801 protein-coding genes, 9 tRNA genes, 1 other RNA gene, 14 pseudogenes and 4 riboswitches (2 of these 829 cut by a window edge) are annotated in these 922746 nt (G+C 70.7%); of the genes and pseudogenes, 395 read left to right on the forward strand and 430 right to left on the reverse strand.

Translation table 11 applies throughout. From position 1 onward, the window contains the following. Positions 1–164, reverse strand: partial view of a glutamate synthase large subunit gene (gene gltB / locus AB5J55_RS10600; protein WP_369276151.1) — the start only. It extends 4435 nt beyond the left edge of the window; the window shows 164 of its 4599 coding nt (coding positions 1–164); the start codon lies at positions 162–164; its stop codon lies beyond the left edge, outside the window. A 374-nt stretch (positions 165–538) separates the two neighbouring features. Continuing rightward, on the reverse strand, positions 539–1270 hold the full coding sequence (locus tag AB5J55_RS10605) for a VIT1/CCC1 transporter family protein (RefSeq protein WP_369270412.1): 732 nt from the start codon (positions 1268–1270) through the stop codon (positions 539–541). Positions 1271–1543: 273 nt separating this feature from the next. Between AB5J55_RS10605 and AB5J55_RS10610 the strand changes: the two genes are divergently transcribed. From AB5J55_RS10610 to AB5J55_RS10640, 7 genes are all read left to right on the forward strand, one after another. After that, positions 1544–2656, forward strand: a complete 1113-nt coding sequence (locus AB5J55_RS10610) for an ADP-ribosylglycohydrolase family protein (RefSeq protein ID WP_369270413.1) — start codon at positions 1544–1546, stop codon at positions 2654–2656. A 68-nt stretch (positions 2657–2724) separates the two neighbouring features. Beyond that, positions 2725–3963: an ADP-ribosylglycohydrolase family protein gene (locus tag AB5J55_RS10615; RefSeq protein ID WP_369270414.1), complete on the forward strand. Its 1239-nt coding sequence runs from the start codon at positions 2725–2727 to the stop codon at positions 3961–3963. 7 nt (positions 3964–3970) lie between these two features. Then, on the forward strand, positions 3971–5146 hold the full coding sequence (locus AB5J55_RS10620; RefSeq protein ID WP_369270415.1) for an ADP-ribosylglycohydrolase family protein: 1176 nt from the start codon (positions 3971–3973) through the stop codon (positions 5144–5146). Continuing rightward, positions 5134–6531: an ADP-ribosylglycohydrolase family protein gene (locus AB5J55_RS10625; protein ID WP_369270416.1), complete on the forward strand. Its 1398-nt coding sequence runs from the start codon at positions 5134–5136 to the stop codon at positions 6529–6531. Before AB5J55_RS10620 ends, AB5J55_RS10625 begins: the two co-directional genes overlap by 13 nt. Next, on the forward strand, positions 6528–7421 hold the full coding sequence (gene rbsK, locus AB5J55_RS10630) for a ribokinase (RefSeq protein ID WP_369270417.1): 894 nt from the start codon (positions 6528–6530) through the stop codon (positions 7419–7421). Before AB5J55_RS10625 ends, rbsK begins: the two co-directional genes overlap by 4 nt. Then, the gene (locus AB5J55_RS10635; RefSeq protein ID WP_369270418.1) at positions 7418–8644 is read left to right on the forward strand and encodes a CaiB/BaiF CoA transferase family protein; all 1227 of its coding nucleotides are present in this window, start codon (positions 7418–7420) and stop codon (positions 8642–8644) included. Before rbsK ends, AB5J55_RS10635 begins: the two co-directional genes overlap by 4 nt. Next, the gene (locus tag AB5J55_RS10640; protein ID WP_369270419.1) at positions 8641–9474 is read left to right on the forward strand and encodes a CoA ester lyase; all 834 of its coding nucleotides are present in this window, start codon (positions 8641–8643) and stop codon (positions 9472–9474) included. The genes AB5J55_RS10635 and AB5J55_RS10640 overlap by 4 nt, the downstream gene beginning before the upstream one ends. Positions 9475–9532: 58 nt before the next feature. On the opposite strand, the gene lgt is transcribed toward AB5J55_RS10640, so the two are convergent. From lgt to hisI, 11 genes are all read right to left on the reverse strand, one after another. Continuing rightward, on the reverse strand, positions 9533–10516 hold the full coding sequence (lgt, locus tag AB5J55_RS10645) for a prolipoprotein diacylglyceryl transferase (protein ID WP_369270420.1): 984 nt from the start codon (positions 10514–10516) through the stop codon (positions 9533–9535). A 99-nt stretch (positions 10517–10615) separates the two neighbouring features. Then, positions 10616–11392 (reverse strand): DsbA family protein, encoded by a 777-nt coding sequence (locus AB5J55_RS10650; RefSeq protein WP_369270421.1) that lies wholly within the window; start codon positions 11390–11392, stop codon positions 10616–10618. Positions 11393–11522: 130 nt separating this feature from the next. Beyond that, entirely contained in the window at positions 11523–12341 is an 819-nt protein-coding gene (gene trpA / locus AB5J55_RS10655; protein ID WP_369270422.1) for a tryptophan synthase subunit alpha, read from the reverse strand. Next, positions 12338–13624, reverse strand: coding sequence for a tryptophan synthase subunit beta (trpB, locus tag AB5J55_RS10660; RefSeq protein WP_369270423.1), 1287 nt, complete (start codon positions 13622–13624; stop codon positions 12338–12340). Before trpB ends, trpA begins: the two co-directional genes overlap by 4 nt. 109 nt (positions 13625–13733) lie before the next feature. Beyond that, positions 13734–13901, reverse strand: coding sequence for a tryptophan biosynthesis modulator TrpM (trpM, locus tag AB5J55_RS10665; RefSeq protein WP_369270424.1), 168 nt, complete (start codon positions 13899–13901; stop codon positions 13734–13736). A 21-nt stretch (positions 13902–13922) separates the two neighbouring features. After that, entirely contained in the window at positions 13923–14732 is an 810-nt protein-coding gene (gene trpC / locus AB5J55_RS10670; protein WP_369270425.1) for an indole-3-glycerol phosphate synthase TrpC, read from the reverse strand. Positions 14733–14867: 135 nt separating this feature from the next. Then, positions 14868–15314 carry a DUF2752 domain-containing protein gene (locus AB5J55_RS10675; protein WP_369270426.1) on the reverse strand — a complete coding sequence of 149 codons (447 nt, stop codon included), beginning with the start codon at positions 15312–15314 and terminating at the stop codon, positions 14868–14870. A gap of 79 nt (positions 15315–15393) precedes the next feature. Further along, positions 15394–15642 carry an HGxxPAAW family protein gene (locus AB5J55_RS10680; protein WP_328428399.1) on the reverse strand — a complete coding sequence of 83 codons (249 nt, stop codon included), beginning with the start codon at positions 15640–15642 and terminating at the stop codon, positions 15394–15396. 116 nt (positions 15643–15758) lie between these two features. After that, the gene (locus AB5J55_RS10685) at positions 15759–16403 is read right to left on the reverse strand and encodes a TIGR02234 family membrane protein (protein WP_369270427.1); all 645 of its coding nucleotides are present in this window, start codon (positions 16401–16403) and stop codon (positions 15759–15761) included. An 83-nt stretch (positions 16404–16486) separates the two neighbouring features. Next, complete coding sequence (locus AB5J55_RS10690; RefSeq protein ID WP_369270428.1) at positions 16487–17974, reverse strand: anthranilate synthase component I; 1488 nt, start codon at positions 17972–17974, stop codon at positions 16487–16489. An 11-nt stretch (positions 17975–17985) separates the two neighbouring features. Continuing rightward, positions 17986–18393 (reverse strand): phosphoribosyl-AMP cyclohydrolase, encoded by a 408-nt coding sequence (hisI, locus tag AB5J55_RS10695; protein ID WP_369270429.1) that lies wholly within the window; start codon positions 18391–18393, stop codon positions 17986–17988. An 83-nt stretch (positions 18394–18476) separates the two neighbouring features. Here hisI and AB5J55_RS10700 point away from each other — a divergent pair, with 83 nt between their 5' ends. Continuing rightward, on the forward strand, positions 18477–19112 hold the full coding sequence (locus AB5J55_RS10700; protein WP_369270430.1) for a TIGR03085 family metal-binding protein: 636 nt from the start codon (positions 18477–18479) through the stop codon (positions 19110–19112). Positions 19113–19320: 208 nt separating this feature from the next. Here the strand turns inward: AB5J55_RS10700 and AB5J55_RS10705 are convergent, their stop codons facing one another. The 10 genes from AB5J55_RS10705 to hisD all read right to left on the reverse strand — a co-directional run bounded on the left by AB5J55_RS10705 (position 19321) and on the right by hisD (position 27062). After that, positions 19321–20571, reverse strand: a complete 1251-nt coding sequence (locus AB5J55_RS10705) for an MFS transporter (protein ID WP_369270431.1) — start codon at positions 20569–20571, stop codon at positions 19321–19323. 10 nt (positions 20572–20581) lie between these two features. Then, positions 20582–21172, reverse strand: a complete 591-nt coding sequence (locus AB5J55_RS10710) for an ArsR/SmtB family transcription factor (protein WP_369270432.1) — start codon at positions 21170–21172, stop codon at positions 20582–20584. Between the two features lie 117 nt (positions 21173–21289). Next, positions 21290–22045 carry an imidazole glycerol phosphate synthase subunit HisF gene (gene hisF / locus AB5J55_RS10715; RefSeq protein ID WP_369270433.1) on the reverse strand — a complete coding sequence of 252 codons (756 nt, stop codon included), beginning with the start codon at positions 22043–22045 and terminating at the stop codon, positions 21290–21292. Further along, a complete protein-coding gene (locus AB5J55_RS10720) occupies positions 22042–22455 on the reverse strand; it encodes a RidA family protein (RefSeq protein ID WP_369270434.1) in 414 nt (137 codons plus the stop codon). Before AB5J55_RS10720 ends, hisF begins: the two co-directional genes overlap by 4 nt. Before the next feature lie 16 nt (positions 22456–22471). Then, on the reverse strand, positions 22472–23194 hold the full coding sequence (gene priA / locus AB5J55_RS10725) for a bifunctional 1-(5-phosphoribosyl)-5-((5-phosphoribosylamino)methylideneamino)imidazole-4-carboxamide isomerase/phosphoribosylanthranilate isomerase PriA (RefSeq protein WP_369270435.1): 723 nt from the start codon (positions 23192–23194) through the stop codon (positions 22472–22474). 4 nt (positions 23195–23198) lie between these two features. After that, positions 23199–23849, reverse strand: a complete 651-nt coding sequence (gene hisH / locus AB5J55_RS10730) for an imidazole glycerol phosphate synthase subunit HisH (protein ID WP_369270436.1) — start codon at positions 23847–23849, stop codon at positions 23199–23201. Then, entirely contained in the window at positions 23840–24004 is a 165-nt protein-coding gene (locus AB5J55_RS10735; protein ID WP_351193596.1) for a hypothetical protein, read from the reverse strand. Before AB5J55_RS10735 ends, hisH begins: the two co-directional genes overlap by 10 nt. A 3-nt stretch (positions 24005–24007) precedes the next feature. After that, positions 24008–24601 (reverse strand): imidazoleglycerol-phosphate dehydratase HisB, encoded by a 594-nt coding sequence (gene hisB / locus AB5J55_RS10740; protein WP_062719038.1) that lies wholly within the window; start codon positions 24599–24601, stop codon positions 24008–24010. Continuing rightward, on the reverse strand, positions 24598–25740 hold the full coding sequence (locus AB5J55_RS10745) for a histidinol-phosphate transaminase (protein ID WP_369270437.1): 1143 nt from the start codon (positions 25738–25740) through the stop codon (positions 24598–24600). Before AB5J55_RS10745 ends, hisB begins: the two co-directional genes overlap by 4 nt. Next, positions 25737–27062 carry a histidinol dehydrogenase gene (gene hisD / locus AB5J55_RS10750; RefSeq protein ID WP_369270438.1) on the reverse strand — a complete coding sequence of 442 codons (1326 nt, stop codon included), beginning with the start codon at positions 27060–27062 and terminating at the stop codon, positions 25737–25739. Before hisD ends, AB5J55_RS10745 begins: the two co-directional genes overlap by 4 nt. Before the next feature lie 191 nt (positions 27063–27253). On the opposite strand from hisD, the gene AB5J55_RS10755 reads away from it, so the two are divergent. The 4 genes from AB5J55_RS10755 to ybaK all read left to right on the forward strand — a co-directional run bounded on the left by AB5J55_RS10755 (position 27254) and on the right by ybaK (position 31332). Then, the gene (locus AB5J55_RS10755) at positions 27254–28846 is read left to right on the forward strand and encodes an oxidoreductase (RefSeq protein ID WP_369270439.1); all 1593 of its coding nucleotides are present in this window, start codon (positions 27254–27256) and stop codon (positions 28844–28846) included. 151 nt (positions 28847–28997) lie between these two features. After that, positions 28998–30047 carry a hypothetical protein gene (locus AB5J55_RS10760; RefSeq protein ID WP_369270440.1) on the forward strand — a complete coding sequence of 350 codons (1050 nt, stop codon included), beginning with the start codon at positions 28998–29000 and terminating at the stop codon, positions 30045–30047. 11 nt (positions 30048–30058) lie between these two features. Beyond that, a complete protein-coding gene (locus tag AB5J55_RS10765) occupies positions 30059–30796 on the forward strand; it encodes an LON peptidase substrate-binding domain-containing protein (protein WP_369270441.1) in 738 nt (245 codons plus the stop codon). Between the two features lie 32 nt (positions 30797–30828). Further along, positions 30829–31332, forward strand: coding sequence for a Cys-tRNA(Pro) deacylase (ybaK, locus tag AB5J55_RS10770; RefSeq protein ID WP_328428385.1), 504 nt, complete (start codon positions 30829–30831; stop codon positions 31330–31332). A 389-nt stretch (positions 31333–31721) separates the two neighbouring features. Here ybaK and AB5J55_RS10775 read toward each other — a convergent pair whose 3' ends face one another. The 4 genes from AB5J55_RS10775 to AB5J55_RS10790 all read right to left on the reverse strand — a co-directional run bounded on the left by AB5J55_RS10775 (position 31722) and on the right by AB5J55_RS10790 (position 35809). Continuing rightward, positions 31722–32519, reverse strand: a complete 798-nt coding sequence (locus tag AB5J55_RS10775) for an AAA family ATPase (protein ID WP_369270442.1) — start codon at positions 32517–32519, stop codon at positions 31722–31724. A 34-nt stretch (positions 32520–32553) separates the two neighbouring features. Beyond that, entirely contained in the window at positions 32554–33378 is an 825-nt protein-coding gene (locus AB5J55_RS10780; RefSeq protein ID WP_369270443.1) for an ABC transporter permease, read from the reverse strand. Positions 33379–33460: 82 nt separating this feature from the next. Beyond that, positions 33461–34435 (reverse strand): ABC transporter ATP-binding protein, encoded by a 975-nt coding sequence (locus AB5J55_RS10785; protein WP_369270444.1) that lies wholly within the window; start codon positions 34433–34435, stop codon positions 33461–33463. Positions 34436–34591: 156 nt separating this feature from the next. Continuing rightward, entirely contained in the window at positions 34592–35809 is a 1218-nt protein-coding gene (locus AB5J55_RS10790) for an NYN domain-containing protein (RefSeq protein ID WP_369270445.1), read from the reverse strand. A gap of 245 nt (positions 35810–36054) precedes the next feature. Between AB5J55_RS10790 and AB5J55_RS10795 the strand changes: the two genes are divergently transcribed. Beyond that, the gene (locus AB5J55_RS10795) at positions 36055–36219 is read left to right on the forward strand and encodes a hypothetical protein (RefSeq protein WP_369270446.1); all 165 of its coding nucleotides are present in this window, start codon (positions 36055–36057) and stop codon (positions 36217–36219) included. Between the two features lie 107 nt (positions 36220–36326). Here the strand turns inward: AB5J55_RS10795 and dnaE are convergent, their stop codons facing one another. Continuing rightward, positions 36327–39866, reverse strand: coding sequence for a DNA polymerase III subunit alpha (dnaE, locus tag AB5J55_RS10800; protein WP_369270447.1), 3540 nt, complete (start codon positions 39864–39866; stop codon positions 36327–36329). Between the two features lie 206 nt (positions 39867–40072). Between dnaE and AB5J55_RS10805 the strand changes: the two genes are divergently transcribed. The 4 genes from AB5J55_RS10805 to AB5J55_RS10820 all read left to right on the forward strand — a co-directional run bounded on the left by AB5J55_RS10805 (position 40073) and on the right by AB5J55_RS10820 (position 44859). Beyond that, complete coding sequence (locus AB5J55_RS10805) at positions 40073–41398, forward strand: DUF2252 domain-containing protein (protein ID WP_369270448.1); 1326 nt, start codon at positions 40073–40075, stop codon at positions 41396–41398. A gap of 89 nt (positions 41399–41487) precedes the next feature. Then, entirely contained in the window at positions 41488–42186 is a 699-nt protein-coding gene (locus tag AB5J55_RS10810; RefSeq protein ID WP_369270449.1) for a hypothetical protein, read from the forward strand. A 78-nt stretch (positions 42187–42264) separates the two neighbouring features. After that, complete coding sequence (locus AB5J55_RS10815) at positions 42265–43104, forward strand: thioredoxin domain-containing protein (RefSeq protein ID WP_369270450.1); 840 nt, start codon at positions 42265–42267, stop codon at positions 43102–43104. 93 nt (positions 43105–43197) lie between these two features. Continuing rightward, a complete protein-coding gene (locus AB5J55_RS10820) occupies positions 43198–44859 on the forward strand; it encodes an alkaline phosphatase (RefSeq protein WP_369270451.1) in 1662 nt (553 codons plus the stop codon). Between the two features lie 29 nt (positions 44860–44888). Here the strand turns inward: AB5J55_RS10820 and AB5J55_RS10825 are convergent, their stop codons facing one another. Further along, positions 44889–45458 (reverse strand): dienelactone hydrolase family protein, encoded by a 570-nt coding sequence (locus AB5J55_RS10825; RefSeq protein WP_369270452.1) that lies wholly within the window; start codon positions 45456–45458, stop codon positions 44889–44891. Positions 45459–45553: 95 nt separating this feature from the next. Here AB5J55_RS10825 and AB5J55_RS10830 point away from each other — a divergent pair, with 95 nt between their 5' ends. After that, positions 45554–46672, forward strand: coding sequence for a mechanosensitive ion channel family protein (locus tag AB5J55_RS10830; protein ID WP_369270453.1), 1119 nt, complete (start codon positions 45554–45556; stop codon positions 46670–46672). A 5-nt stretch (positions 46673–46677) separates the two neighbouring features. Here AB5J55_RS10830 and AB5J55_RS10835 read toward each other — a convergent pair whose 3' ends face one another. The 6 genes from AB5J55_RS10835 to AB5J55_RS10860 all read right to left on the reverse strand — a co-directional run bounded on the left by AB5J55_RS10835 (position 46678) and on the right by AB5J55_RS10860 (position 52964). After that, positions 46678–47418, reverse strand: coding sequence for an SDR family NAD(P)-dependent oxidoreductase (locus tag AB5J55_RS10835; protein ID WP_369270454.1), 741 nt, complete (start codon positions 47416–47418; stop codon positions 46678–46680). 38 nt (positions 47419–47456) lie between these two features. Then, on the reverse strand, positions 47457–49043 hold the full coding sequence (locus AB5J55_RS10840; RefSeq protein WP_369276152.1) for a Na+/H+ antiporter: 1587 nt from the start codon (positions 49041–49043) through the stop codon (positions 47457–47459). Between the two features lie 87 nt (positions 49044–49130). After that, entirely contained in the window at positions 49131–49613 is a 483-nt protein-coding gene (locus AB5J55_RS10845) for a GNAT family N-acetyltransferase (protein WP_369270455.1), read from the reverse strand. Beyond that, positions 49610–50554, reverse strand: a complete 945-nt coding sequence (locus AB5J55_RS10850; protein ID WP_369270456.1) for an RluA family pseudouridine synthase — start codon at positions 50552–50554, stop codon at positions 49610–49612. Before AB5J55_RS10850 ends, AB5J55_RS10845 begins: the two co-directional genes overlap by 4 nt. A gap of 90 nt (positions 50555–50644) precedes the next feature. Further along, a complete protein-coding gene (gene lspA, locus AB5J55_RS10855; protein WP_369270457.1) occupies positions 50645–51256 on the reverse strand; it encodes a signal peptidase II in 612 nt (203 codons plus the stop codon). 70 nt (positions 51257–51326) lie between these two features. Then, positions 51327–52964: a TraR/DksA C4-type zinc finger protein gene (locus tag AB5J55_RS10860; RefSeq protein ID WP_369270458.1), complete on the reverse strand. Its 1638-nt coding sequence runs from the start codon at positions 52962–52964 to the stop codon at positions 51327–51329. A gap of 1371 nt (positions 52965–54335) precedes the next feature. On the opposite strand from AB5J55_RS10860, the gene ileS reads away from it, so the two are divergent. Beyond that, entirely contained in the window at positions 54336–57473 is a 3138-nt protein-coding gene (ileS, locus tag AB5J55_RS10865; RefSeq protein WP_369270459.1) for an isoleucine--tRNA ligase, read from the forward strand. Positions 57474–57770: 297 nt separating this feature from the next. Here the strand turns inward: ileS and AB5J55_RS10870 are convergent, their stop codons facing one another. The 16 genes from AB5J55_RS10870 to rsmH form a co-directional block, all read right to left on the reverse strand. Further along, entirely contained in the window at positions 57771–58898 is a 1128-nt protein-coding gene (locus AB5J55_RS10870; protein ID WP_369270460.1) for a DivIVA domain-containing protein, read from the reverse strand. A gap of 55 nt (positions 58899–58953) precedes the next feature. Further along, positions 58954–59241 (reverse strand): YggT family protein, encoded by a 288-nt coding sequence (locus tag AB5J55_RS10875; protein WP_328428366.1) that lies wholly within the window; start codon positions 59239–59241, stop codon positions 58954–58956. Between the two features lie 59 nt (positions 59242–59300). After that, a complete protein-coding gene (locus AB5J55_RS10880; RefSeq protein WP_328428365.1) occupies positions 59301–59942 on the reverse strand; it encodes a cell division protein SepF in 642 nt (213 codons plus the stop codon). A gap of 129 nt (positions 59943–60071) precedes the next feature. Beyond that, entirely contained in the window at positions 60072–60791 is a 720-nt protein-coding gene (locus AB5J55_RS10885) for a YggS family pyridoxal phosphate-dependent enzyme (RefSeq protein WP_369270461.1), read from the reverse strand. A 6-nt stretch (positions 60792–60797) separates the two neighbouring features. Further along, complete coding sequence (gene pgeF / locus AB5J55_RS10890; protein ID WP_369270462.1) at positions 60798–61526, reverse strand: peptidoglycan editing factor PgeF; 729 nt, start codon at positions 61524–61526, stop codon at positions 60798–60800. A 10-nt stretch (positions 61527–61536) separates the two neighbouring features. Then, entirely contained in the window at positions 61537–62742 is a 1206-nt protein-coding gene (gene ftsZ / locus AB5J55_RS10895) for a cell division protein FtsZ (protein ID WP_369270463.1), read from the reverse strand. Between the two features lie 286 nt (positions 62743–63028). Then, positions 63029–63823 carry a cell division protein FtsQ/DivIB gene (locus AB5J55_RS10900; RefSeq protein WP_369270464.1) on the reverse strand — a complete coding sequence of 265 codons (795 nt, stop codon included), beginning with the start codon at positions 63821–63823 and terminating at the stop codon, positions 63029–63031. A 23-nt stretch (positions 63824–63846) separates the two neighbouring features. After that, a complete protein-coding gene (gene murG / locus AB5J55_RS10905; RefSeq protein WP_369270465.1) occupies positions 63847–64941 on the reverse strand; it encodes an undecaprenyldiphospho-muramoylpentapeptide beta-N-acetylglucosaminyltransferase in 1095 nt (364 codons plus the stop codon). A 6-nt stretch (positions 64942–64947) separates the two neighbouring features. Next, the gene (gene ftsW / locus AB5J55_RS10910) at positions 64948–66309 is read right to left on the reverse strand and encodes a putative lipid II flippase FtsW (RefSeq protein ID WP_328882240.1); all 1362 of its coding nucleotides are present in this window, start codon (positions 66307–66309) and stop codon (positions 64948–64950) included. 102 nt (positions 66310–66411) lie between these two features. Continuing rightward, complete coding sequence (gene murD, locus AB5J55_RS10915; protein WP_369270466.1) at positions 66412–67836, reverse strand: UDP-N-acetylmuramoyl-L-alanine--D-glutamate ligase; 1425 nt, start codon at positions 67834–67836, stop codon at positions 66412–66414. Continuing rightward, on the reverse strand, positions 67818–68891 hold the full coding sequence (mraY, locus tag AB5J55_RS10920; RefSeq protein ID WP_328882238.1) for a phospho-N-acetylmuramoyl-pentapeptide-transferase: 1074 nt from the start codon (positions 68889–68891) through the stop codon (positions 67818–67820). The genes murD and mraY overlap by 19 nt, the downstream gene beginning before the upstream one ends. Next, a complete protein-coding gene (gene murF / locus AB5J55_RS10925) occupies positions 68888–70303 on the reverse strand; it encodes a UDP-N-acetylmuramoyl-tripeptide--D-alanyl-D-alanine ligase (RefSeq protein WP_369270467.1) in 1416 nt (471 codons plus the stop codon). Before murF ends, mraY begins: the two co-directional genes overlap by 4 nt. Positions 70304–70307: 4 nt before the next feature. Further along, the gene (locus tag AB5J55_RS10930; RefSeq protein ID WP_369270468.1) at positions 70308–71834 is read right to left on the reverse strand and encodes a UDP-N-acetylmuramoyl-L-alanyl-D-glutamate--2,6-diaminopimelate ligase; all 1527 of its coding nucleotides are present in this window, start codon (positions 71832–71834) and stop codon (positions 70308–70310) included. Between the two features lie 184 nt (positions 71835–72018). Then, the gene (locus tag AB5J55_RS10935; protein ID WP_369270469.1) at positions 72019–73989 is read right to left on the reverse strand and encodes a peptidoglycan D,D-transpeptidase FtsI family protein; all 1971 of its coding nucleotides are present in this window, start codon (positions 73987–73989) and stop codon (positions 72019–72021) included. Beyond that, positions 73986–74579 carry a septum formation initiator family protein gene (locus AB5J55_RS10940; protein ID WP_369270470.1) on the reverse strand — a complete coding sequence of 198 codons (594 nt, stop codon included), beginning with the start codon at positions 74577–74579 and terminating at the stop codon, positions 73986–73988. The genes AB5J55_RS10935 and AB5J55_RS10940 overlap by 4 nt, the downstream gene beginning before the upstream one ends. Before the next feature lie 81 nt (positions 74580–74660). Further along, the gene (gene rsmH / locus AB5J55_RS10945; protein ID WP_369270471.1) at positions 74661–75617 is read right to left on the reverse strand and encodes a 16S rRNA (cytosine(1402)-N(4))-methyltransferase RsmH; all 957 of its coding nucleotides are present in this window, start codon (positions 75615–75617) and stop codon (positions 74661–74663) included. Positions 75618–76035: 418 nt separating this feature from the next. Between rsmH and AB5J55_RS10950 the strand changes: the two genes are divergently transcribed. The 4 genes from AB5J55_RS10950 to AB5J55_RS10965 all read left to right on the forward strand — a co-directional run bounded on the left by AB5J55_RS10950 (position 76036) and on the right by AB5J55_RS10965 (position 81611). Continuing rightward, a complete protein-coding gene (locus AB5J55_RS10950; protein WP_369270472.1) occupies positions 76036–76584 on the forward strand; it encodes a beta-class carbonic anhydrase in 549 nt (182 codons plus the stop codon). Positions 76585–76816: 232 nt separating this feature from the next. Further along, on the forward strand, positions 76817–77860 hold the full coding sequence (locus AB5J55_RS10955) for a MoxR family ATPase (protein ID WP_328882231.1): 1044 nt from the start codon (positions 76817–76819) through the stop codon (positions 77858–77860). Further along, the gene (locus AB5J55_RS10960) at positions 77857–79230 is read left to right on the forward strand and encodes a DUF58 domain-containing protein (protein ID WP_369270473.1); all 1374 of its coding nucleotides are present in this window, start codon (positions 77857–77859) and stop codon (positions 79228–79230) included. The genes AB5J55_RS10955 and AB5J55_RS10960 overlap by 4 nt, the downstream gene beginning before the upstream one ends. Then, the gene (locus tag AB5J55_RS10965) at positions 79227–81611 is read left to right on the forward strand and encodes a DUF3488 and DUF4129 domain-containing transglutaminase family protein (RefSeq protein ID WP_369270474.1); all 2385 of its coding nucleotides are present in this window, start codon (positions 79227–79229) and stop codon (positions 81609–81611) included. Before AB5J55_RS10960 ends, AB5J55_RS10965 begins: the two co-directional genes overlap by 4 nt. Positions 81612–81773: 162 nt before the next feature. Here AB5J55_RS10965 and AB5J55_RS10970 read toward each other — a convergent pair whose 3' ends face one another. The 3 genes from AB5J55_RS10970 to AB5J55_RS10980 all read right to left on the reverse strand — a co-directional run bounded on the left by AB5J55_RS10970 (position 81774) and on the right by AB5J55_RS10980 (position 84102). Next, positions 81774–82166, reverse strand: a complete 393-nt coding sequence (locus tag AB5J55_RS10970) for a DUF3040 domain-containing protein (RefSeq protein WP_048583452.1) — start codon at positions 82164–82166, stop codon at positions 81774–81776. A gap of 292 nt (positions 82167–82458) precedes the next feature. Then, positions 82459–83229 carry a methyltransferase gene (locus tag AB5J55_RS10975; RefSeq protein ID WP_369270475.1) on the reverse strand — a complete coding sequence of 257 codons (771 nt, stop codon included), beginning with the start codon at positions 83227–83229 and terminating at the stop codon, positions 82459–82461. Between the two features lie 291 nt (positions 83230–83520). Beyond that, positions 83521–84102 (reverse strand): SAV_6107 family HEPN domain-containing protein, encoded by a 582-nt coding sequence (locus AB5J55_RS10980; RefSeq protein ID WP_369270476.1) that lies wholly within the window; start codon positions 84100–84102, stop codon positions 83521–83523. A 169-nt stretch (positions 84103–84271) separates the two neighbouring features. Between AB5J55_RS10980 and AB5J55_RS10985 the strand changes: the two genes are divergently transcribed. From AB5J55_RS10985 to AB5J55_RS11005, 5 genes are all read left to right on the forward strand, one after another. Next, positions 84272–85045: an ATP-binding cassette domain-containing protein gene (locus tag AB5J55_RS10985; RefSeq protein ID WP_369270477.1), complete on the forward strand. Its 774-nt coding sequence runs from the start codon at positions 84272–84274 to the stop codon at positions 85043–85045. After that, positions 85017–87101, forward strand: a complete 2085-nt coding sequence (locus tag AB5J55_RS10990) for a YhgE/Pip family protein (RefSeq protein WP_369270478.1) — start codon at positions 85017–85019, stop codon at positions 87099–87101. Before AB5J55_RS10985 ends, AB5J55_RS10990 begins: the two co-directional genes overlap by 29 nt. Before the next feature lie 23 nt (positions 87102–87124). Further along, positions 87125–87754, forward strand: a complete 630-nt coding sequence (locus AB5J55_RS10995; protein ID WP_369270479.1) for a TetR/AcrR family transcriptional regulator — start codon at positions 87125–87127, stop codon at positions 87752–87754. 391 nt (positions 87755–88145) lie between these two features. Continuing rightward, entirely contained in the window at positions 88146–88760 is a 615-nt protein-coding gene (locus AB5J55_RS11000) for a DUF4126 domain-containing protein (RefSeq protein ID WP_369270480.1), read from the forward strand. Positions 88761–88934: 174 nt separating this feature from the next. Continuing rightward, on the forward strand, positions 88935–90449 hold the full coding sequence (locus tag AB5J55_RS11005) for a phytoene desaturase family protein (RefSeq protein WP_369270481.1): 1515 nt from the start codon (positions 88935–88937) through the stop codon (positions 90447–90449). Between the two features lie 30 nt (positions 90450–90479). On the opposite strand, the gene AB5J55_RS11010 is transcribed toward AB5J55_RS11005, so the two are convergent. The 6 genes from AB5J55_RS11010 to AB5J55_RS11035 all read right to left on the reverse strand — a co-directional run bounded on the left by AB5J55_RS11010 (position 90480) and on the right by AB5J55_RS11035 (position 95742). Beyond that, the gene (locus AB5J55_RS11010) at positions 90480–91442 is read right to left on the reverse strand and encodes a hypothetical protein (RefSeq protein ID WP_369270482.1); all 963 of its coding nucleotides are present in this window, start codon (positions 91440–91442) and stop codon (positions 90480–90482) included. Positions 91443–91499: 57 nt separating this feature from the next. Beyond that, positions 91500–92423 (reverse strand): methylenetetrahydrofolate reductase [NAD(P)H], encoded by a 924-nt coding sequence (gene metF, locus AB5J55_RS11015; RefSeq protein WP_369270483.1) that lies wholly within the window; start codon positions 92421–92423, stop codon positions 91500–91502. 136 nt (positions 92424–92559) lie between these two features. Beyond that, the gene (thiE, locus tag AB5J55_RS11020) at positions 92560–93222 is read right to left on the reverse strand and encodes a thiamine phosphate synthase (RefSeq protein WP_369270484.1); all 663 of its coding nucleotides are present in this window, start codon (positions 93220–93222) and stop codon (positions 92560–92562) included. 440 nt (positions 93223–93662) lie between these two features. Beyond that, entirely contained in the window at positions 93663–94028 is a 366-nt protein-coding gene (locus AB5J55_RS11025) for an Rv2175c family DNA-binding protein (RefSeq protein WP_369270485.1), read from the reverse strand. Positions 94029–94105: 77 nt separating this feature from the next. Beyond that, positions 94106–95335: an NAD(P)/FAD-dependent oxidoreductase gene (locus AB5J55_RS11030; RefSeq protein WP_369270486.1), complete on the reverse strand. Its 1230-nt coding sequence runs from the start codon at positions 95333–95335 to the stop codon at positions 94106–94108. A gap of 32 nt (positions 95336–95367) precedes the next feature. Next, positions 95368–95742, reverse strand: a complete 375-nt coding sequence (locus AB5J55_RS11035) for a hypothetical protein (RefSeq protein WP_369270487.1) — start codon at positions 95740–95742, stop codon at positions 95368–95370. 52 nt (positions 95743–95794) lie between these two features. Further along, positions 95795–95906: riboswitch (TPP riboswitch) on the forward strand. Here AB5J55_RS11035 and thiO point away from each other — a divergent pair. The 6 genes from thiO to AB5J55_RS11065 all read left to right on the forward strand — a co-directional run bounded on the left by thiO (position 95904) and on the right by AB5J55_RS11065 (position 101699). Next, positions 95904–97070, forward strand: coding sequence for a glycine oxidase ThiO (thiO, locus tag AB5J55_RS11040; protein ID WP_369270488.1), 1167 nt, complete (start codon positions 95904–95906; stop codon positions 97068–97070). (Overlaps the previous riboswitch by 3 nt.) Then, a complete protein-coding gene (gene thiS, locus AB5J55_RS11045; RefSeq protein ID WP_328882213.1) occupies positions 97067–97279 on the forward strand; it encodes a sulfur carrier protein ThiS in 213 nt (70 codons plus the stop codon). Before thiO ends, thiS begins: the two co-directional genes overlap by 4 nt. A 3-nt stretch (positions 97280–97282) precedes the next feature. Then, positions 97283–98077: a thiazole synthase gene (locus AB5J55_RS11050; RefSeq protein WP_369270489.1), complete on the forward strand. Its 795-nt coding sequence runs from the start codon at positions 97283–97285 to the stop codon at positions 98075–98077. Between the two features lie 119 nt (positions 98078–98196). After that, positions 98197–100140 (forward strand): Stk1 family PASTA domain-containing Ser/Thr kinase, encoded by a 1944-nt coding sequence (gene pknB, locus AB5J55_RS11055; RefSeq protein ID WP_369270490.1) that lies wholly within the window; start codon positions 98197–98199, stop codon positions 100138–100140. A gap of 74 nt (positions 100141–100214) precedes the next feature. Continuing rightward, positions 100215–101117 carry a deoxyribonuclease IV gene (locus AB5J55_RS11060; protein WP_369270491.1) on the forward strand — a complete coding sequence of 301 codons (903 nt, stop codon included), beginning with the start codon at positions 100215–100217 and terminating at the stop codon, positions 101115–101117. A 93-nt stretch (positions 101118–101210) separates the two neighbouring features. Further along, positions 101211–101699 (forward strand): DUF4396 domain-containing protein, encoded by a 489-nt coding sequence (locus AB5J55_RS11065; protein WP_369270492.1) that lies wholly within the window; start codon positions 101211–101213, stop codon positions 101697–101699. A gap of 24 nt (positions 101700–101723) precedes the next feature. On the opposite strand, the gene AB5J55_RS11070 is transcribed toward AB5J55_RS11065, so the two are convergent. Continuing rightward, positions 101724–102356 (reverse strand): sulfite oxidase-like oxidoreductase, encoded by a 633-nt coding sequence (locus AB5J55_RS11070; RefSeq protein WP_369270493.1) that lies wholly within the window; start codon positions 102354–102356, stop codon positions 101724–101726. 176 nt (positions 102357–102532) lie between these two features. Here AB5J55_RS11070 and bfr point away from each other — a divergent pair, with 176 nt between their 5' ends. Further along, positions 102533–103009: a bacterioferritin gene (gene bfr, locus AB5J55_RS11075; RefSeq protein WP_328428326.1), complete on the forward strand. Its 477-nt coding sequence runs from the start codon at positions 102533–102535 to the stop codon at positions 103007–103009. On the opposite strand, the gene AB5J55_RS11080 is transcribed toward bfr, so the two are convergent. Together AB5J55_RS11080 and AB5J55_RS11085 are read right to left on the reverse strand one after the other, a co-directional pair. Further along, positions 103006–103239, reverse strand: a complete 234-nt coding sequence (locus tag AB5J55_RS11080) for a bacterioferritin-associated ferredoxin (RefSeq protein WP_369270494.1) — start codon at positions 103237–103239, stop codon at positions 103006–103008. The genes bfr and AB5J55_RS11080 overlap by 4 nt on opposite strands. A gap of 144 nt (positions 103240–103383) precedes the next feature. Continuing rightward, positions 103384–104736, reverse strand: a complete 1353-nt coding sequence (locus AB5J55_RS11085) for a class II 3-deoxy-7-phosphoheptulonate synthase (protein WP_369270495.1) — start codon at positions 104734–104736, stop codon at positions 103384–103386. Positions 104737–104832: 96 nt separating this feature from the next. On the opposite strand from AB5J55_RS11085, the gene AB5J55_RS11090 reads away from it, so the two are divergent. Together AB5J55_RS11090 and AB5J55_RS11095 are read left to right on the forward strand one after the other, a co-directional pair. Next, a complete protein-coding gene (locus AB5J55_RS11090; RefSeq protein WP_071528813.1) occupies positions 104833–104889 on the forward strand; it encodes a trp operon leader peptide in 57 nt (18 codons plus the stop codon). A gap of 110 nt (positions 104890–104999) precedes the next feature. Further along, a complete protein-coding gene (locus tag AB5J55_RS11095; RefSeq protein ID WP_369270496.1) occupies positions 105000–106880 on the forward strand; it encodes an anthranilate synthase family protein in 1881 nt (626 codons plus the stop codon). Here the strand turns inward: AB5J55_RS11095 and AB5J55_RS11100 are convergent. The 5 genes from AB5J55_RS11100 to AB5J55_RS11120 all read right to left on the reverse strand — a co-directional run bounded on the left by AB5J55_RS11100 (position 106832) and on the right by AB5J55_RS11120 (position 111808). Beyond that, positions 106832–107827 carry a 2-hydroxyacid dehydrogenase gene (locus AB5J55_RS11100; RefSeq protein ID WP_369270497.1) on the reverse strand — a complete coding sequence of 332 codons (996 nt, stop codon included), beginning with the start codon at positions 107825–107827 and terminating at the stop codon, positions 106832–106834. The two genes, AB5J55_RS11095 and AB5J55_RS11100, sit on opposite strands and share 49 nt — an antisense overlap. Before the next feature lie 113 nt (positions 107828–107940). Continuing rightward, complete coding sequence (locus tag AB5J55_RS11105) at positions 107941–108969, reverse strand: 6-phosphofructokinase (RefSeq protein WP_369270498.1); 1029 nt, start codon at positions 108967–108969, stop codon at positions 107941–107943. A 148-nt stretch (positions 108970–109117) separates the two neighbouring features. After that, positions 109118–109819, reverse strand: a complete 702-nt coding sequence (locus tag AB5J55_RS11110) for a response regulator (protein ID WP_369270499.1) — start codon at positions 109817–109819, stop codon at positions 109118–109120. Further along, positions 109816–111054: a MacS family sensor histidine kinase gene (macS, locus tag AB5J55_RS11115; protein WP_369270500.1), complete on the reverse strand. Its 1239-nt coding sequence runs from the start codon at positions 111052–111054 to the stop codon at positions 109816–109818. The genes AB5J55_RS11110 and macS overlap by 4 nt, the downstream gene beginning before the upstream one ends. A 34-nt stretch (positions 111055–111088) precedes the next feature. Further along, positions 111089–111808 (reverse strand): lysophospholipid acyltransferase family protein, encoded by a 720-nt coding sequence (locus AB5J55_RS11120; RefSeq protein ID WP_369270501.1) that lies wholly within the window; start codon positions 111806–111808, stop codon positions 111089–111091. A gap of 207 nt (positions 111809–112015) precedes the next feature. Between AB5J55_RS11120 and AB5J55_RS11125 the strand changes: the two genes are divergently transcribed. Together AB5J55_RS11125 and AB5J55_RS11130 are read left to right on the forward strand one after the other, a co-directional pair. Beyond that, a complete protein-coding gene (locus AB5J55_RS11125; protein WP_369270502.1) occupies positions 112016–112795 on the forward strand; it encodes an alpha/beta hydrolase in 780 nt (259 codons plus the stop codon). Further along, positions 112788–113441 carry a hypothetical protein gene (locus AB5J55_RS11130; RefSeq protein ID WP_369270503.1) on the forward strand — a complete coding sequence of 218 codons (654 nt, stop codon included), beginning with the start codon at positions 112788–112790 and terminating at the stop codon, positions 113439–113441. The genes AB5J55_RS11125 and AB5J55_RS11130 overlap by 8 nt, the downstream gene beginning before the upstream one ends. Before the next feature lies 1 nt (position 113442). Here AB5J55_RS11130 and AB5J55_RS11135 read toward each other — a convergent pair whose 3' ends face one another. From AB5J55_RS11135 to AB5J55_RS11160, 6 genes are all read right to left on the reverse strand, one after another. Continuing rightward, positions 113443–114192 (reverse strand): endonuclease/exonuclease/phosphatase family protein, encoded by a 750-nt coding sequence (locus tag AB5J55_RS11135; RefSeq protein ID WP_369270504.1) that lies wholly within the window; start codon positions 114190–114192, stop codon positions 113443–113445. 137 nt (positions 114193–114329) lie between these two features. Next, complete coding sequence (locus tag AB5J55_RS11140) at positions 114330–115283, reverse strand: ROK family glucokinase (RefSeq protein WP_369270505.1); 954 nt, start codon at positions 115281–115283, stop codon at positions 114330–114332. Between the two features lie 140 nt (positions 115284–115423). Beyond that, positions 115424–115918, reverse strand: coding sequence for a DUF5304 domain-containing protein (locus AB5J55_RS11145; protein ID WP_369270506.1), 495 nt, complete (start codon positions 115916–115918; stop codon positions 115424–115426). Positions 115919–115975: 57 nt separating this feature from the next. Further along, a complete protein-coding gene (locus AB5J55_RS11150; RefSeq protein WP_369270507.1) occupies positions 115976–117151 on the reverse strand; it encodes an ArsA family ATPase in 1176 nt (391 codons plus the stop codon). 130 nt (positions 117152–117281) lie between these two features. Next, positions 117282–117722, reverse strand: a complete 441-nt coding sequence (locus AB5J55_RS11155) for an SRPBCC family protein (RefSeq protein ID WP_369270508.1) — start codon at positions 117720–117722, stop codon at positions 117282–117284. Between the two features lie 132 nt (positions 117723–117854). After that, complete coding sequence (locus AB5J55_RS11160) at positions 117855–118652, reverse strand: metallophosphoesterase (RefSeq protein WP_369270509.1); 798 nt, start codon at positions 118650–118652, stop codon at positions 117855–117857. Between the two features lie 296 nt (positions 118653–118948). Here AB5J55_RS11160 and AB5J55_RS11165 point away from each other — a divergent pair, with 296 nt between their 5' ends. Then, the gene (locus tag AB5J55_RS11165) at positions 118949–120745 is read left to right on the forward strand and encodes a long-chain fatty acid--CoA ligase (protein WP_369270510.1); all 1797 of its coding nucleotides are present in this window, start codon (positions 118949–118951) and stop codon (positions 120743–120745) included. A gap of 28 nt (positions 120746–120773) precedes the next feature. On the opposite strand, the pseudogene AB5J55_RS11170 reads toward AB5J55_RS11165, so the two are convergent. Together AB5J55_RS11170 and AB5J55_RS11175 are read right to left on the reverse strand one after the other, a co-directional pair. Next, positions 120774–122141: pseudogene (locus tag AB5J55_RS11170) on the reverse strand (GMC oxidoreductase). Between the two features lie 103 nt (positions 122142–122244). Continuing rightward, positions 122245–123387: a glycosyltransferase family 4 protein gene (locus tag AB5J55_RS11175; protein WP_369270511.1), complete on the reverse strand. Its 1143-nt coding sequence runs from the start codon at positions 123385–123387 to the stop codon at positions 122245–122247. Positions 123388–123506: 119 nt separating this feature from the next. On the opposite strand from AB5J55_RS11175, the gene AB5J55_RS11180 reads away from it, so the two are divergent. Then, positions 123507–124742 carry a glycosyltransferase 87 family protein gene (locus tag AB5J55_RS11180; protein ID WP_369270512.1) on the forward strand — a complete coding sequence of 412 codons (1236 nt, stop codon included), beginning with the start codon at positions 123507–123509 and terminating at the stop codon, positions 124740–124742. Positions 124743–124790: 48 nt separating this feature from the next. Here AB5J55_RS11180 and AB5J55_RS11185 read toward each other — a convergent pair whose 3' ends face one another. The 5 genes from AB5J55_RS11185 to AB5J55_RS11205 form a co-directional block, all read right to left on the reverse strand. After that, positions 124791–125993 (reverse strand): hypothetical protein, encoded by a 1203-nt coding sequence (locus AB5J55_RS11185; protein WP_369270513.1) that lies wholly within the window; start codon positions 125991–125993, stop codon positions 124791–124793. A gap of 64 nt (positions 125994–126057) precedes the next feature. Then, positions 126058–127071, reverse strand: coding sequence for an NlpC/P60 family protein (locus tag AB5J55_RS11190; protein WP_369270514.1), 1014 nt, complete (start codon positions 127069–127071; stop codon positions 126058–126060). 229 nt (positions 127072–127300) lie between these two features. Next, positions 127301–128335: an NlpC/P60 family protein gene (locus tag AB5J55_RS11195; protein WP_369276153.1), complete on the reverse strand. Its 1035-nt coding sequence runs from the start codon at positions 128333–128335 to the stop codon at positions 127301–127303. Positions 128336–128546: 211 nt separating this feature from the next. Then, positions 128547–129890: an NYN domain-containing protein gene (locus AB5J55_RS11200; protein WP_369270515.1), complete on the reverse strand. Its 1344-nt coding sequence runs from the start codon at positions 129888–129890 to the stop codon at positions 128547–128549. 37 nt (positions 129891–129927) lie between these two features. Then, a complete protein-coding gene (locus AB5J55_RS11205; RefSeq protein ID WP_328882184.1) occupies positions 129928–130167 on the reverse strand; it encodes a hypothetical protein in 240 nt (79 codons plus the stop codon). A 165-nt stretch (positions 130168–130332) separates the two neighbouring features. Between AB5J55_RS11205 and AB5J55_RS11210 the strand changes: the two genes are divergently transcribed. The 7 genes from AB5J55_RS11210 to AB5J55_RS11240 all read left to right on the forward strand — a co-directional run bounded on the left by AB5J55_RS11210 (position 130333) and on the right by AB5J55_RS11240 (position 136882). After that, positions 130333–131100 carry a rhomboid family intramembrane serine protease gene (locus tag AB5J55_RS11210; RefSeq protein ID WP_369270516.1) on the forward strand — a complete coding sequence of 256 codons (768 nt, stop codon included), beginning with the start codon at positions 130333–130335 and terminating at the stop codon, positions 131098–131100. Beyond that, the gene (locus tag AB5J55_RS11215; RefSeq protein ID WP_328428302.1) at positions 131097–131378 is read left to right on the forward strand and encodes an Lrp/AsnC ligand binding domain-containing protein; all 282 of its coding nucleotides are present in this window, start codon (positions 131097–131099) and stop codon (positions 131376–131378) included. Before AB5J55_RS11210 ends, AB5J55_RS11215 begins: the two co-directional genes overlap by 4 nt. An 81-nt stretch (positions 131379–131459) precedes the next feature. Continuing rightward, complete coding sequence (locus AB5J55_RS11220; RefSeq protein ID WP_369270517.1) at positions 131460–131756, forward strand: small secreted hydrophilic protein; 297 nt, start codon at positions 131460–131462, stop codon at positions 131754–131756. A 279-nt stretch (positions 131757–132035) separates the two neighbouring features. Continuing rightward, positions 132036–133400 (forward strand): ATP-binding protein, encoded by a 1365-nt coding sequence (locus AB5J55_RS11225; RefSeq protein WP_369276154.1) that lies wholly within the window; start codon positions 132036–132038, stop codon positions 133398–133400. After that, positions 133397–134059: a response regulator transcription factor gene (locus AB5J55_RS11230; protein WP_369270518.1), complete on the forward strand. Its 663-nt coding sequence runs from the start codon at positions 133397–133399 to the stop codon at positions 134057–134059. Before AB5J55_RS11225 ends, AB5J55_RS11230 begins: the two co-directional genes overlap by 4 nt. A gap of 57 nt (positions 134060–134116) precedes the next feature. Then, complete coding sequence (locus tag AB5J55_RS11235) at positions 134117–135532, forward strand: SLC13 family permease (protein WP_369270519.1); 1416 nt, start codon at positions 134117–134119, stop codon at positions 135530–135532. Between the two features lie 156 nt (positions 135533–135688). Further along, positions 135689–136882 (forward strand): glycerate kinase, encoded by a 1194-nt coding sequence (locus tag AB5J55_RS11240; RefSeq protein ID WP_369270520.1) that lies wholly within the window; start codon positions 135689–135691, stop codon positions 136880–136882. Here AB5J55_RS11240 and AB5J55_RS11245 read toward each other — a convergent pair. The 6 genes from AB5J55_RS11245 to AB5J55_RS11270 form a co-directional block, all read right to left on the reverse strand. Then, entirely contained in the window at positions 136837–138219 is a 1383-nt protein-coding gene (locus AB5J55_RS11245) for an aminotransferase class V-fold PLP-dependent enzyme (RefSeq protein WP_369270521.1), read from the reverse strand. The genes AB5J55_RS11240 and AB5J55_RS11245 overlap by 46 nt on opposite strands. A 144-nt stretch (positions 138220–138363) precedes the next feature. Beyond that, a riboswitch (SAM riboswitch) is annotated at positions 138364–138480 on the reverse strand. A gap of 85 nt (positions 138481–138565) precedes the next feature. Continuing rightward, positions 138566–139630: an anthranilate phosphoribosyltransferase gene (trpD, locus tag AB5J55_RS11250; protein ID WP_369270522.1), complete on the reverse strand. Its 1065-nt coding sequence runs from the start codon at positions 139628–139630 to the stop codon at positions 138566–138568. A gap of 185 nt (positions 139631–139815) precedes the next feature. Further along, positions 139816–141453 (reverse strand): cytochrome bc complex cytochrome b subunit, encoded by a 1638-nt coding sequence (locus AB5J55_RS11255; RefSeq protein WP_369270523.1) that lies wholly within the window; start codon positions 141451–141453, stop codon positions 139816–139818. Beyond that, positions 141450–142499 (reverse strand): Rieske 2Fe-2S domain-containing protein, encoded by a 1050-nt coding sequence (locus AB5J55_RS11260; protein WP_369270524.1) that lies wholly within the window; start codon positions 142497–142499, stop codon positions 141450–141452. The genes AB5J55_RS11255 and AB5J55_RS11260 overlap by 4 nt, the downstream gene beginning before the upstream one ends. Next, positions 142496–143308, reverse strand: a complete 813-nt coding sequence (locus tag AB5J55_RS11265) for a c-type cytochrome (protein WP_369270525.1) — start codon at positions 143306–143308, stop codon at positions 142496–142498. The genes AB5J55_RS11260 and AB5J55_RS11265 overlap by 4 nt, the downstream gene beginning before the upstream one ends. A gap of 80 nt (positions 143309–143388) precedes the next feature. Then, on the reverse strand, positions 143389–144009 hold the full coding sequence (locus AB5J55_RS11270) for a heme-copper oxidase subunit III (RefSeq protein WP_019756799.1): 621 nt from the start codon (positions 144007–144009) through the stop codon (positions 143389–143391). A gap of 145 nt (positions 144010–144154) precedes the next feature. Here AB5J55_RS11270 and AB5J55_RS11275 point away from each other — a divergent pair, with 145 nt between their 5' ends. Further along, positions 144155–144556: a hypothetical protein gene (locus AB5J55_RS11275; RefSeq protein WP_369270526.1), complete on the forward strand. Its 402-nt coding sequence runs from the start codon at positions 144155–144157 to the stop codon at positions 144554–144556. A 66-nt stretch (positions 144557–144622) separates the two neighbouring features. On the opposite strand, the gene AB5J55_RS11280 is transcribed toward AB5J55_RS11275, so the two are convergent. The 4 genes from AB5J55_RS11280 to coxB form a co-directional block, all read right to left on the reverse strand. Then, positions 144623–145885 carry an Ig-like domain-containing protein gene (locus AB5J55_RS11280; protein ID WP_369270527.1) on the reverse strand — a complete coding sequence of 421 codons (1263 nt, stop codon included), beginning with the start codon at positions 145883–145885 and terminating at the stop codon, positions 144623–144625. A 130-nt stretch (positions 145886–146015) separates the two neighbouring features. After that, complete coding sequence (locus tag AB5J55_RS11285; protein WP_369270528.1) at positions 146016–146414, reverse strand: cytochrome c oxidase subunit 4; 399 nt, start codon at positions 146412–146414, stop codon at positions 146016–146018. Then, entirely contained in the window at positions 146411–148147 is a 1737-nt protein-coding gene (ctaD, locus tag AB5J55_RS11290) for a cytochrome c oxidase subunit I (protein ID WP_369270529.1), read from the reverse strand. The genes AB5J55_RS11285 and ctaD overlap by 4 nt, the downstream gene beginning before the upstream one ends. After that, on the reverse strand, positions 148144–149109 hold the full coding sequence (gene coxB, locus AB5J55_RS11295) for a cytochrome c oxidase subunit II (RefSeq protein ID WP_369270530.1): 966 nt from the start codon (positions 149107–149109) through the stop codon (positions 148144–148146). Before coxB ends, ctaD begins: the two co-directional genes overlap by 4 nt. A 259-nt stretch (positions 149110–149368) precedes the next feature. Here coxB and AB5J55_RS11300 point away from each other — a divergent pair, with 259 nt between their 5' ends. Then, positions 149369–150745 carry a cysteine desulfurase/sulfurtransferase TusA family protein gene (locus AB5J55_RS11300; protein ID WP_369270531.1) on the forward strand — a complete coding sequence of 459 codons (1377 nt, stop codon included), beginning with the start codon at positions 149369–149371 and terminating at the stop codon, positions 150743–150745. Between the two features lie 27 nt (positions 150746–150772). Here AB5J55_RS11300 and AB5J55_RS11305 read toward each other — a convergent pair whose 3' ends face one another. Continuing rightward, entirely contained in the window at positions 150773–151747 is a 975-nt protein-coding gene (locus AB5J55_RS11305) for a carbohydrate kinase family protein (protein WP_369270532.1), read from the reverse strand. A 131-nt stretch (positions 151748–151878) separates the two neighbouring features. Between AB5J55_RS11305 and AB5J55_RS11310 the strand changes: the two genes are divergently transcribed. Together AB5J55_RS11310 and AB5J55_RS11315 are read left to right on the forward strand one after the other, a co-directional pair. Beyond that, complete coding sequence (locus AB5J55_RS11310) at positions 151879–152088, forward strand: hypothetical protein (protein WP_369270533.1); 210 nt, start codon at positions 151879–151881, stop codon at positions 152086–152088. 206 nt (positions 152089–152294) lie between these two features. Further along, entirely contained in the window at positions 152295–154202 is a 1908-nt protein-coding gene (locus tag AB5J55_RS11315) for a hypothetical protein (protein WP_369270534.1), read from the forward strand. An 88-nt stretch (positions 154203–154290) separates the two neighbouring features. Here the strand turns inward: AB5J55_RS11315 and AB5J55_RS11320 are convergent, their stop codons facing one another. Next, positions 154291–154647: an iron-sulfur cluster assembly accessory protein gene (locus AB5J55_RS11320; protein ID WP_030582488.1), complete on the reverse strand. Its 357-nt coding sequence runs from the start codon at positions 154645–154647 to the stop codon at positions 154291–154293. Positions 154648–154975: 328 nt separating this feature from the next. On the opposite strand from AB5J55_RS11320, the gene nadA reads away from it, so the two are divergent. After that, the gene (gene nadA / locus AB5J55_RS11325; RefSeq protein WP_369270535.1) at positions 154976–156160 is read left to right on the forward strand and encodes a quinolinate synthase NadA; all 1185 of its coding nucleotides are present in this window, start codon (positions 154976–154978) and stop codon (positions 156158–156160) included. A 27-nt stretch (positions 156161–156187) separates the two neighbouring features. Here nadA and AB5J55_RS11330 read toward each other — a convergent pair whose 3' ends face one another. Continuing rightward, positions 156188–158443, reverse strand: a complete 2256-nt coding sequence (locus AB5J55_RS11330) for a protein kinase (RefSeq protein WP_369270536.1) — start codon at positions 158441–158443, stop codon at positions 156188–156190. A 223-nt stretch (positions 158444–158666) separates the two neighbouring features. Between AB5J55_RS11330 and AB5J55_RS11335 the strand changes: the two genes are divergently transcribed. From AB5J55_RS11335 to AB5J55_RS11345, 3 genes are read left to right on the forward strand one after another with little or no spacing between them, the layout of a single operon-like run. After that, positions 158667–159074, forward strand: coding sequence for an SseB family protein (locus AB5J55_RS11335; RefSeq protein WP_369270537.1), 408 nt, complete (start codon positions 158667–158669; stop codon positions 159072–159074). After that, a complete protein-coding gene (locus tag AB5J55_RS11340; RefSeq protein WP_369270538.1) occupies positions 159071–159673 on the forward strand; it encodes a hypothetical protein in 603 nt (200 codons plus the stop codon). Before AB5J55_RS11335 ends, AB5J55_RS11340 begins: the two co-directional genes overlap by 4 nt. Continuing rightward, positions 159673–164415: a putative T7SS-secreted protein gene (locus AB5J55_RS11345; protein ID WP_369270539.1), complete on the forward strand. Its 4743-nt coding sequence runs from the start codon at positions 159673–159675 to the stop codon at positions 164413–164415. Before AB5J55_RS11340 ends, AB5J55_RS11345 begins: the two co-directional genes overlap by 1 nt. Before the next feature lie 176 nt (positions 164416–164591). On the opposite strand, the gene AB5J55_RS11350 is transcribed toward AB5J55_RS11345, so the two are convergent. The 6 genes from AB5J55_RS11350 to AB5J55_RS11375 form a co-directional block, all read right to left on the reverse strand. Next, a complete protein-coding gene (locus AB5J55_RS11350; protein WP_369270540.1) occupies positions 164592–165002 on the reverse strand; it encodes a hypothetical protein in 411 nt (136 codons plus the stop codon). 316 nt (positions 165003–165318) lie between these two features. Continuing rightward, on the reverse strand, positions 165319–168492 hold the full coding sequence (locus AB5J55_RS11355; protein WP_369270541.1) for an efflux RND transporter permease subunit: 3174 nt from the start codon (positions 168490–168492) through the stop codon (positions 165319–165321). Positions 168493–168737: 245 nt separating this feature from the next. Then, the gene (locus AB5J55_RS11360; protein WP_369270542.1) at positions 168738–169421 is read right to left on the reverse strand and encodes a response regulator; all 684 of its coding nucleotides are present in this window, start codon (positions 169419–169421) and stop codon (positions 168738–168740) included. Between the two features lie 122 nt (positions 169422–169543). Then, complete coding sequence (locus AB5J55_RS11365; RefSeq protein WP_369270543.1) at positions 169544–170776, reverse strand: sensor histidine kinase; 1233 nt, start codon at positions 170774–170776, stop codon at positions 169544–169546. 124 nt (positions 170777–170900) lie between these two features. After that, on the reverse strand, positions 170901–171179 hold the full coding sequence (locus tag AB5J55_RS11370) for a hypothetical protein (RefSeq protein WP_369270544.1): 279 nt from the start codon (positions 171177–171179) through the stop codon (positions 170901–170903). Positions 171180–171220: 41 nt separating this feature from the next. Further along, positions 171221–172021, reverse strand: coding sequence for a PspA/IM30 family protein (locus AB5J55_RS11375; protein WP_369270545.1), 801 nt, complete (start codon positions 172019–172021; stop codon positions 171221–171223). 277 nt (positions 172022–172298) lie between these two features. On the opposite strand from AB5J55_RS11375, the gene AB5J55_RS11380 reads away from it, so the two are divergent. The 3 genes from AB5J55_RS11380 (at position 172299) to AB5J55_RS11390 (ending at position 175288) form a co-directional block, all read left to right on the forward strand. Beyond that, positions 172299–172937 (forward strand): DUF3043 domain-containing protein, encoded by a 639-nt coding sequence (locus AB5J55_RS11380; RefSeq protein ID WP_369276155.1) that lies wholly within the window; start codon positions 172299–172301, stop codon positions 172935–172937. Between the two features lie 83 nt (positions 172938–173020). Next, positions 173021–173722 (forward strand): class I SAM-dependent methyltransferase, encoded by a 702-nt coding sequence (locus AB5J55_RS11385; RefSeq protein ID WP_369270546.1) that lies wholly within the window; start codon positions 173021–173023, stop codon positions 173720–173722. Between the two features lie 477 nt (positions 173723–174199). After that, on the forward strand, positions 174200–175288 hold the full coding sequence (locus AB5J55_RS11390) for a S1C family serine protease (RefSeq protein WP_369270547.1): 1089 nt from the start codon (positions 174200–174202) through the stop codon (positions 175286–175288). A 44-nt stretch (positions 175289–175332) separates the two neighbouring features. Here the strand turns inward: AB5J55_RS11390 and AB5J55_RS11395 are convergent, their stop codons facing one another. Beyond that, positions 175333–175542 (reverse strand): hypothetical protein, encoded by a 210-nt coding sequence (locus AB5J55_RS11395; RefSeq protein ID WP_369270548.1) that lies wholly within the window; start codon positions 175540–175542, stop codon positions 175333–175335. Between the two features lie 113 nt (positions 175543–175655). Here AB5J55_RS11395 and AB5J55_RS11400 point away from each other — a divergent pair, with 113 nt between their 5' ends. Next, on the forward strand, positions 175656–176858 hold the full coding sequence (locus AB5J55_RS11400; RefSeq protein WP_369270549.1) for a bifunctional adenosylcobinamide kinase/adenosylcobinamide-phosphate guanylyltransferase: 1203 nt from the start codon (positions 175656–175658) through the stop codon (positions 176856–176858). Here the strand turns inward: AB5J55_RS11400 and AB5J55_RS11405 are convergent. Then, positions 176847–177707 (reverse strand): class I SAM-dependent methyltransferase, encoded by an 861-nt coding sequence (locus tag AB5J55_RS11405; RefSeq protein WP_369270550.1) that lies wholly within the window; start codon positions 177705–177707, stop codon positions 176847–176849. The two genes, AB5J55_RS11400 and AB5J55_RS11405, sit on opposite strands and share 12 nt — an antisense overlap. A gap of 216 nt (positions 177708–177923) precedes the next feature. On the opposite strand from AB5J55_RS11405, the gene cobT reads away from it, so the two are divergent. Together cobT and AB5J55_RS11415 are read left to right on the forward strand one after the other, a co-directional pair. After that, a complete protein-coding gene (gene cobT, locus AB5J55_RS11410; protein ID WP_369270551.1) occupies positions 177924–179033 on the forward strand; it encodes a nicotinate-nucleotide--dimethylbenzimidazole phosphoribosyltransferase in 1110 nt (369 codons plus the stop codon). A 79-nt stretch (positions 179034–179112) separates the two neighbouring features. After that, positions 179113–179817: a hypothetical protein gene (locus tag AB5J55_RS11415; RefSeq protein ID WP_369270552.1), complete on the forward strand. Its 705-nt coding sequence runs from the start codon at positions 179113–179115 to the stop codon at positions 179815–179817. On the opposite strand, the gene AB5J55_RS11420 is transcribed toward AB5J55_RS11415, so the two are convergent. Then, positions 179757–180521, reverse strand: a complete 765-nt coding sequence (locus tag AB5J55_RS11420; RefSeq protein ID WP_369270553.1) for a hypothetical protein — start codon at positions 180519–180521, stop codon at positions 179757–179759. The two genes, AB5J55_RS11415 and AB5J55_RS11420, sit on opposite strands and share 61 nt — an antisense overlap. Before the next feature lie 73 nt (positions 180522–180594). On the opposite strand from AB5J55_RS11420, the gene AB5J55_RS11425 reads away from it, so the two are divergent. Beyond that, positions 180595–181374: an adenosylcobinamide-GDP ribazoletransferase gene (locus AB5J55_RS11425; protein ID WP_369276156.1), complete on the forward strand. Its 780-nt coding sequence runs from the start codon at positions 180595–180597 to the stop codon at positions 181372–181374. Between the two features lie 10 nt (positions 181375–181384). Here the strand turns inward: AB5J55_RS11425 and AB5J55_RS11430 are convergent, their stop codons facing one another. The 4 genes from AB5J55_RS11430 to AB5J55_RS11445 all read right to left on the reverse strand — a co-directional run bounded on the left by AB5J55_RS11430 (position 181385) and on the right by AB5J55_RS11445 (position 187203). After that, the gene (locus AB5J55_RS11430; protein ID WP_369270554.1) at positions 181385–182035 is read right to left on the reverse strand and encodes a spherulation-specific family 4 protein; all 651 of its coding nucleotides are present in this window, start codon (positions 182033–182035) and stop codon (positions 181385–181387) included. Then, the gene (locus AB5J55_RS11435) at positions 182032–183543 is read right to left on the reverse strand and encodes a hypothetical protein (protein ID WP_369270555.1); all 1512 of its coding nucleotides are present in this window, start codon (positions 183541–183543) and stop codon (positions 182032–182034) included. The genes AB5J55_RS11430 and AB5J55_RS11435 overlap by 4 nt, the downstream gene beginning before the upstream one ends. Continuing rightward, positions 183540–185060 (reverse strand): GT4 family glycosyltransferase PelF, encoded by a 1521-nt coding sequence (pelF, locus tag AB5J55_RS11440; protein ID WP_369270556.1) that lies wholly within the window; start codon positions 185058–185060, stop codon positions 183540–183542. Before pelF ends, AB5J55_RS11435 begins: the two co-directional genes overlap by 4 nt. 109 nt (positions 185061–185169) lie before the next feature. Next, positions 185170–187203: a hypothetical protein gene (locus AB5J55_RS11445; RefSeq protein ID WP_369270557.1), complete on the reverse strand. Its 2034-nt coding sequence runs from the start codon at positions 187201–187203 to the stop codon at positions 185170–185172. Positions 187204–187556: 353 nt separating this feature from the next. On the opposite strand from AB5J55_RS11445, the gene AB5J55_RS11450 reads away from it, so the two are divergent. From AB5J55_RS11450 to AB5J55_RS11490, 9 genes are all read left to right on the forward strand, one after another. After that, positions 187557–189098 (forward strand): leucyl aminopeptidase, encoded by a 1542-nt coding sequence (locus AB5J55_RS11450; RefSeq protein ID WP_369270558.1) that lies wholly within the window; start codon positions 187557–187559, stop codon positions 189096–189098. Between the two features lie 253 nt (positions 189099–189351). Next, entirely contained in the window at positions 189352–190740 is a 1389-nt protein-coding gene (gene lpdA, locus AB5J55_RS11455) for a dihydrolipoyl dehydrogenase (protein WP_328428260.1), read from the forward strand. A 59-nt stretch (positions 190741–190799) separates the two neighbouring features. After that, positions 190800–192596: a 2-oxoglutarate dehydrogenase, E2 component, dihydrolipoamide succinyltransferase gene (sucB, locus tag AB5J55_RS11460; RefSeq protein ID WP_369270559.1), complete on the forward strand. Its 1797-nt coding sequence runs from the start codon at positions 190800–190802 to the stop codon at positions 192594–192596. 210 nt (positions 192597–192806) lie between these two features. Beyond that, positions 192807–193439: a GntR family transcriptional regulator gene (locus tag AB5J55_RS11465; RefSeq protein ID WP_369270560.1), complete on the forward strand. Its 633-nt coding sequence runs from the start codon at positions 192807–192809 to the stop codon at positions 193437–193439. 867 nt (positions 193440–194306) lie between these two features. Next, positions 194307–194438, forward strand: a complete 132-nt coding sequence (locus AB5J55_RS11470) for a hypothetical protein (RefSeq protein ID WP_369270561.1) — start codon at positions 194307–194309, stop codon at positions 194436–194438. Positions 194439–194540: 102 nt separating this feature from the next. Next, positions 194541–195008: a hypothetical protein gene (locus tag AB5J55_RS11475; RefSeq protein ID WP_369270562.1), complete on the forward strand. Its 468-nt coding sequence runs from the start codon at positions 194541–194543 to the stop codon at positions 195006–195008. Between the two features lie 245 nt (positions 195009–195253). After that, entirely contained in the window at positions 195254–197956 is a 2703-nt protein-coding gene (gene aceE / locus AB5J55_RS11480; RefSeq protein WP_369270563.1) for a pyruvate dehydrogenase (acetyl-transferring), homodimeric type, read from the forward strand. A 118-nt stretch (positions 197957–198074) separates the two neighbouring features. After that, positions 198075–199049, forward strand: coding sequence for a helix-turn-helix transcriptional regulator (locus tag AB5J55_RS11485; RefSeq protein ID WP_369270564.1), 975 nt, complete (start codon positions 198075–198077; stop codon positions 199047–199049). Between the two features lie 127 nt (positions 199050–199176). Further along, positions 199177–199695, forward strand: a complete 519-nt coding sequence (locus AB5J55_RS11490) for a DUF4240 domain-containing protein (RefSeq protein ID WP_369276157.1) — start codon at positions 199177–199179, stop codon at positions 199693–199695. A gap of 6 nt (positions 199696–199701) precedes the next feature. On the opposite strand, the gene AB5J55_RS11495 is transcribed toward AB5J55_RS11490, so the two are convergent. After that, a complete protein-coding gene (locus tag AB5J55_RS11495) occupies positions 199702–199932 on the reverse strand; it encodes a hypothetical protein (RefSeq protein ID WP_369276158.1) in 231 nt (76 codons plus the stop codon). Positions 199933–200157: 225 nt separating this feature from the next. Between AB5J55_RS11495 and AB5J55_RS11500 the strand changes: the two genes are divergently transcribed. Further along, positions 200158–201285, forward strand: coding sequence for a lipid II:glycine glycyltransferase FemX (locus AB5J55_RS11500; RefSeq protein ID WP_369270565.1), 1128 nt, complete (start codon positions 200158–200160; stop codon positions 201283–201285). Between the two features lie 666 nt (positions 201286–201951). On the opposite strand, the gene AB5J55_RS11505 is transcribed toward AB5J55_RS11500, so the two are convergent. Next, a complete protein-coding gene (locus AB5J55_RS11505; protein ID WP_369276159.1) occupies positions 201952–202713 on the reverse strand; it encodes a peptidoglycan recognition protein in 762 nt (253 codons plus the stop codon). Between the two features lie 880 nt (positions 202714–203593). Between AB5J55_RS11505 and AB5J55_RS11510 the strand changes: the two genes are divergently transcribed. Then, positions 203594–204778, forward strand: a complete 1185-nt coding sequence (locus tag AB5J55_RS11510) for a MarP family serine protease (protein ID WP_369270566.1) — start codon at positions 203594–203596, stop codon at positions 204776–204778. Positions 204779–204796: 18 nt separating this feature from the next. On the opposite strand, the gene AB5J55_RS11515 is transcribed toward AB5J55_RS11510, so the two are convergent. Continuing rightward, positions 204797–205294 carry an N-acetyltransferase family protein gene (locus tag AB5J55_RS11515; protein WP_369270567.1) on the reverse strand — a complete coding sequence of 166 codons (498 nt, stop codon included), beginning with the start codon at positions 205292–205294 and terminating at the stop codon, positions 204797–204799. Between the two features lie 71 nt (positions 205295–205365). Here AB5J55_RS11515 and AB5J55_RS11520 point away from each other — a divergent pair, with 71 nt between their 5' ends. After that, positions 205366–206265 carry a TIGR01777 family oxidoreductase gene (locus tag AB5J55_RS11520; protein ID WP_369270568.1) on the forward strand — a complete coding sequence of 300 codons (900 nt, stop codon included), beginning with the start codon at positions 205366–205368 and terminating at the stop codon, positions 206263–206265. Between the two features lie 202 nt (positions 206266–206467). Next, positions 206468–207850 carry an NAD(P)/FAD-dependent oxidoreductase gene (locus AB5J55_RS11525; RefSeq protein WP_369270569.1) on the forward strand — a complete coding sequence of 461 codons (1383 nt, stop codon included), beginning with the start codon at positions 206468–206470 and terminating at the stop codon, positions 207848–207850. Between the two features lie 131 nt (positions 207851–207981). On the opposite strand, the gene AB5J55_RS11530 is transcribed toward AB5J55_RS11525, so the two are convergent. Further along, complete coding sequence (locus AB5J55_RS11530) at positions 207982–209421, reverse strand: regulator (protein ID WP_369270570.1); 1440 nt, start codon at positions 209419–209421, stop codon at positions 207982–207984. Between the two features lie 278 nt (positions 209422–209699). Between AB5J55_RS11530 and lipB the strand changes: the two genes are divergently transcribed. The 4 genes from lipB (at position 209700) to AB5J55_RS11550 (ending at position 212826) form a co-directional block, all read left to right on the forward strand. Then, a complete protein-coding gene (lipB, locus tag AB5J55_RS11535; protein WP_369270571.1) occupies positions 209700–210497 on the forward strand; it encodes a lipoyl(octanoyl) transferase LipB in 798 nt (265 codons plus the stop codon). Positions 210498–210602: 105 nt separating this feature from the next. After that, the gene (gene lipA, locus AB5J55_RS11540) at positions 210603–211592 is read left to right on the forward strand and encodes a lipoyl synthase (protein ID WP_369270572.1); all 990 of its coding nucleotides are present in this window, start codon (positions 210603–210605) and stop codon (positions 211590–211592) included. A gap of 256 nt (positions 211593–211848) precedes the next feature. Then, complete coding sequence (locus tag AB5J55_RS11545) at positions 211849–212049, forward strand: hypothetical protein (protein ID WP_328428243.1); 201 nt, start codon at positions 211849–211851, stop codon at positions 212047–212049. A gap of 75 nt (positions 212050–212124) precedes the next feature. Then, positions 212125–212826 carry a DUF4191 domain-containing protein gene (locus AB5J55_RS11550; RefSeq protein WP_369270573.1) on the forward strand — a complete coding sequence of 234 codons (702 nt, stop codon included), beginning with the start codon at positions 212125–212127 and terminating at the stop codon, positions 212824–212826. A 159-nt stretch (positions 212827–212985) separates the two neighbouring features. Here AB5J55_RS11550 and AB5J55_RS11555 read toward each other — a convergent pair whose 3' ends face one another. Further along, a complete protein-coding gene (locus AB5J55_RS11555) occupies positions 212986–213453 on the reverse strand; it encodes an RDD family protein (RefSeq protein WP_369270574.1) in 468 nt (155 codons plus the stop codon). 198 nt (positions 213454–213651) lie between these two features. Here AB5J55_RS11555 and glnA point away from each other — a divergent pair, with 198 nt between their 5' ends. Next, entirely contained in the window at positions 213652–215061 is a 1410-nt protein-coding gene (gene glnA / locus AB5J55_RS11560) for a type I glutamate--ammonia ligase (protein WP_369270575.1), read from the forward strand. 154 nt (positions 215062–215215) lie between these two features. On the opposite strand, the gene AB5J55_RS11565 is transcribed toward glnA, so the two are convergent. From AB5J55_RS11565 to AB5J55_RS11620, 12 genes are all read right to left on the reverse strand, one after another. After that, complete coding sequence (locus AB5J55_RS11565; RefSeq protein ID WP_369270576.1) at positions 215216–216475, reverse strand: tyrosine-type recombinase/integrase; 1260 nt, start codon at positions 216473–216475, stop codon at positions 215216–215218. A 75-nt stretch (positions 216476–216550) separates the two neighbouring features. Beyond that, positions 216551–216790 carry a helix-turn-helix transcriptional regulator gene (locus AB5J55_RS11570; protein WP_369270577.1) on the reverse strand — a complete coding sequence of 80 codons (240 nt, stop codon included), beginning with the start codon at positions 216788–216790 and terminating at the stop codon, positions 216551–216553. A 420-nt stretch (positions 216791–217210) separates the two neighbouring features. Next, a complete protein-coding gene (locus tag AB5J55_RS11575; RefSeq protein WP_369270578.1) occupies positions 217211–218692 on the reverse strand; it encodes an ATP-binding protein in 1482 nt (493 codons plus the stop codon). A gap of 2 nt (positions 218693–218694) precedes the next feature. Continuing rightward, the gene (locus AB5J55_RS11580; RefSeq protein ID WP_369270579.1) at positions 218695–219555 is read right to left on the reverse strand and encodes a bifunctional DNA primase/polymerase; all 861 of its coding nucleotides are present in this window, start codon (positions 219553–219555) and stop codon (positions 218695–218697) included. Positions 219556–219644: 89 nt separating this feature from the next. Continuing rightward, positions 219645–220184 (reverse strand): hypothetical protein, encoded by a 540-nt coding sequence (locus AB5J55_RS11585; protein WP_369270580.1) that lies wholly within the window; start codon positions 220182–220184, stop codon positions 219645–219647. 12 nt (positions 220185–220196) lie between these two features. After that, positions 220197–220661 carry a hypothetical protein gene (locus tag AB5J55_RS11590; RefSeq protein WP_369270581.1) on the reverse strand — a complete coding sequence of 155 codons (465 nt, stop codon included), beginning with the start codon at positions 220659–220661 and terminating at the stop codon, positions 220197–220199. Positions 220662–220865: 204 nt separating this feature from the next. Continuing rightward, positions 220866–222989, reverse strand: a complete 2124-nt coding sequence (locus AB5J55_RS11595) for an FtsK/SpoIIIE domain-containing protein (RefSeq protein ID WP_369270582.1) — start codon at positions 222987–222989, stop codon at positions 220866–220868. Positions 222990–223094: 105 nt separating this feature from the next. Then, a complete protein-coding gene (locus AB5J55_RS11600; protein ID WP_369270583.1) occupies positions 223095–223412 on the reverse strand; it encodes a hypothetical protein in 318 nt (105 codons plus the stop codon). Next, positions 223412–223804, reverse strand: coding sequence for an RRQRL motif-containing zinc-binding protein (locus tag AB5J55_RS11605; RefSeq protein WP_369270584.1), 393 nt, complete (start codon positions 223802–223804; stop codon positions 223412–223414). Before AB5J55_RS11605 ends, AB5J55_RS11600 begins: the two co-directional genes overlap by 1 nt. Then, entirely contained in the window at positions 223804–224913 is a 1110-nt protein-coding gene (locus AB5J55_RS11610; protein WP_369270585.1) for a conjugal transfer protein, read from the reverse strand. The genes AB5J55_RS11605 and AB5J55_RS11610 overlap by 1 nt, the downstream gene beginning before the upstream one ends. After that, a complete protein-coding gene (locus tag AB5J55_RS11615) occupies positions 224910–225101 on the reverse strand; it encodes a hypothetical protein (protein ID WP_369270586.1) in 192 nt (63 codons plus the stop codon). The genes AB5J55_RS11610 and AB5J55_RS11615 overlap by 4 nt, the downstream gene beginning before the upstream one ends. Further along, positions 225098–225364, reverse strand: coding sequence for a DUF6284 family protein (locus AB5J55_RS11620; RefSeq protein WP_369270587.1), 267 nt, complete (start codon positions 225362–225364; stop codon positions 225098–225100). Before AB5J55_RS11620 ends, AB5J55_RS11615 begins: the two co-directional genes overlap by 4 nt. A 558-nt stretch (positions 225365–225922) precedes the next feature. Here AB5J55_RS11620 and AB5J55_RS11625 point away from each other — a divergent pair. Further along, complete coding sequence (locus AB5J55_RS11625; RefSeq protein WP_369270588.1) at positions 225923–226318, forward strand: GntR family transcriptional regulator; 396 nt, start codon at positions 225923–225925, stop codon at positions 226316–226318. A 216-nt stretch (positions 226319–226534) separates the two neighbouring features. Here AB5J55_RS11625 and AB5J55_RS11630 read toward each other — a convergent pair whose 3' ends face one another. The 4 genes from AB5J55_RS11630 to AB5J55_RS11645 form a co-directional block, all read right to left on the reverse strand. Beyond that, a complete protein-coding gene (locus tag AB5J55_RS11630; RefSeq protein ID WP_369270589.1) occupies positions 226535–227113 on the reverse strand; it encodes a flavoprotein in 579 nt (192 codons plus the stop codon). Further along, positions 227095–228330, reverse strand: a complete 1236-nt coding sequence (locus AB5J55_RS11635; RefSeq protein WP_369270590.1) for a helix-turn-helix domain-containing protein — start codon at positions 228328–228330, stop codon at positions 227095–227097. Before AB5J55_RS11635 ends, AB5J55_RS11630 begins: the two co-directional genes overlap by 19 nt. A gap of 1001 nt (positions 228331–229331) precedes the next feature. Beyond that, positions 229332–229649, reverse strand: coding sequence for a hypothetical protein (locus tag AB5J55_RS11640; RefSeq protein WP_369270591.1), 318 nt, complete (start codon positions 229647–229649; stop codon positions 229332–229334). A gap of 226 nt (positions 229650–229875) precedes the next feature. After that, positions 229876–231069 carry a PIN domain-containing protein gene (locus tag AB5J55_RS11645; protein ID WP_369270592.1) on the reverse strand — a complete coding sequence of 398 codons (1194 nt, stop codon included), beginning with the start codon at positions 231067–231069 and terminating at the stop codon, positions 229876–229878. Positions 231070–231461: 392 nt separating this feature from the next. Between AB5J55_RS11645 and AB5J55_RS11650 the strand changes: the two genes are divergently transcribed. The 3 genes from AB5J55_RS11650 to AB5J55_RS11660 all read left to right on the forward strand — a co-directional run bounded on the left by AB5J55_RS11650 (position 231462) and on the right by AB5J55_RS11660 (position 233395). Next, entirely contained in the window at positions 231462–231734 is a 273-nt protein-coding gene (locus tag AB5J55_RS11650; RefSeq protein WP_369276160.1) for a hypothetical protein, read from the forward strand. Between the two features lie 129 nt (positions 231735–231863). Continuing rightward, positions 231864–232781 (forward strand): zinc metalloprotease HtpX, encoded by a 918-nt coding sequence (gene htpX, locus AB5J55_RS11655; RefSeq protein ID WP_363037489.1) that lies wholly within the window; start codon positions 231864–231866, stop codon positions 232779–232781. A gap of 2 nt (positions 232782–232783) precedes the next feature. Then, positions 232784–233395, forward strand: coding sequence for a hypothetical protein (locus AB5J55_RS11660; RefSeq protein WP_369270593.1), 612 nt, complete (start codon positions 232784–232786; stop codon positions 233393–233395). A gap of 56 nt (positions 233396–233451) precedes the next feature. Here AB5J55_RS11660 and AB5J55_RS11665 read toward each other — a convergent pair whose 3' ends face one another. Then, on the reverse strand, positions 233452–233748 hold the full coding sequence (locus AB5J55_RS11665) for a hypothetical protein (protein WP_369270594.1): 297 nt from the start codon (positions 233746–233748) through the stop codon (positions 233452–233454). A 258-nt stretch (positions 233749–234006) separates the two neighbouring features. Between AB5J55_RS11665 and AB5J55_RS11670 the strand changes: the two genes are divergently transcribed. Further along, positions 234007–235653, forward strand: a complete 1647-nt coding sequence (locus AB5J55_RS11670; RefSeq protein ID WP_369270595.1) for an alpha/beta fold hydrolase — start codon at positions 234007–234009, stop codon at positions 235651–235653. 31 nt (positions 235654–235684) lie between these two features. On the opposite strand, the gene AB5J55_RS11675 is transcribed toward AB5J55_RS11670, so the two are convergent. Then, entirely contained in the window at positions 235685–237034 is a 1350-nt protein-coding gene (locus AB5J55_RS11675) for a DUF2252 domain-containing protein (RefSeq protein WP_369276161.1), read from the reverse strand. Between the two features lie 339 nt (positions 237035–237373). On the opposite strand from AB5J55_RS11675, the gene AB5J55_RS11680 reads away from it, so the two are divergent. Beyond that, positions 237374–238564: a winged helix DNA-binding domain-containing protein gene (locus tag AB5J55_RS11680; protein WP_369270596.1), complete on the forward strand. Its 1191-nt coding sequence runs from the start codon at positions 237374–237376 to the stop codon at positions 238562–238564. A gap of 57 nt (positions 238565–238621) precedes the next feature. Here AB5J55_RS11680 and AB5J55_RS11685 read toward each other — a convergent pair whose 3' ends face one another. Then, positions 238622–238930, reverse strand: coding sequence for a hypothetical protein (locus AB5J55_RS11685; RefSeq protein WP_369270597.1), 309 nt, complete (start codon positions 238928–238930; stop codon positions 238622–238624). Positions 238931–239150: 220 nt separating this feature from the next. On the opposite strand from AB5J55_RS11685, the gene AB5J55_RS11690 reads away from it, so the two are divergent. The 8 genes from AB5J55_RS11690 (at position 239151) to AB5J55_RS11725 (ending at position 247408) form a co-directional block, all read left to right on the forward strand. Next, complete coding sequence (locus AB5J55_RS11690; protein ID WP_369270598.1) at positions 239151–239516, forward strand: arsenate reductase family protein; 366 nt, start codon at positions 239151–239153, stop codon at positions 239514–239516. Between the two features lie 131 nt (positions 239517–239647). Next, positions 239648–240361 carry a hypothetical protein gene (locus tag AB5J55_RS11695; protein ID WP_369270599.1) on the forward strand — a complete coding sequence of 238 codons (714 nt, stop codon included), beginning with the start codon at positions 239648–239650 and terminating at the stop codon, positions 240359–240361. A 325-nt stretch (positions 240362–240686) separates the two neighbouring features. Next, positions 240687–241715: a glutamine synthetase gene (glnII, locus tag AB5J55_RS11700; RefSeq protein ID WP_369270600.1), complete on the forward strand. Its 1029-nt coding sequence runs from the start codon at positions 240687–240689 to the stop codon at positions 241713–241715. Between the two features lie 313 nt (positions 241716–242028). Continuing rightward, the gene (locus tag AB5J55_RS11705) at positions 242029–242574 is read left to right on the forward strand and encodes a winged helix-turn-helix domain-containing protein (RefSeq protein ID WP_328882114.1); all 546 of its coding nucleotides are present in this window, start codon (positions 242029–242031) and stop codon (positions 242572–242574) included. An 83-nt stretch (positions 242575–242657) separates the two neighbouring features. Further along, positions 242658–243680, forward strand: a complete 1023-nt coding sequence (locus tag AB5J55_RS11710; RefSeq protein ID WP_369270601.1) for an NAD-dependent epimerase/dehydratase family protein — start codon at positions 242658–242660, stop codon at positions 243678–243680. Positions 243681–243731: 51 nt separating this feature from the next. Then, positions 243732–245006: a sensor histidine kinase gene (locus AB5J55_RS11715; protein WP_369270602.1), complete on the forward strand. Its 1275-nt coding sequence runs from the start codon at positions 243732–243734 to the stop codon at positions 245004–245006. After that, positions 244991–245644 carry a response regulator gene (locus AB5J55_RS11720; RefSeq protein WP_369270603.1) on the forward strand — a complete coding sequence of 218 codons (654 nt, stop codon included), beginning with the start codon at positions 244991–244993 and terminating at the stop codon, positions 245642–245644. Before AB5J55_RS11715 ends, AB5J55_RS11720 begins: the two co-directional genes overlap by 16 nt. 204 nt (positions 245645–245848) lie before the next feature. Continuing rightward, positions 245849–247408, forward strand: coding sequence for a DUF1996 domain-containing protein (locus AB5J55_RS11725; RefSeq protein ID WP_369270604.1), 1560 nt, complete (start codon positions 245849–245851; stop codon positions 247406–247408). A gap of 74 nt (positions 247409–247482) precedes the next feature. On the opposite strand, the gene AB5J55_RS11730 is transcribed toward AB5J55_RS11725, so the two are convergent. After that, positions 247483–247914, reverse strand: coding sequence for a hypothetical protein (locus AB5J55_RS11730; protein ID WP_369270605.1), 432 nt, complete (start codon positions 247912–247914; stop codon positions 247483–247485). 70 nt (positions 247915–247984) lie between these two features. On the opposite strand from AB5J55_RS11730, the gene AB5J55_RS11735 reads away from it, so the two are divergent. The 5 genes from AB5J55_RS11735 (at position 247985) to AB5J55_RS11755 (ending at position 253310) form a co-directional block, all read left to right on the forward strand. Further along, the gene (locus tag AB5J55_RS11735) at positions 247985–248536 is read left to right on the forward strand and encodes a tetratricopeptide repeat protein (RefSeq protein ID WP_369270606.1); all 552 of its coding nucleotides are present in this window, start codon (positions 247985–247987) and stop codon (positions 248534–248536) included. A gap of 71 nt (positions 248537–248607) precedes the next feature. After that, positions 248608–250533: a hypothetical protein gene (locus tag AB5J55_RS11740; RefSeq protein WP_369270607.1), complete on the forward strand. Its 1926-nt coding sequence runs from the start codon at positions 248608–248610 to the stop codon at positions 250531–250533. Between the two features lie 109 nt (positions 250534–250642). Then, positions 250643–251539, forward strand: a complete 897-nt coding sequence (locus AB5J55_RS11745) for a metal-dependent hydrolase (RefSeq protein WP_369270608.1) — start codon at positions 250643–250645, stop codon at positions 251537–251539. After that, the gene (locus AB5J55_RS11750; RefSeq protein WP_369270609.1) at positions 251539–252564 is read left to right on the forward strand and encodes a 2Fe-2S iron-sulfur cluster-binding protein; all 1026 of its coding nucleotides are present in this window, start codon (positions 251539–251541) and stop codon (positions 252562–252564) included. Before AB5J55_RS11745 ends, AB5J55_RS11750 begins: the two co-directional genes overlap by 1 nt. Before the next feature lie 56 nt (positions 252565–252620). Next, entirely contained in the window at positions 252621–253310 is a 690-nt protein-coding gene (locus AB5J55_RS11755) for a TetR/AcrR family transcriptional regulator (RefSeq protein ID WP_369270610.1), read from the forward strand. A gap of 30 nt (positions 253311–253340) precedes the next feature. Here AB5J55_RS11755 and AB5J55_RS11760 read toward each other — a convergent pair whose 3' ends face one another. From AB5J55_RS11760 to AB5J55_RS11795, 8 genes are all read right to left on the reverse strand, one after another. Beyond that, complete coding sequence (locus tag AB5J55_RS11760) at positions 253341–253697, reverse strand: 5-carboxymethyl-2-hydroxymuconate Delta-isomerase (protein WP_369270611.1); 357 nt, start codon at positions 253695–253697, stop codon at positions 253341–253343. 28 nt (positions 253698–253725) lie between these two features. Continuing rightward, the gene (locus AB5J55_RS11765) at positions 253726–255681 is read right to left on the reverse strand and encodes a SpoIIE family protein phosphatase (RefSeq protein WP_369270612.1); all 1956 of its coding nucleotides are present in this window, start codon (positions 255679–255681) and stop codon (positions 253726–253728) included. Positions 255682–255755: 74 nt separating this feature from the next. Next, on the reverse strand, positions 255756–261164 hold the full coding sequence (pulA, locus tag AB5J55_RS11770; protein WP_369270613.1) for a pullulanase-type alpha-1,6-glucosidase: 5409 nt from the start codon (positions 261162–261164) through the stop codon (positions 255756–255758). 406 nt (positions 261165–261570) lie between these two features. Further along, complete coding sequence (locus AB5J55_RS11775; RefSeq protein WP_369270614.1) at positions 261571–262956, reverse strand: alpha-amylase family protein; 1386 nt, start codon at positions 262954–262956, stop codon at positions 261571–261573. A 289-nt stretch (positions 262957–263245) separates the two neighbouring features. Continuing rightward, positions 263246–264925, reverse strand: coding sequence for a glycoside hydrolase family 13 protein (locus AB5J55_RS11780; RefSeq protein ID WP_369270615.1), 1680 nt, complete (start codon positions 264923–264925; stop codon positions 263246–263248). Between the two features lie 240 nt (positions 264926–265165). Then, on the reverse strand, positions 265166–266074 hold the full coding sequence (locus AB5J55_RS11785) for a sugar ABC transporter permease (RefSeq protein WP_369270616.1): 909 nt from the start codon (positions 266072–266074) through the stop codon (positions 265166–265168). Positions 266075–266087: 13 nt separating this feature from the next. Beyond that, on the reverse strand, positions 266088–267092 hold the full coding sequence (locus AB5J55_RS11790) for a carbohydrate ABC transporter permease (protein WP_369270617.1): 1005 nt from the start codon (positions 267090–267092) through the stop codon (positions 266088–266090). 147 nt (positions 267093–267239) lie between these two features. After that, positions 267240–268508: an extracellular solute-binding protein gene (locus tag AB5J55_RS11795; RefSeq protein ID WP_369270618.1), complete on the reverse strand. Its 1269-nt coding sequence runs from the start codon at positions 268506–268508 to the stop codon at positions 267240–267242. Between the two features lie 381 nt (positions 268509–268889). Between AB5J55_RS11795 and AB5J55_RS11800 the strand changes: the two genes are divergently transcribed. Next, positions 268890–269924: a LacI family DNA-binding transcriptional regulator gene (locus AB5J55_RS11800; protein ID WP_369270619.1), complete on the forward strand. Its 1035-nt coding sequence runs from the start codon at positions 268890–268892 to the stop codon at positions 269922–269924. 143 nt (positions 269925–270067) lie between these two features. Then, positions 270068–271051, forward strand: coding sequence for a phosphatase PAP2 family protein (locus tag AB5J55_RS11805; RefSeq protein WP_369270620.1), 984 nt, complete (start codon positions 270068–270070; stop codon positions 271049–271051). A gap of 77 nt (positions 271052–271128) precedes the next feature. Here the strand turns inward: AB5J55_RS11805 and AB5J55_RS11810 are convergent, their stop codons facing one another. Further along, the gene (locus AB5J55_RS11810; RefSeq protein WP_369270621.1) at positions 271129–274128 is read right to left on the reverse strand and encodes a bifunctional [glutamine synthetase] adenylyltransferase/[glutamine synthetase]-adenylyl-L-tyrosine phosphorylase; all 3000 of its coding nucleotides are present in this window, start codon (positions 274126–274128) and stop codon (positions 271129–271131) included. Between the two features lie 172 nt (positions 274129–274300). On the opposite strand from AB5J55_RS11810, the gene AB5J55_RS11815 reads away from it, so the two are divergent. Next, complete coding sequence (locus AB5J55_RS11815; protein WP_369270622.1) at positions 274301–274846, forward strand: pyridoxamine 5'-phosphate oxidase family protein; 546 nt, start codon at positions 274301–274303, stop codon at positions 274844–274846. Beyond that, positions 274825–275277 (forward strand): VOC family protein, encoded by a 453-nt coding sequence (locus tag AB5J55_RS11820; RefSeq protein WP_369270623.1) that lies wholly within the window; start codon positions 274825–274827, stop codon positions 275275–275277. The genes AB5J55_RS11815 and AB5J55_RS11820 overlap by 22 nt, the downstream gene beginning before the upstream one ends. Positions 275278–275329: 52 nt before the next feature. Here the strand turns inward: AB5J55_RS11820 and AB5J55_RS11825 are convergent, their stop codons facing one another. After that, a complete protein-coding gene (locus tag AB5J55_RS11825; protein WP_328428208.1) occupies positions 275330–276691 on the reverse strand; it encodes a glutamine synthetase family protein in 1362 nt (453 codons plus the stop codon). Between the two features lie 331 nt (positions 276692–277022). Between AB5J55_RS11825 and AB5J55_RS11830 the strand changes: the two genes are divergently transcribed. Beyond that, entirely contained in the window at positions 277023–278234 is a 1212-nt protein-coding gene (locus AB5J55_RS11830) for a globin domain-containing protein (protein WP_369270624.1), read from the forward strand. A gap of 13 nt (positions 278235–278247) precedes the next feature. Here the strand turns inward: AB5J55_RS11830 and AB5J55_RS11835 are convergent, their stop codons facing one another. Then, positions 278248–278682 carry an Rrf2 family transcriptional regulator gene (locus tag AB5J55_RS11835; protein WP_369270625.1) on the reverse strand — a complete coding sequence of 145 codons (435 nt, stop codon included), beginning with the start codon at positions 278680–278682 and terminating at the stop codon, positions 278248–278250. 178 nt (positions 278683–278860) lie between these two features. Between AB5J55_RS11835 and AB5J55_RS11840 the strand changes: the two genes are divergently transcribed. From AB5J55_RS11840 to AB5J55_RS11850, 3 genes are all read left to right on the forward strand, one after another. Next, the gene (locus AB5J55_RS11840) at positions 278861–279532 is read left to right on the forward strand and encodes a DUF3105 domain-containing protein (protein WP_369270626.1); all 672 of its coding nucleotides are present in this window, start codon (positions 278861–278863) and stop codon (positions 279530–279532) included. Further along, a complete protein-coding gene (locus tag AB5J55_RS11845; RefSeq protein WP_369270627.1) occupies positions 279529–280152 on the forward strand; it encodes a DUF305 domain-containing protein in 624 nt (207 codons plus the stop codon). Before AB5J55_RS11840 ends, AB5J55_RS11845 begins: the two co-directional genes overlap by 4 nt. Positions 280153–280330: 178 nt before the next feature. After that, on the forward strand, positions 280331–282271 hold the full coding sequence (locus tag AB5J55_RS11850; protein ID WP_369270628.1) for a protease pro-enzyme activation domain-containing protein: 1941 nt from the start codon (positions 280331–280333) through the stop codon (positions 282269–282271). A gap of 98 nt (positions 282272–282369) precedes the next feature. Here AB5J55_RS11850 and panB read toward each other — a convergent pair whose 3' ends face one another. After that, entirely contained in the window at positions 282370–283245 is an 876-nt protein-coding gene (gene panB / locus AB5J55_RS11855; protein WP_369270629.1) for a 3-methyl-2-oxobutanoate hydroxymethyltransferase, read from the reverse strand. A 205-nt stretch (positions 283246–283450) separates the two neighbouring features. On the opposite strand from panB, the gene AB5J55_RS11860 reads away from it, so the two are divergent. The 6 genes from AB5J55_RS11860 to AB5J55_RS11885 all read left to right on the forward strand — a co-directional run bounded on the left by AB5J55_RS11860 (position 283451) and on the right by AB5J55_RS11885 (position 290443). Further along, on the forward strand, positions 283451–285037 hold the full coding sequence (locus AB5J55_RS11860; protein WP_369270630.1) for an MFS transporter: 1587 nt from the start codon (positions 283451–283453) through the stop codon (positions 285035–285037). Positions 285038–285148: 111 nt separating this feature from the next. Next, the gene (locus AB5J55_RS11865; protein WP_369270631.1) at positions 285149–285778 is read left to right on the forward strand and encodes a TetR/AcrR family transcriptional regulator; all 630 of its coding nucleotides are present in this window, start codon (positions 285149–285151) and stop codon (positions 285776–285778) included. A gap of 189 nt (positions 285779–285967) precedes the next feature. Beyond that, positions 285968–287029, forward strand: a complete 1062-nt coding sequence (locus AB5J55_RS11870; protein ID WP_369270632.1) for an endonuclease/exonuclease/phosphatase family protein — start codon at positions 285968–285970, stop codon at positions 287027–287029. A gap of 156 nt (positions 287030–287185) precedes the next feature. Then, a complete protein-coding gene (locus tag AB5J55_RS11875; RefSeq protein ID WP_369270633.1) occupies positions 287186–288409 on the forward strand; it encodes an MFS transporter in 1224 nt (407 codons plus the stop codon). 187 nt (positions 288410–288596) lie between these two features. After that, complete coding sequence (locus tag AB5J55_RS11880) at positions 288597–289622, forward strand: ATP-binding cassette domain-containing protein (protein WP_369270634.1); 1026 nt, start codon at positions 288597–288599, stop codon at positions 289620–289622. Next, positions 289619–290443: an ABC transporter permease gene (locus AB5J55_RS11885; protein ID WP_369270635.1), complete on the forward strand. Its 825-nt coding sequence runs from the start codon at positions 289619–289621 to the stop codon at positions 290441–290443. Before AB5J55_RS11880 ends, AB5J55_RS11885 begins: the two co-directional genes overlap by 4 nt. 46 nt (positions 290444–290489) lie before the next feature. On the opposite strand, the gene AB5J55_RS11890 is transcribed toward AB5J55_RS11885, so the two are convergent. Further along, complete coding sequence (locus tag AB5J55_RS11890) at positions 290490–294332, reverse strand: BTAD domain-containing putative transcriptional regulator (RefSeq protein ID WP_369270636.1); 3843 nt, start codon at positions 294330–294332, stop codon at positions 290490–290492. 228 nt (positions 294333–294560) lie between these two features. Between AB5J55_RS11890 and AB5J55_RS11895 the strand changes: the two genes are divergently transcribed. After that, positions 294561–295361, forward strand: a complete 801-nt coding sequence (locus AB5J55_RS11895; RefSeq protein WP_369270637.1) for a site-2 protease family protein — start codon at positions 294561–294563, stop codon at positions 295359–295361. Positions 295362–295374: 13 nt separating this feature from the next. Here AB5J55_RS11895 and AB5J55_RS11900 read toward each other — a convergent pair whose 3' ends face one another. From AB5J55_RS11900 to AB5J55_RS11910, 3 genes are read right to left on the reverse strand one after another with little or no spacing between them, the layout of a single operon-like run. Beyond that, positions 295375–295560 (reverse strand): hypothetical protein, encoded by a 186-nt coding sequence (locus AB5J55_RS11900; RefSeq protein WP_369270638.1) that lies wholly within the window; start codon positions 295558–295560, stop codon positions 295375–295377. A 54-nt stretch (positions 295561–295614) separates the two neighbouring features. Then, positions 295615–296340, reverse strand: coding sequence for an NADPH-dependent F420 reductase (gene npdG, locus AB5J55_RS11905; RefSeq protein WP_369270639.1), 726 nt, complete (start codon positions 296338–296340; stop codon positions 295615–295617). A 37-nt stretch (positions 296341–296377) separates the two neighbouring features. Then, on the reverse strand, positions 296378–297451 hold the full coding sequence (locus tag AB5J55_RS11910; RefSeq protein WP_369270640.1) for an exo-alpha-sialidase: 1074 nt from the start codon (positions 297449–297451) through the stop codon (positions 296378–296380). Between the two features lie 161 nt (positions 297452–297612). Between AB5J55_RS11910 and AB5J55_RS11915 the strand changes: the two genes are divergently transcribed. Together AB5J55_RS11915 and AB5J55_RS11920 are read left to right on the forward strand one after the other, a co-directional pair. Then, entirely contained in the window at positions 297613–298215 is a 603-nt protein-coding gene (locus AB5J55_RS11915; protein WP_369270641.1) for a hypothetical protein, read from the forward strand. 107 nt (positions 298216–298322) lie between these two features. Continuing rightward, on the forward strand, positions 298323–299675 hold the full coding sequence (locus AB5J55_RS11920) for an MFS transporter (RefSeq protein WP_369270642.1): 1353 nt from the start codon (positions 298323–298325) through the stop codon (positions 299673–299675). Here AB5J55_RS11920 and AB5J55_RS11925 read toward each other — a convergent pair whose 3' ends face one another. Next, complete coding sequence (locus AB5J55_RS11925; protein ID WP_369270643.1) at positions 299676–299903, reverse strand: hypothetical protein; 228 nt, start codon at positions 299901–299903, stop codon at positions 299676–299678. A 58-nt stretch (positions 299904–299961) separates the two neighbouring features. Between AB5J55_RS11925 and map the strand changes: the two genes are divergently transcribed. Together map and AB5J55_RS11935 are read left to right on the forward strand one after the other, a co-directional pair. After that, entirely contained in the window at positions 299962–300819 is an 858-nt protein-coding gene (map, locus tag AB5J55_RS11930) for a type I methionyl aminopeptidase (RefSeq protein WP_369270644.1), read from the forward strand. A gap of 122 nt (positions 300820–300941) precedes the next feature. Beyond that, positions 300942–301589 (forward strand): heme oxygenase (biliverdin-producing), encoded by a 648-nt coding sequence (locus AB5J55_RS11935; RefSeq protein ID WP_369270645.1) that lies wholly within the window; start codon positions 300942–300944, stop codon positions 301587–301589. 19 nt (positions 301590–301608) lie between these two features. Here AB5J55_RS11935 and AB5J55_RS11940 read toward each other — a convergent pair whose 3' ends face one another. From AB5J55_RS11940 to AB5J55_RS11955, 4 genes are all read right to left on the reverse strand, one after another. Beyond that, positions 301609–302253, reverse strand: coding sequence for a PhzF family phenazine biosynthesis protein (locus AB5J55_RS11940; protein WP_369270646.1), 645 nt, complete (start codon positions 302251–302253; stop codon positions 301609–301611). Beyond that, positions 302246–303133, reverse strand: a complete 888-nt coding sequence (locus tag AB5J55_RS11945; RefSeq protein WP_369270647.1) for a hypothetical protein — start codon at positions 303131–303133, stop codon at positions 302246–302248. The genes AB5J55_RS11940 and AB5J55_RS11945 overlap by 8 nt, the downstream gene beginning before the upstream one ends. Positions 303134–303143: 10 nt before the next feature. Then, positions 303144–304664, reverse strand: a complete 1521-nt coding sequence (locus AB5J55_RS11950) for an HtaA domain-containing protein (protein WP_369270648.1) — start codon at positions 304662–304664, stop codon at positions 303144–303146. Between the two features lie 112 nt (positions 304665–304776). Further along, positions 304777–306213, reverse strand: a complete 1437-nt coding sequence (locus tag AB5J55_RS11955) for an HtaA domain-containing protein (protein WP_369270649.1) — start codon at positions 306211–306213, stop codon at positions 304777–304779. Positions 306214–306349: 136 nt separating this feature from the next. Here AB5J55_RS11955 and AB5J55_RS11960 point away from each other — a divergent pair, with 136 nt between their 5' ends. The 7 genes from AB5J55_RS11960 to AB5J55_RS11990 all read left to right on the forward strand — a co-directional run bounded on the left by AB5J55_RS11960 (position 306350) and on the right by AB5J55_RS11990 (position 313786). Then, a complete protein-coding gene (locus AB5J55_RS11960) occupies positions 306350–307351 on the forward strand; it encodes a hemin ABC transporter substrate-binding protein (RefSeq protein ID WP_369270650.1) in 1002 nt (333 codons plus the stop codon). A gap of 86 nt (positions 307352–307437) precedes the next feature. Further along, positions 307438–308433: a FecCD family ABC transporter permease gene (locus tag AB5J55_RS11965; protein WP_369276162.1), complete on the forward strand. Its 996-nt coding sequence runs from the start codon at positions 307438–307440 to the stop codon at positions 308431–308433. A gap of 137 nt (positions 308434–308570) precedes the next feature. Then, on the forward strand, positions 308571–309386 hold the full coding sequence (locus AB5J55_RS11970) for a heme ABC transporter ATP-binding protein (protein ID WP_369270651.1): 816 nt from the start codon (positions 308571–308573) through the stop codon (positions 309384–309386). A gap of 156 nt (positions 309387–309542) precedes the next feature. Next, positions 309543–310688, forward strand: coding sequence for an iron uptake system protein EfeO (efeO, locus tag AB5J55_RS11975; RefSeq protein WP_369270652.1), 1146 nt, complete (start codon positions 309543–309545; stop codon positions 310686–310688). 10 nt (positions 310689–310698) lie between these two features. Then, positions 310699–311958 (forward strand): iron uptake transporter deferrochelatase/peroxidase subunit, encoded by a 1260-nt coding sequence (efeB, locus tag AB5J55_RS11980; protein ID WP_369270653.1) that lies wholly within the window; start codon positions 310699–310701, stop codon positions 311956–311958. A 3-nt stretch (positions 311959–311961) separates the two neighbouring features. Continuing rightward, entirely contained in the window at positions 311962–312834 is an 873-nt protein-coding gene (gene efeU / locus AB5J55_RS11985) for an iron uptake transporter permease EfeU (protein WP_369270654.1), read from the forward strand. Then, complete coding sequence (locus AB5J55_RS11990) at positions 312794–313786, forward strand: hypothetical protein (protein ID WP_369270655.1); 993 nt, start codon at positions 312794–312796, stop codon at positions 313784–313786. Before efeU ends, AB5J55_RS11990 begins: the two co-directional genes overlap by 41 nt. A 17-nt stretch (positions 313787–313803) precedes the next feature. Here the strand turns inward: AB5J55_RS11990 and AB5J55_RS11995 are convergent, their stop codons facing one another. Both AB5J55_RS11995 and AB5J55_RS12000 read right to left on the reverse strand, forming a co-directional pair. Continuing rightward, positions 313804–314532, reverse strand: a complete 729-nt coding sequence (locus tag AB5J55_RS11995; RefSeq protein WP_369270656.1) for a bifunctional DNA primase/polymerase — start codon at positions 314530–314532, stop codon at positions 313804–313806. A gap of 156 nt (positions 314533–314688) precedes the next feature. Next, positions 314689–315324: a TetR/AcrR family transcriptional regulator gene (locus AB5J55_RS12000; protein ID WP_369270657.1), complete on the reverse strand. Its 636-nt coding sequence runs from the start codon at positions 315322–315324 to the stop codon at positions 314689–314691. Between the two features lie 122 nt (positions 315325–315446). Between AB5J55_RS12000 and AB5J55_RS12005 the strand changes: the two genes are divergently transcribed. Then, the gene (locus tag AB5J55_RS12005) at positions 315447–315659 is read left to right on the forward strand and encodes a DUF6243 family protein (RefSeq protein ID WP_369270658.1); all 213 of its coding nucleotides are present in this window, start codon (positions 315447–315449) and stop codon (positions 315657–315659) included. On the opposite strand, the gene AB5J55_RS12010 is transcribed toward AB5J55_RS12005, so the two are convergent. The 3 genes from AB5J55_RS12010 to AB5J55_RS12020 all read right to left on the reverse strand — a co-directional run bounded on the left by AB5J55_RS12010 (position 315656) and on the right by AB5J55_RS12020 (position 319195). After that, positions 315656–316645, reverse strand: coding sequence for a small ribosomal subunit Rsm22 family protein (locus AB5J55_RS12010; protein WP_369270659.1), 990 nt, complete (start codon positions 316643–316645; stop codon positions 315656–315658). The two genes, AB5J55_RS12005 and AB5J55_RS12010, sit on opposite strands and share 4 nt — an antisense overlap. A gap of 178 nt (positions 316646–316823) precedes the next feature. Then, on the reverse strand, positions 316824–317996 hold the full coding sequence (locus tag AB5J55_RS12015; RefSeq protein WP_369270660.1) for a serine hydrolase domain-containing protein: 1173 nt from the start codon (positions 317994–317996) through the stop codon (positions 316824–316826). Further along, positions 317948–319195, reverse strand: a complete 1248-nt coding sequence (locus AB5J55_RS12020; RefSeq protein WP_369276163.1) for a multidrug effflux MFS transporter — start codon at positions 319193–319195, stop codon at positions 317948–317950. The genes AB5J55_RS12015 and AB5J55_RS12020 overlap by 49 nt, the downstream gene beginning before the upstream one ends. Positions 319196–319352: 157 nt before the next feature. Here AB5J55_RS12020 and AB5J55_RS12025 point away from each other — a divergent pair, with 157 nt between their 5' ends. Beyond that, entirely contained in the window at positions 319353–320387 is a 1035-nt protein-coding gene (locus AB5J55_RS12025) for a Gfo/Idh/MocA family protein (RefSeq protein WP_369270661.1), read from the forward strand. Here AB5J55_RS12025 and AB5J55_RS12030 read toward each other — a convergent pair. Beyond that, positions 320374–322017 (reverse strand): alkaline phosphatase, encoded by a 1644-nt coding sequence (locus AB5J55_RS12030; RefSeq protein ID WP_369270662.1) that lies wholly within the window; start codon positions 322015–322017, stop codon positions 320374–320376. The genes AB5J55_RS12025 and AB5J55_RS12030 overlap by 14 nt on opposite strands. 134 nt (positions 322018–322151) lie before the next feature. Between AB5J55_RS12030 and AB5J55_RS12035 the strand changes: the two genes are divergently transcribed. Continuing rightward, complete coding sequence (locus tag AB5J55_RS12035; protein ID WP_369270663.1) at positions 322152–322916, forward strand: SDR family oxidoreductase; 765 nt, start codon at positions 322152–322154, stop codon at positions 322914–322916. Between the two features lie 280 nt (positions 322917–323196). Here AB5J55_RS12035 and AB5J55_RS12040 read toward each other — a convergent pair whose 3' ends face one another. Together AB5J55_RS12040 and AB5J55_RS12045 are read right to left on the reverse strand one after the other, a co-directional pair. Next, entirely contained in the window at positions 323197–324183 is a 987-nt protein-coding gene (locus AB5J55_RS12040) for an aldo/keto reductase (RefSeq protein ID WP_369270664.1), read from the reverse strand. A gap of 78 nt (positions 324184–324261) precedes the next feature. After that, the gene (locus tag AB5J55_RS12045) at positions 324262–324588 is read right to left on the reverse strand and encodes a nuclear transport factor 2 family protein (protein WP_369270665.1); all 327 of its coding nucleotides are present in this window, start codon (positions 324586–324588) and stop codon (positions 324262–324264) included. Between the two features lie 134 nt (positions 324589–324722). Here AB5J55_RS12045 and AB5J55_RS12050 point away from each other — a divergent pair, with 134 nt between their 5' ends. The 10 genes and pseudogenes from AB5J55_RS12050 (at position 324723) to AB5J55_RS12095 (ending at position 331222) form a co-directional block, all read left to right on the forward strand. Continuing rightward, entirely contained in the window at positions 324723–325292 is a 570-nt protein-coding gene (locus AB5J55_RS12050) for a DoxX family protein (protein WP_369270666.1), read from the forward strand. A gap of 32 nt (positions 325293–325324) precedes the next feature. Then, entirely contained in the window at positions 325325–325711 is a 387-nt protein-coding gene (locus AB5J55_RS12055) for a MazG-like family protein (protein ID WP_369270667.1), read from the forward strand. 231 nt (positions 325712–325942) lie between these two features. After that, the gene (locus AB5J55_RS12060) at positions 325943–326272 is read left to right on the forward strand and encodes a hypothetical protein (protein WP_369270668.1); all 330 of its coding nucleotides are present in this window, start codon (positions 325943–325945) and stop codon (positions 326270–326272) included. Then, entirely contained in the window at positions 326272–327537 is a 1266-nt protein-coding gene (locus AB5J55_RS12065; protein ID WP_369270669.1) for a hypothetical protein, read from the forward strand. Before AB5J55_RS12060 ends, AB5J55_RS12065 begins: the two co-directional genes overlap by 1 nt. Before the next feature lie 58 nt (positions 327538–327595). After that, a complete protein-coding gene (locus AB5J55_RS12070) occupies positions 327596–328300 on the forward strand; it encodes a hypothetical protein (protein WP_369270670.1) in 705 nt (234 codons plus the stop codon). A gap of 25 nt (positions 328301–328325) precedes the next feature. Next, positions 328326–328958 (forward strand): hypothetical protein, encoded by a 633-nt coding sequence (locus AB5J55_RS12075; protein ID WP_369270671.1) that lies wholly within the window; start codon positions 328326–328328, stop codon positions 328956–328958. 362 nt (positions 328959–329320) lie between these two features. Next, positions 329321–329611, forward strand: coding sequence for a DNA cytosine methyltransferase (locus AB5J55_RS12080; protein WP_369270672.1), 291 nt, complete (start codon positions 329321–329323; stop codon positions 329609–329611). After that, a pseudogene (locus tag AB5J55_RS12085) lies at positions 329604–329855 on the forward strand (DNA cytosine methyltransferase); the annotation flags it as partial. The gene AB5J55_RS12080 and the pseudogene AB5J55_RS12085, both read left to right, overlap by 8 nt. A 510-nt stretch (positions 329856–330365) precedes the next feature. After that, positions 330366–330527 carry a hypothetical protein gene (locus tag AB5J55_RS12090; RefSeq protein ID WP_369270673.1) on the forward strand — a complete coding sequence of 54 codons (162 nt, stop codon included), beginning with the start codon at positions 330366–330368 and terminating at the stop codon, positions 330525–330527. A gap of 95 nt (positions 330528–330622) precedes the next feature. Continuing rightward, positions 330623–331222, forward strand: coding sequence for a DUF4913 domain-containing protein (locus AB5J55_RS12095; RefSeq protein ID WP_369270674.1), 600 nt, complete (start codon positions 330623–330625; stop codon positions 331220–331222). A 160-nt stretch (positions 331223–331382) separates the two neighbouring features. On the opposite strand, the gene AB5J55_RS12100 is transcribed toward AB5J55_RS12095, so the two are convergent. Beyond that, a complete protein-coding gene (locus AB5J55_RS12100; protein ID WP_369270675.1) occupies positions 331383–331730 on the reverse strand; it encodes a hypothetical protein in 348 nt (115 codons plus the stop codon). A 295-nt stretch (positions 331731–332025) separates the two neighbouring features. Here AB5J55_RS12100 and AB5J55_RS12105 point away from each other — a divergent pair, with 295 nt between their 5' ends. The 3 genes from AB5J55_RS12105 to AB5J55_RS12115 all read left to right on the forward strand — a co-directional run bounded on the left by AB5J55_RS12105 (position 332026) and on the right by AB5J55_RS12115 (position 333767). After that, positions 332026–332454 (forward strand): type II toxin-antitoxin system RelE/ParE family toxin, encoded by a 429-nt coding sequence (locus AB5J55_RS12105; protein ID WP_369270676.1) that lies wholly within the window; start codon positions 332026–332028, stop codon positions 332452–332454. Further along, the gene (locus tag AB5J55_RS12110; RefSeq protein ID WP_369270677.1) at positions 332438–333274 is read left to right on the forward strand and encodes a winged helix-turn-helix transcriptional regulator; all 837 of its coding nucleotides are present in this window, start codon (positions 332438–332440) and stop codon (positions 333272–333274) included. Before AB5J55_RS12105 ends, AB5J55_RS12110 begins: the two co-directional genes overlap by 17 nt. 97 nt (positions 333275–333371) lie before the next feature. Further along, positions 333372–333767: a DUF317 domain-containing protein gene (locus AB5J55_RS12115; protein WP_369270678.1), complete on the forward strand. Its 396-nt coding sequence runs from the start codon at positions 333372–333374 to the stop codon at positions 333765–333767. A 51-nt stretch (positions 333768–333818) separates the two neighbouring features. Here the strand turns inward: AB5J55_RS12115 and AB5J55_RS12120 are convergent, their stop codons facing one another. Continuing rightward, on the reverse strand, positions 333819–334586 hold the full coding sequence (locus tag AB5J55_RS12120) for a transposase (protein WP_369270679.1): 768 nt from the start codon (positions 334584–334586) through the stop codon (positions 333819–333821). Between the two features lie 57 nt (positions 334587–334643). Between AB5J55_RS12120 and AB5J55_RS12125 the strand changes: the two genes are divergently transcribed. Both AB5J55_RS12125 and AB5J55_RS12130 read left to right on the forward strand, forming a co-directional pair. After that, positions 334644–334868 (forward strand): hypothetical protein, encoded by a 225-nt coding sequence (locus AB5J55_RS12125; RefSeq protein WP_369270680.1) that lies wholly within the window; start codon positions 334644–334646, stop codon positions 334866–334868. Between the two features lie 232 nt (positions 334869–335100). After that, complete coding sequence (locus AB5J55_RS12130; RefSeq protein WP_369270681.1) at positions 335101–335277, forward strand: hypothetical protein; 177 nt, start codon at positions 335101–335103, stop codon at positions 335275–335277. Positions 335278–335531: 254 nt separating this feature from the next. Here AB5J55_RS12130 and AB5J55_RS12135 read toward each other — a convergent pair whose 3' ends face one another. Together AB5J55_RS12135 and AB5J55_RS12140 are read right to left on the reverse strand one after the other, a co-directional pair. Next, entirely contained in the window at positions 335532–336800 is a 1269-nt protein-coding gene (locus AB5J55_RS12135; protein ID WP_369270682.1) for a hypothetical protein, read from the reverse strand. A gap of 368 nt (positions 336801–337168) precedes the next feature. Beyond that, entirely contained in the window at positions 337169–338107 is a 939-nt protein-coding gene (locus tag AB5J55_RS12140) for a serine protein kinase RIO (protein ID WP_369270683.1), read from the reverse strand. A 284-nt stretch (positions 338108–338391) separates the two neighbouring features. Here AB5J55_RS12140 and AB5J55_RS12145 point away from each other — a divergent pair, with 284 nt between their 5' ends. Then, positions 338392–338628: a hypothetical protein gene (locus AB5J55_RS12145; RefSeq protein WP_369276489.1), complete on the forward strand. Its 237-nt coding sequence runs from the start codon at positions 338392–338394 to the stop codon at positions 338626–338628. Positions 338629–338724: 96 nt separating this feature from the next. Here the strand turns inward: AB5J55_RS12145 and AB5J55_RS12150 are convergent. Continuing rightward, a pseudogene (locus AB5J55_RS12150) lies at positions 338725–338823 on the reverse strand (IS5/IS1182 family transposase); the annotation flags it as partial. A 34-nt stretch (positions 338824–338857) separates the two neighbouring features. Beyond that, positions 338858–344137, reverse strand: coding sequence for a sacsin N-terminal ATP-binding-like domain-containing protein (locus AB5J55_RS12155; protein ID WP_369270684.1), 5280 nt, complete (start codon positions 344135–344137; stop codon positions 338858–338860). 313 nt (positions 344138–344450) lie between these two features. Here AB5J55_RS12155 and AB5J55_RS12160 point away from each other — a divergent pair. Both AB5J55_RS12160 and AB5J55_RS12165 read left to right on the forward strand, forming a co-directional pair. Next, positions 344451–345003 (forward strand): annotated as a pseudogene (locus AB5J55_RS12160) (IS5 family transposase); the annotation flags it as partial. Positions 345004–345007: 4 nt separating this feature from the next. Next, positions 345008–345388, forward strand: coding sequence for a pyridoxamine 5'-phosphate oxidase family protein (locus AB5J55_RS12165; RefSeq protein ID WP_369270685.1), 381 nt, complete (start codon positions 345008–345010; stop codon positions 345386–345388). 177 nt (positions 345389–345565) lie between these two features. On the opposite strand, the gene AB5J55_RS12170 is transcribed toward AB5J55_RS12165, so the two are convergent. The 3 genes from AB5J55_RS12170 to AB5J55_RS12180 all read right to left on the reverse strand — a co-directional run bounded on the left by AB5J55_RS12170 (position 345566) and on the right by AB5J55_RS12180 (position 348917). Continuing rightward, complete coding sequence (locus AB5J55_RS12170) at positions 345566–345787, reverse strand: NUDIX domain-containing protein (protein ID WP_369270686.1); 222 nt, start codon at positions 345785–345787, stop codon at positions 345566–345568. Beyond that, positions 345787–348375, reverse strand: coding sequence for an FxSxx-COOH system tetratricopeptide repeat protein (gene fxsT / locus AB5J55_RS12175; protein WP_369270687.1), 2589 nt, complete (start codon positions 348373–348375; stop codon positions 345787–345789). Before fxsT (AB5J55_RS12175) ends, AB5J55_RS12170 begins: the two co-directional genes overlap by 1 nt. A 65-nt stretch (positions 348376–348440) precedes the next feature. Beyond that, complete coding sequence (locus AB5J55_RS12180; RefSeq protein WP_369270688.1) at positions 348441–348917, reverse strand: hypothetical protein; 477 nt, start codon at positions 348915–348917, stop codon at positions 348441–348443. A gap of 699 nt (positions 348918–349616) precedes the next feature. On the opposite strand from AB5J55_RS12180, the gene AB5J55_RS12185 reads away from it, so the two are divergent. The 3 genes and pseudogenes from AB5J55_RS12185 to AB5J55_RS12195 form a co-directional block, all read left to right on the forward strand. Further along, a complete protein-coding gene (locus tag AB5J55_RS12185) occupies positions 349617–350201 on the forward strand; it encodes a hypothetical protein (protein WP_369270689.1) in 585 nt (194 codons plus the stop codon). 15 nt (positions 350202–350216) lie between these two features. Further along, positions 350217–354053 carry a hypothetical protein gene (locus tag AB5J55_RS12190; RefSeq protein ID WP_369270690.1) on the forward strand — a complete coding sequence of 1279 codons (3837 nt, stop codon included), beginning with the start codon at positions 350217–350219 and terminating at the stop codon, positions 354051–354053. A 306-nt stretch (positions 354054–354359) separates the two neighbouring features. Next, positions 354360–355151: pseudogene (locus AB5J55_RS12195) on the forward strand (type VII secretion protein EccC); the annotation flags it as partial. A 592-nt stretch (positions 355152–355743) separates the two neighbouring features. Here AB5J55_RS12195 and rnpB read toward each other — a convergent pair. The 4 genes and pseudogenes from rnpB to AB5J55_RS12215 form a co-directional block, all read right to left on the reverse strand. Continuing rightward, positions 355744–356150: RNase P RNA component class A (rnpB, locus tag AB5J55_RS12200), an RNA gene on the reverse strand. A 67-nt stretch (positions 356151–356217) separates the two neighbouring features. Beyond that, a pseudogene (locus AB5J55_RS12205) lies at positions 356218–357045 on the reverse strand (DMT family transporter); the annotation flags it as partial. A 19-nt stretch (positions 357046–357064) separates the two neighbouring features. Then, a complete protein-coding gene (locus AB5J55_RS12210) occupies positions 357065–357889 on the reverse strand; it encodes an AraC family ligand binding domain-containing protein (protein ID WP_369270691.1) in 825 nt (274 codons plus the stop codon). A gap of 45 nt (positions 357890–357934) precedes the next feature. Further along, on the reverse strand, positions 357935–358513 hold the full coding sequence (locus AB5J55_RS12215) for a Uma2 family endonuclease (RefSeq protein ID WP_369270692.1): 579 nt from the start codon (positions 358511–358513) through the stop codon (positions 357935–357937). Between the two features lie 163 nt (positions 358514–358676). Between AB5J55_RS12215 and AB5J55_RS12220 the strand changes: the two genes are divergently transcribed. Both AB5J55_RS12220 and AB5J55_RS12225 read left to right on the forward strand, forming a co-directional pair. Next, positions 358677–359435 (forward strand): MerR family transcriptional regulator, encoded by a 759-nt coding sequence (locus AB5J55_RS12220; protein ID WP_369270693.1) that lies wholly within the window; start codon positions 358677–358679, stop codon positions 359433–359435. Next, complete coding sequence (locus tag AB5J55_RS12225) at positions 359435–360049, forward strand: hypothetical protein (RefSeq protein ID WP_369276164.1); 615 nt, start codon at positions 359435–359437, stop codon at positions 360047–360049. Before AB5J55_RS12220 ends, AB5J55_RS12225 begins: the two co-directional genes overlap by 1 nt. On the opposite strand, the gene AB5J55_RS12230 is transcribed toward AB5J55_RS12225, so the two are convergent. Next, positions 360000–361436, reverse strand: coding sequence for an RNB domain-containing ribonuclease (locus tag AB5J55_RS12230; protein ID WP_369270694.1), 1437 nt, complete (start codon positions 361434–361436; stop codon positions 360000–360002). The genes AB5J55_RS12225 and AB5J55_RS12230 overlap by 50 nt on opposite strands. A 73-nt stretch (positions 361437–361509) precedes the next feature. Here AB5J55_RS12230 and yaaA point away from each other — a divergent pair, with 73 nt between their 5' ends. Then, a complete protein-coding gene (yaaA, locus tag AB5J55_RS12235) occupies positions 361510–362292 on the forward strand; it encodes a peroxide stress protein YaaA (RefSeq protein WP_369270695.1) in 783 nt (260 codons plus the stop codon). 72 nt (positions 362293–362364) lie between these two features. Further along, a complete protein-coding gene (locus AB5J55_RS12240) occupies positions 362365–363015 on the forward strand; it encodes a bifunctional 4-hydroxy-2-oxoglutarate aldolase/2-dehydro-3-deoxy-phosphogluconate aldolase (RefSeq protein ID WP_369270696.1) in 651 nt (216 codons plus the stop codon). Here the strand turns inward: AB5J55_RS12240 and AB5J55_RS12245 are convergent. Genes AB5J55_RS12245 through AB5J55_RS12255 form a run of 3 tightly spaced genes read right to left on the reverse strand, consistent with a single transcriptional unit; the run spans position 362998 to position 365953 of the window. Further along, positions 362998–364329, reverse strand: coding sequence for a bifunctional RNase H/acid phosphatase (locus tag AB5J55_RS12245; protein WP_369270697.1), 1332 nt, complete (start codon positions 364327–364329; stop codon positions 362998–363000). The genes AB5J55_RS12240 and AB5J55_RS12245 overlap by 18 nt on opposite strands. A gap of 11 nt (positions 364330–364340) precedes the next feature. Next, positions 364341–365084 carry a zinc ribbon domain-containing protein gene (locus AB5J55_RS12250; protein WP_369276165.1) on the reverse strand — a complete coding sequence of 248 codons (744 nt, stop codon included), beginning with the start codon at positions 365082–365084 and terminating at the stop codon, positions 364341–364343. Then, the gene (locus tag AB5J55_RS12255; protein ID WP_369270698.1) at positions 365081–365953 is read right to left on the reverse strand and encodes a Nif3-like dinuclear metal center hexameric protein; all 873 of its coding nucleotides are present in this window, start codon (positions 365951–365953) and stop codon (positions 365081–365083) included. Before AB5J55_RS12255 ends, AB5J55_RS12250 begins: the two co-directional genes overlap by 4 nt. 256 nt (positions 365954–366209) lie before the next feature. On the opposite strand from AB5J55_RS12255, the gene AB5J55_RS12260 reads away from it, so the two are divergent. Together AB5J55_RS12260 and AB5J55_RS12265 are read left to right on the forward strand one after the other, a co-directional pair. After that, entirely contained in the window at positions 366210–367385 is a 1176-nt protein-coding gene (locus AB5J55_RS12260; protein ID WP_369270699.1) for a hypothetical protein, read from the forward strand. A 97-nt stretch (positions 367386–367482) separates the two neighbouring features. Then, positions 367483–367647 carry a hypothetical protein gene (locus AB5J55_RS12265; RefSeq protein WP_369270700.1) on the forward strand — a complete coding sequence of 55 codons (165 nt, stop codon included), beginning with the start codon at positions 367483–367485 and terminating at the stop codon, positions 367645–367647. Between the two features lie 97 nt (positions 367648–367744). On the opposite strand, the gene AB5J55_RS12270 is transcribed toward AB5J55_RS12265, so the two are convergent. The 3 genes from AB5J55_RS12270 to AB5J55_RS12280 all read right to left on the reverse strand — a co-directional run bounded on the left by AB5J55_RS12270 (position 367745) and on the right by AB5J55_RS12280 (position 370755). Next, positions 367745–368683, reverse strand: a complete 939-nt coding sequence (locus tag AB5J55_RS12270) for a 3-oxoacyl-ACP reductase (RefSeq protein ID WP_369270701.1) — start codon at positions 368681–368683, stop codon at positions 367745–367747. An 87-nt stretch (positions 368684–368770) separates the two neighbouring features. Next, positions 368771–369847, reverse strand: coding sequence for a Zn-dependent alcohol dehydrogenase (locus AB5J55_RS12275; RefSeq protein ID WP_369270702.1), 1077 nt, complete (start codon positions 369845–369847; stop codon positions 368771–368773). Positions 369848–369879: 32 nt separating this feature from the next. Continuing rightward, the gene (locus AB5J55_RS12280) at positions 369880–370755 is read right to left on the reverse strand and encodes a MaoC/PaaZ C-terminal domain-containing protein (protein ID WP_369270703.1); all 876 of its coding nucleotides are present in this window, start codon (positions 370753–370755) and stop codon (positions 369880–369882) included. 304 nt (positions 370756–371059) lie between these two features. On the opposite strand from AB5J55_RS12280, the gene AB5J55_RS12285 reads away from it, so the two are divergent. Together AB5J55_RS12285 and AB5J55_RS12290 are read left to right on the forward strand one after the other, a co-directional pair. Then, entirely contained in the window at positions 371060–372238 is a 1179-nt protein-coding gene (locus AB5J55_RS12285) for a sensor histidine kinase (RefSeq protein WP_369270704.1), read from the forward strand. Positions 372239–372709: 471 nt separating this feature from the next. Beyond that, positions 372710–373342 (forward strand): response regulator, encoded by a 633-nt coding sequence (locus AB5J55_RS12290; protein ID WP_369276166.1) that lies wholly within the window; start codon positions 372710–372712, stop codon positions 373340–373342. A 6-nt stretch (positions 373343–373348) separates the two neighbouring features. Here AB5J55_RS12290 and AB5J55_RS12295 read toward each other — a convergent pair whose 3' ends face one another. Continuing rightward, entirely contained in the window at positions 373349–374770 is a 1422-nt protein-coding gene (locus AB5J55_RS12295; protein WP_369270705.1) for an MFS transporter, read from the reverse strand. Between the two features lie 188 nt (positions 374771–374958). Here AB5J55_RS12295 and AB5J55_RS12300 point away from each other — a divergent pair, with 188 nt between their 5' ends. The 7 genes from AB5J55_RS12300 (at position 374959) to AB5J55_RS12330 (ending at position 382927) form a co-directional block, all read left to right on the forward strand. Beyond that, a complete protein-coding gene (locus AB5J55_RS12300) occupies positions 374959–376701 on the forward strand; it encodes an MFS transporter (protein WP_369270706.1) in 1743 nt (580 codons plus the stop codon). A gap of 294 nt (positions 376702–376995) precedes the next feature. Continuing rightward, complete coding sequence (locus AB5J55_RS12305; protein ID WP_369270707.1) at positions 376996–377922, forward strand: RICIN domain-containing protein; 927 nt, start codon at positions 376996–376998, stop codon at positions 377920–377922. Further along, positions 377880–379115, forward strand: coding sequence for an exo-alpha-sialidase (locus tag AB5J55_RS12310; protein WP_369270708.1), 1236 nt, complete (start codon positions 377880–377882; stop codon positions 379113–379115). The genes AB5J55_RS12305 and AB5J55_RS12310 overlap by 43 nt, the downstream gene beginning before the upstream one ends. Before the next feature lie 89 nt (positions 379116–379204). Next, on the forward strand, positions 379205–379855 hold the full coding sequence (locus AB5J55_RS12315) for a class I SAM-dependent methyltransferase (RefSeq protein ID WP_369270709.1): 651 nt from the start codon (positions 379205–379207) through the stop codon (positions 379853–379855). Positions 379856–379918: 63 nt separating this feature from the next. Then, complete coding sequence (locus AB5J55_RS12320) at positions 379919–380863, forward strand: N-acetylmuramoyl-L-alanine amidase (protein WP_369270710.1); 945 nt, start codon at positions 379919–379921, stop codon at positions 380861–380863. Positions 380864–381027: 164 nt separating this feature from the next. Beyond that, positions 381028–381813: a hypothetical protein gene (locus AB5J55_RS12325; RefSeq protein WP_369270711.1), complete on the forward strand. Its 786-nt coding sequence runs from the start codon at positions 381028–381030 to the stop codon at positions 381811–381813. 103 nt (positions 381814–381916) lie between these two features. Then, positions 381917–382927 (forward strand): LLM class F420-dependent oxidoreductase, encoded by a 1011-nt coding sequence (locus AB5J55_RS12330; RefSeq protein ID WP_369270712.1) that lies wholly within the window; start codon positions 381917–381919, stop codon positions 382925–382927. 18 nt (positions 382928–382945) lie between these two features. Here the strand turns inward: AB5J55_RS12330 and AB5J55_RS12335 are convergent, their stop codons facing one another. From AB5J55_RS12335 to AB5J55_RS12345, 3 genes are read right to left on the reverse strand one after another with little or no spacing between them, the layout of a single operon-like run. Further along, the gene (locus AB5J55_RS12335; RefSeq protein WP_369270713.1) at positions 382946–383689 is read right to left on the reverse strand and encodes a hypothetical protein; all 744 of its coding nucleotides are present in this window, start codon (positions 383687–383689) and stop codon (positions 382946–382948) included. Continuing rightward, positions 383676–385226, reverse strand: coding sequence for a VWA domain-containing protein (locus tag AB5J55_RS12340; RefSeq protein ID WP_369270714.1), 1551 nt, complete (start codon positions 385224–385226; stop codon positions 383676–383678). The genes AB5J55_RS12335 and AB5J55_RS12340 overlap by 14 nt, the downstream gene beginning before the upstream one ends. A gap of 38 nt (positions 385227–385264) precedes the next feature. Next, the gene (locus AB5J55_RS12345; protein ID WP_369270715.1) at positions 385265–386485 is read right to left on the reverse strand and encodes a hypothetical protein; all 1221 of its coding nucleotides are present in this window, start codon (positions 386483–386485) and stop codon (positions 385265–385267) included. A 172-nt stretch (positions 386486–386657) separates the two neighbouring features. Here AB5J55_RS12345 and AB5J55_RS12350 point away from each other — a divergent pair, with 172 nt between their 5' ends. Further along, positions 386658–386951: a hypothetical protein gene (locus AB5J55_RS12350; RefSeq protein WP_328428111.1), complete on the forward strand. Its 294-nt coding sequence runs from the start codon at positions 386658–386660 to the stop codon at positions 386949–386951. Between the two features lie 8 nt (positions 386952–386959). Here the strand turns inward: AB5J55_RS12350 and AB5J55_RS12355 are convergent, their stop codons facing one another. From AB5J55_RS12355 to AB5J55_RS12365, 3 genes are all read right to left on the reverse strand, one after another. Beyond that, positions 386960–388030: a prenyltransferase/squalene oxidase repeat-containing protein gene (locus tag AB5J55_RS12355; RefSeq protein ID WP_369270716.1), complete on the reverse strand. Its 1071-nt coding sequence runs from the start codon at positions 388028–388030 to the stop codon at positions 386960–386962. After that, a complete protein-coding gene (locus AB5J55_RS12360) occupies positions 388027–388761 on the reverse strand; it encodes a class I SAM-dependent methyltransferase (RefSeq protein WP_369270717.1) in 735 nt (244 codons plus the stop codon). Before AB5J55_RS12360 ends, AB5J55_RS12355 begins: the two co-directional genes overlap by 4 nt. 103 nt (positions 388762–388864) lie before the next feature. Next, positions 388865–390766 carry a glycosyltransferase gene (locus AB5J55_RS12365; RefSeq protein ID WP_369270718.1) on the reverse strand — a complete coding sequence of 634 codons (1902 nt, stop codon included), beginning with the start codon at positions 390764–390766 and terminating at the stop codon, positions 388865–388867. A gap of 210 nt (positions 390767–390976) precedes the next feature. Here AB5J55_RS12365 and AB5J55_RS12370 point away from each other — a divergent pair, with 210 nt between their 5' ends. Beyond that, complete coding sequence (locus AB5J55_RS12370; RefSeq protein WP_369270719.1) at positions 390977–391594, forward strand: TetR family transcriptional regulator; 618 nt, start codon at positions 390977–390979, stop codon at positions 391592–391594. Between the two features lies 1 nt (position 391595). Next, a riboswitch (TPP riboswitch) is annotated at positions 391596–391774 on the reverse strand. 65 nt (positions 391775–391839) lie between these two features. On the opposite strand, the gene AB5J55_RS12375 is transcribed toward AB5J55_RS12370, so the two are convergent. Further along, a complete protein-coding gene (locus AB5J55_RS12375; RefSeq protein ID WP_369270720.1) occupies positions 391840–392073 on the reverse strand; it encodes a ferredoxin in 234 nt (77 codons plus the stop codon). A gap of 2 nt (positions 392074–392075) precedes the next feature. Further along, on the reverse strand, positions 392076–393533 hold the full coding sequence (locus tag AB5J55_RS12380) for an aldehyde dehydrogenase (protein ID WP_369270721.1): 1458 nt from the start codon (positions 393531–393533) through the stop codon (positions 392076–392078). A gap of 190 nt (positions 393534–393723) precedes the next feature. On the opposite strand from AB5J55_RS12380, the gene AB5J55_RS12385 reads away from it, so the two are divergent. From AB5J55_RS12385 to fxsT (AB5J55_RS12410), 6 genes are all read left to right on the forward strand, one after another. Next, positions 393724–394752, forward strand: coding sequence for an MBL fold metallo-hydrolase (locus AB5J55_RS12385; protein ID WP_369270722.1), 1029 nt, complete (start codon positions 393724–393726; stop codon positions 394750–394752). A 435-nt stretch (positions 394753–395187) separates the two neighbouring features. After that, positions 395188–397377 (forward strand): FxsB family cyclophane-forming radical SAM/SPASM peptide maturase, encoded by a 2190-nt coding sequence (locus AB5J55_RS12390; RefSeq protein WP_369270723.1) that lies wholly within the window; start codon positions 395188–395190, stop codon positions 397375–397377. Then, the gene (locus AB5J55_RS12395) at positions 397374–398201 is read left to right on the forward strand and encodes an aminoglycoside N(3)-acetyltransferase (protein WP_369270724.1); all 828 of its coding nucleotides are present in this window, start codon (positions 397374–397376) and stop codon (positions 398199–398201) included. The genes AB5J55_RS12390 and AB5J55_RS12395 overlap by 4 nt, the downstream gene beginning before the upstream one ends. Before the next feature lie 13 nt (positions 398202–398214). Further along, positions 398215–398871 (forward strand): TIR-like protein FxsC, encoded by a 657-nt coding sequence (locus AB5J55_RS12400; RefSeq protein WP_369270725.1) that lies wholly within the window; start codon positions 398215–398217, stop codon positions 398869–398871. Beyond that, positions 398868–400124, forward strand: coding sequence for a TIR-like protein FxsC (locus AB5J55_RS12405; protein WP_369270726.1), 1257 nt, complete (start codon positions 398868–398870; stop codon positions 400122–400124). The genes AB5J55_RS12400 and AB5J55_RS12405 overlap by 4 nt, the downstream gene beginning before the upstream one ends. Beyond that, a complete protein-coding gene (gene fxsT / locus AB5J55_RS12410) occupies positions 400117–404184 on the forward strand; it encodes an FxSxx-COOH system tetratricopeptide repeat protein (RefSeq protein WP_369270727.1) in 4068 nt (1355 codons plus the stop codon). Before AB5J55_RS12405 ends, fxsT (AB5J55_RS12410) begins: the two co-directional genes overlap by 8 nt. 43 nt (positions 404185–404227) lie before the next feature. On the opposite strand, the gene AB5J55_RS12415 is transcribed toward fxsT (AB5J55_RS12410), so the two are convergent. After that, complete coding sequence (locus tag AB5J55_RS12415; RefSeq protein WP_369270728.1) at positions 404228–405151, reverse strand: alpha/beta fold hydrolase; 924 nt, start codon at positions 405149–405151, stop codon at positions 404228–404230. Positions 405152–405701: 550 nt separating this feature from the next. Beyond that, positions 405702–405833: riboswitch (cobalamin riboswitch) on the forward strand. A 117-nt stretch (positions 405834–405950) separates the two neighbouring features. On the opposite strand from AB5J55_RS12415, the gene AB5J55_RS12420 reads away from it, so the two are divergent. The 6 genes from AB5J55_RS12420 (at position 405951) to AB5J55_RS12445 (ending at position 412322) form a co-directional block, all read left to right on the forward strand. Next, positions 405951–407186, forward strand: coding sequence for a prenyltransferase/squalene oxidase repeat-containing protein (locus AB5J55_RS12420; protein ID WP_369270729.1), 1236 nt, complete (start codon positions 405951–405953; stop codon positions 407184–407186). Further along, the gene (locus AB5J55_RS12425) at positions 407183–407848 is read left to right on the forward strand and encodes an SCO2322 family protein (protein WP_369270730.1); all 666 of its coding nucleotides are present in this window, start codon (positions 407183–407185) and stop codon (positions 407846–407848) included. Before AB5J55_RS12420 ends, AB5J55_RS12425 begins: the two co-directional genes overlap by 4 nt. After that, the gene (locus AB5J55_RS12430; protein WP_369270731.1) at positions 407848–409023 is read left to right on the forward strand and encodes an energy-coupling factor transporter transmembrane component T; all 1176 of its coding nucleotides are present in this window, start codon (positions 407848–407850) and stop codon (positions 409021–409023) included. The genes AB5J55_RS12425 and AB5J55_RS12430 overlap by 1 nt, the downstream gene beginning before the upstream one ends. After that, positions 409020–410744 (forward strand): ABC transporter ATP-binding protein, encoded by a 1725-nt coding sequence (locus tag AB5J55_RS12435; RefSeq protein WP_369270732.1) that lies wholly within the window; start codon positions 409020–409022, stop codon positions 410742–410744. Before AB5J55_RS12430 ends, AB5J55_RS12435 begins: the two co-directional genes overlap by 4 nt. Next, on the forward strand, positions 410741–411571 hold the full coding sequence (locus tag AB5J55_RS12440; RefSeq protein WP_369270733.1) for an ECF transporter S component: 831 nt from the start codon (positions 410741–410743) through the stop codon (positions 411569–411571). Before AB5J55_RS12435 ends, AB5J55_RS12440 begins: the two co-directional genes overlap by 4 nt. Before the next feature lie 334 nt (positions 411572–411905). Then, positions 411906–412322, forward strand: coding sequence for a transglycosylase SLT domain-containing protein (locus AB5J55_RS12445; RefSeq protein ID WP_369270734.1), 417 nt, complete (start codon positions 411906–411908; stop codon positions 412320–412322). A gap of 210 nt (positions 412323–412532) precedes the next feature. Here the strand turns inward: AB5J55_RS12445 and AB5J55_RS12450 are convergent, their stop codons facing one another. Then, positions 412533–413768, reverse strand: a complete 1236-nt coding sequence (locus AB5J55_RS12450) for a cytochrome P450 (protein ID WP_369270735.1) — start codon at positions 413766–413768, stop codon at positions 412533–412535. Between the two features lie 291 nt (positions 413769–414059). On the opposite strand from AB5J55_RS12450, the gene AB5J55_RS12455 reads away from it, so the two are divergent. Next, complete coding sequence (locus tag AB5J55_RS12455) at positions 414060–415229, forward strand: steroid 3-ketoacyl-CoA thiolase (RefSeq protein WP_369270736.1); 1170 nt, start codon at positions 414060–414062, stop codon at positions 415227–415229. On the opposite strand, the gene AB5J55_RS12460 is transcribed toward AB5J55_RS12455, so the two are convergent. Beyond that, complete coding sequence (locus AB5J55_RS12460; RefSeq protein WP_369270737.1) at positions 415213–415416, reverse strand: DUF397 domain-containing protein; 204 nt, start codon at positions 415414–415416, stop codon at positions 415213–415215. The genes AB5J55_RS12455 and AB5J55_RS12460 overlap by 17 nt on opposite strands. Beyond that, positions 415376–416224, reverse strand: coding sequence for a helix-turn-helix domain-containing protein (locus tag AB5J55_RS12465; protein ID WP_369270738.1), 849 nt, complete (start codon positions 416222–416224; stop codon positions 415376–415378). The genes AB5J55_RS12460 and AB5J55_RS12465 overlap by 41 nt, the downstream gene beginning before the upstream one ends. Positions 416225–416321: 97 nt before the next feature. Between AB5J55_RS12465 and AB5J55_RS12470 the strand changes: the two genes are divergently transcribed. After that, positions 416322–416765, forward strand: a complete 444-nt coding sequence (locus tag AB5J55_RS12470) for an ATP-binding protein (protein WP_369270739.1) — start codon at positions 416322–416324, stop codon at positions 416763–416765. A 44-nt stretch (positions 416766–416809) separates the two neighbouring features. Here the strand turns inward: AB5J55_RS12470 and AB5J55_RS12475 are convergent, their stop codons facing one another. After that, positions 416810–417496 carry a type III effector protein gene (locus AB5J55_RS12475; protein ID WP_369270740.1) on the reverse strand — a complete coding sequence of 229 codons (687 nt, stop codon included), beginning with the start codon at positions 417494–417496 and terminating at the stop codon, positions 416810–416812. Positions 417497–417627: 131 nt separating this feature from the next. On the opposite strand from AB5J55_RS12475, the gene AB5J55_RS12480 reads away from it, so the two are divergent. From AB5J55_RS12480 to AB5J55_RS12495, 4 genes are all read left to right on the forward strand, one after another. Next, the gene (locus AB5J55_RS12480; RefSeq protein ID WP_369270741.1) at positions 417628–418062 is read left to right on the forward strand and encodes an Hsp20/alpha crystallin family protein; all 435 of its coding nucleotides are present in this window, start codon (positions 417628–417630) and stop codon (positions 418060–418062) included. A 93-nt stretch (positions 418063–418155) separates the two neighbouring features. Further along, positions 418156–418578: a DUF2267 domain-containing protein gene (locus AB5J55_RS12485; RefSeq protein WP_369270742.1), complete on the forward strand. Its 423-nt coding sequence runs from the start codon at positions 418156–418158 to the stop codon at positions 418576–418578. Between the two features lie 83 nt (positions 418579–418661). After that, positions 418662–419096: a DUF2267 domain-containing protein gene (locus tag AB5J55_RS12490; RefSeq protein ID WP_369270743.1), complete on the forward strand. Its 435-nt coding sequence runs from the start codon at positions 418662–418664 to the stop codon at positions 419094–419096. A 288-nt stretch (positions 419097–419384) separates the two neighbouring features. Next, a complete protein-coding gene (locus AB5J55_RS12495; protein WP_369276167.1) occupies positions 419385–420959 on the forward strand; it encodes a hypothetical protein in 1575 nt (524 codons plus the stop codon). Here AB5J55_RS12495 and AB5J55_RS12500 read toward each other — a convergent pair. Next, positions 420913–422967: a phosphatase PAP2 family protein gene (locus AB5J55_RS12500; protein ID WP_369270744.1), complete on the reverse strand. Its 2055-nt coding sequence runs from the start codon at positions 422965–422967 to the stop codon at positions 420913–420915. The genes AB5J55_RS12495 and AB5J55_RS12500 overlap by 47 nt on opposite strands. A 305-nt stretch (positions 422968–423272) precedes the next feature. Between AB5J55_RS12500 and AB5J55_RS12505 the strand changes: the two are divergent. Both AB5J55_RS12505 and AB5J55_RS12510 read left to right on the forward strand, forming a co-directional pair. After that, positions 423273–424404 (forward strand): annotated as a pseudogene (locus AB5J55_RS12505) (DUF2330 domain-containing protein). A gap of 75 nt (positions 424405–424479) precedes the next feature. Beyond that, a complete protein-coding gene (locus AB5J55_RS12510) occupies positions 424480–425151 on the forward strand; it encodes an O-methyltransferase (protein WP_369270745.1) in 672 nt (223 codons plus the stop codon). Positions 425152–425159: 8 nt separating this feature from the next. Here AB5J55_RS12510 and AB5J55_RS12515 read toward each other — a convergent pair whose 3' ends face one another. Further along, positions 425160–425552: a hypothetical protein gene (locus AB5J55_RS12515; RefSeq protein ID WP_369270746.1), complete on the reverse strand. Its 393-nt coding sequence runs from the start codon at positions 425550–425552 to the stop codon at positions 425160–425162. A gap of 98 nt (positions 425553–425650) precedes the next feature. Here AB5J55_RS12515 and AB5J55_RS12520 point away from each other — a divergent pair, with 98 nt between their 5' ends. Further along, positions 425651–426085: a DUF1992 domain-containing protein gene (locus AB5J55_RS12520; RefSeq protein ID WP_369270747.1), complete on the forward strand. Its 435-nt coding sequence runs from the start codon at positions 425651–425653 to the stop codon at positions 426083–426085. On the opposite strand, the gene AB5J55_RS12525 is transcribed toward AB5J55_RS12520, so the two are convergent. After that, positions 426074–426571, reverse strand: coding sequence for a hypothetical protein (locus AB5J55_RS12525; protein WP_369270748.1), 498 nt, complete (start codon positions 426569–426571; stop codon positions 426074–426076). The genes AB5J55_RS12520 and AB5J55_RS12525 overlap by 12 nt on opposite strands. Next, positions 426538–427212 (reverse strand): hypothetical protein, encoded by a 675-nt coding sequence (locus AB5J55_RS12530; RefSeq protein ID WP_369270749.1) that lies wholly within the window; start codon positions 427210–427212, stop codon positions 426538–426540. The genes AB5J55_RS12525 and AB5J55_RS12530 overlap by 34 nt, the downstream gene beginning before the upstream one ends. Positions 427213–427313: 101 nt before the next feature. Here AB5J55_RS12530 and AB5J55_RS12535 point away from each other — a divergent pair, with 101 nt between their 5' ends. After that, complete coding sequence (locus AB5J55_RS12535) at positions 427314–427805, forward strand: GNAT family N-acetyltransferase (RefSeq protein ID WP_369270750.1); 492 nt, start codon at positions 427314–427316, stop codon at positions 427803–427805. A gap of 108 nt (positions 427806–427913) precedes the next feature. On the opposite strand, the gene AB5J55_RS12540 is transcribed toward AB5J55_RS12535, so the two are convergent. Further along, the gene (locus AB5J55_RS12540) at positions 427914–429965 is read right to left on the reverse strand and encodes a DHA2 family efflux MFS transporter permease subunit (protein WP_369270751.1); all 2052 of its coding nucleotides are present in this window, start codon (positions 429963–429965) and stop codon (positions 427914–427916) included. A 170-nt stretch (positions 429966–430135) separates the two neighbouring features. On the opposite strand from AB5J55_RS12540, the gene AB5J55_RS12545 reads away from it, so the two are divergent. Further along, positions 430136–431140 carry a peptidoglycan-binding domain-containing protein gene (locus AB5J55_RS12545; protein ID WP_369270752.1) on the forward strand — a complete coding sequence of 335 codons (1005 nt, stop codon included), beginning with the start codon at positions 430136–430138 and terminating at the stop codon, positions 431138–431140. 121 nt (positions 431141–431261) lie between these two features. Here the strand turns inward: AB5J55_RS12545 and AB5J55_RS12550 are convergent, their stop codons facing one another. Further along, positions 431262–431939, reverse strand: a complete 678-nt coding sequence (locus AB5J55_RS12550; protein WP_369276168.1) for an HAD family hydrolase — start codon at positions 431937–431939, stop codon at positions 431262–431264. A gap of 167 nt (positions 431940–432106) precedes the next feature. Then, positions 432107–432688, reverse strand: a complete 582-nt coding sequence (locus tag AB5J55_RS12555; RefSeq protein WP_369270753.1) for a TMEM165/GDT1 family protein — start codon at positions 432686–432688, stop codon at positions 432107–432109. Between the two features lie 398 nt (positions 432689–433086). Here AB5J55_RS12555 and AB5J55_RS12560 point away from each other — a divergent pair, with 398 nt between their 5' ends. The 6 genes from AB5J55_RS12560 (at position 433087) to AB5J55_RS12585 (ending at position 439830) form a co-directional block, all read left to right on the forward strand. Then, complete coding sequence (locus AB5J55_RS12560; protein ID WP_369270754.1) at positions 433087–433731, forward strand: HNH endonuclease family protein; 645 nt, start codon at positions 433087–433089, stop codon at positions 433729–433731. A 109-nt stretch (positions 433732–433840) separates the two neighbouring features. Beyond that, entirely contained in the window at positions 433841–435517 is a 1677-nt protein-coding gene (locus AB5J55_RS12565) for an alkaline phosphatase D family protein (RefSeq protein ID WP_369270755.1), read from the forward strand. A gap of 153 nt (positions 435518–435670) precedes the next feature. Further along, positions 435671–437620: an FAD/NAD(P)-binding protein gene (locus AB5J55_RS12570; RefSeq protein ID WP_369270756.1), complete on the forward strand. Its 1950-nt coding sequence runs from the start codon at positions 435671–435673 to the stop codon at positions 437618–437620. Between the two features lie 91 nt (positions 437621–437711). After that, positions 437712–438164, forward strand: a complete 453-nt coding sequence (locus AB5J55_RS12575; protein ID WP_369270757.1) for a DoxX family protein — start codon at positions 437712–437714, stop codon at positions 438162–438164. A gap of 237 nt (positions 438165–438401) precedes the next feature. Beyond that, a complete protein-coding gene (locus AB5J55_RS12580; protein ID WP_369270758.1) occupies positions 438402–439022 on the forward strand; it encodes a DedA family protein in 621 nt (206 codons plus the stop codon). Positions 439023–439197: 175 nt separating this feature from the next. Beyond that, the gene (locus AB5J55_RS12585) at positions 439198–439830 is read left to right on the forward strand and encodes a hypothetical protein (protein ID WP_369270759.1); all 633 of its coding nucleotides are present in this window, start codon (positions 439198–439200) and stop codon (positions 439828–439830) included. A 57-nt stretch (positions 439831–439887) separates the two neighbouring features. Here the strand turns inward: AB5J55_RS12585 and AB5J55_RS12590 are convergent, their stop codons facing one another. Then, complete coding sequence (locus tag AB5J55_RS12590) at positions 439888–440118, reverse strand: DUF2277 domain-containing protein (RefSeq protein WP_328428060.1); 231 nt, start codon at positions 440116–440118, stop codon at positions 439888–439890. 90 nt (positions 440119–440208) lie between these two features. Here AB5J55_RS12590 and AB5J55_RS12595 point away from each other — a divergent pair, with 90 nt between their 5' ends. Further along, a complete protein-coding gene (locus tag AB5J55_RS12595; protein ID WP_369270760.1) occupies positions 440209–441129 on the forward strand; it encodes a ketopantoate reductase family protein in 921 nt (306 codons plus the stop codon). Between the two features lie 62 nt (positions 441130–441191). Here the strand turns inward: AB5J55_RS12595 and gap are convergent, their stop codons facing one another. Both gap and AB5J55_RS12605 read right to left on the reverse strand, forming a co-directional pair. Continuing rightward, the gene (gene gap, locus AB5J55_RS12600; RefSeq protein ID WP_369270761.1) at positions 441192–442190 is read right to left on the reverse strand and encodes a type I glyceraldehyde-3-phosphate dehydrogenase; all 999 of its coding nucleotides are present in this window, start codon (positions 442188–442190) and stop codon (positions 441192–441194) included. Positions 442191–442299: 109 nt separating this feature from the next. Then, entirely contained in the window at positions 442300–443256 is a 957-nt protein-coding gene (locus tag AB5J55_RS12605; RefSeq protein WP_369270762.1) for a GlxA family transcriptional regulator, read from the reverse strand. 155 nt (positions 443257–443411) lie between these two features. On the opposite strand from AB5J55_RS12605, the gene AB5J55_RS12610 reads away from it, so the two are divergent. Further along, complete coding sequence (locus AB5J55_RS12610; RefSeq protein ID WP_369270763.1) at positions 443412–443753, forward strand: hypothetical protein; 342 nt, start codon at positions 443412–443414, stop codon at positions 443751–443753. 45 nt (positions 443754–443798) lie between these two features. Here the strand turns inward: AB5J55_RS12610 and AB5J55_RS12615 are convergent. Further along, positions 443799–443870 (reverse strand) — tRNA-Val (locus AB5J55_RS12615). 234 nt (positions 443871–444104) lie between these two features. Here AB5J55_RS12615 and AB5J55_RS12620 point away from each other — a divergent pair. The 3 genes from AB5J55_RS12620 (at position 444105) to AB5J55_RS12630 (ending at position 446668) form a co-directional block, all read left to right on the forward strand. After that, a complete protein-coding gene (locus AB5J55_RS12620; RefSeq protein ID WP_369270764.1) occupies positions 444105–444878 on the forward strand; it encodes a DUF4097 family beta strand repeat-containing protein in 774 nt (257 codons plus the stop codon). 74 nt (positions 444879–444952) lie between these two features. Next, positions 444953–446428: a hypothetical protein gene (locus tag AB5J55_RS12625; RefSeq protein WP_369270765.1), complete on the forward strand. Its 1476-nt coding sequence runs from the start codon at positions 444953–444955 to the stop codon at positions 446426–446428. A gap of 18 nt (positions 446429–446446) precedes the next feature. Then, complete coding sequence (locus tag AB5J55_RS12630; RefSeq protein ID WP_369270766.1) at positions 446447–446668, forward strand: zinc ribbon domain-containing protein; 222 nt, start codon at positions 446447–446449, stop codon at positions 446666–446668. A 40-nt stretch (positions 446669–446708) separates the two neighbouring features. Here AB5J55_RS12630 and AB5J55_RS12635 read toward each other — a convergent pair whose 3' ends face one another. Genes AB5J55_RS12635 through AB5J55_RS12645 form a run of 3 tightly spaced genes read right to left on the reverse strand, consistent with a single transcriptional unit; the run spans position 446709 to position 451401 of the window. Then, the gene (locus AB5J55_RS12635; RefSeq protein WP_369270767.1) at positions 446709–447524 is read right to left on the reverse strand and encodes an HAD family hydrolase; all 816 of its coding nucleotides are present in this window, start codon (positions 447522–447524) and stop codon (positions 446709–446711) included. Further along, positions 447524–450178, reverse strand: coding sequence for a phosphoribosyltransferase (locus tag AB5J55_RS12640; protein ID WP_369270768.1), 2655 nt, complete (start codon positions 450176–450178; stop codon positions 447524–447526). The genes AB5J55_RS12635 and AB5J55_RS12640 overlap by 1 nt, the downstream gene beginning before the upstream one ends. A 53-nt stretch (positions 450179–450231) precedes the next feature. Then, positions 450232–451401: an HpcH/HpaI aldolase/citrate lyase family protein gene (locus AB5J55_RS12645; protein ID WP_369270769.1), complete on the reverse strand. Its 1170-nt coding sequence runs from the start codon at positions 451399–451401 to the stop codon at positions 450232–450234. A gap of 187 nt (positions 451402–451588) precedes the next feature. Between AB5J55_RS12645 and AB5J55_RS12650 the strand changes: the two genes are divergently transcribed. Next, positions 451589–452401: a TerD family protein gene (locus tag AB5J55_RS12650; protein ID WP_369270770.1), complete on the forward strand. Its 813-nt coding sequence runs from the start codon at positions 451589–451591 to the stop codon at positions 452399–452401. Between the two features lie 135 nt (positions 452402–452536). On the opposite strand, the gene AB5J55_RS12655 is transcribed toward AB5J55_RS12650, so the two are convergent. The 6 genes from AB5J55_RS12655 to AB5J55_RS12680 all read right to left on the reverse strand — a co-directional run bounded on the left by AB5J55_RS12655 (position 452537) and on the right by AB5J55_RS12680 (position 457123). After that, on the reverse strand, positions 452537–453274 hold the full coding sequence (locus AB5J55_RS12655; RefSeq protein WP_369270771.1) for a Tellurium resistance: 738 nt from the start codon (positions 453272–453274) through the stop codon (positions 452537–452539). A 103-nt stretch (positions 453275–453377) separates the two neighbouring features. Further along, positions 453378–454526 carry a DUF475 domain-containing protein gene (locus AB5J55_RS12660; protein ID WP_369270772.1) on the reverse strand — a complete coding sequence of 383 codons (1149 nt, stop codon included), beginning with the start codon at positions 454524–454526 and terminating at the stop codon, positions 453378–453380. Positions 454527–454649: 123 nt separating this feature from the next. Then, positions 454650–455225 (reverse strand): TerD family protein, encoded by a 576-nt coding sequence (locus tag AB5J55_RS12665; protein WP_362377828.1) that lies wholly within the window; start codon positions 455223–455225, stop codon positions 454650–454652. A gap of 121 nt (positions 455226–455346) precedes the next feature. Continuing rightward, complete coding sequence (locus AB5J55_RS12670; RefSeq protein WP_147996226.1) at positions 455347–455922, reverse strand: calcium homeostasis/redox stress adaptation protein; 576 nt, start codon at positions 455920–455922, stop codon at positions 455347–455349. Positions 455923–456070: 148 nt separating this feature from the next. Beyond that, positions 456071–456529 (reverse strand): peroxiredoxin, encoded by a 459-nt coding sequence (locus AB5J55_RS12675; RefSeq protein WP_328428044.1) that lies wholly within the window; start codon positions 456527–456529, stop codon positions 456071–456073. A gap of 156 nt (positions 456530–456685) precedes the next feature. Further along, entirely contained in the window at positions 456686–457123 is a 438-nt protein-coding gene (locus AB5J55_RS12680; protein ID WP_328428043.1) for a DUF3052 domain-containing protein, read from the reverse strand. Positions 457124–457477: 354 nt separating this feature from the next. On the opposite strand from AB5J55_RS12680, the gene aceE (AB5J55_RS12685) reads away from it, so the two are divergent. Next, on the forward strand, positions 457478–460225 hold the full coding sequence (aceE, locus tag AB5J55_RS12685) for a pyruvate dehydrogenase (acetyl-transferring), homodimeric type (RefSeq protein WP_369270773.1): 2748 nt from the start codon (positions 457478–457480) through the stop codon (positions 460223–460225). An 83-nt stretch (positions 460226–460308) separates the two neighbouring features. Further along, positions 460309–461070 (forward strand): potassium channel family protein, encoded by a 762-nt coding sequence (locus AB5J55_RS12690; RefSeq protein ID WP_369270774.1) that lies wholly within the window; start codon positions 460309–460311, stop codon positions 461068–461070. 656 nt (positions 461071–461726) lie between these two features. Here the strand turns inward: AB5J55_RS12690 and AB5J55_RS12695 are convergent. Together AB5J55_RS12695 and AB5J55_RS12700 are read right to left on the reverse strand one after the other, a co-directional pair. After that, positions 461727–462032 (reverse strand): small hydrophobic protein, encoded by a 306-nt coding sequence (locus AB5J55_RS12695; protein ID WP_369270775.1) that lies wholly within the window; start codon positions 462030–462032, stop codon positions 461727–461729. A 202-nt stretch (positions 462033–462234) separates the two neighbouring features. Next, a complete protein-coding gene (locus AB5J55_RS12700) occupies positions 462235–463854 on the reverse strand; it encodes an MFS transporter (protein ID WP_369270776.1) in 1620 nt (539 codons plus the stop codon). Between the two features lie 66 nt (positions 463855–463920). Here AB5J55_RS12700 and AB5J55_RS12705 point away from each other — a divergent pair, with 66 nt between their 5' ends. From AB5J55_RS12705 to AB5J55_RS12715, 3 genes are all read left to right on the forward strand, one after another. Further along, the gene (locus tag AB5J55_RS12705) at positions 463921–464547 is read left to right on the forward strand and encodes a TetR family transcriptional regulator (protein ID WP_369270777.1); all 627 of its coding nucleotides are present in this window, start codon (positions 463921–463923) and stop codon (positions 464545–464547) included. Positions 464548–464640: 93 nt separating this feature from the next. After that, on the forward strand, positions 464641–465864 hold the full coding sequence (locus tag AB5J55_RS12710; RefSeq protein WP_369270778.1) for an alpha/beta hydrolase: 1224 nt from the start codon (positions 464641–464643) through the stop codon (positions 465862–465864). 66 nt (positions 465865–465930) lie between these two features. Then, a complete protein-coding gene (locus AB5J55_RS12715; protein ID WP_369270779.1) occupies positions 465931–466788 on the forward strand; it encodes a DUF4429 domain-containing protein in 858 nt (285 codons plus the stop codon). Positions 466789–466904: 116 nt separating this feature from the next. Here the strand turns inward: AB5J55_RS12715 and AB5J55_RS12720 are convergent, their stop codons facing one another. Both AB5J55_RS12720 and AB5J55_RS12725 read right to left on the reverse strand, forming a co-directional pair. Then, on the reverse strand, positions 466905–467918 hold the full coding sequence (locus AB5J55_RS12720; RefSeq protein ID WP_369270780.1) for an aldo/keto reductase: 1014 nt from the start codon (positions 467916–467918) through the stop codon (positions 466905–466907). Further along, on the reverse strand, positions 467915–468403 hold the full coding sequence (locus AB5J55_RS12725; RefSeq protein ID WP_369270781.1) for a MerR family transcriptional regulator: 489 nt from the start codon (positions 468401–468403) through the stop codon (positions 467915–467917). The genes AB5J55_RS12720 and AB5J55_RS12725 overlap by 4 nt, the downstream gene beginning before the upstream one ends. A gap of 97 nt (positions 468404–468500) precedes the next feature. Between AB5J55_RS12725 and AB5J55_RS12730 the strand changes: the two genes are divergently transcribed. After that, positions 468501–468971, forward strand: a complete 471-nt coding sequence (locus tag AB5J55_RS12730) for a GNAT family N-acetyltransferase (protein WP_369270782.1) — start codon at positions 468501–468503, stop codon at positions 468969–468971. Between the two features lie 19 nt (positions 468972–468990). Next, entirely contained in the window at positions 468991–469812 is an 822-nt protein-coding gene (locus AB5J55_RS12735; protein ID WP_369270783.1) for a serine hydrolase domain-containing protein, read from the forward strand. 7 nt (positions 469813–469819) lie between these two features. Here the strand turns inward: AB5J55_RS12735 and AB5J55_RS12740 are convergent, their stop codons facing one another. Then, positions 469820–472072: an MMPL family transporter gene (locus AB5J55_RS12740; RefSeq protein WP_369270784.1), complete on the reverse strand. Its 2253-nt coding sequence runs from the start codon at positions 472070–472072 to the stop codon at positions 469820–469822. A 108-nt stretch (positions 472073–472180) separates the two neighbouring features. After that, entirely contained in the window at positions 472181–472843 is a 663-nt protein-coding gene (locus AB5J55_RS12745; protein ID WP_369276169.1) for a pirin family protein, read from the reverse strand. A gap of 163 nt (positions 472844–473006) precedes the next feature. On the opposite strand from AB5J55_RS12745, the gene AB5J55_RS12750 reads away from it, so the two are divergent. The 5 genes from AB5J55_RS12750 to fabF all read left to right on the forward strand — a co-directional run bounded on the left by AB5J55_RS12750 (position 473007) and on the right by fabF (position 477980). Next, a complete protein-coding gene (locus tag AB5J55_RS12750) occupies positions 473007–474212 on the forward strand; it encodes a PucR family transcriptional regulator (RefSeq protein WP_369270785.1) in 1206 nt (401 codons plus the stop codon). Positions 474213–474301: 89 nt separating this feature from the next. After that, the gene (locus tag AB5J55_RS12755) at positions 474302–475213 is read left to right on the forward strand and encodes an ACP S-malonyltransferase (RefSeq protein ID WP_369270786.1); all 912 of its coding nucleotides are present in this window, start codon (positions 474302–474304) and stop codon (positions 475211–475213) included. A 15-nt stretch (positions 475214–475228) separates the two neighbouring features. After that, positions 475229–476260 carry a ketoacyl-ACP synthase III gene (locus AB5J55_RS12760; RefSeq protein ID WP_362377806.1) on the forward strand — a complete coding sequence of 344 codons (1032 nt, stop codon included), beginning with the start codon at positions 475229–475231 and terminating at the stop codon, positions 476258–476260. A 114-nt stretch (positions 476261–476374) separates the two neighbouring features. Further along, positions 476375–476623: an acyl carrier protein gene (locus tag AB5J55_RS12765; protein ID WP_004001566.1), complete on the forward strand. Its 249-nt coding sequence runs from the start codon at positions 476375–476377 to the stop codon at positions 476621–476623. Between the two features lie 85 nt (positions 476624–476708). Then, complete coding sequence (fabF, locus tag AB5J55_RS12770; protein ID WP_369270787.1) at positions 476709–477980, forward strand: beta-ketoacyl-ACP synthase II; 1272 nt, start codon at positions 476709–476711, stop codon at positions 477978–477980. 66 nt (positions 477981–478046) lie between these two features. Here fabF and AB5J55_RS12775 read toward each other — a convergent pair whose 3' ends face one another. Further along, complete coding sequence (locus AB5J55_RS12775) at positions 478047–478541, reverse strand: DUF3145 domain-containing protein (RefSeq protein WP_328881941.1); 495 nt, start codon at positions 478539–478541, stop codon at positions 478047–478049. A gap of 256 nt (positions 478542–478797) precedes the next feature. Here AB5J55_RS12775 and AB5J55_RS12780 point away from each other — a divergent pair, with 256 nt between their 5' ends. Together AB5J55_RS12780 and AB5J55_RS12785 are read left to right on the forward strand one after the other, a co-directional pair. Beyond that, positions 478798–479682, forward strand: a complete 885-nt coding sequence (locus AB5J55_RS12780) for an SGNH/GDSL hydrolase family protein (protein ID WP_369270788.1) — start codon at positions 478798–478800, stop codon at positions 479680–479682. Positions 479683–479692: 10 nt separating this feature from the next. Continuing rightward, the gene (locus tag AB5J55_RS12785) at positions 479693–480670 is read left to right on the forward strand and encodes an aldose epimerase family protein (RefSeq protein ID WP_369270789.1); all 978 of its coding nucleotides are present in this window, start codon (positions 479693–479695) and stop codon (positions 480668–480670) included. A 96-nt stretch (positions 480671–480766) separates the two neighbouring features. Here the strand turns inward: AB5J55_RS12785 and AB5J55_RS12790 are convergent, their stop codons facing one another. After that, complete coding sequence (locus tag AB5J55_RS12790; RefSeq protein ID WP_369270790.1) at positions 480767–483205, reverse strand: glycoside hydrolase family 3 C-terminal domain-containing protein; 2439 nt, start codon at positions 483203–483205, stop codon at positions 480767–480769. A gap of 102 nt (positions 483206–483307) precedes the next feature. Here AB5J55_RS12790 and AB5J55_RS12795 point away from each other — a divergent pair, with 102 nt between their 5' ends. Further along, positions 483308–483889 (forward strand): TetR/AcrR family transcriptional regulator, encoded by a 582-nt coding sequence (locus AB5J55_RS12795; protein ID WP_369270791.1) that lies wholly within the window; start codon positions 483308–483310, stop codon positions 483887–483889. On the opposite strand, the gene AB5J55_RS12800 is transcribed toward AB5J55_RS12795, so the two are convergent. Then, positions 483861–484295: a RidA family protein gene (locus tag AB5J55_RS12800; protein WP_369270792.1), complete on the reverse strand. Its 435-nt coding sequence runs from the start codon at positions 484293–484295 to the stop codon at positions 483861–483863. The two genes, AB5J55_RS12795 and AB5J55_RS12800, sit on opposite strands and share 29 nt — an antisense overlap. On the opposite strand from AB5J55_RS12800, the gene AB5J55_RS12805 reads away from it, so the two are divergent. Both AB5J55_RS12805 and AB5J55_RS12810 read left to right on the forward strand, forming a co-directional pair. Further along, positions 484182–484517 carry a LysR family transcriptional regulator gene (locus tag AB5J55_RS12805; RefSeq protein WP_369270793.1) on the forward strand — a complete coding sequence of 112 codons (336 nt, stop codon included), beginning with the start codon at positions 484182–484184 and terminating at the stop codon, positions 484515–484517. The two genes, AB5J55_RS12800 and AB5J55_RS12805, sit on opposite strands and share 114 nt — an antisense overlap. Positions 484518–484522: 5 nt before the next feature. After that, entirely contained in the window at positions 484523–485788 is a 1266-nt protein-coding gene (locus AB5J55_RS12810) for a pyroglutamyl peptidase (RefSeq protein WP_369270794.1), read from the forward strand. 151 nt (positions 485789–485939) lie between these two features. Here the strand turns inward: AB5J55_RS12810 and AB5J55_RS12815 are convergent, their stop codons facing one another. Continuing rightward, positions 485940–486761 carry an EI24 domain-containing protein gene (locus AB5J55_RS12815; protein WP_369270795.1) on the reverse strand — a complete coding sequence of 274 codons (822 nt, stop codon included), beginning with the start codon at positions 486759–486761 and terminating at the stop codon, positions 485940–485942. Positions 486762–486841: 80 nt separating this feature from the next. Beyond that, positions 486842–487705, reverse strand: coding sequence for a hypothetical protein (locus AB5J55_RS12820; protein WP_369270796.1), 864 nt, complete (start codon positions 487703–487705; stop codon positions 486842–486844). Positions 487706–487873: 168 nt separating this feature from the next. Between AB5J55_RS12820 and AB5J55_RS12825 the strand changes: the two genes are divergently transcribed. Both AB5J55_RS12825 and AB5J55_RS12830 read left to right on the forward strand, forming a co-directional pair. Beyond that, positions 487874–490486, forward strand: a complete 2613-nt coding sequence (locus AB5J55_RS12825; RefSeq protein WP_369270797.1) for a M14 family zinc carboxypeptidase — start codon at positions 487874–487876, stop codon at positions 490484–490486. A 9-nt stretch (positions 490487–490495) separates the two neighbouring features. Further along, positions 490496–491647: a serine hydrolase domain-containing protein gene (locus tag AB5J55_RS12830; protein WP_369270798.1), complete on the forward strand. Its 1152-nt coding sequence runs from the start codon at positions 490496–490498 to the stop codon at positions 491645–491647. A gap of 70 nt (positions 491648–491717) precedes the next feature. On the opposite strand, the gene AB5J55_RS12835 is transcribed toward AB5J55_RS12830, so the two are convergent. Next, the gene (locus AB5J55_RS12835) at positions 491718–492137 is read right to left on the reverse strand and encodes an organic hydroperoxide resistance protein (protein WP_369270799.1); all 420 of its coding nucleotides are present in this window, start codon (positions 492135–492137) and stop codon (positions 491718–491720) included. Between the two features lie 106 nt (positions 492138–492243). Beyond that, a complete protein-coding gene (locus AB5J55_RS12840; protein WP_369270800.1) occupies positions 492244–493242 on the reverse strand; it encodes an NADP-dependent oxidoreductase in 999 nt (332 codons plus the stop codon). 102 nt (positions 493243–493344) lie between these two features. On the opposite strand from AB5J55_RS12840, the gene AB5J55_RS12845 reads away from it, so the two are divergent. From AB5J55_RS12845 to AB5J55_RS12855, 3 genes are all read left to right on the forward strand, one after another. Continuing rightward, positions 493345–493785 carry a MarR family winged helix-turn-helix transcriptional regulator gene (locus AB5J55_RS12845; RefSeq protein ID WP_369270801.1) on the forward strand — a complete coding sequence of 147 codons (441 nt, stop codon included), beginning with the start codon at positions 493345–493347 and terminating at the stop codon, positions 493783–493785. A 155-nt stretch (positions 493786–493940) separates the two neighbouring features. After that, complete coding sequence (locus AB5J55_RS12850; protein ID WP_369270802.1) at positions 493941–496583, forward strand: LuxR C-terminal-related transcriptional regulator; 2643 nt, start codon at positions 493941–493943, stop codon at positions 496581–496583. Positions 496584–496639: 56 nt separating this feature from the next. After that, complete coding sequence (locus tag AB5J55_RS12855) at positions 496640–496837, forward strand: hypothetical protein (RefSeq protein WP_328881926.1); 198 nt, start codon at positions 496640–496642, stop codon at positions 496835–496837. A 39-nt stretch (positions 496838–496876) separates the two neighbouring features. Here AB5J55_RS12855 and AB5J55_RS12860 read toward each other — a convergent pair whose 3' ends face one another. After that, positions 496877–497293 (reverse strand): SHOCT domain-containing protein, encoded by a 417-nt coding sequence (locus tag AB5J55_RS12860; protein ID WP_369276170.1) that lies wholly within the window; start codon positions 497291–497293, stop codon positions 496877–496879. Between the two features lie 320 nt (positions 497294–497613). Here AB5J55_RS12860 and AB5J55_RS12865 point away from each other — a divergent pair, with 320 nt between their 5' ends. Then, a complete protein-coding gene (locus AB5J55_RS12865; RefSeq protein ID WP_369270803.1) occupies positions 497614–499536 on the forward strand; it encodes a glycoside hydrolase family 15 protein in 1923 nt (640 codons plus the stop codon). A gap of 27 nt (positions 499537–499563) precedes the next feature. On the opposite strand, the gene AB5J55_RS12870 is transcribed toward AB5J55_RS12865, so the two are convergent. The 4 genes from AB5J55_RS12870 to AB5J55_RS12885 form a co-directional block, all read right to left on the reverse strand. Further along, a complete protein-coding gene (locus tag AB5J55_RS12870; protein WP_369270804.1) occupies positions 499564–499965 on the reverse strand; it encodes an SHOCT domain-containing protein in 402 nt (133 codons plus the stop codon). A 137-nt stretch (positions 499966–500102) separates the two neighbouring features. Beyond that, positions 500103–501365, reverse strand: a complete 1263-nt coding sequence (locus AB5J55_RS12875; RefSeq protein ID WP_369270805.1) for a hypothetical protein — start codon at positions 501363–501365, stop codon at positions 500103–500105. Between the two features lie 102 nt (positions 501366–501467). Further along, a complete protein-coding gene (locus AB5J55_RS12880; protein ID WP_369270806.1) occupies positions 501468–501884 on the reverse strand; it encodes a hypothetical protein in 417 nt (138 codons plus the stop codon). Positions 501885–501989: 105 nt separating this feature from the next. Then, entirely contained in the window at positions 501990–503426 is a 1437-nt protein-coding gene (locus AB5J55_RS12885) for a DUF2252 domain-containing protein (protein ID WP_369270807.1), read from the reverse strand. 152 nt (positions 503427–503578) lie between these two features. On the opposite strand from AB5J55_RS12885, the gene AB5J55_RS12890 reads away from it, so the two are divergent. Next, positions 503579–504961 (forward strand): diacylglycerol kinase family protein, encoded by a 1383-nt coding sequence (locus AB5J55_RS12890; RefSeq protein WP_369270808.1) that lies wholly within the window; start codon positions 503579–503581, stop codon positions 504959–504961. Positions 504962–504986: 25 nt separating this feature from the next. Here AB5J55_RS12890 and AB5J55_RS12895 read toward each other — a convergent pair whose 3' ends face one another. Next, on the reverse strand, positions 504987–506027 hold the full coding sequence (locus AB5J55_RS12895) for a hypothetical protein (protein ID WP_369270809.1): 1041 nt from the start codon (positions 506025–506027) through the stop codon (positions 504987–504989). A 313-nt stretch (positions 506028–506340) separates the two neighbouring features. On the opposite strand from AB5J55_RS12895, the gene AB5J55_RS12900 reads away from it, so the two are divergent. The 8 genes from AB5J55_RS12900 to AB5J55_RS12935 all read left to right on the forward strand — a co-directional run bounded on the left by AB5J55_RS12900 (position 506341) and on the right by AB5J55_RS12935 (position 516706). Continuing rightward, positions 506341–507504 (forward strand): mandelate racemase/muconate lactonizing enzyme family protein, encoded by a 1164-nt coding sequence (locus tag AB5J55_RS12900; RefSeq protein WP_369270810.1) that lies wholly within the window; start codon positions 506341–506343, stop codon positions 507502–507504. Then, entirely contained in the window at positions 507501–508505 is a 1005-nt protein-coding gene (locus tag AB5J55_RS12905) for a zinc-binding dehydrogenase (RefSeq protein ID WP_369270811.1), read from the forward strand. Before AB5J55_RS12900 ends, AB5J55_RS12905 begins: the two co-directional genes overlap by 4 nt. A gap of 121 nt (positions 508506–508626) precedes the next feature. Beyond that, a complete protein-coding gene (locus AB5J55_RS12910; RefSeq protein ID WP_369270812.1) occupies positions 508627–509589 on the forward strand; it encodes a hypothetical protein in 963 nt (320 codons plus the stop codon). Positions 509590–509728: 139 nt separating this feature from the next. After that, entirely contained in the window at positions 509729–510841 is a 1113-nt protein-coding gene (gene chvE, locus AB5J55_RS12915; RefSeq protein WP_369270813.1) for a multiple monosaccharide ABC transporter substrate-binding protein, read from the forward strand. Between the two features lie 32 nt (positions 510842–510873). Further along, complete coding sequence (gene mmsA, locus AB5J55_RS12920; RefSeq protein ID WP_369270814.1) at positions 510874–512424, forward strand: multiple monosaccharide ABC transporter ATP-binding protein; 1551 nt, start codon at positions 510874–510876, stop codon at positions 512422–512424. Further along, positions 512421–513665, forward strand: a complete 1245-nt coding sequence (gene mmsB, locus AB5J55_RS12925; protein ID WP_369270815.1) for a multiple monosaccharide ABC transporter permease — start codon at positions 512421–512423, stop codon at positions 513663–513665. Before mmsA ends, mmsB begins: the two co-directional genes overlap by 4 nt. Positions 513666–513724: 59 nt before the next feature. Next, positions 513725–514870: an aldose epimerase family protein gene (locus tag AB5J55_RS12930; RefSeq protein WP_369270816.1), complete on the forward strand. Its 1146-nt coding sequence runs from the start codon at positions 513725–513727 to the stop codon at positions 514868–514870. Positions 514871–515065: 195 nt separating this feature from the next. Beyond that, entirely contained in the window at positions 515066–516706 is a 1641-nt protein-coding gene (locus AB5J55_RS12935) for a histidinol-phosphate transaminase (RefSeq protein WP_369270817.1), read from the forward strand. Positions 516707–516824: 118 nt separating this feature from the next. Here the strand turns inward: AB5J55_RS12935 and AB5J55_RS12940 are convergent, their stop codons facing one another. After that, positions 516825–517802 (reverse strand): arabinan endo-1,5-alpha-L-arabinosidase, encoded by a 978-nt coding sequence (locus tag AB5J55_RS12940; RefSeq protein ID WP_369270818.1) that lies wholly within the window; start codon positions 517800–517802, stop codon positions 516825–516827. A 103-nt stretch (positions 517803–517905) separates the two neighbouring features. Beyond that, positions 517906–518397 (reverse strand): ATP-binding protein, encoded by a 492-nt coding sequence (locus AB5J55_RS12945; protein WP_369270819.1) that lies wholly within the window; start codon positions 518395–518397, stop codon positions 517906–517908. A 130-nt stretch (positions 518398–518527) separates the two neighbouring features. Here AB5J55_RS12945 and AB5J55_RS12950 point away from each other — a divergent pair, with 130 nt between their 5' ends. Next, positions 518528–519364, forward strand: a complete 837-nt coding sequence (locus AB5J55_RS12950) for a Scr1 family TA system antitoxin-like transcriptional regulator (protein ID WP_369270820.1) — start codon at positions 518528–518530, stop codon at positions 519362–519364. Then, complete coding sequence (locus tag AB5J55_RS12955) at positions 519361–519564, forward strand: DUF397 domain-containing protein (protein ID WP_369270821.1); 204 nt, start codon at positions 519361–519363, stop codon at positions 519562–519564. The genes AB5J55_RS12950 and AB5J55_RS12955 overlap by 4 nt, the downstream gene beginning before the upstream one ends. On the opposite strand, the gene AB5J55_RS12960 is transcribed toward AB5J55_RS12955, so the two are convergent. From AB5J55_RS12960 to AB5J55_RS12970, 3 genes are all read right to left on the reverse strand, one after another. Beyond that, positions 519521–520027, reverse strand: a complete 507-nt coding sequence (locus AB5J55_RS12960) for a winged helix-turn-helix domain-containing protein (RefSeq protein WP_369270822.1) — start codon at positions 520025–520027, stop codon at positions 519521–519523. The genes AB5J55_RS12955 and AB5J55_RS12960 overlap by 44 nt on opposite strands. Then, positions 519993–520499, reverse strand: coding sequence for a hypothetical protein (locus tag AB5J55_RS12965; protein ID WP_369270823.1), 507 nt, complete (start codon positions 520497–520499; stop codon positions 519993–519995). The genes AB5J55_RS12960 and AB5J55_RS12965 overlap by 35 nt, the downstream gene beginning before the upstream one ends. Before the next feature lie 144 nt (positions 520500–520643). Further along, positions 520644–521021: a peptidase inhibitor family I36 protein gene (locus tag AB5J55_RS12970; protein ID WP_369270824.1), complete on the reverse strand. Its 378-nt coding sequence runs from the start codon at positions 521019–521021 to the stop codon at positions 520644–520646. A gap of 192 nt (positions 521022–521213) precedes the next feature. Between AB5J55_RS12970 and AB5J55_RS12975 the strand changes: the two are divergent. Continuing rightward, positions 521214–521599 (forward strand): annotated as a pseudogene (locus AB5J55_RS12975) (protocatechuate dioxygenase); the annotation flags it as partial. Between the two features lie 107 nt (positions 521600–521706). Here AB5J55_RS12975 and AB5J55_RS12980 read toward each other — a convergent pair. The 6 genes from AB5J55_RS12980 to AB5J55_RS13005 all read right to left on the reverse strand — a co-directional run bounded on the left by AB5J55_RS12980 (position 521707) and on the right by AB5J55_RS13005 (position 527789). Continuing rightward, complete coding sequence (locus AB5J55_RS12980; protein WP_363035767.1) at positions 521707–522369, reverse strand: DUF4360 domain-containing protein; 663 nt, start codon at positions 522367–522369, stop codon at positions 521707–521709. 196 nt (positions 522370–522565) lie between these two features. After that, positions 522566–522865: a hypothetical protein gene (locus tag AB5J55_RS12985; protein ID WP_369270825.1), complete on the reverse strand. Its 300-nt coding sequence runs from the start codon at positions 522863–522865 to the stop codon at positions 522566–522568. A 135-nt stretch (positions 522866–523000) separates the two neighbouring features. Further along, positions 523001–524515, reverse strand: coding sequence for an alpha-N-arabinofuranosidase (locus tag AB5J55_RS12990; protein ID WP_369270826.1), 1515 nt, complete (start codon positions 524513–524515; stop codon positions 523001–523003). Between the two features lie 114 nt (positions 524516–524629). Next, a complete protein-coding gene (locus AB5J55_RS12995) occupies positions 524630–525490 on the reverse strand; it encodes a carbohydrate ABC transporter permease (protein ID WP_369270827.1) in 861 nt (286 codons plus the stop codon). Next, positions 525487–526434, reverse strand: a complete 948-nt coding sequence (locus AB5J55_RS13000; RefSeq protein WP_369270828.1) for a carbohydrate ABC transporter permease — start codon at positions 526432–526434, stop codon at positions 525487–525489. The genes AB5J55_RS12995 and AB5J55_RS13000 overlap by 4 nt, the downstream gene beginning before the upstream one ends. Further along, on the reverse strand, positions 526431–527789 hold the full coding sequence (locus AB5J55_RS13005; RefSeq protein WP_369270829.1) for an extracellular solute-binding protein: 1359 nt from the start codon (positions 527787–527789) through the stop codon (positions 526431–526433). The genes AB5J55_RS13000 and AB5J55_RS13005 overlap by 4 nt, the downstream gene beginning before the upstream one ends. Before the next feature lie 335 nt (positions 527790–528124). On the opposite strand from AB5J55_RS13005, the gene AB5J55_RS13010 reads away from it, so the two are divergent. The 4 genes from AB5J55_RS13010 to AB5J55_RS13025 all read left to right on the forward strand — a co-directional run bounded on the left by AB5J55_RS13010 (position 528125) and on the right by AB5J55_RS13025 (position 532277). Further along, positions 528125–528748, forward strand: a complete 624-nt coding sequence (locus AB5J55_RS13010; RefSeq protein ID WP_369270830.1) for a toxin-antitoxin system, toxin component family protein — start codon at positions 528125–528127, stop codon at positions 528746–528748. Then, on the forward strand, positions 528745–529974 hold the full coding sequence (locus AB5J55_RS13015; protein WP_369270831.1) for an MAB_1171c family putative transporter: 1230 nt from the start codon (positions 528745–528747) through the stop codon (positions 529972–529974). The genes AB5J55_RS13010 and AB5J55_RS13015 overlap by 4 nt, the downstream gene beginning before the upstream one ends. Beyond that, positions 529971–531377, forward strand: a complete 1407-nt coding sequence (locus AB5J55_RS13020; RefSeq protein ID WP_369270832.1) for an NAD(P)/FAD-dependent oxidoreductase — start codon at positions 529971–529973, stop codon at positions 531375–531377. Before AB5J55_RS13015 ends, AB5J55_RS13020 begins: the two co-directional genes overlap by 4 nt. Positions 531378–531530: 153 nt before the next feature. Further along, positions 531531–532277 carry a phosphotransferase family protein gene (locus AB5J55_RS13025; protein ID WP_369270833.1) on the forward strand — a complete coding sequence of 249 codons (747 nt, stop codon included), beginning with the start codon at positions 531531–531533 and terminating at the stop codon, positions 532275–532277. Between the two features lie 73 nt (positions 532278–532350). Here AB5J55_RS13025 and AB5J55_RS13030 read toward each other — a convergent pair whose 3' ends face one another. Beyond that, positions 532351–533199, reverse strand: coding sequence for an SMP-30/gluconolactonase/LRE family protein (locus AB5J55_RS13030; protein WP_369270834.1), 849 nt, complete (start codon positions 533197–533199; stop codon positions 532351–532353). Beyond that, positions 533196–533969: an IclR family transcriptional regulator gene (locus tag AB5J55_RS13035; RefSeq protein WP_369270835.1), complete on the reverse strand. Its 774-nt coding sequence runs from the start codon at positions 533967–533969 to the stop codon at positions 533196–533198. The genes AB5J55_RS13030 and AB5J55_RS13035 overlap by 4 nt, the downstream gene beginning before the upstream one ends. Positions 533970–534227: 258 nt before the next feature. Between AB5J55_RS13035 and AB5J55_RS13040 the strand changes: the two genes are divergently transcribed. Further along, positions 534228–536300, forward strand: coding sequence for a TerD family protein (locus AB5J55_RS13040; protein ID WP_369276171.1), 2073 nt, complete (start codon positions 534228–534230; stop codon positions 536298–536300). 48 nt (positions 536301–536348) lie between these two features. Here AB5J55_RS13040 and AB5J55_RS13045 read toward each other — a convergent pair whose 3' ends face one another. Beyond that, positions 536349–536825 carry a hypothetical protein gene (locus AB5J55_RS13045; RefSeq protein ID WP_369270836.1) on the reverse strand — a complete coding sequence of 159 codons (477 nt, stop codon included), beginning with the start codon at positions 536823–536825 and terminating at the stop codon, positions 536349–536351. A 200-nt stretch (positions 536826–537025) separates the two neighbouring features. On the opposite strand from AB5J55_RS13045, the gene AB5J55_RS13050 reads away from it, so the two are divergent. Further along, positions 537026–537607 carry a DUF2269 domain-containing protein gene (locus AB5J55_RS13050; RefSeq protein ID WP_369270837.1) on the forward strand — a complete coding sequence of 194 codons (582 nt, stop codon included), beginning with the start codon at positions 537026–537028 and terminating at the stop codon, positions 537605–537607. Positions 537608–537673: 66 nt separating this feature from the next. Here AB5J55_RS13050 and AB5J55_RS13055 read toward each other — a convergent pair whose 3' ends face one another. After that, a complete protein-coding gene (locus tag AB5J55_RS13055; RefSeq protein ID WP_369276172.1) occupies positions 537674–538828 on the reverse strand; it encodes a helix-turn-helix domain-containing protein in 1155 nt (384 codons plus the stop codon). 131 nt (positions 538829–538959) lie between these two features. Beyond that, entirely contained in the window at positions 538960–539112 is a 153-nt protein-coding gene (locus AB5J55_RS13060; RefSeq protein WP_167348315.1) for a hypothetical protein, read from the reverse strand. Between the two features lie 201 nt (positions 539113–539313). Between AB5J55_RS13060 and AB5J55_RS13065 the strand changes: the two genes are divergently transcribed. The 10 genes and pseudogenes from AB5J55_RS13065 to AB5J55_RS13110 all read left to right on the forward strand — a co-directional run bounded on the left by AB5J55_RS13065 (position 539314) and on the right by AB5J55_RS13110 (position 551700). Beyond that, positions 539314–540300 carry a DUF3068 domain-containing protein gene (locus AB5J55_RS13065; RefSeq protein WP_369270838.1) on the forward strand — a complete coding sequence of 329 codons (987 nt, stop codon included), beginning with the start codon at positions 539314–539316 and terminating at the stop codon, positions 540298–540300. A gap of 217 nt (positions 540301–540517) precedes the next feature. Further along, positions 540518–541669, forward strand: coding sequence for a glycosyltransferase family 4 protein (locus AB5J55_RS13070; protein ID WP_369270839.1), 1152 nt, complete (start codon positions 540518–540520; stop codon positions 541667–541669). Between the two features lie 103 nt (positions 541670–541772). Then, positions 541773–542513, forward strand: a complete 741-nt coding sequence (locus AB5J55_RS13075; protein ID WP_369270840.1) for a class I SAM-dependent methyltransferase — start codon at positions 541773–541775, stop codon at positions 542511–542513. Beyond that, on the forward strand, positions 542510–546985 hold the full coding sequence (locus AB5J55_RS13080; RefSeq protein WP_369270841.1) for an alpha-(1->3)-arabinofuranosyltransferase family protein: 4476 nt from the start codon (positions 542510–542512) through the stop codon (positions 546983–546985). The genes AB5J55_RS13075 and AB5J55_RS13080 overlap by 4 nt, the downstream gene beginning before the upstream one ends. Further along, a pseudogene (locus AB5J55_RS13085) lies at positions 546982–548399 on the forward strand (condensation protein). The gene AB5J55_RS13080 and the pseudogene AB5J55_RS13085 overlap by 4 nt, the downstream one beginning before the upstream one ends. Next, on the forward strand, positions 548396–549151 hold the full coding sequence (locus AB5J55_RS13090) for a class I SAM-dependent methyltransferase (protein ID WP_369270842.1): 756 nt from the start codon (positions 548396–548398) through the stop codon (positions 549149–549151). The pseudogene AB5J55_RS13085 and the gene AB5J55_RS13090 overlap by 4 nt, the downstream one beginning before the upstream one ends. A gap of 24 nt (positions 549152–549175) precedes the next feature. Continuing rightward, entirely contained in the window at positions 549176–550102 is a 927-nt protein-coding gene (locus tag AB5J55_RS13095; RefSeq protein WP_369276173.1) for a hypothetical protein, read from the forward strand. Beyond that, positions 550099–550335, forward strand: coding sequence for a Trm112 family protein (locus AB5J55_RS13100; protein WP_369270843.1), 237 nt, complete (start codon positions 550099–550101; stop codon positions 550333–550335). Before AB5J55_RS13095 ends, AB5J55_RS13100 begins: the two co-directional genes overlap by 4 nt. Continuing rightward, complete coding sequence (locus AB5J55_RS13105) at positions 550332–551135, forward strand: FkbM family methyltransferase (protein ID WP_369270844.1); 804 nt, start codon at positions 550332–550334, stop codon at positions 551133–551135. Before AB5J55_RS13100 ends, AB5J55_RS13105 begins: the two co-directional genes overlap by 4 nt. Further along, a complete protein-coding gene (locus tag AB5J55_RS13110) occupies positions 551101–551700 on the forward strand; it encodes a hypothetical protein (protein WP_369270845.1) in 600 nt (199 codons plus the stop codon). The genes AB5J55_RS13105 and AB5J55_RS13110 overlap by 35 nt, the downstream gene beginning before the upstream one ends. On the opposite strand, the gene AB5J55_RS13115 is transcribed toward AB5J55_RS13110, so the two are convergent. After that, complete coding sequence (locus AB5J55_RS13115; protein ID WP_369270846.1) at positions 551697–552578, reverse strand: RimK family alpha-L-glutamate ligase; 882 nt, start codon at positions 552576–552578, stop codon at positions 551697–551699. The genes AB5J55_RS13110 and AB5J55_RS13115 overlap by 4 nt on opposite strands. A gap of 169 nt (positions 552579–552747) precedes the next feature. On the opposite strand from AB5J55_RS13115, the gene AB5J55_RS13120 reads away from it, so the two are divergent. Then, the gene (locus AB5J55_RS13120; protein WP_369270847.1) at positions 552748–553809 is read left to right on the forward strand and encodes a MerR family transcriptional regulator; all 1062 of its coding nucleotides are present in this window, start codon (positions 552748–552750) and stop codon (positions 553807–553809) included. A 58-nt stretch (positions 553810–553867) separates the two neighbouring features. Here the strand turns inward: AB5J55_RS13120 and AB5J55_RS13125 are convergent, their stop codons facing one another. After that, on the reverse strand, positions 553868–554578 hold the full coding sequence (locus AB5J55_RS13125) for a FadR/GntR family transcriptional regulator (RefSeq protein WP_369270848.1): 711 nt from the start codon (positions 554576–554578) through the stop codon (positions 553868–553870). Between the two features lie 183 nt (positions 554579–554761). Here AB5J55_RS13125 and AB5J55_RS13130 point away from each other — a divergent pair, with 183 nt between their 5' ends. From AB5J55_RS13130 to AB5J55_RS13165, 8 genes are all read left to right on the forward strand, one after another. Beyond that, positions 554762–556138, forward strand: coding sequence for an SLC13 family permease (locus AB5J55_RS13130; protein WP_369270849.1), 1377 nt, complete (start codon positions 554762–554764; stop codon positions 556136–556138). Between the two features lie 73 nt (positions 556139–556211). Continuing rightward, positions 556212–557657, forward strand: coding sequence for an acyl-CoA synthetase (locus AB5J55_RS13135; RefSeq protein WP_369270850.1), 1446 nt, complete (start codon positions 556212–556214; stop codon positions 557655–557657). Next, entirely contained in the window at positions 557650–558990 is a 1341-nt protein-coding gene (locus AB5J55_RS13140; RefSeq protein WP_369270851.1) for a carboxyl transferase domain-containing protein, read from the forward strand. The genes AB5J55_RS13135 and AB5J55_RS13140 overlap by 8 nt, the downstream gene beginning before the upstream one ends. Before the next feature lie 66 nt (positions 558991–559056). Next, the gene (locus tag AB5J55_RS13145; protein ID WP_369270852.1) at positions 559057–561012 is read left to right on the forward strand and encodes a trypsin-like peptidase domain-containing protein; all 1956 of its coding nucleotides are present in this window, start codon (positions 559057–559059) and stop codon (positions 561010–561012) included. A gap of 38 nt (positions 561013–561050) precedes the next feature. Then, positions 561051–562067, forward strand: a complete 1017-nt coding sequence (locus tag AB5J55_RS13150; RefSeq protein ID WP_369270853.1) for an AAA family ATPase — start codon at positions 561051–561053, stop codon at positions 562065–562067. Between the two features lie 338 nt (positions 562068–562405). Then, a complete protein-coding gene (locus tag AB5J55_RS13155) occupies positions 562406–566923 on the forward strand; it encodes an SAV_2336 N-terminal domain-related protein (RefSeq protein WP_369270854.1) in 4518 nt (1505 codons plus the stop codon). A gap of 152 nt (positions 566924–567075) precedes the next feature. After that, positions 567076–568110, forward strand: a complete 1035-nt coding sequence (locus AB5J55_RS13160) for a rod shape-determining protein (RefSeq protein ID WP_369270855.1) — start codon at positions 567076–567078, stop codon at positions 568108–568110. Between the two features lie 349 nt (positions 568111–568459). Then, positions 568460–568756: a DUF1876 domain-containing protein gene (locus AB5J55_RS13165; protein WP_369270856.1), complete on the forward strand. Its 297-nt coding sequence runs from the start codon at positions 568460–568462 to the stop codon at positions 568754–568756. Here the strand turns inward: AB5J55_RS13165 and AB5J55_RS13170 are convergent. Then, on the reverse strand, positions 568753–569460 hold the full coding sequence (locus tag AB5J55_RS13170; protein WP_369270857.1) for a response regulator: 708 nt from the start codon (positions 569458–569460) through the stop codon (positions 568753–568755). The two genes, AB5J55_RS13165 and AB5J55_RS13170, sit on opposite strands and share 4 nt — an antisense overlap. Then, complete coding sequence (locus AB5J55_RS13175; RefSeq protein ID WP_369270858.1) at positions 569457–571148, reverse strand: ATP-binding protein; 1692 nt, start codon at positions 571146–571148, stop codon at positions 569457–569459. The genes AB5J55_RS13170 and AB5J55_RS13175 overlap by 4 nt, the downstream gene beginning before the upstream one ends. A 97-nt stretch (positions 571149–571245) precedes the next feature. On the opposite strand from AB5J55_RS13175, the gene AB5J55_RS13180 reads away from it, so the two are divergent. The 5 genes from AB5J55_RS13180 (at position 571246) to AB5J55_RS13200 (ending at position 577047) form a co-directional block, all read left to right on the forward strand. Next, a complete protein-coding gene (locus tag AB5J55_RS13180; protein WP_369270859.1) occupies positions 571246–572256 on the forward strand; it encodes a Bug family tripartite tricarboxylate transporter substrate binding protein in 1011 nt (336 codons plus the stop codon). Then, positions 572253–572792 carry a tripartite tricarboxylate transporter TctB family protein gene (locus AB5J55_RS13185; protein WP_369270860.1) on the forward strand — a complete coding sequence of 180 codons (540 nt, stop codon included), beginning with the start codon at positions 572253–572255 and terminating at the stop codon, positions 572790–572792. The genes AB5J55_RS13180 and AB5J55_RS13185 overlap by 4 nt, the downstream gene beginning before the upstream one ends. A gap of 7 nt (positions 572793–572799) precedes the next feature. Beyond that, positions 572800–574305, forward strand: a complete 1506-nt coding sequence (locus AB5J55_RS13190; RefSeq protein ID WP_369270861.1) for a tripartite tricarboxylate transporter permease — start codon at positions 572800–572802, stop codon at positions 574303–574305. A gap of 49 nt (positions 574306–574354) precedes the next feature. Continuing rightward, positions 574355–574750 (forward strand): universal stress protein, encoded by a 396-nt coding sequence (locus tag AB5J55_RS13195; RefSeq protein ID WP_369270862.1) that lies wholly within the window; start codon positions 574355–574357, stop codon positions 574748–574750. A 557-nt stretch (positions 574751–575307) separates the two neighbouring features. Beyond that, positions 575308–577047 (forward strand): VanW family protein, encoded by a 1740-nt coding sequence (locus tag AB5J55_RS13200; protein WP_369270863.1) that lies wholly within the window; start codon positions 575308–575310, stop codon positions 577045–577047. A 46-nt stretch (positions 577048–577093) separates the two neighbouring features. Here the strand turns inward: AB5J55_RS13200 and AB5J55_RS13205 are convergent. The 3 genes from AB5J55_RS13205 to AB5J55_RS13215 form a co-directional block, all read right to left on the reverse strand. After that, a tRNA-Ile gene (locus tag AB5J55_RS13205) sits at positions 577094–577170 on the reverse strand. Between the two features lie 178 nt (positions 577171–577348). Then, a tRNA-Asn gene (locus AB5J55_RS13210) sits at positions 577349–577421 on the reverse strand. A gap of 5 nt (positions 577422–577426) precedes the next feature. Then, positions 577427–577499: transfer RNA gene (locus AB5J55_RS13215), tRNA-Asn, on the reverse strand. A gap of 160 nt (positions 577500–577659) precedes the next feature. Here AB5J55_RS13215 and AB5J55_RS13220 point away from each other — a divergent pair. The 4 genes from AB5J55_RS13220 (at position 577660) to AB5J55_RS13235 (ending at position 583466) form a co-directional block, all read left to right on the forward strand. Next, complete coding sequence (locus AB5J55_RS13220) at positions 577660–577968, forward strand: YtxH domain-containing protein (RefSeq protein WP_362382565.1); 309 nt, start codon at positions 577660–577662, stop codon at positions 577966–577968. 201 nt (positions 577969–578169) lie between these two features. Next, positions 578170–579624 (forward strand): FGGY-family carbohydrate kinase, encoded by a 1455-nt coding sequence (locus tag AB5J55_RS13225; RefSeq protein WP_369270864.1) that lies wholly within the window; start codon positions 578170–578172, stop codon positions 579622–579624. 180 nt (positions 579625–579804) lie between these two features. Further along, positions 579805–581538 carry an ABC transporter ATP-binding protein gene (locus AB5J55_RS13230; RefSeq protein ID WP_369270865.1) on the forward strand — a complete coding sequence of 578 codons (1734 nt, stop codon included), beginning with the start codon at positions 579805–579807 and terminating at the stop codon, positions 581536–581538. After that, the gene (locus AB5J55_RS13235) at positions 581538–583466 is read left to right on the forward strand and encodes an ABC transporter ATP-binding protein (protein ID WP_369270867.1); all 1929 of its coding nucleotides are present in this window, start codon (positions 581538–581540) and stop codon (positions 583464–583466) included. The genes AB5J55_RS13230 and AB5J55_RS13235 overlap by 1 nt, the downstream gene beginning before the upstream one ends. Positions 583467–583622: 156 nt before the next feature. Here AB5J55_RS13235 and AB5J55_RS13240 read toward each other — a convergent pair whose 3' ends face one another. The 5 genes from AB5J55_RS13240 to AB5J55_RS13260 form a co-directional block, all read right to left on the reverse strand. Beyond that, entirely contained in the window at positions 583623–584933 is a 1311-nt protein-coding gene (locus AB5J55_RS13240; RefSeq protein WP_369270868.1) for an RNA polymerase sigma factor, read from the reverse strand. Positions 584934–585047: 114 nt separating this feature from the next. After that, positions 585048–586949, reverse strand: coding sequence for a DNA primase (gene dnaG, locus AB5J55_RS13245; protein WP_369270869.1), 1902 nt, complete (start codon positions 586947–586949; stop codon positions 585048–585050). 129 nt (positions 586950–587078) lie between these two features. Continuing rightward, positions 587079–588344, reverse strand: coding sequence for an NAD(P)/FAD-dependent oxidoreductase (locus tag AB5J55_RS13250; protein WP_369270870.1), 1266 nt, complete (start codon positions 588342–588344; stop codon positions 587079–587081). A gap of 169 nt (positions 588345–588513) precedes the next feature. Then, positions 588514–589767 (reverse strand): deoxyguanosinetriphosphate triphosphohydrolase, encoded by a 1254-nt coding sequence (locus AB5J55_RS13255; protein ID WP_369270871.1) that lies wholly within the window; start codon positions 589765–589767, stop codon positions 588514–588516. Positions 589768–589940: 173 nt separating this feature from the next. Next, positions 589941–590813 (reverse strand): sirohydrochlorin chelatase, encoded by an 873-nt coding sequence (locus AB5J55_RS13260; protein WP_369270872.1) that lies wholly within the window; start codon positions 590811–590813, stop codon positions 589941–589943. A gap of 224 nt (positions 590814–591037) precedes the next feature. Between AB5J55_RS13260 and AB5J55_RS13265 the strand changes: the two genes are divergently transcribed. The 3 genes from AB5J55_RS13265 to AB5J55_RS13275 all read left to right on the forward strand — a co-directional run bounded on the left by AB5J55_RS13265 (position 591038) and on the right by AB5J55_RS13275 (position 594590). Further along, on the forward strand, positions 591038–591724 hold the full coding sequence (locus AB5J55_RS13265) for a vancomycin high temperature exclusion protein (protein WP_369270873.1): 687 nt from the start codon (positions 591038–591040) through the stop codon (positions 591722–591724). A gap of 174 nt (positions 591725–591898) precedes the next feature. Further along, positions 591899–592195: a hypothetical protein gene (locus tag AB5J55_RS13270; protein WP_369270874.1), complete on the forward strand. Its 297-nt coding sequence runs from the start codon at positions 591899–591901 to the stop codon at positions 592193–592195. 202 nt (positions 592196–592397) lie between these two features. Then, on the forward strand, positions 592398–594590 hold the full coding sequence (locus tag AB5J55_RS13275) for a molybdopterin oxidoreductase family protein (protein WP_369270875.1): 2193 nt from the start codon (positions 592398–592400) through the stop codon (positions 594588–594590). A 411-nt stretch (positions 594591–595001) separates the two neighbouring features. Here AB5J55_RS13275 and AB5J55_RS13280 read toward each other — a convergent pair whose 3' ends face one another. Beyond that, positions 595002–595436 (reverse strand): gamma-glutamylcyclotransferase family protein, encoded by a 435-nt coding sequence (locus tag AB5J55_RS13280; protein WP_369270876.1) that lies wholly within the window; start codon positions 595434–595436, stop codon positions 595002–595004. A gap of 289 nt (positions 595437–595725) precedes the next feature. Between AB5J55_RS13280 and AB5J55_RS13285 the strand changes: the two genes are divergently transcribed. The 4 genes from AB5J55_RS13285 to AB5J55_RS13300 all read left to right on the forward strand — a co-directional run bounded on the left by AB5J55_RS13285 (position 595726) and on the right by AB5J55_RS13300 (position 600108). After that, the gene (locus tag AB5J55_RS13285) at positions 595726–597372 is read left to right on the forward strand and encodes a M4 family metallopeptidase (protein ID WP_369270877.1); all 1647 of its coding nucleotides are present in this window, start codon (positions 595726–595728) and stop codon (positions 597370–597372) included. 189 nt (positions 597373–597561) lie between these two features. Next, positions 597562–598494 carry an aminoglycoside phosphotransferase family protein gene (locus AB5J55_RS13290; RefSeq protein ID WP_369270878.1) on the forward strand — a complete coding sequence of 311 codons (933 nt, stop codon included), beginning with the start codon at positions 597562–597564 and terminating at the stop codon, positions 598492–598494. Positions 598495–598769: 275 nt separating this feature from the next. Continuing rightward, the gene (locus tag AB5J55_RS13295; protein ID WP_369270879.1) at positions 598770–599288 is read left to right on the forward strand and encodes a hypothetical protein; all 519 of its coding nucleotides are present in this window, start codon (positions 598770–598772) and stop codon (positions 599286–599288) included. 118 nt (positions 599289–599406) lie between these two features. Beyond that, positions 599407–600108 carry a class F sortase gene (locus AB5J55_RS13300; protein ID WP_369270880.1) on the forward strand — a complete coding sequence of 234 codons (702 nt, stop codon included), beginning with the start codon at positions 599407–599409 and terminating at the stop codon, positions 600106–600108. On the opposite strand, the gene AB5J55_RS13305 is transcribed toward AB5J55_RS13300, so the two are convergent. Beyond that, a complete protein-coding gene (locus AB5J55_RS13305; protein ID WP_369270881.1) occupies positions 600046–600492 on the reverse strand; it encodes a winged helix-turn-helix transcriptional regulator in 447 nt (148 codons plus the stop codon). The two genes, AB5J55_RS13300 and AB5J55_RS13305, sit on opposite strands and share 63 nt — an antisense overlap. A gap of 97 nt (positions 600493–600589) precedes the next feature. Here AB5J55_RS13305 and AB5J55_RS13310 point away from each other — a divergent pair, with 97 nt between their 5' ends. After that, positions 600590–601504, forward strand: coding sequence for an NAD(P)-dependent oxidoreductase (locus AB5J55_RS13310; RefSeq protein WP_369270882.1), 915 nt, complete (start codon positions 600590–600592; stop codon positions 601502–601504). A 7-nt stretch (positions 601505–601511) separates the two neighbouring features. Here AB5J55_RS13310 and AB5J55_RS13315 read toward each other — a convergent pair whose 3' ends face one another. Continuing rightward, a complete protein-coding gene (locus AB5J55_RS13315; RefSeq protein WP_369270883.1) occupies positions 601512–602294 on the reverse strand; it encodes a sulfite exporter TauE/SafE family protein in 783 nt (260 codons plus the stop codon). A 211-nt stretch (positions 602295–602505) separates the two neighbouring features. On the opposite strand from AB5J55_RS13315, the gene AB5J55_RS13320 reads away from it, so the two are divergent. From AB5J55_RS13320 to nirD, 3 genes are read left to right on the forward strand one after another with little or no spacing between them, the layout of a single operon-like run. Next, a complete protein-coding gene (locus AB5J55_RS13320) occupies positions 602506–603717 on the forward strand; it encodes an NAD(P)/FAD-dependent oxidoreductase (protein WP_369270884.1) in 1212 nt (403 codons plus the stop codon). Beyond that, positions 603717–606323: a nitrite reductase large subunit NirB gene (nirB, locus tag AB5J55_RS13325; RefSeq protein ID WP_369270885.1), complete on the forward strand. Its 2607-nt coding sequence runs from the start codon at positions 603717–603719 to the stop codon at positions 606321–606323. Before AB5J55_RS13320 ends, nirB begins: the two co-directional genes overlap by 1 nt. After that, on the forward strand, positions 606320–606673 hold the full coding sequence (gene nirD, locus AB5J55_RS13330) for a nitrite reductase small subunit NirD (RefSeq protein WP_369270886.1): 354 nt from the start codon (positions 606320–606322) through the stop codon (positions 606671–606673). Before nirB ends, nirD begins: the two co-directional genes overlap by 4 nt. 26 nt (positions 606674–606699) lie before the next feature. Here the strand turns inward: nirD and AB5J55_RS13335 are convergent, their stop codons facing one another. The 4 genes from AB5J55_RS13335 to AB5J55_RS13350 all read right to left on the reverse strand — a co-directional run bounded on the left by AB5J55_RS13335 (position 606700) and on the right by AB5J55_RS13350 (position 610666). Further along, positions 606700–607629, reverse strand: coding sequence for an oxidoreductase (locus AB5J55_RS13335; RefSeq protein WP_369270887.1), 930 nt, complete (start codon positions 607627–607629; stop codon positions 606700–606702). Between the two features lie 37 nt (positions 607630–607666). Next, complete coding sequence (locus tag AB5J55_RS13340) at positions 607667–608104, reverse strand: LAETG motif-containing sortase-dependent surface protein (RefSeq protein WP_369270888.1); 438 nt, start codon at positions 608102–608104, stop codon at positions 607667–607669. A gap of 157 nt (positions 608105–608261) precedes the next feature. Next, the gene (locus tag AB5J55_RS13345; protein WP_369270889.1) at positions 608262–610064 is read right to left on the reverse strand and encodes a SulP family inorganic anion transporter; all 1803 of its coding nucleotides are present in this window, start codon (positions 610062–610064) and stop codon (positions 608262–608264) included. Beyond that, on the reverse strand, positions 610061–610666 hold the full coding sequence (locus AB5J55_RS13350) for a carbonic anhydrase (protein WP_369270890.1): 606 nt from the start codon (positions 610664–610666) through the stop codon (positions 610061–610063). The genes AB5J55_RS13345 and AB5J55_RS13350 overlap by 4 nt, the downstream gene beginning before the upstream one ends. Before the next feature lie 192 nt (positions 610667–610858). Between AB5J55_RS13350 and AB5J55_RS13355 the strand changes: the two genes are divergently transcribed. The 3 genes from AB5J55_RS13355 to AB5J55_RS13365 all read left to right on the forward strand — a co-directional run bounded on the left by AB5J55_RS13355 (position 610859) and on the right by AB5J55_RS13365 (position 614574). Next, positions 610859–611779, forward strand: coding sequence for a winged helix-turn-helix domain-containing protein (locus AB5J55_RS13355; RefSeq protein ID WP_369270891.1), 921 nt, complete (start codon positions 610859–610861; stop codon positions 611777–611779). Next, positions 611776–613260 carry a sensor histidine kinase gene (locus AB5J55_RS13360; RefSeq protein ID WP_369270892.1) on the forward strand — a complete coding sequence of 495 codons (1485 nt, stop codon included), beginning with the start codon at positions 611776–611778 and terminating at the stop codon, positions 613258–613260. Before AB5J55_RS13355 ends, AB5J55_RS13360 begins: the two co-directional genes overlap by 4 nt. 153 nt (positions 613261–613413) lie before the next feature. Beyond that, entirely contained in the window at positions 613414–614574 is a 1161-nt protein-coding gene (locus tag AB5J55_RS13365; protein WP_369270893.1) for an alkaline phosphatase PhoX, read from the forward strand. An 898-nt stretch (positions 614575–615472) separates the two neighbouring features. Here the strand turns inward: AB5J55_RS13365 and AB5J55_RS13370 are convergent. The 4 genes and pseudogenes from AB5J55_RS13370 to AB5J55_RS13385 all read right to left on the reverse strand — a co-directional run. Further along, positions 615473–615568: pseudogene (locus AB5J55_RS13370) on the reverse strand (glyoxalase/bleomycin resistance/dioxygenase family protein); the annotation flags it as partial. Beyond that, positions 615556–615798: a hypothetical protein gene (locus AB5J55_RS13375; protein ID WP_369270894.1), complete on the reverse strand. Its 243-nt coding sequence runs from the start codon at positions 615796–615798 to the stop codon at positions 615556–615558. The gene AB5J55_RS13375 and the pseudogene AB5J55_RS13370, both read right to left, overlap by 13 nt. Positions 615799–616065: 267 nt before the next feature. Beyond that, entirely contained in the window at positions 616066–618786 is a 2721-nt protein-coding gene (gene ppdK, locus AB5J55_RS13380; protein ID WP_369270895.1) for a pyruvate, phosphate dikinase, read from the reverse strand. Positions 618787–619192: 406 nt separating this feature from the next. Beyond that, positions 619193–620395, reverse strand: a complete 1203-nt coding sequence (locus AB5J55_RS13385; RefSeq protein WP_369270896.1) for an ROK family protein — start codon at positions 620393–620395, stop codon at positions 619193–619195. Positions 620396–620473: 78 nt separating this feature from the next. Here AB5J55_RS13385 and AB5J55_RS13390 point away from each other — a divergent pair, with 78 nt between their 5' ends. From AB5J55_RS13390 to AB5J55_RS13400, 3 genes are all read left to right on the forward strand, one after another. Then, the gene (locus tag AB5J55_RS13390; protein ID WP_369270897.1) at positions 620474–621967 is read left to right on the forward strand and encodes a hypothetical protein; all 1494 of its coding nucleotides are present in this window, start codon (positions 620474–620476) and stop codon (positions 621965–621967) included. Then, a complete protein-coding gene (locus AB5J55_RS13395; RefSeq protein WP_369270898.1) occupies positions 621964–623901 on the forward strand; it encodes a glycogen debranching N-terminal domain-containing protein in 1938 nt (645 codons plus the stop codon). Before AB5J55_RS13390 ends, AB5J55_RS13395 begins: the two co-directional genes overlap by 4 nt. Positions 623902–624075: 174 nt before the next feature. After that, the gene (locus AB5J55_RS13400) at positions 624076–626175 is read left to right on the forward strand and encodes a CDP-alcohol phosphatidyltransferase (protein ID WP_369270899.1); all 2100 of its coding nucleotides are present in this window, start codon (positions 624076–624078) and stop codon (positions 626173–626175) included. 3 nt (positions 626176–626178) lie between these two features. Here the strand turns inward: AB5J55_RS13400 and dusB are convergent, their stop codons facing one another. Beyond that, positions 626179–627345: a tRNA dihydrouridine synthase DusB gene (gene dusB / locus AB5J55_RS13405; protein WP_369270900.1), complete on the reverse strand. Its 1167-nt coding sequence runs from the start codon at positions 627343–627345 to the stop codon at positions 626179–626181. 64 nt (positions 627346–627409) lie between these two features. Here dusB and AB5J55_RS13410 point away from each other — a divergent pair, with 64 nt between their 5' ends. Together AB5J55_RS13410 and AB5J55_RS13415 are read left to right on the forward strand one after the other, a co-directional pair. Next, positions 627410–628855 carry an MFS transporter gene (locus AB5J55_RS13410; RefSeq protein WP_369270901.1) on the forward strand — a complete coding sequence of 482 codons (1446 nt, stop codon included), beginning with the start codon at positions 627410–627412 and terminating at the stop codon, positions 628853–628855. Between the two features lie 110 nt (positions 628856–628965). Then, on the forward strand, positions 628966–629313 hold the full coding sequence (locus AB5J55_RS13415; protein WP_369270902.1) for an antibiotic biosynthesis monooxygenase: 348 nt from the start codon (positions 628966–628968) through the stop codon (positions 629311–629313). Between the two features lie 29 nt (positions 629314–629342). On the opposite strand, the gene AB5J55_RS13420 is transcribed toward AB5J55_RS13415, so the two are convergent. Further along, a complete protein-coding gene (locus tag AB5J55_RS13420; RefSeq protein WP_369270903.1) occupies positions 629343–630239 on the reverse strand; it encodes a helix-turn-helix transcriptional regulator in 897 nt (298 codons plus the stop codon). 101 nt (positions 630240–630340) lie between these two features. Here AB5J55_RS13420 and AB5J55_RS13425 point away from each other — a divergent pair, with 101 nt between their 5' ends. From AB5J55_RS13425 to AB5J55_RS13435, 3 genes are all read left to right on the forward strand, one after another. Then, on the forward strand, positions 630341–631768 hold the full coding sequence (locus AB5J55_RS13425; protein WP_369270904.1) for an MFS transporter: 1428 nt from the start codon (positions 630341–630343) through the stop codon (positions 631766–631768). 158 nt (positions 631769–631926) lie between these two features. Further along, positions 631927–632145, forward strand: a complete 219-nt coding sequence (locus AB5J55_RS13430) for a hypothetical protein (protein ID WP_369270905.1) — start codon at positions 631927–631929, stop codon at positions 632143–632145. A gap of 10 nt (positions 632146–632155) precedes the next feature. Then, the gene (locus tag AB5J55_RS13435) at positions 632156–632779 is read left to right on the forward strand and encodes a GNAT family N-acetyltransferase (protein ID WP_369270906.1); all 624 of its coding nucleotides are present in this window, start codon (positions 632156–632158) and stop codon (positions 632777–632779) included. Between the two features lie 4 nt (positions 632780–632783). Here the strand turns inward: AB5J55_RS13435 and AB5J55_RS13440 are convergent, their stop codons facing one another. Together AB5J55_RS13440 and AB5J55_RS13445 are read right to left on the reverse strand one after the other, a co-directional pair. Then, positions 632784–633383 (reverse strand): TetR family transcriptional regulator, encoded by a 600-nt coding sequence (locus AB5J55_RS13440; RefSeq protein WP_369270907.1) that lies wholly within the window; start codon positions 633381–633383, stop codon positions 632784–632786. A gap of 41 nt (positions 633384–633424) precedes the next feature. Then, positions 633425–634432: an aldo/keto reductase gene (locus tag AB5J55_RS13445; RefSeq protein WP_369270908.1), complete on the reverse strand. Its 1008-nt coding sequence runs from the start codon at positions 634430–634432 to the stop codon at positions 633425–633427. 160 nt (positions 634433–634592) lie between these two features. On the opposite strand from AB5J55_RS13445, the gene AB5J55_RS13450 reads away from it, so the two are divergent. Continuing rightward, entirely contained in the window at positions 634593–635639 is a 1047-nt protein-coding gene (locus AB5J55_RS13450) for a chitinase (RefSeq protein WP_369270909.1), read from the forward strand. A gap of 3 nt (positions 635640–635642) precedes the next feature. Here the strand turns inward: AB5J55_RS13450 and AB5J55_RS13455 are convergent, their stop codons facing one another. After that, entirely contained in the window at positions 635643–636254 is a 612-nt protein-coding gene (locus AB5J55_RS13455; protein WP_369270910.1) for a LysE family translocator, read from the reverse strand. Positions 636255–636460: 206 nt separating this feature from the next. Continuing rightward, positions 636461–637843 (reverse strand): glycine--tRNA ligase, encoded by a 1383-nt coding sequence (locus AB5J55_RS13460; RefSeq protein WP_369270911.1) that lies wholly within the window; start codon positions 637841–637843, stop codon positions 636461–636463. 162 nt (positions 637844–638005) lie between these two features. Here AB5J55_RS13460 and AB5J55_RS13465 point away from each other — a divergent pair, with 162 nt between their 5' ends. The 4 genes from AB5J55_RS13465 (at position 638006) to AB5J55_RS13480 (ending at position 641253) form a co-directional block, all read left to right on the forward strand. After that, positions 638006–638971: a metal ABC transporter solute-binding protein, Zn/Mn family gene (locus AB5J55_RS13465; protein WP_369270912.1), complete on the forward strand. Its 966-nt coding sequence runs from the start codon at positions 638006–638008 to the stop codon at positions 638969–638971. Between the two features lie 19 nt (positions 638972–638990). Continuing rightward, positions 638991–639758: a metal ABC transporter ATP-binding protein gene (locus AB5J55_RS13470; protein WP_369270913.1), complete on the forward strand. Its 768-nt coding sequence runs from the start codon at positions 638991–638993 to the stop codon at positions 639756–639758. Continuing rightward, entirely contained in the window at positions 639758–640660 is a 903-nt protein-coding gene (locus AB5J55_RS13475; protein ID WP_369270914.1) for a metal ABC transporter permease, read from the forward strand. The genes AB5J55_RS13470 and AB5J55_RS13475 overlap by 1 nt, the downstream gene beginning before the upstream one ends. A 182-nt stretch (positions 640661–640842) precedes the next feature. Continuing rightward, positions 640843–641253 (forward strand): Fur family transcriptional regulator, encoded by a 411-nt coding sequence (locus AB5J55_RS13480; protein WP_093909474.1) that lies wholly within the window; start codon positions 640843–640845, stop codon positions 641251–641253. Positions 641254–641392: 139 nt separating this feature from the next. Here AB5J55_RS13480 and AB5J55_RS13485 read toward each other — a convergent pair whose 3' ends face one another. From AB5J55_RS13485 to AB5J55_RS13510, 6 genes are read right to left on the reverse strand one after another with little or no spacing between them, the layout of a single operon-like run. Beyond that, positions 641393–642229 carry an isoprenyl transferase gene (locus tag AB5J55_RS13485; protein WP_369270915.1) on the reverse strand — a complete coding sequence of 279 codons (837 nt, stop codon included), beginning with the start codon at positions 642227–642229 and terminating at the stop codon, positions 641393–641395. Between the two features lie 16 nt (positions 642230–642245). After that, entirely contained in the window at positions 642246–642992 is a 747-nt protein-coding gene (gene recO / locus AB5J55_RS13490) for a DNA repair protein RecO (RefSeq protein WP_369270916.1), read from the reverse strand. Next, positions 642989–643120: a hypothetical protein gene (locus tag AB5J55_RS13495; protein WP_369270917.1), complete on the reverse strand. Its 132-nt coding sequence runs from the start codon at positions 643118–643120 to the stop codon at positions 642989–642991. Before AB5J55_RS13495 ends, recO begins: the two co-directional genes overlap by 4 nt. A 4-nt stretch (positions 643121–643124) precedes the next feature. After that, complete coding sequence (locus tag AB5J55_RS13500) at positions 643125–643808, reverse strand: DUF1266 domain-containing protein (protein ID WP_369270918.1); 684 nt, start codon at positions 643806–643808, stop codon at positions 643125–643127. Positions 643809–643838: 30 nt separating this feature from the next. Next, positions 643839–644054, reverse strand: a complete 216-nt coding sequence (locus tag AB5J55_RS13505) for a hypothetical protein (RefSeq protein ID WP_328427765.1) — start codon at positions 644052–644054, stop codon at positions 643839–643841. Then, entirely contained in the window at positions 644051–644257 is a 207-nt protein-coding gene (locus AB5J55_RS13510; protein ID WP_369276174.1) for a hypothetical protein, read from the reverse strand. The genes AB5J55_RS13505 and AB5J55_RS13510 overlap by 4 nt, the downstream gene beginning before the upstream one ends. A 114-nt stretch (positions 644258–644371) precedes the next feature. Here AB5J55_RS13510 and AB5J55_RS13515 point away from each other — a divergent pair, with 114 nt between their 5' ends. Together AB5J55_RS13515 and AB5J55_RS13520 are read left to right on the forward strand one after the other, a co-directional pair. Continuing rightward, positions 644372–645205 (forward strand): helix-turn-helix domain-containing protein, encoded by an 834-nt coding sequence (locus AB5J55_RS13515; protein WP_369270919.1) that lies wholly within the window; start codon positions 644372–644374, stop codon positions 645203–645205. Then, positions 645187–645393, forward strand: a complete 207-nt coding sequence (locus tag AB5J55_RS13520; protein ID WP_369270920.1) for a DUF397 domain-containing protein — start codon at positions 645187–645189, stop codon at positions 645391–645393. The genes AB5J55_RS13515 and AB5J55_RS13520 overlap by 19 nt, the downstream gene beginning before the upstream one ends. On the opposite strand, the gene AB5J55_RS13525 is transcribed toward AB5J55_RS13520, so the two are convergent. The 7 genes from AB5J55_RS13525 to AB5J55_RS13555 form a co-directional block, all read right to left on the reverse strand. After that, complete coding sequence (locus AB5J55_RS13525; protein WP_369270921.1) at positions 645379–646353, reverse strand: hypothetical protein; 975 nt, start codon at positions 646351–646353, stop codon at positions 645379–645381. The two genes, AB5J55_RS13520 and AB5J55_RS13525, sit on opposite strands and share 15 nt — an antisense overlap. 3 nt (positions 646354–646356) lie before the next feature. Continuing rightward, a complete protein-coding gene (locus AB5J55_RS13530) occupies positions 646357–647238 on the reverse strand; it encodes a DUF6879 family protein (protein ID WP_369270922.1) in 882 nt (293 codons plus the stop codon). A gap of 106 nt (positions 647239–647344) precedes the next feature. Then, positions 647345–648316 (reverse strand): SCO2521 family protein, encoded by a 972-nt coding sequence (locus tag AB5J55_RS13535; protein WP_369270923.1) that lies wholly within the window; start codon positions 648314–648316, stop codon positions 647345–647347. Position 648317: 1 nt separating this feature from the next. Continuing rightward, the gene (locus AB5J55_RS13540) at positions 648318–649298 is read right to left on the reverse strand and encodes an SCO2522 family protein (RefSeq protein WP_369270924.1); all 981 of its coding nucleotides are present in this window, start codon (positions 649296–649298) and stop codon (positions 648318–648320) included. Further along, positions 649295–650212 (reverse strand): SCO2523 family variant P-loop protein, encoded by a 918-nt coding sequence (locus AB5J55_RS13545; RefSeq protein WP_369270925.1) that lies wholly within the window; start codon positions 650210–650212, stop codon positions 649295–649297. The genes AB5J55_RS13540 and AB5J55_RS13545 overlap by 4 nt, the downstream gene beginning before the upstream one ends. A 4-nt stretch (positions 650213–650216) precedes the next feature. Then, entirely contained in the window at positions 650217–652067 is a 1851-nt protein-coding gene (locus tag AB5J55_RS13550; RefSeq protein ID WP_369270926.1) for an SCO2524 family protein, read from the reverse strand. A gap of 72 nt (positions 652068–652139) precedes the next feature. Continuing rightward, the gene (locus tag AB5J55_RS13555; protein WP_369270927.1) at positions 652140–652931 is read right to left on the reverse strand and encodes an SCO2525 family SAM-dependent methyltransferase; all 792 of its coding nucleotides are present in this window, start codon (positions 652929–652931) and stop codon (positions 652140–652142) included. A gap of 180 nt (positions 652932–653111) precedes the next feature. Between AB5J55_RS13555 and AB5J55_RS13560 the strand changes: the two genes are divergently transcribed. Next, positions 653112–653639 carry a GNAT family N-acetyltransferase gene (locus AB5J55_RS13560; RefSeq protein WP_369270928.1) on the forward strand — a complete coding sequence of 176 codons (528 nt, stop codon included), beginning with the start codon at positions 653112–653114 and terminating at the stop codon, positions 653637–653639. A gap of 108 nt (positions 653640–653747) precedes the next feature. Then, the gene (locus AB5J55_RS13565; protein ID WP_369270929.1) at positions 653748–655229 is read left to right on the forward strand and encodes an alpha/beta hydrolase; all 1482 of its coding nucleotides are present in this window, start codon (positions 653748–653750) and stop codon (positions 655227–655229) included. Position 655230: 1 nt separating this feature from the next. On the opposite strand, the gene AB5J55_RS13570 is transcribed toward AB5J55_RS13565, so the two are convergent. Both AB5J55_RS13570 and AB5J55_RS13575 read right to left on the reverse strand, forming a co-directional pair. After that, the gene (locus AB5J55_RS13570; protein WP_369270930.1) at positions 655231–655665 is read right to left on the reverse strand and encodes a VOC family protein; all 435 of its coding nucleotides are present in this window, start codon (positions 655663–655665) and stop codon (positions 655231–655233) included. A gap of 14 nt (positions 655666–655679) precedes the next feature. Next, positions 655680–656840: an abortive phage infection protein gene (locus AB5J55_RS13575; RefSeq protein WP_369270931.1), complete on the reverse strand. Its 1161-nt coding sequence runs from the start codon at positions 656838–656840 to the stop codon at positions 655680–655682. A 153-nt stretch (positions 656841–656993) separates the two neighbouring features. On the opposite strand from AB5J55_RS13575, the gene bla reads away from it, so the two are divergent. Continuing rightward, complete coding sequence (gene bla / locus AB5J55_RS13580) at positions 656994–657866, forward strand: class A beta-lactamase (protein ID WP_369270932.1); 873 nt, start codon at positions 656994–656996, stop codon at positions 657864–657866. A gap of 63 nt (positions 657867–657929) precedes the next feature. On the opposite strand, the gene AB5J55_RS13585 is transcribed toward bla, so the two are convergent. The 4 genes and pseudogenes from AB5J55_RS13585 to AB5J55_RS13600 form a co-directional block, all read right to left on the reverse strand. After that, positions 657930–658346 (reverse strand): helix-turn-helix transcriptional regulator, encoded by a 417-nt coding sequence (locus tag AB5J55_RS13585; protein ID WP_369276175.1) that lies wholly within the window; start codon positions 658344–658346, stop codon positions 657930–657932. Positions 658347–658469: 123 nt separating this feature from the next. Then, a complete protein-coding gene (locus tag AB5J55_RS13590; protein ID WP_369270933.1) occupies positions 658470–660833 on the reverse strand; it encodes an ATP-binding cassette domain-containing protein in 2364 nt (787 codons plus the stop codon). Positions 660834–660903: 70 nt separating this feature from the next. Then, entirely contained in the window at positions 660904–661314 is a 411-nt protein-coding gene (locus AB5J55_RS13595) for a VOC family protein (RefSeq protein WP_328427750.1), read from the reverse strand. A gap of 200 nt (positions 661315–661514) precedes the next feature. Continuing rightward, positions 661515–662231: pseudogene (locus AB5J55_RS13600) on the reverse strand (FadR/GntR family transcriptional regulator); the annotation flags it as partial. Positions 662232–662479: 248 nt separating this feature from the next. Between AB5J55_RS13600 and AB5J55_RS13605 the strand changes: the two are divergent. The 5 genes and pseudogenes from AB5J55_RS13605 to AB5J55_RS13625 form a co-directional block, all read left to right on the forward strand. Beyond that, positions 662480–664108, forward strand: coding sequence for an ABC transporter substrate-binding protein (locus tag AB5J55_RS13605; RefSeq protein WP_369270934.1), 1629 nt, complete (start codon positions 662480–662482; stop codon positions 664106–664108). Positions 664109–664118: 10 nt separating this feature from the next. Then, on the forward strand, positions 664119–665078 hold the full coding sequence (locus AB5J55_RS13610) for an ABC transporter permease (protein WP_369270935.1): 960 nt from the start codon (positions 664119–664121) through the stop codon (positions 665076–665078). Continuing rightward, a complete protein-coding gene (locus AB5J55_RS13615) occupies positions 665075–667063 on the forward strand; it encodes a dipeptide/oligopeptide/nickel ABC transporter permease/ATP-binding protein (protein WP_369270936.1) in 1989 nt (662 codons plus the stop codon). Before AB5J55_RS13610 ends, AB5J55_RS13615 begins: the two co-directional genes overlap by 4 nt. Next, on the forward strand, positions 667060–668079 hold the full coding sequence (locus tag AB5J55_RS13620; protein ID WP_369270937.1) for an oligopeptide/dipeptide ABC transporter ATP-binding protein: 1020 nt from the start codon (positions 667060–667062) through the stop codon (positions 668077–668079). Before AB5J55_RS13615 ends, AB5J55_RS13620 begins: the two co-directional genes overlap by 4 nt. After that, a pseudogene (locus AB5J55_RS13625) lies at positions 668079–669011 on the forward strand (dihydrodipicolinate synthase family protein); the annotation flags it as partial. The gene AB5J55_RS13620 and the pseudogene AB5J55_RS13625, both read left to right, overlap by 1 nt. Here AB5J55_RS13625 and AB5J55_RS13630 read toward each other — a convergent pair. The 4 genes from AB5J55_RS13630 to AB5J55_RS13645 are packed head-to-tail and all read right to left on the reverse strand — an operon-like array spanning position 669009 to position 674294. Continuing rightward, positions 669009–670214, reverse strand: coding sequence for an exo-alpha-sialidase (locus AB5J55_RS13630; RefSeq protein WP_369270938.1), 1206 nt, complete (start codon positions 670212–670214; stop codon positions 669009–669011). The pseudogene AB5J55_RS13625 and the gene AB5J55_RS13630 sit on opposite strands and share 3 nt — an antisense overlap. A 39-nt stretch (positions 670215–670253) precedes the next feature. Next, on the reverse strand, positions 670254–670913 hold the full coding sequence (locus AB5J55_RS13635) for a response regulator (RefSeq protein ID WP_369270939.1): 660 nt from the start codon (positions 670911–670913) through the stop codon (positions 670254–670256). After that, complete coding sequence (locus AB5J55_RS13640) at positions 670910–672151, reverse strand: sensor histidine kinase (RefSeq protein WP_369270940.1); 1242 nt, start codon at positions 672149–672151, stop codon at positions 670910–670912. The genes AB5J55_RS13635 and AB5J55_RS13640 overlap by 4 nt, the downstream gene beginning before the upstream one ends. Positions 672152–672197: 46 nt before the next feature. Further along, positions 672198–674294, reverse strand: coding sequence for an MMPL family transporter (locus tag AB5J55_RS13645; RefSeq protein WP_369270941.1), 2097 nt, complete (start codon positions 674292–674294; stop codon positions 672198–672200). Positions 674295–674501: 207 nt separating this feature from the next. Here AB5J55_RS13645 and AB5J55_RS13650 point away from each other — a divergent pair, with 207 nt between their 5' ends. Continuing rightward, positions 674502–674924, forward strand: coding sequence for a DUF6234 family protein (locus AB5J55_RS13650; protein ID WP_369270942.1), 423 nt, complete (start codon positions 674502–674504; stop codon positions 674922–674924). Between the two features lie 9 nt (positions 674925–674933). Here AB5J55_RS13650 and AB5J55_RS13655 read toward each other — a convergent pair whose 3' ends face one another. Further along, the gene (locus tag AB5J55_RS13655) at positions 674934–675632 is read right to left on the reverse strand and encodes a TerB family tellurite resistance protein (RefSeq protein WP_328881746.1); all 699 of its coding nucleotides are present in this window, start codon (positions 675630–675632) and stop codon (positions 674934–674936) included. 261 nt (positions 675633–675893) lie between these two features. Then, positions 675894–677633: a 2-isopropylmalate synthase gene (gene leuA / locus AB5J55_RS13660; RefSeq protein WP_369270943.1), complete on the reverse strand. Its 1740-nt coding sequence runs from the start codon at positions 677631–677633 to the stop codon at positions 675894–675896. Between the two features lie 320 nt (positions 677634–677953). Between leuA and AB5J55_RS13665 the strand changes: the two genes are divergently transcribed. From AB5J55_RS13665 to AB5J55_RS13680, 4 genes are all read left to right on the forward strand, one after another. Beyond that, positions 677954–679024 (forward strand): M4 family metallopeptidase, encoded by a 1071-nt coding sequence (locus AB5J55_RS13665; RefSeq protein WP_369270944.1) that lies wholly within the window; start codon positions 677954–677956, stop codon positions 679022–679024. A 21-nt stretch (positions 679025–679045) separates the two neighbouring features. Beyond that, the gene (locus tag AB5J55_RS13670) at positions 679046–679312 is read left to right on the forward strand and encodes a protealysin inhibitor emfourin (RefSeq protein ID WP_328427737.1); all 267 of its coding nucleotides are present in this window, start codon (positions 679046–679048) and stop codon (positions 679310–679312) included. A 69-nt stretch (positions 679313–679381) separates the two neighbouring features. Next, positions 679382–680716: a GH1 family beta-glucosidase gene (locus tag AB5J55_RS13675; RefSeq protein WP_369270945.1), complete on the forward strand. Its 1335-nt coding sequence runs from the start codon at positions 679382–679384 to the stop codon at positions 680714–680716. Then, complete coding sequence (locus AB5J55_RS13680; protein WP_369270946.1) at positions 680713–681966, forward strand: MFS transporter; 1254 nt, start codon at positions 680713–680715, stop codon at positions 681964–681966. Before AB5J55_RS13675 ends, AB5J55_RS13680 begins: the two co-directional genes overlap by 4 nt. Before the next feature lie 23 nt (positions 681967–681989). Here AB5J55_RS13680 and AB5J55_RS13685 read toward each other — a convergent pair whose 3' ends face one another. Then, positions 681990–682385 (reverse strand): peptidase inhibitor family I36 protein, encoded by a 396-nt coding sequence (locus tag AB5J55_RS13685; protein WP_369270947.1) that lies wholly within the window; start codon positions 682383–682385, stop codon positions 681990–681992. A 123-nt stretch (positions 682386–682508) separates the two neighbouring features. Further along, entirely contained in the window at positions 682509–683363 is an 855-nt protein-coding gene (locus AB5J55_RS13690; protein ID WP_369270948.1) for an NAD-dependent epimerase/dehydratase family protein, read from the reverse strand. Positions 683364–683482: 119 nt separating this feature from the next. Between AB5J55_RS13690 and AB5J55_RS13695 the strand changes: the two genes are divergently transcribed. Further along, a complete protein-coding gene (locus tag AB5J55_RS13695; protein WP_369270949.1) occupies positions 683483–684331 on the forward strand; it encodes a helix-turn-helix transcriptional regulator in 849 nt (282 codons plus the stop codon). A 198-nt stretch (positions 684332–684529) separates the two neighbouring features. Continuing rightward, positions 684530–685006, forward strand: coding sequence for a hypothetical protein (locus AB5J55_RS13700; protein ID WP_369270950.1), 477 nt, complete (start codon positions 684530–684532; stop codon positions 685004–685006). Between the two features lie 55 nt (positions 685007–685061). Here AB5J55_RS13700 and AB5J55_RS13705 read toward each other — a convergent pair whose 3' ends face one another. Further along, positions 685062–685400 (reverse strand): P-II family nitrogen regulator, encoded by a 339-nt coding sequence (locus AB5J55_RS13705; protein WP_369270951.1) that lies wholly within the window; start codon positions 685398–685400, stop codon positions 685062–685064. Next, positions 685397–686728, reverse strand: coding sequence for an ammonium transporter (locus AB5J55_RS13710; protein ID WP_369276176.1), 1332 nt, complete (start codon positions 686726–686728; stop codon positions 685397–685399). The genes AB5J55_RS13705 and AB5J55_RS13710 overlap by 4 nt, the downstream gene beginning before the upstream one ends. A 165-nt stretch (positions 686729–686893) precedes the next feature. Here AB5J55_RS13710 and era point away from each other — a divergent pair, with 165 nt between their 5' ends. The 5 genes from era (at position 686894) to AB5J55_RS13735 (ending at position 691372) form a co-directional block, all read left to right on the forward strand. After that, positions 686894–687853: a GTPase Era gene (gene era / locus AB5J55_RS13715; protein ID WP_369270952.1), complete on the forward strand. Its 960-nt coding sequence runs from the start codon at positions 686894–686896 to the stop codon at positions 687851–687853. 267 nt (positions 687854–688120) lie between these two features. Next, the gene (locus AB5J55_RS13720; RefSeq protein WP_369270953.1) at positions 688121–689191 is read left to right on the forward strand and encodes a PhoH family protein; all 1071 of its coding nucleotides are present in this window, start codon (positions 688121–688123) and stop codon (positions 689189–689191) included. A 15-nt stretch (positions 689192–689206) separates the two neighbouring features. Then, on the forward strand, positions 689207–689704 hold the full coding sequence (gene ybeY / locus AB5J55_RS13725) for an rRNA maturation RNase YbeY (RefSeq protein ID WP_369270954.1): 498 nt from the start codon (positions 689207–689209) through the stop codon (positions 689702–689704). Further along, entirely contained in the window at positions 689701–691008 is a 1308-nt protein-coding gene (locus AB5J55_RS13730) for a hemolysin family protein (protein WP_369270955.1), read from the forward strand. The genes ybeY and AB5J55_RS13730 overlap by 4 nt, the downstream gene beginning before the upstream one ends. A 4-nt stretch (positions 691009–691012) precedes the next feature. After that, complete coding sequence (locus tag AB5J55_RS13735) at positions 691013–691372, forward strand: MmcQ/YjbR family DNA-binding protein (RefSeq protein ID WP_369270956.1); 360 nt, start codon at positions 691013–691015, stop codon at positions 691370–691372. On the opposite strand, the gene AB5J55_RS13740 is transcribed toward AB5J55_RS13735, so the two are convergent. Continuing rightward, positions 691334–692812: an MFS transporter gene (locus AB5J55_RS13740; RefSeq protein WP_369270957.1), complete on the reverse strand. Its 1479-nt coding sequence runs from the start codon at positions 692810–692812 to the stop codon at positions 691334–691336. The two genes, AB5J55_RS13735 and AB5J55_RS13740, sit on opposite strands and share 39 nt — an antisense overlap. 157 nt (positions 692813–692969) lie before the next feature. On the opposite strand from AB5J55_RS13740, the gene AB5J55_RS13745 reads away from it, so the two are divergent. Then, positions 692970–693791, forward strand: a complete 822-nt coding sequence (locus AB5J55_RS13745) for a helix-turn-helix transcriptional regulator (protein WP_369276177.1) — start codon at positions 692970–692972, stop codon at positions 693789–693791. 28 nt (positions 693792–693819) lie between these two features. Beyond that, positions 693820–694173, forward strand: a complete 354-nt coding sequence (locus AB5J55_RS13750) for a hypothetical protein (RefSeq protein WP_004001377.1) — start codon at positions 693820–693822, stop codon at positions 694171–694173. 57 nt (positions 694174–694230) lie between these two features. Here AB5J55_RS13750 and AB5J55_RS13755 read toward each other — a convergent pair whose 3' ends face one another. Then, on the reverse strand, positions 694231–694620 hold the full coding sequence (locus AB5J55_RS13755) for a nuclear transport factor 2 family protein (protein ID WP_369270958.1): 390 nt from the start codon (positions 694618–694620) through the stop codon (positions 694231–694233). A gap of 112 nt (positions 694621–694732) precedes the next feature. Between AB5J55_RS13755 and AB5J55_RS13760 the strand changes: the two genes are divergently transcribed. After that, complete coding sequence (locus AB5J55_RS13760) at positions 694733–695533, forward strand: VOC family protein (protein ID WP_369270959.1); 801 nt, start codon at positions 694733–694735, stop codon at positions 695531–695533. 38 nt (positions 695534–695571) lie between these two features. Here the strand turns inward: AB5J55_RS13760 and AB5J55_RS13765 are convergent, their stop codons facing one another. From AB5J55_RS13765 to AB5J55_RS13775, 3 genes are all read right to left on the reverse strand, one after another. Continuing rightward, positions 695572–696729, reverse strand: a complete 1158-nt coding sequence (locus tag AB5J55_RS13765) for a carbohydrate kinase family protein (RefSeq protein ID WP_369270960.1) — start codon at positions 696727–696729, stop codon at positions 695572–695574. Between the two features lie 80 nt (positions 696730–696809). Beyond that, positions 696810–698099 carry a glucarate dehydratase family protein gene (locus AB5J55_RS13770; protein ID WP_369270961.1) on the reverse strand — a complete coding sequence of 430 codons (1290 nt, stop codon included), beginning with the start codon at positions 698097–698099 and terminating at the stop codon, positions 696810–696812. Further along, positions 698096–698992 carry a 5-dehydro-4-deoxyglucarate dehydratase gene (locus tag AB5J55_RS13775; RefSeq protein ID WP_369276178.1) on the reverse strand — a complete coding sequence of 299 codons (897 nt, stop codon included), beginning with the start codon at positions 698990–698992 and terminating at the stop codon, positions 698096–698098. Before AB5J55_RS13775 ends, AB5J55_RS13770 begins: the two co-directional genes overlap by 4 nt. A gap of 210 nt (positions 698993–699202) precedes the next feature. Here AB5J55_RS13775 and AB5J55_RS13780 point away from each other — a divergent pair, with 210 nt between their 5' ends. Next, positions 699203–699985, forward strand: a complete 783-nt coding sequence (locus AB5J55_RS13780) for an IclR family transcriptional regulator (RefSeq protein ID WP_369270962.1) — start codon at positions 699203–699205, stop codon at positions 699983–699985. 390 nt (positions 699986–700375) lie between these two features. Beyond that, on the forward strand, positions 700376–701611 hold the full coding sequence (locus AB5J55_RS13785) for an MFS transporter (protein ID WP_369270963.1): 1236 nt from the start codon (positions 700376–700378) through the stop codon (positions 701609–701611). A 9-nt stretch (positions 701612–701620) separates the two neighbouring features. Here the strand turns inward: AB5J55_RS13785 and AB5J55_RS13790 are convergent, their stop codons facing one another. From AB5J55_RS13790 to hrcA, 11 genes and pseudogenes are all read right to left on the reverse strand, one after another. Further along, complete coding sequence (locus AB5J55_RS13790) at positions 701621–702613, reverse strand: adenosine deaminase (RefSeq protein WP_369270964.1); 993 nt, start codon at positions 702611–702613, stop codon at positions 701621–701623. A 20-nt stretch (positions 702614–702633) separates the two neighbouring features. Beyond that, positions 702634–703539, reverse strand: coding sequence for a ribonuclease Z (locus AB5J55_RS13795; RefSeq protein WP_369270965.1), 906 nt, complete (start codon positions 703537–703539; stop codon positions 702634–702636). Positions 703540–703551: 12 nt separating this feature from the next. Beyond that, positions 703552–703905: a histidine triad nucleotide-binding protein gene (locus AB5J55_RS13800; protein ID WP_369270966.1), complete on the reverse strand. Its 354-nt coding sequence runs from the start codon at positions 703903–703905 to the stop codon at positions 703552–703554. A gap of 78 nt (positions 703906–703983) precedes the next feature. Then, a pseudogene (locus tag AB5J55_RS13805) lies at positions 703984–704154 on the reverse strand (MFS transporter); the annotation flags it as partial. Positions 704155–704189: 35 nt separating this feature from the next. Next, positions 704190–707420: a S41 family peptidase gene (locus AB5J55_RS13810; RefSeq protein WP_369270967.1), complete on the reverse strand. Its 3231-nt coding sequence runs from the start codon at positions 707418–707420 to the stop codon at positions 704190–704192. Between the two features lie 75 nt (positions 707421–707495). Continuing rightward, positions 707496–707993: a hypothetical protein gene (locus AB5J55_RS13815; protein WP_369270968.1), complete on the reverse strand. Its 498-nt coding sequence runs from the start codon at positions 707991–707993 to the stop codon at positions 707496–707498. Positions 707994–708144: 151 nt separating this feature from the next. Then, positions 708145–708537: a VOC family protein gene (locus AB5J55_RS13820; RefSeq protein ID WP_369270969.1), complete on the reverse strand. Its 393-nt coding sequence runs from the start codon at positions 708535–708537 to the stop codon at positions 708145–708147. Positions 708538–708555: 18 nt separating this feature from the next. Next, positions 708556–709311 (reverse strand): 16S rRNA (uracil(1498)-N(3))-methyltransferase, encoded by a 756-nt coding sequence (locus AB5J55_RS13825; protein WP_369270970.1) that lies wholly within the window; start codon positions 709309–709311, stop codon positions 708556–708558. Next, positions 709308–710393, reverse strand: a complete 1086-nt coding sequence (locus tag AB5J55_RS13830; RefSeq protein ID WP_369270971.1) for a nitronate monooxygenase — start codon at positions 710391–710393, stop codon at positions 709308–709310. The genes AB5J55_RS13825 and AB5J55_RS13830 overlap by 4 nt, the downstream gene beginning before the upstream one ends. A 283-nt stretch (positions 710394–710676) precedes the next feature. Further along, positions 710677–711813, reverse strand: coding sequence for a molecular chaperone DnaJ (gene dnaJ / locus AB5J55_RS13835; RefSeq protein ID WP_369270972.1), 1137 nt, complete (start codon positions 711811–711813; stop codon positions 710677–710679). Then, positions 711814–712830 (reverse strand): heat-inducible transcriptional repressor HrcA, encoded by a 1017-nt coding sequence (gene hrcA / locus AB5J55_RS13840; RefSeq protein ID WP_369270973.1) that lies wholly within the window; start codon positions 712828–712830, stop codon positions 711814–711816. Positions 712831–712991: 161 nt separating this feature from the next. On the opposite strand from hrcA, the gene AB5J55_RS13845 reads away from it, so the two are divergent. Both AB5J55_RS13845 and AB5J55_RS13850 read left to right on the forward strand, forming a co-directional pair. Further along, on the forward strand, positions 712992–713729 hold the full coding sequence (locus tag AB5J55_RS13845) for an MBL fold metallo-hydrolase (protein ID WP_369270974.1): 738 nt from the start codon (positions 712992–712994) through the stop codon (positions 713727–713729). Positions 713730–713771: 42 nt separating this feature from the next. Beyond that, positions 713772–714587: a DUF3097 domain-containing protein gene (locus AB5J55_RS13850; RefSeq protein WP_369270975.1), complete on the forward strand. Its 816-nt coding sequence runs from the start codon at positions 713772–713774 to the stop codon at positions 714585–714587. Here AB5J55_RS13850 and AB5J55_RS13855 read toward each other — a convergent pair. The 3 genes and pseudogenes from AB5J55_RS13855 to AB5J55_RS13865 all read right to left on the reverse strand — a co-directional run bounded on the left by AB5J55_RS13855 (position 714565) and on the right by AB5J55_RS13865 (position 718469). Then, positions 714565–715142, reverse strand: a pseudogene (locus AB5J55_RS13855) (Uma2 family endonuclease). The gene AB5J55_RS13850 and the pseudogene AB5J55_RS13855 sit on opposite strands and share 23 nt — an antisense overlap. Positions 715143–715241: 99 nt before the next feature. Next, positions 715242–716474, reverse strand: a complete 1233-nt coding sequence (gene hemW, locus AB5J55_RS13860) for a radical SAM family heme chaperone HemW (protein ID WP_369270976.1) — start codon at positions 716472–716474, stop codon at positions 715242–715244. A 51-nt stretch (positions 716475–716525) separates the two neighbouring features. Next, entirely contained in the window at positions 716526–718469 is a 1944-nt protein-coding gene (locus AB5J55_RS13865; protein ID WP_369270977.1) for a SpoIIE family protein phosphatase, read from the reverse strand. Between the two features lie 102 nt (positions 718470–718571). On the opposite strand from AB5J55_RS13865, the gene AB5J55_RS13870 reads away from it, so the two are divergent. Further along, positions 718572–722714, forward strand: a complete 4143-nt coding sequence (locus tag AB5J55_RS13870) for a HAMP domain-containing protein (protein WP_369270978.1) — start codon at positions 718572–718574, stop codon at positions 722712–722714. A gap of 12 nt (positions 722715–722726) precedes the next feature. Further along, complete coding sequence (locus tag AB5J55_RS13875) at positions 722727–723293, forward strand: two-component system response regulator (protein WP_369270979.1); 567 nt, start codon at positions 722727–722729, stop codon at positions 723291–723293. A gap of 92 nt (positions 723294–723385) precedes the next feature. On the opposite strand, the gene AB5J55_RS13880 is transcribed toward AB5J55_RS13875, so the two are convergent. Then, positions 723386–725257 (reverse strand): long-chain fatty acid--CoA ligase, encoded by a 1872-nt coding sequence (locus tag AB5J55_RS13880; protein ID WP_369270980.1) that lies wholly within the window; start codon positions 725255–725257, stop codon positions 723386–723388. Positions 725258–725487: 230 nt separating this feature from the next. Then, positions 725488–727356 carry a translation elongation factor 4 gene (gene lepA / locus AB5J55_RS13885; RefSeq protein WP_369270981.1) on the reverse strand — a complete coding sequence of 623 codons (1869 nt, stop codon included), beginning with the start codon at positions 727354–727356 and terminating at the stop codon, positions 725488–725490. A 220-nt stretch (positions 727357–727576) separates the two neighbouring features. On the opposite strand from lepA, the gene rpsT reads away from it, so the two are divergent. Then, a complete protein-coding gene (gene rpsT / locus AB5J55_RS13890; protein ID WP_217211225.1) occupies positions 727577–727843 on the forward strand; it encodes a 30S ribosomal protein S20 in 267 nt (88 codons plus the stop codon). A gap of 221 nt (positions 727844–728064) precedes the next feature. On the opposite strand, the gene AB5J55_RS13895 is transcribed toward rpsT, so the two are convergent. The 9 genes from AB5J55_RS13895 to leuS form a co-directional block, all read right to left on the reverse strand. After that, positions 728065–728460: a nuclear transport factor 2 family protein gene (locus tag AB5J55_RS13895; protein WP_369270982.1), complete on the reverse strand. Its 396-nt coding sequence runs from the start codon at positions 728458–728460 to the stop codon at positions 728065–728067. Between the two features lie 65 nt (positions 728461–728525). Continuing rightward, positions 728526–729515: a DNA polymerase III subunit delta gene (holA, locus tag AB5J55_RS13900; protein ID WP_369270983.1), complete on the reverse strand. Its 990-nt coding sequence runs from the start codon at positions 729513–729515 to the stop codon at positions 728526–728528. Positions 729516–729728: 213 nt separating this feature from the next. Beyond that, positions 729729–729974 (reverse strand): hypothetical protein, encoded by a 246-nt coding sequence (locus AB5J55_RS13905; protein ID WP_369270984.1) that lies wholly within the window; start codon positions 729972–729974, stop codon positions 729729–729731. Between the two features lie 74 nt (positions 729975–730048). Next, positions 730049–730888, reverse strand: coding sequence for an arylamine N-acetyltransferase (locus AB5J55_RS13910; protein WP_369270985.1), 840 nt, complete (start codon positions 730886–730888; stop codon positions 730049–730051). Further along, a complete protein-coding gene (locus AB5J55_RS13915; RefSeq protein ID WP_369270986.1) occupies positions 730875–733769 on the reverse strand; it encodes a ComEC/Rec2 family competence protein in 2895 nt (964 codons plus the stop codon). Before AB5J55_RS13915 ends, AB5J55_RS13910 begins: the two co-directional genes overlap by 14 nt. Then, entirely contained in the window at positions 733766–735100 is a 1335-nt protein-coding gene (locus AB5J55_RS13920; RefSeq protein ID WP_369270987.1) for a helix-hairpin-helix domain-containing protein, read from the reverse strand. The genes AB5J55_RS13915 and AB5J55_RS13920 overlap by 4 nt, the downstream gene beginning before the upstream one ends. Positions 735101–735219: 119 nt before the next feature. Beyond that, positions 735220–736065 carry a DegV family protein gene (locus AB5J55_RS13925; RefSeq protein ID WP_369270988.1) on the reverse strand — a complete coding sequence of 282 codons (846 nt, stop codon included), beginning with the start codon at positions 736063–736065 and terminating at the stop codon, positions 735220–735222. Between the two features lie 92 nt (positions 736066–736157). Next, positions 736158–736949, reverse strand: coding sequence for a hypothetical protein (locus tag AB5J55_RS13930; RefSeq protein ID WP_369270989.1), 792 nt, complete (start codon positions 736947–736949; stop codon positions 736158–736160). 225 nt (positions 736950–737174) lie between these two features. Further along, positions 737175–740057 (reverse strand): leucine--tRNA ligase, encoded by a 2883-nt coding sequence (gene leuS, locus AB5J55_RS13935; protein ID WP_369270990.1) that lies wholly within the window; start codon positions 740055–740057, stop codon positions 737175–737177. 586 nt (positions 740058–740643) lie between these two features. Here leuS and AB5J55_RS13940 point away from each other — a divergent pair. Continuing rightward, a complete protein-coding gene (locus AB5J55_RS13940; RefSeq protein ID WP_369270991.1) occupies positions 740644–741921 on the forward strand; it encodes a cytochrome b/b6 domain-containing protein in 1278 nt (425 codons plus the stop codon). Then, complete coding sequence (locus tag AB5J55_RS13945) at positions 741918–743528, forward strand: NADH-ubiquinone oxidoreductase-F iron-sulfur binding region domain-containing protein (RefSeq protein ID WP_369270992.1); 1611 nt, start codon at positions 741918–741920, stop codon at positions 743526–743528. Before AB5J55_RS13940 ends, AB5J55_RS13945 begins: the two co-directional genes overlap by 4 nt. A gap of 114 nt (positions 743529–743642) precedes the next feature. Here the strand turns inward: AB5J55_RS13945 and AB5J55_RS13950 are convergent. Beyond that, a tRNA-Ala gene (locus AB5J55_RS13950) sits at positions 743643–743715 on the reverse strand. 136 nt (positions 743716–743851) lie between these two features. On the opposite strand from AB5J55_RS13950, the gene AB5J55_RS13955 reads away from it, so the two are divergent. Next, entirely contained in the window at positions 743852–745090 is a 1239-nt protein-coding gene (locus AB5J55_RS13955) for a glycosyltransferase 87 family protein (protein WP_369270993.1), read from the forward strand. Here the strand turns inward: AB5J55_RS13955 and AB5J55_RS13960 are convergent. The 8 genes from AB5J55_RS13960 to AB5J55_RS13995 form a co-directional block, all read right to left on the reverse strand. Continuing rightward, positions 745069–745302, reverse strand: coding sequence for a hypothetical protein (locus AB5J55_RS13960; RefSeq protein WP_003976229.1), 234 nt, complete (start codon positions 745300–745302; stop codon positions 745069–745071). The genes AB5J55_RS13955 and AB5J55_RS13960 overlap by 22 nt on opposite strands. Before the next feature lie 439 nt (positions 745303–745741). Then, positions 745742–745814, reverse strand: a tRNA-Ala gene (locus AB5J55_RS13965). A 145-nt stretch (positions 745815–745959) separates the two neighbouring features. Next, positions 745960–746631: a histidine phosphatase family protein gene (locus tag AB5J55_RS13970; RefSeq protein WP_369270994.1), complete on the reverse strand. Its 672-nt coding sequence runs from the start codon at positions 746629–746631 to the stop codon at positions 745960–745962. After that, positions 746628–747074, reverse strand: a complete 447-nt coding sequence (rsfS, locus tag AB5J55_RS13975; protein ID WP_328881692.1) for a ribosome silencing factor — start codon at positions 747072–747074, stop codon at positions 746628–746630. The genes AB5J55_RS13970 and rsfS overlap by 4 nt, the downstream gene beginning before the upstream one ends. A 107-nt stretch (positions 747075–747181) precedes the next feature. Continuing rightward, positions 747182–748891, reverse strand: a complete 1710-nt coding sequence (locus AB5J55_RS13980) for a LytR C-terminal domain-containing protein (protein WP_369270995.1) — start codon at positions 748889–748891, stop codon at positions 747182–747184. A gap of 25 nt (positions 748892–748916) precedes the next feature. After that, the gene (nadD, locus tag AB5J55_RS13985) at positions 748917–749555 is read right to left on the reverse strand and encodes a nicotinate-nucleotide adenylyltransferase (protein WP_369270996.1); all 639 of its coding nucleotides are present in this window, start codon (positions 749553–749555) and stop codon (positions 748917–748919) included. A gap of 79 nt (positions 749556–749634) precedes the next feature. After that, the gene (locus AB5J55_RS13990; RefSeq protein WP_107119861.1) at positions 749635–749799 is read right to left on the reverse strand and encodes a hypothetical protein; all 165 of its coding nucleotides are present in this window, start codon (positions 749797–749799) and stop codon (positions 749635–749637) included. Between the two features lie 131 nt (positions 749800–749930). Beyond that, positions 749931–750092 (reverse strand): hypothetical protein, encoded by a 162-nt coding sequence (locus tag AB5J55_RS13995; RefSeq protein WP_328427687.1) that lies wholly within the window; start codon positions 750090–750092, stop codon positions 749931–749933. Positions 750093–750228: 136 nt separating this feature from the next. On the opposite strand from AB5J55_RS13995, the gene AB5J55_RS14000 reads away from it, so the two are divergent. Further along, positions 750229–751329, forward strand: coding sequence for a M48 family metallopeptidase (locus AB5J55_RS14000; protein WP_369270997.1), 1101 nt, complete (start codon positions 750229–750231; stop codon positions 751327–751329). Positions 751330–751387: 58 nt separating this feature from the next. On the opposite strand, the gene AB5J55_RS14005 is transcribed toward AB5J55_RS14000, so the two are convergent. From AB5J55_RS14005 to proB, 5 genes are all read right to left on the reverse strand, one after another. Beyond that, the gene (locus AB5J55_RS14005) at positions 751388–752476 is read right to left on the reverse strand and encodes a hypothetical protein (protein WP_369270998.1); all 1089 of its coding nucleotides are present in this window, start codon (positions 752474–752476) and stop codon (positions 751388–751390) included. A 134-nt stretch (positions 752477–752610) separates the two neighbouring features. Continuing rightward, positions 752611–753213 (reverse strand): hypothetical protein, encoded by a 603-nt coding sequence (locus tag AB5J55_RS14010; protein WP_369270999.1) that lies wholly within the window; start codon positions 753211–753213, stop codon positions 752611–752613. Between the two features lie 121 nt (positions 753214–753334). Then, positions 753335–754621, reverse strand: a complete 1287-nt coding sequence (locus AB5J55_RS14015) for a glutamate-5-semialdehyde dehydrogenase (protein ID WP_369271000.1) — start codon at positions 754619–754621, stop codon at positions 753335–753337. 109 nt (positions 754622–754730) lie between these two features. Beyond that, a complete protein-coding gene (locus AB5J55_RS14020) occupies positions 754731–755186 on the reverse strand; it encodes a hypothetical protein (protein WP_369276179.1) in 456 nt (151 codons plus the stop codon). 205 nt (positions 755187–755391) lie between these two features. Beyond that, positions 755392–756519, reverse strand: a complete 1128-nt coding sequence (proB, locus tag AB5J55_RS14025; protein WP_369271001.1) for a glutamate 5-kinase — start codon at positions 756517–756519, stop codon at positions 755392–755394. A 191-nt stretch (positions 756520–756710) separates the two neighbouring features. Between proB and AB5J55_RS14030 the strand changes: the two genes are divergently transcribed. Together AB5J55_RS14030 and AB5J55_RS14035 are read left to right on the forward strand one after the other, a co-directional pair. Next, entirely contained in the window at positions 756711–758120 is a 1410-nt protein-coding gene (locus AB5J55_RS14030; RefSeq protein WP_369271002.1) for a polysaccharide pyruvyl transferase family protein, read from the forward strand. Positions 758121–758292: 172 nt separating this feature from the next. Continuing rightward, positions 758293–760338 (forward strand): hypothetical protein, encoded by a 2046-nt coding sequence (locus AB5J55_RS14035; RefSeq protein ID WP_369271003.1) that lies wholly within the window; start codon positions 758293–758295, stop codon positions 760336–760338. Here AB5J55_RS14035 and AB5J55_RS14040 read toward each other — a convergent pair. The 14 genes from AB5J55_RS14040 to AB5J55_RS14105 form a co-directional block, all read right to left on the reverse strand. Next, complete coding sequence (locus tag AB5J55_RS14040; protein ID WP_369271004.1) at positions 760307–761527, reverse strand: glycosyltransferase family 2 protein; 1221 nt, start codon at positions 761525–761527, stop codon at positions 760307–760309. The two genes, AB5J55_RS14035 and AB5J55_RS14040, sit on opposite strands and share 32 nt — an antisense overlap. Before the next feature lie 225 nt (positions 761528–761752). After that, on the reverse strand, positions 761753–763870 hold the full coding sequence (locus AB5J55_RS14045; RefSeq protein ID WP_369276180.1) for a hypothetical protein: 2118 nt from the start codon (positions 763868–763870) through the stop codon (positions 761753–761755). A 147-nt stretch (positions 763871–764017) separates the two neighbouring features. Further along, on the reverse strand, positions 764018–765517 hold the full coding sequence (locus tag AB5J55_RS14050) for a D-ribitol-5-phosphate cytidylyltransferase (RefSeq protein ID WP_369271005.1): 1500 nt from the start codon (positions 765515–765517) through the stop codon (positions 764018–764020). A gap of 181 nt (positions 765518–765698) precedes the next feature. Then, a complete protein-coding gene (locus AB5J55_RS14055) occupies positions 765699–766907 on the reverse strand; it encodes a hypothetical protein (RefSeq protein ID WP_369271006.1) in 1209 nt (402 codons plus the stop codon). Between the two features lie 111 nt (positions 766908–767018). Further along, the gene (locus AB5J55_RS14060) at positions 767019–768578 is read right to left on the reverse strand and encodes an alkaline phosphatase (protein ID WP_369271007.1); all 1560 of its coding nucleotides are present in this window, start codon (positions 768576–768578) and stop codon (positions 767019–767021) included. A gap of 189 nt (positions 768579–768767) precedes the next feature. Further along, positions 768768–770249 carry an FG-GAP repeat protein gene (locus AB5J55_RS14065; RefSeq protein ID WP_369271008.1) on the reverse strand — a complete coding sequence of 494 codons (1482 nt, stop codon included), beginning with the start codon at positions 770247–770249 and terminating at the stop codon, positions 768768–768770. 56 nt (positions 770250–770305) lie between these two features. Next, positions 770306–771805, reverse strand: coding sequence for an FG-GAP repeat domain-containing protein (locus AB5J55_RS14070; protein WP_369271009.1), 1500 nt, complete (start codon positions 771803–771805; stop codon positions 770306–770308). A 53-nt stretch (positions 771806–771858) separates the two neighbouring features. After that, entirely contained in the window at positions 771859–773289 is a 1431-nt protein-coding gene (locus tag AB5J55_RS14075; protein WP_369271010.1) for a VCBS repeat-containing protein, read from the reverse strand. 339 nt (positions 773290–773628) lie between these two features. Then, the gene (obgE, locus tag AB5J55_RS14080) at positions 773629–775074 is read right to left on the reverse strand and encodes a GTPase ObgE (protein WP_369271011.1); all 1446 of its coding nucleotides are present in this window, start codon (positions 775072–775074) and stop codon (positions 773629–773631) included. A gap of 106 nt (positions 775075–775180) precedes the next feature. Next, the gene (gene rpmA / locus AB5J55_RS14085; RefSeq protein WP_003990207.1) at positions 775181–775435 is read right to left on the reverse strand and encodes a 50S ribosomal protein L27; all 255 of its coding nucleotides are present in this window, start codon (positions 775433–775435) and stop codon (positions 775181–775183) included. 14 nt (positions 775436–775449) lie between these two features. Then, a complete protein-coding gene (gene rplU / locus AB5J55_RS14090) occupies positions 775450–775770 on the reverse strand; it encodes a 50S ribosomal protein L21 (protein ID WP_004931419.1) in 321 nt (106 codons plus the stop codon). 258 nt (positions 775771–776028) lie between these two features. Beyond that, positions 776029–780150, reverse strand: coding sequence for an Rne/Rng family ribonuclease (locus AB5J55_RS14095; RefSeq protein ID WP_369271012.1), 4122 nt, complete (start codon positions 780148–780150; stop codon positions 776029–776031). 262 nt (positions 780151–780412) lie between these two features. Then, entirely contained in the window at positions 780413–781177 is a 765-nt protein-coding gene (locus tag AB5J55_RS14100) for a TIGR03936 family radical SAM-associated protein (protein WP_369271013.1), read from the reverse strand. A gap of 48 nt (positions 781178–781225) precedes the next feature. Then, positions 781226–782404 carry a hypothetical protein gene (locus AB5J55_RS14105; RefSeq protein ID WP_369271014.1) on the reverse strand — a complete coding sequence of 393 codons (1179 nt, stop codon included), beginning with the start codon at positions 782402–782404 and terminating at the stop codon, positions 781226–781228. A gap of 143 nt (positions 782405–782547) precedes the next feature. Between AB5J55_RS14105 and AB5J55_RS14110 the strand changes: the two genes are divergently transcribed. Both AB5J55_RS14110 and AB5J55_RS14115 read left to right on the forward strand, forming a co-directional pair. Continuing rightward, the gene (locus AB5J55_RS14110; protein WP_369271015.1) at positions 782548–782898 is read left to right on the forward strand and encodes a hypothetical protein; all 351 of its coding nucleotides are present in this window, start codon (positions 782548–782550) and stop codon (positions 782896–782898) included. A 76-nt stretch (positions 782899–782974) separates the two neighbouring features. After that, complete coding sequence (locus tag AB5J55_RS14115) at positions 782975–784063, forward strand: hypothetical protein (protein ID WP_369271016.1); 1089 nt, start codon at positions 782975–782977, stop codon at positions 784061–784063. Positions 784064–784078: 15 nt separating this feature from the next. On the opposite strand, the gene AB5J55_RS14120 is transcribed toward AB5J55_RS14115, so the two are convergent. Together AB5J55_RS14120 and AB5J55_RS14125 are read right to left on the reverse strand one after the other, a co-directional pair. After that, positions 784079–785533 (reverse strand): hypothetical protein, encoded by a 1455-nt coding sequence (locus AB5J55_RS14120; RefSeq protein WP_369271017.1) that lies wholly within the window; start codon positions 785531–785533, stop codon positions 784079–784081. 456 nt (positions 785534–785989) lie between these two features. Then, on the reverse strand, positions 785990–786454 hold the full coding sequence (locus AB5J55_RS14125; RefSeq protein ID WP_369271018.1) for an FAD-dependent monooxygenase: 465 nt from the start codon (positions 786452–786454) through the stop codon (positions 785990–785992). Positions 786455–786548: 94 nt separating this feature from the next. On the opposite strand from AB5J55_RS14125, the gene AB5J55_RS14130 reads away from it, so the two are divergent. The 4 genes from AB5J55_RS14130 to AB5J55_RS14145 all read left to right on the forward strand — a co-directional run bounded on the left by AB5J55_RS14130 (position 786549) and on the right by AB5J55_RS14145 (position 789521). After that, positions 786549–786974, forward strand: coding sequence for a type VII secretion target (locus AB5J55_RS14130; protein WP_369271019.1), 426 nt, complete (start codon positions 786549–786551; stop codon positions 786972–786974). 65 nt (positions 786975–787039) lie between these two features. Further along, the gene (locus AB5J55_RS14135) at positions 787040–788656 is read left to right on the forward strand and encodes a WXG100 family type VII secretion target (protein WP_369271020.1); all 1617 of its coding nucleotides are present in this window, start codon (positions 787040–787042) and stop codon (positions 788654–788656) included. Positions 788657–788673: 17 nt separating this feature from the next. Further along, positions 788674–789114, forward strand: a complete 441-nt coding sequence (locus AB5J55_RS14140; protein WP_369271021.1) for a protease inhibitor I42 family protein — start codon at positions 788674–788676, stop codon at positions 789112–789114. Positions 789115–789131: 17 nt separating this feature from the next. Then, entirely contained in the window at positions 789132–789521 is a 390-nt protein-coding gene (locus tag AB5J55_RS14145) for a hypothetical protein (RefSeq protein WP_369271022.1), read from the forward strand. Positions 789522–789954: 433 nt separating this feature from the next. Here the strand turns inward: AB5J55_RS14145 and AB5J55_RS14150 are convergent, their stop codons facing one another. From AB5J55_RS14150 to AB5J55_RS14200, 11 genes are all read right to left on the reverse strand, one after another. Next, positions 789955–791925, reverse strand: a complete 1971-nt coding sequence (locus AB5J55_RS14150; RefSeq protein ID WP_369271023.1) for a TIGR03960 family B12-binding radical SAM protein — start codon at positions 791923–791925, stop codon at positions 789955–789957. 88 nt (positions 791926–792013) lie between these two features. Then, on the reverse strand, positions 792014–793516 hold the full coding sequence (locus AB5J55_RS14155; RefSeq protein WP_369271024.1) for a CHAD domain-containing protein: 1503 nt from the start codon (positions 793514–793516) through the stop codon (positions 792014–792016). Between the two features lie 230 nt (positions 793517–793746). Next, positions 793747–794946, reverse strand: coding sequence for a rod shape-determining protein RodA (rodA, locus tag AB5J55_RS14160; RefSeq protein ID WP_369271025.1), 1200 nt, complete (start codon positions 794944–794946; stop codon positions 793747–793749). Continuing rightward, a complete protein-coding gene (gene mrdA, locus AB5J55_RS14165; RefSeq protein ID WP_369271026.1) occupies positions 794943–797204 on the reverse strand; it encodes a penicillin-binding protein 2 in 2262 nt (753 codons plus the stop codon). Before mrdA ends, rodA begins: the two co-directional genes overlap by 4 nt. A 176-nt stretch (positions 797205–797380) precedes the next feature. After that, a complete protein-coding gene (gene mreD, locus AB5J55_RS14170; RefSeq protein ID WP_328881656.1) occupies positions 797381–798085 on the reverse strand; it encodes a rod shape-determining protein MreD in 705 nt (234 codons plus the stop codon). Positions 798086–798098: 13 nt separating this feature from the next. Beyond that, positions 798099–799163: a rod shape-determining protein MreC gene (gene mreC / locus AB5J55_RS14175; RefSeq protein ID WP_369271027.1), complete on the reverse strand. Its 1065-nt coding sequence runs from the start codon at positions 799161–799163 to the stop codon at positions 798099–798101. A 252-nt stretch (positions 799164–799415) separates the two neighbouring features. Then, positions 799416–800435, reverse strand: a complete 1020-nt coding sequence (locus tag AB5J55_RS14180) for a rod shape-determining protein (protein WP_004931372.1) — start codon at positions 800433–800435, stop codon at positions 799416–799418. A gap of 267 nt (positions 800436–800702) precedes the next feature. Beyond that, positions 800703–801116, reverse strand: coding sequence for a nucleoside-diphosphate kinase (ndk, locus tag AB5J55_RS14185; protein ID WP_030943193.1), 414 nt, complete (start codon positions 801114–801116; stop codon positions 800703–800705). A gap of 145 nt (positions 801117–801261) precedes the next feature. Then, entirely contained in the window at positions 801262–801618 is a 357-nt protein-coding gene (locus AB5J55_RS14190) for a DUF4233 domain-containing protein (RefSeq protein WP_328881654.1), read from the reverse strand. Positions 801619–801626: 8 nt separating this feature from the next. Further along, positions 801627–803129, reverse strand: coding sequence for a folylpolyglutamate synthase/dihydrofolate synthase family protein (locus tag AB5J55_RS14195; protein ID WP_369271028.1), 1503 nt, complete (start codon positions 803127–803129; stop codon positions 801627–801629). A gap of 196 nt (positions 803130–803325) precedes the next feature. After that, the gene (locus AB5J55_RS14200) at positions 803326–805950 is read right to left on the reverse strand and encodes a valine--tRNA ligase (RefSeq protein ID WP_369271029.1); all 2625 of its coding nucleotides are present in this window, start codon (positions 805948–805950) and stop codon (positions 803326–803328) included. 136 nt (positions 805951–806086) lie between these two features. Here AB5J55_RS14200 and AB5J55_RS14205 point away from each other — a divergent pair, with 136 nt between their 5' ends. Beyond that, on the forward strand, positions 806087–807076 hold the full coding sequence (locus AB5J55_RS14205; protein WP_369271030.1) for a hypothetical protein: 990 nt from the start codon (positions 806087–806089) through the stop codon (positions 807074–807076). Positions 807077–807145: 69 nt separating this feature from the next. On the opposite strand, the gene clpX is transcribed toward AB5J55_RS14205, so the two are convergent. The 5 genes from clpX to AB5J55_RS14230 form a co-directional block, all read right to left on the reverse strand. Further along, positions 807146–808432, reverse strand: a complete 1287-nt coding sequence (gene clpX, locus AB5J55_RS14210; protein ID WP_369271031.1) for an ATP-dependent Clp protease ATP-binding subunit ClpX — start codon at positions 808430–808432, stop codon at positions 807146–807148. 180 nt (positions 808433–808612) lie between these two features. Next, positions 808613–809293 carry an ATP-dependent Clp protease proteolytic subunit gene (locus tag AB5J55_RS14215; RefSeq protein WP_369271032.1) on the reverse strand — a complete coding sequence of 227 codons (681 nt, stop codon included), beginning with the start codon at positions 809291–809293 and terminating at the stop codon, positions 808613–808615. A gap of 70 nt (positions 809294–809363) precedes the next feature. Beyond that, entirely contained in the window at positions 809364–809969 is a 606-nt protein-coding gene (locus AB5J55_RS14220; protein WP_328430572.1) for an ATP-dependent Clp protease proteolytic subunit, read from the reverse strand. Between the two features lie 271 nt (positions 809970–810240). Beyond that, positions 810241–811635, reverse strand: coding sequence for a trigger factor (gene tig / locus AB5J55_RS14225; protein ID WP_369271033.1), 1395 nt, complete (start codon positions 811633–811635; stop codon positions 810241–810243). A gap of 206 nt (positions 811636–811841) precedes the next feature. Then, positions 811842–811918 (reverse strand) — tRNA-Pro (locus AB5J55_RS14230). 131 nt (positions 811919–812049) lie between these two features. Here AB5J55_RS14230 and AB5J55_RS14235 point away from each other — a divergent pair. Beyond that, positions 812050–812120 (forward strand) — tRNA-Gly (locus tag AB5J55_RS14235). Between the two features lie 69 nt (positions 812121–812189). Here AB5J55_RS14235 and AB5J55_RS14240 read toward each other — a convergent pair. From AB5J55_RS14240 to AB5J55_RS14260, 5 genes are read right to left on the reverse strand one after another with little or no spacing between them, the layout of a single operon-like run. Then, positions 812190–813323, reverse strand: coding sequence for a tyrosine-type recombinase/integrase (locus tag AB5J55_RS14240; RefSeq protein WP_369271034.1), 1134 nt, complete (start codon positions 813321–813323; stop codon positions 812190–812192). Beyond that, a complete protein-coding gene (locus tag AB5J55_RS14245; protein WP_369271035.1) occupies positions 813323–813532 on the reverse strand; it encodes an excisionase family DNA-binding protein in 210 nt (69 codons plus the stop codon). The genes AB5J55_RS14240 and AB5J55_RS14245 overlap by 1 nt, the downstream gene beginning before the upstream one ends. A gap of 2 nt (positions 813533–813534) precedes the next feature. Then, a complete protein-coding gene (repSA, locus tag AB5J55_RS14250) occupies positions 813535–814956 on the reverse strand; it encodes a replication initiator protein RepSA (protein ID WP_369271036.1) in 1422 nt (473 codons plus the stop codon). Further along, positions 814953–815687 carry a helix-turn-helix domain-containing protein gene (locus AB5J55_RS14255; RefSeq protein ID WP_369271037.1) on the reverse strand — a complete coding sequence of 245 codons (735 nt, stop codon included), beginning with the start codon at positions 815685–815687 and terminating at the stop codon, positions 814953–814955. Before AB5J55_RS14255 ends, repSA (AB5J55_RS14250) begins: the two co-directional genes overlap by 4 nt. Continuing rightward, positions 815684–815926, reverse strand: coding sequence for a hypothetical protein (locus AB5J55_RS14260; RefSeq protein ID WP_369271038.1), 243 nt, complete (start codon positions 815924–815926; stop codon positions 815684–815686). Before AB5J55_RS14260 ends, AB5J55_RS14255 begins: the two co-directional genes overlap by 4 nt. 192 nt (positions 815927–816118) lie before the next feature. Between AB5J55_RS14260 and AB5J55_RS14265 the strand changes: the two genes are divergently transcribed. Both AB5J55_RS14265 and AB5J55_RS14270 read left to right on the forward strand, forming a co-directional pair. Further along, positions 816119–816877 carry a GntR family transcriptional regulator gene (locus AB5J55_RS14265; protein ID WP_369271039.1) on the forward strand — a complete coding sequence of 253 codons (759 nt, stop codon included), beginning with the start codon at positions 816119–816121 and terminating at the stop codon, positions 816875–816877. Positions 816878–816882: 5 nt separating this feature from the next. Beyond that, positions 816883–817431, forward strand: coding sequence for an AAA family ATPase (locus AB5J55_RS14270; RefSeq protein ID WP_369271040.1), 549 nt, complete (start codon positions 816883–816885; stop codon positions 817429–817431). 1267 nt (positions 817432–818698) lie between these two features. On the opposite strand, the gene AB5J55_RS14275 is transcribed toward AB5J55_RS14270, so the two are convergent. Further along, entirely contained in the window at positions 818699–820852 is a 2154-nt protein-coding gene (locus AB5J55_RS14275; protein WP_369271041.1) for a protein kinase, read from the reverse strand. Positions 820853–820952: 100 nt separating this feature from the next. After that, complete coding sequence (locus AB5J55_RS14280; protein WP_030044846.1) at positions 820953–821147, reverse strand: hypothetical protein; 195 nt, start codon at positions 821145–821147, stop codon at positions 820953–820955. Positions 821148–821759: 612 nt separating this feature from the next. Here AB5J55_RS14280 and AB5J55_RS14285 point away from each other — a divergent pair. Next, positions 821760–822890: an acyltransferase family protein gene (locus tag AB5J55_RS14285; RefSeq protein WP_369271042.1), complete on the forward strand. Its 1131-nt coding sequence runs from the start codon at positions 821760–821762 to the stop codon at positions 822888–822890. A gap of 42 nt (positions 822891–822932) precedes the next feature. Here the strand turns inward: AB5J55_RS14285 and AB5J55_RS14290 are convergent, their stop codons facing one another. Together AB5J55_RS14290 and AB5J55_RS14295 are read right to left on the reverse strand one after the other, a co-directional pair. Beyond that, complete coding sequence (locus tag AB5J55_RS14290; RefSeq protein ID WP_369271043.1) at positions 822933–823397, reverse strand: HD domain-containing protein; 465 nt, start codon at positions 823395–823397, stop codon at positions 822933–822935. Between the two features lie 329 nt (positions 823398–823726). Beyond that, entirely contained in the window at positions 823727–824908 is a 1182-nt protein-coding gene (locus AB5J55_RS14295) for a PP2C family protein-serine/threonine phosphatase (RefSeq protein WP_369271044.1), read from the reverse strand. 162 nt (positions 824909–825070) lie between these two features. On the opposite strand from AB5J55_RS14295, the gene AB5J55_RS14300 reads away from it, so the two are divergent. Then, positions 825071–826342 carry a GNAT family N-acetyltransferase gene (locus AB5J55_RS14300; RefSeq protein ID WP_369271045.1) on the forward strand — a complete coding sequence of 424 codons (1272 nt, stop codon included), beginning with the start codon at positions 825071–825073 and terminating at the stop codon, positions 826340–826342. A 28-nt stretch (positions 826343–826370) separates the two neighbouring features. Here the strand turns inward: AB5J55_RS14300 and AB5J55_RS14305 are convergent, their stop codons facing one another. Both AB5J55_RS14305 and AB5J55_RS14310 read right to left on the reverse strand, forming a co-directional pair. Further along, positions 826371–827180 (reverse strand): Fpg/Nei family DNA glycosylase, encoded by an 810-nt coding sequence (locus tag AB5J55_RS14305; protein WP_369271046.1) that lies wholly within the window; start codon positions 827178–827180, stop codon positions 826371–826373. A gap of 270 nt (positions 827181–827450) precedes the next feature. Continuing rightward, positions 827451–827936 carry a ribose-5-phosphate isomerase gene (locus AB5J55_RS14310; protein ID WP_369271047.1) on the reverse strand — a complete coding sequence of 162 codons (486 nt, stop codon included), beginning with the start codon at positions 827934–827936 and terminating at the stop codon, positions 827451–827453. Positions 827937–828153: 217 nt separating this feature from the next. On the opposite strand from AB5J55_RS14310, the gene AB5J55_RS14315 reads away from it, so the two are divergent. After that, the gene (locus AB5J55_RS14315) at positions 828154–829635 is read left to right on the forward strand and encodes an amino acid permease (RefSeq protein WP_369271048.1); all 1482 of its coding nucleotides are present in this window, start codon (positions 828154–828156) and stop codon (positions 829633–829635) included. A gap of 104 nt (positions 829636–829739) precedes the next feature. Here the strand turns inward: AB5J55_RS14315 and AB5J55_RS14320 are convergent, their stop codons facing one another. Further along, the gene (locus tag AB5J55_RS14320; protein ID WP_369271049.1) at positions 829740–832772 is read right to left on the reverse strand and encodes a protein kinase; all 3033 of its coding nucleotides are present in this window, start codon (positions 832770–832772) and stop codon (positions 829740–829742) included. Between the two features lie 250 nt (positions 832773–833022). Between AB5J55_RS14320 and AB5J55_RS14325 the strand changes: the two genes are divergently transcribed. After that, entirely contained in the window at positions 833023–833751 is a 729-nt protein-coding gene (locus AB5J55_RS14325; protein WP_369271050.1) for a hypothetical protein, read from the forward strand. A 121-nt stretch (positions 833752–833872) separates the two neighbouring features. On the opposite strand, the gene AB5J55_RS14330 is transcribed toward AB5J55_RS14325, so the two are convergent. Both AB5J55_RS14330 and AB5J55_RS14335 read right to left on the reverse strand, forming a co-directional pair. Beyond that, positions 833873–834454 (reverse strand): biotin transporter BioY, encoded by a 582-nt coding sequence (locus AB5J55_RS14330; RefSeq protein WP_369271051.1) that lies wholly within the window; start codon positions 834452–834454, stop codon positions 833873–833875. A 128-nt stretch (positions 834455–834582) separates the two neighbouring features. Continuing rightward, positions 834583–835068, reverse strand: coding sequence for a hypothetical protein (locus tag AB5J55_RS14335; protein ID WP_369276490.1), 486 nt, complete (start codon positions 835066–835068; stop codon positions 834583–834585). On the opposite strand from AB5J55_RS14335, the gene AB5J55_RS14340 reads away from it, so the two are divergent. The 7 genes from AB5J55_RS14340 (at position 835019) to AB5J55_RS14370 (ending at position 842944) form a co-directional block, all read left to right on the forward strand. Continuing rightward, complete coding sequence (locus AB5J55_RS14340; protein WP_369276181.1) at positions 835019–836185, forward strand: ROK family protein; 1167 nt, start codon at positions 835019–835021, stop codon at positions 836183–836185. The two genes, AB5J55_RS14335 and AB5J55_RS14340, sit on opposite strands and share 50 nt — an antisense overlap. Positions 836186–836394: 209 nt before the next feature. Further along, positions 836395–837462 carry an ABC transporter substrate-binding protein gene (locus AB5J55_RS14345; protein ID WP_369271052.1) on the forward strand — a complete coding sequence of 356 codons (1068 nt, stop codon included), beginning with the start codon at positions 836395–836397 and terminating at the stop codon, positions 837460–837462. A 5-nt stretch (positions 837463–837467) separates the two neighbouring features. After that, entirely contained in the window at positions 837468–838310 is an 843-nt protein-coding gene (locus AB5J55_RS14350; RefSeq protein WP_369271053.1) for an ABC transporter permease, read from the forward strand. Next, positions 838286–839020 carry an ABC transporter ATP-binding protein gene (locus AB5J55_RS14355; RefSeq protein ID WP_369271054.1) on the forward strand — a complete coding sequence of 245 codons (735 nt, stop codon included), beginning with the start codon at positions 838286–838288 and terminating at the stop codon, positions 839018–839020. The genes AB5J55_RS14350 and AB5J55_RS14355 overlap by 25 nt, the downstream gene beginning before the upstream one ends. Before the next feature lie 150 nt (positions 839021–839170). Then, complete coding sequence (locus AB5J55_RS14360) at positions 839171–840523, forward strand: LLM class flavin-dependent oxidoreductase (RefSeq protein ID WP_369271055.1); 1353 nt, start codon at positions 839171–839173, stop codon at positions 840521–840523. 11 nt (positions 840524–840534) lie between these two features. Continuing rightward, a complete protein-coding gene (locus tag AB5J55_RS14365; RefSeq protein WP_369271056.1) occupies positions 840535–841428 on the forward strand; it encodes a TauD/TfdA dioxygenase family protein in 894 nt (297 codons plus the stop codon). Positions 841429–841549: 121 nt separating this feature from the next. Further along, positions 841550–842944, forward strand: coding sequence for an amino acid permease (locus tag AB5J55_RS14370; RefSeq protein WP_369271057.1), 1395 nt, complete (start codon positions 841550–841552; stop codon positions 842942–842944). Positions 842945–843151: 207 nt separating this feature from the next. Here the strand turns inward: AB5J55_RS14370 and AB5J55_RS14375 are convergent, their stop codons facing one another. From AB5J55_RS14375 to AB5J55_RS14385, 3 genes are all read right to left on the reverse strand, one after another. Next, on the reverse strand, positions 843152–843931 hold the full coding sequence (locus tag AB5J55_RS14375; RefSeq protein WP_369271058.1) for an SAM-dependent methyltransferase: 780 nt from the start codon (positions 843929–843931) through the stop codon (positions 843152–843154). 12 nt (positions 843932–843943) lie between these two features. Then, the gene (locus AB5J55_RS14380; RefSeq protein ID WP_369271059.1) at positions 843944–844567 is read right to left on the reverse strand and encodes a histidine phosphatase family protein; all 624 of its coding nucleotides are present in this window, start codon (positions 844565–844567) and stop codon (positions 843944–843946) included. Positions 844568–844630: 63 nt separating this feature from the next. Continuing rightward, on the reverse strand, positions 844631–846115 hold the full coding sequence (locus AB5J55_RS14385) for an FGGY-family carbohydrate kinase (protein WP_369271060.1): 1485 nt from the start codon (positions 846113–846115) through the stop codon (positions 844631–844633). Positions 846116–846281: 166 nt separating this feature from the next. Between AB5J55_RS14385 and AB5J55_RS14390 the strand changes: the two genes are divergently transcribed. The 10 genes from AB5J55_RS14390 to AB5J55_RS14435 all read left to right on the forward strand — a co-directional run bounded on the left by AB5J55_RS14390 (position 846282) and on the right by AB5J55_RS14435 (position 856359). Then, positions 846282–847703: a sugar ABC transporter substrate-binding protein gene (locus AB5J55_RS14390; RefSeq protein ID WP_369271061.1), complete on the forward strand. Its 1422-nt coding sequence runs from the start codon at positions 846282–846284 to the stop codon at positions 847701–847703. Between the two features lie 3 nt (positions 847704–847706). After that, positions 847707–848588 (forward strand): carbohydrate ABC transporter permease, encoded by an 882-nt coding sequence (locus AB5J55_RS14395; protein ID WP_369271062.1) that lies wholly within the window; start codon positions 847707–847709, stop codon positions 848586–848588. Beyond that, positions 848585–849415 carry a carbohydrate ABC transporter permease gene (locus tag AB5J55_RS14400; RefSeq protein WP_369271063.1) on the forward strand — a complete coding sequence of 277 codons (831 nt, stop codon included), beginning with the start codon at positions 848585–848587 and terminating at the stop codon, positions 849413–849415. Before AB5J55_RS14395 ends, AB5J55_RS14400 begins: the two co-directional genes overlap by 4 nt. Then, positions 849412–850497, forward strand: a complete 1086-nt coding sequence (locus AB5J55_RS14405) for an ABC transporter ATP-binding protein (protein WP_369271064.1) — start codon at positions 849412–849414, stop codon at positions 850495–850497. Before AB5J55_RS14400 ends, AB5J55_RS14405 begins: the two co-directional genes overlap by 4 nt. Further along, the gene (locus AB5J55_RS14410; RefSeq protein ID WP_369271065.1) at positions 850494–851321 is read left to right on the forward strand and encodes a DeoR/GlpR family DNA-binding transcription regulator; all 828 of its coding nucleotides are present in this window, start codon (positions 850494–850496) and stop codon (positions 851319–851321) included. Before AB5J55_RS14405 ends, AB5J55_RS14410 begins: the two co-directional genes overlap by 4 nt. Continuing rightward, on the forward strand, positions 851299–852384 hold the full coding sequence (locus tag AB5J55_RS14415) for an ABC transporter ATP-binding protein (RefSeq protein WP_369271066.1): 1086 nt from the start codon (positions 851299–851301) through the stop codon (positions 852382–852384). Before AB5J55_RS14410 ends, AB5J55_RS14415 begins: the two co-directional genes overlap by 23 nt. Then, positions 852381–853409, forward strand: coding sequence for a 2-hydroxyacid dehydrogenase (locus AB5J55_RS14420; RefSeq protein ID WP_369271067.1), 1029 nt, complete (start codon positions 852381–852383; stop codon positions 853407–853409). Before AB5J55_RS14415 ends, AB5J55_RS14420 begins: the two co-directional genes overlap by 4 nt. A gap of 207 nt (positions 853410–853616) precedes the next feature. Beyond that, complete coding sequence (locus tag AB5J55_RS14425) at positions 853617–855044, forward strand: FGGY family carbohydrate kinase (protein ID WP_369271068.1); 1428 nt, start codon at positions 853617–853619, stop codon at positions 855042–855044. A 26-nt stretch (positions 855045–855070) separates the two neighbouring features. Then, a complete protein-coding gene (locus AB5J55_RS14430) occupies positions 855071–856126 on the forward strand; it encodes a glycerophosphodiester phosphodiesterase family protein (RefSeq protein ID WP_369271069.1) in 1056 nt (351 codons plus the stop codon). Beyond that, positions 856126–856359, forward strand: a complete 234-nt coding sequence (locus AB5J55_RS14435; RefSeq protein WP_369271070.1) for a hypothetical protein — start codon at positions 856126–856128, stop codon at positions 856357–856359. The genes AB5J55_RS14430 and AB5J55_RS14435 overlap by 1 nt, the downstream gene beginning before the upstream one ends. 3 nt (positions 856360–856362) lie before the next feature. Here AB5J55_RS14435 and AB5J55_RS14440 read toward each other — a convergent pair whose 3' ends face one another. Continuing rightward, positions 856363–857001 (reverse strand): DsbA family protein, encoded by a 639-nt coding sequence (locus AB5J55_RS14440; protein ID WP_369271071.1) that lies wholly within the window; start codon positions 856999–857001, stop codon positions 856363–856365. 148 nt (positions 857002–857149) lie between these two features. Here AB5J55_RS14440 and pepN (AB5J55_RS14445) point away from each other — a divergent pair, with 148 nt between their 5' ends. Both pepN (AB5J55_RS14445) and AB5J55_RS14450 read left to right on the forward strand, forming a co-directional pair. Next, positions 857150–859750, forward strand: coding sequence for an aminopeptidase N (gene pepN / locus AB5J55_RS14445; RefSeq protein WP_369271072.1), 2601 nt, complete (start codon positions 857150–857152; stop codon positions 859748–859750). A gap of 207 nt (positions 859751–859957) precedes the next feature. Beyond that, the gene (locus AB5J55_RS14450; RefSeq protein WP_369271073.1) at positions 859958–861019 is read left to right on the forward strand and encodes a hypothetical protein; all 1062 of its coding nucleotides are present in this window, start codon (positions 859958–859960) and stop codon (positions 861017–861019) included. Positions 861020–861099: 80 nt separating this feature from the next. Here the strand turns inward: AB5J55_RS14450 and AB5J55_RS14455 are convergent, their stop codons facing one another. From AB5J55_RS14455 to AB5J55_RS14465, 3 genes are all read right to left on the reverse strand, one after another. Beyond that, a complete protein-coding gene (locus AB5J55_RS14455) occupies positions 861100–862305 on the reverse strand; it encodes a serine hydrolase domain-containing protein (RefSeq protein ID WP_369271074.1) in 1206 nt (401 codons plus the stop codon). Between the two features lie 137 nt (positions 862306–862442). Then, a complete protein-coding gene (locus tag AB5J55_RS14460; protein ID WP_369271075.1) occupies positions 862443–864230 on the reverse strand; it encodes a TIGR03767 family metallophosphoesterase in 1788 nt (595 codons plus the stop codon). A gap of 232 nt (positions 864231–864462) precedes the next feature. Then, entirely contained in the window at positions 864463–864921 is a 459-nt protein-coding gene (locus AB5J55_RS14465) for an NUDIX hydrolase (RefSeq protein WP_369271076.1), read from the reverse strand. A gap of 225 nt (positions 864922–865146) precedes the next feature. Here AB5J55_RS14465 and AB5J55_RS14470 point away from each other — a divergent pair, with 225 nt between their 5' ends. Then, complete coding sequence (locus tag AB5J55_RS14470; RefSeq protein ID WP_369271077.1) at positions 865147–868428, forward strand: S8 family serine peptidase; 3282 nt, start codon at positions 865147–865149, stop codon at positions 868426–868428. Positions 868429–868498: 70 nt separating this feature from the next. Here the strand turns inward: AB5J55_RS14470 and AB5J55_RS14475 are convergent, their stop codons facing one another. Both AB5J55_RS14475 and AB5J55_RS14480 read right to left on the reverse strand, forming a co-directional pair. Continuing rightward, positions 868499–869275, reverse strand: a complete 777-nt coding sequence (locus AB5J55_RS14475; protein WP_369271078.1) for a hypothetical protein — start codon at positions 869273–869275, stop codon at positions 868499–868501. 1 nt (position 869276) lies between these two features. Next, positions 869277–869825 (reverse strand): RNA polymerase sigma factor, encoded by a 549-nt coding sequence (locus tag AB5J55_RS14480; RefSeq protein WP_369271079.1) that lies wholly within the window; start codon positions 869823–869825, stop codon positions 869277–869279. A gap of 341 nt (positions 869826–870166) precedes the next feature. Here AB5J55_RS14480 and AB5J55_RS14485 point away from each other — a divergent pair, with 341 nt between their 5' ends. Next, on the forward strand, positions 870167–871183 hold the full coding sequence (locus tag AB5J55_RS14485) for an aspartate-semialdehyde dehydrogenase (RefSeq protein ID WP_369271080.1): 1017 nt from the start codon (positions 870167–870169) through the stop codon (positions 871181–871183). Between the two features lie 74 nt (positions 871184–871257). On the opposite strand, the gene AB5J55_RS14490 is transcribed toward AB5J55_RS14485, so the two are convergent. Beyond that, complete coding sequence (locus tag AB5J55_RS14490; protein ID WP_369271081.1) at positions 871258–871731, reverse strand: DUF1203 domain-containing protein; 474 nt, start codon at positions 871729–871731, stop codon at positions 871258–871260. 112 nt (positions 871732–871843) lie between these two features. Here AB5J55_RS14490 and pepN (AB5J55_RS14495) point away from each other — a divergent pair, with 112 nt between their 5' ends. Further along, the gene (gene pepN, locus AB5J55_RS14495; RefSeq protein ID WP_369271082.1) at positions 871844–874417 is read left to right on the forward strand and encodes an aminopeptidase N; all 2574 of its coding nucleotides are present in this window, start codon (positions 871844–871846) and stop codon (positions 874415–874417) included. A 106-nt stretch (positions 874418–874523) separates the two neighbouring features. On the opposite strand, the gene AB5J55_RS14500 is transcribed toward pepN (AB5J55_RS14495), so the two are convergent. Further along, on the reverse strand, positions 874524–875993 hold the full coding sequence (locus AB5J55_RS14500; RefSeq protein WP_369271083.1) for an FAD-dependent monooxygenase: 1470 nt from the start codon (positions 875991–875993) through the stop codon (positions 874524–874526). A 128-nt stretch (positions 875994–876121) separates the two neighbouring features. On the opposite strand from AB5J55_RS14500, the gene AB5J55_RS14505 reads away from it, so the two are divergent. Beyond that, on the forward strand, positions 876122–876712 hold the full coding sequence (locus AB5J55_RS14505) for a TetR family transcriptional regulator (RefSeq protein ID WP_369271084.1): 591 nt from the start codon (positions 876122–876124) through the stop codon (positions 876710–876712). 140 nt (positions 876713–876852) lie between these two features. On the opposite strand, the gene AB5J55_RS14510 is transcribed toward AB5J55_RS14505, so the two are convergent. The 3 genes from AB5J55_RS14510 to AB5J55_RS14520 all read right to left on the reverse strand — a co-directional run bounded on the left by AB5J55_RS14510 (position 876853) and on the right by AB5J55_RS14520 (position 879578). Further along, positions 876853–877110 carry a hypothetical protein gene (locus tag AB5J55_RS14510; RefSeq protein ID WP_031476771.1) on the reverse strand — a complete coding sequence of 86 codons (258 nt, stop codon included), beginning with the start codon at positions 877108–877110 and terminating at the stop codon, positions 876853–876855. Positions 877111–877214: 104 nt separating this feature from the next. Next, on the reverse strand, positions 877215–879350 hold the full coding sequence (gene malQ, locus AB5J55_RS14515) for a 4-alpha-glucanotransferase (protein WP_369271085.1): 2136 nt from the start codon (positions 879348–879350) through the stop codon (positions 877215–877217). Beyond that, entirely contained in the window at positions 879351–879578 is a 228-nt protein-coding gene (locus AB5J55_RS14520; RefSeq protein ID WP_369276182.1) for a hypothetical protein, read from the reverse strand. Between the two features lie 248 nt (positions 879579–879826). Here AB5J55_RS14520 and AB5J55_RS14525 point away from each other — a divergent pair, with 248 nt between their 5' ends. From AB5J55_RS14525 to AB5J55_RS14535, 3 genes are read left to right on the forward strand one after another with little or no spacing between them, the layout of a single operon-like run. After that, on the forward strand, positions 879827–880360 hold the full coding sequence (locus tag AB5J55_RS14525; RefSeq protein WP_369271086.1) for a PadR family transcriptional regulator: 534 nt from the start codon (positions 879827–879829) through the stop codon (positions 880358–880360). After that, positions 880357–881055, forward strand: a complete 699-nt coding sequence (locus AB5J55_RS14530; protein WP_369271087.1) for an ABC transporter ATP-binding protein — start codon at positions 880357–880359, stop codon at positions 881053–881055. The genes AB5J55_RS14525 and AB5J55_RS14530 overlap by 4 nt, the downstream gene beginning before the upstream one ends. Further along, positions 881052–882410, forward strand: a complete 1359-nt coding sequence (locus tag AB5J55_RS14535; RefSeq protein WP_369271088.1) for an FtsX-like permease family protein — start codon at positions 881052–881054, stop codon at positions 882408–882410. The genes AB5J55_RS14530 and AB5J55_RS14535 overlap by 4 nt, the downstream gene beginning before the upstream one ends. Positions 882411–882503: 93 nt before the next feature. Here the strand turns inward: AB5J55_RS14535 and AB5J55_RS14540 are convergent, their stop codons facing one another. Further along, on the reverse strand, positions 882504–883040 hold the full coding sequence (locus tag AB5J55_RS14540; RefSeq protein ID WP_031476758.1) for an HNH endonuclease: 537 nt from the start codon (positions 883038–883040) through the stop codon (positions 882504–882506). A gap of 317 nt (positions 883041–883357) precedes the next feature. Here AB5J55_RS14540 and AB5J55_RS14545 point away from each other — a divergent pair, with 317 nt between their 5' ends. The 15 genes from AB5J55_RS14545 (at position 883358) to AB5J55_RS14615 (ending at position 904523) form a co-directional block, all read left to right on the forward strand. Then, on the forward strand, positions 883358–884452 hold the full coding sequence (locus tag AB5J55_RS14545) for a mechanosensitive ion channel family protein (protein WP_369271089.1): 1095 nt from the start codon (positions 883358–883360) through the stop codon (positions 884450–884452). 227 nt (positions 884453–884679) lie between these two features. Then, entirely contained in the window at positions 884680–885942 is a 1263-nt protein-coding gene (locus AB5J55_RS14550; protein WP_369271090.1) for an MFS transporter, read from the forward strand. 159 nt (positions 885943–886101) lie between these two features. Further along, positions 886102–887313, forward strand: coding sequence for an ROK family protein (locus AB5J55_RS14555; protein WP_369271091.1), 1212 nt, complete (start codon positions 886102–886104; stop codon positions 887311–887313). A 119-nt stretch (positions 887314–887432) separates the two neighbouring features. After that, on the forward strand, positions 887433–888770 hold the full coding sequence (locus AB5J55_RS14560) for an ABC transporter substrate-binding protein (protein WP_369276183.1): 1338 nt from the start codon (positions 887433–887435) through the stop codon (positions 888768–888770). 8 nt (positions 888771–888778) lie between these two features. Then, the gene (locus AB5J55_RS14565) at positions 888779–889720 is read left to right on the forward strand and encodes a sugar ABC transporter permease (protein ID WP_328881594.1); all 942 of its coding nucleotides are present in this window, start codon (positions 888779–888781) and stop codon (positions 889718–889720) included. Between the two features lie 2 nt (positions 889721–889722). Continuing rightward, entirely contained in the window at positions 889723–890613 is an 891-nt protein-coding gene (locus AB5J55_RS14570) for a carbohydrate ABC transporter permease (protein ID WP_369271092.1), read from the forward strand. Positions 890614–890703: 90 nt separating this feature from the next. Beyond that, complete coding sequence (locus AB5J55_RS14575) at positions 890704–891969, forward strand: 6-phospho-beta-glucosidase (RefSeq protein WP_369271093.1); 1266 nt, start codon at positions 890704–890706, stop codon at positions 891967–891969. Further along, positions 891960–892931 (forward strand): N-acetylglucosamine kinase, encoded by a 972-nt coding sequence (locus tag AB5J55_RS14580; protein WP_369271094.1) that lies wholly within the window; start codon positions 891960–891962, stop codon positions 892929–892931. Before AB5J55_RS14575 ends, AB5J55_RS14580 begins: the two co-directional genes overlap by 10 nt. A gap of 333 nt (positions 892932–893264) precedes the next feature. Next, positions 893265–894737 carry a hypothetical protein gene (locus tag AB5J55_RS14585; protein WP_369271095.1) on the forward strand — a complete coding sequence of 491 codons (1473 nt, stop codon included), beginning with the start codon at positions 893265–893267 and terminating at the stop codon, positions 894735–894737. Positions 894738–894871: 134 nt separating this feature from the next. Next, positions 894872–895846 (forward strand): glutamate ABC transporter substrate-binding protein, encoded by a 975-nt coding sequence (locus AB5J55_RS14590; protein WP_369276184.1) that lies wholly within the window; start codon positions 894872–894874, stop codon positions 895844–895846. Positions 895847–895947: 101 nt separating this feature from the next. Continuing rightward, on the forward strand, positions 895948–897279 hold the full coding sequence (locus AB5J55_RS14595) for a hypothetical protein (RefSeq protein ID WP_369271096.1): 1332 nt from the start codon (positions 895948–895950) through the stop codon (positions 897277–897279). Positions 897280–897301: 22 nt separating this feature from the next. Next, positions 897302–899848: a tetratricopeptide repeat protein gene (locus AB5J55_RS14600; RefSeq protein ID WP_369271097.1), complete on the forward strand. Its 2547-nt coding sequence runs from the start codon at positions 897302–897304 to the stop codon at positions 899846–899848. A gap of 3 nt (positions 899849–899851) precedes the next feature. Then, positions 899852–901477: a PP2C family serine/threonine-protein phosphatase gene (locus AB5J55_RS14605; protein ID WP_369271098.1), complete on the forward strand. Its 1626-nt coding sequence runs from the start codon at positions 899852–899854 to the stop codon at positions 901475–901477. A 96-nt stretch (positions 901478–901573) separates the two neighbouring features. Beyond that, positions 901574–902920: a VWA domain-containing protein gene (locus AB5J55_RS14610; RefSeq protein ID WP_369271099.1), complete on the forward strand. Its 1347-nt coding sequence runs from the start codon at positions 901574–901576 to the stop codon at positions 902918–902920. A 103-nt stretch (positions 902921–903023) separates the two neighbouring features. Beyond that, positions 903024–904523: an FHA domain-containing protein gene (locus AB5J55_RS14615; RefSeq protein WP_369271100.1), complete on the forward strand. Its 1500-nt coding sequence runs from the start codon at positions 903024–903026 to the stop codon at positions 904521–904523. A gap of 102 nt (positions 904524–904625) precedes the next feature. On the opposite strand, the gene AB5J55_RS14620 is transcribed toward AB5J55_RS14615, so the two are convergent. After that, positions 904626–905612 carry a methyltransferase domain-containing protein gene (locus AB5J55_RS14620; protein ID WP_369271101.1) on the reverse strand — a complete coding sequence of 329 codons (987 nt, stop codon included), beginning with the start codon at positions 905610–905612 and terminating at the stop codon, positions 904626–904628. A gap of 142 nt (positions 905613–905754) precedes the next feature. Between AB5J55_RS14620 and AB5J55_RS14625 the strand changes: the two genes are divergently transcribed. Continuing rightward, on the forward strand, positions 905755–906159 hold the full coding sequence (locus AB5J55_RS14625; protein WP_328427595.1) for a globin: 405 nt from the start codon (positions 905755–905757) through the stop codon (positions 906157–906159). An 8-nt stretch (positions 906160–906167) separates the two neighbouring features. On the opposite strand, the gene AB5J55_RS14630 is transcribed toward AB5J55_RS14625, so the two are convergent. From AB5J55_RS14630 to ettA, 3 genes are read right to left on the reverse strand one after another with little or no spacing between them, the layout of a single operon-like run. Beyond that, on the reverse strand, positions 906168–906836 hold the full coding sequence (locus tag AB5J55_RS14630) for a hypothetical protein (RefSeq protein ID WP_369271102.1): 669 nt from the start codon (positions 906834–906836) through the stop codon (positions 906168–906170). Beyond that, positions 906833–907261, reverse strand: a complete 429-nt coding sequence (locus AB5J55_RS14635) for a thioesterase family protein (protein WP_328881581.1) — start codon at positions 907259–907261, stop codon at positions 906833–906835. The genes AB5J55_RS14630 and AB5J55_RS14635 overlap by 4 nt, the downstream gene beginning before the upstream one ends. Before the next feature lie 6 nt (positions 907262–907267). Beyond that, a complete protein-coding gene (gene ettA, locus AB5J55_RS14640; RefSeq protein ID WP_369271103.1) occupies positions 907268–908932 on the reverse strand; it encodes an energy-dependent translational throttle protein EttA in 1665 nt (554 codons plus the stop codon). Between the two features lie 351 nt (positions 908933–909283). Between ettA and AB5J55_RS14645 the strand changes: the two genes are divergently transcribed. Both AB5J55_RS14645 and AB5J55_RS14650 read left to right on the forward strand, forming a co-directional pair. Continuing rightward, positions 909284–909568: a hypothetical protein gene (locus AB5J55_RS14645; protein ID WP_369271104.1), complete on the forward strand. Its 285-nt coding sequence runs from the start codon at positions 909284–909286 to the stop codon at positions 909566–909568. A 53-nt stretch (positions 909569–909621) separates the two neighbouring features. Further along, positions 909622–909744: a hypothetical protein gene (locus AB5J55_RS14650; RefSeq protein ID WP_369271105.1), complete on the forward strand. Its 123-nt coding sequence runs from the start codon at positions 909622–909624 to the stop codon at positions 909742–909744. A 70-nt stretch (positions 909745–909814) separates the two neighbouring features. Here the strand turns inward: AB5J55_RS14650 and AB5J55_RS14655 are convergent, their stop codons facing one another. The 4 genes from AB5J55_RS14655 to AB5J55_RS14670 form a co-directional block, all read right to left on the reverse strand. Next, on the reverse strand, positions 909815–911233 hold the full coding sequence (locus AB5J55_RS14655; protein WP_369271106.1) for a Cys-Gln thioester bond-forming surface protein: 1419 nt from the start codon (positions 911231–911233) through the stop codon (positions 909815–909817). 262 nt (positions 911234–911495) lie between these two features. Next, positions 911496–911981, reverse strand: coding sequence for a single-stranded DNA-binding protein (locus tag AB5J55_RS14660; RefSeq protein ID WP_369271107.1), 486 nt, complete (start codon positions 911979–911981; stop codon positions 911496–911498). Positions 911982–912249: 268 nt separating this feature from the next. Continuing rightward, a complete protein-coding gene (locus tag AB5J55_RS14665; RefSeq protein WP_369271108.1) occupies positions 912250–914715 on the reverse strand; it encodes a GTPase in 2466 nt (821 codons plus the stop codon). Positions 914716–914718: 3 nt separating this feature from the next. After that, the gene (locus AB5J55_RS14670) at positions 914719–916326 is read right to left on the reverse strand and encodes a dynamin family protein (RefSeq protein WP_369271109.1); all 1608 of its coding nucleotides are present in this window, start codon (positions 916324–916326) and stop codon (positions 914719–914721) included. Positions 916327–916649: 323 nt separating this feature from the next. Here AB5J55_RS14670 and AB5J55_RS14675 point away from each other — a divergent pair. Further along, a tRNA-Arg gene (locus AB5J55_RS14675) sits at positions 916650–916722 on the forward strand. A 178-nt stretch (positions 916723–916900) separates the two neighbouring features. Here the strand turns inward: AB5J55_RS14675 and AB5J55_RS14680 are convergent. From AB5J55_RS14680 to AB5J55_RS14720, 9 genes are all read right to left on the reverse strand, one after another. Continuing rightward, positions 916901–918295: a tyrosine-type recombinase/integrase gene (locus tag AB5J55_RS14680; RefSeq protein WP_369271110.1), complete on the reverse strand. Its 1395-nt coding sequence runs from the start codon at positions 918293–918295 to the stop codon at positions 916901–916903. Next, on the reverse strand, positions 918295–918492 hold the full coding sequence (locus AB5J55_RS14685) for a helix-turn-helix domain-containing protein (protein WP_359443110.1): 198 nt from the start codon (positions 918490–918492) through the stop codon (positions 918295–918297). Before AB5J55_RS14685 ends, AB5J55_RS14680 begins: the two co-directional genes overlap by 1 nt. Continuing rightward, positions 918489–919856 carry a replication initiator protein RepSA gene (gene repSA / locus AB5J55_RS14690; RefSeq protein ID WP_369276185.1) on the reverse strand — a complete coding sequence of 456 codons (1368 nt, stop codon included), beginning with the start codon at positions 919854–919856 and terminating at the stop codon, positions 918489–918491. The genes AB5J55_RS14685 and repSA (AB5J55_RS14690) overlap by 4 nt, the downstream gene beginning before the upstream one ends. A 128-nt stretch (positions 919857–919984) precedes the next feature. Then, positions 919985–920305, reverse strand: coding sequence for a SpdD-like protein (locus tag AB5J55_RS14695; RefSeq protein ID WP_369271112.1), 321 nt, complete (start codon positions 920303–920305; stop codon positions 919985–919987). A gap of 24 nt (positions 920306–920329) precedes the next feature. Next, a complete protein-coding gene (locus AB5J55_RS14700) occupies positions 920330–920485 on the reverse strand; it encodes a hypothetical protein (RefSeq protein WP_243380681.1) in 156 nt (51 codons plus the stop codon). Positions 920486–920497: 12 nt separating this feature from the next. Then, entirely contained in the window at positions 920498–920689 is a 192-nt protein-coding gene (locus tag AB5J55_RS14705) for a mobile element transfer protein (protein WP_053198142.1), read from the reverse strand. 60 nt (positions 920690–920749) lie between these two features. After that, the gene (locus tag AB5J55_RS14710) at positions 920750–921454 is read right to left on the reverse strand and encodes a DUF2637 domain-containing protein (RefSeq protein WP_369271113.1); all 705 of its coding nucleotides are present in this window, start codon (positions 921452–921454) and stop codon (positions 920750–920752) included. Then, positions 921454–921657 carry a hypothetical protein gene (locus AB5J55_RS14715; protein WP_369271114.1) on the reverse strand — a complete coding sequence of 68 codons (204 nt, stop codon included), beginning with the start codon at positions 921655–921657 and terminating at the stop codon, positions 921454–921456. The genes AB5J55_RS14710 and AB5J55_RS14715 overlap by 1 nt, the downstream gene beginning before the upstream one ends. 82 nt (positions 921658–921739) lie before the next feature. Beyond that, positions 921740–922746, reverse strand: partial view of an FtsK/SpoIIIE domain-containing protein gene (locus AB5J55_RS14720; RefSeq protein WP_369271115.1) — the 3' portion only. It continues 349 nt past the right edge of the window; the window shows 1007 of its 1356 coding nt (coding positions 350–1356); its start codon lies beyond the right edge, outside the window — the gene reads right to left on this strand; it ends in the stop codon at positions 921740–921742.

The raw sequence follows: 922746 nt of genomic DNA on the forward strand, positions 1-922746 counted from the left end.
AGCGTGTGGCTCGCCTCGCCGGTGAGGGTGGCCACGAAGCCGACGCCACAGGCGTCGTGCTCGTTGCGGGGGTCGTACATACCCTGCGCAGCAGGGCGAGCATCCATGAACGACCAGTTCTGGCCATTCGTGGAGTGCTGGGACGGCTGGCGCGGCGTACGCATCGGCTCTCCCGTCGTCGTCATCTGGCATATGCAAATTGCCGAGGGACGACGTTGGCCCTCTGCGTGAGTGCAAAATTTCGTGCAGGTTACATGATGGAGCGGTTCTCGGGAAGCGGGATAATCCGTTCCAACATGCGGACGCCACGGGCTGACGGCGGGGGTTCCGCGCACATGGCTCGAAGTATGTGGGGACCGAACGGGACAGGTCCATGTCCGTCGATCCAGGGGGGCGGAAGCGGGCGTCGTCGCCCACCCCGCGAGTGCGTCACAGGCCTCATTGCCCGCAGCGCTTACGGCTCATGCCCGGTGGTTAAGCATTCGAAACCAGCGAGTAACGGCTACTTATGCGGCCCAACGCATAAGTCCGAGCCGAGCTATCCTACGGCCGTTCCGAACAGGCTGCCCAGGGCGTACGTCACACCGGCCGCGGCACCGCCGAGCGCGAGCTGCCGCAATCCGCTGAACCACCAGCTCCGCGCGGTCACCTTGGCCACGACCGCACCGCACAGGAACAGCCCGGCCAACGCCAGCAGCACGGCCGGCCACAGCGCGGTCGCACCGAGCAGATACGGCAGTACGGGCAGCAGGGCGCCCAGCGCGAACGACCCGAACGACGACACGGCCGCGACCAGCGGCGACGGCAGATCACCGGGGTCGATGCCGAGCTCTTCACGGGCATGTATCTCCAGAGCCACCTCGGGATCGCGGGAGAGCTGCTCGGCGACGGCCCGCGCGAGCCCCGGCTCGACACCCCGCGATTCATAGAGAGCAGCGAGCTCGGCCTCTTCGTCCTCGGGGTGCTTTCTCAGCTCCCGCCGCTCGACGTCCAGCTCGGCCTCGACCAGCTCGCGCTGGGAGGCGACGGAGGTGTACTCGCCGGCGGCCATGGAGAAGGCGCCGGCGGAAAGACCGGCGAGCCCGCTCAGCACGATGGTCTGATGACTGACCGCCCCGCCCGCGACGCCGGTCATCAGGGCGAGGTTGGAGACCAGACCGTCCATCGCACCGAAGACGGCGGGGCGCAGCCAGCCGCCGTTCACATCCCGGTGCGTGTGGTTGTCACGGTGCGCCTCATGCAGGGCGGCTTCGGTCTCGATGATGGCCATGAGGGGTCCCCCAGAAAGCTCAGGCAAGGCTGTCTTTAGACACGTTCCATTCTTCGACAACCACAAATCTACGCTCCAGCATTCCCCGCCGCCAGCAAGGAAAGGCTGCGCTAACCTGCACTTTTCCCGTAGAACGCTCATTCGTGGCTGATCTCGCACAGATGTCGACCGGGTGACACTGAGGCTTCCGAGGCTCGGGTCAACCGCCGACGGTGGGACATATCCGCAAAGGGCTCCGCGCCCTGGGCGGAGCCCCCGGAGGAGAGGCCACGCATGCCATCGACCGCCTGCATTCCCTCGGTCCCGGCGCCCGGGGACGCCGCCGAACTCCGCGGACGGGCGCGCGGCGCGCTGCTGGGCCTGGCCGTCGGCGACGCGCTGGGCGCCCCCGCGGAGAACATGAAGCCCTCCGAGATCCGCGCCCGCTGGGGCCGTATCACCGGCTTCGTCACCGACAACCCCTCCGGCACGGACGACACGGAGTACGCGATCTTCTCGGGCCTCCTCCTCGCCCGCCACGGCTCGGCCCTCACCCCGGCCCATGTGGAATCGGCCTGGCACCAGTGGATCGCGGACCGTGCGGAGGGCCCCTTCCGGGGCGCGGGCTTCAGCGAGCGCGGCACGCTGGAGAACCTCCGCCGGGGCCTCGCGGCCCCCATCTCCGCCCAGCACCGGCACGCCTGGAGCGACGGTCTCGCCATGCGGGCGGCCCCCTTCGGCGTTTTCGCGGCGGGCCGCCCGGCCGAGGCGGCCCGGCTGGTGGCGATCGACGGCTCGGTGAGCCACGAGGGCGAGGGCATCTACGGCGGCCAGGCGGTGGCGGCGGGTGTCGCGGCGGCGATGGCGGGAGCACCGACGATCGCCGTGGTGGCCTCGGCCCTGGCGGTGGTCCCGGACGACTCCTGGACGGCTCGCTCGCTGCGCCGGGCCGTGGCGGTGGCCCACCGCGGCGAACGCGCGGTCCGCTCGGCCGTCGTCATCGGCGGCTACCCCTGGACCGACCTGGCCCCCGAGGCGGTCGCACTGGCCTTCGGGGCGTACGCGGCAGCGGACGGCGACTTCGTCCAGGCGGTCCTCACGGCCGTGAACATGGGCCGGGACGCGGACACGACGGCGGCGGTCGCGGGGGCCCTGGCGGGGGCGACGCAGGGCGAGTCCGCGATCCCGGCGGAGTGGGCGGCGGCGATCGGGCCGGCGCGGGGCAGCTGCCTGCCGTCGATGTCCGGGCACCACGTGCTGGATGTGGCGGAGCTGCTGGTGCCGGGGGAGGGCGGGAAGTGGGGGGCGAGGGGGTCCGAGGCAGGTGAGGTGCCGCTGGGAGGCGGGGCTTTCGCGCGCCACTCCCTCGCCTTGGTCAGTGACGACGAGGCGGAGGTCCGGCCGTGACGCCGCCCCGTCCCCTGGACGAGGGGTCCCCGACTTCGGCGCCCCCGAATGACGACACCACGGTCCTCGTGCCACCGAACGATCCCGCGGTCGCCGACGGCGAGAACGCCCCACCGGGGCCACCCGCACCCGACGACGAAAGTCGCACGTGCGGTGCGGGTGGGAGACAACCGGCCGACGGCGAAGCCGAGGCCGGACAACGCATCGCCGGCCTCCTGCTCGGCCTCGCCGCAGGCGACGCCGCCGGCTGGCCCGCCGCCCGCCACAGAGCCGCCCGCATGCCCGAATGGACCCGCCGCCTCACCCGAGAACTCGACACCTTCGCCGAACACAACGCCACCACCACCCTCCCCCTCCCCCTCGCCCTGAACCAACCCCCGGAGCCCCTGCGCCTCGGCCCCTCCGACGATGCGGAATGGGCGGCCTTCGCAGCCGAGGCGCTCCTGCGCGCCGGCGACGACACCGCCCTCGGCGACCTCAGCCGAGAGCGCCGCACCCGGGCCGCGATCGACCTGACCTGGAACGCCGTGGCCAGCGAAGTGGCCGCCGCAGCCGACCGCGCCCCCGAGGTCGAGTCGGCGATCCTCCCCCTGCGCGCCCGCATCTCCGTCCGCGCCGGCCTCGGCAACCTCGCCACCGGCCTGCGCCCACCCGCCACCGGCCACGACAACCCGCACTACTTCGACGACGCCGCCTGCGTCAGGGCCTGCGTCCTCGCCGTGGCCCACCCCGGCGACCCCCGCCGCGCAGCCGACCTCGCCGAGTTCGACGCCCGCTACACCCAGGACGGCGACGGGGTGCACGGCGCGAGGGCGATGGCGGCGGCCCTCGCCCTGGCTCTGACCGGCGCGACGACCGAGGCCTGCGTCACCGCCGCTCTCGCCGAACTCCCCGAGGAGACGGAGATCGGCCGCAACGCCCGCCACGCGCTGAAGCTGGCGCGGGCCGCCGACAGCGCCTTCGCCCTGATCCCCCTCCTCGAACACCAAATCGTCGACCACGTCTACAGCTACGGCGTCGCCGCGGCCGAAACGGTCCCGGTGGCCCTGGCCCTCACGGTCACGGCGGACGGCCGTATCGCCGAGGCGGTCCCCGCCGCCGCGTGTCTGTCCCGGGTCGCGGACTCGGCACCGGCCCTGGCCGGCGCGCTCACGGGCGCGCTGGGCGGCGGCGCGTCGATCCCGGCGAGCTGGCGCGACGCGTGCCGCACCCTCTCCGGCTGCGTACTCCCCCGACTCACCGGCACCGACCTGGTGGAACTCGCCGAACTCCTGGAAGCCACACAACCGGCCCGACCAGGAGGATGATTCGGGCATGACGCCCAAAGCAGAAGAAAGCAGTGGCCCGCGTCTCGACGAGCGGATCACCGGCGCCCTGGTCGGCGCGGCGGTCGGCGACGCCCTCGGCGGCCCGGTGGAGGGCTACTCCCCCGACCAGATCCTTCAGCGCCACGGCGGCCGTGTCCACGGCATCGTCGGCCCCTGGAACGGCGACGCCTGGCGCACGGCCCGCCCCATCGCGCCGTATCACAAGGGCGACGGGCACGTCACCGACGACACGTTGATGACGCATGCGCTGATCCGCGTCTACGGGACGGTCCGCGACCACCTCGACGCGTACGCGATCGCCGACCACCTGGTCCCGGACCTGATGACGAACCCGCGCTGGATCCCGGAACTGGAGTCGGAGGCCCTCCCTCTGCACCGCCTCTTCCTGGCGGAGAAGTGGCTGGTGACGCGCCTCCACTACGGCCACGTGGACCCGCGTGAGGCGGGCGTCGGCAACATCGTCAACTGCGGTGCCGCGATGTACGTGGCCCCCGTCGGCCTGGTCAACGCGGCCGATCCGAGGGCGGCGTACGCCGAGGCGCTGGACATCGCGGGCGCCCATCAGTCGTCGTACGGCCGTGAGGCGGCGGGCGTCTTCGCGGCGGCGGTGGCGGCGGCGTGCATGCCGGGGGCGACACCGGACTCGGTCGTCACGGCCTGTCTCTCCCTGGCCAAGGACGGCACGCGGACGGCGATCGAGAAGGTCTGCGAAGCGGCGAGCCGCCACAGCGACTTCGAGTCGGCCCTGGCCCCGCTCCGGGAGGCGGTCGCCCCGTACGACACGGTCGGCCCCGACTACCGACAGCCTTCCCTCGGCGCCCGTCGCCCCTCCCGACTGCACGCCATCGAGGAACTCCCCGTCGCCCTGGGCATGTTGCTGGTCGCGAACGGCGACTACCGCCAGGCGGTCCTGGGCGCCGTGAACTACGGCCGCGACTGCGACTCCATCGCGACGATGGCCGGCGCCGTGTGCGGCGCCCTGGGCTCACCGCCCCCTCAGGACTGGTCGAAGACGGTCGCGGAGGCCAGCCGCCTCGACCTCTGGGAGCCGGCTCACACGCTGACCGAGGTGACCAGAGAGATCCACGCCCGTGACGTCCGCCGACGCCGTGCCCACGAGGCGGCCTTCACCGCACTGGAGGGCCGAGCATGCTCCGACTGACCTGGGTCCAGCCGGAGGACCTGCTCGGCCACGAACTGCGCCAGGCGGCCCTGGACGGCAGGGAGCCGTCGAGGATCGCGGCGAGGTGGACGGCGGCGGGCGGCCGACCGGCCCCGCTGCGGGCGGGCTCGTCCGCGGAGCCGGCGTCGAGATATCTGCGGACTCTGGCAAAGGACCTGCTGGACGAACTGGCGGACCTGCCCAGCAGGTTGGAGGACGACGAGCCGACGGATCTGGACAGGATCAAGTCCCGGTGCCCCGACTGGCCGGGCGATCCCGGCACGTCCGCGGCACCGCCCGCTCCCACCCGCTACGAGGCCGCCTGGCTCGGCCGAGCCGTCGGCTGCCTCCTGGGCAAGCCCGTGGAGAAGCTCCCCCTCGAAGCCATCCGCCAACTGGCCGCGTCCACCGGCAACTGGCCCCTGAGCACCTACTTCACCGCTCGCGGCGTTCCCGAGGACCTCCTCACCGCCCACCCCTGGAACCGCCGCTCGGCGACCACCTCCCTCGCCGAGAACATCGACGGCATGCCCGAGGACGACGACCTCAACTACCCCCTGCTCAACCTCCTCCTGCTCCAACGCCACGGCAAGACCTTCACCACCACCGACGTGGCCCGCCTCTGGCTCGACGAACTCCCGCCCGGCCGCACCTTCACGGCCGAGCGCATCGCCCACCGCAACCTCCTCCTCGGCATCGAACCTCCGCAGACGGCCCGGCACCGCAACCCCTTCCGCGAATGGATCGGCGCCCTCATCCGCGCGGACGTCCACGGCTGGACCAACCCCGGGGACCCGGCCGCCGCGGCCGAACAGGCCCACCGCGACGCCACCCTCACCCACACCGCCAACGGCGTCTACGCGGCGATGTTCACGGCCGCGGTCATCGCACAGGCAGCGACGGCGACCGGCGCCCGGGACATCCACGCCTGCCTGCGCACCGGCCTCACGGTGATCCCCCCGAGCTCCCGCCTGGCCGAGGCGATCCACCGCGCCGTCCGGCTCGCCCGGACCCACGAGGGCTTCGACACGGTCGTCGACGAACTCCACGCCGCCCACGCGCACACCCACCACTGGGTCCACGCCATCCCCAACACCGCCCTGATCGCCGCCGCCCTCACCCACGCGGACGGCGACTTCACCGGCTCCATCTGCCGTGCCGTGTCGGGAGGTTGGGACACCGACTCCAACGGCGCGACCGCGGGCAGCATCGCCGCCCTCCTCGCCGGCACCCCCACCGCGCTCCCCGACCGCTGGACGGCCCCTCTCAAGAACCGCCTCGCCACCTCCGTCGCCGACTTCAACGGCACCGGCTTCGACACGCTCGCCCGGCTGACCCACGAGCTCACCCACCGGCTCACCCCCTTGGAGGCCGCTCACCCATGACCGACATCGTCGTGCTCGGCAGCACGAACATGGACCTCGTCACGTACGTCGAGAAGGCCCCCCAGCGCGGCGAGACCGTGACGGGCCGGGAGTTCCGTACGATCCCCGGCGGCAAGGGCGCCAACCAGGCGATCGCGGCGGCCCGCGCGGGCGGCAACGTCCTGATGATCGGCGCCGTCGGCAACGACGCCTACGGCACCCACCTGCGCTCCACCCTCGAACACTCCGGCGTGGACACCGACGACCTCCGCGCGGCCGAGGGCCCGTCCGGCACCGCGCACATCGTCGTGGACGACGAGGGCGGCAACGCGATCGTCGTGATCCCCGGCGCGAACGGCACGCTGGACCACCTCAGCCCCGGCGACGAGGGCGTCATCGCCTCCGCCGACACGCTGCTGCTGCAGTTGGAGATCCCGCTGGCCGCGGTCCTCGCCGGCGCACAGGCGGCCCGCCGGCACGGCGTCCGTACGATCCTCACCCCGGCGCCCGCCCAGCCCCTGCCCCGCGAACTCCTCGCCGCCATCGACCTGTTGGTCCCCAACGAGCACGAGGCCACCACCCTCACCGGCCGCACCGACCCCCGCGAGGCGGCCACCGCGCTGCTCGACCAGGTGCCCGAGGTGGTCGTCACCCTGGGCGCGTCCGGCAGCCTGTACGCCACCCGCGGCGCGGACCCCCTGACCGTCCCCGCCCCGAAAGTCACCGCCGTCGACTCCACCGGCGCCGGCGACACCTTCGTGGGCGCCCTCGCGGTGGCCGTCGGCGAAGGGCGTCCGATGCGGGACGCACTGAGATGGGCGGCCGAGGCAGCCGCGCTGTCGGTCCAGCGGGAGGGTGCCTCGGTGTCGATGCCGTACCGCCCCGAGATCGAGGAACGGTACGCGTCATGACCGAGACATCGCAGACAACCCGGGGGACGGAAGCAGCCGTGGCGCCTCTGTCCGGCCTCCGCGTCCTCGACCTGGCCACCCTCTTCGCCGGCCCCCTCGCCGCCACGATGCTCGGCGACTTCGGCGCGGAGGTCGTCAAGGTCGAGCACCCCGAGAAGCCGGACCCCTCCCGCGGCCACGGCCCGTCGAAGGACGGCGTCGGCCTGTGGTGGAAGGTCCTCGGCCGCAACAAGCGCACGATCACCCTCAACCTCTCCAAGCCCGGCGGTCGCGCCACCCTGCTGCGCCTGGTCGCCACCGCGGACGTCGTCATCGAGAACTTCCGCCCCGGCACCCTGGAGAAGTGGGACCTCGGCTGGCCGGAGCTCTCCGCCGCCAACCCCCGCCTGGTCCTCGCCCGCATCACCGGCTTCGGCCAGTTCGGCCCCTACGCCCACCGCCCCGGCTTCGGCACCCTCGCCGAGGCGATGAGCGGCTTCGCCGCGCTCACCGGCGAGCCTGACGCGCCCCCCACGCTCCCGCCGTTCGGCCTCGCCGACTCGATCGCGGGCCTCGCCACCGCGTACGCCGTGATGACGGCCCTGGCCGCGCGCGAGCGCACCGGCGAGGGCCAGGTCGTCGACATGGCCCTCATCGAACCGATGCTGCTGGCGCTCGGCCCCCAGGCGACCTGGTACGACCAGCTCGGCTACGTCCAGGAACGCACCGGCAACCGCTCCGCCAACAACGCCCCGCGCAACACGTACCGCACCGCGGACGGCACCTGGGTCGCCGTCTCCACCTCGGCCCAGTCGATCGCCGAGCGCGTGATGCACCTGGTGGGGCGCCCCGAACTGATCGACGAGCCGTGGTTCGCGACGGGCGCCGACCGGGCCCGCCACGCCGACGTCCTCGACAAGGCGGTCGGCGACTGGATCGCCCGCCACACCCGCGCCGACGTCCTCGCGGCCTTCGAGAAGGCTGAAGCGGCGGCCGCCCCGATCCAGGACGTACGGGACGTGATGACCGATCCCCAGTACGCGGCCCTCGACACGATCACCACCGTCGACGACCCCGAACTGGGCCCGCTGCGCATGCAGAACGTCCTCTTCCGCCTCTCCGCCACCCCCGGCACGATCCGCTGGACAGGCCGCCCGCACGGCGCGGACACGGACGAGATCCTCACCGACCTGGGCCTGACCTCCTCCGAACTGGCGGCCCTGCGCGAGGAGGGCGCCCTGTGACGCCCTACCCCCTGACCTGGCTGTACGCCCCCGGCGACCGCCCCCATGTGGTGGCCAAGGCCCTGACGTCCGGCGCCGACATCGTGATCGTCGACCTGGAGGACGCGGTCGCCCCGGACCGCAAGGACTACGCCCGGTCGGCCACCGCCGACCTGCTCTCCGAGCCGGAGCACCCCGTCCCCGTCCATGTCCGTGTGAACGCCCTGGACACCCCGGCGGCGGCCAAGGACCTGGAGGCACTGGCCACGCGCCCCGGCCTGTCCGGCATCCGCCTGCCCAAGGTGCGGTCCGCCGACCAGATCGTCCACCTCGCGGAGACCACACCGCCCAGCGCGGGCGGCGCCCCACCGCTGCACGCCCTGCTGGAGTCGGCCCTGGGCATCGAGCGCGCGTACGCGATCGCCTCCGCCCATCCGTCCCTGCGCGGGATCGCCCTCGGCGAGTCGGATCTGCGGGCCGACCTGGGCATCCGGGGCGACGCGGGTCTCGACTGGTCCCGCTCCCGCGTCATCGTCGCGGCCAGGGCCGCGGGCCTGGCCCCACCGCCCCAGTCGGTCCACCCCGACATCCGCGACCTGGAAGGCCTGGCGGCAACCTGCGCGCACGGCCGTGCCCTGGGCTTCCTGGGCCGTACGGCCATCCACCCGCGCCAGCTCCCGGTGATCGAACGCGCCTACCTCCCCACGGAGGAGGAGCTGGAACAGGCGGAGACGATCATCAAGGCGGCGGCGACGAACCGGGGCGCCCAGGCCCTCCCGGACGGCAGCTTCATCGACGCGGCGGTGGTCGCGACGGCGCAGCGCACGCTGTCCCTGGCCCGCCGCGCCTGAACACGCGAAGAGGGCGCCCGGACAGATCTGGGCGCCCTCTTCGACGTACTACCGACCGTCAGCTCTTCTTGGCCGACTCGGCCTCGTCGGCGGCTTCCTTCTTGCTCTCGGCATCCGACGGGTCGGAGTCGTCAGACGTCTCCGAGACCTCCTCAGAGCGCTCCGGGGCTTCCGCCTCGGCCTTCTCGCCGTCGGCCTCGTCACCGCCCTCGACCTCACCGTCGGCGGCACCCGGCTCCACGATCTCTTCCCGGCCGGGCCGCTTCTTCGCGGAGACCACGAAGTACGTCACCGCCAGCAGGAACACGATCAGCGCGGTCCAGACGTTCAGCCGCAGGCCCAGGATGTGGTGGGCGTCGTCGACCCGCATGTACTCGATCCACGCGCGCCCCGCGCAGTACGCGGCGACGTACAGCGCGAACGCCCGACCGTGGCCCAGCTTGAAACGGCGGTCGGCCCAGATCACCAGCAGCGCGACGCCGATGCACCACAGCGACTCGTACAGGAACGTCGGGTGGTAGCTGCCCGGCACCCGCCCGTCCGTCGAGGACGTGATCTCCAGCGCCCACGGGAGGTCGGTCGGCCGCCCGTACAGCTCCTGGTTGAACCAGTTGCCCCAGCGGCCGATCGCCTGCGCGAAGGCGATGCCGGGGGCGACGGCGTCGGCGTACGCGGGCAGCGGGATGCCACGGCGGCGGCAGCCGATCCACGCGCCCAGCGCACCGAAGGCGATGGCGCCCCAGATGCCGAGGCCGCCCTCCCAGATCTTGAAGGCGTCCACCCAGTCACGGCCCTCGCTGAAGTACAGCTGGTAGTCCGTGATCACGTGGTAGAGGCGCCCGCCGACCAGGCCGAACGGCACGGCCCAGACCGCGATGTCGGCCACCGTGCCGGATCGCCCGCCCCGGGCGATCCAGCGTTTGTTGCCGAGCCAGACGGCTACGAAGACACCGATGATGATGCAGAAGGCGTAGCCGCGCAGCGGGATGGGACCGAGGTGGATCACCCCGCGCGACGGGCTGGGAATGTAGGCAAGTTCCATGGCAAGGTCGACGCTACCCTGCCGGGCGGCAGCGATGTCAGGCAGCCCGGCTACGGGTCCATAACAGGCAGTGCGCGCAAGCGGCCTGCCCATCGGGGGTCACCCCTTGGCGGCCTCCTCCACCATCTGCTTCAGCTTGGCCGGGGTCATCGTCTGGTCCTGGTAGATGTTCTTGCCGTTCAGCAGCACCGTCGGCGTGCCGCTGAAGCCGCCCTTCTTGAACGCCTCGTTGGACTTGTCGACCCAGCTGTTGTGGGTGCCGTCCTCGACGCACTTGCGGAAGGCGGGCGTGTCCAGGCCCTTGACCTTGCCCGCGAGCTCCAGGAGCTTGCTGTTCTCGGCGAAGGCGTCGTCGGGCTCGGGGGGCTGGTTCTGGAACAGCACGTCGTGGTACGGCGTGAACTTCCCGGCGTCCTGGGCGCAGGCCGCGGCGTTGGCGGCGTTGCGCGAGCCGGTGCCGCCCATGCCGCCGTCGATGATCGTCGCCAGGTGGTAGTCGACTCTGAGCTTTCCGGAGTCCGTCAGCTCATGAATCGTCGATCGGTAGGCCTCTTCGAAGGACTTGCAGGCCGGGCAGCGGAAGTCCTCCCAGACCGTGAGCGTCGACTTGGCGCTCTCCTCGCCGACCGGGATCGCGAGGCCGTCCTTGCCCTGCGCACCCGAGGGCCCCACGACCGGGCCCGACGACTCGCTGCTGTCGTCCTTGCCGGCGTTCGCCGCGACGACTCCGATCACCGCCGCGAGTCCGAGGACGCAGACGACGCTCGCGCCCACGATCAGCGCGCGGCGCCGCTTGTCGGCGGCCTTCTGCTTCTCACGCTCGACCGCCAGCCGCTCCCGGGCGGTCCGCTTTCCGTCACGATTCTTTTCGCTCACACCCGCAGAACGAACCGGGGAGGCGCTGCGCGCCTCCCCGGCCTCAGGTCCACCCGTTCGAGCGACTCGTACGGAAGGCCCTTCGTCTGACGATGTATTTCGCTGCCGAGAACCCTGCTTGGAACGCTGCCTACGCCCGCCCGCGCACGCCCTTCGCCAACTCACCGGCGAGCGTCCGCACGGCCTCGACGCCGGCCGCGTCGTCCGGCGCGTCCAGCATCCGCTTGACGAAGGCCGAGCCGACGATCACGCCGTCGGCGAAGCCGGCGACCTCGGCGGCCTGCCTGGCGTCGGAGACGCCGAGCCCGACGCAGACGGGCAGGTCGGTGCCGGTGGCCCGGGTGCGCTCGACCAGGTCCTGGGCTTGCGCACCCACGGACTCGCGGGTGCCGGTGACGCCCATCAGCGAGGCGGCGTAGACGAAGCCGCTGCCCGCCGCGGTGATCTGCGCGAGCCGCCCGTCCTTGCTGCTGGGCGCCACGACGAAGACCGTCGCGAGCCCGTGCTTCTCGGCGTGCTCCCTCCACAGGGCGGACTCCTGCACGGGCAGGTCGGGCAGGATGCAGCCCGCCCCGCCCGCTTCGGCCAGTTCGGCGGTGAAGCGCTCGACGCCGTAGCGGTCGATGGGGTTCCAGTACGTCATGACGAGGATCGGCTTCCCGGTGGCCTCGTGCGCCTCGCGGACGGTACGCATGACATCCGCGATCTTGACCCCGCCCTTGAGGGCGATGTCGTCGGCGGTCTGGATGACGGGACCGTCGAGGACGGGGTCGCTGTGCGGCAGACCGACCTCGACGACGTCCGCACCCCCGTCGAGTGCGGCCTTGATCGCCTCGATGCCGCCGTCCACGGTGGGGAACCCTGCCGGGAGGTAGGCGATGAGCGCGGAGCGGCCCTCGGCCCTGGCGGCACGCAGGGTGTCCGTCAACAGCTGGATGTTTCCGCTCACTTGGCGTCCCCCTGGATCTCGGCGGCGCCACCGTTGGCGTCGGCGGCGACCTCGGCGTCGGTGTCGTAGAGGCCGAAGTAACGGGCGGCCGTGTCCATGTCCTTGTCACCGCGCCCGGACAGGTTGACGACGATCAGCCCGTCCTTGCCCAGCTCCCGGCCGACTTCGAGGGCCCCGGCGAGCGCGTGGGCGCTCTCGATGGCCGGGATGATGCCCTCGGTCTGCGACAGCAGGCGCAGCGCCTGCATGGCGGCGTCGTCGGTGACCGCGCGGTACTCGCCGCGGCCGCTGTCCTTGAGGTAGGAGTGCTCGGGGCCGATGCCCGGGTAGTCCAGGCCGGCCGAGATCGAGTACGGCTCGGTGATCTGGCCCTCGTCGTCCTGCAGGACGTAGGAGCGGGAGCCGTGCAGGATGCCGGGCTCGCCCGCGGTGAGGGTGGCCGCGTGCTCGCCGGTCTCCACGCCGTGGCCCGCAGGTTCACAGCCGATCAGGCGTACGTCCGGGTCGGGGATGAAGGCGTGGAACAGGCCGATGGCGTTGGAGCCGCCACCCACGCAGGCGACGGCGGCGTCGGGGAGACGGCCGGCGCGCTCCAGGAGCTGGCGGCGGGCCTCGACGCCGATGACGCGGTGGAAGTCGCGGACCATCGCCGGGAAGGGGTGCGGGCCGGCGACCGTGCCGAAGAGGTAGTGCGTGTGGTCGACGTTGGCGACCCAGTCGCGGAACGCCTCGTTGATGGCGTCCTTGAGGGTGCGGCTGCCGGACTTCACGGCGATGACCTCGGCGCCGAGCATGCGCATCCGGGCCACGTTGAGGGCCTGGCGCTGGGTGTCGATCTCGCCCATGTAGATGGTGCAGTCGAGGCCGAACAGTGCGCAGGCCGTCGCCGTCGCGACGCCGTGCTGGCCGGCGCCGGTCTCGGCGATCACGCGGGTCTTGCCCATGCGCTTGGTGAGCAGGGCCTGGCCGAGCACGTTGTTGATCTTGTGGGAGCCGGTGTGGTTGAGGTCTTCCCGCTTCAGGAAGATCCGTGCGCCACCGGCGTGTTCGGCGAACCTCGGCACCTCGGTGAGGGAGCTCGGGCGGCCGGTGTAGTTCACCAGCAGGTCGTCGAGCTCACGGGCGAACTCGGGGTCGTGCTTGGCCTTGTCGTACTCGACGGCCACCTCGTCCACGGCGGCGACGAGGGCCTCCGGGATGAACTTGCCGCCGAAGGCGCCGAAGTAGCCTTCGGCGCTGGGGACTTGACCCTCCGGGTCGGGGATGAAGAAGTCGCTGGGCATGAGTGAACCTCACGGTGAGTGGTGTGTGAACAGCACTGGTCGCCGTGGGGGCGGGGTTTGTTCGACGGCGAAGGGCCGTCTGTGGCTTGTCGCGCAGTTCCCCGCGCCCCTAAAGGGCGCGCTGCCATCGACGGCCGTTCACCTGCCCGGGTTCGTCCCCGATGACATATCGCACGCGGCGCCCGTGCACGCGGCGTGCCGGCGCGCGGCAGCCGCGAGGGCGGCAGCCGCGCGCGAGGCGGGCGTACCGGTCCACGGTGGTCACAGTGCGATTCATCGGGGTCAGCCTAGCGGGTGATCAGCCGCGCCCGTGGCGCAGTGCCGGGTGCTCGCCCGCTGCCACCAGGTCGGAGACCGCCGACTTCGGGTCCTTGCCCGTGACGAGGGACTCGCCGACCAGGACCGCGTCGGCGCCGGCGTTGGCGTAGGCGATGAGGTCGTGGGGGCCGCGGACGCCCGATTCGGCGATCTTGACGAGGTTGTCCGGGATCTCGGGTGCGACGCGCTCGAACGTCCCGCGGTCGACCTCCAGGGTCTTCAGGTTCCGCGCGTTGACGCCGATGATCTTCGCGCCCGCGTCCACGGCACGCTCGACCTCGTCCTCGTCGTGCACCTCGACCAGCGGGGTCAGGCCGATCGACACCGCGCGCTCGATCAGCGACTCCAGCGCCGACTGGTCGAGGGCCGCGACGATCAGCAGGGCGAGGTCGGCGCCGTAGGCCCGGGCCTCCCACAGCTGGTACGACGTGACGATGAAGTCCTTGCGCAGGACCGGGATGTCCACGCGCGCGCGAACGGCCTCCAGGTCGGCCAGCGAGCCGCCGAAGCGGCGCTGTTCCGTCAGCACGGAGATGACGGCCGCACCGCCCGCCTCGTAGTCCGCGGCGAGCCCGGCCGGGTCGGCGATCGCGGCCAGCGCGCCCTTGGAAGGGCTGGAGCGCTTGACCTCGCAGATGACCTTGACGCCGTCGCCCTTGAGCGCGGCGACCCCGTCCTTGGCCGCGGGCGCCTTCGCCGCGCGCTCCTTGAGCTCGTCGAGGCTGACGCGCGCCTGCCGCTCCGCGAGGTCGGCACGGACTCCGTCGATGATCTCGTCGAGCACACTCACGCGAGCGGCCCCCTTCCAGACGGTTGACTGTGAAAGCGGTACGAAACCTATGGTCACTGCGATGGTATCCGCAGGAGGGCGTAGGCCTCGCATCCGGTTGACGCCGGTCCCACTACCTGGACGTTCCTTAGTTGATCAAGGGTGTAGCCAGCCACCGAAAGGCAGGTTCCGGACAACGGTGAAGACCAGCAGCAACGCGCCCGCGGCCCACAGCTGCACCGGCCCTGGATCGATCCTGAACGGCCTCCCGCGCACCGCACGGACCACCCAGACGGTCCACACCACGGCGAAGAGCCCGTAGCCGGCGACGGCCAGCGCGTTGTCCTGGAGCGCCGCCAGGACGTCTCCGTGGGCGACGGCGTGCGCACTGCGCAGGCCGCCGCAGCCGGGGCAGTAGATGCCGGTGAGCTGCAAAAGCGGACAGGTGGGGTAGTGGCCGGGCTCGTTCGGGTCGACGGCACCGACGTACGCGAAAGCGCCGACGACGGCCGCGAGGATCCCCGCCGGGACGGCCAGCCGACCGAGCACACTCCCCGTGCCGGGCCGCGTCACCCTCTGGCTGTTGGCGTTCACACCGTGCATTGTGCCCGCACACGCGTGAGGGGCGCCCACCGCGCCCTGTTCGGCGCCGGGTCGCCCCTCAGTGAAGGTCGTACGCGTGTCAGCTCTCGACGCTCGCCGGCTCGCGCTGCTGCTCGATGAGCGCCTCGTGCGCGTCCTTGGGCTGGCCGAGGCCCATGCCGCGCATGATCCAGCCGACGACGCCGCCGAGGACCACGACACCCAGGCCGGCCCAGAAGCCCGCGGGCTGAGCCAACACCATGAAGGCGCCCGAGACGCAGAAACCGATGAACGCGATCGTGACACCGGTCCAGGCGGCCGGGGTGTGACCGTGGCTGCTGCCCGCCATTGCTTGCTCCTCGTTGCTGTGTACGTGTCGTACGTGGTTGAGCCGGTCGCTCGCAGTCATTGTCCCGCACGCGTGCGCGTGCGGTGATCGGGGGTCACGGCGCGCCCGGACGGGTCTCAGGCTCCGGTCGGGTCCTCGCCCCGGTCGAGGGCCTTCCACAGCTCCTCGGGCCGGTCGGGGTCGGCGGCCGGGGCCTTCCTGCCGCGCGGCCGGGGTGCACCGGAGCGCTCGTAGCGGCCGGACATGCCGGGCCACAGCCGGCCGTAGCGCAGGGCCAGCAGTCCGGCGAGCAGGATCAGGGCGCCGCCGACGGCCGCGACGTACGGCCAGGCGGTGTGGGTGAGCGCCTGGACGGTGGCCGAGGTGTCGCCGGATGCCTGCGCGGCCTTCTCGTCCAGCGCGGAGCTGTCGGAGGCGCCGAGCAGGGCCGCGGCGACGATGCCGGCGCCGGAGAGCGCGAGCAGTCCGGCGACCATGAAGCGGCCGGCCCGGCGGACGGCGAAGACGGCGACGAGCGCGGCGAGCCCCACTATGGCCAGGGCCGCGGGGACGCCCGTGACGTCGCTGCCCTTGGCGGTCAGGGGGAACGCGCCGCCGGGCACCATCGCGGTGCCCTCCGACCAGCGCTGCCGGGTGGAGAGCAGCGCCACGGCCGCGCCGAGCGCACCGCACAGCAGGGCGACGGCGAGGCTCATACGGCCGGCCCGGGCGGAAGCCGGGGCTTCGGAACGGGGAGGAGGAACAGCAGTCACGTACTCCACTATCACCCGAACCCCGAACGATCAGACACCCGGGGTTCAGGTGATGGCCGCCACCCGGGTCCACGAACGGCGGCTGCGAGGGGTCACTTGAGCCGGTTGGCGGTGTGCACGGCCCGCAGTACGGCAGCCGCCTTGTTGCGGCACTCGGTGTCCTCGGAGACGGGGTCGGAGTCGGCGACGATGCCCGCGCCCGCCTGGACGTACGCGGTGCCCTCCCGCAGCAGGGCCGTCCGGATCGCGATGGCGGTGTCGGAGTCGCCCGCGAAGTCGAGGTAGCCGACGCAGCCGCCGTACAGCCCCCTTCGGGACGGCTCGAGCTCGTCGATGATCTGCATCGCGCGGGGCTTGGGGGCACCGGAGAGGGTGCCGGCCGGGAAGCAGGCCGTCAGGACGTCGAAGGCGGTGCGGCCCGGCGCGACGCGGCCCGTCACCGTCGAGACGATGTGCATCACGTGTGAGTAGCGCTCGATGGACATGAAGTCGACGACCTCCACCGAACCCGGCTCGCAGACCCGCCCCAGGTCGTTGCGGCCCAGGTCGACGAGCATGAGGTGCTCGGCGCGCTCCTTGGGGTCGGCGAGCAGTTCGTCGGCGAGGGCCTGGTCCTCCTGCGGGGTCGCCCCGCGCCACCGGGTGCCGGCGATGGGGTGGACCATGGCCTGCCCGTCCTCGACCTTCACCAGGGCCTCGGGGGACGAGCCGACGACGTCGAAGCCGTCGAACCGGAAGAGGTACATGTACGGCGACGGGTTGGTCGCCCTGAGGACTCGGTAGACGTCCAACGCGCTTGCCGTGCACGGCGTTTCGAAGCGCTGGGAGGGGACCACCTGGAAGGCCTCGCCGGCCCGGATGCGCTCCTTGATGTCCTCGACGGCCTCTTGGAAGTCCTCGCCGCCCCACAGGGCGGTGTACTCGGGGAGCTCCGAGGGCGGCAGCACCGCCGGCGGCTGGGCGACCGCGCGCGAGAGGTCGGCCTGCATGGCGTCGAGGCGGCTGACCGCGTCCGTGTAGGCCTCGTCGACGCCCGTGTCGAGGTCGTTGTGGTTGATCGCGTTGGCGATCAGCAGGACGGAGCCCTCCCAGTGGTCCATGACGGCGAGGTCACTGGTGAGCAGCATGGTCAGCTCGGGCAGCTTGAGGTCGTCGCGCTCGCCGGGGCCGATCTTCTCCAGGCGGCGCACGATGTCGTAGCCGAGATAGCCGACCATGCCGCCGGTGAAGGGCGGCAGGTTCAGGTCGTGGGCGAGATCGCGCGGGGTGTGCAGGGCCTCGATGGTGGCGCGCAGGGCGGCGAGCGGGTCGCCCTCGACGGGGACGCCGACGGGTGCGGCGCCGAGCCAGTGGGCCTGTCCGTCGCGCGTGGTGAGCGTGGCCGCGGAGCGGACGCCCACGAACGAGTAGCGGGACCAGGAGCGGCCGTTCTCCGCGGACTCCAGCAGGAAGGTGCCGGGGCGCTCGGCGGCGAGCTTGCGGTAGAGCGCGACCGGGGTGTCGCCGTCGGCGAGGAGCTTGCGGGTGACCGGAATGACGCGGCGGTCGGTGGCCAGCTTGCGGAACGTCTCGAGGTCCATGGCGGCTGACCCTACTGATCCGTGGCCGGTGCGCCGGAATCGCCGGCGGCGCCGTCCTTGAGCAGCACGTCCTCGTCGAAGCAGGTGCGCGCGCCCGTGTGGCAGGCCGCGCCCACCTGGTCGACCTTGACGAGCACGGTGTCGGCGTCGCAGTCCAGGGCCACGGACTTCACCCACTGGAAGTGACCGGAGGTGTCGCCCTTGACCCAGTACTCCTGGCGGCTGCGCGACCAGTAGGTGCAGCGGCCGGTGGTGAGCGTGCGATGCAGCGCCTCGTCGTCCATCCAGCCGAGCATGAGCACCTCGCCGGTGTCGTACTGCTGGGCGATGGCGGGCAGGAGCCCGTCCGCGCTGCGCTTGATGCGGGCGGCGATCTCGGGGTCCAGCGGACTGGGCTGACGGGGCGTGCTGGTGGTCATGCATGCCATTGTGCCGCGCGCGACTGACAGTGACGGCCGGCTGTCCATTGGGCGGACCCGGTACGCGGTCGTAGGCTGACTCCATGTCGACTTTCGCCAAGCGTGAACGACTTCTCCTTGCCGACCTCTTGGAGGCCGAGGGCCCTGAGGCACCAACCCTCTGCGAGGGCTGGACGACCCGTGATCTGGCCGCGCACGTGGTGGTGCGCGAGCGCCGCCCCGACGCTGCCGCCGGCATTCTGATCAAGCAGCTCGCGCCGCGCCTGGACAGGGCGATGGAGGAGTTCGCGGCCAAGCCGTACGAGGAGCTGATCCAGCTCATCCGCACCGGCCCACCGCGCTTCTCACCGTTCCAGCTCAAGCAGATCGACGAGGCGTCCAACACGCTCGAGTTCTACGTCCACACGGAGGACGTACGCCGTGCCCGGCCGGACTGGACGCCGCGCGAGCTCGACCCGGTCTTCCAGGACGCCCTGTGGTCCCGCCTGGAGCGCTCCGCCCGCCTGATGGGCCGCACCGCCCCCACAGGCCTGGTGCTGCGCCGCCCCGACGGTCAGACGGCGGTCGCCCACCGCGGCACCCCGGTCGTCACGGTGACCGGCGAGCCCTCGGAGCTGCTGCTGTTCTCCTACGGCCGCCAGAGCGCCGCCAAGGTCGAGCTGGACGGCGACGAGGACGCGATCGCCAAGCTGCACGAGACGAAACAGCTCGGGATCTAGCCGGGGCTCCGGAAGCGGCTCGCGGTCGGCACTGGTCACGGGAAGGTGCACGGGCGGACGCCGAAGCTGGAGGCGTTCGCCACGGGTGTGACACGGCCGACGTACGCCCCGCCGGGGGCCTGCGGCGCCCCCCGGACTGGACGCCGTTCAGCCCAGAGGGCAGCCCCACACGGACAGGGCCACGGCGCCGGCGCGCCGGTCTGCGCCGTCAGCGAGGCAGTTCCGCCCGGCGCAGACCCCCCGCGCACAGGCCGACCGCGCCGCCGAGCCCGCAGACCAGGGCGCTGGCGACGAAGACCGGGCCGGTGCCCCACAAGCCGATCGCGGCGCCGGTCAGGGGGAAGGTGAGCGGGGCTACGCCGAGGCTGAAGAAGTTCGCCACGGACGTGACCCGGCCGACGTAGACCCCGCCGGACTCGGCCTGCAGCAGCGCCCCGCACAGGACGCCGTTCAGCCCCGAGATCAGGCCGATGGACAGGGCCACGGCGACGGCGGTCGCGGCGTTCGGCACGAAGGCCAGGAAGCCGATCGCCACCGCGCCGACCACGCCGGACACGGACAGGACGAGCCCCGCGCGCGGGACGCGGCCTCGGGTGGTGAGGAACAGCGAGGCCGCCCCCGCGCCCGTGCCGAACCCGGCGAGCACCCAGCCGACTCCCCCGGCTCCCCAGCCGCGTTCGTCGGCGAGCAGGGTCAGGCCGACGTTGAGCGGGCCGACGAAGCCGAGGTCGCTGAGTGCGATGACGACGATCAGCGGGCGCAGGACGCGGTGGCCGCGTATGTGGCGCAGGCCGCCGGTCAGGTCGCTCCATGCGCTGCCACGCGCGCGTGCGTCGTCCTCGGGCTGCTTTCCGACCCGTAGGGCGATCAGGAGCGGCAGGGAGGCCGCGAACAGCAACCCGGCCAGACCGAACGCCGCCGCGGTGCCCCCGAGGGCCACGCCGAGGCCGCCGAGCGGTGCCCCGACGACGTTGGCCAGCCGGACGGCGAGTCCTCGCATCCCGTGCACGCGAGCGAGCTGTCCGCGCCCGGTGATCCGGGTCGGCAGCGCGCCCAGGGCAGGCATCATGACGGCGTCGACGGCCCCGAAAAGCAGCGCCAGCGCGGCCAGCGGCCACAGGCCGGGGCTGCTCACGAGCAACAGTACGGCGACCGCGAGAACCGCCGCGCAGCGCACGGCGTCGCTGCTGATCAGCACCCTGCGCGGGCCGAACCGGTCGGCGATGACTCCCCCGCCCAGCATCAGCACGGCCCGCGGCACCGCACTCAGCGCGGTGACCAGGCCTGCCTGGGCGGGCGTACCGGCCTGTACGGCTGCCCAGGACAGGGCGAGGTAGTAGACGTTGTCGCCGATGGCCGACGAGGCGTACGCGCCGAGCCAGCGCAGCACGTTGGGGTCGCGGTGGGCGGCGCGTTCCGCGACCGGGACGGTCTCGGTGCCGGTCTGCGTCGAAGTCACGTCGGTCCTCTCAGGGCCGCGACGGGAAGGCGTACGTGTGCACCGCGACGTTCTCGCGGCCCTCGGTGTCGCCGGCGGCGTCGGCGGCCCGGCCCTGCTCGTCGTACCGGCGCAGGAGGGCCAGCAACTCCTTGTTCAGCTCGGCCAGTTCGTCCGCCGTGAGCCGCAGGCTGGATTCGGAGGACTCGGCCGCCCGGTTCCACTCGGGGCCCCAGTGGACGCGCTCGTCGAGCCAGCGCCGATACATGTCCGTGCGCTGCTCGGCGAAGAGGCGGCTCGCCGCGGTGTGCGCGGCCGCCTTCTCGGGGGCGTCACGGAAGTCCTCGTCGCGGATGCGCACACCGTCGGAGGCGGGCCGCCACCAGCGCTCGCGCCCGTCGGGGCTCTGCGGCTCGGCCTCCTCGATGAGCCCGTGCTCGGCGAGCTTGCGCAGGTGGTAACTGACCAGCGACACCGCCTCGTCGACCTGCTCGGCGAGCTGTGAGGCAGTGGCGACCTGGGCGGTCGTCAGCCCTCGGAGCAGCTTCATCCGCAGCGGATGGGCGAGCGCCTTGAGGGTGCCCAGGTCGGTGATGCGGCGGTCTCTCTCCCTGTCCGTCATGCCCTCACCGTAGATATGAAAGAAAAATTGCACAACAGATTTTGCGCAACTTTCCTTTCGCGTCTGCGCGCGAAAAAGCCCCGGCCGCTTCCAGCACGGCCGGGGCTCAGCCCGGTGTCAGCGGACGGGGTGTCCCGCCGCCCGCAGCGTCTCCTTCACCTCGCCGATCCGCAGATCCCCGAAGTGGAACACCGACGCCGCCAGCACCGCGTCCGCCCCCGCCTCGATGGCCGGGGGGAAGTCGGTGAGCTTGCCGGCGCCGCCGGAGGCGATCACCGGGATCGTCACGTGCTTGCGTACGGCCTGGATCATCTCCAGGTCGTAGCCGTCCTTCGTGCCGTCCGCGTCCATCGAGTTGAGCAGGATCTCGCCCGCGCCCAGCTCGGCCGCGCGGTGCGCCCACTCGACGGCATCCATGCCGGTGCCGCGACGACCGCCGTGGGTGGTCACCTCGAAGGTGCCCTCGGGCGTGCGCCGCGCGTCGACCGACAGCACCAGCACCTGCCGCCCGAACCGCTCGGCGATCTCACGGATCAGCTCGGGACGCGCGATGGCGGCGGTGTTGACGCCCACCTTGTCCGCACCCGCCCGCAGCAGCTTGTTCACGTCCTCGGCCGTGCGGACACCGCCGCCGACCGTCAGCGGGATGAACACCTGCTCGGCGGTGCGGCGCACCACGTCGTAGGTCGTCTCGCGGTTGCCGGACGACGCGGTGATGTCCAGGAACGTCAGCTCGTCGGCGCCCTCGGCGTCGTACACCTTGGCCATCTCGACGGGGTCGCCCGCGTCGCGCAGGTTCTGGAAGTTGACGCCCTTGACGACCCGGCCGTTGTCCACGTCCAGGCAGGGGATGACTCGGACCGCCAGGGTCATGAAACCGGCTCCTCCAACGTCCTTCTGAATGCTTCTATTTCCACTTCGACCAGGATGCGCGAGTCCACGAACCCCTCGACGACCAGCAGCGTCGATACGGGACGCACGGCGTCGAAGTACTCCTTGTGGGCCCGTCCCACGGCCTCCACGTCACGCGCGTGGGTCAGGTACATCCGCGTACGGACCACGGACCCGACGTCGAGCCCGAACTCACCGATCGCCTCGATCGCGTTGGCGAAGGCCGCCTTGGCCTGTTCGTACGGATCGCCCTCGCCGTACAGCACGTCGCCCTTGAAGGACGTCGTGCCCGCGACCAGGACGCGATCGCCCGCCGCCACGGCACGTGCGAAACCGAAGGACTCTTCCCAGGGACTTCCGCTCTGCACGCGCCGCACGGCATCCGGCGTCATGACACTGTGTCCGTTTTCACGACGTGGCCTCCAAGGCCTCTTCCAGGGTGAACGCCTTCGCGTACAGGGCCTTCCCGACGATGGAGCCCTCGACACCGAGGGGGACCAGCTCGGCGATGGCCCGCAGGTCGTCCAGCGACGAGACCCCGCCGGAGGCGACCACCGGGCGGTCGGTCGCCGCGCAGACGTTCTTCAGCAGCTCCAGGTTCGGGCCCTGGAGCGTGCCGTCCTTGGCGATGTCGGTGACGACGTAGCGGGCGCAGCCCTCGTTGTTGAGGCGCTCCAGCGTCTCGTAGAGGTCGCCGCCGTCACGGGTCCAGCCGCGGCCGCGGAGCGTGGTGCCCCGTACGTCCAGGCCCACCGCGATCTTGTCGCCGTGCTCGGCGATGACCTTGGCGACCCACTCGGGGGTCTCCAGCGCGGCCGTACCGAGGTTCACGCGTGTGCAGCCCGTGGCGAGCGCGGCGGCCAGGGAGGCGTCGTCGCGGATGCCGCCGGACAGCTCGACCTTGATGTCCATCGCCTTCGCGACCTCGGCGATCAGGTCGCGGTTGTCGCCGGTGCCGAAGGCGGCGTCCAGGTCGACCAGGTGCAGCCACTCGGCGCCCGAGCGCTGCCAGGCCAGGGCGGCCTCCAGGGGCGAGCCGTAGGAGGTCTCGGTGCCGGACTCGCCGTGCACGAGGCGGACGGCCTGGCCGTCGCGGACGTCTACGGCGGGGAGGAGTTCGAGCTTGGCCATGTCTCTACAGGGTTCCGATCCAGTTGGTGAGCAGCTGCGCTCCGGCGTCGCCGGACTTCTCGGGGTGGAACTGCGTGGCCCACAGGGCGCCGTTCTCCACGGCGGCCACGAAGGGCTTGCCGTGTGTCGACCAGGTGACCTGCGGCGCGGTCATCAGCGGGTTCTCGGTTTCCAGGGTCCAGTCGTGGACGGCGTAGGAGTGCACGAAGTAGAAGCGCGCCTCCGCGTCCAGCCCGGCGAACAGCTCGGAGCCTGCCGCCACGTCCACGGTGTTCCAGCCCATGTGGGGAACGATGTCGGCCTGCAGCGGCTCGACCGAGCCGGGCCACTCGCCGAGGCCCTCGGTCTCGACCCCGTGCTCGATGCCGCGCGCGAACAGGATCTGCATGCCGACGCAGATGCCCATCACCGGACGCCCGCCGGACAGCCGTCGCTCGACGATCCAGTCGCCGCGGGCCTCCTTCAGGCCCTGCATGCAGGCGGCGAACGCGCCGACGCCCGGTACCAGCAGGCCGTCGGCGTTCATCGCCTTGTCGTAGTCACGCGTGATCTCGACGTCGGCTCCCGCGCGCGCGAGGGCGCGTTCGGCGGACCTCACGTTGCCGAAGCCGTAGTCGAAGACGACGACCTTCTTCGAAGAAGCGCTCAACTCCACACCTCCAGCCTCAGGACACCCGCAAGGAGACACATCGCGGCGCCTATCGAGAGCAGCACGATGAGGCTCTTCGGCATCTGCTGTTTGGCGAACGAGATGATGCCGCCGACCAGGAAGAGGCCGACGACGATCAGGATGGTGGACAGCCCGTTCATCGGTTACAGCGCGCCCTTCGTCGAGGGAAGGATGCCCGCCGCGCGCGGGTCACGCTCGGAGGCGTACCGCAGGGCGCGGGCAAGCGCCTTGAACTGGCACTCGACGATGTGGTGGGCGTTGCGCCCGTACGGGACGTGCACGTGCAGCGCGATCTGGGCCTGGGCGACGAAGGACTCCAGGATGTGCCGGGTCATCGTGGTGTCGTACTCGCCGATCATCGGCGCCATGTTCTCGGGCTCGGTGTGCACGAGGTAGGGGCGGCCGGAGAGGTCGACGGTGACCTGGGCGAGCGACTCGTCCAGCGGAACCGTGCAGTTGCCGAAGCGGTAGATCCCGACCTTGTCGCCGAGCGCCTGCTTGAAGGCGGCGCCCAGCGCGAGGGCGGTGTCCTCGATGGTGTGGTGCGAGTCGATGTGCAGGTCGCCCTCGGTCTTCACGGTCAGGTCGAACAGACCGTGCCGGCCGAGCTGGTCGAGCATGTGGTCGTAGAAGCCGACGCCTGTCGACACGTCGACCTTGCCGGACCCGTCGAGATCGATCTCGACGAGGACCGAGGTCTCCTTCGTCACCCGCTCTATGCGGCCTACGCGGTTCATGCGCTCTGCTCCTCCGGGGGTGCGGGGGTGTCCCCCACGAAACTCGGTAGTTCACGTACGGCGTCGAGGAACGCGTCGTTCTCCTCGGGGGTTCCGGCGGTCACCCGCAGCCAGCCGGGCACGCCGTTGTCCCGGACCAGGACGCCCCGGTCGAGGATCTGCTGCCAGACGACATGGGCGTCGTCGAAACGCCCGAACTGCACGAAGTTGGCGTCCGACGCGGTGACCTCGTAGCCGATCGCCAGCAGCTCGGTGACCAGCCGGTCCCGCTCCGTCTTCAGCTGCTCGACGTACTTGAGCAGCGTGTCGGTGTGCTCCAGGGCGGCCAGCGCGGTCGCCTGGGTGACGGCCGACAGGTGGTACGGCAACCGTACGAGCTGGACGGCGTCCACGACCGCCGGGTGCGCGGCGAGATAGCCCAGGCGCAGGCCGGCGGCGCCGAAGGCCTTCGACATCGTCCGGGAGACGACGAGATTCGGCCGACCTTCGAGCAGCGGCAGCAGCGAGTCGCCGTGGCTGAACTCGACGTACGCCTCGTCGACGACGACGATCGACGGCTTGGCGGCCTGCGCGGCCTCGTACAGCGCGAGGACCGTCTCGCGCGGGACCGCGTTGCCCGTGGGGTTGTTGGGGGTGGTGATGAAGACGACGTCGGGCCGCTGCTCGGCGATCGCCTTCTCGGCGGCCACGGGGTCGATCGTGAAGTCGTCGTTGCGGGGGCCGGAGATCCAGCCGGTGCCGGTGCCGCGTGAGATGAGGCCGTGCATCGAGTACGAAGGCTCGAAGCCGATCGCCGTACGGCCCGGTCCGCCGAAGGTCTGCAGCAGCTGCTGGATGACCTCGTTGGATCCGTTGGCCGCCCACACGTTGGCCAGGCCCACCTCGTGACCGGACGTGTCCGTCAGGTACTTGGCGAGCTGCGTGCGCAGCTCCACGGCGTCCCGGTCCGGGTAGCGGTTGAGGTTCCGGGCCGCCTCACGCACCCGCTCGGCGATCCGGTCGACCAGCGGCTCGGGCAGGGGGTACGGGTTCTCGTTGGTGTTCAGCCGCACGGGGACGTCCAGCTGGGGCGCGCCGTAAGGGGACTTGCCGCGCAGCTCGTCCCGCACGGGGAGATCGTCGATGCGTACGTCGCTCACTTGCTCTCGGGTACCTTCCAGCCGAACCTGGCCTTGATCGCCGCGCCGTGCGCCGGCAGGTCCTCCGCCTCCGCAAGCGTCACCACGTGATGGGCGACCTCGGCCAGCGCGTCCTTCGTGTAGTCGACGATGTGGATGCCGCGCAGGAAGGACTGGACGGACAGGCCCGAGGAGTGGCAGGCGCAGCCGCCGGTGGGCAGCACGTGGTTGGAGCCGGCCGCGTAGTCACCGAGCGAGACCGGCGCCCAGGGGCCGATGAAGATCGCGCCGGCGTTGCGCACCCGGTCGGCCACGGCGGCCGCGTCGGCCGTCTGGATCTCCAGGTGCTCGGCGCCGTACGCGTCGACGACCTTGAGGCCCTCGTCGACACCGTCGACCAGGACGATCGCGGACTGCCTGCCCTTCAGGGCCGGGACGATCCGGTCGTCGATGTGCTTGGTGGCCGCGACCTGCGGCTCCAGCTCCTTGGCCACCGCGTCCGCGAGCTCCACGGAGTCGGTGACGAGCACCGCCGCGGCGAGCGGGTCGTGCTCGGCCTGGCTGATCAGGTCGGAGGCGACGTGCACCGGGTCGGCGGTGGCGTCGGCGAGGACCGCGATCTCGGTCGGGCCCGCCTCGGCGTCGATGCCGATCTTGCCGGTGAAGTAGCGCTTGGCGGCGGCGACCCAGATGTTGCCGGGGCCGGTGACCATGTTGGCGGGCGGGCAGGACTCGGTGCCGTACGCGAACATCGCGACGGCGGTCGCGCCACCGGCCGCGTACACCTCGTCCACGCCCAGCAGCGCGCACGCGGCGAGGATCGTCGGGTGCGGCAGACCACCGAACTCGGACTGGGCCGGAGAAGCCAGCGCGATCGACTCGACACCGGCCTCCTGAGCGGGCACCACGTTCATGATCACGGAGGACGGGTAGACGGACCGGCCGCCGGGCGCGTACAGCCCGACGCGGTCGACCGGCACCCACTTCTCGGTCACCGAACCGCCCGGCACGACCTGGGTCGTGTGTGTCGTACGGCGCTGCTCGCGGTGGACGAGACGGGCGCGGCGGATGGACTCCTCCAGGGCCGCGCGCACGGCCGGGTCGAGTTCCGCGAGGGCCTTTTCGAGCGCCTCGGCGGGCACCCGCACCTGGTCGAGCCTCACCCCGTCGAACTTCTCCGCGAAGTCGATCAGTGCCGCGTCGCCCCGATGATGCACGGCCTCGCAGATCGGACGCACCTTCTCCAGGGCGGCCGAGACGTCGAAGTCGGCTCGGGGCAGCAGGTCGCGCAGGGCGGGGCCCTCGGGAAGGGCATCGCCGCGCAGATCGATTCGGGAGATCACGGGCTCAATTCTCTCAGACCCGCGTCCGGCACTGTTCGCGCGTATCAATGGCTGATACAGAACCCTCCGGGAACCCGGAAGATCACCTTCACGTCTAGCGTTCGGGGCGTCACTCAGCGGGCATGAACGGTTGTACGAAACCCGTGAGTAGCCAACGCGGGACCAGCGGAACCAAGGGGGATGGACCAGACGTGACCGAAGGCGCCGGCCTCCGCGACGGAGACCTGCCGGACGACCTGCCGAACGACCTGACCGCCGCCGAACTCGGCATGTGGCAGGCCTTCCGCAACGGCAGTGTGTACGACCTGAGCAGCGGCGACACCGTCGTCGACGATCCGCACGGCGGGCATCCCTGGGGAGACGAGCGGACGGTACGCGCGCGTATCGTCTGCTGGCTGCTGCTGGACGGCCCGCCCGCCCTCGCCGGCCGGGTCTCCTCGCTGAAGCTGGTCGGCGTGCGGATCAGCGGCACGATGGACCTGGCGGGCGGCACGGTGGAGCCGTACGTCGAGATGCGGCGCTGCCGCTTCGACCGGGAGATCCTGCTGCCGGAGGCCCGCTTCACGACCCTGCGGCTGGTGGACTGCGCGGTGCCGCGCCTGGAGGCCGCCCGCGTGAACACCGAGGGCGACCTGCATCTGCCGCGCTGCCGCTTCCACAACGGTGTACGGCTCACCGACGCCCACATCGGCACGGATCTGCTGCTCAACCAGGCGATCGTCTACCGCGACCGCAGCGGCCGCTCGATCGCCGCGGACGGCATCAGCGTCGGCCAGGACCTCCAGGCCGAGATGCTGGAGTCGCACGGTGAGCTGAGCCTGCGCGGCGCCAGCATCGGCGTGTCGCTGAGCCTGCGGGGCGCGCGGCTGGTCAACCCGTACACGCGGCTCGCGCTGAACGCCCCTCAGCTGACCGTCGGGCGCACGCTGTACCTGACCCCGGCGGGCGTCGGCAGCAGCCCGCTGCTGAGCGGCCGTACTCCCGCGCGCGGGACGCGGATCCAGCGGTTCGAATGCCAGGGCGGGGTGCGGCTCGACGACGGACGGTTCGGGGACGCGGTCGACCTGGAGCGGGCCCGGTTCACCTTCACCGACGAGCAGGAGCTGTCGCTGCGCCGCATCCAGACGCCCGAACTGCGCTTCCTCGGCGAGCGGGCGGAGCGCGGCGGCGTGGTGCTGTCCGGGGCGCGGGTCGTCAACCTGATGGACCGCGCCGACGCCTGGCCGGGCCCCGGCCGGCTGCACATGGGCGGCTTCCAGTACGAGAACCTGGTGCCGCGCGGCCCGTTCCCGCTGGAGCGGCGGCTGGAGTGGGTGACCGCCGCGACCGCCGAGTACAACCCGGAGCCGTACGAGCGGCTGGCCACCGTGCTGCGGGCCGGCGGCGAGGACGAGGACGCGCGCGAGGTGCTCCTCGCCAAGCAGCGTCGGCGCCGAGAGACCCTGCCTCCCGCGGCCAAGATCGTGGGATACGCCCAGGACTGGATGGTCGCGTACGGCTACCGGCCCGGCCGGGCGGCGGTGTGGATGGCCGTGCTCTGGGCGGCGAGTTCGGTGGCCTTCACCTGCGCCGACCCACCGCCGCTCAAGGGCGGTGAGCATCCGGCCTGGAACCCGACCCTGTTCGCCCTCGACCTGCTGCTTCCGGTGATCGACCTCGGCCAGGTCGGGTTCTGGCAGCTGAGCGGCGCCTGGCAGTGGCTGGCCGCGGCGATGATCCTGCTGGGCTGGATCCTGGCGACGACGGTGGCAGCGGGGGCGACACGGATGCTGCGCCGGAGCTGAGGCCGATGAGGATGATGTGACTGCAGAGCCGAAGATATAGATGTCGGACAGTTGTTGAAGAGTGGACCTTTACCTGTTCTTGACCTGACGGCGTACAACTTTCCACGTCTTGCCCGTTCCCTCTGGCGCGGGCGTGACCAGCGGTCCTTCAATGGTCGACACCATGGCTCTGCTGCCCCCGTTCGGCCGGGCGTCCCGGACGACAAGGACCGTAGAACACCACGCCGTCGGTCTCCCCGTCGACGACGAGGTGCTTCTCGACGCGCCCGACGACCGCCTCGGCCCCGCGCTGGTCGCGGCCGGGCGGGGCGCGTACGACACCGCCGCCGAGCTGCTCGCCGCCACGCGGCACAAGGCGCAGTGGGACTACCGCGACGGATACGCGCTGCGCCTGGCCGCCTTCGCGCGCTCGCGCCCGGAGTGGCTGGAGGCCTGGTACGCCGCCGCCCCGCACGACCCGGACGTCCTGCTGGTCAGGGCCCAGGTCGCCGTGGACCACGCCTGGCAGTCACCGGCCCGCGCCGAGCTGCTGCGCGGGGTGAGCCCGCTGATCACCGCCGCCGCCCGCGCCGACGACCGCGACCCGGTGCCCTGGCGGATCGCGCTGGACCACGCGCGCGGCTCACGCGCCGGGCACACCTACTTCGGGGAGCTGTGGGAGGCGGCCCTGCGCCGCGCCCCGCTCCACTACGGCTGCCATGTGGCCGCCCTGCGCTATATGGCCTCCTCCTGGCACGGCTCCCACCGCGAGTGCCTCGACTTCGCCGACCGGGCCGCACAGGACGCCCCGGCCGACTCCCTGGTGCAGGCCCTGCCGACCCGGGCCGTCCTCGCGTACCTGAACGACGGCTGCGGTCCGGGGGTGCCGCCCGAGCGACTGGACACGGCGGCCGACCGGGCGATCGCGCTCTCCGCCCGGTTCCCGGCGGCCGACCTCTGGCCGGCCGCGATCCGCAACAAGCTGACGTGCGTCCTGGTACGGCTGGGCCGCTGGGAGGACGCCCTGGAGCAGCTGCGTCTGATCGGCCCGTACGCCACCTCCTTCCCCTGGAGCCGGTTCTCTGACGATCCGCTGGGCCGGTTCCTGGAAGTGCGCGACGAGGTGCGGCGCCGGGCGGCCGCCTCCGCGCGGGCTCGCGGCGCACGCGGCGGACATCCACCAGGTGGGCTCGCCGGACGCGTTCACTCGGGCGACCACTAGGCTTTGGCGCCGTGACCGTCCGCCTTCCGCTCTTCCCCCTGAACTCGGTGCTGTTCCCGGGTCTCGTGCTGCCGCTCAACGTCTTCGAGGAGCGCTATCGCGCCATGATGCGTGACCTTCTCAAGACGCCCGAGGAGGAAGCGCGCCGTTTCGCCGTCGTGGCGATCCGCGACGGCCACGAGGTCGCCCAGAGCGCCCCCGGCATGCCGGACCCCACGGCGCTGCCCGACCGCGGCCCGGCGGCGGGCTTCGGCCCGGACCCGGTCAAGGCGTTCCACGGGGTGGGGTGTGTGGCGGACGCGGCGACGATCCGGGAGCGGGCCGACGGCACCTTCGAGGTGCTGGCGACGGGCACGACACGGGTGCGGCTGCTGTCGGTGGACGCGTCGGGGCCCTTCCTGACCGCGGAACTGGAGGAACTGCCCGATGAGCCGGGCGAGGAGGCAGGGGCCCTGGCCGAAGGCGTCCTGCGCGCGTTCCGCCAGTACCAGAAGCGCCTGGCGGGCGCCCGCGAACGATCCCTCTCCACCACGGCCGACCTCCCGGACCAGCCCTCGGTCGTCTCCTACCTGGTGGCGGCGGCGATGATGCTGGACACGCCGACGAAGCAACGCCTGCTCCAGTCCGCCGACACCGCGTCCCGCCTGCGCGACGAGCTGAAACTCCTTCGCACCGAGACCTCGATCATCCGTACGCTGCCGTCCCTGCCGGCGTCGGACCTGACGCGCGGTCCGACGAGCCTCAACTGAGCAGGAACCGAGCAGGAACCGAGCGGAACGACATGGCGAAGAAGTCAAAGAAGCAGCAGCAGTCGGGCGGCACACCGGCGACCGTGGCCCTGACCGCGGCGGGCATCGACTACACGACCCACTCCTACGACCACGACCCCTCCCACCCGTCCTACGGCGACGAGGCGGCCGAGGCGATGGGCGTCTCCCCCGACAGGGTCTTCAAGACGCTGGTCGCGGACGTGGACGGCAACCTCACCGTGGCCGTGGTCCCGGTCGCCGGCCAACTGGACCTCAAGGCCCTGGCGGCAGCGGTCGGCGGCAAGCGCGCCGCGATGGCCGACCCGGCCCTGGCGGAACGCACCACGGGCTACGTACGGGGCGGCATCTCCCCCCTCGGCCAGCGCAAGAGACTCCCCACGGTCCTGGACGCCTCGGCCTCCGCCCACCCCACGATCTGCATCTCGGCGGGCCGCCGCGGCCTGGAGGTCGAACTCTCCCCCACCGACCTGACCACCCTCACGAACGCGACCCTGGCCCCCATCGGACGTGCGTGACCCCTCGACGAACCCGGTCTCCTCGGTTAAGTACGAGAGACATGTCGAAGAAAACCCGGAAACGCAAGTGGCGCATCAAGAAGGGCCGCTCCAACCATGGGCGGCGCCCGGCGTAGGGGGCGAGGTCTGTAAGGGGCCGGTTTCCCGGGCCGCTCGTCCGGCGTTCGAGGACGAGCCCGGCGCTTCTCGGTGCCGGTCCCGGCATTTCAGCCCGTCCGGCGTTTGAGGACGAGGCCGTTCAGGCCGAAGCGGGGGTCTGGGGGCGGCAGCCCCCAGGGGCCGGGGTCGAAGGGGCAGAGCCCCTGGCGGACGGGACGGGTAGGGGCGGCGGGGGCGAAATCCACCCGGCGTACCACCGACGCGCCGTCAACCCCGCCCCACGCGAAGCCCTACGCCGGCGGAACCCCGTACGGCCCCGCCTGCTGATGCCCCTCAGAGGGCCCCGGCCCCTGATACGGATCCGCGTCCCGAGGCCCGAACAACGCCGTCAGCCCAAGGTGCACCACCAACGCGGCAAGAGGCCACGCCAGCCACACCCCCTTCGCCCCCAACTTCAACGGCGCCGAAAACGTAACCCCCTTGCCCACATCCTTCGCGTGAGCGATCACATCCTCGGTGGGCCCGAGCCACACCCCGACCCGCCAGGCCAGCAACGACCCGAGAAACCCCCCGACCGCCAGCGCAACCACCAACGGCACACCCCCACGCCGCCGCCACAGAAACACGCCCACCGCACTGACCAGCCCGAACGCAAGCGCAAGCAGAGTGAACGTTCCGTCCACCCCGACAGCCTGCTCCCCCTCGGAGTCCTTGAAGTAGACGACCCAGCTCTTGTCGACGACATCCCCGACCAGCGGCACACTCGGCGCCAGCCACCACCACAGCACCCCGAGCAGCGCCCCGAAGAACGCCACGACCACCGCGACCACGGCGGCCTCTCGCACTTCGGTCTTCATGCCGGGACCGTCCTGTTCGTACGAGCCAGATATGCCGTACGGGCCGTGAGAGCCATGGGAGCCATGAGGACTCGGCGCCCCCGGCGGGGCACCGTACACAGCGTCGTGCGGAGCACCCTGCGGCGCCCCGTAGGAGGCGGCGGAACCCGCGCGCCCACCGGCGGGCGGCTGCCACGCATTGTTCGGGGACTGGTCACGCGGGGGCGGTGGTGGAGTCAGCGGAGCGGTCACCCTGCCATCGTGCCAGGCCGCCCTGTGCGACGCGTCACCGGACGGCCGCCCGGCGGTACGCCCAGGTGGCGACGGCCAGCGAGACGACGCCGACCACCCCGCACACGGCGAGGTCACCCAGCACGAAGGCCCAGTCGGGGTGCGGTCCGAAGGTCCGCGCGAAGGCCTCCACGCCGTACGTCGACGGCAGCAGATCCCGGGTGAACCGGATCGCCTCCGGCATCCGGTCGGCCGGCAGCACCCCCAGCAGCAGGGCCGCGGACATCCCCAGCTGCCCGAGGAGCGTGGCCAGTTCGGGCCGCGGCGCGAGCAGCCCGAGGGCTGCGCCCAGCCCGGCGAGCGCGGCTCCCGCCAGCGGGATCACGGCGACGAGCACCCACAGATGCGCGACCGGCAACCCGAACAGCGCGCACCCGAAGACGGCCGTCACCACGGTCCCCGGCACGGTGAAGGAGGCGTACGCCCCCGCCGCGCCCAGCACCACCGCGGCGGGCGGCACCGGCAGGGTGGCGTAGTGATCGAGTCCGCCGCTGGCCCGCAGCTGCCCGAAGTACTGCGCGAGCAGGTTCAGCGCGACGAAGGCGACCACGAGCACGGACGACCCGGCCACCACGGCCTGCGCCTCGGCCCCGCCGTCCACGACCCCGCGCATCAGGATCATGATCCCGATCGACTGGAAGGTCGCCACGAACAGCAGCGGGATGCGCGCGACCCGCGCCCGGGACAGCTGCGCCCGGTACACGGCGCACAGCGACGGCCACAGCCGCGCACGCGGTCCGAGCTCGGCCACGGCCGGCGCGGCCGTCTCGTCCACGGCCAGGGCGCTGCCCGGCAGAGCCTCGGCGGGTACGACACTCACGTGGCGCTGCTCCCTTTCACACGGGGGTTCACGGGGGAGGTGGCCCTGTTCCGTACGGATACGGATACGGCGGTCTGCGTGCTCAAGCCTTCACCAGCCCCTGCTGTGCGGCGCCGCCCAGCGCCAGGTAGACGTCCTCCAGGCTCGGCGTGGTGAGCGTGAAGTCGTCCAGCGCGGCGAAGGCGGCCCCGCCGGTGACCGTCGCGACGACCGCGCGGGCCTCCTCGGGGGCGAGCCGCAGCGTCCAGCGGCGACCGGACTCCACGACCCGGTCCTGCAGCGCCGCGACCTCGGGCACGTCCAGCGGCGCCCGGTCCCGCCACAGCAGATCGACCCGGACCTCGCCCGCGACGCGCTCCTTGAGTCCGGACGGCGTGTCACAGGCGATCACGCGGCCCCGGTCGAGCACCGCGACCCGGTCGAGCACGGTCTCGGCCTCGATGACGTTGTGGGTGACGAGCAGCACGGTCGTGCCGCGCTCGGCCCGGCGCCGGTCCACGGCCGACCACACGGCCCGCCGTGCCACCGGGTCCATCGCGGCGGTCGGCTCGTCCAGCACGAGCAGGGGCCGCTCCCCCACCAGCGCGGCGGCGAAGCAGGCCAGCCGCCGCTGCCCGCCGGACAGTTTCTTCAGCGGCCGCCCCGCGAGGGGTGTGAGCCCCAGTTCGTCGAGTACGGCGTCGCGCTCGGCCCGCGCCGCTCGCACGTCCAGGCCGCGCAGCCGCCCGGTCGTCTCGGCGGCGAGCGAGACGGTCAGCTCGTCGAGGGCGGTCGACTCCTGCCCGAGGTACGCCAGAATCCGCGCGGCCCGCTCCGGGTGCCGCACGATGTCGTGCCCGAGGATCTCCACGCTCCCGGCGTCGGGCCGCATCAAGCCGGTGAGCTGTCGCACGAGCGTGGTCTTGCCGGCGCCGTTGGGCCCGAGCAGTCCGAAGATCTCGCCGCGCCGGATGTCCAGCCGTACGTCGTCGGTGGCCCGCACCTCGGGCGTGCCCGGCGCCCCGCGCCGTCCTCGCACGGCCGGGTAGGTCTTGGTCAGCCCACGCAGGGAGCACACGACATCACCATCGTGCCGAAATGCCTGTGCCGCGCGCGTACTCACAAGGGACGAGACTACGGGGTCCGGCCCCCCGTTCCGTGCCCGGGGCGGCCACTGGGCACAAATCGGCTGCTTGCCGTAGGAAATCCGCCGGTAACCCGGAATTCGCCGGGGTCACTCCCCGGCAGGCGCGTGCTCCGCGGCCGTGCGTACGTCGATCTCCCGCCAGAACCCGGCGCGGATCGCGTACCGGTCGTGCTCGTCGATCTGGTCGTCCTTGTGCGCGAGCAGCCCGAACCGTGCCGCGTACCTCAGCAGCTCCCCGTCGATCCGGTGCGGGATCCGCGGATACATCCCCGACAGCTTCTGCAGATTGCTCTGCTCCCCGAGCCGCTCCATCCACCGCCGTGCGAAGACCTGCCCCACCTCGTAGGGATCGCCGCCGACGGTCGTGATGTCCTCCTCCCGGTCGGCCCACCGCTGCTCTGCCGTGGTCAACTGCGCGAGCGTCGGCATGGAGGCGGCGTCGGACGGTTCGGCCGCGACGCCGGGCCGGTCGACCCAGCCCTTGTCGGAGGACCACCGCAGGGTCGCGCTCGCCGGGGGCGGGGCGGGCGGCACGCCGGGCGCGCGCAGGGCGGCGAGGTCCTTCGGCGTGGGCACGCCCTTGGGCGCGGGCACCCGCTCCTGTGTCCCGTTCTCCGAGGCAGCGGCCTGCGCGTGCTCGGCCTCCTCGGCGGGCCGCTGGGTCGTCGCGCCGAGCGCCGAGTCGGGCAGCGGCGCGGACAGGATCGCGGCGATCTCGGGCCGGGGCACGGGAGGCGGCGCGCACACCCCGGTGAGCTCCTTGGCGCGTACGGCCTTGGTGATCCACGTACGGTCGAGCACGCGCCGCTCGTCCGCCTCGGCGACCAGGTCCTCGGACTGGTTGTAGTCACCATCGGCGGCCTGCACGGCCCACAGATGTACGGCGACCCCGTGCTCCTTGGCGGCCATCATGCCCGGCAGCAGATCCCCGTCACCGGTCACCAGCACGACGTCCGAGCAGGCGCGGTTGCGGGCCAGTTCGGTCAGTTCGGCGTGCATCGCGGCGTCCACGCCCTTCTGTGCCCAGCGTCCGTCGCTTCGGGTCAGGGCACCCAGCCGGACGGTGACCCGGGGCATCACGCGCAGCCTGCGGTGCTCGGGCTGGGGGACGCGGTCGGGGGCGCCGTCGAACCAGTAGATGCGCAGCAGGGGCTGCTGGGTGTCGGACTCGGCGCGTTCGCGCAGACCCTGGATGAGGGCGCCGTGATCGACGGCGATCCGGGACCGGGATGGTTCCCCGGCGAGCAGGCTGGCGGCGGCCCCCAGCAGATACCCGGCGTCCACCAGGACGATGCAGCGGTCCACGCGACTCACCCTCTTCCCGGGAGGTTTGCTTTGGGCTTCCTTCGAGTCTGCCCGACCACGCGGGGGTTAACGGGGCGAACTCGATCTTCGGCGTGGCGTTTCGGGGCATCGAATCCTCGGTGCGCCATGCCTCACGCCCCGACAACCGCTGTTACGCACGGTAATTATCCGAAATGCGTTCTTAGTCAGCCTATGTGAATCTGATCCCGGCCCTGGCCCCTAGATCCCCCACAGGAGGCATCACCATGGCCAAGAACAAGAAGCAGGACCGGAAGCAGCCGCAGTCCGAGCGTGGTCAGCAGCAGGCTCAGCAGTCCGCGATGGAGACGCAGACCGAGCAGCGCGCCACGCAGGTGACTCCCGGCGACATGGCCCGCAAAGGCCGGCAGAAGCGCTTCGGTCACAACTGACATCTGCATATCGGGTCGTTGAGACCCAGGCACATCAAGAGGGGCGCACCCCGTGCGAGGTGCGCCCCTCTCGCGCATTCAGCGCCGGCGCTTCGGCGTCCGGCCGTTCAGCCCGCCAGACAGGACGGGCCGAGCAGCACCTTCAGGTCACCGAAGAGCGCCGGGTCGGGCTTCACACGGTGCCGGTCCAGTCGCAGCACCGTCGTCTTGGTCGGGCCCTGGAGCTTGATACGGACCTCGCTGTCGCCCTTGTGATGGCTGAGGATCTCGCCGAGGCGGTTGACCATCGGCGGGGTGACCCTGGTGGCCGGGATGGTGAGGATCACGGGCGCGTTGGTGCCCGCGTTCGACAGGTCGGGGACCTGGAGCTCCATCGCGACCAGCCGCGGCACGTCCTCGCGCTTGTCGAGGCGGCCCTTGACGAACACGACGGCGTCCTCGACGAGTTGGGTCGACACCAGCTGGTACGTCGCCGGGAAGAACATGCACTCGATGGAACCGGCGAGGTCCTCGACGGTGGCGATCGCCCACGCGTTGCCCTGCTTGGTCATCTTGCGCTGGAGGCCCGAGATGATGCCGCCGATGGTCACTACGGCACCGTCCGCGTGCTCGCCGCCGGTCAGCTGGGCGATGCCCGCGTCGGCCTTGTCGGACAGCACGTGCTCCAGGCCGAACAGGGGGTGGTCGGAGACGTACAGACCGAGCATCTCCCGCTCCTGGGCGAGCAGATAGGTCTTCTCCCACTCCTCCTCGGTGAAGACGACGTCGAGTCCGAAGCCGGGCTCGTTGCTCTCCTCCTCGCCCATGCCGCCGAAGAGGTCGAACTGGCCCTCGGCCTCCTTGCGCTTGACCGCGACCACGTTGTCGATCATCGGCTCGAAGTGCGCGGTGAGGCCCTTGCGGGTGTGCCCCAGGCTGTCGAACGCGCCCGCCTTGATCAGCGATTCCGTGGTCCGCTTGTTGCAGGCGACCGCCTCGACCTTGTCGAGGTAGTCGGGGAAGGAGCCGTACTTGCCCTTGGCCTTGCGGCTCCTGATGATCGACTCCACCACGTTCGTGCCGACGTTGCGCACGGCTTCGAGGCCGAAGAGGATCACGTCGTCGCCCTGCGCGGCGAAGTTGTGCACCGACTCGTTGACGTTCGGCGGAAGCACCTTGATGCCCATGCGCCGGCACTCGTTGAGGTAGACGGCCGACTTGTCCTTGTCGTCCTTGACCGAGGTGAGCAGTCCGGCCATGTACTCGGCGGGGTGGTTGGCCTTCAGGTAGGCGGTCCAGTACGAGACCAGGCCGTACGCGGCGGAGTGCGCCTTGTTGAACGCGTAGCCGGCGAAGGGGACCAGCACGTCCCACAGCGCCTGGATGGCCTCGTCGCTGTAGCCCTTGTCGCGGGCGCCCTTCTGGAACAGGACGAAGTTCTTCGCCAGTTCGTCGGGCTTCTTCTTGCCCATCACGCGGCGGAGGATGTCGGCCTCGCCGAGCGAGTACCCGGCGATGATCTGGGCGGCCTTCTGCACCTGCTCCTGGTAGACGATCAGGCCGTACGTGACGTCCAGGACCTCTCTGAGGGGCTCCTCCAGCTCCTTGTGGATCGGGGTGATCTCCTGGAGCTTGTTCTTGCGCAGGGCGTAGTTGGTGTGCGAGTCCATGCCCATCGGGCCCGGGCGGTACAGCGCCGACACGGCGGAGATGTCTTCGAAGTTGTCGGGCTTCATCAGCCGCAGCAGCGAACGCATCGGACCGCCGTCGAACTGGAAGACGCCCAGGGTGTCGCCGCGTTGGAGGAGTTCGAAGGTCTTCGGATCGTCGAGCGGGAGGCTCAGCAGGTCGAGGTCGATGCCCTTGTTGGACTTCACCATCTTGACGGCGTCGTCCATGATCGTCAGGTTGCGCAGGCCGAGGAAGTCCATCTTCAGCAGGCCGAGCGACTCGCACTGCGGGTAGTCCCACTGCGTGATGGTCACGCCGTCGGTGTGCCGCACCCAGATCGGGGCGTGGTCGACGATGGGCTCGCTGGACATGATCACGCCGGCGGCGTGCACGCCCATCTGCCGCACCAGGCCCTCGACGCCCTTGGCGGTGTCGATGACCTTCTTGACGTCCGGCTCGTTCTCGTACATCCCGCGGATCTCGCCCGCCTCGCTGTAGCGCGGGTGCGAGGGGTTGGTGATGCCGTCGAGGTCGATGCCCTTGCCCAGGACGTCGGCGGGCATCGCCTTGGTGAGGCGGTCGCCCATCGCGTACGGGTAGCCCAGCACGCGCGCGGAGTCCTTGATGGCGTTCTTCGCCTTGATCTTGCCGTAGGTGCCGATCATGGCGACCTTGTCGGCGCCGTACTTCTCCGTCACGTACCTGATCACCTCGACGCGCCTGCGCTCGTCGAAGTCGATGTCGACGTCGGGCATGGAGACGCGCTCGGGGTTGAGGAACCGCTCGAAGATCAGGCCGTGCGGGATCGGGTCGAGGTCGGTGATGCCCATGGCGTAGGCGACGATCGAGCCTGCCGCGGAGCCTCGGCCGGGGCCGACCGCGATGCCGTTCTTCTTGGCCCACATGATGAAGTCGGCGACCACGAGGAAGTAGCCCGGGAACCCCATCTGGATGATGACGTCCATCTCGTACTCGGCCTGCTTCTGGCGGTCGTCCGGGACGCCGCCGGGGAAGCGGCGCTCCATACCGCGGCGGACCTCCTCCTGGAACCAGGTGACCTCGGTGTAGCCGTCGGGGATGTCGAACTTCGGCATGAGGTTCTTCGCCTCGAACATGCCGGCGGTGTCGACCATCTCGGCCACGAGGAGCGTGTTGGCGCACCCCTCCTGCCAGGCGTCCGAGGAGTCGACGGCGTACATCTCGTCCGTGGACTTCAGGTAGTAGCCGGTGCCGTCGAACTTGAAGCGGTCCGGGTCGGAGAGGTTCTTGCCGGTCTGGATGCACAGCAGGGCGTCATGGGCGGTCGCCTCGTGCGCGTACGTGTAGTGCGAGTCGTTGGTGACCAGCGGGGGGATGCCGAGCTTCTTGCCGATCTCCAGCAGGCCGTCGCGGACCCGGTGCTCGATCTCGATGCCGTGGTCCATCAGCTCCAGGAAGTAGCGGTCCTTGCCGAAGATGTCCTGGTAGTCGGCGGCGGCCTTCAGAGCCTCGTCGTACTGGCCGAGGCGCAGCCGGGTCTGGAGCTCGCCGGAGGGGCAGCCGGTGGAGGCGACGATTCCCTCGGACCACTGGGAGATCGTCTCCTTGTCCATCCGGGGCCACTTCTGGAGCCAGCCCTCGGCGTACGCGTCCGAGGACAGCCGGAAGAGGTTGTGCAGGCCCGTCTTGTTGACGGCCCACATCGTCTTGTGGGTGTAGCCACCGGAGCCGGAGACGTCGTCGCGCTTCTGGTGCGGCTGGCCCCACTGGATCTTGCGCTTGTTGCGCCGGGACTCGGGGGCGACATACGCCTCGATCCCGATGATCGGGGTGATTCCGGCCTTCTTCGCGCTGTGGAAGAAGTCGTACGCCCCGTGGAGGTTGCCGTGGTCGGACATGGCGATGTGCGTCATGCCCATCTCGTTGCACGCGTCGAACATGTCCTTCAGCCGCGCGGCACCGTCCAGCAGCGAGTACTGGGTGTGGACGTGCAGGTGCGTGAACGGCGGCTTTGACACGGCGTGGCCTCCAGGGAAAACGCTCGGCAACGGGCTGGCGGACAGTTCGGGGGACAGCGTCGAAGTCTATGCCTCGGCACTGACACTCGGAGGGCTGCCCCGCGTACCTTCACAGCGGGGGACGACGGGCACTTTCGTCCGCCCCCGACCGTTGAAGACGACAGAAACGCTGTCGTACACGTTCATGCACCAGGAGGCACCCAGCGATGTCGGTCCCCAAGCTCAACGGCGAGCAGCGCGGCGACGAGATCCTCGCCGTCTTCGACACCGCCTTCGGCGAGCTCCTGGCCGCCGACCCGGCCGCGTTCCGCGTGAAGTTCCGGAAGATGGCGGCCTCGGCATTCGCGTTCTACCGCGGCACTGCGTGCCTCTTCTACCACGACCTGGAGCCCGAGAAGCGCGGCGGACCGTACCTCGACGAGCGCACCTCGCGCGTGTGGATCCACGGCGATCTGCACGCGGAGAACTTCGGCACGTACATGGACGCCAACGGCCGCCTGATCTTCAACGTCAACGACTTCGACGAGGCCTACGTCGGCCCCTTCACCTGGGACCTGAAGCGCTTCGCCGCCTCCGTCGCCCTCATCGGGTACGCCAAGGCGCTCGGCGACGAGCAGATCACCGAGCTGGTGCGGATCTACGCGGGCGCCTACCGCGAGCGCGTGCACGCCCTGGCGACCGGCGCCAAGAGCGACGAGGTGCCGCCGTTCACGCTGGACACCGCGCAGGGCCCGCTCCTGGACGCGCTGCGGGACGCCCGCTCCCTGACCCGCTTCGGGCTGCTGGACTCCATGACCGAGATCCGCGACTTCGAGCGCCGCTTCGCGCCGGGCGGCGGCTCCATCGAGCTGGACGCGGCCACCCGTTACAAGGTGCTGGCCGCCTTCGACGGCTATCTGGAGACGCTGCCGGACGCGTCGCTGGCCCGCCCGGACTCGTACCGGGTGAAGGACGTGGTCGGCCGCCGCGGCATCGGCATCGGATCGGCCGGGCTGCCGTCGTACAACATCCTGCTGGAGGGCCACACCGACGCCCTCGAGAACGACGTGGTGATCTACATCAAGCAGGCCCAGACCCCGGCCGTCTCCCGGCACATCACGGACCAGGCGCTGCACGACTACTTCCAGCACGAGGGTCACCGCACGGTGATCTCCCAGCGCGCCCTGCAGGCGAACGCCGACCCGTGGCTGGGCTGGACCGAGCTGGACGGCGCGGGCCAGCTGGTCGCCGAGGTCTCGCCGTACGCCGTGGACCTGGACTGGGGCGACATCGACGAGCCGGAGGAGATCGCGGCGGTGGTCGCCGACCTCGGGCGGGCCACGGCCACGATGCACGCGGCGGCGGACGACACCTCCGGCGAGTCCCTGGTGCCGTTCTCCACCGAGCGCGCCATCGACGCGGCGATCGCGGCCGACGAGGACGGCTTCGCCGAACTCCTGGTCGAGTTCGCGCACTCCTACGGCGCACGCGCGCGTGCCGACCACCAGACCTTCGTGGACCTGTTCCGCAACGGCCGGATTCCGGGTCTGTGACGGAAAGGCCGCTCACCGGCCCTCACCGTCTCTTCACAGGCACCCTTTAGGGGTCTCTTACCGGCCCACGTGACACACTCTCCACCGCTATGGACATTTCCGGGACCCAGCTGCGAGCCGTACGCGCGGCGCTGTTCACGTCACTCGTCGTGACGCTCAGCACCGCGTCGCACGTGCTGCTCTCGCGGGCACCCCTGCCGTTGAACACGGTGGCCCTGCTCGCCGCCGCCGTGTTCGTCCTGGCGTACGCCCTGGCCGGCCGCGAGCGGACCTTCGGGCGGATCGCCGCCCTGCTGATCCCGCTGGAGCTGGCCGCCGACACGATCCTCACCACCGGCCAGCACGTCTGTTACGGCAAGGCGGGCGGACCGGTCGCCGGACCGCTGGCCTCGGTCGGCTGGGACGTCCTGTGCGGCGACGGCACCCGGGTCGGCACCCCGCTGGCCCAGGTCACCGGCACCGACCCGGACAAGCTCGGCGGTCTCCTAGCCCACGCCGACCCGGCCACCGCCTGGCTGCTGCTCGGCGCGCACGTCGGCGTCGGCCTCCTCGCCGCTGCCTGGCTGCGCCGCGGCGAGCGGGCACTGGCCCAGCTGGTGCGGGCGGTCACGGCGACGACGTTCCGCCCGCTGCTGCTGGCGGTGGCGGCCGTGGCCGTACGGCTGCCCCGGTCGGGCCGCCGCCCGCCGCGCCCCACCCGCCGGACGGCCGCCGCCCGCAACCGCCTCTTCGTGCACTCCCTGGGACGGCGTGGACCACCGTGCTCGCCCGCCTTCACCTGCGCGTGAACGGCACTTGAGCAGCACCTTCCACCCCATACGTATCTCGCACACACCTATGTGCGCGTCCCCATGGAGAACACCAACATGAGCAAGCGGAACAGCCAGGCGTCGAAGTCGGCGGCCCGGGAGCGGCTGCGCGCCGAGCGCGAGCGCGAGGCCAAGCGCGCGAAGGTCAGGCGGCAGCTCATCGTCGCCGCCTCGGTCGTCGGCGTCCTGGCGGCGGCCGGCGGCATCGGCTATGCGGTCGTCCAGGCCAACAAGCCCAGCCACTGGGAGGCCGTTAAGGACAAGAAGGTCGTCACCCCGGCCAACACCACCGGCACGAACGGCACGACCGTCGTCATCGGCAAGGACAGCGCCAAGAAGACGGTCAAGATCTACGAGGATCCGCGCTGCCCCGTCTGCGCATCGTTCGAGCAGGCCGTCGGCCCGACCGTCGACAAGGACATCGAGGACGGCAAGTACAAGGTCCAGTTCGTCGGCGGCACGTTCCTCGACGGCGACGGGCTGAAGGACGGCAAGATCGGTTCCAACGGCGAGGGCTCCAAGAACGCCATGAGCGCCATGGGCGCCGCGCTGAACGTGAGCCCGGAGGCGTTCCTCGAGTACAAGACCGCGCTCTACTCCACGAAGTTCCACCCGGCGGAGTCCGAGGACAAGTTGGCGGACGACAAGTACCTGATCGAGATCGGCGACTCGGTCCCGGCCCTGAAGAACAACGCCAAGTTCCAGAACGCCGTGAAGAAGGGCACCTACGACGCCTGGGCGCTGGCCATGTCCAAGAGCTTCGACACCAACAAGGACGGCGTGACGGGCACCCCGAGCTTCGTCGTGGACGGCAAGATCCTGGAGACCTCCAGCCCCAACCAGCCGTGGACGGCAGCCGAGTACACCAAGGCGGTGGACGCGGCCCTCAAGGGCTGACGCCGACCGGAATTCCGGCCTCCGCGTGAAGAGCGGGCGAACTTTCCCAGGTTCGCCCGCTCTTGTTCATACCGATCAGTAACCTGATCGGCTGTGACCAGTCGATACAGATCATCCGAGCAGCTCAATTCCCTTACCCCGCGCCGCCGTACGGTCGTCAAGGCCGCGGCGGCGACGGCTGTGCTGGCCGGCCCGCTCGCCGCCGCGCTGCCCGCCAAGGCCGCCGACGCGGCCCCCGCCTTCCTGCACGGCGTCGCCTCCGGTGACCCGCTGCCCGACGGCGTCCTGCTGTGGACCCGGGTGACGCCCGCCCCCGAGGCCACCCCCGGCTCGGGGCTCGGTCCGGACACCGAGGTCAGCTGGGTCGTGGCCCGGGACAAGGCGCTGATGAACATCGTCGCCAAAGGCTCGACCACCGCGAGGGCCGCCTCCGACCACACCGTCAAGGCGGACATACGCGGCCTGGAGCCGGCCACCGACTACTGGTTCCGTTTCTCGGCCGGCGGCACGGACTCCCCGGTGGCGCGTACCCGCACCGCGCCGGCGGCGAACGCGTCCGTCGCGGGCCTGCGCTTCGGCGTGGTCTCCTGCGCCAACTGGGAGGCCGGCTACTTCGCCTCGTACCGTCACCTCGCCGCCCGTGGCGACCTGGACGCCTGGCTGCACCTCGGCGACTACATCTACGAGTACGGCGCCGGCCAGTACGGCACGCGCGGCAAGTCCGTGCGGCAGAACGCGCCCACCCACGAGATCCTCACGCTCGCCGACTACCGCATCCGGCACGGCCAGTACAAGACCGACGCGGACCTCCAGGCCCTGCACGCGAAGGCGCCCGTCATCGCGATCTGGGACGACCACGAGATCGCCAACGACACCTGGTCGGGCGGCGCCGAGAACCACACCGAAGGCGCCGAGGGCACCTGGGCCGCGCGCCAGGCCGCCGCCAAGCAGGCCTACTTCGAGTGGATGCCGGTGCGCCCGGCGATCGCCGGCACCACCTACCGCAGCCTGCGCTTCGGCAAGCTCGCCGACCTCTCCCTGCTCGACCTGCGCTCCTTCCGCTCGCAGCAGGCCGCCGTCGGCAACGGCGACGTCGACGACCCGGACCGTACGCTCACCGGGCGGGCCCAACTGGACTGGCTGAAGGCGGGGCTGAAGTCCTCCGACACCACCTGGCGCCTCGTCGGCAACTCGGTGATGATCTCGCCGTTCGCGATCGGCTCCCTCACCGCGGACCTGCTCAAGCCGCTCGCCAAGCTGCTGGGCCTGCCGCAGGAGGGCCTCGCCCTCAACACCGACCAGTGGGACGGCTACACGGACGACCGCCGGGAACTCCTCGCCCACCTGCGCTCGAACGCGATCCGCAACACGGTGTTCCTGACCGGCGACATCCACATGGCATGGGCCAACGACGTGCCCGTGGACGCCGGTACCTACCCGCTGTCCGCCTCCGCCGCCACGGAGTTCGTCGTCACGTCGGTCACCTCCGACAACCTCGACGACATCGTGAAGGTCCCCGAGGGCACGGTCTCCGCGATCGCCTCCCCGGTCATCCGCGCCGCCAACCGCCACGTCCACTGGATCGACACCGACCGCCACGGCTACGGCGTCCTGGACATCACGGCCGAACGCGCACAGATGGACTACTACGTCCTGTCCGACAAGACGAAGCAGAGCGCGACCTCGTCCTGGGCCCGTTCCTACCGCACCCGCAGCGGCACGCAGAAGGTCGAGCGGACGTACGACCCCGTCTGACGCGGACGTACGGCCTCGCCGAAAGCCCCCTAGAGAGTCTCGAGGAAGCCGAGTGCCACCCGCCAGGTGGCCTCGGCGGCCTCCTCGTCGTAGTCCGGCAGGTCCGGATCGGTGTAGAGGTGGCCGGCCCCCGCGTATCTGTACACCTCGACGTCGGCGCCCGCTCGGCCCATCTGGAGATACCAGGCGCTCAGCCAGTCGTCCGTCTCGTACGGATCCGGCTCGGCGACGTGCAGCTGCACCGGCAGCTCGTCCACCGAGGCGTTCGCCGCGATGTCCGACGTGCCGTGCAGGAGCAGCAGGCCGCGGGCCTTGTCGTCGCCCAGCGCGAGGGTCTGCGCGACGGACGCGCCGAGCGAGAACCCGGCGTAGACCAGGCCGCGATCCGAGTAGGGCGCGGCGGCCAGCACGGCCCGCTTCAGCACCTCGTCCTTGCCGATCTGCTCGTTGAACTCCATGCCCTCCTCGACCGTCTCGAACGTGCGTCCCTCGAAGAGGTCCGGCGTCCACACCTCGTGTCCGGCAGCGCGCAGCCGGTCCGCTGCCTCGCGCACGGCGGGCCTGAGGCCATAGGTCGAGTGAAAGAGCACGATGTTCATGAGGCCATCGTGCCAGCCGGGTCCGACAACGCCGTGACCACCGCCTCACCGACGCACATGTTCATGACCCCCTTCGGCTGGTTACGTTCGAAGGCATGGAGAACATACTCCGCCCGCTGATCGTGATCGGCGGCTCGGTCCTGCTCACCCTGATCATCGGGTGGGCGACCGACCGCCTCATGCGCAAGGCAGACGAACGGCACAGTGAGACGCCCCTGTGGGGTCTGCTGCGCCGCGCCCGCGTCCCCTACCAGCTCGTGCTGTGCGCAGCCCTGCTCAGAGGGTCGTACCACGAGGCCGAGCTGCTCCAGGAGAACCGGGTTGCCGCCGGCCGCGTGCTGACGCTGGTGCTGATCGGAGCGGCCGCCTGGCTGGCGATCCGGATCGCGGCGGCGGTCGTCGAGACGACGTACAGCCGTTACGCCCGAGTCCACCGCGATCCGGCCCGGGTCCGGCGGGTGCGCACACAGGTGACGTTGATCATGCGTGTGGTGGCGGCGGTCGTCGGCGTGGTCGCCGTGGCGGCGATGCTGCTGACCTTCCCGGCGTTCCGCGCGGCCGGCGCCTCGCTGCTGGCCTCTGCCGGCATCCTCGGCATCGTCGCCGGTGTCGCGGCCCAGTCCACGCTGAGCAATATGTTCGCCGGGTTCCAGATCGCCTTCGGGGACATGGTTCGCCTCGGGGACACGGTCGTGGTGGACGGAGAGTGGGGCACGGTCGAGGAGATCACGCTGACGTTCCTGACCGTACGGACCTGGGACGAGCGCCGGATCACGATGCCTGTGTCGTACTTCACGTCGAAGGCCTTCGAGAACTGGTCGCGTGGCGGCGCCCAGATGACCGGCACCGTCTTCCTCCACGTCGACCACTCGGCGCCGATGGAGAAGATGCGCGAGAGGCTCCGCGACATCCTGCGCGAGTGCCCGGCATGGGACGGCCGCGACTACGGCCTGGTCGTCACCGACTCCACGCCCAGCACCATGGAGGTGCGGGCCCTGGTCACGGCGAAGGACGCCGACGACCTGTGGACGGTGCGGGTCACGGTGCGCGAGCAGCTGGTCGGCTGGCTGGCCGACGAGCACCCGTACGCACTGCCGCGCGTCAACGCGGCGGACGCGGCCCTGCCGCCCGGCTACCCCGTCCCCGGCCGCTTCCCTGCCCGCCGCACCCACCAGCACGACCACCAGTCGGCGGCACGCCCCGAGCGTCCCTGACGGCCTCAGTGGCCGCGCTCGGCCCCGCCGTTGACCTGGATGATCTGCGAGGTGATGTGCCCGGCGGCGTGTGACGCCAGCCAGTGCAGGGTGGCGGCGACGTCGCCGGGCGTGGCCGCACGCCCGGTCGAGGTCTCCGCGACCAGCCGGTCACGCCGCTCCTCGTCCATCGCGCCGCCGAAGAACTCGGTGTCCTCGACGTACCCGGGCGCGACCACGTTCACGGTGATCCCGCGCGGCCCCAACCGCCGGGCCAGATCATGGGCGTACGGATGCAGCGCCGCCTTGGACGCCGCGTACGCCACGTTGCCGGACCCCCGGAAAGCGGCGATGGAGCCGATGAACAGCACCCGCCCGCCGGGGTCGGCGAGCCGGTCCTTCAACGCCTCGGTGAGCAGTGCCGCGGTCAGGGTGTTGAGGCCGAAGTTGAGGGTCCAGTTGTGCAGGACCACGTCGAGGGGCTCATCGCTGTCCACCTTGGGCTCCAGATGGCCGGCACCTCCGGCGCTGTGGATCAGTACGTCCACGGTGCCGAGCTCCGCGGCCACGAAGCGTTCCACGCCCCGCGCACCGCGCGGCCTGCTCAGGTCCGCTGCGTAGGTGAGGGCCCCGGGCACGCCGGCCTGCTCCAGCACCTCGGCGCGCCGCCCCAGCAGCAGCACCTGATCCCCGTCCGCCGCGAACAGCTGCGCCGTCGCGAGCCCGATTCCCGTACCGCCACCACTGATCACCACGTTGCGAGCCATGATCAGAGCGTACGGAGGGACAGCCGTGGGAGCCGGGATCACCGCAGACTGCGCACGTCCAAATGCCGCAGCACCCGGTCCACCACCTCAGGATTGGCCCCCGGTTCACTGCGCGCCGCCAGCACCTCGTGCCGTGCCGCGCTCAGCAGCTCGCCCTGGATCCGCCGCACCCGCTTCAGCCGCCGCACCCGATGCTCATGCGCCTCCCTGCGCTCCTCCTCGCCCAAGTCCGGGCTGATCCGCACCCCGATCTCGAACGCCCGGCGCAGCATCTGCTCGGCGAGGTCCTCGGGCAGGTCCTCGACGGACTCGATCTCCCGCAGCCGCCGCTTCGCCGCCTTGGCCGCGCGCACCGCCAGCTGCTTCTCGAACTCCTTCTCCTGCTCGCTGTCGGCGCGCACCCCGAGCCTCCTCACCAGCCACGGCAGGGTCAGTCCTTGCAGTACCAGCGTCGCCATGATCACCCCGAACGCGATGAACACGATCTCGTCCCGGTCGGGAAAGGGCGCGCCCGAGTCCGTCTCCAGCGGAACGGCCAGCGCCAGGGCCACCGAGGCGACGCCGCGCATCCCCGACCACCACATCACGACGGTCTCGCGCCAGCTCGTCGGGATCTCCTCGTCGTAGTCCCGCCTCGCGTGCATGCGTTTGGTGAGCCAGGTCGCCGGCAGCAGCCACAGCAACCGCACCGCCACGACGACGCCGACCACCGTGGCCGCCCAGCCGAGCATCTCGCTCCATCGCCCGGACGCCGTCCGTACGGCGATGTGCAGTTCGAGCCCGATCAGCCCGAAGGCGACACCGGTGACCAGCGTGTCGACGATGTCCCAGAAGGTGTGCCCGGCGAGCCGCGTCATCACGTCGTCGGCGTCCGTGGCGTACTCGGCGAGGAACAGCGCGGTGACGAGCACGGCGAGCACACCCGAGCCGTGGAGTTCCTCGGCCAGCACATACGAGGCGTACGGCACGAGCAGCGTGAGCGAGATCTGCAGGGTCGCGTCGCCCAGCAGATCCATCAGCTTGTTGGCGCCCCATCCGAGGGCGAGCCCGACGGCCAGCGCCACCACGGCGGAGAGCACCAGATCGAGCCCGGCCTCCCACGGGGAGAAGGTTCCGCTCACGGCGGCCGCGATCGCCACGTGGTAGAGCACGATGGCCGTCACATCGTTGAAGAGCCCCTCGCCCTCCAGGATGGACACCAGACGCCTCGGCAGCCCGAGTTGCCCCGCGACAGCGGTCGCCGCGACCGGATCGGGGGGTGCGACGAGTGCACCCAGCGCCACGGCGGCGGCGAGCGGCAGCCCCGGCACGATCGCGTGGGCGACGGCGGCGACGCACAGCGTCGTGACGAACACCAGCGCCACGGCCAGCAGGAGGATGGGCCGCAGATTCGCCGCGAACTGCCGCCACGACGTGCGCCTTACGGCCGCGTAGAGCAGCGGCGGCAACAGCAGCGGCAGGATCAGGTCCGGCGGAATCTCGACGTTCGGCACGAATTCGAGCAGCGCGAGAACGATCCCGAGCAGCGTCATCAACACCGGCGCCGGCAACCCGAACCGGTCCCCCACCGGGACACTGATCACGGCCCCGAGCAACAGCACGAACAACAGGGCCAACTGATCCACGGTCAGCGCTCCGGTGAGATCGGGGTCCACACAGCAGACCTCAAGCCTGCCATGGCACCCTTCCCACCAGCGCCTTAGGGCCCTCGGCTAGAGAGCGCGCCGCATCGCCCGGTGCGGTATCCCCGCGTCCGGGAACTCCGGGCCGTAGGCCTCGTACCCCAGCCGCTCGTAGAACCCCAGCGCATGCGTCTGCGCGTGCAGATCGACGGCCGCGAGCCCGTGCGCGCGTGCCGCCTCCTCGATGGCCCGCACGAGGGCCGCCCCGACGCCGAGGCCGCGTGCCGCCTGCTGCACGGCGAGCCGGCCGAGCGAGCCCACCGACGGATCGCCGTCGACCTTCGCCGCGGCCGCCTCCCCGTGCAGCAGCCGCCCGGTCCCGAGCGGTGTCCCGTCCTCGCGCACCGCGAGCACATGCACGGCACCCGCGTCGTAGGCGTCGTACTCGATCTCCTGCGGGACGCCCTGCTCGACGACGAAGACCTCCTTGCGCACCGCGAAACAGGCCTCGCGGTCGGCGAGGTCCTCGGCGACCCGCACGGCGTACGAGGGGTCGTGCGACGGGGCGCTCATGCCCAAGTCTCCTCGCGGACCTGGTCCAAGGCCTTCTGCAGGTCGGCGGGGTAGTCACTCTCGAACTCGACCCACTGGCCGTCCCCGGGGTGCTCGAAGCCGAGCCTTACGGCGTGCAGCCACTGGCGGGTCAGCCGGAGCCGCTTGGCGAGCGTCGGGTCGGCGCCGTAGGTGAGGTCGCCGACGCAGGGGTGCCGGTGGGCGGCCATGTGGACGCGGATCTGGTGGGTGCGGCCGGTCTCCAGCTTCACGTCGAGCAGGGAGGCCGCGCGGAACGCCTCGATGAGGTCGTAGTGGGTGATCGAGGGCTTGCCGTCGGCCGTGACCGCCCACTTGTAGTCGTGGTTGGGGTGGCGGCCGATGGGCGCGTCGATGGTGCCGCTGGTCGGGTCGGGGTGGCCCTGGACGAGCGTGTGGTAGCGCTTGTCGACCGTGCGCTCCTTGAACTGGCGCTTGAGTGACGTGTACGCGTGCTCCGACTTGGCGACGGCCATCAGCCCGGAAGTGCCCACGTCGAGCCGGTGCACGATGCCCTGGCGCTCGGCGGCGCCGGACGTCGAGATGCGGTACCCGGCAGCGGCCAGTCCGCCGATCACCGTGGGGCCGCTCCAGCCCGGCGACGGATGCGCGGCGACGCCGACCGGCTTGACGATCACGACCACGTCATCGTCGTCGTGCACGATCTCCATGCCCTCGACCGGCTCGGCGACGACCTGCACCGGGGCGGGCGCCTGCGGCATCTCCACCTCGAGCCAGGCCCCGCCGTGCACCCGCTCGGACTTCCCGACCACCGAGCCGTCGACCGTGACCTTCCCCGCCGCGGCAAGCTCCGCGGCCTTGGTACGGGAGAAGCCGAACATGCGGGAGATGGCGGCGTCTACGCGCTCGCCCTCCAGGCCGTCGGGCACGGGCAGGGTGCGGATCTCGGGAATCGTGCTCACCCGTCGAGTATGCCGGACGGGCCGGACACCCCCGTACGGAGCCTGTGGATAACCCGGGCCGGACGGCCCGGGCGCCTACCCCGGGCGGACTCAGTCCTTGTGGACGGTCCCGTCCGGGTCCAGCCCCCTGAACGACAGCAGCACGATCAGGATGCCGCCGCACACGATGGCCGAGTCGGCCAGGTTGAACACCGCGAAGTGCTTGGGCGCGATGAAGTCCACGACCGCGCCCTTGAAGACGCCCGGCGAGCGGAAGATCCGGTCGGTGAGGTTGCCGAGCGCACCGCCGAGCAGCAGGCCGAGCGCGATCGCCCAGGGCAGGCTGTACAGCTTGCGGGCGAGCCGGGCGATCACCACGATCACGGCCGCCGCGATCACCGTGAAGATCACGGTGAAGGCCTCACCGAAGCCGAAGGCCGCGCCCGCGTTGCGGATCGCCTCGAACTTCAGCCAGTCCCCGATGATCTCGATCGGCGGCTGGTGCTCCAGCTTGGCCACCACGATCATCTTGCTGATCAGGTCGAGGGCGTACGCGAACGCGGCGACGCCGAACAGCACGGCGATCCGGCGCCGGCCGCGGGGCCGCTCGGCCATGTTCCCGGCGTCACCGGTATCCGTCGTGCTCCCGTCGGAATGCTCCGGCTCTGCTCCCGCCGCCTCTGGGGTGTCCGGCGTACCGATGATGCGCTCCGCCTCTGCCACGTGAGTCCCTCAACCTAGGTACCTGACTGAGGACGAGAGTACGGCACGTCCGGCGGCACCCGCCTACCGGTCAGTACCGGCGTTCCTGCTTCTGCTTGCACTCGACGCACAGGGTCGCGCGCGGGAAGGCCTGCATGCGTGCCTTGCCGATCGGGTTGCCGCAGTTCTCGCACAGGCCGTACGTGCCCGCGTCGAGCCGCTCCAGCGCCCGCTCGGTCTGCTCGAGCATTTCGCGCGCGTTGGCGGCGAGCGCCAGCTCGTGCTCCCGCGTGATGTTCTTGGCACCGGTGTCCGCCTGGTCGTCGCCGGCGCCGTCACCGGAGTCCCGCATCAGGCCGACGAGGGACTGCTCGGACGAGGTGAGCTCTTCGCGCAGCCGCGTCGCCTCGGCCATCAGCTCGGCGCGGGCCTCATCGACCTCCTCCGGGGTCCAGGGGTCCTCGCCGGGGCGCACCGCGAGCTCGCCGGGCTCCACCGCCGCGGCGACGCGTGCCTTGGGAACGGCGGTCTTGGCCGCCGTGGCCGTGCCAGGAGTCTTCTTCGCAACCACCGTCGTGGCTCCCGTCTGCTCCGCGGCCTGCGCCGCGCCCGCCTTCTTGGCCCTGCTCTTGGCGCCCGCACGCTTCCCGGCCGCACCCACGCTCCCCTTGGACGCGCCCTTCTCCACCACGCCGCCCTCCTCAACGCCCCCATCGGAGCGCCCCGCCCTACCGGCCGCCTTCTTGCCGGCCCCTACCTGATCGCCCGTCTTCTTACGGACGCCCTTCCCGGCCGCCTCCCGTCCCTGGGCGGCCTTCTTCCCGGCCGCCTTCGCACCGACCGCTCCCTGCCGGGCAGCTTCCTGACCGGCCTGCACTGAGCCGGCCGCCTCGTTGCCGGCCCCCACCGCCCCGGTCGCCTTCTTACGGGCGCCCTTCCCGGCCGCCTCCCGTCCCTGGGCGGCCTTCTTGCCGGCCGCCTTCGCACCGACCGCTCCCTGCCGGGCACCTCCCTCAGCGGTCGCCACTGAGGCCGGCGCCTCTTTGCGGGCTACCTGGCCGGTCACCTTCTTACCGGCCGTCGCCTTACTGGCCGTCGCCTTGCCGACCGATTCCTTCCCGGCCGCCGCGTTACCGGCCGCGACCTGGTCGGTCGCCCTCTTACCGGCCACCGCCTTGGCGGCCGATTCCTTCCCAGCCGCCTTCGTACCGACCGCTACCCGGTCGGTGGGCCCCTTACCGGCCGACGCCTTGCCGACCGTTGCCTCCGCGGCCGCTACCTGGCCCGTCGCCTTCCTACTAGCCACTGCCCTGCCAGGCTTCTGCTTCCCGGCCGCTCTCTTCCCCGCCCCTGCCTCGCCAGTCGCCCCCTTACCGGCCGACGCCGTCCCGGCAGGCACCTGCTGGGCCGCCTTCTTGCCGGGCGCGGCCTTCCCGCCCGCTACCTTCCCGCCCGCTACCTGGCTGATCGCCTTCTTCCCGGCCTTCGGCCGACCGGCCGTCTTCCCACCAGCCGCCGCCTTACCGGCCGCTGCGCGCCCAGCCGCCCTCTTGGGCGCCAGTTCACCGGCCGCTTCGTCCGTAACGGTCACTTTCACGGCCACCTTCCTGGCGGCACTTTCCTTGGCCACGGCCTTCTTGGACGTACTCGACCTGGCTGCGGCCTTCTCAGCCGCGCTCTTCCGGGCCGCTGCCTTCTTGGCTGCAGTGCCCTCGGCTGCCGCTTCCATGGCGACCGCCTTCTCTCCCGACGTCTCTTGTGCCGCCGATCCCTCGACTGCCTTGCCCCCGGACACGACCTTCCTGGGCCGCGCCTTCTTGGCCCCCGCAGCCTTACCCGCAGACTCCTCGACCACCGCTTTCCCGGCCACCGCCCCTCGAACGGACGCCCCCTTGCTCCCGGGCGCCTTCGCCCCAGCCTTCTTGGCCCCCGCCTCCTGAACCGCGGCCTGCGGGACCGCCCCTGTCCTGGCCCCCGCCTTCTCAGCCGCAGCCCCTGTGACCACCCCCGCCTTCGCGATCGCCTTCCCAGCAGCCGTCCCCTTGCCCCCCGCCGTCTTGGCCTCCTTCGAGCCTTTCCCCTTCCCACCCTTCCCCGCCGCCGGCTCACCGGCCCCCTTAGAAGCACCTCGCTTCGAAGTCCCCGCCTTGGCAGCAGAGCCCGACTCCCCGGCCCCACCCCCGGCAACCCTCCGAACCGTCTTCACCGGCTTCCCGTCCCGCGCCCCTGCGGCCCCTCCCCGCGCACTCTTCTTCCCACCCACACCCTTGGCCGCACCGTCGGCGGCCATCACCCTGCCCGAGGCACCCACGCCGCCGGAAGCCGGCACGCCACCGGGAGCACCGGCCGCACTAGAGCCACGTACACCACCGAAAGCCTTCGTCCCCGCCCCACCAGAAACGCCCACCCCACCAGAGCCACCCAAACCGCCGGAGGCACTCGCATTGGTGGACCTGCCCGACGCCGACTGCTGTACGGCGGTCTTCTTCGCCACCATGCCGCGGCCCCTTCACATATTGTGATCTTGCTCGCGAATCGTGCTGGGACGATAAATCGACTTGAGTCCCGCGGCAACGGGGCACACCGCCCGATTCGCCCGCCTCGCGCATGCAGCGCGCCAGACCTGCATCCGTTGTGCCCAGCTCCCCGCCGGGTATGCAGACGAGCCGGACGTCCCAGAATCCGAACAGACGTACCGCGCCATTCAGGTCACCCCGGCCCGGCCACGATCCCCGCTCCCAGGGCCGGAAAATCCGGTCGGCCGCTGTCCCCGCGGCGCCGTACACTGGGCGGAGCGAAAAGCGTGGATGGGGACGAGTAGCGGCGTACGCAGCCCAGAGCGACCCGGGGATGGTGGAAGCCCGGGGGCGAGCGCGACGTGAAGATCACCCCGGAGCCGTCGGAAGAAAGCCGCAGCCCAACAGCAGCGGCCGGTAGAACCGGCATCGCGACCCCAATGAGGGGGCTCACCGACGCACACCCCGCGCCGGAGGGCCAAGGAGGGTGGTACCGCGGGAGCGCGCCGAAACCGGCGTACGGAAAGACACGGCTCTCGTCCCTCCGGACGGAAGGCAGCAAGTCCGCCGGAGGAAGCTCGCTGATGACAACGCCGACGTACCGCCAGGTACCAGCCCAGGTCGACCTGCCCGCCCTCGAGCACGCCGTGCTCGACTTCTGGCGTGAGCAGAAGATCTTCGCCAAGAGCCTGGACCAGTCCGAGGGCCGCCCTGAGTGGGTGTTCTACGAGGGCCCGCCCACTGCCAACGGCATGCCCGGCGCCCACCACATCGAGGCCCGCGTCTTCAAGGACGTCTTCCCCCGCTTCCGCACCATGCGCGGCTACCACGTGGCCCGCAAGGCCGGCTGGGACTGCCACGGCCTGCCGGTGGAGCTGGCGGTCGAGAAGGAGCTCGGCTTCAGCGGCAAGAAGGACATCGAGGCGTTCGGCATCGCCGAGTTCAACGCCAAGTGCCGCGAGTCCGTGCTGCGCCACACCGACGCCTTCGCCGACCTGACGACCCGCATGGGCTACTGGGTCGACCTCGACGACGCCTACGTCACGATGGAGCCCGAGTACATCGAGTCCGTCTGGTGGTCCCTCAAGGAGATCTTCAACAAGGGGCTCCTCGTCCAGGACCACCGCGTCGCCCCCTGGTGCCCCCGTTGCGGCACCGGCCTGTCCGACCACGAGCTGGCGCAGGGCTACGAGACGGTCGTGGACCCGTCCGTGTACGTCCGCTTCCCGCTCACCTCGGGCCCGCTCGCCGGCGAGGCGGCGCTCCTGGTGTGGACGACCACGCCCTGGACCCTCGTCTCCAACACGGCGGTCGCCGCCCACCCCGAGGTCACCTACGTCGTCGCGACGAACGGCGAGGAGAAGCTCGTCGTCGCCGAGCCGCTGGTCGCCAAGGCCCTTGGCGAGGGCTGGGAGACCACCGGCCAGACCTTCACCGGCGCCGAGATGGAGCGCTGGAACTATCAGCGGCCGTTCGAACTCGTCGAGTTCCCCGCCGAGGCGCACTACGTCGTCAACGCCGAGTACGTGACGACCGAGGACGGTACGGGTCTGGTCCACCAGTCCCCCGCCTTCGGTGAGGACGACCTCAAGGTCTGCCGGTCGTACGGGCTGCCCGTCGTGAACCCGGTCCGCCCGGACGGCACCTTCGAGGAGGACGTCCCCCTGGTCGGCGGCGTCTTCTTCAAGAAGGCGGACGAAAAGCTCACCGAGGACCTCCAGCAGCGCGGTCTGCTCTTCAAGCACATCCCGTACGAGCACAGCTACCCGCACTGCTGGCGCTGCCACACCGCGCTGCTCTACTACGCGCAGCCGTCCTGGTACATCCGCACGACCGCCATCAAGGACCGGCTCCTTGAGGAGAACGAGAAGACCAACTGGTTCCCGGACACGGTCAAGCACGGCCGGTACGGCGACTGGCTGAACAACAACATCGACTGGGCGCTGTCCCGCAACCGCTACTGGGGCACCCCGCTGCCGATCTGGCGCTGCGAGGACGACCACCTCACGGTCGTCGGCTCCCGCGCGGAACTCACCGAGCTCACGGGCACCGACCAGTCCGCGCTGGACCCGCACCGCCCGTACATCGACGACGTGACCTTCGCCTGCCCGCAGTGCGCCAAGACGGCCACGCGCGTGCCGGAGGTCATCGACGCCTGGTACGACTCGGGTTCGATGCCGTTCGCGCAGTGGGGCTACCCGTACAAGAACAAGGAGCTGTTCGAGAGCCGGTATCCGGCGCAGTTCATCTCCGAGGCCATCGACCAGACCCGCGGCTGGTTCTACACGCTGATGGCGGTCGGCACCCTGGTCTTCGACAAGTCGTCGTACGAGAACGTGGTCTGCCTCGGCCACATCCTCGCCGAGGACGGCCGCAAGATGTCCAAGCACCTGGGCAACATCCTGCAGCCGATCCCGCTGATGGACCAGCACGGCGCGGACGCGGTGCGCTGGTTCATGGCGGCGGGCGGCTCCCCGTGGGCGGCACGCCGCGTGGGCCACGGCACGATCCAGGAGGTCGTCCGCAAGACGCTCCTGACGTACTGGAACACGGTCGCCTTCCAGGCCCTGTATGCCCGTACGTCGAACTGGGCGCCGTCCGCGGCCGACCCGGCCCCCGCCGACCGCCCGGTCCTGGACCGCTGGCTGCTGTCCGAACTGCACGCGCTGACCGACCAGGTGACCCAGTCCCTGGAGGCGTACGACACCCAGCGCGCCGGCAAGCTGCTCTCGGCGTTCGTCGACGACCTGTCGAACTGGTACGTCCGCCGCTCGCGTCGTCGCTTCTGGCAGGGCGACAAGGCGGCCCTGCGCACCCTGCACGAGGTCGTCGAGACGGTCACCAAGCTGATGGCCCCGCTGACCCCGTTCATCACCGAGCGGGTCTGGCAGGACCTGATCGTTCCGGTGACCCCGGACGCGCCGGAGTCGGTGCATCTGTCGTCCTGGCCCGAGGCGGACCTGTCGGCGATCGACCCGGAGCTGTCGAAGCAGATGGTCCTGGTCCGCCGGCTGGTGGAGCTGGGCCGTGCGACGCGCGCGGAGTCGGGCGTGAAGACCCGCCAGCCGCTGTCCCGTGCGCTCATCGCGGCCACCGGCTTCGACGCCCTCGACCGCGAGCTGCACGCGCAGATCACGGAAGAGCTGAACGTCACATCCCTGGCATCCCTCTCCGAGGTCGGCGGCTCCCTCGTCGACACGACCGCGAAGGCCAACTTCCGCGCCTTGGGCAAGCGGTTCGGCAAGCGCGTCCAGGACGTGGCGAAGGCCGTCGCGAACGCGGACGCGGCTGCGCTGTCCCTGGCCCTGCGCGAGGGCACGGCGTCGGTGGAGGTCGCCGGCGAGACGGTCACGCTCGCACCCGATGAGGTGATCATCACGGAGACCCCGCGCGAGGGCTGGTCGGTGGCGTCCGACTCGGGCGCGACGGTGGCCCTGGACCTGGAGATCACGGAGGAGTTGCGCCGCGCGGGCCTGGCCCGTGACGCGATCCGCCTGATCCAGGAGGCCCGTAAGAACAGCGGCCTGGACGTGGCCGACCGCATCGCCCTGCGCTGGACGGCGACGGACGCGGCGACGATCGCGGCGCTGAGCGACCACGCCGAGCTCATCGCCGACGAGGTCCTGGCGACGGACTTCGCCCAGGGCGAGGCGGACGACACGTATGGCTCCGCCTTTGCCGACGAGGGGCTGACCCTGACGTTCCGCCTGCGTAAGGCGTAGCGCCCACCGAGGAACGTCGCGTCTGCCGGCACCGGGCGCCCTGCGACTGCGGGTGGCTCGGGGCCGGTCGCGCGGTTCCCCGCGCCCTGGGGGGCTAGCGCCCCTCCCCAGGCCCGGGCCCGCCAAGAAAATCTTGGTCGGCCCGGGCCTTCGGCGTTGTGTACGTCGGACACCCCACCCAACCCCGAACAAACGCCGCAGAGGCCGTGAACACGCGTAGCAAAAGGGCGGGGCCCCGGATCGAAATCCGGGGCCCCGCCCTGAACGCTGCCAGCGTCTACGGCGTACTACCAACCGTCAGTTGTCGTCCTCGTCGATGAGGAACCCGCGCATCGGCGACGGGGCCTGACCCATGGGGCCCGGACCCTGCGGCCGGACCGGCGCCATCGGCTGGGTCATCGCCGGGGACATCTGCTGCTGACCGCCGTAGGACGGAGCAGCCGGGGACGGGGCGCCGCCCATCGTCTGGTTGCCGCCGTAGGACGGGGCACTCGCGCCGGCCGGTGCCATGGAGGGCGCCGGGGACGGCGGGAGAGACGCGGTGGCCGGACTACGCGGCGGGGCGAGCGAGTCGTCCGCCTGGGTCTCCAGCTGGCGCAGCTGGGACTCGAGGTAGGACTTCAGCCGCGTGCGGTACTCGCGCTCGAAGCCACGCAGGTCCTCGACCTTGCGCTCCAGCGTGGCGCGGGCGGACTCCAGGGAGCCCATCGCGACACGGTGCTTCTCCTGCGCGTCCCGCTCCAGGGCGTCCGCCTTGGCACGGGCATCCCGCTCGAGACCCTCGGCACGCGAACGTGCCTCACCGACGATCTTGTTGGCCTCGGAACGGGCCTCGGCGATCGCCTGGTCGGCGGTCTGCTGTGCAAGCGACAGAACGCGCGCGGCGCTGTCGCCACCGGGGCCGCCCTGACCGGGACCGCCCATCGGGCCACCCATAGGACCGCCCATGGGGCCGCCCATCTGCTGCATGGGGGGCTGGCCCATCGGCCCCGGACCCTGGCCCATCGGACCGGGACCCTGCGGGCCACCCTGACCGCCGGGACCGGCGGGCAGCTGCGGGGCACCGCTCGGCAGCTGGGGCGGGCCACCCATGGGGCCACCCATCTGCTGCTGCGGCGGGCCCGATATCCCAGCGGGGACGGGAGCCCCGGGACCGCGCATGCCCTGCTGAGGCATGCCGCCCTGCTGCTGGTCCTGCGGGCCGCCGGGACCCTCCGGGGGCTTGCGCATGTTCTGCTGGTTCTGGGCAGCAGCACGCGTGGCCGCGGCCAGCTTGGCGCGCAGGTCCTCGTTCTCGCGGAGCAGGCGGGTCAGTTCGGCTTCGACCTCATCGAGGAAGGCATCGACCTCGTCCTCGTCATAGCCTTCTCGGAGGCGGACGGTCGTGAACTGCTTGTTCCGCACGTCCTCGGGGGTCAACGGCATCTCTTCACCTCAACGTAGTCGTCGGCAGTCGGCAAGACCGTATCTCTCACATCGCTCACATCGCGCTCCGCACGAGCGTGATCAGGATGTAGACGATGATCATCAATACGAAGAAGGACAGGTCGAGCGCCACGCCCCCGAGACGCAGCGGCGGGATGACCCGCCGCAGAAGCTTGAGCGGTGGATCAGTGACAGTGTAGGTGGCCTCCAGAACGACCACCATCGCCTTGCCGGGTTGCCACGAGCGGGCGAACTGGAAGACGTAGTCCATGACCAACCGGAAGATAAGCACGATGAGGAGAACCATCAGCGCGATGTAGAGAACCTGCAGAACCACGCTCATGACTGGTGCTTCCCTCTCCCCTGTTCCCTGATCCGTGCGTTTGCTTCCGGTGGTGCGTCTCAGCTCTGGTTGAAGAACCCGCCCTCTGCGATACGGGCCTTGTCCTCCGCCGTGACATCGACGTTAGCAGGCGACAACAGGAACACCTTCTGCGTCACCCGCTCGATGCTGCCGTGAAGACCAAACACCAAACCTGCCGCAAAGTCGACAAGTCGCTTCGCGTCTGTGTCATCCATCTCAGTCAGATTCATGATCACCGGGGTGCCTTCACGGAAGTGTTCCCCGATGGTACGGGCCTCGTTGTAGGTCCGCGGGTGAAGTGTGGTGATCCGGTACGGCTCTCGCTCAGACACGACCTTGGGCATGATCACCGGTGCGTTCTTCTCCAGGCTTGCGCGTTCTTGTGTGATGGACGCCACGGGCGCAATGCGCGCCGGACGGCCGGATTCCGCGGGGAGCGAAGTCGATCGGGCCACGGGTTCACGCGGCGCGGGCGGCTGCACGATTCGCACCTCTTCGTCCCTTTGGGACGAATGTGCACTGTGGGACTGGTGGGACGGCTCATGCCGTCGGTGGTCCCGCTCGGGCTCCGGGTCCAGTTCGGGCTCGAAGTCGTCGTCGGGGTCGAACCCCCGGCCGTCGTACCCATCGTCCTCCACGAGGCCGAGGTAGACCGCCATCTTGCGCATCGCGCCGGCCATGCTCTGAGTCCTCCGCTCTGTGGTGGATCGGCTGACGACTGCCAAATGCCCGCGATCCACACGGTCGTTACGCCCGCCTTTCGGCGACATTGACCATATTTTCTGCTGTGGTCCGACTTCTTGGCGACGTTACCCGAGCCTGGGGCGGACTCCGAGTACCGCAGTGCCGACGCGCACATGTGTCGCTCCGGCCGCCACGGCGTCCTCGAGATCCGCACTCATCCCTGCCGACACCATGTTCGCAGTCGGATGGGCCCGGCGCAGGTCAGTCGACAAATCCATCAAGCGCTCGAACGCCGCCTGTTGGCGCCCCTCGTACTCCCCGCTGAGCGGCGCGACGGTCATGAGTCCGTCCAGCCGCAGCCCCGGAGCCTTCGCGACGAGGTCGGCCAACTCTGCGACCCCGCCGGGCGCCACACCACCCCTCTCACCCCGCGCGCTCTCTCCCGCATCCAGCGCCACCTGGATGAGGCAGCCCACCTCCCGCTCCTGCCGGACGGCTTCCTTGGACAGCGCCGTCACCAGCTTGGAACGATCGACGGACTGCACGAGATCCGCGTAACCGACCACGGATCGCACCTTGTTGGTCTGCAACTGACCGACGAAGTGCCAAGCGAGGGGCAGATCCGAGCAGGCGGCGGCCTTCGGGGCCGCGTCCTGATCGCGGTTCTCGGCGACATGACGCACGCCGAGCTCCGACAGCATCCGCACATCGCTCGCCGGGTAGGTCTTGGTGACCACGATCAGGGTCACCTCCTCGCGCCCGCGCCCGGCGGCCGCGCAGGCGGCGGCGATCCGCGCCTCCACCTTTGCGAGGTTCGCGGCCAGTTCGCCCTTACGGTCCGTCATGCTCTCTCAGTCCAACCAGACATATCCCGCGAGTCTCCCGGTGGTGCGGTCGCGGCGGTACGAGAAGTGATCCTCCGACTCCAGCGTGCAGACCGGCGACTGCTCCCGGTCGCGCACCCCGAGGCGCGCGAGCTGGGCGTGCACTCCGGCGGCCACGTCCACCGCGGGTGTGCCCCAACTCGTCTCGGCGTGCGCCGTCGGCTCCCTGGCCGCCACCTCGGCGCGCATCGCCTCCGGCACCTCGTAGCACCGTCCGCAGACGGCCGGGCCGGTGCGGGCGACGATCCGGGACGGCTCGGCGCCCAGGTCGGTCATCGCGCGTAGCGCGGCCGGGACGACCCCGGCGATCATGCCTGGCCGCCCCGCGTGCGCAGCGGCGACGATCCCGGCGACCGGGTCGGCCAGCAGGACCGGCACACAGTCGGCGGTGAGGACGGCGAGAGCGAGACCCCGTTGTGCCGTGACGACCGCGTCGACGTCGGGCACCGGACGATCACGCCATGGCCCGTCGGCCACCGCCACGTCCGTGCCGTGCACCTGGTTCATCCAGACCACCCGGCCCGGATCGAGCCCGAGCGACTTGGCGGCGAGATCCCGATTGGTCAGTACGGCGTCGGTGTCGTCCCCGACCGCCCCACCGAGGTTGAGCTCCGCATACGGAGCGGCGCTCACCCCGCCCCACCGGTCGGTGAAGGCGAAGTGCGCGCCGCTCACGGTGTCGCGCTGTGCTATCACGTCAGAAGGATCACTTAAGGAAGTCCGGAACGTCCAGCTCCTCCGCCGCGCTGTCGGCGTAGGTCCGCGACGGCGGGACCGGCGGGGCGACCGGGATGTCGGCCACCGGCTCCGGCTCGGGCTCGGCCTCTTCCTTCGGCGTGACGCTGCCGAGGGAGCCGAACGACGGTCGGCTCTCGGTCTGCCGTGCCGGAGCGGGCTCCTCGCGGCGGGCCGAGGCCGGAGAGGAAGAGGTCGAGCCGAGGACGTTGTCCCGGCGGGCCGGCGGCTGGCCCCCGTCGAAGCCGGCCGCGATCACAGTGACCCGGACCTCGTCGCCGAGGGCGTCGTCGATGACCGCGCCGAAGATGATGTTGGCCTCGGGGTGGGCGGCCTCGCTGACCAGCTGGGCGGCCTCGTTGATCTCGAACAGGCCGAGGTCGGAGCCGCCGGAGATGGAGAGCAGCACGCCCCTGGCGCCGTCGATGGACGCCTCCAGGAGCGGCGAGGAGATCGCCATCTCGGCCGCGGCCACCGCACGGTCGTCGCCGCGGGCCGAGCCGATGCCCATGAGGGCCGAACCGGCCTCGGACATGACCGACTTGACGTCGGCGAAGTCGAGGTTGATGAGGCCGGGGGTGGTGATGAGGTCGGTGATGCCCTGGACACCGGAGAGGAGGACCTGGTCGGCCGACTTGAAGGCGTCGAGCACCGAGACCTGGCGGTCCGAGATGGACAGCAGCCGGTCGTTCGGGATGACGATGAGGGTGTCGACCTCTTCGCGGAGCTCGGCGATGCCGTCCTCGGCCTGGTTGGCGCGGCGCCGTCCCTCGAAGGTGAACGGGCGCGTGACCACGCCGATGGTGAGGGCGCCCAGCGAGCGGGCGATGTTGGCCACGACGGGCGCGCCGCCGGTTCCGGTGCCGCCGCCTTCACCGGCCGTCACGAAGACCATGTCGGCCCCCTTGAGGACCTCCTCGATCTCCTCGCGGTGGTCCTCGGCGGCCTTGCGGCCGACGGCCGGGTTGGCTCCGGCGCCGAGTCCGCGGGTGAGTTCACGGCCGACGTCGAGCTTGACGTCGGCGTCGCTCATCAACAGAGCTTGCGCGTCGGTGTTGATAGCGATGAACTCGACGCCCTTGAGACCGACCTCGATCATCCGGTTGATGGCATTGACACCACCGCCGCCGACACCGATGACTTTGATGACTGCGAGGTAGTTCTGCGGTGCTGCCACGTCGAAGGCCTCTCGCCTCGAGTTACGGGTCGTCGGATCACGGGAAGCCTCTGCTTCGTGAACCGGCGACTGATGCCGAATGGGACGGTCCGTAGCGCCGACCCGAACCCTAACCCTGAAGTTTAGGGTTACCAGTGTGTCTGTTCCTTGAAGTCTTCTGAACAGGACACTAAGTCGACAAGTGGCGCACGTTCAACGAACACGCCGAACCTCCCGTTTTTCTTTTCACCCTATGTGATCAGCCATGTCGCTGCCCAACCAGGGTGCTGGCCTGCGCGAATGTGCGTCAACTCCCCGATGACGCAGGGGCGGTGGGAACGCTGACGTCGAAGTACCGCGCATCCGGCGAGGCTTTCATGAGAGCGGTGAGTGTGCGAGCCTTCGCCGCCCCCTTCTCGCCACTCCCCCATGCGACGGTCGTACCGCCGCTCAACACGAGTGAGATGTCGTCGTAGGAACGGACCTTGACGACCTGGGTACCGCGCGCGACGGCGTCCGGAAGGGCATCGGCGACGCGCACCGCCTCCCGCATCAGACGGGCCTCGCCGAAGCGGCGCAGACTCGCGGCGGCGGAGCTCGACCGAGACACCGTCAATTCCAGTGCGGGAACACCTTTCGGCTCCACAGAAACCGTGGCGAATCGGACGCCTTCCTTGTCCACTTCGACGAACTTTCCGTCCTTTTGGACAATCAGAACCGGAGTACGCTCCGCCACTTTGACGCCGATTCCATGGGGCCAGGAGCGGACCACGTCAACCACGTCAATTCGGGGCAATTTTCGGCGCAGCCGTGCCTCAATCTCGGCGGTGTCGACGGAAATCAGCGGCGCCCCGACAGGGACGTCGGCGGCCTCGAGGACCTGTGCGGGCGTCAGCACCCGGGTCCCGGAGACGGATACGCGCTCCACGCGCAGCCATTTGGAGCCATACAGCAGCCAGACGGAACCCGCGCCGAGGAGTACGAGCACAACGAGAAGAATGATCATCGTACGAAGTCTCCGCACCCTCAACCGCCGGGCGAGGGGCGGGTCGGACGACTCCTGCTGGCGTTCACCGCGCTCGGCGGTCGTCGGTCCGGCCACGCTCCCTGCCCTCCGTCATACGGTTACTGGCGGCGGTGCGAGGCGATCGCCTCGTACACCATGCCGACGAGCAGGTCGTCGGCGTCCCGGCGGCCGAACTCGCTTGCGGCGCGGGACATCTCGTACAGCCGGTGCGGGTCGGCGAGCACGGGCAGGACGTTCTGCTGCACCCACTCGGGCGTCAGTTCCGCGTCGTCGACCAGCAGTCCGCCGCCGGCCTTGACCACCGGCTGGGCGTTCAGCCGCTGTTCGCCGTTGCCGATGGGCAGCGGGACATAGGCGGCCGGGAGCCCGACGGCGGAGAGTTCGGCGACGGTCATCGCGCCCGCGCGGCAGAGCATCATGTCGGCCGCGGCGTACGCGAGGTCCATCCGGTCCAGGTAACTTACCGGGATGTAGGGCGGCATTCCCGGCATCTGGTGCACTTGCGGCAGTTCGTTCTTCGGGCCGACCGCGTGCAGGATCTGGATTCCGGCCTGCTGGAGCCAGGGCGCGACCTGCTGGACGACCTCGTTGAGACGGCGGGCGCCCTGCGAGCCGCCGGAGACCAGCAGGGTGGGCAGGTTCGGGTCGAGTCCGAACGCCGCACGGGCCTGCGGGCGCATCGCGGCACGGTCGAGCGTGGCGATGGTCCGGCGCAGCGGGATGCCGATGTAGCGAGAGTTGCGCAGTTTGCTGTCCGGAGTGGAGACGGCGACCTGGGCGGCGTAACGCGAGCCGATCTTGTTGGCGAGGCCCGGGCGGGCGTTGGCCTCGTGGATGATGATCGGCACCCCGAGGCGCTTGGCCGCGAGGTATCCGGGCAGGGCGACATAGCCGCCGAAGCCGACGACCGCGTCGGCCTTGGTGCGCTCCAGGATCTGCTCGGTCGCCTTGATCGTGCCGCGCAGCCGGCCCGGGACGGTGATCAGCTCGGGCGTGGGCTTGCGGGGCAGCGGCACGGCGGGGATCAGCGCAAGCTCGTAGCCGCGCTGTGGAACGAGTGTGGTCTCGAGCCCCCGCTCCGTGCCCAGGGCCGTGATCCCCACGGTCGGGTCCTGCCTGCGCAGGGCGTCCGCGAGGGCGAGCGCGGGCTCGATGTGGCCGGCGGTCCCCCCACCGGCGAGTACGACATGCACCGAAATTCACCGCTCTCCGGACGAGCGCGCCGCCGAGGCACGCCGTCGCATCGTGTTCCATCTCCGAGGCGCCCGGCCGGAGCCGGCGCCTCCCGCACGCTTTCTACCAAAGCGGGGTTGCCGCACGGAAAGCGCTGCCCGCGCAGCGGGCTCATCGCGCGCGAACGCGATCAGCAGCCCGATGGCGAACATGGTCGGCAACAGGGCGGACCCTCCGTACGAGAACAGCGGAAGGGGGACGCCGGCGATCGGCAGCAGGCCGAGCACCGCACCGATGTTGATCACGGCTTGCGCGGTGATCCAGGTCGTCACGCCTCCCGCGGCATACCTCACGAAGCGGTCCTCCGTGCGTCCGGCCACGCGGATACCCGCATAGCCTAGAGCCGCGAAGAGGGCGAGCACCGACAGCGTCCCCGCCAGGCCCAGTTCCTCACCGGTGACGGCGAAGATGAAGTCGGTGTGGGCTTCGGGGAGTTGGCCCCATTTCTCCACACTCGCGCCGAGTCCGGAGCCGAAGATTCCGCCGGAGGCGAGCGCATAGATGCCGTGCACGGCCTGCCAGCAGTCGACGGCTCCGCTGCGCGGTTCGGTGGCGCCCAGGCACTGCAGTCGGGCCATGCGGTTCGCGCTGGTCTTGATGAGGACCAGGCCGATCAGGCCGGCGACCGACAGGACCCCGACGAACAGCCGGGTCGGTGCCCCCGCCAGCCACAGCAGGCCGAACAGGATCGCCGACAGGATGATCGCCGTACCCATGTCGCCACCCAGCATGATCAGCCCGAGCAGCATGAAGGCGACCGGCACGAGCGGCACCAGCATGTGCTTCCACTGCGCCAGCAGCTTCCGGTCCTCCTTGCGGGCGATCAGGTCGGCGCCCCACAGCACCAGCGCGAGCTTGCCGAACTCACTGGGCTGGATCTGGAAGGAGCCGCCGAGGGCGATCCAGTTCTGGTTGCCGTTGACCGCGACTCCTATCCCGGGGACCTGCACCAGCGCCATCATGAAGACGGCGCCGGCGAGGATCGGGTAGGCCAGCGCCCGGTGCAGCTTCACGGGCATGCGCGAGGCGGCGAACAGCAGCCCCGTGCCGATCACCGCGGCCAGCAGTTGCTTGCGGAAGAAGTACGACCCGGGCAGCGACATCTGCAGCGCGGTGATCTGGGAGGCCGAGTAGACCATCACCAGACCGAGCACGGTGATCAGCAGGCTGCCGCCGAGGATCAGGTAGTACGCGGTCAGCGGCCGGTCCCACGCCCTGTTCAGGCGGACGTAGAGCCGTCGTACGCCGTTGTCGTGGGACGGCCGGGGAACGACGGGGCGCCGGACGGCCCGCTGGACGGGAGGCCGTCCCGTACGGCTACCGGGCATCGGCGATCACCGCCCCGCCGTGGGGGTCCGTACCGTCCGGCCACATCCGAGTCACGCGTCCCTCCAAGGGTCCCGAAGCACCCGCAGTGGCCGAGACCCGCGTCAGGCGCCCGCGCCGAGTTCGCGAACCGCCTCCGCGAACGCGTCACCGCGCTGGTTGTAGTTGGCGAACATGTCCATCGAGGCACAAGCAGGTGCCAAGAGCACCGTGTCTCCGGCAACAGCGAGTCGCCGGGCTTCCTGGACTGCCGCGAGCATCGCCCCAGTGTCGGTCCGGTCGAGGTCGACGACCGGTACTTCCGGCGCGTGTCGCGCGAGGGCTTCCCGGATCAGGCCGCGATCCGCGCCGATGAGCACGGCCGCGCGCAGTCGCTTTGCCGACTTGGCGACCAACTCCTCGAAGACGGCGCCCTTGGCGAGCCCGCCCGCGATCCACACGATGGACTCGTACGCCGCCAACGAGGCTTCCGCCGCGTGGGTGTTGGTGGCCTTGGAGTCGTCGACGTACGCGACGCCTTCCAGGTCCGCCACGTGCGCGATGCGGTGGGCATCCGGGGTGAAGGCCCTGAGGCCGTCCCGTACGGCCTTGGGGGGCACCCCGTAGGCCCGGGCGAGGGCCGCCGCCGCAAGGGCGTTGGCGATGTTGTGCGGGGCCGGCGGGTTGACGTCGGAGACCTCGGCGAGCTCCTGGGCGTTCTTGTGCCGGTCCTCGACGAAGGCACGGTCGACCAGGATGCCCTCCACGATGCCGAGTTGGGACGGGGCCGGGGTGCCCAGCGTGAAGCCGATGGCCCGGCAGCCCTCCTCGACGTCGGCCTCGCGGACCAGGTCCTCGGTGGCCTTGTCGGCGACGTTGTAGACGCAGGCGACGTGATTGCCCTCGTAAATACGGCCCTTGTCGGCGGCGTACGCCTCCATCGAGCCGTGCCAGTCGAGGTGGTCGGGGGCGAGGTTCAGGACGGCGGCGGAGTGGGCGCGCAGAGAAGGCGCCCAGTGCAGCTGGTAGCTGGACAACTCCACCGCCAGGACGTCGTACTGCTCCTCGCCGAGTACCGCGTCGAGGAGTGAGACGCCGATGTTGCCCACGGCGGCCGTGCGCAGGCCCGCCGCCTCAAGGATGGAGGCGAGCATCTGGACGGTCGTGGTCTTGCCGTTGGTGCCGGTGACGGCGAGCCAGGGCGCGGCGTCCGGGCGCCGCAGCCGCCAGGCGAGCTCCACGTCGCCCCAGACCGGGACGCCCGCTTCACGAGCCGCCGCGAACAGCGGCTTGTCCGGCTTCCAGCCGGGCGCGGTGACGATCAGCTCGGTGCCTTCGGGCAGGGTGGCTCCGTCACCGAGGCGCACGGCGATGCCGAGGGCCTCCAGGTCGGCGGCCTGAGCACGCGCGCGTGCGTCGTCGCCGTCGTTGACGACGGTGACCTTCGCGCCGAGGCCGTGCAGCACCTTGGCCGCCGGGATCCCGGAGACTCCGAGCCCGGCGACGGTGACGTTCTTCCCCTGCCAGTCGGTCACTTGTCCGCTGCCCATCCCGCGTAGAAGAGGCCCAGTCCGACAATCACACAGATGCCCTGGATGATCCAGAAGCGGACCACCACAAGGACTTCGGACCAGCCTTTGAGTTCGAAGTGGTGCTGGAGTGGCGCCATCCGGAAGACGCGCTTGCCGGTGAGGCGGAAGGAGCCGACCTGGATGACGACCGACATGGTGATCAGCACGAACAGGCCGCCGAGGATGGCGAGCAGGAACTCGGTGCGCGAGCAGATGGCCAGACCCGCAAGCGCGCCGCCGAGGGCCAGCGAACCGGTGTCCCCCATGAAGATCTTGGCCGGCGAGGTGTTCCACCACAGGAAGCCGAGGCAGGCGCCCATCAGCGCCGAGGAGACGACGGCGAGGTCGAGTGGATCTCGCACTTCGTAACAGGCACCCGGGTTGCTGAGGGTCTGCGCGTTGGCGCAGGACTCCTGGAACTGCCACACACCGATGAAGGTGTAGGCGCCGAAGACCAGCACGGAGGCGCCGGTGGCGAGGCCGTCCAGACCGTCCGTCAGGTTCACGCCGTTCGACATGGCGAGGATCATGAACAGCGCCCAGACGACGAACAGCACCGGTCCGATGGACCAGCCGAAGTCCTGCACGAAGGAGAGCTTCGTGGAGGCCGGGGTGTTGCCGCGGTTGTCCGCGAACTGGAGCGAGAGCACCGCGAAGGCGATACCGCCGAACAGCTGGCCGGCCATCTTGGCCTTGGCCCGCAGACCCAGCGAGCGACGCTTGACGATCTTGATGTAGTCGTCCAGGAAGCCGACCAGACCCATGCCGGCCATCAGACCGATCACCAGGATTCCGGAGAACGTCGGCGGCTTGCCGGTGATCAGCTTGGACAGGAAGTACGCGGCGATCGTCGCCAGGATGAAGGCGATACCACCCATGGTCGGCGTACCGCGCTTGGCGTGGTGCTCACGCGGGCCGTCGTCACGGATGTACTGGCCGTAGCCCTTACGGGCCAGCAGCTTGATCAGCAGCGGAGTGCCGATCAGGGTCAGGAAGAGGCCAATGACTCCTGAGAACAGGATCTGATTCATCATCGGGCGGCAACCTCACCCTCGGTACCGCCCGCGAGCAGCGCCTCGGCGACGCCCTCCAGACCGACCGAACGGGACGCCTTCACGAGCACGACGTCCCCCGGGCGCAACTCGCTGCGCAACAGGTCGACCGCCGCCTGTGCGTCGGACACGTGCACCGACTCCTCACCCCACGAACCCTCGTTATATGCGCCCAGTTGCAGCCAGGACGCTTCCCTGCCCCCGACCGCGACGAGCTTGCTGACGTTGAGCCGGACGGCGAGCCGTCCGACCGCGTCGTGCTCGGCGAGCGCCTCGTCCCCGAGCTCGGCCATCTTGCCGAGCACCGCCCAGGTCCGCCGCCCCTTGCCCATCGCCGCGAGCGCGCGCAGGGCGGCTCGCATGGACTCGGGGTTCGCGTTGTAGGCGTCGTTGACGACCGTCACGCCGTCCGGGCGCTCGGTGACCTCCATCCGCCAGCGGGAGAGGGAGCCCGCCTCGGAGAGTGCGGTGGCGATCTCTTCCGCGGACATGCCCAGCTCATGGGCGACGGCGGCCGCGGCGAGCGCGTTCGACACGTGGTGCTCACCGTACAGGCGCATGGTCACATCGCTGCACCCGGAGGGTGTGTGAAGCATGAAGGAGGGCTGTCCGCTGTCCGTGAGTCGCACGTTCTCGGCGCGTACGTCCGCTTCGCCGGACTCTCCGAAAAGGATCACCTTCGCCTTCGTACGGGATGCCATGGCCCGTACGAGGGGGTCGTCCGCGTTGAGGATCGCGGCGCCGCCTTCACTCGCGGTCGGGAGGTTCTCGACGATCTCGCCCTTGGCCTGCGCGATCTGCTCGCGGCCGCCGAACTCGCCGATGTGGGCGGTGCCGACGTTGAGCACGAGGCCGATCTTCGGGGGCGTCAGATCGGTGAGGTAGCGGATGTGGCCGATGCCGCGGGCGCCCATCTCCAGGACGAGGAACCTCGTCTCCTCGGTGGCGCTCAGCGCGGTCAGCGGCAGCCCGATCTCGTTGTTGAACGAGCCCGGCGTCCACACGGTCGGCGCCTTGCGCTGGAGCACCTGGGCGATCAGGTCCTTGGTGCTGGTCTTGCCGGCCGAGCCGGTCAGGGCCACGAGGGTCGCGCCGAGCCGTCGTACGACATGACGGGCGAGGGCGCCGAGGGCCTTCTGAACGTCGGCCACGACGATCGCGGGCACCCCCACGGGACGCGAGGCCAGGACGGCGACGGCACCCGCCGCCACGACCGCCGACGCGTAGTCGTGGCCGTCCACGCGCTCGCCGACGAAGGCGGCGAAGAGGCTGCCGGGCTCCACTTCACGGGAGTCCCGGACGACGGATCCGGTGACCTGGACCGACGGATCCGGTATGTCGTACGTCTGCCCGCCGACGACTTCTGCGATCTCGGCGAGAGAGAGGGCGATCACAAGTTCATCCCTGGGTCTTCTGGATAGCTTCGCGAAGCACCTGGCGGTCGTCGAAGGGACGGACCACTCCGGCGATGTCCTGGCCCTGCTCATGGCCCTTGCCCGCGACCAGCACGGTGTCGCCCGGCTCGGCGCGCGCCACGGCTGCGGCGATCGCGGCGGCCCGGTCCTCGAAGACCTGGACCTCGCCACGCTCGTGCACCGGCACGGACGCCGCGCCCTGGAGCATGGTTGCGAGGATCGCCAGGGGGTCCTCGGAACGGGGGTTGTCGGAGGTCAGTACGGCGGTGTCGGCGAGCCGGGCGGCGGCGGCGCCCATCGGCGCGCGCTTGGTCGTGTCGCGGTCCCCGCCGCAGCCGAGCACGACGTGCAGGCTGCCCTCGGTGACCTTGCGCAGCGCCTTGAGCACCGATTCGACGGCGTCGGTCTTGTGGGCGTAGTCCACGACCGCGAGATACGGCTGCCCGGCGTCCACCCGCTCCAGCCGGCCCGGCACGCCCGGCACGGCGGCGATGCCGTCGGCGGCGGCCTGTACGTCGAGGCCGGCTGCGGCCAGGGCGGTGATGGCGGCGAGGGTGTTCGCCACGTTGAAGGGGCCCGCGATCGGCGATCTGGCGGCGATCCGCTCGCCCTTGGGGCCGATCACGGTGAACGTCGAGTCCATGGGGCCGATCGCCACGTCGTCGGCGCGCCAGTCGGCGTCCGGGTGGCCCTCGGCGGAGAAGGTGACGACCGGAACGGTGGCTTCCTTGACGAGCCTGCGGCCGTACTCGTCATCGAGGTTGACGACGCCGAGTTTGCTGCGCTTCGGGGTGAACAGCTGCGCCTTGGCCCGGAAGTAGTCCTCCATGTCGGAGTGGAACTCCATGTGCTCCGGGCTGAGGTTGGTGAAGACGGCGATGTCGAAGACACAGGCGTCGACCCGGCCGAGGACCAGCGCGTGGCTGGAGACCTCCATGGCGACCGCCTCGACGCCGCGCTCGCGCATGACGGCGAACAGGGCCTGGAGGTCGGTGGCTTCCGGGGTGGTGCGCTCGGACTTGATGCGCTCGTCGCCGATGCGCATCTCGACCGTGCCGATGAGTCCGGTGGCACGGGCGGTCTTGAGGGCGCCCTCGACGAGATACGCGGTGGTGGTCTTGCCGGAGGTGCCGGTGATGCCGATCTGGAGGAGGTCGCGGCCGGGGTGGCCGTAGATCGTGGCCGCCAGTTCACCCATCTGCCCGCGCGGGTTATCGACCACCAGCACCGGCAGGCCGGTCGCGGCGGCGCGCTCGGCGCCGGTCGGATCGGTCAGCACGGCGACCGCGCCGAGGCTCGCGGCCTGCGTCACGAAGTCGGCGCCGTGCAGGCGGGCGCCCGGGAGGGCGGCGTACAGATCACCGGGGCGGACGGCGCGCGAGTCATGGGTGATGCCCGTGACATCGACGGCGTCCGCGCGGTCCGGCGCGGTGGCACCCAGCTGATCGGCAAGTTCCGCGAGGGGTGTGGCGGAGACCTGCGCCGGCCTGGGCGGTCCCGGATACGTCACGGGTTGCCCCTTCTGGGTGGTTTGGGACTGATCAGCGTGTGGCACGGCGGTGAGCGTACCGGGCGTACCCGCCCGGGGGCGAAGTGAGGGGCGGGGGGTGCCCTGGTTCCCGGAGTCGGGAGTGATCGTTGTCACGAGGTGGTTCCTGGCTGCTCGGTGCTGATCAGGGTGGTCGGAGTGGTGGTCAGGGCCGGTAGGCGACCGGGAGCTTCGCGGCCTTGGCCCCGGTCGGCGGGACCTGGAGGGTCTTCAGGGCGAACTCCATCACCTGCTTGTAGATCGGGCCGCAGATCTGGCCGCCGAAGTAGTTGCCCTGGGTGGCGTTCTGAATGGCGCAGTAGACCGTGATCCGGGGCTTGTCGGCGGGCGCGAAACCGGCGAACGACGACGTGTAGCCGCGGTACTTGCCGGTGGCCGGATCCACTCGGTTCGCCGTACCCGTCTTGCCCGCGACCCGGTAGCCGGGGATGCGCGCCTTGGTGCCGGTGCCCTCCTCGTCGTCCACGACCGACTCCAGCATCTGGGCGAGGGTCTTCGCCGTCTTCGCGCTGATGACCCTGGACTTCTTGGGCTCCTTGGCGGGCGTGAACTGCCCGTCGGGCCCCTTGGTGCCGCGCACGATGCTGGGTTCGACGCGTACGCCGCCGTTGGCGATGGTCGAGTACACGGAGGCCGCCTGCATCGCGTTGATGGACACGCCCTGGCCGAAAGGAATCGTGTACTGCTGCGAGGTCGACCACTTGTCCGGCGCGGCGAGGATGCCCGGGGTCTCGCCCGGGAAGCCGAGACCGGTGTAGCTGCCGAGGCCGAACTTGCGCAGGTAGTCGTAGAGGACCTTGTTGGACTGCGGCTGGGTCCTGCCGAGCTGGCCGGTGGCGAGGATGGTGCCGATGTTGCTGGATTTGGCGAGCACGCCGTTGAGCGTGAGGTACCAGGTGTCGTGGTCGATGTCGTCCTTGAAGAGCCGGTCGCCGCGGTGCAGCCGGTTGGGCACGATGACATGCGTACCGGGCGTGGCCACGCCCTCCTCCAGTACGGCGGCCATCGACATGACCTTCGCGGTGGAGCCGGGCTCGAAGGCGTCCTGGAGGGCCGCGTTGCCCATGTTCGCGCTACTGGCCTCGGAGAGGTCGTTCGGGTCGAAGCCGGGCGAGTTGGCCATGGCGAGGATCTCGCCGGTGCGGGTGTCCTGGACGATCACATAGCCGCGGTCCGCCTTGGACTCCTGCACCTGCTTGGTGATGGCGTTCTGCGCGGCCCACTGGATGTCGCGGTCGATGGTGAGCTCGACGTCGCTGCCGGGCACGGCGGGCGTCTCGGTGGAACCCACGGTGGGGACCTGACGGCCGCCGGACTGGGCGTAGCGGATCTCGCCGTCCTTGCCGGACAGCTGCTTGTTCAGCTGCTGCTCGACACCGCCGCCGCCCTTGCCATCGGAGTTGACCCAGCCGAGTATCCCGGCGGCGAGGTCGCCGTTCGGGTACACGCGCTTGCTGCTGGCGACCGACAGGACGCCCGCGAGGACGTTGACGGTGCTCTTGTCGCTCTCGGACTTGGTGGCCAGAGCGGTCTTCAGGTCCTTGATCTGCTTCCAGACCTGCGGGGTCTGACGGCTCGCCAGCAGGGTGTAGCGCAGGTTCTTGTTCGCGGGCCGCAGCTTGTGGACGATCTTCTCCGGCTCCTGGCCGAGGATCGGCGCGAGAAGGGCGGCCGCCTGCTCGGGGCCGTCGTCGACCTTCAGCTGGTCGGGGGCGAACAGCGTGGGGTCGGCCGTGATGTCGTACGCGTCCACGCTGGCCGCCAGGGCCACGCCGTTGCGGTCGGTGATGCCGCCGCGCTCGGCGGCCAGGGTGTAGCCGACGTACCGGTTCTTCTCCGCCTTGGCGGCGTAGGTGCTCGCGTCGACGCCCTGCACCTGGAGCAGCCGTACGACGAAGGCGATCAGGACGAGGGCCAGGGCCAGGCCGACCATCCGCAGCCGGGGGCGGGGGCTGCCGAGCCGGATGACTCCGGTGACCGGCGGACGGGGGCGTGCCGGGCGGCGGGCCGGGCGGGCGCCGGGGCCGGGGCGCCGCTGGGCGCCGGCGGAGCGGGCGGGCTTCGCGGGTCCGGGCACGCGGCGGCGCGGCGGTTCCCTGTCGGACACTTCCGTCACCTGCCGGGGGTCGAGTACGGGGCGGTGGACTGGGCGGACGGGAGGGGCTGCTGGACGGAGGGCGCGTTCTGCGGTTCGGCGTACGAGGCCGCGGGCCGAGGCACGGCGGGGGTGGCCCCGGGGGCCGACGTCGTGGGCGTCGCACCGGCTGCCGAGGGCACCCCGGGCTCACTGACCAGGGCCTCAGGGGGAAGGACGAGGGTGTTGTACGCGGCGGTCTGTCCGGCGGGCGCGGGGCTGGGCACGCCCTTGACGGTGCCGTCGGGGTTGAGGAAGGCGGGGTCGCCGCCGGGGACCATGCCGAGTTCGCGGGCGCGGCGCTGGAGGGCCTCGGGGGCGGAGTAGGCGTCGATGTCCCGCTGGAGCGACTGCTCCTCGTCGGTGAGGGACTTCGTCTCCTTCTGCAGGTCGTCGAGTCTGAACGCGCCTTCGCTGAGAGCGGAGTTCAGCACGAGGAGCCCGATGAGGCCGCCACCGAGAAGGAGGACGACGAGTAGGACGAAGGGGGCGCGGGCGGCCTGCCCCATCCCCGTGGGGAAGAGCCGTGCGAGCCGGGCGGCCCGACCCCTCAGTTCGGGTTTCCTACTCACTCACCCTCCCCCAAGCGATTTTCCGACTCATGGGTTTGATTTCTGGACCCGGACATCCGCCCCGCCCCCGCGTTGCACCCCTCATTCGATGGACTCCCTGATGCGTTCGGCGCCCCGCAGGCGCGCCGGTGCCGCGCGCCGGTTCTCGGCGACCTCTTCCTCGGTGGGAAGTTCGGCACCGCGCGTCAACAGCTTGAGCCGGGGCTGGTACTGCTCGGGGACAACCGGCAGCCCGGGCGGGGCGGTGTTGGCGGCGCCGGCCGCGAACACCTGCTTGACCAGCCGGTCCTCCAGCGAGTGGTACGACAGCACGGCGATCCGCCCGCCGACGTCGAGGGCCGCCACGGCGGCCGGGATCGCCCGCTCCAGGACGGAGAGCTCGCCGTTGACCTCGATGCGCAGCGCCTGGAAGGTGCGCTTGGCCGGGTTGCCGCCGGTGCGCTTGGCGGCCTGCGGCAGCGCGTCCCGGATGAGCTCCACCAGCCGGGCGCTGTTCGTGAACGGCTCCTTGTCCCGCTCGCGCACCACGGCGGCCACGATCCGCTTGGCCTGCTTCTCCTCGCCGTACGCGCGCAGGATCCGGACGAGTTCGCCGGCCGGATAGGTGTTGAGGACCTCTGCGGCGCTGATGCCGCTCGTCTGGTCCATGCGCATGTCGAGGGGGGCGTCCTGGGCGTAGGCGAAGCCGCGGTCCGCCTCGTCGAGTTGCATGGAGGAGACGCCGAGGTCGAACAGGACGCCCTGCACGCGCGCGATGCCGAGCCTGGCCAGGACGTCCGGCAGCTCGTCGTAGACGGCGTGCACGAGGTTGGCGCGCTCGCCGTACGCCGCGAGCCGCTCGCCGGACAGGCGCAGGGCCTCCTTGTCGCGGTCGAGGGCGACGAGGCGGGCCTCGGGGAACCGCTCGAGGAGAGCCTCGCTGTGGCCGCCGAGCCCGAGCGTGCAGTCGACGACCACGGCTCCCGGCCGCTGCAGCGCGGGGGCCAACAGGTCCAGGCACCGCTGGAGCATCACCGGGACATGTCGACTCTGGCTCAAGGGGCCCTCTCAGATCCGGCGGGCGTGCACGCACCGCCGGGTCCCCGCCCGCTCGTGAAGGGGAGGCCTGCCGGCGCCGGAAGCGACAGCCGACCGGGAGCGGGAGGAGGCCGAGCCGCACGTACGCGCCGCGCACGTGGGGAGATCTCCGGAAAGTCGCCGGGGTCTCCGGGGAATTCAGTCCAGCAGGGAGTCTCGCCTCCCGCTTCGCGTCACTTTAGTCCACCGTCCGTCGCGGTCAATCAACCGGCCTGCGCGTCGCCGCTTCGGGTTCCGCCGCCGCCGCGCTGCGCGGAAAATCGCTCGTATGGGCGCACTCACGGCACCCCTGTGGGTTAGCTCACAACAAGGCTCGATGGCGTTCTTTGTCCCCTCTCACAACGGGACCGTTCGGGACGTGACCAGTACCGTCATGGGTATGACGACTTCTGCATCGGTTCCCACTGACCCTCAGGGTGCGATAGCCGACCGCGGCACGGTCACCGACCGTCTCGTCGAGGCGAACGAGCGCTATGCCGCCGCCTTCACCGACCCGGGCATGGACGCCCGGCCCGTGCTCCACGTCGCCATCGTCGCCTGCATGGACGCCCGACTCGACCTGCACGCCGCGCTCGGCCTGGAGCTCGGCGACTGCCACACCATCCGCAACGCGGGGGGCGTCGTGACCGACGACGTGATCCGCTCGCTCACCATCAGCCAGCGCAAGCTCGGCACCCGCAGCGTCGTGCTGATCCACCACACCGGCTGCGGTCTGGAGTCCCTCACCGAGGACTTCCGCACCGAGCTGGAGCTGGAGGTCGGCCAGCGCCCCGCCTGGGCGGTGGAGTCCTTCCGCGACGTCGACCAGGACGTGCGGCAGTCGATGCAGCGCGTGCGCACCTCGCCGTTCCTGGTGCACACCGACGACGTACGCGGCTTCGTCTTCGACGTGAAGACGGGTCTGCTGCGCGAGATCGACCCCGCGTAACCCTCCGCCGCGCCTGTCGTTTCGCTGTCAATTCGGCCTCTGGAGCGCACAAAAGGCCCTAAGCACTGACATATCGCGGACAGTTGTCCACAGTCGAGTGACACGAATCGGTAACGGCAGCAAGAATGCGAGAGTGGCAGCACGCGGAACGTTTCCCGCGTGGTGTCCGTGTTCCAGGGGTGGGCCGGTCCGCATCGCGTCGGCCCGGAAAGAACGGGCCGAGGAGGGCCGGGTGACGACCTATGACGATCGAGCGAGCCTCACTGATCTGACCGCCACTGCGGAGCGTGTCCGCAGTTCGGTGGAGGGTGTGATCGAGGGCAAGCCCGAGGTCGTACGGCTTTCGCTGACCGTACTGCTCGCCGAGGGACATCTTCTGATCGAGGATGTCCCCGGCGTGGGCAAGACGATGCTGGCCAAAGCGCTGGCACGATCCATCGACTGTTCGGTCCGGCGTATCCAGTTCACGCCCGACCTGCTGCCGTCCGACATCACCGGTGTGTCCATCTGGGACCAGCAGCGCAAGGACTTCGAGTTCAAGCCCGGCGCGATCTTCGCCCAGATCGTGATCGGCGACGAGATCAACCGTGCCTCGCCGAAGACCCAGTCCGCGCTGCTGGAGTCCATGGAGGAGCGCCAGGTCACGATCGACGGGCAGACCTATGAGCTGCCGAGCCCCTTCATGGTGGTGGCGACGCAGAACCCGGTCGAGATGGAGGGCACCTATCCGCTGCCCGAGGCCCAGCGGGACCGCTTCATGGCCCGCGTCTCCGTCGGCTACCCCAGCGTGGAGGCCGAGCTGCAGATGCTGGACGTGCACGGCGGTGTCTCGCCGCTGGAGGACCTCCAGCCGGTGGCGCACGCGCACGACATCGTGAAGCTGATCGACGCCGTCCGCGGCGTCCACGTCGCCGAGCCGGTCCGGCGATACGCGGTGGAGCTGGTCGCCGCCACGCGCACGCACCCCGACCTCAGACTCGGCGCCTCGCCGCGCGCGACGCTGCATCTGCTGCGCGCGGCGAAGGCGTCCGCAGCCCTGAGCGGCCGGGAGTACGCACTGCCGGACGACGTGCAGGCCCTCGCCGTGGCCGTCCTGGCCCACCGCCTGCTGCCCACCGCCCAGGCCCAGCTGAACCGGCGTACGTCCGAACAGGTCGTCCAGGAGATCATGCAGCGCACCCCGGTGCCCGCCGCGCCCCAGCAGCAGACCGGCTTCGGGGGCCTCGGCCGGGGCACTCCGACGTACGGCCAGCAGCCGCCGCGGAGGCTCGGATGACCTCCGGTGGGACCGGCCAGGCGGAGGCGGACCGCGGTGAGAAGAGCGGGATCCGCACCGCACTGGCCGGTCTGACCACGCGTGGCCGCTCCTTCCTGGCCGCCGGTATCGCGGCCGCCATCTGCTCCTACGTCCTCGGGCAGAGCGACCTGCTGCGCGTCGGGCTGCTCCTCGCGGTGCTCCCGCTGGTCTGCGCGACGGTGCTGTACCGCACGCGCTACCGGGTCGCGGGCAGCCGCAGACTCTCCCCCGCGCGCGTGCCCGCCGGCAGCGAGGCCCGCGTCCATCTGCGGATGGACAACGTCTCCCGGCTGCCCACGGGCCTGCTCATGCTCCAGGACCGGGTGCCGTACGTCCTCGGACCGCGTCCCCGCTTCGTCCTGGACCGGGTGGAGGCGGGCGGCCGCCGCGAGGTGTCCTACCGCGTGCGCTCCGACCTGCGCGGCCGCTATCCGCTGGGCCCGCTGCAGCTGCGCCTGAGCGACCCGTTCGGCATGTGCGAGCTGACCCGCTCCTTCTCGGCGCACGACACCCTGACGGTCATCCCGCGCGTGGAGCCGCTGCCGCCGGTGCGCTTCAGCGGCGAGGCGAAGGGCTACGGCGACGGGCGGCAGCGCTCACTCGCGCTGGCCGGCGAGGACGACGTGATCCCGCGCGGCTACCGCTACGGCGACGATCTGCGCCGCGTGCACTGGCGCTCCACCGCCCGCTACGGCGAGCTGATGGTGCGCCGCGAGGAACAGCCGCAGCGCGCCCGGTGCACGGTGCTGCTGGACACCCGGGGCCCGGCCTTCCAGGGCGCGGGCCCCGACTCGGCCTTCGAGTGGGCCGTGTCGGGCACGGCCTCCGTTCTGGTCCACATGCTCGAACGGGGCTTCTCCGTCCGGCTCCTGACGGACACCGGCAGCTCGGTGCCCGCCGAGGGCGCCGACGGGTTCGCGGGCGCGAGCCAGGAGTCCGCGGACGCGGCCGGGCTGATGATGGACACCCTCGCGGTGATCGACCACTCGGACGGTACGGGTCTGTCGCGGGCGTACGACGTCATGCGCGGCGGCAACGAAGGGCTGCTGGTCGCCTTCTTCGGCGACCTCGACGAGGAGCAGGCGACGGTGGCCGCCAAGATGCGGCAGCGCAGCGGCGGCGCGGTGGCCTTCGTGCTGGACAGCGGGTCCTGGGTGCGGGAACCCACCGATGTGCCCGGCGCGTTGGACAGGGGCGAGGAGCGGCTGCGGATGCTGCGGGAGGCGGGCTGGACGGCCCTGAGCGTGCCGCGGGGGGCTTCGCTGGACGAGCTGTGGCGCCAGGCGGACCGTGCACGCACGGACGCGGCCGCGATCAGCGGCGCGTATGGCGAGGGGGGACGGGCATGAGCGGGCGGACACGGATGGCGCTGAGCGCCGCGGCGGCGACGCTGATGGCATCCTGCGCCCTGCTGCCCCTGGTCTCCCCGGTCACCTGGCTGCTGCAGGCGATCTTCCTGCTGGCGATCCAGACGGGCGTGGGCATGGCGACCCGGCGGGTGCCGCTGGCCCGGCCCCTGACGGTGGCGGCGCAGGCCCTCGTCGCCCTGATGCTGCTGACCCTGACCTTCGCCAACCAGCAGGCGATCATCGGGGTGATCCCCGGGCCCGAGGCGTTCGTCCACTTCGGCGAGCTGCTGCAGACGGGCGCGGACGACGTCAGCCGGTACTCGATCCCGGCGCCCCTGTCCGACGGCATCCGGCTGATGCTCATCGGCGGGGTGCTGATCATCGGCCTGGCGGTGGACACCCTGGCGGTGACGTTCCGTAGCGCCGCCCCGGCCGGGCTGCCGTTGCTGGCGCTGTACTCCGTCGCCGCGGGGCTGTCCGAGGGCGGCGCGGACTGGCTGTGGTTCCTGGTCGCCGCCGCGGGCTATCTGATGCTGCTCCTGGCCGAGGGGCGCGACCGGCTCTCGCAGTGGGGCCGGGTCTTCGGCGGGGCGCCACGGACGCCGGGCGGGGAGCCGACCGGCGCGGTGGCGCCGGTCCGTACCGGGCGGCGCATCGGTGTGGTCGCGCTGGGCATCGCCCTGGCGGTGCCGCTCGCCCTGCCCGCGATGGACGGCGGCCTGCTGGGCCCCGCGGGCACGGGAGTCGGCTCCGGCACCGGGAGCGGGGGCACGATCTCGGCGGTGAACCCGCTGGTGTCCCTGCGCGACAGTCTGAACGTGGACGAGGACCGCGAGGTCCTGTCCCTGAAGTCCGACACCGCCGATATGTCGAACATGTATTTGCGGATCGTCTCCTTGGACGACTTCGACGGCACCACCTGGCAGCCGGCCAAGCGCAGCATCCAGGCCGTGCCGACCGAGTTCCCCACGCCCTTCGGCCTCGGTCCGGACGTACAGCGCTCACAGGTCGAGACGACCATCTCGGCCGCGGACTGGTACGCGCAGAACTGGCTGCCGATGCCGTACCCGCCCAGCGGCGTCGACATCGCCGGCAACTGGCGGTACGAACCGCTGGGCATGACGGTCGTGGGCGACCGCCGCCAGACCACGCGCGGGGCGACGTACACCGTGCGCAGCCTCGACGTGCAGCCGACGGCGAAGCAGCTCGCGAACGCGCCGGCGCCGCCCGCGGCCCTGAAGCGCGAGTTCACCGAGCTGCCCGACACTCTGCCCACGGTGGTCGCCCGGACCGCGCGCGAGGTCACCGAGGGGGCGGACAACCCCTACGAGCAGGCCGTCAAGCTCCAGGAGTACTTCGCCGTCACGGGCGGCTTCCAGTACGACACCAACGTCAAGGTCGGCAGCGGCCGGCAGGCGATCGCACGCTTCCTGAAGGACAAGCAGGGCTTCTGCGTCCACTTCTCCTTCGCGATGGCGGCGATGGCCCGCTCGCTGGACATACCGGCACGGGTGGCGGTGGGCTTCGCGCCCGGGACCCCGCAGGGCGACAACTCCGTCTCGGTGGGGCTGAAGGACGCGCACGCCTGGCCGGAGCTGTACTTCGAGGGCGTGGGCTGGACCCGCTTCGAACCGACGCCGACCCGTGGTTCGGTGCCGTCGTACACCCAGTCGGACTCGACCGGCTCGACGCTGCCGGACGTGGCGCGGCCCTCGCAGTCGACGAGCACGGGGCCCTCGGCCTCGCCCTCGACCAGCGAGAGCTGCGCGGGGCAGAAGCCGGAGCTGTGCGCGAGCGAGTCCCCGGAAGCCGCGCTCGTCACGGACGACGACGGCCCGAAGTGGTACGTCATCCTGGCCTGGGCCCTTGGGGGGGCCGCGGCGCTGCTGATCCCGTTGGCGCCGATGCTGTGGCGGCTGCGGACCAGAGCGGTACGGCTCGGAGGGCACGGTCGCACGGAGGCGGACGTTTCGCTTCACACGCTGGCGGTGTGGCAGGAACTCACGGACACCGCCTGGGACTTCGGCATCTCCCCGGACGACTCCCAGACCCCCCGCAAGACCGCCGCCCGCATCGTCCGCCTGGGCCATCTCGACCCACCGGCCGCGGCCTCGGTGCACCGGGTGGCCGACGCGGTGGAGCAGGTCCTCTACGCCCCCAGCCCCCGACCGCCGGCCGGCCTCGCGGAGGACGTCCGCGGCGTCCTGTCCGACCTCGAGTCCAAGTCCACCTGGACGACGAACCTGCGCGCCCGTCTGGCCCCACGCTCCAGCGCGCGGGTCGCCTGGGCCCTGTCGGATTGGTGGACCAACGTCAAACGGCGTGCCGCAGCGGCCCGCCCGACGTTGCGCAGGCCCTCCACGCCGGGTCAGCGGGGGTGACCGGCCGGCCCCCGGCCGCCGAGCCCCGGCTCACCCAGCCGGACGTGGACACTCGGCAACCCAGCCGGACGTAGACACACGTCACAGGACGTAGACACACGTCAGGGGGTGACCACCCACCGGTGGTCACCCCCTGCGTCTGTTCAGGAGCTGCTCGTCGAGCTAATGGCCGCCCTGTTCGTCACGGCGACGCTGCCAGCGCTGTTCGATACGGTCCATCATGGAGCGCTTCTGACGTGGCTGCCGGCGCGCCTGCTGGCCACCCGCGGGCTGCTCGCCCGGCTTGGGGGCCTTGCGCCAACCGGTCACGGCGAGTACCGCACAGCCCAGCATGACGAGGAAGCCCACCACGCTCAGCCACACCTGCTTGGCGACCATTCCAGCCATGAGGAGCGCGATACCTACGAGGAAGCCCGCGACCGCCTGGTAGACCCGTCGCCGGGTGTACGTACGCAGCCCGCTTCCCTCAAGCGCTGTCGCGAACTTGGGATCTTCGGCGTACAGCGCTCGCTCCATCTGCTCGAGCATTCGCTGCTCGTGCTCCGAGAGCGGCACGGAGTCCTCCTCATCGTGCAGTCGCCGGGGCGACCCGGGGGGTCCCTTCAGGATAGGCAGGGAATCGCCCCCGTGAAACCCGCCCCTCTACGCCAATTGGCCAACCGGGCTCCGTCATGGACGTCCCGGCTCGCTGAGGTCTGCATTCCCCAGCGGCCGACCCGTCATGCCGGAACGGTCTCCCTCGATCATACGGCGCCGCGCGCCCGATCGGGGGGCCTGTGGCGTACTCCATGTGCAGCCAAGCCCCTGATCAACGGCGCACCCCTGGGGTCCGCTCACGGAAAGCGGCTCAGGCCCCGGCGGTCTCCGGCGTCTCGCCCAGCACGTGGAGCTGCGTGGCCACGGAGTGGAAGGCGGACAGCTCTGCCGCGGCCTCCTCCAGCTTCAGCAGCGCCTCCAGAGCGCCGGGCTCGGTGTCCACCAGCACGCCCGGGACCAGGTCGGCGAAGACCCGCACCCCGTGCACGGCCCCCACCCGCAGGCCGGCGCCCTCGACCAGCCCGGTGAGCTGCTCGGCGGTGAAACGGCGCGGCACGGGGTCACCCTGGCCCCAGCGGCCGTCCGGGTCCTCCAGGGCCTGCTTGGCCTCCTTGAAGTGACCGGCGAGGGCCCGCGCCAGCACGGCACCGCCCAGACCGGCGGCGAGCAGGCTGAGGACGCCCTCGGCGCGCAGGGCGGCGACGGCGTTGCGGACGCCCTCGGCGGGGTCGTCGACGTACTCCAGGACGCCGTGACACAGCACGACGTCGTACCCGCCGCGCTCGACCACGTCGAAGAGGCCGTGGGCGTCGCCCTGGACGCCCTGCACCCGGTCGGCGACCTCGGCCTCGGCGGCGCGCCGCTCCAGGGCGAAGAGCGCGTTCGGGCTGGGGTCGACGACGGTGACGCGGTGACCGAGGCGGGCGAGGGGCACGGCGAAGTTGCCGCTGCCGCCCCCGGTGTCCAGGACGTCCAGCGCCTGCCGCCCCGTGGCCTTGACCCGGCGGTCCAGGGCGTCCTGGAGGACCTCCCAGACCACGGCGGTACGGAGAGAGGCGCGGGGGCGCATCGGGTCCGACACGGCGTTTGACTCCTCGGCGCGGCACCGCCGTCTGCACGGCGGAGCGAACGGGGTGCCTCCCGGCCGCCCGGTCACGGGAGGGGAAGGCTTCAGGCGCCCTCCACCCTATTGCCTACGCCGGCCCACCCGGCCATCGCGGTGCCGCACGACGCCGACCGTCTCGCCCGACGGACGGTGATGCCCAGGGCGGGCCCGGACCGGGGGACTTCACAAGCGGATGCCGGGGACCGTTGTCCGAAGCCGGAGCCCCGGCAGCACCCCGGCACGGGCCCCAGGTGCCCCGATCCGATCTCAGCCCGCGTCCGGCATGCCGTCCCGCGCGTGACGCGAACTGTCGGCCCCCTCCCCGGCCGTCCCGTCCATGTCCGGTCGCGGCTGCGGCAGGACCGGCTGGAGCACCAGCATCCGCTCGACGAGGCGCAGGAACATCGCCACGTCGCGTATCAGGTCGTCGGCGTCCCGGCGGCTGGCCGCGCCCTGGATGCCCGCCTCGGCCCGGGCGCGGCGCCGGGCGCCGGAGGCGAACAGCGCGCTCCACTCGGCGAGTTCGGGCGCGATCTCGGGGAGCACTTCCCATGCGCTCCTGATGCGGGCCCGGCGCCTGGGGCTGGGCTCCGGTCGCCCCCGCGCGGCGAGCACGGCGGCGGCGATGCGCAGGGCGGCGAGGTGGGCTGTGGCGTAGCGCTCGTTCGACGTTTCCAGTACGGCGGTTTCGTCCAGTCCGGCACGGGCCTGGGCGAGCAGGTCGAGGGCGGCGGGCGGGGCCGTGGTCCGGCGGAGCACGGGGTGCACGTCGCTCGCCGGGCCGGTCAGTGAGGGGGCAGGGCCGGTGGCGCGGCGCCGGCGGGCGGCTGCTGCGTGATAGCTGGCCATGACGAACCTCCTGTCGTCTGTGTGACGGCACGCCCTGATACGGGATGCCGTATGTGCCCATCGTGAGGTATGGCACTGACAATCCGTTCTGACCTGGGATTTTGCTTCGATCGAGAGTTCGGGCTAACTTTTGCACTGACCAGTCAGTTCAAATGAAGAGGGGGCAGGGATGGGGGGAACCGTGGCCGCTGCCGGCGTCACGGCCCGGGATCTCGGCCTCGAAGGGCCCCGCGGATGGACGTTCCGCGGGGTCTCCTTCGAGGCGGAGGCCGGCTCGCTGATCACGATCGAAGGGCCGTCCGGCACGGGGCGTACGTGTCTGCTGCTCGCGCTCACCGGGCGGATGAAGCCCACCGAGGGGTCCGCCACCGTCGACGCGGCCGTGCTGCCCAAGCGCATGGCGGCGGTACGGCGCGTCAGCGCCCTGGCCCATGTCCCGGGTGTGACCGACCTGGACCCGGCCCTGACCGTCGCCGAGCACCTGCGCGAACGGGCGCTGCTGCAGCGGCGGTTCGGCGACTCGTTGCGCGGGCTGCTGCGGCCGCGCGGCGAGCGCAGGAGCGAGGAGCGGCAGCGGATCGACGCCGCTCTGACAACGGCGGGGCTCGACCTGGACTCCCTGCCCAAGGGCTCGCGTACGGCCGCACGGGATCTGGAGCGGATGGAGGGGCTGCGGCTGTCCGTCGCGCTGGCCCTCATCGCGCGCCCGCGTGTGCTCGGTGTCGACGACACCGACCTCAAGCTCTCGGACGCCGAACGGGCCGAGGTCTGGGCGCTGTTGAAGTCGATCGCCGACGCCGGGACGACGGTCGTGGCGGTGTGCAGCGAGGCCCCCGACGGGACCGTCAAGGTGTCGACCCAGGCCGTCGACGAGGTGCCCGCACTCGAGGAAACCGACGGAAAGGAGGCCGCCGATGCGCTCGCCGAGGCTGGCCGCGCTTGAGCTGAGGCGCTTCGGCCGGGGGAAGCTGCCGCGTGCCGCCCTGGTCGCGCTGCTGGTGCTGCCCCTGCTGTACGGCGCCCTGTATCTGTGGTCGTTCTGGGACCCGTACGGCCGCCTGGACCGCATCCCCGTGGCGCTCGTGAACGACGACAAGGGGGCGAGCGTCGAGGGCAAGAAGCTCGCCGCCGGCGACGACATCACCAAGGGGCTGCGCGAGAGCGACGTCTTCGACTGGCGGGAGGTGAGTGCCGCCGAGGCCCGGAAGGGCGTCGAGAACGGCACCTACTACCTGTCGCTGACCATGCCGGCCGACTTCAGTGAGCGGATCGCCTCCAGCTCGGGCGACTCCCCGGAAACGGGCGCACTTCAGGTGCGTACGAACGACGCCAACAACTACATCGTCGGGCAGATCTCGCGGACGGTCTTCAGTGAGGTGCGCGAGGCGGCGTCCACGAAGGCGTCGCGGTCGTTCCTGGACAAGATCTTCGTCTCGTTCTCCGACATCCACGGCAAGACGGTCAAGGCCGCGAACGGCGCCGACAAGCTCGAAGGCGGCATCGGGAAGGCGGAGAAGGGCTCCAAGGACCTCGCCGACGGACTGAAGGACGCCAAGAAGGGCAGCGGCAAGCTGGCCACGGGCCTGAGAAAGCTCAACACCGGGGCGGGCGACCTGGAGGACGGCTCCAGGCGGGTCGCGGAGGGGACGCAGACGCTGGCCGACAGGGTCAACGGGGTCGACAGCAAGATCGGGCCGTTCCTGAAGGACAACGAGAAGACCATCGGGGACACCGCCCAGTTGGTCGCCGACGCCTCGGGCGCGATCCGCAACAACCTCGACGACTGGGTCGAGCGCGCTCCGGGCGCCGCCGAGCACGCCCACAAGGCTTCCGACGCGCTGAACGTCATCCACAAGGCGCGCTGCGAGGACGCCGTCCTGCCCGACCCGGCCTGTTCGGACTTGAAGAAGGCGAAGCAGTCGGCCGCGGACGTGGCGACGATCGCCGACGATCTCAACACGCTGGTCACCGACCAGAAGGGCGATCTGAAGAAGCTCGACAAGCACCTCGCCACCCTCCAGAAGCAGTCCCAGGCGCTCGCCGACCGCGCACCGCGCCTCTCCGAGGACCTCGACGACGCCGTCAGCAGGATCAACAAGCTGAACCAGGGGGCCGGCAAGGTCGCCGCGGGAGCCAAGAAGCTGCACTCGGGCCTCGGCTCGGCCAAGACCGGCGCGGCGGACCTGGACACCGGTGTGGGCGAGCTCAAGTCCGGCGCGGTCGACCTCAACGGCGGCATCTACAAGCTCGTCGACGGCTCCGGGAAGCTCTCGGACGGGCTGCACGACGGTGCCGAGCAGATCCCCGACTACGACAAGAAGGCCCGCGAACAGCGCACCGAGGTCATGTCCGACCCGGTTCAGCTCGTCTCGCGGGACATGCACAAGGCGCCCAACTACGGCACCGGATTCGCCCCGTACTTCATCCCGCTGTCCCTGTGGGTGGGCGCGATGGTGGCGTACATGGTGATCACGCCGATGAACCGGCGCGCGCTCGCCGCGGGCGCATCGGCGTGGCGGATCGCGCTGGCCGGCTGGCTGCCCGTGGTGGCGATCGGGGTGCTGCAGACGGTGGCCCTGATGTCGGTGCTGCACTGGGCGGTCGGGCTGCAGATGGTGCGGGCGGCCGGAACGGTGGGTTTCCTGTTCCTGGTGACGGCGTGCTTCGCGGCGATCGTGCAGTGGCTGAACGCGCGCTTCGGGGCGGCGGGCCGGATTCTCGTCCTGGCGTTCCTGATGCTGCAGTTGACGTCCGCGGGCGGCACCTATCCCGTGCAGACCAGCCCGGGCTTCTTCAACGCGCTGCACCCCTTCCTGCCGATGAGCTACGTCGTGGAGGCGCTCAGGAGGCTCATCACGGGCGGCGGGCTGGAACCGGTGTGGCAGGCGTGCGTGGTGCTCGTCGCCTTCACCGCGGCCGCCCTCGCGCTGACCGCCCTGTCGGCCCGTCGCCGGCAGGTGTGGACACTCGACCGGCTGCACCCGGAGCTGACCCTGTGAGCGCACGCGGGACAATCAGGCCCATGGAAAGCAGCAACGCCGCGTCGGGCGGCAGCACGCGCCGTGAGGCCACCCGGCAGAAGCTCTACGAGGCGGCCGTCACGCTCATCGCCGAACAGGGCTTCTCCGCCACCACCGTTGACGAGATCGCCGAACGGGCCGGGGTGGCGAAGGGCACGGTCTACTACAACTTCGCCAGCAAGTCCGTCCTCTTCGAGGAGCTGCTGCGCCACGGAGTCGAACTCCTCACCGCGTCCCTGCGTGAGGCGGCCGAGAAGACCGCGCGGGACGGCGGCAGCAAGGTGGACGCCCTGGACGCGATGATCCGCGCGGGGCTGGTCTTCATCGACCGCTACCCGTCCTTCACCCAGCTCTACGTCGCCGAGCTGTGGCGGACGAACCGGGCCTGGCAGTCCACGCTGATGGTGGTCCGGCAGCAGGCCGTCGCGGTCGTCGAGGGCGTGCTGCGCGAGGGCGTGGCCAACGGCGAGTTCAGCGAGGAGATCGACGTCCAGCTGACCGCCGCCGCCCTGGTCGGCATGGTCCTGGTAGCCGCGCTGGACTGGAAGTCGTTCCAGCCGGAGCGCTCCCTGGACGACGTGCACTCGGCGCTGTCGCGGCTGTTGCAGGGCCGGGTGAGCGGGCGCCGCTGACGCGGCAGGCGTCGTACGCACACGAAAGCGCCGGTCCGACGGTGGCCGCGTCCCCCGCGGGCCACTGTCGAACCGGCTCCTTCTCGTGCTCCCCCGTTTCCCCCGTACTCCCCCGCTCCCCCTGGACCCCCGTCCGGTCGTTCCCCCGGGTCCCCCGTCTCGCTCCCGCCGACGCCGGGTCGGCGGAAGGAGCGGATCCGGGGCCGCTCCGATTCCGGCGCCCCGTGTCGCCGGTGCCGGAGCCGCTCCCCTTCTCCGTGCCCCCACTCTCTCGTTCAGGCACGTCGGGCCCCATCCGCGCGCGTACTCAACTCACCGACTAGGTACGCGTACTCAGAACTGGGCACTCATCCCCAAGCCCCGCCGTTGCCGACTGGTTACGATCGCGTCCGTGTCCATACTTCCCTTGATCTTCACCAGCGGCTGGGCCAGCGGAGTCAACTCCTACGCCGTGGTCCTCCTGCTCGGCGTGTTCGGCGCGACAGGGCTGAGCGACGAGGTGCCCGAGGCGCTGCAACGGCCCGACGTACTGATCGCGGCCGGCGTGCTGTTCCTCTGCGAGGCCGTCGCCGACAAGATCCCGTACGTGGACTCGGCGTGGGACTCGGTGCACACCGTGATCCGGCCGGTCGCGGGCGCGGTCGTGGCCGCGCTGCTCGCCGGGCAGAGCGGGTCGCTGCCCGAGCTGGCGGCGGGCGCGGTCGGCGGTTCCACGGCACTGGTGAGCCACCTGGTCAAGGCGGGCACCCGGATGGCGGTCAACACCTCGCCGGAGCCGTTCAGCAACGTCGTCGTGAGCATCGCCGAGGACCTCGGGGTCGGTGCCCTCATCACCCTCGCGATCTTCTACCCCGTCGCCGCGGCGGTCATCGCGGGCGCCCTGCTGCTCGGCGGGCTGCTGCTGCTCCTGTTCCTGGTCTCCCGGATCCGTCGCTTCCGGCGCCGCAGGGCGGAGCGCCGGGAGGAGAAGCGGGTCGCCCAGGCCGTGGGGCAACGGCCCGGCTGAGGCGGCCGCGCAGGGCCTCGGCTGCGCTTGCGCCCGAGGTCAGGGAGCCGGTTGTCAGTGGCGGCCGATGCTGCGTTCCCCCGGGGGACAACCCCCGGACCTCCAGCAGACAAACAGGTCAGCCGCAATGACCGGCGCGAACATCGGTGAGCAGGCCCAAGTAAAGTCCCACGCATGGCAAGGATTGCGGTGATCGGCGCCGGGATGGGCGCGATGGCGGCCGCTGCCCGGCTCGCCGTCGCGGGCCACCGGGTGGCGGTGTACGAGCGTACGGAGACGTACGGCGGAGCGGTGCGCCGCTTCGAGCGCGACGGCTTCGGGTTCGACACGGGCCCGGGGCTGCTCCCCCTCCCCGCCGTGTACCGCGATCTGTTCATCAAGACCGGCAAGGAGCCTTTGGAGGCGTGCGTCGAGCTGGTCCAGGTCGACCCGTCCGCGCGGCACGTCTTCGCGGACGGCACCGAGGTCCGAATTCCGAACGCCTCGCGCGCGGGCGTCGTGACAGCCCTCGACGAGGCGCTGGGCGCCGGCACGGGCGGCCGGTGGGGCGACTTCCTGGTCCGCGCCCGCGAGGCCTGGGACCGCACGCGCAGGCCGCTGCTGGAGGAGCCCCTGTGGCCGAACTGGCAGGTGCTGGCCGAGCGCGAGCCCTACCCTGCGGTCCCCCACAAGCGGTTCCTGCGCACCCGCCGGGCCGGCACCCTCGCCGAGGTCGGCGCCTGGGAGTTGCGCGACCCCCGGCTCGTCGCCCTGCTGGAGAGCCACGCGCTCGCGTACGGCCTGGATCCGCGCGAGACACCGGCGAGCGCGGCGGTACTGCCGTACCTGGAGCACGCGTTCGGGATCTGGTATGTGCGGGGCGGCGTACGGGAGTTGGCGCGGGCGGTGTACGAGCGGTGCGTGGCCCGGAAGGTCGAGTTCAGCTTCGGCGCGGAGGTCTCCGGGGTCCTGGAGAAGGACGGCCGGGCGGCGGGGCTCGAACTGGCCGACGGTTCGGTGGTGGAGGCCGACCTCGTGGTCTCCGGAGTCGCCCCCGGGGTGCTGGACCGCTTCGTCCGCGGCACGGCGCCCCGCGGCGAGGCCGAGGTCGCGTCCCAGCGCGGTGCTGCGAGCCGTCTGACGGTCCTGCTGGCGCTGCGCGGCGCCCGGCCGGAAGGTACGGCGCACCGCACGGTGGTGCACGCGGCGGACCGTGAGACCGAGTTGGAGGCCCTGTTCGGGGCGGCCGGGGGCATGGCCGCGCGAGCCACGGTCACCGTCCTGCGGCCCGACGACCCGGCACTGGTTCCGGACGCCGGGCACGAGGCGATCACGCTCACTTCGACGGTGCCGGCACAGCCCGACCGGAGTTGGGCGGAACCGGAGAACCTCAGCCGGCACGCCGAAGACCTGATCACGGTCGCGGAGCGTGCCGTGCCGGACCTGCGCGACCGGCTCCTCTGGCACGAGATGCGTACCCCGGCCGACATCGCGGCGGAGACCGGCACGGAGGGCGGTGCGGTTCCGGCACCCGCCCTGGCCGCGGCGGAGGGGCGTCTGCTGCACCCGTCCAACAGCACAGCCGTGTCCGGCCTGTTCACGGTCGGCGGCTGGTCCCACCCGGGCGGCGGGCTCCCCCACGCCGGCATGTCGGGCGCGCTGGTGGCGGGACTGATCGTGGAGGGGCCCGAGTTCCGGGGCTCTCAGTGACCCGGGCGTGAGCTGCGGCGCGCGGGGCCGTCAGAAGCGGTACTGCTCGTCGTACCCCTGGCCCTGCCCATGCTGCTGGCCGTCGCCCTGGTACGGGTACTGCTGCTCGGGCGGGAGTTCGCCGCCGTACGCCTCGTCGGTGCGCTGCTGCGGGACCCAGACGCCGCCGGACGGAGTCTCGCCGTAGGTGCCGGTGGCGTACTGGTCCTGGGTGTAGCCCTGCTGGCCGTACTGCTGCTGGCCGTAGGCGTCGTAGGAGGCGCCGCCGTAGGTCTGGGTGCCGATGTACGGGTCGGAGTACGCGGCGTACTGCTGCTGCTGACCGGTGGTGTCGTAGCCGTACTGCTGCTGGTCGTAACCGCTGTAGCCGTCATAGGCATAGCTCTGGTCGGCCGTCGCGTACTGATCCTGGGGCTGGCCCGTGGCCGCGTAGTTCTGGTCGGCGGCGGCGTAGGCGGGGTCGCCGCCGTATATGCCGTAGGAGCCCGTGTCGTCCGGCAGGGGCTGCGGCTCATACACGGAGGTCGTCTCGGCGGCGGTGGGCTGAGCAGCACGTGACGGGGTGAACACGTCGTCGCGGTCGTAGTCGTCGCCGTAACCGACGCTGTCCTGGCCGTACTTGGCCTCGTTGCCCGCGTAGCCGCCCTCGGCCGCCTCCAGGTCGGAGACCTCGAGGGTCGGCTCCTGGCGGTCGGGCTCACCGCGGCGGCGCTTGGCGGCGGCGAGCGGGCCCAGGGCCGGCGCGGAGACCGCCCAGCCGGCCGAGAAGCCGCGGCGGAACGACAGCGTGACGTAGGTCTGGCCGACCGCGAACGCCGCCGCGCCCAGACCGATGACGATGACGGAAGGAATCAGCACCCCGACCACGACGCCGAGGAACCCGACGAAGGCGAGCAGCCGCCAGCGCAGCCGCGCCTTGTACTGCAGCAGCACCTCGCCCAGCAGCCACAGCGCGACGACGCCGAATGCGATGTAGAGGACCGTCCAGCCCATGTACGCCCCTCTCCCAGTGGCCGCCTACGCAGTGTGACGTATATCAGGACGACCGGTCTAGGCCTGCGGTGGGTGGTGCAGGCCCAGGCTTTCGTAGATTTCCAAGGTAGCTGTGGAGTTGTTCAGCGTGATGAAGTGCAGTCCGGGCACTCCCTCGGCCAGCAGCCGCGCGCAGAACTCCGTCGCGAACTCGATGCCAATGGAGCGTACAGCCGCGGGATCGTCCTTGGCTGTGAGGATCCGCTCTTTCAGGGCGGCCGGGAAGGCGGCGTTGGTGAGGGAGGGGATGCGTTCCAGCGTCTTTACGCTGGCGATCGGCATGATCTCCGGGATGATCGGGGTGTCGCAGCCCGCGGCCGAAACCCGGTCGCGCAGGCGCAGGTAATCCTCCGGTTCGAAGAACATCTGCGTGATCGCGTAGTCCGCGCCGGCCCGGCACTTGTCGACGAAGTGCCGGACGTCCGCCTCCCAGTCGGCGGAGCGCGGGTGCATCGCGGGGAAGGCCGCCACGCCCACGCAGAAGTCGCCGGACGCCTTGATCAGTTCGACGAGTTCGGCGGCGTAGGCGAGGCCCCGGGGGTGCGGCACCCACTCGCCCAGGGGGTCGCCGGGCGGGTCGCCGCGCAGGGCGAGCATGTTGCGGATCCCGGCGTCGGCGTACTGCCCGATGATGTTGCGCAGGTCGGCCACCGAGTGGTCGACGGCGGTGAGGTGGGCGATCGGGGTGAGCGTGGTGTCCGAGGCGATCGCCTCGGTCGCCTTGACCGTGCCCGCGCGGGTGGAACCACCCGCGCCGTAGGTCACGGAGACGAAGTCGGGTCCTACGGCCTCGACCCGGCGCAGCGCGTTCCACAGGTTCCGCTCGCCCTTCGGGGTCTTGGGCGCGTAGAACTCGAAGGAATACGTCGTCTTTCCGGTCGCGAGCATCTCGCGCACGGTACGAGCGTGGTCCGATCTGATGGATGCGGTGCCGAGGGCCATACTCGCAGGTTAGCCAGGGGGCCCCGGTCCCCCAACCGGACGCCGGACATTTGCCCGATTTGCCAGGTTGTTGTCCACGCCTTGGACAAACGTCAGGAAATCCGGGGTCGGGGCGCCCACCGGGGCAGGCGGGGGACTACCCCTGCCGCAGCCGCTTGGCGAACTCCGCCGCCGCCGCGCCCGGGTCGTCCGCCTCAGTGATCGCCCGTACGACGACGGCACGGCGGGCGCCCGCCTCCAGCACCTGGTCGAGGTTGGCGAGGTCGATGCCGCCGATGGCGAACCAGGGGCGGTCGGTGCCGAGGGCAGCCGTGTGGCGGACCAGGTCGAGGCCCGGTGCGTGGCGGCCGGGCTTGGTGGGGGTCGGCCAGCAGGGGCCGGTGCAGAAGTAGTCGACGCCCTCCTGGACGGCGGCCGCGGAGGCCTCGGCCTCGGAGTGCGTGGAGCGGCCGATGAGGACGTCGCCGCCGAGGATCGCGCGGGCCGCGGGTACGGGGAGGTCGCCCTGGCCGAGGTGCAGGACGTCGGCGCCGGCGGCGTGGGCCACGTCGGCACGGTCGTTGACCGCGAGGAGCTTGCCGTGCCGGGCGCAGGCGTCGGCGAAGACCTGCAGATGCTCCAGCTCCTCGGCCGCCTCCATGCCCTTGTCCCGCAACTGCACGATGTCGACACCCCCCGCCAGCACGGCGTCCAGGAACTCCGCGAGGTCGCCCTGCTGCTTGCGGGCGCCGGTGCAGAGGTAGAGCCGGGCATCGGCGAGCTGGGCGCGGGCGGTGCCTGCGGTGACGGTGTCGGACATACGGTGCCCCCTGTGGTCGGGTTGCCGGACGGGTGACGTCGGGCGGGTGCCGGACGGTGGCACGGTAGCCGGAGCGGGGCGCGCCGTCGCGGAGCGGTGGGGTGTGGTGTGCTGGGGCGCGATGGCACCGGACCCGGCCTCCGGTGCGGGCCGGGCCCGCCCCCGGGCCCTGGGACGGCGCCCTCCGGCGGCGGCCTCGACTTCAGTGCGGCACCGGCCGACGCGGCAGGATCCGCCGACCATGGTCGGCCCGACTCATGTCGGCGAACGGGAGCGGCAGGATCTCCCCGCCGCTCCACGCCACTTCACGCCACGCCACTCCCCACCGCGCGCCGCGCGCGTCCCGCTCCCGGCCTCGGGCCGCAGCCAGCCGCGGCCGTAGCCCATTGGGGCGACCCCGGCCCGTGCGCCGGACGGTGTTCGGATCGGTGGGTTCGGACTCAGACGGCGAGCGCCTGGGCGCGGCGCTTCACCTCCGTGCCGCGATTCTCACTGAGGGCTTGCGCGGGGGTGCCGGGCAGGCTGTCGTCGGGGGTGAAGAGCCACTCCAGCATCTCTTCGTCCGTGAAGCCGTCGTCCCGCAGGAGCGTCAGGGTCCCGGACAGACCCTTGACGACCTTGTCCCCGTCGATGAAGGCGGCGGGGACGTGCAGCGCGCGGTTCTCACCACGGCGTACGGCGATGAGCTGGCCCTCCTTGACCAGCTGCCGGACGCGGGTCACCTCGACGCCGAGCATTTCGGCGATGTCGGGGAGGGTGAGCCAGGCGGGGACGAGAGCATCGGTTCTTGCGTCAATCTCGGTCACGGAAACAAGCCTGCCATCTGCCACTGACAGTCGGAAGTCAGGCCGGTCCACCTGGGAGGACCTGTTGGGGTGACGTGCTAGGCCACCGCCGCCTTCATCGGCCGCCCAGGGTCCCTCAGCAGCTCCGCATCGACCGGCGTGCCCGACTCGATCAGCCGTCGGCCCTGTGCCAGATCCCTCGGTCGGCCCACCGCCAGCAGGGCGACGAGTCGGTCGCCCCGCAGCCAGCAGACGGTCCAGGCGGGGCCCGACGGGTCGCCGCGCCACAGGAGCGTGTCGGCGGCGGCGTGATGGCCGGCGTACTGGACGAAGCGACCGAACTGCTCGGACCAGAAGTAAGGCACGGGGTCGTAGATCGCGGAGCTCTCGCCGAGGATGTTCGCGGCGACCGTGCGCGGGCCCTGGAGGGCGTTGTCCCAGTGGTGGACCAGGAGGCGGTCGCCGTACCGTCCCGACGGGAAGGAGGCACAGTCGCCGACCGCGTAGACGTCCGGCACGGACGTGCGCAGACGCTCGTCGGCCACGACGTCTCCCCGCGCTCCGAGCTCGATGCCCGAGTCGGCCAGCCAGGCCGTGGCGGGCCGCGCCCCGATGCCGACCACGACCGCACCGGCGGGCACCCGTGAGCCGTCGTCGAGGATCACCTCGCCGGGCTCGACGCGCTCCACGCGCGCGTGCGTGCGCAGCACCGTCCCGCTGTCCTCGTACCAGGCGGTCATCGGCGCGGCCACCTCCGCGGGCAGCGCACCCGCGAGCGGCCGGTCGGCGGCCTCCACGACCGTCACCGCGCAGCCCGCCTCCCGCGCGGCCGTGGCGAACTCCGCGCCGATCCAGCCCGCCCCGACCACCACGATGTCGTGCCGGCGGGCCAGCACCGGCCGCAGCCGCTCGGCGTCGTCCAGGGTGCGCAGCAGATGCACGCCGGGCACGCCCTCCGCGCCCGGCAGCCGGATCGGTTCGGCGCCGGTGGCGAGGACGAGGACGTCGTACGGGACGGGCCCGGCCTCGGTGTCCAGTTGGTGCTCGGCGGGGCGCACGCCCAGCACCTCGCGCCCCAGCCGGAGTTCGACGCCGAGCGCCTCGAAGTCGACGTCGAAGGCGGAGCCCTCGGCCTTGCCGAGCAGCACGGCCTTGGACAGGGGCGGCCTGTCGTACGGCTGGTGGGGCTCGGCGCCGATCAGTGTGACGGTGCCGGTGAAGCCCTGTTCCCGCAGGGCGACCGCCGTCTGCACGCCGGCCATGCCCGCGCCGGCGACGACCACGCGGCGTGCCGCTGACGTGCCCCGTTGCTGCGTCTGCTCGCTCACCTGATCACCATAGACAACTGACTATTTGTCAGTCAGGGGGCGTGCTCAGTGACCTGCTGCACAACCTCGATCGCGAGCTCCTCCACCACGCTGGTCCCGCTGCCCGCCTGCGACTCCCACTCCCAGCTCTCGGCCAACCGCACCCGCCCGTCGGGCAGCTCGACCACCGTCGACACGCAGTGCCCCGACGACGTCGTCCCGTCCCGCTTGAGCTGCACGTACCGGAAGTCCAGCCGGTCGCCTTCCCTGGTGCCCACGAGATGGCCCCGTACGACGTCTCCGCCCGTGTACTCGGCCCAGATCTCGCCGTCCTTCTCGTGGTACGTGAACCGGGTGCGCGTACCCACCTGACCTGGGGCCTGGTCCGCGACCGGGGCGAGGACGAGACCGTCGAGCGAGCGGGCCATGGGCGCGGGCTCCCTTACTGAGACTTACGGCGGCGGGCTAGGGTGGCCAACGTAGAGCACTCGCGGGAGCCCGGACGCACCGGGCTGAGAGGGAGGCTGGCGGCCTCCGACCGTACGAACCTGATCCGGGTCATGCCGGCGAAGGGAGGGGCTGGACGCCCATGTCGCGTACGCGAACGTCAGACGTCCTTGTCATCGGGGGCGGAATCATCGGCCTGGTCACGGCGTGGCGGGCCGCGCAACGCGGGTTCACGACGGGAGTCGTGGACCCCGAGCCGGGTGGCGGCGCCGCCCAGGTGGCGGCCGGAATGCTGGCCGCCGTCACGGAACTGCACTACGGCGAGCAGACCCTGCTCGGCCTGAACCTCGCCTCGGCCCGCCGTTACCCGGACTTCGCGGCCGAGCTGACCGACCTCACCGGCCACGACCTCGGCTACCGCCGGTGCGGCACGCTCGCCGTCGCGCTGGATGCCGACGACCGGGCCCATCTGCGCGACCTGCACGCCCTGCAACGCCAGTCCGGCCTGGACTCCGAGTGGCTGTCCGGGCGGGAGTGCCGGCGCCTGGAGCCGATGCTCGCGCCGGGCGTGCGCGGCGGGCTGCGGGTGGACGGCGACCACCAGATCGACCCGCGGCGGCTGTCCGGGGCGCTGGTGGCCGCGTGCGAGCGGGCCGGGGTGGTCTTCCACCGGACCTGGGCCGAGCGCTTCGACGTCGTACGGGACCGGGCAGCGGGGGTCACCACGGCGGACGGCACCGAGCTGCGCGCGAACCAGGTCGTCCTCGCGGCCGGCAGCCTCAGCGGGCGCCTGCCAGGAGTCCCGGACGACGTACTGCCGCCCGTGCGCCCCGTGAAGGGGCAGGTGCTGCGGCTGACCGTGCCGAAGCGGTACGCGCCGTTCCTGAGCCGGACCGTGCGCGCCGTGGTGCGGGGCAGCCAGGTGTATCTGGTGCCGCGCGAGAGCGGGGAGCTGGTCGTCGGGGCGACGAGCGAGGAACTGGGCTGGGACACCACGGTGACCGCGGGCGGCGTCTACGAGCTGCTGCGCGACGCGCACGAGCTGGTGCCGGGCATCACCGAACTGCCGCTCACCGAGACGCGGGCCGGCCTGCGCCCCGGCTCCCCCGACAACGCTCCGCTGCTCGGCCCGACCGAGTTGGAGGGGCTGTCGCTGGCCACCGGGCACTACCGCAACGGCGTGCTGCTCACGCCGGTCACCGGCGACGCCATGGCGCACGTCCTGACCACCGGTGAGCTCCCGGACGAGGCCCGCGCCTTCACCCCCAGGCGCTTCGGCGCCGCCGCACTCACGGAGCAGCCCGCATGAGCGTCCCGGTCACCATCTCGGTCAACGGCGAGCGTCGGCAGATCGAGCCGGGCACGGCTCTCGACACGCTCGTGAAGTCCCTCACCGCGGCGCCCTCCGGAGTGGCCGCCGCCCTCAACGAAACCGTCGTACCGCGCACCCAGTGGCCGTCGACGTCCCTCTCCGAGGGGGACCGCGTCGAGGTCCTGACCGCCGTCCAAGGAGGCTGAACCATGGCCGACGATCCCTTTGTCATCGGGGGTACGTCCTTCTCGTCCCGTCTGATCATGGGCACGGGCGGGGCGCCCAGCCTGGACGTGCTGGAGCGGGCACTGGTGGCGTCCGGGACCGAGCTGACGACGGTCGCGATGCGGCGCGTGAACGCGTCGGTGCACGGCTCGGTGCTGTCGGTGCTGGAGAAGCTCGGGATCCGGGTGCTGCCGAACACGGCGGGGTGCTTCACGGCGGGAGAGGCCGTGCTGACGGCCCGCCTCGCGCGCGAGGCACTCGGCACGGATCTGATCAAGCTGGAGGTCATCGCCGACGAGCGGACGCTGCTGCCGGACCCGATCGAGCTCCTCGACGCGGCCGAGACGCTGGTGGACGACGGGTTCACCGTGCTGCCGTACACCAATGACGACCCCGTGCTGGCGCGGAAGCTGGAGGACGTCGGCTGTGCGGCGATCATGCCGCTGGGGTCGCCGATCGGTTCGGGGCTCGGCATCCGCAATCCGCACAACTTCCAGCTGATCACGGAGCACGCGCGCGTGCCGGTGATCCTGGACGCGGGAGCCGGTACGGCGTCGGACGCGGCCCTGGCGATGGAGTTGGGGTGCGCGGGTGTGATGCTCGCCTCGGCGGTGACGCGGGCCCAGGAACCGGTGCTGATGGCCGACGCGATGCGGCACGCGGTGGAGGCCGGGAGGCTGGCGTTCCGGGCGGGGAGGATTCCGATGCGGCACTTCGCGGAGGCGTCGTCGCCGGTCGAGGGTCTGGCGAGGCTGGACCCGGAGCGTCCCGCGTTCTGAACGCACGTTCGATGGAAAGTCTTCGGCCAATGAGGCGTCCGTCACAGGTCAGCTTCAGTCCCGCCCCGATCCCTGCCGAACCGGGAGGCGTGTCGGTGTCGGCTCGTACACTCACCTGCGTGGATACGACCCTTCAAGACCCTCTGGTCGGGCAGGTGCTCGACGGCCGGTATCGCGTGGACGCGAGGATCGCGGTCGGCGGGATGGCCACGGTCTACCGGGCCGTGGACACCCGCCTCGACCGCGTGCTCGCGCTCAAGGTGATGCACCCCGCGCTGGCGGTCGACGGGGTGTTCGTCGACCGGTTCATCCGGGAGGCGAAGTCCGTCGCCCGGTTGGCGCACCCGAACGTGGTGCAGGTCTTCGACCAGGGCACCGACGGGTCGTACGTCTATCTCGCCATGGAGTACGTCGCGGGCTGCACCCTGCGCGACGTACTGCGCGAGCGCGGGGCGCTGCAGCCCCGGGCCGCCCTCGACATCCTGGAACCGGTGCTCGCCGCGCTCGGCGCCGCACACCGCGCCGGGTTCGTGCACCGGGACATGAAGCCGGAGAACGTGCTCATAGGGGACGACGGCCGGGTCAAGGTCGCCGACTTCGGGCTCGTGCGGTCCGTCGACACCGTGACCAGCACCACCGGTGCCGTGCTCGGCACCGTCTCCTATCTCGCGCCCGAGCAGATAGAGCAGCCCGGCGCCGCCGACGCCCGCGTCGACGTGTACGCGTGCGGTGTCGTGCTCTACGAGATGCTCACGGGCGACAAGCCGCACGACGGGGACTCCCCCGCCGTGGTGCTCTACAAGCACCTGCACGAGGACGTCCCGCCACCCTCGGCGATCGTCCCGGGCATGGCGTACGAGCTCGACGAGCTGGTCGCGTCGGCCACCGCGCGCACCCCGGACATCCGCCCGTACGACGCCGTGGCGCTGCTCGCGCAGGCCCGGGACACCCGCGCCGCACTGAGCGCGGACCAGCTGGACGCGGTGCCGCCGCAGGCCCTCAGGGCGGAGCACAGCAACGCCGACGACCGTACGAGCGTGATCCCGCGCGCGCTGAACATCCAGCGGCCGCTGCCCGTGAACGAGGACGAGCCGGAGCGCGAGGCCGTCTTCAACCGCACCAGCCGGCTGGAGTCGCCGCCACCCCCGCCGCCCCGGCGCCGGTCACGGACGTCGCGCGCTCCGCGCGGGCCGCTCGTCATCGTCGCCGCCGTACTGCTGGCCCTCGGCCTCGGTGTCGGGATCTGGTACATCAACTCCGGCCAGTTCACCAAGGTCCCGCCGCTGCTGTCCAAGACCGAGGCGCAGGCCCGGGACCGGCTGGCGGACTCCGGGCTCGAGGTCGGCAAGGTCGAGCGCGCGTTCAGCGACACCGTCAAGCGCGGCACCGTGATCAGCACGGACCCCGACACGGGCGCCCGCATCCGGCACAACGACTCCGTGAACCTGGTCATGTCGCTGGGACCTGAGACGGTGAAGGTGCCCGACCTCCAGGGCTACAAGCTGGACAAGGCCCGGACCGTGCTCAAGGACGGCGGCCTCGAACCGGGCAGGGTGATCCGGGAGTTCAACGAGGACGTCCCCAGGGGCTTCGTGGTCTCCTCGGAGCCCGGCGACGGCACCAAGGTCCGCTCCGGCTCCGCGGTCGCGCTCACCGTCAGCAAGGGCGCCCCTGTCGACATCCCGGACGTCACCGGCGGGAGCCTCGCCGACGCGAAGGCCGACCTGGCGGAAGCCGGCCTGAAGGTGAAGGTCGCCGCCGCGCGGGTCAACTCCGAGTTCGACGCGGGCCAGGTCGCCCAGCAGTCCCCGACGGAGGGCAGGCAGGCCGCCGAGGGCGACACGGTGACGCTGACGCTGTCCAAGGGCCCCGAGATGATCGAGGTCCCGGACGTGGTCGGCGACAGCGTCGACGACGCCACGACCGCGCTGGAGGCCGCCGGCTTCCAGGTCGACGAGGACCGCGGCCTGCTCGGCCTGTTCGGCGACACGGTCAAGAAGCAGTCCGTGGAGGGCGGGGAGACGGCACCGAAGGGGTCGACGATCACGATCACCATCCGGTGACGGGACGCTCCAGCGGGTGGTCAGCCGCAGGGTCCCCGCACGGGACCCCTGCGCGCGCATGACACCCTGAATGAGTGAAGAACCAGCAGTCCGCCACCCCGGAACCCGCCCCCGCCGCCGCGTCCCGCAACCCCATCGGCGGCCACGTCCCCGTGGCTGGGGGCCTCAGTTCCGTCGGGCTCACCTACGCCCACGACCTCAAGGCCGAGACGGTCCAGGTCTTCGTCGCCAACCCGCGCGGCTGGGCCACGCCGGCCGGGAATGCGCGGCAGGACGAGGAGTTCCGCGCGGTGTGCGAGGCCGAGTCGATCCCGGCGTATGTGCACGCGCCCTACCTGATCAACTTCGGCTCGCACACCGAGGCCACGGTCGAGAAGTCGGTGGAGTCCCTCCGGCACTCCCTGCGGCGCGGGCGGGAGATCGGGGCGCTGGGCGTGGTCGTGCACACGGGCAGCGCGACCGGCGGCCGGGAGCGGACCGTGGCGCTGAAGCAGGTACGCGAGCACATGCTGCCGCTTCTGGACGAGCTGACCCACGACGACGACCCGTTCCTGCTGCTGGAGTCCACCGCCGGGCAGGGCTCCTCACTCTGCTCGCGGACCTGGGACTTCGGGCCGTACTTCGAGGCGCTGGACGCCCATCCGAAGCTGGGCGTGTGCCTGGACACCTGCCACATCTTCGCCGCCGGCCATGACCTGACCGGCCCGTCCGGCATGCACCAGACGCTCGACCTGCTGGTGGACACCGTCGGCGAGGGCCGCCTGAGGCTGATCCACGCCAATGACTCCAAGGACGTCGTCGGCGCCCACAAGGACCGGCACGAGAACATCGGCGCAGGTCACATCGGCGAGGACCCGTTCCGGGCGCTGATGACGCACCCGGCCACCGAGGGCGTACCGCTGATCATCGAGACACCGGGCGGTAAGGAAGGGCACGCGGCGGACGTGGAGCGGCTGAAGAAGCTTCGAGACGCGTGACCCCGACAGATCACTCAGGGGGTTGGGAATACCCCTGGGGGGTATACGGTTCTTGCTCGGTGCAGGAACCGTAACCTGGCATTGGGGGCACTCATGCAACACGAAGCGCACGCGGCACACACGCACCACCCCGAGGTGGCCGCAAGCAGCAGCTGGGCGATGGCCGTCCGGGCCACCCTGCACTGCCTCACCGGCTGTGCCATCGGCGAGGTGCTGGGCATGGTGATCGGCACCGCGCTCGGCTGGGGCAACGTGCCGACCCTGGTCCTGGCGATCGCCCTGGCCTTCTTCTTCGGCTACGCGCTGACCCTGCGCGGGGTGCTGAAGGCGGGCGTCGACCTGCGTGCCGCGCTCAAGGTGGCGCTGGCCGCGGACACCCTGTCCATCGCCGTGATGGAGCTGGTCGACAACGGCGTGATCGTGCTGTGGCCGGGCGCCATGGACGCCGAGCTCGCCGACCCGCTGTTCTGGTGGGTGCTGGCGATCGCGCTGACCGTCGCCTTCGTCCTGACAACCCCGGTCAACAAGTGGATGATCGGCCGCGGCAAGGGGCATGCGGTGGTGCACCAGTACCACCACTGAGGACCCCGGCAAGGCCACCGAAGGTCACAGCTCAGGCCCGTCCCCAGGCTCCTCCTGATACGAGTACCGCTGTTCCTTCCACGGGTCCCCGAGGTTGTGGTAGCCGCGCTCCTCCCAGAACCCGCGCCGGTCGGCGGTCATGTACTCCACGCCCCGGACCCACTTGGGCCCCTTCCAGGCATACAGATGGGGGACGACCAGACGAAGGGGGAATCCGTGCTCCGCCGTGAGCAGTTCGCCGTCCTTGTGGGTCGCGAAGATCGCGAGATCGGAGGCGAAGTCGGCGAGGCGGAGGTTGGAGCTGAAGCCGTACTCGGCCCACACCATCACATGCGTGACGGCCGGCGCCGGCGGGGCGATCTCCAGGATCGTACGGGCCGGAATGCCGCCCCATTCCGCGCCGAGCATGCTGAACTTCGTGACACAGTGCAGATCGGCGACGACGGTCTTGTACGGCAGAGCCGTGAACTCGTCATGGGTCCAGCAGTGCTTCTCGCCGTCGGCGGTGGCCCCGAACACCCTGAACTCCCAGCGTTCGGGCCGGAACTTGGGGACCGGGCCGTAGTGCGTGACCGGCCAGCCGCGCTGCACTCGCTGTCCCGGCGGAAGCTCGGCGTGTGCTCCTGCTCCACCTTCGCGCTCTGCCGGCTGACCCATGACTCCATCCTGACAGACCGGGGGCAGTGCACCTGACCACACCCCTCCACAATCCACCTCAAACTGGACTAAGCATGCACTTACTTACTAAGTGAAGACTTACTGGACGATCTTCGCCAGCGGTGGAATCATGCGGCGCAACCCGCCAGTTACCACGCGTGGAAGGAGCCTCTGCGATGCAGGGCGACCCCGAGGTCCTCGAATTCCTCAACGAGCAGCTGACCGGCGAGCTCACGGCGATCAACCAGTACTGGCTGCACTACCGGATCCAGGACAACAAAGGCTGGACCAAGCTCGCCAAGTACACGCGTGAAGAGTCCATCGATGAGATGAAGCATGCGGACAAGCTCACCGAGCGCATCCTCATGCTGGACGGCCTGCCGAACTACCAGCGACTGTTCCACGTGCGGGTCGGCCAGACGGTCACCGAGATGTTCCAGGCCGACCGCCAGGTCGAGGTCGAGGCGATCGATCGCCTCAAGCGCGGCATCGAGGTGATGCGCACCAAGGGCGACATCACGTCCGCGAACATCTTCGAGTCGATCCTCGAGGACGAGGAGCACCACATCGACTACCTGGACACCCAGCTGGAGCTCATCGAGAAGCTCGGTGAGGCGCTCTACATCGCGCAGCAGATCGAGCAGCCGAGCTAGGCCGCGTCCTCAAGATCGGAGAGCAGGGGCTCACCCCGGTCGGCCAGCTCCCGGCGCGGGCAGGCACCCCTCCCCAGGAGCGCCTGGATACGGCGCACACATGACCCGCAGTCCGTGCCGGCCTTGCAGGCCGAAGCTATCTGGCGGGGGGTGCAGGCACCGCCCTCCGCGTGCTTCTTGACCTGCTGCTCGGTAATGCCGAAGCAGCTGCAGACGTACACGCGGTTCACCTCCCGGCGGGATCGATGCGCCTTCCCCTTGATCGGTGAGGCTAACCTAACCTTACCCGTCACACAGGAGCCGTAAAAGTGGGGTGGGGCGCGGATCGTATGTGATCCGCGCCCCACCCCCTTTGCATGTAACAACCGAACCGACTACTGGTCCCTGTACATCTCCGCGACGAGGAAGGCCAGGTCAAGCGACTGGCTGCGGTTGAGCCGCGGGTCGCAGGCCGTCTCGTAGCGCTGGTGCAGGTCGTCGACGAAGATCTCGTCGCCGCCGCCCACGCACTCGGTGACGTCGTCGCCGGTGAGCTCCACGTGGATGCCGCCCGGGTGGGTGCCGAGGGCCTTGTGGACCTCGAAGAAGCCCTTGACCTCGTCGAGCACGTCGTCGAAGCGGCGGGTCTTGTGACCGGAGGCCGCCTCGAAGGTGTTGCCGTGCATCGGGTCGGTCACCCAGGCCACGGTGGCGCCCGAGGCGGTGACCTTCTCGACCAGCTCGGGGAGCTTGTCGCGGACCTTGTCGGCGCCCATCCGGACGATGAAGGTCAGCCGGCCCGGCTCACGCTCGGGGTCCAGGCGCTCGATGTACTGCAGCGCCTCCTCGGCCGTCGTGGTCGGGCCGAGCTTGATGCCGATCGGGTTGCGGATCTTCGAGGCGAACTCGATGTGCGCGTGGTCCAGCTGCCGGGTGCGCTCACCGATCCACACCATGTGCGCGGAGACGTCGTACAGCTGCCCGGTGCGCGAGTCGACGCGGGTGAGGGCGGACTCGTAGTCGAGCAGCAGCGCCTCGTGCGAGGAGTAGAACTCGACCGTCTTGAACTCCTCCGGGTCGGCCCCGCAGGCATGCATGAAGTTCAGCGCCTGGTCGATCTCGCGGGCGAGCTGCTCGTAGCGCTGGCCGGACGGGGACGACTTCACGAAGTCCTGGTTCCAGGCGTGCACCTGGCGCAGGTCGGCGTAACCACCGGTGGTGAAGGCGCGCACCAGGTTGAGCGTGGAGGCGGACGCGTTGTACATCCGCTTCAGTCGCTCGGGGTCCGGGACGCGGGCGGCCTCGTTGAAGTCGAAGCCGTTGACCGAGTCGCCGCGGTACGTCGGCAGGGTCACGCCGTCGCGGGTCTCGGTGCCCTTGGAGCGCGGCTTGGAGTACTGGCCGGCGATGCGGCCGACCTTCACCACGGGGACGGACGCGGCGTACGTCAGCACGGCGCCCATCTGCAGCAGGGTCTTGAGCTTGTTGCGGATCTGGTCGGCGGACACCGCGTCGAAGGCCTCGGCGCAGTCGCCACCCTGGAGGAGGAACGCCTCTCCCTTGGCGACGGCCGCCATCCGGGCGCGCAGCTGATCGCACTCGCCCGCAAAGACGAGCGGCGGATACGACTCCAGCTCCGCAACGACTGCGCGCAGAGCCTCGGTGTCGGGGTACTCGGGCTGCTGCGCCGCGGGCAGGTTTCGCCAGGTGTTGCCAGCACTCGTGCTGGTCTTAGCGTTCACGGTCACGACCTCAACATTACGGGGTCGTGTCGGGCGTCCTGCCCCATGCCCAGCAATTGAGACACGAGGTACACGACTCGGACATGGGGTAGGGTGCCTGCCATGTTCGCGCACTCGACCCAGAACTGGTGGTGGACCGCTCATCCGGCGGCCCACTGACTGCGCGTACGACAGACTTCGCGAAGGCCGCCCGAGGGGCGGCCTTCGGCGTTTTCCGGGTCGTTCCTCTCCACCGAATCCACAGATCCACGGAGAAGGAGCACGGACCCATGAACCTGCTCGGCTTGCCGGACGACCCCCGCCCGTTCGCCCTGCTGCGCCGCCGCACCCCGGGCCACGATCACGAGACCGTCGAGGTCATGATCGGCCCGGTCAGCACCCACGACAGACTGGCCGACCTCCCCGCCGAGGGCCTGGCGCTGGTCCCCTTCCGGCAGATCCGCGAGCGCGGCTTCGACGTCCGTGACGACGGAACGCCGCTGTCGGTACTGATCCCCGAGGAGACGTACGAGATCCCGCTCGCCGACGCCCTGGCGCAGCTCCCCGGGCACGACGTGCGGGTCGAGGGCGGCGGCTTCGACGTGGGCGACGAGGAGTACGGCGAGATCGTCGGGCGGGTGCTGCACGAGGAGATCGGGCAGGGCGAGGGCGCGAACTTCGTGATCCGGCGGACGTACGAGGGGGAGATCCCGGGGTTCGGACGCGCCGACGCGCTCGCGCTGTTCCGGCGCCTGCTGGAGGGCGAGCGCGGCGCGTACTGGACGTTCGTCGTCCACACCGGGGAGCGGACGCTGGTCGGGGCGAGCCCCGAGGTGCACGTGCGGATGTCCGGCGGGACCGTGATCATGAACCCGATCAGCGGGACGTACCGCTATCCCGCCGAGGGGCCGACGCCCGGGCATCTGCTGGACTTCCTCGCCGACGGCAAGGAGATCGAGGAGCTGTCGATGGTCGTCGACGAGGAGCTCAAGATGATGTGCACCGTCGGCGACAAGGGCGGCGTGGTCGTCGGGCCCCGCCTGAAGGAGATGGCGCACCTCGCGCACACCGAGTACGAGCTGCGCGGGAAGTCCTCGCTGGATGTGCGGGAGGTCCTCAAGGAGACCATGTTCGCGGCCACCGTCACCGGCTCGCCCGTGCAGAACGCCTGCCGGGTCATCGAGCGGCACGAGGTCGGCGGGCGCGGGTACTACGCCGGTGCGCTGGCGCTGCTCGGCCAGGACTCCGGCGGCGCCCAGACCCTCGACTCCCCCATCCTGATCCGCACCGCCGACGTCGACGCGGCCGGACGGCTGCGGGTGCCGGTCGGCGCCACGCTCGTGCGGGGGTCGGACCCGGCGAGCGAGGTCGCGGAGACCCACGCGAAGGCGGCGGGCGTACTGGCGGCTCTGGGCGTACGGCCGGGAAGGCCGCGCGAGGAGTCCGTACGGCCCCGCCTCGCCGACGACCCGCGCGTGCGTGCCGCGCTCGACGGGCGCCGGGCGTCGCTCGCGCCCTTCTGGCTGCGGATGCAGGAGCCCTCCGCCGAGCTGAGCGGCCACGCCCTGGTCGTCGACGGGGAGGACACCTTCACGGCAATGCTCGCGCACGTGCTGCGCTCGAGCGGCCTGGAGGTGACCGTGCGGCGCTACGACGAGCCCGGTCTGCGGGAGGCGGTGGTCGCGCACGGGGGACCGGTCGTGCTCGGCCCCGGCCCGGGGGACCCCTCGGATCTCGCCGACCCCAAGATGCGGTTCCTGCGGGAGCTGACCGCCGAGGTCCTCCGCAAGCACCGGCACGGTGTGCTCGGCGTCTGCCTCGGACACGAGCTGATCGCGGCCGAGCTGGGGCTGGAGATCGTACGCAAGGAAGTGCCGTACCAGGGCGCGCAGACCACGATCGAGCTGTTCGGGCGGCCGGAGACGGTCGGTTTCTACAACAGCTTCGTGGCGCGCTGCGACGACGAGGCCCTCCAGGAGCTCGCCGCGCACGGCGTCGAGGTCGGCCGGGCCGGCAACGGGGAGGTGCACGCGGTGCGCGGGCCCGGCTTCGCCGGCGTGCAGTTCCACCCGGAGTCGGTGCTGACGCTGAACGGCGCCGCCGTCGTCCGGGAGCTGGTGGGTCAGCTGCGCGGGACCAGCACGTTCTCGGAGCGGCGGCCCGCCGTGTAGTCGAGGACGTTCTCCAGCGTGGTCTCGACGATCTGGCCGACGGCGTCCTGGGTGTAGTACGCCTGGTGGGAGGTGACCAGGACGTTCGGGAAGGTGACGAGGCGGGCCAGGGTGTCGTCCTCGATCGCCTGGAGGGACTTGTCGAGGAAGAACAGCCCGGCCTCCGCCTCGTACACATCGAGGCCGACGCCCGTGAAGCGGCCCTCGCGCAGTTCGGCGACGAGGGCCGCGGTGTCGATGAGGCCGCCGCGGCTGGAGTTGATGAGGATCGCGTCGTCCTTCATCGCCTTCAGGGCGTCCGCGTCGATCAGGTGCCGGGTCTCCGGCATCAGCGGGACGTGCAGGCTGACCAGGTCGGACTCGGCGAGGAGCTGGTCCTTGGAGACGTAGCGCATGCCGAGCCGCATACAGGTGGGGTTCTCGGCGACGTCCCAGCCGAGGAGCTTCATGCCGAGGCCGTGGGCGATCCGCGTGAACGCCTCGCCGATCTTTCCGGTGCCGAGGACGCCGGCGGTGCGGCCGTGCATGTCGCGGCCCATCAGGCCGTCGAGGCGGAAGTCGAAGTCACGCGTGCGCGTGGAGGCGCGGACGATACGGCGGTTGACCGCCATGGCGAGGGCCCAGGCGAACTCGGCCACGGCGTGCGGCGAGTAGTACGAGACCCGCGCGACCGTCATGCCGAGACGCTCGGCGACCTCGAGGTCGATGTTGTTGAAGCCGGTGGAGCGCTGGGCGACCATCCGGGTCCCCCCGGCCGCGAGGGTCCCCAGGACGCGGCCGCCGAGGTCGCAGTTGACGCTGGTGCAGACGACCTCGTGGCCGGTGGCGATGGGGGCGGTGTCCCGGTTGAGGAAGACGTCCAGGCAGCGGACCTCGTGGTGGCCCCGGAAGGCCCGCTCGATCAGGGGCTTCTCGTCGGCCTGCACACCGAAGGCCATGATCTCCAAGACGGCTCCCTTGCGTGGGGCTATGGGCCGAATATACGACCCACAACCCCACGACGCCGGGCGGAAAGCAGCCACCGGAACGCCGCCGCCGGAACGCGGGCGGCTTAGGCCGGTCAGCCGAAGAAGACGCCGACCTCTTCGTACAGCTTCGGATCCACCGTCTTCAGCTTGGCGGTGGCGTCCGCGATCGGGACGCGGACGATGTCGGTGCCGCGCAGGGCGACCATCTTGCCGAAGTCACCGTCGCGGACCGCCTCGATGGCGTGCAGCCCGAACCGGGTGGCGAGCCAGCGGTCGAAGGCGCTGGGGGTGCCGCCGCGCTGGATGTGCCCGAGGACCGTCGTACGGGCCTCCTTGCCCGTCCGCCGCTCGATCTCCTTGGCCAGCCACTCGCCGACGCCGGACAGCCGGACGTGCCCGAAGGAGTCCAGCGACTGGTCCTTCAGCACCATGTCGCCGTCCTTCGGCATGGCGCCCTCGGCGACGACCACGATCGGGGCGTACGACGCCTTGAAGCGCGAGGTGATCCAGGCGCAGACCTTGTCGACGTCGAAGCGCTGCTCGGGGATGAGGATGACGTTGGCCCCGCCGGCCAGCCCGGAGTGGATGGCGATCCAGCCGGCGTGACGGCCCATCACCTCGCAGACGAGGACGCGCATGTGGGACTCGGCGGTGGTGTGCAGCCGGTCGATCGCCTCCGTGGCGATGCCGACCGCGGTGTCGAAGCCGAAGGTGTAGTCGGTGGCGGACAGGTCGTTGTCGATCGTCTTCGGCACGCCGACGCAGGGCACGCCGTACTCGTCGGACAGCTGGGTGGCGACGCCCAGGGTGTCCTCGCCGCCGATGACGATGAGCGCCTCGACCTCCTGCTTGGCGAGGTTCTCCTTGATACGGCGGATGCCGTCCTCCTGCTTCAGGGGGTTGGTGCGCGAGGAGCCGAGGATGGTGCCGCCGCGGGGCAGGATGCCGCGCACGGCGGGGATGTCGAGACGGATGGTGTCGTTCTCGAGCGGACCTCGCCAGCCGTCCCGGAAGCCGACGAAGTCGTAGCCGTACTCCTGTACGCCCTTGCGGACGACGGCCCGGATGACGGCGTTGAGACCGGGGCAGTCGCCGCCTCCGGTCAGTACTCCGACCCGCATGGAAATGTCCCTTCGCCGCGGTTGCCTGATGAGGCCACGCTAATGGTGATACAGGTCACACAGGGATGGGCGTGAAGGGCAATTCCGGTGAAGTGTCAGGCGGTTGGTTTACGCACCGGTTCGTTCATCGGGTCAGCGGATCGCCGGATCACTCGTCGTCGAGGCCGCGCTCGATCGCGTATCGGACCAGCTCCACCCGGTTGTGCAGCTGGAGCTTGCCGAGGGTGTTCTGGACGTGGTTCTGGACCGTGCGGTGGGAGATGACCAGGCGTTCGGCGATCTGCTTGTAGCTCAGGCCCTTGGCCACGAGCCGCAGCACCTCGGTCTCGCGCTCGGTGAGCTGCGGGGCCCCCGGCTGGTCGGCGTCGGACGCGACCGGCGCCGGCTCCGAGGCGAGGCGCCGGTACTCGCCGAGGACCAGCCCGGCCAGGCCCGGCGTGAACACCGGGTCGCCGACGGCGGTTCGGCGCACCGCGTCCAGCAACTCCTCCGTGGACGCGGACTTCAGCAGATACCCGGTCGCGCCGGACTTCACGGCCTCCAGGACGTCGGCGTGCTCGCCGCTCGCGGACAGGACGAGGACGCGCAGCGCCGGGTTGTGGCCGACGAGTTCCTTGCAGACCTGGACGCCGGGCTTGGCGGGCAGGTTGAGGTCGAGCACCAGGACGTCGGGGGCGGCGGCCTTGGCGCGGCGCACGGCCTGGTCACCGTCGCCGGCGGTGGCGACCACGTCGAAGCCGGACTCGGCCAGGTCCCGGGCCACCGCGTCGCGCCACATGGGGTGGTCGTCGACCACCATGACCCTGATCGTGCCCTGCTGTGCGTCCGCTCCGCTCGCGGTGTCCGTCATCGCTGCTCCGCCTTCCCCCGTGAAGCGCTGCTGTCCTTCGGTACTTTCAGTTCCACTTCGGTGCCCTGACCCGGCACGGAGATCAACTCGGCGGTGCCGCCGAGGTCCCGCAGCCGGCCCCGGATCGACAGGGCTACGCCGAGCCGCCCCTCACCCTCGGCCTGGACCAGCCGGCCCTCGGGGATGCCGGGTCCGTCGTCCCGGACGGTGACGATCACCTCGTCGGGCTCGTCCTCGACGAGGATCCACGCACGCGCGTCCTCCCCCGCGTGCCGGCGGACATTGTCCAGGGCGGCCCCGACGGCCGCGGTCAACTCCCGTGCCGCGGCGGGGGTCAGGGACACGGGCGCGCCCGGCTCGGCGAGGCTGACCTTGGCGCCGGCGTACGGGGCGAGCAGCACACGGAGATCGACCGGGCCGGTGGGACCGGTGGAGTCGTCCGGCTCCTCGACGGCCCGTACGACCGCTCCCTCGGCGGCGTCCTCCGACACCCGCGAGACGGGCACCAGGCCGCCCGAGACCAGCGTGCGCAGCGCGACCTCCTGCTCACCCGCCATCCGGCCCAGCTCGGCCGCCTCGCCGCCGATGACGGCGCCGCGCCGCTGCACCATCGCCAGCACCTGAAGCACGCTGTCGTGGATGTCCCGGGCGAGCCGCTCCCGCTCCCGCGTCGCCGCCTCGATCTCCAGGGCCCGGGCGAGGGTGCGCTCGGAGGCCCGGGCGACCTCGACGACGTAGCCGATGGCGATGGACGCGATCCAGACGAGCAGCACCATGTGGACGGTGTCGCGGGTCGGCACGCCGGAGCGGTGGACCAGGTTGGCGGCGGCGACCAGCGTGGAGGCGAAGGCGGCCCAGCGCCAGCCGCCCTTGATGGCGAACGCCAGCACGGCGCCCGCCGTCCATATCGACGGCAGGGTCGGGGCCCCGGCGTCGATCCGCTCGGGTGACTCGGCGAGCCGGGTGAGCAGGATGCCGGCCAGGGCGATGGTGAGGTCCACCGCGAGGAAGCGCCTGGTGCAGCTCGCGGCATTCGCCACGCGAGGCAGAGTGGCCAGCGTCCAGACGGTCAGGACGGCGAAGTAGCCGAGGGCCACCCAGGGACGGGCGACCTCGTCGTACGCGCTGACGAAGAGACCGATCGCATACACCAGGGTCAGCACCCGGTATCCGGTGAGCGCACGCCACAGCGGCTGCTCGACCGACATCCTCATGACCCGCTCGCGCTTGGCCATGCCCCCCACCCCTCGGCTCAGTGTGCGGCCGACTCTATTCGGACAGTTCCTTCTTCTTCCGCGCCTGTTCCTTCTCGGCCTTCGCCGCCTCCGCGATCTGCCGCTTGGCGGCGGTCGCGTACATGTCGACGTACTCCTGGCCGGAGAGCTTCATGATCTCGTACATGACCTCGTCGGTCAGCGCGCGGAGTACGAAGCGGTCGTGCTCCATGCCCTGGTACCGGCCGAAGTCCAGCGGCCTGCCGATCCGGATGCCGGGCCGCATGAGCTTGGGCATGACCTTGCCGGGCGGCTGGATCTTCTCCGTGTCGATCATGGCGACCGGGATGACCGGCGCTCCGCTGGCGAGCGCCACGCGCGCGAGGCCGCCCGGCTTGCCCCGGTAGAGCCGGCCGTCGGGCGAGCGCGTGCCCTCGGGATAGATACCGAACAGCTCACCGCGCTCAAGGACGTCCATGCCGCTCTTGATGGCCGCCTCGCCCGCCCCGCGCCCCCCGGAGCGGTCCACGGGCAGCTGGCCGACGCCCTTGAAGAACGCGGCGGTCAGCCGGCCCTTGACGCCCGGGGTGGTGAAGTACTCGGCCTTGGCGATGAAGGTCACCTTGCGGTCGAGGACCGCGGGCAGGAAGAACGAGTCCGAGAAGGACAGGTGATTGCTCGCGAGGATCGCGGGGCCCTCGGCGGGAATGTTCTCCAGGCCTTCCACCCAGGGCCTGAAGGCGACCTTCAGCGGTCCCCCGATGGTCACCTTCATCGCGCCGTACAACAACCGAGTGCCTCCTGTGTCTGTCGCTCAGACCTTAACCTGGAGCACTCCCAATGACTCCGACGACCCTGGTCGGTGTCAGTGCGGTCGCGTACGGTGAAGCACACCTGGATGTCTCGACTTGCGGCTCCGCCGCGTGGGTCGTTGTGGTTCCTCTCGTCCATGTCGTCCTTCTCACGAACAGGAGACCGTAAGGTGCCGGTCCTTCCTGGAGCCGAGCCCTACCGCCGTGCGGGCGGGGAAGTCGGGGTTCTGCTCTGCCACGGCTTCACCGGTTCCCCCCAGTCGCTGCGCCCCTGGGCGGACCATCTCGCCGAGGGCGGGCTCACCGTCTCGCTGCCGCTGCTGCCGGGGCACGGCACCCGCTGGGAGGACATGCAGCTCACCGGCTGGCAGGACTGGTACGCCGAGGTGGACCGCGAGCTGCGCAGCCTGCGCGAGCACTGCACCCAGGTCTTCGTGGCCGGCCTGTCCATGGGCGGCGCCCTGGCCCTGCGGATCGCCGCGAAGCACGGGGAGGACGTCGCCGGCGTGCTGGTCGTCAACCCGGCGAACAAGGTGCACGGGCTGTTCGCGTACACCCTCCCGGTGTCCCGCCACTTCGTCCGTACGGCGCCCGGGATCACCAGTGACATCGCCAAGGAGGGCGGCGTCGAGATCGGGTACGACCGGGTGCCGCTGCACGCGGCCCACTCGCTGCGCACCTTCTTCCGCCTGGTCGACGGCGAGCTGCCGCAGGTCACCCAGCCGCTGCTGCTTCTGCGCAGCGCCCAGGACCACACCGTGCCGCCCGCGGACTCGGCCCGGATCCTGAGCAGGGTGTCGTCGACGGACGTAACGGAGGTCGTGCTGGAACAGAGTTATCACGTGGCGACGTTGGACCATGACGCGAACCGGATCTTCGAGGAGAGCCTCGGCTTCATCAGCCGGCTCGCAACCGGCGTCGGCAAGGGAAGGACGACCGCACGTGGCTGAGCACGACTCCGACCGCGAAAGGCGCGAGGACCGCGACGATCGCGAGCCGGAAGAGCAGCACGTCCCGTTCGACGAGGACGCCGCTTGGGCCGCGATCGTCGCCGGGTACGGCGACGAACCGCCGGACCCGCCCGGCTCGAAGCCCTTCAAGTCCGTGGAGGACCTGGCCCTGCTGGACTCCGAGACCAACGGCGGGACGGGCGGCAGGGGGGACGAGCAGCCGCAGGCCGGGCAGGGCGACAAGGGCGCGAAGGTCAAGCAGACCGACGAGCCCAAGGAGGACAAGCCGGCCAAGCCCGCCCAGCCCCTCGGCAGCTCGATCTCCTTCGCCCCCGGTGTCGGCCCCCGCGACTACAGCGTGCCCGAGCCGGCCGAGGAGGACTTCGACGCCGACGACGAGGGCCACTTCGTCCCACCGGAGCCGCCGCCCCTGCCCGCCGCCGACGCGACCGCGAAGTTCGCCTGGCTCGCGGTGATCGGCGGGCCGGTCCTGCTGCTGCTCGCCGTCCTGCTCAACTGGGACATGACGTGGTGGCTGGCCACCCTGGGCATCGGCGGGTTCCTGGGCGGGTTCGCCACGCTGGTGATGCGCATGAAGACGGACGACGAGGACGACGACGATCCGGGTCGGGGCGCGGTCGTCTGACCTACTGAGCTGCCGGGACTCTGAGGGCGGCCAGGACCGGAAGGTGGTCCGTGGCCGCCCTCAGGTCTGTCTGCGTGATCCCGGGATGGCCGAGGGGAACTCCGCATCCGACCACTTCGATGCCCTTGGTCGCGAAGATCGCGTCGATACGTTGGTGGGGGTCTACCGGGGTCGAGGTGTACTCGCTGCCCCAGGGGCTGGTGGCCCAGCAGTCCTGGAGGCCGTCGGCCAGGCGGTGGAAGGTGCGGCCGCCGGGGCGTTCGTTCAGGTCGCCGCCCGCGACGGCGTGCTCGACGCCCATGCCGGCGACGCGGTCGAGCAGCATGCCGCCCTGTTCGTAGCGCTCGTCCTTCTGCAGGGAGAGGTGGCAGCAGAGCACGCCGAGACGGGCGCCGCCGAAGCGGACCACTGCCGTGGCGAAGCCGCGTCTGTGGAGTCCGGGGGTGAGCGGGAGGAGTACGTCCTCGGTTCGTTCCACTGTGGCCCTCAGATCGCACAGGATCGCCGGGCCGGCGGCCGTGGCGCCGCCCGTGAGGATCACAAGGTTCGCGGCGCGGGCCAGGCGGGAGAGTTTCTTGCGCCAGCGGAAGAACCGGGGGGCTTCCTGGATGAGGACCAGGTCGGGGTCGCAGGCGGTGATGACACGGGCGAGGGCGTCCGTGTCGTCGCGCATCGAGCGGATGTTGTAGCTGAGTACGCGGATGAGAGCGGAACCGTCGGGCTCTGTGTGGGAGTTGGGCAGCAGCTCCATGTGGATCAATTTACGCCCAACGGCTAGGGGCGCGAGGCCGGTGCGCGACCGCCAGCCGTGTGTGGCCGGTCGCGCCCACGCGGCGGAGCCGCATGTTGATACCGCCCCGCGCCCCTGAAGAGTGGGCCCCCGGTCCGCTACATGATCGGGTCGGGCTCGCGAGCCAGGTCCGCCGCGCCCACCAGGCCCGCCTTGTTGCCGAGCTGAGCGGCGATGACGTCCGCCACCGGCCGCCAGTTGCCGCCCACGAGCCAGCGCTTGTAGGACTTGCGGATGGGGTCGAGGACCAGTTCGCCCTCGTCCGACAGGCCGCCGCCGACGATGAAGGCGGACGGGTCGAAGAGGGAGGCCAGGTCGGCGAGGCCGGCGCCGGCCCAGCGGGCGAGCTCGCGGTAGGAGTCGACGGCGACCGGGTCCCCCTGGCGGGCGGCCATGGAGATGTGCTTGCCCTCGATGCCCTCGGGGCTGCCGTCGCCCATGCCGAGCAGGATCTCGGCGCTCTCGGGGGTGGCGTTGGCGCGCTGCTTGGCGTATCGGACGAGGGCGCGGCCGGAGGCGTACTGCTCCCAGCAGCCCTGGCTGCCGCAGCCGCAGAGCAGGCCGTCCGGCACCATGCGGATGTGGCCGAACTCGGCGGCCACGCCGTAGTGGCCGCGGCGCAGCTTGTTGCCGATGATGATGCCGCCGCCGAGGCCGGTGCCCAGGGTGATGCAGATGACGTTGCGGTGGCCCTTGCCGGCGCCGAACTTGTACTCGCCCCACGCGGCCGCATTGGCGTCGTTCTCCACGACGACCGGGAGGCCGACGCGGGCCTCGACCTTCTCCTTGAGCGGCTCGTTGCGCCAGTCGATGTTGGGGGCGAAGTAGACCTCGGAGCGCTGACGATTGACGTAACCGGCCGCACCGATACCCACGCCGACGATCTCGTGCCCGGCGCGCGCGCCCTCCACCGCGGAGGCGATGGCGTCCACGATGCCCTCGGGCGTGCCCGGGGTCGGCACCTTGTGGGTCGAGAGGATGTTGCCTTCCTCGTCGACCACGCCGGCCGCGATCTTCGTGCCGCCGATGTCGACGCCGATGGTGAGTCCCATGAATCCCTCAGTTTCGGTCGAGCCCCGCTACGGCCAACCGTACCCGAGCCCCTGTCGTCGCAGTCCCCGTCGTCCGCCCGGCGGACGGGGCCGGCCGGGCCCCTGAACACGGGGGCTCGACTCGTCCGGCGACCGGGGAATCAGTCCAGGTCGATGCGCTCGCCGGGACCGGCCTCGTCGCCCCGGTCGGGGCGCTCGTCCAGGTCGTGCCCGCCCGTCTCCCGGGTGGTCCAGCGCTGTTCCTGGGCCTGGACCGCGGAGCGGTACGCGGCGAGGAGTTCGCTGCCGGCCGCAGCCAGGTGGTCGAAGACGTCGGGGTTGCGCTCGATGACGGGCTCGACGGCGGCCTTGGCCTGCTCCACGACCTGCTTGACCACCTGCTGGGCGGCGGGTCCGGCGACCGCGCCGAGCAGCGGGGACTGGAGGGTCGAGAGCTTGTCCGCGACGGCGTCGACGAGTTTGCGCAGTTCCTCGGCGGCCGAGCCCGGGGGCATGCCGTGCTGGGCGCGGCGGCGGGCCTTCTCCTCCGCGAGGTCCTCGGCGCACGCCGTGGCCCAGGCGTCGGCGTCGGTCGCCCGTACCTCGTCGATCGCCTCGTGCTCCTCGGCGTCGGACGGGGGGAGCTCTTCGCTCATGACGGACTCCTGACTACGGTTCGTCTCTACGACGTTACCCGAACGGGCGTACCTGCTTCACCGGGTCCTCGGCCACAGACCCGGATCCGGCGCGAACCGGATCCGCAGCTCGCCGTCGCGCAGCCCGGCCCCGTCCACACCGCACCGGCGCAGGGCGGACGGCAGGGGCACGATACGCCGGAACTGTCCCGCGGTGAGGACGAGTTCGTCGCCGCGGCGGACGAGGTCGAGTTCGTCGCGTACGGCGCCGGGCAGGGGGATGTGCCAGACGAGGACGCCGTCCTCGGCCAGCCGGTCGACGACGGGCCACTCCACGGTGGACGACGTCGTGTTGACGGCGGGCACGGCGAGCGCGGCGAGGTCGTCGGAGCCCCGGGGGTCCCGTCCGAGATGGCCGACGTCATGGACGTCATGGTCCTGCTGCCACTCCTCCAGGACCTTGCGCTGCTGGGTGACGGCGCCGTCGAGCCAGCTGCCCGCCGTGGCCTCCGCCTCCGGCAGGACGCGGTTGGCGATCAGCAGGTCGGGGCGCAGGCCGCGCAGGGCGAGGGCGAGGGTGGCTGCGCGCACGGCGTCGTCGCCGGCCGGGCCGGGTTCGGCGACGAGCCGTACGACGGTGTCGCGGTCGTCGACCACGGCCTCCACGGCGGCCAGCTCGACGTCCCACCGGGCGGCGGTCTCGTACAGCCATTCCGCGGGCATCGGAACTCCGGCCAGCCGCCCCAGGACGGGCCGCAGCGCGCGGGCCGCCTGCCGTTCGGAGGGGATCAGCCGGCGCAGGTAGCGGCGCAGCTCCTCGGGGAGCGAGAGCAGGGCGAGGGCCTGCGGGGTGGCGGGCAGGTCCACGACGAGCAGCTCGTGCCGCTCGGCGAGGGCGGCGTCCCGCAGCGCCCGCAGCAGCGCGAGCTCCTCGGCCCCGGGGAGCGGGGTGACCTCTTCCGGGTCCAGCCGGGAGGCGCCGAGGAGGTCGAGGGCGGCGGAGGCACGTTCCTGGAAGCCTGCGAGGTCCTCCCGGAAACTCAGCGCCGCGTCGGGGCGCCAGGCAGTGAGGGTCTCGCTGACCTGTGTCGGTGTCGCACCGGTCGGCACGCCGAGAGCGGCACCGAGGGTGTCGGTGCGGTCGCCGCCGAGAACGAGGGTGCGGGTGCCCTCACGGGCGGCGGCGAGCGCGGTGGCAGCGGCGACGGTGGTACGACCGCTGCCGCCGGGGCCCGTGATCAGGATGGTGCGCATGGGGGTGAACCGTAACGGACGTCGGGATGAAGGCCGCTGGAACGCAGCCCCGGCCTGGCCACACCGACTACCCATGTGAGGCCGGTCCAGGCACTCCGGCCCCGTCCGGCGTCCGAGACGGGGCCGCCGCCTACTTGCTCGACTCCACCCGCTTCTTCAGTCCCGCCAGCGCCCGGTCGATGATGACCTTCTCGGCCTTCCGCTTGATCATCCCCAGCATCGGGATCTTGACGTCCACCGTCAGCTGGTAAGTGACCTCGGTCGAACCCGCCCCGGCCGGCTTCAGGATGTAGGAGCCGTCCAGCGACCGCAGCATCTGGGACTTCACCAGCGTCCAGGACACCTCGTTCGCACCGGTCCAGGTGTATCCCAGGACCTGGTCGTCCTTGATCGCCCCGGCGTCCATGACGAGCCGGACCTGCTCGGCGCGGCCCTGGTCGTCGGTCTTGAGGACCTCCGCCTCCTTCACCTCACCGGTCCAGTCCGGGTAGCGGGCGAAGTCGGCGATCACCCCCATGACATCGGCCGGTGCCGCCTCGATCGTGATGCTCGAGCTGGTGTGTTCCGCCATCGCCGTGGCTCCTCCAGATGCGGGCCGGTAAGAAGTCGTGGTGCGCACGAGTGCGCAGCGTGAAGGCTACCGCGCGTCCGACCAGCCGACTTCACCCCCACCTGCGATCCTGACCGGATCCCGGCGGACCACTCACCATTCCAGTGCCCACGGCTTCCCGGACCCGGCGAAGTGCCCCACGTTCACGCACTCCGTCGCCCCGATCCGCATCCGCCGCACCAGCGGCTGATGGACGTGCCCGAAGAGGGAGTAACGGGGACGCGTACGGCGAATCGCCTCCAGCAGCGCCCTGCTCCCCCGCTCGAAGCGCCGCGCCACGGTGTCGTACACCAACTCGGGGACCTCCGGCGGAATGTGCGTGCACAGCACGTCCACCTCCCCCACGGCATCGACCTTCGCGGCGTACTCCTCGTCGCTGATCTCGTAGGGCGTCCGCATCGGCGTCCGCAGGCCACCGCCCACGAAGCCGAACGTCCAGCCCCCGATCTCCACCCGCTCCCCGTCCAGCACCGTCGTGCCCGGCCCGGCGTACTCCGGCCACAGGGGCGGCATGTCGACATTGCCGTACGTGGCGTACGTCGGCGTCGGGAACGCCGCGAACATCTCGGCGTACTGCTTGCGCACCGCCTTCTCGATCACGGCACCCCGGTCCGAGCCGATCCCGGCCCACAGCCGCGCCCCGAACGCGCGCGCCTCCTCGAAGCGCCGGGCGGTGCGCAGCTCCACGATGCGGTCGGCGTTCTGCGTGCCGAACAGGTCGGGGAAGATGCCGCGCGAGTGGTCGGCGTAGTCGAGGAACAACACCAGGTCGCCGAGGCAGATCAGGGCGTCCGCGCCCTCGCCGGCTTTGGCCAGGTCACGGACGTTGCCGTGCACGTCGCTGACCACGTGAACGCGGGTCCGGCGGTTTCCGGTCGGTGTCGGTGCCATGGCGATCAAGGGTAGGCGTGTGCGGCAAACGTGAACAGTGGCGGCGGGACCCACGGTTACTGGCCAGTCGTCAGACGGCTCGACTAATGTGCGCGCAGAAGCACCAATCCGTGTGACGCAGCGAACATCTCGTCGGGACCCCCTGTCGAAGAAGCCATACCGGCGGGTAACGTCCGGTCGGTCCAGTCGTGCTCAGGATTTCAACTTGTGAATCCCTGAGCACCTGCCCGAGCCTTGGACCGCACCGTCGCATCACACAACGTCGTGGCGCCGGCGCCCTATGAGGAGCAGCAGTCTTGCGCGAGTTCAGCCTTCCGGCTTTGTACGAGGTCCCTGCGGACGGCAATCTGACCGACATCGTCCGCAGAAACGCCGCGCAGCACCCGGACGTCGCCGTCATCGCCCGCAAGGTGGGCGGTGCCTGGCAGGACGTGTCGGCCACCGCGTTCCTCGCCGAAGTGCGCACGGCCGCGAAGGGGCTCATCGCCGCCGGGGTCCAGCCGGGCGACCGCGTGGGCCTGATGTCCCGTACCCGCTACGAGTGGACCCTGCTCGACTTCGCGATCTGGTCGGCGGGCGCGGTCACCGTGCCGGTGTACGAGACCAGCTCGCCGGAGCAGATCCAGTGGATCCTCTCCGACTCGGGCGCCACCGCCTGCGTCGTCGAGCTGGACAACCACACCGCCGCCGTCGAGTCGGTGCGCGATCACCTGCCCGCCCTCAAGCACGTCTGGCAGATCGAGGGCGGGGGCGTCGAGGAGCTGGGCAGGCTCGGGCAGGACATCAGCGACGCGACGGTCGAGGAGCGCAGCTCGCTGGCGAAGGCCGACGACCCGGCGACGATCGTGTACACGTCCGGCACGACGGGCCGCCCCAAGGGCTGTGTCCTCACCCACCGCAGCTTCTTCGCCGAGTGCGGCAACATCGTCGAGCGCCTGCGGCCCCTGTTCCGCACCGGCGAGTGCTCGGTCCTGCTCTTCCTCCCGCTCGCGCACGTCTTCGGCCGCCTGGTGCAGGTCGCGCCGATGATGGCGCCGATCAAGCTGGGCACCGTCCCGGACATCAAGAACCTCACCGACGAGCTGGCCTCGTTCCGGCCGACGCTGATCCTGGGCGTCCCGCGGGTCTTCGAGAAGGTCTACAACTCGGCGCGCGCCAAGGCCCAGGCCGACGGCAAGGGCAAGATCTTCGACAAGGCGGCCGAGGCGGCGATCGCCTACAGCAAGGCGCTGGACACCCCGTCCGGTCCGACCGTGGGCCTGAAGATCAAGCACAAGGTCTTCGACAAGCTGGTCTACAGCAAGCTGCGCGCGGTGCTCGGCGGCCGGGGCGAGTACGCCATCTCCGGCGGCGCCCCGCTGGGCGAGCGGCTCGGGCACTTCTTCCGCGGCATCGGCTTCACGGTCCTGGAGGGCTACGGCCTGACCGAGTCCTGCGCCGCCACCGCCTTCAACCCCTGGGACCGCCAGAAGATCGGCACGGTCGGCCAGCCGCTGCCGGGCTCGGTCGTGCGGATCGCGGACGACGGGGAGGTGCTGCTGCACGGCGAGCACCTGTTCAAGGAGTACTGGAACAACCCGGGCGCGACCGAGGACGCGCTGGCCGACGGCTGGTTCCACACCGGTGACATCGGCACCCTCGACGAGGACGGCTACCTCAGGATCACCGGCCGCAAGAAGGAGATCATCGTCACCGCGGGCGGCAAGAACGTCGCCCCGGCCGTGATCGAGGACCGGATCCGGGCGCATGCCCTGGTCGCGGAGTGCATGGTGGTCGGCGACGGACGGCCCTTCGTGGGCGCGCTGGTCACCATCGACGAGGAGTTCCTGGACCGCTGGTGCGCGGACCACGGCAAGCCGGTGGGTTCCACCACGGCGTCGCTGCACGAGGACCCCGACCTGCTGGCCGCGATCCAGTCGGCGATCGACGACGGCAACGCCGCGGTGTCGAAGGCGGAATCGGTGCGGAAGTTCCGCATTCTTCCCTCCCAGTTCACGGAGGACTCGGGCCATCTGACGCCGTCGCTCAAGCTCAAGCGCAACGTCGTGGCGAAGGACTACGCGGACGAGATCGAGGCGATCTACCAGAAGTAGCCGCCCCTTTCCCAGGCGGTACGACGGCTCATGGCGCGGTGTCCTCCACGAGGACCCGCGCCATCGTCCGTTCGGCCAGCGCGGTGATCGTCACGAACGGGTTCACCCCGGTCGACCCGGGCACGAGCGGGCCGTCGGTGACGTACAGCCGTGAATACCCCTTCACCCGGCCGTAGTTGTCGGTCGCCTTCCCCAGCACACAGCCGCCCCGCGGGTGGTACGTGAAGTCGTCGGCGAAGACCTTGCCGGCCGAGCCGAACAGGTCGTACCGGGAGATCGTGGCGTTCGCCCTGTTGATCAGGTCGAACAGCTTCTTCGCCATGCCCACCGACACGGCACTCTGCGCGGCACTCCACCCGAGCCGCACGGCGCCGCTCCCCGAGTCGTACGAGAACGACGCGCGCTCCGGGTTCTTGGTGATCGCCAGGTAGAGGCTGATCCAGTGCTCCAGCCCCATCGGCAGGGGCGCGATCTCGGCGAAGACGGGGTTGGCCGCGTTGGCCCAGTCGTCGATGTCCGTGACCGGCATGGTCGACTGTTTCGCCCCGACCGTGTCCCACAGGTGGTTGGCCCGCCCGAGCATCACGTTGCCATTGGTCCCCCACCCCGAGCCGACGCTCGCGTCCAGGGCGGGCAGCGTGCCCGACTCCCGGGCGCGGACGAGGAGTTCGGTGGTGCCGATGCTGCCGCCGCGTAGGAAGAGGTACGTGCAGCCGTACCCCTTGGTCTCGACGACCGTGCCGGTGTCGCCGATCCGGTCGGCGGTCAGGACGTACGTCCCGTCGGCTGCCCTGCCGATCGACGTGACCCTCTCCAGGGTGTGGATGGTGACGTTCCCGGTGCCGGGCGCGGCGGCCAGGTACATCTTGTCGAGGCTGCGCTTGCCGTGGTTGTTGCCGTGGATGACCTCACCGGCGAGCTCGGACCTGGTCGCCGTACCTGCCGCCTCGCGCTGCATGTGCCCGAAGTCGTAGACGTTCGGCACGAAGGTGGTCCGCAGGCCGGCGTTGGCCGCGTGTTTGCGGGAGATCCGGGTGAAGCGGTACCACACGATCGACTCGAACCACGCGGGTCGATGCTGTTGACGCCGAGCATGGAGCGGGCGGGAAGTAGGTGCCGATGTAGACGGACATGTGGTCGTAGTGCACGAGGTCCAGGGCTCCCGGGTACGGGCTGATGTCCCTGTTGACCACGGGGTGTTCCAGAGGCGGCCCGTTTCGAGGACGACGGTGCGGATGCCCGCCTGGCCGAGGCGCAGGGCGGCCACGGGACCGCCGTAGCCCGAGCCGATGACGATGGCGGGGGCGGACTCGACCGCGTCGGGCTCGGCCGCTCGGGCCGAGGCGAGGGAGATGCGGGTGAAGCCGAGGGCAGCCGCGGTCTGCAAGGCCGCCATACCGAGGATTTGACGTCCAGTCAGCTGACGCTGCATCAGTTTGCTGTCATGCGCGCAGCATGCGCGGATTTTTTTCGTTCCGCCCAGAGTCCGGGAACCCCGGTCACAGCAAAGCTTTGAGCTTCTCCGCCAGCAGGTCCCAGCGCCACTTCTCCTCGACCCACTGTCTGCCCCGCTCCCCCATCCTCCGGCGCAGCTCGGGGTCGCCGAGGAGCGCGACGACACGGTCGGCCGCCTCCTCCGGGGAGCCGCCCCTCACCACCCAACCCGTCTCGCCGTCCAGGACCGCGTCCGGCGCGCCGCCCGAGTCACCGGCGACCACCGGCAGGCCCGTCGCCGAGGCCTCCAGGTAGACGATGCCGAGGCCCTCGACGTCCAGGCCGCCCCGGCGGGTCCGGCAGGGCATGGCGAAGACGTCGCCGGCGCCGTAATGAGCGGGCAGCTCGGACCAGGGGACGGGGCCGGTGAAGTGGACCGAGTCGGCGACGCCCGTGTCGTGGGCCAGCTTGCGGAGGTCCTCGTCGTACGGGCCGCCCCCGACGATCAGCAGTACGGCGTCCGGCTCGGCGGCCAGGATGCGGGGCATGGCCAGGATCAGGGTGTCCTGCCCCTTGCGGCGCACCAGCCGGGACACGCACACGACCACCGGCCGGTCCGTCAGCCCCAGTCGCGCGCGTACCTCGTCGCCGCCCGACCCGGGATGGAAGGTCTTCTCGTCGACCCCCGGCGGCAGCTGCACCATCCGCGAGGCCGCGTCCGGCGTGAGCGCGGTGGCGATCCGCGAGCGCGTGTACTCGCCCAGGTACGTGATCGTGTCCGTCGACTCCCCGATCCGGCGCAGCAGCTGCCGGGCCGCGGGCAGCTGGGCCCAGCCCGCCTCGTGGCCGTGGGTCGTGGCCACCAGCCGTTCGGCGCCCGCCCTGCGCAGCGCCGGTGCCATCAGGCCGAGCGGGGCCGCCGCCCCGAACCACACCGACGTGCAGCCGTGCTCGCGCAGCAGCCCGACCGCGCGCCGGGTCGCCGCGGGCGTCGGCAGCAGCATCGTCGTGCGGTCCCGTACGACCGTGAAGGGCTGGTCGGCGTCGAAGGCGGCGGTGGCCTCGACGCCCTCGCGGCTGCGCTTCCAAGTGGAGGCGTAGACGACCAGCCGCTCCGGGTCGAGCCGCAGCGCCATGTTGTGCAGGAACGCCTGGATGCCGCCGGGGCGGGGCGGGAAGTCGTTGGTCACGATCAGGGTCTTGTGCACGCCGCCGACCTTACCGAAGCCGCTGTTCACAGCCGGTGCCCGGCCACGTGTGTGGCCTGCGCACAGGTGGACAGGACATCATGTTTCACTGAGGCGGGAAGCGAACGGCAGGGGATCCGGTGGAGACGACGGGCACGCGGCGGTCCTTGGCGTGGCTGCTGGGGATCTGGGGCCTGACCAGGGTGGTCCTGCTGCTCTTCGTGTTCAAGGTGTACGTCTTCCCCGGCCCGGACGTCACCAGCGACGTGTCGGTGATCTACCAGGGCTGGTACGAGGTGCTGCGCACCGGAACGTTCCCGCTGGACGACGTCACCTGGCAGTACCCGCCCGCCGCCGCGCTGCCGATCCTCTCTCCCGCCCTGGTGTTCTGGCTGGACTACACGTCGGCGTTCTTCGTCCTCGCCTTCACCGCCGACCTGGTCGTGCTGCTGCTTCTGCTGTACGCGGGCGTGCGCCCCGGCCGGACCCTGGGCGGCGCCTGGGTGTGGGTGGCGGGCGTACCGCTGCTCGGGCCGACCGTGTACGCCCGCTACGACGTGATGGTCACCGCCGTCGCCGTGGCCGCGCTACTGGCCGGCGCCCGGCATCCCCGGCTGATGGGCGCGCTGACGGCCTTCGGGGCGATGCTGAAGGTCTGGCCGGTGCTGTTGCTGGTCGCGGCCCGCAGGCGCGGCGCGTGGCTGTCCGCCGCGCTGACCGCAGGCGCCATAGCGGCCCTGTTCGCCGTCGCGATGCCCGGCGCGTTCGCCTTCCTGACCTTCCAGCGCGACCGCGGCACCGAGGTGGAGTCGCTGGGCGCGCTGGTCTTCCACGTGGCCCGGCAGTACGGCTGGGACGGCCAGGTGCTGCTGAACTACGGCTCGGTGGAGTTCCTCGGCCGGTACGTCGACGTCGTCAGCACGGCCGCCCTCGTCCTGAGCGGGCTCGCCTTCGGCTGGCTGCTGCTGTGGCGGCTGCGGGCGCGGCGGTTCGCGTCGCACACGCTCGCGGACGCGGCCTTCGTGGCGGTGCTGATGTTCGTGACGACCAGCCGGGTGATCAGTCCGCAGTACCTGGTGTGGCTGGTCGGCCTCGCGGCGGTGTGCCTGTGCTTCCGCGGCAGCCGGATGAGGCTGCCCGTCGGCCTGGTCCTCGCGGCGTGCTTCGTGACGGTCCTGGAGTTCCCGGTGTGGTTCGCGCACGTCGTCGCCAGCGACGGCCTCGGCGTAACCCTCCTGTTCCTCCGCAACGGCCTGCTGGTCCTCGCCACACTCCTCGCCGCCCGCGAACTCTGGCGCTCGACGGTCACCCGTCCCGCCCCGGCCGCCGTACCGGCTCAGGCCACCCGCGCCAAGGAAACGTCCCTGCCGTCCTGACACCGGGTGCGCCGCCGGAGCAGCATCCCGCCCGGCCGCCTCCATGCCTCAGCCGAGCTGAGCCCGCAGGTAGTCCCGCCACTCCCCCGTGAACTCCTCCAGCGACGTGCCGAGTACGTCCTCAAGGGCGTCCTCCACCGCCCCGGCCCGCTGCTCGTGGGCCCCGACGGCCCGGTAGAGCTCGGCGAGTCTGACCTCGCCCCAGCGGTCCGCGATCAGCCGGCAGGCCAGCCAGCCGCTCTCGTAGGCCCGCGCGAGCCGCCCCGCGTCGCCGGTGAAGCCGAAGTCCTCGTCCGTCGGCAGTGTCTGAGGCGCCCGCCCCTCGGTCACCGCCTGCCACAGTTCGGGCGCGGCCTGGGACGGGGAGCGGCCGCTGCCGAGGTAGCCGATCCAGTCGGCGTAGCCCTCCGAGAGCCACAGCGGAGTGGCCTCGGTGGTGTGGGCGCGGGTGGCGACGTGGGTGGTCTCGTGGGTGAGGACGACCTGCTTGCCGGTGCTCCCGAGGACGCCGTACGCGTCGGGATTGACGATGATCCGGTCCGCGGGCGCGTTCGCCGGGGCACCGGTCTCACCGGTGGTGACCGCGGCGATCCCGCGGTAGGAGGACTCGGGCGAGCCGAGCAGGCCCGCCATGTCGCCCAGCGACATCGGTACGAGGACCACCACGCGCCGGGGCCAGTCGCTGCCCCACGCCCGGGAGACGGCCGGCACGGCGTGGTCGGCCAGCTCGGCGTACGACCGCAGTGCCGCGTCGGACTGCCCGACGCCCAGGACGAGGCTGTCGTCACCGCGTACGGCGCTCACCTCGCCCTGGTCCCAGAGCTGTTCGGCGGAGCCCTTCGCGGGCCGCTCGGCCTCGACGTACCAGTGGCCCTCCACGTCCAGGCGCAGGCTCAGGGTGCGGCCGACGCTGACGGGAGCCCGGTCGTGGCCCTGGACGCGGTAGCGGAGCTCGGCGTCGGCGAGGGCGGTGTCGCCGGTGCGCCGCAGGGCGGTCAGACGGTACGACCAGTCGGCGAGGGGCACCGCGCCCAGGTTGCCGAACCAGTCCCGGGCGCCCGAGCGCAGGAACGCCGTCTCGTCGCGGTCGAGTATCGCGGCCGCGCGGCGGTCGAGAACCTGCTGCACGTCGGTGTTGGCGCTGTCGGTGGTGGGACGCCCGCCGCAGCCCACCAGTGAGACGAGCAGCAGACACAGCGCGACGACGACGCGCGTTCCCCGCGCCCCCGATGCCCGCCTTCGACCAGCCATTTCCCGATCGTACGGCGGCGACGGCACGAAGGTCAGACCCGCGTCGCAGCGGCCTCGCCCCGCGTCAGACCCGGGTGACCGTCGCCCCGGGCATCATGCCCACCGGGTCGTAGCGCACGGGGGCGCCGGGGTAGGGCGCGTGGATCACCTGGCCGTTGCCCACGTACATCCCGACGTGGCTGGCGTCGCCCCGGTAGGTGACCACGTCGCCGGGCTGGGCCTCGGAGAGCGGAACCTGTCGGCCGGCGTACCGCTGCCCCTGCGAGGTCCGCGGCAGGCCGACGCCGGCCTGGGCGTACGACCACTGGATCAGTCCCGAACAGTCGAAGCCGGAGGGACCGTTGGCGCCCCAGACGTACGGCCTGCCCAGCGCGGAGTGGGCGGCGGCGACGGCGGCCGCGGCGCGGCCCGAGGGGGCGACCGGACTCCCGAAGTCGGGCATGTCGGCGCGCCCGGAGCGGGAGGCGCGGTCGTAGGCGGCGCGGTCGGCCGCGGTGAGGGAGTTCAGCAGCCTGCGGGCCTGGGCGAGTTTGCGCTCGACGGTCCGCTTGTGGGCCGCGACGGCCTTGCGGCTCTTCTCCAGCTCGACGAGTTTCCCGGTCGCCTCGGAGCGTTCCTGGGCGAGTGCGCGCATGGCGTCCTGGAGCTCCTTGAGCTCACCGGCCTGGTGGGCGCTGAGCCGCGCGATGCGGGCGGCCTTGTCGAGGTAGTCGGCCGGGTCGTTGGAGAGCAGCAGCGCGAGGGACGGATCGAGGCCGCCGGACCGGTACTGGGCGCCGGCCAGCGAACCGAGCGCGTCCCGCTTGGAGTTGATGTCCTCCTGCTGCCGGGCGATCCGGTCCTGCGCGTCGGTCACCTGCTTGCGGAGCTTGTCGGCGCGCTCGTCGGCACTGTTGTAGGCCTCGGTGGCCTTCTCGGCCTCCTCGTAGAGGCGGTCCACCTTGGCGCGGGTGTCGTCTTGTGGCGCGGCCGAGGCCGGGACGACCCCGAGGGCCGTGGCGGCGGCTGACATGACGCAGAGCGCTGCTCCGGCGCCCCGGTCGAACCCGGTCGATGCAAGGCGGCGATGGGACCCCACGGGAAGCCGCTCTCCTTCCGCTGGCGGACAAGGACCTTCCCCGGCGAGCGGGGAAACGCGGCAGACAGTAGCTCCGTGCCGGGGTCACGACCAACGACCCGCGCGGGCACACAAAGTGACGCCCCGCCTCTGACGCAGGTCATGGGCGGGGCGTGGGGTCAGCGAATGTTGTCGTGATTCGCCCGTTCGGGCGGCACGTGGTGTTGATCTTGCGGGTGTTCGGCCGGGGTCAGATCCGGACGCCGAACTGGAACGGCATGTTGTTGATCGACTCGTAACGGACGACCGTGCCGCTGCGCGGGGCGTGCAGCACCTGGCCATTGCCCGCGTAGAAGCCGACGTGGTGCAGGTCGCCGTAGAAGATGACCAGGTCGCCGACCTTGAGCTGGCTCTGCGAGTAGATCCTGGTGCCGGCGTTGGCCTGGGCCTGCGAGGTGCGCGGGATGGAGACGCCGGCCTGGGCGTAGGCCCACGAGGTCAGACCCGAGCAGTCGTAGGAAGCGGTGCCGGTGGCGCCGTAGACGTACGGCTTGCCGATCTGGCTCTGGGCGGCCTGGAAGGCGGCCATGGCCCGGCCGGAGGCGGAACCTGTGTTGCCGAGGTCCACACGGTCGGCGGAGTCGCGGCTGGCGCGCTGCTCCTCGGCGGCAAGGGCGGCCTTCTCGGCGGCCGTCAGGGTGTTGAGCAGCTTCTGCGCCTCGGCGAGCTTGCCCTGGACCTGCTTCTTCTTCTTGCCCAGCTCGGTACGGGTGGAGGCGAGGTCCTTGAGCTTGTCCGACGCCTCGGCACGCTGCTGGGAGAGCTCGCGCTGCTTGTCCTGGATCTTCTTGAGCGAGTCGACCTGCTGGGCGCTCAGCTGGTCCATGGTCGACGCCTTGTCCAGGTAGTCGTCCGGGTCGGACGACAGGAACAGCTGGACGGAGGAGTCGATGCTGCCCGTGCGGTACTGGGCGGCGGCCGCGAGGCCCATGCTGTCGCGCAGCTCGTTGAGCTCTTCCTGGCCGCGGGCGACGTTGTCCTGGATCGTGGAGATCTCCTTCTGGAGCTTCTCCTGCTTCTCCTTGGCGCCGTTGTACTTCTCGGTGGCCTGCTCGGCCTCCTCGTAGAGCTTGTCGACCTTGGCCTTGACCTCGTCCTTGCTCGGCTTCTCGCTGGGGGCCGCATTGGCGGCCTGCGCACTGATGGCCACGGCAGCAGCGGCAGCGGTGGTCAGCACGGTCACACGTGCTCGACTGGGCTGCTTGGGTCGACGGTGGGACGCCACGGAGGTGAAACCCTTCTTGTGAGTGATCACCCGCTCGGAGGTTCGAGGCCAGACCCTAGTGACCCAGTTGTGATCAGATCAAATCCTCACACGAAAATTCTCGTCACACCGGTCATTCTTTACACACAACTCACATCAGGTGACGCAGGCTTGACGCTGAGTCGCGCGGGATTGACGCCAATTCGGGCATTGCGCCTGTACGTTGGCGTTATCAGGACAGCCGCTTGAGAAGCACCACAGAAGCCACCGGCCGTGCTCCGGCCCGGGCCACCCCGTCCGCCACCTCACGGTCGGTCGAGGCGACGATGACCGGACGGCCCGGCGGCTCGGCGCGCACCAGCTGGCGGATCAACTCGTCGGCGGTGACGCCGGGTTTGGAGAACAGCACCCGTACCCCGCGCGGCGGCGCGAGCAGCACCGGCGCGGCCAGCTCGGCGCCGTCGAAGACGCAGGTCACCTCGGCACCGGTCTGCGCGGCGAGCTGCGAGAGCTGGCCGAGCAGCCTGAGCCGCTGCTTCTCCAGGGGCATCTGGGGATAGCCGGTCTTGGTGACGTTGTAGCCGTCGACCACCAAGTGCGCCTGGGGCAGGGCGAGGAGCTGGTCGAGGATCGCGGGGTCGTTCTCGGACAGGGCCCGGGCGGCGATGTCCTTCGGGGTCATTCGTCCCGGTTCGACCGCGTCCACGGTCTCGGCGGGCCGTACGGAGACCGGCGGCAACGCCAGCTCCCGGCGCAGCCCTTGGGCGGAGTCCAGCAGGGTGTCCAGAAGCAGCCGTACGCGCATGTCCTCGACGCTGCGCCCCTCGCGTGCGGCCCTGCGCGTGGCCTCCAGGGCGGCCTCGGCCTCCCCGAGCCGCGCCTTGAGGCGCCTGGTCTCGCTCTCGGCCGCGGAGACCTGGGCGTGTCTCTCGGCGCGCACGGTCTCGATCTCGCCGTGCACCTTGCGCAGGGCGGCCTCGCCGCGCTTGACGTCACTGAGGGCCGAGCGCAGCTTTCGGTGAAGCGATTCGGCTTCCTTCTTCGCCGCGTCCAGCTCGGTGCGCAGCCGCTCGGTCTCGTGCCGGGTGTGCTCACGGGCGTGGGCGAGCTCCTCGCGCAGCCGCTCCAGCTCGGCGCGGTTCTCCTCGTCGGCGCGCTCGGCGTCGGCCCGCTGGGCCTCCTCGCCGGCCGCGGTGACCAGCTTGACCCAGCCGGTGGGCCGCAGAACATAGGCCGCGGCCGCCACGTCGAGTGGGTCCGCGGCCGGGGGCGCCGAGCCGGCGTCGAGGGCGCCGGCGAGTTCCGGCTGGGCCTCTCTGAACTTCTCCCCGATGCGCTGCCGGAACAGCGGATCGGTCTCCAGCGCCGCCGCCATGGCGTTGCCGGCGAACTTTGCCCGGCGGTTCGGCGCGAATCTGGCGTACTGCCTCAGCTGTGCGGGCAGTTCGCCGACGGTCAGTCCGCCGAACCCGTCGGACACGATCTGCACGACCTTGCGCCGTACACCGTCGGGCAGCGGACGGTCGAGCACCTCAGCGGCGCCGTCGTCCGGCCCCCCGCCTTGTGTCTCCACCATCCGTCACACCCCAATGCCTGTGCGGGGGCCGCTCCCGTCAGGAGTCGGCGCCCGGCCTGTCCACGAGTTCCACCTTGTCCACGGCGTTGCACCAGCGGCAGCGCACCGACTCGATGGTCTCACTGAGCACCTCGCGCTCCTCGACCTTGGGCTCACCGGCCAGATCGAGGTGGACGTACTCCACGACCTTGGACGAGCGCGTCACGTCGAAACGCGTGAGGTTGCCGCAGAGGGTGCAGCGCCACCGCGTCGTGGTGGTCGGCAGGGGAACCGTCATCGTGACTGTGCTCTTTCCTTCTAGACCTTCTATTGTCCGCGACGCGCCGGGCCCCCGGTGCGTGTGGCTCGTAACCCTACGGCCTGGCGGGTACCCACCGCCCGTCCGTCCCGGGCGGCGAGGCGGTCTGTGCGCGTGCGTCCTGTTACGTCATGCTCTGTGTCCATGATCGGCAACTGGAGCGTGGCGCATTTCGGGACTCGGTTCGGCAGGGCGGGCCGATCGGTCCGTGCCGCCTTGCGGTCCTCGGCGCCGGTGACGTACGGGCTGATCGTCCTGTGCTGCCTGATCTTCCTGATCGGCCCGGCGGCGGGACTCAATCCGGCGTACGGCTCCGGCGACGAGCTGCTCGCCGCTCAGCGGGCCTACTTCCACCGCTGGGGTGTCGTACCCGCGGAGCTGTTCGAGGGGGCGCCCCGGGCCGCCCTCACCCCCGCGACGGCGCTGTTCGTGCACGGCAGCTGGGTGCATCTGCTCGGCAACATGCTCTTCCTCTACGTCTTCGGCGTGATGACCGAGGAACGGATGGGCCGTGTCCAGTTCACGCTCTTCTATCTGGGCTGCGGCTACCTGGCCCTGCTGGGCTACGCGGCCGCCAACGACGACTCCACCCAGTCCCTGGTCGGCGCGTCCGGGGCGATCTCTGCGGTCCTCGGCGCGTTCCTGTTCCTCTTCCCCGGGGCGCGGGTGACAAGCCTGCTGCCGTTCCTGCTCTTCCTGCCGCTGCGCTTCCCGGCCCTGGTCGTGCTGCCCTTCTGGGTGGCGCTGCAGTGGGTCGCGGCGGGACGTGCGGACCAGGGGCCGGGGGTGGCGTATCTGGCGCACCTGGTCGGGTTCGGGCTGGGCTTCGGCTTCGCGTGGGCCCGATTCAGGCCTGCGACTAGAGTGAAGGCCGCCCCAGCTCCGGCCTCCGAGGGAGAGAACCAACCGTGATCACCGCGATCGTCCTCATCAAGACCAGCGTGGACCGGATTCCCGAGATCGCGGAGCGGATCGCTTCGCTGGAGAGCGTCACCGAGGTCTTCTCGGTCACCGGTACGTACGACCTGATCGCCATGGTGCGGGTGAAGGAGCACGAGGATCTCGCCGAGGTCATTCCGGGCCGGATCAGCAAGATCCCCGGGGTGGAGGGCACGGACACACACGTGGCGTTCCGTACGTACTCGCAGCACGACATCGAGGCCGCGTTCGCCATCGGGCTGGACAGCTGAGAGCGGCCACGGCCCGATCATGAAGAGTTCTTCATCCTGGGCTCATCCTCGGGGCCGGGACTAGGCCGCAGGATCGGCCGCATGGTCTTCTCGCACCGGATCGCGGCGCTGGCCGCCGTCGTGGCGATCCCCCTCGGCATCGCCGCGACCAGCTTCGCCCTCACCGACAACCCGGAGTCCCCCAAGGTCCCGGCCAAGGTGGAGCTGGACAGCGGCTCCCCCACACCGACCCCGTCCCGGCCCTCACCGACCCCGAGCGACGAGGTCGTCTCCCGGCCCCCGGTGACAGACGGCCCCACGGGCGACGACGACGCCGACGACGCCCCCGACCGGGAGACCGGGGACGACGACCGGGGCGAGCCCGGGGACGACGGCTAGGGGTGTCCCGCCGGGAGCTTTCAGGGAGTCGGCGAGTTCAGGGAGTCGGCGAGTGACGACAGTGCGGCTGGGGTTCTCCCCTCCGGGCGCGTGTGTGCCGGCGAGCGGGCACACGGCGTCCGGTCCACGCAAGGGGCGTGCGCGGTCCCGTCCGGGTCGGCGCGCCGCCTGCTCACCGCCGGGCCCCACGCCGTCGCCGTGACCCGGACGACGCCCCCCGACCCCGTGCGCCGCCGGATCTCCGCGCGGGTCCGCATTCTGCTCTGGCTGCTGCTCGTCATGGCCGTCGGGCTGGTGTCCGTGGCGGCGACCACGCGGTCGATCCTGCTGCGGGACGTCGATCACCGGGTGAACGGGCTGCTCACGCAGGAGGCGGGCGAGTTCGCGAACTTCGAGGAGCGGGGCGTCGACCCCCAGACCGGGCGGCCGTTCGCCGACCCGTCCCGGCTGCTGCGTGAGTTCCTGGTGCGCCAGTACGCCGATCCGGACGAGGAGCTGATCGGCCTGGTGGGCCGGGCGGGCCGGACCCCGGCACAGTTCATCCAGCCGCGCGAGATCCCCGTCGCCGTTCCCCTGCACGAGGACGCCGACGCCCGCCGACGCATCTTCGACTCGCCCGAGGCCACCGGCACCGTGCACCGGGCGTCCGGCGAGATCCGCTGGGCCAAGGTCGCGGTCGCCCGGGCCGGCGGCAAGGCGGAGGCGGCGTTCGTCGTCGCCTTCCACCCGGGGCGCGAACAGGCCGCCGTGAACGCGGAGTTCCGTATCCTGCTCGCCATCTCCGGGGTCGCCCTGCTCATGATGACCGGCATCGGCTGGGCGGTCTCCGGGCGGATCCTCAAGCCCGTGCGGCTGGTGCGCACCGCGGCGGCGCAGCTCACCGAGCAGGACCTCACCCGCCGTATCCCGGTGCACGGGCGCGACGACATCGCCGCGCTCGCGGAGACGTTCAACGCGATGCTCGACCGGCTGGAGCGCGCCTTCGCCGCCCAGCGCGAGTTCGTCGACGACGCGGGCCACGAGCTGCGCACGCCGATCACCATCGTGCGCGGCCATCTGGAGCTGATGGGCGACGACCCCGCCGAGCGCGAGGAGACGATACGCCTGGTCACCGACGAGCTGGACCGGATGAGCCGCATCGTCGAGGACTTGCTGCTGCTCGCCAAGGCCGAGCGCCCCGACTTCGTCACCCCCGAACCGGTCCAGCTCGCCGAACTCACCGCCGACGTCTACGTCAAGGCCCGCACCCTCGGCGAACGGGACTGGCAGCTCGCCGAGGTGGCCGACGTCGAGGCCGAGCTGGACCCGCAGCGGATCACCCAGGCGATGGTCCAGCTCGCCCAGAACGCCGTGCAGCACACCGCCCCCGGGCAGACCGTCCGGATCGGCTCGCGCGCGGACGGCCCCGGCGTCGAGCTGTACGTCGCCGACTCCGGGTGCGGTGTCCAGCCGCAGGACGGCGAGGTGATCTTCGAACGGTTCCGGCGCGGCACCTCCCGGCGCGGCGCCCGCGGCTCCGGAGCCGGGCTCGGACTGTCGATCGTCCGGGCGATCGCCGAGGCGCACGGCGGCCGGGTCCGGCTGCGCGACACCGACGGCGGCGGCGCCACCTTCGTACTGGCACTGGGAGAGGCACACACGTGAACCGCATTCTCATCGTCGAGGACGAGGAAAGGATCGCCTCCTTCGTCCAGAAGGGGCTGCGCTCCAACGGCTTCACCACGACGGTGGTCGGCGACGGTGACGCCGCCCACGAGTACGCGCTGACCGGCAGTTTCGATCTGGTGGTCCTGGACATCGGCCTGCCCGGCCGGGACGGCTTCACCGTGCTGCGCGAACTGCGCGAGGCCCGGGTGACGACCCCGGTGATCGTGCTGACCGCGCGGGACTCCGTACGGGACACGGTGGCCGGTCTGGAGGGCGGCGCCGACGACTGGATGACCAAGCCGTTCCGCTTCGAGGAGTTGCTCGCGCGGGTCCGCCTGCGGCTGCGTACGGCGGCCCGGGCGCCCGAGGTGACGGTGCTGCGGTCCGGCTCGCTGACCCTCGACCTGCGCACCCGGCGGGCGCGGGCCGGGGAGCGGACGGTGGACCTGACGGCCCGTGAGTTCGTGCTCCTGGAGCTGTTCCTGAGGCATCCGGGCCAGGTACTGTCCCGCGAGCAGATCCTGTCGCACGTATGGGGTTACGACTTCGACCCCGGCTCCAACATCGTGGACGTGTACGTGCGGGCCCTGCGCAAGAAGCTCGGGGCCGAACGCTTCGAGACGGTGCGCGGCGTGGGGTATCGCCTGTCTGCGTGAAGTCCCTTTCATGAAGGGCTCATCGACGGCTCACCGCCCAGGTGAACCCTGGATGACGTGACCCTGAACCTCCGACTGGGCGTCGGCCTCTGCGTAGCGCTCTCCCTGTGCGCGCTGCTCTCCGTGCCCGGCAACTTCGCGGGCCTCGGCGCCGACGCCCGCCTCACCCTCGCCGTCTTCGCCCTGGCGACCTGCGCCTGGATCGCCACCCCGGTCGATGACACCTACATCGCGCTGGGCGGCGGACTCGCGCTCACGGTGACCGGGGTGATCAGCAGCGACACGCTCTTCGGCACCCTCGGCGACTCGACGGTGTGGCTGCTGATCTGCGCCTTCGTGCTGGCGGCCGCGGTGACCCGGACGGGGCTCGCGGGGCGGGCGGCGGCGTTCCTGGTCGGCGGGGCGCGCACCGTACGCCAGCTCGTGCACCTGACCACGGCCGCCCTGGTCGTCACGGCGTTCGCGGTGCCGGCCACGTCCGGCCGGGCCGCCCTCGCACTGCCGGTCTTCCTGGCGCTCGCCAAGGCGCTGGCCGACCGGCGGCGGCTGGTCGTGATGCTGGCGCTGCTGTTCCCGACCGTGATCCTGCTGTCGGCGGTGGCGACCCTGATCGGCGCGGGCGCGCACCTGATCACCGTCTCGGTGCTGCGGCAGGCCACCGGCGAGCGGATCGGCTTCACCGAGTGGCTGCTGCTCGGCCTGCCGCTGGCCGTGGCGTCGTCCCACCTGGCCGCCGAGGCCGTACTCCTGACGACGACTCGGCGCGCGGACCGCAAGGCCTCCGTGCGCATCACTCCCGAGCAGATCCAGGAGCACAGCGACGAGCCGGTCACCGGCCCCTGGTCGCAGGCCGAGAAGCGGTGCGCGCTGCTGCTCGGCACGGTCGTGATGCTGTGGTGCAGCGAGCCGCTGCACCGGGTGCCGCCGGCGGTCGTCGCGCTGATCGGCGCGGTGGTGGCGGCCTCGCCGGCCCTCGGCACCGTGCACCTGAAGGACGCGCTGAAGACGGTCCCCTGGCCGCTGCTGCTGTTCATGGCGGCGACGATGGCGATGGGCGTCGCGCTCGCCGACTCCGGGGCGGCGAAATGGCTGGTGGCCGAGCTCCCCACGGGCGTCAGCCCGCTGCTGTTCCTGGCCGTGGTGATCGGGATCAGCACGGCGGCCCACCTGATCCTCCAGTCCCGCTCGGCCCGCTCCTCGGTCCTGGTCCCGCTGGTGGTCGCGGCCGCCGTGGGCGCCGGCGTCAACCCGGTCGCCGCCGCGCTCGCGTCCACCGCGGCGGCGGGCTTCTGCCACACCCTCCCGGCCTCCGCCAAGCCGGTCACGCTCTTCTCCGACCTTCCCGGGACCCCTACCTACACGCCGCGCGACCTGTTGCGTCTGTCCGCGGTCCTGGCGCCGCTGACGGCCGCGCTCGTCCTGTTGTTCGCCGCGGCGGTGTGGCCGCTGCTCGGGGTGCCGGTCGCTCGATGAGCGTGCTGCCGTCGGTCGTCCGCGGCGCCGTCGTGGCTGATCGCGCCCGCGCGGCGGAAGCCGCAAATCGATCCTGCCCCGCGCCCCTTTGGGCGTTGCCCTTCGGGGCGTTGCCGCAGCTCAGCGACTTCACCCAACCTGCCTAGGAGACCTCTGATGCTGACCCGAGTTGTCGTAGCCCCCAGCGGCTTCAAGGAGTCCCTGTCCGCCCAGGCCGCCGCCGACGCCATCGCGGACGGCGTCCGCCGGGTGCTGCCGGACGCCGTGATCGACCTGATCCCGCTCGTGGACGGCGGTGAGGGCACCGCCACCGCGCTGGCCGCCGCGACCGGCGGGCGGCTGGTCGCCCTGCCCGCCACGGGACCGGTCGGCGAACCGCTCGGCACGCACTTCGCACTGCTCGGCTCCAGGGACACCGCGGTCGTCGAGATGGCCGCGGTGGCCGGACTGTCCCTCGTCCCGCGGGCCCTGCGCGACCCGGGCGCCACGACGACCTACGGCGTCGGCGAGCTGATCCGCGCCGCGCTCGACACCGGCGTACGGCGCATCCTGGTCGGCTGCGGCGACTCGGGTACGTCCGACGGGGGCGCCGGCGCCCTCCAGGCCCTCGGCTCCCGACTGCTGGACGCCGACGGCTTCGAACTCCCCCGCGGAGGGCGGGAGTTGACGCGGCTCGCCCGGATCGACGCGTCCGGCCTGGACCCGCGCCTGCGGGACGTCGAACTGCTGGTCGCCTGCAACCCGTACAACGTGCTGTGCGGCGAGCGCGGCGTGGCCCGGGTCTTCGGCCCGCAGAAGGGGGCGACACCCGCACAGGTCGAGCATCTGTCGGCCGGCCTGGAGAACTGGGCGGACGTCCTCACCCGCGACCTGGGGGCCGTGGGCACCGACCTGCACCACGGCCCCGGCACCGGAGCGTCCGGCGGCCTCGGCGCGGGGCTCGCCGCCCTCGGCGCCCGGCTGCTCCCCCGCTTCGACGTGCTCCTCGACCACCTCGACCTCGACGCCCGCCTCGCCCGCGCCGACCTGGTCGTCACCGCGGAGGGCGCCCTGGACCACCAGACCCCGCGTGGCAAGGTCCCGGCCGAGGTGGCCCGCCGGGCCAAGCTGTACGGCCGCCCGGTGCTCGCGCTGGCGGGCACGCTCGGCGAGGGTGCGCACGAGGTGCCGGGCGTGGACGCCTTCAGCGGCATCCTGCCGGCCCCGATGGCCCTGGCGGAGGCCCTGGTGCGGGCCTCCGAGCTCCTTACGGACGCCACCGAACGCGCCCTGCGGATGATCCTGCTGGGCGCCCGGCTACCGGCTCACGCGGAGGTGTCCGGAACGCAACGGCCGTCCTCCGTGCGGTAGTTCCACCGGGCACCGTCCGTCACGAGCTCCCGCACTGCGTTCACGAACCGCTCGACGTGCTCGTCCGGCGTGCCGGCCCCGAAGCTCACCCGGATGGCGTTCAGGGACTTCTCGCCGGGCGCCGCCTCCGGGGCCCCGCACTCGCCCTGCGTCTGCGGGTCGCTGCCCAGCAGGGTGCGGACCAGGGGGTGGGCGCAGAACAACCCGTCCCGCACCCCGATGCCGTACTCGGCGGAGAGGGCGGCGGCGAAGTGGGAGCTGTTCCAGCCCTCGACGACGAAGGAGATGACGCCGACGCGCGGGGCGTCGTCTCCGAAGAGGGAGAGGATCCGGACCTCGGGGACCTCGGCGAGGCCCACGCGGACCTTCTCGATCAGGTACTGCTCCCGGGCCACGAGCGTGTCGAAGCCGGCCTCCGTCAGCGCCTTGCAGGCGGAGGCGATGGAGTAGGCGCCGATGACGTTCGGAGAGCCGGCCTCGTGGCGGGCGGCGCTGTCGTGCCACTCCACGTCGACGCCCCCGTCCGCACGCCGCGACACCTTCCGCGAGGCACCGCCGCCCGCGAGGTAGGGCTCCGCCGCGCGCAGCCAGTCGGAGCGGCCGGCGAGGACGCCGGAGCCGAAGGGGGCGTACAGCTTGTGGCCGGAGAAGGCGACCCAGTCGACGTCCAGGTCACGCACGCTCACCGGGTGGTGCGGGGCCAGCTGGGCGGCGTCGAGCACGATGCGGGCACCGTGCGCGTGGGCGGCCGCCGCGAGCTCCCGTACGGGCCACAGCTCACCCGTGACGTTCGAGGCGCCGGTGACGCAGACCAGGGCCGGGCCGTAGCCCCCTTCACTCGACACAGCGCGGTCGGCGAGGGCGCGCTCCAGGGTCTCGACGGCCTGGCGGGGGGTGCGGGGCGCGTTGAGGTAGGTGACACGGGCGTCACGCCACGGCAGCAGGGAGGCGTGGTGCTCGGTCTCGAAGACGAAGACCTGGCAGTCGGCCGGCAGGGCGGCGGCGAGGAGGTTCAGCGAGTCGGTGGTGGACCGGGTGAAGACCAGCTGGTCGTCGGGGCGGCAGTCGAGGAACTCGGTGACCGTCCTGCGGGCGTTCTCGAACAGGTCGGTGGAGAGCTGGGAGAGGTAGCCGGCTCCGCGGTGGACGCTGCCGTAGTACGGCGCGTAGGCGGCGACGTCGTCCCAGACGCGCTGGAGGGCGGGGGCGCTGGCGGCGTAGTCGAGCGCGGCGTAGGCGACCTCGCCACCGGTGACGAGCGGGACGGTGACATCACGGCCCAGAACGGGCAGGGAGGCACAAACGGACTGGTCGGCGGCAGCGGTGGAGACAGACATGGCGAACTCCCGTGAGGAGCATGCCGACTGAGAGGCATGCGAGAAAGAGAAAAGGGTCTGCGGAGGCGGGGCTCTGCGGCCCTATCGCATTCGCTTGCTCACGGAAGACTCCCTCGAACGACCAGGACCCCTGGTTTCGAGAGGGGCCCGCGCTTGCCGTAGACCTCGCTGCCTACGGCCTGGTCTTCACCCGGGGCACCCCGCCACGGACGGAGGGTTGCCGGACAGTCGGCCGGGGCCTCATGACTGTCACTCATGACCTGGTCCAATATCCTGCCACACGATCTTCAGCTCGCAAGGCGCAGTCCAGGATCCGGACTGCGCCCTGCGTCACATCATGCGGAACTCAGGTGTTGCTGGCCGCCACCCAGAGCTCCAGCGTCCGCTTGGCCGCCCCCGAGTCGATCGACTGGGCCGCCTTCGCCATGCCGAGCCGGATCTGCTCGGTGAGCGGAGCGTCCGTCTGCTCCAACGCCACGAGCGCCGCCGCGGAGTTGAGCAGTACGGCGTCCCGCACCGGCCCCGGCTCGCCGTCCAGCAGCCGCCGGGCGACCTCCGCGTTGTACGAGGCGTCCGCGCCCCGCAGCGCCTCCACGGGCACCAGCTCCAGGCCGACGTCACGGGGGTCGAAGGCCTCCTCGGTCACCTTCCCGTCGCGCACCACCCACACCCGCGAGGTGGCGGTCGTCGTCAGCTCGTCGAGGCCGTCGTCGCCCCTGAACACCAGCGCGGACGAGCCGCGCTCGGCCAGCACGCCGGCGATCAGCCCCGCCATCCGGGTGTCGAAGCAGCCCACGGCCGAGGCGGTGACCCGGGCGGGGTTGGTGAGCGGGCCGAGGAGGTTGAACGAGGTCGGAATCCCGAGGTCCCGTCGTACGCCGCCGACGAACCGCATCGAGGGGTGGAACTTGGCCGCGAAGCAGAAGGTGATCCCGGCCTCGTCCACCACCCGGGCCACGCCGTCGGGCGACAGGTCCAGGTTGATGCCGAGCTTCTCCAGCACGTCGGACGAGCCGCTCGCCGACGACGACGCCCGGTTGCCGTGCTTGACGACCTTTGCGCCGGCGCCGGCGATCACGATGGCGGACATCGTCGAGATGTTGACCGTCTTGGCCCGGTCCCCGCCCGTACCGACGATGTCGACGGCCGGTCCGGGGATGTCCAGCGGCTGCGCGTGGGCGTACATCGCCTCGACGAGACCGTTGATCTCCTCGACCGTCTCGCCCTTGGCTCTGAGGGCCACCATGAAGCCGGCGATCTGGGCGTCCGAGGCCTCGCCGCTCATGAACCGGTCCATCGCCCATGCCGTGTCGCCGGCGCTCAGGTCCTCTCCGCCGAGCAGGGCACTCAGTACCTCGGGCCAGGAACGGCCCGCCGCGGTGTCGCCTCCAGCGGGGGTCACAGCGCTCATAAGCCGCTCCTGGGTCGGTTGTGGTGTCCCGCACTGCGGGACGTGAGTCTCAACGGGTCCACCCTATCCAGCCCGCAGACCCGAAGAAGGGCCCCGTCCGAACCCCGGACGGGCCCCGTACACGGCCGAGGGCCCCGTCCGGACAACCGGACGGGGCCCTCAACCGTGGCGTAGCTGGCGCAGCGTCAGTGGTGGCCGTGGCCGCTGGTGATCTCCTTGTACTCCTCGACGGTCGGCTTGGGGATCTGGCCGTCCTCGCCGAAGTACGACTTGCTGAGCTTGGCGCGCAGCTTCTCGGAGCCCTTCACCTTGCGCTCGACGCCGTTCTCGTCGACCGTCGGGCCGATCTCGAGCGGCTTGTACTGCTCGTGCGCGGTGAGGGTGTGCAGCGCGTCCTGGCTGAGCGGCTCGTGCACCTCGATGAACTCACCGTGCGGCAGGCGCTTGATGATGCCCGACTCGCGGCCGTGCAGCACCTTGTCCTTGTCCCGGCGCTGCAGGCCGAGGCAGATCCGCTTGGTGATGATGAACGCCAGGACCGGTCCGACGAAGAAGCCGATCCGGACGAACCAGGTGACCGCGTTGATCGACAGGTGGAAGTGGGTGGCCCACAGGTCGTTGCCACCGCCGACCAGGCCGATCATGTACACCGTGACCCAGGCGACGCCGAACGCGGTACGCGTCGGGGCGTTGCGCGGACGGTCCAGGATGTGGTGCTCGCGCTTGTCGCCGGTCACCCAGGACTCGATGAACGGGTAGAGCGCGATCGCCATCAGCACCAGGCCGAAGAGCACCAGCGGGATGAACACACCCAGGACGAGCGTGTGACCCCAGAAGTTGACCTCCCAGCCCGGCATGTACCGGACCAGACCCTCGGCGAAGCCCATGTACCAGTCGGGCTGGGCGCCGGTGGACACCATGTCCGGACGGTAGGGACCCATGGCCCAGATCGGGTTGATCTGCGCGACCGCCGAGATGACCGCGATGACACCGAAGACCAGGAAGAAGAAGCCTCCGGCCTTGGCCATGTAGACCGGCAGCAGCGGCATGCCGACGACGTTCTTGTTGCTCTTTCCGGGGCCCGCGAACTGCGTGTGCTTGTGGTAGAAGACCAGGATCAGATGGCCGACCACCAGGCCGAGCATGATGCCCGGCAGCAGCAGGATGTGGATCGAGTAGAACCGGGCCACGAAGTCGACGCCCGGGAACTCGCCGCCGAAGAGGAAGAACGAGATGTACGTGCCGACGATCGGCATGGACAGGATCGCGCCCTCGGTGAAGCGCACACCGGTGCCGGAGAGCAGGTCGTCGGGGAGCGAGTAGCCGGTGAAACCGGTGAACATGCCCAGGACGAACAGCAGGAAGCCGAACAGCCAGTTGATCTCACGCGGCTTGCGGTACGCACCCGTGAAGAACACGCGCATCATGTGCACGAACATGCCGGCCAGGAAGATCAGCGCGGCCCAGTGGTGGATCTGCCGGATGAGCAGACCACCGCGCACGTCGAAGGAGATGTGCAGCGTCGAGCTGAACGCCTCCGACATGAGCTGTCCCTGCAGCGGGACGTAACTGCCGTGGTACTCCACCTCGTTCATCGACGGGTGGAAGAACAGCGTCAGATACACACCCGTGAGGATGATGATAATGAAGCTGTAGAGGCAGACCTCACCCAACATGAACGACCAGTGGTCGGGGAAGATCTTGCGCATGTTGGCCTTGGCGAGGGAGTAGATCCCCAGCCGGCCGTCGGCCCAGTCGGCGACGCGTTCGCCGGCCGGTGCCTTCCCGCGCGAGCGGGACTCCGTGGTCTCTGTCGTGCTCATCCGCGCTCCCAGAATGCAGGACCGACGGGCTCTTCGAAGTCGCCGAGCGCCTCGAGGTAGCCCTCGTCGTTCACGCCGATGCGCAGCTGCGGCAGGGCGTGCCCGGCCGGGCCGAAGATCACTCGGGCACCGTCGGCGAGGTCGAAGGTGGACTGGTGGCAGGGGCAGAGCACGTGGTGCGTCTGCTGCTCGTACAGGGAGATCGGGCAACCGACGTGGGTGCAGATCTTCGAGTACGCGACGATGCCCTCGTGCGACCACTCGAGCTCGCGCTTGTCCTTGATGTCGTCCGGCTGGATCCGGACGATCATCAGGGCGGCCTTGGCGATCTCGTTCTGGAAGTCGTGGTCGTGCTCCTCCAGGCCCTCCGGCTTGGCGAAGGTGAGGGAGCCGACCGCGACGTCCGAGGGACGCAGCGGCTCGTCGGTGTTCATGTTGACGAGCAGCTTGCCCTTGGACCACAGCGTGTGGCGCAGCTTGGTCCCGGGCAGCGGGCCGAGGTCACGCAGCAGCACGACGCCGGAGAGCGGGAACAGGGCCAGCGCTCCGAACATCGTGTTGCGGATCAGCTTGCGGCGACCCAGCGCGGACTCCTTGGCGCCCTGCTTGAAGTCGGCCATGACCTTGGCCTTGACCTCGGGCTCCGCAGCGATCGGGTGCCGCTCGTCGGCGACCTCCACGTCGGACATCAGGGTGCGGGCCCAGTGGACCGCGCCCGCGCCGATGCAGAACAGCGCCGCACCGAGGGTCAGACCCAGCGCGAAGTTCAGCGCGTTGAGGTGACCGATCGGGAAGACGAAGATCGACTTGTCGTGCGGGATCGCGACGTACGAGGCGATGAAGCCGACGGTGGCCAGCATCGACACCGTGAACAGCATGGCCACCGTGCGCTCGGACCGCCGGGCGGCCCGCTCGTCGATGTCCTGGATCCGGTGCTCGTGGGGCGGCAGGCCGGGGTCGGCGAAGGGGTTCTTCTCGTCCGCTACCGCGACGTGGGCGTCCTGCTCAGCAGGCAGGTTCTCTTCTGGAATGTCTTGGCTACTCATGACTTCTTGGCCTTTGCGGTCCGAGCGGCGACCCAGACGGCGACCGCGATCAGTGCACCGAGCCCGAAGATCCAGGCGAAGAGGCCCTCACTGACCGGCCCGAGGCCGCCCAGCTCCAGACCACCCGGGTTGACCGTCTCGTCGCTGTTGACCGCGTGCAGGTACGCGATGATGTCCTTCTTGTTCTGCTCCGACAGCGTGGTGTCGGGGAACGACGGCATGTTCTGCGGGCCGGTCTGCATGGCCTCGTAGATGTGCTTCGGGTCGACACCCTCGAGGCTCGGGGCGAACTTGCCCTTCGTCAGCGCGCCGCCCTTGCCGGTGAAATTGTGGCACTGGGCGCAGTTGTTGCGGAAGAGCTCGCCGCCCTTGCCGATGTCCGCGCCCTCGGGGCTGTACTGCTCCTCGGTCGGGACGTTCGGACCGGCGCCCAGCGAGGCGATGTACGCCGCGAGCTGGTCGATCTCGGCCTGCGAGTAGATGTTCTTCTTCGCCGGGATCTGGGCGCCCTGGGAGGTGGCGGCCGGCATACGGCCCGTCGAGACCTGGAAGTCGACGGCAGCGGCGCCGACACCCACCAGGCTCGGACCGTCGGAGGTGCCCTGACCGCCGGTTCCGTGGCAGCTGGCGCAGCCGACGGTGTAGAGCTTCTTGCCCTCCTCGATGGTGAGGGACTGGGCGGTTTCCTCGGCCTGTGCCTTGCCCGCGGGCGCGAACACGGCGTACACCCCTCCCGTGCACGCCAGCGCGAGGAGTAGGACGACGACCGCCGCCAGCGGATGGCGTCGTCGTGCGGAGAGCTTTTTCACGGATTACCCCGGTGTCAGGATCTTCTGCGTCGATGCTTCTGTCAGGTGCGTTTGTAAAACGCGCGCGGGATCGGGCCCGGCTACTTGATCATGTAGATCGTGGCGAAAAGGCCGATCCAGACGACATCGACGAAGTGCCAGTAGTAGGACACGACGATCGCGGCGGTCGCCTGCTCGTGCGTGAACCTCTTGGCCGCGTAGGTGCGGCCGAGGACCAGCAGGAAGGCGATCAGACCGCCCGTCACGTGCAGGCCGTGGAAGCCGGTGGTCAGGTAGAAGACCGAGCCGTACGGGTCGGACGAGAGCGAGAGGCCCTCGTGCTTGACCAGCTCGGTGTACTCGTACACCTGACCGCCGATGAAGATCGCACCCATGATGAAGGTGACGATGAACCAGCCCCGGAGCTTCTTCACGTCACCGCGCTCGGCGGCGAAGACGCCGAGCTGGCAGGTGAGGGAGGAAAGCACCAGGATCGTGGTGTTCGTCGCCGAGAACGGGAAGTTCAGGGCGTCGGCCTTCTCATGCCAGAAGTCCGGACCGGTCACCGATCGCAGGGTGAAGTACATCGCGAAGAGGGCCGCGAAGAACATCAGCTCGGAACTCAACCAGATGATGGTTCCGACGCTGGTGAGGTTCGGTCGGTTGACCGACGGGTGCGCGTGACCCTTGTCTACTGTCGTTGCTGTCGCCACGACCGACATTATGTCGGTCGCTTATCCCGCCCTCACTCCGGGGGGTGCCGTTCGGAGTGTCTTCCCCATCCGTACCGGTGTTGACGTGGTGTTCAAGGGAGTAGCATCCGGCCCAACGGGCCTGTCCTTACGACGCTGACGTCACGGAGGAACAATGCAGCCGACCGCCACGGTGCTGGTCTACAGCGACGACTCCAACACCCGCGAGCAGGTGAGGTTGGCCACCGGGCGCCGGCCCGCTCCGGACGTGCCTGTGGTGCAGTTCCTGGAGTGCGCGACGCCGGAGGCGGTGGTGCGTGAGCTGGACAAGGGGGGCATCGACGTCTGTGTGCTGGACGGTGAGGCCGTGCCCATGGGGGGCATGGGGGTCTGCCGCCAGATCAAGGACGAGGTGTTCAACTGCCCGCCGGTGCTGCTGCTGATCGGGCGGCCGCAGGATGCGTGGCTCGCCACGTGGAGTCGGGCCGAGGCGGCTGTGACGTTGCCTGTGGAGCCGGTGGAGTTCGCGGGGGCGCTGGCTTCCTTGTTGCGCACGCAGAGGCTTACGAGCGCCTGAGAAGCGGCGGAGCCGCAAAGGCCACACAGCCCCACTCCCCTGAGGGGCGCGGCCCAGGAGGGCGATTCAGACGCTCTGTGGCCTCAGCCTGGCCCTCTCGGCGAGGCTCGGGCCGTCCGGGGTGCCGCCGACCAGCGCGCTGCCGTTGCGCCAGTTCTTCCACTCCAGGTTCCAGTCGCCGAAGCCGTTGCCGAACGGTTCCATGGTGTTGCCGTACGAGTTGATGACCTTGACGATGTCGCCCTCGCGGACGTTGTCGAAGAACCACTCGGCGTTGGCGGTGCTCATGCCGGTGCAGCCGTGGCTGACGTTGGCGTAGCCCTGGGAGCCGACCGACCAGGGGGCGGCGTGGACGTATTCGCCGCTCCAGGTCACACGGGTGGCGTAGTAGACCGGTAGGTCGTAGGACTCGGAGGACCCTTCGGCTATGCCGATGCTCGTGCCGCGCATGCGTACGAAGTACTCCTTGCCCAGTACGACCTTGACGCCGTTGCGGGTCTCGAAGCCGGGCTTGCCGGTCGTGACCGGTATGGACCTGACCTCCTCGCCGTTGCGGTAGAGCGTCAGCTGGTGGGACGCGGCGTCCGTGACGGCTATGACCTGGTCGCCCGTGGTGATGCGCAGCGGCTTGACCTTGCCGCCCCAGAGGCGGTCGCTGACCTTGATGCCCTCCAGGTTGCTGCGGGCCTGGATGGTGGCGTTCGCGGGCCAGAACTCCTTGGGGCGGTAGTGGAGTTTCTTGTCGTCCACCCAGTGCCAGTTGCCCTCGACGGCGGGTGCGGAGTCGACCTTGAGGGCTCGCTCGACTATCGCCCGCTGGTCGCGGTCCTTGATGGGCTGGCTCAGTTCGGCCGTGACGGGCTGGCCGACGCCGTAGGTACCGGCCTTGGGGCCGAACGTCACTGTCAGGTGCTTCTTGCTGGTCGGCTTGCTGGTGTCGAAGGTGAGGACCTTGCGGCCGGGGGCGCCGTCCTCGTCCTCGGTGCTCACGCGGACCGTGTAACGGGCGTTGGCGGCGAGCGGAGACGTGCTGTGCCAGCGGGTGCCGTCGGCGGAGAGTTCGCCCGCGACGTAGCGTCCTGCGGCGTCCCTGGCGGTGACGTCCGTGATACGGCCGTCGGAGTCCTCGGCGGTGACTTCCAGGGGCTTGTCGGGGTCGGCCTTCTTGCCGTCGCCCGCGGGGCCGTTGAAGGCGATCTGGTCCGCCGCGTCGTACGGCTCGGCGGACAGCGGGTTGCCGTCGCTGCTGCAGCCGGCGGCGCTCGCGCCGAGCGCGATCAGCAGGAGCGTGCAACCTATGACGGAGCCCTTGCTCGGTTTTCTGCTCATGGCCTCACGCTAGGAAGCAGCGTCGGCCGCGGCGCGCCGGATAAGGCGTACGGGTGATCGTGGCTACGGCAAACGAAGGAACCCGGACACTCCTGACGGAATGTCCGGGCCCCTTGGAGCTCAGCTCGTGTTACTGGGTGCGGTTCTCACCGCGGTAGTACTCGAAGACCCAGCCCCAGATGCCGATCAGGATCAGCGGCGCCGAGAAGTACATCAGCCACCAGCCGATCGCGATCGACAGGAAGGCGAGGGCGCCTCCGATCGCGAGGGAGAGCGGCTGCCAGCTGTGCGGGCTGAAGAACCCGACCTCGCCGGCGTCGTCCGCCACATCCGCTTCCTTGTTGTCCTGCGCACCCGCGTCGACCCGCCGGGCGGTGAAGCCCAGGTAGAAGCCGATCATGATGCACAGACCGAAGGCCAGGAAGAGGGCCGTGGTACCGGCCGGCTCCTTCGACCAGACGCCGTAGACAACCGCCATGGCGAGCACGAAGAAGCTCAGCCACATGAACATCCTGCCCTGGATCTTCACTTGCCGGCCTCCTTGCCACCAGCCAGAGCCTTCTCACCGTGAGGAGCGTTCTCGAGCTGGTCGAGAGCGGCGATCTCAGGGTGATGCAGGTCGAACGCCGGGGATTCGGAACGGATCCGCGGCAGGGTGAGGAAGTTGTGCCGCGGCGGCGGGCAGGACGTCGCCCACTCCAGCGAGCGGCCGTAGCCCCACGGGTCGTCGACCTCGACCTTCTTGCCGTACTTGGCGGTCTTCCACACGTTGTAGAAGAACGGCAGCAGCGACGCGCCGAGGACGAACGAGCTGATCGTCGAGATCGTGTTCAGGGCGGTGAAGCCGTCGGCCGCGAGGTAGTCCGCGTAACGACGCGGCATGCCCTCGGCGCCCAGCCAGTGCTGCACCAGGAAGGTGCCGTGGAAGCCGACGAACAGCGTCCAGAAGGTCATCTTGCCCAGGCGCTCGTCGAGCATCTTGCCGGTCATCTTCGGCCACCAGAAGTGGAATCCGGAGAACATCGCGAAGACGACGGTGCCGAAGACGACGTAGTGGAAGTGCGCCACCACGAAGTACGAGTCGGACACGTGGAAGTCCATCGGCGGCGAGGCCAGGATGACACCGGTCAGACCACCGAAGGTGAAGGTGATCAGGAAGCCGACCGCCCAGAGCATCGGTGTCTCGAAGGACAACGAGCCCTTCCACATCGTTCCGATCCAGTTGAAGAACTTCACGCCTGTCGGTACGGCGATGAGGAACGTCATGAAGGAGAAGAACGGCAGCAGTACGCCGCCGGTGACGTACATGTGGTGCGCCCACACCGTCACGGACAGACCCGCGATCGCGATGGTCGCCGCGATCAGACCCATGTAGCCGAACATCGGCTTGCGGGAGAAGACCGGGATCACTTCGGAAATGATTCCGAAGAACGGCAGGGCGATGATGTACACCTCTGGATGGCCGAAGAACCAGAAGAGGTGTTGCCACAGCAAGGCCCCGCCGTTGGCGGAGTCGAAGATGTGCGCGCCGAACTTGCGGTCCGCCTCCAGCGCGAACAGCGCCGCCGCCAGGACGGGGAAGGCGAGCAGGACCAGGACGGCCGTCAGCAGCACGTTCCACACGAAGATCGGCATGCGGAACATGGTCATGCCGGGGGCACGCATGCAGATGATCGTGGTGATGAAGTTGACCGAGCCGAGGATGGTGCCGAAGCCGGAGAAGGCCAGACCCATGATCCACATGTCGGCGCCGATGCCCGGGCTGCGGACCGCGTCCGACAGCGGGCTGTAGGCGAACCAGCCGAAGTCGGCCGCGCCGTTCGGGGTGAGGAAGCCGCCGACCGCGATGAGCGAGCCGAACAGGTACAGCCAGTAGGCGAACATGTTCAGCCGCGGGAACGCCACGTCCGGCGCGCCGATCTGCAGCGGCATGATCCAGTTCGCGAAGCCGGCGAACAGCGGCGTCGCGAACATCAGCAGCATGATCGTGCCGTGCATCGTGAACGCCTGGTTGAACTGCTCGTTCGACATGATCTGCAGACCCGGCCGGGCGAGCTCGGCGCGCATGAACAGCGCCATCACGCCACCGATCACGAAGAACGCGAACGACGTGACGAGGTACAGCGTTCCGATCGTCTTGTGGTCGGTGGTGGTGAGCCACTTGACCACGACGTTGCCGGGTTGCCTGCGCCGGACCGGCAGCTCGTTCTCGTACGAGTCCTCAGCTGCCGCGGCACCCTGGGGTTCGTTGAGGATGCTCACAGGTTGTTCGTCTCCCGGTTCTTCTCGTGGCTCGTCTGCGCGATGCCGGCGGGAACGTAACCGGTCTGCCCCTTCTTGGCGAGGTCCTTGAGGTGCTGCTCGTAGCGCTCGGGGGAGACGACCTTCACGTTGAACAGCATCCGGGAGTGGTCGACGCCGCACAGCTCGGCGCACTTGCCCAGGAAGGTGCCCTCCTTGTTGGGGGTCACCTCGAAGGCGTTGGTGTGGCCCGGAATGACGTCCTGCTTCATCAGGAACGGCACCACCCAGAAGGAGTGGATGACGTCACGCGAGGTGAGGACGAAGCGGACCGTCTTGCCCTTGGGCAGCCACAGGGTGGGGCCGGGGTTGCCCGTCTGGGGGTTCCGGCTGCCGGGGGTACCGGCGTCGTAGACACCGCCCGCGTTCGCCGGGAAGTCCTCCTTGAACCGGTCCGGAATGGCGGCCAGGTCCTTGTCGGTCTTCGCATCGCCCGTGGAACCGTCGACGGGCTGGACGTAGTTGAAGGCCCAGCTCCACTGGTAGCCCACGACGTTGACGGTGAGGTCGGGCTTGTCCTTGAGGCTGAGCAGCTTCGTCTCGTCGCGCGCCGTGAAGTAGAAGAGCACCGAGACGATGATGAGCGGGACCACCGTGTACAGCGCCTCGATCGGCATGTTGTACCGGGTCTGCGGAGGAACCTCGACCTTGGTGCGGCTGCGCCGGTGGAAGATGGTGCTCCACAGGATCAGGCCCCAGACCAGCACGCCTGTGGCGAGCGCGGCCGCCCACGATCCCTGCCACAGGGAGAGGATCCGCGGAGCCTCTTCCGTGGTCGGGGTGGGCATACCAAGACGGGGGAAGTCCTCCCAGTTGTACGAGCAACCGGTGGCTGTCGCCAGGACCAGGCCCGCAGTCATTGCCTGCAGCAGCTTCCGCCGCATCGGGCGCCGCGGCGAGCGGTCGGAGCCGTTGGGACTCACGTAGCGCCTTCCCGAGAGTCTCGCCCGCGCGGATCGGCTGCGGCCTTCTCGCTGGTCGGTCGCCGCCCTGCGTCGGGCAGGGGTTTGGATGTTTATGCGGACCAAACCCTAGCCGACGCCCTCCGGGGGTTCGCGGGGAGGGGTGCCTAGTGGGTGGGGTGGTTCGCTTGTTTGGCGGCTGCGGGTTCGTTTGGGCTTGTCGCGCAGTTCCCCGCGCCCCTTTAGGGCGTTGCGGTGACTGTGCGTCTAGCGTTGCCGTGTGGCTTACTTCGACGCTGCTTCCAGTGCTCCTCTGCATCCCGTCGCCCGGCAGGCGCTTGTGGCCTCCCTCGATGAGGGGTGGGCCGATCCTGCCCGTCTCTACCGGGAAGGGCGGCGGGCGCGGATGCTGCTGGACGCGGCTCGGGAGGCCGCTGCGGAGGCTGTGGGGTGCCGAGCCGACGAGTTGGTGTTCACCTCATCGGGGACGAAAGCCGTCCACTCGGGTGTCGCCGGGGTGTTGGCGGGGCGGCGGCGCGTCGGACGCCACCTGATCGTGTCTGCGGTCGAACACTCCTCTGTGCTCCATGCGGCTGAGGCGCATGAGGCCGACGGGGGGACGGTCACTCGGGTGGCGGTGGATCGTGCGGGGGCGGTGGGCGTACGGGCGTACGCGGATGCGCTTCGGGCGGACACCGCGCTGGCGTGTCTGCAGTCGGCCAACCACGAGGTGGGGACCGAGCAGCCGGTGGCCGAGGTGGCCGCCCGGTGCCAGGAGGCCGGGGTGCCGCTGCTGGTGGACGCGGCGCAGTCGCTGGGGTGGGGGCGCGTCGAGGGCGCCTGGTCGGTGTTGACCGGGAGTGCCCACAAGTGGGGCGGTCCGTCGGGGGTCGGGCTGCTCGTCGTGCGCAAGGGCGTACGGTTCGCCGCGCAAGGGGCCGGGGACGAGCGGGAGTCGGGGCGGGCCCCCGGGTTCGAGAACATCCCGGCGATCGTCGCCGCGGCGGCCTCGCTGCGTGCCGTGCAGGCGGAGGCTGCCCAAGAGGCGGTACGGCTGCGGGAGCTGACGGAGCGGATCCGGGTACGGGTGCCGCAGCTGGTGCCGGATGTGGAGGTGGTCGGCGATCCGGGGCGGCGACTGCCCGGCATCGTCACCTTCTCCTGTCTCTATGTGGACGGGGAGACCCTGCTGCACGAGCTGGACCGCGCCGGGTTCTCGGTCTCCTCGGGTTCGTCCTGCACGAGCAGCACGCTGACACCCAGCCATGTGCTGAAGGCGATGGGCGTGCTGAGCGAGGGGAACGTGCGGGTGTCCCTGCCGTTCGGGACTGCGCAGGAGGACGTCGAGCGGTTCCTGGAGGTGCTGCCGGCGGCCGTGGCGGGGGTCCGGGAGAAGCTGGGGGCGCCGGTGCCCAGCACGGTCGTACGGGAGAACGTCCTGGTCGTGGACGCCCTCGGCAAGCTCTGCCCGCTCCCGGTCATCGAGCTGGCCAAGGTCATCGGCGAGGTACCGGTCGGCGGCATGGTCCGGGTCCTCGCCGACGACGAGGCCGCCCGTCTGGACATCCCGGCGTGGTGCGGGATGCGGGGGCAGGAGTACGTGGGCGAGGAGCCGGCGGAGCGAGGAACCGCGTACCTCGTCCGCCGGGTGGCCTGAACGCCCTGTCGGCGAACCGTCGCGGGATCAGCCCAGGTGGGTCCGGACCTCTTCGCCCGCGTCATGCCCGTACGCCTTGGTGAACCGGTCCATGAAGTGCGCCCGCCGCAGCTGGTACTCCTGCGTGCCGACCGTCTCGATGACCAGCGTCGCGACCATGCAGCCGACCTGCGCGGCCCGCTCCAGGGACACACCCCACGCCAGCCCCGACAGGAACCCGGCGCGGAAGGCGTCGCCGACACCCGTGGGGTCGGCCTTGCGCTCCTCCTCGGGGCAGCCGACCTCGATCGGGTCCTCGCCGTCCCGCTCGATGCGCACGCCCCGCGCGCCGAGGGTGGTGACGCGGTGGCCGACCTTGGAGAGGATCTCCGCGTCGCTCCAGCCGGTCTTGGACTCGATGAGGCCCTTCTCGTACTCGTTCGAGAAGAGGTACGTCGCACCGTCCAGCAGTATGCGGATCTCGTCGCCGTTCATACGGGCGATCTGCTGGGAGAAGTCGGCGGCGAAGGGGATCTCGCGGGAGCGGCACTCCTCCGTGTGGCGGAGCATGGCCTCGGGGTCGTCGGCGCCGATGAGGACCAGGTCCAGGCCGCCCACGCGGTCCGCGACGGTCTTCAGCTCGATCTGGCGGGCCTCGCTCATCGCACCGGTGTAGAAGGAGCCGATCTGGTTGTGGTCGGCGTCGGTGGTGCAGACGAAACGGGCGGTGTGCAGGGTCTCTGAGATGCGGACCGACCCGGTGTCGACGCCGTGCCGGTCCAGCCAGGCCCGGTACTCGTCGAAGTCGGAGCCCGCGGCGCCGACGAGGATCGGCTTCGTGCCCAGCTGACCCATGCCGAAGGCGATGTTCGCGCCTACGCCGCCCCGGCGTACGTCCAGGTTGTCGACCAGGAAGGACAGCGAGACCGTGTGCAACTGGTCCGCGACGAACTGGTCGGTGAAGCGGCCGGGGAAGGTCATGAGGTGGTCGGTGGCGATGGAGCCGGTGACTGCGATGCGCACGGCGTGGAGTCTCCTGCGAAGAGGATGGGTTGACAGTTCACGCTACCGTCCGTGACCTGGACTCTGAAGCAGTCAAAACTACCCGATAGTAGATCTTTCTTCGCGGGTGTCCACGTGCTTACGGTGCCGCTATGACGAAATTCGAGGTCCGCGCCACCGCTCAGGCCGACCCGGAGGCCGGCCTGGCATCGCTGCTCGGTGACTGCGCGCGGATGGCTCCCCACTGGGCCGCTCCCGACCGCGCCCTGTCCCGTCCGGTCTCCCCGTCCCTCATCCACGGGGTGAACGTGCCGCCGAGGTCGGCGCGGCTGGTGGACGCGATGTCGGACTACGGCGACTGATCGAAACGACGCCATCCGTCCGGATTACGCCGGCCGATCGAATGCCGGCGGCTCAATCGGCGCCCTTCAGGGAACCGTGCGCTCCCCCGCTGCGTCCCATCGCTGTCCCCCGTAAAGGGGATGCGGGATACGACCCGGCAGACCCTCCCTTTTGACAGGGTCGGGTCAGGGTCATGGGACATGCGCGCAGCCGAAGGAGCGATGCGGTGAACACCGAGCGACCCGAGAACGACGACACGGGCGCCGACGGCTCCGCCGAGGAGCAGGGCACCCGGGAGGAGAAGGGCGGCGCGGGTACCGAGGCTTCCGGTACCGGGGCTTCCGGCGCCGCGGCGGACGGCACCGCCGTTCCCGACGCCGGCGGCGAGCGCGATGCCGGGGGCCGCGAGTCCGAGAGCGAGGCGGAGGCCGGCCGGACCGGGCGCGACGCCGAGGCCGACCGGGCCGATGGTGAGCGCGACGGTGCGGAGAGCAACACCGGCGCCGCCGGCGGGAAGCAGGCCGGGGACGCCGCGCCCGCTGCCGCTGCTGAAGCGGAGTCGACCAGCTCTGCCGGCGCGGATCCCGCTGCTGCCACCGCCGCTGCCGATGCCGATGCCGACGAGGACGGAGGCGGCGGTTCGAGCCGTCGCCGCTCCCCCGCGATCATCGCCTCCGTCGCCGCCGCCGTACTCCTCGTCGGGGGCGGCGGGGCCTACCTCGCCGCGAGCGCGTCCGGAGGTTCGGACGGCGGTACGACGTCCGGGGCCGCCGGCGAGGACACTCCCCCGCCGCTCCACCTGGACGGCTACACCGAGGGCGGCGGCACGAGCGGCATCGCGCCCGGCGAGCCCAACCCGTATGGCGTCACCTACAAGGCCGACGGGGACCTGGCGGACGGCCCCGGCTCGGCGCCCGTGTACCGGGCCGGCGGCGAGGTCGGCGCCGACGACGTGGCCCGGCTGGCCGAGGCGCTCGGGGTGGACGGGAGGCCGGTCGCGCAGGGGCAGACCTGGCGGGTCGGGGCGAAGGACGGGGCGGGGCCCAGCCTGCAGGTGAACAAGCAGGCGCCGGGGACCTGGACCTTCTACCAGTACGCCCCCGGCACCGATGACTGCCGGTCGACCACCACTTGCTCGAAGGACTCGCCGGACCACGGCGGCGAACCGGTGAGCGAGGCCGCCGCGAAGAAGGCCGCCGCGCCGGTCCTCAAGGCCGTGGGTCAGGATGACGCGAAGCTCGACGCGAGCCAGCTCATGGGCAGCCGGCGGGTCGTCAACGCGAGCCCTGTGGTCGGCGGTCTGCCCACGTACGGCTGGACGACCGGGGTGACCGTGAACCCCCAGGGCGAAGTGGTCGGCGGCAGCGGCCAGTTGTCGGCGCCGGTGAAGGGGGACACGTACCCCGTGCTGGACGCCGAGAAGACGCTCGGGCTGATGAACGCGGCGCCGGGGTCCGACGGCCGCATGGGCATCGGCGGCTGCGCCAGCCCCGTACCGCTGAAGGACCGCCTTGAGGCGCCCTGCGGCTCCTCCGGTTCGGAGGCTTCGACGGGTACGGGTACTGATGCCGGCACAGGGGCGCCGGCCAAGGACACCCTCACGGTCGAGAAGGCCGTGTTCGGCCTCGCCTCGCACTACGTCGACACGCGGCAGGCGCTGGTGCCGTCCTGGCTGTTCGAGGTGCGGGCGCCGGGCGCGAAGGACAGCTTCACGGTGACGCATCCGGCGATCGACCCGAAGTACGTGGTGTCGACCACCCCGTCCCAGGAGCCGCCCGCTCAGCCGAGCCCGCGGCCGTCCGGACCCAAGGACGAGCCGACGTCGGCGCCCGTCACGCGGAACGTGGGTGTGGACGGCTACACCGTCGACGGCAGGGAGCTGACCGTGGCCTTCACCGGCGGTGTGTGCGCCGACTACAAGGTCACGGCGAGCGAGAGCGGCGACGAGGTGACGGTCCGGGTGACCGAGACGTCGCAGCCGGAGAAGGTCTGCATCCTGATCGCCAAGGTGTTCCACAAGACCGTGCACCTGGACGAGCCGCTCGGGGACCGCAAGGTCGTGGGCACGGACGGGCAGGACGTCCCGCTGGAGAAGCCGGGGACTCTCCGCCCGGAGACGTCCGGGGCGCGGTAGAGGCCCACGGACACGGGAAGGCGGCGGCCCCGTCGGAGGGGGTCGCCGCCTTCTCGCGTTTCGACTGGATCAGCCGGTTTCGGCCGGGTCAGCTGAAGGAGTCGCCGCAGGCGCAGGAGCCGGTCGCGTTCGGGTTGTCGATCGTGAAGCCCTGCTTCTCGATGGTGTCCACGAAGTCGATGGACGCGCCGCCCAGGTACGGGGCGCTCATGCGGTCGGTGACGACCTTCACGCCGCCGAAGTCCTTGACGACGTCGCCGTCCAGGGAGCGCTCGTCGAAGAAGAGCTGGTAGCGCAGGCCGGAGCAGCCACCGGGCTGAACGGCGACGCGCAGGGCCAGGTCGTCACGGCCTTCCTGGTCGAGCAGGGCCTTGACCTTCGCCGCGGCGGCGTCGGACAGGATGATGCCGTCGGTGACGGTGCTGGTCTCGTCCGATACGGACATCTACATCTCTCCCGGGTTGTACGGAGACTGCTTGCCGACGGTTGCAACCGACGGGGCCGCGGATTCATTCCGGGCCGGGCGTTTGTCTTTCGGTCCTTCTTCATGCTCGCACACGGCGCCCGGAGCGGAAAACGACCGATTCGGGAATACGCGGGCCCGTCACCGGGATTCACGTCACATCGACATGATGGCCATCGTCAAACTGACGTGAACCGGTTATGATAGATAACGTCAATTCGACGAGAAGTCGAAGAAGGTGTCCCGCTTGACCCGCCGGGCCCGGATTTTCCCGGTGCCGGCGAGCCGCAGAACAGAAAGGGTGCGTGTCGTGACCACCGCCCAGACCCAGGAGCTCGACGTACAGCCGACGCCCCTCGCCCTGCTGCTCCTCGGCCGTGAGGCCGACCCGAGGAGCGAGCGTGGCGTCGAGTGTCCCGGCGACCTTCCCTCGCCGTCCGATCCGGACCTGGTCGAGCGCGCCCGCGCGGCCAAGGAGAAGCTCGGGAGCAAGGTCTTCGTGCTCGGCCACCACTACCAGCGCGACGAGGTCATCCAGTTCGCCGACGTGACCGGTGACTCGTTCAAGCTGGCCAAGGACGCGGCCGCCCGCCCGGAGGCCGAGTACATCGTGTTCTGCGGCGTGCACTTCATGGCCGAGTCGGCGGACATCCTGACGTCCGACGACCAGAAGGTCGTCCTGCCCGACCTCGCCGCCGGCTGCTCGATGGCCGACATGGCGACGGCCGAGCAGGTCGCCGAGTGCTGGGACGTGCTGACCGAGGCCGGGATAGCCGAGCAGGTCGTGCCCGTCTCGTACATGAACTCGTCCGCGGACATCAAGGCGTTCACGGGCAAGCACGGCGGCACGATCTGCACCTCGTCCAACGCCAAGCGGGCCCTGGACTGGGCCTTCGAACAGGGCGAGAAGGTCCTGTTCCTGCCCGACCAGCACCTCGGCCGCAACACCGCCGTGCGGGACATGGGCATGTCCCTGGAGGACTGCGTCGTCTACAACCCGCACAAGCCGAACGGCGGGCTGACGGCGGACGAGCTGCGTGCCGCGAAGATGATCCTGTGGCGCGGCCACTGCTCGGTGCACGGCCGCTTCAGCCTCGACTCGGTGAACGACGTGCGCGAGCGCATCCCGGGTGTCAACGTCCTCGTCCACCCGGAGTGCAAGCACGAGGTCGTCGCCGCCGCGGACTACGTCGGCTCGACGGAGTACATCATCAAGGCCCTGGAGGCCGCCCCGGCCGGCTCGAAGTGGGCCATCGGCACGGAGCTGAACCTGGTCCGCCGGCTGGCGAACCGTTTCGCGCCGGAGGGCAAGGAGATCGTCTTCCTCGACAAGACGGTCTGCTTCTGCTCGACCATGAACCGCATCGACCTGCCCCACCTGGTCTGGACGCTGGAGTCACTGGCCGAGGGCAACCTGGTCAACCGGATCGAGGTCGACAAGGAGACCGAGGCGTTCGCGAAGCTGGCGCTGGAGCGGATGCTGGCGCTGCCGTAGGTCTGTCGACGGTAGCGCTTGAGGCGCTCACCCCGACACGGGCTTCCGGTCGGGGTGAGCGGGGTCGAGGGTGAAGAGGTCGCCGTCGGGGGTGGCGGCGATCAGGGAGCCCTCACGGACCATCACCTCGGGCAGCGACCGGCTGCCCGCGTTGGTCACCCGTTGGGCACGCGGCAGGGTCTCCCACAGCAGCGTGCCCCTCTTCGTGTCGAGGGCGGCGACGCGGCCGCTGGCGCTGGACAGGTAGACCGCTCGGGCGCGCGGGTCGTGGGTGACGCCGCTGGGCGTCTCCAGACTCGTCGCGGTCTGCCACAGCCGCTCGCCCGTCCGGACCGACACGGCGCTCACCTGACCGGAGGACGTGACGAACCACAGCGTGTCGTCCCCGAGCGTCACAACGCCCTCGAACTCCTCCGCCAGCTTCGTCGAACGGCCCTCACCGGTCTCCGGGTCCACCAGCCGGATCCGGGAGAACGGTCCCTCGTCGCCGGCCGTGATGTTCCCCTCCTCGTCCTCGGCCGGGTCGACGTAGAGCAGGCGGCCGTCGAACGTCCCAACGAGGGTTCCGCGATTGGGCACCTTCACTCGCCGAACCGAGCCGTCGGCCCGGTCCAGCTCCATGAGCAGGATGTTCTCGGAAGGCGTGAACTCGGCGACGCACTCCAGGCGGAGGGCCTCGCCCACATCCGCGGCGTCGCAGTACTGCCCCGCCGGCAACGGTGTCGTCCAGCGCTCGGCGCCGGTGCGTGCCGATCGGGCGGTCACCGCGCGGGCGCCGTCGGCCGCCATGACCACGAGGCTGCCGGAGACCGCCGGGGACATCCCGCTGTTCGCCACCTTCCGATGCCAGAGCCGCTCACCGGTCCCCGTGTCGAGAGCGGCGACCGTCGTGGTCGACGCCTCCCCGGCGACGGGGGTGAAGTCCTGCTGGACCAGCATCGCGTCGTCCACGAGACCGAGGACGGAGAAGGTGTACGTCCCCTGCTGCCGACCGGGGGGCAGGACGTTGGCCCGCCAGTCGATCCGTCCGGTCAGCCCGTCCAGGCGCATGGGCAGCACACCGTCACCCGCGCAGTAGACGGCACCCTCGTACAGCCGGCATTGCGGGCCGTCTCCCAACCCGGTCCCGCCGGCCGACCCCTTCTTCACTCCGTGCGCGGCGGTGGCGTCCACCGTGGTCTGCCAGGGCTTCCAGCCGGCCGGCATGGCCGCCCATCGGGCAGGCGCGGATGCGGCGGTGTCGGCCGCCGTACGGGCGTCCTCGTCCCCCACTCCGGCCCCGAGCAGCAGGTATCCCGTCAGGCCGAGCGCGAGGGCACCGACCGTGCCGACCGTGGCCCACAGCGGGCGTATACGACTGCGCCGCCCGCCCGGAACCGCGGCGCCGGAGTCGGCGACCGCGGCGGGCCGCGTCCGGACCATGGCCATCTCGTCCGAGCGCAGCGTCACGGTGGGCTGGTCGTCCGCACCCGCCTCCGGCAGCGCGGCCACGAACTCCCGTGCCAGTTCGTCCAGTTCGGGCCGGTCCGCGGGTTCCTTGGCGAGGCAGCGCTCCAGGATCGAGCGAAGGGCCTGCGGTACGCCGTCCAGGACGGGGGCGTCGTGGACGACCCGGTAGGCCGTGAGGTAGGGGCTGTCCGCGTCGAACGGGCCCCGGCCCGTGACCGAGAAGACGAGCAGCGCGCCGAGGGAGAAGACGTCGGAGGCCGGCTCCACCGAACGGGCGTCGGTCAGTTGCTCCGGAGACATGAACGGCGGGGTGCCGATCATCTGCCCGGTCTCGGTGAGGGTCTTGTGGTCCTCGGCCGCGCGCGAGATGCCGAAGTCGATGACACGCGGGCCGTCGTCGGCGATCAGGACGTTGGCGGGTTTGAGGTCCCGGTGGACCACCCCGGCCCGGTGGATGTCCCGCAGCGCCTCCACCAGACCGAGCGTCAGCCGCCGCAGCTCGGCGCCCTTGAGCGGGCCCTGGTCGCCGATCCGGGCGGCGAGGGAGAGCCCGGGCACATACTGGGTGGCCATCCAGGGCCGTACCGCCTCGGGGTCGGCGTCCACGACCGGGGCGGTGAAGACACCGCTCACCTTGCGGACCGCCTCGATCTCCTGCCGGAAGCGGGCACGGAAGACGGGGTCCTCGGCGTACTGGGAGTGCACCACCTTGACGGCGACCTCACGTCCCGAGCGCGACCTGCCCCGGTAGACGACTCCCATGCCCCCGGACCCGAGCCGATCGACCAACCTGTAGCCGCCGACCGATCTCGGATCGTCCTTGTGCAGCAGCACGCCCGGAACCCTCCCCCGTCATGCAGTTCGAGGGGCTCAGGATACGTAACGGGGGGACGGCGGAGGCCGAGCGAGGGCCCCTTGGAGCCCCAGGGGCGGCCGTGGCCGAAACGCCGGGGGGTGCGGCGTTTGGAGCAGCCCTCGTTCACCCGACTAGCATGATCGTTCGCATGTGCGATTAGCGGTGAAGTTTTCGGCGGGGGTTGTTGTGAGCGCTGAAGCCATGGGACTGCGGACGCGGTTGGCGGATCTGGCGGCGACCGGGCAGGGCGATCTGCGTGCGGCCGTGGGGGAGTTCCGGCGCAGCGAGGTGCTGGTGCCGGTGGTGGATGACTCGCTGCTGTCGGTGGCTGCCGGCGGCGTCCGCTGGCTGTTTGCGTTCACGGATGGCGCGGCGTTGGCGCGCTTTGCGCAGGCGCGTGGTGAGGCGGTGCCGGAACGGGTGCCGGTGTACGGGGCGCGTTTGCTGGACCAAGTGGTCCCGGAGGTGGCGAAGGTGGACGGCGGGCCGGTCGGGATCGCGGTGGACGCGGGCAGTGCGGCGGGCCTGGTGCTGCCTCCGGCGAAGGGAGTTGTTCCGGACGCGGCGGCTGTGGACACGGTTCTGGACTCTGAAGGGGTGGACGCGTGAGCGGCGGGGACGGCTACCGGGTCGATCCGGAGGCGCTGGAGCGGATCACCCGGGGCATCAACCTGGCGATCGACGAGCTGAAGGAGCTGGGTTTCGACATCGAGGCGGCCCAGGGCCGCGGCTTCGACGACCTGGAGCTGACCGGTCTTGAGGTGGGGGACGCGAATCTGCGCCAGGTGTTCGCCGACTTCTGCGAGCGGTGGAGCTGGGGGGTGCGCTCGATGATGCGGGACGCGAACGGGTTCGCGCAGCGGCTCAACCTGTCAGCGGGGCTGTACCACGAGCAGGAGCAGTACGTCTCGAACACCCTCAAGACGGTGTGGACGGCGGCAGCGGGCAACCCTTACCTGTCCGAGGAGGAGGTCGAGCAGCGTTCCTGGTCGCAGACGTTGAAGGACAACTCCGTATCCCACTTCATGAACGCGGACTACAGCGCGGAGTCCCTGCAGGCCGGCGACCAGGCGGCCCGGCAGGCCTGGGTCCAGGCGCAGGAGGACCTGGAGACGTCGACGGTGACCCCGGACGCGCCGTTCGATTCGCGGACGGACTGGCAGCCTGACGGCCCCGAGGCATCGGCGTTCGGGGAGGTTGAGCGCTGATGGGCCTGGGGGACATGGTCAACGACCTCGGGGACGGCCTGGAGAGCGCTGTCGACGGCGTGAGCGCGGGCGTCGGGGAGGCCGTCAACTGGGGTGCGGACAAGGCAGCGGACGGCCTGTCGGCGGTCGGCGCGGACGGCGCGGCCGAGGGAGTGCGCGACTTCGGGGAGGGGGTGAACAACCGGCTGGGCGGCGATGTCGCCGAGCGCCGGCTGGGAGAGAGCGAGGACCCCAAGGAACTGGTCCACGGCAGCCCGCAGGCCCTGGAGGCGCGGGCCCGGCATCTGCGCGACTTCTTCCGGGCGTTCGAGAGCGTCGGCCAGGGGATGAGCTCGTTGGACGGCGAAGGCTGGCAGGGCAAGGCGGCGGATGCCTTCCGCGAGAAGTTCGACATGCATCCCAAGCAGTGGCTGACGGCGGCCGACGCCTGCGAGGCGGCGGCCAAGGCGCTGGAGGCGTACGCGGACACGGTGCGCTGGGCGCAGCGGCAGGCGCAGACTGCGATCGACGCCTACCGCACCGCGCAGGAGGACAGCCGACGGGCGGTGGACGCGCACAACGCTCAAGTGACGGCGTACAACCAGGCCGCCGACCAGTACAACGCGGCGGCTTCGGCGGGACGCAACCCGGGTCGCAAACCGACCGAGCCGGGCGCCTTCGTCGACCCGGGAGCGGCCGGCCGACGGGAGGCCGAGGAAATCCTTGCCGAGGCACGCCGCCAGCGCACCGACGCCGCCCGCGACGCGCAGCGCCGGGTGGCCGCCGCACTGGAGACGGCTCCGCCGAAGCCGGAGTTCACCGACCGGTTGAAGGCCGACGCGGCGGACGCCGTCGTGAGCACGCAGCTGAACCAGGCCCATGTCCTGGGGGGCCTCCTCAAGGGCGGCGCGGACCTGGTGAAACTGGTCCGCACCGTCAACCCGATGGACTCCTACAACATCACCCACCCCGGCGAGTATGTGAAGAACTCCAACATGCTGCTGGCCGGCCTGGTGGGCACCGCCGCCCATCCCGAACGCCTGCCCAAGGCCGTCATCGGCAGCGGCTGGAGCAGCGACCCGGGTGACTCCTTGGGCTACCTCGCCTCGAACCTGATTGGTGGCAAAGGCGCCACAAGCATGGCCCGGGGGGCTGCGCGAGGGGCCGCGGAGGGTGCGGCGACGGGAGGAGCGCGCAGGAGCGTCGGCCAAGCGATCAAAGATTTCGCCAGAGAAAAGAAGTGCAAGTGGTTCGGCGACCCCATCGACATGGCCACCGGCCGCATGGCGCTGCCGCAGACCGACGTCACCCTGCCCGCCAAGCTGCCCCTGCTGTTCTCCCGGCAGTTCGAGTCGTCGTACGAGGCCGGACGCTGGTTCGGCCCGAAGTGGACCTCCACCGCTGACCAGCGCCTGGAGATCGACGCCGAGGGTGTCATCTTCATCCGCGAGAACGGCGCACTACTGGCCTACCCGCACCCCGCCCCCGGCGTGCCGACTCTGCCGCTTGAGGGCGGCCGATACCCCCTGAGCATCGACGCCTACGGCGACTACGCCATCACCGACCCCGCGGCCGACCGCACCTGGCACTTCGCGGCCCCGGGCGGCGACGGCAACGGTATCGCCCTGCTGGAGCAGATCACCGACCGCTCAAGCCAGTGGCTCACCTTCGAGTACGACAACGAAGGCGCCCCCACGGCGATCGTGCACTCGGCGGGCTACCACCTCACCATCGAGACCACCGAGGGCCGAATAACTGCCCTGAGCCTGGCCGACGGCACGGCGGACAACGGCGGCGACGTCGAGCTGGTCCGCTTCGGCTACGACGAGCAGGGTCACCTGGCGGCGGTAACGAATTCGTCCGGCATACCCACCCGTTTCACCAACGACGAACTCGGCCGCATCACCGCCTGGACCGACACGAACAACTCGTCCTACCACTACGTCTACGACGGCCAGGGCCGCTGCATCTCCCAGTCGGGCGACGCCGGTCACCTGCGCAACACCTTCGTCTACGGCGACATCGACCCGCGGACGGGCCACCGGACCATCACCGCAACCAACTCCCTGGGTCGCAGCACGCGTTACCTGGTCAACAGTGACCTGCAGGTGGTGGGCGAGACGGGCCCCGACGGAGCGACGACCCGCACCACATACGACCGCTACGAACGCCCACTGACGGTCACCGACGCCCTCGGCCGCACGCAGAGCTACGCCTACGACGAGGCAGGCCGCATGACGATGGCCGTCCGCCCCGACGGCCGCTACACCAGCATCGGCTACGACGACCAGGGCCTGCCCGTGGCCATGGCCGGCCCGGACGGTACCCACGTCAGCCAGCAGTTCGACGCCTTCGGCAACCGCACGGCCGTAACCGACGCGTCCGGGATCACGACCCGCTTCGGGTATGACGACCTCGGTCACCTGTCGGCGATCACGGACGCGACGGGCGCGACGAGCACGGTCCGCTGCAACACCGCGGGCCTGCCCCTGGAGGTCACGGACCCGCTCGGCGCGGTGACCCGCTACGAGCGGGACGCCTTCGGCCGCCCGACCACGATCACCGACCCGACGGGTGCGGTGACCCGCCTGGAGTGGACGGTGGAGGGCCGCCTGTGCCGCCGTATCACCGCGGACGGCGCCACGGAATCGTGGACGTACGACGGCGAGGGCAACTGCACCAGCCACACGGATGCCATGGGTGCCGTATCCCGTTACGAGTACACCCACTTCGACCTGATGTCGGCTCGCACCGGCCCGGATGGGGTGCGCTACGAGTTCGCTCACGACACCGAACTTCATCTGACAAAGGTCACGAACCCGCAGGGTCTGACCTGGTCGTACGAGTACGACGCAGCCGGACGGCTGATCGCGGAGACGGACTTCGACGACCGCAGGCTGACGTACGAACACGACAGTGCAGGCCAGTTGACCGCCAGCACCACGGCTTCCGGCCAGACCATCTACTTCCACAGGGACGTACTGGGCCGCGTGGTGAGGAAGGACGCGGCCGGAGCGGTCACGACGTACGCGTACGACGCAACGGGTGGCTTGGCCCGGGCAGTCAGCCCGGATGCGGTCCTGACGTTGCAGCGGGACGATTCCGGCCGCCTGATGTCCGAGACGGTCAACGCCCGCACGCTCACCTACACCTACGACGTCCTGGGCCGCCGCACGGGCCGCACCACCCCGACCGGCGCGACCAGCACCTGGGCCTATGACGCGGCGGGCAACCGCACGGAACTGACCACCGGAGGCCACACCCTCGCCTTCACCCACGACGCGGCCGGCCGCGAACTGACCCGCCACATCGGTGAAGCCTTCACCCTCACCAGCGCCTTCGACCCCCTGGGCCGCCTGACGAAGCAGGAACTCACCGGACCAGGCGACACGCGCCTCCAGCACCGCGCCTACACCTACCGCGCCGACGGCAACCTGACCGGCATCGACGACGACCTGAACGGCCCCCGCCGCTTCGACCTCGATGCCGCCGGCCGGGTCACCGCCGTCCACGCCGCGAACTGGACGGAGTCCTACGCCTACGATGCGGCAGGCAACCAGACCCGAGCCGCTTGGCCGGACTCCATGCCGGGCCAGGAGGCAACCGGAGATCGCACCTACCACGGCACCCGAATCACGCGCGCGGGCAGTGTCCGCTACGAGCACGACGAAGCCGGCCGGATCACCCTGCGCCAGAAAACCCGCCTGTCCCGCAAACCGGACACCTGGCGCTACACCTGGGACGCCGAGGACCGCCTCTCCTCGGTGGTCACCCCCGACGGCACCACCTGGCGATACCGCTATGACCCCCTGGGCCGCCGCATCGCCAAACAACGCCTCGCTTCCGACGCCGAAACCGTCCTGGAACAGGTCGACTTCACCTGGGACGGCACAACCCTGTGCGAACAGACCACGCACACCCCCGGCACCGACCAGTCGGCCATCACCCTCACCTGGGACCACCAAGGCATACGCCCTCTGACCCAGACCGAACGCAAACACCTCACAGACGCGCCGCAGGAGGAGATAGACCGGCGCTTCTATGCCATCGTCACCGACCTGGTGGGCACCCCCACCGAACTCGTCGACGAACGCGGCGCTATCGCTTGGCGCACACACCGCACGCTCTGGGGCACCACCGCCTGGAACCGTAGCGCCACCGCCCACACCCCTCTCCGCTTCCCCGGCCAGTACGACGACCCCGAAACCGGCCTGCACTACAACTTTCACCGGCACTACGACCCCGAGACCGCTCGCTACACCAGCCCCGACCCTCTGGGTTTGATCCCTGCTCCAAACCCCGCCACCTACGTGCGCAACCCCCACTCGCGCACCGATTCGCTCGGGCTTGCACCGGATTGCCCCAATGGCGAAAATGCTCGTGGGATCTACGACTTCAGGGAGCCGAATCCAAATTTCCCTCATGACGCAGCAGCGGTCGACGCCATGCGTTCGGCGCCGATCGGCGGAAATATCGACTGTTCTGAAATCGCCGAATATATTCTCCGAGAAACTGGAGGGCAAGGAAAAATCATAAACTTCACCATCAAGAACGACCCAAGCATCAACATTCCCGAAAATGCGGGTCAGGTAGTGACAGAATACCGCTATCACGACGTCTACACAGATGGTCGATATGTGTACGACCCGGCGATGCGGTCAGATCCGATTCCGTATGGCGACTATGAGCGAGCGATTCGACTATTGAACCCCGGCAAAAAGCTCGTTGTCCAAAATGGCGGGTACTCGGGCCCCCTCTGGTAACGGATGGAGGGATTTTCGTCTTGTCCACTCGAAGCGTAAAAGCGATGCGAGCACTAAGCAGATTCGGAGAACTCGCGTGGTTTTCCTTGACTGCAGAGACTCACCCTGTATACGGCTATTCGCAGGTACCGTACATGGGGTGGCGTTACGCGTCACCCCGGCAAGGGACCGCACAACTAGTAGAGGAAGCCGTGAGAGAGCTGCCGACTCAGGTCGAATGGACTCTCGACAGGAGCAGGAGAAATTGGATTCTCCTGCCATCCCGGATCTTGAGCGAGGCGCAGGGGCTCGAAGATCCCGCGTTCGCAGACACCGTACACTCGATCAATATCCATGATCAGGAATTCTGTTTTAGAGCGCTGGCAGATGTTGAGTTGATCATCCAACGCCTTCAGGAGACTTCGCCCCCAGAAGACTGGTCCTGTGAGGCCTAAAAGACCTGCACCCTCGAGCAGATCACGCAATTCGTAGAGGAGACTCACCGCTGTGCCTGAGCCGGCAACTCTGAGCATCCTGTCCGTCGAATCGGTGACGCCCAACAGCCCCGCTGCGGCGGACAGCGCAGTCGTGTGCGTTGTGCGCTGCATCGAAGGGACTGCACGGCTGAGCATGGAGTTGCACCGCCTCGCCCCGTGGACCGGGACAGCGAGCCCGCTCACCCTGGTCGCCATCGAGTGGTACGGCCGACAGGTCGACCAACTGACACCATGCACTCGGCGAAGGTCACCCTCATCGGTGCAGGAGCGGACAGCCTGGCCGTCTGGGAGGTCCTGGACTCCGCCCCGGAACGCGAGTGAATCGCCATGAGCGGGGCGACACCAAGAACCGCATAGCCCACGGACACCAGGAAAGCCCGACCCAGGAGATCTCCTGGGTCGGGCTTTCTTCCCGTTAGGCGGTAGCTCAGACCCCGGCGCGCTCCGGCTCGTCCGAGTCCGAGTCCGAGGACGCAGCCGGCGTCGGCTCCGCAGTCACCCCCGCCTTCCTATCCCGCCTCGCCTGCCGCTTCGTCGCCCGCCGTTCCTTCCGAAGCTCCACCATCGCGTACAGCGTCGGTACGAGGAGCAGGGTCAGGAGGGTCGACGTGATCAGGCCGCCGATCACGACCACGGCCAGGGGCTGGGCGATGAAGCCGCCCTCGCCGGTGACGCCCAGGGCCATGGGGAGGAGGGCGAAGATCGTTGCCAGGGCCGTCATGAGGATGGGGCGGAGGCGGTGGCGGCCGCCCTCGATCACGGCCTCGACGACGCCGTAACCCTGGCTCCGGTACTGGTTGATGAGGTCGATCAGCACGATCGCGTTCGTCACCACGATGCCGATCAGCATCAGCATGCCGATCATCGCGGGGACGCCCATCGGGGTGCCGGTCGCGATCAGGAGGCCGATCGCGCCCGTCGCCGCGAACGGGATGGAGACGAGCAGGATCAGGGGCTGGATCAGGGAGCGGAAGGTCGCGACCAGGAGCATGAAGACGATCGCGATCGCCGCCAGCATCGCCAGGCCCAGGTTGACGAACGCCTCGTCCTGGTCCTCCGAGACACCGCCGATCGAGGCCGTGGCGCCGGCCGGGAGGGTCAGCGAGTTGATCTTGGACTGGAGGTCCGCGCTCACCGCGCCCGTGTTGTCGCCGGTCGGCTTCGCGGAGATCGTGGCCGCGCGCTGGCCGTCGATGCGGGTCATCGAGACCGGGCCGTCCACCAGCTTCACGTCCGCGATGTCGCCGAGCTTCACCAGGCCCAGGCTGAGGTCCTGAAGCTGCTTCAGCGTCGTCGCCGGCTTGGCCGACCTGACGACGACGTTCCGCTCGGTGTCGTCGAGGGTCGCCTGGGCCGCCGTGTTGCCGCGGACCGCCTGGGCGACGGCCAGGCCGAGGGTCTGGTCGTTGAAGCCGGCCGCGGCCGCCTTGTCGTTGGCCTTCACCGAGATGCGCGGCACGCTCTGCGCCAGGTCGCTCGTCACGTCCGTGACGTTGTCCAGGCCGGCCACCGCCTCGCGGACCTGCTCGGACGCCTTGCGCAGCACCTCCGCGTCGGCCGCCTTCACGACGACGCTCAGGTCCTGGGCGCCGAAGCCGTCACCGGCCGCGATGGTGGTCGTACCGATGCCGTCCAGCTTCTTCAGGCCGGCCTCGACGCGGTCCTGTACGTCCTCGTACGACGCCGAGTCCTCCAGCATCACCTGGTAGGACGCCTGGTTGGTGTCGGTGCCGCCGCCGAAGGCCGCCATGAAGCCGGACGAGCCGATCGTGACCTGGTAGTCCTTCACGCCCTCGGTGCCGGCGAGCAGCTTCTCGACCTTCTTCGCCTGCTCGTCGGTCGCCGCCAGGCTGGTGCCCGGCTTCAACTCCTGCTTGACGGTGAGGACTTCCTGCTCGCCCTGGTCGAAGAAGTTCGTCTTCAGCAGCGGCGCCATGCCGAACGTGCCGATGAGGATGACGATCGCGAGCAGCACGCTGGTCATACGGCGGCGGGTCGCGAAGCGCAGGACGGGGACGTAGAAGCGCTGGAGCCTGCTCTTCGCCTCCTTCTCCTCCGCGATCCGGCGGGCTTCGGCCGCGTCCTCCGGGGTGCCCTTCGGGGCCCGCAGGAACCAGTACGACAGGACCGGTACGACCGTCAGCGAGACCAGCAGCGACGCCAGCAGCGCGGCCGTCACGGTCAGGCTGAACGAGCCGAACAGCTCGCCCACCATGCCGCCGACCAGGCCGATCGGAAGGAACACGGCGACCGTGGTGAGGGTGGAGGAGGTGACCGCGCCGGCGACCTCGCGGACCGCCTTGAGGATGGCCTCCTGGCGCTCCTCGCCGTAGCCCAGGTGCCGCTTGATGTTCTCCAGGACCACGATCGAGTCGTCGACGACCCGGCCGATGGCGATGGTGAGCGCGCCGAGCGTCAGCATGTTCAGCGACAGATCGCGCGTCCACAGGACGATCAGGGCCAGGACCACCGACAGCGGGATCGAGACCGCCGTCACCAGCGTCGAGCGGATCGACGCGAGGAAGACCAGGATGACGAGGACCGCGAAGAGCAGGCCGAGCGCGCCCTCGGTGGTCAGGCCGTCGATGGACTTCGAGACCGCCGGGCCCTGGTCGCTGACCACGGTCAGCGTGGCGTCGGAGCCGAGGTCCTCGCGCATCTCGGCGAGCTTGTCCTGGACCGCGTCGGAGATCGCGACCGCGCTGCCGTCGCGGTCCATGGTGACCGCGATCGCGAGGGACGGCTTGCCGTCCGTGCGCGTGAGGGAATCGGCCGGCGCCTGCTCCTGCTCGACGGTGGCGACGGAACCGAGGCGGACCGGCTTCTTACCGGAAGCGTCCGCACCGCCGCCCGCGCCGCCCGAGCCGGTGACCCTCAGGTCCTCGATCTGCTGCAGCGAGGTGAACCCGCCGCCCACCTGGACGGTGCGGTTGTCGCCGCCCTCGTCGAAGGAGCCCGCCGGGACGGTGGCGCCGCCCGCCCTCAGGGCCTCGGAGAGGTCCGCCGAGGTCAGGCCCGCCTTCGCCAGCTTCGCGTCGTTGGGGGTCACGGTGACCTGGAGGTCCCGTACGCCGTCGACGGTGACCTGGCCGACGCCGTCGATGTCCTTCAGGTCCGGCACGACGGTCCGGTCGAGCTGGTCGGCCAGCGCCTGCTGGTCCCGGCCGGAGGTGACGGCGAGGACGACGGTCGGGATGTCGTCCGTGGAACCGGCGATGACCTGCGGGTCCACGTCGTCCGGCAGCTGGGCTCGGGCCCGGTTGACGGCCTGCTGGACGTCGGCGACCAGCTGCTGGTTGTCGGGGCCGTAGTCGAAGGACGCCATGATCACGGCGTTGCCCTCACTGGCCGTGGAGGTGACGCCGGTGATGCCGTCGACGGCCTCGAGGCTGTCCTCGATCGGCTCGACGACCTGCTTCTCGACCACGTCCGGCGCGGCACCCTGGTACGGCGCCAGCACGGACACCATGGGCAGTTCGATGGAGGGCAGCAGCTGTTGCTTGAGCTGGGGTATCGCGATGGCGCCGAAGACGATCGCGATGATCGACATCAGGCCTATCAGGGCACGCTGGGCAAGGCTGAACTTCGACAGCCAGGACATGGTTCAGGGTCTCTCTTCTGTGAGCGGCAGAAGCGGCAAGGCGCAGGCTTGGATCAGGCAGGGGTCAGGCAGGAATCAGGCATGGATCAGACAGGGCGTCCACGGCACACGCGTGGGACACGCATGTGCGGCACGGATGAGCGCCCGCCCCTACACCCTGAGCCATCGAGGAGACCGGTTTCGTAGGCCGCAGGTCCCGTTCCTTATCCGGCGCATACTCCGGGCGCAGTACACCCGGGTCGAGCTCACTCCACCCTTGGACGTACCAGCCCGGACTCGTACGCGATCACCACGAGCTGCGCCCGGTCGCGGGCGCCGAGCTTGGACATGGCCCGGTTGACGTGGGTCTTCACCGTCAGCGGGCTGACCGCCAGCCGCTCGGCGATCTCGTCGTTGGAGTGCCCGCCCGCGACCTGGACCAGGACCTCGCGCTCCCGGCCGGTGAGCGCGTCGAGCCGCTCGGCGCGGGCCGGGTCGCGGTCGTCGTCCGCGCCGTCGCCCTGGGCGAGGAAGCGGGCGATCAGGCCCTTGGTGGCGGCAGGCGAGAGCAGGGCCTCACCGCCGGCCGCGACGCGGATGGCGGCGAGGAGTTCGTCGGGTTCGGAGCCCTTGCCGAGGAAGCCCGAGGCGCCGGCGCGCAGCGACTGCACGACGTAGTCGTCGACCTCGAAGGTGGTCAGTATGACGACGCGGACGTGGGCGAGGGCCGGGTCGGCACTGATCATGCGGGTGGCGGCGAGGCCGTCGGTGCCGGGCATCCGGATGTCCATCAGGACGACGTCCGCCCGCTCCTCCTTGGCCAGCCGCACCGCCTCCGCCCCGTCGGACGCCTCGGCGACGACCTCCATGTCGGGCTCGGAGTCGACCAGCACCCGGAAGGCGCTGCGCAACAGGGCCTGGTCGTCGGCGAGCAGGACGCGGATCGTCATGCGGGGTCCTCTCCGGGCCCTTGTGCGGGGCGGTGGGGGCGGTGGGGGCGTTCAGCTGTCATACGGCGGTGCGGCATACGGCGAGGAGGGGGACGGCGCGCCGTCATGCGGCGTCCGTCGCGTCATACGGCGTCCTCCGCGGCGCGCGTACGGCTCTTGACCGGCAGGATCGCATGGACGCGGAAGCCGCCTCCGTAGCGGGGGCCGGTGGTGAGGGTGCCGCGCAGGGCGGTGACGCGCTCGCGCATGCCGAGCAGGCCGTGGCCGCCGCCCTCGACGGTCTCGTCGTCGCCGGCTCCGTCGTCGAGGACGGTGATCTCGACGTTCGGGCCCACGCGGACGACGCTGACCTCGGCTTTCGCCTCCGGGCCCGCGTGCTTCTGCACATTGGTGAGGGCCTCCTGGATGACGCGGTAGGCGGCCAGGTCCACGGCGGCGGGGAGCGTCGTGCCCTGGTCGGCGCGGGCGACCTCCACCTGAAGGCCCGCGCTGCGGAAGGTGCCCGCGAGTTCGTCGAGGCGGTCGAGGCCGGGAGCGGGTTCGGTGGGGGCCTCGGGGTCGCCGGACTGCCGCAGCAGGCCTACGGTCGCCCGGAGTTCGTTGAGCGCGGAGCGGCTGGCCTCGCGTACGTGGGCCAGGGCCTCCTTGGCCTGGTCGGGCCGCTTGTCCATGACGTGGGAGGCGACGCCCGCCTGGACGTTGACGAGGGCGATGTGGTGGGCGACGACGTCGTGCAGGTCCCGGGCGATGCGCAGGCGCTCCTCGGCGACGCGGCGGCGGGCCTCCTCCTCACGGGTGCGCTCCGCTCGTTCGGCCCGCTCGCGGATGGCGGCGACGAAGGCGCGGCGGCTGCGGACGGCGTCGCCGGCGGTGGCGCCGATGCCGGTCCAGGCGAAGATGGCGAGGTTCTCCTGGGCGTACCAGGGCAGGGGGCCGGCGAGCATGGCGGAGCCGGTCAGCACGGTCATGGTGAGCAGGCCGACGCGCCAGGTGGTGGGGCGGTCGGTGGTCGAGGCGACGGTGTAGAGAGCGATGACCGCGGACATGGCGACGGGGGCGCGGGGGTCACCCGTGACGGACTCGACGACGGAGGCGGTGCCGGTGAGGGCGAGGACCGTCATGGGGGCGCGGCGGCGGAAGACCAGGGCCGCGGCGCCGAGGGTGATGAGCACCAGGCTGAGCGTGTCCGGGGTGCGCAGACCCCAGGTCACGCCGTTCTTGCCGTGCGGGTCCACGAACGAGCCGGACACCATGCAGACCAGTACGCCGACCGCCAACGCCGCGTCCAGCGCCAGGGGGTGCGCCTTGAGATGCCGCCGGGCGCGTTCCCCTGCGGAGCTTGGAACGGGGGCCAACTCGAGGTTCCTCATGTCATGTGCCCGGCGTTGCGGTGTGCGTCGCCCCGGGGGCTGCCGCCCCCGGACCCCCGCTTCGGCCCTGAATGGGCCTGGTCATCAACGCCGGACGTGCTGATACGGCTCAGCCCGGGATCAAGCCGTCGTCGCTCAGCAGCTCCCGGACCTCCTCCAGCGTCGCGTCCGGGGACGGAAGGATCAGTTCGGACGGTTCCAGGGAGTCGTCGGGCAGGGGCTCGCCCAGTTCGCGGACCTTCTGGAGAAGGGCGTGGAGGGTCGCGCGGAAACCTGGGCCGTCGCCGTTCTCCATCTCCTCCAGGAGCACGTCGTCCAGCTTGTTCAGCTCGGCGAGGTGGCTGTCGGCCAGACTCACCTGCCCCTCCCCCATGATCCGTACGATCATGTCGCCCTCCTCGGCGATGGGCCCGCCCCGTCTCCCGGGGACTACTGCTTGTCGAAGCGCGGGGTGTCCTGCGGCTGCTGCTGGGACTGCGACTGGGGCTGGCCGGTGCCGCCCTCGATCGCCTGCTTCGACGAGGAACCGCCCGCCAGCTCCGCCTTCATGCGCTGCAGTTCCAGCTCTACATCCGTACCACCGGAGAGCCGGTCCAGCTCGGCCTGGATGTCGTCCTTGTGCATGCCGGACTGGTCGTCGAGGGCACCGGAGGCGAGGAGTTCGTCGATGGCTCCGGCGCGGGCCTGGAGCTGGGCCGTCTTGTCCTCCGCGCGCTGGATCGCCAGGCCGACGTCGCCCATCTCCTCCGAGATGCCGGAGAAGGCCTCGCCGATGCGGGTCTGGGCCTGGGCGGCGGTGTAGGTGGCCTTGATCGTCTCCTTCTTGGTGCGGAAGGCGTCGACCTTCGCCTGCAGGCGCTGGGCCGCGAGGGTGAGCTTCTCCTCCTCGCCCTGCAGAGTCGCGTGCTGCGTCTCCAGGTCCGTCACCTGCTGCTGGAGGGCGGCGCGGCGCGAGAGCGCCTCGCGGGCCAGGTCCTCACGGCCCAGCGCGAGCGCCTTGCGGCCCTGGTCCTCCAGCTTCGACGACTGCTGCTGGAGTTGGTTGAGCTGGAGTTCCAGGCGCTTGCGCGAGGTGGCCACGTCGGCTACGCCGCGGCGGACCTTCTGGAGCAGCTCCAGCTGCTTCTGGTACGAGTAATCGAGGGTCTCGCGCGGGTCCTCGGCCCGGTCAAGGGCCTTGTTCGCCTTCGCGCGGAAGATCATCCCCATACGCTTCATGACACCGCTCATGGGCTTCGCGCGCCCCCTTCTGACGGACTCCACTCCAGCACCTGCGACAGAACCCACAGTACGGGCCCTGCATCCATTACCGCACTGTTCGGGGACGGATGCGCTCATCCCCAAGGACGACTGCTGACGCTCCTGCTCCGGCGTAAGGAGTAGGTGACTCCCGGGTGCCGACCCGGTGCCGCCCACGTGCCTCCCTGATGGCCGTCGGAGGAACCGTCTGCAACGCCCCCTCTGTCCCCCTACGACGACTGGTGTTGCCGGATCGTTCCCCACGGGGCTGGGGTCCAACCCCTGGCACCCCGTACCCTTGGGTTTTGTGTTCCGTAGCCGTGCCAAGGAAGAGAAGGCCCAGTCCGCCGACAAGGCGCTGGTGACCGACTCCAATGAGACCCGTCACCCCGAGGCCCCGAAGGGCCGCCCCACGCCCAAGCGCAGTGCGGCCCAGTCGCAGCGTCGCAGCGTGGCCAACACGTCGTTGACGCGCAAGGACGCCGCCAAGCGGCAGCGCGAGGAGCGCCGTGCCGCCCTGGCGAAGCAGCGTCAGGCGCTGGCCGGGGGCGACGAGCGGTATCTGCCGGCCCGTGACAAGGGTCCGGTCCGCAAGTTCGCGCGCGACTTCATCGACTCGCGCTTCAACATCGCGGAGTTCTTCCTGCCGATGGCCGTGGTCATCCTCGTGCTGAGCATGGTCCAGGTGCCGGCGCTGCAGAACATCGCGCTGCTGCTGTGGCTGATCGTGATCGTGCTGATCGTGCTCGACTCGGTCGTCACCGGCTTCCGCCTGAAGAAGCGGCTCGCCGAGCGCTTCCCCGACGACAACAAGCGCGGTGCCGTCGCCTACGCGCTGATGCGCTCGCTGCAGATGCGCCGGCTCCGGCTGCCGAAGCCTCAGGTCAAGCGCGGAGAGCGGCCCTGAGCGCAACCGCATTTTCCGGGGGTGCGGCGGATGCGTGGCTCGACAAGTCGGGCGGGCTGCGTGATGTCGTACGACAGGAGCTGGTGGGCCGCCAGCTCGACGAGCAGATAGCCGGGCGGTTCCCCGTCGGGCAGCGGCTTCGGGTGCTCGACGTGGGGATGGGCCAGGGCACGCAGGCGCTGCGCCTGGCCAGGGCCGGGCACCAGGTGACCGGCGTGGAGCAGGACCCGAAGATGATCGCCACGGCCCGCGAGGAGCTCGCCGGCGAGCCGGAGGGGATCCGGGAGCGGGTGCGCATCGTCCAGGGCGACGGGCGGGACACCGGCGTCCATTTTCTGCCGGGCAGCTTCGACGTCGTGCTCTGCCACGGCGTACTGATGTACATCGACGAGCCGGATCCGCTGCTGGCCGGGCTGGCCCGCATGCTCGCCCCGGGCGGGCTGCTGTCGCTGCTCGTCCGCAACGGCGACGCGCTCGCCATGCGGCCCGGCCTGGGCGGGGACTGGCCCGGCGCGCTGACCGCCTTCGACACGACCGCCTACCGGAATCGCCTGGGACTCGACGTACGGGCCGACCGGCTGGCCGACCTGACGTCGACGCTCGCGGGGATCGGGGCACCGCTGCACGCCTGGTACGGGGTGCGGGTGTTCACCGACACGGCCGCCGACGGGGCGCAGACCCCGGCGGACGTCGAGACCTTGCTGGCAGTCGAGGAACGGGCCGGGAAGACGGACCCCTACCGGAGCGTCGCAGCGCTGCTGCACCTGTGCGGGGTGCGGGGCTGAGCCCATCGCGGCCATGGGCTCCGTCGCCCGCCGACAGCCGGCCGCTGGGCACCGTGAGCATGGGGCCGGAGGCGAGGTCCCTGCGCGTCTCGGGAGCCTGCGGCGTCCGTGCCCGTGAAGGAGTGGGCTGACGCCATCGCCAGCGTCGGCACCGAGGTGCGGGACGCCCGCCTGCCTGCCGGAAGCACCCGCGCCCCCCTCACCACTGCGGACTCCGCGCCGCCTAAACCCAGCCGCTGAGCACCGTGAGCATGGGGCCGGAGTCGAGGTCCCTGCGCGTCTCCGGAGCCTGCGGCGTCCGTGCGCGTGACCGATGAGCCGACGCCGGCGCCCGCTCGACCGCGTCCACGGCACCCAGGCGGACCGGACGCCTCCCGGAAGCAGCCTCGCCGCCCGGGCCGGTGGCCCTCAGGAGAGTTCAGCTCGTTCGGGTGAGCAGTACGGGCCGGGTGCCCGGTCCGCGGGGAGACTCGGGGCATGGATGTTCGCCGTTCCCGTGCCGTGCGGCTCGCTCTTTCGGTTTTCGGGCTCTGCTGCTGTCTCGGGGTGTTCTCCGGTTGTTCCGGGGCGTCGTCCTCGGGCGGGCGGGAGGGGTCGACCACGCAGGCCGCGCAGGCCGAGGTTCCGAAGGTGCTCACGGCGACCGAGGATCTGCAGGACGGCTATCTGAAGGTGATCAAGGACGTCCTGCCGTCGGTCGTGCAGATCCAGGCCAGGAACGACCTCGGATCGGGCGTGGTCTACGACGGCCAGGGGCACATCGTCACCAACGCACACGTCGTCGGGGACGAGAAGACCTTCCGTGTGACGATCGCGAACCGCGAGGACGAGGTCACCGCGCGGCTCGTCTCCTCGTACCCCCAGCAGGACCTCGCCGTCATCAAGCTGGACGACATGCCGGACGGGCTGAAGGCGGCCACGCTCGGGGACTCCGCCGAGGTCGAGGTCGGCCAGATCGTACTGGCCATGGGCTCGCCCCTCGGGCTGTCGTCCAGCGTGACGCAGGGCATCGTCTCGGCGACCGGACGGACCGTCACCGAGGGCAGCGGCAACGGCGGTACGGGCGCGACGATCGCCAACATGGTGCAGACGTCGGCCGCCATCAACCCCGGCAACAGCGGCGGCGCCCTGGTGAACCTCGACGGCCGGGTCATCGGCATCCCGACCCTCGCCGCCACCGACCCCGACCTCGGGGACAGCGCCGCGCCCGGCATCGGGTTCGCCATCCCCGCGTCGACGGTGAAGACGATCGCCGACCAGATCATCAAGGACGGCCGGGTCACCGACTCGGGCCGGGCGGCGCTCGGCATCACGGCCCGAACGGTCGTGAACGACGACTACCAGGCCGCCGGCGTCGCCGTCGTCCAGGTGCAGACGGGCGGGGCGGCCGACAAGGCCGGTCTGGCGCCCGGGGACATCATCACCCGGCTGGGCGACACGGACATCACCACCATCACCTCGCTGTCCGAGGCGCTGGCCACCGACAGGCCGGGCGAGCGGACGAAGGTGACGTACACCCGCAACGGCAGTGAGAAGACGGTGGATGTGACACTGGGTGAGCAGTGACGGGCGTGGGCGAGGGCCGCGATGCCCTCGCCCCCCCGTGAGCGTTACGCGTCGGCGTGCAGGTTCATCGGCCCGTAGATCTCCGTGGAGTCCTCGAGCAGCCGTACCTGGTCCGCACCGCCCTCGAGCAGTGCCTTCCAGTGCTCCCCGATCCACGACTCGGCGTCCCCCTGTGTGGTGAACTCCTCGGGCTGCACCGCGGGCTGGACCTCCGCCCCGTCGGCCTTCTCGAACCGCCACGTCCATGCCGCCATGTACGCCTCCAAGGTGTCGGCACGTGCAGAGTAGGAGCCTGATCAAGGTCCGGCTCCTGTCCTGAGCCTAGCCGGATGCGCGAGACCTGCGCCGACACGGGAAAATCGGTTCCGTGGAACTCACTCTCCTCGGCACCGGTGCCCCCGCGGGACTCCCCCGCCCCGACTGTCCCTGCGCGGCTTGTGCGAGCGCGCTCGGGAACGACGCGCGGGCCGCGACCGCGTTGATCGTGGACGGGGCGCTGCTGCTCGATCTGACGCCCGGGGCGGCGTTCGCGGCGGCTCGGGCGGGCCGTTCGCTGGCGAACGTACGGCAGGTACTGCTGTCGCATCCGCACAACGGTCCCGCCGTCGAGGTGCCGGCCGGGGTGCCGCAGCCCGGGCGGGTGCCGGACGGGCAGGAGTTGGCGCTGCTGACGGGGCATCGGGTGCGGGCGGTGGCGCTGGACCATCCGGGCACGGGGTACGCGGTGACCGGGCCGGACGGGCAGCGGCTGCTGTATCTGCCCCCGGAGGGCGCGCCGGCCGGGCTGGAGGAGGGGGCCGTCGGGACGTACGACATGGTGGTCGCCGATGTCGTGGGGCGCCCGGACGCGCTGGCCAAGCTGCGGGCGGTGGGGGCCGTCGGGCCGACGACGGATGTCATCGCCGTACATCTGGATCACGACGTGCCGCCGGGCGCCGAGCTGCGGCGGCGGCTGGCCGCGGCGGGCGCCCGTGCCGTGCCGGACGGGACGACGCTGGAGGTGGGGGCGTACGAGGACGTGCCGGACGTGCCGCGCCGGACCCTGGTGCTGGGCGGGGCCCGGTCCGGGAAGTCGGTGGAGGCGGAGCGGCGGCTGGAGGCGTTTCCCGACGTCCTGTACGTGGCGACCGGGGGCACCCGGGGCGGGGACACCGAGTGGGCGGCACGGGTCGCCACGCACCGCGAGCGCCGGCCGGGGTCGTGGCGTACGACCGAGACGTGCGACCTGGTGCCGCTGCTGGCCGAGGACGGGCCGCCTTTGCTCATCGACTGTCTGTCCCTGTGGCTGACGGACGCCATGGACGCCGTCGGGGCGTGGGACGACGCGGTGTGGGCGGAGGGCGGGGAGAAGGCACTGCGGGAGCGGGTGCGGGAGTTGACGCAGGCGGTGCGGGGCACCCGGCGGACCGTGGTCGCCGTGTCGAACGAGGTGGGGTCGGGCATCGTGCCGGCGACGGCGTCGGGGCGGCGGTACCGCGACGAGTTGGGGCGGCTGAACGCCGCCTTCGCCGGGGAGTGCGAGCACGTGCTGCTGGTGGTGGCCGGGCAGGCGTTGGTGCTACGCGGCTGAGGGCGGTGGGGCCGGCCGCGCGATCGGCAGCGCGGTCGGTTGTGCGGTCGGCTCCTTGCGGGCGATGACGCGGTACGTGTTCGACAGGCGGGTGCGGCGCACCACGGGGGCCAGGAGGTGGTCCAGCGCCCAGGCCACGCCGACCAGGGGAGCGCCCGCCCTGGACAAGGGCGCGGGCAGCAGGTGCGTCAGCAACCGTGAGGTGAAGGCCGCGAAGTCGTACGGGATGTGTGCGACGCGGCGGTCCGCCGAGAGGACGGTGCAGCCCAGGGCCTTGAGTTCCTCGCGGAGGGTGTTCAGGGGCATCAGGTGCAGGTGGCCCGGGCGGCTGTGCGGGATCCACCACCTGCCGAGCAGCAGGGCGAACACGCCCCGCGGGTTGGGCAGTTCGAGGAGGAGGTGGCCGCCCGGGCGCAGGACCGCGAGGGCGGCGCGCAGTTCCTTGCGGGGGTCCTGGGCGTGTTCCAGGTGGCGGAACATGCTGACGATGTCGTAGCGGGCCCGCAGCCGGGCCGTGATGCGGGGGTCCGTGAGGTGGCCGACGTGGGCCTCCTCCACCCGCTCGGCGACGCGGGCGTCCAGGACGCGGTGGGTCAGGTCGAGGCCGTCGAACGCCGTGTACGGGAAGAGTTCCTTCGCGACCTCAGGGAAGCGGGCGTATCCCGTGCCCACGTCCAGCCAGCTCTCCGGCTCGGGGAAGGCCAGCGCCGCGCGGGCCGCGGCTCTCAGGTGGCGGTACGGCAGCCGCGTGAGCCGTAGATGGCGGGGGACGTAGGTGTGCTCCCGGCATCTGGAGAGGGTGAACGCGCAGTCGGCGCGGCGTCGTTCGGAGGGGGCGGTCGCGGTCATGGGCGGCTCCCGGGCGCGAGGGCGTACGCGAGGGGCGTACGGCGGAGGCGGACGGCGGGTGGTGCGAGCATGCCCCGACAATCCACGGCAAAACGGAACGTATGGGATGGCGATCTTGGGTGCAACGACGTCGCTCGGATGGGGTGGGGACGTGGCGGAGCCCGTGGTGGCCATGTGGCGCCGTTCTGTTCGACCGGTGCCGGTACTGTTCGGCGAATGAGCTCGCTTAATCTCGACGACTTCACTGATCTGATCGAGCGCCCCGACGGAGGGGTGCGCCGTGACGCAGAGGCGCGCCGTGAGCGTCAGATCGTGCCGCCCGGTGCGCTGGGCCGCCTCGACGAACTGGGTGAGTGGCTGGCGGCCGCGCAGGCCGCCGTGCCGGTGCGGCCGATCGAACAGCCGCGGGTCGTGCTGTTCGCCGGTGACCACGGCGTGGCCGAGCTCGGCGTGTCGGCGCGAGCGGCGGGCAGCGCCGGGGAGTTGGTGCGGGAGATCCTCGAGGGCGGCCGGCCGGTGTCGGTGCTCGCACGGCGGGCCGGGGTTCCGGTCCGGGTCGTCGACATGGCGCTGGACTGCGACCCGGACTCGCTGCCGGAGGCGGTCGTACGGCATCGGGTGCGGCGCGGCAGTGGCCGTATCGACGTCGAGGACGCGCTGACGGCCGAGGAGGCCGAGGCCGCCTTCCGGGCCGGGGTGGCGGTGGCCGACGAGGAGGCCGACTCCGGTACGGATCTGGTGGTGCTCGGCGATGTGAGCGTCGGCGGGACCACGGCGGCGGGGGTGCTGGTCGCCGCGCTCTGCGGAACCGACGCGTCCGTGGTCACCGGGCGGGGCGGACTGGCCATCGACGACCTGATGTGGATGCGCAAGTGCGCGGCGATCCGGGACGCGTTGCGCCGGGCCCGGCCCGTGCTCGGGGACCAGTTGCAGCTGCTCGCGACGGTGGGCGGGGCCGATCTCGCGGCGATCACCGGGTTCCTGCTGCAGAGCGCGGTGCGGAAGATGCCGGTCGTGCTGGACGGGGTGGTCGTCGCCGCCTGCGCCCTGGTGGGACAGCGGATCGCGTTCCGGGCGCCGGACTGGTGGCTGGCCGCGCACAACAGCGGGGAGCCGGGTCAGGCGAAGGCGCTGGACCGGATGGCCCTGGAGCCCCTGCTCGACCAGGGCGTGAAGGTCGGGGAGGGTGCCGGCGGCATGCTGGCCCTGCCGATGGTGCAGGCCGCGGCGGCACTGGCGGCGGAACTGCCGGAGCAGCCGAAGGAATCGGAGGCGCCGGAGGCTTCGGAGACGGCGGAGACAGCGGAGGCGGCAGAGGCCGAGTAGGCGCCAGGGGCCCGGCAGCACCGAGCACCTCGGGGCGAAAGGGACTATCCCCCCGAGAGTGGACATATGATCCCCACTCGTGAGAGCTGACACCCTCGGCCGCTGGGCCCGCGCCGAGTGGGGGGCCTTGTACCTCGCCGCACGCGGGGCCTTGGTCGAGCGGCGGTGGCGGGCCGTGCCGATGACCCTCGTCGCCGTGTGCCTGACCGGGGTCGTGCAGTTCGTGCAGAACCAGTCCTGGGGTTATCGGCTCGTGCGGAACCTCGGGGGCGTCCGCGCCGAGGATCCGCTGTGGCAGGCGCTCCTGCGGACGCCGCTGTCCCTGTTCGTGCCGGCCCTCGACCTGCCGGTGTGGGGCGCGCTCGCGCAGATCCTGCTGGTGTTCGGGATCGCCGAGCTCTGTCTGGGCTGGCGGCGGACCCTCCTCATCGCCTACGTCGCGACCCTCGCCGGCACCCTCTACGCGCGCGTGGGCATCTCGCTCGGCCCCGGCCACCCCATCGGCCTGCCCGCTTCGGACGCGCAGGTCGTGGACACGGGACCGTCGGCCGCGGTGGTGGGCCTCGCGGTGTTCCTGGGCTGGCGCTACGGCGCGTATGTCACGGCCGGTGTGGTGATCGCGGCCATGGTGGTCGAGGTGGTGCTGGAGGCGAACCTCGCCGGGAAGGAGCACCTCACGGCCATCGCGGCGGTCCTGGTGCTGTGCACGCTGGCGGCCGTGCGTCAGCGGCGCTCCAGGGCCCGCGGAGGCTCCACGTCGGGAGCGCCGCCGATCCAGTCCTGAAGTTTGCGGCTGGGGCCCGCCCAGCGCCGGTCGTGGTGGTAGGCCCGCAGCTGGGCCTTGGCGCGGGCGCGCGGGCGGCGGCGGTAGAAGCGTTTCGCCCAGGGGGACGTGGGGCGGGCCAGGCGGACGGCGCCGAACAGGGCGATGAAGGGGATGACCACCCCGAAGATCGCGATCCGTGCCTTGCCCTTGGCGAGGGCGATCAGGGCGAGGAGGAAGTTCCCGGCGATGGTGGTGAGCACCGTCCCGCGGTTCTGCGTCTCGTCGTCGGTCATGTCGTTCACCCCGAAGGGCGCGTAACCGAGAAGGAGCAGGCCGACCACGGCGGCGGTGAGTACGACCACCTCGACGCTCTTGCGGCCGTCCTCGGTCCAGTACACGTCGTCCAGATGCAGAATCAGCGCGAACTCGTCCATGACCAGGCCCGCGCCGATCCCGAACACCACGGCCGCCGTGGCCGAGCCGAAGCCCCGCTGACCGCTCGCGACCGCGCAGAAGCCGCCGATGACCGTGAGGATGATGCCGGGAACGACATGGTGGATGTGGACGGAGCCGGTCTCGATGTTGCGGAAGGGCCCCTTGCCCGCGCGGATCAGGCGGGTGATGACGCGAGTGACGAGGAACGTGACCACGAAGGCGGTCAGAGCCAGGAGCAGGGGGAGCTTGCCCGGTTCGATGATGTTGCGCTGCCACCAGTCACCCATGGTTTCAGTGTGTCCGGGACAGGGGTGGGCCGCCTGGCGGGGACGACGTCCGGGCTAGTCTGCGGGCGTGTCCATGACCCCGCCACCCCTGCACGGCCTCCGTTTCGCCTTCGGCACCCTGAGCGTGCTCCCCGTCAGGGTGAGCCGCTGGGACCGGGAGGCGGCGCGCGGCGGGATGCTGTGCGCCCCGCTCGTCGGGGTGGTCCTCGGCTGCGGTGCCGCCGCGGCGGCGCTTCTGCTGCTGTTCCTCGGCGCCGGCCCCCTCCTCTCCGCCGTCGCCGGCGCCGCCGTCCCCGCCGTCCTCACCCGGGGACTGCATCTCGACGGCCTCGCCGACACCGCCGACGGTCTCGGCAGCGGCAAGCCCTCCGAGGACGCGCTGCGCATCATGAAGCAGTCGGACATCGGGCCGTTCGGCGTCATCACGCTCGTGTTCGTGCTGCTGGCGCAGGCGGCCGCGCTGGCGCAGCTGTACGACGACTCATGGGCCCGGGGCGCCCTCGCCACCGTCGTCTCGGCCGTCGCCGCCCGCCTCGCGCTCACCCTCGCCGCCCGCTCCGGAGTTCCCGCCGCCCGGCCGGAGGGGCTGGGGGCCGCGGTGGCCGGCGTCGTTCCCGTACGGGTCGCGGTGGCCCTTGCCTTGGCCGTAACCGGCGTCGCCGCCGCGGCGGGAGCGATGTTCGGGGCGTACGACATCGCGCGCACCGCCCTCGCGGTCCTCGCCGCACTCGCCGCCGCCGAACTGCTCCTGCGGCACTGCACCCGCCGCTTCGGCGGCGTCACCGGTGACGTCTTCGGGGGGCTCGCGGAGACAGCGGCGACGACGGCGCTCGTCGTGCTGTCCCTGGGCTGACGCCCCCCGGTCACCGAGCGGGCGCCAGCCCGTGCGGCAACGTGCCCCACGGATGTTCGCCCACGCCCGGCACCGCACAGTGCACGGTGGCCCCGCGGGCGCGCGCCGGCTCCGCCAGGTCGAGGCCCGCCGGGACGCCGTACACCAGGTGGCACAGCCGCACTCCGGTGGCGCCCCGCCACGACTGCGGGCCGAGCCGGGTGTACGACGCCCAGGGCCCCTCGAAGGTGACCAGGAGGTCGGCGATCCTGGCGTACGACGGGTGCGGTGCCGTGCCGTGGTTCAGGGCGAGCGTGCCGCAGCCGGCACCCCAGGCTGCCGTCGCGAGCCGCTGGTAGTGGCCGAACTCCGCCTGACCGGCGGCGACTTGGTCGAGGAAGACGCCATCCGCGCGGTACCAGTCGCGGTGACGAGCGATGTCGCGTACGACATCGGCGTGCGGCCTGCGGCCGTAGTCGGTGTCGGCGTAGCCGAGCACCCGTACGTCCACCGCCCGCAGGCGGGCCGCGACCGCGGCGAACGCCGGGTCGGGCGTCTCTCCGGGGCCGCTGGCCGGGTTCAGTACGACCCCGTAGAGGCGGGGCGCGGCGGCGATGATCGCGTCCCATTCGGCGGGGCGGACGGACGGGTGCTCGTAGTAGGGGATCAGCAGGTCGGTCATCGGTGCGCGGTCACTCTCCCCAACAGGGCGCAGACCAGGGCAGCCTGGGCCACCGCAGCCGTCCCGTGGACGATCAGGGCGACCCAGTGCGGACTGCCGGTGTGCGTCACCACAGCGACCGTCTGGGCGAGGGCGGCCACACAGCAGATCGCCGCCGCGCTGATGACCGCGCCGAAGGACTGGAGCAGCAGAGCCGTCCACAGGACCACGCCCAGCAGGAGCAGACCGGCGAGGCGGAGGCCGGCGAAGCCCGAGGAGTGCGGCCACAGGGCCGAGGTGGCGAGGCTGAGCACGAGCAGGGTGACCAGGTAGCCGGAGAGGCACTCCACGACCGTGAGCGCCGTCGTCCACCGGAACGCCCTCGGTGTGCGGCTGGCGCGCAGACCCGCCAGGCTGCCGCTGCGGAAGCGGTACAGCAGCCATTCGGCGGGGCCCATGCTGAGGGTGAGGGCGACGGCGGCGGGGGCCGCGACGGCGTTGTACGCTTCGCCCGCCAGGACGTCCCCCAGGGCTGCGTACAGGACCAGGACGCCCGTGGCCAGGCCGAAGAGGGCGTACGGGAGGGATCCGAAGAGGCGGGGGCCCATTGTCGTGCGCCGGCTGCGGCTTCGTCGTGGCTCGTCGCGCCCACGCGGCGGTAGCCGCACATCGGACAGAGCCCCGCGCCCCTTTCGGGGCGCTACCTCGCGCTGGCCGAGAACGACCACCACCGTCAACGAGCCCAGTAGCAGAGTCAGTCTTGCGGCATCCGGTACGGAGTGGACCAGCGATACGACCGCTCCCGCCGTCATCGGCAACAGCGCGGCCAGCAGGGCCCGTTCGCGGCCCATCACCAGGAGGGCGGTGGCCGCGCCCAAGTAGACCGACTGGCCGGCTGCGAAGGCGACGGCGGCCGGGTGTGCGGCGCCCGCGACGATCAGGGCCACCAGGGCGCCGAGCAGTGCGCCGACCGGGGCGCCCAGGAGCAGGGAGCCGCGGGCGGCCGATCGATCGCCCAACCCCAGCCAGGAGTAGGCCCGATGGGCGAGCCCCTGGTTCCACGTCCAGCCGACCAAGGCTGCGGCCAGTAGCGGGACCGTGCCCGCCGGGAGGCCGAAGTCGTCCTGCGGGCCGGCGAGCAGCGGGGCTCCGAGGACGTAGCCGAAGCCGGGGAGAGCGAAGACGACACCGCGCAGGAGGCAGCCGAGCAGGCCCGTCCGCCAGGGGTCGTGGGCCGGGCCGTCCGGCTCCGGGTAGCGGCGCTCGACCCGCTCGTACAGCTCCTCGGCGAGGGCGAAGGAGTTCTTCACGCCGTAGCGCTCGCGTATCTGGTCGTCCGAGAGACCGTCGGACTCCAGCAGCGCGGCGATCTCGTCGGGGTGAACGGCGGCGGCTATGAAGTCGTCGAGGCGTGCGGCGAGTTCGTCGACGGGGTCGGGCCGCGCCCAGCTGGGCCGGTCGCGCTGGCGCGGGACGGCGGGCAGGGTGTCGGGGCGGGAGCCGGGCGGCATCCAGAGGCTGCCGCTCACCAGCCGGTTCCGTCCGTCGCGACCTTCTCGTACCAGGGGTCGCGCAGTTCGAGGGTCCAGTCGGCGACCGTCTCCAGGGTGGGCTCGTACACCTCGGGGCTGCCCGCGAGCTCCTGGTAGATCGTCCGGAAGTTGTCCACGGAGCGGCGCAGCGTGAAGCGGTCGATCACCCGCTGCCGGGACAACTCACCCAGTTGCAGGCGCCGTTCGTCGTCGCGCAGGAGGGTGAGGGCGGCGGCCGCCATCTTCTCCGGCTCGCGGGGCGGGACGACGAGTCCCGTGTCGCCGACGGCCTCGCGCACTCCCCCGACGTCCGTCGAGACGGTCGTACGACCGCAGGACATGGCCTCGATGATGGAGAACGGGAAGCCCTCGGAGATGGACGACAGCATCACGAGGTGCCCGGCCGCGTAGGCGCGCCAGACCTCGGTGATGCGGCCCTCGAAGGTCAGGCCGTCCGTGACGCCCAGTTCGGCGGCGAGCTTCTCCAGCTTGGTGCGGTAGGCCTCGCCGCCGGGCGGGACCGGGCCGAACAGCCGCAGGCGGGTCTCGGGGAGCTCGGCGCGGACCATGGCGTAGGCCCGCAGCAGGGTCTCCAGGTCCTTGATGGGGTCGACGCGGCCGCACCAGGTGAGGGTGGGGACCTCGGGTTCGGGGCCGGCGTGCGGGAAGGCGTGCGGGTCGACGCCGTTGTAGACGGTACGGATCTTGTCGGCGTCGGCGCCGCCGCGCTCCTCCCAGCGGCGGTTGTACTGGTTGCACGGGGTGATCAGGTCGGCCGTGCGGTAGCCGAGCGAGTTCAGCTCGCGGTAGAAGCCGAGCATGAACGCCTTCACGGGCCAGCGCTGGGCCTCGCTGCGGTAGCCGAGGTAGCGCTCGCGCAGATAGATGCCGTGCTCGGTGAGAAGGAAGGGCACGCCGTCCAGCCTTCGGGCGGCGAGGGCCGGGAGGGTGGCGAATCCGCTGCTCACCGCGTGGGCCACGGAGTCCTCAGGGATGCGGATCCCGAGCGGGCGCAGGGCGTGTTCCAGCAGGTCGGTCGCGGTCAGGGCGTCGTGGACGGTGGGGCGGGCGGCCGCGGTCGGCAGATGCGGCATCGTCCATATCCACATCAGCGAGCGCAGCGCGGATTCCGTGCGCAGGGCCGCCGACAGGCGTCCTTCGCGGGCCAGTTCGGCCAGCTCGTCGAGGGCCTCACCGAAGTCGCAGTCGGCCTCGGGGTCGAGGAACGAGAGCAGGAAGCGCTCGTAGGAGTCGGTGAAGCGGCGCCGGGCCCTGCCGTACGGCGCTCGCCGGTGCCCCGGCCGCGGGCCCCAGGTCGGTACGGAGGTGTGCCGGTAGACGTTGGGCGGCAGCTCCCAGGTGACGGGTTCGCGGCCGGTCCCGGTGAGGGACACGATGTGGAAGTCGACCTCCGGCATGCCCTTGACGAGCTGGTCGCACCAGGTGCTGACGCCGCCGTGGACATGCGGATAGGTGCCCTCGGTGAGCATGGTGACATGACGGCCATTGCGCATCACGCGCGTTCCCCCCTGTGGAACAAGTTGGTGCCTCGGCTCGGAAGCGCACCCCGGCAGGTCGGTCGTGGAGATGGCCGGGGTGCGCCTCAGGTCCGGCTGGGCCGCCCTACGGCAGCTTCAGCTTGAGAGCGGTCTGCAGCAGCCCCGGCGTGGTCCAGGCCGAGCGCTCTCCCGCGTACGGCGTCCCGAACGCGGTGGTGCCGATGAGGAGTTGCTTGACGGTCCCCTGCGGTGCGGTCACCGGGATCTGGGTCCCGGACGGGGCTGTGACGGTGACCGTGTCGCCGATGCGGTACGCCGTGACGGAGCCCTTCGTGAGAGCGGACTGCCAGGCGGCGCGGCGCTGCAGCTCCGTGCCGATGGCGCTCTGCGCGAGGTTCTCCACCGGGGTGTTGTCGGCGAAGAGCGCCCGGTAGTCGGCGAGCACCTTGTCCAGGACCGGGTACAGCGTCCGGTCCTCGGCCAGGTTGGACTGGTGGGCGTAGTGCGGGCGCGGGTCGTTGCTGATGGCGTGTCCGAGGGCGGTGCGTGCCTCCAGCGGGACGATGTACTCGTCGTACCCGGTGGCCGTGTCCAGCGGATCGGCCAGGCAGGTGGAGGCGGGGTTGTTCTCGCAGATGCCGCTGCCGCCGTCCGCCGTGGAGGTGTAGATCCAGTTGTACTCGTCGACCATCTCCTCCTCGGTACCCACGTTGTAGTACACGTTCATCGGGTACCGGGGCACGGTCAGCGCGGCGCCGACCGGACGCTGGGCGGGATCACGGGAGTTGTCCGAGGCGATCCACTTGACGCCGTTGTCGGCGAGGGCGCGGGCGAGGTTGGGGTTGTCGTCGGGCTGCTGCGGCAGGGTCCTGAGGCCCGAGTGCTCGCCGGTCACGAGTTCCGTGCGGTCGAGCTGGAGCCCCTTGGTGACGCCCCAGTTGTGGTTGTCCCTGATCTGCGCCGAGATGTCGGCGCGGCTCATGTACCGCGTCGAGCCGTCGGCGTTCTTGGCGCAGCTCCACGGCACGGTCGAGGTGTCCTGGACGCAGCCGAGGAACGGGTGCGTGTAGGTGTGGTTGATCCAGCGGTACTGCGCCTTGTCGGCGAGCAGTTGGCTCGCGAGCGGGTCCGTGCCGCCGTTCTCGCTCTTCCACTCCTCGCCGGAGCCGGCGTTGTAGACCATGTCCAGCTTGAGGCCCTGCTCGCGCTGCCACTGGGCGGCACGGACCGCGTCCTCGGCCGTCATGCGGATCGGCGGCGTCTCCTCGCCGCCACCGCCCACGCAGTCGATGTCACCGGGAGTGCAGTTGCGCTCGGTGTCCCAGCGGGCGTCGGGCGCGAAGACGTCGTCGACGTGCACCGCGAAGTAGTTGCGGGCCTGACCGAGGTGGACTCCCTGAGTCAGCCATTCGACGATGCCGCGGGCGAGGACGCGGAACTGCTGCTGGTACTGGTTGTACGCGAAGGTCACGACCAGTTGACGGCGCCCGTCGTTGCTGTACTCGCCGACCAGGCTGCCGCGCCCGGAGCCGCCCGGCACGGGAACGTCGACATAGCTGGTGAAGCCGGTGCGGGGCCGGGCGATGTAGCCGTAACTCTCCAGTACGGACTGGTCGTTGTCCTCGAACGCGAAGGCGCCGTCCAGATAGCCGAAGTAGCCCGCCTTGCCCTGGGCCGTGACCGAGGCCTGCTGTCCGTCGAGGCTGCCCGCCCAGCCGCCCTCGCTGGTGTAGTCGAGGCCGACGCCCGGGTGGGCCCAGGTGTAGGCGTCGACCTGCGGGATGCCGTAGGTCCGCTCGTAGCTCTCCAGCGCGGTCTGCTCCGCGGAACCCTCCCCGAAGGGGGCCTCGTTGGGCAGGACGACGCCCTGGTAGTTCGCGCGGGGTGTGCCGTTGACCGTGTCGCTGAGGAACGCCGCCGTGACGGTCGGGCGGTTGGCGTCGGTCAGGTCGACGGTGGTGTACGGGATGCCCGTGCTCTTGAGCTGGGCGGTGATGGCCTGGACGGGGGCGTCGCCGTTGTCCACGACCAGCACCCTCAGATCGATGCGCGGCTCCCCCGCTGCCGCGGCGCCGGGTACTCCCAGACCCAGCGACAGCAGACCTGCGGCCGCCAGGACGGCAGCCGTGTTCCTCCATCTGTGCGCACTCTGCGCCATTGATCGTTCCTTCCCCCCAGAAGATCCTCTTGTGACCGGTTGCGATGAATCGGCGGAGGATCCGTGGAAATCATGCAAAGCGGCGAGCTGACAGCTCACCGGAACCAGACGAGTGTGACTCAGCTCACCGGTCCCGAGAATCAAGAAATGACCGCGACGCCACCGACAGGTGAACGCCCGAAGGAATGAGCGAACGCTCACACGAGCGTAGGCTCGACCCGAGTGTTCGCCGTACCGGGGAAGGCCCCGCTGATACCGCACCCATAGGTCGGAACTAGGGTCGGCCGTCGGGCCCGGTCGACCCACACCAATCGGCCACTGCAACTTCACATCGGAAGCGAGAATTCACCACCGTGACTGCTCTCACTCTCAGCACCGCCGCGGCGCCCGGCCTGCGCGCCGACGCGATCGTGATCGGTGTCGCCAAGGGCTCTGGTTCCAAGGCCGCAGGACCGGTCGTCGCACCGGGCGCCGAGGCCGTGGACAAGGCGTACGACGGCAAGCTCGCCGGCGTCCTGGAGACCCTCGGTGCCACCGGTGCCGAGGGCGAGGTGACGAAGCTCCCCGCGCCCGCCGGCTTCAAGTCCCCGCTCGTGGTGGCGGTCGGTCTGGGCGCCGCGCCCGAGAAGGACGCCGACTACGACGGCGAAGCACTGCGCAAGGCCGCCGGCGTCGCCGCCCGCGCCCTCGCCGGCTCCAAGAAGGCCGCGTTCGCGCTGCCGCTGACCGACGCCGCCGACATCGGTGCCGTCGCCGAGGGCGTGCTGCTCGGGGCGTACGCCTTCGACGCGTACAAGGGCAACGGCAAGAGCGACCGGGACAAGAAGAACGGCAAGGCTCCCCTCGCCGAGGCCGCGCTGCTCGGCGGCAAGTCCCGCGACAAGGAGCACAAGGCCGCGATCGAGCGCGCCACCGCCGTCGTCGAGGAGCTCAACCGCGCCCGCGACCTGGTCAACACCCCGCCCAACGACCTCAACCCCGAGTCCTTCGCCGCGGTCGCCTCGACGGCGGCCAAGGAGCACGGCATCAAGGTGCAGGTGCTCGACGAGAAGGCGCTGACCAAGGGCGGCTACGGCGGCATCCTCGGTGTCGGCTCCGGATCGGCGGCCGGGCCGCGGCTGGTGAAGCTGACGTACACGCACGCCAAGGCGGACAAGCACCTCGCCCTCGTCGGCAAGGGCATCACCTACGACTCGGGCGGCATCTCGCTGAAGCCGGCCGGGCACAACGAGACGATGAAGTGCGACATGAGCGGCGCCGCCGCCGTGTTCGCCGCCGTCGTCGCCGCCGCGCGGCTCGGTCTCCGCGTGAACATCACCGGCTGGCTGGCACTCGCCGAGAACATGCCGTCGGGGACCGCCGTGCGCCCCGGTGACGTGCTGCGCATGTACAGCGGCAAGACCGTCGAGGTGCTCAACACGGACGCCGAGGGCCGGCTGGTGCTCGCCGACGCGCTGTGGGCGGCCTCGCAGGAGAAGCCGGACGCGATCGTGGACGTGGCGACGCTGACCGGGGCGATGGTGCTGGCGCTGGGGAACCGGACGTTCGGTGTCATGGCCAACGACGACGCGTTCCGCTCCGCCGTGGTCGAGGCGGCCGAGGAGGTCGGTGAGGCGTCCTGGCCGATGCCGCTGCCGGAGCACCTGCGCAAGGGGATGGACTCGCCCACCGCCGACATCGCCAACATGGGTGAGCGCATGGGCGGCGGGCTGGTCGCGGGGCTCTTCCTGCGCGAGTTCGTCGGCGAGGGCATCACCTGGGCGCACATCGACATCGCCGGTCCCGCGTTCAACGAGGGCGGGCCCTTCGGGTACACGCCGAAGGGCGGTACGGGGTCCGCGGTGCGGACGCTGGTGCGGCTCGCCGAGCTGACGGCGGCCGGGGACCTGGGCTGACGTTGTCCTGAGTGAGGGGGCTCCGCGCGCGGGTAGGGCGGAGCCCCCTCTTCCATGCCGCCGTCCATGCCCGCTCAACTGAACGTGGGACGTCTCACACACCGGCCCGGCGTCTCGTTCGGTGTGGACAAGTGCGAAGATGGGGCTCGGCAGGACAGGGCCCCACCACAGGGCCGAAGAAAGAGCGGCCGGACACCAGCCGCCGACCGGTCACCGCTGACCGGCGTAGGCGCACATGCATGGAGGACGTGACGTGGCGAACGACGCCAGCACCGTTTTCGACCTAGTGATCCTCGGCGGTGGTAGTGGCGGTTACGCCGCGGCCCTGCGCGGGGCGCAGCTGGGCCTGGACGTCGCCCTGATCGAGAAGGACAAGGTCGGCGGCACCTGCCTGCACCGGGGTTGCATCCCCACCAAGGCCCTGCTGCACGCGGGCGAGATCGCCGACCAGGCTCGTGAGAGCGAGCAGTTCGGTGTGAAGGCCAGCTTCGAGGGCATCGACATCGCCGGTGTCCACAAGTACAAGGACGGCGTGATCTCCGGCCTTTACAAGGGCCTGCAGGGACTCGTCGCCTCGCGCAAGGTGACCTACATCGAGGGTGAGGGCCGACTGTCCTCCCCCACCTCCGTCGACGTGAACGGCCGGCGCGTCCAGGGCCGCCACGTCCTGCTGGCTACCGGCTCCGTGCCGAAGTCGCTGCCGGGCCTGGAGATCGACGGCAACCGCATCATCTCCTCGGACCACGCCCTCGTCCTGGACCGCGTCCCGAAGTCGGCGATCGTCCTCGGCGGCGGTGTCATCGGCGTCGAGTTCGCCTCCGCCTGGAAGTCCTTCGGCACGGACGTCACCGTCATCGAGGGCCTGAAGCACCTCGTCCCGGTCGAGGACGAGAACAGCTCGAAGCTTCTTGAGCGCGCCTTCCGCAAGCGCGGCATCAAGTTCAACCTGGGCACCTTCTTCTCGAAGGCCGAGTACACCGCCGACGGTGTCAAGGTCACCCTCGCCGACGGCAAGGAGTTCGAGGCCGAGGTCCTGCTGGTCGCCGTCGGCCGCGGCCCGGTCTCCGCCGGTCTCGGCTACGAGGAGCAGGGCGTCGCCATGGACCGCGGCTACGTCCTCGTCGACGAGTACATGCGCACCAACGTCCCGACCATCTCCGCCGTCGGTGACCTCGTCCCGACCCTCCAGCTCGCGCACGTCGGCTTCGCCGAGGGCATCCTGGTGGCGGAGCGTCTGGCCGGTCTGAAGACCGTTCCGATCGACTACGACGGTGTCCCGCGGGTGACCTACTGCCACCCGGAGGTCGCCTCCGTCGGCATCACCGAGGCCAAGGCCAAGGAGATCTACGGCGCGGACAAGGTCGTCGCTCTGAAGTACAACCTCGCGGGCAACGGCAAGAGCAAGATCCTCAACACCTCGGGCGAGATCAAGCTCGTCCAGGTCAAGGACGGCGCCGTGGTCGGCGTCCACATGGTCGGCGACCGCATGGGCGAGCAGGTCGGCGAAGCCCAGCTGATCTACAACTGGGAGGCGCTGCCCGCCGAGGTCGCCCAGCTCATCCACGCCCACCCGACGCAGAACGAGGCGCTCGGCGAGGCCCACCTGGCCCTGGCCGGCAAGCCGCTGCACTCGCACGACTGACCCTCGGTCGACGAAGCGACGACTCAGACTTCCGCAATTCGTAAGGAGCAACCGAAACCATGGCGGTTTCCGTAACCCTTCCGGCGCTCGGCGAGAGCGTCACCGAGGGCACTGTCACCCGCTGGCTGAAGGCCGAGGGTGAGCGCGTCGAGGCCGACGAGCCGCTGCTCGAGGTCTCCACCGACAAGGTCGACACCGAGATCCCCTCCCCCGCCGCCGGCGTCCTGGCCTCCATCAAGGTCGCCGAGGACGAGACGGTCGAGGTCGGTGCCGAGCTGGCCGTGATCGACGACGGCACGGGCGCCCCCGCTGCCGCTCCGGCCCCCGCCGCCGAGCCCGCCCCGGCCGCCGAGCCGGAGCCGGCCCCGCAGGCCGCTGCCCCGTCCACCGAGCAGGCCGCTCCCGCCCCGGCGCCCACCGCCGAGGCCGCCGCCGGCGGCGGTTCCGCCGAGGGCACGGACGTCGTCCTGCCCGCGCTCGGCGAGTCCGTCACCGAGGGCACCGTCACCCGCTGGCTGAAGTCGGTCGGTGACAGCGTCGAAGCCGACGAGCCGCTGCTGGAGGTGTCGACGGACAAGGTCGACACCGAGATCCCCGCCCCGGCTTCCGGCACGCTGCTGGAGATCGTGGTCGGCGAGGACGAGACGGCCGAGGTCGGCGCCAAGCTGGCCGTCATCGGTGCCGCGGGTGCCGCTCCGGCGGCCGCCCCGGCCCAGGAGGCTCCGGCCCCCGCCGCCGCTGCCCCGGCCGCGCCCGCGGCTCCGGCCGCTCCGGCTGCCCCCGCCGCTCCGGCCGCGCCCGCCGCTGCCGCCCCGGCTCCGGCCCAGCCCGCCGCTCCGGCTCCCGCGCCGGCCGCGCCGGCCGCCCCGGCCCCGGTCACCCCGGCTCCGGCCGCTCCGGCCGCCGCCAAGCCGACCGACGAGGGCGCCTACGTCACCCCGCTGGTGCGCAAGCTCGCTGCCGAGAACGGCGTCGACCTGGCCGCCGTCAAGGGCACCGGCGTCGGCGGCCGTATCCGCAAGCAGGACGTCATCGCCGCCGCCGAGGCCGCGAAGGCCACCGCCGCTGCTCCGGCTCCCGCCGCTGCCGCTCCGGCCGCCGCCGCGAAGAAGGCGCCGACGCTGGAGGCCTCCCCCCTCCGTGGCCAGACCGTCAAGATGCCGCGCATCCGCAAGGTCATCGGCGACAACATGGTCAAGGCGCTGCACGAGCAGGCCCAGCTGTCGTCGGTCGTCGAGGTCGACGTCACGCGCCTGATGAAGCTGCGCGCCCGGGCCAAGGACTCCTTCGCCGCCCGCGAAGGCGTCAAGCTCTCCCCGATGCCGTTCTTCGTCAAGGCCGCGGCCCAGGCGCTGAAGGCGCACGCGCCCATCAACGCCAAGATCAACGAGGCCGAGGGCACGATCACCTACTTCGACACCGAGAACATCGGTATCGCGGTGGACTCGGAGAAGGGCCTGATGACCCCGGTCATCAAGCACGCGGGCGACCTCAACATCGCCGGCATCGCCAAGGCCACGGCCGACCTGGCGGGCAAGGTCCGCGCCAACAAGATCACGCCCGACGAGCTGTCCGGCGCGACCTTCACCATCTCCAACACCGGGTCGCGCGGTGCGCTCTTCGACACGATCATCGTGCCGCCGGGCCAGGTCGCGATCCTCGGCATCGGCGCCACCGTCAAGCGCCCCGCCGTCATCGAGACGGAGGAGGGCACGGTCATCGGCGTCCGCGACATGACGTACCTGACCCTGTCCTACGACCACCGCCTGGTGGACGGTGCCGACGCGGCCCGCTACCTGACGGCGGTCAAGGCGATCCTGGAGGCGGGCGAGTTCGAGGTCGAGCTCGGCCTGTAAGGACGCTGCCGGCTGTATGCGGCCTGCCAGTACGACGATGCCCTCTCCCCGGCTTCCGGGGGGAGGGCATCGCCATTGTGTCGTGCCGACCGAGCGTGTAAGTCTCCGTGTAAGTCTCGTCTCACCTGCACCAAAGCGCCCCCGTGCGCCCCTCCGGCGGAGCGTCCCGGCCTTATTGTCTAAACGTCAAACGCGCCCTAAGGAGCTCTCATGACCGCCCCCGTCATCCACTCGCTGCGCGAACAGATCCGCGAGCACATCCTGGAGGGGATCATCAGCGGGCGCTGGCAGCCGGGCGAGCGGATCGTGGAGCGGCGGATCGCCACCGAACTGGAGGTCAGCCAGACGCCGGTGCGGGAGGCGCTGCGTGAGCTGGAGTCGCTGCGGCTGATCGAGTCCGCGCCCAACAAGGGCGTACGGGTACGGAGTCTGACCGCGGCCGACCTGGAGGAGAGCTACCCGGTCCGGGCCGGCCTGGAGGCCATCGCCGCGGAACTCGCGGCCGACCGCCTCGCGGAGGACTGCTCCGCCCTGGAGCCGCATGTCGCCGCCCTGTACGAGGCCGACCGCCTCTCCGACGGCACGGCCCAGGTGCGGCACACGGTCGCCTTCCACCGGGAGCTGGTGCGGGCGGCGGGCAACTCGGTGCTGCTGCACACCTGGGAAGGCCTCGGCATCGAGGTGTTCACGGCCCTGTCGATCAGGTGGCTTGGGACCGTGCAGCAGTCGTACGCGGAGGAGCACGAGGAACTGGTGGCCGCGTTCCAGCGCCGGGATCCGCGGATCGCGGAGATGGTCAAGGCCCACGTACTCGGGTGCGCGCCCCGGCACGAAGGCGAGTAGCCCTGACCGAGGCAGTCCGTCGTCCCGCCGGCCCCGCCCGGGCCGCTGTGACGAGCGCGGCTCTCGACATACGCCAATTCTGAGGTGAACCGCGTCCTCTCCCCCACGCGGCGCCCCAGCCCCCGTCGGCCTCCGAAGGCCGCGTGATCTGGCGACAGCTCTTCTTCCGTGCTCCCCAGGTCCGCCATGACCGCCACGGCTTCTGCGGCCTGATCCGTCACACAGGGGCTGACATCCGTACCGCTGGCCCTGCCACTGATCGGCCCGCTGCTGGGCCCCGGCGTGCCCGGCCTCTGGCCCAACCCCCGGCGGCGTGCAGATCGAGCTACGACGCCTGGGCCCACCCGGCACGATCCCCGCGTCCCGCGACCTGGAGACAGCCCTGCGACGCCTGCCGGGGGTGAACCGCGCCGAGGTGAACCGCACGCTGGGCTGCGCGTACGTGCGGTCCGGAGACGGACCTTGAGGTGGTGACGGGGGTTGTCACGGCAGCGGAGGCCGCAGCGGAGGAGAGGACGCCCGCCGAGGACGCTCGGGGCAGCGGGACGGTCGCCCCGCGTTCCAGACGCTCCAAGACGCAGGCCGTGCCCCCGTGGTGGCGGCCGTGGTGGGGTCCCTGGTGGTGCTGGCGTGGTCGTGGCCGTGCCGGGGCTCAGCCACTTCTTCGGCAGGGGGCCGCGGCCCGGCGGGCTGGACGATCGCGCAGGCGTCGGCGCCGGGCGGCGGTGCTGGTGCCCGCGGTACCCGGGGCGCCGGCGATGCTCTGGGGAAAGTTCACCCGCAGGCAACCCGTGTGCAGCCTGCCGGATGACATCGGCCCGGACAAAGGAGGCGTACCCCGCACGACGCACACGAAAGGCGGCCACCATGCCGCAGATACTCGGCACGATCCTGACCCAGGTGGCGATCGCCCTCCTCGAGGCCGTTCTGGTGCGCCTGGCCATCCAGCTCTGGAAGGCGTTCGCCACGAGCGCGCGTCCGGCGGCCGCGCATGCCTGAACGATTTGCCCGATAGATCGGGTTTAGTCGCACCTGTCGATGGAAGCCGGATGGGAAGCACCCCCACCCACCATCCATGCTCCCCAGCAGGGGAGGACGGCGATGACTTCCCCAGAGACACAGACTCAGCACGTACGGCAGACCGCCCCGCCCGAGGCCGGGACCCAGGGCGGCGAGAAGCACACCGGCGGCAAGGTGATGCATCTGCACACCGCACATCCCCGGGTCCCCATCCCTTACGTGACCCCGGGCGACATGTTCTCGCGTGACATGCTCTCGGGCGCCCGCAAGGCCACCTCAACGGCGACGTCCGCAGCCGCATCCACGGCATCCACCGCGATGGCGATGCTCCCCTCACCCCGCAAGCTGGCCTTCTACGGCGTCCTCGGCGGCATGACCGCAGCCGGAGCCATGGCCTGGCCGGTCGCGGTCGCTGTCGGCGCCGCCACCGAGGTGATCACCCGCGAGCAGGCCGCACGGCATCACCAGGACCACGAGAGCATGGCGCGGCAGGGCACCGGGTCCGAGCAGAGCGAGCAGGCCACCGAGAGCCGAACCCGCCCAAGCTAGCCGCCCACAACTCATGTGAGCAGGGAAAACGCGGCACCGCGTGCCTGCTCCCCCGGCACCGGATGCCAATTTTCGCGGTATCTGGACCTTTTAGCCCTCTCCCCTTTGATCGATCATCGATCAGGGAGTTACAGTCGCCGACGGGCTTGCACCCAAGCCCTCCGCCCTGTCCTGCCAAAGACAAAGGGCACCCCCGAACCCTTACCGATGAGGGAACCCCCTTCGACTGAGGAAGGTGCGGCGACATGACCGACCCCAACGCCATCCAGCCGAGCGCGCTCGACCAGCTCCCCGACCGTGATCCGGAGGAGACCGCCGAGTGGCAGGCCTCGCTGGACGCGGTCGCCAAGGCGGCCGGTCCGCACCGCGCCGCATACCTGATGCGCCGCACGCTGGAGCGGGCCGAGGGCGCCGGCATCGCGCTGCCCAAGCTCCTCGAGACCGACTACGTCAACACCATCCCGACCGCCGCCGAGCCGTCCGCGCCCGGTGACGAGGCGATGGAAGCCCGTATCACCGCATGGAACCGCTGGAACGCGGCCGCCATGGTGACCCGCGGCTCCAAATACGGCGTCGGCGGCCACATCGCCACCTTCGCCTCCGCGGCCTGGCTCTACGAGACCGGCTTCAACCACTTCTTCAAGGGCAAGGAGGCGGACGGCTCCGGCGACCAGCTGTACATCCAGGGCCACGCCTCCCCCGGCATCTACGCCCGCGCCTTCCTCGACGGCCGCCTGAACGAGCAGCAGCTCGACAACTTCCGCCAGGAGGCCGGCGGCAACGGACTCCCGTCGTACCCGCACCCCCGCCGACTGCCCTGGCTGTGGGAGTTCCCGACGGTATCCATGGGCCTCGGCCCGCTCTCGGCCATCTACCAGGCCCGCTTCAACCGCTACCTCACCAACCGCGGCATCAAGGACGTCTCCGCGTCCCACGTGTGGGCGTTCCTCGGTGACGGCGAGATGGACGAGCCCGAGTCGACGGCGGCACTCGCCCTGGCCTCCCGTGAGGGCCTGGACAATCTGACCTTCGTCATCAACTGCAACCTGCAGCGCCTCGACGGCCCGGTCCGCGCCAACTTCAAGATCGTGCAGGAGCTGGAGGCCCAGTTCCGCGGCGCCGGCTGGAACGTCGTCAAGACGCTCTGGGGTACGGCGTGGGACGAGCTGTTCCAGCTCGACACGACCGGTGCGCTCGTACGCCGGCTGCGCGAGGTACCCGACGCCCAGGTGCAGACGTACCAGACCCGCGACGCCGCCTACATCCGCCAGGACTTCTTCGGCAAGGACCCGGAGCTCGCCGAGATGGCGAAGCTGCTGAGCGACGACAAGATCCTGGAGTGCTTCCACCTCTCCCGCGGTGGTCACGAGGCGCGCAAGGTGTACGCCGCCTACAAGGCCGCCATCGAGTTCAAGGGCGCGCCGACGGTCATCCTGGCCCAAACGGTCAAGGGCCACACCCTCGGCGAGGGCTTCGCGTCGAAGAACGCCAACCACCAGATGAAGAAGCTGTCGGTGGATGAGTTCAAGACGATGCGTGACCTGCTCGAACTCCCCATCTCCGACGCGCAGTTCGTCGACGGGGTGGTCCCCTACGGCCACCCCGGCGCCGACTCCCCCGAGGTCCGCTACCTCCAGGAGCGCCGCGCGGCCCTCGGCGGCCCGGCCCCGGCCCGCCGCGTCCACCCGGTGGCGCCGCTGCCCGCCCCCGCCGAGAAGGCCTTCGCCTCCTTCGACAAGGGCTCCGGCTCCCAGAACGTGGCCACCACCATGGCCTTCGTCCGCCTGATCAAGGACCTGGTCCGCGACAAGGAGTCGGGCAAGCGCTGGGTGCCGATCGTCCCCGACGAGGCGCGCACCTTCGGTATGGAGAGCCTCTTCCCGTCCCTGGGCATCTACTCGCCCAAGGGCCAGACGTACGAGCCGGTCGACCGCGACCAGCTCATGTACTACAAGGAGGCCCAGAACGGCCAGATCCTCAACGAGGGGATCACCGAGGCCGGTTCGATGGCCGACTTCATCGCCGCGTCGACCGCGTATTCCACGCACGGCGAGACGATGATCCCGTTCTACATCTTCTACTCGATGTTCGGCTGGCAGCGCACGGCTGACCAGATGTGGCAGCTCGGCGACCAGCTCGGCCGCGGCTTCCTCGTCGGCGCCACCGCGGGCCGTACGACGCTGACGGGCGAGGGCCTCCAGCACGCCGACGGTCACTCGCCGGTGATCGCGGCGACGAACCCGGCCGCGCTGACGTACGACCCGGCCTTCGCTTACGAGGTCGCGGCGATCGTCAAGGACGGTCTGCGCCGGATGTACGGCGAGGCGGCCCCGGGCGAGGACCAGAACGTCTTCTACTACCTCACCGTCTACAACGAGCCGCTGCCGCAGCCCGCGAAGCCCGCCGTGGACGGCGTCGACGAGGGAATCGTCAAGGGCCTGTACCGCTTCAACACGGCGGAGTCGGCGGGCCTGTCCCCGGTGGCGAACGCCCCGCGCATCCAGCTGCTCGGCTCCGGCACGGCGATCCACTGGACGCTCCAGGCGCAGAAGCTGCTCGCCGAGGAGTGGGGCGTGGCGGCCGACGTCTGGTCGGCGACGTCCTGGACGGAGCTGCGCCGGGACGCCCTCGAGGCCGACGCGGCCCTGCTGCGCGGCGAGGAGCGGATGCCGTTCGTTCGTCAGGCGCTCCAGGGTGCCGAGGGCCCGGTGCTGGCGGTCTCCGACTACATGCGCCAGGTTCCCGACCAGATCGCGCAGTGGGTGGAGCAGGACTACTCCTCGCTCGGCGCGGACGGCTTCGGCCTCTCCGACACCCGCGAGGCCGCCCGCCGCCACTTCGGCGTCGACGCCGAGTCGATCGTCGTCGCGGCCCTGGCCCAGCTCGCGAAGCGGGGCGAGGTCAAGGCGACGGCCGTGAAGGAAGCGCGCGAGAAGTACGGCCTGTAAGGCACGAGCTCGAACGAAGGGGTACGGCGGCCGCCGTACCCCTTCGTTGTCAGTGGCCGTCGTCAGTGGGGCCGTCGTCAGTGGGTTCTTTGTCAGTGGGCCCCGGCATGATGGCGGTATGCGTGCTGCCCGGCTCATCAAGATGGTGCTGCTTCTCCAGTCCCGGCCCGCCATGACCGCGGCCGAACTCGCGCGCGAGCTGGAGGTCTCCGAGCGGACCGTCACACGGGACGCACAGGCACTGTCCGAGGCCGGGGTCCCGGTGTACGCGGATCGGGGGCGGTCCGGCGGGTACCGGCTCATCGGCGGGTACCGGACCAGGTTGACGGGGCTGGGGCGGAGTGAGGCCGAGGCGTTGTTCCTGAGCGGCGTTCCGGGCGCGCTGCGGGAGATGGGGCTGGAGGACGCGGCCTCCGCGGCCACGCTGAAGGTGTCGGCGGCCCTGATGCCCTCGCTGCGGGACGCCTCCCGTTCCGCCGCCCAGCGGTTCCACCTGGACGCCCCGAACTGGTTCAAGGAGCCGAAGACGCCCGAGTTGCTGCCGGTCGTCGCGGAGGCGGTCTGGGACGACCGGCGGATCGTGGCCCGGTACCGGCGCGGGGAGGGCGAGGTCGGGCGGGAACTGGAGCCATACGGGCTCGTGCTGAAAGCGGGGGTCTGGTATCTGTGCGCCCGCGTGGCGGGACACGGCTCGTACCGGGTGTACCGCATCGACCGGTTCACCGCCGTGGACCGGGGTGAGGAGCGGTTCGAGCGGGACGCGGAGTTCGATCTGCCGGGCTTCTGGGAGGAGCGGGCCGAGCAGTTCGCGCGTTCCCTGCTGCGGGCCGAGGTCGTGGTGCGGGTGTCGCCGGGTGGGGTGCGCCGGTTGCCGTACACCGTCGATCCGCAGTCCGCGCGGGAGGCACTGCGGGCGGCGGACGCCCCGGACGGGGACGGCTGGGTGACGCTGACGCTGCCCGTGGAGTCCGAGGAGGTCGCCCACACCCAGCTCGCGTCGCTGGGGCCGGAGATCGAGGTGCTGGCCCCGGATTCGCTGAGGGAGCGGTTCGCGGACGATGCGATACGGCTGGCCGCGCTGTACGGAGAGTGAGCCCGACGCCGGCCCGGCACCACCCTGCCCGACTGGCCCAAGGCCCGTACGCCGGCGAAGCGCGCCCATAACAATCCGTCGCACTCCACGTGCGCCCCACCCCCGCAGGGCCGATGCTGGACCCGTGATGGACGAGACGGAGTTCTGGGAGCTGGTGGACGGCGCCCGTGAGGCCGCCGAGGGCGACCCCGAGGAGCAGGCCGACCTGCTCGTGGAGCGGCTGCTCCAGCAGGACCCCGACTCGGTGCTCGACTTCGCCCGTCACTTCGAGGCCCGCTACAACCGCGCGTACACCTGGGACCTGTGGGGCGCCGCCTGGGTCCTGCTGGACGGGGCCAGCGACGACGCGTTCGACTTCTTCCGGTGCTGGCTGATCGGCCAGGGCCGCGAGGTGTACGAGGGCGGCGTGCACGACCCCGACTCGCTCGCCGACCTGCTGGACGACTTCGACGAGGAGTTCGACGGCGACGCCGAGGAGCTCGGCTACGCCGCGGACGAGGCCTACGAACAGCTCACCGGCACCGTCGCCCCCGACCTGGGCATCCCGCCCGCGCCCCCGGAACCGGAGGGCACGCCGGTCGACTTCGAGAGCGAACGGGCGCTGGCGGACCGGTATCCCAAGCTGTGGGAGCGCTTCAAGGACTGAGACGGCTCAGGCCGCCGCGGTACGCCTGCGGTCGGGGGCCGACGGGAGGTACGCCTGCGTCTGTGCCTGCGTCTGTGCCTTCGTCTGTGCTTGCGTCCGGGCGGGGTCGACCTTCACCGTGTGGTGCATCGGCGCCCCGTTGGCCTGGTCGAGCGCGGACGCCGTGACGGCGGCCGGCCCCAGGACGACGGTCGCCACCGCGCAGACCACGGTCCAGACCCGCTTGCGTGCTGTGATTGCGCGTGCCGTTGTCGCCGCTCATGATCCCCGCCTCCGGTCAGTGCGTGTGCATGACGATAGGGAGGCTGTCTCGGGGAGATCGTTGAGCCGGCTACGAGAAGCCTGTGAGGGAGCCCGTGCGGGAACCTGTGCGGGCCTTTCCGGAAGGTTCACGCTCCGTCTCTTGACCGGTTCCGTGATCTCCGGCTTAGGGTGACCGGACCGAACAGGAGCACCCTGCCCATGACCAGCCTGTACGTGCGGGAGATACCGCGCCAGGAGCATCTGGCCCACCTACGGCTGTATCCCGACGCGAGCCATCTGCAGATCCCCGAGTGGGGCGATGTGAAGCCCGACTGGCTGCCGGAGAGCGTGGGGTGGTTCGAGGGCGACGAGATGGTCGCGACGGCGCTGGTCCTGTACCGGCCCCTGCCCGGCACCCGGCGCTACCTGGCCTACCTTCCGGACGGGCCCGCCATCGACTGGCGTGCGCCGCGCCTGGAACGGTGGCTGGATCCGCTCGTGGCCCACCTGAAGCGGATCGGGGCGTTCTCGGTCCGGATCGGCCCGCCGCTCGTCGTGCGCCACTGGGACGCCGCCGACGTGACGGCGGGCATCGCCGACCGCGAGGTGGGTCATCTGCGCGAGGTGCCCACGGCCGGCATCGACGGTTACGCCCTTGACGCCGCGGAGCGGCTGCGGCGGCTGGGGTGGCGGCGGTGCGAGGAGGACGACGGGAGCGGTTTCGGGCTCGGTCAGCCGCGCTACGGCTGTGAGATCCCGTTGGCCGGGCGCTCGGTGGACGATCTGCGCGACGCGCTCGCACCGCACTGGGAACAGTCGCTGCGCACGGCCGAGGCGGCGGGCGTCCGGGTCTCGTGGGGCTCGGCGGCCGACCTGCCCGAGTTCTACCGCCTGTACACCGCGACGGCCGCCCGCGACGGCTTCAAGGCCCGCCCGCTGGACTACTTCCGGCGCATGTGGGCGGCCCTGAACGCCGAGGACGAGGACCGGCTGCGGCTCTACCTCGCCGAGTACGACGGCGAGGTGCTCTCCGCGGCCCTCATGATCAGCGTCGGCTCCAGGGCGTGGCACTCCTACGCCGCGTCCGGCCGCCGGGGTCGGGAACTGCGCCCCAGCAGCGCCCTGCTGTGGCGCATGCTGGGCGACGCCCGAGCCGCGGGCGCCGACACCTACGACCTCCGCTCCATCACCCCCACCCTCACCGAGGACCGCCTCCTCGGCCGCCTCCTGTTCAAGACGGGCGCGGGCGGCCGTGCGGTGGAGTACCTCGGCGAGTGGGAACTGCCGGTGGGGAGCCAAGGGAAGGTGTTGCAGCGGGCGTTGGGGGTTTATCTCGGGCGGCGGTGAGGCGGGGCGGGACAGTGCTGGGAGCGCCCCAGGGGGCGGCCACGCCGAGGGCGCCCCCGGGGGCGGAGTCACGCCGGGGCGCCCGGGGACGCGATCGCGCCGAGGCCGCCCGGGGTGGGGCCGGCCAGTTGGGGTCAGGGGCGCAATCACGTAGGGCCTGCGGGAGCGCGTCCTTTGTCTGCCCTGCAGGCCAGGGGGCCGGCGCCTCCTGAATCTCCGGCCGGCGAGCCGAGGCGCCGCACGGCGAGTGGTACGTCGCAGACGCCGGGCACACGATGTCGAGGTGTCCTCGGACCGCACGGCTCGGGGGGCGAACTGAGGGTGTGCCACGACGACGCCGGCGCCGGTCGCCTGGCGCCGGAGGTGTCCTCGCCGCACGGCCTGCTCGGGGCGAGCAGGGACACCCCGCGCGTCAGCGTCTTCCCCGCGGACGAGCCGCCGCCACACATGTCTCCGGGGACGGGCCGAGCGCCGCGCCCGGATGACCGCGTCGACTGCGCCACGTGCCGGCATCGGGGGCGTACCCGGCCGCACGACTCGGGCCGGCACCCACGACACCCCACGCACCGATGGCTGTCCTGCAGGCGGGGCGGCACCCGGCGTCGGAGATCTCCTCGGTCGCTGCCGCACGGCGGCTCGGAGGCGGTGCGGGCGACACCGCGTACGTCAGTGCCTGCCCTGCAAGCGGGCCGCTGTCTCCCTGATCTCCGGGAGACGCTCGCTGAGGGCCGCGCCCGGGCAACTCGTCATGTAGCCGACGTTGTGGCCGGCGATGGCGGGGAACGCCGCGGTGGTGCCGGAGGCGTAGCGGCTGTAGCTGTTGCTGGAGGTCAGTCGGACCTTCGCGCGGGGGTCCGTGTCGGAGAGCCCCAGTTTCCAGGCGGCCAGCGCGGCGATCGCCTCGGTCATCGCCTTCGGCACGGGTACTCCGGCCGTGAAGGTGCCGATGGCGGCGATGCCGGTGGTGCGGTGGTTGAAGCCCTGGGTGTGGGCGCCGGTGACAGGGCGGGCGACGCCGCCCTCGCGGCCCTCGTAGATGGTGCCGCAGCGGTCGACGAGGAAGTTGTAGCCGATGTCGTCCCAGTCGCGGGAGCCGGTCTGGCCCGCGTACACGTATCGGATGATGCGGGGCACGTCGGCGCAGTCGTAGCCGTTGGGCGAGTCGGTGTGGTGGACGAACACGGCGACGACCGTGTCGTCGTAACGCGGTGGTGGCTGGGCGCGCCGGGTCTCGCCGTCCAGCCAGGCCGATCTCGGCACGATGGTCGGCCGGGGCGCCTGATGCGAGGCGGCGGGCCGCGCCGCGACGGGCCGCGCACCGGCCGCGACGATCCGCTCGACGCCACTCGCGCACAACCCCAGCGCGAGTACGGCGGCGAGGCCGGGGACACAGCCGAGCAGCGCGAACGCGACGGGGTGCACCCGCAACCCCGAGAGCGGCCGCCGCCGGCTCCGTCCGTGCGCCTGGGCCGACTGACCGGCCGACGGCCGCCCGGCCCGGGCCTGCGGCACATCACCGGGCACCGGCCCGACCTCCCCTCCCGGCACGGTCGGCGGCGGCGGTCGCAGTTGCGACTGCCTCTGATGCCCCTGGAGGGCAGGTCGCTGTCCGGCGGTGGGCGGCCCCTGCGGGACCGACTGTTCGCCCACGGGCGGCTCTTCTCCCGCGGGCGGCTGATCCCGCAGCACGGGCCGTTCCCGCACGACCGGCGGCAGCCCGCGCGCTGAGGGCCGATCCCCCACGACAGGCCGCTCCCGCAGACCCGGCTCCTCCCCGACCGGCAGTTCTTCCGGCACGCGCGGCTCCACCCGCCGAGAGGGCCGCTCCGATACGACCTCCTCCCGCACAGGCGGCGCGTCCCGCGACGGTTCACCCACCGATGCCGGCGCACCCCCCGCTTCACCGTCCAGGCCCGCCCCCGCGGCCCCCGTCGAATCCCCCCGTAACGGCTCCCGGCCCGCACCTCCCCCAGCCCCCCGCAAGTCCCCCGGCGCAGCCTCATCCCACCCCCGGCCCGCCCCCCGCATCCGCGCAGCCCACGGTATTCGTACGGCACGTGGTCTTCGTCTCCCCCGTGTTCCTCGGAAGACCCTTCGGGTTACCCGTCGGAAGGCACGCATGGTCCTACTGTCCGACGGATCCGGTCCGCCCGCGATGTGTGGTGTGACACCCGGTGGAACCATCGTCCTGGTCCAGGGCGTTTCTCCAGGTGCACGCGGTGTGGCCGGTTCCCGGCAGTGCGTGCGCGGGCACTGATCAACAGGCGTCTCGCGCGCGTACTAAGGGGTCCGAGAGAAAGGCGGCTCTGTGGACCTGCTCGACATCCTGCTGTTGCTGGTGATCCTGGCCTACGCGGCGTCCGGATACCGGCGCGGACTGGTGGCCGGATGTGTCTCGCTGGCCGGCTTCGTGGGCGGCGCGGTGATCGGCGTATGGATCCTGCCGTGGATGATGGACCTGGTCACGCCGGGTACGACGGAGGCGACCGTGACCGCGGTGCTCACCGTGCTGCTCCCGGCGGTGCTGGTGCACGAGCTTGCGGGACGGCTGGCGCTGCGGCTGCGAAGGGAGCTGGACCGCGGGCCGCTCAGGGTGGCTGACGGCGTCGGCGGGGCCGTGGCCAACTCGGTGGCCGTGCTGATCGTGTCCTGGGTGGCCGCAAGCGTTCTCGCCGCGTCCTCCTCCCCGCTGCTGACCTCCGCGATCCGGGACTCCCGGCTGCTCGGGACCGTGCAGGACGCGATGCCGGACACGACCCCCGCCTGGTTCTCCCGAGCCACGTCCGCACTCACCGAAGCGGGCTTCCCCCAGGTCTTCAACCCCTTCGAGAACGAGTCGACCGCCGAGGTCGCCGAGCCCTCGGGCGACAGCGTCACGACGGCCGCCGCGAACGCCGCCAAGCTCAGCACGGTCAAGATCGAGGGCACCTCGGGCACCCAGGGCCGCGAGGGCAGCGGCTTCGTCTACTCCCCGCAGCACGTGATGACCAACGCCCATGTGGTGGCCGGCATCGACGCGCCCAGCGTCCGGGTCGGCGGCGTCGGGCGGTCGTACGAGTCGCGGGTGGTGCTCTTCGACCCGGACCGGGACGTCGCCGTGCTGTACGTCCCGGATCTGCGCGCCCCCGTCCTGTCGTTCGACGACGAGGCCACCCGCGGCGACTCGGCCGTCGTGGCGGGCTATCCGGAGGACGGCGACCTGAACCTGCAGGCGGCGACGGTGGCGAACCGGGTGCGGGCGACCGGCCAGAACATCTACAACGACGAGACCGTCACCCGCGAGATCTACTCGATCCGCTCCACCGTCCGCCCCGGCAACTCCGGCGGCCCGCTGCTGACCACCGACGGCAAGGTGTTCGGCGTCGTCTTCGCCCGCTCCACCTCCGACGACCGGACCGGCTACGTCCTCACGGTCGCCGAGGTCGCCTCCGACGCCAAGAGCGCGGCCGACGCGACGGCGGCGGTGGACACGGGGGACCTCGTCACCTCATGAGGCCCCGGCGCGCCGGTGTCAGAGACTGCGCCCCATGAACACGTCGTCCACGTACCGCCCGTCCAGGAAGAACTCCTCGGGCAGCACCCCCTCCACCACGAACCCCTCCGACTCGTACAGCTTGCGCGCCGGCGTGTTGTGAGCGAGGACGCGCAGGGTGAGCCGACGTGCGCCCCTGCGGCGCGTCTCCTCCACGGCCGCCCGGATCAGCGCCCGGCCCACGCCGAGGCCACGGGCCTCGTCGGCGACGGCGAGTCCCTGGATCTGCCGGACGTGCGTGTTACAGGCGAGCGGAGTGGGGAAGCCGAGGCGGACATAGCCGACGATACGGCGGTCGAGTTCCGCGACCAGATGGTCGCCCGGGGCGTGGTGCTCGGAGAAGAACGGCGGGTAGGGCGGGCGCGGTTCGGGCACGACCGCGTGCATCGGCGACCACGTGACACGGTCGAGTTGGGACAGCTCTTCCTCGTCATCGGGCAGAGCAGCGCGTATACGGGCTTTGTACGACTCGGGCATGAGCGTCACCCTACGACCGGAGCCCGGCAACCCGACCGGGGTTTTATGTGGTCAACGGCAGGATTGAGGTCATGGAACTTTCAAGAATCGCGGTGGCCGGCTCCTCCGGACTGATCGGCGGCGCGTTGGTGCGGTCGCTGGTCGCGGACGGGCACGAGGTGGTGCGGCTGGTGCGCCGTGCACCCGGCTCGGCGGACGAGGTCCGGTGGGACCCCGAGCGCAGGTACGTGGACGCGGCCGGGCTCGCCGGGTGCGACGCCGTGGTCAACCTGGCCGGCGCGAACGTGGGCTCCCGGCGCTGGACGGATGCGTACAAGGCGAAGCTCCGCAGCGGCCGGGTGCAGGGTACGGCGGCGCTGGCGGAGGCGATGGCCTCGCTGGACGAGCCGCCGCGGGTGTTCGTGAACGGCAGCGCGATCGGCTACTACGGCGAGACCGGCGAGCGGGCCGTCGACGAGAGCGCCCCGCCCGGGGAGGGCTTCCTGCCCTCGCTGGCCGTGGAGTGGGAGGGCGCGGCGGCGCCCGCGCAGGAGGCGGGCGTACGGACGGTGTTCCCGCGCACGGGGCTGGTGGTGGCCCGGCATGGCGGGGCCTGGGGGCGGCTGTTCCCGCTGTTCAAGGCGGGGCTCGGCGGGCGGCTGGGGGACGGACGGCAGTACTGGTCGTTCGTCTCGCTGCACGATGAGGTGGCCGCGATCCGGCATCTGATCGACCGGGACGATCTGTCGGGCCCGTTCAATGTGACGGCGCCGCAGCCGTTGACGAACCGTGAGATCACCGAGGCGATGGGGCGGGTCCTGCACCGGCCGACGCTCTTCCCGGTCCCCGAGTCGGTACTGCGGACGGTGCTGGGCGAGTTGGCCGGGGACGTGCTGGGCAGCCAACGGGTGCTGCCGAAGCGGCTGCTGGAGTCCGGATTCACCTTCGCGTTCCCGGACATCGAGGGGGCGATCAGGGCGGCCGCCAAGTAATCGAAGGGTCAAGCCGGGCGCCCGCCATGTATCGGTCGGGCGGCACCGACCGCCCGCATGCGACCGCTGTGCGACCGTGCCCTGTCCATGCGCGACTGTTTTTGACCGATCGCAGCCCTAACCTCGACCCGAACTCGGGTATCCCCGGAGCCAGTTGGGGGCATGACGTCTCCACCGGCCGCGCAACCTCGAGGAGGGGCACGTGCTTGAGCACGCGTACCAGGCGGACGTCGTCATCGTGGGAGCCGGGGTCGCCGGACTCTCCGCGGCGCATCGGCTGACCAGCGCAGGAGTGAGGACCGCAGTGCTGGAGGCCGCCCCTTACCCGGGCGGCCGCATGTCGACCGAGAAGGTCGACGGGTTCCGGCTCGACCGGATAGGGCAACTCCTGTCGACGTCGTATCCGGAGCTACGGCTGACACCGGGGCTCGACGCGCTGGCGCTGCGCCCCTTCGCGCCGGGCGTACTGCTGCACAGCGACGGGCGCCGGCATCGCGCGGGCGCGGTGGCGAGCCCGTTGAGCGCCCGGCGCGCGAGGGGCGCACTCCACGTGGTGCGCGCCCTGGCGAGCGCCCCGAGGACCGGGCCCGTACGGGGTGTTCCGGGACAGACGTCCATACCGCGGGTCCGCGCGGGCGCACCGCTGGGTACGGCCGTCGACCAGGCCCGGCTCGGCGCCGCGCTCGCCCGGCTGGCCACCGTGCCTGTCGAACGGCTGCTGGCCCGCCCCGAGTTGCCCGCCGCGCAGGCGCTCGCGGAGCGAGGTGTTCCGGCGCGGACGATCGACGGCTTCCTGCGGCCGCTGCTCGCCGCGCTGCTGTGCGATCCGGAGCTGACGACGTCCAGCCGGTGCGCGGATCTGGCGCTGCGCTCCTTCGCGAGCGGTCGGATGTGCGTGCCCGAGGGCGGCGCCGAGGCGCTGCCGGAGCTGCTGGCACGGGCCTTGCCGCCGGGCACCGTGCACACCGGTGTGCGGGTCACGTCGGTCGCCACGACGTCCGTGACCACCGCCGAGCACGGCGAGATCCGCTGCCGTGCCGTTCTGCTGGCGACGGACGCACGGACCGCCGCCGAGCTGCTGCCGGGCCTGCGCGTACCGGACTTCCACCCGGTGACCGTCCTCCACCACACGACCGACGAGCCGCCGACCACCGGCGCCGCGCTGCTGCTCGACGCCGACCGGGGCGGCCCGGTCGCGCACACGGCGGTGATCAGCCAGGTCGACCCGAGCCGCGCACCGGCGGGCCGCACGCTCGTCTCGTCGACGGTCCTCGGCACGCCGCCGCCCGACGTCGACACGGCCGTGCGGATGCACCTGTCCCGCCTCTACGGCACCTCCACCGCACGCTGGGAGACCCTCGCCGTGCACCACACCCCGGAGGCCGTCCCCGCGATGCGCCCGCCCCACGACCTGCGCCGCCCGGTGCGCCTCCTGGCGGGCCTGTACGTCTGCGGCGACCACCGCGACACCAGTACGGTCCAAGGGGCCCTGCACTCGGCCCACCGGGCCGCGGCGGCGATCCTGACGGACCTGGGAGCGGCGGGCTCCCTGCACCGAGCGGAACCGTTGCGGGCAGCGGCATAGGTCTCGGGGACCCCCGCGCCCCTTCTCGTGGGCGCGGGGCGGTGTCGAAATGCGGCTCCGCCGCGCGGGCGCGACCAGCCACAACGCGGCCGCAGAGGGCGCACCTCCGGTCGGAGTTGCGGCGATGCCCCCTACCCCAGCGCCGCGACCTTGTCCCGATACCCCCGCACCGGCGCCGCATCCCGATACGGCTCCAACCTCCGCTCGAAGTCCCGGACATACTCGACCGCCCGTACCGACCGCATCTCCGCGGCGGCGCCCGCGGCCTCCGCGCCCAACGCGCAGGCCTGGTCGAGTTCGCCGAGGCCGAGGCGGGCGGAGGCGAGGACGACACGGGAGAAGAGGCGGCTGCGGGCGTAGGCGGGGGCGCGCAGTTGCAGGGACCGCTCGGCGTGCTGGGCCGCCGCGCGGAACTGCTGCAGGTCCCGGTGGCAGTGGCCGAACTCGTCGGCGAGCTGTGCCTCGTCGAAGAAGCGCGCCCAGTGCGGGACGTCGTCGACCGGGCGGGCCGCTTCGAGGGCGCGTTCGGCCCGCACCAGGGAGGCGGTGCAGGCGCGCACCTCGCCCAGTACGCCGTGCCCGCGCGCCTCGCACGCGTGCAGCAGGGCCTGCACGACCGGCGGCGCGCTGGTCCCCACACCCTGCTGGGCCACGCGCGCGAGCTGGACGGCCTCACGTCCGTGCCCGAGGTAGACGGCCTGACGGCTCATGGTGACCAGGACGTAGGAGCCGAACGCCCGGTCACCGGCCGCCTGCGCGAGCCGCAGGGACTGCACGAAGTAACGCTGGGCGAGCCCGTGCGCCGCGATGTCGTACGACGTCCAGCCCGCGAGCCTCGTGAGGTCCGCGGCGGCCGCGAACAGACGGCGGCCGGTCTGCTCGCCGTAGGTGCCCCGCAGCATCGGCTCGCACTCGTGCTCCAGGTAGCGCACCAGGGCCTGCCGGGCGTGACCGCCGCCGTACATGTCGTCGAGGGAGCGGAACAGCTCGCCGACCGAGCGCAGCGCGGCGATGTCGCCGCCGGTGACCTTCTGGCCGGGGCCGCGCTCGGCCTGCCCGCGCTGGCGGGGTACGGCCGTCGGGCGGCCCTGCACCGGGATGCGGGCGATCGCGTCGCCGCGGGCGACCTTCTCGTCGGCGCGGCCGATCAGCCAGTCCCGGCTGGGCACGACGAGGCCGGCCGGGGTGAACGCGATCTTGCGCAGCTCGGCATGGCTGCCGGAGTCCTTGCGCCACAGGCCGCTGACGATGTCGACGGCCTCTTCCGGTGTCGCGGCGAACTCCAGCCCCGCGTACACGGGCGCGCAGGCGTCGAGGCCGAGGTCCTGGGCGGAGAGCCGGCGGCCGAGGCGGCGCGTGAAGACCTCGGCGATGAGCGCGGGCGTCGTACCGCGTGGCTGCTGTCCGCGCAGCCAGCGGGTGACCGAGGTCTTGTCGTATCTGAGATCAAGCCCGTGTTCGAGGCCGAGCTGGTCCACCCGGCGGGCGAGACCCGCGTTGGAGAATCCCGCTTCTGCGATGAGCGCGGCGAGCTGGCGGTTGGGAGTGCGCTGCGCGGGTCGTTCCGTCATCTGCGGTGCGGTCTCCTGCCTTTCGGGCCTTGCGGGGCCGTGCGGCCGCGGGTGCCCGGATTGCCGGTGAGCAGCCCTTTTGGCCTGCTCGAACGGCGCGAATGTAGCGGAGAGTAAGCAGCCGATCGCACATTACGCCGCCCATTCATCCGATCGTGTGAGGATTGCCCTACCGGGCTGACGGGGACCGCGAGACGTCACTCGAACGAGCCGGTCGTACAGTGGCGTAGGCACGCTTTGTGCCTTACGACCTTCTAGGCACCAGGGAGGCGCTTGCCGTGAGTGAGTTGCGGTTCGTGCGCATGGGGTTCGGGGCGGACGCCGTCGAGTACCAGCAGGCGTGGGACGAGCAGCGCCGGGTGCACGCGGCGCGGTTCGAGGACGAGATCCCCGACACGGTTCTGCTGCTCGAGCACCCCCCGGTGTACACGGCGGGCCGGCGCACGGCGGACAACGAGCGGCCCCTGGACGGCACGCCGGTCATCGACGTGGACCGCGGCGGCAAGATCACCTGGCACGGCCCGGGCCAGCTCGTCGGCTACCCGATCCAGAAGCTGCCGCGCCCCGTGGACGTCGTGGCCCACGTACGGCGGCTGGAGGAGGCGCTGATCCGCACCTGTGCGGAGTTCGGCCTGGAGACCACGCGCGTCGAGGGCCGCAGCGGGGTGTGGGTCCTGGGCGACCCGGTCGAACAGCGTCCGTCGTTCGGCGGGCTCGCGCTGGACTTCGACCCCCGCCTGACGGACGACGAGTTCGACCCGCGTCTGAACGGCCCCGAGTACGCACCCTCCAACGCCGGCCAGCGCCGCGAGGACCGCAAGATCGCGGCGATCGGGATCCGGGTCGCGAAGGGCGTGACCATGCACGGCTTCGCCCTGAACGTGAACCCGGACAACAAGTGGTTCGACCGGATCATCCCGTGCGGGATCCGCGACGCGGGCGTCGCCTCGCTGGCCGCCGAGCTCGGCCGGGACGTCACGATCGACGAGGTGCTGCCGGTCGTCGAGCGGCACCTGCGGGACGTACTTGAGAACGCGGACTTGAAGCCGCGGGAGATCGAGAAGGCGACCGCCTGATGCCGGGAATCAGCCCCGTAGCGATGAGGTTGGCCTGACAGCAGGGCTTGGTAAGCACGGGCGTACCCTGGTGTACGCCGAAGAATCGAAGCACAGGGAGCCGACGTGTCCGCAGTCTCACCGGACGGACGCAAGATGCTGCGCCTGGAGGTCCGCAACAGCCAGACCCCCATCGAGCGCAAGCCCGAGTGGATCAAGACCCGGGCGAAAATGGGCCCCGAGTACACGAAGATGCAGAATCTCGTGAAGAGCGAGGGTCTGCACACGGTCTGCCAGGAAGCCGGCTGCCCCAACATCTACGAGTGCTGGGAGGACCGCGAGGCGACCTTCCTCATCGGCGGCGACCAGTGCACCCGGCGCTGCGACTTCTGCCAGATCGACACCGGCAAGCCCGAGGCGCTCGACCGCGACGAGCCGCGCCGCGTCGGCGAGTCCGTGGTCACCATGGACCTGAACTACGCCACCATCACCGGCGTCGCCCGCGACGACCTCCCGGACGGCGGCGCCTGGCTGTACGCCGAGACCGTGCGCCAGATCCACCAGCAGACCGCCGAGCGCGAGGCCGGCCGCACCAAGGTCGAGCTGCTCGCCCCCGACTTCAACGCCGTACCGGAGCTGCTGCAGGAGGTCTTCGCCTCCCGGCCCGAGGTCTTCGCGCACAACGTCGAGACGGTGCCCCGGATCTTCAAGCGCATCCGCCCCGGGTTCCGCTACGAGCGCTCCCTGAAGGTCATCACCGAGGCCCGCGACTACGGCCTGGTCACCAAGTCCAACCTCATCCTCGGCATGGGCGAGACCCGCGAGGAGATCAGCGAGGCGCTCCAGCAGCTGCACGACGCGGGCTGCGAGCTGGTGACCATCACGCAGTACCTGCGCCCGTCCGTGCGCCACCACCCGGTGGAGCGCTGGGTCAAGCCGCAGGAGTTCGTGGAGCTGAAGGACGAGGCCGAGCAGATCGGCTTCTCCGGCGTGATGTCCGGTCCGCTGGTGCGGTCCTCGTACCGCGCCGGGCGGCTCTACCAGATGGCCATCGAGCAGCGTCAATTTGCTGCTCCGCAGCGGGGCGGCTCCTACGTCGCCTCGCAGGCCGTCTGATGGCACGGAGTGCCATCAGGTTCATGTGAACCTGCGCACAAGCAACTTCCCTTCGGCAGCGGCCGATTGACGCGGTCCTGGACGTCCCCGCAGATAGGGGCTCCGTCAGGGCCGCGTCAAGCATTTCGGGCCGCGCATCAAGGTTTCATTGGTGTTTGACCGGTCGGTCACGCCCTGGTAACACCAATCAGTGACCCTGGTTGTACACCCCGTGCACCGCTCACGAAGCCGCCATTCCCGAGGGGGGACCTCCACCATGCAGGCCGCGCCCGTTCGCGCCACCGCCATCCCGTCGTTCACCACTGCACTGCGTGCCGTCGAGTCGCTGCTGATGAGCAGCGGCCAGCGCACCGCCCGCCGCAACGCCTGGACGTCCGTGCTGGAGGACCGCCGTCGCGCCAAGGACCGGGTCGAGGCGCAGCGCGTCCTGGACCAGGTCACCACGGTCCGTTCCTGACCCCGCCGCGCTCCCCGTGCGCTCGGCACGGCACTGCCGTCGTCGGCGCTCCCGGGGGCACGTAGACTTCGTGGCATGGCGAGGAAGGACACGGCAGCGGACGCTGCGAACCCCGGGCGACTCAAGCAGATCGCTCTGACCTACAAGATGACCCGCAAGGCCGACAAGAAGATCGGTCTTGTACTCGCGGCTGTCGGAATCGTCACCTTCGGTGTCTTCCTCGCGATCGGTTTCTTGATCGGTCACCCCATCTATCTCGGCATCCTGGGCCTGTTGCTCGCCTTCCTCGCGTCGGCGATCGTCTTCGGGCGCCGGGCCGAGCGGGCGGCCTTCGGGCAGATGGAGGGCCAGCCGGGCGCCGCCGCGGCTGTGCTGGACAACATCGGCCGGGGCTGGAACACAACCCCCGCGGTGGCGATGAACCGCAGTCAGGACGTGGTCCACCGGGCGGTCGGCAAGGCCGGCATCGTGCTGGTCGCCGAGGGCAACCCGAACCGGGTGAAGACCCTGCTGGCCGCCGAGAAGAAGAAGATGAACCGCATCGTCGCGGACGTGCCGGTGCACGACCTGATCGTGGGCACGGGCGAGGGCCAGGTCCCGCTGAAGAAGCTGCGGACCACCATGCTGAAGCTGCCGCGCGTGCTGACCGGCCCCCAGGTGACCGCCACCAACGACCGGCTCAAGGCCATGGGCGACCTGATGAGCAACATGCCGCTGCCGAAGGGCCCGATGCCCAAGGGCATGAAGCTGCCGAAGGGCGGGCCGAAGGCTCGCTGACCTCTCTCGTACCGATCTCCCTGGTACGAACTCGTACGACGATGGGGCGCCCGGATCACTCCGGGCGCCCCATCGTCGTACGAGGGGTTGTATGCGAATCGCCGGGTGCGGCCCGTCCGGTACGAGGAGTACGTTCGACTTATGCGAGGCGTACGGAGGTCAGATCCGTACCTCGACCGTGTGGGCCAGCCGGTCGTGCAGGCCACGGCCGTCGCGGTCCCAGATCAGGGCCGGGATGGCGACGCACAGCAGGGCCGTGCGCAGCAGGGCGCGCAGTGGGTTGACGCTGCCGGTCTCCAGGACGACCACGCGCAGGCCGAACAGGCGCTTGCCCGGGGTGAAGCCGACGGTGCCCACGGTCAGGACGCTCATCAGGAAGAACAGCAGCAGCGCCCAGTTGCTCGTCGCCTGACCGTAGCCGTCCGTAATGAGACCGTATGCGATCAAGACGCAGATGCCCCAGTCGACTGCCAGTGCCCCGAGCCGGCGTCCCGGGCGGGCGATGGAGCCCGGTCCCTCCTCGGGGAGACCGAGCTGCTCACCCCGGTATCCGAAGTCGACACCGGCGTCCTCGGCGGCCGCGCGGGGGCCCGAGAGCCAGGATCCGATTGCTTGCCTCTTGTCCACGCGACCACGGTACTGTGCCCGTTTTGCGATGTGGACAGGCGGGGGGAGGTCGGGGATGTCCGGTTAACGTGTGCGAAACAAATGGGTCACGCCCGAGAAATCACCCGTCCCTAGGGTCGAGGCCAGCGTGTGCCACCGCACTGGCCGCACGACCGAACTACCACCCCGGACCGACGGGTCGGGAGTAGGAGGAGCTGGATGTTCCAGAACGCCGACGAGGCCAAGAAGTTCATCGCCGACGAGGACGTGAAGTTCATCGACGTCCGGTTCTGCGACCTGCCGGGCGTGATGCAGCACTTCACGATCCCTGCCACGGCCTTCGACCCGGCCGAGGAGCTCGCGTTCGACGGCTCCTCGATCCGCGGCTTCCAGGCCATCCACGAGTCCGACATGGCGCTGCGCGCCGACCTGTCCACCGCGCGCGTCGACCCGTTCCGCCGCGACAAGACGGTCAACATCAACTTCTTCATCCACGACCCGATCACGGGCGAGCAGTACTCCCGTGACCCGCGGAACGTGGCCAAGAAGGCCGAGGCCTACCTCGCCTCCACCGGTATCGCCGACACCGCGTACTTCGGCCCGGAGGCCGAGTTCTACGTCTTCGACAGCGTGCGCTTCAAGACCGCCGAGAACGAGGCGTACTACCACATCGACTCCGAGGCGGGTGCCTGGAACACGGGCGCGCTGGAGGACAACCGCGGTTACAAGGTCCGCTACAAGGGCGGTTACTTCCCGGCCCCGCCGGTCGACCACTTCGCCGACCTGCGCGCGGAGATCTCCCTGGAGCTGGCCGCCTCCGGCCTCCAGGTCGAGCGCCAGCACCACGAGGTCGGCACCGCCGGTCAGGCCGAGATCAACTACAAGTTCAACACGCTGCTCGCAGCCGCCGACGACCTTCAGCTCTTCAAGTACATCGTGAAGAACGTCGCCTGGCGCAACGGCAAGACCGCGACCTTCATGCCGAAGCCGATCTTCGGTGACAACGGCTCGGGCATGCACGTGCACCAGTCGCTGTGGACGGGCGGCCAGCCGCTCTTCTACGACGAGGCCGGCTACGCGGGCCTGTCGGACACCGCCCGCTACTACATCGGCGGCATCCTCAAGCACGCCCCGTCGCTGCTCGCCTTCACCAACCCGACGGTGAACTCGTACCACCGTCTGGTGCCGGGCTTCGAGGCCCCGATCAACCTGGTGTACTCGCAGCGCAACCGCTCCGCCGCGATGCGTATCCCGATCACGGGCTCCAACCCGAAGGCCAAGCGCGTCGAGTTCCGCGCGCCCGACTCCTCCGGCAACCCGTACCTGGCCTTCTCGGCCCTGCTGCTCGCGGGCCTGGACGGCATCAAGAACAAGATCGAGCCGGCCGAGCCGATCGACAAGGACCTCTACGAGCTGGCTCCCGAGGAGCACGCGGGCGTCGCCCAGGTCCCGACCTCCCTCCCGGCCGTCCTCGACCGTCTCGAGGCCGACCACGAGTTCCTCCTCCAGGGCGACGTCTTCACGCCGGACCTGATCGAGACGTGGATCGACTACAAGCGCGCGAACGAGATCGCCCCGCTGCAGCTGCGTCCGCACCCGCACGAGTTCGAGCTGTACTTCGACGTGTGATATCGCCCCAGGTCAGAGCGGGGTTCCGCTCCCCTGGGCCGTCTGTGGGCCGTCGGCCGTGTTCTTCCTCGCCGGAAGGGCACGGCCGACGGCCTCTTTTCGGGCCCCGCAGGGCGAACGGCGGTCGAGAGCTACGGTCCCGGCGCCACTCAGGTCAGCGCATCGGCTTCGCCGGGCCAGCGTCCGCATCCGGTGCGCCGAACGCGGCGTCGATGGCCCTGCGGGCACGGTCCTGACTGTTCGGCATGAGATGCGTGTACGTCCGGAGCGTGAATCCCGGGTCGGAGTGACCGAGGTACTCGGCCAGGGCCTTGATGTTCTCTCCGGAGTCCAACAGCACCGACGCGTAGTAGTGCCGCAGGGCGTGCATGCCGTGCTCACGCGACGGTTGGAACCGCTCCCCCGGCGCCCGTTCCGGAATGACGCCGGCAGCGATCAGGGCAGGCTTCCACAGGTACATGTTGAAGTAGTTCCTGTTCAGCGCCTTCCGCTCCCGCGAGAAGAACAGCAATTTGGCTGTTACCGGCAGACCGTCCGGCGTCTTCCACGGCAGGGTGACGTCGAGAGGGGGCTGACGGGTGATGTGAGCGGCAAGCGCATCCGACACCACACCCGGCAGCGGAACGTCCCGTAGCTTGCCGCCCTTGGGCGGGGCAAACACCATCTGCGGGCCGACCAGCTTGACCTGCCGCACGACATGCACCGCTCCCCCGACGAAGTCGACTTCGTCCACGGCGAGCCCGAAAATCTCACCCTGCCGCAGTCCGCACCCTGCACCGACATCGACGATCGGCGCGTACTGGCTCGGCAGTCCGTCCCGGACAGCGACCACCCGGTCACGCGGCCACGGCTTGATCTTCCGCCGATCCAACTTGGGCGCCCGCACCGATCCTGCGCGGCAGGGGTTCCGCGTCAGAATGCCATCGTCCATTGCGGCGCCGAACACAGCAGAGACGTTCGCGAAGACCGTCCGCTGATACGAGGCTGCCATCCCGGAGTCTGCGAGGGCCCGTGCCCACGTGCGGATATGAGCGGGTTGAAACGCGCTCATGGAGCGAGAGCCGAGGTAGGGGAAGGCGTGCAGCCGGAACCTCAACTCCATGTTGACGATGGTGGAAGGGTCCGTGGTCTGGGATGCCAGCCACTGAGTGGCGAACTCCTTGAACGTCACCTTGCCAGCCGACGGATCAACGTACTGGCCACGAGTCATGTCAGCCGCGATCTGCGTCAGCCACGCCTCTGCGAGCCGCTTCTGTTTGTCCGGGAAGGACTTGCTGCGTTCGCTCCCGTCCGGGGCAACGTAGCGGGCCCGGTAGCGCATACCCGTCCCGTATCGATCGGTCTTTGTCCTGATCGTTTTGCCGTTAAGCGTCGTCTCGGTCTTGTACCAACGGTCTTGGATGTGGCCAGCCATCTGGCAGCGGTCCTCTCGACATGCATCAGGGAGAGCCGCTCGCGGCGGCTCTCCCTGATGCCTGGGACTGGTTGGTTACGCGGCGCCGCGGTCGGCGCTCTTGCGCTGAACGACGTAGGCACGCACGTCGGCGGGGTCGTAGCGGAGGTGTTTACCGATACGAAAACCGGGGGGTCCGGTGCGCTTCCTGCGCCACTGGTAGACGGTTTCGAGCGGCACGCCGAACATGTCGGCGATGTCGTCGGGAGTGAGGTACCGGTCGGGGAGGCCGCCTCGGAGAGTGGCGAGGGTGGCGGGAGCTGTCGGCTTTGCCATAGGGGCTCCAGGGGGAGGGCATGGCCGTGTCTGTCCGAGGTGCGGATTTCTGCGTCACAGCGTCACCTGCGTCATTCAGGCGTCTGACCTGAGGGTTTGCGTGACGCAGGGCGCTCGGGGTGCGTCACGGGTGACGCAGGCTGTCCGTCACGCGTGACGCGGTGACGCAGGCGTGACGCAGGATTCGCCGTCTGCGTCACGCTCGTCTGTGCAGGTCATGATGCGCTTTTCATGATCGTGTGACGCTGTGACGCAGCGCTTCCCTACTTAGGAAAAAAGAGGGCGGTTCTGTTGGTGGTGTGGTCCGGCTCAGGGCGTGAAGAAGGAGCCGCTGCGCGGCGCGTTCAGCGCAGGGCGGCGCCGCCGCCGAACAGCAAGAGGAGCACCCATGGCGCGGGGGTGCTCCTCTTGCTTGTGCGGTCAGGAGCCGGCGAAGCGCTGCTGGTCGTGCGCGGGCGGGGCCGCTTGGCGGGTCATGACGATGTAGCGGCCCTCTCGGGTGCGGCCGAAGTCGATGAGGACGCCACGGGCCGCGAGGGTCGGCTGAAGCCGCTTGAGGCGGTCGGAAAGCACTTTGCCGGTGGTCGGCCAACCTTTGGGCAGGGGGCGCAGGTCATCTGCGGTGTAGACGCCGCTGAGGCAGTGCAGCCACTGCGTGGACGTCATCTGCTGCTCGGCTCCCGCTTTCATGTCCGCTGCGTGCTGCAAAACGGTCTGTGCCAGGAGGTCGCCCTCGATGACGTCGTCGTTCAGGTCGTCCAGGCTGGCCCGGTAGGCGGCCAGTGCCCCGAGGCCGGTCGCCGCATCCAGCTGGGCACACAGGTGGGCGAAGTCCGCCATGCGCAGGTCGGTCGGTGTCTCCGCCTCAGCGGCCCGCACCTTCACGGTCAGGTCCAGCAGGGAGCCGAGAACGACCGGCAGGATCTCCGCGTACTCCGCCCACAGTTCCGCCTCGGTGCGCCGCACCCGGGGCCTGACGAGACGGAGCGGGAGGAGGCGTTCGGCGAGGTCGGGACGGATGACGCCGACGTCGATGCCGGTCAGCAGCATGGGCCGCCGGTAGCGGGAGCGGACGACGTCGCCGTCGGTGAACAGCGCGCGCTTGATGCTCTCGGCGCCGGTGACGATGCAGCACATGAGGTCGGACAGGTCCGGGGACAGGTGGGAGAGGTTGTCCAGGGCGGTCACCCACCCGGCGGCGACGGCCGTGATCATGTTCTCTTCGTCCTTGGGCGCCCGCCGCAGGTCGCCGCTCATGCCCTCGATGATCCGCACGAGCATCCGGCCGCCGGTGGACTTGCCGGCGCCTTGGGGGCCGGTGAGGAACGGGGCGGGGACGGGTACGGACGGTTCCAGGCAGCCGATCAGCCAGGCGATGGCCAGGCACTCGGTCTCGGCGCCGGCGAAGTTGCAGAGCCGGAGCAGGAGGTCGATGCCCTTGCCGTTAGTGTCCTTGGCGGGCAGGGGGAGTTCGCCGGTGAGCTGGGTGCGCCGCCAGCACACTTCCCGTGGGTCGGGGGTGCGGATGTCCCATCCGCCGGGGTGGATGCGGACGGACTTGCCGTCGTTACGGCCCAGGTCGAGCCAGGTCGCGCCGTCGAAGCCGGGGGCGACGCGGATGTGGGTGGGCTGCACGTCCTCGGTGAGTGCGAGTGCTTCGATCAAGTCGAGCGCCTCCTTGAGCGCGGTTCCGTTGAACACGCCGACCCCGTCCCTGAAGAGGCCGACCATGAGTTCCTGCCGGTGGCTTCCTGTCGTGCCCTGGGAGCGGATGGGGCGGGCGACGGGGTGGCCGTTTCGCTGTGCGTAGACGGTGCCGTCGACGGTTCGGAAGTACCGGAAGTGGGACTGCGCGTAGTCGGTGATGATCTGGCGTGCCGGGGTCTTCTCGTCCTCGGACATGGCTACATCCCCAGTGCGGTGCGGGCGTTGGTCCATGCGTCGGTGCAGTGCCTCGGGGTTTCGCCCTTGGCCTGCGCGGCGGTGAAGAGCCGCGCGACATGGGCGTCGGTGAGGCAGCCGCACCGGCCATGCGTGGACAGCACGGCGAGGAACGTGCAGTACACGGTGGCGTGGATGGCGCTGCGGGCCTCCGTGATGCGCTGTTCGGCCATGGCGATGCCACGATCGAGGTAGGTGGGTGTGCGGTGCCGGCACTCCCCCTGCCTGCCCCTCAGGGGCACTGTGAGCGTCTGTGGCGTCCTGCGGGACGGGAGCGGCTCCTTTACTGCCAGCGCGCGCACAGCGTCAGGGAGAGCGACTGTGGCACCGGTGCCGTAACCGAGCCAACGGGCGTACTGCATGGACGACTTGATGTCGATGCCGGGCCGTACGGCGTTGGCGGACTGCATGACGCCCTGGTAGAGCCAGTGCTCGCCACGGGTTGTTGCCACGGTCCGTGTGGCGGGCAGGTTGGCGCGGGCCCATGCGATGGCTTCGGCGTTGTCGAGGTCGACGACGGTGAGGCCGGCGCCGCCGGGGTGGTAGGCCACCGCTGCCGCCTCGCGCCACGCCCGCCGCCACGTGGGCGAGTTGATGGTGTCTGGGGCGGTGGTGGCGGCGGCCCAGCCGTGGCACGGTTTGGGGCAGGTGCAGGGGCCGGGGGTCTTCATGTTCGGCCGGCCGCCGCACGCGTTCTTCGCGCAGGCCCGGCAGTTGCCGAAGGGGACCTTCCCGGCTCGTAACGGCAGTACCGGCACGCCGGCGGCTGCCAGGGAGAGCGCGGCATGCATGTGCTCTCCCCGAATGTCGGTCGGTTGCGTCATGCTGGGAGACCTCCACAGGTCTGTTGATGGCAGGTGGACAAGGGCGGCCCCGCGACTTTGGCGAGACGAGGGGGCCGCCCTTGGCGTAGCTAGAAGGGCGCTTTGGGCCCGCAGACGCAGGGCGCCTGCCCGCAGTCCTCGCCTGGGTCGTCAACACGGCGGGCAGCGGTGTCGTGGTCGCCGCACTGCTGCTGCCGCCATGCGGCGTACTGCTGGCGCACGTAGGCCCGTGGGTTGCAGCCCACGACGGCGCCGTCCAGGCCCATCAGCCGGGAGGCCAGGTCGAGGGCGCTGCTGCCGCTGGCGGTGTAGCCGGGGATGAGGCCGCTGGCCATGCGGTCCATGAGGGCCGCGCGGCGTAGCAGCCATTCACGCCCGCGGTCTTCGGTGTTGCTGAGCCACACCAGCTCGCCCCCCGGGTCGGGTGCGTTCGCGTATGCCTGGGTGGCGTTGGGCCAGTCCGTGACGTCTGGCCCGGGTGTGTGCTTGTGGTCGGCGCGGATGTAGACGCGGTGCTGGCCTTCCCGGCCCGGGTAGTGGCGTGCGGGGCCGGCCGTGAATGCGGTGTCGAGTGCGGTCAGGATGTGGTCGGTGTCGGCGGGGTCGCAGATGATCCGGATCTCGAACACGCAGGGCTCCTGTCAGCCGTTGAAGTGGTTGCGCTTGAAGACCGCTTTGCGGATGTGGAAGGTGTTGCCGCTCTTGGCGCCGGACGGTTTGAAGATCTGCACGGCGACGAATCCGCCGAAGAGCACGGCGGCGAGCGTGATGAGCTGGGTGATCAGCGCCGTGAGTGCGGTGAGGAACGTGGTGAGCAGCAGCAGTCCGCCGCACACGGCGAGGAATCCGACGCCCCCGAGCGCGACGTTCACCGCCGTACGGGAGACGACCGGCTTGGCCGCGACGGGCTCGGGCTGCAGGGGGTTCATGGCGTAGCCGGTGACGACGCGGCCGTCGGGCAGGACGACGCTCGCCACGGTCGGGACGGTGCCCGGCTGAACGGGTATGAGCGGCGTCGGCTGCATGGCGGCGGGGGTGATGGGGGTGGGCTGGTGGACTTCCACGGCCCGCTCAGCGGGCGCGTGGCGGGCGTGCTCGGGGTACATGCGGAATCCCTTCCGGCGGTAGGGCAGGGAGGCAGGGGCACCCCCTTGGGGGTGCGCTGCGGAGGGGGTTTTCGGGGTCTGACCTGGGGTGCCTCCCTGCCTCCCTGAACGATCATTCGTGCAGGTCAGGGCCAGGGAGGCGGGCCAGGGAGGAAGTTAGGGAGTTCTCCCTGTCTCCCTGACCCGAGGCGGGTTGCCTCCCTGTCACTCGGAGGCGGAAGCGGAACCCTCGTCGTCGCGGTTGGCGAGCGCGGCGGCGACGCGGTCGCGGGCGACGACCATGCGGCCGTCGGACTTGTACGGCTCCGCTCCGGCGTCGTCCAACACGCGCTTGAGGTCGAGGAACGACCAGCCGGCGTACGCCTCCCCGTCGAGCGCGCCGAGCCGGCTGATGACCTCCTGGGTCCGCACACGCGCATCGCTGCCGAGCACGGTCGCGATGTCGGCGAGCGGGTCACGCTCTTCGCCGCGCTCGATGGCGTGCAGGGTGGTGACCCCGTCGCGGAGGGCCTTGGCGCGGGCGGCGATGGCCTTGGCGTCGTCGTCGCCGATGTAGTGCGTGCGCACGGTGATGGACGACTGGCCCTTGGGGATGTCGATGCCGCTGGAGGCGACGACCAGGGTTCCCTGGTCCAGGCCGGGGCGCAGCATGTTGGGGGCGGCGCCGCCGTCGACGGCCTTGTCCCCGAGCGCCATGCGGGCCTGGGACTCGGTGCCCAGGGCGAGCGCCGCGCGGGTGTGCGCGCCCTCGCGGACCAGCTTGGGGAGGTTCTGGTCGGTGGGGTCCTGGGTGCCCTGCCACATCAGGACGTTCACGGCCCGGCCCTGGTTGTGGATCTTGCGGACGGCCATGAAGTACCGGGAGGTGGAGGACGAGCCGCCGTAGGGGCGCTTGTCCTCGTCCTTGAGCGGGCACATGAACGCGACCTGCGCCTCATCCACCACGCAGATCAGCGGTGGGAACTCCTTGCCCGGTTCGTGCTGGCGGGCCTCGATGCGGCGGTTCATCTCCTCGACCACGCCCTCGACCATCTCGGTCGCCTGGATGACGTGGTCATCGGTCGGTCCCTGGATGAGCACCGTGGCCAGGCCGTCGAACATGACCCAGTCACCGCCCTTGAGGTCGGCGAGACGGAACTCAACCGTGCGGTCCAGCGCGGCCCACAGGGCGAGGGCGCGAAGGGAAGCGGTCTTGCCCTGGTTGGACAGGCCCGTGATGAGCAGGTGGCGCTGATACAGGCTCAGCGCGGCGGCGTCGCCGCGCAGGTCCTGGCCCCACGGGGCGCGGCCCTTCTTGTAGTCGGCGGTCATGGTCTCGTCGGTGACCAGGGGCGACGGGCCGATCGGCTCGTCCAGCGCGCCGGAGTCGGCGATCCACAGGCGGACGGTGCGGGCGGCCTCGGGGATGGTGATGAACACCTCGTGCTCGTGCCGGGTGAGGTTCTCGGCGAGCTTCCGGCGGCGCTGCTGCACCTCGTTCGTCGCCACCCCGGAGGGGAGGGTGACGTCGACCTCGACACCGCATCCGGCGATCCGGATGGGGCCGAGCATGGAGGCGCCGGCGTCGCCCATGTCCTTGATGGCGTTGCGCAGCGCGGGAACCCCCAGGTCACGCAGCGCCATGACCACGATGGACGGGGTGATCGGCTCACCCTCACCGGAGCGCACGTTCGCGGGCAGTGCCCACTGCGGTGCGGCCTGCTGCTTGGAACCGACCGCCCACATGCCCAGCAGGGCGAACAGCGGTCCGAGTACGACCGCGTAGGGCCACACGACCTGCACGATCCGGATCAGGGTCGCGATGAAGTCGATGGTGGCCGCGAGCGGCGTGACGACGTCCTTGACGTCACCGTTGCTGATGGCCATCACGACCCCGAGCGCGACCAGCGCCCCTATCCCCATCCCGGCGCTGACTGCGGCGCCCTTGGCGACCTCAACCGGGGAGTGCAGCAGGTCCATGCGGCGGCGGTGCCGGGCATCGCGGAAGCGCTGCAAGCGCTCCTCCCATTCCTCCGCCACCTCGTAGTTCCCGGCGGCCTCGGCGGCGCGGAGCATGCGTTCGTAGCGGGCGCCGGTGCGCCCGTCCCAGGTGCGGCGGGCCACGATCCGGCCCCCGTTGAACGTGTAGAGGCCGTGGCGGGCGACAGCGCGGGCAGCGGACTTGGTGCCCTCGTGGGTTACCGCGGACTTCACCGCGCGCCCGGAGCGCACCCACAACGGCACGGGCCTGGCCGACGGGGCGTGCGGGACGACGGTCAGCGTGGTCACCTGTGCGTCCGGGGCGGAGGGTTCGAGGGTCTTGTGGAGGTGAACGACGTTCTCGGTCATGCTGGGAGGTCTCCTGACTGCCCTGATCAGGGCGGGAGTTGAGGAAGGGCGCCGGGGTGGGTCGTGTCCGTGGAAAGAGGCGAGCCGCCCCGGCGTTGTGGCTGGTCAGAGCCAGCGGGAAGACTTCTTCTTGGCCTTGGCGCGGGCGGCCTCGGTGACCAGGCGCTGACGCTCGACGATCAGAGCCGTCAGCTCCGCGTTCAGCCGCGTCTCGACGGCCGTGCCGATGGAGTCCATGCGGTTCTCCGCGCCGGCCGTGCTGCGGCCCTGGTGGATGCTGCGGGCGCCTCGGGCCATCGCGCGGGTCATGGCGAGCCGTTCGCGGCTGGTCAGCGGCCACCACTCACCCCGTCGCACGGCTTCGAGCTTGTTCTGTGTCCTGCGGATCTCACGGTCCAGGCGGCGGATTTCGGAGTTGCCCATCACGTACTCCTCGGAGTGTCGGCGGGGTCGGGGAAGGCACACAGAACGCACATGCCGAGCGAGCGCGGCAGGCAGTAGCTGTAGGTGATCCGGCACTTGGGGCAGGTGCGGCGGGCGAGCATCGCCAGCGCCAGCGCGCCCCACTTACGGGACGTCATCGGCCGGACGGGCTTGGCCAGGTCGATGCGGTAGAGGTAGGCCACCCTCGGGGTGCCGGTGCGGCGGTTGATGCGCATGGCCTGCGCCGCTATCGGCTGACCGCCCGGACGCAGACCCTCAGCCCGTAACTGCCGGCGCGTGGCCAGGCCGTCCGGAGCCAGGCGCCACGGATAGGTGGGCACCCCGTAGCGGGCACCGGACGGGTCGAAGCACTTGCCCCACGCGGCCGACATCAGCCGGCCCGCTCAGCAAGCAGGGTGTCGCGCAGCATCCGCGCGTTCGCGGGCGAGGTGCGCACCTCGCGCCGGATGCCCTCGGCAGTCACCTTCCCATCCGGCCAACCCGCCGTCGCCTTACGCGCTTCATCGAGCAACTGATCCCGGGTGCGCTTGGGTCGGGGCGATCGGGCCGCGTCGGGCAGTCGACCGGTCGCCCGTCGCGGCCGGGTCGACTCCGCCGGAACCGTCCGCCGCACGGGCGCCTCAATCTCGGGTGCGATCGGGGCGGGGGTCGCGGGCAGGGGCTTGAGCGGAGGAATCGACTTGCCCGCGTCGACCGCGACCGGATCCGGCACCGTCAGCCTGGACAGCGTCACCACCGGGCCGGGGGTCGATTCCCGCAGCTCAGCCATAGACCGTTTCATCGCCGTCTCGGTCAATTTCTCCGCATTCGCGACCGGTGCGGGATCGAGGGCGGGGGCGGGAGCCGTGCCGCCGAACATCGACGCGAGCGCGGCATCCGCACCGGCCGTGACCCGATCGCGCTGCACGTCCAGCAGCCTCGATCCGAGCGCCACATCGCCGACACCGACCCTGCGAGCCAGACGCCACGACTTGCGCTCCGACCACTTCCTGACACGGTCGCTCGGGTGCTGGGTGGCCCGGGCACGGTGGTAGGCGAGCGCCTGCACCAGGTCAGCGGTGCGGCGCTCGTGCTCCGCGTCGCGGCCGTCGGTGTGGACGACGATCCGCCGGGCGAGGAACGCCATGCCCTCGGCCGAGACAGACATGCCCATCGGGGTCAGGGCGTAGATGACGGTACGGCCCGCATCTGGTGCGGCCATGGCGCCCATGACAGCGGCAGCGGCCGGCAGCGCCCACAGGCCCGCCCGCACGATCCGCGGGGAGGACTGGCCCAGCATGGTCAGACCGAGCAGGACCAGCGCGAGCACGGCCGTGGCGCCCTCACCGGCGGCGAGCGCACCTAGCGCGGTGCCCTTGCCGTAGGAGTGGCTGATGTTGCTGTAGGTGCCGATCCCGCCGAACACGCCCGTGGCGAGCATCGGCACGAACGCGGCTGCCAGCACACCGATCTGAACCTTCGTCAGCTTCACGGTGGTCATCGCCTGCCCCCGTTCCGGCGGCCGTGGACCACCCAGCCGATGAACTGCATGAAGCAGCCGCCTGCGATCAGGTAGCGCCAGACGGGCTCATGGGTGACGAACGCGGCCGTGATGCTGGTGAAGGCAGTCAGCAGGCCCACCACGATCAGCAGCAGGGCCAGGCCGGTCGGGGAAGCGTTCGCCCTCATGCCGCACCGCCCGGCATGCTCGCGCTCTTGCGGTTGATCAGCGCGACTCGGGCGGCGAGCGCCCGGCGGCGGGCGCGGCGGATGCGCTGGTGGTCCAGCTCGGTCGGGGAGCGGTCCAGGGTGACGATCTGCGTGTCCAGCAGCTCGATGTCCGCCAGGATGACGGGCATCTCCTGCTCGATCGCGTCCAGCTCCGCGTCCGTCGGCTCCATGAAGTCGGCGAACGCGGTAACAGCGTCCTGAACAGTGACGATGGGGCTCATAGGGTCGTGTGTCCTTCCACAGAGGAACGGCCCGTCGCGGTCCCCGGGGTGCCACCCGGGGACCGCTCGCCGTTGAAGTCGGAATGTCCGGCTCCCCTCAGCGCTGCACGTGCGCGACGTGCAGCGGAGGCAACCGGCCGCCGCATCGATGCGGCGAAGGTCAGAGATGCGCGGACCTGAGCCGCGCTGGACACCTTTTGCGGGAGGTGACGGCCCGTCCTGCGCGATATGGATCTGTGCCTCAGTCCCGCTCCTCCGAGGAATCGCATCTCGGTCTCTTCGCGCGGCGTGCGTGCCCTTGGGCAGATCCGTTCTTTTGAGTCGGCACGTGTCCCTGACGGGAGATGACCGACTGGTCTCCACTCGCCTCGGCCGGTGTCGTCACGGCCGTCGTATCTGCGGTGGATCACGCTGTGGAGTTGTCATGCACCGGCACGGAGCCGAAGCCCTTGCGGACCGCTCGCTCCGGTGAATTCAGATTGACCTAGGTCAATCTGTCTGTCAAGAGAATCCGCCGAAGGATCAGAGATTGACCTAGGTCCGGCTACTCTCGATGTCATGGACAAGAGCCCCGAAGCGCCCAAGCAGACGCCCACGGCCAAGGAGATCGCGGCGCAGTTCCGCGAGAAGATTGCGGGCCCCGACCGCGAGTACGAGCCGGGCGACCAGCTCCCAGCCGCTCGCAAGCTCGCCAAGGAACTTGGCGTGCAGCTCATGACTGTTCAGAGCGCGTTCGGTCAGCTCCGTGACGAGGGGTTGGTTCTCACCCAGCAGGGTCGCGGCACGTTCGTCCGCGATCCTTCTGTACCCCTCGGCACCGAGCCGGGCAGCAGCCCGGCGTTCACCGCTTTGGCAACGGAACTCAACACGATTCATGACGCCCTGCGCGTACTTGGCGAGCGGCTTGATCGCCTTGAACGGCTCGTGGGTAGCGAGACTCCACCGTCGCCGTGAGTTCGTCCGCGCGCCTCAGCAGTCGTTCGACCTTGACGCGGGCCTCACACAAACTCGCCTCGATCAAAGCGAGTTCGGCGGGAGTCATGCCTTCCAGTTCGCCGCTTTGCTCATTGACCCCTGACATGCCAATGAGGATGTGGCCCGGAACGGCGGAGGACCCGGACAGACTGTCCGGGTCCTCTTTCCTTGCAGGTCAGGGCCGTTGACGAACCGTCATCGGGTTGCCGCATCCACTGTGTCGAGCACTGCCGTCCACGGCAGCGGGCGGCCCGCCGGCGCTTCCCGAGGCTCATACAACGGCCACACATCCGGTCCGTAGACGACATGCACGCCCCCCGCCCGGAGGGTGTCGATGTGGTGCTGCCATGCCGGGTGGCGAGCGTGCGCCGCGTTCACCCGAGGGAAGACGACGACCGGCAGATCGAGAGTGCCGATCGCCTCGCCCACCTGAGTCAGAGCCTGGTTGTCCATCAGGCCGGTCGCGAGTTTGGCGACCATGTTGGCCGACGCGGGAGCGACGACGTAGCAGTCCACCGGCGGGTGCGGTCGTGCCTCGCCGGGCAACCGGGGCTCATCGCGGACGGGTAGGCCGGTCAGCTTCTCCAGCCGCTCGACCTCGCCAATGAGCCGTAGCCACTGACCTGCGGTCGGCGTGAGCGTGACGGCCACCTGCCATCCGCGATCCATCGCGGGCTCTACGAGACCGGTACGCAGCGACTCAACGCCTCCGGCCGCAGACCCGACGACCCCGAGCACTCCACGCCTAGCTGAACTCACTGCACCGCCCTGCACCGCTGAGCCATCACGAACACTTCGGATGAACGCGAGCCACCAGTGACCGGAGACTGCTTGATCAGGTCCCGCAGCGTCTCGCGCACCCTGGGATTGTTGCGTACGAGCTGCGGCGACGTGCGCTCAGCCGTACGTAGCTCCGTGAACGCATCATCACCCTGTCCGGCGAGCGAGAGGGCGCGTGCGTAGTCGATCCGGTGCGAGACGCTGCGTTCCTGCGGCATGTGGTCGACGTTGATCCGCCCGTGCTCCACCACGTAGGACACGTTGTCGAGGTCCAGCTCAACGGACAGGCGGTGAAGCAGGACGTTCGTGGGCCCAAAGCCGGTCTGCCAGTAGTTCTCATCCGACCCGAGGTCGTCCGCGAGTTCCTCGGCTCGGTTCAGCAAGCCCGCCGCGGTGGGGCGGTCCTGGTGACGTGCTGCCGCTACAGCGGCGCGCAGGTGGATCATGCCCAGCAAGCTCAGTGCCGCTGGGTCGTTCTCGGTGACCCGCGACGATAGCCATGCGGCGGCCGTGTTCCCCAGTTCCAGGGCGTCGTCATACCGACCGTTGGCCAGGAGGGCGTGCGTACCGGAACGTGCGGCTGACGCCAACACGAGCGGGTCGTCCGACTCGTCAGCGGCCCGCATCGCGCGTTCGGCAGCGAGCCATGAGATGTCCGATTCGCCGATCTTCGCGAGCGTCGTAGCCGCGAGGTGGTGTGTACGGGCCGACACGGCCCAGCAGTCGCCACGATCATCGCCACTGCGCGCCGCTCGGTCCTCCAGCTCCTGAGCAGTCTGCAGAAGCGCGGGAAGAGCCGCGATGACGCTACCGAGTCGCCCTTCCTGGTAGTCGTTCCATGCCTGCTCCACGCGCACAGCCACCGGGGCGGGCGTCGGGAGCTGCACCTCTACCTCGGGCCCGAAGAGCAGGCGCGATAGCCGCCGCGGGGTCATGAGCGCGTCGCGTACGGCCGGAACGTCGTCCTGCTGCCTTTCGTCCTCCATAAGCACGGTCTGGCCGAGCAGGTCCCCGAGGGGCACGCGCAGGATGCGCGACAGCTCGGCGAGCATGTCGATACGGGGCGGCTTCCGGCGCCCCGTTTCAATCTTCGCCAGCCAGTCGGTGCTTCGGCCGACCAGGCCGGCCAAGACCTCTTGCGTGTAGCCGCGCCGCTTGCGGTAGAACGCGATCCGCTCGCCGATGCTGAGGTGATCTCCAAGACCACGCATTGCGTGCTGCCTCCTGCTGCTTGTGAGGGGCCGGTTTCACGGTACAGAACCGGTGATTGGGCGGGTAGCGGGCCTTGTCCACTACCCGAGCGAATAGGAGCGTGACGGGCAGGGAAGTGCGCGGCCCGGACACTTTGTCCGGGCCGCTGATCTCATGCTTTGCGTCTCAGGGCCGGGCCGCCTGTAGACCGTCCGACGGCGGCCAACGACAGTTGCCGTCCACTTCACACGCGGGTGCGTCAAGGCGTTGACCTGCGACGGAAGCCCTACCTTGCGGGTCGAGGGCGGCTCAGGCGTGGCCGTCGCTACACGCTGACCAGCGTTACGCGTCAAGTGGTCGCCTTGTCCGGCACCCTGACACGCGCCCTAACAACTCCCTTGCCCGAGTGCTACGGCAGGGCCTTTACCGCCTGGGTCGGTCCCGCCGTCATGAGTGCATCGAGTCGACGGGGAACTTGGCTGATCAGATTCTGGAGGCGGCTTCACGCCGTCGGAGGGCGCCGGTGGAGAACTCGGGCAAACAGCAAGGCAACTGGGAAGCGCCCCCGGGCCATTGCCGGTGTTTTCGTTCTCGCGTGCGGCCGGGAATGCCAGACTCGCGGCGAGTACTGCCACCAACGTCAGGAGAGTGGCGATGCAGAACAAAATGGCAATTGTGTAAATAGTCTCGGGTGTCGCTGGCCATTCCTTATTGGGCGGAGTTCCGAAGCCATCTTGCGCAAGGGTTCTATCCGCATGCCGAAACATCAACCAAGCAAATCCAAGTAGGATTGCCGCGGCGATGACCTCTAAGTAGACCGTGATGATGGCGGCATCTGAGATTCCACGAGTGATGCGGCTGAAAGTCTCGCCGCTGATCATTGCGACAACTGCACCCAGGCCGACTAGGAAGTATGTAGCGGTGGACGCCCTGTTCTGGTACGACCCCCGCCGTTCGTCCTCGTTTTGGGACGCCGCTTTGGCGGCGTCCTTCGGCTGGGTGAAGTAGCTCTTAAGGCCCATTAAATGCACTTGGCCGTGTTGACGAACTCGGCCAAGTTGTCTACGTAATTCCAAATTTCTTCTTGACTCAGTTCGGGTTCTTTGTGGGAATCCCGGATGCCCACAGCCAGAAACACCGTCTCGGCTGCCATTTCCCAAAATGTCGCGTTGTACTCTGTGTCGTGTTCGATGACGTAACCGCCGAGCACGTCAAATACTGTAGCGCGAGTTGCATCCATGTTGATGTACTGCCGTAGGTCGCCCACCACTCGTCGCTTGGTCCTCCTTTCAGCACGCTCGAAGGCGTCGTGAATGTACTCAGGGATACCGTTGGGCATAGCGACTCCTTCTCCGTCTCGCCTCATGCTCCCGCCTCGCTGCGGAGGTGCGCACACCGAAGACGCCCATCGGAGGTACAGCCCACCACGCCTCTCCAGCCGCACGCTGTTGGGGCTGCCTGCCGCACGAGCACGGCTAGCCCCTTTTAGTGCGATTGCCTGGCCGATCTTTTCCATCGACACAACCACAGCGGGTGCAAGGTCGCGGCTCGCCGGCAGCCCTGGTTTACTCCCTGTCTGCGTCTTCTTCTGCCATCGCATCCGCCATCGCGTCCCACTCGATTTGCTGACGTATCTTGGCAGCTCGCTCGTCCTCAATGAACCGTCTTGTGCTCTCAGGGCGGACCATGCGAGAGACCAGCGAATTCATCTTCTCCAGCACTTCAGCCGAGGGATGCTGTGGCGATTCAGACCTCAGCAATGACGGCTCCGCGTCCTGCTTGGTTGTGCTGATAAGGATGCGGGTCTGCCAGGAGCACACGATCAACCGCGGTCCGCGCCTGCGGAGTTCGGCGATGCCGACGAGGGTCCATCGCGCCTCCACCGAGGACCAGACGTGGTCTCCGATGCTGTGTGCCTTTGCCTCCCCGATGTGCTCCAGCCAGCCACGCGGCTCGTTGATCCAGCCCCGGGCGACAGCGGGACCCTCATCGGCCGCTTCCGCATCGAAGCACTCGAAACGGCCCGGCGTCAGGACTGTGTGACGGAAACGCGAGCTTCGCATTCGCCTGAATGCCTCGCGCCCCATGAGGCGAGCAGTGTTTGGTGATTCTAGTACTGCTTTTACCGCCTCATTATCCGGTACCGTCCTCTTAGTGAAACGATCGACCAGTTCGTTCATGTTCGTGAGATGAACGAACCGGTCCTCTATCCCTGCGAGATCTTCATTCATTGGGTGCTGATAGGGTGCGCCGTTGCCGAAGTCGTGAGTGTTGGCGCTGACGAAGTAGATCGTCTCGTCGGGGTGAGCCCGCGCGTAACTGACCGCGGTCAGCCAGATTGCTGCATCCCTCGCTCCAACCTTATGACCTTTGTTATCTGCATCGGCGCCTACGAGCTTGCACGGAGGTAGAACGTTCATCTCTCGAGCCAGCGCCTCGTTGAGGATGTCTGCGTCGGCCGCCAGGTTGTCGGCAACTGACTCAAACCGCTGACGCCAGTGGTGGGCATACCGGTCGATGTCGACGCGGGGGAGTTCTTGCGGTAGGGGCCAGGGGGTGTCTTCGGCGATCTTCTTCCACGCTGCCGAGGCCGCCTCGTACCGTTCCCGATATGGGTTGACGCGCTGGGCCACAAGCTCCTCCAGCGCTACCGAGGGGATGCCCACCTTCTCTGCGCCTGCGGCCCGAATGGTCTGGAGCAGGTCTGTCGTGACGGTGTCTGGCCCTTTGTAGAGGATGTTCGCGTCCAGGATGATCAAGGTGGGTGACTCCGCCTTCCTCGGATCGGGGTCCTACGGCCACACTCTCTCAAGATCTGATAGCCGGGCACAGCCGGTGGTCGAGACTGGAAGCGGCCGAGTGGGCTTCCCCAGATGAGCCTTGCGAACCGCCGGGCCGTCTCTGGGCCGTCCGGGGACGGCCGACGACTACCAACGACGACAGACAACGACCGCGTTCCCGCCGGTCAGAGCGACTCCGCGAACAGGGCTCCAAGGTAGCCGCGCCGCAACATCACTTCTTCGACGTGTGATCGACGCCTGATCCAGGCACCGAGGCACAGCGCCCGCGCCCCCGCTGTTCTACTGACAGCGGGGGCGCGGGCGTATGTTCTATTCTGCCTCTGCCGATGGACGACACGGGGGTGGACGGGATGCCGGAGCAGCACGAACACGACGATCAAGAACGCGAGTTCGACCTGAAGTGGGCGGACAACGCCGAGCACAAGGAGCCCTCGGCGCGGGCCCGTATGCTCGCCGCGCGCTGGAAGGAGAACCCGCCCGGGCCGGTGCCGTTCCGGGGTGAGCCCGATCATGTGGCACGGCGTCAGCGCAGGTCCGGATGGGTGTCCACGGCCATCGTGCTGGGCTGCGTCGCCGGGCTGATCGTGCTGCTGGGCTACATCAACTTCCGTGCGGGCTACTAGGCCGTCCGCCTGCGATTTCCGCACTCCCGGCCTTTGCCGGTCCTGGGGCCGATCACGACCCGTTCATGGGAGTCACCGGGTGCACACTGGGCAGTGGGACGAGTGCCTGAGTGCGCGGGGTGATGCGAGATGCAGAGCCGGTTCCGGAGTGATCGGCGGTTGACCGCCCGTATGGGGATCACTCTGTTTCTGCTCGGGTTGTTGTACGTGGCGTTCGTAGTCGCGTTGATCTTTCTGCTGAAGTCCTGGGTGCTCGTCGTGGTCGTGGCGGCGGCGCTGCTGGGGGCGCAGTACTGGTTCTCCGACCGGGTCGCGCTGTTCGCGATGCGGGGGCGGGTCGTGGAGCGGGAGGAGTATCCCGAGCTGCACGGGGTCGTCGACCGGCTGTGCGCCATCGCCGACATGCCCAAGCCCGTGGTCGCGGTGTCGGAGATGGACATGCCGAACGCGTTCGCCACCGGGCGGAATGCCGATCATGCCGTGGTCTGTGTGACCACGGGGCTGCTGCGGCGGCTGGAGCCGGACGAGCTGGAAGGTGTCCTCGCGCACGAGCTGTCGCACGTGGCGCACAAGGACGTCGCCGTGATCACGGTCGCCTCGTTCCTCGGCGTGATCGCGGGGCTGATCGTACGGTTCGCCTTCTACTCGCAGCTGTTCAGCGACGGGCGCCGGGATCAGAACACCGCCGTGATCTTCGCCGCCGTGATGGGCGTGTCCGCGGCTGTGTACGCGCTCAGCTTCCTGCTGATCCGGGCCCTGTCCCGGTACCGGGAGCTGGCTGCCGACCGGGCCGCGGCGCTGCTCACCGGGCGGCCCTCGGCGCTGGCGTCCGCACTGACCAAGGTCTCCGGCGACATCGCCCGCATCCCCACCAAGGACCTGCGGACGGCGCAGGCCTTCAACGCCTTCTACTTCACGCCGGCCCTGGGCCGCGAGCCCGGCATCGCGCGCATCTTCTCGACTCACCCGAGCCTGGAACAGCGGCTCGACCAGCTGGGGCGGATCTCCGCCGAGCTCGGCGAGGCGGCGGCTCCCGGAGGGGTGTGAGCATGGGGCTGCTGGACATTCTGCTGGGCCGTACGAAACCGGTCGCGCCCGATCTCGACCAGCTCTTCGGGCTGCCGTCGGCGGCGATCACGCTGGAGGCGGCGGCCGGGTTCCGGCCGACCGGGAGCGGGGCGGTGTGCTTCGCCACGGTCGAGGGCGCGGTCTTCGAGCAGACTCACCGCGAGGTGCAGGCGCTGCTGGACGCGGACGCCGAGCGCGAGGGCCGGCCGGTGCAGCTGACGCGGGACGGCTACGGCTACTCGTGGCTGGTCTCCCGGCGCGGTCCCGAGCAGCTGCCGGAGCTGGTCAACGACCTGCACGCGGTGAACAGCGCGATGGAGGTCAACGGCTTCGGCCCACAGCTGCTGTGCTCGCTGGCGGGATTCGAGTACGCGGGGGGCGACGGGTCGGAAGGGGGTGAGCCGGGGCGGCGGCTGGCGCTCGTCTACCTCTACAAGCGAGGCACCTTCTACCCCTTCGCGCCCGTGCCCGGTGCGACGGAACGCCGCGACAACCCGCTGGAGCTGCGGGTGCGGGCGGCGCTCGCGAACGACCTGCGGATCGAGCAGGACCTGAACCGCTGGTTCCCGCTGTGGGGCGCCCCCGGACTGTGACCGGGGGCGCCTTCGACTGCGGGCGCGACCACCGCGGCCTACCACCGCGGGTGGTCTCACTTGCTCTTCTCGCGCTCCTGCCGGCGCGACTCGAGAGGACGCTCGCGACGGTACCGGCGCTCCCACTTGGCCTGCATGTCACGGCGGTCGCGGTACGCGCGGTAGTCCGCGGGCATGGAGCCTCCTGACGGGGCCCCTCCCCCGCCACCGCCCGCGCCACCGCTCGGCGCGGAGGCGCTGCGGCCGTACTGCAGGTAGAGGAAGAGCACCGCGACGGCGGCCAGCCAGTAGAGGTGGTTGTCGAATCCTAAGATCACCAGGACGACGGTCCCGGAGATGACGATGGTGCCCATCACGGGCCTCCGTGAGCGTGGGTTGGATCTGGATCTGGTGGATCTCGAGCGGTGAGTGATGGATGCCCGACGGGGCGCTGGGGGATGGCGACCGTCCGTCGGTGCGTAGAGAGTAGCCCCGAGTCCGCAGGGTGACGCCCGCCCTGCGAAAAGCGGCGTGAACTGCTCCGTTACGCATGTCCAGGGTAGGGAGACGGTCACTCGGCGTGCATCTCCTTTTCCCGGGGCCCGAGTTCGGCCCGGTGCCCCTGTGAGTGAATGGGGCACATGACCGAGCTCCTCTCCTTCACACACACCCACGACGGTGAACTGCTCAGCTGCGTGTACGGCGGTGCCGCCGCCGGCCCGGAAGCGGCCACCGCCGTCCTGCTGCACGGCGCGGGCATCGGCAGCAAGGAACGGCTGCTCCCGCTGCTCGCCGAGTTCGTGTCACGCGGCTGCCACGGGCTCGCCCTCGACTTCTCGGGACACGGCGAAAGCAGCGGTGAGCTGAGGGAGTTGAGCCTGCGGAGGCGTTTCGAGCAGGCGGTCTCCGTGATCGACGCCCGCGTCCCGGCGGACGGTCCGCTGATCCTCGTGGGGTTCAGCATGAGCGGGCAGACGGTGGCAGACCTCGTCGCGCACTACGGTCAGCGTGTGGCGGCGATCGGGCTGTGCGCGCCCGCCGTGTACGCCGAGGAGGCCTGGGATGTGCCGTTCGGCGAGGGCGACGGACGGTTCAGCGAGATCATCCGCAGGCCGGACGGCTGGCGCGGGGCACCCGCACTCGATGTGCTGCGGGCGTACGAGGGCCGGGCGGTGCTCGCGGTGCCGGGGACGGACGCCATCATCCCGCCGGAGGTGACGGAGGCGGTACAGGACGCGCTGGCCGCGCACGCCCAGTTCACACGGTTCGAGGTGCCGGGCTCGGAGCACATGCTGGGGTTGTGGTTCCAGGAACATGCCGAGGACCGGCGGGAGTTCGTGACGGCGGTGCTGACCGGCCTGGGCGACCGGGGGTGGACGGCCACCCGGTCGTGGCTGGCCAAGCAGGTGCCGCAGGGGCGGGCGGTCGCCGGCACCGTCTTCGCGAAGGGCGGCTGGAGCTCGCAGATGCGCCGCCTCACCCTCGACGACGGCACCGAGCTCGCGCTGCGTACGTTCGTGAAGCCCTTCTTCCGCGGGCACGCGCCGGGACTGCTGACCCGTGAGGCGTCGGTCCTGACCCTGCTCGCCGCTCAGGAGGGCGTCCCCGCACCCGAGTTGATCGCCGTCGACGCCACGGCCGAGCACTGCGACCACCCCTCGCTGCTGATGTCGCACCTGCCGGGCCGGGTGCGGGTGGACGACGAGGATCTGGACCGCCGCCTGGACCTGCTGGCGGCCCAACTCGCCGCGATCCACCGGGTCGTACCGGACGAGCGCCCGCGGCCGTACCAGGCGTGGACGTCGGCGGAGCGGGTGCGCACGCCGTCGGGCGGGCTGTGGGAGCGGGCCGTGGAGGTGATCCGGCAGGAGCCTCCGGCGTACGACGGGTGCTTCCTGCACCGGGACTTCCACCCGGGGAACGTGCTCTTCCGGGGGACGGGTGAGGACTGCCGGATCAGCGGGGTCGTCGACTGGGTGGAGACCTCGTGGGGCCCCGCCGACCTCGACGTCGCCCACTGCTCGACCGCGCTCGCGCTGCTCCACGGACCGGAGCACGGCCTCGGCTTCCGGGACCGCTACGACGCACATGGCGGGCGGCGGCTCGCCAACGGGGCGGACCACCTGTACTGGCGGCTGATCGACGCCCTCGCCTACTCACCCGACGCGGCGAAACTCGCCGGGCCGTGGCGTGAGCTGGGGCGGACCGAGCTGACGCCCGAGGTGCTGGGCGGGCGGCTGACGGCGTACGTGGAGGGGTTGCTGGAGTCGTACGGCTGACCGCGCCGCCCGGGCCTTACGGCTGGGGTCCTCAGACCCCCGGCGCCGCCCTGACCACCCCGGCGCCGACGGCCGCGCCCAGGGCCGTGTGGTCGCTGAGCGTCTGGTTCGCGTAGGCGAGGGCAAAATCGGTGACCGCGCGGTCGAAGGTGTCGGCGCCGCCGAGGTAGCCGGCGATGGCGATGCGGTCGCCCGAGCGGGCGTGGGCGCGGGCGAGGGTGGTGCCGCACAGGCGGGCGTAGGCGAGGAGGTCCTCCGGGCTCATGCCGGCGACGTCCGTGGAGCCCTTCATGTCGCGCAGCTGGCGCCAGTAGAAGGCACGGCCCTGCGGCCCCGACATCCAGCCGAGGAAGATGTCACCGGTCGCCTGCATCAGACGCTGGCCCGCGACGACGCGATGGCCGGGGTGAACGTAGGGCCCGCTCGGCAGGTGTTCCTCCAGTACGGACGGCCGGGCCTCCTTGATCTGGAGGAACAGCGGGTCGTCGGTGTCCCGTCCGGCGAGCAGCACGATGAAGCAGCGCAGTCCGACGCTGCCGACGCCGACGACCTTGCGGGCGGCGTCCACGAAGCGGTAGCGGTCGAGGAGCAGGCGGCGCTCCTCGGAGAGCGTCGAGCGGTAGTCGCTGAAGATCTTGCGCAGTGCGGCCATGTCGGAGGTGCCGGCGCGTTCGAGGAGCGGCGGGTCGTGGATGATGCGCCGGCGTCCGTCGACGATCTCGGTCAGCCTGTCGAAGCCCCGCATGCTGGTGCGGCGGCGGGCACGGCCGAGGCTGGCCTCGATGCGGCGGCGGTCGCGGGTGGAGCGGACCAGGGGCAGGAGCTGCCGGCCGTCGATGCGCGTGTGCCAGACGGCGAGCTCGCCGAGCTGGGCCAGCCGCCGGATGGTGGTGCGGTACGCGGTCACGGCCTCCAGGGCCGCGCGGCCGGCCTTGGCGTCCGGGTGGCCGATCTCGCGGGCGGCCACGGCGACCGAGGCGGCGAGCCGTTTCACGTCCCACTCGAACGGACCGCAGAACGTCTCGTCGAAGTCGTTCAGGTCGAACAGCAGGGAGTGCTCCGGGGAGGCGTACAGGCCGAAGTTGAGCAGGTGGGCGTCGCCGCACAGCTGCACGGTGAGGCCGGTGTGCGGGGCGGCGGCAAGGTCGGCTGCCATCACCGCGGCGGCACCGCGCAGGAAGGCGAGCGGGGACGCCGTCATCCGGCCGTACCTGATCGGCAGCAGTTCCGGCAGCCGGTCGCGGCCCTGGCGTTCCAGTACGGCGACGGGGTCGGGCCGGTCGACGGAGGGGACCCAGGCGGCGTGGGCGGAGCGGGACACGTGCTTGCGGGCGGCCTTGCCGCGGCCGGCCCGCTCGGCGGGCGTCAGGGTCGTCACCAGGACACGATTCCGTCCACGGCCGTCCCGTGCACCGGCCGCCGTATGCCACGCCTGCCCATCACACCTCCCGCTGCCGCCGCCTGCTCGGGCGAAGTCCGCCACCCGGTCCGTCCCCCGGTTCTTCAGCCGGGCACCCGGTTCATCACCCTCCTGATCGCAGTGAAGGCGGGACCGGGGGTGTCTGCATGCCGGGTACGGCAATCGGGTGACGGGGCGTTTGTGTCTCGGGCGGTCGGGCGGGCCCGGGGGCGTGATCGGCGCGAGGGCCGTTGTCGGTGCGGTGGGGTCCGGGAAGATGCAGGCACTGGCGGTGTGACGGCATGACGGGTGGAGGCCGGGATGGGTGACGGGCTGCGGTACATCGGGGTGGCCGAGCGGCGGGCCCGGCTGGGGTTGCGGCATCGGCTGGCGGGGGCGGCTCGGGCCGGGCGGCCGGAGGACGTCGCCGAGTCCCTGGTAGCGCTGCACGGCACCGATCCGGCGACCGTGTACCTGGCCGTGGGGGCGCGGCTGGCGGAGCCCGCGAAGACCGTCGCGGAGACCGAGCGGGCCCTGTACGAGGAGCGGGCGCTGGTCCGGATGCACGGCATGCGGCACACCGTGTTCGTGTTCCCCACCGGGCTGACGGCCGTCGTGCACGCCTCGACCGGCCTCGCGGTGGCCGCCCGGGAGCGGGCCACGCTGGTCAAGCACATGGCTGCGGCGGGGGCGCCGGACGCGGCCTGGCTGGCCGAGGTCGAGGAGTCGGCGCTGGCCGCGCTGGCGCGGCGCGGACAGGCGACGGCGGCCGAACTCGCCCGGGACGAGCCGCGGTTGCGCGAGCAGTTCGTGTACGGGGCCGGGAAGAGCTACGAGGGCGTGCACACCGTTTCGACGCGGCTGCTGCGGGTGCTGGGCGTTGAGGGGAAGGTCGTGCGGGGGCGGCCGCTGGGCTCCTGGACGTCCTCGCAGTTCCGGTGGGCGGTGGCACCCGAGCATCCCGAGCTGGACGTGGCCGGGGCGCAGGCGGAGCTGGTCCGGCGCTGGCTTGCGGCGTGCGGACCCGCGACGGAGACCGACCTGAAGTGGTGGACGGGGTGGCGGGTCACCGAGGTGCGCCGGGCGCTCGCGGCGATCGGGGCGCGGGCCGTGGCCCTGGACGACGGGACGGGGTACGTCCTCGACGGCGACGACGGCCCGGTGGACGGGCCCGCGGAGCCGTGGGCGGCGTTGCTGCCGGGGCTCGACCCCACGGCGATGGGGTGGCAGCGGCGGGAGTGGTATCTGGCGCCGGGACTGTGGCCGTCGCTGTTCGACCGGAGCGGCAACGTGGGGCCGACGGTGTGGTGGAACGGGCGGGTGGTGGGCGGGTGGGCCCAGCGCCGGGACGGGGAGATCGTCTGGCGGTTGCTCGAGGATCTGGGGGGTGCGGAGCGGCGGGCGGTGGAGGCCGCGGTCGCCGTGGAGGCGGAGGCGTTGCAGGGGTGGATGGGGGCGGCCCGGGTGACGCCTCGGTTCCGGACGCCGCTGGAGCGGGAGTTGTCTGCGTAAGGGACTGTTCCGGGTTTTCCGGGTGCCCTCGACATTGAGGGCACCCGGCTGCGCTGTCTACCTCGAGTACCTCATGAGCGCCCGCACCATGTGGCACGTCGTGTCCGACGGTGGGTGGACGCCGATCGTCTGCGCGGTGCTTCGGATCGTCTCGTTGCGGGCCTGGTTCGGCATAAGGACGCCCGAGTCGAGCAGGGCGATCGCCAGGCGCAGGGCCTTGAGGCGGCGGTTGTGGGTGACGTACCACTCGCGCGGACGGCCCGGCGGCAGCGGCCGCTTCTCCACGGGCGCGTACGGCAGGTCGAGCAGGACCGGGTGCTTGGCGGTGGACTGGGTGGGCTTCGCCTTCAGTGCGGCAGCGGGCACAGGCATCCTCCTGTCGCGGTGGAGCGCCGGTCGGGTTCCCGGCGACGCTCTCGAACACTGACTCCAGTTTAGTGCCTGGCACTGACAATCGGGGGGTGCCGGACGTCCATGAAATCCCCTGGTCAGCAATGAAATTGGTGTCACGTCACGCCGGGTTCGGGAGGTGTGCGTGAGACGCCGGGAAATTCGAACACGGGTGACTCGGGATACGGTGAGCGGCATGGAGATCTGGATCAATCCGGCCTGCAGCAAGTGCCGTAGCGCCCTCACGTTGCTCGACGCCGAGGGGGCCGAGTACACCGTCCGCCGCTATCTGGAGGACGTGCCCAGCGAGGACGAGATCCGGGAGGTGCTCGATCGGCTGGGGCTGGAGCCGTGGGACATCACGCGGACCCAGGAGGCCGTCGCCAAGGAGCTCGGCGTCAAGGCGTGGGCTCGGGACGCCGGTTCTCGGGAGCGGTGGGTCAAGGCCCTGGCCGAGCATCCAAAGCTGATCCAGCGGCCGATCATCACCGCGGAGGACGGTACGGCCGTTGTCGCGCGCACCGATGACGCCGTGCGGGACGCCCTGTCCCGGGAGGGCTGACGGGTGAACTGACGAGTCCTCAGGCAGGATGTGACGCAGGTTACTTGGGCCAACTCCCGTGACCACTGAGTAACTTCGTTCGGCATCTCGTACATAGCGACGTACGCTCCCCTAGCTCTTCAGGAGGCGCGATGTCGCGTAGGAGAACTGTCAGCACGAAGAAGAAGCTCGCGCTGTTGCTGAGTGCGGCGACAGTGGCGGGAGGCGGCGCCTTCGTCATGGCGAGCACCTCGAACGCCTCGCAGACGCCGACCGTCAAGTCCGCCGCGGAGTCGACGGTCTGTCAGGGCCTCGCCACCGCCCTCGGCAACAACGAGCGGTTCATCGAGGGACAACGGGCCAATCCGGACGCGCAGTCCGAGGCGCGGATCGCCAACCGTGAGGCGGTCATCGCACAGATCAAGGTCCAGCAGGAGGCGTCCGGGTGTGGGGTTGGGGAGTCGGCTCAGGACTCCCAGGCTTCGCAGCCGGCGCCGAGCGCTCCCGCGGGGGGTGCCGGTGACGCGGGTGCCGGTGACGCGGGTGCCGGGGATGCCGGGAACGCGGGTGCCGGGGAGGCCGGCAACGCGGGGGACGGCGGCGGTGCCGCGGCATCGGGGCAGCAGGTCTGCAACGGGTCGACCGTCACCCTCTCCGGCGAGGGCGGGGCGCCGGCCGCGTCCAGCAACCAGTTCCCGGCCGGTACGAAGCTGAAGGTCACCAACCTGGACAACAACAAGTCCACGACGGTGGAGGTCACCTCGGTCTCCGGCAGCTGTGCGCTGCTCAACAACGCGGCCTTCGAGCAGGTGCGGGAGCCCGGCAAGTTCCTCATTCGCCGGGCGCTGATCGAGAAGGTGGGGTGAGGCTCCGCTAGTCACCTCGTACGTGTCTGGGTCCTGCTGCTCGCGGCCACGAGCGGCAGGGCCCGCGTGCGTGTGGCTGCGGGTGCTTCGTTCACTCCCATCGCATACGAGTCGGCCGTGTACTCCGTCCCGGCTGCCCCGGATGCCGCGGATGGGCGCTCACAGCGTGAAACGGGCCACACCAACACCAGGTAACACGGGGTTCACATTCGAGCAATGGCCGGGAAATCGCCTGTTGACAAGCTCCTGTAGCGCGGCGCCCCAGTGCCGCAGCGCCGCAGCGCCCGCAATACGCGCCTAGACCCACCCCCGAAGGATGTGGCCCGTGAGCTTCAAGGCTGAGTACATCTGGATCGACGGCACCGAGCCGACGGCCAAGCTCCGTTCGAAGACCAAGATTCTGGCCGATGACGCCAAGGGTGCCGAGCTGCCGATCTGGGGCTTCGACGGGTCCTCCACGAACCAGGCCGAGGGTCACGCCTCGGACTGCGTGCTCAAGCCGGTCTTCTCCTGCCCGGACCCGATCCGCGGCGGGGACGACATCCTGGTCCTGTGCGAGGTCCTGAACATCGACATGACGCCGCACGCCAGCAACACGCGTGCCGCGCTCGTCGAGGTCGCGGAGAAGTTCGCCGCCCAGGAGCCGATCTTCGGTATCGAGCAGGAGTACACGTTCTTCCAGGACGGCTACCCGCTCGGCTTCCCCAAGGGTGGCTTCCCCGCGCCGCAGGGCGGCTACTACTGCGGTGTCGGCGCCGACGAGATCTTCGGCCGTGACGTCGTCGAGGCGCACCTGGAGAACTGCCTCGCCGCGGGCCTGGGCATCTCCGGCATCAACGCCGAGGTCATGCCCGGCCAGTGGGAGTTCCAGGTCGGCCCGCTGGCCCCGCTCTTGGTGTCGGACCAGCTGTGGGTGGCCCGCTGGCTGCTCTACCGCACCGCCGAGGACTTCGGTGTCGCCGCGACGCTGGACCCGAAGCCGGTGAAGGGCGACTGGAACGGTGCCGGTGCGCACACCAACTTCTCCACCAAGGCGATGCGCGAGGGCTACGACGCGATCATCACCGCGTGCGAGTCGCTCGGTGAGGGCTCCAAGCCGCTCGACCACGTCAAGAACTACGGCGCCGGCATCGACGACCGCCTGACCGGTCTGCACGAGACCGCCCCGTGGAACGAGTACTCCTACGGTGTGTCGAACCGTGGTGCCTCGGTTCGTATCCCGTGGCAGGTCGAGAAGGACGGCAAGGGGTACATCGAGGACCGGCGTCCCAACGCCAACGTCGACCCGTACGTCGTGACCCGTCTGCTCGTCGACACCTGCTGCTCCGCGCTCGAGAAGGCCGGCCAGGTCTGATCGTGCCCAGTAGTTCCCGAAGGGGCGCCCACCGGGACGGTGGGCGCCCCTTCGCATCTGATGAGACGAGGGTCCCGTCGCGGGCAAGTGTCTGCTTCAATGGGGCCATGGCCAGCTTCCAGAAGTACTCCGCGACGGGTCGCCGTGACCTCGAGCCCTTCTGGCCTTCCCGTCAGCACCACGACTTCGACCGGGTGTGTTGCCGCGCGGTGAACGCGCGGGCCCTGTAAAGCCGTAACCTTCCGGCCTTCGGCCAGCGCGAAACGACGTACGTCTTCCCAACGGACCTCTCGCGCGAAAGAGCTGACCTCTCATGGCGACCACTCGTTCTCTGTCCACCGCCGCCACGCTCACCTCCCCGAACGGTTCGCGGCATCATCTGCGTGCCGTGGACCGGGACGAGGTGATCGACGTCGCGGACCTGCTGCCGCCGGGCGCCACCTGGCTGCCCGCTCCCCCGCACTCCCTGCCCACGCTCCCGGGGCAGCCGCCGATGATCGGCTACCTGGTGCTCGTCCCGGCCGACCAGCAGCCGCCCGTCGCGCCGGTCCCCGACACCGGCGGGGACCCGCTCGTCAGTGTCGACGCAGTCCGGCGTACCGCCGCGGTCGACGGGCGGGAACTCGACCTCACCTACCTGGAGTTCGAGCTGCTCGCCCATCTGGTGGCCAACCCCCATCGCGTGCACACCCGCGACCAGCTGGTCACCACGGTGTGGGGATACGGGCACGTGGGCGACGGCCGTACCGTCGACGTCCACATCGCCCGGCTGCGCCGCAAGCTGGGCGCCGAGCACCGGGACACCATCCGCACGGTGCGGCGGGTGGGATACAAGTACACCCCGCCGGTCGGGCGCTGAGCCGTCACGGCCGCCTCCCCTGATCTTCTGCTGACGGCAGAGTCCTGTTCCATCCCGCGCCCGTACCGTGCAGAGTCGGCCGTATGAGGCTTCTGATGCTGGGTGGTACGGAGTTCGCGGGGCGGGCCGTCGTGGAGGCGGCCCTGGGGCGCGGCTGGGACGTGACCGTCTTCCACCGGGGGCGGCACGAGCCGCCGGCCGGGGTGCGGTCGCTGCACGGTGACCGCACCGCGCCCGACGGGCTCGCCGCCCTCGCCGATGCGGAGGGCGACTGGGACGTCGTCGTGGACACCTGGTCGGCCGCGCCGCGTGCCGTACGGGACACGGCGCGGCTGCTGCGGGGCCGCGCCGGGCGGTATGTGTACGTGTCGAGCTGCTCGGTGTACGCGTGGGCCCCGCCCGCGGGCTACGACGAGAACGCGCCGCTGGTCGAGGGTGCGGAGGCCGGTGCCGAGCACACCGACTACCCGCGGGACAAGCGGGGCGGGGAACTGGCCGTCGTCGAGGAGTTCGGGGCGGACCGTTCGGTGCTCGTGCGGGCAGGGCTGCTCATCGGCCCGTACGAGAACGTCGGCAGGCTGCCGTGGTGGCTGACCCGGATGGCCCGTGGCGGGCCCGTACTGGCGCCGGGGCCGCGGGACCTGCCGCTGCAGTATGCCGACGTCCGTGATCTCGCGGACTGGATCCTGGGCGCGGCGGAGCAGGAGTTGAGCGGGCCGTACAACCTGATGAGCCCGCAGGGGCACGCCACCATGGGCACGTTCCTCGACGCGTGTGCGGCTGCCGGCGGCGCTACGGCGCAACTGCGGTGGACCGAGCCCGAGGTGATCCTCGACGCGGGCATCGAGCCGTGGACGCAGTTGCCGGTGTGGGTGCCGCCGGGCACCGACATGCACGACGCGCTGCACGCCGCCGACGTGTCGCGGGCGGTCGCGACGGGACTGCGGTGCCGGCCGGTCGAGGAGACCGTCGCCGACACCTGGGCCTGGCTCCAGGACATCGGCGGCACAGCACCCCAGCGGACGGACCGGACGGCGAAAGGGCTCGACCCGGAGGTGGAGGCCAAGGTCCTCGCGGGCGGGGGTGTATCTGGCACCACCCCCTGACCGGGGCCCCGGCCCAGTGACCCGCGCCGCCGGCTGCGTGAGACTGACGCCATGACCTACGACACGAAGAGCGGCACCGGCGGCGACCAGCGGACACGGGCGCGGGGCATGGGACTCGCGGCCGTACGGGGGCTGGCGCTGGCCCTGGTCTCGCTGCCGGGCGCCGTTCTGTGCTTCGTCCTGTCCCTCGTGTCCATAGCGCTCATCCCCATCGGCGTCGGCATCGTCACGACACCCTGGGTGCTGACGGGGGTACGGGCGTTCGCCGACTGGCGGCGGGTCCTCGCGGCCGAGTGGGGCGGGGTACGGATTCCGCCGGCGTACCGGCCGCTGCCGAAGGACGCCAACCCGTGGGCCCGCACCTTCGGGATGCTGGGCGACCCGGCGACCTGGCGGGACCTGAGGTGGCTGCCGGTCGACATGACGGCGGGGTTCGTCACCGCGCTGCTGCCGGCCGTGCTGCTCTTCTATCCGCTGGAGGGGTTCGCGATCGCGGCGGGACTGTGGCGGGTCCTGCCCGACGGGTACTGGTACGGCTTCGTGCCGGTCACCGGGCAGGCGTCCGCGCTCGGCGCCGCCGCCCTCGGCCTCGGCCTGCTCTTCGTCGCGCACTTCTACACGCCGCGCCTGCTCCAGGTCCACTTCCAGCTGACCCGCGCCGTTCTCGGCGCCGGCCAGGGAGAACTTGCCGAGCGCGTACGGGTGTTGACGGAAACCCGTCAGGACGCCGTAGACACCTCCGCCGCCGAACTGCGCCGCATCGAACGGGATCTGCACGACGGGGCGCAGGCGCGGCTGGTGGCGATGGGCATGGATCTCGGGACCATCGAGATGCTGGTCGACAAGGACCCGGAGAAGGCCAAGCAGCTCGTCGCGCAGGCCCGCCGGTCCTCCGCCGACGCGCTCGACGAACTGCGCGACCTCGTGCGCGGCATCCACCCGCCCGTGCTCGCCGAGCGCGGACTGGGCGACGCCGTACGGGCGTTGGCGCTGCGGCTGCCGGTCACCTCCGAGGTGAACGTGGAGCTGTCCGGGCGGGCCGAGGCGCCGGTGGAGTCGGCGGCGTACTTCGCGGTCAGTGAGGTGCTCACCAACGCCGTCAAGCACGCGGACGCCGACCGGATCTGGATCGACGTGCACCACACGGAGGGAAGGCTGCGCATCACCGTCACCGACAACGGCAGGGGCGGTGCGGTGATCGGGACCGGTTCGGGGCTCGCCGGAATCGAGCGGCGACTGGGTACATTCGACGGCGTCCTGGCCGTCAGCAGCCCCGCGGGCGGTCCCACCATGGTCACCATGGAGATCCCTTGCGCGTTGTCCTAGCCGAAGACCTGTTCCTGCTGCGCGACGGCCTGGTCCGGCTTCTGCAGGCCTACGACTTCGAGATCGCAGCGGCCGTGGAGACGGGCCCCGAGCTGGCCCGCGCGCTGGCCGAGCTGGAGCCGGATGTCGCCGTCGTCGACGTACGCCTGCCGCCGACGCACACCGACGAGGGGCTGCAGTGCGCGCTGGAGGCCCGCAGGAGGAAGCCCGGTCTGCCGGTGCTGGTTCTCTCGCAGCATGTGGAGCAGCTGTACGCGCGGGAGTTGCTCGCCGACGGCAGCGGCGGGGTGGGGTATCTGCTGAAGGACCGGGTCTTCGACGCGGACCAGTTCGTGGACGCCGTACGGCGGGTCGCGACGGGCGGCACGGCGATGGACCCGCAGGTGATCCAGCAGTTGCTGTCCCGGCGCGCGGCCGACGACCAGCCGCTGGCGCGGCTCACGCCCCGCGAGACGGAGGTGCTGGAGCTGATGGCTCAGGGGCGGACGAACGCGGCGATCGCCGAGCGGCTGGTCGTCACGGAACGGGCGATCGCCAAGCACACCGCCAATATCTTCGCCAAACTGGGCCTGGAGGTGTCGGACGACGACAACCGTCGCGTGCTGGCGGTTCTCGCGTATCTCGACCACGGCCGGTGAAAACGGACGTGGCAATTCACCCGCCGTGCGGGATCAACAACTGCCGGTATTTCAGAGGCGGTTGAGCACACAGCGTTCTCACGAATCTCTCAACAATTTCCGGGACGGCTGAACACCCCTGGGACGACCCCCGTATCAAAGGGAGCCGCTTCACTCCTGTCGGGCGCCCTCGATGCCCCCGAAAAAGGAAGTCAGAGGAGTTCCATGGGACGCAACACAAGAAAACGCCGTACGCCGCTGGCCACCAAGGCCATTGCCGCATCGGCAGCCCTAGCGCTCGGTGGGGGCGGGCTTGTATGGGCCAACTTCTATGCCTCGGCGCACGAGGACAACTCTGGGTGGAACCAGACGAAGTCCACGAATGCCCGGGTCGCGACGATCAACTGCCCTGATGTCGGCCAGAAGCTGACGAAGGTGCCGAGGAGCGCGCGCAGGGGCGTCGCCAAGGAGCTGGCGCTGCTGGACAGGCAGGTCACGGATGCCTACAAGCGTCTCGCCGAGACGCGGCAGGCCCAGGCGGGGGACGCCAACTACGTCAACAACGCCATCCTCGGCCCGCTGAAGTCCAAGCGTGTGGCCACGCTCGACCGGATCGGTATCAACATCAACCGGGCCGGCGGCCAGCGCCCGCAGAACCTGGACCAGCTGGCCCAGTGCCAGGGCGTCCCGGCCGAGCAGCCGCAGACCAACGACGGCCAGCAGGACGGCGACCAGAACCAGGACGGTCAGGACCAGAACAACGACGGTCAGGACCAGAACCAGGACGGTCAGGACCAGGGCGGCCAGGACGGCGGCGGACAGGACCAGGGCGGCAACGGCGGTCAGGCCGGCAACGGCCCGTCGGCGGACGACTTCGTCGACATCACGCAGGTCCAGGGCAGCGCCCAGCTGGGCGTCGGCGCGAACGGCCTCCCCGCGAACGGGGACAGCGGCTCGACCGGCAGCTTCACCACGAACTGCGGTACCAACGAGAACGAGAACCGCAACTCGGACAACGTGATCGTCGCCCCCGGTGTCAGCAACGGTGCGCAGCACCAGCACGACTACGTCGGCAACCAGGCCAACAACGCTTTCGCGAGCGACCAGGACCTGGCGAACGGCGACACCACCTGCCAGAACCAGGGTGACCGGTCGTCGTACTTCTGGCCGGTGCTGCGTATTCAGGACGGTCAGAACGACATCGACGCGAACGCGCCCGGTGGCGGTCAGGACGGCAACGTCGGCACGATCGTCGAGCCCAGCGAGGCACAGCTGAAGTTCGTCGGCAACAAGACGAGCGATGTCGTCGCGATGCCGCAGGCCCTGCGCATCATCACCGGTGACGCCAAGTCCTTCGTGAACGGCAACAACAACGCCAACGCGAACTGGAGCTGCACCGGCTTCGAGGACCAGGTCCAGCTGCACGACAAGCTCCCGATCTGCCCCGAGGGCAGCTCCGTGGTGCGCACGTCCAACTTCCAGAGCTGCTGGGACGGTCAGAACATCGACAGCGCCAACCACCGCACGCACGTGGCGTTCGTCCAGGGCGACGGCACCTGCGCCAACGGTTTCCAGGCGATTCCCCAGCTCCAGGTCCGCCTGGTCTACGACGTCCAGGCCCCGCAGATCCAGGACGGACAGGTCCAGAACGCCTTCGCGGTGGACTCCTTCCCGGACCAGCTGCACAAGGCGATCACCGACCACAACGACTTCATCAACTTCTTCGACGAGAACACGATGAACGAGATGGTCGACTGCATCAACAGCGGCCAGGACTGCCAGTAGCAGCCCTGAACCGGTAACGAAGGCCGGCGGTGGGAATTCCCACCGCCGGCCTTCGTCCGTCCGGGTCCGCGCGGTCAGCTGTGGTGGCCGCCCTTGTTGTGACTGCCACCGGGGTTCATGTGCGCGGAACCCTCCTCCATGGTCCCGCCCAGTTTGCTCTGCAGCGTCGTGACCGTGTTCTCCTGGCCCACGGCGACCCACTTGCGGCCGACGAGGTAGTAGCCGCCGTAGTCCTTCGCACCACTCAGCCACTCGGCCTGGCCGCGGTCCGTGGCGAAGGTGGCGAGGATGTACTTGTCCTTGCCGGTCTTGCAGATGGCCTGGCGGATCTCGTCCGCGTCGGTCTGCATGTTCGGGTCGCACTTCGCCATGGCCGCCAGATGCTCCAGGCTGCCGGTCGCCGTCTTCGGCACCTCGGCCTCCTTGTCGCCGCCGGAGCCACAGCCGGCCAGCGCGAGCACCGCCACCGCGCCGGTCAGCGCGAGCATCGGTCGGGTCAATGTCATCGGTTCCTCCGGTCCATGCCGCACAGAGCCCCGACGGGGGCCCTCGTCTCCCATACGGCTGTGGTGTGCGATGCGCTCAAATCAGAGGCTCTCACGGGCACGGGTGTGCGAGTGTGGCTCGGTGGACAAGGACTGGGAAGATCGCGTGACCGCCGCATGGGCAACCTTCGACAGCTACCCCGAGGAGGCGGCCGCCGACTTCCGCGCCGTCATCGACGCCCTCGTCGCCGAGCTGCCCGACGACAGCCCGCTGGGCCCCTTCGAGCAGGCGTGCGCCTGGGACTCGACTGGCCACTCGGACAAGGCGGTGCCGCTGTACCGGGAGGCTCTCGCGGGCGGGCTGAGCGGCTACAAGGGCCGGCGCGCCAAGATCCAGCTGTCCAGCTCGCTGCGGAACGTCGGGCAGGCCGAGGAGGGCGTCAAGCTGCTGACGCCCGAGCTGGACGCCCCCTCCGACGAACTGGACGACGCGGTACGGGCGACGCTGGCGCTGTGCCTGTCGAGCCTCGGACGTGATCGCGAGGGCCTGTCCCTGGCACTGGGCGCCCTCGCCCCCCATCTGCCGCGCTACCAGCGCTCGATGGGGAACTACGCGCGCGCGCTGCTGGAGTCCGACGACTGAGCGGACACGGCCTCGCGCCGGGCGGTGCCGCGCGGCGGTGACCAACCGACGATTCGCTCGTTCTGCTGAACGTGCAGTCACAGGATGTCGCCCCGCGCCCCGCACCCGCCCCGGCCGAGCCGGTCGTCGACGTCGAGCGGGCCGAGGCCGCGCTCGTCGAGCACTACCCGCGGCTCGTCCGGCTCGCCTACCTGGTACTGCCGCCGAGCCTCGGCCGCAACCGGCGCGTGGTGACCGCGCACTCCCTCACCCAGCGCGCGCTGCCCCGCGGCCGGACGGCGGCGACGCCCGCGATCCCGGCCCAGTCGACGGGCCGCGACAGCGACCCCGGGTACGCCTTCCTGCGGCTCCGGGTCCTGCGTACGGCGCTGGAGGCGGGCCTGCCGCTGCGGCGCGCGGCCTGGCCCAAGCGCTCCCAGCTGCCACCCCTGCTGCCCCAGGTCTGGGGCCTGCGCCTCTTCCCCCGGTCGGGCGGCGCCGACGAGCTCGCCCTGGACCAGCAGTTGTCGGCGCTGTCCGGCCCGGCACGGGCGGCCTACGTCCTGCGCGGCCTGGAGAAGCTCGCGGACGGCGAGGTGCGCGACATCCTGTCGGCGGCCGACGTCGAGGACGTGGACGACGCGCTGGAGGAGGCCGACACCGTCCCGGCGCAGGCCGCGCTGCTCGAATCCCCCGAGTTCGACCCCTGCTCCCTCCAGGCCCGGCCCACCGACCTGATGCGGCGCAGGCAGCACACGAAGGCCGCGCTGGCCGCCGGGGCCGCCCTCCTCGTGTGCGGTGCACTGCTCGGCCTGCCCGGCGAGGGGTGGGGCCCCGACGGCCCCGCCGCCCCCTCGTACGCGCAGAACCCGGCGGCCGAGGCCGCCCTCGACCCGGCCCAGCTGACGAAGGTTCCGCCGCTGGCCTGGCAGTCCGCCGCCCGCACCGACTTCTCGGTGTGGCCCCCGCGCGGCGACCTCACCGGCGACACGGCCCTGCTGCGCCGCGCACTCGCCGTCTGGGCCCGCCCCGGCGAGAAGGTCACGGTCTCCGCGACGCCCGGCACACCGTCGGGCGGCCCGGCCGGGGCACCGCAGCTGCTGTACGCGGGGACCGTCGACACCGCGCGCGTGGTGATCCTCTACGACGGTCTGCGCATCGCCCGCTACGCCGAGCCGACGGACGGCACGGCCGGTGCCGCCCTGGACTTCTCCCGCGTCGACAACGCGACCAGGGCGGAGGCGAGCGCGGTGGTGCTGAGCCGGGCCGACGGCAACGTCCGCTATCTGATGGCGCCCTGGGTGAAGGGCGCGGCCGAGCGGGACCTGCTGAAGCCGGGCGCGGGAGCGATGGACCTCACCGTGACCGAGGGTGTCACCTCGCCGATGGCGAGCCCCGCCACCCAGCAGACCGGCACGTGCTCCTCGTGGAACGCCCTGCAGGTGACCGACAGCGTTGGCGCCCGGCTGCTGACCGACCTCGCCGAACTGGTCCCGGCCCGCCTCACCACCGGCCGCCCCGGGGCGTCCAAGGACGTGACCGGCGCGCAGGCCCTGCACACCTGGGCGCCGTACTCCTGCTGGCTGGGCGCGCTGCGCTCCGCGGGCGTACGGACGGTCAACGCCTGGTCGTTCGCACAGCAGACGCTTCCCGACGGGACCGGCACGGCGGACTGGGTGTGCACGCGCGCCGAGACCTGGCGGGGCGGCGGGGAGCGGGTGCTGGCCCAGTTCCGGACGCCGGGCACGCCGCAGGCGGCAGTGGTGGCGAAGGCCCAGAACGTGCCGGCGTGCGGACAGCGCGATCCCCATGTGCTGGCCGGTGTGTTGTGGAAGGCGCAGGCGGGCAGCTGGTATCTGCTGGCGGCCGGCACCCGGGACACGGAGTCGATCCGGGCCACCGGCGGGGTCCGCGGCAGCGCCGAGGGCAGCCAACTGGCCGTGCGGACCAAGCAGGGCGCGCAGGCCGAGTTGAAGGGCACGCTGGAGAGCGGGCGCTCGATCAACGGGCTCCAGTGAGACCCCGATCCGGTGAGACCCCGGTGAGATCCGGGCCTTGCTGACAGAAATGTAAATAGGGCCGTGCACAAGGGTTCACCACGGCCCTACCCGTCAGTACATTGACGCCATGTCTAACACGCAGGACCGGATACCCCTCAAGGCCCGCAAGGTGTCCTTCTCCTGGGACTCCACGCCGCTGCACTGGGTGCCCGGCGATCCGTTCACCACGCACACCATCAACGTGCTGCATCTGCTCCTGCCCGCCGGTGAGCGTTGGTTCGTGCACGTCTACAAGCAGGTGCTGCCGTACATCCGGGACGAGCGGCTCCGCGAGGACGTCATCGGGTTCATCGGTCAGGAGGCCATGCACTCGCAGGCCCATGACGAGGTGCTGCCGCATCTGCGGGAGCAGGGGCTCGACCCGACGCCGTACACCGCACAGGTCGACTGGTTCTTCGAGAAGCTGCTCGGCGACCGCACGCTGCCGCCGGGCCGCGCGCGCCGCTGGTGGCTGATGGAGCGGGTGGCGATCATCGCGGCCATCGAGCACTACACCGCCTTCCTCGGCGACTGGGTGCTCAACGCCGAGGAACTGGACCGCAGGGGCGCCGACCCGACCATGCTGGACCTGCTGCGCTGGCACGGTGCCGAGGAGGTCGAGCACCGGTCGGTCGCGTTCGACCTGTTCATGCACGTCGACGGGGGCTACCGGCGGCGGGTGCGGACCTGGGCTACGGCGTTCACCGCTCTCGTCTTCCTGTGGCAGCGCGGGTCGCGCTTCTTCATGGAGAACGACCCGACGCTGCTGGACGGCCGCGCAAGCTTCAAGGACTTCTACGTCCGGGGCAGGCGGGGCACGCTCCCCTCGACCGGGGACATGCTCAGGTCCATCCCCCGCTATCTGAGCCGGACTTACCACCCCTCCCAGGAGGGCTCCACCGAGCAGGCCGTCGCCTATCTGGCCTCCTCCCCCGCCGCGCTGGCCGCCGAGACCGCCGAGAAGTCCGCGAAGGGTGCCGCCTGATGCCGAAGCTCCGTACCCTCGCCGTCGTCGCCGGTGCCGCCCTGCTGGCCCGGCGGGCGATGCGGCACCGGATCCAGGTCTCGCCGCTGTGGCCGATGCCCGCCCTTGAGGAGCCGACCTCCGGGCGACCCCGGTCGCGGGCGCTGCGCCTGCTGGTGACCTCGCACGAAGAGGTCGCCGAAGGGGTCGTGCAACTACGGCTGGAGGGGCACGACTTGCCGCGCTGGGAGCCCGGCGCGCATCTAGACGTCGTGCTGCCGTCGGGCCTCGTGCGGCAGTACTCGCTGTGCGGCGACCCGGAGGACACCTCGTCGTACACGGTGGCGACCAGGCTGGTCCCGGACGGGCGGGGCGGCTCGCGTGAGGTGCACGAGCAGGTGCGGGAGGGAATGGAGCTGGAGGTGCGGGGGCCGCGGAACCGGTTCCCGCTGGTGGCGGCCTCGTCGTACGTGTTCGTCGCGGGCGGCATCGGGATCACGCCGATCCTGCCGATGCTGCGGACGCTGCCCGACGGCGTCGAGTGGAGGCTGCTGTACTGCGGACGTGACCGTGCCTCGATGCCGTTCCTGGAGGAGGTCGAGAAGCTGGGCGCCGGAGACCGGGTGACCGTCGTGGAGGGCATCCCTGATCTCGGCGCCCTCCTCGCGGACGTGCCCGACGGGGCCGCCGTCTACTGCTGTGGCCCGGAGGGACTGATGGCCGCGGTGGAGGAGCGGCATCCGGGCGTCCACCTGGAGCGGTTCACGCCCCGCTCCTCGGCGGGCGGTGCCTTCGAGGTCGAACTCCGGCGCAGCAAGCGGACGTTGACCGTCCCCGCCGACTCGACCGTACTGGCCGCCGTTCGCGCGCAGTTGCCCGACACCGCCTACTCCTGTGAACAGGGCTTCTGCGGGACCTGCCAACAGCGGGTGCTGGAGGGTGAGGTGGACCACCGGGACGAGCTGCTGACCGACGCGGAGCGGTCCGACTCCATGCTGATCTGTGTGTCGCGGGCGCGGGGTGATCGGCTCGTACTGGATCTGTGAACGCCGACGATCGGTCCGGGCCGTTCCAGGCCTGATTCGATCGGTAAGGTGTTCGCATGACTACCGGGGTACGCCGAAGAATGGGAGTCGAGGAGCGACGGCAGCAGTTGATCGGCGTCGCCCTCGAACTGTTCAGCCAGCGCTCGCCCGACGACGTCTCCATTGACGAGATAGCGTCGGCCGCAGGCATCTCGCGCCCGTTGGTCTATCACTACTTTCCCGGCAAACTCAGCCTGTACGAGGCCGCGTTGAAGCGTGCCTCGGACGAACTGGCGGGTCGTTTCGTCGAGCCGCCGGACGGGCCGCTGGGGGCGCGGCTGCTGCGGGTGATGCGCCGCTTCTTCGACTTCGTCGACGAGCACGGCCCGGGTTTCTCGGCGCTGATGCGGGGCGGTCCGGCCGTCGGCTCGACGGCGACGAACGCGCTCATCGACTCCGTGCGGCAGGCCGCGTATGTCCAAATCCTTTCGCATCTGCGCGTGGAGAATCCGCCCGCGCGCCTGGAACTCGTGATCCGTTCCTGGATCTCGCTCGCCGAGTCGACGGCGCTGATCTGGCTGGACGGGCGCCGCATTCCGCGCGGCGAGCTGGAGGTCCAGCTCGTGCACGACTTCGCCGCGCTCGCGGCGGTGAGCGCGGCGTACGACGAGGAGATGAGCGGGCTGCTGCGCAGCATGCTCAAGGACGAGCCGGGCGACGGGCCGTTCGGCGACCTGGTGACCCGGCTGATCGCCCTGGCGTCCTGAGCGGTTCCTGAGCGGACCCCGACCGACGGCTCAGCTCTCGAACTTGCGGTAGGAGGGGTCGAGGTCGCGGACCTCGGCGGACACGTGCAGCGCGAGCCCGTCGGCCGGCTTCAGGTGCTGCCGCACCAACTCCAGGACGGTCTCGGTGAGCCTGGCCTTCGTCTCGTCCGTACGACCGGCCAGCAGGCCCATGGTGACGTGCACGACGCCGTGTCCGTCGGTGTCGTCGCCGACGGTGGTGTTCTCGGTCCGGCGGAACTGCGTCTTGCACGCGGGCGGCTTGGCGGCCGCGATCTCGACCACGGCGGTGTGCAGCGCCCGAGCGAAGCCGGGCCGGTCGAAGTCGTCCGCCAGCTGTTCCGAGTAGTCGACGGTGATCTGCGGCATGAGCACTCCTGTTCTGGGTCGGCAGCGCTCACCCTAACCGCAGCGCCAGCATCGCGATGTCGTCCTCATGGTCCCGTCCGAAGTGGTCCAGCAGGGTGTCGCACAGTGCGTCCACGCCGGGCGGGGCATCGGCGGCGGCCGTACGGAGCTGCTTCAGGGAGACGTCGAGGTCGATGCCGCGGCTCTCGATCAGGCCGTCGGTGACCATGAGCAGACGGTCGGCCGGGGTCAGCACCAGCTCGGTGGGCTTCGGCCGCCGAAGGCCGAGGCCGAGCAGCGGACCGTCCACGGGGACGTACTCGGCGCCGCCCCCGTCCCGCACCACCAGCGGCGGGATGTGGCCCGCGTTGGCGATACGGCCGCGTCCGGTGCCGGGGTCGACCAGGGTCAGGCAGACCGTGGCGGTGACGTCGGGGTGGTAGTGCACGAGCATCCGGTCGAGCCGTCCGGCCAGCACGCCCGGGTCGCTCTCCTCGACGCAGTAGGCACGCAGCGCGTGCCGGATCTCGACCATGACGGTGGCCGCGTCCAGCGAGTGCCCGACGACGTCCCCGACCGCGGTGAGCACCCCCTCGCGGGTGCGCAGGGCGGCGTAGAAGTCCCCGCCGATCTCGGCCTGCCGGGACGCGGGGACGTACCGGACGACGACCTTCACGCCGGGCAGCGCGGGCAGCCGGTACGGCTGGGGCAGGAAGCTGTGCTGCAGGGTGAGCGCGATCTGCCGCTCTGCCTGGTACATCAGCAGCGGCTCGGCGGCGAGTGCGGTGGCCTGGGCGAGCCGGGCGAGGAGGGCGTCGTCACCCGAGTCCGGGCCGGGGACCGGTGCGGTCGGCGGGCGCCGGGCCGCCAGGGGGTCGTACGCCGGCATCGGCGCGGCGGGTACCCCGTTGTGCCGGCGCCGGGGCGTGAGGGGGTCGTACGCGGGCATCGGCTCGGCGAGCAGTTCGGGCCCCGGGCGATGAGCCGCGAAGGGGACGTACACCGGGATCGGCTCGGCGAGCACCCCGGCCTGCGGGGCCCGGGACGCGAGGCGGTCGTACGCCGCAATCGGTTCGGTGCGTGGCCCGGTCTGCGGGCGCCGGGCCGACGGCGGGGCCGGGAGCGGTACGGCGGCCGGCGGTACCGGCATGGCGACGCACACCGACGTGCGGCCCTCCTCGGTGAACGCCAGGACCAGGCGGGCGTCTTCTCGCACGCCGGGCCGGAAGAAGCCTGCGGGCCACAGTGAGGCGGGCACGGTCGTGCTGTGCACCCCGGTCCGCCCGGTCCGGCCCTCCGCGATCCGGGTGATCAGGCGTGCCGCTGCGACCTGCGGCGCGGTGTCGGGCAGTGCGGTGGGGGTGCCCGCCGGACGGGCGAAGCCGTCGCCCCGGGGCAGACGCAGGGAACTGCCCCAGTGCGGCTCGCCGCCCGGGCCGATGACGAAGACGACGGCGGGCGTTCCGGTGAGCCGGGCCGTGCCCGCGGCGGCGGCGTCGGCCAGCTCCCCCAGACAGCGCGCGGTCTGCACGGTGACGATCGCCTCCGACAGCAGCGTCAGCCGGTGCGCGAGCACCTCGGCCGCGCTGCGCCGCCGCGCCCCGCGCACGGCGGCCCGTACGACGGCCTCGATCTCGCTCGGCTCGGCCGGCACGGTCAGGTAGGCGTCGGCGCCCGCGTCGAGGCCCCGGCACCGGTCCCCCGGGTCCACAGCCATGGCGGAGAAGTGGACGACGGGCAGCGCGGCCATGGACGGCCGGGCCTTGACCAGGCGGCACAGTTCGAAGCCGCTCATGTCCGGCAGCCCCACGTCGACGAGGGCCACGTCGGGCAGGGCGCCCGCGCGCAGCCGTATGTCGAGCTCGTTCAACGCCTCCCCCGCGCTCGCGACCGGTACGACGTCATGGCCCGCGCGGCGCAGCACGGCGCCCATGGCGAAGCGGTTGGTCGAGACGTCGTCGACGACCATCACGGTCGTGCCCGACTGCTTGCCGAAACCGTCCATCGTCGGGAGCCCTTGGATACGCACGAGTGGGGCGGGCCCGTGACCGGGTCCGCCCCACTCAATCTAGTGCGCTGTCAAAGGGCCCGTGAGAAGACGGCGACAGTACGACCCGGAACGGCGAACGTGCCGGATTCCCGCTCGTAGGACGAGGACTTGACGATAGGGTCCGCGCCCGAGGCCTGCGCCGAATGCAGTCGATAGCCCTCGCCGGCCAGCGAGGCGATCCGCTGCTCCTGCTTCTGGGGCGTCGCGTTGAAGACGACGACGAGGTCACCGAGCCGCATGGTGATCACGCCGGGCGTCTCGTCCTTCCCGGACAGCGGGAAGGACAGCTTCGACTGCACCTGACCGGCCGTACCGAGGGAGAAGGCACGCTCCGTCGAACGGACGCTCAACAGGTCCCGGTACGCCGCCGAGGCCCCCTCGATCTGCTCGCATCCCACCTTCACGGTGCTCAGCAGGGGCTTGGCGTACGGCCACTTGGACTGGTTGTCGGCGGCCGGCGGCAGCCCCCGCCCGAAGCCGTTGCCGTCGGCGCAGTTCCAGTGGATGGCGTTGAACCAGTCGCCGCTGTCGTAGGAGTTGCGGTCCAGCGACTTGGAGCGCAGCAGGTCGGTGCCGGCCTGGGAGAGGGCCGGCCCCTGCGACAGGGTGGCCGTGGCCATGGCGAGGACCTGCATACGGGCCCGGTCGGCGGCCGACGTGTCCTTCGGCAGCTTGAAGGCGAGCGCGTCGAACAGCGACTCGTTGTCGTGCGCGTCCGCGTAGGCGAGGGCGTCGCCGGGGGCGTCCGCGTACCCGGCGGGCTGGCCGTTGTAGTCGACCTCGGCGCCGGTGACCTCCTTGCCGGCGGTGTCGGTGAACCGGTACCCGGCGAGGTTGCCGGACAGCCCGACCTTGATCAGGTCCTGGTAGTGCAGCAGCCGGGCCTTCTGCTCCTCGGAAGTGCCGTTGCTCTCGGACGAGTTGGGGTCGGTGAACAGCCCGGAGGCGAAGCCCTGGACGCCGGGGTCCTCGTCGAAGGGCCCGCCGCCGCGTACGGCGTCCCGCGCCCGGTCGGAGAAGGTCGCGATGCCGGTGCCGGCCATGTTCTTCTGGGTGGCCTGCGTGAAGCGGGCGTCGTCGGCGACCTCGCCGAAGTTCCAGCCCTCGCCGTACAGGATGATCTTCTTGCCGTCGACGCCGTCCTCGGCGAGGGTCAGCGCGTCGAGGGCCTTGCGCACGGCCAGGATGTTGGCCTTCGGGTGGTGGCCCATCAGGTCGAAGCGGAAGCCGTCGACCTTGTACTCCTTGGCCCAGGTGACGACCGAGTCGACGACCAGCTTGCCCATCATGGCGTTCTCGGTGGCCGTGTTGGCGCAGCAGGTGCTGTTGGCGACCGAGCCGTCGGCGAGCAGTCGCTGGTAGTAGCCGGGGACGATCCGGTCGAGGACGGAGGTGTCCGCCTGACCACTGGCCGCCGTGTGGTTGTAGACGACGTCCATGACGACCCGCAGGCCGTCGTCGTTCAGTGCCTTGACCATCCTGCGGAACTCGACCGTGCGGCCCGTGCCGTCCGGGTCGGTGGCGTACGAGCCCTCGGGGACCGTGTAGTGGTACGGGTCGTAGCCCCAGTTGTAGGCGTCCTTCGCGGCGATCTTCGACACGCACTCCTGCTGCTTGTCGGAGTCGGCCGGGAAGGCGGCGAGGTCGCAGCCGACGCTCGCCTGGTCCTCCCGGCGTTCGGGGATCGTGGCGATGTCGAAGGCCGGCAGCAGGTGGACGTACGACGTGCCCGCCTCGGCCAGCTCACGCAGGTGCTTGGAGCCGTCGCTGTCCTTGTCCGTGAAGGCGAGGTAGGTGCCCCGGTTCTTCGCCGTCCTGTCCTCGACGGAGAAGTCCCGGACGTGCAGCTCCTGGATCTGGGCGTCCTTCAGCGGTACGGCCTTGGGCTTGGTGTAGGAGGACCAGCCCGTCGGCGCCAGGGCCTTGTCGCGCAGGTCGACGACGAGGCTGCGCTCGGAGTCGGTGGTCAGGGCGACCGAGTAGGGGTCGGTGACCTTGTTGGTGACGACCTTCTGGACACTGGGCGCCCAGACCTTGACGACGTACCGGTAGGGCTTGCCCTTCCAGGACCCCGGGCCGGTGACGGACCAGACGCCGGTGCCGGCGTTCCGCTTCATGGCGACGGTCGAGTCGCCGATCTCCAGCTTGACGGACTGTGCCGTGGGCGCCCAGACGGACAGCGTCGGACGGCCCTTGTCGAAGGTTGGCCCGAGGTCGGCCTTGGTCGCCCCGGAGTACAGGTCGTCGAGGACGCCGGCGATCTGGACGCCGGTCGCCGCGAGCACGGCTCCGTTCGCGGCGCGCTGCGAGGCGACGACCTGGCCGGCGAGTGCCTCGCGGACCCGGTCGCGGTCGCGCGGGTCGACGGACCAGGCGGTGTAGTCCTCGAGGTGCGGGAACTTCGCCTTCTGGGCGTCGGTGAGGGAGCTCTTGGACAGCCGCAGCCACTTGGCGTCGCCGGTCAGGGTGCCGTCCTTGACCGCGATCTCGCCGTCCCGGCTGTAGAGCAGCTGGGTGGAGGCGGCGGCCTCGGAGCCCTTCCAGGCGACCGTGTCCCGGTCGATCCAGACCGCCTTGGAGGTGCTCAGGTCGAGCGCCGCCGCGGACCCCGCGGGCTGCGGGAGCAGGTACTTCTCCTGGCCGCTCAACAGCCACACCTCATGGCCGTTCGCCGTGAGGTCGAGCGACTGGTCGGCGGGCAGGTCCTTCTCGTCGCCCTTGTGGAGGATGTAGCTGAGGCTGGTGGCACCGTCGGTGAGCGGTACCTCGAAAACCGCACCATAGGCATCAGTCTTGACCGGCTTCAGGGGGTTCGACCACTCGGTGGGGTTCGCGGCACCCGTCCAGGTGTGCAGGCCCCAGCCGTCGTAGTTGCCGTCGGCGCGGTGGTAGTGCAGGACGGCCTTGGACTTGTCCGGCGCCGGATAGTCGGCCGCGGGCTTCTCGGTGCGGACGGCTTCCTTGCCCTGCTCGACCCAGATCTCGCCCGTCTTGGTGAGGTCGATCGACCGGTCGGCGGAGACGTCCTTGTTGCCGTCCTTGTCGATGACGAGGAAGCCGACGTTCGTCGCGCCCGGCTTCAGCTTGACGTAGGCGAAGGCGCCGTACGCGTCACGGCCGATGAAGGGGTGGCTGTCCGGCCAGTTCGTGGACTCGCCGTCCGCGAGGTCGCCCCAGGCGTACAGGCCCCAGTTCGCGTAGTCGCCGTCGGTGCGCTTGTAGTGGACGACCGCGTAGTCGCGGGAGGCGGCGCTGGGGACCTCGGGGGCGGGCGGGGTGCCGGTGGTGGAGGCCGCCGTGGCACTGGCGGTGCGGCCGGCCGAGTCGATGACGACAGCCTTGTAGCGCAGTGCCGTTCCGGCGGGTACGTCCTTCCCGATGGCCTGCGTGACCTTGTACGGGGCGTGGTCGGCGGAGCCGAGGGTCCGCCACTTGCCGTTGCCGACCTGGGCTGCGAAAACGACGCGGTTGAGCTGTCCGCCGTCGACGTCCGCGCCGATCTCCACCGTGCCGGTGGCGCCGGCTGCCGGGGCCTTGAGGGTCAGGGTCGGCGCGGTGGCGGGCTTCGCGGGCCTGCCGGTCGCCTTGAGGACGATCGCCGAGCCGGCCGGGACGGTGACGGTGACCTTCTTGCCGGCGTCGCTCCTGACCGAGTCGCGCGTCCCGTAGATCCCCTTGAACGTCATGCCGGCCGAGCCGGTCGCGAAGGTCGCCGTCTTCGCCTCGCCCGCGTTGTTGAACGCGACGACGTACTCCGTGCCCGACTTGGCGGCGGTCCGCGAGAAGGCGTAGATCCCGGCGCCGTCGGCCGCGTACCGCTCGGTCTGGATTCCGTCGGCGAGGGCGGGGTTGGCCTTGCGGAGCGCGGAGAGCTCGGCGATCTGCCGGTACAGCGGCGCGCTCGTGTCATAGGCGTCGCTCGCGTGCGTGCGGTCGGTGCCGAGCTGGTCGTCGTCGAGGTAGTCGGCGGTCTTCGAGGCGAACAGGGTCTGGCGGGCGTCCTTGTCGCCGCCGGCGCCGGTGAAGCCCTGCTCGTCGCCGTAGTAGACGACCGGGTTGCCGCGGCTGAGGAACATCAGCTCGTTGGCGAGCTCGTCCTTCTTCAGCAGCTCGGCGTCGGTCGCCTTCGGGTTGTCCTGGTTCAGGAAGTACCCGATGCGGCCCATGTCGTGGTTGCCGAGGAAGGTGACCTGCTCGTACGCGTTGGCCTTGTCGGTCGTGTACTTGTAGTCATCGCTGAAGACGGACGCCAGCTTCTGCGCGGTGCCGCCCTGGGAGGCGTACTGCCGGGCCGCCTCCTGGAAAGGGAAGTCGAGTGTGGAGTCGAGGCGGCCTTCGGTGACGTAGGGCGAGGTGACGTCCGTGTCGGCGGAGTACACCTCGCCGAACATGAAGAAGTCGTCCCGGCCCTGCTTGGCCGCGTAGGAGTCGAGAGCCGTGGCCCACTGGGTCCAGAACTCCATGTTGACGTGCTTCACGGTGTCGATCCGGAAACCGTCGATGTCGAAGTCCCTGACCCAGCGCTGGTAGATCTTCTCCATGCCGCTGACGACCTCGGGACGCTCGGTCCACAGGTCGTCGAGGCCGCCGAAGTCGCCGTGGGTGGAGCTCTCACCGGCGAAGGTGGAGTCGCCGCGGTTGTGGTACATCGTCGGGTCGTTGAGCCACGACGGGACCTTGACGTTCTTCTTCGCGGCGGTGACGGTCGGTGTGCGCGGGAAGGAGCCGGTACCGACCGCCGGGAACCCGGACTTCCCGTCCGCGTAGTCGCCGTCGTCGAAGGGCTTACCGTCCTTCGTCAGGTACGGGAAGGCGCCCTTGGAGAGGTAGTCGTACGACTTCTCCTCATAGTCGACGACATCGGCCGTGTGGTTGGTGATGACGTCGAAGAAGACCTTCATGCCCTTGGCGTGGGCCTTGGAGATGAGGGTTTCCAGATCCTTGTTGGTGCCGAAGTGCGGGTCGACCTGGGTGAAGTCGGTGATCCAGTAGCCGTGGTACGCGGCCGAGGCATTGGCGCCGGTGCCCTGCACGGGCTGGTTCTTGAAGATCGGCGCCATCCAGATGGCGGTGGTGCCGAGGCCCTTGATGTAGTCGAGGCGCTTGGTCAGTCCCTTGAGGTCGCCGCCCTGGTAGAAGCCCTTGTCGGTGGGGTCGTAGCCGGTGGAGAGGCGGGAACCGGTCAGGCCGCCCTTGTCGTTGCTCGCGTCGCCGTTGGCGAAACGGTCCGGCAGGACGAAGTAGAACTGGTCGCGGGTGGCCTCGTGCCGGGCGGGCTCGGCCGCGAGCCTGGCGTCGGACGGGGGCGGCGGCGGGGTGTCCGCCCGCGCCGCGAGGGGCTGGACGAGTGCTGCGGCCAGTGCGGTCACGGTGACCGCAGCGATCCGTCCGACATGGGTGGTTCGGCGCCTCGACGGCGTCGGCCATCTCGCTATCACAGATGGGCTCCTTGCGATTACGGCTCAGTGGGTCCGACCCCGCGCGACCGTATCGCCGCGGCAAGGCTTACAGCAAGAGGCTTGAAAGCATCGGTAAGAACTTTCAGTTGGGCCTTCAGCAGGGCGAGTTGCACGAAGCGACGGTGAGGGTCCGGTCCGCCGACGGCCCGGATCGCGCATAATCGGTCGCCAGGCCCGGCAGCTCCTGTCTGCCGTCCCCGCATGGAGCAGGAACCGCCCCTCGTTCGCGAGGTCTTCCCGGAACTCGTCGACGAGTTGGCCCAACTCCTGGAGGAGGATCGACGTCGTGAACGGCCGGATCATGTACATCGAGATACCCGGACGGCCGCCCCTGCGCCGACACGTACAGGCGTGACAGGGGTGGCCGTGCGGAGGACGTGACGGCTCAGCAGCTCGTCCGGCCGGCGTGGATCGCCAGGGCGGTGTTGGAGCCGAGGGTGGCCGTGAACTGCCCGCTGGAGTTCACCGTCACGCTCGTGTTGTTCTGCACGTTGCAGTACGTGCCTGCCGCGAGGGACGTCTGGTAGGTGCGCGTCAGGCTGCTCGACTCGTGGTTGATGGCGACGTAGCCCTTGCCGCCCCGCCCGAAGGCGATGGCGTCGCCGCCGTTGTCCCACCAGTTGGTGACCGGCTCACCGCGCGTGGCGTTGCGGAAGGCGACCATCGACTTGATCTCCGGCCAGGCGTGCTGGCACTTCCAGCCGTTCTGCCAGCAGGCGTTGACGGTGCCACCGTTGGGCGGGCCGGCGTCGTGGTCGGTGAACTCGTAGCTGGAGTTGATGTCGGGGGCGCCGTACGGGTGGGCCAGCATGAAGACGTTGGCCAGTGTGTAGTTGGCGCCGTCCTTGTAGTTGAGCGTGGAGCCGTTGCGCTCGGTGTCGTGGTTGTCGACGAAGACGCCGGAGACACCGCTGCTCATGTAGCCCCAGCCCTCGCCGTAGTTCTTCAGGTAGGCGAGGTTCTCGTTGTTGAAGACGCGCTTGAGGTCGTAGGCGTAGCGGAACTCCTGGACGTCGCCGTTGCCCGTGTACTCGGTGGGCTGGACGGCTTCTCCGCTGCCGTGGATGACCTCCTGCTTCCAGTAGACCGACGGCTTGCTCAGGCGCGACTTGATGTTGGCGAGGTCGGCGGCCGGCATGTGCTTGGCCGCGTCGATGCGGAAGCCGTCGACACCGAGGGAGAGCAGGTCGTTCATGTACCCGGCGATGGCGCCGCGGACGTAGGACTCGCCGGTGTCGAGGTCGGCGAGGCCGACGAGTTCGCAGTTCTGGACGTTCGCGCGGTCCGCGTAGTTGGTGATCTGCGCGGTGCAGTCGTCGAAGTCGAAGGAGGAGTACAGGCCGGGGTAGTTGTACTTCGTGTACGACGAACCGCCGGTGCCGGTGCCGCTGCCCGCGGACATGTGGTTGATGACGGTGTCGGCGACGACCTTCACCCCCGCCGCGTGGCAGGTGTTCACCATGTTCTGGAAGGCCGCCCGGTCCCCGAGCCGGCCGGCGATCTTGTAACTGACGGGCTGGTACGACGTCCACCACTGCGAGCCCTGGATGTGCTCGGCGGGCGGGGAGACCTGGACGTAGCCGTAGCCGGCGGGGCCGAGGGTGTTGGTGCACTCCTTGGCGACGGATGCGAAGTTCCACTCGAACATCACCGCGGTGACGTCCTTGGTTCCGGGCGGGGAGGCGGACGCGGGGGTCGCGGGGGCCATCAGGGCCGCCGAAGTGGCGGCGAGCACGGTCGCGGTCGCGGTGACGGACCATCTCGATATCACAGGCGTAACTCCTTGCGATGACGGCCAGGCGTCTTTGCCGGGCGCCGGCGTGAACGTACCGCCGCGAAAGGTTTACAGCAAGAGAGTTGAAAGTCATAGCAAGTACTTTCATCCGCAACCTTGACGTGCCCTTCCCAACTCCCTCACGCTCACCAGTCGTTGAAGCGCCGGCCCGCTCCTCCCTGCGCGACGGCGCATGACGTCTCCGAGGAAAGGCAGAGGGCTGGCCCGGGCGTGCTGGGGGGCCCGCTGCCTGAATGGCAGCGGGCCCTCGCTATTTGATGACGCGTCAGGCCGTCGTCCACCACACCGTCGTGTCGCCCGGCACCTTCGCCTCGCCGTCCGTCTCGCTGATCTCGCCGCTGGCGAGCAGCACGCGCCCGTACGCCGGGGTGGTCACCGACTCCTCGCCGGTGTTGGCGACGCAGACGAACTCCCCGCGCCGGAAGGCGAGGACCCCCTCAGGGGCCTTCAGCCACTCCACCGCGTCACCGGCGCCCAGGTCCGGCTGCGCGCGGCGCACCGCCAGCGCCGAGCGGTACAGCTCCAGGGTGGAGTCGGGGTCACCGGTCTGCGCCTCGATGCTCAGCTCGCCCCACCCCTGCGGCTGCGGCAGCCAGCTGCCGCCCGTGCCGAAGCCGTACGACGATCCCGTACGCGTCCACGGGATCGGCACCCGGCAGCCGTCGCGGAAGCCGTCCTGGCCCTCGCCGCGGAAGTACGCCGGGTCCTGGCGCACCTCGTCCGGCAGGTCGACGACGTCCGGCAGGCCCAGCTCCTCGCCCTGGTAGACGTACGCCGAACCGGGCAGCGCGAGCATCAGCAGGGTGGCCGCCCGTGCCCGCCGCAGTCCCAGTTCGCGGTCGCCCGCCGTGCGGATCTGGGTGCCGAGCCCGGGCGGGTTGGCGAAGCGGGTGGCGTGGCGGGTGACGTCGTGGTTGGAGAGCACCCATGTCGCGGGCGCCCCAACCGGGCGCATCGCGTCCAGGGTGCGGTCGACGACCTCGCGGAGCTCCTTGGCGTCCCACTCCGTCGACAGGTACTGGAAGTTGAAGGCCTGGTGGAGCTCGTCCGGGCGCACGTAGTTGGCGGTGCGCTCGACGGTCGGGGTCCAGGCCTCCGCCACGAAGATGCGCTCGCCGGCGTACTCGTCGAGGATCGTGCGCCACTGGCGGTAGACGGCATGCACGCCGTCCTGGTCGAAGAACGGCATGACATCGTTGCCCAGCAGCTTGAGCTGCTCGTGGGATCCCAGGTCGGGCAGCCCCTCCGCCTTCACCAGGCCGTGGGCCACGTCGATACGGAAGCCGTCGACGCCCATGTCGAGCCAGAAGCGGAGAATCGAGCGGAACTCGTCCCCGACCGCCGGGTGCTCCCAGTTGAAGTCGGGCTGCTCGGGGGCGAAGAGGTGCAGGTACCACTCGCCGGGCGTGCCGTCCGGCTCGGTGACCCGGGTCCAGGCCGGGCCGCCGAAGATCGACTCCCAGTCGTTGGGCGGCAGCGCACCCTCCGCGCCCTTGCCGGGGCGGAAGTGGTAGCGGTCCCGCAGCGGGGAGCCCGGCCCCTCCGCGACGGCACGCTTGAACCACTCGTGCTGGTCGGAGGAGTGGTTGGGGACCAGGTCGACGATGATCCTCAGACCCAGGTCATGGGCGTCACGGATCAGCGCGTCGGCGTCGAGGAGGTTGCCGAACATCGGGTCGACGGCCCGGTAGTCGGCCACGTCGTAGCCGGCGTCGGCCTGCGGGGAGGCGTAGAAGGGGCTCAGCCACACGGCGTCCACGCCGAGGTCGCGCAGATACGGGAGTCGGGAGCGTACGCCTTCCAGGTCGCCCATGCCGTCACCGTTGCTGTCGGCGAAGCTGCGCGGATAGACCTGGTAGATCACCGCGTCCCGCCACCAGTCGCGGCGCTTGGCGACGGTGACGACGGCGGAGTTTTCGGCCGGTGCGGTGGGGTGCTGGCTCATGGCGTCCTTGGTGCGTAACGGGTTCATGGGTCAGAGAAGTGGGGTGACGAGGCGGCCGCGGTGACAGCGGGGTCGGATGGACACCGCGACCGCCTCGGGTTTCGGGGTGGGGGCTCAGCAGCTCGCTTTTGGGGGCGCGGGGCTGTAATGATTTGCGGCTACCGCCGCGCGGGTGCGACCAGCCACGACGGCGCCGCAGTCGATCGACTACCGGCACCTCGCGCCCCTCCCAGCGGGGCGTCACCCCTTCGTGCCGCCCGCGGTAAGCCCGGTGACCAGGTTCTTCTGCACGAAGTAGAAGAACGCCGAGACAGGTATGGCAATGAGCACTGCGGTCGCGGCCATCAGGTTGCGCTGCGCGTCATGCTCACTGACGAAGGTCTGCAAACCGACCGCGAACGTGTACTTCGTGTCGGACAGCATGAACGTCGACGCGAACGCGACCTCGCCGAAGGCCGTGAGGAAGCTGTAGAACGCGGCGACCGCCAGACCCGGCTTGGCGAGCGGCAGGATCAGCCGCGCGAACGTGCCGAAGGGGGTCAGCCCGTCGACGCGTCCGGCCTCGTCGATCTCGAACGGGATCGTGTCGAAGTAGCCCTTCATCAGCCAGGCACAGTACGGCACGGTCGTCGTGCAGTAGACGAGGATGAGTCCGAGGTAGCTGTCGACGAGCTGGAGCCCGGACAGGATCTGGTACATCGGCACCATCAGGACGGCCACCGGGAACATCTGGGTCACGAGCAGCACCCACATGAACTTCTTGTAGCCCGGGAAGCGCATCCGCGAGACCGCGTAGCCGGTGGTGGCGGCGATGACGACGCCGATGAGCGTGGTGCCCAGCGTGACGATCAGGGTGCTCGTCAGCCAGTCGAAGAACTTGGTCTCCTGCAGGACGAACGTGTAGTTGTCCAGCGTCATCTTCCCCCAGATGCCACCGGGGTGGAGGTAGTCGTCCTTGTCCGGGCCGAGGGACAGGAAGACCAGCCAGACGACGGGGAACAGCGCGATCAGGCTCGCCACGATCAGGATGGCGTGGGAGACGACGGAGGTCCTGCGGCTGTTCTCGCCTCGGCGGACCCCGCGCGGTGCCGCCGGCGATTTGGGGGGCTGGTCCGCCGGAGCAGTGGTCTTGACGGTCGTGGTGCTCATGGGGACTCCTGCCTCAGATCGCGAGCTGCGGATCATTGCGGTTCAGCCAGCGGCGGTAGAAGGAGGTGAAGACGATCAGGATGGCCAGCAGCAGGATGCCGTAGGCGGCCGACTGCGCGAAGTCGCGCGGCTGCTGTCCGAAGCCGAGGTAGTAGGCCCAGGTGACGAGGATCTGCGCGTCCGGGGCGGTGTCGCCGAACAGCAGGAAGATGATGGCGAACTGGTTGAAGGTCCAGATGATGCCGAGAAGTACGACGGTGGAGCTGACGGACCGCAGGCCCGGCACGGTGACGTACCGGAACTGCTGCCACCTGCTCGCGCCGTCCATCTCGGCGGCCTCGTAGAGCGAGGAGTCGATGGACTGCAGTCCGCCGAGCAGCGAGAGCATCATGAACGGCACACCGCACCAGGTGTTCACCATGATCGCGGCGAACCGCTGCCAGAAGGTGTCCTCCAGCCACAGCGGCGTCGGCAGGTGGAGCGTCTCCAGGAACGAGTTGATGATGCCGCCGTCGGCGAGCATGAACCGCCAGCCGAAGACGGTGACGAAGGTCGGCACGGCCCACGGGAGGATCAGGATCAGCCGGTACAGGGTGCGGCCGCGCAGCTTCTGGTTGAGCAGCAGGGCCAGACCCAGGCCGATGGTGTAGTGGAGGGTGACGCAGGCCGCCGTCCAGAAGATCGTCCAGATGAAGTGCGACCAGAAGCGGTCGTAGGCCGTCTCACCCCACAGGATGTCGGCGTAGTTGTCGAAGCCGATGAACTTGTAGGTGGCCTCGATCTCGTTGACGCCGATCGTGCGGGCCGAGTTGAGGCTGTTGGCGTCGGTGAGCGTGAGGTAGAAGCCGTACACCAGCGGATACAGCACGAGAACGCCGAGGACGATCACCACCGGGGTGATCATCGCGTAGGCATACCAGTGCTTCTGGTAGCCGTGCTTCAGGCGCTGGCGCAGTCCGGGCCGCGGCGCGCGGTCACCGCGGCGCTTGCCGGTCGCGCGGTCGATGGCGACTGTCATGGTTCGACAACCTTCTCGAAGTTCGGCAGATCAGGGGGTGTACGGCACACAGGCCGGTGGCCGCCGGAACTCTCCCCCCCATGGAAGTGGGGGTCCCCCCGCTCGAGCGAATTCGAGAGTGGGAAAAGTTCCGGCGGCCACTCGGGGTCACTTGCTGAAGTCCGGGACCAGCTTGGCGATGGAGGTCTCGGCGGTGCTCAGACCCTTGTCCAGGGACTCCTTGCCACCGGCGACCTTCAGCAGCTCGGTGTCCAGCGGGCCCCACAGGGAGCTGTACTCGGGCAGCGCGGGGCGCGGCTGGGCGGAGGCGAGGACGGTCTGGTAGCCGGCGATGCCCGGGTCGGCCTTGACCTCGGCGGTGTAGGCGTCGTCGCGGACCGGCAGCGTCGAGTTCTTGAGCGCGATCGTCTCCTGCGCCTTCTGCGACGTCATGAAGTTCACGAACTTCAGCGCGGCCTTCTGGTGGGCCTCGTCGGAGCCGGCGTACACGGAGAGGTTGTGGCCGCCGGTCGGGGCGCCCGCCTTGCCGGACGAGCCGGCCGGGACGGTGGCGATGCCGAGGTTGCTCTTGTCCTTGAACGCGGAGCCCTTGTAGAAGTTGGTGATCTCCCAGGGGCCCTGCATGATCGCGGCGACCTTGCCGTTGACGAACGCCTCCTGGATGTGGGCGTAGGCGTCAGCGGTGGTGTCGGCCTTGTGCAGGCCCTTGCCGTCGAAGAGGCTCAGCCAGGTGCCGTAGCCCTTCTTGGCCTCGGCGCCCGCGACGGTGATCTTCTTGGCGTCGGCGTCGACGGTGTCGGTGCCCTCGCCGTAGAGGAACGTCTGGGCGTAGTAGGCCTGGGTGGAGCCCCAGTAGCCGTCGACGCCGGTCTTGTCCTTGATCTTGGCGGCGGCCTTCTTCAGGTCGTCCCAGGTCTTGGGGGCCTCGACGCCGGCCTTCTTGAACAGGTCCTTGTTGTAGACGAAGGCGAGGGTGTCCGTGGTGAACGGAACGCCGTAGACCTTGTCCTCGTACTTGGCCTGCTCGATCAGGCTGGGCTGGAACTTGGCCTGGTCGGCGAGGGCCTCGGTGCCGTCCAGCGGCAGGAAGAAGCCCTTCTTGGCGAAGGCGGGGGTCCAGCCGACCTCGGAGCGCAGGATGTCCGGGGCGCCCTTGGAGCCGGCGGCGGTGTCGAACTTGTTCTGCGCCTGGTCGAACGGCACGTTGACGTACTTGACCTTGATGTCCTTGTTGGCGGCCTCGAACGCCTTGACCAAGGCCTGGTACGTCGGTGCCTCGTTGGTGGCGTTGGAGGTGTCCCACCAGGTGATGGTGACCGGCCCGTCGGCGCTGTCGCCGCTGTCACTTCCGCCGCAGGCCGTCGCCGCGAGGGCGAGGGACGCCACCAGCGCGGTGGCCGCTATGCCACGCCGCATGAGATCTCCTTGAGGGTGAAAGCCCGTGTGATGCAGGGTCGGCCCCGTCTGCCTGACCCTGCTGTCTTGCCGACTGCGCCGTTGCGGCCGCCGGGCGACGTGAACGTAACAGCGTTGAAAGACTTACGAAAGACCTTGCAGAAAAAAAGTGCAAGGGAACGTCGAAGTTATCCGGGCGTGACCGCTCGGCGACCACCATGAGACGCTTCTTTCCAACGGTGGAGCGGCATGGAGGCGGGTTGTGCAAGACTCTGCAAGCTCTTGCCATCACTTTCACGAGGGAGCGCGATGACGCAGCAGCCCGGGCCGCGACGGCCAACCGGTCGCCCACGGCGCCCGATTGGTGTGCAAGGCGACATACGGCCGGTACAGTCCAGTGCCGTGACCACACGGCTTGCCGACATCGCTGCTCAGGCGGGGGTCAGCGAAGCGACCGTCAGCCGCGTCCTCAACGGGAAGCCGGGCGTCGCTTCGACCACCCGCCAGTCCGTGCTGGCCGCACTCGACGTGCTCGGCTACGAACGCCCCGTACGCCTGCGCCAGCGCAGCGAAGGCCTGGTGGGCCTGATCACCCCGGAGCTGGAGAACCCGATATTCCCGGCCCTGGCCCAGGTCATCGGCCAAGCCCTCACCAGGCAGGGCTACACCCCGGTGCTCGCCACACAGACGCCGGGCGGCTCGACGGAGGACGAGCTGACGGAGATGCTCGTCGACCGCGGAGTGGCGGGCATCATCTACGTCTCCGGCCTCCACGCCGACACCACCGCCGACATGCAGCGCTACGAAACCCTGCGCGCGCAGGGTGTCCCCTTCGTCCTGGTCGACGGCTTCTCCCCGAAGGTCCAGGCACCTTTCATCTCCCCCGACGACCGCGCGGCGATGAACCTGGCCGTCACCCACCTCGCCTCGCTGGGCCACACCCGCATCGGCCTGGCACTGGGCCCCAAGCGCTTCGTGCCGGTCCAGCGCAAGATCGAGGGCTTCGTCCGCACGATGCAGGACCAGCTGAACCTGCCGACGGACGTCATCGAGACCGAGCTGATCCAGCACTCCCTCTACACCCTGGAGGGCGGCCAGGCCGCCACCACCGCCCTGATCGACCGCGACTGCACCGCGATCGTCTGCGCCAGCGACATGATGGCGCTGGGCGCGATACGGGCGGCCCGGCAACGCGGCCTCGACGTTCCCAAGGACATCTCGGTGGTCGGCTTCGACGACTCCCCCCTGATCGCCTTCACCGACCCGCCCCTCACCACGGTCCGCAAGCCGGTCCCGGCGATGGGCCAGGCCGCGGTACGCACGCTCCTCGAGGAGATCGGCGGGACTCCCGCTCCCCACAGCGAGTTCGTGTTCATGCCGGAGCTGGTGGTGCGGGGTTCGACGGCTTCGGCACCGGGTGACAGGATTCGTCCGTAAATCGTCCGCGGGGCGGAGAATAGACCCATCCCTCCCCTGCGTTGGTAGGAGTATGGAGCTGTACGCCGGCCGTAGAACGTGCGTCCTGAACCCAACCGGGGGATGATCGGTCGGGGAAGTCTTTTCTGGCAGACTCTGTGCCCATGGGTGACACCACCGTGACGACACTGGAAGGCCGGGAAGCGGCCGTTCTGCCCCCCGTCGCGGAAGAGACGGGGCGGGGGCCCCTGCGCCGACTGCGCACTCCGCGCCGCCCTCGCCTCTGGTTCGAGATCCTGCTGATCGCGGTGAGTTACTGGACGTACTCACTGATCCGCAACGCGGTCCCGGAACAGCGGACCGAGGCCCTGCACAACGCCGACTGGCTCTGGAAGCTGGAACACCAACTCGGCATCGCGGTCGAGGAGTCGATCAACCACGCCGTGAACTCGGTGACTTGGCTCATCGTCGGCATGAACTACTACTACGCGACGCTGCACTTCATCATCACCCTCGGCGTCCTGATCTGGCTCTACCGCAGCCACCCCGGCCGCTACGCGGCCACCCGCCTGGTCCTGTTCGCCACTACAGGCGTGGCCTTGATCGGCTACTACCTGTATCCGCTCGCTCCCCCACGGCTGATGACCAACACCGGCTTCATCGACACGGTGCTGGTCCACGACACCTGGGGTTCGATGGCCTCGGGCGACCTGAAGAACATGTCGAACCAGTACGCCGCCATGCCGTCCATGCACATCGGCTGGTCCGTCTGGAGCGGTCTGACGATCTTCGCCCTGGCACGAATCCCCTGGGTCCGCGTCCTGGGCCTCCTCTACCCCACGGCAACACTGCTGGTGATCGTCGCCACGGCCAACCACTTCTGGCTGGACGCGGTGGGAGGCCTCGTCTGCCTGGCGTTCGGCTACACGGTGGCCCGCCTCTGGTACGGCGCGCTGCCGCACGCACTGCCGAAGCGAGTGGCCCCACCCCGCCTGGACCCCCACCCGGCCACGGCGGCAAGGGGACGTGCCGGGGGGTGTCCGCCCGCAGCGGCGGGCGTCAACGAACAGCACGTCCCGGCCGACGGCAACCGCCCGACCGAGGACGGACACCCCCCGGCACGGCCCCGACCCGAATCACACCGTTAGGCGCCACGCGCGCGCACCCCCACCGGGGCCGCGCAGGCCGCCGCAGGCACCCCCGGCCCAACCGCCGGAGGAATCCGTCACCCCCCGTAGAACAGCTCGTCCACCACACCCCGAGCCCGCCGAGCGGTGCGCCGATAGGCGTCGAGCATGTCCCCCACGTGACCGAGCTCGTACCCCAGGTAACGCCCCACAGCGGCCAGCTCCCGCGCGTCCGACGGAAACGTGTCGCCGGCCCGCCCCCGCACCAGCATCACGGCATTGCGCACCCGGGTCGCCAGCACCCAGGCCTCATCCAGGGTCGCCGCGTCCTCGTCCGACATGAGCCCGGCGGCACGAGCGGCGGCGAGCGCCTCCCGAGTCCGGGTCGTCCGCAGCCCCGCCACGGTCGAGCCGTGCTGCATCTGAAGAAGCTGGACGGTCCACTCGACGTCGGAGAGCCCACCCGGCCCGAGCTTGGTGTGCAGCTTGGGGTCGGCACCGCGAGGCAGCCGCTCGGACTCCATGCGTGCCTTCAGCCGCCGGATCTCCCGCACGGCGTCCTCACCGAGCCCGCCCGCGGGATACCGCAACGGATCGATCATCTCGATGAACCGGCGCCCCAGATCCGCGTCCCCCGCCATCGCCTCGGCCCGCAGCAGCGCCTGCGACTCCCACACCAGCGACCACCGGCGGTAGTACGCCCCGTACGAGTTCAGGGTCCGGACCAGCGGCCCCGACTTGCCCTCGGGCCGCAGATCGGCGTCGATCAGCAGCGGCGGATCCGCACTCGGGATCTGCAGCAGCCGCCGCATCTCCTCGACGACCCGGTTCGCGGCGACCGCGGCCTCGTGCTCGTCGACGCCGTCCTGCGGCTCGTGCACGAACAGAACGTCCGCGTCGCTGCCGTAACCCAGCTCCTGCCCGCCGAAGCGCCCCATCCCTATGATCGCGAACCGCGTGGGCAGGGTGTCCCCCCAGCCGGCCCGCACCACCGCCCGCAGCGTCCCCGCCAGTGTCGCGGCCGTGAGGCCCGACACCGCCGCCCCGACCCGGTCCACGAGGGCCCCCTGGTCGGCCTCGGGCGGCTTCGTCTCGGTGCCGTAGGAGTCGACGATGTCCGCGGCGGCCGTACGGAACAGCTCCCGCCGACGCACCCCACGGGCCGCCGTGACCGCCTGGGCGTCACCGTCGGCACGGCTCACCGCGGCGATGATCTCCTGCTCCAGGTGCCCGCGCGAGCGGGGCTCCAGCCCGCTGCCGCCGTCCCCGTTCCCGAGCAGCGCGACGGCCTCGGGCGCCCGCATCAGCAGATCGGGGGCGAGCCGGCCGGCCGACAGCACCCGGGCGAGGTTCTCCGCAGCGGCGCCTTCGTCTCTCAGCAGCCGCAGGTACCAGGGGGTCTTGCCGAGCGCGTCCGACACCTTGCGGAAGTTCAGCAGGCCCGCGTCCGGATCGGCCGAGTCGGCGAACCAGCCCAACAGGACGGGCAGCAGGGTGCGTTGGATCGCCGCCTTGCGGCTGACGCCGGAGGCCAGCGCCTCCAGATGGCGCAGGGCGGACGCCGGATCGGCGTACCCGAGCGCCACCAGCCGCTCGCGCGCGGCCCCGGCACTCAACCGGGCCTCGCCGGGGGCAAGTTGGGCGACCGCGTCGAGCAGCGGCCGGTAGAAGAGCTTCTCGTGCAGACGCCGTACGACGCTCGCGTGCCGTTTCCACTCGCGGTTCAGCTCGGCGACCGGGTCGGCGCGCAGGCCGAGGGAGCGGCCGATGCGGCGCAGGTCGGCGTCGTCCTCGGGCACCAGGTGCGTCCGGCGCAGCCGGTAGAGCTGGATGCGATGCTCCATGGAGCGCAGGAAGCGGTAGGCGGCGTCGAGCTGTGCGGCGTCGGCACGGCCGACGTAACCGCCCGCGGCGAGGGCCTGCAAGGCATCGAGCGTGGTGCCGCTGCGCAGCGAGGCGTCGTCGCGTCCGTGCACCAACTGCAGCAGCTGCACGGCGAATTCGACGTCCCTCAGACCTCCCGGCCCCAGCTTGAGCTGCCGGTCGAGCTCGGCGACGGGGATGTTCTCCACGACGCGGCGCCGCATCTTCTGCACGTCGACGACGAAGTTCTCCCGCTCGGCGACCTTCCAGACCAGGGGCTCCAGTGCGGCGACGTACGCCTCACCGAGCTCGATGTCGCCCGCCACCGGGCGGGCCTTGAGCAGCGCCTGGAACTCCCAGGTCTTGGCCCAGCGTTGGTAGTAGGCGAGATGGCTGCTGAGCGTGCGCACCAGGGGGCCGTTCCTGCCCTCGGGGCGCAGATTGGCGTCGACCGGCCAGATGGAGCCCTCGACGGTGGTCTCCGAGCAGACGCGCATCATGTGCGAGGCGATCTTGGTGGCCGACCGCAGGGCCTTGGCCTCGTCGGCGCCGTCCGCGATCTCGCCGACGAAGATGACGTCGACGTCGGAGACGTAGTTCAGCTCGTGGCCTCCGCACTTGCCCATCGCGATCACCGCGAACCGGCACAGTGCGGCGTCCTCCGGTGCGGCGGCGCGGGCGATGGCGAGCGCGGCGCGCAGGGTCGCGGTGGCGAGGTCGGCGAGCTCGGCGGCCGTCTGGGCCAGGTCGGTGGTGCCGCACACGTCACGGGCGGCGATGGACAGCAGACAGCGCCGATAGGCGACGCGCAGGGAGACCGGGTCGGTGGCCCCGGCGAGTCCGCGCTCGAACTCCTCCACGCCGGGGTGCAGATCCCGCGGCTCGTACATGGCGAGTTCCTGCCAGTCGCCGGCGTGCTTGGCGAGGTGGTCGGCCAGCGCGGCGGAGGCGCCGAGCACGCCGAGCAGCCGGTCGCGCAGGGGCTTGGCGGCTATCAGCGTGTCCACCAGCTCCCGCTGGGCGGCGTGGCCGGGCTGCGCCTCGAGCAGCCGGACGAGGCCGTGCAGGGCGAGGTCGGGGTCGGCGGTGGCGCCGAGCGCCTCCAGCAGGACCGGGTCGTTCCTGACCGGCGCGAGCTGGTCGCTGTCCAGGAGGCGCTCGGCGGCCGACGGGTCGGTGAAACCGTGCCGCAGCAGCCGCGTGAAGGTACTGCTCCTGCGCCCCGGCGCCATCATGCTCGCCCTCCCGTCCGATCGGGGTCGTGCGCGCCCGATCAAGGTCGTACCCGGTCGAGCCTAGCCGCAGAGTCCGACAGTGGCGCCGATGAGTTCGGGTGGTCCGTGGGGTCTTCCTTGTCGAAGGACACGTCCGGCGACATATTCCGGCGACACATCTGGAGGCCGTCCGATGACCGACAAGCAACCGCAGACCCGGCTGGATGCGCGCTACAGCGACGAGACGGCCACGGCGGTCCCGTGGCCCGAGGCGGAGAGGCTGCTGGCCGAGGCCGAGCTGTTCTGGATCTCCACGGTACGGCCGGACGGGCGGCCGCATGTGACCCCGCTGCCGGCGGTCTGGTCCCAGGGGGCGCTGCACTTCTGCACGGGCCCGGAGGAGCGCAAGGCCCGGAATCTGGCGGCCAACCCGCACCTCGTGCTGACGACCGGCACGAACATCTGGGACAAGGGCTACGACCTGGTGGTCGAGGGCGAGGCGGTACGGATCACCGACGAGGCCCGTCTACGCGAGCTGGCCGCGGCGTGGGAGGCGAAGTACGGCAGCTTCTGGCACTTCGACGTCGCGGACGGCTGCTTCCGGCACGGCGCGGGACACGCCTACGTCTACTCGGTGGCGCCGAGCACGGTTTTCGGCTTCGGTAAGGGTGAGCCGTTCAGCCAGACTCGTTGGCGTTTCACCCAGGAGGAACAGCAATGGACTTCACGCTCGAAGTGATCCCGCTACCTGTCAGCGACATCGACCGGGCCCGCGACTTCTACCGGGACAAGGTCGGCTTCCACGTCGACATCGACCAGGAGGTCATGCCGGGCATGCGCATCGTCCAGCTGACGCCTCCGGGCTCCGGCTGTTCGATCGCCCTCGGCGACAGCATCTGGGACATGACCAAGGGCGAGACCGTACCCGAGCCCGGCTCCTACCAGGGCCTCCAGCTCTGCGTGGCCGACATCAAGGCCGCCCACGCGGAACTGACCGAACGCGGCCTCGACATCTCCGAGCCGGTCCAGTACACCCCCGACGACGGCGCCACCTTCATGTACTTCAAGGACCCCGACGGCAACGGCTGGTCCATCCAGGAGTACCGCCAGAGGGCCACGAAGCCGCTGCACCAGCTCCTGACGGAACAGGTGAACGGGCGCGGGCAGTAACGGCGGCAGGGGGCGCGGGGCTGTGACACGGCCCCGCGCCCTGCGCGAAGCCCTAGAGCACCGGCAGATTCTTCCGCAGCTCGAACGCGGTGACCTCGGAGCGGTACTCCTCCCACTCCTGCCGCTTGTTGCGCAGGAAGAAGTCGAAGACGTGCTCCCCCAGCGTCTCGGCGACGAGGTCGCTGCGCTCCATCAGGGAGAGGGCCTCGCCCAGGTTCTGCGGCAGCGGCTCGATGCCCATGGCGCGGCGCTCGGCGTTGGAGAGGGCCCAGACGTCGTCCTCGGCGCCGGGCGGGAGCTCGTAGCCCTCCTCGATGCCCTTGAGACCGGCGGCCAGCAGGAGGGCGTACGCCAGGTACGGGTTGGCGCCGGAGTCCAGGGACCGGACCTCGACCCGCGCCGAGCCCGTCTTGCCGGGCTTGTACATCGGGACGCGGACGAGGGCCGAGCGGTTGTTGTGGCCCCAGCAGATGTACGACGGGGCCTCGCCGCCGGCGCCCGCGGTGCGCTCGGAGCCGCCCCAGATGCGCTTGTAGGAGTTCACCCACTGGTTGGTGACCGCGGAGATCTCCGCCGCGTGCCGCAGCAGGCCCGCGATGAAGGAGCGGCCGACCTTGGAGAGCTGGTACTCGGCGCCCGACTCGTAGAACGCGTTGCGGTCGCCCTCGAACAGGGACAGGTGCGTGTGCATGCCGCTGCCCGGGTGCTCGGAGAACGGCTTCGGCATGAAGGTCGCCTGGACGCCCTGCTCCAGCGCCACCTGCTTCATGACCAGGCGGAACGTCATGATGTTGTCCGCCGTGGACAGCGCGTCGGCGTACCGCAGGTCGATCTCCTGCTGGCCCGGCGCGCCCTCGTGGTGGGAGAACTCGACGGAGATGCCCATCGACTCCAGCATGGTGATCGCCTGGCGGCGGAAGTCCATGCCGATGTTCTGCGGGGTGTGGTCGAAGTAGCCGGACTCGTCGGCCGGGGTGGGCCGGGAGCCGTCCAGGGGCTTGTGCTTCAGCAGGAAGAACTCGATCTCGGGGTGCGTGTAGAAGGTGAACCCCAGGTCGGAGGTGCGGGCCAGGGCGCGCTTGAGGACGTAGCGCGGGTCCGCGAAGGACGGGGAACCGTCCGGCATGAGGATGTCGCAGAACATGCGGGCGGTGCCGGGGGCCTCGGCGCGCCAGGGCAGGATCTGGAAGGTCGACGGGTCCGGCTTGGCGATCATGTCGGACTCGTATACGCGGGCGAAGCCCTCGATCGCGGAGCCGTCGAAGCCGATGCCCTCGTCGAAGGCCTGCTCCAGCTCGGCGGGGGCCACGGCCACTGACTTGAGGAAGCCCAGCACGTCCGTGAACCACAGGCGTACGAACCGGATGTCGCGCTCCTCCAACGTCCGGAGCACGAACTCCTGCTGCTTGTCCATCTTGCGCTTCCCCATCCTTGCTGGTCAGGCCGCCTGTCTCCGGTGCGGCGGGAGGCGGTCGGGCACCTGAGCATCACACCACAACACCGTTTCAGGCGCGTTGCGCACCTTGATCGCCGCAGCGACCTCCGATCGAACGCCCGGCAAACGGCAGGTGTCCTACCGCGGTGCCCGGTGAACTGCTCTGCCGCCCATAGTGCCTGCTCGGACCGACATCCGTAATGCCGGGCCCCACAGGACCCACCCCGCTTTAATTTGCATCTTGGATGCAAGTTTTAATGAGGGGCGGGCGGCCGCCCCTGTGCCGCCCGGTCGAGCCTGAGGAGACCCGATGCTGTCCGAGCAGTCCGTCGCCACCGTGCGTGCCACCCTCCCCGTCGTCGGCGGCGCCATCGGCGAGATCACCGAGCGCTTCTACGCCGGGCTCTTCGCGGCCCGCCCCGAGCTGCTGCGCGACCTGTTCAACCGCGGCAACCAGGCGGCCGGCACCCAGCGCCAGGCCCTCGCCGGGTCGATCGCCGCGTTCGCGACGCACCTCGTGGACCACCCCGACGACCGGCCCGACGCGATGCTGGCCCGCATCGCCCACAAGCACGCCTCGCTGGCCATCACGGCGGAGCAGTACGCGCTCGTCCACGAGCACCTGTTCGCCGCCATCGCCGACGTGCTCGGCGAGGCCGTCACGCCCGAGGTCGCGGCCGCCTGGGACGAGGTCTACTGGCTGATGGCGAACGCGCTGATCGCGATCGAGAAGCGGCTGTACGAGGAGCGCGGCGGCAGCGAATGGCGGGAGTGGGAGGTCGTCGGACGCGTCGAGGAGACCGCCGACGTGGCCACCTTCCGGCTGCGCCCTGCCGACGGCGGCCCGGCGGCGGACTTCCGGGCCGGTCAGTACGTCTCCGTCCAGGTCGGACTGCCGGACGGGGCGCGGCAGATACGCCAGTACAGCCTCTCCGCCGCGCCCGGCTCACCGCTGCGCCAGATCAGCGTGAAGCGGGTGCGCGGCGGCACGGCTCCCGATGGCGAGGTCTCGAACCACCTCCACGCGCGCGTGCACGTCGGCGACCGGCTGCGCCTGTCGCCGCCGTACGGCGATCTCGTCCTGGCCGGAAACCCGGCCGGGAACGACGCGGCCGCACCGCTGCTCCTCGCCTCCGCCGGCATCGGCGTGACCCCGATCGTCGCCATGCTGGGGCAGCTCGCGGACACCGGGCACCAGGGCCCCGTGATCGTCGTCCACGGCGACCGCTCCCCCGCCGAGCACGCCCTGCGCGCCGACCCGTACGCGGGGAAGCTGCCGGACGCGTCGGTCCACTTCTGGTACGAGGAAGCCGCCCGCCGCGACGGCGCCGACGGCTCCCACCGCACCGGCCGGGTCGACCTCACCGGCATCGCCGTACCGGAGGGCACGCGCGCGTACCTGTGCGGTCCGCTGCCCTTCATGCGGGCGGTGCGGGCGCAGCTGATCGGGAAGGGCGTGGCACCGGCCGACATCCACTACGAGGTGTTCGGCCCGGACCTCTGGCTCGCGCGGGAGAGCTGAAGCCGGCCCGGCCTCAGGGCGTGCGGCCGATCTGGAGCAGCAGCGGCCCGGTGGGGTCCGCGGTCACGTCGGCCAGCGTCAGCGGGTCCAGCGAGGCGAAGAAGGCCTCCTGGGCCCGCCGCAGCGCACCGCGCAGCCGGCACCCGGAATTGAGCGGGCAGGGGCTGTCGCCCTCACACTCGACGACGTCGCCGTCCCCCTCGAAGGCACGCACGACCGCGCCGACCGAGGCGGTGCGGCCCCTGTCGCTGAGCGACAGCCCGCCGCCACGGCCCCGGCGGGCGTCCACCAGGCCCAGGTGCTGCAACTCGGCGACGACCTTGGCGGCATGCGTGTACGGCACCTCCATGTCCGCCGCGACCTCGCGGGTCGTCGGCGTGCCGCCCTCCAGGACGGCGAGTCGCATGAGGAGCCGTAGTGCCAGGTCGGTGGAGCGCAACAGCCGCATGTACGGCAGCGTAGATAATGCGCATCCGCGGTTCAAAATATTCGGGGCGGCCGCCTTCGGCCGAGGGGCGGGATCATCCCGATCCGGCCTTTTCGTTGTCCGCTCTACGAGACGCCACACCTTCCCCATTACGATCAGCGGACCCGACCGTCCCTTTTCCCCAGAAGGACAACACCTCATGGGCTCCGCCAAGAACAAGAGCAACGCGGCTCGCAAGGCGCGAATAGAGGAGATGCGGCGTGCCGAACGTGCCCGTGAGCGCCGTAACCGCATCCTGACGATCACGGCCAGCGTGGTGGTCGTCGTCGGCCTCGTGGCCGCCGGTGTCGTCCTCGTCCGGTCGCAGTCCGACGCCGACAAGGACGAGGCGCAGCGGCCGTCCGACAAGATCCCCGGGAAGTTCGTCACCGGCAAGGACGGCGTGAAGACCTGGAACAAGAAGCTGTCGAGCACCCACGTCGAGACCAGCGTCGGGTACCCGATGGAGCCCCCGGTCGGCGGCGACCACCACCGGGCCTGGATGAACTGCAACGGTGACGTCTACGACAAGGAACTCCGCAAGGAGAACGCCGTGCACTCGCTGGAGCACGGCGCGGTCTGGGTGACGTACACGTCCAAGGCCGCCGAGGCCGACGTCGAGGCGCTGTCGACCAAGGTCAAGCAGACGCCGTACACGCTGATGAGCCCGGACGAGAAGCAGCAGGACCCGATCATGCTCAGCGCGTGGGGGCACCAGCGCACCGTGACGAGCGCGAGCGACCCGAACGTCGCCAAGTTCTTCGAGAAGTACGTCCAGGGCGAGCAGACGCCCGAGCCTGGCGCGCCGTGCACGGGTGGTCTGTCGGAGTGAGGCAGCACGTCGGCTGGCTCGCGGGGACCGCGGCGGCCGTGCTCGTCGCGGTCGGCGCGCTCACCTACGCGGTGGCCGAGGACGGCGGTTCGAGCAGGACGCCGGGCCCCGACTCGGCCGACGCCGGGTTCGCGCGCGACATGGCGGTGCACCACCAGCAGGCCGTCGAGATGTCGTACATCGTGCGCGACCGCACGAAGGACGAGGAGATCCGGCGGCTCGCGTACGACATCGCGCAGACCCAGGCCAACCAGCGCGGCATGCTGCTGGGCTGGCTGGACCTGTGGGAGCTGCCGAAGGTGTCGCCGGACGCGCCGATGACGTGGATGGGCATGGGTGACATGCCCGCCGCCGAGGACGGCGCACTGATGCCGGGCATGGCGACCAACACGGAGATGAAGAAGCTTCAGGAGCTCAGCGGCAAGCAGGCGGAGATCTTCTTCCTGCAGTTGATGACGGCCCATCACAAGGGCGGCATCCACATGGCCGAGGGCTGTGTCGACAAGTGCTCGGTCGGCGTGGAGAAGCGGCTCGCGCAGACCATGGTGAACGGGCAGCAGTCGGAGATCGACCTGATGGCGGACATGCTGAAGGAGCGGGGCGCGAAGCCGCGGTCATGACGTCACGACGGTCGCCGCGGCTGCCGTCGCAGCTGCCGTCGCAGCGGTCGAAATGGCTTTGTCATTAGGTTAGTTGGGACCTTCTTGGGCCGGGCATTCCCCTGGCGTGAACGGTTCGTCGCTTAAGTGGCCACCGTCGGGTGATCCACTCGCACACACGAACCGCACAGGGGGTTCCATGAGATCGAACCGTGCCGCGCTGCGCGCCTCGGTGAGCTTGGCGGCGACACTGCCTCTCCTCTCCGGCGCGCTGGCGCTCGGCATACCCGCGGCGCACGCCGCGGACCAGGGCCGTGACACGCTCGCCGGCACCAAGCCCACCTGGGCCACGGCCAGGGCGGACCGGGGCGCGGCGGCGGACAGCGCCCGGGTCTCCGTGCGCGTCTACCTCGCGGGCCGGGACGCGGCCGGCCTCGCCGCCTACGCGAAGGCCGTGTCGGACCCGAACTCGGCGTCGTACGGCAAGTACCTCAGTGCCGACCGGGCCCAGGCCCGTTTCGGCGCGACGAAGGCACAAGTGACCGCCGTCAGCAGCTGGTTGCGGTCGGCGGGTCTGAAGGTCACGGGTGTCACGCAGCACTACGTCGCCGTCACCGGTGAGGTGGCCGCCGCGGAGAAGGCGTTCGGCACCCAGCTGCACAACTACACCAAGGGCGCGAAGACCTACCGCGCGCCCACGGCGACCGCGTCGGTGCCGGACAGCCTGAAGGGCGCCGTCCTGACGGTCACCGGCCTGGACAACGCGCCGCACCTGGCGAGCCACCAGGACCAACTCCCGCCGCCGGAGACGGTGTTCCGCAACGCCGGGCCGTTCTCGACGTACCACGGCTCGAAGGTGGCGACCGCGCTGCCGGACGCGTACGGCACGAAGCTCCCGTACGCCGTCAAGGGCTACACCGGCAAGCAGCTGCGCGCCGCGTACGGCGCGGGCAAGCGCACCGGCAGGGGCGTGCGCGTCGCCATCACCGACGCGTACGCCTCCCCGACCATCGCCTACGACGCGGGCACCTACGCCAAGCGCAACGGCGACGCGGCCTGGAAGAGCGGCCAGTTGCGCCAGGTCCTGCCCGCGCAGTACACGCGGACCGAGGAGTGCGGGGCGGCCGGCTGGTACGGCGAGGAGACCCTCGACGTCGAGGCCGTGCACGCGGTCGCGCCCGGCGCGCAGGTCACCTACGTGGGCGCCGCGTCCTGCTACGACGAGGACCTGCTGGACTCGCTCAGCAAGATCGTCGACAACCACCTGGCCGACCTCGTCTCCAACTCCTGGGGCGAGACCGAGGATGCCCAGACCCCGGACCTCGCGGCCGCCTACGACCAGGTCTTCCAGTTCGGCGCGGTCGAGGGGATCGGCTTCTACTACTCCTCCGGCGACGACGGCGACGAGGTCGCGAGCAGCGGCACCAAGCAGGTGGACATCCCGGCGAGTTCGGCGTGGGTGACAGCGGTCGGCGGCACCTCGCTGGCGGTCGGCAAGGGCGACAAATACCTGTGGGAGACCGGCTGGGGCACCGAGAAGGCGGTTCTGTCGGCGGACGGCAGGAGCTGGACCGACTTCCCGGGCGCGTTCAACTCGGGCGCGGGTGGCGGCACCAGCAGGACGGTCGCCGAGCCGTACTGGCAGCAGGGCGTAGTTCCGGACGCGCTCGCCAAGGCCAACAGCGCCGACGGCAACCGCGTCGTGCCGGACATCGCGGCGATCGCCGACCCGAACACCGGGTTCCTGGTGGGCCAGACGCAGACCATGCCGGACGGCACGACGCAGGCGTACGACGAGTACCGCCTCGGCGGCACCTCGCTCGCGGCGCCGGTGATCGCGGCCGTCCAGGCCCTCGCGCAGGAGGCCCGCGGCGGTAAGCCGCTCGGTTTCGCCAACCCGGCGATCTACGCCCGGTACGGCTCGAAGGCGTACCACGACGTCACGGACAACCCGACGGGCTCCGGCCTCGCGGTCGCCCGCGTCGACTACGTCAACGGCTACGACGCCACCGACGGCCTGACCACGTCCGTACGCAGCCTCGGCAAGGACAGCTCCCTGAAGGCCGTGCAGGGCTACGACGACGTGACGGGCGTGGGGACGCCTGCGGGCGGCTATGTGGAGTCGTACCGGCGCCGCTGATCGGCGGCAGGGCACAAAGAGGCGCCCCGCCGACGGGGGAAGATCGGCGGGGCGCTTTGGTGCCGCAGTGGTTCAGGGGTGTCCTGGCCCGGCAGGGCTCAGTGGACCGAGTGCTCCTCCAACGGGAACGTTCCGCCGACCACGTCGTCCGCGAACGCCTTCGCCGCGTTGCCCATGACCTCGCGGAGGTCGGCGTATTGCTTGACGAACTTGGGGACGCGGCCGCCGGTCAGGCCCAGCATGTCCGTCCAGACCAGGACCTGGGCGTCGGTCTCGGCACCGGCGCCGATGCCGACGGTCGGGATGTGCAGCGTGCGCGTCACCTCGGCCGCCAGCTCCGCCGGCACCAGCTCCAGGACGACCGCGAACGCGCCCGCGTCCTGGACCGCCTTGGCGTCGCGCAGGAGTTGCGCGGCCGCCTCCTCGCCGCGGCCCTGGACGCGGTAGCCCATGGCGTTGACGGACTGCGGGGTCAGGCCGATGTGGGCCATGACCGGGATGCCGGACTCGACCAGCAGACGGATCTGCTCGTGCGAGCGCTCGCCGCCCTCCAGCTTGACCGCCCCGACGCCGGCCTCCTTGACCAGCCGGGTCGCCGAGCGCAGCGCCTGCACCGGGCCCTCCTGGTAGGAGCCGAAGGGGAGGTCGCCGACGATCAGGGCGCGGGAGGTGCCGCGTACGACGGCCGCCGAGAGCATGGTCATCTCGTCGAGCGTCACCGGCACCGTGGTGTCGTAGCCGAGGTGGCAGTTGCCCGCGGAGTCGCCGACGAGCATGACCGGGATGCCGGCCTCGTCGAAGACTGACGCGGTCATCGCGTCGTAGGCGGTGAGCATGGGCCACTTCTCGCCCCGCTCCTTGGCGAGGCCGATGTCGCGAACGGTGATGCGGCGTGTGCCCTTCCCCCCGTACAGCGCCTTGCTGCCGTCGGAGGTCTTCGCCTGAGGCGTCTGGGCAGCCGAAAGCTGCGTCATTGCAACGGCTCCTTCTGTCATCTCGAGGCGCCCTTACGGCGTCCCCGGATCCCCTCCATGGTGGCACCTCGTGCCAGGGACGGCCAGACCTCCCTGTGTGAGTTCCGCCCCCGTGTCCGCCCCGGTGTTCCGTCCCGCGTAAGCACTCGGTAAGAATTTAAGATACGAGACGGTTCCGTATCGTAAAGGAGGTAGCGTCGACGGCATGACTTCTCCCGCCGCCACAGCCCCCCGCATACCGGAAGCCGTGCACCGGCGCCGTTGGGCGATCCTCGCCGTGCTGATGCTGAGCCTGCTGATCGTCGTCCTGGACAACTCGATCCTGAACGTCGCCATCAAGACCATCTCGACCCCGGCCCCGACGGGCCTCGGCGCCACCCAGAGCGAGCTGGAGTGGGCGATCAACGCCTACACCCTCGTCTTCGCCGGTCTGCTCTTCAGCGCGGGCATCCTCGGCGACCGGCTCGGCCGCAAGAAGGTCCTGCTCGGCGGGCTCGCCGTGTTCGGGATCGGTTCCGCCCTCGCCGCGTTCTCCGGCTCGCCCGGCGAGCTCATCACCTTCCGCGCGGTGATGGGCCTCGGCGCCGCCTTCGTCATGCCGGCCACCCTCGCCGTCCTGATGAACGTCTTCGAGCGCGAGGAGCAGCCCAAGGCCATCGGCATCTGGGCGGGCGGTGTCGGGCTCGCCATCGCCATCGGGCCCATCACGGGCGGGGTGCTGCTCGACCACTTCTGGTGGGGGTCCGTCTTCCTCATCAACGTGCCGATCGTGCTGCTCGCGCTCGCGCTGATGCTGTGGCTGGTCCCGGACTCGCGTGACCCGAAGCCCGGCCGTATCGACCCCATCGGCGTCGTGCTCTCCGTCGTCGGCCTCGTCCTGCTCGTCTACGGCATCATCAAGGGCGGCCAGCTCGCCGACTTCACGGACCCGACGGTCCTCGCCACCATCGGCGCCGGGCTCGCCGTCCTCACCGCGTTCGTCGTGTTCGAGAAGCGCAGCGACCATCCGTCCATCGACGTCACGTACTTCCGCAACAAGGTCTTCTCGGCCGCGATCGGCGTGATCGCGCTGGTCTTCTTCGCCCTGATGGGCGTGACCTTCTTCTCGGTCTTCTACACCCAGAGCGTGCGCGGCTACTCGCCGTTGGAGACCGGCCTGCTGATGCTGCCGCTCGCCGCCGCCCAGATGATCTTCGCCCCGCGGGCCCGGCTCGTCGTCGACCGGTTCGGCAACCGGGCCACCACCACCGGCGCCATGCTGCTGATCGCCGCCACCCTGGCCGCGTTCGCCACGTTCGAGGCGGACACGCCGATCTGGATCCTGGAGGTCGTCTTCTTCCTCATGGGCACCGCGATGGCGCACATCATGACCCCCGTCAGCGTCGTCATCATGCAGGCCCTGCCCCGCGAGAAGGCCGGCTCCGCCTCCGCGCTCAGCAACACCTTCCGCCAGGTCGGCGGCGCGCTCGGCATCGCCGTTCTGGGCTCGGTCCTGTCGACCGCGTACCGAGGTGACATCGAGGACCGGCTCACGGTGCTGCCGGAGGGCGTACGGCACACCGCGGGCGAGTCCATCGAGGCCACGCTCGGCGTCGCGGACCGGCTCGGCCCGCGGGGCGACGCCCTCGTCGGCGCGGCCCACGACGCCTTCCTGCACGCCATGCACGTCACCGCGCTGTGGGGCGCGGGTGTCGCGGTGCTCGGTGCGGTGGTCGTCGGGCTGTTCCTGCCGGGGCGGCCGGCGGCGCCTCAGGAGGGCGAGACGGAACGGGAGTTGGCTGCCGCGGAGTAGGAGGCGGGGGTGCGACACGCGCCGACGCGCGCCCCGTGCCCCGCGACGTCCTGCACGCCGACGCCGTGCACCAGGGAGAATCACCCCAACCCACGGAAAGGACCGAGCCAAGTGAGCCTCGCCGACAGCCAACCCCGGCAGGACGGCCCCACCCGGGGCCGACCCCGCAGCGAGGCCGTGGAGCGGTCCATCATGGAGGGCATCCTGAAGCTGCTGGAGGACGGCGTGCCGCTCGCGGAGCTGTCCATCGAGCGCATCGCGCGTACCGCGGGGGTCGGCAAGGCCACCATCTACCGCCGCTGGAGCGGCAAGGAGGAGCTCTTCGTCGACGTCGTGCGCGCCGCCGAGCCGCCCGACCCCGAACTGCCCGGCACCTCGGTGCGCGACGATGTCGTGGCGCTGCTGGAGCAGTTGCGGCAACGCGGTCTGATGACCCGTTCGTCGGTGCTCCTGCACAACGTCATCGCCCAGATGAAGAGCAGCCCGAAGATCTGGGACGCCTACCACGCGGCCGTCGTCGAGCCACGGCGCCGGAAGCAGCACGCGATCCTGCGCCGCGGGCAGGAGAACGGCGAACTGCGCGCGGACATCGACGTCGACGTGATGAACGACATGATCTTCGGACCGATGCTGGTGCGTGCCGTCATGCGCCCGGACGCCGGACTTCCGGAAGGTCTGTCGGAGCAGATGGCCGATGCCGTTCTGGAGGGTCTACGGCCCGTCAGTTCACACACCCCGTAGATCGAATGTGCGCGTTTCGTCACAGAGCGCGCTTTCCCCCGGCACATCCGGAACTCACGAAGGCGACTTGTACGTCCTCGCCCCCGTACGGCCGTCATGAGTACGGCGGGATCGGAGCCGATCATCCCCTAGGGTTTCTCTGGGCGCGGGGGGACGACGGTGTTGCACGGCAGGTAGTGAGGCGACGGTATGGCGCAGCAGGCGTACGTGACGGAGACGGACAACGGCGGCTCGGGTCCCGAGCGTCGGGAACCCGGGCTTCAGCGCCTGACAAACCGCCTGAAGGGCCTGGTAGCGGGCTGGCGCGGCGACCCGCGCGTCTGGCGCCGTGGCATCATCCTGGCCACCCTCGCGGTGATCCTCGCCCTGGTGATGCTGCTGCACGCGCAGATCCCGAACGCCATCGGCAACCTCGGCAGCCTCACAGAGACGTTCCTGCCCTGGCTGGGGCTGTTCGTCCCGGTGCTGCTCCTGCTGGCCCTCGTCCGCAGGTCCGCGATCGCGCTGATCGCCGTGCTGGTCCCGGCGATCGTCTGGCTGAACCTGTTCGGCGGCCAGCTCACCGACAAGACCGGCGTCGGCGGCGACCTCACGGTGGCCACGCACAACGTCAACGCGGACAACGCCGATCCGGCCGGCACCGCCCGGGACGTGGCCGCGTCCGGCGCCGACGTGGTGGCCCTGGAGGAGCTGACGGCCGGGGCGGTTCCGACGTACGAGAAGGCGCTGGCGTCGACGTACAAGTACCACTCGGTGCAGGGCACCGTCGGGCTGTGGAGCAAGTACCCGCTGAGCGGGGTCGAGCCGGTGGACATCAAGCTGGGCTGGGTCCGTGCCATGCGGGCCGCGGTGACCACGCCGTCCGGGCAGGTCGCGGTGTACGTCGCCCATCTGCCGTCGGTGCGGGTGAAGGTGGAGGCCGGGTTCACCGCCCGGCAGCGCGACAAGAGCGCCGACGCGCTGGGCGAGGCCATCGCCGACGAGTCCCTCCAGCAGATCGTCCTGCTCGGCGACCTGAACGGCACGATGAACGACCGTGCGCTGAACGCCGTCACCGCCCAGATGCGCTCCACGCAGGGCGCGTCGGGCAGCGGGATGGGCTTCAGCTGGCCGGCGTCGTTCCCGATGGCCCGGATCGACCAGATCATGGTGAAGGGCCTGGAGCCGCTGAGCTCCTGGACGCTGCCGGAGACCGGGAGCGACCATCTGCCGGTGGCGGCGCGTGTGAAGGTCGACACATCAGCGTCCTGAAAAACCCTGGTCAGCGCCGCCCGGACGGGTCTCGGCAACCGGATTGTCATCTGCTGGAATAGCGGGCCTGAGAGACTTTGTTCCGTACTTGAACATACGGAATGAACATCACGGAGTACGAAGCTCCGCTCTCGACCTGAAAGGCAAAGGCACTTCATGCCCCTGGCCCTGCTCGCCCTGGCCGTCGGCGCCTTCGGCATAGGTACGACCGAGTTCGTGATGATGGGCCTGCTGCCCGAAGTCGCGAACGACCTGGGCATCTCGATCCCCACCGCCGGACATCTGGTCTCGGCGTACGCCCTCGGCGTCGTCATCGGCGCCCCACTGCTGGCCGCGGTCACGGCGCGCATGCCCCGCCGCACGGTCCTGATCGGCCTGATGGCCCTGTTCGTCGCGGGCAACGCGCTGTCCGCCTTCGCCCCCGACTACCACTGGCTGATGGCCGCCCGCTTCCTCAGCGGCCTGCCGCACGGCGCCTTCTTCGGCGTCGGCGCGGTCGTGGCGACGAGCATGGTCGCGCCGGAGCGCAAGGCCCGCTCCGTGTCGCTGATGTTCCTCGGCCTGACGATGGCCAACGTCGCGGGCGTGCCCGTGGCCACGTTGATGGGCCAGAGCCTGGGCTGGCGGGCCACCTTCCTCGGCGTGAGCACGATCGGCCTGGCCGCGATGGCGGCGCTGGCGCTGCTCATCCCGCGCACCGAGGCGCACGCCGCCGAGCAGGCGGGCCTGCGCGGCGAGCTGGCCGCCCTGCGCTCCCTGCCGGTGTGGCTGGCGCTCGGCACGACGGTCGCGGGCTTCGGCGCGCTCTTCGCCGCGTACAGCTACATCACGCCGATGCTCACCGACGCCGCCGGGTACACCGACGCCAGCGTGACGCTGCTGCTGGCGCTGTTCGGTGTCGGCGCGACGGCGGGCAACCTGCTGGGCGGGCGCCTGGCGGACCACGCGATGCGGGGGACGCTGTTCGGGGGCCTGCTCTCGCTGGCGCTGGTCCTGGCTCTCTTCCCGCTCCTGATGTCGACGGCGTGGAGCGCGGCCCTGGCGGTCGTCCTGCTCGGCATGGCGGCCTTCGCCACGGGCTCCCCGCTCCAGCTGATGGTGATGGAGAAGGCGTCCAGCGCCCCGTCCCTGGCCTCGTCGGCCAACCAGGCGGCCTTCAACCTCGCCAACGCGGGCGGTGCCTGGATCGGCGGCCTCGCCCTCGCGGCGGGCCTCGGGGTCACCTCTCCGGCACTGGCGGGCGCCGCACTGGCCGTCCTCGGGCTCGGGGTCGCGGGTGCCGCGTACGCGGTGGACCGGCGCGGGGCCGCTCAGCGGAGTGGGCGGGAGCGCGTGGTCGCCTCGCATGTTCCGCAGCAGGCGGAGACGGTCCAGTACTGAGTCCGGTTCTGCGAGTCCTACGACGGAGGGGGCGCCCGGTGATCACCGGGCGCCCCCTCCGTCGTACGCCTTTCGCGTGCACCCCTGACGTGCCGACATCGCCTGCCGACATCGCTTGTCGGTGAGTCGTAGGCCATGTCGGTGAGCTGTCGGTGGTTTGTCGGTGCGGCCTGACAACGTCGTCCCCATGACGCGAATCGACAAGAACCCCGGCGGCGCGAGCAGCGCCGTATCCGTGCGGGGGTTGGTCAAGCACTACGGCGAGACCAAGGCTCTGGACGGTGTCGACCTCGATGTGCGCGAGGGCACCGTGATGGGCGTGCTCGGGCCGAACGGGGCCGGCAAGACCACCCTCGTGCGCATCCTCTCCACACTGCTGACGCCGGACGCCGGAGAGGCCACCGTCGCCGGATACGACGTCCTGCGGCAGCCCCGGCAGCTGCGGAGGGTGATCGGCCTGACCGGTCAGTACGCCTCCGTCGACGAGAAGCTCCCCGGGTGGGAGAACCTGTACCTCATCGGGCGGCTCCTGGATTTGCCCCGCAAGGAGGCACGCACGCGTGCCGACGAGCTGCTGGAGCGGTTCTCGCTGACCGACGCGGCCAAGCGGCCCGCGGCGACCTACTCCGGCGGCATGCGGCGGCGGCTCGACCTTGCCGCCTCCATGATCGGCCGGCCCACGGTGCTGTTCCTCGACGAGCCGACCACGGGGCTCGACCCGCGGACCCGCAACGAGGTGTGGGCCGAGGTCAAGGCCATGGTCGGGGACGGCGTGACCGTGCTGCTGACCACCCAGTACATGGAGGAGGCCGAGCAGCTCGCCTCCGAGCTGACGGTCGTCGACCGGGGCAAGGTCATCGCGGGCGGGGGCATCGAGGAGCTCAAGGCCAAGGTGGGCGGACGCACCCTGCGGATCCGGCCGACCGATGCCCTGCAGCTGCGGCCCCTCGCCGGATACCTCGACGACCTCGGCATCACCGGCCTCGCGACCACCACCGTGGACACCGAGACCGGCACCCTGCTCGTCCCGGTGCTCAGCGACGAGCAGCTCACCGCCATCGTCGGCGCCGTCACCGCGCGGGGCATCACCCTCGCGTCCATCTCCACCGAACTGCCCAGCCTGGACGAGGTGTTCCTGTCCCTCACCGGCCACCGTGCCAGTGCCCCGCAGGACGCCGTGCCCACCGACGACCGCGAGGAGGTCGCCGTATGAGCGCCGCCACCACCACCCCCAGCACGGCGGCACCCGCCGACGCCCGCATCTCGCTGCGGGCGCATCTGCGGCACACCGGCGCGCTCGTGCGCCGCAACCTCCTGTGGATCCGGCAGGACCCGGAGTCGATGTTCGACGCCATCCTGATGCCGATCGTCTTCACGCTGCTGTTCGTGTACGTCTTCGGCGGCTCGATCGGGCAGGCGCTCGGCGGCGGCCAGGAGGACTACGTCCAGTACGTCGTGCCCGGCATGATGGCCATGATGGGCATGAGCATGGCCATGTCGGTCGGGACCGGGTTCAACCAGGACTTCAACACCGGCGTCATGGACCGGTTCCGGTCCCTGCCGATCGGACGCGGCTCGGTGCTCTTCGCCAAGATCGCCGTGGAGCTCCTGCGCATGATGATCGCCACCACGATCATGCTGATCGTCGGCGTCCTGGTCGGCTTCGACATCACCAACTGGGGCGGGCTGCTCGGGGCCGTGGCGCTGGCCGCGCTGTTCGGGTCGGCGCTGATGTGGGTGTTCCTCACCCTCGGCGTGATCCTGAAGAGCGCTCAGTCGGTGCAGGGGCTCGGCTTCCTGGTGCTGATGCCGCTCCAGTTCGGCTCGTCGATCTTCGCGCCGACCACGTCGATGCCGGGCTGGCTGCAGTCCTTCACCGACGTCAACCCGCTGTCCTCGCTCGCGGACGCCGCGCGCGGTCTGATGGTGGGCGGCCCGGTCGCGCACGACCTGTGGGTGACCGTCGCCTGGTCGGTCGGCCTTACGGCGATCATGGCGCCGATCGCGATCCACAAGTTCCGCACGAAGAACTGACGTTCCGTACGCGGGCCCGACCGTCCGTACGAGGAACCGGCGGCCGTCAGATCAGGGCGGTGGCCTCCCGGGAGGAGAGGCCACCGCCCTCCGTGTACGCCGCCTCGTAGGCCGCGTCGCCGAGCACCGCGCGGGTGCGTTCCGCCGCCTTTCCGTACACCTCGCGCTCGTGTGTCGACGCGACGTACCGGGCCGGCAGCAGCCCGTCGGCGGCGCCGAGGCAGCGGGCGGCGTCGCGGGCGCGGCTGCCGCCGTCGACGCGGGCCAGGGCGAAGGCGGCCGTGCTCAGAAACGCCGAGCGCATGTGCGGGGCGATCGCCTCGGACAGCGGTTCCTCGGCGCGTTCCAGGGCGCGCTTGATCGTGTCCAGGGAGCGTGCGTACCGGCCGTCGGCCGCGTCCAGCCAGGCCTCCGCACCGAGAATGAAGGCATCGAAGACGACGAAATGGGCGATCTTGAACTGCTCCCGCAGCAGCCGGAGTTGCTCACGCGCCTCGGAGATCCGGCCCGTCATGCCGAGCCGGCCGGCCAGGATCAGCCGGGCGAACGGCATCGACTGGTCGTTCCCGCCGCTCGCCTCGTCGATGACCGCACGCAGCAGCCGCTCACCCCGCTCGCCCTCGCCCGCCTCGATCATGACGCTGCCGAGCCGGGCCCTGAGTACGCCCTTCTGGGCGTGGGCGCCGAGCCGTTCGGCACGCTCGATCGCCGCCTCGTAGTTGGCGGCGGCCCTGTCCCACTCCCCCTTGCGTTCGCATGCCTCGGCGCGCGCGGCGAGGGCCTCGGCGGTGCCCCACAGGTCGCCGAGGCGCTCGTAGATCTCCAGCGACTCCTCGGCATCGCGGATGGCGTCGCCCTCGCCCGCCCAGTCGCTGCGGTTGGCGTACATGTTGGCGCGCCAATGCAGGCTCGCGGCGAGCTCCCAGTCGTACCCGGGCGTCTCGCGGGAGGTGCGGACGGTGGCGTCGAGGACGATCCGCAGCCGCTCCACGTCCCCGGTGAGCATGACGGCGAAGATCCAGAGGTAGCCGGGCAGCCGGCAGGTCTGCGGCATGCCCGGCTCATAGGTGGCGGCGATGGCCCGCAGCTTGGCCTGCGCCGCGGGGGTCTGCCAGGCGTCCAACTCGGTGTCCATGCAGGCGAGATGGACGAGGTGGACACCGCGCCGGGCCTCTGCGAGGGCCTCCCCGGTCCACGGGGGCGGGGTGTCCGTGCAGCGCTCCCACACCGGTTGAGCGGGGCGGACCGGCTCGGTGAAGGGGTCGGGGCCGAGGGCCTGGACCTCGCGGGACCAGTTGCGGGCCTCGATCCGAAGTTCGCGCATCTGCCAGTACCAGGCCAGCGACAGGATCAGGCACAGCGCCTCCTGCTCGTCGCGGCCGGCGACCGCGTGGCGCAGGGCGATGCGCAGGTTCTCGTACTCGCGCTCCAGCCGCTCGATGGCGGCGAGCTGGCCGGGGCCGCGCAGCAACGCGTCGGTGGTGCGGGCGAGTTCGCGATAGTACGTCAGATGCGCGCGCTCGGCCTCGGCGCGCCGTCCGGTCTCGTCGAGGCGCTCGCCCGCGTACTCGGCGACGGTCTCCAGGAGCCGGTAGCGCATCGCGCCGTCCGCCGACGGGGCGGCCACCACCAGGGACTTGTCGACGAGCGAGCCGAGCGAGTCCAGGGCGGCGGGTCCGCACACGGCCTCGGCGGCGGTGAGGTCGCAGCCGCCCGCGAAGACGGACAGTCGCCGCAGCACGTCGCGTTCGTCCTCGTCGAGCAGTTCCCAGGACCAGTCGACGACCGCCCGCAGGGTCTGCTGGCGGGGGCGGACGGTGCGGCTGCCGGAGGTGAGCAGGCGGAAGCGGTCGTCCAGACGGTCCGCGATCTGGCGTGGGGTGAGCATGCGGAGCCGGGCGGCGGCGAGTTCGATCGCGAGCGGGAGACCGTCGAGGCGCAGGCAGATCTCGGCGCAGGCCGCGGCGGTCTCGTCGTCGGCGTCCACGCGGAAGCCGGGCCGGGCGGCCGCACCCCGGTCGGCGAGGAGTTGCAGCGCGACGGGCTCGGGCAACGGCCCGACGGGCCGCAGCAACTCCCCAGGCACACCGAGGGGTTCGCGGCTGGTGGCCAGCACCGTCAGCTCCGGGCAGCGCTCCAGCAGCTCCGCGACGAGGCGGGCGGCGGCCTCGACGACGTGCTCGCAGTTGTCGAGGATCAGCAGCATCCGGCGTTTGCCGCAGTGCTCGGCGAGCCGCTCGACGGGGTCGTCGTGCCGGTCGGAACCGGCCCGCATGGCCTCGGCGCCGGCGCCGTACAGCACGGTCTCGCGGGCACCGACGGCGGTGAGTACGGCCTCCGGCACGGCCTCGGGGGCGTCGACCGGCGCGAGCTCGGCCAGCCACACCCCGTCCGGGGCACCGTCCCGCACGCTCTCGGCAGCCTCCTGCGACAGCCGCGTCTTCCCGGCCCCGCCGGGGCCCAGCAGCGTGACGAGCCGGGCGGTGCCGAGGTCCCCGCGGATGGCCTCGATGTCGGCTTCCCGGCCGACGAAGGAGGTGAGCCGGGCACGGAGGTTGCCAGGGGGCGGGGTGAGCCGGGGTGCGCCGGGCGGGTCGGCGGAGGCGTCCGTGCGGGCGGTGAGGTCGCAGGGGGCGGCCGGGGAGTCGAGCGTGTGGGCCCGACCGGGCGCGGGGTCGGCCGTACGGGCATCGGGCGCCGCGGGAACGCCGAGGGCCCTCGGGGGGCCGGGAACGTGCGTCTCGCCGGGCGCGGCCGGGGGGCGTGCGCGCGGGCCGGTGCCCGTGCCTGCGTCGGCGGGCCTCGTACGGTGCGCTTCGCCGTCGGGGTCGCCGAGGGGGCCGGTTCCGTGGGTGTCGGGGGCGTCGGGCGTCCTGCCGTGGCCCCCCGCGTCCACGTCAGCGAGCGGGCGGACGCCATGGGCGCCACCGTCGGAACGCGTCCCGCCATGACGATCGACCCCCGAGTCCGCGCCACCGACCTGGCCCGACCCGTACGACTCACGATCGACACGCACCCCGCCAAGACCCGAACGGTCCGCCCCGGCGCCAGCGTCACCAAGCCCGTCGGCCCCGTGGGCACCACGGCCGGAACGCGTCCCACCCGGAGCGGTGCGGGACGCGCCGTCGCCCGCCCGCGGACCGGGCCCCCATCCGCCGCCCCTCGGTCGGAGCAGCTCCGTGTGCAGGGAGCGCAGTCCCGGGCCCGGGTCCGAGCCCAGGCGGTCTGCCAGGAGGCGTCGTACGTCCTCGTAGGCCACCAGTGCCTCCGCCGTGCGGCCCGCGTCGCGCAGGGCGCGCAGGCGCAGGGCCTGGAGAGGCTCGTCCAGGGGGTGGGTGTCGCACAGGGCGGTCAGTTCCGGCAGGGACTGTTCGGCGTGGCCGAGGGCGAGGGCGGCGGTGTGGCGGGCGCGCAGCGCGTCGAGGCGCCGGGTCGCCTGGCGGGCCGCCTCGGCGGTGCGGTCGGGGAGGTCGGCGAGGGCGGGCCCGCGCCACAGCGCGAGGGCGTCGTCGAGGACGACGGCGGCCTTGGCGGGGTCGCCGTCGGCCAACGCGCGCGTGCCCTCGCCGACGAGCCGCTCGAAGCGGTGCAGGTCGATGTCGTCGGGCGCGGCGGCGAGCCGGTAGCCGCCCTCCGCCGAGACGACCGCGTCCGCCCCGAGGGCCCGCCGCAACCGCCCGACGAGCGCCTGCAGGGCACCCGCGGCGTCAGCGGGCGGCGCCCCCTCCCACACCTCGTCGACCAGCATGCCCGCCGGCACGGTCCGGCCACCCCGCAGCGCGAGCACGGTGAGCAGGGCACGCAAACGGGCCCCGCCGACAGGAACGGGGCTGCCGTCGGGGCGGAGTACCTGGGTGGTGCCGAGAATGCGATAGCGCACGGGGTCCATTGTCTCTGGTGGTCGTGGGGCCGGTCACGGCATTGGGCGGCGGGGCGGGGCGGCTGCGGGGTGAGGGGCGGGAGCCGTCGGGTGCGGTCCGCCCGCCCACGTACACCACCCGCCGAAACCCATGCCCCCACCTTCTCCGGAACCAACGGCCCACCGCGAGACGTTTTCCGCGTGCGCCCGGTACGGTCGGGCAGTCCCGCAGTCCCGCCGTCCCAGGAGCCCGTCCTCATGACCACCGCTCTCACCCGCCGCAGCGACCGGCGGATCAGCCCCGTGTTCGTGGGCATCCTGGCCGTCACGGCGGTGACGGGCTGGGCCACCTGGACCGGGTTCGCCGAGCAGCCCGGCCTGGCCGTGTTCCTGTTCGTGACGGCCGCCTGGATCGTGTCCCTGTGTCTGCACGAGTACGCACACGCGCGTACCGCCCTGCACAGTGGGGACATCTCGGTCGGCGCGAAGGGCTACCTCACGCTCAACCCGATGAAGTACACGCACGCGCTGCTCAGCATCGTGCTGCCGGTCGTCTTCGTGATCATGGGCGGCATCGGCCTCCCGGGCGGTGCCGTCTTCATCGAGCGCGGGCGGATCCGGGGGCGCTGGCGGCACAGTCTGATCTCGGCGGCCGGGCCGCTGACGAACGTGCTGTTCGCCGTCGTGTGCACCGCCCCGTTCTGGCTGGACGCCCTGGACGGCGTCCCCCGCGACTTCCGGTTCGCGCTCGCCTTCCTCGCGCTGCTCCAGGTCACGGCGGCGATCCTGAACTTCCTGCCGGTTCCGGGCCTGGACGGCTACGGCGTGCTCGAGCCGTGGCTGTCGCACAAGGTCAGGCGCCAGGTGGAGCCGTTCGCGCCGTTCGGTCTGCTGTTCGTGTTCGCGCTGCTGTGGGTGCCGGAGGTCAACGGCGTGTTCTTCGACATGATCGACGCCGTCCTGCGCGGCCTCGGCATCAGCGACTTCGACACGTACTGCGGTTACGACCTGTTCCGCTTCTGGCGGGACTCGAACGAGCTCTGCTCGATCAACGCGTGACCCGGTTCGCGGCTCAGCCCGTGACCGAGTCCCGCCGCTCGTCCCTGGCCCGCTTCACGTAGTACCAGCACATGTTGCTGGACAGCCCCGCCAGCAGCACCCACACGATCCCCAGCAAGCTGCCCTGCGCGAACGAGACCACGGCCGCGGCCACGGCGAGCACACAGACGATCAGGGCATAGACACCAAGGCGGGGCATTTCACTCGGCTCCTTCGGGGGACACTGCTACGCCGACCAGTGTCCCCCATCCCGTCACACGTCCGTGACGCGGAGCCCGGCGTGCGCCTTGTAGCGCCGGTTCACCGAGATCAGGTTCGCGACCAGCGCCTCCACCTGGTGGGCGTTGCGCAGCCGCCCCGCGAAGATGCCGCGCATGCCGGGGATGCGGCCCGCCAGCGCCTGGACGATCTCGACGTCCGCGCGGACCTCGCCGAGGACCATCACGTCGGTGTCGATCTCGTCGATCTCGGGGTCCTCCAGCAGGACGGCCGACAGATGGTGGAAGGCCGCGGTCACCCGGGAGTCCGGCAGCAGGGCTGCGGCCTGCTCGGCGGCACTGCCCTCCTCCGGCTTCAGCGCGTAGGCGCCCTTCTTGTCGAAGCCGAGCGGGTTGACGCAGTCGACGACCAGCTTGCCGGCCAGCTCCTCGCGCAGGGATTCGAGGGTCTTGCCGTGGCCCTCCCACGGCACGGCGACGATCACGATGTCGCTGCGCCGCGCGCACTCGGCGTTGTCGGCGCCCTCGACGCCGTGCCCGAGCTCCTCGGCGGCGGACTCGGCACGCTCGGCCGCCCGCGAGCCGATGATCACCTTCTGGCCGGCCCGGGCGAGCCGGTAGGCAAGGCCCTTGCCCTGCGGCCCGGTCCCGCCGAGCACGCCGACGACGAGCCCCGAGACGTCCGGGAGGTCCCAGGGGTCCTTGGCCGGGGTCTTCGCGGGCGTCCCGGCGGGCTGCTGTGCACTGTCGCTAGAGGTCATGCGCCGACTTTACGTCCGCGCCGCCCGGCCCCATGGCTCAGGTGAGCTCAGTCACGGGCACCCGCCGGAAGGTGATGGTCTCGTACGCGCTGAAGTCGCCGGTCTCGTAGAGGAGTCCGACCGCCTCGTCGTCGATCCGCACGAGGTCCGAGTACGCGGCGGGCAGTCCGTCCACCGTGTGCGCCGACCGCCAGGTGATGCCGCCGTCGGTGGAAGCGCGGATCGTCATCAGGGCGCGGAAGCCGGGGTCGGCGGGGCCGGAGTAGAGCAGCACGTCGGGGTCGCGCAGGTGCAGGACGCTGCCCTCGCAGACGGGGGCGGCGAGGCCGGCCTGGGGACGGAAGGGTTTCACCAGCGTCGCGCCGCCGTCCTCGGAGTAGGCGTCGGCCCGGGTGCCGGGGGACGTGGAGTCGTTGCGGGTGTTGAAGTAGACGCGCCCGTCGGGGAGTTCGGCGGCGGTGGTCTCGTTGACGTTGACGTAGCCGTCGGTGTTGTCGTCGACGTACCCGATGCGCCAGGTGGCGCCGTGGTCGTCGCTGAGCAGGCAGTGGCCGCCGTTGTACTTGCCCTCCGTGCCGTTGTCCCGTCCGGCCGGCGGCAGGGAGTGGTTGGCGGGGACGACGACCCGGCCGCCGGCCAGCTGGACGGCGTGGCCCGGGGTGGTGGCGTACCAGCGCCACTCCGGCCGTTTCGTGCCCTTGGTGATCTCCGTCGGTGCGGACCAGGTCGCGCCCTCGTCGTCGCTGTGCTGGACCCAGACCCGCCGCCCGTCCGCGGCGCTCACCACACCGCGGCGGATGGCGCTCTCGGTGGCGAGGGCGGCGTTGCGGACGTGGACGAGCAGGATGCGGCCGGTGTCGAGGACGACGGGGGCCGGGTTGCCGGCGAGGTCGTCACCGTTCTTGGCGGCGACCTGGAGCGGGCCCCAGGTGCGGCCGCCGTCGGTGGAGCGCTTCAGCACGATGTCGATGTTCCCGAAGTCGTCATGCGAACCGACCCGGCCCTCGCAGAAGGCCAGGAGGGTGCCGGTGGCGGTGGCGACGACGGCCGGGATGCGGAAGCTCGCGTAGCCCTCGCGGCCGGCGCGGAAGGGGACGCTGGTCTCTGCCATGGGGGGCTCCTCGGACGGCCGGTCGCCGCGGCTCGGTCGGCGGTGGCTGCGCGGCCGGCGTACGGACGGATGTGCGGGACAACGAGTCCATCTGCCCAAGTCGGGCGAATTCGTGGTGAACTCCGGGTCACGAGTGGTCGGTTGCGGCAGGATGCGGTCGCATGGATGCCGTACGTGTCGCGTTGTTGCGCGAAGTGCTCGCCGGAACCGCGTGGTTGGGGGCCACCCGGCGGTTCGCGGGTGCGCTGCGGACGTCGGCGGTGGCGCACGGGGGCGGGCTGCTGCTGGTCGGCACGCCGCAGTACGAGCCGTGGCATCTGGCGGCCCACCTGGTCGACGAGGCCGCGTGGTCGGGCACTCCGGAGCTGGCCCCGACACTCGTGCGGCATCATGCGCGCGCCTCGGATCCGGCGCATCTGGCTGTCGGCCTCGGGCGGTTGGCGGCGGCGCGGCGCGGGGAGACGCTGCTGGTGGTGTCGCCGCAAGGGCCGGGAGCGCCGCTTCTGGAGCGGGTGCACGACGCCCGGCTGGCCGGCGCGACGGTGCTGGCGCTCGGCGCCGGCGAGGGTGAACTGACGTCGATGGCCCACGAGACGCTGACCGTGCCGGAGGGTGCGGAGCTGGACCTGGACACCGTGCAGCACCTGGTGAGCGCGGCCGCCGGCGAGAACGCGCTGCCCGCTCCGCGGGGCCGCCGGCGTTTCCGGGACCGCCTGTCCCGCCTGGCCGACTCCCTGACGGCGCCGCCGCCCACGGGCTGGTGACCCACGGGCTGGTCACCCACGGGCTGGTCACCCACTGGCCGGTGACCGGCGCCGGGCCCGCAAAACCGTTTGCCTCGCGGCACCGCACCGCCTGAGCATGGCCCTTCGTGACCGACGACTCCCCCACTCCCCCCGCACCGCCTTCCCGCCTGCGGGCCGTACTGCCCGACCTCGCCCCCTGGCGGGCCTCCGTCGACTTCCGGCGGCTGTGGCTGGCGGGACTGGTCACCTACTTCGGCAGCTTCCTGACCTTCGTCGCGCTGCCCGTGCAGATCAAGGAGCTGACGGGGTCCGCCGCGGCGGTCGGGGCGATCGGTGCCGTGGAGCTGGTGCCGCTGATCGTGTTCGGGCTGTACGGCGGTGCGCTCGCCGACGCACTCGACAAGCGGAAGCTGATCGTGTGGACGGAGGCCGGGCAGGCGGTACTCAGCGCGGTGCTGCTGGCCAACGCACTGCTGCCGAGCCCCGCCATCTGGCCGCTGTATGTCGTCGCCGCCCTGTCCTCCGCCCTCGTGTCGGTCCAGCGCCCGGCCATGGACGCCCTGCTGCCCCGGATCGTGGCCCACGACCACCTCCCGGCCGCCGCCTCGCTCAACGCGCTGCGCTGGCAGGTCGGCGGCGTCGCGGGCCCGGCCCTGGCCGGCGTGGTCGTGGCGTACGCGGGGCTCGGCTGGGCATACGGCGTGGACCTGCTGACCTTCGTCGTCTCCGTGCTGCTCGTGCTCGGGCTCGCCCCCTCCCCCGCCTCCCACGAGGCCGCGAAGCCGTCCCTCAAGGCGATCGCCGAGGGCGCCCGTTACGCCTGGAGCCGCAAGGAGCTCCTCGGCACGTACGTGATCGACATCGCGGCGATGCTCTTCGCGATGCCGCTCGCCGTGCTGCCGTTCCTCGCCGACGAGTTGAACGCGCCCTGGGCGCTGGGCCTGATGTACGCGGCCGTCCCGGCCGGGGCGATGCTGGTGAGCCTGACCAGCGGATGGACCTCGCGGGTGCACCGGCACGGGCGGGCCGTCGTCGTGGCGGCGGCGCTGTGGGGCACGGCGATCGCGGCGGCCGGTGTCTCCGGGAACGTATGGCTGGTCCTGCTGTTCCTGACCCTCGGCGGCGCCGCCGACATGGTCAGCGGCATCTTCCGCGGGGTGATGTGGAACCAGACGATCCCGGACGAGCTGCGCGGCCGGCTCGCCGGGATCGAGTTGCTGTCGTACTCGGTGGGCCCTCAGCTGGGCCAGACCTACGTCGGCGGCATGGCGGCCTGGAGGGGCGTGCGGACGTCGATCTGGTCGGGCGGGCTGCTGTGCGTGGGCGCCGTGGGGCTGCTGGCGCTGTGTCTGCCGAAGCTCATGACGTACGACGCGCGGACGAACGAGCACGCGGTACGGCTGCGGGAGCAGCGGGCGGCGGCAGCGGCCGCGCAGGCGCCGACGGCACAACCCGCGCCGGCGCCCGCGGAGGGCTGATCAGTCGTCCGCCGGGCGGTTCGGGGCGTCGTGCCACCGCGGGTCGCCCTCCCACTCCAGGTTGCGCTCACGGGCGAGGTCCATCGCCTGCTGGGCCTCCTGCGGGGTGGCGTACGGTCCGAAGCGGTCCTTGGCCGGGCACTCCGGCCCCTCCTCGACCTTCTTGTGGACGAGGCAGTAGTACCACTCGCCCGGCTTGCCGACCGTCCGCTTCTTGAACAAGGCCATGTCCGGCTCCTCTCGCCACCGACATGTTCCCCCATGCCCGCTGGTTAGACTCGCTGGCATGTCTGGCCAGTCGCTGCTCGTACCAGGGGAGCTCTCCCCCACCCGTTCCGTGCCCGGAAACATCCGCCGCCCCGAGTACGTCGGCAAACCCGCGCCGACGCCGTACACGGGTCCGGAGGTGCAGACTCCGGAGACCGTCGAGGCGATGCGTGTCGCCGGCCGTATCGCCGCCCGGGCGATGGCCGAGGCGGCGAAGCTGATCGCGCCCGGTGTCACGACGGACGAGCTGGACAAGGTGGCGCACGAGTACATGTGCGACCACGGCGCCTACCCCTCCACGCTCGGCTACCGCGCCTTCCCGAAGTCCCTGTGCACCAGCGTCAACGAGGTGATCTGCCACGGCATCCCGGACTCGACGGTGCTGCGCGACGGCGACATCGTCAACCTCGACGTGACGGCGTACATCGGCGGGGTGCACGGCGACAACAACGCCACGTACCTGGTCGGCGACGTCGACGAGGAGAGCCGCCTGCTGGTGGAACGCACCCGTGAGTCGCTGAACCGCGCGATCAAGGCGGTCAAGCCGGGCCGCCAGATCAACATCATCGGGCGGGTCATCGAGTCGTACGCCAAGCGCTTCGGCTACGGCGTGGTCCGCGACTTCACCGGCCACGGCATCAACTCGTCGTTCCACTCGGGCCTGATCATCCCGCACTACGACAGCCCGCACGCGACGACGGTGATCCAGCCCGGCATGACCTTCACCATCGAGCCGATGCTGACGCTCGGGACGCACGAGTACGACATGTGGGACGACGGCTGGACGGTCGTCACGAAGGACCGCAAGCGCACCGCGCAGTTCGAGCACACGCTGGTCGTGACGGAGACGGGGGCGGACATCCTCACGCTGCCGTAACCGAGCAGGTCACCGAGCCCGTCCTTCGCCCTGCGGAGGGCGGGTTTTCTCGGTACCCTTTTACCGACACAGCGTCGGCAAATCTATTGACTTAGGTTAGCCTAACCTCAGAAAATGCCCCCATGGACTCCTTCTCGACAGTCATCCGCACCGCCTCCCACGAGCAGCACGTGGAGGCGGAGACCTCGACGTTCATGAGCGACCTGCTCGGCGGCCGGCTGGGCGTCGACGCGTACGCGCGCTACACCGAGCAGCTGTGGTTCGTGTACGAGGCGCTGGAGACCGGCACCGAGCGGCTGGCGTCGGACCCGGTGACCGGCCCCTTCATCCAGCCGGAGCTGTTCCGGCTGACGTCACTGGAGCGGGACCTGGCACATCTGCGGGGTCCGCGGTGGCGGACGGGCCTGTCGGCACTGCCCGCGACGCAGGCGTACGCGGACCGGGTGCGGGAGTGCGCCGACACGTGGCCGGCCGGCTACATCGCCCACCACTACACGCGCTACCTCGGCGACCTCTCCGGCGGCCAGATCATCCGCGACAAGGCGGAGAAGACCTGGGGCTTCGCCCGCAAGGGCGACGGCGTCCGCTTCTACGTCTTCGAGGAGATCACCAACCCGGCGGCGTTCAAGCGGGGTTACCGCGAACTGCTGGACCAGGTCCGCGCCGACGACCTGGAGAAGCAGCGGATCGTGGCGGAGTGCAAGAAGGCGTTCGCCTTGAACACGGCGGTGTTCCGGGCGCTGGGCGAGGAGTTCCCGCTGAGCGCCTGAGCGTCCGAGCTTCTGCGGCTCAGCGCTCCAGGAGGACCCGCCCTCCGATCTCCACCCAGCCTTCGGGCTGCGGTGCCGTGAGGATCTGGGACCCGGCTCCCTGGGTGATGTTGAGTGCGCGGCCCAAGCGGTCGGTGAGCAGCAGGGCTGCCGCGCCGGTCGCCTCGTCCTCGTCGATGCCGTCGCCGCGGCCGGGGAAGCCGCGGGCCCGGATGCGGCCGGCCGCCTCGTCCTCCCACGCCCAGGCGTAGATCCACTCACCGGCCGGCGGCACGTCGAGGTCGTCCACCTCGGCCGCCGTCCCGTACTGCCGCAGAGTGCGCGGCGGGGCCCACTCCGCCCGGGCCTCGATCCAGCTGAACTCGCCGTCCAGCCGCGCGCCCACCACGCCGGCCGGGGTGATCAGTTCGGGCACGTCGAGGAGCCAGGCCGTGCCGACGCAGGGGTGACCGGCGAAGGGCAGGCGCAGGGTCGGGGTGTAGATGTCGATGACTCCGCGCTCGGGGTCGTCGACGAACACGGTCTCGCTGAAGCCGAGCTTGCCGGCGAAGGCCTGCCGGTCGGCCCGGTCGGGCATGACGGAGCCCTCGCGGACGACGCCGAGTTCGTTGCCGTATCCGCCGTTGGGGCCGCAGAAGACGCGCAGGACGTCGAAGTCAGTCACGGGGAAATTGAAACATCACCCGAGCGGCGAGCTCGTCCCAGGCGGCGGCTCCGCCGGGGAGCGCCAGGAAGCCCGTCGGGGGCACGCCGTAGGGCAGCGAGGCGATCGTTTCGCCGTACGCCCTTTCCACGGTGGCCCGTTGGCGTCCCGCGTCCGGGTCGTCGGCGTGCGCCGCCAGCCCTTGCATACGGTGCTCGTGGGCCTCGGTCACCTCCTCGGCAGCCCGGCGCCACTCCTCCTCGTCGGGCACCCGGCCCAGCTCCACGCACTCGGGTGTCCGGTCCTCCGCCAGCGCCGCCACCGCCCGGTCGTGACCGTCGAGGATCACCCAGCCGTCCAGGAAGGCGACCCACCACAGCAGGACGGGCGCGAGTGTGCCGTCGCGGGCGTGCTTGCGGTATGCCTTCACCCGCGCGGCATCCGGTGCCGAGAGCCGGCGCAGCGGGACGACTCCGTGCCAGCCGCCCCCGCAGTACAGCGCCAGTCGGCCACCGGGCCAGTCCCGTACGAAGTCCTCGGTCCAGATGCCGGGCGGGAAGCCGGTCCGGCGGGCCAGCTCCCAGCGTCCGTCCCGCAGCGGGGTTCCGTCCGCCTCCTCCAGCCAACGTGCGTACTGGTGCGGCCAGTTGACCGACGACCGCATGGCTGACGAGCGCAGCGGCGGAAGCGGTGAGCGGTAGCCGTCGAGGCGGTGCAGATGGAGTTCCGGGCAGCAGCCCTCGCCCACCGACCGGCCCAGCAGCACAGGGCGGTCCCCCTGCCGCAGCAGCAGTCGTCCCGGGTCCGCGGTCTCGAAACGCAACGCCGGCGGGCCGGGACGGTCTCGCACGTTCAGTACCAGCCGCCCCGGCCCCAGCAGTTCTCTGTGCCCCCTGTTCATGGGGACAGTCTTACGCCTCGGTACGCCGCCTGCGCATCGCGATCACCACGGCCGCGCCCGCTGCCGCGGTCACCGCGGCGGCCGTACCCAGCGCCGCCACCGGCACGTCCGAGCCGGTGTTGGCGAGACCGCCCGTCACACCGCCCGTCGTCGAGCCCGTGCCGCCGGTGGTCGAACCCGCCGTACCGGAGGAGCCGCCGGTCGAACCGCCCGTCGATCCTCCCGTCGAGCCGTCGCCGCCGGGCAGGTCCGCGTCCGCCGTCAGGGCCACCGCCAGGTCGACCGGGTCGAGTTCGGTGCCGGCGGTGTAGAAGCCGCCGAAGGCCTTCGCGCCGGCCTCGGTGAGGGTGGCCTCGACGTCGTCGACCGTGATGACGTCGTCCTGCGCGGTCAGGTCGGAGTCGTTCGCCCTCAGGTCGGCCAGGACCACGTCCTCGGTCTTCTCGCCGAGGCTGGTGACATCGGCGGTGAGTTCGCCGGTGCCCTCGTCGAGGGTCGCGCGGAGGTTGTTCAGAGTGAGGTCGAGGCCGTAGCCGCCGCTGTCGCCCTCGCCCTTGTGGCCCTTGAAGTTGACGGCGCCATCGAAGCTCGCGGAGAGGGCGCCGGCGTCGGTGTCGTACTCCCCCGTCGCGTCGACGAAGGTGAAGGCACCGTTGCCGGCGGCCTGCGAGGCGCCGTCCGACGTCGTGATCTCCCCCTTCGCCACAGTGCCCACGACGTACGAACGGAAGGACTGCTTGACGCCCCAGTCGAGCGTGCCGTCGGCTATGTCGCCCTGGGCCGGGGCCTCGGAGGCGGACTCGGAGGGGTCGGCGCTCGTGGACGGCGAGGCGGACCCGGTCGCCGTGGCGGTCGGGGTCGGGGACTGCGTGGCCGTCGCGGTCGGCGTCGGGGTCGGGGTCGGGGACTGCGTGGCGGTGGCCGTGGGGGTCGGCGTGGGCGTCGGCGACTGGGGCGGCGTCTTCTGTACGACGGTGAGCGGGTCCCCCGCCGCGCCCTCGTAGCTCGCGCTGCCGAAGACGTCCGCGGCCTCCTTGGTCAGCTTGGTCGCCATGTCGGTCATCGCCCGGGTCACGGTGACGTCGGCGAGCGGCACGTCCTGCGCGGTCGTACCGGACTTGGTGATGTCGGCGGTGATCTCGGCGGCCGCGCTGTCGAACCGCACGTCGGACAGGGCGATGTCGAAGCCGTGCAGCTTGGAGACGATCTGCAGGCCGCCCTTGAAGCCGAGGTCGACGGTGTGGGCCGTGGAGTCGTAGGTGCCGGTGCCGTCCGTGAAGGTGAACGCGCCGTTCCCGGCGGCCTGCGAGGCACCGTCCTTCGCGGTGAAGCTGCCGGCCGCCATGCCGGTCACGTAGGTGCGGTACGACTGCTTGATGCCCCACGTCAACTCGTATCCGCTGAGCGGGACTTCGGCCGCGGAGGCGGTGCCGGCGCCGAGGGTGGCGAGTGTGGTGGCGCCCAGCGCGGCCGCGGTGGCGACAGCCGCGGCGAGGGTGACGGGACGGCGTCTGCGGGAAGTGGCGGACATGCTCGGGGTTCTCCTTGCGGTGGGTGGGAGTCCGTGGGCGGGTGTCCGCCGCGGCGGCCGGGGGCGGCGCAGGCACGGCGGTCGGGGCTTGGGGGAAGTCCTCTTGGGACGTTCAGTCCTCGGCGGACGGGGGGACGGCCTCACCGGCCCCGGCGGCCGGCCGGGTACGGCGCCTGCGTAGGGCGGCGAACGCGAAGACCGCGCCCGCGAGCAGCAGGAACCCGGCCGCGAGGCCGATGGGCGCAGTGGGGACGCCGTCGTCCTCGGAGGTGCTCGCGACCGGTTCGGCCGACGGGTCGGGCGGCGCCGACGACTTGTCGGGTGTCGCGCTCGCCGTCGCGGCGCCGCCCAGGTCGGGCAGCGCGGGCAGTTCGGCGTCGTCGGTGGTGGCGACGGCCAGGGACACCGGGTCCATCTCGGTGCCCGCCCTGTACATCCCGCCGAAGGCCTTGGCGCCCTCGGCGGTGAGCTTCGCGGGGGCCTCGGTGACCTTCGCCAGGCCGTCCTTCGCCTTCAGGCCCTTGGCCGTGAAGGTGACCAGGGGGACCTTGCCGCCGGTGAATCCGGCACCGGCCACGTCGGCGAGGAGCGTGCCCTTGCCGTCCTCGACGGTGACGCGGACGCCGCTCAGTTTCAGGTCGAGGCCCTGCGCCCCGGTGAAGCGGACCGCGCCCTCGAACGACGCCCGAAGGCCACCGTCCTTCAACGTCCCCTCCCCGTCGGGGAAGCGGAACAGCGCACCGCCGTCCTCGGCGCCGGAGGACAGGGTCCACTCACCCTTGGCGATGTCCCCGGTGACGTACTCCCGGAACGTGCGGCGCACACCCCAGTCGACGGCGCCGTCGACGAGCTCGCCGCTCGAAGTCTCCTTCTTCTCCGGGGACTTGGTGGCGCTCGGCGTGGGCGAGAGCGTCGGCTTCTCGGTCGCCGCCGCCCGCACGTCCGCCGACAGGCTCACCGGGTCGAGCGCGGTCCCTGCGGTGTAGTACCCGGCGAAGGACTTGGCGCCCTGCGCGGTGAGTGTGGCGGGCAGGTTGTTGAGGGCGACGGTGTTGCCGCCGCCCCTCATGTCGATCCCCCCGAGGGAGAGGGAGGCGAAGGGCACCTGCGAGGACGTCGTGACCGCCCCGGTGCCCTTCGCCTTGCTGGTGACGTCCACGAAGAGAGTGCCGCCGGAGCCGGAAATACGGACGGTGGGGCGGCTGATGGTGAGGTCGAGCTGGTAGCTGCCACCGTCGGTCCTGTGGCCGACGAAGTGGACGCCGCCGGAGAAGGACGCGGTGAAGGCGCCGGTGCCGCCGTCGTACGTCCCCGTGGCCGAGTGGAAGCGGAAGCCGCCGCTGCCCACGGTGGCCGCACCGCCGGTCAGGGAGTAACTCCCCTTCGCGATGGGCCCGGTGACATAGCTCTGGAAGGACGCTTTGACGCCCCAGTCGAGCCGCCCGCCCTGCACGGTGCGGCTCGCGGCGGACGCGGCGGTCACCGGGAGCAGGGCTCCGAGGACGGCCGCGCAGAGCACGGCGACCAGAACACGTAGGCGGACAGGCATGAGAGGTCCTCCGGAGGCGACGGACACGACGACCGGTAGCGAACAAAGGTAAGGCTAACCTAAGCTTTGCTCAGCTGAAACGGCCGTGACCGAGCTGAAACGGCATACGGAGAGGAACGGACGGACCGTGCGACCCTTGCGCACACGACTGACGGGCGCACTGCTGGCGGTGCTCGCCCTCACCACGGCGACGGCCTGCGGTGGCTCACCGGCGGCGGACCCGGCGAACGAGTCGGCCGCCACCACGACCGCCAACCGGGTCGAGCCCCTGGAGAACACCCCGGCCCCGAGCCTCCCCGCGACGGTCTCCGCGGCCGACGGCGAGAAGGTGACGGTCGAGAAGGCCGGGCGCCTCGTCCCCCTCTCCGGCAGCCTCAGCGAGATCGTCTTCACGCTCGGGCTCGGCGACCGCGTCGTCGCCCGGGACGTCACCGCCACGTTCGAACAGGCGGCGAAACTGCCCCCCGTCACCCGGGGCCATGACGTCTCGGCGGAGAGCGTGCTGTCACTCAAGCCCGACCTGGTGCTCGCCGAGACCACGACCGGACCCGAGGAGGCCATGGAGCAGATCCGTGCCGCGGGCATCCCGGTCCTCGTGGTCGCCCCGGCCCACGGCCTGGACGACGTCGGCCCGCGCATCCGGGCCGTCGCCGACGCGCTCGGCGTACCGTCCGCGGGCAAGGAGCTGGCCGAGCGGTCGCAGGACCGGATCGCCGCCGTGCGCAAGGGAGTTCCCCGGCAGGGCGAGAAGCCGCGGGTCGCCTTTCTCTACCTGCGCGGCTCCGCCTCCGTCTACCTCATCGGCGGCAAGGGGTCCGGTGCCGGCTCCCTCGTGGAGGCGGCCGGCGCGGTCGACGCGGGGGCCGAATCGGGACTGGCGAAGGACTTCACGCCCATCACCAGCGAGGCCCTCGTGAAGGCCGCGCCGGACGCGATTCTCGTGATGTCCAAGGGACTCGAGTCCGTCGGCGGCGTGGACGGCCTGGTGAGGATCCCGGGCGTCGCCGAGACCCCGGCGGGGATGGACCGCCGGGTCGTCTCAATCGAGGACGGCGCCCTGCTGAGCTATGGGCCGCGCACCGACCAGGTGCTGAGGTCGGTCGTGGAGCAGCTCTACAAGAAGAGAGACGCGGCGTGACCGTGCTGGAGAAGGCCGCGCCCGAGGCCGCACCCGGCCTACCGGTCCGCGGACGGCACACCACCACGTGGCTGCTGACCGTCGGCATGAGCGTCGCGCTCCTCGTCCTCGTCCCGGTCGCCGCCGGGATCGGCGCCTACCCGATTCCGGTCGGGGACGTCCTCGGCTCCCTGCAGCACAAAGCCGGGCTCGGCGGCGGCGAGTTGGACCGGGTCGCCGAGTCCGTGCTGTGGAACGTGCGCTTCCCCCGGATCGTGCTCGCACTGCTCATCGGAGCCTCGCTGGGCTGCGCCGGGGCGCTGATGCAAGGCGTGTTCGGCAACCCGCTGGCCGAGCCGAGCACCATCGGCGTCTCGCTGGGCGCGGCGGTGGGGGCGGTGGCCTCCATCTCGCTCGGGCTGACCTTCCTCGGCAACTGGACCCTGCCCGCGATGGCCTTCGTCGCCGGGCTCGGCACCGTGCTGCTGGTGTACTCGATGTCCCGCTCGGCCGGCCGTACGGAGGTCGTGACCCTGATCCTCATGGGCATCGCGGTCAATGCCTTCGCCGGAGCGCTCATCGGCCTGTTCATCTTCCTCGCGGACACCGCCGCGGTGAACCAGATCACCTTCTGGCAGCTCGGCTCCCTCGCCCAGTCCACCTGGCCCAAGGTGACGGCGGTCCTGCCCTGCGCGGTCGTCGGGCTGGTGGTGGCGCCACTGTACGCACGCCGCCTGGACCTGCTCGCGCTCGGAGACCGGCCCGCCCGGCACCTCGGGGTGGACGTGGAGCGGATGCGCGTTGCGTTGATCCTGGTCGTCGCGCTGCTTACCGCGGCCGCGGTGAGTGTGTCCGGGGTCATCGGGTTCATCGGCCTTGTCGTGCCGCATCTGTTGCGGATGGCCGCGGGGCCGGGACATCGGTTTCTCATCCCGGGGAGTGCGCTGGGTGGGGCGGTGGTGTTGCTCGCGGCGGATCTTGCTGCGCGGACGGTTGCGGCGCCGGCGGAGTTGCCGCTCGGTGTCTTGACCGCGCTCCTCGGCAGTCCGTTCTTCTTCTGGTTGTTGCGCAGGACGCGGAGGCGACAAGGGGGGTGGGCCTAGAGGTCGTATGTCGACTGCGGGCAGTGGGGGCCGGTCGCGCCCACGCGGCGGAGCCGCACATTGATACCGCCCCGCGCCCCTGAGCGGCGCCGTCCCACCCGCGACAGCAACTCGCCCTCCGTCAAAGGACCCCTTCCATGAGACTCCTCCGCCCCCGTCCAACCCCTCCCGCCCCCGCCGAACCCGGCGACACCCTCGCCGAAGCTGAGAACCTTCACGTGCGGCTCGGTGCCCGCATCGTCCTGCACGGGGTCTCCGTGACCGTCCGCGCCGGCGAAGTGCTCGCCCTCGTCGGGCCCAACGGCGCCGGAAAGTCCACCCTGCTGAGCGCGCTGGCCGCCGACCTTCCGGCCGCCGAGGGTGTCGTACGGATCCACGGGCGCCCGGCGGGCGACTGGTCCACGCCCGAACTCGCCCTGCGCCGCGCCGTGCTCCCGCAGTCGGCGACTCTCTCCTTCCCCTTCACGGTCGAGGAGGTCGTCCGGATGGGCCGTGCTCCGTGGGCCTCCGTCGGGCTGGAGGACGACGACGCGGCCGTCGCCGAGGCCATGGCTGCCACCGAGGTGACGGAGTTCGCCGTACGGCCGTTCTCCGCGCTCAGTGGTGGCGAGCGGGCCCGTGTCGCACTCGCGCGGGTGCTCGCACAGCGTGCCCCGCTGCTGCTGCTCGACGAGCCGACGGCGGCGCTGGACCTCAAGCACCAGGAGCTGGTGCTGCGGTTGTGCCGGGAGCGGGCGCGAGCCGGGGACGCGGTGGTGGTCGTGCTCCACGATCTGGGGCTCGCGGCGGCCTACGCGCACCGGGTGGCGATCCTGCGCGCCGGGCGGGTCGCGGCGGACGGGCCGCCCGCCGAGGTGTTCTCCGAGCGGCTGCTGTCGGAGGTCTACGACCAGCCGGTGGAGGTGCTTCCGCATCCACGCACGGGAGAGGTCCTGGTGACCCCACGACGCTGAGGCCGAGCAACCTTTGACGTTCCTTTGACTTCCCTATGGGAGCGATTTTGGCCAATTCGGCGATCCTTAGGTGCGTTAGGTGAGCCTCACCTTCCCGTTCCACGTGAGGCCCCGTCCCCGTCGTGCACTCTTTTCGGCCACCCTCCTGGAGCCCTCATGCGACCCGCCAGACTCTCCGTCGTCACCGCTGCCGCCACCGTGGCGGCCCTGACCGCCGTCACGGGATGCACCGAGAAAGGCAGTTCTGCGGGCGACGACCGGGTCGTCAGCGTGACCGCGACGGACGACAAGTGCGAGGTGTCGAAGAAGGAGTTCCCGGCCGGGCACGTCGAACTCGCCATCGAGAACAAGGGTTCCAAGGTCACCGAGGTCTACATCCTCTTCCCGGACGACCGCATCGTCACCGAGCGCGAGAACATAGGCCCCGGCACCAAGCAGACCGTCACCGCCGAGGTGAAGGCGGGCGACTACACCATCGCCTGCAAGCCCGGCATGAAGGGCGACGGCATCCGGCAGACCGTCAAGGCCACCGGCAAGGGCGCGGCCGCCAAGCGCGACCCCCGGCTGGACAAGGCCGTCGCCGCCTACCGCGAGTACGCGCAGGAGCAGGCCGACGAGACGCTGCCGAAGGCGGAGGCGTTCGCCAAGGCGGTCAAGGACGGCGACATCGAGGCCGCGAAGAAGGCCTACGCCCCCTCCCGCATCGGCTGGGAGCGCACCGAGCCGGTCGCGGAGTCCTTCGGTGACATCGACCCGAAGGTCGACGTCCGCGAGGACGGCCTGGAGGACGGCCAGAAGTGGACCGGCTGGCACCGCCTGGAGAAGTCCCTCTGGCAGGACGAGAAGCTCACCGCCGAGGACACGACCCTTGCCGACCAGCTGATCACCGACCTGAAGGACTGGCAGAAGCGGGTCGGCAAGGCCGAGATCACCCCGACCTCCATGGCCAACGGCGCCAAGGAACTCCTCGACGAGGTCGCCACCGGCAAGGTCACCGGTGAGGAGGAGCGCTACTCGCACACCGACCTGGTCGACTTCAAGGCCAACGTCGAAGGCGCCGAGAAGGCGTACGAGCTGCTGAAGCCGGTCGCGCAGGAGAACGACCCGGCACTGGTCACCGAGCTCGACAAGCAGTTCGCGGCGCTGGACACGCTGCTCGACAAGTACCGGGCGGACAAGTCGTCGTACGACTTCACCTCGTACGACAAGGTCGGCAAGGCCGACCGCAAGGAGCTGTCGGACGGCGTCAACGCCCTCGCCGAGCCGCTGTCCAAGCTCGCCGCCGCCGTCGTCGTGAAGTAGGGACAACGCCATGACGGAATCGACCGAAGGCACTCCCTCCCGGCGTTCGCTGATCGGCTGGGGCGGCGCCGGGCTCGCGCTCGGTGCCGTCGCGGCCGGCGGTGCCGTGGCCATGACGCGAACCGGCAGCGACGTGGAGCCGGTCGGCGCGGCGGCGGGCGGAGCCATCGCCTTCCACGGTGACCACCAGGCCGGTATCGCCACGCCGGTGCAGGACCGGCTGCACTTCGCCGCGTTCGACGTGAAGACCGACGACCGGGCCGAGTTCGTGCGGATGCTGAAGGACTGGACGGCCGCCGCGCGCCGGATGACCGCCGGGCAGGCGGTCGGCGAGGGCGGGTTCGGCGGTGTGGCCGAGGCACCGCCGGACGACACCGGTGAGGCGCTGGGGCTGAAGCCGTCGCGGCTGACGCTGACGATCGGCTTCGGCCCGTCGCTCTTCGAGAAGTACGGCGAGAGCTTCGGCATCGCCGACGCCCGTCCCGAAGCCCTCGTCGAGCTGCCGAAGTTCGCCGGCGACAACCTGGACCGGAACCGCAGCGGCGGCGACCTGTGCATCCAGGCCTGCGCGGACGACCCGCAGGTCGCCGTGCACGCCATCCGCAACCTGGCCCGCATCGGCTTCGGCAAGGTCGTCATCCGCTGGTCCCAGCTGGGCTTCGGGAAGACCTCGTCCACGACCCCCGAGGAGCAGACCCCGCGCAACCTCATGGGCTTCAAGGACGGCACCCGCAACATCGCGGGGACGGAGACGGACCGCCTGAAGAAGTTCGTGTGGGTGGACCCCTCCGAGGGTCCCGCGTGGCTGAACGGCGGCTCCTACCTGGTGGCCCGCCGTATCCGCATGCACATCGAGACCTGGGACCGCACCTCTCTCCAGGAGCAGGAGGACATCATCGGCCGGGACAAGGGCGAGGGCGCCCCGGTCGGCAAGGCGAAGGAGCGCGACGAGCCGTTCCTGAAGGCGATGCTGCCCGACGCACACGTCCGGCTCGCGCACCCCGACTCCAACGACGGGGCGACGATCCTGCGCCGCGGCTACTCCTTCACCGACGGCACCGACGGCCTCGGCCGCCTCGACGCCGGCCTGTTCTTCCTCGCCTACCAGCGCGACCCGCGCACCGGGTTCATCCGGATCCAGCGCAACCTGGCCCCCGACTCGCTCAACGAGTACATCCAGCACGTGGGTTCGGCGCTGTTCGCGGTCCCGCCCGGCGTCCGCGACAAGGACGACTGGTGGGGCAGCACGCTGTTCTCCAAGGAGGCGTAGCCCGTGTTCTCCAACTACCTGATCGGCCTGCGCGAGGGGCTGGAAGCGAGCCTCGTCGTCTGCATCCTCATCGCGTATCTGGTCAAGACCGACCGCCGGGACGCGCTGAAGCCCATCTGGATCGGCATCGGTGTCGCCCTCGCCCTCGCGCTCGGCTTCGGCTGCGCGCTCGAATTCGGCTCGCAGGAGCTGACGTTCGAGGCACAGGAGGCGCTCGGCGGCTCCCTGTCGATCATCGCGGTGGTCCTGGTGACGTGGATGGTCTTCTGGATGCGGCGCACCGCCCGGCATCTCAAGGCCGAGCTGCACGGCAAACTGGACGCCGCCCTCCGGATGGGCACGGGCGCACTGGTGGCGACCGCGTTCCTGGCCGTCGGCCGGGAGGGCCTGGAGACGGCCCTGTTCGTGTGGGCGTCGGTGCGCGCGGCCGGTGACGGCACCCCGCGCCCGCTGATCGGCGTCGCCCTCGGCATCGCCACGGCGGTCTTCCTGGGCTGGCTCTTCTACCGCGGCGCCGTGCGCATCAACCTCGCCAAGTTCTTCACCTGGACCGGCGGCATGCTGGTCGTCGTGGCGGCGGGCGTGCTGGCGTACGGGGTCCACGACCTGCAGGAGGCGCGCTGGGTGCCGGGCCTGAGCGACAAGGCGTTCGACATCAGCGACACCGTCGATCCGTCCAGCTGGTACGGGACCCTGCTGAAGGGCGTCTTCAACTTCCAGCCGGACCCGACCGTCCTCCAGGTCACGGTGTGGCTGCTGTACCTGGTCCCGACACTCGCGCTGTTTCTCGCCCCGGTAGGGTTCGCCTCCGGGAAGGGGAAGGTGAAGGCACCTGATGAGCAGGGATCGCGGCCCTCGAAGGCTCCGCAGGCTTGACCGGAGCGCACTGATAGCGGCATCGCTGACCGCTTTGTCGTTGACGGCAAGCGGATGCGTGGTGGTCCACGGGGAGAAGGAAGTGCTCCCCTCGGCCACCAAGGCGGAGGCCGCCAAGGCCCTCCAGCAGTTCACAGCCGCGTACAACAAGGCCGACAAGGCCTACGACAGCTCCCTGGACGCCGACCATGTCACCGGCGCCTTCGGCGCCATCGACGAGGCGCGGCTGAAGGCGGGCAAGGCGGTCAGTCCCGAGGGCAACGCGGCGCACACGCCGCTGGAGCTGTCGGACGCCGAGTTCACGATCCCGAAGAAGGCGGGCTGGCCACGCTGGTTCGTGGCCGACGCGGCCGCCAACAAGGGCGGCAGCGCCCGCTGGGTGTTCGTGTTCAGCCGCGACAGCCTGACCGATCCGTGGGAGGCGGCGTATCTGACGCTGCTGGCCCCCGATGACGTACCGGAGTTCAAGACGGACAAGGACGGCTGGGCCGAGGCCGTTCCCGCGGACTCGACCGAACTGGCCGTGGCGCCCGGGGACTTGAGCAAGGACTACGTGACCTACCTCAAGGACGGCGGGGACACCTTCGCCAACGGCCGTCACACCAGCACCTGGCGTACCGAGCGGTCCCAGAAGGCCGAGCGGCCGGGCCTGGTCAGGCAGTACATCGACGAGCCGCTGACGAGCGGCGACTACCAGCCCCTGGCGCTCCGCACGAAGGACGGTGGGGCGCTGGTGTTCTTCACCACGCGCCACTTCGAGAAGGAGACCGCCCACACGGGCGCGGCCGTCCCCACCCCGAGCAAGGGCGTGCTGGCGCTGACGAACGGCGAGATCAAGCAGTCGCTGACGATGGAGTTCGTCTCCACCGAGGTGGCGCTGGACCCGAAGGGCTCCGGAAAGGTTCAGGTCCTCGGCCGGATCCAGGGAATGACGTCGGCGAAGGGCGAGTAGCGCGCCCGCGCCGGGACTCAGTGCCGGCGCAGGGGCCAGGCCGCGGAGACGTGGTCGAGCTCCTCGCCGACGTAGCGGGCGCAGGCGTCGGTGAGAATCTCCAGGAGGCTGAGCGGGTCGGGCAGCGGGTGCTCGAGGCCGCGCACCCAGTGGACGGTCTGGTCACCGGGTAGCTTCGCGGGCGGTACCAGGACGTACGAGCCTCGGCAGTGCCAGCGCAGTCCCGGGTGCTCGTCCATGGTCTCGGGGTGGCAGTCCAGCTCGCAGGGCCACCACTCGTCCTCGTCCTCGGGGGTGCCGCGGGTGAGGGTGAAGAACAGCAGGCGGCCGTCGTCGCTCTCGGCGACCGGCCCGACCTCGATGCCCGCGCCGAGCAGCCGCTCCAGCGCCTCGAGCCCGGCCTCGACCGGGACGTCCAGGACGTCGTGCACCATGCCGGTGGCGGTGATGAAGTTGGCCTGCGGCTGGTGGCGGGCCCAGCGCTCGATCTGGGCGCGGTCGGTGGTGGACTGCGTCTGCCAGGCGAAGGACACCGGGTGCCGGGCGGGCGTCGGACAGCCGACACGATCACAGGAACATCGGAAGCCGGCCGGGTGCGCGGCGGGCGCGAGCGGCAGTCCCACCGCCGCTGCGGCGAGCAGCAGGGCTTCCCGGCCACCGTCGCCGGCGGCCTCCTTGGGGCGGCGTCCGCGCAGCCACTGGGAGATTTTGCCCTGCAGGCCGGTCCGGCCCAACTCCGCGCTCATCTATCCCCTCGCCTCGCTGTCGTGCGGAACAGCATGCCCTATGGTCCCACCATCGTGCGCTTCGGGGGGCCGTAGCGGACAACCGGGCCAGGTGGGGCGAGGCGTACACAGCACCTGGATCATCAGCAATGCGCTGCTTCGGCGGTAATTACGCCCTTACCGCGTGCGTGGGGCGATGCCGTTCAGGGCGTAGTCGACCAGGGTGTCCGTGTACTCGTACGTGATCGGGCCCGTGTACTGGAGCCAGCGCTGGGCGAGGGGGGAGACCCAGAGTTCGAGGGCGATGCGCGGATCGACGTCCTGGCGAACCTGGCCGGCGTCCTGGGCGGCGCGCACCCGGTCGACGTACAGCTGGAGCGAGGGCGCGAGGAGCTTGGCCACGATGACCCGGCCGAGTTCCTCGTTGACCACGCCCTCGGCGGCCAGGGCGCGGGACGGGATCTCGAAGCTGGGGTCCTTGAGCTGGTCGACGGTGAGGCGCAGCACGGCCTTGAGGTCGGCAGCGAGGTCGCCGGTGTCCGGGATGGCGAACTCGTACTCCGGGCCGGCGTCCCGCGACGCCTGTTCACTCAGATCGAGGAAGGCCTCCAGCAGGACGTCCGCCTTCGACGACCACCACCGGTAGATCGTCTGCTTGCCGACCCCGGCACGGGCGGCGATCCCCTCGATCGTGGTCCTCGGATAGCCGACCTCCCCGACGAGGGCGAGGGCGGCGTCGTAGATGGCCCGGCGGGACTTCTCGCTCCGGCGGGTGCTGTTGGGTACGGGCTGAGCGGACTTTTGAGCTGCCATGGCTCGAATTTATCAGGTTGACAAGACGGAGCGTCTCGCTGGACCCTGAGAGGGCAGTAAATCGAGACGATACGTCTCGTCACCTACGGGTGGCGAGAACGGGTGCCGGGAGGAGACACACCATGGCCCGAGGTGGCGGAAACATGCTGGGAGTCGGCGGTACACGTCGAAACCTCAACCGCAAGGCGCTGCGCGGCGGCGGCCGGAACGGCCGGATCGGCGGCGGGGTCGACCCGCAGGCCCAGAAGAAGGAGCTGCTGCGCAAGTTCCAGGAGAAGAACGCGGAGCAGGAGGAGGGGACGGAGGTGTCCCAGGAGGACGAGCAGACGTCCTAGTCGAACGCCGGCGGCCACTCGTCGCCCCAGTCCGCGTCGCGGGCCGCCTTGTAGAGGTCGCCGTGGCGCTTGGTGACCGTGGTGCGGCGCAGGGCCGGTTCGGTCTCGCACAGGTCCAGGAGTACCTGGCCCTTGCGGATCTGCGGCTTGCGGACGATGCGGGCGGGGGCCGGGGTGACCGGGAGGCGGGTGGCGGCGACGTAGCTGAACTTCTCGTCCTCGTAGGCGAGGGAGCCGCCCTTGATCTGGCGGTGCAGGGAGGAGCGGCTGACCCGTGCCGAGAAGTGGCACCAGTCCGTGCCGGGGACGATCGGGCAGTCGGCGCTGTGCGGGCAGGGGGCGGCGATGTGGAATCCGGCGCCGATCAGGCGGTCGCGGGCCTCGATGACGCGGGCGTAGCCGTCGGGGGTGCCGGGTTCCACGATCACGACGGCCCGGGCGGCGGACGCCACGGTGTCGAGGAGGGCGGTGCGGTCGGGGGCGGTGAGCTCGTTGAGGACGTAGGAGACGGTGACGAGGTCGGTGGGGTCCAGGGTGAGGGCCGAGCCGATGCGGGCGCGCTGCCAACGGGCTTGCTGCAGCGCCGGGTTGGCGGCGGCGATCTCCCTGCCGGTCTGCAGGGCGGGCTCGGCCCAGTCCAGCACGGTGACGCTGCGCTCGCCCGGCCAGGTCGCGGTGACGGCCCAGGTCGCGGCGCCGGTTCCGCCGCCGACGTCGGTGTGGCTGCCGGGGGTCCAGTCCGGTACGGCCCGTGCGAACGCCTCCAGCGCCGAGTGGACCGCCTCGAAGGTCGCGGGCATCCGGTACGCGGCGTAGGCCGCCACGTCGGCGTGGTCGCGCAGGATGGGGGCGTCGGTGGGGGTGGCGCCCCGGTAGCTGGCGATCAGCCGCTCCACGGCCTGCGCGGCCTGGCGGGGCGGGAGGCCGTCGAGGAGGGTGGCGAGGCTGCTGCGCAGGGCGTCCGCCGGGGATGCTGGGTCGTTCACCCGGCGATTCTACGAGGGCGCGCGGCGTGGGCGCGGGGCCGGGATTTTTTCGCCCCCGCCGCCCCTACCCGTCCCGTCCCTGGGGGCTGCCGCCCCCAGACCCCCGCTTCGGCCTGAACGGCCTCGTCCTCAAACGCCGGACGGGCTGAACCGACTGGGCCGGCGCCGGAACAGCGCTCTACCCCCGCACCGCCCGCGCCACCCGCGTCCCCGCACTGGCCCGCGGCCTACTGTCCGGCGCCCGCCTCCGCGGATGCACCGCATTCGCCAGCAGCACCACAAACGTGTCCGTCACCGGATCCAGCACCAACGACGTCCCCGTGAACCCCGTATGCCCCGCGGCCCCCCGCCCCGCCAACTCCCCCATGAACCACGGCTGATCCACCGCGAACCCCAGCCCGGGCGCGGACAGCAGCAGCTCCACGAAGTCCGGACCGAGGATCCGGGCGGGCCCGTACCCGCCGCCGGAGAGCAGGGCCCGGCAGAAGACCGCAAGGTCACGTCCCGTGGCGAAGAGGCCGGCGTGGCCCGCCACCCCGCCCAGCGCCCAGGCGTTCTCGTCGTGGACGACCCCCCGCAGCATCCCCCGGTCCGCCTTGGCCCACGGCCGCCGCTGGTCCTCGGTCGCCGCCGCGCCGGGGCAGGGGCCGAAATGGGTCGACGTCATGCCCAGGGGCCGGGTGATGCCGTCGTGGATCAGGACGTCGAGCGTGCGGCCGGTGATGCGTTCGAGCACGTGCTGCAGCAACAGCAGGTTGAGGTCCGAGTAGCAGTATGTCCCCGGTACCCCCACCGGCGGCTCCGCACGCAACCGATCCAGCCGCTCCGCGTCGTCCCGGCAGTCGTACAGCGGCAGTTCCGGCCGCAACCCCGAGGTGTGGGTCAGCAACTGACGCACCGTGACGTCATGCCGGGCAGCCGCGTGGAAGTCCGGCAGATACGCCCCGACCCGCGCGTCGATGCCCAGGGTGCCGCGCTCGATCTGCTGCACCGCGGCGACCGAGGTGAAGAGCTTGGTGAGGGAGGCGAGGTCGAAGGGGGTGGAGGCGGTCATGGGGACCTGCCTCTCGGGCGGCAGTTCCACCCCGGCGTCCTTCTCCTCGTCGTAGGAGGCGTACCGCACCGCCCAGCCCACGGCCTCCTCGACGGCGAGGTAGGGCCCCCGCCCGACGATCAGCACCGCCCCGGCCGCCCAGGGGCGAGAGCCGGTCGTGAGGTCGCGGACCTCGCGGACGAGCTGACGGATCTCCTCGGGGTCGAGTCCGGCCCTCTCCGGCGTGTCCCCGCGCAGTCTCGGCGCGCTCAGCTCTCTGCTCCCTCCGCACCCGCACGACTGTTCCAGGGACGGCACATTCCCATGAAGCAGGCCAGCGCCACCAGTGCTGCGGCCAGTTGGACGACGGCCATCGGGACAGCGGTGTCCTCTCCGGCGATGCCCACGAGGGGCGAGGCGATGGCGCCGATGAGGAACGAGGACGTGCCGAGCAGCGCGGAGGCGGACCCGGCGGCGTGCTTGGTGCGCAGGAGGGCGAGGGCCTGGGTGTTGGGCAGGGTGACGCCCATCGCGGACATCAGCACGAAGAGCGCCGCCGCCACCGGTACCAGTCCGACCTCGCCGAAAGCGCCCAGCGACATCAGCAGCAGCGCGGTCGCGGCCAGGATCACCACGGCCAGCCCGACGCCCAGCACCCGGTCCAGACTGACCCGTCCCACCAGCACCTTGCCGTTGATCTGGCCGACGATCACCAACCCGACCGAGTTGAGCCCGAACAGCAGGCTGAAGGTCTGCGGCGAGGCACCGTAGATCTCCTGGATCACGAACGGCGACGCCGATATGTAGGCGAACAGCGCGGCGAAGGCGAACCCGCCGGCCAGCATGTACCCGGCGAAGGCACCGTCGGCGAGCAGCCCGCGCATGGCCCGCAGGGCCTCACCGACCCCGCCGCTGTGCCGGTCCTGCGGCGCCAGGGTCTCGGGGAGCCTGCGCCAGACGAGAGCGGCGAGCAGTACCCCGACCACCGTCAGCACGACGAACACGCCCCGCCAGTCCGTCACCCGCAGGACCTGGCCGCCGATGAGCGGCGCCACGATCGGGGCGACCCCCGAGATCAGCATGAGGGTGGAGAAGAAGCGGGCCATGGCCACGCCGTCGTACAGGTCGCGTACGACCGCCCTCGCGATCACGATCGCCGCCGCCCCCGCGAGGCCCTGCGCCAGCCGGAAGGCGACCAGGAACCCGATGCTGGGCGCGAGCGCGCAGAGCGCGGTGGCGACGACGTACACGGCGAGGCCCGCCAGCAGCGGGCGCCTGCGGCCCCAACGGTCGCTCATCGGGCCGACCACCAGCTGCCCGAGCGCCATGCCGGCCAGGCAGGCGGTGAGCGTGAGCTGCACGGTCGCGGCGGGGGCGTGCAGGGACCCGGTGACCTCGGGGAGCGCCGGGAGGTACATGTCCATCGCCAGCGGGGGCGTCGCCGTCAGACCGCCGAGGATGAGGGTGACGAGCAGGCCGGTGCCTCGCAGGGATCGGGCGGGCGGTCTGTCCGTCATAGGTACGGCCGACTGCGACACGTCCGGTATCGGCTCCGCCGGCTGTGTCGGCCCCCCACGGTCGCCCATGCGCCCCTCCCTCTCCGAGTGATCCGCCCTCTATGCTCTCAGCTCGTACACAGTGCCGAGGGTCACATGAGCGAGGGGTGGGACCGCAGTGACGGAACGAAGCGTGCGGTGGGGGATCATGGCGACCGGCGGGATCGCGGCCGCGTTCACCGCTGATCTCGTGGACCTGCCGGATGCCGAGGTGGTGGCCGTCGCCTCGCGGAGCCAGGACTCCGCCGACGCGTTCGCCGAGCGCTTCGGGATCCCGCGGGCGTACGGCGACTGGAACGCGCTCGCCGAGGACGGCGACATCGATGTCGTGTACGTCGCCACCCCGCACTCGGCGCACCGCGTCGCAGCCGGGCTGTGCCTGGAGGCCGGGCGCAACGTGCTGTGCGAGAAGGCTTTCACGCTGAACGCGCGGGAGGCCGAGGAACTGGTCGCGCTGGCGAAGGCGCGCGGCAGCTTCCTGATGGAAGCGATGTGGATGTACTGCAACCCGCTCATCCGGCGGCTCAAAGCCCTCGTGGACGACGGCGCGATCGGGGAAGTGCGCCATGTGCAGGCCGACTTCGGGCTGGCCGGCCCCTTCCCGCCCGCGCACCGGCTGCGCGACCCGGCGCAGGGCGGCGGCGCGCTGCTGGACCTCGGCGTGTACCCGGTCTCCTTCGCGCAGTTGCTGCTCGGGGAGCCCTCGGACGTCACCGCGCGCGCGGCGCTGTCCGCGGAGGGCGTCGACCTGCAGACGGGAGCCCTGCTCTCCTGGGACAGCGGCGCCCTCGCCTCGGTGCACTGCTCCATCGTCGGCGGTACGGCCACCTCGGCGTCGGTCACCGGCTCGGGCGGCCGTATCGACATACCGCACGGCTTCTTCTTCCCGGACCGTTTCGTCCTGCACCGTGACGGCCGTGACCCCGAGGAGTTCACGGCCGACCCGGCGGACGGTGCGCGGGGCAGCCTGCGGCACGAGGCCGCCGAGGTGATGCGGGCCCTGCGCGCAGGCGAGACCGAGTCACCGCTGGTCCCGCTGGACGGCACGCTGGCCGTGATGCGGACGCTCGACGCGATCCGGGAACGCGTCGGCGTCCGCTACCCGGGCGAGGCCCCCGAAGAGGACCGCACGCCCGAACTCACGCCGGCGTGAGCCCCGGCTCCCCGACCTCCGTCACGAAGGACGCGGCCGTCGTGACCGGCGCCCCGGGCGTGGTCACGTACGGCACCGTCTTGAAGTCGGTCCGCGCCAGCTGCCGCCCCAGCGCGACGGTCACGTAGCCGCGCCGTCCGTTGTAGAACTTCATGTGCGGGTTGGCCTGCATGTACGTGTCCCAGTTGGCCGGCTTGTCGATGCCGTCCCGGCCGCTGGCGATGGATGTGGCCACGATCTCCGTGCCGAGCGTGGCGGAGTCGGGGTCGTCGAAGTCGTCCTTGATGTCGAAGCCGTACCCGACGTGGACGTCACCGGTGAGCACCATCAGGTTCTCGACGCCGGCGGCCGTGGCGCCGTCCAGCACGCGGCGGCGGGAGGCGCGGTAGCCGTCCCAGGCGTCCATCGACACCCGTGACGGCTCGGTGAGGTCGAACTTGCGCTGGGCGAAGGTGACCTGCTGCGGTACGACGTTCCACAGCGCAGTCGAGTCGCGCCAGCCGTCGAGCAGCCACCGCTCCTGCGTCGCCCCGGTCATCGTGCGCGCCGGGTCGTCGACGTCCGGGCCGGGGATCTGCGAGCCGTCGCCGTACGCCTGGTTGGAGCGGTACTGCCGGGTGTCCAGCACGTCGAACTGGGCGAGCCGGCCCCATTGCAGGCGCCGGTAGAGCTGCATGTCGGGGCCGACGGGCCGCTGCGGGCGGCGCAGCGGCTGGTTCTCCCAGTAGGCGCGGTAGGCGGAGGCCCGGCGCAGCAGGAACTCCTCCGGCGGGACGCTGTTCTCCGGGATGTCGTCGGCGTAGTTGTTCTCGGTCTCGTGGTCGTCCCAGGTGACGACGAACGGGTGCGCGGCGTGCGCGGCCCTGAGGTCGGGGTCGGACTTGTAGAGGGCGTAGCGCAGACGGTAGTCCTCCAGGGTCACCGTCTCGCGGTTGAAGAGCGCGGGGAGCGTGCGGTCGGTGTAGTTGCGGTAGCCGCCGACCGAGTTGACCGCGTACTCGTACAGGTAGTCGCCGAGGTGGAAGACGATGTCGACGTCGTCCTGGGCGAGGTGGCGGTACGGCGTGTAGTAGCCGTCGGTGTACGCCTGGCAGGAGACGGCCGCGAGGGTCAGCGAGCTCGCCGTGCCGGTCGGCGCGGGGGCGGTGCGGGTACGGCCCGTCTCGCTGATCCAGGTGCCCGCGCGGAAGCGGTAGTGGTAGACGCGGTCCGCGTCGAGCTTGCCGACCTCGACGTGGACCGTGTGGTGGAACTCGGGGTACGCGATGGCGGCGCCGCGTCTGGCGATCCTGGTGAACTGCTCGTCGTGCGCCAACTCCCAGTGCACGGTGATCCGTTGGGCGGGCAGTCCGCTGTCGGGCTGGTACGGGGCGGGGGCGAGGCGGGTCCACAGCAGGACGGAGTCGGGCAGCGGGTCGCCCGAGGCGACGCCGAGGGTGAAGGGGTTGTCGGTGATCCGGCGGGCGTCGAGCTCGGCGGCGCTCGCGGCGCCCGCGGCCGGCAGGTTCACGGCGAAGGCGAGCGCGGCGGCCGCGCCCGTGACGGTCAGGAAGCGGCGGCGGCCGATGTGGCGGGCTGCCGCGCGCAGTTCGGGGGCGTGCTGGGGCTGGGGGCGTGCTGCGAGTGTCATCCGGTCCTCCCCTGACTGATGGATGCATGAGGCATTGGAGTGGCCGGGGACGACACTCGCTTGGCGCGTACACAACACTCGGATGGCGGATGGATGAGGTCCGGATGGCGGACCGTCGCGTAGCCTGCGGCCCCATGAATGACAGGCAAACGGACACGAGGACCGCCGTGGTGACGGGCGCCGGCTCCGGCATCGGCCGCGCGGTCGCGGTGGAGCTGCTGCGCGCGGGCTGGTCGGTGGCGCTGGCGGGGCGGCGCGTCGAGACCCTGGAGGAGACGGTGGCGCAGGCACCCGTGGCCGCCGCGCTCGCGGTACGGACCGACGTGTCACGGCAGGAGGACGTAACCGCGCTGTTCGCCGCCACCGTGGAGCGGTTCGGGCGGGTGGACCTGCTGTTCAACAACGCGGGGACGTTCGGACCGGGCGGGGTGCCGGTCGAGGAGCTGCCGTACGACGCCTGGCGGCATGTCGTGGACACCAACCTCAACGGGGCGTTCCTGTGCGCGCAGGCGGCGTACCGGCAGATGAAGGAGCAGGACCCGCAGGGCGGCCGGATCATCAACAACGGCTCGATCTCCGCGCACACGCCCCGCCCGCTGTCCGTCGCCTACACGGCGACCAAGCACGCGCTGACCGGACTGACCAAGTCCCTGTCGCTGGACGGGCGGCCGTACAACATCGCCGTCGGCCAGATCGACATCGGCAACGCGGCGACCGACATGACCGCGCGCATGCAGACGGGCGCCCTGCAGGCCGACGGCTCGGTGGTGCCCGAGCCCGTGATGGACGTGGCCGACGTGGCCCGAACCGTGCGGCACATGGCGGAGCTGCCGCTGGCGGCGAACGTGCAGTTCGCGACGGTGCTGGCGACGGCGATGCCGTATGTGGGGCGCGGCTGAGGGCTCACCCGCCCACCCGCGACCTCCACAACTCACACAATCGGAATGTTGAATTCCGGCACATCGCGGCCGGTAGGCGACTTATGCTCAAGTCGTTCTGCACCAGAGCTTCACATATGAAGCAGACGGCTTCCGCAGGCCACTCCAGGGGGAGGCGGCAGCCGTTCCATGACACCGGGTGGGGGTGGACCTCGCGTGGGACCGCGGGGGTACGCACCGGTGCGTGGAACGGCTGCCGGTTGAGCGGTACGACGGTGCTCGGCAGCCCGTACGGCAGTGCTCAGCGGCTGAGGATCCGGTCGACGTCGGCCATCTGCCCCGCAGTGAGCGGCCCCTTGGCGATCGCGCCCGCGTTCTGCTCGGCCTGCTCGACGGAACGGAACCCCGGGATCGGCACGGTGCGCGGGCTGCGGGCCCACAGCCAGGCGAGCGCGCCCTGACCGAGCGTACGGCCGCCGCTGGTGAGGACGTCCTTCAGCGCGTCGACGCGCGCGAGCCACTCCGGGTCGGCTCCGGACCCGTCCTCGAACCCCTGCAGCCACTGCGGCGGCCGGCTGCGGATGTCCCCGGCCTCGAGGGCCTGCCCGGTCCTGCGCTTGCCGGTCAGCAGGCCCATCGCCAGCGGGCTGCGGTTGATGCTCGCCAGCTCCAGCTCCTCGCACAGCGCGAACATCCCAGGGGCGTCCTGGAGCACATTGGCCGCGTGCTGTACCGCCGCGCAGTGCTCTCCCTGCGCGAACACGGCGGCACGGGCCGGGTCGTCGGTGCTCCACGCGTAGGCGCGGATGAGCCCGTCGCGCACGAACTCCTCGCAGACGTCACGCAGCTCGGCGGCACGCTCCGGGTCGGCGTCGGACAGGTGCAGCTGGTACAGGTCGACGTAGTCGGTGTCCAGGCGCTTCAGCGAGGCGGTCAGCGCGCGGCGGGCGTACGGCACGGTGTCGTCGGCGCCGGTGAGGGTGCGGGTCTCCTCGTCGAAGACGTTGCCCCACTTGGTGGCGACGACGACATCGGCGCGGCGGTTGCCGAGGGCGCGGCCGAGGACGCGTTCACTGTGGCCGGCGCCGTAGGTGTCCGCGGTGTCGAAGAACGTGACGCCCAGATCCAGGGCGCGCCGGACGGCCCGTACGGACTCCTCGTCGTCGACCTTGCCCCAGCCGAGCGGCTGCCCGTCGGCGGACTGCCACTCACCGCCGATGGCCCAGCAGCCGAAGCCGAGCGCACTGACCTCGATGCCGGTCCGTCCCAAAGTCCTCTTGGTCTCCATGAGGGGGGACGGTAGAAGTTGAAGTGCACACGAGGGCAAGCGCTTGAGCGGTTCTCACGCCGGCTTTCTCGCTCCGGGCTACGCCTGGCCGGTCTCGAATCGGGAGATCCTGCCGTCGCCCTCGACCTCGAAGTGCCAGCGGGTGCGCATCTCGCCATAGGTGTCGTTGCGGTAGCTGGCGAGGAGGTCGCGGCCGCGGTTCGACTCCTTGTCGACTTCCATGTGGCCGTTGGAGGAGAAGATCTCCCGCTCGATCCAGTCGGCGAGGTCGCGGTCGTTGCCGTCGTCCGCCATGGTCGCGCCGGGCGCGAGGATGCTCATGAAGCCCTCGCGGTCGTGGGCGTTGACGGCGGTGACGAAGGCACGGACGGCGGGGTCGCTGAGTTTGGACGTCTGAATCGTCATACCGGTCAGCCTCACACCGCCCCCGGGGCCCCGCCACCCGAACGGCGGCGAGGGCAGGCCGGGCGGGTGACTTCGATGCGACGGTGGCTACGAGGGCGGGGATCCGCTACCAGTGGTCTGTTCCGGGAGACATCGTGAGTGCTTACGACCGACATGATCTGGGCCTGCTGTTGCTCCGGCTGGGCGCCGGCGGCGTGCTGATCGCGCACGGCACGCAGAAGCTGTTCGGCTGGTTCGGCGGACACGGCATCGAGGGCACCGGCCAGTTCATGGAGTCGATCGGCTACCAGCCGGGCAAGGCCAGCGCCACGGCTGCGGGCCTCGCGGAGGCCGGCGGCGGCACCTTGCTGGCGCTGGGCCTGGCGACGCCGGCGGCGGGTGCGGCGGCGGCCGGCGGCATGGCGGGCGCGGCCGCGGTGCACGCCCCGAACGGCTTCTTCAACCAGGAGGGCGGCTACGAGCACGCCGCCACCCTGGGCCTGGCCGCCACCTGCCTCGCGATCACGGGCCCCGGCCGTCTCTCCCTCGACCACGCCCTCGGCCATGTCGTCGACCGCGGCTGGATGGTCCCCACGGCACTGGCGGCGACGGCGGCGGTGACGGCGGTGGTGATCGGGGCGCGGAACAAGAGGCTGGACGAGGCGAGGAGGGAGGAGCAGGTGGGGGTGTTCGAGGATCAGGAGGCTCCGGCTGGGGCGGAGTAGGCGGCACTCACGGTTGTGCGAAGCTGCCCCGCATGACTGATCAGGCCTCCCCTCCCGACACCGCCGCGGAGCCCTCCGCCGACCTATGGGCAACCATCGACGACCTGTGGACCTGGCTCGACACCGACCAGCCGATCGGCGGCGAGGAGGGCCTGCTGCTGCGCATGCTGAAGCTGTCGGAGGAGGTCGGCGAGGTCGCCGAGGCGGTGATCGGGGCGACCGGTCAGAACCCGCGCAAGGGCGTCACCCACACCTGGGAGGACGTACAGGGCGAGCTGTGCGACGTGGTCATCACCGCGCTGGTCGCGCTGCGGACGCTGACGCCGGACATGCGTGAGGTGTTCACTCGGCATCTCGCGGGGGTGAGGGAGCGGTCGCTGGGTTCGGCGGCCCGCGAAGTCCGAGGACTGCCTGAGTAGATGAAGCTCGATGCTCCGGCCTCCGAACACGGACCGTAGGTAAGAGGGATGCGCGCGGCGGAGCTCGCCGGACCTGGGAGGGCCGCGGCAGACGGCCCGAGCGCGGCTGGGTCGACAACCCGGCAGGGGGCATGCCGACCGACTCAACGGCCTCTGTATGGTGCAGCTGATGATCGGTAGTCCGGTCATCTCGGCACGACATTGGTGGCTGACACGGGGAGACACCGGTCCATGGGGGACCACTTCAAGACGGATGTGGATCAACTCGCGCGGTTCCTCAAGAACCTTGAAGACTGCGTGCGCGAACTGGACGAGGCGCGTGCCGCCCTCGGTCACGTACGCGCGGATCAGATCGGCACCGGCCGACTCGACGAGGCGTGCGACAAGTTCCAGGAAGAGTGGAAGTACGGGTCCGAGCAGACCAAGAAGATGATCGATGCGATCAGCGAGGGCGTGAAGGCGAACAAGAAGGGCTACGAAGAGGTCGAGGAAGCCCTGGAGAAAGCGTTCAAGCACATCGAGAAGTCGGCCACTTCGGGTGGAAACGGGGACGCACGGTAATGGCCGCGAACCCGTACCCCAACATCGGCTGGAACCCCGTACCCGGCATACCCACCGAGGTGGCCGCGCTGCAGAGGAAGGTGAAGACGGCCGCGACCGCCCTCGACACCTGCCACCAGCAACTGAGCAAGCTCCTGGGCGAGTCCAGCTACTGGCAGGGCGAGGCCGCCGAACAGTTCCGCAAGACGCTCGACGGTGATCTTCCCAAGTACATCAAGGAAGCCGCGAGCTCTCTGCGGACGGCCGCCACCCAGCTGCACAACTGGGACGGCCACCTCACCTCCAACCGGGAGCTGGCGCAGAAGTACGACGCCGAGGCCGCCGACAAGAAGGCCGCCGCCGACGAGGCGAAGCGCTCCTACGACCGGGCCGAACGGAACCCGGATCTGCAGCTCCACAAGCAGACGTTCACGGAGGGCCCCGAGCTGGACGCGGCCACGGCACGGCTGCAGACGGCCCAGAACAACCTCAACTCGGCGACCACGGCCCTGAACAAGGCCAACAGCGAGTACAACGACCTCAACCGCAAGGTCAAGGAGCTGGAGACCCAGCACGCCGATCAGGCGGAAGGCGTCGCCAAGGCCCTCGACGGCGCGACGAAGAAGGCGCCGGACGAGCCGGGCTTCTGGAGCAAGGTCGGTGACGTCCTCAAGGCGGTCGGCGACTTTCTGGTGGAGCACGCGGGCACCATCGGCGCCATCGCCGGCCTGCTCGCCCTCTTCCCGACGCCGCTGGCGCCCTTGTTCGCCGGTATCGCGGTCGTGGCGAGCGCCACGTCCATGGCCAAGAACCTCGCCGATCCCGAGTTCCGCAGCCAGTTGATGGGCGGCGGCAGCGGCATGGACACCTTCGCGGCCTGGGCCTCACTCGCCGGTGACACCGTCGGCATGATCCCGGGCGGCAAGGCCCTCGGCGCCGCCGCCAAGGAGGTCACCGAAGGCCTTGCCGACGCCGGTCGGTGGGGCGTGGCCGTCTCCAACTCGGAGAAGGCGGGCGCCTTCGTCAAGGAGATCGTCCCGTCCTTCGCGCGGAACGCCACCGACGACGTCAACGACGCCTGGCGCGCGGCCGGGGAGTCGGCGGGCGGCTCGGCCAAGCTGATCGGCGAGATCAGCGCCAACGGCCTCAACGTCGCGGCGAACATGGTCTCCTCCGCCGAGAGCCTGGGCCTGGTGGACAAGGACGGCTCCGAGCACAACGCGGCGGAGAGCACCAAGGCCGCTGCCACCGCACACTCCATCGCGGGCCTCCTCGGCTGGCTATGAGTCCGACAGCCCCGATACCCGAGCAGCAAGCCCCGCTCCGTGAAAGGTGGACCACCCCGTGACGGATACCCCCACGAGGGCACCGCACGGCCGCACACCGGCATTCTGGTACGGCCTGCCCCACGGCTATGTCCGGATCGATCTCGATCCCCCGCTGGACGGCGTCGTCGAACTCGTCCGGCAGGTCATGGCGATGCCCGAGGACGAACGCGACCGCGCGGAGGAGGTGCTGCGCTTCTACGCCGCCACCGTGAGCGCCCTGAACGCGCAACGCGTGCAGAGCTGTGCCCTCGGCCTGCACCCGAATGACGACGGCGGCCTGACCTCGTCCGTTCTCACCGTCTCCGCACTGCCGACCTCGGGCAGCCATGCCAAGGCGGTCATCGCGAGCCTCGCGGGCACTGCGGCCGACAGGCGCGACGTGGGCATGCGCCCCCTTGAACTGCCGTGCGGGCTCGGCTTCCTGGCCGAGGAGAAGCGCCGCACGCTCGCTCCGGGCAGGCCTCCCGAGGGCGGTGACGGCCCCCGTAGCGGCCTGGTGTGGCAGGGCACCATCGCGGTGACCGGGCCCGGCGGCCACGACATCGTGCTGATCCAGCTCGTGACGGAGGCGGTCGATCAGGCCGACGACTACCGCGACGTGCTCCTCGGCATCGCCCATACGCTGACGTACACCGACCCCTCGCAGCCGGGGCCCGGAGAGGTCGAGGACTCCCCCGCGCCGGGCAGCGCCGCGCATCAGGTACAGAACGACTTCGGATGACCCCCACGACGAGGAGTGACGTCGCATGACGCAGCCGCCCCAGACCCCGGAAGTGGCCGCGGTCCTCGCGCACAACAAAGCGGTCAGGACCCGGCACATCGCCCTGCGCGCCGCCCTCGGTGCGGCTCTCATCGCCCTGCCCTTCGTGCTCGTCGCCGCGGGAGTGCCGAACACCTTCCTGACCGTGCTGCCGATCGTGCTCGGGCTCTTCGTCCTGCTCTTCCTGCTGATCCGGGTCCGGCACGGACGGCGCCTCGGAGTGTGTGAGCAGGTGCTGCGCACGTATCCCCTGGAGTACCGCGACCGCGTGGACAAGCGCGGCTCCGAGCGGCTGCTGCTCGGCACCGTGCACACGGTGAAGCTGTCCGTCCGCGGGCAGCACGGCGCACGCACGATGCGCGCCGTCAGCGCGTCCACGGTCCGCCGCTGGCCCCAGGGCGCCGAGAACGGCGCGTGGTTCGCGGGAGACCCGGCGTTCGGCGGCGTCATGGTCGTCCCCGGCACGGGCGACATGCTGTTCCTGCAGCCCGCCGAGTGGCAGAAGTACGAAGCCGAGCGCGCCCAGGCCGAGCCGCAGCGCCGCGCCCTGGCCGCACAGGCGGGAATCTCCGGCCTCCTGGAGAAGGAGGTGAACACGATCGCCGCGCTGGGCGGCTGAGCGACGCCGTCCGTACGCGCGTCAGACACTTCGGCGGTGGTGTCGCAGGTCAACGCCCGTGCCCGGCCGGACGCTTCCGGATGCCGCGTGGCAGTCGGCCGTCGGGGCCGGGGGCACATTCCCCTGTCAGGGGGCCTGAGCGGCAGACGAGTCGGGCTGTACGCCGGGTTCTGTTCCGCTCTGGGAGCGATCACGCTCTAGCGACACCTTGCGGGGCGCGGCGGACCGGCTGGACGGCACGCCACCGCGCGTGCTTGCGGCGTTGAGCGGTTCGGCACGGCCGACGAACTCGATCTACCGCCTCCCCGCGGAGCCCCCCGCCCCTGGTCCGGTCCGGCTCGCCTACACTCCGGCGCCCCGCCATGGCCGCTGACCTGGCCTCGGTGGCTGTGCCGCCACTGATCGGGAGCCTGTGCTCTGGCTACGGCGGCCTGGACCTCGGCGTCCAAGCCGCCCTCGGAGGCACGCTCGCCTGGCACGCCGAGATCGATCCGGGTGCCGCCCGGGTCCTGTCCCGCCACTGGCCCACCTTGCCCAATCTCGGCGATATCACAGCCGTGAACTGGGCCGAGGTCCCGGAGGTGTGCGTCGTGACGGCTGGCTTCCCCTGCCAAAGACGTCTCCGTCGCCGGCCGCCGCGCCGGACTGGCTGATGGCACCCGGTCCGGTCTGTGGCACCACGTCGTCCGTGCCATCGAAGCCCTCAACCCCTGCCTGGTGGTTATCGAGAATGTCCGAGGGCTCCTCACCTCGCCCGCCGGTTCCCCTGGCGACGTGGAACTCTGCCCGTGGTGTCTGGGAGACACCACAGGCCAGCCTGCTGTGCGGGCACTCGGTGCCGTACTCGGCTCCCTGGCCGACATCCGGTTCGATGCGCGCTGGTGTGTGCTTCGCGCCTCCGACGTCGGAGCCCCGCACCGCCGAGAGCGGATCTTCCTCGCCGCCTGGCCATCCGGACGGATCACCGCTGCTCAAGACCCCGACCAGCAACCTGGGGGCCAACGGGGGCAGCCAGCACCCGGCGAAACGCAAGCAGGGCGGCCACGGCCCGAACCTGGCGGACGAGCTCGAGTGGCTCCTGCCCACCCCGACGGCATCCGACGGCACCAAGGGCTCACCCAACCAGCGTCATGGCAACGGGGACATGACCCTGCTCTCGGCAGCAGCACGCCTGCGGCCCACCCCGGATGCCACGCCCACACGAACGACAGGGCAGCGGAAGGGCGCTGCGAGCAGGACCCCGCGCACGCACGCAACGCCGCTGTTCGGGGATCCGGCGCACCAGCAGGACGGGCCGAGATCTGGGGGCCGTACGCCGCCGCGATCACCCGCTGGGATCACGCCACCCGTCCCGCACCACTGCCAACCGACGAGGCCGGCCGTCTCAGTCCGCGGTTCGTGGAGTGGATGCAAGGCCTTCCTCCCGGCTGGGTGACCGGCACACCCGGACTGGGGCGCCCCGCCCAACTGACCGCTCTGGGCAACGGAGTCGTCCCCCAGCAGGCCGCCCGCGCCCTGCAGATCCTGACCCCGCCCAGGACCGTATGCCGCCATCACGCGCCGCGCTGACCTGCGCCTTCTACACCCGTTTCCCGGCCGGGCCAAACCCCCGTTTCTCCGGAACCTCGACATCCCACCCACCAGAACCTGCACCAGGGGTAGCCATGTCCGAATCCGCCCACGAGAGCGAACCGGTGCGCATACCGGACCACGACCTGGACGACCTCGTCGCCACGGTCACCCGGCTCGTCGCCGAGAGCCGCAAGCAGGGCGAGACGCTCGCCCGCCTCACCGACGACCAGCCGTCCGAGGACGACAGCGAACCGGCCGATCCCGCGCACCCTGAAAGCCCGGCATCGGCCTCCGCACCGGCCGATGGCAATGCCAACGACGGCCCGTCCTCCGTCTTCATCCTGGCGCTCGGCGCCAAGGCGTACGCCGAAGAACTGGCCGCGCTGACCAACTGGGTGCACAACCTGCTCCTGCCGGTCTACGGACGGGAGATCACCACCGGCCGCCCGTGGTGCCGGCAGTGGCAGGAGCACCCCGAGGCCGTGGCCCGGCTGCACGCCCTCTGGCTCGCCTGGCAGCAACTCACCGACGCCCAGGCCGGCCTCACCGGTCCCTCCACCTGGCACCGCGACCACCTCGACCCCGCCCTGCTGCAACTGCGCACCCCAGACGGCCCGTTCGGAGCCTGCACCACCAGTGCGGCCCGCTCCGACCACCGACTGCTGGCCTCGCCCGAGCCTGCCGGAGTCTGAGATGACCGCCGCGTACGAACCCCCTGCGCCGGACTACCGGCTCGACGGCTTCCAAGCCGCGACCGCGCAGATCTAGGACGACTCTGTCTCCGTCACGCTCTCGGACGACCTGTTCGTTCCCTTCTCCGAGCACCACAGCGCCGACGGCCGGGACAGCTACCTACTGCTGTACGACCGGTCCGCGATCTGGGACATCCCCGGGACGGCGGAGTACGTCACGCTGCACATCACCGGCGACATCGAGCAGCGCACATTCGACTTCGCGTCCGAGCGCCACCCCGTCGTTCCGCTGGCGCAGCACTGGCTGATCCGCCGGGGCTGCCCGCAGGAAGCCGCCGAGGGATCCCCCCACCACGGGCCCCGCCCGGCCGACGCGGTCACGGCCCGCCTTGAGTACCTGCTCCGGACCAACCCCGGCAACCGGTACGAGGTCCTGGACCACTACACCGACAACCCGTGCTCCTTCGACGTCGGCGTCGAGGTCCGCACCCTCGTCTACGACAGCCACCCCGACTCCGCGGATGCGCCGTATCGGCTCTTCCTCGAAGAGACGACCAAAGACATGCACACCTACACCGTGCGGGAGGGTGTCTTCGCCAGCGCCAGGAAGCGGACACGTGGGTTGTGGAGCGGAACTCGCCGCTCCCCCTGGCACCTGCCTCACCGGGCGCCATCGACCGCCGGGCGGCAGCCGCCCGCGCTCGCTCCACGATCGGCGGCAACGGCCTCGCCGTGGCTCCCGCGCCCGTGTCCCCACCGCGATCAGCGGAACCTGCTCCGGCGCGCTCCCGTAGGAGCACGCGATGAGCCGGGCACGGTACGCCTTCGCCGCCCATCCCGAGGCTCTGGCCGATCTGCGCGCCGTCCCGGAGAACATCCGCGACCTGGCACTGCTCGAACTGCAGCACCTGGTCCACGGCAACGAACGCGGCGCCGCCCTCCAGCGGGATCTCGCCGGCTGCCACAAGGTCTACGTCGACCCGGAAACCCGCTGGCGCCTGGTCATCCAGTACCGGGACGCTCCCGCCTCCTCCCAGCACAAACGGGAGATCTACCTCCTCGCGGTCGGTGAGCGCCAGGACCATGCCGCCTACCGCACCGCGGCCCTTCGGCTGGAGCGCGAGCGGGCGGCCACCGCCGCGTCCCCGCACGACCGGCGCGCCCAGGCCGCTACGGCCCGCTCTCCTCGCCACCGCAGCGGGGGACCGGTCACCGGTGTCCGGTCCCGCTGACGGCGCTCAACGACCCTTCGGAGAACCCCACCGTGCCCAGCCTCTCCCCTCACCCACCCGTCGCACCGAACTCGTCGACCAAGCCGTTGCCCGCCTCTCACCTCGTTGGACCATCTGGACCCTGCAGACCATCCAGCACCACGGCCCCATGCGCCTTGCCGACATCAACTCCGTGCTTCCGTGGATAGGTGTCCATGCCATGGCCCAGATCGTGCGTCGCATGCAGACGAGCGGTCTCCTGGACCGGCCTCAGTTCGGGGTCTGCGACCTCACACCGCTCGGCCGCGACACGCAGTCCGTCCACCGTGCGCTCTCGGCCTGGCACCGTACCCACCTCACTGACGGCACGTCGTCGCTCGCGGAGGCGGAACGCGTAGAAGACGCACTCGGCCGACTGCGTGGGAAAGGCGCCATCCCCGTCCTCCATGCCCTCGCGCAGTACGGCCCCCTTCCCAACGGTGCGCTACGAAACGAAGCCGCGCTCGCCACCGGCTCCTTCCACTACCGCATCACGCAGCTCCAGACCGACCAGCTCATCACCCGCACAAGCCCCTTCTCCGGCCGCGGCTCCGAGTACACCCTGACGTCCGCGGCCCGCGGGCTCCCGCCCGTGTACGCCGAACTCGCCGAGTTCGCCCGCAAGGCACACCCAGCAGCGGCTCGCCCGGACGGTGCGACATCTCAGCAGGCCGTACGGGCGAACGCGGCCGTACGCCGCAGTCCTGCGGCTTCTTCCGAGCTGTTCTCGCACGTCTCCGCCCCTCCGCCGCGCGTCCCGGCGCACGTCACCGCACTCTCCCACCCGTCCCGAACCAGGTGACTCAAGTGCCCGCACCCAGACTTCGCCACGCGACCACCCCTCATGCCCCAACACGAGCCGCTCAGCCGCCCGTGCCCCGCCGCCCGAAGGCCGTCTCATGCCCAGCCCGGATCCTCTCGCCCTCGACCCGATTTCGGATGTCCTGGTCAGCCCCGGCTACCTCGCCGGTCCTGGCGACAGCCGCAGTATCTTCAACACCCGCGACCTCGCGTCCGGTCGGACCAAGGCCATCGCCTTCGGTACCGACACCTACTACACCAGTCCGTGCCAGCGCGTACGCGTCGCCAACGCCGTGGAGAGCTTCCACGGCGGGTGGACCATCTCCTACGCCGAGGACCCGCTCGGCGTCCCCGACTGGATCACCACGTTCGACCGAAACACGCCCCACGAAATCGTGGCCGCCTTCACCAAGACCCTCGTCGACGGACTGCACAACGCCGGATTCCTCGCCGCACTGATCACCTTCCCCACCCGCTGCTGCACCTGCGTGTGACACCCGCTCCGCACTCTCATCGCCTAAAGGTTGTCCCGTATGAGGCGCGAGTTATCCGGTGAGGGCCAGGTTGTGGAGCCGGGCGATGCCGAGCATGGCCTGATGAACGCCGTGGCCCTTGAGCCGGCAGTCCCGCAGGATCTTCCAGTTCTTCAACCGCGACAGGGCGTGTTCCACCCGGGCTCGCGCCCTGCGGTGGACGGCATTCTCCGCTTCCTGGTGTGGGCTGAGGTGCGTCTGACCTCGTCGCTTGCGATGCGGGAGGAGCAGGCCGGTGCCCTGGTAGCCCCCGTCGGCGATGGTCGGTGCGCCGCGGCAGACCCGGTCGACGCCGGACTCCGTGAAGGCCCGGCAGTCGTTGCGGCTGCCAGGCAGCGGCAGGCCGATCGCCACCACCAGACGGCTGTTGGCGTCGATCACGACCTGAAGGTTCGTCGAGTACCGATAGTTCTTGCTGGACGCGGCGATGCTGCGGTCGCGTGTGGGCACGAGGGTGCCGTCGACGATGTAGACGGTGTCCTTGCGCGGCCGGCGCGCTGGCGAGATGGCCAGCAAGGGCGCCAGGTGGTCGAGGATGCGGTCGGCCGCGGACTTGGAGACCCCGAACAACGGCGCCACCTGCCGCAACGTCAGGTTCGTGCGCCAGTACGTCGCCACCAGCAGCACCCGGTTCTCCAGCGGCAACCGCCAGGGACGGCCGCGCTGAACGTCACCACCGCGACGCCGTACCAAAGCCACCAGCCTGGTGAATTGCGCCTCGGTCAGCCCAGAGAACGGCTCGATCCACTTCGGATCATCCGCTGAGATCACCCCACCCATGCCCAGTCAACGCACCAACTGCCCCATCAGTTACGGGACAACCTTTAGGAGACTGTCTTGCCCTACGAGATCACCGTTGGCCAACTGGTTCATCAGCTCCAGACCGTCGACCCCGACCTGCCCGTGTGCCTCGCCATCAACCCCGACTGGCCCTACGCCCACCGCATCGGCCGCATCGTGGAAATCACCGGATCGAGTGAATCCGTCTACATCGCTGAAAACGGCCAGGAGGGCGTACTGCCGCCCGCCATCCGCAACCAGTTGGACTGGGCCGAGGTATGACGTGCCACCCGCGTACACGTCCCGCTGCTTCGCCGATCAAGTCCTCCGACTCCTCGCTACACCTGCTCCTCAGTGATCTGGTCCATCACCCCATGCCACCATCGGTGCGCGGCGCACTCCTGAGCTGCGTGCCTCCTCATCCCACCCAGCCGATCCACACGGTATGGATAACCGACGTGGAGCCCGAGCGTCTCCATCCCGGCTCCAGCCAAGCTTCGTAGACGGAATGGATGTGACCGCTCACCTCCGTCTGGCCTCGGCGGAGGTCCTGCTCGCCAGCTGGCCGAACCTCCACGGCGACTGGACGGCCGTCGTACACCCCACGCTTCGCGAGGTCATTGGGCTTCACACCGCGCTGTCCATCGCCACCGACGCGCTGCACCTCGCCAACCGTCTGGCGACCCGCTGACGATCCGTGCGCCGCGAGCTTCCGAGGGCTGCCCCAGGACTGGGGCAGCCCTGGTGGCGTTGGGACATCGCAGTCCGGTCTCGGACCGCCGAGTGCCTTCGTGTCCTGAGTGGGCTAGCACTGCCTGTAGTACGTACGGAAGTTCCAAGGCCGCTTCACGAACCGCATTAGGCGGGCCGCGGAGTTCCGCAGCCGCGGAACAGGCCCGTGCTTCCGCCTCTGGCAGCAGGCCGAAGCCGCCTAGTCCAGTGAACTCACTTGTCGGGTCCGGCAAGCTCTTCAGTCAGGGTTCGGAGCACCTCAAGGCTCGGTGCCGCCTGATGGAGGGTTTGGGAGCTTCTGCCGCTGGCTTCCGCGAGCTGTCCCAGGCGTTCGTCCAGCTTCTTCACCGCACGGGACTGAGCCACGGCGTCGCCGAGGAGCAGTGCGCCAGCACCAACGGCGATAGAAGTCGCGGGGAGCGAGATCGAGGTTCCACGAAGTCGGCCGAGGGTCACGGACTTTCCTGCCAGCGCTTTCGCGGTGGCAGAAGCAGTTGCCGCGATCACGGTGTCTACCGCCGAAGACGGCAAGCTCACGTTCTTCGACGCGGGCCGGAACTGGGCACGGATGCCCTCGTCAAGCTGGCCGAGCCGGCCATGGACGTCTTCGATCTCAGCACGGAGCTCGGCGGTGGACTGAGTGATGCGCTCGGCCAGGGTCCTGGCGACGTCGGGCTTCTTCTTGTGATACTCGAAGGCGATCTCGGCGAGTCCGAACTGGACCGTAGCCGCGTAGCACTTCGCCATCAGGTCGAGGTACAGGATCGCCTCTTCCACCGCCTCCTTACTCAGGCTCTTCTCCGCCTTACGTGGGGACTTCTGCTCGGCGTTCTCCAACCTCGTGACCGCATCCTGAAGATGGCGCAGGCACTTGTGCCTCGCATCACCCAGGCTGTTCCTCGTGACCGAGAAATCGCTCGCCTCGACGCCACGCTCGCCGTGAGCACGCAGCCGCGCGACCAGATCCTCCACCTGCTCGACGGCATTCTCGACAGCAGCCCTCTGGTCGGTCCGCAAGTGCTCGTGGATCTCGTCCAGCCCCTGCCGGATGGCCTTGATATCCCGGGCCATCTCGGCCGTCTGAGCTTGAGCCGCGATGGCACCCAGAACGGCCGCCCCACCCGACATGGCGGCGACACCCGTGGCGGGACGGATACGCATCAGACGCGTCACTCGGCCTCGGTCGTTACGGATAGCGCTCTGGATCCAGCCCCCTCCCTCGGTGATCACCTTGCCGACCCTCATCACCTCGCGAGAGGTCTGGTCGAGTTCGACCAGACGGGCGGTCAGACGCTGAGACTCAATGAAGGACCGGACCGCAGGGTCCAGTGTCCGCACGAGAGCCGCCCATTCGCCGGAGGTGAGGTCGGCAACCCAGCGACCCCAACGTGAACGCTTCGTCTCGGAGGGGGCACCGATCACGACGGCTCGGTCCTCCGCCACACGGACGACGATCTCTTCGGACTCATCGCTCAGCGACACTTCGTGCAGCCCCCTCGACCGGACTCGAAACCCCGGCCGATTGTAGGGCTGGGCCCCGACATATTTCGGGCAAACGAATCAGCATCACCACCTCACGCACCGCCACACCCTTGTGGCTGCTGCTCTCTCCCTGCCCGAATTCCCGAAACGTCTTGAGCTTTCGGAGGGGCACCCGCTGACCGGCGCAAACACCGGCCGGGCGGGTTCGCCTATCCCCCGACGGGCGGCCACTGGAGGGGCGCGAAATGGTGACCCCTGCAACGCAACGTGGCGTGAGCGAGAAGGGCATTCGTTGGGGTGGACGCCCTCTCCGCTGCCGCAGCCTGACCAAGCCGGTGAACTCGGTCAAGAGCACTAGCCCGCCCGGTTCAGAAGGCGTGCGCCATCAGCTCCGCGAACAGCGTGTGCTCGTCGACATCGAGGCCCCGCGAGCGGAACCAGCCGCACATATTGGCGCAGTCCCGCTGGAGGAAGGTCATCCCGTTGAGGTTGCCGACCAGGTCGACGATCTGTGGCAGGTCGATGATGACCAGCCGCTCGCCCGCCGCCAGGATGTTGTACGCCGAGAGGTCGCCGTGCACAAGGCCGCTCTGCACCATCGTCGCGAGCGCATCGGTGAGTTGCTCGAAGTAGGCCGCCAGCAGTTCGGGTGACGGTCGGGTCTGGGCGAGCCGGGGCGCGGTCGCGACGGCGCCGTCCTCGTCGATGGCGGTGATCCACTCCATCAGGATCTCGGTGCCGTCGATCTGGACCGGGTAGGGAACCGGCAGCCCGAGGTTCCAGAGCCGCACCAGCGCACCCCACTCGGACACCGCCCACTCTCCGGCCGCGACCTGCCGGCCGAAGGTGCTCTTCCGCTTGATGGCCCGCTCGTCACGTGAGCGCTTCATCGAGCGGCCCTCGGTGTAGGACGCGGAGCGGTGGAAGGTCCGGTGCTCGGGAGAGCGGTACCGCTTCGCCGCCATGACCACGCCGGCGGCGGGGTCGAGCGGGTCGGCGCGCTCGACGAGGTGGACGTCGGCCTCCTTGCCGGTCTTGAGGACGCCGAGCTCCGTGTCGATCGCGCCCTGCGAGGTCACCACCCAGTCCGGTTGCGGCTCGGGGCCTCGGCAGAGGGGTTCGACGCTGAGCCAGGTCGACCAGCGCTGGCCGTCCTCGAGGTCGTCGTAGGAACGGAAGTCGAAGACGAAGCGGTCGCCGATGTCGCCCAGGTCGTCCGGCGGCGGGACGTAGCGGTAGGGGGCGGTGACGAAGTCGTCAGGAAATGCTGGGTGCTGAGGGTGCTGCGAGAGATCGTCGCGAGACATCGCTGGAGGTGCTCCATGAGGCGAGAGGGAGTCGGTCTGCGGGCAGGCCGAGGACAGTCGTAGTCACGGTCGTGCCTCCTCTCGTGGAGCACCGGGCAGCTCCCGGTGTCTCGCCCATGGTGAGGGCGGACACGGGGAGCGGCAACCGAATAAAGTGGGCCCGCGTCGAGGGGCCCAGCGGTGCCGTAGGTTTCCGGAGTGATCCTCCGTACCGGGCTCACTAGGACGTCCGGGACGGCTACTCCTTCCGCACCGGACGGCTGCACGGCCGGACCGTCCTCGATGTGCGCGCCACCCAGGACCTGTCGCGTTTCGACCTCGACTTCCTGCTGCAGGTTCTGCTCGTTGCCATCCGGGAGCCAAGCAGCCATCGCCTGGATCGGCTTGCGTCGCACATCCAGCATCAACCCGCGCAGATAGCAGTCGCCTTGTTGCGGTTGGCAGACTGGTCCTTCTTCTCCGGGATGACCGCCTTGATGCGGCGTTTGCGCAGGTGGGCGCTTTTGGCGTGGGAGGAGTAGGCCTTGTCGCGCCGCCACGGCGATGGGCCGGGTGCGGGGACGGCCGACCGGCAGACGGACCCGCACGTTGTTCAGTGCCGGGATTAGCTGAGGGCTATCGGCGGCCTGCCCGGCGGTCAGGACGATCGCCATCGGCCGACAGCGCCGGTCGGCGGCCAGGTGAATCTTGGAGGTCAACCCGCCGCGGGACCGGCCGCTCCCCGGCACTCGGGACATCGTGCGCTTCAGCTCACGGCCGTCGTCTGTTCCGCAGCGGCGAGCACTGATAGCGCAGCCCCTTGCCCACGATCCGGAACCGCTCGCGACCGGCCGCCGAGAACGGGTTGGGCAGCTCGAACACCTGACGGTGCTCCGGGTCCAGGGCGGCGGTGATCAGCAGGATCCGGTACCGACCGCCACGCGCGTGGGTGCGCGCGGCATCCACCTCGGACGGCCCGAGCTCGAACTCCACTCGATTGCCGACGGGTTCGCTCAGCGCCTTCACCTCGTACAACCGGGTGGTGTCACGCCAGGCGACCTCGAAGTCGTACCCCAGGCTGTCCGATGCCTCCCGGTCGCCGTTGATGACCGCGGCGTACCCTGACCGCCAGCGCACCTCGGGGTAATGGCGCTGGAGCCAGGCCCGTGCCACGACCTCCCCGACCAGACCGATGGCCGACCGCTGGTCCTCACTTACCTGGTGCAGACGGGCCACGACCACCCGCGACGTGCCGGAACTCCCGCCCCGCCCGGGCTGGGGCACCGGCGCGACCGTGTCCAGGCGTACCTTGCCGGACTGGGCGAGGAAGGCCTCGTCGACGGTCCTGGAGGCTAGGTCCGCGATGGCGGAGAAGTGGTCGCGTCCCACGGCGACCTCCTTCTCGCCGATCATGATCGTGGCCGGGCCCGCCCCGCGTGATCCGGCGGTGCCCTGCGCCGGTCCGGTCCGGGGCGTCAGGTCGGCGGGGGTGAGGCCGAGGAGCCCCGCGTCGGCGGTGAGCGGCATGCCGGTCGGCCAGCCCACACCGCGCCGCACCACGTCGAGCAGTTGTCCCTCGCTCAGCTCGATGAGGTCGCTCAGGCCGGAGCCGTCGAGGAAGGTCCGCGCCTCCAGCAGGGGCGCGCCCTGCCAGCCGGTTGGTACGGGTGCTCCGTGCCGGCGGCACCAGGCGGACACGAGCCGGGCCAGCGCCGGAACCAGGGGGTCCAGTGCGGCGGTGTTGAGTTCGCGGAGCCGGTCGACGGGCGGGAGATCGGTGGTTCGGCCGAGATCGTCGTCGGCGCCGTGCGAGCGCAGCCAGGCCTGCGCCCTGACCCGCATCTCGTCCTCGGGCGGGATAACGAACCGGGGCAGCCAGTCGGGGTCCGGCAGCAGGTCGTGGAGTCGACGGGCCCCGGCGTACGCGGAGAGGTCCGCGCCGTCGCGGGCCGCCGCCACGTACCGTTCCCGCAGCCGGTCCACCAGGGTGCCGGCGTGGCCGCGTACGAAGTCGCCGAAGGCCTGCTCGTGGAGATCGGGGTGGGAGTAGGGGGCGTAGCCGGGGCCGAGGGTGGTGAGCGTCTCGTTGAACTGCTGGAAGTCCAGGACCAGTTCGTCGCGGAGTTCGGCCGGTGTGGTGCAGGAGCGGGCGAGGGCAATGAGTTCGGCGGCCGGCACGGGCAGCGAGACGGTGTACCGGCGGACGATCTGGACGAGTTCGTCCTCGCCTGCCGCGCGGTCGAGCGCCCGCGCCGCTTCCTCGTCCCATGCGTGGCCGAGGAGACAGCACAGGGCCGGGCGCAGCAGTCGTACCGTGTCGTGCACGTCTCCCGTGAGATTGCGTCTGATCTCGGCGACCTTGGCCTCGGTCGTGTCCAGTGCCATCGCCAGGGTGCGGTCGTCGATCCTTTCAGGATCATGGGTGTCGAGCTGCCGTTCCAGCTTGACCAGGACCAGCTCCAGCGCGTCCTGCAGCCCCGGCCTGCCCAGCAGTTGGGCGAGCGCGGACGTGCACGCCTGCAGTTCGTCCCAGCCCTCCTCGCTGCGCCAGACGACGACCGTGGGATGGTTGGCGTCCGGCAGCGGCAGCGCGCGGGTGGTGGGTGGTGGTTCGGTGAGCACGCCCGAGATGACGACCTCCACAGCGTCGGCCCGGACGACGCGCACGGTGCGCAGCCGCTCCAGCAGGGCCCGCACACCGCGCTCGCTGCGGCGCAGGAACGACCCGGACTTCAGTTCAACGGCCAAAGCCACCACCGTGACGAGCCATTCCCTGCCGTCGATGAGCGTGTCGGCGTGTCCGGTAGGGGTGATCGGTTCGCCGTCGCGGTTGCGGATCTGCACATCGGTCGCCGACGTGCGCAGGGTGCGGATGCCGTGCGCGTCGGCCATCTCCACGATGGCGTCCCCGCTCTCCGGTCCGGCGACCAGGACGGGATGGCCCGCCAGTTCGACGAGTGCCTCCTTCAGAGGCGCCTGCTCGTCGCAGACGTGCACGGGCACGTCCTCGGCCGTCGGTACGAAGGTGCCGAGGACGTTGCCGCGACTGACCACGAGCCGTACCTCCTCGCCGGTGAGCCACGGCCAGCGGGTGTTCTGCGCGAGGTGCGACCACGCCCGCCCGTAGTGCTTCTTGAAGGAGACGCTGAGGTGCGTCGGCACGTCTCCCCGGTGGAGGATCTCGCCGAGGTGCTTGACGGCCGCTCCGGCGTGCCGAGGGTCCTCCCAGCTCCGCAGCCCGCACTGGCGGAGCCTTGCGGTCGCGGCCTTGTCGGTGAGAAGCCGCCGGGTCGGCAGCGGCAACGAGGGGATGAAGCCGGGTAGTTCCCCGTCGGTGCTGAACCACGCCTCGCCGGGGGTGACGAAGGCCGGGCCGTCCGACTCGGCGTCCTCCACCGGAAGCCAGGGCGTGCGGCGGAGGAAGGACGCGAACGGTGTGGGCCAGGAGTGCTCGTCCCTCTTGTGCGGGTGCTCGGGCCGGTACACGGTGACGTCGAAGACCTCGTCGTCCCAGGTGCGGAACCCCAGGATGAGCAGTTCGGCGAACTCCCGCCGTGTGGTGGGGCCGAGGTCCGCCACCTCGGTCGCTCCCGGGAGATGGGCCAGTGGCCGCTGGAACGCGTAGGGCGTCCACGGGTGGGCGAACTTGGTCCACCGGGACCGTACGTCCGCCGTCCACATAGGCCCCAGGTCGTCGCCGAGGCCGAACCGCTGGGCCAGGCCACGGGGTGCCAGATCGTTCCCCTGCTGGGCTCCCAGGCGGTCCCCGACAACGGACAGCCGCAGTCCGTCGACCACGCCGACGGCCGTGAGGAATTCGAGGTACGCCTCCCGGTCCCGGACCGGCGCGGGCCAGTCGTCGGGGCCGCTGATCCAGTGCCGCCGCTGGTCCGCTAGCTCGGGGATCCGGGAACCGCCCGCTTTGAGGAACCTCTCCAGCCGCTGCGCGCCTTCGGTGCCCCAGCCCGGTGAGTAGGAGCAGCGTGCGGCCCTCGCCCAGCCGCCGTCTGCGAGCGGCACCCGGAAGGCGATCCGCGACAGCCGGTCGCGCTGCCCCGGCGTGAGCGCCGGGAACTGCCGCAGGGCGAAGGTGAGGGCGTCGCGGCTGAGGGCCTCCGAGGGCCGTGCCCCGAGCAGGTCGTGCAGCGCGTCGAGGACCTGGTCCAGCTGGTAGGAGCGGACCAGCCCGCCCCGCAGAAGGAAGTCCCGTCCGGGGCTCTCCCAGGTGATGTCGGGGTGGGTGAAGGCGATACGGCGGCGCAGCGCCTTGAGGTCGCCGGGGACGCGGGTGCCGGCGTCGTCGTGCTCGTCTCCGGGGTGGAAGAAGACGGTGCCTTCCTTCTGGCCCTTCTTTCCCTGCTCCGCCGTACCGCCCAGCGCAGGCCGCAGGCCACCGTCCTGGTCGAGGACGATCCGCCGGCCCCGCAGCGCGGTGTGCTGGCCGGTGAAGGCCTGGGCCAGGTCGTTGTAAAAGTCCGCCCAGCGCGGGCTCGGCGACTCGCTACCTTCTGCCCGGATCTCCTCGGCCACCGCCTCGGCCCAGTCGGCGGTCCTGACCAGCGGGGGACGCAGCGCCCGGGAGACGACCGCCTTGGCCAGCCGGTCGGCACGGGCGTGCCGGACCTGGCCTGCGGAGGCGGCCAGCAGTTGGGCTCCGGCCCGGGCGAGCGCCCCGGCGGTGAGGACGCGCCAGGGGCGTCGGCCGTCCGGCCAGGCGTAGGTGTCCCGCAGGGTGCCCCAGGACTCCCCGCCCTCCAGAGGGAGGAACGGCTCGACGGCGAGCCGCCCGTCCACCGCCTTGCCGAGGCGGGCCGGGGTGTCCCAGCACATGAGGTCGAGGACGAGGTCCCCGGCACGGGCGTGCGGGGTCTCGGTACGCAGGCGTCTGGCCGATTCCACGCAGAGAACCGCCAGTTGGTCGAGCAGCAGATCGTTGAGGGCCACCGCCTCGCTGATGTCGAGCCGGGCGAGCTTGGTGAAGAACGGCGCGTGGGCGTGGCCCGGGAACGGCGCGGAGGACGCCTCCGACATCGGGATGAAGGTGTACATCCGGCCGTTCCGCGACAGCGGCCGGTCCAGTCGGAGCGCGACACCTACCCACGCCTCGCCCTGCCAGTCCAGCCATTTCGCGTCGATCCCGTGGACGTCGACGCTGCGCTCGATCGCCACGCGCAGCGCCTCGGCGTCCAGGGTCCGCCGTGCCAGCAGATACCGCCCGGCGTCACCGAGGTCGACCTCGCTGATCCAGTCCGCGGTCTGGGACGCGACCAGGTCGCAGGGGCGTTGGGCACGTGACAGCACATGTCGTGTGCCGTCCTCGGCCCCGTCACGGATCTCCACGACCAGTTCCCGTACGCGGTCGAGGAAGAGCAGTAGGGGCGCCTCGTCGTCCACCACGTTCTCGGCCTGCGCCACGACGAGGCTCCAGGCGTGGTCGTTGCGCAGCGGCAGTCGTACGACGGTCGCGTAGCCGTCCGTGGCGAGTTCCTTGAGCACGGGGTCAGCGGCCTCGGCGGGCACCGGCAGTGCCAGCGGGGAGACGTCCTTGATCACCCGGGCGGCGAGGGCCGGGTCGTTGACGACGGCGTGGATGTCGTCCGGTCGGGCGAAACGGAAGCAGTAGCCGTCGAACGAGTCGGAGGCGGGCGACGCCTTGGAGTAGATCTCCGGCCAGTCGGTCAACTGCAGCACGCTGCGGAAGCCGAGCCCCTTGTTGCCGATGCCCTCACCGGGTCCCTTGCTGGAGAGGGCCAGTTCGGTGATGGCCTTGAAGTTCTCCACGGTGAATCCGGTGCCTTCGTTGGCGACGTACAGGACACCGCCGCCGTCCTGCTGGCGCGTGGCCAGCACGGCGATCCTGCCGGTGCCCCCCGCGGCCAGGGCATCGTGTCCGTTCTGGATCAGCTCCAGGATCGTGCGGCCCTCGTACTCCTGGGCCGTGTCCTCGCTGACGGACTTCAGGCTCTCGGCGAAGCGCCAGTCTCCTCCCGCTCCGTCGAAGATCTCGATCCGCCGGCGTGTCAGGGCGACGATCGCGTCCCCGAACCCCACCCCTGATCCGCTGCCCCTCATCGGTGTGATGGCCGTTCCCCCCTCGCTGAACCGGCATGCCTGTGCGTGCCTGCCGAGAATCGTGCTCATCGGTGTGTCCGGAAGAGGGCACCAGCCACGTTTTCCGGCCAATTCCTTGGAAGCTCACATGTCGATGTGAGAGGGGGTGGGGCCCGCTCGGTCCCCTGCGACGTCCGGGCACCCTCAGATGTGGTGAACGGCGGGACGACCGAAAGAAGCTCGTCGGCAGCCCGAATTGTCAGAGGCGGGTGCTAGGTCGTGTCCGCAAAGTGGTTGGTGCGTTGGTCTGTTCGTGGTGCGTCGTCATGAGCTGACTGATGAGTCGTGGGCGGTGATCGAGCCGTTGCTGGCTCCGCCGCGGATGGGCCGTCCGGTGCGGGATCGCCGTCAGGTGGTCAACGGCATTCTGTGAAGCTGTCCACCGGGGCGGCCTGGCGGGACCTGCCCGACCGCTACGGACCGTGGAAGACGGTCTACGAACGCTTTCGCCGCTGGTCGGCGGACGGCACCTGGGACCGGCTGCTCGCTCACGTGCAGCATCATTCCGATGCCGTCGGGCAGGTCGACTGGACCGTCGTGTGCATCGACTCGACCACCGTGCGTGCCCACCAGCACGCGGCCGGGGCGCGAAAAGGGGGAGCTGGGCGGGCGAAGCGATCGGCCGATCCCGCGGCGGGCTGACCACGAAGATCCACCTAGCCTGCGACGGCCGGGGCCGGCCGCTGGCCTTCACCCTCACCGCCGGCAACGTCAACGACTGCCCCCAGTTCGAGGCGGTGATGGCCCGCATCCGGGTGCCGGGACGCGGGCCGGGACGGCCCCGAACCCGGCCCGAGCGGGTCGTCACACTTGTGCACGTCGACCACGTTTCGCTCCGACGGAAGCCCGCATGTAGTGCCAGTCGGCGTGACGCTCGACATCGATGCGGGAGTCGCCCGCGTTCTCACGCGCAAATCAAGCAAGAACGTCGCCAACATTCAGGCGTCCCGCCCGGGCGAAGCCCGCGTAGCCGTGGGCCAGGTCGATGGAGGCCGATGGGCCACCCTGGCAGGCACAGCCGAAGTACTCACCGACGCGGCTGCGGTCGCCAACGCCGTGGCTCGCTACGCGGACCGGTACGGACGGACGCCAGCTCCGGACCCGGAGCGCGTGGTCATCGAGATCACGATCGACCGAGCCATGGGCCAGGTGAACACCGCACGGCCGAAGTCCACGAGCACTGCGACTTGACCGCGCAGGAGTCACCCGAGCAGACCCGCGAAAAGGAAGTGGGGGCTCAGGAACTCCATTCGCCCTTGGTGTCATGGTCAGATGGTGATTGGGCAAGTGCGGCGTATAGGTCGGCGGCCCGCATCCACGCCGCTTCGCCGTCCGAGCCGTCGTACGACGTCTCCAACTCGGAGAGAATCACAGCGCCTTCCGCGTATCGGCCGATCGCCACGTCCAGCCACACCAGGCCAGTTCGCGGCGAGCGGCGTCCACCGGCTTCTCGTCCTCGTCGACCAGTCCGCCGGGCAAGTCCGTGACGGGCCTTATCTCCAGCACGAGGCGCTCGCCTTCGGAAGCCAGGGCATGCGAGCACGATCTGACGCCGATCCAGCCGAGAACCCGCACTTCGATCTTGTTCATCAATGGGTCGATAGCCGAACGGCCGGGTCCCCGGCCCTCCCCTGCCAGAGGGCGAGGTCGTCCCGGGTGGCGAGGGTGTCGGGGTGGTGCGGCCCCAGTGCGCGCTCGCGATGGTTGAGCAGCTCGGCGAGCGCCGCTGCGGCGCCAGCCGCATCGCCCGCCTCCCCCCGCCAGTGGGCGAGGTTGTGCCGGGTGGCGAGGGTGTCAGGGTGGTCGGGACCCAATACACGCAACATGCCGCCCAGTAGCTCGTCGAATGCTGCTGCGGCGCCAGCCGCATCGCCCGCCTCCCCCCGCCAGTGGGCGAGGTTGTGCCGGGTGAGGAGGGTGTCGTGGTGGTCGGGATCCAACACACGCAACATGCGGTCCAGAAGTCCCGTAAGGATCACCGCGGCGTCGGCCGCGGCAGCCTGCGTGTATTGGGTGATGATGTCGCTTGGGCGGAAGGTCCTCATCGCTTGTTCTATCAACGGCTCGAACTCGTCAACGGCTCCCGCAAGATCTCCTGCTTGCGCTTTGAATGAGGCCAGGTTGGATCGGGCGTAGAAGATGTCTGGATGGTTTGGGTCCAACGCGCCTTGCATCCGTTCCAGAACGCGCTTCAGCGCACGGACAGCACCGGCGGCGTCACCCACAGCCGCTAGGGTTATGGCCTGGGTGTGTGTTGTGGCGAGAGTTATCCGATGATCCGGTCCAAGTGCCTGTAGCGTACGCTCCACTAGAGGCTCAAGCTCGGCCAGCGCGCCAGCCGCATCGCCGGCTTCTCTGCGACACCAGGCAAGGTTGCCCGCGGACAGGAGGGTGTCCTGGTGGTCCCGGCCCAGCACCCGCTCTTGATCAATCTGCAGTTGCTCAAACTCGGTGACCGCGCGAGCTTCATCTTCAGCATGCGCCCGCTGCCACGCGAGGTTGTTTCGGGCGGTGAGGGTTTCTGGGTGGTCTGGGCCCAGTGACGGCACCATGCTCTCCACAAGCCGCTCAAGCTCGGCGACCGCACCAGCCGGGTCCCCTGCCGCTCCCCGCCAGTGGGCGAGGTTGTTTCGGGCGGTGAGGGTTTCTGGGTGGTCTGGGCCCAGTGACCGCAGCATGCTCTCCACAAGCCGCTCAAGCTCGGCGACCGCACTCGCCATGTCGCCAGCTTCGGCCCGCCACACTGCTTGGTGGCGGCGGGCGACGAGACTGTCGGGGTGGTCACTGCCCAGGCGGCGGTGGGCGGTTTCGGTCAGATGAGTGAAGTACTCGACCGCTGCGTTGACCTGCCCTGTCTCGCCCAAGCTCTGGCCGGTTTGAAGCAGGACCCGATGCATGGTCGTCCGGTAGAGGGCTTCTTCACCGTGCTGAGCTAATGCGTCGGAATTGGCGCGCAGGCTAGCGGCTGCGGCAGCACCCTCTCCGGGAGCGGGCCATGCTGCGAGCACAGCGTCAGCAGCGGTGCGGACCAGCTGATCGCGCTGGGCAGGCGTGAGAGCGTCACGGGTGGCCCGCTGGATGAGCTGGTGGACGCGTACCGCTTGGTATGAGGTGTTCGGGTTGTGGTCGATCAGGCTGAGACGGTGAAGGGCCCGCAAGGACGCGAGAGCGTCTCGCTCCGTTACTTCTCTTGTGTGCGCTAGGTAGGCGAGGACGGGATCGCTGGTCAGGGCTGCCTGGGGGATACCGTTCGGGTCAAGCAGAGCGGTCAGGTAGAGCATCCGGCGGGCCAGACCGACAGGGCGGAGGTTGTCGGCGCGGTCGATAGAGAGAGACCAGGCGGCGGCAAGGGGGATGGTCTGGTCGTCTGGCAGCCTGTCGGGGACAGCGTCGGCGAGTGCGATGGTGCGGTCGGCGAGTAGTTCGCGGTACGCAGTCACGTCCTCGCCAGAGTCGATGAGGTAGGCGGCAGCCTGGGAAAGGGCCAGCGGCAGACGGCCGAGTTCGAAGGCCAGAGCGGTGACCTGATCGGCGGACTCGGTTCGACCGTGTGCCTCCAGATACCGGGTGAGGTAGGTGACGGCTTCGGACTTGGTGAACAGGCCGACGTCGATCCGGCGGCGACCGTCCCCGGTCAGTGCAGCGTCGCGGCGGCGGGTGGTGATTAGGGTCCGACCGTAGGGAGTGGGGGGTGGCCACAGGCCGCGGAGGTCGTCAGGGTCGGCGACGTCGTCCAGGACGATCAGCCACCGGCACGGTGTCTGCCCGGCCTTCGGGGTCAGCCAGGCCAGAAACGCCTGTGCGGCTTGATCGGGGGCGTCGGGGTCGCCCTGACACAGGTCGATACCAGCCTGGGCGTATCCGGTCACCACGAGCGAGCGGGCGCTCGCGGTGATCCAGATCAGGACGTCCAGGTTGCTGTCTTCCCAGGCGGTTCGGGCGTAGTGGGCGGCGAGTTGAGTCTTGCCCACCCCGCCCATGCCGACCAGTACCTGGCACTGCGCCGCCATCCCCGCACCGGCCACTGCCCGCTCCAACTTGGCAGCGGCCCGGCGGTCCTGAAAGTGGTCGGCTTGCCGGGGTAGTACCCCGACCTGGTGCGGCCAGGTCACCGGGCTCCGTGAAGCCCCATAAAAGGCGGCGCCACCAATGGCGATGCTTCCGAATTGGGCAATCACGCTGCCCGCTGTATCTCTACCGGTAGGCGTGGTGGCGAGGGGTGGGCTGAGGGTAGCCGGTCCGTTCAGCCCTGGGACGGATCCGGCTGAGTAGGGGTGCCGATGTTCGCACCCCCATGGACTACAGCAGCGGCGATCGAGCCTTGCTCCGCCTTGACATTTACGTCGCGGCCCGCGGCCACTCCGCCCTCTCTGGCCGATACGCCACCTTGCGGGTCCTGGTGCGCAAGCAGGGTGCGCAGTTCGGTCGCTGCCCGCTCGCGCTGTTCTTCGTCCAGGCTCTCCAGTAGAGCGATAAACCAGGCTTCCCAGGACGCTTCCTGCCGGAGCCGTACACGCTCTACCTGCTCTGCCTCTGCGGCTTCCAGCGCGGTCGCGGTCTGTTCTAGCCGAAGCAACTCGGCGCTCTCACGCTGCGCGTTCCCGCGACCAAACCACCTTGCCACCTGCTGCCGGAACCCAGCCCATGCATCCGTGCCCGCAGCCTGCACCACCGCTGTGCCACCCGCTGCGGCCAGCGCGACCATCGCCTCTGAAAGCATCCCCGCCGCCTCCCCCTCCAGGGGATCAGATCCGTCCCCTCTCCTTTGGTGCAGTTCATTCCATCAGGTGCATTCCGTAAACGTCACCGATTCCGTCAAGGCGGCGCTCACTGGTACACGATCCCGCGGCCATTAGCGGGGTCCGGGCTTCCGCCGCGAGGTCGGGCTCGGAACAAGGACGGTCCCCCCGGGCTACACGCGCAGGTCGCATCGTTCGGCCCGCTCTGGATCAGGTTCGGTCTCACACAGCACAGGACTGCTCAGAACGCAGGTCGCTTGCAGCTAGATTCCCCTCTCGGTTCACCAGGATCGTCGCGCCGGCGATCAGCGCCGTACCGGGCGGACCCAAGCCGCCTACGACCCGTCCAACGTTGGTGACACCCCGACGCCTTGAAGCACTGAAGGTCACTTGTTCTCGGACCGGATCATGCGGCGCAGGCTGCTGACCCAACACGTGGGGCCGCCGTTGCTTGCTGGGATGGCCGTCCCGCCACCCGACTCATCGAACTCCTGCCTCTTTGGACCAGTTGGCCGAGCTTGCCGGCGCGTCTCTGCCTCCCCTCTTGCCGCCCGCCGGGTGAGCCGGCAGATGCCGCGCCTGCTCGCCGCGCGACTCCCACGTCCGCTTCGTCGCCTGCCGCCCTGGAGTCCCCTCTTGATATGTGAGGTCACCTGACGGAAGAGCGATCGGCTGCCATCATGGCGACATATCCGATTACAGAACCACACTTCGGGGGACCGGTGGCTGATCCTGTGACCGTCGCCGCGATCGGAGCTGTCGCTCTGACCGAGGGCATCCGCTTCCTCTATGACCAGGCTGCCGATCTGCTCCGGCGGATGCGTGACCGCAGTGATGTACGGCACGAGTCAGTCGAAATCGACGGGGCTGGCGCGCTCGACTCGGCGCTCGGGACCGTGCGGATTGACTATGGCCGAGCTGAGGCGCAGGCGGACGCTATCCGGGACCTTCGTCGGGAACTAGCCGATCAGGCAGAGGGTTTCGTGCAAGCCGACCCTTCCGATGAACGCCTCGTGGAGGCGGTTGATGCCCTCCGGCGGCTGCTGGAGACCGTCTACGGACGGCGGATCACCTTCCGCGGCGAGCCCCGAGAGCAGTCGGGAGCAGTCGTCGACGTCCACGTGGCCGCAGCGGCGGTCGATGGATATGTGGCGGCGGTACGCGCAAAGCGTGTGGGCAACGCAGACGTGAAGGCCAATCTGACGGTCGGTGACATCGGGTCGGGCGGCGAGGCGGTAGGGCTCCACGTAGACGACCTCAACTGACGCGGGAGTTCCACCGTGGCAGGACAAGGTGAGGCGCAGACATCGGCCGTCAGCGGAGCATTCCGTGTGCCCGTGCTGTCCACTGATGAACTGGTCGAACGCCGGGGCATGTTGGAGGAGGTCGATGCATGGCTGACGGAGACGGCATCTGACGTATGCCTGGTAACGGGGCCGCCTGGCACCGGTAAAACAGTCTTCGCGAAGCAGTTGGCCGAGCGCCTAGCGATGCTGGCCGACGTCGATGGTGGCACCGCAGCGCCGCGGTTGTGCCTTGCGCACTACTGTGACGCAAACGATGAACAGACCCTTGACCCCCTGGAGTTCGTCAAGGCGCTATCCCAGGCACTGACAGACATTTTGCCCGATTTTGCCACGGCCGTGGATGCTTCGATCGCCGATATCGGCGTGTCCATACGCAACGAGACGAGTTTCCAGATCGACCAAATGCAGCCGGGCGCCCAGGCGGTCGGACTGCGAATCGACAACCTTAGCGCGCTGGGCACCCGCCGCGCCTTGAACCGCCTGGTGCTCTTCCCTTTAGTGAAGATTGCCGCGGACCCGGCGGCGATGCCGGCAGCCCCTCCCCTCGTTGTCATTGTCGACGACCTCAGTGCCGCATTCGCCTACCACGACGAGGACAACATCTCGGCGGTCCTCCAGCGCCTGACGCGCCGTACGAACCTGCGCTTCGTCGTCACCAGCCGCGCCGATCCATGGGCCACGAGAGGGCTGCCGCAGCCTCGGATCAGCCTGGCACGCAACGATGAAAATACGGCCGCGGACCTGACCCGTTACGTGGATCTTCGGCTGTCCGACGCCGAAGTCCCCCGTCGGCAGGCGTGGATTGAGCGGGTCGTCGAGGTCAGCGCCGGCAACTTCCTGGTCGCCAAGCATGTCCTGGACGACAGGCTGCATGAGCCGGGCGGCCTGGACGAAGACCCCACCGCGGCGCGCTTCCCCAGCAGTCTCGATGCGCTGTATGAGGAGTGGGTTTCCAGACATCTGCAGGCAGACCGCACCCGCTGGCGTCGTTGCTACGTACCTGTGCTTGGAACGATCGCGATCGCCCAGGGTGCTGGCTTTGACTCCGATCAAATCGCGGCGGTCACTGCACTGCCCAGCACGATGATTCAGGAAGTTCTTGAAGATTGCGCGCAGTACCTGTACATCCGTGAATCAGGCGAAGTGCGCTACTACCACGACTCATTCCGTGAATTCCTTACGCGCCGCAAGGTCATCAGCAGTGACTGGCATCGCTCGGTAGCCCAGTACCTTGCAGAGACCGGCGCCCGGAACTGGAATGAAGCGGACGACTACACGCGCGAATTCCTGCCCTACCACGCCAGCCAGGCAAACCTCCTCGATGATCTGGTAACAGACCCCGACTTCTTGATCAACGTAGATCCGCGAGCCATCGAACGTGCTGTGCTGCAGACCTACGGCTGGACGGAACTCAGTGCCAGCCGATATCTACTTCTTCCCACCTATCTGAGGAACGTTGCCCCGCTGGTCGGCCAACTTCCTGGGGAACGAGCCGCTAGGCTGGAACTGTCCGCGCGCAGTACAGAGGACCGGGATGTCGCCGCAGCCTTCGCGGCCGTCACCGTAGTGCGACCGTGGCAACCGGTATGGGCGCATGCAATCCGCTCATATCCGCATCAGGTCCTCGGCCGACAGCCAGGTGGCGTTGATGCGATGGTCGTACTCAGCGTCGATGGCCGACGGGCTTTAGCCACGGGCGGAGCGGCCGGCGACTTGCGGATCTGGGACATTGAGCTCAACGAACTTCTACTCCCGGACATCAAGATCGACGATTTCGGCATCAGCTCAGTGTCTGCCTGCCGTGTTGGTGATGCCTGGTACCTGGTGGTCGCGAGCCCGTTCCGGGGGCTGATACTGCACGGCCCTGGCTTAGCAGAGCGTATCGAATTCGGCGCCTACGAGGATACGTGCATCACAAAAGCCACCGTGTGCACGGCTGACGATGCTGTGGTTGCCGTGGTCGGATTCAGTGACGGTTCACTTCTGATATGGGACATTCAATCCGGTGACAACGCTCGGTTGAACCAGGAGGAGAACGTCGGGCCGATCCTGGCACTGGGGTCATCCAGTGGGCCTGCCGCAGAGGTCATCTCTGGCAGTGCGCACGGGCGTGTCCAGACCTGGAGAATAGAAATGCCTGCCGTGAACGGGACCACGGAACAACCCGACTGGGCACCGCAACATGGCTGGGTCGGAGCCGCGGACATCGCCCACACCCCCGACGGTCTCGTATACGTGGTAGGTAACGCTTCCGGCGAGATTTGCGTATCGCTATCCGGCGACACACCTGGGGAATCCCCACTGACATTACACGCCCCCGCCAATAGACGATGCATGCTGAAGCGGGTCAATTATCAAGGACACGTGTCGCAGTCGATCTGGCACGGCACCGAGAATCACAATTCCTACGAGCACCTGTTGGAAAATCAGAAGCAACAGGATGAACAGACCGCAGAAGAGGGCGCTGATGAGGGCGAGGAGGTCGAGCCGTTTCACACGGTCCAAGTCTACGGGGGAGTAAACGCATTGACGCTGCACTCTCCATCCGGGACGTTGGCCTCCGGGAGCGAAGCGGGAGAGGTGATGCTCACCTCGATGAATGACCATCATGGTGTAGTGCTGCGCCCGTTCGGCGAACCCGTGGGAGCAGTGCTCTTCACCGACGCTGCGACCGGTCCCGTACTGATAGCAGCAGACCGTACCCGAGGCACGATCAGATGTTGGCATTTGGATGCAGGTGGGAACCCGGCAGCCGCAAGAATAGGGAGCCTGACTCAGATAACCAAGCTGCTTGCGTCAGAGGACGGCCGACATGTCGCCGCAGCATCGGACACTGGCAAGATCGAGGTGTTCGAGGTAGCCTCCGGCGAACGAATTGTCACCTTCTCTGCCCCAGAGGGAAATGCCTCAACCTGTTTCGCCTTCCCCGGCACAACGTTTGTGCGGATCATTAACCCACAGGATGGATCCAGCCCGGTTGTCCAGTGGGCAGACATACTCAGTGACGGTGCATATGAAGGCCCTTTGGCGGACGTGCGATACGTGCGTAGCGCAGTATCTCTCCGGCTCGCCGATCCGGCCGTCGTGCTTCTAGTTGAAATGATCGACGGTGGCCATGCCATCACGACGCTAGATTTCCGCTCCTCTCAGTGGCGACAATTTCCCGTAGAGCCTCTGTATGTCGCCGACGAAGCAGCCGCGAGGAACGTCACAAGATGGCCTCCTGACCCCGAGGAGCGCGACGCGGAGGCACCACTCTCTCTATATTATCCCGAGCTGCATGCGACATGGGATGAGCAAGGCGCGTACGTGGTCGTGGTGGCTAATTCATTCGGCCATTATGTCGACACTTCTGGTGGCCTCTACGGATTCAGCGTATTGCATTCTGAAGGTGGCGATGATGATTCAATTGCACCCACGTTTGCAGGTTGCTGCCATCGGGGAAAACCTGCATTTGTAATTCCTGACTTCGACGCCTCAGAGTCTGGCACTCTGCTACAAATTCATGAACTGGATTCCAATCCAGTTCAAGTAAATGCAAGCTTCAATACCATTAGTCGTTCACTAGGCAGCTCGACTGTTGCCGACATTCCGTTCTTGATGCGTGCAGGCATCTCCGCCACGGCGGCATCCGATGATGGCACGCTCATTGTGTCGGGCGGCAGTGACGGTGTTCTGCGTTGGTGGCGAGAAGATGATGAGCAAGCCGGACAGGTCGACGTCCACTCTGTGATCCGCAGCCTAGCGATCGCCAGGGGCGGCGTTGTGATCGTCGCAACAGATGATCACCTATTGGCCGTGCGCATCTGACGGAAGGAGGGGTGGAGGCGCCAGAACACCCTTCTGGTCAATGGAGTTCATGATTGTCCCGAAATGGTTCGAAGCGGCATGAATTGGCCTCACTTTCCGTCTCGAACTGGCAGTTCGGCAGGTGGGGCTACTTCAAGACATCGTTGAAGGGGGAGAATTTTCGGCGGCTGGCCGGGGCCCATGGTCAAGCAGGCACTCGAAGCAGGAGCTGACCATCGACCTGAACAGGACGGGCGGTGTGCTCACCCCGCCGGATCCGTTCATGCTCAGCCCGATGACGGGGGCCAACCGGCGGGGCATTGGGCAATCAGGCCGTTCCTCGCCCAGCGCGAGGAGGCGTACCGCGAGCTGGGCATCGACTCCGTCGACCAACTGCGCCACCTGCGCGCCCAGGGCAAGCTCCCCCATCTCGGCGCCACCGACATCGTGCTGCTCATCGACGGATTCGGCGCCCTGCGCGAGGAGTTCGCCGACCTCGACGACGCGGTGGCCGACCTCCTCAAGCGCGGCGGCTACGGCATCCATGTCGTCGCCGGCATGCTGCGCTGGAACGACGTGCGCATCGCCACCCAGTCGATGTTCGGCACCCGCATCGAGCTGCGCCTGAACGACCCGGCCGACTCCTCCATCGACCGCAAGCTCTCCGAGACTCTCTCCCCCGACACGCCCGGCCGAGCGCTGACAGACGGCAAGCTGTTCGCCCAGGTGGCCCTGCCCCGTATCGACAACCATCCCGCCACGGACGACCTTGGCCCGGTCCTGGAACGCACCGCCCGCACCATCCGCGCCTACTGGCACGGTGAACTCGCCCCACCTGTACGGGTCCTGCCCACCCGCCTGCCGGCCGCCAAGTTGCCCACCCAGGCAGCGGAGCCGACGCGGATACCCATCGGCGTCGACCAGGACACTCTCTCGCCCGTCCTGCTCGACCTCTTCGGCGCCGACCAGCATCTGCTGATCCTCGGCGACAACGAGTGCGGCAAGACCAACCTGCTCAAGCTGATCGCCACCCGGCTCGTCGAGCGCCACTCGGACAAGGAACTCATCTTCGGCATCTACGACCCGCGCCGCGGCCTGCGCGGCGTGATCCCCGAGCCGGCTCGCCGAGGAACTGCCCGAGCAGTATCTAACGAGCGAGAGCGAATCGGCCGTCGACGCCTACCGGAAGCAGATGCGGGCAGCGCTGGCCAAGGGACCCGTTCGCCCGTGCCCCCGTACACACTCCAGGGGCGGCCCATCGGAGGACCGGAGCGGTTCTAGGGCCGCCACTCGTCCTCAAGCATCGCGGGCACGATCGAGGCGCACCATTGGCCGGCCCCTTGATGTGGCGGGCCGCGCTCTTCGAACCCGAGGCCTAGCAAGAGGCGTACGGCCTCGGCTCCGTAGCCGACGCCCCCAGCGCCCGGGCGCAGCGCGAAGCCGGATGTGGCCGCGCGCTGCTGGTTGCGGACCCATGGCGAGCTGGTCAAACCCGATCAGTGCGTTCGTGTCCCGCTCGATGACAGCGAGTGCATACTCGCTACGCGGCTCCGTCGCGGTCAAGGCGATGGGGCGGGGCGACGATCTGGCCGACCTGCTTGCGGGTACGCGGCTCATACGACAGGCGTTCCGTTGCCAAGCCCCCGAAAGACCGGAAACGGCCTCCGTCGCAGATCAGAGGCCCTTTCCCAGGCAAAGCCGCAGGTAGCGGCAGACGAGTCGGGCTATACGCCGGGTTCTGTTCCAGGAGGTCCTCACGGACCCCCCGGCGACGGCCATCCATCTACGACCGACGTTGCCGCCGGCCTCCTGCGGTCTACCCGCGGACTCGGGCGGGCAGCCCTCGAACGTCCGCGCAGGGCCACCGGTTAAGGCGGCCCCTTCTTGACCTTGCTCCGGGTGGGGTTTACCTAGCTGCTCAGGTCACCCTGAGCACTGGTGGTCTCTTACACCACCGTTTCACCCTTACCCGGCGCCGAAGCGCCGGGCGGTTTGCTTTCTGTGGCACTGTCCCGCGGGTCACCCCGGGTGGCCGTTAGCCACCACCCTGCCCTGTGGAGCCCGGACGTTCCTCGGGAAGCCCCCTGAGGGACTCCACGCGGCCGCCCGCCCGGCTCGTCTGCCGTGTGGACCATGTTACCGGGCGGGCGCCCTTCCCCGGTCCACCGCTCGTCGCCAGGACCGACCCCGCGAGAATCAGGGCGAAGGCCACCGCGATCCCTACCGTCAGGGACTCGTCCAGGAACAGGGCCCCCGCCGCCACCGCGACCGCCGGATTGACGTATGTGAAGACCGTCGCCCGCGTCGGGCCGACCTCTTTGATCAGCTCCAGGAAGGCCACGAAGGCGACCGCCGTGCAGATCGCGCCCAGGGCGGCCAGGGCGGCCGAACCCTCGGCCGACGGCATCGCGGCAGGCCACGTCAGCGCCGCCGCTGGGGCGTAGACCAGGGCCGCGAAGGTCAGGCAGGCCGCGGTGAGGTGGAGGGACGGGACGTCCTTGAGGTACCTCGCCGCGATCAGGGGGGCCGTCGCGTAGCCCAGCACGGTCAGCAGGACCTCCGCCAGGGAGCGGGCGTCGCCGCCGGTCAGGTGGGGGACGGTGAGGGTCGCCACGCCTGCCAGGCCCAGGGTGAGGCCGGTGAGGCGGCGGACGCCCAGGTGCTCCGTCCGGCCGAAGAAGCGGGCCAGGGCGACACCGACTATCGGTACGCCGGCTATGAGCAGGCCTGCCGTCGAGCTGGACAGGTGGCGTTCCGCGTCCGTCAGGGTCCACCACGGGCCGATGATCTCTATGCACGCGAAGGCCAGCATCGGGCGCCAGTGCCGTCGTACCGTCCGGGGCAGGCCGCCCTGGCGGATCGCGAAGGGCAACAACAACACGGCGCCGAGGGCGCATCGCGTGAAGACCACCATCGACGGGGAGACCTCGTCGACCGCCACCTTGATCATCAGGTACGGGATGCCCCAGACCACGCTCATCAGGGCGAAGAGAAACCAACCGCGTGCAGTCATGCGGCGAGTTTCGTTCGGCTCACACTCCCGTGTCTTGAACGCTGTTGCGGTACGCCGCCGGGGTGACGCCCAGTACCCGGCGGAACCAGCGCGTGAGGTGCGCCTGGTCCGCGAAGCCGACCAGGCCGGCGACCTCGGCCGGGCGCAGGCCCGTCTCCAGCAGGCCTCGTGCCCTGCTCACCCGGTGCTGGGCCAGCCAGGCGTACGGCGGCACTCCCATCGTCGTGCGGAAGGCACGCAGGAGCTGGTAGCGGGAGAGGCCGAGGTCGGTGGCCATGGACGCGAGGGAGGGTGGGGCCGTGAGCTCGTCGGCGAGGCGGTCGCGGACCGTCCTCGCTATGTGATCGGCGCCCGCGACCGTGTCGGTCGTCGCCCGGGCCGTGGAGTGGCGGCGGGTCAGGGCTGTCATGAGCCACGGGATGCGGGACTCGGCCTCCAGGGGGTCCGGGCAGGCGGCGAGTTCGGCATGCGTGCGGGCTAGGGACGTGGCCAGGTCGGGGTCGTCCAGGAGAGGGTCGCGGAAGTGCGGGGCCGCGGTGCCGAGGGTGCCGTCGGTGAGCAGGGACGTATCGGCGTACAGGGCTCGGTAGGCGTATCCGCCGGTCTCGGCCGGGCCGCCCGTGTGCATCTCGCCCGGTGCCAGTACGACGATGGAGCCGGGGGTGGGGCGGATGCGGCCGCCCCGGTAGTCGATGATCTCGCTGCCCCCGACGCAGACGCCGATCGTGAACTCGTCATGGGCGTGCGGGGCGTACACGTGCCGGTCGAAGCGGGCGGTGAGCAGATCGAGCGGCGGACCGCCCCGGCCCAGCCTCGCCCTGGTCCACAGTGCCTGTTCCTTCACCGCACACCCCCAGCGTGTCGTCCTGGGGGTGCAACACCGGGGGCGTCACAGAAAGTCCGCTGTCTCCAGCTCGAAGCCGAAGGGCTCCGGGAGAGAGAGTGGTTTGCCCATCGGACGGGTGCAGTGCTCCCGGTAGTCGTCCTTCTCGGGATCGCTGAACAGTGTGATCGAGGAGGCTTCGCGGTCAACGAGCAAGTAGAGCGGGATGCCTCCGCGGGCGTGGCACCGTCGCTTGGCCTCACGATCGGCCTTGGGCTTGGTGGATGTCACCTCAAGAACCATGGTGACGCCGTCGCAAGGCATCCATGGGTCGGCACCGCGGTAGAGGCGGCGCTCCCTGGGCGCGAAGGTGCCGTCAGGGATCACGCGGTCTTTCTGACCACCCTCGCCGCCCTGCAGGATCAAGCCCTTGGTTCCGGCGAACTGCATCCTGGTCCGGGAATTCAGATACACCTGCTCCACGATCAGCCCGATGTAATCCTCGTGATCCCCGTCCGGCGGGGGCGTCACAACGATCTCCCCCTCGATCAGCTCGGCCCGGAAACCCTCCGGCGTGTCCAGGGCGAGGAAGCCCTCCAGCAGGACCTCTTCCTGCGTGAGCGGCGCATGGGCCATGGCAGTCATGTCATGGCCCTCCTCCGGTCGCTCGCCAGACTGGGACATCGGAAGATCACCTGTCCGAGAGATCGGGAACCGTTCCCTCGATCGTGGCACACGACCAGCGCCACCGTCAGGCGCCGAGCCGGTCACTTGACCCTGCCGCAACGTCAACGTCTCTACTGATCCCATGCGGATCGGAGAACTCGCCGCCGCCGTCGGCGTCACCACGCGCACGGTGCGGCATTACCACCATCAGGGGCTCCTGCCCGAGCCTGATCGGCGTCCCAACGGCTACCGGGAGTACACGTTGCGGCACGCCGTCGTGCTGGCGCGGATTCGGCGGCTGACGGAGCTGGGGCTAGGGCTCGCGGAGGTGCGGGACGTGCTCGCGGAGGATGCCGGAAAGGATCTCGTCGAGGTGCTCACCGAGCTCGATGAGGATCTTTCCCGGCAGGAGGCGGCGATCCGGGAGCGGCGGGTGCGGCTGCGGGCGTTGCTGGAGTCGGAGGGCGGGCTGCCCGTCGAGGGGCCCGTGTCGCCGCAGTTGGCCGCGCTGTTCCGGGACATGGCGCACCTCTCCGACTCCCCCATGGCTGCCAAGGACCGCGAGATGCTCGCGCTGATCGAGACCACGGCCGGTCCCGAGGCGCGGGAGCAGCTCATGGGCGCGCTGGGGAGTGCGCTCGACCGGCCGGGCGGCAAGGAGCGGGCCCTCGCCGCCTACGCCCTGCTCGACGAACTCGTCGACGCCGACCTCGCCGACCCGCGCGTGGAGGAGGCTGCCCGGGCCCTCGCGGACTGCCTGCCCCGCGATCTGCTTCCGGAGCCGTTGGACGTCGACCCCGACAACAGCTTCCTGCGCGCCTTCTACGCCGACTTCGCCCCGGCCCAGGCGGAGGCGATCCGCCGCACCTTGCGTCTGCTCATGGAAGGGGACGGACCGTGATGCGGACCGCGCTCACCCTCCTGCGGCACGAGGTGCGGCTCGTCGCCAGTATCTGGCTGTGGGCGGCCCGGCGCCGGCACGGGCTCGGGGACGGCACCGGCTTCGGGTACTCGCGCGGGCAGGGCACGATGATGCTGGGATTCGGGTTCGTGATCGTCATCGAGTCGATCATGATGTCCGTCCTGCTGCGGAACTACCCGGCGGTGCAACGGGGGTGGTTCATGCTCGACATGTACACCCTTGTGATCATCATCGGTATGCACGCCGCCTCCGTCGTACGACCGCACGTCCTCGACACCGGCTTCCTGCGCGTCCGCCGTGCCGCGCACGTCGATCTGCGCATACCGCTGGAGAAGATCGCGCACGTGCGCCGCGAGCTGCGCACCACCCATGAGCGGGCCGACGGTGAACTCAACCTCCCCATCGGGGCACAGACGACCGTGACGCTCGAACTCACCGAGCCCGTCGCCCACTGCACCTTCCTCGGCCGACGGCGGGACGTCCGTCTCGTGCGCTTCCACGCCGACGAGTCCGACAGCCTCGTACAGGCGCTCGTACAGGCGGTCAATCAGGCTCGAAGCGGACCTTCGGCGCTTCCGGATCTGCCTGTGTGAGGCGGACCCTGAGCCGCTCCCCCAGCGGCAGCGCGTCCGTGCCCTCGATCCGGCCGATGACGGCCGGTGACTCCAACTGCACGGTTCCCACGGCGGGTTGACGCTCCTCCACTTCCACCACCCAGCCGTGGAACACCTCCCCCACCCGGTCCTTGAGCAACGCCGCCTCCACGAGGTCGACGCACGCACGCTCGACCGTGCCCGCGCGCCGGGTGCCCTCTGCCATCCGGGCGGGCAGCGTGTCGAGGGCGGCCGTCACCCAGTCGGGAACCGGCGTGCCGGCGGCGGCCGCGAGGCAGATCTCGGAGGTGTGGCGATCGGCCAGGCGGCGCAAGGGGGCCGTGCAGTGGGCGTAGGGGGCGGCCACGGCCGAGTGGGTGGTGATGTCCGGCAGGGCTCCGTCCCGGAAGACCGTGTAGCCGGCGCCGCGCAGCAGCGTCGTGCACTCCTGGAGGAAGGCCGCGTGGTTCGGGCGGTGGGGGTCGAGGGAGCGGACGAGTTCGGCGTACGAGACGTGGTGCGGCCAGTCGACGTGCAGGGCCTGCGCGGTACGGCGCAGGCGGCCGACGGCGCCGTCGGGGGCGGCGGGGAGGGTGCGCAGGATGCCGGTGCCGGCCGCGAGCATCAGGTCGGCGGCGGCCATGCCGGTCAGCAGGGAGATCTGGGAGTTCCAGCCGTCGGCGGGGAGCGGGGCGCGATAGGCGAGCTCGTAGGTGTGATCGCGCTCGACGATCTCCTGCTCGGGCACGCTGAGCGAGATCCCGCCCCGCTCCACCTCCAGCGCCTCCCTCAGCTCCCCGATCTCCTTGAGCAGGGCCATCGGTTCCTCGGCGGTTGCCTCGTCGATCTGCTTCTGTACGCCCGCATAGTCCAGCTTGGCCCGGCTGCGGACGAGGGCGCGGCGGACGTCGACGGCGAGCGTACGGCCGTCTCCGTCGAGGTTGATGGTCCACAGGACGGCGGGGCGGTCCTGGTCCGGGAGCAGGCTCGCCGCGCCCTCGCTCAGCAGCTCGGGGTGCAGCGGGACCTTCTCGTCGGGGAAGTAGAGGGTGGTCACCCGGCGGTACGCCTCCCGGTCGAGCGCGCCCGACGGTACGACGAAGGCGGCGACGTCGGCGATGGCGTACCGGACGCGGTAGCCGGTGCCCTGCCGGGACAGGTGCATCGCCTGGTCGAGGTCGGTGGAGGTGGGCGGGTCGATGGTGAAGAACGGGATGTCGGTGGCGTCGTACGACGGGGGCGCGGAGGCCTTCGCGGCCCGCTCGGCCTCCGCCAGCACCTCGGGCGGGAAGCTCCCGGGGACGCCGAGTTCGGTACGCAGCGCGGTGAGGGCGGCCCGGAGGGGGGCTTCGGGGGCGCCGGTCACTCGGATGTGGCGGCGGGGCATGAGTCGAGCGTAGGGCGAGGGTGGCCGGGCGGCACGCCGTACCCTGTGGCGGGGTTCGATCGAAGGAGTATGTGTGCTTGTCCTGCTGCCGCCTTCCGAGGGGAAGGCCTCGTCCGGTCGGGGTGCCTCGCTGAAGCTGGAGTCGCTGTCCTTGCCGGGACTCACCGAGGCCCGGGAGGCCGTGCTGAGTGAGCTGGTCGAGCTGTGCCGCGGCGACGAGGACAAAGCGCGGGACGTCCTCGGGCTGAGCGAGGGGCTCCGGGGGGAAGTCGCGAAGAACGTCGAGCTGCCGACGGCAGGGGCGCGGCCGGCCGGGGAGATCTACACCGGCGTGCTGTACGACGCCCTCGACCTGGCGTCGCTGGACGCGGCGGCGAAGAGGCGGGCGGCTCGGTCGCTGCTCGTCTTCTCAGGACTGTGGGGCGCGGTGCGCGTCAACGACCGCATCCCCTCCTACCGCTGCTCGATGGGCGTGAAGCTGCCCGGTCTCGGCGCGCTCGGGGCGCACTGGCGGGCGCCGCTGGCGGACGTGCTGCCCGAGGCGGCCGGGGACGGGCTGGTGCTGGATCTGCGGTCGTCGGCGTACGCGGCGGCGTGGAGGCCGAAGGGCGAGGTGGCCGGGCGGACGGCGTCGGTACGGGTGCTGCATGCGCCGACCCGGAAGGTCGTCAGCCACTTCAACAAGGCGACGAAGGGGCGGATCGTACGGAGCCTGCTGACGGCGGGTGCCGTGCCCGCGGGTCCGGCCGAGCTGGTGGAGGCGCTGCGGGACCTCGGGTACGAGGTGGAGGTCGAGGCGCCGGCCAAGGGCGGCAAGGCGTGGACGCTGGACGTGCTGGTGACGGAGATCCACTGACGCCCCGCCAATGCATTGCAGCATGCGCAACGACCTTTGCGCATGCTGTTCACCGCACGGCAGGATGACGTCATGGCCTCTCCCCTGCCCGCCTCCGTGCTGGATCTCGCGCCCGTCGTGCCCGTCGTCGTCATCGAGGACGCTTCCGACGCCGTACCGCTGGCGCGGGCGCTCGTCACCGGCGGGCTCCCCGCGATCGAGGTGACGCTGCGGACGCCGGCGGCGCTGGACGCGATCCGGGCGATGGCCGCCGAGGTGCCGGAGGCCGTGGTGGGCGCGGGCACGGTCATCACGCCGGAGCAGGTGACGGCGTCGGTGACGGCCGGTGCGCGGTTCCTGGTCAGCCCGGGCTGGACGGACGTACTGCTGGAGGCGATGCGGGAGTCCGGGGTGCCGTTCCTGCCTGGAGTGTCGACCACGTCGGAGGTCGTGGGGCTGCTGGAGCGGGGCGTGACGGAGATGAAGTTCTTCCCCGCGCAGGCCGCGGGCGGTACGGCGTATCTGAAGTCGCTCGCCGGGCCGTTGCCGCAGGCGCGGTTCTGCCCCACGGGGGGAATCGGGCCGGGCAACGCGCCGGAGTATCTGTCCCTGCCCAACGTCGGCTGCGTCGGCGGCACTTGGATGCTGCCGGCGGATGCGATCGCCGCGCGGGACTGGGTCCGGGTCGAGAAGCTGGCCCGGGAGGCAGCGGGGCTGCGGAACGGCTCAGGCGCGCAGGTGTGACGTGTCGTTGAAGAGCCGCACGCTCGCGTTGCCGTCGGCGTAGTACGCCACCGCCGAGAGGGATGCCGCCGAGAGTTCCATGCGGAACAGGGACTCGGGCGGGGCGCCCAGGGCGAGGCGTACGAACGTCTTGATCGGGGTGACGTGCGTGACCAGGAGGACCGTGCGGCCGGCGTACGCCGCGATCAGCTTGTCGCGGGTGGCGGCGATGCGGGTGGCGGTCGCCGCGAAGCTCTCGCCGTCGCCGGTGGGCCGGGCCTCGGGGTCGGCCAGCCAGGCGTTGAGGTCGTCGGGGTGGCGCTCGCGGACCTCGCCGAAGGTGAGCCCCTCCCAGGCGCCGAAGTCGGTCTCGCGCAGACCGTCGTCGACGCTCACGTCGAGACCGAGGCGGGCCGCGACGATGCCGGCGGTCTCCCGGGTACGGGCCAGCGGCGACGCCACGACGGCCTGGATCGTCCCGCGCCGGGCGAGCGCGGCCCCGACCCGCTCGGCCTGCTCCCGGCCGACGTCGGAGAGGGAGGGATCGGTACCGCCGCTCCCCGAGAACCGCTTCTGCGGCGTCAGCGGCGTCTCCCCGTGCCGCAGCAGAACGAAGGTCGCGGGCGCTCCCATGTCGGCAGGAGCCCAGCCGGACGACGGCGCGGCCACCGTACGCGCGGCCCTGACATCGGCCTCGGCCTTCCCGGCCGCGCCGACGGCGGACTGCGCCGCTGCCGGCTCCGACGCTGCGGAAGCGGCGGGAGCGGTGGAGGACCGTCCGCCGGCCAGCGCCGCCCGCGCCCGTGCCGCGCCTGCGGCGGCGTCTCCCGGCGGGCCGGACGGCTCGGCCTCTGCCGCGGCCCGCGCGGCCCGCGCGTCCGCCGCCGCCAGCTCCGCCGTGGAAGCCGCGGGCGACCACTGCTCGCCCCGCTTCCCGGCATCCATCGCCTCGTTGGCGAGCCGGTCGGCGTGCTTGTTCTGCTCCCGGGGGATCCACTCGTACGTCACCTGGGACGCCGGCAGCACGGCCGCCGCCTCGAAGGCCAGCGGCTTCAAGTCGGGGTGCTTGATCTTCCAGCGGCCCGACATCTGCTCGATGACCAGCTTGGAGTCCATGCGGACGTGGACCGTGGCCGTCGGGTCCAGTTCATGTGCGGCGCGCAGGCCCGCCAACAGGCCGCGGTACTCGGCGACGTTGTTCGTGGCGACGCCGATGTACTCGGCCGCCTCGGCCAGTGTGTGCCCCGTCGCCGCGTCGATGACCACGGCACCGTAGCCCGCGGGCCCGGGGTTGCCCCGTGACCCGCCGTCGGCCTCGACGATGAACTCCCGCACGGCACAGGCTCCTAGAGGCCGGACTCGGCCGTACGCACCAGAATCCGGCGGCAGTTCTCGCACCGCACCACGGTGTCCGGCGCCGCCTGGCGGATCTCGTTCAGCTCGGTGATGGCGAGCTCCTGGCGGCAGCCCTGGCAGCTGCGCTGGTAGAGCTTGGCCGCGCCGATGCCGCCCTGCTGCTGGCGCAGCTTGTCGTAGAGCTTGAGGAGGTCCGCGGGGACCGAGGCCGCCATGACCTCGCGCTCCTTCGTGACCGTGGCCACCTCGCGGTCGATCTCCTCGAACGCGGCTTCCCGGCGGGCGGTCGCGTCGTCGACCTTCCCCTGCACGGCGCCGACCCGCTCGGTCAGCTCGGCGACCCGCTCCTGCGCGGACTCGCGGCGCTCCATGACCTCCAGGACGACGTCCTCCAGGGCGCCCTGCCGCTTGGCGAGGGAGGCGATCTCGTGCTGGAGGTTCTCCAGGTCCTTCGGGGAGGTGACGGCACCGGAGTCCAGGCGCTGCTGGTCGCGGGCGGCGCGCTGGCGCACCTGGTCCACGTCCTGCTCGGCCTTGGTCTGCTCGCGGGCGCAGTCGCTCTCCTCGGTCTGCGCGGCGACGAGCAGGTCGCGCAGCTGCGTGTGGTCCTTGGTCAGCGACTCGATGTCGGCGTGCTCGGGCAGCGACCTCCGCCTGTGCGCGAGCTGCTGGAGGCGGACGTCGAGGGCCTGGACGTCGAGGAGGCGGATCTGGTCGGCGGGCGCGGCGTTCAGTTGGGGGCTCCAGATGTGTCCGTGATGGCGGCCGCGTGGGCGGTCCAGGGGTCGGTGACCGTCTTCGAGACGTGGACGCGCAGGTCCCATCCGTTGCGGTCGGAGATCTCGTCGAGCTGGGTGGCGGCCAGCTCGCACCAGGGCCACTCGGTGGCCCAGTGCGCCGCGTCGAGCAGCGCGAGAGGACTGTGGGTGCGGCTGTGGGCGCGGTCCGCGATGAACTCGGACGCCGGGTGGTGCCGCAGGTCCGCGGTGAGGAAGGCGTCGACGCCGGCGGCACGCACATCGTCGAAGAGGCTGTCGCCGGAGCCGCCGCTCACGGCCACCGTGCGGACCGTCGCATCCGGGTCGCCGGCGACCCGGATGCCCTGCGCGGTGGCGGGCAGCCGCTCGGCGGCGCGGGCGGCGAGTTCGCGGACGGTGAGCGGGTGGTCGAGTTCGCAGACACGGCCCAGGCCCCTGCGGCCTTCCGGGTCGCTCGGGTCCGGCACCAGCGGGCGTACGACGCGCAGGTCCAGGGCGCCGGCCAGCGCGTCGCTGACGCCCGGGTCCGCCGTGTCGGCGTTGGTGTGCGCCACGTGCAGCGCGATGTCGTTCTTGATGAGGGTGTGGACGACCCGGCCCTTGAAGTGCATCGCCGCGACCGTCGTCGTACCGCGCAGATAGAGCGGGTGGTGGGTGACCAGCAGGTCGGCGCCCAGTTTCACCGCCTCGTCCACGATCTCCTGGACCGGGTCGACGGCGAACAGGACCCGGGAGACCTCCTGGTCGGGGTCGCCCACGACGGTGCCGACCGCGTCCCAGGACTCGGCCCGCTCGGCGGGCCACAGGTTCTCCAGCGCGGCGATGACTTCAGACAGACGGGGCACGCAGGCAAGGCTACCTGCCTGGTCCGTACGGCTGTACCGGCACGGCATGAGGCGGAAGGCTCCCACGGGCCACGCTCCCGCCACCTCCCAGGCGTCCGGGGGTCCACCCTCCGGTCACCCCTGACCCCGCTCAGCACAAGCACCCCCGTTTCCTCAGGCGAATCGTTCCTGGGCCACCCCTTTGTGTGAAGCGGACCTGGCCGGTCCCACGCCTGTGCGTGCGAAAACTAGCTTCGTTACCGGAGGTGACCGGACCATGACGGCCTGTGCGATCGAGCCCGCGGCGGAGCACGAGGACGGCGACGCGCGTCGGGCGGGATGCACCATCACGGCGGACGGTTCCTACGCGGCCCGCCTCGCGCCGGCAGGCGACTGCTGGTTCCCGGAGCGCTGGACCCTGGACGGCCCCGAGCCCTACGCCGTACCGCTGCCCGCCCACCAGCCGGAGGAGCCCGGCACCGAGGTGCAGCCGATGGGCGACGGGCGGGTCCTGATCTGCCGCCCGACCGACGGACGGCACATCTTCTCGCTGCTGTATCCGACCGGTCCCGGCACCGGCGAGCTGCTGCTCGGCGCGGTCCAGTGCCCGCCGGAGCAGACCCGGCTGCGGCTGCTGCCCCCGGCGCCGGGCGGCGGCAGGGCGTACGCCCTCGCGGTGGGCCGGCACTCCAGCGCGGTGTGGCTGGTGGCGGGGGGCGCGTTCGGGCCGGAGCAGCTCGCGGAGATCCCGGGGCGCTGCTCGGGCGGGGTGTGGCTGGACCGGGGCGGGCGGATGCTGGCCCTCGACCGTCTCGACCCGGAGCCCGGGGGCCGTACGAAGGCCGTCGTGGTCGACCTGGAGCGGGGCGGCGAGGTGTCGCCGCTGCTGCAGATCGCGGACGACAGCGACGACCGGCTGCTGCTCGCCGACCCGGACAGCGGGCTGCTGCTGATCGGCTCGGACGCGCCCTCGCCGGGGCAGGAACGATTGGGCTGGGGCGTGCTGGGCAGCACACTGCCGGTGCGCTTCCCGGAGTGCCTGCGGTTGCCCGACTGCGCGGTGACTCCGTTCGCGATCCAGCCGGGGCAGGTGCTGACGCCGGAGAGCTGCGGGGTGGCGTTGCGGGTCGACGGGCCGGTCGGGAGTTGGGTCGGGGTGTGGCGGCCCGCCGAGCGGCAGGTGCGTCATCTTCCGGCGCCCGAGGGGTGGTTGGCGGGTGCCGGGTTGTGGACGGCCGACGGGGTGCTGCAACTGCCGTATGCCACCGAGGAGGTGCGGTGCGGGGTGGCTCGGGTGGAGGTGCCTTCGTCGGGGGCGGCGTCCTCGAACTCGGCCTCCGGGACGCCGGATTCGGCATCGCGCGAGCCGTCGGAAACGGACCCTCCGGCTCCCGTCACCCCCCGCCCCGTGCCGTTGCAGCAAGCCCCGTTGGGTGGTCTTGTAACGAAGTAGTGGCGGTTGGCGTGGCCGCCTGGATTCGGCCCCTGGGGGGTTGGTTAAACTCGCCCGGCTGTGAGCAAAAGATCATGTTGACGGGGTGAGTTTTCCGATGAGCAACGCCAGCACGACCCAGCCGGGGCCGGCCGACGTTCACGACGTTCAGAAGGCCGCCGGGCACGGCAGGCACCGGGGTCCGGTGTCCGCCCAGGACGGCGAGACGGCCCCCCGCGGCCGTCACCGCAAGCCGGCTGAGGAAACCGAGACGGCGGCCTGACGCCGAATCCGCACGGCCCCGCCCTTCACCGCGAAGGGCGGGGCCGTTCCCGTTCCTGCGCCCCGCCTGGCCATCGCCTTTCCTACGCCCCGCCCGGCTATGCCCTTTTCAGCCCCAGCACCTCCACCGCCCCGAACGTCTCCCCCTCCGGCAGCTCCGCGTAGTGCGGGGTGAGCAGCGCGTCCAGCTCGTCGTACGTGAACGTCTCCTGCTTGCTGTCGAACTTCGCGGCCACCCGCGGCCGTTCGACGACCGCCACCATGCCGCCGTGCACGACGAGCAGCTGGCCGTTGATCCGGGCGGCGGCCGGGGAGGCCAGGTAGCCGACGAGCGGGGCGACATGCTCGGGGGCGAGCGGGTCCAGGCCGTCCTCGGGCCGGTCGAGGCCTGCGAAGACGTCCTCGGTCATGCGGGTGCGGGCGCGTGGGCAGATGGCGTTGGCGGTCACGCCGTACTTGGCGAGCGCGAGGGCCGTGGAGGTGGTCAGCCCGACGATTCCGCCCTTCGCCGCCGCATAGTTGGGCTGTCCGGCGGATCCGGCGAGGAACGCCTCCGAGGACGTGTTCACGACCCGGCCGTACACCGGACCGCCCGCCGCCTTGGACCGCTCGCGCCAGTGCGCGGCGGCGAAGCGGATGGTGTTGAAGTGGCCCTTGAGGTGGACCCGGATCACCGAGTCCCACTCCGCCTCCGTCATGGAGAAGACCATGCGGTCGCGCAGGATGCCGGCGTTGTTGACCAGGATGTCCAGCTTGCCGAACTCCGCGACGGCCAACTCGACCAGTGCGCCCGCCTGTTGGAAGTCGGCGACGTCCCCGGTGTGGGCGAGTGCCGTGCCGCCCGCCGCGCGGATCTCGGCGGCGACCTCCTCGGCGGGCGCGGCGGAGGCCTCGCCGGAGCCGTCCCGGCCGGGCTGCCCGTAGTCGTTGACGACGACGGCCGCGCCGAGCCGGGCGAGTTCGAGCGCCTCGGCCCGGCCCAGGCCGCGTCCGGCGCCGGTGACGATCGCGGACAGTCCTTCGAGTGGCAGTGACATCGGGCTCCTAGAGAAGCGTGGCCGTCAGGAAGCGTGTTCGTCAGAAGCTCGGTCGTCAGGTGGCGCGGTCGCCAGGAGGCGCGGTCGTCAGATCTCTATGCACGTACGCAGTGCCGTGCCCGTCCGCATCTGGTCCAGGGCCTCGTTGATGTCGGCCAGTGGCACCCGGTGGGTGATCAGGCCGGCGAGGTCGATCCGGCCCGCCCGCCACAGGGCGATCGTCCGCTCGTAGGAGCGCAGGACGTCCCCGCCGCCGTACATGGACGGCAGGATCCGCTTCTCGTCGAAGAACAGCTCGAACATGTTGAGCTGGAGGAAGTCGTCCATGGCGCCCGCGCCGACGACGACGAGCGTGCCGCCGCGCCGGGTGTACTCGTACGCCGTGCGGGCGGTGGCGGACTTGCCGACGACCTCGAAGACGTAGTCGAAGCCCTCGCCGGCGGTGACCTGCTGCTTGGCGTCGGCCAGCTCGTCCGGTGAGACGGCCCTGGTGGCGCCGAACCTGAGCGCGGACTCGCGGCGCGAGGCGACCGGGTCGACGGCGACGATCTCGGCGGCGCCCTTGAGCCGCGCCCCCTGGATCGCGGAGATGCCGACGCCCCCGCAGCCGATGACGGCGACCGACGAACCGGCCTCCACGTCGGCCGTGTTGAGGGCGGCGCCGAGTCCCGTGGTCACCCCGCAGCCGATGAGGGCGGCGATGTCGAAGGGCACGTCGTCGGGGATCGGCACGGCGCAGCCGGCGTCGACGACGACCTCCTCGGCGAAGGTTCCGGTGCCGGCGAAGCCGAAGACGTCGCCGCCGGGGCGCTTGAAGTTGGGGGTGCCGGCGTTCATGAACCCGGCCAGGCACAGCTCGGTCTGGCCGCGCTTGCAGGCGGGGCAGGCTCCGCAGGCGGGCAGCCAGCAGACGACTACCCGGTCGCCGGGCTTGAGGTGGGTGACGGCCTCCCCGACCTCGAGGATCTCGCCCGCCCCCTCGTGACCGGGCACGAAGGGCGCCGGCTGGGGCAGCACCCCCGCCATCGCGGACAGGTCGGAGTGACACAGCCCGGTGGCCCGCACCCGGACCCTCACCCTCCCGGGGCCGAAGCCCACCGCCTCGACGTCGTCGAGGACCTCCAGCTTGTCCTGGCCGATCTCGTGCAGTACGGCTGCGCGCATGGTGCGGCTCCCCTCGTACGGCGTTTCTGGACTCAGGTGTGTTCGACGACTGTGTCGGCGAGGACGGGCGCGTCGTCCCGCTCGACGGCGCTCACGGCCACGCGGACGGTGCCCGCACCGGGCCACATGCGGATGCGCAGGGTCTCCCCCGGATACACGACTCCGGCGAACCGGGTGCCGTAGGACCGCACCCGGGTCACGTCCCCGCCGAGCAGCGTGTCGACGACCGCCTTGAGGGTCATGCCGTAGGTGCACAGGCCGTGCAGGATGGGCCGCTCGAAGCCGGCGACCTTGGCGAACTCCGGGTCCGCGTGCAGCGGGTTCCAGTCGCCGGAGAGGCGGTACAACAGCGCCTGGTCCTCGCGGATCGGCCGCTCGACGGTGCGCTCGGGCTCGCCGACGGGGGGTTCGAGGCGGGCGGACGGGCCGCGGTCGCCGCCCCAGCCGCCCTCACCGCGGATGAAGATCTGGGCGTCGTTGGTCCACAACGGGCCCTCGGCGTCCGCGACTTCGGTGCGCAGCACCAGCACGGCCGCCTTGACCTTGTCGTACAGGGCGGCGATCCGATTGGTCGCGGTGGCGGTGCCCGCCGCCGGGATGGGCCGGTGGATCACGAGGCTCTGGCCGCCGTGCAGGACGCGGGCGAGGTCGACCTCGATGCCCGGCATGGACAGTCCGCTGATCACTCCGGGCGAGCCGGAGCCCGCGACGGTGGCGAAGCTGGGCAGCACGTGCAGCCGGGACTCCAGGGTGTAGCGCAGTTCGTCGGGGTCGGTGGCGGGGCTGTGCCGGTCGGGATTGGCGGCGGCGCCGATGCCGAGGTGGTAGAGCTGGACGTCCTTGGAGTTCCAGGAGATCTCGCCGGTCCGGGGCTCGGCGGCGAGAGCCTTGGCTGCGTCGATGGGCATACGGCTCCTGAAGGTGGCGGAGTCAAGACCCCGGTACGGCCGTCCGCACCGTCGGCCGCACCGAGGTCGTCACGGGCCGTTCTAGAACGCGTTCCAGTCCGGCGCCCTCTGTATAGCCGAGCGCTCCGCAGTTGTGAAGGCTCCTGACGTGGCATCAGATCCGGTCTTACGTCCTTCTCCTCACCGAGGGCCGTGACATTTGTCCTGCCGGAGTGGTGACAACCGGACCTGCCGTACGCGGGCCTCGATCCGTAGCGTCTGAGCCAAGACACTGGGGACGGAACCGACGAACGGGGGACGGGACATGTCCTGGACGCGCAAGGTGTCGTGCACACCGGCTCCGCTGAGGGCCGGCAGGCTCCCCGACACACCGGGCCCGCACCCAACCGGCTTCGCCCTGCTGCCGTGGCTGCTGCTCGGGATGGGCTCCTTCTCGAACCTCTTCCAAGGGGAGACGCCCAACCCGTGGATCGGCGGCCTGGGGCTGCTCACCTTCAACTCGCTCTACATCTACGTATCCTTGCGCGCCTTCGTCAAGGAGAAGCGCGAGGCTCGCTCCACGCAGCTGGCGCTGGGCCTGCTGGCGGCGGTGACCTGCGGACTCGGCCTGGGCTACGGCGGCAGCTGGCTGCTGTTCTTCCCGCTGCTCGGCCTTGCGACGGGCGCGGTCGTACGGATGCCGCGGCTGCGTCCGGCCGGGGCGGCGGTGACCGTGCTCTCCGGCGGGGTCGCCTTCGTGCAAGACGGTTGGGGCGGCCTCGACATCGCGTACGCCACCTGGATCTCGACGATCGTGACGGCGGCGATCCTGTCCCTGTCCGAGGCCGTACGGGAACTGCGCGCCGCCCGCGAGGAGCTGGCCCGGCGCGCGGTCGAGGAGGAACGCCTGCGCTTCTCCCGCGACCTGCACGACCTGCTCGGCCACACCCTTTCCGTGATCGTGGTGAAGTCGGAGGCGGCGCGGCGGCTGGCCGTGCGGGACATGGACGCGGCCGTCGCCCAGGTCGCCGACATCGAGTCCGTGGGCCGGCAGGCGCTCACCGAGATCCGCGAGGCGGTGACCGGCTACCGCAGGGGCAGCCTGGCCACCGAACTGGACCGCGCCCACTCAGCCCTGGCCGCGGCGGGCATCACCCCGGCGTTCCACCAGTCCGGTCCTCCCCTCCCCCAGCAGACGGAGGCCCTGCTGGGGTGGGTGGTGCGCGAGGCGGTCACCAACGTCCTGCGGCACAGTGGCGCGGCCCGCTGCGAGATCACGGTGTCGGGCGATGTGGAGCGCGTCCACGTGACGGTGACCGACGACGGCTCGGGCACGCCCTCGACGGCGCCCCGGGAGGGCATCGGCGGTACGGGACTGCGGGGGCTGACGGAACGCCTCGCCGCGGCCGGGGGCACGCTGACGGCGGGGCCGGGGCCGCGTCAAGGGTTCCTGGTGCGGGCGGAACTGCCGGTGGAGGAACGGGAGTTGGCGCCCGTGGGCTGAGCGGTCGGCGCGCTGACCACCCCGGGAGGCGCGGGACGGTACCGGGCTGCGACTCCGCCGCCTCGGCGGGACCGGCTGCCGGCCCTGTCTGTGTCGGTGGTGCCGGGCACGCCGCGGCTCGGCTCGGCAGGCAGGAGCACGACCGCGTGGAGTCGGACCGGCACCGCAGGAGGAGGACGCCGTGCGGTCGCCGCCGCATTGCCGCACCCCCGCCCGCACCCCCGCATCGCCGCATCGCCGCATCCCCGCATCCCCGCATCGCCGCATCGCCGCATCGCCGCATCGCCGCATCGCCGCATCGCCGCATCGCCGCATCGCCGATCAGGATGCCGTCCCCGAGTCCGCGGACAGCACGCGGAGCGAGATCACCACCGGGGCACGCCCCCGTTCCTACCGGGGGCAGCCGCTTTTCGTGCCGACCGGGGACGGTCCGCCGAGCCCCGTGCGCCCTACTCTTGCCCCGTGAACGAGATGCCGCGGGATCACCGGCCCGCCAAGTCCATCCGGGTGCTGCTCGCGGAGGACCAGGGCATGATGCGCGGGGCACTCGCTTTACTGCTCGGGATGGAGCCGGACATCGAGGTCGTGGCGCAGGTGGGGACCGGGGACGTGATCGTGGACGCCGCCCTCACCCACCGCCCCGACGTGGCCCTCCTCGACATCGAACTCCCGGGCCGCAGCGGGCTGGACGCCGCGGCCGAGCTGCGCGACCAGGTCCCCGACTGCCGGGTGCTGATCCTGACGACCTTCGGCCGCCCCGGCTATCTGCGCCGGGCCATGGAGGCGGGCGCCGCCGGCTTCCTGGTCAAGGACGGCCCCGTGGAGGAACTGGCGGCCGCCGTCCGCCGCGTACTGACCGGCGAGACGGTGATCGACCCCGCCCTCGCCGCGGCCGCCCTGAGCGCCGGCCCCAACCCCCTCACCGCCCGCGAACGCGACGTCCTGAACGCCTCGACGGACGGCGCGACGGTCGCCGACATCGCGACCCGGCTCCACCTCTCCGAGTCGACGGTCCGCAACTACCTGTCCTCCGCGATCGGCAAGACGGGTACGCGCAACCGGATGGAGGCGCTGCGGGAGGCTCGGCAACAGGGGTGGTTGTAGGGCTGTTCAGGACTGCACGCCGCCCCTCCGCGGCAGCCAGACCACCATCAGCACCACTCCCCCGGCCAGCACCGCCGCCCCCGTCCGGAAGGCCAGCGCATACCCCTCCGTCAGCGCCGCCGGCGTATCGCTGCCGCCCGAGCGGGCCGCCGCCAGGGTCGACAGGACCGCGAGCCCCAGTGAACCGCCCATCGTTCGGGAGGTGTTGACGAGACCCGAGACCAGGCCGGCCTCCCCCGGCTCCGCGCCGGACGTGGCCAGGGCCGCGAGGGGTGTCGCCGCCAGGCCCGCGCCCAGCATCATCAGAATGCCCGGCACCATGATCGAGGTCAGGTACGCGCCCTCCACGCTCAGCGTCGACTGCCAGCCGAAGCCGCCGACCGCCACGAGCGTGCCGCCGGCCGCGACGGTGCGCGGGCCGAACCACCGCATGAGCAGCGGCGCCAGCTTGGAGCCGAGGATCACGGCCAGCGAGCTCGGCACCAGCGCCAGGCCGGCTTCCAGCGGGGTGTAGCCGAGCACGTTCTGCGCGTACAGCGTCATGAAGTACCACATGCAGAACATCGCCGACCCGCACAGGAACATCGCCACGTTCGCCGACGACACGGCCCGCGCCCGCAGCAGCCCGAGCGGCATCAGCGGCGCCGCCGTACGTGACTCCACGACGAGGAAGACGCCGATCAGGGCGAGCCCGGCGAGCAGGGGCAGGACCGTCGCCGCCGCCGTCCAGCCGGAGGCCTCCGTCTGCGAGATGCCGTACGCCAGCGTCGCCAGCCCCGCCGTCACCAGCACCGCCCCCGGCAGATCCGGCCGCCGCCGGTCCCCGGCCCGGCTCTCCGCGAGCCACAGCACGGAACCGGCCAGCACGACCGCGCCCACCGGCACGTTGATCAGCAGGACCCAGCGCCACGACAGTGCTTCCACCAGCAGCCCGCCGACGAGCCCGCCCGCCGCACCGCCGCCCGCTCCGACGGCCGTCCACGTGCCTATGGCCCGCGCCCGGGCCGCCCCCTCCGGGACCGCCGCCGTGAGGATCGTCAGCGTCGAGGGTGCCAGCACCGCCGCGCCCAGCCCCTGCACGGCCCGCGCGGCCAGCAGCTGCCACTCCTGCTGGGCCAGCCCGCCGGCCAGCGAGGCGAGGGTGAACACCCCGAGCCCGACGAGGAACATCCGCTTACGGCCGTACAGGTCCCCGGCCCGTCCGCCGAGCAGCATGAACCCCGCGAAGGCGATGGCGTAGGCGTTCACGACCCACTGCAGTCCCTGGGCGCTCATCCCCAGGTCGGCCCGCATCGAGGGCAGTGCCACGTTCACGACGGACACGTCGAGCACGACCAGGAACTGCCCCGCACAGGCGAGCGCCACCACCAGCCAGGTGGGCGGCGCGGTGCGGCGGGGGGCACGGGTGACGTCGGCGGCTTCGAGCATGCCTGTCATGCTCTCAACGACGGACGCTCCTGGCATCGGGAATTCGCCCTAGGCCAACGCCCGGACCGACCTAGGCCCTTCGCCGGGCCGACCAGCCACCACTCCCGTTCCCCAAGAGAAGGTCAAGATTTCGTTAGTGACCCAAAGCATCGGAATAGTTGCCCAGGCACACGGAGTTCGAGGTACACATGACACAAACGACGACCGAAAAGCCCACCGGCGGAGCGACCGGCCCCCTCGTCCCGGTCCTCGCCTTCGCGGGCATCGTTGTCGCGGTAATGCAGACCCTGCTCGTCCCCGTCATCAAGGACCTGCCGCAGCTGCTGAGCACCGAGCCCAGCAACGCCACCTGGGTCCTGACCTCGACTCTCCTCTCGGGCGCCGTCGCCACCCCGATCATGGGCCGCCTGGGTGACCTCTACGGCAAGCGGCGCATGCTCATAGCCAGCCTGTCCGTGATGGTGATCGGCGCGCTGATCAGCGCGTTCACCAGCACCCTCCTCCCCATGATCGTCGGACGCACTCTGCAAGGCTTCGCGATGGGCGCGATCCCGCTCGGCATCGGCCTGATGCGCGACATGCTGCCCCGCGAGAAGCTCGGCTCGGCCATGGCCCTGATGAGCTCCTCGATCGGCGTCGGCGGCGGTCTCGCGCTGCCCGCCGCGGCCCTGGTCGCCCAGCACGCGAACTGGCACGCCCTCTTCTACGGCGCCGCCGGCCTCGGCGTCCTCGCCATCGCCCTCACCCTCATCGTCGTACCCGAGTCCAAGCTCCGCGCCGAAGGCTCCTTCGACCATCTCGGCGCCCTCGGCCTGTCCGTGGGGCTCGTCCTCTTCCTCCTCCCCATCACCAAGGGCAGCGACTGGGGCTGGACGTCCGCCACCACGCTCGGCATGTTCGGCGCGTCTGCCGCCGTCCTCCTGCTCTGGGGTGTCTACGAGCTGCGCACGAAGGCTCCCCTGGTCGACCTGCGCACCACGGCCCGCCCGGCCGTCCTCTTCACCAACCTCGCGTCGATCATGGTCGGCGTGAGCTTCTACGTCGTCTCCCTGGTCCTCCCCCAGCTGCTCCAGCTGCCGAAGGAGACCGGCTACGGCCTCGGCCAGTCCATGGTCGTCGCGGGTCTGCTGGTGGCCCCGCTGGGCCTGACGATGATGTTCACGGCGCCGGTCTACGCCCGCCTCTCGGCGAAGTACGGCCCCAAGACCACCCTGATCCTCGGCATGCTGATCATCGCCATCGGCTACGGCGCCGGCCTCGGCCTGATGAGCGCCCCCTGGCAGAGCCTCGTCATCGCGGTGATCCTCGGCGCGGGCATCGGCCTCGCCTACTCCTCCCTCCCCGCCCTGATCATCGGCGCGGTCCCGGCCTCGGAGACGGGAGCGGCGAACGGCCTCAACACGCTGATGCGTTCCATCGGTACGTCGGTCTCCAGCGCCGTCATCGGCATGGTGCTGGCCAACACCGCGAACAACGTCGGCGGCATCGAGATCCCGACCATGCACGGCTTCCGCGTCTCCTTCCTGATCGCGACCGCCGCCGTCGCCGTCGGCCTCCTGCTGGCCCTCCTCCTCCCGAAGCAGCGTCCGGCCGCCGCCCACCCGCAGCTGCGCGCCAGCAGCGAGGAGGACGCCAACCTGGAACGCGCCGAGGAGGCCCTGCGCGGCTTCCGCGGCCGGGTCCTGGACGCCACCGGCACGCCGGTCGCCCGCGCCAAGGTCACCCTGATCGACCGCCGCGGCCGCCAGGCCGGCGCGACCCTCTCCGCGGACGACGGCAGCTACACCCTCACCGTCCCCGCCCAGGGCCCCTACGTCCTGGCCGCCCGAGCCGACGGCCACGCCCCGCTCGCCTCCTCGGCGACCCACGCGGGCGACGACACCCCGGTGGACCTGGACCTGTCGCTGCCGGAGGAGACGGTCTCGGCGTAGCCCGCCTCGCCACTCGCTTCTCGCTTCTCGCTGACGCCGTACCCCCTTGCCGCCACCCGGCGGGGGGTGCGGCGTCTTCGCGCACCCGGGAGCCGTCGATGACCCGAGGGAAAGTTTGCCGCCACGCTGCGCACCCTTGGCCAACCATTCCCCGCCATGTCACCCCGTCCGCATCGGCTTGTCACTCGGTGCCCGCATGCACACAACAAACCCCAAGATCCGTCGCATGTGCGGAAATCCGTCCAGCGCAGCCATGCGGCAACGGAAACGGAGAGATGGCTCGATGTCATGTCTATGAAAAAACCAACGCGCGTTCTGGCCGTCGTGGCCACGGTGTTGTGCTCGATCGCCGCCACGCTGGTGTACACACTCACCTCGTCCACCCCGGCGAAGGCGGAGGACGACTGGCGGAACCTCCGCAACCTCAACGCGGGAAGATGCCTGGCCGTCCCCAACTCCAGTACGGCCGACGGCACGGGCCTGGTCCAGTGGACCTGTAGCGAGAGCTTTGACCAGGACTGGATGTTCACCAGGGTGGCGGGCGGAAATGGCGACCGCTACCTCGTCCGCAACCGCTTCAGCGGCAAGTGTCTCGCCATGCCCAACTCCAGCCTGGCCGACGGCACACAGGCCATCCAGTGGCCCTGCGACAGCACCGGCAACGAGCAGGTCTGGGTCCACGACAGCTGGAACCGGCTGCGGAACCTGAACAGCGACAAGTGCCTGGCGGTCCCCAACTCCAGCACCGCCAACGGCGCCGCGATCATCCAGTGGACCTGCTCGACGAACCTGGACCAGCGCTGGGTGTGGTCCGAGGACACCTCCACCTACGCCCGTCTCTACAACTTCGGCACCGGCCAGTGCCTGGCCAACCCCGGCTCCAGCTACGACAACGGCATCGCGATGATCCAGTGGTCGTGCAGCAACAGCGACAGCAACTACTGGGCGCTCCAATCGGTGTCCGGGGGCTTCCGGGTCGTCAACAAGGCGAACGGCAAGTGCCTGGCACTCGCGGGCGCGAGTACGCAGAACGGCGCCAAGGTCATCCAGTGGCCGTGCGGCGGCGGCGACGAGCAGGTCTGGGTCCGCATCAGCCTGGACCGATTCCAGAACAAGAACAGCGGGCTGTGTCTCGCGATCCCAAGCTCCAGTCAGACCCCGGGAACGGAGGCCATCCAGTGGACCTGCTCGACAAGCGGGAGTCAGCAGTGGATGTGGTGACGCGCAGACGGGCATGGCCCGTACTCCTGACCGCACTCGTCCTCACCGTCCTGTCCGGCCTGCTGCTGCCGGGGTCGGCCGCCGCCGAGGGCACGTCGTCCGAGTCGACGGTCTACGCCAACGTCGTCACCGGGGGCGACGGCACGCGCACCCCCGACATCGTCAGCACCAGCGCGAACAATGCGGTCGTCGCCTGGCGGGAGGGCCTCCGGCCCGGCAACGTCGACATGGGGTACATCCGGTACTCGTACACCACCGACGGCGGCGCCAACTGGAGCCGCCCCCAGATGCTGGCCCAGGAGACCAGCGCGTTCGCCTGGCACTACGTCATCCTTTACAAGACGGGCAGCGAGTTGTTCGCGTTCCTCGGGCGCACCCCGATCGCGGACACGGACAATGACGACGGGAACGACAGCGCGGACGACGGGATCAACCACAACGGCCTGCCGATCAGCGACACCGTCGTCAAGCGCAGCACCGACGAGGGCCACTCCTGGCAGACGTACGCCGCCACCTTCCCGGCCATCCCCAACATGGTCTTCGCCGGACACCCGCTGAAGTGGACGAACCCCACCGACCTGGACGACGTCAGGCACGTCATCCCGTACTGGGCGAGCCAGCGGGAGAACGGAGTGCTGACCTCCAAGGACATGAAGACCTGGACGAAGGCCGGCTCGGTGGCCAACGGAAACGCCGACACCGTCAAGGCCGGCGAAAACCAGATCGCCGCCTCCCAGAGCGGCGTTCCCGCGAACGAAATGGTCATGGTCGCCCGCAGCAAGGACGACCACGCCATGACGGCCACGAGCCAAAACGGCGGCGCCACCTGGTCGCCCTTCGTACCGGACACCAGCCTGCCGAGCGCGGACACGTCCAAGGCCTACTTCACCAAGGACAGCAACGGGCAGTACCTGTACATCTACAACCACCCCGTTCGGAGCGCGGACCCACCGGACCCCGCCTACCGCGACGTCCTCTACTACAAGACCAAACGCCGCGACGGAAGCTGGAGCGCCCCCAAGTTCTTCGCCAACGGCACGGAGCCCCAGGTCGACTCTCCCGGCACCACAGGGGAGGGCTGGGACACATACGCGATGGCCGATCAGTACGCCCCGGGCAAATTCTTCGTCGTCTGGGAGTACGACACCAGCCGGATCAAGGTGAACAGGCTCGACATCTCCGACGCGCCCTGATCCGCCCCGCCGTACCCCCTGTCGCCCGCCGACCAGGGGGTACGGCAGCATGGGGCGCCTCGCCGCACCTACGACCGGAAGGCCCCGCGATGCCCCCAGCCCCCAAGCCCGAGATCCTGGCCGCGTTCGAGGCCTCGAAGGGCTTCATGCCCACGGGCGAGGGCCTGGCCCTGTACGCGGCTGCCGTGGAGGCCGGCCGTCTCGGCCTCCCCCTCCTGGAGGTCGGCACCTACTGCGGCCGCTCCACCATCCTGCTCGCCGACGCCGCCCGTGAGGCCGGCGTGACCGCCCTCACGGTCGACCACCACCGCGGCAGCGAGGAGCAGCAACCGGGCTGGGAGTACCACGACCCGCAGACGGTCGACCCCGAGATCGGCCTGATGGACACGCTGCCGACGTTCCGCCGGACCCTGCACCGGGCCGGCCTGGAGGAGCACGTGATCGCCCTCGTCGGCCGCTCCCCGCAGGTCGCGAAGATCTGGAACTCCCCGCTCGGCCTCGTCTTCATCGACGGCGGCCACACCGACGAGCACGCCACCGCCGACTACGAGGGCTGGGCCCCGCATGTCGCCGAGGGCGGCCTGCTCGTCATCCACGACGTGTTCCCGGACCCGGAGGACGAGTTCACCGGGCAGGCGCCGTACCGGGTGTATCTACGGGCACTGGAGTCCGGGGCGTTCACGGAGGTGTCGGTGACGGAGTCACTGCGGGTGCTGAGGCGGACGGGCGCGGGCGTCTGATCCCTGACTCCGCTCGACCGTGCCTCCCGGCGAAGGCCATGTTCGGCCCGTATGGTGTCAGGCGTGTCGTACGTAGGTCCGGACTTCGATCCTCCCCAGCCCCGCCGCAACCGCCGCCGAACCCTGACCGTCGCGGTCGCCGCGCTGGTGCCGGGAGCACTGCTCGGCTGGGTGATGTACGAGGCCGTGGGCGGCCCCGGCAACGGAGACGGCTCCGGCACCGCCGCCGTACGGCCGTCGCCGCCCGCGTCGGACTCGGCGCCGACGGTCTCCTCCACGAACGACGACAAGCCGCCGGGCCCGACCCCCACCGCGGACTCCACGTCCGCCTCCGGCCCCCTCCAGGGCAAGGTCGTCGTCATCGACCCGGGCCACAACCCGAACAACTTCCAGCACACCGCCGAAATCAATCGCAAGGTGAACATCGGCACGAACTGGAAGGAGTGCGACACCACGGGTACGTCCACCAACGACGGCTACACCGAAGCCAAGTTCACCCTGGACGTCGCCCACCGGATGCGCACGCTGCTCCAGAAGCAGGGCGCCACGGTCAAGTTCACGCAGGACGGCGACCGGTCGTGGGGTCCCTGCGTCGACGAGCGCGCCGAGATCGGCAACAAGGCGGACGCCGACGCCGTCGTCTCCATCCACGCGGACGGCGCCGGCGCCGGCCAGCGCGGCTTCCACGTCATCCTCCCCGGCAAGGTCGACGCGGGCGCCGCCGACACGGGCCCGATCGTCGCCCCCTCCCGCGCCCTCGGCGAGCGCATCGCCGGCTCCTTCGTCCGCGTCACGGGCAACGCCCCCTCCAACTACATCGGCGACGGCACCGGCCTCGTCACGCGTAGGGACCTCGGCGGTCTCAATCTGTCAACGGTTCCCAAGGTGTTCATCGAGTGCGGCAACATGCGCGATACCAAGGACGCGGCGTTGCTCACCAGCGACGCGTGGCGGCAGAAGGCGGCGCAAGGGATCTCTGAGGGAATCGTGAGTTTCCTGCGCGGGTAATGGTCCACGGGTTGATCCCGGCGGACACCCTCGTCGGTCGGACGATAAGGTCATTCCTACGATGAGGGGCCACCCCCGCGCTTCACTCAGGGGCCTGACGGCGACATGGTGACAGCGACGCCTCCAACGATGCCGATGTTGAGACGACTGACGAAGGACCTGAAGTGAATATCCGCTCCCTCACTCGAGGCGACGGCGTGGTGATCGGAGCAGCGGTATTGCTGTTCATCGCGTCGTTCCTCGGTCTGTCCGGCTGTGACGCCCCGGGAAACATCTGCGATTCGTACGAGACCCCGAACGCATGGGACAGCCTCGGGCTCGGTCTCGGTGTGTACATGGGTGGCGTGATCGGTGGTGCGCTCGTCGTGATCGCGCGCCTGCTTCCTGCTCCTCGTAAGGTCGCGGGCCTTGAGTTGGGACCGGCCGGCACCGTCCTGGCCATCGCGACGGCATGGATCATGCTGTGGAACCTGATCGACGCCGAGAACGCCGGCGCCGGCCTCATCCTCGGCTTCCTCGCCGCCCTGGCCCTCGCCGCCGGCGCCATCGCCACCCCCCTCGTCCCCGCCCTCCAGGCCGCCCTGCTCCCGGCCCCCCGCCCCGCCGCGCCCCAGCCCTACGGCGGCCAGCCGCAGGGCGGTTACGGCTACCCGGGTGCCCAGCAGCCGCAGCAGCCGTACGGTGGGCAGCCGCAGGCCGGGCAGCCCTTCGGGGGTGGGCAGCCGCAGGCTCCCGCGCCGGCGCCTGCCGGGGACTTCTCCCCGTTCTGGTTCGCCGTGCCCGTGCCGCGCCCCCTGTTCGCGGAGGACGGCTCGCCCGCCCCGATCGCCGAACTCGCGCCGGGCACCTGGTACCTGGCCGTCGAGCAGCGCGGCGCCGCCCTGGTCGCGCAGACGCAGGACGGCCGCCGTGGCGTGCTCCAGGACACGTCGGGTATCCAGCGCGGCTGAGCCCTATAAGCCGTACGACGGCCCCTCACCCTTCCCGGTGAGGGGCCGTCGTCGTACAGTCGCAAGCCTCCAAGCACATCTGACGTACCGTCAGGAGGCGGACATGCGGCTCGGGCTCGCACTCGGATACTGGGGCCGCGGCCCCTCCGCGGACCACGTACCCCTCGCCCAGGAGGCGGAGCGGCTCGGCTACGACTCCGTGTGGACCGCGGAGTCGTGGGGCTCCGACGCCTTCACGCCGCTGACCTGGATCGCCGCACAGACCTCAAGGATCAAGCTCGGTACGGCCGTTGCGCAGATGGCCGCTCGCTCCCCCACGACCACCGCGATGCACGCGCTCACCCTCGACCACCTCTCCGGCGGCCGCATGATGCTGGGGCTCGGGCTGTCGGGGCCGCAGGTGGTGGAGGGGTGGTACGGGCGGCCGTTCCCGAAGTCGCCGTTGACCGCGACGCGGGAGTATGTGGACGTCGTACGGCAGGTTCTCCGGCGTGCGGCACCCGTCGAGCTCGACGGGCGTTTCCATTCCCACCCCTACCGCGGTCCGGACGCCACCGGCATCGGCAAGGCGCTGAAGCCGATCACTCATCCCCTGCGCCCGGACCTTCCCGTGCTCCTCGGCGCCGAGGGGCCGAAGAACGTCGCCCAGACCGTTCGCATCGCCGACGGCTGGCTGCCGTTGTACTGGTCGCCGAGCAGACCGGACGTGTACGGGGAGGCGGTCACCGATCTTCCCGAGTGCTTCCTCGTCGCCCCCATGGCCCGCGTCCAGGTCTGCGACGACGTCTCCGAAGGCCTCCTCCCCGTGAAGGCCATGCTCGGCTTCTACATCGGCGGTATGGGCCACGCGGTTCGCAACTTCCACGCCGACCTCATGGCGCGGATGGGGTACGAGGAGGAGGCCCGACGGATCCAGGAGCTGTTCCTCGGCGGGCGTCGGCGCGAGGCCGTACTCGCCGTGCCCGACGCGTTCGCCGACGAGATCTCCCTCGTCGGGCCCCCTGAACGCATCGCCGAGCGGCTGGAGTTGTGGCGCAAGGGCCCGGTGACCGATCTGCTCGTCCTGTCGCCCGACCCGCACACGCTGCGGGTGCTCGCCGAGCTCAACTCCTGACCCGGACGCAGGGACGGCTCACCAGAAGACCGCCAGCGCCTCCAGCGTCGCCTCCCGGGTGTCCTCGCGCCAGCCTGTCATCTTGCCGAGGCAGCGGGCCGTGAACGTGCCGGCGGGGATGGAGCGCCGGGCGTTGCCGGAGGCCACGACGCGCATGTAGACGGGGGGTTGGTCGTCGCCGTACTCGGCGCGCAGGACGAAGCCGTCCGGCACGTCCGGGACGCGCGTGAACTCCGCTCGCACCGAGACGAACTCCCCGATGCGGCTCAGGGAGACTTCGCGATCGTCGCCGAGGCGGTCGGCGAGTACGCGGTTGGGGACCACGGTCATCGTGGGCAGGTCGGCGTGGACGATGACGTCGGCGCGTTCGAAGGCGTCGATGAGCATGCCGATCACGTTGATGGGCTTGTCCTTGCGGACGAACTTGCGGAACGTCTCCTGGCTGACGTCCCGCTTGGCGCGGAACAGCCAGGCCAGGAAGCGCGTCCAGAGGCCGACGCTCGTGTCGACCTTCGTCCGCAGTTCCACGGCCTCCTCCAGCGCGGACCGGTAGTTGCCGATCTCGTAGAGGTCCATGACGGACTGCTCGTCCAGGTACAGGCAGATGCTGTACGCGGACTGCCACCGGCGCATCCGGCGGCGCCGCTCGCGGGACTGGCGTACCAGGACCGCCACGAGCGCCACGGCGCCGAAGGCCGTCGCCAGCCAGACCGCCATCCACGGCCACCACATGCTCCACCACAGTGCGTCAGTGACAGCCACGGATCTCCTTGAACGCCTCGGAAAGGGAGGAAGGGGAGGAGGGGGAGGAGGGGGAGGAGGAGGCGGCTTCCACCATTCGCCCGCCCGTCTGCGCCGCCGCGCGCCGCAGTTCCGCCGCGTCGGCGTCGCCGAAGTGGACGGGGTAGGTGTGGACGCCGGTGCGGACGGGGGCCGGGAGTGCTTTGTGACGGCGTACGAAGTCCGTGTAGGCGATGCCGGCGTTGTTCTCGCCGTCCGTCATGAGGACGAGCGATACGGCACGGTCGGGGTCGTCCGCCAGCTCGCGGGCGGCGGTGCGGTAGCCGTGGTCGAGGGCGGACCATACGGCCGTGGAGTCGCCGTAACCGCCGCGGGCGACGCTGTCGGCCAGTGTCCGCAGGTCCTTCGGGCCGGTGACGGTGACCGTCCTCTCCTCCAGGACGCGGCCGCCGAAGCGGACCACCGTCAGCCGCTCGCCCCGGTAGAAGCGCGTGAATTTGCCGGAGGCCGTGGAGTCGGCGCCGCTCAGGTCGGCGAAGGCCTTACGGAGCGCGGCCATCCGGTCGCCGCGCATCGAGCCGGAGAAGTCGAGCAGGAAGACGACCTGACTGGCGGTGCGCCGGCTGGGGTCGCCGTAGTCCTTCAACAGGGTTTCGATGACGGCGAGTTGGTCGGGGAAGTAGAGCGCGTTGCCGACCGGCTCGCGCAGCTGTGGGTCGCGGGTGACCGTGGTGCTGACGGGGCGGCGCAGGGTGCGCCGCATGATCTCCCGCTGGACCGAGTCGCGCTGGAGCCACTCGGTGACCTTCGCGTAGGCGGCGCGGTGCGAGGCGTCGAGGAGGAGCAGGGGGAAGTCCGCGAGGACCATGCCGTCCTCGGGGCGGACGACCTCCAGGCGGTCGTCGAGGCGGTCGGCGGCGTTGAGGGCGAGCAGGTCGGACTCGTACGTGATGAGGGCGTTCGCCTCGTCCTGGTGGTCGGCGTAGGTGTCCACCAGGGCCGGCGAGGTGTCCGCGGTGAGGGTCTGTCCGGAGCGGAAGCCCCGCAGCCGGTCGCAGGAGACGTCGCCGGGGCGCAGTGCCCCGCCGGTGCCGGCCGCGGCCGTGGCGACGCCGACCAGGGCGGCGAGCCCGCTGGCGGACTGCCGGGGGTCCGCCATCCCGAAGCGGACGGTGCCCGTGGCGGCGGCGTCCGCGATGTCCGCCCAGGTGAGCCGGCCGCCGGGCACCTCCGCGCGGAGTTTGCGAGCCACGTCGGGCTTCAGTCCGACGACCACCGGGGATGCCATGGTCGCCGTGCGCTGCAGCCCCTGGACCGCGCTCCTCGCGGTGAGGCGCAGATAGCGGTCGGAGGACAGCCAGGCGAGGTCGTAGCGGTCGCGGTCCGGCGCTTTCGTCTCGGCGTCGCGTCGCAGGTCCAGCCGGAGGTCGACGCCGGTCTCCTGCTTCAACTCGCCGAGGAGCGGGGTGAGTACGGCCAGATCGGGGCCGGCGAGTACGCGCAGCCGGACGGGCTCGTCGGCGTCGCCGCCCGAGCAGGCGGTGAGCACGGCGGCCATGAGGGTCAGGCAGAGCGCCAACGGGCCTGCACCGCGCCTCACTGGACGTCGCCCTTCCGGTCCGGGCAGTCGCCGACCGTCTTGATCATCTGTTCCAGGAGGGGCAGCGGGGGCAGCACCGCCCGGGTGTCGTTGGACGAGGTGGTGGGCACGGGGATGTGCCGCCGGGTGAGGAACTCGGTGAGTTCGTCGCCGGTCGTGCCGCCGCTGTTGCCGTTGCGGGCGCGGAAGCCCAGCTCCATGGCGCGGTGCTGGAGTTCGGGGTCCTCGCTGACGAGTTCGCCGAGCCGGGCACCGTCGCCGGTCAGGGCGACGAGCTGGGGTTCGGTGACGAAGCGCGTGGAGGGGTAGAGCAGGACGCGTTCGTCGTCCGGGGCGCCCTTGTCGGCCCGGTGGCGGATCTGGTGGGCGAGGAACTGGTGCTCGTAGATCACGGAGATCGGGGCGATGCTCTGCCCGTCGGGGGACAGATACGTTTCCGCCCGCTCGGAGGACGGCAGGCCCTGTTCGACGAGGAGCGGCTTGATCTCCTGGGCGACGCGGGCGGCCTCCTTCTCGTCGTCCGGGGCGTCGTTGTCGTTGTCGACGAAGGCGACGAGGCCGAGGTAGGTGCCGGCGGAGTTGGACTCACAGATGTCGGAGGTCTGGGCGAGGATCTTGTTGGAGTTCTGGACGCCCTTCCGGTCGATGTCGATGTCGCTCCAGCGCTTGCCCTCCTCGGTGAGTTTCACGAAGGGGGTCATTTCGAGTGTGTAGTACATCGGCCGGCCGCCCGGGTTCGGCTGTGCCTCGGCGACGTCCGCGTCGACGAGTGCCTCGGCGTAACTCCGGTACGTGGCGAGCACGATGGGGCTGACGAACGGGCGGTACAGCAGCACCGGGCGGTTCACCCCGGCGCGCTCGCGGCTGATCCGGTCGGCCGCGGGCTGGCCGGAGGGGAAGACGACGTCGTATCCCTCGAAGTCCTGATTGGCGATCTCGCGGGAGCCCATGCTCGTGATGTGCACGCGGAATCCGTGCTTCATCAACAGCCGCTCGACCTCGGGGTCCTGGAAGAAGTCCCGCTTGGAGGCCATCTTCGCCTCGATGGTGACGACCTGCCGCAGCGGTAACAGCAGGTTCCCGGTGGCCATGAGGAGGATCAGGCCGACGATCGGGACGGGCAGCGCGAGCGCCAGCACGCTGCGGCGCGGACGGACGCGCGGGGGTCTGGTGACGGCTAAGCGGGGCTCGTCCGAAGCGGGTCTGTTCGCGGGCACCTGCGTCTCCCCCCGTGGCTGGGGCAGGATCGTCGGTGATCGAAATGACGGCTGAACGACCTCGTGGGAAACGCCGGTTGAATGTGAGGACCCGTTCGGGTTCCGGTCGGGGTGCTCCACCGCGAGTTTTGGTCAAGGGTTTCAGTCACGTATCCCGGGCTACCCGCAGGGCATGTCCCCTAGATATCGCAACGGTTCCAACCAGGCCGGCACGGCCATAGCAATCGTCGCTGACGTCATGGCCCTCATCCTGGGCATGTGGATTCTGATGTACCTGCTGGACGCCAACCGGGCGAACGACTTCGTCCAGTTCGTCCATGACGCGGCCCGCTGGCTGGCGGGTTGGTCCCACGACCTGTTCACCTTCGACGAGGAGTGGGCGAGGGTCGTGGCGGGGTACGGTCTGGCCGCGGTCGTGTACCTGTTCGTGGGTCACGCCATCGCCAACCGGGTCCACCGCCACTGACCCCGACGTCAGCCGCAGCAGTCCGGGTCCAGCCCTGCCGGCAGACGGTCCCCACCGAACACCGCGCAGGTCGCCTCGTGCCCACCCAGTGCGGCGACGGCCAGCAACAGCGACCCCGCCGTCCACGTCGTGAGTTCGAGCGGCCAGATGGCGGCATCCTCGAAGACGTAGCCCGTCCAGTACAGGCCGCTCTCCGGGTCCCGCAGGTGCTGGATCGACTGGAGGATGTCCAGCGCACGGTCGGACTCGCCCATCGCCCACAGGGCCAGGGCGAGTTCGGCCGACTCGCCGCCCGTCACCCACGGGTTGGGCACGACGCACCGCACTCCGAGGCCGGGCACGACGAAGCGGTCCCAGCCTTCCTCCATACGGGACTTGGCCTCGGCGCCCGTCAACGCCCCGCCCAGCACCGGGTAGTACCAGTCCATCGAGTACCGGTTCTTGTCGAGGAACCGCTCGGGGTGCCGGCGGATCGCGTGCCGTAGCGCACCCGCCGCCAACTCCCAGTCCGGCTGCGGCTCTTCGCGCTGCTCGGCGATCGCGAGCGCGCACCGCAGCGCGTGATGGATCGACGACGAACCGGTCAGCAGCGCGTCCGCCGTCGCCGTGCCGTCGTCGTCGCGCCGCCAGCCGATCTGCCCGCCCGGCTGCTGGAGCTTCAGGACGAACTCGATGGCCGCGTACACGGACGGCCACAGCCGGTCCAGGAACGTGTCGTCGCCGGTGGAGAGGTAGTGGTGCCAGACGCCTACGGCTATGTAGGCGACGAAGTTGGTCTCGCGCCCGGGGTCGGTGACGTCGTCGTGGGCCCCGTCCCGGTAGGCGGCGTACCAGGAGCCGTCCTCGTTCTGGTGGGTGGCCAGCCAGGTGTACGCCCGCTCGGCGGCGGCGTGTTCACCGGCCGTGTCCAGCGCCATGGCCGCCTCGACGTGGTCCCACGGGTCGAGGTGATGCCCGCGGAACCACGGGATCGCCCCGTCCTCCCGCTGTACGGCGAGGATCCCCGCGACGGTCGCGGCGGCCTGCTCGGCGGTGAGGACCCCGGGCAGGACGAGGTGTTCTGTCCGGGGGGTCGTCACTTGGCGTCCACCCGGGGGAGGTGGGGCTTGGTCGCGTACGCCACGAAGCTCTTGCCGATCAGCGGGTTCAGTGCCTGTTCGGCGACCCGGGTGGCCAGCGGTTTCTTCATGATGTCCCAGACCAGCAGCTTGTGGTACGCCCGCACCGGCAGCGCCTTGTCGTTGTCGACGCCGAACGCGCACTTCAGCCACCAGTACGGCGAGTGCAGCGCGTGCGCGTGATGCGTGCCGTACGGCTTCAGGCCGGCCTCGCGGATCTTCGCGAGCAGCTCGTCCGCCTTGTAGATGCGGATGTGGCCGCCCTCGACCTCGTGGTACGCGTCGGAGAGCGTCCAGCAGACCTTCTCGGGCCCGTATCGGGGCACGGTGATGGCGATGCGCCCGCCGGGCTTCAACACCCGCACCATCTCGGCGAGTACGCCCTTGTCGTCCGGGATGTGCTCCATGACCTCGGAGATGATCACGACGTCGAAGGACTCGTCGGGGAACGGCAGCGCGAGCGCGTCACCCTCCATCGCCGTGGCGGTGGCACCCTCGGGGGCCTCCCCCGCCTCCTCCATCGCCGCGAACCACTTCGCGACCTCGCGGATTTCCTCAGCGTTCTGGTCCAGCGCCACGACCTGGGCACCGCGCCGATAACACTCGAACGCGTGCCGGCCGGCCCCACAGCCGAGATCCAGAACACGGTCCCCCGGGGCGAGCGGGAACCGGGAGAAGTCGACGGTCAGCACGTGGCCCTGCTTTCGCGATCGGAAGGGTGGGGGTGGGAGTGAGGGAAGCAGCTGGAAGGGGTGGAGTGGGGGTGCCCGGGGTGGGCGAGCGCGCGCACGACGGTCACTGGGCGGCCTCGGAAACGCGCGCGGCCGGGCCGGCCTGAGCGGCTTCGGTCACGCGGGTGGGGGTGCCCGCGGAGGCGGGTTCGGGCGCGGGAGTGGCGTCACCGACCCTGGGGGCCTCGGACCCCCGCACGGCTCCGCCGACCCTGGCGGCCTCGGAGACACCCACCGCGTCACCAACCCTGACGGCCTCAGCCACGCCGACGCCGTCGGACGCGCGGGTGGGGGTGCCCGCGGAGGCGGGTTCGGGCGCGGGAGTGGCGTCACCGACCCTGGGGGCCTCGGACCCCCGCACGGCTCCGCCGACCCTGGCGGTCTCGGAGGCACGCACGGCGTCACCCGCACTGACGGCCTCGGCCACGCCGACGGCTTCGGTTCCCGGCTCAGCGTCGCCTGCCGCGGCGACCCCCGTCACACGGATGGCATCGTCGACCTGCGCGGTTGCGGGCGCCTTCCCTGCCTCGGCGGTCCCTGCCGGCTCGGCATGCCGTGCCGCCGCGGAGCGGGTGGTGACCGGGGTCGCGGAGCGGCTGTTGTTGATGGTCGAGGAGCGTCCGGTGTTCAGGCCTGCAGCGCGGAGCGCGTCGCCCCCCGAGCGGGCTATGGCCTCGCGGTAGCGGGACACCGTCCCCTCTGCGGCCTTGGCCCAGGTGAAGTTGCGTAGGACTCGGTCGCGTCCGGCCGTGCCCAGGCGGTCACGGAGTTCGGGGTCGCCGAGCAGGCGGCTCAGGCCGGCGGCCAGGGCGCCCGGGTCGCCCGGCGGCACCGCCAGACACGTCTCGCCGTCGCGGCCGGCGACCTCGGGAATCGCCCCGCCGGTCGTGGCGACGAGCGGCGTCCCCGTGGCCATGGCCTCGGCGGCCGGCAGGGAGAAGCCCTCGTAGAGCGACGGCACGCACGCCACCTGTGCCGAGCGGACCAGGTCGACGAGCTCCGCGTCGGAAATGCCCTTGACGAACTCGACGGCGCCTTCGAGGCCGTAGCGCTCCATCGCCTGCGCGACCGGGCCCTCCTCGGGCCGCTTGCCGACCACGACCAGGTGGGCGTCGGGGTGCTCGGTGCGGACCTTGGCGAGGGCCTCGACGAGGAAGACCAGGCCCTTCAGCGGGACATCGGCGCTGGACGTCGTCACGATGCGGCCCGGGATCTGCCGTACCGAAGGATCCGGCGAGAACAGGTCCGTGTCCGCGCCGATGTGCACCACGTGGATACGGTCCTGCCGCACGCCGAGATGGTCGACGATCTCCGCGCGGGACGTACCCGACACGGTCAGCACCGACGGCAGGCGGCGCGCGACCCGCTTCTGCATGCGCGTGAAGGCGTACCAGCGCCGTACGGACATCCGTCGCTTCCAGCCCTCCGCCGCGTCCAGCTCCAGCTGCCGGTCCACGGTGATGGGGTGGTGGATGGTGGTGACGAGGGGCGCGCCGACGTCACCCAACAGGCCGTACCCCAGCGTCTGGTTGTCGTGCACCACGTCGAACTCGCCGCGCCGGGCCCGCAGATGGCGGCGGGCGCGGAGCGAGAACGTCAGCGGCTCGGGGAAGCCGCCGGTCCACATGGTCGCCACTTCCAGCGCGTCGACCCAGTCGCGGTACTCGTCACGCTTCGGCGTGCGGAAGGGGTCGGGCTGGCGGTAGAGGTCGAGGCTGGGGAGCTCGGTGAGGCTCAGGCGGCCGGCGTACTCCGCACCCTCGTCGAGGACGGGGTAGGGCTGGGAGCCGATGACCTCGACGCGGTGCCCGAGGCGGGCGAGCTCGCGGGAGAGGTGCCGGACATAGACGCCCTGGCCGCCGCAGAACGGGTTCCCTTTATAGGTGAGAAGCGCGATGTCGAGCGGTCGCTCGCCGTCGGCGGCAGGGTCCGTCGGGGACCCGGCCTCCCTGGCCTCAGCGGTCACTCTGGGCCCCCTTCTCCCTGCACTGTCCCGCGAGATTACGCCGGGACGCTAATCTAGAACAAGTTTCAGACTTGATCGTTCAAGAGGCTCTGAATCTACCGGCAGGTAGCGCCGCTGTGAGCGATGGATCAGGTGATTCACGCCACGGCCCACGCGCTGGCATGCTCTGTCCGGTCACTCACCCTCACCGACTGTCACGGAACGGGATCCATGCCTGCGGAAGTCAGTAGCGCGAGCCCCGCCTCACCGCCCCTCACCGAGCGGCAGGAGGCCCGCCGTCGGCGCATCCTGCACGCCAGTGCGCAGCTCGCCAGCCGGGGCGGTTTCGACGCGGTGCAGATGCGCGAGGTCGCGGAGTCCTCGCAGGTGGCGCTCGGCACGCTGTACCGCTACTTCCCGTCCAAGGTGCATCTGCTGGTCGCCACGATGCAGGACCAGTTGGAGCACATGCACGGCACGCTGCGGAAGAAGCCGCCGCAGGGGGAGACGGCGGCCGAGCGGGTCGCGGAGACCCTGATGCGCGCCTTCCGCGCCCTTCAGCGCGAGCCGCATCTGGCCGACGCCATGGTGCGGGCCCTGACCTTCGCCGACCGCAGCGTCTCCCCCGAGGTCGACCAGGTCTCCCGGCAGACCACGGTGATCATCCTGGACGCGATGGGCCTGGAGAACCCGACGCCCGAGCAGCTCTCCGCGGTCCGCGTCATCGAGCACACCTGGCACTCGGCACTGATCACCTGGCTGTCGGGCCGCGCCTCGATCGCCCAGGTGAAGATCGACATCGAGACGGTGTGCCGGCTCATCGACCTGACGGCGCCCACGGGCGCGTGAAGGACCTACGAGACGGGTTCCCTTCGCCGGTATTGTCCGGATCAGGTGCTGGGGGTCGCCTTCCGGCCCGACTGCTGCCTTCCGGCCTCTCAGCCCGGACCGTCGATGTCGGCCCCAGCGGAAACCGTCTGCTTCTCGCCAGAGTCGGCTACTCCGGTTCGGACTCCCTCACTCGTCCCGTAGGCCGGTTTCCAGAATAGAACATTCGCCCGGAAATGAACCCCCTGAAAAGGGATTTTCTGCCACTACTCCTCCGGCGGGAACACCGGCTCCCCGCTCCCCAGCAGCGTGATCACGATGGCCTCCACCGGGCAGTTCTCCGCCGCCGCCAGAATCGTCTCGTTCGCGTCGGACTCCGGGTCGGCCGGATGGGCCTGGCGGGCGGTGTCGAGGTGGAAGCCGCCGGGGGCGTGGTGCACGCACTGGGCCGAGCCGATGCACACCGACCGGTCGACCTCGACGTGCCAGCGGTCGCCCATCCCTACGCCTCCCAGCCGGCCGGCAGGTGGATCATCTTGTGCTCCAGATACTCGCCGTACCCCTCGGGCCCGAACTCCCGCCCCAGGCCGGAGTTCTTGTAGCCGCCGAACGGGCCCAGCATGTCCAGGCTGAAGGTGTTCACCGAGTAGGTGCCGGTACGGACCCGGCGGGCGATGTCGATGCCGTGCGCGGTGTCGGCCGTCCAGACGCTGCCGCTCAGGCCGTAGTCGGAGTCGTTCGCGATCTTCACGGCCTCGGACTCGTCGCCGTAGGGCAGGAGGCAGATCACCGGACCGAAGATCTCCTCGCGGGCGATGCGCATCGAGTTGTCGACGTCCCCGAAGAGGGTCGGCTCGACGTACCAGCCCTTCTCCAGCCCCGCCGGACGTCCGCCGCCGGTCAGGATCTTGGCACCCTCTTCCTGACCGATGCGGATGAAGTCGAGGTTCCTGCGCTGCTGGCGCTGCGCCACCAGCGGGCCCACCTGTGTCGCCGGGTCCAGCGGGTCGCCGACCACCAGCGCGCCGGCCGCCGCGGCGAAGGCCTCGGCGAACTCGTCGTAGCGGGAGCGCGGGAGAAGGATCCGGGTCTGGGCCACGCATGCCTGGCCGTTGTTCATCCAGGCCGCCGGGACGACACCGGCGAGGGTCGCCTCGACGTCCGCGTCCGGCAGGACCACGGCAGCCGACTTGCCGCCCAACTCCAGTGTCACGCGGGTGAGATTGCGGGCGGCGACCTCCATGACACGCTTGCCGGCCGCCACCGACCCGGTGAAGGAGACCTTGTCGATCCCCGGGTGCCCGACCAGGTACTCACTCACCTCGCGGTCCGCCGGGAGGATCGACAACACGCCCTCCGGCAGGCCGGCGTCCCTCGCGATCTCGGCGAGGAGGTAGGCGTCGAGCGGCGTCTCCGGGGACGGCTTGAGGATCACCGTGCAGCCGGTCAGCAGCGCGGGCGCGAGCTTGGCGGCGGCGACGAACTGCGGGACGTTCCAGGGCACGACGGCGGCCACGACCCCGACCGGCTCGCGCCGCACGAGGATCCTCCCCAGCACGCCGTCGCGTGTCTCCTCGTACGTGAAGTTCCGCGCGACCGTGATCGCCGAGTCCCACACCATCATCGCGCCGAGCGCCTGCGCGAGGACGCTCCAGGAGTACGGGGAGCCGTTCTCGGAGGAGATCACGCGGGCGATCTCCTCGTGCCGCACGGCGATTGCGTCCTTGATGCGCGTGACGACCTCGATCCGCTCGTCGAGGCTCATCCGCGGCCAGGGCCCCTCGTCGAACGCCTCGCGCGCCACCGCGACCGCCCGGTCGACGTCGGCCGGCGAGGCGTGCGGCACGCGTCCGATGACCTCTTCCGTGTGCGGCGAGATCACCTCGATGACGTCCTTGCCCAAGGGGTCGGTCAACTCCCCGCCGATGAACAGCTGTCCGTGTTCCACGAGCTCGGTCATGGCGACTGCCTTCCCTGGAGCAAGAATCCGGGCACTGACTCTGACGATCCATCAGATATCCCTGCACTGATACCAGTTCCACTCCGAGGAGTCCACGGACCGCACATGGATGACTCGGGCTCCCATAGAAACGCGTTCTAGTTATAGTGGCCGGGTCGGCCGGAAACGTGTCGCGGCGATTGGGGAGCCCATGGCGCAGGTGTACGACCACGGCGGCGGCGTCCGGTCCATCCAGGTCCCCATCCCTGACAACCCGCTCGGCCACACCCTCGTGTACGTCGTCGACACCGACCGCGGCCCGGTGCTGATCGACACCGGCTGGGACGACCCGGCCTCCTGGGACACCCTCGCCGAGGGCCTGGCCGCCTGCGGCACCGCGCCCGCCGACATCCACGGCGTGGTGATCACCCACCACCACCCCGACCACCACGGCCTGTCCGGCAAGGTGCGCGAGGCCTCCGGCGCCTGGATCGCGATGCACGCGGCGGACGCGGCGATCGTACGGCGCACCCGCACCACCCGACCCGAGCGCTGGTTCTCCTACATGGCGGCCAAGCTCACGGCCGCCGGCGCCCCTGACGCGCACGTGGCCCCCCTGCGCACGGCCCGCCGCCCGAGCACCCTGCCCGGCTTCTCCCCCGCGGCCCCCGACCGCGAGATCGTCCCCGGCGAACTCCTCGACCTCCCCGGCCGCCGCCTGCGCGCGATCTGGACCCCGGGCCACACACCGGGCCACGTCTGCCTGCACTTGGAGGAGGACCACCCGGCCCAACTCCCCGGCCACGGCCGCCTGTTCTCCGGCGACCACCTGCTCCCCGAGATCACCCCGCACATCGGCCTGTACGAGGACCCCGACGACACGACCGTCACCGACCCGCTGGGCGACTACCTGGCCTCCCTGGAACGCATCGCCGCACTGACCCCGGCCGAGGTCCTCCCGGCCCACCAGCACACGTTCACCGACGCGCCCGCCCGCGTACGGCAGTTGCTGACCCACCACGAGGACCGCCTCACCGACCTCCTGACCCTCCTCGCCGCTCCCCTCACCCCATGGGAACTCGCCGAACGCATGGAGTGGAACCGGCCGTGGGACCAAATCCCCTACGGATCACGGAACATCGCGATCGCGGAGGCCGAGGCCCATCTGCGGCGACTGGTGAAGCTGGGGAGGGCCGAGGCGGTGACGGGGAGTGAGCCGGTGGCGTATGTGGCGGTGTGAGGACACCGGGTGAGTTCAGGTGGTTCGTCGCGGCGAAGGGCTCCTCACAAGGCCGTTTCGCTCGAACGGTTGGCCGGAGGTCGTCTTGTCATGGGCCTTGCGCGAATGCAGCATGAAGGTGTCGAGTTGCCGACGCCGCTGCCGGAATACCCAGTACGGGACGCGACACAAATGCGGGTTTTAGGGATGCTCCGGGGCGCATCACCCGAGGGGAACTGTCATGCAAAGCGACGTAGAGAACAGCGCCGCCGCACGACCAGTGGGTGAAGCCCGTCGTACCGCGAGCAGCACCGCCCGCCCTGACCGTGTGTCCCTGTGGAGCCTGAGTCATCGAGGTGAGCGACAGGTCATGCGGGTCTCGTCGACCGGCAGCCCCACGTCCGCAGGATTTCAGTCCAACGTCTGAGACGGAACGCGGACGACGTGCCAGCGCCCGTGACGATACGGCCATTCCGCCAGTTCGTGATGAAGGTCCACAGCAGGTGCGACCTCGCCTGTGACCACTGCTATGTCTATCGGCACGCCGATCAGAGCTGGCGCCGTCGCCCCCGGGTGATGGCGCCACGCATCGTCCGGGCCACCGCCGAGCGCATCGCCGAGCACGCGCGAGCCCACCGGCTGCAGCGGGTGACGGTGGTGCTGCACGGCGGTGAGCCACTGCTCGCCGGACCCGAACGGCTCGCTGCCCTGGCCCGCGAACTGCGCCGCTCGCTGGACGGCATCGCGGTACTCGACCTCCGTATGCAGACCAACGGACTGCTCCTCGACGACGAGTTCTGCGCACTGCTGGTACGTGAACGCATCCACGTGGGGGTCTCCCTGGACGGGGACCGGGCGTCCCACGACCGTCACCGGGTGCGGGCCGACGGATCGGGGAGCTACGACGACACGGTGCGAGCGCTGCGACTGCTCGGGCAGACAGCCCACCGTCCCGCGTTCGCAGGCCTGTTGTGCACCGTCGATGTCCGCAACGACCCGGAGGCGGTCTATGGCGCTTTGGCCGACGTACGCCCTCCGCGCGTGGACTTCCTTCTCCCTCACGCCAATTGGGACCATCCGCCGGCCCGTCCGCAGGGCACCACGGACTACGCGGACTGGCTGATCACCGCATACGAGCGGTGGAACCGGGACGACAGGCCGTTCAGCATCCGCGTCTTCGAGTCCGTGGAGGCAGCGGTGATGGGCGAGCCCGGCTTCACCGAGGCGCTCGGGCTGGGCAGTCCCGATCTCCTGGTGATAGAGACCGACGGGGCGATCGAGCAGGCCGACTGGCTCAAGACGGTGGCCGAGGGCGCCCCGGAGACCGGCTATCACGTCCTGGTCAACAGCTTCGACGAGGCAGCCCGGCACCCCGGCTTCCAGGCTCGAAGCCTCGGCCTCGACGGACTGGCCGACCAGTGCAGGGCGTGCCCCGTGGTGAGCATCTGCGGCGGAGGGCTCTACGGTCACCGGCACAGATCCGGCACAGGCTTCGTCAACCCCTCGGTGTACTGCGCCGACTTGATCAAGCTCATCCAGCACATACAGTCGACCACCCCTACGACACAGTCGCTGGCCGTGCCGCCGGCCGACATCGGCGCGCTCACGGCCGGCGGCGCACCGGAGCACGCGGCAGTACTGCGCCTGTCGAAAACCCAGTTGGACCTGCGCCGCTCGATGCTGGCGTATCTGAACCAGGCCGGAGTCGGCTCGGAGGAGACCTGGCAGGCTCTGCTGGACCTGGACGGTCCCGACCTCGACCTCGTGCTCGCGGATCCCGCGGTCCACTCGTGGGCGGTGGCGGCATGCTCCGCCGACACCAGCGGGCAGGCCGTGCCGGACACGGAATTCCTCGCGGGAATCGCGCTGGCCGCGGCACTTCGCTCAGGGCAGCGTCTGAAGCTCACGGTCCCCATGAGCACCCCGGGCATCCTGACCCTGCCCTCGGTCGGCCGCCTGCGGATGCTGCCGAACGGGGTGTCCATCTCGTCCGGGAAGGGGATCCGGGTGGGTACCGACGACGGACGCGTGTGGCGGGCGGACGGCGGCGGGGCGATCTGGGAACCCGTACAGAATCTTTCGGCCGGGGGGTTCGACGTGTCACTGGAGTCGAACACCCTTCGCCCGACGGCTGCCAGGTCGCCGGCCGACCTCGCGGCCAGATGGCGGCGGCCCCTCGAAGCGGCCTGGGAAGCCCTCTCCCATCAGCACCCGTACCAGGCTGCCGCCCTGGCAGCCGGTGTGAGGACACTGGTGCTCCTCGACAGGGAGCCGCCGCAGAACGCTTCCCGACCGCCATTCGGCGCGCTGGCGCTGGCACCGCCCGGCACCACCCAGGACCTCGTCCTGGCCCTGCTCCGGGAATGGCAGTACGCGAAGTTCGCGGCCCTCCGCGACCTGCACGACCTCGGCGGCGCGGGGCAGGAAACGGCGCTGCGAGAGGCGTACGCTCACCTCGCCGTGGCTCGCGTATGGCACACCCGTCCGGGGCCGACCGCCCGGGGCCTTGCAGCCACGTGGGGGAAACGCTCGCTCGCCGCCCTGGATGCCTTCGCCTCCGAGACCGACGCCGCCCCGGCTGCTACCGGCCTGCGCCTCGCAACGGAGATCAGAGCAGCCGCCGACTCGCTGATCGCCGCTCCATGACAGCGGCGTACTCGAGAGGCAGGCTCACCGATGATCTTCGGTCCCTCGGGCTGCGTCCGGGCGACATCATCCTGGTGCACTCTTCACTGCGCAGGATCGGCCCGACCGAACGAGGGGCGGCAACTGTCGTAGAAGCCCTGCGCGCCGCCGTCGGCCCCGAGGGGACCATCGTCGTACCGACGTTCACAGCGGCCAACTCCCTGTCGTCCCCCATCTACCACGAACGCACCAGGGGCATGACCGCTCAGGAGATCGACGCGTTCCAGGAGGCCATGCCGGGGTTCGACCCCGCCATCACGCCCAGCACCGGAATGGGCGCCGTCGCCGAACTGGTGCGGACCACGCCGGGGGCACGGCGCAGCGCGCACCCGCAGACGTCGCTGGCCGCGTGGGGGCCGCGGGCCGAGGCCATCACCCGGCGCCACCTCCTCAACTGCCCCCTCGGGAAGGACTCTCCGCTGCAACTCCTCTACGAGCTCAAGGCGCGCGTCCTGCTGCTCGGGGTCGGCTTCGAGTCATGCACGGCCTTTCACCTCGGCGAGTACAGCTCGCCCGCCCCGCCCATGGGGGTCTACGAGTGTGTGGTCGCCGATGGCCGGCAGGCGGACGGTCAACCCGGGCGACAGTGGCGGTCGTTCGAGGCCGTGGCCTTGGACGACCGGGACTTCGGGCGCCTCGGGGGGTGGCTGGAGCACCAGCGCACGGACACGGGACAGCGCGTGGTGCGGCGCGGTCGGGTGGGCGGAGGAATTGCCCGGCTCCTCCCTCTGGCTGATTCGGTGGACTTGGCTGTGGAATGGTTCAAGGAACACCGCACGGGCTGAGGGGGCAGCGCTGGTGACCGAATCCCACTTATCGGGCCGCCCGGCTGACAGCCAGGATCTGTACTTTTTCCACAGTTATGCACAGTTGCCCGGCGCCGCAGGCCTGCGTGCGCCGGACGAACGACAGGAGGCTTTCCATGCGCTGCTGTGCCAGTTCGTCCTGCAACTGACCACGCACGACGGGGAAACCCCGATCGGCTTCCTCGACAAGCGCATGCCCCTGGGCGGCGAGTGGGAGAAGCATCTGAAGGAGGCGCTGGCGACCTGCCGGGTCTTCATGCCGGTGTATTCGCCTCGCTATTTCGCCAGTCACTGGTGCGGGATCGAGTTCGACGGCTTCCTCCGACGGCAGGCCGAGCACCACCGCAGTGAGCGCTACACCGTCAGCGCGATCGTCCCGGTGCTGTGGACGTCTCCCGGCAGGATCGTGCTGCCCGAGGTCGTCGAGCCGTTCCAGTGGTACAGCCTCGACCTCGGAGACGACTACCGGCGCATGGGGCTGCTCGGTCTGATGGAAGCGGGCAAGTGGCGCGTCTACCGGCGAACCGTGTGGCGGCTCGCCGAGCGGATCGTCGACGTCGCCACGGCAGCCCGGCTCAAATCCTGCGACGTCAGCCTGTTCGACGGTCTGGGCAACGTCTTCGCGCCACGTACTCAGGGGGACTCATGACGGACTCGACTCCGGTCTTCTTCCTCAGCTACGCCCGCACGCCGGGGCCTCAGGGGGCCGACGCCGACCGGCCGGTCTTCTCCTTCTTCGAGGAGCTCAGGGAGCAAGTGGCCCGGCTGACCGGCGTGACCGCGGGGCATGCCGGTCACGTGGACCGTCCGGACGCTGCATCCGATGGATGGCTCTCGAAGCTGACAGCCAGCAGTGTCTTCGTCCCGCTGTACTCACCGCGGTACTTCACCGATCCGCTCTGCGGACGCCAGTGGACCGCTTTCAAGCGACGCGTGGGCCTCGACTACGGCCGGGCCGTGGTCCCCGTTTTTTGGATCCCGCCCACCCAGGGCACCACACTGCCGATGGCCGCCCTCGATATCCCCACGCACCTGCCGCGCGAGGGCGGGGAAGAGGAACAGCACGCACAGGACCGCTACGCCGAATCCGGCCTCTACCAGCTCATGGAGATGGAGGAGGACGACCAGCGCGCCTATCGCGCGGTCCTGGTACGACTGGCCCAGCGCATCGCGCGGGCGTGGGAGGACACACCTACGCGGCCGGTCAGCATCGAGCGGCTGACCGATCGCCGCGGTCTGGTGGACGCGTTCGCGGCCCAACCGTCGAAGCCGACCCTGCGAATCACGGTTGTCGCGCCGACCGCCGGGCGACTCCCGCCGGGGCGTGAGGCAGTCTCCTACGGACCGGACACCGAGTCATGGCGGCCCTACCGCACGGCGCGTGGAACGCTGACCCAGCAGGCTTTCGCACTCGCCCGCAATCTCGGCTTCGAGCCGGAACTGATCCCCCTCGAAAAGGCTTACGAGAGCATTGCCCACGACAGTTCCACGCGCGAACCCGTCAGGCCCATCGCTCCCTCAATACTCGTGGTCGACGCGTGGGTACTGGGCGATCTCAGGATCGCGGAAAGAGTGCAGCACATCGTCCGGGCCGACCGGCCGTGGCTGGCGGTGATGGCAGTGCTGGCCGAGGACGACCCACAGACCCGGAGCAATGAGGCACGACTGCGGGCGCTGCTGGAGACGACGCTGTCCCGGCACCGGCATCTGGGCGAGATGCCCCGCACCGCTCGCGGTACCGCCGCACGAGGCATTCCGAAGGCCGATGCCTTCGCCTGGCTCTTCGCGGAGTTGGCGAAGAGTTGCTATTTGCGGTATCTCGATTCCATCCAGGATGTTGCCCCGCGCCCGTCGGCCGAACCGGCGGCGAGTCCCGGGGTTCGGAGGCCAACCAGTGACTGACGTGAAGGGCGCGGACGAGATGGCGGGGATGCTGACTCCGGGTCCGGAGGAAACGGCCCGAGGGAAGGTCATCACCTTCTACTCGTACAAGGGCGGCACCGGCCGCACCATGTCCCTCGCCAACACCGCCTGGATCCTGGCATCGGGTGGAAAGCGGGTGCTCGTCGTCGACTGGGACCTCGACGCACCCGGCCTCGACCGCTTTCTGCATCCCTTCCTGGACCGCGACCGGTTACGGACGGCGCCAGGCATCATCGACCTCTTCCTGCACTTCAACCAGACCGTGCTGGAGCAGCGGAAGCAACCGGAACCTCACGCACAGGACGAGTGGGAGACCGCCGAAGCGGCCTGGGTGGCCACCCAGGCCCATTTCAACCACTGCGTGATCCCGATCGACTGGGAGTTTCCGGGCGGCGGCCGACTGGACTATGTCTCGCCCGGCACGCAGAACAAGGAGTACCTGTCGGCGTACTCGCAGTTCGACTGGATGCATTTCCTGGACCACACCTGGCACGGACCGGTCTTCGTCCAGGCCCTCAAGCGCGAACTCACTCAGAATTACGACTACGTCCTGATCGACAGCCGCACCGGTCTGAGCGACGTCTCTGAGGTGTGCACGGTGCTGCTGCCGGACGCCCTGGTCGTCGCCTTCACACCCAGCAGCCAGGGAATGGACGGCGCAGTGGCCGTGGCGCAGAAGATCGAGGGTCTCTACGGCTATCGGGGGATCCGCGTCATTCCGGTCCCCATGCGCGTGGAGGACGCGAACGGCGAGGCCGACCGCCTGGAGGCGGCACGGGAGCAGATGCGGGCGAAGTTCGCCGACATCGTGCGCCGCCACTGCGCCCTGGACGCCCAGGAGTACTGGGGCAAGGTCGAGATCCCTTACCGGCCCTTCTACGCCTACGAAGAACTGCTGGCCCCCTTCCGTGACGCCCCGGGCAGCCCCACCTCGCTGCTCGCCGCTTGCGAACGGCTGACCGATGTCATCTCCGAGGGCGAAGTCACCGCGCTTCCCCGCTTGGACGATGCCGAGCGCAAGCGGGTTCTCGCTCTCTACAAGCGGCCCAGACCGCTGGAGAACACCACAATCCATGTCAGCTTCGTCCCCGAGGACCGCACCTGGGCCGACTGGATCGAGTTCACCCTCAAGTCCGTTGGTTTCCAAGTACGTCTGCTCTCCAACGGCACCACCACAGCGCCGCCGCGAACCACCGGCAAGAACACGGTGGAATCACCCACCCGGACCATCGCGGTCCTCTCCCAGGCCTACCGACGGTCCGCGGAGACACGCGCGGTGTGGGAGGCGGCCGACACCGTCGACGACCTGGGAAATCGGCGCAGTCTGGTTACCGTCCGGGTGGACGACGTACGGCTGAGTCCGCCGTTCTCCGAGCGCACATCCGCGGATCTGTCCCGATGCGGTGCCGATGAGGACGCCGCCAGGCAGACGCTGTTGAATGCCGTGGAGGCTCCGGCCCAGACGTTGTTCAGCCCGGCCGTCACGAGCGACGGCGGTCCTCGCTTCCCCGGAGCCGAGCCCGCAGTGCTGTCCCCGGACATGCCCATCCGCAACCCTTCTTTCACCGGTCGCGAGCAACTGCTGGAGTTCCTGCGCGAGCGGCTGCTGGCCGGCGACGGCACGGTGCTTCTGCGCGGAATGGGTGGCGTGGGCAAGACGATGTTGGCCATGGAGTTCGCCCACCGCTTCAAGAGCGGTTACGACGTCGTGTGGCACGTCCAGGCCGATCAGCGAAACCTTGCAGTGGAGCAGTTCGCGGGGTTGGCAAGCTATCTGAATGTTGCCCAGCGCAAGAACCCGACGGCGACGGCAGCCGGCGTCAAGGATGCGCTGCGTCTGGGCCGGCCCTACAGCCGCTGGCTGCTGATCCTCGACAACGTCGAGCACGTGAACGATCTGTCCGACCTCCTGGTGAGCAGCAAGTCCGGCCACATCCTGGCCACCAGTCAACGCTCCGAGGGCTGGGAGCGGTATGCGGAGATCGTCGACGTCGGCGTCTTCACGCGCGCGGAGAGCGTGTTGCACCTCAAGCGCAGGCTCACCGAGTGCAGCACCAAGGAGGCCGACGAAGTGGCCGCCGCCCTCGGCGATCTGCCGCTGGCCGTCGAGCACGCGGCTGCCGTGCTCAAGGAGAGTGGCCTGCAGACCCGTGAATACGTGAAGCTCCTCGAGCGCCAGCCCTCCGCCGACACACCCGACCTGGGCCCCGAGAATCGGGTTCTCGATGTCTCCCAGACCTGGAAAGTGGCCATCGATCAACTCGACAAGAACTTTCCTCCGGCAGCTCAACTGCTCAAACTGGCTGCCTGGTTCAGCCCTGAACCGATCTCCATGAATCTGCTTCAGGGCACGCAGATCGCACAGTCCCTGATCGGCCCGAGCACCTCGGGCGATCAGGAGTTCCGGCCGCGTGCCTTCGACAGCACGGAGATGATCGCCCGGGCGTTCCGGGAGCTGAGCCGTCTCTCACTCGCCGCAGTGGACCGCAAGTCGAGCAGTCTCCGCGTGCACCGACTGGTGCAGATGTCGGTGCGCCAGAACATGACGGACGAGGAGCAGGAGGCCACCCGGGACGTCGTGTTCCGCACCCTGGTGGCTGCCCGTCCCGAACAGGACGACCCAGAGGACCACCACACCTGGGAGCGCTACCGCATCATCTGGCCACACCTGGGAACTCCGTGGGCCCTCACTACACCCGACTACGGCATCCGCAAGCTGATCGTGGACCGGGTACGCCAGTTGCGTCGCCGCGGTGAGCTGAGGCAAGCGCTCGACCTCAGCACTCGCGTGCACCAGGGCTGGCTCGAACACAGCGGGCCCGACGAGCGCTGGGTGCTCCACATGGGCTTTCAGATCGCCAACATTCTGCGTGCTCAAGGCAGGTACAAGGAGGCCCTGGACATGGGCACAGATGTGCTGAGGCGCCAGGAAGCGGCCCTGGAGAGCCCCTACGATCTCCATATCCTCATGACCTCCGGCGGTGTGGCAGCCGACCTGCGTGGTCTGGGCCGCTATGGGGAAGCACTGGAACGCGATCGCCTCAACCACGAGAGGTTTCTCGAGTTGTTCGGCGAGGACCATCCACGCAGCCTGATGGCGGCCAACAATCTCGCGGTGTGCCGACGGGTGTTGGGGCAGTACTCCGACGCGCTGTCGCTGGACCGCAGAACGATGGAAACCCGGAACAAGATCCTGGGCGCGGAACACCCCTACACGCGGGAATCGACCGTCAACTACGCCCGCAACCTGCTCGACTGCGGCGACTACGCCGGATCCGAGCTTCTGTTGCGACGTACCTACGACCACTGTCTGGAAAACAAGGAGTTCGGCCCGTCCTCTCCCACCACCATCAACGCGGGGAGGTCGCTTTCTGGGGCCCTGCTCCACCTGGGCCGCGCCCAGGAGGCGGAGCAGCTGACGCGCACGGTGCTGGCCAATCTGCCCTCCGAGGAGGGCTCCGCCTCTCCCAACCGGCTGCTGCTCCAACTGGGACTGGCCGGGATGCTGGGCGCGCAGGGCCGTACCGAGGAAGGCTGCGACCTGGCCCGCCAGGTCCTGGACGACTGCCGTCGGCTCTTCCATGACAAGCACCCCTACACGGTGGCTTGTTACGCGAACCTGGCCGTGCTCCTCTACTCGGCCAACGAGGTGGCCTCCTCCCTGGCCTACGCAGAACAGGCGGCACGGGCCTTCGCGGAGATCTTCGACGACGACCACCCGTTCACCCTGATGTGCCGGATGAACCTGGCCAATGCCCAGGCCGCACTGGGGCAGCGGGAACGAGCCCGCGCGACGTACGAGGAGGTTCTGGACCGGCTTGGCGACGTCCTCAACGACAACCAGCACCCCGCCCCGCTGGTCTGCGCCGCCAACCTCGCGGTGGTTCTGAACGAACTGGGAGAGGCGGAGGCCGCCGAGCGACTTCGCGAGGAGGTGCTGGGTGCGCTCACCGCGCGGCTCGGAGCCGACCACCCTCGGGCTCTCGCCCTGCGCAAGTGGAGTCGCTCGGGCTGGGAGTTCGACCCTCACCCGATCTGATCTGCGGGGAGGGGGCGCTCCTGGACTTCAGCGAGCGCCCCCGCTACACGGCGGCCCCGAAGCGTTCGCGGGCCCGGTCACGAAGCCACGCGAGTATTTCCGGTACGGCCGGCAGCGCGGCGAAGTGCGCCGCCTCACGCTTCAGCACGGGTGTCGCTGAAGGGATGCGGGCGGCCAGCCATCGGAAGTGGCCAACGGGCGAGAACGTGTCGTGTTCGCCATGCCAGAGCATGGTCGGGACTTCGACGATCTTGCCTGGCTCGAAGCCCCAGTCCTGTCGGAACGACAGCACGTCGTCCAGCCAGCCGAATGAGGAATGCACGGCGCTGGCCTGGTAGTTGGCCAGGAGTAAGTGCCGGATGCCGCCATGTCCCACCACTAGCCTGTCGGCCGCCGGCATCTCCGGGGTTAGCCAGGTCAGCAGTGATTCAGGGTTGTCCCTGATGGCATCCGCGTTGCTGGCCAGGTTCGCCCTGAGGCGATCCAGACATGCCGCGGAGCCGTCGCTGAGTGCCTCGGAGGCGGTCTTGTAGGCGTCGATGTTGGATTGGGCCATCCCGTCATACCAGTCGAGCCCGTCGGCATCTGGCGGCGCGATGCTGACCAGCGCGGCAGCACTGGCCACCCGGTCCTGGAGCAGCGCCGCGCAGGCCAATGCATGCGGCCCGCCACCAGAACGGCCGAGCACGGAGAACGGTCCGAGATTCAGGTGGTCGGCGATGGCCTGCACATCCGCCGCAGAATGACGCACAGTGCGGCCTTTTAACCGATGCGACTCCCCGTACCCTGGCCGGTCATAGGAGATGAGCCGAATACCCAGTTTGTAGAGAACGCTGGTACGTGGACGCGGCCCGACCCTGCTGCCCGGAGTGCCATGCAGCAAGAACACCGGGTGCCCCTTCGGGTCCCCCGACGTCTCGAAGAAGAGCAGCCTCTTGCCGTCGCCGCTCTTGACACTTCCCAACACCAGGTGTGCCTCCCGTCGCCAGCGCCGCGGCCGCCCGGAGCAGGACCCAGAGAACCAGCATCCCGCCCGTCAGGGCGCCAGTCGACACACAAACCAGCCGTCATAGCGACGGACCAAGGGTTTTCCGTAAGACGCAATGCCACGGGGTGACGGTTGCGCGTCCCGTAGGGCCGCTCGCACCGACCAAACGGTAGAGGATTCGCACCCTCCGGCAGGTCATTCCAGCCACACCGATAGCCATTCGGCGCAAAATGCATGTTTGGTTTGACACTTCAGTGATCACAACGCCCCAGGGCGGCGATCACGCAGACCGAGGGCAGTACCCACATGATGGGGCCACCCGACCCGCCGCGCATCCTGACGTCGGGTGATACCGGTCCGTCCGCGAGGAAGGACCGACGCCATGGCCGGGATCATGCACACGCCCACGGCGAAGCCCGGCAAACCGGTCGACGTCCATGGGCGAAATCCAGCCGAACCGGCCGCCCTCAACCTCGCTCGACACCGAACCACCGCCGCCGCCCACAGCCCCCTCTCAGCCCCCGCCTACCCCCGGGTAGAGTGTCGCCGTCGTCATCACACCCGTACGGGGGAAAGCCGGTGCAAATCCGGCGCTGACCCGCAACCGTGAACCGGTCGTCGAAGGCCGGTGAGCCGGATCGCCGCGTACGGGACAGTGACCGGCTCACGTGCACCGGCAGCCTGCCGGAGCGCGGCACCGTCGAGGTATACGGAGCCGAGCCGCCGGGGGTTTTCCCTGTGCTGCCCGGTTCCCCTTAGGGAAGGGCACCCGCCGATCATGTACGTCCGCCGCAGCGCAGCGGCCCTGGCCGCCACCGTCGTGATCGGCGCGGCCGCGCCCGCCGTAGCCGCCGACCCGACCCCCTCCACGTCGCCGTCGCAGGCGTACCCCGCCGAGCTGTACGGCGACTCCGACCCCACGTACGACGGCGTCTGGCGCCAGTCCCTCGCGCTGCTCGCGCAGGACACCGTCGAGGTGAAGCCGGCGAAGGGTGCCGTGGACTGGCTGCTCGGGCAGCAGTGCGCGAACGGGGCTTTCGCGCCCTACCGCGCCGACACGAGCACTGACTGCGGCGCCAAGACCCTGATCGACACCAACAACACGGCCGCCGCCGTGCAGGCACTGGCCGCGCTCGGCGGGCACGACGCCGCGGCCGACAAGGCGGTGTCCTGGCTGAAGTCGGTCCAGAACAAGGACGGCGGCTGGGGCTACACCCCGGGCGGGGCCACCGACGCGAACTCGACGTCGGTCGTGGTCGGCGCGCTGGCCGCCGCGGGCGAGAAGCCGGCGGAGGTCGTGAAGGGCGGGAAGTCCCCGTACGACGCCCTGATCGAGCTCGCCCTGCCCTGCAAGGGCGCCGACGCGGGCGCCTTCGCGTTCCAGCCGGACAAGAAGGGCGGCCTGGCCGCCAACGCGGACGCGACCGCGGCGGGCGTCGTCGGCTCGCTCGGCAAGGGCCTCGTGGTCAGCCCGGGCAAGCAGTCGGACGCGTCCTGCAGCGACGCCGGCTCCGCAACCCCGGAGCGGGCCGCGGCCAACGGCGCCGTGTACCTGACGAAGGCCCTCGCCAAGGACGGCCACCTCACGTCCGCCCTCCCCGGCGCCGAGGACCAGCCCGACTACGGCAACACGGCCGACGCGGTCGTCGCCCTCGCCGCACAGAGCGGGGCGGGCGCCGCGCAGAAGCCGTTGCGCTGGCTGGAGCAGAACTCCGCGAAGTGGGCCGCGCAGAGCGGCCCGGCCGCCTACGCCCAGCTGATCTTCGCCGCCCACGCGACCGGCGCCGACCCGCGTGACTTCGGCGGCACCGACCTGGTCAAGCAGCTCAACGCGACGGGCCCGGCACCGCAGTCGGCGCCGAACGGGTCGGTGACGACGTCGGCGAAGGCCTCGGACAAGCAGGAGGACGAGGACAAGGGCTTCGGCGTGTGGTGGTTCGTCGGTGTCTGCCTGGTCGCGGGCATCGGCGTCGGCTTCCTGCTGAGCGGCCGCAACAAGGCCAAGCGATCGTGATCCGCCGCGCTCTCACCCTCCTCCTGGCCGCGCTGGTCCTCGTGACCGGCGCGGCCCAGGCCGCCCAGGCGACCGGATACCGCTACTGGTCCTTCTGGGACCGCGACGGCGGCAAGTGGACGTACGCCACCCAGGGCCCCTCCATCGCCCGCCCCTCCGACGGCGACGTCCAGGGCTTCCGCTTCGCGGTGAGCGAGGACTCGAAGGACGCCGCCCAGCCGGGGGGCGCGGCCGAGTTCGCGGTGATCTGCGCACGGACGCCCGCGCAGGACGGCAAGAAGCGGGTGGCTCTGGTCATCGACTTCGGTACGCCGGCCGACGCCCCGTCGGGCGAGACGCCCCCTGCCCGCCGCACCATATGCGCCCGGGTCGCCCCGGACGCGACCACGGCGGAGGCTCTGGCCACGGTGGCCAAGCCCCTCCGGTACGGCACGGACGCGCTGTTGTGCGCGATCGGGGGCTACCCGGAGAAGGGGTGCGGGGAGCAGGTGGCCGGGGGCGACAGGTCGACGGGTTCTGAGAAGACACCTTCCGAGAAGGCAGCCTCCGAGAAGAAGGACGCCTCGGACGGCGGTCCGTCGCTGGGGTTGGTGGCGGGGATCGTCGTGGTGGCGGTGCTGGGCGCGGCAGCGGTCTGGCAGACACGGCGGCGGCGGGCCTGATGGCAAGCCGCCCCAGCCGGCCTGCGGGCACCCGTGCCGCCGGGGAGGTGCCCGTCCCGAAGAGAGGCGGCACCCCACCGGCGCCGGCAGGCGGCCCCACCCCCCGGCCGGGTCCCCGGGCGCAGCTCCACCCCGGCGCCTGGTGGCTCTGGGCCCTCTCCCTCGGCACCGCGGCCACCCGCACCACCAACCCCCTCCTGCTCACCCTCCTCATCGCCACGTCCGCCTACGTGGTGGCGACCTGCCGCCCGAACACCCCCTGGGCCCGTTCCTACTCGGCCTTCGTCAAGCTCGCCCTGGCCGTCCTCGTCATCCGCCTCTTCTTCGCCGTGGCCCTCGGCTCCCCCATCCCCGGCACGCACGTGATCGTCACCCTCCCCGAAGTCCCCCTCCCCGACTGGGCCCAGGGCATCCGCCTGGGCGGAACGGTCACGGCCGAGGCGCTCGTGTTCGCCCTGTACGACGGCCTGAAACTGGCCACGCTCCTGATCTGTGTGGGGGCGGCGAACGCCCTCGCCAACCCCACCCGCCTGCTGAAGTCCCTGCCGGGCGCCCTGTACGAGATGGGCGTGGCCGTGGTCGTCGCCCTCACCTTCGCCCCCAACCTGATCGCCGACGTCCAGCGTCTGCGCGCCGCCCGGCGCCTGCGCGGCCGGCCCGACCGCGGTGTCCGGGGTCTCCTGCACGTCGGGCTCCCGGTCCTGGAGGGCGCGTTGGAGCGTTCGGTCGCCCTAGCCGCAGCGATGGACGCCCGCGGATACGGCCGTACCGCACAGGTCCCCGCCCCGGTCCGCCGCACCACCACCGCCCTCACCCTCGGCGGCCTGCTGGGCGTCTGCGCCGGAACGTACGGCCTGCTCACCGCCCAGGGCGCCACCTACGGTCTGCCCGTCCTCCTCGCCGGACTGGCCGCCGCGCTGGCCGGCCTGTGGCTCGGGGGCCGCCGTACCCCTCGTACCCGCTACCGCCCCGACCGCTGGGACGCCCGCGCCTGGCTGGTCACCGGCTCCGGCGTCGCGGTGGCCGCCCTGCTCACCCTCGCCGCCTCCCGCGACCCCGAGGCGCTGCACCCCGGTGTGGTCCCCCTGGTCGCGCCGACCTTCCCCCTGTGGCCGGCGGCGGCCGTACTGCTGGGCCTGCTGCCCGCCTTCGTGATTCCCAAGGAGCCGTCGTGATCCGCTTCGAGGATGTATCGGTGACCTACGACGGCGCCCTCGAACCCACCGTGCGAGGCGTCGACTTCGAGGTGCCGGAGGGCGAGCTCGTCCTCCTGGTCGGGCCGTCGGGCGTGGGCAAGTCCACGGTCCTCGGCGCGGTCAGCGGCCTGGTCCCGCACTTCACCGGCGGCACCCTGCGCGGCCGCGTCACGGTGGCCGGCCGTGACACCCGTACCCACAAGCCGCGCGAACTCGCCGACGTGGTGGGCACGGTGGGGCAGGACCCGCTGTCCCACTTCGTGACCGACACGGTCGAGGACGAACTCGCCTACGGCATGGAGTCGTTGGGCCTCGCTCCGGACGTGATGCGCCGCCGCGTGGAGGAGACCCTCGACCTGCTCGGCCTCACCGACCTGCGGGCCCGCCCCATCGCCACCCTCTCCGGCGGCCAGCAGCAGCGCGTCGCGATCGGCTCGGTCCTCACCCCGCACCCCGAGGTCCTCATCCTCGACGAGCCGACCTCGGCCCTCGACCCGGCCGCCGCGGAAGAGGTTCTCGCGGTCCTCCAACGCCTGGTCCACGACCTCGGCACCACGATCCTCATGGCCGAACACCGCCTGGAACGAGTCATCCAGTACGCCGACCAGGTCGCCCTGCTCCCCTCACCCGGAGCGGCCCCCGTCCTGGGCACCCCGGCGGAGGTCATGGCCGTATCGCCGGTGTACCCCCCGGTCGTGGGCCTGGGCCGCCTGGCAGGCTGGTCCCCGCTGCCGCTGACGGTCCGGGATGCGAGGCGAAGGGCGGCAAACCTACGTCAACAACTTGAGGGACGGGACTGCAACGCCGCAAAGGGGCGCGGGGAACTGCGCGACCAGCCACAACGTACCGGCAGCCGCGACGAAACCGCACCCTCCACCCCCTTGGGCGCCACCGCCACAACCCCCCGCTGGTTCCGCCGCAAGCGCACCGAACTCACCCCACCCTCGCCCCACACGGCCGAAGTAAGAGCCCTCGCCGTAACCCGCGACCGAATCCAAGCCCTACGCCACGTGGACCTGACCGTCACCCCAGGCGAAACCATCGCCCTCATGGGCCGCAACGGCGCCGGAAAGTCCACGCTCCTCAACACCCTCGTCGGCCTCGTCGAACCCTCGGTCGGCACAGTCCGAGTAGGCGGAGCCACCCCGCACCGCACCCCGCCCCGCGACCTCGTACGCAAAGTGGGCCTCGTCCCCCAGGAACCCCGCGACCTGCTCTACGCCGACACGGTCGCAGCGGAGTGCGCGTCGGCCGACGCCGACGCCGACGCGGCCCCCGGCACCTGCCGCACCCTCGTCTCCGAGCTCCTGCCGGACATCCCTGACGACATCCACCCCCGCGACCTCTCCGAGGGCCAGCGCCTCACCCTGGCCCTGGCCGTCGTCCTGACCGCCAAGCCGCCCCTTCTCCTCCTCGACGAACCGACCCGCGGCCTGGACTACGCGGCGAAGGCCCGTCTGCTCGGCATCCTGCGCCGGCTGGCCGCCGAGGGCCACGCCATCGTCCTGGCCACCCACGACGTGGAGCTCGCCGCCGAACTGGCGCACCGGGTGATCCTCCTCGCCGACGGCGAGGTGATCGCGGACGGCCCGGCGGCGGACGTGGTGGTCGCCTCCCCTTCCTTCGCCCCGCAGGTGGCCAAGATCCTGGCTCCGCAGAAGTGGCTCACGGTCGCCGAGGTACGGGAGGCCCTGGCATGACGGACCGCTCCACGCCCCAGGCCCGAGCCGTCCGCCTCGGCCCCCGCTCCATCGCCGCCCTGGCCCTCGTCAGCGCGGTCGGCGTCGCGGCCTTCGGCTGGCCGTTCCTCACACCACCCACCTCCCAGCTCAGCGCCCACGCCCAGGACGCCCCCTGGCTCTTCTCGGCTCTCCTGGTCCTCCTCGTCGCGGTGGTCGCCGCCACGATCTCCGAGTCGGGGCTCGGCCCGAAGGCGGTCGCGATGCTCGGCGTCCTGGCGGCGACGGGGGCGGCGCTGCGGCCGATCGGGGCGGGTACCGCCGGTCTCGAGCCGATGTTCTTCCTGATGGTGCTCAGCGGGCGGGTGCTGGGCCCGGGCTTCGGGTTCGCGCTCGGCGGGGTGACGATGTTCGCGTCGGCGCTGCTGACGGGCGGGGTGGGCCCCTGGATGCCGTTCCAGATGCTGGCGATGGGCTGGTTCACGATGGGCGCGGGCCTGCTGCCGGGCCAGGACCGCCTGCGCGGGCGGGCGGAACTGCTGATGCTGGCCGTTTACGGCTTCCTCGCGGCCTTCGTCTACGGCACGATCATGAACCTGGCCGGCTGGCCCTTCATGGGCGCCCTGGCCTCGAACGTGGCCTTCGACCCCGAGGCGGCCGTCTCCGCGAACCTGGCCCGCTTCGTGGCGTACTGCCTGGCGACCTCCCTCGGCTGGGACCTCGGCCGGGCGCTCGTCACCGTCGTCCTGACCGTCACCCTCGGCCCGGTGATCCTGCGGGCGCTTCGCCGTGCCACCCGCCGGGCGGCCTTCGAGGCCCCGGTCACATTCGACGCTCCCACAGGGTGAGGGGCCACGCGCGGTCCGTGATCCGCACGGTGAACCACCCCACATGACTCACATCACCTACGATCCACCCTAGTCGGGCAAATCGGACGCCATGCGCACGCCAAAACCGCACCTGACCTGCACATTGAGAGCCACCTCACACGAGCGCCACTCCTCCGGCATACGACCACAACTAGCAAACCGGCTCATTGCGGACACCTTCCCGGCCTGTTTCTCTGGACGACGTCGCACGGCGCCGACGTGCCCTCAGGGCCGCGGCGCCGACGTACGCCCCCGCCTCGCATCGCGTGGTTCCGGCTTGCCTGCGGCCCCTGTCCCCGAAGAAAGGCTCTCCGTGTCCGCGATTTCCACCTTCCGCCGCATCTCCGCCCCGAAGAAGGCCCTCGCCGGTGCCGCCCTGGCCGCCACGGCCGCCGGCACCCTGTTCGCCGCCGCGCCCGCCCAGGCCGCGTCGACCGAGGCCGGCTCGGCGCAGAAGATCGCGAAGAAGATGATCTCGGACTCGGCCCAGTACCAGTGCTTCTCCAAGATCGTCGACCACGAGAGCGACTGGAACGTGAACGCCACCAACTCCTCCAGCGGCGCCTACGGCCTCGTCCAGGCCCTCCCGGGCAACAAGATGGCCTCGGCCGGCTCGGACTGGAAGACCAACGCGGCCACCCAGATCGAGTGGGGCCTGGACTACATGAAGGACCGCTACGGCAGCGCCTGTGGCGCCTGGAACTTCTGGCAGTCGAACGGCTGGTACTGAGCCGACCCCGCCAGACCCTGAACCGAAGGCGGCGGCCCCCGATCCCCGGGGCCGTCGCCTTCGCCATGCGCACGAGTCCCCCGTGCACGGACGGAGCCGTCTCGGGGGAGGCAGGAACGGGGCGTAGGGATAAGGGGTGCTCCTGCCTCCCTCGGGACGGGCCGACGGCGCCGGGAAGCCGTCGGCCCGAGTGTGGCGCCGTGCGTCTCGTCAGTCGGCGGTCACCTGGAGTTCCTTGACGCCGTTGATCCAGGCGGAACGCAGTCGGCGCGGGTCGCCGACCATCCGCAGGCCGGGCATGGCGTCGGCCACGGCGTTGAAGATGAGGTCGATCTCCAGGACCGCAAGGGACTTGCCGAGGCAGTAGTGGGGACCGCCCCCGCCGAAGCCCAGGTGAGGATTGGGGTCACGGGTGATGTCGAAGGTGTCCGGGTTGTCGAAGACCTCGGGATCGTGGTTCGCCGAGGCATAGAAGATTCCTACCCGGTCCCCCTTGTTTATGCGCTTTCCGCCCAACTCCGTGTCCTGAGTGGCCGTCCGCTGGAAGGAGACGACGGGCGTCGCCCAGCGGACGATCTCCTCGGCCGCCGTCGCCGGGCGCTCCCTCTTGTACAGCTCCCACTGCTCGGGGTGGGTGAGGAAGGCGTGCATCCCGTGCGTGATGGCGTTACGGGTGGTCTCGTTGCCGGCCACCGACAGCATCAGCACGAAGAACCCGAACTCGTCGGAGCGCAGGTTGCCCTCGTCCTCCGCAGCCACCAGCGTGGTGACGAGGTCCTTCGCCGGGCACTCCTTGCGGTCGGCGGCCATGTTCATCGCGTACGAGATGAGTTCGGTGGCCGACTCCTGCCCGACCTCCTCGGTGATGGCGTACTCGGGGTCGTCGTACGCGATCATCTTGTTGGACCAGTCGAAGATCTTGGCCCGGTCGTCCTGCGGGACGCCGATGAGCTCGGCGATGGCCTGCAGGGGCAGTTCGCAGGCGACCTCGGTGACGAAGTCGAAGGGGCCGGAGTGCTGCCGGGCGTTGGCGGCGATCGACAGCGCCCTCGCGCGCAGGCGCTCCTCCAGGGCCCGGATGGCCCGCGGGGTGAAGACGCGCTGCACGATCTGGCGGACCCGGGTGTGCTCGGGCGGGTCCATGTTCAGCAGGATCAGCCGCTGCGCGTCGATGGCGTCGCGCTCGATGTGCTCGTTGAAGCGGATGATCGCGGTGTTCAGTGAGGACGAGAACAACTCCGGGTGCGTGGATACGTACTTGACGTCCGCGTGCCGGGTCACCGCCCAGTAGCCCTCGTCCTGGAACCCGGCTACGTTGCCCGACTGCGGGATCCAGCGGACCGGTTCGGCCCGGCGCAGCTCGGCGAACTCCGGGAGGGGTACGCGGTGGTGCAGCACATCGGGGTCGGTGAAGTCGAACCCGTCGGGAAGCGCTGGACAAGGCATCGGCAACTCCAGCCATCTAGCCATGTAGCCATCTGACGGACCATCAGAACAAGGATTGCCGCGAAGGTAGTAACGGGTTCTACAAGTGGCAAGAGGCGCGGCACCCCGAATTGCGTGCGGGATTCGTGCAGATCTCCGCAGATCAAGACTTCAGACGCTGCACGACTCTTGCGGCAGTCGACGCGCTGTCAGCAGACTGCAAATGGAACTAGTACGTGTTCTAGTTCCGCGTGGCGGGGTCGGCCGGGACGCCCCCGCGCCGCGCGGGTAACCGAGGAGAGGACACTCCCCATGGCCGCGGAACCCGTGATCGTCGAAGCAGTACGCACCCCCATCGGCAAGCGCGGCGGCGCGCTCGCCAACCTCCACCCCGCCTATCTCCTGGGCGAGACGTACCGCGAACTCCTGGGCCGCACCGGCATCCCCGCCGACGCGGTCGAGCAGATCGTCGGCGGCACGGTGACCCACGCCGGCGAACAGTCCATGAACCCCGCGCGCACGGCCTGGCTGACCATGGGCCTGCCCTACGAGACGGCCGCGACGACGGTCGACTGCCAGTGCGGGTCCTCGCAGCAGGCGTCGCACATGACGGCCAACATGATCGCGGCGGGCGTCATCGATGTCGGCATCAGCTGCGGCGTCGAGGCGATGTCGCGGGTGCCGCTGGGGTCGGGGTCGAAACACGGGCCGGGGAAGCCGTTCCCCGACGAGTGGAACGTGGACCTGCCCAACCAGTTCGAGGCGGCGGAACGGATCGCCCGCCACCGGGGGCTGACGCGCGAGAACGTCGACTCACTGGGGCTGGTCTCGCAGGAGCGGGCGGCTGCCGCCTGGGCGGAGGAACGCTTCAAGAGGGAGACGTTCGCCGTCCAGGTCCCGACGACCGAGGACGAGCAGCGTGCCGGGCAGGGCATGTGGCGGCTCGTCGACAAGGACGAGGGCCTGCGCGACACGTCCATGGAGGCCCTGGCGAGGCTCAAGCCCGTCATGCCGACGGCCGTGCACACGGCGGGCAACTCGTCCCAGATCAGCGACGGCGCGGCGGCGATCATGTGGGCGTCGAAGCGGATGGCGCGTGCGCTGAAGCTGCGGCCCCGGGCGCGGATCGTCGCCCAGGCGCTGGTGGGCGCCGACCCGCACTTCCACCTCGACGGCCCGATCGACGCGACGAATGCCGTGCTGGGCAAGGCCGGGATGTCCCTGAAGGACATCGACCTCGTCGAGATCAACGAGGCGTTCGCATCAGTGGTGTTGAGCTGGGCTCAGGTCTTCGAACAGGACCTGGAGAAGGTGAACGTGAACGGCGGCGCGATCGCCCTCGGACACCCGGTGGGGGCCACCGGGGCCCGGTTGATCACGACCGCGCTTCATGAACTGGAGCGGGCGGACAAGGAGTTCGCGCTGGTGACGATGTGTGCGGGGGGTGGCTTGGCCACCGGCACGATTATTCAGCGGCTGTAGCCCAACCCAGGAAGGCGTTGAACGCGGCGGGGTCGAGGGTGACGATCGGCCCCGCCTGGTTCTTGGAGTCCCGGATGGCGATGGTGGTGTGGGGGGTTGCGGCTATCTCGATGCACTCGCCGCCCTGGTCACCGCTGTAGCTGGACTTACGCCACTGGATCGCCGTCAGAATCTCGGTGCTCTCCATAACGCTCCTCCATCACGCGCCGGATCAACTCCGCCGAGTCCTTGAGGGAGAGGGCGGCGGCCTGGAGATGATCGTAACGGAGCGAGCAGTCCTTGACGGTGTCCGGGTTGGCGGTCGGACGCCCACTGCCGTACCCCTCGGTGTAGACGATGACCGGATCGCTGGGGAAGCGAAAGACGGTGAATGAGCCCTGCGATCCTGCGTGCGCACCAGCCGAAAACGGCAGAACCTGGACGTTGATCCGCGGGTTGTGCTCGAAGGACAACAGGTGTGCCAGTTGGCCATGCATGGTCGCCGAACCGCCGATCTCCTGGTACAGCGCAGCCTCACTCAGGATCATCCAGAAGACCGGCGGCTCGCCCCTCTCGAAGATGCGCTGACGAGCCAGCCGTACGGCGGTGCGGTCGTCGAGGTCGTTGTCGTCCAGCACGCCGAGCACGGCACGTGCGTACTCCTTGCTCTGCAGGAGACCATGAACCATGTGCGTCTGGAACGTACCGATCTCTGTCGCCCGCGCCTCCAACTCCGCCACCTGTTGAAACCAAGCCGGAAGTTGACTACGCATCACCAGCTCATGCAACCGGGACAGCGCCCCGCCCGTCCCCAATGCCACATCCACCCGCTCACTGAACGGCAACGTCGGCAACTTCCGTGCCGTCTCGATCTGGCCGACCAGCGACCCCGTGCAGTACACGATGTCCCCGAGCTGCTTCTGGGTCAGCTCGGCGGCCTCGCGGTAGCGGCGTAGTTCGAAGCCGTAGTAGTCGAGTGGCGAGGCGCCCGGGTCGAGGGTGTTGATGTGGGTCACGCAGCGGCCCCTCTCATCTCACGCAACTCGGCCCACTTCGGGACCTGTTGTATCTGTTCGGTAGCCCAGAGTAGTTGCGCGAGGTCACGCTCGTACCGTGAACGGATACATTCCCCCCACGCCCCTGGTCCCCTTCCGTGCGCAATACCGGCTGCGCCTCACCGTCGGCGAACACTCGGCCCGGCACATCCGCACCATCGCCCGCTCGCTGCTCGCCGAGTGGGCGATGCCCGCGCTGACCGACGCCGTGGAACTGGGCATGACCGAGCTGGTCGCCAATGTCGTACGGCATGTTCCGGACCGCCGGTGCGAAGTGCTGATCCTGCGACAGCCGGGCGGGGTGCGGGTCGAGGTGACGGACGGCTTCGCTCAACTGCCCGCGTTCGCCCGGCAGTCGGGGCCGGACGACGAGGGCGGCCGGGGGCTCCTGCTGCTGGACGCGGTCGCCGGCAAGTGGGGTGTGAATCCTGTGGCAGGGGGCGGCAAGGTGGTGTGGTTCGAGTGCTGGTGCGGCAGTGGCTGTGTCGCACCTTCGCTGTGAGAGATCCGTCTCGGTCGGAAGATCCCGGTGTGCGACGAAAAGGCTTAGTTCCGGCGCTGGTTGCCGCTGTGCCGACGCAGCTGGTCGGTATGGCGGGCGAGGTCATCGATGCGCGCTGCGAGGTCGGGGTGGCCGGACGTCAGATACGTGTGCGTGACCGTCAGGGGAGCGACGAGGGCGGCCGGGTCGTTGTCGGCAAGGGCGGCTTCGAGGTCCGCGAGTGAGGTGCTGGCGGCGGCGGGGAGGTCGGTGAGTGCGGTGATCTGGCCGGCGAGCCGGCGCAGATCGGCGGCGTTGGCGCGGGCCCAGGCGGTGACGGTGCGGTCGGCGGCGCGGCGGTCGCGGGTGGCCTGTACCCGCTGCTCACCTGTGGATCCCGGGGTTCCGGGGCGTACGCGCAGGTAGCGGCGTTCGGCGGCCTGGCGGCTGGATACGCCGAGGGGGTGGGCGAGGTCGGCCCAGCTCGCGCCCGCCTCCCGCGCGGCCTCGATCAGGCCCGGCTCCCATTCGGCGAGCTGATCGCGCGCTTCACGCAGCATCAGGAGCGCAGCGAGTGCCTGTTCAGAACTGGCCCGGTCGGGACCGGAGCGCTTGCCGTCCCGCGTCGACCGGGCGGCGTGCAGGGCCTCGTGGATCGAGTTCAGTGCCGCGGCAGTGGCGAGGAAGTCGGCCGCCGTGAGACCGCGGGCAAGGGGGGTTGGCTGACCATCCTGCCGATCATCCCTGGTCACGTGGCCTCCACCTGATGTCGTCGTCTGGATGACGCTCCGCTTGTCATCGCTTGGACGACATGCTACAACGATGGCAGGTGAAACGCATTGGCAGCACAGTGCCTGACCTGAACGCCGGAGGTGTTTTGACAATGTTGATGCGCACCGACCCCTTCCGTGAGCTCGACCGGCTCACCCAGCAGCTCCTGAACACGACCGGGACCTGGTCGCGGCCGTCGGCGATGCCGATGGACGCCTACCGCGAGGGCGAGGAGTACGTGATCGCCCTCGACCTGCCCGGCGTGGCCACGGACGCGATCGACATCGACGTCGAGCGGAACATGCTGACCGTCAAGGCCGAGCGGCGGCCCGTCACCAAGTCGGACGACGTGCAGATGGAGCTGTCCGAACGGCCCCTGGGCGTCTTCTCCCGCCAGGTCGTGCTGGCCGACACCCTGGACACCGAGCACATCAAGGCGGACTACGACGCAGGTGTGCTGACCCTGCGGATCCCGATCGCCGAGCGCGCCAAGCCCCGCAAGATCGCCATCAGTGGCGACTCCGCGCGCAAGGAGATCAGCGGCTGAGTCCCCTACCGGCCGCACCGGAGACGGGGGTCGGCTGTCCCCCCGCGGCTGCCCCCGGTCTCCGCTCACCGCCGCATACGCACGGGAGCAGCGATGACCATGCGATGGGAGGCGTTCCTGGACCAGGTCAAGGAACGCGGCGAATACGACACCACCGAGGAAGCCGAGCGGGCGGCCCGCACGGTGCTGGCGCTGCTGGGCGCGCATCTGGTGGGCGAGGTACGGGCGGACCTGGCCGCCCGGTTGCCAGAGGGTCTGGCACTCGTCCTGCTCAGTCCGCTCCAAGCGCGCGAGCCGCTCTCCCCTGAGCGGTTCGTGCGGGCCACGGCGGCCTGGATCGAGGGAGCCACGGAGCAGACCGCGGCCTGGGATGTGGGCGCCGTGCTCAGCGTTGCCGCGGACGCAGCGGGCGACGAACTCACCGGCCGCATCCTGCTCCAGCTCCCGGCGGGCTATGACCTGCTGTTCGGCCACCCCCAGCCCGTCCAGCCCGCAGACATCACCCCCTCCCCCTGACCCGGGCGACACCGGTGGCCGGCGGAGTAGTCCCCGGCCGCCGCCTCGCGACGACTTCGACGAGAAAGGCAAGCACGTCAGCAATGATTCTCCAGCAGCAGCCGCGCCGGTACACCGCGGGCATCACGTTCGAGCAGATGCTGGAACGAGTGCGCTACGAAGGCGCCTATGCCACCCGGGCACAGGCCGATGAGGCTGTGCGCGCCGTGCTGGCCGCATTCGGGCGCCAGCTCACGGGCGATGAACGCGTGGAGCTCGCAGCCAGGCTGCCGCATGAGGCCGCCGTCACCTTCACGTCCGCGATCCCCGACACCGCCCCTCTCACCGGCTGGGGCTTCGTCAAGGACCTGGCGAACCGCACCGGCGGCACAGCGGCCACCACCCGCTGGGACACCGGCACCGTCCTTCGCATCGTGGCCCAGCTCGCCGGCGAGGACCTCCTCACCCGCATCCTCGCCCAACTCCCGGCCGGCTACGCCCTGCTCTTCGGCCGCGCCGAACTCACCCAGGCGGCCTGACCCGCGGACAGACGGTGCACGGCGGCGGAACGGGGCGGGCAGCGGACCGAGCCCGCACTCGACTTCCCGGCGACCGAAGCAGACCGGGCAGGAAATGACGGGCTGCCCCGTCGCTGCCCGCCCCGCCGCCCATGACCCAGGCCTGAAGCGGAGGAGACGTAGCCACTTCAGCCGCCGGTGAACGTTCCCACGCGATTCCACGTCTTCGATCACGTGGCCCAAGCCGACCTCACCCGCACCCGCACCCGCCCGAGCGCCCCGCAGCAGGCACCGCCTGCCCGGGAGCGGCTGCTGGACAAGATCTGGAGTCGCCACCGAATACACCTTCTTGCCACCCTCCCCACCGTCCCCCTCTACGCGATCTGGGCCCTGTTCCTCGCCACCGGCGGCGGTGACCTGGCCGCGCAGAACGCCTGGACCGGCTTCGCCACCCAGCACGGCGGCTCGGCCTACAACCTGTTCTGGTACGGCGGCACGCACACCGCCAACTACAGCCTGATCTCGCCGTACCTGATGGCCGCGCTCGGCGTCCGCACCGTGACCGTACTGTCCGGGCTCGCCGCCACCTGGCTCGCGGCGGTCCTCATCACGCGCGCCAAGGGCATCCCGCGCCCCCTCGGCCCGGCCCTCCTCGCGGCCTTCGCCCTGTGGTGCAACGTGGCCTCCGGCCGCACCACGTTCGCCCTGGGTGTGGCCTTCGGACTCGCCGCGTGTCTGCTGCTGACCCGAGAGAAGCGGGTCGTCCTCGCCGCCGCGTACGCCGCCCTGGCGACGATGGCGAGCCCGGTGGCAGGGTTGTTCCTCGTCGTCGTGGGTGCCGCGTTCCTCCTCACCCGCGACTGGGCCCGCGCCCTCACTCTCCTGCTCCCGCCCGCCGTCACCGTCGGCGTCACGACGCTCCTCTTCCCCTTCAAGGGCGAGCAGTTGATGTTCGCCGACCGAATATGGCCGCCCTTCTTCCTGGGCCTGGCCGTCACGTTCCTCGCCCCGCGCTCCTGGCGTGTCGCCCGCTGGAGCGGTGCCGTCTACGCTGCCGGGGCGGTCCTGACGTATCTCATCCCTTCCCCCATCGGCACGAACGTCGAGCGCTTCGCCGAGCTGTTCGCGCCCGCGGCCCTCCTCGCCGTCCTGGTGGCCCAGCCCGGTCTCGCGAAGGTCCGCCGGAATCTGCTGATCGCCGCCCTCGTCTTCTCGGTCGGCTGGGTCACCAAGAAGACCGGCGACGACCTGTACGTCTCCACCACCGTGCCCGCCTGGGCCGCCGAGACCCAGGGAGTGGTCCGCGCCCTGGACCACCTCGGCGCCGACCGCACCCGCGTCGAGGTCGTCCCGGCCCGCAACCACCGCGAGGCCAGCGGGCTCGCCCCGCATGTGAACATGGCCCGCGGCTGGAACCGCCAGCTGGACATGGAGCGGGCCCGGCTCTTCTACGACGGGTCGTTCTCCGCGGCGACCTACCGGAAGTGGCTGGACCGCTGGGCCGTCGGATACGTCGTCCTCCCGCTGGGCAAGCCCGACGGGTACGCCAAGGTCGAGGCCCGACTCATACGCGAGGACCGGCCCGAGTGGCTGGAGCCCGTGTGGCAGGACGAGCACTGGCGGATCTTCCGGGTGCGGGACGCCGTACCCCTCGTCTCCGATCCCGCGAGCGTGGTGTCGACGTCCAGCGCCGACCTCGTCGTCCGCATGTCCCGGGCCGGATCGGCGACCGTACGGGTCGCCTACTCGCCGTGGCTGCACGCCGACGGCGGCGGCTGCCTCACCCGACAGGGCGAGTTCACCCGCCTCACCGTCACCGCCCCCGGCGAGTACCGGATCAGCTCGGAGTACGGGTCTTCGCCGGAGCCCGGGAGTCACTGCTGACCTTCTCGGCCTGTGCCGTGACCATCCGGGCCCGCGGCCCCTGGAACAGGTACGTCATCCCGAAGCCCGCGGCCACCACGGCCGCGCCGCCGACCGCGTCCAGGACCCAGTGGTTGCCGGTGACGACGATCGCGGTGAGCGTGAACAGCGGGTGCAGGAGGCCCAGGGCCTTCATCCACCACCTGGGGGCGAGGATGAGGATCACCAGGCCGCACCACAGGGACCAGCCGAAGTGCAGGGACGGCATCGCCGCGTACTGGTTGGTCAGTTCGGTGAGGGTGCCGTAGTCGGGCCTGGAGAAGTCCTGCGGGCCGTGGACCGTGTCGATGAAGCCCAGGCCCGGCATCAGGCGCGGGGGCGCGAGTGGGTAGAGCCAGAAGCCGATCAGGGCGAAGACGGTGGCGAAGCCGATGGCCGTGCGGGCCCAGCGGTAGTCGACGGGGCGGCGCCAGTAGAGGACGGCGAGGATGGCGAGCGGGACGCCGAAGTGGAACGACTCGTAGTAGAAGTCGAAGAAGTCGCGGACCCAGTCGACCTGCACGACGGCATGGTTGGCCCAGCGCTCGATGTCGATGTGCAGGGCGCGTTCGATCGAGTAGATCTCCTCGCCGTGTTCCTCGGCGGTGACCCGTCCGGCCGAGTTGGAGCCGCCCGCGGCTGCCAGGCGGATCTGGGCGTAGGCGTAGTACGTGACCCGGATGAGGAGCAGTTCGAAGAGCAGGTTCGGGCGGGTGATCACGCGGCGCAGGAACCGCACCAGCGGGATGCGCCGGAAGCGGGACGGCACCGGTGCGGCGTACTGGGTGGGGATCGGCGTCTGCCAGTACTGCGACGTGCGGGACAGGAAGGGCACGACGGCGGCCGTGGCAAGGGCGGCCAGGAGGACGAGGTCGGCGCGCAGGGGTTGGAGGATCAGCTTGTCCGGCACCATCATCCGCGCCGGCAGCGTCATGATCAGGATGACGGCGACCGGCCACACGTACCGGTCGGAGTCCCGTTTGCCGACCTGGCCGACGATCGCGAGCAGCACCCAAAGCAGCTGGTGCTGCCAGGCGGTGGGGGACACGACGATCGCCGCGCAGCCGGTGATGGCCACCGCCAGCAGGAGCTGCCCGTCGTGGGCGTAGCGAACGGCCCGGCGCAGCGCGAGGACGGCGACAGCGGCGCCGAGGAGCAGGAAGAGGGCGATCTCCAGCGGGCCGGTCAGCCCCAGCCGGAGCAGGGCGCCGTGCAGGGACTGGTTGGCGAGGTCGTCGGCCCGGCCGCCGAGTCCGACGCCGGCCATGTGGTGCACCCAGTAGGTGTACGAGTCGCGCGGCATCGCCGCCCACGCGAGCGCCGTGCACGCGGCGAACGTGGCCCCCGTGGAGAGCGCGGCCCGGCGCCGGCCGGTGAACCACAGCAGCGGGGTGAACAGCAGCAGGGTGGGCTGCAGCGCGGCCGCGACGCCGATGAGCACGCCGCTGGTGCGCTCGCCGCGGACGGCGAAGCAGCCGAGCAGCACGAGCAGGACCGGCATGATGCTGGTCTGGCCGAGGTAGAGGGTGTTGCGCACCGGCAGCGACAGCATCAGCAGGCTGATCGCGACGGGCGCGACGAGGAGCGAGGTCCGGCGGCTCACGGGCTGCGGCAGGGCACGGGCGGCGACCAGGCCGAGGGCCACCACGAGCAGGAGCGTGCCGAACGTCCAGCCCCAGCCGAGGGCCTCCTCGGCGGCGCGGGTCAGCGGCTTGAGGACGAGCCCGCCGAACGGCGTACCGGTGAACTGCGTCGAGTCGTACAGCGAACCCTTCACATGCAGGACGCCGTCCGGCCCGACCCAGGTCTCCAGATCCGTCAGCCGCTCCCCGCGCGGCGTACGGAGGACGACGGCCACCTGCCGCAGGGCGAGCACCGCGACGACCAGCCACAGGCCGAGCCGCGCCACGCGCACACGTGCCTGGACCCCGCCGACGGCCGTGGCTCCGAGTGCCTCCGCCGGTCGCCTACCGTGATCCGCATTCGCCACGCCTCGTCGGCCTCCCGCCCCGGTCGTCACACACGTCCCACGCGTCAGGAATCCTTACGAACCCTATGCGGCTCGCACCCCCGCAGGGAGAGACGCAGGCAACCCCGACTTCACCTGACGTCCGCTCTCCTTTTGTCCGGAGACGATAGTCGGGGGGCGGTTCGCCCGCCTCCGGTGGGTCACCCCGGCGGGGCGGAATCGATCACATCGCCAGGCCCCGGCCACACAACCTGCCGTCCGCCGTACCGTCTGAACCGGCGCCGTCACGGTGGTGGAGGGGCTTGCGGGGATGGAGGGGCTGCGCGATGGCGGACTTACTGCGGGCAGGTACTCGAAGGCGGGCTCTGACCGTCGTCCTGGCGCTGCTCGCCCTCCGGCTCGGGCAGCTCGCGGCGCCCGCCTGGGCGTGCGGCTGCGGGGCCATGGTGCCCGGCGACGCGGCGCGCGTGGCGGTGGGGCGTGAGGAGTCCGTCGTGCGGTGGGACGGGGCACGCCAGCAGGTCGTGACGCGGCTGACCGTCGGCGGGGACGCCGAGCGGGTCGCGTGGATCATGCCGGTGCCGCGCCGGGCCACGGTCCGCCTCGGCGACCCTGCCCTCTTCGGGGAGCTGCACGACGTCACGGCCCCCGTGCACCGCATCCGGTACCACTTCTGGCCCCAGGACGGCGACTGGCCGCTGGTGAGCGGCGGCGACGGCACCGCGGGCGCCCCGCCGCCCCCGCCCGGCTCAGGCGCTCCGGTAGTCGTCGGCCGGCAGCGGCTCGGCCCCTTCGACGTGGCCCGGCTGACGGCCACCGTCCCCCGGCGCGCTGGACGGCCGCCTGGACAGCAACGGCTTCGCGCTGCCGCCCCACCTGACGGGAGCCCTGCGCCCGTACGTCGACAAACGCTGGGGGTACGTGGCCGTCAAGCTCACCCCGCAGACGGCCGGCACCCCCCTCACCGGCACTCTCGACCCCCTCCACCTCACCTTCCGCACCGACGAGCCGGTCTACCCGATGCGCCTGTCACGCCTCGCGGACACGCCTCAGTCCCTGGGCCTGTACGTCCTCGCCGCACACCGCATGGAACCGGCGTCCCCGATCGGCGGGGAACGCCCTCGCGTCACCTACGCAGGCCGGGTCACGGCGCGTACGGGGCCGCTCGCCGAACGTGCGGCCGGCACACCGTTCCTCACCGCGATCGGCCAGGAGTTCCCGTATCCCGAACGCATCGCGGGCGACCACGAGCTGCGCCGCGCGCCGGCCGACGCCCCCTTCCAGCAGGTGATCCACGAGGACCGGCTGCGCAAGGTGGCCGGAATCCCGGCGTGGCTGCTGACGGTGACGGGCGGGCCCGCCCTTGCCGTGGCGACGGCGACCGCGTTTGCCGTGCGGCGCACCCGGCGGCCGGAGCTGCCCCCACCCCCCGCGCAGCCGCCTGCGCCCGCCGACTGAATCGACCATCCTGGTATCACCGACGGCGAAGACGGGTAGTTAGCGCATCTAACTAGCCATAGGAAAGGCAAGGCGATGAGCGAGTCGCAGCTCTGGGACGACGTCGACGAGTACTTCTCCGCCCACCTCTCACCGGATGACGAAACGCTCCAGGCCGCCCTGCGGGAGAGCGAGGCGGCCGAGCTCCCGCCGATCGCCGTCAGCCGGTCCCAGGGAAAGTTCCTCCAGCTCCTCGCCCAGATCCAGGGCGCCCGCAACATCCTGGAGATCGGCACGCTCGCCGGCTACAGCACCATCTGGCTGGCCCGCGCCCTGCCTGCCGACGGCCGCCTGATCTCGCTGGAGTACAACCCCAGGCACGCCGAGGTCGCCACCCGCAACATCGCGCGGGCCGGCCTGGACAAGCTCGTCGAGGTCCGGGTCGGCCCGGCCCTGGAGTCGCTGCCCAAGCTGGCCGACGAGAACCCGGCCCCCTTCGACCTGGTCTTCATCGACGCCGACAAGGCCAACAACCCGCACTACGTCGAGTGGGCCCTCAGGCTCACCAGTACGGGCAGCCTGATCGTCGTCGACAACGTGGTGCGCGGCGGCGGGGTCGTCGACGCCGACAGCACGGCCCCGGACATCCAGGGCACCCGGACCGCCATCGAACTGATCGGCAGCCACCCGAGGTTGAGCGGCACGGCGATCCAGACGGTGGGCAGCAAGGGCTACGACGGCTTCGCGCTGGCGCGCGTCCTCGCCTGAGGCATGGCTCAAGCCTCGTGATAGAAGCCGACGTTGACGCTGCGCGGCTCGGTGCGGTCGTGGATGATGATCTCGCCGCTGCCGCCCCTGGGCAGCGGCACGGTCCCGCCGTAGCCGATCGGCTGGGCGTACTGCCCCACGGTCAGCCGCACCTCGGAGGACGGGTCGGGTTGCGAGCCGCGCAGCCAGGTCACCTGCCAGCTGCCGTCGGGGCCGCACAGGAACTCCAGGTGGACCCGGGAGACGAACAGCCATTCGTCCGGTGTCACCAGCCGGCACACCGACTTGTCGCGGCCCACCCGCAGCACGGCGCCCGGCTCGCTGGGCGCGTCGGCCATGAGCATGCCGGCCGTGGCACCCTCGTCCGCCGCGGACACGGCGGCCATGGTGAGTTCGAGCACGTGCGCTCCTTCTGAAACGTCCTTGTACGGCGGCCGTTTTGGCCACCGAGGCCGCATGATAAATCGCCCGGCACTGCCGCGTCCGGCACAATGAACTCATGACCGAGCGAAAGCCCCCCGGCGTCCCGTTCGAGTCCTGGGTCGACAAGCAGATCCACGACGCGCAGTCCCGCGGCGACTTCGACCGACTGCCCGGCGCCGGAAAGCCGCTGCCGAACGACCTGGAAGCGCCCTACGACGAACTGTGGTGGATCAAACGCAAGATGGCCCGCGAGGGCCTGTCGGTCCTGCCCCCGGCCCTGGCCCTGCGCAAGGAGGCGGAGGACGCCCTGATCGCGGCGTATGCGGCTCCCTCGGAGCAGACGGTCCGGAAGATCATCACGGCCGTCAACGTCAAGATCCGCGACATGCTGCTGAAGCCGCCGCCCGGCCCTCCCCTGGGCCGTAAGCCGTACGACGTCGAAGAGGTCGTACGGCAGTGGCGGGAGAGGCGCCGGGCGGCGGGCGAGTCGGGTGTTGCGTCAGGTGCGTAGGAGCCGTTCCGCCAGCTCGCGGTAGTCACGCAGCGCCAGCCGCAGCTGCTCGGTGTCGGTGCTGGACGCCCCGCCCTTGCTCTCGGCCGGATCGGTCGCCTGCCAGGCCCCGCGCAGAGTACGGCGGCGCTGAGTCACCGCCTCGGTGAAGCGGGCGGCGAGCTCTTCCAGGACCCGGTCGGCCTCCTCCACGGCGCCCCGGGGGCCGTCGACGAATCCGGAGACCGCGTGCTGGAGCTTGAGCTCGAACTTGTCGGACTCGTCGTGCGGGAAGAGCCGCGCGACCTCACGCCCTCCCTTCGCGGGGGCCGCCGCACGCGCCTCACCGCCACGCGCCTCACCGCCGGGCCGCTCGCGCCCACCGGTGGGCGCGACCGGAGGCGCGCTCTTCGCGAGGTCGTGCTCCGTCACCTTGCCGGCACCCAAGCCGGTCGTGGCGTCCGTCATGTCACTCAACTCCCCTTCGCGTGACGGGTGAACGTCCACGGCAGATGCCCGCGGTGGCCGTTGCTGCGGGCGGGTGCCCGCCCGTCGGTGTCCCCGCGGGACTCGTGGGAAGCCCGCCGACGCTGGACCGGTCCGGTCAGTTCCTCGAACAGGGCCCGTGCCTCGATCATGGCCTCGCGCATCTCCTCCGTACCCGCGCCCCCGCCTTCGCCACCCGCGCGCACGTGGGCGACGTGGTGCACATGCCGGTAGCCCTGCACATGGTCCGCGTGGTGCACGGACAGTGCGGAGAGCTGCTCCTCGTACTGCGCGCCGTCCGGGAAACCCCGGGCCTGCGCCAGCTCCGCGAGCAGCCGGTCCGCCTCGTGGACGGCCTCCTTGGGCGACTCGACGAAGTGCTCCTGGGCAGCGGCCCAGCGCGCCTCGAACCGCTCGGCCTCGGTCGGCTCCAACGGCCGCTCCCGCAGCCCGCCGTGCCGCTCCACCAACTGAGCCAGCTCACGCTCGGCAGCCTTGACGTCTCCGTCGTGCCGGGTCACGGCCCGCTCGTATTCGGGCCCGAAGCGCCGCTTCAGACCCCGACCGCCCTGCGCACCCCGAGTACGCAGGGCCAGCACGGCCACGCCGAGCACGACGACGACCGCCGCTATCACGATCAGAATGATCACACCTGTGGACATGTGTGCCGGGTTGCCCTCAGAACGCTCCTCAAACGACCGCCGAGCCGGCCTTCCACAAACTCGCTTGCGAATCCACCGGCCCCCTCACCGACAATGCGGCCATGACCTGGACCGTAGCGCCCGAACCCCCCGACTCCCCCGTGGCCCAGGCCCTTTGGCGGGCGTACTACACCGAGGTCAGCGACCGCTACTACCTACTCCACAAGGGCCACCCCACCGACCCGTCCGAACTGGCCCGCGAGCTCGCCGACCCCCCAACCACCGAACTCACCCTCCCCAAAGGCCAGTTGCTGATGGCCCGCTACGACGGCGAGCCGGCCGGATCAGTCGGCATCAGACTCCTGAACCCGAACACAGCCGAACTCACCCGGGTGTTCGTACACCCGAAGATGCGAGGCAAGGGCGGCGGCAGACACCTGGTCCTCTCAGCCGAGGCCACGGCCCGCGCCCTCAACGCCACCCGCATGATCCTCGACACCCGCCACGACCTGACAGAGGCCCGCGCCCTGTACGCAGCCCTGGGCTACGAGGAGACACCCCCACACAACGACGCCGTCTACGCCGAGCACTGGTTCACGAAGCCCCTCACCTAGGCCGGCCGCCCGGCGCACCCCCGCGGCACGGCCCCGACGCACAACGAACCCGCAGGCGCTACGCGCCCCCCCACCGGACAGCGACGGGCCACCGCAGGCATCCGGCGCTCAAGAATCCCGCGGCTGCTCCCGATCAGACCCGCACAACTCCGCATTCAACTCCTTGACCAACTGCACCAGATCGGTGGGCCGATCCGGCCCCCACCAGTCCCCCAACAGCTCGGCCAACGACTCCTCCCGAACGAGCGCCAACCGCTCGGCAACCTCCCGCCCCCGATCCGTCAGCACCAGATCGAGCCCCTCCCGAACAGCCAACCGCCGCCCCTCCACCTCCCGAGCCGCGTCGAGGATCACGGACAGCGGCACGGAACTCCGCTCGGCGAGCACCCCCGGCTCCACCCATCCGTACCTCTTGATCCGCAACAACAGCCAACTGGCCGCAGGCAACAGGTCGTACCCCGCCCGCTCGGTGATGTCCCGGTACACCTCCCGCCGCCCCTCCCGGGTGCCGAGCACCGACAACGCCCGGCACACCTCGTCGTAGGACGACCGCTCGACGGGATTGCTGGCCAGCGTCTCGGTGACATCGGGCGCGGTCACGGACCCCCGCAGCTTGTCCTCCCGCAGGAACCAGGCGAGCACGAACCCCACCAGAGCGACCGGCGCCGCGTACAGGAACACGTCGGTGATCGAGGACGCGTAGGCGTCCAACGCGGCCGGCCGCAACGCCGCAGGAAGTTCCCCGATGTCCCGTGGATCCGCCTCCAGCCCCTCCAGTGAAACCCCGGCAGGAAGCGAAACGCCCCGAAACGCCTCGACCAACTTGTCATCGAGCCGGCCGGCGAAGATCGTCCCGAAGATGGCCACACCGAACGACGCCCCGATGGACCGGAAGAACGTCGCCCCGGAGGTGGCCACGCCGAGATCCTCGTACGGGACGGCGTTCTGCACGATCAGCACCAGCACCTGCATGACCAGGCCGAGCCCCAGCCCGAAGACGAAGAAGTAGACGCTCATCTCCCAGGCGGAGCTGTCCATGTCCAGCTGGTGAAGCAGCAACAGCCCCAGCGTGGTGACCCCCGTCCCCGCGATCGGGAACACCTTCCAGCGTCCGGTACGGCTGACGATCTGCCCGGACCCGGTCGACGCCAGCAGCATGCCGGCCACCATCGGCAGCATGTGCAGCCCGGACGTGGTCGGGCTGACCCCTTGCACGACCTGGAGAAACGTCGGCAGATAGGTCATCGCGCCGAACATGGCGAAGCCGACAATGAAGCTGATGACCGCCGAGAGCGAAAACGTCCGCACGCGGAACAGCTTCAGCGGCAGCACAGGCTCGGCAGCCTGCCGCTCAACGGCGACGAACGCAACGGCGAGCACCACCCCGAGCACCGCCAGCCCGACGATCTGCACCGACCCCCACGCCCATGTGGTCCCCCCGAGGGAGGCCACCAGCACGAGGCAGGTGGCGACGGAGGCGATGAGGAACGTCCCCAGATAGTCGATGACATGCCGCGTCGACTTACGCGGAATGCGCAGCACGACCGCGATGACGGCGAGGGCGACGACCCCGATGGGAAGGTTGATGTAGAACACCCACCGCCAGCTCAGATGCTCCGTGAACACCCCGCCGAGCAACGGCCCGAGCACACTGGTCGCCCCGAACACGCTCCCGAACAGCCCCTGATACCGCCCACGTTCCCGCGGCGGGACGATGTCGCCGACGATCGCCATGGACAGCACCATGAGCCCGCCGCCCCCGATGCCCTGAAGGGCGCGGAAGGCGATGAGCTGGGCCATGTCCTGCGCCATGCCGCACAGCGCGGAGCCGACGAGGAAGATCACGATCGCGATCTGGAACAGCCGCTTGCGCCCGTACTGGTCACCGAGCTTGCCCCACAGCGGAGTCGCGGCCGTGGACGCCAGCAGATAGGCGGTCACGACCCAGGACAGATGCTCAAGGCCGCCGAGGTCGCTGACGATGGTGGGCAGGGCGGTCGACACGATGGTCTGGTCGAGTGCGGCGAGCAGCATGCCGAGGAGCAGCGCGCCGATGGAGACGAGTACGTTGCCGGGCACGTTCTCGGGCGCGTCGGCTCGCCGTTGCGGGTCCTGCGCGTCACGCACATTTCCCGTCATACCGTGCGCGTCCTCGGCCATGAAGACCTCCCGAGCGTCTCGCTACACCTCCCATGCACCTCCCATCGTGATCGCTATGCCCCGTTACGGCCTGTCGAGTCCCTTTGGAAGCAGTCCTTCCGGGGGCTTGGGGAGACGACGTGAGGAACGTCTGCATAATCTGGGGAGTTCGCGAGGGGAGGGACGAACAAGTGACTGAGCCGACGGGCGCGAAGGGTCCGGACAGCCAGGATGGCCCGATAGGCCAGAACGGTCACCTTTGCCCGGAGTGCGGTACGCCGAGAGGGACCGACAACACCCCGTCCTGCGGCTGCGGCCTGCGCGTGTCCGAGGCCCTGCGAGACGCCCGTACGGCGGAGGCGGCCGCGGCGGAGGACTTCGATCCGCTGCGGATACGGCCATACGTGGAGCTGGAGGGTACCGGCGAAGCGGGCGGCGAGACGATGCCGCTGCGAGCGGTGCCGGCAGCGCCGGCCACTCCGTTGGCGCCCCCGGCGACGACACCGAGCGCGCAGGACCTGAGCCTGTTCGAGCCGGACGGGGTGTCCGGCAGCTCTGATCCGTCCGGCACTCCCGACGTGACCTCCGCCCGTCACCGTCGTACGCGCACGGTCCTGCTGGGGGCGGGCGGAGCGCTCGTGGCCGTGTTCGCGGCGGCGGGCCTGGCGAGCGGTCTGTTCACGTACGAGGCGCCGGTACGGGAGACGGCGCTGCCGGAGGACGTACGGGCGAGCGTGCCGGCGCCGTCGACCAGCGAGGCCCGGGAGACGCCGTCCCCCACGGTGCCGTCGACGCAGTCGGCAGCGCCGCCGGCGTCGCCGTCGCCCACGGAGAGCGCGTCCGCTTCCCCGTCGCCGTCGAGGTCGAGCGCGTCCCCGCCTCCGTCAGCGACCTCGCAACCGACGAACTCCCCGTCCGCCACCGAGGCCGCCGGCCCCGAGGAGGACTCCGCCGCCGCGCGGGACCCCGCGCCTGCGACCCTCCAGCGCGGCGACCGGGGCCCCGAGGTCACGGAACTCGAGCTCCGCCTGACCCAACTCGGCCTTTACACGCGGGAGGCCAGGGGCAACTACAACGAGGGCGTCGAGGACGCGGTCATCCGCTACCAGTGGGCCCGGGGCATCCAGCCGGACGAGTACGGGGTGTATGACTTGGCCACGCGGGAGGCGTTGGAGTCGGAGACTTCCGAACCGTGACGCGGTTTCGCCTGAGAGCTCGGGGGTTCGGGCCCGATGGCGGCTGCGGGACGTGCGTGGCCGGTCCCGCAGTTCTCCGCGCCCCTTGGGCCGGCCGCAGCACCGTCGGCCGCCCCCGGCCCTAGGCGACGTACACCCGCATCGTCCCGTCCCCCAAAGCCTCCACCCGAATCTCCCGCAGGTCCGGGACCAGCGCATCCGGCCCATGGAACCCGGCGCGGGGTCCGACCCCCACGACCCGCATCCCGGCCGCCCGGCCGGCCTCGATCCCCGCGCCCGAGTCCTCGAAGACTACGCAGTCCTCCGGCGCGATCCCGAGCTCGGCGGCGCCCTTCAGGAAGCCCTCCGGATCGGGCTTGCTGGCGCCCACCGACTCCGCGGTGACCCGCACCTCCGGCTGCTCCAGCCCGGCGGCGGCCATCCGTGCCGTGGAGAGCGGCACGTCGGCGGACGTCACGAGGGCATGCGGAAGCCCCCGCAGGGAGGCCAGGAACTCAGGCGCCCCGGGAATCGGCACCACGCCCTCCACATCCGCCGTCTCCTCGGCGAGCATGCGCGCGTTGTCGGCGTGGTTCTGCTCCATCGGCCGGTCGGGCAGCAGCAGGGCCATCGAGGCGTACCCCTGGCGCCCGTGGACGATCTTCATCACCTCGTCGCCGTCGAGTCCGTGCCGCTCGGCCCAGCGACGCCAGATCCGTTCCACGACGGCGTCGGAGTTGACGAGGGTGCCGTCCATGTCGAGCAGGAGGGCACGGGCGGTGAGCACGGTGGGCGTGGTGGGCGCGGCGGTGGCCGACATCGGCAGCTCCAGGGCGAGGGGCGCGGGGGTGACAGGGGTGGCCCCCGGAGGGACAAGGTGGTCCCGCCCGCCGGTCAGGGAGAACAGGCGGGAACCACTTTGTTCCCCCACGGTACAAAACGCGGCGGGCTTTGCGCCACCGCCTCCGTGAACCATTCACCGACAGTTCAGCCGGCGATCGCCTCCCACAGGCTCCACAGACCCAGTCCGAGCATCAGCAGCGCCGCCACCTTGGTGATCAGCTTCAGCGGCACCCGCCGCATCAGCGCCTTCCCGCCGACGATCCCGAGCGCCGCCACGCTCCACAGCGCCAGCACCGCACCGACACCGACCGACAGCGGGTCGTCGTAGCGGGCGGCGAGGTTCGCCGTCATGATCTGCGTCAGATCGCCGAACTCGGCGACCAGGATGAGCATGAACCCGGCGCCGGACACCTTCCAGAAGGACTGGTTCTCCGGCTTGCGGACCTCCGCCTCGTCCTCGTCCTTCTTCATCAGCAGCACCGCGGCGCCACCGAGGAAGAGCACACCGGTCAGCGCCTGCACGAGCTGCTGCGGCAACAGCGTCAGCACGCTGCCGGCCGCCACGGCCAGCGCGACATGCACCGCGAACGCGGCGGCGACGCCGGCGAAGACGTACGAGGCGCGATAGCGGGTGCCGAGGACGAGCCCGGCGAGCGCGGTCTTGTCGGGCAGTTCGGCGAGGAAGACGACGCCGAAGACGACCGCCGTCACGGTAAAGCTGATCAAGGTTCCTCAATCGGTCGGGCTGCCCCACCGAGAGCACTGTCACTGCGCTGCGACACCTCGGCACGGCAGCACACTCGGCACCCGTGCCGTACGGCACGGGCGTGCACTGCTTGCCGAAGGTCTCGCTGGCCGACCTCGGATACGAGGTCCGCCTCCGGGCGCCGGCTCAGACGAGCTGAGCAGTATGTCGACGGTCCGGCGAAGAGCTACTCCCCTTCTGCGCCACCCATCGTACGCGAGGCCGCTCACCAGTCCACAGAAAGAAAGTCCGGCCCTCAACCTTGTCGTGTCATGAACGCGACACTAACTTCTCACCCGACGCACACCTCCCCGCAACACGGCGCGGCGAGCATTCCTTCGCTCGCTCGCCAACACCCCCACCTCCCAAGGGAGTCAGCATGTCGAAGTTCTACGCGCGTCGACGGGTCAGCATACTCGCGGCCCTCAGCGGCCTCATAGCCTCCGTCGCGCTTTTCAACGCTCCGACCGCCTCCGCCGCGCTCCCCACCCCCGTCAGCGGCGCCACCGCCCGCAGCTACCTCGCCCAGCTCACCGTGGCCACCGAGGACCGCACCGGCTACAACCGCGACCTCTTCCCGCACTGGATCACCCAGTCCGGCACCTGCAACACCCGCGAGGTCGTCCTCAAGCGCGACGGCACGAACGTCGTCCAGGACTCCTCCTGCGCCGCCACCAGCGGCAGCTGGTACTCCCCCTACGACGGCGCCACCTGGACCGCCGCCTCCGACCTCGACATCGACCACCTCGTCCCGCTGGCCGAGGCCTGGGACTCCGGCGCCGACAGCTGGACCACCTCGCGGCGCCAGTCCTTCGCCAACGACCTGACCCGCCCGCAGCTGATCGCCGTCACCGACAACGTCAACCAGGCCAAGGGCGACCAGGACCCGGCCACCTGGATGCCGTCGCGCACGGCCTACCGCTGCACCTACGTGCGCGCCTGGGTGCAGGTGAAGTACTACTACGACCTCTCGGTCGACTCGGCCGAGAAGTCCGCCCTGACGAACTACCTCGCGAGCTGCTGACGGATCGCTGACGCGGTACTGCCCGAGTTCGGCAAACCGTGATCTGCGGAACCTCCCCGATCCCCTCCGTCGTTCCGTACCGTACGGGGCGACGGAGGAGGGCGATCACGTGGCCGAACTGCGGCTTGGTCCACTGCTGAGGTACGCCGACGGCACTGCCGCGACCGTCTGGGTCGAGGCGAGCCGTCCGTGCACGGCCGAGGTGCGCGGCGCGGACGGCGCGGGCGGCGAGTCCCGTACCTTCCAGGTCGCGGGCCACCACTACGCCCTGATCCCGGTGACCGGCCTCACCCCGGGCACGGCACAGTCGTACGAGGTCCTCCTCGACGGCGCCCGAGTGTGGCCGCTGCCCGACTCCCCCTTCCCGCCCTCCCTCATCCGCACCCCCGCCGAGGGCGACACCGACACCGTCCGCCTCTCCTTCGGATCCTGCCGTTGGGCCGCACCGCCCGCCGGTGAGCCGGACCCGGTCGGACCGGACGCCCTGGACACCCTGGCCGTGCGGATCGCCGCCGAACCAAACGGTGAGCGGCCGGATGTGCTGGTGCTGCTGGGCGACCAGGTGTACGCCGACGAGACGTCCAAGGCGACCAGGCGCTGGCTGGCCGCGCGGCGCGACCTGAGCGAACCGCCGGGCGACGAGGTCGCGGACTACGAGGAGTACACCCGGCTGTACTACGAGTCCTGGCTCGACCCCGAGGTGCGCTGGCTGCTGTCCACCGTGCCGAGCTGCATGATCTTCGACGACCACGACGTCATCGACGACTGGAACACCTCGGCCGCCTGGCTCGCCGACATGCGGGAAACGAGCTGGTGGCGCGAGCGGCTGCTCAGCGGGCTGATGTCGTACTGGGTCCATCAGCACCTCGGCAACCTGTCGCCGGCCGAGCTGGCCACCGACCCGCTCTACGCCGCCGTACGTGAAACCCCCGACGGCACCGACCTGTTGCGCTCCTTCGCCTGCAAGGCGGAGGCCGATCCTGCCTCCGTCCGCTGGAGCTACCGGCGCGACTTCGGCCGCGTACGACTGCTGATGGTGGACACACGGGCGGCCCGCGTCCTCGACGAGGGCTCGCGATCCATGCTCAACCCGGGCGAGGCCCGGTGGCTGCGCGAGCAGGCGCTCGACGCGCGTGGTTCGTACGACCACCTCCTGATCGGTACGTCCTTGCCGTGGCTGCTGCCGCACCTGGTGCACGACGCCGAGGCGTGGAACGCCTCGCTGTGCCGGGGTGAGCGCGGCGAGCGCTGGGCGCGCTTCGGGGAGGATCTGCGGCGGCGGGCCGATCTGGAGCACTGGGCGGCCTTCCCGTCGTCCTTCGACGCGTTGACGGAGCTGATCGCCGAGGTCGGGTCGGGGGCACAGGCGCCGGCGACGGTGTGCGTGCTGTCGGGGGACGTGCACCACGCGTACGTGGCCGAGCCGACCTGGCCGGACGGCGGCGGGCCCGACGCCCGTGTCCTGCAGCTGACCTGCTCGCCCGTCCACAACGCCATCCATGCGGCGATCCGGCTCGGCTTCCGCTTCGGCTGGAGCGGGGTGGGCCGCTGGCTCGGACGGCGGTTCGCGGGGCACGGAGGCTGTCCCCAGCCGCCGGTCGACTGGCGCCGCACGGGCGGGCCCTGGTTCGGCAACCAGCTCATGACGCTGACACTGCGGGGCCGTTCGGCCCGGCTGCGGCTGGAGCAGGCGCGGGCGGTGCGAGGAGCGGGGGCCGAGGGCGCCGGGGGGCGGGGTGCCGGGGCGCGGCTGCGGACGATCGCAGAGTCCGAACTCGCCCCGTAAACAGACGGTTCCACCGCATAGAGGCCCGCGTGTGGCGTGACGCACGTGGTGTTCGTGATGCATCCCACACTCACTCGCCCCAAGGCTCGGTTCACCCCGCCCCCGACGGCATGATGAGCCGGACCGTCCGCTTCCACCCGGCGGTTCGCTCCAATGCGCCCCACACGCCCGGGAGTCACCCTTTTGTCTGCACCGCCCTCCGCGCCGACCCCGGACTCCCCCACGGTCTCCGTCGCCCTGGTCGGCGCCGGCCCCCGCGGCACCAGCGTCCTGGAACGCCTGTGCGCCTCCGCTCCCGAACTCGTCCCGCCCGGGGCGCGTCTCACGGTCCACGTGATCGATCCGGCACCGCCCGGCCCGGGGCGTGTCTGGCGGACCGCCCAGTCGCCCGAGCTGCTGATGAACACGGTGTCCTCACAGGTCACCCTGTTCACCGACGAGAGCGTGGACTGCTCGGGCCCGATCCGGCCCGGCCCCAGCCTGTACGACTGGGCGGGCGGCGCTCTGGGCCCGGACGAGTACCCGACCCGCGCCCACTACGGCCGGTACCTGGAGTGGGTGTTCGCGAAGGTCGTCCGCGAGGCACCGCCCACCGTGCGCGTCGAGACGTACGCGGCCCGCGCGGTACGGCTCGACGACACGCTCGACGGCAGCCAGATCCTCACCCTCCACGACGGCCGTATGCTGCCCGGCCTGTCCGCCGTGGTCCTCGCGCAGGGGCATCTGCCGACGGCCGCCGACGCAACCCAGCGCCACCTCGCCGGGTACGCCGAACGCCACGGCCTGCACTACGTGGCGCCCGCGAACCCGGCCGACGTCGACCTGTCCTCCGTATCGCCCGGCGAACCGGTGCTGTTGCGCGGCCTGGGCCTCAACTTCTTCGATCACATGGCCCTGTTGACGACGGGACGAGGCGGCAGCTTCGTCCGCGCCGGGGGCGGCCGTGGACTGCGCTACGTCCCTTCCGGCAACGAGCCGCGCGTGTACGCCGGTTCGCGGCGCGGCATCCCGTACCAGGCACGCGGCGACAACGCGAAGGGGGCGTACGGCCGCCACCTCCCGCTCGTGCTGACGCCCGAGGTGATCGCCGGTTTCCGTAAGCGGGCGGACTCGGGCGAGGCGCCGGACTTCCTCGCGGAGATATGGCCGCTGGTGGCGAAGGAGGTGGAGACGGTGTACTACACAGCGCTGATAGCGGAGGCGCGGCAGCAGGCGGCTTTCGCGGAGCGCTTCCTCACCGTCCCCCACCGCGACCCCCAGGAAGCCTTGCTGCTCGACGAGTTCGGCGTGCCGGAGCGAGAGCGCTGGAGCTGGGACCGGGTGTCCCGGCCGTACGCGGGATGCGACTTCGCGGATCCGGGGCGGTGGCGCGACTGGCTGCTGGCGTATCTGCACGAGGACGCGGCCCAGGCCGCCCGGGGCAATGTGCACGGCCCGCTGAAGTCGGCCCTCGACGTGCTGCGCGACCTGCGCAACGAACTGCGGCTCGTCGTCGACCACGGCGGCCTCGCCGGCGCCTCCCGCCGGGACCATCTGGACCGCTGGTACACCCCGCTCAACGCCTTCCTGTCCATCGGCCCGCCTCGGCGGCGCGTGGAGGAGCTGGCGGCGTTGATGGAGGCGGGTGTGGTGGAGGTGCTCGGGCCACGGCTGGAGGTGCGGGAGGAGCGGGGGGCGTGGGTGGCGCACTCCCCCGAGGTGCCGGGCTCGGCGGTACGGGTGACGACCCTCGTCGAGGCGCGGCTGCCGGAACCGGACCTGCGCCGCAGCGGCGACGAACTGCTGGCACGGCTGCTGAAGACCGGGCAGTGCCGACCGCACGCCGTCGATGGTTACGAAACGGGAGGACTGGACGTAACACAGCGGCCGTACCGTCTGATCGACCGTCAGGGCCGCGCGCATGAAAGGCGGTTCGCGTTCGGGGTGCCCACGGAGGGCGTGCACTGGGTGACGGCGGCCGGGGCGCGGCCGGGTGTGGATTCGGTCACTCTTTCGGATGCGGATGCGGTGGCGAGAGCGGCGCTACGTGCGGCTGTTCCTGGGCCTGGAGGGGATGCCGAGGCGACGCGATGGCCGAATGTTGAACTTGCAAGTGTTGATTAGGTCTACCTAACGTGGAGCCTACCGATCAGTATCCGTCCCCACACCGTTCCTCATTGGGACCGGTAAACCTCAGACCGAGGGAGTCCCCCACATGACCGGACGCCTCAACAGCGCCCAGCCGTATGCCATCGGCCTGTTCCGCATCGTCGTCGGCCTGCTCTTCGCCTGCCACGGCGCCATGTCCATCCTCGGCGCCTTCGGCGGCGTGGACGGCAAGGGCGGCACCGCCGCGACCGGCGCCTGGCCCAACTGGTACGCGGCCGTCATCGAGCTCGTCGGCGGCAGCCTGGTCCTGCTCGGCCTCGGCACCCGCATAGCCGCGTTCATCGCCTCCGGCGCCATGGCCTACGCGTACTTCAAGGTCCACCAGCCCGAGGGGCTGTGGCCCATCGAGAACAGCGGCGAAGGTGCCGCGATGTACTGCTGGGCCATGTTCCTGCTGATCTTCACCGGCTCCGGCGCGTTCGGCCTGGACCGGCTGTTCGCCAAGCGCTCCGGCACGGAGAGCAGGACGGCGCCGGACCAGACGCCGGTCACTGCCTGACGGCCGGACGGCCACCGCTCGCGCACGACGGCGCCGGCACCCGCGAGGCTCACGCGGGTGCGGGCGCCGTTCGCTTCGCTGCGGCCGTGTGAACATGCTGTGCCGAACACACGAGCCCCCGATGAACCTCCTGTCACACCCCCGGCGTACGCTGTATGGCTGTCATAGGCCGCCCCTGCCGCTCCCCCGCGACGTCGCGGCACGGTCTGGCCACGGGGGGAAACACGGGGAGTTGCGGTGCTCGAGGGTCTCGAGGACGTGGGTTCGCTGACAGCGGCCCCTTGGATCTATGTGGTGGTGGGCCTGTCGGTCCTGCTGGACGTGTTCGTACCGGTGCTGCCCAGCGGCGTTCTGGTGATCACGGCGGCGACGGCGGCGGCCGCCGGTTCGGGCGCGGCGACCGGTCAGGTCCCCGGCGAGGTCCCCGACATCCTGGCCCTGACGCTCTGCGCCGCGACGGCCTCCGTCCTGGGCGACCTGGTCGCCTACCGCCTCGCCCGGCGCGGCGGCGCCCGACTGGACCGCGCGATCGCCCGCTCCCGCCGCCTGACATCGGCGCAGGAACGTCTCGGCACAGCGCTCGCCCGAGGCGGCGGCGCCCTGGTGGTCCTGGCCCGCTTCGCCCCCGCCGGCCGCTCGGTCGTCTCGTTCGGCGCCGGCGCCACCCACCGCAGCGCCCGCGACTTCCTTCCCTGGTCCGCCCTGGCCGGCCTCGCCTGGGCCGTCTACAGCGTGGCCCTCGGCTACTTCGGCGCCCAGTGGCTGGGAGCGACGTGGCTGGCGACGGCGGTGTCGGTGGGGGCGCTGTTCGCGGCGGGGGCAGTGGCGACGTACCTGGTACGGCGCAGGCCGGCGTAACCCTCCGCGACGTTGAGTGGCCGCATGAGCACATGGCGTGCACGATGGATCCCACGCAATGGGGCAAGCGCCGCCAACTAGGTCGCTCGATATCAATCAGGTCGATATCGGTCAGGTCGCTCGATGGGTTCGCGTCCGACTCGCCCCGCCGCCGCGAGGAAAGGGACCCACTGGCATGAGTGCCCGCGCGCCGAAGGCGACGAGACCATCGCAGCGCGCCCGCGTGCGCACCGCCCTGGCCGGACTGCTCCTCGCGGCCACGGGTGCCGCGACGCTGGTCTCGTGCGGCGGGGACGACAGCGGCGACGGCGCCGCCTCCCCCAGGCCGACCCCCACGCCCCCAGATACGGCCTCGTTCTCCGGCACGGCGGCCACGGCCCTCTCCTCGCTCGAGGCGTCCGCCCGCGAGCGGGCCTCCGCAGCGGCCTCCTCCGCCTCCGCCCGCGCCTCGGAGTTCGAGGCATCCGTGTCGGCGGAGATCATGCGGGCCAACCAGGCCGCCCAGCGGGAACTAGAGGACGTCGACGGCCGCGGCAACGCCACCGCGGACGTGTCGCTCACCGGAAAGCCACGCGCCCAAACGGGCGGTCTGCTGGCCGTCGTCGTGAACATCACCAACCGCACCGACGAGACCGCGTCCTACGCGGTGCAGGTCGACTTCCGCGACTCCGAGGGCAAGGTCGCCGAGACCCGGTTCGTGGGCGCGGAGGATCTGGAACCCGGCGAGCGGGCAGAGCCGCTCGCCATCAGCCGCAAGCCTCCCGAGCCACGCCTGACCGCCGAGATCGCCAAGGCGCAGCGGTACTGACGCCCGCCCTCACCGGAAGGCGCGTCACCCGGATCCGGCGGACTCCGGAGGAACCCTCTAGCCCGCCCGGCGGGCGGCCTGCCCCCGGATCTCCAGACCGGCCAGCAGGTCGGCCGTGGCTTCGGCGATCACATCGACGGCGCGGTCGAAGACCTCCTGATTGTGCGCGGCCGGGGCGCGGAAGCCGGAGACCTTGCGGACGTACTGCAGGGCGGCGGCGCGGATGTCTTCCTCCGTCGCCTCTTCGGGCAGCGCGGGCGGACGAAGTGTCTTGATGCTGCGGCACATGCCTAACAGTCTCCCTCGGACAGGGCCCTGTCTGCCATGATCACGTCCAAGGCGGCCACCACTGAGGGGCCGACCGACGAGAGGAGCCGCATGACGGCGCATCGCACGACGGCGAACGACCGACTCACGGTGGCGGTACTGGGCCCGGGCGGCATAGGCGGCCTGCTCGCCGCGCTGCTGTCCAGGTCCGGGCACCGCGTCGTCTGCCTGGCCGGCGACGACACGGCCAAGGCTCTGCGTACGACCGGAATCCAGGTCCGCAGCGGCCTTTTCGGGGACTTCACGGCTCAGGTGGAGGCGGACACCGAGCTCCGTGAACCCGTCGACGCCTGCCTGATCACGGTCAAGGCCACCGCCCTCGACACGGCCCTGGGCCGCGCCCCGCGCGCAGCGCTCGGCGACGCCCTGATCGTCCCTTTGCTGAACGGCGTCGAACACCCGGAGACCCTCCGCACCCACTACCGCCCGGACCGCGTCGCCCCCGCGGTCATCCGCGTCGAGTCGACTCGGGTGGCGCCCGGGGAGATCGAGCACACGAGCCCCTTCGCGGAGATCGACCTGACGGGCGACACCGTCCCCCGCGACCGCCTCGAAGCCCTCGCGCAAGCTCTGGACGCGGCCGGCCCCACCACCCGCGTCCTCCCGGACGAGACGGCAGCCCTCTGGGCGAAGATGTCCTTCCTGGCCCCCTTCGCCCTCCTCACCACCCGCCACGCCCTCCCTCTCGGCGACGTACGCACGCACCACCGCGAGGAGTTGACGTCCCTGGTCGAGGAAACGGCAGCCGTCAGCCGCGCCTGCGGCGGCCCCGCCGACCCGGCCTCGGCCCTCGCCCGCTACGACGCCTTCCCGCCCGCCACCAAGTCGTCCATGCAACGGGACGCCGAGGCCGGCCGCCCCCTCGAACTGAACGCGATCGGCGGAGCGTTGCTACGAGCCGCCGAACGCCACGCGGTGCCGGCACCCGTAACAGCGCGCCTGGTCGGCGAGTTGAGGGACGCGGGCCACTAGCCACCGCACACCCGTTGTGACTGGCGCTCCGGCCGGCCCGACCGGCCGACCGGAGCGTCCGGTCAGCGGGTGGCGAGGAATTCGAGCGTGTCGATCACACGGTTCGAGAAGCCCCACTCGTTGTCGTACCAGGCGACCACCTTGACGTGGCGGCCGTCGACGCGGGTGAGGGCCGAGTCGAAGATCGACGAGGCGGGGTTGCCCACGATGTCGGACGACACCAGCGGGTCCTCCGAGTACTCCAGAACGCCGGCCAGCGGCCCCTGAGCCGCGGCGCGGTACGCCGCCAGCACGTCGTCGCGCGTCACGTCGCGGGCGACGGTCGTGTTGAGCTCGACGATCGAGCCCACCGGCACCGGTACGCGGATCGAGTCGCCCGACAGCTTGCCGTCGAGGCTCGGCAGCACCAGGCCGATCGCCTTGGCGGCGCCGGTCGTGGTCGGCACGATGTTGACGCCGGCGGCCCGGGCGCGACGGGCGTCGCGGTGCGGACCGTCCTGCAGGTTCTGCTCCTGCGTGTAGGCGTGCACCGTCGTCATGAACCCGTGCTCGATACCGGCCAGTTCGTCGAGCACCTTGGCCAGCGGCGCGAGCGCGTTGGTGGTGCAGGAGGCGTTCGAGACGATCGTGTGCAGGTCCGGGTCGTACGCGTCGGTGTTGACGCCGTACGCGAGCGTGACGTCGGCGCCGTCCGACGGCGCGCTGACGAGTACCTTCTTCGCGCCCGCGTCGAGGTGGCCCCGGGCGGCCTTGGCCGAGGTGAAGCGGCCGGTGGCCTCCAGGACGACGTCGACGCCGAGTTCGGCCCACGGCAGCTGCGCCGGCTCGCGCTCGGCCAGCACCTTGATCCGACGGCCGTCGACCACGAGGGCGTCCCCGTCGACGGTCACCGGACGCCCGAGCCGGCCGGCCGTGCTGTCGTAGGCCAGCAGCCGGGCGAGAGTGGCGGGCTCCGTCAGGTCGTTCACGGCGACGATCTCGAGGGCGCTGTCGCGCTCCAGCAGGGCGCGCAGCACATTGCGTCCGATGCGGCCGAATCCGTTGATGGCGATGCGAGTCATGAGTGATGTCCCTTCCCTTCGCCACCAGGGTCGCCCGCGACTCACGCCGCTGACAGTGGCGGGATCGCCATGGTTCAAAAGGATCCCGCCACCCAGCGGTGGGGACCGGTCACTCGCCCCGAGTGAAGGTGCGCCGGTACTCACTCGGTGTGGTGCCGAGGATGCGCTGGAAGTGCAGGCGCAGGTTCGCGCCGGTGCCGAGCCCGATGTCGGCGGCGATCTGCTCGACGCTGCGCTGCGAGCGCTCGAGCAGTTCGCGGGCCAGGTCGATGCGGGCGCGCATCACCCACTGCATCGGCGTGTAGCCGGTCTCCTCGACGAAGCGCCGGGAGAACGTGCGCGGCGAGACCTCGGCCTGCCGCGCCAGGGTGTCGAGGGTGAGGGGCTCACCGAGCCGGTGCAGCGCCCACTCGCGGGTGGCGGCGAACCGCTCGCCGAGCGGCTCCGGGACACTGCGCGGCACGTACTGGGCCTGGCCGCCGCTGCGGTAGGGGGCGGCAACCAGACGCCGGGCCGCGTGGTTGGACGCGGCCACGCCGAGGTCGCCGCGCAGGATGTGCAGGCACAGGTCGATGCCGGAGGCGGCGCCGGCCGAGGTGAGCACGCTGCCCTCGTCGACGAACAGCACGTTCTCGTCGACCTGGACGAGCGGATGCCTGGACACGAGTGCCCGCGTGTAGTGCCAGTGCGTCGTGGCGCGCCTGCCGTCGAGCAGGCCCGTGGCGGCGAGCGCGAAGGCGCCCGTCGAGATAGCGGCGAGCCGCGCGCCCCGTTCGTGGGCGGCGATCAGCGCGTCGACGACGGCCTGCGGCGGGTCGTCACGGTCCGGGAACCGGTAGCCGGGCACGAAGACGATGTCGGCCCACGCGAGCGCGTCGAGGCCGTGGGCGACGTAGTACGCGAGGCCGTCGCCGCCGGCCACGAGACCGGGTGTCGCCCCGCACACCCGCACCTCGTACGGCATGCTCGCGCGGGTCGTGAACACCTGCGCGGGAATTCCGACATCGAGCGGCTTCGCACCCTCGAGCACGAGGACGGCGACGCGACGCAGGGGGGAGGCTGACACAGGAAGAGGTTACGTGGGGCGTGACTTCGCCACGCCCCCTGCGGGGACCGGGCGACCGGCGCCGAGTGGCCAACTGACGTGCTCCGGCACACCCGTTCGCATGAACCCCCCGAAGACGCTCGCAACCCAAAATCGAACAGGCGTAGCATTGAGCCGTGGCTACGCCCTATGACTTTCCGAGTGACCTTCTCGCCGGTCAGGAGGAGCTGCATCAGGTCCGGGCCGAGCTGTCGGCCCTCCTGAAGCGGCTTCCCTGGTCGGTCGTGCCCCTGGACGGCTTCAGTGACGACAACAGCTGGCGCAAGGTCGAGCGCCCCGCCTCCCCCGGCTGGACCCAGGACGAGCAGGCCGAGGTGGAGAAACTCCGGCAGCGCGAGCGCGAACTCGCGGTCTTCGTCAGCGGCCACCGCTTCTGGTCGGAAATCACCGGGGCAGAGCGGGTGGACGCCCGCACAAAGCTGAAACACGCCCACGCGCCGTCGGCCGACGAGCGCTGAAACGCGAAGGACCCCGACCACGAAGGTCGGGGTCCTCCACTGCTGTGGGCGCGGACGGTTTCGAACCGCCGACATCCTGCTTGTAAGGCAGGCGCTCTACCCCTGAGCTACGCACCCGAGAACGAGTCGACAGCCTACCTTGCCAGGGGCCATGCCCCGCAAACCCGTATCGCGGACGCCCCGGGAGGACCGGGAGGGCCGGAAGACCCTGGGGTTATCCCCACCACGGATCCGGGAGTGGCCCGGATCCCCCGGCGGGCCCCGGATCCGTACGGTCGAGGCATCACCGCAACCCTGGGCCGTAAAGGTCGGCCCCAGGGAAGTCCTGAGGAAGTCCAGGGGGAGATCGTCATGGCCCGTACCGTTCCCGTCCGTGCCGCCGTGGTTGCCGGGGCCGTCGTGGTGCTGCTGGGCGGGGTCACCGCCTGTGGGGCCTCCGCCGGGGACGACAAGGACCCTGAGCGGCGGTCCTTCGCGTTGGAGGGGCGGACGCTGACCATCGACTCCGACGACTCCGCGTTGGAGATCGTCGCCGCCGACAAGAACAAGTCCGGCGCCGTGGAGGTGACCCGGTGGTTCCAGGGGTCGGTCGCGATCGGGTCGGATCCGAAGGTGACGTGGGCGATGGAGGACGACCGGCTGGTACTGCGGGAGAAGTGCTCGGGCATGATCGCGAACTGCTCGACCAAGCACCGTATCGAGGTGCCGCGCGGCGTCAAGGTGAAGGTCGAGGACGGGGACGGGAGCGTGCGGGCGCGGGGGTTCCGGGATGCGTTGAGCGTTCGTACGGGGGACGGGTCCGTGCGGGTCACCGACTCCAGTGGGCCGCTGGACCTGAGGACGGGAGACGGGTCGGTGCGGGTTTCCGACGTGTCCTCGCGGCAGGTCAAGGCGCAGACCGGAGACGGCTCGGTCCGCCTCCAACTCGGCACCGTGCCGGACCTGGTGGAGACCCGCAGCGGCGACGGTTCGGTGACGATCGAGCTGCCCCGGGCCACGTACCGCGTGTCCACCGAGACCGGTGACGGCTCGGTCGATGTGTCCGTGCCCCGGGACGACACCAGCTCCCACGTCGTCTCCGCCCGCACCGGTGACGGAAAAGTCACTGTCCGAACCGCGAACTAACCGGCCCGTGTGTTCGTCCTAAACCGGTGGGAGAATGACACCGGGCAGGGTGAATGACAGCACGGGAGAGGGATGTGACGGCGACACCTCCGCAGCCGAACTCGCCGTCAGTGCCGGGCGCGCCGGGGCATCCCGCGCGGCAGGCCTCGCTTCCCGTACGTCAGGTCGCTCGCGTCTCCAACTTCGATCACGTCTCGCGCGGTGCGGTCCGTATCGCCCGGGGCGCGCGCCTCGCCGTCCGCGACACCCTCGCCCTGGTCGCGCTCCCCCTCGTCGCCGCCCTCGTCCTGCCCGCCGCGTTCGCCGGTGGTGGTACGCGGCGGTGGTTCGGCGGGCGTGCCGAGAGTCAGCGGGCCGAGGCACAGGCCGCCAAGGACGCCGCGGCGGCCGCGTTCTACGAGCTGGACACCGCCCAGCGGGATCTGCGGATCTCGATCGAGACGATCGCGGCAGTGGACGACTCGCCGGCCGCCCGCAGGGCGATCACCGACTTCGAGGCGCTCGGGCGGCGTATCGACGAGGTCAGTCACCAGTACATCCAGGCCGTCGACGCCCATGACCTCGACCGTGACGACTTGGAGGCGTCGGCCGCCTCCCATGCCCGTACGGAGCTGACGAAGGCCAAGGACGAGCTCGACAACGCCAAGCGCGAGCTGAACCGGTTCACGGACGGGCTCGGGCCGCTGCTCGGCAAGGCCGAGACACAGCTGGCCCGCCTCGCCCCGGCCGTCGAGCGGGCCCGGCAGGGCCTGCTGTCCGCGTCGAACGCCCTGGATGCCGTACGGGGATCGGGGCTCAAGGCGGACGACCTCGCAGCACGGCTCGCCGCCCTCGCCCCGGAGCTGACCAAGCTGAACCAGGGCGCCGGGCAGCACGGCGTCCCGCAGACGCTGGAGCGGGCCGAGCGGGTCGCGCGCGAAGCGGAAGCGGTCCGGGTGGAGGCCGAGCGGCTGCCGGAGAAAGCCGCCGAGATCGATCACCGGCTGGTGTCGCTGCGGACGCGCGCGCAGGCGCTGACCACGCGTGCGGGGCAGGTGGAGCCGGTGCTGAGCGAGCTGCGGCGGCGGTTCACGGTGGCCTGCTGGCAGGACCTGCAGAGCGTCCCGGACCGGGCCGGGGAGAACGTACGGCAGGCCGAACTGAAGCTGAAGGAGGCGCAGGCCGCGCGCGACGAGCAGCGCTGGCCGGACGCCACCGCGCTGCTGTCGACGGTGCGGGCGCTGCTGAACAGCACCGACGAGTCGGTGTCCGCCGCCGGTGACCGGCTGCGGCAGCTGAACGCCGTGCAGAAGGATCCGCAGCAGGAGATCGACCGGACCCGTTTCGCGATCCGGGACGCCCAGCGGCTGGCCATGGCGGGGCGGAACACGCCCGATCCGCGGCATGCGCGCCCGCTGGACGACTCGGTCGCGCGGCTGGAGCGGGCCATCGGCACGCTGGAGGGCCGCCACCCGGACTACTGGCACTTCCTGACCGAGACCGAGGCGGTGCGGCAGACGGTGGCCCGGGTCGTCGCCCAGATCCGCGAGGAGCGCGGGGCCGGACACTGACGGGGCTAACCTGTGCGCATGCCTCGCTACGAGTACCGCTGCCGCAGCTGCGGCGACACGTTCGAACTGAGCCGCCCGATGGCGGAGTCGTCCGACCCTGCCGCGTGCCCTGCGGGGCATGAGGACACGGTGAAGCTGCTGTCGACGGTCGCGGTGGGCGGCACGGCCTCGGCTCCCGCCCCCACGCCGAAGTCGGGCGGAGGCGGGGGCGGCTGCTGCGGCGGAGGCTGCTGCAGCTGAGAGGCGGCAGGCCGGACGCTCCGAGGGGCGCGGGGCCGTATCAGTGTGCGGCTCCGCCGACAGCCTTCAAGAACTCCCTCAAGATCCGCTCCCCCGCCAGCACCCCCCGCTCCGGCAGCGCGCTGATCGCCGGGGCGGTGAACTCGGTGTCGGCCAGCTCGCCGTGCCCCGGGCGCCAGCCCCTGTCTGCGGCCAGCAGCAGGTCGGCGTCCAGCAGGGAGTCACCGGCCGCCAGCGTCAGTTCCGCGCCGGTGCGGCGGGCGACCTCGTGCATGGCGGCGCTCTTGGTGAGGGGCTTCGGGACGGCGTAGAGCTTGCGGCCCTGCAAGGACACCGTCCAGCCCCGGTTCTCCGCCCACACCGCGAGCTCCTTCACCCACTCCTCGGGCAGCAGCTCGCGCTCGACGACGAGGTAGGCGAAGAGGTCCTCGGCGATGCGGTGTTTGCGCACCCACGCCGGGGACGCCGTCGCCATCAGGTGGTCCTGCACCTCCGCGAGCGGCGCGCACTGCTCGGCCAGCCGGGCCGTGACCTGTGCGTTCCAGTCGGGGTCGGAGACGCCGTCGACGAGCAGGTGGCCGCCGTTGGCGCAGATGGCGTACTTGGGCTCGGGGCCCGGCAGGTTGATGCGCTGGTACTGCTTGCGGGTCCGGGTCGTCGTCGGTACGAAGACCGCCGCGTCGCCGAGGTCGGTCAGCAGCTGTGCCGCGGTCTCGGTCATGTACGACAGCGGCTTGCTCTCGTGCACCTCCACGCACAGCAGCCTGGGCGCGCGCGGGTCCGGCATGGTCAGCGCGAGGGCCGCGGCGGAGTAGATGAGCGTACGGTCGAGGTCGCTCGCCACCAGTACCGGCATCAGACGTTCACCGCCTTGCCGTCGGCACCCGTCGCGCCCCGCGTGTACTTCGGGTGGATCAACCCCACGCAGGTGTACGGCAGTTCGGTGACCTCTTCCACCGGGACCCCTCTCTGTTCGGCGAGCAGACGTACGTGGTCCAGGTCGGCTCCGGCGCCGGCCCGGGCCAGGATCTTCCAGGGCACCCGGCGCAGCAGCACGCGCGTGGTCTCGCCGACGCCGGGCTTGACGAGGTTCACGTCGTGGATGCCGTACTCCTCGCTGATGCGCTCGACTGCGGCCCAGCCCTCCCAGGTCGGCTCGCGGTCGCCGGACAGCAGCTCCTTGGCCGTCGCCTCGACCGCGTCCACGACCTCCGGGAAGCGCGCCGCCACGGCGTCCAGGAACGCGACGGAGACGTCGGTGCCGGCGAGTTCGCGGTAGAACTTCGCGCCGTGGTAGTCGTTCGGGCCGACCAGGTCCGCGCGCAGGACCGTACGCGAAATCAGGCCGGACACCGTGGAGTTGAGGCACGCGGACGGGATCAGGAAGTCCTCGCGGGTGCCGTACGTCCGCACGCACGAGCCCGGGTCGGCCAGTACGGCGATCTCGGGGTCGAAGCCGGTGACGCCGTCGGACTTCTCGAACTCCTCCAGGGCCACGGCGAGTTCCCGGGTGATGGCACCCTTGCCGGTCCAGCCGTCGACGAAGACGACGTCACGCGGGTCGTGATGCTGCGCCAGCCACCGCAGGGCGTTGGCGTCGATGCCTCGGCCGCGCACGATCGACACGGCGTAGTGCGGGAGGTCGAGGCCGTGCCGGAACTGGGCCCAGCGGCGCATGAGTACGCCCACGGGGGTGCCGGCGCGGGCGAGCGAGACGAGCACGGGGCGCGGCGACCGCTCGGCGAGCACGAGCTCGGTGACGGCGCCCACGGCCTGCGCCAGTCGCGCCGCCGACTCCTCAAGCGCCGCGTGGAACAGCGCCTGGTACTGCTCGCTCGGCTGGTACTCCACCGGCAGCGACTCGGCGTAGTGCGCGCCGCCGCTCTGGATCGCCTCCTCGCGTTCCTCGGTCGGCGCCTCCAGCGTCACGTCCGAGAGGTCCTGGAGCAGCCAGCCGACCTCCTGCGGGGCGTACGAGGAGAAGGTGGGGCCGCGAAGGGGCTCGGGCAGCATGGTGGATGTGTCTCCAGGAGAAACGGCGAGGTGCGGCGGCTCGGGAACGTACGACGGCACGACCGCGAGCAGGACGTGCGGGGTGTGCGCGGCGAGCTGCGCCAACAGGCCATCGGGCGCGTGCAGTTCGGGGGTGTCGGCGGCCGAGTCGACGACGGCTGTCACGGCGTCGAAGCCGGCGCCCGCGACGTTGTAGGCGTAGCGCTCGCCGGGGCCGTCGGCGGGGTCGTCGTGGGCCGGGAAGACGAGGCGGGTGCGTATCGCGTAGCCGGGGTCGTCGACGGCGAGGACGGGTGAGCGGGTGGTGGTCGAGTAGCGGACCTCCGCGTCGGTGACCTGCTCCAGCTCGCGGGCGAGCCTGAGGGGCGCGTACATCAGCTCTTCGAACCCGAGCACGAGAACGCTCCGCGCGTCGGCCGGGAGCGCCGCTGCCAGGCCGGCGGCCATGGCGGGGAGGGCGCCTTCGAGGCGGGTGCGGTGCTGCGGGGTGAAGCCGTGCCGGCCGCCGTCGGGGAGGCGGCGGGGCCAGGCCAGTTCGACGCGGGTGACGCGGGGGTGGGTGCGCTCGTCTGCCGGGTGCGGACCGGTGGGGGCTGATCGCGCAGTTCCCCGCGCCCCCAGGGGGTGGTCGTGCACGTCGGCTTCAAGGCCCTGCGCGCGAGCGGCCGTCGCCTCCTCGGCCGCGGCCACGGCAACGCCGCTGCTTGGGGGCGCGGGGAACTGCGCGCCCGGCCCGGACGGCGCCGCGGACGACGCACGACCCCCCGCGGCACTCTCGGCCTCGTACCGCGCCACCAACGCCTGCCCCTTCTCCAGCACCCCCTCAGGCAGCCGTACGGTCCCCGAGGCCGCCGCGACCAGGTCCACCCGGGCCCCGATCTCGCGGGCGAACTCCTCCAGCCGCCCGGTGTCGGCCGCCGACCGCATGTCGACCAGGGCGACGACCACGTACCTCCGCCGCGGATACCGCGAATGAAGATCCCGAACGGTGTTCAGCACCGTGTTCCCCGTGGAGAACTCGTCGTCGACCAGGACCAGCGGCCCGTCGCCGGCCAGCAGCGCCGGGTCCTCCGGCAGCAGCAAGTGGGACGTGGCGTGCGAGTGGGACTCCTCGAAGCCGCCCGCACGGGCGACCCCGGCGACCGGGCGCCGCGTGGAGTGCAGATACGGGGCGAGACCCACACCGTCGGCGACGGAGTGGCCGAGCCCGGTCGCCGTCTCCGCGTAGCCGAGGACGACCGCCCTGGCGGCCTCCTCGGCGCCCAGAAGGTCCCGCACCCGGCGGCCGAGGGCGAAGCCGCCGTCGTACACCACGGAGGGTGACTGCGGCACGTGCTTGCCGAGCACGTTGGAGACGAGCAGATGCGCCCGCTTGGGGTTGCGGCGCAGGGCGAGCCCCAGCATCTCCGTGAGCCCGTCGTCGCCCACGAGCTGGACTCCGAGCCGCTCGGCGACCCAGCTCCCGGACCAGACCCCGTCGTTCACTGCGTTGTTCATGCGTCCCTTGGTCAGCAGTCGTTCGGCCGGTGGATTGCGGCCGTTCGGCCTGGTCAGGCCGGGATTCCGGCGGCGAGCAGTTCCACGAAGCCGATGTCCTCGTTGGCCACACCGAACACCTCGGCCCGCAGCATGGTCCGCTCGGCCCACGCCCGGTGCGGCTTCACCTCGTTCATCTTGTTCGTGTACTGCGACCTCAGTACACCCCCGCCGCAGCGCTCGGGCTTCAGGATGTCCTTGGCGTCGCTGAACTCCTCGTGACTGACCACGGACAGTGCGTGCACGGGCAGTACGTGGGAGGGATGGATGCAGGTCTTGCCGAGCAGGCCGTTGGCGTGGTCGAGCGTGATCTCGCGCAGCAGGCCGTCCATGGAGTGCTCGATGAGGGCCTCGCGCAGCTGCTCGGCCTGGCCTTCGAGGAAGGGGCTGCGGCGCAGCTGCGGCTTGAACATACGTTCCTGCACGCGGAAGTACTCCCACACCGGCCCGGTCACCGTGAACCCGGTGCCGTCGGCCCGCCCCAGCATGTTCACCACGTCGGCGATCACGGAGGCGACGATCTGGACGTCGTACGCGGTCATGTCCGGGGCCCGGCGCAGTCCGTACGAGGAGCAGAAGTCGGTGACGCCCAGGCGCAGCGCCAGCACCCGCTCCCGGTACTTGTCGACGGAGCGGAAGATGCCCTCCAGGGTCTCCACGCGTGACTCGCGGTAGAGCAGGGCGGGCGATTCCAGCACCGGCATGGCGAACAGTCGGCGCCCGCTCTCGGCCTCGGCGAGGGCGAGGGCCTCCAGGAAGGGCATGCCGCGCTCTTCGGTGAACTTCGGCAGCACGAATCCGGACAGCAGCCGTACGGCGGGACCGAGCCGCCGTACGAGATCGGGGATCTGCTCCGGCGTGCGGACCCGGATGAAGAGCAGCGGGAGACCCTCCACGCCCTCGCGTCCGGCGAGGCCGGTGAACTGGCGAACCAGGTTCTCCTCGCCCTCCGTCACGTCCTCGTCACGGATGGAGTCCTCCAGGCACAGCACCATCGAGACCACGCCGCGTCCGGCCTGCTTGACGATGTCGTCGGCGAGCTGGGGCCGGGTGGCCGGACTGTAGAGCGTGGCGCCCAGGGCCGCGGAGAGCAGCCTGGCCGGGGAGTCGGCGGAGAACTCGCACGGCTCCCGGTGGAAGAGGCGCTGCCGCACCTCCGGGGCGATGTGCCCGAAATGACGCATAGAGCTCCCCCGTGGTGACTCTGTGGCCCCTGTGACCGGTTCACAGGTGGCCGGTAATAGTACGTAGATACCCATGTCAGGGGTTCCCGACGGGCATGAATTTCTGGTAACGCGGACAAACACGGGCGCGCACGGCCTGTGCACCCCCGCGTTGTCGTGACCAGGACGGAGAGGGCAGGATGACCGCATGACGCACGCGATGTTGAAGGGGTCGAACGTCCCGCTCGAAGCCACGACGGTACGCGCCGTGCTGCGCTGGACGCCCGGGCAGGGGGTCCCGGATGTCGATGCCTCGGCACTCCTCCTCGGCCCCGACGGTCGCGTCCGCTCCGACGAGGACTTCGTCTTCTACAACCAGCCCCGGCACCCCTCCGGGCAGGTCTGGCGACTCGGCAAGAAGCGTGGCGCCGAGGGCCTCACCGACACGATCCAGACAGATCTGTCCGGTGTCGAGCCGAGCGTCGGCCAGATTCTGCTGGTCGCTTCGGCGGACGGCGTCGCGTTCGACCGCGTACGGGATCTGCGCATCCTGCTGTACGACGCGGCGGCCGCCGACGGCGATCCGCTGGCGTACTTCGACATCAAGCCCGAGACCGGCGAGGAGACGGCCCTGATCTGCGGCGAGCTGTACCGCCGCGGCGAGGTGTGGAAGTTCCGCGCCCTGGGCGAGGGCTATTCGGACGGCCTCCGGGGCCTGGCCACGGACTTCGGCATCTCGGTGGACGAGTCGGAGATGGCAGAGGAGCCCACGCCGGCCCCCACGCCGGAGGTCTCCCAGCCCCTGCCCCCGGAGCAGCCGACGACGACGGTCCCGCCCCAGCCGTCGTACGGCTACCCCCAGCAGCCCCCGCCGACCCAGCCGGCCTACGGCTACCCCCAGCCGACCAGCCAGCCGGCGATGGCCCAGTCGGGTTACGGCTACCCGCCCCCGGTGACGGCGGTGGCCCCGGCCGCGGATTTCCGCCTGCCACCGCAGGGCCCGCAGTTCATCGGACGTTAGCGGCGACGCCCCAGCGAGCGCGGAGCTGCATCGGTATGCGGCTCCGCGGCGCGGGCGCGACAAGCCACTACACACCCGCAGCCGCGACACGCGACAGAGCCCCGAGCCACGGGGCGCACCGGCCCGGACCCAGCGTCAGCGCTCCGCCTTCGTTTTGTAGCCGCGTCCCCACTGCAGCCCCCACCCGAACAACCGGTCGAGCTCGGCCTGGAAGCCGTAGACGAACTTGACCTCCCGGCGAACCCAGATCTCCCCCTTCACGTTCTCGATCATCACCACCGCACAGGACCGGGCCTGCGGATGCCGCTCGTCGAGGCCTATCTCGATACGGGGCCCGTTGCTCGGATACAGGGTGACGATCGCGTGCGTACGGTCGAAGGCCGGCGTCTGGTCGTAGATGTACACGAAGACCAGCAGCCGCTTGATGTTCTCCCGGTGATCGAGGTTGACGTAGATCGTCTCCCCGGACGCCGAACCGAACCGGTCGTCCCCGCTGAGCTTCACGTACGGCGGCGCGTTGACGTCGCCGAGGAACCCGCCCAGCGGCTGGACGACGCCCTTCGTCCCGTCGGTGAGCTCGTACAGCGCCCCGAGGTCGAGGTCGACGTTGACCATGCTCTGGCTGTGCCCGAGCACCTCCGGCGGCTTGAGCGCCTTGAAGGGGTGCCGCAGCAGACTCTCCCGCTGCGAGCCCCCGATGTCGGACGTCCGCATCCGCCAGGTCAGGTTGATCCGCAGGTGCCCGGTCGCCGCGCCCTGCTTGGTGAGCGAGACCCGGTCGTGCCGTTTCGTCAGTTCGATCGAGTTCGACGACGCGCTGCCCGAGTCGAACTCGGCCGCCCGGCCCCGCCAGAGTCCGTCCAAGAAGCCCATTCCGCCCCCACGTCCCGCTAAGCCCCGCGTTCACTTGGAAAAACTGACGGGGCGGCCGGACGTCCGGCCGCCCCGTCGAGAGCGTTCCTCACCCGCAGGGGTGTCACACCCCGGACGAGACCTCAGTCTTCTCGTCCGAGCCCTCGGCTTTTCCCTCCGCTGCCGCCAGCGCGCGATTGCGGCGGACGGAGGACCAGAAGGAGGCACCGATCAGGACGACACCGATCAGGCCGGTGATGATCTCGTTGATCTCGTACTGGATGGTGACCAGCAGGATCATGGCGAGCGCGCCGATGGCGTAGTGCGCGCCGTGCTCCAGGTAGACGTAGTCGTCGAGGGTGCCCTGGCGGACCAGGTACACGGTCAGCGACCGGACGTACATCGCGCCGATACCGAGGCCCAGCGCCATCAGGACGATGTCGTTGGTGATGGCGAAGGCGCCGATCACGCCGTCGAAGGAGAAGGACGCGTCCAGGACCTCGAGGTAGAGGAACATGAAGAAGGCGGCCTTGCCCGCCAGGGCGACCGCGGAGCGGGGCTTACCGGTGCGCTCCGCCTCTTCCTCCGCCTCGTGCTCGCGTTCCTCCTCCTCTTCGAGCTTGTCCTCGAAGAAGCCGGAGAGACCGCCCACGATCATGTAGGTGATCAGGCCCCCGATGCCGGAGAGCAGGACCGTCTCCGCCTTGTCGACGTGCGCGCCGCCGTGCTGGTGGGCGTTGGCCGCGAAGGTCAGCGCGGAGATCAGCAGGACGATCAGCGCGATGCAGACCGACAGCATGTCGACCTTGCCGAGCTTGGCCACCGGGCGCTCCAGCCAGCCGAGCCACTTGATGTCCCGGTCCTCGAAGATGAAGTCCAGGAAGATCATCAGCAGGAACATGCCACCGAACGCGGCGATCGCCGGGTGGGCGTCGGTGACGAGCTCCTGGTATCGGTCCTTGTCGCTGAGCGCGAGGTCGACTGCCTCGATCGGACCCAGCGAGGCACTGATCGCGACGATGACGACGGGGAAGACCAGTCGCATACCGAAGACGGCGATCAGGATGCCGATGGTGAGGAAGATCTTCTGCCAGAAGGCATTCATCTTCTTCAGAATTCCGGCGTTGACCACCGCGTTGTCGAAGGACAGCGAGATCTCGAGGACGGAGAGGATCGCCACGATGCCGAGGGCGGTCCACCCCCCGAAGAGGACCGCTGCAACGAGGCCGAGCGCGGTGACCGCGAACGACCAGCCGAAGGTTTTCAGAACCACTGGCTACCCAATCCCTGTGTGTACGGGTCTGACCCCGCGCACTCGGCTTTACGAAACTTTGAACCGAAGTCTAGTCGGCCACCCTTCGCGCCCCACCGGGGCCCGCCTTTTGCTCATATCGCGTTATGAGACGTTGACCCCGAAGTCGAGTGCGATGCCCCGGAGTCCGGACGCGTACCCCTGTCCCACCGCTCGGAACTTCCACTCTCCCTGGTATCGGTAGACCTCGCCGAAGATCATGGCGGTCTCGGTGGAGGCGTCCTCGCTCAGGTCGTAACGGGCGAGTTCCTGGCCGTCGGCCTGGTTCACCACGCGGATGAAGGCATTGCTGACCTGGCCGAAGGTCTGGCCGCGCTCGTCGGCCATATGGATCGAGACGGGAAAAACGATCTTGTCGCAGTGGGCCGGCACCTTGGAGAGGTCGATCAGGAGCGACTCGTCGTCGCCGTCACCCTCGCCGGTGAGGTTGTCCCCGGTGTGCTCCACCGAGCCGTCCGGGCTCTTGAGCTGGTTGTAGAAGACGAACCACTCATCGCCCAGCACTCGTCCGCTGCTGCACACCAGTGCGCTGGCGTCGAGGTCGAAGGGGGCTCCGGTGGTGGAGCGCGCGTCCCAGCCGAGCCCGATCATCACCTGGGTGAGATTGGGTGCGGCCTTGGACAGGGAGACATTTCCTCCCTTGGCGAGCGTGACGCCCATGATGCTGGTCCTCCCCGCGTGATGCTTGTTTGGTTGTCCTGCGCATCCGGCGCCGCACCCAAACGGGAGCGGCGCCGGACTCAGCCAGTGGTGTCCTGAACGGTCACCTCCGATGTCGAACTCAGACGTTCACACCGAAGTCCTGCGCGATACCGCGCAGACCCGACGCGTAGCCCTGGCCGATGGCGCGGAACTTCCACTCCGCACCGTGCCGGTACAGCTCGCCGAAGACCATCGCGGTCTCGGTGGACGCGTCCTCCGAGAGGTCGTAGCGCGCGATCTCGGCGCCGCCGGCCTGGTTGACGACGCGGATGAACGCGTTGCGCACCTGGCCGAAGGACTGCTGACGGTTCTCGGCGTCGTAGATCGACACCGGGAAGACGATCTTCTCGACGTCCGCCGGGACGCCGGCGAGGTTGATCTTGATCTGCTCGTCGTCGCCCTCGCCCTCACCGGTGAGGTTGTCGCCGGTGTGCTCGACCGAGCCGTCGGGGCTCTTCAGGTTGTTGAAGAACACGAAGTTCGCGTCGCTGCCGACCTTGCCCTCCGCGTTCGTCAGCAGCGCGCTGGCGTCGAGGTCGAAGTCGGTGCCGGTCGTGGTGCGGATGTCCCACCCCAGACCGACGATGACCGCGGTGAGGCCGGGGGCCTCCTTGGTCAGTGATACGTTGCCGCCCTTGCTGAGGCTGACTCCCACGAGTCCTCCATTGGTGTCCAGGGGCGGGGAGCCCCGCCGTGCGTTTGATATCGGATCAACGAGTCGATCCTAGTGACGGGTTCCCGTGGCTTGCATGCCTTGGTACCGAAGAATCACGGGTGTCGGTCACCGGAGGGACCGGACGGGATCAGAGGGTGTCGAGCGCCTTGACGTACTCGCTCAGGTCGCGCGCGTCCGGCAGGGCGTTGACGACGGTCCAGCGGACCACGCCCTCCTTGTCGATGACGAAGGTGCCGCGCACCGCGCAGCCCTTGTCCTCGGCGAAGACGCCGTAGGCACGGCTGACCTCGCCGTGCGGCCAGAAGTCGCTGAGCAGCGGGTACTCCAGGCCCTCCTGCTCGGCGAAGACGCGCAGGGTGTGGATGGAGTCGTTGGAGACGGCGAGGACCTGCGTGTCGCGGTCGGCGAACTGCGGCAGGTTGTCGCGCACCTCGCACAGCTCCCCGGTGCACACGCCGGTGAAGGCGAAGGGGTAGAAGAGCAGGACGACGTTCTTGGAACCGCGGAAGTCGGAGAGCTTCACGGTCGCGCCGTGGTTGTCCTTGAGCTCGAAGTCGGGGGCCTTGTCGCCGACCTGGATCGCCATCGTCGTGAATGTCCCTTCGGTGAGGCTGTTCGGGTGGCATCCACCCTACGCAGCGATCACCGGGGCACACGCATGAGCCGGGCTGGACTTTGCAGTCCAGCCCGGCAAGGTGGGCCCGTACGGCGATCGTCTCAGCCGAGGGTCACTTCGAATCGGCTACTTCTTGGACTTCGCGGCCTTGGGCGTCACCAGCCGGCTGCCACTCCAGTCCTTGCCGACGCTGACGCTCTTGGACGCCGACAGACCCGCTGTGGTCGACGCTTCAGAGATGTCGCTGGGCTCCACGTAGCCGTCACGGCCGGTCTTGGGCGTGAGGAGCAGGATCGAGCCGCCTTCTTCGATGTACGTGGTGGCGTCCACCAGCGCATCCGTCAGGTCGCCGTCCTCGTCGCGGAACCACAGCACCACGGCATCGGCGACGTCGTCGTAGTCCTCGTCCACGAGTTCGCTGCCGACGACTTCCTCAATGGACTCGCGGAGTTCCTGGTCTACGTCCTCGTCGTAGCCGATCTCCTGGACCACCTGCTCGGGCTGGAACCCCAGCCTGACGGCAGGGTTCGTCCGCTCCTCCGCGTGGTCCGCGGTCGCGCTCACGGGTTGCCTCCTGATCATGTCTTGGGAATAACTCAGCCACGCGCGTGCGCGAAGCATTGGCCGTAGTCCACACGGGCGGGGCGGATCGCGCAAGTACCCGGCCGTTCAGACCGCCGAAACGGTGACGTTCCTGAACGTGTCACCGCAACTCCAGGCACGCCACCATCGTCTCAAGGTGACGCGCACCACACCAATCTGCCCCCTTTGTGCGTTTGGGAACCATCCATGGTCACTCCGCCGTTCACCAGGCCCCGGGTTACCTCACAGTAGAGATGACGTTTGGCGCCCCGAGGTACACGATGGGGAGCGGTGCAGACCCTGAGAAACACGGCCCTCTGACAGGTAAGGAACAGCGTGGCTTCCGGATCAGATCGCAACCCGATCATCATTGGCGGCCTTCCGAGTCAGGTTCCTGACTTCGATCCCGAGGAAACCCAGGAGTGGCTCGACTCCCTCGACGCCGCCGTGGACGAGCGCGGCCGGGAGCGGGCCCGCTATCTGATGCTGCGGCTGATCGAGCGGGCCCGCGAGAAGCGCGTGGCCGTGCCCGAGATGCGCAGCACGGACTACGTCAACACGATCGCCACCAAGGACGAGCCGTTCTTCCCGGGCAACGAGGAGATCGAGCGCAAGATCCTGAACGCGACCCGGTGGAACGCCGCGGTCATGGTGTCCAGGGCCCAGCGCCCCGGCATCGGCGTCGGCGGCCACATCGCCACGTTCGCCTCCTCGGCCTCCCTCTACGACGTGGGCTTCAACCACTTCTTCCGCGGCAAGGACGAGGGCGACGGCGGCGACCAGGTCTTCTTCCAGGGCCACGCCTCCCCGGGCATCTACGCGCGCGCGTTCCTGCTGGACCGCCTCAGCGAGCAGAACCTCGACGCCTTCCGGCAGGAGAAGTCGAAGGCGCGCCACGGCCTGTCCAGCTACCCGCACCCGCGGTCGATGCCGGACTTCTGGGAGTTCCCGACCGTGTCGATGGGCCTCGGCCCGATCGGCGCGATCTACCAGGCGCGGATGAACCGCTACATGGAGGCGCGCGGCATCGCGGACACCTCCAAGTCGCAGGTGTGGGCGTTCCTGGGCGACGGCGAGATGGACGAGCCGGAGTCGCTCGGCCAGCTGTCCATCGCCGCGCGCGAGGGCCTGGACAACCTCACCTTCGTCGTCAACTGCAACCTGCAGCGCCTCGACGGGCCGGTGCGGGGCAACGGCAAGGTCATCCAGGAGCTGGAGTCGATCTTCCGGGGCGCCGGCTGGAACGTCATCAAGCTGATCTGGGACCGCAGCTGGGACCCGCTGCTCGCGCAGGACCGCGACGGCCTCCTGGTCAACCGGATGAACACCACGCCGGACGGCCAGTTCCAGACGTACGCCACCGAGACCGGCGCCTACATCCGCGACCACTTCTTCGGCGACGACCAGCGGCTGCGCACGATGGTCGAGGGCATGACCGACGACCAGATCCTGCACCTGGGCCGCGGCGGTCACGACCACAAGAAGATCTTCGCGGCGTTCTCGGCGGCCAAGGCGCACAAGGGCCAGCCGACGGTGATCCTGGCCAAGACGATCAAGGGCTGGACGCTCGGTCCCAACTTCGAGGGCCGCAACGCCACGCACCAGATGAAGAAGCTGACGGTCGACGACCTCAAGCGCTTCCGTGACCGGCTGCACCTGCCGATCGCGGACAAGGACCTGGAGAGCGGGCTCCCGCCGTACTACCACCCGGGGCGCGACTCCGAGGAGATCCAGTACATGCACGACCGCCGCAAGGGCCTCGGCGGATACGTCCCGACGCGTGTCGTGCGGTCGAAGCCGCTGGCCCTGCCGGACGACAAGACGTACGCGACCGTGAAGAAGGGTTCGGGCCATCAGTCGATCGCGACGACCATGGCCTTTGTCCGTCTCCTCAAGGACCTCATGCGGGACAAGGAGATCGGCAAGCGGTTCGTGCTGATCGCGCCGGACGAGTACCGCACGTTCGGCATGGACTCGTTCTTCCCGAGCGCGAAGATCTACAACCCGCTCGGCCAGCAGTACGAGGCGGTCGACCGCGATCTGCTGCTCGCCTACAAGGAGTCGCCGCAGGGCCAGATGCTGCACGACGGCATCTCCGAGGCGGGCTGCACGGCCTCGCTGATCGCGGCGGGTTCGGCGTACGCCACGCACGGCGAGCCGCTGATCCCGGTGTACGTCTTCTACTCGATGTTCGGATTCCAGCGCACCGGCGACCAGTTCTGGCAGATGGCCGACCAGCTGGCGCGCGGTTTCGTGCTGGGTGCGACCGCCGGCCGTACGACACTGACCGGTGAGGGTCTCCAGCACGCCGACGGCCACTCGCAGCTGCTCGCCTCGACGAACCCGGGCTGTGTCGCGTACGACCCGGCGTACTCGTACGAGATCGCGCACATCGTGCAGGACGGTCTGCGCCGGATGTACGGCGGGGACGCCGAGCACCCGCACGGCGAGGACGTCTTCTACTACCTGACCGTCTACAACGAGCCGATCCAGCACCCGGCCGAGCCGGAGAACGTGGACGTCGAGGGCATCCTCAAGGGCGTCCACCGCATCAGCGAGGGCACGGCGGGGTCGATCCCGGCGCAGATCATGGCGTCCGGTGTGGCGGTCCCCTGGGCGGTCGAGGCGCAGAAGCTCCTGGCCGAGGAGTGGAACGTCAAGGCCGACGTGTGGTCGGCGACCTCCTGGAACGAGCTGCGGCGCGAGGCCGTGGCGTGCGAGGAGCACAATCTGCTGCACCCGGAGGAGGAGCAGCGGGTGCCGTGGGTGACGCGGAAACTGAGCGGCGCCGAGGGGCCGTTCGTGGCGGTTTCCGACTGGATGCGGTCGGTGCCGGACCAGATCTCGCGGTGGGTGCCGGGGACGTACCAGTCGCTGGGTGCGGACGGGTTCGGCTTCGCGGACACCCGCGGTGCGGCCCGGCGCTTCTTCCACATCGACGCGCAGTCGATCGTGGTGGGGGTGCTCACCGAGCTGGCCAAGGAGGGGAAGGTGGACCGGTCGGTGCTGAAGCAGGCGATCGACCGTTACCAGCTGCTCGATGTGTCGGCGGCGGACCCGGGGGCCGCGGGCGGCGACGCGTAGCGTCCGTCAACTGCCCGATGGGGTGGTGTGCCCGTGGGTGACCTGCGGGCACACCACCCCTTCACATTTCCTACGATGCGGCCATGAAGCGACCGCTCGCGCAAGTCCGTTGGGAACGGCTCACCCAGCGACCCCTTTTCGCCCTCGCCCTGGCCTTTGCCGTGGCCTATGCCGTGCCGATCGTCTCGCCCGACGCGGGGCGGGACGTGGTGGACGTGTGCCTCGCGGTGGAGTGGGTGGTGTGGGGCGCGTTCGCGGTGGACTACGTGGTCCGGCTCGGACTCGCGGAGCGGCGCGGGGAGTTCGTGCGGTCGCACTGGCTGGATCTGTGCGCGGTGCTGCTGCCGCTGATACAGCCGCTTCGGTTGCTGCGGCTCGTGTCGACACTGCTGTTGGTGGGGCAGCGGGCGCGGATGGCTTCGCAGATACGGCTGACCACGTACGTCGCCGGGGCGGTGGTCGGGCTGCTGATGTTCGGGTCGCTGGCGGTGCTGTCCGTGGAGCGGGACTCGCCGGACGGGAACATCAAGACGCTGGGTGACGCCGTGTGGTGGTCGTTTACCACCATGACGACGGTCGGGTACGGGGATCATGCGCCGACCACCGGGGTGGGGCGGATGCTCGCGGTAGGGCTGATGCTGTCCGGGATCGCCCTGCTGGGTGTCGTGACCGCGAACATCGCCGCGTGGTTCATAGCGCGGTTCGAGAAGGACGACGTGGAGGAGCGGCGGCAGACGGAGGCGATACGGGCGCTGACGGAGGAGGTTCGGGCGTTGCGGGCGGAGGTTGCTTCGCTGTCGGGTGCGACTGTGCCGGGGCAGGGTGCGGAGGAGCAGCCTCGTTGACTGGGGTTCGGGGCTGGGACTCGCCCGCGGCGGCGGAAGCGAGGCCGTCGGCTCCGGTTGCTGGGGAGCAGCCCCGGTTCGGCCCGGCGGCCCGGCGTTGAGGCTCACGTTGGGTCGGCACGCTCGCCCGCGCGGACGGGGCGCCGCTGCGCCCACCCGTGCCGCCCCAGCGGCACGACTGCCCGCAGTTGGGCGGGCGAAGCGGGTCCGGAACGGTTACCCGCAGCCAGGTGGGCACGGCGCCCCGCGACTGCGTTGACGCAGGGGGCGCGGCCGTATCCGCAGCAGGTAACGCAGCCACACCGACACGCCGGCTACCCGCAGCCACGTGGGCAGGCGCCCGCGACTGCGTTGGCACGGCGAGGGCTCCGCAGCAGGTAACCGCAGCCACACCGGCGCGACGGTTGCCCGGAGCCAGGTGGGACCCGACACTCGTGGCCACATAGGCACGCTGGGCGCAGCCGCCTCGGCGCGGTCGCCGCGGGCGTGCAGGGTCGGCCTCCCGGCCACATCCGGGCAGGCGGGCGCAGCACCTGGGCACGATCACCCGCAGCAGCTGCATGCGCCCGGCACGCATACGTGCAGCCGCGCCGAGCCCCCGGCCGACTCAGCCGGGTTGCCCGCAGCCGGCCCAGGCGCCTTCGACCGCGGCTGTGTCAGAAGAAGCCGTAGCCCGGTGTCGCCGTCCCCGCCAGCCACAGGATGGCCAGCAGGGTGTCGATGGCGCCCAGGACCACCGCGATCAGGGCGGGGACGGGGCGGGCTCCTGACCAGGTTCGGCCCATGGCCAGCCAGCCGCAGATGATTGCTACGGGGCCGAGGACGAGGCCCAGTACGAAGAAACCGGCGACCGCGCAGATGGTTCCGACGATCCCCAGAGTCGCGCGATCCGGCCCGGTCCGTGACCACGTCCGGCCACGTGAGCGGGGGTGCCTGCGCGTTCCGTGCGAGAAGCCCGCCATCGTCAACTCCCTGATTCGGCGTTCGACTTGGCGAGTACCCACGGTGCGCGGCTCATGCCTGCGCGTCCGGGCCTGTGGCGCGCTGACCCCCTCCGGCAGCGCGCCGCAGGCCCTGGCTTGACCCACTGTGACCTGCACGCTTGCCGGAGGGGAAGGATCTTCGGCGGAGTCACTCTGATAGGCGAACTCCGTCGGAATCCCGTCAGATGTGGGCCGCGCCCGCACCCGCTTCCGCGTTCTCGCCCCGCTTGGTGAGGAACGCCACGAAGACCGCGACGACCGCCACGCCCGCGGCGACCAGGGACGCCAGGCTCATGCCCGAGATGAACGTGTCGTGCGCGACGTCCGTGATCTTCGCGGCGATGGCGTCCGGCGTGCCGGGAGCCAGCGGCGCCACGCCGACCTGGACCGCCTCCGAGGCCTGGGCCTCCTGGGCCGCGGTGAGCGGCGGCAGTCCCGCGGACGTCCAGTTGCCGGCGAGGTCGCTGTCGACCTTGGAGGCCATGACGGCGCCCAGGACGGCCGTACCGAGGCTGCCGCCGATCTGCATCGCGGCCTGCTGGAGACCGCCGGCCACACCGGACAGTTCCATGGGCGCGTTGCCGACGATGACCTCCGTGGCGCCGACCATGACCGGCGCGAGGCCGAGGCCGAGCAGGGCGAACCAGACCGACATGATGCCGCTGCCGGTGTCCGTCTCCAGCGTGGACATGCCGTACATGGCGATCGCGGTGAGCGCCATGCCGCCGGCCAGCGGGACACGCGGACCGAACTTGGTGATCATCGCGCCCGCGAGGGGGGAGCCGACGATCATCATGCCCGTGAGGGGAAGGAGGTGGAGACCGGCGTCGATGGGGCTCATGCCATGGACGTTCTGCAGGTAGAACGTCACGAAGAACAAGCCGCCCATGAACGCGATGGCCATCAGGACCATCAGCACGACACCCGCGGAGAGCGGGACCGAGCGGAACAGGGCCAGCGGGATCAGCGGCTCCTTGACCCGCGTCTCCCAGAACGCGAAGAGCGCGAAGCCCACGACCGACCCGGCGATGAACAGCCACGTCTTGCCGTCGCCCCAGCCCCACTCCGGGGCCTTGATCAGGGCCCAGACCAGGCAGAACATCGCCGCCGAGAGCAGGGCTATGCCGAGGATGTCGAAGGAGCGCGGGGCGTTCTCCGCGCGGTGGTCCAGGAGGATCACGACGCCCAGTACGACGGCGAGGATGCCGACCGGCACGTTGATGAAGAACACCGACTGCCAGTTGACGTGCTCGACGAGGACGCCGCCGAGGATCGGGCCGCCGGCGGTGGAGGCACCGATGACCATGCCCCAGATACCGATGGCCATGTTGAGCTTGTCGGCCGGGAAGGTCGCCCGCAGCAGGCCGAGTGCGGCCGGCATCAGCAGCGCGCCGAACAGGCCCTGGAGGACACGGAACGTGACGACCGCGGCGATGCTGCTGGACAGGCCGATCGCTCCGGAGGCGGCGGCGAAGCCGACCACGCCGATCAGGAAGGTCTGCCGGTGCCCGAACCGGTCACCGAGCTTGCCGGCGGTGATCAGGGCGACCGCGAGGGCGAGGAAGTAGCCGTTGGTGATCCACTGGACCTGGGCGAAGGTGGCGCCGAGGTCCTTCTGGATGGCCGGGTTGGCGATCGCCACGATGGTGCCGTCCAGGGCCACCATCATGACCCCGACCGCGACGGTGATGAGGGTGAACCAAGGGTGGCCTCGCAGCCCCTTGGCCGGCGTCGCATCCGACGGGGCTACTGGTGCCTGGTCCCCCGGCCCCGTCGTTTTGATGGTGGTCTGACTAGTCATGCGTTCGAGGCTAATGACAGCCACTGACAATTGACAAACCAATTCACAAGTCGGTAACTGACACGTATGGAAACACTGCGCGAACGCAAGAAGCAGCGCACCCGGGAAGCACTGCTGCGTACCGCGCTGGAGCTCTTCACCACCCAGGGTTACGAGCACACCACCGTCGACGACATCGCGGCGGCCGTCGACGTGTCGCAGCGCACGTTCTTCCGCTATTTCGCCGGCAAGGAGGAGGCCGCCCTCGCCCTTCAGGACATGACGGTGGCGCACTTCCTGGAGGCGGTGCGCGAGCGCCCGCCGCACGAGGCCCCCATGGAGGCGCTGCGCCAGGCCGTGCTGGAGGGCTGGGACACGCTCAACGAGGTGATCGAGGCCGTCGTACCCGTCGAGCTGTATCTGCGGATGTATCAGGTGATCGAGTCGACGCCCGTCCTGCTCGCCGCGCATCTGCGCCGCTCGGCGGAGATCGAGGAGGCGATCGCGCACATCCTCGCCGAGCGCGAGGGGGTCGACCTCGACACCGATCCGCGACCGCGGTTGACGGTGGCCGTGTTCGGCGGTGTGATGCGGCTGACGGAACGTCAGTGGAGCACCGGGGAGGACTTCAGCCTGGACGCCATGCGGGCACTGACCGTCTCATATCTCGAACAGGTCGGCCCGGCACTCAGCGAGAGCTGGCGAACACGCTGAGGTCATCGGCCCGTTAACGCCGTCTTGATCGAAACGTGATACCTATCACTTGGTTAACGCGAGACCCTCCCGTTCTCCTAGTGTGTCCTTCCAGTGACTTCCTTCGACACGACCCCGCAACTGAACGTCTGGCGCGCACTGCTCGCGCTGGCCGTGGTGTTCGTGATGCTGGCGACCACTGGCTGGACCGCCCTGCGCCACCACCGCAGCGCCGCACCACTGCAGGCCTCGATCAGCGCCTGGGAGCACGGCAGCATCGCCGGACACCCCCTGCCGGACGCCGACTCCTCCCCCACGAAGCTCGCCCGGTTCTTCGCCTCGCTCACCGATGTGCAGCGCGCCGGCCTCGTCAAGCGCTATCCGCTCGCGGTCGGCAACATGAACGGCGCGCCGGTCGAGCTGCGCTACAACGCCAACCGCGTCGCGCTCGACCAGGCCCGCAAGGTCGAGCGCAAACGCATGCACGACGAGCGGCTCACGCCCTCCGGCCAGCGCGAGGCGGGGCGCCGTATGCACCGCTTCGAAGCGATGATGGAGCCGGACCGGCACATCCTCGCCTTCGACCCGGACGGCGCGGGACGCGTCGCGGAGGTGTTCGGCGATCTGAACCGGGCCGAGCGGATCTCGGTCGTCGTCCCCGGCGTCGACACCGACGTGCTCACCTTTCAGCGCACCGACACCAGCCGCAAGTACTCCGCACCGGTCGGCATGGCGCAGTCCCTGTACGCGACCGAGCGCGAGATCAGCCCCGCGACGCGCACGGCCGTGATCGCCTGGGCCGACTACACCTCGCCCGGCGGACTCGGCATCGAGTCGGCGACCGCGATGCGGGCGCAGAGCGGGGCCGTACGTCTGAACGCGCTGGTGCGCGGCCTGCCCGGCAGCTCACCGGTCTCCCTCTTCTGCCACAGCTACGGCTCGGTGCTGTGCGGCCTCGCCGCACCCGAGCTGCCGAATCGAGTGGCCGACATAGCGGTGGCCGGCAGCCCCGGCATGCGGGTCGCGAAGGCATCCCACCTGCGCACGTCCGCGCGTGTGTGGGCGATGCGGGACGCGGACGACTGGGTCCAGGACGTGCCGTATCTCGAGGTCGGCGGGCTGGGGCACGGCGAGGACCCGGTGTCGTCGGCGTTCGGGGCGCGCGTGCTGTCGGCGCGCGAGGCGAAGGGACACGGCGGCTATTTCGAGCCGGGTACGGACAGTGTGGCGAACTTCGCCGAGATCGGAGTTGGCGCATATGACTCCGTGCAGTGCGCGGACGATGTCGAGGCCTGTCGGGTGGGTTTGTCCGACACGGCGTCGGCCGGACGCGCGTAGAAGCACAGGAATTGCGGTGTGCGCGGGGTGGCGACGGAGGAGCACGTGCCGCATACGATGAGCCGCATGGGTGACGTACTGGCCGGATTTCATGCCGCCTGGGAGTTCGAGTCCGACTCCGTGCTCATCCGTTACGAACGCGGGATTCGAACACCCAAGCTCTTCCAGGCGCTTGGGGAACGCCGGGTGCCGCTGGAGGCGATCGCCGGGGTGACGCTGACGCCGGGCAGGCGCGGGACGGTCGTGCTGCGCGTCGAACTGCGGCCCGGTGCCGATCCGTTGATGGAGGCGGCGGCCGGGCAGCTGAAGGAAGGCGGCGATCCGTATCGGCTGGTGCTGCCTGCCGAGCGGGAGACGCTGGCCGAGTACTACGCCGACGAGTTGCGGGCGCAGCTGAAGGCGTCGGGCGCGGCGGACGAGTTCCTCGTGGGCGCGCCGGATGTGCCGTTGTCCTTCAAGGCGTATGACGGGAAGGCGTCCTTCGACGGTGAGAACGTCCGCTTCCGGTGGTTCTGGACGGGGGCCTCGTCGGCGAAGTGGAAGGCGGGGGATCAGAGCTTCGCCGTCGCCGAGTTGAGCGGGGTCGAGTGGCGGTCGCCGGAAGTCTTCGAGGGGCACCTGCGGTTGCTGCGGCGGGACGCGGTGGACGGCCAGCCCCCGCAGGTCGATCATGATCCGGCGGCTGTGGTGTTCGGGCTGGGGTACGGGCCGGTGCATGAGTCGTTGCCGTTCGCTGCGGCGGTGTTGTCGGCGGTGCGGGATCGCTCCGCGGGGGGTGCGGCTGTCCCGGCTGCGGCAGTGCCGCGCCGGGACCCAGCCGACATCGCCGAGCGGATCCGGCACCTCGGGGAGTTGCATCAGGCCGGGCTGGTGACGGATGAGGAGTTCTCGTCCAAGAAGGCCGAGTTGTTGGCGGAGTTGTAGCGCTACTCGTCTGCCGGGTTCTGTTGTTCGGCGGCTGCCGGTCGTCGTGGGTTGCTCGCGCAGTTCCCCGCGCCCCTGGAGGCGTTGCAGACCCCCGCGCCAAGAGAGCCGGCTCGTTACTCCCTGCCCGCGGACGTGAAGGACATGTCCGCGTAGCGGTTGCCGGACACCTTCGCCGCGATCGGCTCCAGCAGGGCCAGCTCCTCCTCGCCCAGCACGATCCTCGTCGCCGCCGCGTTCTCCTCCACCCTGGCCGGCCTGCGCGTGCCCGGGATCGGGACGATCGGCAGGCCGTGGACCGAGGCTCGCTGCTGTACCCAGGCCAGCGCGATCTGGCCGAGAGTGGCGCCGTGGGCCTCGGCGACCGTGCGGATCGGGTCCAGGAGGGCGGCGTTGGCCGCCGCGTTCTCGCCGGTGTAGCGGGGCTGTTGGCGGCGGAAGTCACCGGCCGTCAGATCCTCGGCCTTGGCGAACGAGCCGGTGAGGAAGCCGCGGCCCAGCGGGGAGTACGGGACCAGGGTCACGCCCAGGTCGCGGGCCGCCGGGACCACGTAGGTCTCGATGTCCCGGCTGAACAGGGACCACTCGGACTGCAGGGCCGCGATCGGGTGGACGGCGTACGCGTCCCGCAGTTCGGCCGCCGTCACCTCGCTCAGGCCCAGGTGCTTGACCTTGCCCTCGCGGACCAGCTCCGCCATGACGGCGACGGTCTCCTCCAATGGGACGTCCACGTCGCGGCGGTGCATGTAGTAGAGGTCGATCGCCTCGACGTCGAGGCGCTTCAGGCTGGCCTCGACGCACTGGCGGATGTAGGGCGTGTCGTTGCGGATGATCCGCTTCGTCGGGTCGTCCGGGTGGATGGCCAGGCCGAACTTGGTGGCGATGACGACCTCGTCGCGGTGCGCCTTGAAGAAGGGGGCGAGGAACTTCTCGTTCTCGCCGGCGCCGTACGCGTCCGCCGTGTCGTACAGCGTGACGCCCAGTTCCAGTGCCCGCTCCAGGGTCGCCCTGGACTCGCCCGCGTCGGAGGGGCCGTACCCGAAGTTCATGCCCATGCAGCCGAGGCCCTGGACCCCCACCTCGGGGCCGTGCTTGCCGAGTCGTGCCGTCGCGATCCTGCTGTCCGTCATCCGGCCTGCTCCGTCTTCTCCTGCTGGTACTTGTCCTGCTCGTACAGACGGCCCGCGTCCGCGTAGAAGCTGATCTTCCGGTCGAGCACGGCCAGCGTGTCCTGGAGCTCGGCGATCCGGGCGAGGACGTCGCGGCGGGTGGTCTCCAGCAGCTCGAAGCGCTCGCCGAACGTGTGGTCGCCCTCGCGCACCAGCTCGGCGTACCGGACCATGTCGGCGACCGGCATGCCGGTCAGCCGCAGCTTGCCGACGAGGTCGAGCCAGTCCAGGTCGCGGTTGCTGTAGCGGCGCTGGCCGGTGTGCGAGCGGTCGATGTGCGGCATGAGGCCGATCCGCTCGTACCAGCGCAGGGTGTGGGCCGTCAGGCCGGTGAAGGCGACGACCTCGCTGATCGTGTAACTGTCCTGGCCCGCCGGCCGCCGGTGCGGATGGGGCGGGGCGGCACAGCTGTCGGTCCTGGTACTCGTGGTCTCCATCACCGTCATGCGTTCCACGCTATGGCCTTGGAGTGCGCTCCAAGCAAGCGGAAACGGTAAGAAAACCGCGGGACATGGCGTGATCGCCGTGGTTAGCGTGCGGGGCATGAGTCTCGTACGCCGTGCCCTGCCCGAGGACGCCGCCGAAGTGCTGCGGCTGCGTCAGGTGATGATCGACTCGCTGGCTCAGGCGGCCGGTTCGACGGAGTGGCACCGGGAGTCGCTGCCAACGCTGCGGGCCAGGCTCGCCGACCCCCGGAGCGACTTCGCGGCGTTCGTCGTCGATCACCCCGAGCGGCCGGGGACGCTCGCCGCGCTGGTGGCGGGGACGCTGGAGTACCGGATCGGGCGGGCCGGCCATCCGCACGGGATGATCGGGTACGTCTTCAGCGTCGCCACCGACCCGGACGCCCGGCGCCGCGGGTACGCGCGCGCGTGCATGGAGGAGCTCCTGGCCTGGTGCCGCGAACGGGGCGCCAGCCACGTCATGCTCACCGCGTCCGCCGACGCCGAGCCGATGTACGCGGCGCTCGGCTTCACCCGGGACACGGACCCCTCGATGCGGTTGTACCTGTGAGCGGCTTAGGCTCACAGGCATGTCGCTGAGCAGCCTCGCACTGATCGAGAACTGGCCGGTTCCCTCCGCCGCGGCGGGTGTCGTACGGGCGGACGGCACGGTCCTGGGTACGCACGGTCCCGTCGCGCACCGCTTCCCGCTGGCCTCGGTCACCAAGCCGCTGGCCGCCTACGCGGTCCTCGTCGCGTACGAGGAGGGGGCGGTCGAGCTCGACGAGCCGGCCGGGCCGGAGGGCTCGACGGTGCGGCATCTGCTCGCGCACACCTCGGGGCTGGCCTTCGACGAGCACCGGGTGACGGCCCCGCCCGGGGAGCGGCGGCTGTACTCGAACGCCGGGTTCGAGCAGCTCGGGGACCATGTGGCCAAGGCGACGGACATCCCGTTCGCGGAGTATCTGCGGCAGGCGGTGCTGGAGCCGCTGGGTATGACGGGTACGTCGCTGGAGGGGTCCCCGGCGAAGGACGGGGTGTCGACGGTCGAGGATCTGCTGCGGTTCGCGGCGGAGGTGCAGGCGCCGCGGCTGCTGGACCCGCGGACGGTCGCCTCCGCGATGACCGTGCAGTACCCGGGGACGAAGGGTGTGCTGCCGGGGTACGGGCACCAGAACCCCAACGACTGGGGGCTCGGCTTCGAGATCCGTGACGGCAAGTCGCCGCACTGGACGGGTTCGGCGTCCTCGCCGCGTACCTTCGGGCACTTCGGCCAGTCGGGCACGTTCCTGTGGATCGACCCGGACGCGAGCGCGGCCTGCGTGGCGCTGACGGACCGGGCGTTCGGGCCCTGGGCGGTCGAGGTGTGGCCGGCGTTCACGGACGCGGTGCTCGCCGAGGTCGGGCGGTAGGGCGCGGTCACTTGTCCCGGGGTGACCCGGGCTCCGGCAGGGCGCCGAGCTTCTCGCCGGCGCCCTCGGTGTCGATGTGCGGCAGGATCCTGTCCAGCCAGCGGGGCGTCCACCAGGCGTGTTTGCCCAGCAGCGTCATCACGGCGGGCACCATGAGCAGGCGGACCACCGTGGCGTCGATGAGCACACTGACGGCGAGCCCCAGCCCCAGCATCTTGACCACGATGTTGTCGCTGATGATGAAGGCCGCGAACACGCTCACCATGATCAGCGCCGCGCAGGTGATCACGCGCGCGGTGATCTCCAGTGCGTGGGCGACCGAGTCCTTGGCGTTCCCGGTGTGCAGCCAGGCCTCGTGCACTCGGGACAGCAGGAAGATCTCGTAGTCCATGCTGAGCCCGAAGATGATCGCGAACATCATCATCGGCACATAGCTCTCGATGGGCACCTTGCCGTGGACCCCCAGCGCGGGCCCGCCCCAGCCCCACTGGAAGACGGCGACGACGACGCCGTACGAGGCCGCGATCGACAGGACGTTGAGGACGGCCGCCTTCACGGCGACGAGCAGGCCGCGGAAGACCGCGAGGACGATCAGGAAGGCCAGGCCGACCACGACGGCGATGATCAGCGGCAACCGCTCGGCGACGATGTCGCGGAAGTCGACCTGGGCGGCCGTGGTCCCGGTGACGTACCCCTTGGCGTCGGTGCCGGACAGCGCGTCGGGGAGGGTGTGGTCGTAGAGCCGGTTCGTCAGGTTGGTGGTGTCCTTGTTCTGCGGGGACACCGAGGAGTAGACCGTGCCGACCAGGACGTCCCCGTCCTGCGTCGGTGTCAGCGGGCCGACGAAGGAGGTCCCGGACTCGTCGTTGAGGGCCTGCTGGGTCTTCGAGGCCAGGTCGGAGCGTTGCGAGTCCGGTACGGAGGTCTGGTCGACGACGATGGTGAGCGGCCCGTTGGAGCCCGCGCCGAACGCGTCGGTCATCAGGTCGAACGCCCGCCGGTCGGTGAAGGACGTGGGGTCGGCGCCGTCGCCGATGTGACCGAGCTGGATCGAGAAGACGGGGATGGCCAGCACCGCGACGGTGACGACCCCGGCGGACAGGTACCGCCAAGGATGGTGCTCGACGCGCTTGGCATAGCGGTGCCAGGTGCCCTGGGACATGTCGCCCTCGGGGTCGGTCTCGGCGATGGGCTTGCGTACGTGCCAGCGGTCGATGTTGTGGCCGATCAGCCCCAACAGGGCCGGGACCAGGGTCAGCGCGCCCAGGACGGCGGAGACGACCGTGACGGCCGCGGCGACGCCGAGCAGGCCGATGAAGCTCACGCCGGACACCCACAGGCCCATCAGGGCGACGATCACCGTTGTGCCGGAGACCAGCACCGCACGTCCGGAGGTGGCGGCGGCGTGGCCGGCGGCGCGGACCGGATCGGCGCCGTCCATGAGGCCCTGCCGGTGCCGGGTGAGCAGGAAGAGGGCGTAGTCGATGCCGACACCGAGGCCGATCATCGTGGCCAGGGTGGGCGAGACCGTGGCGAAGGTGAACGCGAGGGCCAGCAGTCCGAGGCAGGCCAGGCCGCCGACCACGCCGATCAGCGCGGTGACCAGGGGCAGTCCGGCGGCGAGCACACTGCCGAAGCCGATCAGCAGGACGACGATGGCGACGGCGAACCCGATCGCCTCGCTGATCCGGTCGTTGCCGGCGGGCCGCTCCAACTCACCGAGCGATCCGCCGTACTCGACGTCGACGCCGGCCTGTCTGAGCGGCTCCACGGCGTTGTCGACGCCGTGCAGGTAGCTGTCCCCGAGAAGAGAGGGCTGCTCGTTGAAGCGGATGGTGATGTAGCCGGTCTGCCCGTCCGAGGACAGCGGCCCGACCTTCGTGGAGGTGGCTTCCAGCGGGTTCTGCACGGACAGCACGTTCGACAGCTTCTGGAGGTCGGCGACGGTGGTCGCCATCTGCGAGCTGACCGAGGTCAGGGGCTTGTCGGCGTCGTGCATGACGATCTGGCTGCTGTAGCCGCCGGACTGCGGATCGTGCTCTTTGAGAACGTCCAGGCCCTTCTCGGACTGCACGTCGGACAGGGCGAAATTGTCCGAGTACTCCCCGCCGTGGATGTGGTTGAGGGCCTGCAGCACGCCGAGCGCCACGACCCAGGCGGCGATCACGATCACGAAGTGGTGGGCGCACCACTCACCGAGCCGTCGCAGTCCCCCGGTCCGGGTCTTGTCCTGTCCCTCTGCTGCTCTGCCTTTGGCCATGACCCCCCGGCTCTTCTCTGCCCAGCGAGTGGCTCTTCTCTGCCCAGCGAGCGTCCGCCCCCTTCATTTGAAGTCCCTGGGATCACTCCGGCATCTCGAGCCCCACGACTACTGGGCCATTGGGGCCATCTCCCACACCAGCAGCTCCGCCGCGCTCACCGCGACCGCCTCCACGTCCTTGGCGTCCGTGATGCGCACCGCGTCGCCGGCGCCCAGCTCCTCGCCGTCCAGCCGCACGTCGCCGCGCACGACATGCACGTACAGGAACGCCCCGTCCGGCACCGCCGTCCGCTCCCCCGCCCCCAGCCGCCGCACATGGAGCATCGCGCCCGCCTCCGGGACGGCGTACGGCGTCGAGTCCGCGATGCCGTGGACGATCTCGTACGCCGGGTCGCCGCCCGGCGTCAGCGGGGCCAGCCAGGTCTGGATGAAGGTGAGGGGTGTGTCGGCGTCGTTGCGTTCGACGTGCCGTACGCCGCCCGCCGAGCTGAGCCGCTGGACGTCCCCGCGGCCGACCCGGGTCTCGTGGCCCGTGGAGTCGCGGTGGGTCAGTTCGCCCTCGACGACCCACGTGACGATCTCGGTGTGGCTGTGGGGGTGCTCGTCGAAGCCGGCGCCGGGGGCGAGCCGCTCCTCGTTGCAGGCGATCAGCGCGCCGAAGCGGAGGTTGTCGGGGTCGTAGTGCGGGCCGAAGGAGAAGGCATGGCGTGACTCGATGCCCGCTGCCGGATCCCCTCCCGGATAGCGCTCCGCGGCGCGCCGTACGTCCATCACGGGCACCACGGTAGCCCTGCCGGGCGGCCGGACACGGGTACGTGCCCACCACGGCTCGGTGTGCCGACGCCGCCGGCTGAGGCGCCCCGGAGGCGACCGAGCCCTCGATCACAGCCCCCTCTGGCACGTACTCCCGTCCGGATAAGGCAGTCTTGTCCCCGTGCCCGAACCCGTAGCCCGTAAGTCCGAACCCGCCGCGCGCGACGTCCACCAGCACGCCGCGACCCTGAAGCGGCTCGAGAAGTCCGCCGGCTCGCTCGCCGCGCAGGCCATCGCGCGGATGGACGACACGCTGCCGTGGTACCGGGCCATGCCCCCGGAGAACCGTTCCTGGATCGGCCTCGTCGCCCAGGCCGGTATCGCCGCCTTCACCGAGTGGTTCCGGCATCCCGACGCGCCCCAGGCGATCTCCACCGACGTCTTCGGGACCGCCCCGCGCGAGCTGACCCGCGCGATCACCCTGCGCCAGACCGTCGAGATGGTGCGCACGACCATCGAGGTCATGGAGTCGGCCATCGACGAGGTCGCCGCTCCCGGCGACGAGAGCGTGCTGCGCGAGGCGCTGCTCGTCTACGCCCGTGAGATCGCCTTCGCCACCGCCCAGGTCTACGCCCAGGCCGCCGAGGCACGCGGTGCCTGGGACGCCCGTCTGGAGTCGCTCGTCGTGAACGCCGTACTCAGCGGCGAGGCCGACGAGGGTGCCGTGTCACGGGCCGCCGCGCTCGGCTGGAACTCGCCCGAGCATGTGTGCGTGGTGCTCGGGACGGCGCCCGACGGGGACAGCGAGCTGACGGTCGAGGCCATCCGGCGGGCCGCCCGGCACGCCAAGCTCCAGGTGCTGACCGGGGTGCTCGGGGACCGGCTGGTCGTCATCGCGGGCGGCAGCGACAACCCGCTGGCGGTCGCCAAGTCGCTGATCGGCCCCTATGCCGCAGGTCCCGTCGTCGCGGGGCCCGTCGTACCCGATCTGCTGGCCGCGACGCGGTCCGCGCAGGCCGCGGCCGCCGGGCTGAAGGCGTGTACCGCCTGGCAGGACGCCCCGCGGCCGGTCCTTGCGGACGATCTCCTTCCGGAGCGTGCCATCGCGGGCGATCCCAGTGCGCGCGAGCAGTTGGTGGAGGAGATCTACAGACCGCTGGAGGAGGCCGGGTCGGCCCTTCTGGAGACGCTCTCCGTCTATCTCGAACAGGCGAGCAGTCTGGAGGGTGCCGCACGGATGCTGTTCGTGCATCCCAACACCGTGCGCTACCGGCTTCGACGTGTGACTGACGTCACCGGCTGGTCGCCGTCCGATGTACGCTCCGCGTTCACTTTGCGGATCGCGCTGATCCTGGGGCGTCTGGTCGACGGCGATCTCCAGCTCTAGGCTTTTGTCGGGGGCCCACAAAACCCCCTCGTGTTCTTCGTCCTTGTCCTCACGGGCGGCCGTGCCCGTCCCCAAGAGAGAGTGTGAGAGTGCTCGTACTCGTCGCTCCCGGCCAGGGCGCCCAGACGCCCGGCTTCCTGACCCCCTGGCTCGAACTGCCCGGTGCCGCCGACCGCCTCGGTGCCTGGTCGGACGCCATCGGACTGGACCTCGCCCACTACGGGACGCAGGCCGACGCCGACGCCATCCGGGACACCGCCGTGGCGCAGCCGCTGCTCGTCGCGGCCGGCATCCTGTCCGCCGAGGCACTCGGTGACATCACGCCCGGCGCCGTCGCGGGCCACAGCGTCGGTGAGTTCACCGCCGCCGCCTACGCGGACGTCCTCGACGACACCGCCGCGCTGACCCTCGTGCGCAAGCGGGGCCTGGCCATGGCCGACGCCGCCGCGATCACCGAGACCGGTATGTCGGCGCTGCTCGGCGGCGACCCCGAGGTCAGCGTCGCCCACCTGGAGAAGCTGGGCCTGACCCCCGCGAACATCAACGGCGCCGGCCAGATCGTGGCAGCCGGCACCATGGAGCAGCTCGCCGCTCTGAACGAGGACAAGCCCGAGGGCGTGCGCAAGGTCGTGCCGCTGAAGGTGGCCGGTGCCTTCCACACGCACCACATGGGCCCCGCCGTCGAGAAGCTGGCCGAGGCCGCCAAGGAGCTCGTGCCCGGCGACCCGCGAGTCACCTACGTCTCCAACAAGGACGGCAAGGCGGTCGGCACCGGCGCCGAGGTGCTGGAGCGTCTCGTCGGGCAGGTCGCGAACCCGGTCCGCTGGGACCTGTGCATGGAGACCTTCAAGGAGCTCGGCGTCACGGCCCTGATCGAGGTGTGCCCGGGCGGCACGCTGACCGGTCTGGCCAAGCGCGCGCTGCCGGGTGTGCAGACCCTGGCCCTCAAGACCCCCGACGACCTGGACGCTGCTCGCGAGCTCATCGCAGAGCACGCCTGACAAGGAGCCCGGAGCATGGCGAAGCTGAAGCCCAGCAAGGGCGCCCCGTACGCACGCATCCTCGGCGTCGGCGGGTACCGTCCGACCCGGGTCGTGCCCAACGAGGTGATCCTGGAGAAGATCGACTCGTCCGACGAGTGGATCCGTTCGCGCTCCGGCATCGAGACGCGGCACTGGGCGAACGACGAGGAGACCGTCGCCGCGATGTCGATCGAGGCGTCCGGCAAGGCGATCGCCGACGCCGGGATCGCCGCCGAGCAGATCGGCGGCGTCATCGTCTCGACGGTCTCGAACTTCCGGCAGACCCCGGCCGTCGCCACCGAGATCGCCGACAAGCTCGGCACGAACAAGGCCGCCGCCTTCGACATCTCGGCCGGCTGCGCGGGCTTCGGCTATGGCCTGACCCTCGCCAAGGGCATGATCGTCGAGGGTTCCGCCGAGTACGTCCTCGTCATCGGCGTGGAGCGACTGTCCGACCTCACCGACCTGGAGGACCGCGCGACGGCCTTCCTGTTCGGCGACGGCGCCGGCGCGGTCGTGGTCGGTCCCGCCCAGGAGCCGCACATCGGCCCGACCGTGTGGGGCTCGGAGGGCGACAAGTCCGAGACGATCAAGCAGACGGTGCCGTGGGACCAGTTCCGGATCGGCGATGTCTCCAAGCTTCCGCTGGACAGCGAGGGCAACGTCAAGTTCCCCGCCATCACGCAGGAGGGCCAGGCGGTCTTCCGCTGGGCCGTGTTCGAGATGGCGAAGGTGGCCCAGCAGGCGCTGGACGCGGCCGGAATCACCTCGGACGACCTGGACGTCTTCATCCCGCACCAGGCCAACGAGCGGATCATCGACTCGATGGTGAAGACACTGAAGCTGCCGGAGCACGTCACGGTCGCCCGCGACGTGCGCACCACCGGCAACACCTCGGCCGCCTCGATTCCGCTCGCGATGGAGCGGCTCCTGGCGACCGGCGAGGCGAAGAGCGGCGACACCGCACTAGTCATCGGATTCGGGGCGGGTCTCGTTTACGCCGCCACGGTCGTTACTCTCCCCTAGGCACTCCGTGCCGGATCATGCGAACCGGCACGGGAAAAACGCACCACCTGCCGCTGCCGCGGCGGGCGCGCCAAACCCTCTGAAGAACCTGAACAACAACGAAGGAGCGCCAAGATGGCCGCCACTCAGGAAGAGATCGTCGCCGGTCTCGCCGACATCGTGAACGAGATCGCCGGCATCCCGGTTGAGGACGTCCAGCTGGACAAGTCCTTCACCGACGACCTGGACGTCGACTCGCTGTCCATGGTCGAGGTCGTCGTCGCCGCCGAAGAGCGCTTCGATGTGAAGATCCCGGACGAGGACGTCAAGAACCTCAAGACCGTGGGCGACGCGACCGACTACATCCTCAAGCACCAGGGCTGATCACTGATCAGGCCCCTGGGCTGACTGCCCCGCCACCCGGCGGTGGCGCCGCTGAATCCTCGTATCCGTTGGAGAAAGAATTCCCGTGAGCTCGACCAATCGCACCGTGGTCGTCACCGGTATCGGCGCAACCACACCGCTGGGTGGCGACGCAACCTCTACCTGGGAGGGCCTGATCGCCGGACGTTCCGGTGTCAAGCCCCTGGAGCAGGACTGGGCCGCCGACCAGGCGGTCCGTATCGCCGCGCCGGTCGCCGTGGAGCCGACCGAGGTCATCCCGCGGCCGCAGGCCCGCCGACTGGACCGCTCGGCGCAGTTCGCGCTGATCGCGGCTCAGGAGGCCTGGAAGGACGCCGGCTTCGAGGCGAAGGCCGGGGAGGACAGCACTGTCGACCCGGACCGCCTCGGTGCCGTCATCGCCTCCGGCATCGGCGGCGTGACGACCCTGCTCGACCAGTACGACGTGCTCAAGGAGAAGGGCGTCCGCCGCGTCTCCCCGCACACCGTCCCCATGCTGATGCCGAACGGCCCCTCGGCGAACGTGGGTCTGGCCGTGGGCGCCCGGGCGGGCGTACACACGCCGGTCTCCGCGTGCGCGTCGGGCGCCGAGGCCATCGGCTACGCCATCGAGATGATCCGCTCCGGCCGCGCCGACGTCGTCGTCGCGGGTGGCACGGAGGCGGCGATCCACCCGCTGCCGATCGCCGCGTTCGGCAACATGATGGCGATGTCCAAGAACAACGAGAACCCGCAGGGTGCGTCGCGTCCCTACGACGCCGGCCGTGACGGCTTCGTCCTCGGTGAGGGCGCCGGCGTGATCGTCCTGGAGTCCGCCGAGCACGCGGCCAAGCGCGGTGCCCGCGTGTACGCCGAGGCGGTCGGGCAGGGCATCTCCGCCGACGCCCACGACATCGTGCAGCCCGAGCCCGAGGGCCGCGGCATCTCGCACGCGCTGCAGAACCTGCTGGACCGCAACGACCTGGACCCGGCGGAGATCGTGCACGTCAACGCGCACGCGACGTCGACGCCGGCCGGTGACATCGCCGAGCTCAAGGCGCTGCGGAAGGTGTTCGGCGACGACGCCGACCACATGGCGGTGTCCGCGACGAAGTCGATGACCGGGCATCTGCTGGGTGGCGCCGGTGGCGTCGAGACGGTGGCGACGGTGCTCGCGCTGTACCACCGGGTCGCTCCGCCGACCATCAACGTCGAGAACCTCGACCCGGAGGCCGAGGCGAACGCCGACGTCGTCCGCGGTGAGGCGCGCAAGCTGCCCGTCGAGGGCCGGATCGCCGCGCTGAACGACTCGTTCGGCTTCGGCGGCCACAACGTGGTGCTGGCGTTCAGGACGGTCTGAGCAGCATCCGTACGTACGTGAAGGGGCCCCACCACGAGTGGTGGGGCCCCTTCACGTGTCCAAGCCTCAGACCACTTGGTGCAACCAGCGCACCGGCGCTCCCTCACCGGCATACCGGAACGGCTCCAACTCGTCGTCCCACGGCTTCCCGAGCAGCTTGGCGATCTCTGCCTCCAGGTCGGTCTCGCCGTGCTGGGAGCGGGTCAGGGCGGCGCGCAGGCGGTCCTCCGGGATGAGGATGTCGCCGTGGATACCGGTGACGGCGTGGAAGATGCCCAGGTCGGGGGTGCAGCTGTAGCGCTCGCCCTCGGCGGTGGGGCAGGGCTCGGCCGTGACCTCGAAGCGCAGGAGGTGCCAGCCGCGCAGGGCGGAGGCCAGCTTGGAGGCGGTGCCCGCCTCGGCCTGCCAGGAGAACTCCGAGCGCCAGGTGCCGGGCGCGGCCGGCTGCCGGATCCAGTCGAGGTTGACGCGCGTGCCGAGCACCCCGGCGACGGCCCACTCGACATGCGGGCACAGCGCGCGCGGCGCGGAGTGCACGTACAGAACTCCACGTGTCGTCACCGGGACCTCCGGGCAGAGCGGACATCTTGCAAACTGGCGGACGATCGTGGCCTGGCAGCCACGTTGATGGCGAGGCTACCGTGCGGCGGCGCAAGGAGTGTGACGTACCGTCGGTCCAGGTGCCGGGAAACGCCCGCCATTCACCCGGCAGGACGCTTGTACGGGTGTGAGCCGTTGCATGAGACGAGCGGGAACCCTCGTGCGTTGTTATTGGTTGTGAACCATGACAGGGCCGAGTGAGGGGATGGACCGGGGTATGCGGAAGCGACGGCACCTCTCGCGCGCTGTCCTCGGCGCCGTGACCGCGACCGTCCTGGGCGTGGCCGGTTGTGACGCCGTCGGCGGCAACTCGCCGGAGCCGTCCGGCAGCCACGCGCGGAGCGCGCGGCCGAAGCCGACACCGACCTGGGACAAGAGCCCCGCCTCGATCGCGGCCGTGGGCGACTCCATCACGACCGGTTTCGACGCCTGTTCGGTCCTGTCGGACTGCCCCGAGGTCTCCTGGGCCACCGGCAGCAGTCCCCGCGTGGACAGTCTCGCCGTACGGCTGCTGGGCAAGGCGAAGGCCGGGGAGCGGAGCTGGAACTACGCGGTGACCGGGGCGCGGATGGCCGACGTGCCCGGGCAGATGGCGCAGGCGGCGACACGCCGGCCGGAGTTGGTGGCGGTGATGGCGGGGGCGAACGACGCCTGCCGGGACACGACCGACGCGATGACCTCGGTGGCCGACTTCCGGACGCAGTTCGAGGACGCGATGGGCACACTGCGCGAGGCGCTGCCGAAGGCTCAGGTCTATGTCGCGAGCGTGCCGAATCTGATGCGGCTGTGGGAGCAGGGCCGTACGAGCCCCATGGGCAAGCAGGTGTGGAAGCTCGGCATCTGCCCGTCGATGCTGGGCGACGCCGACTCCCTGACCGCGGCGGCGAACCAGCGGCGCGCGACGGTGCAGGAGCGGGTCGAGGCGTACAACGACGTGCTGGAGCAGGTCTGTGCGAAGGACCGCCGGTGCCGGTTCGACGACGGCGCGGTGTACGAGTTCCGCTTCGGCGGCAAGCAGCTGAGCCAATGGGACTGGTTCCATCCGAGTGTGAACGGTCAGGCACGGCTTGCCGAGATCGCCTACCGGACGGTCACGAACTAGTGTTCCGCTCATGAGCGAACACTTCGGCACACTTTCCGACGGCACCCCGGTCCACCGCTGGACGCTGGAGCGCGCGGGCCTGCGGGTACGGGTGCTGTCGTACGGCGGGATCGTGCAGTCGCTGGAGGTGCCGGACCGGGAGGGGCACGCGGCGAGCGTGGTGCTGGGGTTCGCCGACCTGGACGGATATCTGTCCCACCCGGGGCCCTACCTGGGCGCCCTCATCGGGCGGTTCGCCAACCGGATCGCGGGCGGCCGCTTCCCCCTGGACGGCCTGACGTACGCGCTCGACCCCAACAACCCGCCCAACTCCCTGCACGGCGGCGAACGCGGTTTCGACAAGCGGGTGTGGGTGATGACGCCGGTCGAGCACGGTGTGCGCCTGAGCCGGGTCAGCCCGCACGGCGAGGAGGGCTTCCCGGGGCGGCTGGAGGTCTCGGCGACCTACACCCTGTCGTCGGACGGGGCGCTGCGGATCGCGTACGAGGCGGTGACGGACGCGCCGACCGTGGTGAACCTGACCAACCACAGCTACTTCAACCTCGCCGGGGCGGGCTCGGGCAACGCGGGCGGCCATGAACTGCGGCTCGCCGCCTCCCGGTACACCCCGGTCGACGCGGACCTGATCCCGACCGGCGCCCTGGACGAGGTCGCGGGCACCCGCTTCGACTTCCGTCAGGCGCGGAAGGTCGGCGCCGGGTACGACCACAACTTCGTGCTGGACAAGGGGGTGACGGGGGCCGCGGAGGAGGTCGCCGAGCTGTACGACCCGTCTACCGGGCGGGCGCTGACGGTGGCGACCACCGAGCCCGGGCTCCAGCTGTACACCGCCGAGCATCTGACCGAGCCCTTCGCCCCGGGCGACGGCGTCGCGCTGGAGACCCAGCACTTCCCCGACTCCCCGAACCGGCCGGAGTTCCCGAGCACGGTGCTGCGGCCGGGCGAGGTGTTCCGGTCGGAGACGGTGTACGGCTTCTCGGTCCGTTAGCGGGAGTGCGGGCCCCGGCCTGCGCTGCGCGGGGACGAGCCCCGGCCCGGGCGTCAGGACCCGGACCGGGGCTGTTCCTGGGGCACTTCTCCCGCATCAGACGTTAATCGTCGCCGTCACCCGACGGTCGGCGATCGAGCGGCTCACCTGGATCTCGTACGAACCCTTCACAAACGTCCACGAATTGGTCTGCTCGTCCCACATCTCGAAAGCACGGCGAGGAAGTTCGATCACGGCCTCGGTCGTCTCCCCCGGCCCCGCGGCCACGCCCGCGAATCCGGCCAGCCGGCGTGCCGGGCGATCGGTGCCGGGCTCGGTCGGCGCCAGGTAGACCTGCACGACCTCGCGCCCCGCTCGCTCGCCGGAGTTGCGGAGACGGACGGTGACAGTGGTGCCCTCGACCTTGGCCGACTCGTACGTCCACTCGGTGTAGCCGAGGCCGTGCCCGAAGGGGTACGACGGGACCCGGCCCTCCTTCTCCCAGGCGCGGTACCCGATGAAGACGCCCTCGCTGTACCGGAGTTCGCCGGCCGAGGGGACGACCTGGGTGACGGGGGCGTCGGCCAGGGAGCCCCAGGTGGTGGGCAGGCGCCCGCCCGGCTCGTGGGCGCCGGTGAGGACGTCCGCCAGTGCCGCGCCGGCCTCCTGGCCCGGGAACCAGCCGAGCAGCACGGCGGCCACGTCCTCGCGCCACGGCAGCTCCACCGGGGAGCCGGAGTTGACGACCACGACGGTGTTGGAGTTGGCGGCGGCGACGGCGCGGACCAGGTCGTCCTGGCGGCCGGGCAGGGCGAGGTCCGTGCGGTCGAAGCCCTCGGACTCGACGCGGTCGGTGGTGGCGACCACGACGACGGCCGTGCCGGCGTCGCGGGCGGCCTCGACGGCCTCGGCGATCAGCTCGTCGGGGTCGCGCTGCGGCTCCTGGTGCGCGAGGGTGAAGCCGACGACCCTCAGCGGGGCGGCCTCGGGGAACTCGACGACGTGGGTGAGGGAGACCTCGACCGGTGCGCCGGCGGTGAGTTCGGGCTGGGCGCGGGGGACGGGAGCGCCGAAGAAGGCGGCGAAGGGGTCCTCCTTGGCGGGGCGCTGGACGTCGTCGTAGTACGTCGTGCCGTCGATCGTGAGCCTGAAGGCACCGACGCCCTTGATGCCGAAGGTGTGCGGGCCGGTGGCGCGCGGGGTGAAGGTGCCGGTCAGCTCGACGGTGCGCAGGGCCTCGTGGGTCACGCCCTCGGGGAGGTCGCTGCCCATCCACTGGATGTGGCCGTTGGGGGCGGAGCCGGTGCCGATGACGTTCCCGTCGGCGTCCCGGCACACGGCCCGCAGCTCGAAGCCCTGGTCGGCGATGCCGAGTTCGGTGTTCGGGTCCGCGCCGACGGCGTAGGTGAGGGTGCCGTCGGGGAGGGCGGCGGTGAGGCCGTCGAGCGGGGAGACGATCCGGTCGGGGAAGACGGTGGCGGAGCCGCCGCCCAGCACTCGGGCGTCCCGGGCCGCCGCGCCGATCAGCGCGACGGTGCCGTTCGGCCGCAGCGGCAGGGCGCCGCCCTCGTTGCGGACCAGGACGAAGGAGCGGCGGGCGATCTCGCGGGCGAGTGCGCTGCCGTCGACGGTCGCGGGAAGCTCGGTGACGACGGGCTCGGCACCGTCGAGGATCCCTACGCGGGCGGCGAGCCGCAGGACGTTGCGCACGGCGTCGTCGACCTTGGCCTCGGCCACCTTCCCGTCCCGTACGGCCCGGGCGAGGGGCTCGCCGTACACGGTCTGCGGGCCGGGCATGGCGACGTCGAGGCCGCCCTCGATGGCACCGACGGTGGACCGGGCGGCCATCCAGTCCGAGACGTTGTAGCCGTCGAAGCCCCATTCCCCGCGCAGGACTTCGTTCACGAGGTGGTGGTGCTCGCTCATCGTCGTGCCGTTGACCGTGTTGTAGGCGGTCATGATGCCCCAGGGGTGGGCGTTCTCGACGATGATCTCGAAGGGCGCCAGATACAGCTCGCGCAGGGCGCGTTCGGAGACGAGGTTGTTGACGGTGAAGCGCTCGGTCTCGGCGTCGTTGGCGACGAAGTGCTTCACGGTGGTGCCGACGCCGCCGGACTGGACGCCGCTGACATAACCGGCGCCGATCGTCCCGGTCAGGTAGGGGTCCTCGCTGTACGCCTCGAAGTGGCGCCCGCCGAGCGGGGAGCGGTGGAGGTTGACGGTCGGGGCGAGGAGCACATGGACGCCCTTGCGGCGGGCCTCCTGGGCGAGGAGGGTACCGGCGCGGCGGGCGAGGTCCGGGTCCCAGGTGGCGGCGAGGGCGGTGGGCGAGGGCAGCGCGACGGACGGATCGTCGGCGGTCCAGTGCACGCCCCGGACGCCGATCGGGCCGTCGGACATGACGAGGGACTTCAGGCCGATCTCGGGCAGTGCGGGCAGCGTCCAGGTGTCCTGGCCGGAGAGCAGCCGCGCTTTCGCGTCGAGGTCGAGCGCGGCGAGGGCGGCCTCGACGGCAGCCTCGCGCGCTTCGTCGGCCTGGGTACGGGTTCCCGCCATCGCGGTGCCTCCTCGTTGAGTCCGGGCTGTGCCTCCATCCTGCATCGGCCACCTGTAGACCGGTAGGTTTCGTTATCTTGGTGTTATATTACGGGTACGACGATGCCGTACGGTGACGCCATGAACGCCAGGGTCAGAAGCGAGGAGCGCCGCGCCGAGATCGTCCGGGCGGCCCTGGAGGTGATCGCCGAGCGCGGCTACCGGGGGGCGAGCCTCGCCGCCGTGGCCGAGCGGGTGGGGCTCACCCAGCAGGGGCTGCTGCACTACTTCCCGACCAAGGACGCGCTGCTCGTCGCCGTGCTCCAGGAGCGGGACCAGTGGGACGCCGTACCCGACACCCGGTGGCGGATCGACCTGCTCGCCTCCCTCGTCGAGTACAACGCGATGCGGCCCGGCATCATCCAGACCTTCTCGGCGCTGCTCGGCGAGAGCGTGACCGAGGGGCATCCCGCGCGCGAGTACTTCACCGAGCGGTACACGCGCGTGCGGGCGGCCATGGCGGAGGTCCTGCGCACCGAGTACGGCGACCGGCTGCCGAACGGGCTGACACCGGAGCGTACGGCTCCGTTGCTGGTCGCCGTCATGGACGGGTTGCAGTACCAGTGGCTCCTGGACCCGGAGTCGGTGGACATGCCGGGCGCGTTCCGGGACTTCCTCAGACTGCTGGGCGAGAACGCGGACTGACCGCCGCGACGACCTCGACCTCCACGCGGGCCTCCGCCCTGAACAGCCTCGGCACCTCGAAGGTCATGCTGGTGGGCGGGGTGCCGGTGAGGAACTGCCGCCGTACGGTGCCGTATTCGTCCAGGGTGCCGATGTCGGTGAGACAGGTGCGGATGCTGATGACGTCCGCGAGCGTGGCGCCGTGGGCCTCGAGCAGGGCGGCGATGGTCTCGAAGATGCCGCGGGTCTGCTCGGCGACCGTGACACCCTCGGCGATCTGCCCGGAGACGAACAACAGCGCGCTGCCGTCGGCGTGTTCGACGCGGGCGACCTGGGAGTTGTACGGGCTCAGGGGCTGGGGCGCGGAGGGCGGGTTGTCGACGGTGATCTGCGTGCCGTCGACGCCAGGCCCTGTCGTTTGGATCATCTCGGCGTTGTCGGTTCCTTCACCGGCGCCGCCCGGACTCTCGGGTGGACGCAGTCGGCGGTGTCCCGCCAGATCTCCACGCTGGAGAGCGGGGCGCCGCCAAGGTACGAGCCATGGCGTAGTCCCACACCATGGCGTGGCCCCCTCCCGCCACGGGATACTTCCGGCGTCCCGCACGACGCACGCTCTGCCTCACCCCCCACCGTGACGGAAGGACCGTAACTCCCTTGAATTCCATACGCGTTCGGATCGGCGTCCTCTCAGTGGCCCTGTTGGCCGGACTCTCGGCCCCCACGACCGGCGCTGCCGCCGCCCGGTCCGCCCCCGCGCCGACCGTCGAGGAACAGCGCCTCGGCAAGGCCGTACCCCAGGAGATCCTGCGGCGCTCCGGTTTCGACGCCGCGGCGGCCGAGTTCGCCGACGACCTGGCCGAGGCGCGCTCCTACGCGCAGGCCCAGCGGGTCGTCACACGCGAGGGATCTGCGCTGTGGCGCCGGGCCGTGGACCGGGCGCAGGGGCGCGGTCCGGCCGGGGGTGATCTGAGTCGGGACGACGATCGGCCGTTGTACTGGGCGCGGTTGTCGATGACGCGGGACGTGCGGACGTGGGAGCCGGCGTTCGGGCTGAGCGACGCCCAGCGAGGCGCTCTCATCGGTGCGTTGGAGCGGGTCTCGCGCGGGCAGACCGATATTCGCCATCCGGCCGGTGCGGCCGGGGCGGGCATGAAGCGGATCCTCGTCACCGGGTTCGACCCGTTCACGCTCGACCGGGACATCCGTATCTCCAACCCGTCCGGCGCCACCGCGCTCGCCCTCGACGGCGCGGTGATCGAGACGGCGGAGGGACCGGCCCGGGTGGAGACGGCCGTGTTCCCGGTGCGGTGGCAGGACTTCGCGGACGGCATGGTCGAGCGGGCGCTGCGGCCGTATCTGAAGCAGGCCGATCTGTTCGCGACCGTGAGCCAGGGGCGCGTCGGACGGTTCGACGTCGAGCGGACCAACGGGGCCTGGCGGGGCGGCTTCCAGGACAACGACAACATCGGGCGGACCGAGACGATCCCCGTCGCCGATCCGGCCTCGCAGCCGCAGTGGACCACGACGACGCTGCCGTACCGGGAGATCGTCGCCGCGAGCACGGGGCGGTTCCCCGTGTACGACAACACGAGTGTGACCGAGATTCCGGCGGGCGGCACGACCGCGGTCGTACGGCCGGACGGGCCGACGCCGGGCTCCACCGCGCGGGCCGGGGGCGGCGGGGACTACCTCTCCAACGAGATCGCCTACCGGGCGACGCTGCTGCGTGACCGGCTCGGGCTGCACGACTCGCTGCCGGGCGGGCATGTGCATACGCCGGTGCTGCAGTTCGGGGCGGGCAACACGGATCCGGCGACGGGGGCGGTGACGGATCCGGAGTTCGTACGGAACCGGCTGGACATCATCGCGCAGGTGCGGGGGATCTTGACGGCCGCGGTGGAGGCGACGGCGGGTTCGTAGGCACCCGGCGCCGGGGCGGACGTCCCTGGGGGCCTGCGGCCCCCCAGACCCCCGCTTTCGGCCCTGAACGGGCCTCGTCCTCAAACGCCGGACGGGCTGCAAATGCCTGGCCCGGCGTCGGGATGTGGCCGTCCGCCTGTCCCGCCCGGCCTCAACCGCCGAGCTGCGCCGAATGCGCCGCCTGGCCTTTGGACAGCACGACGTCGTCCCCGCCGCTCTCCTCCTCCGTCTCCTCCCCCATCAGCTCCCGAGCCATCAGCGTCGCCCCCGCCACCGCGCCCGGCATCAGGAACACCGCGACGAAGGGCACCAGGAAGGCTGCCGCGAGGGGGGCTCCGAAGCCCCAGATCAGGGTCTTGCGGGAGCGGAGCATCGTCAGGCGGTCGCGGAGTTCCACGCGGCGGCGCTGGAGGGCCACTGCCGTGAGCTCCTCGGTGAGGAAGAAGCCGGTGACGAAGACGCCGATCACCGGGACGGCCGTCTGGCCGATGACCGGGATGAAGCCGAGGGCGAAGAGCAGGACGCCCCAGAGGGCGGCGCGCAGGACGATCCGCAGGCTGTCGCGGCCCGAGATCCACAGTTCGCGCCAGAGCGGCAGGCCGGACTCGGGGGCCGTGCCGTCGGGGGAGACGTCCCGGTCGACCTTCTCGGAGAGGTTCTCGTAGAAGGGCTGGCCGATCAGCAGCGTGACTGCCGTGAAGGTGATGACGGAGAGGAGCAGGCCCAGCGCGAACAGGACGGCGGTGAGGAAGCCGCGGAACAGGCCCTGCCACGGGCTCGACCAGTCGTCGGCGAACGGCGTCGACCAGGACACGAAGTCCTCGCCCCAGAGCGCGAGCCCGACCAGCGCGGCCACGTAGAGCAGCAGGGTGATCAGGCCGGGGATCAGCCCGAAGCCGTACTGCTTGCCGTGCCGGGCCACCCACCGCTGGCCCCTGAGGAGATACCTGAACCCGGTCCCGAGATCGCGCATGGTTCGCACTCTAGTCGGGCCGTGTCACACGGCAGTCACGGTCGCTTCGGGGCCTGGTCACCGCTGCCCCCGGACGCCGCTCACCCCGGCGTCACCGCCACCACGACCCCCCGGTCGGCCGCCGGGCTCACCGCCGCCGACACCCGTACCGCCATCGCCCGTGCCACCCGCCCCGTGCGCGACGCCCCGGACAGCAGCAGGGGCTGTATCCGTTCCAGCCCGGCGACGAGGAACTCCTCGCCGGCGATCAGCGCCGGGCGCGCCGCCTTCGTCGTCGCCGCCGCGGCCTCGGTGAGGTCGGCGAGGGGCGGCAGCGTCGCCCGGACGACGTTCGCGCCGGCGGCGGCCGCGCGTTCGGCCAGGGCCACCTGGCGCGGCATCAGAGGCGCGAGCGCGGCCGTCAACGCGTCGGCGATGCGGTGGAGTTCGGGGGAGGAATCGCGCAGGATCTCGGCCGCGGAACGGAGCAGTGGGGCGAGCGCGAGCAGCATGCCCGCGGCCACGCCCGCCGTCGCCGGCAACAGGGGCGACGTCGCCTCGACCAGTTCGCCCAGCGCCGCCGCGAACTCCTCGACCGCCGGCTCCACCGCGTCCAGCACCGGCAGCAGGCTGTCGCCCAGGGCCGCCAGCAGGGCCTGCGCCGGCTCGCTGACGGGGTGGACAGCGAGGGGCGCGCCGCTGGCGCCGAGCCGGGTGAGGGTCTCGACGATGCGGTAGAAGGCCTCCTGGGCCTGCGGCGAGGCGCTCGCCTCGGCCAGTTCGGCGGTGGTCTGCCGCAGCACCCGCAGGACCTCGGCGCCCGATCCGTCCCTCGGGTCGAAGGTGTTGATCGCGATACGGGTGAGGTTCTGGGCCGTGTCGAGGAGTTGGCCGGTGATGTCGGTCGTGCCGCGTGCCATGCGCAGTACGTCGTCCCTGCTGGGGATCGAAAGGATCGTTGCCATGGGCTCTGCTCGCCTCCTGCCGCCGCCGGTGCGCTCTCAGCATGCCCCGTCCGGCGGCCCCCGCATGGGCCATCCGGGGCACCGGTGACACCAACTCCCTCTTGTTGCGGTTGAGTCGAACAGGTACACCTCGCCGTACCGATCTCAGGAAGTTCCGAGGAGGTACGCGTGCGCACGACGAGAACCGTTCCCGCGAGACCCGTTCCTGCCAGGCCCGTTCCCGCCCGACCTGTTCTGCTCACCGCCCTCGCCCTCACCACGGCGGGCTCCCTGCTCCTCACCCCGCACACCGCCGTCGCGGATCCCCAACCCCCGGGCCACCACCCCCCGGTCCATCGCGAGGCCGCGCTCGACCGGGATGCTGCGCGCACGCCCGCGAGCGCCGCCCAGCGGGCCCTGGACACCGCCGAAGCGCCCTCCGCGGCGATCGGCGACGACAGCCGCGGCTACCCGCGCCGGCAGATCCTCACCCCCGACCCCGAGAACCCGGCCGACAAGTCCATCAAGCTCGGCCTCACCCCGTACCACGCCATCGCGCCGAAGCTGAACGCCCTGCAGGCCCTCGGCGACCGCGTGAGCGTCGAGGTCGCGGGCCGCTCGGCGGGCGGGCACCGGCTCTACCTCGTCACCGTCACCGCCCCCGAGACCGCCCGCCAGGCGCGCACGCAGGCGCGGATGCGCGAGCTCATCGAGAACGCGCCCGCCCTCGCCGCCAAGTCCCCCGAGGTCAGGAAGAGTTACAAGGCGCCCGTCTTCCTCAACAACAACATCCACGGCAACGAGTGGGAGGGCACCGACGCCAGTCTGAAGCTCATCGAACGGCTCGCCACCGCCACGGACGCCAGGACGCGCGACCTGCTCGCCCACAGCCGCCTGTACTTCAACATCACCGCCAACCCGGACGGCCGTATCGCCGGGACCCGCGCCAACGCGGGCGGCTTCGACATGAACCGGGACTTCGTCACCGCCTCGCAGCCCGAGACGCGGGCGATGCGGCAGATCATGGTCGACAAGCAGCCGGCCGTCATGCTCGACCTGCACGGCTACGTCAACGGCACCCTCATCGAACCCACCACTCCCCCGCACGGCGAGAACTACGAGTACGACCTGTTCCTGAAGAACACCTACGCCAACGCCCTGCGCATGGAGACCGCCGTCAACGGCCTCGGCCACACGCCGGCTAAGGACGGGGTCGAACCCGCGCAGATTCCCTTCCGGGACCAGGAGGAGGGCTGGGACGACTGGCCGCCCATCTTCACCCCGCAGTACGCGGCCTTCCACGGCACGGTCGCCGCGCACACGGTGGAGATCCCGATGCAGGTGAACAACAACGCCTACAACACGCTGCCGCAGGCCGAGCTGCGGCGCCGCTCCGCGATCAACGTCGACGTCGCCGGGGCCGCCCTGCGCGCCACCCTCGACTTCGTCCGGGAAAGGCGTACGTCACTCGTCGCCGACCAGATCGAGGTCTTCCGGCGAGGAGCGGCCGGCGCCGCGCAGGTGCCGGTGTCCGAGGAGACCGTCCCGGGCGTCCCCGGCATCGGCGCCGAGGACGTCTACACGACCACCTTCCCCCGCGCGTACGTCATCCCGGCCGGCACCGGCGCCCAGCGCTCGGCCCCTGCCGCCGGCCGCCTCGTCGACCACCTCCTGGCCAACGACGTACGGGTCACCCGCGCGGCCCACTCCTTCCGGCTGGGGGGCCGGACGTACGCCAAGGGCTCGTACGTCGTCGACATGCGTCAGCCGAAGCGCGGCCTGGCGAACGCGCTGCTCGCGGACGGGCGGGACATCAGCGCCAAGGTCTCGGCGATGTACGACATCTCGGGCTGGAGCCTCGGCCGCCTGTGGGGCGCGGCGGTCGAGAACCTGCCGCGTATGCCGTACGGCACTGCCCTGCGCCCCGTCCGCGCGGCGGCCCCCGTGGCGTACGTCGCCCCGCGCGGTGACCTCCGGCTGAGGCTCGACGACCCGAACGAGGTCGCCGCCCTCAACGCCCTGCTGCGGCAGGGCGTCGAGGTGCGCCGTGCCGCCGACGGCAGCGCGATCGTGCCGGGCTCGGCGCGGCGACAGGCCGTCGCAGCCGCGCGTGCGCACGACGTCGCCTTCCACGCGACCCCGCTCACCGGCACCGCCCCGCTCCACCGCACCCGCGTCGCCGCCGCCGTCACCGCCGGCGAGCTGTTCGCGTTGCGGGAGATGAACTTCGAGGTCACGCCGGTCTCGACGGACGTGCTGAACGCCGGGTTCGACTGGTCGTCGGTGGACGTGCTGTTCGTGTCGGCGGGGTTGGAGTACGGCGACCTCACCGCCCCCGCCCGTACGGCCCTCGACGCCTTCCTCGACGGTCACGGGCTCGTCGGCAGGGGTGCCACCGGCGCCGCGCTCAACACCGCGACGGGACTGCTGGCGGCGAAGCCGGTCGAGGGCAACGGGGACGCCAACGGTGTAGTACGCGTGGTGAATTCGGGCAGCACTCTGATGTCCGGCGCTCCGGGCCACGGTTTCGTCTACGCGCCCGTGTGGTTCACCGACCTCGGTCCGGACGTGCGGGTCGAGCAGGCGTACGCGACCGGGAACCCGCTCGTCTCCGGGCACTGGCGAGCGGCGGCGGACGGCTCCGGCGGGCCGGCGGACGCGGCGGGGCAGGCTTCGGTGGTGAGCGGGCCGGGAGCCGTGCTGTTCGGCACGGAGCCGCTCTTCCGGGACCACCCCAAGGGAGAATTCGCCCAGGTCGGCAGGGCATTGTTCAGCATGGCGCAGGCCAGTGGCACCAGATGAGGAGAGCGGATGACACCAGTGATCCACGGCACCGTAGTGGACGGCTTCGAGCGGGTACGTGAGGAGTTCGCCGCGTTCGTGTCGGGTGAACTCCCGGACTACGAGGGCCAGTTGTGCGCGTACGTGCACGGCCGGAAGGTCGTCGATCTGTGGGCCGGTGACGGTTGCGAGGCCGACTCCCTCTACGGCGTGTTCTCGTCCAGCAAGGGCGCCGCTCACCTCGTGGTCGCCCTTCTGATCCAGGACGGCACGCTCGAACCGGACCGCAAGGTGACGTACTACTGGCCGGAGTTCGGTGCCGAGGGCAAGGGCTCGCTGACCCTGCGCGATCTGCTCGCCCACCGGGCCGGGCTGGTCGGGCTCGACGCCGGGTTCACCGACGAGGAGCTGGCCGACGACCGCGCCATCGCCGAACGCCTCGCCGACCAGCGGCCGTTCTGGCGCCCCGGCACGGCCTTCGGCTATCACGCGCTCGTCATCGGCGCGCTCACCGGCGAGGTCGTCCGCCGCGCCACGGGCCGTACGCTCCAGGAGGTGTACGAGGAGCGGGTCCGGGCGCCGTACGGCCTGGGCTTCCACCTCGGGCTGCCCGCCGAGCTGGATCACCGCTACCGCTCCGTGCAGCCGATGGCCCCGACGCCGGAGCAGCAGGCGGTGCTGGACTCGGTACCGCAGGGCCCGCACACGCTGTCGTCCATCGCCTTCAACACGCATGTGCCGGAGCCGGGGGGCCTCGCGGACTACCCCAACTCCCGTACCGTGCGCGCCAACGGTCCCGCGTCGGCGGGCGGCGTCGCCTCCGCGCGCGGGCTCGCCGGCATGTACGCGGCGGCGATCAGCGAGCTGGACGAACGGCCGCCGCTGCTCAAGCCGGACACCATCGCCGAGGTCGGCCAGATCCACTCGACCGGGTACGACCTGGTGGCCCGGGCCCACAAGTCGTACGCCCTCGGCTTCCAGGCGACGGCCGACACCTGGTACCCGTTCCTGGGCGCCGGCACCTTCGGCCACAGCGGCGCCGGCGGTTCCCAGGCCTTCGCCGACCCCCGCAGCGGCCTGACCTACGGCTACACCCGCCGCCGCTGCGCCTTCCCGGGCGGGGCGGCACCGGAGAACCAGAGGTTGGTGAGGGCGGTCCACTCGGCAGCGCCGGCGAGCTGAGCAGCGGGCACGACAGAGGCCGCACCCCATGTCCAGGGGTGCGGCCTCCTGCCGTACGGATCGAGCCGGCTCAGACCAGCGTCACGGTGATGTTGCCGCGGGTCGCCTTCGAGTACGGGCAGACCTGGTGGGCCTTCTCGAGCAGGTTGCGGGCCGTCGCGGCGTCGACGTTCGGGATGGCCGCCGAGATCTCCACGATGATCCCGAAGCCGTCGTCGTTCTTGCCGATGCCGACCTTCGCGGTGACGCTGGAGCCGGTGATGTCGGCCTGCTCCTGGCGGGCGACGACGCCCAGGGCGCCCTGGAAACAGGCGCTGTAGCCGGCCGCGAAGAGCTGCTCCGGGTTGGTGCCGGCGCCGCTGCCGCCCATCTCCTTGGGCGGGTTCACGACGACGTCGAGCTTGCCGTCGTCGGTGGCGACGCGGCCGTCGCGGCCGTTCTCGGCGGTGGCGACGGCGGTGTACAGGACCTCGGACTGCTGGATGGACATGCGGTGTCTTCCTCCTCGGTCCGCCGCGACTCGCGCCCACGATCGCGACGGATTTCGGAAAGAAGTTACCGCATGTCGGAAATCCAGCACAGGGCCCGGCCCATCCCTACAGCTTGACGATCATCTTCCCGGTGTTGTCACCGCGCAGTACTCCGAGGAACGCCTCCAGGTTGTTCTCGATGCCCTCGACGAACGTCTCGCGGTACTTGAGCTGACCCGAGGCGACCCAGGGGCCGACCTCCTGGACGAACTGCGGCTGCAGGTCGTAGTGGTCGCCGACGAGGAGGCCCTCGATGCGGGCGCGGGTCGCGATGAGGCGGGCGAGGTTCTTGGGGCCGGGAGCGGGCTCGGTGTTGTTGTAGACCGAGATCATTCCGCAGACGGCGATCCGGCCATGGAGGTTGATCTGCCCGATGGCGGCCTCCAGGTGGTCGCCGCCGACGTTGTCGAAGTAGACGTCGATGCCGTCGGGGGCGGCCTCGCGCAGCTGCTCGGCGACCGAGCCGTTCTTGTAGTTGAAGGCGGCGTCGAAGCCGTATTCCTCCACGAGGAGCTTGACCTTCTCGTCGGACCCCGCGGAGCCGATGACCCGGGAGGCGCCCTTGAGCTTGGCGATCTGCCCGACCTGGCTGCCGACGGCACCGGCGGCACCGGACACGAAGACGGAGTCGCCCTCCTTGAAGACGGCCGTGCGCAGCAGGCCCGCGTAGGCCGTGAGGCCGGTCATGCCGAGCACGCCCAGGTACGTGGACAGGGGCGCGGCGTCCGGGTCGACCTTGACGGCGTTCTTGGCGTCCACCGCGGCGTACTCGCGCCATCCGAAGAAGTGCAGGACGTGGTCGCCGACGGCGATGCCCTCGGCGTTGGACTCGACGACCTCACCGACGGCGCCGCCCTGCATGACCTTGCCGAGCTCGAAGGGGGCGACGTAGGACTTGGCCGCCGACATGCGTCCGCGCATGTACGGGTCGACGGAGAGGTACTTGTTCCGTACGAGCACCTGGCCCTCGCCGGGGGTCGGCATCTCGGCCTCGACCAAGGCGAAGTCCTCGGGCTTGGGCCAGCCGACGGGGCGGGAGAGGAGGTGCCATTCGCGGTTGATCATGGGGGGTGCGCCTTTCCGGTCCGTGCGTTTTTACTTCAGTACCTGAAACAACCATGCTCCTGAATATTTCAGGATGTCAAGTAATGGGGGTACCCTGAGAGCATGGCCACCACTCCGCAGAAGACCCACCGTCCCGATGAACTGACCCTGGAAGTCGTCGACCTCATCGGCTCGGTCGTGGCCCGCTATCACGAGGAGTACGAGGAGGCCGCCGCCGAGCACGCCCTGACCGGCGCGCAGGCGCGGCTGCTGAGCCTGCTGTCGCTGGAGCCGCTGCCGATGCGGAAGCTGGCGCAGCGGCTGCGCTGCGAGCCGTCGAACGTGACCGGCATCGTGGACCGCCTGGAGTCCCGCGGGCTGGTGGAACGCCGGCCGGACCCGGCGGACCGGCGCGTGAAGCTGGCCGCGGCGACCGAGGAGGGCCGCCGGGTGGCACGCAGCCTGCGCGATTCCCTGCGCTTCGCCCGGGAGCCGCTGGCCGGGCTGTCGGACCAGGAACGGCTGGCTCTGCGGGACCTGCTGCGGCGGATGCTGGACGCCTAGGCCCGTGGTGAACGCCCGTGATCGCTTGCGGGCGGGCCGGTCCGGGGTGACGATCGGAGGGTGGGTGTTGAGGGTGTCGTGTCGCTCGGGCATCCACGAGGCGTGTGATGGACGCGAAGTCACGCTCCGCCGACGGGAGCCACGGCGATTCCGCCATGAGGGCGGTGACCCCGGGCGGTGACCCGGTTCTCGCCGCACGGTTCGCCGTGCCGACGGTCCCCCGGACGTTCGTGCGCAGGGCCCGGCTCCTCGATCAGCTGGCCGAGAGCCTGCGCACCCCCCTGACGCTGGTCAACGGGCCCGCGGGAGCCGGCAAGACCCTGCTGGTCGCCGACTGGATCACGGCACGCGAGCCGGGGGACGTCGCCTGGCTGACGGTGGAGCCGGAGGACAGCGCCCCCGGCGTGTTCTGGACCTACGTCCTGCATGCCTTCCGGCATCACGAAATCGCCCTGCCCGCGGACATCGGCAGCCCCGCCCGCCCCGGCGAGGTCGACCACTCGCTGCTGGCGCGGGTCGCGGCCTGGCTGGACGGACGGGACAGGCCGGTGACCCTGGTCCTGGACGAGTTCGACCGGGTGGCCGGGTGTGCCGAGGTGGCCGACGGACTGCAGTTCGTGCTCCGCCACGCGGGCGACGGCCTGCGCCTGATCGTCGTCAGCCGCACGGAGCCGCTGCTGCCGCTGTACCGCTATCGGGCCGCCGGTGAGCTCGTCGACATCCGGGGCGCCGATCTGGCCTTCCGCGCCGAGGAGACGGCTGCCCTCGCCGGCCGGCACGGGCTGGCGCTGTCGGGCGCGGGCGCGCGCCTGCTGACCGCGCGCACCGGCGGCTGGGCGGCGGGACTGCGGCTGAGCACCCTGGCCGCGCAGCGGGCCGACGACCCGGAGGGCTTCCTGGCGGAGTTCGAGCCGGGGCACAGCACGGTGGCCGACTTCCTGCTCGGCGAAGTGCTCCGCGCCCACCCGCCGGAGACCCAGGAGCTGCTGCTGCGCGCGAGCATCCTGGAGAAGATCCACCCCGATCTGGCCAACGCCCTCACCGGCAGGGTCGACGCGGAGCCGATTCTGGAGGGCCTGCAACGGGCGAACGCGTTCGTCGAGCCCATCGGGCACTCCTGGTACCGGCTGCACCCGCTGTTCGCCGAGATCCTGCGGGTGCATCTGGGCGTACGCCACCCCGGCCTGGCGCCCGAGCTGCACCGTACGGCCGCCCACTGGCTGAGCCGGGCGGGGCTGCTCGACGAGGCCCTGTCGCATGCGGCGGACGCCGGTGACTGGGAGCTGGCCGCGAACGAGTTCATCGGTCGGCTGGCGATCGGCCGGCTGCTGACGGGACTGTCCGCCGAGCGGCTGGACGGCCTGTTCGCCAGGATGGCGCCGGAGACGTCCGGGCCGGCCCCCGATCTGGTGCGCGCGGCGCGCGAGTTGGCCCATCACGACGTCGACCGGGGGGTCACCTACCTGGGACGCGCGGAGCAGAACCTGCCCGACGGCGACTCCGGCGACGCGGCCGCGGTGCGGCTGAGCTGTGCCGTGCTGCGGGTGCTGGCCGCCCGCGTCGCGGGCTCGGCGGACCTGGCCGAGCTGGCGGCGAAGGCCGCCGCGGAGGCGGAGCGGGCCCTGCCCGCCGACCGGCTGGAACAGTGCCCGGAGCTGACGGCCCTCATGCTCACCGACCTCGGATCGGCGCAGCTGTGGGCGGGCCGCTTCGATGCCGCGCGCTCGACGCTGTCCGACGCCGTCCGCTCCCCCCAGGAGCCCTCGACGGCATTCGCCCGGCACGAGGCGCTCAGCAGGCTGGCGCTGATCGACTTCCTGCAGGGCCGTCCAGGGCGGGCCGAGTCGCATGCCAGGGACGCGGTCGCCGAGGCGGAGCACTCGGGGCTGCCCGAGTCCGACCGGTCCGGGATGGCCCAGCTCGTGCTGGCCGCCGTGGCCATCGACCGCGACGACCTGGCGGAAGCCCAGGGCCACCTCGACCGGGCCGCCGCCACGTCCGCCGCCCCCCGCGATCCCGTCGTGGCCGTGGAACTGGCGATCCTGCGTTCCCGGATGCTGTTCGCGAAGGGGGACCCCCGCTCGGCGCTGCTGGCACTCGACGACATGGCGAAGCAGCCCCTGGTGTCCGCCGAGCCCTCCCCGTGGGTGAACGACCGCATCGCGATGGCCATGGCCGCGGCGCATCTGGCCGACGGCGATCCGAAGGCGGCGGTGAAGGTCTTCGAGGACCGGCCGGCCCACGGCCCGGAGAGCCTGGTGGCCGAGGCCCGGGCGCGGGTCGCCGCCGGCGAGGGCGAAACGGCCCTGCGCATCCTCGACGAGCTCGAACTCCCCGAGCACCGCGACCCCGGACCCGTCATCGACGTATGGATTCTGCTGACCCGTGCGCAGGCCGCCGACGCGCTCGGCGACTCCGCCGCAGCCGAGAGCCTGCTGCTACGGGCCCTGGCCGCCGCGCGCCCGCATCATCTGAGGCGGCCGTTCCTGGACGCCGGGGCCTGGGTCAGGCGGCTGCTGCTCCACCGGCCCGCGCCCGCCCGGGAGCACGCCTGGCTGACCGGCACACTCGCGCCCGGGCAGGAGGAGTCCGTGGGCCCGAGCCCGGAAACGCTCAGCGCGCGGGAGCGGGACGTCCTGGAGCGGTTGGCGCAGCTCATGTCCACCGAGGAGATCGCCGCCGACCTGCATCTGTCGGTGAACACGGTGAAGACGCACCTCAAGAGCATCTACCGCAAGCTCGCCGCCACCCGGCGCGGCGAGGCGGTCCGCCGGGCCCGTGAGTTCGGGCTGCTCTGACGTGTCACCTCGCCCGGGTGATGCCACCCGTGCCCCAGGTCGCCGAGCATGAGGTCATGCGCTACGAAATCCGCGTCGACGGGCAGATGTCGGATGAGTTGACCACGGCGTTCCCCGAGTTCGACAGCTTCGTCGTCCCCAACCAGACGGTGCTGTACGGCCAGGTCGACGACGAGGCGCACCTGTACGGCCTGTTGATCCGTTTCCAGTCGCTGGGGCTGCGCGTGGCGGAGTTCCGCCGGCTTCCGGAGTGAACCTTCCTCAGGCGGGTGCCGGTCCGGGCGTCGTACGGCTCAGCCCGCGAGCACCTTCGCCTTCGCCCGCGCGTACTCGGCGTCGCTGATGTCGCCGTGGTCGTGCAGCCCGGCGAGCTTGGTCAGCTGGTCCGCATGGGACGGCCCGGTGTGCGCGCTCGTCCCGGTCGTCGTCCCGGTCGTCGCGGTGGCCCCGGTCTCCGGGGCATCGGCGGCCACCTCCTGGACGTAGGAGCGGAACGCCTCCTCCTGGCGCCGCTGCTGGCGCGCGTCACGCTCACCCATGCCGCGCCCGCGGGCGACCAGATAGACGAACACGCCGAGGAAGGGCAGCACACAGACGAAGACCGCCCAGCCCGCCTTGCCCCAGCCGCTCAGGCTGTCGTCCCGGAAGATGTCTCCGAAGACCCGGAACAGCATCACGAACCACAGCACCCACAGGAAGAACCAGAGCATCGTCAGGAAAGCGTTGAGCAGCGGATAGTCCACGGTCGCCTCCACCTGCCGGCCGTCGTGCGGCCACGGCGGCACTCCAAGCCTGATGTGTTCCACGCTGCGCCTGTCGCCCCGGGACGGCATCACCCGGAGCGGGTGGGGTGCGGCCGCCGACCGCGGCAGCGCGGCGGTCCCCCGCCCGGGCGGGCCGCGCGCCGGCTGCCGCGGGGTTTCACCTGTCAGGGGTGAAGCCCCGCTCCGAACGCTCTCGAACGATGAATGTGGAGCCGTGTCATGCGTGCTTCGGCAGACCGCGTGCGTACCGGTGGAGGGAGGCAGGCATGGTCGACCGCTATCCGCCCATCGCCGAGCACGGAATGGTCGGCGACCTGCAGACCGCGGCTCTGGTCTCGTCCGCCGGGACCGTCGACTGGTGGTGCACGCCGCGCTTCGACTCGCCCAGCGTCTTCGCCTCGCTGCTGGACAGCGAGCGCGGGGGCCACTGCCGGTTCGCCGTGGACCTCCCGGAGGGCGAGGGGCTGACGGTACGACAGCTGTACCTGTCCGACACGGCGATCCTGATCACGCGGTACATGGCGCCCGGCGGCGTCGGCGAGGTCGCCGACTTCATGCCTCCCATCGACTCCCCGACGCCGACGGACCGGCACCGGCTCATCCGGATCGCCCGCGTCGTCCGGGGCAGCCTGCCCTTCACCGTCGCCTGCCGCCCCCGCTTCGACTACGCCCGCGCCCCGCACACCCTCACGCTCCCGTCGGACGAAGACCGCTCGGCGGTCTTCCACGGCCCGGGTACCGACCTGCACCTCCAGTGCACCCCCGGGGTCGCCTTCCACGCGGACGGCGACGACGTCACCAGCCGCTTCACCCTCTCCGCCGGGCAGGCGGCGGCCGTAGTGCTGACCTCCACCGCGAGGGGCGGCGTCCCCGGACCCGAGCCGACCCTGCGCAGCCTGATCGACGACATGGGGTCGTGCCGCACCTTCTGGCTGGCCTGGCTGCGCTCCTGTTCCTACCGAGGGCGCTGGCAGGACGTGGTGAACCGCTCCGCGATCACGCTCAAGCTGCTCACCTACGCCCCCACGGGCGCACCCGTCGCCGCCGCCACCATGGGACTGCCCGAGCAGATCGGCGGCGAGCGCAACTGGGACTACCGCTACACGTGGGTCCGCGACGCCTCGCTCTCCGTGCGGGCCCTGATCGACCTGGGCTTCGAGGCGGAGGCGTACGCGTACCGCCGCTGGCTGCGCGAACGCGTCGAGGCCGGCGGCACCGCCACGGGCGACCCCCTGCAGATCATGTACCGGGTGGACGGCGACCCCCAGCTGACCGAGGAGACCCTCAACCATCTGGAGGGCTACCAGGGCTCACGGCCCGTCCGGGCCGGCAACGCGGCCGCCGGCCAGCTGCAGCTCGACATCTACGGCGAGGCGGCCGACGCGCTGGCGGTGCGCGGCGACATCGGGGCGATCCGCGGCTGGGACGCCATGCGTGACGTCCTGGACTGGCTCTCCGAGCACTGGGACCAGCCCGACGAGGGGATCTGGGAGACCCGCGGCGGGCGGCAGAACTTCACCTACAGCCGGCTGATGGCCTGGGTCGCCTTCGACCGCGGTATCCGCGGGTCCATCGCGCACGCCCGCCCGGGCCGGATCGGCCGCTGGACCGACACGCGCGACGCGATCTTCCGGCAGATCGTCGAACGCGGCTGGCACCCCGGGCGCCAGGCCTTCGTCCAGCACTACGACACGGACGTCCTGGACGCCTCGCTGCTGCTGATGCCCCGGGTCGGCTTCATCTCACCGCACGACCCGGACTGGCTCAGCACCCTCGACGCCATGGACGAGGAGCTGGTCAGCGACAGCCTCGTCTACCGCTACGACCCCCAGGCCTCGCCCGACGGACTGCGCGGCTCCGAGGGCACCTTCAACCTCTGCAGCTTCTACTACGTCGAGGCCCTGGCCCGCAGCGGCCGGCTCGGGCAGGCCCGGTACGCCTTCGACAAGATGCTCACCTACGCCAACCCCGTCGGCCTCTTCGCCGAGGAGATCGGCCCCTCGGGCGAACAACTCGGCAACTTCCCCCAGGCGTTCACCCACCTCGCCCTGATCACCGCGGCCACGTCCCTGGACGAGCAACTCGGCCGGGCCGAGGCGAGTCCGACACACGGCGACGGCCAGTACGCGACGCCCCACGGCTACACACCGCCCGTCCCACGGGCCGGCGCAGGCGAGGACGGCGGCTGATCCGGACCGGCAGCTCGGGCATGCGTGTCAGGCCGTGAGGACCTTCGACTTGGCCTGCTCGTACTCGGCGTCGGTGATGTCGCCCTTGTCGTGCAGCGCGGCAAGCTTGCCGAGTTCGTCCGCCTTGGCGCCCGGCGCCTTGGGCCGCGGTGCGGCGGCCTCCTGGACGTAACTGCGGAACGCGCGCTCGCGGTCCTGGGCCATGCGCAGCTCGCGCTCGCCCATGCCGCGTCCGCGGGCGATCAGGTAGACGAAGACACCGAGGAACGGCAGCACGCACACCATCAGCGTCCAGCCCGCCTTCGCCCAGCCGCTCAGTGCGTCGTCGCGGAAGATGTCCATGACCACGCGGACCAGCAGCATGATCCACATGATCCACAGGAAGAACCAGAGCATGGTGAGGAAGACGTCGAGCAGGGGGTAGTCCATGGTCGCCTCCGCTTGCCGGCCGCCGCGACGACCGCGCGGCTGACGGGGCCCCGGTGGTCCCGTGGCCTTCACGATGCGCCGCGCCGGTCCGCCGGGCATCACCCCTCACGGGTGGGCCTTGTCCGAGGTCGGCCCTGTCACGGGTGCGCCTCGTCGAGGGCGGGTGGCGCGGCTTCGGCCCGGCCGCCGGCCGCGAGCAGCGCCAGGACCGCCAGGGTGCCGAGCAGGACGAGCGCGAAGGCCAGGATCGTGAGCGGGGTGGGACGGTTCCACACGGCGAAGATGAAGGCCAGGACCGCCAGCGCGGACAGGGCGATCGACCGGCGGTGGGTCTGTGCCCACGCGCCGACCCGGCCGGCCCGGATCTCGTGCCGGTAGGCCCAGGTGGCGAGCGAGTCCGCGGTGCGGTCGCAGGCGCGGCGGATCGCGACCGGCAGGCGGCCGGGGCCGATCAGATAGGCGCCGAGCGCGACCACGATGCCGAGCACGATCGTGGTGCGCAGGGCGGCCTTCAGGAAGCGCAGCAGCGTGTCGAAGACGGCCGCGGCGGCCGCGTCCGACTGCACGGCGGCCGGGAGGTGGTCCAGGTAGTAGCGGCGTACGACGACCAGGGCGATGACCACCACCAGGCAGGCGAAGGCGGCGCCCAGCGCGGTCCAGGCGAGCGCCCGCCGCCGGCGGCGGGCCACCAGCACCCCGGCTGCGCCGATGACGACGGTGAGGACGGGCAGCCAGTAGCCGACGGTGTCCAGCAGACGGGCGCCCTCGCGGACCTTCTCCAGTTCCTCGGACTGGAACAGCACCAGCTGCTTGTCGACCTGGGGGATCGCCTTCGCCGGCGACAGACCGGCGTTGACGAGTTCCGTCTTCACCTGTTCGACGAGCGTGCCGACGTCGAGTGTGACCGTGCCGCCCGCGACCCCGACGGCGCCCCGGCCCTCTCCGGTGAGGGCGTGCACGACGGCGTTGTGGGCCTGTTTGTTGGCGTTGCGCCACACGGTGTCGAAGGCGCCGCTGTGCACGATCCGCGTGACGATCTCCTTCACCGCGCCGTCCACGGCCGAGTCGATCTGCGGACCGAGCCCCTGGATGGCGGCCGCTGCCTGGGGCGGCAGGCCCTGGGAGCGCAGCCAGTCGGCGAGCTGCGCGGCGGCCCGGTCGCCGTCGATGCGGACGTCCACCGCCTCGGAGATCCGGTCGACGGCCGCGTCCTGGATGGCCGGCTCGGTCGCGAGCGGGGCAACGGTCTTCACATAGCGGTCGGTGTCGAGCGCGATGTCGTGGACCCACACCGTGATCAGTGCGACGGGTACGAGGATGCAGGTGACCACGATCAGCACCGCGGACGCCGTCGCTCGGGCGATGCGCCCGGGCGCGGAGGGCTTGTGCGCGGCGCTCATGCGGACTCCAGGTCTTCCGGGGTCCCCGCCCTCCCTTCCATTGCGTCCGCGCACCACGGAAACGGCATGCCGAGTTGGCCCATACGGGCCCCGAAAGGGGTCCTAATCGGCGAAGGAGTCCCGCTTCACCACGCACAGAGCCCAGATGATGAACGCGTACAGCGCGATCAGCGTGAGCGACCAGACCGGGTAGTACGGGATGGACAGGAAGTTCGCGATCAACAGCAGTCCCGCGATGGCGACTCCGAGGACCCTCGCCCACATCTTCGCCCCGAACAGGCCGATGCTCACGACCACGGCGAGCGCCCCGAACACCAGGTGGATCCAGCCCCAGCTCGTCAGGTCGAACTTGAAGACGTAGTTGGGGGTGGAGACGTACACGTCGTCGTCGGCGATCGCCATGATTCCGCGGAAGACGTCGAGGATCCCGGAGATGAAGAGCATCACTCCGGCGAACAGTGTCAGGCCGGTGGCGGCTGTCTGCTTCCCCTCACCGTGGCGGGTAGCGGTGGTGGCCATGTCCGGCCTCCTTTCCTCACTGGGCTGCTGCACGCAGCCGTACACCACCGAGCGTGATCCCTTGGGGGCATGCCCGTCGTCACCCACGAAGGGTGAGGAGGGCTGTCACGCCGCCAGGTCGCTCCGGGCCGTGACGCGGCCCGTGCTGACCGCGTCGGTCAGGGCCTGGTGGTCGCGTTCGTTCTGGTTGGCGTAGGAGTGGGCGAAGTGGGCCAGGGCGCGGTCGAAGGTGTCACTGCGGCCGAGGTAGGCGGCGATGGCGATCGGGTCGCCCGAGCGGGCGTGGGCGCGGGCCAGAGATGCGCCGCACAGCCGGGCGAACAGTCCCAGGGTCCGGGCGTCCATCGTCTCGGGGCGGGCGATGCCCTTCCAGTCGCGCAACTGCCGTACGTAGAAGTCGCGTGGGCGGTCGTCGATGCCCGTGACGTGCTCCCAGCCCAGGAAGATGTCACCGGCGGCCTGCATGAGCCGCTGCCCGGCGACCACCCGCTCGCCCTGGTTCTCGTACGTGCTGGCGCCGCAGTGGGGGGCGAGGACCGAGTCGCCGGCCTCCTTGGCCTGGAGCAGGAGCGGGTCGTCGTCGTCGCGGCCGAGCAGCAGGATGATCCAGCAGCGGGTGCCGACGCTGCCGACCCCGACGACCTTGCGCGCCACGTCGACCACGCGGAACCGGCTCAGCAGATGCCGCCGCTCCGACGACAGGCTGGTCCGGTAGTCGTTGACCAGCCCCCGCAGGGTCTGCGCCACATCCTCGCCCTCCGTCCCCGGCAGCAGCTCCGAGAGCGGTGTGATCAAGGGGGGATCCGAGATGATCCGGGGTACGCCGTCCACCACCCGGGTCAGTTTCGCGGCCGCCTGCAGACTCGTCCGGGCACGGGCCTTCTCCGCCGCCCGCACGGCCCGCTGCTTGTCCTGCTTGCCCGGCCGCTCGGGCAGCAGCACCTCGATCTGGTCGAAGTCGTCCCGCGCGTACCAGACGTCGAGGGTGCGCAGCCCGGCGAACTCGCGCATGCGCTCCCGGTAGGACCCCACGCCGGCCCGCACGACGGCGTCGCACTCCTTCGCCGAGAACCCGTTGGCCCGCCCGGCGATCACCAGACTCGCCGCCAGCCGCTTGACGTCCCACTCGAACGGGCCCGGCAGGGTCTCGTCGAAGTCGTTGATGTCGAAGACGAGGTTGCGTTCCGCGGAGCCGAGGAGCCGGAAGTTCAGCAGATGGGCGTCCCCGCACAGCTGGGCGTACAGCCCGGTGTGCGCACCGGCGCCGAGATCGGACGCCATGATCGCCGCGGCCCCGCGGTAGAAGCGGAACGGCGATTCGAGCATCCGCCCGTACCGGACGGGCACCAGCTCGGGAACCCGGTCGGCGGACTGCCGCTCGATGATGTCGATCGGATCGGGCCGCTTCTCGTCGGGCGCGAAGACGGCATGCTCGGAGCGCGGCACCCGGGCCCGCGCCTCCTTGCCGAGTGCCGCGCGCTCGGCCGGGGTGAGCGGACGGTCGTGCATCACCGAGAGCGGACCGCGGTGCGTGACGGCCATGGTCGGACCTCCTTGCCCGCAGGGGTCGACCGGCCCCCTCCCTGCCCGCATGGTCGACCGCCCCCCTGACCGCATGCTCACAGCCCCGCGCTGCGGTGGGATCACCCGGAGCAGGTGATGCGGGGCCCGGGCGCGGGAGGTGGGATGCCACTGTGGGCGGTACGCGAAAGCCCGCCGGGACGTCCGGCACGGCCGATCGTCCCCGTGCGGCGGCTCAGCGGTGGGCGGCACGCCTGGCCCTGCTCGTCGCTGCCGCCGCCATCGCCGTGCTGCTGGCGGCCGCCGGTATCAGGAGCCTCGCGCTGCTGGCAGTCGGCTTCGCGGGCCTCGCCGCGACAGCCGCAGCCCTGTGGTGGGCGCTCTCCCGGCGCGGCCTGGCCCGGCTGCTCGCCGCCGCACTGGCCGCCCTGCTGCCGATCGCCGTGCTGCTGAACTACGCCGTGGTGGGCCTGCTCTGGGCCGCGCTGGCCGCCGTGGTGCTGTGGATCGCGGCGCTCCTGATCGGGCGGGCCGCCCTCGCCGCGGACGCCGGCCGGACCGGCCCCCGGGAACACCCGACCCCACCGCCGCGGGCACCGTTTTTCATCATGAACCCGCGATCCGGCGGCGGAAAGGTCGGCAGATACGACCTCGTGGCCAAGGCCCGGGCCCTGGGCGCCGAGGTCGCCGTACTCGACCCGGCTCACCCGCAGGACGTCGCCGAGCTAGCCGAGCGGGCCGTGGCGCGGGGCGCGGACCTGCTGGGGGTCGCCGGAGGGGACGGCACCCAGGCGCTGGTGGCGGGTGTGGCGGCCCGGCACGATCTGCCGTTCGTGGTCATCTCCGCGGGCACCCGCAACCACTTCGCCATGGACCTCGGCCTCGACCGGACCGACCCGTCGACCTGTCTCGACGCTCTCACCGACGGCGTCGAGGTGCGCATCGACCTCGGTCTCATCGGCGAGCGGGTCTTCGTCAACAACGCGTCCTTCGGCGTGTACGCGGCGGTCGTGCAGAGCCCCGCCTACCGCGACGACAAGGTGCCGACCATCCTCCGGGAGCTCCCGGACCTGCTGACCCATCAGGTCGGGCCCCGTCTGACCGTCCGTGCGCGGGACGTGGTCCTAGACGCTCCCCAAGCAGTCCTGATCAGCAACAACCCCTACCAGTTGGGCGATGCCGCCGGCCTCGGCCGGCGCGCGCGGCTGGACTCCGGTGCCCTCGGCGTCCTCGGCGTGAAGGTCGACAACGCCGCGCAGGCGGCCGGGCTGCTGCGCGGCCATCAGTCGCGCGAGCTCACGGTGCTGGCCGTGCACGAGGTGGTGGTCGAGGCCGACGCTCCCGACGTCCCGGTCGGTGTGGACGGCGAGGCCCTCCTGCTGCCCACGCCCGTCATCTGCCGCATCACACCCGGCGCCCTGCGGGTCCGCGTACCGCGCGACCGTCCGGGAGTGCCCCAGGCGAAACCCCGGATGGACTGGCGGACGCTGGGCCGGCTGGCGTTGCCCCGCGCTCGTCCCCCAGGCGGTCACGAGCACCCGTATTCGCGGAAGTGAACGACTCCTGCCAGCTACGGCCGGTTCACGTGCACCACCACAGGAACCGATTGCACGTCTCCGTGGGCGTCGGGTCCGGAGTCGGGTCCGACGTGGCCGGTTCCTCGGTCGGGGTCGTGGGATCGGGGTCCGACGGGGTGGTGGGGGCCGAGGTGGCGCCGCCCGGGCCGCCGCTGCCCGCCGGCGCCGACTGGCCGTCCTTGTCGGGGGTCTTGTCCTCGTCCTTCTTCTCGTCCTCGTCCTTGGGCGACTTGGAGGACGAGGGAGACGCCGAGGGATCCGCCGACGGCGAGTCCCCGTCCGTCCGCGGTGTCCCGTCCGTCGCCTCCGGGGACGCGGTCACCTCTTCCGACGCCGCGCCCTCCGCCGATTCGTCCCCGGCGGCCGCGGGCTTGGGGCTCGTGCCCGGGGCGTCCATGCCGAGTTCCGCGAGGCTCAGACCCCCGGCGGCCAGGACGAAGCCCGCGGTCACCAGCAGGACCCGGCGACGGCGGCGCCGGTGCGCGGCGGCCTTGCGATCGCGACGGCTGGCGCCCGACGAGGACCCGTCGTCCGGGTCGTCACCGTCGTCGTCCACTTCTTCGTCGTACGCGTCGTCCTGCGCGTCGTCGTACTCGGCGTACTCGTCACGGCCACGACCCCTGCCACGCCGCTGCGCCGCCCGCCGCGCGGCCCGTCCGCCGGCCGGCGCGACCGGCGCCGCCTCCGAGGACACCTCACCGGCGTCCGCGACCTCGGCGGCCTGCGCGGGGCGCGCTTCGTCGTAGCGGTCGTCGTGGCCACTCGCGCCGTACTCGCCGCCGCCGTACCGCCCGGCGCCGCTCCCGTACTGCCCGGCGCCGCTCCCGTACTGCCCCGAGCCGTCCGCGTACTGGCCCGTGCCGCCGCCGTACTGGCCCTCGTACCCCTCGTACGCCCCCCGGCCCTGCACACCTCGCTCGGCCATCTGCGGGTACACCTCGTTCGGGGCGCCCGCGTACACGCGCAGCTCTTCGACCGCGGCGCCGCACCCCGGGCAGGCGAGGGCGCCATTCAGGTGCCGTCGGCACGGGTGGCAGTAGTCCATGACGCGGGAAGACTAGGTTCCTCACAGGCACCGTTGATAGTCACAGGTGTGAAAGTTGTGTATGGAACTTTCCGTTCCGGCATGGCGAGTTGACGGATATGCCGGGACTCGCCAGACACGCCCCCCACACTCCGCGACCGACTGCCCGAAATCCGTATCGAAAGCGGTGTCGAAACCGTTATGTGTTCGACCCATTGACACTCCCGGCGCCGCCTCCCTACTGTCACGTCAGCATTTCGAACGTGTGACGAAATTTCGAACACGCCGGGGTGCGACGCCAAATGAGCCGACGACGCAGCAAGGGGCAACTGCCGTGCGCATCACCGGAATCAGCACACACGTGGTCGGGACGCCGTGGCGCAACCTGACATACGTCCTGGTGCACACCGACGAGGGCATCACCGGAGTCGGCGAGACCCGGATGCTGGGCCACACCGACGCGCTGATCGGCTACCTGCGGGAGGCCGAGGCCAACCACATTCTGGGTTCCGACCCGTTCGCTGTCGAGGACCTCGTCCGGCGCATGAAGTACGGCGACTACGGGCGGGCCGGCGAGATCGTGATGTCCGGGATCGCCGTGGTGGAAATGGCTTGCTGGGACATTAAGGGCAAGGCTCTCGGCGTGCCCGTGTGGCAGCTGCTCGGCGGCAAGGTCACGGACAAGGTCAAGGCGTACGCCAACGGCTGGTACACCACCGAGCGGACGCCGGAGGCGTACCACAAGGCGGCCCAGGGCGTGATGGAGCGCGGGTACAAGGCGCTCAAGATCGACCCCTTCGGCACCGGCCACTTCGAGCTCGACCACGAGCAGACCCTGTACGCCGTCTCCCTGATCGAGGCCGTGCGGGACGCCATCGGCCCCGAGGCCGAGCTGATGCTGGAGATGCACGGCCGCTTCTCCCCCGCCACCGCCGTACGGCTCGCGCGCGAACTCGCGCCCTTCAGGCCGGCCTGGCTGGAGGAGCCCTGCCCGCCGGAGAACCTGAAGGCGCTGGAGAAGGTCGCCGCCAAGGTGGACATGCCGGTCGCGACGGGCGAGCGGATTCACGATCGCATCGAGTTCCGTGAGCTCTTCGAGAGCCAGGCCGTCGACATCATCCAGCCCGACGTCGGCCACATCGGCGGCATCTGGGAGACGCGCAAGCTCGCCGCGACGGCCGAGACCCACTACGTGCTCGTCGCGCCCCACAACGTCGGCGGCTCCGTCCTCACCGCCGCCTCCCTCCAGGTCGGGTTCACCTCCCCGAACTTCAAGATCCTGGAGCACTTCAACGACTTCGCCGACGCGGAGATCAAGAAGGTCGTCAAGGGCGCCCCGCAGGTGAATCCGGAGGACGGCTGCTTCCACCTCTCCGACGCCCCCGGCCTCGGCGTCGAGTTCGACGCCGACGCCGCCGCCGAGTTCCCGCAGCAGCAGGCCCGGTTCGACCTGTGGGCCGAGGGCTGGGAGCAGCGCAAGCCCAAGGGCGCGCAGTGAGCACCGCCGTCGTCATCGAGGCGCCCGGCGAGCACCGGCTCACCGAGCACACGCCGCGCGAGCCGGAGGCCGGTGAGGCGCTGGTCCGCGTCCACGCGGTCGGCATCTGCGGCAGCGACCGCGAGGTGTACCAGGGCAACCGGCCCGAGGGGTACGTCCGTTACCCGCTCACGCCGGGCCACGAGTGGTCCGGGACCGTCGCGGCGGTCGGTGCCGGGGTGCCGGACTCGCTGGTCGGCCGCAAGGTCGTCGGCGAGGGCTTCCGCAACTGCCAGGTCTGCGACCGCTGTCACGCCGGTGAGACCACGCTGTGCAGCGCGGGGTACGAGGAGACCGGGTTCACCCAGCCCGGCGCCATGGCCGCCACGCTCACACTCCCGGCCCGGCTGCTGCACGTCCTGCCGGACGACTGCGACCTCACCGCCGCCGCCCTGCTGGAGCCCGCCGCCTGTATCGCCGCCGCGGCGATCAAGGCCAACGCGCTGCCGGGTGAGCGCGTGGCGGTCGTGGGGACCGGGACGCTGGGCATGTTCGCCGTTCAGTTCCTGAAGGCGGGCTCGCCGGCCGAGCTGCTCGTGGTGGGCACGCGGGGCGACCGGGAGGCGCTGTCGCGGCAGTACGGGGCGACCGACTTCCGTACGAAGGACCGGCTGCTCCCGGACGACTTCGACGTCGTCATCGAGACCGCCGGGTCCGCCGACGCAGCGCGCACCTCCGCCGCCCTGCTCAGGCGCGGCGGGCGCCTCGTCCTCACGGGGATCCCGGCGCCTGGCGCCCCTGGACTCGACCCGACCGATCTCGTCGTACGGCAGCTGGAGGTGCACACCGTGTTCGGGGCGCCGCCGGATGCCTGGGCGCACACGGTGCGGGTGTTCGCGGCCGGGCTGCTCGATCCGCTGCCGCTGGTCACGCACGAGTTGCCGCTTCAGGAGTTCCCGCAGGCGATCGAGCTCGTCGGGTCCGGTGATCCGAAGGTGGGCAAGGTCCTCCTTCGCCCCTGAGTGCCCCTCAGCCGTACGCCGGTACGGGGGCAATCTGACGGTCCCCGTACCGGCGTACACCAAGCCCCGCACACCCTGAGCCGCGAACCTCGTCCGACATATCGAACAAGAAGGACAGCTTGTGACCGACGCTTCCGCAGCCCGCCGACCCGGTGAGCAGGTTCTCGCCGCCCTCGGCCTGGCCGCGCCCGACCTCTCCCCCGCCGACGCCTCGCCCCACACGTTCCCGGGCGGCGGCCGCTGGCGCACCGAGATCCCCTCGTGCGAGGGCCCCGAAGCGCTGGCCGTCGTCCTGAAGGAAGCCTCGCTGCTCGATGTGCCGATCCACCGGATCAGCCAGGGCAGCGGTGTGTGGATGCTGACCGACACCGAGATCACCGAGATGGTCGAGGCCACGGCCGAACGCGACATCGAGCTCTGCCTGTTCACCGGCCCGCGCGGCACCTGGGACATCGGCGGGTCCACGCGCACCGACTCGCGGGGGGCCGGACTGCGCGCCCGGGGCCACGACGCCGTCGCCGGCTGCGTCGAAGACGCCGTACGGGCAACGGAGTTGGGCGTGAAGTGCCTGCTCGTCGCGGACGAGGGCGTGCTGTGGACGCTGCACCGGGCGAGAGCCGCCGGGATCATCCCGGCCGACACGACGCTCAAGGTGAGCGCACTGATCGGCCCCGTCAATCCGGCCGCGTACGCGGTGTACGAGAACCTCGGCGCCGACTCGGTCAACGTTCCGAGCGACCTGACGCTCGATCACCTCACCGAGATACGGCGGGTCTCCGCCGCCCCCATGGACATGTACATCGAGGCCCCCGACGACCTCGGCGGCTATGTGCGGATGTACGAGGTCGCCGAGCTGATCCGGCGCGGCGCACCGCTCTATCTGAAGTTCGGACTCTCCAAGGCCCCCGGCATCTATCCCTACGGCCACCACATGCGGGATCTGACGCTGGCCACCGCCCGGGAACGCGTACGGCGCGGCCGGCTGGCCCTGGACCTGCTCGCACGGCACGGAGCTGACGGCGACATGGCGCCCCTCGGTTCACGGCTGCCCGGAACGCTGAAGCGATTCGAAACTCCCGCATAACGTTCCGGACAAACCCCCTTCACAGAAGAAGACGCAGTCGAACACAATCCCACACACCCTTGTTCTACTCCGTTCAGTACTCGAAGCGTCTTCGCACCGCCCGACCGAGCCCTGCTCACACACATCAAGGATGATGATCATGCGTACTCGCAGAGCCGCACTCGCCGCCATAGCCTCCGCCGCGTCCCTCGCGCTGACCCTGACCGCCTGCGGCCAGAGCGGCGAGGGCGGCTCCAAGGAGGACTCGGGCAGCTCCGAGGGAGCCACCATCGGCGTCGCGATGCCGACCAAGTCCTCCGAGCGCTGGATCGCCGACGGCAACAACGTCGTCGCGGACCTGAAGTCCAAGGGCTACAAGACCAAGCTGGTCTACGGCGAGGACGACCCGGACCAGCAGGTCTCGCAGATCGAGAACCTGATCACGCAGGGCGTCAAGGCGCTGATCGTCGCGGCCATCGACAACAAGTCGATGAACAACGTGCTCCAGCAGGCCAAGGACGCGAACATCCCGGTGATCTCCTACGACCGCCTGATCCTCGGCACGGAGAACGTCGACTACTACGCGTCGTTCGACAACGAGAAGGTCGGCGAGCTCCAGGCCGACTACATCGTCGAGAAGCTCGGCCTGAAGGACGGCTCCAAGAAGGGCCCGTTCAACATCGAGCTGTTCGCCGGCTCCAACGACGACAACAACACCCGCTACTTCTTCGGCGGGGCGATGAAGGTCCTGCAGCCCTACATCGACAAGAAGCAGCTCGTCGTCCGCTCCGGCCAGACCAAGCTGACCCAGGTCACCACCCTGCGCTGGGACGGCGGCACCGCCCAGAAGCGCATGGACGACATCCTGACCTCGGCATACAAGAGCGAGCGCGTCGACGCGGTCCTCTCGCCGTACGACGGCATCTCCATCGGCATCCTGTCGGCGCTGAAGTCGGACGACTACGGCTCGGGGAGCAAGCCGCTGCCGGTCGTCACGGGTCAGGACGCCGAGGTCGCCTCGGTGAAGTCGATCATCGCCGACGAGCAGTCGATGACCGTCTACAAGGACACCCGCGAGCTCGCCAAGGTCGCCTCGGGCATGGTCGACGCCCTGCTCAACGACAAGAAGCCCGAGGTCAACGACACCAAGACCTACGACAACGGATCGAAGGTCGTCCCGGCGTACCTGCTGGAGCCGGTCGCGGTCGACAAGACCAACTACCAGAAGGAGGTCGTCGACTCCGGCTACATCAAGGAGAGCGACCTCAAGTAACCGCCGGCCCACTCTGATTGGAAGGCACGACCATGGCGGGACCCGTCCTGGAAATGCGCTCGATCGTCAAGACCTTTCCCGGCGTCAAGGCGCTGTCGGACGTCACGCTGACCGTCCGGCAGGGCGAGGTCCACGCCATCTGCGGGGAGAACGGCGCCGGCAAGTCGACCCTGATGAAGGTCCTCTCCGGCGTCCACCCGCACGGCACCTACGAGGGGGACATCCTCTTCGAGGGGGAGGTCTGCGAGTTCAAGGACATCCGGGCGAGCGAGCACCGCGGCATCGTCATCATCCACCAGGAGCTGGCGCTGTCGCCGTTCCTCTCCCTCGCGGAGAACATCTTCCTCGGCAACGAGCATGCCAAGGGCGGGTTCATCGACTGGCGGGAGACCCTGCGGCACGCCACCGAACTGCTGCGCCGGGTCGGCCTCTCAGACCACCCGGACACCCGCGTCGCCGACATCGGCGTGGGCAAGCAGCAGCTGGTGGAGATCGCGAAGGCGCTGTCGAAGAAGGTGAAGCTGCTCATCCTCGATGAGCCGACCGCGGCCCTGAACGACGAGGACAGCGGCAAACTCCTGGATCTGATCCTGGAGTTGAAGAAGCAGGGCATCACCTCGATCATCATCTCCCACAAGCTCAACGAGATCCGCAAGGTCGCCGACTCGGTGACGATCCTGCGCGACGGGCAGACCATCGAGACGCTCGATGTGAAGGCCCCGGAGACCACCGAGGACCGGATCATCAGCGGGATGGTCGGCCGGGACCTGGAGCACCGCTTCCCCGAGCGCACCCCGCACGAGCCGGAGAAGGGCGCGGCCCCGGCCCTGGAGATCCGCAACTGGACCGTGCACCACCCGATCGACCAGCAGCGCAAGGTGGTCGACGATGTGTCACTGTCGGTGCGGCGCGGGGAGATCGTCGGCATCGCGGGCCTGATGGGCGCCGGCCGCACCGAGCTCGCGATGAGCGTCTTCGGGCGGACGTACGGCCGTTACGCGGGCGGCACGGTCCTCAAGGACGGCACGGAGATCCGTACGAAGTCCGTCCCCGAGGCGGTCAAGAACGGCATCGCGTACGTCACCGAGGACCGCAAGCACTACGGCCTCAACCTCATCGACACCATCAACCGCAACATCTCGCTCAGCGCGCTGGGCAAGGTCGCCAAGCGGGGCGTGGTCGACGAGCACGGGGAGCGGCAGGTCGCCGAGGGCTTCCGCAAGTCCATGAACATCAAGGCGCCGACCGTCTTCGAGCCGGTGGGCAAGCTGTCCGGCGGCAACCAGCAGAAGGTCGTCCTCAGCAAGTGGATCTTCGCGGGTCCCGATGTGCTGATCCTGGACGAGCCGACGCGTGGCATCGACGTCGGCGCCAAGTACGAGATCTACACGGTCATCGACCAGCTGGCCGCCCAGGGCAAGGCGGTCGTCTTCATCTCCTCCGAGCTGCCGGAGCTGCTCGGCATGTGTGACCGCATCTACACGATGGCCGCGGGGCGGCTGACCGGCGAGTTCTCGCGGGCCGAGGCCTCGCAGGAATCGCTGATGCGTCAGATGACAAAGGACAAAGAGGTATCCCGATGAGCACGGATGTGACCGCCAAGAGCCCGGCCCCCGCGCCGCCGGGCAAGAGCTCTGGGGCCGCGGGCGCGGGCCTGCTCCAGCTGGTGATGGACGGTATGCGCCGCAACATGCGGCAGTACGGCATGCTGATCGCGCTCGGCCTGATCGTGGTGCTGTTCGCCGTGTGGACCGAGGGCGACCTGCTGCTGCCGCGCAACGTCTCCAACCTGGTGCTGCAGAACAGCTACATCCTGATCCTCGCGATCGGCATGATGCTGGTCATCATCGCGGGCCACATCGACCTGTCGGTGGGATCGCTGACGGCGTTCATCGGCTCGATGGCCGCGGTGTTCATGGTGAGGAACGACCTGCCATGGCCGGTGGCGGTGATCCTCTGCCTCGCCATGGGCGCCCTCGCGGGTGCGGCACAAGGGTTCTTCATCGCGTACGGCGGCATACCATCCTTCATCGTGACCCTGGCGGGCATGCTGATCTTCCGCGGTCTGACGGAGATCTTCCTGGAGGGGCAGACCCTCGGCCCGTTCCCGGAGGGCCTGCAGAAGGTCGCCAACGGCTTCCTGCCCGAGGTCGGTCCGAACACGAACTATCACAACCTGACTCTGTTGCTGGGCTTCGCGATGATCGCGTTCGTGGTCTTCCAGGAGTTCCGTGACCGCCGCCGCCAGCAGGAGTTCTCCCTCGAGGTCCCGCCCTTCAACCTGTTCCTGCTGAAGCTGGTCGCGCTCGGCGCCGCCATCCTCACGCTGACGATGCTGCTGGCCAGCTACAAGGGCGCCCCGATCGTGCTGCTCGTCCTGGGCGTGCTGCTGGTCGGCTTCGGGTACGTCATGCGCAACGCGATCATCGGCCGCCACATCTACGCCATCGGCGGCAACCTGCCCGCGGCCAAGCTGTCGGGTGTGAAGGACAAGAAGGTCACCTTCCTGGTCTTCCTGAACATGGGCATGCTCGCGGCCCTGGCGGGTCTGGTCTTCGCCGCCCGCTTCAACGCGGCCTCTCCCAAGGCCGGCCTCAACTTCGAGCTGGAGGCGATCGCGGCCTCGTTCATCGGCGGCGCGTCGATGAGCGGCGGCGTCGGCACCGTCCTCGGCGCGATCATCGGTGGCCTGGTCCTGGGCGTGCTGAACAACGGCATGAACCTCGTCGGCATCGGCACCGACTGGCAGCAGGTCATCAAGGGTCTGGTGCTGCTGGCGGCGGTCGGGTTCGACGTGTGGAACAAGCGCAAGGTCGGTTCGTAGGTCCAGACAGGGCCCCGCCGAAGAGGCGGGGCCTTCAACTTCCTGAGCAGGAGCCGCACATGGACATGAGCAGACGTACGGTCATAGCCGGAGCCGCGGCGGCGGGGATCACCGCCGCGACCATCGGCAGCGCACACGCCGCGGGAGGCAGGACGCCGGTGAAGTCGCTCTTCGGCAAGCTCGCCGACGGCACCAAGGTCTACAGCTGGTCGCTGGCGAACGGCGGCACCCGCATGAAGGTCCTCTCCTACGGCGGCGTCGTGCAGTCCCTGGAGATCCCGGACCGCCGCGGCCGGCTCGCCAACGTCTCCCTGGGCTTCGACAACATCGAGGACTACGTCGCGAAGAGCCCGTACTTCGGCGCCCTGATCGGCCGGTACGGCAACCGCATCGGCAAGGGCAGGTTCACGCTCGACGGCAAGACCTACCAGGTCAACGTCAATGACGGCGAGAACAGCCTGCACGGCGGCGCCCAGGGCTTCGACAAGCGCGTGTGGGACGTCGAGCCGTTCACCAAGGGCTCCGACGTCGGCCTGCACCTGTACTACACGTCCGTCGACGGTGAGATGGGCTACCCGGGCACGCTCAAGGTGAAGGTGACGTACACCCTCACCAAGCACGGCGACTGGCGCATCGACTACGCGGCCACCACCGACAAGGCCACCGTCGTCAACCTGACCAGCCACGTCTACTGGAACCTCGCCGGCGAGGGCAGCGGCACGATCGAGAACCACCAGCTGAAGATCGACGCCTCCCGCTACACCCCCGTCGACTCGGGCCTCATCCCGACCGGTCAACTGGCCCCCGTCGCGGGCACCCCCTTCGACTTCCGCCGCACCAAGGCGATCGGCGAAGACCTCCGCGAGGCCCATCAGCAGCTGCTGTACGGCAAGGGCATCGACCACAACTGGGTCCTCGACAAGGGCATCTCGCCGCGCCCCGAGTGGATCGCCACCCTGAAGGACCCGTCCTCCGGCCGCACCCTGCGGATGGCGACCACCGAGCCGGGCCTGCAGTTCTACTCCGGCAACTTCCTCGACGGCACCCTCGTCGGCACGAGCGGCCGGACCTACCGGCAGGGCGACGCGCTGTGCCTGGAGACGCAGCACTTCCCGGACTCGCCGAATAAGCCGTCGTTCCCCTCGACGGTGCTGCGACCTGGGCAGACGTACCGTTCGACGACGGTTCACTCGTTCAGCTGCTGACAGCTGCCGACCCCGCTCGACCGTCCCTTCTGACGGTTCTTCACAGGTGGCACACAAGTTCTCACCGGTTTCTCAGTGGTTGAACAGCGTCACCCCAGCCTCCGTATGTAAGGGCGGCCCGTGCTCCCCCGCGCGGGCCACCCAAAGACGACGGGCCCGGTCGTCCCCGCCGGGCCCGCCCCATACGGAGGTTCCATGGCCGACAACGTCACCTCGCTGTTCCGCAGCACCGCGGCACACAGCCCGTCGATGGCGGCGCTGACGCGTGAGGGCGGCGACGGGGCCGGTCCGGTCGACTTCTGCATCCCCTGCAACCCGTACTTCCCGACGCCGGAGATGTTCCAGGACATGGGGGCCCGGCTGCGGGACATCATCACGTACTACCCGAGCAGCGCGGACACGATCACGGCCGAGCTGTGCAGTCTGCTCCAACTCCCGCCGCAGTGCGTGGCGATGGGCAACGGCTCCACGGAGCTGATCACCTGGATCGACCACCTGATGGTCCGGGAGTCCCTCGCCATCCCCGTCCCCACCTTCGGCCGCTGGACCGACCAGCCCATGGAGACCGGCAAGCGGGTCGACATGTTCCCGCTCCAGGAGTCCAGCGGCTTCGCCCTCGACCTCGCCCAGTACGCCGAGTTCATCCGCGCCCGGGGGACGCGGGTGGCGGTCATCTGCAACCCGAACAACCCCGACGGCGGCTATCTCCACAAGCACGCGCTCGTGCAGTTCATGGACGCCATGGCCGACCTGGACCTCGTCATCATCGACGAGAGCTTCCTGGAGTTCGCCGACGCGGAGCAGGAACCCTCGGTCGTCCAGGAGGCGATGCTGCGGCCGAACGTCATCGTCCTGCGCAGCCTCGGCAAGAACTTCGGGCTGCACGGCATCCGCTTCGGCTACCTGGTCGCCAACCCGGCGCTCGCGGGCATGGTCCGCTCGATGCTGCCGAAGTGGAACCTCAACGCCTTCGCCGAGCACGTGGTGTTCATGCTGAAGAACCACGGCGCCGAGTACGCGCAGAGCCTGCACCAGGTGCGCCGGGACCGCCTCGACATGGCCAGCCAGCTCTCCTCGCTCCCCGGCCTGACGGTCTACCCGTCCCAGGGCAACTTCCTCTTCGTGCGCCTCCCCGTGGGCGCGGAAGGCACCGTGGTCCGGGATCGGCTGCTCACCGAGCACCGGATCCTGGTCCGCGAGTGCGGCAACAAGATCGGTTCGTCCAGCCGCTTCCTGCGACTCGTGGTGCGCCCCCAGGTGGACGTGCGTCGCCTGGTGTCCGGCCTGGAGCAGGTGCTCTACGGGTCCAGGAGGGGAGCCGCCGTACCCGAGCTGGGTACAGGGACCAACTACAGCTCGGGTACGGCGGCCGTGGACCGGTTGGTCAGTTCCACGAACGGTGCGGGGATGCCGGGGCTCGCCGCGCAGGCCATGGGTACGCCCATGCCTGCGCCGGCTCCGCCTCAGCCACAGCCGCAGGTGGTGGCGCCGGCCGCCGCCACGGTGCCTCCGCAGGGCACGGGGATGCCCATGCCGGCGCCGGTTCCGGTGGCACCGGCCCCGGCACCGATGCCCACACCTGTGCCTGTGCCGGCGGCTGCGCCCGCTCCTGCTCCGGCGCCCGCTCCGACGCCGTTCCCGTCGCCCATGGCGCCCATGGCACCCGCCGCGGCGGCGATGCCCGGGCCCACGCCGCCCGGAGTGCCGGCTCGGGGTGGCCTTACGGCCGCGCAGGTACGGGGCACTACTGGGCCGGGGCTTACTCCGGCGCCGGCGACCGGGTGGCCCAACAGTCAGTCCTGGCCGAATGCGGCGGGGATGGGGGCGGCCGGGTAGCGCCCTCTCGCCGTAGGGGTGCGGGTGTATGTGCGGCTGCGAGTGCGTCGTGGCTGGTCGCGCAGTTCCCCGCGCCCCTGAAGGCGTTGCAGCCAGGTCGGCTTCAGGTACACCTTGATCAATACGCCACGGGCCAACCGCTGCTCCAGTTCAAGAGGTTGATGCCCAGCTTGGGTGTGCCGTTGTCGTTGGCGTCGTAGTAGTGGTAGACGATCAGGTCGCCGTCGACGTCGTTCATGATCGACTGGCCGCCGGGGCCGATGATGCTGCCGTGGGACTCCAGGACCGGGGTCCCGCCGTTGTTCATCATCGAGACGCCGCTCTTGTCGACGTACGGGCCGGTGATGCTGGTGGCGCGGCCGACTTTGACCTTGTACGTGGAGCTGGTGCCCGCGCAGCAGGTGTCGTAGGAGGCGAACAGGTAGTAGTAGCCGCCCCGCTTCACGATGAAGGGTGCCTCCACGGCCTTGGTGCCGGTCGGGCGGGAGGCGAGGGAGTGGCGGGTGGTGTTGGAGGAGAGCTGCTTCCCCGTGGACGGGTTGATCTGGATCATCTTGATCCCCGTCCACCAACTGCCGAAGGACAGCCACCACTTGCCGTCGTCATTCACGAAGAGGTTCGGGTCGATGGCGTTGTAGTCGCTTGAGGAGCCGGACGTGTAGACGGTGCCCTGGTCTCTCCAACTCCCGGGCTGCCCGGTGCTGGACGTGGCGAGGCCGATGGCGGACGTGTTCGAGCCGAACTTCGAGACGGAGCAGTACATCAGGTACTTGCCGCCGTGGTACGAGATGTCCGGCGCCCACGCCTCCGGCACGGAGGAGTAGGTGGACCACCAGCCCGGCCGGGAGGAGAACGCGTCGGCGCCGTTCCTGAAGGCGGTGCGGTCACTGGAGGTCTTGTTGGCGATGCCGCCGCCGGTGGCGTACAGCAGGTACTGGCCGGACGAGGTGCGGAGCATCGTCGGGTCGTGGGTGACGATGTCGCCGGTGACACGGCCGGGGTTGGGGTACGCAGTCGCCGAGGACGGGATGAGGGCGAGGAGAGCGGCGGCGGGGAGTGCGATCAGGGCTGTGCGCTTACGGAGGGTGCGGGGCATGCGGGTCCTCCTTGCGGTGGGGGTGACAGGCCGGACTGTCGGCCGATATACCGAACAGCGCTCGCAAGTTCGAACGGGACCGTAGAATCGAACCCCTTGCGCGTCAAGGCCATTGACCGCTTCCGCGCATCCTGACCAGGGCCAGCCACCCGGGCAGGTCGACCTCGGCACAGACGGTCTTGCCGGGCGAGTCCCCTCGCTCCACCACCTCCCACCGGTCGGCCAGCGCCTCGACGAGGACGAGCCCGCGGCCGTGTTCGTCCAGGAGGTGTGGACGTCGTACGTCGCCGGGCTTCGGGGGGTGGGACTCGGTTCGGGTGTCACCGACCTCCACCCGGATGCTGCCCGTGGGCAGGGAGAGCCGCAGCTCGAAGTCCCGGCCGGGGACTCGGCCGTGGGTCACTGCGTTCGCGGCCAGCTCGGCGACGATCACCGCGACCGCGTCGGAGGCGTCACTGCCGTGCGGGATGCCCCAGGCGTGGAGCTGGTTCAGGGCGAGGTGCCGGGCGAGGCGGGCGCCGCGCGGGGTGGCGCTGAGACGCTGGGTGAACACACGTACGGTGACCGGGGGTTGGGGGGTGTGAGGTGCGGGCATGTGCTCAATCTGGCGCGTGGGGCAGGCAGTTCACCAGGTGAGAGGCGCGTACGCTGCGGCAGCGTACGCGGTTACGGACTGGACAGTACTCATCACCACCCGTGACCATGAGCGCGGGAGGTGACCGACCGTGGTCGATGGCGTGGTGGGTACGGGTGGCGAGCCGGAGTCGTCGGACAGTCTGCGGACGTTCGGCGCGGTGGTCCAGGCGCTGCGGGAGCATGCGGGGTTGAGCCGGGAGGAGTTCGGGGACCTGGTGGGGCTGTCCAAACACACGGTGGCGTCGGTGGAGTTGGGACGCCGTATGCCGGACCCGACGTTCGCGGACCGCTCGGAGCCGGTGCTGGGGAACACGGGGGAGTTACGGAAGTCGGCGCCGTGTCTGAGTCGGCAGCCGGGGTTGGCGGCGTGGTTTCGGCGGTGGGCGCGGTTGGAGAAGACAGCAATCACGTTGTGCACGTACGAGTGCCGCATGATGCCCGGGCTGTTACAGACGGAGACCTACGCCCGACAGCTGTTCGACGACGAGTTGCCGCCGCTGACGGACGAGCAGATCGAGGCGCAATGGGTTGCACGTGCCGAACGGCAGCAGCTACTGCGGGCACGGCCCAACACCGAGTTCATCTTCATCCTCGAGGAGCACCTGTTCCTCCGGCACACGGGCGGTGTCGAGGCCACACGAGGGCTTATCGATCACGTACTGGACATCTCCGCGCTGCGGAACGTCGAGGTCCAGATCATGCCGCTGGTACGGGAGGCGCATGCCGGGCTCCATGGCCCCATGCAGTTGCTGGAGACCCCCGAGAACAAGTGGTTCGCATACGTCGAGGGCCCGGAGTGCGGCCAGTTCATCTCCGACTCAAAGGTGGTGAGCGTCCTCCAAAGGCGGTATGCCAGGATGCGTGCGCAGGCTCTCTCCCTCGAAAACTCCGTGAGCCTGTTGCAGCGGATGCGAGGAGACCTATGAACACCAGCGAACTGACTTGGTTCAAGTCGAGCTACAGCAGCAGTGGTTCCGGCGACTGCGTAGAGGTCGCCCCCCTCCCCCACGCCATCCACGTCCGCGACTCCAAGAACCACGCGGGCCCCCACCTCACCCTCTCCCCCACCACCTGGACGGAGTTCATCGCGCACGTCCGTCCAGCAGGGCAAGCCCCAGTGGCGTAACGGAGTGCAGCGCCGCCTTCCCCGCCCTGCACGTGCTCAGTAACCCCGCCTTGCGCAGGATGCCCACGTGATGGCTGGCCGCGGCCGGTGAGATGCCCGCGTCGTGGGCGAGTTCGGTCGTCGTCACGCCGTGGTCGGCGACCGATTCGAGGATCCCGGCGCGGGTGCGCCCGAGGAGCGCGTTCAAGGAGCGGAGCCCCGGCGTGCCGCCGTTCAGGGCGGTCTCGTGGGTCATCGGGTAGACGACGACGCACGGTAACGCCGGATCCTTGAGCAGCGTCGGCTTGCGCCAGCAGAAGTACGACGGGAGGACGAGGAGCCCGCGTCCGTCGAGGCGGACGTCACGGTCCGCGCCCAGCCCCGTCACCTCCAGTACGGGCCGCCGCCAGACGAGACCGGGGTGGAGGGCGCCGAGGAGCGCGCCGAGGTCACCGCCCGGCCAAGTACCGCCCGTGGACGGCACGTTCGGCGCCGAAGCGCGTGCGCACGCGACCCCACCAGGGGGCCAGCGCGGTCGTGAAGTACGCCCGGAAGACGCGCGCGAGGTGGCCGACGGCCTTCTTGTCGCCGTCGGCGAGGGAACGCGCCCAGGGCGGCAGCCGTCGGCCCGCGCGGGACAGTTCCACCAGGTCGCCCCGCAGCCGCTGCCGCGGCGTCGACAGCAGGGCACCGATCCCGGCGTCCAGGCCTCCCGTGCCGGCGGCCGGGGTGCGGAAGTCGGCCGAGTACCCGACGGGCGGAGCCATGCGGAGCAACGGACCTACGGCGGTGGGCAGTTCGCGTCGTACCCGGCGCCGCCAGCCGCCGAAGACGGCGGAACCGGTGTCCGTCTGAAGCATGTGCATGCTGAGCAGCGCCTCCCACATCGGGTCGGGAGCCTGCGCCAGCCTGACCTGGGCGAGATCGTCGTCGGTGAAGTGAATGCGTACGGCCATGTGAGCCATCCCCGTTCGGCACGTCGTGCACTCACATGCTGCGGGGTTCGTCGCCTCTTGACACCCTCAGAAGTCATGGGGCGCCCCGCCGCACCGCAAGGGTGCGACGGGGCGCTCGTCGTCCGTCAGGCCCGACGGGGCTCCTCAGCACTCCCCGACGGAGCTGACCTGGTCCCGGACCGGCGAAGCCAGGTCCAGTGCCTGTCCGTCCAGGATCACCTGGATCTCGTTCTCGTAGTCCGCGTCCCGGTACAGGCACCACGAGTCGCCGGAGATGTTCTTCACCGACCACACGTGGTCGTTGAGACCGCCCGCCAGCTGGCCCAGGTTGGACGCGCCGTCCGCCAGCGAGTAGTGCGCGCCGCCGCCCTGCCCGTCGTGGTAGATGCAGAACTCCGACGGGTCGCAGGGCCAGGTCGCCGGGTCCCCGGCCGCCCGGGCGGAGGTGGGCACGGCGAGCATGGCGGCGGTGCCGACGAAGGCGGCGAGGCTGAGAGCGAGTCGGCTCTTGCGGATGGACATGAGGTACTTCCTTCCCCGTTGTTCCCCGTTGCTCCTCGTACGCCGACCAGCCTGGGCCCGGGCGGCCGTACCCCGCGAGCGCCTTCGATCTCCGTCGAATCGAAGTCACGGCAGCACACCCAAGTGACGTGTCCGACAAAAAACTTGACGGATGCTCACTTTGCTCAACTGACAGCCCAGCCCCCACAGCCCGAGGCGGCCGACCCGGCCCCCGTCGCCGCCGCGGCCGTCTGCACACTCACGAAGGAGATGACCGACTGAACAGCGCCCTGGTGGAGATCTGGCACTGCGACGCCCTCGGCGAGTACTCCGGCTTCGTCGGCAACAACGGCCACGACGAGCCCGACAACGGCACCTTCCTGCGGGGCGGCGTGCTCACGGGGTCGGACGGCGTCGCGCGCATCACGTCCGTGTACCCCGGCTGGTACCGCGGCCGGTGCGTCCACATCCACGTCAAGGTGCACACCGACGTCACGCTCACCGACGACGGCTCGTTCACCGGCGGCCAGGAACTCCACACCGGCCAGCTCTTCTTCGACGAGACGATCACGACCCGCGTCGCCGCGCTCGCCGGCTAAGCGGGGACGCTCACCCTGGGAGTGGAGAGCTGACCCGACACCCACACCGACGCCAAGCCGCGCCCGCCGCAATGGGCGGGCGCGGCTCGGCTCGCGTACCGGTGCGGCTACTTGTTGCCCGGGCACTCCTTCCACGCCAGGTGGTACACCGTGCTGATGTCACCGTCGGTCGAGTCCATGGTCATGAAGCTGACCTTGCTCGGAGACGACGAGCCGGCGTTGACGCGCAGCTCGGTGTTGATGTTGAAGTTGCGCTGCTTTCCACAGGGCGCCCAGATCAGCTGGGCCCAGTCGGTCTCGTCGGTGGCCTGCCAGTTGTCGTTGAGGGGGCCGCTGAACGGGTGGCTGCGGAACTGCGTGTTCGGTGAGCCCTGGAAGTAGTACGAGGCTCTCTGCATGGCATTCGCGCCGGACTGGAGGGAGGCGAAGCCGCGGTAGTCGGCGCTGGCGATGGCGTAGGTGAAGCCACCGGGGACGTGCACGACCAGGCTGAGCTGGCAGTTCTTACGGAACGCCGTGGGGTCGGAGTTGCCGCCGACCTGGGCGAGGTAGTCGCTGTACGTCACGGTGAAGGCGGTGTTGTCCTCGGAGACGGCGACGGCGGTGGTGCCCTGGGGGCAGCCGGAGCCGTTCACCGTGGCGACCTTGATGACGATCTTGTCCGGCGGCGGGTCTTCGAACGCCGGCGCGGCCTGAGCGGGCAACGTCGCGGTGAGCAGAGCGGCCAGCGCGCCGCCGCTCAGCAGGAGTCGCAGGAGTCCACGTGCCATGGAGCTCTCCCTTGGGGATGGGGGGTGGCTGCGCCTCCGACCCCGTTTTCAAGCCCGTTGAATCTTTGAAGAAACAGTGACTTTTCTGTGAAGGTCGAAGGCGTTCGCATCGTAGGGGGCCGCGCATGGCATGGCCACGACGAACTCCGGCCATTCACAGGTGAGTTGAGGCATGTGGGCGTGTCCGCCCGGTCGGTCAGGTGCCGACCGGCTGACGCTCGTCGGCGGACTCGGCCGCGGTCGCGTTCCGCTCCTTGAGGTGGGCGCTGACCGAGTACGCGAGGGCGGCGGCCCACAGCGCGTACAGGGCGACGTAGAGCACGTCACTGGTCAGCAGGGCGCGGGCGTTGGTCACGACGATCACTCCGCCGACCGCCGACCCCAGCTCCCTCTGCGGCAGCAGCCGCACCAGCCACGCGGCGAGGGGCGCGGCGACCAGGCCGCCCAGCAGGAACGCGGCTGTCACCCCGTACGCCATGCCGAGGCTGCCGTCCACGAGCTGGGCCCCCGAGGCCCGCGAGGGCGAGCAGGATCAACGTGCGCGTGGGCGGCGACGGTAGGGCCCCGAGCTGAGCAAACCCTCAGGGAAGCTGAACGCAGTCTTGGGGCCCTGTGAAGATCGTCCGTCCGGTCAGCTCAGGCGGATCACGTTCCAGGACAACGGTTCCAGTACGGCGGTGAGGCTGCCGTCCTTGAGTGCCGTGCCCTCGACGGCGTGCGGGGTGACCCGTTCCGGCTCGTCGAGGGTGTTACGGGCGTCCGGGTCGGCGTCCGCGAGGGCACTGTGCTCGACGACCGCCGTCAGGTCGAGGCCGTTCAGGGCGACGTCGAGGGGCAGGGCGTCGGTGCGGCTGCGGTTGACCGCGAAGACGGTGACCGTGCCGTCCTCGGCGCGCACGGCGGTGGCGTGCAGCAGGTCGGCCTCGCCGTACTTCTTCGTCTCGTACGTCGGGGAGTCCACCCGGACGTCCAGCACCTGGCCACGGCCGTACTTCGAGGCCTGCGCGAACGGGAAGAACGTCGTCTGCCGCCACGCCGGGCCGCCCGGCTCGGTCATGATCGGCGCGATGACGTTGACCAGCTGGGCGAGGCAGGCGACGGTGACGCGGTCGGCGTGCCGCAGCAGCGCGATGAGGAGCGAGCCGAAGACGACCGCGTCCATCACGCTGTAGTTGTCCTCCAGCAGCCTCGGGGCCTCGGGCCAGTCCCGCTGCTCGATGCCGTCCGCGTGCTCGTGCCAGTCAGGGATGTACCAGACGTTCCACTCGTCGAAGGAGAGGTTGATCCGCTTCTTCGACTTGAGGCGGGCGCCCACGTGGTCGCAGGTCGCGACCACGTTGTCGATGAAGGACTCCATGTCGACGGCGGAGGCGAGGAAGGAGTCGATGTCGCCGTCCTCGGGCCAGTAGTAGGCGTGCAGCGAGACGTAGTCGACGAGGTCGTACGTCTCCTGCAGGACCGTCGCCTCCCACTCGGCGAAGGTGGGCATGCCCTGGCTGGAGGAGCCGCACGCCACGAGTTCGACCTTCGGGTCGATCTGGCGCATCGCGCGGGCCGTCTCCGCGGCGGTCCTGCCGTACTCCTCCGCCGTCTTGTGGCCGGTCTGCCAGGGGCCGTCCATCTCGTTGCCCAGACACCACAGCCGGATGCCGAAGGGGTCCTTGTCGCCATGGGAGACGCGGAGGTCGGAGAGTGCCGTGCCGGCGGGGTGGTTGGCGTACTCCTGGAGTTCGAGGGCCTCGGCGACTCCGCGGGTGCCGAGGTTGATGGCCATCATCGGCTCGGACCGGGGGCCGATCTTGCGGAGGAAGTCGATGTACTCGGACAGGCCGAAGCGGTTGGTCTCCGTGGAGTGCCAGGCGAGGTCGAGGCGGCGGGGTCGGTCCTCGGCGGGACCGACCGAGTCCTCCCACTTGTAGCCGGAGACGAAGTTGCCGCCGGGGTAGCGGATGGTGGTGACGCCGAGTTCGCGGACGAGGTCCAGGACGTCCTGGCGGATGCCGGTCTCGTCGGCCGTGGGGTGGTCCGGCTCGAAGATGCCGGTGTAGACGCAGCGACCGAGGTGTTCGACGAAACTGCCGAAGATACGGGGGTTGACCTGGGCGATGGTGAAGGCGGGGTCGAGGGTGAAGCGTGCGGTTTGCATGGTCGCCTTTCGAAGGGGGTGGTTCTGAATCGTTGGCGGCTGCGGGTGGGTGGGGGTTGATCGCGCCCACGCGGCGGAGCCGCACATTGCGACGGCCCCGCGCCCCTTGAGGCGCTACTGGCCGGCCAGGCCCGTATGGGCCACGCCTCTCACGATCTGGCTCTGGAACAGGACGAAGGCGGCGATCAGGGGGAGGCCCGCGATGATGCCGCCGGCCATGAGCTGGGGCCAGACGATGCCGAAGGCGTTCTGGACGGTGGCGATGCCGTTCGGCATGGTCATCAGGTCGGGGTTGTTGGTCACCATGTACGGCCAGATGAAGTTGTTCCAGGAGGCGATGAAGGTGAAGATCCCCACCGCCGAGAGGGACGGCTTCGACAGGGGCAGGACGATCGTGAAGAAGATCCGCCAGCGGCCCGCGCCGTCGATGAAGGCCGCCTCCTCCAGTTCGCGGGGCAGCGACTGGAAGAACTTGTAGAGGATGTAGACCATCGCCGCGGGCGCGCACTGAGGCAGGATCATGCCCCAGTAGGTGTCCACCATGCCGAGCGACTGCACGGTGGTGAACAGCGGGACGCCGAGGACGGCCGGGGAGAACATCAGGCCCGCCATCGTGACCGCCATCAGAGCCGACTTGCCGCGGAACTCCGTACGGGCGAAGCCGTATCCGGCGAGCGACGACACCAGCAGCACGATGAAGGTGACGCAGACGGACACCACGACCGAGTTCACGAACCAGTTGGGGATGTTGCCGGCGTCCAGGACCGCCTGCCAGGACTCCAGCGTGAAGTCGTCGGGGATCCAGTGCGGGGCGGCCACCGATTCGGTCGGGGTCTTGAGGGAGGTGGACAGGGCCCAGAGCAGTGGGGCCACCCAGATCGCCGAGAGGGCCGCGGCGACCAGGGTGAGAGCGATCTGGCCCGGGGTCCACGTGCTGCGTGGCCTGCGGGGTACGGGAGTCGTCGGGGTGGTCATCGGGCGCCCTCCTCGCGGCTGCGCAGCAGCCACATCCGGCCGAGGGCGACGACCGCGATGATCAGGAACAGGATGAAGGAGATCGCGGAGGCGTAGCCCACGCGGTAGCTGGTGAAGCCCTGTTCGAGGGTGTACTGGACGAAGGTGCGGGTCGATTCCTCCGGGCCGGGCCCGAACTGGTACATGACCACGGCCTGGTCGAAGACCTGGAGCGAGGCGAGGATCTGGAGCGCGATCACCAGGCCGGTGATGTTGCGCAGGTTCGGCACGGTGATGTGGCGCAGGCGCTGGAAGGCGTTGGCACCGTCCAACTCGGCTGCCTCGTAGAGGTGTTGGGGGATGTTCTGGAGGGCGGCCAGATAGAGCAGGAAGCTGAAGCCGACCGTCCACCACAGGGTGGCGACGACGACGGCGAGCAGGGCCGTGGACTTCTGGGTGAGCCAGGGGGTGTCCAGGCCGAGGACGTGGTTGACCATGCCGTTGGTGGGCTGGAAGAGCCACCACCACAGGTTGCCGATGACCGCGGACGGCAGCAGGAAGGGGGCGAAGAAGCAGAGCCGCCACAGCCACTTGAAATGCACGGTGTGGTGGGCGACGAGGGCCATCAGCAGGGCCGTGACGACGATGGCGGGGACGACGTAGAGCGTGAACTGCACGCTGTGCGACAGGGAGTCCCAGACCAGGTCGTCCTTGAGCGCCTCGCGGTAGTTGTCGAGGCCGACGAAGCTCGTGTGGTCGCCGGAGATGTTGGCGTCGGTGAAGCTGAGGTAGAGGCCACGGACGACCGGCAGGACGACGAAGAGGCCGTACAGGGCGAAGAACGGGGCGACGAACCAGCCGCCGTGCTGGAAACGGTTGCCCCAGCGCACTCGGGCGGAGTCGGCGGCGGCGGTGGCGCGGGGGCGCAGCACCCCGTGGGCGACCGTGGTGGTCGTAGTGCTCATGCGCCCGCTCCCTTCAGTTCCTGGGCCGCCGTCAGGCCGGTCATGGGGTTCTCGGCCGTGAGCAGTTGGTCCAGGAGGGACCTCATCCGGCGGGCCGCCGTGTCGGGCTTCGCCGAGCCCAGGGTGGACGAGGCGATGACCGGGCCGAGGCGGGTGGCGAGGATGCCGGTGGAGCCCGCGAACCAGATGTGGGGTTCGGTGGCCGGGTGCTCCATGGCGGATCCGGAGTACTCGTTCTGCGGGGTGAGTTCGAGGTAGCCGGGGTCCTTGAAGGTGGGCAGATAGGCGGGTACGTGGCCGCCGTTGGCCCAAGTGGTGGCGTGGGAGACCATGTAGGCGGCGAGTTCGTAGGCGCCCTCGTTCGGGGCGCCGCCGCGGTCGGCCTGGTGGGGCAGGACGAAGGCGTGCGACTCGACGTGGGTGGCCGGGGTGCCGAAGACCGGGGGCAGGGGCTGGGCGCCGTACTCGATCTTCTCGCCGTTGAAGTACGGCACCGACCAGTTGCCCTCCCAGGTGAAGGGCGATCCGGCGATGAAGGCCTCGCCGTCCGCCTCGCCGACGGTGACGTAGCCCTCGGTGACGTTCCTGCGGAGGAACTCCAGGACCTGCGTGGCCTTGTCGGTGTCGAAGGTGACCTGGGTCTGGCCGTCGTCGAAGTAGGTGCCGCCGAGCTGCTGGTAGAAGGAGACGATGAACCACCAGGCGAAGTTCTGGTCGTTGGCGTGCAGCCCCAGGGTCTGCTGCCCCTTCTTCAGCCGGCCCTTGGCCGCCGCGAGGATCTCGAACCACTCGTCGGGGGACCCGGCGGCGGGCAGCCGCCCGTCGGAGTCCAGCAGGCCGGCCTTCTCGCACACGTCCTTGCGGTAGAAGTTCAGCTGGACGTGGATGTCGAGGGGCAGGGCGTACAACTCCCCGTCGACGATGCCCCGGCGCCACAGCACGGGGTTGAAGTCGGCCTCCCGTACGCCGTACTCGGCGAGCAGCCCCACGTCCCAGGGGTCGAGCAGGCGGCCCGGCGCGAAGCCGGGGATACGGCCCTGGTGCATCACCGCGAGGTCCGGCGCGCGGTTGCCCGCGGCGGCCATCGCGAGCTTGGTGTAGTAGGGGCCGCCCCAGGTCAGGGTGGAGTCCTTGACGGCGACGTCCGGGTTCGCCCTGCGGAAGGCGTCCACCATCGCGACCTGGTTGGTGCCGTCGCCGCCCTGGAAGAGGTTCCAGTACCGCACCCGGGTACGGGCACCGGACGCGAGCGCGTCGGCCCCCGTCCCGAGCGCCGCAAACCCAAAGCTGCCGGCCACCGCCAATCCGCCTGCGGTGGCCAGAAGTTGCCTGCGATTGAGGTCAGGTCGTCCCATTCCCTGCCCTTACTGGTCGAGTGCGTGGACGGTACGTTTCAAGATGCTCGAAATGTTCGAAATATCGGCTCCTGCCCGCAACTTCGAACGGGACCGTAGGCTGCAAGCGCTTTCCAGTCAATGGCTTGTGCATGAAATGGGGGGCGGGGTGGAGGGGGTGGGCGAGCCCGAGCGGTGGCCCCCCGGAGGCCCGGCAGCGACAGCGGCTGCGCTGCCCGTTTCGTGCGGAACCGGTCGTTCCGCGTTGAACTACGGTCGCCGGACCACATGACGGGGACACTTCCGGACGCGTAGGCTCGAACAGCCCGCCGACGGGCGGAGGAACAGGGGGTGCGATGGACATCGCGGGCGCGCGCACGAGGGCGGCCCGGGTCGCTGCGGTGCTGCGGCTGCGGCGCTCCCGTTCCGGTTCCGGGATGCGTGAGCTGGCCTCCGATCTGAGCGCCGCCCTGCGGTCCGGACCCCACCCCCCGGCCGACGTACGCGAGTTGTGCCAAGCGCTGTGCGCGGAAATGAGCGCGCGGCGCGGCGGACGGCCCGTCGAGCTGCGGTTCGAGCGGTTTCCCGACGAGATCGAAGTGACCGGGCTGTGGGTGGAGTTCCAGGACTTCGACCTGGTCATCGTCGAGGAGCGGGCCGAGGCGATGCAGCAACTGGTCATCCTGGGCCATGAGTTGTGGCACATGCACGCCGGCCACGGCCACCACCACACCGACGGTACGGCGGCCGCGCACGCGCTCGCCGGCACCCCCGGCTGGAAGGGCATCGCCCTCGCGGTCGCCGCCCGCAACGGCTCCCGGGAGCGGGACGAGGCCGAGGCGGACGACTTCGGGCACCGGCTGGCGGCCGCCTTCCGGCCGCTGTTGTCGGGGCGGGAGGCGGATGCGCCGCTCGGGCCGGTGCAGCGTTCGATGGGCTACCGCGGGAGTGGGAGCGGGAGCGGGAGGACGGCGCGGTGACCGTGCTGGCGTCGACCTCCTCAAGGCTCTTCGGCGATGTCCACATCTCGTTCTGGATCCCCACCATCGCCCTGGGCGCCGCCCTGGCGATCAAGCTGCCCAGCATCCTCAGGATGTGGCGGGACCCCCTGCTGCGCGCCGTCGGCGGCCTGCTGCTGTTCGCCTGCGCGGTGTTCGTATTCGCCGCCCCGGGCACCATCGCCTGGACCAACCGCGTCACCGGGGTACCGAACATCTCGGCCCCCTGGGTGTACTCGCTCATCACCGCGCTGTGCGCGTCCTGGCTGCTGATGATCATCGCCTGGCGCAACGGCCTGTCCAACCGCTCGGCCGCCACGCGCCGGGCGACCCGCTGGGTCGTCTCCGTCTACGCGGGCGTGGTCATCACGCTGTGGGCGCTCTTCGCGCTCGCGGACGCTCCCGTGGAACGGCTGCGGGACCTGGACACGTACTACGCCACAACGCCCTTCATGCGCGAGCAGATCCTGCTCTACCTGCTCGCGCACACCGTGGCCTGCACGATCACGGCAAGACTGATCTGGAACTGGATCCGCACCGAGGGCCTCGACGCCTGGCTGCGCTGGGGCCTGCGGTTCCTGGGCGTCGGCTACGCGACGAACCTGCTCTTCGACGCGTCCAAGCTCACCGCCGTCGTCGCCCGGTGGACGGGCCACGACCTGGACTGGCTGAGCACCGACCTGGCGCCGTCGGCCGCCTGCGTCTCCGCCTCCCTGGTCGCGGTGGGCTTCATCATCCCGCACTCCGGCCAGTACCTGCATGAGCGCTGGCGCATCCGGCGACGCCACCGGCACCTGCGTCCCCTCTCCGTGCTGATGCGGTCCGTCAACGGCGCACGCGAGCCCTTCACCCTGCGCGGCACCCCGGAACTGCGCCTGATCCGCCGCGAGACGTTCGTCCGCGACGGGCTGCTGCAGGTGTCACGGCACCTCGACGAGAAGCTGCGCGGACGGTCGTACGACGCGGCCCTCGCCCTCGGCTTCGAGCCCACCCGGGCGGAGGCCCTCGCCGCGGCCGTGACGATCCTGGACGCCGTCGACGTCAGGCAGCGGTCCCCGAAGGCCGACGCCGACGCCTCCCCGTCCGGCCCGGACACCGCATATCTGCTGCGGGAGATCCAGGCCGTGTCCCGAGCCCTCCGCCATCCCAACGACATCGAGGCGGTACGCGCCCGAGCGACCGCCCCGGCAGAGAGTGCCCCCGCATGAATGAACGCCCCGCCCCAGACGTCAGAACCGCCGTCGTCCTGGGGGGATCCCACACCGGCATGCTCGCGGCGCGCGCGCTCGCCGGATTCGTCGACCGTGTGCTCGTCGTGGACCGGGACACCCTGCCCGGCGACCCGGGCCCTCGCAAGGGGCTGCCGCAGGCGCGTCACGCGCACATGTTGTGGTCGGGCGGGGTCCGGGCCATGGAGGAGTTGCTGCCGGGAGTCACCGACGTGCTCCGGGACGCCGGGGCGCGCCGACTGCCGGTCACGACGGACGTGGTCGCCATGTCGGCGCGGGGCTGGTTCCGGCGCTGGCCCGAGTCCCACCATGTGATCCTGGCCGGCCGGGATCTGCTGGACGCAACGATCCGGGCGCGGGTCCTCGCCGACGAGCGGATCGAGCTGGTCGAGCGGGCGGAGGCGGTGGGGCTCGCCGGTACGGACGCCGCCGTGACGGGAGTACGGATCCGGGCGCACGACGGCGCCGAGCGCATTCTCCAGGCAAGCCTGGTCGTCGACGCCACCGGCCGCGGCTCCGGGGCGCCCCGGTGGCTCAGGGCCCTCGGTCTTCCCGCACCTCAGCGGCGCGAGGTCGACTCCGGGCTGGCGTACGCCAGTCGGCTCTACCTCGCCCCCGAGGACGCCAGGGACGGCTTCCCGGTCGTCAACGTGCAGCCCGACCCGCGCGCCGGAGGGCCGGGCCGGGCGGCCTTCCTGCTGCCGATCGAGAACGGCCGGTGGATCGTCACCCTGTCCGGCACCCGGGGCGGCGAACCCACCGACGTGGCCGAGGACTTCGTCCCGTGGGCCCGCGAGAAGCTGCGGCACCCGCTGATCGGCGAACTGCTCGAGAACGCCGAGCCGCTGTCCGACGTGTCCGTCACCCGCGCCACCGTCAACCGCCGGTACTTCTACGAGCGGATGCCGGTGTGGCCGGAGAACTTCGTCGTCCTCGGCGACGCCCTCGCCGCGTTCAACCCGGTCTACGGCCATGGCCTCGCGGTGGCCGCCCAAAGCGCCCTGATCCTGCGGAATGTGATACAGCGTCAGGGATGGGCCGCACGGGGCCTGTCACGCCGCGTCCAGAAGGCGGTGGCCCGCCCGGTGGGCGCGGCCTGGGACCTCGCCATCGGGCAGGACGTCTTCTACCCGGGCGCAACAGAAACCGGCCCCACCCTCCGCGAACGGCTCGTCGCCGCCTACGTGGACCGCCTCATGCACACCGCCACCGGAAACGGCCGAATCGCCCGCCGAGTCACGGACGTGACGTCCCTGGAGCGCACCGCCGAGGTGCTGCTGTCCCCGTCCGTCCTACTGGCCGCGGCAATCGGCCCGCTCAAACCGGCGCTCAACGGACCGCCGTTGACCGCGGAGGAGCGGAAGGCTGCGGGGTTGGAGTAGGGCTGTTGGGACAGGAGTGTTGGGGCTGCGCGGGCGTGGCGGGTCGCCGTCGGTGTCGCGCACCAGGCCGCCGGGAGCCGGGACGCGGTCACCCGCGCAATCCCACGCGATATTCCCGGCGGCGTGGACGGTCGATCGGGATACTCGTCGCCCATGGATGAGGTCAAGGTCGTCGTCGCCCATTCCGAGCGCGCGACCCTGCGCGTCGGCGACGTGTTCCTGAAGGTGGACGCCGATCAGGCGCGCATCGACGTCGAGGTCGAGGCGATGGCCGTGGCGCCGGTCCCGACCCCGAAGGTGCTGTGGCGCAAGCCGCCCGTGCTCGCCATCGCCGCGGTCCCGGGGACGGCGCTCGGCCGCCTCGGCGAGCCGTCGACCGCGTCCCCGGCGGCGTGGGCCGCCGCGGGTGCCGCTGTCCGGAAGCTGCACGACGCGCCGTTGCCTCCCTGGTCCGGCCGGGCCGGCCGGAGGGTCGACGAGTTGGTGGCGGAGCTGGACCGCGAATGCGAGTTGCTCGTGACGAACGGCCTCCTGCCGGCCGACCTGGTCAGGCGCAACCGTCAGGTCGCCGAGGCCGCGCTCCGGCCGTGGACTCCGGCGTTCACGCACGGCGATCTGCAGATCGCTCACGTGTTCGTCGACAGTGACCAGGTCACGGGCATCCTCGACTGGTCGGAGGCGGGCCGGGGTGATGCCCTGTACGACCTCGCCACCTTGACGCTCGGACACGCGGAGCACCTCGGCGACGTCATCGCCGGGTACGGCACCGACGTCGACCTCGACGTGATCCACGCGTGGTGGTCGCTGCGAAGCCTGCTGGTGGTTCGCTGGCTGGTCGAGCACGGCTTCGACCCGTCCGCGCCGGGCTGTGAAGTCGACGTGCTGAGATCCCGGATGTGAGGCTGCGCGGGCCCGACCGCCCGTCAGGCACCGACGGCACGGGCAACCCGACCTCCCGTGGCAACAGCCCGCCTCAGCCCCTGAACGCCGGCTGCGCCAAGCCCTTCCCCGCGCCCGGCACCACGAACACGGACCCCGACAGCGCGGGCGGCGAGGCGAGGCCGACGCGGGCGGTGGTGATGTACAGGTCGGTCAGGTCGGGGCCGGCGAAGGTGCAGGCCGTCACTCGGGGGACGGGGAGTGGGATCACACGGTCCAGCTCGCCGGCCGGTGTGTAGCGCCGTACCGCCGAGCCCTCCCACAGGGCCACCCACACGCAGCCCTCGGCGTCGACGGTGAGCCCGTCCGGGAAGCCGGCGCCGTCCTCGATCTCGACCAGCGGGCGCCGGTTCAGGGGCCGCCCGTCGGCGAAGTCGAAGACGTCGACGCGGCGCGTCGGGGAGTCGATGTAGTACATGAGCTGCCCGTCCGGACTCCAGCCCGTGCCGTTGCTCACGGCCACGTCGTCGAGGACCACCTCGACCAAGGCCTCACCGGTGATCCGGGACAGGGTGCCGCCGCCCGGCGCCTCGTCGTAGCGCATGGTGCCCGCCCACAGGGAACCGTCGGGCGCGACGGCGGCGTCGTTGGCGCGGCGGCCGGGGACGGGTTCGTGGTGCAGCCAGCGGAAGCTGTGGTCCGGGTCGAGCACCGCCACACCGTCCCGGAGGTTGAGGACGAGCCCGCCGCCGACGCGCGGCTTGACGGCGCCGATGTGCTGGTGGGTCGTGCGGACCGTGCGACGCCCGGAGACGGGGTCGTAGGTGTGTATCCGCGCACCGAGGATGTCGATCCAGACCAGCCGGCCACTCGCCGGATCCCAGGTCGGCCCCTCACCGAGCTGCGCCTCCGCGCGCACGGCCACCTCGTACGGCGCGGTCACGCAACGCTCCGGTGCCCCAGGCGCTCCGACAGCTCGGCGGCCCCCTTGGCGGAGAGCTGCTCCAGCTCGGCACGCCGCTCGTCGCTCCAGCGGATCATCGGCACGGAGATGGAGAGCGCGGCGACGACCTGCCCGGTCCGGTCCCGCACGGGCGCGGCCACGCACGACACGTCCGGGTTGGACTCCCGGCTCTCGACGGCGATCCCCCGCTGCCGAATCTCGGCGAGGGCCTCGCGCAGGGCGCCGGGGTCGGTGATGCTGTTGGGCGTCATGGCGACGAGCTCGGCCCCGTCGGGGATACGGGACGACAGCTCCGAGTCGGGAAGGGAGGCCAGCAGCATCTTGCCGACGGACGTGCAGTGGGCAGGCAGCCGACGCCCCGCCGCGGACACCATCCGCACCGCGTGCGTCGAGTCGACCTTGGCGATGTAGATGACGTCCGTGCCCTCCAGGATCGCCACGTGCACGGTCTCGTCGCAGGTCTCCGCGACGGACCGGGCGACCTGCTGGCCCTCGGCCGCGAGGTCGAGCTGCTCGGCGTACCGGCTGCCGAGCTGGTACGGCCGTACGCCCAGGCGGTACCGTCCCGGCTGACCCGGCACCTGGACGATGTACGACCGAGCCGCCAGAGTGGTCACCAGCTCGTGCACGGTGGTCCGCGGCAACTGGAGCTTGCGCACGATGTCGGGGGCGGAGAGCGTCCCGTCCCCGTCGAGGAAGAGCTCGAGAATGTCGAGAGCCCGGGTCACGGCTGGTACGAGGCGTCCCACGTGCGGCCCCCTCCCTTGCATGCGAGGCTGCGTTCGAGATTTCAACAGCCGATCGGAATAACGAACACAGGCTACTCAAAGTGCGTTTCCCCCGGCAATGGCCTTGCGCGGACCGGCTGGAAAGCTCCGCAGACGCGATGCACGGCCAGTACCGTTACCTATGTGCGGCACGTCACACTGTGCCGTATGGGGAGGCGCCTGGGGTGGCCGCATACGTATGCCCTCAGGCGAGCGATATGGGGGTTTTGTGTGCGCGAAATGACCAAGGGCTCGAACGTGGCCCTGAGTGCGCTGAGTGAAGACGTCGGCTCGGTGATCGTGAGCCTGGGCTGGGTCAGCCCGACCGGTGAGGGCGACGCCGATGTGTCCGTCTTACTGCTGGACACGAACGGAAAGGTCCGCAGTGACGTCGACTTCTACTTTTACAACAACCCGGTGGCTGCCGACGGCAGCGTGCAGCTCCTGGGGAAGACGCCGACGGAGGACGGCAACGAGGACCGGATCTGCTTCGATCTGACAGCGGTCCCGCCCGAGGTCGACCGCATCGTCGTGGCCGCGAGCCGGTACGGCGAAGCGCGCTTCGGAGAACTGGACGCCCTGCAGGTGAGGCTGGCCGACGCCGCGGGGGAGAGCCTCCTCCGCTTCGCCATCGACGACGCCGACGAGGTGAGCGCGATCATCTTCGGCGAGGTGTACCGGCGCGGGGAGGAGTGGAAGTTCCGGGCCGTCGGCCAGGGTTACGCCACCGGTCTGGCCGGCCTGGCGACGGACTTCGGGGTCGACATCGACGACGACGCGGCCGAGGTCGAGGCCGGGTCTCCTGGCGAGGAAGAGGCGAGGCCCACGGCGGAGACACCGGCCGTGGTGAACAGCAGCGGTCAGCCGGATCCCACGGTCCCGGCCACCACACCGGCCACGCTGGAGGCGGTCCCGGCGCCCCGCCGCCCGGACATCGCCGAGACCGAGCCGACCAGGCAGCCTGCAGTGCGGGCCTCGCGGCCACGTACGGCCAAGAAGAAGGTCGCCCTGCCCAAGGTGGTCAGGACGTCGCTGGCGGAGAACGACTCCTGGAGGCCTGCCAGGCTCTTTCCCGTGTCTGCGCTCAAGAGCGACCGGGAACGGGAAACCCGCGCCACCTCGGTGCTGTTGTCGGTGATGGCCCAGGTGCCGCGGTTCGGCAGGCGCCTCACGGCCGCGTTCGGGGCACCCTCCGGCCGGATGGAGACGTTCACCGAGGTGTCCCTGCCGCACGGCGACACCCCTCGGCGCCCGGACGGAGTGATTCGCATCGAGCGGGCGGGCAAGCTGTGGACGGCACTCGTCGAGACCAAGACCAACGGCAACCCTCTCAAGGCCGATCAGGTGCAGGCCTACATGGACATCGCCGCCCGGCGCGGCTACGAGGCCGTGATCACGGTGTCGAACGACGTCGCGCTGGAGGGAAGTCCGCTGGTCGACGTCAAGATCGACCGACGGCGCAAGCACAAGGTGGCGCTCTGGCACCTGTCGTGGGCCGAAGTGGCCTACCAGGCGCAGCTGCTGATCCGGCACGAAGGGGTCGGCAACGCGGCGCGCACCTGGCTGCTGGAGGAGTTGCTGCAGTACCTCCAGCACGAGAACTCCGGCTGCCACGGTTTCCAGAACATGGGCTCGGCCTGGGTGCCGGTACGCAACGGCATCAGCGACGAGACCCTGTGCCAGGGTGACCCGCGCTCCCTGGAAGTGATCGAGAGTTGGGAGCGGCTCGTCCGCCAGGTGTGTCTCAGGCTCGGTGGCGAACTCGGGCAGAAGGTGCTGCCGGTCCAGCGCGCCAGGCGTGGCACCGATCACGGAACCCGCCGAATTCAGCTGGCCGACCAACTGTGTCTGGAGGGGCGGCTCCAGGCGGAGCTTCGTGTCGAACAGGCCCCGGGCGTGCTGACGATCGGCGCCGATCTACGCACCGGCAAGCTGCGTACGTCCGTCGAGATCCCTGCGCCCGAGCAGGGCTATCCGCTGACCTGGGCCAAGCGTCTGATCCGCCGTCTCGCCGAGGCACCGGCGGACCTGCACGTCGAGACCCTGCTGGAGGGCGAGACGGGCGGCCCGCGCGGCACCCTGGAACGCCTTCGCCCCGAACCGGCGGACCTGCTCCCCAAGAACACGGCGACCCCGATCAGCGGCTTCCGGCTGTCCCTCTTCAAGGGCATGGGAAGCAGCCGGGGCAACACCGAGTCGGGCTTCATCCGCAGCGTGGACGAAGCGGTGCACCGCTTCTACACGACGGTCGTGGTCCACCTGGACCAGCCTGCCCCGCGACGAGCTGCGTCGAAGGAGCCGGCGCGTACGTAGCAGCGGGCGGGGGCGTCCTGATACGGCCCCCGTCACCAGGTCTGTCCGTCAGCTACGGGACTTCCCGACGCGGGTGTACGTCACGTCGAAGTCCGTGGTCCACTGCTCACCGTCAGAAGACTGTTCCCACTCGCCCTCGATCATGTTGCCCTCGGGACTGACGGTGGCGGTGAGGCGTTGGTGGAAGCCGGGGGCCGAGCGCCATTGGCGCCAGGTGCGGTCGGTCATGGTGGCCCGGTAGGTGCGGGCGACGGCGCGGCCGTCGGCGTAGAGGGCGGTGAACTCTTCGGCCGCGTCGTCGTAGCCGATCAGGGAGACGGTGGGGAACGGGGCGTTCGGGCCCCACTCGCCCGGGAGGGTCGTCTCCGGGACGACGTCCGAGCGCTGGACCAGGAAGGCGCCGCCCTCCAGCCAGGCGAACTCCGTCCTGAACGGGCCGACGCTGCGGTCGAGGGCCCACAGGTTCCACTCGCCGACGAAGGCGTCGAGCTGTCGCAGGGCGGGGTGCGGTGATGGTTGGCGCATCAGGGTCTCCTCTGCTCGGAAGCGGGCGCTTCTCCTCGTATCCCCGCTACTGCGGTGACGACCTGCCCCGGCGGCCGGAATCATCGCCCTCGCGTGGCGAACGGAGCAGGGCGGGCGGCGCCGGGTACGCCGACGTCAGTACGCGGGGTTACTCCCGCCGTCAGACGTCCTCGGCGACCTGGCCCGGCACGGTGGTGTCCATGCCTTCCACGTCGTCCACGTCGTCCACGTCGTCCGGGAAACTGAGCCGGCCCGCCCGCCGGGCCGCCCTCGTCGTCCATGTCATCGCCTCCGCCGGCTGGCTCGGGCTCACGCTCGGGCTGCTCGCGCTCGGGATCACCGCGGCCACCACCGGCTCCGCGGTGACCGTGGAGGCGTCCGTGCGGGCCATGAAGCTGTTCGCCGACTGGCTCCTGCTGCCGCTCGCCTTCCTCACGCTGCTCAGCGGGCTCGTGCTGGCGCTCGGCACGCGGTGGGGGCTGGCGCGGCACCGCTGGGTCTACGTCAAGTTCTGGGTGACCCTCGGCACGACCGTCGCCACCGTCTTCGCCCTGCGCCCCGGCGTGAACTCCGCCGTCGAGGCCGTCGCCGCGGGCGGGCCGCTGCCCGACGCCGGGGACGTCCTGTTCGGGCCGATCGTGTCGCTGTCCGCGTACGTCTTCATGACGGTGATCTCGATCCTCAAGCCCTGGGGACTCACGCGTCGAGGCCGACGCCTGCGCGCCGCGTCCGCCCGCACCCCATCGCGCCGCACGGAGCCCGCCCGCCGGACCGCCGCCTGACGGGGTCCACAGCGCCGCCCACGCGCACACGTTGCGCACATGAGGGCCGGATCCGCCGTGCACCTTCTACCTGCGCGCCTCCCCCAATGCCCCCCTCAACCGCTGGGCCCGCAACACCAGCTCCAGCTCGAACCGTCGGTCCGGGTCGTCCATCTCGTCGCCCCACAGCTCCCGGATCTGACGGAGGCGGTACCGAACCGTCTGGGGGTGGACCCCCAGGCGGGCCGCCACCTCCGGCGCCCCGCCCCTGGTCTCCAGCCACGCCAGCAACGTCTCCGCCAGCCGCCGCCCGTGCGTGGGCCCGCAGTGCTGCAGCGGTGCCAGGCACCGCACCGCCAGGTCGTCGATCAGCTCCTCGGGCTGCAACAGCACGAGAGCTTCCGTGTGCTCGGTGCAGTACAGGACGTCGCCGGCCGGCAGCAGCCCCCGTTCCATCAGGCGTACGGCCGCCTCGGCCCAGCGCAGCGACTTCGCCGCGTCGGCGAGGGGCACCGGGGGGCCGATCGCGCCCGCCCAGCCGGCCAGGGCCCGGTGCAGCAGTTCGGGGCGGCCGCCGGCGTCCGGCTCGGGGACGACCATGCGCGGCTGCTCATACTCCATGTCGAGCAGCACCCCCTGCCCCACGGCCGGCGCCACCGCCTCCCGCGCCGGGCGCAGTAACACGCCCACGGCGACCTTCTCGGGCAGCGGCCAGCCGATCCGGGCCGCCCGCTCCGTCAGGGCGTCCGCCGGATCGCCCCGGTGGTGCTCGGCCAGCAGCAGTTCCATCAGGCGGCGTTGGAGACGCAGCCGCTCGCCCGCCTGCCGTGCCGCCGCCTCGGCGTAGCCGCGCACCGACTGGTCGACCAGGCCGTCCAGGTACTCGTAGCCCGCGTCCACCAGCTCGTACATCGCGGGCGGCGGAATGTCGACGATCTGGCCGATCTCGGCGAAACGGCGCCAGGCCAGCCGTACGCCCAGCCGGTAGATCGCCTGGAGGGAGTCCAGGGAGCGGCCGTTGTAGCCCTCGCCGCGGCCGAAGTCCTGGAAGACGCCCGGCGGTACGGTCGGACGGCCTTCCGACTTCTCCAGGTGCTCGACGAAGACCTCGATCGCACGCCGTATGCCGACCAGGGCCATCGGCTCGCCCGACTCGTCGAGGACGACCGGCAGTTGGGGGTACTCGCGCTGGATCTCACGCAGGATCTGCTCGGCGAGGGCCGGGGCGTCCGCCATGACCAGCTCCGCGAACCGGCGGACCTGGAACCGGGGTACGTCACGCCAGGCCGAGCGGGTGGGGGCGGCCGGGGTGTCAGGGGAAGCCGGGACGGCAGGGGATGCCGTGGCTGCCGGGGAGCGGGGCGCGGCCACGGTCAACTCCCCTGGCCCGCTTGCTCGTACGTGATCAAAGGTGTGTTCGGCTGGTCGGGTGTCGCTTCCAGCAGTGCGACGACGCCGAGCGCGGCACCCACCGCGAGTACGGCGGCGAGCGCGACGGTCAGCGCGGCGGCGAGCAGTCTGGACATCGCAGGGTCAGCCTCTCTGCATCCGGAGGTCGTCCCCACCCCGGTGGTGCCAGCCTGTACCCGACCCCTGCCTGTCGGCTTCAGTCTCGACAAGCCGGGACATCCCGTCAAGACATTGACACTTCGTCAAGGAAACGCCTACGGTTCCCGGCCCAAGAACGGCCAGGCATCGACCACGCGTCAACCCCACAGGAGTGCCGGATGCGCCGTACAGCCTCACCTCTCTCGTTGATCCTGCTGGGCATCGGCACGTTTCTGCTGGTACTGGCGCCCATGCTCGCCTGGTACGTGGCCCCGCGTGCCGCCGTGAACCCCATCGACATCGACACCACCGCCGTCTACAAGGGCACCGGCAGCGTCTTCGACACCGACAAGGTCGAGACCGTGCCGGACCAGAACATCACCGTCACCCAGCGCGTGCGCGGCAACGTGGCGGAAAGTGAGCGCAGCGGCAACGCCGTCTGGGACGTCATCACCACCGTCGACACCGACAAGTCGCTGCCGGCCGACGACCCGCACGACGCACTGGACTTCACCCCGCACCGCTGGGTGATGGACCGCACCACGACGAAGCCGGTGCACTGCTGCGAGGAGACGCCGTACATCGAGGGCGAGGCGTATCTGAAGTTCCCGTTCGACGTGGAGAAACGCTCCTACCAGTGGTGGGACAACACCGGCGGGACCACGATCACCCTGCGCTACGACGGCACCGAGAAGATCCAGGGCTACACGGGATACCGGTTCACGGGGACGGTCGCGCCCCGCAAGGTCGGCACCCGGCTCGTCCCCGGCACCCTCGTCGACGAGCCGGACCGGCCGCAGGTGCTGGCCGAGGAGTGGTACTCCAACCACGGGTTCAGGCTGGTCGTGGATCAGGCCACGGGCCGTGTGATCTACGCGCAGACCGGCCCGCGCCGCACCCTGCGGGCGCCCGGCGGCGAGAAGGACGCGGCAGTGCTGCTGGACAGCGAGAAGATCGCGTTCACCACGGCCACGCAGAAGGAGGCCGTGCGGCAGGCGAAGCGGGACAGCGGTCTGCTGCGCATGGTGGGCGGGACGCTGCCGATCGGGACTGCTGGGGCGGGATTCGTGCTTGCGGTGGTGGGTGGCGTTCTGGTGGTACGCGGCCGGAAGCGCCCGGAATCCCCCGCTACGGTCGAGATGCCCCAGCCGTCGCTCACAATGTGACGTGACGTCAGCTCTAATAAAGCCGGAAATTGTCACGTCGGTGAGTAGCCGTGGCGAACTGCTGGGCGAAAACTGTCCAACCCCACCCGGACACAGCCTGTCCACACCCCACGCACAACGACCGTAAGCAGTCCAGGACCTTTGATACTCCCCACAGGAACCCAAACCCTCCCTCCCCCACGCTGAGTTCCGCACCCTGAGACGAGTTGGAGCACGCATGCCCCAGCACGTGCCCTCCCCGCTGCGCGCCACTCTCCCCTGGGCGTCGCAGCAGCACCCTCCGGCGCTTCCCCCACATCCGCGCCGAATCGTTTTTCTCGCCCACCGTGACCTGGGCAACCGGTCCGCCGGCGGCTCCGAGCTGCTGGTCGACCGCCTCGCCGACGGCCTGACCCACCTCGGCCACCAGGTCACCCTCCTGTGCGGGGGCCCCGCGGCCTACCGCGACTACCGGGTCGTGTCCGCCGGCGGTTCCTACGGCCACTACCTCCGAGCCCGGTCCGCCTTCGCCCGTCAGGTCGGTGACTGCGATCTGCTGGTCGAGGTCTGCAACGGGATGCCGTACTTCGCCCCCCTCTGGCATCGCGGGCCGACGTTGTGCCTGGTCAACCACGTACACACAGATCTGTGGAAGATGCGGTTCGGCGGGGCGCTGGCGCCTGCCGCACGTCTCGGGCGAAGACTGGAGCACTGGGCGCTGACCGGTGCTCAGCAACGGAGTCTGATGGTCGCCGTGTCTCCGTCGACCGCGCAGGCGCTCCGCGGGATCGGCGTCGACCGGGAACGTATCCGTGTGGTGCACAACGGGGTGGAGGAGCCCGGCCCCCTGGGTGACCGCTCGCCGGAGCCGCTGTTCGTGGCGGTCGGACGGCTTGTCGAGTACAAGCGGATCGATCTGCTGCTGCGGTTGTGGGAGCGGGTGCGGCCCGTGACCGGGGGGCGGCTCGTCATCGTCGGGGACGGGCCGGAGCGGGCGTCTCTCGAGCAACTCGCCGGACGCGGCGTCGAGTTCGTCGGCCATGTGTCGGAGGCGGAGAAGCACCGGCTGCTGTGTGCGGCCTGGCTGCTGCTTCATCCCTCGGCCGTGGAGGGATGGGGGCTCGTCGTCACCGAGGCCGCGACCCGGGAGACGCCGACCATTGCCTTTGATGTGCCTGGGCTGCGGGATTCCGTCGTGGACGGGGAGACGGGGGTGCTTGCCGCCGGGGAGTCGTCCTTTGCCGCCGCCTGGTGCACGCTCGCGTTGTCCGGGCATCGACGGGAGTTGATGGGCAAGGCTGCGCGGGATCGCGCCGCGCGCTATCGCTGGGATCGGACTGTGCGGCAGTTCCTGGCGGTTGCCTCGGAGGCCGTGCGTCGTGACGCCTAAACGCCGTGGCGGGTCGGCCGGCTGGCGAGTGCCGGTGCGTCGTGGCTGGTCGCGCTCACGCGGCGGAGCCGAAAGAGTCACGGCCCCGCGCCCCTATGAGGCGTTGCCGCCCCGGGGTTTCAAGGATCCGTCACTCCGCCGCTCCCTCACCCTCTTCCGGGCCTTCCTCCATGAACAGGACGACCCCGAAGCCTGCTATTCGCTGCTTGCCCGTGACGCCGTCGATCAGGTCGAGGCCTACGACGGTCCCGTCGCCGGCCGTACCGTCGTGGACGTCGGTGGTGGCGGCGGGTACTTCACCGACGAGTTCCGGCGCCGAGGTGCGTACGCCTACCTCTTCGAGCCCGACGTGGCGGAACTCGGTGCGAAGCCGCCCGAAGGGGCCGTCGTCGCCGACGGGTACTTGCTCCCCCTGCGCGACGGCGTCGCCGACGTCACCTTCTCCTCCAATGTGCTGGAGCATGTGGCCGATCCGCAGACGTTCCTCAGTGAGCTGGCCCGGGTGACCCGGCCCGGTGGGCTGATCTACGTGTCGTTCACGAACTGGCTGTCCCCGTGGGGCGGTCATGAGTGGGCCCCCTGGCACTACTTCGGTGCCGAGCGGGCCCGCGCCCGCTACCGGCGTCGTACCGGGCGGGCCGCCAAGCACACCCTCGGCGAGAACCTCTTCGCCGTGCACATCGGCGCCACCCTGCGTCAGGTCCGCGCCCGTGACGACGTACAGGTCGTCTCGGCGCGCTCCCGCTACTGGCCGTTCCTCGCGGAAGCCGTCGTGAAGGCGCCCGGCATACGCGAGTTCGCCACCTGGAACCTCCTCCTCATCCTCAGGCGGTGCCCACCATGACGACGACCACGGTCCAGGCTCCTCCCCCGGCAGCCGTGCCCACCTCCGCGCCCGCCTCGGGGCCGCCGGAGGGGCCGCGCTCGCGGCGCTGGCTGCTGGGGTTCTGGGCCGTGGTGTTCGTGCTGTTGCTGGCGGTGCAGCCGGGGCGCCAGACGTTCGACACCAAGCTGGGTGTGACCGTCGATCCGGGGCAGTTCCTCGCCGATCTCGGGCAGTTGTGGCAGGACGAGGGCAGTTTCGGCGGGATCCAGAACCAGTACACGGGCTATCTGTGGCCGATGCTGCCGTTCTACTGGCTGGCCGATGTCGTACGGCTGCCGGTGTGGCTGGCGGAGCGGCTGTGGCTGTCGCTGATCGTGTCGGTGGCCTTCTGGGGTGCGCTGCGGCTGGCCGAGAGGCTGCGGGTGGGGAGCGGGGCGTCGCGGCTGGTGGCGGCCGTGGCATATGCGCTGTGGCCCGTCTTCACCGTCGTCGTCGGGTCCACGTCCGCTGCCGCGCTGCCCGGTGCCCTTCTGCCCTGGGTGCTGCTGCCGCTGACCGACGAGCGCTATGCCGCGCGGGTCGCCGCGCTGCGGTCGGCGCTGATCATCCCGTTCATGGGTGGCGTCAATGCCGCCTCCACGCTGGCCTCGCTGCTTCCCGTCGGGCTCTATCTGCTCTCCCGGCCGCCCGGCCCACGGCAGCGGAAGCTGATCGCGTGGTGGGTGCCGGGGGTCATTCTGGCGACCGCCTGGTGGGTGATCCCGCTTCTGCTGCTCGGCACGTACGGCGAGAACTTCCTTCCTTACGTGGAGAGTTCGCAGACCACGACCGAGACGATGGCGGCGACGGAGGCGCTGCGCGGCGGTGGCAACTGGGTCGCCTATCTGCACTTCGGTGAGGCCTGGCTGCCGGCCGGCTGGACCGTTGCCGCGTCCGTCGTCGTGATCGTCTGCTCGGCGCTCGCGGCCGGGCTGGGGCTCGCGGGGCTGGCCCGGCGGGACATGCCGGAGCGGCGGTGGCTGGTGCTGACCATGGTGACGGTCGCGCTGATCCTGCTCGCCGGGTACGGCGGGACGTTCGGGGCGCCCTTCCACGGGGTCGTGCAGGACTGGCTGAACGGCGGCCTCGTCCCCTTCCGCAACATCTACAAGTTCCAGACGGGGCTCGCCCTGGCGCTGGTGCTCGGCCTCGCCCATCTCGCGGGCGTGGCGGCCGAGGCGCGCGGGGCACGGCCGGTGCGGGGGCGGCGGTTCGCGCCGCTGATCGCGGCCGTGCTGGTCCTGCCGGGGCTGATGTGGCCGTACCTCAACGGCTCGATCCTCAACCCCGGGTCCTTCAAGGAGATCCCCAAGTACTGGCAGGGCACGGCCGACTGGCTGGAGAAGTACTCCCCCGACGCCCGCGCCCTCGTCGTGCCGGCCACCGCGCACGGCATCTACACCTGGGGCTCGACCATCGACCAGCCCCTGGACGTCCTCGCCGACTCGCGCTGGGCGCAGCGGGACTACGTCCCCTTCGGCACCCCCGGCAACCGGCGCGCGATGGACGCCGTGGAGCAGGCGCTGGTCAGCGGCGGACAAGTGCCGGGCCTGGCAGACTACTTGAGTCGCGCCGGGATCCACTACGTCGTCGTCCGCAACGACCTCGACCCCGACCAGATCGGCCACGTGCCGACGACGACGGTGAAGCGGACCCTGGAGCAGTCCGGGTACGAGCGGGTGACGGGCCTCGGGCCGGTCACGACCGGCGGGACGATCGCCCCGGGCACTCCGCTGCAGGTGGAGGGGCTGTATCCGCGACAGCGGGCGGTGGAGATCTACAAGCCGGCCGGCGCGGACGTGCCGCGCCCGCACCAGGCCGGGCTGCAGCCGGTGGCCGACACGGCCGTCGTCTCCGGCGGTCCGGAGGCGCTGCTGCCGCTGGCCTCCGAACTGCGTGGCAGAGCGAGCGTGTTGACCGGCGACAACCACCCGGGGCTCGGCTCGCCTCCGGTACAGGTGATCGGCGACGGGCTGCGGCGGGCGGACACCCGGTTCGGGCTGGTCAACGCCAACACGTCGTACACCTACACGCGCGACGAGCGCAACGCGCCCGACGCCGCGCAGGACGCGGGCGAGGAGCCGCACCAGATCCTCCCGACGACCGGCCTCGGCCACCAGACGGTGGCCGAGCTGCGCGGCGCGCGGTCCGTGACGGCCTCGTCGTACGGCAGCTGGCTCTTCCATCTCCCCCAGTTCGACCCGGTGAACGCCTTCGACGGCAACCCGGACACCGCGTGGACCGAGGGCTCGGAGGGGTCGCCGGTCGGGGAGTGGCTGCGGATCGCGTTCGCGGGCGGCTCGTACGACATGCCGTCGTCGGTCAAGGTCAGGCCGCTGCCGCAGGAGGGTGTGCGGGAGGCGGCGACGCGGGTGCGGGTGGAGACGGAGAAGGGGGCGGCGAGCTCGGTCCTGCGGCCCGACGGAACGACGCAGACGGTCAAGGTGCCTGCGGGTGAGACGAGTTGGATGAAGCTCACGATCACGGACTCCGTCTCCCGGCGGCCCGGACTGACCGGGGCGGGCTTCTCAGAGATCGATCTGCCGGACGTTCAGGTGACCCGGCTGCTGCGGCTGCCCACCGACGCCGGGAAGTCGGGGGCCGCCGCCGAGATCGTCTCCCTGTCCCGTACGGCCGACCCCACGGGCCTCTCGCCGACGGGCACGGAGGCGGGCCTGCACCGTCGCTTCACGACGTCGACGGCGGGGACGTACGAGGTGCGGGCGAGTGCGGTGCCGGTGGCGGGCGAGGAGCTGGACCGGCTGCTGTACGAGGTGGCGCCGGAGCAGCAGAACCGGATCGTCGCCACCGCCGACTCCACCGCCCGGCTGGGGGCGGGGCTGTCGCCGCGCAACCTCACCGACGGCGACCTGACCACGGCATGGATCGCGGGCGACCGGCCCACGATCCACCTCCGCTGGCCCGGAAAGCAGGCGGTGGGGGAGATCGTGCTGGCGCCGGCGGGCGGCCTGGCCACACGTCCGACCGAGGTGCACATCAGCTCGCCGGACGGCGCGGTGATCGCCGGGGTCGACGAGAACGGCTGGGTCCGCTTCCCGCCCATCACGACCGACCGGCTGGACATCACCATCACCGAGACAGCCCCGCTCACCCTCTACAACCCGATGGTGGACGAGGACCTGCAGCTGCCGGTGGGCCTGACGGAGGCCTACGTCCCGGCGCTCGACCAGTACCGGACCCCGCAGCCGAGGGAGTCCCGGCCGTTCTCGCTGCCGTGCGGGAAGGGGCCGGTGGTCGCGGTGGACGGGGAGCTGTACCGGACGAGTGTGCGCGGAACGGTACGGGACCTGATGGAGCGGCGGCAGGTCGATGTGACGCTCTGCCGGCAGGGGCGTGACGACACCGAGCTGCAGCTGTCCGCGGGTGATCACCGTGTGGAGGGCGGGGACGCGGGGCCGCTCGCGCTGACCGCGGTGACGCTGACGCGCGGCACGGTTTCCGAGGCCTCGACCGCCGGGCGTCAGCTGGGGATACGGGACTGGCTCGGCGACCGGCGCGAGGTGACCGTCGGGTCGGGCGCGGCGAGCTACCTCACGACGTACGAGAACTTCAACGACGGCTGGCACGCCACGCTGAACGGCAAGGAACTGACGCCGGTACGGCTGGACGGCTGGCAACAGGGCTGGCGGATCCCGGCGGGCGCCGGTGGCACGGTCGAGCTGTCGTACGAGCCGGCGGTGATGTACGAGGGCGGGCTGATCGGCAGCGCTGTCGCGATCGCGCTGCTGGCCGGGCTGGTCCTGTGGCGCCGCCGCGCACCGAACCCCGACGAGGCGCAGCCCGAACCGCCGCTGCCCGGCCTGTGGCTCGGCACGGTGGCCGTGACGGTGGTGGGCGTACTCATCGCCGGCTGGTTCGCCCTGCTGGTACCGGCCCTGGCGCTGGTGGCGTGGCGCAGGCATGTGCTGCTGGTGCCGATCGCGTTCGTGGCGCTTGCGGGGGCGGGGATTGCGGCGGCGGTCGGCGCCGGGGAGCCGGTGGGCGCGGAGGAGGGCGCCTTCGGGCCCACGGCTCAACTGCTGGCGTTGATCGGGTTGTTCGCCGGTGTGGTGGGGGTTCGGGAGTCGGCGGGGACGGTCGCATCCGCGGGCGGCCCCGGCCATGGATCGGGCCTGCCCGGCTCCACGGCTGTGCTGCCGCCGGTAGCCGGAGGTGGCGGTGCTTCCGGCTCGGAGAACCCGGAGCGGCCGACGCGCCCCTTGCCGCAGCGGGAGCGGGGCCGCAGTCCCATGGGGACGGAGCCTCCCGGGCCCACGGATCCCCGTGCCGACTCGGGGCCGACCGTCTCCGCGCGCGGTCCCGGCGCGCCGGTTCCGGATCCGCCGACCGCGCGGATCGCGCCCCGCAAACCGCGCTTGCGGGCGCCCGGCTCCGAGAGCCCGCCGGAGTCGGACGACACCGGGAAGACCGGGAAGGGCGAAGCCACATGACCGCACTGCAGCAGCCCGCCCGCGCCGAAGGTCCGCTGCGGCCGCCGATACGCGTCCCGTTCCCCGTCGTGGACGAGGTCGCCCGGCACTGCCTCCAGGAGGAGGAGCCGGAGACGGTGCACATCGAGGTCCACCTGCCGGGGCCGCTGGACGCGGGGCGACTGCGTACGGCCTTCGGTCAGGCGCTGCGCCGGCATTCGCGGATCCTCATGCGGGAGGCGCCGGGGCAGTGGTACCGGCGCCGCTACGAGTGGGAGCTGACGGCGGAACCGGACGTGGAGGTGGTGAGCTTCCCGGCCCCGGGACGGGACGCGCTGCGGGACGCACGCACGCGGGCCCTGACCCAGGCGCCGCCGCTGTCGCTGTCACCGCCGATACGGCTGGAGGTGGTGGAGGGGCCGGGGCCGGTCGAAGGGAGCGAGGCCACGGATGCCGTGGGTGACGCACGCGCGGCAGGTGCGCCCACCCGTGCCGCACCGAGCGGCACGACTGCCGGCAGGCAGGGCGGGTCGCACGGGACCGTGCTGTTCCTGACCATCAATCACACGGCACTGGACGGCCCCGCCTGTCTCCGTGTCGTCGCCACCGCCGCGGAGCTGTACGGAGGCGAGGACAACTCCCCCGCAGCCCCGCCCACCCGAACGATCGAGACCCAGCCCCTCACCGAGGAGACGCCCTCCAACTGGTCACCCCCCGCCCGAGTGCCCCCGGCACCCCCGAACCCTCCCCGGGCAACGGCATGCTGGTCACCGAACTCCCGCTCCCCCACCGCCCCAAGGGCTCCCCCTACACGGTCAACGACCAGCTGATGGTCACCACCGCGCTGACCATCGCCCACTGGAACCGCGAGCACGGCGCCCGACCCCGCCCCCTGCGCATCACCATGCCCGTGGACGACCGTCCCCGTGACGCCACCATGCCCATCGGCAACGGCACCCGACTCGTGGAAGTCCCGTTCAGCACAGCGGAGTTGGACGCACACGGCCCGGACGGCATGCCCGCCCTGCTGCACCGCACGGCCACCCGCACCCGTGCCCTCAAGTCCCTGCCCCGCCCCCAACTCGGCCACGGCGCCTCCCTCCTCACCGCACCCTGGGCGCCGGTCGGCGTCCGCGCCGCCCTCACCCGCGGCCTGCGCAGAGCCGCCGCGCCCTGGACCTCGACCACGCTGCTCAGCAACATCGGCCGTATCCCGTACCCCCTGGACTTCGGTGCGGAGGCCGGCCGCGCGCACGCCGTGTGGTTCTCGGCACCCGCCCGGATGCCCCGCGGCCTGACCGTCACCACCGCCTCCACCGCGGGCCGCCTCCACCTTGCCCTGCGCTGGTCGCGCGCCCTGCTCAGCCACGGCGACGGCGCCCACCTGCGGGACCTCTTCGAGCATTACCTGCACTGCACGGAGGTGACCTTGTGACGACCTCCCCCGTGAAACCCCCCGAGCTGCGCGACTTCTACGAGAACCCCGCCGTCCCCGTCGCCTCCGGCACCCCCCGCAGCCGCCGCCAGGCCCGCATGCTCGCCGAGGCCCTGGCATCAGGGCCGGAAGCGGAGGCGGGGGCAGCCGGCCGTACCCGCACGATCCTCGACATCGGCTGCGGCGACGGCACCGCCGCGGCCACGGCCGCGCCCTACCTCCCCGGCCACCGCATCGTCGGCATCGACTGGTCCCAGGACGCCCTGCGCCGGGCCCGCACCCGGATCCCGTACGCCGTCCGCGGTGAACTCACCGACGGCGGGCTGCCGTTCCTTACCGGCTCCGCCGACGCCGTGCTGTTCAGCGAGGTGATCGAGCACCTCGTCGACCCGGACGCCGCCCTGGACGAGATCCGCCGCGTGCTGCGCCCCGGCGGCCACCTGATGCTCTCCACCCCGAACCTGGCCGCCTGGTACAACCGCGCCCTGCTGCTGGCGGGGGTGCAGCCGGTGTTCTCCGAGGTCAGTCTGCGGGGCATCCACGGCCGGCCGGGGCGGGAGGTCGTGGGGCACCTGCGGCTCTACACCGCCCGCGCGCTGCGGGAGTTCGTGGCCGCGTCCGGATTCGAGGTCGTACGCCTCGCGGGCGCCCCCTTCCACGGCGTACCGCGCGCGCTGCGCCCCCTGGACCGGCTGGCCTGCGCCAGACCGCCGCTCGCGTCGATCCTGCTGCTGCACGCACGACGGACCTAGGGGGCGTACACCATGTGGTGGGGAGTGGGCGCGGCCCTGATGGCGAACACCCTGTACAGCCTCGGTTTCGTCCTGGAGAAACGGGCGCTCACCTCCCTTCCGCAGGTGAGCATCCGGCAACCCGCCCGGCTGCTGCGGCTGGTGCTCGGCAGCCCGCTGTGGATCGGCGGCTCGCTCGCCCTCGCCGCCGGATTCGGCGCGCAGCTCGTCGTCTACCGCACGCTGCCCATCGCCGCCGCGCAGGGCATCTTCGTCTCCGGGCTCGTGCTCCTCGTGCTGCTCTCGGCACGGCTGCTGGGCGAGGAGACCAGCGGGCGGGAGCGGTACGCGCTCGGCGCGATCCTCGCCGCGCTGCTGATGGTCGTGCTGTCGCTGCGGGAGGGACCGGGCGGCGGCGAGGCCGTCGGCCGGGCCGCCCCGTATCCGCTGATCCTGCTGGTGTGCGTGCCCTCGCTGGCGGCGGGCGTGTGGCTGTACAACTCCGCCGAGCGCAGGGCCCGGCACCGGCACCGGCTGCCGACGACCGGCGTCGAGTACGGAGTGGCGGTGGGGCTGCTGTACGGGGTCAGCTCGCTGGCCATCAAGGGGGTGTCGAGCTACCTGACGACGAGCGGAATCGGCGGCGCCGTGCTGGATCTGCTGCGCTCGCCGTACCCGTACCTCCTGCTGTTCACCGGCGCGTTCGGGCTGGTCATGTCGCAGGCGGCGCTGCAACGCTGCCGGGCCTCGCTGATCGTGCCGGTGTGCACGACGGTGACCTGCCTGTACACGGCCGTACTCGGCACGCTGTCGTTCGGCGAGGCGCTGCCCGAGGAACCGCTGCGGCTGGCGCTGCGGGTCGCGGGTACGGCGCTCGCCGTCGTCGTACTGCTGTCGATGCCGAGGCATGACCCACCGGCCGCACCGTCTCCCCAACCATCCATCGGCGCCAAGGAGTTGACCCCACCATGAAGCCCGACGACCCGTTGCTCCAGATCCTGGCGTGTCCGCTCGACAAGGGGCCGTTGCACCTCGTCGTGCCGGACGGGCCGGGCGAGGCGGAGGAAGCGGCCGAGGCGCTCTACAACCCGCGCCTGCACCGCCGTTACCCGATCGTGGACGGTATCCCCCAGCTGCTGCCGGCCTCCGGGGAGCAGGTCTCCGAGGCCGAACACGAGGAACTACTCAAACGGATGGCCCCATGACCCTGGCCGCGAGCATCGCCCCCCTGCTGCCCACCCGCCTGGTCGCCGCCGTCGCCCGGGCCGTGTACCCGCGCTTCGAGCCCGAGCTGGCCCGGCTGGCGGAGCTGTGCCCCGCCGGGTGCGGGACGGCCGTGGACGTCGGCGGGTGGTACGGCCCGTGGACGCGGCGGCTGTCGAGAAGGGCCCGCCGGGTGGTGACCGTGGAACCGGTCCCGCACCTCGCGCGGCTCCTCGCCGCGACGGCCCCGCCCAACGTCCGGGTCGTGCAGGCCGCGGCGGCCGAGCGCCCCGGCGCGGCCCGGCTCTGGCTGCCGCCGCACGACGCGGGCGACCGGGGGGTGTCCTCCCTGGTCCGCCGGAACATCCACGCCACGGCACTCCCGGTCAGCTGTGTCACCCTCGACGAACTCGGCCTCAAGGACGTCGGGTTCGTCAAGGTCGACGTGGACGGCAGCGAACTCGCGGTGCTGCGCGGCGCGACCGGCATCCTCGCCCGTGACCGGCCCGCCCTGTTCGTCGAGCTGGAGTCCCGCATCCAGCCGATCGCCCCGGTGCTGACGTATCTCTCCCTGCTCGGCTACGACGGCTGGGTCCTGCCGGGCCGCGACTGGATCCCCCTGTCCGCCTTCCCGCTGGAGGCCCACCAGGCCGAGGCCGCCCATGTCGTCACCCACGGCCTGCTGCGCCGCGTGCTGCCGTTCCGCGGCCCCCGGTACGTCAATTCGGTCCTCTTTCTGCCCGACGGCCGCCGCCCCGTGGGCGACGATGGACCGCATGCCCTCCGGAAAGCACCCCGCTAGCCCCTTCACCCCGCTCGACTTCCAGCTGGTGCTGCTGCGCCGCATGGCCGACCACAACCCGGACCTGGTGGACGGCGCCCGCCACGAGCTGGGCGTCTCGATCGCCGACATGCGCGAGGCCAACAAGCGCTGGCAGGCGATGGTCCGCTCCCCGCGAGCACGCGGGGCCGCCTCCCGCTACCGCTCGGTGCTGGGCGCGCCCGAGTCCGTCGTCACCCGCAAGGTCGGCGACCTGGACTGCGAGGCCTGGCTGTGGCCGGTCCCGCTCTGGCCGGACCTCCGCTTCGAGGTGCTGCTCGCCCCGAACGGCGCGGTCTGGAACGAATGGCTCGTCCGCGCCCCGGGTTCCGCGGCCCCGCCCCTGCGCACCCTCGCCGACCTCACCCCGTGGTCCTGCACGGTCGACGAGGCGGCCCGCGCCTTCGCCCCCGCCCGGCCCCTGGAGGGGACGGCCCCGACGCGCTGGGGCCTGGCTTTCGCGGCGCCGGACGGGGAGGGGGTGCGGCGGGAGGCGGTCGCGGAGTTCACGTGGGGGTTGCTGCAGCGGGTGGCGGTTCGCGGCTAGCCGACGGCCGCCGCGAGGATCGCCTCCACAACCCCCGGCACCGACCCGGCGTGCAGCGACAAGAACAGATTCGGCTCGACGAGTTCCAGCTCCATCACCCGCGGCTGCCCGCCCGGCCCGTCCTCCCCGTCGACGAGGTCCACGCGCGCGTACAGCAGCTCGGCGGTGTGCGGTACGGCGGCCAGGGCGCGTTCGGCGACGGTGAGTTCGGCCGGGGTGGGGGTCCAGGGTTCGAGGCCGGGGTGGGCGACCTTGTGCTCGTCGTACGGCGTGCCGGGGGTCAGGACGGCACCCTTGCGGCTGGCGTGCAGCAGGCGGCCGCCGTAGAACTGCAGGGCTCGCTCCCCGCTGACGTCGATGCCCTTCACATACGGCTGCACCATCGCCGTGAGCCCCTCGGCGTGCATGCGCGCGAGGTGCCGTACGGCCGTGTCGTGCCCGTCGGGCGTGTACCGGGCGGCGAAGCGGGCGCCGGCGCCGGAGGTGGGCTTGATGACGTACTCGTGGTCGAGGGGGAGGTCGGGGGTGTCGCCGGGGGCGAGGTAGCGGGTGGGCACCACGGGCACCCCGGCCGCGGCGAGGTCGCCGAGGTAGCGCTTGTCGGCGTTCCATCGGACCACCTCGGCCGGGTTCGCCAGCCGGGTGGCCTTGCCGCAGCGCTCCGCCCAGGCCAGGAACTCGGCCGCGCGCCAGCTGTAGTCCCACGTGGAGCGGATCACGGCGAGGTCGTACCCGCCCCACTCGATCTGCTCGTCGTCCCAGTACACGGACTCCGCCTCGGCTCCGGCCTCCCGCAGCGCCCGCAGCAGCACCGGGAGGTCGCGGTCGGCGCTGACCTCGGGGCCGGGACGGCAGGTGACGAGGGCGATGCGGGCCACGGCGGGTTCCTCCAGGTCGGACGCAGGCGGGACGACAGGTAGCACGGCTGTGCGATGCGCAGGCTAACAAGCGCGTTCCGGGCGGCGCTCCCGGAACCGGGGCGGGCCGCTTGACCTTCACCTTCGGTGAAGCCACAGCATCGGTGCCGAGGAACCGGAGGGGATCGGGATGCGCGAGGAAATGCTGACGATCGGGGCCTTCTCGAAGGCCTGCCGGCTGTCGCCGAAGGCACTGCGGCTGTACGACGAGCTGGAGCTGCTGAAGCCCCGCCGGGTCGACCCGGACACCGGGTACCGGTACTACGCCGTCGACCAGTTGGAGCGGGCCCGCCTGGTGGCGTGGCTGCGGCGGCTGGGCATGCCGCTGGCCCGGATCCGTCAGGTGTGCGCGCTGCCGGCGGCCGACGCCGCCCACGCGATCCATGCCTACTGGGCGCAGGTCGAGGCGGAGACGGCCGTACGGCGGGATCTCGCCGTGTTCCTCGTCGACCAACTCGTCGCAGCACCGAGGAAGGACACCACCATGCTGGAACTCCGCTACGCCGCCCACTCCGACCGGGGCCGGACCCGCCCCGCCAACCAGGACACCGCCTATGCGGGAAACCGGCTGCTCGCGGTGGCCGACGGCTACGGCCCGGCGGGTGTGCCCGCGAGCAGCGCGGCGGTGGAGGCGCTGCGCTTCCTGGACACGGCCGAACTCCCGGCGGGCGACGTCCTGAACCTGCTGGAGGAGGCGGTGCGGGGCGCCACGGAGGCGGTCCGGGACGCGGTGGACGGTGCCGATGACGCCGGAACGACTCTGACGGCACTGCTGTGGACGGGCTCCCGCCTCGCCTTGGTCCACATCGGTGACTGCCGCGCCTATCTCCTGCGCGACGGGGCCCTGTTCCGCGTCACCGAGGACCACACGGTGGTCCAGTCGCTGATCGACGAGGGCCGGCTGACGCCGGAGGAGGCCACGACCCACCCCCAGCGCTCCCTGCTCCTGAAATCCCTCTCCCCGACCACTCCCCCGGACCTCCGCCTACGCGACGCCGAACCCGGTGACCGCTATCTCCTCTGCTCCGACGGCCTCTCCACGGTCGTCCCCGACGCCCGCATCCGCCACCTGCTCACCAGCACCCCGTCCCCCGACACCGCCGTACACGCCCTGATCGACGCGGCGAACGAGGCCGGCGGACCGGACAACGTGAGTTGTGTGGTGGCGGACGTGGTGGAGGCGGCGGCCTGACAGATGCTCTCTGCGGCGGCCTGACAGACGTTCTCTGCGGCGGCCTGACAGACGCTCTCTACCGGCCCTCTTCCTCCGGCTCCCAGTCCAGCAACCGCACCTTCGCCACCGTGCGGACATGGCGGCGCATCGCCGCTGCCGCCCGCCCGGGCCGCCGGTCGGCGATCGCGTCCAGGATGGCCTGGTGCTGGGCGAGGGAGCGGGCGGGGCGGTGGGGCTGGCGGAGCGACTCCGTGCGGCTCTCGGCGATCTGCTCGGCGATGGAGCGCATGAACTCGGCGAGGATGCTGCTGTGGGCGGCGGCGGTGACCGCGGCGTGGAAGAGGCGGTCGCCCTCCACGCCGTGACCGTCGCCCTCGATCTCCTCGGCCATGTGCGCGAGGGCCGCACGCATCGCCGCCAGGTCGTCGTCCGTACGGCGCTCCGCGGCCAGTTCGGCGAGTTTCGTCTCCAGCGCCTCGCGGGCCTCCAGTACGTCGGGGAGGCGCCTGCGGCGCTCGACCAGCTTCTCGACCGGCTCCACGTCGAGGCTGTCGCGGACCAGGTACGTGCCGCCGCCGTGCCGCGCCTCCACCAGGCCCTGGACCTCCAGGACCACGATGGCCTGCTTCACCGAGGCCCGGCTGACCCCCAGCCGCTGGGCCAGGTCCCGTTCGGGCGGCAGACGGTCACCGGCATGCAGGCCGCCCTCGGTGACGTACTGCCGCAGCCGGTCGAGCACCTGCTCGTACAGGCGCTGTTTGGCCATGGGCCGCAGGGCGTCGGTCACGGGCTCCCCCTCTCGTCGGGAGCGTAACACCGGGCCCCCGAGTGGAAGAGTGGCTCAGCCAATTTGCGCGCGACCCCTTGACGCGCCCGGCCGGCGCACCCACGCTAACCAGCCAGGCGCCCCAATTGGCTCAGCCACTCGTCCACTCACTCCATCACTCGGGACCCAAAGACGGGAGCCCGCATGTCCCCCGAACTCATCTCGATCCTCGTCCTCGCCGTGGTGTTCGTCATCGCCACCACCCGCTCGATCAACATGGGCGCGCTCGCCTTCGCCGCCGCCTTCGCCGTCGGCACCCTCGTTGCCGACCTCGACGCGGACGGCATCTTCGCCGGCTTCCCCGGAGACCTCTTCGTCGTCCTCGTCGGCGTCACGTACCTCTTCGCGATCGCCCGCGCCAACGGCACCACCGACTGGCTGGTGCACGCCTCGATCCGCCTCGTCCGCGGCCGGGTGGCGCTCATCCCCTGGGTGATGTTCGCCCTCACCGGCGCGCTCACCGCCATCGGTGCCGTGAGCCCGGCAGCGGTTGCGATCGTCGCGCCGATCGCGCTGAGCTTCGCCGCCCGCTACGGGATCAGCCCGCTGCTGATGGGCGCGATGGTCGTGCACGGCGCCCAGGCCGGCGGCTTCTCGCCGATCAGCATCTACGGCTCGATCGTCAACGGCATCGTCGAACGGGAGAAGCTGCCGGGCAACGAGGTCGCCCTCTTCCTGGCGTCCCTGATCGTCAACCTCGTCATCGCGGCGGTCGTGTTCGTCCTCTTCGGCGGACTGAAGCTGTGGTCACAGGGCGCGGTGACGGCCACGGAGGACGGGACCTCCGGCGGCGGGAGCGCCGTGAAGGCGGACCCGGCGAAGAACCCGCCCGGAGGCACCGCCGGTGGCGGAACCTCACCCGCCGGTACGGCCGCGGGCGGTACCGCCGTCGCCGTCCGCCCCGAGGCGCCCATCGCCGCCCACCTCACCCCCGCCCGTACCGCCACCCTCCTCTCCCTGGTCGCCCTCGTCGTCGCCGTTCTCGCCTTCGACCTGGACGCCGGCCTGACCGCGATCACCCTCGCCGTCGTCCTGAGCACGGCGTGGCCGGCGGACAGCCGTACGGCGGTCGGCGAGATCGCCTGGCCCACGGTGCTGCTGATCTGCGGTGTGCTGACGTACGTCGGCGTACTGGACGAGATGGGCACCATCACCTGGGCGGGCGAGGGCGTCAGCGGCATCGGCGTGCCGCTGCTGGCCGCCGTCCTGCTGTGCTACATCGGCGCGCTCGTATCGGCGTTCGCCTCGTCCGTCGGCATCATGGGCGCGCTCATCCCGCTCGCCGTGCCGTTCCTGGCGCAGGGCGAGATCGGGGCCGTCGGGATGGTGGCGGCGCTCGCGGTGTCGGCGACCGTCGTGGACGTGAGTCCGTTCTCGACGAACGGCGCGCTGGTGCTGGCCGCGGCACCGGACGTCGACCGTGAGCGTTTCTTCCGACAGCTGATGGTGTACGGAGGGATCGTGGTGGCGGCGGTGCCCGCGGTGGTGTGGCTGGTGCTGGTCGTGCCGGGCTGGGGGTAGGTCGTAGACCTACGTGCACGACGCCACGGGCGACCAGGTGACAACAGGCAGAGACAGCTAAGGAGTACGACGCGTGTCCTCTCTCTTCCCGGCCCTGACGGCCGGTCCGGCGGGGCGGGTTGCCCTGCGGTTCGGTGACCGGGCCCTGACGTACGCGGAGCTCTCCGCCGCGACCGGTGCCCTCGCGGGCCGGATCGCGGGCGAGGCGCGGGTCGCCGTGTGGGCGACGCCGACCCTGGAGACCGCCGTCGCCGTGGTGGCGGCGCTGGAGGCCGGGATCGCCGCCGTACCGCTCAACCCGAAGTCGGGCGAGAAGGAGCTGGGGCACATCCTGTCCGACAGCACGCCGAGCCTCGTAGTCGCGGCACCCGGCGATCAACTCCCCGCACCCGTCGGCGAGTTGACGCGAGTGGACGTGGACGTACGGGCCGCCGCCCCCCGCCCGGCCGAGCAGGCCGGCGAGAGCGACCCCGCCCTCGTCGTCTACACGTCCGGCACCACCGGCCCGCCCAAGGGCGCGGTCATCCCCCGCCGGGCGATCACCGCCACCCTGGACGCGCTCGCCGACGCCTGGCAGTGGACCGGCGACGACACCCTCGTGCACGGGCTGCCCCTGTTCCATGTGCACGGCCTGGTCCTCGGCATCCTCGGCCCGCTGCGCCGCGGCGGATCCGTGCGCCACCTGGGCCGGTTCGACACGGAAGGCGTCGCGCGCGAGCTGAACGGCGGCGCGACCATGCTGTTCGGCGTGCCGACGATGTACCACCGCATCGCCCAGGCGCTCCCCGAGGACCCGGGGCTGGCGCAGGCGCTCGGCAAGGCCCGGCTCCTGGTCTCGGGCTCGGCCGCGCTCCCCGTGCACGACCACGAGCGGATCACGGCCGCGACCGGACAGCGGGTCATCGAGCGGTACGGCATGACGGAGACGCTGATGAACACCAGCGTCCGCGCGGACGGCGAGCCGCGGCCCGGTGCGGTGGGCGTACCGCTGCCGGGCGTGGAGCTGCGGCTGGTGGAGGAGGACGGGACGCCGATCACGTCGTACGGCGCCGAGACCGTGGGCGAGATCCAGGTGCGCGGCCCGAACCTGTTCACCGAGTACCTCAACCGCCCCGACGCGACGGCGGCCGCGTTCACCGAGGACGGCTGGTTCCGCACCGGCGACATGGCGGTGCGCGACCCCGACGGGTACGTCCGGATCGTCGGCCGCAAGGCCACCGACCTGATCAAGAGCGGGGGTTACAAGATCGGGGCGGGCGAGATCGAGAACGCCCTCCTCGAGCACCCGGGCGTGCGGGAGGCCGCCGTCACCGGCGAACCGGATGCCGACCTGGGCGAGCGGATCGTGGCGTGGATCGTCCCGGCGGATCCCCAGTCACCGCCGGGCGCCGACGAGTTGGCGGACCATGTCGCCGCCCGCCTGGCCCCGCACAAGCGGCCGCGCCGGGTCCACTACCTCGACGCCCTCCCCCGCAACGACATGGGGAAGATCATGAAGCGGGCCCTCACCCATGACTGAGCGGCGCCCGTCGGCACGCGAGACGATCGCGCTGGTCGCCGACGACTCGACCTTCACCGAACTCCCGTACCCGGCAAGGGATTCCGGACCGGACGGTCCGCTCGGCTGGCAGGGCTACGACGCCTCACGCGCGCGTGCCGGCGAGCGCACCGGCGAGGATGAGTCGGTCGTCTGCGGCACCGCGAGCGTGGCGGGCACCCGGGTCGTGCTGCTGGCCTTCGAGTTCGGTTTCCTGGGCGGCTCACTCGGCCGGCGCACCGGGGACCGCCTGGAGTCCGCGTACACCCATGCCCGCGCCCACCGTCTCCCGGTCGTCCCGCTGGTCGCCACGGGCGGCAGCCGGATGCAGGAGGGCATGTTCGCGCTGACCCAACTCCAGCGCGTGGCAGAGCAGTCGACGCTCACCCGGGAGGCGGGCCTGGCGCAGATCGCGGTCCTGCGGGACCCGACGACCGGCGGCGGCTGGGCCACCCTCGGCGCGGGCGCCGACGTGACCCTCGCCCTGCCCGGCGCCCAGGTCGGCTTCGCGGGCTCCCGGGTCCGCCCGCCCGACGCCGATCCGACGGCGTACACGGCGCAGGCGCAGCTGGCGGCGGGGGCGGTGGACGCGGTGGTCCGGCCGGAGGAGCTGCGGGCGGAGCTGGGGCGGTGGCTGCGGCTGCTGGCGGGACCGCCCGCGCAGGAGGCGCCGGTGCCCCGCGCCCTGGGCGGGCCCGACCTGCCGGCCACCGGCTGGGAGGCGGTCCGGCGGGCCCGTGCCCCGCAACGCCCGCACGCCGAGGCCTACTTGGACGCCTATTTCACCACCCGCGTCACGATCAGCGGCGATCGCTGCGGCGGCACCGACCCTGAGGGCATCCGCTGCGGCTTCGGCACCCACGACGGCCGTACGGTCGCCTACGCCGCCCAGACCGGCAGCGCCACCCGCCCCGCCGGCTACCGCACCGCCACCCGCCTGATCCGCCTCGCGGACCGGCTCGGCATCCCGGTGCTCACCCTGGTGGACACCCCGGGCGCCGCCAACGACGCGGAGGCGGAGCGGCAGGGGGTCGGCGCGGCGATCGCGGACCTGTTCACCGCGGTGGCCGGCGCCCGCGTCCCGATCACCACGCTGCTCATCGGCGAGGGCGGGTCGGGGGGCGCGCTGGCGCTGGCGGCACCGGGCAACACCTGGGCGACGCCCGACAGCTACTTCTCGGTGATCGCGCCGGAGTTGGCGGCGGCGATTCTGAAGCGGGGGGTGGAGGAGGTGGAGGCGACGGCGGATCAGCTGCGGATTCGGCCGCAGGATCTGGTGGAGCTGGGGGTGATCCGGGGAGTCGTCGAAGGGTAGGCAGTGTCGCAGGGAGGGGAAGGAAACCGGGACAACCCCAACTGCCGTCCAGAACAATGGGCATGCTTGACGGACGACGACGAGCAGCGGGATGACGGGGGCGTCATGACAGGCCTGAAGGGTGCCGAGTGGCACGCCCGGATCGAGTGCGGGGGCCGGGTGTCCGGCGCGGGCTTCCTGGTGGCCCGCGACAAGGTGCTGACCTGCGCGCATGTCGTCGACAACAGCGACCTCGACCCGGTGACGGTGACCTTCCCGCAGCGCCCGGGGGACGCCCCCGTGGCCGCCCGGGTCGTCGTGCACGGCGGCTGGGACGGCGGCGCCTCCGAACTGGGCGATCTGGCGGTTCTGGAGCTGGACAGCGAGGTGGCGATCACCCCGGCCTCGCTCGCGCCCGCCGACGTCGCGCTCAGCGACCGCAAGCTCGTTGCCTACGGGTTCCCGGCCGGGTACGACATCGACGGCACGATCGCCGAGTTCCGCGGCGTGGCCGAGTGGCTGATCAGCGGGGAGTGGGTCCAGCTGGAGGCCTGGAGCGGCCACGGCCAGCCGCTTGCCGTCGGCTTCAGCGGCGCCGCGGTCGCCCTGGTCGACACCGGTGAGGTCATCGGCATGGTCACGGCAGCGGCCCGCCCTCATGACGTGCGCACCGGCCGGATGATGCCCACACATGTACTGGCCCGGTACTGGCCCGACCTGAGCGCGCTCGTACCGCTGCCGGGGTCCGCACGCCCGTGGGGGACGCCGGGGCCGGGGTACGTCCGGGGCGCGCCGTTACCAGGCACCGGACACGCCCATGACGTGTCCGGGCAGCCCGCTCCACATCCGGTGCGCTCCCAGTGGCCCCCCGCTTCCGGTCCAGCGCGCCCGCCCGCAGCCCTCGAAATCCCCGCGCACTTCCGGAGCACGCCGACCGCGGACCCCACGGCCCCCGCACCCCACCACGGCGCACCCGCCCCGGGCCCCGGCCATCCCGACGGCCCCCGGCTGCGCGCCCTCGTCGAGAAGGCCGCCCGTGCCGGTCTCGATTGTGATCCCGTGCGGCTGTACGCCGGCGCGGCCGGGCCGTTCGATCCGTTGCCGCCGGCCGAGGGATTCGGGTCGTTGTGGTCGGCGGCGTGGTTCGTGCTGTGCGAGGTGGACGATCCGGCCACCGTGACGCGGTTCGCGGACCGGCTCGACGCCCTGCTCACCGCCCCGCCCCGGGCCGAGACCGGCGCCATCCTGGTCGAGCTCGGCCACAGCGGCGCCGGTGACGACCTGGTGCGGGTCGAGGTGTCCGCGTACAGCGCGGGGCACCGGCACCCGGTACCCGCGGAGACCGTCCCGAAGGCCCGGCTGCGGGCGTGCGTCCAGGACCGTATCGAGGACGCGTTCTGTCATCTGACGCCCGGCGCCGACGAGTTGATCGCCTTCGCGCTGCCCCGCGACTGGCTGGACTGGCCGGTCGACCGCTGGGAGAAGGGTCCCGACGACGACACCCCGCTGGGCTGCGTCCACCCTGTGGTCGTCACCGACCACGCCCGGCGCAGAACGAGCACCCGGCACGTCCTCACCAGCGCCTGGCAACGCCTGGACTCCCGCGCGGGCGGCCGCGTGCACCGCGTGTCCTGCGGCGGCGGCGAGGACCCCAGGAAGCTCCGGCTGGCCCTGCTGCAGTCCGAGATCTGCCTGGCGGGCTTCGGCGCGACGCCCCGCGCGGCCCGCACCCGCCCGCACTTCGAGACGTCGGTCACCGCGCCGGCGCCGGTGATCGTGTGGACGCGGCGGGGCTGCGACCCGGAGGAGGCGGACTGCGCGGGCAGCGCCGACTGCCCCGGTACGGCGTTCCTGGACGCCCTCGACGGACTCGTCTCCCGGGTGCCGCCGGCCCAGCTCCCGCGCCGCGTCCTGAGTCTGCGTCAGCGGGCCGACGCGGAGGACGACCACTGGGCGCGTGACATCCAGCTCCTGTGGGACGACCCACGCCGCTTCACCGACCCGCACGCCACGGCCGTACACACCCGATCACCGGTCGCCTGACACGTCCCGCCCCACCCCGCCCCCGGAGAGAGCGCACCATGCCGCACTGGTCCGTCTACACCGGCACCAACGAGCCGCACGACGGCATCGCCGAGCTGCCCGGCCCGCCGCCCTGGCGGGCCTTCGACGGCGGCCCCGCGCTGCCGCCGCCCGCCGACACCGACGACGAGTCGGCCGTCTCGCCGGACCGCGCGCACCGGGCGAGGACCTACGTGCCGACACCGGAGAGCATCCAGCTGGTCAACGCCGCGCTGTGTCTGCGCCGCCCGCTGCTGGTCACCGGCCCGCCCGGCACGGGCAAGTCGTCCCTCGCCTACGCCGTCGCCCGCGAGCTGCGCCTCGGCCCCGTCCTGCGCTGGAACATCACCAGCCGCAGCACCCTCGCCGACGGGCTCTACCAGTACGACCCGCTGTCCCGCCTGTACGCGGCGCGGCGGGACGGCGGCCACGGCCCGGCCCCCGACGGCGTCGAGGACCACCTGCGACTGGGTCCGCTCGGTACGGCCCTCCTCCCCTACGACCGCCCGCGCGCCCTTCTCGTCGACGAGATCGACAAGAGCGACCTCGACCTGCCGAACGACCTGCTGAACATCCTGGAGGAGGGCCAGTACGAGATCCCCGAACTGGTCCGCGCGGCCCGCCACTCCCCCGACGGCAGGGCCCAGGTCCTGGCCGACGGCACGGACACCCCCGCGCCGGTCCTGCGCGGCCGGGTCCGCTGCCGTGCCTTCCCCTTCGTCGTCCTGACCAGCAACGGCGAACGCGAGTTCCCGCCGGCGTTCCTCCGCCGCTGCGTCCGCCTGCGGCTGCGCCGCCCCGACCACACCCAGCTCACCGACATCGTCCGCGCCCACCTCGGCGAACCCGACGCGCAGGCACAGACACTGATCACCGACTTCCTGACCCGCGCCGGCACCGGCGAACTGGCCACGGACCAGCTCCTCAACGCCATCTACCTCACGGGCGTCGCAGGCCTCGAAGCGGACTCCCGCGAGAAGCTGGCCGAACAGCTGATGCCGTATTTGAGCGCGGCGGCTGAGGGCGATGGGGTCTGAGGGGCGGGGTCCGGAAGGGCGGGGGTCTGGGGCGACGGGTTCTGAGGGGCGGGACTCTGAGGGGCGAGGCTCTGAGACACACGGCCCTGAGGCGCAGCATCCCGAGACGCAGACCTCCCGACTCCCGCCTCCTGGCCGGCGGGGGTTGCCCGCCATTGGCCGACTGGCCGCCGTCCTGGCCGCCGGCGCGCATGCGGAGGCCTCCCCGGAGGCCGGGCCCACGTCCCGCGAGATCGCTGAACTGCTGTGGTTTGCCGAGCAGTTGACCGTAGGGGAGCGCGGGGGCCCCGGTCGGGCGACGGCGCCCCACGGCCATGCCCACCCCACGGCGCCCACCGATGCGCCCCGCACTCCCACCGCCGTGCCGCCGCGCCCCTCCCCGCCGCCGCCCCCCGAACACCCGCAGTCCCCCACCCCACCCCCCCGACGCCCGCATCCCCCTCCACCTCCCGGAGCCGCCGCACCCCGACCCGCAGCGCCCGCGCGCCGGTACCCCGTTGCTCGCCCCCGCGCCCCCGATGCTGCCCCACCCCCTCGCCCTGCAACGCGCCCTGCGTCCCCTCAAGCGCAAGGTCCCCGCGCCCCGTGCCCGGCTTCTCGACGAGTACGCCACCGCCGACCGGATCGCCCGGCTGGGCGCGCACCCGGATGTCTGGTTGCCGGTGCTGCGCCCCGCTCCGGACCGCTGGCTGCGCCTGAACCTGGTGTACGACGCGGGCCCGACGATGCCCGTCTGGCGTCCCCTCGTGCGCGAACTGCACACCGTGCTCGCCCAGTCGGGCATCTTCCGCACGGTCACCGTGCACCGCGCCGGCCCCGACGGCCGCGCGCCGCACGTCCCCGCGCTCGCCGACGGCCGCACCGTCACCCTGATCGTCAGCGACTGCATGGGCCCGCAATGGCGCCCCGGCCCGGCGGGCGACCGCTGGTACCGCACCCTGCGCCGCTGGGCGTCCCGCATGCCCCTGGCCGTCGTACAGCCGCTGCCCGAACACCTCTGGCACACCACAGCCCTGCCCGCCGCCCCCGGCCTGCTCACCACGCCGGCCTCGGCGGCACCGTCCACCGCGCTCACCTTCACGCCGTACGACCCGCACGACGCGTACGACCGGGCCGTCCCCCTCCCCGTCCTGGAACCGGCCCCGGCCTGGCTCGCCAACTGGGCCGCCCTGATCGCCGCGCCGGGCGGCGGCCACGCGCCCGGCGCCCTGGCCTGGCTGCCGCCCGCGCCCGTACCACCCGCCGAACCGGCCCCCGACGTCGCGTCGTTGCCGGCGCAGGACCTGGTGCTGCGCTTCCGGGCGACCGCCTCCCCGGAAGCCTTCCGCATCGCGGGCCATCTCGCCCTGGCCGACCCCTCCCTGCCGGTGATGCGCCTCGTCCAACGCGCCCTGGACCGCAGCCCCCGCCCCCAGCACCTGGCCGAGATCATTCTGAGCGGCATGCTGACGGCGACCGGCGGGCCGCCGGGGTCGTACGCGTTCCGACCGGGCGTACGGGAGTTGCTGCTGCGGTCACTGCCACGCACGGCTCGGACCCGGACGCGGGAGTTCCTGGCCCGGGTGGGCGGGCTGATCGACGAGCGGGCGGGTGCCGCGGCGGGCGAGTTCCGGGCGGAGGTCCGCCGGGGACGGGGGGCGGACGGAGACGGTGGGTCGGGGCCGGCGTTCGCGACGGTCAGTGCGGAGACGGTGCGGCGGCTGGGCGGAGGCGGGGAGGAAGGGCTCGTCGGTGGGCGGTATCGGACGCTGGGACGGCGGGGGCCGAACCGGCGGGTGTGGGCCGCCGTGGACGAATGGACCGGTGAGCAGGTGGCGGTGCACCTGTACGGGGCGCAGGCAGCCCCCCAGGAACGCTTCCTGCGGGAGGCGGTGGCGCTGGCCGGGCTGCGTCATCCGAACGTGGTCCCCATCGTCGACTTCGGCGTGGAGGACTCACGGCCTTATCTGGTCGCCGAGTTCGTGGACGGGGTGACGCTGGCCGAACTGCTGCAGGGCAGTGGACCGGCGGTCTCGTTCGGTGTGTTCGCTCGCCTGGTACGAGGTGTGGCGGCAGGACTGGACGCCCTGCACGGGCGGGGTCTGGTGCGGGGGCAGGGCGGCTGGGACGGGCTGCTGCTGCGACCGGACGGCGAAGTGGTGCTGAGTCGTTTCGAATTGGGCGAGCTGTCGGAGGCACACGACGAGTACTCGGATTTCCTGGAGTTCCGCGCGCTTGTGGCCAACCTGGCGTCACACAGCTCGGACGACGAGCGGTTCACTCGGGCGAGCGCGCGGCTGTCGGACTACCACAGCCCGGTTCCCGGCGTGCGAGAACTGGCGCTGTCGGACGACTCCGATCCCGCCAAGTCGGACGCGGACCGCCTGCACGTCACCATGCTCGGCCCGCTCAGCATCCGACGCGCCGACCGCTTCCTCACCCTCCCGCCCCCGGAGGCCCAGGCCCTGCTGTGCATGCTCCTCGTCCAGCACGGTCGCCGCGTCGGCCTCGACAAACTGGCCGCGGGACTGTGGGAGCAGCCTCCGCCGACCACGGAGGCGGTACACCGCTTTCGCGGGATGGCCTCGGGACTGCGCGAGTGCCTCGGCCCCGGCACCCTCGCCGAACTCCCCGACGGCTACGCCCTCCATCTGCCGGGCGACTACATCGACGTACAGCACGCCGAGGAGCTGATCGCCGAGCGGACCGAGGGCCTCACCACTGACGCCCAACGCTCCCTGATCCAGGACGCGTTGAGCCTGTTCCACGCCGAGCCGTTGGCGGGCATCCCCGGTCCCGCCGCGAAGGCGACCCGCGCCCGGCTCCTGGCCCTGCGCCTCACCCTGTGCATCACACGGGCCGAACTCGACTTGGAGCTGGGGGACTTCGAGCGGGCCGCCACCGACCTCACCGATCTGGTCCGGGACCATCCGGATCGCGAGGACATCCGCCGGCTGCACATCCTGGCGCTCAAGGGGACGGGCCGGATCACGGAGGCGATGGAGACCTACGAGTCCTACGCGGAGCTGCGCCAGCGGCAGCACGGCGATCCGATCGACCCCGCCCTCCATGAGCTGTACCTCGAACTGCGGGCCGCGCCCGGGCGGGAGCGGCCCACGATCGTCTTCGAGGCCGCGGGCCTGGACGAGCATCCGCAGACCCGGGACGCCCTGGGCCGCACGGTGACCCAGCTGCTGTCCCGCGGGGATCTGGCCTCGCACCAGTACGAGGTGCTGGCCCGCGACAACGGCTACGTCGTGCTGACCGAGCCGGACGCCTACGTCCTGCCCGTGCTGGTCGCGCTGCTGCGCAGTCTGCCGGATGCCCTCGCGGAGGTGGAGGACCCGCCGCGGTTGCGGGTGACGTTCTGGCACGCGCCGTGGTTCGCCGACTCGACCCGGCCGGTTGTTCCGGAGGAGGTTCGGGCCGTCCTCGACGCCGACGACGCGGAGGTGCTGGTCGTCGTCTCCCCCACCCTGTACGAGGAGTTCGCGGACAGCTCCGCCACCCTCGGCCCGGCGCACTTCGCACCGTTGCGCACGGGTACGGGGCCCAGCGCGCCCCTCGCCTGGTACAGCACCCTGCATGTGCCGGGCCGGGGCCCGGACGAGAGGCCCCAGAGCCTGGTGCGGGGCCCTTTCACCACCCCGGATGTGGGTCGGCTCGCCGCCCCGGACCCGGGCCGCACGGCCGTCGTCCTCGCACCGAGCGACGGTCCGATGACCGTCCTGTTCCCGACTCACCCCCTCGCGAGACGCCCCCTGCGGCTCACGGAGTACTACGAGGTCGACCTCACGGTGCACCGGACCGGCACCACCCTCTCCCTCCCCGGTTCCGGCGGCGACACCTTCGCCGCCACGGCAGATCTGTCCTGGCACGTCGAGGACCCGATCGCTCTCCTGCGCAGCGGGACCACGGAGGTCGCCGACCTCCTCCTCAGACACCTCGCCAAGGAGGCGAGCCGCATCACCCGCCGCTACCCGGTGCGCCGGGCCGGGGCCGCCCAGCGTGCCGTGCGGGCAGGGCTGCGCAGCTGGCCGGTACCGGGGTTGTCGGTGGCGTGCTCGGTTCAGCTGGCAGGAGATACACAGCCCGCCCCCACACCCCTGCAGCCGCCGTCCGTCTCCCGGCAGCCGTCCACCTCAGCCCCACCGACCCCGGCCGACCTCCTGCGCGCCGCCGATGTCGTCCTGCTCGGCTTCGAAGGCCCGCTGGCCAGGCCGTTCTCCACGAAGTCCGCCCGCAGCGCCGCCCTCGACCTGCTCTCCGTGGTCGTCGATCACCGAAACCCCGAGGATGCTCTGGCGGGCCGTCCGCTCACCGGCAGCACTGGCCCGATCCCCCTGCAGGAAGAGTTCGTCCACCCCCTCGACGTGCTCCGCGCATTCGCCGGCAGCAGCATCGGCCCCCTGCTCCGCGAGCGCCTCGACACCCTCGAACTGCGCACCGTCTCCCCCGCGGTCCGCCTGACACCGGACGCCTCCGCCCTGTTCAGCGCCCTGCACGACTCCGGTCGCCGGATCTCCGTGGTCACGGACTTCCACGAGCAAGGCGTTCATGGCCACCTGGCTCTCCGACGCCTTCCTTTGACACCCGTCCACGGCCGCAGCCACGACCTCGGCCTGTTGATGCCCGACCCCGACTGTCTGCGGCGCGCCCTGAAGCACGACCGCCGGCCCGCCTCCGCCGGCCTCCTGATCTCCTCCGCCGCGGCCGAGGCCACCGCCGCCCAGCGCATCGGCCTCCCGGTCATCGGCTACGCCGACTCCCCCACCGCCGACCGCCGCCTGCGCAAGGCCGGCTGCGACGTGATCGTCGACTCTCTGCGGCCCATACTCGATGCCGCCCGCTCTCTGTCACCCGACACACCGACCTGACCCTCCATCAGATTCAAAACCCCCCATTCAGCGGCACCCCACCCGGCCCCCTCCAGAAGGCGCCCTCGTCCCCGCCGCCCGCACGATCGATGTCACGGAGGCCCGCCACCCGACCCGGCGGACCCACGGTCTGCGCTCTCGGGAGGACCCCCATGACCGCCACACTGGAGCAGCTGCGCCGCTGCCACTTCGCCGTCGACCTGGGGGCTGCCAGGACCCGCGTCTATGTGAAGGGCGCCGGACTCGTCGTCGACCAGCCCTCGGCCGCCGCCGTCAACACCCGCACCGGCGCCCTCATCGCGGTCGGCGAGTTCGCGGAGAAGATGACCGGCCGCACCCCGGGCTACATCCGCGTCGTACGGCCCGTCTCCGGCGGCACCGTCGTCGACATCGAGATGGCGCAGCGCATGCTGCGGCACCTCCTCGGCGACAAGATGCGCCGCACCCTGCGCCGCAAGCCCTTCCTGCGCGCCGCCGTGTGCACGCCGCACGACGCCGACCCGCTCGCCCAGCGCGCCGCCATAGAAACCCTGGTCGGGCTCGGGGCCCGGCGCGTCGAGCTCGTCGACACCCTCATCGCCGCCGCGGTCGGGTGCGGTCTGCCCGTGGAGCAGCCCGAGGCCAGCATGATCATGGTGTGCGGGGCCGCCGCGACCGAGGTCGCCGTGCTCTCCCTCGGCAGCATCGTCGCCGCGGAACGCATCCGCGTCGGCGGCGAGGCCGTGGACCACGCGATCGTGCAGCACCTGCGCCACCAGCACGAGCTGATGCTGCCCAGCCAGAACGTACGGCCCCTCCAGCTCGCCCTGTCCGGCAACGGGCTCACCCCCCAGGGCCCGGCCTCCACCGAGATCCACGGCCGGGACGTCTGCACCGGCCTCGCCCGCTCCGTCCAGGTCGACACCGCCGCCGTACGGGACGCCATCCAGACCCCCCTCACCGCCGTCCTCGACAGCATCGGCAAGGTGCTGCGGGACTGCCCGCCGGACCTGGTCGCCGACCTCGCCGACCGCGGGATCATGATGGTCGGCGGCAGCGCGCTGCTGCCCGGGTTCGACGACATGCTGCGGCAGGCCACCAGCATGCCGGTGCACATCGCCGAGCGGCCCGACGTCTGCGCCGTACAGGGCCTCGGCACCATGCTGGAGGGCAAGGTCGAGCCCCTGGAGCTCGACCCGGTCACCTGAGTCAGTACGGCAGGATCCGCCCCGAAGGAGTGCGCCGGTCGATCTCGCCCCTCGTGTCACGCGGAGCGGCAGGCCGGCGGGTGACACGAACGCGAACGTGGGTCTGGCGGTTCATGGCGCCCTCCTCGTATCCCGGGTCCGTTGCGACCAGCCTTCTCTCCGCAACCTTTCGGCACATCGTGCCCACCGAGGCACTTGTCATGCCTCCGCGGCAGGAGCGGGTGCGCGCCGGGCTACTTCCGCGGGAGGAGGACACCCCCGGGGGCAATCGGCGACTCGCACTGGCCGGGCCAGGCAAACGGGCGCACCCTCGTCGGTGGGGTCCCCAACCCGTACGGAAGTGATCTCGATGGAAGACAAGCACTGGACCGTCCGGATCCACATCACCGAGGACGGCGACGACACCCGCGCCGAAGCCGTACTGACCAGTCAGGACACGCCCGATGACATGCAGGCCGTCACCGGCCGGGGCATGGCCCACCGCAACCCGGTCGACCGGTCCGTCCCCGAGATCGGCGACGAACTCGCCGCGAGCCGCGCTCTGCTGGACCTGGCGAGCAGGCTGCACGACATCGCCTCCGACGACATCGTCCAGCTGGCGGCCCCGGTCGATCAGGACGGCAGCCTGGCGTGGGAGAAGCCCTAACCGGCCAGCCAGCTGTACCGCCGCTCCGGCCGCCCCGCGTGCCCGTACCGCAGGGACACCTCCGCCTGCCCAGTGGCGCTGAAGTGCTCCAGGTAGCGTCGGGCGCTGACCCGTGAGACCCCGAGGCGGGCCGCGCACTCGGCGGCGGAGAGGCTGCCGTCGGCCGTGCGCAGCTCACGTTCGATCAGTTCGGCGGTCTCCACGCTCATGCCCTTCGGCAGGGTGGCCCCCGCGGCGGTCGGCGCCGCGCCCCGCGCCAGCGCCCGGTCCACGTCGGACTGCCCGCTGACCACGGCCGCGTACAGGTTGCTCCGCCGGGCGGCGTACTGCTCGAGCCGGGCCCTCAGGTCCTCCGCGTCGAACGGCTTGAGCAGATAGTCGACGACGCCCTGGCGTACGGCGTCCCGGACCGCCTCTGACTCGCGCGCCGCACTGATCACCATGACGTCGCAGTCGTGCCCGGCGCTCCGCAGCCGCGGGATGATCTCCAGCCCGAACATGTCGGGGAGGTAGAGGTCGAGCAGGACGAGGTCGGGCTGCAGTTCGGCCACCGCGGTGAGCGCCTGCTCCCCGCAGTTCGCCGTGCCGATCACCCGGAACCCGTCGACGCCGTTGACGAATCCGCGGTGGATCCGCGCCACCATGAAGTCGTCCTCCACGATCAGCACGTCCAGTACGTGCCGTGCGTCCCGTACGTCGATCATCGGACTGCCTCCGTCACTCGTTCGGCCGGGCGGCCGACGGACATCCGGGCGGTGAACATGGCACCCGCCCGAGTGTTGGTCACCGACACCTCGCCGCCCCGGCGTTTGCACACCAGCCGGGTGAGCGCCAGGCCGATCCCCCGGTCGCCGCCCTGCGCGGCCTTGGTGGTGAACCCGTGCGAGAACACCTCCTGCGCGAGCTCCGGAGCCACGCCCGGCCCCGAGTCCCGTACGACGATCTCCACGCTGGAGGCGTCCTGGCGCAGTTCCACCTCCACCCACGCCTCGTGGTCGTCGTCCCCCGCTCTGGAACCGCTCGCGGCGGCGTCGACCGCGTTGTCGACGAGGTTGCCGAGCACGGTCGCCACGTCCGCGGAGTCCGTCGGCTCCAGCCGGTCCAGTGCCGTGCGCTCGGAGATCTTCAACCGCACCTTGCGCTCCGCGGCGAGCGCCGACTTGGCCATGAGCAGCGCGGCGACGGCCCGGTCGCGGACCCGGCTGGTGAGGTTCAGATCGAGCGACTCGCGGTGTTTGCGCAGGGCGCGGACGTACCGTACGACTTCGTCGTGCTCGCCGATCTGGATGAGCCCGGAGATGGTGTGCAGCTGGTTGGAGAACTCGTGGGCCTGGGCGCGCAGCAGTTCGGTGGTGCTGCGGAAGGAGCCCAACTCCCGCTCCAACTGGGCCAGTTCGGTGCGATCGCGCAGGGTTGTCACCGAGCCCAGGCGGCGGCCGTCCTTGGTGACGTCCATCCGGTTCATCACCAGGACGCGACCCCGGCGTACGACGACCTCGTCCCGCCGTGCCGGATCGCCGGGCTCCCCCTCGGGCGCGGTCCCGGCCAGGACGTCGTACAGCCGCCCCTCGATCCCGAGGTCGGCCAGGCTCATCCCGACGCAGGCCTCGGGCAGGTCCAGGAGTCTGCGGCCGACCGAGTTGACCAGCGTGAGCCGCTGCTGCGGGTCGAGCGCCACCACGCCCTCGGCGATCCCGAACAGCATCGCCTCCCGGTGTTCGGCGAGACCGGCGATCTCGCGCGGCTCCATGCCGAAGGTCTGCCGCTTGATCCGCCGGGCCAGCAGCCAGGAGCCGGCCACCCCGAGGACGCTGGCGACGCCGAGGTAGACCAGCAGATACGACGAGGCGCCCACCAGCCGCTGCCAGGCCGAAGGCGAGGCCCGCCCGATCATCACCGTGCCGAGGTGGTCCCCGGCGTTGTCCAACTCCGCGCCGAGCACCGGCGCCTGCGCCACCAGCTGGGTGACGCCGTTCACCGGCAGCTCGCCGGACCAGCCGCGGCCCCCGGCGACCTGCGGGCCGTCCGACGGCATCCGCGTGCCGACCAGCGTGGGGTCGGTGGCGGCGACGATCTCGCCGGCGGCGTCGGCGACCGCGGCGGAGGTGACGCCGGACCTGGTCAGCGTGGACTGCAGGAGGGGGGCGAGCATCTCGGCCGGTGCGGGCCGCACGAGCTGGGTGCGCACGAGCGGGTTGCCCGCCGTCTCCTCGGCGAGCGCGGTCACCCGACGTCCCTCGACCCGGTCGAACGTCGCCTTCGACTGCGCCAGCGACACCGCGGCCACGGCGGCCAGCACGATCACGACAATGGCGAGCTGCCATACGAGCAGCTCGCCTGCGAGAGTCTGACGCCGCAGTTTTCGGGACGGCGACCGTGACGTTATGACCACTATGAACTCAACCTTCAATGGTCACACAACCGAGACGGGGTGTCTCAGGAACCGCACAATCATGGCGCCGGAACGGGCCGAGCGAAAGAGATGAGCCATGAGAACTCGACGAGCCGCACTTGTCGGAGCACTGGCCGCCGTGTCGATGGTCGCGGTCAGCGCCTGTGGCGCCACCGCCGACAAGGAGGAGTCCGGAAGCGCAAGCGGGTCCGACAAGCCCGTGACCGGCCTCCGGCTCATGGTCCCCAACACCCCGGGCAGCGGTTACGACCTCACCGCCCGCACCGTCTCCCAGGTCATGCAGGACACCAAGGTCGCCTCCGGCATCCAGGTGTTCAACCTGCCCGGCGCCAGCGGCACCGTGGGCCTGCAGCGCCTGGTGAACGAGAAGGGCAACGGCAAGATGGCCATGCAGATGGGCCTCGGCGTCGTCGGAGCCTCGTACACCTCCAAGTCGAAGGCGACGCTGACCGACACCACCCCGGTCGCCAAGCTGATCGAGGAGGCCGGCGCGATCGTCGTGCCGAAGGGCTCCCCGTACAAGACGATGGACGACCTCGTCACCGCCTGGAAGAAGGACCCCAAGAAGCTCGCCGTGGGCGGCGGTTCGTCGCCGGGCGGCCCCGATCACCTCCTGCCGATGCAGCTGGCGAAGGCCGTCGGCATCAAGCCCAAGGACGTCAACTACATCTCGTACGACGGCGGCGGCGAGCTGCTTCCGGCCATCCTCGGCAACAAGATCGCCTTCGGGGCCAGCGGTTTCGGTGAGTTCCTCGACCAGATCGAGGCCGGGCAGGTGCGGGTCCTCGCGGTGACCAGCGAGAAGCCGATCGACGCGCTCAAGGACGCCCCCACCCTCAAGGACTCCGGAATCGACCTGGTCTTCACCAACTGGCGTGGCATCGTGGCCCCTCCCGGCATCACCGACGAGCAGAAGCAGACCTGGGTCGACTCGATGACCAGGATGCACGACTCCGAGGAGTGGAAGGCGCAGCTGGAGAAGAACGGCTGGGTCGACGCGTTCGCCACCGGTGACGAGTTCGGCACCTTCCTCACCGAGCAGGACAAGGCGGTCGCCGACCTGCTGGCAGAGCTCGGGCTGGCATGAGCTCCGAGGTGAAGGACGAACGGACCGTGGAGGACTCCCCTCCGCCCCGGGAGGGCGGGGACCGCGCACAGTACGGCGTGTGCGCGTTCCTCGCCCTGCTGGGCACCGCGGTGATCGTGGACGCCCTCGGCGTCCCGCACATCACCAGCGGCACCGACCCGGTCGGCCCGCGCGCGGTCCCGCTGATCCTGGGCGCGCTGCTGGTGCTGCTCGCCGTGCTGTACGCCGTCGACGTGGCCCGGGGCGGCCGCGGTGAGCCGGAGGCCGGCGAGGACGTCGACCTGTCGGGCGGCAGCGACTGGCGCACCGTACTCCTGCTGGTCGCGGTGTTCGTGGCGAACGCGCTGCTCATCGAGCGGCTCGGCTGGGTGATCAGCGGCGCCCTGCTCTTCTGGGGCACGGCGTTCGCCCTCGGCAACCGCCACTACATCCGCAACCTGCTGATAGCGGTGACGCTCTCCCTCACGACCTTCTACGCGTTCGCGATCGGCCTCGGCGTGAACCTCCCCGCCGGTGTCCTGCAAGGAATCCTGTGAGGCCGCGATGGACAACCTGAACAACCTCATGCAGGGCTTCGCGGACGTCATGGCCCCGCTGAACCTGCTGCTCGCCCTGGTCGGCGTGATCATCGGCACCGCGGTCGGCGTCCTGCCGGGCATCGGCCCGGCGATGACGGTGGCCCTGCTCCTGCCGGTCACCTACGGCATGGAGCCGGTGCAGGCGTTCATCATGTTCGCCGGCATCTTCTACGGCGGCATGTACGGCGGCTCGACGACCTCGATCCTCCTCAACACTCCCGGCGAGTCGTCGTCCGTGGTCACCGCCATCGAGGGCAACAGGATGGCGAAGGCGGGCCGCGCGGCCCAGGCCCTCGCCACGGCGGCGATCGGCTCCTTCGTGGCGGGCACGATCGGCACCCTGCTGCTGGTCCTGATCACCCCGTTCGTGGTCGACTTCGCGGTCAGCCTCGGCGCCCCCGACTACTTCGCGCTGATGCTGCTGGCGTTCATAGCGGTGACGTCGGTGCTGGGCTCGTCCCGCATCCGGGGCTTCATCTCCCTCCTCCTGGGCCTGACGATCGGCCTGGTCGGCATCGACTCGGTCTCGGGCCAGCAGCGGCTCACGCTCGGGATACCGCAGTTGGCCGACGGCATCGACGTCGTCGTGGTCGCGGTCGGCATCTTCGCGGTCGGCGAGGCCCTGTGGGTGGCCGCACACCTGCGCCGCAAGCCGACCGAGGTGATCCCGGTCGGCCGCCCGTGGATGGGCCGGGACGACTGGAAGCGCTCGTGGAAGCCCTGGCTGCGCGGCACGGCGTACGGTTTCCCGTTCGGCGCACTGCCGGCCGGCGGCGCGGAGATCCCGACCTTCCTGTCGTACGCCACGGAGAAGCGGCTCACCAAGCACCCCGAGGAGTTCGGCAAGGGCGCGATCGAGGGCGTGGCGGGCCCGGAGGCCGCGAACAACGCGTCGGCGGCGGGCACGCTGGTCCCCATGCTCGCGATCGGCCTGCCGACCAACGCCACGGCGGCCGTCATGCTGGCCGCCTTCCAGTCGTACGGCATCCAGCCGGGGCCCCTGCTCTTCGAGCGCGAGGCGAGCCTGGTCTGGGTCCTGATCGCGAGCCTGTTCATCGGCAACCTGCTGCTCCTGCTCCTGAACCTGCCGCTGGCCCCGGCCTGGGCGAAGCTGCTGCAGATCCCGAGGCCGTACCTGTACGCGGGCATCCTCTTCTTCGCCTCGATGGGCGCGTACGCGGTCAACGCACAGCCCCTGGACCTGTTCATCCTCCTCACCCTGGGCCTCCTGGGCTTCGCGATGCGCCGCTTCGGACTGCCGGTCCTGCCGCTGATCGTCGGCGTGATCCTGGGTCCGCGAGCGGAGTTGCAGGGCCGCCGTTCCCTCCAGCTCTCCGGCGGCGAGTTGTCGGGGCTGCTGGGCGGCCCGGTGTCGTACACGGTCTACGCGGCGATCGTGCTGGTCCTGGCGTGGCCGCTGATAGGCAGGTTCGTCGTACGCCCCCTGCGCACGCGCGGCAGCACCGCGTGACACATCCAGACACCCAGACCCGAGACATCCGAGACAGCTGGAGACCGAGATGACCATCCTGGTCGGCTACGTCCCCTCCCCCGAGGGTGAGGCGGCCTTGCGCGCGGGGATCGACGAGGCCCGGCGGCGCGGCGAGAAGCTGCTGGTGGTGAACACGACCCGGGGCGACGCGTACGTGGACCCGCGCTTCGCCCAGGAACCCGACCTCTCGCACGTGCGCGAGGACCTCGCGACGCTGGGCGTCGACTTCGACATCCGCCAGGTCCTCGGCGCCCGCGACGCCGCCGCGGAGATCATCGACATGGCGGCGACGACGGACGCGTCACTGGTGGTGATCGGCCTCCGCCGCCGCAGCGCGGTCGGCAAGCTGATCATGGGCTCGGCGGCCCAGCAGATCCTGCTGGGGGTGGACTGCCCGGTCCTCGCCGTGAAGGCGGAGGGCTAGCACCTGTCGTTTGGATCAGGTCGGCTGGGGAGGCAAGCGCCTTTCGGCCGACCCGAGCGGGCTCTGGTGGGTGCAGCGGCAATGGCGGAGGAGGCCGGCGACGCGGAGCGTCGACAACGCGGCAGATGCGCGTGCCGGACCCCCGCGACGCCGGCATGATCCAAACGACCGGCCCCGCCGCACACCCGCCACCCCAGCGGCACCGGCACCCGACGGGAACCCGACACACCAGCCCGGACCTGCCCGGCCCACCCCGCACGCCCCGGCGCAACACATCCACCACCGCCCTGGCCCGGCCGTGTGTGATCCCACACACCCTCCACCCTCCGCGGCACCGGGCCACGACCACGCGGAACGCGTTCAGCCGCCCCCGATGGCGCCCAGTCGGCGGCGTCCGTATGGCCCGTCGGTGAGACACGGCGCGTGATCCGAAACATACGTGGCCTGGGACATATACGTTTTCGCCCGATTGTGGCTAGCTGGATGCGTTTGCCTCGCGCACAGCGGCGCGTCATCCGACGCGTCGCCGTCCTGTCGATCGTCCGCCCGGGAGACCCATGCGCCTGCGCGCCCCCTCCGAACCTCCGAACGCCTCACCACCCCGCATCGCCGCCATTCCGCCCCTTGCCCTGGCCGGCGGCGCCCTGGCCCTGGGTGTCGGTGGGCTGTATCTCGCCGGGCTGCTGCTCTCGGGCGGCGACATAGATGCAGGGACGACGGTGCGCGGTGTGGACATCGGGGGCCTGAGCCGTGCGGAGGCCATCGAGAAGCTGGAGCAGCGCCTGGGCCCGGCCGGCTCGCGGGACCTGGCCGTGACGGTCGGTGACCGAAAGGGCACGGTCGATCCGCGGGAGGCCGGCATCACCTTCGACTTCGGGGAGACCGTCGACCGGGCGGCGCGCACTCATGACGCCGATCCGTTCACCGTGATCGGCGGCCTCTTCCGCTCGGGCGACTCCGTCGAGCCGAGCGTGGACGTCGACGAGGACAAGGCACACGCCGTCCTCGGAAGGCTGGCGAAGTCCCTGGACCAGAAGGTCCGCGACGGCGCCGTCACCTTCACGGACGGCGAGGTCCACGAGATCGCGCCGCACAACGGCTACGCGCTGGACAAGGACGCCGCGGTCGACCCCCTGCGCACGGCCTTCCAGAACGGCAAGGCCGACGCCGTCACAACCCTGCCCACCCGCGAGACGAAGCCCAAGGTCACCGACCGGGAGATGCAGCGAGCGGTACGCGAGTTCGCGCGCCCGGCCATGTCGGCACCGGTCACCCTCGTCGCGGCCGGCCATCGCTTCACGATCGACCAGCCCGTCCTCGGCGAGTACCTGACGATGCGCCCGGACGACGGCGGCCGGCTCACCCCGAGGCTGGACGCCAAGGGCCTGCGCGCCGACCCCGAAGTGGACCGTCCGCTGTCCCTACTGCCCAGCACGCCCCGGAACGCCGAACTGCGCCTCGTCGGCAACAGGGTCGCGGTGGCCGAGGACGGCCGGGCCGGCCACGTGATCACCGACAAGGCGCTGAGCAAGGCCGTCATGCCGCTCCTCAGGCGGACGGGCTCCGGCCGCAGCGGCGAGATCGCCACGAGCGTGAGCGAGCCGCAGGTGACCCGCGACAACGTCGAACGACTCGGGCTGCGCGAGCGGATGTCCTCCTTCACCGTCAACTTCGAGCCGGCGCCGTACCGCTCGCACAACATCGGCCGGGCGGTGGAACTCATCAACGGCTCCCTCGTCATGCCGAACAAGACCTGGAGCTTCAATCGCACCGTCGGCGAACGCACCGAGGCCAACGGCTTCGTCGACGGCGTCATGATCCTCAACGACGAGTTCCACAAGGCCCCCGGCGGCGGCGTCTCCGCCGTGGCGACGACCATGTTCAACGCGATGTTCTTCGCGGGGGTCGACCCCGTGGAGTACGGCGCCCACTCGTTCTACATCGAGCGCTACCCGGAGGGCCGCGAGGCGACGGTCGCCTGGGGCAGTCTCGACCTCAAGTTCAACAACGACTCCGGCAACGCCATCTACATCCAGGCCGAGTCCACCGACACGTCCGTCACCATCACCTTCCTCGGCACCAAGAAGTACGACGAGATCGGCTCGATCACGGGTCCGCGCACCAACGTGAAGGAGCCGGCGAAGAAGGTCAGCACCGACAAACAGTGCGTGCCGCAGACTCCGTTGGAGGGATTCGACGTCGCCGTGCAACGGGTGTTCGTCGCTGACGGCCGAGAGCTGAAACGAGAGCCGTTCCGCACCCACTACAAGCCGCGTGACGAGATCGTCTGCGAGTGAACTCCCGGCAACGGGCTGGTCGCATCGTTTCTGCACGGATGGTGCGTGGTGGGGCGGGTGGGACTCGAACCCACGGCCGACGGATTATGAGTCCGCTGCTCTAACCGGCTGAGCTACCGCCCCATAGCGGCGTGTCGCGTACAAGTGTGCGCGCCGTCTGCCGCAGCATAGCCGCTCATACGATCTCCTGCTTCGTATGGTCGACTTCGCATGCCCTCAAGGACTCCCCCACGACCTGCACGGTTCCCACGACAGGTGATCACACATGAAAAAGGACCCCATCGGGGTCCTCTTCAGCATGCTCCCCCGACTGGACTCGAACCAGTAACCTGCCGGTTAACAGCCGGCTGCTCTGCCAATTGAGCTACGGAGGACCGAGCTCCCCCGACTGGACTCGAACCAGTAACCTGCCGGTTAACAGCCGGCTGCTCTGCCAATTGAGCTACGGAGGAATGCCTCGTTTGCATCGAACGTACCTACCTGGGTATTCGCCAGGGGGCGTGCGCTCGCTGCGACACATACATTAGCGCAAGCAGGGGGGTGCTCCGCCAATCGGTTCCCCCCCGGCGCCGACGCCGCACCAGGGACCTACGCAAGGGAAGGGTGGCCGCCATGCGCTACCGACTCACGTTCGTCATCGGACTCGCCGTCGGTTACGTCCTCGGCACACGCGCCGGACGCGAGCGCTACGAGCAGCTCAAGAAGTCCGCGCGCCAGGTCGCGCAGAACCCCGCCGTCCGCAACACCGCGGAGACGGCGGCACAACAGGGCCGCGTCTTCGCCGGCAAGGCCTACCACACGGTGAGCGACAAGATGGGCGACCGAGTCCCCGAGTCCGTCGCCCAACGAGTCCGCTCCCTGCGCGAACGCAGCGCCCACAACGGAGGCGCGGAGGACGACTGGGGCACCAGCAACACGTAACGGGACCCGTCGGATGCCTGGGGTACCGGTACCTCTTGGGTGCCGGTCCCTGCCACGCCGCCAGGGGCGCGGGGGTGTATCGATGTGCGGCTCCGCCGCGTGGCGCGACCAGCCCCACTCAACCCGCACCCGGAATCCTGCACGCACCCGCTACGACGCCCACGGCCCGAGCAAGCGCAGCGCTACGGCACAATTTGGGCCATGGGGATAGTCGCCGGGTTGGACAGTTCGCCCGATTTCACTCGCATCGTCGTCTGCGACGCGGACACAGGGGCCGTGCTCAGGCAGGGTTATGCCCCGCACCCGGTGGAGTCGCCGGACGGAACCGCGCGCCCCTCCGACGTGGATCCGCAGGCCTGGCTGCTCTCCCTCGGTGAGGCGGCAGGCGGCGGGCTGCTCGAAGGTGTGCAGGCCATCGGCGTGTCGGCGCAGCAGAACGCGGTGGTGCCGCTCGACGCGCAGGGCAACACCGTGCGCCCCGCGATGGTCGGCGGCGACAAGCGGGCGCAGGTCGCGGCGGCCGATCTGATCGACGCGCTGGGGGGACGCGAGGCGTGGGCGCAGGCCGTGGGGTGTGTGCCGCAGGCCGCCCAGCCGGTGACGAAGCTGCGCTGGCTCGCCAAGACCGAGCCGGAGAACGCCGTACGCGCCGCCGTTCTCCTGCAGGCCCACGACTGGCTGGTGTGGCAGCTGCTCGGCCGGCCTGTGAGAAGGACCACGGACCGGGGCGGCGCCTCCGGCACCGGGTACTGGTCGGCGGCGACCGGCGCCTACCGCAGCGATCTCGTCGAGCTGGCGCTCGGCCACCAGGCGATGCTGCCCGAGGTGATCGGACCCGCCGAAGCGGCCGGTACGACGCCGGAGGGGCTGCTGATCTCCGCCGGGACCGGCGAGACCATGGCCGCCGCCTTCGGGCTCGGCATCGGGCTCGGCGACGCGGTGGTGTCGCTCGGCGCCTCCGGGTCCGTGATGGCGGTTCACCCCGAGGCGCTGGTCGACAGCAGCGGGATGATCACCTCGCTGGCCGACGCGACCGGCATGCACCTCCCGGTCGTCACCACCCTCAACGCCGTACGCACCCTGCGCGGCGCCGCCGAACTCCTCGGCGTGGCCGATCTGGAGGGTCTGTCCGACCTGGCGATGAAGTCGACGCCGGGCTCGCACGGCCTCGTGCTGCTGCCCTATCTGGAAGGTGAGCGGACGCCGCACCTGCCGCACACGGCGGGCATGCTGGCGGGGCTGCGGCGGGAGTCGATGAAGCCGGAGCATCTGGCGCGGGCCGCGTTCGAGGGCATGCTGTGCGGGCTCGCGGACGCGCTGGACGTGCTGCGCGGCCGGGGTGTCGAGGTGCGGCGGATCTTCCTGCTGGGTGCGGCTGCCGAGCTGTCGGCCGTGCAGGCGGCGGCGCCCATGCTCTTCGGCGCGCAGGTCGTCGTACCGCAGCCCGCGGACTACGCGGCGATCGGCGCGGCCCGGCAGGCCGCCTGGGCGCTGGGCGTGTCGCAGGGCACGCTCGACCCGCGCACCCCGCCGGTCTGGCAGGGCGCATCCGCGCAGGTCCTGGAGCCCGGTGAGGAGCTGGCGGTGGGGCAGGCGGTGCGGCAGCAGTTCGTGTCGGTGCGGGAGCAGACGCATCCGGGGGCGTTCCGGCCGTAGTGCTGGGGCCTGCGGCCCGTGGAACGTAGTGGAACGTAAGAGACCGGTAGGAGTTCGCACCCGGAAGGCCGTATGAAGCGGCTCTGACGGATTAATCGGTTGAGGTAACGCGGCCGGAGTGTTCGACGATAGGGGCCAGGGGCAACCAATCGCCCCGTCGTCGACTCCGAGAGAAGCAGCGTGCTCATACGACTTCTGCGGACCTACCTCAGGCCCTACCGAAAACCCATCGCCTGGCTGGTGCTGCTGCAGTTCCTGCAGACCTGCGCCACGCTCTACCTGCCCACGCTGAACGCGGACATCATCGACAAGGGTGTCGTCACCGGCGACACCGGCTACATCCTGTCCTACGGCGCCTTGATGATCGGCATCTCGCTGGCGCAGGTGGTGTGCAACATCGGTGCCGTGTACTACGGCGCCCGGACCGCGGCGGCGCTCGGCCGGGATGTGCGGGCCGCCGTCTTCGACCGGGTGCAGTCGTTCTCGGCACGTGAGGTGGGCCACTTCGGCGCGCCCTCGCTGATCACCCGTACGACCAATGACGTCCAGCAGGTGCAGATGCTGGCGCTGATGACGTTCACGCTGATGGTGTCGGCGCCGATCATGTGCGTGGGCGGCATCGTGCTCGCCCTCGGCCTGGACGTGCCGCTGTCCGCGGTGCTGGTGGCCGTGGTGCCGGTCCTCGGCATCAGCGTGACCTTGATCGTTCGGCGGCTGCGGCCGCTGTTCCGGGCCATGCAGGTGCGCCTCGACACGGTGAACCGGGTGCTGCGCGAGCAGATCACCGGCAACCGCGTGATCCGTGCCTTCGTGCGCGACGAGTACGAGCAGCACCGCTTCCGCAGGGCCAACGTCGAGCTCACCGAGATGGCGACGGGCACCGGCAAGCTGCTCGCGCTGATGTTCCCGATCGTCATGACGGTGGTGAACCTGTCCTCGATCGCGGTGGTGTGGTTCGGCGCCCATCGCATCGACAGCGGCGGGATGCAGATCGGTGACCTGACGGCCTTCCTCGCCTATCTCATGCAGATCGTGATGTCCGTGATGATGGCCACCTTCATGTTCATGATGGTGCCGCGCGCCGAGGTCTGCGCCGAGCGCGTCCAGGAGGTCCTGGACACGTCGTCGAGCGTGGTGCCGCCGGTCGCGCCGGTGCGGGAGCTGCGCCGGCACGGTCATCTGGAGATCCGGGGTGCCGGGTTCCGCTACCCGGGTGCCGAGGAGCCGGTCCTGAAGTCCGTCGACCTGGTCGCGCTGCCGGGCGAGACGACCGCCGTCATCGGCTCGACGGGCAGCGGGAAGTCGACCCTGCTGGGGCTCGTCCCGCGACTGTTCGACGCGACCGACGGCAGGGTGCTCGTGGACGGGGAGGACGTGGCGACCATCGATCCCCAGGTGCTCGCCAGGACCGTCGGGCTCGTGCCGCAGAAGCCGTATCTGTTCGCCGGGACAGTGGCGACCAACCTGCGCTACGGCAACCCGGACGCGACGGACGAGGAGCTGTGGCAGGCGCTCGAGGTGGCGCAGGCCAAGGAGTTCGTCGAGCGGCTGGAGGGCGGGCTGAACGCGCCCGTCTCGCAGGGCGGGACCAATGTCTCCGGTGGTCAGCGGCAGCGGCTGGCGATCGCGCGGACGCTGGTCCAGCGTCCGGAGATCTATCTCTTCGACGACTCCTTCTCCGCCCTCGACTACGCCACCGACGCCGCCCTGCGTGCGGCGCTCGGGCGCGAGACCGCCGAGGCGACCGTCGTCATCGTCGCCCAGCGGGTGGCGACCATCCGGGACGCGGACCGGATCGTCGTGCTCGACGAGGGGCAGGTCGTCGGCACGGGCCGGCACCACGAGCTGATGGCGGACAACGAGACCTACCGGGAGATCGTGCTCTCCCAGCTGACGGAAGCGGAGGCTGCCTGATGGCCGGGCCGATGGGGCGGATGATGGCCGGCGGCGGCCCCGATCAGCGCTCGCTGGACTTCAAGGTCTCGGGCAGGCGGCTGGTCGCGCAGTTCAAGCCCGAGCGGGTCACCATCTACGCGCTGCTGGTCTGCGTGGTCGTGAGCGTGGGCCTGTCGGTCGCCGGGCCGAAGATCCTCGGTGCCGCCACCGACCTGGTCTTCGCGGGCATCGTCGGGCGGCAGTTCGAGTCCGGGATGAGCAAGGAGCAGGTCCTCGCGGCCATGCGGGAGCGCGGCGACAACCAGATCGCCGACATGCTGCGCAGCACCGACTTCACGCCGGGCCAGGGCATCGACTTCGGCGCGGTGGGGAACGTACTGCTCTTCGCGCTCATCGTGTTCCTCGTCGCCGGTGTGCTGATGGCGGTGGCGACTCGGCTGGTGAACCGGGCCGTGAACCGGACGATGTACCGGATGCGTGAGGACGTCCAGACGAAGCTGTCGCGGCTGCCGCTGTCGTACTTCGACAAGAGCCGGCGCGGTGAGGTGCTGTCCCGGGCGACCAACGACATCGACAACATCGGGCAGACCCTCCAGCAGTCGATGGGCCAGCTCATCAACTCCGTGCTCACCATCATCGGTGTGCTGGCGATGATGTTCTGGGTGTCATGGCTGCTGGCGCTGGTCGCGCTGGTGACCGTGCCGCTGTCGTTCGTGGTCGCCACGCGCGTCGGCAAGCGGTCGCAGCCGCACTTCGTGCAGCAGTGGCGGACCACCGGCAAGCTCAACGCGCACGTCGAGGAGATGTACACCGGGCACACCCTGGTGAAGGTGTTCGGGCGGCAGGAGGAGTCGGCGCAGCAGTTCGCCGAGCAGAACGAGGCGTTGTACGAGGCCGGGTTCAAGGCGCAGTTCAACAGCGGGGTCATGCAGCCGCTGATGCTGTTCGTGTCGAACATCAACTACGTCCTGGTCGCGGTGGTCGGCGGTCTGCGGGTGGCGTCCGGCTCGCTGTCCATCGGTGATGTGCAGGCCTTCATCCAGTACTCGCGGCAGTTCTCGATGCCGCTGACGCAGGTCGCGTCGATGGCGAACCTGGTGCAGTCGGGTGTGGCGTCGGCGGAGCGGATCTTCGAGCTGCTGGACGCCGAGGAGCAGGACGCGGATCCCGTGCCGGGTGTGCGGCCCGAGGAGTTGCGGGGGCGGGTGGCGCTGGAGGGCGTGTCCTTCCGGTACGACCCGGAGAAGCCGCTGATCGAGGACCTGTCGCTGACGGTGGAGCCCGGGCACACGGTCGCGATCGTCGGTCCCACGGGGGCCGGCAAGACGACGCTGGTGAACCTGCTGATGCGCTTCTACGACGTGTCGTCCGGGCGCATCACCCTCGACGGGGTCGACATCGCCCGGATGTCCCGGGACGAACTGCGGGCCGGGATCGGGATGGTGCTGCAGGACACGTGGCTGTTCGGCGGCACGATCGCGGAGAACATCGCGTACGGCGCCTCTCGCGAGGTCACCCGCGGCGAGATCGAGGAGGCGGCTCGGGCCGCCCACGCCGATCGGTTCATCCGGACGCTGCCCGACGGGTACGACACGGTGATCGACGACGAGGGCAGCGGGGTCAGTGCCGGTGAGAAGCAGCTGATCACCATCGCTCGGGCGTTCCTGTCGGATCCGGTGATCCTGGTACTCGACGAGGCGACGTCGTCTGTCGACACCCGTACGGAGGTCCTGATCCAGAAGGCCATGGCGAAGCTGGCGCATGGGCGGACGTCGTTCGTGATCGCACATCGGTTGTCGACCATCCGGGACGCGGACACGATCCTCGTCATGGAGGACGGCTCGATCGTGGAACAGGGCGCGCACGGGGAGCTGTTGGCGGCCGACGGGGCGTATGCGCGGTTGTACAAGGCGCAGTTCGCGCAGGCGGTGGCGGAGGTGGACTGAGTCGCGTTCGGGGGTGCCACGTGGTGTCGCGGGGCGGCTGCGGGTCCGTTGTAGCTGGTCGCGCCCACGCGGCGGAGCCGCAAATTGATACATCCCCGCGCCCCTTCAGGGGCGCGGGGAACTGCGCGACCAACCCCCACCGGCCCGCAGACGGCATCAGTCCAGATAGCCCCTCAGCTGATCCGCGAACGCGTGGTCCCGCAGCTTGTTGAGGGTCTTCGACTCGATCTGCCTGATCCGCTCCCGCGTCACGCCGAAGATGCGGCCGATCTCCTCCAGGGTGCGGGGGCGGCCGTCGGCGAGGCCGTAGCGGAGTTGGACGACCTTGCGTTCCCGTTCGCCCAAAGTCGACAGCACCGCTTCGAGGTGCTCCCTGAGCAGCAGGAACGCCGCCGACTCCACAGGTGACGTCGCGTCGCCGTCCTCGATGAGGTCGCCGAGCGCCACGTCGTCCTCCTCGCCCACCGGCGCGTGCAGCGACACCGGTTCCTGGGCCAGCCGCAGCACCTCGCTGACCCGCTCGGGCGGCAGGTCGAGGTGGGCGGCCACCTCTTCCGGCGTCGGTTCGTAGCCGCGTTCCTGGAGCATGCGGCGCTGGACGCGGACGACCCGGTTGATCAACTCGACGACGTGGACCGGCACCCGGATGGTGCGGGCCTGGTCGGCGAGGGCGCGGGACATGGCCTGGCGGATCCACCAGGTGGCGTACGTCGAGAACTTGTAGCCACGGGCGTAGTCGAACTTCTCGACGGCCCGGATCAGGCCGAGGTTCCCCTCCTGGACGAGGTCGAGCATGGTCAGCCCGCGGCCGACGTACCTCTTCGCGACGGACACGACGAGACGCAGGTTGGCCTCGATCAGGCGGCGCTTGGCCATCCGGCCCATGACGACCAGGCGGTCCAGGTCGAGGGCGAGGCGGCTCTCCAGGTCGGGGGTGGTGCTCAGCTTCTCCTCGGCGAACAGGCCGGCCTCGACGCGGCGGGCGAGCTCGACCTCCTCGGCCGCGGTGAGCAGGGGGATGCGGCCGATCTCCCGCAGGTACTGGCGGAACAGGTCGGAGGAGGGTCCGCTGGTGTCGGCGGCGCGGGAGCGGGCCGGCAGCGGTGCTTCCACCGGCTCGGCGGCGTCGGCGCCGTCCAGCGCCCCGACGGGCGGCTCAGCGGGCTCGGGCGTGGCCTCCGGCTCCGACTCGGGGTGGTGCGCGACACGGCTCTGCGGCGGGACCGCGACAAGAACGTCGGTCTCCGCGTCCGGCTCCGTGCCGTCCGTACTCTTGTCGGTCTCGATCAGGGTCTGGGTCTGCACGGGGGCGACCTCCAGGATGATCGCTGCCGATGCATACGGCAGCGCTGCTTCGAGGGCGGAGTCGGCGGCCTCGCCGCTGTCCGTCCCGTACGCGATGAGCGGAACCGCGGGGGTGTGGGACCCGTGGGGAACGGGTCGGCCGCGCTCCGAGGACTCAGGCACCGGAACCCAGTGTGGAGTACGACACATCGCCGCCACGAGGGGCGTGCGGTGACTTTTTGCGTCCGGTCCGTGACCGCGTGGTCACCCTGCCGTACGCGGATGCCCGCGGAACCGTCAGAGCGCTGCGGCGCCCTGCCCCTGCAATGCCTGGTCGTACTGCTGCAGCACCCACAGTTCGTTCTGCACGGCGGCCAGTTGGGCGGGGTCGCCGCCCGTCGACAGGCGGGTCATCTGGGACTGGATGTCGCGGATACGGCGCTCCACGGCGCGGCGGCGGACCTGGACCAGCACCGTGCCCGCGTACACCTCGTCCACGGTGCGGCGCATGATCGGCTCGACCGCCAGCTCCGTGACCATCGCGCGGACCTGGTCGTCGGGGGCCGCCTCGCGGACGCGGACCAGGTACTCCTGCGGGTCCTGGATGCCGTACTCCGCGCCGCCCGCGTCCATGATCGTCTGGCGTACGGCGGCATAGGGCGCCGCGGTGAACTCGTCGACGCCGTACGCGTCGAAGGCCGGCGAGGCCAACTCGGGGCGCTGAAGGGCGAGTTTGAGGAGCTCGCGCTCGGTGGCGTAGACCGGGTTGCGCAGGGTGAGGGCCGGACCGGAGGCGCGGGGACCGGGGGCGGCGTCGTACCGCTGCGTGTCGCGGGACTGCGGGGCCGGGCCGCGGCCGCCCCGGTCGCGTGCCCAACGCGCCAGCTGTGCCACCCGCTTGACGACGAACTGGGTGTCCAGGATGCCGAGCAGGCCGGCGAGCTGGACGGCCACCTCGTGCTGGGCGCCGCTGTTCTTGATGCGGGCGACGATCGGGGCCGCCTCGTCCAGAGCGGCGGCGCGGCCCGCCGGGGTGTCGAGGTCGTAGCGCAGGACGATCTGGCGCAGCGCGAACTCGAAGAGGGGGGTGCGGGGTTCGGCCAGGTCGGCGACCGCGTCGTCGCCCTTCGCCAGGCGCAGTTCGCAGGGGTCCATGCCGTCCGGGGCGATGGCGATGTACGTCTCCGCCGCGAACTTCTGGTCGTCCTCGAAGGCGCGCAGGGCCGCCTTCTGGCCGGCCGCGTCGCCGTCGAAGGTGAAGATGACGCGGGCCGAGCCGTTGTCCATGAGCAGTCGGCGCAGGATCTTGATGTGGTCGCCGCCGAAGGCCGTGCCGCAGGTGGCGATGGCGGTGGTGACGCCGGCGAGGTGGCAGGCCATGACGTCCGTGTAACCCTCGACGACGACCGCGCGGCTCGACTTCGCGATGTCCTTCTTGGCGAGGTCGATGCCGTAGAGGACGTTGGACTTCTTGTAGATCGCCGTGTCGGGGGTGTTGAGGTACTTCGGCCCGTTGTCCGCCTCGTACAGCTTGCGGGCGCCGAAGCCGACCACGTCGCCGCCGATGTCGCGGATCGGCCACATCAGGCGGCCCCGGAAGCGGTCGATGGGGCCGCGGCGGCCCTCCTGCGACAGGCCGGACAGGAGCAGTTCCTTGTCGGTGAAGCCCTTGCCGCGCAGATAGCGGGTCAGGTGGTCCCAGCCCTGAGGGCTGTAGCCGACACCGAAGTGGACGGCGGCGGCCTGGTCGAAGCCGCGCTCGGCGAGGAAGATCCGGCCGGTGTCGGCCTCGGGGCTGCTCGCCAGCTGCTCGGCGTACCACTCGGCGGCGATCTTGTGGGCCTCGACCAGGCGGATCCGCTCGCCGCGCTGGTGCGACGGGCTGTACCCGCCCTCCTCGTAACGCAGGGTGATGCCGGCCTGGCCGGCGAGCCGCTCGACCGCCTCGGAGAAGGAGAGGTGGTCGACCTTCATCACGAACGTGATGGTGTCGCCGCCCTCCTGGCAGCCGAAGCAGTGGAAGAGCCCCTTGCTCGGGCTGACCTGGAAGGACGGCGACTTCTCGTCATGGAAGGGGCACAGCCCCTTGAGGTTCCCGCCCCCGGCGTTGCGCAGCTGGAGGTACTCGGACACCACGGCGTCGATCGGGACCGCGTCCCGTACCGCCTTCACGTCCTCGTCGTTGATCCGTCCTGCCACGTGGTGATTCTACGGGGCAGAACTGACACTCCTGGGGCGAGTCCGGCCTTCGGCCGGGGGTCCGGCCCGCCGCGCAGCGGCTTTCGATGCAGCCGCCCCGGGAATTGCAGCACGGGTGCGGACTGGCACCTACGGTGCGAGGGATTCGAGTGGAATGTGCGGGTCCGCCAAGGCGTCCGTGTTCACCTGCGCCTTCGAGCGGATCAGCTGCTGAATGGGGTCTGTGACGTCCCACACGTTCACGTTCATCCCGGCCAGCACCCGGCCGTCCTTCACCCAGAACGCGATGAACTCCCGCTTCCCGGCGTCCCCGCGGATCACCACCTCGTCGTACGACCCCGACGGCGCCCATCCGCTGTACTCCATCCCCAAGTCGTACTGGTCGGAGAAGAAGTAGGGCACGCGGTCGTAGGTGACGTCGCGGCCGAGCATCGCGCGCGCCGCCGCCGGGCCGCCGTTGAGCGCGTTGGCCCAGTGCTCCACGCGCAGCCGGGTGTCGAAGAGGGCGTGCGGGAAGGAGGCGACGTCGCCGGCCGCGTAGATGTCGGGGTCGGAGGTGCGCAGCCGCTCGTCGACCACTACGCCGCGGCCGTAGGTGCGGTGGGCGATCTCCAGTCCGGCCGACTCCGCCAGCGATGTACGCGGGGCGGCGCCGATGGCCGCCAGGACGTCGTGCGCGGGGTGCTCCTCGCCGTCGTCCGTGCGGACGGCCAGCACCATGCCGTCCTGGCCGACGATCTCCGTGAGCCGCCGCCCGAAGTGGAAGCGCACCCCGCGCTCACGGTGCAGCTCGGCGAAGAGCCCGCCCAGCTCGGGGCCGAGCACCCCGTGCAGCGGCGTCGGCTCCGGCTCGATCACGGTGACCTCGGCGCCGTACTCGCGGGCCGCCGCCGCGACCTCCAGGCCGATCCAGCCCGCGCCGGCGATCACGATGTGTCCGTTGTCCCGGCCGAGTGAGGTCAGGACGCCCTTGAGGCGCTCGGCGTGCGCGAGCCGGCGCAGGTGGTGGACGCCGGTCAGGTCCGTGCCCGGGATGTCCAGGCGGCGCGGCTCGGCACCGGTGGCCAGCAGGAGCTTGTCGTAGTGGACGACTGTGCCGTCCTCGCCGAACCGCACCGTCTTCGCCGTACGGTCGATGGCGTCGACGGTCTGGCCGAGGTGCAGCTCGATGTCGTTGCGCGCGTACCAGGCGGGTTCGTGGACGAAGACGCTGTCGCGCTCCTCCTTGCCGAGGAGGTAGCCCTTGGACAGCGGCGGCCGCTCGTACGGGTGGTCGCGCTCGTCGCAGATCAGTATCACCCGCCCGGTGAAGCCCTCCGCTCGGAGCGTCTCGGCCGCCTTCGCGCCGGCGAGTCCGCCTCCGACGATGACGAATGTCTGATCCGCGTCGACCACTTGATGCCTCCTCGTAAGGGTGCCGCCACATGAGCGTCCCGCACGCAGCGTGATGCGGGAAGAGGGGGTGACCCGATCAGGCCACGCAGGGTCACTTTCGAGTGCCCGTTCGCCACAGGTGTCTCACCCGCACCGGCCGGGTGAGCGCACCGCCCCTGTCCCGGCCCCTTCAGGCCCGCTGTGTGAACCGTGTGTGCAGGGTGCGGGCCGCCGCGTCCGTCAGGGAGGCGATCTGGTCGACGATCACACGCTTACGGGCGCGGTCGTCCTCCGCTTCGTCGAACAGGGCCCGGAACTGCGGGTCCAGCCCGTCGGGCGCGCGGGCGGTGAGCGCCTCGGCCAGTTCCGCGACCACGATGCGCTGGTCGGCGCGCAGCCGCTCCTGCTCGGCGCGCTGCATGACGTACCGGTCGGCGACGGCCTTGAGGACCGCGCACTCCAGGCGCGTCCGGTGCGGTACGACGAGTTCGGCGGCGTAGCGGGAGAGCCGGCCGGCGCCGTACGCGGCGCGCGTGGCGCTCTCGGCGGCCAGGCAGAACCGGCCGATGAGCTGGCTGGTGGCGTCCTTCAGGCGGGCCTGGGCGACGGCCGATCCGTCGTAGCCGTGCGGCCACCACGGTTCTTCCTGGAGCCGGTCGAGGGCGGCGGCCAGCTCGGCCGGGTCGGTGTCATCGGGGACGTACCGCCCGATGGCGACCGCGAAGATCTCCTGCCGCTCCGGCTCGGCGTGCAGGCAGTTGGGGTCGAGGTGGCCGGCGTGCAGGCCGTCCTCGACGTCGTGCACCGAGTACGCCACGTCGTCGGACCAGTCCATGACCTGGGCCTCGAAGGTGGTGCGGGTGCCGGGGGCGTCCTTGCGGACCCAGTCGAAGACGGGCCGGTCGTCCTCGTAGACGCCGAACTTCGGGGACTTCGGGTCGGTCGGGTGGGCGCCGCGCGGCCAGGGGTACTTGGTGGCGGCGTCGAGCGTGGCGCGGGTGAGGTTCAGGCCCACGGAGCCCTCCGGGGTGAACCGCTTGGGTTCGATGCGGGTGAGGAGCCTCAGGGACTGGGCGTTGCCCTCGAAGCCGCCGCAGTCCTCGGCGAATTCGTTCAGTGCCACTTCGCCGTTGTGGCCGAAAGGGGGGTGGCCGAGGTCGTGGGAGAGACAGGCCGCTTCCACGAGGTCGGGGTCGCAGCCGAGGGCCGCGCCGAGTTCTCGGCCGACCTGGGCGCACTCCAGGGAGTGGGTCAGACGGGTGCGGGGGCTGGGGTCCCAGGCCTGGCTGTGGGTTCCCGGGGTGACTACCTGTGTCTTGCCGGCGAGTCTCCTCAGGGCCGCGGAGTGGAGTACTCGGGCGCGGTCGCGTTGGAAGGCGGTGCGGCCGGGGCGCTTGTCCGGCTCGACAGCCCAGCGCTCGATGGCCGACTCGTCGTAGTTCATGCACCCGACATTAAAGGCAGGCGCTGACAAACGGAGGACTGCCTTGCGCCTAGTCGTCTGCCGAGACTTCCCGGGATGCGCGTGCGGGCTGTGGGGGCTGGTCGCGCCCACACGGCGGAGCCGTAAATCGATACGGCCCACGCCCCTTGAGGGAAGTCACCGTCCTGGGCGTTTCAAGCCGACGCCAATTCCGGTGCTGTCGTGACCGGAGTCGTCAGCATCTGGTCGTAGCGGTGGAGCAGCAGGCTTGCCATGGCGGCGTGGGTGCCCAGCGGGGCGGATGCGATCCACGGAGCCGCCGCCGCGCACTCCGTGGCGAAGCGGCCCGGGGCCGTGAAGTACGAGGCGACCGCGACCCGTGTGCGGCCCCGGGCGGCGAGGGCGCTGATGGCGTCGGGAACGGTCGGGGCCGCCGTGGTCGCGTAGGCCGGGATCACCGGGACGCCCAGGCGGTTGGCCAGGAGGTGAGCCGTGCGGGCCGTGTCGACCTTGGACTCGGGGTCGCGGGAGCCGGCCGCTGCCAGGACGACCGCGCTCGCGCGGCGGGTGGGCTCGTCCATGCGGTTGCGCCAGCCGGCCTCGACGAGGCGGGCGTACAGGGCCTCGACCAGCAGGGGGTGCGGGCCCAGTGCGGGGGCCACACGCGCGTGGACGTCGGCTTCGGCGGCCATCTCGGGGATGTCCCGCTTGACGTGGTAGCCGCGGCTGAGGAGGAGGGGGACGAGGATCGCCTCGCGGGTGCCGAGGGCGGCGAGGGTGTCGGGGAGCAGGGGCTCGTTCAGCTCGATGTGGCCGAGGTGGACCGGCAGGCCGGGACGCAGGGCTCGGACCTTGTCGAGGAGCGCGCGTACGGTGCCCAGGGCGCGCGGGTCGCGGCTGCCGTGGGCCACGACGACGAGCGCGGGCGGTTCGGGGCGCCGTCTGCCGTCGAGCGAGACGAGGCTGAGCTGGCTGGCGAGCTGGCTGCTGATCCGGTTCATGAGGTGCGCCGTACTGTCGAGGTGGACCGTCGTGGACTCGTTGTGAAGCGGGTTCGACGCCGTCATGAACCGATGGTGGCGCCGGGACGTTGCCTCCCCGTTGCGCGGGAATGACGGGTTTTTACACCGGGTTCACCGCGGGGGGTCCGGGGTGTGTGAGGTGGAGTGACCTGCGGTTTCACAGGGCGGAGTGAAGCTGGTCACGTCGGCGGGGGTGAACCGCGGGGGCTGACAGGACGTCCCTGAGTGTCGAGGACAGGCGGTTCGCCGACCGGGGAGGGACCATCCACATGCGCCGACCGAAGCTGCGAGGACCACGTCTGCCGCGCACCCGCGCCGGGCAGCGGCGGCTGGTGCAGGCCGTGATGTCGGCGTGCGTGCTGGGGCTTCTTCCGGCCACCTGGATGTACGTCGTGACCGGCGACCGGCTGCACACCACGGCCGACGTGCCGCGCACCGATGTCGCCGTCGTCTTCGGCGCCGGTCTGTGGGAGGGCGAGCCGTCCCCGTATCTCGCCCACCGGCTCGACGCGGCGGCCGAGCTGTACCGCGAGGGGCGGGTCGAGGTCGTCCTCGTCACCGGCGACAACAGCCGCGAGGACTACGACGAGCCCGACGCCATGCGGACGTATCTGACCCGGCACGGCGTTCCCGGCTCCCGCATCGTCAGCGACTACGCCGGTTTCGACACCTGGGACTCCTGCGTCCGCGCGAAGAAGATCTTCGGCGTCGACGAGGCGGTGCTGATCAGCCAGGGCTTCCACATCCGGCGGGCGGTCGCGCTGTGCCAGGAGGCGGGCGTGACCTCGTACGGGGTCGGGGTCGACGACCGGCACGACGCCACCTGGTACTACGGCGGCACTCGGGAGATCTTCGCGGCCGGAAAGGCGGCCCTGGACGCCGTGTTCGAGCCGGACCCCCGGTTCCTCGGGCGGCGGGAGGCGGGAGTGGCGAACGCGTTGGCGGCGGAGCGGTGAGGCGCCCGGGCGGGGCGGCGCACGCCCCTACGCGCAGGTTTTGACGCGCGCACGCCAGCCAACTGCGTGAAAGCCCGATGGAAGCCATCCGTAGTCGGTCAACTACCCATAGTGTCCACGGCAGTGCGGGGGCGGATCGGGCCGCCCGCCGCGACCTGGGGGAAAGGACACGTGATGACTCGTCTTCGCTCGCTGTTCGCCACGGCCGCCGTGGTGGCACTGCTCACCGGGGCGACCGCGGCGGGTACCGCCACCGCCGCCGAAGCCGATGACGCGAGGGAGCCGGGCTGCGCCCACGTCGTCGCCTACGGCTACGGCTGGGCGGACATCTGGAACGAGTGCGGGTACACGATCTACGCGACCGTCGAGGTCGACGGGTTCGACCCGCCGTGCATCCAGATCGGTCCGGGCGCGACCGAGAGGATCGGTCTGGAGCCCGGCGACACTCCGTACTACGCCTACGAGTGCTGACCCCGGGCGTCCTCTGACCAAGGACCGTCCCTGACCGGGCGGGAGCGGGGCCAATGCCCTGCTCCCGCCCTTCGGCATGCGGGGCCGTGTCGACAAAAACGGCTCGCCTCACGGCGCCACGACGCCGGCGAAGAGGGCACCGTCCCGGACGCGTAACAGGGAGCCGAGCCGCACGTAACACGCCCGAAGCACGCTGAACGACATGCCGAACTCCGCGACGCCCACGCACTGCCCGTACTGCGCCCTGCAGTGCGGAATGAACCTCACGCCGCTGCAGGGCGGGGGCGTCGCGGTGGTCGAGCGGCCGGACTTCCCGGTGAACAAGGGGGCACTGTGCGGCAAGGGCCGCACGGCGCCCGCGGTGCTGGAATCGAGCGTCCGTCTGACCTCGCCGCTGGTGCGGTCGGGTGGCACGCTCGTGCCGGCCACCTGGGACGAGGCGCTGGACCGCGTCGCGGAGGGGCTGGCCCGCACGCGTACGGAACATGGCCCGGACGCGTGCGGGGTCTTCGGCGGCGGCGGACTGACGAACGAGAAGGCGTACAGCCTCGGCAAGTTCGCGAGGATCGTGCTCGGAACCTCGCAGATCGACTACAACGGCCGCTTCTGCATGTCGTCGGCGGCCGCGGCCGGGATCAAGGCGTTCGGCCTGGACCGGGGGCTGCCGTTCCCGCTGGAGGACATCCCGCGGACAGGCTGCGTCATCCTCGTCGGCTCCAACCTCGCGGAGACGATGCCGCCCTCGCTCCGCTTCTTCAACGAGCTGCGCGAGAACGGCGGCACGCTCATCGTCATCGACCCGCGCCGCACGAAGACCGCCGAGCAGGCCGACCTGCACCTGGCACCACGCCCCGGCACCGACCTCGCGCTGGCCCTCGGGCTGCTGCACCTGGTCGTCGCCGAGGGACGGGTGGACGAGGAGTACGTCCAGGAGCGCACGGCCGGCTGGGAGGACGCGCGGGCCGCGGCGATGGCGCACTGGCCGGAGTACGTGGAGCGGATCACGGGGGTGTCCGTTCCTCAACTCCGGGAAGCCGTACGGCTGTTCTGCGAGCCGCAGCACGCGATGGTGCTCACCGCGCGCGGGCCCGAGCAGCAGTCCAAGGGCACGGACACCGTGGGCGCGTGGATCAACCTGTGCCTGGCGACGGGACGGGCGGGCCGGCCGCTGTCCGGGTACGGCTGTCTCACCGGGCAGGGCAACGGGCAGGGCGGGCGCGAGCACGGTCAGAAGGCCGACCAGTTGCCCGGCTACCGCAAGCTGGACGACCCGGCGGCGCGGCGGCATGTCGCCGAGGTGTGGGGAGTGGACCCGGACAGCCTGCCGGGACCGGGGCGCAGCGCGTACGAGCTGTTGGACGCGCTCGGCACGGACATCAGGTCGCTGCTGCTGATGGGCTCCAACCCGGTGGTGTCGGCGCCGCGTGCCGCGCACATCGAGGATCGCATCAAGTCCCTTGACTTCCTTGTGGTGTGCGACGTGGTGCTGTCGGAGACGGCCGCCCTCGCGGACGTGGTCCTTCCGGTCACCCAGTGGGCGGAGGAGACGGGCACGACGACCAACCTGGAGGGCCGGGTGCTGCTGCGCCGGCGCGCGATCAGTCCGCCGGAGGGCGTTCGCAGCGACCTGGAGGTCATGCACGAGCTCGCGGCGCGGCTGGGTGACGGAGAGGGAACGGCCCTGGAGAAGGGCTTCCCGACCGACCCCGAGGAGGTCTTCGAGGAACTGCGGCGGGCCAGTGCGGGCGGGGCGGCGGACTACTCGGGGATCACGTATCGCCGGCTGGCGGAGGAGAACGGGGTGTTCTGGCCGTGCCCTGCCGCGGCCGACGACGAGGGCTCCACGGACAGCGAGGACGCCTCGCTGGACTCGGCCGCAGCGGCCGGCGACGACGACCCGGCGCAGGACGGCGAGACCGCCGGCGCGGTGCACCCCGGCACGCCCCGCCTCTTCCTCGACCGATTCGCCACGCCGGACGGACGGGCGCGGTTCGTGCCCGTGTCGTACCGGGCGACCGCCGAGGAACCCGACGACGAGTACCCGGTCCTCCTCACGACCGGCCGGGTCGTGGCGCAGTACCAGTCCGGCGCCCAGACCCGCCGCGTCGACGAACTGAACGCCGCCGCGCCGGGCCCGTTCGTGGAACTGCACCCCCGGCTGGCGGCGCGGCTCGGGGCGGCCGAGGGCGACCCGGTGGCCGTGGTCTCGCGCCGGGGCCGTGCGGTGGCCCCCGCCCGCATCACGACCGGCATCCGCCCGGACACGGTCTTCATGCCCTTCCACTGGCCGGGCGAGGGCCGCGCCAACACCCTGACCAACCCGGCTCTCGACCCGACGTCGAAGATGCCTGAGTTCAAGGCGTGCGCGGTGCGGGTGGAGGCGGTGAAGTCTTAGGCGGGCGGGGGCCATTGAGGGGACGGGGCTCGGCCCGCTTGCGTGTGCGGGAGCTGTCGCGGCGGGGCAGCTGCCCGGCTCAGTCGGGGGCCCGACCGGTTGGGTGGGCACCTGGCTCGGGTTGGGTGGGCACGCCCGAATCGGTTGGCTGGGCGCTCGGCTCAGCCGGGCTGACACTCGCCTCAGCCGCGCCCACGCTCGGCTCAGCCGGGCGGACCTTTGAATCGGCAGCCGGACACCAGGCACAGCAGCACTGACGCTTGACACAGCCGCGCGGACCCGCGGCTCAGCCGCGCCGACGCTCGACACAGCCACACCTACGCTCAACACGGCCGCGCGGACCCGCGACTCAGCCGCGCCGACGCTCGACACAGCCAGACCGCCACGTCACTCAGCCGTGCCGCACCCGACTCAGCCAAGCGGCCGCCTCGCCCAATCGCCGCTCTCGATGAGCCTGCCGCGGGTACGCAGGCGAGCCGCGACCGGGGGTGCCGCGACATACACCCACGCCTGTACGGCCGTTCCGTCGGTGTCGCGTACCACCTCGCGTGCGACCCGTTCGTAGAGGCTGCGCGGGTCGTTCGGGGCGTACTCCTCCAGGTGGTCCAGGGCGGCGAGGAGCGCGGGGTACTCCTCGGGTCGGGCCGTGACGAGTTCGCCGTGCACCGTGCCGCGCCCGCCCAGGGCCTCGACGGCGTACGGGTAGCCGGGGCCGTCGTACAGCACCGCCCCGGCCAGTCGTGCCGGTTCCTCGGTGAGGGTGCGGCCGCGCAGGAAGGCGTCGTGGTTGGGCTCGCCGGGGCGGAGGGTGCCGTAGACGAAGAAGGGCAGGGGCGGCGGGGTCACTTCGGGCCGTCTCCTCGGCGCGGGCGCCGGCGCGGCGCAGGGCTGGGGCTGGGCGGGTGGCCGGGGGCCCGGCCTGCCGGCCGAGGCGCAGCGTACCGGCCGGGGGCGCGCGGTCGGGGTACCGGTCTCGGCGGCACGGTGCGCACGGGTGCGCACACCAGGATCACCGCCTTCGCAGAAACGGTCCTCTCCCCTCACACACCTGCACGTACTCACCCTGTCCACGGCATGCGCACGGCCCCTTGAATCTTGGTCATCTTCTGTGCTCCCGCCCGCTCGAAGGAGACCGATGAGCCGAATACGGCCGCACCTCCGTGCTTCCCGACTCACCACGGCCGGCATCGTCGCCGCCACCGCCACCCTGCTGGCCACCACGCTCTCCCCCAACGCCGGCGCGGACGACCGTCCGACCAGGGCCACCGCGCTGAGAAACGCGGCGTCGGCCCTGAAGGAGCACGCGGGGAGCCTGGGGCTGACGGCCGCGCAGGGCACCACCGTGCGGGACGTGATCGTGGACGCGGACGGCACCCAGCACGTCCGCTACGACCGCACCTACCGCCGACTTCCCGTCCTCGGCGGCGACTTCGTCGTCCACCTGGCGAAGGACGGTACGTACCGCAGCGCCTCCCGCGCGACGAAGGACGCGCTCTCCCTGTCGAGCGTGACGCCCAAGGTCTCGGCGCCCAAGGCGGCCGACCTCGCGGCGACCGTGCTGCGTGCGGCCAACGTCGGCGAGACGCTGAAGAGGCTCACGTCCAAGCCCGAGCTGGTGGTCGACGCCCTGCACGGCGCCCCGAAGCTGGCCTGGCGGACCGACGCCGTCGCCCAGGACTCCGCCGGCAACCCGGTCGCCCACACGGTGCTGACCGACGCCCGCACCGGGGCACGGATCGACGCGTGGGACAGCATCGAGAAGGCGTCGGGCGACGGGAAGTCGCTGTACGCGGGCACGGTGCCGCTGGAGACGACGGCGTCGGGGTCGACATACCAGTTGAAGGACGCCACGCGCGGAGGCACGTACACCGGGGACGCGGCGAACAAGACCGACCTGTGCGTCCTGACCATCTGCCTCAGCCGCGCCCCGTCGACGGTCTTCACGGACGCCGACAACCGCTGGGGCACCGGTGCGGCGAGCGACCGTGCGACGGCCGCGGTGGACGCCCAGTACGGCACTGACGTGACGTGGGACTACTACAAGAACGTCCACGGCCGTAGCGGCATCGCGGGTGACGGCAAGGGCTCGTTCAACCGCGTGCACTACGGGAACGACTACAACAACGCCTTCTGGGACGACAGTTGCTTCTGCATGACGTACGGCGACGGTGACGGCACCCAGCTCGGGCCGCTGGTGTCGCTGGACGTGGCCGGCCACGAGATGACGCACGGCGTGACGTCGAAGACGGCCGTGCTGACGTACTCGGGCGAGTCCGGCGGCCTGAACGAGGCGACGTCGGACATCTTCGGGTCGCTCGTGGAGTTCCACGCGGGCAACTCCGCGGACCCGGGCGACTATCTGATCGGCGAGAAGGTCGTCCGGTCGGGGCTCGGCCGGAGCGCCCTGCGGTACATGGACAAGCCCTCGAAGGACGGTGTCTCGGTCGACTGCTGGAGCACGGGGACGGCGGAGCTCGACGTCCACTACTCGTCGGGCATCGGCAACCACTTCGCGTATCTGCTGGCGGAGGGCAGCGGGGCGAAGACGGTCAACGGGGTCAGCTACAACTCGCCCACCTGTGACGGCTCTTCGGTGACCGGGATCGGTCGGGGGAAGCTCGGCAAGATCTGGTACCGGGCGTTGACGGTCTACATGACGTCCTCGACGAATTACGCGGGGGCGCGGTCCGCGACGCTCAGTGCGGCGAAGGACCTTTACGGGGCCGGGAGTGCGGAGTACTCCGCGGTGGGGGCGGCCTGGAGTGCCGTGAACGTGGGCTGATGGGCGGTTGAGAGCCGGGGCGGGGTGGTGCGTGGCCGGGTGCGGGTTGTCCGTGGCCGGTCGCGCCCGGGCGGCGGAGCCGCGGATCGACACAGTCCCGCGCCCCCAAAAGCGGTGGCCGTGCCGTCCCGGGCCCGGATACGCTCCTCCGCCGCCAGCCCGTTTTCCCCTCAGCCGTCACGGAGCCGTATGTCGTCCCCCGCGAAGATGCACGCCGACGAGCTGGACATCGACGAGGGGCTGGTGGCCCGGCTGATCGCGGAGCAGTTTCCGCGGTGGGCCGGGCCGGCGGTGGTGCGGGTCGGCTCCGCCGGGACGGACAACGCCATGTACCGGCTGGGCGACGACATGGTCGTACGGCTGCCCCGGCTTCCCGGCGGGGGACGCCAGGTCGACAGCGAGCACCGGTGGCTGCCGCGCCTGGCCCCGCATCTCCCCCTCACCGTCCCTGCGCCGATCGCGAAGGGCGCGCCCGCGCACGGTTACCCGCTCCCGTGGGGCGTGTACGAATGGCTGGACGGCGAGAACGCCCATGACGCGCCGCTGGCAGAACTGCGGGACGCAGCAGGTGAGTTGGGGCGATTCGTTGCGGCGCTCAGGAGCGTGGACGCGGGTGACGGCCCGCCGTCCTACCGAGGCGGTCCGGTCGGTGCAGATGACGCCGACGTCAGGGCCGCGATCCGTGACCTGGGTGCCGCGGGCACGCTGGACGCGACGGCGGCGACGGCAGCCTGGGAGGACGTCCTGCGTCTGCCCCAGTGGGACGCCGACCCCGTCTGGCTCCACGGCGACCTCCTCCCGGGCAACCTCCTGACCTCCGCCGGCCGCCTCACCTCGGTCATCGACTTCGGCTGCTTCGGGGTCGGCGACCCGGCCGCCGACACGATGGCGGCGTGGACGGTCTTCGACGCCGGTAGCCGCGAGGTGTTCCGCGCGGCGGCCGACGTCGACGAGGCGACGTGGGCGCGGGGGCGGGGGTGGGCACTGCGCTTCGGGTTGACGGCGGAGCACTACTACGGCGAGGTCTGCGGGAACGGCACGAATCCGGTGCTGGCGGCGGTGGGGCGCCGTGCGGTGATGGAGGTGCTGGCGGACTGGGCTTCGGGGGACGCGTCCGGCTGAACCGGCCGACCCCAAGTCACCCGTTCACACCCCCACCCCCCACCCAACCCATTTTCTTCCTCCAGCCCAGCCCGCACCCGGCACTGACCTGCTGAAACAGTGCCGGCCCCACGCTCTTTCCTCTCCCGCACGACACCCGTTCACCCCACTTCCGGCACCTTGTCGGGAAGCGCTCGCGGCGTGGTGGCCCTTTGCTCGGAAGGGCAGGGCTCGGCCGAGGCGGCGGCACTTGGGGGTGCCGCGGGTCGTGAGTCCGTGCGCTCGGAGGAGCTTCGATGCGACGTACCGCCCGTCTGCTGACCGGGACCGCGCTGGCGGTCGGCGCCGTCGGTCTCGTCGTCACACCCGCGTACGGCGGCGACGCAGGTGAGCTGAAGGTCTCCCCGGCCTCGGTCGTACCGGGCGGGCAGGTCACCGTGGACACGGCCGCCTGCCGGGACGGCGGTGCGGCGGGCGACGCCAGCGCGGTCGGTGCCGGTTCCTTCTCGCTGGCGCCGAGCACGAACGAGGAGGACGCGACCGGGGAGTTCCGGGTGCCGCCGAGCGCGCAGCCGGGGACGTACGAGATCGTCGCGACCTGCGCCGACGGCGGCCGGAAGGTCACGGGCGACCTGGTCGTCACGCTGACGGCCGCGCGCGGGCAGGTGCATCCGAAAGGAAGTGTGAAGACGGGGGTCGGCGGCGCTTTCGGCCGCGACCCCGTGCAGACCGCGGCCGGCGTGACGGCTCTCGCCGTCGCCGCCGCGGGCGGTACCTGGCTCCTGCATCGCCGGGCGAGAGGCGACGGGATCTGACGGACACCCTCCGCTGTCCGTCGCCGGTACCGCACGTCCCCTCCCCCTCCGGGTCCGACGCCCCTCGCGGCCCGGAGGGGGATGAGGGCGGACCTGAGGAGAGTCCCGGGAGGCTCACGTGCGCAGTCGCAGTCGTCGCAGTCGCAGGAGCGCCGGCAACGCCGCCATAGCCGCCGTCACCGCCCTCGCCCTGTGCTCCGGCGCCTGGCTCCTGACCAACGGCACCGAGACGCACGCCCCGCCGCAGCCGTCGGCCGCGCAGGCAGGTGCCAGGAAAGGTGCCGACGCGAGGGCCCACGCGCAGGCCCGCGAGACCGCTGCCGCCGACGAGACCCCCCGAGCCGACCAGACCGCCGCCGCACTGCCCCCCTCCCCTCCCGACCACATCCGCATCCCCTCGATCCGCGTCTCCGCTCCCCTCATGGGCCTCGGGCTGACGAAGACGGGCAGCCTCGATGTGCCGCCGGCCGAGCGGAAGAACCTCGCCGGGTGGTACGAGGCCGGCACCACGCCGGGTGAGGCCGGCACCGCGATCGTCGCCGGCCACGTCGACAACGCCGAAGGGCCCGCCGTCTTCTACCGCCTCGGCGCCCTCAGGAAGGGCAGCACGATCGAGGTGGACCGGCGCGACGGCGGCACGGCCCTCTTCTCGGTGGACGCCGTCGAGGTGTACGACGCCGAGGCCTTCCCCGACGAGAAGGTGTACGGCCCGGCACCGCGCCCCGAGCTGCGGGTGATCACCTGCGGTGGCGGTTACTCACGGACGACCGGGTATCAGGGCAACGTCGTCGTGTTCGCGCATCTCAGCGGCAGCCGCTGAATCCGGTGTCGCGGACCCGTGCGCCTCCTCGGCCGACTCCCGGGCAGGCTCCCCGGCGCCGCCCAGGATGTTCTCCCGGCCCCAGGCCCCGAGCGGACCCAGCGCCACGTTGAGCGAGACCCCGATCGGCGTCAGCGAGTACTCCACCCGCGGCGGCACCTCGTCGTACGCCTCCCGGTGCACGATCCCGTCCGCCTCAAGCTCCCGCAGCTGGGCCGCGAGCACCTTCTCCGTCACGCCGGGCAGCTCGCGCCGCAGCTCCCCGAATCGGTACGGCCGCTCATGCAGCGCCCAGAGGATGAGCACCTTCCACTTGCCCCCGACCACGTCCATCGCCGCGTCGATCCCGCAGACGTACGCCCCCGGCCGCCTTCCGATCCCCATGCTGCCGTCCTCCTGCCTGGACTCATTCCCCGTGGTAACCACCCACTCCAAAGTGCGTACTTGAGCAGACGATTCCCCTACCACGAGCCTAAACGCCATGACTGACAACGCCCCTGCGCCCAGCACGATCCCGACCCCCGCCCCGACCCCGCTCACCCTCCTCGGCACTGGCGCCATGGGCACCGCCCTGGCCCGCGCCTGGCTCGCCGCCGGTCATCCGCTCACCGTCTGGAACCGCACGCCCGCCCGGGCCGAACCCCTGGCCGCCGAGGGCGCGACCGTCGCCGCGAGCGCCGCCGACGCGGTGGCCGCGAGCCGGCTGGTCGTCGTCTGCCTCCTCGACGACGCCTCGGTCGGCGAGGCCCTCGACGGTGCCGACCTGTCCGGCCGTGACCTGGTGAACCTCACCACCGGCACCCCCGCCCAGGGCCGCTCCCGCGCCGCGTGGGCCGAAGCGCGCGGCGCCCGTTTCCTGGACGCCGGGATCATGGCCGTACCGCCGATGATCGGGGACGCGGGGTCGGGGGCCTACGTCTTCTACAGCGGCTCCCCCGAGCTGTTCGAGGAGCACGGCAAGACCCTCGCCGTCCCGGCCGGCACCCGCTACGTCGGCGCGGACCCCGGCTTCGCCGCGCTGCACGATGTGGCGCTGCTGAGCGCGATGGACGGCATGTTCGCGGGCGTGCTGCACGCGTTCGCGCTGATCCGCCCCGAGGACATCGCCCCGACGGACTTCGCGCCGCTGCTGGTGTCGTGGCTCGTCGCGATGGCGCCCGCCGTGCACCAGGCCGCCGAGCAGCTGGAGAGCGGCGACTACGGCAAGGATGTCGTGTCCAACCTCGCCATGCAGGTCGCGGGCAACGCCACCCTGCTGGCCACGGCCGAGGAGCAGGGCGTGAGCGCCGAGCTGCTGACGCCGTACACGACCCTCATGGAGCGGTGGCTCGCCGCGGGACACGGCGACGAGGACACCACCGGCATGGTCGAACTGCTCGACCTGCGGCGGAAGTAGCCCTCGGCTAGGCCAACCACTGCTCGTACGCCAGCTTCGCCACCAGCGCGAACACCACCGTCAGCAGCACCACCCGCACGAATCCGCTGCCCTTCTTCAGTGCCGTACGGGCTCCCAGCGTGCCGCCCGCCAGATTGAACACGGCCATCACCGCGGCCAGCTGCCACAGGACCGTGCCCTGCCAGGCGAAGGTGGCGAGCGCACCGGCGTTGGTGCAGCAGTTGACGATCTTCGCGGTGGCGGAGGCGGTGACGAGGTCGAGGTGGAGCATCGCGGTGAGGGAGAGGACCAGGAACGTACCGGTGCCGGGGCCGATCAGCCCGTCGTAGAACCCGATGCCCAGACCGGCCAGGCCGATCGCGGCGAGGGTCCGGCGGCGGGAGGCCGGGCCCGTCGCCGGCGCCGTGCCGAAGGCGGGGCGCAGGATCACGAAGGCGGCCACGGCGAGCAGCACCACCATGATCACGGGCTTCAGCACCTCGGTGCTCATGCCGGCCGCGAAGAAGGCGCCGCCGGATGAGCCCGCGAGCGCCGCGAGACCGATGCGTACGGCGAGCCGTACGTCCACCGGTGCCTTGCGGGCGTACGTCACCGCGGCGCCCGAGGTGCCGACGATCGCGACCGCCTTGTTGGTGCCGACCGCGTACGCGGCCGGGGTGCTCGCCGGGAGGCCGAGCAGCAGCGCCGGGAGCAGCAGGAGGCCTCCGCCGCCGACCACGGCGTCGATCCAGCCCGCCGCGAGGGCCGCGAGGCACAGGACGACGACCATGGTCAGCGATATGTCGGGCATGATCGCGACCCTAGGCAGACGATGCGTGTGCCGTCCATGTACATGAGGAGCTTCTGAGGTTCGGGCCACGGCGCCGGTCTGACCTCACAGCCCGCCCCCTTCGCGACCCCCGAACCCTCACACCGCCCCCGCGCCCCCGCTGAGGGCAGCGTTCCTCGTGGGAAACAGACGTGATGCGGTCGGGAAACACCCGCACCGCACGCTCGAAGCCATGACCTCGAATACGCGTGTGGTGGTGATCGGCGCCGGCCTCGCGGGCGTACGACTCGCCCGGCGGCTCGGCGAGCTCGGCACGCCCGTGACGCTCGTCGGCGACGAGGAGCACCGCCCGTACAACCGGGTGCTGCTCGCCGAGGTGCTGGCCGGACGGTACAGCCCCGACGTGATCGCCCTCCCGGCGCCGGCGGAGCTCACGCGTGGCCGGGTCACCGGCATCGACCGCGAGATGCGAGCCGTACACCTCGCGGACGGGTCGGAGATCGCATACGACACGCTGGTTCTGGCCACCGGCTCGAACCCGGTGCTGCCGCCCCTGCGCGGTCTGTTCACTCCGGACCACGTGCTGCCCGAGGGCGTGCACGCGTTCCGGACCATGGACGACTGCCTGGGCCTGTCCAAGGCCGTACGTCCCGGTGTCCGGGCGGTCGTGATCGGCGGCGGGCTCCTCGGGGTCTCCGCCGCTCGCGCCCTCGCGCTGCGCGGCGCGCAGGTCGTACTCGCCCAGCAGTCCGAGCGGCTGATGGAGCGTCAACTCGACCCGGTCGCCTCGAAGCTGGTCCGGCGCCATCTCCTCGACCTCGGCGTGGAGGTGCACACCGACCTGCGCGTGCGTGACGTGCGCTGCGTCGGCGGCGCGGTCCGCTCGGTGGACATGGCCGACGGATACGCCCTCGACGCCGACCTCGTGGTCCTGGCCTGCGGGGTGCACCCGCGCGCGGGGCTCGCGCAGCTCGCGGGACTGGACGTCAGCAAGGGGATCGTCGTCGACGACGAACTCCGTACGTCCGACCCGCACATCCGGGCCGTCGGCGACTGCGCGCAGCACGACGGGACCGTGTACGGGCTGGCCGCCCCCGCACTCGAACAGGCCGACACCCTGGCCGAGTTGCTGGCGGGCGACGGCACCGCCCGTTACACCGGCACCCGGGCGCTGACGCGGCTGACGCTTGCCGGTGAGGGCTTCTTCGACCTCGCCGCGTTCGGCGAGACGGAGGCCCGGCCCGGCGACGACGTCGTACAGCTGACCGACGCCACCCGCGGCACCTACCGCAAGGTCGTCGTCCGCGACGACCGCCTGGTCGGCGGGGTCCTCGTCGGCGAACTCGGCACCGTCGGCACGCTCGCCCGCGCCTGGGAGGGAGCAGAGCCGCTCCCCGACGACGCCCCGCTGCTCCACCTGCTCACCAACGATGGAGGCTCCTGATGACCGCCACCCCGGAGGCCACGGAGGCCACCCCCACGATCGTGCTCGTCGGCCACGGCATGGTCGGCCAGCGTTTCCTGGAGGCGCTCGCCGAGCGCGGCCTGACCGCCACGCACCGCGTGGTCGTACTGTGCGAGGAGCCGCGTCCGGCGTACGACCGCGTCGCGCTCACCTCCTATTTCTCCGGCAAGACGCCCGAGGACCTCTCCATGACCGACATGGAGTTCATCAAGGACCACGGCATCGAGCTGTACGTCGGTGACCCGGCGGTCTCCGTGGACCGCGAGGCCCGGCAGGTCACGGCCGCGTCCGGGCAGGTGTTCGCGTACGACGCCCTCGTCCTCGCGACCGGCTCGTACCCGTTCGTGCCGCCGGTCCCGAACAAGGACGCCGCCGGCTGTTTCGTCTACCGCACGATCGAGGACCTGCTCGCGATCGAGGAGTACGCGAAGACGAAGGCCACGACCGGTGCCGTGGTCGGTGGCGGTCTGCTGGGCCTGGAGGCCGCCGGCGCGCTCAAGGGACTCGGTGTCGAGGCGCACATCGTGGAGTTCGCGCCGCGGCTGATGCCGGTGCAGGTCGACGAGGGCGGTGGCGCGGCGCTGCTGCGCACCATCGAGGACATGGGCCTGAGCGTCCACACCGGCGTCGGCACGCAGGAGATCGTCGTCGACGCGGACGGCGCCGTCACCGGCATGAAGCTGTCCGACGGCTCCGAACTCGCCACCGACATGGTGGTGTTCAGCGCCGGTGTCCGCCCCCGCGACCAGCTGGCCCGCGACTGCGGCCTCACCGTCGGCGAGCGCGGCGGCATCACGGTCGACGAACAGTGCCGTACGGTCGCCGACCCGCATGTGTTCGCGATCGGCGAGTGCGCGCTGGCGTCGGACGGCCGGGTGTACGGCCTGGTGGCCCCCGGTTACGAGCAGGCGGAGACGGCGGCGGCGACGATCGCCTCCGACGAAGCCGCCTTCATCGGCGCCGACTTGTCGACAAAGCTGAAGCTGCTCGGCGTGGATGTCGCCTCCTTCGGTGACGCGCACGGCACCACCGACGACTGCCTGGACGTCGTGTACTCCGACTCCCGCGCCGGCCTGTACAAGAAGCTGGTCATCGGCCGCGACGGCACGCTGCTCGGCGGCATCCTGGTCGGCGACGCGGACGCGTACGGCACACTGAAGGCGTTCACCGGCTCGGTGCCGCCGGTCTCGCCCGAGTCGCTCGTCCTGCCCGCCGGTGCCGGTGCCCCCGCCCAGCTCGGCCCGTCCGCGCTGCCGGACGAGGCGGTGATCTGCTCCTGCCACAACGTCACCAAGGGCACGATCCGCGGTGCGGTGACGGAGCACTCCTGCACGACCGTGCCCGAGGTGAAGAAGTGCACCAAGGCCGGCACGGGCTGCGGCTCCTGCGTCAAGGTCCTCGGCCAGCTGGTCACCGCCGAGCTGGAGGCCTCCGGCGTCGAGGTCGACAAGGGCCTGTGCGGCTGCTTCTCGCAGACCCGCGAGGAGCTGTACGAGATCGTCCTCGCCCTGCGCGTCAACACCTACCAGGACCTGCTCGACCGCTACGGCCGTGACGGGGCCCGGGGCGGCGACGGCTGCGAGATCTGCAAGCCGGCGGTGGGGTCGATCATCGCGTCGCTGGCGCCCACGATCGGCGCGAGCGGCTACGTCCTGGACGGCGAGCAGGCGGCGCTTCAGGACAGCAACGACCACTTCCTCGCCAACATCCAGAAGAACGGCTCGTACTCGGTCGTACCGCGTATCGCCGGTGGTGAGATCACCCCGGAGGGGCTGATCGTGATCGGCGAGATCGCCCGCGACTTCGGTCTCTACACGAAGATCACCGGCGGCCAGCGCATCGACATGTTCGGCGCAAGGGTGGAGCAACTCCCTCTCATCTGGGCGCGGTTGGTGGACGCCGGCTTCGAGTCCGGCCACGCCTACGGCAAGTCGCTGCGCACGGTGAAGTCCTGCGTCGGGCAGACCTGGTGCCGCTACGGCGTCCAGGACTCCGTCCGGATGGCGATCGACCTGGAGCTGCGCTACCGGGGCCTGCGCTCGCCGCACAAGCTGAAGTCGGCGGTGTCCGGCTGCCAGCGGGAGTGCGCGGAGGCCCAGTCGAAGGACTTCGGCGTGATCGCCACGGCCAACGGCTGGAACCTCTACGTCGGCGGCAACGGCGGCGCGACCCCACGCCACGCCGACCTGCTGGCCCAGGACCTGTCGGACGCGGAGCTGATCCGCCTGATCGACCGCTTCCTGATGTTCTACATCCGCACCGCGGACCGTCTGGAGCGCACGAGCGTGTGGCTGGAGCGGATCCCCGGCGGCCTGGACCACGTACGTGACGTGGTCGTCGAGGACTCCCTCGGCATCTGCGAGGAGCTGGAGTCCCTGATGGCGGCCCACGTCGCGAACTACCGCGACGAGTGGTCGGAGACCATCAACGACCCCGAGAAGCTGGCCCGGTTCGTGTCCTTCGTGAACGCCCCCGACACCCCCGACCCGGTCGTCGGCTTCGTCCCCGAGCGCAACCAGATCAAGCCCGACCTGCCGCTGCTGACCATCGGCCACCGCCCCCTGGAAGGAAGCGCCCAGCGATGACCCTGGCACCCGAGACGACCGACCTGAAGGTCCAAGTACGACTGGGCACGGACTGGTTGACGGTCTGCGACCTCACCCACCTGCTCCCCGGCCGCGGCGTGGCGGCCCTGCTGCCGGACGGCGGCCAGGTGGCCCTGTTCCGCGACCGCGCCGGCCGGCTGTACGCCATCGACAACCGCGACCCGTTCGGCGGCGCCGCAGTCCTCTCCCGCGGCCTGACCGGCACCCACCAGGGCCGGCCGTTCGTCGCGTCTCCCCTGCTGAAGCAGCGCTTCGACCTGGAGACCGGTCAGTGCCTGGACGACGAGGGGGTGCGGGTGACTGCGTACGAGGTGCGGGCTGCCGGGTAGCGGGGCTCGTGGAGGAGGCCTCGCGCTCATACCTTCAGGTCGCCGTACACCACCCCGGTCAGCCGCTCCGAAGCCTGCCAAAGCAGCTCGCCCGCACGGTCGCTGCGGGCCCAGGGCGCACGCCGGGCCGGGGCGGGTGAGCCCCGCCAGCCGCCGAAGGACGACGGCCCGGTGAAGGAGTCGGGGCGGACGTCGGGGGCGGTGGCGGCGTACAGCGTGGGCAGTGCGCCGGCCTCGGCGGACTGGGCGAAGACACGGTTGCCGAGGCGCGCGAACCACTCGCTCGCCCGGCTCCCCGCCATCCGCGGCCCCGCGGTCTGCAGATTGGTGTCCGCGTACCCGGGATGAGCGGCGGCGGCCACCACGCCCGCCCCCTGCCCCTCGAGCCTGCGCGCCAGCTCATGCGTGAACAGCAGGTTGGCGGTCTTGGACCGGCCGTAGGCGATCCAACGCCGGTACCGGCGCTCGCTGTTGAGGTCGTCGATGTCGATGTTGGACAGGGCGTGCAGCGGACTGGAGACGGTCACCACCCGCGCGCCGGGCACACCCAGCAGCGCGGGCAGCAACAGCCCGGTGAGCGCGAAGTGCCCCAGGTGGTTGACCCCGAACTGCGTCTCGAAGCCGTCCGCCGTGGTGCCGTACGGCAACGCCATCACGCCGGCATTGTTCACCAGCAGGTCGAGACGGTCGTAGGGGAAGGACGCGGCGAAATCCCGCACGGAGCCCAGGTCCCCGAGGTCCAGCTGCCTCAACTCGACGTCCGCGTCAGGCACTTCGGCGTTCAACCGCGCCTCGGCAGCCGCACCCCGCGCCTCGCTCCGGCACGCGAGCACCACCCGGGCGCCCTTGCGAGCCAGCTCCCGCGCGGTGACGTACCCGAGCCCGCTGTTGGCACCGGTGACGACGGCGACGCGGCCGCCCTGGTCGGGGATGTGCTGTGCGCTCCAGCCGGGCATGAGGAGCTCCTTCCGGATGTGGACGGCTCCGGCCAGCCTACGAGCGGGCGTCCGTCCGGCGCAGCCTGCGCACCGCCACCAGCACCCCGCCACCGGCGAGCAGAGCGGCCGCGCCGCCCGCCGCCAGGTACGGGGTGCTGTCGTCGCCGCCGGTCGCGGCCAGGTCGGTGCCGTCCTGCCCCGCGGCCTCGTCGGAGGTGTCGTCGGCGGACGGGGCCGCGCCGCCCTCCGACTCCGCGTCGTCGGCCGGGACGAAGTCCGAGGGCGGGTTGTCGCAGCCGAGGCCGTCGCCGTCCCGGTCGAGGTGGGAGCCGTAGTGCTTGTCGCCCTTCGGGATGTCGGAGTACCCGTTGGCGTAGGCCTCGGCGCAGTTCTTGAACGGGTGGTCACCGTCATGGGCAGCGGCGGTGGCCGGCAGAGCGGCCAGCGCCAGCGCGGCGACGACGATGGCGCCGGGCTTGCGGAGCAGGTTCACGGGAGGGTCCTTCCCTGGTCGTGCGTGAGGTGACGAACGTAGCCAGGGGCCGCAGTTGCGGAGGAGTTATGAAGGACCCGTGATGCGAACGTGACGTGACCGGAAGGTAGCTCTCCGTATGCAGGATCACCGCATGCAGGGTCACGCATGCACGTGCTCAGCGCACGAGGGGTGAGCGCTCGGCATGGTCGCCGTAGTCGCCGTAGTCGTCCGGCACGGGCCGGGTGTCCAGGTAGAACCATTCGGCCCCGGGCCCCGGCAGCGAGGCCGTGTCGACGGCGACCGTCGGCCGGGGCGGGACGGCCGCGGGCGCCTCCGTCCGCGCCGGCCCCGGCATCAGCAGCTCCACCCGCAGCCCCAGCCCCCGCTGCTGCGCCGTGAACTCCTCCACCTGGCTGCGGCAGGCGTGGTCCAGATGGGTCACGCCGGTCAGGTCCAGACGGATGCGCGGCTTGCCCGAAGCGGCCGCGTTCTCCAGTGCCTCGATGACCTGCGGCAGCCGTAGGAAGGTGGCGTTGCCGGCCATGACGACCTTCGCCGTGTCGTCCTCGACGTGTTGCCGGATCACTGTCCGGGACATGCGCAGGGCGGCCAGTACGATCCCGGCCGCGAGGCCGATGAGGACGCCCTCCAGCAGCGCGGTCGCCACGATAACCAGCGTTGTCGTCGTCATCACCACGAACTCGCCGCGGTCCTGCCGCCACATCTTCGGGAACTCGTCCGGCGCGAACAGCTTCCAGCCGCTGTGGACGAGGACGCCCGCGAGCACCGAGATCGGGATCAGGGCCAGGACCTGCGGCAGCAGCAGCGCGAACGCCAGCAGCCACAGACCGTGCAGGGTACGGGAGATGCGGGTCTTGGCGCCGGCCTGGACGTTCGCCGAGCTGCGGGCGACGACCGCGGTGATCGGGAGGGCGCCGAGGATGCCCGCGACGGTGTTGCCGGCGCCCTGGGCGATGAGTTCGGTGTTGTAGCGGGTGCGCGGGCCGCTGTGCATACGGTCCACGGCGGCCGCGGTGAACAGGCTCTCCGCCGAGGCGATGACCGTGAAGGTGAGGATGGCCGTGATGACCGCGGGGTCCGCGAGGCCCGCGAACTGCTCGGCTCCCGGCACCTGCACCGAGGCCAGCAGATTGCCGACCTGGAGCGTCTTCACGTCCACGCCGGGCAGCGCGGCGACCGCGATGCCGATGCCGACCGCCACGAGCGCGGCCGGGACCCTCTTCGCCGGGCCCGGCACCTTCTTCCACAGGAAGCTCAGCACGATCGTGGCGACGCCGAGCAGCGTGGCGATCATCGCCTGGGGGTTGGTGAGGATGTCCGCGAACAGACCCGGGATGCCCGCCATGTTCTCGATCGGCGTGCCGGGGGCCTTGGCGTCGGCCATCGGGTAGGCCTGGCTGAACATCAGCGGCAGTCCGATGCCGGCCAGCATGCCCTGGACCACCGCGAGGGAGATCGCCTGGAACATCCGGCCGAGGCGTACGGCGCCGAGGATGATCTGCAGGATGCCCGAGAACAGGACGATCACGCCGAGCATCGCCACGCCGAGCTCCAGCACCGTCTCCGCGACCAGCGCGGCGAGCCCGGCGGCCGGCCCGCTGACCTGGAGCGTGCTGCCCCGGACCGCGCCGACGACCAGGCCGCCGATCACCCCGGAGATGATCCCGAGTTCGGCGGGAACCCCGGAGGCGACGGCCACGCCGATGCAGAGAGGAAGGGCGACGAGGAAGACGACGAGGGAGGCGGTGATCTCGTTGGCGAGGTCGAGCTTCGCGCCCCCGGCGGCCCCGTTGCCCGAGGACTTGGCGGCACCCCCGGCCCCCCCGACGGCCCCGTTGCCCGACGCCCTGGCACCACCCCCGCTCACCCCGTTGTCCGGCGGCGACTTCGCGGCGCCCCCGATCCGCGGCATGCTGACCTTCGTGCGGGTACGCCCGCGCGCGTGCGCCCCGCTCATCCGGCATGCACCCGGAACCGGCCGTCGTCCTCCAGCTCGTGCACCTGCCCGGTGTCGACCTCGTAGTACCAGCCGTGCAGCCGCAGCCGTCCCCCGTCCAGCCGCTGCCGCACCACCGGGTAAGTACGCAGTACGGCAAGCTGGTTGACGACGTTGCCCTGTGCCACGTCCGGCAGCGACGGGTCGTCGGAGGCGGCCGTGAGGACCGGCACCAGTTCGGGCCGGGCCAGCTGCAGCCAGGCGTCCACGCCCGGCAGCGCGGACAGGTCGTCACCGGACTTCAGCGCGCCCATCGCGCCGCAGTGTGAGTGACCGCACACGACGATGTCCTGAACCCCGAGCACCTCCAGTGCGTACTCGATGGTGGCTGCCTCGCCGGAGGCACCAGGGCTGCCGTACGGCGGCACGATATTGCCCGCGTTTCGCAGCTCGAATATCTCTCCGGGCCGTGCGCCGGTAATCAGGGCGGGTATGACCCGTGAGTCCGAGCAGGTAATGAAGAGTGCCTCGGGATATTGCCCTTCGGCCAGTTTCCGGTATTCACCGTTCTCGAAATCGACCCGTCGCTTGAACGAGCGGGCTCGGTCCAGCAGCGCCTTCAACGGTGCCTCCTCGGTGGGGAGTTCGGCCAGTTCACAGCACCGTAGAGGAGCCGACACCAGAGGAAGGTTAAGTAAAGGCCAGAGCGCGTCCAGCAATTGGACATTCTTTGTCGCAACTCCCTGCAAGCGCTTGTTTCTTGTAGCGTGTCGACGTCAGGGCAGAGAATGCAAATTCACGGAGAGACAGGACGCATGGGCATACGAGTGCTGCTCATCGAGGACGACGAGACGATCGCCGAACCGCTCGCCGAGGGCCTCGGCCACTTCGGCCTGACGGTGGATCACGTGACCACCGGCGCCGAGGGACTGAGAAGGCCGTACGGCGATGTCGTCCTGCTCGACCTCGGGTTGCCGGACATGGACGGCATCGATGTGTGCCGGGGCATCCGGCGGGTCTCGGACGTGCCGGTCATCATCCTGAGTGCGCGGGGTGAGGAGGCCGACCGGGTCCTCGGACTGGAGCTGGGGGCGGACGACTATCTGGCGAAGCCGTTCAGCGTGCGGGAGTTGGTGGCGCGGGTGCGGGCGGTGACCCGGCGGACGCAGCGCACCGAGGCGGTGGCGGAGCCGGTCGGCATGGCGGCGCCGGGCATGGCGGCGCCGGGCATGGCGGCGCCGGGCATGGCGGCGCCGGTGGACAGGGCGGCGTCGGTCGAGCGTGGACGTACCGAGGCGCTGGTGGAGCGGCTGCGCGCGGAGGCGGCGGCCTCATCGGCGGTCACCCCGCCACCGGCACCCCTGTCGCGCGAGACCGCGCCGGGCCCGTCGTACGAGGAACCCGCTCCCTCACCCTCGTACGCCCCCGGCCCCCTCGTCGTGGACCGCCGCACCCGTCAGGTCTGGGTCGGCGAGGTCCCCGTCACCCTCACCCCGAAGGAGTTCGAGCTGCTGGCGCTGCTGACCGAGGATCCCGGCGCGGTCTACTCCCGGCAGCAGATCCTGGACCGCGTGTGGGACCCGCACTACGAGGGCCCGACCAAGACGCTGGACGTCCATGTCGCGGCGCTGCGGAAGAAGTTGGGGCACCCGGCGTGGATCCAGACCCTGCGCGGGGTCGGTTTCCGGCTGGCGGTGCAGACCGAGCCGGGCGGGCCGCAGGTGTCCTCGCCATGACCCGCCGGCTGCTGCTCAGCTACCTCAGTCTCGCCGCACTCGTCCTGGTCTGCCTGGAGATCCCGCTGGGCTTCGTCTACTCGCGCAGCGAGCGGGAGCGGGTGGTGAGCGCGGCGAAGGACGAGGCGGAATCGGTGTCCGCGTACGCCTCGCTGTCCCTCAGCGCGGGGCGTGCCGAGCTTGATCTGCCGCGCCGGGTGGTGCGCTGTGCCGAGCGCATCGGCGGGCAGGTGGTGATCGTGGACGCCTCGGGCGCGCTGCTCGCCACCTCGCATCCGCGGGCCGCGGTGATGTCGTCCAACCTCGCCTCCCGCCCCGGTATCGCGGCCGCCCTGCGCGGCACGTCCACCGTGGACGTCCGTACGTCGACCATCGGCGGCGTCCAGTACCTGTCGGTCGCCGGGCCGGTCATGCGCGACGAGCGGCTGCAGGGTGCCGTGTGGCTGACGCTGCCGACGCGGACGGTGCACGAACGCGTGCATCACGTCTGGCTGTTGCTGGCACTGGGCGGGCTCGGGGTCCTCACCGCGGTCGCGGTGGTCGGGTTCGCCATCGCCTGCTGGGCCGGCCGTCCCATCCGCGAACTGGAGCGCGCCACCCATGAGTTGGCGGAGGGCGGACGGGCCCGTCCGGTGACGATGACGAAGGGGCCGCCCGAGGTCCGCCGGCTGGCCGCCGCGTTCAACCGTACGGCGGCCCGGCTCGCCCATCTCCTCGCCGCCCAGCGGGCGTTCGCGGGCGAGGCGTCGCACCAGCTGAAGACTCCGCTCGCGGCGTTGCGGCTGCGGCTGGAGAACCTGGAACCGAACGTCTCGGACCGCGGCATCGGCAGCCTCACCGCCGCCGTGACCGAGACGGACCGGCTCGCGCGGATGGTCGAGGGGCTGCTGGCGATGGCCCGCCTGGAGGAGGACTCCGCGACGCCCGCCCCGGTCGACGTGGGCGCGGTCTGCGCGGAACGGCACCGCACCTGGCTGCCGCTGTTCGAGCAGCAGCGGGTCTCCCTCGTCCTGTTCGCGGGCAGTGTGGGGCCGGTCCTCGCGGTGCCGGGCGGGGTCGAGCAGATAGTGGACAACCTGCTCTCCAACGCCCTGCGCGCCTCCCCGCCCGACAGCACCGTCGCCATCGAGCTACGGCTCCATGTGCCGGTCCGCCGCGCCCTGCGCGACGCTCGCCCCGCCTGGGTCGACCTGCACATCACCGACGAGGGGCCCGGCATGACCTCGGAACAGCGCGCCCGCGCCTTCGACCGCTTCTGGCGCGCGCCGGGCGCCCCCAAGGGCGGTACGGGGCTGGGCCTTTCGCTGGTCCATCGGCTCGCGCACGCGAGCGGCGGTGAGGCGAGCCTGCACGCCTCGGCCGCGGGCGGTCTGGACGCGGTGGTCCGGCTGCCGTCGGCGAAACCGCCGCGCGAGGTGCACGGGCCGGGTGTCGAGCGGCCGGGGCAGCGGAGGCGGGGGGTGCCGGCGCTGCGCGCGTGACCCGGCCCCATGGGCAACTCCCAGGTACGCCGTCCGACGGCCACCAACTGGCCACGGTCCGTCCACCATGCTCCCTTAGGTTCCATGCCGCCCCCCTGGCACGACCCCGTCGTCGACCGGCGGCGGGGCGGTACGGCACCTCTTGGAGTGAGAGTGGAACGTCGTAGCCTCCTGCGTGCGGCCGTCCTCGGCGGCTCGGCCGCCGTGTTCGGCGGAACCCTGTGGCGCGGCGCCGCGTACGCGGCCCCGGCCCAGCCCGGCACCGGCCCGTACGGGGCGCTGGGCTCCCCCGACGCCAACGGCATCAGACTCCCCAGCGGCTTCACCAGCCGCGTCATCGCCCGCTCCGGGCAGACGGTCTCCGGTACGTCGTACACCTGGCACAACGCCCCTGACGGCGGCGCGTGTTACGCGGACGGCAGTGGCTGGATCTACGTCTCCAACTCCGAGATCAACCCCTCCGGCGGCGCGAGCGCGGTGAAGTTCTCGTCGGCGGGCGCGATCACGGCCGCGTACCGCATCCTCTCCTCCACCCGCCAGAACTGCGCGGGCGGCAAGACCCCGTGGAACACCTGGCTGTCCTGCGAGGAGGTGTCCCTCGGCTACGTCTACGAGACGGACCCGTGGGGCACGCAGGCGGCGATCCGCCGTGCCGCGATGGGCCGCTTCAAGCACGAGGCGGCGGCCGCGGACCCGGTGCGCAAGGTGATCTACCTGACCGAGGACGAGACGAACGGCCGCTTCTACCGCTTCGTCCCGACGACGTGGGGCGACCTGTCCTCCGGCACCCTCCAGGTGATGGTCGCGGGCAGCGCCACCTCGGGCTCCTTCACCTGGGCCAACATCCCCGACCCGGACGGCTCCCCGACGGCCACCCGCTCCCAGGTCTCGGGCTCCAAGTCCTTCAACGGCGGCGAGGGCTGCCACTACGCCGACGACACGGTCTGGTTCACCACGAAGGGCGACAACCGGGTCTGGCAGCTCAACCTGGCCTCGAACACCTACGAGCTGGCCTACGACGACTCCCTCGTCACCTCCGGCACGGCTCCCCTCACCGGCGTCGACAACATCACCGGCTCCTCCTCCGGCGACCTCTTCGTCGCCGAGGACGGCGGCAACATGGAGATCTGCGTCATCACCCCGGCCGACGTCATCGCCCCGTTCCTCCGCATCGACGGCCAGTCCGGCTCGGAGATCACGGGCCCGGCCTTCTCCCCCGACGGCACCCGCCTGTACTTCTCCAGCCAGCGGGGCACGAGCGGGAGTTCGTCGGGCGGGATCACGTATGAGGTGAAGGGGCCCTTCCGGTCGTAGCCGGGCACACCCTGCAAAGGTCGAGGTACCCGGGCGCCGGTCTCCTTGCGAGGCCGGCGCCGCACCACACGAGCCCGCGGTCCCGACCGGCCTCCGCGTCCGCAGCCGTGCCGGGCACCCGCCGGGCGGCGGCAGTCGCCGCGGACGGCCCCGCCGGACGGTGCCGTGACCGTTGTCGCTGATCGTGCGGACCAACAGCCTGGAGAGCAGCCGACCCGGCGTCCGTACCGCATTCGGGTGCGCACCGCGTGCGGTCCCGGCCGTCGGGATGATCGGGGAAGGGGGAAACTGCCAGGCCGCGGGCAAGAGGGGGCCCGGCACCTCCCCTACGAACGAGCCGCAGCGCGGTACGGATGATCATGCCGGGCGCCGCCGTACCGGCCTCGAAGGTCACCCGCAGTCCGATTCCCGCCGGGTGTGGGCCGAAAGCCTCGACCTCCACCGCCTTACCGGTGGTCACCCGCGCGTCCGGGTAGTCGCGGATCCGGGGCGTCCCAATAGGCGCCCCGGACAGTTTGCCTGGTCAGCCAGCCAGCAGGCGACTTGGCATGCCTCGGGGAAGCCTTGTCAGCCCCTGAAGGAACCCTTGGTCCGTTCTTTCTCGCCCCGCAGCCTGCCCCGCGCTTCGAGAGCGGCGCCCTTTGCTGCGAGGGTTTCCTTGTGCACCGCGTGGGCCGCCTTCCGCACGCTCTTACCTACGACCTGCTCGGCTTTTGCCTTGGCTCTCTCTCCGGCACTCATCTCGGTACCTCCGCGGGGTCTCACCTGGCCGTGTGCCCTTGAGGCAGGGGGCAAAACGCAGTCCATTCCCTTGCCCCGAAGGTCGAGCACCAGGACCAGGAAACCGAGCAGGGCCGCGGTCTCGCCGTGACCGGTTCCTTCGAGCCGGTGTCGGCCGAGGCCCGTGGACCCAGACCTTGTCCTGCAGGGCGTAGCAGCAGGTGGTGTCGTTCTCCGCGTTCGTCACCAGGCCGGCCTCACTCAGGCCTGATGAACGAGGCGCCCGGTCAGTGCCCCGGCCAGCAACCCCCAGGCCAAGCCCGACCAACTCCCTCCCGTCACAGTGACGACCACCATCACTACGGCACCCGCGGCCACCGCCGTCCGGTCGCGGACGATGCCCCATGTGACGCGGGCGGAGCCCGGGGACCGGAGTTCGGTAACTGCGGTGCCGATCGCCAGGGCGACGGCGAAGACGACTGGTGCGATCAGCCCCGAGTCCATGTCATTCATCTCCTCGCGATCATGAAGGGCGCGCTGCCGGTGGCCGCTGCAACGTACGCGTCGGACGACTCGTGACGGAACCCATCCTCATCCGGAGGGCACATTCTCCCCTGGTCAGCGACGCAGCTTGACAGTCTCCGCAGACGAAGCAGGAAAGGGCGGCACCCCCGCACAGGGTGCCGCCCTCTTTGGTGCACCGGAGTCGCCGCCCATCGGTCTTGAGGGTCGGGGACAGGAGACGACTCCGGAGTTGCGTGGCCGTACGGCCTAGCGGTGGTCGCTGCCCACCGACTGGGAGGCCGCGCGGCCGGCCTCGAGGCGGGCGACCGGGATGCGGAACGGGGAGCAGGAGACGTAGTCGAGGCCGACCTCGTGGAAGAAGTGGACCGACTCGGGGTCGCCGCCGTGCTCGCCGCAGACGCCGAGCTTGAGGTCGGGACGGGTCTCACGGCCGGCCTTGGCCGCGGCCGCGACCAGGGAACCCACGCCGTCCTTGTCGATCGTCTCGAACGGGGAGACGCCGAAGATGCCCTTCTCCAGGTACGCCGTGAAGAACGAGGCCTCCACGTCGTCCCGGCTGAAGCCCCACACCGTCTGGGTGAGGTCGTTCGTGCCGAAGGAGAAGAACTCCGCTGCCTCGGCGATCTGACCGGCCGTGAGGGCGGCGCGCGGGAGCTCGATCATCGTGCCGATCGAGAGCTTCAGCTTCGTACCCGTCGCCGCCTCGACCTCGGCGATGACCTGGTCGGCCTCCTCGCGGACGATCTCCAGCTCCTGGACGGTGCCGACGAGCGGGATCATGATCTCGGCGCGCGGGTCGCCCTTGGCGTTCTTGCGCTCGGCGGCCGCTTCCGCGATCGCGCGGACCTGCATCGTGAACAGGCCGGGGATGACCAGGCCCAGGCGTACGCCGCGCAGGCCCAGCATCGGGTTCTGCTCGTGCAGTCGGTGCACGGCCTGGAGCAGGCGCAGCTCGTTCTCGTGGGGCTCCTGGCGGGACTCCGCCAGGGCCACGCGGACCGAGAGTTCCGTGATGTCGGGGAGGAATTCGTGCAGCGGCGGGTCGAGGAGACGGACCGTCACCGGCAGACCGTCCATCGCCGAGAACAGCTCGACGAAGTCCTTCTTCTGCAGCGGCAGCAGCTCCGAGAGGGCGGCCTCGCGCACCTCCTCGGTGTCGGCGAGGATCAGCTTCTCGACCATCTCGCGGCGCTCACCGAGGAACATGTGCTCGGTGCGGCACAGGCCGATGCCCTGGGCGCCGAAGCGACGGGCGCGCAGCGCGTCCTCGGCGTTGTCCGCGTTGGCGCGCACCCGCAGGCTGCGCTTGCGGTCGGCGAACGCCATGATCCGGTGCACGGCCTCGACCAGCTCGTCGGCGTCGTTGGCGCCCGCGTGCATCCGGCCCTCGAAGTACTCCACGACCGGGGACGGGACCACCGGGACCTCGCCCAGGTAGACCTTGCCGCTGGAGCCGTCGATGGAGATGACGTCGCCCTCCTCGACGACGTGTCCGCCCGGGACCGTCATCCGGCGGCGCTTGGTGTCGACCTCGAGCTCCTCGGCGCCGCAGACACAGGTCTTGCCCATGCCGCGCGCCACGACGGCCGCGTGGGACGTCTTGCCGCCGCGCGAGGTCAGGATGCCTTCGGCCGCGATCATGCCGTCCAGGTCGTCGGGGTTGGTCTCCCGGCGGACCAGGATGACCTTCTCGCCCGAACGCGACCACTTCACCGCGGTGTACGAGTCGAAGACGGCCTTGCCGACCGCCGCACCCGGCGACGCCGCGATGCCCCGGCCGACCTGCTCGACCTTCGCCTCCTCGTCGAACTTCGGGAACATCAGCTGCGCGAGCTGGGCGCCGTTGACGCGCTGGAGCGCCTCCGCCTCGTCGATCAGGCCCTGGTCCACGAGCTGGGTCGCGATACGGAAGGCGGCGCCCGCCGTGCGCTTGCCGACGCGGGTCTGGAGCATCCACAGCTGACCGCGCTCGATCGTGAACTCGATGTCGCAGAGGTCCTTGTAGTGGTTCTCCAGCGTCTCCATGATCTGCATCAGCTGGTCGTACGACTTCTTGTCGATCGACTCCAGCTCCGCCAGCGGCACGGTGTTGCGGATGCCCGCGACCACGTCCTCGCCCTGGGCGTTCTGGAGGTAGTCGCCGTAGACGCCCTGGTGGCCGGAGGCGGGGTCGCGGGTGAAGGCGACGCCCGTGCCGGAGTCCGGGCCCAGGTTGCCGAAGACCATCGAGCAGACGTTGACGGCCGTACCGAGGTCGTGCGGGATGCGCTCCTGGCGGCGGTAGAGCTTGGCCCGGTCGGTGTTCCAGGAGTCGAAGACCGCGTGGATGGCGAGGTCCATCTGCTCGCGCGGGTCCTGCGGGAAGTCCCGGTCGGCCTCCTTCTTCACGATCTTCTTGAAGGCGGTGACCAGCTTCTTGAGGTCGGCGGCCTCCAGGTCGGTGTCGACCGTGACCTTCTTGGCCTCCTTGGCCTTGTCGAGGGCCTCCTCGAAGAGCTCGCCGTCGACACCGAGGACCGTCTTGCCGAACATCTGGATGAGGCGGCGGTAGGAGTCCCACGCGAACCGCTCGTCGCCGGCCTGCTCGGCGAGGCCCTTCACGGACTTGTCGGAGAGTCCGATGTTGAGGACCGTGTCCATCATTCCGGGCATGGAGAACTTGGCGCCGGAACGGACGGAGACGAGCAGAGGGTTGTCGGCCTGGCCGAGCTTCTTGCCCATACGGGACTCAAGGGCGTCGAGGTGTGCACTCACCTCGTCACGCAGTGCCGCGGGCTCCTCGCCGCTGTCGAGGTAGACCTTGCAGGCTTCCGTCGTGATCGTGAAGCCAGGAGGAACGGGGAGCCCCAGGTTGGTCATCTCGGCGAGGTTCGCGCCCTTGCCACCCAGGAGGTCCTTGAGGTCCTTGTTTCCCTCGGTGAAGTCGTAAACGAACTTCGCTACGTGGGGTTCTTTGTTTTCCGACACGGTCTCGACTCCCTCGAGGACGCGGTGGCTGCCCTGACGGCGAGGAACATACCCAGATCGAAGGCGCCTGGGTACGTCTACTCACGCGTCATGCGCCTGTAACCACCCGTCCGCCAGTGGATCGAAAGTCAAAGCTTGGCAAGCCGTGACGGGCGGATGTTTTCACTTCTTGAACGCAAGAGGGTTCACGGGTGCGGTTTATCGCTCAGATGAGCGCCCATCCCGCACGTCTGATTTCGATCGATGAACGATCAAGGGGTGGCACCGAGTGCCACCCCTTGGAGAAGTGCAGCCGCTCAAGATCCGCTCATCTGAGCGCAACCCTTATCAAGGGTGGCGAGAATCACGCTGCCACAGCCGACCAGATTTCACCATGCGGACGTGCCCCGAGACGGAAACACGGACGTCACATCCCCAGTGCGAGCAGCCGTTCCTCCACCCGCGAGGGCGCGTACAGATGCTCCACGACCAGCGCCCCGGCACCCACGAGCCCGGCCCGGTCCCCCAGCCGGGAGGTCACGACGTTCAGATGAGCGGTGGAGCGCGGCAGCGCCCGCTGGTACAGCAACTCGCGTACGCCGGTGAGGAAGGGCGTCCCGGCCAGATCCCCGGCGATCATCAGCACACCGGGGTTGAGCAGCGTCACGACCGTCGCCAGTACGTCCCCGACCTGCCGCCCGGCCTCGCGTGCCAGCGCGGCCGCCCCCGGATGCCCGGACGCCAGCACATCCCGCACATCCGATCCGGACGCCGCGGGCACCCCCGCCTCGGCCAGCCGCCGGGCCACGGCGCCACCACTGGCGACGGCCGCGAGACAGCCGTACGAACCACACCGGCACAGCGCGTCCGCGCCCGCCGGCACCCGGATGTGGCCGATGTCGCCGGCACCCCCGTCGATGCCCCGGTAGATCGAGCCGTCGACCACGACCCCGGCGCCGATGCCGGTCGACACCTTGACCAGAACGAACGCCGAGCAGCCGGGGAAGCCGGTGCGCTGTTCGCCGTACGCCATGAGGTTGGCGTCGTTGTCGACCAGAACCGGGACCGGCGCGGCGCCGGTGGCCTCGGTGAAGGCCCTGGCCAGGCGCCCCGTTATGTCGTAGCCGTCCCAGCCCGGCATGATCGGCGGCTGGACGACCCGGCCGGTCCCGCTGTCCACCGGCCCCGGCACCGCGAGCCCGATGCCGCCCACCTCGCCGGCCCGGCGCCCGGTCTTCTCCAGCAGCTCGGCGAACCAGCGCCCGAGCTCGCCCAGCACCACGTCCGGCCCGTCCTCGATGACCAGCGTGCCGGTGTGCTCGGCGAGGATCTCGCCGGTCAGGGAGAGCACGGCGGCACGCGCGTGCCGGGTCTCCAGGTCGGCGGCCAGGACCACGGCGTGGGCGTCGTCGAACTCCAGGGTGATGGAGGGACGGCCGCCCAGCGGGGATTCCACGGGACCTCCGGCGCCCTCGCGCAGCCAGCCGGCCCGGAAGAGGCGGTCGAGGCGCTGGCCGACGGTGGCCCGGGAGAGGCCGGTGGCCTGCTGGAGCGCTCCGCGCGTGACGGCGCGTCCGCTCCGCACCAGTTCGAGCAGTTCTCCGGCACTCGCTTGGCCCCGTGCGCTCATGCACACCCCCTTGTGCTTCTCAACTCTGCATTACATATTGGGTTTTGCGTGTTAAATAGACGTAACCCTACGGTAGCCATGACCGAACCGGTCGGCCGGACGTCTTTCGGGGAGCCCCGAGTGGATCGCACTGCCCAGCTCACAGCCCGCCCCACGGAGCGTGACATTGCATACGATCCGCCTCCCATGGCGGATTCACTGCACGTCAGGGCTGCCCGGGTGCTGGAGGACAACTGGACGGGCGCCTCGACGGTGCCCTCGCGCAGTCTGTATCCGCACCAGTGGTCCTGGGACTCGGCGTTCGTTGCGATCGGCCTGAGGCACGTCTCGCCGCTGCGGGCGCAGACGGAGCTGGAGACGCTGCTCGGCGCCCAATGGGGTGACGGGCGGATCCCGCACATCGTCTTCAACCCCTCCGTGCCGCTCGACGCCTACTTCCCGAGCCCCGACTTCTGGCGCTCCTCGACCGCGGGGCGTGCTGCGGGCGCCCCGCGCACCGTACAGACCTCCGGCATCGTGCAACCACCGGTGCACGCGCTGGCGGCCTGGCTGGTGCACCGCGCGGACCCGGGTCTGTCCCGGGCGCGCGGTTTCCTCACCCGGATGTATCCCCGCCTCGCCGCCTGGCACCGCTATCTGCTGCACCGGCGCGACCTCGGCGCAGGCGGCCTGGCGTCCGTCGTGCACCCCTGGGAACAGGGTATGGACAACAGCCCCTGCTGGGACGCCCCGCTCTCCCGGGTCACCCCGGCCCCGGCCCGCTCCTTCCGCCGCGCCGACCTCGACCACGGGTCGGCCGAGGACCGTCCGACGGATCTGGACTACGGGCGGTATGTGCGGCTGGCGACGGACTACCGGGACGGGGGGTACGCCGATGGCCCCGGCGACTTCGCCGTCGAGGACCCGGCGTTCAACGCCCTGCTCATCGCCTCCGAACACGCGCTGGCCGAGATCGCCCGGGAGCTGGGGGCGACGGGCACGGCCCGGCACGCGCGCGCCGAGCGGCTGACAGCGGCCTTGATCGAGCGACTGTGGGACCCGGCGGAGGGCATGTTCTTCTGCCGGGACGTGCGGAGCGACGGGCTGGACGAGGGGCGGAGCGGCGGACCGGCGGCCGGGGAGCTGATCCCCGAGCGCAGCGTCTCCGGCCTCGTCCCCCTCCTCCTCCCAGCCCTCCCCCGCGACATCGCAGCCGCCCTGGTACGGACGCTGGGCGGACCGCACTTCGGCCTCGGCGGCACGACCCGCCTCGTGCCGAGCTACGACCTCCTGGGCGAGGCCTTCGAACCGCACCGCTACTGGCGGGGCCCGGCCTGGTTCAACACGGGCTGGCTGCTGGAGCGCGGGCTCCGGCTGCACGGTGAGCGCGGCCGGGCCGACGCCCTGCGCAGGGCGATCCTGCACACCGCCGACGCCTCCGGGTTCGCCGAGTACGTCAACCCGTACACCGGCGACGCCTGCGGAGCCACCGGCTTCAGCTGGACCGCCGCGCTCACGCTCGACCTGCTGCACGACCACCCCGCGTGGGACACGACCGCCGTCAGGGAACTCAAGGGAGGGGACCGGGGATGACGGACCGCCATCATCTGCTCGTGTACGGGGGAACGTTCGCCGCCGTGGGCGACGGCGGGGACATCAGCGGCGTACGGGCCGCCGGCTCCCCGGAGGGGCTATTCGTACGCGACGCCCGGCATCTGAGCCGCTGGCAGCTCACCGTGGACGGCGCGGTACCCGAGGCGCTCTCCCCGGTCGCCGACGGGGACACGGCCCGCTGTGTCCTGGTCCCGCGCGGCGGCCGCAACGAGCCTCCGGCCTACACGCTCTTCCGTGAACAGGCCGTCGGGGACGGCTCGTTCATCGAGTCCCTGCGCGTGACGAGCAACCGCCCGGTGCCGACGACGATCCGCCTGGCGATCACCGCGGACGCCGACTTCACCGACCAGTTCGAGCTGCGCTCCGACCACCGCACATACGCCAAGACCGGCGCCACCCGCTCCCGCCAGGTCCTGGACCACGGTGTGGAGTTCGCGTACCAACGAGGCGAATGGCGTTCGATCACGACCGTGACGGCCGACCCCGCCCCCGACGGCGTGGAGGAGACCGGCACCGGCGCCCGCCGCCTGGTCTGGACCCTCGATCTCGACCCGCACGGCACCGCGGAGCTGACCCTCCGGGTGATGGCCCGTCCCCACGGCGACAAACGCGCACTGCGCGTCCCCCGCTCCCCCGCCGCCCTGTCCTCCCAACTCCTCTGCCAGGAGGGCGAGTTCGTGGAGGGCGTGGCCTTCCCGACCGGCTGGCCCGAGCTGGCCGCCGCCTGTGCCCGGGGCCTGGCCGACCTGGCCGCGCTCCAGGTCCCGGCGACGGGCCCGGACGGCGAGGAACTGCGCGTCCCCGCGGCCGGTGCCCCCTGGTTCCTGACCCTCCTCGGCCGCGACGCCCTGCTCACCTCGCTCTTCGCCCTCCCCTACCGCCCCCGCCTTGCCGCCGCCACCCTCCCCGCACTGGCCGCGACCCAGGCCACGGAGATGGTCCCCGAGTCCGTCGCCCAGCCCGGCAAGATCGTGCACGAAGTCCGGCACGGCGAGCTGGCGCACTTCGGGCAGGTGCCGTACGGCCGCTACTACGGCTCGGTGGACGCGACTCCGCTGTTCCTGATCCTGCTGGGCGCGTACGTGGAACAGACGGGCGACACGACCACGGCCCGGCGCCTGGAGCCCAACGCCCGCGCGGCGATCGGCTGGATGCTGGACCACGGTGGGCTGACCTCCCGCGGCTACCTGGTCTACCGCGCCGACCAGGGCGGCCTCGCCAACCAGAACTGGAAGGACTCCCCCGGAGCCATCTGCTCCGCCGACGGCACCCGTCCCGGCGGCCCCGTGATGGCGGCGGGCGCCCAGGGCTACGCGTACGACGCCCTGCGCCGCACGGCGTGGCTGGCCCGCACGGCGTGGCAGGACGAGACCTATGCGGCCCTCCTGGAACAGGCGGCGGGCGACCTCCGTGACCGTTTCCAGCGGGACTTCTGGATGCCGGAGCACTCCTTCCCCGCCCTGGCGCTGGACGGCGGGGGCCGCCGGGTCGACGCGCTGGCGTCGGACGCGGGGCATCTCCTGTGGTCCGGCCTGCTGGACAAGGAGTACGGCGAGGCGGTGGGCCGCCGCCTCCTGCAGCCGGACTTCTTCTCGGGATGGGGAGTGCGCACCCTGGCCTCCGGCCAGCCTGCCTACCACCCCCTCTCCTACCACCGGGGCTCGGTCTGGCCGCACGACAACGCGCTGATCACCCTGGGCCTGGCCCGCTACGGCCTGCACGACGAGGCCCGCACGGTGGCCCACGCCCTGGTCGACGCGGCGACGACCACCGGCCACCGCCTCCCGGAGGTCCTCGCGGGCTACGGCCGCGACACCCACGCGGAACCCGTGCCGTACCCGCACGCCTGCGTACGCGAGTCCCGCTCGGCGGCGGCCCCGCTGGCCCTGCTGACGGCGGTGGGCGGGGCGTAGGGGGCGGCCACGGGCCTGTTGGCCTGCCGTTTGCCCAGCGTTTGCCGAGCGCTGGGGCACCGGAGCTGAACACCGGCCGGGGGCCGACCGTACGGGATGACGGCGGGCCCCCAGCCTCCCCAGCGAGGCCCGCCGCACCACTCCACCAGGGGCCTCGCACGGAAGGACCTTCGGGTGCCTGTCTTCACGCGCCTACGTCAACTGCCCGGCAAGAAGAACAACTTGCCCGACGAGACGGCCCCCAGCGAGCCCACGCCGGCCGACGCCGGGGACTCCCCGCAGGCCCCGCCCGCATCCGCCGGTGAGACCGCGACCGCCGACGGCGAGGACACGGCACAGGAACCCGCCGCCCCCTCCGTCGAGACAGCGGCGCCCCACGACACCGCGGGCACCGACAGCGAGGACACCTCGCAGGGACCACCCGCCCCCTCCGACGAGGCCGCACCACCCCACGACGAACCCGCGGCAGCCGACAGCGGGGACGCACCACACCCCGCCGACGAACCCGCAGTCGCCGACGGGGAGGACCCCCCGCAGGGGCCACCCGCACCCGACGACGAAAGCAGCACGGGTGGTGCGGGTCGGAACGACACGGGCGAAGGCGCGGCCGAGCCCAGAGCAAAGCCCCCGACCACCCGCGCCCTCAGGATCAGGCGCACCCTCCACTGGACGGCCACCACCCTGGCCGCCGCCCTGATCCTCGGCGCCCTCCTCCTCCCCAACACCCTCCCCGCCCTGCAGCCGAACAGATTCACCCGCATCCCCGCGGAGGCGATCATCGGCGCGGTCGTGATGCTCGCCCTCCCCCGCCGCCCGCGAACGGTCGCGGCAACGCTCTACGGCATCGGCCTCGCCGTACTCACCGTGCTGAACCTCCTCGACATGGGCTTCAACGAATACCTCGGCCGCGGCTTCAACGCCGCCCTCGACTGGGACCTGCTCCCCGACGCCCAGTCGTACGTCGCCGACACGATGGGCGGAGCCGTGGCCACCGGTGCCGCTGTGGGCGGTGTGATCCTGATCCTGCTGCTGATGGCCCTCATGGCAGCCGCAACGATCCACCTCAGCACCCTGCTCGCCCTGCACAAGGCAAGGGCCACCCAGGGCGCCCTCATAGCCGGCACGGTGTGGATCACCTGCACCGCACTCAACCTCCAGGCCTTCGGCATGCCGATCGCCTCCGACCACGCGGCCGGCGCGTTCCGGACCCACGCGCAGCGGACGGTGGACTCCCTCGAGGACGAGGCCCAGTTCGCCAAGGACGCCAAGGCAGACACCTTCGGCAACACTCCCCCCGACCAACTGCTGCCGGACCTGCGCGGCAAGGACGTCGTCTTCACGTTCATCGAGAGCTACGGCCGCAGCGCCATCGAGGACCCGATCATGGCGCCCGGCGTCGGCAGGACTCTCGACGCGAGCAACGAGGCCCTGGCTGAGGCGGGCTTCCACGCGAGGAGCGGCTGGCTGACCTCGGCGACGTTCGGCGGCAGCAGCTGGCTGGGCCACTCCACGACCATGTCGGGCCTGTGGATCGACAACCAGCGCCGCTACCGCACCGTCACCGCCGGCGAGCATCTCACCCTCACCAAGGCGTTCCAGAAGACCGGCGCCTGGGACACGGTCGGGGTCATGCCCGGCGTGCAGAAGGGCTGGCCGGAGTCGAAGTGGTACGGCTTGGACAAGATGTACAACGCCTGGCAACTGGGCTACAAGGGGCCGAAGTTCAGCTGGTCGACGATGCCCGACCAGTACGCCCTGGAGGCCTTCCAGCGCCGGATCCACGGCAAGAAGCGCGACAAGCCGCTGATGTCCTTCGTCATCCTGACCTCCAGCCACCAGCCCTGGGCCCCGATCCCGAAGATGGTCGACTGGGACGAACTGGGCGACGGCTCGGTCTTCGACGCGATCCAGAAGGCCGGGAAGAAGGCGGGGGACGTCCTCACCGACACCACGAAGTCCCGCGAGGAGTACGGCAAGTCCGTCGAGTACTCGCTGACCAGCCTCACGCAGTGGATGGAGCGCTACGGCACCGACGACACCGTCCTCGTCTTCCTCGGCGACCACCAGCCCATGGCGCGCGTCAGCGGCAACCACGCCGGCCGTGACGTACCGATCTCCATCGTCGCCAAGGACCCGAAGGTCCTCGACAAGATCGCCGACTGGAACTGGACTGACGGCCTCAAGCCCGCCAAGGACGCCCCGGTCTGGAAGATGAGCGCCTTCCGGGACCGCTTCCTGACGGCATACGGCTCGACACCGCACGCCTCGAACTAGCGCTCAGCCCCCGGACGTGTCCAGCTCCGCGTCCTCGCCCACGCCCGCGCAGTCGTACGGGTCCTTCAGCCAGCCGTCCGGCAGCACCACCCGGTTGTTGCCGGACGTACGGCCACGGGGCCCGTCGGCGCCGGTCGGCCACGGCTGGTCGAGGTCCAGTTCGTCCAGCCCGGACCGGAGTTCCTCCAGCGACGACGTGATGGCGAGCCGCTTGCGCATGTCGGAGCCGACCGCGAAGCCCTTCAGATACCAGGCGACGTGCTTACGGAAGTCGATGACGCCACGCGCCTCGTCGCCGATCCACTCACCCAGCAGCGTGGCATGCCGGACCATGACATCGGCGACCTCGCGCAGGCTGGGCCGCTCGATGTCCTCGTCCCGCCCCTCGAAGGCGGCGACCAGGTCCGAGAACAGCCACGGCCGCCCGAGGCAGCCGCGCCCGACGACCACCCCGTCGCACCCGGTCTCCCGCACCATCCGCACCGCGTCCTCGGCCGACCAGATGTCGCCGTTGCCGAGCACGGGGATCTCCGGGACGTGCTCCTTCAGCCGCGCGATGGCGTCCCAGTCGGCGGTGCCGCCGTAGTGCTGGGCGGCCGTACGGCCGTGCAGGGCGATGGCCGTCACGCCCTCCTCGACGGCGATGCGGCCGGCGTCGAGGTAGGTGATGTGATCGTCGTCGATGCCCTTGCGCATCTTCATCGTGACCGGCAGGTCACCCGCCCCGCTGACCGCCTCCCGCAGGATCGCCCGCAGCAGGTTCCGCTTGTACGGCAGCGCGGAGCCGCCGCCCTTGCGCGTCACCTTCGGCACCGGGCACCCGAAGTTCAGGTCGATGTGGTCGGCCAGGCCCTCCTCCGCGATCATGCGGACGGCCTTGCCGACGGTGGCCGGGTCGACGCCGTACAGCTGGATCGAGCGCGGCTTCTCGGTCGCGTCGAAGTGGACCAGCTGCATGGTCTTCTCGTTGCGCTCGACCAGCGCCCGGGTCGTGATCATCTCGCTGACGAACAACCCCTTGCCACCGCTGAACTCCCTGCACAGCGTGCGGAAGGGCGCGTTCGTGATCCCGGCCATCGGGGCCAGGACGACGGGCGGCTGCACGGTGTGCGGACCGATCGGCAGGGGCGGGACGACGGGCGTGACAACGGGCGGGGCGGTCATGGACATCCACCCATTCTCACGTACCGGACCGAGTGCGGCGAAATTCATTAGTTAGGCGTACTATTCAAGGATGCCGGAGCTCAGCCCTCGCCGCCGACTGCTGGTCCTCGCGATCTGCTGCATGAGCCTGCTGATCGTGAGCCTCGACAACACCGTGCTCAATGTCGCCCTGCCCGCCCTGCAGCGCGATCTCGACGCGAGCACGTCGGGCCTGCAGTGGACGATCGACGCGTACACCCTCGTCCTCGCCTCGCTGCTGATGCTGGCCGGTTCCACCGCGGACCGGATCGGCCGCAAGCGGGTCTTCATGGCGGGTCTGGTCGTCTTCACCATCGGCTCGGCCCTGTGCTCCCTCGCGCCGAACCTCGACGCCCTGATCGCCTTCCGGATGGTGCAGGCGGTGGGCGGTTCGATGCTCAACCCGGTCGCGATGTCGATCATCACCAACACCTTCACGGACCCGCGCGAGCGGGCTCGGGCGATCGGGGTGTGGGGTGGCGTCGTCGGCATCTCGATGGCCGCGGGCCCGCTGGTCGGCGGGCTGCTGGTGGAGTCGGTCGGCTGGCGGTCGATCTTCTGGGTCAACCTGCCGGTGGGTCTGGCGGCGCTCCTCCTCACCCTCCGCTACGTCCCCGAGTCCCGCGCCGCGCGGGCCCGCCGCCCCGATCCGGTCGGCCAGGTGCTGGTCATCGCGCTGTTCGGCGCCCTGACGTACGCGATCATCGCGGCGCCGACGGCGGCCGCGTCCGAGACCCTGCTCCTCGGCAGCGTGGCCCTGGCCGCGCTGATCGCCCTCCTCGTCTACGAACCCCGCCGCACCGAGCCCCTCATCGACCTGCGGTTCTTCCGTTCGGCGCCGTTCAGTGGGGCCACGGTGATCGCGGTCAGCGCGTTCGCGGCGCTGGGCGGGTTCCTGTTCCTGTCGACGCTGTACCTCCAGAACGTCCGGGGGCTGGACGCGCTGCACGCGGGGCTGTGGATGCTGCCGATGGCGACACCGATGTTCCTGTGCGCACCCCTGTCGGGGCGGCTGGTGGGCACCCGGGGGCCGCGGCTGTCGTTGCTGGTCGCCGGCACCGCGATGACCCTGAGCGCGGCCCTGTTCGCCGTCTTCGACGCCGAGACGTCCAACGCCACGCTGATCCTCGGGTACGCGGTGTTCGGCATCGGTTTCGGGTTCGTCAACGCGCCGATCACCAACACGGCGGTCTCCGGTATGCCGCGTGCGCAGGCCGGGGTCGCGGCGGCCGTCGCCTCCACCAGCCGGCAGTTGGGGCAGACGCTGGGGGTGGCCGTGGTCGGGGCCGTGCTGGCGGCCGGGGTGTCGGTGTCGTCGTACCGGGAGACGTTCGTCGACGCCGCCGTACCCGGCTGGTGGATCCTCACCGGGTGCGGGCTCATGGTCCTCGTGGTGGGGGCGGTCACGAGTGGGCCGTGGGCTCGGCGCACCGCTGAACGTACGGCTGAGCGGCTGGAGTCGGCGGAAGTTCGCGAAGGGTCTCGGGTCAGCGCGTAGTTTGGCGGCCAGGAACGTGGGCCAGTAGCCGGATAGCTGGGTCGTGAAGTTCAGGTGGCTGCGCCGGATCGTTCGAGGCGACTGCCGGTGTCGTCTCTTGGAGGACCTCCGTGACCGATCTTGCGCCCGCGTCGCTGCCCGAGCCGCCCTACTACGCCGTGGTGTTCACCGCCGTGCGGACCGCCGGCGACAACGGCTATGCGGAGGCGGACGAACGGTTGATGAAACTGGCTGCCGACCAGCCGGGATTCCTCGGTGTCGATTCCGCTCGCGGTGCGAACGGGCTGGGGATCACGGTGTCGTACTGGAGGGACGAGGACTCGATCGCCGCCTGGCGGGACGACGCAGAGCACACCCTGGCCCGTGCGCGCGGACGCGAGCACTGGTATGAGTCGTTCTCGCTCCACGTGGCCAAGGTCGAGCGCGCCCACGGGTTCACCCGCCCGGCAGATCTGTAGCTGCCGGCCCATGCGGCGGAGACGTACATTCACACAGCCGCGCGTCCCTTCAGGGCGATCTCGTGCAGCTTCTTCAGACGCACCCTCGACTCCTCGTCCGCCGGCACGTACGTCACCATCCTCGGCCCCACCTCCGGACTCAGCCACAGGTCCGTGTGGTCGACGACCACCCGCCCCACGTGCCGGTTGAGGAACTCCTTGCGCTTGCTGCGGTGCGCCACCACCTCGTGGCGGTCCCAGGCCTCGCAGAACTCCGGGGACTCCGCACGCAGCCTCTTCAGCAGCATCTTCCAGACGGGCTCGGCCAGGTGGCCGGCCATCGCGGCGCGGAAGCGGGCGGCCATGAGGCGCTGGACCTCCTCCAGGTGCACGATCGACGACTGCCACTCCTCGTGCGTGTACGACAGGATCATGCAGTTGCGGTCCTCGGGCGGTACCGCCTCCAGGTCGCACAGCAGCAGACCGTAGGTGCGGTTGTAGGCGAGGATGTCGTAGCGGCTGTTCTGCAGGCAGGCCGGGTAAGGCTCCAGTTGCTCCAGAACGGCCCGCATCGCGGGGGTCACCGACGGGCAGGTCGTCGCCGGCGTCGGATCCACCGCCCCGGCCAGCTGGAAGAGGTGGGAACGCTCGCTGGGGTCGAGCATCAGCGTGCGGGCGAGGGCGTCCAGGACCTGGACGGAGACCTGGATGTCCCGGGCCTGCTCCAACCACGTGTACCAGGTCACGCCGACCGCCGAGAGCTGGGCGACCTCCTCGCGGCGCAGGCCCGGTGTGCGGCGTCGGCTGCCGCGGGGCAGGCCGACCTGCTCGGGGGTGATGTGCTCGCGGCGGTGGCGCAGGAAGGCGGCGAGTTCGTGGCGCCGGATCTCCGACGCGACGACGGGGCGGGGAGCTTCGGTCGCCGTTTCCTGGGCCATGGTCGTCATTCCTCCAGGCTGCCGCTCCCCGGATCCTGTTTCCAGGTGCTTCCGCTACCAGGATAAGGACACTCTGGTACCCGTCTCCGAGCGGGAGCAGGCTCTTGACCGTGACCGAAACCATCACTTCACGCAAGGCCCCGGCCATCGCGGCACCACCCTCGCTCGGCGGCCTCGGGCTCTTCACGGTGCTGCTGGGCGCGGCACTTCCGCTCATCGACTTCTTCATCGTCAACGTCGCCCTGCCCACCATCGGCCACGACCTCGCGGCGAGCGAGGCCGTGCTCGAACTCGTCGTCGCGGGCTACGGGTTGGCGTACGCCGTGCTGCTCGTCCTCGGCGGGCGGCTCGGTGACCTGTTCGGCCGGCGGCGGCTCTTCCTGGGCGGCATGGCGGCGTTCGGGCTGACCTCGCTGGCGTGCGGGCTCGCGCCCAGCGCGTGGACGCTCGTCGCGGCGCGGGTCGCGCAGGGCGCGGCGTCGGCGGCGATGCTGCCGCAGGTGCTGGCCACCATTCAGGCGGCCACCAGCGGTCAGCGCCGCGCGAAGGCCATGGGCCTCTACGGCGCCACGGCCGGCCTGTCGATGGTGGCCGGGCAGATCCTCGGCGGCGTACTCGTCGCCGCGGACATTGCGGGCACCGGCTGGCGCTCGGTCTTCCTGGTCAACGTCCCCGTCGTCCTCGTCGGCCTCTTCCTGGCCGCCCGCGCGGTCCCGGAGACCCGTTCCCAGCGCCCCGAGCCGCTGGACGGACCCGGCACGGTCCTGCTCGCCGTCTCCCTCCTCGCGCTGCTGGCCCCGCTCACCGAGGGCCGGGCGGCGGGCTGGCCGCTGTGGACGTGGCTGTCCCTGGCGGCGTTCCCGTTCATGGCGGGCGCGTTCTACGCGGTGGAGCGCCGGGCCGACCGGGCAGGGCGCACTCCGCTCGTACCACCGAGCCTCTTCGCGCTCACGTCCCTGCGGCGCGGCCTGGTGATGATCGTGCCGTTCTCGATCGGCTTCAGCGGCTTCATGTTCGTGATCGCGGTGGCGTTGCAGCAGGGCGCGGGACTCGGCCCGGTCGCGGCGGGAGTGGCCCTCGTCCCGATGGCGGTGGTGTTCTTCCTCGTCTCACTGGCCGGCCCCCGGCTGATCGCCCGCTACGGCACCCGGGTGGTGACCGCCGGTGCGGTGATCCAGGGAGTGGGCGTGGCCCTGATGGCGCTGGCCGCCTGGCGCTTCTGGCCGGACTTCGGATTCGTCGAGCTGCTGCCGGGCGCGGCGATCGCCGGTGCGGGACAGGCCCTCCAACTCCCTGTCGTCTTCCGGATCGTGCTCTCCGAGGTGCCGGCCGCGCGGGCGGGTGTCGGCAGCGGGGTGATGATCACGACCCAGCAGTCGTCGCTGGCCCTGGGCGTGGCGACGCTGGGCACGCTCTTCCTCTCCCTAGCCGCCACGATGGGCATGGGCGACGCCCTGGTCACCACGCTCCTGGTCCAGTTGGCCGGAGTGGCGCTGACAGGCCTGCTCAGCCTGCGTCTGCCGCGCACGATCGGTTGAGCGCACGTTGAGATCGTCCGGTGAGGGTGTGGCCACAGGTTGGTCAACTCGCCGGGGAAAAGTCCCTGTTGATGTTGGTCTTGCTGCACACTCCTTGCTGCGCACGGCTGCTCCCGGCCGGGCACGCGGACTCGATGTCCTCGGACGCTGGAGGCGTCATGCTGGAGATCAACACGAGCAAGGTGAGCCGCTGGGACCACCACGGACGCGAGCACGTCGTGCGAGTACAGCGCAAAGGCGCGCAGCGCTCGATCAGATGCGACACCTGCGGCTGGCGCAAGAGCGCCCAGTTCCTGCCGTGGCTGAAGGCGGAGGAACACCTGGCGGAGGAACACCAGGCGACGGTGGACCCGACGGACACCCAGCCCGGCCGATGACCCACGCCCGATGACCGGCATCCGCCGTTACCGCCCCGGGGACCGGGCGGCCGTCGAGGACATCTGCGTCCGCACGGCCCACGAGGGCGGCGACAGCCGGCCGCACTACCGCGATCCCGGCATCTTCCCGGCGGCCTTCGCGCTCCCGTACGTCGTTCTGGAACCGGATCTCGCGTTCGTCCTGGACGACGGGGCGGGCCGGGCAGTCGGCTACATCCTGGGCGCCGCGGACACCCCGCGCTTCGTGACGGCCTTCCGGACCGAGTGGCTGCCCGTGGCCGCCCGTCGCCACCCCGAGCCGCCCGACCCCCCGACCACCCCGGACGAGCGGATGCTCGGCCTGCTGCACCACCCGGAGCGCATGCTCGTCCCGGAGGTCGCGGCCTACCCGGCCCACCTCCACATCGACCTGCTTCCGGCGTGGCAGGGCCGGGGCCACGGCCGCGCGCTCGTGCGCACCCTGCTGCAGGCCCTCCACGACAAGCAGGTCCCGGCCGTCCATCTCTGCATGGTCACGGCCAACACCCCGGCCAGGGCCTTCTACGACCGCCTCGGCTTCCATGAGATCGACGTCCCGGATCCGGGCCCGGTCACCTACCTCGGACGCACGACCGGCGAACCGGACCGCCTGTGACGGCTCAGCCCCGAGCCCGCAGCCCGCGCATCAGCAGGTCCAGGACCGCCTCGAACTCCGCCTCCACCCCGGGCTGTTCCCACTCCCCCGCGTAGTGCGGGTCGTGGAAGCGGTCGGTCGCCCGGAAGAGGGCGAGAGCCGTGGTGGCGGGGTTTTCGGCGGTGAAGGCGCCCGCTTCCGCGCCCGCGCGGACGATCTCGGTCAGCTGGCCGGTGAGCTCGGCGATGTGCTCGCCGACGACCGTCTCGACGGTCTCGGTGGTCAGCACCGAGTACGTGGCGAAGAGCTCCGGGTCGTCGAACGCCTTGCGGCGCTTGGCGGCGAACAGCGCCGCGAGCCACTCGCGCACCCGGGTCTCCGGGTCCAGGTCCGGGGCGGCGACGATGGCGGCCAGGACCCCCGTCGTCCGGTCCAGCCATCTCTTCGTCACCGCCTCCCGCAGCGCCGCCTTGGTACGGAAGTGCCGGTAGACGCTGCCATGGCTGACGCCGAGCGCGCGGGCCACGTCGACCACGGTGGCCTTGGCCGGGCCGTGGCGGCGCAGCACCTCCTCGGTGGCTTCGAGGATGCGCTCGGCGGTCAAGGTCGTGGGCGTCTGCGACATGCCCTAGACCGTACCCGGCCCAGGACCCGGCGCCGGTGCCACTACTTGCTGCCCAGGTGCGCCATCTGCGCGGCCGGGTAACGGTCGCCCGCCGCCGCGTCCGCCGGCACCGCCTCCTCGATCGCCGTCAGATCGGCCGCGTCCAGCGTGACGTCCAGCGCGCCCAGCGACTCGGTGAGCCGCTCCCGGGTGCGGGCGCCGACGAGCGGCACGATGTCGTCGCCGCGGGAGAGCACCCAGGCGATGGCGATCTGGGCGACGGAGACGCCCTTCTGCTCGGCGATCTTCCGCAGCGCCTCCACCAGGGTCAGGTTGTGCTGGAGGTTCTCGCCCTGGAAGCGGGGCGAGAAGGCGCGGAAGTCGTTCGCGGCGAGTTGCCGGTCCGGGGCGAAGTGGCCGGAGATCAGGCCGCGGGACAGCACGCCGTACGCGGTGATGGCGATCCCCAGCTCACGGGTGGTCGGCAGGACCGACTCCTCGATGCCGCGGGAGATCAGGGAGTACTCGATCTGGAGGTCGGCGATCGGCGCGGTCGCGGCGGCCCGGCGGATGGTGTCGGCGCCGACCTCGCTGAGGCCCACGTGCCGGACGTACCCCTTCTCGATCAGTTCCGCGATCGCGCCGACCGTCTCCTCGATCGGTACGTCGGGGTCGAGCCGGGCGATCCGGTACACGTCGATGTGGTCCACGCCGAGGCGCTGCAGTGAGTACGCGGCGAAGTTCTTCACGGCGGCGGGGCGGCCGTCGTAACCGACCCAGCCGCCCTCCGGGTCGCGCAGCGCGCCGAACTTCACGCTGACCAGGGCCTGTTCGCGCAGGCCGGCGGGCGCGGCGCGCAGGGCCTCGCCGATCAGCATCTCGTTGTGGCCCATGCCGTAGAAGTCGCCGGTGTCGAGCAGGGTCACGCCGGCCTCCAGGGCGGCGTGCACGGTGGCGATCGACTCGGCCCGGTCCGCGCCGCCGTACAGCGCGGACATGCCCATGCAGCCGAGGCCGAGGGCGGAGACCTGGGGGCCGGTGGTTCCGAGGGAGCGAGTTTGCATCGTCATGCCCTCCACCATGCCCTAACAGGTGACAGATTTCAATATCTGTCAGCCCATACTTGTCAGTCCGTGCAGCGACATGGTCCAGACCTATTGACGAGAGGTCTGGACCACGAGCACTGTCATGCCTACGACACCTCGCCGCACCCCCCACCGGGAGGCCCGTATGCTCCGCCGCGCCCTGAGCCTGCTCGCCGCCGCTCTGGCGACCGCCTGTCTGACCCAGCTCCCCGCCGCCACCCCCGCCTCGGCCGCCGACACCTGCGCCGTGAAATCGAAGCCGTCCGGCAAGGTCCTCCAGGGCTACTGGGAGAACTGGGACGGCGCCGCCAACGGCGTGCACCCGCCCTTCGGCTGGACCCCGATCACCGACTCCCGCATCGCGGCCCACGGCTACAACGTGATCAACGCGGCCTTCCCGGTGATCCGCTCCGACGGCACCGCACTCTGGGAGGACGGCATGGACACGGGCGTGAAGGTGGCGACGCCCGCGGAGATGTGCGCGGCGAAGGCGTCCGGCCAGACGATCCTGCTGTCGATCGGCGGCGCGACGGCCGGCATCGACCTCAGCTCGACCGCCGTGGCGGACCGTTTCGTCGCGACGATCGTCCCGATCCTGAAGAAGTACAACTTCGACGGCATCGACATAGACATCGAGACGGGCCTGGTCGGCAGCGGCAACATCAGCCAACCCTCCACATCACAGGCCAACTTGATCCGCATCATCGACGGGGTGCTGGCCCGGATGCCGTCGGACTTCGGCCTCACCATGGCCCCGGAGACGGCGTACGTCACCGGCGGCAGCGTCACCTACGGCTCGATCTGGGGCGCCTACCTGCCGATCATCAAGAAGTACGCCGACAACGGCCGCCTGTGGTGGCTGAACATGCAGTACTACAACGGCAGCATGTACGGCTGCTCCGGTGACTCCTACTCCGCCGGCACCGTCCAGGGCTTCACCGCCCAGACCGACTGCCTCAACAAGGGCCTGGTCATCCAGGGCACCACCATCAAGGTCCCGTACGACAAGCAGGTCCCGGGCCTGCCCGCCCAGTCCGGCGCGGGCGGCGGCTACATGTCCCCGTCCCTGGTCGCCCAGGCCTGGCGCCACTACGGCACGTCCCTCAAGAGCCTGATGACCTGGTCGCTCAACTGGGACGGCTCGAAGAACTGGACGTTCGGCGACAACGTGAAGTCCCTGCAGGGCCGTTGAGGCTCACCTGGTCGTGAGGGCGAGCTTCGCCCCCAGCGCCACGAACGACCCCGCGAAGCTCCGCCGCAGCCACGTCATCACCCTCGGCCGGGAGGTGACGTGGCTGCGCACGGACGCGGCCAGGACGCCGTACGCCGCGAAGACCAGGAACGTCGCCAGCATGAACACCCCGCTCAGCGCCAGCATCCGCATCAGCGCGTGCGGCTCGTGCGGGCTCACGAACTGCGGCAGGAACGCGAAGAAGAAGATCGTCAGCTTCGGATTGAGGATGTTGATCAGCACGGCCCGGACGATCACCTGCCGCGCCGAGTCCGGGGTGGTGCCCTCCTCGACGGCGATGGCGTCCTTGTCCCGCACGGTCGCCCACGCCATGTAGAGGAGATAGGCGACGCCGGCGTACTTGAGGACCTGGAAGGCAGCGGCGCTGGCATTCAGCAGCGCCGCCAGACCGGTCACCGTGGCCAGCACATGCGGCACGATCCCGAGCGTGCACCCGAGCGCGGCGACAACACTGGCCCGCCGCCCACGGGAGAGCCCGGCGGCAAGGGTGTAGACGACACCGGTGCCGGGCGTGGCAACGACAACAAGGGTGGTCAGCAGGAAGGCGATACTCATGCCCGCCACCTTCCGGCCACGGGCACCCCGCCAACAGGTCCAATCGCCCGCGCCCGAAGAGGACCAATCACCGGCACCCCGCAAACACCGAGTTCCCCGCACCCACCAAGGGGCGCGGGGAACTGCGCGACAAGCCACGACGAACCCGCGGCCGGCGAATCACCCAAGCAAGGCAGACGCAGCCCCGCTCAGCGGTCCAGCAACACCTAGCAACCGACGAGCCTCGCGGCGAGGTACCCCTCGATCTGGTCCAGCGACACGCGCTCCTGCTTCATCGAGTCCCGCTCGCGCACCGTGACCGCGTTGTCGTCCAGCGTGTCGAAGTCGACGGTCACGCAGTACGGCGTACCGATCTCGTCCTGGCGACGGTAGCGCCGGCCGATCGCACCGGCGTCGTCGAACTCGATGTTCCAGTTCTGCCGCAGCGCCTGCGCGAGACCCTTGGCCTTCGGGGACAGCTCCGGGTTGCGCGAGAGCGGCAGCACCGCGACCTTCACCGGCGCCAGACGCGGGTCGAGCCGCAGCACCGTGCGCTTCTCCATCTTGCCCTTGGCGTTCGGAGCCTCGTCCTCGACGTACGCGTCGAGCAGGAACGCCAGCATCGCGCGGCCGACACCGGCCGCGGGCTCGATGACGTACGGCGTCCAGCGCTCGCCGGCCTCCTGGTCGAAGTAGGAGAGGTCCTGGCCGGAGGCCTTGGAGTGGGCGTTCAGGTCGTAGTCGGTGCGGTTGGCGACGCCCTCCAGCTCGCCCCACTCGCTGCCGCCGAACGAGAAGCGGTACTCGATGTCGGCGGTGCGCTTGGAGTAGTGGGAGAGCTTCTCAGCCGGGTGCTCGTACCAGCGCATGTTCTCCTCACGGAGACCGAGGCCGGTGTACCAGTTCCAGCGCTCCTGCATCCAGTACTCCTGCCACTTCTCGTCCTCGCCCGGCTTGACGAAGAACTCCATCTCCATCTGCTCGAACTCGCGGGTGCGGAAGATGAAGTTGCCGGGCGTGATCTCGTTGCGGAAGGACTTGCCCATCTGCGCGATGCCGAACGGCGGCTTACGGCGCGAGGTGGTCTGCACCTGGCCGAAGTTGGTGAAGATGCCCTGGGCGGTCTCGGGGCGCAGGTAGGCGATCGAGCCGGAGTCCTGGGTCGGGCCGAGGTGCGTCGACAGCAGACCCGAGAACTGCTTGGGCTCGGTGAACTGGCCCTTGTTGCCGCAGTTGGGGCAGTTGATGTCGGCGAGGCCGTTCTCCGGGGCGCGGCCCTTCTTCTCCTCGTACGACTCCTCCAGGTGGTCCGCGCGGAACCGCTTGTGGCAGGAGGTGCACTCGGTGAGCGGGTCCGTGAAGGTGGCGACGTGGCCGGAGGCGACCCAGACCTCGGGGGCCAGGATCACGGACGAGTCGATACCGACCACGTCCTCGCGCGACGTCACCATGTAGCGCCACCACTGGCGCTTGAGGTTCTCCTTGAGCTCGACACCCAGCGGCCCGTAATCCCATGCGGCACGCTGACCGCCGTAGATCTCACTGCAGGGAAATACGAAGCCACGGCGCTTGCTCAGGCTGACGATGGTGTCGATCTTGTCGGCGGCCACGGTGCTCTCTTCATTACGACGACGGGCGACGAAGCGAGGCGCTTCACAGCGAATGCTTCAGGGTACCGGCGGGGCCTCCCCCTCAACCAAATCGGTAGCCCTCTGTGGACAGCCCCTCACGCTTGTTGACAATCGTTTCCACCTTTGCTGAAAATGACTGTCATGAACGTACGACGACATCACATATCCGGGCTTGCCCTGGCGGCCGTCACCGCTCTCGGTATCGGCACGCTCTCCGCCTGCTCCTCGGACAGCGCGGCCGCGGGCAACACGGACAAGTTCGACGTCGTCGCGTCCTTCTACCCCATGGCCTTCCTCGCCGGGCAGATCGGCGGCGACCATGTCAACGTCTCCAGTCTGACCGAACCCGGCCAGGAGCCGCACGACCTGGAGATCAGCGCACAGCAGCGGGCCCAGCTGGAGGACTCCGACGCGGCGCTCTACCTCAAGGGTCTCCAGCCGTCCGTCGACGAGACCGTCGAGCAGTCGGGCCTCAAGACGAAGATCGACGCTGCGACGCTCACCAAGCTGGAGGACCACGGCGACGTCGAGCACGAGCACGAGGGCGAGCACTCCGAGGAGGCGCACTCCGAGGAGGAGGGCGACGCCCTCGACCCGCACGTCTGGCTCGACCCGGTGAAGTACGCCGAGATCGCCAAGGGCGTCGGCGCGGCCTTCGAGAAGGCCGACCCGGACCACGCGGCCGACTACAAGAAGAACACCGACGCGCTGGTCAAGAAGCTCGACGGCCTCAACACGCAGTTCGCGGACGGCCTGAAGGACACCAGGACCAAGGTCTTCTTCACCAACCACGCCGCCTTCACCTACCTCGCCGAGCGCTACGGCCTGACCCAGGAGGCCATCTCCGGAGTCGACCCGGACAGCGAGCCCAGCCCGGCGCGGATCAAGGAGCTCCAGAAGGAGGCCAAGGCCGACGGCGTGACCACCGTGTTCTACGAGACACTGGTGTCCGACAAGACCGCGAAGACCCTCGCCGACGACGCCGGCCTCAAGACGGACGTCCTCGACCCGCTCGAAGGCATCACCGACAGGTCCAAGGGCGACGACTACTTCCAGGTCATGGAGGCCAACCTCAAGGCGCTGCAGACCGCGCTGGGAGCCAAGTGATCAACCTACGGAGGACGGCATGACCGAGCCCGTCATATCGCTGCGCGGCGTCCGCGCCGAGCTGGGCTCGCGCCCCGTCCTGCGCGGCATCGACCTCACCGTGGGCCACGGTGAGGTCGTCGCCCTGCTCGGGGCCAACGGCTCGGGCAAGTCGACCGCCGTGCGCAGCATCATCGGCCAGGTGCCGGTCAGCGCCGGCGAGATCGAGCTGTTCGGCACCCCGCGGGCCCGGTTCCGCGACTGGGCGCGGGTGGGCTACGTCCCGCAGCGCACGACGGCCGCGGGCGGCGTGCCCGCCACGGTCGGCGAGGTCGTCTCCTCGGGCCGCCTGTCGCGCACCCGCTTCGGCGTCTTCCGCAAGACCGACCACGCTGCCGTACGCCGCGCCCTGGACCTTGTCGGCATGACGGACCGGGTGAAGGACTCGGTGGGCGCCCTGTCCGGCGGCCAGCACCAGCGCGTGCTCATCGCCCGCGCCCTGGCCTCCGAGCCCCAGCTGCTGATCATGGACGAGCCGATGGCGGGCGTGGACCTGGCCAGCCAGGAAGTGCTCGCGCAGACGCTCAGGGAGCAGGTCGCCGCAGGCTCGACGGTCCTGCTGGTCCTGCACGAACTCGGCCCGCTGGAGCCCCTGATCGACCGCGCGGTCGTCCTGCGCGACGGCTGCGTGACGCACGACGGCCCGCCGCCGAAGGCCGTCGGCCAGCACGCGCTGCCCGGCCACGACCACGTACACCCGCACGCGGCTCACGACGCCGAACCGATCCGGACGGGGCTGCTGAGCTGATGGACATCCTGAACTACGACTTCATGCAGCGGGCGCTGCTCGCCGCCGTCCTGGTCGGCATCACCGCGCCCGCCGTCGGCATCTACCTCGTCCAGCGCCGCCAGGCCCTGATGGGCGACGGAATCGGCCACGTGGCGATGACCGGCGTCGGCCTCGGCTTCCTGCTCTCCTGGTCGCCGGTGTGGATGGCCACGCTGGTCTCCGTCCTCGGCGCGGTCCTGATGGAGCTGATCCGCTGGTACGGCCGCACCCGCGGCGACATCGCCCTCGCGATGCTCTTCTACGGCGGTATGGCCGGCGGCGTGATGTTGATCAACCTCGCGCCGAACGGCTCCAACGCCAACCTGACCTCGTACCTCTTCGGCTCCCTGTCCACGGTGAGCGAGTCGGACGTGACGGCGATCATCCTGCTCGCCGCGTTCGTGGTGCTGGTCACCCTCGGCCTGCGCCGCCAGCTGTTCGCGGTGAGCCAGGACGAGGAGTTCGCGAGGGTCACGGGCCTTCCGGTGCGCGCCCTGAACCTGCTGACGGCGATCACCGCGGCGGTGACCGTGACGGTGGCAATGCGCGTGGTCGGTCTCCTCCTGGTGAGCGCGCTGATGGTGGTGCCGGTGGCGGCCGCCCAGCAGCTCACCCGGAGCTTCGCGGCGACGTTCGCGATCGCCGTCGCGATCGGTGTCACGGTGACGATCGGCGGCACGGTCACGTCGTACTACCAGGACGTCCCGCCCGGCGCGACCATCGTGCTGCTGACCATCGGCGCCTTCATCGCGCTCACCGCCCTGGCGACGCCACTGGCCCGCCGCAGGGCCCGCGCCCTGGCGGCGGCGCACCCCGAAGGCGATCCGGCGGAGTGCGCGATTCCGGCCAGCCGGGATGCCACGGGCAAAGTCGGCGTCTGACTGCTGACAGTCCGGGCTGGCACAATGGCCCGGCAAGTGCAGACGTGAGGCGCGAGGGAGCCGAAGGGCGCGCCGGTGTCGAGGGCGCGAGCGCGCGGAGGCCCGAAGGGCTGAGCACGGTCGCGTCCTCGACACCGGCACGAAGCGCCCCGTAGGCGATCGAGCCATCAAAGGAGGAACCGGTGACGACCGCTGGACCGCCCGTTAAGGGCCGCGCGACTCGGCAGCGGGCCGCCGTGGCGGCGGCCCTCGACGAGGTCGATGAGTTCCGCAGCGCCCAGGATCTCCACGACATGCTGAAGCACAAGGGCGACTCGGTCGGGCTCACCACGGTCTACCGCACCCTGCAGTCCCTCGCCGACGCCGGCGAGGTCGACGTGCTGCGCACCTCCGACGGCGAGTCGGTCTACCGCCGCTGCTCGACCGGCGAACACCACCACCACCTCGTCTGCCGCGTCTGCGGCAAGGCCGTGGAGGTCGAGGGCCCGGCAGTGGAGAAGTGGGCGGACGCCATCGCGGCCGAGCACGGCTTCGTGAACGTGGCGCACACGGTGGAGATCTTCGGCACATGTGCGGAGTGCGCCGCGGGTTGAGCCGTCGAACGTGCGGGTCGGTGGGGGTGACCGTCTCTGGGGGCGGAGCCCCATGGCGGGGTCGAAGGGGCGGAGCCCCTGGGGTGGGACGGGTAGGGGCGGCGGGGGCGAGAACCCTCTCGCGCACCCCACCACACCGTCACTCCTCCGGCCGGCCCTCCATCGCCAGCAGCTCCTCGTTCGGGATCGCCCCGCCGAACCGCCGGTCGCGCGAGGCGAACTCCACGCACGCGCGCCACAGGTCACGCCGGTCGAAGTCCGGCCACAGGACGTCCTGGAAGACCATCTCGGCGTAAGCGCTCTGCCAGAGAAGGTAGTTGGAGGTGCGCTGCTCACCACTCGGGCGCAGGAACAGGTCCACGTCCGGCATGTCCGGGTAGTACAGGTACTTGGCGAAGGTCTTCTCGTTGACCTTGGACGGGTCCAGCCGCCCCGCCTTCACGTCCGCCGCGAGGGCCTGCGCCGCGTCCGCGATCTCGGCCCGGCCGCCGTAGTTCATGCAGAAGTACAGCGTCAGCTTGTCGTTGTCCTTGGTCTGCTCCTGGGCGATCTGGAGCTCCTTGGCGACGGACTTCCACAGCTTCGGCATCCGCCCGACCCACCGCACCCGGATGCCCAGCTCGTCGAGCTGGTCGCGGGTCTTGCGGATGAAGTCGCGGTTGAAGTTCATGAGGAAGCGCACCTCGTCCGGCGACCGCTTCCAGTTCTCGGTGGAGAAGGCGTACAGGGAGATCGCGCCGACGCCGATCTCGATCGCGCCCTGGAGGACGTCGAGCACCCGCTCGGCGCCGACCTTGTGGCCCTCGGTGCGCGGCAGCCCGCGCTCCTTCGCCCAGCGGCCGTTGCCGTCCATGACGATCGCCACATGGTTGGCGACCAGCTCGCCGGGGAGCTTCGGCGCGCGGGCACCGGACGGATGCGGCTCCGGTGTCTTGTACTCGCGGCGCCGGCGCCCCAGGAACCCACTCACAACCATGTGCTTTCCGTCTCCCTTACTTTTCCACGTACCGAAGCGAGCGCAGCCCGCGCTCCAGGTGCCAGTGCAGATAGGCGGACACGATCCCGCTGCCCTCCCGGACGTATCGCGACTCGCAGGCGTCCGCCGTCTCCCAGTCTCCCGTAAGGAGCGCGGCGAGCAGTTCGAGTGTCTGCGGCGACGGTACGACGCTACCGGGCACCCTGCAGTCGACACAGACCGAGCCCCCGGAGCCCACGGAGAAGAAACGGTTCGGACCGGGCATACCGCACTTCGCACAGTCGCTGAAGCTGGGGGCGTAGCCGTTGACGGCGAGCGACCGCAGCAGGAAGGCGTCGAGAACAAGGTGCGGGGCGTGCTCGCCGCGGGAGAGGGTGCGCAGGGCCCCGACGAGCAGCAGATACTGCTGCACAGCCGGCTCGCCCTCGTGGTCGGTGAACCGCTCGGCGGTCTCCAGCATGGCCGTCCCGGCGGTGTAGCGCGCGTAGTCGCTGACGATCCCGCCGCCGTACGGAGCGATGGTCTCGCTCTGCGTGCACAGCGGCAGCCCGCGCCCGATCAGCTCGCTCCCCCGAGCGAAGAACTGCACGTCGACGTGGGAGAAGGGTTCGAGCCGCGCCCCGAACTTCGACTTGGTCCGCCGCACACCCCGGGCCACGGCCCGCACCCGCCCGTGTCCACGGGTGAGCAGGGTGATGATCCGGTCGGCCTCGCCGAGTTTCTGTGTCCGCAGGACGATGCCGTCATCCCGGAAGAGACTCATTCCGCACCCCCGCGGGCTTTCGGCCGGGGGTCCGGGGGTCGTCCCCCGGGGCAGCACAGCATGATCCGGTCCGCTTCGCCCAGCTTCTGGGTACGCAGGACGATGCCGTCGTCGCGGAACAGACTCATGGGGTCATTCTCTCGTACGCCCGGAGGTGGGGGTCCCGCTCTGGCGAAGCCGAGGCTGGAAGAGGGCGCGGTCAGGGTGGCTGATGGTGTCCCAGGGCGCGAGGTTCCAAGGGCTGGAACGATTCGCCGGGTCCAACAGCGACCTCAGATGCGCGTCGGCGGTGGCCTGCGGAGCCGGGAGGTCCGAGGCGGACTCCGCCCTCGCTCGCAGCCCGTCCTGCCAGACCTGCCGGCCGAGCAGATAGTGATCGGCGTACTCGTGCCAGGAACCGTACGTCCCCACCACCGCCGGCACGATGTTCTTCAGCGCGGTCCAGGCGTCCGGCTCGTCGATCAGCCCGCAGGCGAAGCCACGGCGGGTGATGTCGACGTACAGCGCGGCGTCCCAGGCGAGCGGTGCGACGCCGGTGACCTGCAGCGCCCGCGCCCGGTACCCACTGCGGGCCAGGTCGTCGAGCCGGTCGACCAGCTCCCCACGCGAGGTGATCTCCCACTGCTCGGCCAGCCAGCGCCGGGCGCTGTCGTCGTCGATCCGCGTGTACGGGTAGAGGGTCTTCCGCGAGGCGCCGCTGTCCCGGCTCACCGGCGCGCTCAGCGACACCATCCACAGCTGGTGCGTGGTGAGCGGCACGGGATAGCGCCGGGACGTCTTCGCCCCTCGCCCCCTCCATCTCTTCCACAAGCCCATGCCGCCGCACTTTACGGGCCCGCCTTTACGTCAAGGAACCTCACCCCGGCTGCGTGCGTTGGCGTACGCCGTCGCCGCGCGCAGCCGCTCGGCGGGGGTGGCCGTACGTACGGCGCCCGGCTCGGCGTCCCACTCCTTCCCGCCCCCGTACGGTCTCAGCTGAACGTACGGCCCCTCATGTCCCATCACGACGCCGATCCTCCCTCTGCGTGTGTCCACGACGTACGACCCGATCGGTGGCTTCACCGCAACACCGCCGCGAGGCGCTGCGCGGTCTCGACCGAACACCGGCCCAATTCGACGAGCGGGCAAGGGGCTTCACGCGCAAGACTCGCCGGATCGATCCGGAGTGTCGGAAGCGTAATTCCTGCCTTCTCCAGCACCGCCCGCAATTCCTTCACTACTTCCTCCGCTTCTTCGACGCAGCGCGCCGAGTGTCGTGCCGTCACCTTGCTCCCCTCCCATTTGGGTTTCACGCATTTCATCTCCATGGTGACCTGCGACGCCTACACTCGGCAGGAGTCTGTGCCCTACAAGTGCAAGGCAGTACAAGGGGGTTGGCCATGGCCAATGGTTCGCGGCAGGCGGCCTGGGAGTTCTTCGGCGCGGAGTTGAAACGGCGAAGGGAGGACGCCGGGCTCACCCAGGTGGAGTTAGGGGCTCGGGTATTCGTCTCCGGCGGATACATCGGTCAATTCGAACAGGCCATTCGGAAGCCTCAGCGGGATGTCGCGCAGCGGATTGATGAGGCCCTGCAAACCGACGGTATTTTCGAGCGCCTTTGGCGAAAGCTCATCAAGGAGCAGCCGTATACGGAGTACTTCGCGCACGCGGCGGAACTGGAGCGGCTGGCGACGGAGATCTGTGAGTTCGCGCCGGCGGTGGTTCCAGGTCTTCTTCAGACGCGCGAGTACGCACGGGCGATGTTCCTCGCCAACAAGCCGCTGGCTGCCGATGAGTACATCGAGGAGCTGATCAGCGGGCGCATGGTGCGGACCCAGCTCCTCAAGGACGCTACACGGCCGGTGTATTGGGCCGTTCTCCACGAGACCGTCCTGCGCGTTCCGGTCGGTGGAGCAGCGGTCATGGCGCACCAGCTGAACCACATCGCAAGGCTGATGCGGGAGCGCAAGGCGGTGTTGCAGGTACTGCCGTTCGCGGCAGGAGCACACCCGGACATGGGGAAGATGATGTGGCTCATGGAGTTCGACGACGCCCCGCCAACTGTCTATACAGAAGGCGTGCTTTCGGGCAGCCTGCTGGACGAACCAGCTGTGGTGAAGCGGGCGCGGGCGTCTTACGATCTGATGAGGGCTGCCGCGTTGTCGCCGGAGGCGTCCCTCGCCCTGGTCGAGTCGGCGGCGGAGGACTTCAGACGATGCGCGAGTACGACCTGACGAACGCCCGCTGGCGCAAGAGCAGCTACAGCGGAGGCAACGGCGGAGAGGCCTGCGTCGAGGTCTCGGACGGAGTCCCCGGCGTCGTCCCCGTCCGAGACACCAAACTCGCCTCGGACGGGCCCATCCTTCTGGTCGGTACCGCCGCCTGGACGGAGTTCGTCAGCTGCGTCTCAGCCTTCGGGTAGTTCCGGGGGCTCCTCCAGACGGGCGCTCCAGAGAAGGTCGAATCGTTCCATGCGGCGAGTGAGGATCTCTTCCCGGTCATCCAGCTTGGCGTTGGGGTAGAGCTGCTCCACATCAGTGGTCATCTCGAAGCACAGTTCACCGTCAAAGATGACGAATTCGGGCGTTGGTCCCACCCTCCTGATGTCGCGCGGCAGCTCGGACAGGGCCACCACACCGGCCTCGATGCCGTTGCTCCGCTGGTCCCTGAGGATTTCCTTCAGCTTGTGGTCGACTTGCTGGTCCGCGAAGCGCTGAACGATGAACAAGCGCCTGACCTTCACGCCGTGCTCCCGAATCACGTCGCGCTGCACGCCGAGGTAGTGCTGAGCGGTCGCCGTCTCCCAGAAGGCCAGGTCGACGAAAGTGCTGGTGGCGTCCATGCTTTGGCGGGCGCAGTTCGTGAGAGCGATGAGCGTGTCGTTGTTCTCCCCCTCCCAGTGGGCAGTCCCCGAGACCAGTTCCGTCATCGTCTTGGCCAGCCGCGTGATCTCGGCCTGAGCGAACCTCTGCGTGAAGCCATGGCCCTGTGATCCCACTTGGGCAGCGCCCCGGGCCAGCCGCGCCACGTCCTCGGCGTTCATACCTGCCTGCTCCAGCCCGCTGAACAGCCCGGTCACCTCCCCGACCCGCTCGAAGCCCCGGTCCACCAGCTCTGTCAGCTCATGCCTGTGCTGTCGCTGGCCGGTCTCCACCGCCCCCAGGCGCTGCTCGAAGTCGACCAGATACTGGACGATCAGCGCCGCACCGCCCAGGACGACGGCCAAGGCGATTTGCCAGAGGTCCTCCTGGGACGGGTCGATCAAGTTGCTGATCACATAGGTCACCGTCCCCACAGCCACCGTGATCAGGATCTTCAGCACGACCGGGGGAACCCGCGGTCCGCCCGTCGCCGGACCGCGGGTTCCCTGCTGTCCGTCCATACCTCACGTCCCTGAAGTGACCGTCGGCTGCGGCGCGAGGCCCGCCTGCCGCTCCGCCTCCGCCCACAGCTCGGTGAACTGGGTGACGTGGTCCTCGATATGGTCCGGCTCGGCGTTCAGCAACGTGCTGTCCGGGTTGTTCTCCTGGTCCGGCTTGGTCTCGTGGCAGAGTTCGCCGTCGAAGACGATGAAGTCGCTCACCCTGGGGTTGGACTCCATCAGCGACCGCACCGCGATGCGCGCATCGATACCCCGCCTGCGATGGTTGTCGCACAGTGCTCTGAGCTCCGGCGTGACCTCGTCCTCGGTCCGCACGATGAACAGGCGCCGGATCTCCACGCCCCGCCTCTTGATCGCCTTCTCCTGTGCCGCGAGATACCGCTCGGCGGGCCCGCTGCTCCAGAACTCCCGGTCCACCGAGGTGCTGGTGGCGTCGAGGGTCATCTTGACGCAGTCGGTGATGTCGATCAGCCACTCGTGGTTCTCGCCGGGGCAGTCCGCGCTGCCGCTGCCGAGGCCTTCCATCATCTTGGCGAGCCGGCCCAGTTCCTTCTCGGCGAAGGCCTGCATGATGTCGCCGCCCTGCTCACGGACCTTGGTGTAGCCGAGGACCAGCCGCGTCACCTCGTCGGAGCGCAGCACCGAACCGTCGACCTGGCTGAACAGCGTCGTCGCGGCGAGGATCTCGTTGAAGCGCCGGTCGACCTTCTCGAACCGCTCGCCGAAGTCGATCAGGTACTGCACGATCAGGGCCGCGCTGCCGATGACGATGGACGCCACCCACTGCCAGATGTTCCCGTCGTCCTCACTGAGGATGCTGGTCAGCAGGAAGGCCCCGCCCGCCGCCCCGGCGGTGATCAGGATCCGCCAGAACATCTTGGGCATGCGCGGTTCCTGGCGCGGTACCACTTGCCCGTTGCCACCTGCTCCTAACGATGACGCTCCGCCCATTTCTCTTCCCCCGTCGGGTATCTGGTTCCGGTGGCGCCCCTCAGCGCGTGCTGAGCGCCTGGTGGGGCACCGCCACGGCCTGGAGGGCCAGTCGATCTCTGATGCGCCGGCTCAGGTTCTCCCACTGGCGGGAGAATCCCGGTTTGTCTTCGAGCACGTCCCACAGGTGACCCAGCGCGGGGTCCACGTGTGCGCGAGGCATCCACAGATGCAGCAGATGAACCACGACCGGATGCAGCGCCTCGACCACCGAAGGTCCGTCTATGGCGCCGATCCGGTTGTTGTCCAGCATGTGCTGAACGGTCGTCAAAAGCCAGTCGTGCAGGGCGAGATCCTCACACAGACCGGCCGCGGCGGAGGCCGGGACGTCCTCCGGCAGCCGTAGCTCCACGGTCCGCAGCCCGCCCTCGGCGACGGTGAAGTTCGCCAGGGACGCCCGCTCACCGGCCGGGGTCCGCCGAGCGACCCAACGCAGCCGCGTCGGAGCGGACTTGAACGGCACCCGGCGGTCCAGCAGCGCATGACGGCGGAGCTGGGCGAGCAGTCCCTCGGAGATCATCCCGAGGTCGAGCTCGCCACGCCCGGCGCCGCGCAACACGCCCTCTGCGGTGGCTTGTTGGGGCAACTTGCCGAACGGCTCGACCAGGCCCGGCCGCACGAGGTACTGCCCCCAGGGGCGCCGCATGTCGGGGCCGGCGGCCGGGAGGCTGAAGTACGCGGTCGACTGGAGCAGCCGGCCCTCGGTCAGTGCCGCGCGGGCGGCCACCGTACCGACGCCCCGGACCTTGGTGCCGTTGGCGGCGGGCAGCCGGCAGTCCACGCCGGTCAGGATCTCGGGCGAAAGGACGTACATGCTGGGCCGCTCCGAGACCCGGACATGGACGTCGCCACGCAGCCTGAGCAGCTGGGCGGCGGCCCGGGCGTCGAGCGCCTGGAACGACGGCAGCAGACAGGTGCGCACCTCACCGCAGGCGAGGACCGAACGCGCCGGTTGTCCGGTGGCCGCCGTCATCTCAGGTCTCCTCGGGCCGGGAGGAGTCGCCGGGCTCCTCGTAGAAGACGTACGTGGCACGCTGCGCGACCGCCGCCGGGACCGCCATCCCCTCGTCGGCGGACCGCTTGGCGACCTGCTGCAGCGCGCCCGCGTCGACGTCCGTCTGGTCGAGGATGAGCCGGACGGCGTCCTCGACGGCGAGGAAGCGGTTCGGCATGAGCGTGCAGGTGCGGTACGCGCTGAAGGCCGCCTTGGTGTCGGTGAGCTTGACCAGCGGCGGCAGCCGGTCCCAGTCGTGCGGGAAGTCCTCGCCCTGCCAGTCCTTGGGCTCCAGCACGGGCTCACCGAGGTGCCGTAACAGCCCCAGCCGGGCGAGTTGCCATACGGCGGCCAGGAAAGGGCAGGACCACAGCCGCTTGCCGTCCTTCTCGGACCACAGCTCGACGTCCATGAAGACGGAGTGGTTGCGGGCGGCGGTCTCCTGGGGCGGCTCCCAGCCCTTGACCGCGCCCAGGGCGCTGCGGGACGTCGAGGGGGTGCGCTGGCCGTTGGCGAGCCAGCCGGTCTGGCTGACGGGCGGGCGGGAGCCGTAGCTGCCGGGCGGCGGCGACTCGACCAGGCGATGCATGACGGACTCGGCGAGCTCGATCCGGTCGGCGACCGCGCAGGCCGACTCGCGGGCGAGGTAGTCGATGACGAGGCCGGCCTTCTCCGCCTCCTTCAGCACCATCGGGATCAGCTCGGCCGGGGTGGAGAAGCGGGTGAAGTAGTCGTCGATCAGGAAGCAGGTGCTGATGCGGGGCCGCTTGCTGCGGCGGGCGGCCGAGGCGCGCACCGCGTCCGCCCACACCCGTACCTCCGCGAAGTGCTCGCCCAGCCGCTTGGGGCCCGCCTCGAAGTCCTCCATGTAGAGGTGGCCCAGCTCCAGGGAGAGGTGGGACAGCGGCACGGACTGGGTGCGCAGCTCTGCGGTGGTCTCCTGGAACACGGCTTCACTCACGCCTGCTCCCAGTACTTGTCGTCGGTCAGGCGTGCGGCGAGCTGACTCAACGCCTGCCAGGTCTCCTGGTTGGCGATCTGGCTGTCGAGCACGTCCTCGTCGGTGATGAGCTGCTCGCGCCACTGCAGGACCGGTTCGAGCGGCACCGAGCCGAGGACCTGGCTGTAGCCGATGCCGTGCGTGGAGGCGAGCTGCTTGAGGTCGCCGTCGGTCTTGCGCATCCACGCCGACTGGGTGGGCGAGACCTGCGACCACAGCGGCGATTCGGGGTCGGGCACGGCGGCCCGTACGAAGCGGATCGCGTTGCGCAGGGTCTCCTCGTCGTGGCCGCGGTCGGCGCCGCCCGCGACGATGCCGCGCTTGCCGAAGACCAGGCTCGCGGCGGCGGCGACATGCTGGCGGGTCCAGCGGTGGAAGACCAGCCAGCGGGCGGTGACCTCGCTCATCTCGGGCTGTGCGGTGGCCTCCAGGACCATGTCGACGGCGTAGGAGCGGCCGGCGCTGAGGTCGACGACGACCAGGTCGAACTCGTAGTACAGGTTCATCAGCAGGTCGACGCAGCGGCGCAGGTTGTCGTCGCTGGTCGCGAACTCGCCGCCGCTGACGTCGCCGGGCATCAGGACCAGCCGGCCGCAGCCGGGCGGAGGGAAGCGCAGCACCTGGTGCTCGGTCTCGGCCCACACGTCGATCCGGGCCGGTTCGCTGACCTCCCCTATCAGGTAGGCGTGCAGGCCGCGGTCCTCGGTGGCCTGGCGGGCGTCGCCCACGTCGAAGACGGCCGCCGCGGTCGGCGAGCCGAAGTCGAAGTCCAGATAGCAGACGTCGTCCCCGGCCATCGCCCGGTGGTAGGCGAGGTTGGCGCTCGTGACCGAACGCCCGGTGCCTCCTTTGTCGGAGGCGGCGAAGATCAGCACCGTGTCACACTCCCCGGTCCGCGGCTTCGCGGGCCCGGGCGAGCGAGTCGAGCTGTCCCAGCACGTCGAGCGTCAACGCGTAGGCCGTACCCGGCTGTTCGTCCACGAGACTGCGGGCTCGGCGCAGCTTGACCTCGATGTTCCGCAGTTCCATCCCGTGCCGGCCGGAGTCCGTGGGCGCGGGTTCCATCTGTTCGTTGCCCAGCAGATGGGCGGACTCACTGAGCAACGCCCTTGCCAGCTCGGTCAGTTCGAGGCTGCGGATCGGGGGCTGCCGGTACATGTCGTGGGCCTGGACCATCACCTCGGTGACCCGCTCGGTGATGCTCCACGACACCGGTACGCGCCGCTTGCTGATCTCCGCCTGGGGATAGGCGGCGTGGACGTTGTCCCAGAGGCCCACGCCCTCGCCCTCGCGGATCCGGCGCGCCCACATGTGGTCGAAGATGTCCTCGGCCAGCCTGAGCAGCCGGTCGTGCGAGGCGAGGCTGCGCGACAGCGTGCACAGCTGGACGGTGCGCTTCAGCAGCTGTGCCGAGAAGTCGGTCATCGACCAGGTCATCGGCGGGCCGAGCCGCTCGCTGCCCTGCAACGGCAGGGCGACGCCCAGGTTGTGCAGCTCCTGGACCATGGGGTCGTCGCGCGTCATCCGGCTGGTGATACGGCCGCGCTCGGCAAGGCGCTCCATGATGCCGACGGTGCGGGTCAGGTCGTCGTCGGTGGCCCGGCGCCGCATCAGGTCGTGCACGAGGATGGCGGCGACGGACAGGGAGAAGTACTCGGACTCCAGCTTCTGTCCCGTCGTACGCCAGGGAATGTCCTCCAGGGGCCAGCGCTCGTCGTCGAAGCGGGCGATGCGGGACCAGTACTGCTGGGTCAGCTCCCACCGCAGCCGCAGCGCCTCGGCGAGCTTTTGCTGCTCGGTGTTGAGCAGGCCGAGGGTGAGGGTGCGGTCGGAGAACAGGTCCTGGATGCCGTCGAGGGCGACCACGGTGAAGTACAGATACGGCACCGCGTTGGCGACGCCCTCGGGCTGCGGCCCGATGGGCTCGTCGGTCTCGACCTCGGGAGCGTCCTTCACCATGCTCCACGCCCAGCCGCACTCGAAGAGCTGGTTCTCGTCCTTGAGGCCTTCCTGGACGTCGATGCCGAGGAACACGCTCTCGTTGATCGCGGCGCGCAGCGAACGGAAACGGTTCTGGAACTTGCTCAGCACCTGTCGCTGCGACAGCCGCCCCTGGCCGAGGAGTTCGCAGAGCGTACGGCCCTGGGAGGCGTCGACGTCGAAGACGTTGACGGTGAAGGAGCGCAGCAGGCTCACCATGGCCGCGGTGAGCCGGTTGCTGGTGGCCAGGCGCAGTTCGGCGATCGTCTCCTTGACGTCGCTGCGCCGGGTCCTGGTCTCGTAGACCTTGAGGAAGCCCAGGGTGGCGAGGCACAGGGTGATCGACATGGAGAACGAGTCGACGACGCCGAGTTGGCGCTGTTCCTCGGTGACTTCCTTGGTCTTGTCGGCGGACCCGAAGTAGTAACCCCCGGCGAAGGTCGGTCTCTTGTCCTCGCCGGTGTGCGCCCGCATGAAGTCGGCCATGGCCGTGACGAGGTTGGCCGGGACCTCCAGCCGTCCGCCGGCCCGCTTGAGGACCTGCTGGACGTCCTCCTGTGTGGTGTCCGGGTCGTCCAGCCGGAAGGCGGGGATCTCGGTGGCCGGGTACAGCAGGCAGAGCAGCCGCTCGGCGTCGGCCACGCTGCTCTCGTTGCCCCAGTCGCCCCACTCCCACTCTCCCCCGTCGAAAGAGTGGCGGGCTACCGCCTGCCAGATGTCCAGCAGATGCTGGCGTGGCTTGATCTGCATTCCCTGCCCCTCACACAGACCGCACTGCCATCACTAGAGGAATATCGCTGTGCTGTTGTGAAGCTCCACCGATCAGCCGATCGGAATGAGCGCGTCCGAATTTCGCCAGCCGTAGGCGACGATCATTCCCGAATATCCGTCGCGCACCTCGGCCGCGGATTCGAGCCGCTGAACCTTGAAGTCGCCCGCGAATGCCTCGAGGCTCGCGCGCACCTCGGATTCTCCCACGTCACAGGCCGGGAAGAAATGCTCACCGGCGTGATAGCCCGTGGAATGCTCCATGAAGGCGGCCGCGAAGGGGGCGTCGGGGGCCAGGGCACGCATGAAACGCTCGACGCCGAGCGAGAACTCCTGGTGGGACGTGGTCATCGACTCGGCGACGAAGAACATGGTCCCCATGGACCACCGGCGCTCGTACCGTGCCAGGTCGAAGAGGTCGCCCTGCTCCACCGAGACGACCTTGCGGAATCTCTCACGCGGGTCCGCACCAAGGGAGTTGTACGCCTCGTGCTCGCACAGGGCCTCCCAGAACTGGTCCCAGTTCCGGTCGTAGGACTCGGCCTGGCGGGCGAGGTACCGGACGTTCGACGGCGAGCGCTCGAAGAGGGTGATCTCCTCGCACCACGGCATCATGGCGAGTGCGGGATAGAGATTGGCACCGGCACCTACGTCGATACCGGAAACCGGGCCGAAGCCCTGCTTCCGGAAATGATCGCCGAAATGATCCCGGATCATGTGCAGGATCTCCGCGTCCTCTGCCTGTAAGTCGCGGTAGTTGTGATCAACGTAGGCGATCGGGTCGAACGCCGCCCAGCGCACATCTTTGTTCTTCAACTGGACGTCCCCCGACGATCTCTGGGTCATTCACTCACGGTACCAAAAGAAGGCGCACTGGGAGCGCGTCGAGGCATAAGCATCTCGCACTCTTGAACCACGGGATTGCCCTGCTCAAGATGGGCGGATCTCGATCCGAGCGCCTGAAACGGCAGGCAACGGGTGCTCACCCGCATGAGTGACTCCAATCCATCACATAGGGGGCAGTCGATGGCTATGCCGGAGGAACGTTTCCCTGTTCTGGGCCGCCGCTCCGACCAGGCGTTCTTCGCCGGCAGCAGCGATCGGCCCTTGACAACACGGGGAGTCACCGAAGCGGACCTGCCCGAGCTCCTGCGGATGGACCGGGAGGTGTTCCCCGAGGAGCCGTACCCCTACTTCGTACTGCGCCAGCACTTCGACGTCCACGGCGACCGCATCCTCGTCCTCGACGACGGGGACTGCCTGCACGGCTACGTCCTGTTCGTCACCACGTCGGACGGCTATGTGTGCTGGGTCCTGAGCCTGGCCGTGAGCGCCGACCAGCGCGGCCGGGGGCTGGGCAAACGGCTGATGCTGGAGGTGCTGCGGCAGTTGCGCCGGGAGCGGGTGCACGAGGTGCGGCTGACCGTGGAGCCGACGAACGCGGCGGCGATCATGTTGTACCGGACCCTGGGGTTCTCGGCCGAGGGCGGGGTGCGCAGGGACTATCTGGGGCCCGGGGAGGACCGGCTCATCATGGTGCTGGGGCTGGCCTAGTGGGCGTATGGGGGTAATCCCCAGGGGAGATGCGGGAGGTAATCCCCAGGGAAAATACGGGAGTTGCCCGGATGTCACGCTCCGTGAAGGCCCGTCAGGCTGCTGTGCATGAAGCAGATCACGAAGAGTGCCGCCCTGATCGCTGCCGCCTCCGGAGTCGTCTTCGGGCTCGTCACCCCGCTGACCGCGTCCGCCACCGGCTCGCCCCCGCCGCTGAAGTGGACCAAGTGCGAGGGCGAGGGGCTCGATCGGCGCCAGCAGTGCGCGACCCTCGCCGTCCCGATGGACTACGCCGACCCCGGCGGCCCGAAGATCGACATCGCCGTCTCCCGCATCCGGAGCGAGGACCCGTCCGCCCGCCGGGGCGCGCTGCTGATGATCCCCGGTGGGCCGGGCGGGGACAGCCTCGGCCACCCCTCGGACGTGGGGCATCGGATGCCGCAGGAGGTGCGGGACGCCTACGACCTGATCGGGTTCGCACCGCGCGGCAACGCGCCCTCCACACCGGTCAGCTGTGACGTCGACAACGCCGACCTGGCCGTGGACAAGCGGCTGCCCTGGCCCGCCCCCGACGGCTCCGTCACCGAGAACCTGGCGATGGGCCGGCGCCTGGGAGACGCCTGCGCCCGTAACGGCGGCGAGCTGATCAAGCACATCAGCACGCTCAACAACGCGAGGGACGTCGACAGCATCCGGGCCGCCCTCGGCGAGCGCAAGCTGTCCGCCTGGGGCGTCTCCTACGGCACCTACATCGGCGCCGCCTTCACCGAGCTGTTCCCGCAGCGCACCGACCGGATCGTGCTGGACAGCAGCGACAACCCCGACCCCGTGGCGGCGGAGCGCGCCTGGCTCCGGGCGTTCGAGGTGGGCGTCGAGGACAACTTCCCCGAGTTCGCCAAGTGGGCGTCCCGGCCCGGCAACCCGGACCGTGTCGCCGGCACCCCGGCCAAGGTCCGCTCCCGCTTCCTCGCCCTCGCCGCCCGCCTGGACCGCGAGCCGCTCCCCTGGCCCGGCGCCAGCCCGGCGGAGCTGAGCGGCAACGTACTGCGCGCGACCATGCTGAACAGCCTCTACGACCCCGACGACTACCCGGTCCTGGCGAAGCTGGTGCTGGCCGCCGAGACGGGCACGCTGCCTCCGGCGCCGCCGAGCCCGCCTCAGTCGGCGCTGCAGAACTACATGGCGGTCGGCGCCGGGACGATCTGCAACGACGCCGCGTGGCCCAGGTCGGCGGCCGTGTACGAGAAGGGTGTCGCCGAGAGCCGGGCGAAGTACCCGCTCACCGCGGGCATGCCGCGCAACGCCCTGCCGTGCACCGCGTGGCCGTGGCAGCCGCGGGAGGCACCGCTGCGGGTGACGGACCGCGGGCCGTCGAACGTCCTGATGATCCAGAACGAACGGGACGTGGCCACACCGCTGAGCGGCGCCCTGAAGCTGCGGGAGGCCTATGGCCGGCGGGCCGTCATGGTGGTCAACGACTCCACCGGCCATGACGCCTACCTGAACAACGGCACCGCGTGCGGCGACGCCGCCGTCTCCCGCTTCCTCGCGACGGGCGAGCGGCCGGCCCGGGACAAGTACTGCAAGTAGGTCAGCGTTCGGTCAGGGGTGCCGGGGACTCCTGGACCGCCCAGCCGTTGCCGTCGGGGTCCTGGAAGAAGAGGAAGGAGGTCCAGCTCTCCTCGCCCCGGCCCTCCGCCCAGCCGGACGCGCCCACATGCACCACCGGGCTCACGTCGATCCCGCGCTCCACCAGCTCCGCCCTTGCCGCCTCGATGTCCGTGACGCACAGCTGAAGGCCCTGGAGCGAGCCGGGCGCCATCCGGGACTGGCCCGGTGCGTCCGGCATCCCGGCCTCCAGCACGATGGAGCAGCGGGAACCGGGAGGGGTGAGCTGGATGAAGCGTGCGCCGTCGAAGAACGGCGCGTCGATGTCGACGTTGAAACCGCACTGGTCCTTGTAGAAACTCTTGGCCCGGTCCAGGTCTGTGACCGGCACACCGATCAGCTCAAGGGTCCAATCCATACACGCGCACCTCCTCAGCCATGGTCACCCCGCCGGCCGGTCCCCGCCCGTCGGCCGTACTGCCGGGCCACCGCGTGGAACGCCTCCTTCGGTTCCCAGTGCCAGTTGGAGGACGGGTCGTCGGGGCGGTCCTTGATGGCCTTGGTGATGCCGTAGCCGGCCAGGTCGAGGTCGTAGCGCGGGTTGTCGGGGCGGTGCGGGGCGTCCGCGGTGACGAACTCGAAGGCCATCGCCGCGTACAGGCCCATCGACTCGAAGACCTCCAGCAGATCGACCAGGTAGGCCGCCTGGGTGCGCTCGCTGCGCACCAGGTCGCCCTTGATCTCGTTGGGCTCCTTCGTGTAGTCGACGATGTCCCAGCCCATGCCGCCCGCCTCGGGCGCCCCGACGTACGCGCACGTGCCGAACTCGGTGATGGCCAGGGGCTTGCCCCAGCGCAGATGGCGGCGCAACTCGCGGACGTAGTCGGCCGGTTGAGGGAAGTACGAGTAGTAGTCGATGCCGACGACGTCGAAGAGGTTCCAGTCGACCGGCTCGAACTCCTCGTCCTGGGCGGCGGCGTAGCTGAGGCGGCCGTGGAAGACGGAGCGGCCCACGGCGGCCGCTTTCTTGGTGAAACGGGCCAGGCGGCGCTGCATCTTCGCCATGTCGACATTGCCCTTCTGGAGGTTGTCGACGCGCTCCAGGACCGTCGCGCCGGGGACGATCCCCGGCACGAACAGCCAGAACTCGCAGCCCACGCTGAAGTCGACGCTCGCGCCCTGCCGGCGCAGCCGCTCAGCGAACCGGCCGCACTCCGCGATGCTGTCCAGGATCTCCCGCTCCGGCACATCGCCGAGGGTCGGCTGGAGCCAGACGTGCAGCCCGCGTTCGGCGGCCTCGGCGGCCGTGGCGGTGAGGCGCTCGACGCCGTCGCCGGTGACGTCGATGGTGTCGGCGTGCAGGTCGTCGCGGATCACCCGGACGTCCCTGCGCATCCGGGCGGCGCTCCACGCGGTGCCGGGTGTCTCGCCGGCGCCGACGGTGTAGACGACGCCCCGGTGCTTCAGCCCCCGCTGCTCGTGCCCTCGCCCGGTCGCCGCGGCCTGCCCGGCGGGCAGCACCGCCCCCGCCAGCCCGACGACCGCGGCCCCCGCCAGAAATCGTGCCCTGCTGATCCCCTTGGTGTGCTCCATACGGCCACTGTGGCGAGCGCGGCCCCGGCGCGCCGTCGGCCGTTGGTCTACGGCGTCGCAACCAAGGGATGACGGGCGGCGTCGATCAATGAAGAGATCGTCGACGACCCACGAGCGAAGGAGAGCAAGATCCGAGTCTCCGCCAAGTCCCCGATGACCCGACGCACCCTCCTCACGGCCGGCACCACCGCCACCGCCGCCGCCCTGCTCGCGAGCGCCCCCGCCCACGCCACCGGCGGCACCGGCCGCCTGCGCGCACTGGAGCGGCAACACGGCGCCCGCCTGGGCGTGTTCGGGCACAACCTCGCCACCAGGCGGACCGTCCGGCACCGCGCCGACGAGCTCTTCCCGATGTGCTCGGTGTTCAAGACCCTGTCGTCCGCGGCCGTCCTGCGCGACCTCGACCGCGACGGCGAGTTCCTGCGCCACCGCATCCACTACACGGAGGCCGACCTGCCGAAGGAGGGCTCCGACAGGACCAGGGAGAACCTCGCCACGGGCATGACGGTCGCCGAACTGTGCGAGGTCGCCATCACCTACAGCGACAACGGCGCCGCCAACCTCCTCCTGCGCGAACTCGGCGGCCCCACCGCCGTCACCCGCTTCGCCCGCTCCCTCGGCGACCCGGTGACGCGGCTCGACCGCTGGGAGCCGGAGCTGAACTCGGCCGAGCCGTGGCGGGTCACTGACACCACGAGCCCTCGCGCGATCGGCCGCACCTACGCCCGTCTGGTCCTCGGCGACGACGCCCTGAACCGCGCCGACCGCGAGCTCCTCACCCACTGGCTGCTGAGCAACACGACCAGCGGCAAACGCTTCCGCGCGGGCCTGCCCCCGACCTGGACGATCGCGGACAAGACGGGGTCGGGTTCCTACGGCACCACCAACAACGTCGGCCTCGCCTGGACCCCCGACGGCACCCCGCTCGTCCTCGCCGTCCTGTCCACGAAGCCCGCCCAGGACGCGGAGTGGGACGACGCCCTGGTGGCCGAGTCGGCCAGGCTGCTGGCGGAGGCGCTCACCTGAGTCGCCGCGCTTGTGCGGGTGACGGGCCGGGGGCGCCGCACCGGGGACGGCGCCCCCGGCCTGTCACGATGCCTGCGGCTCGCCGATCGGCGCCCTACCGGCGACCGCCGCCGCCCGGCTGAACGGCACTTCCCGGTTCCGCAGCGGCCTGGTCACCTGTTTCGCCACGCACGACGGAATCCCCGCGGTCTCGTCCGCCGCCTGCCGCCGGTAGGCGCTGGGCGTCATGCCGACCAGCTCCGTGAAGCGCGTGCTGAAGGTGCCCAGCGACGAACAGCCGACCGCGAAGCACACCTCGGTGACACTGAGGTCGCCGCGGCGCAGCAGCGCCATCGCGCGCTCGATCCGCCGCGTCATCAGGTAGCCGTACGGGGACTCGCCATAGGCGAGCTTGAACTCGCGGCTGAGGTGCCCGGCCGACATGTGCACGCCGCGCGCGAGCGCCTCGACGTCCAGCGGCTGGGCGTACTCCCGGTCCATCCGGTCACGGACCCGGCGCAGCAGCGCGAGGTTGCGCAGCCGCTGTTCCTCGGACGTCGAGTTTGATCGCACACCCACATTCTCGCGGGCCAGATCCCGGCCCGTCCAGAAGCACATCGCGGGTCAGCCGCCGACGTAGGCCGCGAGGTGCTCGCCCGTGAGGGTCGAGCCGTCGGCGACCAGGTCGGCGGGGGTGCCCTCGAAGACGATCCGGCCACCGTCGTGACCGGCGCCGGGGCCGAGGTCGATGATCCAGTCGGCGTGGGCCATGACGGCCTGGTGGTGCTCGATGACGATGACCGACTTGCCGGAGTCGACGAGCCGGTCGAGCAGACCGAGCAGCTGCTGGACGTCGGCGAGGTGGAGGCCGGTGGTCGGCTCGTCGAGGACGTAGACGCCGCCCTTGTCCCCCATGTGCGTGGCCAGTTTCAGCCGCTGCCGCTCACCGCCGGACAGCGTGGTCAGCGGCTGGCCGAGGGTGAGGTAGCCGAGGCCGACGTCCGCCATCCGCTCGACGATCTTGTGCGCGGCGGGGATCCGTGCCTCGCCCGCGCGGAAGAACTCCTCGGCCTCGGTCACCGACATCGCGAGCACCTCGCTGATGTCCCGGCCGCCGAGGTGGTACTCCAGCACCGAGGCGTCGAACCGCTTGCCCTCGCAGTCCTCGCAGGTGGTGGCGACGCTCTGCATGATCGCCAGGTCGGTGTAGATGACACCGGCGCCGTTGCAGGTGGGACAGGCGCCCTCGGAGTTGGCGCTGAACAGGGCCGGCTTCACGCCGTTGGCCTTGGCGAAGGCCTTGCGGATCGGGTCGGCCAGGCCGGTGTACGTCGCCGGGTTGCTGCGCCTGGAGCCGCGGATCGGGGTCTGGTCGACCGACACCACGCCCTCGTCGGAGGGGATCGAGCCGTGCACGAGCGAGCTCTTGCCGGAGCCGGCGACGCCGGTGACGACGGTCAGCACGCCGAGCGGGATGTCGACGTCGACGTCCTGAAGGTTGTTCGCGCTCGCCCCGCGGATCGCGAGCGTGCCGGTCGCCTTGCGGACCGTGTCCTTCAGGGTGGCCCGGTCGTCGAGATGCCGCCCGGTGACCGTGTCACTCTTGCGCAGCCCCTCCAGCGTGCCCTCGAAGCAGACGGTGCCGCCCGCCGTGCCGGCGCCGGGGCCGAGGTCCACGACGTGGTCGGCGATCGCGATCGTCTCCGGCTTGTGCTCGACGACGAGCACGGTGTTGCCCTTGTCCCGCAGGCGCAGGAGCAGGTTGTTCATGCGCTGGATGTCGTGCGGGTGCAGGCCGATCGTCGGCTCGTCGAAGACGTACGTGACGTCGGTGAGCGAGGAGCCGAGGTGACGGATCATCTTGGTGCGCTGCGCCTCACCGCCGGAGAGGGTGCCCGAGGCGCGGTCGAGCGAGAGGTAGCCGAGGCCGATCTCCACGAACGAGTCCAGGGTGTGCCGGAGCTTGGCGAGCAGCGGCGCCACCGACGGCTCCTTGAGCCCGCGGGCCCATTCGGCCAGGTCACGGATCTCCATGGCACAGGCGTCGGCGATGTTGATCTTGCCGATCTTCGAGGAGCGGGCCAGCTCGCTGAGGCGGGTGCCGTCGCAGTCGGGGCACCGGGCGAAGGTGACCGCCCGGTCCACGAAGGCCCGGATGTGCGGCTGCATCGACTCGCGGTCCTTGGACAGGAAGGTCTTCTGGAGCTTCGGGATCAGCCCTTCGTAGGTGAGGTTGACCCCGTTGATCTTGACCTTGGTCGGTTCGCGGTAGAGGAAGTCGTGCCGCTCCTTCTTGGTGTACTTCCGGATCGGCTTCTCCTTGTCGAAGAACCCCGACTCGGCGATGACCCGGACCACCCACCCGTCGCCGGTGTAGGTGGGGATGGTGAACGGGTCCTCGGAGAGCGACTTCGAGTCGTCGAACAGCTGCGTGAGGTCGATGTCGGAGACCGTGCCCCGGCCCTCGCAGTGCGTGCACATGCCGCCCGTGCGGCTGAAGCTGACCTTCTCGGTCTTCGTCTTGTCGGCACCCCGGTCGATGGTGAAACCGCCGCTCGCGGAGACCGAGGCGACGTTGAAGGAGTACGCGGCGGGCGGGCCGATGTGCGGCTTGCCGAGTCGGCTGAAGAGGATGCGCAGCATCGCGTTGGCGTCGGTGGCGGTGCCGACGGTGGAGCGGGGGTCGGATCCCATGCGCTGCTGGTCGACGGTGATCGCGGTGGTCAGCCCGTCGAGGACGTCGACCTCGGGCCTCGCGTTGTTGGGCATGAAGCCCTGCAGGAACGCGCTGTAGGTCTCGTTGATCAGCCGCTGCGACTCGGCGGCGATCGTGTCGAACACCAGCGAGCTCTTGCCCGAGCCGGAGACGCCGGTGAACACCGTCAGGCGGCGCTTCGGAATCTCGATGCTGACGTCCTTGAGGTTGTTCTCGCGCGCGCCGTGCACGCGGATCAGGTCGTGGCTGTCGGCAACGTGCGGCTCGGTCATCGTGAGGTCTCCATCTGCAACTCGGTCGGGAACGCTGCCGGCAAGGGCGGGGGTGGGGGCGGGCTGGGCCTCAGCCCCGCTCCTGGATACGGATCAGGTTGCCCGCCGGGTCGCGGAAGGCGCAGTCGCGGATGCCGTACGGCTGGTCGGTCGGCTCCTGGACGACCTCGGCGCCGCTCGCCTGCACCTTCTCGAAAGTGTCGTCGACGTTCGAGGTGGCGAGCAGGATCCAGCCGTAGGTGCCCTTGGCCATCATCTCGGCGATGACACGGCGCTCGTCCTCGGTGATGCCGGGGTCGGCGGTGGGGGGTGCGAGGAGGATGGACGTGCCGGGCTGGCCGGCGGGGCCGACCGTGATCCAGCGCATCTTGTCCTGACCGACATCGGTACGGACCTCGAAACCGAGCGCGTCGCGGTAGAAGGCGAGGGAGGCTTCGGGGTCGTCGTGCGGGAGAAAGCTGGCGTGAATGCTGATGTCCATGGCGGTCACGCTAGCGGCGCGCAGGTGCGGACGCTTCTCGATTCCTGACCGCTTCAGCCAGGGGGCTCTGCCTCTCGATGCCGGTCCAGGCATTCCAGCCCGTCCGGCGTTCGAGGACGAGGCCGTTCAGGCCGAAGCGGGGGTCTGGGGGCGGCAGCCCCCGGGGTCGGGAAGGGTAGGGGCGGCGGGGGCGAAAAACGCTCCTGCCCCGCCCGCGCCGCGATCCCCCGGAAATGCACCGCCATCGCCCGCTGCGCCCCCTCCACGTCACGGGCCCGCAGCGCCGTCACGATGTCCCGGTGCCGGCCGGCCGTGACGTCGGGTGAGGGGTCGTCGGCGCGGCCGCGGGCGCCGGACACCCGCCGGAAGACCGTCCAGAACGCGGCCAGCAGCTGCGGCACGAGGTCATTGCCGAGAGACGCGTACAGCAGCTCATGGAATTCGCGGTCGAGGTCGGGAAAGACCCGCCCCGCCCGCCCGGCCGCCTCCATCCGCCCCACGACCGCCTCCAGCCGATCCAGCTCGGCCTCCGTCACCGACGCCGCCACCCGCCGGATCAGCCCCTCCTCCAGCACCTCCCGCACCTGAAGGATCTCCGCGAGCGCCCCCGAGTCGTCATGGTCGTGCCGGGCGAGCGTGCGAAACGTCAGACCGTCGATCAGCGGAGTGAGCGAGGCCTGGCCGACATAGGTCCCGTAGCCGTGCCGGATCTCCACGATGTCGAGGGCCTGGAGCGCCTTGAGCGCCTCACGGACGGAGTTGCGGCTGACGCCGAGGTCCTCCATCAGCTCGGCCTCCGTGGGCAGCAGCGCGCCCGCCTGGAGCCTGCGGTCGATGATCAGCTGCATGACCTGCCGCTGGATCCGGCTGTTCCTGGACTCCTCGGACGTACGACTGTTCCTGGGCTGCCCGGGCATGCGGCGCATCGTACGCGCACCCGGACGTCCCACGTCCCATGTCTGCCCGAACGGCACCTGACGGGGGGTCAACTCGCGCCATTTCACAGCGTCATTGGTCCGACCTGTGGCAGATGCGCCATTCGTGTGAGATCCCTTGACCGCCCCCACCACCCCACCTATGGTCGCGCTGACCGTCAGGACGTAGGACGTCGTATCTCCTCACACCATCCATCGCCGGAGCACACCACCCCACCGCTGGAGGACCCGTGCGCGACGTGACCCACGACGTGCCGGCGCTGCACCGCCGGTCGTTCCTGAAGTACACCGGCGCGCTGAGCGCGGCCGCCGCCGTCTCCGCGTCGCTGTCGGCCTGTTCCTCGGGGCCCCAGTCCACGAACGAGACCGGCGGGGGCGGTGGCCAGAACCGGACGCTGACGGCTGTCATCGGCTACGGCAACGACGGCAGCTGGGACCCCACCCAGACCGCGTCCGCCTTCTGCATGGCCGCCAACAACCACATCTACGAGGGGCTGCTGGACACCGACCCGATCTCGCGGGAGCCGTACGCCGCGCTCGCGACCCAGGTGCCGGCCGACCCGAACGCCACGACCTGGAAGTTCACCCTGCGCGCGGGCGCGAAGTTCCACGACGGCAAGCCGGTCACGGCCGACGACGTCGTCTTCGTCTTCGACCGGATCCTCGACCCGAAGACCCAGACCCTCGCCAAGGGTTTCTTCGCGAGCTGGCTGAAGGAAGTCCGCAAGATCGACGCGCAGAACGTCGAGCTGGTCCTCAAGTTCCCCTTCCCGGACGGGATTTCGCGGCTGACCCTGGCCAAGATCATGCCCAAGCACGTCTTCTCCCAGCCGGGCGGCTGGGAGGACGCCATCGCGGGCAAGGCGATCGGCTCGGGACCGTACCGGCAGACCGCGCACCACCCGAAGTCCAACACCACCTTCGAGGCGTTCGCCGACTACAACGGCCCGCGCAAGGCGGCCTTCAAGAAGATGAACTGGCTGACGATCGTGGACGCGGCGCCGCGCGTGGCCAGGATCTCGGGCGCCAGTGCCGGTGCGCAGATCGCCGACAACATCCCGTACGCCAACATCGGGCAGTTGGAGGGCGGCGGGCTGACGGTGGCGGGCGGCGCCGGGATGAACAACCTCTTCCTGATGTTCAACACCAAGCACAAGCCCTTCGACGACGTACGCGTCCGCCAGGCGCTGCACTACGCCATCGACACCGGGAAGATGATCGAGGTCGCCCTCAAGGGGCACGGGAAGCCTGCGTCGTCCTTCCTCAACGAGGCCAACCCCAGCTACCGCCGCGCGAAGACCGTCTACGACTACGACCCCGACAAGGCGAAGGCGCTGCTGAAGGAGGCCGGGGTCAGCGGGCTGAAGATCGAGATCCTGGCCGTCAACGTGAGCTGGATCGTCGACTGCCTGCCGACCATCAAGGCGTCCTGGGACGCGATCGGCGTCAAGACCACCCTCTCCCCACAGGAGACGACGGCCGTCTTCACCAAGATGGACCAGAAGCAGGACTACCAGGTGGTCGCCGCGGCCTCGAACCCCAACCAGTTCGGCCTCGACGCCGACCTGATCATGCACTACAACTACGGCCCCGAGAACCTGTGGATGCAGTACACGCGGTGGGCGGACAACTCGATCGCCAAGGCGCTCTTCAAGGACATGGACCGGGCGACCCGGGAGCCGGACGCCGAGAAGAAGAAGACGATCGTGCAGGACTACATCGACGTCGTCGCCGAGCAGGCCGTGCTCTACCCGGTCGTCCACAACGAGCTGATGACGGCCTGGAACCCCAAGCAGCTCACCGGGATAAGGGCACAGCCGTACCCCGGCATCAACCTCCTCCAGGCCAAGTGGGCCTAGGAGCCCTTCTGTGATCACCGTCGTAAGGATCCTGGCCCGTCGCGTCGCGCTGCTCGTGCCGCTGATGCTGGGCATCGTGCTGTTCGTGTTCCTGGTCATGCGGTTCTCGGACGTCGACCCGGCGTCCGCGTTCTTCCAGGGCGCGAACCCCACCGCCCGGCAACTGCACGACTTCCGCGAGGAGAACGGCCTGCTGGACCCCCTCCCCGTCCGCTACGTCGCCTTCATCGGCGACCTGCTCCACGGCGACATGGGCATCAGCGCCCTGACCCGGGCGCCGGTCGTCGACCAGGTCATGACCGCGCTGCCGCTGACCCTCCAGCTGACCTTCCTGGGCCTCGGCGTCGCGGTCGTCCTGTCCCTGGCCGGCGGCGTGACGGCCGCCATCTACCGCGACCGCCTCCCCGACCAGATCATCCGGGTCGTCTCCCTCACCGGTGTCGCCGCCCCCGGCTTCTGGCTGGCGCTGCTGATGATCCAGTACCTTGCCGTCGACCTCGGCTGGTTCCCGACCGGCGGCTACATCAACCCGGCGGACTCCTTCACGGGCTGGCTCAAGACCATGACCCTCCCGGCGCTCGCCCTCTCGCTGCCGGTGGCGGCGCAGCTGACGCGGATCGTGCGGACGTCGGTGGTGGAGGAGCTGGACAAGGACTACGTCCGCACGGCGATCGGCAGCGGGCTGCCGCCGCGGGTGGTCGTCGGGCGCAACGTCCTGCGCAACGCGCTCATCAACCCCCTGACGGTGCTCGGTCTGCGCGTCGGCTACCTGCTGGGCGGCGCGGTCGTGATCGAGACGATCTTCTCCCTTCCCGGCATGGGGAAGCTGATGATCGACGCGGTGAAGAACGGTGACCCGGCCGTCGTCCAAGGGGTCGTCCTGACGACGGCGACCGGCTTCGTGGTCGTCAACCTCGTCATCGACATCCTGTACCTGCTGGTCAACCCGCGCCTGCGGGAGGCGACATGACGTTCAACCGCAAGCGTCTCGCCGAGGTGCTGTCCCGGCCCGGCATCCGGCTGCGCGGCTGGCGCCGGTTGCCGCTGCTGTCGAAGGTCGCCGTCTGCTTTCTGGCGGTCGTGGTCCTGACGGCCCTGCTCGCCCCGGTCCTCGCCCCGCACGACCCGCTCGACCAGCAGCCGCCGATCGACGGCACCGGGCATCCGTCCGCCGAGCACTGGATGGGCCAGGACAGCCTCGGCCGGGACATCCTCAGCCGGCTGATGTACGGCGCCCGCTGGTCGCTCGCGATCGGGCTCGGCGCGACCGGGCTCGCGCTCGTCGTGGGTGCCCTGATCGGCGCGATCGCGGCGACCTCCCGCAAGGCGGTCGACGAGACGCTGATGCGCTGCCTGGACGTGGTGATGGCGTTCCCCGGCATCGCGCTGGCCGCCGTGCTCGTCGCGGTCTTCGGCGGCGGGATCACGGTCCTGATCTGCGCGATCGCGTTCCTGTTCACGCCGCCGGTGGCCCGAGTCGTGCGGGCGAACGTCCTCGACCAGTACGGCGAGGACTATGTGACGGCGGAACGGGTCATCGGCGCCCGCACCGCGCACATCGTCATCAAGCACGTGGCGATCAACTGCGCCGCCCCGGTGCTGGTGTTCTGCACGGTGCAGGTGGCGGAGGCGATCGTCTTCGAGGCGTCGCTGTCCTTCATCGGCGCCGGCGTCCGTCCCCCCGACCCCTCCTGGGGCAGTGTCATCGCGGACGGCAAGAACATGGTGCTCACCGGCGGCTGGTGGGCGACCGTCTTCCCCGGCCTGCTGATGCTGGTGACGGTGCTCTCGCTGAACATCCTCTCCGAGGGCGTGTCGGACGCGTGGGCGGCGCCCTCGGCCCGTGAGGTCGATGTACGCAAACACGACGACCGCCTGGAGGCGCCGGAACCGGGCAGCGGTGAGGTGCTGCAGCTGCCGGGGCTGACGGAGGCGGCGGCGCGGCTGCGGGCACGGGCGCGGCCGTTGCCCCAGGGGCAGCTGCCGGTGCTCGCGGTGGAGCACCTGGCGATCGGGTTCGAGGGCCGGCACGGCGGCGTGGACATCGTCGACGGCATCAGCTTCGAGGTGCAGCCGGGTGAGGTGCTGGGGCTGGTCGGCGAGTCGGGCTGCGGCAAGTCGCTCACCGCCCTCGCGGTGATGGGCCTGGAGCCGAAGGGCGCCCGGGTGCGCGGCCATGTCCGGTTCAACCAGCGGCAGTTGGTGGGCGAGCCGATGCGGGTGCGCCGCAAGCTGCTGGGCCACGAGATGGCGATGATCTACCAGGACGCCCTGTCGTCCCTGAACCCGGCGATGACGATCCGCTCCCAGCTCAAGCAGGTCGTACGCCGCGGAGGCCACCGCAGCCCCCACGAACTCCTGGGGCTGGTCGGCCTCGACCCCGACCGCACCCTGCGCAGCTACCCCCACGAACTCTCCGGCGGGCAGCGCCAGCGCGTCCTGATCGCCATGGCCCTGTCCCGTGACCCCAAGCTGATCGTCGCCGACGAGCCGACGACCGCCCTGGACGTCACCGTGCAGGCGCAGATCATAGAGCTGCTGCTGAGGCTGCGGCAGGAACTGGGCTTCGCCCTGATCCTCGTCTCGCACGACCTCGCGCTGATCGCGGACGTCACCGACCGGGTGGTCGTGATGTACGGCGGCCAGATCGTGGAGACCGGCGTGACCGCCGACCTGGTGGAGGCGCCGGCGCACCACTACACGCGGGGCCTCCTCGGCAGCGTGCTGTCGCTGGAGTCGGCACAGGAGCGGATGACGCAGATCAAGGGCGTGGTCCCCTCCCCCGCCGACTTCCCGGCGGGCTGCCGGTTCGCGGACCGCTGTCCGCTGGCGAGCGAGGTGTGCCGGACGACACCGCCCGACCTGGTGGGAACACCGACTCATACGGCGGCCTGCCATCACCCGGCGATCGTGCTGGCGCCGACGGATCGCTCGGAAAGCGGGGTCGTCCAGTGAGCGCGCTGGTGGAGCTCTCGGACGCGCACGTCGTGCACAAGGCGCGCAGCGGCGGACTGTTCACCCGGGACAAGGTGTACGCCCTGACCGGCGCCGATCTCGTCATCGCGCCCGGCGAGACGGTGGGCGTGGTCGGCGAGTCGGGGTGCGGCAAGTCGACGCTGGCGAAGGTGCTGGTGGGAGTGCAGCGCCCGACGTCGGGCACGGTGGCCCTGCGGGGACGCGACCTGTGGACGATGGCACCGGCCGAACGCAGGACCGCGGTGGGCGCCGGCATCGGGATGATCTTCCAGGACCCGTCGACGGCACTGAACAGGCGCCTGACGGTCCGGCAGATACTGCGGGACCCACTGGATGTGCACGACCGGGGCTCAAGGAGCGAACGCGAGGATCGGGTACGGGAGCTGATGTCGTTGGTCGGCCTCCCGCGCGCCCTGACGGACGCCCTTCCCGGCCAGCTCTCCGGCGGCCAGCGCCAACGCGTGGCCATCGCCCGCGCCCTGGCCCTGGACCCCGACCTCGTGGTGGCGGACGAGCCGACGAGCGCGCTGGACGTGTCGGTGCGGGCGCAGATCCTGAACCTCCTCCTCGACCTGAAGGAGCGGCTGGGCCTCGCCCTCGTCTTCGTCTCTCACGACATCCAGACGGTGCGCCGGATGAGCGACCGCGTGATCACGATGTACCTGGGCCGGATCGTCGAGGAGGCCCCGGCGACCGGAGTCACCGACGGCTCCCGTCACCCGTACACCCGCGCCCTCTTCTCCGCGACCCCCGGCCTGCTCGACCCCATCGACCCGATCCCGCTGGTCGGCCCGGTCCCCTCCGCGACACGGCCGCCGAGCGGGTGCCCGTTCCGGACGCGATGCTGGAAGGCGGACGAGGTGTGCGCCGAGGCGATGCCGGACTTCTCGGCCGCGTCAACGCCCGAGCACCGTTACAGGTGCCACCATCCGGTGGAGGAGGGCGAGGCCACGCGCGACCTCGTACGACAGAGCCACAGTTCCAGGGAGCCTTGATCATGATCCCCACCCCGCTCACCGGAGTCATCCCGCCCGTCTGCACGCCCCTGACACCGGACCGCGAGGTGGACGTCCCGTCCCTGCTCAGGCTGGTCGACCACCTGATGGAGGCCGGGGTGCACGGCCTGTTCGTGCTCGGCTCGACGTCGGAGGTGGCGTATCTGACGGACGCGCAGCGGCGGGTGGTGGTGGAGGCGGTGGCCGGGCACGTCGGGGGCCGGCTCCCGGTGCTGGCCGGAGTGATCGACATGACCACGCCTCGGGTTCTGGACCACGTACGCGAGGTGACACGGGCGGGTGCCGACGCGGTGGTCGCCACCGCGCCCTTCTACGCCCGGACCCACCCCGCCGAGATCGCCCGCCACTACCGCCTGATCGCGGCCGCGTGCCCCGTGCCGGTGGTGGCGTACGACCTCCCGGCCGCCGTCCACGTCAAACTCCCCGCCGAGGTGGTCCTCGACCTGGCCGCCGAGGGCGCCCTGTCCGGCCTGAAGGACTCCAGCGGCGACCTCGCCGCCTTCCGCGAGGTGGTCATCGGCGCCCGCACCCGGTCCGACATCACCGGCTTCAGCGTCCTGACGGGCTCCGAACTCATCGCCGACACCGCGCTTGCGGTGGGGGCGGACGGGGCGGTGCCGGGGCTCGCGAACGTCGACCCGCGGGGGTATGTGCGGCTCTTCGAGCTGTGCCGGGCCGGGGACTGGGAGTTGGCCCGGGCCGAGCAGGAGCGGTTGTGCGGGCTGTTCGGGATGGTGACCGTCGGGGATCCCGGGCGGATGGGGGGTTCGTCGTCGGCGTTGGGGGCGTTCAAGGCGGCGCTGCATCTGCGGGGGGTGATCGACTGCGCGGCCACGGCGGAGCCGCAGGTGGCGTTGTCGACGGAGGAGGTTGAGCGGGTGGGGAAGTTCTTGGCGGGGGCGAAAAACCTACTCCAGCTCCGCCGTCGGCAACCTGCGGAACTCGATCGTCTCGTACGTCCCCTGCACCCCCGTCTCGTACAGAATCCCCACCGCACGCCGCCCCAACGGCACCAGATCCGAGTACGCCGCCCGCTGCTGAGACAGCGTCAGCGCCTTCGTGAAGGTCGCCCCACCATCCGTACTCCGCCACACCGCCATCGACTGACGCACAGTAGGCACGGAGGGACCGGAGAACAGCAACGCACCCCGAGAACCCGCGAGTTGGAGGACACTCCCCTCCACCACCGGCACCTCGTTCAACGCCGGCTGCACCGTGTACGGCCGGTCCAGCGTCTCACCGCCGTCGCTGGAGTGACTGTCGAGCCGGTTCCCCGCACTCGTGCCGTGTTGGTCCCGGGCGTTGAAGTACAGCCTGCCGTCGGGAAGTTCGGCCGCGGTGGACTCGTTCGCGTTGCTGAAACCGTCGTACGAGTCGTCGACGAAACCCGTCCGCCAGGAACGCCCGCCGTCGTCGCTGTAGATGGCATGGGCGCCGTAGTACTTGGGCTCCTGCCCGGTGTCCCCGGACCCCGGCGCCGGCGCGGCCGAGTGGTTCGACGGGACGACCAGCCGCCCCGCATGCGGCCCCCGCCGCAGCGCGATCGCGTGACCGGGGCCGGTGGCGTACCAGCGCCAGTTCGACGGCTTCACCTGGCCCGTGATGTCCCGCGGGGACGAGAAGTGGCGGCCGTCGTCCGCGCTCCGCTGGACGAACACCCGCCGGCTCTGCTCCGGCGTCGCCTCGCCCCGCATGATCTGCGCCTCCGTCACGTCCCCGCTGTTGTAGGAGGTGACCAGCACGACCGCGCCGGTGCGCGGGTCCACCACGGGAGCCGGGTTGCCCCGCGTGTCCCCGTCCCCCGAGGCGACCACGGTCTGCGGACCCCAGGTGCAGCCGCCGTCGCGGGAGCGTCTGAGGACGACATCGATGTCGCCGGTGTCGCCCGCCCCGTCGTGCCGGCCCTCGGCGAAGGCCAGGACCGTGCCGCGCGGGGTCGTGATCGCCGCCGGGATGCGGTAGGTGTCGTAGCCGCCCTCGCCCGAGACGTACGGCACGGAGGACGTGCAGCCGGCTTCCCCCGCCGAGGCGTTGCCGGTCGCGACCAGCGGGGTGGTCAGGAGTACTGCGGTGACTAGGTACGTACGGCTGAGTGAGCGCCTCAGGATGGTCATCGAGCTCCTTTGACGGAGGGTCAGACATTGCCCTGTCCGTCACAGGATCCCCGGTGTCACCATCCCTGACTCATAGGCCACGATGACCAACTGCGCCCGGTCGCGGGCTCCCAGCTTCCCCATGATGCGGCTGACGTGTGTCTTCGCCGTCAGCGGGCTGAGCCCCAATGCTTCCGCGATTTCCGTGTTGTTGAGCCCGCGGGCGACCAGCGTCAGCACTTCGCGTTCACGTTCGGACAGGCATTCGGGCCCGCCGGCCGTGGGTGCGGAGGGGCTGCGCAGGAACCGCTCGATCAGCCGTGCGGTCGGCCCCGGCGACAGGAGCGCCTCCCCCGCGGCCACCGTGCGGATGGCGTCGAGGAGTTCGGCCGGGCGGGTGTCCTTGACGAGGAATCCGGAGGCGCCGGCGCGCAGCGCGTCCACGATGTTCTCGTCGGTGTCGTAGGTGGTGAGGACCAGCACCCGCACCCCGGCCAGGTCCTCGTCGGCCGCGATCAGGCGGGTCGCCTCGATGCCGTCGAGGTCGGGCATGCGGATGTCCATCACGACGAGGTCGGCGCGGGTGCCACGGGCCAGTTCCGCGGCCTCCCGGCCGGTGGCCGCCTGGCCGACGACCTCCATGTCGGGGGCCGACTCGACCAGCATGGCGAACGCCTCCCGCACGAGCGTCTGGTCGTCCGCGAGCAGGACACGGATCATCTCTGTCCTCCCCCGTCGCTTCCGACAGGCAGTACGGCGCTCACCCGGAATCCCCCCTCGTCGCCCGGTCCGGCGTCGAGTGTGCCACCCACGCTGCGGGCCCGCTCCCGCATGCCGACGAGGCCGTAGCCGGGGACGGGAGCCCTGGGGGCGGGGCTGCTGCCGTCGTCGGTGACCGACACGCGCAGGGCGCCCTGCTCCTCGTACAGCTCGACCCGTACGGCGGGTTCGGGCCCCGCGTGCCGGACGACGTTCGTCAGCGCCTCCTGCACGATCCGGTACGCGGCCGCCCCGACAGCGGGCGGCGCCTCCCGCACCCGCACCTCGGACGCCACCCGCGCGCCGGCCAGCCGGGCCGCCGCCACCAGGTCCGGCACCCCGTCCAGCCCGGGCAGCGGTCCGCGTGCCTCGCCCACCGCGCCCTGCTCGCGCAGGAGTTCCAGCGTCGTACGCAGCTCGCCGCGCGCCGTGCGGCAGGTCCCGGCGATGTCGTCGAGCGACTTGGCGATCGCCTCGCGGTTCAGCCGCTCGGGGTCGGCGGCCAGGACGTGCGCGGCCACCGATGTCTGCACGCCGATGAGCGTGATGCTGTGGGCGAGCAGGTCGTGCAGGTCGCGGGCGATGCGCAGGCGCTCCTCGGCCACCCGGCGGCGGGCCTCCTCCTCGCGGGTGCGTTCGGCGCGTTCGGCGCGCTCGACGATGGCGGCGACGTACTGGCGGTAGTAGCGCACGTCGATGCCGCAGAAGAGGAACGTGAAGACCCAGCCGGAGATCCGCAGGATCTCCACCGTCCCGTCGGGGTTGGTCAGGGCGTTGAGGATCAGTGTCACGCCGAGGACGGCGGCGCCGGTGAGCAGCGTGCGGCGCACCGTGCCGGTCGCCGCGATCGTGTACAGCACCACCATGGTCGCGAAGATGGGCGCGGCGTGGTTGTTCTCGAGGGCGTGGTACGGGGCGATGCAGACCATCACCGCCAGCAGGACCAGCAGTGGCCGGTGGCGCCGCCACACCAGGGGCACATGGGCGGCGAGCAGCAGCGTCCAGCCGAGCGCGTCGGGGCGCGCCTCCTTGTCGCCGAGCAGGGCCATGGCCGTGGCGAGAACGGCCCAGGCCACGGCCAGCAGCGCGTCGTTGCGTGTGCGGTGCGGGGCGGTGAGGGGATCGCGGTTGATCGCCACCATGATCCGCTCGCCGGGGCGGGGCCGCGCCGCCTTCGTGGTTGCCTGCACGGAGTTCATCTTCCGGGACGGGGGCGCCCCTCCGGGAGGGAGGGGCGCCGGTCGGTCAGGACACGGAGACGGCCACGGGCTCCGGTTCCTTCGGCGGGACCGGCGGTCGGGGTCCCTCGGGTGCGCGGGAGAGCCGGCCCGGCCACCACATCCTGCGCCTCAGTGCCACGCTCGCGCTGGTGACCAGGTAGGTGCGGACCAGGAAGGTGTCCAGCAGCACGCCGACGGCGATGACGAAGCCCAGCTCGACGAGTGGGACGAGCGGCATGCTGGTGAGCACCGCGAAGGTGGCGGCGAGGACGAGCCCGGCGGAGGCGATGACGCCGCCGGTGGTGCGCAGCGCGGTGAGCGCGGCCGACGCCGGTTCGGCGCCGTTCAGGCACTCCTCACGCATCCGGTGCATCAGGAAGATGCCGTAGTCGACGCCGAGGGCCACCAGGAACACGAAGGAGAGCAGTCCCAGCCCCGGATCCGTGCCCTCGAATCCGAAGAGCGGCCCGAAGACGAGCCCGCCGATGCCGAGCGCCGCGCCCCACACGGCGACCACGGCCGCCACCAGGATCAGCGGCGCGACGAGTGAGCGCAGCAGGGCGATGAGGATCAGCAGCACGGACAGCAGCACGATCGGTACGACGACCAGGCGGTCGCGGGCGTTGGTGTCCTTCAGGTCGATCTGCTCGGCGCTCGGCCCGCCGACGTAGGAACCGTCGAGCTTGTCGCGCAGGGCCTCGATGGTGGCGGTCTCCCCGGCGGACTGGGGTGCCGCGGTGGCGAGGACGGAGATCTCCGTCCAGCCGTTTCCGGTACGGCCTTCCCGCGCGCTGTCGACGCCGTCGGTGCCGCGGACCGACGCGAGCGTCTCGGCGGCGCGGCCCTGGGGTGTGATGACGGTGATGGGCTGGGTGCCGCGCTCGGGGTAGGCCTTGCCGAGCGTCTCCATGGCGGCGACCGCGTCGGGCTTGCTGGTGAAGGAGTCCTCCTGTTTGAGGTTGCCGGGCAGGTTCAGCGCGCCGAGCGCGAGCGCGCCGAGCAGGACCGCGCCGCCCGCGAGGACGGTCAGGGGCCGGCGTCCGGCGGAGCTGCCCATCGCCGTGAACAGGGACCGGCGGGCCTTGGGCGTGCTGCCGTAGCGGGGCACGAGCGGCCAGAACACGCGCCGGCCGAGCAGCACGAGGATCGCGGGCAGCAGGGTCAGCATGGCGGCCAGCGCGCACAGCACGCCGACGGTGCCGAGCGGGCCCATGCCGCGGCTGGAGTTGAGGTCGGCGGCGAGCAGGCACAGCAGTCCGGCGGCGACAGTGCCGGAGGAGGCGAGCACGGCGGGCCCGCAGCCCTTGAGGGCGGCGGCCATGGCGTCGTACGGCCGCTCGATCCGCCGTAGTTCTTCCCGGTACCGGGAGACGAGCAGTAGCGCGTAGTCGGTCCCCGCCCCGAACACGAGGATCGTCATGATCCCGGAGCTCTGGCCGGAAACGGACGTTCCGAACCCCTGGTTGAGGCCGTAGGCGACGCCCATCGACAGATAGTCGGCCATGCCCGCGACGGCGAGCGGGACGAGCCACAGGAACGGGCTGCGGTAGATGAGGATCAGCAGCAACGCGACAACGGCGGCCGTGGTGTAGAGCAGCGGTCCGTCGAGCGAGTTGTAGACCTCGCTCGCGTCGGTCGCGAGCGCGCCGGCCCCGCCCACGTCGACGCTCAGGCCGTCACCGCCCCGCGCGATGTCCCGTACGTCGTTGACGAGCTCGTCACGGGCCTTCTCGTCCTGCCCCGGCTCGGTGCTGGCGACCGGGTACATCAGGGTGGTGCCGTCCTGGGACGGAATGCCTTCGGGTTTCCCGGTGAGCCGGTGGGCCCCCGCGATCCGCTCTATCTGGTCGGCGGCGGTCGCCCTGTCCTCGGCGGTGAGTCCCTTGTCCCGGTGATAGACGACCACCATCTCGGTGGCCTCACCACCCGGCAGCCGGTCCTCGATCTTCGCCACCTGCGTGGAGTCGGCGCTCGCGGGCAGGTAGTCGACGGCACGGTCCCGCTGCACATCCGCCAGCTTCGACGCGAACGGCGAGGCGAGTGCCAGCACGGCGATCCACAGCCCCAGCACGAGCCAGGGAACGGCCCGCCGCCGTCGCGTACTAGTCCTTGCGGCCCCCATGAGACGGGCCCCCCTCCGGGTCGGGTGTCTGAGTCGCTTCCAGACTCCAGGCGCGGGAGGGCCGATTCGTCGGGCGGGAGGGCGAGTTGGGGCCTACTGCCGGGGTGGGCACCACGGCGCGATTACTCCCGGGGGAGTACGGCGGGACGCCATGCCTGAGTATCCGTACTCAGGTACCGGCGCGGCTCTCGAGCAATGCTGGCCCTCATGACCGCCCCCGTCGGCCTCCCGCACTTCCGCGGTGCCAATGTGCCGCCGCCGCCCACCGGACGCCGACAGCTGCCCGTCGCGGCGGACATCGCCCTGGCGGTCGGGCTGCTCGTCCTCGACGTCATCGGGGCAGTCGCGGCCTTTCTGCTGGGCATCGACGTCAGCGGCGACTGGAGGCCGTTCGACCCGGGCGCGGACAATTCCGACGTCACGTTCGGGTTCAACTGGCTCTACGTGGGCATCGCCGGCGGCGTCGTGCTGCTGACCGCTGCTCTGCCGTACCTGTTGCGGGCCTACGTCAGCGTGGCGTTGCAGGTGCTCGTCGGCATGGTCGTCCTGGTCGTCGCGATGAGCGGCGCGCAGTACGACGAGGAGCGCGGCACCCGGGCCGACGCGGCCGTATCCGTGGCGTACCGCTGATGGCCAGGTCTACGACGGCGTCCGTGCCGCCGCGGCCAGCAGCCTCGTCACGTCCTCGGCGCAGATGGTGAGCGCGGAGCCGACCGTCGCGAGGACGTCTCGTTCGGCGGGTGTGTACGGGCCGTCGGCCAGGGCGATGCGTGCCCCCTGGAGCAGGATCGACTCGCGGCCGGGCGGCGCGAGGTGGGGGGCCAGCGGGTCCAGGGCCTCGTGGAGCTCTATGGCCAGGCCGGCACCGCAGGGCTCGGAGAAGACCCGCCCGGTGTCCGCGGCCAGGGCCTCGACCAGGGCGTTGAGCTGCTCCTCCGTGCAGTCGTCGAAGCCGGCCGCCCGCACGGTGGCCGCGGCGGCCTCCAGGGACGGACGGGCGCAGGTGCCGCCAGCGGCCAGCACCGCGAGGGCGACGGTGTGGACGGCGTCGCGGAGCATCGCGGAGAAGCGGGTGGTGGTGGGGTGATCGAGGACGTCGGTGCCGAAGTGGCGTTGGCAGGCCGCGCACTCCACGACCGGAGCGGTCTCGCCGCGCGGCAGGACCGGCACGCCGAGCAGGGTGAAGCGGCGGTGCCCGGTCAGCCGCTGGTAGTTGCGGTCACCCCCGCAGCCCGGGCAGAAGAACTCGCCGTCACCGACGGCCGACCATGCGGTGCGGGTCCCCAGGATGCGCGCAAGCCTGGCGGCACGGCCGTCTTGTCCCCGTCCTGGCAGCACGTCGCACCTCCGTAACCCCGCGGCAACATCGCCGCGCTTGCGTGATGTTAGCCACATCATGGAGGCGGAGTCAGCACCCCGGACGAGACCTTTCCGTGACCTGCACAGGTCAATGGCCGAAAACGGACGGGCCCCGCCCACCGAGAAACGGCGGACGGGGCCTTCAAAAGCCGGGCGCGACAACGCCCTCAAGGGGCGCGGGGAACTGCGCGACGAGCCACGGCGGCGCGGCAGTCGATCAACAACCCCTCGCGGCACTTCCTACTGCGGCTCCCCCGCGGAGCGCCCCGCCCGGTTGACGGCCGAGACGACCGCCTTCAGCGACGCACGCGTGGTGTTCGCGTCGATCCCGATCCCCCACAGGACCTTGCCGTCGATCGCGCACTCGATGTACGAGGCGGCCTGCGCGGAGGCACCCTCGCTCATCGTGTGCTCCTGGTAGTCCAGCAGCCGTACGTCGATGCCGATGGACTGCAGGGCGTCGAAGAAGGCCGAGATCGGACCGTTGCCGGTACCGGACAGCACGGTGTCGACGCCGTCGACCGTCGCCTCCACCTTCAGCGTGTCCACGCCGTCCGTGTCCGTCGTCGACTGACCGTTCTTGACCTGGATCCGACCCCACGGGTTCTGCGGGTTCGGCAGGTACTCGTCCTGGAAGACCGCCCAGATGTCACCGCCGGTGACCTCGCCGCCCTCGGCGTCCGTCTTCGCCTGGATGAGCTTGGAGAACTCGATCTGCATCCGGCGCGGCAGGTCCAGCTTGTGGTCGTTCTTCAGGACGTACGCGATACCGCCCTTGCCGGACTGCGAGTTGACGCGGATGACGGCCTCGTAGGAGCGGCCGACGTCCTTCGGGTCGATCGGCAGGTAGGGCACGGCCCACTCGATGTCGTCGACGGTGACGCCCTTCGCGGCCGCGTCGGCCTCCATGGCGTCGAAGCCCTTCTTGATGGCGTCCTGGTGGGAGCCGGAGAAGGACGTGTAGACCAGGTCGCCCACGTACGGGTGGCGCGGGTGGACCTCCATCTGGTTGCAGTACTCCCACGTACGACGGATCTCGTCGATGTCGGAGAAGTCGATCTGCGGGTCGACGCCCTGCGAGAACAGGTTCATGCCCAGGGTGACCAGGTCGACGTTGCCGGTGCGCTCGCCCTGCCCGAACAGGCAGCCCTCGATGCGGTCGGCGCCGGCCATCAGCGCCAGCTCGGCGGCGGCGACGGCCGTACCGCGGTCGTTGTGCGGGTGGACCGACAGGCAGACGTACTCGCGGCGGGACAGGTTGCGGCCCATCCACTCGAAGCGGTCCGCGTGCGTGGACGGCGTCGAACGCTCCACCGTGGCGGGCAGGTTGAGGATGATCTCGCGGCCCGGACCGGGCTGGTAGACGTCCATCACCGCCTCGCAGACCTCCAGCGCGAAGTCCAGCTCGGTGTCGGTGAAGATCTCGGGGCTGTACTGGTAGCCGAACTCCGTCTCCGGACCCAGCAGCTTCTCCGCGTATTCGACGACCAGCCGCGTGCCGTCGACGGCGATCTGCTTGATGTCGTCCCTGGAACCGCGGAACACCACCCGGCGGAAGACGGGGGCGGTGGCGTTGTACAGGTGGACGGTGGCCCGCTTGGCGCCCTTCAGCGACTCCACGGTCCGCTCGATCAGGTCCTCGCGGGCCTGGGTCAGTACGGAGATGGTGACGTCGTCGGGGATGGCCCCGGGGTCCTCGATGATCGACCGCACGAAGTCGAAGTCCGTCTGGCCCGATGCCGGGAAGCCGACCTCGATCTCCTTGTAGCCCATCTTGACCAGCTGGTCGAACATCCGGCGCTTGCGCTCGGGCGACATCGGGTCGATCAGGGCCTGGTTGCCGTCACGCAGGTCGGTGGAGAGCCAGCGGGGGGCGGTGGTGACACGCTTCTGGGGCCAGGTGCGGTCCGGGATGTCGACCTGCTCGTAGCGGCCGTACTTGTGGATCGGCATGGAACTGGGCTGCTGGCGGTTCGCCATGATGCTTCGGGCTCCTCAGGATGTCCGGAAGGACGGCCGACGACGCAACGCCAAGCTCCGCGGGGAGGGAGTCGACCTGGACTACAGGCCCTCGCCGCGGCAGCTAAGAAGAAGCAGCCCGAAACGCATGATGCGAAGCATGCTAGCCGAGCCGCTCCCCGTGCGGGGCGTCGTATCAGTATGCGGGACCCGAGGGACGAACAGGACAAAACGTGCGCCATACCACTTCGTCACAGAGCGTGCCGCTCCCTATCCGCATATTTCACCAATCATGGTTGCGACTAGTGACAGCCCGCTAACGCAGTGCAATGGTGCCGGTCATGACGACCAACGGGGGCTTCGAGCCCGTCTTCTGCACCGTCGTACCACCACACGTCCTGGACAAACTGGCCCGGAACGACGACCCCGCACTCTCCGGCCCGGCTCGCCGGACCCTGATGCGCGACAGCGAGCTGCGCGGCAGGCGCCGTGTCACGACCGAGTTCGCCCTCGCGGCCGCCCCGGCGGAGAAGGCACCGTCGGACCAGCCGCTGCGCACCATCTACGACGCCCGGCACCGGACCTCTCTGCCTGGCACCAAGGTCCGCGGTGAGGGCGCGGACCCCGGCCAGGACGCCACGGTCAACCGCGCCTACTCCGGACTCGGCGCCACCTTCGAGCTCTTCCTCAAGGCCTACGCCCGCCACTCCATCGACGGCGACGGTCTGCCCCTGGACGCCACCGTCCACTACGACGAGAACTACAACAACGCCTTCTGGAACGGCGAGCAGATGGTGTTCGGCGACGGGGACGGGGAGATCTTCCTCGACTTCACCATCCCGATCGACGTCATCGGCCACGAGCTCAGCCACGGGGTCACCCAGTACACGGCCAACCTCACGTACTACGGCCAGCCGGGCGCCCTGAACGAGTCCATGTCGGACGTCTTCGGCGCGCTGATCAAGCAGTACACGCTCGGCCAGACCGCCACCGAGGCCGACTGGCTGATCGGCGCGGGTCTGCTGGCGCCCAGCGTCTCGGGCAAGGCCCTGCGCTCCATGAAGGAGCCGGGCAGCGCTTACGACGACGACGTGCTCGGCAAGGACCCGCAGCCCGCGACAATGGACGACTACGTCCGCACCGGCCGCGACAACGGCGGCGTCCACATCAACTCCGGCATCCCCAACCACGCCTTCTACCTGGCCGCCACCGCGCTCGGCGGCAACGCCTGGGAGAAGGCGGGACAGGTCTGGTACGACGTCCTGACCGGCGGCGAGCTGTCGGAGCGGGCGATGTTCACCGACTTCGCCAAGCTGACCGTCAAGGCCGCCCGCGAGCGTTTCGGCGACGGCGGCGAGGAGCTCCAGGCCGTGTCGAAGGCGTGGGAGCAGGTCGGGGTGCGGATCCAGTAAGTCCGTACTAGACAGGGACCCATGCGGATTTTGGTACGGCGCACGGGTGGTTTCGCGGGCATCGAGCGGCACGCCGAGGTGGACACCTCGGGGCGGCCCGACGCCCAGGAGTGGCACGCCCTGGCCGAGCGCGCGGTCGCGTCCGGCCGGGGCACGCCCCCCGTCGGGGTTCCGGACGGCTTCAGCTACCAGATCACCGTGGACGGCAAGACGGTGTACTGCTCGGATCCCCGGCTCACGGACGAACAGCGCAAGCTGATCTCACGGGTACTGAAGGAGGGGGCGTGACCGGCGCTCGCGGCGGGCCGTAACCGCTTGTTCACGCCCGCCCGTTGACTTCAGTTACCGCTGGTACGGATGATCCGGCGCATGGCGACTGATGCGCGCGGCGCGACGAACCCGATACCTCAGTTCCCGGCCGGATTCCTGTGGGGCGTGTCCACCTCGGCCCATCAGATCGAGGGCGCGGCGGACGAGCGCGAGCCCTCCGTGTGGGACACCTTCACGGCCGAGCCGGGCCGGGTGAAGGACGGTTCCACGGCCGCGGTGGCCTGCGACCACTACCACCGCTACCCCGAGGACGTCGCTCTGCTGGCCGACCTCGGCGTCGACGCGTACCGCTTCTCGATCTCGTGGCCGCGGGTGAACGCGCCGAAGGGCCTCGACTTCTACGACCGTCTGGTGGACGAGCTGTGCGCGGCGGGCGTAAGGCCGGTGCCGACGCTCTTCCACTGGGATCTGCCGGTCGCGCTGGACTGGCTGGAGCGGGACACGGCGGCCCGTTTCGCCGAGTACGTGTCCGTGGTCGCCGAGCGCCTCGGTGACCGCGTGCAGAAGTGGATCACCCTCAACGAGCCCGCCGAGCACACCCTGCTGGGCCACGCCCTCGGCACCCACGCTCCCGGCAGGCAGCTCCTCTTCGACGCGCTGCCCGTCGCCCACCACCAACTGCTGGCCCACGGTCTCGCCGTACGGGCGCTTCGCGCGGCCGGCGCGAGCGACATCGGCGTCGCCAACTCGCACGGCCCGACCTGGCCGGCGTCGCACGAGCAGGCGGACCTGGAGGCGGCGGGCTTCTACGACGTACTGCTCAACCGGCTGTTCGCCGACCCGCTGCTGCTGGGCGAATACCCGGAGGGTATCGGCGAGTTGATGCCCGGGGACGTCGAAGGGGACCTGAAGGTCATCGCCGAGCCGCTCGACTTCTACGGCATCAACTACTACGCGCCGACCCGCGTGGGTGCCCCGCAGGGCACCGAGATCGAGTTCGGCGGGATCAGCATGCCCGCGGAACTGCCCTTCTCCGTACGCGAGATCGAGGGGGTGCCGACGACGGACTTCGGCTGGCCGGTGGTGCCCGAGGGCCTCACCGAGCTGCTCACCGGCTTCCGGGAGCGGTACGGCGACCGGCTGCCGCCCGTCGTCATCACCGAGAACGGCTGCAGTTACGAGGGCATCGACGACCAGGAGCGGATCGCCTACCTGGACGGCCACATCCGCGCGCTGCACCGGGCGGTGGAGGCGGGCGTGGACGTACGCGGGTACTTCGTCTGGTCGCTGCTCGACAACTTCGAGTGGGCCGAGGGGTACGCGCGGCGCTTCGGGCTGGTGCACACGGACTACGAGACGCTCACCAGGACCCCCAAGGCGTCCTACGGCTGGCTGCGGGACGTGCTCCGGGCCCAGAGGTGACGTCCACCCGGCCGTCGGGTGCCCTGGCCGAGCCCGTCGACCGGGTCGGCCGGGGCTGGACGGCGGCGCTGTCGCTGGCCAACGTGGCGATCTGGGTGGGCTGGTACGGGCCGTTGCAGATCCTGCTGGCCCAGCAGGCGGAGGACTTCGCGCCCGGCACGGGGATGTCGAAGGAGACGCTGCTGGCGTGGGTGACCGGCGTGGGAGCGGTCGTGTCGCTGGTGGCGAACCCGTTCTTCGGCGCGCTGTCGGACCGCACCACGGCACGCTGGGGCCGCCGTACGCCCTGGGTCGTGGCCGGCGCGGCGGGCGGTGCGCTGTCGCTGCTGCTGCTCGCCGGGGCGGGCGGGCTGTGGGCGATGGCGGTCGGCTGGTGTCTGGTCCAGCTGACGCTGAACGCGTCCTTCGCCGCGGTGACGGCGGCGGTGCCGGACCGCGTGCCCCGGCTGCAACGGGGGGTGGTGGGCGGCTGGCTGGGGGCCGCGCAGATCCTCGGCGCGGTCGTCGGCACGGGGCTTGCGACGGCGGCGGGCGGGATCGCGGCGGGGTATGCGGCGTGCGCGGTGTTCGCGGTCGCGGGTGTGCTGCCGTACGTCCTGCGGTACCGGGATCTGAAACTGGCGGCCGCGGACCGACCGGCGTGGTCCTGGAGTTCGTTCGCGCGCGGCTTCTGGCTGAGCCCGCGCCGCCATCCCGACTTCGGCTGGGCCTGGCTGACCCGCTTCCTGATCAACCTCAGCAACGCGCTGGTGATCCTCTACCTCCTCTACTACCTGCGGGACCGCCTGCACCACGACGACCCCGAGCAGGGCGTCCTGATCCTCACCGCGGTGAACAGCGTGACCCTGGTGGCCACGGTCGTGGTGGGCGGCGCCTGGTCGGACCGGGTGGGCCGCCGCAAGCCGTTCGTGATGTGGTCCGGGGTACTGATGGCGGCGGCCACGGGCCTGCTCGCCGCTTGGCAGACCTGGCCGAGCGCGATCGTCGTGGCGGCGCTGCTGGGCCTGGGCCTCGGGGTGTTCATGTCGGTCGACTTCGCGCTGATGACGGACGTCCTGCCCACGGCGCGGGACCGGGGCAAGGACCTGGGCGTCATCAACGTGGCCAACGCCCTGCCCCAGGTCGCGGCGCCCGTCCTGGCCGCGCCGATCGTCACCCACCTGGGCGGCTACCGGATGCTGTACCTGGTGGCGGCCGCGGCGGGGCTGGCCGGGGCGGTGCTGGTGGGGCGGATCAGGGGTGTGGACTAGGGGCGGGGCGGGAGGCGATCAGCTCAGCATTCGCGGCCCCACCGTGCGCTGTGCAGGGTGACGGGGCCCTCGAAGGTCACCGTGTTGGTGTCGTTCGGGTAGTGCAGGCAGCCCTTGAAGTTGCCGCCGTTCTCCGGCGTGGCGGTGAGGTTGTACCAGATGTGGTCGGCACCCGGCTGGCGCACGCCGTTGTTGACGATGGTCACCCCCTTTTCCGAGTGCAGGTCGTACAGATTCCCCTTCGACTTCCACGTCGGCTTGCCCGACGCCGTGTCGTTGTTCCACACGCAGACGTACTCCCGGGGGCAGTCCGCCGGGGCGGCCGCCGCCGGCGGCGCCGCAGCCACACCCATGGCGGCCGTCATCAGCACTGCCGCCACACCCATGCCGGCCTTCTCGCGCAACCGTGTCTTCACCATGTCGCCCCTCCGTTTGCGGTCACTCGGGGCAGCCGTGGTCAGTTGGGCCGCCCCCGAGTGACCCAGCATCGCGCGTGGTTCAGGGCGCCGGTCCCTGACATCTGTCAGGGAACCGGAGGCCGGTCACAGCGCTCCGGCGTCCCGCGCTGCATAAACCGACGGAAACAGCGGCCGATACCCCAGCTCCCTGCGAATCCGCTCCGTCGAGGTGATCGCGACCCACGGATCGGGATCGGCACGGGTGTACAACTCCGCCGGGATCTCGACCCCGTTGAGCTGATGCAGCTCGACCGCCGTCACGGGAACGTCGTCGGCGATGTTGTAGACCCGCCCCGCGATCCCCGGCGCGTGCAGGATCCGCAGCAGCCCCTGGGCCACGTCCGCGTGATGCCCCATGTGCAGCCGCTGGGTCGCCGCCCAGTTCCCGGCCCACATCAGGGACTGCGCGAGATGCGGATCGCCCTCGCCGTAGACGAAGGGGAGCCGGCCGACACGTACGTCCATGCCCTCCAGCGCGAGCAACTCCCGTTCGGCCGCCGCCTTGGACTCCGGGTAGGCACCCCACATCGCCCCGCCGGGCCGGCTCTCGTCGTCCTCGGTGAGCGGGCGGCCGCGTCCGGTGCCGTACACCAGCCCCGTGCTGACCTGCACGAAGCGCCGCACCCCGGCAGCCAGCGCGGCACGCCCCAGCTCCACGGCCGCGTCCCGGTTGACCGCCCACGCCTCCTCGTCGGGGACCCCGCGGAAGGAGGCCGCGACGTTCACGACCGCGTCGACCCCGGCGACCGCCTTGCCGAGCGACTCGGTGTCCCGCAGATCGCCGACCACGACCTCGGCGCCCAGCTCCGCGAACGGTTCACCGCGCGCCGCGTCCCGCACCAGCACCCGTACCTGCTCCCCCGCCCGGGACTGCGCGATCAGCCTCGGCACGAAGCGCCGGCCGACCTGTCCCGTCGTACCCGTCACCAACGTCAGCATGTTCTGCTCCTCTCGTCACCGACCACCCTCGGACGAGGCCGGTGCGGGCGGGAGAGACCCGTTGATCAGGGGATCGGCAGTCCCTGGATAAGCCGGCCGGACTACCGCAGGCTGGAGGGGTGAACCGAGCCGAACTCGCCGACTTCCTGCGCCGTGGCCGCGCCCGGCTGACCCCGCCGGACGTGGGTCTGACCCCGGGCACCCGGCGCCGCACACCGGGCCTGCGCCGCGAGGAGGTGGCGCAGCTGGCGGGGATGTCGGTGGACTACTACACCCGGCTGGAACAGTCCCGTGGCCCGCGCCCGTCCCGCCAGATGCTGACGGCGCTGGCCCGCGCGCTGCGCCTGACCGCCGTCGAGAGCGACCACCTGTTCCACCTGGCCGGCGAGGAGCCCCCGCGCCGCGAGACGGCGTCGGCGCATGTCCGGCCCGGGCTGCTGCTGATCCTGGACCGGCTGCACGACACCCCCGCCCAGGTGGTGAACGACTGCGGCGAGGTGCTCGCGCAGAACGCGATGGCCAGGGCGCTGGTCGGTGACGTGATGTCCCGGCCGCGGCGCGAGCGCAACCTCACCCGCCGCTTTTTCCTGGACCCGACCGCGCGCTCGCTCTTCCCGGAGGAGGACCACGCGGGCCACGCGCGCGCCCATGTGGCCACCCTGCGCGCGGTGGCCGCGGCCCGCCCCGACGACCCGGAACCGGCCGCGCTGGTCGCCGAACTCCGGGCGTCCAGCGAGGAGTTCGCCCGGCTGTGGGAGGAACACGAGGTGTCGCAGCGCAACCGTGCGACCAAGCGTTTCCTGCACCCCCAGGTCGGCCTCCTGGAACTGGACTGCGAGGTCATGGTCAGCCACGAACACCACCACCTGCTGGTCGTGCACTCGGCCCGGCCCGGGACCGATGCCTACGAGCGCCTGCAACTCCTGCGGGTGGTGGGCCTGCAGGACATGTCGCCCAGCAAGGCCTGATCCGGTAGCTGACCTTCCGGTAATGGAGGCCGGAAATCACCCTTGCCGACCCTCGCCCCACGCGCATCAATGGAAACGGCGGTTCCGACGGACCGTCAGATTCAACTCTCCGCGCAGTGTGTCCGCATCCACCTGCCGAACAGTTCCCCCACCCCCCACACAAGGAACTCCCCCACCCTTGAAAGGGACTGAATCCCCATGAGACGCATGCGCATTGGAGCAGGTGCCGCGCTGGTGGCCGGGACCCTCGCGGTCACCGGGCTGGCCTTCGCACCCGCCGCCCTCGCGGTCGCCCCCGGCTCGGCGACGATCACCGCCGACTGCGGCAGCTTCGGCGGCGGCGAGGCCACCCTCACGGCGACGCAGGACGGCACCGCCGCCACCATCACCGTCAACTCCTCCGCGATCACCGCGCCGATCGCGCTCGGGGAGGACTCCATCTCCTCGACGCTCACCCTGGTGAAGGCGAGCGGCGGCACCACGAGCTTCAGCGGCACGGAGAACCCGGCGATGGCCGCCGGCGACCCCGTCCAGGTCGGCCCGCTCAGCGGCACCGTCGCCTCCGGGGACAGCCTGGAGGCCTTCGGCGGCTCGCTGACCATGACCGTCTTCGGCATCACCATCACCTGCACGGCGACCGGGCCGCAGTCCCCGGGCCCGTTCGTCTTCGACTGAGTCGCGTGAGGCACTGCCGCATCGAAGGGGGCGCGGTCCCGGCGCTGTTACGGCTTCACAGCGCGTCGGGGCCGCGCTCGCCCGTCCGTACCCGTACGACCGTCTCGACCGGCAGCGCCCAGACCTTGCCGTCGCCGATCTTGCCGGTCTGCGCGGCCTTCACGATGGCTTCGATGACGTCCTCGGACAGCGCGTCCTCGACGACGACCTCGATGCGGACCTTGGGCACCAGGTCGACCTGGTACTCCGCGCCCCGGTACACCTCGGTGTGGCCGCGCTGCCGGCCGTACCCGCTCGCCTCGGTCACGGTCAGACCGTGCACGCCGAGTTCCTGGAGGGCGGTCTTGACCTCGTCGAGCCGGTACGGCTTGACGATCGCGGTGATCAGCTTCATGCCTGCTTCTTGACCTTCTGCGCGGCGGGGAGGGAGGAGGAGACGGACGAGGCGAGGGACGCCGTGACCGGGGCACCGTGCCCCAGGACCCCGTGATCGTAGGCGGTCTCGGCGTGCACCGTAAGGTCCAGACCGGTGTGCTCCTGCTCCTCGCTCGCCCGGAAGCCCATCACCGTGTCGATCAGCTTGGCGATGCCGTAGGTGACGACGAAGGCGTACGCGCCCACGGTCACGATCGCCACCGCCTGCTTGCCGAGCTGCGCGAGCCCGCCGCCGTAGAGGAGACCCTCGGCCCCGCCGGTCATCGTGGCCGTCGCGAAGACTCCGATCAGCAGGGTGCCGATGACACCGCCGACGAGGTGGACGCCGACGACGTCCAGGGAGTCGTCGTAGTTGAACTTGAACTTCCAGCCGACGGCGTACGAGCAGACGACGCCTGCGGCGAGGCCGATGACGAGCGCGCCGAGCAGCGAGACCGAGCCGCAGGAGGGCGTGATGGCCACCAGACCGGCGACCGCGCCGGACGCCGCGCCCAGCGTCGTCGGGTGACCGTCGCGCTTCTGCTCGACGAAGAGCCAGCCGAGCAGGCCGGTGCAGCCGGCGGCGAGGGTGTTCAGGAAGGCGGCGGCCGCGAGGCCGTTGGCGCCGAGGGCGGAGCCGGCGTTGAACCCGAACCAGCCGAACCAGAGGAGACCGGCGCCGATCACGACCATGGGCAGGTTGTGCGGCCGCATGGCGTCCTTCTTGAACCCGAGCCGCGGGCCGAGGACCAGGGCCAGGGCCAGCCCGGAGGCGCCGGAGGTGATCTCGACGGGGAGGCCGCCGGCGAAGTCGAGGGCGCCGAGCCGGTCGAGGATCCAGCCGCCGGGGCCCCAGGTCCAGTGGGCGACGGGAACGTATACGAGCAGCGCCCACACCGGCACGAAGACGACCCAGGCCCCGAACTTCGCCCGGTCCGCGATCGCACCGCTGATCAGCGCGGCCGTGATGATCGCGAAGGTCAGCTGGAAGGTGGCGAAGAGGAGGGTGGGGACGGTCCCCTGGACGCTGTCCGGTCCGAGCCCGGCCATACCGGCGTGGTCGAGCCCGCCGATGAGTCCGCCGAGGGCGTCCTCCCCGAAGGCGAGCGAGTATCCGCAGGCCAGCCACACGACGGTGACCAGGGCGATGGACACGAAGCTCATCATCAGCATGTTGAGGACGCTCTTCGTGCGGACCATGCCGCCGTAGAAGAGGGCCAGGCCCGGGGTCATCAGCAGGACGAGGGCGGTGGCGGCGAGCAGCCAGGCGGTGTCGCCGGTGTCGACGCTTGCGGCGGCGAGGGTCACGGTCGTCTCCAACGGTGTGGGGGCTCGTCAGAGATTCACCGCTGTGCGTTTCCGGTCGTGCACGGGTGTGCTTCCGCGACGTTTCGTTGCGCGGGGGTTTCCGGAAGCTCACCGGACGGTTGGCGGTCGGTCTGTTGTGCGGCGAGGGTCTGTGGATCAGGGAGAATGGGCGCCATGAGCGTTCGCAGCCAGTCATCCGAGCCGTCCGAGGCCCCCCACCGCGCCGGCTTCGCCTGCTTCGTGGGCCGCCCCAACGCGGGCAAGTCCACCCTTACGAACGCTCTGGTCGGCCAGAAGGTGGCGATCACCGCGAACCAGCCGCAGACGACGCGGCACACGGTACGCGGGATCGTGCACCGGGAGGACGCCCAGCTGATCCTGGTCGACACCCCTGGGCTGCACAAGCCGCGCACCCTGCTCGGCGAGCGCCTCAACGACGTCGTCCGTACGACCTGGGCCGAGGTCGACGTGATCGGCTTCTGTCTGCCGGCGAACGAGAAGCTCGGCCCCGGTGACCGTTTCATCGCGAAGGAGCTGGCGTCGATCAAGAAGACGCCGAAGATCGCGATCGTCACGAAGACCGACCTCGTGGACAGCAAGCGGCTGGCCGAGCAGCTCATCGCGATCGACCAGCTCGGCAAGGAGCTGGGCTTCGAGTGGGCCGAGATCGTCCCCGTCTCCGCGGTCGGTGACCAGCAGGTGGGCCTCCTCGCCGACCTGCTCGTCCCGCTCCTTCCGGAGGGGCCGGCGCTCTACCCCGAGGGCGACCTCACCGACGAGCCCGAGCAGGTCATGATCGCGGAACTGATCCGCGAGGCCGCGCTGGAGGGCGTCCGGGACGAGCTGCCCCACTCCATCGCCGTCGTGGTGGAGGAGATGCTCCCCCGCGAGGACCGCCCCGCCGACAAGCCCCTCCTCGACATCCACGCCTTCGTCTACATCGAGCGCCCCAGCCAGAAGGGCATCATCATCGGCCCCAAGGGCAAGCGCCTCAAGGACGTCGGCATCAAGTCCCGCAAGCAGATCGAGGCCCTGCTGGGGACGCCGGTGTTCCTGGACCTGCACGTGAAGGTCGCGAAGGACTGGCAGCGGGACCCGCGGCAGCTGCGGAAGCTGGGCTTCTGAATCTCAGCCCGTCCGGCGTTCGAGGACGAGGCCGTCAGGCCGAAGCGGGGGTCTGGGGGGCGGCAGCTCCCAGGGACGGGTGGGGGCGGCGGGGGCGAGAAACCCGACCCGGGGTGACGGCGGGCGTACCGGACGTGCACGGACCGGGGCCGTGGGGAAAAGGCCTACGGCCTTGTCAGTCCCCCGGCGTACTCTGGAAATCGCCAGACCGCCCACGTGGCGGGCGAGTCGTTTCGAGGAGGACGAGCAAGGCCTACGAGCCGGCCCATGACTCAGACACCCACAGCTCACACACCCGCGCAGGGGCAGGCGAGAGCACATTTCACCGTCCCCGCCCAGCACCCCATGGTGACCGTGCTGGGGTCCGGCGACTCCCTGCTGCGCGTGATCGAGAAGGCCTTCCCGGCGGCCGACATCCACGTCCGGGGCAATGAGATCAGCGCGGTCGGCGACGCCGCTGAAGTCGCCCTCATCCAGCGCCTGTTCGACGAGATGATGCTGGTGCTCCGCACCGGACAGCCGATGACGGAGGACGCAGTGGAACGCTCGATCGCCATGCTCAGAGCGAGTGAGAACGGCGAGGGGGACGGCAAGGAGACCCCGGCCGAGGTGCTCACCCAGAACATCCTCTCCTCGCGCGGCCGCACGATCCGCCCCAAGACCCTCAACCAGAAGCGGTACGTCGACGCGATCGACAAGCACACGATCGTCTTCGGCATCGGCCCCGCCGGTACCGGCAAGACCTACCTCGCCATGGCGAAGGCGGTGCAGGCCCTGCAGTCCAAGCAGGTCAACCGCATCATCCTGACCCGGCCCGCGGTCGAGGCGGGCGAGCGGCTCGGCTTCCTGCCGGGCACGCTCTACGAGAAGATCGACCCGTACCTGCGTCCGCTGTACGACGCGCTGCACGACATGCTCGACCCCGACTCGATCCCCCGGCTCATGGCCGCCGGGACCATCGAGGTCGCACCGCTCGCGTACATGCGTGGCCGTACGCTCAACGACGCCTTCATCATCCTCGACGAGGCCCAGAACACCTCGCCCGAGCAGATGAAGATGTTCCTGACCCGCCTCGGCTTCGACTCGAAGATAGTCATCACAGGTGACGTCACCCAGGTCGACCTCCCGGACGGCACCAAGTCCGGTCTGCGGCAGGTGCAGGACATCCTGGAGGGCGTCGAGGACGTCCACTTCTCACGGCTGTCCTCGCAGGATGTCGTCCGGCACAAGCTGGTCGGCCGTATCGTCGACGCGTACGAGAAGTTCGACAACACGCACGGCACCCAGAACGGCACGCACAAGGGCCGCGGCGGCAAGGCCGGGCACAAGGGGAAGTAGAGAACACGCGCGACCATGTCGATCGACGTCAACAACGAGTCCGGAACCGAGGTCGACGAGCAGGCGATCCTCGACATCGCCCGCTACGCACTCGCGCGGATGCGCATCCACCCGCTCTCCGAGCTCTCGGTGATCGTCGTGGACGCCGACGCCATGGAGCAGCTTCACATCCAGTGGATGGACCTACCGGGCCCGACGGATGTCATGTCCTTTCCCATGGACGAGCTGCGGCCGCCTTCGAAGGACGACGACGAGCCCCCGCAGGGGCTCCTCGGTGACATCGTGCTGTGCCCCGAAGTCGCCGCGAAGCAGGGGACCGAGGCGCCCACGCAGCACTCCATGGACGAGGAGCTCCAGCTGCTCACCGTCCATGGCGTGCTGCATCTGCTCGGGTACGACCACGAGGAGCCCGACGAGAAGGCCGAGATGTTCGGCCTGCAGGCCGCCATCGTGGACGGCTGGCGCACGGAGAAGGGCCTGACCGGCCCCTCCCCGGCCCCGACCGTGTCATGAGCCTCCCCCTCGTCTCCGGCGCGATCGCCCTGGTGGTCGTCGCCTGGCTCGCCGCCTGCGCGGAGGCGGGCCTGGCGCGCGTCTCCAGCTTCCGCGCCGAGGAGGCCGTACGCAGCGGCCGCCGCGGCAGTGAGAAGCTCGCGCTCGTCGCCGCCGACCCGACCCGCTATCTGAATGTGGCGCTGCTGGTGCGCGTGGCCTGCGAGATGGCCGCCGCCGCGCTCGTCACATACGCCTGCCTGCAGGAATTCGACAGCACCACCGAGGCCCTCCTGGTCGCGATAGCGGTCATGGTGCTGGTGTCGTACGTCGCCGTCGGTGTCTCCCCGCGCACCATCGGCCGCCAGCACCCGCTGAACACCGCGACGGCGGCGGCGTACGTGCTGCTGCCGCTCGCGCGGATCATGGGGCCGATCCCCCCGCTGCTGATCCTCATCGGCAACGCGCTCACGCCCGGCAAGGGCTTCCGCCGCGGCCCGTTCGCCTCCGAGGCGGAGCTGCGGGCGCTGGTCGACCTCGCCGAGAAGGAGTCGCTGATCGAGGACGAGGAGCGCCGGATGGTGCACTCCGTCTTCGAACTGGGCGACACGCTGGTGCGTGAGGTGATGGTCCCGCGCACCGACCTGGTCGTCATCGAGCGGTACAAGACCATCCGCCAGGCCCTCACCCTCGCCCTGCGCTCCGGTTTCTCGCGTATCCCGGTCGTCGGGGAGAGCGAGGACGACGTGGTCGGGATGGTGTATCTGAAGGACCTGGCCCGCAAGACGCACATCTCCCGGGACGCGGAGAGCGAGCTGGTGTCCACGGCGATGCGGCCCGCCGTCTTCGTACCGGACACGAAGAACGCCGGTGACCTGCTGCGCGAGATGCAGAAGGAACGCAACCACGTCGCCGTCGTCATCGACGAGTACGGCGGCACCGCCGGCATCGTCACCATCGAGGACATCCTCGAGGAGATCGTCGGCGAGATCACCGACGAGTACGACCGTGAGCTGCCGCCCGTGGAGGAGCTCGGCGAGGAACGCTACCGCGTCACCGCCCGCCTGGACATCACCGACCTCGGCGAGCTGTACGGCCTCGACGAGTACGACGACGAGGACGTCGAGACGGTCGGCGGACTGCTGGCGAAGGCACTCGGCCGCGTCCCGATCGCCGGGGCGTCGTCCCTGGTCGAGCTCCCGGACGCCCGGGAACTCCGCCTGACCGCGGAGGCGGCGGCCGGCCGCCGGAACAAGATCGTGACCGTGCTGGTGGAGCCGGTGGGTCCGGTCGGTCCCCTGGGCGAGGAGACGAAGGCCGAGTGACGGAGTGAACCCTCAGGAGCTGCGCGCGTTCTGCCTGTCCTTCAACGCGACCGTGGAGGACTTCCCGTTCAATCCGGAGACCTCGGTCTTCAAGGTGCTCGGCAAGCTGTTCGCCCTGACGAACCTGGACGCGCGGCCCCTGACGGTCAACCTCAAGTGCGACCCGGAGGACGCGGTCCGGCTGCGCGGCGAGTACCCGGGGCTCATCGTCCCCGGCTATCACATGAACAAGCGGCACTGGAACACGGTGACCGTCGACGGTGAGCTCCCGGACCGTTTCGTCCGGGAGCTCGTCGAGGACTCGTACGACCTGGTCGTGGCCGGTCTACCGAGAGCCGACCGGCTCCGCCTCGACCGCCTCTGAGCCGCCCTCCCTCGATCCGCCCTCCCGCCCGGTCCGCAGGCCGACGGCGATCAGGGCCGCGGCGGCCAGGACGATCGCCGCGTCGAGCGCCAGGACCGTGCGGGTGCCGGAGAGCAGGTCACCGGAGGTCGTCGCGAGGACGCCCAGCAGCGGGATGCCGATCGTGATGCCGACCTGCTGGGTCGAGGTGACCAGGCCGGTGGCCAGGCCCTGCTCCTCGTCGGGGACGCCGGAGGTCACGGTCAGGCCGTAGGAGATGATCGCGCCCAGGTGGAACATGCTCGCCAGCGAGACGGCGGCCGTGACGAGCCAGACGGACCAGACGTGCGCGTTCAGGAACAGCAGCGCGACGCCGAAGGCGCCCTGGCCGGCGAGCGAGACGACCAGGATGCGGCGCGCGCCGAGACGGCTGATGAACCTCGGCGTGAGCGAGCCGGCGATCACCGACATGACGCCCTGCACGCCGAAGACCAGGCCCGTCTCCCAGGCCGACAGACCGAGCACTTCCTGCAGGTACAGGGTGAGGACGAAGACCACCGTCGACATCATCGAGAAGGTGACCAGACCGCCCAGGTTGCCCCACGCCACCGTGCGGCGGCGCAGCATGGGCAGGGAGACGAGCGGTGACTCGGTGCGGGACTCGACGACCGCGAAAGTCGCCAGGAGCGCCAGGCCCACGATCAGGGTCGCGATGACGTCGGCGCGGGCGAAGCCGTGGTCGGCGGCCGTCGTCAGGGCGTAGATCAGGGACAGCAGACCGCCGGTGACCGTGATCGCGCCGGGCACGTCCAGGTGCGGGCGGTCCGGGGTGCGGGACTCGGGCAGCAGGCCGGGCGCGAGCGGCAGCACGACCAGGGCGAAGACGGCGAGCAGGCCCATCGTGGAGCGCCAGCCGAGCGCGTCGGTCAGGACGCCGCCCGCGACCACGCCGATGGTGAAGCCGAGGGACATCAGCGTCCCGGAGATGCCGAGGGCGCGGTCCCGGGCGGGGCCCTCGGCGAAGGTGGTGGTCAGCAGGGACATGCCCGTCGGGACGATGAGCGCGGCGCCGAGGCCCTGCAAGGCCCGTCCCGCGAGGAACGACGCGGGGTCCCAGGCGAACGTCGCGAGCACCGAGGCCGCGGCGAACAGGGCGAGTCCGGTGAGGAACAGCTTGCGGCGGCCGTACAGGTCGCCGATGCGGCCGAAGAGGAGCAGGAAGCCGCCGGACGGCAGCGCGAACGCCGTCACCGCCCACTGCAGCGCCGAGGGGCTCATGCCGAGGTCGGCGCCGAGGACGGGGAGGGCGACGTTCAGGACGGAGAAGTCGAGCGCGACCATGAACTGGGCGGCGCACAGGACGAACAGGACGAGTTTGTCGCGCGTCGACATCCGGGGGGACCGGGGGGAGCCGAGCGGTGGAGTGGGTGGGGCAGTGGGAGTGGTGGTGTCGATCGCCATGGGCAACAGCCTGCGGGCACCGGAATAGCCGTGGGGAGCGGGAAGTTGTCCTGGTGGTGGCACCACCAGCCACCGGGATGAGGGGGATCCGTACGTGTCCGACGTGTCCGGGAGCGCGCTGAAGAGTCATCGGCGGCGCGAGCTGCGCGAGTTCCTGATGAGCAGGCGGGCCCGGGTGACTCCGGGCGAGGCGGGACTGCCGGACGGCGGGGCGCGGCGCCGTACGCCGGGGCTGCGGCGCGAGGAGGTCGCCGTGCTCGCCGGAGTGGGCGCCTCCTGGTACCAGTGGCTGGAGCAGGGGCGGGACATCTCCGTGTCGCCGCAGGTGCTGGACTCGGTGGGCCGGGTGCTGCGGCTGAGCAACGCCGAGCGCCGGCATCTGTATCTGCTGGCCGGGCTGAATCCGCCGGCCCCCGAAGTGGCGCCCGAGAAGCGGGACATGTGCGACGGGCTGCGGCGGCTGATCGACGCGTGGATGCCGTATCCGGCGCACATCATGGACCGGTACTACAACGGCGTGCTCTACAACGACGCGGCTGCGACCGTGCTCGGGATGCGGCCCGGCAAGCGGTGGAACTGCCTGATCGACTTCTTCACGGACCCGATGTACCGGTCGCGTTCGAGGAGTTGGGAGCAGAACGCCCGCACGGTCGTGGCGCAGTTCCGTGCGCTCTGCTCGGCCTCTCCCGACGACGAGGGCTTCCAGTCCGTGCTGGCCGAGGCGAAGGCGTCCAGCCCGGAGTTCACCGCGCTGTGGGAGCGGCGGGACATCGAGGACGCCGGGCAGATCCGCAAGGAGCTGGACCATCCGCTCGTCGGGCTGCTGTGCATGGAGTCGAGCGTGATGCAGATGCCGGTGCGGCCCGACCTGTCGATCGTCCTGCACACGCCGCTGGACGAGGCGAACACGGCGGCGAAGCTCGAGTGGCTCGCCTCCCCGGAGGGGCGGCGCGGGGCCATGTACCCCGTGGCCGGTTAGCGCGGGCGCCGCTACGTATGCTCAGGTCATGACCGACAACAGCGCGCTCGACCCCGAGGACCGCAAGATCGTCACCCTGGCCCGTTCCGCGCGGGCCCGCAACGGAGTGCCCGAGGGTGCGGCCGTACGGGACGAGACCGGCCGTACCTATGTCGCCGGGACGGTCGCCCTGGACTCCCTGAAGCTGAGCGCCCTGCGCACGGCGGTGGCGATGGCGGTGGCGTCGGGCGCGAAGTCGCTGGAGGCGGCGGCGGTCGTGACGGAGGCCGAGGGCGCGTCGGACGAGGACCGAGCGGCGGTACGGGACCTCGGCGGACCGCAGACGCCGGTGCTGGTGGCGGGGCCGGACGGGGCGGTGCGGACGACGGTGACGGCGGGCTGAGGTTCGGGAACCCCTCGCCCTCCCGGGAGTTTCAGGAGGCCTCGGCGTCCGGCGGGTTCAGGTCCGGGCCGCCGGTGTGATGTGGCTGAGCACGCAGCGCCAGCGGTCGTCGCGCCGTACGAAGACGTCCGTCGTCCACTCGTCGGCGTCGAAGCGCTCGCCCTTGTAGTGGGCGGTGTTCGTGATGCGTGCCGTCACGACCGCCGAGTCGCCGTGCAGACGGATCCTGGGCTCGCCGACGAGTTGGAACGACGAGTGGGTCAGCTCGCCGGACTCGACGAACGACAGGAACTGCTCCCGGGTCGAGATGCCCGACTCGGAGACGATGGCCCAGTCGTCGGCCATGAAGTCCGCGATCCGCGCGGGGTCGTCGGAGACCATCGCCGCCGCCCAGTCGTGCGCGACGGCGGCGAGCACCTGCCGGTCGTGAGACGCGTCGTCGCTCATGGCCGGATCGTAACGAGAGCCGGCCGGCACGGCATCCCGTCGGGCCACGACGGGCGGTTGTCAGTGCCGGGTGTCACGCTGAGGTCATAGCGGATCTGCGAAGGGACTCGTCATGATCACCACTGACCTCGCTCCCGGCTCCCCCTGCTGGATCGACCTCGGCGCCCCTGACGTCCGGGCCGCCGCGGCCTTCTACGGCGCGGTACTCGGCTGGGAGTACGAGTCCATGGGCGAGGGCGGCGACATGGAAGGCGGGATGTTCAAAAAGGACGGCAAGACCGTCGCCGGGCTCGGCAAGCTCACCGAGGAAGGCGCCCGCTCGGCCTGGATGATCTACTACACCGTCACCGACGCGGACGCCACGACGCAGGCCGTGGAGGGCGCGGGCGGCACGGTGCGGGTGCCGCCGCGGGACCTGGACGACTGGGGACGGATGGCGCAGTACGACGACCCGCTGGGCGGCCAGTTCGCCGTCTGGCAGCCGGGGAAGAACTCGGGCTTCGAGCTGGCGGACGAGACGGGTTCGCTGTCGTGGACGGAGCTGTACACGACCGACGCCGCGGGCGCGAAGGAGTTCTACGGCGGTGTCTTCGGCTGGCAGTTCAGCGACATGCCGATGCCGGGCGGCGGGGGCGCGTACACCCTCATCACCCCGGCCGGACAGCCCGAGGAGCGCATGCAGGGCGGTCTGATGGAGCTCCCCGTGGAGAACCTCGTACTGGCGGGCGGGCGGCCGTACTGGCACCCGGTCTTCAACGTCACCGACTGCGACGCCGCGGTCGCCAAGGTCACCGAGAACGGCGGCAGTGTGCAGATGGGGCCGGAGGACGCGGAGGGCGTCGGCCGGCTGGCGGTGTGCGTGGACCCGTCGAACGCGGACTTCGTGGTGCTTACGCCGGCCACGCCCAGCTGACCCACCCGCTCGGTCCTGCTCGTCGTCCGTCCTGGTCGTCACGCCGACCGGCGGAACCCGATCGTCGGCACCGCCCGCCGCAGCGGCCAGGGTCTGCCCTGCTCCTGCGGCACCAGATCCGCGAGGAACGCGTACCGGCGCAGGGCCTCGGGGTCCTGCCGGTCGAGGGACTGGACCTGGCGCCACCAGGCGCCGATCTCGGCCCAGCCGGGAGCCGACAGGGAGCCGCCGAACTCCTGGACGGACAGGGCGGCGGTGAGGCCCGCGAAGGCCAGCCGGTCGGCCAGCGGCCAGTCGGCCAGGGTGCCGGCGACGAAGCCGGCCACGAACACGTCACCGGCGCCGGTCGGGTCCAGGGCCTCCACGGCGATCGCGGGGACGACCGCCGTCTCCCCGGTCCTGCTGTCCACCGCGTACGCACCCTCCGCACCGAGGGTGACCACCGCGACCGGGACGTGCTCGGTCAGGGCGTGGGCCGCCTCGCGCGGACAGTCGGCGCCGGTGTACCGCATGGCCTCCTGCGCGTTCGGCAGGAACGCCTCGCAGTGCTCCAGGTCGGCCAGCCCCGCCAGGTCCCACGCCCCCGTGTCGTCCCAGCCGACGTCGGCGAAGATCCGGGTGCCGTTGCGCGCGGCCTGCGCGATCCAGGGTGCACGCGTGCCCGGCACCAGGGAGGCCACGGCGGCCCGCGCACGGGGCGGGCAGTCCGGCGCGGGCTCCTCGGGAGGCGGCTCGTGGCCGTGGGAGACCATCGTGCGCTCCCCCTCGTACGCCATCGAGACCGTCACCGGCGAGTGCCAGCCCGGCACCGTGCGCGACGGCGAGAGGTCGATGCCCTCGCCGTGCTCCAGCGCGTCCCAGCAGTACTCGCCGTAGTGGTCGTCGCCGAAGGCGGCCGCGAGCGACGTCTTCAGGCCGAGGCGGGCCAGGGCGGTGGCCATGTTCGCCACGCCGCCGGGGCTCGACCCCATTCCGCGCGCCCAGGACTCCGTCCCGCGCACCGGGGCGGAGTCGAGGCCGGTGAAGATGATGTCGAGGAAGACCGGGCCCGTGAGATACACGTCCCACGGCGGGTCGGCGGCCGTGCGCAGGCCGACGAGGGGGTCGACCTGGGCCCGGCGATACGGCCCCCCTGCTCTGGACGACGGCCTCTGGGGCGAGGCTCCCTTTCCTGTCGGCGCGGTGGGCGTGGTCACGGTGCGCTCCCTGACGTGGTGCTGATCTGGCCAGTCTGCCCCACGTCACTGACAACGCCACCGCGATCCGGTCCGTGCCCCTACCAGCGAGGCACGGACGGCGTGACCCAGCCCGGCTCGGCGACCCGCATCGCGGCCGCGTCGTCGCGATCCCGCAGCGAGCCGTCGTCATCGAGCCACCGCCGGTGCAGCTCCGCGAGCCGGTCGCGGTCCAGTTCGACGCCCAGGCCGGGCGCGTCCGACACGGCGATCTTGCCGCCCTCGAAGGTGAGGCGCTCGGTGAGGACGTCCTCGGACTGCCAGGGGTAGTGGGAGTCGCAGGCGTGGTGGAGGTTCGGGACGGTCGATGCCACGTGGGTCATCGCGGCCAGGGAGATACCCAGATGGGTGTTGGAGTGCATGGACACCCCGACGCCGAAGGTGCGGCAGATCGCCGCCAGTTGCTGGGTGTTGCGCAGGCCGCCCCAGTAGTGGTGATCCGAGAGCACGACCTGCACGGCTTCCTTGGCGAAGGCCTCCTGGATCTCCGCGAACGCCGTCACGCACATGTTGGTCGCCAGCGGTACCCCGCTGCGCGCGGCCACCTCGGCCATACCGGCCGTACCCAGCGTCGGATCCTCCAGGTACTCAAGGACGTCCCCGAGCTCCCGCGCCACCTTCAGCGAGGTCTCCACGGCCCAGGCCCCGTTGGGGTCGAGACGCAGGGGATGCCCGGGAAAGGCGTCCGCGAGGGCCCGTACGGCGGCGATCTCCTCGTCCGGCGGGAAGACACCGCCCTTGAGCTTGAAGGAGGTGAACCCGTACCGCTCCGTGAACCTACGCGCCTGCTCGACGACCCCGGCCGGGTCGACGGCGGCGCCCCAGTCGTCCTTCTCGGCCGCGACGCCCGCCGGATGGTCGGCCCACTTGTAGAAGAGATACGCGCTGTACTCGACCGCGTCGCGCACCCTGCCGCCGAGCAGCGCGTGCACGGGCAGCCCGAGTGCCTTGCCGAGGGCGTCGAGGCAGGCGACCTCGAAGCCGGAGACGACGGACAGCCGTAGCTTGTCGGCGGTCTGGACACCGCGCAGCCCGCCCACGTCGACCTGTCCGGACACCCGGGACCGGTCGACGGCCACTTCGTCCGCGACGGCGAACAGCCCGTTGAGGTCGCTGACTTGACGGCCGATCAGTTTCTGCGCGAACGGCCGGGCGAGCTCCAGGTACTTGGTGTCGCCGTACGTCTCGCCGACCCCCGTGATCCCGTCGGCCGTCACGACCTGCACGATCAGGCGGGGCGTGTACGGCTGGTGGACGCCCTGGGTGTTCAGCAGCGGCGGGTCGGCGACCAGGATGGGCGTCAGACGGACATCGGTGATCGTGAGGTTCACAGGGCCGCTCCTACGAGGTCGAGTCCGGTGGCGAGGAGGGTGCGCAGGTCGGCCAGGTCGCCGTCCGACGGGTCGGCGAGCGGGGCGCGTACGGGGCCGACGGGGCGGCCGCGCATCCGGGCCGCCGCCTTCACCAGGGACACGGCGTATCCGGGCACCCGGTCGCGGAGTTCGACGAGGGGGACGTAGAAGTCGCGCAGCAGCTTGTCGACGGTGCCGTGCTCGCCGACCTGGAGTGCGGCGAAGAAGGCGTTCGCGATCTCGGGGGCGAAGGCGTGGACGGCGGAGGAGTAGGCCGGGACGCCGACGGCGGCGTACGCGCGGGCCTGGATCTCGGCGGTGGCGGCCCCGTTGAAGAAGAGGAAGTTCTCGGGGGCGGCGAGGGTGAGGCGCTGGAGCCGGTCGAGGTCGCTGTGGCCGTCCTTGAGGCCGATGACGTTCGGGATGCGCGCGATCCGCTGCAACGAGTCGGCGGTGAAGGCGACTTGGCCGCGCTGGTAGGCGATGAGCGGGAGGCGGGTGCGGGCCGCGATCCGTTCCAGCTGGGCGACCAGTCCGTCCTGCGGGGCGGCGACGAGGTAGTGCGGCAGGACGAGGAGGGCGTCGGCGCCGGCCTCCTCGGCGATGCGCGCGAACCGTGCGGCCTGCGCCCAGCCGTACCCGATCCCGGCGACCACCGGCACTTCTCCGCCCGCCTCCTCGGCGGCGATCGACACGACCTGCCGGTACTCGTCCTCGTCGAGCGAGAAGAACTCGCCGGTGCCGCAGGCGGGGAAGACGGCGCCGGGTTCGGTGGCGACCTGGGCGGCGACATGGGCGCGGAAGCCGTCCGGGTCCAGCGAGCCGTCCTGGTGGAAGCTCGTGAGGGGGAACGACAGCACGCCGTGCGCCATGCCGTCCCGCAGACGCCGGGTCGTGTCGGTATCGAGGCTCACCCGGTCCGTATCAAGGCTCACCTTCGTCATCTCCCCATGTAGATGTCATCCATGTATGAGAATCGAGATTAGATACGCGAACCGCGGCCGTCAATGCCGCGGCCGCTCCGAGGCGCTTCCGGGACGCTTTCGAGGCGCTTTCCGAGGCGCTCCGATTACCATCGCCCCATGTCAGAGACAGGCGGCGTCCGCGAGGTGAAGTCCGCGGCGCGCACGGTGGAGTTGCTGGAGCTCCTCGCCGCGCGCGGCGACCGTCCGGCACGCCTCCAGGAGCTGGCCGACGCACTGGACGTGCCGCGCAGCTCCATGTACGCGCTGCTGCAGACCCTGATCTCCCGCGGCTGGGTCCGCACCGACGTCACCGGCTCCCTCTACGGCATCGGCATCCACGCCCTGCTGACCGGCACCAGCTACCTCGACTCCGACCCGCGCGTGCGCGCCGTACGCCCGTATCTCGACGAGGCGTCGGAGGCGCTGGGCGAGACGATCCACATGGCGCGGCTGGACGGCCGGGACGTGGCGTATCTGGCGACGCGCGAGTCGCACGAGTACCTGCGGACGATCAGCCGGGTCGGGCGACGACTCCCCGCGCACGTCGGGGCGCTGGGAAAGGCACTGCTCGCCGAGCGCCCGGACGACGACCTCCCCGAGGGCCCGTACGAGCCCCTCACCGCCCACACCCACACCACCCGGGACTCCCTCGCCGCCGACCTCGCCGAGGTGCGGGCACGCGGCTACTCGATCGACCGCGAGGAGGGCGTCCCCGGCATCGTCGGCTTCGGCTTCGCCCTGCGCTACGACTCCCCGGCCCAGGACGCGATCAGCTGCTCGGTGCCGGTGGCACGACTGTCGGCCGGACACGAGGAGCGGATCGTCGCGGTGATGCGGGAGGTCAGGGCGAAGATCGAGGCGACGGCGCCTGCGGCGGGCGGGTCGGTGCACTGGCGTTAGCGCCGGCTCGCACGGCACCCGGCGTGAGCGGCACCGCCTCGCCGGGGGCCGCCCCCAGACCCTGCTTCGGCCCTGAACGGCCCTCGTCCTCAAACGCCGGACGGGCTGGATTTCCGGGACCGGCGCCGAGAGTGACCACCGGAGTTCGGGGTGGGGCGGCCTCGCCCTCAGACCTCGGACGGGCCGAAGAATGACTGCCCCGACGCCATCAGGAAAGCCCTCGTTTACCCGGCCCTCCCCACCCCAAACACAACGTGCGCCAGATCACACCCTCCCCGCTTCTTCTCCGAACCGTGTGCTTGATACAAATTCTCCGCGCGTTCCTGTCCGTCGACGGCCTGCGCTCCTCCCCCTCTTGAGCCGCTCCTTTCGCATGCCCTGGGAACGCCCGTGTTCGCCCCTCGCACCACTCCCTGGCCCCTCGTCGCCCTTTTCACGGCCGGGTACCTCGCTCCGTATCTGCTGCCGACGGTCGTCGGCAGGCTCGACTCCGGTCTTGCGCTGTCCCCCACCCAGGCCGGCGCCGTCGGCAGCGCGCTGCTGCTGAGTTCGGCGTCGGCGGGCTTCCTGCTGGCCTCCCGCGTCGAGCGGATCGGGGCGCGCAGGCTGGCCCGTATCGGCCTCACGCTCGCCGTCCTCGGCTACGGCGTGGCCGCGCTCGCGCCTGCCGTACCGTCCGTCGTCCTGGGCGTCCTGATCGGCGGCTTCGGATCCGGCACGGCCACCGCGGTCGCCGCCACCCGCATCGCCGCCCAGCCGGACCCGCACCGGGCCACCACGCTCGGCCTCCTCGGCGTCTCCGCCCTCGCGGGCGGCGTCTATCTGACGGTGCCGCACCTCGGTCCGGGCCACGGCCAGCCGCTGGCCGCGATCGCGCTCACCGCGCTGGCCGCATGGCCACTGACGGGCCGGCTCCCGGCCGCCACGGCCACCTCGCACCAGTCCGGCTGGGACGGCTCCGGCCTCCCCCACCTGCGCCGCGGCCTGACCCTCGCCGCCTGCATGCTGTGCTGGTCGCTCGCCCAGAACTCCCTCTGGGGCGTCAGCGGCCGAATAGGCCTGACGCAGGCCCAGTTGACCGAGACCACCGTCGGCGCGGTGTTCGCCGTCGGGCTCGGCGCGGGCCTGCTGGGCGTGACCGGGGCGGGCGCGCTCGGCCCGCGCCTCGGCAAGGCGCTGCCCATCGGCGCGGGTACGGCACTCATCGCGGCGTGCATCGCGCTCAGCGCGTCCGCCACCGACCTGACGGCCTTCGCGACCGGCGAGATCGCCTGGAACACCTTCTACCCGATCGTCCTGTCGTACCTCATCGGCCTCGCCGCCTCCCTCGACACCCGCGGCCGCTGGGCCGTCCTCGTCGGCTCGGCGTCGTCGCTGGGTACGGCGGCGGGACCGCTGACCGGGAGCGTCCTGTCGGCACAGGCCGGGTTCCCGGTCATGGGCGCGGTCCTCGCGGTCGGACTGCTGATCGTCGCCGTACCGATGACGGCGGTGGCACTGGGCCTGCGGAGCCGGCGGACGGTCGAGGTCGTGGAGCACGTCGAGATCGTCGAGGTCGTCGAGATCCCCCTGGACACCGCCAAGGCCGGCCCGGCAGCGCCCGATCGCCTCACCGCGGCCACATAGCCTCGGTGGCTACCCGAACTCGTAGGCCTCGACCTCGGCCAGGTACCGCGCCCGCAGCTCCTCGTCGTCCTCCAGGAAGGAGGCGAGGAACGAGTTGCGGGCGAGCTCCCGGAGCCGTTCGTCGGTGAGGCCGAGGGTCTGGCGTACGGCGTCGAAGTTGTCGCCGGCGTACCCGCCGAAGTAGGCCGGGTCGTCGGAGTTGACCGTGCAGTGGAGCCCGGCGTCGAGCATGGCGGGCAGCGGGTGGTCGGCGAGGACGTCGACGGTGCGCAACCGCACGTTCGACAGCGGACACAGCGTCAGCGGCACCCGCTCCCGCACCAGCCGCTCGACCAGCGCCGGGTCCTCCATGCACCGCAGCCCGTGGTCGACGCGCTCCACGCCGAGGACGTCGAGGGCCTCGGTGATGTAGGCGGGCGGGCCTTCCTCGCCGGCGTGCGCGACGCGCCGCAGACCGAGCGCGGCGGCGGCCTCGTAGACCTCGCGGAACTTCACCGGCGGGTGGCCGACCTCGGCCGAGTCGAGGCCCACGCCGGTGATCCGGTCGAGATACGGCTCGGCGGCCCGGAGCGTGTCCATGGCCGACTCGGCGGGGTCGTCGCGCAGGAAGCACATGATCAGCCGGGTGGAGACCCCGTGGTTCGCCTCGCTGCTCCCCAGCGCCCGCCACAGCCCCTCGACGACCGTGCCCAGCTCCAGGCCCCGCTTGGTGTGCGCCTGCGGGTCGAAGAAGATCTCCGCGTGCCGCACGCCCTGTGCGGCGGCGCGGGCGAGGTAGGCGTTCGCGAGGTCCTCGAAGTCCCGCTCGGTGCGCAGGACGGCCATGAGCTCGTAGTACAGGTTCAGAAAGGACTGGAGGTCCTCGAACTGATAGGCCTTGCGGATCTCGTCGGTGTCCAGGTACGGCAGCTCGACGCGGTTGCGTGCGGCCAGTTCGAAGGCGAGCTCGGGTTCGAGGGTGCCTTCGATGTGGAGGTGCAGTTCAGCTTTGGGGAGGGGCATCGAAGCATCGTACGGCGGTGTTATCGCCGTTTCGGAAGGGGCACCCGCAGCAGGTCGTGCGCGACGGTCAGCTCCCCCTCGAACCCGGCGGCCCGCGCCTGCCGCTCGAACTCGTCCGGCTCGGAGTAGCGCTGGCTGAAGTGGGTGAGCACGAGGTGCCGCACGCCGCAGTCGAGCGCGACCCGAGCGGCCTGGCCGGCGGTCAGGTGGCCGTGCTCGACCGCGAGTTGCACGTCCTCGTCCAGGAAGGTGGACTCGATGACGAGCATGTCGCAGCCGTCGGCGAGGGTGTACACGCCGTCACACAGCCGTGTGTCCATGACGAAGGCGAACCGCTGCCCGCGCCGGACCTCACTCACGTCGTCGAGCGAGATCCCGTCCAGCACCCCTTCCCGCTGGATCCGTCCGACGTCCGGCCCCTTGATGCCGTGCGCGGCGAGCCGTTCGGGCAGCATGCGGCGGCCGTCGGGCTCGACGAGGCGGTAGCCGTACGACTCGACGGGGTGCGAGAGCCGCACGGCCTCCAGATTGTGGCCGCCGGTGGCGGCGATGACGCCGTCCTCGCTGATCGGGGCCTCGGCGATCTCGACGGTCTCGCGGTAGGCGGTGGCGTACCGCAGCCGGTCGAAGAAGCGCTGCCCGGAACGCGGGTAGTGGGCGGTCACGGGATGCGGAACCTTGTCGAGGTTGATCCGCTGGATGACCCCGGCCAGTCCCAGCGAGTGGTCCCCGTGGAAGTGGGTGACGCAGATCCGGTTCAGGTCGTGCGCGGCCACCCCGGCCCGCAGCATCTGCCGCTGCGTGCCCTCGCCGGGATCGAACAGGATTCCCTGGCCGTCCCACCGCAGCAGATAACCGTTGTGGTTCCGGTGCCGGGTGGGGACCTGGCTCGCGGTGCCGAGGACCACCAATTCACGTACGGACACGGCTGCTACGACCTATCCGGGGGGCCACTGCATGCCGCGGCCGCCGAGGACGTGGGCGTGCGCGTGCCAGACCGTCTGGCCGGCTCCGGCGCCGGTGTTGAAGACGACCCGGTAGCTCTCCAGCTTGTCCTCGTCGGCGACGGCCTGGGCCTCCCGCAGAACGTCCGCGGCAAGGGCCGGTTCGGCGGTGGCGAGGGCGGCGGCGTCCTTGTAGTGCGCCTTGGGAATGACCAGGACGTGGGTAGGCGCCTGGGGGTTGATGTCCCGGAACGCGACGGTCGTCTCCGTCTCCCGGACGATCGTCGCCGGCACGTGCCCCTCGACAATCTTGCAGAACAGACAGTCGTCCTGCGGCTCGCCTGCCATGAGGGTTCCCTCCGGGAGTTGGGCGCGTCTTTACGGGGGGCATCGTATCGTCGTCGGCCGCGAGTGATCGGTTTCCGGTCACCGGAGTTGCTTCTCGGTGACGACCGCGGAGGAGCACAGGGGCGTCGCGGTGGCGAGGCTGCCCCAGAGTGCGGCCGGGCCGTGAGGTGCGAGCGCGGTGATGACGGCCGGGGAGACGGCGAGGCCGAAGCCCGTGGAGAGCTCGAAGCGGGCGAGGGAGCGCGGCACCGCCTGCCGCAGGTCGGCAGCGCCTGCGGTCGGCCTCAGCTCGGCAGCGCCGGCGGTGTCTTCGCCGGCCGTTCCTCCAGCCCCGCCAGCGCGATCCGGATCGCCTCGTCCAGCTGGGCGTCCCGCCCCGCCGCCCAGTCCTGCGGGCGCTGGAGCACCTCCACGTCCGGGTCGACGCCGTGGTTCTCCACGTCCCAGCCGTAGCCCTCCAGCCAGATGGCGTACTTCGGCTGGGTGATCAGCGTGCCGTCGACCAGGCGGTAGCGGCTGTCGATGCCGATGACGCCGCCCCACGTCCGCGTGCCCACCACCGGGCCGAGCCCCAGCGCCTTGATGGCCGCGTTCACGATGTCCCCGTCGGAGCCGGAGAACTCGTTCGCCACCGCCACGACGGGTCCGCGCGGGGCGTCCGCGGGGTAGCTGTACGGCCGCATCCCGCGCGGCAGTTCCCAGCCCACGATCCGCCGGGCCAGCTTCTCGACGACGAGCTGCGAGGTGTGCCCGCCGCCGTTCTCCCGCACGTCCACGACGAGCCCTTCGCGTGCCACCTCGACGCGCAGGTCACGGTGGATCTGGGCCCACCCGGGCGCCTGCATGTCCGGCACATGGAGGTAGCCCAGCCTGCCGCCGGACTTCTCGTGGACGTACGCCCGCCGGTCCGCCACCCACGCGTGGTACCGCAGGGGCTGCTCGTCCGCGATCGGGACCACGACGGCATGCCGTACCTCTCCGCCCCCGGCCGGCGAGATCGTCAGCTCCACCGCCTTGCCCGCCGTGCCGACGAGCAGCGGTCCGGGCCCGGTCACCGGGTCCACCGGCGCCCCGGCCACGGCCACGATCGCGTCCCCGGCGCGCACGGCGACCCCGGGCGCGGCCAGCGGGGCCCGCGCGTCGGGGTCGGAGGTCTCCGAGGGCAGGATCCGGTCGATCCGCCAACTCCCGTCCGCGTGGCGGGAGATGTCGGCGCCCAGCAGGCCCTGCCGGGCCCCGCTGCCGTACCCGCCGCGCGGGGCGACGTAGGCGTGCGAGGTGCCCAGCTCGCCCTGCACCTCCCACAGCAGGTCCATCAGGTCGTCGTGGGTGGCCACCCGGTCGAGCAGCGGGCGGTAGCGGTCCAGCACCCCGGACCAGTCCACCCCGCTCATGTCCGGCCGCCAGAAGTGGTCCCGCATGATGCGGCCGGTCTCCTCGAACATCTGCCGCCACTCGGCCGACGGGTCGACCGTCTGCCGTACGCGGCTCAGGTCCACGGTGATGTTCGTGTCGCTGTCGTCGTCGCCGGAGGCCCGCCGGTCGCTCGGTACGACCTTCAAGCGGTCGCCCGTCCATAGCAGCACCCGCTTGCCGTCGCCGCTGACCTCGAAGTCGTCGGCGTCGTCGGCGAGATGCTCGACGCGCCGCTGGAGGAGGTCGTAGCGCTCCAGCTCGGTCTTGGGCTCGGGGTCGTCCGGCGTGGCCCGGGAGGCACCCAGGGCACCGCGCACGGGGTGCCGCAGCCACAGCACGCCGTCCCTGGCGGTCCGCAGAGTGCTGTAGCGGGCCGCCTCGACCGGGAACGGCACGATCCGGTCGGCGAGTCCTTCGAGGTCGATGCGCGTGGTCGGGATGCCCTCGCTGTCGGGTGTCTCGTCCTTGTCGGGGGCGTCGAAGGGGCGGCCGTGCCGCTGCGGGCCGAACGGGGACGGGGTGGTCGCGGCGAGGGTGATCAGGTGCGGGCGCGAGCCGACCACGAACGCGAGGTCGAAGACGTGCTCGTCGTAGACCGGATCGAAGGCCCGCGTCGACAGGAACACCAGGTGCTTGCCGTCCTGCGTGAACGCCGGCGCGTAGTCCTGGAAGCGCAGCGGGGTCGCCTCGGACACCGACAGGTCGGTGGTGTTGGCGAGCTTGAGCTGGGACAGCGGGCGCGGGCCCGGGTGCGACCAGGCGAGCCAGGCCGAGTCGGGCGAGAAGACCAGCCCGGAGACGTCCCCGTCCGCGCTGCGGTCCACCTCGCGCACCTCGCCGGTCTCCCGCTCGACGAACAGCACGCGGCCGTCGTGCGCGGCGACCGCTGCCCGGCTCCCGTCGGGCGCCATGGCGAGTTCCAGGACGCGGCCCAGTTGCCCGCCGCCGAGCCTGCGCGGGGTGGATCCCGGCGCGAGCCCGGTCGCGGGCGCGAACTCCAGCGCGTCGTCGCCCTCCGCGTCCGTCACCCACACCACCCACTCCTCGCCCTCCGTGCGGAAGGTGCGCGGCAGCCGGGCGCGTACCCCCGGCTCGGCGGCGAGCGCCCGGGCGGGGCCGGAGCGGTGGGTGACCCAGTGCACGGCACCCCGCACGGAGACCGCGCTGCCGCGCGCGGTGTGGTCGGGCGCCGCCTCCCCGAACGCGCGGGCGGCGTTCAACGGGTACGTCTGCCGGTCGGTGCGCTGCCCGCCGAGCCGGATGTCGAGCCGGCGCGGCTCGGCGCCGTCGAGGTCGTCCAGGACCCACAGTTCACCGGCGGAGGTGTAGACGACCCGGGTGCCGTCGCTCGCGGCGTGCCGGGCGTAGAAGCCGTCGACGGGGGTGTGCCGTCGCAGGTCGGCCCCGTCGGCGAGGGACGAGTACACGGCCCCCACGCCCTCGTGGTCGGAGAGGAAGGCAACACGATCCCCCACCCACATCGGGTACTCGATGTTCCCGTCCAGCTCCTCATGCAGCCGTACGAAGTCCCCGTCACCCTCGAGCCCGATCCACAACTTTCCCGCCGTACCGCCCCGGTAGCGCTTCCACCGGGCCGCCTCCAGCCCCATGGGCGCGGACGCGAGCAGCATCCGAGGCCCGTGGACGACATCGGCGACGGGGCCGTACGGCAGGGTGGTCGCCGGTCCGCCGTCGAGCGGGACCGTGTGGGCCCAGGTGCGGCGGCTGCCCGCCTGGCCCTGGGTGCTGATCGCGAGGACCTGGCCGTCGGGGGTCCAGCCGCGCACCCGGGTCTGCCCGCTGCCCCAGTGGGTGAGGCGCCTGGAGGGGCCGCCGTCGACCGGCGCGATGTGCACCTCGGGGGCGCCGTCGCGGGTGGAGGTCCAGGCGACGGTCGTACCGTCGGGCGAGATGCGCGGCAGGGAGACCGGCACGTTGTCGGCGCTGACCCGCCAGGCCCGGCCGCCGTCGAGGGGGGCGAGCCATACGTCGTCCTCGGCGGTGAAGGCGACCAGGTCGCCGTGCAGATGCGGATACCGCAGATACGACGGCGAGGGGACGGGGGCCGAAGGCGGAGCAGGCGTCGCGGGCTGTGTCACCCGATCACCCTAGGCAAGCGCGGCGCCCGCGAACAGGCCTTTGGATCACTTGCCGCAACTCCCGCCGGGAGGCGGTCACTTGCCCTCCGGCCAGCAGTTCGGATGCTGCTTGCAGTAGACGGTCTTGGTGACCGTCACCGTGACGGTGGGGCCGGGCTGCTGGCCGCCCCCGGACGGGCTGACGGGCGAGGGCGTGGCGTCGCAGTCGCCCAGCCCGTTCACGTGGAACCACTCCTTGCCGTCGATCTTGGCGACGAGGTCCCCGCGCACACAGGAACCGCTGACGGCCCGGGTGATCCGGCCGGTGACGACGATGTCCTTGCCGTCCTTGGTCTCACCCTCGCAGTCGACCTTGACGACGGTGTTCTCACTGGCGGTCGGCGAACTGCCGTTGCCCCTGTCGTCGTACGAGCCCGTGCAGTTGAGCCACTGCACGTCGGCCTTCTGCCGCTCCAGCTCCTCGGTCACGGTCTGATCGGTCGTGAACGCCACGGTCGCCGAGCTCAGCCCACCCGGATCACAGCCGACCACCGAGCCGACGGCGACGACCGCGAGCCCCGCGACGGCGGCCATCCGCGCACGACGCCCGGCACGCCGGTCGACGCGAGACCGAACCCTCCTGAATGCCCCCATGGGACCGCAGCCTGCCACTGTCCCGGCCGCCGCGGTAGAGCGCATACGGCCACTCCCTGCTCGCGCAGTTCACGCCGGGAGGCGGTCGACCTCAGGTGCGCAGCAGCAGCCACTCCTGAAGTTCCACCAGGTTCCCCTCCGGGTCCTTGAGGTGGGCGACGCGCATGCGGTCGGTCAGCGGGGTGGGATCGTGGAGGAGGGTCGCGCCGCGTTCGGTGATCTGTGCGCAGTAGGTGTCCAGATCGTCGACGCGCAGGACCACCAGTGAGCGATGCCCCCTGGCCTCGTCGCCGAGTTCGCCCAGGACCTCGGCCATCATCGCCCGGTCCTGGAGGGCGATGCCCGCCGAACCGGTGGCGGGGCTGAACTTCTCGTAGGGCCCGTTCGCCGCGCCCGACTGCGGCTTGAGGCCGAGGACGTCGGCGTAGAAGCGGTAGCAGGCGGCGAAGTCGCCGACCAGGAGCCGTACTTGGGCGAGTTCCACGGCGGACGTCCCTCCTGGTCAGGCCCAGCGGCCGGTGCGGCCGAGGAGCAGTGCCGTCGCCGCGGTTCCGGCGGTGGAGGTGCGCAGGACGGTACGGCCCAGACGGTACGCCTTCGCGCCCGCCTCCTCGAAGAGGGCGAGTTCCTCGGGGGCCACGCCGCCCTCGGGGCCGACGACGAGCACGATCTCGCCCTCGGCGGGCAGTTCGGCCGTCGCGAGCGGCTCACTGCCGTAGTCGCGCTCCTCGTGCAGTACGGCGGCGAAGGCGGCGTCGGCGAGCAGCGCCGCGACCTGCTTGGTCGTCGCCGCCTCCGCGACCTCCGGGAAGCGCACCCGGCGCGACTGCTTGCCGGCCTCCCGGGCGGTGGCCCGCCACTTCCCGAGAGCCTTCGCGCCCCGCTCGCCCTTCCACTGCGTGATGCACCGGGCGGCCGCCCACGGCACGATCGCGTCGACGCCGGTCTCGGTCATGGTCTCGACCGCCAGTTCACCGCGGTCGCCCTTGGGGAGGGCCTGGACGACGGTGATACGAGGCTGTACCACCGGCTCCTCGGCCACCGCACCCACGCCCACGACCAGCCGGTCCTTGCCCTCGGCCGCCTTGACGACACCCTCGACCCAGCGCCCGAGCCCGTCGGTGAGGACGACCTCCTCGCCGGCCCGCAGCCGCTTCACCGAGACGGCGTGCCGCCCTTCGGGACCGTCGAGTACGTACTCGCCTCCGGAGAGGTGGCCCCGCTCCAGCGACTCGACGACGAACACCGGCGCCGTCATCCGACCGCACCCCCCTTGGGTGCCGCCGACAACGCTGTCGCCGCGGCGTCCAGCTCGGCGGCCAGCACCTCCACCAGCTGCCCGGCGGGCAGTTCGCGTGCCATACGGTGCCCCTGCCCCGCCCACAGGGCCATGCCCTGCGCGTCACCGGACGCGGCGGCCTTCTTGCGCAGGGGGGAGGTCAGGTGGTGGACCTCGGGGTAGGCGGCGGGCGCGTAGGGCCCGTGCTCGCGCATGAAGCGGTTGACCAGGCCGCGGGCGGGCCGGCCGGAGAACGCGCGCGTCAGCTCGGTCCGCACGAACAGGGGGTTGGTCAGCGCCTGCTTGTGCAGGGCGTTGGCGCCGGACTCCTGGGTGGCGAGGAAGGCGGTGCCGAGCTGGGCGGCACTGGCCCCGGCCGCGAGGGCGGCGGCGATCTGGCTGCCCCGCATGATGCCGCCGGCGGCGACGATGGGCAGGCTCACGGTCTCCCGGACCTGCGCGAGGAGGGAGAGCAGGCCGATGCCCGACCGGTCCGTCTCCGGGTTGTCGCGATGCGTCCCCTGGTGCCCGCCGGCCTCCACTCCCTGCACGATCACGGCATCGGCGCCGGCCTGCTGCACGGCGAGCGCCTCGTCCGTGGTGGTGACGGTGACGAGGGTGACGGTTCCGGCGCGGCGCAGGGACTCCAGCACATCGGGCTTCGGCACCCCGAAGTGGAACGAGACGACCGGCACCGGGTTGTCCAGCAGCACGGCCAGCTTGGCGTCGTACCCATCGTCCCGCCCGCTGTCCGGGTCTCCCAGCTCGGTCTCGTACCAGGCGGCCTCACCGGCGAGCTGATGCGCGTAGACGTCCACGGCCGCGGCGTCGGCGTACTCGGGCTGCGGCATGAAGAGGTTGACCCCGAAGGGCCGGCCCGTCAGCCCCCGCAGCTGCTTGATCTCCTGGTACATCCCGTCGGCCGTCTTGTACCCGGCGGCGAGAAACCCCAGCCCACCGGCCTCGGACACGGCAGCGGCGAGCTGCGGCACGGAGACGCCGCCCGCCATGGGGGCCTGCACGATCGGATGGGGGAAGAGATCGGTCAGCGCGGAGGACATGACGGCATGTTGTCACGTCCTCCGAACAAGTCCGAATCGGCCCTGTGCCGCGGCAATGGGCCGAGGAAAATCAGCCCGTCCGGCGTTTTGCGGACGCGGCCCGTTCAGGGCCGAACCGGGGGTCTGGGGGGCGGCAGCCCCCCAGCCACGGCAGCAACCCCACACACCGGTCAGCGCCCGTTGAACGCATCCTTCAACCGCGAGAACAACCCCTGCTGCCCCGGCTGACTGTGCCCGCCCGGGGACCGACCCCCGGACCCCCAGCAGCCCCTCGCAGCTCACGTCAGCGCCCGTTGAACGCATCCTTCAACCGCGAGAACAACCCCTGCTGCCCCGGCTGGAACTGCCCTTGCGGCCGCTCCTCGCCTCGCAGCTTGGCCAGCTCGCGCAGCAACCGCTCCTGCTCGGGGTCCAGCTTGGTCGGCGTGGTGACCTCGACATGGACGATGAGATCGCCGCGCCCGCCACCCCGCAGATGCGTCACACCGCGTCCGTGCAGCGGAATCGACTGACCGGACTGGGTGCCGGGCCGGATGTCGACCTCCTCGAGGCCGTCCAGCGTCTCCAGCGGCACCTTCGTGCCGAGGGACGCCGCGGTCATCGGGATCGTCACCGTGCAGTGCAGGTCGTCGCCGCGCCGCTGGAAGGTCGAGTGCGGCAGCTCGTGGATCTCGACGTACAGGTCACCGGCGGGACCGCCACCGGGCCCGACCTCGCCCTCGCCGGCGAGCTGGATCCGGGTGCCGTTGTCGACACCGGCCGGGATCTTGACCGTGAGCGTCCGACGGGACCGGACGCGTCCGTCGCCGGCGCACTCGGGACACGGCGTGGGAACCACCGTCCCGAATCCCTGGCACTGCGGGCAGGGCCGCGACGTCATGACCTGCCCCAGGAAGGACCGCGTCACCTGCGACACCTCACCGCGACCGCGGCACATGTCACACGTCTGAGCGGAGGTGCCGGGGGCAGCCCCCTCACCGCTGCAGGTGGTGCAGACGACGGCCGTGTCGACCTGGATGTCCTTCGTCGTGCCGAAGGCCGCCTCGTCGAGCTCGATCTCCAGCCGGATCATCGCGTCCTGGCCCCGACGGGTGCGCGAGCGCGGGCCGCGCTGGGACGCCGTACCGAAGAAGGCGTCCATGATGTCCGAGAAGTTCCCGAAGCCGCCCGCACCGAAGCCGCCGGCTCCCGCGCCGCCCGCCTGGGACAGCGGGTCGCCGCCGAGGTCGTAGACCTGCTTCTTCTGCGGGTCCGACAACACCTCGTAAGCGGCGTTGATCTCCTTGAACCGCTCCTGGGTCTTCGGATCCGGGTTGACGTCCGGGTGCAGCTCGCGCGCGAGCCGCCGGAAGGCCTTCTTGATCTCTTCCTGCGACGCGTCGCGACGCACGCCGAGAACGGCGTAGTAGTCCGTGGCCACTTACGACTCCGCCAGGATCTGTCCGACGTACCGTGCCACTGCGCGTACCGCTCCCATCGTTCCCGGGTAATCCATGCGGGTCGGTCCGACCACGCCGAGCTTGGCTACTGCCTCGCCGCCCGAACCGTAGCCGACCGACACGACAGACGTTGAGTTGAGTCCCTCGTAGGCGTTCTCGTGACCGATGCGTACGGTCATGCCCGAATCCCCTGCCTCGCCAAGGAGTTTGAGGAGCACGACATGCTCCTCGAGGGCCTCCAGGACGGGCCGGATGGTGAGGGGGAAGTCATGTCCGAAGCGGGTGAGATTGGCGGTGCCGCCGATCATCAGCCGCTCTTCGTTCTCCTCGACCAGTGTCTCCAGAAGGGTGGAGAGCACGGCCGAGACCGTGCCGCGGTCCTCCAGGTCGAAGCCCTCGGGGAGGTCCTCGACGAGCCTCGGCACATCGGTGAAGCGCCGCCCCGCGACCCGGCTGTTCAGCCGCGCGCGCAGATCAGCGAGCGAGGCCTCGCCGAAGGGCGCGGGACAGTCGATCATCCGCTGCTCGACCCGCCCGGTGTCCGTGATCAGCACGAGCATCACGCGCGCGGGTGCGAGCGAGAGCAGCTCCACATGACGGACGGTGGACCGGGTCAGCGACGGGTACTGCACGACGGCGACCTGCCGCGTGAGCTGCGCGAGCAGCCGCACGGTGCGCGCCACGACGTCGTCGAGGTCGACGGCGCCGTCGAGGAAGTTCTGGATGGCGCGCCGCTCCGGCGGGGTCATCGGCTTGACGCCGGCGAGCTTGTCGACGAACAGCCGGTAACCCTTGTCGGTCGGGATGCGCCCCGCGCTGGTGTGCGGCTGGGCGATGAAACCCTCGTCCTCCAGGGCGGCCATGTCATTGCGGACGGTCGCCGGGGAGACCCCGAGGTTGTGCCGCTCGGTCAGCGCCTTCGACCCGACCGGCTCCTCGGTCCCGACATAGTCCTGGACGATGGCGCGCAACACCTGAAGCCTGCGTTCACTCAGCAACCGCGCACACCTCCAGAAGTCGCCCCTTGACATCTCGCCTGGCACTCTGCGCTGGTGAGTGCCAACCGTCCCCGGCCAGTGTACGGCGGTGGGGTACGCCCCCGGCAAGGCCGGTCCGGCACCACCGTGCCCGACGGCGGTGTCTTGGTTAGCGTCGCCGTATGACGGTGACTTGGGAAGAGCTCGGGTGGGAACGGCTGGCGGCCGGGGTCGGCAGGTGCCGGCTTCCGGGCTGGGACTGCACCGCGGGGCTGGTCGTGGGCCGGGACACGGCGCTCGTGATCGACGCCGGGTCAAGCCTCGGGGAGGGCGTGCGGTTGCGTACGCAGGCGCAGTGGCTCGCGGGTCACCGTGTGACTCATCTCGCGCTGACCCATCCCCACTTCGATCATGTCTTCGGGGCGGCGGCGTTCGCCGGGGCGGAGGTGTACGGCCCGGTGGGCATGGACACGGTGTCCGCGCACGCGCGTGCGGAAATGCGCTCCGACGCCGTGGGCAACGGCCTGGACCCGGACGCGGCGGACGAGGCGCTCGACGCCCTGGTCCACCCCCGCCATCAGGTGAGCGGCGAGTGGACACTCGACCTGGAGGACGGCCGCCAGGTCCTGCTCGCGAACGTGGGCCCGGCCCACACGGCCCACGATCTGGTCGTCCTGGTGCCCGGCGTGGCCTCCGGCGATCGGGAGGTCGTCTTCTGCGGCGACCTGGTGGAGGAGTCCGGTGAACCCCAGGCGGGCCCCGACGCCGTACCGTCGCACTGGCCGGCCGCCCTGGACCGCCTGTTGGACCTCGGCGGCGAGGACGCGCTGTACGTGCCCGGTCACGGAGCGGTGGTGGACGCGGAGTTCGTACGGCGCCAGCGGGACGCCCTGGCGGCCCGCTTCGGCGTGTCGCCCTGATCCGCGAGACGTACCCACGGGGCTTCTCCTATCGTCATCCGAATGCGCCAGTACTCCCCGGACCTGACCCCGCCCTGGAAGAAGCCCAAGCCCGCCCCCGAGGTACCGGCGGACCCGGGCCTGGTCGTGGAGGAGCCGGGCACGGGTTTCTGCGGCGCGGTGATCCGCTGCGAGGCGGGCACGGTGACGCTGGAGGACCGATTCGGCAAGCACCGGGTGTTCCCGCTGGAGCCGCGGGGGTTCCTGCTGGAGGGCAAGGTGGTGACGCTCGTACGCCCGTCGTCCCCGGCCCCCGCACGTCCCAGCCGTACGGCGTCCGGTTCGGTCGCCGTCCCCGGCGCACGCGCGCGCGTGGCCCGCGCCGGTCGCATCTACGTGGAGGGCCGCCACGACGCCGAGCTGGTCGAGAAGGTCTGGGGCGACGACCTGCGCATCGAGGGCGTGGTCGTGGAGTACCTGGAGGGCGTCGACGACCTGCCCTCGATCGTGGCCGACTTCGCTCCGGGTCCGGATGCACGCCTGGGCGTCCTGGTGGACCACCTCGTCCCCGGCACGAAGGAGTGGCGCATCGCGGAGTCGGTGACCAGCGAACACGCGCTGGTCGTGGGCCACCCGTACATCGACATCTGGGAGGCGGTGAAGCCGTCGGCCCTGGGCATCGAGTCCTGGCCGCGCGTCCCGCACGGACAGGACTGGAAGACGGGGGTGTGCCGCGCCCTGGGGTGGCCGTCGGAGAACACCGGGGCGGTGTGGCAGGCGATCCTGAAGCGGGTGGGGTCCTACAAGGACCTGGAGCCGGAGTTGCTGGGGCGGGTGGAGGAGCTGATCGACTTCGTCACGGGTAGCGGTGGGGCCTGACGTTGGGGTAGATGCCGAACTCGCTGGTCTCCAATTCGAGTTCCAGATCCTCCAACGGAAGCGGCGCCCCGAACTTGGTGATCTGCTGCCTCTGATAGTCGGCGTTCTCCCCCTTACCGACTGGCATGGTCAGCAGTACGCAGTGCGCCATGATCGGATCCACAATGAGGTAAGCGGGTACCTCACCGGCGGCGTAGATCGACCGCTTGATCTCGTAGTCCCGCTGGATGCTGGTCTTGGAGGCGACTCGACCACCATGGTGACCAACCGGGACGGCAGCAGACGGCCTGAGTCCGGGGCAACACCCCGTTCCAACACGACCAAGTCCGGAATCGGCTCGCTGGTCTCATCGATGATGTCCACGTCTGTCACCTGAAGTCGTTCCCAGCGCTTACGCGGGAGCTGGTCCACCACGTCGGCCACGATCCGGTTGCGCACCAGATCGGGAGTGGCCGTCATCACGATTTCCCCCCGGAGAAGCTCGGCCTTGATGCCCTCGGGAGGCTCGAACTCCTCGAAGAACTTGGCAATCCCACGCTCGTCCACGGGGGTCATCTCCGTGGCCTCCACATCCGCCGCGTCCTGCCGGCGGCAGCCTACGAACCAGGTTAGGGACCGAACCGGCGTTCCGGGGTGATCCACTCGCCCGAGTGATCAGTCCACCAAATCCCTGACCACCGCGTCCGCCAGCAAACGCCCCCGCAAGGTCAGCACCGCACGCCCGTCCTCGTACGGCCCCTCCTGAAGCAGCCCCTCCGCCAGCGCCCGGCGAGAAGCCGCAAGCCCGTCCTGCCTCAGCAGCCCCAGCGGCACCCCTTCCAGCAGCCGCAGCTCCAGCAGGATCCGCTCGACCCTCCTGTCCTCCTCGGACAGCAGCTCGCGCCCGGCCCCCGGCGAGCGGCCCGCCGCCAGTGCCGCCGCGTACGCGCCCGGATGCTTCACGTTCCACCAGCGGACCCCGCCCACGTGCGAGTGGGCACCCGGCCCCGCGCCCCACCAGTCGGCGCCCCGCCAGTACAGCTCGTTGTGCAGGCAGCGGCCCGCCTCCGAGGTCGCCCAGTTGGAGACCTCGTACCAGTCGAAGCCCGCCTGCGACAGCACCGACTCCGCGATCAGGTACCGGTCCGCGTGGACGTCGTCGTCCGTCATCGGGACCTCGCCCCGGCGGATGCGGCGGGCCAGCTGGGTGCCCTCCTCGACGATCAGCGCGTAGGCGGACACGTGGTCCGGGCCGGCGCCGATCGCCGCCTCCAGCGAGGCCCGCCAGTCGTCGTCCGACTCGCCCGGTGTGCCGTAGATCAGGTCCAGGTTGACGTGTTCGAAGCCCGCCGCGCGGGCCTCCGCGACGCACGCCTCGGGGCGGCCCGGGGTGTGGGTGCGGTCCAGGACCTTCAGCACGTGCTGCTTCGCGCTCTGCATGCCGAAGGAGAGCCGGTTGAAGCCGCCCTCGCGCAGGGTGGCCAGATACGCCGGGTCCACCGACTCCGGATTCGCCTCCGTCGTGATCTCCGCGTCCGGTGCCAGCCCGAACTCGTCGCGGATCGCCCCCAGCATCCGTACGAGATCGTCGGCGGCCAGCAGCGTGGGCGTACCGCCGCCGACGAAGACCGTGCGGACCTCGCGCGGGTCGTCGCCGAGGACCTTGCGGGCGAGGCGGATCTCGTCGACGAGGGTCTCGGCGTAGTTGTCGCGGGACGCCAGCACTCCGCCCGTGCCGCGCAGCTCGGTCGCCGTGTAGGTGTTGAAGTCGCAGTAGCCGCAGCGGGTCGCGCAGTACGGGACGTGCAGGTAGAAGCCGAGGGGGCGGTCGGCGGACCCGGCGAGGGCGGACGCGGGGAGCGTGCCGTCGTCGGGGACGGGCTCGCCGTCGGGGAGTGCGGAAGGCATGGGTTCTATTGTCCAGCACGCGCGCGTGCCCGCCGGAACCCGGGAGAACCGCTACTCGGCCTGGAGCACCAGCAGCGCCAGGTCGTCCTCCGGCGGACGGCCGCTGAACTCGTGCACGAGCCTGCGGATCCGTTCCGCGATCAGTTCGGCGTTCAGCCCCGCGCACCCGGCGAGCGCGGTCGCGAGGCCGTCGCCGTCGTCGAACTGGCGGGTGCCGCTGCGCCGCTCCGTCACCCCGTCGGTGACGCAGAGCAGGGTGTCCCCGGAGCGCAGTTCGAAGGTCTCGCTGGTGTACGTGGCGTCCTCGACGACCCCGAGGATGGTCTGCGGGTGCGCGGCGGTGTGGACCTCGCCGCCGGCGCCCAGCAGCAGCGGCAGCGGGTGTCCGGCGGAGGCGAGGGTGCAGCGGATACCGCCGTCGAAGGGGGTGAGCTCGCCGTAGAGGAGGGACAGGAAGCGGGTCTGCGGGCCGTCGCCGGGCGCCACCGGGACCGGCCCGACGAGGGCGCGCGCGGCGGCGTCGGCGGCCTCCGTGGCGTCGTCGAGGAGGAGTTGGTTGAGGCGGTCGAGGACGTCGGCGACCCGGTAGCCCTCCCGGGCGAGGAGCCGCAGCCAGGGGCGGGCGATGCCGATCACCACGGCCGCCTCGGGGCCCTTGCCCTGGACGTCCCCGATGGCGAAGCACCAGCGGCCGTCGCCGGCCGGGAACAGGTCGTAGAAGTCGCCGCTCGGGCCGCCCTTGTCGCACGGCTCGTACACCAGCGCGCTGGCCACGCCGGGGATCTCCGCGACGGCGCCGGGCAGCAGTCCGCGCTGCAGGACCCGGCTGATGGTGGCCTGCCGGGCGTACTGGCGGGCCGCGCCGATGGCGAGGGCCACCCGGCGGCTGAGGTCCTCGACGAGACCGGTGACCTCGTCGGGGAAGCGCATGAGGTCGGCCCGCCCGATGACCAGCGTGCCCAGCGGGCGGCCCCCGGCGATCAGGCGGTACGCGAGCGCCGTGCCGCGCACCCCGCGCGCGCCGAGCGCCGCACCGGGCCAGGGGTAGTCGACCGGGCCGGTGCGGTGGTTGTCGGCCGGGAGCGGCGGCTCCTTCTCCAGGACCTGGCGCAGTTCCTCGATGAGGTTCTCGGAGCCGTGCCAGACGCGGGCCAGCCGCGGCCCGGTCCCGGCAGCGCCCTCCGCCGCCCAGCCCGCCCCGCCCCCGGCCTCACCCGATCGTGGGTATCCCCAGCGCCCGGCGATCTCGTCCTCCAGCCACACCGCGCACCAGTCCGCCAGTCGCGGCACGATCAGCTGGCCGGCGAGCGCGGCGACCAGGTTCTCGTCGAGCTGCCCGGCGAGCAGGTCGGAGGCCTCGGCGAGGAAGGACAGGGCACCGCGGTTGAGCCAGTCCCTCTCCCGCTCGGCGCGATGGGGTTCGGGGGCGAGGATCTCGGCTACGCGCAGCCCGCGCTCCAGCGCGCGCTCCTCGGCGTACGCCTCGACGTCGTCCTTGGCCGCCACGGGGTCCTCGGCGGGCAGCCGCGCCCACACGGTCTTGGCGCCGGTGCGATAGGTGACGCCCCAGGACTCGGCGAGCCGGGACACCAGCCGCAGGCCGCGCCCGTATTCCGGTGTCTCGTACGGCGCCTCGACCTCACCGTCGCGCGGGGCGCGCGAGGGGTGGTGGTCCAGGACCTCGACGAGGAGGGCGCCGGTGTCCTCCAGTCGGCAGGTGAGCTCCAGATCGGTGCCGGCGTGCACGACGGCGTTGGTGACCAGCTCGCTGACGGCCACGACGGCGTCGTCGACGAGACGGGCGCTGAGGTGCTCGGTGCCGGGGAGTCCGGAGGCGGCCCATTCGGTGAGGGCGTTGCGCACGAGGGTGCGGGCGGAGCCCGGGGAGATCGGACTGCCGGGAAGGATGGCGCGGGTTTCCGCGCCCACGCTCTCCGGCGCAGGCGCATCAGAGGCACGGGAAACGGTCTCCCGTTGCGCCGGAATGGCCCCCATGGACAGCTCCCCGAACGGTTCGGACGAATAGGCCTCAGTCGACGCCGACAGAGTGACAGACTGACCACGCCCATAAGCACCGAGTTACCGAAGTGGGCCGCCATGAGTGAGAACCGTGCTACGCGTGTGCTCGAAGACGGACAGAAAGACGGTCAAATTCGAGCATCGGAACTGCGCCCCCTGCTCGCCGCGATGACCGCGGCGAGGGACGGCGACTTCCGGAGGCTGCCGGAGACCGGTGAGGGAGTGGTGGCCGAGCTGACGGCCGTCTTCAACCAGATCATGGACCGGAGCACGCACTTCAACCGCGAAGTGCAGCGGGTCAAGCGGGAGTTGGTACGGCACGGCAGGCTGGACGAGCGGCTCTCGGCGAGCCCGGGCCCCGGCGACTGGACGACCCGCGTCAACGACGTCAACCAGGTGCTCGACGCCCTGGTCGCCCCGGCGGCGAACGCGACGCGCGTGCTCGACGCGGTGGCCGGCGGTGACCTGACCCAGCGCGTCGATCTGCACGACGGCAGCCGCCAGTTACGCGGCGACCTGCGGCGTCTCGGCCGCGCCGTGAACAAGATGGTCGACCAGCTCTCCCTGTTCACCGGCGAGGTCACCCGCGTGGCCCGCGAGGTCGGCACCGAGGGCCGGCTCGGCGGTCGGGCCAAGGTGCAGGGTCTTTCCGGCAGTTGGCGGGACGTGACCGAGGCCGTCAACACGATGGCGTCCCGGCTGACGGCGCAGGTGCGCGACATCGCCCTGGTGACCACGGCGGTGGCCCGCGGCGACCTGACCCGCACGGTCACCGTCGAGGCGACCGGCGAGCTGCTCGAACTCAAGCTGACCGTCAACACGATGGTCGATCAGCTCTCCGCCTTCGCCGACGAGGTGACGAGGGTCGCCCGCGAGGTGGGTACGGAAGGGCAGCTGGGCGGCCGGGCGCAGGTGCGCGGCGTCTCCGGCGTATGGAAGGACCTCACCGACAACGTCAACTTCATGGCGTCGAACCTGACCTCCCAGGTCCGCAACATCGCCCAGGTCACCACCGCCGTCGCCAACGGCGACCTGAGCCAGAAGATCACCGTCGACGCCCAGGGCGAGATCCTCGAACTCAAGTCGACCATCAACACGATGGTGGACCAGCTCTCCGCCTTCGCCGACGAGGTGACGAGGGTCGCCCGCGAGGTCGGCACCGAAGGAAACCTCGGCGGCCGGGCCCAGGTACGCGGCGTCTCCGGCGTATGGAAGGACCTCACCGACAACGTCAACTTCATGGCGGACAACCTGACTTCCCAGGTCCGCAACATCGCCCTGGTCTCCACCGCCGTCGCCCAGGGCGACCTGGGCAAGAAGATCACGGTCGAGGCGAAGGGCGAGATCCTGGAGCTGAAGTCGACCATCAACACGATGGTGGACCAGCTCTCCGCCTTCGCCGACGAGGTGACGAGGGTCGCCCGCGAGGTCGGCACCGAAGGAAACCTCGGCGGTCAGGCCCAGGTACGCGGCGTCAGCGGCGTATGGAAAGACCTCACCGACAACGTCAACTTCATGGCGCTGAACCTGACCTCGCAGGTCCGCAACATCGCGCAGGTGACGACCGCCGTGGCCAACGGCGACCTCTCCAAGAAGATCACCGTCGACGCCCGCGGCGAGATCCTCGAACTCAAGGACACCGTCAACACGATGGTGCAGCAGCTGCGCGCCTTCGCCGACGAGGTCACCCGCGTGGCCCGCGAGGTCGGCACCGACGGCCGGCTCGGCGGCCGGGCGCAGGTGCTGGGCGTCTCCGGCGTCTGGCGGGACCTGACGGACAACGTCAACTACATGGCCGACAACCTCACCTCGCAGGTGCGCAACATCGCCCAGGTCACCACCGCCGTCGCCAACGGCGACCTCTCCAAGAAGATCGACGTGGACGCGCGCGGCGAGATCCTGGAGCTGAAGACCGCCATCAACACGATGGTCGACACCCTCTCCTCCTTCTCCTCCGAGGTCACCCGCGTGGCCCGCGAGGTGGGCTCCGAGGGCCAGCTCGGCGGCCAGGCCCGGGTGGAGGGCGTGTACGGCACCTGGAAGCGCCTGACGACGAACGTGAACGAGCTGGCGTCGAATCTGACCACCCAGGTCCGCGCGATCGCCGAGGTCGCCTCCGCGGTGGCCCAGGGCGACATGTCCCGCTCGATCACGGTCGAGACGCGCGGCGAGGTCGCCGAGCTGAAGGACAACATCAACCTGATGGTGGCCAACCTGCGCGAGACGACCCGCGCCAAGGACTGGCTGGAGTCCAACCTGGCTCGCCTGGCCGCCCTGATGCAGGGCCACCGCGACCTGATGGAGGTCGCCGACCTGCTGCTGCGCGAGCTGACGCCGCTGGTCAACGCCCAGTACGGCGCGTTCTTCCTGGCCGACCCGGACGAGGAGAGCGCCGCGCTGCGCACCACGGTTCCCACGAAGGGACTGGCCTTCATCGCCGGATACGGCTCGGCCCAGGGCACGACCATCGAGACCGGCGGCCTACCGGTGCACGGCCTGGTCCGGCAGGCGGCCCGGGAGAAGAAGCGGATCCTGGTCGAGGAGGCCCCACCGAACTACATCAAGATCAACAGCGGGCTCGGTGAGGCGGCTCCCAGCAGCGTCGTCATCATCCCGATCCTCTTCGAGGACAAGCTCCTCGGCGTGATCGAGCTGGCGTCCTTCTCCCGCTTCTCCGATGTGCACCTGGCGTTCTTCGACCAGTTCGTGAACACCATCGCCGTCGCGATCAACACGATCATCGCCAACTCCCGTACGGAGTCCCTGCTCGGCGAGTCCCAGCGCCTGGCCATGCAGCTCCAGGAACGCTCGGACGAACTCCAGATGCAGCAGGCGGAGCTGCAGCGCTCGAACGCCGAACTGGAGGAGAAGGCGGCGCTCTTGGCGACTTCGTCGCAGTACAAGTCGGAGTTCCTCGCGAACATGTCCCACGAGCTGCGGACGCCGTTGAACTCACTGCTGATCCTCGCGAGGCTGCTCTCCGACAACCCGGACGGCCATCTCTCCGACCAGGAGGTCCAGTTCGCGACGACGATCCACCGCTCCGGCTCGGACCTGCTCCAGCTGATCAACGACATCCTGGACCTGTCGAAGATCGAGGCCGGCCGGATGGACGTACGCCCGAAGAAACTGCCGCTCATCAAGCTGCTCGACTACGTGCACGCCACCTTCCGCCCGCTCACCCTGGACCGGGGGCTCGCCTTCGAGGTGGCGGTCGGCGAGGACGTACCGCGCGAGATGTACTCGGACGAGCAGCGCCTCCAGCAGATCCTGCGCAACCTCCTGTCCAACGCCATCAAGTTCACCGCGTCGGGCAAGGTCGAGCTGCGGGTGAACCGGGTGAAGGACCCCGACCACCACTACGTCCTCGAGGGCGACGAGGTGATCGCCTTCTCGGTGTCCGACACCGGCATCGGCATCGCGGCGGAGAAACTCCCGGTGATCTTCGAGGCGTTCCAGCAGGCCGACGGCACGACCAACCGCAAGTACGGCGGCACGGGCCTGGGCCTGTCCATCAGCCGCGAGATCGCCGGCCTGCTGGGCGGCCGTATCGTCGCCGAGAGCGAGCCGGGCAGGGGCTCCACGTTCACGCTGTACGTCCCGGTCGTCAGCCCCGGTCACTCCGCCACCGGGCCGGTGCCCGAGGACCGTCCGCTGCCGGTGCCGGAGCAGATGTCCACCGAGACGTTCTCGACCTCCCACGACGCGGACGAGTCCTGGCCGACGCCGACCAAGCTGGAGGCCTGGCAGACGGGCCGGGCGGGGCAGATCCTGCCGGGCCGGCGGGTGCTGATAGTGGACGACGACATCCGCAACGTCTTCGCGCTCACCCATGTCCTGGGCCGGGTAGGCATGCCGGTCCTGTACGCGGAGAACGGCCGCGAGGGCATCGAGACACTGGAGCGCACCCCGGACGTCGAACTCGTCCTGATGGACATCATGATGCCGGAGATGGACGGATACGAGACGATCTCGGCCATCCGTCGCACCCCGCGCTGGACGGACCTGCCCATCGTCGCCCTCACCGCGAAGGCGATGCCCGGAGACCGGGAGAAGTCCATTGCGCGGGGCGCCAACGACTACGTACCGAAGCCGGTGGACGTGGATCAGCTGCTGACCGTCGTCTGCGACCTCCTGGACCCCGAGGTCGCGAACAAGACCGTAGTACCGGAACCGAGCACTTCCAAGGAGGAAGAGGTTCCGCCGACCATCACCGAGTGAGGCCACTTCATCATGAGCGCTGAGGCAACGACCGACGAGCGTGCCGGCATCCTCCTCGTCGATGACATGGAGGACAACCTGATCGCGCTGGAGGCCGTACTGGGGTCCCTCAACGAGCCGCTCGTCCGCGCGCGTTCGGGCGAGGAGGCGATGAAGGCGCTGCTGCGGCAACGCTTCGCCCTGGTGCTTCTCGATGTCCGCATGCCGGGCATGGACGGCTTCGAGACCGCCACCAACATCAAACGACTTGACCAGACCAAGGACGTCCCGATCATCTTCCTGACCGGCGCGGAGGACGACCCGGGCTACGCCTTCCGCGGCTACGCGACAGGCGCGGCGGACTACCTGACCAAGCCGTTCGACCCATGGGTACTACGCGCGAAGGTGTCGGTCTTCCTGGACCTGTACCGCAAGAACAGGCAGTTGGAGCGTCTGCTGAGCCGCGAGCACATCCACAGCAAGCAGCTGAGCGCTCAGTTGGCGGCACTGGAGGAAGAGCTCTCCGAGGACACACCCCCGAACCTGACGGACCTACGCGCCAGGGTCCACGAGATACGTCGGCTGGTCGGAAAAGGGTGAGCGTGCCGAGCTGAAGGGGCGCGGGGAACTGCGCGACAAGCCACGACGAACCCGCAGCCGCCAACGGCCCCCGCCACCCCTCCGCTGGCGCGCTACGCCTCCCGCGTTCCCGCGTACATCTCCTCGATCAGCGCCTTGTACTCCCGCTCGACAACCGGCCGCTTCAACTTCAGGCTCGGCGTGATCTCCCCGTGCTCCACATCGAGATCCCGCGGCAGCAGCCGGAACTTCTTGATCGTCTGCCACTTCTGCAGCCCGGTGTTGAGCTGCTGCACATACCCGTCGACCATCTCGATGGCGGCCGGCGAGGCGACGATCTCCGCGTACGACTTCCCGCCGAGCCCGTTCTCCTCGGCCCACGCCACGATCGCGACCTCGTCCAGCGCGATCAGCGCAGTGCAGAAGTTCCGGTCGGCGCCGTGCACCAGGATGTTGGAGACGTACGGGCACACCGCCTTGAACTGCCCCTCGACCTCGGCGGGCGCGATGTACTTGCCGCCCGAGGTCTTGATCAGGTCCTTCTTGCGGTCGGTGATGCGCAGGTACCCGTCCGGGGACAGCTCCCCGATGTCACCGGTGTGGAACCAGCCGTCGGACTCCAGCACCTCGGCGGTCTTCTCCGGCAGCCCGTGGTAGCCCTCCATGATGCCGGGGCCGCGCAGCAGGATCTCCCCGTCGTCGGCGATGCGCACCTCCGTGCCGGGCAGCGGCTTGCCGACCGTGCCGGTGCGGTAGGCCTCGCCCGGGTTCACGAAGGAGGCGGCCGAGGACTCCGTGAGGCCGTAGCCCTCCAGGATGTGGATGCCGGCGCCGGCGAAGAAGAAGCCGATCTCCGGGGCGAGGGCGGCGCTGCCGGACACGCACGCGCGCAGGTTGCCCCCGAAGGCCTCGCGGATCTTGGCGTAGACGAGCGTGTCGGCGACCTTGTGCTTGGCGGCGAGTCCGAAGGGCGCGGAGTGGGTGCCGGTGCGCCGGAAGTTGTCCTGGGTGACCTTGGCGTACTCGCGGGCGACCTCGGCGGCCCACTGGAAGATCTTGTACTTGGCGCCGCCGCCCGCGCGGGCCTTGGCGGCGACCCCGTTGTAGACCTTCTCGAAGATGCGCGGCACGGCTGCCATGTACGTCGGCTGCACGACCGGCAGGTTCTCGATGATCTTGTCGACACGGCCGTCGACGGCGGTGACGTGGCCGACCTCGATCTGACCGGAGGTGAGCACCTTGCCGAAGACGTGCGCGAGCGGCAGCCACAGGTACTGCACGTCCTCCGCGCCGACCAGGCCGGTCGCGGCGATCGCCTTCGCCATGTACGACCAGTTGTCGTGCGGCAGCCGCACGCCCTTGGGGCGCCCGGTGGTGCCGGAGGTGTAGATCAGGGTGGCCAGCTGGTCCTTGGTGATCGCGCCGACCCGCTGCTTGATCAGCTCGGGGTCCTTCTCCAGCCGGGCAGCGCCACGGGCCTCCAGCTCGGCGAGGCTGAGCACCCAGTCACCGGTCTCGACGCCGTCCGCGTCCACGACGATGACATGCGTGAGGTTCGGCAGCTCCGCGCGCTTCTCCAGCGCCTTGGCCACCTGGGCCGCGTCCTCGGCGATGAGGACCCGGCTCTCGGAGTCGGCGAGGATGAACGCCGACTCCTCGGCGTTGGTCTGCGGATAGACCGTGGTGGTGGCCGCGCCGGCGCACATGATGCCCAGGTCGGCGAGGATCCACTCGATCCGGGTCGAGGAGGCGAGGGCCACGCGCTGCTCGGGCTGCACGCCCAGCTCGATGAGCCCGGCCGCGATCGCGTAGACCCGTTCGGCGGCCTGCGCCCAGCTCAGCGACTTCCAGTCGTCCGCGCCCTGTCCCGCGGCCGACGGCACGGGATAGCGGTACGCCTCAGCGTCCGGCGTTGCTGTCACGCGCTCCAGAAAGAGGGTCGCCACGCTCGGCGGACGGTTCTCGATCAGTGTCTGTGTGCTCACGACATCCTCCGGGGGCCCGCGACTGTGCGGCTGGTTCCACTCGCGTTGTTTAACTCGCGAGTAACTATCGAGCAGGGATCAGGGTAGAGGCCGACGGCCCACTGCGTAAGGGCCTGCGCCCTGTCACTTCCTCCAGACAGTCACGTGTCGCGCACAAAGGGGTCCGTCGCGCTTTCGTACGACGGACCCCTGATGCGGCGATTTGCCGGGTCACCTGGTGCTACCTGCGGTTACTTCTTGGCCTTGCCCGAACCCGCGCTGTCATCACTGCTCAGTACGGCGATGAAGGCCTCCTGCGGAACCTCCACGGAACCCACCATCTTCATTCGCTTCTTGCCTTCCTTCTGCTTCTCCAGCAGCTTGCGCTTACGGGAGATGTCGCCGCCGTAGCACTTGGCGAGGACGTCCTTGCGGATGGCGCGGATGGTCTCGCGGGCGATCACCCGGGAGCCGATGGCGGCCTGGATGGGCACCTCGAAGGCCTGCCGCGGAATGAGCTCGCGCAGCTTGGCGACAAGCCGCACGCCGTACGCGTACGCGGCGTCCTTGTGCGTGATCGCGGAGAAGGCGTCGACCTTGTCGCCGTGCAGCAGGATGTCGACCTTGACCAGGCTGGAGGTCTGCTCGCCGGTGGGCTCGTAGTCCAGCGACGCGTATCCGCGCGTCTTCGACTTCAGCTGGTCGAAGAAGTCGAAGACGATCTCGGCGAGGGGAAGCGTGTAGCGGATCTCGACCCGGTCCTCGGACAGGTAGTCCATGCCGAGGAGGGTGCCGCGCCGGGTCTGGCACAGCTCCATGATCGAGCCGATGAACTCGGTCGGCGCGAGGATCGTGGCGCGTACGACCGGCTCGTACACCTCGTTGATCTTGCCCTCGGGGAACTCGCTGGGGTTGGTGACGGTGTGCTCGGTGCCGTCCTCCATGACCACCCGGTAGACCACGTTCGGCGCGGTGGCGATCAGGTCGAGGCCGAACTCGCGCTCCAACCGCTCCCGGATCACATCGAGGTGCAGAAGCCCCAGGAAGCCGACGCGGAAGCCGAAGCCGAGGGCCGCGGAGGTCTCCGGCTCGTAGACCAGCGCGGCGTCGTTGAGCTGGAGCTTGTCGAGGGCCTCGCGCAGCTCCGGGTAGTCGGAGCCGTCGAGCGGATACAGACCGGAGAAGACCATCGGCTTCGGGTCCTTGTATCCGCCGAGCGCATCCTCGGCGCCCTTGTGCTGGCTGGTGACGGTGTCACCGACCTTGGACTGGCGGACGTCCTTCACACCGGTGATGAGATAGCCCACCTCACCGACGCCGAGCCCGTCGGCCGCCAGCATCTCCGGCGAGTTCGTCCCGATCTCCAGCAGCTCGTGCGTGGCGCCGGTGGACATCATCCGGATCCGCTCGCGCTTGTTGAGCTGGCCGTCGATGACACGGACGTACGTCACGACACCGCGATAGGAGTCGTAGACGGAGTCGAAGATCATCGCGCGGGCCGGAGCGTCCTTGACGCCGACCGGCGCGGGGACCTCGGCGACGACCTTGTCGAGCAGGGCATCGACGCCCAGGCCCGTCTTGGCGGACACCCTGAGCACGTCGCTCGGCTCGCAGCCCACCAGGTTGGCGAGCTCCTCGGCGAACTTCTCGGGCTGCGCGGCCGGCAGGTCGATCTTGTTCAGCACGGGGATGATCGTGAGGTCGTTCTCCATCGCCAGGTAGAGGTTGGCGAGGGTCTGGGCCTCGATGCCCTGGGCGGCGTCGACGAGGAGGATGGTCCCCTCGCAGGCGGCGAGCGACCGCGAGACCTCGTACGTGAAGTCGACGTGCCCCGGGGTGTCGATCATGTTGAGGATGTGCGTGTTGCCGGAATCGTGGGTGGGAGCCCACGGCAGTCGCACCGCCTGGGACTTGATCGTGATTCCGCGCTCACGCTCGATGTCCATCCGGTCGAGGTACTGAGCACGCATCTGCCGCTGCTCGACCACACCGGTCAGCTGGAGCATCCGGTCGGCGAGCGTGGACTTGCCGTGGTCGATGTGCGCGATGATGCAGAAGTTGCGGATCAGTGCCGGGTCGGTACGGCTCGGCTCGGGCACATTGTTAGGGGTCGCGGGCACGCAGGGTCCTGTCTCTTGAGGCGCCTTATGCCTCGGGTCGGATCTATACGTAGGTTCCATGGTCCCATGGGCGGCGACCGGCGACCGTTTTGGGCCGTCGGCCCGGCCACTGGTAGCCTGGGTGGCTGTGTCTCATGCCCTCTCAGCACGAGGCACACTCCAGAAAATCACCGGTACGGGTCCCACGCGGCCCCGTGCCAGAACCTGAAAAGGCTCATCAGTGGCGAACATCAAGTCCCAGATCAAGCGGATCAAGACCAACGAGAAGGCTCGGCTGCGCAACAAGGCCGTCAAGTCCTCCCTGAAGACCGCGATCCGCAAGGCCCGTGAGGCCGCTGCCGCGGGTGACGTCGAGAAGGCCACCGAGTACCAGCGCGCTGCCGCGCGTCAGCTCGACAAGGCCGTCTCGAAGGGCGTCATCCACAAGAACCAGGCCGCCAACAAGAAGTCGGCGCTTGCTTCGAAGGTCGGTTCCCTCAAGGGCTGAACCCCTTATCTGGTCTGATCGGATCCGGTCTGCCGGATCCAGTCGCCGGAAGGACCCCGAGCGGGCCCTCTCTCTTCCGCTCCCGACCGGCACCCAGGAGTCACGCGCGGCCTGCGTTCGCCACGCGGGCGTGACTCCGGCACCTTGAACCGAAGGCCCCGGCGCCTCGCCCTTCCCCAGGGCGGGTGCCGGGGCCTTCGGCATGGGCGGGGGTGCGGGGCCTACGACCAGAACTCGTTGCCCTTCTCAATGTCCTCAACGCACTCGTCGATGTCGGTGACCTTGTCACCGACGATGCGGAAGATGAGGGCTCCGTTCTCGTCTATGCGCTTGCCCTGACGCTCGGCGGTGAAGCGGTGCACGGACACGGCATGGCCTCGGCCGTCCACGAGGATGTTGCGCGTTTCGACGCGAAACGTCCCGTTCGTCTCGGTGAAGAGCCGCCCGTACATGTCGATACACGCGTCCTGCCCCTTGAAGTCACCCGAGAGCGGGTGGCTGCCTGGCACGTGGTGCGTGCAGTCTCCGGAGAGCAGGCTGCGCAGGGTGTCCATGTCACCCCGCGAGAAGGCCTCGTAGCCCTTGCGGACGAGAGCAGCGTGCGGGTGTTCAGCCATGGTGGTCGCCACCTTTCCCAGTCCGGCGATATACGGACGATACGACCCATTCTCCTCTCTCGTCCCTAGCCTCGCCCTCTGGACCGAGCGGCCCGCGCGATCGTCACGACCGCCTTCTCCAAGGCGTACTCCGGGTCGTCCCCGCCGCCCTTCACACCGGCGTCCGCCTCGGCCACCGCGCGCAACGCCAGCGCCACTCCGTCGGGCGTCCACCCCCGCATCTGCTGGCGGACGCGGTCGATCTTCCAGGGCGGCATGCCGAGCTCCCGCGCCAGGTCGGCGGGACGGCCGCCCCGGGCCGAGGAAAGCTTTCCGATGGCCCTGACGCCCTGGGCGAGCGCACTGGTGATCAGGACGGGCGCCACGCCTGTCGCCAGCGACCAGCGCAGCGCCTCCAGCGCCTCCGCGGCCCGCCCCTCGACCGCACGGTCGGCGACGGTGAAGCTCGACGCCTCGGCGCGACCGGTGTAGTACCGCCCGACCACCGCCTCGTCGATGGTCCCCTCGACATCGGCGACCAGCTGACTCACCGCGGACGCCAGCTCCCGCAGATCACTGCCGATGGCATCGACGAGCGCCTGACAGGCCTCGGGCGTCGCGGACCGCCCGGTCGCCCGGAACTCCTGCCTGACGAACGCCAGCCGGTCCGCCGGCTTGGTCATCTTCGGACACGCCACCTCCCGCGCCCCCGCCTTCCGCGCGGCATCGAGCAGCTTCTTGCCCTTCGCCTGCCCGGCGTGCAGCAGCACCAGGGTGATCTCCTCGGCCGGTGCGCCCAGATACGCCGTCACGTCCTTGATCGTGTCGGCCGACAGATCCTGCGCATTGCGCACGACCACGACCTTGCGCTCCGCGAACAGCGACGGACTGGTCAGCTCGGCCAACGTGCCCGGCTGCAACTGCTCCGGAGTCAGATCCCGCACATCCGTATCGGCATCAGCGGCCCGGGCGGCCACCACCACCTCCCGCACGGCACGGTCGAGCAGCAGCTCCTCCTGCCCCACGGCGAGGGTCACGGGGGAGAGGAGGTCGTCATTCGCAGATTTCCTGGCCATCGCGACAAGGATGGCACGGGCCACTGACAGTGGCCGCCGACGAGACTGTCGGGGGCCAGGTGCCGGTCAGGTCGGAGGTCGAGGACCGGAAGCCGGTTCGGCCGGGGAACAGGATGCCGGGCAGGCCGGGGACAGAGTGCCGGTCAGGCCGGGGACGGGAAGCCGTTTCGCCCGGGGACAGGGTGCCGGTCAGGTCGGTCACTCCGGTTGCGGCTACGGCTCCTCCCGCCACCCGTCCCACTCCCCCACGAACTCATCCAGCTCACCCGGATCGAGCCGCCCCGCCTCGTCCCGCAGCACCACCAACCACTGCGCGTCCTCGGCATCGTCCTCCCCGGCCAGCGCGTCCCGCACCAGCCGCGGCTCCTCATCGGTCCCGAACCGGTCCCCGAGCGCGCCCGCGACCTCCTCCGCCGCGTCACGATCAGGCAGCACCAGCACATGTCTCACATCGCTCACGGAGCAATTCTCGGGCACCGACGGGAGACGACCGTGCGCCGGGTCCGCTCGCCCAGACCGAGCCCCCTGCCGGATCAGCCGTCCCGGTTGGGCTTCCGTACCGTCGGCACCCGGTCCAGCTCGATCCCGAACCGCTCCCGGTACACCTCCAGCACCTCCTCGTCCGTCCCCAACTTTCGCTCCTCACGCGTCCCGTCGGCCGCCGTCGTCTTGAAGGTGCGGCCGCTGAGGGTGATCCGCCCGCCTTCCTTCGTCACCCGCGAACACACCAGCGACTGCGTGAAGTGCGAACCCGGCGAGGTGCTGTGCCACCACGCCCCGGCCACGAAGTCGCCGAGCGCCCGCGGCCGCCGCTCCAGCCGGTACTCCGCCCTGCCGTCCATGACGACCTCCAGGTCCGCCGCCTCCTCCGCGTCGGCCCCGCCGCGCACCCCCGCCGCGTCCGGCCCTGCCTCGACGATCCGGAACACACCCGCCGGATCCACCTGCTCACCCCGCTCCTCGAACGCCAGCGGATAGTGGCTGTGCGCCCCGAAGCCGACGTCCGCCAGCCACGCGCCCCCGTCCACCGTCCGCACCTTCAGCGCCATGTGGTCGTAGGGAATCCCGACCTCCTCCTCCTTCACATGGACCCGCCCCGCGAGCAGCGTCACATCGAAACCCAGGGCGGCGAGCAACGCCCCGAACGCCCCGTTCAGTTCGTAGCAGAACCCACCCCGTCGCGCCCCCACCACCTTGTCCAGCAGTCGCTTCTCCTCCAGGACGATCTCCTCGCCGAGGTGGATCGAGAGGTTCTCGAAGGGCACGGTCTGCAGATGGCGCAGATGCAGCTCGCGCAGCAGGTCCACGGTGGGCCAGGCGGGGTGCTCGACCCCCAGGCGGCGGAGATAGGCATCAACCTCAACGGAATCCATGCCCCCAGTCTCCCGCCACCCGCAACTCCGCGCCCGTACCCGCGACCGCCAGCGCCCCGTCCTCGTCCGTCCGCAGCACCACGGCTCCCTGCGCCCGCAGCGCCGCGAGGGTGCTGGGCGCGGGGTGGCCGTAAGGGTTGTCCTCGCCACAGCTGATCAACGCCAGCCTGGGCGCCGCCCGGCGTATGAGCTCCGGGTCCTGGTACGCCGAGCCGTGATGGGCCACCTTGAGCACGTCCACGCCGCCCAGCAGCGCCCCCGCCGGCGATCTCAACAGCGCCCGCTGGGCCGGGGGTTCGAGATCCCCGAGCAGCAGGACCCGCAGGCCGGCCGACCGGACGAGCAGAGTGACACTGGCGTCGTTCGGACCCTCCGGGCCCATGGCCGGGAGTGACGGGTGGGAGGGCGGCGGCCAGACCACCTGCCAGCTCAAGTCTCCGGTACGCCGCTCCTCCCCGGCGGCGGCCCGCGTCACGGGAACACCCCGGGCGGCCGCCTCCCTCCGCACGAACTCCACCTGGTCCACAGGCTCTTCGTGCTCTGTCGTCTCGATCGCGCCCACCGCGCGACCGCGCAGGACGCCGGGCAGGCCCGCCACGTGGTCGGCGTGGAAGTGGGTGAGCACGACGAGCGGAATCCTGGTGATCCCCAGCGTGCGCAGGCACCGGTCGACCAGCGTCGGATCGGGGCCGGCGTCCACGACCACGCCCGTCCCCTCGCCCGCCGCGAGCACCGTCGCGTCGCCCTGCCCCACATCGCACATCGCGAACCGCCACCCTGGCGGCGGCCACCCCGTGACCACCCTGGTCAGCGGCGGCGGCTGCACCACCACCAGCAGGAGCAGCGCCCCGCAGACGCCGCACCACCAGGGGTGCCGCAGGAGCCGCCGACCGGCAAGCAGGGCGACCACCGTGGCGAGGGCGAGCAGCGCCGCCCCGGTCCAGTTGCCGGGCCAGTCCACTCCCGCGCCGGGCAGCGCGGCGCCGGTCCGGGCGACTTCCGCGATCCAGCCGGTCGGCCAACCCGCGCACCAGGCCAGCACCTTGGCCACCGGCATCGCCAACGGCGCCGTCGCCAGTGCCGCGAAACCCAGCACCGTGGCCGGTGCGATCGCGAACTCCGCGAGCAGATTGCACGGCACCGCCACCAGGCTCACCCGAGCCGACAGCACCGCCACGACCGGAGCACACAGCGCCTGCGCGGCAGCCGCGGCCGCCAGTGCCTCGGCCAACCTCGGCGGCACCCCGCGCCGTCGCAACGCCGCGCTCCAGCGGGGCGCGAGGGTGAGCAGGGCACCCGTGGCCAGGACGGAGAGCAGGAAGCCGTAACTGCGGGCCAGCCACGGGTCGTACAGCACCAGCAGCAGTACGGCCGTCGCCAGCGCCGGGATCAGAGTCCTGCGGCGTCCGGTCGCCAGGGCGAGCAGCGAGACGGCTCCGCAGGCCGCGGCCCGCAGCACGCTCGGATCCGGCCGGCACACGACGACGAACGCCAGGGTGAGCGCCCCGCCGAGCAGCGCGGTCGTCCGCAGGGAGATGCCGAGGCGGGGCGCGAGGCCACGGCGCTCGGCGAGCTGAGCCAGGCCCGGCGGGCCGATGAGCAGGGCGAGGATGATCGTGAGGTTGCTGCCGGAGACGGCGAGCGTGTGCGCTAGGTCGGTCTCCTTGAACGCCTCGTCCAGCTCCGGTGTGATCCGTGAGGTGTCCCCCACGACCAGCCCCGGCAGCAGCGCCCGCGCATCCGCCGGCAAACTGTCGGTCGCCTCCCGCAGCCCTGCCCGCAACCGCCCCGCCAGCCGCTGCGCCCCCGACGGCTCCCCCACGACCTCCGGCACCGCCGGGTCCCTCACCCGCAGCACGGCCGCCACCCGGTCCCCGTCCGCGAGGGCGGGCGCGAACCGCGCGGTCACCCGCAGCCGGGTGGAGGGGAGCAACTCCAGCCAAGGAGAACGCCCGGCACCGGAGGCCTGCGACGCCCCTTCGTCCTCACCGGACGACCCCCACCCCGCGTCGACGATCATCAGCACCGGCGCCCGTGTCACCACCGCCGCGCCGTCAGCGTCCTCGACTCGTCGTACATCCGCATTGATCAGCACGGAGGTCGGCGCCATGTGATTCCCCCTCACCCGGGGCCGGGTGAGCCGGGGATCGGAGGTGACCTCTACCTCGGCGGTCACGGTGGCGTACTCCCGCGCCAGCTCGGGCACCGGCCCACGCCGCAGGTCGGCCCCGTGCAGCCCGGCGGAGACGGCGGCCGCGGCGACACAGAGCAGCACGGCGGCGACCGAGGCTCGCGGCCGGCTGATGCGCGTGGGTGCGGTGCTCGGCCTGTGCGGTCGGGTGGGGTGCCAGGGTGGGGAATCCGGACCGGGTCCGGGCCGGTGCCGGCAGTCTGTCGGGCGCCCCGGACGCCTGGGCGGATGTTCGGGCTCGACCGGATGCTCGGATTCGGTCATCCGCCCAGGCTCGGTCCGGTGGTCCGGCTCGGTCCGATGGTCCGCCTCGATCAGACGCCCTCGCCTGGCCGCACGGCCTTCGCCACCCCCGCCGTCGGAAAGCTCGCTTTCGACGACCCTGCCATTGGTGCGCCCGACTTCAACGCCCCCGCCACTGGGAGGTCGGCCTGCAACGCCCCAGCCTCGCCCCACGACCAGCAGTACGCCTGCCGCAAGCAGACAGACAACCGCCGCCCCGACCGCCCGCCCCTCTGGGGCCCCCAGCATCAGTGCCGCCGTCGCCCAGGCGGCGAGCGCGGGCGGGACGAGTCGGAGGTCCGTCGGTCCTTCCTGACGGGGGTGGGAGGCGCCGAGCCGGCTGCCGGACGCGGCGTGGACGGCGGCGCGGGAGGGCGCGAGGTCGGTCGACCGGACGTTGTGAGTCATGGCCGCACGAGATTCCGTAGATCGGCGAAACGGCGGTCACCGATGCCGTTGACCTCGCGCAGCTCGTCCACCGAGCGGAAGCCGCCGTGCTGGGTGCGGTAGTCGATGATGTGCTGGGCCAGGACCGGGCCGACGCCCGGGAGGGTGTCGAGTTGGTCCACGGTGGCTGTGTTGAGGGCGACCGGCGCACTGGGTGCCGCCCCCGCGACCGCCGCACCGCCCGTGCCCGGAGCGGGCCCGGCAACGGCGGCCGGACCGCCGACGATCACCTGCTCGCCGTCCACCAGGAACCGAGCCCGGTTGAGGCTGTCGGTCTTCGTGCCGGGGCGCACCCCACCAGCCGCGCGCAGGGCGTCGGCGACCCGCGAGCCTGCGGGCAGGCGGTGGATGCCCGGTTCGCGCAACTTGCCGCTGACGTCCACGACGATCTCGGCCGTCGCCGTGGCCCCGGCACCGGACGCACCGACGGCCGCGGGGGTACCCGACCCGCTCGCCCCTCCCTGCCGCTGTCCTCCCTGCGACTCTCCGCCGTACGAGGCCGCCGTCCGCACCACCTCCGGAGCCCGCACGGACCGCGCCCGCCCGTCCCAGAAGTGCTGTACCGCGAACCCGGCAGCGAGGACGAGCACCACGGTGAGCGCAACCACACTCCGCCGCTCCAGCCCACACCTCGCCTGCAACCACACCGGCATCCGCTCCCGCAGAGCCAGCCCGGCCCGCGCCCGCCACTCTGCGGCACCGGCACCGGCACCACCCGCACCACCAGTCCCGTCACTCACGACAGCACCTGCGCCACCACCCGCCTCGCCCGCACCGGCATACGGCACGTCCGCGCCCGGCGCCCCATCGCCGCGCGGAACATCGGAGCCCAGCAGCCCCTCGGCACGCGGGACATCAACACCGCGCGGCCCCTCAACGCCCGGGACATCGGTGCCCCGCAGCCCATCAGCGCGCCGGCCATCGGATCCCAGCAGCCCATCAGCCCCCGGGACATCCGGACCCGTCACCCCTCCAACCCGCAGCGCACCCCCCAGGTCCGCCGCCGGCTCCCCAGGCCCAGGCCCACGCCCCGCACGCCAAGCAGCCCCCTCACACGCGCCCCCGCCCACCGGCGGCCTCGCCCCCGACTCCCCCCACTCCCCGGCCCGTTCGGCGAAGATCACCTCCGCCCTGCGCCGCAGATCCTCCGCCGCTCGCGCGGACGCATGGCGCGGCCGTGCCCGCCCCGGGGCGTGCATGTGTCGCCGTCGGCGGGCACGGACGTCGGAGTGAGGGCCGCGGCCCGGGCCGCTGGTTGCCGTCGTGGTGCGTGTACGTGATCGAAGTGCCATGCGACGAGGATCGGACACCTCGGCACACTCGCGATGATCTTGCTCAATACCCGGGGATTACCGGCAAGTTGTGGATAACTCCGCCACCCACACGAGTGACTCACTCGCCAAAAGGGCCGTCATCGCGGCGAAACGACAACCCCCAACAACCCAGGCCCTGTATGTGCCCCGATTACCGCCCCGACCTCACTCACATGCAGATCGGCCAGCCCCGGCACCCGCGCCCGCAAACGGTCCGCCAGCGCCGACGCCCGGTCGGGGGCGGCGAGATGGTGGACCGCGATGTCGACCTGCGCGCTGCCTGCCCGATCGGCCGCGATCTCCTCGAGGCGGGCGATCGCCTTGGAGGCCGTCCGTACCTTCTCCAGCGGACCGATCCTGCCGCCCTCCAACTGCAGCAGCGGCTTCACCGCGAGCGCGGAGCCCAACAGCGCCTGTGCGGCGCCGATGCGGCCGCCGCGGCGCAGGTAGTCGAGGGTGTCGACGTAGAAGTAGGCGGCCGTGGCCCCGGCCCGCTTTTCCGCGGCGGTGACGGCCTCATCCACCGTGCCGCCCGTCTCCGCTGCCTCGGCCGCCGCAAGGGCGCAGAAGCCCAGCGCCATGGCGACCATGCCGGTGTCCACCACCCGCACCGGCACCGGCGCCTCGCGCGCCGCGAGGACGGCCGCGTCGTAGGTGCCGGAGAGCTCGGCGGACAGGTGCAGGGAGACGATGCCGGTGGCGCCGGACTCGGCGACCTTGCGGTAGTGCTCCGCGAAGACCTGCGGGCTGGGGCGCGAGGTGGTGACCGGGCGTCGCTTCTGCAACGCCTGGGCGAGGGATCGGGTCGAGATCTCGGTGCCCTCGTCCAATGCCTGACCGCCGACGACCACCGTCAGGGGCACCGCTGTGATGTCGTGGCGCTCCATCGTCCGCTGCGGCAGGTAGGCCGTTGAATCGGTGACGATCGCGACATGGCGGGACATGAGCTGGAGGTTACCTGGCGTAGCGCCCGGGCGGCAGTCCGACCCCGCTCACCGGGGAATGCCTTGACCGATCAGTGCGGGCCCGCCCGGCCTCAAGTCGTGCTCTCGGGACGGGGTTTCTTCTGCCAGGGGTACGTAGGGCGTGGGGCTGCCGGGCTGATGGCGGGCCGGGGCGGCTCCTCGGCCCGCTGCGACTGAGGGGTGTCCGGCCAGGTCTGCTCGGCCGTCGCGGCGCCCTCGCCGGCCGGGGCCTCCGGCCACGGGGGCGGCGTGGAGGACAAACGTTCCGACGGCGGCGTCGACGAGGAGGAAGGAGAAGAGGCCGAGGAGGAGGACTCCGTCGTCTGCCAGTGCCGCAGGGCGCCGGCCTCCAGGTCGATCTGCGCGCTGAGGGTGTCCAGGTCGTCGGCGGCGAAGCGGCGGGCCCGGTCGCGGGCGGCCCAGCGCAGCGCGTCCGCCGACTTGACGACGCGCTCGGTGCGCTCGCGCAGGTCGGGCAGCCGCTCGGCGAGGGTCGCGCGGTCCGGCTCGGACTCCAGGCGCCGCATCTCGGCGTCCAGTTCGTGCCCGTGCGCGCTGAGGCGCTGGAAGAGGCCGAGGGACTCCTTGAGAGACTCGTCCTCCGTCACGCCCGCGTGCAGCGCGTCCTGGGTGGCCCTCATGGAGGTGCGCAGCTTCAGCCGCAGCTGGGCGAGCTCGCCGGCCACGCCCGGCTGGGCGAAGGACTTGGCCCGCAGGGTGCCGTCCTCGACGGTGCGCCGGGCATGGGTGATGGTCTCGTCCACGCGGCGCTTTGCGGCCCCGACCACCTTCACCGTGGCGTACGCGCCGAGCACCACGAAGAGCACGAAAAGCAGGGCGACGACTGCGATCACTGCTTCCACGAGCTCCTCCTCCGACCGGTCGCGGCACACACCGCGTCACTCTTCAACGGTAAACGCAGCAGGCAGGCCCGGAGTTCCAGAAGAACCCCGAACCTGCCCGTAGGGGATCACCCCGAGCCCACATCAGACCCGGCCGAACCGCCGAATCGCCGCGCCAATGCCGAGGCGCCTGCGCGTGCACGCCTACACCTGCGGCTACGGCTACGGCTACGGCTACGGCTACGGCTACGCCGGAACGATGTTCACCAGCTTCGGCGCCCGCACGATCACCTTGCGGATCCCGGCCCCGTCCAGCGCCGCCACGACCTTCTCGTCGGACAGCGCGACCTTCTCCAGTTCCTCGTCGGAGATCGCCGGCGAGACCTCCAGGCGGGCCTTGACCTTGCCCTTGATCTGCACGACGCAGGTCACGGTCTCGTCGACGACGTACGCCGGGTCGGCGACCGGGAAGTCCCGGTGCACCACCGAGTCGGTGTGCCCCAGCTTGCGCCACAGCTCCTCGGCGATGTGCGGGGCCAGCGGCGCGGCCATCAGCACCAGCGACTCGGCGACCGAGCGCGGTACCGCGCCGCCCGCCTTCGTCAGGTGGTTGTTCAGCTCCGTGACCTTGGCAATGGCGGTGTTGAACCGCATGCCCTCCAGGTCCCCGCGCACCCCGTCGATCGCCTTGTGCAGCGCACGCAGCGTGTCCTCGTCGGGCTCGGCGTCCGCCACGGTCACGGCACCGGTCGTCTCGTCGACGACGTTGCGCCACAGCCGCTGCAGCAGCCGGAACTGGCCCACCACCGCGCGCGTGTCCCACGGCCGGGACACGTCCAGCGGGCCCATCGCCATCTCGTACAGACGCAGCGTGTCGGCGCCGTACTCGGCGCAGATCTCGTCCGGAGTGACCGCGTTCTTCAGGGACTTGCCCATCTTGCCCAGCAGCCGGGAGACCTTCTCGCCCTGGTAGTAGTAGGCGCCGTCGCGCTCCTCCACCTCGGCGGCCGGCACCGCGATGCCGCGGCTGTCGCGGTACACGTAGGCCTGGATCATGCCCTGGTTGAACAGCTTGTGGAACGGCTCCGCGGAGGAGACGTATCCCAGGTCGAACAGGACCTTGGACCAGAAGCGCGCGTACAGCAGGTGCAGCACGGCGTGCTCGGCGCCGCCGACGTACAGGTCGACGCCGCCGTGCGGCCGGCCCTCGCGCGGACCCATCCAGTACTGCTCGATCTCGGGGTCGACCAGCTTCTCGCTGTTGTGCGGGTCCAGGTAGCGCAGCTCGTACCAGCAGGAACCGGCCCAGTTGGGCATGGTGTTGGTCTCACGCCGGTAGCGCTTCGGACCGTCGCCCAGGTCCAGCGTGACGTTGACCCAGTCCTCGTTGCGCGACAGCGGCGTCTCGGGCTGGGTGTCGGCGTCGTCCGGGTCGAAGGTGCGCGGCGAGTAGTCCTCGACCTCGGGCAGCTCCAGCGGCAGCATCGACTCGGGCAGCGCGTGGGCGATGCCGTCCTCGTCGTAGACGATCGGGAAGGGCTCACCCCAGTAGCGCTGGCGGCTGAACAGCCAGTCGCGCAGCCGGAAGTTGACCGTGCCCTCGCCGACACCGGACCGCTCCAGCCACTCGGTGATGCGCGCCTTGGCCTCGGCGACGCCGAGGCCGTCCAGGGAGATGTCGTCGTTGGAGGAGTTGATGATCTTCGCGTCGTACGACCCGAAGGCGTCCTCCCAGGTCGAGGTGTCCGTGCCCCGCCCGTCGGTCGGCTCGACGATGCAGACGATCGGCAGCTCGAAGGCGCGCGCGAACTCGAAGTCGCGCTGGTCACCCGCCGGAACGGCCATGATCGCGCCGGTGCCGTAGCCCATCAGGACGTAGTCGGCGATGAAGACCGGGACCTGCTCGCCGTTGACCGGGTTGGTCGCGTACGAGCCGATGAAGACGCCGGTCTTGTCCTTGGCCTCGGCCTGGCGCTCGACGTCGGACTTGGAGGCGGCCTGCGCGCGGTAGGCGGCGACGGCCTCGGCCGGGGTCGCGTGGCCGCCGGTCCAGACGTCGTGGGTGCCCTCGGGCCAGGCGTCCGGGGTGAACTTCTCGACCAGCGGGTGCTCGGGCGCCAGCACCATGTAGCTCGCGCCGAACAGGGTGTCGGGGCGGGTCGTGAAGACCGTGATGTTCTCGCCGTCGATGGGGAAGTCGACGCGGGCGCCCTCGGAGCGGCCGATCCAGTTGCGCTGCTGCAGCTTGATGGCCTCGGGCCAGTCCAGCTCGTCCAGGTCGTCCAGCAGCCGGTCGGCGTAGGCGGTGATCCGCATGTTCCACTGGCGCAGCTTGGCCTTGAAGACCGGGAAGTTGCCGCGCTCGGAGCGACCGTCGGCGGTGACCTCCTCGTTGGCCAGCACAGTGCCCAGGCCGGGGCACCAGTTGACCGGCGCGTCGGAGGCGTACGCCAGGCGGTACTCGCCCAGGACGTCCGCGCGCTCGGCGACGCTCAGCTCGCTCCACGCGCGCGTGGAGCCGTCAGCGCCCGGTACGGCACGCTCGCCCGACTCGAACAGGGCGATCAGCTCGGAGATCGGACGGGCCTTCTTCGCCTCGTCGTCATACCAGGAGTTGAAGATCTGCAGGAAGATCCACTGGGTCCACTTGTAGTAGTCCGGGTCGATCGTGGCGAACGACCGGCGCTTGTCGTGGCCCAGACCCAGCCGGCGCAGCTGGCTCTGCATGTTCTTGATGTTGGCCTCGGTGGACACACGCGGGTGCGTGCCGGTCTGCACGGCGTACTGCTCGGCGGGCAGGCCGAAGGCGTCGAAGCCCAGGGTGTGCAGGACGTTGTGGCCGGTCATGCGCTGGAAGCGCGCGAAGACGTCGGTGGCGATGTAGCCCAGCGGGTGACCGACGTGCAGGCCCGCTCCGGAGGGGTACGGGAACATGTCCATGATGAACTTCTTGGGCTTGGCGACCAGCTCGGGGTCGCCCGCCAGGTCACCCTTGGGGTTCGGCGCCGCGTACGTGCCCTCGACGTCCCAGAAGTCCTGCCAGCGTGCCTCGATCTCGGCCGCCATGGCGGCCGTGTAGCGGTGCGGCGCGGCCACCTCGGCGGTGGCAGCGGGGTTCGTCTCGCTCATGATCCTCAAAGCTCCATCGATCGTCTCTGCAAGCGGCTGCGGTTCTCCGGAAACGAAAAATCCCCTCGCACAGGAGGGGACGCCGCGCCGATTCCGACCATCCGATTCGCCCGGTGGTCGGGACTGATCAGCGCGGCCCGCTAAGCAGAAGGCGTACGGCACGCATGGCGTCAGGGTACCGCAGCGCCCGAGCGGGTCGCGACGGACTTCCGGCGGGGGGCGCGAGGGGCTTCTTATAGGGGGCGCGCGTGAACATCGGCGCCCCGAGTTCCGTACCTGAGAGTTGTGAAGAGCTCGAAAAGTTGAACAACACTCAACTGTTACCTGGCGTAACAGTCGCTAAGGGACAACACAAGCCCCTCGCAGCCCGTAGATAACAACGCAATAACTCAAACGCCGTACCCCCTGGTATGGAGCCACTTAGAGTGCGGCAACGGGACCGCCTTCCCGAACCGTTCGGAGTTGCCCCCATGAACCCTCGTCCCCACAGCAGCCCGCCCCCCAGGCCGGACCTCCCGGGCCGGGGGGCGTCGGTCGCTGACACTCGGTCGCCCATACCCCTCATCGCGTTTTCGGGAGGAATGCCGTGACGACGGATCCGAACGACAGCGTGGCGGACGACGCCTTCTTGGAGTTCCTCAACTTCGGCGCCGGCGTGCTGTCCCTGGTCTGCCTCACCTGCTCGGTGATCTGGGGGCTCGTCGCCCAGGACCGGATGATCCTCAACACCCGGCAGCGGCTCATCGCACAGGCCGTCCACCGAGTGACCGCTGTGGCGTCGATCGCCTTCCTCCTGGTGCACATCGGTGTCAAGCTGGCGCTGGAGCACGCCAGCCCGATTGCCGTGTTCATCCCCTTCGGCCTGCTGTTCGCCGGCGGCAGCGAGATCCCGGGCAGCGCCTTCCTCATCGGCCTGGGCACCTTGGCCGCCATGCTCATGATCTTCGTCGGCGTCACCGGCGCGCTGCGCAACCGCTTCGCGTCGCCCGCGCCGGTCGCGGCGCGCTGGCGGGCGATGCACATGCTGGCCTACCCGGCCTGGTGCGCGGCACTGATCCACGGACTGTTCGCGGGCCGCCCGGCGAAGACGTTTTTCATGGTGTGCTACGAGCTGTGCGTCGTCGCGGTTGCCGCCGCACTCGCCCTGCGGGCGGCACCGCGCCCGTACAAGCGCAAGGTCGCCGACCGGATCGCCCAGCTCATCGGCAACGGCGAGCCCGCGGGCCGCGAGGAACTGGACGCGAGCAGGGCCCGGTCGTCGGAGTCCTCGCTGCCCGGCTACGGCGGAAGGGGGAGGCGGTCGAGGCGGGCCGACCCGACGACGGGATCCCAACCCCGGGCAACGCCCTCTTCCGATCCCCTGTACCAGGCTCCCCCGGCGCAGGCGCCCGGTGCGGGCTTCGCCGCCGCCTATCGCGCCGTCTCACCCCGCTCCCGGGGGCAACAGCAGCCCTATGCGCCCGACCAGACGTCACGCATGGACCTGCCCCTGGACATGCAGCCGACGGAGGCGATCCCGCGTGTCGACGGCGGCGGCAGCACCTCGGGCAGCTGGCCGATCCCGTCCCCACCGCCGGTCGGAGAGGCGCCCCCGTCGGCCTATGACCCGCTCAACGACACCGGATACAACATCCCCGTCTACGGCAATTCGGGCACCCCGGGCTACGACTCGGGGGCTTCGGGCTACGGTTCGAGTGATGTGTACGACACCGCTGAGACAAACGCCGTCTTCGGTACGTACAACCAGAACGACACGTACAACAACAGCGGTCCCGCCACTGAAACTTTCCCCGGTGCCAACTACGACTTCGACGCACCGGGTTCGGGCGAACCTTGGAACACGCCTTCCGGAGGCTTTAAGTGAACGAGGCCCTGCCCGACGTACCAGAAGTCCGCGTAGTCGGACTTCCGCAGCTCACGTCGGGCTTCGACCTTGTCGAAAGACTTGATCTGCCCATGCACCTGAAGGTGCACGGGCCGCTCGAACCGATGGGCGGCGAGCAACTCGCCAAGCTCGCCGAGAACATCAACCTGAAGGGCCGCGGCGGCGCGGGCTTCCCCTTCCACAAGAAGCTGCGCGCGGTCGCCGAGTCCGCGATCAAGCGCGGGGTACGGCCGGTCGTCGTGGTCAACGGCAGTGAGGACGAACCGGCCTGCCGCAAGGACACGGTGATGATCAACCGTGCCCCCCATCTCATCCTGGACGGGGCGCTGCTGTGCGCCGAGGCCCTGGGTGCCCGCACGCTCGTGATCGCGGTCACCCGGGAGTCCACCCAGCGCTCCATGGAGGCGGCCCTCGTCGAACGCGGACTCAGCAACAGCCGTCGGTCCGCGCTACGCGCGTTCGTCCAGCGCAACCCGGTGCGCATGGTCACCGGCGCCGCCGCCTCCGTGATCCGCTCCATCGACGGCGGCCCGGCGATCCCGGCCGGCCGCAAGGTCAGCGCCTCGCAGAACGGCGTGGGCGGCGCCCCCACCCTGCTGTCCAACGCCGAGACATTCGCCCAGCTGGCCATCGCCGCCCGCATCGGCCCGGAGCGCTACGGCAACACCGGCCTGTACGACGAGCCGGGCACCGTCATGCTCACGGTCTCCGGCGCGGTCGCCCGCCCGATGGTCATCGAGGTCCCCACGGGCGTGCCGCTGCGCTACGTCCTCCAGCTCGCCGGCGCCCCGCCGGTCCCGCAGGGCGTGCTGACCGGCGGCTACCACGGCAAGTGGATCGACGCGGCGACGGTCAACGAGACGATCGTCTCGCGCAACTCCCTGGACGCGGTGGGCGGTGCGCTCGGCGCCGGCGCGATCCTGCCGATCACTCAGGAGACCTGCCCGCTGGGCGAGTCGCTGCGGGTGGCCCAGTGGCTGGCGGAGGAGAGCGCGGGCCAGTGCGGCCCCTGCTACCTCGGTCTGCCGGCCGCCGCGCGCGGTCTGGAGGACATCCTCAACGGCGGTGGTCCGGCCGCCCTGGAGGCACTCAAGCAGGTCGCCAAGAACGTGAAGCGGCGCGGCGCGTGCTCGCACCCCGACGGCTCCGCGATGTTCCTGGAGTCGACCATCAAGGCGTTCACGGACGACCTCGCGGCGCATGTCCTCGGCAACGGCTGCGGACGGCCCGTGGAGGGCGTTCTGCCGCTCTTCGAGGGAGGCCGGGCTCCGTCGGGCATCCCGGGCGGCGGCGAGTCGGAGGAGAACGGTCCCAGCCGCCAGAAGATCTACGTCGACTGGACGCTGTGCCGCGGCCACGGCCTGTGCGCGGACATCCTCCCTGAGGTCTTCCAACTGGGCGCCGACGGCTTCCCCACCGTCGCCCAGGCGAAGGTGCCTCGCTACGCCGAGGCCAAGGCCCTGCGCGCGGTGCGCCGTTGCCCGGCCCTCGCCCTGCGCCTGGAGGAGGACACCCGCGCGCAGGAGTCGTCCCGCAACCTGCCGGTCCTCTCCCAGGGCCGCGGGAGGCGGGCGCTGGGCCGCTGAGGCAGGGCACGTACGCGTAGGGGGGCCGTCCGGACCGGACGGCCCCCCCGTTCACACAGCGCGGAGCACACAAAAAGATCCCGCCGGATCGAACCGATTCGGCGGGATCTGCTGTGGAGCTAAGGAGAATTGAACTCCTGACCTCCTGCATGCCATGCAGGCGCTCTACCAACTGAGCTATAGCCCCTTGCGGCCACCCGGCGGAGCCGCATCTTGACTGCGGCGCCCGTTTCCCCGGCGGCGACGCCAACATTACCGGTCGACCTCGCGCAGCACCAAATCGTTTCCGACCCGGCCCAGTACGGCCACTAATGTCGCACTTCGTGACCGCGATCGCGCCCCGGGCAGTCCGCCACCGAGCGCCGGTCGCCGTGGGTGCCTGCCTGGTCTCCTTCGCCGCGTTCTGGATGGCCCAGCGGGCCGCACACGTCTCGATGATCGACCTGATGGTGTACCGGGCCCAGGGCGCGACCGTACGCGCCGGAGGCGACCTGTACGCCCTGCGGGCGACGGCCGCCCGACTGCCCGCCACCTACCCGCCGTTCGCGGCCCTGCTGTTCACGCCGCTGCCGCTCATCGACACGGTCACGATGCGCACCCTGGCCGCGGCCGGGAACCTCGCACTGCTCGTGGTGTTCGTACGACTGTCCCTGCGCCTGGTCGGGCACGCGCGCGTGGAGAGCGTCTGGTGGGTCGCGGCGGTGGCCGTGTGGTGCGAGCCGGCCTGGACGACGCTGCGGTACGGGCAGATCAACCTGCTGCTCGCCGTCCTGGTGCTGTGGGATCTGTCACGCCGGCCGGAGGACCGCTGGACCGGCGTCGGGATCGGGCTCGCGGCGGCCGTGAAGCTGACGCCGGCTCTGTTCGCGGTGTTCCTGCTCGCCACCGGTCTCGTGGCCCGGCGCCGGCACGGCCACGGCGGCCCCTGGCTGCGGCACGCACGCGTGGCGGCCGCCTCGTTCGCCGGGGCGACCCTGTCGGCCGCGGCTGTACTGCCGTACGACTCCTGGCGTTTCTGGACCCGCGTCGTCTTCGCGGCCGGGCGCGTGGGGCACGCCGAGGACACCGCGAATCAGGCCCTGCGCGGCGTTCTCGCGCGTCTGCTGCACACTGCGGACCCCGGGGCCGCCTGGGCCCTCACGGCGGCCGTAGCGGGCGCGACAGGGCTCGGCGTGGCGGTGGCGGCGGAGTTGCGCGGAGGGCGGGCCTGGGCGGTGACCGTCTGCGCGGTGACGGCGCTGCTCGTCAGCCCGGTGTCCTGGTCGCACCACTGGGTGTGGTGCGTGCCGATGGTCCTGCTCCTCGGCACGCACGCGTACCGGCTCGCCGCCCTCGGCACGCTGCTGGCCTTCTCGTCGTACGCGCTGTGGTGGGTGCCACACGGCCCCGGACGGAACGAACTGCACCAAAACGGCATCGAGTTGATGATGTCCGCCCTATACGGGATGTTCGGGTGCCTCTTCCTCGTGATCGCCGGGGTCGCCGGTGTCGCCCTCAGGACACCCAGGGGCCCCGGCCGCGGTCAGGCCGTGACGGCCGGTCAAGCCGTGACGAAGGAATAGAAGCGCTTGAGCGTGCAGTGCTCTTCGAGGAGACGGCCGTAGATCGGCTCACCCTCGAGTTCACGGTAGGTCTCGATCGGGTCGCCTTTTATGATCAGCGCCCGCGCGCATTCCTCGCACCAGTACTGGTAGTCGGGGTTCACCGGTTCCATGTCACGGACGATCGGCGTTCCGCTGCCGCACCAGTCGCACTTTCGCCTGTGTGCACCCATCGATCAGCTCCAGCTGTGGCCGCAGGCCGTGCACACGTAGGAAATTCCGCCGTTGTCCCCAAGGAGCTGGGCGACGTGGACGGAGCCGCAGGAAGGGCAGCTGAGGCGGGTGATGGTATCCCGTGCCAACGCTGCTCCGAAGAGGCCACCGGCCTCTCCGAGGATGCTCGCAGGCATCGCAACTCCCTCCCGTCGGGCCGCGCCCCCTTCCGGCCGTTTGATTCTGCCACGGCCGGACCAATACGGTCAGCGACGCCTCAGTACCAGTCCGGACACGGCAGCCTCCGCGGCCGAACGAAGCATGCGAACACGCACCCCAAAGCGCCTCTTGAGAGGTATACGCCTGCGAGGCCCAAGTGACTCAAGCCGGACCCGAACAGTTCGGATACCAGAAGATCCCGCCGATCGAAGCGATCGGCGGGATCTTGTTGTCTCACTGTGGAGCTAAGGAGAATTGAACTCCTGACCTCCTGCATGCCATGCAGGCGCTCTACCAACTGAGCTATAGCCCCTTGCACCACGCGGACGAACCGCAGTGGTCTTTCGCCCCGCTCGGCGGGGCGAACAAGAAGAACTTTAGCCTGCGACCTGCCGGAAAGTGAAATCCGGGTCCCGGGCCGTCCCGGCCGGGACCACCGGCGTCAGTCGCCCTCGGCGTCAGTCGTCGTCGCCGAGCACCGGCTCCGGCAGGGTGCCGGCATTGTGCTCCAGCAGACGCCAGCCGCGGGCGCCCTCGCCCAGGACGGACCAGCAGCAGTTGGTCAGGCCGCCGAGGCTCTCCCAGTGCCTGGGCTCCAGGCCGAGGAGGCGGCCGATGGTCGTACGGATCGTGCCGCCGTGGCTGACCACGACGAGCGTGCCGTCCTCCGGGAGCTTCTCGGCGTGCCGAAGCACCACGGGCGCGGCGCGGTCGGCGACCTCGGTCTCCAGCTCGCCGCCGCCGCGACGCACCGGCTCACCGCGCTTCCACGCCGCGTACTCCTCGCCGTACCGGGCGAGGATCTCCTCGTGCGTCAGCCCCTGCCAGACGCCCGCGTAGGTCTCCCGCAGGGCCTCGTCGTGCATCACCTCCAGGCCGGTGAGCATGGCCAGCTCGGCGGCCGTGTGTGCGGCGCGCTGAAGGTCGGAGGCGATGATCGCGTCGGGCTTGAGGCCCGCGAGCAGCCGGGCGGCGCGGCGGGCCTGGGAGATGCCGGCCTCGGTGAGGGGGACGTCCGTGGAGCCCTGGAAGCGGCGCTCCACGTTCCAGGAGGTCTGGCCGTGCCGCCACAGGATGACGCGGCGGCCCTTGCCGGGCCGGCCCGCGGCCACCTCACCGGTGGCACTCATCGCCACTCACCGCCCAGCTCGGCCGCCTCCTCGGCGGCCTGGTGCTTCGCGTGCTCGGCGGCCTTGCCGCGGGTGGCCTTGGCGTCCTCGGGCAGCTCCAGCTCGGGGCAGTCCTTCCACAGCCGCTCCAGGGCGTAGAAGACGCGCTCCTCGCTGTGCTGGACGTGGACGACGATGTCGACGTAGTCGAGCAGCACCCAGCGGGCCTCGCGGTCGCCCTCGCGGCGCACCGGCTTGACGCCGAGCTCCTTCTGGAGCCGCTCCTCGATCTCGTCGACGATCGACTTGACCTGGCGGTCGTTGGGCGCGGAGGCCAGCAGGAAGGCGTCCGTGATCGACAGCACGTCGCTGACGTCGTAGGCGATGATGTCGTGCGCGAGCTTGTCGGCGGCCGCCTGGGCGGCGGTGTTGACGAGCTCGAGGGAACGGTCGGTAGCGGTCACTACAAGGCTTTCGGTCGGCGGACACTTGAGGTCAAGGGTCTCACGGACCGCCGACAGCACCCCACGTGATTATCGGCTCACGTGGGGTGCCCCGGGTGTCGTGCCCGCTAGGAGGACGGCTTGTAGTCCTGGCCGAGGACCACGGAGACGTCCGCGTTCCCGGACACCTCGCCCTTGCTGACCGATCCGGAGGACAACCCCAGGGTCTTGGCGACCTCGGTGGCGTCGTCCTTGTCGGCGGCGTCGGCGTAGACGACCTCGGAGGTGGCCGCGGTGGACCCGGTGCCGCCCTCCAGGAAGGTGAAGCCGCCGTTCAGCAGCACCACGCGGGCCGCGTTGGTGTTGTCCTTGACGCCGCTGGCGTTGCGGACGGACACACGGATCGCGGCGTCCTTGTCGGGGCTCTTGGCGGTGCCGCCGAGGACGTCCTTGACGACGCTCGCGCTCGCCTGTGCGCTCAGTGTGCCGTCGGTCTGGACGGGCAGCATGGCCGTCTTGTAGTCGCCGCCCTTGGCGAGGTCGGCGAGCTTGGCGAGGAAGGCGCCGAGGTCCTTGTCGGTCAGCGGCGGCTCGATGATCATCCCGAGCGTCTGCACGGTGGTGGTCGCGCCCTGCGGGTCCGAGGTCAGCTTGCGCAGCACGGCCTGCATGACCTGCCCGAACCGCTCCAGCTGGGCGTTCTGCGCCTCGCCCGAGCCCTGGTAGGTGGCGTAGGCGACGGCCGTCTTGCCGCTGAGGGTCTGCGCCTTGCCCTTGCGGACGAGGGGCGCGGCGCCCTTGGACTTGGCGTCCGGGTCGGGCACGTCGGCGTTGGTGTCGACCTCGATGTTGCCGACCAGGTCGACGAGGTTCTGCAGATACGGGGTGTCCAGCCGCCAGGTGCCCTGGATCTCGGTCCCGAGGACGGTGTCGATCGCGTCGCGCGTCCCGGAGGAGCCGTCGTCGTCGACCGACTTGGCCAGAGTGGTCGTACTGCCGTCGTCGCCGGTCAGGGCGAGGGAGTTGGGCATCAGGACGGTGGTGCCCTGCTGGGTGGTGGCGTTGTCGACGAGCAGCGCCGTGGAGGTGCCGCCGCTCTTGGTGTTGTGCAGATGGACGACGATCACGTCACGCTTCTGGGCGCCCACGGGCGTCGCGGTGTCGGCCTTCTCGTCCGACGCCGTGAGGCCGGGCAGCTTCCCGGCGTACCAGAGGTAGCCGACGCCGCCGGCCGCGGCGATGGCGAGCACGACCACGAGGGCGATGACACGCGCGCGTGCCCGTCGCCGGGCCTCCTCGCGGCGCTCGGTGCGGTTCTCGGTGAACTTCAGCCAGTCGATGACGTCCTCGGAGTCCTGGTCGGGCTCCTCGACGAAGGCGAACTGTTCGGTGCGGTAGTCCGCGTCACCGCGGCCCTGGGCCACCGGTTCCTCGACCGGCCCGGCCTGCTGCGGGATGTAGGCGGTCTGCTCGGCGACCCGCTGCTGCCGACCGCTGGTCGCGGTACGGCCGTACGGGTCGTACGGCGCCGACTGCGCGCCGCCGTGATGCTGCTGCTGGTGCGTGCCGGTGCCGTACGGGTCGTAGCCGGCCGTGGGCGGCTGTTGACCGGTGTCGCCGGACCCGTAGGGGTCGTACGGCGGCGCCTGCTGCTGCCGACCGGTCGCGTACGGGTCGTAGCCGTAGCCCTGCTGTGCGTAAGGGTCGTACTGCTGCTGGGGCTGCTGTTGCTGCGGCGGGATCTGTCGGTACACCGGCTGGCCGTACTCGTCGTAGCCGACCAGTTCGTACTGGTCGGCCTCGTATCCCGCGGCCCCCGCGTCGTATCGGTCGTTCACCGGTAGCCCCTCTCGGCTCACTGCCTCACTCGCCGCGGTACAGCTCGCGCTTGTCGATGTAGCGCACGACTCCGTCCGGCACCAGATACCAGATGGGGTCTCCCTTTGCGACTCTCGCGCGGCAATCGGTGGACGAGATGGCCAGCGCGGGAACCTCGATCAACGAGACACCGCCTTCCGGAAGCCCCGGGTCGTTGAGGTGATGGCCGGGCCGGGTGACCCCGATGAAGTGCGAGAGGGAGAACAGCTCCTCCGAGTCCCGCCACGTCAGGATCCGGTCGAGTGCGTCGGCGCCGGTGATGAAGAACAGGTCCGTGTCGGGGTTGAGCGCACGCAGGTCGCGCAGGGTGTCCACGGTGTACGTCGGGCCGCCGCGGTCGATGTCGATGCGGCTGACGGAGAACTGCGGGTTCTCGGCCGTGGCGATGACCGTCATCAGATAGCGGTCCTCGGCCGGGGAGACGTGCCGGTGGCTCTTCTGCCACGGCTGGCCGGTGGGCACGAACACGACCTCGTCGAGGTGGAACTGCGCGGCGACCTCACTGGCCGCGACGAGGTGGCCGTGGTGGATCGGGTCAAACGTTCCACCCATGACGCCGAGGCGGCGCTTGGCGCGGTCCGACGGGCCGTTTCCGGGGCCGGTAGGCATGTCCTGCTCTCCCATGCGTGCAGACCCTACCGGCCCCGCCTGGGGGCTCCGGCCGGGCAGCTGTCGGCCGGACCGGGAGGGACCTGGCCGGGACTCAGCGGTCGCGGTTGAAGCGGGTGGTGATCCACAGCAGGAGCAGCAGGATGACGAAGGCGCCACCCCCGGTCAGCCACGGGCTGATGCTGTTGTGGTTGCCACCGTGCTCCTCGCCCTCGGCGGCGAGGGTGACCAACTGGGCAGCGGCGCTGTGGAAGCTCATCTTCGGCGTGACCTATCGGGTGTGGGCGGGATAAAGATGTCGGCCCATCGTAAGCGGGCGCAATGACGGCGATCACGCCGACTCCACCGTTGGGGCGCCTTCGACGGTCCGCGGGGAACCTTCCCGGCGGCTCAGTCGTCATTCCGCCTGTAGCCCCGCAACAGGAACCACGCGGTCAGCACACAGCCCACGACCATCACGATCAGTACGACCCGGAGCAGATTTCCCGCCCCCTGCTGCTCGGCCGCGCTTGCGGCCTCGGTGAGCCAGGTGGCCGGAGGATTGTGCTCCATGACGCGGAACTCCTTCGCTGTAGTGCCCGTCCACGGTAACTCCGCCTAGGCTGGGCCCTGCTTCGGGGGCGCAAAGGGCGGAACAAGGCTCCGCAAAGAGCCGCAGAGAGCCATCCAGACGCACATGGGGGAAGACATGTCCGAAGGCCACGAGCACACCGGGCACGAGAACGTACCGAGCAGGCAGCGCAGGCGTTTCCCGGGGATCTCCTCGCGTGCGTACGAACACCCGGCGGACCGCTCGGCCCTGGTGGCCCTGCGCAAGCTCAGCGGCTTCGACACGGTCTTCAAGGCCCTGAGCGGCCTGCTCCCCGAGCGCAGTCTGCGGCTGCTCTTCCTGTCCGACTCGGTGCGGGTTTCGGACCAGCAGTTCGCGCACCTCAACGACATGCTGCGGGACGCGTGTTACATCCTGGACCTGGAGAAGGTCCCGCCGATGTACGTCAACCAGGACCCGGTGCCGAACGCGATGTGCATCGGCCTGGACGAGCCGATCATCGTGGTCACGACGGGCCTGGTCGAGTTGCTCGACGAGGAGGAGATGCGGGCGGTCGTCGGCCACGAGGTGGGCCACGCCCTCTCCGGCCACTCGGTCTACCGCACGATCCTCCTCTTCCTCACCACCCTGGCGGTCCGGGTCGCCTGGATCCCACTGGGCAACATCGCGATCATGGCCATCGTGACGGCGCTGCGCGAGTGGTTCCGCAAGTCGGAGCTCTCCGCCGACCGCGCCGGCCTGCTGGTGGGCCAGGACCTCCAGTCCTCCATGCGCGGCCTGATGAAGCTCGCGGGCGGCCACCATCTGCACGAGATGAACGTGGACGCGTTCCTGAAGCAGGCCGAGGAGTACGAGGCGGGCGGCGACCTGCGCGACTCGGTCCTGAAGATCCTGAACGTCCTGCCCCGCTCCCACCCCTTCACCACGATCCGCGCGGCCGAGCTGAAGAAGTGGGCCGAGTCCCGCGACTACCAGCGGATCATGGACGGCCACTACCCGCGCCGCGACGAGGACAAGGACGCCTCGGTCACCGACTCCTTCCGCGAGTCCGCCTCCCACTACGCCACCCACGTGAAGTCCTCCAAGGACCCCCTGATGAAGCTGGTCACGGACATAGCGGGCGGCGCCGGCGACCTGGGCGGCCGCGTACGGCGGGGCTTCGGCGGCTTCGCGAGCGCACCCCCGAAGGACGAGCCGAGGCGCGACGACACGGGCGGGGACGGCACAGCCAACAACTGACGGCCTGCGTCCGGTACGGGACGGGCAGGGGCGGTGGGGGCGTGAAGACCCCCGGCGCTCAGACCTTCGGCTGGGACCCTGTGGCCAGCGACCCGCACAGCGCCGTCGCCCCACCCGTGGCGTAGGGGTCGGTCCCCGCAGGGCCGCCTTCCTTCGCCGTCTGCCCGGCCAGCAGCGGATGCAGCCGGTTCGTGGAGTCCTCGGCGCACGACAGCGGCCCCGCCTGCACGTAGGACACGACCAGCTGTGTCTGATGGAGCCGCAGGTCCTCCCGGTCGAACCGGAAGTGCAGCTCCCGCCGCACGGTGAACAGCGAGGCCTCGGCCGCCTTCTCCCCGGCCCCGGACCCCGCCTGCACCGCCCGCAGCGCGTACACGAACGTGTGATCGGCCGTGACCTCCAGCGTGGACGAGTCCGTCTCCGCCGCCTGGAGCGTCCCCTGCACCCGGATCTTGCGATCCGCCAGCTCGGCCTGGGAGGGGTCGAAGCGCACGAGCCACCCGGTCGGCGCATGCCGCCCGTCCGCGGCGGGCCGGCGGAAGCTCTGGTCGAACTGGTCCAGCTGGTCGGGATCGAGCAGCACCCGCACCGGACGGACCTGCTCACCGGTGAGCACCTCGGGATACAGCGAGGAGCGCACGATGTAGTCCTTGGCGATGCTCAGCGCGTTCGTCACCTGGCTGTCCGAGAAGTGCGCGGTACGGCGGGCGGCCGGCAGCGGTATGCCCTCCGCACCGAGGCGGAACTGAGCGGCGGGGCTGCGCGCGTACAGATTCTCCGTGTCGCTCGCCCCGGGCACCTTGCCCTCCGGGGCGAGCGGGATGACGGTCATGCGCAGCGGCTCGGCGGGCGGTCCGGAGTTCGCCGGCGTCTGGTACGGGTGCCGTACACCCATGTAGATGGCCGTGCCGAAAGCCACGGCGATCAACACGACCAGGATCAGTGCCTGCCGGGACAGGCCGCGCCGCAGTGGTGCACGGCGGCGCACGGCCGGGGCGTGGTCGGCAATGCGCTCCTGCGCAGAGAACTCCTGGAGGCGGGCAGCACGGACGAACGACTCGTCGAAGACGACGGATCGGTACTCGTCCTCGCCACCTCCGGGGCCGCCCTCGGGTGTCCCCTCAGGTGGGTCTCCTGGCCCTCCCATATCTTCAGGGTAGGTCGCCGGGAGCTCAGGTAAACGCCCTGCTGCACGACAAGTTCTGACAGGTTCTCACCAGGTTCGTCAGACAGCTTTGAGTAGCGTTCAGGCCATCGATCGGGGCCATCGACCGGGTCCGATCAGGGCGTGCGCGGGGTCGCCGAGATGGCCGGTTGGGAGTGGTCGGCGGAGGCGGAGGGAGCCGCCGCGCTGCCCTGTTCCAGCCCGGTCGACGCGGGCGCCGGGACCTGCTCCCGGCCGCTGGAGGAGGCGCCGCGGTAGACCGCCGTGAAGGCCAGCGCGACCATGCCGATGCCCATCACGAGGGCGAGCATCCAGGCCACGGGACGGTGCCAGCGGACCTGTTTGCCGTACGTCCCGGGAGCGCCGTAGCGGCCTTCCAGGATGTCCGTGTCGTCCAGATCGTCCAGCTCGGGATCATGGCCGAAAGAGGCGCGGTCGTCGGGGCCGTACCTGTCGTCGTACCGCTCGCCCCGGCCGTGTGCCCGGCGGGCCTCCGCCTCGGAGGCCTCCGCTCTCGCCTGGGCGGCGGCCAGGAGGCGCTCGACGGCGGTCGGCTCGTGCACCGCGGCCGCCCGTACGAAGGCCTCGTCGAAGACCACGGAGGCGAACTCTTCGTCCGACACCCCGCGGTCGTGGTCGTCGTCGGGCTCCCAGCCGTCAGGGAACGGCGTGCCCCCCACGTCCTCCGGCACGGCTCCAGAGTAGACCTGGGGGGTCAATTTGGGCAGACGGTATGGAAATTCATCTGCCTGGTGAGACACCTGTCGTGCGGCACGGAGGCTGTCCGGGGGCGCGTGTCTGACGCATATGCCCTGGCCGCGCGCCCCTACGCCGTACGGGTCAGCGGCGTACGTGCCCGTCGCCGGTGACGATGTACTTCGTGCTGGTCAGCTCGGGCAGCCCCATCGGCCCGCGGGCGTGCAGCTTCTGCGTGGAGATGCCGATCTCCGCGCCGAAGCCGAACTGGCCGCCGTCCGTGAAGCGGGTGGACGCGTTCACCGCGACCGTCGTGGAATCGACCAGCTGGGTGAAGCGGCGGGCGGCCTGCTGCGAGGTGGTGACGATGGCCTCGGTGTGGCCGGAGGTCCACAGGCGGATGTGCTCGACGGCCTTGTCGAGCGAGTCGACGACCGCGGCGGCGATGTCGTACGACAGGTACTCGGTCTCCCAGTCCTCGGCGGTCGCCTCGACGACGGTCGCCTTGGAGTCCTTGCCGTACGCCATGACCCGCTCGTCGGCGTGCACGGTCACCCCGGCCTCCGCGAGGGCGTCCAGGGCACGCGGCAGGAACTCGGGGGCGATGTTCTGGTGGACCAGGAGGGTCTCCGCGGAGTTGCAGACGCTGACGCGCTGGGCCTTGGAGTTGATCAGGATCTCGATCGCCATGTCGAGGTCGGCGTGGGCGTCGACGTAGACGTGGCAGTTGCCCGTGCCGGTCTCGATCACCGGGACGATGGACTCGGTGACCACCGTCTGGATCAGCGAGGCGCCGCCGCGCGGGATCAGCACGTCGACGAGCCCGCGGGCCCGCATCAGCTCGCGCACGCTCTCGCGGCTCTCCCCGGGCACCAGCTGCACGGCGTCGGCGGGCAGCCCGGCCCCGCCCACGGCGTCGCGGATCACCCGGACGAGTGCGCTGTTCGACTCGTACGCCGAGGCCGAGCCGCGCAGCAGCACGGCGTTGCCGGACTTCAGGCAGAGGGCGGCGGCGTCGACGGTGACGTTCGGGCGGGCCTCGTAGATGATCCCGACGACGCCCAGCGGGACGCGGACCTGGCGCAGGTCGATGCCGTTGGGGAGGGTCGAGCCGCGCACCACCTCACCGACCGGGTCGGGCAGCGCGACGACATCCCGCACGTCGGAGGCGATGGCCCGCACGCGCTCCGGCGTCAGCGTCAGCCGGTCGATGATCGCCTCGCTGGTGCCGGCCTCGCGGGCCTTGGCGATGTCCTTGGCGTTGGCCTCGACGATTTCGCTCGTACGGACCTCCAGCGCGTCCGCGATGGCGAGCAGCGCGTCGTCCTTCTCGGCCCGCGGCAGCGGGGCGAGGTCGGCGGCGGCGGCCTTGGCGCGGTAGGCGGCCCTGTTGACCGGGGACATGGAGTCGTACGGCGAAAGCGTGGTCATGAAAGAAGGGTAGTGCGCCCGCGAGGGCGGTCCATCGTATGTTCCGAACCGCGAGACGGAACCGAAACGCGGTCCTCGCCCTCTTTTGCCGGCCCCCCGCTAGTACGCGCTAGAACGGGTGGACACCCACCGGAGTCGCCGGCGGTGGTCCGAAGCCTTCCGCGAGCCGCAGGTGGTAGGTCTCGCGGTCGATGACCTCCAGCCCGACGATCTCCCAGGGCGGCAGCCCCGCGCTCTGCCGGTGCTCGCCCCACAGGCGCAGGGCGACCGCGGCGGCGTCGTGCAGGTCGCGGGCCTCTTCCCAGTAGCGGATCTCGGCGTGGTCGCCCGCGTAGCGGCTGGTCAGCAGAAAGGGGTGGTCGTGGGCGAGCTGTTCGAGGGCGCGCCGCACCTCCTTCAGCGGGGCCTCCTGACCGGAGACGCTGAGGGTGACGTGCCACAGGCGGGGCAGGTCATGGGGCTCCTCGTAGCGGTCGCCGGCCGCGACGCTCGTCAAGGCGCGCTCCTCACCGGCCGCACGGGACGAGGCCCCACCGGCACTGCGGGACGCCGCCCCAGGGCGCACTCGTCTCACGACGGCCTCCTTTACGCAGTGACCGACTCGGTGGTCGTGCGGAATGTGTCCCGTAGACAAAGTTGAGCAGGCCGCAAGGGCTCGCGGGGCGGTTTTGCGGAACGTCCACCTCAGGGCGACGTCTGCAACGGGGCGTTCCCCCTGTTTTCGGCACCCTGAGCACCGGAGGGGCTCAGAACTCCGGGATCACCCGCCTCTACGGCTCCAGGATCACCAGGTCGTCCCGATGCACGACCTCCCGCTCGTACTCCGCCCCCAGCTCCCGCGCGAGCTCCCGCGTCGACCGCCCGAGCAGCTGCGGCATCTCCTTGGCGTCGAAGTTGACGAGCCCGCGGGCGACCGCGCGCCCCGCGCTGTCGCGCAGCTCGACCGGGTCGCCCGCGCTGAACTCGCCCTCGACGGCGGCGATCCCGGCCGGCAGCAGGGACATCCGGCGTTCGACGACCGCCCGCACCGCGCCGTCGTCCAGGGTCAGCGAGCCCTGGGGGGTGGAGGCGTGCTGGAGCCACAGCAGGCGGTCGGCGGAGCGCCTGCCGGTGGCGTGGAAGTAGGTGCCGGTGTCGCCGCCGTGCAGCGCCTCGGCGGCGTGGATCGCGCTGGTGAGGACGACCGGGATGCCCGCGGCGGCCGCGATCCGGGCGGCCTCGACCTTGGTGACCATGCCGCCGGTGCCGACCCCGGCCCGGCCCGCGCTGCCGATCTCCACCTCCGCCAGATCCTCCGGACCGTGCACCTCCGGTATCCGCGAGGTGCCCGGCTTGCTGGGGTCGCCGTCGTACACGCCGTCCACGTCGGACAGCAGCACCAGCAGGTCGGCCCGCACCAGATGGGCCACGAGCGCCGCGAGCCGGTCGTTGTCGCCGAAGCGGATCTCGTCCGTGGCAACGGTGTCGTTCTCGTTGACGATCGGGAACGCGCCCATCGCGAGGAGCTTGTCGAGGGTGCGGGAGGCGTTGCGGTGGTGAGCGCGGCGGCTCATGTCGTCGCTGGTCAGCAGGACCTGGCCGACGCGGACGCCGTGGCGGGCGAAGGAAGCGGTGTAGCGGGCGACGAGAAGGCCCTGGCCGACGCTGGCGGCGGCCTGCTGGCGGGCCAGGTCCTTGGGACGGCGACGCAGGCCCAGCGGGGCGAGACCGGCGGCGATGGCGCCGGAGGAGACGAGGACGACCTCCCTCTCCCCGCCACTGCGGCTCTTCGCGAGGACGTCGACGAGCGCGTCGACGCGGTCGGCGTCCAGGCCGCCGGACGCGGTGGTCAGCGACGAGGACCCCACCTTGACGACGATCCTGCGGGCCTCGCGCACACCCTGCCTTGCCCCTGCCACCTGTGTTCTTTCCCCTCGCGTACGTCCGGTTCCCTGCCCGGCAATCTACGCGAAGAGGATCGTGCGGCGCGCGGCGATTCCAGCCCCCGGACAGCCGGGCGGTAACTACCTGCTCACGCGTTGCATACGGCAAAAAGGTTGCACTGGTTGCCTGTAGAAGTAAAAGACGGCGCAAACTTATTTTGAACGCTGTGCCACACGATGCTCTCCACGTTCACCGCGCGAAGCGGCTTCTCCTCCGTTCGGGCAAGAGCCCCTACGACGTCGTCTCCATCGAGGAGGCGCTCCATCGGGACGTCATTGCCACCAACGCCGGCAACCTGATCTTCAGCGACGCCACTCACAAGATCCTTCAGACCCCGCACACCGAGGTCGTCTCGAACGGCATCCGCACCGATGTCTCGGCGGCGGGCCGGATCAACGAGGAGTACGACGCCTTCGTCGTCCCGCTCGCGAACGCGTTCCGACCTTCGTTCGAGGGGCAGCTGAAGCGGCTGACGCGGCTGATCACCAAGCTGCGGATTCCCGTGGTCGTGGTGGGGGTCGGCGCGCAGGCCGGGCTCGGCTACAACGCGGCAAGGCTGAAGGGCATCGAGCCCGCGGTGCGCGAGTTCGTCTCCGCCGTGCTCGACCGCAGCGCCTCGATCGGGGTGCGCGGCGAATTCACCGAGAAGTACCTCAAGGACCTGGGGTTCCGGGACGTCGAGGTCATCGGCTGCCCGTCGCTGTTCCTGTACGGCAAGGAGCTCACCGTCACCAAGCGGGAGCCCGTCCTCGGCGCCGGCTCCCGGATCGCGGTCAACGGCTCGCACAGCGCGGTGAAGTCGCAGGGCCTGGACCGGGTCATCACCCGCGCCCACGCCCGCTACCCGTACCTGCGTTTCATCGGCCAGAACCTCAGTGACGCACGGCAGTTGCACTGGCGGGACCTGTCCGACCCGAACGGCACGGTGACCGCGATGCCGACGCACCCCGACCACCCGATGTACCGGGAGGACAAGGTCCGCGTCTACGTCGACCCGGTCACCTGGATCGACGACCTGCGCACCTTCGACTTCTCCTTCGGCTCCCGCATCCACGGCAACATCGCCGCGCTGCTGGCGGGTACGCCGGCGACCGTGCTGTGCGGCGACTCGCGCACGCTCGAACTGTGCCGCTACTTCGACATCCCGCACCGCCGGATCGACAAGCTGACCGAGGACGTGGACCCCGCGGCGCTGTACGAGGAGGCCGACTTCGGCGCCCTGACGAGCGGCCACCAGGAGCGGTTCGAGCGGTTCACGGCGTTCCTGGACAGAAACGGCCTGGAGAACACGTTCACGCACGGCGACGGCGGCGCCGCCTTCGACGAGCGTATGAGGTCGCTGTCCTTCCCGGCGGGCATCCGCCCCTGGAACGACGCCGACCTGACCTCGCTCACCACCAGGTTCGGCTGGCTGCAGAGCCGTATCACCGAACTGGCCACGGACAACGACCGGTTGCGGCGCGACCTGGCCCGCACCGCCAAGGGCGGCGCGGCGGTGCCGACGGCGTCCGTCTACCGCCGGGCCCGCCGCGTGGTCGGCGGCCCCATCCGCAGGGCACTGCAATCGGGACGGTAGGGGGCCGGGGTGTCCGGCCGCCTCGGCGGGGGCCGGGGCACGCGGCTGCCCCGGTCACTCCAGGCCCCCAGGACACATGCGTGTCGTCCGCAGGCCGCCGCGCGTTAACCCGGGCGCACCACGACCCGTAACCCGACGCCAGCGTCCCGCGCCGATCTTGGAGTGACCGCAGTTGCCCGCACCCCTGTCCCACATCCCGGCGAGAGCGCTCGTCACGGCTCTCCTGGCCGCCGCCTTCTGCGCCCAGGCCGTGGCGGCGCTGCGCCCGCACGTCCCGCTGCTGCTCGCCGCGACGGCCCTGTCCCTGGCCGTCGAGGGCGTGCTGCTGCGCTGGCAGCGCGGCATGCTGTCGGTGTTCGCCAAGACGCACGCGGACATCACCGTGCGACACGTGCTGCGGGACCTGCTGCTCGTGGTGGGCCTGCTGCGGCTGGGCGAGCAGCACCAGGAGCCGGTGTACACCCCGCTGGTCGCGGGTCTGCTCGCCTTCTACGTCCTGCACTGCGCGATCCAGGCGGTGTCAGTGCTGGTCCGCCGCACCCGCACGCTGCCGGTGGTCACCCGCAACATCGACGCCGCCGCCCTGCGCCTGTCCCCCGCCCCGCCCATCCTGCTGCGCCGCCCGGGGCCCCGCCTGCTGGTCTTCGGCCTCCCGGCCACGGCCGGCCTGCTGGCCACGGCGGCCACCGACGACCCCCGCTGCGCCGCCCTGGGCATCGCGCTCTCCCTGGGCCTGGCCCTGGTGGGCCTGTTCGACCTTCTCGTACGGCTGCTGCCGAGCCGTCGCCCGGCGGGTGAGCGGGAGACGCTGGAATGGCTCGACGCCTGGCTGGCGGAGTACCGGCCGACGGTCGGGCTCTACTTCTCCGGCGGCGCCTCCTCGGCGTACCAGGCGAACATGTGGCTGGAGCCGCTCGCGAAGCTGGAGGGACGGCCGCTGATCGTGCTGCGCGAGCGGTTCATGGTGCCGAAGATCGCGCCGACCGACGTGCCCGTCCTCTGCCTGCCGAAGGTCTCCACGCTGATGCGCCTGGAGGAGTCCTCGCTCCAGGTCCTCATCCACCCCTCGAACTCCGGCAAGACCTCCCAGGTCCTGCGCATCCCCACGCTCAAGCACACCTTCGTCAACCACGGGGAGAGCGACAAGCTGTCGTCGTGCAACCCGTACGCGAAGGCCTACGACGAGGTGTGGGTGGCCGGTCCGGCGGCGCGCGAGCGGTACGCGTACGCCGAGGTCGGCGTCGAGGACAAGGACGTCGTGGAGATCGGCCGCCCGCAGCTGGACGACGTCCGGCCGTACGCGGGCCCGCCGAGCGGGGCGTGCACGACGGTGCTGTACGCGCCGACCTGGGAGGGCTGGGACGGCAACCCCGGCAACACCTCGGTGATCGAGGCCGGCGAGAACCTCGTACGGGCGCTGCTCGCGGATGCGGGCGTACGGCTGCTGTACAAGCCGCATCCGCTGACAGGGTCGGTGGATCCGCGGGCGGGGGCTGCCGATCTGCGCATCCGGGAGCTGATCACGGCGGCGAACCGGGGGCGGACCGGCGAGCGCCCGCGTGACACGGGTGAACTCGCCCTCCTCACCGAGGAGTTGGACCGACTCACCACAACCGCCGTGCGGGCGTCCGCCGATCAGCTCGAGCGGATGCTGCTGCAGTCGGCGCCGGAGCCGGGGCGGGCGGACGCGGTGGCGCGGGCGACGGCTGCCTGGGAGGAGGCGTACTGGGCCTCACTGCCGGAGTGGGAGCACCAGGTCGTCACGGCCGCCCGGCCGACGCTGTACGCCTGCTTCAACGAGGCGGACCTGCTCATCAGCGATGTGTCCAGCGTGATCAGCGACTTCCTGGCGAGCGGGAAGCCGTACGCCGTGGCGAACACCAGCGGCCTCGCGGAGGACGTGTTCCGCAAGGCCTTCCCGACCGTGCGCGCGGGGACGGTGCTGACGCCGGACGCGGCCGGGGTGCCGGAGCTGCTGGACGCGGTGCGGCACCCCGAGAAGGACCGACTGGTCGAGGCGCGGGCGGAGTTGAAGCGGCACCTGCTGGGGCCGGACGAGCCATCGTCACAGGTGCGCTTCAACGAGGCCGTGCAGTCGCTGTGTTCAGTGGCCGGGGAGCACCGCGCCCGGATGGCGGAGCGGCTGGCGGCGGAGACCCCCGAGATCCCCGATCAGCGACGGTCCTTCACGCCGCAGCGGCCCGCCCACCCGGCGTAGCCCCGCCCCTCAGCACCCGGCGCGCCTTGCGCACCGCCCGCCGCAGGAACGAGTCCAAACCGCCCTCCCGGTATCCGGGGAAGGCACGGGCCTCGCGCGGTTCGGCGAGGTACACGGAGTCGGGTACTCCGGCCGCGGCGTCCCGGAAGTGCGGGTAGGCGAGGTAGACCCGGCGGCCCTTCTTCTCCAGGAGGGCCGCCGCCTGCTTCTTGGCCTTGACGAACTCCACGACGTCCAGCAGGAGTTCGGGGCGCTGCTCGGCGACCAGGTGCAGCCGCAACCGCTCGTGGACCTTGAGCCGGCCGGCGATGCCAGGGGTCCAGTAGGCGTCCATGAGGGGCTTCGCCAGTTCGAACTTGTGCTGCCGGACCTTCTCGCTGTCCTTGGCGTACTGGGGCCCGAACTGCGGCAGCAGGGTGATGAGGAAGGGGCGGAGCATGAGCTGGTCGCGCCGCGGGCCCGCCGGGACGTGCTCGGCGATCAGGTTCATCAGGGCGCGCGCGGAGTCGAAGCGCAGGGTGTAGCCGCCGCTCTTGGTCACGTGCTTGCCGTCGTCGCGGCCCACGAGGTAGTAGCAGGTGTGGTCGGCGACCACGGAGACGCCGTCGGCCCGCAGGTAGGCCTCCATCGTGAACAGCGCGTCCTCGCCGGTCCACAGGGACTCGTCGAAGCGCATGTTGTGCCGGGTCAGCAGGTCCCGACGGAACAGCTTCTGCGCGCTCAGCGTGAACTTGATGTTCGAGGAGAAGACGTCGGTACGGTCCAGCGTCTTGCCCCACATCGACTTGGGCGCGGTGCGGTTGACCCCCTCGATGCGGCCGAGCACCACGTCCGTGCCGTTCCTGTCGGCCATCGCGACCATGCGCTCCAGGGCCTCGGGGCCCAGCCGGTCGTCGGCGTCCAGGAAGAAGACGTACCGCCCGGCGGCCTTCCCCAGACCGACGTTGCGCGGGCCGCTGGGGCCGCCCGAGTTCCCCTGCCGGATCACGGTGACCGGCATCGCCGCGCGGGCGGCGAACTCCTCCAGGCACTCCCCCGTGCCGTCCGTCGAACCGTCGTCGACGGCGATGACCTCGATGCGCCCCGGGCCGATGGTCTGCGCCTCGACGGAAGCCAGGCACTCGACCAGGTACGGCATCGCTTCGTACGCCCCGATGATCACAGTCACATCAGGCTGCGTGACGGTCACGTTTCCCCCTTGTCAACGGGATATTTCCCCCGTATCGCCTCATTCGCTACTTGGTAGACGGCTGGGTGTTGCAAGCGGTTGCCTCAGGCCCGTGATTTGGTGGTCCAGATCACATCGCGAACTGACATGGGCTCAGGTGATTCGGGAAGCGGAAGGGGCCCGTCAGAAACGACGAAGCGGCCCCCGAGGATCGCTCCTCGGGGGCCGCTTCGTCGGGTCCGTGGGTCAGGCGGTCAGGTCGTCCTCGGCCGCCGACGCCCGCGGCACGGGCACGGTCGCCGGCACGGGGTCGGGCTCGGGCTCGGGGTCCATGTCGGCTCCGGCCGCCGTCCGCGACTCCTGGCCGACGTTGCGCGTCTCGGCCTTGATCGCGAGGTTCCCCACCGCGGTGTTGAACTGGTCGATGGACCTCGGCTCGTCCGGGCCGAGCAGGTACCGCTTGAGTTCCTCACGGTCCGCGGCCAGCGCGTCGGCGGCCGGATCCCGTACGGCGTCCAGCAGCTCGCCCAGCTCGGCTGCGCTGTTGGACAGGATCGTCGCGGCACGCACCGCGGTGTTCGCCCGCTTGAACTCCTCCACGCCCACCTCGGCGGAGTCCGTGACGGCGTACGGCTTGCCGCTGGCGATGAAGTCGGAGACCACGCTGGAGATGTCGGAGACCATCGCGTCGGAGACGTTGAAGCAGTCGTACAGGCGCGGCTCGGGGCCCGTGATGACGCGGTGCTCGTGGCCGGGGAAGGAGCGCCAGTACGCGGTGTTCCACTCGGCGCGCAGCCGGGCGACCTCCTCGTGCTTGGCGATGTCGACGAGCCCGTCGCGGGTGGCCTCGGCCTCGTCACCCTTGCCGTTGCCGTTGCCCTTTCCGTTGCCCCTCCCGTTGCCCTTGCCGGACAGCTCGGCGAGGCGGGCCTCGATGCGGGCCAGCTCGGCCTTGGCGGCGGTCAGCGCGGCGGTGTCGGCCGTGAAGCGCGCGTCGGTGACCCGCTCGGCGGCGGCCTGCTCGACCAGGGCGATGATCCGCCGGTGCGCGGCGCCGGCTTCCTTGCTGACGGTGCCGGTGAAGGGGTGCGGCTTGTACAGGACGCGGACCGGCGGGTCGGCCGACACCAGCTTCTTCACGATGCTCTCGCCGGCCAGCACGATCGAGGTGTTGCCGGGGTTGCCGTCCCAGCCCTCCCAGGTCGGGGCGTACAGAACCGTCGGGATCCTGCCCTCGGGGACACCGCTCCAGCCCTGGATCGGCGCCAGCTGCGGGCGGCCGACCTCGACGATGTCGGCGTCGCGGACACCGACGTCGGCGATGGCATAGCGGTCGCGGCCCGCGCGCCCGGCGGTCCACACCTCGTCGTAGACCTTGCTGTACGGGTTGACGCTGGCCAGCTTGTCGCTGTCGCCGTGGCCGATGAAGACGTGCTTCATGGTGGGGACGCGCAGCAGGTGGATGTTCTTGCCGACGTTCGCCGCGTACAGCGCGACGCGCACGTTCGACAGGTCCAGGTTCATCAGGTGCACGCCGCCGGGCACGCAGATGACGGGGACCGTGGTGGGCGCGAGGTTGTTCAGGATGACGCGCTCACGCAGGATGATCAGCGGCTTGGAGTCCAACTGCTCCATGGTCTCCAGCCACATGTTGACCTGGTAGGCGGAGTCCTTGGAGCCGGAGAAGTACAGCACCGTCTCGGGCCGGTACTCGCTCAGCCAGTCGTCGACGGCGGCCAGCACGGTGTCGGCGTTCGGCGGGATCTTCGCGCCGCGGACGTACGGTACGAGCGCCAGCACATAAAGGCAGCCAACGCCCACCGTGATGCCGATGCCGATGAAGCCGACGACGGCCGACTCCAGGGAGGCGGAGACGAGGATGCCGGCGACGGCCGCGAGGTCGAGGTGCAGCATCTTCTCGGCGGAGCGGTGCAGCAGCCTGCGCGGCGGGGCGTCCGGGATGCGGATGCGCGAGGCGAGGTCGACGTTGCGGGTGGCGACCGGCATACGGCGGCGGTTGCGGATCAGGGTGACCAGCGCGCCGTGCGGGGCCTGGAGGCCGTAGAAGGCGATGAAGCAGGCGATCGCGCCGTAGTAGATCAGGTCGTCCGCGAGGCCGAGCCGGGCCAGCAGCAGGATCAGCAGCAGTTGCCTGATCAGGAAGCGGATCGACAGACCTGCCCGCACCTTGCTCAGGCGGTTGACCAGATAGCTGCCCTTGCGGTGCAGATAGTGGTCCGCCAGGTACGTCACGGCGGCCGCGGCCGCGAAGGCGGGAACGCTCGGGACGAGCGCGGCCAGCATGAGTGCCGGGAAGCCCAGCATCATGAGGGCCGCCGCGGCCAGCTCGGCCGCGCTGCCCACCCGGGCGACGCGAATAGCGGTGGATATCACGGAGAACCTGCTCAGGGAGAGGGGCCGGTCTGAAGGGGGAAGGACTCAGGCCCCTGTGAATTCTTCGTTAACGAAGAATCGCAGAGGCCTGAATTCCATAAGGCTATTAACTGATGATTATGCCATGCCGTCCTGGCGGTCCAGAACACTGGCCAGCGCCTGCTCGAAGCCGGACGCCTTGCCGGCGGCCGCCGTCGGGTCCTGCTGGCGGACGTCGATCACATGGCCGGTCAGCTCGGAGAGCAGCACGTCGAGGGACGTGCGGGCGACGGCCTCGGAGGAGAGCAGGCTGCCCGAGGGCTCCTGACCGAAGGCCTTGGTGCGCATCGGGGTGGCGGTGCGCTCCGGGTTGATGCAGTTGACGCGGACGCCGTCGCCGGCCCACTCGTCGGACAGGGCCTGGGTGAGGTTCACCATGGCGGCCTTGGTCGAGGAGTACAGGCTGTACTCGGCGCGACCGCGGGTGTAGCTGCTGGAGGTGTAGAGCAGCAGCTGGCCCTTGGTCTCGGCCAGGTACTTGTACGAGGACCGCGCGATCTGCACCGGGGCGAGGTAGTTGACCTTCAGCGCCTCTTCGATGGTGGCGTTGTCGGTCTCGGCGAGCTTGCCGATGCGCAGGACGCCGGCGGTGTTGACGACGTAGTCGATGCGCCCGGTCTCGGCGTACGCCTTGGACAGCGCGTCGTCGACCTCCTCCGGGTTCTCCACGTGGGTACCGGTGGTGGAGCGCCCCAGCGCGTACACCTTGGCGCCGTAGGACTCGGCGAGTTCGGCGATGTCCTTGCCGATGCCGTAGGAGCCGCCGAAGACGACGACGGTCTTGCCGGTCAGCAGCTCGCGGTAGGCCTCTTCGCTGACCTGCTCGGGCGTGGCGGTGGAGGCCAGCTGGAAGAGCTTGTCGGCGATGAAGACGTCGACGGGCTGGGTGACCTTCATGTTGTACTCGTCACCCGCGACGACGTGGATCGGCACGTCCGGCAGGTACTTGAGCACGACGGAGCAGTCGTCCGTGGCCTGGAAGTTGGGGTCACCGGCGGCGACCTCGTAGGCCCGCTTGATCGTGGACAGCTTGAACGCCTGCGGCGTCTGGCCGCGGCGCAGCCGGGAGCGGTCCGGGATCTCGGTGATGAACTCGCCGTCCTCGCCGTGCGTGCGGGTCACGATGATGGTGTCCGCGGACGGGATGGCGACGTCGACGGCCTGGAAGCGCTCCAGCGCCACGACACAGTCGTCGATGACACGCTGCGACAGCAGGGGGCGCACGGCGTCGTGGAAGAGGACGTTGACGTCCTCGCCCTCGGCCAGTCCCTCGCCGAGGGCGGCGATGGCGCGCTCGGTCGTCTCGTTCCGGGTCGAGCCACCCTCGATGATCTTCTTGACCTTCTTGAACCCGGCCTTGGCGACGATCTTCTCGATGTCCGGTACATAACCGGGCGCCATCAACACGATGATGTCGTCGATCGAGTCGGCCTTCTCGAAGGTGGTCAACGTGTGCTCGATGACTGCCTTGCCGGCGATCTTCAGCAGCTGCTTGGGGATCGACAGACCCACGCGCTGGCCGGTACCACCCGCAAGGATCACTGCGGTGGTACGGGGCTTGGCTATGTGCTGGGACACAGGTGACCTACCTTGTGGCGACTGGGAACTTGGAAATGGTCCCACTTGGGGTTACCGCAGTGCAAGGTGAGCGTCCCCGTCTGCATATGTGCGCGCAACCTGTCATTCACCTTGTACGCATGGTCATTGCGATGAAGCCCGCCGGAAGTTCCCGGCCGTTGCCGTGAGTAACGACACAGGCTCACCGAAGCCTCAGCCGCTTGAGGCAACGGTGGCCGAGTACCCGCACCAACTCCCGGGACGACGTCTGGTGCACGGTGCGCGACTTGGCGGGCGCGGCGTGCCGCACGGGAGCGCCCGCCGCCGCGGCGAGAGCCCCGTACAGCGCATGCCCCGCCACCTCGGGAGCGATGCGCGCCGCGGCGTCGATCCGGCCTGCCGGCTGCTGCACGGCGGACAACTGCACAGCGGACAAAAGGGTTATGTCGCCGATAATCCGCACCCCCGTCGACCCGATCCGGTCCGCCATTTCGGCACCGATCCCGGCGGCGGCCTCCACGGCCCACTGCGGGGTGCAGATCTTCACGTCACCGGGACCGGGAGCGCACGTGTTCTTCATATGCATCACGGCGCCGTTCCGGACGAGCTGTGAATAGAGCTCCTCGGGCAGTTCATTGGCGCGGAATTCCTTATTAAGATTCCGCAGCATTTCGGTCTCGGCGAGGGTGAGCGAGCGGTTCGCGGCGTCCGGAATCGGCCACAGAAGGTGCGCAGGCAGCCCGAGCAGCGCCTCGAAGGCGCGCAGCAGGCCCTCCCGGTCCCGGTCGTCGACCACGACGACGGTGACCCGCTCCGCGCCGACCACCCCCGCCCAGCGCTCGACGAGCCGGTCATGCCGGTGCCGGCGCCAGAAACTGGGGGTGGGCCTGTCGTACGGCGGCTTCCTGAGCAGGTGCTCCAGCCAGTCCTCGTAGCCCATGCGCAGGCCGTTCTGCACGTACTGCTGCCACTGCGAGGGCATGATCCGCGCGAGCGGGCGCAGCGTGACCAGGACGTGCACGCGCTCGCCGCCGAGTTGCTCGACGATCCGCTCGACGGTGTCGTCGTCGGGGGCGTCGGCGAAGAACTCGCTGCTGATCACCGACGTACGCCGCCCCGTGCCGCGCACCTGCTCCAGCAGCCGCGCCCAGTGCCGCTCGGTGGGCGCGGGGTCGCCCATCATGCCGGTGCGGGCGCAGGCGGCCAGGACCGCCTCCATGGGGTGCCGGGTGGCGGCCGGCCACTCGACGCCGTGCCGGGCCATCTCGGCCCTCGCCTCGAACAGGGCGCCCTGGATCGAGGTGGTGCCCGTCTTGTGCGGGCCGATGTGCAGCAGGCGGGTCCCGGCGGCGAGCGGGGTGATGACGTCGCCGTTGGCCGGGAGTTCAGCTCTCGTACAGTCCGTCTCCATGGTCACAGGACGGTAAGAGGGCTTGCTGAGAGAGCACTGAGAGTGACCTGGGACACGGATGAGCCCCAGGTCCTCCAGCAGGCGTTACGGAAGTGACAGAGGTTGCGGGAGTTACACGACCTCGACGCCCGGCCGGCCCGCGTCGACCCGCAGCCGGGCCAGCGTGCTCGGCGTGGCCGTCTGCGCGCGCACCGTGTCCACGATCCGCACCTGCGCGTCGATGCCGTCGCGGCGGATGTCGAAGAGGTGGTAGCCGCGGTGGGCGTCGAGGAGCTTCCAGTGCGGGTTGTCCGGCAGGCGCGGGTCCCACTCCTTGTGGAAGGCGTCCTGGTCCTGGTCGCCGTTGCTGGAGATGGACGTACCGACGAACTCGGCGCCCACGACGTCGGAGCCCGGGTCGGTGTAATTCTCCTTGAGGTCGCTGATCATCGTCAGATGGCGGTCGCCGGAGAACACGACCGGGTTGCGGACCTGCTTCAACTCCTGCATCAGGGCGTTGCGTTCGACCTGGTAGCCGTCCCAGGCGTCGTAGTACCAGAGCTTGCCCTCGCCGACCTTGAGGTCGGTCTCGGCCATCATGATCTGCGAGCCGATCATGTTCCAGCGGGCCGGCGAGTGGCGCAGTCCGTCGATCAGCCAGCTCTTCTGCTCGGCCCCCAGCATGGTGAGCGACGGGTCCTGGGCCGCCTCCTGGCTCTTGACCTGGTCGCTGCGGTACTGGCGGGTGTCCAGCACGCTGAGCCGGGCCAGGCGGCCGAACTCGAGACGGCGGTACATCTGGATGTGCGGGCCGTTCGGGATGGCGCTCGCGCGGACCGGCATGTGCTCGTAGAACGCCTGGTAGCCCGCGGTCAGCCGCGCCACGAACGCGTCGTGCGGCTGCTTGTCCGGGTCCTGCGGGATCTCACCGGCGAAGTCGTTGTCGACCTCGTGGTCGTCGAAGGTGACCACCCAGGGCGCGTTCGCGTGCATCTTGGCGAGGTCCGGGTCGGTGCGGTACTGGGCGTACCGGTTGCGGTACTGGACCAGGCTGTACGGCTCGCCCGTGCCCTCGTGCCGGCGCACACCCGTAGCCGACGGCGTGGACTCGTAGATGTAGTCGCCGACGAACAGGACGAAGTCGGGGTCCTGGTCGAGCATGTCGGCGTACGGCGTGAAGTAGCCGTGCTGCCAGTTCTGGCAGGAGGCCAGCGCCATGCGCAGCCGGCCGCCGGAGCTCGTCGGGTGGGGCGCGGTGCGGGTGCGGCCGGTGGGCGAGAGCTGGCCGCCGGTGCGGAAGCGGTACCAGTACGTACGGCCAGGGCGCAGCCGTCGTACGTCGACGTGAACGCTGTGCCCCAGCTCGGGCCGGGCCTGGGCGACCCCGCGGCGCACCGGTTTGCGGAACCGCTCGTCCTCGGCGATCTCCCACTCGACGGACACCACGCGATCGGGCATGCCGCCGCCGTTCAGCGGGTCCGGAGCGAGGCGCGTCCACAGCACGATTCCGTCGGGCAACGGGTCACCGGATGCGACACCGAGGCTGAACACGCCGTCGGGCAGCGGGGTTTCGGCGGCCCGGGCGGCGCTGGGCAGCCACAGCTGGGCGGAGGCCGCGGCGCCGAGCACCGCGGCACCCGCGGTCAGAAAGCGGCGTCGGTCGGGCGATACGGATCCGGAAACACCGGTCATCGGCGAACTCCCCTGCCTCGCTGGCCTCTTGGACACTTCGGATGCTCACGCCCGAGGGCGGTCCGGCTGCTGAACTGCGAGCTTCGCGTGCATGACAACTAGGGAGACAACGGAAGACCCGCTGCGGCACGGCAACGTGCCCTTGCCACAACGGGTCTGCCGGTCGATCAGTGAGTGAATCCGGCTCGATCAGTAGTTGAACCCGGAGCCCAGCCTCGCGTTCGCCGCTACCGTGCCGAGCGTCCCGGCGCCGAAGGTGAACGAGCCGGTCGGGGTGGTGCCGGCCGAGGTGGACTCGAACACCCACACCGACCCGGCGTTCGCGTTCTCCCCCGGTGCGCCGACGACGAGTTCCGCGCGGCCGTCGTGGTCGGCGTCCACCAGGTGGGTGGCGCCGCCGAAGGCATCGTTGGTCTCCGCCGCGCCCGGCACATCCGCGGTGGCCTGGTTGACCCCGTGGGCACCGGTACCGGTCAGACCGTTCGCGCCACCGCGCAGTACGACGGCGCCGCCGGCGTTGCTCAGCCCGTCGAAGTCCTCGCCCGGCACGCCCGTGGAGACGTCGGCGTACCCGTCGCCGTCGACGTCGGCGACCGAGACGTCGGAGCCGAAGCCGTCGCCGCGCTCGGCGGCGCCGGGGACTCCGGCGCTGTCCTGGTTGACGTACATCGCCTTCGTGCCGACGGGCCCGTTCGCGGAGCCCGGTATGAAGGCGACCCGGCCGCCCGTGGGGATCGGGGTGTCGAGGTCGCTGTCGTAGCCGTCGACGGAACGGCCCACGACGATGTCCTCGTACCCGTCGCCGTTCACGTCACCAAGGTCGAGGGACTCGCCGCCCTGCACCCGCCAGTCCCTGGCGTCACGCAGCACGACGCCCTCGGCAAGCCCGTCCCGCGTGCCCCGCCAGTACGTGACACGGCGGGCGTCGTACTCGTCGCCGTCGTGCATGGTGCCGACGACGTCGTCGATGCCGTCAGCGTTCACGTCGCCGGTGGCCAGGTCCAGGAAGCGGGGATCGGAGTCGTCCAGGACGATCTGCTCCCCGCCGCTCGCGGAGCCGTCGCGGCCGAAGGGGCCCTTGATGACCCGCAGTTTGACCTGGCTCTCGACGACGACCAGGTCCGTCGCCCCGTCACCGTTCACATCGCCGACGGTCAGCTGCCCCTTGGCGCTCAGCCGGTCATAGGTCTCGCGCCCGTACGCCAGCGCCGCCCCGCCGGACAACCCGTTCGCCCCGCCCCAGACGACCTGGACGAGCCCGGTCTCGGCACCGCCCTCGACGGAGTCCTCACCACTGGCACCGACGATCAGGTCCGCGTATCCGTCCCGGTCGAGGTCGGCGGTGCTCACCGCGCTGCCGAACAGGTCCTCCGTCTCGGCGGAGTCGGTGACGCCGGCCGTGTTCTGGCTGACGACCTGCTTGGAGGCGGTCCTCAGCCCACTCGCCGACCCGTACACCACGGCGACGTATCCGGCCTTCGACTTCCCGTCGACGGTCGCCTCGGGCGCCGCGACCGCGAGGTCGGAGTAGCCGTCGCCGTTGAAGTCGTCCCGGAGTTCGACCGCGGGCGGAGTGTCCCCGGCCGCGTGGGCGGCGGGCAGCGCGGCCGCTCCCGTCACCGCCATGACAACGGCGAGTCCCGTGCGCCAGGTTCCTCTGCGCCTGTTCATGGTGCTGTCTCCTGTCGTTTTCGTGGGGGGATATCGGTACGGGGCTGTCGTCGCTCTCAGTCGGCCAGCCACGATCCGAACTGCGCCTGGGTCACGGTCAGGCCCATGGTGGCCGGACCGAACGAGAAGGAATGGGCGGCGGTGACACCGCTGGAGGTGGCGGAGAAGACCCACGCGGATCCCATGCCGAAGTTCTCGGCCGGGTCCCCGACGACCAGACCGTGCCTCCTGTCACCGTCGCCGTCGACGAGAGCGGTCTCCTGGCCGAAACGGTCCTGCCCTTCGGCGGTACCGGGCACCTTGCCGGTGTTCTGGCTGAACGACTTGTAGCCGGTGGCGGTCAGCCCGTTCGCGCCGCCACGCAGCACGAGCACGGTGCCCGCGTCGGTGAGGCCGTCGAAGTCCTCGCCGGGCAGGCCGGTCGCGACGTCGAGGTAGCCGTCGCCGTCGGTGTCGCCGATGGACAGCCCCGATCCCATGCCGTCGCCCCGCTCGCCGGCGCCGGGCACACCGGCGGTGTCCTGGTTGATCCACACCGGCTTGCGGGTGCTGGAGACGCCGCCGGGACCGCCGTAGACGACGGCCAACGCACCACCCTTCGTGGGAAGTTCGACGTCGCTGTCAAGGCTGTCGACGGAGTGGCCGACGACGATGTCGCCGTACCCGTCCTTGTTCAGGTCGCCGATCCTCGCGTCCTCGCCGCCGACGATCCTGCCCTGGGCGTCCTTGAGATTGCCCTGGTAGGTGAGACCGTTGGGGCCGCCCGTGAGCAGGGACACCGCGCGCGAGTCCGGCTCGTCCTGGGAGGAGGTGCGCACGGCGAGGTCAGCAGTGCCGTCGCCGTTCACATCACCGGCCGTCACGGAGTGGTACGACGAGTGCCCGTCGGGGTCGATGTCGAAGGAGTCCTTCTTCGCGGGCTCGCCGGCGCGGGTGAACGGGCCGTGCCACACCCTGCCGGGTGCCTCGCTGTCCGGCCTGTCGTCGCTGACCATGACCACATCCGGTCGCTTGTCGCCGTCCACGTCCGCGACGGTGAACCGGCCGCCCCACTCATAGCCGGTGCTCCAGGTCAGTCTCGTCGGCGTGGCCGACAGCCCCTTTGACCCGCCCCAGTTGACGACGAGGGCGAACCCGGAGTCGACGTACGGCATCTCCGACTCGGCCGTCGACAGCAGGTCCGCGTATCCGTCCCCGTCCAGGTCCGCGCTCGTCAACTGGGCTCCGTAATAGCCCTCGTTCGTACGGTTGGGCCACGTCAGCACCTGCTTGCGCGAGGTCGACAACCCGCTGGAAGAGCCGTACAGCACACTGATCGCGCCGCGCAGCGGTTTCCCTCCCACCGTTGTGGACGGGGCACCGATCGCCGCATCGGGGTACCCGTCGCCATTGAAGTCGTCGTGCAGCCGCTTGCTGCTCGGCGTGGCGGCCCTGGCCTCGGTGGCGGCGTTGACGGCGGGCACCACCAGCGCCCCGCCGACAAGCGCGACGCCGGTGGCGAGGACGATCCCCACGCGGCGGGAGCGCGGAGCACGGCGGTGGGAACGCGAAGTCATGTGATTCCTGACGTAGGGAAGATAGGGGTGGAGGCGTGGGAGGGGGCGGCTGATCAGCGCGGGAACCGGTCACCGAGCCGGGCGCCGCTCGCGACCGTGCCGAGGGTGCCGGCGCCGAAGGCGAAGGAGCCCTTCGCGGTGACACCGGCCGAGCCGGACCGGAACACCCACACGCCTCCGGCACGCGCGTCCTCCCCGACCGCGGCCACGACGGGTTCGGCCCGCCCGTCGCCGTCGGCGTCGACCAGATGCACGTTCTCGCCGAAGCGGTCGTCCTTCTCGACGGTGCCGGGAACGTCCGCGCTGTTCTGGGCGAGGAGTCTGCCGCCGGCCCCGGTCGGCCCGTCCGGTCCACCGGGTACGACGACGAAGGCGCCGGCCTGCTGGACCGTGCCCAGGTCCTCGTACGGGTCGCCGGCCAGGACGTCGCCGTAGCCGTCGCCGTTGATGTCGCCGACCGCGAGGTCGTAGCCGAGCACGTCCCCGGCCTCGTCGGCGCCGGGCATGCCCGGCGTGTCCTGGGTGATGGTCCGGGGGGCGACGGAGTCGGCCGGGCCGCTCGCCGTGCCGTAGAGGAACCTGAGCCGCCCATGACCCATGACGATGTCCTCGCGGCGGTCGCCGTTGACGTCACCGAGGGCCAGCGTGTGGCCGGGTCTGATCCTCTCGCCCTGGGCGTCCCTGAGGACGACGAGGGGGCGCAGGCCGTGGCGGCTGCCGCGCAGGAAGTTCAGGTGCTCGCCACGGTTGCCCTCGTCGTCCGCGTCGAACGAGCGGGCCAGGGTGACGAGGTCGGTGATGCCGTCACCGTCCACATCGCCGGCCACCACCCTGACCAGGTCGAGGTCGCCGTCGACGAGCTGTGCCCCGGTCGTGCCGGCCGGCTGACCGCCGCGCCCGAACGGCCCGTACTCCACACGGCCGTTGTCGAGCAGGTCCTGATGCCCGTCGCCGTTGAAGTCACCGGTGACGGTCCCGCCGCCGCTCTGGTACGGGCTGTCTCCGACAGCGGGCCGCACCTTCCCCGAGGTGAGGCCGCCGGGGCCGCCCCACAGCACGGTGCGGCTGCCCTCCCGGGCGATGCCGCCCTGCTCCCACCGCTCGTCATCGGCGGACACCTGCAGGTCGCTGTATCCGTCGCCGTCCAGGTCGGCCGTGACGAGGTCCGAGCCGAAGCGGTCATCGGCCTCGACGGTGCCCGGAATCCCGGCGGAGTCCTGCGTGTACACCTTCTTGACCGTGGTGCGCAGTCCGTTCGCGGATCCGTACAGCACGGCGACGTAGCCCGCCTTCGCCCTGCCGTTCACGGTGGCGTTGGGAGCGGCGACGGCCAGATCGCCGTACCCGTCACCGTTGAAGTCCTGCCGCACGGTGGCGGTCGCCGCGTGGGCGGACCCCGTCGGCAGTACACCGACGCTCGCGGCCACCAGGGCGGCAGCCATGGCGGCGGTACGCCGCGTCCTGCGCGAAACAGCCTCGACCACGTCGACTCCGGGAATTCGATGGGCAGTTGACGGTGGTGAGGCCTCGAAAGTTCAAGATCCTCATCCACGCCGCCCAGTACGACTCACCGGGGATCGAAGGGGTTGCCCTGGGATACGCCGCGAATTTTCCTGGAGTTAACCAATCCGGCCAGCGGCACACACTGGCGCCGGGACACCGGCCCGGGCATCCCAGCCCGTCCGCGGTGCACTCTGAACGCCGGCCCAGGCAAGGTCAGCCTGTCCGGCGTTTTGAGGACGAGGCCGTTCAGGCCGAAGCGGGGGCCTGGGGGCGGCAGCCCCCAGTCGACGGCACCGACAACGCCGCACGCCCCCCAGGCCTCAGAACGGCTCGAAGTCGTCGAACTCCCGGAGGGCCTCGTCCCGTTCGGCCTCCTTGTCACGCCGCCGCTGCGCAGCGGGCCGCGGTGCCTCGAAGCGGTGGTCCTCGCCACGCCGGCCGAGCATCTCCGCCCCGGACATCAGCGTCGGCTCCCAGTCGAAGACGACGGCGTTCTCCTCGGGCCCGATGGCCACGCCGTCACCGGACCGGGCGCCCGCCTTCATCAACTCGTCCTCGACACCGAGCCGGTTGAGCCGGTCGGCGAGATAGCCCACGGCCTCGTCGTTGTTGAAGTCGGTCTGCCGCACCCAGCGCTCGGGCTTCTCACCACGCACCCGGAACAGCGGCTCGCCGCCGGAGTCCTCACGCGTCACGGTGAAGCCGGCGTCGTCGACGGCCTTCGGCCGGATCACGATCCGCGTCGCCTCTTCCGTCGGCTTCGCGGCCCGCGCCCTGCCCACCAGGTCGGCCAGCGCGAACGACAGCTCCTTGAGGCCGAGATGCGCCACCGCGGACACCTCGAAGACCCGGTAGCCACGGGCCTCCAGATCCGGCCGCACCATCTCGGCGAGGTCCTTGCCGTCCGGTACGTCGATCTTGTTCAGGACGACGATCCGCGGGCGGTTGTCGAGCCCGCCGTACTCCTGCAGTTCCGCCTCGATGATGTCCAGGTCGGAGACGGGGTCCCGGTCGGACTCCAGCGTCGCGGTGTCCAGGACGTGCACGAGCACACTGCACCGCTCGACGTGCCGCAGGAACTCCAGGCCCAGGCCCTTGCCCTGACTGGCGCCCGGGATCAGACCCGGGACGTCGGCGATGGTGTAGACGGTCGAGCCCGCCGTCACCACACCCAGGTTCGGCACCAGCGTCGTGAACGGGTAGTCCGCGATCTTCGGCTTCGCGGCGCTCAGCACCGAGATCAGCGAGGACTTGCCGGCACTCGGGTACCCGACCAGCGCCACATCGGCGACGGTCTTCAGCTCCAGGACGATGTCCTGGAGGTCCCCCGGCTCACCGAGCAGCGCGAACCCGGGTGCCTTGCGCCGCGCCGACGCCAGCGCGGCATTGCCGAGCCCGCCCCGGCCGCCCTGCGCGGCGACGTACGACGTGCCCTGCCCGACCAGGTCGGCGAGTACATTGCCCGCCTTGTCGAGCACGACGGTGCCGTCCGGCACGGTGAGGACCAGGTCCTGCCCGTCCTTGCCGGAGCGGTTGCCGCCCTCACCGGGCTTGCCGCTGGTGGCCTTGCGGTGCGGGGAGTGGTGGTAGTCGAGCAGCGTGGTGATCGACTGGTCGACGGTGAGGATCACGTCCCCGCCGCGCCCGCCGTTGCCGCCGTCGGGCCCGCCGAGCGGCTTGAACTTCTCACGGTGGACGGAGGCACAGCCGTGGCCTCCGCTACCCGCGGCGACATGCAGCTCGACGCGGTCCACGAAGGTGGTCATGGGATGTGCCTCCAGTTACGTACGGGGTGTTCTCTGAGAACTAACACGCGAAAGGCGGACCCGCTTCCCGTGAGGGAAGTGAGGTCCGCCTCGCGAAAGTTTCCGATCAGGCGACCGGAACGATGTTCACGACCTTGCGGCCACGGTGGGTGCCGAACTGCACCGAACCGGCCTCCAGGGCGAACAGCGTGTCGTCGCCGCCACGGCCGACGCCCGCGCCCGGGTGGAAGTGGGTGCCGCGCTGACGGACCAGGATCTCGCCCGCGTTGACGACCTGACCGCCGAAGCGCTTCACGCCGAGGCGCTGAGCGTTGGAGTCACGACCGTTACGGGTGGACGATGCGCCCTTCTTGTGTGCCATCTCTCCTCAGTCCCTTACTTCGCAGCCGCGGGGATCTCAGTGACCTTGATCGCCGTGTACTGCTGGCGGTGGCCCTGACGACGGCGGTAGCCGGTCTTGTTCTTGTAGCGCAGAATGTCGATCTTCTGGCCCTTGTGGTGGTCCACGACCTCGGCCTGGACCTTGATGCCGGCCAGCACCCACGGGTCACTGGTCACAGCGTCGCCGTCGACAACGAGCAGGGTCGAGAGCTCGACCGTGTCGCCAACCTTGGCAGTGGAAATCTTGTCAACCTCAACGATGTCGCCGACAGCAACCTTGTGCTGGCGACCACCGCTGCGCACGATGGCGTACACGCGGATCTCACTCTCTCGCTCGGGAACGGCACCCCCGCAGTCCAGCCGCCCGGCACGCGGACAGCCTCTCCGGAACACCCTGTGCTCAGGAGGGATGAGGTTTACGGGGATGTGGCGTGCCTATATCCACGGACACGCCGACGGTCAAGGTTACGGGGCCATGGCCAAGGGGGTCAAACCGGGCCGGGCTCCAACGCAGTGCGGCCGGTCACATGGACCGGCCGCACCACGCATCAGTTGTCGCCCATCAGTGGCGCATCACTCGTCGGTGGCAGCCGAGACGGTGGTCTTCTTCGCCGTCGACTTGGCCGCTGCCGTCTTGGTGGTCTTCGCCGCCTTCTTGGCCGTCACCTTCTTTGCGGCCGTCTTCTTGGCCGCGGTCTTCTTGGTGGTGGCGGCCTTCTTCGCCGTGGCCTTCTTGGCCGTCTTACGGGCCGTCTTCTTGGCCGGAGCCGCCTCTTCGACGTCCTCGTCGGCTGCCGGGGCCTCCGCGGCGCTGCCGGACTCCGCCTCGGCGGCCGGGACGACCACGACGGCCGTCTCCTCGGACGCGGTCGGCGCGGTGGCCTTGCGCACGGCACGGCGCCGCGCCCGGGCCGGAGCGGCGCTCTCGACGACCGCCTCGGCCGGAGCCGGCTCGGCCTGCTCCGAGAGAGCCTCGGCCGGGGCCTCCGCCACCTGCTCGGACGCGGCCTCGCCGACCGTCACGACGGCGGCCTCGGACCCCGCCGGCGACCCGGCGGGCGCGGACACCTTGCGGGTCGCACGACGCCGCGTACGCCCCTTGGGCGCGGCCTCCTCGGTGGCCGGGGCCTCGACGACCGCGTCCTCCACGGCCATCGGCTCGGCCTTCGCCTCGGCGGCCGACTCCGGCTGCACCGGACGCTCGACCTCCTGCTCGACGGTCACGTCCTGAGCCGTGGGAACCGTCTCGGACTTCCTCGGCGCACCCGCCGGAGCGGACGCCCGCCGACCGCCGCGGCGACGCGAACGACCGCCACGCCCGGCCGCGGCCTCGGCCTCGGCGACGCTGCTGTACAGCTCCTCGTCGGGCGCGAAGGCAGGCTCCGGAAGCGCGGCGGGCTGTGCGGCCTCGGCAGCGACCTCGGCCTCGGACTCCGCCTCCTCCTCGGCCGTCTCGGCCGGCTCGACGGCGACGGCGCCCTCGTGCACATGGTCCGGACCGGCACCGGCCCGCGCGCGCTTCTTGCGCTTGCCGCCGCCTCCGGCGGAGGTCGGCTGCTCCATGTGCACGATGACACCGCGGCCGTTGCAGTGGACGCAGGTCTCGGAGAAGGACTCCAGCAGGCCCTGGCCGACCCGCTTGCGCGTCATCTGCACGAGCCCCAGCGAGGTCACCTCGGCGACCTGGTGCTTCGTCCGGTCCCGGCCCAGGCACTCCAGCAGGCGCCGCAGAACCAGGTCCCGGTTGGACTCCAGCACCATGTCGATGAAGTCGATGACGATGATGCCGCCGAGGTCGCGCAGCCGCAGCTGACGGACGATCTCCTCGGCCGCCTCCAGGTTGTTCCTGGTGACGGTCTCCTCGAGGTTGCCGCCCTGGCCGGTGAACTTGCCCGTGTTGACGTCGACGACGACCATCGCCTCGGTCCGGTCGATCACCAGCGAACCACCGCTCGGCAGCCAGACCTTGCGGTCCAGTGCCTTGGCGAGCTGCTCGTCGATCCGGTACGTGGCGAAGACGTCGACCTCGCTGGTCCACTTCTGCAACCGCTCGGCGAGGTCCGGCGCCACGTGCGAGACATAGCCGTGGACGGTGTCCCAGGCCTCGTCACCGCTGACGACGACCTTGGAGAAGTCCTCGTTGAAGATGTCCCGGACGACCCGGACGGTCATGTCCGGCTCGCCGTACAGCAGCGTCGGCGCGTTGCCGTTCTTGGCCTTCTTCTGGATGTCCTCCCACTGCGACTGCAGTCGCTCGACATCGCGGCGCAGCTCGTCCTCGCTCGCGCCCTCGGCGGCGGTGCGCACGATGACGCCCGCGTCCTCGGGGACGATCTTCTTGAGGATGGTCTTCAGCCGCGCCCGCTCGGTGTCGGGCAGCTTGCGGCTGATGCCGGTCATGGAGCCCTCGGGGACGTACACGAGGTAACGGCCCGGCAGGGAGACCTGGCTGGTCAGACGCGCGCCCTTGTGCCCGATCGGGTCCTTGGTGACCTGGACGAGCACGGACTGGCCGGACTTGAGGGCGGACTCGATGCGGCGCGGCCCGTTGGCCATGCCGAGCGCCTCGAAGTTGACCTCACCGGCGTACAGGACGGCGTTGCGGCCCTTGCCGATGTCGATGAAGGCGGCCTCCATCGACGGCAGCACGTTCTGGACCTTGCCCAGGTAGACGTTGCCGACGTACGAGGTCGACTGCTCCTTGTTGACGTAGTGCTCGACGAGCACGTTGTCCTCGAGGACGCCGATCTGCGTACGGTCGCCGTGCTGGCGGACGACCATCACGCGCTCGACGGCCTCACGACGGGCCAGGAACTCGGCCTCGGTGATGATCGGCACGCGACGACGGCCCTGCTCACGGCCTTCCCGGCGGCGCTGCTTCTTGGCCTCCAGGCGCGTGGAGCCCTTGATGGACTGCACCTCGTCGGACGGCTCGGCCTTCGGGCGGGGCTCGCGGACCTTGACGACGGTGCGCTCGGGGTCGCCCTCGCCGGGCTCGGTGTCCACGGAGGAGTCACCGGCGCGACGACGACGGCGCCGGCGACGACGGCTGCTGGAGCTGGAACCGCCGTCTTCGCCTCGGGCGTCCTCGGCGTCCTCTTCGTCCTGCTCGGCGGTGTCCTCGGCGTCCTGCGCGGCCTGCGCGGCGGCGACCTCGTCGCCCTCGGCGTCACCGCCCTCGGACTCGGAGTCCGCGGACTCACCCCGACGACGACGCCGGCCACCACGCCTGCGGCGCCGACGCGACCCGGACTCCTCGGAGTCGTCACCGTCGGCGACGTCCTCGGTCTCCGCGTCCTCGGCTTCCTCGGTCTCGTCCTCGGCGGCGGCCTCGACGCTCTGGGTGGCCTCGGCCTCGTCGCCGTACCCGGCGCCCCGGCGCCGGCGACGACGCCTCGACGCGGCGGGCTGCTCCTCCGCGAACTCCTCGACGTCCTCGGTCTCCGCCTCAGCGGCGGCCTCGGCGGCGGCGCGCTGGGGCGTCTGGAACTGCGGCTCGGTGAACACGGGCGCCTGGAACACGGCCATGGCGGGCCGCGCGGGGCGCGGCGCCTCGTCGCCCTCGGCGGCGGCGGACTGAGCCGGCGCCGCGAAGCCGGTGGCCGCCCGCTGGACGACACGGCGACGGCGGCGGGGGGCGGCCTTCTCCTCGGCTTCGGCGGCGGGTGCCTCGGCGGGCTCGCCGACACCGGCCACCGCGGCGGTCACGGTGTCGATACCGGGGGTCACGGGCGTCGCCGCCGTCACCGGCGTCTCGGCGGGGGCCTCGGCGGCCACGGCCTCGGAGGTCTCGTCGGCAGCAGAAGCCGCACGCCGTGTGGCGCGCCGGCGGGTGCGACGCGGGGCGGCCTCGGCGGCCTCCTCGGCGTCGGCGGAGATCTCGGCGGAGGCCTCGTCGCTCACGGGCGCCTCGGCGCTCTCCTCGGCCACCGCAGGGGCAGCGGCCTCGTCGGTGGAGGGAGTACCGGCGGGCACGGAAACCCGACGCGTGGCACGCCGACGCGTACGACGCGGCGCAGCGTCCTCGCCGGCCTCGGCCGGGGCAGCGGCTTCAGCGGCGGCAGGCAGTTCAGCGGCCGTACCGGAGGCATCGGAGACCGCGGCCTCGGCGGCCTCCGTCGGCGCGGGAGCACCGGCGGGCGCGGACGCCCGACGCACCGCACGGCGACGCGAACGGGGCGGCGCCGACTCCTCGGCCACAGCACTCTCGGCCGCGGGCTCTTCGGCGGCGGCCGGGCTCGCCTGCTCGGCGACTGGTGCGGCGGCAGCCACCGGCACCACGGTCTCGGCGGTCTCGGCAGCCGTAGGCGATCCGGCAGGCGCGGACGCGCGACGCACCGCGCGCCGACGCGTACGACCGGCAGGGGCGGCCTCCGCCGTCCCCTCCGCCTCTTCGGCGTCCTGGGTCTCTTCGGCGTCCGCGGCCTCGGAATTCGCCTCGGCAACGGCGGCCACGACGGCGTCGATGCTCTCCTGGCGCTTCTCGGCCGTCTCGGCGTCTTCGGTCAGGGCCGCCACATCGGAGGCATCGGCGACCGGTATGGCCGGCTCGACCACCTCTGTGGGCTGCGCCTCGGCGGCAGCCGTCGGCGGGCCCGCCGGGCGGGACGCGGCACGGCGCCGCCGCCTCGGCGGCAGGGTGTCGCTGGGAGTGTTCAGTTCGGAACCCTCATTGGGTTCGGTCGGTTCGAGCATGCGGGCGTTTCTCCCGTCAGGCTCCCGGGCGCCGCGCCTGGTCCGGCGGTATGCCGGTGACGTCCGCGGCTCGCGCATTGCGCGACTGCCGCCGTCCGGGGCGCGGGCGCCGCACGGGAGCTCTCTGTGTCCTGTCTCGCCGGTTCCGTACGCCGAATGCGTACGGCCTGGCGAAAGTCTTCTGGTCGGTGCGCTGCCCGACCCAGGTGGCTCCCGAGTACGAGGGCGGCGCTTCGACGACCGTCCCTACGCGGAACCTTCCTTACGCCGGCGCCGTCGCGGCGGCAGCGGTCTCGGCCTCGGTTGGGGCCGTCGCTGCCTCGCGGTCGGGCGCGAGCGGGTCGGTCACCGTGCCGGTCTCTTCATCGAACAGCCCCTGCGCCAGCCTGGTCACCGCTGCGGGGACCGGCGGCGCCAGGTCGGCCACGGCGCGGAGACCGGACAGGACGTCGTCGGGTCGTACGGCAGGCGTCACGTGCCGAACAACCAGCCGCAGTATCGCACAGGGCTGGTCGGTCGGCCTATCAGCCGTTTCACTCTGTGTTTCAAGTTGTACGACCGCGGGGCGGGCGTCGAAGGTGCGGAGGCCGTTCTTGGTCATCCGCTGGACCTCGACCGCCTCGGCGGCGTTGAAGGCCGCCACGGCTCGCTCGGCCTCGGCCGACTCCACGCCGGCCAGCCGCAGCTCCCACACGGAAGCGGTGAGCCGGTCGGCGAGCCCCGAGGTCCGGGCCTCGACCGCGTCGACGATGTCGAGGCCGGTGGGCAGCGACTCGTCGAGAAGAACCCGCAGCTTCTCGGGATCCCGCGCTGTGGTGAGCGCGATCTCCAGATACTCCGCCTCACTGCCCGTGCCGGTGGGTGCGGCATTGGCGTACGACACCTTCGGATGCGGCGTGAACCCTGCCGAGTACGCCATCGGCACCTCGGCACGGCGCAGCGCACGCTCGAAGGCGCGCTGGAAGTCACGGTGGCTGGTGAACCGGAGGCGGCCGCGCTTGGTGTAGCGCAGTCGGATGCGCTGCACCGCGGGTGCGGGCGGCGGGCCTTCGGGCTGTCGCTTGCCCAGTGTCGTTCAGTCCTTCGTGAGAGCGGTCGTACTGCTACCAAGAGTACGTGTCTCACGGCCCAGAGGTTCCCGTCGGGCCACGGCTTCCCGCTTCTTCGGCTCCCCGAGCAGCATCCGCCGGAAGTCGGCCCGCGCCTGACGTACGGACTCCCGGACGTCGGCGAGGGCCTGCCGGGTGGCCCGCCCCACGCTGCGCGCGGCCTCGGCGGCGGGCCGTAGCACCGCGTCCCGGACGAGGTGCCCGACCGGTGTGAGCACCGTCCGGTACACCCATCGCACCGGCTCCACGAAGATCCACCGGAAGAGGCTCGCGAGGAACCGCCCGACGGCGAGCGAGATCCGCCCGGCGACCCGCCACGCATGCCCGAGCGCCTCCCAGATCTCCCTGCCGATGACGGCGAGCACACGGCCGACGGGCGCGAGGACCCACCGGTACACGCCCAGCGCGGGCAGCACGAACAGCACGCGCCCGATCCAGTACAGCCCGATCCCGATTCCGGTGACGACCGTGCTCACGACCCACAGCAGGCCCCTCGCGCACCAGGCGATCGCCCGCCCGAGGGGCGCGAGGACCCACTCGTACACCCACACGGCCGGGACGACGAGGAGATACCGCACCAGCCACGCCACGACGGCGAACGCGCCGAGCCCGAACGCGGCGAGCAGCGCGCCGAGCCCCCTGAGGACCCACATCGCCGCTTGCCCGATCGGTGCGAGCACGCGCGCGTACAGCCATCCCAGCCCGGCCCCGACCCCTCGCGCCAGCCAGGCGCACGCGTGCCCGATGCCACGGGCCACCCACGCACACGCGTGCCCGAGGGGAGTGAGCACGTACCGGTACAGCCACACCAGCGGAACGACCACGAGTACGTTCCCCAGCCAGGCGAGCCCCTGTGCGACGGGCACGACGACGTATCGCCACAGCCCCACGAACGGCCACACGAACAACGCCCGCCCGCCCCACAGCAGCGCCCGCCCCAGCGGCCGCAGCATCGTGTCGTTCAGGAAGCGCCCGGCGACGACGAGCGCGTCCCACACCATCCGCACCGGCACGACCAGCAGTAGCACGACGATCCGCACGGGCAGCCGTATCGCGACGACGAGGCACCCGTCCGGCGCTGCCGGCTGCTCGTGCCTCGCAGGCGGCTTCTGTGGATCCGCGGTCGGCGGCTTCTCAAGGTCCATATTCGTGTAGACGCCGCTCTCGCCCGTCCGGATCCCACTCCTGCGCACAACCTCCGGCCCGAGGCCGGGCGTTCGCATTGCGCGATGCGCAGGCCGGGTGAACAGTGGATTCGTAGGGTCGAGTCGGCCGAGTCGGCAAGCAGATGATGCAGTACACCGCACAGCGCATCTGGGATCACCATGGCCAGAACAACTCGGCGGTACGCCTTCCACAGGCTCAACGCGTCTCTCCTGGCCGCGGCACTCGCGTTGCCGGCAGGCCTGACGAGTGCGGTGGCAGCACAGCAGACGCCCACCGCGTCCGGGCACCACGCACCCGCACAGACAACGCCTCCGCCACCCCCCTCGCCGCCCTCCCCACCTTCGCCGACGCCGCCTCCCCCGACGACGCCAGCCACCACCCCTACGCCCCCACCCCCTGCGCCGACCACGGCCACGACCACACCGACCGATACCGATGCGTCGGATTCGGACCGCACGCCGACGACGACTGATGAGCCGTCAGGTACCGCCACCCCGGACCAGCCCACGCCCGAACCACCGTCGGAACAAACGAAGGCGATCGACGAGGTGACGGCGACCCTGAACAAGACGCGGGACGACGTACCCGCGGAACTCACTTCGACCGTGGACACCTTGACCGCCGCGCTCAGGGCAGCGACGGACCCGGCGACGACACCCCAGGACAGGGAAGCGGTCACCGAGAGCGCGAGGAAGCTTGCCTCGGCACTGTCGGTCATCAGCAAGGACGGCACGCCTCGCGAGCAGCGGGACCGGTTGACCGTGCTCGTGAAGCAGATGACCTCCACCCTGGTGGTGGGCCAGCAGCCTGATTTGCCGGCCGAGGACCGGTCGCGGCTCCTGCTGGTGGTGGAGCGGACGACATCCGCCCTGGACACGATCGGGGATGCCGGGACGCCGAAGAAGTTGCGCGGGGAGCTGGCGGCAATCGTGGAGGAAGTGAATTTCGCCCTGGAACAGAGTCGTGGCCAGGGGGAGATGGGCCGTGCTGCTTTGTGGGTGAGCTCGTCGCAGGGGTTCCTCACGGGCGCAACCGCACAGCCGGAGCACTCGAGCGCACCGGGACAGCACTCGCGCAATCCGCAGGATCAACGGGACGAACTCGCGGATGCGACACGGCGGGTCAGTCGGCCGATGAAACAGGCGACCGACCCCAGGACCTCACCGGAGAAGCGAGACGAAGCCCGGAACGAGATGGAAGACGGGACTGCTCGTATGAAGGCTGAGCAGGACAAAGCCGCCTCGGAGCAGGAGCAGCCCCAGGCCCCCCTCGGGAAGGCCGCCGAAATGTGCACCAACGCCGTGCTCAAGGCTCTCTCTGCCCGGACACTCGAAAAGGGGCTGAAAGACCTGACTCCCTCGAGCTGGGACAGCGCAGGGGTCAAAGATTTCTGGAAGGCCAGGGAGCAGAGTAACGACGTGCTCGTCGTCCGCGCCCAGTTGAAGAACGACGAGCACGCCCACGCCCCCTTCGGCATCGCACCGCTCATCACGAAACTCGCCGACCTCCTGCCGGGGAAAGAACTGATTTGGACCCTCGGAACGCCCAGCGGTCTCCATTGCAGGCAGACAGCTGCGTACCTCGATGAGGACGGCGTCACGGCAGGAACCTGGCTCACGACGGGCGACCAAGGGTAGAGAGCTGAATCCCCGTCATGCACCGGAGGATCTCAGCAATTCCGCGACGGACACCTCCGCACCGGCCCGGATTCTCGCAGCGCCGTACCTGTCCAGCTCCCTCCTTACCTCACCGTAGGCAACCTGCCCCCTCTTGACTTGACCTGAAGAAATAGCGGAAATGGGCACAGCGCCCGGCGACCAGACCGCCTTCACAAAGCGTGGTTTACGCGTCACGTTGATGAGGTTGTTGTTGTGTCGCACCCGCCCTTGATAGATGAGTTGCTGCCCGCACAGCTGCCATGCGCAGTAGTAATCGTCATTTTCATTCCAGGTATAGTGCGCAGTGCTGAATTCGTCGACATCCAGCTTCCCTCGATCCTTCCTCATGTATGAGACCTGCACGTCGACGCTGACTGTGTCATACGTTGCATCTTTGGGGACTTGGAACACACGCTCGAGAGCGTATTCCTGCCCGACTTCGAGCCACTTGCCGGGGCCATAGAAATGACTACTGCTTATGGTGGTCTTCTTGAGATCGTCGACATAGAGCTCCGCCTCCCCGGTCAGATAGCCCGACTTTCCTGCACTCTCCCTCCACTCCCTCAACAAATCTCCATTCTGAGAGAATCTGGAATAATTGGCGCCTCGGCCGCGGACCGTGTAGATGTCATTGAGGATGTAGACGGGGATCCCGCCGGTGTTCTTCATGCGCAGCGACAGCGGAACGTGGACGAACGGCAGCCCACGGTCCGCCTGCGCAGCCCCGAACTTCGCCTGCAAAGTGAAGTGCATCGGCGCTGCGGTGGGTTGATACATGGTCGAGTACGCCAGACTGACACCAGTCAGAAGCGCGGTGGCGACCACTCCGGCGGCAAACCTCTTCGGCTGCGGCACTCCTCCCCACGATCTCTCCCGAACAAGCAGGAAGAGCGCCCACAGAGACCAGCACCAAAGCGGCAGGAAAACCAGCGCATAGGGCGTGTACTCCGTTTCCTCCAGCCACATGAAGAGAAGCAGACTGTCCGTGGCCAGCGAAATGAGCACCCCCAGCAGAACAAGCGCCCCGGAAATCTTGAACTGCCGTCTCCCCCAGTAGTCGAGCGCCATCAACGCGGCCGCACCCTGCACCAGGCCGGACAGCACGAAGAGGATCCCAGTCAGCCGTTGCGCAAAAGTCAGCGCACCGGCCGCGTCCGGCCATCCGACAACCGCGTTGAGCCCCATGGAAGCCAACAGTCCGACCGTCATCAGCACGAGGATCGCGCGTCTTCTCCACGCCCGGTCGGGCCACGTGCCGCTGTCACCGCCGCGCCAGCAGATGAGTGCCGGGTCCTCCAGATCCGCATCCTCCGGGTAGCCGAGACGGCCGAGTATTCGGCGCAGCTCCCTCAACGACCAGGCGCTGCCCACCGTCTCACTGCCCACGGTCACCCGGCGAAGCCCACGGGTGTCCGGCGACTCGACAACGACCCATGGACGCAGACTCATGCCCCCAGCCTCGAACGCACCCCACCCCTGCGCACGTGGGGCTCCCCCGTTCGGCCCTCAACGGCACCCAAGTCGACGACCTGCGGTCTCATCGTCCCGCTAGCCGGCAGTCCGGTTGAAGCAGGTGATGTTGAGTCTGACGCCGTTCGCGCTGTTGAGCGCCGTGGGGGAACCACCCCGGGCCGTCTGCCCGGGTCGGATGGCCGTCTCCAGCTCAGTGCCGTTCCCCAGTCGAGTGCCAGTGGCATCGACGGCTTCCCACTCCCATGAGTTGTCGCACTTCTCGCTGCTGGTGTTCTTGATCGTCCAAACGACCAGACATCGGTGAGGCCTGCTACCGAGCGATCGTCCAGCTGGAACCTGACCAGGTCTGCCCGCTCGCCCTGCGGGTCCTTCTCTCCCCGGGACGCGTTCTCGCTCGCCGCGTCGGTGGGAGCGGATGTGGTGCTCTCGTCGTCATTCGCCGCCGCGACCACCAGCACAACCACGACGATGACAGCCGCCACGGCCGCAGCCAAGGCGCCGACGCATCCCCACCATGAACTCCCAGCGGTGGTGCCTACCGGGTAGCGGCAGTGTCACGCCCGGACGGTCCGGGTTACCGGTGAACTGGACGGACGTGACGTCGGTCAACGGGGCATCGAGCTTGGCGTCGACGACGAGCCACGGCTGCGCGTAGGTGGAGCCGGCGAACTCGCTGGCGCGAAGGCCGCGGACGGTGCTGCGCCCGCCGTCACAGGCCACGACGTAGCGCGCGCGGGTCGCGGTCTGGCGCCCACGATCACCACATCGGTGTTCTCGGGGTCGTCGGTGACGGCGCCCGCGTTCGACTCGGTCTGAGCTTTCAGCAATATTCACGACGCCCTCAGTCGACCGCTCAGGCAAGTCACCGGCCCACAGCGAGCGACTATGAAGCCGCATGATGCTGTTGTGCGCGAGGCGTAAAGGTCGCTGTGTTCATGCCACCGGCCCCTGCTACATTGCGCCCTCAAGATCAGAAAAACGGGGGCCGGACATGACCGTGCAAGGGCACGCCGGGGGCTATCAAGTCCAGACGAGCGCGATGAACAGCGAGGCGCAGACACTCGACACGGCGGGTGACGACGTCGGTGCCATCGCCAGGGCGGTCAAGGACACCGCCTGCTACCCCTCGGACGTCCTCGGCGGCTCCGACGCGGGCCCCGCGTACAACAACTTCGCCGGTGACTGGCAGGCAGAAGCCAAGGTCCTGGAGAGCGCCCTGCACGAGCTGGCCGACAAGGTGCGGGTGTCCAAGGCGAACTACCAGGGCGCCGAGCACGCCTCCATCCGGGGCATGAGCGCCGCGGGCGGCGAGGGCGTGACGACGATGCCCGCGCCCGCGGGGGATGCTCCCGCGCCGGGCTACCGCACCATGCCCGCGCCCGGCACGCCGCCGCGCGGCCTGTCCGACTTCGGCTGAGCGCCCTACGTACCGCTTACGCGTCCGCACTCCTGCCCTCACCACGACAGAAGGCCGCACCCGTCATGCCCGACGCAGGCGAATCCACCACCGACCGCCGCCAGAAGCTCGCCGAGTACCACGACTCCATCTCCTCGGCCGACAGCAAGAACGATCTCATCGGGGCCATCAACAACGCCTTGGGCGTCTCGGCTCCGGTAGGTGACCCCGGGGTCATCGAGGGTCTCGCCAAGACGTACCGCAAACAGATCGACGACGTCGCCGACGTGCACCGGCGGGTGCAGAAGGTCGCCAACGAGGGCCTGCCCGACGCCTGGGTGGGCAGCACCGGGGCGCGGGCGTCCGAGGTGGTGATGGCGGCGGCGCGCTCCGCCGAGCAGATGGAGCAGGCGTTCAGCGGCGCGGCCGGCGCCCTGTTCCGCTTGGCCGACGCGCTGACCAACGCCAAGGCCCAGGACAAGGGTGGCCGCGAGCAGGTGCGCGAGGCGCTCGGCATGCTCGGCGGTGAGGACGGCTTCTTCGACGACATGGTGGAGAAGGACGCCGAGGAGGCGGAGCGGCTGCGGGCCCGCAGCATCGCGGCTGCGGGCGCCAAGACGATGCACACCGCCGCGGAGGTGGCCGACGACGCGGCGCGGGCCGCGGCGCGCGACCTCAACAAGCTGGCGTCCGAGGCCCGGGCGGGCCAGATGAAGACCGACAACATCTCCGCCGCCGACCGTCTCGTGCTCGCCGACATCGCGGGCCCCGGCGGCCCGGCGGAGATGAACGAGCTGCTGACCGCGAACGACCTGGAGCGCTCGGGCCGCGCGATGGAGCGCCTCGACGCCCGTGAGGAGGCCGAGTTCGAGCGGATGCTCGCCGAGGCGAAGACCCCGCAGGAACGGGCGTACCTCGTGAAGGCACTGGCCGCCGGGTACGACCTCAAGGAGGTCGGTGAGTTCCGCGACAAGATCCACGGCAAGGACCCGGACTGGCTGCAGCGGCACTTGACGCCGGTCACCACGGCCGGGGACAGCATGAAAGACGAGGGGATCAACACCAGCGGCCCCTACGAAGGTGCCAACAAGAACACGGACCAGCAGACGTTCAACGGCGAGAGGTGGTCGCAGGAAGGCAACACCTGCGTGCCCTCGACCGTCGTCACCGGGCGCGCCATGGTCGATCCGGTGTACGCCCTCGAACTCACCGGCGGCCCGTCCGGGCAGGAGGACGACCCCGGCGCCTTCCGGGACCGGCTGCGCGACGAGCAGCAGCGGATGCACGACGAGGGCGACGGCGACAACGCGTACGACTTCCCCTTCGGCTCGACACCCGACGGCATGGACAACGACGGCAAGACCGAGATCTCCAACAAGGAGATCAGCCCGCACACGGGCGGCGAGTACGAGTTCCAGGAGGTCAGGAGCGCGGACGACCGCCGGGACGCGCTCCCCGACATCCAGCGGGCCGTCGCCGAGGGCAGACCGGTGCCGATCGGCGTCGAGGGCAAGGACGGGAACGGCGACCGGGTCGGCCACTCCATGATGATCGTCGGTCAGGAGGGCGACATGCTGCAGGTCTACAACCCCTGGGGAACGACCACATGGGTCAGCGAGGACGACTTCGTCAACGGCAACATGGACAAGGCCTCCGACAAGGACTTGCCCGACGCCTACGGCGTCCACCTGCCCGCCCAGTGAACGGAAGGCCGATCCCCGTGAAGTCCAGCCACCGCCTGTCCGCCGCCCTGGCCTTGCCGCTGACGGCCGTGATGCTGTCCGGGTGCGGCCTCTTCGGCCCCGAGACGTTCGAGGCCGACGAGCGGTCCATCGAAGTGGACGCGGGCGACACGTTCGAGCTGACGCTCCCGGCCAACCCCTCGATGGGCCAGGACTGGAGCATCGTGCGCCCCGGTCCCGACCATGCCACGGTGCGCCAGGAGGGCGGCCGGGAGGAGGACTTCGAGGGCGACAGCGGTGTCGACGGGGGTGGTGACGGCACGCAGACCTTCACCTTCCAGGCCATTGCCGCGGGCACCACGAAGATCAAAATGAGCTACTGCGTGCTGGGCGACTGCCCCGACGGCGACGACCGCACCGCGACGGGCAGCCCCGGCAACGACCCGGCGTACTTCATCTACACGGTCACCGTGCGATGACCGGACCGGAGGTACCGATGAACCCCAGCAAGACCGACGAAGAGTCGGCGCAGGCCGACGTCGCCATGCTCCTGCGCTACGGCATCGGCGCCCCGGGCCCGCGTCGCAGCGCCCTGTTCGGCGACGGAGCCGTGGGTGCCGCGGTCACGCTCGACCGCCTCGGGGTCCAGCCCCGGTCGGTGGCTTTCCTCGGCAGGACCGTCCGCAGCGGTGGCACCGGCTACACCGCCCGGCTGCCGGAGCTGCTGCCCGATCCGGCGGCCTCGGACCTGATGCGCGGCTGGCTGGATGCGGCCGCGTCGGTGGCCCGGCCCGTGGAGGGCGACGAGGTCGTGGCCCGCTGGCTGGAGGCCGTCGCCGAACTCATCGGGCTGCGCCGCACCACCCGGGAGCGCGCCGCCCGCTGAGCTCAGCACCCTGGGGCCCATGGGGACTGCGTCCGCATCGGTTGTCAGCCGCGACCCGACTGTCGCTCCTGTGCCCCGAGCGGCTGGTCGGGGAAGCCGCCCGGGGTCACCGACATCTCGGACCGAGAAACCGCGGTGACCGTCCCGTGGCAGACGTCACCGACGCGGAGCGCCGCCAGAAACCTTCGGACGACCTGTCCAGCCGACGCATCCCCCATGGAACAAAGGCTCTCGCGGAAAGATCGCCAGACCCACTCCACCTCGGAATTGAATGGCTGCGCTGCTCCCCAGCACGGGCAATGGCGTACGGGAGGAGACCGTCGGCACTGGCGGACGCGGACGCGGAGCACCCGTCGCGGCCATCAGCACGGCCACCTCCTCCTCGCTTGCCCCCGCCAACACCTCAATCACCCGATCGAGCGCCTCGCCCGATTCAGTGCGAGTGCCCACTCGAAGCCGGCGTCGGACCGCCGTTCTTGACCGTCAGAGGCAGCAGCTTCTTACCGGTCGGGCCGATCTGGATGTGGGTGTCCATCTGCGGGCACACCCCGCAGTCGAAGCACGGTGTCCACCGGCAGTCCTCCACCTCGGTCTCGTCGAGGGCGTCCTGCCAGTCCTCCCAGAGCCAGTCCTTGTCGAGGCCGGAGTCGAGGTGGTCCCAGGGGAGGACCTCCTCATAGGTGCGCTCGCGGGTGGTGTACCAGTCGACGTCGACGCCGAACGGGACCAGCGCCTTGTCGGCGCACTGCATCCAGCGGTCGTAGGAGAAGTGCTCGCGCCAGCCGTCGAAGCGGCCGCCGTCGTCGTAGACCGCGCGGATGACCGCGCCGATGCGGCGGTCGCCGCGGGAGAGGAGGCCCTCGACGATGCCCGGCTTGCCGTCGTGGTAGCGGAAACCGATCGAGCGGCCGTACTTCTTGTCGCCGCGGATCTTGTCGCGGAGCTTCTCCAGGCGGGCGTCCGTCTCCTCGGCCGACAGCTGCGGGGCCCACTGGAAGGGGGTGTGGGGCTTCGGGACGAAGCCGCCGATCGAGACCGTGCAGCGGATGTCGTTCGAGCGGGAGACCTCGCGGCCCTTGGCGATGACCTTCGTCGCCATGTCGGCGATCTGCAGGACGTCGTCGTCGGTCTCGGTCGGCAGGCCGCACATGAAGTACAGCTTCACCTGGCGCCAGCCGTTGCCGTAGGCGGTGGAGACGGTCCGGATCAGGTCGTCTTCAGAGACCATCTTGTTGATGACCTTGCGGATGCGTTCCGAGCCGCCCTCGGGGGCGAAGGTCAGGCCGGAGCGGCGGCCGTTGCGCGTCAGCTCGTTCGCCAGGTCGATGTTGAAGGCGTCCACACGGGTGGACGGGAGCGAGAGGCCGATCTTGTCTTCCTCGTAGCGGTCCGCCAGGCCCTTCGCCACGTCGCCGATCTCGCTGTGGTCCGCCGAGGAGAGGGAGAGCAGGCCGACCTCCTCGAAGCCGGTCGCCTTCAGGCCCTTGTCGACCATGTCGCCGATGCCGGTGATCGAGCGCTCACGCACCGGGCGGGTGATCATGCCGGCCTGGCAGAAGCGGCAGCCTCGGGTGCAGCCGCGGAAGATCTCGACCGACATGCGCTCGTGGACCGTCTCGGCGAGCGGCACGAGCGGCTGCTTGGGGTAGGGCCACTCGTCCAGGTCCATGACCGTGTGCTTGGACACACGCCACGGGACACCGCTCTTGTTCGGTACGACACGGGCGATACGGCCGTCCGGGAGGTACTCGACGTCGTAGAACGCCGGGATGTAGACCGAACCCGTCCTCGCCAGGCGGAAGAGGACCTCTTCGCGTCCGCCGGGGCAGCCCTCGGCCTTCCACGCGCGGATGATCGCCGTCATGTCCAGCACGGCCTGCTCGCCGTCGCCGATGATCGCCGCGTCGATGAAGTCGGCGATCGGCTCGGGGTTGAAGGCCGCGTGGCCGCCCGCCAGGACGATCGGGTCGTCGATGGTCCGGTCCTTGGACTCCAGCGGGATGCCTGCCAGGTCAAGGGCCGTGAGCATGTTCGTGTAGCCGAGCTCGGTGGAGAAGGACAGGCCGAACACGTCGAAGGCCTTCACCGGCCGGTGGCTGTCCACCGTGAACTGCGGGACGCTGTGCTCCCGCATCAGTGCCTCCAGGTCCGGCCACACGCTGTACGTGCGCTCGGCGAGGACGCCCTGCTGCTCGTTGAGGACCTCGTAGAGGATCATGACGCCCTGGTTGGGCAGCCCGACCTCGTACGCGTCGGGGTACATGAGCGCCCAGCGGACGTCACAGGAGTCCCACGGCTTGACCGTGGAGTTGAGCTCTCCGCCGACGTACTGGATCGGCTTCTGCACATGCGGGAGCAGAGCTTCGAGCTGCGGGAAAACCGACGCAGCGACTTCGGCAGGCATCTCGCGAACCTTCGTGAGCGGGACTGAACTGACAGGGGTGACCATCTAGCCTAACGCGACTGCGGGCACCCCCAGCACGTCCCACGGCTCAGAGGACGTCCGCCCCGCCCTTGACCCCGTCCCAGACTCCGGGCAGCTGGTCCTCCACGGCAGCCGCCCGCCGCTCCTCGCGCCCGTACAGCAGCCCGTAGGTGAAGGCGCTCTCTCCGGCCCCGTGCGCGACCGCGGACAGCTCGCACAGGGTCTGGCGGGCCATGACGCTGTCCTGGTGCTCGCCGAGCAGGTTCTGCAGTGACTTCATGGTCTTGACCAGGCTCTTGGCCGGCTTGCCGAGCGCCGGAGCGGCCGCCTCCGCCGCGTAGCGGGTGCGCTTGGTCTTCTTGCGGGCCTCGTGGATGGTGACGTCACGCTCGCTGCCGGGCTCCAGCTCCAGAGCCCGCTCGACGAGCGCGGACACCTTGCCGAAGTCCTTCCGCACGGCCTTCGGCAGCGCGTTCCCGGGCTCTTTCCCGGCCGCCTTCAGCAGCGGCGGGTCGGCGAGCAGCCCGTCCATGGCGTCGAGCAGGGCCAGGTAGCGGTGGGAGTCGAGGACCCCGATCAGTCGGCTGCTCGCCCCGCCGGGCCTGTCCCCCGCCCAGTGGCTCAGCCGCTCGGCGACAGGGCCGTAGACCAGGCCCCGGGGCACCTCGTCGAGCGCCGCCGACAGACGTTCGTTCAGCACCTCGCGGTCCCGGTCCACGCCCAGTTCGCCGGCGAGCCACTTCAGCTCGTCGCCGATCGGGTCGGTGACCGCCCGGTCCAGGACCTTGCCGAAGGACTTGAAGGTGCTGCGCATCCGGCGGGTGGCGACGCGCATGCTGTGCACGGAGTCCTCGACGTCCTGGCGCACGGCGGGGTCGAGCTCGACGATCGCGTCCCGCTGTGCGCGGACGTACGCGAGCACGTGGTCGCCGGCGGTCACGGGGTCCTCGACGGACACGGGGGCGAGCTTCTGCGGGGCGGTCTCGGCCAGGGCGCGCGCGAGCTTCGACGCCGACTTCGACGGCCGGACGCCGGCCTTGCGCAGCCGTTTCTCCACCTTGTCGAGCAACACCGGGTCCACGCCGTCGGCCAACTCCACCTCGATCTCGGTCCACTGCGCGGTACCGCTGCCACCTGCGAGGCGGTCGGCCTGCACGGCGTCCACACTGACCTCCGCGAGCAGCCCGCCGTCGGCGTCCACGAGATGCCGCACGTCACGCTCGGAGCGAAGCCGGACCATGGGCACCAGGTCGGTGCCCCGAACCCGGGAGCGGACGAGCCCGGCCAGGGTGGCGGGCAGCGCGTCGGCCAGCGGCGCCTGGACCTCGTCCCGCACGCCGGGGGCCACGGGGAACTTCAGATGCCAGCCCGCGTCGGCCCCGCCCGTTCGGCGCCGCAGAGTAATCGAGGACGTGGCGAGGCGCTCGTCCGCGGTGTCGTAGTAGGTGGCGTCCAAGTGCGCTACGCCCTTGTCGATCACGGCATCGACCCCGGCGACCCCGGTCAGGTCGGGCAGGCCGCTGTCGTCGGATTCATACTTCCGCTCGATTTCGCGCTTCGTGTCCGCCATGCACTGAATCTAATGGCAGTCACGACGCGATGACAGGGCTTACCAGCCATGAACGCAGGGACAACAAGAGGCGGCGACTGGGAAACGGGCAGGTGGAGTCCAATTCTGCCGCTGGCCACCGGGCGGCCGGCGCACCGCCGTGCCAGTCATGCGGACGGCGCGGAGCCCATTCGGCCGACCACCCCAGCCCGATACGACACCGCACCCGCCGCACCGGCCCAGCCCAATGCTCACGCCGACAACGGACGTTGCACCCGGATCGACTGCAGCAACCCCACCGCCACCCAGACCGCGAACATCGACGACCCTCCGTAGGACACGAACGGCAGCGGCAGACCGGTCACCGGCATGATCCCCAGCGTCATCCCGACGTTCTCGAACGACTGGAAGGCGAACCACGCCACGATCCCCGCCGCAACGATCGTCCCGTACAGCTCGGTGGTCTCGCGGGCGATACGGCAGGCTCGCCACAGGATCACGCCGAGGAGGACGATGATCAGGCCACCTCCGAGGAAGCCGAGCTCCTCCCCCGCCACGGTGAACACGAAGTCGGTCTGCTGCTCCGGCACGAACTGGCCGGTCGTCTGCGAGCCGTGGAACAGCCCGGCGCCCATGAGCCCGCCGGAACCGATCGCGATGCGCGCCTGGTTGGTGTTGTACCCGACGCCCGCCGGGTCGAGCTCCGGGTTGGCGAAGGCCGCGAAGCGGGCGATCTGGTAGTCGTCCAGGACGCCCAGTTGCCAGACCGCGATCGCCCCCATGGTGCCCGCGCCGATCAGCCCGAAGACCCAGCGGTTGGAGGCGCCGGACGCGAGCAGCACGCCCAGCACGATCACCACCATCACCATGACCGAGCCGAGGTCGGGCATCAGCAGCACGATCAGCATCGGGACGGCGGCCAGGCCCAGCGCCTGCACGACCGTGCGGTGGTCCGGGTACTGCTTGTCCCCCGCGTCCACTCTCGTCGCCAGCAGCATCGCCATGCCCAGGATGATCGTGACCTTCACGAACTCCGAGGGCTGGAGCGAGAAGCCGCCGGGGAGCTTGATCCAGGAGTGGGCGCCGTTGATCGTGGAGCCGAGCGGGGTGAGCACCAGCAGGATCAGGAACACCGAGACGCCGTACAGGATCGGCACGGCCGTGCGCAGGGTGCGGTGCCCCAGCCAGACGGTCCCGAGCATCAGCGCGATCCCGATGCCGGTGTTCAGGATGTGCCGGATCAGGAAGTAGTACTGGTCGCCCTGGTTGAGCTCGGTGCGGTTGCGTGTCGCCGAGAAGACGAGGATCGAGCCGATCAGCGACAGGGCGATCGCCGCCAGCAGTATCGGCCAGTCCAGTCGGCGGGCGAGCGAGTCGCGGGCGAACAGGCGGGTCCAGCCCGCCCGTTCGGGCCCGTACCCGGAGACCTGGAAACTGTTGGCGCCGGTCATGTGAGCATCCTCCGGCTTCCGCGCCCGCGGCCCCTGCGTCGTCTGCGCCGGGTGTCCCGGTTCTCGGTCGTCGGCGGCGCGACCGTCCCGGCGAGCTGCTGCTCGTCCTGCTCGGCCTCGCCCTTCTGGCCGGCCCGCTGCTCCTTCGCCGGGTCCTTGGAGACCTTCGGCGAGGCGATGGTGCCGTCGGTGCGGACCTTCGGCAGGCTCTTCTCCGGGGTGGGCAGCAGCGCCTTCTTCTTGTTGATCGCGCCGTCGTCGGAGACGCCGTACAGCGCGTCGTAGATGTTGCGCACGGCCGGACCCGAGGCGCCGGAACCCGTACCACCCTGGGAGATCGTCATGACGACCGAGTAGTCCTTGGTGTACGTCGCGAACCACGAGGTCGTCTGCTTGCCGTAGACCTCGGCGGTACCGGTCTTGGCGTGCATCGGGATCTTGTCCTGCGGCCAGCCGACGTCCGCGAACCGCCAGGCGGCGGTACCGCGGGTGGCGACTCCGGCGAGGGCGTCGTCCATCGCGGCCAGCGTCTGCTTGCTTATGGGCAGCTTGCCGTGGGACTTCGGCTTGATCTCCTCGACGGTCTTGCCGTCGGGGCTGACGACGGCCTTGCCGACCGTCGGGTTGTAGAGGGTGCCGCCGTTGGAGATGGCCGAGTAGATGGTCGCCATCTGGATGGGGGTGACGAGGGTGTCGCCCTGTCCGATGGAGTAGTTGACGGAGTCACCGGCGCGCAGCCGGTTGCCTTCGAGGCAGTTCTCGTAGGCGATCTTCTCGGCGTAGCTGCCGTCCTTCTTGCCGTACTTGCACCAGGCGTCCTTGTTGGCCTTCCAGTAGTCCTGCTTCCACTGGCGGTCGGGGATGCGGCCGGTGACCTCGTTGGGCAGGTCGATGCCGGTCTCCGCGCCGAGGCCGAACTGGTGGGCGGTCTTGTAGAACCAGTCGCCCGCGTTCTTCTTCGGCTTGGTGCCGCCGTCCCGCTTCCACTCCTCGTGGGAGAGCCGGTAGAAGACGGTGTCGCAGGAGACCTCCAGGGCGCGGCCGAGGCTGATCGGGCCGTACCCCTTGGACTCGAAGTTCTTGAAGACCTGGCCGCCGATGGAGTACGAGCTGGAGCATTCGTACGGGCCGTTGAAGGAGTAGCCCGCGTTGACCGCGGCGGCCGTCGGGACGACCTTGAAGATGGAGCCGGGGGCCGACTGGCCCTGGATCGCCCGGTTGAGCAGCGGGTAGTTGGAGGCCTTGCCCGTCAGCGTCTTGTAGTCCTTGGCGGAGATGCCGCCGACCCAGGCGTTCGGGTCGTACGACGGGTTGGACGCCATGGCGACGACGCGGCCGGTCTTGGCCTCCATCACCACGACCGCGCCCGAGTCGGCCTTGTACCGCTCGTTGGTGTTGCGGTCCCACTCCTTGCGGGCTGCCTTCATCGCCTCGTTCAGCTCGTACTCGGCGACCCGCTGCACGCGGGCGTCGATGCTGGTGACGAGGTTGGCCCCGGGCTGGGCGGCATCCGCCTTGGCCTGGCCGATGACCCGGCCGAGGTTGTCGACCTCGTAGCGGGTGACGCCGGCCTTGCCGCGCAGCTGCTTGTCGTACTCCCGCTCCAGGCCGGAGCGGCCGACCTGGTCGGAGCGCAGGTACGGCGAGTCGGTGTCCTGGGCCTGCTGGAGCTCCTCGTCGGTGACCGGGGAGAGGTAGCCGAGGACCTGGGCGGTGTTGGAATTGCCGGGGCTCGGGTACCGGCGCAGGGCCTGCGGCTCGGCGGTGATGCCGGGGAAGTCCTCGGCACGCTCGCGGATCTGCAGGGCCTGCTTGGGGGTGGCCTCGTCGGTGATGGGGATGGGCTGGTACGGCGAGCCGTTCCAGCAGGGCTGCGGGGTCTCGGCGTCGCACAGCCGGACCTTGCCCATCACGTCCTCGGTCTCCATGCCGAGCACCTTGGCCAGCTTGGTGAGGACGCCCTTGCCGTCGTCCTTCATCTTCAGCAGGTCGGTGCGGGAGGCGGAGACCACCAGCCGCGTCTCGTTGTCCGCGAGCGGCACTCCGCGCGCGTCCAGGATCGAGCCGCGCACGGCGGGCTGCACGACCTGCTGGACGTGGTTGCCGGACGCCTCCTTGGCGTACGCGTCGCCCTCGCGGATCTGCAGGTACCACAGGCGCCCGCCGAGGGTGCCCAGGAGGGAGAGGACGAGGATCTGGATGACGACGAGCCGGATCTGGACGCGTGGCGTCCGGCCGGTCTCGGGGATGTTGCTCACTGCGGCTGCCTCCCCCTCTCAGTACGAGTACCAGTGCGGATACGACTGTGTGTGTACGACTCTTCGTACGACCGTGTGCACGACGCCGCCTACGACCGCGTGTACGAGTGATGAACGTCCGGCCCGCGGGGCCCGGTTCCTCCTGGACTCACCCGTCCGGGTGAACTCCCCTGCCCTCACAGCCGCTTGACCCCCTTGATGCGCCCGGCGCGCGCCGTCCGCGCCCGCACCGCCTTCACCTTCAGCCCGCCCTTGAGTCCGCCCTTGAGGCCCCCCATCCCGCCGCGCTGGCCGCCGATGCGCAGACCGGTGCCGCCGGAGAGCCAGCCGGTGGAGATGTCGGCCTTCTTCGCCTGGGACTTGGTGTCGGCGAGCGGATCGTTCTCGGCGCGCCTGGCCAGCGCCATGATCCCCGGGACGACGAACGGGGCGAGCAGCAGGTCGTACAGCGCGGCCGTGAACAGCAGACTGCCGAGGCCGACATGGCGGGCCGCGGTGTCCCCGACGAGGGCGCCGACACCGGCGTACAGCAGGGTCGTGCCGATAGCGGCGACGACCACGACGACCATCGGCCCGGTGGCCGACTTGAGCCGGCCGTTGTCCGGCTTGATGAGCCCGGCGAGATAGCCGATGACGCACAGCACCAGGGCATAGCGGCCGGCTGCGTGGTCGGCGGGCGGGACGAGGTCGGCGAGCAGACCGGCGCCGAAGCCGACGAGGGCGCCGCCGACATGGCCGTACACCATGGCGAGGCCCAGGACGGTGAGCAGCAGCAGATCGGGGACGGCGCCCGGGAGGTGGAGGCGGGCCAGGACGCTGACCTGGATCACCAGGGCGACGACGACCAGGGAGGAGGAGAGCAGGACTCGGTTGACGCGCATCTGGCTTCAGCTCCTACTGCTCTTGCTCGTACACGTCTTGCTCGTACTGGTTCCGGCCGTCGGCCGGAGGCGGATCCTGGCCGTCGGCCTGCGGCTGGTCCTCACCGTCGGCCTGCGGCTGGTCCTGACCATCCGCCTGCGGCTGGTTCTGACCGTCGGCCGGGTCCTCGGCGCCCGGCGTGACGGTGACCGTCACGGTCGGCGTGGGGGTCGGCTCGGGCTTGTCGGGGAGCACCGTGTCGCGCGGGTCCTTCGCGGGGGCCTGAACGACGACGCCGACGATGTCGAGCTTGCTGAAGCCGACGTACGGCGTGACGTACAGGGTGCGGGTCAGGTTTCCCCCGGACGGGTCGACGCGGGAGACCACGCCGACGGGGACGCCGGGCACGAACGGCTTGTCGGCCTGCGAGCCGAAGGTCACGAGGCGGTCGCCCTTCTTCACCTCGGCCTTGCCGTTGAGGAGTTCGACGCGCAGCGGACGGTCGCCCTGGCCGGAGGCGAAGCCGAGTTCGTCGCTGGACTCCATGCGGGTGCCGACGGTGAAGTCGGGGTCGTTGGCGAGGAGCACGGTCGCGGTGTTCGGACCGACGGTGGTGACCCGCCCGACCAGCCCGTCCCCGTTCAGGACGGTCATGTCGCGCTGGATGCCGTCGTTCACGCCGACGTCGATGGTGATCGTCCAGGAGAAGCCCTGGGCCGCTCCTATCGCGATGACCTCCGCGCCCTTGATGCCGTACTGGCCTGCGCCCGCGACCTTCAGCACCTTGTCCAGCTGCTTCAGACGGCTGCGGTTGCGGTCGTCGCTGCCGAGCTTGGCCTTGAGGGCGGCGTTCTCCTGCTCCAGCCGGGCGAGCCGGTCGTGGCGCTCGCCGGAGTCGCGGATCGCGGCGACCGCGTTGCCGACCGGGTTCACCGCGGCCGACACGCCGTCCTCGATCGGACCGAAGACCGTGGCGGCGGCATGGCGGGCACCGTCGACCGGCGAATCCTCACCGCCGCGGATGTCCACCGTGATCAGCGCGAACGCGATGGCGATCAGCAGCACCAGGAGCAGCCGGCTCTCTCGTGTGTCCCTCACGTGCGGCGGCCGTGCCCTTCCTCAGTAGGAATTCGGGAAACCCCCGGCAAACCCGAGGGGCTCCCTATGCGGAGTTTGGCTACGAACTTGTAAGCGGAGCTTGTGTGCGGAGCTTGTGTGCGGAGGTTCCCTGCGAAGTGTCGAAGTCCGAAGGTTCGAAGTATCGAGGCTCTTCAGGGAGCTTATGCCTCCATATCAACGATCCGCCGTACGAGAGGAGATCATCCCGTACGGCGGAATCGAAGAGTTACGTCATCTGCGCGGCTGGGCGTCCAGCACCTGCTGCAACGCCTCGAACTCCTCGACGCACTTGCCGGAGCCGAGCGCCACGCTGTCCAGCGGGTCCTCGGCGATGTGGATCGGCATGCCGGTCTCGCGGCGCAGCCGCTCGTCGAGGCCGCGCAGCAGGGCGCCGCCGCCGGTCAGAACGATTCCTCGGTCCATGATGTCGCCGGACAGCTCCGGCGGGCACTTGTCGAGGGTCGTCTTCACGGCGTCCACGATCGCGTTGACCGGTTCCTCGATGGCCTTGCGTACTTCGGCCGCTGAGATGACGACGGTCTTCGGCAGCCCGGAGACGAGATCCCGGCCGCGGATTTCGGTGTGTTCGTCAGCATCGAGGTCGTACGCCGAACCGATCGTGATCTTGATCTGCTCAGCCGTCCGCTCACCCAGCAGAAGGGAGTATTCCTTCTTGATGTGCTGGATGATCGCGTTGTCCAGTTCGTCGCCCGCGACACGGATGGACTGGGCGGTGACGATGCCGCCGAGGGAGATGACCGCGACCTCCGTGGTGCCGCCGCCGATGTCGACCACCATGTTGCCCGTGGCCTCGTGGACCGGCAGGCCGGAGCCGATGGCCGCGGCCATGGGCTCCTCGATGATGTGCACCTGGCGGGCGCCGGCCTGGGACGACGCCTCGATGACGGCGCGGCGCTCGACACCCGTGATGCCGGAGGGCACACAGACGACGACCCGCGGACGAGCCAGATACCGCCGCTTGTGGATCTTCAGGATGAAGTAGCGGAGCATCCGCTCGGTGATCTCGAAGTCGGCGATGACGCCGTCCTTCAGCGGACGTACGGCAACGATGTTGCCGGGCGTGCGCCCGATCATCTTCTTCGCTTCGGCGCCGACCGCGAGAATGCCACCGGTGTTGGTGTTGATCGCGACGACGGACGGCTCGTTGAGTACGATCCCGCGACCCCTGACGTACACCAGCGTGTTGGCGGTCCCGAGGTCGACAGCCATGTCACGGCCGATGAACGACATTGAGTTCCCCATCAGGATTCGTCTGGCCTTCCTGGGAGCTTTTGATGGCTTTTCAGGTCGGCGAAGTGGGTGCTGTGACGTGAAGGGTTCTATCGTAGACGCGCCTTCGCGAACACTGCGGGAGGGTCTTCGCCATTGTCAGCAGATGGCGAGTCGCCTCGCTTGTGGAGACGGGCCATCGGGGGCACTCGTTCCCTCGATCGCCACGCATATGCCGCTGGGCGGCCGGGTTTCTTCGACCGCCCCAGTTCGGGCCGGGTGTGGGGGTCAGGCGCGGCCCGGGAAGAAGATCTTCACCTCGCGCTCCGCGGACTCCTCGGAGTCGGAGGCGTGGATGAGGTTCTCGCGGACGATCACGCCGTAGTCACCGCGGATGGAGCCGGGCGCCGCGGCGATCGGGTCGGTCGGACCGGCCAGCGCGCGCAGCCCCTCGATGACCCGCTCACCCTCGACGATCAGGGCCACGACCGGGCCGGAGGCCATGAACTCCACCAGCGGCTCGTAGAAGGGCTTGCCCTTGTGCTCGCCGTAGTGCTGCTCCAGGGTCTCCTGGTCCAGGGTGCGCAGCTCCAGCGCGGTGATCTGCCAGCCGGCCTTGCGCTCGATCCGGCTGATGATCTCGCCGGTCAGGCCGCGGCGGACTGCGTCGGGCTTGAGCAGGACGAGGGTGCGCTGGGTCACGACGAGCTCCTTATTACCTACAGGTGTGCGGTGGGACGAGGTTACAGGGCTGAGCTGGGCGCTCGTCACGGAGTGTCAGCCTGTGCAGGTCGCCGGGCCCGGGGGCTGTCCCCCGGGGCCGCGATCGGCCTCGACGACCGCGTCCTCAGGCTCCGGAAGGGCTGGTTTTGTCCCCTTGCGCCGCAAAGCGCGCCTTCGCCTCGTCGACCTTTCTGCCGTAGTGCACCGACGCCCACCACAGCGCCGCGAACACCGCGCCCAGGAAGAACATCGTCGGGACGATGAAGCCGGAGGCGATGAGGGCGATCTGCAGGGCCCAGCCGAGGGCGACGCCGCCGGGCCGGGTCACCAGGCCGCACAGCAGCAGGCACAGGAACATCGCGATCCCGCTGACCGTCCACACCGTCGACATGGACAGGTCGGGATCCTTCATGGCGACCAGACCGGCGAAGCCGATGACGAAGAACTCACCGATCAGGGTCGAGGAACAGAGCGTACGCATCTTCGGATTCAGCCCTTCCCCAGCAGCAGCCGGGCTTCGCCGACCGTGATGACGGACCCGGTGACGAGCACACCGCCGCCCGCGAACTCGCCCTCCTCCTCGGCCAGCGTGATCGCGGCCTCCAGGGCGTCCGGCAGCCGCGGCTCGACCTGCACGCGATCGTCGCCGAACACCTCGACGGCGATGGCGGCCAGTTCGTCGGCGTCCATGGCGCGGTGGGAGGAGTTCTGCGTGACGACGATCTCGGCGAAGATCGGCTCGAAGGCCTCCAGCAGCTCCCGCACGTTCTTGTCGCCGCTCGCGCCGACGACCCCGATCAGCCGGCTGAAGTCGAAGGCCTCCCCGATCGCCTCGGCGGTCGCCCGCGCACCCGCCGGGTTGTGGGCGGCGTCGAGCACGACGGTCGGCGAGCGCCGTACGACCTCCATACGGCCCGGAGAGGAGACGGCCGCGAACGCCTTGCGGACCGTGTCGATGTCCAGCGGCTCGGCCCGTGCGGCGCCGACGCCGAAGAAGGCCTCCACGGCGGCGAGGGCGACGGCGGCGTTGTGCGCCTGGTGCGCGCCGTGCAGCGGCAGGTACACCTCGGGGTACTCACCGCCCAGACCGCGCAGGGTCGCCAACTGCCCGCCGACGGCGACCTGACGCGACACCACCCCGAACTCCAGGCCCTCGCGCGCGACGGTGGCGTCGACCTCCACGGCCTTCTTCAGCAGCACCTGCGCCGCGTCCACCGGCTGCTGGGCCATGATCACGGTGGCGTCCTGCTTGATGATCCCGGCCTTCTCACCGGCGATCTCGCCCGGAGTGCCGCCGAGCCGGTCGGTGTGGTCGAGGTCTATGGGGGTCACGACGGCGACATCACCGTCGATGACGTTCGTGGCGTCCCAGGAACCGCCCATCCCCACTTCCACGACGGCCACATCGACGGGCGCGTCGGCGAAGGCGGCGTAGGCCATGCCCGTCAGCACCTCGAAGAAGGACAGCCGGTACTCCTGCTGCGAGTCGACCATCTCGATGTACGGCCGGATGTCCTGGTACGTCTCGATGAACCGCTCCGCCGAGATCGGCGCCCCGTCGAGGCTGATCCGCTCGGTGATCGACTGGACGTGCGGAGAGGTGTAGCGGCCTGTGCGCAGCTCGAAGGCGCCGAGCAGGGCCTCGATCATGCGGGCGGTCGACGTCTTGCCGTTGGTGCCGGTGATGTGGATGGAGGGGTACGCCCGCTGCGGGTCGCCCAGCACGTCCATGAGCGCGGCGATCCGGGTGACGGACGGCTCCAGCTTGGTCTCGCCCCAGCGGGTGGCGAGCTCCGCCTCGACCTCACGCAGCGCCTTGTCGACCTCGGGGTCCTCGGGGCGTGCGGGCACGTCGGCGCCGGGCGGGCCGCCCTGGGTGCGCAGGGTGCGGCTGCCGGCCTCGATCACCGCGAGATCCGGGTCGCGGTCGGTCTCGGCCGCGATGATCTCTTCGAAGGGGTCGAGGGGGTCGGGCTCGTTCTGGTCGCTCACGGGGTCAGTCTACGGAGGGCAACTGACAGTGCGCCCATGGAGTGGGGTGTCCTGGGCCGTCGGGCGGCTGCTGGTCCGTTGTGGCTGGTCGCGCCCACACGGCGGAGCCGCACACCGACACGGCCCCGCGCCCCTGAGGTACGCGCAGGCCCCCGGCGCCGGAACAGCACCGGGGGCCTCATGGCCGTGGAACCGCCTACGCCTGCGGCAGGCGGTCCAGCTGCGCGGCGATCCGCGCGATGTCCTCGTCCGCCTTCGCGAGGCGGCCGCGGATCTTCTCCACGACATTGTCCGGCGCCTTCGCGAGGAACGCCTCGTTGCCGAGCTTGGCGTTCGCCTGGGCCTTCTCCTTCTCGGCCGCCGCGAGGTCCTTCGCGAGGCGCTTGCGCTCGGCCGCGACGTCGATCACGCCGGAGAGGTCGAGCGCGACCTCGGCGCCCGCCACCGGCAGGGTCGCCGTGGCCGTGAAGGACTCGCCCTCCGGCTGGAGGCGCAGCAGCTGGCGGATGGCCGGCTCGTGCGGGGCGAGGGCCGTGCCGTCGAGGGTCAGGCGGGCCGGGACGCGCTGGCCCGGCTGGAGGCCCTGGTCGGCGCGGAAGCGGCGGACCTCGGTGGTGACCTGCTGGAGAACGGCGATCTCCTGCTCGGCCGCGGCGTCACGGAAGCCGCTGTCCTTCGGCCACTCGGCGATCACGATCGACTCGCCGCCCGTCAGCGTGGTCCACAGCGTCTCCGTGACGAACGGGACCACCGGGTGGAGCAGCTTGAGGGTGACGTCGAGGACCTCGCCGAGGACGCGCTTGGAGACCTCGGCCGCCTCGCCGCCCGCCTGGAACGTCGTCTTCGACAGCTCGACGTACCAGTCGAAGACCTCGTCCCACGCGAAGTGGAAGAGCGCGTCGGAGAGCTTCGCGAACTGGAAGTCCTCGTAGAACGCGTCGACTTCGGCGACGACGGAGTTCAGGCGGGACAGGATCCAGCGGTCCGTCGACGACATCGCCGACGGCTCCGGGAGCGGCCCGTCGACCGTGGCGCCGTTCATCAGCGCGAAGCGGGTGGCGTTCCAGATCTTGTTGGCGAAGTTCCGGGAACCCTGGACCCAGTCCTCGCCGATCGGGACGTCGACGCCCGGGTTGGCGCCGCGGGCCAGGGTGAAGCGGAGCGCGTCGCTGCCGTACTTGTCCATCCAGTCCAGCGGGTTGACCGCGTTGCCGAAGGACTTCGACATCTTCTTGCCGAACTGGTCGCGGACCATGCCGTGCAGGGCGATGGTGTGGAACGGCGGGGTGCCGTCCATCGCGTACAGGCCGAACATCATCATCCGGGCGACCCAGAAGAAGAGGATGTCGTAGCCGGTGACCAGGACGGAGTTCGGGTAGAACTTCGCGAGCGAGTCGGTCTGTTCGGGCCAGCCGAGGGTGGAGAAGGGCCACAGGCCGGAGGAGAACCAGGTGTCGAGGACATCGGTGTCCTGGTGCCAGCCCTCGCCGGTCGGGACCTCGTCGTCGGGACCGACGCAGACGACCTCGCCGTCCGGGCCGTACCAGACCGGGATGCGGTGCCCCCACCACAACTGCCGCGAAATGCACCAGTCGTGGAGGTTGTCGACCCAGTCGAAGTACCGCTTCTCCATCTCCTGCGGATGGATCTTGACCTTGCCGTCGCGGACGGCGTCACCGGCCGCCTTGGCGAGCGGGCCGACCTTGACCCACCACTGCATGGACAGGCGCGGCTCGATGGTGGTCTTGCAGCGCGAGCAGTGGCCGACGGAGTGGACGTACGGCCGCTTCTCGGCGACGATCCGGCCCTCGGCGCGCAGCGCGGCGACGATGGCCGAGCGGGCCTCCAGGCGGTCCAGGCCCTGGAAGGGGCCGTGGGCCGTGATGACGGCGTGCTCGTCCATCACCGTGAGGGACGGCAGGTCGTGACGCCGGCCGATCTCGAAGTCGTTCGGGTCGTGGGCCGGGGTGACCTTGACGGCACCGGTGCCGAACTCGGGGTCGACGTGCTCGTCGGCGACGACGGGGATACGGCGACCGGTGAGCGGCAGCTCGATGTCGCGGCCGACGAGGTGGCGGTACCGCTCGTCGTCGGGGTGGACGGCGACCGCGGTGTCGCCGAGCATCGTCTCGGCGCGGGTCGTCGCCACGACGATGGCGTCGTCGCCGTCGCCGTACCGGATGGAGACGAGCTCGCCGTCGTCGTCCTGGTACTCGACCTCGATGTCCGAGATGGCCGTCAGACAGCGCGGGCACCAGTTGATGATGCGCTCGGCGCGGTAGATCAGCTCGTCGTCGTAGAGGCGCTTGAAGATGGTCTGGACGGCCTTGGACAGGCCCTCGTCCATGGTGAACCGCTCGCGGGACCAGGCGACGCCGTCGCCGAGGCGGCGCATCTGGCCGCTGATCTGCCCGCCGGACTCGCCCTTCCACTGCCAGACGCGCTCGACGAAGGCCTCACGCCCGAGGTCGTGCCGGGACTTGCCTTCCTTCCCCAGCTCGCGCTCGACGACGTTCTGCGTGGCGATGCCGGCGTGGTCCATGCCGGGCTGCCACAGCGTCTCGTAACCCTGCATGCGCTTACGGCGCGTCAGGGCGTCGATGAGGGTGTGCTCGAAGGCGTGCCCGAGGTGCAGGCTGCCGGTGACGTTCGGCGGCGGGATGACGACGGTGTACGGCGGCTTGTCGCTCTTCGCGTCCGCCTCGAAGTAGCCCCGCTCCACCCAGCGCTCGTACAGCGGCCCCTCTACGTCGGCCGGCGCGTACTGGGTCGGCAGTTCGGTGTCGGGCGCTGGTGGCTGCTGCTGAGCGTTCTCGGTCACCCGCTCAGTTTAGGGGTGTCGCGGGCGTGTCCCGAAACGCGTTTGTTCTGTAACGGTGGGCACCCCGATGCCATGCGTTGCCTGAGTCTGGGCCAGGATGTCAGGAACACATAAGCATCTGGAGGGGAACCCAGAAATGAGCTACAACCAGCCGGGCCCGTACGGCGGGCAGCCCCAGCAGCCCGGTCCGTACGGCGGGCAGCCTCAGCAGCCCGGTCCGTACGGCCAGCAGCCGCAGGCGCCCCAGCCCGGCTACGGCTACCCCCAGCAGGCCCCGCCGGCCCAGCCCCAGCCCGGCTACGGCTACCCGCAGCAGCCCCCGGGCGTCCCGCCCCAGCAGCCGAACCCCTACGGCCAGCAGCCCCAGTACGGCCAGCAGCAGCCGTACGGCATGCCCCAGCCCCCGGCCCCGGGCGGCGGCGGCAAGAAGGCGGGCCTGATCATCGGCGCCGTGGCCGTCGTGGTCGCGATCGGCGTCGGGGCGTACTTCGTGCTCGGCGGCGGCAGCGGTGGCGGCGCGGGCAACCTCGAGGACGACGGGGCGCACAAGCTGGCTACGCCGGCGACGGTGCTCAGTGAGTACAAGCGGGTCGGGGAGGGCAACCAGACCAGCGACTCCGACACCGTGAAGGACATGGAGAAGAGCGGCGTCAAGAACGGGACGGTCGTCGTCGGGAGTTGGTCCACCGCCGACCTGAGCAACTACGACCCGCAGGACCCCAGCACCATTCCTGACCAGGCGGAGCTGCTGGCCGCCAAGGGCGTCACGATGGTGGGCGGTTACGGCGAGATCGCGGACCCTCAGTCGACCCTGGACAAGTTCTTCGCCTCCATCCAGAAGGAGGTCAAGGAGAGCTCTTCGAGTGACTCGCCCACCATGCAGAATGCCGAACTGGTGGGCGAGCCCGAGGAGGTCGAGATCGACGGCGCGGTCGCCAAGTGCCAGTCGACCAAGGCCACCAACGCACTCACCAAGAAGCAGTCCACCGACTGGTTCTGCGCCTGGGCCGACTACAGCACCGTCGCCATGGTCTCGCCCGGCGACAACACCGGCACGGGCGTCCCCAAGGACACCGCGGTCGACCTCACCAGCAAGCTGCGCCAGGAAGTCCGCGAAAAGGCCTGACGCCGCACGCGCCAACTGAGAAGGGGCCCCGTCTCTCGACCGGGGCCCCTTCTCACGTCTGTCGGGCGGCTACGCCGACTTCTGCTCGCCCGGCCCGCGGCCCCGCGCGTCCCGCGGGATCAGGGTCGGGTTCACGTTCGACTGAACGACGTCGGCCGTGATGACGACCCGGGCGACGTCCTTGCGGGACGGCACCTCGTACATCACCGACATCAGGACCTCCTCCATGATGGCGCGCAGGCCGCGCGCGCCGGTCTGGCGGAGGATGGCCTGGTCGGCGATGGCCTCCAGGGCCTCGCGCTCGAAGTCCAGCTCCACGCCGTCGAGTTCGAAGAGGCGCTGGTACTGCTTCACCAGCGCATTGCGGGGCTCGACGAGGATCTGGAGCAGGGCCTCGCGGTCCAGGTTGTGGACCGAGGTGATGACGGGGAGGCGGCCGATGAACTCGGGGATCATGCCGAACTTGACGAGGTCCTCCGGCATGACGTCCTCGAACTGGTCCTTGGCCTCCAGCTCGCGCTTGGAGCGGATCGTCGCGCCGAAGCCGATGCCCTTGGCGCCGGCCCGGGACTCGATGATCTTCTCCAGGCCCGCGAACGCGCCGCCCACGATGAACAGGACGTTCGTCGTGTCGATCTGGATGAACTCCTGGTGCGGGTGCTTACGGCCGCCCTGCGGCGGGACCGAGGCCGTGGTGCCCTCCAGGATCTTCAGCAGGGCCTGCTGGACGCCCTCGCCGGACACGTCACGCGTGATCGAGGGGTTTTCGCTCTTCCGGGCGACCTTGTCGATCTCGTCGATGTAGATGATCCCGGTCTCGGCCTTCTTGACGTCGTAGTCCGCCGCCTGGATCAGCTTCAGCAGGATGTTCTCGACGTCCTCGCCGACATACCCGGCCTCCGTCAGCGCCGTCGCGTCCGCGATGGCGAAGGGGACGTTCAGCATGCGGGCCAGGGTCTGGGCGAGCAGCGTCTTGCCGGAGCCCGTGGGGCCCAGCAGCAGGATGTTGGACTTCGCCAACTCGATGGCGTCCTCGCGGCTTTGACCGCCGCCGTTCTCGCCGGCCTGCACACGCTTGTAGTGGTTGTAGACGGCGACGGAGAGCGCCTTCTTGGCCGCTTCCTGGCCGACCACATAGCCCTCGAGGAACTCGTAGATCTCGCGCGGCTTGGGCAGTTCCTCCCAGCGGACCTCACTGGTCTCCGCGAGCTCTTCCTCGATGATCTCGTTGCAGAGATCGATGCACTCGTCGCAGATGTACACACCAGGGCCTGCGATGAGCTTCTTGACCTGCTTCTGGCTCTTGCCGCAGAACGAGCACTTGAGCAGATCGCCGCCGTCACCGATGCGTGCCACGGTGTGCTTCCCCTTCGCCTGGGAGACGACTGGACGTTTTAGAATCCAGCGGCTCCTCGTGCTGCCTTATGTCGACGGTACCTTGCCTGGCCCCCCGTTCGGGCCCCCCTTGGCGCGGTTCACTTTGACGTGCACCGTCCCAAACCGTGCCAAGGGGCAGCAGACACTACCGGGTCCGCGTCAGCGAACGTCGGCGTTGTTCATCTTCCGGGTGGAGATGATCTGGTCGATCAGCCCGTACGACAGCGCGTCCTCGGCGGTGAGGATCTTGTCGCGCTCGATGTCCTCGCGGATCTTCTCGATCGGCGTGGTGGAGTGCTTGGCCAGCATCTCCTCCAGCTGCGAGCGCATCCGCAGGATCTCGTTCGCGGCGATCTCCAGGTCGGAGACCTGACCGCGGCCGGTCTCGCTGTACGGCTGGTGGATCAGCACACGGGCGTTCGGCAGCGCCATGCGCTTGCCGGGCGTGCCGGCGGCCAGCAGCACGGCCGCGGCGGAGGCCGCCTGGCCCATGCAGACCGTCTGGACGTCCGGCTTCACGAACTGCATCGTGTCGTAGATGGCCGTGAGCGCGGTGAAGGAGCCACCCGGGCTGTTGATGTAGACCGAGATGTCCCGGTCGGGGTCCATCGACTCCAGGCACAGCAGCTGCGCCATGACGTCATTGGCGGAGGCGTCGTCGATCTGCACGCCGAGGAAGATCACGCGCTCCTCGAAGAGCTTCGCGTACGGGTCGTACTCGCGGATGCCCTGCGAGGTGCGCTCCACGAACCGCGGGATGACGTAGCGGGACTCGGCGGCGGGACCCGTGTACTCGGCGCGCGTGCGGTCGTACAGGCTGCTGCCGGGGAAGTCGTTCACTGTCTGTCTCCTAGGGGCTTGGACGGTCGGCTGGGGGCGCTGCGGGGGGGTGTGTGCCCCGCGGTGGGGCTCAGGCCCCGGTGCCGCCGCCGCCCGGCATACCGGCGGCCGTGGGCATCACGTCGTCGATGAGGCCGTACTCCTTGGCCTCGAAGGCGTCGAACCAGCGGTCGCGGTCCGAGTCGCGAGTGATCTGCTCGATCGACTGGCCCGTGTGCTGGGACGTGAGCTCGGCCATGCGCTTCTTCGTGTGCAGCAGCCGCTCGGCGTGGATCTTGATGTCGGAGGCCGAGCCGGCCAGGCCCGCGGAGGGCTGGTGGATCAGGATCTCGGCGTTCGGCAGCGCGAAGCGCTTGCCCGGGGTACCCGCGCTGAGCAGGAACTGTCCCATCGAGGCGGCGAGGCCCATGGCGATGGTCACCACGTCGTTCTTGATGTACTGCATGGTGTCGTAGATCGCCATGCCGGCCGTGATCGAACCGCCGGGGCTGTTGATGTACAGGAAGATGTCCTTGTCCGGTTCGGCGGCAAGGAGCAGCAGCTGCGCAGTGATCTTGTTGGCGATGTCGTCGTCGACCGGCTGGCCGAGGAAGATGATCCGCTCGCCGAGCAGCCGGTTGTAGACCTGGTCGCCGAGGCCACCGCCGATGGAGGGCTCGCCGGCGGCGGAGGGCATCAGATTCGTCACGTATCCACCTGCTCGTCTTACGACGGCGCCGGGCCGTCTTACGTGTTCTGCGGGCAACGGGGGCTTCCCTGCCCTCATACTCATGGACCCTAACGCGGTGGCCCTGTGCTGCAATCCCGGTTCTGCGGGTGTTCGCTGTGAGCGCATGCACTCCGCCGGTTGGCCGTTCCCGCTCGCCGAGGCCACCGGGTAAGCGAACGGGCCCCGGGTCATCCAATGACCCGGGGCCCGTCCGTACGGCTTACAAGGTGCCGTGGGCTCAGCCCTCGGACTTCTCCTCGGCGGCCTCGTCGGCGGTGCCCTCGGCGGCCTCCACCGTCTCGGTGGCCTGCTCGGTCTCGTCCTCGTCGTCCAGGTCGATGACCTCGCCGTTGGTGTCCTTGACCACGGCCTTCTCGACGACGACGGCCAGGGCCTTGCCGCGGGCGACCTCGCCGACCAGGAGCGGAACCTGGCCGCCCTCGACGACCGCCTGGGCGAACTGGTCGGGGGACATGCCGGAGGAGGCGGCGCGACGCATGAGGTGCTCGGTGAGCTCCTCCTGGTTGACGTTCAGCTTCTCCTGCTTGACGAGCTCGTCGAGGACGAACTGCGTCTTGATGCCCTTGACCGCGGCTTCCTTGGTCTCGGCGTCGAACTCCTCGACCGTCTTGCCCTGGATCTCGAGGTACTTCTCGAGGTCGAGGCCCATCTGGCCGAGCTGGTGGTGCTCGAGGTTGTGCTTACGGGTGTTGATCTCGTCCTCGAGCAGCTTCTCGGGGACGGGCACCTCGACGAGCTCCAGCAGCTTCTCCAGGACGCGCTCCTGGGCCTGCGTGGCCTGGTCGTACTGCTTCATGTTCTCGAGGCGCTTGCGGCTGTCGGCCTTGAGCTCGTCCAGCGTGTCGAACTCGGAGGCGAGCTGCGCGAACTCGTCGTCCAGCTCGGGCAGTTCGCGGGCGGCGACCTGGGTGACCTTGACGGTGACCTCGGCCTCCTTGCCGGCCGCCGAGCCGCCCTTGAGCTCGGAGGCGAAGGTGGCCTCGCCACCGGCCTCGAGGCCCTTCACGGCGTCGTCGATGCCGTCCAGCAGCTCGCCGGAGCCGATGGTGTAGGAGACGCCCTCGGCGACGCCGTCCTCCAGGACCTCGTCGTCGACCTTGGCCTGCAGGTCGATCGTGACGACGTCGCCGTCCTCGGCGGCACGCTCGACCGGGGAGGTGGAGGCGAAGCGCTCGCGGAGCTGCTCGACCGACTTCTCGACGTCCTCGTCGGTGACCTCGACCGCGTCGACCTCGACCTCGATGCCGGAGTAGTCCGGGATCTCGATGGTCGGGCGGATGTCGACCTCGGCGGTGAAGTTCAGCGTCTCGCCGTCCTTCAGCTCGGTGATGTCGACCTCGGGCTGGCCCAGGACGTTGAGGTCGGCCTCGTTGACCGCCTCGGTGTAGAACTTCGGCAGCGCGTCGTTGACGGCCTCCTCCAGCACGGCGCCACGGCCGAACCGCTGGTCGATGACGCGGGCCGGGATCTTGCCCTTGCGGAAGCCCTTCACCGTGACCTGCTGGTTGATCTTCTTGTACGCCGCGTCGAGGCTGTCCTTGAGCTCCTCGAAGGGCACCTCGACAGTGAGCCGAACCCGAGTCGGGTTCAGGGTCTCCACGGCGCTCTTCACGGTTCGGTCTCCTTGTGGCTGACTTCTTGGGTTCTGCCGGGACCAGACTGGCCCGGCGGATTTCGCCGCCCGGGAGGACTTCATCAGATGGAGAGACACACGGGCGTGCAGCTTGCATAGTAACGGCAGCGGCGACACGCCCCAAAGGCGATCACTGGACGCGATCACACGAGGTCGTCACGCATGTGGCCGGTCTTGACCGGTCCTGGTCGGGGTGGCGGGATTTGAACCCACGGCCTTCCGCTCCCAAAGCGGACGCGCTACCAAGCTGCGCCACACCCCGTGCTGGTGCGACACGTAGGGTACATGCCCACAGGCAGTGCGGCCGCCGCATTAACGGGGTGTGCGGTGAGGGGTGCCGACCCGCTACGATGCCTTCTGTGCCGCGGTCACCTGACCTGCGGCGCGTCCTGTGCGGGCGTAGCTCAATGGTAGAGCCCTAGTCTTCCAAACTAGCTACGCGGGTTCGATTCCCGTCGCCCGCTCTGTACGGCTCAGGGCCAGGCCGGAGGGTTTCTCCTCCGCCTGGCCCTGATCGTTTTCCGGGGCGGTGTTCAGCCCGCCGTGCCCCCTGCGTGCCCCTTCGGTCTGCGTCCTCTGTCGACCAGGCCGCTCAGCGCCTCGGCGATCAGCCGGTCACGGTCGGCGCTCGCGTGCTGATAGATCAGTGCAGCGCGCGCCGTGCTGTGGCCCATTCGCGCCATCAGCTCACGCGTGCTGGCTCCCGTGGACGCCGCCAGGGTGTTGCCCGTATGCCGAAGATCATGGAAGTGCAGGCCCTTGACCCCAGCGGCCTCGCACGCCTGGTGCCACAGCCGATTGAAGTGGTTCCGGCGCGGGGTCGCGCCCTTGGCCCCGACGAAGACGCGGCCGTCAGCTCCAGGCTCGGCGTAGTGCTCCAGGTGATCACGGATGTCCGGCACGATGACGGCCGGGATCGAAACTGTCCGCTTGCCAGCAGCGCTCTTGGGTGCCTTGATCTCACGCTCGCCGTTGTTCAGCTCTGCGACCGCGCGGCGGACCCGCAGGGCGCCGGCCTCCAGGTCGATGTCCCGTCGGTGGAGCCCGATCAGCTCGCCCCAGCGCAGACCGAGGAACCCGGCCATCAGGACGAGCGCCCGGTAGCGGGGTTGGATCGCGTCGGCCAGGTCGTAGACCTCCTGGACCGTGGCGGTGGGGCGCTCCGGGGTGTGCACCGTGCTGGCGCCCTGGATCGTGCACGGGTTGCGCCGGATCATCTGGTCGGCGACCGCCGTGCCCAGGATCGCCCTCAGCAGGGCGTACGCCTTGGCGACCGTCGTCGGGCCGGTACCGGAGGCGAGCTTGTCCGCACGCCAGCGCCGCACGAACGGGGGCGAGATGTCGGTGACGTTGACGTTCCCGAAGGTCGGCTCCAGGTGGTGCCGCAGCAGCGAGCCGTAGAGCTGGCGCGTGGTGTTCGTCAGCTCCCGCTCAGCGATCCATGCGGCGGCGTACGAGCCGAACGGCACCTTCCCGGAGTCAGGGTCGTGCCAGTCGCCGCGCCGCATCTCGGTCTGCTTGTCTGCCAGCCAGGCGTCCGCGTCTCTCTTCGTACGGAAGGTGTCCGGGGCAGGCCGCAGGACGCCGTCAGGGCCGACGTACCGGGCTTGGTAGCGGCCGGACGGGAGCTTGCGCACACGGCCGAACTGTCGGCGCTTCGCAGCCATCAGGCAGCCCTCCTGAACGTCCCCGGACGAGCGCTGACCGGCTGGACGGTGTTCTCCGCGATGAAGGCCGCAACGGCACTCTCCGGGATACGGACGTGCCGACCGATCTTGACGAAGGCGATCCGCCGTTCCTCGATCAGGCGCCGAGGGAACCGGACGGTGGTGCCGAGCAGCTCGGCCACCTGGTGCACGTCGAGAAGGCGTTCCATGGTCACCACTCCCCCGCGGTCTCTCGGTCTTGCAGTTCGGTCAGGGCTTCGCGTGCTGTCTCTCGGTTGAGGCGGATGTCCCGGGCGATGGTGGCGGCGAGCCAGGATTCACCGGGGCTGTGGCCGTGCCCCGCATAGGTCCAGTGCGCGAGGGTGAGCGTGCTGCCCTCGGTGTCGTCCGGGTCGGGTAGGCCACGTTCACGGCGTTCCTGGCGGGCTCGGTAGTCGGCTCGGACCTGGCGCCGCTCGGTGAGCGTGGTCGAGTAGGCGCGGGACTTGGTCATGAAGTGGCCGCGGAAGCCGAGCATGTGAGCCCAGCGCCACAGCAGCCGGTCCGGGTAGGCGTCGTCCAGGTCCCGGCAGGCTTCGATCAGGCGCCGGGTGTGCGCGGGCAAGGCCAGCTTGTCCAGCTCTGACAGCTCTCCGATACGTCGGTCCACGGTCTCGGTGGCTTCGGCGGCTTTGGTGGCGTACTTGGCGACGTAGGAGGCGACCGCCTGATCCGTCAGCTCCACCCCGTCCATACCGCCGATCGGCTGGACGTCGACCTGCGATCCCCACCGCAGAACGCGCCCGGCGAAAGCGCCGGCGGACGGGACGGGCACCGCGACCCGAGCAGCCGCCGCCCGGATCGCCGCCTCGAGGAGAGCGACGGTGGCCCAGGCCGGGGGCGGGGCGTCGGGGCCTTCCGGGCCGTCGAGGCGCACCACGGCGTGGAAGTGCACCGCGCCCCGCTTCTGGAACTCGGCCACCTTGCCGAAGGAGACCCGGCAGGTCTCCCGTAGGGCGGCCTGGGTGATGCCCGCGCGGGCGGCGACCTCCCGGCGCAGGTAGATGGTGAAGCGCCGCCACAGGTCCCCGGCGTGGTTGTTCCACAGCACCGCCCCCGCGTAGTCGTACGACTCGGGATCGAGGGCGGTACCAAGGACCGGATCGTGGGCGGGATGCTGGACGCCGCAACGGCAGCGCCCCGAGGCGGGCCGGTTGTGAACCGGGCCGAAGGAGGGGGCGGTGAGGGTGGCGAACACGCCGGGGTGGTGACGCACCCGACCTGGGATGCCCATGCGGCTGTCGCCAGTGATCCCGGCACGGATCAGGTGATAGACGTCGCCCGCGTAGGTCCAGGCGCAGGCCGGGCACCGCGAGGCACGCCGGTTGCCGCAGGCCACGCGCAGGCGTCCGCCGGGCTCCTGGTCGGTGGAGTAGGAGTACAGGACGTCGCCGGTCTTCGCCTCGCGGGTGACCGTCGAGCCTTGCAGGTGGATCGGGTTGGAGCAGCCGCCCGTGCGGCGTATCTGCTCCTGCCAGCGGTCGAAGCCCGGGGTGTTGGCGACCCGGAGCAGGTCGGCGAGGGTGAGCGGATCGGTGCCCACAGCTGCCGCCACGTCAAAGACGGCAGCCGTGGGAACGGGCAGGTGGGTCATGCGGCCACCGCCCGCAGGTGCGAGACCGGCCGGGCGGGAGTGGCCGTGGCGAAGAGGTGGTCGAGGGTGGCCAGGTAGCCGCCGGTCATGGGGGCGGGGCCTAACCGGCGTAGGTGCAGGACCGGAGCCAGGGCAGGGGTGAGGCCGTCGATCGGTGTGGTGACCAGCAGGTCATCATCCGCGCGCAGGACGTCGGCCCGCAGTCCGGGGTGCGTGGACATTCGCAGGCCGGGAACCGTCAGCAGTGAGGGGAAGACGTCGCCCAGCCCGGTGACAGGTCCGGCCCGATCTTCCGGGGTGACGATGCGGACGCGGACGCCGGCCGATGCCTTGTCCGCCAGCAGGGTCGGCAGGTCCCAGACCGCGTCGGCCAGGAACAGCAGGTTGGACACCGCCAGGTCGATCACCGTCGTGGCACCGGCCAGCGTCGAGCGCCACAGGCCGTAGGGGACGGTTGAGCGCATCGGGTAGCAGGCGACGACCTCATCCTGAGCGGTCGGCGCGGAGCGGTGACGCTCGCCGAGCCTGGGCCACAGGTGATAGGCGTCCGCGTGCAGGTACTTGGCGGCGGCCTCGGCGTTGCGGGCGTGCGGGGTCCGGTCCGTGTTCAGCCACCGATCCACCGACTTCGGGTCGATGCCCAGGTGGTCGGCCAGGCCCTCGATGGTGACGTTCGCGGCGACCATGGCGGCACGCAGCCGCTCATTCCCGTTGATAGCTGCGGAGGTCATGCGGCAACCACCTCAGCGAGCGAGGTCACCGGCTGGCCCGTCTTCCAGATGAAGGGCTCCGCGACCGGGCAGCGTTTCTGGCCGTGGACCAGGACGCCGATGCCGTCCACGTTGATCCAGTCGAGTCCTCCGAGTGCGCCGCAGCCCCAGCACGGCGAGGGCAGGACTACGGCGTCATCGCGGCGGGACAGCGGGGCAGATAACGGCGCCGGGTGCGCGTCAGCAAGCGTCACGGGCATGATGGGACTTCCCTTCGAGGGAGCCAGGGGCGGCGAATCTTCTTGGCGGTTGAGGCGCCGTCCCTGGGCAGACGTGGGTCGTGCCGAGTTCTCTCATTCATGCGGCGGTACATCCCTAAGGTTCCCTAGGGCACCTTAGGGTGTCAAGCGGTACGCTAGGGAAGTAGCCACAGAGACAAGGGAGCCGACGCGATGGCGGACCAGGCAGACAATCGAGCGCCCTACGCGCAGATTGCCGCCCACTACGCGGAGCTGATCACGTCCGGAGAACTCCAGCCGGGCTCACTGCTGCCGAGCATCAAGAACCTCTCGCAGGAGTGGAGCGTCAGCGCCGCGACCGCCGAGAAGGCGCTCCGGAAGCTGCGCAACGAGGGTCTTGTCCGAGGCATCCACGGCATCGGCACCGAGGTCCTGGACCGCCCCGCCCCGATGTCCTCCGGATCGCAGCGCCAGGACCGAGGGCGCCGCACCGGCTCCAGTTGGGGAACCGGCGAACGGTCCGACTCACACGAGGCTTCGGTAGTGCCGGCGCCCGCAGAAGTGGCACAAGCACTGGACATCAAGCCGGGCTCCGAGGTGATCCGGCGCAGCCGGGTCTACCGAGACCGGCACGGCATCGTCGCCCACTCGACGTCATGGATTCCGGTCCGGTACGGAGAGCTGATCCCGCAACTGACGAGCAGTGAGCGGCTGACGGGCGGGACGTCGCTCCAGCTCATCGCGCAGGCCACCGGCCGACCCATCACGCACCGGTTCGACACCGCATCGGCGCGACTGCTCACCCCCGAGGACGCGGAGCTCCTGGAGCTGGACCCCGCGAAGGCCCGGCGGGAACCTGTGGTCGTCATGACCGCGAAGTTCGTCGACAGCGAAGGCACCGTCGTCGAGTACGGCGTGGACCTCGGCGGCCCCGGTCGTACGTGGCAGACGGAATCGGAAGTCACCCAGTGACGGACGTGAACACCGCTCGCCGACCGTTCTGCGTCCTCATGGCAGGACTGCCCGGCTCGGGGAAGACCACTCTTGCCCGTGAGCTGACAGCCCGTGGCTTCGTCAGGCTCTGCCCGGACGAGGAGATGTTCCGCCGACACGGCGTGTACGGGGTCGACTTCCCCCGAGGGACGTTCCCCACGCTTGAGCGACCGATCCTCGAAGAGACCTCAGTCCTACTCCGCGAGCAGCTTCAGGCCGGACACGACGTCGTGGTGGACCACGGCTTCTGGACGCCGGAAGACCGCGCTCACTGGCGATCCGTCGCCGCCGAAGGTGGCGCAGTCTCGGTACTGGTCTATCTGGAGGCCAGCCACGAGGAGTTGTGGTCCCGCGTGAGCAAGCGCAACGCCCGGCACGAGGACGACCCGAACTCGATCTACTTCGCCGAGAGCGACCTGATCCGCTACCGGAAGCGATTCGTGGCCCCGAAGCCCGACGAGCCGCACCTTGTCTACGACGGGGACCCCGAGTCCGTACTCAAGACTCTGCAAGCGGAGTTGGACCGCTCATAGCCGGGAGCGCGAGGCCACCAGGGCACGAGTTACAGGTTTCTCTACCTCATCAAGTGCCCGCGCGAGGCGCGGGCTGGCCCCTTGGGCCCGACCCCTCTGCGCCTTCGGCGCCGGGGTCGGCCCATGGGGCCGCAGCGAAGCAACGGCCCGAAGGTAGAGACCGCATAGCGGGCGACGGTCAAGACGATGCCTCCGGCGGGGGATCGGCCGGCACCGGGATGGAGGGGGCGCCGTTCCCGACTGCGGGCCCGTAGTGGCGTGCGCGGGGAGCTCCCATCCCGTCCGCCATCGACCCAGGCAGAGCCGAGCAGACGCGGCCCATGGCGTCCAGGTCGTTCGTACAGTGGCGCGCTCCACCTGGACGCCATGAACCACGCCCGCTCCACGGTGTGTGGGTCGACGGCGGACGGGATGGGAGCTGGGGTAGGTGTGGGTTGGTGAGATTCCGTCGGCCAATGGGCGGCATTCCGGCCAACCTTGGGACCGTCCAAATCCGGCGCAACGCCCCACCAACGCCCCCCTAAGGCACCGCCAAGACCCCACCAGTGCACCGCTCAGACCAAGCGCTTCGTTGCTGGAAGTGGGCGCCAAGGAAGTCGGCTGGATCCGGACTCTATTGCCGCGCTGCTACGGTCTCCGACAAGCAGCCAGGCCCACCGATCCAACCTCACGTGACACAGGGGCAGTTGTGGGACCACGCCTGCTAAAGTTGCCCAACTGCACACCGAAGACCCGTATGGCGCTTGTGTCTTGGCGGACGCGCCGTACGGGTCACTCGATATGAGGAGCAGAACGTGCCGAAGCACGACCACCCAGAACCCGATGCACCATTGCTATGCCATGGAGTATGGGTTACAACGGCGAACAGTACACCAAGGGAAATCGTGGATCCAACCCCCAGGGGCCACCAGGCGGCTGCGCTGATCACGGCAATCGCCAGTCTGATCACAGCCCTGACCGGGGTGGTAGCCCTACTCCTGTACCGGATGTAGCTAGACAGCCAAGCGTGCCCCCCACGTGCCCGCACAGGCGGCATCGAGCAGGGAGCAACGGGAAGCCACGGGGAATGTCACGGAACCTCGCAGGTCATCGCTAGGCCTGCTCAGCCGACCAACGGTTACGCGATCTTCCAAACTAGCTACGCGGGTTCGATTCCCGTCGCCCGCTCCATACGGCTCAGGGCCAGGTCACAGGGTTAGTCCCCGACCTGGCCCTGATCGTTTTCGCGGCCGTCTCCGGGCCGCCCAGGCACCGACAAGCCTCCCGGTCAGAGGTCGCGTACGTCCACGGTGTAGACCGAACGGATGCCGTACGGGACGTAGAGGGCGTCGCCGACGAGGACGGGTGAGGCGGAGATGCCGGGGAAGTCGACCGTGCCGCTGTCGTCGCGGCCCGGCAGTGCGGCCTTCAGGGCGCCGGTGCGGACGTCCAGGGCGGCCAGGCGGCCGCTGGGGGACGCCAGGTAGAGGTGGGTGGCGGAGGCGGTCGGGGGGCCCGAATGCTCCACGGTGGAGTTGCTCTCCCAGAGCTGTCTGCCGGTCCGCGGGGAGACCGCGCGGACGCCGCCGCTGGGGAGCGTGAAGTAGAGGGTGCCGCGCAGGAGGACCGGGGTGGAGCCCTCGGGCTGGGCCTTGGACAGCCGTACGGTCGTCAGGACCGCCGACGACGCGTTGAGCAAGGTCATCGTGCGGTGCGTGCCGCCCGTGTCGAGCAGTATCAGGCGCCCGTCGGTCTGTCCGACGAGGTCCTGCTCCCCCTTGACCTGCACGGTCCAGCGGGCGCGGCCGGTTGCCGGGTCGAGGCGGGTCACGCTCGTGCCGGTGATGTCGTCGCCTGCGAACTTCTGGCAGACCACGTACCCCTCTCCGGCGGCGCTGCGGAGCAGGCACATCTGATCGTTCGGGTCGGGGTAGGTGCGCTTCCAGCGGACCGTGCCGTCGTCGGCGGCGAGCAGGGCGTACTGCTCCCCTCGCTTGCCGTAGGTGGCGATGACCCCCTCGGTGACGGCGATGGAGTCGCCCTGGTCGCTGCTGGGCTCCGTGGCCTCTTCGCTGTCGCCGGTGACCGTCGTCCAGATGACCTTGCCGGTTTCGGCGTCCAGGGACCGGATCGTGTAGCGGGTCGGGGTCGTCACGCCGTCGGCCAGGGACCTGTCGTCGGAGCCGTAGACGTACACACGGCCTGCGCGGGCCCCGATGATCGTGCCCCCGTTGGAGCTGCTGCTGCCGATGTCGTCGGGGGTGGCGTCGACGGGGCGGGCCCAGGTGTTGGTGCCGTCGGCCAGGGCGAAACGGGTCGCCATGACCTCGTCGCCGGCGCACACCAGCGACGTGCCTGAGGCGATACAGCGGTTGAAGGGGCCTCCGGGGCCGATCGGCTCCTTGTCGACGCTCGGGTCCTTCGACTTCTTGTGCCAGGCCTGCCAGCCGGCCGGCAGGTCGGCGGGAGCGGAGCCGTCATCCGTCACGGCGACGGTGGTGGCGGTGACGGCGGTGAGGAGCGCGGCGCCCAGCGCGACGGCCGACCAGAAGCGTCTGCGGCGCCTGGGCGGTCGTACGGGTGAGGTCTCCTCGTCCGCCTTCGTCGGCTCCGGCGGCCTCGGCTCCGGGATGCGGCCGTCGCGCAGCAACCCCAGCAACTCGTCGGGTGTCGGGCGGGACTTGGGGTGCTTTTCCAGGCAGAGGTGGACGAAGGTGAGCAAGTCGGCCGGCACGTCGTCGAGTTCCGGCGTGCCGTCGACGACGCGTACGGCCGTCTCGTAAGGGCTCGGACTGTCGAAGGGACCGTGGCCGGTGGCGGCGTAGGCGACGACCGAGCCGAGGGAGAAGATGTCCGCGGCCGGGCCCACGTCCTGCGGGGACGAGAACTGTTCCGGGGACATGAAGGGCGGTGTGCCCATCACGCGCCCGGTCTGGGTGAGGACGTCCGAGGCGCCGAACTCGGTGGCGCGGGAGATGCCGAAGTCGATGACGCGGGGGCCGTCCTCGGCGAGCATCACATTGGCCGGTTTCAGGTCCCGGTGGACCATTCCCGCGCGATGGATGTCGCGCAGGGCCTCGGCGAGGCCGGCGGCGAGTTCGCGCAACTTCGGCAGCGGCAGGGGGCCGTGGCGGCGGATGTGGGTGCCGAGGTCCTCGCCCGGGATGTAGAGCGTGGCCATCCAGGGGCGCGGCGCGTCGGCGTCCGCGTCCACGACGGGAGCGGTGAAGGCGCCGCTGACCTGGCGGGCGGCGGCCACCTCGCGGCGGAAGCGGGTGCGGAACTCGTCGTCGTCGGCGTACTGCGCGTGCACGACCTTGAGGGCGAGGCGACGTCCGGAGGCGGAGCGGGCCAGGTAGACCACCCCCATGCCGCCGGAGCCGAGACGGTCCTCGATCCGGTAGCCACCCACCTCCGCCGGATCGGTCTCGCGCAGCGCCATCCCGTACGTTCCCCCGTTCCGTACCGTTCGACGAACTCGAACGAGGGTATCCGTACTCTTCCGGGCCGCCCCACGGGCCCCGGAAGCCGCCTGCCGGACCCTAGAACTGGATCGAGTTGATGGTCTCCGCTATCGAGTTGAGGAACCGCTGGATGTCGTCGGCCATGCCCGTCGAGGCCAGGAAGAAGCCGAACAGCACGGCGACGACGGCGGGGCCGGCCTTCAGGGATCCGCCACGGATCAGCACCACCAAGATGATCGCCAACAGCAACACCACTGACAGCGAAATGGCCACAACAGATCACACCCTCGGTCGGTCCGCTCTCCCGGCCCGGGGATGCAACCCCGCGCACCCCCGCCAGAACCATCGTGCCACCAACCGGGCCTGGCTATGCGGCACGTGACGTTTCGTTCGCCACACCTGTGCCGGATCTGTGCGGGCGCGCCGGACGCGGTCACCTCTCGCGTTGCGTGCGTACAGCAATTCGAGGGAACACCGGCGAAGAGAATTCGACGGGTTCGTTTCCATCGGCACACAACGTGTTCGCCGGTAATTCGAATTGTGGGTGAGTTGATCATTCCATCAGAGTCGGCTCCTGACCATATGCACCTTTTAGTCGGGATGAATCCGGACAAGGCGGGTGCCCAACAGGTGTCTGCCAGGTGCATGTTCGTTGTACACGCGAGTTCGAACGCAATAACCGGGAACGACCTCGCAGGTTTTACGAAATCCCATAGGCAACGCTAGGGTGCCTCAGATGTTCCATGCTGCCTCGTCCCCCGCATGCGCAGCGAGGGCCTGGATCTACTCCCCCGGCTTCCGGTGGGAGGGTCTGTGAACAACTCGCTGCGACCGCACGGCCACAACAGAGCGCCACTCCCCCCGGCAGAGTCGTCGGCGGACGGAGTGCCGAGTCCGCGCTCGCCCCACAACAAGAAGGCTCAGGCGGACAACAGACCCGCGTCCGGCGGTGCCAAGCAGCGCGACGCGTTCTTCGACAACGCCAAGTACCTGGCGATCGTGCTCGTCGCCATAGGCCACGCCTGGGAGCCGATCAAGGGCGACAGTCGCATCCTGGAGGCCGTGTACACCGTCGTGTACACCTTCCACATGCCGGCGTTCATCATCATCTCCGGCTTCTTCTCGCGCAGTTTCGACGCGAGCCCCAGCCGGCTGAAGCGGCTGATCACCGGTGTCGCCGTGCCGTACATCGTCTTCGAGACGGCGTACCCGCTCTTCAAGCGCTGGATCGACGACGACCCCAGCCAGGACATCAGCCTGCTGGACCCGTGGTACCTGACGTGGTTCCTGTGCGCGCTGTTCATCTGGCGGATGACCACCCCCATCTGGAAGATGGTGCGCTGGCCGCTGCCGATCGCGCTCGGCCTCGCCATGGCGGGGACCGTCACCCCGGAGATCGGTGACGACCTGGATCTGCAGCGGGTTCTGCAGTTCCTGCCGTACTTCGTGCTGGGTCTGATCATGAAGCCCGAGCACTTCCACATGGTGCGCACGCGCACGGTGCGGATGCTGTCCGTGCCGGTGTTCGCGGTGGCGCTCGGCTTCGGCTGGTGGGCGGTGCCGCGGATGAACACCGCGTGGTTCTACCACCGGGACGCCGCGCAGGAGCTGGCCGCGCCGTGGTGGAGCGGGCCGGTCATGGTGCTGGCGATGTTCGGCTGCTCGCTGCTGCTGACGGCCTGCTTCTTCGCGTGGGTGCCGCGCCGGCACATGTGGTTCACGGCGCTCGGCGCGGGCACGCTGTACGGCTATCTGCTGCACGGCTTCGTGGTGAAGGCGGGCGACTACCAGGGCTGGTTCGAGCACGCCTGGCTGCAGCGGCCGCTCGGCGAGATCTTCGTCACCGTGCTCGCGGCCGTCGGCGTGACGCTGTTGTGCACCGCGCCCGTGCAGCGGGTGTTCCGGTTCGCGATGGAGCCGAAGATGGAGTGGGCGTTCAAGCGGGATGCCGCGGAGTTGGCTCGGGAGCGGGAGAAGCGGGAAGGGTCCGCCTCTCGCGAGAAGGTCAACGCCTGAGTCGACGCCCGACCGGGCCCATCGGGGTTTCGCCGTGGGACATCAGTCGGCTTTCAGACCGAGAAGTGCGCGCATCCGTGCGTACTTCTCGGTCAGTCGTTTACGGGTCGGTTCGTCGAGGGTGGCGAGGCGGTTCGGGTCGGCGTTGTGGGCCAGATCTGCCTGCTTCACGAGCAGGGCGCCGGGGGTTTCGAGGATGCGGGCGGCGTAGGTCTCGGGGGGTTCGCCGGGGCGCTTGGTGAGCGCCAGCACGATGGCCTTGGTGCGGGGGCTCAGGGGGGCCTGTGCCAGCCACTGGTCGGACAGGGCGTCGTCCTCCACGGCGTCGTGCAGCCAGGCTGCGGCGATCTGGTCTTCGTCGCCGCCGTGTGTGCGGACGCCTTCGGCTACGGCTGCGAGGTGCTCGGTGTAGGGGCGTCCTGCCTTGTCGGTCTGGGACGCGTGGGCGGTTCGGGCGATGTCTTCGACGGCGGTCAGGGACAGCGGGGTTCGGGAGGTCTCGGTCACGCGTCCAGTGTCTCGCCCCCGCCGCCCCTACCCTGCCCGTCCTCCAGTGGCTCCGCCCCTTCGACCCCGGTCCCCTGGGGGCTGCCGCCCCCAGACCCCCGCTTCGGCCTGAACGGCCTCGTCCTCAAACGCCGGACGGGCTGAAGTGCCTGGACCGGCGCCGACAGGGACCGGCCGGTATGCGTGCGCGCCCCCAGCGGGTGGGTGGGGGCCAGGGACGAAACACAACCGCCCTCAAACGCCGAAGCCGGGCCGGAATACCTGGGCCGGCACCGACAGGTACATCCGGTGCGGGCTGGGACGGCGCAGGGCCCTCGACGGCGGGGCGGTCAGCGGGGTGTTGTTTGGGACGTTGGGCCCTCTCGGCAGATCAGTAGGAGGGCTCGGTCGTCGTTGACGTCCTTCGCCACCGCTTCGATCAGGTGCCAGGCTGCGCCGTGGAAGCCGCCGGCCACGTAGCGGTCGGCCTCGCCGGTGAGGCGGTCGATGCCCTCGACGATGTCTCGGTCGGATGTTTCGACGAGGCCGTCCGTGAAGAGCATCAGCACGTCTCCGGGACGGAGGGAGCCCTTCACGGGGTCGAACTGGGCGCCGTCGTACACGCCGAGGAGGGGGCCCTCGGCGGCCTTCTCCTCCCAGCGGCCGCTGCCCGCGCTGAGCTGGAGGCCCGGGGGGTGGCCCGCGGAGTAGAGCTCGTAGTCGCCCGAGTCCAGGTCCAGGACCAGGTGGATCGATGTGGCGAAGCCCTCGTCCCAGTCCTGGCGGAGCAGGTAGCCGTTGGCCGCCGTGAGGAACGCGTGTGGGGGCAGGCTGCCGAGCAGGCCGCCGAAGGCTCCTGAGAGGAGCAGGGCTCGGGAGGCCGCGTCCATGCCCTTGCCCGAGACGTCCGTCAGGACGACCTCCAGGGTGCGGCCGCCGTTCGTGCGGGCCGCGACCACGAAGTCGCCCGAGAAGGACTGGCCGCCTGCCGGGCGCAGGGCCATCTCGCGATGCCAACCGTGCGGCAGCTGCGGCAGCTTGCTCTGGACGCGGATGCGTTCGCGCAGGTCGAAGAGCATCGTGCCGCCGCGCCGCCAGGGCACGCCCACGCGGCTGCGGAACTGCGCGATGAGCAGGCCGAAGAACCCGCACGCCGCCACGACCAGGACCACGCCCGGGGTGACGCGGGACGGCCCCTCCGTGTACGGGCCCAGCTGCACCGACTCGACGATGAGGGCGGTGGCCGCCGCCGCGTACAGGCCCAGCAGGCTCGCCGGGCGCAGCAGCAGTCCGCCCGCGACGATGGGGAGCACCAGCGCGGCGGGCGAGAACCACACCGGGTTGGCCATCGTCACGGCACAGATCAGCGGGACCGTCAGCAGCAGGCCGGCCAGTGCGATCCAGTCGGAGCCGTCACCGCGGAAGTAGTCCACGGCGCTTCTGCGCACGCCGACGCGGGCCCGGTGCCACTGCATCTTCAACCGGGCCGTGAACGTCTCGGCCACCGTGCGCCGCTCTCGTCCTGCTGCCATTAGTTCGGGACCCTATCCATCGGACCAGCTGCTTGGCACGGGAGGTCCCACTTGTCCCCCGTCCGAGGTTCGACTTCACAGTGAACTTCACGGAAAGCCGCCTTGCCGCGGGCACCGAGAAATTCCCTCGCTCGTCCCGCAATGCCCTGGTAGGCATGTTTCATGGCGAAAGACAGTGCGAGCGACTTCGGCCGTCCGGACCCCGCCGGCCCCGAGCTGCGGGTGCTACGGAAGGACGAATGGGGCATCTGGTACGACACCCTGATCCGCGCCTTCAGTGGAGTCCCGGAGGCGGCCGAGGAGCGGGAGTTGTGGGACTCCCTCACCGAGCTCGACCGTTCCCTCGGCGCCTGGGACGGGGACGTGTGCGTGGGGACGGCCGGCGCGTTCAGCTTCCGGCTCACCGTGCCCGGCGGAGCCGCCGTGCCCGCCGCCGGCGTCACGATGGTCAGCGTCGCCGCCACGCACCGCAGGCGCGGCGTGCTTACGTCGATGATGCGCCGGCAGTTGGACGATGTGCGCGAGTGGGGTTGGCCGGTGGCGGTGCTGACCGCCTCCGAGCCGGAGATCTACGGCCGGTTCGGCTACGGCATCGGCACCTACCAGGTGAGCGCCGAGATCGACACCGCGCGCGTGCGGCTGTCCGTGCCGCCCGGCACCGACGACGTACGGCTGCGCTACGCCGTACCGGCCGACGTCCTCGACGCGTGCGAGGCGGTGTACGCGCGCAAGGTGTCCGGCCGGCCCGGGATGCTCGCACGGCTGCCCGGCTGGGAGCGGCTCGGGCTGCTCGACCCGGAGAGCGACCGGGAGGGCGCGTCGCCGCTGCAGTGCGTGCTGGCGGAGCAGGGCGGCGAGGTCGTCGGGTACGCGCGGTTCCGCGTCAAGCCGGAGTGGGACGGCAACGGCCCCTGTGGTGCCGTGCAGCTGCGGGATGTTCAGGCCCTGACCCCGGTGGCGGAGGCCGCCCTGTGGCGGTTCCTGTTCGGCATCGACCTGACGTCCAAGGTGACGGTGCGGTCACGTCCGACGGACGAGGCGTGGCTGCACCAGGTCTCGGACCTCCGACGGTGCGTGGTGCGGGTGAAGGACGCCCTGCACGTACGGCTGGTGGATGTCGGGTCCGCACTGGCGGCGAGGACGTACCAGGCGCCGGTGGACGTCGTGTTCGAGGTCGAGGACGCCTTCTGCCCCTGGAACACGGGGCGTTGGCGCCTGATGGGGGATGCCAAGGGTGCGTCGTGCGAGCGTACGACGGACGCCCCCGATCTCTCCCTGTCCGTAAGGGAGTTGGGGGCTGCCTATCTCGGCGGCGTGAGCCTGGGGGCGCTGGGTGCCGCCGGGCGCGTGCGGGAGGTGCGGCAGGGGGCGTTGGCGGAGGCGTCCGTGGGGTTCGCCTCCACTGTGGCTCCGTGGTTGCCGCACGGGTTCTGACGCCCGGTCAATTCGCTACGGGGATTGCTTACGGCGTCTGGCAGTTCGGGCACCAGAAGAGGTTGCGGGCGGCCAGGTCGGCGGTGCGGATCTCGCTGCCGCAGATGTGGCAGGGCAGATTGGCCCGGCGGTAGACGTACACCTCGCCGCCGTGGTCGTCGACGCGGGGCGGGCGGCCCATCGCCTCCGGGGTGTGCTCGGGGCGGACGGTGTCGATGCGGTTGTTGCGGACGCCCTCGCGCATGAGGTCGACGAGGTCCGTCCAGATGGCGTCCCACTGTGCGGGGGTGATGTCCTTGCCCGCGCTGTACGGGTCGATGCGGTGCCGGAAGAGGACCTCGGCGCGGTAGACGTTGCCGACGCCGGCGATGACCTTCTGGTCCATGAGCAGGGCGGCGATGGTCGTACGGCTGCGGGAGATTCTGCTGTAGGCGGTGTGCGGGTTCGCGTCGGCGCGGAGGGGGTCCGGGCCCAGGCGGTCGTGTATCGCCTGCTTCTCCGTGTGCGTGATCAGGGCGCAGGTGGTGGGGCCGCGCAGGTCGACGTATGCGGTGGTGTTCGCGAGGCGGAGGCGGACGGTTTCCGTGGGTGGGGGTGCGGGTGCGGCACCGAAGTTGACCTTGCCGAAGAGGCCGAGGTGGATGTGGATCCAGTCGGTGTCGCGGAAGGCGAGGAAGAGGTGTTTGCCGTGGGCCTCGGTGTGGGTGAGTTCTGCGCGGTCGAGGAGGGCTGCGGCGTCTGAGAACTTGCCCTGGGGGCTGGTGACGTGGGGGGTGGTGCCGAGGAATGCGGTGGCGTAGTCCTGGGCCAGACGGTGGATGGTGTGGCCCTCGGGCACGGTGGCTCCTTGTTGGTGTGCGGGTGCCTGCCGGCGGCGGTGCAGCGGGTTTCTCGCCCCCGCCGCCCCTACCCTTCCCGTCCTCCAGGGGCTCTGCCCCTTCGACCCCGGGACCTGAGTGCTGCCGCCCCCGGACCCCAGCTGTCGGCCTGAAGGGCCTCGTCCTCAAACGCCGGACGGGCTGAAGTACCTGGACCGGCGTCGAGAACGTGCCGCCGACGCGCGCAGCCCCCGGCAGCCCCCGGCATCGAGGGGCGGAGCCCTGTGGCGCTACCGCTGCGGGTGGTGCGGCGGGATCGGGGGGAGGTCGCCTGTCGTTTCGTAGGCGGAGAGCATTTCGATGCGGCGGGTGTGGCGGTCCTCGCCGGAGTACGGGGTGTTGAGGAAGGTCTCGACGAACTTGGTCGCCTCGTCCTGGGTGTGCATGCGTGCGCCCACGGCGACGACGTTGGCGTTGTTGTGCTGGCGGCCGAGGGAGGCCGTCTCCTCGCTCCAGGCCAGCGCCGCGCGGACGCCCTTGACCTTGTTGGCGGCGATCTGCTCGCCGTTGCCCGAGCCGCCGATCACGATGCCGAGGGCGTCGGGGTCCGCGGCCGTCTGCTCCGCCGCGCGGAGGCAGAAGGGCGGGTAGTCGTCCTGGGCGTCGTAGATGTGGGGGCCGCAGTCCACCGGGTCGTGGCCGGCCGCCTTGAGCCAGTCGACGAGGTGGTTCTTGAGTTCGAAGCCCGCATGGTCGGAGCCGAGATACACGCGCATGGAACGAGTGTGACATGGCTGATAAGGGGCAGCAGCGCCGGGTGTCGATCGTGTTAATTGTGACCCAGGCCATGGAAGCTCAAGGAAACCTCAAGTAACAATCCCGAATCAAAGGTTCCCGAATCCGTTCTCCTCCGATTCACTGGTCCGACTCGTACGCCTCATGCACCCCGCTAGTACGAGAACCGCTCACCACGGCGCAAAGGAAATCCGTTCCATGACTTCGCAGCCGACCCAGAAACCGGCCGGACCGGCCGAACCGGCCGCAGGCGGCCACGGCCTACAGGCCGGGCTCAAGAACCGCCATCTGTCCATGATCGCCATCGGTGGTGTCATCGGCGCCGGGCTCTTCGTCGGGTCCAGCTCCGGTATCGCCACCGCGGGCCCCGGCATCCTCCTCTCGTACGCCCTCGTCGGCACGCTCGTGGTGCTGGTGATGCGGATGCTCGGTGAGATGTCCGCGGCGAACCCGACCTCCGGATCGTTCTCCGCCCACGCCGACCGCGCGCTCGGCAGCTGGGCCGGGTTCTCCATCGGCTGGCTGTACTGGTTCTTCTGGGTGGTCGTGCTGGCGGTCGAGGCGACCGCCGGTGCGGTGATCCTGGAGGGCTGGATCCCGTCCGTCCCGCAGTGGGCCTGGGCCCTGATCGTCATGGTGGTGCTGACCGCCACCAACCTGGTCTCCGTCGGCTCGTACGGCGAGTTCGAGTTCTGGTTCGCCGGGATCAAGGTCGTCGCCATCGCCGCGTTCATCATCATCGGCGGGCTGGCCGTGTTCGGGCTGCTGCCGGGCGTCGACAGCGAGCAAGCAGGGCTGAGCAACCTCACCGAGCACGGCGGATTCCTGCCGAACGGGCCCGGAGCCATCCTCACCGGTGTGCTGCTCGTCGTCTTCTCCTTCATGGGCAGCGAGATCGCCACCCTCGCCGCGGGTGAGTCCGAGAACCCGCAGCAGGCCGTCACCAAGGCCACCAACAGCATCATCTGGCGTGTCGCCGTCTTCTACCTCGGCTCGATCTTCGTCGTCGTGGCCCTGCTGCCCTGGGACAGCAAGTCCATCGCCGACGACGGCTCGTACGTCGCCGCGCTCGACTCCCTCGGCATCCCGCACGCCGGTCAGATCATGAACTTCATCGTGCTGACCTCGGTGCTGTCCTGCCTCAACTCCGGCCTCTACACCGCCTCCCGCATGGCCTTCTCCCTCGGCCAGCGCGGGGACGCGCCGAAGTCCTTCGCCCGCACCACCGGCAACGGTGTGCCGCGTACGGCGATCCTCGCGTCCGTCGCGTTCGGATTCGTGGCCGTGTTCTTCAACTACAAGTTCCCGGACTCCGTCTTCCTCTTCCTGGTCAACTCCTCCGGTGCGGTCGCCCTGTTCGTCTGGCTGGCCATCTGCTTCTCGCAGCTGCGCATGCGGAAGATCATCAAGGCCGAGGCGCCGGAGAAGCTGGTCGTGAAGATGTGGCTGTACCCGTATCTGACCTGGGCCACGGCCGCGCTGATCGTGTTCGTCCTCGGCTACATGCTCACCGACACCGAGCACGACGGTCGCAAGACCGTGCTGCTGTCGCTGCTGGTGGCCGCGCTCGTACTGGCCGTCGCCTTCATCAAGCAGAAGGTCCGCGGCGGACACCGTCCGGCGGTTGTCGAGGCCGCCGCCGCGTCGGATGTGCAGCACGACGAGGTCAAGACCGGCTGATCTCTGCCCCACCTCCTCGGCCCAGGGCTGAGAACTGGGCTGAGAACGAGATCGAGGGGCCCTCGGAACGCTTGCGCGTTCCGAGGGCCCCTCGGCTTTCGTGCTCACAGCACGGTGAAGCCGTCCCTCACCTTCTCGTAGGTCTTCAGCGCCTGCTCTTCGATGTCCGGCTGGTACCACGTGTTGATCTGGTACGACTTCCCGTCGACGGTGAAGCCCAGCAGGCGGGCGTGCCAAGGCAGATCGTCGAGGGTGAAGGTGTACTCCCAGACCACCGCCGGGTGTCCGCGGAACGTCGTCCGCTCCAGGCGGATCTTGTTGTAGTCCCGGCCCTGTTGGGCGTTCTGCTCCGACTTCTGCCAGGAGTCCATCAGGTCGTCGCGGGCCAGGGACGACTTGGCGGCGAGTTCCTGCTTGGCGTCCGGTGACGTGTAGTGCACCTCCGACCCGGTCTTGACGTCCCGCTGCCAGCCCTCGGGCGGCACCCACGCGAACCCGCCCGCCTCACGGCGCGAGCCGGGCGGCAGGCTCTGCGGCCTCGACGTGCCCTCCACCGTGGACGAGGGGCCGGCGCCCGGGGAGGACGCCGCCGAGGAGAGCGGCGACGGCGAGGAGCTTGCCTTGTCGTCCTCGGGCGAACCGGAGTTGGCCACCAGCACGACCGCTACGACGGCGCCGGCGGCGACGCTTGCGACGGCCGCGATGAGAGTCGTACGGCGATGCCGCCCGCGTCGGCGTTCGGCCGGGACGGCGGGGCCGGGGAGTTCGCCGGGCGGCATGGAGGGAGGGGTGGGAGGCCTGGCGTTGTGGGGCCCCGTACCGCCGTGCGCCGGCCCCGGCGCCGGCCGCCTCTCGGTCACCGCTTCGGAGCGCATCAGGGAGACGCCGTTGCGGCGGGGCGCCACGCTGCCGGAACGACCGGCCGGGGTGGGTGAACGCACCTCTGAACTTCCCTGGGAGGCGAGCTCGGTGGAGGCGTTGGGGGCGCGAGGGGGCTCCGTCGCTGGGGGCGGGGTGGCGGTGGAGGGAGCAGAGGTGGCCGCTTCGGGTGCGGGCACCTCGGCGTCGGGTGTGGCCGGGACTCGGGTCGTCGGGGTCGGGGTCGGGGTGGAGGTGGGGTTCGGTGGCGTTGGCGGGACGGCGTCGCGTACGTCGTCCGGCCGGCGGGGATCGGGCAGGGCCGGGAAGCGGGGGGCCTCCAGGTAGGCGGGGGTGGGCGATTCCCCTGGGGGCTTCGGGCTCCAGGGGAGGTGGGGGGTTGCCGTTGCCGATGCCGATGCAGGGTGGTCGGGGTTGGCTGCCGCTAGGTCTGGGGCCGCTCCCCGTTCGGGCTCGGGTAGAGACTCGGGGCGGGCAGGTTGAGGGTGCGGGCCGGGTATGGGTTCGGGTCCGCTGTGATGCTCGGGGGCAGGGCTTCGTGCAGGGGCAGTGCCTCGTGCGGAGTCGGCGCTGCGTGCGGGATCAGGGGCGGGTGCGGAGTCGGCGCTGCGTGCGGGATCAGGGGCGGGTGCGGAGTCAGAGGTCCGGGCGGGGTCGGAGACCCGTGCGGGATCCGAGGCGCGGACGGAGTCAGAGCCACGTGCGGAGTCGGAACCGCGTGCAGGATCAGAGCCCCGTACGGAATCAGGCCCACCTTCAGAGTCAGGACCCCGTACGGAATCAGGCCCACCTTCAGAGTCAGGGCCCCGTACGGAATCAGAGCCGCGTGCGGGGTCAGGGCCCCCTACGAGGCCAGGGCCACGTATTGCTTCAGGCCCATGCGCTGCGTCCCGCTCGGGACCAGGCACTGGTTCGGGCCCTTTGCCGACCGCCGGGCCCGCTTCCGGCACGGACGTGCTCGGCGGGGCCGGTTCGGGTGCCGCACCAGGCGTGGGCCACGCGGTCCCCTCGCCCCACGTTCCAGAGCCGGCGACAGCCCCCGCGCCCAACGCGCCGGGATCGACCGCGCTCTCCGCGTCCAACCGCCCGGCCTCGGCGCCAGCCCCCGCGTCCAATTCCCCGGAGCCGGCAGCAACCCCCGCGCCCGATCGCCCGGGGCCACCGGCAGTCTCCGCGTCCAACCGCCCGGCCTCGGCGCCAGCCCCCGCGTCCAATCCCCCGGAGCCGGCAGCAACCCCCGCGCCCGATCGCCCGGGGCCGGCAGCAACCCCCGCGCCCGATCGCGCGGAGCCAGGAGCCGTCTCCGCGCCCGATCGTCCGGGCCCGGCGGCAGTCTCCGCGTCCGACCGCCCGGGCCCGGCGGCAGCCCCCGTGTCCAACTCCCCGGGGCCGGCAGGAGCCTCCGCGCCCGGCCGGCCGGGGCCCGCCATGGTCTCGGGCTCCCCTCCCCCCGGCGCACGCGTGACCGGCGCGGGCGCCGCCACCGGCATCGTTGGCGTAGGGGCAGGGAACGCCACCGGCTCCAGGGCCGTTTCCAGGGTGTCCAGGCCGGGGCGGAGGGTCGGGTCCTTGTCCAGGAGGGCGGCGAGGATGTTGCGCAAGGGGCCTGCCGTGGGCGGGAGTTCGGGCTCCTCGTACAGGACCGCGTGCAGGGTCGCGAGGGTCGTGTCGCGGGAGAAGGGAGAGCGGCCGGCGAGGGCCGCGCACAGGGTGGCGCCCAGGGACCAGATGTCGGACGGTGGGCCCTGGGGGCGGCCGGAGATGCGCTCGGGGGCCATGTAGTCGGGCGAGCCGACCAGCATGCCGACCATGGTGAGCGCCTTCGCGTCCTGGATCGCCGCGATGCCGAAGTCCGTCAGGACCACCCGGCCCCGCCCGCGCGCGACCTCAGTCTCCACCAGGACGTTGCCCGGCTTGATGTCCCGGTGCAGCACCCCGCGGTCGTGGACCTGGCGCAGAGCCGCGAGCAGGCCGATGCCGATCCGGGCCGTCTCGCACGGGCCCAGCGGGCCCTCCTCCGCCATGATGCGCTCCAGGGAGCGGCCGGCCACCAACTCCATGACGATCCACAGGCGTTCGCCCTCGTCGACCACGTCGTAGACCCGTACGACGTTGGGGTGGTCGATCCTCGCCGTCGCCCGCGCCTCACGCAGGGTGCGTTCACGACGTGTGCGTGTGTCCTCCGGGTCGAGGCCGTCGATGCGCATTTCCTTGACGGCGACCAGACGATCGAGTATTTCGTCGACCGCTCGCCACACGCGCCCCATTCCCCCCTGGCCGATACTCTCGACCAGTCGATAGCGCCCCGTCACCAGTAAACCTGGAACCCCACCGCTCCTCGTATTTCCCATATTCCCCGGCAATCCACTGCACCCCCCTCGATGCCGCACCAGACATTCGCCATTGAAACACAATGGTCACACTTCAGGCTGTACCAGCATAGTGCGGAGAAATCTTGTGGTACCTCTTCAAGTACTGCGAATTCAGGCGCAGGCAAGGGGGACGAACATGAGTTCTCGTCGCACGACGGCCATCGCGGGATCGCTGGTCGCGACATCTTTCTCGGCGGTGATGATCCTTTCCTTCACTGCCAGTGCGGACGACCAGGGGCCCGGGAGCAGCAAGGGGGGAAAGGTCATCGACGAGGCACCGGCGGGCGTGCAGCTCACCACCGAACTGCCCGAGAAAATCTCGGTGAACAACAGTTCGGAGGAAACCGAGATCACTGCCACCGTCAAGAACGAAGGGACCAAGGACAGCGGAAAGATCCAGCTTTTGGTCGTCGGGTTCGACGGCCTGACGGTCAAGAATGTCGAGGGCTGCTCGGCAATCGAGAAGAACAGTCTTCCGGAGGGCTCGAACAGCGGTTTCGCCTGCCCCGTCGACAATCTCCCCGCCGGTGAGTCGAAGTCGTATGCCGTGGCCGCGACGTACGACCTGGGCAAGGAGGGCAATATCTGCCTCCCCGTCCAGACCGGTGACGGCAAGAAGACCTACTGGCAGCAGGGCCCGGTGCCGTTCGGTACGACGAACCCGTCACCGGACGCTCCGGCCACCCCGCTGTTGCTCGGCACCGACAACAAGCCGGTCGCACCGGGTGCCGACAAGCTGCCCAAGACCGGCCTCGGCCGGGACGTCCTGCCGCTGGGCGCGGCCGGCGCGACACTGATCGCGGCCGGCGCGGCCGGGCTGTGGTGGTCTCAACTGCGGCGGCCGCGGCGGTCGCAGGAGGTCTGACCCGGCGGGCCCTGTGCGACGTGGAAACGGGCCCTGTCCGGCGCAGAAGCGCACGGAAACACGAAGAGGCTCGCCGGGTGCAGTACTCACCCGGCGAGCCTCTTCCGCGAGGACTGCGGCGTCAGCGGTTGGCGAACTTCCAGGCGGTGGGCAGCGCGCCCATCGCGAGGGCCGCCTTGAGGGCGTCGCCGATCAGGAACGGGGTGAGGCCGGCCGCGATCGCGGCGGTCGCCGACATGCCGGTGGCGAGGGCCAGGTAGGGGACGCCGACGGCGTAGATGATCGCCTCGCCCAGCAGCATGGCGCCGGCGGTGCGCAGGGCGGTGCGGTCGGCGCCGCGGCGGGCCAGGGCGCCGACGACGGTGGACGCGAGGATCATGCCGAGGATGTAGCCGAAGGACGGGGCCGCGGCGCCGGAGGTGCCCTCCGCGAACCACGGAACACCCGCGATGCCCGCCAGCGCGTACAGCGCGAGGGAGAGGAAGCCGCGACCGGCGCCGAGGGCCGTGCCGACCAGCAGCACCGCGAGGGTCTGGCCGGTCACCGGCACCGGGGAGCCCGGCACGGGCACGGCGATCTGGGCCGCGAGGCCGGTGAGCGCGGCACCGCCGACGACGAGCGCGATGTCGCGAACGCGGGAGGCCGGGAGCAGGTCGGCGAGGACCTGTCCGGGGCGGGCGGGGGCGGCGGCAGCGGTGCTCATGGGGACTCCGCGAGGTGAGGGCAGTACGGGACGCTGCGACGCTATCCCAGCGTGTGCATGCCGATCACCGTCAGTGGTCGACAAAGGGCGGATCACGGGGTTGGTGGGCTCCGGACAAAGGATGGGGGTTACACCGGGTACGAGGTGATGCCGGTCACTGAGGCGAGGACGTCCAGCTCACAGGCCGGTCTCCCGTCTCGCCCATCGGTCTGCCGCTCTCGCCCGTCTCGCCCGTCGGTCGCCGTCTGGGCAGCGGTGGGCCGTTTTGCTAGCTTCGAGCACATGGTCGCCCAGTCCCGGAACTTCTCGTCGCGTCGCCACGTCGACCTGCGACGCGTGGGCGCGGCCGCCTGTCGCCGTCCGGGGTGAGTCGGCCGTCGGTTCGACTCGCCCGCACCAGACGGCGCAGTGTCGGACCGGCTCCCGAGGAAGTTCCCCATGCCCCGTATCGCGGCCCCCACCCTTTCGACTTCGACTTCGACTTCGACCCCGACTTCGGCTTCAAGCGCGACTTCGACTCCGACTCCGAGTTCGACCTCAACCTCGACCTCGCATTCGTCTCCGATCCCCCGTGTCTCCGACAGCGACCGGCGCCGTACCAGCGCCAGCGTCATCCTGCGGTCCGTCCTTGAGCACGGGCCGGTGGCGCGCAGCACCATCGCCCGGCTGACCGGCCTGTCCCCGGCCTCGGTGACCGACCACTGCGCCCGCCTCACCGAGCTCGGGTTCGTCCGGGAGGCCGCCGCACCCCGGCGGTCCAAGGGCGTCGGCCGGCCGCACGTACCCATCGACCTGGACCACTCCCGGTTCGTGGTGGGCGGGGTGCATGTGGCGGTGCCGTACACCACCGTGGCGCTGCTCGATCTGCGTGGACGGGTCGTCGCCGAACGGGAGTTGAAGCACTCGGGGGCCATCGATCCGTACGGCGTCCTGGCCCGCGCCGCCGACGGGCTCGCCGCGCTGCTGGACGCGGCGCCGGGCAGCCGGGCGCTCGGCGTCGGCTTCGCCGCGGGCGGCTGGGTGGACCGGGACTCCGGGACCGTCGTCGAGCACCCGATGCTGGGCTGGCGCGAGGTGCCGGTGCGGGAGGTGCTCGGCGCGCACACCGGGCTGCCGGTCCATGTGGACGGGCACGCGCGGGCGTTGGTGAACGCGGAGCGCCTCTTCGGGCGGGCGCGCGGCAGCCGGAGCGTGCTGCATCTGTTCGTCGGCAATGTGGTCGACGCGGCCTTCGCCACCAATGACGAGGTGCACCACGGCCCCCGCTCCCAGGCCGGCGCGATCGCCCATCTGCCGGTGCCGGGCGGTACGGAGACCTGCGACTGCGGGCGGGTCGGCTGCCTCCAGGTCGAGCTGAGCGAGCGGACGTTGTGCCGGCGGGCGCGGGCTGCGGGCGTCATCGACGGGGCGAACCCCATGCATGTCGTGCACGCGGCGGCGGGCGGGGACCCGGTGGCGGTACGGCTGTTGACCGACCGGGCGCGGATGACCGGCCGGGCGGTGGGGCTGCTGCAGGACGTGCTCAACCCGGAGACCGTCGTCGTCACCGAGATCGGCGTCCTGAGCCGGGAGGACTGTCTCGGCGCGCTGCGCAAAGCGGCCGGGACGGAGCGGGCAGCCGCGGTCGTGCCGACGAGTTTCGCGGATTCGGTCCTCGCTGTGGCGGGCGGATCGGTGGCGCTGGACGTGCTCTACCGGGATCCGTTGGCCGCGTCACCTGAGGCTATTTAATTCAGAAACTCGGAATATTGACAGGGACCACCGATGACCAGGAACATCCTGCTCATGAGCCCGTTCGTGAGCTGTCGCACCCACTGTTGCTGACACGTTGCCGCGTGTGAAGCGCTCATTTCCTCCTGCGTGAATTCCCTTTCTCCGGCTTCTCCTGCCCGGAATTCCGCATGCTTTCTTGCCCTTTTTCTCACTCACGGAGTCCTCCCATGTCTTCTTCTCCTGTGCCGGGTGTCGACCGACGGCTCTTCCTTACCTCCCTGCTCGGCGCCGCGGCCGGCGTCGCCGGACTCAGCGGCTGCGCCGACGGCAGCACGGCCGCCGCCGGCGAGGGCGCCTCGACCGCCCCGCTGGCCAAGAACGTGCCCGCCGGTACGAGCCTGAAGATCGCCTCGTACCAGAACACCCAGCAACTCCAGTTCAGACTGGCCAAGTTGGGTGATCCGCCCTTCAAGGTCAGCAACTGGCTGAACATCGGCGCCGGGCCCGATGTCATCAACGCCTTCCGGGCCAAGTCCCTGGACCTCGCCAACAACGCGGGCATCCCGCCGATCCAGGCGTACTACCAGGGCTTCGACGCGAAGATCGTGGCGATCAACATCACCCGCAAGCCCAACTACCTCTTCGCCACCAAGCCCGGCAGCGACATCCGGTCGGTCGACGACTTCAAGGGCAAGCGGCTCGCCTTCTCGCAGGGCCAGGCACAGGGTGTCGTCCTGCTGCGCGCGCTGAAGAAGGCCGGGCTGAAGTACGACGACGTGGAGCTGGTCCCGCTGACCAGCAACCAGTTCCTCACGGCCCTGCAGTCCGGGCAGGTCGACATCGCCCCGCTCGCCAACAGCCAGGCGCCCGCCTATCTGAAGCAGTACGAGGGCAAGGGCGCCCGCGTCGTCACCACCGACGTCGTCGACCTTCTCAGCCTGCTGTGGGCGCCGGTCTCGGTGCTGAACGACTCCGCGAAGGCCGCCGCGATCGCCGCGTACATCCCGTACTGGGCCAAGGGCCAGGTGTGGACGTACGAGCACCCCGACGTCTGGAACCGCGAGTTCTACGTCAAGACGCAGAACCTGACCCTGCCCCAGGCCGAGGCGATCACCGAGCTCGCCAACAAGCCGCTGTTCCCGCCGAGTTGGGACGAGGCCATCAAGTGGGAGCAGCAGACCGCGGATCTGCTCGCCGAGGGCGGGTTCGTGAAGAAGTTCGACGTAAGCGAGCTCTTCGACCACCGCTTCGAGGGCATCGCCGCGAAGTCCGTACCGGCCGAGTACCGGAAGTGACCGCCATGACCACGACCACCCTGCACAAGGCCGCCGACGTCGTCGTCGCCGACGAGCGGCCCCGCAAACGACGCCGCGGGCTCGCCCCCGGCAAACGCCTTCCCGCCGCCCGGCTCGTCGGGCCCCTGCTGGTACTCGCCCTGTGGGCCGTCGCGTCCGCAGCCGAGGCGCTCGACCCCGCCGCGATTCCCGCGCCCTGGACGGTGGTGGAGACCGGCGCCCAGCTGTGGAGCGACGGGACCCTGATCACCGACATCCTCACCTCGCTCCAGCGGGCCGCGTCCGGCTTCGCGATCGGTCTGACCGCCGGCGTCGTGCTGGCCCTGGCCTCCGGGCTCACCCGCACCGGGGAGGCGCTGATCGACGGCACGGTCAACCTCAACCGGGCCATCCCGACCCTCGGTCTGATCCCGCTGTTCATCCTCTGGCTGGGCATCGGCGAGACCTTCAAGATCGCGATCATCGCCATCGTCGTCTACATCCCGATCTACCTCAACACGCATGCCGCCCTGTCCGGCATCGACAACCGGTTCGTCGAGCTCGCCGAGGTGCAGGGCCTGTCGAAGCTGCGCTTCATCCGGGAGATCGTCATCCCCGGCGCACTGCCCGGGTTCTTCGTGGGACTCCGGCTCGGCGTGACCGGCTCCTGGCTGGGCCTGGTGGTCCTGGAGCAGATCAACGCCACCAGCGGCCTCGGCTACATGATGTTCCAGGCCACGAACTACGGCCAGTCGGACGTCATCCTCGTCGGCCTGGTCGTCTACGGCATCTTCGGCCTCGCCTCGGACAGCACGGTCCGCCTCATCGAACGGAGGGTGCTGTCGTGGCGCCGCACACTGAGCAGCTGACCCGCCCCGCCGTCCAACTCCGGTCACTGACCCGCTCGTTCGACCGGCGCGTCGTTCTCGACGGCATCGACCTGGACATCCCCGCCGGCCAGTTCGTGGCCCTGCTGGGGCACAGCGGCTCCGGCAAGAGCACCCTGTTGCGAGCGGTCGCCGGTCTCGACCACGAGGTCACCGGCAGCGGACAGCTCACCGCGCCGGAGCGGGTGTCGGTCGTCTTCCAGGACTCCCGGCTGCTGCCCTGGCGGCGCGTCCTCGCCAACGTCCTCCTCGGGCTCGACGGCAGGGAGGCGGAGCAGAAGGGCCGCGAGGCCCTCGCCGAGGTCGGGCTGAAGGGCCGCGAGCGTGCCTGGCCCAACGAGCTGTCCGGCGGCGAGCAGCAGCGCGCGGCACTGGCCCGCTCACTCGTCCGCGAGCCCGAACTCCTGCTGGCCGACGAGCCGTTCGGGGCGCTGGACGCGCTGACCCGCATCAGGATGCATGCCCTGCTCAGGGAGCTGTGGGAGCGGCATCGGCCTTCGGTGCTGCTGGTCACGCATGACGTGGACGAGGCGATCGTGCTCGCGGACAGGGTGCTCGTGCTGGAGCGGGGCCGTATCGGCCTCGACCTCGCGATCGACCGGCCGCATCCGCGGTCGTACCGGGATCCGTTGCTCGGGGAGTACCGGGAGCGGTTGCTGGCCGCGCTGGGCGTGACGGAGGACGTGGGGTGAGCGTCGGCTGTCGTGACCGTCTGCTGGGGGCTGCCACCCCCAGCCCCCCGCTCCGGCCCTGAACGGGCCTCGTCCTCAAACGCCGGACGGGCTGAAATGCCGGGACCGGCACTCGCAAAATCCCTCCTTTGCCCAGATCAAGGGACCTCCATGCCCAGACAGCTCCACCTCAACGCCTTCCTCATGAACACCGGCCACCACGAGGCCTCCTGGCGCCTCCCCGAGAGCGACCCCTACGCCCACGTGGACCTGGCCCACTACGTCAACCTGGCCCGCGTCGCCGAACGCGGCACCTTCGACTCCCTCTTCCTCGCCGACGGCCCCCAGCTGTGGAGCAACCTCGCCCAGCGCCCCGCCGGCGCCCTGGAGCCGCTCACGCTGCTCACCGCGCTGGCGACGGCCACCGAGCACATCGGGCTCATCGCCACCGCCTCCACCTCCTACAACTCCCCCTACAACCTGGCCCGCAAGTTCGCCTCGCTCGACATCATCAGCGGCGGCCGGGCGGGCTGGAACATCGTCACCACGGCGGGAGCGGAGGCCGCCCGTAACTTCGGCCTGGACGCGGAGCCCGCGCACGCCGAGCGGTACGCGCGGGCCGCCGAGTTCCTGGACGTCGCCCTGAAGCTCTGGGACAGCTGGGAGGACGACGCGATCGTCGCCGACAAGGCGGCCGGCGTGTGGGGCGACGACGCCAAGATCCATCCGCCCCGGCACAGCGGGACGTACTTCAGTGTCCAGGGCGCCCTGAATGTGCCGCGTACGCCGCAGGGTTACCCGCTGCTCGTGCAGGCCGGTTCGAGCGAGGACGGCAAGGGCTTCGCCGCCCGGTACGCGGAGGCCGTGTTCACCGCGCAGCAGACGATCGAGGACGCGCGGGCGTTCTACGCCGACCTCAAGGCTCGTACGGCCGCGGCCGGCCGCGACCCCGAGCACATCAAGGTGCTGCCCGGCATCGTCCCGGTGATCGGCTCGACTCAGGCCGAGGCCCGGGCGGCCGAGCAGGTCCTGGAGGACCACATCGTGCACACGCACGGGGTGGACCGGCTGGAGAGCCTGCTGCAACTGCCCTCCGGTGTCCTGGAGCTGGACTCCGAACTCCCCGCCGATCTGCCGCCCGAGGACGCCATCGAGGGCGCCAAGAGCCGCTACACGCTCGTCGTCGAGCTGGCCCGGCGCGAGCGACTCACCGTGCGGCAGCTGATCGGGCGGCTCGGCGGCGGCCGTGGGCACCTCACGTTCGCCGGTACGCCCGAGCAGGTCGCCGACGCCATCGAGACCTGGTTCACGCAGGGCGCCGCCGACGGCTTCAACATCATGCCGCCGGTCCTGCCCTCCGGCCTCGACGCCTTCGTCGACCACGTCGTACCGATCCTCCGCGCCCGCGGTCTGCTCCGCACGGAGTACGGCCCGCGCCGCACCCTGCGCGAGCGCTACGGCCTCCCGCGCCCCGCCAACCAGTACGTCAGTGCCCCCGCAACCGGCACCCCCGCCCTCGTCTGAAAGGACCGCACATGTCCATCGAGATCCAGAAGGTCACCGCCAACATCGGCGCCCGCGTCTCCGGCGTGGACATCTCCCAGCCCCTCGGCCAGGAGACGGTCGCCGCGCTGCGCGAGGCCCTCACCGCCCACAAGGCGCTCGTCTTCGACGACGTGAACCTGGACGACGAGACCCAGCAGGCCTTCGTCCGTCACTTCGGCGACGTCACCACCGCCCACCCGACGGTCTCCTCCGTCGCCGGCACCCCGAACGTGCTGCCCGTCGACAGCGAGCGCGGCCGTGCCGCCAACCACTGGCACACCGACGTCACCTTCGTCCTCAACCCGCCGCAGGCCACCACCCTGCGCAGCATCACGATCCCGCCGTACGGCGGCGAGACCCTGATCGCCAGTTCGGCGGCCGCCTACCGGCAGCTGCCCGAGCCGCTGCGGAAGCTGGCCGACTCCCTGTGGGCGGAGCACACCAACGACTACGACTACGCCGTGGCGGACGAGGAGGTCGACGAGCAGCAGGCCGCCAATCGCGCCGAGTTCACGTCCATCAAGTACCGCACGGTCCACCCCGTCGTCCGCGTCCACCCCCTGTCGGGTGAGCGCGGCCTGTTCATCGGCGGATTCGCGCAGCGGATCGTGGGCCTCTCGCCGGGCGAGTCCCGCAGGATCCTCGACCTGCTCCAGGCGTACGTCACCCGGCCGGAGAACATCCTTCGCCACCGCTGGTCCGAGAACCAGCTGGTCGTCTTCGACAACCGCATCACCCAGCACTACGCCGTCGACAACTACGACGGGCTGCCGCGCCGCCTGCACCGGGTGACCGTGGCCGGTGACGTGCCCGCCGGCATCGAGGGCAAGGAGAGCTACTCGATCGAGGGGGACGCGTCGCACTACACACCCGTCGCTGCGTAGCCGACACGTCACAGCAGGTGCGGTAATTGTCCGCATAGTGGGCAGCCTCTCCTCCTGAGCGGAGAGGCTGCCCAGACTGTGGGCGTTTTTGCCCTCCTTCTGCATTGGACGAGCCGCGCCCATGCCCAACAGCACCACGGAGACGCCCCCGCAGGCGGACGACGTCTCCCCCGGACTGAATCACGGCCTCAAGCAGCGCCACCTGTCGATGATCGCCCTCGGCGGTGTCATCGGCGCGGGCCTGTTCGTCGGGTCCGGCGCCGGAATCGCCGCCGCCGGTCCCTCGATCGTCATCGCGTACGTCCTCTCCGGCCTCCTCGTGATGCTGGTGATGCGGATGCTCGGCGAGATGTCGGCCGCGTATCCCTCTTCCGGGTCGTTCTCCGCGCACGCCGAGCGGGCGATCGGCCCGTGGGCCGGCTTCACGGCCGGCTGGTCGTTCTGGGTGCTGCTCTGCACGGCAGTCGGCCTGGAGGGCATCGGCGCCGCGAAGATCGTCACGACCTGGCTTCCGCACACCCCGGAGTGGGCCTGGGTGGCCCTCTTCATGGTCGTCTTCTGCGGTGCGAACCTCGCCGCCGTGAAGAACTTCGGCGAGTTCGAGTTCTGGTTCGCGGCCCTCAAGGTCGGCGCGATCGCGCTGTTCCTGGTGCTGGGCGGGCTGGCGATCGCGGGCGTCCTGCCGGGCACGGACGCGCCGGGCACCGCGCACCTCACCGGTGAGGGCGGATTCCTCCCGAACGGCACCGAGGGCCTGATCATCGGCCTATTGGCATCGGTCTTCGCCTACGGGGGCATGGAGACGGTCACCATCGCCGCGGCCGAGTCGGAGAACCCGGTCAGCGGCGTCGCGAGCGCGGTCCGCACGGCGATGTGGCGGATCGCCCTCTTCTACATCGGCTCCATGGCGGTCGTCGTCACCCTGGTCCCCTGGGACTCCAAGGAGGTCGTCGAGAAGGGCCCGTACGTCGCCACCCTCGACCACCTCGGCATCCCCGGCGCCGGCCAGCTGATGAACGTCGTGGTCCTGGTCGCCCTGCTGAGCGCCATGAACGCCAACATCTACGGCTCCTCGCGCATCGCGTACTCGCTCGTCCAGCGCGGGCAGGGACCGAAGACCCTGGGCCGGGTGTCGGGCGGCGTCCCGCGCGTCGCGGTCCTCGCGTCCTCCGTGTTCGGCTTCGTGTGCGTGGTGCTGAGCTACTGGCGGCCGGACGACGTCTTCCCCTGGCTGCTGAACATGATCGGCGCAGTCATCCTGGTCGTCTGGATCTTCATCGCCGTCTCCCAGCTGCGGCTGCGCAGCAGGCTTGAGCGCGAGGCGCCGGAGAAGCTGGTCGTGCGGATGTGGGCGTTCCCGGTCCTGACCTGGGTCGCGCTGGCCGGCATGGCGGCCATCTTCGTCCTCATGGCACGGGAGCCGGACACGCGGGTGCAGCTGTACTCGACGGGCGGCATGACGCTCTTCCTGGCGGTCGTCGGGTTCGCGTGGCAGAAGGCGCGCGCCAAGAGCTGACGCATCCCGGACGGTCGTCCGACGGCATCAAGGCCCCCGTGTCATCCACACGGGGGCCTTTTGCTGTTAGCTTGTTGTTGCAAGCTACTTGCAACAAGGCGTCCTGCCTCGTGATCGTCTTCTCACCCTTCACGAACGGCAGGCGGAATGAAGGAAGCCCCCGCGAGGACCTGACTCGCGGGGGCTTTCCCGTGCTGGCGGAGGGCATCAGGGCTTGCGGCCCAGTCCGCCGTGCTGGCCGATCGGCTGAGGCTCCTCGTCGGCCGGCTCCGGGCGCCAGAGCGGGACGGAGACGATGCCGGGCTCGACCAGGTCCAGGCCCTCGAAGTACGCGGCGATCTGGTCGACCGGACGCAGGAAGTACGGGACGGCGCCGGTCTCGTTGTAGGCGTCCTGGGCCTGCTCGTAGGCCGGGTCGGTGCCCCGGGAGCCCTCGTTGAGGGAGAGGTAGCTGCCGGAGGGCAGGCCCGCCAGGAGACCGCGGACGATGCCGCGGGCCTGGTCGTAGTCGGTGACGTGACCGAGGATGCCGCTGAGGATCAGGGCCGTGGGACGGGAGAGGTCGAGGGTGCGGGAGGCCGCCTCGAGGATCTTCTCCGGCTCGTACAGGCTCAGGTCCTCGTACGCCGTCACGCCCTCGGGAGTCGAGGTGAGCAGGGCGCGGGCGTGGGCCAGGACCAACGGGTCGTTGTCGACGTAGACGATCTTCGACTCGGGGGCGAGGCTCTGGGCGACCTCGTGGGTGTTGTCGACGGTGGGCAGGCCCGTGCCGACGTCGAGGAACTGGCGTACACCCGCCTCCGTGACCAGGTACCGGATGCTGCGGCCCAGGAAGGCGCGGCTGCTGCGGGCGATGGTGACGATGCCGGGGAACACGGCGGTGTAGGCGTCGCCCGCCGCCTCGTCCACGGGGTAGTTGTCCTTGCCGCCCAACCAGTAGTTCCAGATCCTGGCCGAGTGCGGTACCGAGGTGTCGATCTCCGTCATGGGCACATGGTCCTACGACACGTCCGGCTCGCACGGCACATTGAGGGAGAGAAGTGCCGCAGAACCGCCGGTTTTCATGTGGAGTTCGCTGATCGCCACGTTGCGCAACTTCGGGAACACTCTGCGGTACTCCCCGGCCGGGATCGACAGCAGCGTGCACAGCACCAGCCGGAACAGGGTGTTGTGGGCGACGACGAGGACGCGTTCGCCGGGGTGGGCGGCGGCGATGCGGCGCAGGGCGGCGGCACCGCGCTCGGCGGCGGCGACGGGATTCTCGGCGTCCGGGAACGGGTGGGCCACCGGGTCGGTGCGGAAGGCCTCCGCCGCCACGGGATCCTCGGCCGCGAACTGAGCGAGGGTACGGCCCTCCAGCACGCCGAAGTCGCATTCGCGCAGGCCTGGTTCGCGGCGGGGGGTGATGCCGAGGGCCCGGCAGGCGGGGTCGGCGGTGGCCACGGCGCGGGACAGCGGCGAGGTCCAGATCGCGTCGACCGGGTGGGCGGCGGCCCAGCGGCCGAGGGCCTCGGCCTGGGTGCGCCCCGTGTCGGTGAGGGGCACGTCGCTGATCCCGGCGTAGCGGTTCTCGGCATGCCAGATCGTCTGTCCGTGCCGGACCAGCAACAGCGTCGTACTCATGCCCAACTCCATGCCCATGCCCGTTCCCCTTGCCCTTGCCCTTGCCCGCACCCGTGCCCGTGCTCATGAAGCCGAAGTATCCGCGTCCAGGCGCGCGAGTGCGTGCGCCGCGACCGGGGGCGGGAGCCAGCCTCGGGCGGTCAGTTCGTCGATGAGGCGCGCGTACGGCTGGGCGAAGCGGGCGGTGCGGTCGGGGCGGGGCTCGACGGTCGTGCCGATGCGGACCATGCCCTCCGCGGCCTCCGCCAGACCGGGCGCCGCGCCCGCTCCGTACGCCGCCAGCGCCGCCATCCCCAGGGCCGGTTCCGTCTGCTGCGGAACGCGGGCAGGGCGGCCCAGGATGTCGGCGCGCAGCTGGTTCCAGTACGGGCTGCGGGCGGCGCCGCCCGTGAAGGTGAGGGGGCCGTCGAGGGGTGCGCCGAGGTGGTGCAGATAGTCCAGGCACAGGCGTTCCGTGAAGGCGACGCCCTGCAGGAGCGCGGCCCACAGGTCGGCGTCCGACTCGGGTTCGCCCAGGACGAGCGCGGACGCCTTCGGGGCCAGGAACGGGAACCGCTCGCCGGGTGACACGAGGGGGTAGGTGATCGCGCCGGACGGCTCGTAGGAGGCGGCCAGCGTGTCCATGACCGCCGGGTCGGCACCTGCGAACGCCGCCGTGAGCACCCCCGCGCCCACACTGGAGGCACCACCGGGCAGCCAACTGCCGTCCGGGGCAAGGTGGTTGTAGACCACGCCGGTGGGGTCCCGGACCAGGGTCGGGGACGCGCCCTTGAGGACCAGCGTCGTCCCGAGCACCGAGTTCCAGGAGCCGGGGCGCAGGGCGGCGGAGGCGATCTGGGCCGCGCAGCCGTCGGTCATCCCCGCGATGACGGGGGTGCCGGCGGGGATGCCGGTGGCCTCGGCGGCGGTCGGGGAGACCTCGCCGAGGGGGGTGCCGGGGCGTACGACGTCCGGGATCACCGCGTCGGGCAGGCCCAGCCGGGGCAGCATGGCCGGCCAGGCGTCCCGCTCCAGGTCGTAGCCGGTCTTCAGGGCGTGGCTGGAGTCGGCCGGGGGCAGTTCGCCGGTGAGCAGGGAGACAACGAGGTCCGGCTGATGGGTGACCCGCCCCTGCCCGTACGTCTCGGTCAGCCACAGCGCCTTCGGCAGTGCCCAGGTGTCCTGCACGTTGAGCCCCGCCATCCGCGCCCGCGCCGCCTGAGCCGTCGCCCGCCCGTCGTCGTACATCAGCGCGGGGCTTTTCGGCCGCCCCGCCCCGTCCGTCAGCAGCACGGTCCCGGACGTCCCGCACACCGCGAGCCCGCCGATCCGCACCCCCCGCAGGGAACCGAGCGCGGCCCGGGACGCCGTGCACACCGCGTCCCACCACTCCCCGGGATCCTGCTCGTGCCGCACCCCGTCCCGCCGCCCGCCGAGGGGCGCCGAGCCGCTGCCGAGCACGGTGCCGTCCCCGGTGACCAGCAGGACCCGGACGCTCTGGGTGCCGAGATCGATCCCGAGCCACGCGTCGTCCTGATCGTGCGTCATACGGGGCTGTTCGTGTGCCATACCGGACTCCCGCACATCGCGATCCGTGAACTTCACACTCTGCCCTGAGATTTTCCCTTGCGCGAGGGATTGACGCCCAACTTCCGCCGTTCCACCCTCTGTTAACGAGTCGACTCGCCGTGTTAACCGAGCACCCGGATGGCCCAACCCCACGTGGAGGTCACGGATGGACATGCACGTGCACGACCGCCGGCGCTTCCTCGCCCTGACCGCCGCCGCAGCAGCGACCCCGCTGCTCGCGGCCTGCGGGGCCGGGTTCGGCGGTGACGACAGCAAGAGCGACGGCTCGGCGGCGGACGACGTCACCGGCTCCTTCGACTGGAGGCGGGAGAAGGGCACGACCGTCAAGGCGCTGCTCAACAAGCACCCGTACACGGACGCGCTCATCGCCGACCTGAAGTCCTTCACCGAGAAGACCGGCATCAAGGTCGAGTACGACGTCTTCCCCGAGGACAACTACTTCGACAAGCTCACCGTCGACCTGTCCAGCGGCCGGGCCTCGTACGACGTCTTCATGCTCGGCGCGTACATGGTCTGGCAGTACGGGCCGCCCGGCTGGCTGGAGGACCTCGGCCCCTGGATGCGCAACTCCGCGGCGACCGGCGCCGAATGGGACCAGGCCGACTTCTTCCCGAACCTCCTCCAGGCCGACCAGTGGTCCCTGAAGGCGGGCGCGCCGCTCGGGCAGGGCGGGCAGTACGCACTGCCGTGGGGCTGGGAGACCAACGTCGTCGCCTACAACACGGACGTCTTCAAGAAGCTCGGCCTCAAGCCCGCCGAGACCTTCGACGAGCTGCGCGACATCGCCGGGACGATCAAACGGAAGGCCCCGGGCGCCGGCTTCGACGGCATGTACGGGATCGCCGTCCGCGGGTCCCGGAGCTGGGCCACCATCCACCCCGGCTTCATGACGATGTACGCCCGCAACGGGCTCAAGGACTTCACGGTCAAGGGCGGGAAGCTCACACCGGCCATGAACACCCCGCAGGCCGTCGCGTTCACCGAGGACTGGGCCGGCATGGTCAAGCAGGGCGGGCCGCCGTCCTGGACGTCGTACACCTGGTACCAGTGCTCCAGCGACCTCGGCGCGAAAAAGGCCGGGATGCTGTTCGACGCCGACACGGCCGCCTACTTCCAGGCGGTCGAGGGGGCGAGCCCGGCCTCCGGGAGGATCGCCTTCCACCCCGGCCCGAAGGGACCGGACGGGTCACTGGCCACCAACATGTGGATCTGGTCGCTCGGCATGAACGCCAAGAGCAGGAAGAAGAGCGCCAGCTGGCTGTTCCTGCAGTGGGCGACCGGCAAGGAGCACCTGCGCAAGAGCGCGATCACGCACAACCACATCGACCCGGTGCGCAAGTCGATCGCCGACGACAGCGCCTACAAGGACAAGATGCGGCACCTGCCGGGCTTCATCGAGACCTTCGAGACCGTCGTCGACCAGACGAAGATCCAGTTCACCCCGCAGGCGCAGTTCTTCGACGCGACCACCAGCTGGGCCGCCGCCCTCCAGGAGATCTACGGCGGCGGCGGTGCCAAGTCGGTGCTCGACGGGCTGGCGGGCGACCTCGCCGACAAGGTGGGCTAGCCGATGGGATGGCGGCTCGCCCTTCGCCCGTACATCCTGATCGTCCCCGCCCTGCTCCTGACCTGCGGAATCCTCTACCCCTTCGGGCTCGGCCTCTACTACACCCTGTTCGACTTCTCGGCGAGCAGGCCCCAGCCGGACATGGTGCGGTTCGAGAACTACGAGACCGTCTTCACGCAGGAGGCCTTCTGGAACTCGGCGTGGGTGACGGTGCTGTACGCGGTGGGGGCCGCCGCCGTCGAGACGGTCCTCGGGGTCGCCGTCGCCCTGCTGCTGCACCGGTCGTCGATGGTCGGACGGGTGCTGGAGAAGATCCTCATCCTGCCGCTGATGATCGCGCCCGTGATCGCCGCGATCATCTGGAAGCTGATGCTCCAGCCGTCGGTGGGGGTGATCAACTACCTGCTGAGACCCTTCGGGCTCGGCGGAGTCCAGTGGACGGACACGCCGACCGGCGCGCTGCTGTCGTCGATCGCCGTGGACGTCTGGGTCTACACCCCGTTCGTGGCGATCCTCGCCCTGGCCGGCCTGCGTTCGCTGCCGACCTCTCCCTTCGAGGCGGCGGCCGTCGACGGGGCGGGCTGGTGGTACACCTTCCGGCGGCTGACGCTGCCGATGCTGTGGCCGTACGTCCTGGTGGCGGTGATCTTCCGGTTCATGGACTCGCTGAAGGTGTTCGACATCATCTACGCCCTCACGGAGGGCGGGCCGGGCGACTCGACCGTCGTGCTCCAGATCCGGGCCTACCTGGAGGCGATCCGCTTCCAGCGCTACTCGTTCGGGATCAGCTACACGATCGTGCTGTGGGCCGTGGTGTACCTCGCCGCGATGGTGCTGGTCAAGCACCTGGGGAAGATCCAGCGGAAGGCCGCGGAGGTGAAATGACCGTCAAGAAGCGTCTGTTGGGGTGGCTGGCCGACGCCGCCCTCATCCTCTACTTCGTCTTCGCGCTGTTCCCGATCGCCTGGATGGTGATCCTGTCGCTGAAGCCGACGAACCAGCTCTTCTCCACCTACTTCTCCTTCTCCCCCACCCTCGACGGCTACCGCACGGTCCTCGGCGACAGCGAGGGCATCCCGTTCGTACGGTTCTTCGTCAACAGCCTGGTGGTGTCGGTGGGAGCGGTCGTGCTGTCGCTCCTGGTCGGGCTGCCGGCGGCGTACGCCTCGGCGCGCTGGCGTTTCAAGGGCTCCGAGAACCTGATGTTCACGCTGCTGTCGTTCCGGTTCGCGCCCGAACTCACCGTGATCATCCCGCTGTTCGTGCTGTACCAGAAGCTCGGGCTGTTCGACACGTACGTCGGCATGGTGTGGGTGCTCCAGCTGGTCACGCTGCCGCTGATCGTGTGGATCATGCGGTCGTACTTCGCCGACCTCACGCCCGAACTGGAGCAGGCGGCGCTGCTGGACGGCTACACACGCAAGCAGGCGTTCGTGAGGGTGGCGCTTCCACTGGTGAAGCCGGGAGTGGCCGCCGTGTCCCTTCTCGCCTTCATCTTCGCGTGGAACAACTTCGTCTTCCCGCTGATCCTGACCTCCAACGAGGCGCAGACCGTGACCGTGGGCGCGCTGTCCTTCCTGGGCGGAGACCGGCCCAAGTACAACCTCACGGCCGCCGCCGCGCTCGTCTCCGTCGTACCGCCGCTGCTGCTGGCCCTCACCATCCAGCGGTATCTGGTGCGGGGGCTGTCGTTCGGGGCGGTGAAGTCATGATCCGCCTGCGGGAGATCCGCAAGACGTTCGGCAAGGTCACAGCGCTGGACGGGCTGGATCTGGACGTGTCGGAGGGCGAGTTCTTCTGCCTGCTGGGCCCGTCCGGCGCCGGCAAGACCACGGCCCTGAAGACCGTCGCCGGGCTGGAGATGCCCGACGCCGGCACGGTCGAACTCGACGGCAAGGACATGCGCGGCATCGAGCCCTACGACCGTGGCGTGGCGATGTGCTTCGAGAGCTACGCCCTCTACCCGCACAAGTCGGCCTACGACAATCTCGCCTCGCCGCTCCGCTCCCCCCGGCACCGCCTCCCCGCCGCGCAGGCCCGGGAACGGATCGGCGAGGTGGCCGAACTCCTGGGCATCTCGGCCCTGTTGGACCGTCCGGTCGGCCAACTCTCCAACGGCCAACGGCAGCGCGTCGCCCTCGGCCGTGTCCTGGTCCGCCCGGCCCGGGCCTTCCTCCTCGACGAGCCCCTGTCCCACCTCGACGCCAAGCTGCGCCAGCAGATGCGGGCCGAGCTGAAGGCGATCGGGGCGGTGCGGCGCACGACCACCCTCTACGTCACCCACGACTCCGTGGAGGCACTGGCGCTCGGCGACCGGATCGGGGTCATCCGGGGCGGGCGGATCGTGCAGACGGGAACGCGGGAGGAGATCTGGTACCGGCCCCACGACACGGAGGTCGCCCGCGCCTTCGGGCGGCCCCGCATCAACCTGCTGCCGGGAGCCCTCGCGCCCGACGGGAGCTTCCGCTCGGCGGACGGCAAGGTCGAGCTGCCGATGCGGGCCGACGCCGCCCCCGGTACCGAGGTCCTGGTCGGCGTGCGTCCGCGGGACATCGAGCTGAACGGCCGGGGACACGAGCTCACCGGCATTGTCTACGTCACCGAGGTGCTCGGCCGGTCCGTCGAGGTCACCGTCCGGCTCGGCGAGCAGCACGTGTCGCTGGTCGCCCCGCGCGGCGACGCGGCCGGCCTTCGACCCGACGATCCGGTCCGGCTGTCGGTCCGGCCTGAGAACCTGCTGCTGTTCGAGGCCGACCGGCCGGAGCGTCCAGGACGACGGATCGAGACACGATGAGCAGCAACCACAGCGGCGGTCAGCAGGGCCCCGCGGCCCGCCAGGCCGCCATGGCCGAGCAGGTCCTCGCCGACGGCTCGGCGACGGCCGCCGAGTTGGCCGAGCGGTTCGGCGTGAGCCTGATGACGATCCACCGGGACCTCGACGAGCTCGAACGGCAGGGAATCGTACGCAAGTCGAGGGGCGGGGTGACCGCGCAGCCGTCCGGTGTCTTCGAGTCCAACGTCCAGTACCGGCTGAAGACCATGCGCGCGCAGAAGGCCGCCGTGGCCGACCGTGCTCTGAAGCTGATCGAGCCCGGCATGGCGATCATGCTGGACGACTCCACCTCCACCCTGGAGATAGCCCGCAGGCTGCGGCTCGGCGAGGTCACCCCACTCACGGTCGTCACCAACTTCCTGGAGGCCATCAACCTCCTCTCCGACCAGCGCGGCATCCACCTCATGGCCCTGGGCGGCGACTACGACCCGCTGCACTCGTCCTTCCTCGGCGTGTCCTGCGTCGAGGCGATCGAGCAACTGCGCGTGGACGTCTGCTTCGCGTCGACATCGGCCGTGCGCGGGGGTTACGCCTACCACCAGGAGCAGCACATCGTGTCGGTGAAGCGGGCCATGCTCGACGCGGCCGCCCGCAACATCCTGCTGATCGACCACACCAAGCTCGCCCGCGTCGCCCTGCACCGGGTCGTCCCCCTCTCCCGCTTCGACCTGCTCCTCGTGGACGACGGGGCGTCGGCGGAGGCGCTGCGGGACCTGGACGAGCACAAGGTCCGTTACGAGGTATGCGCGACGAAGGGCAGCGATGACCGAGCTGGAACTACGTGATCTGCGCAAGACCTACCGCGCCCGGGGCCGCCCGGCGGTGGACGCCGTACGCGGCATCGACCTCGCCCTGCGTTCCGGGGAACTGCTCGGCCTACTGGGCCCGTCGGGCTGCGGCAAGTCCACCACCCTGCGCATGATCGCCGGGCTGGAGACGGTGACCGGCGGGGACATCCTGGTGGGCGGGGCGTCCGTGACCGCGCGACCGGCCCAGCAGCGCAACATCGGGGTCGCGTTCGAGAACTACGCCCTCTACCCGCCGCTGACGGTGGCGGAGAACCTCGCATTCGGCCTGAGGGCACGCAGCCGGGCCGACCGGGCCGACGTCGACCGCAAGGTCAAGGAGATCGCCGAACGCGTCGACCTCACCGCCATCCTCGACGCCCACCCCGCCGGCCTCTCCAGCGGCCAGAAGCAACGCGTGTCCCTGGCCCGGGCCCTGATCCGCGAACCGGACGTCCTCCTCCTCGACGAGCCCCTGTCACACCTCGACGCCGCCCAGCGCGACACGACCCGCCGCGAACTCAAACGCATCCAGCGCGACCTGGGCCATACGACCATCCTGGTCACCCACGACCAGGAGGAGGCCCTGTCCCTCGCCGACCGGATCGCCGTGATGAAGGACGGCGTCATCCAGCAGCTCGGCACCCCGTACGAGATCTACGACAGCCCCGCCAACGTCTTCGTCGCGGACTTCGTCGGCGAACCCGCGATCAACCTCCTCCCCGGAATCGCGGACACCGACGCCCACGCCCGCCTCTCCGACACGGTACGGATCGCGCTGCCGGTACCGCTGCCGGCGGGCCGCGAGGTGGTGGTCGGCATCCGCCCCGAGGACCTGACCCTGACCGGCGAGGACGACGGCGGCCTGCCCGCCCGCGTCGTGGCCCACGAACCGCTCCTGGAGTCGGGCATCGCGACGCTCACCCTCGACGGCGTCGACAACCCCCTGGTCGTCCTCACCGACCCCGAGGTCCGCCTCGCCCACGACGACCGCGTCCACGTCACCGCCGACCCTGACCTCACCCATGTCTTCGACGCCGAGACAGGAGACTCCCTGAGATGACCAACGGGAACAGCGTGCGTGTGGTGGCCGCGGGCGACCGCTTCATCCTGCCGTCGCTGATCAGAGAGGCGTTGGACCCTGAACTCACCTGCGAGGTGGCCGAACTGACCCTCGGCTGGCCGCTGGAGCCCTTCGGCCCGGTGGCGGAGGTGACGGAGGCGAGTGACGCCGAGGACGAGCTGATCGAGGCGCTCGCCGGTGCGCAGGTGCTGGTCACCCAGATGGGCCCGGTCACGGAACGCGTCCTCGACGCCTGCCCCGACCTCCGCCTGGTCGTCGTCTGCCGGGGCGGCCCGGTGAACGTCAACCTGGACGCGGCCAAACGGCACGACGTCCGGGTCTGCTACGCGCCCGGCCGCAACGCCGCCGCCACCGCCGAGTTCACGGTCGGCCTGATGCTGGCGGCGCTGCGCCGCATCCCGCAGGCCCACGACCTCCTGGCCCGGCGGGGCAGTTGGGAGGGGTCGACCTACTACACCTACGAACACAGCGGCCTGGAACTGGAGGACCTGCCGGTCGGCCTGGTCGGCTACGGGGCCGTGGGCAGCAGGGTGGCGCGCGTGCTGGGCGCGTTCGGTGCCCGGGTCATGGTCCACGACCCCTACGTCCAAGGCGAGATCCACGGCCTGCGGGTCGCGTCCCTGGACGAACTCCTCCACCAGTCCCGGGTGATCACCCTGCACGCCCGCCTCACGGCCGAGACGCGCGGTCTGATCGGCGCCCGCGAGCTCGCCCTGCTGCCGCAGGGCGCGGTGGTCGTGAACGCGGCACGGGGGCCGCTGCTGGACGAGGACGCGTTGTGCGACGCCCTGGAGAGCGGGCGCGTGTCGTCGGCGGCCCTCGACACCTACGTACGGGAGCCGCTCCCCTCGGACTCCCGCCTGCACGCCCTCGCCGACCGCGTCGTCCTGACCCCCCACCTCGGCGGCGCGTCCCGCGCGGTCGCGGAGAAGGCGGCCCGCATCGCCGCCGGGGAAGTGGGCCGCTGGGCACGCGGGGAGCCGCTCGCGCACTGCCTGACCTGAGGTGGGGCCCGCCGGGAGCCCCGACTCCGGGTGCGAGCCCACCAACTTCCACTGGGCCGACGACACCGGCCGTGAGGGAGCCGTAGGGGTGCGCCGGTGTCGAGGCGCCCCGAAGGCGACCGCACCAAACAACCGCACCAAACATTCGGCACGCCAGCTGCGAAAAAAGGCACTGCACAGCCGACCGAGCCAAAGAGGTGGGTTGGAATGTACGTCGGTATCGATGTGGGCACGTCCACGGTGAAGGCTGCCGCGTTCGACTCGGGGGGCCGTGAACTCGCGGTCGCCGCCCGCCCGGTGGACCTCGCCCTGCAGGGCGGATTCGTCGAGCAGGACATGGAGGAGGTGTACGGGGCGGTGGTGGCCGTCCTCCGCGAGGTCACCGAACGGGTGCCGGAGCAGATCGAGCTGGCCGGCCTGACCGGCCAGGGCGATGGCGTGTGGCTGGTGGACGCGGACGGACACCCCGTGCGTCCCGCCGCCTCCTGGATGGACGGCCGGGCGCACGAACTGGTCGACCGCTGGCTGGCGGACGGCACGTTCGAGACGGTGTTCCGGCGGACGGGGGGCGCGCTGTTCCCGGGGTCTCCGGGGCCGCTGCTGGCCTGGCTGGACAGTCATGAACCGAAGGCTCTGGATGCCGCGAGGGCCGCCCTGTACTGCAAGGACATGGTGTTCCAGCGGCTGACGGGAACGGCGCCGGCGACGGACGTGTCGGACGCCTCCATGCCCTTCCTCGACCCCCGCACCCGGACCTACGACAACCGAGTGGTCGAACTCCTCGGCCTGACCCACCGCCGCGGCCTCCTCGCCCCTGTCAGCGACCCGGTCGCTACCGCACAGACCCGCGGCGAGGGCCTCCCGGCCGGGACCCGGATCGCGAACGGCCCGTACGACCTCCCGGCCTGCGCGCTCGGCGCGGGCGTGACGTCCCCCGGCGACGGTCTCCTCATCGTCGGCACCTGTCTGGCCAGCCTGGTCGCGACCACCGACCTGGACCTGACCGGTGAGCCGGCCGGCCTGTTCATCAACACCGACCGCCCGGGGCACTGGCTGCGCGCGATGCCCGCGATGGTCGGTACGGCCGCGCTGGACTGGGTGCTGTCGACGACGGGCGTCCGGCACGAGGAGGTCGACGGGCTGCTGGCGGAGACCCCGCCGGGGGCGCACGGCGTCCACGTCCTGCCGTACTTCGCGCCCTCGGGCGAACGCGCGCCCTTCGTCGAGCCACGGCTGCGCGCGGAACTGACCGGCGTCTCCCTGGAGTCGACCCGCGCCGACCTCGTCCGGGCGACCTGCGAGGGCATCGGCTACGCGGCCCGGCACTGTCTGGAGGCGGCGGGCCTCACGGGGACGCTGGCCGTGTGCGGCGGCGGTACCCGCAGCCCGGCCTGGATGCGGCTGCTCGCCGACGTCCTCGGGCGCCCGCTGCGGGTCGTCGAGGGCGAGGTGGGCGCGCGGGGCGCGGTGCTGGCGGCGGCCGAGCGGTACGGGGTGGCGCTGGACGCCCAGGCGTGGACGCGGCCGACGGCGGTCGTCGAGCCGGACGGAGTGCGGGCGGCGTACTACGCGAGGGCGTACGAGGACCATCTGGCCCGTCTGGCCGAGGCGCGCGACCGGGCACGACGTACCTGAAGAGCCGTACGAGGAAAGGGAGTTGCATGCATCCGAGACGTAGATCCCTGCTGCTCGCGGCCGCCGGCACCACGGCGGCCGCGGCCGTACCCACACCGGCGACCGCCGACCCCCGCCCTTGGACGCGGCCGGTCGTCATCGGCCATCGCGGCGCGGCCGGGTGGCGCCCGGAGCACACGGCGGTCTCCTACACGTACGCCGTCCAGACCGGCGCCGACTGGATCGAACCGGACCTCGTCCCGACGAAGGACCACGTCCTGGTCGTCCGGCACGAGAACGAGATCTCGCAGACGACGGACGTGGCGTCGCACCCGGAGTTCACGGACCGCCGTACGACGAAGACGGTGGACGGGCGCTCGGTGACCGGCTGGTTCACGGAGGACTTCACGCTGGCGGAGCTGAAGACGCTGCGGGCGGTGGAGCGGCTGCCGCTGGTCCGCAACCGCAACACCGTGTTCGACGGCCGGGAGGAGGTCCTCACCTTCCAGGAGGTGGTGGACCTGGCGCGCAGGCTGTCGAAGGCCTACGGCCGTACGATCGCCGTCTTCCCGGAGACCAAGCATCCGACGTACTTCCGCTCCATCGGCCTGCCCCTGGAGCCGAAGCTCGCGTACGTGATCCGTCGCAACCGGCTCGGCCCGCGCGAGTGCGTGGTGCAGTCCTTCGAGCCGACGAGTCTGAAGCGGATCGCGCAGGAGAGGCTGCGGGTGCCGCTGTGGCAGGCGCTGGGGACCACGGGTGGGCCGTACGACCTGGTCTCGGCCGGTGATCCGACGACGTACAAGGACATGATGAGCCCGGCGGGGCTGGCGCGGATCGCCGAGTACGCGGAGTGGATCGGGCCGGACAAGTCGTCGGTCGCCGGTACGTCGCTGGTCTCGGACGCGCATGCGGCGGGGCTGCGGATCGGGCCGTACACCTTCCGCGCGGAGAACCAGTTCCTGCCGGCGAACTTCCGGCGCGGTAGCGGAGCGAACGATTTCGGGGACGCGTTCGCCGAGTACGCGCTGTACTACGGGCTGGGGGTCGACGCCGTGGTGACCGACTTCCCGGACCTGGCGGTGATGGCGAGGAGGGGTTGATGAGGACCCGCACACTGGACTGCCCGACCTGCGGCACCATGCAGATCTTCCGGATCCTCGACAAGCAGGAGAGGGCGGCGGTACGGGAGAAGGAGGGGCCGGGCTTCTTCGTGGACAACCTGTGGCGGTGCACCGGCAAGGGCTGTCTGACGTTCTACCCGCAGTTCAACAAGGCCGGCTACGGTCGCCTCCCCGAGAAGTTCCTCGCGGAGGAGACCGCAGCCGGTGAGTGAGCCCTACAGGTTGCTGAAGTCCGGACCCTTCGTCCGCGTCCGCTTGATCTCGTAGAAGCCCGGCACGGAGGCCACGGCGAGGGTGCCGTCCCACAGCTTCGCGGCGTCCTCGCCCTGGGGGGCCGGGGTGACGACCGGACCGAAGAAGGCGATCTGCTCGCCGTCGGCGCCGGGAACGGCGATGACGGGGGTGCCGACCTCCTGGCCGACCTTGTCGATGCCCTCCTTGTGGGAGGCGCGCAGCTGCGGCTCGTAGGGGGTGCCGTCCCAGTGCTCCAGGAGGGACTCGGGCAGGTCGACGTCCTTCAGGGCGGCGGCCACGGTCTCCTTGCCGGGGCCCTCCTCCTGGTTGTGGATACGGGTGCCGAGCGCGGTGTAGAGGTCACCGAGCACCTCGGCGCCGTGCTCCTCCTGCGCGGCGATGACGACCCGGACGGGACCCCACGCCTTGGTCTCCAGCAGCTCGCGGTACTGCTCGGGCAGGTCGTCCAGCTTGTCCTCGTTGAGGACGGCAAGGCTCATCACATGCCAGCGGACCTCGATGTCACGGACCTTCTCCACCTCCAGCACCCAACGCGAGGTCATCCAGGCCCAGGGGCACAGCGGGTCGAACCAGAAGTCGACGGGGGTCTTCTCCGACATGTCTCTCCTCATGGGGCAAGCAGGTCTCAGCCGAACCTCTCGGGGAACACCGCTGCTCGCCGCGCCATTCCCCAGTGCCATGGGTCAGGGGCGCATGGCAGGATCAGGGCTGTCCGCATACTGAACACCATGTGAGGGAGTGCCGCTCGTGCCCGGTGAGAATCTGTCCCGCGACGAGGCCCGGGAGCGGGCCGCCCTGCTCGCCGTCGACGGGTACGACGTGTTCCTCGACGTGCGTTCGGCCCTCGGCGAGGGGGACCCCGACGGCGGGGCGCCGCGCACCTTCCGCTCGGTCACCACGATCCGTTTCCGGTGCGCCGAGCCCGGCGCCGCCAGCTTCGCGGACCTGATCGCGCCGAGCGTGACGGCCATCTCCCTGAACGGCAGGGACCTGGACCCGAGCGAGGTCTTCGACGGCTCGCGGATCGTCCTGGAGGACCTCGCCGCGGACAACGAGCTCGTCGTCGACGCGCAGTGCGCCTACTCCCGCACCGGTGAGGGCATGCACCGCTTCGTCGACCCCGAGGACGGCGAGGTCTACCTCTACACGCAGTACGAGCCGGCCGACTCCCGCCGCGTGTTCGCGAACTTCGAGCAGCCGGACCTCAAGGCGCCGTTCCGCTTCGAGGTGCGGGCGCCCGAGGGGTGGACGGTGTGGAGCAACGGGGCCGGTGAACTCACCGACGGCACCTGGCGGTTCGCGGAGACCAAGCCGATCTCGACGTACATCACCTGTGTGGTGGCCGGCCCGTACCACTACGTCACGGACTCGTACTCCCGCACGTTCGCCGACGGGACGACGCTCCGGATCCCGCTCGGCGCGATGTGCCGCAAGGGGCTCGCCCCGTACTTCGACGCCGACGACGTCTTCCTGGTCACCAAGCAGGGCCTGGACTTCTTCCACGACCACTTCGACTACCCGTACCCCTTCGGGAAGTACGACCAGGCGTTCGTGCCCGAGTACAACCTCGGCGCGATGGAGAACCCGGGGATGGTGACCTTCCGGGAGGAGTTCATCTTCCGCGGCAAGGTGACGCGGGCGTCGTACGAGGGCCGGGCGAACGTCATCCTGCACGAGATGGCGCACATGTGGTTCGGCGACCTGGTCACCATGGAGTGGTGGGACGACCTGTGGCTGAAGGAGTCCTTCGCGGACTTCATGGGCACGTTCGCGAACGTCGGCGCGACCCGCTTCAAGGACGCCTGGATCACCTTCGCCAACCGCCGCAAGGCGTGGGCGTACCGCGCCGATCAGCTGCCCTCCACGCACCCGATCACCGCGGACATCCGCGACCTGCAGGACGCGAAGCTCAACTTCGACGGCATCACGTACGCGAAGGGGGCTTCGGTACTGAAGCAACTCGTCGCGTACGTCGGCCAGGACGCGTTCCTGGAAGGTGCGCGGCGCTACTTCAAGCGGCACGCGTACGGCAACACGCGGCTCGGTGATCTGCTGTCGGTGCTGGAGGAGACCAGCGGCCGGGACATGGGCGTTTGGGCGCGCTCCTGGCTGCAGACGGCGGGCGTGAACTCGCTGACCCCGCAGGTGCTGCTGGACGCCGAGGGCCGGATCGACGAGCTGGCGGTGGTGCAGGAGGCGGCCGAGTCGCACCCCGAACTGCGCCCGCACCGGGTGGCGGTGGGCCTGTACCGGCGGTCCTCGGACGGGGCGCTGGAGCGGTACGCGCAGGCCGAGGTGGACGTCGACGGTCCGCGCACGGTCGTGGCGGAGCTTGTGGGTGCCGAGGCGCCGGAGCTGGTGCTGGTCAACGACGACGACCTGACGTACTGCAAGACCCGCTTCGACGAGACGTCCCTGGCGACGCTGCGGGAGCACCTGGGCGCGCTGACCGACCCGCTCGCCCGTGCCCTGTGCTGGTCGGCGCTGTGGAACATGACGCGGGACGCGCTGCTGCCGGCGCGGGAGTTCGTGGATCTGGTGCTGCGGTTCGCGGGGCGCGAGTCCGACATCGGCGTGTTGCAGATGCTGCATGCGTGGGCGAACTCGTCGCTGGTCAACTATGTGGCGCCCGAGTGGCGGCAGACCGGGGAACGGCTGCTGGCCGAGGGTGCGCTGCGGGAGCTGCGGGCCGCCGCGCCGGGCAGCGAGCAGCAGTTGGCGTGGGCGCGGTTCCTCGCGTCGGTGGCCTCGGGGCCGGAGGACCTGGAGCTGCTGCGGGGCCTGCTGGAGGGTGCGGAGAAGATCGAGGGGCTGGACGTCGACCAGGAGCTGCGTTGGGCGTTCCTGGAGCCGCTGGCTGCCCACGGTGCGGTCGACGGATCGGCGCTGGTGGCCGAACTGGCCCGCGACGACACGGCGTCCGGCAAGCGCCACCAGGTCCGCTGCCTCGCCGCGCGGCCGTCGGACGTGGTCAAGGCGCAGGCGTGGGCGCAGGTCGTCGAGTCCGACGCGCTGTCCAACGCCCTGGTCGAGGCGACCATCTCCGGCTTCGCCCAGCCGTCCCAGCGGGAGCTGCTCGCGCCGTACGCCGAGAAGTACTTCGCCGCGATCGAGCGGGTGTGGACCGAGCGGTCCATCCAGATCGGCATGGACGTGGTCCGGGGCCTGTTCCCGGCGCTCCAGCAGTCGCAGGCCACGCTGGACGCGACCGACGCGTGGCTCGCGGCCCACGAGGACGCGGCGCCGGCGCTGCGGCGGCTGGTGCTGGAGGCGCGGGACGATCTGGCGCGGGGGCTGCGGGGGCAGGCGTGTGACGCGGCGGCCGCCCACGCGTCAAGCACCGGATGACCTTTGGCCAACGATCACGGCCGTCCGTGACCGTTACGGAATTCAGGCAATAGCAGCCGTAACCCCTGGCCCCACCCGAACGGACCAGGGGTTTTCCGTGCCTACTCGGCATCCGAACACGCGTCCTTTAGTGCCATGTTGTCCGCATTTGTCGACGGGCGTGTAACAGCGGTTAAAGGGCTGATCCGACGCGGGAACCTCCGGGTCATGAACCACAACACCCCGGTCCCCCCGCTCTCCCCCCGCCCCCTTCGTCACCTCTCCGACGTACACCGCCGCGTCATGACGGCCGCACAGCTGAAGTCGCACGGCGTCGCGAACGCCGACATGAACGAGCAGTGCCGCCCGGGCGGCCCCTGGCGGCAGATCCTGCCCGGCGTCCTCCTGCTCCACCCCGGCCCGCCGACCAGCGAGGAGCGCCTGCACGCGGTGCTGATGTACGCGGCACGGGAGCGGACACCGGGCGTGCCGTCCCAGCCGAACGCGGACGAGGACCAAGCCGCCCCCCGCTACCCCGACGCGGTGATCACGGGCCTCGCGGCGCTGACCCTGCACGGCTTCTCCGCCACGCCGCCGCTCACCGCGCTGGACACGATCGACGTCCTGGTCCCGCGGATGCGCCGACTGCGCTCCACCGGCTGCGCCCGCATCCTGCGCACCCCCGCACTGCCCACCCCCCAGCAGGTGACGGGCCTCCCGGTCGCCCCGGTGCCGCGCGCCCTGGCCGACGCGGTCGCCGAACTGACGGACGCGGGCGCCGTACGCCGGCTGCTGACCGAAGCCGTCCGGGGCGGCCATTGCGAACCGGCCTCCGTGGTACGGGAGTTGAACCAGGCGAAGCTGCTGTCCCGCCCGCACGTGGTGGACGCGGTGGACTCCCTGCTCGCCGAGGGCCGCGCGATCGCGGAGGACCGCCTGTACGAGATGGTCCGCGACCACGCCCTCCCCGACCCCGTCTGGAACGTCGACCTGCGTCTGCCGGGCGGCCCCCACCTCGGCGGCCTCGACGCGTACTGGCCGGAGCACTCGGTCGCGGTCGAACTCGACACCCGCGCCCCGCGCCAGGGCGACCGGCAGGACGACGACGCCCTTTGGTCCGAGTACGCCCGCAAGCGCGAGCATTTGGAGCGCCTCGGCATCACGGTCGTCCACATCACCCCGAAGAAGCTGCGGGAGTCGATGGAACAGCAGGCGGCGGTGATCCGCACGGCACTGATGGCCGCGTTGGACCGCGATCCGGCCGCGTATGTCGTGGTGCTGCCCCGGTAGTGACGGACCGGGAAGGCAGCACCAGGAGGGGAGAGGAGGGGCCGCGGGGCCGGGGAGCCCCGCGGCCCCTCCTCATGCCGTCAGCTGAGGTTGGGCCCGCGTGCTCCGGTACGCCCGGCCGTCGTGCCCTCTCCCTCCACCTTGTCCTTCCCGCAGAACTCGGCCTCGATCACCGCCGCCGTGTCCCCCGACCAGTCGCCGTTGAAGTTGAAGGCGAGGGCGTGGCGGCCGTCGCGGGTCGCGACCCCCTCGGATATCGAGCCATGGATGCCGCCGCCATGACCCCAGACCGTGACGCCGCAGGTCAGCTTGGTCTTCATCAGGCCGAGGCCGTAGCTGTTGGCCTCGTCGAGGGGGATCGTCGTGGTCATCTCGGCCAGTTGCTCGCGCGGCAGGAGCTTGCCGCGCAGGAGGGCCGAGTAGAAGCGGTTGAGGTCGGCCGAGTTGGAGATCATCTCGCCGGCCGCGTAGGCCAGCGACGGGTTGATCTTCGTGACGTCGTACGTCGGGCCCGTCGCCGTCTCCGCCAGCTTGGAGTAGGCGCGGCTGCTGGGCCCGGGGACGCTCGCACGGGTGCCGGGGACGGACGTGGCGGTCAGGTGCAGGGGCTTGATGATGCGGTCGCGGACCTCGGCACCGTACGGGCGGCCCGTGGCCTTCTCGATCACCAGTCCGGCGAGCACGAAGTTGGTGTTGGAGTAGTTCCACGACGTCCCCGGCTCGAAGTCCGGCTTGTGGGTCATGGCGAGCGCGACCAGTTCCGCGGGTTTCTTGGTGTCGTAGCGGTGCTCGAAGAAGCCGTCCTTGAGGAAGTACGTACGGCCGAAGTCCTCGTCCGCCGTGTAGTTGTAGATGCCGCTGGTGTGGTTGAGGAGCTGGCGGAGGGTGACCCGGCTGCCGTCATGGCCGTTGCCCCGCACCAGGCCCGGCAGCCACTCCTCCACGGTGTCGTCCAGCGACAGCGTTCCCTCCGCCTCCAGCTGGAGCAGCACGGTGGCGACGAAGGTCTTGGTGATGCTGCCCACCCGGTAGCGGTCGTCCGCCGAACGCGGCTTGCCCGTCTTGAGGTTGCCGACGCCCGCCGTGGCCGACCAGGTGCCGCGGCCGTCCTTCGCGGTCGCCGTCACTCCGGGCACACCGGCGTCGACGGCGGCCTGCACGGCCTTGCGGGTCGTGCCGTGCCCCTCTCCGGCGGGCGCGGCCGCCACCGCGGGGACCGCGAGGGCCGCGGACAGTGTCACCGCCGTCGCCGCCACGAGGGCCATGCGGGTCGTACGTACGCTCATGTCTCTCCCCCATCTGTCCGCTCACTGCGAGCGTGGTCGAGGGGAGAGACCGGGCGGGTGCTGCGAAGGTTGAGGAGCGGGGCGGCAGTTGAGCGCGTTTCGGCCGTTGTGCGGCTCAGGCCTGCTTCGGAACCGGGTCAGGCCTTCTTCAGGACCAGTTCCGTGTTGCGGTCGCGCCGCGCACCCGCCAGCGTCGAGCGGGCGCCGGGGGCGTTGAGGGACAGCTCGCGGTAGAGGGCGGCCAGGCCCGTCTGGGAGAGGTCCGTGAAGTCGGTGGCGTGCGGGGCCGAGGACTCGATCAGGGTGGTGAACAGCGAGATCGTGCCGTCCTTGTTGTCCACCACCTCGATGATCCGGGCGAGTTGGGGGAAGTCGACGTGGGAGGCGGTGGAGATCTCCCAGAAGGAGCGGCCGCCGGAGGCCGAGTGCGGGGTGATGACGTTCTTGTGGATGTGGCCGTTCACCCAGGCCAGGACGTTGCGGTGGCCGCCCAGCAGCTGGACCAGCTCGGCGCCGCTCACGCGCCGCTCGTTCGGGCGGGCCGGATCGCGGCGGAGGTTGCCCATCGTCTTGCTGGTGTGATGGCTGAAGATGATCGCGTACGAGTCCTTGTTCTCCCGCAGCGTCCGGTCCAGCCAGTTGAACTGGGCCGCCCCGATGGACCCTTCGTAGTGGCCGCCCGGGTCGGTGGTGTCGAGGCTGATGCCGATGACGTCGTCGGCGATGCGGAAGCTGTAGTACTGGGTGCCCGCGTCCAGGTTGGCCGTGGAGTAGCCGTGGCCGACGGGGCCGAGGCCGCGGAAGGCCGGGTCCAGGTGGGCCCGCACGTAGTCCTTCGGCGTGAACGGCGCCCGCTTCTCGTCCGGCGTGACCGAGCGCATCGAGCGGGCGTGGGCCTTGAGGAAGTCCTTGAAGACCGTGCCCCGCGGGTCCTTGTCCTGCTTGAGGGAGTCCTGGAGCTTCTTGGCGTCCGCGGCCGACACGTTCATCAGCTTCTTGCCGCCGACGGCCAGGTCGGTCAGGTAGGAGTCGCTGTGCGAGGCGTACGTGCCGAGCGGCATCGCGTCGTGGTTGCCGACCGTCGAGTACCAGGGGATGTTCAGGCCGGGGCTGCGCGTCTCGCGGATCGCGGCGGCGAGGAAGCCCTCGATGTGCGGGAAGCCGACCTGCTTGTCGGCGTCGCGGACGCTGTCGTCGGCCTGCCAGTACAGCTTCAGGCCGCTGTTCTGGACGCCCTCGTACTGCCGCGGGTCACCGGTGTTCGGGGTGACGCGGCCGCCGCTCATCACCGTGAGGAACCACTCCAGCTCGGACGTGCAGTTGTTGTCCGTGTTGTCGCCGGTGGTCATCGCGAAGTGGAGCGGGGCGCCGGTGACGGGGGCGCCCCGCAGGGCGTTGAGCCGCTCGACCAGCGCCACCGCGCCGGGCACGGTCAGCGCCTCCTGCGGGCGCCAGGCGTGCACGTCCGTCGAGCGCAGGTACTCCAGCCGCAGCGGGTGCTGGGCGTCGATCAGGTGCAGGTCGGTGAGCTGCACGAAGGCGGCGAGCGCCGTACGCCGCTTCGCGCGGTCCGCCTTGGGGGCGGCCAGGTCGTCACGGACGACGCGGCGCCAGCCGGGGCCGTCACCGAGCCGGCGGTAGCCGGAGGTGCCGCGCGGGGTGGCGACGCCTGCCAGGGTGGTACCTCGCGTGTACGGCGCGAGCGCGACCGGCAGCTTGCGGGAGGCGCCGACCGGGGCCTCGGCCGCGGCGTTGCCCGCACCGGCGCCCTGCGCGCCCGCCGGGCTCGCGGTGGTGGCGGCCTGGCTGTCGGTGGGCCGCAGGGTGTAGCCGACCCCCGCGGAGAGGGTCACCGCACCGGTGGCGGCGAGCAGAGTACGGCGGTGGACCCCAGCGGAGCTGGCGACAGAGCGTATGCGCGACATGGCGCGATCTCCCCGAGTGCGAACGCGTCGGCAGTGGTCGCGGGGCGCTCGCCGAAGCGAACATCCCGCTCACTGTGGATCGTTGGCACCGGGAATGACCTGCGCATGAACAGGGCGGCAACGCGCAGCGCCGATCACCGTACGTGGATCTTGGGGCACCCTCCGCGTTCACGGCCGCTCCTCGAACGGCCGGGACGCGGTCACTCCGTGTTCATCTTGCGGGGTAGTGAAGCTATTTGCCCGCGACCTGGATGCGCCCCGCCGCCGGCCGCTCGCGCCACAGTGCCAGCCCCTTGTCGACCATGGAGATGCGGGTCAGGCCCGGCACGTCGTCCAGGGGATGCCAGGCCGCCATGTCGGTCGAGCCGTTGGCCTCGTAGCGGAGGTCGCCGCCGGTGATGCGGGCCTCGTAGACGAGGCGGACGCCGTGGTGGTCGACGCTGCGGCCGAAGCGGGCCGGGAAGGCGCGGTGGGAGGAGTCGAGGCCGAGCAGGCCGGTCGGTTCGACGAGGTAGCCGGTCTCCTCCTCCACCTCCCGCACGACCGTGTCGTAGGGATCCTCGCCGTGTTCCATGCCGCCGCCGGGCAGCACCCATTCGAAGCCGCCGCCGGGGGCCGGGGACCGGGCGAGGAGGAGTTGTCCGTCACGCACGCAAATGGCGTAGGCCGCCACCCTCAACTTCTTCGGCACGTAGGGACATTAGAGGGCCGGGCCCGGATCGGCAGGCGATTATTCGGCTTGCGGGCGACTTGCCCCCCTTAGGCCCCTCTCGCCGCGAATGAACAGCGGGTTTCCCCCATACCTCCATTTCGATTGGGTCAACTCTTCCCAAACATCCTTCCCTTGCGTAAGGCTGTGCGGTCGTCCGGGTTCACATACCGGACGACCCATGCTCCTTACCTGCAAGGGATGCTGATGACCCTCACCCCCCAGCGCGAACCGAAGCCGGGCGCGAGACGCGCGGCCCGCATAGCCGTGGCCGCGGGTCTCGTCGCCGCGCTGTCCGCAGCAGGGCCGATACCCATGGCCGTCGCCGCGGACCCCGCGCCCGCCGCGGACCCGAGCGTCAAGTCCGCGCACGACAAGCTCGGTTCGGACGACGCCGACCTGCTCGCCGAGGCGAAGGCCGACGGCGACAAGAACGTCACGATGATGATCGCGACCGCACCCGGCCAGACCGAGAAGGTCGCCGCGCAGCTGGACGCGGTCGGCTCTGTGGGCCGTACCTACGACAAGCTCGGCTACGTCCGGGCCACCGTCCCCACCGGCAAGGCCGACTCGGCCATCGCTGCGGCGACGAAGCTCTCCTCGGTGCACGGCATCGACCTGCGCGAGGAGATACCCCTGGACGACCCCGCCGTCGACACGAAGAAGTCGACGGCCGCCAGTACCTCCTACGCCGCTCCCTCCAAGAGCACCCCGGCCGAGAACCCGTACAACCCGTCCTTCGAGACGGGCTCCGTCGACTTCGTGAAGAAGAACCCGAAGGCGGACGGCCGCGGCATCACCATCGGCATCCTCGACAGCGGTGTGGACCTCGCCCACCCGGCGCTGCAGAAGACCACCACCGGCGAGCGCAAGATCGTCGACTGGGTCACCGCCACCGACCCGCTCGTCGACAACGACCGCACCTGGCGCCCGATGGTGACCTCCGTCTCCGGTCCCACGTTCAGCTACAGCGGCAAGACCTGGACCGCGCCGGCCGGTTCCTACCAGGTCAGTACCTTCCTGGAGTCGTACACCACCGGCGGCGACGCGGCGGGCGACGCCAACCGTGACGGGGACAAGACCGACTCGTGGGGCGTGCTCTACGACGCCGCGAACGGCACGGTCCGGGTCGACCTCAACAACAACAACGATTTCGGTGACGACACCCCGATGAAGCCGTACAAGGACGGCTTCCAGATCGGGTACTTCGGCACCGACAACCCGGCCACCGACGTCGCCGAGCGGCAGCCGTTCGTCGTGCAGATCCGCAAGGACGTGCCGATGGACCCGCTGGGCGGGGACTGGGTCGGCCAGAAGCGCGACTTCGTCAACATCGGCGTCATCGAGTCCGAGCACGGCACCCACGTCGCCGGCATCACCGCCGCGAACGGCCTGTTCGGCGGGAAGATGAACGGCCAGGCCCCCGGCGCCAAGCTCGTCGCGTCCCGTGCCTGCACCTGGACCGGCGGCTGCACCAACGTCGCACTCACCGAGGGCATGATCGACCTCGTCGTCAACCGTGGCGTCGACATCGTCAACATGTCCATCGGCGGTCTGCCGGCGCTGAACGACGGCAACAACGCCCGCGCCGAGCTGTACACGCGCCTGATCGACACCTACGGCGTCCAGCTCGTGATCTCGGCCGGCAACTCCGGCCCCGGCGCGAACACCATCGGTGACCCGGCCCTGGCCGCCAAGGTCATCTCGGTCGGTGCGACCGTCTCCAAGGAGACCTGGGCCGCCAACTACGGCTCGGTCGTGGAGAAGGAGTACGCGATGATGCCCTTCTCCTCGCGCGGCCCGCGTGAGGACGGCGGCTTCACCCCGACGCTGTCGGCTCCGGGTGCCGCGATCAACACCATCCAGACGTGGCTGCCGGGCGCCCCGGTCGCCGAGGCGGGCTACACCCTCCCGGCCGGCTACGGCATGCTCCAGGGCACCTCGATGGCGTCCCCGCAGGCCGCGGGCGCGTCCGCGCTGCTGCTGAGCGCCGCCAAGCAGAAGGGCATCGATCTGACGCCCGCGAAGCTTCGCACCGCGCTCACCTCGACCGCCGACCACATCAAGGGTGTGCAGGCGTACGAGGAGGGGGCCGGCCTCATCAACGTCCCGGACGCCTGGGACTCCATCCGTGACGGCGCGACCGCCCACGAGTACACGGTGAAGGCACCGGTCGACACCGCGATCGACCAGTTCCTGAAGACCCCGGGCTTCGGCACGGGCGTCTACGACCGCGAGGGCGGCCTCAAGGCCGGGCAGAAGAAGACGTACGACGTCACGATCACCCGTACGTCCGGCGCGGACAAGGCGATCCGGCACGAGCTCCACTTCGAGAACAACGCCGGAGGCACCTTCAGGATCGTCGGCTCCGACGAGATCAGCCTCGGCCTGAACAAGCCGGTCACCGTCAAGGTCGCCGCGAAGCCCTCCTCGGCGGGCATCAAGAGCGCGATCCTGGAGGTCGACGACCCGCGCACCGAGGGCATCGACAAGCAGGTCCTCAACACGGTCGTGGTCTCGGAACCGCTGAAGTACACGTACTCCGCGTCCGGTACGACCCAGCGCAACAGCAGCAAGTCGTACTTCGTGACCGTCCCCGAGGGCGCGAAGTCGCTGGAGGTCGCGATCGGCGGGCTGAAGGACAAGAGCCAGACCCGGTTCATCGCCATCCACCCGTACGGCGTCCCGTCGGACACCACCGGCACCCCGTACTGCTACAACAACTACCTCGACGGCAACGGCTGCAAGCCGGACGTGCGTTCGTACGCCGACCCGCAGCCCGGCGTCTGGGAGATCGAGGTCGAGTCGCGCCGTACGTCGCCGCTGCTCGACAACCCGTTCAAGCTGGACGTCACCGTCCTCGGCGCGGCCTTCGACCCGGAGACCGTGACCGTCCCCGAGGCCAAGGTCGGCACCCCGGCCGCCGCCTCCTGGAAGGTGACCAACAACTACGCCGCGATCGACGGCAAGCTGGCCGGCGGCCCGCTCGGCTCGTCGAAGGCGGCCCGTCCGACCATCGCCGAGGGCGCCACGCAGACCACCACGGTCGAGGTGCCCGAGGGCGCGACCTCGCTCGACGTCTCCATCGGCAACGTCTCCGACGCGGCCGCGGACCTCGACCTGGTCGTCTACGACGCGGCGGGCACCGAGGTCGGCAGCTCCGCCGACGGTGACTCGGAGGAGGCCGTCTCGGTCGCGAAGCCGGCCGCCGGGAAGTACAGCATCGAGGTCATCGGCTACTCGGTGCCGGCGGGCTCGACGGCGTACGACTACCTGGACGTGTTCTTCTCCGCCGCGCTCGGCACCGTCACGGTGGACGACTCGCCGGTGAAGCTCGGCACGGGTGACTCGGCCACGGTCACCGGCAGCGTCACCGCGCTGGCGCCCGCGCCCGAGGGCCGTGAGTTCTTCGGCCAGGTCCAGCTGCTCAACGCCCGTGGCACGGTCGCGGGCCTGGGCAACGTGAAGATCGAGAAGGTCACGCCGTAGTTGGCGTAGTACGGCTGGGCCGTACGGCGGTGAGGGCGGGCGTCCGGTTGCGGGCGCCCGCCCTTCGTCGTCAGCAGGTGAGTCCCCGCGACTCCGCCAGCGAGCCGGTGATCCAGGCCCGCTCGGGGGCGATGTTCCTCTCGCCGACGGCCCAGAAGTCGGGCCGGTCGGCGTCCTGCGGGATGCCGATGAGCACCTGGTCGCCCACGCGCAGGCCCGGGACGAGGTTCTCGTCGACCACGAAGGCCAGCTCCTGCTCGCCCTTGTCCGGCTTGTAGTAGCGGGTCATGTGCAGGGTGACGCGGATCGACCCCGTACCGGCGAGCTGTTCGACGGCGGTGGCCCTCCCCTCGGCCACCAGGCGGGAACAGGCGAGGTAGCGGGGGCTGCCGAAGGCGGTGCCGGCGGCCGGGGAGGCCATGTCCTTCTCGGAGCTGCCGGAGTCCGCTCCCGCGGTCATGCCGTCGCCGCCCCCGGCCTGCGTCAGCAGCCAGCCCATGCCGACCAGCACGGACGCGGCGGCCGCCACGGCGAGGCTGCCGAGGGCGAGGGTGAACACGCGGCGCCGGCTGCGGGAGGGCTGTCGTACGGGGGCGGGTTCCGGGGCCGGTTCGGGCGCAGGTGACGCGGGCATCGGCTCGGTGAGCGCGTGCCCGATGATCCCCAGTTGCTCGCGCAGCAGCGCCACATCGGCCGCCGCGGACCGGTGCTCCGCCATGAAGGCGGCGTTTGCGCGGGCCTCGTCGGTGAGCGGCTCGCCGGTGATCGCGGCCATCAGCGCGTCGACGCCGCCGCGGCCGTGGTCGTAGCCGTCGCGGCCGGTACGGCCTTCGTTCTCGGCGGTCACGTCACACCACCTCGTCCTCGTGCAGGCGGGCGCGCAGAGCCCGTACAGCCGTGTGCAGCCTGCTCTTGACCGTGCCCTCCGGGATGCCGAGCTCCTCGGCGATGTCGCGGACCGGAAGGTCGCCGTAGAACCGCAGGACCAGGACCTGGCGCTGGTTGTCGGGCAGTTCGTCCAGGCCCCGGGCGACGGCGAGGGAGAGCAGGCTGGTGTCCTCGCCGGAGGGGTGTTCGAGCTGGCGCAGGGAGGCGAGCCGCTCCCCGAGCCGCTCCTGGCGCTTCTTGGCCCGGTGCCAGTCCATGGCGAGGTTGGAGGCGACGACCGCCGCCCACGCCGACACGTCCCGCGGCGCCTCGCGGCCACTGGCGGCCCGCTCCAGCAGCCGCAGACGGACCTGCTGCACCCCGTCCGGCAGGTCCGTCTGCGGCACTCCGCCCAGGGCGAGCACAGCCCGCACCCGGCGCTCCTGGGCCGCGTCCAGCGGATCGTCCGGTACGCCCCGGACGGCACCGCCCCCCTGGTCGCGGCGGGCCCTTCTGCGCAGCACAGCCACCCCTCCCCTCCCCGTGTGGTGACTGTGACGCCGTGATGCGCCAAAACGTTCGGCCGGATGCCCGGCAATTTTTCGGCGCGGGACGGAGTTGTACGTCACACCGCCGCGTAGCCCGGTCGCCGGTGGGCAGGCGAGCTTGCGGCGCAGGGCCGCCGTAGGACGAATTTCTCCAGCTCAGCATGGGTGTGAGCCGTAGAACCGGTGCCGCACCCGGCGCCCGTCGCGTCCCATTGGCCGGTCATCCATGCCAAACAATTGGACAGGCGGACCGAGGCTGACCGCATGATGGAAACGCCTCGGCCATGCAGCAGTCACAGACAAGCCACGTAGAAGGAGTCGCCGTGAGGGTCGGAATCGTCGGAGCCACCGGTCAGGTCGGCACGGTCATGCGCAGCATCCTCAAGGAGCGCGACTTCCCGGTCACCGAGCTGCGCCTGTTCGCCTCGGCCCGCTCGGCCGGCTCTGAGCTCGACGGCGTGACCGTGGAAGACGCGGCGACGGCCGACTACACCGGCCTGGACATCGTCCTGTTCTCGGCGGGCGGCTCGACCTCCAAGGCCCTCGCCCCGAAGGTCGCCTCGCAGGGCGCCGTCGTGATCGACAACTCCTCGGCCTGGCGCCGCGACCCCGAGGTCCCGCTGGTCGTCTCCGAGGTGAACCCGCACGCGATCACCGACCGCCCCAAGGGCATCATCGCCAACCCGAACTGCACGACGATGGCCGCGATGCCGGTGCTGAAGCCGCTGCACGCCGAGGCCGGCCTGGAGGCGCTGGTCGTCGCCACCTACCAGGCGGTGTCGGGCTCCGGTCTGGCCGGCGTCGACGAGCTGTTCGAGCAGGTCAAGAAGGTCGGCGACGACGCGCCCAAGCTGACCCACGACGGCTCCGCGGCGGAGTTCCCCGAGCCGCACAAGTACGTCGCCCCGATCGCGTACAACGTCCTGCCGATGGCCGGCTCGATCGTCGACGACGGTCTGAACGAGACCGACGAGGAGCAGAAGCTCCGTCACGAGTCCCGCAAGATCCTCGAGGTCCCGGAGCTGAAGGTCTCCGGCACCTGCGTGCGCGTCCCGGTCTTCTCCGGCCACTCCCTCCAGGTCAACGCCCGCTTCGCCCGCCCGATCAGCGTGGAGCGCGCCAAGGAGCTGCTGGCCGGCGCCCCCGGCGTGGCCCTCTCCGACGTCCCGACCCCGCTGCAGGCGGCCGGCCAGGACCCGTCGTACGTCGGCCGCATCCGTGCCGACGAGACGGTCGAGCACGGCCTCGCCCTCTTCCTCTCCAACGACAACCTCCGCAAGGGCGCCGCGCTGAACGCGGTGCAGATCGCGGAGCTGGTGGCGGCGGAGCTGAAGGGCTGACGCCCCGGCCTACGTCGAGAGGGGCGCCCACCGGTCGACGGTGGGCGCCCCTCTCGTTGTGCCGCTTCCGGGAGCTAGCCCCTGCGCACCTCGTAGAGGAAGCACCCGTACTCCACGGCCCGCACATGGACGAACGCCACACCCGGGTCGGCGAACGCCTCCGCGAACGCCATCTCGAAGTCCCCCGGCTCCACCAGCCGTCCCCCGAGGATCCGCCCGTCCCCCGAGTAGCGGCGGACGGTCCGGTGGGCGTTGGCGAAGGGCAGCGCGTCCCCGTCCGGGCCCCCGCACTCCTCGGCGTGGATGAACACCGGCCCCTGCTCGTCGTACGCCCCGGGATCGACCCCGTTCGCGGCCGACCGGCGCCGCTGCGGGGCGTACGAGACGAGGGCGATGCGCTCGCCGGGGGCGCTGCGGCGCAGGCAGCAGCGCAGGGGCGCCCCGCCCTCCTCATCGGTCACGGGAACCGTCCGGCGTCCCGCGTCGTCAGCAGAGCGAAGCTCCTTCAGGGCCGTCGGATCGATGGGGCGTGCGAGATGGGTCGTCATGCCTCCAGCGTCACGCGCGTACGTCCCGCCCACCGGCGGTAAACGGACATCGCGCTCCGTGCAGGTCCCATGGAAGGATGACCGAACCCACACATATCGAGGAGATGACCGCGTGCCTGGCACAAACCTGACTCGCGAAGAGGCGCAGCAGCGGGCGAAGCTGCTGACCGTTGACTCGTACGAGATCGATCTCGACCTCTCCGGTGCGCAGGAGGGCGGTACCTACAGGTCCGTGACCACGGTGCGCTTCGATGTCGCGGAGAACGGCGCCGACTCCTTCATCGACCTCGTGGCCCCGGCCGTCCACGAGGTGACCCTCAACGGCGACGCGCTCGACGCGGACGCGCTCTTCGAGGACTCCCGCATCGCGCTGCCCGGCCTGCTGGAGGGCCGCAACGTCCTGCGGGTCGTCGCCGACTGCGCGTACACCAACACCGGCGAGGGCCTGCACCGGTTCGTCGACCCGGTCGACCAGCAGGCGTACCTGTACACCCAGTTCGAGGTCCCGGACGCCCGCCGCGTCTTCGCGTCCTTCGAGCAGCCCGACCTGAAGGCCACCTTCCAGTTCACCGTGAAGGCCCCCGAGGGCTGGACGGTGATCTCCAACTCGCCCACCCCGGAACCCCAGGACAACGTCTGGTCCTTCGAGCCGACGCCGCGTATCTCGACGTACATCACGGCGCTCATCGTCGGCCCGTACCACTCCGTGCACAGCGTCTACGAGAAGGACGGCCAGTCCGTCCCGCTCGGCATCTACTGCCGGCCCTCGCTCGCCGAGTTCCTCGACTCGGACGCGATCTTCGAAGTGACCCGGCAGGGCTTCGACTGGTTCCAGGAGAAGTTCGACTACGCGTACCCGTTCAAGAAGTACGACCAGCTCTTCGTGCCGGAGTTCAACGCGGGCGCGATGGAGAACGCGGGCGCGGTGACCATCCGCGACCAGTACGTCTTCCGGTCCAAGGTGACGGGCGCGGCGTACGAGGGGCGTGCGGAGACCATCCTGCACGAGCTCGCCCACATGTGGTTCGGCGACCTGGTCACCATGGAGTGGTGGAACGACCTGTGGCTGAACGAGTCGTTCGCCACCTACACCTCCATCGCCTGCCAGGCGCACCACCCCGAGTCGCGCTGGCCGCAGGCGTGGACGACGTTCGCGAACCAGATGAAGACGTGGGCGTACCGGCAGGACCAGCTGCCGTCGACGCACCCGATCATGGCGGAGATCCGCGACCTGGACGACGTGCTGGTCAACTTCGACGGCATCACCTACGCCAAGGGCGCCTCCGTCCTCAAGCAGCTCGTCGCGTACGTCGGCCAGGACGAGTTCTTCCGCGGCGTCCAGGCGTACTTCAAGCGGCACGCGTTCGGCAACACGCGCCTGTCCGACCTGCTGGGCGCCCTGGAGGAGACCTCCGGCCGCGACCTGAAGACCTGGTCGAAGCAGTGGCTGCAGACGGCGGGCATCAACATCCTGCGTCCCGAGATCGAGACGGACGCCGACGGTGTGATCACGTCCTTCGCCATCCGCCAGGAGGCCCCGGCGCTGCCGGCCGGCGCCAAGGGCGAGCCGACCCTGCGCCCGCACCGGATCGCGGTGGGCCTGTACAACCTGGACGCCGGCTCCGGCAAGCTGGTGCGCGACGAGCGCCTCGAGCTGGACGTGGACGGCGAACTCACCGCCGTACCGCAGCTGTCGGGCAAGCGCCGCCCGGACGTCGTCCTCCTCAACGACGACGACCTGTCGTACGCGAAGGTCCGCCTGGACGAGGAGTCCCTCGCGTTCGTGACGGACCACCTCGGCGACTTCGACGCCTCCCTCCCCCGGGCCCTGTGCTGGGCGTCCTCCTGGGACATGACGCGCGACGCCGAGCTCGCCACCCGCGACTACCTCTCGCTGGTCCTGTCGGGCATCGGCAAGGAGTCCGACATCGGTGTCGTGCAGTCGCTGCAGCGCCAGGTGAAGCTGGCGATCGAGCTGTACGCCGCCCCGGGCACCCGTGAGGCCCTGCTGACCCGCTGGACGGACGCCACGCTGGCCCATCTGCGCGCCGCCGAGGCGGGCAGCGACCACCAGCTGGCGTGGGCACGGGCGTTCGCGGCGACGGCCCGTACGCCGGAGCAGCTCGACCTGCTGGAGGGCCTGCTGGTCGGCTCCCAGACGATCGAGGGGCTGGCCGTCGACACGGAGCTGCGCTGGGCGTTCGTCCAGCGCCTGGCGGCCGTGGGACGCTTCGACGAGGCGGAGATCGCGGGCGAGTACGAGCGGGACAAGACGGCCGCCGGCGAGCGCCACGCCGCCACGGCCCGCGCCGCCCGGCCGACCGCGGAGGCCAAGGCCGAGGCCTGGTCGTCGGTCATCGACTCCGACAAGCTGCCGAACGCCCTGCAGGAAGCGGTCATCGTCGGCTTCGTCCAGACCGACCAGCGCGAATTGCTGGCCCCCTACGCGGACACGTTCTTCGAGGTGGTCAAGGACATCTGGGACGCCCGTTCCCACGAGATGGCCCAGCAGATCGCCATCGGCCTCTACCCGACGATCCAGGTCTCCGAGGACACCCTCCGCAAGACGGACGCCTGGCTGACCTCGGCCGAGCCGAACGCGGCCCTGCGACGCCTGATCTCCGAGTCCCGGTCGGGTGTTGAGCGTGCCCTGAAGGCGCAGGCTGCGGACGCGGCTGAGCAGTAACCGACGTCGTACGTACGTCCTGGGGGGCGCCCGGTACACCACCGGGCGCCCCTGGTCGTCCCGCCCTCAGCCGAGCCCCGCGGCAAAGGTCGTCCGACACCTCCACTCACCCCACGTGCTCGGCGACCGCCGCCTCGGCCGCCCGGGCGTCGGTGGCGTCCGCCGCCCACGCCACGTATCCGTCGGGCCGCACGAGCATGGCCGTACGGCGGCCGCTCGCCCAACGCTCCACGCCGAGCCGGTCCTTACGGCCGCTCTGCACCTCGGACGCCTCCCCGGCCCGCGGGAGGATCAGCACGAACCGCCCACCCCGCAGGGCCTCGTACAGGCGGCCACCCCCCAGAGCCACGTCCGGGACGCGGGTGCCGACCAGACGGTGGGAGCCGCTTGGGGCGCCGTACTTGTACCCGATGCCCGAGATCTGGGCCAGGGCCTTCGCCTGGGCAGGCCGGGCGGCGTTGACGAAGGCGGAGAACAGGGCCCGGACGGCGCGCAGTACTGGGCTCTGCGCCCGAGCCAGCCGGACCAGCCCGCCGCTGCTGCGCAGCACCGCCTTGCCGACGGGGTGACGTTCGGCCTGGTAGGTGTCCAGCAGGCTCACGGGCCGGCGGCCGTTGAGGACCGCGGCGAGCTTCCACCCGAGATTGGCCGCGTCCTGGAGGCCGGTGTTCATGCCCTGACCGCCGGCCGGCGAGTGGACGTGCGCGGCGTCACCGGCGAGGAAGACCCGCCCGACCCGGTACTGCGGCACCTGCCGCTCGTCGCTGTGGAAGCGGGAGAGCCAGCGCGCGTCGTGCATGCCGTAGTCGGTGCCGAGGGCACGGCGGGTGACCTCCTTGACCTCGGCGAGGTCGAGCGGGGCGTCGTCGGGGACCTCGTGGCGGCGGTTCCAGCCCATGACGCGGTACCAGCCGTCGCCGAAGGACGCGATCATCGCGAAGGAGTCCCCCGCGCCGTTGACGGTGAGCACGCTCGCGGGCTGCTCGGCGAGCCGGACATCCGCCAGGAACAGGGACTTGATGACGGAGACGCCGGGGAAGGGCAGGCCGACCGCCTGACGTACGGCGCTGCGGTGGCCGTCCGCGCCGACGACATAGGCCGCGCGGTGCGTGACGGCCACCCCGTCCGGACCGCGCACGTCGAGGTCGACCCCGTCGTCGTCCTGCCGCAGCCCCACGACCTCGCTCTCGAAGAGGAACTCGACCCCGAGCTCGCGCGCCCGCCGCTCGAGCAATCGCTCCACCTCGTACTGCGGGGTGATGAGCAGGAACGGGAAGCGCGACGGCAGCGTGCCCAGGTCGAGGGATAGGCGACGGAAGAGTCGCAGCTCGGTGATGGTGCTGCCGGTGGCGATCAGCTCGTCGGCGAGGCCGCGGGCGTCCAGCTGCTCCAGGGTGCGGGCGTGCACACCGAAGGCGCGGGAGAGGTTGCTGATCCCGTGCGGGCGCCGCTCGACGACGGTGACGCGGACACCGGCGGCGGCGAGGTCGCCCGCGAGGAGGAGACCGGTGGGGCCGGAGCCGATGACGAGGATGGGGTGGGTGGAGCCGGTGCCGGTGCCGTTCTTGGCGGTCATGGGGGCCTCCCGATGCCAACACTTGTTGGCCAACATGTGTTGGTCAACGCTTGTTGGCAACCGTAGAGCTACCCCTCCAACCCTGTCAACACTTGTTGGCCCACACACGTTGGCATACGATTGTTGGCATGACGCAGAGCAGCCCCGGAGGCCCGACCCCCACCCCTCGCCGCTCCGACGCCACGCGCACGGCGATCCTCGACGCGGCCCGCGAGCGCTTCGCGGCAGACGGCTATGAGCGCGCCACCATCCGCGCGATCGCCAAGCACGCGAACATCGACCCGTCGATGGTGATGCGCTACTACGGCAACAAGGAGGGGCTCTTCGCGGCGGCCGTCGCCATCGATCTGAAGCTGCCGGAACCCGCGTCGCTGTCCCGCGACGACGTCGGCCAGGCCCTCGTGACCCACTTCCTGGCCATGTGGGAGGAGAACGAGGTGCTCACGGCCCTGCTCCGGGTCGGCGCGACCAACGAGGCCGGGGCAGAGCGCATGCAGGGCATCTTCGCGGACCAGCTGCTGCCGGTCGCCCGCCGGGTGTGCCCCGATCCCGAGCAGGCCCCGGCGCGGGCAGCGCTGGCGTCGTCACAGTTGCTCGGGCTGGCACTCACGCGCTACGTCCTGCGGTTCCCGCCCGCCGTGGCGCTGGCCCCAGAGGAGATCGCGGCCTGGCTCGCGCCCACCGTGCAGCGGTATCTCACCGCGCCGTACCCGGCGTGAGGGTCACCCGCCACGCGCCGCCCGGAGATCGCCCGCAGAACACACCGAGGGCGCCGGCCTCGTCCACGTACGGCGGATGCGCGTACGTACGACGGGGTCGGCGCCCTCGACGGAAGCGGGGTCGGTCGAGACCGCGCGGATCAGGCCTTCGCCTTGGCCTTCGCCTTCGGCTGGCGGTCCGTGGAGCGGTCCAGGACCATCACGAGGCCCGCGATGACCGCGAACAGCACGATCGGGGCAAGGACGAACTGGCCCAGCGTCTCCATCACGCTCAGGCCCTGACCGGGGTCGTCGCCGTCGTCACGCGTGAGCGCGAGCGCGGGGGACGACATGAGCAGCATCATCAGCGTCGTACCGGCAGCCAGGGCGCCGGCGCGCAGGGCGTTCTTCTTGTCCACGGGGCCAAAAGTACCGAACGCCGCCGGGGGCCGCGCGCCCGGGGGGTGCCGTAAGGAGCACCCGGCCCCGCGGACGCCGGACGCCGCAGGGCCGACCGCGCCGGTCAGCCGTGTCGGCGTGCGTCTCCCCGCAGCACCTCCAGCAACGCCCGCATCCTCGGCGACGCCGCCAGTTCCTCCAGCGTCATCGCCTTTCCCTGCGCGTCCGCGATCGGCAGCCGCCAGTTCGGGTACTGGTCCCATGTGCCCGGCAGGTTCTGCGGGCGGCGGTCGCCCACGCCGTCGGGGAGCCAGATGCCGACCATGCGGGCCGGGGTGCGCAGCAGGAAGCGGTGGACGGCCTGGATCTCGGCCTCCTCCTCCGAGGCGCAGTGCCCGCCGTGCGTGCCGCGCATCAGCCCGAGCCGGGACAGCAGCTCCAGCCACTCGCCGGTGTCGGCCGCGGCCTCCGCGCGCTCCTGCTCCAGGGGGCGGGTCAACAGGCCGAGGCTGTCACGGAGTTCGACGTGTTCGCCGGTGAGGCGGGCCGCGGTGGACGGCAGGTCGTGCGTGGTGGCGGTGGCGAGGCAGTCGGCGCGCCAGGACTCCGGCGGCAGGGGGCGGCCGTCGCCGTCCCAGTCCCGCTCGAACCACAGCACCGAGGTGCCGAGCACGCCCCGCGAACGCAGCGCCTCCCGCACGCCTGGCTCGACCGTGCCGAGGTCCTCCCCGATCACCACCGCTCCGGCCCGGGAGGCCTCCAGCACCAGGATCGCGAGCATGGCCTCGGCGTCGTAACGGACGTACGCCCCCTCCGTCGGCGCATGCCCCTGCGGCACCCACCAGAGCCGGAACAGCCCCATGACGTGGTCGATCCGCAGCGCGCCCGCGTAGCGGAAGAGCGCCCGCAGCAGGCGGCGGTACGGCTCGTACCCCGACTCGGCCAGCCGGTCCGGCCGCCAGGGCGGCAGCCCCCAGTCCTGGCCGCGGGCGTTGAAGGCGTCCGGCGGGGCACCCACCGACATCCCGGCCGCGAAGTACTCCTGCTGCGCCCAGGCGTCCGCGCCCTCGGGATGCACCCCGACCGCGAGGTCGTGCACGATCCCGACCGGCATGCCGGCCTCCCGCGCGATCCGCTGGGCGGCGGTCAGCTGCGTGTCGGTGAGCCAGGCGAGCCGGCAGTGGAAGTCGACCCGGTCCATCAACTCGCCCCGCGCGCGGGCGGTTTCGGGCGAGCGCGGATCTTGCAGGCCCGCCGGCCACCGCCGCCAGTCCGAGCCGTGCACTTCGGCCAGTGCGCACCACGTGGCGTGGTCCTCCAGCGCCTGCCCTTCCTGCGCGAGGAAGTCGACGTAGGCGGCCAGCCGCCCGGGCCCGAGCGGCACCTCGCGCACCAGCTCCAACGCCTCCCGCTTCGCCTCCCACACGGCGTCCCGGTCGATCAACTCCGCCTTCTCCAGCACCGCTTCCCGCAGCCGCCCGGCCCGCTCCAGCAGAGCCCGCACGCGCTCGCGGTCCTCGACATGGGCGAACTCGGGCACGTCCTCGACCCGCAGATGCACCGGGTCGGGGAAGCGGCGGGAGGACGGGCGGTAGGGCGAAGGGTCGGTCGGGGCTCCGGGTACGGCCGCGTGCAACGGGTTGACCTGCACGAATCCGGCGCCGAGCGCCCGGCCGGCCCAGGCGGCGAGCTCGCCGAGGTCGCCGAGGTCGCCCATGCCCCAGGAGTGGCGGGACAGGAGGGAGTAGAGCTGGACGAGAAGGCCGTACGAGCGGGCGGTGGGCGTGGGCAGCCGGGGCGGGGCGACGACCAAGTGACTCGTCGCCGTACGGCCATCGGGGGTGGTGACGGTCAACCGGTGGACGCCGGGCGGGAGTTGGTCGGCAGGCGGGAGTCGGTCGACGGCGGCGCGGGGGTCGCCCTGTTCGGTCTCGATGTGCAGTCGGGTACCGGACGGCAGCGCGCCCGGCGCCAGGGGCTCGGCGCCGGGCCGGCACACCACCGTCGGCGGCAGCAGCCGCTCGCGCAGCTCACGCTCGCGCGCGGCCAGCTCGGCACCGACGGCCGCGGGCGTGCTCGCGTCGACGTCGAGGGCAGCCAGGGCGAGGGTGAGTGCGGTGGCGGAGGCCGAGACCGTGCGGTCGGCGGACGGCTGGTAGGAGGTGGCGACGCCGTGCAGCTCGGCGAGCCGCGACAGGTCGTCGGAAGGGAGGTCCTCAGGGCCCTCGGCTGGGGCTTCGGCCGACCGCTGTCCTGTCATCTACGGCCTCGTGGAGTCCATGTCCATGTCCATACCGATGTCCATACCCATGTCCCAGGTCGCCGCCTCACTCGTCAGCGGTGCGGCGTCCGCGAGCGGCGGTTCGCTGGTGAGGGGCTCGGCGTCGGGCAGGGGTGGTTCGCTGGTGAGCGGGGTCTCGGTGCAGGCGCCCTCGGAGCTGAAGACACAGGCGTACATCTCGGGTTCGGTGAAGACGCCTTCGTACATCTCGGTCTCGCTGGGCGCCTCGGGTTTGGAAAGGGCCGATGCAGTGGCCACGGGGGCCTCCTCTTCGAGTACGGCGTGCGGGTTACCGCCGTCCCTACCCAGCGGGCGCAGTGACAGACGTACAGAGACGAACAACGTGCCTCTCCTCACATTCTGTTCCGCACATCCTGTTCCGCTCCCGCGGTTTTCCGGGCTTTCTTGCTGATCACTATTCACTCAGTACATGTACTCAGTACATAATGATCCGCATGAGCACCCGCCACATCCTGCTGGGGCTGCTCGCCACGGGGCCGAGCCATGGCTACGACCTCAAGCGACGCCACGACGAACGCTTCCCACAGGCCCGCCCGCTGGCCTACGGGCAGGTCTACACGACCTTGCAGCGGCTGGTCCGCGACGGACTCGCCGAGGTCGACGGCACCGACTCGGACGGCGGCCCGGAGCGCACCATGTACCGCGCGACGGACGACGGCGCGCACGAACTGGCCCAGTGGGCCGGGGAGATCGCGCCGCCCGCGCCGTTCGTGACGAACGAGATCTTCGCCAAGGTCGTCGTGTCGATCCTGTGCGGCGGCGATCCCGAGGCCTATCTGCGCGCCCAGCGTGCCGCCCACATGGAGCGGATGCGGCAGCTCACGGCGGTCAAGACCGCGCCGGGCACCGATCTCGCGACCGTGCTCTCGGCGGACTACGCCCTCAACCACCTCGACGCCGACCTCCGTTGGATGACGACCACGGCGGCCCGGCTCACCACCCTGACCGCGGAGGTCGACGCAGTATGAGCAACCCAGGGGGAAACCCGGTGCCGCTTCTGGCGGCCCGTGACCTCGTCAAGGCGCACGGCAGGACCGAGGCCCTGCGCGGCGCCTCCGTCGAGCTGCGGGCCGGCGAGATCCTCGCCGTCACCGGCGCCAGCGGCAGCGGAAAATCGACGCTGCTGCACTGCCTGTCCGGCATCGTCCGCCCGGACACCGGCTCGGTGACGTACGACGGGGAGCGGCTGGACCGGTTGCCCGAGGAGCGGCTGAGCGAGCTGAGGCGTACGGAGTTCGGCGTGGTCTTCCAGTTCGGGCAGCTGATCCCCGAGCTGACGGCCCTGGACAATGTCGCGCTGCCGCTGCTGCTCGCGGGTGCCAGTCGGCAGGAGGCGCGGGCGCGGGCCGGTGAATGGCTGGAGCGGTTCGGGGTGCGCGGGCAGGAGGAGCTGCGGCCCGGCGAGATGAGCGGCGGCCAGGCCCAGCGGGCGGCCCTCGCGCGGGCCCTGGTCACCGGCCCGAGAGTCGTCTTCGCGGACGAGCCGACCGGGGCGCTGGACTCGCTCGCGGGCGAGCAGGTGATGACGGCCCTGACGCACACGGCCCGCGAGTCGGGCACGGCGGTGCTGCTGATCACGCACGACGCCCAGGTGGCGGCGTACGCGGACCGCGAGGTACGGCTGGCCGACGGCACCGTGACGCCGCTGGAGGTGGCGGCATGAGCAAGCGCCTGGGCGCCGACCTCCGGCTGGCCTGGCTGCTCACCCGGGGGTCCGACCGGCGGGAGTGGTGGCGGGTCGTGCTGACCGCGGTGGGGGCGGGCGGCGCGACCGGGATCGGGCTGGCGGTCGCCACGCTCGCCGCACTGGACGGGCAGTACTCGGTGCCCTTCGGCGCCGGGCTCCTCAACCAGCCCAGCGACCGCCAGGGCGTGATCGTCGCGCTGCTGATGCTGCTGGTGCCGGTGCTCGGGTTCCTCGGGCAGTGCGCCCGCGTGGGTGCGGTGCACCGCGACCGACGCCTGGCCGCACTGCGGCTCGCGGGGGCCGCGCCCGCCCAGGTACGGCGGATCGCGGCGCTGGAGGCGGGGCTGGCCTGCTTGGTCGGCTCGGCCGTGGCCACCGTCTTCTGCGTCCTGCTCCTGCTGCGCCTGTGGCAGGCCCCCGAGCCCTTGGCGTGGCTCGGCATCGCCCTGGTCGCCGTGACCGTCCCGCTGCTGGGCGCTGCCGTGAGCGCGCTGTCGCTGCGGCGTGTGGTGGCCTCGCCGCTGGGCTGGGTGCGGCGGGTACGGCCGGCGCGGGGGCCGGGGCGGACGTTCCTCGTGCTGACGGCGCTGCTGGCGGCGACGGCCCTGCTCACGGGCCTGGCCACGGTCTACGGCAACTCCCTCGACCACGCCCTCGTCCCGCTGACGGTGTTCGCCGCGAGCCTGCTGACCGGCGTCTCGGCCGTGTGGCTGGCGGGCTGGTCGTCCCGGCGGCTGGGCGCCGCGCTCGCCGCCCGCGCCCAGCGCCCGGCGCTGCTGATCGCGGCGGAGCGGCTGCGCGACGACCCGTGGGCGGCGTCCCGTACCCATGCGGCGGTGCTGCTGGTGACGGTCGTCGGCACGGCCTTCGCCGGCATCCGCGAGGTGCTGTTGCACCTGGTGAACAGCGGCGACGACCTCGCCGGGAACACCTCGTACTACACCACCGGCCTCGACCTCTCCGGCGCCGCGATCCTCGTCGCGCTGGTGCTGACCCTGTCGGGCCTGGCCGTGGGCACCGCCGAGTCGCTGGCCACCCGGCGCCGGGGACTGGCCGCGCAGGCGGCGGCAGGCGTGCCGCGGAGCGTGCTCGGCCGGGCGCTGCTCCTGGAGACCGCGCTGCCGCTGGCACCGGCGGTGCTGCTGGCGGGCGCAGGCGGCACGGCGATCCATCTGGGCTGGGCCGGGATGCTCGACGAGGCCGCCGGGGGCGTACCCCTCGTGCCCGTCCTGGTGCCTGTCGCCGTCTACGCCGCCTGCCTGCTGGCCGCGGCCACGTCCCTGCCGTTGCTGCGGCGCGCGGTGCGGCCGGGGGAGCTGCGGTACGTGTGAGAACGGCCGCGGCCGCGTGAACGGACGGCCCCGGGGGCACGGGGGACCCTCGGGGCCGGACGCCGCACACCAGGTATGCGAAGGCCCGGGTCGTCAGGCGGAAATGCCGTCGATCCGGGCCATGGCGTCCTCGGCGCCGTACGGTTGCAAGTACGGCAGCCAGCGCGGGTCCCTATGCCCGGTGCCGATGATGCGCCAGGCGAGACCGGTGGGTGGAGCGGGTTTGTGGCGCAGCCGCCAGCCGATTTCGAACAGATGTCGGTCGGCCTTCACGTGGTTGCAGCGGCGGCAGGACGCCACCACGTTGTCCCAGACGTGCTTGCCCCCGCGGCTGCGCGGAATGACATGGTCGACGCTGGTTGCGACGCCACCGCAGTACATGCACCGGCCCCCGTCGCGCGCGAAGAGCGCCCTGCGGGTAAGAGGAACGGGCCCCCGATAGGGAACCCGGACGAATCGCTTGAGCCGGACCACGCTGGGTGCGGGGACTGTGACGGTTGCGCTGTGCATGAAGGCGCCGGACTCCTCGAGGCATACGGCCTTGTTCTCGAGGACGAGGACGAGCGCGCGGCGGAGCGGTACGACGCCGAGCGGCTCGTACGACGCGTTGAGGACCAGGACATGCGGCACGGATGCCTCCTTGGGCGTCGGCGGCGCGTGGCTCGCGCCGGGACGATCTGTAGTCAGTCTCCCCTCTCGCCTGGTGAAAGCGCCACCATGTCCCGGTAACGGGCTGAGAGTGTTTTCGACCACATCTGATTCATCCCCTGGGCGATGAACGGTTCATCCCACCAGTTCATCCCCACGTGGGCACGATTCCTCCCTCGAACATGGCGACGATCCACACACGATGCCCCGTTAGTGTGGTGGGTCTGCCCCGCCGGTGACCCTTTCGTGACCTTGACCATCTACCGACGGGGCGGGCCGCTGCACTGGAGGTACCTGCCGTGTCCCTGTCCGCCGTCCTACTGGCCGCCGGCCCTACTCCGTCGCCGACCCCCTCGGAGACGACCACCCCGGCGGTTCCCACGATCAAGGACGCTCACGAGAGTGCGTCCCAGGCCGCGACCTGGGTCGAGCAGAACTGGTCGACCTGGCTCGCGATAGGCCTGAGGGTCCTGCTGATCCTGGCCATCGCGGCGGTACTGAGAGTGGTGATCCGGCGGGCGATCACCAAACTCATCGACCGGATGAACCGCACCGCCCAGGCAGTGGACGGCACGGCCCTCGGCGGGCTGCTCGTCAATGTCGAGCGCCGCCGTCAGCGCTCACAGGCGATCGGCTCGGTGCTGCGTTCGGTGGCCAGCTTCGTGATCATGGGCACGGCCGCCCTGATGGTCCTGTCCGCCTTCGAGATCAACCTCGCCCCGCTGCTGGCCTCCGCCGGTGTCGCGGGCGTCGCGATCGGTTTCGGCGCCCGCAACCTGGTCACCGACTTCCTCTCCGGCGTCTTCATGATCCTTGAGGACCAGTACGGCGTCGGCGACACGATCGACGCGGGCGTCGCCGCCGGCGAGGTCATCGAGGTCGGCCTGCGCGTGACCAAGCTGCGCGGCGACAACGGCGAGATCTGGTACGTCCGCAACGGCGAGGTCAAGCGCATCGGCAACCTGTCCCAGGGCTGGTCGACGGCCGGCGTGGACGTCACCGTCCGCTCCTCCGAGGACCTGGACAAGGTCAGGGCCACCATCGACGAGGTCGCCGAGCGGATGAGCAAGGAGGAGCCCTGGAACGAGCTCCTCTGGGGCCCGATCGAGGTCCTCGGCCTGGACAGCGTGCTGCTGGACTCGATGGTCGTACGGGTCTCCGCGAAGACGATGCCGGGCAAGGCCCTGACCGTCGAACGCGAACTGCGCTGGCGCATCAAGCGCGCCTTCGACGCCGCCGACATCCCGATCGTCGGCCGGGCTCCCCTGGCCCTGGAGGAGGAGGCCGCGGCCGACCCGACGGCGGGCATGGCGGCCCCCTCGGCCTACGCCAGCACCACCTCCCCGCAGTCCGTGGCGGCCACTCCGCTGACGCCGCCGAGCGTGACGAAGTAGGGCCGAGATCGCGGGAACGGCTCAGCACACTCGTTCGAGTGAACGGTCGGGGCATTCCTGGCGCGGGGAGCGCACGGGGTGCCCCATCGTTCAGCCGGGGCACCCGGCGCGGGCTTAGCCTGGCATCAGCATGACGAGGAGAACCAGGGATGAGTGCCGAACCCCCCTTCCTCCAGGACTGAACGGCCCCGAACAGACCGCCACCGGCCTGCAGTAGGGTCCGGACGGTGACGAGCGGGCGGGGGCTGGGGCGGGCGTTCGGGTGGCTGTGGGCGGCGTACGCGGTCAGCGCCCTCGGGACGCGGTTGGCCTTCGACGCCTTCGCCCTGATCGCGGTCGTCGTGCTGCACGCCGGGGCGACCGAGGTCGCGCTGCTGGCGGCTTCGGGCCTCGCGGTGGGGGCCGTGGTCGCGGTGCCGCTCGGGGCGTGGGTGGAGTTCCGCCGGAAGCGGCCGGTGATGATCGCGGCGGACCTGATCCGGTGCGCGGCGCTGCTGAGCATCCCGGCCGCGTTCGCGCTGGACGGACTCGCCCTCGGCCAGTTGCTGGTGGTGTCCGTGGTGGTCGCCACGGCGGACATCACGTTCGGCGCGGCGAGCGGCGCGTACCTGAAGTCCCTGGTGCCGCCGGAGGACCTGCTCGCGGCGAACGGTCGCTTCGAGGCCACGACCTGGACGACCACCGCACTCGGCCCACCCCTCGGCGGGTTCGCGGTCGGCGTGTTCGGCCCGATGACGACGGTACTGGTGGACGCGGTCAGTTATCTGCTGTCGGCGCTGGGGATCCGGGCGATCGGCGGTAGGGAAGGGCAACAGAGCGACAGGCAGCAGGCGGGACGGCACCAGCCGCCCCCGGGCACCCCCTCAGGCCTGCGGATGAGCGACCTCCCGGCCGGCTGGCGGCACATCCTCGGCCACCCCACCCTGCGCCCGCTGTTCCTCAACACGGTCCTGGTCAACGCCCTGATCATGGCGCCAGCCCCGCTGCTCGCCGTCCTGATGCTCGGCCAACTCGGCTTTCCCCCTTGGCAGTACGGCCTCGCCTTCGCCGTGCCGTGTCTGGGCGGCCTGCTGGGCTCACGCCTGTCCCGGCGCCTGGTCGCCCGGCACGGCCGGCGCCGGGTCCTGCTGACCGCGGGAACCCTGCGCGCGCTCTGGCCCGTCGGCCTGGCCTTCATCGGCCCGGGCACGCCGGGCCTCCTCCTCGTCATGGCCGTCGAGTTCGGCCTGATCACCTGCATCGGCGTCTTCAACCCGGTGCTCGCCACCGCCCGCCTCGACCAGACCCCGCCGGACCGCACCACCCGCACCCTGACGGCCTGGTCGATCACCGGCAAGACGGCGACCGCGGCGGCGACGGCGCTGTGGGGCCTGCTGGCCGCGCTGACCGGCACGCGCGCGGCGATCGCCCTCGCCGGGGTGCTGCTGCTGGCGACCCCGCTCCTGCTCCCGCGGCACGAGCTCGCGGCCGACCGCAGCGTCCTCAAGTAACGACTCTGTTGCCTGCCGGACCACCTCTCTTGACGCCGCCTTCCTGCCGGGCTTACTTTCCTCGGCAGCAGATAGGAAACTTTCCTAACAGTGATCCTGGATGGACTTCCCTCGTAGATCGCTGAGAAGCTGGTCAGCCGAAAGGCAGGTGTCGATCCCATGGCAGGAACCGCCGGTACGCCGGGCACCCCGCGCGTCCTGCGCGCCATGAACGACCGTGCCGCCCTGGACCTCCTCCTGGAGCACGGGCCGCTGTCCCGCACGCGGATCGGCAAGCTCACCGGCCTGTCCAAGCCGACCGCCTCCCAGCTGCTGGCCCGCCTGGAGGCCGCCGGCCTCGTCCTGGCGACCGGCACCACGGAGGGCCGACCCGGCCCGGGCGCCCAGCTGTACGAGGTCAACCCGGCCGCCGCGTACGCCGCGGGGCTCGATGTCACCCCCGAACGCATCCTCGCCGCCGTCGCCGACGTCACGGGCCGCACGGTCGGGTCGTACGAACTGCCCACCCCCGGCAGGCGCCCGGCCCAGCCCGTCGTCCGGCAGGTCACCGACGCCCTGGACGGCGCCGTGAAGGCGGCGGGCCTCGCACGCGACGACGTCCACCGGCTCGTCATCGGCACCCCCGGCGCCTTCGACCCCAACACGGGCCGGCTGCGCTACGCCTCCCACCTCCCCGGCTGGCACACCCCCGCGCTCCTGGACGAACTCGCCGCGGCCCTGCCGATGCCGGTCGAGTACGAGAACGACGTCAACCTCGCGGCGGTGGCCGAGCAGCGGCTCGGCGCGGCCCGCGGCCACGAGGACTTCGTGCTGCTGTGGAACGAGGGGGGCCTCGGCGCCGCCCTGATCCTCGGCGGCAGGCTGCACCGCGGCTGGACCGGCGGCGCGGGCGAGGTGGGTTTCCTGCCGGTTCCCGGCACACCCCTGGTCCGGCAGGTCGCCAAAGCCAACAGTGGCGGCTACCAGGAGCTGGCCGGTTCGCAGGCGATCCCCCGGCTCGCCCGCGAACTCGGCATCGGCAACATCCCGTCGACGCCGTACGCCGAGGCCGCCGCCACCCTCGTAGAACGGGCCGCCACCGAGGACAGCGACCTGCACCGGCTGCTCCTGCAGACCTACGCGACCCGGCTGGCCACCGGTCTCGCCTCCCTGGTCTCCGTCCTCGACCCCGAACTCATCGTCCTCAGCGGCGCCTCCCTCACCTCCGGCGGTGAGGTGCTGCGCGCCCTCGTCCAGTCCGAGCTGGAGGAACTGGCCGCGGCCCGCCCCAAGCTGGTCGTCGGCGACGTACGTGAACACCCGGTGCTGCGGGGTGCGTTGGAGAGCGCGCTCGCGACCACACGCGACGAGGTCTTCGACACCACCCGCTGACGGCCCCGCTCCCCGGCTCACGCCCCCTCCGCCTCCCCTGACTCACCCCCCGCCTTCCCTCACCCACCCCGTTCCCGCCCTTGGGAGACCTCGCCATGCCCGGAAAGTCCTGGAACGTCATACCCTCACCCACCCGCAAGGCAGCCGCCGCCCTCGCCGCCACCGCCTCCCTGGCCCTCCTCGCCACGGCCTGTACCGGCCAGTCGGAGTCCGCCGCCACCGACGACCCCAACGCCAGGACCACGATCACCTTCTGGCACGGCTGGAGCGCACCCGCCGAGGTCAAGGCGATCCAGGAGAACGTCGACCGCTTCGAGAAGGCCCACCCGAACATCACGGTGAAGGTCGTCGGCAACATCAACGACGACAAGCTCAACCAGGCCCTGCGCGCGGGCGGTTCGAGCGGCCCCGACGTGGTGTCGTCGTTCACGACCTCCAACATCGGCAAGTTCTGCTCCTCGGGCGCCTTCCTCGACCTGAAGCCCTTCATCGAGAAGTCCGAGCTCGACCTCGACAAGCTCATCCCGAAGCCGATGCTCGACTACACCCAGTTCGAGGGCACCCGCTGCGCCCTGCCCCTGCTGGGCGACGCCTACGGCCTCTACTACAACAAGGACGCCTTCGAGAAGGCGGGCATCAAGTCCCCGCCGAAGACCTGGTCGGAGTTCGCCACGGTCGCCAAGAAGCTGACCAAGGCCAAGGGCGACAGCTACGAGCAGCTCGGCTTCATGCCGACCTACCACGGCTACGAGACGGTCGTGGACCACTACATGTCCCAGTGGGACCACGCCTACTTCGACAAGGACGGCAAGTCCAACATCGCCAAGGACCCGGCCTTCGCGGAGATGTTCACATACCAGAAGAAGCTCATCGACGACCTCGGCGGCTTCGCGAAGCTGGAGAAGTACCGCAACACCTTCGGTGACGAGTGGGGCGCCAAGCACCCGTTCCAGACCGGCCAGGTGGCCATGCAGCTGGACGGCGAGTGGCGCCTGGGCATGACCCAGCAGGCCGGGGTCGACTTCGAGGTCGGCACCGCCCCGATGCCCGTCGCCGACGACGAGGCCGACGAGTACGGCAAGGGCTTCCTCTCCGGCACGATCATCGGCATCGCCCCGCAGAGCAAGAAGCAGAACGCGGCCTGGGAGCTGGTGAAGTACCTGACGACCGACACCGAGGCCGTCGTCTCCTTCGCCAACGCCATCCACAACGTGCCCTCCACGTTCGCCGCCCTGAAGTCGCCCGACCTGAAGGTGGACCCCGGCTTCAAGACGTTCCTGGACATCGCCCGGAACGAGCACTCGAACACCCCGCCTGCCTCCGTCAACGGCTCGACGTACCAGACGACCCTTCAGGACTTCGGCTACCAGTACGAGTCCGGCAAGGTGAAGGACCTCAAGGCCGGCCTGGAGAAGACCGCCGAGCAGATCGACACCGACATCGAGCAGGCGAAGTAGCTCCGTCGATGTCCACGCACACTCTCCGCGCGAAGCGCCGCAGGTCGGCGCTTCGAACGGTGGCCTTCCTGTCACCGTGGCTCATAGGTTTCGGCGTCTTCTTCGCCTACCCGCTGGTGTCCACCGTGTACTTCTCCTTCATGAAGTACGACGGCTTCGGCACACCGGTCTTCCGCGGCCTGGGCAACTGGGCCTACGTCTTCAACGACTACCCGATGTTCTGGCCGGCGCTGCGCAACACGCTCTGGCTGGTGCTGGTCATGGTGACCTGCCGGGTGGTGTTCGGCCTGGGCATCGGTCTGCTCATCACCAAGATCAAGACCGGCGCGGGCGTCTTCCGCACCCTGTTCTACCTGCCGTACCTGGCTCCCCCGGTCGCCGCGACGCTGGCCTTCGTCTTCCTCCTCAACCCCGGCACCGGCCCGGTCAACTCGGTCCTCGACGGCCTGGGCCTGCCGACCCCCGGCTGGTTCACGGACCCCGCCTGGTCCAAGCCGGCCCTCACCGCCCTGGCGCTGTGGGGCGTGGGCGACCTCATGGTCATCTTCATGGCCGCGCTGCTCGACGTACCGAAGGAGCAGTACGAGGCGGCTGAGCTGGACGGCACATCCGCCTGGCAGCGGTTCCGCTACGTGACCCTGCCGAACATCTCGCCGATCGTGATGTTCGCCGTGGTCACGGGCGTGATCCAGACGATGCAGTACTACACGCAGCCGCTGGTCGCCGGAAAGGTCGCCTCCGGCATCATCGGCGGCTCCGGCCAGCAGTTCGAACCGGGCTACCCCGACAAGTCGACCCTGACCCTCCCCCAACTCGTCTACAACCTCGGCTTCCAGCGCTTCGACTACGGCTCGGCCTGCGTGGTCGCCCTCGTACTGTTCGCCCTCGCCATGGCCTTCACCGCGCTGCTGATGCGGCGCCGGGGCGGACTGATCCAGGCAGGTGACTGACCATGACCCAAGTACTGGACAAACCGGTGCAGTTGGAGGCCCCGACCACCGCCGAGCGCACGGCCCGCCGCAGGGCTCTCCTGGAATGGATAGCGGTCCACTCCCTCGGCGTCGCGGCCGCGCTCTTCTTCACCCTGCCCTTCGTGTTCGTCGTCCTGACCTCACTGATGAGCGACCAGCAGGCGCTCACCCGCGACCTGGTCCCGGACACCTGGGAGTGGGGCAACTACGCCAAGGTCTTCGACACCCCCGGCTTCCTGACCTGGTGGAAGAACACCCTGGTCTACGCGGGCCTGGGCACGCTCCTCACCGTCGTCTCGTCGATCCCGGTGGCGTACGCGCTCGCCAAGTTCCGCTTCCGCGGCCGGAATCTGTCCCTGATGCTGGTCATCTCGATGATGATGCTGCCGCCCCAGGTGATCATCATCCCGATGTACCTGTTCTGGGCGAAGCAGCTGGACCTGTCGGGAACCCTCTGGCCCCTGATCATCCCGATGGCGTTCGGTGACGCGTTCTCGATCTTCCTCCTGCGTCAGTTCCTGATGACGATCCCGAACGAGTACCTGGACGCGGCAAGGGTGGACGGCTGCGGCGAATTCCGCACGCTCACACGCATAGTCCTCCCGATGGCGAAACCGGGCATAGCCGCGGTGGCCCTCTTCCAGTTCTTCTACGCCTGGAACGACTACTTCGGCCCACAGATCTACGCGTCCGAGAACCCGGGCGCCTGGACCCTCTCCTACGGCCTGGAGTCCTTCAAGGGCGCCCACCACACCGACTGGAACCTCACCATGGCCGCCACGGTCCTGGTCATGGCCCCCGTGATCCTCGTGTTCTTCTTCGCGCAGAAGGCGTTCGTCGAGGGCGTCACGCTCACCGGAGTAAAGGGTTGAACCACACATGCAGCATCTCCGCGGGGGACAACCCCCGAACCCCCGGCCGATGATCACCCTCCCCCGCACCGGGAAGCGAGGCATCTCGCAGTGAAACTCACCGTGGTCGGCGGCGGCTCGACCTACACGCCCGAACTCGTCGACGGCTTCGCCCGCCTCCGGGACACCCTCCCCATCGAGGAACTGGTCCTGATGGACCCGGCGAAGGACCGCCTGGAACTGGTGGGCGGCCTGGCCCGCCGCATCTTCACCCGGCAGGCGCACAACGGCAGGATCACCACCACCACCGACCTGGACGCGGCGGTGGACAGCGCCGACGCCGTCCTCCTCCAACTCCGCGTGGGCGGTCAGGCGGCCCGCGAGCAGGACGAGACCTGGCCCCTGGAGTGCGGCTGCGTCGGCCAGGAGACGACCGGCGCCGGCGGCCTGGCGAAGGCCCTGCGCACGGTCCCGATCGTCCTGGACATCGCGGACCGCGTCCGCCGCACCAACCCCACCGCCTGGATCATCGACTTCACCAACCCGGTCGGCATCGTGACCCGGGCCCTGCTCCAGGAGGGACACAGGGCGGTCGGCCTGTGCAACGTGGCGATCGGCTTCCAGCGGAAGTTCGCGGCCATGCTCGGCGTCCCGGCCGCCGAGATCCACCTGGACCACGTGGGCCTCAACCACCTCACCTGGGAGACGGGCGTACGCCTGGGCGGCCCCGAGGGCGAGAACGTCCTGCCGAAGCTCCTGACCGACCACGGCGACACGATCGCCGCCGACCTGCACCTCCCCCGCCCCCTCCTGAACCGCCTGACCGCGGTCCCGTCGTACTACCTGCGCTACTACTACGCGCACGACGAGGTCGTACGGGAGCTGCGCACCAAGCCGTCCAGGGCCGCGGAAGTGGCGGAAATGGAACGCCAGTTGCTCGCCCTGTACGCCGATCCGTCCCTGGACGAGAAGCCGGAGCTCCTCGCCAAACGGGGCGGCGCCTACTACTCCGAGGCGGCAGTCGACCTGGCGGCTGCCCTGCTCGGCGGGTCCGGCAGCCCCTACCAGGTGGTCAACACCCCCAACAACGGCACGCTCCCCTTCCTGCCCGACGACGCGGTGATCGAAGTGCAGGCAGCCGTGGGCGCGAAGGGCCCGGCCCCCCTCGCCGTACCGACCGTGGACCCGCTGTACGCGGGCCTGATGGCCCAGGTGACGGCCTACGAGCACCTGGCCCTGGAAGCGGCCCTGCACGGCGGCCGCGACCGCGTCTTCAAGGCCCTCCTGTCGCACCCCCTGGTCGGCCAGTACGAGTACGCCGAAGCCCTCACCGACCAACTGATCGCACACAACCGGGAGCATCTCGCGTGGGCCTGACCGCACGTGTCCTCGCCGTAGACGCGGGCAACAGCAAGACCGACGTGGCAGTGGTGGCCGCCGACGGAACCGTGCTGGCCACGGCCCGCGGCGGCGGCTTCCGCCCACCCTCGGTCGGCGTGGAGCCGGCGATGGACACCCTGGCCGCAGCCGTCGAACAGGCCCTCACCGCGGCGGGCGTGACGTCCGCCGACCACGTCTCGGCGTGCCTGGCCAACGCCGACCTCCCGGTGGAGGAGGAGCAACTCACCGCAGCCCTGCAGACACGCGCGTGGGGCACGACCGTCGAGGTCCGCAACGACACCTTCGCGATCCTCAGGGCGGGCGTGCCGGAACCTCGCGGCGTGGCCGTCGTCTGCGGCGCCGGCATCAACTGCGTGGGCATGCGTCCAGACGGCCGTACCGCCCGCTTCCCCGCGCTGGGCCGCATCTCCGGCGACTGGGGAGGCGGCTGGGGCCTGGCGGAGGAAGCCCTGTGGCACGCGGCGCGTGCGGAGGACGGCCGGGGAGCGCCTACGACGTTGACGCGCACGCTCCCCGCCCACTTCGGCCTGCCCACCATGTACGCCCTGATCGAGGCCCTGCACCTCGAACACATCGCCCCCGCCCGCCGCCACGAGCTGACCCCGGTCCTCTTCGCCACCGCGGCCGCCGGTGACCCGATCGCCCGTGATCTCGTGGACCGCCTCGCCGACGAAGTGGTCACCATGGCGACGGTCGCCCTGACCCGACTGGACCTCCTGGAGGAGTCGACTCCGGTGCTCCTGGGCGGAGGCGTACTGGCTGCCCGCCACCCCCAACTGATCGACACCATCCACGACTTGCTCACCACCCGCGCTCCGAAGGCCGTCCCGACCGTGGTCACGGCAAGCCCGGTCCTGGGCGCGGCCCTGCTGGGCCTGGACGCGGTGGGGGCACTCCCGGAGGTACACGTCCGACTCCGCCAGCACTTCGAGCCGTAACCGCACCCCCGCCAGGGGGGCTGCGCCCCATGGACCGGCAGTGCCGGGACCGGCGTCGCACAGTGGCCGTGGTGGCGCGCCCTCCGGCACGGCCCCGACCCACCCCCCGAACCCCCACACACAGCAACAGGCCGCCGCAGGCATCGACTCGAACCTGGAACCGAACAGATTCCCCCGGCGTATTCATGGGCAGGGGGCTCGTGCACAGCGGTTTCGGTGTGCCGGGATTTTGGGATCCGCACTGCGATCCGATCAAGATCCAGCGAAGGCCGGTGCGGATGTCAGTCCCGGCAGCGATACTTGCGGCACGGATGGCCACGGGGGAGGTCAACAGTGACACAGACGCCGAAAAGCAGCACGGCACCACCACCACCGGGAACCGACCCGGCACATGGCGCACCCACCATGCCGTCCGTGCCACCCCAGCCCGCACCCCCGGCACCCCCCACCGCCAACGGCCGACCCCTCGCCGCGGCAACCCCACCCCGCCGCACCGCCTTCGCCGAGGGCCTGGACCAACTCCGCGCGGCCGCCACCACCGAACCCGGCCGGCTCCGCATCATCGGCGCCCTCCTCGCCGCCCTCGTCATCGCCTTCGGCGCTGTAGCGGCCTGGCAGATGACCGACCGCGCAACGGCCGCCGACGACGTCCTCAACCGCAGCCAGCCCCTCAGCTCGGACGCGGCCGACATCTACCGCTCCCTGGCGGACGCCAACACCGCAGCGGCCAGCGGCTACCTCGCGGGCCTGCAGGAAAAGCCCACCATGCGCGAGGGCTACGAAAAGGACATCCGCACGGCCGCAGCGAAACTCGTCACAGCCGCGGCCAACTCCGAACCGGGCTCCCCCTCCGCGAGGACCATCGCGGAACTCAGCAGACTCCTCCCGCAGTACAAGGGCCTCGTGGAAACAGCCAGGGCCAACAACCGCCAGGGCTACCCCGTCGGCGGCGCATACCTGCGCGCCGCGAACGAGATGATGCAGCAGAACATGCTGCCCAGGGCCGAAAAGCTGTACAAGACCGAGAACCAGCGCCTCAGCGAGGACTACGCGGACGCGAAGTCCTTCCCCTGGGCCGCCGCAGGCCTCGGCATCGTCGCCCTGGCCGCCCTCGCCTGGGCCCAGCGCCGCAACTACCAGCGTACGAACAGGGTCCTGAACCACGGCCTCGTCACGGCCACGACCGCCGCCACGGTGGTCCTGCTGTGGCTCGCCGTCGGCCACACGATCGCCCGGGCGGGCCTGAATGACTCCTACGACCACGGCGTCCGCTCCCTGACCGTGCTGCACGAGGCCCGCATCGCCTCACTCACGGCCCGAAGCGACGAGAACCTGACCCTGGTCCGCCGCGGTGCGGACACGAAGACACTCGACGACGACACGGTCGTGGACGCGTACGAGTGGGGCTACGACCAGCAGATCGATCAACTGGGCAAGGCCCTCAACCGTGCCGCAGACCTCGCGGACGATTCGACCGGCAAGAAGCCCGTCCAGGACGCGAACGGTTTCATGAAGGTCTGGCAGGACCGCCACGACGTCGCCCGCGACGACAACAACAGCGGCAACTACCAGGCCGCCCGCGACCGCGTCATCGGCGCCGCGAAGGAGCCGACGAGCGTGTGCTTCGACAACGTCGACAAGGCACTGGCGGCAGCGATCGCGCACGAGCAGACCGAGTTCAAGCAGGCCGCGAGCGACGGCCGTGACTCGCTGACCGGCCTCCCGACCGGCGCCGCGGTCCTCGCGGTCCTGGGCGCGGCCGGCGCGGTTCTCGGCATCGGCCGCAGGCTGTCGGAGTACAGGTGAGAGGGGGCACGACGATGAACGCAAGCGATGACTCGGGTCACCTCCGGGGCACAGGCACCCCCACAAGGGCCCGCACAGGCAACCTCGGGCGGAGCCTGCGCACCGGCCTGCGCGGCTGGGGCGGCGTAGGCGCGATGGCGCTGGTCGTCGCCCTGACGGTGACCTTCGCCCTGTTGCTGCCCCTGTCACAGCACCGCGACGACGACGCGGCCACCGGGAGCCAGGGCCTCGCCCGGGTCAGCCAGGCGAAGGCGGAGGACTGCGAGAACCCGCAGGACCAGAGCCTCTCCCCGTCCGGCGGGAACGGCGGCACCCCGACCGTCGACGCCATCAAGGCCCGCGAGGACCGCCGCCTGATCGTCGGCGTCGACACCAACAGCTACCGCTGGGGCTACCTCGATCCGAACAACCCCTCCGGCGAGCTGGAGGGCTTCGACATCGACCTCGTCCACCGGATCGCCGAGGACATTCTCGGCGACCGCGACGCGGTGCAGTTCAAGGCCATCCCGACCAGCCGCCGGGTCGAGGCGATCCAGAAGGGCGAGGTCGACATGGTGGTCCGCACCATGACGATCAACTGCGACCGCATCGGACAAGTCGCCTTCTCCGCCCCGTACTTCGTCACCGGTCAGCAGGTCCTGGCCCCCAAGACCTCGAAGATCACCGGCTTCGACAAGACCCTGGCCGACAGGAAGGTGTGTTCGGCGCAGGGCTCCACGGCGTACGACAATCTGGAGGAGGGCCGGAAGTCCGGCGACCTCCCCGACTCCACCGACATCACGACCACCGTTCCCAACCAGCTCGACTGCCTGGTTAAGTTGCAGCTCGGCGAGGTCGACGCGGTCGTCACGGACGGCGCACTCGCGGCCAGCCAGGCCGCTCAGGACCCGACGGTGGAACTCAAGGGCGGCCTGTTCACGGACGAGTACTACGGCGTGGCGATGAAACTGGGCTCCGACGATCTGGTACGCCAGGTCAACCGGACCCTGGAGAACTACGTCGAGGACGGCGGCTGGAAGGCGTCGTACGAGAAGTGGCTGCATCCGACCATGGATCAGGGCGAAAAGAAGTCGGCGTCGGCGACCCCTCCCGACGCGAAGTACAAGTGACCGGCCATCAACTGACGCACGATTGACGGGAACAGACGGAACAGGCACAGCAGCACGAGCAGACCGATCCGATGGAACACGACAGCAGCGAGAGGTGATCGATGGGCGTCACGGACCCCGCCGGGCCGGTGATGGACCGGGACGAGGTGGACCGTGCGCTGGCGCGGCTCGGCGCGGAGCACGAGGCGATCGAGACCTCGCTCCTCGCGCTGCAGGACCACGCGGGCCGCAGACTTCTCGAGGGCGCCGAACTCACCGGCGTCACCAAGGAGCGGTGGACGACCGCGGAGGCGTCGATAACGCTGCTGTGGGCGTATTTCGACGCGTACACGGACGCGTTGCGCTCCGCCCGCGAGATCCGTTCCCGGCGCCGCTGGTCCAGCCGGGACGACCTGGTGGAGCTGACGGAACTGCTGCGGGGCGAGTCGGTGACCCTGGCGGGCTCGGCGACCGCCACGGCCAACGCGCCGACTCTGCATGGCGGTTCGGGCAAGCTCAGCGAACAGTTCACGCTCGTCACGCTCGTGGACCGGATGAACGAGCTGTACGCGACGTCGCTGGACATGGTCGTGGCCGCCGACGCGGTGTGGTCGGCGCTGCCCGCCCGTATCGATTTACTGGCCGCGGAGCTCCAGCGCACCCGCCGGCTCGCGCACTCCGTCGGCGTACGGCCCGGCGAGCACCCGGCCGGCGACGACCTGGAGCGCATCACGCGCACGCTCACCAAGCTGCGCTCGGAGGTGGTGTCCGACCCGCTCGCGTACTGGGTTCCCACGCAGGGGAGTTCGGCGCCGGGCGGCGGCAAGCCGGACACCACGGTCTACGACCGCGAGGCGCGCGCCCTGGAGGACGTACGCCGTGAGATCGACGCGGTGTTGACGGTCCGCCAGGACGCCGAGCAGCGGCTGGTCCGGCTGCGTGACGTGCTCTCGCGCGCGGACCGTACGCTCGCCGAGGCCCGCACCGCGCGCGGCGAGGTGCTGGCGAAGATCGCCGCCACGGAGGTGCCGGTTGTCAGCGGCCCGCCGACCGTGCTGCAGGAGCAGCTGGCGACGGCCGCCGAGTACCGCAGACACGCCCAGTGGCACCGCCTGTCCCCGCTCCTGGAGTCGCTGGAGCAGAAGGCGGAGGACGAACTGCTGCGCGCCCGTGAGTCGTTGACCGCGGTCACCGCGCCCCTGGCGGTCCGCGCCGAGCTGCGGGGCCGCCTCGACGCGTACAAGGCGAAGGTGGCCCGGCACGGCCTGGCGGAGGACAAGTTCCTCATCGAGCGCTACGACGCGGCCCGCCGCATGCTGTGGAGCGCGCCCTGCGACCTGCGCGTCGCCGAGCAGGCCGTGCTGCGCTACCAGCAGGCGGCCGCCGAACTGCTCGGCAGCGGGCGGGTGCCGGGGCCGCGCGCGCCCGAGGACCGGAGGGGGCCGGGATCATGAGGGTCAGGGGGGTGTCGTCGTCATGAGTCAGCCACAGCAGAGCTGTCAGCGACCGGACTGCGGCGGGGCGTACGAGGACGTGGGCGGCGGTGAGCTGTACTGCGACACCTGCGGGCTCGCCCCGGTCGTCTCGGCGACCGGCACGGTCGGCTCGCCGCCCACCGGAGTGACGGCCGGCGGCAAGGCGTCGCGCGGGTCGGCGGGCAACGGCAGCTCCCGCTCCAGCAGCCGGGGCAGCTCCCGCTCGTCGTCCCGTACGTCGTCCCAGTCGTCGAAGTCCCGGCGCTCGGTGTCGGGACGGCTGTCGCGTTCGCTGTCGGGCCGTGCCACGGGCCGCTCGGTGTCGGTGCGCAGTTCCGGCTCCACGTCCGGCTCCAGCGGCCGCGGGCGGCTCGGTGTCGGCCTGGTCCAGGTCCCGGACGTGCCGCGCCCCGACCCGCGCGCGATGGTGCTGGAGAACCCGGAGGTGCCCGAGCGCAAGCGGTTCTGCTCCCGCTCGGACTGCGGCGCGCCCGTCGGCCGGGCCCGCGGCGACCGGCCGGGCCGTACGGAGGGTTTCTGCACGAAGTGCGGACACCCGTACTCCTTCGTCCCGAAGCTGAAGTCCGGCGACATCGTGCACGGCCAGTACGAGGTCGCGGGCTGTCTGGCGCACGGCGGCCTCGGCTGGGTCTACCTCGCCGTGGACCGCGCGGTCTCCGACCGCTGGGTGGTGCTCAAGGGCCTGCTCGACACCGGCGACCAGGACGCGATGGCGGCGGCGATCTCCGAGCGGCGTTTCCTCGCGGAGATCGAGCACGCCAACATCGTGCGGATCTACAACTTCGTCGAGCACCTCGACCAGCGCACCGGCTCGCTCGACGGCTACATCGTGATGGAGTACGTCGGCGGCAAGTCGCTGAAGGAGATCGCCAATTCACGTCGTACGGGGACCGGCAAGCGGGACCCGCTGCCGGTGGAGCAGGCCTGCGCGTACGGCATCGAGGCGCTGGAGGCCCTCGGCCACCTGCACAGCCGCAACCTCCTGTACTGCGACTTCAAGGTCGACAACGCCATCCAGACCGAGGACCAGCTCAAGCTGATCGACATGGGCGCGGTGCGCAGGATGGACGACGACGAGTCGGCCATCTACGGCACGGTGGGCTACCAGGCGCCCGAGGTCGCGGACGTCGGCCCGTCGGTGGCCTCGGACCTGTACACGGTCGCCCGCACGCTCGCCGTCCTGACCTTCGACTTCCAGGGCTACACGAACGTCTACGCCGACTCGCTGCCCGACCCCGACAACATCGAGGTCTTCCACCGGTACGAGTCCTTCTACCGTCTCCTGGTCCGCGCGACCGACCCCGACCCGGCCCGCCGCTTCGCCTCCGCCCAGGAGATGACGGAGCAGCTCACGGGCGTGCTGCGCGAGGTCGTCTCCCTGCAGACGGGCCGCGCGAGGCCGTCCCTGTCGACGCTGTTCGGCCCCGAAGTGCGGGTCACGGACACCGAGTTGTTCCCCAAGCTGGACGGGGAGGTCTCGCGGTTGGGGGCGCGGATGGCACCGGCCGGGAAGGGGGCCGCCGCCTTCGCGGGCGCCCCTGCGAACGCCCTGGCCGCCGGTGCCGCCGCGGGCGCCGGCATCGTCAAGGCCGTCGACGGCCCCGTCGCCGCCCTCGCGCTGCCGGTCCCCCACGTCGACCCCGCCGACCCCAACGCCGGTTTCCTCGCCGGTCTGATGACCACCGCGCCGGCCGAGTTGCTCGGCGCCCTCGCCGCCGCGCCGGCGCCGTCGGCCGAGACACGGCTGCGGCAGGTGCGGGCCTGGCTGGAGAACGGCGACACCCGCACCGCGCACGAACAGCTGCTGGAGCTGGAGGACGAGCGGCCCGACGACTGGCGGGTCGTCTGGTACCGCGGCGTGGCGGCGCTGGGCACCGGCGACCACGAGGGCGCCGCGCTCGCCTTCGACGCGATCTACGACGCCTTCCCCGGCGAACCCGCGCCCAAGCTGGCCCTGGGCCTGTGCGCGGAGGTGCTGGGCCAGCTGGACAACGCCGCCGAGTACTACCGCCTGGTGTGGTCCACCGACCCCAGCTTTGTGAGCGCGGCCTTCGGTCTCGCCCGCGTGCAGCTCGCGACCGTCGACCGCCGCGGCGCCGTGGGGACCCTGGAGTCGGTTCCGGAGAGCTCAATTCACTACACGGCCGCACGCGTGGCGGCCGTCCGCGCCCGGCTGCGTCAACGCACGGCGGCCGCCGCCGACGTACCGTTCCTGGACGACCTGACCGCCGCCGCGGGCCAGGTCGAGGCGCTGGACGCGTATGGTCTGGACCCGGCGCGCCGGGAGCAGTTGTCGGCGGAAGTCCTCGGTTGCGCGCTGGACTGGATACTCTCCGGTGGCCAGGGTTCCGCCCCGTCTGCCGCCGCCGGAGGACGGACGCTGCTCGGCAGCGGCCTGGACGAGCGGGGACTGCGTTTCGGCCTGGAACGTTCGTACCGCACGCTGGCCCGGCTCGCGCGGGGCGGCGAGGAGAGGATCGACCTGGTGGAACGTGCCAACCGTTACCGCCCCCGGACGTGGGTGTAGTTGATGTCGCAGATGCCCCAGCTGTCCGCCTGCCCGAGCTGCGAATGGCCGCTCGAGTCGGGTGACCGTTTCTGCGGTGCGTGCGGATATGACCTGTCCGCCGTGCCCGTACGGCCGGACGACCATCCGACCATCGCCATGAACGGCTCGGTGCCGCCCCCTGCCGCGGGCGCGCCCGGCGCGGACTGGCCCGTCGCCGCCCCGGACGGCTCCACCTCCGAGGCCGCCCATCTGCCGACGGACCTCCCCGGCACCGACTCCGGCGGCCGCGACCTGCCCCCGGGCACGCCCCCGCCCCCGCAGTCACCGCCGCCCGCCCCGCAGGTCCCACCGGCGGCGACCGCTCCCGACGCCGCGCACGGCACACCGGGCGTCCCGGCGCCGGGCAACCACGGCGTCCCGGGCGCTTCCCCGGCCCCCGGCCACCAGGCACAGTCCGGCCATCACGCACCACCCGGCCACCCCACCGTCCCGGCCCCGGGCGGCCCCGCCGCGCCCAGCGGCCCGCAGCCGCCCCCCGCCCCCGCCGGCCCTCCGCCCCCGACCGGCTCACCCGACTCCCCGGCCTCCGGCGTCCGTTTCGACCGCCCCCCGCAGCCCGACGAGTACGCCCGTACGGAGCCCGACGAGTACGCCCGTACGGAGCCGGACGAGTACGCGCTGCAGGCGCCCGACCCTCGTGTGTCCCCCGCCGCGCCGACCCCGTCCGAGGGCACCAAGGTGTGCGTGGCGTGCCGCGCGGGCCGTGTGGACCACGACGGGTACTGCGAGAACTGCGGGCACGCCCAGCCGCGCGAGCGCGACCACATGGAGCAGGACGTCGGCCCCGTCGCCGCCGTCAGCGACCGCGGCCTGCGCCACCACCGCAACGAGGACGCGTTCGCCGTCGACTGCACCGCGCTGCCCGACGGCCGGCCCGCGGTCCTGGCGATCGTCTGCGACGGCGTGTCCTCGGCGACCCGCCCCGACGACGCCTCGATGGCCGCCTCCCGGGCCGCGAGCGAGTCGCTGCTGGCCGCCCTGCCGCGTGGCGCACACCCGCAGCAGGCCATGCACGACGCGATCATCGCCGCCTCCAACGCGGTCAACGCACTCGCCGACGAGCCGGCCACGGCCCGCGAGCACGCCCCGCACCAGAACGCCCCGGCCTGCACCTTCGTCGGCGCCGTGGTCACCGCGGGCCTGCTGGTGGTCGGCTGGGTCGGGGACAGCCGCGCCTACTGGGTCCCGGTGGACCGCAGCACTCCCCCGGCCCGGCTCACCGAGGACGACTCCTGGGCCGCGCAGATGGTCGCCGCGGGCCTGATGAACGAGGCCGAGGCGTACGCCGACGAGCGTGCCCACGCCATCACGGGCTGGCTCGGCGCGGACGCCTACGAACTGGAGCCGCACACCGCTTCCTTCAAGCCGGACCGGCCGGGTGTGGTGGTGGTGTGCACGGACGGGCTGTGGAACTACGCGGAGGCGGCCGACGACATGGCCGACGTCGTGCCTCTCGACGCCGCCGCGCGCCCCCTGCACAGCGCCCAGGTCCTCGTCGGACACGCGCTCGACGGCGGGGGCCACGACAACGTAACAGTGGCCGTCCTGCCGTTCCCGGCACCGCCGATGGGGGCAGGATCGGCCTGAGGCCAACTGCGGGGACGGCCTCATCGGACCGGAGGGGACCGGTCCGTCGACAGCCATAGCCCCATCACGGGGTTCTTTAGGGGGATTTGAGAACGTATGGCCAACTTCTCGAAATCAAATGTGCCGCAGTTCTCGGTGGACGTGTACCAGAACGAGTACCTCCCGGAGGGCGGTCGCGAGGTCAACGCGATCGTCACGGTGACCGCGACCGGCGGCGGCACGGTCGGCAGCGCGGTCGCCGCGCCCCACCTCTACTCGCCGGGACAGGGCCCGTCCGCGGGCGTGGCGATCATGGTCGACTGCTCGGGCTCGATGGACTACCCGCCGACCAAGATGCGCAACGCCCGCGACGCCACGGCCGCCGCGATCGACACCCTGCGCGACGGCGTGCATTTCGCGGTGATCGACGGCACGCACGTGGCCAAGGAGGTGTACCCGGGCGGCGGCCGTCTGGCGATCGCCGACGCCACCACCCGCGACCAGGCCAAACAGGCGCTGCGCAGGCTCAGTGCGGGTGGCGGTACGGCCATCGGCACCTGGCTGCGGCTCGCCGACCGCCTGCTGTCCTCGGCCGACGTCGCCATCCGGCACGGCATCCTGCTCACCGACGGCCGCAACGAGCACGAGTCGCCGGAGGACCTCAAGGCCGCCCTCGACGCCTGTGCCGGACGCTTCACCTGTGACGCCCGGGGCGTGGGCACCGACTGGGAAGTGAAAGAAGTCACAGCCATCGCCTCCGCGCTGCTCGGCAGCTCCGACATCGTCGCCGATCCGGCCGGTCTCGCCGCCGACTTCACGCAGATGATGGAGACCGCGATGGGCAAGGAGGTCGCGGACGTCGCCCTGCGGGTGTGGACACCGGTGGGCACGACCATCAAGTTCGTCAAGCAAGTCGCGCCGACGGTCGAGGACTTGACCGACCGCCGCACCGAGGCCGGCCCGCGCGCCGGCGACTACCCCACGGGCTCCTGGGGCGACGAGTCCCGTGACTACCACGTATGCGTCGAGGTGCCCGCCGCCGGCCTCGGCCAGGAGATGCTCGCCGCCCGGACATCCCTGGTCATCCCGCAGTCCGACGGCACCGCGCAGAACCTGGGCGCACAGGGCCTCGTACGGGCCGTATGGACCGACGACATGGTCGCCTCGACCTCGATCAACCCCCAGGTCGCCCACTACACCGGCCAGGCCGAACTGGCCCAAGTCATCCAACAAGGCCTCGATCTTCGCAAGTCAGGCGATATCGATGGAGCAACGGCCAAACTGGGCCGCGCCGTTCAGCTCGCCGGCGCCTCCGGAAATGCCGATACGGCGAAACTCCTTGCGAAGGTGGTGGACGTGGTCGATGCCGCGGCGGGTACTGTGCGACTGAAGGCAAAGGTCGCGGAGGCCGACGAGATGACTCTCGAGACGCGGTCCACAAAGACTGTTCGTGTAAAGAAGTGACCTAGCAGGACTCAGCAGGACCCTGAAAAGGATCGAGCCTGACCCCTTGGGGTTGGAGAAATCCGGTCGTGAGCGACCGGAAAGGAGAGGGGGAAGCGCCGACATGCCGACCTGCCCGAACGGACACCAGTCGGGTTCCGACGACTGGTGCGAGGTCTGCGGTCACCGCATGGCCGGTGCCGTACCTCCACCCCCTCCGCCGCCGCCCCCGCCCGGTGGGGGCTACGGCTTCCCGCCGCCCGGTGGCCCCGGCGGCCCTGCTCCCGGCGGTCCGTTCGGCGGCCCGAACGCCGGTCAGCCGGGCGGCCCCCCGCATCCTTCCGCCGTACCGGAGCCGGAGCTCTGCCCGCAGTGCCGTACGCCCCGTGAGGGCGGTGCGCCGTTCTGCGAGGAGTGCCGGTGGAACTTCCTGACGAACACGGCGACCTCGTACACCCCCGCCGCCCCGCGCCCCCCGGCGCCCGGCGGCCCGGGTCTGCCCTCGCACTTCCAGCAGCAGTCGGGGCCCCCGCCGTCGTTCGGCGGCGGTGACTCGTACGACTACCAGGGCTCGCGCCCGTCCCAGATGAACCGCCCCGCGGAGCCGATCCCGCCGTTCGGCGCGGAGCCTTCGGGACCGGGCGGCCCCGGCGCTCCGGGTGGTCCCGGCGGTCCTGGTCCCGGTGGCCAGGGCGGTCCTGGGGGCCCGGGTGGTCCCGGCGGTCCCGGCGGCATGGGTGGCCCCGGCCCTGGTCAGGGCTTCGGCGGCCCCGGCGGCGCCCCGGGCGGCTTCGGTCCGGGCCCCGGCGGCCCGGGTGCCACCAACCCCGGTGGCCCTGGCGGTCACGGCGGCCCCGGTGGCCCTGGAGGCGGCCCCTCCGTCTTCGGCGACCCCTCGCGGCAGGTTCCGCCGCCGCCCGGGCCCACGCCGCCCGGCGGTCCTGGCGCGACCAGCGGTGGTCCGCAGGCCTTCCAGCAGGCAAGCCCGTCCGCTCCGCCGGCCCCGCACGGGTTCCCGCAGGAGACGAACCGCCCGCCGCAGGGCGGCCCGTCCTTCGGCGGCGGTGACGACGACTGGGTGATCTCACCGCCCTCGTCGGGTCCCGGTGGTCCGGGCGGACCGGGCGCTCCCGGTGGCCCCGCTCAGGGCGGCTACGGCTACCCGCAGCCCGGCGCCACCCAGGCCCCGCCGCCCGGTCAGGGCTACCCGCAGCAGCCGACGACCTGGCTGGCGACGATCGGCCCGGACCGTGAGTACTTCATGGCGATGATGCAGCGCTCCGGCCCCGAGGCCGCGGGCCTGAACCTGCCCGCGTACTCGCCCGAGCAGCAGCGCACGCTCACCGGCAACCAGGTCACCATCGGCCGCCGCCGCCACTCCACCGGCGACACCCCCGACATCGACCTGTCGGTGCCGCCGGAGGACCCGGGCGTCTCGCACCAGCACGCGGTCCTGGTCCAGCAGCCCGACGGCACCTGGGCGGTCGTCGACCAGAACTCGACGAACGGCACCACGGTGAACGGCTCCGAGGAGCCGATCCAGCCCTTCGTGCCGGTGCCGCTGCAGGACGGCGACCGGGTGCACGTGGGGGCCTGGACGACGATCACGGTCCGGCGCGGCTAGCCCGACCGCGACCGGCCGGCTCCGGGCGCGGCTCGATCTTGAGACCGGTAGGGGGCGGTCGTACGGCGAGAAAGTGCCGTACGACCGCCCCCTACCGGCGTTTCAGCCGGGCAGCGGCCAGGCATACGGCCCCTCCGGGTCGTCCAGCCAGGCCCACTCGTGCTCGCCGCGCACCGTGATCCCGTACCGCTCCCGCTGCGGCTGCCCCTCGCGCTCCCACAGTGCGTACGCCTCCTGCGGATCGAGGCTGCCGCGGGTCAGGGCCAGCAGGAAGCGGAACAGCTCGTGCTCCCGGGCCCGGCGCGGCAGCCCGGCCACGGGCGAGGACTCCGGCTCGGTCCGGATCCCGCCGCGCAGCGGCACGAAGTAGGCGGGCGTGTGCAGGAAGCGCCCTTCGGCGTGCTCGGCGTCCTGGACGGTGAGGGCGAGCAGGCCGGTGGCGAGCGGTGTCAGGATGCGGGCGCCGGGGCGGCACTGGGCGAGCCAGGCGCGCGGGATCAACGGCAGGGCACACGTGGCGATGATGCGATCGAAGGGGGCGCGCTCGGGCACGCCGCGCGCGCCGTCGCCCGTGACGACGACGGGGTGGTATCCGGCCGTCGTCAGGTGCCGTCGGGCCGACTCGGTGATCTCCGGTTCCAGGTCGATGCTGGTGACGAGGTCGTCGTCGCCGAGCCGGCGGGCGAGCAGGGCGGCGTTGTAGCCCGTGCCCGCGCCGATCTCCAGGACGCTGTCGCCGTCTGTCACCTCCAGCGCGACGAGCATCATCGCCATCAGGGACGGCTGGCTGCTGGAGGAGAGCAGCTCCCCGTCGCGCAGCCGGGTGGCGAGGGGGGTGTCGGCGTACGCCCCGCGCATCCACCTCTCACGCGCGGCCGGGTCGGGGCTCTGGCCCCAGCGGCGCTCGTAGCCACCTGCGACGCCGACGTAGTAGTACGGCACGAACAGATGCCGTGGCACGGCGGCGAAGACGTCCCGCCACCGCGGGTCCGCGCGCCATGCCCCGTCGGCGTCGATCGCGCGCACCAGCGCGGCCCGTGCCGAGGCGGCGAGGTCGTCCAGGTCGTTGTCGAGAGCGTGCGCGCTCATACGTCCACTGTCCTGCGCCGGACGCCGCGAGGCGAGCACTCCGCCGGACGATCCGGAACGCGTCACTCGGGTCGGCCTGCCCGTCACGACCGCTGGTCCTAAGCCTCAGGTCCTCCGTCTGCGCGTCTGAGACCATGGACGGGTGAATGAGATTCGGCGCGGCACGCTTCAGGAGCAGACCTTTTACGAGCAGGTCGGCGGGGAGGAGACCTTCCGCCGCCTCGTCCACCGTTTCTACCAGGGTGTGGCCGAGGACCCACTGCTGAAGCCCATGTACCCCGAGGAGGACCTGGGCCCGGCCGAGGAGCGCCTCACGCTGTTCCTGATCCAGTACTGGGGCGGCCCGACGACGTACAGCGAGAACCGCGGCCACCCCCGCCTGCGCATGCGCCACGCCCCGTTCACCGTCGACCGCGCGGCCCACGACGCGTGGCTGAAGCACATGCGGGACGCCGTCGACGAGCTCGGCCTCTCCGAGGAGCACGAGCGGACGCTGTGGAACTACCTGACGTACGCGGCGGCGTCGATGGTCAACACCGCGGGCTGAGCCGACTGTCAGCGGACGCTGACATCCAGGGTGCCGAGTCCCGCACGCCGTACGGCGATCGACCCGTACGGCGTGCGCAGCCGTAGCCACGCACCGGACGAGAGCAGGGCCAGCTCCCTGGTGGCGCGCAGGAATCCCAGCGACTGGGCCGCGTGCACGGCCCGCACCGGCAGATGGGTGTCCCCGACGGTCCGGGACCAGATCTCCCGCCCGACCCGGTCGAGTTCGGCCCGGGTGCGCTGCTCGGCCGCCAGCTCCTGGGTACGCGACCGGAACTCCGCGACACCAGCACCGATCATCGCCCGCAGGGCATCGGGCTCGGGCAGCCCCGGCACCGCCCGCCATCCGCCGCGCGGCGGGAGCACCCCGGCCCACGGCGGCCCGGTCACGGCCCCCGGCACGACCGCGGTGGCCGCCGACTCGTCGACGGACTCCAGGAGTTCGCCCGCGGAGACGGTCACGTCCAGGGTGACGTCGAGCCCGTTCTCGTACGGTTTCGCGAGCCGTGCCGTGCGGATCGCCAGCACCTCGAAGGACGGTGGCCGTCCGAAGACGGCGAGCGCGGTGCCGGCCGCCTGCAGGCGCACCGCGGCTCCACGGTCGTAGTGGAGCAGCCGGGAGAGGAAGGCCGCGAGATCCGCCGCCTCCCCCTCGTCGGCGAGGTGGAGCACCGTCATGCGGCGACGGCCTCCTCCTCGGAGTCCTTGTCGTCCGCGTCGTCCGTGTACTCGCGGAGGAACTCCTTCTCCTCCGCGGTGAGCCGTCGCGGCCGTTCCGCCTCGAAGTCGAACGGCACGACCACCGTCGAGGCCCGGACGTAGACCAGGTCGTCGTCCTTCACCTCGTAGGTGATGGTGAAGGACGCGGCCCTGATCTCACTGACCCACAGCTCGATGTCCACCGGGTGGTGCCGGTGCACGAGCTGCCGCTTGTAGTCGATCTCGTGGCGCGCCACCACCGACCCCTGCTTGAAGTCCTTCTCCGGACGGAACAGGAAGTCGATGCGGGCTTCCTCCAGGTAGCGGACGAAGACCGCGTTGTTGACGTGTCCGTACGCGTCCATGTCGGACCAGCGCAGGGGGCAACGGTAGATGTGGCGCAAGATCGATCAGCCCCGGGTCAGCTTCTTGTAGGTGGCGCGGTGCGGACGGGTGGCGTCCGCGCCGAGCCGCTCGACCTTGTTCTTCTCGTACGACTCGAAGTTGCCCTCGAACCAGAACCACTTGGACTCGCCCTCGTAGGCGAGGATGTGCGTGGCGACCCGGTCGAGGAACCAGCGGTCGTGGGAGACGACCACGGCCGCGCCCGGGAACTCCAGCAGCGCGTTCTCAAGACTCGACAGCGTCTCGACGTCCAGGTCGTTCGTCGGCTCGTCGAGGAGCAGCAGGTTGCCGCCCTGCTTGAGGGTGAGAGCGAGGTTGAGGCGGTTGCGCTCACCACCGGAGAGTACGCCGGCCGGCTTCTGCTGGTCGGGGCCCTTGAAGCCGAAGGCCGAGACGTACGCCCGCGAGGGCATCTCGACCTGGCCGACGTTGATGTAGTCGAGCTCGTCGGAGACCACGGCCCACAGGCTCTTCTTCGGGTCGATGTTCTCGCGGCTCTGGTCGACGTACGAGATCTTGACGGTGTCGCCGACCTTGATGCTGCCGGAGTCGGGCGTCTCCAGACCCTGGATCATCTTGAAGAGGGTGGTCTTGCCGGCGCCGTTGGGGCCGATGACACCGACGATCCCGTTACGCGGAAGCGTGAACGAGAGATCATCGATGAGAACCTTCTCGCCGAAGGCCTTGCTGAGGTTGTTGACCTCCACGACGATGCTGCCCAGACGCGGGCCCGGCGGGATCTGGATCTCCTCGAAGTCCAGCTTCCGCATCTTGTCGGCCTCGGCGGCCATCTCCTCGTAGCGGGCGAGGCGCGCCTTGGACTTGGCCTGCCGCCCCTTGGCGTTGGACCGCACCCACTCCAGCTCTTCCTTGAGCCGCTTGGCGCGCTTGGCGTCCTTCTGGCCCTCGACCTTGAGACGGGTCTGCTTGGTCTCCAGGTACTTGGAGTAGTTGCCCTCGTAGCCGTGGAGCCGGCCGCGGTCGACCTCGCAGATCCAGCCGGCCACGTTGTCGAGGAAGTACCGGTCGTGGGTCACGGCCACGATGGTGCCCTCGTACTTGGCGAGGTGCTGCTCCAGCCAGTTCACGGACTCGGCGTCGAGGTGGTTGGTGGGCTCGTCGAGCAGCAGCAGGTCAGGGGCTTCCAGCAGCAGCTTGCACAGCGCGACGCGGCGCTTCTCACCACCGGAGAGGTTGACGACGGGCCAGTCGCCGGCCGGGCACCCGAGCGCGTCCATGGCCTGCTCGAGCTGGGCGTCGAGGTCCCACGCGTTGGCGTGGTCGAGGTCCTCCTGGAGCTTGCCCATCTCTTCGAGAAGCGCGTCGGAGTAGTCGGTGGCCATCAGCTCGGCGATCTCGTTGAACCGGTCGAGCTTGCCCTTGACCTCGGCGACACCCTCCTGGACGTTCTCCAGGACGGTCTTCTCCTCGTTCAGCTTGGGCTCCTGCATCAGGATGCCCACGGTGTACCCGGGCGACAGGAACGCCTCACCGTTCGACGGCTGCTCCAGCCCCGCCATGATCTTCAGGATCGTCGACTTACCGGCGCCGTTCGGACCGACGACGCCGATCTTCGCTCCGGGGAGGAAGTTCAGGGTGACGTCGTCGAGGATCACCTTGTCGCCGTGCGCTTTGCGCGCCTTGCGCATGGTGTAAATGAACTCAGCCAAGAGAAACCGTCCGGCAGCTTGAAATCAGGCAGTGGGCAGATACACCCCATCTTGCCGGATCGCCACCCCTGGGGGGAAACCCGTATCGCCGACGGGTTCTGACCTGGGGCTTCGCTGCCGAAGGCCCGCGGGCCGGGCGCCGAGCTTCCCGGCCGGCCGACAGAAGCTCAGCGGGAGGTACCGGCGCCGCAGTTGCCGAGACGTGGCGGGTTCGGGCGTCCGCCTGGGCGCACCCCGGTATTGATTCCGGCGCGCCGTCGGGACATATAGGAATTTTTCACATTAACCTCCCGTAACTGTACGAAGTCGATCTCTCACGGATCGCACCCACCACACTCCATCGGAGATGACATGCACAACCTTCGCAAGGCTGCCGTCATGGCCGTCGCCATCGGCACCGTCGGACTCCTGGGCGCCGGCACCGCCACCGCTGACGGCCACGGCGGCAAGGGCGGGGACAAGGTCAGCGTCCTGCAGAGCTCGAACTGCAAGTCGCACGACCTGAACCTCGACGTCCTCGGCCAGGTCGGCATTCTCAACGGCGCGCTGGGCAACGCGCTCAACGGCGAGGGCGACACGGGCGCGCAGGCCACCCACATCGGCTCGACCATGGGCTGCGACAACAGCGCCTGGTAGACCGGGCTCCGAGACGGGGCCTCGCGCCACGTCTCACGCCGTGACTCTGGCGGGTGCGAATCGGTGCCCCATGGCGAGACCTACCGGTGGAGTACGGGCCGCGACAGACGGCCCATGGGTTGTTCCGCCGGCGGCAGCGCGCCCCCAGACACCCCGTGAACCAGTCAGGGGCTTGATCCGGCAAACCGGATCAAGCCCCTGATCTGGTGTTCTGCCAAGGCGCACGCGGGCGCCGGCCGGCTTGCCTCAGTCCTGTGTCGGCAGTTGCTTCTTCCGTACGACGATCAGTGCCGCGCCGCCGATCACGACCAGGCCGATGGCGATGCCCGTGATCAGGGGGGTCATCGCGGAGCCGCCGGTCGCGGCGAGGTTGGTGTCGTCGGCCGCCGTGCCGACCGTGGCGGGGCTCGGCTCGGCGAGGGTCTGGGTCATGTTGCCCGCCGCCTCGGCCTCACCCATCTGCGTCATGCAGTCCAGCACTCCGGTGAACCGCTTTTCCAAGCCGCCCGGCCCCTGGATGGTGAAGTCGTACGCCTGGTCCTCCTGCAGCGGGACCGTCACCGTCCGTGACTCGCCCGCCGGAATGGTGTGCTCGAACCCGAGCAGCTCGAAGGTGAACGCCTCGGTGCCCTCGTTGGCGGCGGTGATGTCGACGCCGCCCTTGTCGCAGTTCTCCGCGGCGGACAGGGCGGGTATCGCACCGGACTTCGCCCAGCCGGCGCTCGCCGTCGCCGAGACGGTCGACTCGCTGGAGCCGGCCAGGATCTGCGTCTGGCTGCGGCTCTCGGCGGCGAAGGCGCGCCCCACCGGCACGGTGGTCGAGGCCTGCACGGTCAGCTCGGCCTGGCCGGCCGCGGCGTTCTCGGGAACCTCGAAGAACACCTGCCCGCCGTCGACTGCGGACGTGACGGCCCTGCCGTCCTTGTCCACGATCCGCACCCCGCTGGTGGCGGCGTCCGCCGGGGGCGTCAGCGTCACGCCGTCCGCGTCGGTGTGCACCGTCACCGGACCGAGCCGCTCACCGGGGTGGCCGGAGACCGCGGGCGGGTCGAGTCGCAGGGACGCCTCGGGCTCCGCCACGCCCCGCGCGCTCTTCTCCAGGTAGTCCGCGAGCTGCTCGGCCTGCGGGTCGACGGCGTCGACGTCCGCACCGTCCGAGTAGCGCCAGATGGCCACCTGCGTACCCGCCGCCGCGTCCTGCTCGGTGAGGCCGCCCTTGACGCCCGCCTTGCCCGCGAGGGCGGCGAGATCGTTCACCTGCGGGTAGGAGTTCTGCAGGATCCAGCGGATCTTGCCCGCGTCCTTGTTGGCGCCCAGCGAGGTGCCGCTCCAGGGCGTCTCGTGATACTTGGCGTCGCGCTGTGTGGGGTTGTGGATGTCGACGCAGTACGTCTGCAGCATGCCGCCGCCGTCGACGGACATCTCGAACAGACCGGCCGAGATCTCCTGGTCACCGGAGTCGGCGTGGACGACGGCGCCGCCGTAGGTCTTGAGGCCACCTATCGTCGCGGTCGCCCCGCCCTGGCTCCCGGCTGCCCCGTCGGCCGCGGCCGTGCCGGCACCGGCCACCACCGAGGCGGCGACGAGCCCGGACACCAGGGTCGAGGCGGCCAGTCGAGCCGCCCCGCGCCCGCGCACCGACAGCGCAGAGAACGCAGCAAACACAGAATTCCCCTTCGAGCAGGACCCGTTGGCGTGGGGGGCACGGTCCCACCAGCAGAAGCTTCAAGCCCCAAGAGCTATGTCCGGCATCCTAGGTACGCGGCGCACCACGCTTCCCTGTGATCCCGTCGGAGGGCCGATCCGACTCGGAATCGTTATCGCCAAGATCCCTTGTGAGCAGGGCTTATCGACAAATCCACCGGGGTCGTTCGGAACGCATTCGCCGATAAGCCGCACTTCGGTCAGCCTCTGCGGGTGACTGACGTCACGTCACTGCCACCGGTTCCTGGGCCTGTTGGGAATCGGCGTCGGCGGGCGGTGTCTCCCACTCGGGCTCGGGCGGCGCGGATGCGGAGGCCGAGGAAGCGGGTGGGGCTGTGGCTCCTGCCTCCGGCCTGAGGGTGCGCCGGAAGGCCGACGTACCGCGCGCGAGGTCGTGGCCGATGGCCGTCGCGTCGATGTCGGCCGAGGTCCAGCTCTGTCCCTCGCGCACGTCCGAGCGCACCTTCAACCGGCCCTGCACCACCACGGGATCGCCCACGTTCAACGACCCGGCGGCGTTCGTCGCGAGCTGGCGATTGGCCCACACCGTGAAGAAATTGGTGTGCCCGTCGGTCCACTCGTTCTTCCCGCGGTCCAGGTAGCGCGAGGTCACCGCCAGCCGGAAGCGCGCGGACGGTCCCGTCGCCAGCTCCCGGTACACCGGCTGTGTCGCCACGTTGCCCACCGCGCAGATGGTCGTCTCGTTCATCTCGGTCCCTCCCCTCGCCCGGCCTCTCCCGCCGAGCGGATACGCGCACGGGCCCGTCCCGTACGGCTGCGTCCGACCGTCCATCGCGATCGCCGCGAAGCCAGACTGCCTCCGTCGGGACGAGCCCGCTGAGCCCTGTGGATCACCGCCCGCCTGTGGATAACCGCGCCACCCGGACGGGTGACCGCCGCACCCACCGGGCCCGTGGGGCCCAGGGCCCCACCCGAGGACACCACCCCCGCCCCGACCACAGTCGTCGCCGCTCAGGTCACCTCCCCGCGGACCCCACCCCCATGACCCGCCCGTACTGCTCGCGGACCTCCCGGTACCGCAGCAGCTCCGAGGCCACCGGATCCAGCACCCGGGCCCGACCGCACCCGGCCGCCGCCTCCCGCAACCGCCGTTCCGCCTCCAGGCCGTACCGCCGTGCCGGACCTCGAGCCGCCATCCGGCAGCCCCACTCGACGAGCGGGCCGCCGACGATGCCGGCCATCATCAGCAGCACCGGTACGCCCAGGTTGGGCGCCATCACCCCGACGATCTGCCCCACCAGCCAGAGCCCGCCGAGGACCTGAAGGATCGTCATGGACGCCTGCACCAGGACAGCCGCCGGCCACCAACCCGGCCGCGGCGGCCGCCCTGGCGGCAGTCCGGCCCGCGCGGCGAGCTCGTCCAGCGCCTCGGGCAGCCCCTGAGCGCCCCGTACGGCCGACTCGCGCACCGCCTGCGCCCACGGCGTGGGCAGCCCGGCCGACGCCCGGTCGGCGACCGTACGCACCGCCTGTTCGACGCGCTGCCGCGCGGTGGCCTCCTCGTCCGTCTGGGTCCGCACAGACAGGCGTCCCGTCGGGGGCTCGCCCCGGTCCTGGTACCAGCGCCACAGCCGCAGCCAGGGCGTGCCGCACGCGCGGTTGGCGTTGCGCAGCCACGCCCGCTCGGCGGCCTCGCCCGCGGCGGTGGCGCCGATCGCGTCCGCGAGCCGCGCGGAGAACTCGTCCCGCGCCTCCTCGCTGAGCCCGGTGCGCCGCCGCGCGGCGTACACGGGCCGCAGCCGCCACCCGGCGGCGTCCACGTCGGCCGAGATCCGGCGCGCGGCCGACCCGCGTTCCGCCACGAACTGGCCGAGCGCCTCACGCAGTTCGCCGACGCCCTCCCCCGTGAGAGCGGACAGCGCGAGCACGACGGCACCCGGTTCGCCGTGCTCGCCCAGCGCGATGCCGTCCTCGTCGAGCAGCCGCCGCAGGTCGTCGAGGACCTGGTCGGTGGCCTCCCCGGGCAGCCGATCGACCTGGTTGAGGACGACGAACATGATCTCGGCGTGTCCCGCCATGGGCCGCAGGTAGCGCTCGTGCAGGACCGCGTCGGCGTATTTCTCCGGGTCGACCACCCAGATGACCGCGTCGACGAGCGCCAGGACCCGGTCGACCTGCTCGCGGTGCTGCACGGCGGCCGAGTCGTGGTCCGGCAGGTCGACCAGGACGAGCCCGCGCAGCTGCCCGTCCGCGGCGGCGTTCTGCGCGGGACGCCGCCGCAGCCGCGGTGGGATGCCGAGCCGCTCGATGAGGCCGACCGCGCCGTCGCTCCAGCTGCAGGCCAGAGGCGAGGCGGTCGTGGGCCGTCGTACGCCCGTCTCCGAGATGGTCACCCCGGCGAGGGCGTTGAACAGCTGCGACTTGCCGCTGCCCGTGGCGCCCGCGATGGCGACGACGGTGTGCTGCCCGGAGAGCCTGCGCCGCGCCGCCGCCTCGTCGAGCACCCGGCCCGCCTCGGAGAGCGTCTTGTTGTCGAGCCGGGGACGCGACAGCCCGACCAGTTCACGCAGCGCGTCGAGCCGGGACCGCAACGCCCCGTCGTACGCGAGCGGCGTCACGACCTGCGCCCCGGACGCGCGGGGTTCCACGGCGGCGGGTTGTTCCGGACCAGCGTTCTCATTCACCCGCCTTGCGATCAGCCCGTCGTCCCAGGGGGGCGCCGAGTCCGTACCGGAGGAGGAGTCCGGGCGTGCGGCGTCCGACCGCGCGGAGGAATCCACCCGAGAGGCGGAATCCGTGCGCGGGGCGGTGTCCGTACGGGGGCCGGTGTCCGTACGGGACGGGGGCTCCGTACGCGCGGAGGAACCCGTACGTACGGAAGTACCGCCGCCCTTACGGCCGCCCGGGTCGGAGGCACCGCCACGCGCGGGCGTGTCACCGTCCCTGCGGCCCCCGGCGTCACGTCCACCCTCACGCGCGGGCGCGTCACCGCCCTCACGGCCGCCGGAGTCGGGGGCATCCTCACGCGCGGGCGAGCCGCTCTCCTTACGGCCGCCGGAATCCAGGGCGCCACCACGCGCGTGTGCGTCAACGTCCTTACGCCCCCCGGGTTCGGGGACACTCACCCGCATCTGTGCCTCACCATCCTCACGGCCGCCGGAGTCGAGGACCCCCTCGCGCGCGGGCGTGTCACTGTCCGTCAGGTCCTCCACGCGCGCGCGGCCGTCGTCCGCCCGGCCATCCCACTTAGCGAGCTTCCTCCAGAGCATGCTTCGGTTCTCCGGCTCCTCGACGGCTGCGGCACCCTCGCCCTCGCCGGGCGCTCCCGCCACGTGATCGCCCTCCACGGGGAGGCGGTTCCCGGAAGCGCCCTCCAGCGGGACCTTCCCCGGGGTGTTGTTCTCGCGCACGGCGTTCCTCGCGGCGCCGTCGTCCTGCTGATCGGCGTGTTCGGTGTGGTCCTGGTCAGTGACGGCAGTCACCGGTCACCTCTCCTTCTGCAGTACGGACAGCGCGGCGATGAGTTCGGCCTGGGGTTCCGGATTGACCTCCAGGGCGTCGAGTGGGGCGAGCCGCCGCTCGCGTTCGTTGTGCATGACCCGGTCCAGGTGCTCGGTGAGCAGCCGCCCGGCCCGGTCGCGCAGCCGCAGCGCGCCGTGCGCGCCGATCCGCTCGGCGAGCCCCTCCCCCGCCGACCGCGCCCGGCGTCCGCCCAGCAGCGCGGTGGCGACGAGGGCGGTGACGACTTCGGAATCGGGGGCGACGCTGCGGTCGAGGACGCTCACTTCGTCCTCCGCGTACTCCTCGAGTTCCCTGCGCCAGCGCCGTACGGCCATGCCGATGCGGTGCTCGACGCTCGCCGGGCGTGGGTCGCGGTCCATCAGCTCGGGTGCCGCGGCGGCCGGTTCGCGCCGCCAGATGTCGTCGACGCGCTCGTCGGCGGCGGTGACGGCGCACAGCAGGAGGGTGCTCAGGCTCTCCACCAGCGACTCGAGCAGCTCGCTGGCGGAGCAGTCGAGCGGGAAGGCGCGCCAGCGCTTCAGCGCGTCGCCGGCGAGCACGGCACCGGCCTGCAGCCGGCTCCGTACGCGCGCGTACTCGCTGTCGTACGCGCTGTCCACGGCGCTGGTGAGCCGTAGCGCTGCCGCGTACTGGGCGGCGGCGGCGTTCGCCAGCTCGGGCATGCGGACCTTGAGCGAGTCGAGCAGACCGTTGGCCGTCCGGATGATGGCTTGCTCCCGTGCCCCCGGGTCCTGGGCCTGCTGGCTGAGCCAGGTGCGCAGCGGCGCCACCGCGGTGGCAGGCAGCAGCCCGCCGCCCCAGGCCGACTCGGGCAGCTCGGGCACGGTGAAGCGGGGGACGTGGCCGAGGCCGGCCTTGGTGAGGAGCGCGCCGTACTGCCGGGACACCTCGGAGACGACCTGATGCGGAACCCGGTCCAGAACGGTCACCAGGGTGGCGTCGTACTCCTTGGCGGTGCGCAGCAGATGCCAGGGGACGGCGTCGGCGTACCGGGCGGCCGTCGTGACCATCACCCAGATGTCGGCCGCGCAGATCAGTTGGGCCGCGAGGACACGGTTGTCCGCGATCAGCGAGTCGATGTCGGGCGCGTCGAGGAGGGCGAGCCCGGGCGGCAGCGTGTCGGCGGTCTCGAGCCGCAGCACACGCGCGGAATCGTCGCCCGGCGCCATCAGTTCCTCCGCCGGATCCTGCTCGGGCATCCACACGCGCGTGAGGTCGGGCAGCACCCTCACTCCGCTGAACCAGTGATGGTCGTCCGGATGACAGACCAGCACGGGATTTCGCGTGGTCGGTCGCAGCACTCCCGCCTCGGTCACGCGCCGGCCCACGATCGAGTTGACGAGCGTCGACTTGCCGGCCCCGGTGGATCCGCCCACCACGGCGAGCAACGGCGCTTCGGGCTCTCTCAGGCGGGGCACCAAATAGTCGTCGAGTTGCGCTAGCAGTTCGTCGCGGTTGGCACGCGCGCGTGGCGCCCCCGCCAGGGGCAGCGGAAAGCGTGCGGCCGCGACACGGTCGCGCAGGGCGGAAAGTGCGTCGAGCAGCTGAGGCCGTACGTCCAAGGTCACCACATGCGAAGAATGCCCAATTTTAGGGGAATTCTGAAGCATATGAGCACGTCTGCGCGCCGACGGGACACAAGGGATGGAAGGGACGACTGGGACACAGGCATAGTCCAGGCATAACGAGTGCACAACACCCGGGGCGCGGGAGGCCAAAAGCGGTGCACGATTCGTACCTGCCTGCGATTATCAGGACCGCTTCACCGAACCTCCACATCGAGCCACGGAGGCGAAGCAACAGGGACACGGACGCGGGAGCCCTATCCTTGTCCCCGGCAACGTCACGGATCAGCCCACACCCGGGCGCACCACGACCGAGGCCACCACAACCGGCCCCCGTAGCTCAGTGGATAGAGCAGGCGCCTTCTAAGCGCTTGGCCGCAGGTTCGAGTCCTGCCGGGGGCGCCCAGTCTCCGCCCTCCTTCGGGAGGGCGTTTTTGCTGGTCAGGGCACATACCAGGTACCACGGCGAAGCCCCGGACCCCCTCTTGATGATCAAGGGCAGATTCCGGGGCTGTCCGGCTGTCACCGGGTTTTCGCGGGTGGCTGTGTCGAATACGTGTCGAAGTTCCGGGCCTCGGCGTCAGCCGGTGGACGGCCGCTCGGGAAGATCCCCGGCAGCTTCGAGCCGCCTCTTCAGGTCGGGCAGCTGACCCTCGACGCATCGGGCATAGGTCGCCAGGAGCACGGCCACGCTGTTCCCGGCCCAGTCGGCCACCTGAGCGGGCGGGATCCCGTCGTTCAGCCACTTCGTCAGGCGCGTGTTCCGGTTGTCGTAGACGCGCCGTCCGGTGGGCGACTCGAAGACGTGCGGGGGCAGTACGGCCTTACGGGCGCTGCGCCATGCCCTACGGATAACGGAGCCGGCGAGGACGCCGCCCGACTCGCCTTGGAACAGCAGGTCACCCGGCTTGAGTTCTTCGTCCTCGATGTGCTTCCGAAGGATGCGCGTCAGGGCGGGATGCCCTGGGACAGTGCGCGTCTCGCCCTCCGCGCGGCCCTTCAGGTCGCGTTGCTCGTGGATCTCTCCCGTGTCGGTCCACTGCTTTCCGACCTCGGGGGTCGCCGTGTGGATCAGCAGCTCACACCACTGGTCCTCGGCATCGGGCTTGGGCAGGGTCACGTCCTCCACCCGCATGGCTACGGCCTCCTCGGGCCGTGGTCCGCAGTAGTACAGCGTGGCGAAGAAGGCGTGCAGTCGCTCGCCGCCGCGTGGTCGTCGCCGTATCCAGTCGAGGACTGCGGCCGCCTGCTCGGGGTTCAGCAGGGACCGTTTGTCCACGGCGTTCGTGGTCTTCACGGCGGCCGTCGACTCCTTGCCCTTGGGAAGGGGATTGGCCCGCAGGATGCGCCTCCGGATGGCGTACTTCATGGCGACATTGAGGATGCGGCGGTTGCGCTTGCGGGACCATGCCGCCGCTTGCTTGCCATCGAGGCGGGTGTCGATGGCGCGCAGGACCTGGTCCACCTTCTCCGGGTCCTCCCAGGCCGAGACGGGCAGGGAGTTCCGCTCGACCCACCGGAGGATGGCAACCACGTCTCGGGGCGCGTCGGGGCGTCGGTTCGCATTGAACGCCCACTCACGCAGAGCGGTGCGCACGGCGGCAGGCGCGAACTGGGTCGGCTTGGCCCGCAGCAGCGCGATGGTGGTCGCGGTCAGGGTCTTGGCCATGTTCTTACGGCTGTTGCCGCCGAGTTGAAGCCAACGGGCGTCCACATACTCGACGGCGAACTTGTACCAGCTCATGGCAGCCGACTTGGAACGGTGGGACACTGGAAGACCGGTGGCCACGACGAACGCCTCGCCCTTACCCGTGGCCCCGATGAGTTCGGAGCGGAAGCCCTCTGCGAGCGCGACGGCGCCGAAGGGCTCACGCCAGCGCTTCCCCGCGACCACCCAGCGCACGGTGTACGTGGTCTTCCGGGCGCCCTTATAGGTGAGGATCTTGTAGACCTTGACGTCGTAGGTCGTCTCCATCAGGCGGCGTCCTCACGGTCGTCGAGCCAGTGATCGAGGTCGCTCCGCCTGATCCGGAGGTCGCCGTTCGGGAGCTTGATGCAGCGCGGCGCACGGCGCTTGGCTCGCCAGTCGTAGAAGGTCGAGCGCGAGACGGCCAGTTCCTCGCAGACCTCGGTCAAGGTGAGCATTGTGCGTGACCGGACGGCCGTGGTCATTCTGTGCTCCCTTCGATCAGGAGAGCGTCGCGGGCGGTCTCTCGGTTGGTCTGGAGGTCGCGGGCGATGGTCGCGGCGAGCGCGGCTTCGCCCGGTGTGTGGCCGTGGCCGGCGTACTGCCAGTCCGTCAGCACGAGGACGGTGTCCGGCTCGCGGTCGTCGAGGCCGAGGGCGTCTCGTTCTTGGGCGGCCCGGTAGTCGGCGCGTTCCTGGCGGAGGGCGCCGAGGGTGGTGGAGTAGGTGCGCGACTTGGACGAGAAGTGCCCGCGAAAGCCGAGCATGTGGGCCCAGGCCCAGAGGCGCCGGTCCGGATAGAGGCTGTCCAGGTCGCGGCACGCGGTGATCAGCCGCCGGGTGTGGTCGGGGACCTGGTGGCGATCGAGTTCGGCGAGTTCACCGATGCGGCGGTCCAGCGTGCCGGTGTTCTCAGCGGCTTTGGTGGCGTACTTGGCCACGTACGAGGCGACGGCCTGTTCGGTGATGTCCGAGCCGTCCCCGAAGGCCTTCACCGGGCGCACGTCGAGTTGCCGACCCCATCGGAACGTCCGGGTGGGCTGGTCACCGGCAGCCGAGACCGAGACCGACGTGTACGAATGCGCGGCGGCGGCGCGCAGGGCGTTGGTGAGGAGGCCGACCGTGGCCCAGGCGGGCGGCGGCGTCCCGGGCCCCTCCGGGCCGTCGAGGCGTACGACGGCGTGGAAGTGCAGAGCCCCGCGCTTCTGAAATTCGGCGACCTTGCCGTACGAGACCCGAAGGTGATCGGCGAGTTCCCGGCGGGCCAGGCCGGCACGGGCGGCGAGTTCGCGGCGGAGTCGAGTGGTGAAGCGCTGCCATAGCTGTCCGGCGTGGTTGTTGAACAGCACGGCGCCCGCGTAGTCGTAGGAGTCCGGGTCGAGGGCAGTGCCCAGCTCAGGGGCGTCGGACGCGTGTGGGGTGCCACAGCGGCAGGTGCCGTGATCGGGACGGTTGTGGACCGGGCCGAACGACGGGGCCGTGAGGGTGGCGAAGACGCGCGGATGGTCGCGGACGGTGGCGGGGATGTCGCGTCGGTCGTCTCCGGCGAGTCCGGCGCGGATGAGGTGGTAGGTGTCCCCCGCGTACGTCCAGGCGCAGGCCGGGCAACGGGATGCGCGGCGGTTGCCGCAGGCGAGGCGGAGGCGTCCGCCCGGCTCGTTCGCGGTGGAGTAGTGGTGCAGGATCTCGCCGGTGGTCTTGTCCTTCTGGAGGACCCAGCCGGTGAGATGGACGGGGTCGGAGCAGCCGCCGGTGCGGCGGACCTGCTCTTCCCAGCGGGAGTAGTCGGAGGCCGAGGCCACCCGGAGAACGTCCCCGAGGATGATCGGGTCAAGCAATGTGTCCGGCAAGGGCGCACTCGGTGTCGCGGGTGAGGCGCGGTGGGCCATGCTGGGTGTTCCTTCCAGTTCATCGGATCGGACAGGGACGGCGCCCGGGCGGCGGATGCTTGGCGGTATCGAGGCCGCCCGGGGGCCGGTCAGCGTCGCTTGGCTTCAGAGGCGAGCAGGGAGCGCAGGACGACCGCGCAGACGGCGACCGAGGCGCCGGTGATGGCGACCGCCAGGAGCAGCGAGACCAGGACGACGCCGAGGACCAGGACGACGGCCGTGCCGCCGCCGACGAGGGCGAGCGCGGTGCTGGGGGTGAGCTGGACCGTGGGCCGGGACGGCGTCGGAGTTGTCGGGGGCGCCGGCGGGGTCGCTTCGTTCGGGCTGACGGCGGTCGGCTCGACGACGACGGCAGGCGGCGTGCCAAGGCCCGTCGGCGTGGGCATGGTGGGGACTTTCGGGCGGAACATCGGTGGTCTCCTCTCGTGGGCGATTTACTTGACGAGGGCGTTGATGGCTGGAGCCAGGACGCTGTCGGCGAGGAGGAAGCCGCCCAGCAGGATTACGGCGATGAGCCAGGCGGGCGGCCGGATGAGCTTGACGCCGAGGTAGCCGACGACGAGCAGCGCGAGCCAGAGCGGGACCTGCATGGCAGTGGCCTCCTAGCGGATGCGGCAGCGGTGGGTACGGGCGGCGAGCTGAGCGGCGGACTGACTGGAGTAGTCGGAGGACCAGCCGCAGTTGTCGGAGGTGCACACGGCGGCGTGCTTGGTCTGGCCATGGCGGTCACGGTGGGTGCCGATCTGCACCGGACCGATGCGCATCACGGAGTGGAAGTGGTCGCGGGCGGGCATGTCAGTCGGTCTCCTCTTGGGTCGTGGTTGAGGTGGACACGGCCCGAATGCCGCCGCCCGTCAGGCGAGTTGGGCGGCGATGGCGTCGGCGAGGTGGGGCGGGACGCCGAGGCGGGAGCGCAGGGTGTCGGGGTCGATCGGGACGCCGGTACGGACGCGGTGCTCGTCGGCGACCTTGCGGGCGTGGTCGAGCAGAACGGCAGGCACCTGAGGAACGGAGGCCGGAGCGGGTTCTGCGGCCGGAGAGGTGGGGGCCGTGATGGAGCCGGGGGCCACGTCAGGTGCGGGCATGGCCTCCGTGGCCGAAGGGCGTTGGGCGTCCGGCACCGGCCCTTCGGGTGGGGTCTCGCTATCCGGCGTGTCCGCGGTGGGTGCCAGCGGAACCGGCTCCGACTCCACAGCCGCCGAGTGGGCGAGGAGCGTTCCGCCGAGGAAGGCGACCGCGGGCCATCCTGCGATGCCGAGGCGGAGGAGGGCGGGCGGGTCGGACAGGTCCAGGAACCCGGCGGTGGCCACGTTGGCGCCGAGCGAGGCGAACAGCGCGACGAGAAACCAGCACCAGGCCAGCCGGGACGGCCCCTCGCTGCGCAGGCGCCGCCAGGCGGCGACCAGGAGCAGGTCGACACTGACCGGATAGGCCCACGCCTTCCATCCGTCCTGCCCGGCAGCGGCGGCCAAGTCGTGCAGGTGGGCGAAGGACAGAGCACCGGCGATCACGGCCTGAACCAGGACCGCGTCGACGCGGAGGCCGTGGCGGGCGCCCATCAGCGGTCACCCGCGGAGGCGGGACCACCGTCGGTGTCGTAGCCGTCCGGAAACATCCCGGGTGGCGGCTCGGGCAGCGAGACAGCGAGGGACGGGCTGACGGCTTCCACGAAGTCGAGGTCGGCGCCGGCCATGTCCGCGTACAGGGCGAGTTGGCCGAGCAGGAGCACGGTCCGGGCGAAGTCCTCGCAGTTGGGGCACATGGCGGTTCTCCCTTCTTTGGGCATGGCGGGGGTAGGGACTTGGCGCGAAGGCGGTCACGCCGACCGGTGGGAATCCGAGAGATCAGGCGGTAGCCGGGGAAGGCTTGGCAGGCGGCAAGGGAGCGTCGGCCAGGCCGGAGAGTGCGGGCCGGTACGGAGCCAGCTCGGGCAGGTCCGGAGTCCGGTCGGCGTGCCGGTTGCAGATGTTCACGGCCTGCCGGAGCGAGGTGTGCGGGGCCCGTATGCGGTGCCAACCTCCGGTTGAGTCACCTGCGATGGCGAGCCCCCGCTTCTCGGCCGGGATCTGGATGGCGGCGAGCACGGCGTCCGGGGCGATGTCGCCGAAGGCCATGTTGGCGGAGGTCTCGTCGTTGACACGGTGGGCGGTACGGCCGGTGAGCTGGGCGCGCAGCATGGTGATGCCCTTGCCGAGTTCGGAACCGAAGCGCTGCCCGCAGATTTCGAGATAGATGCCGGCCGCACGGCCGAGCTGGGCGAGGCGGACCAGGGAGGTGATGATGCGGTCCCGGCGCTTCTCCTCCTCCTTGTTGGCGTACAGGGCGAGTTCGGCAACTTCGTCGACCAGGACCACAACCGGGACGGGACGGAGATCAGTCGGCAGGTCCCAGATGTCGGCGGCGATCTCCGCATCCGGCACGTCGGCGGCGATCCGCTGCTGAGCCCGAATCAGCTGATAGTTCCGCTCCATCCGGACCACGAGCGCGTCCAGCACTTCGGCCGCAGTGTCGGGATCGTCGGCCAGCGCGGAGAACCGCCGGGCCAGCGGGAACAGCTCAACCCCCTGCTTGCAGTCGATACCGACGAGGGCGACGTCCATAGGGGCGAGCCCGGCGACCAAGTTGCGCTGGTAGACGGACTTGCCGGACTCCGTGGCCCCGAGGGTGAGGGCGTGGGGTATCGCCCGGTAGTCGCGGTAGTGCACTGAGCCGTCCTGCCGCAGGGCGACCGGCACACGCATGGTCCGAGTATCGGTCTCGGCCGGCATCTGCACCCGCTTGAGCACGTCGTAGCCGGTCATCCGCACCTCTACGACACCAGAGCGCAGCTCACGCGAGGTCACGCCGTACA

This window comes from Streptomyces sp. R11, from assembly GCF_041051905.1.
Lineage (GTDB): Bacteria > Actinomycetota > Actinomycetes > Streptomycetales > Streptomycetaceae > Streptomyces.

What these genes read in the sequence shown, in the direction of transcription:
- AB5J55_RS10605 (WP_369270412.1), bottom strand. Translation starts at nt 1,270, where the DNA reads ATGGCCATCATCGAGACCGAAGCCGCCCTGCATGAGGCGCACCGTGAC.
- AB5J55_RS10610 (WP_369270413.1), top strand. Translation starts at nt 1,544, where the DNA reads ATGCCATCGACCGCCTGCATTCCCTCGGTCCCGGCGCCCGGGGACGCC.
- AB5J55_RS10620 (WP_369270415.1), top strand. Translation starts at nt 3,971, where the DNA reads ATGACGCCCAAAGCAGAAGAAAGCAGTGGCCCGCGTCTCGACGAGCGG.
- AB5J55_RS10625 (WP_369270416.1), top strand. Translation starts at nt 5,134, where the DNA reads ATGCTCCGACTGACCTGGGTCCAGCCGGAGGACCTGCTCGGCCACGAA.
- rbsK (WP_369270417.1), top strand. Translation starts at nt 6,528, where the DNA reads ATGACCGACATCGTCGTGCTCGGCAGCACGAACATGGACCTCGTCACG.
- AB5J55_RS10635 (WP_369270418.1), top strand. Translation starts at nt 7,418, where the DNA reads ATGACCGAGACATCGCAGACAACCCGGGGGACGGAAGCAGCCGTGGCG.
- lgt (WP_369270420.1), bottom strand. Translation starts at nt 10,516, where the DNA reads ATGGAACTTGCCTACATTCCCAGCCCGTCGCGCGGGGTGATCCACCTC.
- trpB (WP_369270423.1), bottom strand. Translation starts at nt 13,624, where the DNA reads ATGCCCAGCGACTTCTTCATCCCCGACCCGGAGGGTCAAGTCCCCAGC.
- trpM (WP_369270424.1), bottom strand. Translation starts at nt 13,901, where the DNA reads ATGAATCGCACTGTGACCACCGTGGACCGGTACGCCCGCCTCGCGCGC.
- AB5J55_RS10675 (WP_369270426.1), bottom strand. Translation starts at nt 15,314, where the DNA reads ATGCACGGTGTGAACGCCAACAGCCAGAGGGTGACGCGGCCCGGCACG.
- AB5J55_RS10680 (WP_328428399.1), bottom strand. Translation starts at nt 15,642, where the DNA reads ATGGCGGGCAGCAGCCACGGTCACACCCCGGCCGCCTGGACCGGTGTC.
- AB5J55_RS10690 (WP_369270428.1), bottom strand. Translation starts at nt 17,974, where the DNA reads ATGGACCTCGAGACGTTCCGCAAGCTGGCCACCGACCGCCGCGTCATT.
- hisI (WP_369270429.1), bottom strand. Translation starts at nt 18,393, where the DNA reads ATGACCACCAGCACGCCCCGTCAGCCCAGTCCGCTGGACCCCGAGATC.
- AB5J55_RS10700 (WP_369270430.1), top strand. Translation starts at nt 18,477, where the DNA reads ATGTCGACTTTCGCCAAGCGTGAACGACTTCTCCTTGCCGACCTCTTG.
- AB5J55_RS10710 (WP_369270432.1), bottom strand. Translation starts at nt 21,172, where the DNA reads ATGACGGACAGGGAGAGAGACCGCCGCATCACCGACCTGGGCACCCTC.
- hisF (WP_369270433.1), bottom strand. Translation starts at nt 22,045, where the DNA reads ATGACCCTGGCGGTCCGAGTCATCCCCTGCCTGGACGTGGACAACGGC.
- AB5J55_RS10720 (WP_369270434.1), bottom strand. Translation starts at nt 22,455, where the DNA reads ATGACGCCGGATGCCGTGCGGCGCGTGCAGAGCGGAAGTCCCTGGGAA.
- priA (WP_369270435.1), bottom strand. Translation starts at nt 23,194, where the DNA reads ATGGCCAAGCTCGAACTCCTCCCCGCCGTAGACGTCCGCGACGGCCAG.
- AB5J55_RS10735 (WP_351193596.1), bottom strand. Translation starts at nt 24,004, where the DNA reads ATGAACGGGCTGTCCACCATCCTGATCGTCGTCGGCCTCTTCCTGGTC.
- hisB (WP_062719038.1), bottom strand. Translation starts at nt 24,601, where the DNA reads ATGAACCGCGTAGGCCGCATAGAGCGGGTGACGAAGGAGACCTCGGTC.
- AB5J55_RS10760 (WP_369270440.1), top strand. Translation starts at nt 28,998, where the DNA reads ATGGTCGACACCATGGCTCTGCTGCCCCCGTTCGGCCGGGCGTCCCGG.
- ybaK (WP_328428385.1), top strand. Translation starts at nt 30,829, where the DNA reads ATGGCGAAGAAGTCAAAGAAGCAGCAGCAGTCGGGCGGCACACCGGCG.
- AB5J55_RS10795 (WP_369270446.1), top strand. Translation starts at nt 36,055, where the DNA reads ATGGCCAAGAACAAGAAGCAGGACCGGAAGCAGCCGCAGTCCGAGCGT.
- AB5J55_RS10805 (WP_369270448.1), top strand. Translation starts at nt 40,073, where the DNA reads ATGTCGGTCCCCAAGCTCAACGGCGAGCAGCGCGGCGACGAGATCCTC.
- AB5J55_RS10810 (WP_369270449.1), top strand. Translation starts at nt 41,488, where the DNA reads ATGGACATTTCCGGGACCCAGCTGCGAGCCGTACGCGCGGCGCTGTTC.
- AB5J55_RS10815 (WP_369270450.1), top strand. Translation starts at nt 42,265, where the DNA reads ATGAGCAAGCGGAACAGCCAGGCGTCGAAGTCGGCGGCCCGGGAGCGG.
- AB5J55_RS10825 (WP_369270452.1), bottom strand. Translation starts at nt 45,458, where the DNA reads ATGAACATCGTGCTCTTTCACTCGACCTATGGCCTCAGGCCCGCCGTG.
- AB5J55_RS10830 (WP_369270453.1), top strand. Translation starts at nt 45,554, where the DNA reads ATGGAGAACATACTCCGCCCGCTGATCGTGATCGGCGGCTCGGTCCTG.
- AB5J55_RS10835 (WP_369270454.1), bottom strand. Translation starts at nt 47,418, where the DNA reads ATGGCTCGCAACGTGGTGATCAGTGGTGGCGGTACGGGAATCGGGCTC.
- AB5J55_RS10845 (WP_369270455.1), bottom strand. Translation starts at nt 49,613, where the DNA reads ATGAGCGCCCCGTCGCACGACCCCTCGTACGCCGTGCGGGTCGCCGAG.
- AB5J55_RS10860 (WP_369270458.1), bottom strand. Translation starts at nt 52,964, where the DNA reads ATGGAAGCGGCAGCCGAGGGCACTGCAGCCAAGAAGGCAGCGGCCCGG.
- ileS (WP_369270459.1), top strand. Translation starts at nt 54,336, where the DNA reads ATGACAACGCCGACGTACCGCCAGGTACCAGCCCAGGTCGACCTGCCC.
- AB5J55_RS10870 (WP_369270460.1), bottom strand. Translation starts at nt 58,898, where the DNA reads ATGCCGTTGACCCCCGAGGACGTGCGGAACAAGCAGTTCACGACCGTC.
- AB5J55_RS10875 (WP_328428366.1), bottom strand. Translation starts at nt 59,241, where the DNA reads ATGAGCGTGGTTCTGCAGGTTCTCTACATCGCGCTGATGGTTCTCCTC.
- AB5J55_RS10880 (WP_328428365.1), bottom strand. Translation starts at nt 59,942, where the DNA reads ATGGCCGGCGCGATGCGCAAGATGGCGGTCTACCTCGGCCTCGTGGAG.
- AB5J55_RS10885 (WP_369270461.1), bottom strand. Translation starts at nt 60,791, where the DNA reads ATGACGGACCGTAAGGGCGAACTGGCCGCGAACCTCGCAAAGGTGGAG.
- ftsW (WP_328882240.1), bottom strand. Translation starts at nt 66,309, where the DNA reads ATGCCCGGTAGCCGTACGGGACGGCCTCCCGTCCAGCGGGCCGTCCGG.
- murD (WP_369270466.1), bottom strand. Translation starts at nt 67,836, where the DNA reads ATGGGCAGCGGACAAGTGACCGACTGGCAGGGGAAGAACGTCACCGTC.
- mraY (WP_328882238.1), bottom strand. Translation starts at nt 68,891, where the DNA reads ATGATGAATCAGATCCTGTTCTCAGGAGTCATTGGCCTCTTCCTGACC.
- AB5J55_RS10950 (WP_369270472.1), top strand. Translation starts at nt 76,036, where the DNA reads ATGACGACTTCTGCATCGGTTCCCACTGACCCTCAGGGTGCGATAGCC.
- AB5J55_RS10960 (WP_369270473.1), top strand. Translation starts at nt 77,857, where the DNA reads ATGACCTCCGGTGGGACCGGCCAGGCGGAGGCGGACCGCGGTGAGAAG.
- AB5J55_RS10965 (WP_369270474.1), top strand. Translation starts at nt 79,227, where the DNA reads ATGAGCGGGCGGACACGGATGGCGCTGAGCGCCGCGGCGGCGACGCTG.
- AB5J55_RS10980 (WP_369270476.1), bottom strand. Translation starts at nt 84,102, where the DNA reads ATGGCCAGCTATCACGCAGCAGCCGCCCGCCGGCGCCGCGCCACCGGC.
- AB5J55_RS10985 (WP_369270477.1), top strand. Translation starts at nt 84,272, where the DNA reads ATGGGGGGAACCGTGGCCGCTGCCGGCGTCACGGCCCGGGATCTCGGC.
- AB5J55_RS10990 (WP_369270478.1), top strand. Translation starts at nt 85,017, where the DNA reads ATGCGCTCGCCGAGGCTGGCCGCGCTTGAGCTGAGGCGCTTCGGCCGG.
- AB5J55_RS10995 (WP_369270479.1), top strand. Translation starts at nt 87,125, where the DNA reads ATGGAAAGCAGCAACGCCGCGTCGGGCGGCAGCACGCGCCGTGAGGCC.
- AB5J55_RS11005 (WP_369270481.1), top strand. Translation starts at nt 88,935, where the DNA reads ATGGCAAGGATTGCGGTGATCGGCGCCGGGATGGGCGCGATGGCGGCC.
- AB5J55_RS11010 (WP_369270482.1), bottom strand. Translation starts at nt 91,442, where the DNA reads ATGGGCTGGACGGTCCTCTACATCGCATTCGGCGTCGTCGCGCTGTGG.
- metF (WP_369270483.1), bottom strand. Translation starts at nt 92,423, where the DNA reads ATGGCCCTCGGCACCGCATCCATCAGATCGGACCACGCTCGTACCGTG.
- thiE (WP_369270484.1), bottom strand. Translation starts at nt 93,222, where the DNA reads ATGTCCGACACCGTCACCGCAGGCACCGCCCGCGCCCAGCTCGCCGAT.
- AB5J55_RS11035 (WP_369270487.1), bottom strand. Translation starts at nt 95,742, where the DNA reads ATGGCCCGCTCGCTCGACGGTCTCGTCCTCGCCCCGGTCGCGGACCAG.
- thiO (WP_369270488.1), top strand. Translation starts at nt 95,904, where the DNA reads ATGTCGCGTACGCGAACGTCAGACGTCCTTGTCATCGGGGGCGGAATC.
- thiS (WP_328882213.1), top strand. Translation starts at nt 97,067, where the DNA reads ATGAGCGTCCCGGTCACCATCTCGGTCAACGGCGAGCGTCGGCAGATC.
- AB5J55_RS11050 (WP_369270489.1), top strand. Translation starts at nt 97,283, where the DNA reads ATGGCCGACGATCCCTTTGTCATCGGGGGTACGTCCTTCTCGTCCCGT.
- AB5J55_RS11065 (WP_369270492.1), top strand. Translation starts at nt 101,211, where the DNA reads ATGCAACACGAAGCGCACGCGGCACACACGCACCACCCCGAGGTGGCC.
- AB5J55_RS11070 (WP_369270493.1), bottom strand. Translation starts at nt 102,356, where the DNA reads ATGGGTCAGCCGGCAGAGCGCGAAGGTGGAGCAGGAGCACACGCCGAG.
- bfr (WP_328428326.1), top strand. Translation starts at nt 102,533, where the DNA reads ATGCAGGGCGACCCCGAGGTCCTCGAATTCCTCAACGAGCAGCTGACC.
- AB5J55_RS11095 (WP_369270496.1), top strand. Translation starts at nt 105,000, where the DNA reads ATGAACCTGCTCGGCTTGCCGGACGACCCCCGCCCGTTCGCCCTGCTG.
- AB5J55_RS11105 (WP_369270498.1), bottom strand. Translation starts at nt 108,969, where the DNA reads ATGCGGGTCGGAGTACTGACCGGAGGCGGCGACTGCCCCGGTCTCAAC.
- AB5J55_RS11110 (WP_369270499.1), bottom strand. Translation starts at nt 109,819, where the DNA reads ATGACGGACACCGCGAGCGGAGCGGACGCACAGCAGGGCACGATCAGG.
- macS (WP_369270500.1), bottom strand. Translation starts at nt 111,054, where the DNA reads ATGGCCAAGCGCGAGCGGGTCATGAGGATGTCGGTCGAGCAGCCGCTG.
- AB5J55_RS11120 (WP_369270501.1), bottom strand. Translation starts at nt 111,808, where the DNA reads ATGAAGGTGACCATCGGGGGACCGCTGAAGGTCGCCTTCAGGCCCTGG.
- AB5J55_RS11135 (WP_369270504.1), bottom strand. Translation starts at nt 114,192, where the DNA reads ATGGAGCTGCTGCCCAACTCCCACACAGAGCCCGACGGTTCCGCTCTC.
- AB5J55_RS11140 (WP_369270505.1), bottom strand. Translation starts at nt 115,283, where the DNA reads ATGGGACTCACCATCGGCGTCGACATCGGCGGCACGAAGATCGCGGCC.
- AB5J55_RS11145 (WP_369270506.1), bottom strand. Translation starts at nt 115,918, where the DNA reads ATGAGCGAAGAGCTCCCCCCGTCCGACGCCGAGGAGCACGAGGCGATC.
- AB5J55_RS11150 (WP_369270507.1), bottom strand. Translation starts at nt 117,151, where the DNA reads ATGCGCACCATCCTGATCACGGGCCCCGGCGGCAGCGGTCGTACCACC.
- AB5J55_RS11155 (WP_369270508.1), bottom strand. Translation starts at nt 117,722, where the DNA reads ATGGCGGAACACACCAGCTCGAGCATCACGATCGAGGCGGCACCGGCC.
- AB5J55_RS11160 (WP_369270509.1), bottom strand. Translation starts at nt 118,652, where the DNA reads ATGGCACCGACACCGACCGGAAACCGCCGGACCCGCGTTCACGTGGTC.
- AB5J55_RS11185 (WP_369270513.1), bottom strand. Translation starts at nt 125,993, where the DNA reads ATGGCTGGTCGAAGGCGGGCATCGGGGGCGCGGGGAACGCGCGTCGTC.
- AB5J55_RS11200 (WP_369270515.1), bottom strand. Translation starts at nt 129,890, where the DNA reads ATGGTGGAGACACAAGGCGGGGGGCCGGACGACGGCGCCGCTGAGGTG.
- AB5J55_RS11205 (WP_328882184.1), bottom strand. Translation starts at nt 130,167, where the DNA reads ATGACGGTTCCCCTGCCGACCACCACGACGCGGTGGCGCTGCACCCTC.
- AB5J55_RS11210 (WP_369270516.1), top strand. Translation starts at nt 130,333, where the DNA reads ATGATCGGCAACTGGAGCGTGGCGCATTTCGGGACTCGGTTCGGCAGG.
- AB5J55_RS11220 (WP_369270517.1), top strand. Translation starts at nt 131,460, where the DNA reads ATGGTCTTCTCGCACCGGATCGCGGCGCTGGCCGCCGTCGTGGCGATC.
- AB5J55_RS11225 (WP_369276154.1), top strand. Translation starts at nt 132,036, where the DNA reads ATGGCCGTCGGGCTGGTGTCCGTGGCGGCGACCACGCGGTCGATCCTG.
- AB5J55_RS11240 (WP_369270520.1), top strand. Translation starts at nt 135,689, where the DNA reads ATGCTGACCCGAGTTGTCGTAGCCCCCAGCGGCTTCAAGGAGTCCCTG.
- AB5J55_RS11245 (WP_369270521.1), bottom strand. Translation starts at nt 138,219, where the DNA reads ATGTCTGTCTCCACCGCTGCCGCCGACCAGTCCGTTTGTGCCTCCCTG.
- trpD (WP_369270522.1), bottom strand. Translation starts at nt 139,630, where the DNA reads ATGAGCGCTGTGACCCCCGCTGGAGGCGACACCGCGGCGGGCCGTTCC.
- AB5J55_RS11255 (WP_369270523.1), bottom strand. Translation starts at nt 141,453, where the DNA reads ATGAGCACGACAGAGACCACGGAGTCCCGCTCGCGCGGGAAGGCACCG.
- AB5J55_RS11260 (WP_369270524.1), bottom strand. Translation starts at nt 142,499, where the DNA reads ATGAGTAGCCAAGACATTCCAGAAGAGAACCTGCCTGCTGAGCAGGAC.
- AB5J55_RS11270 (WP_019756799.1), bottom strand. Translation starts at nt 144,009, where the DNA reads ATGTCGGTCGTGGCGACAGCAACGACAGTAGACAAGGGTCACGCGCAC.
- AB5J55_RS11275 (WP_369270526.1), top strand. Translation starts at nt 144,155, where the DNA reads ATGCAGCCGACCGCCACGGTGCTGGTCTACAGCGACGACTCCAACACC.
- AB5J55_RS11280 (WP_369270527.1), bottom strand. Translation starts at nt 145,885, where the DNA reads ATGAGCAGAAAACCGAGCAAGGGCTCCGTCATAGGTTGCACGCTCCTG.
- AB5J55_RS11310 (WP_369270533.1), top strand. Translation starts at nt 151,879, where the DNA reads ATGACGAAATTCGAGGTCCGCGCCACCGCTCAGGCCGACCCGGAGGCC.
- AB5J55_RS11320 (WP_030582488.1), bottom strand. Translation starts at nt 154,647, where the DNA reads ATGTCCGTATCGGACGAGACCAGCACCGTCACCGACGGCATCATCCTG.
- AB5J55_RS11335 (WP_369270537.1), top strand. Translation starts at nt 158,667, where the DNA reads ATGGGACTGCGGACGCGGTTGGCGGATCTGGCGGCGACCGGGCAGGGC.
- AB5J55_RS11345 (WP_369270539.1), top strand. Translation starts at nt 159,673, where the DNA reads ATGGGCCTGGGGGACATGGTCAACGACCTCGGGGACGGCCTGGAGAGC.
- AB5J55_RS11350 (WP_369270540.1), bottom strand. Translation starts at nt 165,002, where the DNA reads ATGCAGCGCACAACGCACACGACTGCGCTGTCCGCCGCAGCGGGGCTG.
- AB5J55_RS11355 (WP_369270541.1), bottom strand. Translation starts at nt 168,492, where the DNA reads ATGTCCTGGCTGTCGAAGTTCAGCCTTGCCCAGCGTGCCCTGATAGGC.
- AB5J55_RS11360 (WP_369270542.1), bottom strand. Translation starts at nt 169,421, where the DNA reads ATGACGATCCGCGTCCTGCTCGCCGACGACCAGGCCCTGTTGCGCAGC.
- AB5J55_RS11370 (WP_369270544.1), bottom strand. Translation starts at nt 171,179, where the DNA reads ATGATCGTACGGATCATGGGGGAGGGGCAGGTGAGTCTGGCCGACAGC.
- AB5J55_RS11375 (WP_369270545.1), bottom strand. Translation starts at nt 172,021, where the DNA reads ATGAGCGGTGTCATGAAGCGTATGGGGATGATCTTCCGCGCGAAGGCG.
- AB5J55_RS11390 (WP_369270547.1), top strand. Translation starts at nt 174,200, where the DNA reads ATGGATGTTCGCCGTTCCCGTGCCGTGCGGCTCGCTCTTTCGGTTTTC.
- AB5J55_RS11395 (WP_369270548.1), bottom strand. Translation starts at nt 175,542, where the DNA reads ATGGCGGCATGGACGTGGCGGTTCGAGAAGGCCGACGGGGCGGAGGTC.
- AB5J55_RS11405 (WP_369270550.1), bottom strand. Translation starts at nt 177,707, where the DNA reads ATGACCGCGACCGCCCCCTCCGAACGACGCCGCGCCGACTGCGCGTTC.
- cobT (WP_369270551.1), top strand. Translation starts at nt 177,924, where the DNA reads ATGAGCTCGCTTAATCTCGACGACTTCACTGATCTGATCGAGCGCCCC.
- AB5J55_RS11420 (WP_369270553.1), bottom strand. Translation starts at nt 180,521, where the DNA reads ATGGGTGACTGGTGGCAGCGCAACATCATCGAACCGGGCAAGCTCCCC.
- AB5J55_RS11425 (WP_369276156.1), top strand. Translation starts at nt 180,595, where the DNA reads ATGACCCCGCCACCCCTGCACGGCCTCCGTTTCGCCTTCGGCACCCTG.
- AB5J55_RS11430 (WP_369270554.1), bottom strand. Translation starts at nt 182,035, where the DNA reads ATGACCGACCTGCTGATCCCCTACTACGAGCACCCGTCCGTCCGCCCC.
- pelF (WP_369270556.1), bottom strand. Translation starts at nt 185,060, where the DNA reads ATGCGCAATGGCCGTCATGTCACCATGCTCACCGAGGGCACCTATCCG.
- AB5J55_RS11445 (WP_369270557.1), bottom strand. Translation starts at nt 187,203, where the DNA reads ATGGCGCAGAGTGCGCACAGATGGAGGAACACGGCTGCCGTCCTGGCG.
- sucB (WP_369270559.1), top strand. Translation starts at nt 190,800, where the DNA reads ATGGCGGTTTCCGTAACCCTTCCGGCGCTCGGCGAGAGCGTCACCGAG.
- AB5J55_RS11465 (WP_369270560.1), top strand. Translation starts at nt 192,807, where the DNA reads ATGACCGCCCCCGTCATCCACTCGCTGCGCGAACAGATCCGCGAGCAC.
- AB5J55_RS11470 (WP_369270561.1), top strand. Translation starts at nt 194,307, where the DNA reads ATGCCGCAGATACTCGGCACGATCCTGACCCAGGTGGCGATCGCCCTC.
- AB5J55_RS11475 (WP_369270562.1), top strand. Translation starts at nt 194,541, where the DNA reads ATGACTTCCCCAGAGACACAGACTCAGCACGTACGGCAGACCGCCCCG.
- aceE (WP_369270563.1), top strand. Translation starts at nt 195,254, where the DNA reads ATGACCGACCCCAACGCCATCCAGCCGAGCGCGCTCGACCAGCTCCCC.
- AB5J55_RS11485 (WP_369270564.1), top strand. Translation starts at nt 198,075, where the DNA reads ATGCGTGCTGCCCGGCTCATCAAGATGGTGCTGCTTCTCCAGTCCCGG.
- AB5J55_RS11490 (WP_369276157.1), top strand. Translation starts at nt 199,177, where the DNA reads ATGGACGAGACGGAGTTCTGGGAGCTGGTGGACGGCGCCCGTGAGGCC.
- AB5J55_RS11500 (WP_369270565.1), top strand. Translation starts at nt 200,158, where the DNA reads ATGACCAGCCTGTACGTGCGGGAGATACCGCGCCAGGAGCATCTGGCC.
- AB5J55_RS11515 (WP_369270567.1), bottom strand. Translation starts at nt 205,294, where the DNA reads ATGCCCGAGTCGTACAAAGCCCGTATACGCGCTGCTCTGCCCGATGAC.
- AB5J55_RS11520 (WP_369270568.1), top strand. Translation starts at nt 205,366, where the DNA reads ATGGAACTTTCAAGAATCGCGGTGGCCGGCTCCTCCGGACTGATCGGC.
- AB5J55_RS11530 (WP_369270570.1), bottom strand. Translation starts at nt 209,421, where the DNA reads ATGACGGAACGACCCGCGCAGCGCACTCCCAACCGCCAGCTCGCCGCG.
- AB5J55_RS11545 (WP_328428243.1), top strand. Translation starts at nt 211,849, where the DNA reads ATGCAGGCCGCGCCCGTTCGCGCCACCGCCATCCCGTCGTTCACCACT.
- AB5J55_RS11550 (WP_369270573.1), top strand. Translation starts at nt 212,125, where the DNA reads ATGGCGAGGAAGGACACGGCAGCGGACGCTGCGAACCCCGGGCGACTC.
- glnA (WP_369270575.1), top strand. Translation starts at nt 213,652, where the DNA reads ATGTTCCAGAACGCCGACGAGGCCAAGAAGTTCATCGCCGACGAGGAC.
- AB5J55_RS11565 (WP_369270576.1), bottom strand. Translation starts at nt 216,475, where the DNA reads ATGGCTGGCCACATCCAAGACCGTTGGTACAAGACCGAGACGACGCTT.
- AB5J55_RS11570 (WP_369270577.1), bottom strand. Translation starts at nt 216,790, where the DNA reads ATGGCAAAGCCGACAGCTCCCGCCACCCTCGCCACTCTCCGAGGCGGC.
- AB5J55_RS11575 (WP_369270578.1), bottom strand. Translation starts at nt 218,692, where the DNA reads ATGTCCGAGGACGAGAAGACCCCGGCACGCCAGATCATCACCGACTAC.
- AB5J55_RS11580 (WP_369270579.1), bottom strand. Translation starts at nt 219,555, where the DNA reads ATGACGCAACCGACCGACATTCGGGGAGAGCACATGCATGCCGCGCTC.
- AB5J55_RS11590 (WP_369270581.1), bottom strand. Translation starts at nt 220,661, where the DNA reads ATGTACCCCGAGCACGCCCGCCACGCGCCCGCTGAGCGGGCCGTGGAA.
- AB5J55_RS11595 (WP_369270582.1), bottom strand. Translation starts at nt 222,989, where the DNA reads ATGACCGAGAACGTCGTTCACCTCCACAAGACCCTCGAACCCTCCGCC.
- AB5J55_RS11600 (WP_369270583.1), bottom strand. Translation starts at nt 223,412, where the DNA reads ATGGGCAACTCCGAAATCCGCCGCCTGGACCGTGAGATCCGCAGGACA.
- AB5J55_RS11605 (WP_369270584.1), bottom strand. Translation starts at nt 223,804, where the DNA reads ATGTCGGCCGCGTGGGGCAAGTGCTTCGACCCGTCCGGTGCCCGCTAC.
- AB5J55_RS11610 (WP_369270585.1), bottom strand. Translation starts at nt 224,913, where the DNA reads ATGACCACCGTGAAGCTGACGAAGGTTCAGATCGGTGTGCTGGCAGCC.
- AB5J55_RS11615 (WP_369270586.1), bottom strand. Translation starts at nt 225,101, where the DNA reads ATGAGGGCGAACGCTTCCCCGACCGGCCTGGCCCTGCTGCTGATCGTG.
- AB5J55_RS11620 (WP_369270587.1), bottom strand. Translation starts at nt 225,364, where the DNA reads ATGAGCCCCATCGTCACTGTTCAGGACGCTGTTACCGCGTTCGCCGAC.
- AB5J55_RS11625 (WP_369270588.1), top strand. Translation starts at nt 225,923, where the DNA reads ATGGACAAGAGCCCCGAAGCGCCCAAGCAGACGCCCACGGCCAAGGAG.
- AB5J55_RS11635 (WP_369270590.1), bottom strand. Translation starts at nt 228,330, where the DNA reads ATGCGTGGTCTTGGAGATCACCTCAGCATCGGCGAGCGGATCGCGTTC.
- AB5J55_RS11640 (WP_369270591.1), bottom strand. Translation starts at nt 229,649, where the DNA reads ATGCCCAACGGTATCCCTGAGTACATTCACGACGCCTTCGAGCGTGCT.
- AB5J55_RS11650 (WP_369276160.1), top strand. Translation starts at nt 231,462, where the DNA reads ATGCCGGAGCAGCACGAACACGACGATCAAGAACGCGAGTTCGACCTG.
- htpX (WP_363037489.1), top strand. Translation starts at nt 231,864, where the DNA reads ATGCAGAGCCGGTTCCGGAGTGATCGGCGGTTGACCGCCCGTATGGGG.
- AB5J55_RS11660 (WP_369270593.1), top strand. Translation starts at nt 232,784, where the DNA reads ATGGGGCTGCTGGACATTCTGCTGGGCCGTACGAAACCGGTCGCGCCC.
- AB5J55_RS11665 (WP_369270594.1), bottom strand. Translation starts at nt 233,748, where the DNA reads ATGGGCACCATCGTCATCTCCGGGACCGTCGTCCTGGTGATCTTAGGA.
- AB5J55_RS11670 (WP_369270595.1), top strand. Translation starts at nt 234,007, where the DNA reads ATGGGGCACATGACCGAGCTCCTCTCCTTCACACACACCCACGACGGT.
- AB5J55_RS11680 (WP_369270596.1), top strand. Translation starts at nt 237,374, where the DNA reads ATGGGTGACGGGCTGCGGTACATCGGGGTGGCCGAGCGGCGGGCCCGG.
- AB5J55_RS11690 (WP_369270598.1), top strand. Translation starts at nt 239,151, where the DNA reads ATGGAGATCTGGATCAATCCGGCCTGCAGCAAGTGCCGTAGCGCCCTC.
- AB5J55_RS11695 (WP_369270599.1), top strand. Translation starts at nt 239,648, where the DNA reads ATGTCGCGTAGGAGAACTGTCAGCACGAAGAAGAAGCTCGCGCTGTTG.
- AB5J55_RS11705 (WP_328882114.1), top strand. Translation starts at nt 242,029, where the DNA reads ATGGCGACCACTCGTTCTCTGTCCACCGCCGCCACGCTCACCTCCCCG.
- AB5J55_RS11710 (WP_369270601.1), top strand. Translation starts at nt 242,658, where the DNA reads ATGAGGCTTCTGATGCTGGGTGGTACGGAGTTCGCGGGGCGGGCCGTC.
- AB5J55_RS11715 (WP_369270602.1), top strand. Translation starts at nt 243,732, where the DNA reads ATGACCTACGACACGAAGAGCGGCACCGGCGGCGACCAGCGGACACGG.
- AB5J55_RS11725 (WP_369270604.1), top strand. Translation starts at nt 245,849, where the DNA reads ATGGGACGCAACACAAGAAAACGCCGTACGCCGCTGGCCACCAAGGCC.
- AB5J55_RS11730 (WP_369270605.1), bottom strand. Translation starts at nt 247,914, where the DNA reads ATGACATTGACCCGACCGATGCTCGCGCTGACCGGCGCGGTGGCGGTG.
- AB5J55_RS11735 (WP_369270606.1), top strand. Translation starts at nt 247,985, where the DNA reads ATGCGCTCAAATCAGAGGCTCTCACGGGCACGGGTGTGCGAGTGTGGC.
- AB5J55_RS11745 (WP_369270608.1), top strand. Translation starts at nt 250,643, where the DNA reads ATGTCTAACACGCAGGACCGGATACCCCTCAAGGCCCGCAAGGTGTCC.
- AB5J55_RS11750 (WP_369270609.1), top strand. Translation starts at nt 251,539, where the DNA reads ATGCCGAAGCTCCGTACCCTCGCCGTCGTCGCCGGTGCCGCCCTGCTG.
- AB5J55_RS11755 (WP_369270610.1), top strand. Translation starts at nt 252,621, where the DNA reads ATGACTACCGGGGTACGCCGAAGAATGGGAGTCGAGGAGCGACGGCAG.
- AB5J55_RS11760 (WP_369270611.1), bottom strand. Translation starts at nt 253,697, where the DNA reads ATGCCGCAGATCACCGTCGACTACTCGGAACAGCTGGCGGACGACTTC.
- AB5J55_RS11765 (WP_369270612.1), bottom strand. Translation starts at nt 255,681, where the DNA reads ATGGACGGTTTCGGCAAGCAGTCGGGCACGACCGTGATGGTCGTCGAC.
- AB5J55_RS11780 (WP_369270615.1), bottom strand. Translation starts at nt 264,925, where the DNA reads ATGAGCCAGCACCCCACCGCACCGGCCGAAAACTCCGCCGTCGTCACC.
- AB5J55_RS11785 (WP_369270616.1), bottom strand. Translation starts at nt 266,074, where the DNA reads ATGAGCACCACGACCGTCAAGACCACTGCTCCGGCGGACCAGCCCCCC.
- AB5J55_RS11790 (WP_369270617.1), bottom strand. Translation starts at nt 267,092, where the DNA reads ATGACAGTCGCCATCGACCGCGCGACCGGCAAGCGCCGCGGTGACCGC.
- AB5J55_RS11795 (WP_369270618.1), bottom strand. Translation starts at nt 268,508, where the DNA reads ATGCGGCGTGGCATAGCGGCCACCGCGCTGGTGGCGTCCCTCGCCCTC.
- AB5J55_RS11805 (WP_369270620.1), top strand. Translation starts at nt 270,068, where the DNA reads ATGGGTGACACCACCGTGACGACACTGGAAGGCCGGGAAGCGGCCGTT.
- AB5J55_RS11810 (WP_369270621.1), bottom strand. Translation starts at nt 274,128, where the DNA reads ATGATGGCGCCGGGGCGCAGGAGCAGTACCTTCACGCGGCTGCTGCGG.
- AB5J55_RS11815 (WP_369270622.1), top strand. Translation starts at nt 274,301, where the DNA reads ATGACCGACAAGCAACCGCAGACCCGGCTGGATGCGCGCTACAGCGAC.
- AB5J55_RS11820 (WP_369270623.1), top strand. Translation starts at nt 274,825, where the DNA reads ATGGACTTCACGCTCGAAGTGATCCCGCTACCTGTCAGCGACATCGAC.
- AB5J55_RS11825 (WP_328428208.1), bottom strand. Translation starts at nt 276,691, where the DNA reads ATGGACAAGCAGCAGGAGTTCGTGCTCCGGACGTTGGAGGAGCGCGAC.
- AB5J55_RS11830 (WP_369270624.1), top strand. Translation starts at nt 277,023, where the DNA reads ATGCTGTCCGAGCAGTCCGTCGCCACCGTGCGTGCCACCCTCCCCGTC.
- AB5J55_RS11835 (WP_369270625.1), bottom strand. Translation starts at nt 278,682, where the DNA reads ATGCGGCTGTTGCGCTCCACCGACCTGGCACTACGGCTCCTCATGCGA.
- AB5J55_RS11840 (WP_369270626.1), top strand. Translation starts at nt 278,861, where the DNA reads ATGGGCTCCGCCAAGAACAAGAGCAACGCGGCTCGCAAGGCGCGAATA.
- AB5J55_RS11850 (WP_369270628.1), top strand. Translation starts at nt 280,331, where the DNA reads ATGAGATCGAACCGTGCCGCGCTGCGCGCCTCGGTGAGCTTGGCGGCG.
- panB (WP_369270629.1), bottom strand. Translation starts at nt 283,245, where the DNA reads ATGACGCAGCTTTCGGCTGCCCAGACGCCTCAGGCGAAGACCTCCGAC.
- AB5J55_RS11860 (WP_369270630.1), top strand. Translation starts at nt 283,451, where the DNA reads ATGACTTCTCCCGCCGCCACAGCCCCCCGCATACCGGAAGCCGTGCAC.
- AB5J55_RS11870 (WP_369270632.1), top strand. Translation starts at nt 285,968, where the DNA reads ATGGCGCAGCAGGCGTACGTGACGGAGACGGACAACGGCGGCTCGGGT.
- AB5J55_RS11875 (WP_369270633.1), top strand. Translation starts at nt 287,186, where the DNA reads ATGCCCCTGGCCCTGCTCGCCCTGGCCGTCGGCGCCTTCGGCATAGGT.
- AB5J55_RS11880 (WP_369270634.1), top strand. Translation starts at nt 288,597, where the DNA reads ATGACGCGAATCGACAAGAACCCCGGCGGCGCGAGCAGCGCCGTATCC.
- AB5J55_RS11885 (WP_369270635.1), top strand. Translation starts at nt 289,619, where the DNA reads ATGAGCGCCGCCACCACCACCCCCAGCACGGCGGCACCCGCCGACGCC.
- AB5J55_RS11890 (WP_369270636.1), bottom strand. Translation starts at nt 294,332, where the DNA reads ATGGACCCCGTGCGCTATCGCATTCTCGGCACCACCCAGGTACTCCGC.
- AB5J55_RS11895 (WP_369270637.1), top strand. Translation starts at nt 294,561, where the DNA reads ATGACCACCGCTCTCACCCGCCGCAGCGACCGGCGGATCAGCCCCGTG.
- AB5J55_RS11900 (WP_369270638.1), bottom strand. Translation starts at nt 295,560, where the DNA reads ATGCCCCGCCTTGGTGTCTATGCCCTGATCGTCTGTGTGCTCGCCGTG.
- npdG (WP_369270639.1), bottom strand. Translation starts at nt 296,340, where the DNA reads ATGACCTCTAGCGACAGTGCACAGCAGCCCGCCGGGACGCCCGCGAAG.
- AB5J55_RS11910 (WP_369270640.1), bottom strand. Translation starts at nt 297,451, where the DNA reads ATGGCAGAGACCAGCGTCCCCTTCCGCGCCGGCCGCGAGGGCTACGCG.
- AB5J55_RS11915 (WP_369270641.1), top strand. Translation starts at nt 297,613, where the DNA reads ATGGATGCCGTACGTGTCGCGTTGTTGCGCGAAGTGCTCGCCGGAACC.
- AB5J55_RS11925 (WP_369270643.1), bottom strand. Translation starts at nt 299,903, where the DNA reads ATGGCCTTGTTCAAGAAGCGGACGGTCGGCAAGCCGGGCGAGTGGTAC.
- map (WP_369270644.1), top strand. Translation starts at nt 299,962, where the DNA reads ATGTCTGGCCAGTCGCTGCTCGTACCAGGGGAGCTCTCCCCCACCCGT.
- AB5J55_RS11935 (WP_369270645.1), top strand. Translation starts at nt 300,942, where the DNA reads ATGGACTCCTTCTCGACAGTCATCCGCACCGCCTCCCACGAGCAGCAC.
- AB5J55_RS11945 (WP_369270647.1), bottom strand. Translation starts at nt 303,133, where the DNA reads ATGAACAGGGGGCACAGAGAACTGCTGGGGCCGGGGCGGCTGGTACTG.
- AB5J55_RS11950 (WP_369270648.1), bottom strand. Translation starts at nt 304,664, where the DNA reads ATGTCCGCCACTTCCCGCAGACGCCGTCCCGTCACCCTCGCCGCGGCT.
- AB5J55_RS11955 (WP_369270649.1), bottom strand. Translation starts at nt 306,213, where the DNA reads ATGCCTGTCCGCCTACGTGTTCTGGTCGCCGTGCTCTGCGCGGCCGTC.
- AB5J55_RS11965 (WP_369276162.1), top strand. Translation starts at nt 307,438, where the DNA reads ATGAGCGTCGCGCTCCTCGTCCTCGTCCCGGTCGCCGCCGGGATCGGC.
- AB5J55_RS11970 (WP_369270651.1), top strand. Translation starts at nt 308,571, where the DNA reads ATGAGACTCCTCCGCCCCCGTCCAACCCCTCCCGCCCCCGCCGAACCC.
- efeO (WP_369270652.1), top strand. Translation starts at nt 309,543, where the DNA reads ATGCGACCCGCCAGACTCTCCGTCGTCACCGCTGCCGCCACCGTGGCG.
- efeB (WP_369270653.1), top strand. Translation starts at nt 310,699, where the DNA reads ATGACGGAATCGACCGAAGGCACTCCCTCCCGGCGTTCGCTGATCGGC.
- AB5J55_RS11990 (WP_369270655.1), top strand. Translation starts at nt 312,794, where the DNA reads ATGAGCAGGGATCGCGGCCCTCGAAGGCTCCGCAGGCTTGACCGGAGC.
- AB5J55_RS11995 (WP_369270656.1), bottom strand. Translation starts at nt 314,532, where the DNA reads ATGAGCGCGGAGTTGGGCCGGACCGGCCTGCAGGGCAAAATCTCCCAG.
- AB5J55_RS12000 (WP_369270657.1), bottom strand. Translation starts at nt 315,324, where the DNA reads ATGGCAGCTCAAAAGTCCGCTCAGCCCGTACCCAACAGCACCCGCCGG.
- AB5J55_RS12005 (WP_369270658.1), top strand. Translation starts at nt 315,447, where the DNA reads ATGGCCCGAGGTGGCGGAAACATGCTGGGAGTCGGCGGTACACGTCGA.
- AB5J55_RS12020 (WP_369276163.1), bottom strand. Translation starts at nt 319,195, where the DNA reads ATGACGGACAGACCGCCCGCCCGATCCCTGCGAGGCACCGGCCTGCTC.
- AB5J55_RS12030 (WP_369270662.1), bottom strand. Translation starts at nt 322,017, where the DNA reads ATGACACTCGCAGCACGCCCCCAGCCCCAGCACGCCCCCGAACTGCGC.
- AB5J55_RS12035 (WP_369270663.1), top strand. Translation starts at nt 322,152, where the DNA reads ATGAATGACAGGCAAACGGACACGAGGACCGCCGTGGTGACGGGCGCC.
- AB5J55_RS12040 (WP_369270664.1), bottom strand. Translation starts at nt 324,183, where the DNA reads ATGGAGACCAAGAGGACTTTGGGACGGACCGGCATCGAGGTCAGTGCG.
- AB5J55_RS12045 (WP_369270665.1), bottom strand. Translation starts at nt 324,588, where the DNA reads ATGACGATTCAGACGTCCAAACTCAGCGACCCCGCCGTCCGTGCCTTC.
- AB5J55_RS12055 (WP_369270667.1), top strand. Translation starts at nt 325,325, where the DNA reads ATGACTGATCAGGCCTCCCCTCCCGACACCGCCGCGGAGCCCTCCGCC.
- AB5J55_RS12060 (WP_369270668.1), top strand. Translation starts at nt 325,943, where the DNA reads ATGGGGGACCACTTCAAGACGGATGTGGATCAACTCGCGCGGTTCCTC.
- AB5J55_RS12065 (WP_369270669.1), top strand. Translation starts at nt 326,272, where the DNA reads ATGGCCGCGAACCCGTACCCCAACATCGGCTGGAACCCCGTACCCGGC.
- AB5J55_RS12075 (WP_369270671.1), top strand. Translation starts at nt 328,326, where the DNA reads ATGACGCAGCCGCCCCAGACCCCGGAAGTGGCCGCGGTCCTCGCGCAC.
- AB5J55_RS12080 (WP_369270672.1), top strand. Translation starts at nt 329,321, where the DNA reads ATGGCCGCTGACCTGGCCTCGGTGGCTGTGCCGCCACTGATCGGGAGC.
- AB5J55_RS12090 (WP_369270673.1), top strand. Translation starts at nt 330,366, where the DNA reads ATGCAAGGCCTTCCTCCCGGCTGGGTGACCGGCACACCCGGACTGGGG.
- AB5J55_RS12095 (WP_369270674.1), top strand. Translation starts at nt 330,623, where the DNA reads ATGTCCGAATCCGCCCACGAGAGCGAACCGGTGCGCATACCGGACCAC.
- AB5J55_RS12105 (WP_369270676.1), top strand. Translation starts at nt 332,026, where the DNA reads ATGAGCCGGGCACGGTACGCCTTCGCCGCCCATCCCGAGGCTCTGGCC.
- AB5J55_RS12115 (WP_369270678.1), top strand. Translation starts at nt 333,372, where the DNA reads ATGCCCAGCCCGGATCCTCTCGCCCTCGACCCGATTTCGGATGTCCTG.
- AB5J55_RS12120 (WP_369270679.1), bottom strand. Translation starts at nt 334,586, where the DNA reads ATGGGTGGGGTGATCTCAGCGGATGATCCGAAGTGGATCGAGCCGTTC.
- AB5J55_RS12140 (WP_369270683.1), bottom strand. Translation starts at nt 338,107, where the DNA reads ATGTCTCGCGACGATCTCTCGCAGCACCCTCAGCACCCAGCATTTCCT.
- AB5J55_RS12170 (WP_369270686.1), bottom strand. Translation starts at nt 345,787, where the DNA reads ATGAACAAGATCGAAGTGCGGGTTCTCGGCTGGATCGGCGTCAGATCG.
- AB5J55_RS12180 (WP_369270688.1), bottom strand. Translation starts at nt 348,917, where the DNA reads ATGCTTTCAGAGGCGATGGTCGCGCTGGCCGCAGCGGGTGGCACAGCG.
- AB5J55_RS12185 (WP_369270689.1), top strand. Translation starts at nt 349,617, where the DNA reads ATGGCGACATATCCGATTACAGAACCACACTTCGGGGGACCGGTGGCT.
- AB5J55_RS12215 (WP_369270692.1), bottom strand. Translation starts at nt 358,513, where the DNA reads ATGACTGCCATGGCCCATGCGCCGCTCACGCAGGAAGAGGTCCTGCTG.
- AB5J55_RS12220 (WP_369270693.1), top strand. Translation starts at nt 358,677, where the DNA reads ATGCGGATCGGAGAACTCGCCGCCGCCGTCGGCGTCACCACGCGCACG.
- AB5J55_RS12225 (WP_369276164.1), top strand. Translation starts at nt 359,435, where the DNA reads ATGCGGACCGCGCTCACCCTCCTGCGGCACGAGGTGCGGCTCGTCGCC.
- AB5J55_RS12230 (WP_369270694.1), bottom strand. Translation starts at nt 361,436, where the DNA reads ATGCCCCGCCGCCACATCCGAGTGACCGGCGCCCCCGAAGCCCCCCTC.
- AB5J55_RS12240 (WP_369270696.1), top strand. Translation starts at nt 362,365, where the DNA reads ATGGCCTCTCCCCTGCCCGCCTCCGTGCTGGATCTCGCGCCCGTCGTG.
- AB5J55_RS12260 (WP_369270699.1), top strand. Translation starts at nt 366,210, where the DNA reads ATGACGGCCTGTGCGATCGAGCCCGCGGCGGAGCACGAGGACGGCGAC.
- AB5J55_RS12265 (WP_369270700.1), top strand. Translation starts at nt 367,483, where the DNA reads ATGAGCAACGCCAGCACGACCCAGCCGGGGCCGGCCGACGTTCACGAC.
- AB5J55_RS12270 (WP_369270701.1), bottom strand. Translation starts at nt 368,683, where the DNA reads ATGTCACTGCCACTCGAAGGACTGTCCGCGATCGTCACCGGCGCCGGA.
- AB5J55_RS12275 (WP_369270702.1), bottom strand. Translation starts at nt 369,847, where the DNA reads ATGCGCGCAGCCGTACTGCACGAGATCGGCCAGGACAAGCTGGAGGTC.
- AB5J55_RS12280 (WP_369270703.1), bottom strand. Translation starts at nt 370,755, where the DNA reads ATGCCCATCGACGCAGCCAAGGCTCTCGCCGCCGAGCCCCGGACCGGC.
- AB5J55_RS12285 (WP_369270704.1), top strand. Translation starts at nt 371,060, where the DNA reads ATGTCCTGGACGCGCAAGGTGTCGTGCACACCGGCTCCGCTGAGGGCC.
- AB5J55_RS12290 (WP_369276166.1), top strand. Translation starts at nt 372,710, where the DNA reads ATGCCGCGGGATCACCGGCCCGCCAAGTCCATCCGGGTGCTGCTCGCG.
- AB5J55_RS12295 (WP_369270705.1), bottom strand. Translation starts at nt 374,770, where the DNA reads ATGCTCGAAGCCGCCGACGTCACCCGTGCCCCCCGCCGCACCGCGCCG.
- AB5J55_RS12300 (WP_369270706.1), top strand. Translation starts at nt 374,959, where the DNA reads ATGACACAAACGACGACCGAAAAGCCCACCGGCGGAGCGACCGGCCCC.
- AB5J55_RS12305 (WP_369270707.1), top strand. Translation starts at nt 376,996, where the DNA reads ATGAAAAAACCAACGCGCGTTCTGGCCGTCGTGGCCACGGTGTTGTGC.
- AB5J55_RS12315 (WP_369270709.1), top strand. Translation starts at nt 379,205, where the DNA reads ATGCCCCCAGCCCCCAAGCCCGAGATCCTGGCCGCGTTCGAGGCCTCG.
- AB5J55_RS12330 (WP_369270712.1), top strand. Translation starts at nt 381,917, where the DNA reads ATGCGGCTCGGGCTCGCACTCGGATACTGGGGCCGCGGCCCCTCCGCG.
- AB5J55_RS12340 (WP_369270714.1), bottom strand. Translation starts at nt 385,226, where the DNA reads ATGGCCGCCGTGCTCACCGCCTGCTCGGGCGGCGACGCCGACGAGCCC.
- AB5J55_RS12350 (WP_328428111.1), top strand. Translation starts at nt 386,658, where the DNA reads ATGTCCCCTAGATATCGCAACGGTTCCAACCAGGCCGGCACGGCCATA.
- AB5J55_RS12370 (WP_369270719.1), top strand. Translation starts at nt 390,977, where the DNA reads ATGCCTGCGGAAGTCAGTAGCGCGAGCCCCGCCTCACCGCCCCTCACC.
- AB5J55_RS12375 (WP_369270720.1), bottom strand. Translation starts at nt 392,073, where the DNA reads ATGGGCGACCGCTGGCACGTCGAGGTCGACCGGTCGGTGTGCATCGGC.
- AB5J55_RS12380 (WP_369270721.1), bottom strand. Translation starts at nt 393,533, where the DNA reads ATGACCGAGCTCGTGGAACACGGACAGCTGTTCATCGGCGGGGAGTTG.
- AB5J55_RS12385 (WP_369270722.1), top strand. Translation starts at nt 393,724, where the DNA reads ATGGCGCAGGTGTACGACCACGGCGGCGGCGTCCGGTCCATCCAGGTC.
- AB5J55_RS12395 (WP_369270724.1), top strand. Translation starts at nt 397,374, where the DNA reads ATGACAGCGGCGTACTCGAGAGGCAGGCTCACCGATGATCTTCGGTCC.
- AB5J55_RS12405 (WP_369270726.1), top strand. Translation starts at nt 398,868, where the DNA reads ATGACGGACTCGACTCCGGTCTTCTTCCTCAGCTACGCCCGCACGCCG.
- AB5J55_RS12420 (WP_369270729.1), top strand. Translation starts at nt 405,951, where the DNA reads ATGTACGTCCGCCGCAGCGCAGCGGCCCTGGCCGCCACCGTCGTGATC.
- AB5J55_RS12430 (WP_369270731.1), top strand. Translation starts at nt 407,848, where the DNA reads ATGGCAAGCCGCCCCAGCCGGCCTGCGGGCACCCGTGCCGCCGGGGAG.
- AB5J55_RS12440 (WP_369270733.1), top strand. Translation starts at nt 410,741, where the DNA reads ATGACGGACCGCTCCACGCCCCAGGCCCGAGCCGTCCGCCTCGGCCCC.
- AB5J55_RS12450 (WP_369270735.1), bottom strand. Translation starts at nt 413,768, where the DNA reads ATGCCTTGTCCAGCGCTTCCCGACGGGTTCGACTTCACCGACCCCGAT.
- AB5J55_RS12455 (WP_369270736.1), top strand. Translation starts at nt 414,060, where the DNA reads ATGGCCGCGGAACCCGTGATCGTCGAAGCAGTACGCACCCCCATCGGC.
- AB5J55_RS12460 (WP_369270737.1), bottom strand. Translation starts at nt 415,416, where the DNA reads ATGGAGAGCACCGAGATTCTGACGGCGATCCAGTGGCGTAAGTCCAGC.
- AB5J55_RS12480 (WP_369270741.1), top strand. Translation starts at nt 417,628, where the DNA reads ATGTTGATGCGCACCGACCCCTTCCGTGAGCTCGACCGGCTCACCCAG.
- AB5J55_RS12485 (WP_369270742.1), top strand. Translation starts at nt 418,156, where the DNA reads ATGACCATGCGATGGGAGGCGTTCCTGGACCAGGTCAAGGAACGCGGC.
- AB5J55_RS12490 (WP_369270743.1), top strand. Translation starts at nt 418,662, where the DNA reads ATGATTCTCCAGCAGCAGCCGCGCCGGTACACCGCGGGCATCACGTTC.
- AB5J55_RS12510 (WP_369270745.1), top strand. Translation starts at nt 424,480, where the DNA reads ATGAGCGAGTCGCAGCTCTGGGACGACGTCGACGAGTACTTCTCCGCC.
- AB5J55_RS12520 (WP_369270747.1), top strand. Translation starts at nt 425,651, where the DNA reads ATGACCGAGCGAAAGCCCCCCGGCGTCCCGTTCGAGTCCTGGGTCGAC.
- AB5J55_RS12530 (WP_369270749.1), bottom strand. Translation starts at nt 427,212, where the DNA reads ATGTCCACAGGTGTGATCATTCTGATCGTGATAGCGGCGGTCGTCGTC.
- AB5J55_RS12535 (WP_369270750.1), top strand. Translation starts at nt 427,314, where the DNA reads ATGACCTGGACCGTAGCGCCCGAACCCCCCGACTCCCCCGTGGCCCAG.
- AB5J55_RS12540 (WP_369270751.1), bottom strand. Translation starts at nt 429,965, where the DNA reads ATGGCCGAGGACGCGCACGGTATGACGGGAAATGTGCGTGACGCGCAG.
- AB5J55_RS12550 (WP_369276168.1), bottom strand. Translation starts at nt 431,939, where the DNA reads ATGTCGGCCACCGCCGCGCCCACCACGCCCACCGTGCTCACCGCCCGT.
- AB5J55_RS12560 (WP_369270754.1), top strand. Translation starts at nt 433,087, where the DNA reads ATGTCGAAGTTCTACGCGCGTCGACGGGTCAGCATACTCGCGGCCCTC.
- AB5J55_RS12570 (WP_369270756.1), top strand. Translation starts at nt 435,671, where the DNA reads ATGCGCCCCACACGCCCGGGAGTCACCCTTTTGTCTGCACCGCCCTCC.
- AB5J55_RS12575 (WP_369270757.1), top strand. Translation starts at nt 437,712, where the DNA reads ATGACCGGACGCCTCAACAGCGCCCAGCCGTATGCCATCGGCCTGTTC.
- AB5J55_RS12585 (WP_369270759.1), top strand. Translation starts at nt 439,198, where the DNA reads ATGAGTGCCCGCGCGCCGAAGGCGACGAGACCATCGCAGCGCGCCCGC.
- AB5J55_RS12590 (WP_328428060.1), bottom strand. Translation starts at nt 440,118, where the DNA reads ATGTGCCGCAGCATCAAGACACTTCGTCCGCCCGCGCTGCCCGAAGAG.
- AB5J55_RS12595 (WP_369270760.1), top strand. Translation starts at nt 440,209, where the DNA reads ATGACGGCGCATCGCACGACGGCGAACGACCGACTCACGGTGGCGGTA.
- gap (WP_369270761.1), bottom strand. Translation starts at nt 442,190, where the DNA reads ATGACTCGCATCGCCATCAACGGATTCGGCCGCATCGGACGCAATGTG.
- AB5J55_RS12620 (WP_369270764.1), top strand. Translation starts at nt 444,105, where the DNA reads ATGGCCCGTACCGTTCCCGTCCGTGCCGCCGTGGTTGCCGGGGCCGTC.
- AB5J55_RS12630 (WP_369270766.1), top strand. Translation starts at nt 446,447, where the DNA reads ATGCCTCGCTACGAGTACCGCTGCCGCAGCTGCGGCGACACGTTCGAA.
- AB5J55_RS12635 (WP_369270767.1), bottom strand. Translation starts at nt 447,524, where the DNA reads ATGCCGGTACTGGTGGCGAGCGACCTCGACCGTACGCTCATCTACTCC.
- AB5J55_RS12640 (WP_369270768.1), bottom strand. Translation starts at nt 450,178, where the DNA reads ATGAACAACGCAGTGAACGACGGGGTCTGGTCCGGGAGCTGGGTCGCC.
- AB5J55_RS12645 (WP_369270769.1), bottom strand. Translation starts at nt 451,401, where the DNA reads ATGCGTCATTTCGGGCACATCGCCCCGGAGGTGCGGCAGCGCCTCTTC.
- AB5J55_RS12650 (WP_369270770.1), top strand. Translation starts at nt 451,589, where the DNA reads ATGACGCACGCGATGTTGAAGGGGTCGAACGTCCCGCTCGAAGCCACG.
- AB5J55_RS12655 (WP_369270771.1), bottom strand. Translation starts at nt 453,274, where the DNA reads ATGGGCTTCTTGGACGGACTCTGGCGGGGCCGGGCGGCCGAGTTCGAC.
- AB5J55_RS12665 (WP_362377828.1), bottom strand. Translation starts at nt 455,225, where the DNA reads ATGGGCGTCACGCTCGCCAAGGGAGGAAATGTCTCCCTGTCCAAGGCC.
- AB5J55_RS12675 (WP_328428044.1), bottom strand. Translation starts at nt 456,529, where the DNA reads ATGGCGATCCAGGTCGGCGACAAGGCCCCCGACTTCGAGCTCAAGGAC.
- AB5J55_RS12690 (WP_369270774.1), top strand. Translation starts at nt 460,309, where the DNA reads ATGAAGCGACCGCTCGCGCAAGTCCGTTGGGAACGGCTCACCCAGCGA.
- AB5J55_RS12695 (WP_369270775.1), bottom strand. Translation starts at nt 462,032, where the DNA reads ATGGCGGGCTTCTCGCACGGAACGCGCAGGCACCCCCGCTCACGTGGC.
- AB5J55_RS12700 (WP_369270776.1), bottom strand. Translation starts at nt 463,854, where the DNA reads ATGACTAGTCAGACCACCATCAAAACGACGGGGCCGGGGGACCAGGCA.
- AB5J55_RS12705 (WP_369270777.1), top strand. Translation starts at nt 463,921, where the DNA reads ATGGAAACACTGCGCGAACGCAAGAAGCAGCGCACCCGGGAAGCACTG.
- AB5J55_RS12715 (WP_369270779.1), top strand. Translation starts at nt 465,931, where the DNA reads ATGGGTGACGTACTGGCCGGATTTCATGCCGCCTGGGAGTTCGAGTCC.
- AB5J55_RS12720 (WP_369270780.1), bottom strand. Translation starts at nt 467,918, where the DNA reads ATGACGGACAGCAGGATCGCGACGGCACGACTCGGCAAGCACGGCCCC.
- AB5J55_RS12725 (WP_369270781.1), bottom strand. Translation starts at nt 468,403, where the DNA reads ATGACGGTGATGGAGACCACGAGTACCAGGACCGACAGCTGTGCCGCC.
- AB5J55_RS12730 (WP_369270782.1), top strand. Translation starts at nt 468,501, where the DNA reads ATGAGTCTCGTACGCCGTGCCCTGCCCGAGGACGCCGCCGAAGTGCTG.
- AB5J55_RS12735 (WP_369270783.1), top strand. Translation starts at nt 468,991, where the DNA reads ATGTCGCTGAGCAGCCTCGCACTGATCGAGAACTGGCCGGTTCCCTCC.
- AB5J55_RS12740 (WP_369270784.1), bottom strand. Translation starts at nt 472,072, where the DNA reads ATGGCCAAAGGCAGAGCAGCAGAGGGACAGGACAAGACCCGGACCGGG.
- AB5J55_RS12745 (WP_369276169.1), bottom strand. Translation starts at nt 472,843, where the DNA reads ATGGACGTACGGCGCGCCGCGGAGCGCTATCCGGGAGGGGATCCGGCA.
- AB5J55_RS12760 (WP_362377806.1), top strand. Translation starts at nt 475,229, where the DNA reads ATGGCGAAGCTGAAGCCCAGCAAGGGCGCCCCGTACGCACGCATCCTC.
- AB5J55_RS12765 (WP_004001566.1), top strand. Translation starts at nt 476,375, where the DNA reads ATGGCCGCCACTCAGGAAGAGATCGTCGCCGGTCTCGCCGACATCGTG.
- AB5J55_RS12780 (WP_369270788.1), top strand. Translation starts at nt 478,798, where the DNA reads ATGCGGAAGCGACGGCACCTCTCGCGCGCTGTCCTCGGCGCCGTGACC.
- AB5J55_RS12785 (WP_369270789.1), top strand. Translation starts at nt 479,693, where the DNA reads ATGAGCGAACACTTCGGCACACTTTCCGACGGCACCCCGGTCCACCGC.
- AB5J55_RS12790 (WP_369270790.1), bottom strand. Translation starts at nt 483,205, where the DNA reads ATGGCGGGAACCCGTACCCAGGCCGACGAAGCGCGCGAGGCTGCCGTC.
- AB5J55_RS12795 (WP_369270791.1), top strand. Translation starts at nt 483,308, where the DNA reads ATGCCGTACGGTGACGCCATGAACGCCAGGGTCAGAAGCGAGGAGCGC.
- AB5J55_RS12800 (WP_369270792.1), bottom strand. Translation starts at nt 484,295, where the DNA reads ATGATCCAAACGACAGGGCCTGGCGTCGACGGCACGCAGATCACCGTC.
- AB5J55_RS12815 (WP_369270795.1), bottom strand. Translation starts at nt 486,761, where the DNA reads ATGCGCGATCTCGGGACCGGGTTCAGGTATCTCCTCAGGGGCCAGCGG.
- AB5J55_RS12820 (WP_369270796.1), bottom strand. Translation starts at nt 487,705, where the DNA reads ATGGCAACGATCCTTTCGATCCCCAGCAGGGACGACGTACTGCGCATG.
- AB5J55_RS12830 (WP_369270798.1), top strand. Translation starts at nt 490,496, where the DNA reads ATGACACCAGTGATCCACGGCACCGTAGTGGACGGCTTCGAGCGGGTA.
- AB5J55_RS12835 (WP_369270799.1), bottom strand. Translation starts at nt 492,137, where the DNA reads ATGTCCATCCAGCAGTCCGAGGTCCTGTACACCGCCGTCGCCACCGCC.
- AB5J55_RS12840 (WP_369270800.1), bottom strand. Translation starts at nt 493,242, where the DNA reads ATGATCAACCGCGAATGGCACCTCCTCTCCCGCCCCGTCGGCTGGCCC.
- AB5J55_RS12845 (WP_369270801.1), top strand. Translation starts at nt 493,345, where the DNA reads ATGGCCACCACTCCGCAGAAGACCCACCGTCCCGATGAACTGACCCTG.
- AB5J55_RS12850 (WP_369270802.1), top strand. Translation starts at nt 493,941, where the DNA reads ATGAGGGCGGTGACCCCGGGCGGTGACCCGGTTCTCGCCGCACGGTTC.
- AB5J55_RS12855 (WP_328881926.1), top strand. Translation starts at nt 496,640, where the DNA reads ATGCGCTACGAAATCCGCGTCGACGGGCAGATGTCGGATGAGTTGACC.
- AB5J55_RS12860 (WP_369276170.1), bottom strand. Translation starts at nt 497,293, where the DNA reads ATGCTCTGGTTCTTCCTGTGGGTGCTGTGGTTCGTGATGCTGTTCCGG.
- AB5J55_RS12865 (WP_369270803.1), top strand. Translation starts at nt 497,614, where the DNA reads ATGGTCGACCGCTATCCGCCCATCGCCGAGCACGGAATGGTCGGCGAC.
- AB5J55_RS12870 (WP_369270804.1), bottom strand. Translation starts at nt 499,965, where the DNA reads ATGGACTACCCCCTGCTCGACGTCTTCCTCACCATGCTCTGGTTCTTC.
- AB5J55_RS12875 (WP_369270805.1), bottom strand. Translation starts at nt 501,365, where the DNA reads ATGAGCGCCGCGCACAAGCCCTCCGCGCCCGGGCGCATCGCCCGAGCG.
- AB5J55_RS12880 (WP_369270806.1), bottom strand. Translation starts at nt 501,884, where the DNA reads ATGGCCACCACCGCTACCCGCCACGGTGAGGGGAAGCAGACAGCCGCC.
- AB5J55_RS12885 (WP_369270807.1), bottom strand. Translation starts at nt 503,426, where the DNA reads ATGGCCGTCACGCACCGCGGTCCGCTCTCGGTGATGCACGACCGTCCG.
- AB5J55_RS12895 (WP_369270809.1), bottom strand. Translation starts at nt 506,027, where the DNA reads ATGGACTACTGCCACCCGTGCCGACGGCACCTGAATGGCGCCCTCGCC.
- chvE (WP_369270813.1), top strand. Translation starts at nt 509,729, where the DNA reads ATGCGTACTCGCAGAGCCGCACTCGCCGCCATAGCCTCCGCCGCGTCC.
- mmsA (WP_369270814.1), top strand. Translation starts at nt 510,874, where the DNA reads ATGGCGGGACCCGTCCTGGAAATGCGCTCGATCGTCAAGACCTTTCCC.
- mmsB (WP_369270815.1), top strand. Translation starts at nt 512,421, where the DNA reads ATGAGCACGGATGTGACCGCCAAGAGCCCGGCCCCCGCGCCGCCGGGC.
- AB5J55_RS12930 (WP_369270816.1), top strand. Translation starts at nt 513,725, where the DNA reads ATGGACATGAGCAGACGTACGGTCATAGCCGGAGCCGCGGCGGCGGGG.
- AB5J55_RS12935 (WP_369270817.1), top strand. Translation starts at nt 515,066, where the DNA reads ATGGCCGACAACGTCACCTCGCTGTTCCGCAGCACCGCGGCACACAGC.
- AB5J55_RS12940 (WP_369270818.1), bottom strand. Translation starts at nt 517,802, where the DNA reads ATGCCCCGCACCCTCCGTAAGCGCACAGCCCTGATCGCACTCCCCGCC.
- AB5J55_RS12945 (WP_369270819.1), bottom strand. Translation starts at nt 518,397, where the DNA reads ATGCCCGCACCTCACACCCCCCAACCCCCGGTCACCGTACGTGTGTTC.
- AB5J55_RS12955 (WP_369270821.1), top strand. Translation starts at nt 519,361, where the DNA reads ATGAACACCAGCGAACTGACTTGGTTCAAGTCGAGCTACAGCAGCAGT.
- AB5J55_RS12965 (WP_369270823.1), bottom strand. Translation starts at nt 520,499, where the DNA reads ATGGCCGTACGCATTCACTTCACCGACGACGATCTCGCCCAGGTCAGG.
- AB5J55_RS12970 (WP_369270824.1), bottom strand. Translation starts at nt 521,021, where the DNA reads ATGTCCATCCGCAAGAGCCGACTCGCTCTCAGCCTCGCCGCCTTCGTC.
- AB5J55_RS12980 (WP_363035767.1), bottom strand. Translation starts at nt 522,369, where the DNA reads ATGGCACGTGGACTCCTGCGACTCCTGCTGAGCGGCGGCGCGCTGGCC.
- AB5J55_RS12990 (WP_369270826.1), bottom strand. Translation starts at nt 524,515, where the DNA reads ATGCAAACCGCACGCTTCACCCTCGACCCCGCCTTCACCATCGCCCAG.
- AB5J55_RS12995 (WP_369270827.1), bottom strand. Translation starts at nt 525,490, where the DNA reads ATGACCACCCCGACGACTCCCGTACCCCGCAGGCCACGCAGCACGTGG.
- AB5J55_RS13000 (WP_369270828.1), bottom strand. Translation starts at nt 526,434, where the DNA reads ATGAGCACTACGACCACCACGGTCGCCCACGGGGTGCTGCGCCCCCGC.
- AB5J55_RS13005 (WP_369270829.1), bottom strand. Translation starts at nt 527,789, where the DNA reads ATGGGACGACCTGACCTCAATCGCAGGCAACTTCTGGCCACCGCAGGC.
- AB5J55_RS13010 (WP_369270830.1), top strand. Translation starts at nt 528,125, where the DNA reads ATGGACATCGCGGGCGCGCGCACGAGGGCGGCCCGGGTCGCTGCGGTG.
- AB5J55_RS13020 (WP_369270832.1), top strand. Translation starts at nt 529,971, where the DNA reads ATGAATGAACGCCCCGCCCCAGACGTCAGAACCGCCGTCGTCCTGGGG.
- AB5J55_RS13025 (WP_369270833.1), top strand. Translation starts at nt 531,531, where the DNA reads ATGGATGAGGTCAAGGTCGTCGTCGCCCATTCCGAGCGCGCGACCCTG.
- AB5J55_RS13040 (WP_369276171.1), top strand. Translation starts at nt 534,228, where the DNA reads ATGACCAAGGGCTCGAACGTGGCCCTGAGTGCGCTGAGTGAAGACGTC.
- AB5J55_RS13045 (WP_369270836.1), bottom strand. Translation starts at nt 536,825, where the DNA reads ATGCGCCAACCATCACCGCACCCCGCCCTGCGACAGCTCGACGCCTTC.
- AB5J55_RS13050 (WP_369270837.1), top strand. Translation starts at nt 537,026, where the DNA reads ATGCCTTCCACGTCGTCCACGTCGTCCACGTCGTCCGGGAAACTGAGC.
- AB5J55_RS13060 (WP_167348315.1), bottom strand. Translation starts at nt 539,112, where the DNA reads ATGTCCAGACTGCTCGCCGCCGCGCTGACCGTCGCGCTCGCCGCCGTA.
- AB5J55_RS13065 (WP_369270838.1), top strand. Translation starts at nt 539,314, where the DNA reads ATGCGCCGTACAGCCTCACCTCTCTCGTTGATCCTGCTGGGCATCGGC.
- AB5J55_RS13070 (WP_369270839.1), top strand. Translation starts at nt 540,518, where the DNA reads ATGCCCCAGCACGTGCCCTCCCCGCTGCGCGCCACTCTCCCCTGGGCG.
- AB5J55_RS13080 (WP_369270841.1), top strand. Translation starts at nt 542,510, where the DNA reads ATGACGACGACCACGGTCCAGGCTCCTCCCCCGGCAGCCGTGCCCACC.
- AB5J55_RS13100 (WP_369270843.1), top strand. Translation starts at nt 550,099, where the DNA reads ATGAAGCCCGACGACCCGTTGCTCCAGATCCTGGCGTGTCCGCTCGAC.
- AB5J55_RS13105 (WP_369270844.1), top strand. Translation starts at nt 550,332, where the DNA reads ATGACCCTGGCCGCGAGCATCGCCCCCCTGCTGCCCACCCGCCTGGTC.
- AB5J55_RS13110 (WP_369270845.1), top strand. Translation starts at nt 551,101, where the DNA reads ATGGACCGCATGCCCTCCGGAAAGCACCCCGCTAGCCCCTTCACCCCG.
- AB5J55_RS13120 (WP_369270847.1), top strand. Translation starts at nt 552,748, where the DNA reads ATGCGCGAGGAAATGCTGACGATCGGGGCCTTCTCGAAGGCCTGCCGG.
- AB5J55_RS13130 (WP_369270849.1), top strand. Translation starts at nt 554,762, where the DNA reads ATGTCCCCCGAACTCATCTCGATCCTCGTCCTCGCCGTGGTGTTCGTC.
- AB5J55_RS13140 (WP_369270851.1), top strand. Translation starts at nt 557,650, where the DNA reads ATGACTGAGCGGCGCCCGTCGGCACGCGAGACGATCGCGCTGGTCGCC.
- AB5J55_RS13150 (WP_369270853.1), top strand. Translation starts at nt 561,051, where the DNA reads ATGCCGCACTGGTCCGTCTACACCGGCACCAACGAGCCGCACGACGGC.
- AB5J55_RS13155 (WP_369270854.1), top strand. Translation starts at nt 562,406, where the DNA reads ATGCGCCCCGCACTCCCACCGCCGTGCCGCCGCGCCCCTCCCCGCCGC.
- AB5J55_RS13160 (WP_369270855.1), top strand. Translation starts at nt 567,076, where the DNA reads ATGACCGCCACACTGGAGCAGCTGCGCCGCTGCCACTTCGCCGTCGAC.
- AB5J55_RS13165 (WP_369270856.1), top strand. Translation starts at nt 568,460, where the DNA reads ATGGAAGACAAGCACTGGACCGTCCGGATCCACATCACCGAGGACGGC.
- AB5J55_RS13170 (WP_369270857.1), bottom strand. Translation starts at nt 569,460, where the DNA reads ATGATCGACGTACGGGACGCACGGCACGTACTGGACGTGCTGATCGTG.
- AB5J55_RS13180 (WP_369270859.1), top strand. Translation starts at nt 571,246, where the DNA reads ATGAGAACTCGACGAGCCGCACTTGTCGGAGCACTGGCCGCCGTGTCG.
- AB5J55_RS13185 (WP_369270860.1), top strand. Translation starts at nt 572,253, where the DNA reads ATGAGCTCCGAGGTGAAGGACGAACGGACCGTGGAGGACTCCCCTCCG.
- AB5J55_RS13190 (WP_369270861.1), top strand. Translation starts at nt 572,800, where the DNA reads ATGGACAACCTGAACAACCTCATGCAGGGCTTCGCGGACGTCATGGCC.
- AB5J55_RS13195 (WP_369270862.1), top strand. Translation starts at nt 574,355, where the DNA reads ATGACCATCCTGGTCGGCTACGTCCCCTCCCCCGAGGGTGAGGCGGCC.
- AB5J55_RS13200 (WP_369270863.1), top strand. Translation starts at nt 575,308, where the DNA reads ATGCGCCTGCGCGCCCCCTCCGAACCTCCGAACGCCTCACCACCCCGC.
- AB5J55_RS13220 (WP_362382565.1), top strand. Translation starts at nt 577,660, where the DNA reads ATGCGCTACCGACTCACGTTCGTCATCGGACTCGCCGTCGGTTACGTC.
- AB5J55_RS13225 (WP_369270864.1), top strand. Translation starts at nt 578,170, where the DNA reads ATGGGGATAGTCGCCGGGTTGGACAGTTCGCCCGATTTCACTCGCATC.
- AB5J55_RS13235 (WP_369270867.1), top strand. Translation starts at nt 581,538, where the DNA reads ATGGCCGGGCCGATGGGGCGGATGATGGCCGGCGGCGGCCCCGATCAG.
- AB5J55_RS13255 (WP_369270871.1), bottom strand. Translation starts at nt 589,767, where the DNA reads ATGAACTACGACGAGTCGGCCATCGAGCGCTGGGCTGTCGAGCCGGAC.
- AB5J55_RS13260 (WP_369270872.1), bottom strand. Translation starts at nt 590,813, where the DNA reads ATGACGGCGTCGAACCCGCTTCACAACGAGTCCACGACGGTCCACCTC.
- AB5J55_RS13265 (WP_369270873.1), top strand. Translation starts at nt 591,038, where the DNA reads ATGCGCCGACCGAAGCTGCGAGGACCACGTCTGCCGCGCACCCGCGCC.
- AB5J55_RS13270 (WP_369270874.1), top strand. Translation starts at nt 591,899, where the DNA reads ATGACTCGTCTTCGCTCGCTGTTCGCCACGGCCGCCGTGGTGGCACTG.
- AB5J55_RS13275 (WP_369270875.1), top strand. Translation starts at nt 592,398, where the DNA reads ATGCCGAACTCCGCGACGCCCACGCACTGCCCGTACTGCGCCCTGCAG.
- AB5J55_RS13285 (WP_369270877.1), top strand. Translation starts at nt 595,726, where the DNA reads ATGAGCCGAATACGGCCGCACCTCCGTGCTTCCCGACTCACCACGGCC.
- AB5J55_RS13290 (WP_369270878.1), top strand. Translation starts at nt 597,562, where the DNA reads ATGTCGTCCCCCGCGAAGATGCACGCCGACGAGCTGGACATCGACGAG.
- AB5J55_RS13295 (WP_369270879.1), top strand. Translation starts at nt 598,770, where the DNA reads ATGCGACGTACCGCCCGTCTGCTGACCGGGACCGCGCTGGCGGTCGGC.
- AB5J55_RS13305 (WP_369270881.1), bottom strand. Translation starts at nt 600,492, where the DNA reads ATGGGGATCGGAAGGCGGCCGGGGGCGTACGTCTGCGGGATCGACGCG.
- AB5J55_RS13310 (WP_369270882.1), top strand. Translation starts at nt 600,590, where the DNA reads ATGACTGACAACGCCCCTGCGCCCAGCACGATCCCGACCCCCGCCCCG.
- AB5J55_RS13315 (WP_369270883.1), bottom strand. Translation starts at nt 602,294, where the DNA reads ATGCCCGACATATCGCTGACCATGGTCGTCGTCCTGTGCCTCGCGGCC.
- AB5J55_RS13320 (WP_369270884.1), top strand. Translation starts at nt 602,506, where the DNA reads ATGACCTCGAATACGCGTGTGGTGGTGATCGGCGCCGGCCTCGCGGGC.
- nirB (WP_369270885.1), top strand. Translation starts at nt 603,717, where the DNA reads ATGACCGCCACCCCGGAGGCCACGGAGGCCACCCCCACGATCGTGCTC.
- nirD (WP_369270886.1), top strand. Translation starts at nt 606,320, where the DNA reads ATGACCCTGGCACCCGAGACGACCGACCTGAAGGTCCAAGTACGACTG.
- AB5J55_RS13335 (WP_369270887.1), bottom strand. Translation starts at nt 607,629, where the DNA reads ATGCCCGGCTGGAGCGCACAGCACATCCCCGACCAGGGCGGCCGCGTC.
- AB5J55_RS13345 (WP_369270889.1), bottom strand. Translation starts at nt 610,064, where the DNA reads ATGAGCGGGGCGCACGCGCGCGGGCGTACCCGCACGAAGGTCAGCATG.
- AB5J55_RS13355 (WP_369270891.1), top strand. Translation starts at nt 610,859, where the DNA reads ATGGGCATACGAGTGCTGCTCATCGAGGACGACGAGACGATCGCCGAA.
- AB5J55_RS13360 (WP_369270892.1), top strand. Translation starts at nt 611,776, where the DNA reads ATGACCCGCCGGCTGCTGCTCAGCTACCTCAGTCTCGCCGCACTCGTC.
- AB5J55_RS13375 (WP_369270894.1), bottom strand. Translation starts at nt 615,798, where the DNA reads ATGGACTCGGGGCTGATCGCACCAGTCGTCTTCGCCGTCGCCCTGGCG.
- AB5J55_RS13385 (WP_369270896.1), bottom strand. Translation starts at nt 620,395, where the DNA reads ATGAGCGCACGGGGCCAAGCGAGTGCCGGAGAACTGCTCGAACTGGTG.
- AB5J55_RS13390 (WP_369270897.1), top strand. Translation starts at nt 620,474, where the DNA reads ATGACCGAACCGGTCGGCCGGACGTCTTTCGGGGAGCCCCGAGTGGAT.
- AB5J55_RS13395 (WP_369270898.1), top strand. Translation starts at nt 621,964, where the DNA reads ATGACGGACCGCCATCATCTGCTCGTGTACGGGGGAACGTTCGCCGCC.
- dusB (WP_369270900.1), bottom strand. Translation starts at nt 627,345, where the DNA reads ATGTCCATGACCGCCCCGCCCGTTGTCACGCCCGTCGTCCCGCCCCTG.
- AB5J55_RS13410 (WP_369270901.1), top strand. Translation starts at nt 627,410, where the DNA reads ATGCCGGAGCTCAGCCCTCGCCGCCGACTGCTGGTCCTCGCGATCTGC.
- AB5J55_RS13420 (WP_369270903.1), bottom strand. Translation starts at nt 630,239, where the DNA reads ATGACGACCATGGCCCAGGAAACGGCGACCGAAGCTCCCCGCCCCGTC.
- AB5J55_RS13430 (WP_369270905.1), top strand. Translation starts at nt 631,927, where the DNA reads ATGCTGGAGATCAACACGAGCAAGGTGAGCCGCTGGGACCACCACGGA.
- AB5J55_RS13435 (WP_369270906.1), top strand. Translation starts at nt 632,156, where the DNA reads ATGACCGGCATCCGCCGTTACCGCCCCGGGGACCGGGCGGCCGTCGAG.
- AB5J55_RS13440 (WP_369270907.1), bottom strand. Translation starts at nt 633,383, where the DNA reads ATGTCGCAGACGCCCACGACCTTGACCGCCGAGCGCATCCTCGAAGCC.
- AB5J55_RS13445 (WP_369270908.1), bottom strand. Translation starts at nt 634,432, where the DNA reads ATGACGATGCAAACTCGCTCCCTCGGAACCACCGGCCCCCAGGTCTCC.
- AB5J55_RS13450 (WP_369270909.1), top strand. Translation starts at nt 634,593, where the DNA reads ATGCTCCGCCGCGCCCTGAGCCTGCTCGCCGCCGCTCTGGCGACCGCC.
- AB5J55_RS13455 (WP_369270910.1), bottom strand. Translation starts at nt 636,254, where the DNA reads ATGAGTATCGCCTTCCTGCTGACCACCCTTGTTGTCGTTGCCACGCCC.
- AB5J55_RS13465 (WP_369270912.1), top strand. Translation starts at nt 638,006, where the DNA reads ATGAACGTACGACGACATCACATATCCGGGCTTGCCCTGGCGGCCGTC.
- AB5J55_RS13470 (WP_369270913.1), top strand. Translation starts at nt 638,991, where the DNA reads ATGACCGAGCCCGTCATATCGCTGCGCGGCGTCCGCGCCGAGCTGGGC.
- AB5J55_RS13475 (WP_369270914.1), top strand. Translation starts at nt 639,758, where the DNA reads ATGGACATCCTGAACTACGACTTCATGCAGCGGGCGCTGCTCGCCGCC.
- AB5J55_RS13485 (WP_369270915.1), bottom strand. Translation starts at nt 642,229, where the DNA reads ATGGTTGTGAGTGGGTTCCTGGGGCGCCGGCGCCGCGAGTACAAGACA.
- recO (WP_369270916.1), bottom strand. Translation starts at nt 642,992, where the DNA reads ATGAGTCTCTTCCGGGATGACGGCATCGTCCTGCGGACACAGAAACTC.
- AB5J55_RS13495 (WP_369270917.1), bottom strand. Translation starts at nt 643,120, where the DNA reads ATGAGTCTGTTCCGCGACGACGGCATCGTCCTGCGTACCCAGAAGCTG.
- AB5J55_RS13500 (WP_369270918.1), bottom strand. Translation starts at nt 643,808, where the DNA reads ATGGGCTTGTGGAAGAGATGGAGGGGGCGAGGGGCGAAGACGTCCCGG.
- AB5J55_RS13515 (WP_369270919.1), top strand. Translation starts at nt 644,372, where the DNA reads ATGGCCAATGGTTCGCGGCAGGCGGCCTGGGAGTTCTTCGGCGCGGAG.
- AB5J55_RS13520 (WP_369270920.1), top strand. Translation starts at nt 645,187, where the DNA reads ATGCGCGAGTACGACCTGACGAACGCCCGCTGGCGCAAGAGCAGCTAC.
- AB5J55_RS13525 (WP_369270921.1), bottom strand. Translation starts at nt 646,353, where the DNA reads ATGGACGGACAGCAGGGAACCCGCGGTCCGGCGACGGGCGGACCGCGG.
- AB5J55_RS13530 (WP_369270922.1), bottom strand. Translation starts at nt 647,238, where the DNA reads ATGCCCAAGATGTTCTGGCGGATCCTGATCACCGCCGGGGCGGCGGGC.
- AB5J55_RS13535 (WP_369270923.1), bottom strand. Translation starts at nt 648,316, where the DNA reads ATGACGGCGGCCACCGGACAACCGGCGCGTTCGGTCCTCGCCTGCGGT.
- AB5J55_RS13550 (WP_369270926.1), bottom strand. Translation starts at nt 652,067, where the DNA reads ATGCAGATCAAGCCACGCCAGCATCTGCTGGACATCTGGCAGGCGGTA.
- AB5J55_RS13555 (WP_369270927.1), bottom strand. Translation starts at nt 652,931, where the DNA reads ATGACCCAGAGATCGTCGGGGGACGTCCAGTTGAAGAACAAAGATGTG.
- AB5J55_RS13560 (WP_369270928.1), top strand. Translation starts at nt 653,112, where the DNA reads ATGGCTATGCCGGAGGAACGTTTCCCTGTTCTGGGCCGCCGCTCCGAC.
- AB5J55_RS13565 (WP_369270929.1), top strand. Translation starts at nt 653,748, where the DNA reads ATGAAGCAGATCACGAAGAGTGCCGCCCTGATCGCTGCCGCCTCCGGA.
- AB5J55_RS13570 (WP_369270930.1), bottom strand. Translation starts at nt 655,665, where the DNA reads ATGGATTGGACCCTTGAGCTGATCGGTGTGCCGGTCACAGACCTGGAC.
- AB5J55_RS13575 (WP_369270931.1), bottom strand. Translation starts at nt 656,840, where the DNA reads ATGGAGCACACCAAGGGGATCAGCAGGGCACGATTTCTGGCGGGGGCC.
- bla (WP_369270932.1), top strand. Translation starts at nt 656,994, where the DNA reads ATGACCCGACGCACCCTCCTCACGGCCGGCACCACCGCCACCGCCGCC.
- AB5J55_RS13585 (WP_369276175.1), bottom strand. Translation starts at nt 658,346, where the DNA reads ATGGACCGGGAGTACGCCCAGCCGCTGGACGTCGAGGCGCTCGCGCGC.
- AB5J55_RS13590 (WP_369270933.1), bottom strand. Translation starts at nt 660,833, where the DNA reads ATGACCGAGCCGCACGTTGCCGACAGCCACGACCTGATCCGCGTGCAC.
- AB5J55_RS13595 (WP_328427750.1), bottom strand. Translation starts at nt 661,314, where the DNA reads ATGGACATCAGCATTCACGCCAGCTTTCTCCCGCACGACGACCCCGAA.
- AB5J55_RS13615 (WP_369270936.1), top strand. Translation starts at nt 665,075, where the DNA reads ATGACGTTCAACCGCAAGCGTCTCGCCGAGGTGCTGTCCCGGCCCGGC.
- AB5J55_RS13630 (WP_369270938.1), bottom strand. Translation starts at nt 670,214, where the DNA reads ATGACCATCCTGAGGCGCTCACTCAGCCGTACGTACCTAGTCACCGCA.
- AB5J55_RS13635 (WP_369270939.1), bottom strand. Translation starts at nt 670,913, where the DNA reads ATGATCCGTGTCCTGCTCGCGGACGACCAGACGCTCGTGCGGGAGGCG.
- AB5J55_RS13640 (WP_369270940.1), bottom strand. Translation starts at nt 672,151, where the DNA reads ATGAACTCCGTGCAGGCAACCACGAAGGCGGCGCGGCCCCGCCCCGGC.
- AB5J55_RS13645 (WP_369270941.1), bottom strand. Translation starts at nt 674,294, where the DNA reads ATGGGGGCCGCAAGGACTAGTACGCGACGGCGGCGGGCCGTTCCCTGG.
- AB5J55_RS13650 (WP_369270942.1), top strand. Translation starts at nt 674,502, where the DNA reads ATGACCGCCCCCGTCGGCCTCCCGCACTTCCGCGGTGCCAATGTGCCG.
- leuA (WP_369270943.1), bottom strand. Translation starts at nt 677,633, where the DNA reads ATGGCGAACCGCCAGCAGCCCAGTTCCATGCCGATCCACAAGTACGGC.
- AB5J55_RS13665 (WP_369270944.1), top strand. Translation starts at nt 677,954, where the DNA reads ATGACGACCAACGGGGGCTTCGAGCCCGTCTTCTGCACCGTCGTACCA.
- AB5J55_RS13670 (WP_328427737.1), top strand. Translation starts at nt 679,046, where the DNA reads ATGCGGATTTTGGTACGGCGCACGGGTGGTTTCGCGGGCATCGAGCGG.
- AB5J55_RS13675 (WP_369270945.1), top strand. Translation starts at nt 679,382, where the DNA reads ATGATCCGGCGCATGGCGACTGATGCGCGCGGCGCGACGAACCCGATA.
- AB5J55_RS13685 (WP_369270947.1), bottom strand. Translation starts at nt 682,385, where the DNA reads ATGGTGAAGACACGGTTGCGCGAGAAGGCCGGCATGGGTGTGGCGGCA.
- AB5J55_RS13690 (WP_369270948.1), bottom strand. Translation starts at nt 683,363, where the DNA reads ATGCTGACGTTGGTGACGGGTACGACGGGACAGGTCGGCCGGCGCTTC.
- AB5J55_RS13700 (WP_369270950.1), top strand. Translation starts at nt 684,530, where the DNA reads ATGAGACGCATGCGCATTGGAGCAGGTGCCGCGCTGGTGGCCGGGACC.
- AB5J55_RS13705 (WP_369270951.1), bottom strand. Translation starts at nt 685,400, where the DNA reads ATGAAGCTGATCACCGCGATCGTCAAGCCGTACCGGCTCGACGAGGTC.
- era (WP_369270952.1), top strand. Translation starts at nt 686,894, where the DNA reads ATGGGCGCCATGAGCGTTCGCAGCCAGTCATCCGAGCCGTCCGAGGCC.
- AB5J55_RS13720 (WP_369270953.1), top strand. Translation starts at nt 688,121, where the DNA reads ATGACTCAGACACCCACAGCTCACACACCCGCGCAGGGGCAGGCGAGA.
- ybeY (WP_369270954.1), top strand. Translation starts at nt 689,207, where the DNA reads ATGTCGATCGACGTCAACAACGAGTCCGGAACCGAGGTCGACGAGCAG.
- AB5J55_RS13730 (WP_369270955.1), top strand. Translation starts at nt 689,701, where the DNA reads ATGAGCCTCCCCCTCGTCTCCGGCGCGATCGCCCTGGTGGTCGTCGCC.
- AB5J55_RS13740 (WP_369270957.1), bottom strand. Translation starts at nt 692,812, where the DNA reads ATGGCGATCGACACCACCACTCCCACTGCCCCACCCACTCCACCGCTC.
- AB5J55_RS13745 (WP_369276177.1), top strand. Translation starts at nt 692,970, where the DNA reads ATGAGCAGGCGGGCCCGGGTGACTCCGGGCGAGGCGGGACTGCCGGAC.
- AB5J55_RS13750 (WP_004001377.1), top strand. Translation starts at nt 693,820, where the DNA reads ATGACCGACAACAGCGCGCTCGACCCCGAGGACCGCAAGATCGTCACC.
- AB5J55_RS13755 (WP_369270958.1), bottom strand. Translation starts at nt 694,620, where the DNA reads ATGAGCGACGACGCGTCTCACGACCGGCAGGTGCTCGCCGCCGTCGCG.
- AB5J55_RS13760 (WP_369270959.1), top strand. Translation starts at nt 694,733, where the DNA reads ATGATCACCACTGACCTCGCTCCCGGCTCCCCCTGCTGGATCGACCTC.
- AB5J55_RS13775 (WP_369276178.1), bottom strand. Translation starts at nt 698,992, where the DNA reads ATGGCGCACGGCGTGCTGTCGTTCCCCCTCACGAGCTTCCACCAGGAC.
- AB5J55_RS13780 (WP_369270962.1), top strand. Translation starts at nt 699,203, where the DNA reads ATGTCAGAGACAGGCGGCGTCCGCGAGGTGAAGTCCGCGGCGCGCACG.
- AB5J55_RS13790 (WP_369270964.1), bottom strand. Translation starts at nt 702,613, where the DNA reads ATGCCCCTCCCCAAAGCTGAACTGCACCTCCACATCGAAGGCACCCTC.
- AB5J55_RS13800 (WP_369270966.1), bottom strand. Translation starts at nt 703,905, where the DNA reads ATGGCAGGCGAGCCGCAGGACGACTGTCTGTTCTGCAAGATTGTCGAG.
- AB5J55_RS13815 (WP_369270968.1), bottom strand. Translation starts at nt 707,993, where the DNA reads ATGGCCGCCGTCGCGGGGCTCGCGGTCGTCGCCGTCGGCTCGGTGGTC.
- AB5J55_RS13825 (WP_369270970.1), bottom strand. Translation starts at nt 709,311, where the DNA reads ATGACGGCGCCGGTGTTCGTCGTCGAGTCGCTGGAGCGGGGCCACCTC.
- AB5J55_RS13830 (WP_369270971.1), bottom strand. Translation starts at nt 710,393, where the DNA reads ATGTCCTCCGCGCTGACCGATCTCTTCCCCCATCCGATCGTGCAGGCC.
- AB5J55_RS13845 (WP_369270974.1), top strand. Translation starts at nt 712,992, where the DNA reads ATGACGGTGACTTGGGAAGAGCTCGGGTGGGAACGGCTGGCGGCCGGG.
- AB5J55_RS13850 (WP_369270975.1), top strand. Translation starts at nt 713,772, where the DNA reads ATGCGCCAGTACTCCCCGGACCTGACCCCGCCCTGGAAGAAGCCCAAG.
- hemW (WP_369270976.1), bottom strand. Translation starts at nt 716,474, where the DNA reads ATGCCTTCCGCACTCCCCGACGGCGAGCCCGTCCCCGACGACGGCACG.
- AB5J55_RS13865 (WP_369270977.1), bottom strand. Translation starts at nt 718,469, where the DNA reads ATGGGGGCCATTCCGGCGCAACGGGAGACCGTTTCCCGTGCCTCTGAT.
- AB5J55_RS13870 (WP_369270978.1), top strand. Translation starts at nt 718,572, where the DNA reads ATGAGTGAGAACCGTGCTACGCGTGTGCTCGAAGACGGACAGAAAGAC.
- AB5J55_RS13875 (WP_369270979.1), top strand. Translation starts at nt 722,727, where the DNA reads ATGAGCGCTGAGGCAACGACCGACGAGCGTGCCGGCATCCTCCTCGTC.
- AB5J55_RS13895 (WP_369270982.1), bottom strand. Translation starts at nt 728,460, where the DNA reads ATGGCTGAACACCCGCACGCTGCTCTCGTCCGCAAGGGCTACGAGGCC.
- holA (WP_369270983.1), bottom strand. Translation starts at nt 729,515, where the DNA reads ATGGCCAGGAAATCTGCGAATGACGACCTCCTCTCCCCCGTGACCCTC.
- AB5J55_RS13910 (WP_369270985.1), bottom strand. Translation starts at nt 730,888, where the DNA reads ATGGATTCCGTTGAGGTTGATGCCTATCTCCGCCGCCTGGGGGTCGAG.
- AB5J55_RS13915 (WP_369270986.1), bottom strand. Translation starts at nt 733,769, where the DNA reads ATGACTCACAACGTCCGGTCGACCGACCTCGCGCCCTCCCGCGCCGCC.
- AB5J55_RS13920 (WP_369270987.1), bottom strand. Translation starts at nt 735,100, where the DNA reads ATGGCACTTCGATCACGTACACGCACCACGACGGCAACCAGCGGCCCG.
- AB5J55_RS13925 (WP_369270988.1), bottom strand. Translation starts at nt 736,065, where the DNA reads ATGTCCCGCCATGTCGCGATCGTCACCGATTCAACGGCCTACCTGCCG.
- leuS (WP_369270990.1), bottom strand. Translation starts at nt 740,057, where the DNA reads ATGAGCGAGACGAACCCCGCTGCCACCGCCGAGGTGGCCGCGCCGCAC.
- AB5J55_RS13960 (WP_003976229.1), bottom strand. Translation starts at nt 745,302, where the DNA reads ATGGGTGCACACAGGCGAAAGTGCGACTGGTGCGGCAGCGGAACGCCG.
- AB5J55_RS13970 (WP_369270994.1), bottom strand. Translation starts at nt 746,631, where the DNA reads ATGAGTGCCACCGGTGAGGTGGCCGCGGGCCGGCCCGGCAAGGGCCGC.
- nadD (WP_369270996.1), bottom strand. Translation starts at nt 749,555, where the DNA reads ATGGGAGAGCAGGACATGCCTACCGGCCCCGGAAACGGCCCGTCGGAC.
- AB5J55_RS13990 (WP_107119861.1), bottom strand. Translation starts at nt 749,799, where the DNA reads ATGAGCTTCCACAGCGCCGCTGCCCAGTTGGTCACCCTCGCCGCCGAG.
- AB5J55_RS13995 (WP_328427687.1), bottom strand. Translation starts at nt 750,092, where the DNA reads ATGGAGCACAATCCTCCGGCCACCTGGCTCACCGAGGCCGCAAGCGCG.
- AB5J55_RS14000 (WP_369270997.1), top strand. Translation starts at nt 750,229, where the DNA reads ATGTCCGAAGGCCACGAGCACACCGGGCACGAGAACGTACCGAGCAGG.
- AB5J55_RS14005 (WP_369270998.1), bottom strand. Translation starts at nt 752,476, where the DNA reads ATGGGAGGGCCAGGAGACCCACCTGAGGGGACACCCGAGGGCGGCCCC.
- AB5J55_RS14015 (WP_369271000.1), bottom strand. Translation starts at nt 754,621, where the DNA reads ATGACCACGCTTTCGCCGTACGACTCCATGTCCCCGGTCAACAGGGCC.
- AB5J55_RS14055 (WP_369271006.1), bottom strand. Translation starts at nt 766,907, where the DNA reads ATGGAGACGGACTGTACGAGAGCTGAACTCCCGGCCAACGGCGACGTC.
- AB5J55_RS14060 (WP_369271007.1), bottom strand. Translation starts at nt 768,578, where the DNA reads ATGACCGGTGTTTCCGGATCCGTATCGCCCGACCGACGCCGCTTTCTG.
- AB5J55_RS14065 (WP_369271008.1), bottom strand. Translation starts at nt 770,249, where the DNA reads ATGAACAGGCGCAGAGGAACCTGGCGCACGGGACTCGCCGTTGTCATG.
- AB5J55_RS14070 (WP_369271009.1), bottom strand. Translation starts at nt 771,805, where the DNA reads ATGACTTCGCGTTCCCACCGCCGTGCTCCGCGCTCCCGCCGCGTGGGG.
- obgE (WP_369271011.1), bottom strand. Translation starts at nt 775,074, where the DNA reads ATGACCACCTTCGTGGACCGCGTCGAGCTGCATGTCGCCGCGGGTAGC.
- rpmA (WP_003990207.1), bottom strand. Translation starts at nt 775,435, where the DNA reads ATGGCACACAAGAAGGGCGCATCGTCCACCCGTAACGGTCGTGACTCC.
- AB5J55_RS14095 (WP_369271012.1), bottom strand. Translation starts at nt 780,150, where the DNA reads ATGCTCGAACCGACCGAACCCAATGAGGGTTCCGAACTGAACACTCCC.
- AB5J55_RS14105 (WP_369271014.1), bottom strand. Translation starts at nt 782,404, where the DNA reads ATGGACCTTGAGAAGCCGCCGACCGCGGATCCACAGAAGCCGCCTGCG.
- AB5J55_RS14110 (WP_369271015.1), top strand. Translation starts at nt 782,548, where the DNA reads ATGATGCAGTACACCGCACAGCGCATCTGGGATCACCATGGCCAGAAC.
- AB5J55_RS14120 (WP_369271017.1), bottom strand. Translation starts at nt 785,533, where the DNA reads ATGAGTCTGCGTCCATGGGTCGTTGTCGAGTCGCCGGACACCCGTGGG.
- AB5J55_RS14125 (WP_369271018.1), bottom strand. Translation starts at nt 786,454, where the DNA reads ATGCGGCTTCATAGTCGCTCGCTGTGGGCCGGTGACTTGCCTGAGCGG.
- AB5J55_RS14130 (WP_369271019.1), top strand. Translation starts at nt 786,549, where the DNA reads ATGACCGTGCAAGGGCACGCCGGGGGCTATCAAGTCCAGACGAGCGCG.
- AB5J55_RS14135 (WP_369271020.1), top strand. Translation starts at nt 787,040, where the DNA reads ATGCCCGACGCAGGCGAATCCACCACCGACCGCCGCCAGAAGCTCGCC.
- AB5J55_RS14145 (WP_369271022.1), top strand. Translation starts at nt 789,132, where the DNA reads ATGAACCCCAGCAAGACCGACGAAGAGTCGGCGCAGGCCGACGTCGCC.
- AB5J55_RS14150 (WP_369271023.1), bottom strand. Translation starts at nt 791,925, where the DNA reads ATGCCTGCCGAAGTCGCTGCGTCGGTTTTCCCGCAGCTCGAAGCTCTG.
- AB5J55_RS14155 (WP_369271024.1), bottom strand. Translation starts at nt 793,516, where the DNA reads ATGGCGGACACGAAGCGCGAAATCGAGCGGAAGTATGAATCCGACGAC.
- rodA (WP_369271025.1), bottom strand. Translation starts at nt 794,946, where the DNA reads ATGACCGGCGCCAACAGTTTCCAGGTCTCCGGGTACGGGCCCGAACGG.
- mreD (WP_328881656.1), bottom strand. Translation starts at nt 798,085, where the DNA reads ATGCGCGTCAACCGAGTCCTGCTCTCCTCCTCCCTGGTCGTCGTCGCC.
- AB5J55_RS14180 (WP_004931372.1), bottom strand. Translation starts at nt 800,435, where the DNA reads ATGTCGTTCATCGGCCGTGACATGGCTGTCGACCTCGGGACCGCCAAC.
- AB5J55_RS14190 (WP_328881654.1), bottom strand. Translation starts at nt 801,618, where the DNA reads ATGCGTACGCTCTGTTCCTCGACCCTGATCGGTGAGTTCTTCGTCATC.
- AB5J55_RS14205 (WP_369271030.1), top strand. Translation starts at nt 806,087, where the DNA reads ATGAGCTACAACCAGCCGGGCCCGTACGGCGGGCAGCCCCAGCAGCCC.
- AB5J55_RS14220 (WP_328430572.1), bottom strand. Translation starts at nt 809,969, where the DNA reads ATGCCCTCCGCCGCCGGCGAGCCCTCCATCGGCGGTGGCCTCGGCGAC.
- AB5J55_RS14240 (WP_369271034.1), bottom strand. Translation starts at nt 813,323, where the DNA reads ATGGCTGCGAAGCGCCGACAGTTCGGCCGTGTGCGCAAGCTCCCGTCC.
- AB5J55_RS14245 (WP_369271035.1), bottom strand. Translation starts at nt 813,532, where the DNA reads ATGGAACGCCTTCTCGACGTGCACCAGGTGGCCGAGCTGCTCGGCACC.
- repSA (WP_369271036.1), bottom strand. Translation starts at nt 814,956, where the DNA reads ATGACCCACCTGCCCGTTCCCACGGCTGCCGTCTTTGACGTGGCGGCA.
- AB5J55_RS14255 (WP_369271037.1), bottom strand. Translation starts at nt 815,687, where the DNA reads ATGACCTCCGCAGCTATCAACGGGAATGAGCGGCTGCGTGCCGCCATG.
- AB5J55_RS14260 (WP_369271038.1), bottom strand. Translation starts at nt 815,926, where the DNA reads ATGCCCGTGACGCTTGCTGACGCGCACCCGGCGCCGTTATCTGCCCCG.
- AB5J55_RS14265 (WP_369271039.1), top strand. Translation starts at nt 816,119, where the DNA reads ATGGCGGACCAGGCAGACAATCGAGCGCCCTACGCGCAGATTGCCGCC.
- AB5J55_RS14275 (WP_369271041.1), bottom strand. Translation starts at nt 820,852, where the DNA reads ATGGCGCTGCGCGAGACCGATCCGGCGGAGGTGGGTGGCTACCGGATC.
- AB5J55_RS14295 (WP_369271044.1), bottom strand. Translation starts at nt 824,908, where the DNA reads ATGGCAGCAGGACGAGAGCGGCGCACGGTGGCCGAGACGTTCACGGCC.
- AB5J55_RS14300 (WP_369271045.1), top strand. Translation starts at nt 825,071, where the DNA reads ATGGCGAAAGACAGTGCGAGCGACTTCGGCCGTCCGGACCCCGCCGGC.
- AB5J55_RS14310 (WP_369271047.1), bottom strand. Translation starts at nt 827,936, where the DNA reads ATGCGCGTGTATCTCGGCTCCGACCATGCGGGCTTCGAACTCAAGAAC.
- AB5J55_RS14315 (WP_369271048.1), top strand. Translation starts at nt 828,154, where the DNA reads ATGACTTCGCAGCCGACCCAGAAACCGGCCGGACCGGCCGAACCGGCC.
- AB5J55_RS14325 (WP_369271050.1), top strand. Translation starts at nt 833,023, where the DNA reads ATGAGTTCTCGTCGCACGACGGCCATCGCGGGATCGCTGGTCGCGACA.
- AB5J55_RS14330 (WP_369271051.1), bottom strand. Translation starts at nt 834,454, where the DNA reads ATGAGCACCGCTGCCGCCGCCCCCGCCCGCCCCGGACAGGTCCTCGCC.
- AB5J55_RS14335 (WP_369276490.1), bottom strand. Translation starts at nt 835,068, where the DNA reads ATGACGCTGGCGCTGGTACGGCGCCGGTCGCTGTCGGAGACACGGGGG.
- AB5J55_RS14345 (WP_369271052.1), top strand. Translation starts at nt 836,395, where the DNA reads ATGTCTTCTTCTCCTGTGCCGGGTGTCGACCGACGGCTCTTCCTTACC.
- AB5J55_RS14350 (WP_369271053.1), top strand. Translation starts at nt 837,468, where the DNA reads ATGACCACGACCACCCTGCACAAGGCCGCCGACGTCGTCGTCGCCGAC.
- AB5J55_RS14360 (WP_369271055.1), top strand. Translation starts at nt 839,171, where the DNA reads ATGCCCAGACAGCTCCACCTCAACGCCTTCCTCATGAACACCGGCCAC.
- AB5J55_RS14365 (WP_369271056.1), top strand. Translation starts at nt 840,535, where the DNA reads ATGTCCATCGAGATCCAGAAGGTCACCGCCAACATCGGCGCCCGCGTC.
- AB5J55_RS14370 (WP_369271057.1), top strand. Translation starts at nt 841,550, where the DNA reads ATGCCCAACAGCACCACGGAGACGCCCCCGCAGGCGGACGACGTCTCC.
- AB5J55_RS14375 (WP_369271058.1), bottom strand. Translation starts at nt 843,931, where the DNA reads ATGACGGAGATCGACACCTCGGTACCGCACTCGGCCAGGATCTGGAAC.
- AB5J55_RS14380 (WP_369271059.1), bottom strand. Translation starts at nt 844,567, where the DNA reads ATGAGTACGACGCTGTTGCTGGTCCGGCACGGACAGACGATCTGGCAT.
- AB5J55_RS14385 (WP_369271060.1), bottom strand. Translation starts at nt 846,115, where the DNA reads ATGGCACACGAACAGCCCCGTATGACGCACGATCAGGACGACGCGTGG.
- AB5J55_RS14390 (WP_369271061.1), top strand. Translation starts at nt 846,282, where the DNA reads ATGGACATGCACGTGCACGACCGCCGGCGCTTCCTCGCCCTGACCGCC.
- AB5J55_RS14395 (WP_369271062.1), top strand. Translation starts at nt 847,707, where the DNA reads ATGGGATGGCGGCTCGCCCTTCGCCCGTACATCCTGATCGTCCCCGCC.
- AB5J55_RS14400 (WP_369271063.1), top strand. Translation starts at nt 848,585, where the DNA reads ATGACCGTCAAGAAGCGTCTGTTGGGGTGGCTGGCCGACGCCGCCCTC.
- AB5J55_RS14405 (WP_369271064.1), top strand. Translation starts at nt 849,412, where the DNA reads ATGATCCGCCTGCGGGAGATCCGCAAGACGTTCGGCAAGGTCACAGCG.
- AB5J55_RS14410 (WP_369271065.1), top strand. Translation starts at nt 850,494, where the DNA reads ATGAGCAGCAACCACAGCGGCGGTCAGCAGGGCCCCGCGGCCCGCCAG.
- AB5J55_RS14415 (WP_369271066.1), top strand. Translation starts at nt 851,299, where the DNA reads ATGACCGAGCTGGAACTACGTGATCTGCGCAAGACCTACCGCGCCCGG.
- AB5J55_RS14420 (WP_369271067.1), top strand. Translation starts at nt 852,381, where the DNA reads ATGACCAACGGGAACAGCGTGCGTGTGGTGGCCGCGGGCGACCGCTTC.
- AB5J55_RS14425 (WP_369271068.1), top strand. Translation starts at nt 853,617, where the DNA reads ATGTACGTCGGTATCGATGTGGGCACGTCCACGGTGAAGGCTGCCGCG.
- AB5J55_RS14430 (WP_369271069.1), top strand. Translation starts at nt 855,071, where the DNA reads ATGCATCCGAGACGTAGATCCCTGCTGCTCGCGGCCGCCGGCACCACG.
- AB5J55_RS14435 (WP_369271070.1), top strand. Translation starts at nt 856,126, where the DNA reads ATGAGGACCCGCACACTGGACTGCCCGACCTGCGGCACCATGCAGATC.
- AB5J55_RS14440 (WP_369271071.1), bottom strand. Translation starts at nt 857,001, where the DNA reads ATGTCGGAGAAGACCCCCGTCGACTTCTGGTTCGACCCGCTGTGCCCC.
- AB5J55_RS14450 (WP_369271073.1), top strand. Translation starts at nt 859,958, where the DNA reads ATGAACCACAACACCCCGGTCCCCCCGCTCTCCCCCCGCCCCCTTCGT.
- AB5J55_RS14455 (WP_369271074.1), bottom strand. Translation starts at nt 862,305, where the DNA reads ATGAGCGTACGTACGACCCGCATGGCCCTCGTGGCGGCGACGGCGGTG.
- AB5J55_RS14460 (WP_369271075.1), bottom strand. Translation starts at nt 864,230, where the DNA reads ATGTCGCGCATACGCTCTGTCGCCAGCTCCGCTGGGGTCCACCGCCGT.
- AB5J55_RS14470 (WP_369271077.1), top strand. Translation starts at nt 865,147, where the DNA reads ATGACCCTCACCCCCCAGCGCGAACCGAAGCCGGGCGCGAGACGCGCG.
- AB5J55_RS14490 (WP_369271081.1), bottom strand. Translation starts at nt 871,731, where the DNA reads ATGACGACCCATCTCGCACGCCCCATCGATCCGACGGCCCTGAAGGAG.
- AB5J55_RS14500 (WP_369271083.1), bottom strand. Translation starts at nt 875,993, where the DNA reads ATGACCGCCAAGAACGGCACCGGCACCGGCTCCACCCACCCCATCCTC.
- AB5J55_RS14505 (WP_369271084.1), top strand. Translation starts at nt 876,122, where the DNA reads ATGACGCAGAGCAGCCCCGGAGGCCCGACCCCCACCCCTCGCCGCTCC.
- malQ (WP_369271085.1), bottom strand. Translation starts at nt 879,350, where the DNA reads ATGACAGGACAGCGGTCGGCCGAAGCCCCAGCCGAGGGCCCTGAGGAC.
- AB5J55_RS14520 (WP_369276182.1), bottom strand. Translation starts at nt 879,578, where the DNA reads ATGTACGAAGGCGTCTTCACCGAACCCGAGATGTACGCCTGTGTCTTC.
- AB5J55_RS14525 (WP_369271086.1), top strand. Translation starts at nt 879,827, where the DNA reads ATGAGCACCCGCCACATCCTGCTGGGGCTGCTCGCCACGGGGCCGAGC.
- AB5J55_RS14530 (WP_369271087.1), top strand. Translation starts at nt 880,357, where the DNA reads ATGAGCAACCCAGGGGGAAACCCGGTGCCGCTTCTGGCGGCCCGTGAC.
- AB5J55_RS14535 (WP_369271088.1), top strand. Translation starts at nt 881,052, where the DNA reads ATGAGCAAGCGCCTGGGCGCCGACCTCCGGCTGGCCTGGCTGCTCACC.
- AB5J55_RS14555 (WP_369271091.1), top strand. Translation starts at nt 886,102, where the DNA reads ATGGCAGGAACCGCCGGTACGCCGGGCACCCCGCGCGTCCTGCGCGCC.
- AB5J55_RS14565 (WP_328881594.1), top strand. Translation starts at nt 888,779, where the DNA reads ATGTCCACGCACACTCTCCGCGCGAAGCGCCGCAGGTCGGCGCTTCGA.
- AB5J55_RS14570 (WP_369271092.1), top strand. Translation starts at nt 889,723, where the DNA reads ATGACCCAAGTACTGGACAAACCGGTGCAGTTGGAGGCCCCGACCACC.
- AB5J55_RS14590 (WP_369276184.1), top strand. Translation starts at nt 894,872, where the DNA reads ATGGCGCTGGTCGTCGCCCTGACGGTGACCTTCGCCCTGTTGCTGCCC.
- AB5J55_RS14595 (WP_369271096.1), top strand. Translation starts at nt 895,948, where the DNA reads ATGGGCGTCACGGACCCCGCCGGGCCGGTGATGGACCGGGACGAGGTG.
- AB5J55_RS14600 (WP_369271097.1), top strand. Translation starts at nt 897,302, where the DNA reads ATGAGTCAGCCACAGCAGAGCTGTCAGCGACCGGACTGCGGCGGGGCG.
- AB5J55_RS14605 (WP_369271098.1), top strand. Translation starts at nt 899,852, where the DNA reads ATGTCGCAGATGCCCCAGCTGTCCGCCTGCCCGAGCTGCGAATGGCCG.
- AB5J55_RS14610 (WP_369271099.1), top strand. Translation starts at nt 901,574, where the DNA reads ATGGCCAACTTCTCGAAATCAAATGTGCCGCAGTTCTCGGTGGACGTG.
- AB5J55_RS14615 (WP_369271100.1), top strand. Translation starts at nt 903,024, where the DNA reads ATGCCGACCTGCCCGAACGGACACCAGTCGGGTTCCGACGACTGGTGC.
- AB5J55_RS14620 (WP_369271101.1), bottom strand. Translation starts at nt 905,612, where the DNA reads ATGAGCGCGCACGCTCTCGACAACGACCTGGACGACCTCGCCGCCTCG.
- AB5J55_RS14630 (WP_369271102.1), bottom strand. Translation starts at nt 906,836, where the DNA reads ATGACGGTGCTCCACCTCGCCGACGAGGGGGAGGCGGCGGATCTCGCG.
- AB5J55_RS14645 (WP_369271104.1), top strand. Translation starts at nt 909,284, where the DNA reads ATGCACAACCTTCGCAAGGCTGCCGTCATGGCCGTCGCCATCGGCACC.
- AB5J55_RS14660 (WP_369271107.1), bottom strand. Translation starts at nt 911,981, where the DNA reads ATGAACGAGACGACCATCTGCGCGGTGGGCAACGTGGCGACACAGCCG.
- AB5J55_RS14680 (WP_369271110.1), bottom strand. Translation starts at nt 918,295, where the DNA reads ATGGAGACGACCTACGACGTCAAGGTCTACAAGATCCTCACCTATAAG.
- AB5J55_RS14685 (WP_359443110.1), bottom strand. Translation starts at nt 918,492, where the DNA reads ATGACCACGGCCGTCCGGTCACGCACAATGCTCACCTTGACCGAGGTC.
- AB5J55_RS14695 (WP_369271112.1), bottom strand. Translation starts at nt 920,305, where the DNA reads ATGTTCCGCCCGAAAGTCCCCACCATGCCCACGCCGACGGGCCTTGGC.
- AB5J55_RS14700 (WP_243380681.1), bottom strand. Translation starts at nt 920,485, where the DNA reads ATGCAGGTCCCGCTCTGGCTCGCGCTGCTCGTCGTCGGCTACCTCGGC.
- AB5J55_RS14705 (WP_053198142.1), bottom strand. Translation starts at nt 920,689, where the DNA reads ATGCCCGCCCGCGACCACTTCCACTCCGTGATGCGCATCGGTCCGGTG.
- AB5J55_RS14710 (WP_369271113.1), bottom strand. Translation starts at nt 921,454, where the DNA reads ATGGGCGCCCGCCACGGCCTCCGCGTCGACGCGGTCCTGGTTCAGGCC.
- AB5J55_RS14715 (WP_369271114.1), bottom strand. Translation starts at nt 921,657, where the DNA reads ATGTGCCCCAACTGCGAGGACTTCGCCCGGACCGTGCTCCTGCTCGGC.